602 protein-coding genes, 8 pseudogenes, 2 riboswitches and 2 other annotated features (1 of these 614 running past the window's edge) are annotated in these 668,269 nt (G+C 36.0%); of the genes and pseudogenes, 106 read left to right on the plus strand and 504 right to left on the minus strand.

Annotation, left to right across the window (positions count from 1 at the left end):
• A protein-coding gene (locus FEZ13_RS07125) for an enoyl-ACP reductase FabI (protein WP_146552020.1) crosses the window boundary here: on the plus strand, window positions 1-6 show its final stretch. It extends 777 nt beyond the left edge of the window; 6 of the gene's 783 nt are visible here — the last part of the coding sequence; its start codon lies off the left edge, out of view; it ends in the stop codon at window positions 4-6.
• Window positions 7-146: 140 nt separating this feature from the next.
• On the opposite strand, the gene FEZ13_RS07130 is transcribed toward FEZ13_RS07125, so the two are convergent.
• The gene (locus tag FEZ13_RS07130) at window positions 147-1,157 is read right to left on the minus strand and encodes an NAD(P)H-dependent flavin oxidoreductase (protein ID WP_146552021.1); all 1,011 of its coding nucleotides are present in this window, start codon (window positions 1,155-1,157) and stop codon (window positions 147-149) included.
• 679 nt (window positions 1,158-1,836) lie between these two features.
• On the opposite strand from FEZ13_RS07130, the pseudogene FEZ13_RS07135 reads away from it, so the two are divergent.
• The 3 genes and pseudogenes from FEZ13_RS07135 to FEZ13_RS07145 all read left to right on the plus strand — a co-directional run.
• Window positions 1,837-3,141 (plus strand): annotated as a pseudogene (locus FEZ13_RS07135) (circularly permuted type 2 ATP-grasp protein); the annotation flags it as partial.
• Complete coding sequence (locus FEZ13_RS07140) at window positions 3,131-4,090, plus strand: alpha-E domain-containing protein (RefSeq protein ID WP_146552023.1); 960 nt, start codon at window positions 3,131-3,133, stop codon at window positions 4,088-4,090. The pseudogene FEZ13_RS07135 and the gene FEZ13_RS07140, both read left to right, overlap by 11 nt.
• Window positions 4,091-4,120: 30 nt before the next feature.
• Window positions 4,121-4,975: a transglutaminase family protein gene (locus FEZ13_RS07145; RefSeq protein WP_146552024.1), complete on the plus strand. Its 855-nt coding sequence runs from the start codon at window positions 4,121-4,123 to the stop codon at window positions 4,973-4,975.
• A 339-nt stretch (window positions 4,976-5,314) separates the two neighbouring features.
• Here the strand turns inward: FEZ13_RS07145 and FEZ13_RS07150 are convergent, their stop codons facing one another.
• Window positions 5,315-6,526 (minus strand): C40 family peptidase, encoded by a 1,212-nt coding sequence (locus FEZ13_RS07150; protein WP_255473068.1) that lies wholly within the window; start codon window positions 6,524-6,526, stop codon window positions 5,315-5,317.
• 255 nt (window positions 6,527-6,781) lie between these two features.
• On the opposite strand from FEZ13_RS07150, the gene FEZ13_RS07155 reads away from it, so the two are divergent.
• Together FEZ13_RS07155 and FEZ13_RS07160 are read left to right on the plus strand one after the other, a co-directional pair.
• A complete protein-coding gene (locus FEZ13_RS07155) occupies window positions 6,782-7,360 on the plus strand; it encodes a metallophosphoesterase family protein (protein WP_146552025.1) in 579 nt (192 codons plus the stop codon).
• A gap of 246 nt (window positions 7,361-7,606) precedes the next feature.
• A complete protein-coding gene (locus FEZ13_RS07160; protein WP_146552026.1) occupies window positions 7,607-8,500 on the plus strand; it encodes a LysR family transcriptional regulator in 894 nt (297 codons plus the stop codon).
• A 58-nt stretch (window positions 8,501-8,558) separates the two neighbouring features.
• Here the strand turns inward: FEZ13_RS07160 and FEZ13_RS19985 are convergent, their stop codons facing one another.
• The 12 genes from FEZ13_RS19985 to FEZ13_RS07210 form a co-directional block, all read right to left on the minus strand.
• The gene (locus tag FEZ13_RS19985; RefSeq protein ID WP_255473069.1) at window positions 8,559-8,690 is read right to left on the minus strand and encodes a hypothetical protein; all 132 of its coding nucleotides are present in this window, start codon (window positions 8,688-8,690) and stop codon (window positions 8,559-8,561) included.
• Window positions 8,691-9,543: 853 nt separating this feature from the next.
• Window positions 9,544-10,128: an ECF transporter S component gene (locus tag FEZ13_RS07165; RefSeq protein ID WP_146549230.1), complete on the minus strand. Its 585-nt coding sequence runs from the start codon at window positions 10,126-10,128 to the stop codon at window positions 9,544-9,546.
• Window positions 10,129-10,281: 153 nt separating this feature from the next.
• Window positions 10,282-10,424: riboswitch (FMN riboswitch) on the minus strand.
• Window positions 10,425-10,606: 182 nt separating this feature from the next.
• Window positions 10,607-10,780, minus strand: a complete 174-nt coding sequence (locus tag FEZ13_RS19470; protein ID WP_186725815.1) for a hypothetical protein — start codon at window positions 10,778-10,780, stop codon at window positions 10,607-10,609.
• A gap of 405 nt (window positions 10,781-11,185) precedes the next feature.
• Window positions 11,186-12,967 carry an ATP-binding protein gene (locus FEZ13_RS07170; protein ID WP_146552027.1) on the minus strand — a complete coding sequence of 594 codons (1,782 nt, stop codon included), beginning with the start codon at window positions 12,965-12,967 and terminating at the stop codon, window positions 11,186-11,188.
• Complete coding sequence (locus tag FEZ13_RS07175) at window positions 12,960-13,676, minus strand: response regulator transcription factor (protein WP_146549232.1); 717 nt, start codon at window positions 13,674-13,676, stop codon at window positions 12,960-12,962. The genes FEZ13_RS07170 and FEZ13_RS07175 overlap by 8 nt, the downstream gene beginning before the upstream one ends.
• 110 nt (window positions 13,677-13,786) lie before the next feature.
• Window positions 13,787-14,974 (minus strand): c-type cytochrome biogenesis protein CcsB, encoded by a 1,188-nt coding sequence (ccsB, locus tag FEZ13_RS07180; protein ID WP_146552028.1) that lies wholly within the window; start codon window positions 14,972-14,974, stop codon window positions 13,787-13,789.
• Window positions 14,971-16,647 (minus strand): cytochrome c biogenesis protein ResB, encoded by a 1,677-nt coding sequence (resB, locus tag FEZ13_RS07185; protein WP_146552029.1) that lies wholly within the window; start codon window positions 16,645-16,647, stop codon window positions 14,971-14,973. The genes ccsB and resB overlap by 4 nt, the downstream gene beginning before the upstream one ends.
• Before the next feature lie 16 nt (window positions 16,648-16,663).
• Window positions 16,664-17,194: a thiol-disulfide oxidoreductase ResA gene (gene resA, locus FEZ13_RS07190; RefSeq protein ID WP_146552030.1), complete on the minus strand. Its 531-nt coding sequence runs from the start codon at window positions 17,192-17,194 to the stop codon at window positions 16,664-16,666.
• 175 nt (window positions 17,195-17,369) lie between these two features.
• On the minus strand, window positions 17,370-18,101 hold the full coding sequence (locus FEZ13_RS07195; RefSeq protein WP_146552031.1) for a pseudouridine synthase: 732 nt from the start codon (window positions 18,099-18,101) through the stop codon (window positions 17,370-17,372).
• Between the two features lie 275 nt (window positions 18,102-18,376).
• A complete protein-coding gene (locus FEZ13_RS07200; RefSeq protein ID WP_146552032.1) occupies window positions 18,377-19,381 on the minus strand; it encodes a D-alanyl-D-alanine carboxypeptidase family protein in 1,005 nt (334 codons plus the stop codon).
• 19 nt (window positions 19,382-19,400) lie between these two features.
• Window positions 19,401-20,000: an SMC-Scp complex subunit ScpB gene (gene scpB, locus FEZ13_RS07205; protein WP_146552033.1), complete on the minus strand. Its 600-nt coding sequence runs from the start codon at window positions 19,998-20,000 to the stop codon at window positions 19,401-19,403.
• Window positions 19,966-20,751, minus strand: a complete 786-nt coding sequence (locus FEZ13_RS07210) for a segregation/condensation protein A (RefSeq protein ID WP_146552034.1) — start codon at window positions 20,749-20,751, stop codon at window positions 19,966-19,968. The genes scpB and FEZ13_RS07210 overlap by 35 nt, the downstream gene beginning before the upstream one ends.
• A 56-nt stretch (window positions 20,752-20,807) precedes the next feature.
• On the opposite strand from FEZ13_RS07210, the gene FEZ13_RS07215 reads away from it, so the two are divergent.
• Window positions 20,808-21,308: a DUF309 domain-containing protein gene (locus FEZ13_RS07215; protein WP_146552035.1), complete on the plus strand. Its 501-nt coding sequence runs from the start codon at window positions 20,808-20,810 to the stop codon at window positions 21,306-21,308.
• Here the strand turns inward: FEZ13_RS07215 and FEZ13_RS07220 are convergent.
• From FEZ13_RS07220 to FEZ13_RS07275, 12 genes are all read right to left on the minus strand, one after another.
• On the minus strand, window positions 21,305-21,676 hold the full coding sequence (locus tag FEZ13_RS07220) for a GNAT family N-acetyltransferase (protein ID WP_146549241.1): 372 nt from the start codon (window positions 21,674-21,676) through the stop codon (window positions 21,305-21,307). The two genes, FEZ13_RS07215 and FEZ13_RS07220, sit on opposite strands and share 4 nt — an antisense overlap.
• Window positions 21,677-21,847: 171 nt before the next feature.
• Window positions 21,848-23,185, minus strand: a complete 1,338-nt coding sequence (gene lysA / locus FEZ13_RS07225) for a diaminopimelate decarboxylase (RefSeq protein ID WP_146552036.1) — start codon at window positions 23,183-23,185, stop codon at window positions 21,848-21,850.
• 95 nt (window positions 23,186-23,280) lie between these two features.
• The gene (locus FEZ13_RS07230; protein WP_255473070.1) at window positions 23,281-24,855 is read right to left on the minus strand and encodes a spore germination protein; all 1,575 of its coding nucleotides are present in this window, start codon (window positions 24,853-24,855) and stop codon (window positions 23,281-23,283) included.
• Window positions 24,848-25,639, minus strand: a complete 792-nt coding sequence (locus FEZ13_RS07235) for a SigF/SigG family RNA polymerase sporulation sigma factor (protein ID WP_146549243.1) — start codon at window positions 25,637-25,639, stop codon at window positions 24,848-24,850. Before FEZ13_RS07235 ends, FEZ13_RS07230 begins: the two co-directional genes overlap by 8 nt.
• Window positions 25,640-25,644: 5 nt before the next feature.
• Window positions 25,645-26,091, minus strand: coding sequence for an anti-sigma F factor (gene spoIIAB, locus FEZ13_RS07240; protein WP_146549244.1), 447 nt, complete (start codon window positions 26,089-26,091; stop codon window positions 25,645-25,647).
• Window positions 26,084-26,437, minus strand: a complete 354-nt coding sequence (locus tag FEZ13_RS07245; protein ID WP_119416430.1) for an STAS domain-containing protein — start codon at window positions 26,435-26,437, stop codon at window positions 26,084-26,086. Before FEZ13_RS07245 ends, spoIIAB begins: the two co-directional genes overlap by 8 nt.
• Window positions 26,438-26,858: 421 nt before the next feature.
• Window positions 26,859-28,163 (minus strand): pyrimidine-nucleoside phosphorylase, encoded by a 1,305-nt coding sequence (locus FEZ13_RS07250; RefSeq protein WP_146552037.1) that lies wholly within the window; start codon window positions 28,161-28,163, stop codon window positions 26,859-26,861.
• Between the two features lie 13 nt (window positions 28,164-28,176).
• Entirely contained in the window at window positions 28,177-29,379 is a 1,203-nt protein-coding gene (gene deoB / locus FEZ13_RS07255) for a phosphopentomutase (protein WP_146552038.1), read from the minus strand.
• A gap of 79 nt (window positions 29,380-29,458) precedes the next feature.
• On the minus strand, window positions 29,459-30,364 hold the full coding sequence (xerD, locus tag FEZ13_RS07260; protein WP_370467638.1) for a site-specific tyrosine recombinase XerD: 906 nt from the start codon (window positions 30,362-30,364) through the stop codon (window positions 29,459-29,461).
• 648 nt (window positions 30,365-31,012) lie between these two features.
• Complete coding sequence (fur, locus tag FEZ13_RS07265) at window positions 31,013-31,495, minus strand: ferric iron uptake transcriptional regulator (protein WP_146552040.1); 483 nt, start codon at window positions 31,493-31,495, stop codon at window positions 31,013-31,015.
• A 340-nt stretch (window positions 31,496-31,835) separates the two neighbouring features.
• Window positions 31,836-32,345, minus strand: a complete 510-nt coding sequence (locus tag FEZ13_RS07270) for a hypothetical protein (protein ID WP_146549249.1) — start codon at window positions 32,343-32,345, stop codon at window positions 31,836-31,838.
• A gap of 54 nt (window positions 32,346-32,399) precedes the next feature.
• The gene (locus FEZ13_RS07275) at window positions 32,400-32,945 is read right to left on the minus strand and encodes an NUDIX domain-containing protein (RefSeq protein WP_146552041.1); all 546 of its coding nucleotides are present in this window, start codon (window positions 32,943-32,945) and stop codon (window positions 32,400-32,402) included.
• 70 nt (window positions 32,946-33,015) lie between these two features.
• On the opposite strand from FEZ13_RS07275, the gene FEZ13_RS07280 reads away from it, so the two are divergent.
• Complete coding sequence (locus tag FEZ13_RS07280; RefSeq protein ID WP_146552042.1) at window positions 33,016-33,918, plus strand: aldo/keto reductase; 903 nt, start codon at window positions 33,016-33,018, stop codon at window positions 33,916-33,918.
• Between the two features lie 256 nt (window positions 33,919-34,174).
• On the opposite strand, the gene FEZ13_RS07285 is transcribed toward FEZ13_RS07280, so the two are convergent.
• A complete protein-coding gene (locus FEZ13_RS07285; RefSeq protein ID WP_146552043.1) occupies window positions 34,175-34,435 on the minus strand; it encodes a YqkE family protein in 261 nt (86 codons plus the stop codon).
• Window positions 34,436-34,625: 190 nt separating this feature from the next.
• On the opposite strand from FEZ13_RS07285, the gene FEZ13_RS07290 reads away from it, so the two are divergent.
• The 3 genes from FEZ13_RS07290 (at window position 34,626) to FEZ13_RS07300 (ending at window position 37,762) form a co-directional block, all read left to right on the plus strand.
• Entirely contained in the window at window positions 34,626-35,582 is a 957-nt protein-coding gene (locus FEZ13_RS07290; protein WP_146549253.1) for an alpha/beta hydrolase, read from the plus strand.
• Window positions 35,583-35,827: 245 nt separating this feature from the next.
• Window positions 35,828-36,817: a permease gene (locus FEZ13_RS07295; protein ID WP_146552044.1), complete on the plus strand. Its 990-nt coding sequence runs from the start codon at window positions 35,828-35,830 to the stop codon at window positions 36,815-36,817.
• Between the two features lie 9 nt (window positions 36,818-36,826).
• The gene (locus FEZ13_RS07300; RefSeq protein WP_146552045.1) at window positions 36,827-37,762 is read left to right on the plus strand and encodes a TIGR03943 family putative permease subunit; all 936 of its coding nucleotides are present in this window, start codon (window positions 36,827-36,829) and stop codon (window positions 37,760-37,762) included.
• Window positions 37,763-38,194: 432 nt separating this feature from the next.
• On the opposite strand, the gene FEZ13_RS07305 is transcribed toward FEZ13_RS07300, so the two are convergent.
• The 6 genes from FEZ13_RS07305 to FEZ13_RS07330 all read right to left on the minus strand — a co-directional run bounded on the left by FEZ13_RS07305 (window position 38,195) and on the right by FEZ13_RS07330 (window position 43,152).
• The gene (locus FEZ13_RS07305) at window positions 38,195-38,416 is read right to left on the minus strand and encodes a YneF family protein (RefSeq protein WP_146549259.1); all 222 of its coding nucleotides are present in this window, start codon (window positions 38,414-38,416) and stop codon (window positions 38,195-38,197) included.
• Window positions 38,417-38,511: 95 nt separating this feature from the next.
• Window positions 38,512-38,949 (minus strand): sporulation inhibitor of replication protein SirA, encoded by a 438-nt coding sequence (gene sirA / locus FEZ13_RS07310; protein ID WP_146549260.1) that lies wholly within the window; start codon window positions 38,947-38,949, stop codon window positions 38,512-38,514.
• Window positions 38,950-39,403: 454 nt separating this feature from the next.
• A complete protein-coding gene (gene tkt, locus FEZ13_RS07315) occupies window positions 39,404-41,416 on the minus strand; it encodes a transketolase (protein ID WP_146552046.1) in 2,013 nt (670 codons plus the stop codon).
• A gap of 93 nt (window positions 41,417-41,509) precedes the next feature.
• The gene (locus FEZ13_RS07320) at window positions 41,510-41,746 is read right to left on the minus strand and encodes a DUF896 domain-containing protein (protein ID WP_146549262.1); all 237 of its coding nucleotides are present in this window, start codon (window positions 41,744-41,746) and stop codon (window positions 41,510-41,512) included.
• Between the two features lie 53 nt (window positions 41,747-41,799).
• Window positions 41,800-42,276, minus strand: coding sequence for a zinc ribbon domain-containing protein (locus FEZ13_RS07325; protein ID WP_255473071.1), 477 nt, complete (start codon window positions 42,274-42,276; stop codon window positions 41,800-41,802).
• A 273-nt stretch (window positions 42,277-42,549) separates the two neighbouring features.
• On the minus strand, window positions 42,550-43,152 hold the full coding sequence (locus FEZ13_RS07330) for a LysE/ArgO family amino acid transporter (protein ID WP_146552047.1): 603 nt from the start codon (window positions 43,150-43,152) through the stop codon (window positions 42,550-42,552).
• 108 nt (window positions 43,153-43,260) lie between these two features.
• Here FEZ13_RS07330 and FEZ13_RS07335 point away from each other — a divergent pair, with 108 nt between their 5' ends.
• The gene (locus tag FEZ13_RS07335) at window positions 43,261-44,700 is read left to right on the plus strand and encodes an aminotransferase-like domain-containing protein (protein ID WP_255473072.1); all 1,440 of its coding nucleotides are present in this window, start codon (window positions 43,261-43,263) and stop codon (window positions 44,698-44,700) included.
• A 150-nt stretch (window positions 44,701-44,850) separates the two neighbouring features.
• Here FEZ13_RS07335 and FEZ13_RS07340 read toward each other — a convergent pair whose 3' ends face one another.
• Both FEZ13_RS07340 and yneA read right to left on the minus strand, forming a co-directional pair.
• Complete coding sequence (locus tag FEZ13_RS07340; RefSeq protein WP_146549264.1) at window positions 44,851-45,513, minus strand: YneB family resolvase-like protein; 663 nt, start codon at window positions 45,511-45,513, stop codon at window positions 44,851-44,853.
• Window positions 45,503-45,823, minus strand: coding sequence for a cell division suppressor protein YneA (gene yneA / locus FEZ13_RS07345; RefSeq protein WP_146552048.1), 321 nt, complete (start codon window positions 45,821-45,823; stop codon window positions 45,503-45,505). The genes FEZ13_RS07340 and yneA overlap by 11 nt, the downstream gene beginning before the upstream one ends.
• A gap of 167 nt (window positions 45,824-45,990) precedes the next feature.
• On the opposite strand from yneA, the gene lexA reads away from it, so the two are divergent.
• The gene (lexA, locus tag FEZ13_RS07350) at window positions 45,991-46,605 is read left to right on the plus strand and encodes a transcriptional repressor LexA (RefSeq protein ID WP_146552049.1); all 615 of its coding nucleotides are present in this window, start codon (window positions 45,991-45,993) and stop codon (window positions 46,603-46,605) included.
• Between the two features lie 593 nt (window positions 46,606-47,198).
• Here lexA and FEZ13_RS07355 read toward each other — a convergent pair.
• Complete coding sequence (locus FEZ13_RS07355) at window positions 47,199-48,509, minus strand: globin-coupled sensor protein (RefSeq protein WP_146552050.1); 1,311 nt, start codon at window positions 48,507-48,509, stop codon at window positions 47,199-47,201.
• A 905-nt stretch (window positions 48,510-49,414) separates the two neighbouring features.
• Window positions 49,415-49,621, minus strand: coding sequence for a helix-turn-helix transcriptional regulator (locus tag FEZ13_RS07360; RefSeq protein ID WP_243881114.1), 207 nt, complete (start codon window positions 49,619-49,621; stop codon window positions 49,415-49,417).
• Between the two features lie 148 nt (window positions 49,622-49,769).
• On the opposite strand from FEZ13_RS07360, the gene FEZ13_RS07365 reads away from it, so the two are divergent.
• Entirely contained in the window at window positions 49,770-50,177 is a 408-nt protein-coding gene (locus FEZ13_RS07365; protein WP_146552051.1) for a helix-turn-helix domain-containing protein, read from the plus strand.
• A 367-nt stretch (window positions 50,178-50,544) separates the two neighbouring features.
• Here FEZ13_RS07365 and FEZ13_RS07370 read toward each other — a convergent pair whose 3' ends face one another.
• The 4 genes from FEZ13_RS07370 to FEZ13_RS07385 form a co-directional block, all read right to left on the minus strand.
• Window positions 50,545-51,432 carry a glycine betaine ABC transporter substrate-binding protein gene (locus FEZ13_RS07370; RefSeq protein ID WP_146549269.1) on the minus strand — a complete coding sequence of 296 codons (888 nt, stop codon included), beginning with the start codon at window positions 51,430-51,432 and terminating at the stop codon, window positions 50,545-50,547.
• 13 nt (window positions 51,433-51,445) lie between these two features.
• A complete protein-coding gene (locus FEZ13_RS07375; protein WP_146552052.1) occupies window positions 51,446-52,300 on the minus strand; it encodes an ABC transporter permease in 855 nt (284 codons plus the stop codon).
• Window positions 52,293-53,492 (minus strand): quaternary amine ABC transporter ATP-binding protein, encoded by a 1,200-nt coding sequence (locus FEZ13_RS07380; RefSeq protein ID WP_146552053.1) that lies wholly within the window; start codon window positions 53,490-53,492, stop codon window positions 52,293-52,295. Before FEZ13_RS07380 ends, FEZ13_RS07375 begins: the two co-directional genes overlap by 8 nt.
• A gap of 235 nt (window positions 53,493-53,727) precedes the next feature.
• Window positions 53,728-54,372, minus strand: coding sequence for a GntR family transcriptional regulator (locus FEZ13_RS07385; protein WP_146552054.1), 645 nt, complete (start codon window positions 54,370-54,372; stop codon window positions 53,728-53,730).
• A 211-nt stretch (window positions 54,373-54,583) separates the two neighbouring features.
• Between FEZ13_RS07385 and FEZ13_RS07390 the strand changes: the two genes are divergently transcribed.
• Window positions 54,584-55,207, plus strand: a complete 624-nt coding sequence (locus tag FEZ13_RS07390) for a LysE family translocator (protein ID WP_146552055.1) — start codon at window positions 54,584-54,586, stop codon at window positions 55,205-55,207.
• Between the two features lie 80 nt (window positions 55,208-55,287).
• Window positions 55,288-56,523 (plus strand): MFS transporter, encoded by a 1,236-nt coding sequence (locus FEZ13_RS07395; protein WP_146552056.1) that lies wholly within the window; start codon window positions 55,288-55,290, stop codon window positions 56,521-56,523.
• A gap of 147 nt (window positions 56,524-56,670) precedes the next feature.
• Here FEZ13_RS07395 and FEZ13_RS07400 read toward each other — a convergent pair whose 3' ends face one another.
• From FEZ13_RS07400 to mutS, 12 genes are all read right to left on the minus strand, one after another.
• Entirely contained in the window at window positions 56,671-57,090 is a 420-nt protein-coding gene (locus tag FEZ13_RS07400) for a DUF2512 family protein (RefSeq protein WP_186725817.1), read from the minus strand.
• 832 nt (window positions 57,091-57,922) lie between these two features.
• Window positions 57,923-58,123 carry a cold-shock protein gene (locus FEZ13_RS07405; RefSeq protein WP_146549276.1) on the minus strand — a complete coding sequence of 67 codons (201 nt, stop codon included), beginning with the start codon at window positions 58,121-58,123 and terminating at the stop codon, window positions 57,923-57,925.
• A 752-nt stretch (window positions 58,124-58,875) separates the two neighbouring features.
• On the minus strand, window positions 58,876-59,088 hold the full coding sequence (locus FEZ13_RS07410; RefSeq protein ID WP_146552058.1) for a hypothetical protein: 213 nt from the start codon (window positions 59,086-59,088) through the stop codon (window positions 58,876-58,878).
• Window positions 59,089-59,386: 298 nt separating this feature from the next.
• Window positions 59,387-59,773 (minus strand): gas vesicle accessory protein GvpU, encoded by a 387-nt coding sequence (gene gvpU / locus FEZ13_RS07415; protein ID WP_146552059.1) that lies wholly within the window; start codon window positions 59,771-59,773, stop codon window positions 59,387-59,389.
• A 424-nt stretch (window positions 59,774-60,197) separates the two neighbouring features.
• The gene (glnA, locus tag FEZ13_RS07420) at window positions 60,198-61,532 is read right to left on the minus strand and encodes a type I glutamate--ammonia ligase (RefSeq protein WP_146549278.1); all 1,335 of its coding nucleotides are present in this window, start codon (window positions 61,530-61,532) and stop codon (window positions 60,198-60,200) included.
• Between the two features lie 50 nt (window positions 61,533-61,582).
• Window positions 61,583-61,966: a MerR family transcriptional regulator gene (locus FEZ13_RS07425; protein ID WP_146549279.1), complete on the minus strand. Its 384-nt coding sequence runs from the start codon at window positions 61,964-61,966 to the stop codon at window positions 61,583-61,585.
• Window positions 61,967-62,634: 668 nt separating this feature from the next.
• Window positions 62,635-63,885: a methionine gamma-lyase family protein gene (locus tag FEZ13_RS07430; RefSeq protein ID WP_146552060.1), complete on the minus strand. Its 1,251-nt coding sequence runs from the start codon at window positions 63,883-63,885 to the stop codon at window positions 62,635-62,637.
• A 514-nt stretch (window positions 63,886-64,399) separates the two neighbouring features.
• The gene (gene hfq, locus FEZ13_RS07435) at window positions 64,400-64,627 is read right to left on the minus strand and encodes an RNA chaperone Hfq (RefSeq protein WP_146549281.1); all 228 of its coding nucleotides are present in this window, start codon (window positions 64,625-64,627) and stop codon (window positions 64,400-64,402) included.
• 63 nt (window positions 64,628-64,690) lie between these two features.
• Window positions 64,691-65,608, minus strand: coding sequence for a tRNA (adenosine(37)-N6)-dimethylallyltransferase MiaA (gene miaA / locus FEZ13_RS07440; protein WP_146552061.1), 918 nt, complete (start codon window positions 65,606-65,608; stop codon window positions 64,691-64,693).
• A 185-nt stretch (window positions 65,609-65,793) separates the two neighbouring features.
• Entirely contained in the window at window positions 65,794-67,467 is a 1,674-nt protein-coding gene (locus FEZ13_RS07445) for a glycerol-3-phosphate dehydrogenase/oxidase (protein ID WP_146552062.1), read from the minus strand.
• Between the two features lie 28 nt (window positions 67,468-67,495).
• The gene (gene mutL, locus FEZ13_RS07450) at window positions 67,496-69,403 is read right to left on the minus strand and encodes a DNA mismatch repair endonuclease MutL (protein ID WP_146552063.1); all 1,908 of its coding nucleotides are present in this window, start codon (window positions 69,401-69,403) and stop codon (window positions 67,496-67,498) included.
• A 12-nt stretch (window positions 69,404-69,415) separates the two neighbouring features.
• Complete coding sequence (mutS, locus tag FEZ13_RS07455; protein WP_146552064.1) at window positions 69,416-72,076, minus strand: DNA mismatch repair protein MutS; 2,661 nt, start codon at window positions 72,074-72,076, stop codon at window positions 69,416-69,418.
• Between the two features lie 470 nt (window positions 72,077-72,546).
• On the opposite strand from mutS, the gene gntK reads away from it, so the two are divergent.
• Window positions 72,547-74,091, plus strand: a complete 1,545-nt coding sequence (gene gntK / locus FEZ13_RS07460) for a gluconokinase (protein ID WP_255473073.1) — start codon at window positions 72,547-72,549, stop codon at window positions 74,089-74,091.
• Window positions 74,092-74,244: 153 nt separating this feature from the next.
• Here the strand turns inward: gntK and gnd are convergent, their stop codons facing one another.
• Window positions 74,245-75,141 (minus strand): phosphogluconate dehydrogenase (NAD(+)-dependent, decarboxylating), encoded by an 897-nt coding sequence (gene gnd / locus FEZ13_RS07465; protein ID WP_146552065.1) that lies wholly within the window; start codon window positions 75,139-75,141, stop codon window positions 74,245-74,247.
• A gap of 143 nt (window positions 75,142-75,284) precedes the next feature.
• Here gnd and FEZ13_RS07470 point away from each other — a divergent pair, with 143 nt between their 5' ends.
• A complete protein-coding gene (locus FEZ13_RS07470) occupies window positions 75,285-76,130 on the plus strand; it encodes a MurR/RpiR family transcriptional regulator (RefSeq protein WP_146552066.1) in 846 nt (281 codons plus the stop codon).
• A gap of 72 nt (window positions 76,131-76,202) precedes the next feature.
• Here the strand turns inward: FEZ13_RS07470 and FEZ13_RS07475 are convergent, their stop codons facing one another.
• From FEZ13_RS07475 to FEZ13_RS08100, 125 genes are all read right to left on the minus strand, one after another.
• On the minus strand, window positions 76,203-77,531 hold the full coding sequence (locus tag FEZ13_RS07475) for a GntT/GntP/DsdX family permease (protein ID WP_146552067.1): 1,329 nt from the start codon (window positions 77,529-77,531) through the stop codon (window positions 76,203-76,205).
• A 1,113-nt stretch (window positions 77,532-78,644) separates the two neighbouring features.
• Complete coding sequence (gene cotE / locus FEZ13_RS07485; protein WP_146552776.1) at window positions 78,645-79,223, minus strand: outer spore coat protein CotE; 579 nt, start codon at window positions 79,221-79,223, stop codon at window positions 78,645-78,647.
• A gap of 492 nt (window positions 79,224-79,715) precedes the next feature.
• Entirely contained in the window at window positions 79,716-80,153 is a 438-nt protein-coding gene (locus tag FEZ13_RS07490) for a YlbF/YmcA family competence regulator (protein WP_146552068.1), read from the minus strand.
• A complete protein-coding gene (gene miaB, locus FEZ13_RS07495; RefSeq protein ID WP_146552069.1) occupies window positions 80,153-81,700 on the minus strand; it encodes a tRNA (N6-isopentenyl adenosine(37)-C2)-methylthiotransferase MiaB in 1,548 nt (515 codons plus the stop codon). Before miaB ends, FEZ13_RS07490 begins: the two co-directional genes overlap by 1 nt.
• Window positions 81,701-82,007: 307 nt before the next feature.
• Entirely contained in the window at window positions 82,008-82,874 is an 867-nt protein-coding gene (locus FEZ13_RS07500; protein ID WP_146552070.1) for a 2-oxoacid:ferredoxin oxidoreductase subunit beta, read from the minus strand.
• On the minus strand, window positions 82,861-84,612 hold the full coding sequence (locus tag FEZ13_RS07505; protein WP_146552071.1) for a 2-oxoacid:acceptor oxidoreductase subunit alpha: 1,752 nt from the start codon (window positions 84,610-84,612) through the stop codon (window positions 82,861-82,863). The genes FEZ13_RS07500 and FEZ13_RS07505 overlap by 14 nt, the downstream gene beginning before the upstream one ends.
• Before the next feature lie 536 nt (window positions 84,613-85,148).
• The gene (locus FEZ13_RS07510) at window positions 85,149-85,415 is read right to left on the minus strand and encodes a stage V sporulation protein S (protein WP_146549294.1); all 267 of its coding nucleotides are present in this window, start codon (window positions 85,413-85,415) and stop codon (window positions 85,149-85,151) included.
• Between the two features lie 86 nt (window positions 85,416-85,501).
• Window positions 85,502-86,299 (minus strand): TIGR00282 family metallophosphoesterase, encoded by a 798-nt coding sequence (locus FEZ13_RS07515; protein ID WP_146552072.1) that lies wholly within the window; start codon window positions 86,297-86,299, stop codon window positions 85,502-85,504.
• A 162-nt stretch (window positions 86,300-86,461) separates the two neighbouring features.
• Window positions 86,462-88,015 (minus strand): ribonuclease Y, encoded by a 1,554-nt coding sequence (gene rny / locus FEZ13_RS07520; protein WP_146549970.1) that lies wholly within the window; start codon window positions 88,013-88,015, stop codon window positions 86,462-86,464.
• A 551-nt stretch (window positions 88,016-88,566) separates the two neighbouring features.
• On the minus strand, window positions 88,567-89,619 hold the full coding sequence (recA, locus tag FEZ13_RS07525; protein WP_146552073.1) for a recombinase RecA: 1,053 nt from the start codon (window positions 89,617-89,619) through the stop codon (window positions 88,567-88,569).
• 436 nt (window positions 89,620-90,055) lie between these two features.
• Window positions 90,056-91,309, minus strand: a complete 1,254-nt coding sequence (locus tag FEZ13_RS07530; protein ID WP_146552074.1) for a competence/damage-inducible protein A — start codon at window positions 91,307-91,309, stop codon at window positions 90,056-90,058.
• Between the two features lie 250 nt (window positions 91,310-91,559).
• A complete protein-coding gene (gene pgsA, locus FEZ13_RS07535; RefSeq protein WP_146549298.1) occupies window positions 91,560-92,138 on the minus strand; it encodes a CDP-diacylglycerol--glycerol-3-phosphate 3-phosphatidyltransferase in 579 nt (192 codons plus the stop codon).
• A 47-nt stretch (window positions 92,139-92,185) separates the two neighbouring features.
• Entirely contained in the window at window positions 92,186-93,103 is a 918-nt protein-coding gene (locus tag FEZ13_RS07540) for a helix-turn-helix domain-containing protein (protein ID WP_146552075.1), read from the minus strand.
• A 17-nt stretch (window positions 93,104-93,120) separates the two neighbouring features.
• Window positions 93,121-93,921 carry a DUF3388 domain-containing protein gene (locus FEZ13_RS07545; protein ID WP_146549300.1) on the minus strand — a complete coding sequence of 267 codons (801 nt, stop codon included), beginning with the start codon at window positions 93,919-93,921 and terminating at the stop codon, window positions 93,121-93,123.
• A 212-nt stretch (window positions 93,922-94,133) separates the two neighbouring features.
• On the minus strand, window positions 94,134-94,391 hold the full coding sequence (locus FEZ13_RS07550; RefSeq protein WP_146552076.1) for a DUF3243 domain-containing protein: 258 nt from the start codon (window positions 94,389-94,391) through the stop codon (window positions 94,134-94,136).
• 42 nt (window positions 94,392-94,433) lie between these two features.
• Entirely contained in the window at window positions 94,434-95,162 is a 729-nt protein-coding gene (gene ymfI, locus FEZ13_RS07555; protein WP_146552077.1) for an elongation factor P 5-aminopentanone reductase, read from the minus strand.
• Window positions 95,162-96,493 (minus strand): EF-P 5-aminopentanol modification-associated protein YfmH, encoded by a 1,332-nt coding sequence (gene yfmH, locus FEZ13_RS07560; protein ID WP_146552078.1) that lies wholly within the window; start codon window positions 96,491-96,493, stop codon window positions 95,162-95,164. The genes ymfI and yfmH overlap by 1 nt, the downstream gene beginning before the upstream one ends.
• Window positions 96,493-97,761, minus strand: coding sequence for an EF-P 5-aminopentanol modification-associated protein YfmF (yfmF, locus tag FEZ13_RS07565; RefSeq protein ID WP_146552079.1), 1,269 nt, complete (start codon window positions 97,759-97,761; stop codon window positions 96,493-96,495). Before yfmF ends, yfmH begins: the two co-directional genes overlap by 1 nt.
• A gap of 276 nt (window positions 97,762-98,037) precedes the next feature.
• The gene (locus tag FEZ13_RS07570; RefSeq protein ID WP_146552080.1) at window positions 98,038-98,997 is read right to left on the minus strand and encodes an ABC transporter permease; all 960 of its coding nucleotides are present in this window, start codon (window positions 98,995-98,997) and stop codon (window positions 98,038-98,040) included.
• 1 nt (window position 98,998) lies between these two features.
• Window positions 98,999-100,048: an ABC transporter permease gene (locus FEZ13_RS07575; protein ID WP_146552081.1), complete on the minus strand. Its 1,050-nt coding sequence runs from the start codon at window positions 100,046-100,048 to the stop codon at window positions 98,999-99,001.
• Window positions 100,048-101,586: an ABC transporter ATP-binding protein gene (locus FEZ13_RS07580; protein WP_146552082.1), complete on the minus strand. Its 1,539-nt coding sequence runs from the start codon at window positions 101,584-101,586 to the stop codon at window positions 100,048-100,050. The genes FEZ13_RS07575 and FEZ13_RS07580 overlap by 1 nt, the downstream gene beginning before the upstream one ends.
• Before the next feature lie 297 nt (window positions 101,587-101,883).
• On the minus strand, window positions 101,884-102,948 hold the full coding sequence (locus FEZ13_RS07585) for a BMP family lipoprotein (RefSeq protein ID WP_146552083.1): 1,065 nt from the start codon (window positions 102,946-102,948) through the stop codon (window positions 101,884-101,886).
• A 61-nt stretch (window positions 102,949-103,009) separates the two neighbouring features.
• Entirely contained in the window at window positions 103,010-103,738 is a 729-nt protein-coding gene (locus tag FEZ13_RS07590) for a GntR family transcriptional regulator (RefSeq protein WP_146552084.1), read from the minus strand.
• 278 nt (window positions 103,739-104,016) lie between these two features.
• Window positions 104,017-106,338 (minus strand): FtsK/SpoIIIE family DNA translocase, encoded by a 2,322-nt coding sequence (locus tag FEZ13_RS07595; RefSeq protein WP_146552085.1) that lies wholly within the window; start codon window positions 106,336-106,338, stop codon window positions 104,017-104,019.
• A 96-nt stretch (window positions 106,339-106,434) separates the two neighbouring features.
• Window positions 106,435-108,102 carry a ribonuclease J gene (locus FEZ13_RS07600; RefSeq protein ID WP_146549311.1) on the minus strand — a complete coding sequence of 556 codons (1,668 nt, stop codon included), beginning with the start codon at window positions 108,100-108,102 and terminating at the stop codon, window positions 106,435-106,437.
• Window positions 108,103-108,217: 115 nt separating this feature from the next.
• Entirely contained in the window at window positions 108,218-109,102 is an 885-nt protein-coding gene (gene dapA, locus FEZ13_RS07605; RefSeq protein ID WP_146552086.1) for a 4-hydroxy-tetrahydrodipicolinate synthase, read from the minus strand.
• Window positions 109,103-109,115: 13 nt separating this feature from the next.
• The gene (locus tag FEZ13_RS07610; RefSeq protein WP_146552087.1) at window positions 109,116-110,156 is read right to left on the minus strand and encodes an aspartate-semialdehyde dehydrogenase; all 1,041 of its coding nucleotides are present in this window, start codon (window positions 110,154-110,156) and stop codon (window positions 109,116-109,118) included.
• A 79-nt stretch (window positions 110,157-110,235) separates the two neighbouring features.
• Window positions 110,236-110,823 (minus strand): dipicolinate synthase subunit B, encoded by a 588-nt coding sequence (locus FEZ13_RS07615; protein WP_146552088.1) that lies wholly within the window; start codon window positions 110,821-110,823, stop codon window positions 110,236-110,238.
• A 1-nt stretch (window position 110,824) separates the two neighbouring features.
• Complete coding sequence (locus FEZ13_RS07620; RefSeq protein WP_146552089.1) at window positions 110,825-111,631, minus strand: dipicolinate synthase; 807 nt, start codon at window positions 111,629-111,631, stop codon at window positions 110,825-110,827.
• The gene (locus FEZ13_RS07625; protein WP_146549316.1) at window positions 111,628-111,897 is read right to left on the minus strand and encodes a YlmC/YmxH family sporulation protein; all 270 of its coding nucleotides are present in this window, start codon (window positions 111,895-111,897) and stop codon (window positions 111,628-111,630) included. Before FEZ13_RS07625 ends, FEZ13_RS07620 begins: the two co-directional genes overlap by 4 nt.
• Window positions 111,898-112,097: 200 nt before the next feature.
• Window positions 112,098-113,339 (minus strand): M16 family metallopeptidase, encoded by a 1,242-nt coding sequence (locus tag FEZ13_RS07630; protein WP_146552090.1) that lies wholly within the window; start codon window positions 113,337-113,339, stop codon window positions 112,098-112,100.
• A gap of 243 nt (window positions 113,340-113,582) precedes the next feature.
• Entirely contained in the window at window positions 113,583-115,691 is a 2,109-nt protein-coding gene (gene pnp, locus FEZ13_RS07635) for a polyribonucleotide nucleotidyltransferase (protein WP_146552091.1), read from the minus strand.
• Window positions 115,692-115,893: 202 nt separating this feature from the next.
• Entirely contained in the window at window positions 115,894-116,163 is a 270-nt protein-coding gene (gene rpsO, locus FEZ13_RS07640; protein ID WP_146549319.1) for a 30S ribosomal protein S15, read from the minus strand.
• A 150-nt stretch (window positions 116,164-116,313) separates the two neighbouring features.
• Window positions 116,314-117,261: a bifunctional riboflavin kinase/FAD synthetase gene (locus FEZ13_RS07645; RefSeq protein ID WP_146552092.1), complete on the minus strand. Its 948-nt coding sequence runs from the start codon at window positions 117,259-117,261 to the stop codon at window positions 116,314-116,316.
• A gap of 153 nt (window positions 117,262-117,414) precedes the next feature.
• Window positions 117,415-118,332, minus strand: a complete 918-nt coding sequence (truB, locus tag FEZ13_RS07650) for a tRNA pseudouridine(55) synthase TruB (protein WP_146552093.1) — start codon at window positions 118,330-118,332, stop codon at window positions 117,415-117,417.
• A gap of 189 nt (window positions 118,333-118,521) precedes the next feature.
• Window positions 118,522-118,872, minus strand: a complete 351-nt coding sequence (gene rbfA, locus FEZ13_RS07655) for a 30S ribosome-binding factor RbfA (RefSeq protein ID WP_146549322.1) — start codon at window positions 118,870-118,872, stop codon at window positions 118,522-118,524.
• Between the two features lie 19 nt (window positions 118,873-118,891).
• The gene (locus FEZ13_RS07660; protein ID WP_146552094.1) at window positions 118,892-119,170 is read right to left on the minus strand and encodes a DUF503 domain-containing protein; all 279 of its coding nucleotides are present in this window, start codon (window positions 119,168-119,170) and stop codon (window positions 118,892-118,894) included.
• The gene (gene infB, locus FEZ13_RS07665) at window positions 119,170-121,443 is read right to left on the minus strand and encodes a translation initiation factor IF-2 (protein ID WP_146552095.1); all 2,274 of its coding nucleotides are present in this window, start codon (window positions 121,441-121,443) and stop codon (window positions 119,170-119,172) included. Before infB ends, FEZ13_RS07660 begins: the two co-directional genes overlap by 1 nt.
• A 14-nt stretch (window positions 121,444-121,457) precedes the next feature.
• On the minus strand, window positions 121,458-121,769 hold the full coding sequence (locus FEZ13_RS07670) for a YlxQ family RNA-binding protein (protein ID WP_146549325.1): 312 nt from the start codon (window positions 121,767-121,769) through the stop codon (window positions 121,458-121,460).
• Complete coding sequence (rnpM, locus tag FEZ13_RS07675) at window positions 121,766-122,044, minus strand: RNase P modulator RnpM (RefSeq protein WP_146549326.1); 279 nt, start codon at window positions 122,042-122,044, stop codon at window positions 121,766-121,768. Before rnpM ends, FEZ13_RS07670 begins: the two co-directional genes overlap by 4 nt.
• An 82-nt stretch (window positions 122,045-122,126) precedes the next feature.
• Entirely contained in the window at window positions 122,127-123,263 is a 1,137-nt protein-coding gene (gene nusA, locus FEZ13_RS07680) for a transcription termination factor NusA (RefSeq protein WP_146552096.1), read from the minus strand.
• A gap of 20 nt (window positions 123,264-123,283) precedes the next feature.
• Entirely contained in the window at window positions 123,284-123,766 is a 483-nt protein-coding gene (gene rimP / locus FEZ13_RS07685; protein WP_146549328.1) for a ribosome maturation factor RimP, read from the minus strand.
• A gap of 129 nt (window positions 123,767-123,895) precedes the next feature.
• Complete coding sequence (locus FEZ13_RS07690; protein WP_146552097.1) at window positions 123,896-128,230, minus strand: PolC-type DNA polymerase III; 4,335 nt, start codon at window positions 128,228-128,230, stop codon at window positions 123,896-123,898.
• Between the two features lie 250 nt (window positions 128,231-128,480).
• Window positions 128,481-130,187, minus strand: a complete 1,707-nt coding sequence (locus FEZ13_RS07695) for a proline--tRNA ligase (RefSeq protein ID WP_146552098.1) — start codon at window positions 130,185-130,187, stop codon at window positions 128,481-128,483.
• Between the two features lie 288 nt (window positions 130,188-130,475).
• Complete coding sequence (gene rseP / locus FEZ13_RS07700) at window positions 130,476-131,735, minus strand: RIP metalloprotease RseP (RefSeq protein WP_146552099.1); 1,260 nt, start codon at window positions 131,733-131,735, stop codon at window positions 130,476-130,478.
• Window positions 131,736-131,772: 37 nt separating this feature from the next.
• Window positions 131,773-132,918, minus strand: coding sequence for a 1-deoxy-D-xylulose-5-phosphate reductoisomerase (gene dxr / locus FEZ13_RS07705; RefSeq protein ID WP_146552100.1), 1,146 nt, complete (start codon window positions 132,916-132,918; stop codon window positions 131,773-131,775).
• Between the two features lie 14 nt (window positions 132,919-132,932).
• Window positions 132,933-133,727 carry a phosphatidate cytidylyltransferase gene (locus FEZ13_RS07710; RefSeq protein WP_146552101.1) on the minus strand — a complete coding sequence of 265 codons (795 nt, stop codon included), beginning with the start codon at window positions 133,725-133,727 and terminating at the stop codon, window positions 132,933-132,935.
• 6 nt (window positions 133,728-133,733) lie between these two features.
• Window positions 133,734-134,519, minus strand: a complete 786-nt coding sequence (locus FEZ13_RS07715; protein WP_146552102.1) for an undecaprenyl pyrophosphate synthase — start codon at window positions 134,517-134,519, stop codon at window positions 133,734-133,736.
• 709 nt (window positions 134,520-135,228) lie between these two features.
• Window positions 135,229-135,786, minus strand: coding sequence for a ribosome recycling factor (gene frr, locus FEZ13_RS07720; protein WP_146552103.1), 558 nt, complete (start codon window positions 135,784-135,786; stop codon window positions 135,229-135,231).
• Window positions 135,786-136,511: a UMP kinase gene (gene pyrH, locus FEZ13_RS07725; RefSeq protein ID WP_222433419.1), complete on the minus strand. Its 726-nt coding sequence runs from the start codon at window positions 136,509-136,511 to the stop codon at window positions 135,786-135,788. Before pyrH ends, frr begins: the two co-directional genes overlap by 1 nt.
• Window positions 136,512-136,607: 96 nt before the next feature.
• Window positions 136,608-137,492 (minus strand): translation elongation factor Ts, encoded by an 885-nt coding sequence (gene tsf, locus FEZ13_RS07730; protein ID WP_146549336.1) that lies wholly within the window; start codon window positions 137,490-137,492, stop codon window positions 136,608-136,610.
• Between the two features lie 95 nt (window positions 137,493-137,587).
• Entirely contained in the window at window positions 137,588-138,313 is a 726-nt protein-coding gene (gene rpsB, locus FEZ13_RS07735) for a 30S ribosomal protein S2 (protein WP_146549337.1), read from the minus strand.
• Window positions 138,314-138,462: 149 nt separating this feature from the next.
• The gene (locus tag FEZ13_RS07740) at window positions 138,463-139,017 is read right to left on the minus strand and encodes a hypothetical protein (RefSeq protein ID WP_146552104.1); all 555 of its coding nucleotides are present in this window, start codon (window positions 139,015-139,017) and stop codon (window positions 138,463-138,465) included.
• Window positions 139,018-139,027: 10 nt separating this feature from the next.
• On the minus strand, window positions 139,028-139,336 hold the full coding sequence (locus FEZ13_RS07745; protein ID WP_146549339.1) for a hypothetical protein: 309 nt from the start codon (window positions 139,334-139,336) through the stop codon (window positions 139,028-139,030).
• 299 nt (window positions 139,337-139,635) lie between these two features.
• Window positions 139,636-140,409, minus strand: a complete 774-nt coding sequence (locus FEZ13_RS07750) for a FliA/WhiG family RNA polymerase sigma factor (RefSeq protein ID WP_146549340.1) — start codon at window positions 140,407-140,409, stop codon at window positions 139,636-139,638.
• Window positions 140,410-140,499: 90 nt separating this feature from the next.
• Window positions 140,500-140,844 (minus strand): hypothetical protein, encoded by a 345-nt coding sequence (locus tag FEZ13_RS07755; RefSeq protein ID WP_146552105.1) that lies wholly within the window; start codon window positions 140,842-140,844, stop codon window positions 140,500-140,502.
• Window positions 140,844-141,344 (minus strand): chemotaxis protein CheD, encoded by a 501-nt coding sequence (locus FEZ13_RS07760; RefSeq protein ID WP_146552106.1) that lies wholly within the window; start codon window positions 141,342-141,344, stop codon window positions 140,844-140,846. Before FEZ13_RS07760 ends, FEZ13_RS07755 begins: the two co-directional genes overlap by 1 nt.
• Window position 141,345: 1 nt before the next feature.
• On the minus strand, window positions 141,346-141,972 hold the full coding sequence (locus FEZ13_RS07765; protein WP_146549343.1) for a chemotaxis protein CheC: 627 nt from the start codon (window positions 141,970-141,972) through the stop codon (window positions 141,346-141,348).
• A 17-nt stretch (window positions 141,973-141,989) separates the two neighbouring features.
• Complete coding sequence (locus FEZ13_RS07770) at window positions 141,990-142,436, minus strand: chemotaxis protein CheW (protein WP_146549344.1); 447 nt, start codon at window positions 142,434-142,436, stop codon at window positions 141,990-141,992.
• A 27-nt stretch (window positions 142,437-142,463) separates the two neighbouring features.
• Window positions 142,464-144,530, minus strand: a complete 2,067-nt coding sequence (locus FEZ13_RS07775; RefSeq protein ID WP_146552107.1) for a chemotaxis protein CheA — start codon at window positions 144,528-144,530, stop codon at window positions 142,464-142,466.
• Window positions 144,531-144,543: 13 nt separating this feature from the next.
• Window positions 144,544-145,692 carry a protein-glutamate methylesterase/protein-glutamine glutaminase gene (locus FEZ13_RS07780; RefSeq protein WP_370467644.1) on the minus strand — a complete coding sequence of 383 codons (1,149 nt, stop codon included), beginning with the start codon at window positions 145,690-145,692 and terminating at the stop codon, window positions 144,544-144,546.
• Entirely contained in the window at window positions 145,693-146,559 is an 867-nt protein-coding gene (locus tag FEZ13_RS07785) for a MinD/ParA family protein (RefSeq protein WP_146552108.1), read from the minus strand. It abuts the gene before it with no gap.
• Window positions 146,556-147,677, minus strand: a complete 1,122-nt coding sequence (gene flhF, locus FEZ13_RS07790; RefSeq protein ID WP_146552109.1) for a flagellar biosynthesis GTPase FlhF — start codon at window positions 147,675-147,677, stop codon at window positions 146,556-146,558. The genes FEZ13_RS07785 and flhF overlap by 4 nt, the downstream gene beginning before the upstream one ends.
• The gene (gene flhA, locus FEZ13_RS07795; protein WP_146552110.1) at window positions 147,674-149,707 is read right to left on the minus strand and encodes a flagellar biosynthesis protein FlhA; all 2,034 of its coding nucleotides are present in this window, start codon (window positions 149,705-149,707) and stop codon (window positions 147,674-147,676) included. The genes flhF and flhA overlap by 4 nt, the downstream gene beginning before the upstream one ends.
• 24 nt (window positions 149,708-149,731) lie before the next feature.
• Entirely contained in the window at window positions 149,732-150,817 is a 1,086-nt protein-coding gene (flhB, locus tag FEZ13_RS07800) for a flagellar biosynthesis protein FlhB (RefSeq protein WP_146552111.1), read from the minus strand.
• 1 nt (window position 150,818) lies between these two features.
• Entirely contained in the window at window positions 150,819-151,595 is a 777-nt protein-coding gene (gene fliR / locus FEZ13_RS07805) for a flagellar biosynthetic protein FliR (protein ID WP_146552112.1), read from the minus strand.
• Window positions 151,596-151,599: 4 nt separating this feature from the next.
• Window positions 151,600-151,869, minus strand: coding sequence for a flagellar biosynthesis protein FliQ (fliQ, locus tag FEZ13_RS07810; RefSeq protein WP_146549351.1), 270 nt, complete (start codon window positions 151,867-151,869; stop codon window positions 151,600-151,602).
• A 13-nt stretch (window positions 151,870-151,882) separates the two neighbouring features.
• Window positions 151,883-152,551 carry a flagellar type III secretion system pore protein FliP gene (gene fliP / locus FEZ13_RS07815; RefSeq protein WP_146549352.1) on the minus strand — a complete coding sequence of 223 codons (669 nt, stop codon included), beginning with the start codon at window positions 152,549-152,551 and terminating at the stop codon, window positions 151,883-151,885.
• Window positions 152,548-153,201, minus strand: a complete 654-nt coding sequence (locus tag FEZ13_RS07820; RefSeq protein WP_255473074.1) for a flagellar biosynthetic protein FliO — start codon at window positions 153,199-153,201, stop codon at window positions 152,548-152,550. The genes fliP and FEZ13_RS07820 overlap by 4 nt, the downstream gene beginning before the upstream one ends.
• Window positions 153,202-153,223: 22 nt before the next feature.
• Window positions 153,224-153,586, minus strand: a complete 363-nt coding sequence (locus FEZ13_RS07825; RefSeq protein ID WP_146549354.1) for a chemotaxis protein CheY — start codon at window positions 153,584-153,586, stop codon at window positions 153,224-153,226.
• Between the two features lie 22 nt (window positions 153,587-153,608).
• Window positions 153,609-154,814 carry a flagellar motor switch phosphatase FliY gene (fliY, locus tag FEZ13_RS07830; protein WP_146552114.1) on the minus strand — a complete coding sequence of 402 codons (1,206 nt, stop codon included), beginning with the start codon at window positions 154,812-154,814 and terminating at the stop codon, window positions 153,609-153,611.
• The gene (gene fliM / locus FEZ13_RS07835) at window positions 154,807-155,802 is read right to left on the minus strand and encodes a flagellar motor switch protein FliM (RefSeq protein WP_146549356.1); all 996 of its coding nucleotides are present in this window, start codon (window positions 155,800-155,802) and stop codon (window positions 154,807-154,809) included. Before fliM ends, fliY begins: the two co-directional genes overlap by 8 nt.
• A 32-nt stretch (window positions 155,803-155,834) precedes the next feature.
• Window positions 155,835-156,263 (minus strand): flagellar basal body-associated protein FliL, encoded by a 429-nt coding sequence (fliL, locus tag FEZ13_RS07840; RefSeq protein WP_146549357.1) that lies wholly within the window; start codon window positions 156,261-156,263, stop codon window positions 155,835-155,837.
• Window positions 156,253-156,474 carry a flagellar FlbD family protein gene (locus tag FEZ13_RS07845; RefSeq protein WP_119414291.1) on the minus strand — a complete coding sequence of 74 codons (222 nt, stop codon included), beginning with the start codon at window positions 156,472-156,474 and terminating at the stop codon, window positions 156,253-156,255. The genes fliL and FEZ13_RS07845 overlap by 11 nt, the downstream gene beginning before the upstream one ends.
• A 73-nt stretch (window positions 156,475-156,547) precedes the next feature.
• Window positions 156,548-157,330: a flagellar basal body rod protein FlgG gene (gene flgG / locus FEZ13_RS07850; protein WP_146552115.1), complete on the minus strand. Its 783-nt coding sequence runs from the start codon at window positions 157,328-157,330 to the stop codon at window positions 156,548-156,550.
• 78 nt (window positions 157,331-157,408) lie between these two features.
• On the minus strand, window positions 157,409-157,786 hold the full coding sequence (locus FEZ13_RS07855; protein WP_146549973.1) for a TIGR02530 family flagellar biosynthesis protein: 378 nt from the start codon (window positions 157,784-157,786) through the stop codon (window positions 157,409-157,411).
• A 16-nt stretch (window positions 157,787-157,802) separates the two neighbouring features.
• Window positions 157,803-158,468, minus strand: coding sequence for a flagellar hook assembly protein FlgD (flgD, locus tag FEZ13_RS07860; protein ID WP_146552116.1), 666 nt, complete (start codon window positions 158,466-158,468; stop codon window positions 157,803-157,805).
• 3 nt (window positions 158,469-158,471) lie between these two features.
• Window positions 158,472-159,878, minus strand: coding sequence for a flagellar hook-length control protein FliK (locus FEZ13_RS07865; protein ID WP_146552117.1), 1,407 nt, complete (start codon window positions 159,876-159,878; stop codon window positions 158,472-158,474).
• A gap of 29 nt (window positions 159,879-159,907) precedes the next feature.
• Window positions 159,908-160,561 (minus strand): MotE family protein, encoded by a 654-nt coding sequence (locus tag FEZ13_RS07870; protein ID WP_243881109.1) that lies wholly within the window; start codon window positions 160,559-160,561, stop codon window positions 159,908-159,910.
• Window positions 160,533-160,982 carry a flagellar export protein FliJ gene (gene fliJ, locus FEZ13_RS07875; protein ID WP_146549362.1) on the minus strand — a complete coding sequence of 150 codons (450 nt, stop codon included), beginning with the start codon at window positions 160,980-160,982 and terminating at the stop codon, window positions 160,533-160,535. Before fliJ ends, FEZ13_RS07870 begins: the two co-directional genes overlap by 29 nt.
• A complete protein-coding gene (fliI, locus tag FEZ13_RS07880) occupies window positions 160,983-162,308 on the minus strand; it encodes a flagellar protein export ATPase FliI (RefSeq protein WP_146552778.1) in 1,326 nt (441 codons plus the stop codon).
• 5 nt (window positions 162,309-162,313) lie between these two features.
• A complete protein-coding gene (gene fliH, locus FEZ13_RS07885) occupies window positions 162,314-163,090 on the minus strand; it encodes a flagellar assembly protein FliH (protein WP_146552118.1) in 777 nt (258 codons plus the stop codon).
• Complete coding sequence (fliG, locus tag FEZ13_RS07890) at window positions 163,074-164,090, minus strand: flagellar motor switch protein FliG (protein ID WP_146549364.1); 1,017 nt, start codon at window positions 164,088-164,090, stop codon at window positions 163,074-163,076. The genes fliH and fliG overlap by 17 nt, the downstream gene beginning before the upstream one ends.
• Before the next feature lie 15 nt (window positions 164,091-164,105).
• On the minus strand, window positions 164,106-165,713 hold the full coding sequence (gene fliF / locus FEZ13_RS07895) for a flagellar basal-body MS-ring/collar protein FliF (RefSeq protein ID WP_146552119.1): 1,608 nt from the start codon (window positions 165,711-165,713) through the stop codon (window positions 164,106-164,108).
• Window positions 165,714-165,772: 59 nt separating this feature from the next.
• Entirely contained in the window at window positions 165,773-166,078 is a 306-nt protein-coding gene (gene fliE / locus FEZ13_RS07900; RefSeq protein ID WP_146549366.1) for a flagellar hook-basal body complex protein FliE, read from the minus strand.
• 26 nt (window positions 166,079-166,104) lie between these two features.
• Window positions 166,105-166,566 (minus strand): flagellar basal body rod protein FlgC, encoded by a 462-nt coding sequence (gene flgC / locus FEZ13_RS07905; RefSeq protein ID WP_146552120.1) that lies wholly within the window; start codon window positions 166,564-166,566, stop codon window positions 166,105-166,107.
• A 2-nt stretch (window positions 166,567-166,568) separates the two neighbouring features.
• A complete protein-coding gene (gene flgB / locus FEZ13_RS07910; protein WP_146552121.1) occupies window positions 166,569-166,961 on the minus strand; it encodes a flagellar basal body rod protein FlgB in 393 nt (130 codons plus the stop codon).
• A gap of 926 nt (window positions 166,962-167,887) precedes the next feature.
• A complete protein-coding gene (codY, locus tag FEZ13_RS07915; RefSeq protein WP_146549369.1) occupies window positions 167,888-168,667 on the minus strand; it encodes a GTP-sensing pleiotropic transcriptional regulator CodY in 780 nt (259 codons plus the stop codon).
• Between the two features lie 82 nt (window positions 168,668-168,749).
• Window positions 168,750-170,147 carry an ATP-dependent protease ATPase subunit HslU gene (gene hslU, locus FEZ13_RS07920; protein ID WP_146552122.1) on the minus strand — a complete coding sequence of 466 codons (1,398 nt, stop codon included), beginning with the start codon at window positions 170,145-170,147 and terminating at the stop codon, window positions 168,750-168,752.
• Window positions 170,144-170,689: an ATP-dependent protease subunit HslV gene (hslV, locus tag FEZ13_RS07925; protein ID WP_146552123.1), complete on the minus strand. Its 546-nt coding sequence runs from the start codon at window positions 170,687-170,689 to the stop codon at window positions 170,144-170,146. The genes hslU and hslV overlap by 4 nt, the downstream gene beginning before the upstream one ends.
• Window positions 170,690-170,711: 22 nt before the next feature.
• Complete coding sequence (gene xerC, locus FEZ13_RS07930) at window positions 170,712-171,611, minus strand: tyrosine recombinase XerC (protein ID WP_146552124.1); 900 nt, start codon at window positions 171,609-171,611, stop codon at window positions 170,712-170,714.
• Window positions 171,612-172,050: 439 nt separating this feature from the next.
• A complete protein-coding gene (gene trmFO, locus FEZ13_RS07935; protein ID WP_146552125.1) occupies window positions 172,051-173,367 on the minus strand; it encodes an FADH(2)-oxidizing methylenetetrahydrofolate--tRNA-(uracil(54)-C(5))-methyltransferase TrmFO in 1,317 nt (438 codons plus the stop codon).
• A 29-nt stretch (window positions 173,368-173,396) separates the two neighbouring features.
• Window positions 173,397-175,472, minus strand: coding sequence for a type I DNA topoisomerase (topA, locus tag FEZ13_RS07940; RefSeq protein WP_146552126.1), 2,076 nt, complete (start codon window positions 175,470-175,472; stop codon window positions 173,397-173,399).
• A gap of 92 nt (window positions 175,473-175,564) precedes the next feature.
• Window positions 175,565-176,461, minus strand: coding sequence for a DNA-processing protein DprA (dprA, locus tag FEZ13_RS07945; RefSeq protein WP_146552127.1), 897 nt, complete (start codon window positions 176,459-176,461; stop codon window positions 175,565-175,567).
• Between the two features lie 658 nt (window positions 176,462-177,119).
• A complete protein-coding gene (gene sucD, locus FEZ13_RS07950) occupies window positions 177,120-178,022 on the minus strand; it encodes a succinate--CoA ligase subunit alpha (RefSeq protein WP_146552128.1) in 903 nt (300 codons plus the stop codon).
• 16 nt (window positions 178,023-178,038) lie between these two features.
• Window positions 178,039-179,199, minus strand: coding sequence for an ADP-forming succinate--CoA ligase subunit beta (gene sucC / locus FEZ13_RS07955; RefSeq protein WP_146552129.1), 1,161 nt, complete (start codon window positions 179,197-179,199; stop codon window positions 178,039-178,041).
• 1,080 nt (window positions 179,200-180,279) lie between these two features.
• A complete protein-coding gene (pyc, locus tag FEZ13_RS07960) occupies window positions 180,280-183,714 on the minus strand; it encodes a pyruvate carboxylase (protein WP_146552130.1) in 3,435 nt (1,144 codons plus the stop codon).
• Between the two features lie 166 nt (window positions 183,715-183,880).
• On the minus strand, window positions 183,881-184,789 hold the full coding sequence (prpB, locus tag FEZ13_RS07965; RefSeq protein WP_146552131.1) for a methylisocitrate lyase: 909 nt from the start codon (window positions 184,787-184,789) through the stop codon (window positions 183,881-183,883).
• A gap of 12 nt (window positions 184,790-184,801) precedes the next feature.
• Window positions 184,802-186,238, minus strand: a complete 1,437-nt coding sequence (gene prpD / locus FEZ13_RS07970) for a 2-methylcitrate dehydratase (RefSeq protein WP_146552132.1) — start codon at window positions 186,236-186,238, stop codon at window positions 184,802-184,804.
• 102 nt (window positions 186,239-186,340) lie between these two features.
• Window positions 186,341-187,465 (minus strand): citrate synthase, encoded by a 1,125-nt coding sequence (gene mmgD, locus FEZ13_RS07975; protein ID WP_146552133.1) that lies wholly within the window; start codon window positions 187,463-187,465, stop codon window positions 186,341-186,343.
• Window positions 187,466-187,654: 189 nt separating this feature from the next.
• A riboswitch (cobalamin riboswitch) is annotated at window positions 187,655-187,855 on the minus strand.
• Window positions 187,856-188,659: 804 nt separating this feature from the next.
• Window positions 188,660-188,956 (minus strand): EscU/YscU/HrcU family type III secretion system export apparatus switch protein, encoded by a 297-nt coding sequence (locus FEZ13_RS07980; protein ID WP_146549382.1) that lies wholly within the window; start codon window positions 188,954-188,956, stop codon window positions 188,660-188,662.
• A complete protein-coding gene (locus tag FEZ13_RS07985) occupies window positions 188,953-191,052 on the minus strand; it encodes a hypothetical protein (protein ID WP_146552134.1) in 2,100 nt (699 codons plus the stop codon). The genes FEZ13_RS07980 and FEZ13_RS07985 overlap by 4 nt, the downstream gene beginning before the upstream one ends.
• Before the next feature lie 6 nt (window positions 191,053-191,058).
• Window positions 191,059-191,832, minus strand: a complete 774-nt coding sequence (locus FEZ13_RS07990) for a ribonuclease HII (RefSeq protein WP_146552135.1) — start codon at window positions 191,830-191,832, stop codon at window positions 191,059-191,061.
• 661 nt (window positions 191,833-192,493) lie between these two features.
• A complete protein-coding gene (gene ylqF / locus FEZ13_RS07995; RefSeq protein ID WP_146552136.1) occupies window positions 192,494-193,351 on the minus strand; it encodes a ribosome biogenesis GTPase YlqF in 858 nt (285 codons plus the stop codon).
• 18 nt (window positions 193,352-193,369) lie between these two features.
• A complete protein-coding gene (lepB, locus tag FEZ13_RS08000; RefSeq protein WP_146552137.1) occupies window positions 193,370-193,939 on the minus strand; it encodes a signal peptidase I in 570 nt (189 codons plus the stop codon).
• Window positions 193,940-194,046: 107 nt separating this feature from the next.
• Complete coding sequence (rplS, locus tag FEZ13_RS08005; RefSeq protein WP_102692685.1) at window positions 194,047-194,391, minus strand: 50S ribosomal protein L19; 345 nt, start codon at window positions 194,389-194,391, stop codon at window positions 194,047-194,049.
• Between the two features lie 126 nt (window positions 194,392-194,517).
• A complete protein-coding gene (trmD, locus tag FEZ13_RS08010; protein ID WP_146552779.1) occupies window positions 194,518-195,252 on the minus strand; it encodes a tRNA (guanosine(37)-N1)-methyltransferase TrmD in 735 nt (244 codons plus the stop codon).
• A complete protein-coding gene (rimM, locus tag FEZ13_RS08015; RefSeq protein ID WP_146552138.1) occupies window positions 195,252-195,773 on the minus strand; it encodes a ribosome maturation factor RimM in 522 nt (173 codons plus the stop codon). Before rimM ends, trmD begins: the two co-directional genes overlap by 1 nt.
• A 250-nt stretch (window positions 195,774-196,023) precedes the next feature.
• Window positions 196,024-196,257 carry a KH domain-containing protein gene (locus tag FEZ13_RS08020; RefSeq protein WP_146549388.1) on the minus strand — a complete coding sequence of 78 codons (234 nt, stop codon included), beginning with the start codon at window positions 196,255-196,257 and terminating at the stop codon, window positions 196,024-196,026.
• 14 nt (window positions 196,258-196,271) lie between these two features.
• On the minus strand, window positions 196,272-196,544 hold the full coding sequence (rpsP, locus tag FEZ13_RS08025) for a 30S ribosomal protein S16 (protein WP_146552139.1): 273 nt from the start codon (window positions 196,542-196,544) through the stop codon (window positions 196,272-196,274).
• Window positions 196,545-196,651: 107 nt separating this feature from the next.
• A complete protein-coding gene (gene ffh / locus FEZ13_RS08030) occupies window positions 196,652-198,007 on the minus strand; it encodes a signal recognition particle protein (RefSeq protein WP_146552140.1) in 1,356 nt (451 codons plus the stop codon).
• 11 nt (window positions 198,008-198,018) lie between these two features.
• Window positions 198,019-198,354, minus strand: a complete 336-nt coding sequence (locus FEZ13_RS08035; RefSeq protein WP_146549391.1) for a putative DNA-binding protein — start codon at window positions 198,352-198,354, stop codon at window positions 198,019-198,021.
• 255 nt (window positions 198,355-198,609) lie between these two features.
• Entirely contained in the window at window positions 198,610-199,812 is a 1,203-nt protein-coding gene (gene ftsY / locus FEZ13_RS08040; protein WP_146552141.1) for a signal recognition particle-docking protein FtsY, read from the minus strand.
• 14 nt (window positions 199,813-199,826) lie between these two features.
• Window positions 199,827-203,396 (minus strand): chromosome segregation protein SMC, encoded by a 3,570-nt coding sequence (smc, locus tag FEZ13_RS08045; RefSeq protein ID WP_146552142.1) that lies wholly within the window; start codon window positions 203,394-203,396, stop codon window positions 199,827-199,829.
• A 2-nt stretch (window positions 203,397-203,398) separates the two neighbouring features.
• A complete protein-coding gene (rnc, locus tag FEZ13_RS08050; protein ID WP_146549394.1) occupies window positions 203,399-204,160 on the minus strand; it encodes a ribonuclease III in 762 nt (253 codons plus the stop codon).
• A gap of 134 nt (window positions 204,161-204,294) precedes the next feature.
• Window positions 204,295-204,531 carry an acyl carrier protein gene (locus FEZ13_RS08055; protein ID WP_146549395.1) on the minus strand — a complete coding sequence of 79 codons (237 nt, stop codon included), beginning with the start codon at window positions 204,529-204,531 and terminating at the stop codon, window positions 204,295-204,297.
• Between the two features lie 58 nt (window positions 204,532-204,589).
• Window positions 204,590-205,336, minus strand: a complete 747-nt coding sequence (gene fabG / locus FEZ13_RS08060; RefSeq protein ID WP_146552143.1) for a 3-oxoacyl-[acyl-carrier-protein] reductase — start codon at window positions 205,334-205,336, stop codon at window positions 204,590-204,592.
• Window positions 205,337-206,281 carry an ACP S-malonyltransferase gene (fabD, locus tag FEZ13_RS08065; RefSeq protein ID WP_146552144.1) on the minus strand — a complete coding sequence of 315 codons (945 nt, stop codon included), beginning with the start codon at window positions 206,279-206,281 and terminating at the stop codon, window positions 205,337-205,339.
• 40 nt (window positions 206,282-206,321) lie between these two features.
• On the minus strand, window positions 206,322-207,326 hold the full coding sequence (plsX, locus tag FEZ13_RS08070; RefSeq protein WP_146552145.1) for a phosphate acyltransferase PlsX: 1,005 nt from the start codon (window positions 207,324-207,326) through the stop codon (window positions 206,322-206,324).
• Entirely contained in the window at window positions 207,327-207,902 is a 576-nt protein-coding gene (fapR, locus tag FEZ13_RS08075) for a transcription factor FapR (RefSeq protein WP_146552146.1), read from the minus strand.
• Between the two features lie 107 nt (window positions 207,903-208,009).
• Window positions 208,010-210,058, minus strand: coding sequence for an ATP-dependent DNA helicase RecG (gene recG, locus FEZ13_RS08080; protein WP_146552780.1), 2,049 nt, complete (start codon window positions 210,056-210,058; stop codon window positions 208,010-208,012).
• On the minus strand, window positions 210,048-210,944 hold the full coding sequence (gene sdaAA, locus FEZ13_RS08085; protein WP_146552147.1) for an L-serine ammonia-lyase, iron-sulfur-dependent, subunit alpha: 897 nt from the start codon (window positions 210,942-210,944) through the stop codon (window positions 210,048-210,050). The genes recG and sdaAA overlap by 11 nt, the downstream gene beginning before the upstream one ends.
• A 14-nt stretch (window positions 210,945-210,958) precedes the next feature.
• Window positions 210,959-211,621, minus strand: a complete 663-nt coding sequence (sdaAB, locus tag FEZ13_RS08090; protein ID WP_146552148.1) for an L-serine ammonia-lyase, iron-sulfur-dependent subunit beta — start codon at window positions 211,619-211,621, stop codon at window positions 210,959-210,961.
• Between the two features lie 497 nt (window positions 211,622-212,118).
• The gene (locus FEZ13_RS08095) at window positions 212,119-213,783 is read right to left on the minus strand and encodes a DAK2 domain-containing protein (RefSeq protein ID WP_146552149.1); all 1,665 of its coding nucleotides are present in this window, start codon (window positions 213,781-213,783) and stop codon (window positions 212,119-212,121) included.
• A gap of 18 nt (window positions 213,784-213,801) precedes the next feature.
• Window positions 213,802-214,164, minus strand: coding sequence for an Asp23/Gls24 family envelope stress response protein (locus FEZ13_RS08100; protein ID WP_102692701.1), 363 nt, complete (start codon window positions 214,162-214,164; stop codon window positions 213,802-213,804).
• A 228-nt stretch (window positions 214,165-214,392) separates the two neighbouring features.
• Between FEZ13_RS08100 and rpmB the strand changes: the two genes are divergently transcribed.
• Complete coding sequence (gene rpmB / locus FEZ13_RS08105) at window positions 214,393-214,581, plus strand: 50S ribosomal protein L28 (protein WP_146549403.1); 189 nt, start codon at window positions 214,393-214,395, stop codon at window positions 214,579-214,581.
• A gap of 35 nt (window positions 214,582-214,616) precedes the next feature.
• Here the strand turns inward: rpmB and spoVM are convergent, their stop codons facing one another.
• From spoVM to FEZ13_RS08180, 15 genes are all read right to left on the minus strand, one after another.
• A complete protein-coding gene (gene spoVM / locus FEZ13_RS19990) occupies window positions 214,617-214,757 on the minus strand; it encodes a stage V sporulation protein SpoVM (protein ID WP_243881098.1) in 141 nt (46 codons plus the stop codon).
• A 4-nt stretch (window positions 214,758-214,761) separates the two neighbouring features.
• On the minus strand, window positions 214,762-215,424 hold the full coding sequence (locus FEZ13_RS08115; RefSeq protein ID WP_146552150.1) for a thiamine diphosphokinase: 663 nt from the start codon (window positions 215,422-215,424) through the stop codon (window positions 214,762-214,764).
• Complete coding sequence (rpe, locus tag FEZ13_RS08120) at window positions 215,421-216,086, minus strand: ribulose-phosphate 3-epimerase (protein ID WP_146552151.1); 666 nt, start codon at window positions 216,084-216,086, stop codon at window positions 215,421-215,423. Before rpe ends, FEZ13_RS08115 begins: the two co-directional genes overlap by 4 nt.
• 2 nt (window positions 216,087-216,088) lie before the next feature.
• Window positions 216,089-216,970 carry a ribosome small subunit-dependent GTPase A gene (gene rsgA, locus FEZ13_RS08125; RefSeq protein ID WP_146552152.1) on the minus strand — a complete coding sequence of 294 codons (882 nt, stop codon included), beginning with the start codon at window positions 216,968-216,970 and terminating at the stop codon, window positions 216,089-216,091.
• 11 nt (window positions 216,971-216,981) lie between these two features.
• Complete coding sequence (pknB, locus tag FEZ13_RS08130) at window positions 216,982-218,946, minus strand: Stk1 family PASTA domain-containing Ser/Thr kinase (RefSeq protein WP_146552153.1); 1,965 nt, start codon at window positions 218,944-218,946, stop codon at window positions 216,982-216,984.
• A 2-nt stretch (window positions 218,947-218,948) separates the two neighbouring features.
• Window positions 218,949-219,698 (minus strand): Stp1/IreP family PP2C-type Ser/Thr phosphatase, encoded by a 750-nt coding sequence (locus FEZ13_RS08135; protein WP_146552154.1) that lies wholly within the window; start codon window positions 219,696-219,698, stop codon window positions 218,949-218,951.
• 14 nt (window positions 219,699-219,712) lie between these two features.
• Window positions 219,713-220,813: a dual-specificity RNA methyltransferase RlmN gene (rlmN, locus tag FEZ13_RS08140; RefSeq protein ID WP_146552155.1), complete on the minus strand. Its 1,101-nt coding sequence runs from the start codon at window positions 220,811-220,813 to the stop codon at window positions 219,713-219,715.
• On the minus strand, window positions 220,813-222,186 hold the full coding sequence (rsmB, locus tag FEZ13_RS08145; RefSeq protein WP_146552156.1) for a 16S rRNA (cytosine(967)-C(5))-methyltransferase RsmB: 1,374 nt from the start codon (window positions 222,184-222,186) through the stop codon (window positions 220,813-220,815). The genes rlmN and rsmB overlap by 1 nt, the downstream gene beginning before the upstream one ends.
• Window positions 222,183-223,124, minus strand: a complete 942-nt coding sequence (gene fmt / locus FEZ13_RS08150; protein ID WP_146552157.1) for a methionyl-tRNA formyltransferase — start codon at window positions 223,122-223,124, stop codon at window positions 222,183-222,185. Before fmt ends, rsmB begins: the two co-directional genes overlap by 4 nt.
• On the minus strand, window positions 223,121-223,624 hold the full coding sequence (def, locus tag FEZ13_RS08155) for a peptide deformylase (protein WP_146552158.1): 504 nt from the start codon (window positions 223,622-223,624) through the stop codon (window positions 223,121-223,123). The genes fmt and def (FEZ13_RS08155) overlap by 4 nt, the downstream gene beginning before the upstream one ends.
• 58 nt (window positions 223,625-223,682) lie before the next feature.
• Window positions 223,683-226,091: a primosomal protein N' gene (priA, locus tag FEZ13_RS08160; RefSeq protein ID WP_146552159.1), complete on the minus strand. Its 2,409-nt coding sequence runs from the start codon at window positions 226,089-226,091 to the stop codon at window positions 223,683-223,685.
• Complete coding sequence (coaBC, locus tag FEZ13_RS08165; RefSeq protein ID WP_146552160.1) at window positions 226,088-227,293, minus strand: bifunctional phosphopantothenoylcysteine decarboxylase/phosphopantothenate--cysteine ligase CoaBC; 1,206 nt, start codon at window positions 227,291-227,293, stop codon at window positions 226,088-226,090. The genes priA and coaBC overlap by 4 nt, the downstream gene beginning before the upstream one ends.
• A gap of 202 nt (window positions 227,294-227,495) precedes the next feature.
• Window positions 227,496-227,720: a DNA-directed RNA polymerase subunit omega gene (rpoZ, locus tag FEZ13_RS08170; RefSeq protein ID WP_146549415.1), complete on the minus strand. Its 225-nt coding sequence runs from the start codon at window positions 227,718-227,720 to the stop codon at window positions 227,496-227,498.
• A 3-nt stretch (window positions 227,721-227,723) separates the two neighbouring features.
• Entirely contained in the window at window positions 227,724-228,341 is a 618-nt protein-coding gene (gmk, locus tag FEZ13_RS08175; RefSeq protein ID WP_146552161.1) for a guanylate kinase, read from the minus strand.
• Window positions 228,342-228,391: 50 nt separating this feature from the next.
• A complete protein-coding gene (locus FEZ13_RS08180) occupies window positions 228,392-229,267 on the minus strand; it encodes a YicC/YloC family endoribonuclease (RefSeq protein WP_146552162.1) in 876 nt (291 codons plus the stop codon).
• Between the two features lie 275 nt (window positions 229,268-229,542).
• On the opposite strand from FEZ13_RS08180, the gene FEZ13_RS08185 reads away from it, so the two are divergent.
• The gene (locus tag FEZ13_RS08185; protein ID WP_146552163.1) at window positions 229,543-231,240 is read left to right on the plus strand and encodes an Rqc2 family fibronectin-binding protein; all 1,698 of its coding nucleotides are present in this window, start codon (window positions 229,543-229,545) and stop codon (window positions 231,238-231,240) included.
• 9 nt (window positions 231,241-231,249) lie between these two features.
• On the opposite strand, the gene FEZ13_RS08190 is transcribed toward FEZ13_RS08185, so the two are convergent.
• Window positions 231,250-231,465 carry an RING finger protein gene (locus tag FEZ13_RS08190; protein ID WP_146552164.1) on the minus strand — a complete coding sequence of 72 codons (216 nt, stop codon included), beginning with the start codon at window positions 231,463-231,465 and terminating at the stop codon, window positions 231,250-231,252.
• Between the two features lie 234 nt (window positions 231,466-231,699).
• Window positions 231,700-232,104: an organic hydroperoxide resistance protein gene (locus FEZ13_RS08195; RefSeq protein WP_146552174.1), complete on the minus strand. Its 405-nt coding sequence runs from the start codon at window positions 232,102-232,104 to the stop codon at window positions 231,700-231,702.
• A 130-nt stretch (window positions 232,105-232,234) separates the two neighbouring features.
• Here FEZ13_RS08195 and FEZ13_RS08200 point away from each other — a divergent pair, with 130 nt between their 5' ends.
• Window positions 232,235-232,666, plus strand: a complete 432-nt coding sequence (locus FEZ13_RS08200; RefSeq protein ID WP_146552176.1) for a MarR family winged helix-turn-helix transcriptional regulator — start codon at window positions 232,235-232,237, stop codon at window positions 232,664-232,666.
• A gap of 424 nt (window positions 232,667-233,090) precedes the next feature.
• On the opposite strand, the gene FEZ13_RS08205 is transcribed toward FEZ13_RS08200, so the two are convergent.
• From FEZ13_RS08205 to FEZ13_RS08380, 37 genes are all read right to left on the minus strand, one after another.
• Window positions 233,091-234,026: a VOC family protein gene (locus FEZ13_RS08205; RefSeq protein ID WP_146552178.1), complete on the minus strand. Its 936-nt coding sequence runs from the start codon at window positions 234,024-234,026 to the stop codon at window positions 233,091-233,093.
• 644 nt (window positions 234,027-234,670) lie between these two features.
• A complete protein-coding gene (gene pyrE, locus FEZ13_RS08210; RefSeq protein WP_146549422.1) occupies window positions 234,671-235,300 on the minus strand; it encodes an orotate phosphoribosyltransferase in 630 nt (209 codons plus the stop codon).
• 3 nt (window positions 235,301-235,303) lie between these two features.
• Window positions 235,304-236,011, minus strand: coding sequence for an orotidine-5'-phosphate decarboxylase (pyrF, locus tag FEZ13_RS08215; protein WP_146552180.1), 708 nt, complete (start codon window positions 236,009-236,011; stop codon window positions 235,304-235,306).
• Window positions 236,012-236,923, minus strand: a complete 912-nt coding sequence (locus FEZ13_RS08220) for a dihydroorotate dehydrogenase (protein WP_146549424.1) — start codon at window positions 236,921-236,923, stop codon at window positions 236,012-236,014.
• Entirely contained in the window at window positions 236,920-237,696 is a 777-nt protein-coding gene (locus tag FEZ13_RS08225; RefSeq protein ID WP_146552181.1) for a dihydroorotate dehydrogenase electron transfer subunit, read from the minus strand. Before FEZ13_RS08225 ends, FEZ13_RS08220 begins: the two co-directional genes overlap by 4 nt.
• Window positions 237,693-240,896: a carbamoyl-phosphate synthase large subunit gene (carB, locus tag FEZ13_RS08230; RefSeq protein WP_146552183.1), complete on the minus strand. Its 3,204-nt coding sequence runs from the start codon at window positions 240,894-240,896 to the stop codon at window positions 237,693-237,695. Before carB ends, FEZ13_RS08225 begins: the two co-directional genes overlap by 4 nt.
• Entirely contained in the window at window positions 240,889-241,992 is a 1,104-nt protein-coding gene (locus FEZ13_RS08235) for a carbamoyl phosphate synthase small subunit (RefSeq protein ID WP_146552185.1), read from the minus strand. The genes carB and FEZ13_RS08235 overlap by 8 nt, the downstream gene beginning before the upstream one ends.
• The gene (locus FEZ13_RS08240; RefSeq protein ID WP_146552187.1) at window positions 241,989-243,266 is read right to left on the minus strand and encodes a dihydroorotase; all 1,278 of its coding nucleotides are present in this window, start codon (window positions 243,264-243,266) and stop codon (window positions 241,989-241,991) included. Before FEZ13_RS08240 ends, FEZ13_RS08235 begins: the two co-directional genes overlap by 4 nt.
• 3 nt (window positions 243,267-243,269) lie before the next feature.
• A complete protein-coding gene (locus FEZ13_RS08245) occupies window positions 243,270-244,148 on the minus strand; it encodes an aspartate carbamoyltransferase catalytic subunit (protein WP_146549429.1) in 879 nt (292 codons plus the stop codon).
• Window positions 244,149-244,548: 400 nt separating this feature from the next.
• Window positions 244,549-245,889, minus strand: coding sequence for a uracil-xanthine permease family protein (locus tag FEZ13_RS08250; protein ID WP_146552188.1), 1,341 nt, complete (start codon window positions 245,887-245,889; stop codon window positions 244,549-244,551).
• A 39-nt stretch (window positions 245,890-245,928) separates the two neighbouring features.
• Window positions 245,929-246,468: a bifunctional pyr operon transcriptional regulator/uracil phosphoribosyltransferase PyrR gene (pyrR, locus tag FEZ13_RS08255; RefSeq protein ID WP_146552189.1), complete on the minus strand. Its 540-nt coding sequence runs from the start codon at window positions 246,466-246,468 to the stop codon at window positions 245,929-245,931.
• Window positions 246,469-246,675: 207 nt separating this feature from the next.
• The gene (locus tag FEZ13_RS08260) at window positions 246,676-247,587 is read right to left on the minus strand and encodes an RluA family pseudouridine synthase (protein WP_146552191.1); all 912 of its coding nucleotides are present in this window, start codon (window positions 247,585-247,587) and stop codon (window positions 246,676-246,678) included.
• Window positions 247,587-248,063, minus strand: coding sequence for a signal peptidase II (lspA, locus tag FEZ13_RS08265; protein ID WP_146549433.1), 477 nt, complete (start codon window positions 248,061-248,063; stop codon window positions 247,587-247,589). Before lspA ends, FEZ13_RS08260 begins: the two co-directional genes overlap by 1 nt.
• Before the next feature lie 246 nt (window positions 248,064-248,309).
• Window positions 248,310-251,081: an isoleucine--tRNA ligase gene (gene ileS / locus FEZ13_RS08270; protein WP_146552193.1), complete on the minus strand. Its 2,772-nt coding sequence runs from the start codon at window positions 251,079-251,081 to the stop codon at window positions 248,310-248,312.
• A gap of 189 nt (window positions 251,082-251,270) precedes the next feature.
• Window positions 251,271-251,496: a binding site (T-box leader), on the minus strand.
• 54 nt (window positions 251,497-251,550) lie between these two features.
• Window positions 251,551-252,060, minus strand: a complete 510-nt coding sequence (locus FEZ13_RS08275) for a DivIVA domain-containing protein (protein WP_146549435.1) — start codon at window positions 252,058-252,060, stop codon at window positions 251,551-251,553.
• A gap of 89 nt (window positions 252,061-252,149) precedes the next feature.
• Window positions 252,150-252,938, minus strand: coding sequence for a YlmH family RNA-binding protein (locus FEZ13_RS08280; protein WP_146552195.1), 789 nt, complete (start codon window positions 252,936-252,938; stop codon window positions 252,150-252,152).
• A gap of 115 nt (window positions 252,939-253,053) precedes the next feature.
• Window positions 253,054-253,314 carry a YggT family protein gene (locus FEZ13_RS08285; RefSeq protein ID WP_146549437.1) on the minus strand — a complete coding sequence of 87 codons (261 nt, stop codon included), beginning with the start codon at window positions 253,312-253,314 and terminating at the stop codon, window positions 253,054-253,056.
• Window positions 253,315-253,329: 15 nt separating this feature from the next.
• Complete coding sequence (locus FEZ13_RS08290) at window positions 253,330-253,833, minus strand: cell division protein SepF (protein ID WP_146552196.1); 504 nt, start codon at window positions 253,831-253,833, stop codon at window positions 253,330-253,332.
• Window positions 253,817-254,521: a YggS family pyridoxal phosphate-dependent enzyme gene (locus FEZ13_RS08295; protein ID WP_146552198.1), complete on the minus strand. Its 705-nt coding sequence runs from the start codon at window positions 254,519-254,521 to the stop codon at window positions 253,817-253,819. Before FEZ13_RS08295 ends, FEZ13_RS08290 begins: the two co-directional genes overlap by 17 nt.
• Before the next feature lie 80 nt (window positions 254,522-254,601).
• The gene (locus tag FEZ13_RS08300) at window positions 254,602-254,838 is read right to left on the minus strand and encodes a PRC-barrel domain-containing protein (protein WP_146549440.1); all 237 of its coding nucleotides are present in this window, start codon (window positions 254,836-254,838) and stop codon (window positions 254,602-254,604) included.
• Between the two features lie 90 nt (window positions 254,839-254,928).
• Window positions 254,929-255,708, minus strand: a complete 780-nt coding sequence (gene sigG, locus FEZ13_RS08305; protein WP_146549441.1) for an RNA polymerase sporulation sigma factor SigG — start codon at window positions 255,706-255,708, stop codon at window positions 254,929-254,931.
• Between the two features lie 93 nt (window positions 255,709-255,801).
• Window positions 255,802-256,509 (minus strand): RNA polymerase sporulation sigma factor SigE, encoded by a 708-nt coding sequence (sigE, locus tag FEZ13_RS08310; protein ID WP_146549442.1) that lies wholly within the window; start codon window positions 256,507-256,509, stop codon window positions 255,802-255,804.
• 20 nt (window positions 256,510-256,529) lie between these two features.
• The gene (locus FEZ13_RS08315) at window positions 256,530-257,363 is read right to left on the minus strand and encodes a sigma-E processing peptidase SpoIIGA (protein WP_146552200.1); all 834 of its coding nucleotides are present in this window, start codon (window positions 257,361-257,363) and stop codon (window positions 256,530-256,532) included.
• 661 nt (window positions 257,364-258,024) lie between these two features.
• Window positions 258,025-259,203 (minus strand): cell division protein FtsZ, encoded by a 1,179-nt coding sequence (gene ftsZ, locus FEZ13_RS08320; RefSeq protein WP_146552202.1) that lies wholly within the window; start codon window positions 259,201-259,203, stop codon window positions 258,025-258,027.
• Between the two features lie 49 nt (window positions 259,204-259,252).
• The gene (ftsA, locus tag FEZ13_RS08325; RefSeq protein ID WP_146552205.1) at window positions 259,253-260,539 is read right to left on the minus strand and encodes a cell division protein FtsA; all 1,287 of its coding nucleotides are present in this window, start codon (window positions 260,537-260,539) and stop codon (window positions 259,253-259,255) included.
• Between the two features lie 371 nt (window positions 260,540-260,910).
• Window positions 260,911-261,675 (minus strand): cell division protein FtsQ/DivIB, encoded by a 765-nt coding sequence (locus FEZ13_RS08330; protein WP_146552206.1) that lies wholly within the window; start codon window positions 261,673-261,675, stop codon window positions 260,911-260,913.
• 22 nt (window positions 261,676-261,697) lie between these two features.
• Window positions 261,698-262,783, minus strand: coding sequence for a putative lipid II flippase FtsW (gene ftsW, locus FEZ13_RS08335; protein WP_146552208.1), 1,086 nt, complete (start codon window positions 262,781-262,783; stop codon window positions 261,698-261,700).
• 27 nt (window positions 262,784-262,810) lie between these two features.
• The gene (gene murD, locus FEZ13_RS08340) at window positions 262,811-264,160 is read right to left on the minus strand and encodes a UDP-N-acetylmuramoyl-L-alanine--D-glutamate ligase (protein WP_146552210.1); all 1,350 of its coding nucleotides are present in this window, start codon (window positions 264,158-264,160) and stop codon (window positions 262,811-262,813) included.
• Window positions 264,160-265,131: a phospho-N-acetylmuramoyl-pentapeptide-transferase gene (gene mraY / locus FEZ13_RS08345; RefSeq protein WP_146549449.1), complete on the minus strand. Its 972-nt coding sequence runs from the start codon at window positions 265,129-265,131 to the stop codon at window positions 264,160-264,162. The genes murD and mraY overlap by 1 nt, the downstream gene beginning before the upstream one ends.
• 76 nt (window positions 265,132-265,207) lie before the next feature.
• A complete protein-coding gene (locus tag FEZ13_RS08350) occupies window positions 265,208-267,124 on the minus strand; it encodes a stage V sporulation protein D (RefSeq protein ID WP_146552212.1) in 1,917 nt (638 codons plus the stop codon).
• Window positions 267,125-267,206: 82 nt separating this feature from the next.
• Entirely contained in the window at window positions 267,207-269,324 is a 2,118-nt protein-coding gene (locus FEZ13_RS08355) for a penicillin-binding transpeptidase domain-containing protein (RefSeq protein WP_255473079.1), read from the minus strand.
• Between the two features lie 32 nt (window positions 269,325-269,356).
• Window positions 269,357-269,731 (minus strand): cell division protein FtsL, encoded by a 375-nt coding sequence (gene ftsL, locus FEZ13_RS08360; RefSeq protein WP_146552215.1) that lies wholly within the window; start codon window positions 269,729-269,731, stop codon window positions 269,357-269,359.
• A gap of 15 nt (window positions 269,732-269,746) precedes the next feature.
• Window positions 269,747-270,685 (minus strand): 16S rRNA (cytosine(1402)-N(4))-methyltransferase RsmH, encoded by a 939-nt coding sequence (gene rsmH, locus FEZ13_RS08365; RefSeq protein ID WP_146552217.1) that lies wholly within the window; start codon window positions 270,683-270,685, stop codon window positions 269,747-269,749.
• A 21-nt stretch (window positions 270,686-270,706) separates the two neighbouring features.
• On the minus strand, window positions 270,707-271,138 hold the full coding sequence (gene mraZ / locus FEZ13_RS08370) for a division/cell wall cluster transcriptional repressor MraZ (RefSeq protein WP_146552781.1): 432 nt from the start codon (window positions 271,136-271,138) through the stop codon (window positions 270,707-270,709).
• Between the two features lie 914 nt (window positions 271,139-272,052).
• The gene (locus FEZ13_RS19475) at window positions 272,053-272,214 is read right to left on the minus strand and encodes a hypothetical protein (protein ID WP_186725818.1); all 162 of its coding nucleotides are present in this window, start codon (window positions 272,212-272,214) and stop codon (window positions 272,053-272,055) included.
• A gap of 3 nt (window positions 272,215-272,217) precedes the next feature.
• A complete protein-coding gene (locus FEZ13_RS08375; RefSeq protein WP_146552219.1) occupies window positions 272,218-272,493 on the minus strand; it encodes a hypothetical protein in 276 nt (91 codons plus the stop codon).
• Between the two features lie 32 nt (window positions 272,494-272,525).
• Complete coding sequence (locus FEZ13_RS08380; protein WP_146552221.1) at window positions 272,526-272,999, minus strand: hypothetical protein; 474 nt, start codon at window positions 272,997-272,999, stop codon at window positions 272,526-272,528.
• A 140-nt stretch (window positions 273,000-273,139) separates the two neighbouring features.
• On the opposite strand from FEZ13_RS08380, the gene FEZ13_RS08385 reads away from it, so the two are divergent.
• Window positions 273,140-273,454 (plus strand): transposase family protein, encoded by a 315-nt coding sequence (locus tag FEZ13_RS08385; RefSeq protein WP_146552223.1) that lies wholly within the window; start codon window positions 273,140-273,142, stop codon window positions 273,452-273,454.
• A 180-nt stretch (window positions 273,455-273,634) separates the two neighbouring features.
• Window positions 273,635-274,257, plus strand: a pseudogene (locus FEZ13_RS08390) (ISL3 family transposase).
• A 159-nt stretch (window positions 274,258-274,416) separates the two neighbouring features.
• On the opposite strand, the gene FEZ13_RS08400 reads toward FEZ13_RS08390, so the two are convergent.
• A complete protein-coding gene (locus tag FEZ13_RS08400; RefSeq protein ID WP_146552229.1) occupies window positions 274,417-274,908 on the minus strand; it encodes a hypothetical protein in 492 nt (163 codons plus the stop codon).
• Between the two features lie 375 nt (window positions 274,909-275,283).
• The gene (locus FEZ13_RS08405; protein ID WP_146552231.1) at window positions 275,284-276,744 is read right to left on the minus strand and encodes an IS1182 family transposase; all 1,461 of its coding nucleotides are present in this window, start codon (window positions 276,742-276,744) and stop codon (window positions 275,284-275,286) included.
• Between the two features lie 89 nt (window positions 276,745-276,833).
• Here FEZ13_RS08405 and FEZ13_RS08410 point away from each other — a divergent pair, with 89 nt between their 5' ends.
• Window positions 276,834-277,076, plus strand: coding sequence for a hypothetical protein (locus FEZ13_RS08410; protein WP_146552233.1), 243 nt, complete (start codon window positions 276,834-276,836; stop codon window positions 277,074-277,076).
• Between the two features lie 435 nt (window positions 277,077-277,511).
• On the opposite strand, the gene bshC is transcribed toward FEZ13_RS08410, so the two are convergent.
• The 7 genes from bshC to FEZ13_RS08445 form a co-directional block, all read right to left on the minus strand.
• A complete protein-coding gene (bshC, locus tag FEZ13_RS08415) occupies window positions 277,512-279,128 on the minus strand; it encodes a bacillithiol biosynthesis cysteine-adding enzyme BshC (RefSeq protein WP_146552235.1) in 1,617 nt (538 codons plus the stop codon).
• A gap of 77 nt (window positions 279,129-279,205) precedes the next feature.
• Window positions 279,206-279,595 carry a DUF3397 domain-containing protein gene (locus tag FEZ13_RS08420; protein ID WP_146552782.1) on the minus strand — a complete coding sequence of 130 codons (390 nt, stop codon included), beginning with the start codon at window positions 279,593-279,595 and terminating at the stop codon, window positions 279,206-279,208.
• A complete protein-coding gene (locus tag FEZ13_RS08425) occupies window positions 279,595-280,497 on the minus strand; it encodes a ketopantoate reductase family protein (protein ID WP_186725819.1) in 903 nt (300 codons plus the stop codon). Before FEZ13_RS08425 ends, FEZ13_RS08420 begins: the two co-directional genes overlap by 1 nt.
• A gap of 310 nt (window positions 280,498-280,807) precedes the next feature.
• Entirely contained in the window at window positions 280,808-281,197 is a 390-nt protein-coding gene (locus FEZ13_RS08430; protein WP_146552238.1) for a transcriptional regulator, read from the minus strand.
• A gap of 53 nt (window positions 281,198-281,250) precedes the next feature.
• Complete coding sequence (locus tag FEZ13_RS08435) at window positions 281,251-282,012, minus strand: enoyl-CoA hydratase/isomerase family protein (RefSeq protein WP_146552240.1); 762 nt, start codon at window positions 282,010-282,012, stop codon at window positions 281,251-281,253.
• A 131-nt stretch (window positions 282,013-282,143) separates the two neighbouring features.
• Window positions 282,144-282,317, minus strand: coding sequence for a 50S ribosomal protein L32 (rpmF, locus tag FEZ13_RS08440; RefSeq protein ID WP_146549459.1), 174 nt, complete (start codon window positions 282,315-282,317; stop codon window positions 282,144-282,146).
• A 24-nt stretch (window positions 282,318-282,341) separates the two neighbouring features.
• The gene (locus FEZ13_RS08445) at window positions 282,342-282,875 is read right to left on the minus strand and encodes a YceD family protein (protein ID WP_146552242.1); all 534 of its coding nucleotides are present in this window, start codon (window positions 282,873-282,875) and stop codon (window positions 282,342-282,344) included.
• 277 nt (window positions 282,876-283,152) lie between these two features.
• Between FEZ13_RS08445 and FEZ13_RS08455 the strand changes: the two genes are divergently transcribed.
• Window positions 283,153-284,352 (plus strand): nucleotidyltransferase, encoded by a 1,200-nt coding sequence (locus FEZ13_RS08455; RefSeq protein ID WP_146552244.1) that lies wholly within the window; start codon window positions 283,153-283,155, stop codon window positions 284,350-284,352.
• On the opposite strand, the gene FEZ13_RS08460 is transcribed toward FEZ13_RS08455, so the two are convergent.
• Complete coding sequence (locus FEZ13_RS08460) at window positions 284,353-285,513, minus strand: SepM family pheromone-processing serine protease (RefSeq protein WP_255473080.1); 1,161 nt, start codon at window positions 285,511-285,513, stop codon at window positions 284,353-284,355.
• Between the two features lie 290 nt (window positions 285,514-285,803).
• Here FEZ13_RS08460 and FEZ13_RS08465 point away from each other — a divergent pair, with 290 nt between their 5' ends.
• On the plus strand, window positions 285,804-286,724 hold the full coding sequence (locus FEZ13_RS08465) for a hypothetical protein (RefSeq protein ID WP_146552246.1): 921 nt from the start codon (window positions 285,804-285,806) through the stop codon (window positions 286,722-286,724).
• Between the two features lie 247 nt (window positions 286,725-286,971).
• Here the strand turns inward: FEZ13_RS08465 and coaD are convergent, their stop codons facing one another.
• The 3 genes from coaD to FEZ13_RS08480 are packed head-to-tail and all read right to left on the minus strand — an operon-like array spanning window position 286,972 to window position 289,499.
• A complete protein-coding gene (coaD, locus tag FEZ13_RS08470) occupies window positions 286,972-287,472 on the minus strand; it encodes a pantetheine-phosphate adenylyltransferase (protein WP_146552248.1) in 501 nt (166 codons plus the stop codon).
• Window positions 287,462-288,037 (minus strand): 16S rRNA (guanine(966)-N(2))-methyltransferase RsmD, encoded by a 576-nt coding sequence (rsmD, locus tag FEZ13_RS08475; protein ID WP_146552251.1) that lies wholly within the window; start codon window positions 288,035-288,037, stop codon window positions 287,462-287,464. The genes coaD and rsmD overlap by 11 nt, the downstream gene beginning before the upstream one ends.
• 40 nt (window positions 288,038-288,077) lie before the next feature.
• Window positions 288,078-289,499: a hypothetical protein gene (locus FEZ13_RS08480; RefSeq protein WP_146552253.1), complete on the minus strand. Its 1,422-nt coding sequence runs from the start codon at window positions 289,497-289,499 to the stop codon at window positions 288,078-288,080.
• Window positions 289,500-289,552: 53 nt separating this feature from the next.
• Between FEZ13_RS08480 and FEZ13_RS08485 the strand changes: the two genes are divergently transcribed.
• Window positions 289,553-289,942, plus strand: a complete 390-nt coding sequence (locus FEZ13_RS08485) for a DUF7147 family protein (protein WP_146552255.1) — start codon at window positions 289,553-289,555, stop codon at window positions 289,940-289,942.
• Between the two features lie 86 nt (window positions 289,943-290,028).
• Here FEZ13_RS08485 and FEZ13_RS08490 read toward each other — a convergent pair whose 3' ends face one another.
• Window positions 290,029-290,301 (minus strand): YlbG family protein, encoded by a 273-nt coding sequence (locus tag FEZ13_RS08490; RefSeq protein WP_146549467.1) that lies wholly within the window; start codon window positions 290,299-290,301, stop codon window positions 290,029-290,031.
• A gap of 341 nt (window positions 290,302-290,642) precedes the next feature.
• On the opposite strand from FEZ13_RS08490, the gene FEZ13_RS08495 reads away from it, so the two are divergent.
• Entirely contained in the window at window positions 290,643-291,548 is a 906-nt protein-coding gene (locus FEZ13_RS08495; protein ID WP_146552257.1) for a glycerophosphodiester phosphodiesterase family protein, read from the plus strand.
• 273 nt (window positions 291,549-291,821) lie between these two features.
• On the opposite strand, the gene FEZ13_RS08500 is transcribed toward FEZ13_RS08495, so the two are convergent.
• Window positions 291,822-292,271 (minus strand): YlbF/YmcA family competence regulator, encoded by a 450-nt coding sequence (locus tag FEZ13_RS08500; RefSeq protein WP_146549470.1) that lies wholly within the window; start codon window positions 292,269-292,271, stop codon window positions 291,822-291,824.
• Window positions 292,272-292,343: 72 nt separating this feature from the next.
• Window positions 292,344-293,807 carry a UDP-N-acetylmuramoyl-L-alanyl-D-glutamate--2,6-diaminopimelate ligase gene (locus FEZ13_RS08505; RefSeq protein WP_146552259.1) on the minus strand — a complete coding sequence of 488 codons (1,464 nt, stop codon included), beginning with the start codon at window positions 293,805-293,807 and terminating at the stop codon, window positions 292,344-292,346.
• Between the two features lie 114 nt (window positions 293,808-293,921).
• On the opposite strand from FEZ13_RS08505, the gene FEZ13_RS08510 reads away from it, so the two are divergent.
• Entirely contained in the window at window positions 293,922-294,665 is a 744-nt protein-coding gene (locus FEZ13_RS08510) for an amino acid kinase family protein (protein WP_146549472.1), read from the plus strand.
• Here the strand turns inward: FEZ13_RS08510 and FEZ13_RS08515 are convergent.
• The gene (locus FEZ13_RS08515; protein ID WP_146552261.1) at window positions 294,659-295,723 is read right to left on the minus strand and encodes a CAP domain-containing protein; all 1,065 of its coding nucleotides are present in this window, start codon (window positions 295,721-295,723) and stop codon (window positions 294,659-294,661) included. The genes FEZ13_RS08510 and FEZ13_RS08515 overlap by 7 nt on opposite strands.
• A gap of 144 nt (window positions 295,724-295,867) precedes the next feature.
• On the opposite strand from FEZ13_RS08515, the gene FEZ13_RS08520 reads away from it, so the two are divergent.
• Both FEZ13_RS08520 and ytvI read left to right on the plus strand, forming a co-directional pair.
• Complete coding sequence (locus FEZ13_RS08520; RefSeq protein ID WP_146549474.1) at window positions 295,868-296,227, plus strand: YugN family protein; 360 nt, start codon at window positions 295,868-295,870, stop codon at window positions 296,225-296,227.
• 466 nt (window positions 296,228-296,693) lie between these two features.
• Window positions 296,694-297,749 (plus strand): sporulation integral membrane protein YtvI, encoded by a 1,056-nt coding sequence (ytvI, locus tag FEZ13_RS08525; RefSeq protein WP_146549475.1) that lies wholly within the window; start codon window positions 296,694-296,696, stop codon window positions 297,747-297,749.
• Window positions 297,750-297,780: 31 nt separating this feature from the next.
• Here the strand turns inward: ytvI and FEZ13_RS08530 are convergent, their stop codons facing one another.
• The 7 genes from FEZ13_RS08530 to cyoE all read right to left on the minus strand — a co-directional run bounded on the left by FEZ13_RS08530 (window position 297,781) and on the right by cyoE (window position 304,472).
• Window positions 297,781-298,245, minus strand: a complete 465-nt coding sequence (locus FEZ13_RS08530) for a DUF420 domain-containing protein (RefSeq protein WP_146552263.1) — start codon at window positions 298,243-298,245, stop codon at window positions 297,781-297,783.
• A 33-nt stretch (window positions 298,246-298,278) separates the two neighbouring features.
• Entirely contained in the window at window positions 298,279-299,199 is a 921-nt protein-coding gene (gene ctaG, locus FEZ13_RS08535; RefSeq protein ID WP_146552265.1) for a cytochrome c oxidase assembly factor CtaG, read from the minus strand.
• 305 nt (window positions 299,200-299,504) lie between these two features.
• Window positions 299,505-299,837, minus strand: coding sequence for a cytochrome C oxidase subunit IV family protein (locus FEZ13_RS08540; protein ID WP_146552267.1), 333 nt, complete (start codon window positions 299,835-299,837; stop codon window positions 299,505-299,507).
• On the minus strand, window positions 299,837-300,463 hold the full coding sequence (locus tag FEZ13_RS08545; protein WP_146549479.1) for a cytochrome (ubi)quinol oxidase subunit III: 627 nt from the start codon (window positions 300,461-300,463) through the stop codon (window positions 299,837-299,839). The genes FEZ13_RS08540 and FEZ13_RS08545 overlap by 1 nt, the downstream gene beginning before the upstream one ends.
• A complete protein-coding gene (ctaD, locus tag FEZ13_RS08550; RefSeq protein ID WP_146552268.1) occupies window positions 300,463-302,334 on the minus strand; it encodes a cytochrome c oxidase subunit I in 1,872 nt (623 codons plus the stop codon). The genes FEZ13_RS08545 and ctaD overlap by 1 nt, the downstream gene beginning before the upstream one ends.
• 40 nt (window positions 302,335-302,374) lie before the next feature.
• Window positions 302,375-303,460: a cytochrome c oxidase subunit II gene (gene coxB, locus FEZ13_RS08555; RefSeq protein WP_146552270.1), complete on the minus strand. Its 1,086-nt coding sequence runs from the start codon at window positions 303,458-303,460 to the stop codon at window positions 302,375-302,377.
• 94 nt (window positions 303,461-303,554) lie between these two features.
• Window positions 303,555-304,472, minus strand: coding sequence for a heme o synthase (gene cyoE, locus FEZ13_RS08560; RefSeq protein ID WP_146552272.1), 918 nt, complete (start codon window positions 304,470-304,472; stop codon window positions 303,555-303,557).
• 335 nt (window positions 304,473-304,807) lie between these two features.
• On the opposite strand from cyoE, the gene FEZ13_RS08565 reads away from it, so the two are divergent.
• Window positions 304,808-305,731 (plus strand): COX15/CtaA family protein, encoded by a 924-nt coding sequence (locus FEZ13_RS08565; RefSeq protein ID WP_146552274.1) that lies wholly within the window; start codon window positions 304,808-304,810, stop codon window positions 305,729-305,731.
• 283 nt (window positions 305,732-306,014) lie between these two features.
• Here the strand turns inward: FEZ13_RS08565 and pyc (FEZ13_RS08570) are convergent, their stop codons facing one another.
• From pyc (FEZ13_RS08570) to FEZ13_RS08580, 3 genes are all read right to left on the minus strand, one after another.
• The gene (pyc, locus tag FEZ13_RS08570) at window positions 306,015-309,446 is read right to left on the minus strand and encodes a pyruvate carboxylase (protein ID WP_146552275.1); all 3,432 of its coding nucleotides are present in this window, start codon (window positions 309,444-309,446) and stop codon (window positions 306,015-306,017) included.
• Window positions 309,447-309,458: 12 nt separating this feature from the next.
• Window positions 309,459-310,625 (minus strand): FtsW/RodA/SpoVE family cell cycle protein, encoded by a 1,167-nt coding sequence (locus FEZ13_RS08575; protein ID WP_146549485.1) that lies wholly within the window; start codon window positions 310,623-310,625, stop codon window positions 309,459-309,461.
• Window positions 310,626-310,687: 62 nt separating this feature from the next.
• Complete coding sequence (locus tag FEZ13_RS08580; RefSeq protein WP_146549486.1) at window positions 310,688-310,969, minus strand: Fpa/YlaN family protein; 282 nt, start codon at window positions 310,967-310,969, stop codon at window positions 310,688-310,690.
• Between the two features lie 185 nt (window positions 310,970-311,154).
• On the opposite strand from FEZ13_RS08580, the gene FEZ13_RS08585 reads away from it, so the two are divergent.
• Both FEZ13_RS08585 and FEZ13_RS08590 read left to right on the plus strand, forming a co-directional pair.
• Window positions 311,155-311,655: a peptidyl-prolyl cis-trans isomerase gene (locus FEZ13_RS08585; protein WP_146549487.1), complete on the plus strand. Its 501-nt coding sequence runs from the start codon at window positions 311,155-311,157 to the stop codon at window positions 311,653-311,655.
• A gap of 13 nt (window positions 311,656-311,668) precedes the next feature.
• The gene (locus FEZ13_RS08590) at window positions 311,669-311,872 is read left to right on the plus strand and encodes a YlaI family protein (protein ID WP_146552277.1); all 204 of its coding nucleotides are present in this window, start codon (window positions 311,669-311,671) and stop codon (window positions 311,870-311,872) included.
• A gap of 285 nt (window positions 311,873-312,157) precedes the next feature.
• Here FEZ13_RS08590 and FEZ13_RS08595 read toward each other — a convergent pair whose 3' ends face one another.
• Together FEZ13_RS08595 and typA are read right to left on the minus strand one after the other, a co-directional pair.
• Window positions 312,158-312,550 (minus strand): YlaH-like family protein, encoded by a 393-nt coding sequence (locus FEZ13_RS08595; RefSeq protein WP_370467683.1) that lies wholly within the window; start codon window positions 312,548-312,550, stop codon window positions 312,158-312,160.
• Window positions 312,551-312,579: 29 nt separating this feature from the next.
• Window positions 312,580-314,421, minus strand: coding sequence for a translational GTPase TypA (gene typA / locus FEZ13_RS08600; RefSeq protein ID WP_146552279.1), 1,842 nt, complete (start codon window positions 314,419-314,421; stop codon window positions 312,580-312,582).
• 177 nt (window positions 314,422-314,598) lie between these two features.
• Between typA and FEZ13_RS08605 the strand changes: the two genes are divergently transcribed.
• On the plus strand, window positions 314,599-314,787 hold the full coding sequence (locus FEZ13_RS08605) for a DUF5325 family protein (RefSeq protein ID WP_146549490.1): 189 nt from the start codon (window positions 314,599-314,601) through the stop codon (window positions 314,785-314,787).
• Window positions 314,788-314,948: 161 nt separating this feature from the next.
• Here FEZ13_RS08605 and FEZ13_RS08610 read toward each other — a convergent pair whose 3' ends face one another.
• On the minus strand, window positions 314,949-315,740 hold the full coding sequence (locus FEZ13_RS08610) for an inositol monophosphatase family protein (RefSeq protein ID WP_146552784.1): 792 nt from the start codon (window positions 315,738-315,740) through the stop codon (window positions 314,949-314,951).
• A gap of 114 nt (window positions 315,741-315,854) precedes the next feature.
• Window positions 315,855-316,052, minus strand: a complete 198-nt coding sequence (locus FEZ13_RS08615) for a hypothetical protein (protein ID WP_146549491.1) — start codon at window positions 316,050-316,052, stop codon at window positions 315,855-315,857.
• A gap of 164 nt (window positions 316,053-316,216) precedes the next feature.
• On the opposite strand from FEZ13_RS08615, the gene FEZ13_RS08620 reads away from it, so the two are divergent.
• A complete protein-coding gene (locus tag FEZ13_RS08620; protein ID WP_146549492.1) occupies window positions 316,217-316,843 on the plus strand; it encodes a YktB family protein in 627 nt (208 codons plus the stop codon).
• Between the two features lie 53 nt (window positions 316,844-316,896).
• On the opposite strand, the gene FEZ13_RS08625 is transcribed toward FEZ13_RS08620, so the two are convergent.
• From FEZ13_RS08625 to FEZ13_RS08640, 5 genes are all read right to left on the minus strand, one after another.
• Entirely contained in the window at window positions 316,897-317,187 is a 291-nt protein-coding gene (locus FEZ13_RS08625) for a UPF0223 family protein (RefSeq protein ID WP_146552281.1), read from the minus strand.
• 125 nt (window positions 317,188-317,312) lie between these two features.
• Complete coding sequence (locus tag FEZ13_RS08630; protein WP_146552283.1) at window positions 317,313-317,990, minus strand: LrgB family protein; 678 nt, start codon at window positions 317,988-317,990, stop codon at window positions 317,313-317,315.
• 1 nt (window position 317,991) lies between these two features.
• Complete coding sequence (locus FEZ13_RS08635) at window positions 317,992-318,435, minus strand: CidA/LrgA family protein (protein WP_146552285.1); 444 nt, start codon at window positions 318,433-318,435, stop codon at window positions 317,992-317,994.
• Window positions 318,436-318,702: 267 nt separating this feature from the next.
• On the minus strand, window positions 318,703-318,840 hold the full coding sequence (locus tag FEZ13_RS19480; RefSeq protein WP_186725821.1) for a hypothetical protein: 138 nt from the start codon (window positions 318,838-318,840) through the stop codon (window positions 318,703-318,705).
• 165 nt (window positions 318,841-319,005) lie between these two features.
• On the minus strand, window positions 319,006-322,137 hold the full coding sequence (locus FEZ13_RS08640; protein ID WP_146552287.1) for an efflux RND transporter permease subunit: 3,132 nt from the start codon (window positions 322,135-322,137) through the stop codon (window positions 319,006-319,008).
• Window positions 322,138-322,265: 128 nt separating this feature from the next.
• On the opposite strand from FEZ13_RS08640, the gene FEZ13_RS08645 reads away from it, so the two are divergent.
• Window positions 322,266-323,099 carry a TetR/AcrR family transcriptional regulator gene (locus FEZ13_RS08645; RefSeq protein WP_146552289.1) on the plus strand — a complete coding sequence of 278 codons (834 nt, stop codon included), beginning with the start codon at window positions 322,266-322,268 and terminating at the stop codon, window positions 323,097-323,099.
• Between the two features lie 46 nt (window positions 323,100-323,145).
• Here FEZ13_RS08645 and qoxD read toward each other — a convergent pair whose 3' ends face one another.
• From qoxD to FEZ13_RS08695, 10 genes are all read right to left on the minus strand, one after another.
• Window positions 323,146-323,433, minus strand: a complete 288-nt coding sequence (qoxD, locus tag FEZ13_RS08650; protein WP_146552291.1) for a cytochrome aa3 quinol oxidase subunit IV — start codon at window positions 323,431-323,433, stop codon at window positions 323,146-323,148.
• A 2-nt stretch (window positions 323,434-323,435) separates the two neighbouring features.
• Window positions 323,436-324,035 carry a cytochrome aa3 quinol oxidase subunit III gene (gene qoxC / locus FEZ13_RS08655; RefSeq protein WP_146549499.1) on the minus strand — a complete coding sequence of 200 codons (600 nt, stop codon included), beginning with the start codon at window positions 324,033-324,035 and terminating at the stop codon, window positions 323,436-323,438.
• The gene (gene qoxB, locus FEZ13_RS08660; RefSeq protein WP_146549500.1) at window positions 324,035-325,978 is read right to left on the minus strand and encodes a cytochrome aa3 quinol oxidase subunit I; all 1,944 of its coding nucleotides are present in this window, start codon (window positions 325,976-325,978) and stop codon (window positions 324,035-324,037) included. Before qoxB ends, qoxC begins: the two co-directional genes overlap by 1 nt.
• Window positions 325,979-326,029: 51 nt before the next feature.
• The gene (gene qoxA, locus FEZ13_RS08665) at window positions 326,030-326,938 is read right to left on the minus strand and encodes a cytochrome aa3 quinol oxidase subunit II (protein ID WP_146549501.1); all 909 of its coding nucleotides are present in this window, start codon (window positions 326,936-326,938) and stop codon (window positions 326,030-326,032) included.
• 609 nt (window positions 326,939-327,547) lie between these two features.
• Window positions 327,548-328,330 (minus strand): SDR family NAD(P)-dependent oxidoreductase, encoded by a 783-nt coding sequence (locus FEZ13_RS08670; RefSeq protein WP_146552295.1) that lies wholly within the window; start codon window positions 328,328-328,330, stop codon window positions 327,548-327,550.
• Window positions 328,331-328,793: 463 nt separating this feature from the next.
• Window positions 328,794-330,209, minus strand: a complete 1,416-nt coding sequence (gene lpdA, locus FEZ13_RS08675) for a dihydrolipoyl dehydrogenase (RefSeq protein ID WP_146552297.1) — start codon at window positions 330,207-330,209, stop codon at window positions 328,794-328,796.
• A gap of 4 nt (window positions 330,210-330,213) precedes the next feature.
• Window positions 330,214-331,542, minus strand: a complete 1,329-nt coding sequence (locus FEZ13_RS08680; protein ID WP_146552299.1) for a dihydrolipoamide acetyltransferase family protein — start codon at window positions 331,540-331,542, stop codon at window positions 330,214-330,216.
• 33 nt (window positions 331,543-331,575) lie between these two features.
• Window positions 331,576-332,553, minus strand: coding sequence for an alpha-ketoacid dehydrogenase subunit beta (locus tag FEZ13_RS08685; protein ID WP_146552301.1), 978 nt, complete (start codon window positions 332,551-332,553; stop codon window positions 331,576-331,578).
• 3 nt (window positions 332,554-332,556) lie between these two features.
• Entirely contained in the window at window positions 332,557-333,672 is a 1,116-nt protein-coding gene (pdhA, locus tag FEZ13_RS08690; RefSeq protein ID WP_146552303.1) for a pyruvate dehydrogenase (acetyl-transferring) E1 component subunit alpha, read from the minus strand.
• 225 nt (window positions 333,673-333,897) lie between these two features.
• Window positions 333,898-334,251, minus strand: coding sequence for a hypothetical protein (locus FEZ13_RS08695; protein WP_146552305.1), 354 nt, complete (start codon window positions 334,249-334,251; stop codon window positions 333,898-333,900).
• On the opposite strand from FEZ13_RS08695, the gene def (FEZ13_RS08700) reads away from it, so the two are divergent.
• Window positions 334,232-334,786, plus strand: a complete 555-nt coding sequence (gene def / locus FEZ13_RS08700; protein WP_146552306.1) for a peptide deformylase — start codon at window positions 334,232-334,234, stop codon at window positions 334,784-334,786. The genes FEZ13_RS08695 and def (FEZ13_RS08700) overlap by 20 nt on opposite strands.
• Window positions 334,787-335,023: 237 nt before the next feature.
• Here def (FEZ13_RS08700) and FEZ13_RS08705 read toward each other — a convergent pair whose 3' ends face one another.
• Entirely contained in the window at window positions 335,024-335,797 is a 774-nt protein-coding gene (locus FEZ13_RS08705) for a Cof-type HAD-IIB family hydrolase (protein ID WP_146552307.1), read from the minus strand.
• A 279-nt stretch (window positions 335,798-336,076) separates the two neighbouring features.
• Here FEZ13_RS08705 and FEZ13_RS08710 point away from each other — a divergent pair, with 279 nt between their 5' ends.
• Window positions 336,077-336,286: a DNA-dependent RNA polymerase subunit epsilon gene (locus FEZ13_RS08710; protein ID WP_146552308.1), complete on the plus strand. Its 210-nt coding sequence runs from the start codon at window positions 336,077-336,079 to the stop codon at window positions 336,284-336,286.
• A gap of 3 nt (window positions 336,287-336,289) precedes the next feature.
• Complete coding sequence (gene rnjA, locus FEZ13_RS08715; RefSeq protein WP_146552309.1) at window positions 336,290-337,957, plus strand: ribonuclease J1; 1,668 nt, start codon at window positions 336,290-336,292, stop codon at window positions 337,955-337,957.
• Window positions 337,958-338,142: 185 nt separating this feature from the next.
• On the opposite strand, the gene FEZ13_RS08720 is transcribed toward rnjA, so the two are convergent.
• From FEZ13_RS08720 to aceA, 5 genes are all read right to left on the minus strand, one after another.
• Window positions 338,143-338,802, minus strand: coding sequence for a potassium channel family protein (locus FEZ13_RS08720; protein ID WP_146552310.1), 660 nt, complete (start codon window positions 338,800-338,802; stop codon window positions 338,143-338,145).
• A 243-nt stretch (window positions 338,803-339,045) separates the two neighbouring features.
• Window positions 339,046-339,495 (minus strand): TlpA disulfide reductase family protein, encoded by a 450-nt coding sequence (locus FEZ13_RS08725; RefSeq protein WP_146552311.1) that lies wholly within the window; start codon window positions 339,493-339,495, stop codon window positions 339,046-339,048.
• 413 nt (window positions 339,496-339,908) lie between these two features.
• Complete coding sequence (locus FEZ13_RS19785) at window positions 339,909-340,031, minus strand: YhfH family protein (protein ID WP_208219434.1); 123 nt, start codon at window positions 340,029-340,031, stop codon at window positions 339,909-339,911.
• Between the two features lie 53 nt (window positions 340,032-340,084).
• Window positions 340,085-341,683, minus strand: a complete 1,599-nt coding sequence (gene aceB, locus FEZ13_RS08730) for a malate synthase A (protein WP_370467684.1) — start codon at window positions 341,681-341,683, stop codon at window positions 340,085-340,087.
• Window positions 341,684-341,854: 171 nt separating this feature from the next.
• Window positions 341,855-343,138 carry an isocitrate lyase gene (gene aceA, locus FEZ13_RS08735; RefSeq protein ID WP_146552313.1) on the minus strand — a complete coding sequence of 428 codons (1,284 nt, stop codon included), beginning with the start codon at window positions 343,136-343,138 and terminating at the stop codon, window positions 341,855-341,857.
• A 199-nt stretch (window positions 343,139-343,337) separates the two neighbouring features.
• Between aceA and FEZ13_RS08740 the strand changes: the two genes are divergently transcribed.
• The 7 genes from FEZ13_RS08740 (at window position 343,338) to FEZ13_RS08770 (ending at window position 350,634) form a co-directional block, all read left to right on the plus strand.
• Window positions 343,338-344,009, plus strand: coding sequence for a LytTR family DNA-binding domain-containing protein (locus FEZ13_RS08740; protein ID WP_146552314.1), 672 nt, complete (start codon window positions 343,338-343,340; stop codon window positions 344,007-344,009).
• A gap of 808 nt (window positions 344,010-344,817) precedes the next feature.
• Entirely contained in the window at window positions 344,818-345,360 is a 543-nt protein-coding gene (locus tag FEZ13_RS08745; RefSeq protein ID WP_146552315.1) for a helix-turn-helix domain-containing protein, read from the plus strand.
• 16 nt (window positions 345,361-345,376) lie between these two features.
• On the plus strand, window positions 345,377-346,480 hold the full coding sequence (locus FEZ13_RS08750; RefSeq protein ID WP_146552316.1) for an ABC transporter ATP-binding protein: 1,104 nt from the start codon (window positions 345,377-345,379) through the stop codon (window positions 346,478-346,480).
• Window positions 346,473-347,294, plus strand: a complete 822-nt coding sequence (locus FEZ13_RS08755; protein ID WP_146552317.1) for an ABC transporter permease — start codon at window positions 346,473-346,475, stop codon at window positions 347,292-347,294. Before FEZ13_RS08750 ends, FEZ13_RS08755 begins: the two co-directional genes overlap by 8 nt.
• Complete coding sequence (locus FEZ13_RS08760; protein ID WP_146552318.1) at window positions 347,278-348,072, plus strand: ABC transporter permease; 795 nt, start codon at window positions 347,278-347,280, stop codon at window positions 348,070-348,072. Before FEZ13_RS08755 ends, FEZ13_RS08760 begins: the two co-directional genes overlap by 17 nt.
• Window positions 348,069-349,142 carry an ABC transporter substrate-binding protein gene (locus tag FEZ13_RS08765; protein ID WP_146552319.1) on the plus strand — a complete coding sequence of 358 codons (1,074 nt, stop codon included), beginning with the start codon at window positions 348,069-348,071 and terminating at the stop codon, window positions 349,140-349,142. The genes FEZ13_RS08760 and FEZ13_RS08765 overlap by 4 nt, the downstream gene beginning before the upstream one ends.
• A gap of 322 nt (window positions 349,143-349,464) precedes the next feature.
• A complete protein-coding gene (locus tag FEZ13_RS08770) occupies window positions 349,465-350,634 on the plus strand; it encodes an MFS transporter (RefSeq protein WP_146552320.1) in 1,170 nt (389 codons plus the stop codon).
• Between the two features lie 136 nt (window positions 350,635-350,770).
• Here FEZ13_RS08770 and FEZ13_RS08775 read toward each other — a convergent pair whose 3' ends face one another.
• The 16 genes from FEZ13_RS08775 to FEZ13_RS08850 form a co-directional block, all read right to left on the minus strand.
• Entirely contained in the window at window positions 350,771-353,365 is a 2,595-nt protein-coding gene (locus FEZ13_RS08775) for a VWA domain-containing protein (RefSeq protein ID WP_146552321.1), read from the minus strand.
• Window positions 353,349-355,112, minus strand: a complete 1,764-nt coding sequence (locus FEZ13_RS08780; RefSeq protein ID WP_146552322.1) for a vWA domain-containing protein — start codon at window positions 355,110-355,112, stop codon at window positions 353,349-353,351. The genes FEZ13_RS08775 and FEZ13_RS08780 overlap by 17 nt, the downstream gene beginning before the upstream one ends.
• Before the next feature lie 10 nt (window positions 355,113-355,122).
• Window positions 355,123-356,001, minus strand: a complete 879-nt coding sequence (locus tag FEZ13_RS08785) for a DUF58 domain-containing protein (protein WP_146552323.1) — start codon at window positions 355,999-356,001, stop codon at window positions 355,123-355,125.
• Window positions 355,998-356,993 (minus strand): AAA family ATPase, encoded by a 996-nt coding sequence (locus FEZ13_RS08790; protein WP_146552324.1) that lies wholly within the window; start codon window positions 356,991-356,993, stop codon window positions 355,998-356,000. Before FEZ13_RS08790 ends, FEZ13_RS08785 begins: the two co-directional genes overlap by 4 nt.
• 14 nt (window positions 356,994-357,007) lie before the next feature.
• On the minus strand, window positions 357,008-358,456 hold the full coding sequence (locus FEZ13_RS08795) for a lipocalin/fatty-acid binding family protein (RefSeq protein ID WP_146552325.1): 1,449 nt from the start codon (window positions 358,454-358,456) through the stop codon (window positions 357,008-357,010).
• A gap of 13 nt (window positions 358,457-358,469) precedes the next feature.
• The gene (locus tag FEZ13_RS08800) at window positions 358,470-359,315 is read right to left on the minus strand and encodes an ABC transporter permease (protein WP_146552326.1); all 846 of its coding nucleotides are present in this window, start codon (window positions 359,313-359,315) and stop codon (window positions 358,470-358,472) included.
• Window positions 359,312-360,247, minus strand: a complete 936-nt coding sequence (locus FEZ13_RS08805) for an ABC transporter ATP-binding protein (protein WP_146552327.1) — start codon at window positions 360,245-360,247, stop codon at window positions 359,312-359,314. The genes FEZ13_RS08800 and FEZ13_RS08805 overlap by 4 nt, the downstream gene beginning before the upstream one ends.
• Entirely contained in the window at window positions 360,244-362,619 is a 2,376-nt protein-coding gene (locus FEZ13_RS08810; protein ID WP_146552328.1) for a hypothetical protein, read from the minus strand. Before FEZ13_RS08810 ends, FEZ13_RS08805 begins: the two co-directional genes overlap by 4 nt.
• A gap of 504 nt (window positions 362,620-363,123) precedes the next feature.
• Window positions 363,124-364,266, minus strand: coding sequence for an N-acetyldiaminopimelate deacetylase (locus FEZ13_RS08815; RefSeq protein ID WP_146552329.1), 1,143 nt, complete (start codon window positions 364,264-364,266; stop codon window positions 363,124-363,126).
• A 14-nt stretch (window positions 364,267-364,280) separates the two neighbouring features.
• Window positions 364,281-364,994, minus strand: a complete 714-nt coding sequence (gene dapD / locus FEZ13_RS08820) for a 2,3,4,5-tetrahydropyridine-2,6-dicarboxylate N-acetyltransferase (protein WP_146552330.1) — start codon at window positions 364,992-364,994, stop codon at window positions 364,281-364,283.
• 62 nt (window positions 364,995-365,056) lie between these two features.
• Window positions 365,057-365,953, minus strand: coding sequence for a transcriptional regulator CcpC (locus FEZ13_RS08825; RefSeq protein ID WP_146549532.1), 897 nt, complete (start codon window positions 365,951-365,953; stop codon window positions 365,057-365,059).
• A 317-nt stretch (window positions 365,954-366,270) separates the two neighbouring features.
• Window positions 366,271-366,714 carry a cyclic-di-AMP-binding protein CbpB gene (gene cbpB / locus FEZ13_RS08830; protein WP_146552331.1) on the minus strand — a complete coding sequence of 148 codons (444 nt, stop codon included), beginning with the start codon at window positions 366,712-366,714 and terminating at the stop codon, window positions 366,271-366,273.
• Window positions 366,715-367,014: 300 nt separating this feature from the next.
• Entirely contained in the window at window positions 367,015-367,251 is a 237-nt protein-coding gene (locus FEZ13_RS08835; protein ID WP_146552332.1) for a hypothetical protein, read from the minus strand.
• Window positions 367,252-367,641: 390 nt separating this feature from the next.
• Complete coding sequence (locus FEZ13_RS08840) at window positions 367,642-369,633, minus strand: sensor domain-containing protein (protein ID WP_146552333.1); 1,992 nt, start codon at window positions 369,631-369,633, stop codon at window positions 367,642-367,644.
• Between the two features lie 531 nt (window positions 369,634-370,164).
• On the minus strand, window positions 370,165-372,279 hold the full coding sequence (locus FEZ13_RS08845) for an RNA degradosome polyphosphate kinase (RefSeq protein ID WP_304621400.1): 2,115 nt from the start codon (window positions 372,277-372,279) through the stop codon (window positions 370,165-370,167).
• Entirely contained in the window at window positions 372,280-373,818 is a 1,539-nt protein-coding gene (locus tag FEZ13_RS08850; RefSeq protein ID WP_255473081.1) for a Ppx/GppA family phosphatase, read from the minus strand.
• 139 nt (window positions 373,819-373,957) lie between these two features.
• Here FEZ13_RS08850 and FEZ13_RS08855 point away from each other — a divergent pair, with 139 nt between their 5' ends.
• Window positions 373,958-374,428 carry a YkyB family protein gene (locus FEZ13_RS08855; protein ID WP_146552334.1) on the plus strand — a complete coding sequence of 157 codons (471 nt, stop codon included), beginning with the start codon at window positions 373,958-373,960 and terminating at the stop codon, window positions 374,426-374,428.
• Between the two features lie 61 nt (window positions 374,429-374,489).
• On the opposite strand, the gene FEZ13_RS08860 is transcribed toward FEZ13_RS08855, so the two are convergent.
• The 4 genes from FEZ13_RS08860 to FEZ13_RS08875 all read right to left on the minus strand — a co-directional run bounded on the left by FEZ13_RS08860 (window position 374,490) and on the right by FEZ13_RS08875 (window position 378,233).
• Complete coding sequence (locus tag FEZ13_RS08860; protein WP_146549538.1) at window positions 374,490-375,395, minus strand: chemotaxis protein; 906 nt, start codon at window positions 375,393-375,395, stop codon at window positions 374,490-374,492.
• Window positions 375,396-376,210: 815 nt separating this feature from the next.
• Complete coding sequence (locus FEZ13_RS08865; RefSeq protein WP_186725822.1) at window positions 376,211-377,080, minus strand: NAD(P)-dependent oxidoreductase; 870 nt, start codon at window positions 377,078-377,080, stop codon at window positions 376,211-376,213.
• Window positions 377,081-377,755: 675 nt separating this feature from the next.
• Entirely contained in the window at window positions 377,756-377,953 is a 198-nt protein-coding gene (locus tag FEZ13_RS08870) for an aspartyl-phosphate phosphatase Spo0E family protein (protein ID WP_146552335.1), read from the minus strand.
• A 91-nt stretch (window positions 377,954-378,044) separates the two neighbouring features.
• Window positions 378,045-378,233 carry a hypothetical protein gene (locus FEZ13_RS08875; RefSeq protein WP_146549540.1) on the minus strand — a complete coding sequence of 63 codons (189 nt, stop codon included), beginning with the start codon at window positions 378,231-378,233 and terminating at the stop codon, window positions 378,045-378,047.
• Between the two features lie 124 nt (window positions 378,234-378,357).
• On the opposite strand from FEZ13_RS08875, the gene FEZ13_RS08880 reads away from it, so the two are divergent.
• On the plus strand, window positions 378,358-378,549 hold the full coding sequence (locus FEZ13_RS08880; protein ID WP_146549541.1) for a YkvS family protein: 192 nt from the start codon (window positions 378,358-378,360) through the stop codon (window positions 378,547-378,549).
• 354 nt (window positions 378,550-378,903) lie between these two features.
• On the opposite strand, the gene FEZ13_RS08885 is transcribed toward FEZ13_RS08880, so the two are convergent.
• Together FEZ13_RS08885 and FEZ13_RS08890 are read right to left on the minus strand one after the other, a co-directional pair.
• Window positions 378,904-379,350: a MarR family winged helix-turn-helix transcriptional regulator gene (locus FEZ13_RS08885; protein ID WP_146549542.1), complete on the minus strand. Its 447-nt coding sequence runs from the start codon at window positions 379,348-379,350 to the stop codon at window positions 378,904-378,906.
• Window positions 379,351-379,431: 81 nt separating this feature from the next.
• Window positions 379,432-380,904, minus strand: a complete 1,473-nt coding sequence (locus tag FEZ13_RS08890; protein WP_186725823.1) for an ATP-binding protein — start codon at window positions 380,902-380,904, stop codon at window positions 379,432-379,434.
• Window positions 380,905-381,169: 265 nt separating this feature from the next.
• On the opposite strand from FEZ13_RS08890, the gene FEZ13_RS08895 reads away from it, so the two are divergent.
• Window positions 381,170-382,921 carry a B12-binding domain-containing radical SAM protein gene (locus FEZ13_RS08895; RefSeq protein ID WP_146552337.1) on the plus strand — a complete coding sequence of 584 codons (1,752 nt, stop codon included), beginning with the start codon at window positions 381,170-381,172 and terminating at the stop codon, window positions 382,919-382,921.
• Between the two features lie 170 nt (window positions 382,922-383,091).
• On the opposite strand, the gene FEZ13_RS08900 is transcribed toward FEZ13_RS08895, so the two are convergent.
• The 8 genes from FEZ13_RS08900 to FEZ13_RS08935 form a co-directional block, all read right to left on the minus strand.
• Window positions 383,092-384,441: a TrkH family potassium uptake protein gene (locus FEZ13_RS08900; protein WP_146552338.1), complete on the minus strand. Its 1,350-nt coding sequence runs from the start codon at window positions 384,439-384,441 to the stop codon at window positions 383,092-383,094.
• Between the two features lie 292 nt (window positions 384,442-384,733).
• Window positions 384,734-385,519, minus strand: a complete 786-nt coding sequence (locus tag FEZ13_RS08905) for a TerC family protein (RefSeq protein WP_146552339.1) — start codon at window positions 385,517-385,519, stop codon at window positions 384,734-384,736.
• Between the two features lie 350 nt (window positions 385,520-385,869).
• Window positions 385,870-386,955, minus strand: coding sequence for an SDR family oxidoreductase (locus tag FEZ13_RS08910; protein ID WP_146552340.1), 1,086 nt, complete (start codon window positions 386,953-386,955; stop codon window positions 385,870-385,872).
• Window positions 386,956-387,294: 339 nt separating this feature from the next.
• A complete protein-coding gene (locus tag FEZ13_RS08915) occupies window positions 387,295-388,869 on the minus strand; it encodes a peptide chain release factor 3 (protein ID WP_146552341.1) in 1,575 nt (524 codons plus the stop codon).
• Between the two features lie 351 nt (window positions 388,870-389,220).
• Entirely contained in the window at window positions 389,221-390,990 is a 1,770-nt protein-coding gene (locus FEZ13_RS08920; protein ID WP_146552342.1) for a LysM peptidoglycan-binding domain-containing protein, read from the minus strand.
• Between the two features lie 132 nt (window positions 390,991-391,122).
• Entirely contained in the window at window positions 391,123-392,604 is a 1,482-nt protein-coding gene (locus FEZ13_RS08925; protein WP_146549550.1) for a UDP-N-acetylmuramoyl-L-alanyl-D-glutamate--2,6-diaminopimelate ligase, read from the minus strand.
• Window positions 392,605-392,621: 17 nt separating this feature from the next.
• Entirely contained in the window at window positions 392,622-393,677 is a 1,056-nt protein-coding gene (locus FEZ13_RS08930) for a M42 family metallopeptidase (protein ID WP_146549551.1), read from the minus strand.
• 642 nt (window positions 393,678-394,319) lie between these two features.
• Window positions 394,320-395,711, minus strand: coding sequence for an aldehyde dehydrogenase (locus FEZ13_RS08935; protein WP_146549552.1), 1,392 nt, complete (start codon window positions 395,709-395,711; stop codon window positions 394,320-394,322).
• A gap of 146 nt (window positions 395,712-395,857) precedes the next feature.
• Here FEZ13_RS08935 and FEZ13_RS19485 point away from each other — a divergent pair, with 146 nt between their 5' ends.
• Together FEZ13_RS19485 and FEZ13_RS08940 are read left to right on the plus strand one after the other, a co-directional pair.
• Window positions 395,858-396,013, plus strand: a complete 156-nt coding sequence (locus FEZ13_RS19485; RefSeq protein ID WP_186725824.1) for a hypothetical protein — start codon at window positions 395,858-395,860, stop codon at window positions 396,011-396,013.
• A gap of 351 nt (window positions 396,014-396,364) precedes the next feature.
• Complete coding sequence (locus tag FEZ13_RS08940) at window positions 396,365-398,533, plus strand: YhgE/Pip domain-containing protein (RefSeq protein WP_146552343.1); 2,169 nt, start codon at window positions 396,365-396,367, stop codon at window positions 398,531-398,533.
• 401 nt (window positions 398,534-398,934) lie between these two features.
• On the opposite strand, the gene FEZ13_RS08945 is transcribed toward FEZ13_RS08940, so the two are convergent.
• Window positions 398,935-399,147: a hypothetical protein gene (locus FEZ13_RS08945; RefSeq protein WP_146552344.1), complete on the minus strand. Its 213-nt coding sequence runs from the start codon at window positions 399,145-399,147 to the stop codon at window positions 398,935-398,937.
• 664 nt (window positions 399,148-399,811) lie between these two features.
• Between FEZ13_RS08945 and FEZ13_RS08950 the strand changes: the two genes are divergently transcribed.
• Window positions 399,812-400,588, plus strand: a complete 777-nt coding sequence (locus FEZ13_RS08950) for a hypothetical protein (protein ID WP_146552345.1) — start codon at window positions 399,812-399,814, stop codon at window positions 400,586-400,588.
• A 447-nt stretch (window positions 400,589-401,035) separates the two neighbouring features.
• On the opposite strand, the gene FEZ13_RS08955 is transcribed toward FEZ13_RS08950, so the two are convergent.
• From FEZ13_RS08955 to FEZ13_RS08975, 5 genes are all read right to left on the minus strand, one after another.
• A complete protein-coding gene (locus FEZ13_RS08955) occupies window positions 401,036-402,034 on the minus strand; it encodes an inorganic phosphate transporter (RefSeq protein ID WP_146552346.1) in 999 nt (332 codons plus the stop codon).
• 17 nt (window positions 402,035-402,051) lie between these two features.
• The gene (locus tag FEZ13_RS08960; RefSeq protein WP_146549556.1) at window positions 402,052-402,672 is read right to left on the minus strand and encodes a DUF47 domain-containing protein; all 621 of its coding nucleotides are present in this window, start codon (window positions 402,670-402,672) and stop codon (window positions 402,052-402,054) included.
• Window positions 402,673-403,089: 417 nt separating this feature from the next.
• Complete coding sequence (locus tag FEZ13_RS08965; RefSeq protein WP_146552347.1) at window positions 403,090-403,680, minus strand: histidine phosphatase family protein; 591 nt, start codon at window positions 403,678-403,680, stop codon at window positions 403,090-403,092.
• 83 nt (window positions 403,681-403,763) lie between these two features.
• Window positions 403,764-404,558 carry a thermonuclease family protein gene (locus FEZ13_RS08970; RefSeq protein WP_186725825.1) on the minus strand — a complete coding sequence of 265 codons (795 nt, stop codon included), beginning with the start codon at window positions 404,556-404,558 and terminating at the stop codon, window positions 403,764-403,766.
• 163 nt (window positions 404,559-404,721) lie between these two features.
• Window positions 404,722-405,270 (minus strand): phosphatidylglycerophosphatase A family protein, encoded by a 549-nt coding sequence (locus tag FEZ13_RS08975; RefSeq protein ID WP_146552348.1) that lies wholly within the window; start codon window positions 405,268-405,270, stop codon window positions 404,722-404,724.
• A 455-nt stretch (window positions 405,271-405,725) separates the two neighbouring features.
• Here FEZ13_RS08975 and FEZ13_RS08980 point away from each other — a divergent pair, with 455 nt between their 5' ends.
• From FEZ13_RS08980 to FEZ13_RS08990, 3 genes are all read left to right on the plus strand, one after another.
• Window positions 405,726-406,448 carry an alpha/beta hydrolase gene (locus FEZ13_RS08980; RefSeq protein WP_146552349.1) on the plus strand — a complete coding sequence of 241 codons (723 nt, stop codon included), beginning with the start codon at window positions 405,726-405,728 and terminating at the stop codon, window positions 406,446-406,448.
• Between the two features lie 80 nt (window positions 406,449-406,528).
• Entirely contained in the window at window positions 406,529-407,044 is a 516-nt protein-coding gene (locus FEZ13_RS08985; protein WP_146552350.1) for a YjcG family protein, read from the plus strand.
• Between the two features lie 3 nt (window positions 407,045-407,047).
• On the plus strand, window positions 407,048-407,482 hold the full coding sequence (locus FEZ13_RS08990; protein WP_146552351.1) for a GNAT family N-acetyltransferase: 435 nt from the start codon (window positions 407,048-407,050) through the stop codon (window positions 407,480-407,482).
• 141 nt (window positions 407,483-407,623) lie between these two features.
• Here FEZ13_RS08990 and FEZ13_RS08995 read toward each other — a convergent pair whose 3' ends face one another.
• From FEZ13_RS08995 to FEZ13_RS09025, 7 genes are all read right to left on the minus strand, one after another.
• Complete coding sequence (locus FEZ13_RS08995; protein ID WP_146552352.1) at window positions 407,624-407,908, minus strand: hypothetical protein; 285 nt, start codon at window positions 407,906-407,908, stop codon at window positions 407,624-407,626.
• Window positions 407,909-407,982: 74 nt separating this feature from the next.
• Window positions 407,983-408,228: a stage VI sporulation protein F gene (locus tag FEZ13_RS09000; RefSeq protein WP_146549564.1), complete on the minus strand. Its 246-nt coding sequence runs from the start codon at window positions 408,226-408,228 to the stop codon at window positions 407,983-407,985.
• Window positions 408,229-408,240: 12 nt separating this feature from the next.
• A complete protein-coding gene (locus FEZ13_RS09005; RefSeq protein WP_146552353.1) occupies window positions 408,241-408,390 on the minus strand; it encodes a YjcZ family sporulation protein in 150 nt (49 codons plus the stop codon).
• Window positions 408,391-408,455: 65 nt separating this feature from the next.
• The gene (gene spoVAE / locus FEZ13_RS09010) at window positions 408,456-408,821 is read right to left on the minus strand and encodes a stage V sporulation protein AE (protein WP_146552354.1); all 366 of its coding nucleotides are present in this window, start codon (window positions 408,819-408,821) and stop codon (window positions 408,456-408,458) included.
• A 9-nt stretch (window positions 408,822-408,830) separates the two neighbouring features.
• The gene (locus tag FEZ13_RS09015; protein ID WP_146552789.1) at window positions 408,831-409,835 is read right to left on the minus strand and encodes a stage V sporulation protein AD; all 1,005 of its coding nucleotides are present in this window, start codon (window positions 409,833-409,835) and stop codon (window positions 408,831-408,833) included.
• Complete coding sequence (gene spoVAC / locus FEZ13_RS09020; RefSeq protein WP_146549567.1) at window positions 409,835-410,290, minus strand: stage V sporulation protein AC; 456 nt, start codon at window positions 410,288-410,290, stop codon at window positions 409,835-409,837. Before spoVAC ends, FEZ13_RS09015 begins: the two co-directional genes overlap by 1 nt.
• Window positions 410,290-410,697 (minus strand): YhcN/YlaJ family sporulation lipoprotein, encoded by a 408-nt coding sequence (locus FEZ13_RS09025; protein WP_186725826.1) that lies wholly within the window; start codon window positions 410,695-410,697, stop codon window positions 410,290-410,292. Before FEZ13_RS09025 ends, spoVAC begins: the two co-directional genes overlap by 1 nt.
• 130 nt (window positions 410,698-410,827) lie before the next feature.
• On the opposite strand from FEZ13_RS09025, the gene FEZ13_RS09030 reads away from it, so the two are divergent.
• Window positions 410,828-411,352: a CotY/CotZ family spore coat protein gene (locus tag FEZ13_RS09030; protein WP_146549569.1), complete on the plus strand. Its 525-nt coding sequence runs from the start codon at window positions 410,828-410,830 to the stop codon at window positions 411,350-411,352.
• Between the two features lie 408 nt (window positions 411,353-411,760).
• Here the strand turns inward: FEZ13_RS09030 and FEZ13_RS09035 are convergent, their stop codons facing one another.
• The 6 genes from FEZ13_RS09035 to FEZ13_RS09060 all read right to left on the minus strand — a co-directional run bounded on the left by FEZ13_RS09035 (window position 411,761) and on the right by FEZ13_RS09060 (window position 416,843).
• On the minus strand, window positions 411,761-412,114 hold the full coding sequence (locus tag FEZ13_RS09035; protein WP_146549570.1) for a hypothetical protein: 354 nt from the start codon (window positions 412,112-412,114) through the stop codon (window positions 411,761-411,763).
• A gap of 51 nt (window positions 412,115-412,165) precedes the next feature.
• Complete coding sequence (gene mgtE, locus FEZ13_RS09040; RefSeq protein WP_146549571.1) at window positions 412,166-413,542, minus strand: magnesium transporter; 1,377 nt, start codon at window positions 413,540-413,542, stop codon at window positions 412,166-412,168.
• Window positions 413,543-414,052: 510 nt separating this feature from the next.
• Window positions 414,053-414,952 (minus strand): RluA family pseudouridine synthase, encoded by a 900-nt coding sequence (locus FEZ13_RS09045; protein ID WP_146549984.1) that lies wholly within the window; start codon window positions 414,950-414,952, stop codon window positions 414,053-414,055.
• Entirely contained in the window at window positions 414,952-415,758 is an 807-nt protein-coding gene (locus tag FEZ13_RS09050) for an NAD kinase (protein ID WP_146549572.1), read from the minus strand. The genes FEZ13_RS09045 and FEZ13_RS09050 overlap by 1 nt, the downstream gene beginning before the upstream one ends.
• Window positions 415,755-416,435, minus strand: a complete 681-nt coding sequence (yjbM, locus tag FEZ13_RS09055; protein ID WP_146549573.1) for a GTP diphosphokinase — start codon at window positions 416,433-416,435, stop codon at window positions 415,755-415,757. Before yjbM ends, FEZ13_RS09050 begins: the two co-directional genes overlap by 4 nt.
• Before the next feature lie 21 nt (window positions 416,436-416,456).
• On the minus strand, window positions 416,457-416,843 hold the full coding sequence (locus FEZ13_RS09060) for a UPF0738 family protein (RefSeq protein ID WP_146549574.1): 387 nt from the start codon (window positions 416,841-416,843) through the stop codon (window positions 416,457-416,459).
• Between the two features lie 160 nt (window positions 416,844-417,003).
• Here FEZ13_RS09060 and FEZ13_RS09065 point away from each other — a divergent pair, with 160 nt between their 5' ends.
• The 4 genes from FEZ13_RS09065 (at window position 417,004) to FEZ13_RS09080 (ending at window position 419,887) form a co-directional block, all read left to right on the plus strand.
• Window positions 417,004-417,588: a CYTH domain-containing protein gene (locus FEZ13_RS09065; RefSeq protein WP_146549575.1), complete on the plus strand. Its 585-nt coding sequence runs from the start codon at window positions 417,004-417,006 to the stop codon at window positions 417,586-417,588.
• Between the two features lie 9 nt (window positions 417,589-417,597).
• The gene (locus FEZ13_RS20315) at window positions 417,598-418,470 is read left to right on the plus strand and encodes a lytic transglycosylase domain-containing protein (protein WP_146549576.1); all 873 of its coding nucleotides are present in this window, start codon (window positions 417,598-417,600) and stop codon (window positions 418,468-418,470) included.
• Between the two features lie 203 nt (window positions 418,471-418,673).
• On the plus strand, window positions 418,674-419,072 hold the full coding sequence (locus tag FEZ13_RS09075) for a globin domain-containing protein (protein WP_146549577.1): 399 nt from the start codon (window positions 418,674-418,676) through the stop codon (window positions 419,070-419,072).
• Window positions 419,069-419,887 (plus strand): DsbA family protein, encoded by an 819-nt coding sequence (locus tag FEZ13_RS09080; protein WP_146549578.1) that lies wholly within the window; start codon window positions 419,069-419,071, stop codon window positions 419,885-419,887. The genes FEZ13_RS09075 and FEZ13_RS09080 overlap by 4 nt, the downstream gene beginning before the upstream one ends.
• Window positions 419,888-420,030: 143 nt before the next feature.
• On the opposite strand, the gene FEZ13_RS09085 is transcribed toward FEZ13_RS09080, so the two are convergent.
• The 4 genes from FEZ13_RS09085 to mecA form a co-directional block, all read right to left on the minus strand.
• On the minus strand, window positions 420,031-420,540 hold the full coding sequence (locus FEZ13_RS09085) for a VanZ family protein (RefSeq protein ID WP_146549579.1): 510 nt from the start codon (window positions 420,538-420,540) through the stop codon (window positions 420,031-420,033).
• Between the two features lie 1,222 nt (window positions 420,541-421,762).
• The gene (gene pepF / locus FEZ13_RS09090) at window positions 421,763-423,580 is read right to left on the minus strand and encodes an oligoendopeptidase F (RefSeq protein ID WP_146549580.1); all 1,818 of its coding nucleotides are present in this window, start codon (window positions 423,578-423,580) and stop codon (window positions 421,763-421,765) included.
• A 64-nt stretch (window positions 423,581-423,644) separates the two neighbouring features.
• Complete coding sequence (locus tag FEZ13_RS09095) at window positions 423,645-424,730, minus strand: competence protein CoiA (RefSeq protein WP_483314022.1); 1,086 nt, start codon at window positions 424,728-424,730, stop codon at window positions 423,645-423,647.
• Window positions 424,731-425,225: 495 nt separating this feature from the next.
• A complete protein-coding gene (mecA, locus tag FEZ13_RS09100) occupies window positions 425,226-425,879 on the minus strand; it encodes an adaptor protein MecA (protein ID WP_146549582.1) in 654 nt (217 codons plus the stop codon).
• Between the two features lie 451 nt (window positions 425,880-426,330).
• On the opposite strand from mecA, the gene FEZ13_RS09105 reads away from it, so the two are divergent.
• Window positions 426,331-426,531, plus strand: a complete 201-nt coding sequence (locus FEZ13_RS09105; RefSeq protein WP_146552356.1) for a hypothetical protein — start codon at window positions 426,331-426,333, stop codon at window positions 426,529-426,531.
• Between the two features lie 68 nt (window positions 426,532-426,599).
• Here FEZ13_RS09105 and spxA read toward each other — a convergent pair whose 3' ends face one another.
• From spxA to FEZ13_RS09135, 6 genes are all read right to left on the minus strand, one after another.
• Window positions 426,600-426,995 (minus strand): transcriptional regulator SpxA, encoded by a 396-nt coding sequence (spxA, locus tag FEZ13_RS09110; protein WP_146549985.1) that lies wholly within the window; start codon window positions 426,993-426,995, stop codon window positions 426,600-426,602.
• 998 nt (window positions 426,996-427,993) lie between these two features.
• A complete protein-coding gene (locus FEZ13_RS09115; RefSeq protein ID WP_146552357.1) occupies window positions 427,994-429,781 on the minus strand; it encodes an oligopeptide ABC transporter substrate-binding protein in 1,788 nt (595 codons plus the stop codon).
• Window positions 429,782-429,792: 11 nt separating this feature from the next.
• Window positions 429,793-430,707: an ABC transporter permease gene (locus tag FEZ13_RS09120; protein WP_146552358.1), complete on the minus strand. Its 915-nt coding sequence runs from the start codon at window positions 430,705-430,707 to the stop codon at window positions 429,793-429,795.
• 14 nt (window positions 430,708-430,721) lie between these two features.
• Window positions 430,722-431,684, minus strand: a complete 963-nt coding sequence (gene opp4B / locus FEZ13_RS09125; RefSeq protein ID WP_146552359.1) for an oligopeptide ABC transporter permease — start codon at window positions 431,682-431,684, stop codon at window positions 430,722-430,724.
• Between the two features lie 2 nt (window positions 431,685-431,686).
• Complete coding sequence (locus FEZ13_RS09130; RefSeq protein ID WP_146552360.1) at window positions 431,687-432,634, minus strand: ATP-binding cassette domain-containing protein; 948 nt, start codon at window positions 432,632-432,634, stop codon at window positions 431,687-431,689.
• Window positions 432,631-433,650, minus strand: coding sequence for an ABC transporter ATP-binding protein (locus FEZ13_RS09135; RefSeq protein WP_146552361.1), 1,020 nt, complete (start codon window positions 433,648-433,650; stop codon window positions 432,631-432,633). Before FEZ13_RS09135 ends, FEZ13_RS09130 begins: the two co-directional genes overlap by 4 nt.
• 694 nt (window positions 433,651-434,344) lie before the next feature.
• Window positions 434,345-434,564 (plus strand) — a binding site (T-box leader).
• A 135-nt stretch (window positions 434,565-434,699) separates the two neighbouring features.
• Between FEZ13_RS09135 and trpS the strand changes: the two genes are divergently transcribed.
• Window positions 434,700-435,689, plus strand: coding sequence for a tryptophan--tRNA ligase (gene trpS, locus FEZ13_RS09140; RefSeq protein WP_146552362.1), 990 nt, complete (start codon window positions 434,700-434,702; stop codon window positions 435,687-435,689).
• Here the strand turns inward: trpS and FEZ13_RS20575 are convergent.
• The 3 genes from FEZ13_RS20575 to FEZ13_RS09150 form a co-directional block, all read right to left on the minus strand.
• Window positions 435,631-435,864, minus strand: a complete 234-nt coding sequence (locus FEZ13_RS20575) for a YuzI family membrane protein (RefSeq protein WP_483314023.1) — start codon at window positions 435,862-435,864, stop codon at window positions 435,631-435,633. The two genes, trpS and FEZ13_RS20575, sit on opposite strands and share 59 nt — an antisense overlap.
• Window positions 435,865-436,108: 244 nt before the next feature.
• Entirely contained in the window at window positions 436,109-437,344 is a 1,236-nt protein-coding gene (gene fabF, locus FEZ13_RS09145) for a beta-ketoacyl-ACP synthase II (RefSeq protein ID WP_146552363.1), read from the minus strand.
• Between the two features lie 26 nt (window positions 437,345-437,370).
• Window positions 437,371-438,309, minus strand: coding sequence for a beta-ketoacyl-ACP synthase III (locus FEZ13_RS09150; RefSeq protein ID WP_146552364.1), 939 nt, complete (start codon window positions 438,307-438,309; stop codon window positions 437,371-437,373).
• An 828-nt stretch (window positions 438,310-439,137) separates the two neighbouring features.
• Between FEZ13_RS09150 and FEZ13_RS09160 the strand changes: the two genes are divergently transcribed.
• Entirely contained in the window at window positions 439,138-439,341 is a 204-nt protein-coding gene (locus tag FEZ13_RS09160) for a YjzD family protein (protein WP_146549593.1), read from the plus strand.
• Window positions 439,342-439,455: 114 nt separating this feature from the next.
• Here FEZ13_RS09160 and FEZ13_RS09165 read toward each other — a convergent pair whose 3' ends face one another.
• Complete coding sequence (locus tag FEZ13_RS09165; protein ID WP_146549594.1) at window positions 439,456-441,600, minus strand: ATP-dependent Clp protease ATP-binding subunit; 2,145 nt, start codon at window positions 441,598-441,600, stop codon at window positions 439,456-439,458.
• A gap of 520 nt (window positions 441,601-442,120) precedes the next feature.
• Between FEZ13_RS09165 and FEZ13_RS09170 the strand changes: the two genes are divergently transcribed.
• Window positions 442,121-442,825 (plus strand): Crp/Fnr family transcriptional regulator, encoded by a 705-nt coding sequence (locus FEZ13_RS09170; RefSeq protein ID WP_146552365.1) that lies wholly within the window; start codon window positions 442,121-442,123, stop codon window positions 442,823-442,825.
• Between the two features lie 228 nt (window positions 442,826-443,053).
• Here FEZ13_RS09170 and FEZ13_RS09175 read toward each other — a convergent pair whose 3' ends face one another.
• Both FEZ13_RS09175 and FEZ13_RS09180 read right to left on the minus strand, forming a co-directional pair.
• Window positions 443,054-443,722: an ABC transporter ATP-binding protein gene (locus tag FEZ13_RS09175; RefSeq protein ID WP_255473083.1), complete on the minus strand. Its 669-nt coding sequence runs from the start codon at window positions 443,720-443,722 to the stop codon at window positions 443,054-443,056.
• Between the two features lie 12 nt (window positions 443,723-443,734).
• Window positions 443,735-445,300 (minus strand): ABC transporter permease, encoded by a 1,566-nt coding sequence (locus tag FEZ13_RS09180; RefSeq protein ID WP_146552367.1) that lies wholly within the window; start codon window positions 445,298-445,300, stop codon window positions 443,735-443,737.
• A gap of 865 nt (window positions 445,301-446,165) precedes the next feature.
• Here FEZ13_RS09180 and FEZ13_RS09185 point away from each other — a divergent pair.
• On the plus strand, window positions 446,166-446,435 hold the full coding sequence (locus FEZ13_RS09185; protein WP_146552368.1) for a hypothetical protein: 270 nt from the start codon (window positions 446,166-446,168) through the stop codon (window positions 446,433-446,435).
• Between the two features lie 87 nt (window positions 446,436-446,522).
• Here FEZ13_RS09185 and FEZ13_RS09190 read toward each other — a convergent pair whose 3' ends face one another.
• Window positions 446,523-446,831, minus strand: a complete 309-nt coding sequence (locus FEZ13_RS09190; RefSeq protein ID WP_146552369.1) for a metal-sulfur cluster assembly factor — start codon at window positions 446,829-446,831, stop codon at window positions 446,523-446,525.
• A gap of 52 nt (window positions 446,832-446,883) precedes the next feature.
• The gene (locus tag FEZ13_RS09195; RefSeq protein WP_146552370.1) at window positions 446,884-447,651 is read right to left on the minus strand and encodes a prolyl oligopeptidase family serine peptidase; all 768 of its coding nucleotides are present in this window, start codon (window positions 447,649-447,651) and stop codon (window positions 446,884-446,886) included.
• 675 nt (window positions 447,652-448,326) lie between these two features.
• Between FEZ13_RS09195 and FEZ13_RS09200 the strand changes: the two genes are divergently transcribed.
• The gene (locus tag FEZ13_RS09200; RefSeq protein WP_146552371.1) at window positions 448,327-448,698 is read left to right on the plus strand and encodes a hypothetical protein; all 372 of its coding nucleotides are present in this window, start codon (window positions 448,327-448,329) and stop codon (window positions 448,696-448,698) included.
• Window positions 448,699-449,177: 479 nt separating this feature from the next.
• Here FEZ13_RS09200 and FEZ13_RS09205 read toward each other — a convergent pair whose 3' ends face one another.
• Window positions 449,178-449,420, minus strand: coding sequence for a hypothetical protein (locus FEZ13_RS09205; protein ID WP_146552372.1), 243 nt, complete (start codon window positions 449,418-449,420; stop codon window positions 449,178-449,180).
• Window positions 449,421-449,816: 396 nt separating this feature from the next.
• Window positions 449,817-450,062, minus strand: a complete 246-nt coding sequence (locus tag FEZ13_RS09210; protein ID WP_146552373.1) for a hypothetical protein — start codon at window positions 450,060-450,062, stop codon at window positions 449,817-449,819.
• Window positions 450,063-450,305: 243 nt separating this feature from the next.
• Here FEZ13_RS09210 and FEZ13_RS09215 point away from each other — a divergent pair, with 243 nt between their 5' ends.
• Together FEZ13_RS09215 and FEZ13_RS09220 are read left to right on the plus strand one after the other, a co-directional pair.
• On the plus strand, window positions 450,306-451,121 hold the full coding sequence (locus tag FEZ13_RS09215) for a Cof-type HAD-IIB family hydrolase (RefSeq protein ID WP_146552374.1): 816 nt from the start codon (window positions 450,306-450,308) through the stop codon (window positions 451,119-451,121).
• Between the two features lie 144 nt (window positions 451,122-451,265).
• Entirely contained in the window at window positions 451,266-452,123 is an 858-nt protein-coding gene (locus FEZ13_RS09220) for a DegV family protein (protein WP_146552375.1), read from the plus strand.
• A 433-nt stretch (window positions 452,124-452,556) separates the two neighbouring features.
• Here FEZ13_RS09220 and FEZ13_RS09225 read toward each other — a convergent pair whose 3' ends face one another.
• From FEZ13_RS09225 to uvrB, 19 genes are all read right to left on the minus strand, one after another.
• On the minus strand, window positions 452,557-454,023 hold the full coding sequence (locus tag FEZ13_RS09225; RefSeq protein WP_146552376.1) for an alpha-amylase family glycosyl hydrolase: 1,467 nt from the start codon (window positions 454,021-454,023) through the stop codon (window positions 452,557-452,559).
• A gap of 401 nt (window positions 454,024-454,424) precedes the next feature.
• Window positions 454,425-454,766, minus strand: coding sequence for a DUF1516 family protein (locus FEZ13_RS09230; protein ID WP_146552377.1), 342 nt, complete (start codon window positions 454,764-454,766; stop codon window positions 454,425-454,427).
• 660 nt (window positions 454,767-455,426) lie between these two features.
• Window positions 455,427-456,329, minus strand: coding sequence for a fumarylacetoacetate hydrolase family protein (locus FEZ13_RS09235; protein ID WP_146552378.1), 903 nt, complete (start codon window positions 456,327-456,329; stop codon window positions 455,427-455,429).
• 41 nt (window positions 456,330-456,370) lie between these two features.
• Window positions 456,371-457,564, minus strand: a complete 1,194-nt coding sequence (locus FEZ13_RS09240; RefSeq protein ID WP_255473084.1) for a DUF418 domain-containing protein — start codon at window positions 457,562-457,564, stop codon at window positions 456,371-456,373.
• Between the two features lie 13 nt (window positions 457,565-457,577).
• On the minus strand, window positions 457,578-461,252 hold the full coding sequence (gene addA, locus FEZ13_RS09245; protein WP_146552379.1) for a helicase-exonuclease AddAB subunit AddA: 3,675 nt from the start codon (window positions 461,250-461,252) through the stop codon (window positions 457,578-457,580).
• Window positions 461,236-464,742: a helicase-exonuclease AddAB subunit AddB gene (gene addB / locus FEZ13_RS09250; protein WP_146552380.1), complete on the minus strand. Its 3,507-nt coding sequence runs from the start codon at window positions 464,740-464,742 to the stop codon at window positions 461,236-461,238. Before addB ends, addA begins: the two co-directional genes overlap by 17 nt.
• Window positions 464,743-464,937: 195 nt before the next feature.
• Complete coding sequence (locus tag FEZ13_RS09255) at window positions 464,938-465,558, minus strand: TVP38/TMEM64 family protein (protein ID WP_146552381.1); 621 nt, start codon at window positions 465,556-465,558, stop codon at window positions 464,938-464,940.
• Window positions 465,559-465,991: 433 nt separating this feature from the next.
• The gene (locus FEZ13_RS09260; RefSeq protein WP_146552382.1) at window positions 465,992-466,222 is read right to left on the minus strand and encodes a CsbA family protein; all 231 of its coding nucleotides are present in this window, start codon (window positions 466,220-466,222) and stop codon (window positions 465,992-465,994) included.
• 12 nt (window positions 466,223-466,234) lie between these two features.
• Window positions 466,235-467,404, minus strand: a complete 1,170-nt coding sequence (locus FEZ13_RS09265) for a PDZ domain-containing protein (RefSeq protein WP_146552383.1) — start codon at window positions 467,402-467,404, stop codon at window positions 466,235-466,237.
• Window positions 467,405-467,599: 195 nt separating this feature from the next.
• Window positions 467,600-469,039 carry a S41 family peptidase gene (locus FEZ13_RS09270; protein ID WP_146549614.1) on the minus strand — a complete coding sequence of 480 codons (1,440 nt, stop codon included), beginning with the start codon at window positions 469,037-469,039 and terminating at the stop codon, window positions 467,600-467,602.
• Between the two features lie 77 nt (window positions 469,040-469,116).
• Window positions 469,117-469,698, minus strand: a complete 582-nt coding sequence (locus FEZ13_RS09275) for a peroxiredoxin family protein (RefSeq protein WP_146549615.1) — start codon at window positions 469,696-469,698, stop codon at window positions 469,117-469,119.
• Between the two features lie 2 nt (window positions 469,699-469,700).
• Complete coding sequence (locus tag FEZ13_RS09280; RefSeq protein ID WP_146552384.1) at window positions 469,701-470,327, minus strand: hypothetical protein; 627 nt, start codon at window positions 470,325-470,327, stop codon at window positions 469,701-469,703.
• A 186-nt stretch (window positions 470,328-470,513) separates the two neighbouring features.
• Complete coding sequence (locus FEZ13_RS09285; RefSeq protein WP_146552385.1) at window positions 470,514-470,696, minus strand: hypothetical protein; 183 nt, start codon at window positions 470,694-470,696, stop codon at window positions 470,514-470,516.
• A 131-nt stretch (window positions 470,697-470,827) separates the two neighbouring features.
• Window positions 470,828-472,114 (minus strand): murein hydrolase activator EnvC family protein, encoded by a 1,287-nt coding sequence (locus FEZ13_RS09290; RefSeq protein WP_146552386.1) that lies wholly within the window; start codon window positions 472,112-472,114, stop codon window positions 470,828-470,830.
• 77 nt (window positions 472,115-472,191) lie between these two features.
• Window positions 472,192-473,076: a permease-like cell division protein FtsX gene (gene ftsX, locus FEZ13_RS09295; RefSeq protein WP_146552387.1), complete on the minus strand. Its 885-nt coding sequence runs from the start codon at window positions 473,074-473,076 to the stop codon at window positions 472,192-472,194.
• Window positions 473,066-473,752 carry a cell division ATP-binding protein FtsE gene (gene ftsE, locus FEZ13_RS09300; protein WP_146549619.1) on the minus strand — a complete coding sequence of 229 codons (687 nt, stop codon included), beginning with the start codon at window positions 473,750-473,752 and terminating at the stop codon, window positions 473,066-473,068. Before ftsE ends, ftsX begins: the two co-directional genes overlap by 11 nt.
• 408 nt (window positions 473,753-474,160) lie before the next feature.
• Window positions 474,161-475,378 (minus strand): DUF4097 family beta strand repeat-containing protein, encoded by a 1,218-nt coding sequence (locus tag FEZ13_RS09305; RefSeq protein ID WP_146552388.1) that lies wholly within the window; start codon window positions 475,376-475,378, stop codon window positions 474,161-474,163.
• 433 nt (window positions 475,379-475,811) lie between these two features.
• Entirely contained in the window at window positions 475,812-478,679 is a 2,868-nt protein-coding gene (uvrA, locus tag FEZ13_RS09310) for an excinuclease ABC subunit UvrA (RefSeq protein WP_255473085.1), read from the minus strand.
• Between the two features lie 2 nt (window positions 478,680-478,681).
• The gene (gene uvrB, locus FEZ13_RS09315) at window positions 478,682-480,664 is read right to left on the minus strand and encodes an excinuclease ABC subunit UvrB (RefSeq protein WP_146552390.1); all 1,983 of its coding nucleotides are present in this window, start codon (window positions 480,662-480,664) and stop codon (window positions 478,682-478,684) included.
• A 480-nt stretch (window positions 480,665-481,144) separates the two neighbouring features.
• Between uvrB and FEZ13_RS09320 the strand changes: the two genes are divergently transcribed.
• Entirely contained in the window at window positions 481,145-481,717 is a 573-nt protein-coding gene (locus FEZ13_RS09320; protein ID WP_186725827.1) for a competence protein ComK, read from the plus strand.
• On the opposite strand, the gene FEZ13_RS09325 is transcribed toward FEZ13_RS09320, so the two are convergent.
• The 4 genes from FEZ13_RS09325 to FEZ13_RS09340 form a co-directional block, all read right to left on the minus strand.
• The gene (locus tag FEZ13_RS09325; protein WP_146552391.1) at window positions 481,683-482,060 is read right to left on the minus strand and encodes a YhjD family protein; all 378 of its coding nucleotides are present in this window, start codon (window positions 482,058-482,060) and stop codon (window positions 481,683-481,685) included. The genes FEZ13_RS09320 and FEZ13_RS09325 overlap by 35 nt on opposite strands.
• A 979-nt stretch (window positions 482,061-483,039) precedes the next feature.
• Window positions 483,040-484,138, minus strand: a protein-coding gene (gene prfB / locus FEZ13_RS09330; protein ID WP_146552791.1) for a peptide chain release factor 2 whose coding sequence is annotated in 2 segments (ribosomal slippage) — window positions 483,040-484,065 and window positions 484,067-484,138 — 1,098 coding nt in all. Because the reading frame shifts where the segments join, the coding sequence is not laid out codon by codon here.
• A 547-nt stretch (window positions 484,139-484,685) separates the two neighbouring features.
• Window positions 484,686-487,196, minus strand: a complete 2,511-nt coding sequence (secA, locus tag FEZ13_RS09335) for a preprotein translocase subunit SecA (protein WP_146552392.1) — start codon at window positions 487,194-487,196, stop codon at window positions 484,686-484,688.
• Between the two features lie 161 nt (window positions 487,197-487,357).
• Window positions 487,358-487,771, minus strand: a complete 414-nt coding sequence (locus FEZ13_RS09340) for a hypothetical protein (protein ID WP_146552393.1) — start codon at window positions 487,769-487,771, stop codon at window positions 487,358-487,360.
• A 169-nt stretch (window positions 487,772-487,940) separates the two neighbouring features.
• Here FEZ13_RS09340 and FEZ13_RS09345 point away from each other — a divergent pair, with 169 nt between their 5' ends.
• The gene (locus tag FEZ13_RS09345) at window positions 487,941-488,861 is read left to right on the plus strand and encodes an LCP family glycopolymer transferase (protein WP_146552394.1); all 921 of its coding nucleotides are present in this window, start codon (window positions 487,941-487,943) and stop codon (window positions 488,859-488,861) included.
• A gap of 204 nt (window positions 488,862-489,065) precedes the next feature.
• Here FEZ13_RS09345 and hpf read toward each other — a convergent pair whose 3' ends face one another.
• The 7 genes from hpf to FEZ13_RS09380 all read right to left on the minus strand — a co-directional run bounded on the left by hpf (window position 489,066) and on the right by FEZ13_RS09380 (window position 500,576).
• Window positions 489,066-489,626 (minus strand): ribosome hibernation-promoting factor, HPF/YfiA family, encoded by a 561-nt coding sequence (gene hpf / locus FEZ13_RS09350; RefSeq protein ID WP_146552395.1) that lies wholly within the window; start codon window positions 489,624-489,626, stop codon window positions 489,066-489,068.
• Between the two features lie 100 nt (window positions 489,627-489,726).
• Complete coding sequence (locus FEZ13_RS09355) at window positions 489,727-490,101, minus strand: PilZ domain-containing protein (RefSeq protein WP_186725828.1); 375 nt, start codon at window positions 490,099-490,101, stop codon at window positions 489,727-489,729.
• Window positions 490,102-490,403: 302 nt separating this feature from the next.
• The gene (locus FEZ13_RS09360) at window positions 490,404-495,722 is read right to left on the minus strand and encodes a hypothetical protein (RefSeq protein WP_146552396.1); all 5,319 of its coding nucleotides are present in this window, start codon (window positions 495,720-495,722) and stop codon (window positions 490,404-490,406) included.
• A 239-nt stretch (window positions 495,723-495,961) separates the two neighbouring features.
• A complete protein-coding gene (locus FEZ13_RS09365) occupies window positions 495,962-496,327 on the minus strand; it encodes a PilZ domain-containing protein (RefSeq protein ID WP_146552397.1) in 366 nt (121 codons plus the stop codon).
• Between the two features lie 528 nt (window positions 496,328-496,855).
• Window positions 496,856-498,565, minus strand: coding sequence for a phospho-sugar mutase (locus FEZ13_RS09370; protein WP_146552398.1), 1,710 nt, complete (start codon window positions 498,563-498,565; stop codon window positions 496,856-496,858).
• A 429-nt stretch (window positions 498,566-498,994) separates the two neighbouring features.
• A complete protein-coding gene (locus FEZ13_RS09375) occupies window positions 498,995-499,537 on the minus strand; it encodes a hypothetical protein (protein ID WP_146552399.1) in 543 nt (180 codons plus the stop codon).
• Window positions 499,530-500,576, minus strand: a complete 1,047-nt coding sequence (locus FEZ13_RS09380; protein ID WP_146552400.1) for an AAA family ATPase — start codon at window positions 500,574-500,576, stop codon at window positions 499,530-499,532. Before FEZ13_RS09380 ends, FEZ13_RS09375 begins: the two co-directional genes overlap by 8 nt.
• Before the next feature lie 422 nt (window positions 500,577-500,998).
• On the opposite strand from FEZ13_RS09380, the gene FEZ13_RS09385 reads away from it, so the two are divergent.
• Window positions 500,999-502,345, plus strand: coding sequence for a reverse transcriptase domain-containing protein (locus tag FEZ13_RS09385; protein ID WP_146552401.1), 1,347 nt, complete (start codon window positions 500,999-501,001; stop codon window positions 502,343-502,345).
• A gap of 499 nt (window positions 502,346-502,844) precedes the next feature.
• Here FEZ13_RS09385 and FEZ13_RS09390 read toward each other — a convergent pair whose 3' ends face one another.
• Entirely contained in the window at window positions 502,845-503,372 is a 528-nt protein-coding gene (locus tag FEZ13_RS09390; RefSeq protein ID WP_146552402.1) for a hypothetical protein, read from the minus strand.
• Between the two features lie 224 nt (window positions 503,373-503,596).
• Complete coding sequence (locus FEZ13_RS09395; protein ID WP_146552403.1) at window positions 503,597-504,703, minus strand: AAA family ATPase; 1,107 nt, start codon at window positions 504,701-504,703, stop codon at window positions 503,597-503,599.
• A gap of 575 nt (window positions 504,704-505,278) precedes the next feature.
• Here FEZ13_RS09395 and FEZ13_RS09400 point away from each other — a divergent pair.
• Window positions 505,279-505,632, plus strand: a complete 354-nt coding sequence (locus FEZ13_RS09400) for an IS110 family transposase (protein ID WP_146552404.1) — start codon at window positions 505,279-505,281, stop codon at window positions 505,630-505,632.
• 775 nt (window positions 505,633-506,407) lie between these two features.
• On the opposite strand, the gene fliT is transcribed toward FEZ13_RS09400, so the two are convergent.
• From fliT to FEZ13_RS09430, 6 genes and pseudogenes are all read right to left on the minus strand, one after another.
• Window positions 506,408-506,767, minus strand: coding sequence for a flagellar protein FliT (fliT, locus tag FEZ13_RS09405; RefSeq protein WP_146552405.1), 360 nt, complete (start codon window positions 506,765-506,767; stop codon window positions 506,408-506,410).
• Window positions 506,767-507,165, minus strand: a complete 399-nt coding sequence (gene fliS / locus FEZ13_RS09410) for a flagellar export chaperone FliS (RefSeq protein WP_146552406.1) — start codon at window positions 507,163-507,165, stop codon at window positions 506,767-506,769. Before fliS ends, fliT begins: the two co-directional genes overlap by 1 nt.
• A 36-nt stretch (window positions 507,166-507,201) precedes the next feature.
• Window positions 507,202-507,957: pseudogene (gene fliD / locus FEZ13_RS09415) on the minus strand (flagellar filament capping protein FliD); the annotation flags it as partial.
• A gap of 18 nt (window positions 507,958-507,975) precedes the next feature.
• Complete coding sequence (locus tag FEZ13_RS09420; RefSeq protein WP_146552408.1) at window positions 507,976-509,418, minus strand: flagellar cap protein FliD N-terminal domain-containing protein; 1,443 nt, start codon at window positions 509,416-509,418, stop codon at window positions 507,976-507,978.
• A gap of 15 nt (window positions 509,419-509,433) precedes the next feature.
• Window positions 509,434-509,814 carry a flagellar protein FlaG gene (locus tag FEZ13_RS09425; RefSeq protein WP_146552409.1) on the minus strand — a complete coding sequence of 127 codons (381 nt, stop codon included), beginning with the start codon at window positions 509,812-509,814 and terminating at the stop codon, window positions 509,434-509,436.
• A gap of 311 nt (window positions 509,815-510,125) precedes the next feature.
• Window positions 510,126-511,271, minus strand: a complete 1,146-nt coding sequence (locus FEZ13_RS09430; protein WP_146552410.1) for a glycosyltransferase family protein — start codon at window positions 511,269-511,271, stop codon at window positions 510,126-510,128.
• Window positions 511,272-511,391: 120 nt separating this feature from the next.
• Here FEZ13_RS09430 and fliB point away from each other — a divergent pair, with 120 nt between their 5' ends.
• Window positions 511,392-512,600: a flagellin lysine-N-methylase gene (fliB, locus tag FEZ13_RS09435; protein WP_146552411.1), complete on the plus strand. Its 1,209-nt coding sequence runs from the start codon at window positions 511,392-511,394 to the stop codon at window positions 512,598-512,600.
• Between the two features lie 331 nt (window positions 512,601-512,931).
• Here the strand turns inward: fliB and FEZ13_RS09440 are convergent, their stop codons facing one another.
• The 32 genes from FEZ13_RS09440 to FEZ13_RS09595 form a co-directional block, all read right to left on the minus strand.
• Entirely contained in the window at window positions 512,932-513,630 is a 699-nt protein-coding gene (locus FEZ13_RS09440; protein ID WP_146552412.1) for an acylneuraminate cytidylyltransferase family protein, read from the minus strand.
• Window positions 513,620-514,672: a nucleotidyltransferase family protein gene (locus FEZ13_RS09445; RefSeq protein WP_146552413.1), complete on the minus strand. Its 1,053-nt coding sequence runs from the start codon at window positions 514,670-514,672 to the stop codon at window positions 513,620-513,622. The genes FEZ13_RS09440 and FEZ13_RS09445 overlap by 11 nt, the downstream gene beginning before the upstream one ends.
• Window positions 514,673-514,862: 190 nt before the next feature.
• Complete coding sequence (locus FEZ13_RS09450; RefSeq protein ID WP_146552414.1) at window positions 514,863-516,041, minus strand: acyl-CoA reductase; 1,179 nt, start codon at window positions 516,039-516,041, stop codon at window positions 514,863-514,865.
• A complete protein-coding gene (locus tag FEZ13_RS09455) occupies window positions 516,038-517,099 on the minus strand; it encodes a LuxE/PaaK family acyltransferase (RefSeq protein WP_146552415.1) in 1,062 nt (353 codons plus the stop codon). The genes FEZ13_RS09450 and FEZ13_RS09455 overlap by 4 nt, the downstream gene beginning before the upstream one ends.
• The gene (locus FEZ13_RS09460) at window positions 517,096-518,424 is read right to left on the minus strand and encodes an AMP-binding protein (protein ID WP_146552416.1); all 1,329 of its coding nucleotides are present in this window, start codon (window positions 518,422-518,424) and stop codon (window positions 517,096-517,098) included. Before FEZ13_RS09460 ends, FEZ13_RS09455 begins: the two co-directional genes overlap by 4 nt.
• Before the next feature lie 64 nt (window positions 518,425-518,488).
• Entirely contained in the window at window positions 518,489-518,728 is a 240-nt protein-coding gene (locus FEZ13_RS09465) for an acyl carrier protein (protein ID WP_146552417.1), read from the minus strand.
• A gap of 95 nt (window positions 518,729-518,823) precedes the next feature.
• Window positions 518,824-519,555: an SDR family NAD(P)-dependent oxidoreductase gene (locus tag FEZ13_RS09470; RefSeq protein WP_146552418.1), complete on the minus strand. Its 732-nt coding sequence runs from the start codon at window positions 519,553-519,555 to the stop codon at window positions 518,824-518,826.
• An 81-nt stretch (window positions 519,556-519,636) separates the two neighbouring features.
• Window positions 519,637-520,326, minus strand: a complete 690-nt coding sequence (locus FEZ13_RS09475; protein ID WP_146552419.1) for an acetyltransferase — start codon at window positions 520,324-520,326, stop codon at window positions 519,637-519,639.
• Window positions 520,316-521,398, minus strand: a complete 1,083-nt coding sequence (gene neuB / locus FEZ13_RS09480; RefSeq protein WP_146552420.1) for an N-acetylneuraminate synthase — start codon at window positions 521,396-521,398, stop codon at window positions 520,316-520,318. Before neuB ends, FEZ13_RS09475 begins: the two co-directional genes overlap by 11 nt.
• Entirely contained in the window at window positions 521,395-522,537 is a 1,143-nt protein-coding gene (neuC, locus tag FEZ13_RS09485) for a UDP-N-acetylglucosamine 2-epimerase (RefSeq protein WP_146552421.1), read from the minus strand. The genes neuB and neuC overlap by 4 nt, the downstream gene beginning before the upstream one ends.
• Window positions 522,538-522,546: 9 nt before the next feature.
• Window positions 522,547-523,701 (minus strand): LegC family aminotransferase, encoded by a 1,155-nt coding sequence (locus tag FEZ13_RS09490; protein WP_146552422.1) that lies wholly within the window; start codon window positions 523,699-523,701, stop codon window positions 522,547-522,549.
• Window positions 523,698-524,696 carry an NAD-dependent 4,6-dehydratase LegB gene (locus FEZ13_RS09495; protein ID WP_146552423.1) on the minus strand — a complete coding sequence of 333 codons (999 nt, stop codon included), beginning with the start codon at window positions 524,694-524,696 and terminating at the stop codon, window positions 523,698-523,700. The genes FEZ13_RS09490 and FEZ13_RS09495 overlap by 4 nt, the downstream gene beginning before the upstream one ends.
• A gap of 15 nt (window positions 524,697-524,711) precedes the next feature.
• Complete coding sequence (locus FEZ13_RS09500; protein WP_146552424.1) at window positions 524,712-525,023, minus strand: hypothetical protein; 312 nt, start codon at window positions 525,021-525,023, stop codon at window positions 524,712-524,714.
• Window positions 525,024-525,033: 10 nt separating this feature from the next.
• Window positions 525,034-526,713, minus strand: coding sequence for a motility associated factor glycosyltransferase family protein (locus FEZ13_RS09505; protein WP_146552425.1), 1,680 nt, complete (start codon window positions 526,711-526,713; stop codon window positions 525,034-525,036).
• A gap of 159 nt (window positions 526,714-526,872) precedes the next feature.
• The gene (gene hag, locus FEZ13_RS09510) at window positions 526,873-527,703 is read right to left on the minus strand and encodes a flagellin Hag (RefSeq protein ID WP_146552426.1); all 831 of its coding nucleotides are present in this window, start codon (window positions 527,701-527,703) and stop codon (window positions 526,873-526,875) included.
• Between the two features lie 196 nt (window positions 527,704-527,899).
• Window positions 527,900-528,139, minus strand: coding sequence for a carbon storage regulator CsrA (gene csrA / locus FEZ13_RS09515; protein ID WP_146552427.1), 240 nt, complete (start codon window positions 528,137-528,139; stop codon window positions 527,900-527,902).
• Window positions 528,139-528,582 (minus strand): flagellar assembly protein FliW, encoded by a 444-nt coding sequence (fliW, locus tag FEZ13_RS09520; protein WP_146552428.1) that lies wholly within the window; start codon window positions 528,580-528,582, stop codon window positions 528,139-528,141. Before fliW ends, csrA begins: the two co-directional genes overlap by 1 nt.
• A gap of 288 nt (window positions 528,583-528,870) precedes the next feature.
• Window positions 528,871-529,437 (minus strand): DUF6470 family protein, encoded by a 567-nt coding sequence (locus tag FEZ13_RS09525; RefSeq protein ID WP_146552429.1) that lies wholly within the window; start codon window positions 529,435-529,437, stop codon window positions 528,871-528,873.
• Between the two features lie 67 nt (window positions 529,438-529,504).
• Complete coding sequence (gene flgL / locus FEZ13_RS09530; RefSeq protein ID WP_146552430.1) at window positions 529,505-530,422, minus strand: flagellar hook-associated protein FlgL; 918 nt, start codon at window positions 530,420-530,422, stop codon at window positions 529,505-529,507.
• A 12-nt stretch (window positions 530,423-530,434) separates the two neighbouring features.
• Entirely contained in the window at window positions 530,435-532,108 is a 1,674-nt protein-coding gene (gene flgK / locus FEZ13_RS09535) for a flagellar hook-associated protein FlgK (protein WP_146552431.1), read from the minus strand.
• 415 nt (window positions 532,109-532,523) lie between these two features.
• Window positions 532,524-533,018, minus strand: a complete 495-nt coding sequence (locus tag FEZ13_RS09540; protein ID WP_146552432.1) for a flagellar protein FlgN — start codon at window positions 533,016-533,018, stop codon at window positions 532,524-532,526.
• A gap of 16 nt (window positions 533,019-533,034) precedes the next feature.
• A complete protein-coding gene (gene flgM, locus FEZ13_RS09545; protein ID WP_146552433.1) occupies window positions 533,035-533,298 on the minus strand; it encodes a flagellar biosynthesis anti-sigma factor FlgM in 264 nt (87 codons plus the stop codon).
• 202 nt (window positions 533,299-533,500) lie between these two features.
• Entirely contained in the window at window positions 533,501-534,757 is a 1,257-nt protein-coding gene (locus tag FEZ13_RS09550) for a hypothetical protein (RefSeq protein WP_146552434.1), read from the minus strand.
• Window positions 534,758-534,840: 83 nt separating this feature from the next.
• Entirely contained in the window at window positions 534,841-535,257 is a 417-nt protein-coding gene (locus FEZ13_RS09555; protein ID WP_146552435.1) for a TIGR03826 family flagellar region protein, read from the minus strand.
• Window positions 535,258-535,701: 444 nt separating this feature from the next.
• Window positions 535,702-536,328, minus strand: a complete 627-nt coding sequence (locus FEZ13_RS09560; RefSeq protein WP_255473086.1) for a ComF family protein — start codon at window positions 536,326-536,328, stop codon at window positions 535,702-535,704.
• The gene (locus tag FEZ13_RS09565; protein WP_146552793.1) at window positions 536,328-537,704 is read right to left on the minus strand and encodes an ATP-dependent helicase ComFA; all 1,377 of its coding nucleotides are present in this window, start codon (window positions 537,702-537,704) and stop codon (window positions 536,328-536,330) included. The genes FEZ13_RS09560 and FEZ13_RS09565 overlap by 1 nt, the downstream gene beginning before the upstream one ends.
• 576 nt (window positions 537,705-538,280) lie before the next feature.
• Window positions 538,281-539,123 (minus strand): DegV family protein, encoded by an 843-nt coding sequence (locus FEZ13_RS09570; RefSeq protein ID WP_146552436.1) that lies wholly within the window; start codon window positions 539,121-539,123, stop codon window positions 538,281-538,283.
• A 220-nt stretch (window positions 539,124-539,343) separates the two neighbouring features.
• Window positions 539,344-539,559 (minus strand): hypothetical protein, encoded by a 216-nt coding sequence (locus tag FEZ13_RS09575; protein WP_146552437.1) that lies wholly within the window; start codon window positions 539,557-539,559, stop codon window positions 539,344-539,346.
• Between the two features lie 136 nt (window positions 539,560-539,695).
• Entirely contained in the window at window positions 539,696-540,178 is a 483-nt protein-coding gene (locus tag FEZ13_RS09580) for a ribosomal eL19 family protein (protein WP_146552438.1), read from the minus strand.
• A 49-nt stretch (window positions 540,179-540,227) separates the two neighbouring features.
• On the minus strand, window positions 540,228-540,908 hold the full coding sequence (locus FEZ13_RS09585) for a nuclear transport factor 2 family protein (protein ID WP_146552439.1): 681 nt from the start codon (window positions 540,906-540,908) through the stop codon (window positions 540,228-540,230).
• A gap of 619 nt (window positions 540,909-541,527) precedes the next feature.
• On the minus strand, window positions 541,528-542,202 hold the full coding sequence (locus FEZ13_RS09590; protein ID WP_146549659.1) for a response regulator: 675 nt from the start codon (window positions 542,200-542,202) through the stop codon (window positions 541,528-541,530).
• Window positions 542,203-542,214: 12 nt separating this feature from the next.
• Entirely contained in the window at window positions 542,215-543,387 is a 1,173-nt protein-coding gene (locus FEZ13_RS09595; RefSeq protein WP_146552440.1) for a sensor histidine kinase, read from the minus strand.
• Between the two features lie 203 nt (window positions 543,388-543,590).
• Here FEZ13_RS09595 and FEZ13_RS09600 point away from each other — a divergent pair, with 203 nt between their 5' ends.
• The gene (locus FEZ13_RS09600) at window positions 543,591-544,229 is read left to right on the plus strand and encodes a YigZ family protein (RefSeq protein ID WP_146552441.1); all 639 of its coding nucleotides are present in this window, start codon (window positions 543,591-543,593) and stop codon (window positions 544,227-544,229) included.
• A 133-nt stretch (window positions 544,230-544,362) separates the two neighbouring features.
• Window positions 544,363-545,556, plus strand: coding sequence for an LCP family protein (locus tag FEZ13_RS09605; RefSeq protein WP_146552442.1), 1,194 nt, complete (start codon window positions 544,363-544,365; stop codon window positions 545,554-545,556).
• Between the two features lie 677 nt (window positions 545,557-546,233).
• Here the strand turns inward: FEZ13_RS09605 and FEZ13_RS09610 are convergent.
• On the minus strand, window positions 546,234-547,271 hold the full coding sequence (locus FEZ13_RS09610) for a glycosyltransferase family 4 protein (protein ID WP_146549663.1): 1,038 nt from the start codon (window positions 547,269-547,271) through the stop codon (window positions 546,234-546,236).
• Window positions 547,272-548,308: 1,037 nt separating this feature from the next.
• Here FEZ13_RS09610 and brnQ point away from each other — a divergent pair.
• Together brnQ and FEZ13_RS09620 are read left to right on the plus strand one after the other, a co-directional pair.
• The gene (brnQ, locus tag FEZ13_RS09615; protein ID WP_146552443.1) at window positions 548,309-549,652 is read left to right on the plus strand and encodes a branched-chain amino acid transport system II carrier protein; all 1,344 of its coding nucleotides are present in this window, start codon (window positions 548,309-548,311) and stop codon (window positions 549,650-549,652) included.
• Between the two features lie 1,075 nt (window positions 549,653-550,727).
• Window positions 550,728-552,296, plus strand: a complete 1,569-nt coding sequence (locus FEZ13_RS09620; protein ID WP_146552444.1) for an FMN-binding glutamate synthase family protein — start codon at window positions 550,728-550,730, stop codon at window positions 552,294-552,296.
• A gap of 429 nt (window positions 552,297-552,725) precedes the next feature.
• Here FEZ13_RS09620 and FEZ13_RS09625 read toward each other — a convergent pair whose 3' ends face one another.
• A complete protein-coding gene (locus FEZ13_RS09625) occupies window positions 552,726-554,057 on the minus strand; it encodes an NAD-dependent malic enzyme (RefSeq protein WP_146552445.1) in 1,332 nt (443 codons plus the stop codon).
• A gap of 833 nt (window positions 554,058-554,890) precedes the next feature.
• On the opposite strand from FEZ13_RS09625, the gene FEZ13_RS09630 reads away from it, so the two are divergent.
• Window positions 554,891-556,189: a C40 family peptidase gene (locus FEZ13_RS09630; protein WP_186725829.1), complete on the plus strand. Its 1,299-nt coding sequence runs from the start codon at window positions 554,891-554,893 to the stop codon at window positions 556,187-556,189.
• A gap of 420 nt (window positions 556,190-556,609) precedes the next feature.
• The gene (locus tag FEZ13_RS09635) at window positions 556,610-557,350 is read left to right on the plus strand and encodes a C40 family peptidase (protein WP_146552447.1); all 741 of its coding nucleotides are present in this window, start codon (window positions 556,610-556,612) and stop codon (window positions 557,348-557,350) included.
• 513 nt (window positions 557,351-557,863) lie between these two features.
• Here the strand turns inward: FEZ13_RS09635 and FEZ13_RS09640 are convergent.
• Complete coding sequence (locus FEZ13_RS09640) at window positions 557,864-559,357, minus strand: S1C family serine protease (RefSeq protein WP_186725830.1); 1,494 nt, start codon at window positions 559,355-559,357, stop codon at window positions 557,864-557,866.
• Between the two features lie 537 nt (window positions 559,358-559,894).
• Here FEZ13_RS09640 and FEZ13_RS09645 point away from each other — a divergent pair.
• The 3 genes from FEZ13_RS09645 to FEZ13_RS09655 all read left to right on the plus strand — a co-directional run bounded on the left by FEZ13_RS09645 (window position 559,895) and on the right by FEZ13_RS09655 (window position 564,959).
• Window positions 559,895-560,638, plus strand: a complete 744-nt coding sequence (locus FEZ13_RS09645; protein WP_146552449.1) for a WecB/TagA/CpsF family glycosyltransferase — start codon at window positions 559,895-559,897, stop codon at window positions 560,636-560,638.
• Window positions 560,639-561,029: 391 nt separating this feature from the next.
• The gene (locus FEZ13_RS09650; RefSeq protein WP_146552450.1) at window positions 561,030-562,691 is read left to right on the plus strand and encodes a tetratricopeptide repeat protein; all 1,662 of its coding nucleotides are present in this window, start codon (window positions 561,030-561,032) and stop codon (window positions 562,689-562,691) included.
• Window positions 562,692-563,318: 627 nt separating this feature from the next.
• Entirely contained in the window at window positions 563,319-564,959 is a 1,641-nt protein-coding gene (locus FEZ13_RS09655; RefSeq protein WP_146552451.1) for a tetratricopeptide repeat protein, read from the plus strand.
• Between the two features lie 377 nt (window positions 564,960-565,336).
• On the opposite strand, the gene FEZ13_RS09660 is transcribed toward FEZ13_RS09655, so the two are convergent.
• The 4 genes from FEZ13_RS09660 to FEZ13_RS09675 form a co-directional block, all read right to left on the minus strand.
• The gene (locus tag FEZ13_RS09660) at window positions 565,337-566,242 is read right to left on the minus strand and encodes a tropomyosin (protein ID WP_146552452.1); all 906 of its coding nucleotides are present in this window, start codon (window positions 566,240-566,242) and stop codon (window positions 565,337-565,339) included.
• A gap of 168 nt (window positions 566,243-566,410) precedes the next feature.
• Complete coding sequence (locus FEZ13_RS09665; RefSeq protein WP_146552453.1) at window positions 566,411-566,659, minus strand: hypothetical protein; 249 nt, start codon at window positions 566,657-566,659, stop codon at window positions 566,411-566,413.
• 661 nt (window positions 566,660-567,320) lie between these two features.
• Window positions 567,321-567,611, minus strand: a complete 291-nt coding sequence (locus FEZ13_RS09670; protein ID WP_146552454.1) for a DUF2653 family protein — start codon at window positions 567,609-567,611, stop codon at window positions 567,321-567,323.
• Complete coding sequence (locus tag FEZ13_RS09675; RefSeq protein WP_146552455.1) at window positions 567,599-568,087, minus strand: hypothetical protein; 489 nt, start codon at window positions 568,085-568,087, stop codon at window positions 567,599-567,601. The genes FEZ13_RS09670 and FEZ13_RS09675 overlap by 13 nt, the downstream gene beginning before the upstream one ends.
• Window positions 568,088-568,289: 202 nt before the next feature.
• Here FEZ13_RS09675 and FEZ13_RS09680 point away from each other — a divergent pair, with 202 nt between their 5' ends.
• Both FEZ13_RS09680 and FEZ13_RS09685 read left to right on the plus strand, forming a co-directional pair.
• Window positions 568,290-568,676 (plus strand): PaaI family thioesterase, encoded by a 387-nt coding sequence (locus FEZ13_RS09680; RefSeq protein ID WP_255473144.1) that lies wholly within the window; start codon window positions 568,290-568,292, stop codon window positions 568,674-568,676.
• A gap of 156 nt (window positions 568,677-568,832) precedes the next feature.
• Window positions 568,833-569,549: an S-layer homology domain-containing protein gene (locus FEZ13_RS09685; protein WP_146552457.1), complete on the plus strand. Its 717-nt coding sequence runs from the start codon at window positions 568,833-568,835 to the stop codon at window positions 569,547-569,549.
• 123 nt (window positions 569,550-569,672) lie between these two features.
• On the opposite strand, the gene FEZ13_RS09690 is transcribed toward FEZ13_RS09685, so the two are convergent.
• Window positions 569,673-571,040, minus strand: a complete 1,368-nt coding sequence (locus FEZ13_RS09690) for a S41 family peptidase (protein ID WP_146552458.1) — start codon at window positions 571,038-571,040, stop codon at window positions 569,673-569,675.
• Window positions 571,041-571,651: 611 nt separating this feature from the next.
• Window positions 571,652-572,242 (minus strand): competence protein ComK, encoded by a 591-nt coding sequence (locus tag FEZ13_RS09695; RefSeq protein ID WP_146552459.1) that lies wholly within the window; start codon window positions 572,240-572,242, stop codon window positions 571,652-571,654.
• A gap of 492 nt (window positions 572,243-572,734) precedes the next feature.
• On the opposite strand from FEZ13_RS09695, the gene FEZ13_RS09700 reads away from it, so the two are divergent.
• Window positions 572,735-572,959 carry a hypothetical protein gene (locus FEZ13_RS09700; protein WP_146552460.1) on the plus strand — a complete coding sequence of 75 codons (225 nt, stop codon included), beginning with the start codon at window positions 572,735-572,737 and terminating at the stop codon, window positions 572,957-572,959.
• Window positions 572,960-573,345: 386 nt separating this feature from the next.
• Here FEZ13_RS09700 and FEZ13_RS09705 read toward each other — a convergent pair whose 3' ends face one another.
• The 4 genes from FEZ13_RS09705 to hpaB all read right to left on the minus strand — a co-directional run bounded on the left by FEZ13_RS09705 (window position 573,346) and on the right by hpaB (window position 577,953).
• A complete protein-coding gene (locus tag FEZ13_RS09705) occupies window positions 573,346-573,684 on the minus strand; it encodes a hypothetical protein (RefSeq protein ID WP_146552461.1) in 339 nt (112 codons plus the stop codon).
• Window positions 573,685-574,175: 491 nt separating this feature from the next.
• Window positions 574,176-575,186, minus strand: coding sequence for a C40 family peptidase (locus FEZ13_RS09710; RefSeq protein WP_146552462.1), 1,011 nt, complete (start codon window positions 575,184-575,186; stop codon window positions 574,176-574,178).
• 437 nt (window positions 575,187-575,623) lie between these two features.
• Entirely contained in the window at window positions 575,624-575,899 is a 276-nt protein-coding gene (locus tag FEZ13_RS09715; RefSeq protein ID WP_146549684.1) for a YqhV family protein, read from the minus strand.
• Window positions 575,900-576,516: 617 nt separating this feature from the next.
• Window positions 576,517-577,953, minus strand: a complete 1,437-nt coding sequence (gene hpaB, locus FEZ13_RS09720) for a 4-hydroxyphenylacetate 3-monooxygenase, oxygenase component (protein WP_146552463.1) — start codon at window positions 577,951-577,953, stop codon at window positions 576,517-576,519.
• Between the two features lie 324 nt (window positions 577,954-578,277).
• On the opposite strand from hpaB, the gene FEZ13_RS09725 reads away from it, so the two are divergent.
• Window positions 578,278-578,562 carry a hypothetical protein gene (locus FEZ13_RS09725; protein WP_146552464.1) on the plus strand — a complete coding sequence of 95 codons (285 nt, stop codon included), beginning with the start codon at window positions 578,278-578,280 and terminating at the stop codon, window positions 578,560-578,562.
• A 195-nt stretch (window positions 578,563-578,757) separates the two neighbouring features.
• Here the strand turns inward: FEZ13_RS09725 and FEZ13_RS09730 are convergent, their stop codons facing one another.
• Entirely contained in the window at window positions 578,758-579,036 is a 279-nt protein-coding gene (locus tag FEZ13_RS09730) for a hypothetical protein (RefSeq protein ID WP_146549686.1), read from the minus strand.
• A 66-nt stretch (window positions 579,037-579,102) separates the two neighbouring features.
• On the minus strand, window positions 579,103-579,360 hold the full coding sequence (locus tag FEZ13_RS09735) for a hypothetical protein (RefSeq protein ID WP_146549687.1): 258 nt from the start codon (window positions 579,358-579,360) through the stop codon (window positions 579,103-579,105).
• A gap of 493 nt (window positions 579,361-579,853) precedes the next feature.
• Here FEZ13_RS09735 and FEZ13_RS09740 point away from each other — a divergent pair, with 493 nt between their 5' ends.
• Window positions 579,854-580,216, plus strand: coding sequence for a hypothetical protein (locus tag FEZ13_RS09740; protein WP_146552465.1), 363 nt, complete (start codon window positions 579,854-579,856; stop codon window positions 580,214-580,216).
• A gap of 329 nt (window positions 580,217-580,545) precedes the next feature.
• Complete coding sequence (gene guaD, locus FEZ13_RS09745; RefSeq protein ID WP_146552466.1) at window positions 580,546-581,910, plus strand: guanine deaminase; 1,365 nt, start codon at window positions 580,546-580,548, stop codon at window positions 581,908-581,910.
• 395 nt (window positions 581,911-582,305) lie between these two features.
• On the opposite strand, the gene FEZ13_RS09750 is transcribed toward guaD, so the two are convergent.
• The 17 genes and pseudogenes from FEZ13_RS09750 to FEZ13_RS09830 all read right to left on the minus strand — a co-directional run bounded on the left by FEZ13_RS09750 (window position 582,306) and on the right by FEZ13_RS09830 (window position 605,983).
• Window positions 582,306-583,739 (minus strand): efflux RND transporter periplasmic adaptor subunit, encoded by a 1,434-nt coding sequence (locus FEZ13_RS09750; RefSeq protein WP_186725831.1) that lies wholly within the window; start codon window positions 583,737-583,739, stop codon window positions 582,306-582,308.
• A gap of 15 nt (window positions 583,740-583,754) precedes the next feature.
• Window positions 583,755-584,417: a hypothetical protein gene (locus FEZ13_RS09755; protein WP_146552468.1), complete on the minus strand. Its 663-nt coding sequence runs from the start codon at window positions 584,415-584,417 to the stop codon at window positions 583,755-583,757.
• 671 nt (window positions 584,418-585,088) lie between these two features.
• Entirely contained in the window at window positions 585,089-589,489 is a 4,401-nt protein-coding gene (locus FEZ13_RS09760; RefSeq protein ID WP_146552469.1) for a lamin tail domain-containing protein, read from the minus strand.
• A 579-nt stretch (window positions 589,490-590,068) separates the two neighbouring features.
• A complete protein-coding gene (locus FEZ13_RS09765) occupies window positions 590,069-590,335 on the minus strand; it encodes a hypothetical protein (protein ID WP_146552470.1) in 267 nt (88 codons plus the stop codon).
• 613 nt (window positions 590,336-590,948) lie between these two features.
• Window positions 590,949-592,271 (minus strand): LLM class flavin-dependent oxidoreductase, encoded by a 1,323-nt coding sequence (locus FEZ13_RS09770; RefSeq protein WP_146552471.1) that lies wholly within the window; start codon window positions 592,269-592,271, stop codon window positions 590,949-590,951.
• A gap of 48 nt (window positions 592,272-592,319) precedes the next feature.
• Window positions 592,320-593,645: an MmgE/PrpD family protein gene (locus FEZ13_RS09775; RefSeq protein ID WP_146552472.1), complete on the minus strand. Its 1,326-nt coding sequence runs from the start codon at window positions 593,643-593,645 to the stop codon at window positions 592,320-592,322.
• Window positions 593,636-594,784 (minus strand): amidohydrolase, encoded by a 1,149-nt coding sequence (locus FEZ13_RS09780; protein ID WP_146552473.1) that lies wholly within the window; start codon window positions 594,782-594,784, stop codon window positions 593,636-593,638. The genes FEZ13_RS09775 and FEZ13_RS09780 overlap by 10 nt, the downstream gene beginning before the upstream one ends.
• A gap of 17 nt (window positions 594,785-594,801) precedes the next feature.
• Window positions 594,802-595,545: an amino acid ABC transporter ATP-binding protein gene (locus FEZ13_RS09785; RefSeq protein WP_146552474.1), complete on the minus strand. Its 744-nt coding sequence runs from the start codon at window positions 595,543-595,545 to the stop codon at window positions 594,802-594,804.
• Window positions 595,546-595,556: 11 nt separating this feature from the next.
• Entirely contained in the window at window positions 595,557-596,228 is a 672-nt protein-coding gene (locus FEZ13_RS09790; protein ID WP_146552475.1) for an amino acid ABC transporter permease, read from the minus strand.
• 38 nt (window positions 596,229-596,266) lie between these two features.
• Window positions 596,267-597,067: an amino acid ABC transporter substrate-binding protein gene (locus FEZ13_RS09795; protein ID WP_146552476.1), complete on the minus strand. Its 801-nt coding sequence runs from the start codon at window positions 597,065-597,067 to the stop codon at window positions 596,267-596,269.
• Window positions 597,067-597,567: a GNAT family N-acetyltransferase gene (locus tag FEZ13_RS09800; protein ID WP_146552477.1), complete on the minus strand. Its 501-nt coding sequence runs from the start codon at window positions 597,565-597,567 to the stop codon at window positions 597,067-597,069. The genes FEZ13_RS09795 and FEZ13_RS09800 overlap by 1 nt, the downstream gene beginning before the upstream one ends.
• Window positions 597,568-597,899: 332 nt before the next feature.
• Window positions 597,900-599,033, minus strand: a complete 1,134-nt coding sequence (locus FEZ13_RS09805) for an alpha-hydroxy-acid oxidizing protein (protein WP_146552478.1) — start codon at window positions 599,031-599,033, stop codon at window positions 597,900-597,902.
• Window positions 599,034-599,724: 691 nt separating this feature from the next.
• A complete protein-coding gene (locus FEZ13_RS09810) occupies window positions 599,725-600,708 on the minus strand; it encodes a Two component regulator three Y domain-containing protein (RefSeq protein WP_146552479.1) in 984 nt (327 codons plus the stop codon).
• A 186-nt stretch (window positions 600,709-600,894) separates the two neighbouring features.
• Window positions 600,895-601,209: pseudogene (locus FEZ13_RS09815) on the minus strand (SDR family oxidoreductase); the annotation flags it as partial.
• Between the two features lie 52 nt (window positions 601,210-601,261).
• On the minus strand, window positions 601,262-601,798 hold the full coding sequence (locus FEZ13_RS09820; RefSeq protein ID WP_146552481.1) for a hypothetical protein: 537 nt from the start codon (window positions 601,796-601,798) through the stop codon (window positions 601,262-601,264).
• Window positions 601,799-602,003: 205 nt separating this feature from the next.
• A complete protein-coding gene (locus tag FEZ13_RS09825; RefSeq protein WP_146552482.1) occupies window positions 602,004-604,091 on the minus strand; it encodes a methyl-accepting chemotaxis protein in 2,088 nt (695 codons plus the stop codon).
• 1,004 nt (window positions 604,092-605,095) lie between these two features.
• Entirely contained in the window at window positions 605,096-605,983 is an 888-nt protein-coding gene (locus FEZ13_RS09830; protein ID WP_146552483.1) for a PP2C family serine/threonine-protein phosphatase, read from the minus strand.
• Window positions 605,984-606,391: 408 nt separating this feature from the next.
• On the opposite strand from FEZ13_RS09830, the gene FEZ13_RS09835 reads away from it, so the two are divergent.
• The 3 genes from FEZ13_RS09835 to FEZ13_RS09845 all read left to right on the plus strand — a co-directional run bounded on the left by FEZ13_RS09835 (window position 606,392) and on the right by FEZ13_RS09845 (window position 609,107).
• Complete coding sequence (locus tag FEZ13_RS09835) at window positions 606,392-606,883, plus strand: sigma-70 family RNA polymerase sigma factor (RefSeq protein WP_255473145.1); 492 nt, start codon at window positions 606,392-606,394, stop codon at window positions 606,881-606,883.
• 243 nt (window positions 606,884-607,126) lie between these two features.
• Window positions 607,127-607,387 (plus strand): hypothetical protein, encoded by a 261-nt coding sequence (locus tag FEZ13_RS09840; RefSeq protein ID WP_146552485.1) that lies wholly within the window; start codon window positions 607,127-607,129, stop codon window positions 607,385-607,387.
• Window positions 607,388-607,742: 355 nt separating this feature from the next.
• Window positions 607,743-609,107 (plus strand): Nramp family divalent metal transporter, encoded by a 1,365-nt coding sequence (locus FEZ13_RS09845; RefSeq protein ID WP_146552486.1) that lies wholly within the window; start codon window positions 607,743-607,745, stop codon window positions 609,105-609,107.
• Window positions 609,108-609,241: 134 nt separating this feature from the next.
• On the opposite strand, the gene FEZ13_RS09850 is transcribed toward FEZ13_RS09845, so the two are convergent.
• Window positions 609,242-609,562: a YolD-like family protein gene (locus FEZ13_RS09850; protein ID WP_146552487.1), complete on the minus strand. Its 321-nt coding sequence runs from the start codon at window positions 609,560-609,562 to the stop codon at window positions 609,242-609,244.
• A 47-nt stretch (window positions 609,563-609,609) separates the two neighbouring features.
• Window positions 609,610-610,860: a Y-family DNA polymerase gene (locus tag FEZ13_RS09855; protein ID WP_146552794.1), complete on the minus strand. Its 1,251-nt coding sequence runs from the start codon at window positions 610,858-610,860 to the stop codon at window positions 609,610-609,612.
• An 854-nt stretch (window positions 610,861-611,714) separates the two neighbouring features.
• Between FEZ13_RS09855 and FEZ13_RS09860 the strand changes: the two genes are divergently transcribed.
• A complete protein-coding gene (locus FEZ13_RS09860; protein ID WP_146552488.1) occupies window positions 611,715-612,053 on the plus strand; it encodes a hypothetical protein in 339 nt (112 codons plus the stop codon).
• A 1-nt stretch (window position 612,054) separates the two neighbouring features.
• On the plus strand, window positions 612,055-612,444 hold the full coding sequence (locus tag FEZ13_RS09865; protein WP_146552489.1) for a hypothetical protein: 390 nt from the start codon (window positions 612,055-612,057) through the stop codon (window positions 612,442-612,444).
• Between the two features lie 120 nt (window positions 612,445-612,564).
• On the opposite strand, the gene FEZ13_RS20445 is transcribed toward FEZ13_RS09865, so the two are convergent.
• From FEZ13_RS20445 to FEZ13_RS09900, 8 genes are all read right to left on the minus strand, one after another.
• Window positions 612,565-612,729: a helix-turn-helix domain-containing protein gene (locus tag FEZ13_RS20445; RefSeq protein ID WP_370467685.1), complete on the minus strand. Its 165-nt coding sequence runs from the start codon at window positions 612,727-612,729 to the stop codon at window positions 612,565-612,567.
• A 664-nt stretch (window positions 612,730-613,393) separates the two neighbouring features.
• Complete coding sequence (locus FEZ13_RS09870; protein ID WP_146552490.1) at window positions 613,394-614,179, minus strand: HAD-IIA family hydrolase; 786 nt, start codon at window positions 614,177-614,179, stop codon at window positions 613,394-613,396.
• A complete protein-coding gene (locus tag FEZ13_RS09875) occupies window positions 614,173-614,982 on the minus strand; it encodes a sugar phosphate isomerase/epimerase family protein (protein WP_146552491.1) in 810 nt (269 codons plus the stop codon). Before FEZ13_RS09875 ends, FEZ13_RS09870 begins: the two co-directional genes overlap by 7 nt.
• Window positions 614,983-614,997: 15 nt before the next feature.
• Complete coding sequence (locus FEZ13_RS09880; protein WP_146552492.1) at window positions 614,998-616,125, minus strand: ABC transporter ATP-binding protein; 1,128 nt, start codon at window positions 616,123-616,125, stop codon at window positions 614,998-615,000.
• 12 nt (window positions 616,126-616,137) lie between these two features.
• On the minus strand, window positions 616,138-616,962 hold the full coding sequence (locus FEZ13_RS09885) for a carbohydrate ABC transporter permease (RefSeq protein WP_146552493.1): 825 nt from the start codon (window positions 616,960-616,962) through the stop codon (window positions 616,138-616,140).
• Window positions 616,952-617,860: a carbohydrate ABC transporter permease gene (locus tag FEZ13_RS09890; RefSeq protein WP_146552494.1), complete on the minus strand. Its 909-nt coding sequence runs from the start codon at window positions 617,858-617,860 to the stop codon at window positions 616,952-616,954. The genes FEZ13_RS09885 and FEZ13_RS09890 overlap by 11 nt, the downstream gene beginning before the upstream one ends.
• 86 nt (window positions 617,861-617,946) lie before the next feature.
• Window positions 617,947-619,242: an ABC transporter substrate-binding protein gene (locus FEZ13_RS09895; RefSeq protein WP_146552495.1), complete on the minus strand. Its 1,296-nt coding sequence runs from the start codon at window positions 619,240-619,242 to the stop codon at window positions 617,947-617,949.
• A 301-nt stretch (window positions 619,243-619,543) separates the two neighbouring features.
• Entirely contained in the window at window positions 619,544-620,146 is a 603-nt protein-coding gene (locus tag FEZ13_RS09900; RefSeq protein WP_146552496.1) for a glycerol-3-phosphate responsive antiterminator, read from the minus strand.
• Between the two features lie 595 nt (window positions 620,147-620,741).
• On the opposite strand from FEZ13_RS09900, the gene FEZ13_RS09905 reads away from it, so the two are divergent.
• Window positions 620,742-621,500, plus strand: a complete 759-nt coding sequence (locus tag FEZ13_RS09905) for an HIRAN domain-containing protein (protein ID WP_146552497.1) — start codon at window positions 620,742-620,744, stop codon at window positions 621,498-621,500.
• Between the two features lie 1,069 nt (window positions 621,501-622,569).
• Here the strand turns inward: FEZ13_RS09905 and FEZ13_RS09910 are convergent.
• The 5 genes from FEZ13_RS09910 to FEZ13_RS09930 all read right to left on the minus strand — a co-directional run bounded on the left by FEZ13_RS09910 (window position 622,570) and on the right by FEZ13_RS09930 (window position 628,583).
• The gene (locus tag FEZ13_RS09910) at window positions 622,570-623,364 is read right to left on the minus strand and encodes a hypothetical protein (RefSeq protein ID WP_146552498.1); all 795 of its coding nucleotides are present in this window, start codon (window positions 623,362-623,364) and stop codon (window positions 622,570-622,572) included.
• A gap of 607 nt (window positions 623,365-623,971) precedes the next feature.
• On the minus strand, window positions 623,972-625,096 hold the full coding sequence (locus tag FEZ13_RS09915; protein ID WP_146552499.1) for an NAD(P)-dependent alcohol dehydrogenase: 1,125 nt from the start codon (window positions 625,094-625,096) through the stop codon (window positions 623,972-623,974).
• A gap of 404 nt (window positions 625,097-625,500) precedes the next feature.
• The gene (locus tag FEZ13_RS09920) at window positions 625,501-626,355 is read right to left on the minus strand and encodes a DUF5011 domain-containing protein (RefSeq protein WP_146549710.1); all 855 of its coding nucleotides are present in this window, start codon (window positions 626,353-626,355) and stop codon (window positions 625,501-625,503) included.
• A 552-nt stretch (window positions 626,356-626,907) separates the two neighbouring features.
• Entirely contained in the window at window positions 626,908-628,218 is a 1,311-nt protein-coding gene (locus tag FEZ13_RS09925) for an ammonium transporter (RefSeq protein ID WP_186725832.1), read from the minus strand.
• 5 nt (window positions 628,219-628,223) lie between these two features.
• On the minus strand, window positions 628,224-628,583 hold the full coding sequence (locus tag FEZ13_RS09930; protein ID WP_146549711.1) for a P-II family nitrogen regulator: 360 nt from the start codon (window positions 628,581-628,583) through the stop codon (window positions 628,224-628,226).
• Between the two features lie 890 nt (window positions 628,584-629,473).
• Here FEZ13_RS09930 and FEZ13_RS09935 point away from each other — a divergent pair.
• The 3 genes from FEZ13_RS09935 to FEZ13_RS09940 all read left to right on the plus strand — a co-directional run bounded on the left by FEZ13_RS09935 (window position 629,474) and on the right by FEZ13_RS09940 (window position 631,919).
• Window positions 629,474-629,998: a hypothetical protein gene (locus FEZ13_RS09935; protein ID WP_146552500.1), complete on the plus strand. Its 525-nt coding sequence runs from the start codon at window positions 629,474-629,476 to the stop codon at window positions 629,996-629,998.
• Between the two features lie 239 nt (window positions 629,999-630,237).
• Window positions 630,238-630,363: a hypothetical protein gene (locus FEZ13_RS20000; RefSeq protein WP_255473088.1), complete on the plus strand. Its 126-nt coding sequence runs from the start codon at window positions 630,238-630,240 to the stop codon at window positions 630,361-630,363.
• Window positions 630,364-630,824: 461 nt separating this feature from the next.
• On the plus strand, window positions 630,825-631,919 hold the full coding sequence (locus FEZ13_RS09940) for a DUF5105 domain-containing protein (RefSeq protein ID WP_146552501.1): 1,095 nt from the start codon (window positions 630,825-630,827) through the stop codon (window positions 631,917-631,919).
• 414 nt (window positions 631,920-632,333) lie between these two features.
• Here FEZ13_RS09940 and FEZ13_RS09945 read toward each other — a convergent pair whose 3' ends face one another.
• Window positions 632,334-633,389: an acyl-CoA dehydrogenase family protein gene (locus FEZ13_RS09945; RefSeq protein ID WP_255473089.1), complete on the minus strand. Its 1,056-nt coding sequence runs from the start codon at window positions 633,387-633,389 to the stop codon at window positions 632,334-632,336.
• Between the two features lie 339 nt (window positions 633,390-633,728).
• Between FEZ13_RS09945 and FEZ13_RS09950 the strand changes: the two genes are divergently transcribed.
• Complete coding sequence (locus tag FEZ13_RS09950) at window positions 633,729-634,052, plus strand: pyridoxal-phosphate dependent enzyme (RefSeq protein WP_255473090.1); 324 nt, start codon at window positions 633,729-633,731, stop codon at window positions 634,050-634,052.
• Between the two features lie 813 nt (window positions 634,053-634,865).
• Here FEZ13_RS09950 and FEZ13_RS09955 read toward each other — a convergent pair.
• A complete protein-coding gene (locus FEZ13_RS09955) occupies window positions 634,866-635,057 on the minus strand; it encodes a hypothetical protein (RefSeq protein WP_146549719.1) in 192 nt (63 codons plus the stop codon).
• Between the two features lie 426 nt (window positions 635,058-635,483).
• On the opposite strand from FEZ13_RS09955, the gene FEZ13_RS09960 reads away from it, so the two are divergent.
• Complete coding sequence (locus FEZ13_RS09960; protein WP_186725833.1) at window positions 635,484-637,553, plus strand: DUF2339 domain-containing protein; 2,070 nt, start codon at window positions 635,484-635,486, stop codon at window positions 637,551-637,553.
• A gap of 349 nt (window positions 637,554-637,902) precedes the next feature.
• On the opposite strand, the gene FEZ13_RS09965 is transcribed toward FEZ13_RS09960, so the two are convergent.
• The 27 genes and pseudogenes from FEZ13_RS09965 to FEZ13_RS10080 all read right to left on the minus strand — a co-directional run bounded on the left by FEZ13_RS09965 (window position 637,903) and on the right by FEZ13_RS10080 (window position 657,782).
• Window positions 637,903-638,478 carry a TetR/AcrR family transcriptional regulator gene (locus FEZ13_RS09965; protein WP_146549721.1) on the minus strand — a complete coding sequence of 192 codons (576 nt, stop codon included), beginning with the start codon at window positions 638,476-638,478 and terminating at the stop codon, window positions 637,903-637,905.
• Window positions 638,479-638,849: 371 nt separating this feature from the next.
• Window positions 638,850-640,214 carry a putrescine aminotransferase gene (locus FEZ13_RS09970; protein ID WP_146552504.1) on the minus strand — a complete coding sequence of 455 codons (1,365 nt, stop codon included), beginning with the start codon at window positions 640,212-640,214 and terminating at the stop codon, window positions 638,850-638,852.
• A gap of 89 nt (window positions 640,215-640,303) precedes the next feature.
• Window positions 640,304-641,713, minus strand: coding sequence for an APC family permease (locus tag FEZ13_RS09975; RefSeq protein ID WP_146552505.1), 1,410 nt, complete (start codon window positions 641,711-641,713; stop codon window positions 640,304-640,306).
• A 624-nt stretch (window positions 641,714-642,337) separates the two neighbouring features.
• Window positions 642,338-642,583 (minus strand): hypothetical protein, encoded by a 246-nt coding sequence (locus FEZ13_RS09980; RefSeq protein WP_146552506.1) that lies wholly within the window; start codon window positions 642,581-642,583, stop codon window positions 642,338-642,340.
• A 231-nt stretch (window positions 642,584-642,814) separates the two neighbouring features.
• The gene (locus FEZ13_RS19490) at window positions 642,815-642,979 is read right to left on the minus strand and encodes a hypothetical protein (RefSeq protein WP_186725834.1); all 165 of its coding nucleotides are present in this window, start codon (window positions 642,977-642,979) and stop codon (window positions 642,815-642,817) included.
• Between the two features lie 224 nt (window positions 642,980-643,203).
• Window positions 643,204-644,331 carry a Fic family protein gene (locus FEZ13_RS09985; RefSeq protein WP_146552507.1) on the minus strand — a complete coding sequence of 376 codons (1,128 nt, stop codon included), beginning with the start codon at window positions 644,329-644,331 and terminating at the stop codon, window positions 643,204-643,206.
• Window positions 644,332-644,843: 512 nt separating this feature from the next.
• Complete coding sequence (locus FEZ13_RS09990; protein WP_146552508.1) at window positions 644,844-645,218, minus strand: immunity 22 family protein; 375 nt, start codon at window positions 645,216-645,218, stop codon at window positions 644,844-644,846.
• A gap of 12 nt (window positions 645,219-645,230) precedes the next feature.
• Window positions 645,231-646,037, minus strand: a complete 807-nt coding sequence (locus tag FEZ13_RS19790; RefSeq protein WP_222434401.1) for a hypothetical protein — start codon at window positions 646,035-646,037, stop codon at window positions 645,231-645,233.
• Window positions 646,038-646,146: 109 nt separating this feature from the next.
• Window positions 646,147-646,611, minus strand: coding sequence for a hypothetical protein (locus FEZ13_RS10000; RefSeq protein WP_146552796.1), 465 nt, complete (start codon window positions 646,609-646,611; stop codon window positions 646,147-646,149).
• Window positions 646,612-646,811: 200 nt separating this feature from the next.
• On the minus strand, window positions 646,812-647,099 hold the full coding sequence (locus FEZ13_RS19495) for a hypothetical protein (RefSeq protein ID WP_186725835.1): 288 nt from the start codon (window positions 647,097-647,099) through the stop codon (window positions 646,812-646,814).
• A 17-nt stretch (window positions 647,100-647,116) separates the two neighbouring features.
• Complete coding sequence (locus FEZ13_RS20005; protein ID WP_255473091.1) at window positions 647,117-647,242, minus strand: hypothetical protein; 126 nt, start codon at window positions 647,240-647,242, stop codon at window positions 647,117-647,119.
• Between the two features lie 261 nt (window positions 647,243-647,503).
• Window positions 647,504-647,953 (minus strand): DUF4274 domain-containing protein, encoded by a 450-nt coding sequence (locus tag FEZ13_RS10010; protein WP_186725836.1) that lies wholly within the window; start codon window positions 647,951-647,953, stop codon window positions 647,504-647,506.
• A gap of 15 nt (window positions 647,954-647,968) precedes the next feature.
• Complete coding sequence (locus FEZ13_RS20010; RefSeq protein ID WP_146552510.1) at window positions 647,969-648,733, minus strand: AHH domain-containing protein; 765 nt, start codon at window positions 648,731-648,733, stop codon at window positions 647,969-647,971.
• Window positions 648,734-649,077: 344 nt separating this feature from the next.
• Complete coding sequence (locus tag FEZ13_RS10020) at window positions 649,078-649,488, minus strand: immunity protein YezG family protein (RefSeq protein ID WP_146552511.1); 411 nt, start codon at window positions 649,486-649,488, stop codon at window positions 649,078-649,080.
• 6 nt (window positions 649,489-649,494) lie between these two features.
• Window positions 649,495-650,267, minus strand: a pseudogene (locus tag FEZ13_RS20020) (DNA/RNA non-specific endonuclease).
• A 175-nt stretch (window positions 650,268-650,442) separates the two neighbouring features.
• Window positions 650,443-650,985: a T6SS immunity protein Tdi1 domain-containing protein gene (locus FEZ13_RS10030; RefSeq protein WP_146552512.1), complete on the minus strand. Its 543-nt coding sequence runs from the start codon at window positions 650,983-650,985 to the stop codon at window positions 650,443-650,445.
• A 12-nt stretch (window positions 650,986-650,997) separates the two neighbouring features.
• Complete coding sequence (locus tag FEZ13_RS10035; protein WP_146552513.1) at window positions 650,998-651,810, minus strand: polymorphic toxin type 15 domain-containing protein; 813 nt, start codon at window positions 651,808-651,810, stop codon at window positions 650,998-651,000.
• A gap of 172 nt (window positions 651,811-651,982) precedes the next feature.
• Window positions 651,983-652,357: a DUF2750 domain-containing protein gene (locus FEZ13_RS10040; protein WP_146552514.1), complete on the minus strand. Its 375-nt coding sequence runs from the start codon at window positions 652,355-652,357 to the stop codon at window positions 651,983-651,985.
• 14 nt (window positions 652,358-652,371) lie between these two features.
• Window positions 652,372-652,542, minus strand: a complete 171-nt coding sequence (locus FEZ13_RS10045; protein WP_146552797.1) for a polymorphic toxin type 8 domain-containing protein — start codon at window positions 652,540-652,542, stop codon at window positions 652,372-652,374.
• 29 nt (window positions 652,543-652,571) lie between these two features.
• Window positions 652,572-653,114, minus strand: coding sequence for a T6SS immunity protein Tdi1 domain-containing protein (locus tag FEZ13_RS10050; RefSeq protein ID WP_146552515.1), 543 nt, complete (start codon window positions 653,112-653,114; stop codon window positions 652,572-652,574).
• Between the two features lie 229 nt (window positions 653,115-653,343).
• Window positions 653,344-653,841, minus strand: coding sequence for a YxiF family protein (locus FEZ13_RS10055; RefSeq protein WP_186725837.1), 498 nt, complete (start codon window positions 653,839-653,841; stop codon window positions 653,344-653,346).
• Entirely contained in the window at window positions 653,838-654,518 is a 681-nt protein-coding gene (locus tag FEZ13_RS20320) for an HNH/endonuclease VII fold putative polymorphic toxin (RefSeq protein ID WP_304621401.1), read from the minus strand. The genes FEZ13_RS10055 and FEZ13_RS20320 overlap by 4 nt, the downstream gene beginning before the upstream one ends.
• A 209-nt stretch (window positions 654,519-654,727) precedes the next feature.
• Complete coding sequence (locus FEZ13_RS10065; RefSeq protein ID WP_146552516.1) at window positions 654,728-655,168, minus strand: SMI1/KNR4 family protein; 441 nt, start codon at window positions 655,166-655,168, stop codon at window positions 654,728-654,730.
• A pseudogene (locus FEZ13_RS20025) lies at window positions 655,168-655,614 on the minus strand (LXG family T7SS effector ribonuclease toxin YxiD); the annotation flags it as partial. The gene FEZ13_RS10065 and the pseudogene FEZ13_RS20025, both read right to left, overlap by 1 nt.
• 747 nt (window positions 655,615-656,361) lie before the next feature.
• Window positions 656,362-656,931 (minus strand): annotated as a pseudogene (locus FEZ13_RS20030) (T7SS effector LXG polymorphic toxin); the annotation flags it as partial.
• A 172-nt stretch (window positions 656,932-657,103) separates the two neighbouring features.
• The gene (locus tag FEZ13_RS10075; protein ID WP_146551804.1) at window positions 657,104-657,385 is read right to left on the minus strand and encodes a YwqI/YxiC family protein; all 282 of its coding nucleotides are present in this window, start codon (window positions 657,383-657,385) and stop codon (window positions 657,104-657,106) included.
• Window positions 657,386-657,410: 25 nt separating this feature from the next.
• Entirely contained in the window at window positions 657,411-657,782 is a 372-nt protein-coding gene (locus FEZ13_RS10080) for a YwqH-like family protein (protein ID WP_146552518.1), read from the minus strand.
• Window positions 657,783-659,045: 1,263 nt separating this feature from the next.
• Here FEZ13_RS10080 and FEZ13_RS10085 point away from each other — a divergent pair.
• The 4 genes from FEZ13_RS10085 to FEZ13_RS10100 are packed head-to-tail and all read left to right on the plus strand — an operon-like array spanning window position 659,046 to window position 662,495.
• Complete coding sequence (locus tag FEZ13_RS10085) at window positions 659,046-660,197, plus strand: betaine/proline/choline family ABC transporter ATP-binding protein (RefSeq protein ID WP_146552519.1); 1,152 nt, start codon at window positions 659,046-659,048, stop codon at window positions 660,195-660,197.
• A gap of 27 nt (window positions 660,198-660,224) precedes the next feature.
• Complete coding sequence (locus tag FEZ13_RS10090) at window positions 660,225-660,860, plus strand: ABC transporter permease (RefSeq protein ID WP_146549732.1); 636 nt, start codon at window positions 660,225-660,227, stop codon at window positions 660,858-660,860.
• Window positions 660,861-660,875: 15 nt separating this feature from the next.
• Complete coding sequence (locus tag FEZ13_RS10095; RefSeq protein ID WP_222434402.1) at window positions 660,876-661,796, plus strand: osmoprotectant ABC transporter substrate-binding protein; 921 nt, start codon at window positions 660,876-660,878, stop codon at window positions 661,794-661,796.
• 3 nt (window positions 661,797-661,799) lie between these two features.
• Window positions 661,800-662,495: an ABC transporter permease gene (locus tag FEZ13_RS10100; protein ID WP_146552520.1), complete on the plus strand. Its 696-nt coding sequence runs from the start codon at window positions 661,800-661,802 to the stop codon at window positions 662,493-662,495.
• A 34-nt stretch (window positions 662,496-662,529) separates the two neighbouring features.
• Here the strand turns inward: FEZ13_RS10100 and FEZ13_RS19505 are convergent, their stop codons facing one another.
• From FEZ13_RS19505 to FEZ13_RS10115, 4 genes and pseudogenes are all read right to left on the minus strand, one after another.
• Window positions 662,530-662,703 (minus strand): hypothetical protein, encoded by a 174-nt coding sequence (locus FEZ13_RS19505; RefSeq protein WP_186725838.1) that lies wholly within the window; start codon window positions 662,701-662,703, stop codon window positions 662,530-662,532.
• A gap of 275 nt (window positions 662,704-662,978) precedes the next feature.
• Complete coding sequence (locus FEZ13_RS10105; protein WP_146552521.1) at window positions 662,979-663,272, minus strand: hypothetical protein; 294 nt, start codon at window positions 663,270-663,272, stop codon at window positions 662,979-662,981.
• Window positions 663,273-663,289: 17 nt separating this feature from the next.
• Window positions 663,290-665,005, minus strand: a complete 1,716-nt coding sequence (locus FEZ13_RS10110; protein WP_146552522.1) for an LXG domain-containing protein — start codon at window positions 665,003-665,005, stop codon at window positions 663,290-663,292.
• Between the two features lie 744 nt (window positions 665,006-665,749).
• A pseudogene (locus tag FEZ13_RS10115) lies at window positions 665,750-665,902 on the minus strand (IS66 family transposase); the annotation flags it as partial.
• A gap of 169 nt (window positions 665,903-666,071) precedes the next feature.
• Between FEZ13_RS10115 and FEZ13_RS10120 the strand changes: the two are divergent.
• Both FEZ13_RS10120 and FEZ13_RS10125 read left to right on the plus strand, forming a co-directional pair.
• Window positions 666,072-666,644 (plus strand): transposase, encoded by a 573-nt coding sequence (locus tag FEZ13_RS10120; protein ID WP_146552523.1) that lies wholly within the window; start codon window positions 666,072-666,074, stop codon window positions 666,642-666,644.
• 44 nt (window positions 666,645-666,688) lie between these two features.
• Window positions 666,689-668,209 carry a YifB family Mg chelatase-like AAA ATPase gene (locus FEZ13_RS10125; RefSeq protein ID WP_146552524.1) on the plus strand — a complete coding sequence of 507 codons (1,521 nt, stop codon included), beginning with the start codon at window positions 666,689-666,691 and terminating at the stop codon, window positions 668,207-668,209.
• The last annotated feature ends 60 nt before the right edge of the window (window positions 668,210-668,269 follow it).

A 668,269-nucleotide genomic window follows, 5' to 3' on the forward strand; every position in this document is an offset into this window, starting at 1 on the left:
GTTTAACGAATTTCGTCATATTCAAGTGAATAACCATTAGAAATATCCTACTAAAAATCTTATCCTAAAAGATAAATCTTACAACTATTAGTAAAAATCCGCTCATTTCAACACAGATCATGAGCGGATTTTTGTTTGTACCGATATTATTTTGTCAAACGATCAACAATTTCCTGAACAGTCCCTTTTTCTACTAAGTGTAAGCTTGTCCCTGCCCACATTGACATTAAACTATAATAGTCTAATTCTTGAGCTCTTGCACGAATACTTTTTGTCAAATCATTTTGATATGGATATGGTGCAATCTTATTACCTTCCATAAAAATCATAAAATCATTTTCAATTCCACGTGCCAATTTACCTGAAAAAACATTTGATAGTGCTGTCACATCTTCGTCCGCTAACAAAATTTGTTGTTTATGAACGTTTGGAGCCCCACTCTCTTCACTTACTACAAAAGCTGTTCCAATCTGTACAGCTTCTGCACCTGTCTCGATTGCATGCTGAAGCTGTTCTTTCGTCGCAATCCCGCCTGCTGCAATAATTGGAATCGTTATTTTTCCTTGGGCTTGTAGAAGTAATTCCTGTAATGGTACTAATTGAAAAGGTTCTATAAATGATCCCCTATGTCCACCTGCCTCTTCACCCTGTAAAACAACCGCATCCAAACCATGCTGTTGTACCAAGATGGCTTCTTCAATGGTCGTAGCTGTTCCGATTGTAAAGATATCGTGATCACGTAGTTTTTTTATGACATCTTCAGAAGGTAACCCGAAAGTAAATGAACATACTTTCACATCTTCTTCAATGACGACATCTACTTGCGCATCAAAATCCGTTGTGGAAAGTAGCGCGCCCTCATCTGCAATCATTAATTTTTCTCGATATGGCTTTAATACATTATAGGCTTCTTCAAGTTCTTGTCGTGTCGCATTGATCACATTAGGTACAAATAAGTTAACAGCAAATGGTTTTGTTGTTTCTTTTTTCACCGCCTGGATAAATGCTTTTGTAACATCAGCATTTAAATAACCTGCACCGATGGAACCTAAAATTCCAGCATTCGCACTAGCTATAACCATTTCTGGTGTTGTTACGCCAGCCATCGGTGCTTGAATAATAGGCCATTGCATTTTTAATCGTTCTAATAATGTCATCTATAATCCCTCCGCTAATAACCTTTAAAAATTTTCAGGTGTGTTGATTAGAAAAAATTAGAATAAATATTCGTTGTCATTATTTTTTGTGGGCAAAATTGGATAATCAACACGCCTGCTACTGCACAAATCATTATGTAAAAAACGATACTCTTATTAAAAATAATTGCTACAAAAGTGGTCACTACATACTGTACCATAAAAATGGAAAATGCTTGACTAAAATCTATTATGTTTTTTCATTCAATAAGTTCCAGTACATAAATATATGAATCAGACCCAAGTTGCGGTGGTGATAAACCTACTTTATAGCAAATTACCATACATATTCCACTTTAATATAAATAAATCCTCTAATATGAATAATTGTGTCTAATTTATGAACTGACGTCAAAATGTCGTTTATTTTGATTTTCCTAACATTATAAAGGGATTTATGTAAAGTATCCTACTTTTTTAGATTTCCTTTAAACACGATAAAGTAAAGCTTCCATCAGCGGGAGTTTTCTTCATCCCCCACTGAAATAGAGGAACTCAGGTTAAAAGCCCACGTCCTGTGGCAACACCTGAGTGACCAACATCATGTTGGCCCGAACCAATCGGGCTTTAACGGGCAGTTGATCCCCCACCTATCTTTCTCGTTTTTCTCTAAACTTTGAGGTGGGGGTCTTACTGCCCGTTAAAGCGGGGCATTACCTTTACCGTTTATGGAGCAGAAGGTGGTACAGAACGCACAATGCCGTTTGACTTTGTACCAATTATCATAACGCATGATCATTGGCGCACCATTGAAAACGGGATGAAGCAACGCGTCGAAGCACTTAATCTTTTTTTACATGATATTTATCATGAACAACAGATCTTAAAAGCCGGGATCATACCTGCTACACTTGTTGATCATAATCCTCATTATTATAAAGAGGTAATAGGAGCTAAAATCCCTCTGAACAATCATATCTTCCTAGCAGGAATTGATTTAATACGGGATGATCATGGTACATATAGAGTATTAGAGGATAATTTAAGAAATCCATCCGGTATCTCTTATGTGTATAAAAACCGTGCCATTATGAAACAAGTTTATCCGGAATTCTTTTCTAATTACACATTACATACATTTGACCACCAGCTTTCAACAATGAGAGAAGCACTTCTCGCACATCGGCCTATGAGTCTACAGCCCACTCAAGAACCTCACGCTGTATTATTAACAGCCGGAATTTATAATTCTGCCTATTATGATCACGTTTTCTTGGCAAAACAGCTTAATATTTCTCTTGTAGAGGGAAGAGATCTTATCGTGAAAGATCGTTTTGTTTACATGAAAACGATCCGTGGATTAGAACGTGTGGATATTATTTACCGCCGAATCGATGATGATTTTTTAGATCCTGCTGTATTTCGTGAAGATTCCCTATTAGGCGTCACACATATTTTAGAAGCCTACAAAGCAGGAAATGTTGCTATTTTAAATGCAGTTGGAAATGCTGTAGCAGATGATAAAGCCATGTATGCCTACGTGCCTGATATGATTCGTTTTTATTTGAATGAGGAGCCTATTATTCAAAATGTAAAGACATATATGCTAAGCGATCCTCCTCAACGTAAATGGGTTCTTGAACATATCCATGAATTAGTGATTAAAAACGTTGGTGCATCAGGCGGCTATGATATGTTAATTGGACCGCATGCTTCTGAAGAAGAAATAGAGGTCTTTCGAAAAAAAATAACGGAAAATCCAAACCAATATATTGCACAGCCTACTATTAAACTTTCTAGAGCACCTGTTTACCAAAACAATCATTTTTACCCTTGTCATGTAGATTTACGCGTTTTTGTTATGAAAGGAAATGAAACAAATGTTTTGCTTGGAGGATTATCACGCGTGGCTTTAAAAGAAGGATCTCTAATCGTCAATTCTTCACAAGGTGGAGGAGCAAAAGATACATGGGTTCTAAAGGAGGAAGATCAACATGTTAAGTAGAGTTGCAGGATCATTATTTTGGATGGCTCGTTATAGTGAACGAACAGCAGCGAATACGCACATTATACATACTCAATTTGCCCAAATGTTAGAAGAATCTGGACTAGACACAACTTATCTAGAAGATTGGAAAGTAATTTTAAATATATGCGGATCTTCAAAAGAATTTTTTGACACCTATGATAAGCTATCTGTTCGAAATTTAAGTCATTATTTATTATACTCAAAAGAGAATTTCAATTCACTGATCCATACGATTTCTAGTATACGTGAAAATGCCCGGATGACTCGTGATATCATTCCACATGCTTTATGGGAGGAATGGAACGAGCTCTACTTATCCTTAAAAGATGATCCTCAATCTCCAATCTTTTCATTGCTTGAAATCAATAGGTTTCTCGAAAAGATTAACCATACATCACTTACTTCTACAGGAATCATTAATACACTCATGTCTCGTGATGAAGGCTATCATTTTTTGAAAATCGGTCGTTGGATTGAACGTGCTGAAAAAACAATGATTATTTTAAATGAATTACTTCAAAAAAAGGAACATGAAATAAGAAAATGTACAGCCACCTATAGTTTACAATTGACACAAACTTTAGAGGATTTTTCAAAGAAACATCGAATCTGCAATACAGATTCTGTTTTAAATTACTTGATAAAAGATACAACATGTACACATTCACTTTCTTATTGCATTCAGCATATGAAACAAAGTATCTCTGTACTAGAGCAAAATAATAACAATTGTCGACTGAGCCCTCTTTTACAAGAATTACAGGCAATTCAACAGGCTATTTCTTCTGTAGATATAGCTACGATGTCGATTGAACAGCAAAAAATTTGTATAGGTAGTTTTCTAACCCATTGTATTATGTTAGGCTCTGTCTTTTCAAAAGTTTATTATCTAGATGAATCTTTTCCCACTTATGAATTTCAATGACACTATGCACCAAGAGGAGAATCAACAATAATGAAATATAAAATTACGCATTTAAATACGTTCGAATACGATAGTCCTGTTGAACAAAGTTTAAACACGATACGACTTAAGCCGCGTACAAACGAATGCCAAAGACTATTATTTTATGATATCGAAATATTTCCAAATTCCGTAACAAGAGAATATACGGATATCTGGCATAACCCTGTTGCTGATTTTTACATACCACAAAAACACAGTAAGCTAGAAATTCAAACAACATCCATTGTTAGTATTCAAAAAGCACCACTCTTGAAACAACTCCATTTTTCAAACAAAATGAAAGATATTTTTGAATCACAACTTTTTAGAGATCATTATTTACATTATTTGCAGGCAACTAAATACACTTATTTACCAGAACATTATGTGAAAGAAATCACTCAGATCATTGGTAATCGACATAATCCTATTGAATTTTCAATTGCACTGATGACCCATCTGCACAAAAATATTCGTTATGATAAAACGGCAACAATTGTGAAAACAACTGCCCAAGAAGCTTATGAGCTAAAAGCCGGTGTATGTCAAGATTATGCGCATATAATGATTGGTATTTTGCGGGCAAATGGTATTCCTGCTCGTTACGTCAGCGGTTATCTTTATGTAGGAAAAGAGGATGATTTAATCGGAGACTCTGCAACGCATGCTTGGGTAGAAATAATGGTTCCAGGTGTCGGATGGTTAGGATTGGACCCAACAAATGATGTTGAAGCACTTGAGAATCATATTATCCTATGCGCGGGACGAGATTATACGGATGTTAGCCCTATTGAAGGCGTTTATACAGGAGGAAATCATACTCTGTCCATTAAAGTAAAAGTTAAAAAAATCGACCATTTATAATACCATCTGGTCGCTTCACTCCAGTTGAAATTGGAATATATCCCTCCCACTTTTATACATTTTCTGCTATATGGTGTGAACCCTATTTATGTTTCTATCCACAACATTTAAAGACAAATAAAGTAAAGCTTCCATCAGTGGGGGTTTTCTTCATCCCCCACTGATGGTTAGCTAAACCAATCGGACTTTTACGGGCAGTTGATCCCCCACCTATCTTTCTCGTTTCTCTCTAAATCTTGAGTTGGGGGTCTTACTGCCCGTTAAAGCGGGATAAAAAAGACTGTAGACCCACTGGAAAAATCCAGCTGATCTACAGTCTATATTTTAATGGAATCGTTTTTAGTTTACGCCAGAAATACGGCCGTATCCTACTAAGTATTTATTCCACCAACTAAGTGACTCTGTAACTACACCTTTGTTTTGGGCATCAAGCATTCTTCCGCCCCCAAGGTAAATACCAACATGTGCAATACCTGAACCATAGCTAAAGAATACTAAATCCCCTGCTTTTGCTTCACTTGCACTCACTCTCTGCGTTGCCAAATATTGTTGTGCGGCTGTACGAGGAAGTGAAACACCTGCTTGTTTAAAGGACCATTGTGTCAAGCCTGAGCAGTCAAAACCAGTTGACGGATTATTTCCACCCCATACATATGAACGTCCAAGATACTTGCCTGCTTCTGCAATAGCAGCCTGTGCAGAACCTGATCCTGATACGCTTGGAGCTTTTTGATCGTTACTTGATGCTCTAGATGCGCTTGTATCATTACCTGTATTAGCAGAATCACTTGCGCTATTTGCATGTAACGGATTGCTCGTTGCAGTTACAGCTGTTTCTTTACTAGCATCGATAAATTGTTTTTCTTGCAGTTTTTTCAAACGTTCTGCTTCCGCTTCACGTTTTTTACGTTCTCTTTCTAGTTTTTCTTGTTGTTTCTTCGTAGCGATTTGCTCTTTTAGTTTTAAAGATTTTGCTTTATTTTCAGCTTTTTTAGTTTCTAGGCTGTTTTCTTGCTCTTGCATTTCTTGAAATTGCTTTTGCAATTTTTCTTGTTTTTCTTGCAAAGATTGTTTTTCTTTCGCTAATTTTTCTTTATCCGCTTTTTGATCATCTAATAAGTTTTGATCCGCATCTAATATTGTTTTGACAGAAACCGTTCGACTTACTGCATCTGCAATACTATCAGCACCGAGAATAGCTTCAATGTAAGGACTCATTGTATTGTCTTGGTTTTGATATGCTTTCAAACGATCATTAATAATTGTTGAACGCTCTTTAATATTTTTTTCAGTTACTGCTATATTTTTGTTTGTTTCAGCAATTTCTTCTACTGTTTTTTCATATTCTTGTTGTTTTTTATCTAGTTGTTTTTGCAGTTTTTTTATTTCCGTATTCAATTGATTAATTTTCTTATCTATTAAAGCTTTCTTCTGTATCATTTGTGCTGATGTTTTTGCATCAACTTGTGCTGGTTCAGCTGTATAGAAAAATCCACAAGTTAAAGCTAGGGTAACAGCAGCTGTGCGCCCCCATTTTGAACGTATACTCAATCAAATCAACTCATTTCCATTTATTTTCAATATGTACGTGTAATTACTCTACTTAATAATAGCACGATTCATATATTTGTATAGTCTTTTCCTCCTGTTTTAATGGAAGCGTAATTGCTGTTACATTTCTGTCATATTGTTTTTTACTATGTTTCTTTTGTAAAATATTCTTTTTTTTTTGAACAAAACATTTTCTGAAGTTTAAGATTTATGATAAACTTTTTCATATATTTTCGCGAAAGGACTGTTATTATTATGCAATATGCAATACTTGGTGATCTTCATAGTAGCGTAGATGACACAAAAGCTGTTCTTCGAAATATCCATGAAAATGCTGAAAACGCAACTATATTGGGACTGGGAGATTTGTATGAATGCAAAATTGGAAAGAAAAAGGCGAAAGATGTCTCAGGTATTCCTTTAGATGAAGCTGCTGTGTATTCAAATGAATTTAAACAACTATTGCAATTTCCTTCAGTGAGAGGAAATCAAGAAGAACGGATTATGAAAGTGACAGGCTCAGATATGTTTTTGACTTTACCAGAATTTATCGAAATTGAAGGTGCCGAACTGATTCATGGTCACCAATTTAAATGGTCATCGGATTGGAAGCCATTTTTAGAACAAATTGAAGCACCAATCGTATTTTTTGGTCATAGTCATAGTGCTGCCTTTTATCGAAAAGGCAACAAAAAAGATTTTCAATATGGACAACCCATTCAGCTAAAAAAGAAAAAATACGGGGTTAATGTCGGCTCTGTTATTGAAAACCGCGAATGGTGTTTATATGATTCAAATGAGCAAACCATTACATTTATGAAGGCTTATAAATAAGAGGCCGAAACCGAACTAATTAATTGAGCCTCTCTAAAGCTGAATAATTGAACTTTATAAAATCATAATAAAAAAGAAAATCCGAACTAATCTGGAATTCTAATTAGAACTTCAATTCATAGTTCGGATTTTCCATTAGTTAAAATACTTTTATCCCAACTTTTTTTATTGACTTCACGCATAATGTTTTTTATGATTAGTATCAATATGATGCAAAAAAGGCATGATTGAAAGGGAGTAAACTACATGGAATGGCAACAGCTAGAATACTTTCAGGTACTAGCAAAGATTCAACATATGACAAGGGCTGCGGAACAGTTATCCATTTCTCAACCAGCACTTAGTCGCTCGATAGCCAGATTGGAAGATGAGTTAGGTGTTCCTTTATTTGAAAGACAAGGACGCTCGATCTCTTTAAATCGTTATGGAGAAATATTTGTGAAACGTGTTCATAATATAATGAGGGAATATCAAAATGGATTACATGAGATTCAAGAGATTATAGATCCGAATCATGGTGAAGTTTCTCTCGGCTTCTTACATACTTTAGGTACCAATGTTGTACCTGATTTAATCATGCATTTTAGAAAACAGTATCATGATATACATTTTAAGTTAAAACAAAATCACACACATCTACAGTTGAAACAATTGCGATCAGGAGAACTCGATCTTTGTTTGCTTGCAGATATGGAAGTGGAAAAACCAATCCAATGGACTGAACTTTGGCGTGAAGAATTGTTCGCTATTGTCCCAACTTGGCATCCTCTAGCTACTCGTCATTCAATTACTATAAAGGAATTAGCGAATGAACCATTTATATTATTGAAAAAAGAGTATGCACTGAGAATACAATTGGATAATATGTTTAATAAAGCTCACTTTGAACCAACCATTACCTTTGAAGGTGACGAAGTAGCAACAGTTGCTGGATTTGTGGCAGCTGGACTTGGTGTTTCTATTTTGCCAGATGGCGAAGAGATTAACTCAAAGCGAATTGTCAAAATACACATTAGTGATTTAAAACTTGAACGCATTATCGGTATGGCTTGGTCAGAGGGACGATATCTTTCACCCGCTACAAAACAATTTCAACAATTCATACTAGATTACTTTAAAAAAGAGCAGTCTAAAAAGTAGATTACTTACTAAGTTAAGGAACAATGATCGATTGAAGCTGGATAAAGTGAGGCTCCCATCAGCGGGGGTTTTCTTCATCCCCCACTGAAATAGAGGAACGGAAGTGAAAAACGCCACGTCCTGTGGCAACACCTGAGTGATCAACATCCTGCCCGAACCAATCGGGCGCATGCGGCAGTTGATTCCCCACCTATCTTTCTCGTTTCTCTCTAAACCTTGAGGTGGGAGTCTTACTGCCCGTTAACGCGGGATAAAAAATGACAAAGAGAAGAACAATCCCCGCCTCATGCCCAATGTTATTTTTCGAAACAAATTGAGATTTGCTGCAAGCTATCTGTCAAAATCTTTGAGAAAACATTAGTAGATCAAGAAAGGTTTGGAATATTAGAATAGTCAGCCGCTGTAAAGAGAAGAACGGGCACTGAAACAGATTCATCCGATATCTTTAAACACTATTCCAATATTTCAAACAAAATGAAAGGACAATTCAGATTGATACTGATTGTCCTTTTTTCAATGGTAGTAGAGTTTAAAAGTGAGGCATTGTTTCTGCTCGACAATTTTCTTTCATATCAAAATAACTGTATGATAAGTTACTAGACTTTTATTCAAACGTAATAGTGACTGGCTGCCTATCGACTACCCATCGAAGTCAGACAGCCAAGTGATGCAATCAAATTCTTCTACATCCAAGTCATTTGTAAATTTATCGCCACCATAGTCATCTTTGCGAGGATCATTGCCTACAAATTGCCCGATTCGTTCAACTAATACTAAAAAAATTGTATGAGTTTTACTTTATTTCAATCTAATCTATTATACTAGTGTGTATTGCCTGTATAGGTGCGGTTCTCTTTGATATCGTGTCCAGTTACTGTGGTCAAACAACAAATCATATTGCATTCTAGATTAGTACAATTATATAGCGCCTACATTGTCATTGTAAGTAGCTTATATTCAATTTTCACTTTCCCGGGAAATAAAAAGATTGCCTATACAATCAATATTCTCGATCTGTACAGGCAATCTGAATCATCTATTTTTTATTCATTTATAAAATGTTTGCGTTGCTTTGCAATCCAATTTTTTGAACTTGAGAACAGCAATAACATGATAGCCGTAACAATGATGCCCTTAATCATATTAAAAGGTAAAACAAAAGTGACGATTGTCTTCGTCAATGCTGAACCTGTTTCTGTTGGCACATTTAAGAAGTAATTGTACATTGGCATAAATAAGAAATAGTTTAGCACACTCATACCAACAGCCATCGTAATCGTACCTATGACTAAGCCTGTTGTTAATCCTTTAGCAGTCGTTAATCGTTTATAAACAAAATAAACCGGCATGATAAATAGAACTCCTGTTGTAAAGTTTGCAATTTGTCCAACTGGAACCCCTGTTGGACTTCCCATGTAGAACCAATTCAAAACATTTTTAATAAATTCTACAACGATTCCTGCAACTGGCCCCATTGTAATAGCTGCCATCAGTGCTGGAACATCGCTAAAGTCTACTTCTAGATAACTTGGAAAAGCCGGTAAGGGAAAATTAAAAATCATTAATATAAATGAAATACCACTTAACATCCCAATAGAAACCATTTTTTGCAACTTTGTATTTTTCATCTTTTTCTCTCCTTTTGTCGATTCACTTCAAAAAGAGGAGAGGTCCGGTTCATATGATATGCAATAAAACCTTCAAACAGATTGACTTAAAGGAGAACTTGGCATAATCAAAAAACGTCTTAATCGATATATAGTTAAATAAGACGACCGTACCTTCACCTTCTCCCATCCAGACTATACTGTCGGCTCTGGAATCTCACCAAATCCTACCATTATTATGGCTCGCGGGCTCAAGAGTCATTAATTTATCCTCTAATACCGCCGATCGGGAATTTCACCCTGCCCCGAAGATGAATCACTATGATTTTAATTACAATGTAACTATATAAAAAAAAGAAGATTTTGTAAAGACCTTATAAGCTATTTCTCAAAAAAAATTACAATTCCTACATGTATAGTATGTTTTTGAACAGATAATTGAATGCATATAATTAAAATCTCCCATCGAGCATCAATTTTTCAAGTATCAAACCTCTGTCTATAAAGTGAAGATTTCATCAGTGGGCGTTTTCTTCAATCCCCATGAACTAGAGGAACGGAAGTGAAAAGCGCCACGTCCTGTGGCAACACCTGAGGGACCAACATTATGACAATGCCACCTTCGTCCTGCCCGCCCAAACCAATTGGGCGCATACGGCAGTTGATTCCCCACCTATCTTTCTCGTTTCTCTCTAAACCTTGAGGGGGTCTTGCTGCTCGTTAACGCGGGATAAAATGAAGATTCTTATGGAACCGTCCCGTCTAAAAATGGGAAACGCACAATTCAGTATCTAACACCGAATTGTGCGCTTTTATTTTTCAATGATTGAAGTGTGTTTCTAATCTTTGGCTTTCGTTGTGGTAAACATGTTTTTCTATCGTTCCACTTTCGTCGCAAAAAACATATGACTTCAGCTGCACTCTTATCATAAAAAAGTTTTTACATTTCTATCAGTAAATTGGGCAGATTTTTACTAGCGTAAGCCTATTGAAATATTATTTTGAGCTACTGAGCTTTTTAAACAGCTCTTCCTACTCTTTAGACTCTCCCCTCAAAAATGGGAACACCTTAATATTATTAGTGTATTTCAAGCGGTAAAAAGAAGATAAAGTTCGTACCAACATCTACTTCACTTTCAACGGTAATACGTCCTTTATGCGCCTCTACTATATTTTTAGCAATTGCTAACCCTAGACCTGTACCACCTTTTCCTCTTGTTCTAGCTTTATCAGCTTTATAGAAGCGTTCAAACACATACTCTAAATCTTCTTTTGGAATACCTGCACCATTATCTTTTACTTGAATACGAGCATAAGAAACTTGTTGATCCACGATCACCTGTACAGTTCCGTTTGTATTCGTATGTCGAATGGCATTATCAATCAAGTTTGTTAAGACTTGTTCAATTCGATCCTCATCTAAACGAATTGTCGCTTTGTCATCAAAAGCGGATGAATATTTCAATTCAATCCCTTTTTCCTTTGCAGCTTGTACAAATTTTTGTGTAATTCTTTCAAACACTGGTGTAATCGGTACTACATCTTTGTATAAAGTGATATTGCCAGATTCCATCCGAGCTAAGTCTAACAAATCCGTTACCAATCTTCCCATTCGTTGAGATTCGTCATAAATAATACGGATCATTTCTGTTCGTTCTTCTTCACTTGATACTACGTCATCTATTATTGCTTCGCTATACCCTTGTAGCATAGCGATAGGTGTCCGTAATTCATGGGAAACATTGGCGATAAAGTCTGAACGCAATTTGTCTAAACGATGTTCTTCTGTTTTATCACGTAAAACAGCAACTGCTCCTCGTACAGAATCTCCACTATAAAGCGGACTGATGGAGATCATAAAATAGGTTCCATCTAATTCTAATTCTTCTTGAAGCTCTTCCTCTAGGTCCAGTACATGATCTAACATATGATAAATTTCTACAGGAATTGGGCGATCACTGTCAGAGCCTTTATTGATAAACCACTTTTGTAACAATAACTCTGCTGGAGGGTTACTCAAAATAATTGAACGATCACTATTAAATGTAATCACGGCATCCGTCATTGATGTTAGAATGCTAGACAATTGTTCTTTTTCCTGATTGATCACTTCCATATGATGCTTGAGTTGGCGACCCATTTGGTTGAACGCAGTACCTAATTGACCTATTTCATCATTCTGTAGAACTGGTACTTTTTTATCGAAGTTCCCTTTAGCTAGTTCGAAGGCTGCCTCACGCATTTTTCTCAAAGGTGATGTGATTCGTGTGGAAAGGAAAAAGGCAAAGAATGTTGTCAATATAAATGCAATGGCCGCAGATAAAAAGACGATCTTCGTTGTTTCTTTGGTTGTTCTATGAATAGCATCAGGGCTTTGATAAATATAAACGACGCCATGTTTAATCTTTTCTACATTTAATGGAAATGCCATAACGATATATGATTCTACATGATCTCTTTCTGTTGAAGAGGGTAGCATCACTTCTTTTACAACGGGTTCATCAGATGTAAATACTTTGTTAAATGATTTTTCCCTTATAATTTTTTCTTTGATCTTTTCTTGGTTTAAACCTTCTTGCAATGAAAAGGCTACTTTTCCAGGTTCATCTGCAATGACTGCGTTTGTTTCATCGCTTAAAATATCATCGATAATTGATTTTGTCGATGCGGTTGATTCATGATCATCAACAACTCTAGCAATGGTTGTTGCTTCTTGTCGAAGTAATGCTTCCGATTGTTGGGTATGGTATTTTGATAAAAATTCTAACATTAATACTGTAAAAACAAATAATACAAATGAAACGAGAAGCAAAATGGTTACCCATAGCTTCCCGACAACACTGTTCCATATTCTAGTCATTGACTACCTCAAATTTATAGCCAACTCCCCATACCGTTACAATCATTTTCGCTGCATTTTCAGATACACGATTTAGTTTTTCACGTAGACGCTTAACATGTGTATCGACAGTACGTAAATCTCCAAAGAAATCATAATGCCATACTTCTTTTAGAAGTTGCTCCCGATCAAAAACCTTATCTGGTGCCTTTGCCAAGAAATAGAGCAGTTCATATTCTTTTGGGGTTAAATTTACTTCTACACCATCCGCAGAAACACGATGTGCATCATGATCAATCGTTAAGTGTGGAAATACTACTAAGTCTTTCGAAGATGAAGTAACATTAACTGGTGAGAATGCTGCAGAACGGCGTAAAATCGCTTTTACTCGTAGTACCACTTCTCTAGGACTAAATGGTTTCACAATATAATCATCTGCACCCATTTCAAAGCCTTGAACTCGATTAGCTTCTTCACCTTTAGCAGTTAGTAAGATAATAGGTGTCGACTTTTTATCACGTAATTCCTCGCAAACCTCTAAGCCATCTTTCTCTGGCATCATAATATCTAACAGGATACAGTGATAATCTTTAGCAAGTGCTTTTTCTATAGCTTGTTCACCATTTTCTGCTTCATCTACTTCATAACCTTCGCGTTCTAAATACATTTTTAATAAACGACGGATACGATCCTCATCGTCTACTACTAAAATCGAAATTTGTTCAGTCACTGTTTATGCCTCCCCGTGTTCTATAGTCTTATTGTACAATCATACTTATTAATTGAAAAGAAAAGCCTTTCCACACTGCTGGAAAAGGCTTCTCTAAATTCAAATACACATTATCCTGCATATGAGTGTAAACCAGCAATGACTAAGTTGACTGCAACAAGGTTGAACATAATAATGGCAAATCCTACTACCGCAAGCCAAGCAGACTTTTCGCCTTGCCAACCTTTTGATAACCGCAAGTGAAGGAAAGCCGCATAGAATAGCCAAGTAATTAATGCCCATACTTCTTTTGGATCCCAGCCCCAGAATCTTGACCAAGCTTCTTGTGCCCAAATCATCGCAAAGATTAATGCACCTAATGTAAATACTGGAAAACCAATTAATACAGAACGATAACCAATTTCGTCTAATAATTGTGAATTGACACGTTTCGTAAGAGGTTGCACTACACGACAAATTGGTTTACGTAAAATAAGACGAATTAGACCATATAGAACCGTACCAAAAATAACGGACCAAACTACTGTTGTCAATTTTTTTGCATTGACAATAGCAGGCATTTCAGCCAATGGTTCCATTTTTCCTGATGATTTTAGCTCATATTGATGCATTCCAAACAGTGCTGGCGTATTATAAGTGATTTCTTGCTGTGCACCATTTTTATCTACATAACTAAAATCAGCTTCATAGCCAATCGCTTTGAATGTTGTAGTTACAATTACAAAACCAAGCACTAATACAACTGCATACATTACGATTTCTAGCCAAATGCTACTTTTCGTCCGTTTTGTTGTATCAACATTTTTCATCAAATAGATTAACCCTGCCACAGCACTGATTGATAAGATCGATTCACCGATTGCTGCAGTAATAACATGGATGGTTAACCAATAGCTTTTTAATGCTGGAATCAATGGTGTAACTTCTTTTGGAAACATACTCGCATAAGCAATGATTAATATGGCAACCGGTAATGCGAATAGTCCAAGTGCTGGAAGTCTATAAATAAAGTAAATTAAGATAAACGCTCCAACAACGAACATACCGAATGCGGTAGTAAACTCAAACATATTACTAACTGGGGCATGTCCAGCATAAATCCAGCGAGTGATAAAATAACCGAGATTCGCGATAAAACCGATAATGGTGATTGTAATTGCAATTTTACCCCAGTTTTTGTTGGATTTTGACGCATCTTGTTTTGTCCCTTTAATCGCTCCACCGAAAAACAACGTAGCGACTAAATACGCAATAAAAGCGATAAATAATAAACTACCACTTAGATCAATCAAACTCATAGGTTGTGGTCACCTTCCTTTTCGTTCTCTTGCTTTTTCTTTAGATCATCTTCATCTTGTTGATCAATCCATGCAGGTAGGTGAGCAAAGTCTGTTACTGCATTCAAGTCTTTTTTCAGACTAAACCAGTTTTTATTGGTATGGGCAGCCATTATGAGGCGACCATCCGCTGTTTTTTGCAGCCATAAACGTCGATGACTCCAATAAGATCCCATAACAACACCTATCATGAAAATTATACCACCAAGTGCCAGAATAGGAAGCGTCTTATCTTTACGAACCGTTAGTCCAGAAACATTTCTTGTATCAATACTTGCAAATTTCATCTTATATTTCGTTGTACCAAGAGGTTCTAGGGTTTGTTTAATCGCAACGAAACTGGTTTCCCCTTTAGGTGTTTCAGGTGTATACATTTTGAAGATAAACGCTGGGTTGTTTGGAATAGGTGATTCTGATTGTGGCTCACCGTTGTCAAACCCAGAGAATGTTGGATAATATCCTTTTAACTCAATTTTTGTTTGATCATCAATTTTATATACTTTTTTAGGATCTGCCAGATCGATTGTTACTTCACCTAAAGATTTACCTGTTTTTTTATTGACTAAATCGAAGTGCATCGCTTTTAATTCATTTAAACGGAAATCCATTTGATAAAGTCCATATCCATTATATTTTAATGGCTCATTTACTTTAATGGCAGATTCTTTTATCTTTTTTAAGTTTTCTGTATCCCCTGCAATAGCACTATCTTTTGCTTTATATAATACAACATCCGTTTGATAGTTTTTGGCTACGGAGTTGACAGCCGCTTTAGACTGATTGAATTCTTTTGTTTGCTCATCTTTTTCGTATGTTTGGAAAGTAAACTTATTACTATGTAGGTAATAACCTTCCATACCTGGGATTGATTCTGTTTCGCCTTCACGAATCCATAAATCTTCATCTATATAAAAGCCAGGCATTAAACGTAGCATAACACCAAATAAAAATATAATTAGCCCTAAATGATTGACATAAGGACCTAGACGAGCAAAGCGTCCCTTTTCTGCTAAAAGGGCATTTTCTTCTCTACGAACATTGTACTTTAACTCTTGCATTTTCTTGTCAGCCAAATCCAATGATTCATCTGCTTCAGCTGAAGACATTTCTTTTTGACCAAAAATGCGTTGACGCTTCATAAAACTTTCATGGCGTTTTACACGTTGATTTTTTAACGATTTGTAAAGAGGGATGCCACGATCCAAACTTGCCACGATTATTGAAATCGCTAACATTCCTATTAAAGTTTGAAACCACCATGAACTATAAATATCCGTTAATCCTAAATTGTAAAAGATTTTACCAAACGTACCATAGCTATCAACATAGGCCTGTTTTACATCTTCGCCATCTGTTACGTTAACGTAGACGACTTGAGGCAAAAATGTACCCACTGCTGCAACAATCAATGTAACAATAATGATTGTCACCCCAACTTTTACACTTGAGAAGAAATTCCAAATTTTATCAATAATAGTTTTGTTATATGTTTTAGAACGAATTGCGCTTCCTTCGTACTTCATATCGACTATTTTTTGTTTTTTGTCTTCTTCAGTTAGAGGTCGCCCACATTTTTCACATAAATGCGTTCCTTCGGGATTAACATGGCCACATTCACAAGTTATTTTATTCATCCTTAAGAACTCCTTGTTATGGTTTAATACTTGTTAGGTATTTTTGAATATCTGTTTCCGTCATTTCTCCAGTAATAAATTTTACGATTTTGCCATTTTTATCGATTAATACTGTTGTTGGTAATGGATCTACATTATATGCTCTCATTACACTTTTTGTTTTATCAATCGCAATTGGAAACTCTACGCCTAATTTATCCGCATAGCTAGAAACTTCTAAATTAGATTGAGCGATATTAATACCTAGAATTTGAACCCCTTGTCCTTTAAATTGTTTATACTGGTTGTTAATAGCCGGCATTTCTCTTTTACATGGCTTACACCAAGTTCCCCAAAAATTCAATAGAACCCCTTGTCCTTTATAATCAGACAATTTATGTGTTTTGCCATTTAAATCGACCAATGAGAAGTTTGGTGCATCATCACCTACTTTTAGCAGTTGAATGTCATCTTTGTGTGCAGTATTATACACTGTGTATGCAATAGCAGCCACAAGCACGACTAAAATGATGATGCGTGTATATAGTCTTTTTTGTTTTTTTTCCATTGCCGTAGTAAGCCTCCTTAAAAACGACAGAAACAATCCACTCTATTATAACAAAATATGACTTCAATAATTAAATATATATAAGTGGTTTGTGAACCTTTTGTAACATATAGCAAACATCGTTCGAGATTGGCGTCCGTATATCTTGCATCACGAACTCACTAAAATATAGCCATTAGCCAATTTTCCCTGTTTCAGATAGAACACGAAGTTGCTTCACTTCATGTGCAGTTAATGTACGAGATTCTCCTGCATTCAAACCTTGTAATCCTAAAAAGGCAAATTGTTCACGTTTTAGTTTTAATACTGGATAGCCAATGGCTTCAAACATACGACGAACTTGTCTATTACGCCCTTCATGAATCGTAATGGCTATAATGGATTTCCCTTGTTCCCGATTAGATGAAAGAACCTTCACTTTAGCTGGGGCTGTTTTACCATCTTCTAACATTATACCCCTTTCTAATTTTTTCAAATCTTCTTTTCTTGGAGAACCTTTTATCTTTGCGACATACGTTTTATCTATATTATAGCGTGGATGCGTCAATAAATTCGAAAAATCTCCATCATTTGTTAATAATAATACACCCGAAGTATCATAATCTAATCGACCTACTGGGAAAATTCGTTGTTCAACATGCGGTAATAAGTCCACAACTGTTTTACGACCATGATCATCTGAAACGGCTGAAATAACCCCCCGCGGTTTATATAATAGATAATAAACTTTCGCTTCTTTTTCGATCTTAACACCTTCTACTTCGATCGTATCTGAAGAAGAAACTTTTGTTCCAAGTTCTCGAACCACTTGACCATTTACTTTTACTTTGCCTTCTGTGATTAACTCTTCTGCTTTTCTTCTCGATGCAATTCCCGCATGAGCAATCACTTTCTGTAGTCTTTCCATTTGGTCACCTCATTAAACTTATGCTAATAGCCTTCAAAAATTATTGCATATTTTTTCTAATAATAAAAGTATAAGAAACTGTCTTTACTTTTGAATGTCAAAATAAAACGTGCTGATTATCCAATTTTCCTCATAAAAAGGGGTTCGTTAATTTCCGCCCCATTGCCCATTAAACGCCCATTGCATCTTTATGTTCTTCTCCGATGCGACTGTATACAAAAATAGCATGCCAGGATGATGCCTAACATACTATTTTTGCTTTTGCGCTATTTTCTTTACTTCCATACCATTTGAACGGGTTCTTCTATGAGTGGCTGACCATCAAGATAGAACGTCCAAATACCAGTGTTGCCCTTTTCAATTCTCGGCATTCTGAGAATCGACTTTACTTTATTTCTTTCTTCTTTAGAAATAAGTGCATATACTGGATGTTTCAGCTCTACTTGTAAATCGTCTCTCACTTGATATAAACCTTTTTTGGCCAATAATCTTTTATCATATTTTTCAAAGACGGCTTCCGCAAATCCTGCATGAACTTGCCAATCATTGGATTCATTCAAGGTGACGACAATCACCCGTTTCCCATCCTTTTCGAAATAGGTTGCAAGTGTACGTCCAGCTACTTTTGTATAGCCTGTTTTTCCAGCAATTGCGTATTTATTGTAATGGAGAAGTTTATGTTTGTTTTTCCAAACAGTCGGATTTTTTAGATCATTTTTGTAATACTTAGTAGTGGCTATTTTTCGAAAATCCTTATCCTGCATCGCGATTCTTAGCATTTGAGCAGTATCATATGCAGAAGATAAATGCTTGTCATTATGAAGGCCAGATGGGTTTTCAAATTGAGTATCGGATAAACCATAAAGCACCGCATAATCATTCATTAATTTTACAAATCCATCGACTGATCCACCGACTTCTTCCGCAATTGCGGTAGCTGCATCATTTCCTGAACGTAACAGTAATCCATTCAATAATGTTTTTAATGTGGTTGTTTCACCTTCAACCAGATATATGGATGAACCTTCACTTAATGTAGCTTTTTTGGAGATAGTCGTTTTAGTATTTAAACTAGATTCTTCAATCGCTACAAATGCGGTCCACATTTTGGTAAGGCTTGCAATTGGTAATCTTTCATGTTCGTTCATACCGATCAATAATCTTCCTGTATCAGCATCAATTACTGCATAAGAACTTGTAGCAGTTGCAGCTTCTGCTGTTCTTCCAAATGACATAAGAACGATCATACAACTTAATACAACAACAATCCATTGACGCAAAATGTCACTCCTTTAGCAATCAGTCTGTTTGTGGTTCTTGAAATACTTCTTGGAATTTTGACATAAACAAATCTGGTTGTTCATCTATTTCATTTGCATTTTCTTCCGGAAGTTCCGGTAACTCATGAATATCCTTCATCCCAAAATAATTCAAGAATTCTTTTGTTGTACCATATAAAATGGCACGGCCAGTACCTTCAGCTCTCCCAACTTCATGTACTAAACCTCTTGCACTTAAAGTATGTAACGCTCTTTCACTTTTTACACCTCTTAAATCATCAATTTCTACACGTGTAATTGGTTGTTTATAAGCGATAATGGCTAATACTTCTAATGCTGCTTGTGATAACGACTGACTTGGGGGATTTTCTACTAACCTTTGAATGACATCGGCATGCTCAGGTTTTGAAATAAGTTGGAATGTTCCTGCCAATTCTTTTATGACAATGCCTCGCTCGTCTTGTTCTTCGTAACGTTGCCTCATTTGTTGTATCGCTTCTGCAATGACTTCTTCTTTCGTTTCAGTCAGCATTGAGAGTTGTTGTATCGTTAATCCATCTTCTCCTATAACAAAAAGAAGACTCTCAATTTTGCTCATCAATGGATTCAAGTTGCTCATCTGTTATTTCTTCCTTCCGTAAAATCACCGTTAAGTTTGCAAAATTATTTTCTTGTTCAACAGCTACCACCTGCCGCTTCATCAATTCTAATAATGATAAAAACGTTACAACAAGTGTTCCTTTGTCTTCGTATGGAAATAGATCAAAAAAATCCGCACGACCATTCGCTATTTTTAAAACATCAACAACAGCGCGCATTTGATCTTTTATGGATATATCTTGTTTTGTTACCGTTGTCGTAAGTGGTGCTTTTAAACGTTTGCGATTTAACATTTTTTGAAATGCTGCTACCATATCATAGACATTTACAGAAGTATCGAACAAAACTAGTTGTTCATCAGGCATATAAGCGGATAAATCTGCTGGAGGTCTTGTAAAATATTTTGTACGGGTTGTTTCCATTTTTTTTAAATTGATAGCTGCTTCTTTAAATTTTCGATATTCTATTAATCTTGCTACAAGTTCTTCTCGAGGGTCAGGTTCATCTATTTCAAACTCTTCTTCGTCCAGCTCACCCTCGTGAATAGGAAGCAGCATTTTACTTTTAATGGCCAGTAAAGTAGCTGCCATTACTAAGTATTCACTTGCTTCATTTAGCTCCAAAACTTGCATCGTTTGAATATGTTCCATATACTGTGCAGTAAGCTCAGCCATCGGGATATCGTATATATCGATTTCCAAGCGATGAATTAAATGTAATAATAAATCGAGAGGTCCTTCAAAAGCCTCTAGTTTCACTTCATATGACATAGTTTACCACCTGACAATTTATCTTCAAAATTTAGTATAGAGGAAAGGTGAACAAAATGCATCCGATGCATCACCCTTTATTCATCCAATTTCTTACTTATTTCAATGGCAATCAAGATTATTTTGAATGTCATGAAGTTTTAGAGGAATATTGGAAAGAAGTCGCTCCAAAGGATAAAGCACATCCACTTACAGGATGGATTCAATTAGCAACAGGTCTTTATCACTGGAGAAGAAAAAATTTTAAGGGAGCCGAAACCATCTTAAAAAAAGCTGAACGAACATTAAGTGCCTCTATTTATGATCCGTTTTTAGAAGAAATAAATACAGTCGATTTGTTGCAGCAGATTCATCTAACCCAAGAAAAAGTGACCGATCATGAACCGTATATTTGTTGGTATATTCATATTACTTCACCGGATTTAAAGATAAAAGTAGAGCACTCTATCACTTTATTGCCACCAAGTGACAACTATTTTCTTCAAAATAAACATATGCTAAGAGATCGTTCTAATATTCTTTCAGCTCGGGATGAAAAAAGAAGAAGCAGACATTAATACTCGTTGTCTGCTCCTTCTAACATCGTTAGACATTTTTGGATGAATGGTTCTGTTAAAGAGTCTGATGTGATGGAACCACATAAATCCATTTTTGAAAGCTGTCGAATCATTTCTATTCCAAGTCCTTCTCCACGATGAGAAGGATCTACTGATATATGTCTAACAATCCATTGACTATCTTTTGTCTCAACACCAACAAGACCGATATAATCTTCTGCTTGTTTCCATAAAAACAGCTGCCAGTTTGGATCAGAATTATATTTACAAATAGTCTCCTGTAGCTTTTTTACATCTTTATGTTCTGGCATAAAAGACAAGAGCCCCATTGCAATTTTTTCGTATGCTTTCTTATAACGACATAACATATACTAGATCCCTCTTTTTTGCCTTTAAGTATCTTTGAATATCCTACACGAAAAGCAAAAAACGCGCAAATATTTTGCCACTATTTAACAGTTTACTGTGGTGCTATAAAAAGCCAATAAATAGCTCCCCATATAAATGTTATAACGAGTAAGGATATAAAAAGAATCATATTATTTTTTTTCATGTTCTAGTTGCCCCTCTCCAATCAATAGCGGAAGGTCTAACTTTACAAGATCTTCATAGCTTTCACGTTTCACTACTAACTGATGTTCCCCATTTTCAACAAACACAACAGCTGGTCTAGGTATTCTATTATAATTGCTTGCCATTGAATAGCCATAAGCCCCAGTACAAAATACGGCAAGAATATCGTTTGGTTCGGCTTCTGGTAAATGGATCTTTTCAATTAGTTTATCACCAGACTCACATAGTTTACCAGCGATCGTATAAGTTTCTGTTGCAGATTGTGTCATTTTGTTGGCAATTACCGCATCATACTTTGCCTCATAAAGAGCAGGTCGAATATTATCTGACATCCCTCCATCGACAGCTAAGTATTTACGTACATTGGGAACTTCTTTTTGAGAGCCAATTGTATAAAGTGTCATACCAGCATCCCCTACTAATGATCTTCCGGGTTCGATCCAAATTTCAGGCATTGGAATATTCAAATTTTGTGCTTCTTGTTTAACAGTTTTTATCATATCATCCACATAAACACTAGGCTCTAAAGGTGTATCTTCGTCTGTATAACGAATCCCAAAACCACCACCTAGATTCAAAACACTCGTATGGAATTGGTAGTTTTCTTGCCATTCTCCCATTTTATCTGCCAATTTTTTCGCTGCCAGTCGGAATGCTGCCGTATCAAAAATTTGTGAACCAATATGGCAATGCATACCTTGCAATTCTAGATAAGGATGATGGAGTAACTGTTGAAAAGCTTTATCAGCTTGACCATTATTTAGATCGAAGCCAAACTTTGAATCAGATTGACCTGTTGTAATAAAATCATGCGTATGTGCTTCTACTCCCGGTGTTACACGAATTAAAACATGCATTTTTTGCTTTCTTTGCGTAGATAATTGTTTTAACACATCAATTTCATAAAAATTATCGATCACAATACATCCGATATTCGATTCAAATGCAAATTCTAATTCATGCAAGCTCTTGTTATTTCCATGAAAATGTATCTTTTCACTTGGAAATCCTGCTTGTAGAGCCGTATACAACTCACCACCAGAAACAACATCTACAGATAATCCTTCTTGTGCCGCCACCTGATAAATAGCCACAGTTGAAAATGCTTTACTAGCATAAGCAACCTGGGCTTTTACAGAAGCATTTTTAAAGGTATCGATAAAACCTCGCGCCCTTTTTCGAAATAACGCAATATCATAAACGAAAAGTGGTGTTCCATAGTTTTTTGCTAACTCTACCGTATCAACTCCACCGATAGATAAATGATTATTTTTTGTAATAGCTTGCGTCCCGTATAAATGCATCTAATCTCTCCTATCGTGTTTCTCCAACATTTAAGAATACACGGAATTTTCTATATCATGAACTTTAACACGATAGAAGAGTATATGCAATGACCTCAGCTACGTCTCCTGTCCTTAGCTCCTACGATAAACGGTCTTGGTGAATCATGTGTCATCGGATAGCGAATCAATACATGCGCAAAGGCTACAGGATAAAAAGGAATCAGCGGCCATAAATAAGGTACTCTCATTGGTCTTAACGATGCCATATACCAAATGATCGCGAAAATGCCGATAAAGAAGCCATTTACCCCAAAGGCGGCTGTCAATAACAATAATATTATTCTAAAGATCTTAATGGATACGCTCAATTCATACGATGGAATTGCAAATGTGAAGATAGCTGAAACGGCGGTATACAACACAACTTCTGCAGAGAACAATCCTACGTCAATAGCAATTTGTCCAATAATAATCCCTGCAATCAGTCCCATTGCGGTGGATAGTGGGGTTGGTGTATGAATAGCTGCTAACCTCAAGAATTCTATACCAATATCTGCAACCAAGATTTGAAGAAGGAGAGGAACTGAGGTTTTTTTATTAATACCGATAAAATCCATAAAAGAAGGAACATATTCAGGATGCTTAATCATCAAAAACCATAGGGGCAATAAAAAGAAACTCAGAAATACCCCTAAAAAACGTAATGCATGAACAATCGTTCCAATAGCAGGTGCCTGTCTATATTCTTCTGCATGCTGCAAATGATGAAAAAATGTAATGGGCACTATTATAATAGAGGGAGATGTATCAACCATAATGGCGATATGACCTTCTAAAATATGCGCTGCCACTATATCAGGTCTTTCGCTGTAACGCACAAACGGCAATGGATGAAACCCCTGTTTAATCAACCATTCTTCCAATGACTTATCGGCCATTGTCAACCCATCATGTTTTATCTCCTTTAGACGTTCCCTTATAAAATTCAAATGCTCCTCGTTGACAACATTTTTCAAATAAATAATCGCTACATCCATTTGACTTCGAACGGTTTCTTGATGCAGTTCAAAGCGTAAAGATACATCACGTATTCTTCTACGGATTAAGCCTGTATTTTGAATAATATTCTCCGTGAACCCATCTCTAGAGCCACGAATAACTTTTTCATTATCAGGTTCTTCAGGGTTTCTCCCTGGATAACTCCTCAAATCTGCTGTAAAAGCAATGCCAGATGGTGTAATAAAAGCCACCTGACCGCTCATGACAGCCGTTAATAATTTATCTTTTGAAGTTTGTAACTCCCATGCGAAAAAAGGAAACGATTCAAAAAAATAATCAGCTTCCGCCTGTATCGTTTCTTTTTTTTCATAGGCTTGCATATTCTCTTTATCCTCTAATTCATCTTGAAAGTCAGCTTTATCCTTAGATTTAGGCTGTGCTGATCCTGTTGGAAATTTATTTCTTTCATATACTGCTGTCGGTTGCATTGCCGTCAATAATCGAGTGTAATTTTGACTGTCGATTAAACCATTAATATTAATCGTAAATACATCCATATTATGAACATGGATATACTTCATATTGATATCGAAGCTTTCACTTTTCCCAAATTGGGAAATCATGAAAGCTTCTGCTGCTTCGTTATTATGAAAAATTGCTTGTATTTCACTATTGGTACCACTACTCATGATCTGCCACCTTTACCAATTGTTCATATTGCTGATCTGTTAACCAAATCTTCAACTGTGCTAGAATCCGCTTTTCCAAACGTGAAACTTGAACTTGTGATATTCCCAATCGTTCTGCAATATCACTTTGAGTACAGTCAAGATAGTAGCGTAAGTAAATGACAGACTGTTCGCGTTTTCCTAACCTTTCCAGCATGTCCTTTAAAGGAATATGTTCAAATGGCTTTTCTGATCTTTCGTCTTTCATCTGATCCATTAAACTAATTGGATCACCATCACTTTCAAAAATTTGCTCATGGAGTGATGCCGGATCACGTAAGGCATCACTTGCCATAGTGATATCATCAATGGATACATCTAATATTGTTGCCAACTCTTGAAGGGTCGGTGGTCTTTCATGATCTTTTAGAAAATCATCTGAAGCATGACGAATCTTATAATTCAATTCACGAATAGAGCGACTGACTTTTACCATACCATCATCACGTAGAAATCTTTGAATCTCTCCAATAATCATCGGTACGGCATATGTCGAAAATTTTACAGGATAAGAGAGATCGAATTTATCGACAGATTTCATCAGTCCAATACAGCCAATTTGAAAAAGATCTTCTAAATCGGCACCCCTTGAAGTAAAACGTTGAACAATTGACCATACAAGTCTAGTATTACCTTCTACCATCTCTTTTCTTGCTGTTTCATCCCCTGCCTGCGCTAATTTAATAAGCTCTCTCATTCTTTCCTGTGTCAGAAGTTCTTTTGACGCTTGCGGGTTTGATGCCATTGTCCTCACCTTACATATAGCGGCTCTTCTACTGGTTGAAAGTTTTTCTTAAAGGTGACAGCCGTTCCTTTCCCAGGTTCTGATTGTACAGTCAATTGATCCGTAAAGCTCTCCATAATTGTAAAGCCCATTCCTGACCGTTCTAACATTGGCTTTGTCGTATATAAAGGTTCCATCGCTTTTGTCACATCTTCTATTCCTACACCTTGATCTAAAATAGTGATCGTAATTTCTCTTCCTTGACGTGATGCCTGAATCGTAACAATACCATTCGGGTTTTCATCATAGCCATGTATAATGGCATTCGTAACTGCCTCAGATACAACCGTTTTAATTTCTGATAATTCTTCGATTGTTGGATCTAATACAGAAAGAAAACTGGTAATGGCGATTCTAGCAAGCGCCTCATTATCACTAATAGCTAAAAAAGATAGCGTCATTTCGTTATCCATGTAGAATCCCTCCTAAACTTTGGATAGCTTCCTGTTCTGTATCATGCCAAATATATTTTCCTAATCCTGAAAACTGAAAAATTTTCTCCATTGTTGAAGAAGGTTTGATGATTAAAGTACGACCATTGTGTACTTGAAGATCTCTCATTCTCCCCAAGATTAGTCCTACACCTGCACTATCCATAAACTGTAGCCCCTCTAAGTTCCAAATAATATCTTGTACATAACCACTGTAAATAGCCTGCGAAATATCTTCTCGGATATGACGAGCTGCATGGTGATCCAGCTCTCCTCCTAATCTAATAATCGCAATTTTTTCTGATGTAATTTCAATATGGTGCTGCATTTACATACCTCCTTTTCAAAGACTATTCTACGGAAGAATAGGAGAATCCTACGTCCTGACAATTTAACAATCAAAACGCTAAAGATAGAAAAAATACGACATACCATCCATTAGTATGGATTTAAATATCCTTTTTTAATCAGGTGAAACATTTAAAATAAAAAATATTTGAATGTTTTTATCACACGTGTTGATAAGGGAAATATTCCAGCATTTTAGAGCTTTGAAAGGAAAAGTCTGCTTGGATAATAAAAAAACGATAATCTTTTATCTGTCATTTTGACAAAAGATTATCGTTTTAAATTTAAAAATTATTTTTATTTAACAAAGTAACAGTCCATGACTTCAAACTCTATTATAAAATAATTTTATAGAACCACCTTTGATCACTATCTATTTTCTTTTAGACTAGAATACTAGATTATTCAGTAATCATTGCTTCAATCAATTTTGGTGCTGTGACTTCTACTGAAGAAAGTTCGATATTTGCATAAATTTTTTCAATTACTTCTTGAACATTTTCACGATTAGAGTAGATTGTAACAAGAGATTCACCCATTTTTACTGAATCCCCTACTTTTTTATGTAATACTAATCCAACTGCTAGATCAATCTCAGATTCTTTTGTTGCACGTCCTGCCCCTAATAGCATTGCAGCTGTACCGATTTCATCTGCAACAATATGACTGATAAATCCAGATTCTTTTGCAGGTACTTCGAATAGATATTTGGCTTGAGGAAGTAATGCCGGATGATCCACGACTGCAGGATTGCCACCTTGAGCTTGGATGAATTTTTTAAATGCATCCAGTGCTGCGCCATTTTTAATGACTTCTTCCAATTGTTTTCGTGCCTCTTCTATGGTTGCTGTTTTACCTCCAAAGACAACCATTTGGGAGCCTAAAGTTAAACAAAGTTCCGTTAGATCTTTGGGTCCTCTGCCATTCAAAGTATCAATGGCTTCCTTCACTTCTAATGCATTGCCAATCGCATAACCGAGTGGTTGATTCATATTAGAGATGATCGCCATTGTTTTACGCCCTATGTTTTTACCGATTTGAACCATTGCATATGCCAATTTTTTTGAGTCTTCAACCGTTTTCATGAATGCCCCATCTCCCGTTTTAACATCTAAAACGATGGCATCTGCACCGGCTGCAATTTTTTTACTCATGATAGAACTGGCGATCAATGGGATACTTGGTACAGTACCTGTTACATCTCGTAAAGCATAGAGTTTTTTATCTGCTGGAGTTAAGTTGCTACTTTGGCCTATTACCGCTAATTTGATATCATTGACCTGTTGGGTGAATTGTTCTGTCGTTAGTTCTACATGGAATCCTTCAATCGATTCTAATTTATCGATGGTCCCACCAGTATGTCCTAAGCCTCGACCGCTCATTTTCGCAACAGGAACCCCCACCGCAGCTACTAAAGGTCCTAATACAAGTGTGGTTGTATCCCCTACTCCACCTGTCGAATGCTTATCTACCTTGATTCCTTCAATACGGGACAAATCGATTTGATCTCCTGATTCAACCATAGCCATTGTTAAATCAGCTCGTTCTCGATCTGTCATATCTTGAAAGTAAATAGCCATTGCCAAACTGCTTGCTTGATAATCAGGAATACTCCCTTTTGTATAACCATCAATGAAGAAACGAATCTCTTCTGTAGTTAGTTCATAGCCATCACGTTTCTTTTCAATAATATCCACCATTCTCATGATATCACCCTACTTATTCTAAAAATTGTAAAAAACTTTTTCCGTATTCAGGTAGTTTCACATGGAAATTATCAGCAACTGTTGCACCTAATGATGCAAAGGTATCTATTTTAGGAAGCGCTTTTCCTTCCTTGAAACGTGGTGAATACACGATCAGTGGAACAAATTCACGTGTATGATCTGTTCCATGGAATGTTGGATCGTTTCCATGATCTGCAGTGATTAGAAGTAAATCATCTTCTGTCATCAACGATAATGCTTCAGGAAGTCGACGATCAAATTCTTCAAGAGCTTCACCATAACCGATCGGATTTCGACGATGCCCATATTTTGCATCAAAATCGACAAGATTCAGAAATGCCAAACCATGAAAGTCTTTCTTCATCACATGGACTAATTGATCCATCCCATCAGAATTATCTTTCGTACGGATAGCTTTTGTTACCCCTTCACCATTATAAATATCAGAGATCTTTCCTAACGCAATCACCTCTAATTCTGCATCTTTCAACTCATTCATCACCGTGCGACCAAATGGTTTTAATGCATAATCATGACGGTTTGAAGTACGTGTAAAGTTTCCAGGTGTACCAACGAATGGACGAGCAATGACACGACCAACTAGATAGTCGGGTTTCAATGTCATTTCTCGAGCAATCTGGCAAATTTCATATAATTCTTCAAGCGGTACAACATCTTCATGCGCTGCAATTTGAAGAACAGGATCCGCAGATGTATAAACAATAATCGCACCTGTTGCCATATGTTCTTTCCCAAATTCCTCAATAACTTGTGTACCTGACGCTGGTTTGTTACATAATACTTTGCGTCCAGTACGTTCTTCCAATTCATCGATTAATGATTGTGGGAATCCGTTTGGATAAACTTTAAATGGTTTCTTTATGTTGAGCCCCATCATTTCCCAATGACCTGTCATTGTATCTTTTCCCACAGAAGCTTCTTGCATATAGCCATAGTAGGCTTCTGGTTTTTCTACTGATTTCATGCCTTCAAGATTTTCAAGACCTAGCAAACCACGAATATTGGTATAACCAAGGCGTTCCATATTCGGCATGGTTAGACCTTTCATTTCATGTGCAATATGTCCAAGTGTATCAGCACCCACATCGTTAAACTTTGCGGCATCAGGTGCTTCACCTATTCCAACTGAGTCCATGACGATTAAGTGAATACGTTTAAAAGATTTTGTAGTCATCCATTTATCCTCCTCGTTCCTACATCCATTTTACCAAATTGTTTCAAAAAATAAAGGTCAGACATCTGATGATTTCAAATCATGCTCTAGGATGGAATTGCTTATACACCTCTGACAGTCGAGTTTTACTAATATGTGTATAAATTTGTGTTGTTGCAATATCTGCATGTCCTAGCATTTCTTGAACAGCTCTTAAATCTGCGCCATTTTCGATTAAATGTGTGGCAAAGGAATGTCTTAAAATATGCGGTGTTAATTCCTTTTCGATACCCGCTTTTTGTGCATATCCCTTCATCAATTTCCAGCATCCTTGTCTAGTCAGCCTTTTTCCTCTTTGGTTGATGAATAATGCCTCTGTTCGTAATTTGGGATTTTCTAATTGAAAACGGGCTGTATTTAAGTAATTTGTACAGGCTTCAATAGCGGAGCTTCCTAATGGAATAATTCGCTCCTTGCCACCTTTCCCAAATACACGTACAAAGCCCATTGTCAAATGGATATCTTCTAAGTTCAATGAGATACATTCACTTACTCGCATACCTGTTGCATATAACAATTCCAGCATGGCACGATCCCGAACACCTTGTGGTTTACTTATATTTGGCGTCGCTATTAAGCGATCTATTTCTTCAATGGATAAAACTTTTGGCAATTTTTGTTCAATTTTAGGCATATCAATATGCACGGTTGGATCATTATTGCATCTTTTTTCTCTAAGCAAAAATTGATGGAAAGAGCGAATGGATGAGATATGTCTTGAAATCGTTCTTGCTGATATTCCTTTATTTTTTAACGTTTGTAAATGCTGTAGTATATGAAAACGTTCAACTTGGTCAAAAGTTTCAAGTTGTTGGGTTTCAAAAATATTTTGTGTATAGTCTTTGATATCTCGTTCATAAGATTGCAGTGTATTTTCGGAAAGTTGACGCTCGACTCGTAGAAAATGTATATACTCTTCAATCGCATCTGCTATATCTGGTTTCACAGCTTCTATTCCTCCAATTTGGCAAAATCTATCTGGCTTTCAAGCTAGCCTATCAAGTTTCAATGCATCTCATTTGAAAGCTAAAAAACGCTTTTGGTTGAAAGATACATTGGGATTTTTCAGTATGTACAAAGTTTTAGTGCTAAAATCAATTTCATCAATCTATTTTTATCAGATGTATTCATTAGTGGGGCTTATCTATAAAATCAAGCATAGCGATGATCCAATTCCCCCATAAAATATAGTGTATTCGCTGATTTCCGCTACGGCTTGCTCGCTCATATGGACGCGGACTTGTATTTGCTCTTTTCAAGGAGTTATTCGCTCTCTCATAGATTTTATTCGCTCTTTCCGAGGAGTTATTCGCTCTCTCGGAGACTTTATTTGCTCTTTCCGTAGACATGGCTTGTCTTCACCTGACGCCGCTCGAAGGACTTGAGCAAGTCACAGCGAAGACCTCATAAATGAAGCTAAAATACCTGCTTTTAGAATGATGCCTAACTTATCACCTATTTTCCCCTAATCATGACGTCTGCTATGAAATATAAGGAATTAGCTGATTTTAATATGGATTTTGCATGATGAAATGGATTCACTAAAATAAAAAAGGACAGCACCTCCGCCATCCTTTACTCGTTTGCTATAAACTTATTCTCTGTTGTTTTCTTCTTTGTTTTTTTCCTCTGCTGCATGCTTTTCATTACAGCGCCAGCAAATACCATGGAATGTTAATCGGTGATCTTTAATTTGGAAATTCCAGCGTTTTTCAACGACAGCTTCTACATCTTCAAGTAAGTCCTCTTGAATTTCATCGACGGCGCCACATTCGATACATACGAGGTGATGATGAAAGTGAGCTGCTCCCTCTTGTCGTAAATCATAGCGAGAAACTCCGTCACCAAAATTAATCTTGTCGACAATTTTTAGTTCTGTAAGTAGCTCTAATGTACGATATACAGTTGCTAGACCGATTTCTGGTGCTTTTTCCTTCACTAAAAGGTAAACATCTTCAGCACTTAAATGATCTTCCTCATTTTCTAAAAGCACTCTAACCGTCGCTTCTCGTTGCGGCGTCAGTTTATAGCTAGCACCATGTAGTTGTTTTTTTATACGATCAATTCGGCTCTCCATATGACGCCCCCCTAAACTTCTACCATTATACCAAAGAATTATTTCTTATTACAAGATTAAGCAACTAAAATGTTATAGCAATTATTTAATGATAATTATTATCATTAAATAATTCATTTTCAGTTGAAAATAATTTTTCCCAGTATGTTGATTATCCAATTTTGTACATTGAAATATAGAGTGTATTCTCTGATTTCCGCTACGGCTTGCTCGCTTTCTTGCAGGCAAACCAGAGCTGGTTGGTTCTACTAACACAATGAGAGATAAAGTGAAAATCCCCTTGTGAGGCTTCACTTTAAGCATAGCATTGAAAAAGCATTCCTTCTATGATGAAATTCATCTAAAACATGAAATGAATGATAATCAACTCTATCCCAAATATCATAAGAGTCATTATATTAATGACGATTACTCTCTTCCAATGTATACCCTTTTTCCGATTATTATAAAATGGTTTTGGAACAAGGACAATAGAAAATAATAATAATAAACAAGTGTACAAAAATTGTATAGGGAACCACCACAATGCGTAACTCCAAAAGGCATGTTGTGTAGCAATTAAAAAGGCAGAGCAAAATCCAAAAAAAGCACTTTTGCAAACAACAACTAGTCGCGTTGCATGTCTAAACCATTGATGTGTTGCAAGAAGCACTAAAAATAGATATGGCATGAATGCTGGCCAAAGTGATTGCCATAGTTTAGGCTTCCCTTCTAATAGTAACCGTGGATCCATAATAGATATTAGCCATTCACTTTGAGAGGGAGTAGATAATTTGAACGCAATAATACCACCGATAAATCCAATTGAGATAATAAGGAAAAAATAAATGATTTGTAATGAACGATTCACTAGGTCACCTACTTTCTAATAGTACAACCTATGCACATCGTTCTTAAAAATACCTTATTTTACTAGATTATTTTTTGCCCACATGATAGCTAAAATGGTTTTAGCATCGAAAATCCGTTGTTCTGCTACCAATTGTTCTGCCTCTTCAATTGAAACTTCTAAAAGTTCGACAAATTCATCCTCATCTAAACTTGCAGGTTGTGCTATTTTAAATAAATTTCGTGCAACAAACAGATGGATTACTTCATCCGCAAATCCGGGAGAAGTGGCAAATGACTGAATGACATCGAGATCCATAGCCCCATAACCTGTTTCCTCTTCCAACTCTCTGATAGCAGTAAATTCTGGCTTTTCCCCTGGTTCTAATTTTCCAGCAGGTATTTCAATAATACTACGTTCTAGTGGCTTGCGGAATTGCTCTACCATTACGATTTTTCCATCACTGGTGATAGGGATAATGGCTACAGCTCCTGGATGCTTCACCAATTCTCTCGTTGTTTTTTTTCCATCCGGTAGGATCACTTCATCTACTTGCACTTTAATAACTTTTCCTTCAAAGATTGTTTTTGTAGAAATCGTTTTTTCTTCAAACTTTTCCATATTTAAATTCCTCTCTGTTGTTCTTTTTCCATAAATCATTGTACCATTAACTAAAAAGGAGGAATATATTTTGAAAAAAAGGCAAGTAGGTGCAAGTAATTTACATATTTCTGAAATTGGTTTAGGGTGTATGTCTTTACCTACAAATTTGCAGGACGCTTCTTATATTGTTGATGCAGCATTGGATTTTGGCATTAACTATTTCGATACAGCCGATCTGTATAATCATGGATTAAATGAAAACATTGTTGGTCAATTGTTAAAAGAAAAAAGGCAACAAATTGTTTTAGCCACTAAGGTAGGGAATGTGTGGAACAAAAACGAAGATTCTTGGCATTGGGATGCCTCAAAATCACATATCAAAGAAGGCATTAAAGACAGTTTACATCGCCTACAAACAGATTACGTAGATGTTTATCAATTACATGGCGGTACAATAGAAGATCCATGGGATGAGATTATCGAAGCATTTGAAGAACTTAAACAGGAAGGCTACATTCGAGAATATGGTATTTCTTCTATCCGACCAAATGTTTTAAAACGTTTTTTACCAACAAGCAATGCGATCTCAGTTATGATGCAATACAATCTTCTTGATCGTAGACCAGAAGAATGGTTCGATTTTATCGTAGAACAAGGTGCATCTGTGGTTACTCGAGGTTCAGTTGCCAAAGGTCTATTAACAGCTGAATGGCAAAAACGGCTCGCCAATTCGAACGGTTATCTATCTTATTCGCAAGAAGAACTACAAGACACGCTTCAACATATAATTGCTATAAACTCTTCCATCCACGCTGCTGCGCTAAAAATGATTTTAAGTCATTCGGCAATTGCCTCAGCAGTAGTTGGTGCAAGTTCCAAAAAACAATTGACTGCAACTATTGATGCTTATGAAGCTATCGATACGGTCAACAATATCGATGAAATAATTGCATCCACTAAAAAAGATCATTACACGTCTCATCGTGATTGAACAAATTTTCACCTTTGTTATCTTTTGCTGTCTAAAAGATACAAAGGTGAAAAAGTAATTTAAACGACAATCATCTCATTGGACAGAAGAGCTATTCACTTGTTCTTCATGTCGATCGTCACCTATACATCAAAAATGAAGCAGGATGGGATGTTTTCCAGCCATCGTACACATCGTACATCCCTCTGGAAGCACATTGGCAGATCAGAAGCCACCACCGAGTTACAGTGATGAGCCAGAAATAGTTATATCCTAGCTAGTATTTTGAACCTTGATCGCCATATTCTTCAAGTAATTCTGCAAAAGATTTATTTTTTTCACTTTGTTTTCTTTCAAATATAAGTTGAGCTTCCTTTTCTTCTTGCTGTTTCTTTTCTTTCACTACTAATTCTTTTTTAGTCATCTTTAATTTAGCTAATACATTTTCATCTAGTTGATCTTGAAGCGTTATTGCTTCTTCTTTTACTATTATGTTAGATGATGTTTGATTTTTAGATTGTGCTTTTTTCTTTGCCATTGATAAGATCACCTCTTCTATTCGATTAATATTTGTATGTATTCTAATCATTATTCATATCATTTTAATACTGAATAGTCTTCTTATCAACATGATAGAATCACTTATGTTATATTGACCAAATGGTTATGCCGTTCAATTCAAATGTACAAAATAAGTTATATTAATAAAGAAAAAGGTGATGTTGCTTATGAAAAAAAGAATCATATGGATCTTTGGTTTAATAACTGGGATTGTTGGAGGAATCGCCTCACTTATTGGATATCTCATCACGAGTCGCATCATATATATTAAGAAAAAAGACGATCATTTTATTTTAGAACGTGAAAAAAAAGCATTACGATATGATGAAAATTGGTATACAAACGTCCGTAAAGAAAACATAAGTGTTCATTCTCCTAATGGGTATATCATTAAAGGAATTTACTTTATGCCTTTGGATACGGTTAATACGATGATTGTCTGTCATGGTGTAACCGAAAATAAAGTAAACTCGATCAAATATGTCCGTTTATTTGAACGTCTAGGATTTAACACCATCGTCTACGATCATAGAAGACATGGTGAAACTGGTGGTAAAACGACCAGTTATGGCTATTATGAAAAATTTGATTTACAAGCGGTCCTCCATTATTTAAAAAAGCGCCTAGCTAAAGAAGCAATAGTTGGTGTCCATGGAGAATCTATGGGTGCTGCCACGACCTTATTATATGCAGGGACTTTAGAAGATGAAGCTGATTTTTATATAGCAGATTGTCCTTATTCTGATTTTTCCGAGGAACTTTATTACTTACTTACTAAACAAACTCCTTTTAAAACAGCTTTTGCGATAAAACTCGCCAATTTGTTTTTACGATTGCGAGATGGTTATTGGCTAAAAAATATCGCACCTCGAACAGCTGTCACCAATATTCAAAAACCGGTTCTTTTTATCCATAGTCTACCTGATGACTTTATCTTACCAGGAATGACAATTGAGTTATATCAATTAAAAAAAGGTCCTAAAATGTTGAAACTATTTGAACAAGGAGAACATGCACAATCTTTTAACAAAAATCCACAAGAATACGAAGAAACCGTTCGAACATTTCTACATGAATATGTACTCAATAAAGATCAAAATACAGGTGATCCAAAAAATCGTTGAATAGGCGACTTTTGAGATCACCTTTTTATTTTACTTGTATCGAGCTTTTACTGACAGTTAGTCTATGTTTTTCCTCTAAAACATTGATATGAGAAGTACTTACACCTGTTTATGAGAAAGCAAAAAAGTGAAGTTATAAGATTTGAGTCGACTTATATAAACTGTAATAACCCCATGATTATTTGCATAATTTATGTTAAAACGGAATCATTACATTTTAAAAGCACTAATTATAGGAGGAAAACATGGGGAATTATGTTCCAAAATATCTAATGAATATTTCGTTTATTTTCATCTTATTTTTGATCCCACTATTTTTAACAAACTATACGAATACTTTTATGATCCCTTCATCGCTTATGAACTTGAATACCATATTTTTGAGTATTTTAATCGAGGCTTTACCCTTTGTCTTAATAGGGGTTCTTATTGCAGGTTTTATTCAAATTTTTATAACAGAAGAACATATTCAAAAGTGGATTCCTAAAAATAAGTTTATGGCTGTTCTCATGAGCTGTGCTGTTGGAGCACTTTTTCCTGCTTGTGAATGTGGGATAGTCCCCATCGTGAGGAGACTGATTTCAAAAGGAGTCCCCCTGCATGCTGCAATTGGCTTTATGTTAACGGGTCCTCTTATTAATCCGATCGTTATTGTCTCGACCTATATGGCATTTGGAAATGATATGAAAATTGCTGGACTACGGATGGTCTTAGGTTTTCTGATAGCCATCATTATATCCTTGCTGGTAAGCCTACTTTTTCAAGGTTCACAATTCAAATCTGGTATTCATCATGAAAAATCGTTAGAAAATGCAAAAAAGCAACCATTCATCAAACAATTTTTTGATATGTTAAAACATTCTATAGACGAATTTTTTGATATGGGAAAATATTTGATCATCGGTGCATTTCTAGCCGCTTTTGTACAAACTTATGTATCTACTAAAACATTATTTGAAATAGGAAATGATGTATCCTCTTCGATATTAGTGATGATGCTCTTGGCTTATATTCTTTCACTATGTTCTGAGGCTGATGCCTTTATCGGGGCTTCATTCAGTGCTATTTTCCCGGATTTTTCTATACTCGCATTCTTAATCTTTGGACCTATGATCGATTTGAAAAATACAATTATGCTGCTTGGGGTATTTCGTTTTAAATTTGTGATGTGGCTATTGTTTTTAGTTGTTTCTGTTATCTATATAAGCATATTGATACTTTCAAAATATATTTAGGGGGAAAATATGAACTTTCACTTTCAACAAGCAATAAGAGCTGTCATTTTATTCGCTTTTTCTGCCATGATTTTCAACCTACATCAGACTGGTGAAATAACAAAATTGATCAACCCCAAATATGAAAATCTAAGTAAGACCGTTGCCATTTTATTTTTCATTTTATTTGTTGTTCAACTTACTAGAATTTTCTCTTTTTCAACGAAAGATCATCATCATTGTCATCATACTGGACATCATTGTTGCCATCATGACCACGAAAACTCACCATTCAATACAAAAAAATTATTTTCATACCTTATTCTTATAATCCCATTAGCAACTGGTTTTTTTATACCTGCCAAAACACTCGACGCATCTATAGCTGAGAAAAAAGGGGGGATGATGATTCTTTCAAAACAAACGCAAGCTGCAGAAACAGAGGATTTTACAGAAGCAGCCATTCCGAATCAATCCGCCGGAGACAATTTATACGGAGACCACGCTCCAGATCCAAATTTAATGGAGGAAAGACAAGAAATACCCGAAGAAGAATATGATCATCTAAAAAAGGAACTTTCCCAAAAACAAACCATTCATATGACAAATCATATTTATACAATTTACTATGACGATATTAATCGTAATGCATCCAAGTACAAAGGGAAAAAAATACAACTAACAGGTTTTGTATTGAAAGAAAAGGGTTTTAAACAGAACCAGTTAGTCCTATCTAGATTTCTGATTACTCACTGTATAGCTGATGCAAGTATAATAGGATTTCTTTCGGAACTTCCTGAGGCACAAAATATAGACGAAGACACTTGGATTGAAGCAACTGGAACAATCGATATAAGTACTTATAATGGAGAGCAATTGCCAATTATTAAAATTGCAGATTGGAAGAAAATAGAAGAGCCTGAAAAACCGTACATCTATCCGATCGATATTCGCGTAGGCCTCTAAAAAATGCAAAAGAAAAGTAATGGTTTTCTCTGAAGTCATCCTAACTGCACTAGAATGTTTTAGAGAATTAATGCAATTAGACGTGTTAATCAGGAGAAAAATGGGATAAATATACAAACATAAAAATGAAAACCCCTTATTGTTAACTCCTATCTATATGAATCTTCGCCGCAGCTTACTCGACTCCTCGATTAGGCTTGCGCATTTTCTTCGTGCGGTGTGGATTCAGGAGTCCATTCAATGTCCCACGAGGAAAAGCGAACAGTTGAGACCCTGTAGCTTCGCTAAGGAGGCTTCACCGTTCGCCCGCAGGAAAGCGAGCAAGCCGTAGCGGAAATCAACGAAATATCTATATTTCAGTGGGCAATTAACACGCCTGTAATCAAATAAAAAAATGCTGCCTCCAAATCTTGGTCTTGAGGCAGCATTTTTTTATTTATTGCTTAATTTATTCATTTGATTCATCATTTGTTTAATTTGTTTTTCCGATGGTTTACGTCCCATTTGACTCATCATTACACGTAACATTTGTTCGTTAATTGGTGGATTTTCTTTTAAATATTTCACCATATATTGACGAGCGATAAAAAATCCGCCAACTAAACCTACGATTAATGCTACTACTATTAAAGTAATCGCTAATCCAGTATTCACTTATGTTCCTCCTCTAAAATTCGCATGCGAGAAAAATATCTCCAAAGAGGATTATACAATAAAAACTATTTCGATACTACCATTTATCTGATTTATCACTTTGCAAGTACTGAAAATTTGGGCGGTTTTAGCCACCCACACTCCATTTCATTTTTGTTAAAACCGATAAAACCAGAACTAATCTTTGATAGTGCCGCAAAAAGATCCAATTCTAACATTCGCGATCCTACACACGTCACGACCATATAATATGGCTGTATTTCAATATGTAAATCGCCCTTAAATTCGTTTGTCAAAAAAATCTCATGATTTTTCTTATGAATGGCAGAAAAATTTTTGTTTAAATATTGTTCTATGAAATCTTCAATCTCCTCTACTGGCAGCAGCTCACATAAATACGTTAATTCTTGTGACGGATATAAGGCATTTTTTTCAGACTTCAAATCATTAATCAATTCAAATAATAACCTTTCTCTCCCATAAACAAACGACTGATGCTTTTTCTTGACATGAAAGATTGAGTAAACACGCATCTTTTGCCACTCCCTTCTTTCAAGTAATTATACCATCAATCTATTGAATATTTTGTCAATTTGAACTGTAAATAATCCACTTTCTTTGTCAAAAAACAAAAAGTAGAGGCAAATCACCTCTACTCTTTTGAAAATTTTTATTTAGTTGAATCAATTTCATAATGCAAAATTCAGATAAAAATGTGAACGTTTTTCAACATATATACTTCAATATTAAGATTTGCATGTTCCGTTCCAGACGGCGCTTTCCGTGGGCTTGGCTTCAATCTCCTCGGGTCAACACGATGTTGATCCCAAAGCCGTTGCCACAGGATGTGGCGAACTTAGGCTTTGTCCCTAAAATTGTTCCTGCGGGGCTTTCAGCTCAAGCTTTTCCCACAGGAGTCGCCGTCTTCCACTCCACAACAACCGAAATCAGTCGTCATTAAGTTCGTATTTTTAAGAAGAAAAAGATTTATGAAATTGATTCTGTTAATAATGCTTTCACTTTTGCTACTACATTGTCAACTGTGAAACCATATTCTTTCATGACTGTTTGTCCTGGAGCACTTGCACCAAAATGATCGATCGCCAGTACATCGCCTTCAAAACCAGTATATTTATGCCAACCAAATGATGAGGCCATTTCGATAGCTAAACGTTTTGTTACAGCTTTTGGCAATACACTTTCTTTATATGCTGCATCTTGTTCTTCAAAACGAACAAAATCAGGCATAGAAACAACTGTTACATCGATTCCTTCTTTTGCAAGTTCAGCTTTTGCTTTTACAGCTAATTGCACTTCCGAACCTGTTGCTAAAAGTAATGCATCTGCAATTCCTTTTTCGGCTTTTGCTACTACATAAGCACCTTTAGCTACACCTTCATACACAGCTTGTACATCAACATCAAGAACCGGTAAGTTTTGACGAGATAATACTAATGCAGTTGGACGGTTTTTGGAGGATATCGCAAGTTTCCAAGCTGCAGCCGATTCATTTGCATCTGCTGGACGAATAACCGATAAATTTGGCATTGCACGTAAGGCTGCTAAATGTTCGATTGGCTCATGAGTTGGTCCATCTTCTCCGACAGCAATTGAATCATGTGTGAAGACATAAGTTACAGGTAATCCCATAAGTGCTGAAAGTCGAACTGCTGGACGCACGTAATCAGAAAATACAAAGAATGTACCACCAAAGACATTTAAGCCCCCATGGAGTGCCATGCCATTAAGAGCAGCACCCATTGCAAATTCACGTACACCAAACCAAATATTACGGCCTTTTCGATCAGTTGCTGAAAAATCTCCTGCACCTTTGATCGTTGTTTTATTTGAACCAGCAAGGTCAGCACTACCACCGAAAAGCGCTGGAATTTTTTTAGCTAAAGCGTTAATCACTTCTCCTGAAGATGAACGAGTTGCAATCGACTTACCAGATTCATAAGTTGGAATTTCAGCGTCAAAGTCTGCTGGAAGTTCTCCTGTGATCGCTTGTTCTAATTGGATCGCTAATTCAGGGAAAGCCTCTTTGTACGCATCAAATTGTGCATTCCAAGCGGCTTCAACATTTTCTCCTTGAATTTTAGCCGCTTGTTTAAATGTTTCATAAACTTCTTCTGGAACAAAGAAATCATCATTTTCCCACTCATATGCTTGTTTTGTTAAAACGACTTCTTCAGTACCAAGTGGTGAACCATGAGAAGCTGATTTTCCAGATTTATTTGGCGAACCAAAACCAATAATGGTTTTTACTTCGATTAAAGTTGGTTGTCCTTTATGAGCTTTTGCTTGTTCAATAGCAGCATTAATGGCTTCAACATCATTGCCGTCCTCTACTCTTAAATAGTTCCAGCCATATGCTTTAAAACGTTCAGCCGTATTGTCAGAGAATGATTTATTTAAATCACCATCTAAAGAAATATCATTACTATCATAAAGAACGATCAATTTATCTAATTGTAAGTGACCTGCAAGTGAAGCTGCTTCTGCAGAAACACCTTCCATCAAATCACCATCTCCACATAATGCAAATGTATAGTGGTCGATAATATCGTAATTCGGTTTGTTATACACACTGGCTAAATGCGATTCAGCCATAGCCATTCCGACTGCCATTGCAATTCCTTGTCCTAGTGGGCCAGTTGTCGCCTCAACACCAGCAGTATGACCATATTCTGGGTGTCCAGGAGTTAATGAACCCCATTGGCGGAAGTTTTTGATCTCTTCCATCGGTAAATCATAGCCACCTAAATGAAGTAAGCTATATAATAACATCGAACCATGTCCAGCTGATAATACAAATCGATCACGGTTAAACCATTTAGGGTTCTTTGGATTATGATGTAATTGTTTTGTCCAAAGAGTATAAGCCATTGGTGCTGCACCCATTGGAAGTCCCGGATGACCGGAATTAGCCTTTTCAATTGCATCAATGGATAAAGTACGGATTGTATTAATTGCAAGCTGATCTGCTTGTACAGTCATGAATAGACATCCTTTCTTAAAGCAAAATATTATTCTATTTCAGTTTAGTCAAGATTTTGACATAAAACAATGCTTTTTCAGCAATTGATTCTGTTAATTTAAAGGCCCTTTTCTTTTTTGAATAGCACGTACTTTTTCTGGTGTCACTTCATCTCCATTTGGATCAAAAACACGAACATTCTCAATTGTTTTACGCATATGCTCACGGAAAGTGTCTAAATATTCTTTACGAAGGGCTGTTTGTTCTTTTGCTTCCTCTATCGTTAAACCTGATTCTTTTGATTTCTTGGATAAATAGTTAATACGTTGAATTTTTTCTTTTGGCAACATTTAAGATGCTCCTTTCATCACTACATGAATATAAAGATATCAACAACTCACGACTAAAGTCGAGAACTTGCACTCGCAGGACGGTTGATTTCGCCCTTACCAAAAAGGTCATGCCTCAGTGATACTGCATGCTTCGGAGATTGCTTCAATCCCTTAGCGATGTAGATTCCTATACGGTCATCATTTGATGTATAGTGACAATTTTCACAACAAAACGTATGGGTTTTCTTGTTTCGATTCGCTTTCTCAACTTGTCCGCATTTAGGATAGGTTTGAGATGTATATTTCGGATTTACCAAAATAACGCGTTGGTGATTTAATTCCGCTTTGCGCTCTAACATTTGTCGAAATTGGTAGAACGCCCAAGAAACGGACACATAATGGTCTTTAACACGTACCTTTGCCGTTGCATTACGAACCTTCAAAAACAAAACAGTTTCTTTCGGAAAACGTTCAACAATTGCCTGAGTTGCCTGATAATTGACAGCAGACACATAACGGTTTTCTCTTGAACCAATCACTAGAATCATTATACCGTGTTTCAGTTGGAAAAGAGAACAAAATGCGGACAAAAGAGAAAGGTGGTCGTGAGCTTAAAACGTTGGCTTTCGAACTGGTAAAGACCAGCCCTCATGCCGAGCGAGTTCCTCTCATAATTAAAGCCACGAGTCTCCATTCGTCGTTTCACTAACGCTCAACAATGAAAAAAGAGTTTAAGCACAAGCTTAAAGCTCATATCCTATAAAATCTTATAGTGCTGGATTCCTTTTAAAGAAATCTTTTATTGGAATGATGATAAGCGACTATATCAAACTGATTGCTAAATAAATAGCAGTTCCCCAGATAAACAAGGCAGAAAGCTTGTTAAAAAGAAGAAATACTTTTCCTGAAATTTGTAGTTTTTTCAGAGAAGAGCCAGTTATCATTAAACCAAAAAACCAAATCCATGACACACTAATACAAGCTACTGTAAAAAGAGTTTGGTCAAAGCCCTTGTATTTTAATGCACTAGTACCTATTACTCCCACTGTATCTAATAGAGCATGGGGATTTAACAATGAAACGGATATAGCAAAAAGAACTTGCTCCTTTAGGGATAATGCTCGATTGTTTTCAAAATTGGATGCTCCTACGTTCCAAATAGCTTTTCCCATATAACATAAAAATAGGATACCCACGATTAACAAAATCAAACGAATCCATTCAAATTGTAAAACGAGCATTGATACTCCTAAAATCGCCAAAACGATTAGTAACGTATCACATAAAGCTGCTGCTAATGTTGCAGGTAAGGCTTTATAAATATTGGGCTGTGTGGCACCTTGTGAAAAAACAAAAATATTTTGTACTCCTAATGGCAAAATCAATCCAAATGCTAGGATAAATCCATGAAAAAATGCTTGCATCATCCAACTCCCTTTCTTTTAATATCGTACAATGTTATAAAAAGAAGAAAAGGTCCAATTGGTTGGTAATTCAACCATCCAATTTAGTAAAAAGGGAGATTGATATGATTGTGGAAACCAATTCATAATACGTCCATTAGCTTACAGCATCAAATTATAAACTGGATGACAGAACAAATACGATTAGGAAATTGGGGAGTAGGCACAAAACTTCCAACACAACGACAATTAGCCATGCAATTCGAAGTTAACAGAAGTACTATTCAACAGGCTTTAGAAGAATTAAAGGCAGATGGCATCTTAGAGGCAAAAATTGGGGCTGGTACTTTTGTTGCCAATAATTCATGGAATCTTCTTGCAAAAAAGTCTCAACCAAACTGGCAAAGATATATTGATACTAGTATCCATAAACCGAATGATCGTACGATTCAACTGATAAACGAATATGAACAAGACAGTTCCATTATACGATTAGGGACAGGTGAACTTTCTCCCCAATTATTACCGACAAAAAAATTGACAGAATCACTTCAAAAACTAACCTTTCATGAAAAAGATATTGGTTATTCTTCTCCACAGGGGAGTGACGAATTACGAATGGCGATCTGCCAATATGTAAAAAAACGTGGAATTACAACTACACCTGACAATATACTCATTGTTTCTGGTGCACTTCAAGCTCTTCAATTAATGGCATTGGGATTATTTGAATCAGGATCGATTGTCTTTCAAGATAGCTGTTCATATTTGAATTCCATTCATCCATTTCAATCATTTGGTATGCGAATGAAATCCATTAAACGTGATGAGTCTCTAGAAAAGACATTATGTTCATTCAAAAAGAATCGGCAATCTATATACTATACTGTCCCTACCCTTCATAATCCGACCGGAACTGTTTGGACAGCAAAGGAAAAACAAAATTTCTATGAAATGTGTAAATCTCTTCGAATACCTATCATAGAAGACGATGTTTATGCTGAATTATTGTTTGATACTCCTCTTCCGTCAATCAAATCTTTAGATTCTTCTGGACAAGTATTATATGTCAGTAGTGTTTCTAAAACATTAAGTCCAGGGTTACGCATAGGCTGGATTATTGGACCAACCCCTGTTATAAAACGACTGGCTGATATTAAAATGCAAATGGATTATGGTTCTAGTGCAATTTCGCAAAAAATCGTTACTTATTGGCTTACATCAGGACTTTATGAAAGGCATTTAGCTGAATTAGGATCTCAATTAAAAATACGTGCGGCATTTACCGAATCCATACTTCACAAATACTTTCATACAATTGCTACATGGGAAAAACCATTGGGAGGATTTTATATTTGGTTAAGATTTAATGAACCGATTGTTACAAAGGAATTCTTTTTAAAGTTACTTAAAGAGAAAGTATTGATCAATCCAGGCTATATCTATGATGTAGAGGATGCACATCATATTCGTCTATCTTTTGCCTATGCTTCTTATGAAGAATTAGAAAAAGCATTAATGATTTTATATACAGAAAGTATGCTGATATTTAAAACGAAAAGGCAGTAGAATTTCTTAACCGAGATTCTGCTGCCTAATCATTTTGTCAAATATCCATTCTCAGTCGAGTTGATATCTAATATTGTCCGTAAAATATACGATTTTTAACTATTACACTTTATACTTTAATGGAATCTTCTTAACATACCTGATCTATTTTCAATTTTTAAGGTTTTGCTCTTCTTCATATTCTTTATAACGCCTATGAACGGTAGCCTTGCTTATTTGGAATCCAAGTCCTTTTAATGTTGCAGTAATTTCCTCAAAAGTCATCCCCTTCTCTCTTAAATGAACAATCTGTTCGATTGGTGCATCAATTCTCTCCCTACCTTCCACATTGCCGCGGTCTTTTAAGTTATTTTCTGGCCTATAACCATTTTGCACAGCCCTTTTCATGCCACGCCGTATCTTTGCATTATGCAATTTTCGTTGATATTCTTCAACAATGGCTAAAATTTCGAGGAGCATTGTATCCATTTCATTTAATTTGATAGTGCCAGCATCACTTAAAGTAAAGATATCCACATTCAACTTTTTAAGCAAATGTAAAACAGCCATTCGACCATTACCACGTCCTAAACGTGTTTCATCTTGGATAAATAAATTCATAATGTGATATTCCTTTACAAAATCCAGCAATTCCAGTAAGCCTTCGCGTTCTATGTCATACCCGCTATGTCTATCTTTAAATACTGCTACTACCTCATAACCCTTTGACTGTGCAAATGCTCTCAGCTCAATTTCCTGTCTCTCAATCGACGTATCTTGTGTTTCCTTTTCTGTACTTACTCGACAATAAAGTACTGCTTTTTTATTCGTCATTTTTGTCACTTGCCAATACTACTTCTTTGTTTGTTGAATCAGATTGTTTATGGTCAGGAATGATTAAAGTATGACCAGCAATAATTTTATCATCTATAATATTATTCTCATTTTTTACTAGACGAACCCACTCAGCATTAGATAAATTTCCTTTGTATCGATCAGACAGAGACCAAAGTGTATCACCTTCTTGTACCTTAATATTTGTATATGTTGTTGTATCTCTATTAATTAGAAGTAGAATAGCCATAAAGATGACTGCAAATACCATAAACAATGCCGTATTTTGATTTCTTTTAACCCAATTCATACAAATCTCCCCTTCATCGAATGTTTGTTCGGAATATATGTTCTTAATATAAAACGAACATTTGTTTTTGTCAAACACTTTTTTCGAACTTATGTTTGCTTTGTTTGTTCGGTAATGCTATACTAAATTTAACAATTAGCAGGAAACTAAGATAAGAGGTGAACAGATTGAAAAAAATATCAAAAAGACAAGAAGATATACTAGAGTTTATTAAAGAGGAAGTTCGCACAAAGGGATACCCACCTTCCGTCCGAGAAATTGGAGAGGCTGTGGGGTTAGCTTCGAGTTCTACTGTACATGGCCACCTAAATCGTCTTGAAAGCAAGGGACTCATTCGTCGTGATCCTACAAAACCTCGTGCAATAGAGATATTGGACCAAGACAATATTACAAAACAAGGTGTGATTCATGTACCTCTAGTTGGAAAAGTAACGGCAGGTATGCCGATCACTGCCATTGAAAATATAGAAGAGTATTTCCCGATTCCAGATTTTTATGGCACTTCAGATGATCACATCTTTATACTTGAAATTATGGGTGAATCAATGATTGAAGCTGGTATTTTAGATGGTGATTATGTGATTGTCAAACAACAATCAACTGCCGATAATGGCGATATTATTGTGGCTATGACTGAAGAAAATGAAGCAACAGTAAAACGTTTTTTTAAAGAAGATGGATATTTCCGCCTTCAACCTGAAAATTCTTCTATGGCCCCTATCATTGTGGAAAAAGTTTCTGTACTTGGTAAAGTGGTTGGTTTATACCGAAACGTCCACTAATCTTTTATATGAAAAAGCATCCAAAACTATTCTAATTAAATAGATTTGGATGCTTTTCTTCATATAATCACTCAACTGACCTTATAAAGCGAAACTTTCATCAGTGTGGGGTTTTCTTCATCCTCGACTGAACTAGAGGAACTCAGGCGTTGTCACGTCCTGTGCCAACGTCTGAGTGACCAACATCTTGCCCGCCCTAACCAATCGGGCGCATGCGGCAGTTGTTCTCCCTCTTAACTTCTTTACTTTCGCTGAATTTTGAGCGGGAAGTATTACTGCCTATTAATACGGGATAAATATTGATATTTTACTAAATCGCTTTTTTATAAAAATGCCCGTATTCAATATCCTCTTCACATGTGATCACAAAAAAATCGTTTTCCTCGTTTGCATTATTTAAATAGTAAAAAATAAAAACGATGAGAATCCTTTATACTTATTCAAGCTCAAAGTAGTCAAAATTCTATTTTTAAACATTATCACTTCTTTTTAACAACCTTATGAATAAGGCATGTTATGTTAATGAAAGAATACAAAGCTATATTTTAACTTATTTTGCACAACTTTATCTGAAACTTTATTTCTATGTTACTCTACTTCATTTGTTTAGCAATTTCATTTAAATGATCAGTAGATACCGCCACGTCACTGACACCATTTGAAATTTCTTCGATGACAGTAACGAGTGATTGCAATTCTTCATCGATCTTCACACTGCCCTTTTTAATTTGTTCCATAAGTGTAAACACTTGATCAAAAAATTGATCGAGTTGTGTAATTTCTTTGACCCCATCGGATACTAAATCGTTCGCTTCAGCAACTGATCCAGTGACTCCTTCAATCCCCTTATTCGTATCAGAAATTAGCGTACTGACGTTAGCTAAACTGCTTTTTGTTTGTACAGCAAGTTTTCTAACCTCATCTGCAACTACAGCAAAGCCTTTTCCATGTTCTCCAGCACGTGCAGCCTCAATGGCAGCATTTAAAGCTAAGAGATTTGTCTGATCGGCTATAGAAGAAACGATTCCTGTAACATCTTGAATTTTTGCTGACGTCCCTTTAAGGATCCCGATCTGCTCGTTCACTTCATCCATACGTATTTCAATCTTTTTCATCGCTTCCATTTGAGCATTAAGACGCTGTTGGGCATCCAAATATTGTTGTTCGATTTCTTGTACGGATAAAGAACTTTCTTTTGCAACAGATACTAATTGGACTGACTGCCCAGACACCTGTTGTAAGGACACACTTGCTTGCTCTGTAATGCATGCAAGCTCTTCTGCCATGTCATGCACTTCATTTTGAGCTTTCTCTTTTTCCATCTGTGATATTTTCTTGACTCTTTCATTTTCCTTATCATAGGCTTCCAATACAATAACCTGCTCTATAGATAAAATTTTATTGAGAGCATTGGAAAATGCTGCATATTCTTCTTTACTTGTCGTATTTTCAAAAACAATCTCATTTAAACTGTTTGTTAAATCTGCAAATGCGAGCATATACCATTTTGGTTGCAATCCTATTCTGACATGCACCTGCGCAATTTTATATCTTTGCTGTATAAATTCCGAATCAATTTTACCAGAAAAAAGTTGGATCAAATGGTCAGTAAGTGTTTTTTTCAAACGGTCTACTGAACTATGATCTTCAATAATTTTCATGAGACTTGGCTCATTTGCTAAATTCGAATAAAAATTATCCACAATTTTTTCAATGTTTTGCTTCACATACAGTTGCAATAATTGAATAGCAGCTAAATCATAGATAGTAAAACCAGCCATTTTTAAAATGCTCTGAATTTCACTAGTAGAATTCGCTGCTATTACAACGTTTTTTTCATTTCGTTTAATCTCACCTAATAAGTCAGGCTCTTCTTTCTTACTTTTTCTAAATTTGTTTACCACCAATTTATTCCCCCCATTGAATTGACGTAAACTACTACACTAGTTTATTGATAAATGAAGATTACTTTGTATCACAATACTAAGGATACTATTAAATCTCCTAGAATTGTATAAACATGTTACTAAAAGTATAAAAATGTATCATGTTATAGAAATATTAGTAAATTAAGAACAGTAATAACTTCATATTCAAAAGCATGTTCAAGTACCTACATCATTTTTAAATAGCATTCCCTATTTCCTAATTTATTCATTTTACTATTCAGTATATTTTACCTTATTTTCTTATAAATTTGCAGGATGGAGGAATAATATTTTAATTAATTTATCACTCGTGTTGATTTCACAAAAATTAGGAGTACCTGTTGGGTGTAATTTTTGAAAAACCCTGTATTTTTAGGAACATTTATATAGATCTTCGCTGCAATCAACAAATTCCCCTATTTTTATAGATTATATTGGATAATCAACACGCCTGTAATTTTAATAAAGTAACACTTCATACATTGGTTGTTTTTTTGTAACCACTATGAATCAGCAGATTTTTACAGACAGGAAGAACCCCCACTTATCCTTTTTGCTTTTTATAAAGTGGGGGTTCTTCCTGTATTTAAATGTGAGATAAATATCAAGTATTGCTTTAGTTGATCATGTTAGTTGTGGTGTACCTCTATTTTGTTAAAACGATCACTAATAATTCATGCAATCGGCAGAATATCTTTTTAATGATCAATCCCCTATTTCACCTACATTCCTTTTCTTTTCCCTTATCGATTAAAAATTCATGTTATGGTGATGATCGGCGATGTGAATTCGAGTCCAATTGTATTGTCTCTATACCTTATTGTTCGATTGATTCTTTATCAGTAGATAATGTAAAACAAATAGTTTTTTATATAAATTACTCATTTTGTGTAACTTTTAGTTAAAAAAAGCTCTTCTATTGGCATTTCCAAAATGTCTGCTATTATTCTTGCGTTTTCAAGTGAAGGCTTTACTATCCCATATTCAATATTTGCATAACCTGAAGCACTTTTATAGCCTAATTTTTTTGATAAGTAAGTAATTGTTATTCCTTTAGCTTTTCTAGCTTCGCGCAATCTATCATTCATTCTCATCACCTCATTACTCATTTTGTGTAACTATATTCCTATTATATTCACTCTTTTTGAGTAAGTCAACCTTTTATTACTCTTTTTGAGTATTTTTTTACATAAATTGTGTAAAAGATGATAGAATCTATTCTTAAGGGGTGATTATGTGGATACCTTAGGCACTCGTCTTACTTATTTAAGAGAAAAAAGAGGTTGGACTAAAACATACGTAGCAAATAAATTAGGCATCAAAACTGTTTCAACATACGCGAACTGGGAATATGGAACTAGGCAACCTGATAATGAAATGTTGGTTAAAATCGCTGATTTATATGATGTCTCTTTAGATTTTTTACTTGGTCGTTCGGATGTTGTGAATCCAAAAGAATTTGAAAATGCTGGTATCACAAACGAAGAGTATACAAGTTTAACTCCTTATCAAAGAGAAGTAGTTGATTTCTTTCTTGTAAGAGAAGATTTATTCTTCCATGACAATCCTAAAAAGCTAATGGATGCACTTGAGCAATTTGAAATCTTCTATGAAGTTTGGAAGAAACAGCAAGATAAAAAGTAATGGAAAGGGATACAAAACACCTCATTTTAGTAAGTGTCACGAAATACACATACTAGAAATGGGGTGTTTCTTCAAATTTCTAAAGCCATTATTAATTATCGACAATCAGATGTATTGATCGATTGTTTGTATTCAGTGAATGAGGTTCCCCCACACTAAATTTTAAAACGAAAAGCTTGCATTTTTCAACTTTCTATTTGTCTCAATTAACATTTTATCTGATTTGTATTGCAAAAGCCGATTTAGTTACTCTCCCCTAGTAAGAATGAAAGTTTCTTCCTGTTCATCGGCATACCATCTTCCACGATTGTCCCTCGTTAACGCTTATTTATCGATTTTAAGCTTGGAAATGGCGTTGCTGACAAGATCATTTTTTGACCGCATCTTTTGTCCAGCTATCGACTTTATCCTGATTATCTTTAATCCAATCTTCTGCAGCCTCTTCTGGGTCTTTCCCATCTGCTATATCAAGCATCACTTGCTCCATATCTTTTGTAGACCAGTGGAATTGATCCAATACCTTATATGCTTCTGGTGAATCTTTTTTTAGATCTTTTCTAGCAAACGTATGGATAGATTCCTCTTTACCATAGATTTCTTTTGGATCATCTAAATATTTCAAATCATATTTTTGGAACATCCAATGTGGTGACCAACCTGTGACAATGATATCTTTTTTGTCTTTGATAGCTTTACCAAGCGCAACTGTCATTGCACCCGAAGAAGATGTTTTAACATTCCATGATGTTAAATTATCATAGTTCTTTAAAGCCTTCTCAGTTGCTGCCACAACACCTGCACCAGGTTCAATTCCTGTAATGGTGCTATTGGCTTCTTTTTTTAAATCACTGATGGAGTCAACATCCATATATGCAGGTACAACCAAGCCTACTTTTGCACCTTTTAAATTTGTTCCAAGATCTTCTAAGCTATCTTTATATTTGGCATATTGAGCCGCATGTGTGTTTGGTAGCCAGCCTGCCACCATCGCATCTGCCTCACCTTTTGAAACAGCTTCCCACATAATTGCATTATCGAGTGGCGTTAATGTTACATCATAACCCATATCCTCAAGTACTTTACCAATAACATTCGTGGAGGCGACTTCTGTATCCCATTCCACATAAGCCAAATTGATTTTCTCATTTTTGGAAGAATTTGCAGAGTTACTATCTGATGAACCACATCCAGCTAAAATAGCACTTAAACCTAACCCCACTACAAGTCCTAAAGATTTTATTTTTTTGAATTTCATCTAATCATCCTTCTTATTCGTATTTTTTCTTATTAAAGCTTTGTGTAAGACGGTCAATAATGATAGCAAAAATCACTAAACCTAATCCTGCTACAAAACCATTTCCCACTTGTGCACGTTGTAAAGCTGACAATACTTTACGTCCTAATCCAGGTGCACCAATCATAGATGCTATTACTACCATTGAAAGAGCCAGCATAACTGTTTGATTGATCCCTGCCATGATCGTTGATTTTGCAAGAGGAAGTTCAATCTTGAATAACTTTTGAGATGGAGTACTACCAAAGGATTCCGAAGCTTCTACTAGCTCTTTTGGCACTTGGCGTATTCCGAGGTTTGTAAAACGAATAGTTGGGGGGATAGCAAATATAATAGATGCAAATACACCTGGTACAACACCGATTCCGAAAAAGGCAACGGCTGGTATTAAATAAACAAAGCCCGGCATTGTTTGCATAAAGTCTAAAATCGGTTTAATGACTTCCTCTGCCCATTTACTTTTAGACATGATGATTCCAATTGGAATACCCAAAATAATAGAAATAAGACTTGCAAATAATACAAGTGTCACTGTATTCATAAGCTCATCCCATAAATTCTGATTGTAGATAAATAACAGACCGATTATAGAAAAAATGGTCAATCCTAATTTTTTACCTGAAGCTAAAAATGCTAAGATAGCTATGATTAGTATAAATAGGATCGGTGGTATAGTAGTCAATAAATTGGTGATGGAATCCATTAACCATTCACCATTAGATTGCAATGCATCAAACAATCCTGAAAAATTCTTTGTCATCCAATCCATTGCACTTTGCGTCCAATCGGCAACTGGCAGTCTTGGAATATTATCGAGGAAGTTACTCATGCAAAATCGCCTCCTCATTTCCCTTTGCTAACGCTTCAATCACAACACCTCTGATTAAAATACCTACTAACCGATTATTTTTCATAACCGCTACGGGTGTTGGAGCATCATAAATCACATGAAAAACATCTTGAATAAGTGTATCGTGATTGACAGTTATCATGTTTGTTTGAACGATTTTTTTGATATCTTTATCGCCACGCTTTGCGGATTCTAAGGCATCATCTGCAGTAATGTATCCTTTTAAATTACGCGCTCTATCAATCGCCACTAGTAAACTAACTTTTTCTTCTCTCATACGAGAAAGTGCCACTTTGGGTCCATCCTGTTCTACGTTTACCGTAATTGGACGTATCATAATATTTTCTGCAGTTAACACTTTAGAGCGATCCACATCTTCAACAAAATGACGAACATATTCATTTGCCGGATTTGTTAAAATTTCTTCACCAGTACCAATTTGGATAATCTGTCCGTCTTTCATAATAGCGATTCGATCGCCTATGCGTAGAGCTTCGTTCAAGTCATGCGTGATAAATATAATGGTCTTTTGCATCGTTTCCTGTAAATCTAATAATTCATCTTGCATTTCTTTTCGAATAAGCGGATCTAGTGCTGAAAAGGCCTCATCCATCAATAAAATATCTGGATCATTCGCTAATACTCTTGCTAATCCTACACGTTGCTGCATCCCTCCAGATAATTGATGGGGATATTGATCTTTAAAATCTAGTAAACCCGCATTTTTTAATGCTTGTTCCGCCTTTTGTCGGCGTTCCTCTTTTGAGATTCCTCGTACTTCGAGCCCATATTCTGTATTTTGTAAAATCGTTCGGTGAGGAAATAATCCAAAGTTTTGGAACACCATATTCATTTTTTCTCGCCGTACATTTCTCAACTGTTCTTTATTCATCTTTGAAATATTCTCGCCATCTATGAAAATATCACCGTTTGTTGGTTCTATTAATCGATTTAATAAACGAACAAGCGTAGATTTACCACTACCCGATAACCCCATGATGACAAATATTTCACCTTCGTTTACTGAAAAACTAGCGTTATAAACCCCTACCGTTACACCTGTTTTTTTCAAAATTTCTTTTTTAGAAGCTCCATTTTGCACAAGTTTAAGTGCTTGGTTTGTATGTTTTCCAAATACTTTACTGACATGATCAATTTTTATTTTTTGCAAATACATCTCTCCTAGACATTTATTCTTTTGTAGGGAAGCAATTTATGATTTATCGTTTAAGTGACAACTTAATGATAACAAAGAGTTGTTACTTTGGTCAAATCATCTCTATTTCAATAGTCTCAGGGGAATTTTGCTAAATAATAAAAAACATGAATGCATTCGATCAGCATTCATGTTTTTTGTGGACTATTCCTTAAGTTTTACTTGGCATTAAAGTACATCTTGACAGCAACTATTGGTTGGCTGTAAAAAGGAAATTTTGAACAATGCCTATACACTGTTCATTTCCAATAAAATAAAGTACATCTTGATCATGTAATGTAGCATATGGACCCGGTGATAATAGAATTTCCTGTCCTCTCCGAATCCCCACTACCGTAGCAGTCGTATTTTGCCAGAAATTCATTTCTTCGATTGTCTTATTTAAATAGACACATGAATCAGTAATCGTTACTTGGAAAGGGACAAATGGATTGAGGGAATGAAAACGATCTGCCCTACTGACTAATTCCTTTGTTAAATTTTCAAGCTTCTCCAATTCTTCTTTTTGCTGAATAATCGTTTCTAGCATATCGCGTTGTATTTCCTTCACAGATTGCACATCTTGTAATTGATGAACAAACTTTGCAGCTTTTTCGTAGGATTGAATAATAACGCCAGAACCTTTTGTCGCTTCAACAATTTCTAAATCCTGCAATACCGCAATTGCACGACGCGCTGTTTCAGAAGAAACACCATATTGACTTGCTAAAGAAGAGCGAGCATATATTCTCTCTCCAACATGATATTTATTTTCTACTATTTTCGATGCAATATCTGCAGCAATAATCTGGTATTTTGCTTGTTTAATTTTCACTTTTTTTTCTGTTCCAGGCATCTGTGATCCATACCCTTTCATAAAATAATAATTCTTTACACGCCTTATCTTATCACCTTGAATAATGCGTTTCTATGATTATGATTAGATTTTAGAGCTATTTTTACATGATGAAACGCATTCATCATCAAATTTTATTTTGTATTAGTTTTAACATGTACATTAGCCGAATATAATATTTAACATCATACAGCGGCGGAGGCTAATCTTTATGAATTCTATATTTCCATATTTTTTATTAGGGGTGTCATTGGCTGCACCAATCGGCCCAGTGAAAGCCACTTTGCTAAATTTGGGTATTACCAATGGCTTTTTTCATGCTTGGTTCTTTAGTCTAGGTGCCATAGCCACTGATATTGTCTATATGTTAATGGTATATTTGGGAATTGGTCAGTTGGTCGAATATCCATTTATTAAATCAATTCTCTGGTCTTTCGGATGCTTTGTTTTAGTCTATACTGGTATTGAAAACTTACTATCACTTCATAAAAGGAAGTTAGATTCTTATTTTAAAAAAACAATTCGCTTAAGATATTCCTTTCTATCAGGATTTCTTATAGCCTTATTAAATCCTCTGACCATTCTTTTTTGGTTAGGAATTTATGGTTCTGTCTTAGTAGGTGGCTCTGGTAAAAATCATTTTGAAATTATTATTTATAGTTGTCTTATTTTATTTGGTATCATTTTGGTCGATTTAACAATGGCAACCATTTCAAGCGGCTCGAAAAAATTCTTATCTAGCACTTTTTTAAATATTTTATCCGTTGCCTCTTCTCTTTCTATGGTAGGCTTTGGCTTACATTTTGGATTTAGGGCATATGAATCACTTTTTTAACCATCTATTTGCTAAAAGGAAGTATATAATAAGATTTTTCGGATACGATACCTTTATTGACGGAAAAATAGAGGTGTAATATGAACAAACAAGATTCAAGCACTGTAAAAGTTAGTATTTGGTGCATTATAAGTCTAGCTTCAGTCCCTTTAGTGATCACTTTAGGAAATTCTATGTTAATTCCTGTACTTTCCATTCTAGAAAAAAAGGTTGACATATCTTCCTTTCAATCAAGTATGATCATCACTAGTTTTTCTGTTGCAGCTATTCTTCTTATCCCAGTTGCCGGTTATTTATCAGATCGATTTGGAAGAAAAATGGTGATTTTACCTAGCTTATTTTTAACATGTATCGGTGGATTAATCTCTGCTTTTGCCTCTTGGAAAATGGACGATCCTTACGTCACTATTATATGGGGAAGAATATTACAAGGCATAGGTTCTGCTGGAGCATTTCCAATTGTGATGCCATTGGTTGGAGATCTATTTAATGGAGACGATGAAAAAGTAAGCTCCACTCTTGGGATTATCGAAACGTCTAATACATTCGGAAAAGTATTAAGTCCAATACTCGGATCTGCATTTGCCGCATTGATCTGGTTTTTACCTTTTTTCTCTATTTCAATTTTCAGCCTGATTTCTATGATCCTCATCTTTTTCTTTGTTAAAGTACCTAAGAAGAAAGAAGAAACCATACGTTTCAACGAATTTTTAAGCACTGTTAAAAAAACGTTTAAAAAGAATGGCAATTGGTTATATGTAGTCTTTATCAATGGTGCCTATGTTATGCTTGTTTTATTTGCAATGTTATTCTTCCTATCAGATATTCTGGAAAAAGCTTTCAACATTCATGGCGTGAAGAAGGGATTTCTGTTAGCCATTCCATTATTAACTTTATGTATTGCTTCCTATTTAGTTGGAAAGAAAATTAAAGGAGATTTAAAAACAATTAAAAGAACCATCATTTTATGTTTATGGGTCATTTCCATTAGCATAATATTCGTTGGATTTTTAAAAGAACATTTAGTTTTATTGCTCACTATCACCAGTGTGGCAGGTATGGGCTTAGGTTCACTCTTACCAGCACTTGATGCAATTATTACTGAAAATATTAGTAAAGAAAAAAGAGGTACTATTACTTCTTTCTATAGTTCTGCACGATATATAGGAGTTGCTGCCGGTCCTCCACTAATGTCGGTGTTAATGGTGAATTATCTCAATTTAAGTTACATCATTGCTGGTTTGATCGGAATCATTCTTTTAGTTTTAGTTTTTAAATTCATCAAAATAGAAAATATTAATCACGAAAAGGCTTGATCATTTCATAAAAAAATCCCTACAATCCGGGGCACAAATGTAGGGAAAAGTCTAAAGGAAATATTTAGTTCTTTCAGCCTTTTCAACATCCTTCATTTTATCTTATAGAATAGGCTTAACTATAAAAAATCTTATCAAAAATTGTGACTAAATATGTCCATTTGGTTCTCTTTCAGTAATCCTCTTTAATTGATTTTTAAACACTGCAACATCCATATATTTATGGAATAGCCATTCCACTATACCTAATACTAATGCAGAGGCAAACGCTGACGAAAGTAAATCGACATTATTTGGATCGTTCAATGTGGAACCCACAAAATAGATGATGATGAAAACCAAGATCGCATCTGAAAAAGTAGCGATTGTATTTCTCCAAACGTATTCTTGTTGTTTACTTGATTTAGTAAAGATCCACAAATCACCAACAATATAGGTAACAAATGTTAGTATCAAACTAATAAGCAGAGAATTAGTGATTAATCCGCCATAAATAAATGAATGAATAAAAGTAACAACGGCTGTAATCATTAGTAATTTAATAATGATTGCCAAAAAGTGATTCATTTTCGATATGCTCCTTTCCTTTTTAATAATGGTGATACAATCCGAGCCCTTATTAGTATGACTTAAATTTTCGATTATATTCTCATACATGTTAATGATTCAATTTTATCCTTTTTCTTACTCATTACATACACTACGTTCTTATTTACCGTTCTTCATCATTGCAAGTCATCACTATCCCTCCGCCACAGTCTCCACAAATTTTCTTCATTTACCATTCCCCCTCTTAACACAGCTGATCGAGCTATCTTCAATTTGATAATGTGAAAAGGGTAAAAAAAACATGTTTTACTTGAATCTGTTGTTTAGGCTTTAGGAAAAATTCATCGCCTAGCTACCAAGAAAAGACATTGGCTGAAGTAGACCGGGTTATCTGAAGAATTGAAAGTGAATTACAAAAAAGAGGAAAATAAATTTGTAAGATATGAAAAAAATTTACTTTGAAACGAAATCCTGTGGGCAATAAAAAGAGGTGGAGCTTAGAGCCCTAACAAATTTAGACTTAGTACATTTTCAAATATTGGGTCACGTTCCCATTGGTAAACTTGTGTACGGAACAAGGCTTACAAGAATTGTTTTAATCATACAATGTCAAGGATATTGATATATCAATGTTTTAGGGATTTTTTTATCATAGAAAATCATAATATCTCAAGAATTCGTGGTAAGGATGTGGTAAGGAATTATCATGGCTCGTGGTAACTAAAATAAAGCTACAATCCCACAACATATTTTATGTATATAGATAATAGAGTCAAACTAAATAAAAAAAGAGGAATCCTATTGAAAGGATTCCTCTGGTTTTTTTTATACTTCTTTAACCAATTAAAGATTAAAGTTTAACAATGTTTGCAGCTTGTGGTCCGCGGTTACCTTCTTCAACTTCGAATTCAACTTTTTGACCTTCGTCTAAAGATTTGAAACCGTCGCCTTGGATTGCTGAGAAGTGAGCGAATACGTCTGCTCCGCCTTCAACTTCGATGAAACCGAAACCTTTTTCTGCGTTAAACCATTTTACTGTACCTTGTGTCATTTAAATGACCTCCATTAAATAATTATTAATATATAAGTTTTTAAAAGAAAAAAATTCACATATTGCAAAAAGTACCGAACAAACACGATTACTCTTTGTAATATGTGAATTCAACTTTTTTCCTATAAAGGACTTTATTAATTTCATTATATACTACAAATACACATTTGTCTAATATTATTTTAACTCGTTAAGTCAAGGATAATTTGTTGATGGATTAATTTTCTATTTCCTTCCATCATCTCATCACCTACTTTAAAGAATTTTGCGAAATGTAATTGGATTTATTTTTACAACATCATCTAAAGCATATAGGCCACGTTTTCGCTAAACGGATCGATATAATAAAATTGACGAGTATTTAAAGTCTATATATGGATACCCCAGTGCATTATTGGTTGTTCGTTTGTCCGTATGATGTATTCTAATTCTAGTTTTGAGTTGAATCCAATATTTAATTTGTACTGAATATCCTCTAATTTCCATCTTTTTTATGTACAAAAATGTAGAAGCTCCGTCATTTGTGGATGACGGAGCAAAATATATCATACTTTTTAAAACCTTAACTTTTCAATTTTGTAACGTATATAGCTATAAGAAGTATAAGAATTGTTAAAAATAATGACAACGGAACTAAAGAAGCATTCTTTTGCAAAATTGAATTAGTTCCAATAACTATACTTGATAAGACTAGTAAAAAAAATATTCCTAATTTAATATACTTCATTGGTTTATCTCTTTCCTTTTAACAACTATTGTGTCGTAATATCAAACACAGCGGCCCACGTCATTTCTACAATAACACCTTTGCCTTTGTTATTAGCATCTAAACGTGTTGCGAACAGATAGAACCAACTACCTGTTGCTCCTGGAATAAGAAGTACAGGGAAAAATATACCAAGTCCACCTAAGCTAGTACCTCCAATTATTATATCATTCTTATAAATATTAACATATAATATCATTTTATAAATCCTTTTATAGAAATTTATGTTTAAAATATATTTTTTTATATATTTTGTTAAATTAATTTTTTTAAAACGAAAAGTTAATAAAATGAAAAAGACTAGGCACCCACATTTATAATGAACACCTGATTTTTCTTCTATTTCAATTTAATTTTCTGACTCTCAAGAAGTAATAAGCTGGTCCCCTCATTATTGCAATTGCTGTTTTTAATAAATGTTCCATTTTAGCACCTCATTTTTAAATTTTTTCGCATACAAAAAAGCACACCCAAATGGATGTGCTCCTATTAAATTTTTAGAATGCACCGAAAAAGAATCCGTCAATTGAATCTATTTTTCCTCTCCATAGTGTGTTAGTAATAAAATCGCCATTCGAATTTACAATTCTTACGCCCTTTAAATGGATAAAATTAGGGTCGTGATTTTTACTTTCACTTTTGTTACTTAAGGAAGATGTCGCAGTCACATCAGCTAATTTAGTAAATTTATCCGAAAATACTTCTGCAATTGTAGAATCACTGTTAGCTTTTTTAAAGCTGTTACTCAGCTCTTTTAAATAAGTTTCATAGCCAATCAAGCTACCGGAAATTGTTGTGCCATGTGCATTTAACGTAATATTAAGACTTAATCCTTTTGTCTCGTTAACAACTTTCGTAAGAGCCGTTAAAAAAACATCTTTCATACGAACCCCTTCCTCTCTTTCTACTTATTTCGACAAAGAGGGAGAATTACCTTTAATAAAGTTCACTCATTTTCACTATAAAAATAACGCTAGTCGGTTGATTGCGTTTGCTGCACACATTGCCCTACATTATTTCAGCGTTAATGATTCGCGCCTTCCGACATCTGAAATTTTGCCTTTTTCAACAAAAGTCACTAAAGTTTCATCAGTAAAATCACCTCATAAATATTGGCTTTTACTATGTGGAGAAAATGCAGACATATTAAATAGCTCCAGGATAAATATATGCGAAATAACATGAAATGATAGGAGAAGGAAAAAATTCGTGGTAAAAATGTGGTAACTTTCAAATTTATTTACCACGAACTTGGATTCGTGGTAAATAAAAAAAGCGTTGGAGCTTAGAGCCCCAACGCATTCAATCTTAGTACATTTTCATGTATTGGTCACGTTCCCATTGGTGAACTTGTGTACGGAACATATCGAATTCGATTTCTTTTGCTTCACGGAAGTTAGCATAGATGTGTGAGCCAAGAGCATCTTGGATAACTTTATCTTCTGCAAGTGTTGCAAGAGCGTCATTCAAGTTAGCTGGTAAGTTGCCGATACCTGCTTCTGCACGTTCTTCAGCATTCATCACATAGATGTTACGATCTACTGCTGCTGGTGGAGTAAGTTGTTGTTCAACACCATTTAAACCTGCTTGAAGAATAACAGCCATTGCTAAATATGGGTTAGCAGATGGGTCAACTGAGCGGACTTCGATACGAGTTGATAAACCACGAGAAGCTGGGACACGAATTAATGGTGAACGGTTTTGAGCTGACCAAGCTACATAACATGGTGCTTCGTAACCAGGTACTAAACGTTTGTAAGAGTTGACTGTTGGATTTGTAACAGCTGTGAAACCTTTAACGTGTTTTAACACACCAGCCATAAATTGATATGCAGTTTCACTTAGTTTTAAATCACCAGATTCATCATAAAATGCATTTTCTTTACCTTTAAATAATGAAACGTTACAGTGCATACCAGAACCGTTTACACCGAATAATGGTTTTGGCATAAATGTTGCGTGTAAGCCGTGTTTACGTGCAATTGTTTTAACAACCAATTTGAATGTTTGGATATTATCACAGGCTTCAATTGCATTGGCATATTTAAAGTCAATTTCATGTTGACCAGGAGCAACTTCGTGGTGAGATGCTTCAATTTCAAAGCCCATTTCTTCAAGTTCTAACACGATGTCACGACGGCAATTTTCACCTAAGTCTGTTGGTGCTAAATCGAAATAACCACCTTGGTCATTTAATTCAAGAGTTGGTTCGCCTTTTTCATCTAATTTGAATAAGAAGAATTCTGGTTCAGGTCCTAAGTTGAAGCTTGTGAAGCCTAGGTCTTCCATACGTTTTAACACACGACGTAAGTTATTACGTGGATCTCCTTCAAATGGAGTACCATCAGGACTATATACATCACAAATAAAGCGACATACAGCCCCTTTATCAGCAGTCCATGGGAAAACGATGAATGTATCTAAATCAGGATATAAGTACATATCAGATTCTTCAATACGTACGAAACCTTCAATAGAAGAACCATCAAACATTACTTTATTATCTAAGGTTTTTTCTAATTGGTCGACTGGAACTTCTACATTTTTAATAGTGCCCAAGATATCTGTAAATTGTAAACGAATAAATTTAACTTCTTTTTCTTCTACAAGTTTACGAATATCATCTTTTGTGTACTTTGCCACACGAATCACTCTCCTATAAATATGTAATAAAATTTTATTATACTCGGCTCTTATAAAAAGAATCGAGATAAATCACCTTGACGAATTGAAGTTTTTTGCATCCTTTGTGCTTGTTGCATTTCTTCCCTTAAAATGCGTCTTAGATCATCATCAGTTATTTCAGTTTTTGCTTGTTTTGCCACTACTGGCTCATTCTTCATTGCGAAGACTTTCTTGATACCTGCCATGTTAATGCCTTGATCCAACAAATCTTTAATTTCTAGCAAAACATCAACATCATTTAATGAAAACATTCGACGGTTGCCTTCTGTTCTAGCAGGCGTGATCAGCTCATGTTCTTCGTAATAACGAATTTGGCGAGCAGTTAAATCAGTTAGCTGCATAACTATACTGATTGGTAGCAAAGGCATGGTCTTACGTATTTCCTTACTCATTTCCTTCACCTTACCTTTCACATGATTTATAATACATGATGTTATTATTATTGTCAATAACATGTTAGAATTATTTACATTTAATTTTAAACTATTAAAAAAAGCCCGTCAATATGGAGTTTTCTAGCTTCTCTTTATTACACATTGGCGTAATTGCTTAAAATTTCAATCATGTTCGTGTTCAGTGAATCATGCTTATTCCAAAGAATCCATTTCATCCATACATTTTGGTTTCTATTTGGATACATTAAGATGTGTTGATTATCGAATCTTATCCACTAAAATATAAAGTATTAGCTGATTTTCGTCTTACTTTTCCCATGAGACATTGAACTAAATTCTATTTTTGATGACTCGAGCAAGCCATAGCAAGGATCCATACATACAGAGTTCATAATAGGACATTATTTTTTATTTCGTCTCCCCATTACTCTAATTTTTTCCTAACTAACAACAGCTGTATTCATATAGTGTTCAGGTTTGTCCTTTAAACTGTGTATGATGAAATTGATTCAATTATCAAAAAATATGAGAGATAGCAACCTTTGTTTATAAGGTTGCTTATGGTCAAAGCATATCATTAGAAATGATTACATTAGACAAACTTCTCTCAATCTCACTTTACATGAAATTTGTAACAGGAATCAAGCATGTTTCATGAGTTTACATCATTTTTGCAAATTTTGAACAGCATTTAGGATTGCGTATTTTACATGCTCATAGGTTAGCCCACCTTGCACATACGCAGTATATGGCGGACGGATCGGACCATCAGCAGATAATTCAATACTTGCACCTTGAACAAACGTGCCTGCAGCCATTATCACATCATCTTCATAACCTGGCATTGGCGCAGGTTGAGGAGCGAACTGTGCATTGACAGGTGAGTTTGCTTGAATCGATTGACAGAATTGAATCATTTGTTCTGGTGTATTAAATGATACAGATTGTATTAGATCTGTACGCTTTGCATCATAACGCGGTGATGGTTTCATGCCAACTTCTTCTAAAATAGCGGAAGTGAAGATGGCTCCTTTTAAAGCTTGTGCGACGACATGTGGTGATAAGAAAAATCCTTGGTACATGTCAAGCAGTGCATTTAACGATGGACCTGCTTCTGCTCCGATACCTGGAGAAGTCATTCGATATGAACATTGTTCGACATATTTCGCTTTTCCAGCAATATAGCCTCCAACTTTCGCAAGACCACCACCTGGATTTTTAATCAGGGAACCTGCCATCAAATCCGCACCTAGCTCTGTCGGCTCAACTGCATCAACAAATTCACCATAACAATTATCGACAAAAATAATCGCATCTTCTTTAATAGCACGAATGTTTTTTATCATATCCGCTATTTGATCTAACGTAAAGGAAGGTCTTACTGCATACCCTTTTGATCGTTGAATAGCAATGACTTTCGTTTTATCTGAAACTACCTCTTCAACACGCTCCCAATCGACAGCTTTATCATCAAGTAAATCAACATGTTGATAACTTATATGGAAATCTTTTAAAGAGCCTGTATCTTTGTCACCACCATCTACAATCGATTGTAATGTATCATACGGTTTTCCTGTTATATAAATGAGCTCATCTCCTGGGCGCAAAACCCCGAAAAGACTGAGTGTAATCGCATGTGTACCTGAAATAATTTGTGGTCGAACAATGGCAGCTTCTGCCCCAAATGTTTCAGCATATACACGTTCTAACGTATCACGTCCTTCATCATCATAGCCATAGCCTGTTGACGGATAAAAGTGACTTTCACTGACATTATTATGACGAAAAGCAGCTAATACCTTTTGTTGGTTGTAAAATGCCATGTCATCTGCCTTTTCTAAGTAAGGTTTCACTTTTTCTTCTATTTTTTTGGCTAAAATCATTGTTTCTTCCGTTAAATTGGACATATATGCCATCTCTATCGACTCCATTTCTAAACTAAGTCCTATTTAATCTTATCAATTCTTTCTTATACGTCAACTATTCATCATTTCCACTATATTTCAGCATTATAAGGTCCCTGTAGAATAAAATTACGCACAGTGAAAAGTTTTCTTCATCTCCCACTGCTTGTTAATTGAAACAATAGGCAATCGAGGCACATATTTGTTCCTTGCATCATAACTAAAGAGCTTGCCATCTTATTTGTACAGGATAAGAATAAATATAAATCAACCAGCAAGTCCTAATGTAAAACTTCATAGAAAAACCATTTATAACTAGTCCAGTTATAAATGGTTTTTTACATGAATAATTATATGAATCAATTGCATAAATCATTTTCTTCTTGAAAAATACGAATGTTTAATAATGACTTATTTTGATAGTTGTGTAGCGGAACAAACAAGTCTGAATATTAACAAAAAATGTTCGTATTTTTATCTGGATTTTGCATTATGAAATTGATTCATATAGAAGAGATTTATCAAACTATTCTACTTCTTGTTGTAAATCTATAGATTTCGATGGAGAGAATGTTGAAATTGCATGTTTGTAAATCAAATGTTGCTTGCCATCCACTTCAAGTAATACCGTGAAATTATCGTAAGAACGTATTGTTCCTTTTAATTGAAATCCATTTAATAAAAAGACGGTCACAAAAATACCGTTTTTACGTAATTGATTCAAATACGTATCTTGCAAATTCGTTGATTTCATGAAGAATGATCCCCCTTAAGTTAATAATAGTATTGTATATTCGCTTTTTTTAGTGAATTCCCTTTATTTTTGTAAAATATTATCAATTATTTTTATTGTACCCAATTGAGCATCAAACCATTCAATATCCAACTTATTACGGAAATAAGTGAGTTGTCGCTTTGCATATCGACGCGAATTTTGTTTTAATTGGTCAATGGCTTCTTGCAGTGTTACTTTGCCATCTAAATAATCATAAATCTCCTTGTATCCAATCGCTTTCATAGACTGTACATCTCGGATTCCTTTGTCATATAACCCTCTTACTTCTTCTAGTAAACCCTGTTCTATCATTATATCTACTCGATGATTGATCCGCTCATAAAGAAACTGTCGATCCATATTCAGTCCAATGATCCGATGTTTATATAATGGATGATTACCTAAGTGTTGAATTTGGTCTGATTTTTGAACTCCATTATGCTCTGCCATTTCTAAAGCACGAATAACTCGACGTGTATTATTTGGATGAATGATGGTTGCTGTTTTAGGGTCGATAGCAGCTAGTTTTTTATGCATGGCCTCTGGACCAATCTTCTCCAATTCTTTGTAATAATTTTCACGAACAGTTGGATCAATTTTTTCCTCCGTAAACCGATAATCAAATAATACGGCTTGAATATAAAGCCCTGTTCCCCCAACAATAATTGGGCATCTTCCCTTTGCGTTGATCTCATCAATTTTGCTGCGAACTAGTTTTTGATAGTCCGCAACCGAGAAAGATTCTGTAGGTTCTTTAATATCGAGCAGATGATGAGGAATTCCTTCCATTTCTTCAGGTGTAATTTTAGCTGTCCCTATATTCAAGCCTTTATAAACTTGCATGGAATCTCCGTTGATAATTTCTCCATCAATGGCCTTGGCAAGTTCAATACTAAGTGCAGTTTTTCCAACGGCTGTCGGTCCAACGATTGCGATCACATCTAATTCTTTTGGCAACATTCTTCTTCTCCAACCATTTTAATATCGTTTAAAATCCTTGTTTTCTACCGCTTAATGTCGTATCCTACAATTTCAAGACTCCAAGTAGCAAGTCATTGAAAAAAGTACAATTGTTCAACTCACACACAGTCAGGATGAAGAAAACCCCCACTGAGGGAGTTTCACTTTATTGGAAGTGATACGGTCTATTCCTTTATTTTTGAATGCATCGATTTGTCATTTGCAAAATGTGCCGCATCGTATATAAATTCTTCTAATTCTTTCCGATATCGTTGCTCTTCGCTCGGCGTATAATGCAAGTAATTACTCATCAATCGAATAACGAATTCTTTATACTTTTTGACATTGTTGACATTGAAGTACAACATTGAAGAACGGCGTACAAAAAAATCCGCTGGCGTATAAGCCATTTCATATTGCATCGCATAAATAAGTTGTGCATATAAATCTAATGGTAGTAGAAGGCTTCCTTCTTGCACATTTAATGTGTGAATGATTCGGTATAAATCATCAATATTTGTACCATATCTGCGTACCAATTGATAGGCTTCATCAAAAGTTAATCCGTATTTTATACCTTCTTGCGCTTTGTAATGCACATAGGCATCAAAATTTTGAGAGTTGATGCCTTTAGCACCAGAAAGCGATAATTCTGCCGTTGTACATGACCCAGCTTTTTTAAATTGTTTACGTTTAACAATTTTATCGACAATATTTTCCGCCATCTTACGGTAACCCGTTAACTTACCACCAGCGATTGTCAATAAACCTGTTGAAGATTCCCATATCTCATCTTTCCTTGAAATTTCGGATGGATTTTTTCCTTCTTCATAAATAAGTGGACGCACGCCTGCCCAGCAGGATTCAATATCTTGTTTTGAGATAGGGATATCTGGAAACATAAAATGAATCGTTCCAAGTAAGTATTCAATATCCTTATCTGTTGCTACAGGTTTTATTGGATCATCATCATAAAAAGTATCCGTCGTTCCTACGTACGTTTTGCCATCACGAGGAATCGCAAAAATCATTCGTTCATCTGGTGCATCAAAGTATATTGGCTGTTGTAAAGGAAATTGAGCTTGATCGATGACAATATGAACACCTTTTGTTAAACGCAATTTCTTATGGTTGTTGATCTTATCTTTTTTTCGTATATCATCAACCCATGGTCCAGTCGCATTGACAACCGTATTTGCTTGTAGCGTCCAAGTTTTTTGCGAAATTTGATCGTGCACAACCGCACCCATAACATGGTTATCCTCGTATACAAATTCTTCTACCTTCGCATAGTTTAAACAAATCGCCCCCAGCTCGACTGCTTTTTTCAATACTTCGATGGTTAAACGAGCATCATCTGTCAAGTATTCAACATAATAGCCGCCGCCTTTAAGATCTTGCTGTTTTAATAATGGCTCTTTTGCTAGCGTTTCTTTCGAATTTAACATCATACGTCTTTCGGACTTTTTGACATTTGCTAAACGATCATACATCTTTAGTCCAACAGATGTTGTCAAGGATCCAAATGTTCCACCTTTGTAAAAAGGGAGCAACATCCATTGAGGTGTCGTAATATGGACACCATTTTCATAGACAATTTCCCGTTCTCTTCCTGTTTCCTTCACAACATCCATCTGCATTTGTTTTAAATAACGCAAACCACCATGTACCAATTTTGTAGAACGGCTAGACGTGCCCGCGGCAAAGTCCTGCATCTCAACTAAAGCTACGGATAGCCCTCGAGATACCGCATCCAATGCAATCCCAGCCCCCGTGATACCTCCACCAACAACTAAAACATCAAATGAATAATCATTTAAAGTTTGAATGACTTGATCTCTTTTCGCGGCTGAAAACATGTGAGATTCCTCCTTTTGCTTCACTTCATTACATAACGCGCTTAAACATTTTTTCAATCTCGTATGTTCTAAAATGGACAATGACTGGTCGACCATGTGGACAAGTAAATGGATTGACCCTTGTTTTTAAGTCTTGTAGCAATCTTTCCATTTGTGATTTATCTAGATAATGATTAGCTTTGATCGAGCGTTTACAACTCATCATGATAGCAGCTGCTTCTCGAAGTTTCTTGATATCCGTTTTGCGTTCTTTTAATACCTGTTCGATCAATTCCTCAATAATTTCTGATTCAAAACCTTTTGGGAACCATGTTGGATGTTCACGTACTACAAATGAGTTTTGACCAAATTCTTCAAGATAAACCCCCACATCTTCTAAAGCTTTTGTATTTTCTCTTAAAATTAGTGCTTCATCAGCAGAATAATGAAAGGTTAATGGCAATAAAAGTGATTGACGCTCATCAGCATTCACTTCTCCCACCTTGTCTTTAAAGTATTCATATTTAATACGTTCTTGTGCAGCATGTTGGTCGATCAAATAAAATCCATCTTCACTTTGTGCAACAATATAGGTGCCATGAATTTGCCCGACGATTTCAAGTTCAGGAAATGGTTCCTTAGGCGTTTCTGTTGGAGTAATCTCTTCAGTTGTTTCCTCATCATTTGACCAGATTTCTTGTGAATCTGGCTCCAACTGGCTGATTCCTTGTGATTCTTTGATTTCTTCCCAGCTTTCCTCTACCGCAAAGCCTTTTTCTGTTTGCTCATTGATGATGTCATCTTTAAAAACCGAAGAGAAACCTGTCTCGCTTGAATTTTCATTTTCTCCTCTTTTTATCTTTTCGTTGAACTGCGGCATATGGGTTGTGTCATAATTAATGTTTTTCCAAAAATTAATCTGTTCAGACGATGGTGCTGGCTTTTTCTTTTTTTGAGCGATCTCAGGAGCCTGCATTGAATGACGAATAGCCTTGTGAAGGACTTGTTCAATTAATTGCATTAAATCTGGTTCTTTACTTAAGCGGATTTGTTGTTTTGCAGGATGCACATTGACATCTGTTAAGAACGGATCTCCTTCAATATGAATGACCGAAATGGGATATCGCCCAATCGGTAAAAATGTATGATAAGCATCAATCATTGCTTTTTGAACCGTATAATGTCGAACCCAACGTCCATTTACGAATATAGACATATAATTTTTCGAAGCTCTTGTGATTTCTGGGATAGTAGCGTAACCAGAAATCTTATAGTCTTTAGATTCTCCTTCAAAATGGACCATTTTCTTGGCATTCGACACGCCATAAATCGCTGCAAGAACTTGTCGCATATCCCCTCGACCATTTGTTTGCAATAGTTCATGATCATGATGTATGAGTTTAAATGCTATATTTGGATAACAAAGTGCTAGACGATTCATCAAATCGATTGTATGTCCAAGCTCTGTTTGAATTGTTTTCATATATTTCAAACGAGCCGGTGTATTGAAAAATAACTGTGAAACCGTCATATCCGTTCCTTTTCGAAGAGGTCCGGGTTTTTTTTCTATCATTTGCCCACCATCGAGCTGTACCTCAATCCCTTCTTCACCATTTGATGTGATTAAGTGGATTTTGGATACCGAAGCGATACTGGCTAAGGCTTCACCACGGAAACCAAGTGTACGAATGCGAAACAAGTCATGTTCGTTATTAATTTTACTAGTGGCATGTCTTTGGAAGGAAATCAATGCGTCATCTTCATCCATTCCACATCCATTATCAATGACTTGAATAGAGGTCATTCCTGCTTCTTCTAACACCACTTCAATTGAGGTACTTCCTGCATCGATAGCATTTTCGACCAATTCCTTTACAACAGAGGAAGGTCTCTCAGCCACTTCTCCTGCTGCGATTTTATTGGACAAGAATTCATCCATTATATGAATATGCCCCATATTAAGCATCTCCTATTTTTGTAATAACGATTGTTGTAACTGATAGACAAGCTGTAAGGCATCCATAGGGGTTGTACCAGATACATTTAACCGCTTTAACTGATCAACTACATCTTTTTCAACAGCTGATAATTTAGGTTTTGTTACTTCTTTGACAACAGGCTCTTCTTCAAAAAGTGAAAGCTGTGCCGTCGTTTCTTCATGGACAGATGAAGTGGCGGGTTTCGGTATTTCTACCGTCTCTTTCTCTGTCATTGCTCCAGCCGTGGCTGCTACTTCTTTTTGATGAAGAACAGGCTCTACATCTGTTGCTTCAAATTCTGCTAATAAAACACGTGCACGTTCTATAATGGGGTTCGGTAATGCTGCTAACTCTGCGACATGGATACCGTAGCTTTTGTCTGCTGGTCCTTTTTTCACTTTATGTAAGAACACCACTTTGCCATTTTGTTCAGCAGCTGACACATGTACATTTTGCAAGCGATCTAACTCATTTTCTAAAGCCGTTAATTCATGGTAATGTGTTGAAAATAATGTATTTGCACCAATCTCATTATGGATATATTCCATCATTGATTGTGCTAGTGCCATACCGTCGTAAGTAGATGTACCACGACCAATTTCATCAAATAGCAATAAGCTGTTAGCAGTAGCATTCGTGATCGCATGTTGTGATTCAAGCATTTCGACCATAAATGTGCTTTGTCCACCTGCTAAATCATCAGCCGCACCAATACGTGTAAAAATTTGATCCGTAATAGGTAGCTCCGCCTCATCCGCTGGTACATAGCAGCCCATTTGTGCCATTACTGTAATTAAAGCTACTTGACGCATATACGTACTTTTCCCTGACATATTCGGTCCTGTAATCAGCATCATATTTTGATCTGTATCTAAAATACAATCATTTGGAACATACAATTGCTTATTCATCATTTTCTCAACGACAGGGTGTCTTCCATTGATAATTTTTAATGCTCGTCCTTCATGGAATGTCGGTTTGACAAAATGATATTTTTCCGTAACAGTAGCAAAGCTTGTAAAAACATCTAATTCACTGATGTCTGATGCTAATGCTTGAAGACGAGGAATAAATTGTTTTAGATACTCACGAATTTCTGTGAATAATTGATATTCAAGTACTAAGCTTTCTTCCTCCGCATTTAAAATAATAGACTCTTTTTCTTTTAACTCTTTCGTAATATACCGTTCAGCATTTGTCAATGTTTGCTTACGTTCATATCGATTAAGATCTACTAATCCAATATTCGATTTGGTGACTTCAATGTAATAACCAAACACTCGGTTATACCCTATTTTTAAGTTTTTGATGCCTGTCGCTTGGCGTTCTTTTTGCTCTAATTGAGCGATCCAGTCTTTACCGTTTCGAGATGCATAGCGCAATTCATCTAGTTTTTCACTAAATCCTTCCCGAATCACATCTCCCTCTTTTATAGAAATAGGGGGATGATCTGTAATGGCTTTACTTAAATAGATTTCTACATCTTCACATAAATCTAACGCTTGGCCTAGTGGAACTAAATGTTCCTTACTTGAATGGATCAATTGGTCTTTAATAGCAGGAACTTGACGCAATGAATCACGTAATTGAGCTAAATCCCGGCCACCTACACTACCAAAAGCAACACGCCCTGCTAATCGTTCTAAGTCATAGACTTTTTTTAACAACTCCTGTAATTCCGTACGGATAAAATATTCTTCTAATAGGTCTGTTACAATACTTAGACGTTTTTCAATGGCTTTACGATTGGCAAGCGGTTGATGAAGCCATTGTTTAAGTTTTCTTCCTCCCATGGCGGTCGATGTTTCATCGAGCAGCCACAGCAATGTTCCTTTCTGATCACCACCACGTAATGATTGAATCAGTTCTAAATTACGTTTAGAATTCGTATCGATATTTAAGTAATTTTTCACTTCAAGATAAGAAAAAGGTTGAATATGTGTTAGTGAACGCATTTGCGTACGTTCAATATAATGAAGTAAAATACGGCAAGCCTCATGCAGTTCCTCTGGCGCTTGTTCCACATATACAAGGCTGTTGTCCTCAGCCATCCCTTCATTTTCTAATGACAGGACGATTGAATAAGTTTCAGCTAACTCTTGTAATTCTTCAAATAGATCATCTTTGACGACCAATTCACGAATATTAAATGCCTGAAGCTGTTGGATCAAATCTTTTTTGTCGCCCTCTACAAATGTTGTAATCGATTCTCCTGTTGATAAATCTAAATAACTAAAGGCATATTCAGTCTTTTTTAGTTTTGTAGCGGATGCGATAAAATGATTGGATTTTCCATCAATCGTTTTCCCTTCCATAATTGTTCCGGGCGTAATAAGCTGAATGACTTCCCGTTTCACAACACCTTTTGCCAATTTTGGATCTTCTGTTTGTTCACAAATTGCTACTTTATAGCCTTTTTGTATGAGTGTTTCAATATAATTTTGGACAGAATGGTGCGGTACCCCACACATGGGCACGCGCTCTTCCATCCCTGCATCTCTACTCGTTAATGTAATTTCTAAAATTTGTGATGCCTTTAATGCATCATCAAAGAACATTTCATAAAAATCTCCTAAACGGAAAAATAAAAAAGCATCTTGATAGTCTGCTTTTACTTGTAAATATTGTTGCATCATCGGTGTGTAAGTCATTTTATTACCTCTCTTGTGTTCCTATATCGTATCTTTATTATAACAAAACGAGGTCGAAAAATCGTTTGATTGTATGTGACAATCAGGAATTTTCCAAATCTATTTTATTGAAAAATATCGAAGTCACTGGGAATTTGGGTGTTCTTCAATAGATCAAAACGTTCACTTATTGTACATGAATCAATCCGTCAATCGTGTGGAACGCTATTTTATCAGGGAAGACTTCATATAGTGGTGGGTAAGCTTACTGTCTGCTCATATGAAAAAACTAGCCATAAAACTCCATAACCATTGCATCATCAATATAGAAGGCTGAATTTTCAAAACTATTCTTTTTTCACTGTAATCCTTTTCTTAATGAGTTATGTCCAGTAAAATGATGATGAGAAATATTTTTTCTGGAAGAATAAAATTAGTAGAAAATATTTTTATGAATTCATGTGTTTTTGTATAAAGGAGAATAAATTGTCATGTCAAAAATGTCTTATTATCTAGGCGTTGATATAGGTACTACCTGCACCAAAGCCGTACTTTTTGGTGATAAAGGTCAAGTCATTAGTATGCATCATGTGGGCTATCCATTGTATAGTCCTTCTCCCAATGTTGCAGAACAAGATCCAGATGAAATTTTGCAAGCGGTTAAAACATCGATTTATATTGCAATTCAACAAAGCAAAATTGATATAAATGATGTAAAACTTGTTTCATTCAGCGCAGCTATGCATAGTGTCATTGCGATCGACCAAAATGGCAAACCTTTGACAAACTGTATTACATGGGCAGATACGCGTGCAACAGATTGGGCAGAAAAAATTAAAAAGGAAATGAATGGCCATGAAATCTATAAACGTACAGGGACTCCTATCCACCCCATGTCGCCACTTTGTAAAATTACGTGGTTACGTCATGAAAAACCAGAGATTTTCCAACAAACATTTAAATTTATAGGGATGAAGGAATATGTGTTTCACGACTTTTTCGACCGCTATATTGTTGATCATTCCATTGCATCTGCAACAGGGATGTTCAATCTTACGCATAATGATTGGGATGAAACCGCATTAAAAGTGGCCGGCATCACAAAAGATCAATTATCAGAACTAGTGCCTACTACGTACTATCTTGATGGATTAAAAAATGAAATTGCAGAAGAAATCGGCTTACCATTACATGTTCCATTTGTAATAGGCGCTAATGATGGTGTTTTATCAAACCTTGGTGTGAATGCGATTGACCCGGGCGTCGTCGCTGTCACGATCGGTACAAGTGGTGCGATTCGTACAGTGACAGATCACCCTGTAACGGACCCAAAAGGCCGGATCTTCTGTTATGTACTAACCGACAAACATTGGGTTGTCGGGGGACCTGTCAATAATGGCGGGATGACATTTAGGTGGGTTCGTGACGAATTGGCAGCTTCCGAAGTAGAAACTGCAAAACGCTTAGGAATAGACCCCTATGATGTTTTAACGAAAATTGCTTCTCATGTAAAACCAGGTTCAGATGGATTGTTATTCCATCCTTATCTAGCAGGTGAACGCGCCCCATTATGGAATGCCAATGCAAGGGGTTCATTTTTCGGGTTAGGCTTACATCATAAAAAAGAGCATATGATTCGTGCAGTGCTGGAAGGCGTGATCTTCAATCTTTATACGGTTTTCATCGCATTGCAAGAAGTCATTGGAATCCCCAACAAAATTCAAGCGACAGGTGGCTTTGCGCGTTCTGAATTATGGCGTCAAATGATGGCAGATATATTTGACCAAGAAGTATCTGTTCCTGAAAGCTTTGAAAGTTCGTGCCTTGGCGCGATCGTCCTTGGTATGTATGCTTTAGGAGAAATCAAGGATTTTTCAATTGTATCTGAATGGATCGGCTCAACACATGTTCACAAACCAATTAAGGAAAATGTAGAGGTATATGTAGAATTAGTCCCCATTTTCATCCGGGTTTCTCGATTACTTGAACAAGAATATTACGAAATGACGAAGTTCCAGGAGAAATGGGTAAAATAATTATTTTCATGTAAGTGAGCCTTCACTCAGGGAAAGGTTTATTCACCCCCTACTTGTCCTCTAAGTTTTCATGTAGGGCTTATTGTTTGTATGGGATAAGTAAAAAAAGCTAGTGATCATTTATCGATTGCTAGCTTTTTCAATGGCCTGTATTTATTTCTTCTCAACAGCGTGTCCACCAAATTCGTTGCGAAGTGCTGCGACTACTTTCCCCGTAAATGTATCTTCTTCTAAAGAGCGATAACGCATCATCAATGCTAATGATGTGACAGGAACAGGTACTTTTAACTCTAGAGCTGTTTCAACTGTCCACTTTCCTTCACCAGAAGAATGCATAATCCCTTTAATCTCCTCTAATTTTGGATCTTTCGAAAAGGCATTTTGTGTTAGTTCCATTAACCAAGAGCGAATAACCGAACCATGATTCCACATTTCCGCCACTTTTTCATAATCATAGTCAAATGGGCTTTTTTCTAACACTTCAAAACCTTCTGCGATGGCTTGCATCATTCCATATTCAATCCCATTATGAATCATTTTCAAGAAATGACCGCTGCCTGATTGACCAGCATATAAATACCCCTTCTCTACGCAAATATCTCGGATAAATGGTTCAATGACTTGAAACGCTTGTTCATCTCCGCCAATCATCATACAAGCACCATTCAATGCGCCAGCAGTACCACCACTTGTGCCAATATCCATAAAGAAGATCCCCTGTTGTTGTAATTCTTCTGCAATACTTATAGCTTCCTTATAATGTGAGTTTCCACCATCAATTAAAATATCACCAGCTTCAAGCATTTCTTTTAATTGCTCTACAGTATCTTTGGTTATTCTCCCCGCAGGGACCATTAGCCAAATGACCCTTGGTTTCGGTAAAGCCTTTACCAATTCTTGTAAGGATGTAAAAGTATCGCCACCTTCTGATGAAAAATTCTTTGCAGCCTCTGCATTCACATCAAAAGCAAATACACGGTGTTGGTGTTTCAATAAATTTAATCCGAGATTAAATCCCATTTTTCCTAATCCCACTAACCCTATATTCATCTATAACGCTCCTCTTTCATTTCAATCTTGATCCTATTATACTAAAAATAATTTCTAATTTTCAATTATATAATGAAATATTTTTTCTTTTATTTAAATATGCTATACTACATGTACGATTATTATTTGAAAGGAATTCCTTTATGACACAAAATACGATTAAAAAGATCCATTCTCTATATCCTCGCTTTAGTGAAAAGGAAAAGAAAATTGCGGATTATATCCAAGAAGATCCTACACGTATTATTAATAAAACGATTAACGAAGTTTCTGCTGATTTAAACATTGCTGATGCCACTGTTTTTCGTTTTTGTAAGCGCTTAGGTTTTAAAGGATATCAAGCAATGAAAATCTCTTTAGCCTCTGAAATCATCACACCCATCCAACAAATTCACGAGGAAATCTCAGAAGAGGATGATGAAAAAACGATCTTCGAAAAAATTTTCAAATCCAATATTCGGACACTTGAAAATACGATGCATATTTTAGAGGAAGCATCCATGATCAAAGCGGTTCAATTAGTAAATCAAGCAAAACATATTTATTTTTATGGTACAGGTGGTTCTTCCGTAATAGCTATGGATGCTTACCATAAATTTATAAGAACAGGTGTTAAATGCTTTGCTTTTATCGATTCGCATTTCCAATTGATGTCCGCTTCACAAGTATCTAAAGATGACCTAGCAATTGTTATTTCACATTCGGGTCGTAATCGAGATACTATTCAAATTGCTAAAACTGCAAAAGAAAATGGGGCTTCGATCATCGCCATTACAGGATTCCCAAAATCACCTATTAGTCAATTAGCGGATGTCGCTCTCTATACAAGCTCAGAAGAAACAGAATATCGTTCTGAAGCCCTTTCCTCTCGAATTGGACAGTTGAGTATCATCGATGCATTGTATGTTAATACAATGATTCAACATAAAGACGAAGCGAACCATGCACTTGAAAGAATGCGTCATGCTATTTCCCAAACCCGTCTATAAGAAAAAAGGAGAAGACTTTGTATATCCTCAATCTTCTCCATCTTCTTTCTTCCAATCTATATTTCTGAACCATTAGATCCATACATTCATAAACAATGCACATGCAAATGCGACAAACGAAAGAATCGTTTCTAAGACGGTCCAAGTTTTAAATGTTTCTTTAATGGATAATCCTAAATATTCTTTTACCATCCAGAAACCGGCATCATTCACATGTGAAAACATTAATGACCCCGCACCTGTGACAATGACTAAAAGTTCTAAATTAACGTCTGCCATGTTTGCAATAATAGGAGAGACGATTCCGGCAGCTGTTGTTAATGCCACTGTTGCAGATCCTGTCGCGATTCGTATCATGCCAGCAATGAGAAAGGCCAATACCAATGGTGATACTGAGAAGTTTTGGGCTAAATGACCAATGGTATCACCAACACCACTGTCGATAAGGATTTGTTTGAATCCCCCACCAGCACCTACGATCAAAACGATGGACCCAACAGGAATTATACAATCTTCTGTAAACTTTTTAATCGCTTTTTTGTCCTGTCCTAGTCTAAATCCAAGAAAATAATAAGCAGAGAAAACTGAAATAAGAAGTGCTATTAGCGGACTTCCAATAAACATAAACGCATTTTCAAATGATTTGCCAACGTGCATATAAGGTGCCATTGTGCCAACAATCATTAAAAGTACTGGAAGTAAAATGGAGAAAAACGAAATAAATGTACCAGGTAGCTGATTTTCATTCTTTTCTTCTATATGCACAAATTCTGGTTCTTCTTCAGGAGTTACTCGTTTACTAATATATTTTGCATAAAGGGGACCACCGATTATACCAGCAGGAACTGCAATGATTAATGAATAAAGCAGAACTTTCCCTAAATTAGCGTTATAAATTCCAATGGCAGCCACTGCGCCTGGATGTGGTGGCACTAAACCATGAACGATTGATAATCCAGCAATAGCCGGTAAGGCAATCAATAAAATATTTTTCTTTGAAGCTTTTTGAATAGAAATAACAAGTGGAAGTAAGATTAAAATTCCAACCTCAAAAAATACTGGAATCCCAATAACAAATCCAGAGAAAAACATTGCCCACGGTAATTTCTTTTCACCAAATACATGGATAAAGAAATTGGCAATTTTTAAACCTGCCCCCGATTCCGCAAGCATTTTTCCTAGAATAGCACCTAATGCAATGATACCAATTAAGTGTCCCAGTGTTCCTCCAACACCTGTTTCATATGCTTTTACAATTTCATCAAGGTCCATACCAGCAAAAATAGCAAGGAAAAGACTGGCCATCAATAGGCTAATAAATGCGTGCCATTTAAATATTGATACGCCAACTATAACAATAACTATCGCTAATAAAGTGATAATTAATAAATACGCGTCCATTTTAATCCCCCAGATTCAATATTCGCTCACATATAATGTAAGCACTTTCAATAAATTTAATTATACAAAAAAAATTTCGTAAATCAATATATTTTAAGAAAAAAATTATTTTATTAATGGACCGTATTTAATTTAATATATATTTGCAGGTGTGCTGATTATTCAATTTAAGCCATAATAATAAGGAGGCTTTCACGTTTATGCTCGCATGTTTATCCTGATTTTTCCTAATCAACACACCATATTTAAACTCTTTACTGAAAGATGGACAAATACCCCTTTTTATCATCTGTGATTCTTTAAAATAGGTTCAAAAGGTCATCAAACTTTTTGATAACTTGATCATATTCACTTACGTTTCCAAAACCGTACTTGGCGTAAACAAAAGGGATACCTGCATACCGGGATGCCTTTAGATATGCCATCCTCCCTATTATTTATCATATATGTGAAAGAAATTTTCTTTTTGCAGTGAAAAATACTGAGTTGAGAAGTATATAAGATTCACACTGTTGGTTGAATAAAACGCAGAGAGCTTGACCTGACTCTTCTACAGTCAAATCGTCTACCTATAAAAGGATGGACAGGATTCGAACAAATCATTATGCTTGTCTCTCCATGAATAACGGAATATATTTACTAGATTTTAAGACCCCCATTACTCCTCCTATCTCTCAAAAAGAAGAATCAATCTATAATAGCAGAGGAGTTACTCACTATTATAGACTGATTTTATACTTTAGAAAAAAACTATTGACTGGAGATAACAAGGAACTGTTCGGAAAATCGGTTTCACAGACTTTTTGGTACAGTTCCTTTCAAAAACATAAAGTGAAACTCCATCAGTGGGGGTTTTCTTCATCCCCCACTAAAAAAGAGGAACGGAAGTGAAAAACGCCACGTCCTGTGGCAACACCTGAGTGACCAGCATCCTGCCCGCCCGAACCAATCGGACGCATGCGGCAGTTGATCCCCCATCTATCTTTGTCGTTTCTCTCTATATCTTGAGATGGGGTTTTTACTGCCCGTTAATGTGGGATAAAAAAAGTACCAACAAGAAATGTTTTATTTTCTGTCGGTACTATTATGGACTTTTAACCAATCTTTTTTCGTTTATTTATGGAAGGACGATGACTCTAAATCGGACAGATCAGATGAGGATGAACTTGAGCTTGATGAGCTTGATGACTTAGAGGAGCTTGATGATGAGCTCTCCTCTTCAAAACTCCATTCCTCTTCATACTCAAGAGGATGGATGCTAATACAAATGGTTGTTTCTCCCACGACTTCTGCTAATAACTCTCTTTCAATGGTGACCACAAAGTGTTCACCATCTGGTCCAATGACTGCTTCGACACAATTTGGCTGTTGTAAGACGCGAATATGCACCTCTTCTTTCCCAGTTGACTCATCCTCGCGATAATGTAATTTAATGCGATCACGATATGAAATCGATTCAGAAAATACAGCCGTTTTGGAATGATTATTGTATGCGTACCATACATTAATATCATACTTACCTGTTACCTCTACGAACTTTCCATTTTTCTTTGCTGAATAAGTATGATTAATCACCCAACACCCTAAAATACTTGATGGCCTATTTGGTGGACGTAACGTTTCACTACATTCTGTACGCTTTTTCCCCTTTGCAACCACTGCTTTGGTTACAATATGACGTAACTGTTTCAGCATAATTCCTCCTTTGCTTCCGTTCACCACATCATATGCGTCTTTTGCCCAGTGGGTGCCTAATTCTGAAAGAAAAAGTCGAAATTCTCCAAAACAATGGTGTTTTGGAGTTTCTCACCATAGGTACAGGAATCGACACTTTATACAGTAACGGGTTTCTTCACTCCTCACGAAACATGCTTTTACTAGCAATGGATTCCACCTGTTTATTACCTAGGCGCTAGGAGATTTGCTGTCTATTCATGCGGATAAAAAGGATACCATCAAGTGTTTTCAACACTCCTATGGCATCCTTTGCTATACCTATATATTTTAAGTGAAACATCTGGTAGAGATTTTCTCCGTCTCTCACTAAGAGATAAGGTGAACTAATCCAGTCTGTACAGAGGCAATTCCTCTACAATTATCCTTCTGCTTTTTACTAAAGTCTTAGCATCAAACTGACTACCTATTTATGCAGGATAAAATTGGACAGCAGCCCAATTGATCTCATTATGAACAACTTCCTGGCTCTGAATTACGTACTTTTGAGCCGGTTTCCCCACGTAAAAGATCGCCACCAGTTGATACAACGATTTCATCCGTCACATTATTAGCAATTGAGTTTGCCACAAGTTGAAGCAAATCATTAACATCGCCTTGTGATTGTTTGAATTCCACAACAATTGGCAATTCATCAATTTCTTTTTCAATTTTTTCAATTTTTTCTTCTATTAATTTTAATGCTTTTTCTTTGCCATAATATTGGAAATTTACCGCTTGTTTTTGTAAACTTTTTAGGCTTGCAATTTTTTCGCGAACAAATTGATTTTCGTTTATTTGTGCTTCTGCACGTTTAAAAAATTCCACTTCTTCCGTATTCGCAATCATGTGTGCAATTTCGTGCGCTTTTTCAATAATATCATCTTTTGTATATACTTTTTCTGTCATTATGCTTTCACCTCTATACCTGATACTATTTCGACAAATTCGCCTTGTAAAGACCATGTTTTAGCATCAGTAATTTTAATTTTTACTATTTTCCCAATCACATTTCTAGGTGCTTTAAAGTTCACTAGCTTATTTCTTCTTGTATATCCAGCTAATACATCCGGATTCTTTTTGCTTTCCCCTTCGACCAGTACTTCGACCACTTGTCCCTCATATTTTTTTAGGGCTTGAGCAGAAAGCTCATTTACTACATTATTTAAACGTTGTAAACGGTCTTTTTTTACCTCTAGAGGTACATTATCCTTCATCTTTGCTGCAGGCGTTCCCTCACGTGGTGAATAAATAAATGTATAAGCCGCTTCAAATCCGACTTCTTTATATAATGAAATCGTTTCTTCGAATTGTTCTTCTGTTTCATTTGGGAAGCCTACGATAATATCTGTAGAAAGTGCTATATCCGGAATCGCTTGACGAATTTTGCGAACCAGTTCTAAGTAACTTTTACGTGTGTATTTCCGTGCCATTATTTTCAACATACCATCTGAACCAGACTGAACGGGTAAGTGAATATGTTCGACTAAATTTCCTTTTTTGGCAAGCACTTCGATTAAATGATCATCAAAATCTCTTGGATGGCTTGTTGTAAAGCGAATACGTGGAATATCGATCTTTCTTAACTCATCCATTAAATCGCCTAAACGATAATTTCGATCTACAAAATCTTTCCCATAAGCATTAACGTTTTGACCAAGTAAGGTGATTTCCTGATAGCCTTGTGCCGCTAAGCTGCGTACCTCTTGAATGATCTCTTCCGGCTGACGGCTGCGCTCTTTTCCTCGTGTATACGGCACAATACAATATGTACAGAATTTATCGCATCCGTACATAATATTCACCCAAGCCTTTATATTTCCCTTCCGCACTTTAGGAAGATTTTCAATAATGTCTCCTTCCTTCGACCATACTTCAACAATCATTTCTTTAGAAAGATATGCTTCATGTAAGATCTCTGGTAAACGGTGGATATTATGTGTTCCAAAAATCATATCTACTTGATCATATGTTTTTAGGATTTTGCTGACAACTGCTTCTTCTTGTGACATACAACCACAAACACCAATAAGTAAATCTGGATTGCTTTGTTTTAATGGTTTTAAGTGACCTAGTTCACCAAATACACGATTTTCAGCATTTTCACGAATAGCACATGTATTTAACAAAATGACATTGGCTTCTTCGATATCTTCTGTCGGTTCATATCCAAGTTGGGTGAAAATACCTGCCATTACTTCTGTATCATGTTCATTCATCTGACAGCCATATGTGCGGATTAAAAATTTTCGTCCAACCCCCATATCCTCATACTTTCCATCAATTTTAAAATCTTTATGATATTGAATTTCTTCTTTTCCTCGTCTTTTTGCATTTTTTAAAGATGGTGCTATATAGATCGGGTTAAAGTATTTGCTATAATCTTTTTCCGTTTTTTGAGTAGTCAATGTAGTTGTTTTTGCTTGTTGACTTTCAAGTCGTTGTTTTTCGTTCATCGATAAACCCCTTTCATTTGAATACCCATTACTACATTATACTGAAAGAGAGGGCATTCTCACAAGATTAGAGTCTCAAATGTTCATAAATAGCCATATTCACATCGAATTATTTTTGATCAATCCATCGTTCTGTCATGATACACGTTATAAATTGTTGATTTCGCTACTTATTTTTTGGCTCATCATCGTAACTTGGGATTGATTTATACTCCTGCATCTTGATACGGAGAACTCACTCCCTATATGAAATGAAAAAATCACCCATCCTTGTTGAATGAGTGATTTTTAAAAGAATGAATTGGTATTACATAAACTCTTTCATCAATTCATTTAGTTCTTCTTCTTTTATCATAATATCCGCTTTGTTTAGCGGTTCTTCATGATAGCCAATAACCTTTTCTTGGTAGGATGGTTCATTTTCGTTTTGATAAATGATACCCGTAACAAGACCTTCGTACTCCATCACTGTCCTCATTGCTTCAGTACGGTTAGATGGATCATACCCTTCTACGCTTGAAAGCTTGGTAATATGTTCTTTAAACCAATCATAGGTGTTGACTTTATTATAAGTAACACAAGGGCTAAATACATTGATAAATGCAAAGCCTCTATGTTTCACACCCGCTTCAATAATGGCTGTAAGCTCTTTCAAATCTGTTGAAAAGCTTTGTGCAACAAAAGTAGCTCCGGAAGAAAGGGCCACTTCTAAAGGCTTTAATGATGGCTCGATAGCGCCACCAGGTGTTGATTTTGTTACAAAGCCAGCGGCAGATCGTGGCGATGTTTGACCCTTTGTCAATCCATAGATTTGGTTATCCATTACAACATAAGTAATATCGATATTGCGTCGGATGGAGTGGATCGTATGCCCCATACCAATGGCAAAGCCGTCTCCATCACCGCCTGTAGCGATAACATTTAAATCACGATTAGCCATTTTTAAACCTTGTGCAATTGGTAATGCACGACCATGAATACCATGTAAACCATATGAATTAATATAGCCTGATAAACGACCAGAACAACCAATACCTGAAACTACGGCTAGTTCATGCGGTTCAATGTCAAGATTGGCTGCAGCACGTTGGATTGCTGCCTGCACTGAAAAGTCACCGCACCCTGGGCACCAGTTAGGCTTTACTGTGTTACGAAAATCCTTAAATGTCACCATCTGTTAGCAACTCCTTTACACGGTCAAGCAATTCCAATGGTAAGAATGGTGTACCGTCATATTTTGTTAAATTTACAATCTTATCATGATGACCCATGTTTAATTTTAAAATATTCGCTAATTGACCCGTTGCATTATTTTCAACGACAATTACCTTTTTGGCATGATCAATCAATGGTTTCATTTCTTCAACTGGGAATGGATAGATCAATCGAATATGTGCATGATTTGTTTTTATGCCTTCAGCATCTAATACAGGACGAATTTCTTCAATCGCCCCTTTGGTAGAACCAAAGCCTACTAGTAATACATCTGCCTCTTCATTCGGCGCATCTGTAAATACAGGTGTATCAAAATGAACATATTGTAATTTGCGGAAACGTTTGTCCATTTGTTTTTTACGGTTTCCAGCTGCTTCAGAAGGTTTCCCTTCTTCATTATGTTCAACCCCTGTTACATGGTGAATACCATATTTTTGACCAGGAACGACACGTGTAGAAATGCCATCTTCCGTAAATTCATATCGTTTAAAATATTGTTTATCTTCTAATTCAGGAAGTTCGTCCATCTTTAATTTACCACGGTTGATGCTGATTTTAGAATAATCGAATGGTTCTACTGTTTGTTTTCCAAGTGATAATTGTAAGTCAGATAATACGATGACTGGTAATTGTAATTCATCCGCAATATTAAATGCTTGAATCATATCATAAAATGCTTCTTCACCAGTAGATGGTGCAATGACTACTTTTGGAATTTCACCGTGAGTACCATATAACATCGCCATAAGGTCAGATTGTTCTTGTTTTGTTGGAAGACCTGTTGATGGACCACCACGTTGTGTATCAACGACAACCAGTGGTGTTTCGGTCATTCCTGCTAAACCAAGCGCTTCCATCATCAGTGATAGACCTGGACCAGCCGATGCTGTAAAGGCACGTACACCACCGTAGCTTGCACCAATCGCCATTGTTGCAGCCGCGATTTCATCTTCTGTTTGAATAACAGTACCTCCGAATTTAGGCAGTTTTTTAATGAGATACTCCATGATTTCTGATGCTGGGGTTATTGGATATGCACTCATTAAACGGGAACCAGCGGCAAGTGCCCCTAAAGCAAGTGCTTCGTTACCGATCATAAACAAGCGATGTTTGCCGTCACCTGGTTCAAGTTCAAATTTACCAACTTGATCTTTTAACAATTCATTCGTTATTTGATGACCTTTAGCAATTGCCTCCATATTTTTTTGTACAACCGCTTCTCCCTTACGACCGAAGATTTCATTGACAACACTTTGGAAAACTTCATCCTCAAGGTTCATCAGCGCAGCTGTTGCACCGATTGCTACCATATTTTTCATCAGTGAGGTACCAAGCTCTGTTGCAATCTCTGTAAATGGTACGATATAAAGTTCTGCTAGGCAATCTTCTGGTTTTGCAGGTTTAAATTTAGCATCTGCTAAAATAACCCCTTCTTTTGTTAGTTCTTTATAGTTAATCTCAATTGTTTCTTGGTCAAATGCTACCAATATATTCAAGTCATCTGGAATCGTATGTACAGTTGACGTACGTACGTTAATTTTATTATTCGTATGGCCACCCTTAATACGAGAAGAGAAATGACGATATCCATATAAATGGTAACCTAATCGATTCATTGCTGTAGAGAAAATTTCTCCAGTACTTTCAATCCCTTCCCCTTGTTGCCCACCGACTTTCCAAGAAAGCTGATGTAACATTGATCAACATCTCCTTAATATATAACGTATAAGCTTTTTATCCTTCATAAGTTTATCACGAACATACGCATGAAACTATCGTTATGAAACGATTTCTCTTAAAATCAGACCTTTGACGGAAAAATTTGTTCATAAAATTGCAATGATTTACGCTCTTTATACATATATTTTTATCCAAAAACATAAAAAAATACCGGAATCAGTTATCCGGTATTTCATTTATTATAGTTACTCACGTTTTTAGTGAAAAATCAATGCACTTCGGCTGTCTAAATGATGATGTGATTTGGATTTTCCCCTTAGTCAACCGCCTCTGTTTATTGTTTATCCCGCTTTAACGGGCAGTAAGACCCCATCTCAAGTTTGAGAGAGAAACGACAAAGATAGATAGGGGATCAACTGCCGCATGCGTCCGATTGGTTCGGGCCAACATGATGTTGGTCACTCAGGTGTTGCCACAGGACGTGGCGTTTTTAACCTGAGTTCCTCTTTTTTAGTGGGGGATGAAGAAACTCCCCACTGATGGAAGCTTCACTTTATCGTTCTTTTTTTTCAACGAGTAATTTTAAAGCTGTTCGATCCTCACCCGCTATTAAAATATCTGTAAATGCTGGTGAACACGTTAAATCAGTACCACTCGGCGCTACAAAACCTCTCGCAATTGCGATCGCTTTCACAGCCTGATTGAGGGCACCTGCCCCAACTGCTTGCATCTCTGCATATCCTTGCTCTCTTATCACTGCCACTAATGCACCTGCTACGGAATTTGGGTTGGAGCGAGACGATACTTTCAATGAATCCACAACTATTCCTCCCTTAGTTTGAAAAATCGGGGACATTTTGATTGTCCATGAAGCATTGTATGCTCACCATGCATAAAATAGACTAATTAAGGAACGAATGGATAATCGGCATTTATATAGACACGTTCAAAATTTTTAGCTTTACCCGATTGTTGATCAAGCTCAACGAAAAATCCGCTTAATACTTCTCTACCTTGTTTTGGTACTTCAAAACGTGTTGGCATATTGGTTCTAAAACGATAAATCACATCTTCCTTTTTCATGCCAAGCACTTCATCATATGGACCAGTCATACCAACATCCGAGATAAATGCCGTGCCTCCTGGGAATATGCGAGCATCCGCGGTTTGTACATGCGTATGCGTACCTACTACAGCGGATGCCTTGCCATCTAAATACCAGCCTAACGCTATTTTTTCACTTGTTGTTTCTGCGTGAAAATCTACAAAAACAAGGGGAGATATTTTTTTCGCTTGGTTCACTAATTCTTCTGCTTTCGCAAATGGATCTCCATGGGGTGGTAAAAATGTACGACCATGTAAATTAATGACGGAGATCGTTTCGTTATTTTTAGTAACGGACACCATTCCTTTACCAGGTGCTTCATCCGAAAAATTTGCCGGGCGAATTAAAAATTCTGCATCATCGATAAAATCAAAAATCTCTTTTTGATCCCATGTATGATTTCCCATTGTGATAACATCTACACCTATCATCAACAAATCCTGATAAATGCGTTTGGTTATTCCTCGACCGGCAGCCGCGTTTTCACCATTAGCAATTACAACATCCACATTATATTTTCTTTTCAATCGAGGTAAATAAGTTTCAACTGCATCCAGACCCATATTTCCAACAATATCTCCTATAAATAATACTTTCATTTTATCCACTCATTTCCATTAAAAAAGGCTTCTCGACCGAAGTTCTGAGAAGCCTTTTATCAATTAAATTCAAAAAAGTTTAAACCTGCAGTTCAACTGATATTCAATTAAGCTTCAGTGACACAACTTTTCATCTTAAAACAAGCCACTTCTGCCTTACAATTATTTTGCGTATTCAACGGCACGAGTTTCTCGGATGACAGTTACCTTAATATGTCCTGGATAGTCTAATTCATCCTCAATTTGTTTACGAATATCTCGAGCTAGACGATGTGATGCCAAATCATCAATTTGATCTGGTCGAACTATAATACGGATCTCACGTCCTGCTTGAATAGCATAGGACTTTTCTACACCATCATAAGATTCGGATATTTCTTCCAATTTTTCCAGTCGACGAATATAATTTTCCAATGTTTCACTACGCGCCCCAGGTCTTGCGGCTGATAATGCATCGGCAGCAGCCACTAAAACTGCAATAACAGATGTTGGTTCTGTATCACCATGGTGAGATGCGATACTGTTAATAACAACAGGATGCTCATGGTATTTCGTAGCTAACTCAACGCCGATTTCAACGTGGCTACCTTCTACTTCATGGTCGATTGCCTTACCAATATCATGAAGTAAACCTGCACGTTTCGCTAGAGTAACATCTTCTCCTAACTCAGCTGCAAGTAAGCCAGCCAAGTGAGCAACTTCTATCGAGTGCTTTAAGACGTTCTGACCATAACTAGTACGATACTTCATTCGCCCAAGGATCTTTATTAAATCTGGATGTAGATTATGAATTCCTACTTCAAATGTTGTTTGTTCCCCAGTTTCTCGAATTTGTTCATCTATTTCTCGACGTGCTTTTTCCACCATTTCTTCTATACGCGCTGGGTGAATGCGTCCATCTTGAACAAGTTTTTCTAGTGCTAAGCGTGCCGTCTCACGACGAATTGGATCAAATCCTGATAAGATGACCGCTTCTGGCGTATCATCAATGATCAAATCAATACCAGTTAATGTTTCAAGCGTTCGGATATTGCGACCTTCACGTCCAATAATACGACCCTTCATCTCATCGTTTGGTAAGTTAACGACAGATACAGTCGTTTCTGCAACGTGGTCTGCTGCAAAGCGTTGAATGGCAAGTGATAGCACTTCCCTTGCTTTTTTATCAGCATCCTCTTTTGCACGTGTTTCAGCTTCTTTTGTCATAACGGCAATATCAGTTGATAACTCGCTTTCTACTTGTTTAAGTATAATTGCTTTTGCTTCTTCACGAGATAATGCTGAAATGCGCTCAATTTCGGATTGTTGTTTAGCAACAAGTTCTTCCACTTTGCTTTCCATCTGTACAATATGCTGTTGTCTTTCAGATAGAGCTTCTTCTTTACGCTCTAATCCTGATTCTCTCTTATTCAGAGCGTCATCCTTGCGGTCAAGATTTTCTTCTCTTTGCAATAACCGATTCTCTTGTTTTACAATTTCTGACCGGCGTTCACGGATGTCATTTTCTGCTTCAGTTCGAAGTTTGTGAGTTTCATCTTTTGCTTCAAGTAGTGCTTCCTTCTTAAGGGCTTCCGCTTCTCTTTTACCTTCTTCGATAATAAGTTCCGCAGAATTCTTTGCACCGTTCACTTTTGAATCGTTCACTTTTTTCATGATCAAATAGATAACAGCGGCACCGACGATAAATCCAAGCAAAGCGGAGATGATGATTTCCATCATTTGAATAACCTCCTCTTGCTGTTTCAAATTCTGTTTCAGTCGGCTTTACATTGATTATTCAATATAGTGCCAATTTCATTTCAATTTTAGAAATAATACAAGTTAATTGTATAGTTGATAAATAGACCTGTCAAGGATTCACAGTTTTTGAATGTATTATTATCCAGCTCTTACAGCTATTCCTTTGGTATTTTGTCATCTTCATAGTAAAAAGTTGTACTTTTTATTTTGATTGTTTCGTTTGCTACAGGAAGATGAAGATAATTAAAAATTTTTTCATTTTCACTATGTAAGGCTCGTCGCTTTCCGCTACACAATTATTAAATGTAGCGGTCATTAAACGTTCGTGTTTTTTATATGATTTTTGTGTTATGAAATGGACTCTATTATAAAATGGATCCTAATGTAAAAAAATAGAGCGCAGAAAACTGATCAATCAGCCTTCTGTGCTCTTTGTTATAATGTTTTCTTTTTCGACTTTGCTATATACCCTGTTGACTTTCGCGACAGGGGGTATACGCCCAATCGATTTTTACTCTGGTCTAACATTATTCTTCATCAAATAATGTTGGAGCTCCTTCATCTTCGCCTTTTTCAGATACTTCATATTCATCATCACCAATACCTGAAGCTACACGGATTTTTTGAGCAATTTCATCACGGATTTCTGGATTTTCTTTTAAAAATTGTTTTGCGTTTTCACGGCCTTGCCCTAAACGTTCATCTTCATAGGCATACCAAGAACCGCTTTTTTGTACGATATCCTTTTCAACACCGATATCGATAATTTCTCCTTCTTTTGAAATCCCTTCGCCGTACATAATATCTACTTCAGCTGTTTTAAATGGCGGCGCTACTTTGTTTTTCACAACTTTGATCTTCGTGCGGTTACCAACCATATCATTACCTTGTTTGATTGTTTCTGCACGGCGTACTTCTAAGCGTACGGAAGCATAGAATTTTAGCGCACGTCCACCTGGAGTAGTTTCAGGGTTACCAAACATCACGCCTATTTTTTCTCGGATTTGGTTGATAAAGATAGCGATCGTATTCGATTTATTGATAATACCAGATAATTTTCGTAATGCTTGTGACATTAAACGGGCTTGAAGACCAACATGGGAATCTCCCATTTCCCCTTCAATTTCTGCTTTTGGTACAAGTGCAGCAACAGAATCCACAACAATAATATCAATAGCACCACTTCGTACTAATGCTTCCGCAATTTCTAATGCTTGTTCACCAGTATCTGGTTGAGATAATAGCAATTCGTCGATATTAACACCAAGTTTAGAAGCATAAACAGGATCAAGAGCATGTTCTGCATCAATAAATGCTGCTTGACCTCCGTTTGCTTGTACTTCTGCGATAGCATGAAGGGCTACGGTTGTTTTACCTGAACTTTCTGGTCCATATATTTCAATGACACGACCACGTGGATAGCCGCCAACTCCAAGTGCTGTATCAAGTGCTAACGAACCACTTGAAGATGTGGCAACTTTACTGTCTGCCTTTTCTCCTAATTTCATAACAGATCCCTTACCAAATTGCTTTTCAATTTGTTTAAGAGCCATGTCTAATGCCGCTTTACGTTCGTCCAATCTAGTTCCTCCTTTGAAATGGGTTCTCTTATATTTCTGTTTCTACTATACTTCTTTTCTGAGAAAAAGACAAGAAAAAAGCGAACATTTATTCGTAAATTTTTATACACTATTGAAAAGTGATAGCTATAAATTATATGAAATCTATATTTTAATAGCTTATTTTAAGTTAAAAATTGATTTTTAATGAAAAATATCAGGTATGTTGATTATCCAATTTTATCCACAACATATAGGGTATTCGCTGATACGGCTTGCACGACTCATGTGGGCGCGGCTTGAGCCTTCTTAGCGAAGCTGTGGGGTCTCAACTGTTCTCTTTTCCCACGGAACATTAAATTTACTTCACTGCTTTTTCGCCTTCTCTAAAAATAGCTTACTTATTATCATCCCAAATACTTGTTTCATTTAAAGAAAGAGTATTCGAATCTATTGATCATTTTGAATATCCTTTTTTAACCAATAGCTGAATTAAATAATAAAATGCAAATTTAACTGCACAAAGACGGTTTGTATTACGCATGCCAGATAATTGCAATCGATAGGTAGCAGGCTGATCTTTGCCTATTGCAATTCCAATCCAAACTGTACCCGCTGGTTGATCGCCATGTGCTTCTGGACCAGCTGCCCCTGTTAACCCTACACCAATATCCGTATGGAACTTTTCCCTTACAAGATGCGCCATTGCTCCAGCACATTCGGCACTCACTACACCATATTTTTCAAGTATTTCTTTCGGCATTCCAAGCTGTTCTTTTTTTACTTGTTCCGTATATGTAACCATGCCACCTAGTAAAGATTGGCTGATCCCTGGATTGGCTGCAAGCTCTGATTGAAACAATCCGGCTGTTAAACTTTCTGCCGCTGAAATCGTTAGATGATTCGTTATCAATATCTCTGCTACTTTACTAGACAGTGAATCATCATCCACACCGTATAAATAATCTCCCACTCGTTCTAATATTTCTTTTTTTGTTTTATTGATCAATATCCAAGCTTTTTCGTTATTTTCGGCATTTGCTGTAATGCGCAATGTCACTTCTCCATCTGAAGCAAGTGGCGCGATTGTTGGATTAGACTGCTGATCTAGTAAATCTTGTATACGTACTTCTAACTCAGCTTCCCCTATTCCATAAAAACGTAGTACATGTGATACGATTTGGGCACCTTCATGCAAACGTGTGGCAAGTTTTGGCTTTGCCTCAAATTGGAACATAGGCTCCAGTTCCTTAGGGGGTCCTGGCAGTAGAATATACGTACGTTTTTGATCGTCATAGATCATTCCTGGAGCCATGCCATTCTTATTGACCAATACATCGCATCCCTTTAAAACCAGCGCTTGTTTACGGTTATTTTCAGTCATTGCTCGATTTTGTTTTTCAAAAAATACTTCGATTGATTTCACCGCATCTACATCATACACAAGCTCTGTTTGTAAATGCTTTGCAATCGTTTCCTTCGTTAAATCATCTTTTGTTGGGCCTAAACCTCCAGAGAAAATAATAAGATCTGCACGTGATTCAGCAATTTTAATCGCTTCCTCTAGACGAGCAGCATTATCCCCAACGACTGTATGATAATAAACATTAATTCCAAGTTCCGATAGATGATTAGAGATAAAACGGGCATTTGTATTAGTTATCTGCCCTAATAATAATTCAGATCCTACAGCAATAATTTCTGCATCCATCCAATTATTCCTCCTTCTACAAAGTGAAATTTCATACAGCGATGGTTTTCTTCAGCCCTTTGTATGGGTTGAACCAACCAATTTTTAACAAACAACTGAAAATCCATACGAAAAAGGATTTATACCCACGGTAATTTTTTAAAATCCTACTAAAAATGACTCATTCGCTTGAATTGAAAAAGCGCCACAAATAGTAGTGGTTGCTAGACGAAAATGGAATCTTTCGTTAAGCAAAATGAGCCGTGATATATTATTTTGATTCTAATAAAATTTTACGGTTTAACCAGAAGTAATCAATACCAGACCAAATGGTGAAAACCAGTGCAACATAAAGCATAAATGTTCCAAATGGAATACCCCACATGGCAAAAATAATGTTATTTAGTAATAATGATGCGATTGCGATGATTTGTGTCCAAGTCTTGATCTTACCGAGTTGGTTAGCGGCTACAACTTCACCTTGTTCTGCACAAATTAATCGTAAACCAGTAACCGCGAACTCACGGCTAATAATAACGATCACAACCCAAGCTGGTGCATCTCCCATCCCTACTAATAATATAAATGCAGATGAGACAAGCAACTTATCTGCCAATGGGTCTAAAAATTTCCCTAAATTCGTAACTAAATGATATTTACGAGCATAGTGGCCATCAATCCAATCTGTCATTGATGCGACGATAAAAATTAAAGCACCTACAAATTGTTCAACTGGTAGTGTAGCACCTAAAATAGATATATTGCCCCAATCAAAATCTAACACCATCAATAATACAAATACAGGTATTAGACAAATTCGAGAGACTGTAATTCTATTAGGAATATTCATTTGTTTCACCTTTCTTAACAAAGGAAAAAGTCATCTTTTTCAGATGACTACTTTTCTTCCTCAAATTTAATAACGATATTTTGAGTATAACGTTCTGCAGGAGTCGCTGCAAACTTAATCTTTTCATCATTTACATATACAGTACCATTTGCAGATGCTCCAAGTCTAACACGAACACTTTTGTGTCCAGTAGCATCTATATCGAGCTCATCACCATCACTATACATTTGATCTGCCTTATAAGAATCTGATTCATTGGAGATCTCCGTACCATTTTCATCTTGAATCCCTACCCAAGTTGAACCAGTAACTTTTACTTTGATCTTGAAGTCTTTAGCTCCTGTTAATGTATACGTAGTCGTTACACTATCGTTTTCCAAAACACCTTCTGAAATCTTTTGTTGCGTTTCTTCCTCTTTTTGTGTAGTATCGTCTGCATTATTTTCCTGTGTATCTGTTTTGGTTTGATCTTCTTTATCCTTATTACTATTCGTTTTGACATCTGTTGATTCCACTTTGACGTCTTGTTGTTTTGGTTCATCCACAACGTCATTGCTAGAATTATGTTGTTTCAAGAACCAAATGGCAGCAATAATAATGATGATAAATAAGGCAACAATTAATTTAGGCATCCAATCGGAACTGCCTCTAGATGCTTTCCTTGCTAAACTACGTCGTTGTTGTGGTTGTTGGACATTTGTAGTTGCTGTCACAGTTTGTGCCGTTTTATTGGCTGGAACTTCATCTTTGAATGTTTCTAATAATTCATTGCTATCTAATCCTACTGCTTCTGCGTATTGCTTGATAAACGCACGTACATAAAATGTTCCCGGCATAATGCTATAATTGCCTTCTTCAATTGCAGAAAGATAACGTTTTTGGATTTTGGTGATTTCCTGCAAATCATCCAGACTATAACCTTTTGACACTCTCGCTTCCTTCAAACGAGTTCCTAATTCTGTCAATTGTAAACACCTTCCTGTTAAAAATTAAATCCTCCAAAACCACCGAAACCATCCGAATCTTGTAAAAAGCTACTATTACGCTCAAGTACTTCGTATGTAATTTCTTCATCTGGATGATGTCTTAATTCGATAATATAATCAAAGTCCTCGATTGTATATTCAGAATGTTGCACGAACATATCAGGGTGTTCAATCACAATGGTGGACGGTAGTTGCATAATTTCTCGTACTAATTGTTGATGACGCTCGTCCATAGATCGTCTAGTAACAATTCCATCTAATATAAATACATTGTTACTATTAAATTCATCTCCAAGTAGTCGATTCCGCACGGTTTGTTTAATCATAGTTGATGATAAAAATAACCATCGTTTGTTTGCACAAACACTCGCTGCAACAATTGACTCTGTTTTTCCAACTCGAGGCATTCCACGAATTCCTATTAACTTACGACCTTCTTTTTTAAAAATCTCAGCCATAAAATCGACAAGAATCCCCAGTTCATCACGGACAAAACGAAATGTTTTTTTCTCATCCGCCTCACGTTGAATATATCGACCATGCCGAATAGCTAAACGATCTCGAGTAGTAGGTTGTCGAAATTTCGTCACTTTTATCATTTCCATTGTCGAAACTATACTTCTAAATCGTTCAATTTGTTCCTCTTTTTCGGCACGTAGAAGCATTCCTCTTCGCACTTGGTCAACACCATTTATCGTTACTATATTAACCCGAAGCATCCCTAATAATGACGCAATATCACCTAATAATCCGGGGCGATTGATTTGTATTTCATACTCAAAATACCACTCTCTCACATACAACGATCCCTTCTATTATAAAACGCATAAAACATATCTAAGTTCCATAATAGCCGATTTTTCTATAGATGAAAAGAGAAAAAGAAAAGGGTTGTCTTAAAAGTATCAAAATATACTTTTAAAGCATCCCCGTACTTATTTATAACGACGATTAACCTCGATGTCTAAAATGATTGTTGCTAAAAAATTGTTCAAAACTGTTCTTCTTCCTATTGAAGATTTTTATTTTGTACTAATCTGATCACACAATTGGCAATAGCCTCTTTTTCATTCTCAGAAGCAACACCCCATAAATCAGAAAGTACGCGTTCTTGTTCATTCTTGGGATCAACGTTTTTCGCTAAATATTCACCAATTTTCACTGCTGCTTGTCGAATGATCTTACTGGATATACCAGCCTGTTCAGCTTGTGCCACATTTTGTCCTAAAAAAGATGTCCAATGTTGCCAATTCTCTAAAATAGGCATACAATCCCTCCTTTACACGATGAGTATGTGTAAAGCTCGACATTATATGTACCAACCACCATTAATTCGCAAAATCTGGCCTGTTATATAATTTGCTTTTCCAGAGTGTAAAAATGACACAAGATGTGCCACTTCTTCAGGTGTGCCAGCACGCTCTAGCGGAATTTCCGCCAATAGATCGGCCATTTCCGTTTCATTCAGATGGCTATTCATGCTGGTGTCGATAAGTCCTGGAGCGACTGCATTTACGCGGGTCCCATTAAAAGAAACTTCTTTGGCATAGGCTTTGACAAATGCGTGGATAGCACCTTTGACTGTAGAATAGAGTGTTTCACCAGCTCCTCCTGCTTCTCCCCATATGGAACCAATCATTGTAATATAACTGACAGGATGTTGACGAAGCTTAGGTGCAAGTAAAGCAATCATTTGAATGGGCGTTTGAACATGTACTTTCCAAAGTGCAGTCATTTCCTCCACCGTCGTATCTTCTACAAGTTTATACAGTGCTTGACCACTAGCAACAACAATCGCTTCTATTGAAAATACAGATTGTGCAATCGTAGTAGCCGCAGAATCTGCTGTTAAATCTGCATGAATGGTCATAAATTCTTGTTCTGGGTATGTTTGTGATAATTCTTTTATCAAATTTTGTATGACATCTGTATGATGATTGTAATGCATATAGAGAGACCAACCATTTTCCGCTAACCCACGACAAACGGCACTTCCGATTGCACCGGAAGCGCCTAATACTAAAGCAAAATTTTTCATTATGCTTTTGAACCCTCTGACTCAAAATCCGTTTTAGTACTGTCTTTTAATGGCAAAATTTTAAAGACCGTTTGTTGTGATTCACCTTGCAATGATTGAAAGGCCTGTTTGACATCTGCCAATGTTAACTCTTCAATGGCTGCAACAGAATCAAACAAATTCATATCATTAAATTTATAGCGTGTAAATTGGTTGGCAATATATTCGATGGAATTGAGAGCTCTTAAGTGAAAACCTATTCTACGACGTTTCACACGCTCTAATTCTTCTTCTCCAAATGGCCAATTTTGTTCTGTTTTTTTCAGCTGATCTTTTATAGCTTGAACAAGTTTGTCTGGCTGATGTGTGTCGGAACCGATCATAGCAAACCCAAAACCTTGCTCTAAAGAAAAATCATAGGAATAAGATTCATCGATCAATCCTTCTTCATACACTTTTGTATAAAAATCCGAAGAACGTCCAAATAAAATATCCAATGTTAAACTAATGGCAAGTTCATGCTTCAACATTTCACGACCTGATAAACTTGTTTCTTTTGCTTTAAGCCCAACAGAAACTTTTGATTTTAAAACATCCATACGTAATGAACGCTCAGGGATAGCTACCTCAGATGGTTCATTTACGCCAATGCGCTTAATAGGAGTTGGTTCTGCGAATTCTTTTTTCTTTTGGTTTTCGCGAATTACTTCTATCATTTTTTCCGGTTCTAATGCACCGATTGCAAATAGCAGCATGTTAGAAGGATGATAAAAAGTATAATAACAAGTATATAGATGTTCTGCTGTAATTTGATCAATCGACTCAACAGTACCTGCAATGTCAATTTTCACAGGGTGTTCTTTAAACATATTTTCTATCGTACCGAAGTATAAGCGCCAGTCAGGTTGATCATCATACATTGTAATTTCTTGCCCAATGATCCCTTTTTCCTTATTGACTGTTTTTTCTGTAAAGTAAGGCTCTTGTACGAAATTTAACAGTGTTTCGGTACTTTCGTAAACATGATTTGTTGCAGAAAATAGATAAGCAGTCCTTGCAAATGAAGTAAAGGCATTTGCTGATGCACCATACTCACTAAACTTTTGGAATACATCTCCATCTTCTTTTTCAAACATTTTATGTTCTAAGAAGTGTGCAATACCATCAGGAACGGTTATCGCTTGTTGTTCACCAAGTGGAATAAATGAACGGTCTACTGAACCATATTTTGTGGTAAATGTTACGAATGTTTTAGAAAATCCCTTTTTAGGTAAAATATACACTTCTAACCCATTTTCAAGCTTTTCATAATACAGTGTTTCATCTAATTGATCAAAACGAATTGTTTCCATTATTTTTCGTCCTCCATTCCACTCAAGAAATAGACGGTTTCTTTATGCAGTTGTTTAGCCATTGCTACAACATCTTCTTTTGTGACAGCTTGCCATTTTGTTTGCCATGCTTCTACATTGAAATCTTCATCCAAATCTTTATATTGGTCATAAATTTCAATTTGACCACGAGCAGAATCTAAAGCCTCTTTCAACTGGTTTTGAAGCATCGCCTTCGTTTGTGTCATTTCCAAATCTGTTATTTCGCCTTGTTGCATAGCCAATAACTGTTCATCAATTAATTGTAGCGTTCTCTTTTCATTTTCTACATCAATCCCAGACATCACATAAACTAAACCATATTGTGCTGAGTATGAACTAGAACAATAATAAGCCATACTTTCCTTTTCTCGAACATTCATAAACAATTTAGAATGAGGATATCCCCCAAAAATGCCATTAAAGATCTGCATCTTCGGAAAATCTGCATCTTTAAAGAATACAGGTGTAGAGAAGCCGATATGCAGTTTTCCCTGTTTCATGTCTTGTTTTTCTTTGACATAAGTATCTGTTGGTTGAATTTTCGGTATTTCAGTGATTGCTAATGATGATTTTCGATCACCAAATGGTAATGCTTTTTTTAACTCTTCAACCATTTTTGTTTCATCAATATCTCCGACCACATAGATATCAACCACATCTTCTGCAAGCGTGCGTTGATATGTATCTGTAAGGGATTGTGGTGTAATCGCCTCAACATCTGGAATTGTACCATTTGCAGAAATAGATGCTGGATGATTGGGAGCTAAAATTTTTGTTAAACGATTTTGTGCATAGCGTGATTTATCGTCAAAAATGGATTGGATACGTTCTTTGACCATTTCTTTTTCACGGGCAACGATATTTTCCTTAAAAGTCCCATTCTCGAAGTTTGGCTCAAATAGTACTGTATGCATAAGCTCTAATACTTTGCTCAATACATCACTATTTTTTAAGTATTGGTCATTGACCGTTTCAACATTTAATATGACAACATGTTCATTTCCTTTTTTGCTTGTATCTAAATATAAAACGGTTCCATATAAATCATCTAAATACATACGCATACTAGCAGTAGATGGGAATTGGGCATTACTATGTTGCAAAACATTGGTTAAAACGGTTCTTTCTGCTGCCTCCTCTACCTTCAATGGTCTTCTTAATTTCAAAGAAAAATTCACTGTTTTAAATTGATCAGTGACTCTTGTATGAATATGAACGTCTTTGGCTACTTCAAAAGTGTTAAACATTCAAATCCCTCCTATCTACTTAATATAACAAACCATTACTCCAACTATACATGGCAATTGAATAAAATTGCAACTAATGTAAAAGGAGGTTATGAGCATATTGTTTCTTTTATGAAATAAAAATGCTGATTTTCACCATATTTTTAAAGGCGAACAAATACTTCAAATTACTTTTCCTAGATTTTTAGTAAAAGTTTGTTATAGTGAATACCTGTTCATAACACCGTAACACGATAAAAAAGGCTGGGGGAGAGCCCAGCCTCTTACTAAAAGTTATTATCGCTTTCCTTTAATATATGGGGTACCAGATGCTCTAGGCGCTCTCGCTTTCCCGATAAATCCAGCTAAAGCTAAGATTGTTAAAACATAAGGTAAGATTAACAAAATAACTTCAGGTACATCTTTGATAACAGGAATGGAAGCCCCTACGATACTTAAAGATTGAGCAAAACCAAAGAATAGGGCTGCTCCCATAGCACCTAGAGGATGCCATTTACCGAAAATCATTGCGGCAATGGCGATAAAACCTTGCCCACTGATCGTACTTTGACTGAAATTACCTGCAATTGCCTGTGCATAAATGGCGCCACCGATCCCGCCAAGTGCGCCTGAAATCATAACTGCTATATAACGCATTTTCGTCACATTAACACCCATTGTATCAGCTGCCATAGGATGCTCTCCTACTGCACGCAAACGTAGACCAAATGGTGTTTTATAAATAATAAACCAAGCTACAAATGCAATCATGATGGCTAAAATAGATGTAGCATAAACATCTGTGAAGAACATTTTCCCTAAAATCGGAACACTCTTTAAACCTGGAATATCGAACCGTGAAAAACGTTCTGAAATGGAATCCGTTTGTCCTTTATCATATAACATTTTAACGGCAAAGACAGCTACTGCTAAACCCAACATATTAAGAGCGACACCAGCCACTGTTTGATCAGCTCGGAATGATACAGCCGCTACAGCCAAGAATAGGGAGAACACAATCCCTGTAAGCATTGCCACTAATAAAGCGATCCAAGGTGTCCATGTGCCAAGCGAATCTGCAAAAGTTAAGTTAAAGACGATACTACTGAAGGCACCCATAATCATGACACCTTCAAGACCGATGTTCACAACACCTGATCGTTCTGTGAATACGCCACCTATTGCAGTCATTATTAATGGCGCAGCATAGAAAATGGCAGAAGGAATAATGAAATATAACACTTCTAAAAAGCTCATATTATTTTTCCTCCTTTTTCTTCTTGCTTAAACGTTCAAGTGTTACACGAATGATATAACCCGATGCGACAAAGAAAATAATCAATGCCGTGACGATTGATACAATTTCCATTGGGATACCAGCTTCGTTTGGCATATTTAAACCACCGTTTTTTAGTGATCCAAAAAGGATGGCTCCAAGTAACACACCAAAGGGTTGGTTGGCTCCAAGTAATGCAACGGCGATACCATCAAAACCAATACCTGTAAAGCCCGTCAATTTTGAAATATTACCAAAAGTACCTAACGCCTCCATTGCACCGCCTAGACCAGCGAATATCCCTGAAATAACCATCGCTAAAATAATATTTTTTCCTACATTCATTCCCGCATATTCAGATGCATTCTGGTTAAATCCAACAGCCTTCAATTCAAAACCGCGAGTTGTTTTTTCTAATAAGAACCACATGACAAATACGGCAATAATGGCAACGAAGATCCCCCAGTGCAATCGTGAATAATCTGTAATAGATTCTAAAAATGGTGAACGTAATGATGCAGATTCGTGGATTTTTTCTGTCTTCTCAGCACCATCAGATAATGTAGCGATTGATGCATTGACAACATGTAATGCAATATAGTTCATCATAATTGTAACGATTACTTCATGTACTTGTAATTTTGCTTTTAACAAGCCCGGGACAAATGCCCATAATCCACCTGCTACAGCGGCTGCTAATAATGCTAGTGGGATATGAATAATCTTAGGTAGATCAAATGCATAACCGACATAAGCTGCTGCAAGCCACCCTACAATCAGCTGCCCCTCTACCCCAATATTAAATAAGCCTGTCCGAAATGCAAAAGCTACAGCTAAACCAGCAAAAATATAGGGCGTAATTTGGCGAATCGTTTCACCCAAGTTATAGCTATCCCCAAAGACTCCATTCCACAAGGCAATATAACCATCTATTGGACTAAAACCACTTAGGGACATGACGATTGCCCCTACAATGAGCCCTAACAAGATGGATATAAGGGGAACCAGAATATTTGTCATATGTTTAGACACTATTCGTCACCTACCTTTTTTTGATCATGATGCAATGATTGTCCAGCCATTAATAAACCCAATTCTTGTTCATTTGTTTCAGATGGTTTAACGATATCAATAATAGAGCCATCATGGATAACTGCTATACGATCAGATACATTCATAACCTCATCTAACTCAAAAGATATAAGTAAAACAGCTTTTCCTTTATCACGCTGTTCAATCAAACGCTTGTGGATAAACTCAATAGCTCCAACATCTAAACCGCGTGTTGGTAATGCAGCTATTAACAAGTCTGGATCACGATCAATTTCACGACCAATAATGGCTTTTTGTTGGTTCCCACCTGACAGTGCACGTGCGAGAGTCATCTCGTTCGGTGTGCGCACATCAAATTCTGTGATAATTCTTTTGGCAATTTCATTTACCTTTTTATAATCAATAATCCCCGCCTTAGAGATCGGCTTTTGATAATAAGTTTGTAAAACGATGTTGTGTCCAATAGGAAAGTCTAATACAAGTCCATGTTTATGGCGGTCTTGCGGAATATGTCCGATGCCTGATTCCATGATTTTACGAGGTTTCAACCCAGTAATATTTTTCCCCTTTAAAGTGACTGTGCCTTGTTTCACTTTGCGAAGACCCGTTATGGCTTCGACCAATTCGGATTGACCATTGCCATCAATTCCAGCAATCCCAACAATTTCTCCAGCTCGGACAGTAAGATTTAGTCTCTTCACTTTGTCGATACCGCGGTTGTCTGCAACAGTTAAATTCTCGATATTTAAAACGATATCGGTTGGACGTGCTTGTTGTTTTTCTGTTTTAAATACAACTTGTCTGCCAACCATCATTTCAGCCAATTGATCTGGGTTTGTATCTGCTGTAACAACTGTGCCGATTCCTTTCCCTTTACGAATGATCGTGACACGATCTGAAACTTCCATGATTTCTTTTAATTTATGTGTTATCAAAATAATGGATTTGCCCTCATCAATAAGACGTTTCATAATCTGCATTAATTCTGTAATTTCTTGAGGTGTCAATGATGCTGTCGGTTCATCAAAAATTAAAATATCAGCCCCGCGGTATAATGTTTTTAGTATTTCAACACGTTGTTGCATACCGACCGAGATATCTTCGATTTTTGCATTTGCATCGACATTTAAACCATATTTTTCAGATAATACCTGTACTTTTTTGGCTGCATCTCGAATATTGACCAAACCCATTTTAGTTGGCTCATTACCCAAAATGATATTTTCCGTCACCGTAAAATTTTCAACTAGCATAAAATGCTGATGCACCATTCCAATACCAAAATCATTGGCTTTATTGGGATCGGAAATTTTAACTTCCTTGCCATGGACTTTGATAGTTCCTGCCTCTGGTTGGTATAGGCCAAATAGCACATTCATTAGTGTCGATTTTCCCGCACCATTTTCTCCTAATAATGCATGAATCTCACCTTTTTTTAGCTGAAGGGTAATGTTATCATTTGCTACAAAATCGCCAAATTGTTTGCGAATGCCAAGCATCTCTATCACATAATCCAATGTGTTCACTCCCTAGGACACTATAAATTTATGATTGTCATTAATAAATTAACAAAAGTTTAAAAAATTAACACAAGAAAGGATTTAAAGAATAAAGACGCATGATTCAAACTATCTTATTATTCTATAAATAACGTGAAACTCTCCTTAGATTTTAAGACGCCGTAAAATCTACTTTTGATGTTTAAAAAAAAGAATCATCTTCAAATCTTCAAATACCTTCATCTATTAATTTTTTCATAGTTAAAACAGCATAAAGACCAGAAAAACTGGCCTTTATGACAAACAATGGTACTATTATTTTTTGGTTGGTTGTTCGGGAACTTTAATATCACCATTGATAATTTTTTCTTTATATTCATCAATTTTCTTTTGTGTATCACTAGTGATTGCACCATGTGAGTCAGCTAAATCAACCCCATTATCCTTCAAACCAAAAGTAATGGTTTTACCACCAGGGAATTTACCATCTTTTGTTTGTTTGGAAATATCTTGTGCAGCAATATCGACACGTTTTAATACAGAAGTTAAAGTGACATTTGTTTTATCATCTACTTTACCTTCATCATATTGGTCACGGTCAACACCAATTACCCATACATCGGCCTTTGGATCTTTTTTCTTACGTTCTTTAGCTTCAGTAAATAACCCTTTACCTACTCCACCTGCTGCATGGAAAACAATATCAGCACCTGAGTCATACATACGTTTAGCAATTGCTTGACCTTTGGCTGCATCTGTAAACGATCCTGCATATTGAACATCAACTTTAACTTTTGGATTTGCTTCTTTAGCCCCTGCTACAAAACCCGCTTCGAATCCACCAACAATATCGCCTTCCATACCACCAATGAAACCAATTTTACCAGTTTTAGATTGTAAAGCTGCTGCAACTCCTGCTAAGTATGAAGCTTCATTTGCTTTGAACATAATAGAAGCAACATTGTCCTGTCCTTCAACAACTGAATCAATAATCGCAATTTTAGCATCTTTTTGTTGCTTAGCTACTTCAGCAACTGAATCGTGCAGATTATAACCAACTGCAAATACTAAATCAAAATTACGGCGAATTAAACTATTCAAATTGGTGTTATAATCACTTTCAGATGAAGACTGTAAATAATCATAACCGCCATTCCCCTTAGATAATCCATTATCTTTACCAAATTGTTCTAATCCTTCCCAAGTGGATTGGTTAAATGAACGGTCATCAATACCGCCAATATCAGTTACCATCCCTACTGAGAATGAGTCCTTGTTATTTTTCTTTGAATCACCAGCATTGTCATTCCCACATGCAGCTAGTAAAGTCCCAGAAGCTAAAAGTGCAGAAAGAGCTAAACCAATTTTACGCTTTTTCACTTGAAATCCCCCTAAAAAGTAAAGTTAATTGTACATTCGATAAGCAGGAATGAGTATGGTTTTATACACGTTTTCTCACTACATGGAAGCTGAACTTGTCGGCTCTAAAATAGTTTCGTGAATAAAGTACCACACGATCTTTATCATCATAATGGAGCTGTTTTAATACTAATAGGGCTGTTTCCCGCCCACATTGTAAGATTGGAGAAACTTGATTGTGATAACCAATTGGATCAATAAATGTAACAGCATATGCAACATGTATATCTCCTGATTCCTCTAGAGCTGAGAAAATAGAAGGATCATGTCGAAACAAGAAATCTGCTGGTAAATACTTCGCAGGTACTTGATCCACACAATACACTACTGGTTCTCCGTCTGCTGTACGCACACGTTCAATCGTTATTAAAGGTTCATCTTCATCACATTGAAAGCGTTTTATATCTTCATCATTTGGAAGTTGCTCAGTTGAACTTAAATAGTTTGTACCAGGCTCCATTCCCGCTTCCTCAATCATTGAGGAGATACTTGAAAGTTGTTCAATCCCTGATGTAAATAGAGGTTTTGGATTTACAAAAGTTCCTACACCATGTCTTCGAACAATGATATTTTCTTCTTCCAACAATCTTAGTGCTTCACGAAGTGTTGCACGACTAACACCAAGTGACTTCGATAATTCAAATTCTGAAGGCAGTTTTTCATTTTCTTTGTAAACACCTTGCTCTATATCTGCCTTTATATGATCAATCACTTGAAGATAGAGATGACGATGATCAGATTTTATTGTCATATAAATCACCACCAGAAATCAGAGATCAGACATCAGACGTAAAACATTCCTACTAATCAGACATTACTATACCATTTTTTTTAGGGAAATAAATATTTTTTACAAAAACTGTGCTAAAACAGATAAAATTTTATATCATTTACCTTGTTTTAGATAACAAAAAGCAAATATTAAAGTTGAACCAATCAGATTGCTATAGACAGTTGTTCTCTCACCTTTCCTCCTGTTTTGCGGAAGGATTGCGATGTGAGAACATATTGCTTGTCCAAGCAGGGCAATTATTTGCCGATCAAAACTTCTCTAGGTTTGCTCTTTTCAGCCGGCCCTACAATTCCTCTTTCTTCCATTTGATCCATAATACGAGCAGCTCTAGCGTAACCTATTTTTAGCTTTCTTTGAAGAAATGACACCGATGCGGTATCTTGAGCTGAAACCAATTGTACGGCTTCTTCATAAAGTTCATCTGTATCATCTAAACTTGGAATTTCTTCCTCATCAGTTGGGATCATTTCTTCTTGGTATTGCGCTTTTTGTTGTGCTATAACAAAATCGACAATCTTCTCCACTTCTTGATCTGAAACAAATGCCCCCTGAACACGTACGGGTTTTGATTCACCTGCAGGTAAAAAGAGCATATCTCCTCTTCCAAGTAAACGCTCAGCACCGCTCATATCTAGTATTGTACGCGAATCAATGGCAGATGATACGGCAAAAGCAATTCTTGACGGGATATTGGCCTTGATGATCCCTGTAATAACATCGACACTCGGTCTTTGTGTAGCAATGATCAAGTGTATACCTGCCGCACGGGCCATTTGTGCGAGACGAGTGATCGAATCTTCCACATCGCTTGAAGCCACCATCATCAAATCTGCTAATTCATCTACAATAACTACGATAAATGGCATTTTAGGGTGCTTTTCACCGTTTTCTTCATTAAATTTATCGATATGGTCGTTATATCCTTCTATGTTTCGAGTACCTGTATGGGAAAACAAATCATAGCGCCTTTCCATCTCAGCAACTACTTTTTTCAACGCTTGTGACGCTTTACGTGCATCCGTCACAACAGGTGCTAGCAAATGAGGGATACCATTATAAACATTCAATTCTACCATTTTCGGGTCAATCATCATCATCTTGACTTCATGCGGTTTTGCTCTCATCAATAGGCTAATAATAATGCCATTAATACAAACTGATTTACCACTACCCGTTGAACCAGCTACCAGTAAATGTGGCATTTTGTTCAATTTTGCAAGTTTTGCCTCTCCAGTAATATCTCTTCCTAAACCAATCAATAATTTTTCATCTGGTTTATTGTTTTGTTTCGATTCTAACACTTCACGTAAACTGACAATCGCAACTTCTTTATTTGGTACTTCAATTCCTACGGCAGATTTGCCTGGAATTGGTGCTTCAATTCGAATATCTTTTGCTGCAAGTGCTAATGCCAAATCATCTTGTAAACCAACGATCTTACTAACTTTTACGCCTCGATCAGGCAATACTTCATATTCCGTCACAGCTGGACCAAGATGTACTTGCGTTACGGTCGCTTTGACACCAAATGATTGAAAAGTTTGCTCCAGCTTACGAGCATTCCCTTGGATTAACTCAAACTCACCACTTTGGTCAGTATGCGGTGGTAATTTCAAATTATTCATAGATGGTAATTGATATGCCTCATTTTCTACTACATCAGACGTATCGATCGATGGATGATCTATTTCTTGTGGCAAACTTTCATCATGCATGACGGTCAATTCGGGTTCAGTTCGATCTTGCTGAACTCTTTGTGTAAAGGCAGAAATAATGGGTTCTTTTCTCTCTTCTACTACTGGCTCGATTGCAGTTGCTGCATGATGTTCCTCATCGTGAGTAGGTAATTCTGAATCCGCTTTTTTTCTATTTTTACGAGTATTTTCTTTTTTCTTTTTAGCTTCCTTTCGCCGACTGGAAGTACCTGAATGGCCTTTTATTTGTAAAACGGTATTCTTGATAATCGGCCATTTACTCACTAAATATGGCAACAGTGCTTTCCCGGAAATTAACACGATCCCGATTAGTACCATTAACCACCCAGCTATATTTGCCCCTGCAGAGTCGAATAAGGCATAAAAACAGGCGAATAGTAACGCACCTATCATTCCGCCGCCTAATGCATGACTATGTTCTTTAATGCCTCCACTTGTCACTAAAATTCGCCAAGTTTCTTTTAAAACAGAATTACTTTGTACGGCATTTCCTTCATACAATTGTTCAAACAGTGCAATATGGCTAAATAAAGTTAGTCCACCAGTAATCAACAAACTACCTATGATTAAACGATGTCTTAAATTTGGTACAGTTCTTTTTAACATTAATAATAATGCGCTTACTACCAATAAAAATGGAACAATGACTGCCCAGTTTCCAAATAAAAATAGGGATAAGGCTTGTAGTAATCTTCCCACAATGCCATATTCAAAAAATATGATGATCGCAAATCCAATCAAAATTAAACCAACAATTTCATACATCAACTTTGGCGAATCTTTTTTTGTCTTTGATGTCGAAGTTTTTTTTGACTTAGCTGTCCCCTTTTTGGCTGTTGTCATGCCTCCACCTACTTTCTTTCATCCATTATGTATTGAAAGGAAAAAGGATTTCCTACCATAAGAGAGGTTAGGAAATCCTTTTTGTTCGCTTACATATTAATATTCCATAATAATCGGGATAATCATTGGTCTGCGCTTTGTTTGTTGGAATAAATACGAATTAAGCGTGTCACGGATTTCTTGTTTTATATTTGTCCATTCATATGAGCCTTTATTCACATATTTTTCGACAACTTCTTTTACTAAATTAGAGGCTTCACTTAATAACTCTTCAGATTCTCTTACATATACAAATCCACGAGATAAAATTTCTGGACCTGAAGCAATTTTCTTCAATTGACGGTTAATGGTCACAACGACGATGAAAATACCATCTTGACTGAGTAATTTACGATCACGTAAAACAATATTGCCGACATCTCCAACACCTATACCATCAATAAGGATATTTCCTGCGGTTACCCGTCCACTCATACGCATTTTGCCATCTTTATATTCGACGATATCCCCTTTATCGGCAATAAAGATTTGGGACTTAGACAAACCTGTTTGTTGTGCCAATTTGGAGTGTGCAATAAGCATACGATATTCCCCTTGAATAGGGATAAAATATTTTGGTTTCATAAGATTCAACATCAATTTCAAATCTTCTTGAGCACCGTGTCCTGATACATGAACCTTTGTATCTGCTGATAAAACTTTTGCCCCTAATTTAGCGAGACTATTCATCGCATCTGCAATTTGAAGTTCCATACCTGGTGACGGTGTAAATGTTATTAAAACAGTATCTGTAGACTTAATACGGATATCACGGTGGTGTTTGCGGATAATTTTTTCTAATCCTTCTAGTGGTTCACCTTGGTTACCAGTAATAATCGCTACAATTTCTTCATCTGGATAGTCATTTATTTTATTGCTAGGAATCACTTGCTCTGAATCTACAGAAAGATACCCTAAACGCATACCAATTTCAAATACATGCTCTAAACTGCGGCCGACAACCGCGATTTTTCGACCTGCAGCTGACGCTTGGTCAAATACTTGTTGAATCCGAATAAAGTTCGATGCATAAAGTGCAACCAAAATTCTTCCTTCAGCTTGATGGAATGTTTTGGCTAACCTTTCACGTACAACATTTTCAGGTATAGTATATCCTGGTCGTTCAGCTTCCGTAGAATCAGACATCAAGATAAATACGCCTTCTTCGCCTAAATTAGCCATTTTCGCAATGTCTGGCTTGTATTTTCCTTGAGCTGATTGGTCGAATTTAAACTCACCAGTGTGGACAATAGCACCTTCTGAAGTATGGAAAGCAATACCTAATGAATCTGGAATACTATGAGTCGTATGGAAAAACGTCACATAGGTCGATTGAAAATTCATACGACTCTTGCTTGTCACTTCAAAAAATTTAACAGGATATGGTGCAGGTAAATCTTTTAAATGCTCTTTTGCTAATGCAATGGTTAATTTAGAGCCATAAACTGGCGCGTTTACTTTTTGCAAAAGAAATGCTACTGAACCAATCGCATCTTCATGTCCATGTGTTAGAAAAATTCCTTTCACACGGGATTTGTTTTCCTCCAAGTACGTCATATCAGGAATAACGTAATCTATTCCTAACATTTCATCCTCGGGAAACATAAGTCCACTATCAACGACAAATAGCTCCTCATCGATTTCAACGACATACATAGCTTTGCCGATTTCACTAACGCCACCTAGTGGAATGACGCGAATAACTTCATTTTTTGTTTTTACCACTTGTTTTCCTCCTAAAATAATCCCGAACACAAACCACTTACTCCCATTATATAGATAGTTGTGAGTTTTCACAAACAAAAAAAGAATGGGCAAACGTTACCCATTCAAAAAATTTTTAAATTTGCTTTTTTTCGTATTCTTGCCATACATCATCGAATGCTGATTTTTCTTCATCTGTCAGCAATGTAATGGGGGATCTAACGTATTCCGAGCCAATCCCCAATTTCGTTAATGCGTATTTGACAGTTGAAGGATTAGGTGTTGCAAATAACGCACGAATTAATGGTAATAATGCTTGATGAATGGAAGCGGCCTCCTTATGACGACCTTCTTTAAACGCTTTGACCATTTTTTGCATATCATTACCGACCACATGTGCAGCAACTGAAACAACACCTGCACCGCCGATCGAAAGCAGTGGTAACGTCAAGCCGTCATCCCCCGAATATACTGTAAAACCATCAGGAGCCCCAGCTAGTATTTCCGTCATTTGATCTAAGTTCCCACTTGCTTCTTTTACAATCTGGATATTCGGAATTTTACTAAGCTGTAAAACGGTTTGTGGCTGGATATTTACAATCGAACGCCCCGGAATATTATACAGCATGATCGGCAATGTAGTTGACTGCGCAATAGCTGCAAAATGCTTATACATACCTCGTTGGCTCGGTTTGTTGTAATATGGTGCAACTAACATAATTCCGTCAGCACCAGCAGCTTCTGCCTCTTTTGTTAAATCAATGGATGCTTGTGTATTATTGCTGCCTGTTCCTGCAATCACTGTAACTCTATTATGAACTGTTTTAACAACAAAACGGATGAGAGCTACTTTTTCATCATGTGATAATGTAGGTGACTCACCTGTAGTACCACAGACTACTATTGAATCTGTTCCGTTTGCGATTAAATGTTCAACAACATCTGAAACCATCTCAAAATGAATGGATCCATCTTCACGGAACGGTGTAATCATCGCAGTAGCAATACTACCAATATTCACTTATTTTGCCTCCTTAGATTAATCCGTCTTCAATCATTCTTTCGGCAATTTGAATAGAGTTTAATGCTGCACCTTTTAATAAATTATCTGAAACAACCCATAGATGAAACGCATTATCTTTTGCTAAATCTTTGCGAATACGTCCTACAAATACTTCATCTTCGCCTTCAGTATAAATAGGCATTGGATATTCTTGAGCTGTTATATCATCTTGCACGATAACGCCAGGTGCTTGTTGTAAGACTTTTTTAATATCTTCAACTGTAACACCAGCTTGATCTATTTCGATATAAACAGATTCAGAATGCCCTGCCACTACTGGTACACGTACACAAGTTGCAGCAACAGGGAGATCTGGCGCATGCATGATTTTTTTCGTTTCATTGATCATTTTCATCTCTTCATATGTGAAACCATTTTCTGTGAACACATCAATTTGCGGAATGACATTACGAGCGATTGGATAATGTTTTTTATCCCCTTTTACAGGTAAAATATGTGCTTCTACATCTTTTGGATGATCAAATTGTAAGCTTTGTTCTTTTAATTCATTGATTGCACTTATCCCTGATCCTGACACAGCTTGATATGTAGAAACGATTAAGTTATTCAACCCAAATGCTTGGCGGATTGGTTCTAATGCTGCAACCATTTGAATAGTTGAACAGTTTGGATTTGCAATAATTCCTTTGTGTTTTGCTATATCTTGTGGATTTACTTCTGGAACAACTAAAGGAACCTCTGGATCCATACGAAATGCACTTGTATTATCAATCACAACTGCGCCACGTTCTGCTGCAGCTGGTGCTAACGCTTTAGAAACTGAACCTCCTGCGCTAAATAATGCAATATCTACTCCTTCAAAAGCCTCTGGAGTAGCCTCTTCTATCGTGTATGTTTGACCATTAAATGTAATGTCTTTGCCAGCAGAACGTTTTGAAGCGAGTAGCTTTAGTTTTCCAACCGGAAATTCACGCTTTGCAAGCTGCTCCATCATCTTTGTTCCTACTGCTCCTGTAGCGCCTACTACTGCTACTGTATATTCTTTAGTCATCATACATCTCTCCTCAACGATTCATTCGATAATGGCGCTATTGTACCATAATTCGCAAAAAATTCATATAATAATTTCATTATTTAGTATATTGAATTAATAAAGGCTGCAATTGTTTCTTTTCCAAAGCCGCTTCAATTGTAGCTGTTAACTGCGGAAAATCAGAAATTAGAGAATTTGGCTTATTGATCGGATCATCTTGCCCAAATGGTATAAAAAAGATATTTTTTGTATTTAATAATCTCATGACATTTACTCCATTTAAGCCAAGCGCGTCATTTGTAGAAATTCCTAAGACGACTGGACTGCCATTACGTAAAGTCGCTTTTGCCGCCATCAATACAGGTGAATCCGTCGAGGCATTTGCAAATTTGCTAATGGAGTTGCCTGTCATAGGGGCAATGACCATACAGTCTAATGGATTAGAAGGACCAAAAGGTTCCGCTTCTACTATACTTTTAATAATTTTATGGCCAGCCAATGTTTCAATTTTTTCAGTCCACTCTTCACCCGTACCAAAGCGAGTAGCGGCCGTCAGCACCGAATTTGTTATAATCGGCACTACTGTTGCCCCTTGCTCAGTTAGAGAGGAAATTTTAGGTATAACATCTGCGTAAGTACAGTGTGAGGCAGTGATGCCAAATCCTATGCGTTTTCCCTTTAACATATCATTCCTCCCCTAGTTCATTATTTTTTCGTATAATAATTTGTGCCAGTAAATCAGCTGCATCCTGTGGAAAATACTTTCCAGGCAAGCCCGGGAGTAAATAATAGCTGAGTTGTTCATTACTTTTCACATTTAAACAGCCCGGTGCCGATGCCACATCGAATATTTTGGTTTCTTGATCTAATAATTGATAAAATTCATCCGTAAGCCATTTATTGGGGATTGTATTGATCAAATAATAAGATTCTTTTATATTTTTAGGAATCAGTTGCGAGGCAACATACCCGTATGCAATGGCTTCTTGGATTTGACTATTTGAGCGCGCTAATATGTGCACATTTGCCCCTAATTTGTGCAGCATATAGGCAAGCATTTTCGCCACCCTTCCAAATCCTGTAATATAAAAAGATTTTCCATAAACAGAAGCAGATTCAAGCTCATAAAATGCACATAGCATTCCTTCTGAAGTTAATCTTGCATTGAGCCAGATATAAGATTCATCCTGTAAATAATAGATGACATGATCTTCTTTTAAAGATCGAAGTTCTTGCTGCAAACTTTGATTGCTTTTCCCAACGAATATGGCCGTATCATCAGACAATGATTCAAAAGCAGATTTAGGCAAATCAACAGCATGAATGGGCAAAACAATTCTTTGAGGTTTTTCAGTGACAATAATCTGTTGGACCTCATCATTCCAGTTGTCCGTATACTTATAAATGACATTTTCAAAATCCAACGAAAGGCGTAATGCTAATTCTTTAAAGCGTAAGTCTTTTCCTAAAATTAGCCACGTTTCTTTAGTCATTTTATATACCCCGATGTTAAAGGTTGCGTCTTTTTAAATAAAATACGATCTTCTCCAATCAGTGAAATTTCAGTCCATGGAATGAATGATTGCATCTTTGTATCTTTTGGTTTAAAAGGCAAACGAACACCTTTATGAACCAATTCAAAGCCATAAATTTGCCCTGTTTTAGCATCCAGTAAACATTCCGTTTCCGCCAGTAGCCCACAGCGTACCCCATCTTTTATCTGAATTAACTCTTTGCTAGCAAGTTCCGATAAGAGCATTCAATCCCTCCTTTTTTCCCGTATTAACAGTGTATGAAGCCTAAGCTTTTCCTGTGCATAAAAAAGCAAAGAGATCATCAAGCAAATCCTATGCTCGATTTGCTTGCTAATCTCTCCTACTCGTTACTTCCATTTTAAAGCGGAGCCTATGCTGTCCCCTATGGAATAAAAAATGAAAAAAGTGGCGCAAAAGTCGTCTATTAACGACTTTCAACGCCACCTTTAGCAGGTTGAATAACAGATTTGGCATATGGTTTTGTTAGCAACATTTGAATGACTCGATTTACATTTTCTTCATCTACAGCATGTAATTCTTGTAATGTTTGTTCTACCGTTCTTTCTCTCCCATACAAGAGTTCATTTTTGGCATTGCGATTCATAAAATCGTTCGATGTTTCAAGCCCTAATAATAGATTACTCTCCAATTGTTCTTTTGCATACTGTATTTCGATTGAGGATACACCATCATTCACCATTTGTTCAGTGATTTGAAGAATCGTTTCTTCAAGCATCGTAAGTTTTTCTGGTGATGTGCCTCCATATATCATAAAGGCTCCCGCATATTCATAGGCAGTATAATAAGAAAAAATAGAATATGCTAATGCCTGCTCCTCTCGAACCTGCTGAAATAATCTGGAGGATGTCGTATCTCCTAAAATATTATTCACAACAAGCAAGCTCATTAAATCCGGATCTTTAATGGTTAATCCTTCATATCCAATAGCTAAATGTGCTTGTTCCGTATTACTTTCTTTTGTCGTTTGTCCCGGTAAAAACTTGGGTATTGTTTGAATGATTTTAGAATGATGATTCGTGTTGTTAAATTGATCGAATAATTCAATGATCTTATGAATCAATCGGTCTGTTATATTTCCAGCAACTGAAACGACAACTTGATCTGGTGTGTAGTGTTCATACATATATGTTTCAATTTTATCTTTTGTAAAAGTTTCTAAAGTTTCTTCTGTCCCAAGGATAGGTGCCCCCATTGGATGATGGGGATACATGGCACTCCATAGCCGCTCATCTACATCATCATCAGGCGTATCTTCTACCATAGACATTTCTTCAAAAATAACTTGGCGTTCTTTTTCAATGTCAGCCTCGGCAAATGTCGAATGGAAGAACATATCCGTCAATAGAGTAATAGCTTCCTCTGCATGATGATCTAATGTTATAGCATAATAACAGGTGTTTTCTTTAGAGGTAAATGCATTTAATTGTCCTCCAATCCGATCGAAAGATTCTGCAATTTCTTTCGCGGTCCTACTATGCGTCCCCTTAAATAGCATATGTTCGATAAAATGTGTAAGCCCGTTTTCTTCGGGTCTTTCATTTCCTGAACCAACATTGACCCAAATGCCCATAGCAACTGAACGCACATAAGGCAATTTTTCTGTCAATATTCGTACACCATTTGGACATTTATACTTTGTAACCAAATAATTTCCCCCTTATGTAAAAAGAGGCTGCCATTAAATTCACAGGCAACCTCGTGATTTCGAAAATTATCTTCATAATCCTCTACATTCAAAACATAATCATGTTAGCAAGCATGTTTCGCTTTTATTGCTGCACGTACCAGAGTTCCCTCGAGGTCACTTCAATCCCGCTATTTGAAAATTGAAAAGACACTCTCGATTCGGGTCTTCTAGTGCTTGTCGAAATTTTAACACGCTCTGCTTTTATTTTTCTTGACGTTCTTTTTCTTCTTTCACTACCACTTTACGTGATAAGTTAATACGGCCTTGACGATCGATTTCAATAACCTTTACCAATAATTCGTCGCCAATTTTCAAAACATCTTCAACAGCTTTTGTGCGTTCTTCTTGAATTTCAGAAATATGAAGTAAACCATCTTTTCCTGGGAAAATTTCAAGGAAAGCACCGAATTTTTCGATACGTTTGACTTTTCCCATATAATATTCGCCAACTTTTGCTTCGCGAACGATATTTTCAATAATTTCTTTTGCACGATCAATCATTTCTTCATCAGAAGAAGAGATGAAGATGGTTCCATCTTGTTCAGTATCTATTTTGACACCCGTTTCTTCGATGATTTTATTGATTTGTTTACCTCCAGATCCAATGACATCACGGATTTTTTCTGGATTTATGTGAATGCTTTTGATCTTAGGTGCGTATTTTGAAAGATGATCTCTTGGTCCTGAAAGTGTAGCAAGCATAGAATCAAGAATAATCATACGACCACGTTTTGCTTGAACTAAAGCTTCATGTAAAATTTCACGAGAAAGCCCATCAATTTTAATATCCATTTGAAGTGCTGTTACACCTTTAGCCGTACCAGCTACTTTAAAGTCCATATCACCAAGGTGATCTTCCATACCTTGTATATCTGTTAAGATTGAGTAATAATCACCTTTCTTCACAAGTCCCATTGCAATACCAGCTACTGGCGCTTTAATAGGAACACCTGCATCCATAAGTGCTAGACATGAGCCGCAAATACTTGCTTGTGACGTTGAACCATTCGATTCTAATACTTCAGAAACACAACGAATTGTATATGGGAAGTCTTTTTCATCTGGTATGATTGCTGATAACGCACGTTCACCGAGAGCCCCATGACCGATTTCACGACGACCAGGTGCACGAATTGGACCTGTTTCACCGACAGAAAATTGCGGGAAATTGTAATGATGCATGAATCTTTTTGATTCTTCAACACCTAAACCATCAATAATTTGAACGTCGCTCAATGCACCTAATGTACAAATAGATAGCGCTTGAGTTTGTCCACGTGTAAATAGCCCTGAGCCATGAGCACGTGGCAATAAGCCGACTTCAGAAGACAAAGGACGTATTTCATCTAATTTACGACCATCTGGGCGAATCTTTTCTTCTGTTATTAAACGACGAACTTCTTCTTTGACCATTTTATCTAAAATTTGATCTACTTGTTTTAAAGTATCTTCGTCTGCTTCTTGTTCTTCATATTTGGCGATAACTTCTGCTTTAACAGCCTCGATTGCTTCATCACGAGCATGTTTTTCATAAGTTTGGATGGCAGCATTCATTTTTTCTTCGTATTCAGAAGTAATCGTTTCCGTTAATGCTGCATCTAATTCATGAAGAACTACTTCGATTTTTTCTTTACCTGCTTCAGCAGTTACTTTCTCTTGAAAGGCAATTAATTTTTTAATTTCTTCATGACCAAACATGATGGCTTCTAACATTGTTTCTTCTGGTACTTCTAATGCACCAGCTTCAACCATATTAATCGCGTCTTTTGTACCTGCTACTGTTAAGTTGATGATTGAATCTTTCCATTGTTCTACTGTTGGATTAACGATAAATTGATCGTTAATCATCCCCACTTGAACGCCAGCAATCGGACCATCGAATGGAATATCAGACACCATAAGAGCTAGTGATGACCCTAGCATTGCAGCCATTTCTGAACTACAATCGGGATCTGCTGACATGACCATCGAAATAACTTGTACTTCGTTACGGAATCCATCTGGGAAAAGCGGACGAATCGGACGGTCGATTAAACGCGATGTTAAAATGGCTTTTTCAGAAGGACGTCCTTCACGTTTGATAAATCCTCCTGGAATCTTACCAGCAGCATATAATTTTTCTTCATAGTTTACTGTTAATGGGAAGAAATCAGCTTGTTTCGGTTGTTTAGACATTGTTGCATTACATAATACAGCTGTTTCTCCGTAGCGAACCATAACGGCTCCATTTGCTTGTTTTGCGAGCTGACCCACCTCAATTTGTAAAGGTCGTCCTGCCCATTCATAGGTAAAAACCTTTTTTTCGTTCATGTATTGAACTCCTCTCTTAAAAAGAAAACCTAATCACATATACTGTTTATGTTATGTAGTTACTTGTAGTTTATCAAAAATAATAATGCTTTGCGAAACATTTCTCTAAACTTCATTTTCAAATATGACCTAGGAGGTTATGTTGTATTTTATAGGGGCATAAAGAAAAAGCGGGACAAGCCCGCTTTCACAAAAGTGCATTTTATCGACGTAAGCCGAGTTTAGTAATGATTTCACGGTAACGTTGTACGTCATTTTCACGTAAATATTTTAATAAGTTACGACGACGTCCGACCATTTTGAATAAACCGCGACGTGAGTGATGATCTTTTTTGTGAACACGTAAATGTTCATTTAAGTTATTAATCTCTTCCGTAAGGACAGCGATTTGAACTTCTGGTGAACCAGTATCACTTTCGTGTGTACGGAACTCAGCAATGATTTCGTTTTTACGTTCTTTTGTTAGTGCCATCCTATTCACCTCCTAAAATGAAATACCCCCTATTACTGAGCAACTCGTTGGTGACTCGATGTGCCAAGTAATGGTTGAGTGACAACTTTAAGTATGCCGCCTTAGAAATAGTAACATAAAGACCATATGCATGCAACTATAATCGTTGAATTAACAATGGCTTAAATATTCCATAGCATGTTGTTTATCTAACTCAATTTGTGCCTTTAACGATTCAATGCCATCGAATTTTTGTTCACCGCGAAGATATTTATACCAATCTACTTTTACTTCTTCCCCATAAATGTTTTTATCAAAGTTATGAATATATACTTCAATCGTTAAATTCTTTTCATCAGGTTTTTTAAAGGTTGGTTTATAGCCTACATTGCATACTCCATCATGCCACTCATTTTGTACTTGCAATCGTACTGCATAGACACCATTCGCAGGGATAAAAGTCCCTTCTGCCTCTTGTACGTTTGCGGTTGGAAAACCGATTTGTCGTCCACGCTTGTCCCCATGTACAACAATCCCAGGAATCTGATAAGGTCGACCAAGAAGCTCGCGTACCAGTTCCATATCTCCTTTTTCTAATGCATGTCGAATACGTGTCGAACTAATTTTATCAGAATCTTGTAGCTGTTTTTCAACGATAGATACTTCATAATCTCCATTGCTCATTTCATGTAAATCCTTCATTGTTCCACTTCCCATCGCTCCAAATGTAAAATCAAAACCTGCGGTAACATGTTGAATATTCAAGTTGCGGATAAATACATCGACAAATTGTTGTGGACTTAATTTAGCAAAATCTGATGTGAATCGGACGACAAATACAGTATCTACCTGAAGTTCTTCTAAAATTTCTAATTTTTGGCTTAAAGGCGTAATATAAAATACTTGTTCCTTATGTTGCCCTAAAACGATCGATGGATGTGGATTAAATGTCATTACCGCAAGTTTTAGGTTTTTATCCTTTGCTTGTTTTTTTGCTTCCTCAATAACAGCTTGATGTCCACGATGCACTCCATCGAAAAAGCCAATTGCTAAAGAATATGGACCTTCCATTTTATCTGAACTAATCTGATAAGGATACATCAGTTGAATGACCTTCATGTAACTGCCTCCTAATAAAGTGAAACTCATTCAGTGAAATTTTTTCACTGAATGTTAGTTGAACCAATCGGACTTTTACAGGCAGTAATCCCACTCCTACCTTCTGTTTTATTGCTTACGCATCTTGATGGAATGGCTTATCTTACTGCCTGTTCATATGGAATCAACTTTAGGGAACATTTTTTCTGGTTTCATTAGCCCCTTTTTCTCCGGATGCTTTACATAGACAGCAACCGCTTTATGATCTTCCATATAAACTATTTTATCATGTTCTTTAAGAGCAGGGTGCATCGGTAAAACTTGACCATTTATTATTTTTTTATGATTATCCTCTGTTACGTCAAATTGTGGGTAATCTGTTAATGCATATTCTAATGGCTTGATACATTCCTTTAACTGCTCATTCTCTGCTTTTTCCTGTAATTGACTTAAAGTAATGCAATCTTCTTTTGAAAATGTACCTGATTTTATACGTACTAATGAGGCCATATGCGCTGGGTAACCAAGTAATTCACCTATTTGAACAGCCAAGGTACGGATATATGTTCCTTTACTGCATGCTATACGTACAGGGAAGGTAATCGTCCTTCCTTTATATTCTTCGCAATGATCAAGCAATTCTAATGAATAAATGGTTACTTGACGTGTAGGGCGGTCAATGATTTCACCGCGTCTCGCATATTCATACAATTTACGACCATTTACTTTCACAGCCGAAAACATTGGAGGAGTCTGAGATATTTCACCGGTTAATGAATTTAGCACAGATAAAACTTGCTCACGTGTAAGATGTTTTTCTGTTGTATCTTCTTCTATAACTTCTCCCTCAGCATCTTCTGTCGTTGTAGCCGTTCCGATTTCAATAATTGCTTCATATACTTTTCCCGCATCCGTCAAATATTCAGCTAGTCTTGTTGCATTACCGATACAAATAGGTAATACCCCTTCAACACCAGGATCTAGTGTGCCAGTATGCCCTACTTTTTTAGTATGTAGGATTTTACGAACTTTGAATACACAATCATGAGATGTCATACCTTGTTCTTTCCATAATGGGAGAATGCCGTGCATGCATATTCACACCTTTACTTAAAAATTATAATTTAACCAACAGGCATTAATTATCTAAGTTTATCCATTCAAATATAGATCATTAACGTTTCAACTTGAGGTCTTTAGTACTTGTCACGGCTATACGACAACCTCAGCTCTTTTTATATTAGAAAAAGCCTGCAATATTTAATCTGCAGGCTTTTTCGATTATTGTTCTTGCGAATCGTTAAGTTGACGCAACAACGTATCAATTCGATTCCCATACTCAACAGATGAGTCAAACTCAAATGAGATTTCGGGTGTAACTCGTAAACGAATACGATGGCTAATTTCCGAACGAATAAAGCCCTTTGCTTTTTCAAGACCTTTCATAGTATCTTGACGTTCTTTTTCTGTACCTAGACAAGTAATATAAACTGTTGCTTGCTGAAGATCACCTGTTACATCTACATCTGTTACAGTCACAAATCCTACTCGTGGATCTTTTAACTTTCGGCTAATAATATCCGCAAGTTCTTTTTTCATCTGTTCTGCAACACGATTTGAGCGCATTGACATAGTTGTTTCACCTCAATTTCTATAAAAACTCTCGATGTATATGGAGACATTGCCATTCAGGATTTGATTCCAAAAATGCAATTGCGCGTCCTAGTTCTTTTTCAGCTGCTTGTTGCGCAGATGCAACCGAAACGAGTGCTAAAAGCGTTCTTTGCCAAACATCTTGATGATTGATTTCCGCTATTGAGACATTGTATTTTTGTTTTGTGCGAGTAAGCATCTGTTGTAATACGGCTCTTTTTTCTTTTAGCGAATGGGCAGAAGGGATAAAAAATTCACACTCTGCGTAAATGATCATTAACGTTTTATCTCTTCCATAATAAAGGCTTCAATTTCGTCTCCAACTTTAATATCGTTGTAATCTTTAATGGTAAAGCCACACTCATATCCTTTTGCGACTTCTTTTGCATCATCTTTGAAACGTTTTAAAGAATCTAGTTCACCTTCAAAAACGACAATGCCATCGCGAATAACACGAACGCCACTGTCTCGTGTTAACTTACCATCTGTTACATAACCGCCTGCAATTGTACCTACTTTGGAAACTTTAAATGTTTCACGAATTTCAGCAGCTCCAATTACCTTTTCCTTGAATTCAGGATCTAGCATCCCTTTCATCGCAGCTTCAATTTCTTCAATTACTTTATAAATTACTTTATGAAGACGGATATCTACGCCTTCTTCTTCTGCTGCACGTTTAGCATTAGCATCAGGTCTAACATTGAAACCAATAACGATTGCGTTAGATGCCGCTGCAAGTGAAATATCAGATTCAGTAATGGCACCAGCACCTGTGTGAATGATTTTCACATTTACGCCTTCTACATCAATTTTCATCAATGAGGCTGCCATTGCTTCTACAGTACCTTGCACATCTGCTTTAACGATTAAGTTAAGTTCTTTCATATCGCCTTGCTTCATTTGTTCAAATAAATTATCTAATGTTACTCGTTGTTTTTCAGAACGTTGTGCTTGTATTGCAGTAGCTGCACGAGTTTCACCAACTTGACGAGCAGTTTTTTCATCTTCAAATACAACGAAACGATCACCTGCTTGTGGCACATCATTTAAGCCAGTAATTTCGACGGGAGTAGATGGACCAGCAGATTTTACGCGACGACCTACATCATTAACCATAGCACGGACACGACCGTATGTATGACCTACTACGATTGGATCACCAACATGTAATGTACCGTTTTGTACTAATAATGTCGCAACTGAACCGCGTCCTTTATCTAATTGAGCTTCAATAACTGAACCGATGGCACGACGTTTAGGGTTTGCTTTTAACTCTCCCACTTCAGATACAAGCAAGATCATTTCAAGTAATTGATCGATGCCATCACCTTTAAGTGCTGAAATTGGTACATAGATCGTATCACCGCCCCAATCTTCAGGAACTAATCCATGTTCAGTCAACTCTTGCATCACACGGTCAGGGTTTGCAGTAGGTTTATCCATTTTGTTTACAGCTACAATAATCGGTACTTCTGCAGCTTTTGCATGGTTAATGGCTTCAATCGTTTGAGGCATTACACCATCATCAGCAGCAACAACTAAAATGGTTAAATCGGTGATTTTCGCTCCACGTGCACGCATTGTCGTAAAAGCAGCGTGTCCTGGAGTATCTAAGAATGTAATTTTTTTACCTTTGACTACAACTTGATATGCACCAATATGTTGTGTGATCCCACCTGCTTCGCCTTCAGTAACTTTCGTGTTTCGAATAGAGTCTAACAATGTCGTTTTACCATGATCAACATGTCCCATTATCGTAACAACTGGAGGGCGCTCTTTAAGATCCGCTTGATTTTCATTTTCATCGCTTTCAAAATAAGTATCTAAATCAGTAAGATCTACACGTACTTCTTCCTCTACTTCAACACCGTAATCGGCACAGATCAACTCAATAGCATCTTGATCTAATTCTTGGTTGATCGTAGCCATAACCCCAAGCATAAATAATTTTTTTATAATTTCAGATGGTTCGCGACCTAATTTTTTTGCTAATTCACCAACTGTTAAAGATTCAAAGAAAGTGATTTTTGCTGGTAGTTCTTTTTTAGCTGCTGGTTGTTGCACTTGTTGTGGACGGTTTTTCCGACGTTGTCCACCATGAATGCCTGGCTTTCTTTTTTGATTGAAGTTACGGTTACCACCTTGATGATTGCCATTACGATTACGATTGTTATTATTATTGCTGTTATTGTTATTGCCGTTTGAATGGCCTTGGTTGTTATTTGAATTATGTTTTGGTTTTGAATGATCTCTTGAAGTTGAATTATTATTCATAGTACTTCCTTGGGCATTTATTTGTTTTGTTTGAGCAGGACTATCTTTTCTTGCTACAGGACGAGTTCCTTGCTGTCCATTAGATTGCTTGTGATGATGAGCTTGTTGTGCAGTGTTTTTCTTTGTATAGACACTATCTAATTTGCTGATCACATCTGTTTCTATCGTAGACATATGATTTTTTACTTCAATATGGAGTTTTGATAATTGTTCGATTACTTCTTTACTTGACTTATTTACTTGTTTCGCATATTCATGAACGCGTAATTTTGTCATGTATTCACCCCCGGTTAGATTTCGTTGAGTAGCTCAGACAGTTTCTTTGCAAAACCACTGTCCATAATAGCTACGGAAACTCTCGCCTCCCTACCAATAGCGTGTCCAAGAGAATCTCTTGTTGCAAATTCATGTAGCTCAACGTTATAAGAATTACATTTATCACGCAACTTTTTTTGCGTGTTTTTGGAAGCGTCCGTTGATAAAATAACAAGTTTTGCATTTTGACCACGGACTTCTTTAATCACTTGTTCTTCGCCAGTTACCACTTTTCGTGCTCGAGCGGCTAACCCCAGTAAATTATAGATTGCTTGTTCCTGATTCATGCTTTTAATTCCTTACGGACAATTGCCAATAAATCATCGTATATTTGATCAGGAACTTTCACTTCAAGTTGACGTTCAAAAACATTTCTTTCCTTAGCTGTCTGAATGGCAGCCTCAGATTTTGAAACATATGCACCACGACCTGATTTTTTACCAGTTAAGTCCACTTCTACTTCTCCCTCTTTTGTTCGTACGACACGAATCATTTCTTTTTTGGGAAGCATCTCGCCTGTAGCGATACATTTTCTTATAGGTACTTTACGATTGATCGGCATCAGAACTCACCTTTCTTCTATCGTTAAGAATTGAATGATAAGGAATCATATCATTCAATTATTTTACGCTTCTTATTCTTTTTTAGTCTTTATATAAGTCCACTTCTACTTCATCAGTGCTATCCACTTCGTTATCAAGTTCTTCATAAACACTAGTTTGTGCTTCTTTACGAGGATAAATTCCTAATTCAGTAGCATCTGTTTCACTTTTAATATCAATTTTCCAGCCAGTCAGTTTTGCAGCAAGTCTCGCATTTTGACCACGTTTACCTATAGCAAGTGATAATTGATAATCCGGTACGACAACTGTTGTGGATTTTTCTTCTTCATTCACTTGTACATCTAATACTTGTGAAGGGCTTAATGCATTTGCTACGAAAACAACTGGATCTTCTGACCATTCGACGATATCGATTTTTTCATCATGTAATTCATTGACAATTGCTTGAACACGGGCACCTTTAGCACCTACACATGAGCCTACTGGATCTACTTCATCATTATGAGCGACTACAGAAATTTTAGAACGATCGCCAGCTTCACGAGCGATTGACTTGATTTCTACAGTACCTTCGAAAATTTCTGGCACTTCCAGTTCAAATAAGCGACGTAACAAGCCAGGATGCGTACGTGAAACAAATACTTGGGGTCCACGAGAAGTACGTTCGACCTTCGTAATATATACTTTAATACGATCATGTGGTTTATATACTTCACCAGGTATTTGTTCGTTTTGAGGAAGAACAGCTTCAATTTTACCGATGCCTACATAAATATTACGGGCATCTAACCGTTCTACAACACCAGTAATGATATCATCTGCACGGTCTACATACTCTTCGTAAACAATACCACGTTCTGCCTCACGGAAGCGTTGTGTCACAATTTGTTTAGCAGTAGTCGCTGCAATACGCCCAAAGTTACGAGGCGTTTCCTCTTCTTCAACGATATCCCCTAATTCATAATTAGGATTAATCTTTTGTGCTTCTGCTAAAGAGATTTGTAAACGTTCGTCTTCCACTTCTTCAACTACATCTTTACGAGAATATAGATGCATAGTACCTTGTTCTAAATTTAAGTCTACACGAACATTCGCCGCTTGGTTATAATTTTTTTTATATGCATTAATAAGTGCTGCCTCAATGGCTTCAACGATGACCTCTTTTGAGATACCCTTCGCTTCAAGTGCACTTAGAGCACCGACTAATTCCTTACTCATTATCTATTTCACTCCTAAAGTTAACGTTCTTTTGAAAAATCAATTGCGAAACGTGCTTTTGCAATTTTGTCTTTCGGTATTAAAACTGTTATTTTTCTTGTCTTAACCTGTACTGCAAGCTCAGCGCCTTCATCTGTATACGACTTTAAATATCCTTCAAATTCTTTCATGCCATTAATGGCCTCATATGATTTTATATGCACAAATTGATCGATTGCTTTTTCAAAGTCTGCATCTTTTTTTAGTGGACGCTCTGCTCCCGGAGAGGAAACTTCCAGAAAATAATTTTGTTCAATTGGATCAACTTCATCCAGTTTTACACTTAATAATTCGCTTACTTGTGCACATTGTTCAATGTCAATGTTTCCTTCAGGAGTATCCACATAAACACGTAGAAACCAATCACGACCTTCTTTAACAAACTCCACTTCAACTAATTCAAGGTTTAGATTCTCTACTATCGGTGTTACTAGTTGTTCTACTTCCATTGTAACCTTGCTCATACAATCCTCCTGACCCACTAAGTTGTCATAACAACAGAAAAGAGCGGGGAATCCCACTCTTTTGCTGCCAATCTATCAACAAATAACTGAATGAATTATAACACAATCAAGCAGCAAATGCAACTAACCTTAGAAGAGAGAGAGTTGATTGGCATCTGGTAATCCTTCTAAGCAGCCTAGTTTATCCATATACTCAATCAATGCTTTCGATACACGACCACGTATTTGCAAATCTTCTTTCGAAAGAAACTCTCCTTCTTCTCTTGCTTTTACAATGGCATATGCTACGTTATTTCCTAAGCCCGGAATTGCGTTAAATGGGGGAATCAAGCTTTGACCATCTATCGCAAATTCAGTTGCCTTTGAGCGGTACAAATCAACCTTTTGGAAAGACATGCCACGTTCACACATCTCAAGCGCTAACTCTAAAACGGTTAATAGGCTCTTCTCCTTTGTCGACGCATCTAAGCCTTTTGCCTCAATTTCTTCGATGCGAGCTCGAATCATTTGTGAACCATTTACCATTGCGATTAAGTCAAAATCATCTGCACGTACAGAAAAGTAAGCACAATAATACACGATTGGGAAGTGTACTTTAAAGTATGCGATACGAACCGCCATTAATACATAGGCAACAGCATGTGCCTTTGGAAACATATATTTAATCTTTTTACATGATTCAATATACCACTCTGGAACACTTTCTTTCCTCATGGCTGCTTCCATATCTTCTGTTAGTCCTTTCCCTTTACGAACATGTTCCATTATTTTAAAAGCCAAAGATGGTTCAAGACCTTGATAGATCAAATAAACCATAATATCATCACGACAACCGATTACTTCTGACAATACGCAAGTTCCATTTTCGATTAATTCACTAGCATTGCCTAACCAAACATCTGTACCATGAGACAAACCAGAAATTTGAACTAATTCAGAAAATGTTGACGGTTTTGTTTCTTCTAACATTTGACGAACAAATCGTGTTCCAAATTCAGGAATTCCTAATGTCCCCGTCTTACAATTAATCTGTTCAGCAGTTACACCAAGAGACTCTGGACCTGTGAAAATTTTCATCACTTCAGGGTCATCAGTGGGAATGGTTTTTGGATCAATTCCTGTTAAATCAAGAAGCATACGAATAACCGTCGGATCATCATGTCCAAGGATATCTAGCTTTAACACATTGTCATGAATAGAGTGGAAATCAAAATGTGTTGTTCGCCATTCAGCATCTTGAGCATCAGCTGGATATTGGAAAGGTGAGAAATCGTAAATATCCATATAATCAGGCACGACTATAATACCACCAGGGTGCTGACCTGTTGTCCGTTTTACTCCTGTACAACCTTGTACAAGACGATCGATTTCTGCACCACGGAAATTGATATTATGATCGGTTGCATATCCTTTTACATAACCATAAGCCGTTTTTTCGGCAACTGTGCCGATCGTTCCTGCTCTATACGCATAATCTTCACCAAACAATACCTTTGTATAGTTATGAGCACGCGGTTGATAACTACCACTAAAGTTTAAATCGATATCTGGCACTTTATCACCCTTAAAGCCTAAGAACGTTTCAAATGGAATATCATGTCCATCTTTTTTATATGGCGTACCACATTCTGGACAATCTTTGTTGGGTAAGTCGAACCCCGAACCAACAGAACCATCATTGAAAAATTCAACATGCTGACAATTTGGGCAAATATAATGTGGCGGTAATGCATTCACTTCTGTAATTTCCATCATTGTGGCAACAAGCGAAGAACCAACAGAACCACGAGACCCTACTAAATAGCCGTCACTCAATGATTTTTTGACAAGTTTATGTGCAATAAGATAAATAACAGAGAACCCATGACCGATAATAGATCCTAATTCTTTTTCAAGCCTTGCTTCCACTATTTCTGGGAGATTTGGGCCGTAAATTTCATGAGCCATATTATAACTCATCTCACGGACTGATTCTTCTGCCCCTTGAATACGTGGCGTATACAACTTGTCCTTTACCGGCACGACATCTTCAATCATATTCGCTATTTTTTGTGAATTCGTCACAACGATCTCTTTGGCTATATCCTCTCCTAAAAATGCAAAATCTTGCAGCATTTCGTCGGTTGTTCTTAAATGAACTTTTGGTAATTCATAACGATTTAAAGGATTAGCACCACCTTGCGAACGTAATAGAATTTTGCGGAATATCGCATCATTTTCACTTAAATAATGAACGTTCCCAGTTGCTACAACTGGCTTTGCTAGTTTTTTTCCAATTTTCACGATTTTACGGATGATATCTTCTAAATTCCATTCATCTCGAATCAGTTCTGACTCTATCAATGGCGCGTAGACATCTTTCGGATGTACTTCTAAGTAATCATAAAATTTGGCGACTTCCATTGCTTCATCCATTGATTTTTGCATAACTGCTGTGAAAAATTCACCTTTATCACAAGCGGTTCCAACTAAAAGTCCTTGACGAAGTTCTTGCAAAGATGAACGTTTAATTCTTGGTACTCTATAGAACGTTGAAACATGTGATTCACTGACAAGTTTAAATAGATTTTTCAATCCATTATTATCAATCGCTAAAATAGTACAGTGTGTGGGACGTGCTCTTTTATAGGCATCTCCTTCACCGATATGTTTGTTAAAATCATCATGATATTTAATATCTTTTGCATCTGCTTCTTTTAATAAATGTAATAATAAGTAGCCCGTTGCTTCCGTATCGTAAATGGCCCGGTGATGTTGTGTTAAATCGATACCGAATTTTTTACATAATGTATTTAATCGATGGTTTTTCATCTCTGGATGTAAGAAACGTGCAAGTTCAAGTGTATCAATAACAGGGTGATGGAATTCATCGATTCCTGCTTTTTTATAGGCTTCATATAAAAAGCCCACATCGAATGTTGCATTATGCGCTACAACAATAGCATCTGCAATAAAATCATGGAATTTTGCTATCATGTCCACAACCTCAGGCGCATCTTCTACCATATCATCTGTAATGCTCGTTAACTCAATTGTTGTAGCTGATAATGGATGATGAGGATTAGCGAAGCTTTCGAATGTATCGATGACTTCCCCATTTTTAATCTTTACCGCTGCGAGTTCAATGATGGTATCATATGCTGCAGATAACCCTGTTGTTTCCACATCAAATACAACGAATGTGTCTTCTTCAAGTAATCGATGCTGCTCATCATAAGCGATCGGCACACCGTCATTCACTAAATTTGCTTCAATACCAAAGATAATTTTAATCCCATACTTTTTACCAGCATTATAGGCATCTGGGAATGATTGTACAACGGCGTGATCCGTAATGGCTATGGCAGGATGTCCCCATTTAGCTGCTTGCCCTACAAGAGAGTCAACTGAAGATACCGCGTCCATTTGACTCATCGGTGTATGTAAATGCAATTCAACACGTTTTTCTCCTTCTGGTGCTTTATCTTCCTTCATCCTTGGTCTGATCTCTATCATATCTTGTGCCATAACGATTAAATCACGTACAAACGTATCATTTTGAACAGAGCCACGTACTCTTAGCCACATTCCCTTTTTCGCCATTTGCATAAGTGCAGCATCATCTTTATCACGTGAGAACATTTTGACTAAAATAGAATCTGTATAGTCGGTTAACTTAATAGTTAATAATGAACGACCACTTCTCAATTCTTTTACTTCAGCATCAAAAACGTATCCTTCTATGACTACACGTCGTTCTTCATCTTGAATTTGATGAATTTCCATCATTGTTTCATCCGGTTTAATAGGTAGTCCTAATTGGAATGGTCTATCAATGGCTCCAGCAGCGGCTGGATGCTCTTGTTTTTCTTGTTCGCGTTTTTGCATATCCATTACGGCTTGCTGTGCAAAAGCAGCTTCTTCTTTACGACGTTGTTCGAGAAATGCTTGTTGTTGGACAGCCAGATCCTCTGTGACCTCTTTTAATTGGAAGTCAACGACCATATGGGGGAAACCATATTGTTGATAAGCTTCCGAAATAACTTCGGCATATTTATTTTTGAATGTCATTAATTGAAATTCTTGCTGACAGTGTAACATGAGCTTTTGCCCGTTCCATTCAGGAATTTGTTTTGCCAACTCTTCTCTTAATGGTGGAGACATCTCATCTATTTCTTCTATTATCTTTGGCCAATAATCCGAAATTAGTTGTTGTGACATAGCATCATGTGCCACTTCTATGTCCACAAGTACGTTTGCAATTTGGGAAAATGCTGAATTCAATCGCATTTGGAAATCTTGAAACACTCGAAAAGGTAATATATTTTGCAATTTCAATGAAAAGCGCCAAACACGGTTTTTTTTATGCACTGTCATACGTGTCATTTCAGCATCTTCAAAAAATGGCATAAAAACATCTTCTGTCATATTGATTTGTTGTAGTAACAGTTGAAATTTTAGTTTTGAATCTTGTTCGTTTGCCATCTTCCCACCTACTTTCTTACATTCTGTCATTCAATGCGCATATCCCTTTTTAAACTTATAAAGTGAAATTCACGCAGTGTTTTTTCTTGAACCCCACTGACCAATCAGATTTTTACAGGCAGCGCTCTCCATGTATCAGTTGTACCATGAAAGGAAAGGGAAAAAGTTTACTGGTCCGATTTACTTTTAAATAAAGAAAAGAAAGCACAAATGTACTTTCTCTCCTAAAATAACCGGTTTTTGACGATTATTATTCTACATGGAAGAAATTATTTAAACGATCTACAAGCTCTTCCTTTGCCCATTCAAATGTTTCACCGGTTTGTCGGAATTTCACTTCTACCATTCCTTCAGAAGCCTTTTTACCAACTGTTACACGAACTGGAAGACCGATTAAATCTGCATCTGCAAATTTAACCCCGGCACGTTCTTTACGATCATCATATAACACATCATAACGATAGGATTGTAACAATTTATATAAATCTTCCGTTAAGCCTTTTTGTGCTTCATCTTTTTCATTTACTGAGATTAGATGAATATCATATGGAGCTACTTGTTTTGGCCATACAAATCCATAACTATCTTGAAACTGCTCCGCAACAGCCGCCATCACACGAGAAACACCAATACCATAGCATCCCATGATAAATGGCTGGGCGCGACCATTTTCATCTAAGAATGTAGCTTTCATGGCATCACTATATTTAGTACCTAGTTTAAATACATGTCCAACTTCAATACCTTCTGCAAATTTAATCGTGCCTTTACCATCTGGTGTTGGATCTCCAACTTGTATAAATCGTAAATCTTCATAACGATCAATAGCAAAATCTCTTCCTGGATTTACATTAACATAATGATAGCCATCCTCATTCGCACCACTTACACCATTACGAATTGACTTAATCGCATTGTCTGCTATTACTTTCACATTCACTGGTAATTTAACAGGTCCAAGTGAACCTACATGGCTGTTTAATAGTTTAAAAATAGTATCTTCTTCCTCTAACTCAACAGATTCAGCATTTAATGCATGTTTAAGTTTAATATCATTGATTTCATGATCTCCACGCGCAAGCACAACTACCGATTCACCATCAACATTAAATACTAAAGTTTTAATACATTGTTCAGGTTTAACATTTAGGAAAGCGGCAACTTCATCAATTGTTTTTTGATCTGGTGTCGCTACTTTTTCAATATTTTTCATTTCTTCACTGGAATGTGTATAATCAACTCTCACTTCAGCCATTTCAATATTAGCTGCATAATCTGTTTCATCAGAATAAGCAATTGTATCTTCACCAATTTCTGACAATACCATAAATTCATGTGTATCCGTACCACCAATAGAGCCGGAATCTGCAATTACTGCACGAAATTTCAATCCAAGACGAGTGAATATATTCGTATAAGCCTTTACCATAGCTTGATAGGTTTCATCTAAACTTTCTGCATTTGCATGAAAAGAATAGGCATCCTTCATCACAAACTCACGGCCACGTAATAGACCAAAGCGAGGACGTTTTTCATCTCTAAATTTAGTTTGAATTTGATATAAAGTCAAAGGTAATTTTTTATAAGATTTGATTTCATCGCGCACTAATGAAGTAATGACTTCTTCATGTGTTGGACCAAGAGCAAATTGACGATCATGGCGATCAGTTAAACGCATTAACTCTGGACCATAAGCATCCCAACGTCCTGATTCTTGCCATAATTCAGCTTGTTGTAGAGAAGGCATTAATAATTCGACTGCACCTGCTGCATCCATTTCTTCGCGAACAATTTGTTCAATTTTTTGTAGAACCTTTATACCCAATGGCAAATAGGTGTATACACCACTTGTATTTTGGCGGATAAAACCTGCGCGCAATAAAAGCTGGTGAGACTTAACATCCGCATCAGCAGGTACTTCACGCAAAGTAGGGATAAATGTTTTACTTTGTTTCATTAGGAAAACCTCACTTTGAGCTATAGTTAATTTTTTATATGAACGTAGTTGATAAGCACCTTAGCAGGCAACACGGCAAAGGAAAATCTCACACATTTGAGGTTATCTCATCCTCACTATTTGTGAGTTGAACCAGTCTAGCTTTTACAGATAGTAGATCCTTCTTCTCCTGCTTTTTCACTTGATGCTTGAGCTGTTGCCCTTTAATACGGGATGTACAAGCAGCATCATCATGCTAGTAGCCGTGCTGTCTCTGAAAAAATTTGCTTTTAATAGGAACTATTTTTACTAAAAGAAGAATCGTTGAATATCATTCCATGTTACTGCAATCATAAGAATCATCAAAAGAACAATTCCTACAAAATGAACCATTCCTTCTTTTTGGCGATCAACTGGTTTACCACGAACAGCTTCAAATCCGAAGAATAATAAACGTCCTCCATCTAGTGCCGGTAATGGTAGTAAGTTCATAATTCCTAAGTTAATACTTAATACAGCTGCCCAATTCATAATATTGATAGCACCGTATTTAGCCACTTCTTCGGTTGCTTTATATATGCCAACAGGACCTGACAAAGCATCAATCGTAAATCCTCCAGTTATTAAGGATCCAAGAATCGTGAAAATTTTAATCGTCCAATGATAGGTTTCTGTAAAACCAAATGCAAGAGCTTTTAATGGACTTTTTTCAACAGGACTTTGATACTGCACACCAATTTGTCCTATCGTTTGTCCATCGATTTTCTTTTCACTTGGGGTCACTTTTACCTTTTCATGTCCACTATCACGTTTAATATCTAATGTTAATTCTTTATTTGGATTATTTTGAATAGCAGTTGATAATTCTTGCCATGTTTCAATGGATTTACCGTCTATTGCGGTTACATAATCGCCTTTTTCCAATCCTGCTGCCGCAGCAGGACTATCTTTTACAACACCAGCAAGGACAGGTTCGTATGTTGGTACCCCTGCCATAAACGCAATAACAATAAAAACAATAATGGCCAGGATAAAATTAAACAATGGACCTGCAAAAATAGTCATTGCACGTTTTCCTACAGATTTTGAATTGAATTGTCGGTCATATGGAGCAATCATCAATTCACTCCCATTTTCCTCGATAACTGCATTACGTGCAATATTGTAACGTACAAGCTTTTCATCCTCATCATAGCCTTCAATCCATAATTTCTTTTGAAGATCAGCCTTTTCTACTTCCAAGAAAAGCATGTCCGGCAATTGCTTGTTTTGATTTAAAACGATTTTTGTTACTTCGTTTTGATCGTTCAACAACATTCCGATTCGGTATCCTGGTTGAAGTTCGACCACATCAGCATCGTCTCCAGCCATACGCACATACCCACCCATTGGTAACAAACGGATTGTGTATAATGTTTCACCTTTGTTAATACCTAATATTTTAGGACCAAAGCCAATGGCAAATTCGCGTACCAATATACCAGAACGTTTTGCAAAGATAAAGTGACCTAGTTCATGAAAAAACACGATAGAGCCGAACACTATGATGAATGCAATGATTGATTGCATGTAATCCCACCTTCTCAAGCTTTGTAAATTGCTATTACTATTTTAGCATGGTTTGAACTGTTTTTCTCGTTTCTTTGTCGATATGTAAAATAGTTTCTAAATCTGGATGTTGAATATTCACATGATTGTTCATCATTTTTTCGATAATGTCCTCAATTTCAAGAAATGTAATTTTCTCTTGTAAAAACGCACCGACAGCAGCTTCGTTTGCTGCATTCATCACTGTCAAAATGGTACCGCCCATTCTTCCTGCTTGATAAGCAAAATCTAGGCAACGGAAACGTTTCAAATCCACATGTTCAAAATGCAATTGACCTATTTTAGCTAAATCTAATCTTTCCGCAGTAGAACGAGGTAATCTCTCAGGATAACTTAATGCATATTGAATAGGTGTACGCATATCTGGTGTACCTAGTTGAGCCATTATACTTGTATCATGATATTCAACCATCGAGTGAATAATGCTTTCTCTATGAATTAAAACGTCAATTTTGTCATAAGGCATATCATATAAGACAGATGCTTCAATCACTTCTAACCCTTTATTCATCAAAGTTGCTGAATCAATCGTAATTTTTGCTCCCATCGACCAATTCGGATGATTTAAAGCCTCTTTGATTGATACGTTTTTGAGTTCTTCACGTGTTCTATCTCGAAAGCTACCACCTGAAGCTGTAAGGATCAAACGTGAAATTGATTGACGATTTTCCCCTTGCATGGATTGCCAAAGTGCTGAATGTTCACTATCTACTGGCAAGATAGGTGCGCCAAATTTTTTTGCTTCACTCATGACTAAATGTCCGGCTGTCACCAGTGTTTCTTTATTAGCAATTGCAATAGCCTTTTTTTTACGAATTGCTGCTAAAGTTGCTTCAAGACCGATACTTCCTAATACAGCATTTAATAATACATCTGCTTCTGCAAATGTAGCCACATCCACTAATCCTTTTGGTCCACAAGTAAAATCAATATGCGGAAACTCTTTAGAAAGCATGTGAGCGTCTTCTTCTAATTGTACAGAAACTAATTTAGGACTAAATTCAACAATAATTTCCTTTGTTCTTTCGATATTTTTACCTGCTGCAAATGCTACAATTTTAAACTCATCTGCATGATCTCTAACAATATCTAATGTTTGTAAGCCAATAGAACCTGTTGCTCCTAATAAGCTGATTGATTTCATTTAAAATATCTCCCTTATCCAATAAAGTGTAAGAAATATAACAATGGTAAAACGAATAATAGGCTGTCGAAGCGATCTAATATTCCACCATGTCCAGGCAGTATGTTCCCGGAATCCTTTACACCATAGTGACGCTTAATCGCTGATTCTACTAAATCTCCCAATTGTCCAAATATGGAAGCCACCACCGATACGATCATTAAAGTTATCCACGAAATATCTAATTTTGCGATGAATTGGAAAATCATCGCTGAAATGAATGCCACCACAATCCCTCCAGCAAAACCTTCAATCGTCTTTTTGGGAGATATTTCTGGCCATAATTTATGCTTTCCTAATTTTCTACCAATAAAATATGCCCCAGAATCGGTTGTCCATACAATGACTAATGCGTATATAACAAATCGCAAGCCTGCGTCTCTAGTCGCTATAAAGAAATGAAAACCGATTCCCACATATAGGGCACTTGCCAGCAAGAATCCTACATCATCAAACGAGAATTTATTTTTTACGAGAACAGTATAAATAAGCAATAATATGACACATATGAATACGTATTCAGTGTTAGAATAGGAAGTTATCTCTTGAATCTGCTCTGACCATTCTTTAGGCATTAAAATGATAAATAATAAAATGAATGTAATGATTCCGGGTACAGAAAATAACGAAATCCCTTTCATTCTTAATACTTCAAATAATCCTACTGTCGCCATTGCATATACCAAAATGGCAAATGGGTATTGACCATAGATAACGAATGGTATAAACAATGCAGCAGCAATAATAGCCGTAATAATACGTTGTTTCACTCTTTCTTATTCTCCTTTCAATCCCCCAAATCGGCGATTGCGCTTTTGATAATCGATTACTGCTTCGTATAAGTGCTCTGCTCTGAATTCTGGCCAATGTATGTTTGTAAACCAAAACTCCGTATAAGCAAGCTGCCATAATAGGAAATTACTTAATCGAAATTCTCCACTTGTGCGGATAAGTAAATCTGGATCTCCAATCTTTGCAGTCATAAGTTGCTCACAAATGATTTCTTCCGTAATGGCGGTTGTTTCTAACTTTCCATCTTGAACCAGTTTAGCGATCCGTTGTACAGCTAACACTATCTCGCGGCGACTACCATAATTAAATGCAAAGTTAAGCACCATTCCTGTATTATTTTTTGTTTCTTCCATCGCATTTCGAACTGCTCGACTTGTATATTGAGGTAAACCTTCCATTTCACCAATCATTTCAACACGAATGTTCAATTCCATCAACTCTGGTAAAAAGTCTGCCAAAAACTCCTCTGGCAAATGCATCAAGAATTCTACTTCACTTGATGGACGTTTCCAATTCTCCGTCGAAAATGCATAAAGTGTTATCACCTTGATACCAATTGCATTAGCTGCTCTTGTTATACGGCGTACATTATGCATGCCTTCTCGATGTCCTACAAAGCGTGGAAGTGCACGTTGCTTTGCCCAGCGCCCATTGCCATCCATAATAATGGCTATATGATTGGGTACTCTCTGCTGACGCAATGTATCAATTTGCTTCTGCAATGATTGATCTTGTTTATCTGATTTTCTCCATCCGAGTTTATCTAACATTTAGAATCCTCCACTAACTAACAGATCGGAACGTATACTTCTACTATCATATCAAAAATACGGATTTTTTTCCTTAATCTTTATCAATTACACCCCAGCGTAATTGCATCCGGATTTTTTCAAGCCTGTAAGAGAAATCTTTTCAAAATCCGTGACATCTACCGGAAGCCCTGTGTCAATACGAGGGTGATCCCCCATCTATCTTCCTCTTGGCTTAGGGGTCTTACTGCCCGTTAACGCGGGATAAAATCGCATTCATCTAGCCACCTATATAGGTGGGTGACTTCCTGAATGAAGATAAAAAAGACGTCCCTGTAGTTATAGGACGTCTTATAAAACACAAGGTTCTAAAAAACCAATTACGTCTTCTTAAGCGTAATAAAGTAAAGCTTCCAGCAGCGGGGTTTTACTGCCCATTAACGCAGAATAAAAATGGAACTATAACTGCACAATGCATATCCTGAACATTCACAGAACAAATAACGAATGTCTGGATAACTTCTAAAAGAGGAAAATCTTATCCTGTATAAACAAGCAGTAACCCCCCTACCCCAAGATTTAAAAAAATCAAAGAGTGGGTCCCACTTTTATAAAAGTCTGATTGGTTCAATTGAACACCCAATATAGACTCAAGAAAACCCTCACTGGATGAAGTTTCACTTTATATTCATCTTATTACCAAGAAAAATGAAGGCTCCTGCTAATATAGTTAGACAGACATAATTTCGTTTTCTTTTTCTTTTGCGATTTGGTCAACTTTAACAATATTCGTATCTGTTAGTTTTTGAATGTCATCTGAAAATCCGCGTAAATCGTCTTCTGTGATTTCTCCACTTTTTTCTAGCTTTTTAAATTCATCATTTGCATCACGACGAACATTTCGAACAGCCACTTTTGCTTCTTCAGCCTCTTTTTTCACCTGTTTCACTAGCTCTTTACGACGTTCTTCCGTTAATGCGGGAATTGCTAAACGAATGACGTTACCATCATTTGTTGGCGTAATACCAATATCTGATTTTAACAACGCTTTTTCGATATCTCCCAAAGCGGTTTTATCATATGGTTGAATAACTAATAGCCGTGCTTCTGGAATTGTAATCCCAGCCAATTGTTTAATAGGTGTTGGAGCACCATAATATTCAACGCTCACATGGTCTAGCAATGAGGCGTTAGCGCGCCCAGCACGAATTGTTGCTAATGCTCGAGTAAATACTTGAATTGCCTTCGTCATTTTTTCTTCAGCTTTTGTGATAACTTCTTGTGACATTATGAATTCCTCCTAACCACTGTTCCGATAGTTTCGCCTAATACAGCGCGTTTGATATTTCCATTTTCCATAATAGAAAATACGATTAATGGAATGTCGTTATCCATACATAATGTGGATGCTGTTGAATCCATAACCTGCAATCCTTGTTGGATTACTTCTAAGTATGTTAGACTATCATATTTTACCGCATCTGTATTTGTTTTAGGATCTGCAGAGTATACACCATCTACGTTATTTTTAGCCATCAAAATGACATCTGCATTAATTTCAGCCGCACGTAACGCTGCTGTTGTATCTGTGGAGAAGTAGGGGTTACCTGTACCTGCCGCAAAAATCACAACACGTTTTTTTTCAAGGTGACGTATTGCTTTTCTTCTAATATACGGTTCAGCAACTTGTGTCATAACGATTGATGATTGAACACGAGTTGGAACATCTAAATTTTCAAGGGAATCTTGAAGAGCTAATGCATTCATAACAGTTGCTAACATACCCATATAGTCGGCGTTTGCACGTTCCATACCCATTTCAGCACCGATTTTACCTCTCCAAATATTACCACCACCGACTACTAACGCTACCTCTATTCCTAGATCAACAACCTCTTTCACTTGTTCTGCTACTGATTTCACAATTTTAGGTGATAAGCCAAAGCCTTTTTCTCCAGCAAGAGCTTCTCCACTCAGTTTAATGACTACTCTATTATACTGTGGCATACTCATTGGAACCTCCATCATCATGCTTTTTTCTCGAAAAAGAGGGAACACGATAAGCTGTGCTCCCTACTCTTATACATTAATTATTCAACAAAATTAATATTAATTGCCTTTAACTTGGCTCATTACTTCTTCTGCAAAGTTATCTTCGCGTTTTTCAATACCTTCCCCTACTTCATAGCGTACGAATGAAGTAAGTGTAGCGCCAGCAGCTTTAACATAGTCACCAACTTTTTGATCTGGGTTTTTAACAAATGCTTGATCAAGAACACAAATTTCTTCGAAGTATTTACGTAAACGACCTTCGACCATTTTAGCAACAATATTTTCTGGTTTGCCTTCGTTTAATGCTTGTTCAGTTAATACTTTGCGTTCATGAGCAACTTCTTCTTCAGAAACTTGATCATGAGCGATGTATTTAGGATTTAATGCAGCGATATGCATAGCAACATCTTTTGCCACATCAGAATCAGTAGTTCCTTCAAGTACTGCTAATACGCCAATACGTCCACCCATGTGTAAGTAAGCGCCAAATGCGTCTGCATCAGTTTTTGAAGCGATCGTGAATCGACGAAGCGTGATTTTTTCTCCGATTGTAGCGATTGCTGAAGAAATATGTTCAGAAACTTTTGCGCCATTATCCATTTTAGATTCTAAAGCTTCTTCTAAGTTAGCTGGTTTAACTGCTAGTAAATGATCAGCTAATTCTTTCACTAAAGTTTGGAAACCTTCATTTTTTGCAACGAAGTCAGTTTCAGCATTTACTTCTAATAGTACTGCGTCATTACCTTTCACTTCGATGTAAGTTGTACCTTCAGCAGCGATACGATCAGCTTTTTTACCAGCCGCCGCTAATCCTTTTTCACGTAGGAAATCTACTGCTGCATCCATATCTCCATCAGTTTTTACAAGTGCTTTTTTACAATCCATCATACCAGCACCAGTTTTTTCACGTAATTCTTTTACCATTTTAGCAGTTACTGCCATTGATAGTTCCTCCCTTAATATATGAAATTAATATCATTCTCAAAAAAAGGTGATAAGAGGGTTTAGCCGCTTATCACCTGTTTCCAAATCAGAAATTACTCAGCTGCAACCTCTTCAGCTGGAACTGCTGCTTCTTCTTCACCTTGTTTAGATTCGATCAAAGCATCTGCCATTTTAGAAGTGATTAACTTAACAGCACGAATAGCATCGTCATTTGATGGAATAACATAGTCGATTTCATCTGGATCACAGTTTGTATCAACCATTGCTACTAATGGGATGTTTAGTTTGCGAGCTTCTGCTACTGCGATACGTTCTTTGCGTGGATCTACAACGAACATTACGTCTGGTAGATTTTGCATATCACGAATACCACCTAAGAATTTAACAAGACGGTCATGTTGCTTTTTCAATTGAACAACTTCTTTTTTAGGTAGAACTTCAAAAGTCCCGTCTTCTTCCATTTTTTCGATTTCTTTCAAACGTGCAACACGTTTTTGAATTGTACCGAAGTTAGTAAGCGTACCACCTAACCAACGTTGGTTAATATAGTAGTTGCCTGAACGTTCTGCTTCTTCTTTAATGGCTTCTTGAGCTTGTTTTTTAGTACCAACAAAAAGAACTTTACCACCATCTTCGCCAACTTGACGCATAAAGTCGTAAGCTTCTTCTAATTTTTTAACTGTTTTTTGTAAATCGATAATATAGATACCGTTACGTTCAACAAAAATGTATTTTTTCATTTTTGGATTCCAACGGCGAGTTTGGTGACCAAAATGTACACCAGCTTCTAGTAATTGTTTCATTGAAATTACTGACATTTGTATTCCTCCTGATATGGTTTTTTGTCCTCCGCATTCATCATCTGTAGGAGTAACTCGAAACGAGCACCTTCTCCTTACATCCGAATGCGTGTGTAATGTAACACCATTTGATAATATATCATAATGACCTATTATCTGCAACTACTTTAGTGCTGGAATTTTAATAATAATTCGATCTCAGTCTTGCCCTTTTGCAGCAATCTCGCTATTTCATCAATACTTTTCCCATTTCGATATAATTCTTGAATTTGTTCCTCAAACGTCAATGTCACTTCAGAATCAACAGAATCCTTTGCCGTTTCTGCTGCTGTTTGTATAGAAGTAGTTGTTGCCGACATCGATGCAGAACTATTTTGGTATGCCTTTGTTACAATTCTTCTTGGCATATTAAAAGTTGGTTTGATGATTTCTTCAGAGGAGGCTGAATGTTCTCCATTTTCACTATTTTGGGGAGAATGCTCACGATCAGTCTTGTCTTCTAAACTTTTTTTATTCATCAATGCCAATTCTTTTATGAGACGGTCATTTTCATCGCGCATTTCTGCTAAATAAGCTCCTATTGCATTATCCATTTCATCTTTCAATCTGGCTTGACTCTTTTCAACATCTTTCAATCTGGAGATCTTCGTATAAAGTAAAATGATAAAGTAAAAACTTAATATTTGCCCTATAAATAAAAACACCAACATTATTGCAATCATGTGATAACTCCTATCCGCTAAAATCGATAAAATGTCCTTTAAAAGGATGTTGTACCTGCTCATCTGAAGAAGATTTCTGTTCTTTTTTTTGCTTGTGTTGTTGCTCATTTTCTTTTTTATTAGTTGGATCATCTTCGTTGATTTGAGCAGCTTTATCGGATTTCAAAACAGCTGTCCTATTTCGCTCTGTCTGTTTTTGCAATGCCACATTAGCTAATTCCTGACCGGCATTCACATGTTGCTGTTCCTGTTCTGCTACTTTTCCTGCCTCAAACGTTTTGGGTAAGGCTATTTGTAACTCTACACCTTTTAAGCTCATATCTTATACCTCCTATGGATCAGCTATTTTACTGCTTTCGGAGAATGTTTTCACAACTACTAAATCGGCCCTATTTCATCATCCTTAACTATCTCTAGATAAAGTGAAACTCTATCAGTGTGGTTTTACTAGAGGAACTCACGTTAAAAGCGCCACGTCCTTTGACAACATCTGAGTGACCAACATCTTGCCCATCCGAACCAATCGGACACATGCGGCAGTTGATCCCCCATCTATCTTTTTCGTTTCTCTCTGAACCTTGGGATGGGGTCTTACTGCCCGTTAAAGCGGGATAAAAGCTATACATTTTCCATCTCGTTTACTAGTAAACTTCGTAATTTAAAGAGAGCTTTTGAATGTATTTGAGAGATTCGAGATGTTGATAAATGCAGCATTTCTCCAATCTCAGTTAAAGTCAACTCTTCTGAATAAAACAAACTCAACACTTGTTGTTCTTTATCGTTTAACTTTTTGATATTCTCCACCAAATCATCGAATAATTCCGTTCGTATAATTTCTTGCTCAGGTGTTCGGACTTGTTCATCTCTTATCACAAAAGATTTTCCCTCTGAATCATCTGGCTCTGAAGAATGCTCATCCATTGATAATATATTAGACATAAAATGTTCTTGCACAGTTTGATATACATCTTCTACACTTACCCCTAATTCTCTCGCTACTTCTATTGGTGTAACATGACGTTGCAATTGTTGCTCCATCATTTCAATTTGCACTTCTAACTTTTTTGATTTTTCTCTCGCAGATCGAGGCAACCAATCTTCCTTTCGAAGTCCATCGATTATTGCGCCTCGAACTCTGAAAGAAGCATATGTATCAAACTTTAAATCTCTTGATATATCAAATTTATTAAGTGCATCGAATAATCCCATCATGCCAAGGCTTGTCAATTCATCTCTCGATACATTTTTGGGTAAGCTTGTACTAATACGTTGTACGTGGTAAGAGACGAGCGGCGTATATCTTTTTATTAACAAATCTCCTGCACGAGGATCACGGTCAGCTGCCCATCTTTGCCAAAGCTTTTGTTCTTCTTTTGAAGTTGGTTGCATCATCGAATCCTCCTCGTTATGTTTTCTAAATTTCAAGTTAATTATATCAAATCGTTACTAATAAAGGGAGCCAAATTCAGCTCCCTTTCGAAATTATTCGTCATTTGACATCATTGTTTTTACAGTTTTCGCTAATTTCTGCGCCTGATCGTCACTAAGTTCCTCAGAAGCCTTATCATTTTCTGATTGTTCTTCAGCTTCACTTTCAGACTGTCCCTCTAATTCTTCCCCGTCTTGCGATGATTCCTCTGGAGGAGTATACAAGACAAATGCAATAATAAAGCGAACCAAATATGTTAAAAAAAACACAATAATAGCAGCAATAAATGCTTTAATAATGATGCTTGTTGGCGAATTGAATGATCGAAATGTCATCAAAAAATAGATTGTAAAAGCGATTACCGCTGCCCAACAATTATATAAAAATGAGCCAACCATTATATTTCTTTCACCCCTTGGTTTACTGTACGAATATGTAAAATGGAAGTGGTCGTATCAAACTCGATCGTACGTCCACTACTTCCACCGGTATCCTCCGCAACAATTGGTATTGAAAGATTTGTCAATTGTTGTTTGACCGCTTCCACATTTCTAGGACCGATACGCATTGAATCTCGACTCGAAGTAAACTGGAACATTTGAGCTCCCCCTGCAATTTTTGCTTTTAATTTAAACAATTGAGCACCTTCCTGCTTCAATTGATCAACCATTGCAGGGATCCCCGTATCAGCAAATTTTGCTACATTTATGGTATCTCCACGACCTAATTTTGAATCTGGCAACATCACATGAACTAGCCCTGCCACTTTCTTCGATTCATCATAAAGGATGACTCCTACACATGAACCTAATCCTGATGTTCTTATTGAATTTGGTGATTTTGCAATATCCATTTGGGCAATTCCTACTTTTATAACAGTTGTGCTATTTAGAAACATATTAAGAAACCCCTAAAGCTTTAAAAATAGATTGAAAAGAATCTGGATCAGGAAGTAAGAAAAAATGCCCTCGAACTGTTTCTGAATCACCCATATGTTCTTCATAAATAGTTGTATCAATTACAATTACTTGATCACCAATTTTGGAAACTTCGACAAGACCAAAGCTAATAATTGCCCCAAACATATCAACAGTTAAGCCAGGTGGAGTTGGATAAATCTTCAACCCAGTGAAATCGGATAATGCTGATAAATATGATCCCGAAAGTATATTGCCTAGTTCTTGCATGGCAGATAGGCCTAATTCCGAAACAGGAGGGTTTCTAAAATCGAATGAGTCATCATGGATTAACTTTCTGATAAAATGATTTGCCTGTTCTACTGAGAGGATAAAAAACATTCCTCCTTTGGCATCTCCTTCAATTCGAAGATAAATCCCTACGACAACACTTTCCGCTCCTCCAACAAAGTCCATCATTTCATTAAATGAAACCATCTCTACCTTTGGGACGTGCATATCAATTTTCGTATTGAGTAATCCAGAAAGGGCTGTAGCAGCGTGAGCAGCCCCTATATTACCAATTTCCTTTAAAACATCTAAATGTAAAGACGTAATCCTATTATACATTGGACCTTTACCTTTCTTTATTTTAAGGTATTTAAAACTTTTTCTAAGTTTAATAATATAAGCAGTCTTTTTTCTACTTTTGCAACACCCGAAATAAACTCTTCTTCGTATGAACCTACGACTTCAGGCTGAGGTTCAATCGAAGCTTTTGGAATATCCATCACATCATTCGCGGCATCTACAATAAATCCTACTTCCATTTCATCCACTGTAATAATAATAATACGTGTATTTTCATCTTCTACTGATGATTTCACATTAAAACGATCTCGAAGGTCTATAATTGGCGTAACAACACCTCGAAGATTGATCACACCTTTAACGTATTTTGGTGTTTTTGGTACACGTGTAATATGCATCGTTTTCTCAATCCCCTGCACTTGACTAACAGGGATTGCATATTCTTTATCCCCTAATTGAAATATAATTACTTTTACACTTTCTACATCTAGTGAATTTACCATTATGAACACCTCTTTCTATTTGCTACTTTATTTAATAAGTGAATTACAATCTATGATTAATGCAACTTCGCCGTTTCCAAGAATAGTAGCACCTGAAATGGCAAATACATTGGTTAAATAGTTTCCTAATGATTTTAAGACAATTTCTTGTTGACCGATAAATGAATCCACCACTAAGCCAGCCATTTTTTCACCTTTTCGAACAAGTACAACAGAATGGAATTCATCTTCCACAGGTTCTGTACGATTCACTTCAAAAATTTCTTCTAGGAATACAAGTGGAACAACTTTTCCACGGAAATCGATCACTTTTTGATTATGCGCATTCAAAATGTCTGAATTACGTATGATAGATGTTTCAATAATTGATGATAATGGAATCGCATAGATTTCTTTCTCGATTTCTACCAACATAACAGAAATAATAGATAATGTTAGTGGCAATTGGACAGAGAATAAGGAACCTTTTCCTTCAGTAGATTCGATTGTGATGTTACCACCTAATGATTCAATGGTAGATTTGACAACATCGAGCCCTACACCTCGTCCAGATATATCAGAAATAACATCCGCTGTAGAGAAACCTGAAGCCAAAATCAATTCATTTACTTGATTGTCAGTCATGGATTCGGCTGCTTCTGTTGTAACTATCCCTTTAGAAATCGCCTTTTCTAATACTTTCTCTCGATTAATGCCGGCACCATCATCTTCAATTTCGATGAACACATGGTTTCCGCTATGGTAAGCGCGTAATACCACATTACCCTCTTCAGGTTTTCCAGCTGCTTTTCGTACTTCTGGACTTTCAACACCATGATCTAGCGCATTTCGAATAAGATGGACAAGTGGATCTCCTAATTCATCAATAACTGTTCGATCTAGTTCTGTTTCTGCACCGACGATTTCTAAATTTACTTTTTTGTGTAAGTCGCGTGTCAATTGACGGACCATTTTTGGGAAACGGTTGAAAACAGTTTCTACAGGAACCATACGCATCGTTAAAATGATATTTTGTAAATCACCTGAAACACGTGACATTCTTTCGACCGTTTCATTCAATTCACTATGATTCAATTCTGTTGCAATAGATTGCAAGCGTCCTCGATCAATTACAAGTTCTTCAAAGAGATTCATTAAAATATCTAATCGTTCTATGTTGACACGTATTGTCTTGCTGCTTGCATGAGTGATTTTCTTTGCAGGAGTTTTTTTAGCAGCTGATTTTTTAGCTGCTGGTTTTACATCTTTTTGCGCCGCTTTTTCCCCAGCAGATTGAACAGGTTTTGTTTCTTCTACAGTTACTGCTACTTCATGGCGTACAAGTGATTCATAATCAATTGGTTTAACAGTTACTTTTTCAACTTCAGAAACTTTTAAAAGTTTCTTTTGTACGTCATCTGCAGGATCTTTCGTTACTAATGCTACATAAAAGTCATTATCGAATTGTTCTTCTTCTAATTGTTCAACAGTTGGTGATGATTTGATGACATCTCCTAGTTTTTCCAAAATGTCAAATACCATATAAACTCGTGCAGCTTTTAATAAACAATCCTCACGAAGTTGTACGGCAATTTCATAGGTATTGAAACCTTGATCATGAGATTGTTCAATGACTGTTAACTCAAACTCATCATATTCTAAAGAATCAGCAGTTGCAGTAGATTCGGCTGTTGCAGTTTCTTGTGATGCTGTATCATTTGCATCATTAATGGGTTCACCATTTTCGATGCGTTTTAGTTTAGCAACCGTTGCTGAAACATCACGTTTACCATCTCCACCATTTGCAATATCATCGATCATAGCTTCCAAATGATCGGCGGATTCAAATACAACATCTAAAATATCTGAATTCACCGTGATTTTTTCATTACGAATCGCATCCAAAACATTTTCCATTTTATGTGTTAAATCGGCTAGATCTTCGAATCCCATAGTAGCTGACATACCTTTTAAAGTATGCGCATTCCGGAATATTTCATTGACAATTGCTAAATCATGTGGATTTTGTTCCAATACTAATAAGTTTTCATTACAAGATTGAAGATGTTCTCTACTTTCATCTAAAAAGACATCTAAATATTGATTTGTATCCATTAAAAGCCCCCCTTTAAGGCAAATATTTCATAATAATTTTTGAAATATCATCAACATCTGCAACTTCGTCAACTAATCCTGTTGCGTATGCTGATTTTGGCATCCCATAAACAACGCTTGTATTTGCCGATTCAGCAATAGCAATGACATTTCCTTTCTTTTTCAAAGCCTGTAATCCTTTTGTTCCATCTGATCCCATACCTGTCATAATGACAGCTATTTTATCAAAATCATTATATTGACTGTTATCTTCAAACATAACATCTACTGAAGGTCTATGCCCTCCTCGTGGTGGCTCTGTCTTATCTAATTCAATATGATAGGACATTCCTACCTTGCGAATACGCATATGAAAATCTCCTGGAGCAATATAAGCAACACCTTCTTGCAATAGATCACCTTGCTCAGCTTCTTTTACAGTGATTTTTGACAAGTGATCTAATCGGCTTGCCAAAGATTTTGTAAAACCTGCTGGCATATGCTGCACAATCAATATAGGTGCTGGGATATTCTGGGGTAAGCGCGTAATCACTTCTTGCAATGCTCTAGGTCCTCCAGTAGAAGTACCTATCAGAATCATTTTCTTAGAATGCAAGTTCCAATTTACTTTTGGATTTTTATGATCTTCTTTTAAAGGATGATCTTTATCTTGAATGCTATCTTTAGAAAGAGTCGATACTTTTTCTATTGGATTTTTTGGCGTAGTTGTCTTTTTCTTAACCACATGTTCTGCATATCGTAATTTCGATACATGTACGGTCGCCGCATTTTCGACAATTCGTATAACATCATTTTGAATCTTATCTAAATCTAGCGAAATCGATCCACTTGGCTTTGCAATAAAATCGACTGCGCCGCTTGCCATTGCTTCTAAAGTGATCTTGGCGCCAATTTTTGTTGTGCTTGATAGCATAACGACAGGAACTGGACATTCCCTCATAATTACTTTTAATGCTTCGAGACCATTCATCTCTGGCATTTCCACATCCATTGTTACAACATCTGGTTTAAGCATGTGAATTTTCTTAATCGCATCTTTTCCATTCCGTGCTGTACCCACAACTTGAATATTTGGATGATCCGCGAAAAAATCAGAAATCATTTTCCTCATGAATGCTGAATCATCCACTATTAACAGTTTTTTTGGTTGATTTATAGACAACTAATCACTTCCTTTCGAAAAAATACTTCTTAACTTTGAAATAAACTTATTCGATGGATTTGGTACAACCACTTCTTGAATATTCCCTTTCATATATCTATAAGTTATTTCTTTTAACGTCTTTGTAATGGGAGCATTCGGATATAATACAGAAAAAGGTACTTGCCTTTTTACCGCTTGACGAACTAACTTATCTTCAGGAAGAGAGCCTAAAATAGTCACATCTTTCGATAGAAAGCGCGACATCGTTTGCTTCAATCTATTCAATGTATCGGTGCCTTCTTCCCTTGTTAAAACCCTATTACAAAGTAAATAAAAATTTTTTTCTCTATCTTTGTAATGGATATATTTCATCATGGAATAAGCATCCGTTATGGATGTTGGCTCAGTTGTTGCAACAACGATAATATCATCAACAGCAACTAATAGATCGAGTGACCAATTGGTAGCACCTGCTCCCATATCGAATAAAATGTAATCGTATGTAGTTTGTAAGCTTTCAAATGCTGCGATCAAGCGATCAAACATTAATTCTGTCCATTCTAACAATCCTGCAAGTCCTGTACCACCTGAAATATAATGCAAACCATTAGATCCTTCAAAAATGACTTGTTCTAATGATGCTTCTCCTTGCAAATAATCTTTTAAACTATTCCGTGATCCTTTACCTAATAGAATGTGAATATTGCCCATTCCAATATCCATATCGACAATAATTACCTTTTTATCATAGGTAGCTAAAATATTCGAAAAATTTGTTGTAAAATTGCTTTTTCCGACCCCACCTTTTCCACTAACTACAGCGATTGATTTTCCAAGACCTTTTTGTTGCATTTTCATTCTTAATGATTCAGCCTGATCTCTCATTTGTTATCTCCCTGAAAAAGTAATTCTATAACATTCTTCATAGAAGCTTCCTCAATATCTTCTGGTACTTCCTGACCATCCGTATAGTAAGCAAGTCCCTTCTTATATTTAACCATTAAATTGATCATTGAGCCAATAGTATTTGTTTCATCTACCTTCGTAAATATTAATTTTTCCACTGAAAACGCTAAAAATTGTTCGATAATCGTTGCCATATCACGTTCTTTTGCTGTCATAGATAAAACCAAGTAATTTTCAACATTATTTTCAACGTCAATTAATTGTTGCAAATCTTTTATATATTTTATTTCTTTATAATTTCGTCCAGCTGTATCGATAAAAATTAAATCCAGTCGCTCAAATTTTAATAGAGCCCTTTCATAATCTTCTTTGTCGTATACAATTTCTACTGGTGCTTGTAACAGATTTGCATAAGTTTTGAGTTGTTCAATTGCAGCGATCCGATACGTATCTGTGGTGATAAAACCTATTTTCTTTTTCTTTTTCAAGACGGCATGCGCTGCCATTTTTGCAATGGTAGTCGTTTTACCAACGCCGGTTGGTCCTAATACATTAATATATTTCTTTTCATATGAAATACCACCAAAAGGTAGTCCTTCCAGCAAATGAGCGAGTTGTTTTTGGGCTAACGCTTGTACTTCCTGCGGTGTTAGATTAGCCTTACTGTTTTTCACAATTGTAAAGAGCTCATCACTTATTTGTGTGATGAGCTGGGGATTGATCTCCTGATGCTCTAATTGCTTAATAACAGTTGATAGTTCATCTGGATATTGTATGCTAGCAGATTGACTTTGCATTGATTTCATCAATTTCTTTAAATCTGCTAGCTCTTGTTTGATCACTTTTGACGAATCTTCTGAAACTTGTGACTCGAACATCGCTGATTGCTGTACGGTCTTTGAAGAAAACGCCGGTTCTTTTATATCTGCCCGTTCAATTCCTGCTATTACCTCAAAGCTTTTCTTTTTGAACATGCCTAAAAAGCCTTTAGAATATACAACTTTTGAGCTTGTGATAATCGCATCATCACCTAAATCTGCTTGAACTTTTTTCATCGCAGCCGGCATGGATGATGCTGTGTATTTTTTCATCTTCATTCAACGTTCACCACCCCAACACTTTGAATCTCAATAGATGATTCTAATTCATTATACGAAAGAATCGGAATTTGTGGGAAGTATCTTTCTGTTAATTGTCTTAAATACATTCGAACAGCTGGTGAACATAAAATAACCGGTGACTGTTCAAATAATGCAATACGCTCTACCTCTTTTGCAATCGATTCTAAAATCTTCTGAGAATCATTCGGATCCATCGCTAAATAATTTCCGTGATCCGTTTGTTGAATACTATCAGCAATTATTTTTTCTACCTTTGCAGAGACAGTTAATACTTTCAACTCTGTTTGTCCACCAGCATATTGTGTCGTAATTTGACGTGCTAATGATTGACGAACATACTCAGTCAAAACATCAATATCAGAAGTTAGTTTCGAATAGTCCGCTAATGTTTCAAAAATAACCGTTAAGTTTCGAACGGAAACATTTTCTTTCAGCAATTTTGCCAATACTTTTTGAATTTCACCAATTGATAATGGGGTTGGTGTCAATTCTTCCACTAATATTGGTGCCGTTTCTTTTAAGTGATCGATTAGCTGTTTTGTTTCTTGACGACCTAATAGTTCAGATGCATTTGCACGAATAATTTCTGTTAAATGAGTCGAAACAACGCTTGGTGGGTCGACAACTGTATATCCGAGCATCTCTGCTTCTTCTTTTACTTGCTCAGTAATCCATTTTGCTGGTAAACCGAAAGATGGTTCTACAGTATCAATACCTTCTATTGAATCATCATCACCTGGGCTCATTGCTAAATAATGATCAAGTAATAATTCACCATGTGCTAACTCATTTCCCTTAATCTTAATACGATATTCATTTGGTTGTAATTGAATATTATCTCGAATTCGAACAACAGGTATCACAATCCCCAATTCGAGTGCCAGCTGACGGCGTATCATCACGACACGATCCAGCAGGTCCCCACCTTGTGTTGCATCTACTAATGGAATTAATCCGTAACCAAATTCAAATTCGATTGGATCCACATTCAGTAAATTGACAACATTTTCTGGGCTTTTCAAATTATCAGTTGTTTCAACCTCTTCTATTTGTTCAAGTTCTTCTAAATCCTCTTTTGCTGCATGGCTCATACGATATGCCACAATTGCCAATATTGCGGCGATTGGAACTGTATATATAAACTTGATAGGTGTTACAACTCCAAGTATGAATACTGTTCCTGCCGCTATGTAAATTAACATTGGATTCGCAAATAGCTGACTCGTAATGTCTGTACTTAAATTTCCATCAGATGCAGCTCGTGTTACAACAATACCTGTAGCAGTCGAAATAAGTAACGCCGGGATTTGCGATACAAGACCATCCCCAACCGTCAATGTAGTAAACAAATGAACTGCATCAGAGAAATCCATATCCATTTGCACGATACCAATGATTAAACCAACGATTAAGTTAATCACCACAATAATCATTGCGGCAATCGCATCACCTTTTACGAACTTCGTAGCACCATCCATTGAACCATAGAAATCGGCTTCGTTGCTCACCTTTTCACGGCGAAGTCTCGCGTCAGATTCGGAAATTAGGCCTGCGTTCAAATCAGCATCAATCGCCATTTGTTTTCCGGGCATTGCATCCAAAGTAAAACGTGCGGCTACTTCTGAAACCCGCTCTGCCCCTTTTGTAATGACAATAAATTGGATAATCACTAAAATAACGAATACGACTAGACCGACGAGTACATTACCCCCTACTACGAAGGTACCGAAAGTTTCTACAACATTCCCTGCATCTCCACCAGTTAAAATCGCTCGAGTAGTCGAGACATTCAAACCTAAACGGAATAATGTTAATATTAATAATAGGGACGGGAAAATTGAAAATTCTAGTGCTTCTTTCATATTCATCGCTGTTAACAATACAAGTAATGCTAGCGTAATATTGATAATGATTAAAAAGCTTAACAACCATGGTGGTAAAGGGATGATAAGCATTGCAACAACCATAATTACCGCAGCCAATACTCCTATGTCGCGAAATTTCATGTTTGTCCCTCCCGAATTAAATCTTTATATTTTTCTTTTAACACGATATACATATGCTAAAACCTCAGCTACAGCTTTAAAAAATTCATCTGGGATACGTTGTCCAATTTCGACTTGATCGTACATAGCACGAGCTAAAGGCCGATTTTCCACCATTACCACATCGTTTTCTTTTGCAATCAGCTTAATCTTTTGAGCGATGAAATCTGTCCCTTTAGCGACTACTTTTGGGGCATCCATTGTTTCTTCATCATATTTTAAAGCAATAGCGTAGTGAGTTGGGTTTGTAATAACAACATCAGCTTGTGGGACTTCTTGCATCATACGACGCATCGCCATTTCACGTTGACGTTGTTTGATTTTAGACTTGATGAGAGGATCACCCTCGGTATTCTTATATTCATCTTTAATATCTTGTTTAGACATTTTTAAGTTCTTTTCATATTCGAATTTTTGGTAGAAATAATCGAGAACAGCGATGAATAAAAGAACGATAGATGCTGCAATCCCCATTAATACAGTAAGCTTTGAAACCGTTATGAGCGCTGCCCATGGTGACTTAAATGATAAACTTAAGACATTGCTAATGTTTATCCATAAAATCATTGTCGTTACTGTACCAATTAATGAAATTTTTAATACAGACTTTAGTAATTCTATCAAAGCTCTAGTAGAAAATAATCTCTTAATTCCTTTGACTGGATCAAGCTTTGTTAAATCAAATTTTAACGGTTCTGTTGTAAATAAAAGACCAAATTGCAGAAAGTTTCCTATAACCCCTGCAATAACTGCAATAGCCATGATCGGCAATACGATAACAGCCATTTCAGATAGAACTTCTTTGTAAACTTTTACGACTAACTCTATAGATAATGTATCAACTCTCATATATTTTGAGAAAGTTTGACTAAAAAAAGACATGATTCCATCACGCATAAAAGATGCTGCTATCAATAAAAAAAGAAATACCGATAATAATACAAGTGCACTTGTTACATCTTGACTCTTTAATATTTGACCTTTTTTACGAGCATCTTGACGTTTCTTAGGTGTGGCTTTTTCTGTTTTCTCTCCTGCAAAAAATTGCAGGTCCAACTGAAGCAATTGCATCTTATCCACCACCTAAAAGAGCCATAAAATCTCGCATACTAATCATCATAAAATTGAATAGCTTTTCCATTACTGCAACCATCACACCTAACATAACGATCAGTACGATAAAACTTACACCGATTTTAACGGGAAAACCAACAACAAATATGTTTAATTGCGGCACTGTTCGTGCTGTAATACCTAAAGCAATATCAACTAAAAATAATGTTGCTACTATCGGAACTGACATTTGAAAAGCAATGCCAAAAAGTGTACCAAATGTTTTTAGCACAAATTGTGGTAAATCACCAGATCTGAATGCCGGCCACACATGATCCATTGGAATATACTGATAACTATAAAAAATTCCATCTAAGATTAAATGATGACCATCCGTTCCTAACAATACAAGAAGAGCTAAAATATTAAAAAATTGGCCTAACAATGGGCTTTGTGCGCCTGTTTGTGGATCAATTACATTGGCAATAGCAAATCCCATCTGGAAATCAACAAATCCTCCTGCAATTTGAATAGCCGCCATAATCATATAAGCAATAAGTCCTATTGAAAGACCAACAACGGCCTCCTTCATGATTAACAATATGTATTCTCCATTAACTTCAAATGGTTTTACATCCATCGTATAATACATCATCCAAGACAAGACTACTGCAAGCGTAATTCTTACTTTGGTTGGAATCGTTTTATAAGAAAAAAATGGAACCGTTATAAAAAAAGCAGAAATTCTTACGAGAATCAGAAGAAAGACGGTTGTTTTCGGAACTAATTCTTCCATTCTATCACCCTATAAAACGTCCTAAATTTTCAAATATATCTTTTGTGTAGGAAGTCATTTTGGTAAGCATCCAGGGACCGAAAAAGATAATAGCAACAAGTACTGCAATAATTTTGGGTACAAAAGCAAGTGTCTGCTCTTGAATTTGAGTAGTTGCTTGAAAAATACTGACTAAAAGACCAACAACTAATGCAACAAGTAATAACGGACCTGATACAAGTAATATTACTTTTATCGCTTCTTCTGCGATTTTAATGACCGTTTCTGCTGTCATGTTTTTTCATCCCCTAAAAACTTTCTAATAGTGACTTCACTACAAGATACCAACCATCCACCAAAATAAATAATAATATCTTGAATGGCAATGAAATCATTACTGGTGGTAGCATCATCATCCCCATCGACATAAGAACACTTGCTACAATCATATCAATTACTAAGAACGGTATAAATATCATAAAACCCATTTGAAACGCCGTTTTCAACTCACTTATCGCAAATGCTGGAACCATTGTTGTAAGTGGAATATCTTTAATAGTTTTGGGACGTTCTTTTGCTCCAGAATATTTTAAAAATAAGTCTAAATCTTTTTGTCTTGTATGCTTGCTCATAAATTCTTTGAAAGGTTCACTTGCCTTTGAGTAAGCTTCATCCAATGTGATTTTTTCGTCGAATAATGGTTGCAACGCGTTCTTGTTTACATCTTGAAAAGTGGGTGCCATGATGAAAAATGTCAAAAATAATGCTAAACCAACAATTACTTGGTTTGGTGGCATTTGTTGTGTTGCCAATGCTGTCCGTACAAAAGATAAAACGATAACGATTCGTGTAAAACACGTCATTAAGATCAAAATGCTTGGTGCTAACGATAAAACGGTCAGCAACAGCATCAATTTAACAGATGCAGAAACATTTGCTGGATTGCTATTGGAGAAGTAATTAACAAAATCACTCATTCATTTTCCCGCTCCTTCTGCTTCCAGTCTTCTAATTCTTTCTGGCGATCCTGTTGGATTTCTGATAACCGCTTTTGAAGTTCTTGATTAAAGCCTTCATTTGATAAATCTGCATCCTTTTCAGCGTGTCTTCCCTTCCACTTCGAAATCATTTCGGCAACGTAAGGTACTTGTGCTGTCAACTCTTGTTTATCATTATATAAATCTAACAATCGCTCTTTTTCTTCCTTGTCGGTAATTTCTTTTAAAATATTTACATCATCACCTACACCAACTAAATACAACGATTCTCCTATTTTAAGAAGTTGCACTGATTTTTGCTGACCAAGAGATATACCACCTAAATTTTGCATTAACTGACTTTGTTGATATTTGTTGTTGCGACTATTAACGAATTTAAGAACACCATAAAGCAAGGCAATCACAAAAATCAGCGCTAATACCATTTTTACGTAATCCCATACAGAAAAGCCAACAGCTGTCGACCGATCTTTTTGATCGACAGCTGACGTTGAATCATTTTTGCATGCATCTGGATTTTTGTAGCAATCATTTACAGAATCATTAGAATCTGCATAGACGACCGTATCAGTTTGAAATGGTTGACTAGAAAAAATGATCAAAAAGGATGCACACAATATCAGTTTCAAAAATGTTCTGTAAAGCATTCTATTAACCTAACGCTTTTTGGATGGCTTCAATTACTCTATCAGCTTGGAATGGTTTTACAATAAAGTCTTTTGCACCGGCTTGAATAGCATCGATAACCATAGCTTGTTGCCCCATTGCTGAACACATGATAATAATGGCATTAGCATCTTGTTGTTTAATAGCTTTTAATGCTGCAATACCATCCATTTCTGGCATTGTGATATCCATTGTCACTAAATCTGGTTTCAACTCTCCATATTTCTCCACTGCTTGTGCTCCGTCACTAGCCTCTCCAACAACTTCAAAGCCATTTTTAGTTAAAATGTCTTTGATCATCATGCGCATAAAAGCTGCATCGTCTACAATTAAAATACGTTTTGCCATGCTTAACTCCTCCAATGAATAACTATTTAAGATTATTAAGTCGATCCGCTTTACTTAAGATATCTGTAATACGAACACCAAAGTTTTCATCGATTACAACAACCTCACCTTTTGCTACTAGCCTACTATTGACTAGAATATCTACTGGCTCACCAGCTAATTTATCTAATTCAATAATTGAACCACTCGCTAGCTCTAAAATTTCTTGAACGGAACGCTTCGTACGTCCTAATTCAACAGTAACTTGTAGTGGTATGTCAAGTAGCATATTTAAATTTCTAGCTTCTGCTTGTTTTAAATTAGTATTTTCAAAGCTTGCAAACTGCGCTTGTTGCACATTCACAGGTTGTTGCGGTGCTTGATGCTGCATTGTATATGGTTGTTCATACATTGGTTGCGCAGGTTGTTGTCTTGCCGCTATTGTTTCTTCCTGAATTGGCGCTTGTGCTGGCGCCGCAGAAGGCTGAGCTTGCTGTTGTACTGGTGGCTTTTTCCCTTCTGGGGCCGCAGTCGCTGTAACAGCCGCTTCCTCTTGTCCAGGATTCATTAATTGTTTCACTAAAGATTTACTAAATTCTAAAGGTAACAATTGCATGATGTTTGAATCGATTAAATCACCAATCTTCAATCGGAATGACACTTTTACCAGTAATTTATCTGAAGGGATATTGTCGGTTCCCTCATTTTTGGAAATATTCATCAAGTCGATTGTTGGTGGAGAGATATCCACTTTCTTATTAAAGATTGTTGACATAGACGTAGCGGCTGATCCCATCATTTGATTCATCGCTTCTTGAACAGCACTCAAATGAATTTCACCTAAATCTTCTGAAGGTGTATGTCCATCTCCGCCTAACATTAAATCTGCGATAATCGCTGCATCAGATTGCTTGATAACAAGCAGATTCGTTCCCATTAATCCGGTAGTATATTCAACTTGAATAGCGACATAAGGATGTGGAAATTCTTCTTCCAAATGATCACGGTTAATCATACTAATTGTAGGCGTTGTAATTTCAACTTTTTGCCCTAATAATGAAGACAATGCAGTGGCAGAACTTCCAAAGGAAATATTTCCAATCTCTCCAAGTGCATCTTGAGACATTGTATCCAAATAATCATTTACATTATATTTTTCCTGAGAAGACGGTTCGTTATCTGTTTTATTGATAGATTCGCCTTTTAATAGGGCTTCAATTTCTTCTTGTGAGAGCATATCATCACTCATCATCGTCTCCTCCTTTCAAAGACTCTATTACTTGCACAGCCATCCTAGTTTTTAGCTTACCTGGTTGGACTGTAAACTTAGGAATACCTCCTACATTTAACACCAGTGGTTGACTAATTTTTTGATCTAACTGAATGACATCACCAAATTGCAACATGAGAAAATCTTCAATGCTTATTTCAGTAGTTCCTAGTTCAGCAATAACCTCCAATTCAGATTGCTTCACACGTCTTTCGATAATAGCCGTTTGCTCTGGTGACAGTTCTTTTTTGTTTGATTGCATCCAGTAGCGAACAGACAAGTTCGGGACGATTGGCTCTAGTACAACATGAGGGATACAAATGTTAATCATACCGCTTGTCTCACCTATAATCGAGTTAAACGAAATAACAACGACTGTTTCATTCGGTGAAATCATTTGTAAAAACTGCGGATTTACTTCTAGTTCCGTCAATATTGGATCTATATCCGCAATATTGACCCAAGCCTCTCGTAAATTATCAAAAGAACGTTCAAATAGGTTTGTCATAATCTTCGTTTCAATTTCCGTTAGATTGTCAACGTTGCTATGACTGGCTCCCGTTCCTCCCATCAACCTGTCTAACATAGAATACGCAATATTAGGGTTGATTTCCATTAAGATATTACCATCTAAAGGAGGGACTTCAAATACATTGATCAAAGTCATATTCGGAATCGAACGAATAAACTCTTCAAATGGTATTTGATCGACTGATGCGACTGTAATTTGCACATATGTTCTTAGCTGGGCCGAGAAAAAAGTTGTGAGTAAACGTGCAAAGTTTTCGTGTATTCGGGTTAAACTGCGAATCTGATCTTTTGAGAAGCGAAGAGCACGTTTGAAGTCATAGACTTTGACCTTTTTTGCCTCCTCATCTTTCTTAATATCATCCGCCGTCATTTCCCCTGTTGATAATGCAGATAAAAGCGCATCAATCTCGGATTGTGATAACACATCTCCTGCCATTTTCCCACCTCCATTACGATTCTAATTATGTCTTACTGAATGATGTACGAAGTAAAATATACTTGTTGTACTTCACCATCTTGCATTAAATCATTGATTTTCGTCTTTAATGTATTTCTAAGCATCTCTTTCCCTGACTTGCTTTCTAAATCTTTTTTCGTCATCTCTGACAATTCCTCGATCAAGATACTTTTTACTTGGAAATCACGTTTTGTCAATTCCTCTGCTGCATCTTTACTTGTTGTCTGGATTTTAAGAGCTATTTTTATATAATTATCATCAGCGATATTCGTTGTAATTTCCTCCACATCAACTGAAGATTCAACGATATCATCAATGTTTTGCACTTCAGTTGCTGAACCCTTATTCAATTGGGTAACAACAACTACTGCTACAACACCTATAAGTGTAATAGAAACTAAAATGATCAACATAATGGTTAATAATTTGTTATTCTTCATCTTCTTCACCTCTCAAGTACGGGTTTGATAGGAGTTGTACACTACGATAAAATTCGATTATTTTTTTTTGAACTTCATCCTTCGTTTCTAACACAACATATTTTCGCCCGGTCGTTAACGTGATTGTCGTATCAGGAAACTCCTCGACCGATTCTATGTATAAAGCATTTAATGAGAACGGTTTTTTATTTAGTTTCGTCAGTGCAATCATAGGATGTAAGGGCCGGGTGTAAAAAGAGCCGGCCCAGCCCCCTTCCTTTATCAATAATTTAAAGACCCAATCATTATCGTTTTAGATTTACTAATTCTTGAAGAATCTCATCAGAAGTTGTAATAATACGTGAGTTAGCTTGGAAACCACGTTGTGCAATAATCATTTCAGTAAATTCTTCGGATAAATCAACATTGGACATTTCAAGAGCACCAGAGATGATTGCACCACGACCTTCTTCTGTTGGATTTCCCATTATGGGTTCTCCTGAGTTATTGGACGGTTGGAAATAGTTTCCTCCTACCTTTGTTAACCCACCTGGATTTGCAAAACGTGCAATTTGGATTTTTCCTGCTACTACATTCTCATTATCCTGTACATAGGAAACTGTACCATCTTGACCGATCGTTAACCGTGTTGCAGTAGTTGGTATTGTAAATTCTTGGTCTGTCACAACTTTTTTACCATCACCAGATACTAATGTACCATTATTATCTATATAAAAATTTCCAGCACGTGTATAATAATTATTTGTTCCATCTGATACAACAAAATAGCCATCCCCCTCGATTGCGCAATCTAACACTCGATAAGTAGTTTGGCGAGCTGTTTCATCCGGTATCGTATCTATAGTTGCCAATTGTGATCCAAGACCAATTTGTTTAGGGTTTACTCCACCTAGAGTACCATTAGGTGCTGTGGCCCCTTGTGTTGTTTGTGAGATTAAATCTTTAAAAATAACGCGACCTTTTTTGAAGCCATAAGTGTTAACGTTAGCAATATTATTCCCAATGACATCTAATTTTGTTTGGAAATTTCGAAGTCCGCTGACTCCTGAAAACATCGAACGTAGCATAATTATTTTCCCCTTTCGATTTAAACTGTATTACCTCTATCATTCAGTAATACATAGGCCCCCTTTAAAAGGTCCTGCCTATTCTAGCACGATTGTGCCATCAATATTGGTAAATAGTTGATCTTGTGCTTCTTGACGATTCATAGCGGTTATGACTGTTGCATTTTTGGCACTTACGATAAGCGCGGCATTGTTTGTTAAAACTAAAGAATCGTTGACACCTTTTGATTTTGCTTCAAACACTTTGTTTGTGATTTTTTCCCATTGCTTATCATCAATCGCTATATTACGTTCTTGCAAGCGATTTGAAGCATGTTTGCTCACTTTTAACTGTTTTGCTTCTTCAGATTCTAATATGTTTTGAAACGATTGCTTCACAGATTGTTTGTCATTAGAAACATTCGATGTCAATCGTGTTTGTATGTGATACGGCTGCTGAATATATTTTATATTCATCACTCATTCATCCCCTTTATATTGAGATAGAGGACAGTTGATCTACTTGAACTTCTTTGCCATTCGCTAGTACTAAAACGACACTGCCATCCGCAGCTTTTTTTACTGATTTTACAGAATCAGTCGTTTCTTCTGAAGCATCCTCTTCTTTATAAGATACATTTTTTCCAATAAGCATACTTGCTTCGACCAATGAATTAGATGTGTTCCCTTCAGAAGAACTATTTACTCCAGATATATTTGCAGGTTCTAATTCTTTACCATCTGCAAGCGTAATTTTAACATTATCGCCTGTGAATGTAATTTTACTGACAATTCCTGTACCTGAATTAATAATTGGATCTCCTTTTTCATCTTTCTTGTCCGTTAATTCATGCCACGTAACTTCTTTTCCGATAAAATCATTGTATTGCATGAGTTGGGATTGCTGAGCAATTTCTGATAATGAGTCAATCGATTTCGCCACATTTTGCATTTGCTCTAATGATGAAAATTGAGCCATTTGAGAAATGAATTCTTTATCATCCATTGGACTTGTCGGATCTTGATTTTGTAACTGTGCGACAAGTAACTTCAAAAAGGCATCTTTATCTAACGAACTATTCCCTGTTTCTTTTGTCGTCTTGTTATTTTTCAAATAATAATCAGAAGGGATCTCATTTGTAACAGTTGTATCAGCCATTCTTTAAACCTCCAAATCCATTAAAATATCGTTAAAGCTTACTTTTTCATCATCATCATCTTTTTGTTCTTTGTGCTGTTCTTGGGATTGTTGCTTAAATGAATGCTGGAATGATTGTTGATGATCTCTTTCATTTCGGTTTGTTTCTGTTAATGCCTGTGAAACATCAATACGATCTAATTGGATATTCTGATTCACGAGACCCTGCTTTAATTGCTGTAATTGGCTTTCCAGCATTTGTTTACCAACGGCTGTAGAAGCTAAAAAGCGCGCTGTCATCACACCATCTTTTTGCATAAGTTCTACTCGAATAGAACCTAAATTTTCTGGATACAATTTAATAAGCAATTTTGTACCTGCAGCATTATTGGAGAATTGACTACGATTCATAATGGCTTGGAATTCCTTTACAAAGGCTTCTCCCTGTGCTGCCTTGTTTGCCGGCAATGTTAGCGTAACAGTTGTCGTTGAAGTCTTCACAGTGGATGATAGTGTGCTTACATTGTCATTGCCGTTTGAATCTACCAATTTAACAGTTAGTGTCTGAGAGTCATTTAACTTTGCAAAGGGTAAATCTGTTTTTGTATTTTGTGCTTGAATACTTTCTGCCTTTGTTGAAAGTGTCGATAATAATTCTTTTACTTGAAATGTTTGATACTCTTGTTTTAACAATAAATCTGTTTTAGGAGCAACCACTTCAATTACTTTTAACACTTGAAGTAATTGTGATGCTTGATCTTTCGAAATTTTTGAAGTTGTGTCACCTTTAATAGCTGCGAATAGATTTTGTACAAAAGCTACTGCATTTTGACCAATGTTTTCAAGCATTTTCCAAACATCATCAGTACTTGCTTTTTTACCGGTCAGCTGTTGTATCGTATTTTGCAAATCTTCTTTGTTAATACCCAGCTTTTCCAATAAATTATCCAATGATAACTTTCCTGAAAGATCATCCTCGTCTAACGCTAGTCCAGTTGCAGCATTTAAATCCTGCAACGTAGAAGCATTCATAATTGCCAGTAAATCCTCGATAGAAATGTCAGAATCCTTCTTTTGCGCATCTGCAAGTTTTGAAACTGTCCCTAACAATCCCTCTAAGCCACTTGTCAAATCAAATGTATATTGGCTAACTTTTTTGCTATCTGAAGCTTCTTCCTTAGTATCTTCCACTTTCTTCGATTCATCTTCTTGTACCGTTTTTGCGCTATCTGTAGAAGTTGTTTCTACTTTTTTTTGTGAAGAAACTTCATTTGAATCTTTTGGCACATTCTCCGACTTCACATTGTTCTGAGAATCAGAAGAATTTGCTGTAGTTAGTAAATCAGAAAATTTTTGTTTACTTGATGTTTTTTGAACTTTTGTTGGTTCAGCCTTCACAGTTTTTGAAAAATCTAACGATTCTACATTCATGTTTTCACCTCCTTTCAAAATCTGTAGTATTATTGATTTTTAGCCAATAGCTCTGTATAGTGTGCGGCTTTATCTGAAGGCATTTTTTCTAGAATTGCCGCTAGAGTAGCTGGTTTTAAACTTGCGAGAATTTTTACTGCTTCAGCATCCTTTAGATTTGTTATGGCCGGTGCAGCTGCTTTTGGCGCCATTTTTTCATAGGTTGTAACAAGATCATTAAACTTCGTCTTTACTGTGTTGTTGCCCTTTTCAAGTTTCTTGATTTGTATTTCTAAGCGATGTTTTTCAATTGCCATTTTTGACTTTTCACTTTTGGAATCTTCCACTTCTCCTTGCAACTTAGCAATTTCCGCTTCCTTTTCTTGAACTTGGGCTTTCAGATCAGCAATCTGTTTTTCGTTATTGGTGTTCAATTTTTTTGTATCTTTCGCTTTTTCATCTGTTGAAGAAGATCCAGTTATTTCTTTCACTTTTTCAAATACATTTGTACCTGTAACTTCTGCAGCTATTAGGAGAATAGCTGATACAAAGAGTAAAGGTATGATCACCCAGAAGAATAGTTTTTGAATGATTCCCGGCTTTTTTTTCTCTTCAACCTCTTCAACTGGTGATTTTTGTTTACTTACTTTTTTTCTAGGAGTCGTTGCCATATGATCACCTGATTTCCTTGTTGTAATATGCAATGGATGAAAGCTCGTCTAGCTCAATCATTTCAAGACGCTCTTGCTCTTTGTGATAAGTTTGATAATCTTTTTCTTTCATCTTTTCATATTTACGGCATTCTAATGATTTTTCTATTAATTTATCTTTATGCCACTCCATTTTGGAGCGTGCTTGGATAACTTTTTGCTGTGTTTCATCAATTGATTTTTCAACACTGTTTAAAAAACTTGAATAATGATGAATTTCATTAATTGTTGCACCTTTTGCTAACTTTTTTTCTTGAAAATTGATCAGATCTTCTTTCTTCTTAAGAAGGTTATATAATCTTGTAGCTATATCCTCAAATGACTTCGTGGCATCTTTATAGGCAATTTCGGTTTGGTCCTTTTCTTGCTGTTTAACAATCATTACTTGATCAAAGCGATATTTGTAAGTCTGCATCTAATTCGCACCGCCATTCGATAATTTCACTAATTCTGCAACGCTATCTTCCATACTAATGTTTTCCTTATATCCTTGCTTTAAATAGGATGTAATCAATGGTTCATAATAAATAGCTTCATCAATTTCTTTTGAAGTACCCTTTTTATAGGCTCCGATATTAATCAGATCTTCTGACTTATCATAGGTATAGTAGAGTTCCCTCAAATGTTCTGCTGCTTTTACATGTTCAGGCGTTGCAATGTGATTCATCAGCCTACTAACACTCTTTAAAACATTTATCGCTGGATAATGCCCTTTGTTTGCTAATGTCCTGTCTAAAACAATATGTCCATCCAGAATCCCTCGCACTGTATCAGCAATTGGTTCATTCATATCATCACCATCTACAAGAACTGTATAGAATGCTGTAATAGAACCTTTTTCATTGGTCCCTGTTCGTTCTAAAAGCTTTGGTAGTAAGCCAAAAACGGATGGCGTATATCCTTTTTGGGCGGGCGGTTCACCTGTTGCTAATCCAATTTCGCGCTGAGCCATGGCAACCCTCGTAACCGAGTCCATCATCAACATGACATCTAGTCCACGATTACGAAAATACTCCGCTATAGCGGTTGCAGTAAAAGCACCTTTTATACGCATTAGCGCTGGCTGATCAGAAGTAGCAGCAACGACAATCGACCGTTTTAGTCCTTCTTCACCTAAGTCACGCTCGATAAATTCTCGTACTTCACGACCACGTTCACCAACTAGTGCAATGACGTTCAAATCAGCAGCAGTATTTCTGGCAATCATTCCAAGAAGTGTTGATTTTCCAACACCAGAACCAGCAAAAATACCTACACGCTGGCCTTTTCCAACGGTTAACATTCCATCGATTGCTTTTACACCAACTGCCAATGTTTCATTAATTGGCGGCCTTGTTAATGGGTTGGGTGGATCCTCTTCCGTTTGAACTGTTGTTAATCCTTTGGGTAAGCTACTACCATCAATTGGCAATCCCATTGAATCAAGTACTTTTCCAATAAGTTCAGGTCCTACTTTTACTTCTAATGGAATTCCTGTTCCTTCAACTAAACACCCTATTGAAATTTCCCGAAGAGATGTATAAGGCATTAATATAACAATTTCATCTTTAAACCCAACCACTTCGGCAAGAATTTCTTGATGACCATGTTTAACCGTATTGACATGAATCTTACAGACATCTCCAATCGAGCTATCGGGTCCTTGTGACTCAATCATTAAACCGACCACTTTCGTAACTCGTCCAAATTTTTTTAACGTTTGTATAGATGATATGTGCTCTAATAACTCTACAGCTTTCATTGTCCTCAATCCACGCCTTCCAAAATTTCTCCAAGTTTTAGTCTCAGCTCATTCAATTGTTGGTCAATGCTAACAATGATTCTCCCGTGATTTGTTTCAATATAACAATCCGTATCCCCGAGATCTTCATTGACAAAAATCATGAATGGGACACCTACAGGAAACATTCCGCTTAGTTCTTCACGATGTTCAGTTACTAGTTGATGGTATGCGGGCGAAACATATAATTTGATTTCTTTCATTTCCCTCGCTTCTTTTAAACCTCTTCGAACTACATCAATAAAGCGTTCATGATTTTCTTCTAAAGTCATCCCAAGAATTCTTTCAGCAGATCGAATCGCGATATCCAAAATAATGTTTTCTTGTTGTTGCAAATATTGCTCTGCATTTACTTTCGATTGAGCTATTGTATTATTGGCTATTCGAACGGATTCAGACATATTATCTTCCGCTTTTGAACGTCCATCTTCAAACCCTTGTTGAAAGCCTTCATCATATGCTTGTTTTTGCAGTTCCACTTTTTCTTGTTGCCATTTATTTTTGTCATCTGCCAGTGCTTGTTTTTCCAATAAACACTGTTGTTCAAATGCATCTTTTTGATTTTGAATTTCTTGCTGTGCTTCACTTAAAAGTTTATTTCGCTCTGCTAAAATATTCTCTGGAGTTATATCCTCTTCTACGTCATCTTGTGTAACAAATAATTCTTGTATTTCAATGGTGCGAAAATCTTTTGTAGAATGATTTGAATCATCGAATCGGAAAATCTTAGACAATGACGTCATCTCCTCCACCCCGAGCGATAATAATTTCACCTGCATCTTCTAATCGACGTGTAATGGCAACAATGCGAGATTGAGCTTCCTCTACATCTCTTAAGCGAACAGGTCCCATGATTTCCATTTCTTCTTTGAATGTTTCTGCCATACGTTGGGACATGTTTTTGAAAATGATTTCTTTTACTTCTTCGCTAGAAACCTTCAATGCAAGCAGTAAATCTTCGTTTTCGCAATCTCGAATAACACGTTGGATGGAACGATTGTCGAGTGTAGCAAGATCTTCGAAAACAAACATACGTTTTTTGATTTCTTCTGCAAGTTCTGGATCTTGAATTTCGAGTGCATCGAGAATGGTTTTCTCAGTTTGACGATCAACACCATTTAACACTTCAACAACAGCATCCACGCCACCAGTTTCTGTATAATCCTGAGTAACTGTTGATGATAATTTTCGTTCTAAAACCGATTCGATTTCGCTAATTACTTCTGGTGAAGTAGAATCCATTGTTGCAATTCGCTTAGCAATATCTGCCTGCACTTCCTGTGGTAAAGAAGATAAGATCACTCCTGCTTGTTGCGGTTCTAAGTAAGATAAGATTAAAGCGATCGTTTGTGGGTGCTCATTTTGGATAAAGTTAAATATTTGAGCAGGATCTGTGCGACGTGCAAAATCGAATGGCCTTACTTGTAAGGATGAAGTTAAACGATTGATAATGGCTTGTGCCTGATCATTGCCCAATGCTTTTTCTAGTACGGTTTTAGCATAGCCAATTCCGCCTTGTGAAATATAATCTTGCGCAAGCGCAATATTATGAAATTCCTCAATGATTTCTTCTTTAATTTCTGGTTCTACTTTTTTAACACTTGAAATCTCTAACGTAAGTTTTTCAATTTCTTCTTCATTTAGATGTTTATACACAGCAGCTGAAACTTCCGGTCCTAAAGAAATTAATAGGAGTGCTGCTTTTTGTTTTCCTGATAACTCTTTTTCTTTCTTAGCTACCACAGCTGATCCCTCCCATTAATCTTCTGAAATCCATGTTCTTAATAATTTAGCGAATTCTTCAGGTTTCTCTTTCGCCATTTTTTCAAGTTGTTTTCGCCGTAATGTTGCTTCGGTATCTTTTTCTTCAGAAATATCATCTACTTCTAAATCTTCTCCATCGTCTTCTTCATATTCCTCATCTTCATACTCTTGTCGTCTTTTCGAACGAATAATGAAGAATACTAATAAACCAATCACTACTAATAATATTCCGCCAATTACGTATACCCACCATGGAATGCCACTTTGTTGTGCTGTTGCCACTTGCGCTTTACCGTTTAATTTTTCAACAGCAACTGTCACTTTTTGATTAACCTGTGCATTGGATAACTGTCCAGCCTCGTTTTTATCAATGGAAGTACGAACGATTGAAGCTAACATACTTTTAATATTATCTTGCGTTGCTTGTGGTAAAGAAGTAGGATCTCCTGGTTTTGGCGGTTCTACCAATACTTGAATTCCAATATCACGAATTCTGTATGGACTTTCAGTAATTTTACGTTTAATACGATTTACTTCGTAATTTACAGTATCTTCTGTTTTTTCATAATCGCCATTGCCATTACCTGAAGATTGGTAATCTGTGAAATTATCGGTGTTTTGATCAGCTTCTGGTGTACCACCTGCCGCCGCTCCATTACCTGTGTAGGTTTCATTAATCTTTTGTGCACTTATTTGAATACCAGCCATATTTTCTTTATCTACTGGTTCAACCAAATTTTCTTCACGTTTTTCTTGCGTAAAATCAATATCAGTCGTTACTGTGACAGCCGCTTTACCAGCCCCCATTAACTGACCTAACATGGTTTGAACTTGGCGTTGAAGATCACGTTCAATTTGTCTTTTGATGGCCAATTGGTTGTTTGAATCTGTAGAAGAAACTCCACTGCCTGTTTCTGAGGCTGTTTGTGTATTTAAGTCGTAATATTCAAAGTATTGATTGGTAATCACAATATTTTCTGGTTTTAAATTGGGTACGCTTTTGGAAGCCAAATTATATAATGTTTTGATTTGTGATTCCGTAAACTGATAACCGGGTTCCGTATTCAATACGATTGATGCACTCGCTTCTTGCTGAGAATCGCTAACAAAGACGCCCTTTTCTGGCAGTGTAATCATGACTTTTGCGTCTTTGACACCTTTAACTTCTTTCATTAAATTTGCAAGTTCCGTTTGCATGGACGCTAATTTCAATACATTGAATTCGTTGTCTGTCATTCCAAACCCAGCATTTTGTGAGAAGAAGGAATAATCGATTTGGCCAGATTGAGGATATCCTTGAGAAGCTAAATCTACTTTTAAATTATCTACTTGGTCCTCCGGTACAGAAATAGCTGTTCCTCCGTTTGTTACTTGGTATTTAACTCCCTTTGAATCTAATTGTTCTTTAATTTGTCCAACTTCAGCAGCTGATAAGTCTGAATACAAAGGCGCATAAGTCACTCTCGTTGTAAAGTATGTAATAATTGAAGCAATAATTATTACGGCTATAATAGAACCGATGATTGTCCCTTTTTGCATTCTTGTTCGACTACCCCAAAACCCACTGAATTTGGTTTTGATATTCATTAGTCTTTCCTTCATTTTGAGCCTCCGGTTATAGTAAATGATTCATCGTGCCTGAAGTTACGATGTCATTCCTATTAAACTGTCATTCGCATTATTTCTTGGTAAGCCTCAATTACTTTATTACGAATTGATAATGCAGTATTTAATGTAATATTCGCTTTTTGAGCTGAAATCATTACATCATGAAGCTCAACATTATCCCCATTAACTAATTTATCAGTCATATTATCAGAAGCTACTTGACTATCATTAACAGTAGAAATAGCATTTTTTAAAATGGAGCCGAAACTTTCCTTATCATTTGACGGGATTGTTTGTGCCACAGTCTGTGTCATTGTAGGTTGAACTGGTTGTGGAATAGAAACTTGCGAAACTGCCAATTTCTTTCATCCTTCCTTCGTTAAAATTACTTACCGATTTCGAGTGCCTTTGATAACATTGATTTATTGGCATTAAATACTGTCACATTTGCTTCATAAGATCTTGTTGCTGAGATTAAGTTCACCATTTCTTTCAGTGGATCAACATTTGAAGTTTGTACATATCCATCTTTATTGGCATCTGGGTTTGTAGGATCATATACAAGTTTGTATGGTGTTGTCGTATCCTCATTTACGCTAGTAACCTTGACACCATTTCCTACACTTTCTTTTCCTGCTCCTCCCATCGCAACACTTAAATAATTAGAAAATGTATTTTCTTTTGGAGCCAGTGTTACAGTCTTTCTTGTATAGGGGACCCATTTACCATTAACCTTTTTAGCACGCGTTGTATCCACATTTGCCATATTAGATGATATGACATCCATACGTAGTCGCTGTGCAGTCAAGGCAGAGCCAGTGGTATCCATACTATGGAAAATCGACATCGCTAATTACCTCCTTTTGCAACGGTTAAGAGTGTATTTAACTTACTATTCTCTCGATCAATTAGAGCATTATAGTAGATTATATTTTCTGCTAAACTTGCTTGTTCTTTATCCATGTCTACGCCATTTCCATTTTCTCTATAACGTAAGTTAGAATAACTATATACACCTGGCGTTTTGGAATCAGTTTGAAAATCAATATGCTTATCATTCGTACGATATGCTTTTATGTATGAGTCTTGGGCATCTGATAACATTTTGCTAAAACTTACATCTTTTGCTTTGTAGTTTGGTGTATCGACATTCGCTATATTCTGCGCTATTGTTTTTTGTTTTACACTTGCATAGGATAATCCGTGTTCAATGTTGCTTATGGTACCTCCAAATAAACTCAAATCATTCACCTCAATTCGACTTTTTTTGTCAAATTCTCTTATATATCGCTACGTTATAATTGTAATAAATATGTTATAAAGTGTCTATTGTTAATAGCATATTTTTAATAGGAAAAAAAAACTATTTTTGTATAAGAAATAGTTTAGAACACCATCTTTTCCAATTCATTAATGCTACTTTTTGATTAGATGCATTTTTTATAGATTTTCCAAAACAGCTTAAAATCGCCGATATAACAGGCTTTTTCGCAAATTGTCCACATTTTCAATCCATAAAAGAAGCATTCATTTCTTTTAAGCTTAAAGCAATGACGAATTAACCATTAAAAATAATCTTTTATACTGACTACTTTACTACAACTAATACTCCAATTTAATCATAAAATTTAGTTATTGATGATGAAGATTTGCTTTTTTAAAATAAACTTCACTCAGCAGGTTGTTTTCTTCTCCTCCATGGAATACTAGTTGAAGCAACCATTTTTGATTTTCTCGCTTATCTCCTGTTTTTTTATGAATTAGACACTTTGTTAAATAAGGTATTCAACAAAAATCCTTTTGTCCCCACTGTGAAATTCAAGGTTCATTCGTCTTTAAAACATTCCTTTTTTGCGGATACTTATTCTAAAACGATGCAAAAACCACTTATACAATCTATTCAAGCCTAAATTTACTTATCTAAATCTATCCATAACTCTTTTACTTCTATCCCATTGGCTAAATGATGCAAGCTTGTTTATTGTTTCTATAAGTCGAACATTTAAGTTAAGATGAATAATATAATCTGCTAAATAGCTTAGACCATAAAAAGACGCGAATGCCGTTCAATAACATTCGCGTCTTTTGAAACTTGTAGATTCTTATCTAAAAAAACGATTGGATCTTCGCTTTGATGTTTAAAAAAGATGATTCATCTCTAATGGAGATTAGCGCATTTTAATTTCTGCTAAAGCATGTAAAAATTTGTTGTTCAATACTTTAATATAAGTACCTTTCATCCCTAATGAACGAGATTCGATCACGCCGGCTGACTCTAATTTACGTAATGCATTGACAATAACTGAGCGAGTAATCCCCACTCGATCTGCAATTTTAGATGCGACTAGTAAACCTTCAGAACCATCTAACTCTTCAAAAATATGTTCGATTGCTTCGAGTTCACTATATGATAATGAATTAATAGCCATTTGCACGACAGCTTTGCTACGAGCTTCTTGTTCAATTTCTTCAGCTTTTTCACGTAAAATTTCCATACCTACAACTGTTGCACCGTATTCAGCTAGGATTAGATCGTCATCTTCAAATTTACTTTCTAAACGTGCAAGTATTAATGTTCCTAGACGTTCTCCGCCCCCGTTGATAGGTACAATCGTCGTTAAACCGGATTTGAAGATTTCTTGGGCTTCTACTGGAAAAGCACTATGTTCATCGAAAACGTCTAAATTAGAAGCCGTTTCAGAGAAATCATATAAGTTATGAGTGTATTCTACTGGAAATTGGCGCTCTTCTAACATTTTCTTAAAACGTTCGTTTTCAATTTGTTGATTCACTGCAATTCCTAATAGTTTTCCTTTACGACTTACAATATATACATTACTTTCGATTACTTCACCAAGTTTTTCAGCCATTTCTTTGAAGTTAACTTGTTTACCTGCTGATGCTTGGAGCATCGAATTAATTTTTCTTGTTTTAGCTAATAAATTCATCTTTATTTAGCCTCCTGTAAATTCCTTAAATTATGCAATATTCAAAAGGTTATGAATTTTGTGCAATACTTTAGATTATAAACTATAAAATAAACTGTGACAAATCTTTGTTCTTGACAATCTCGTTAAGCTTTTCATCCACATAACTTTCAGTGATTTCAATACGGGCTGGCGAAATGTCAGCTGCTTCAAATGATAATTCTTCCAATAGGCGTTCTAGAATTGTATGCAAACGTCTTGCACCAATATTATCTGAATCTTGGTTCACATTCATTGCAATTTCTGCGATGCGTTCGATTGCTTCATCTGTAAATGCAATTTCAACACCTTCAGTGGCAAGTAATGCTTGATATTGAAGAATCAGCGAATGATCAGGCTCTTTTAAAATACGTACAAAATCTTCTTTTGTCAATTTTTCTAATTCAACACGAATTGGGAATCTCCCCTGCAATTCGGGGATTAAATCAGATGGTTTTGACATATGGAAAGCACCTGCTGCTATAAACAGCATAAAATCAGTTCTTACAAGTCCGTATTTTGTATTAACCGTTGATCCTTCAACGATTGGCAAAATATCACGTTGAACACCTTCACGGGATACATTTGCATTGCCTCCGTTAGCGCTATTACTTCTAGTTGCTATTTTATCGATTTCATCGATAAAGATAATGCCCGTTTCTTCTGCCCGTCGAATTGCTTCTTCAGACACTTCATCATTATCTATCAATTTGTTGGCTTCTTCAATTGTTAGTATACGTCTAGCATCTTTTACCTGTAGACGACGTTTTTTCTTTTTCGGCGGCATGATGTTGGAAAGCATGTCTCCCATATTTGTTCCACCCATATCCAAAGCACCTGGGAAAATACCCATCATATTCGTTTGTTGTTCTGTTACTTCGATGGTTACCCATTCATTTTCCAGCTTACCATCTTGCAATTTTTCAGCAATTTGTGAACGTTTTAAACGGACTTGCGAATCTTCTTCTGAATTTTCCTCAGAAGTATCGCTTTTCTGACCAAATAGAGCCTCAAATGGGTTTTGCGTAGATTGCTTTTTTTTCATGCTTGGTACTAATAATTTGACAATCTGATCATTTGCTAATCGTTCAGCCTGTTCTTTTACTTCTTCTTGTTTTTCTTCTTTTACCAAGCGATTCGAAATTTCCACTAAATCGCGTACCATTGATTCTACATCTCGCCCAACATATCCAACTTCTGTAAACTTTGTAGCCTCAACTTTAAGAAATGGTGCCTTCACAAGGCGAGCAATACGTCTAGCAATTTCAGTCTTACCAACACCAGTTGGACCGATCATCAAAATATTCTTTGGTATTACTTCGTTTCTCATCTCTTCTGAGAGTAATTGTCTACGATAACGGTTGCGCAAGGCTACAGCAACTGCACGCTTTGCTTCATTTTGACCTACAATATAACGATTCAAATACTCTAACATTTCTCTAGGGGTCTTTTGTTGTGTCATTCGTCCAGATCCTCCACGATAATATTATGATTTGTAAATACACAAATATCTGCTGCTATTTCTAAAGATGCTTTTGCAATTTCTTTTGCAGTCAACATATTACCCGTATATTGCTTTAATGCTCGCCCAGCGGACAATGCATAATTCCCACCAGAACCAATGGCCAAAATTCCGTCATCTGGTTCTATCACTTCTCCGGAACCAGATACTAACAGCAATGTTTCACTGTTCATCACAAGCAAAAGTGCCTCTAATTTTTGAAGCATCTTATCACCACGCCATTGTTTTGCAACTTCAACTGCAGCCCTTTGCAAGTTTCCATTATACTCCATCAGTCTACTTTCGAACATTTCAAACAATGTGAAAGCATCTGCCACAGAACCGGCAAATCCTGCTAATACTTTGCCGTTATACAAACGACGAACTTTTTTAGCTGTGTGTTTCATCACTACAGAATTTCCAAGTGTAACTTGCCCATCGCCTGCCATAGCGCTTTGACCGTTATGCTGTATGGCAAAGATAGTCGTTGCATGCAAATCCATCCTCATAACCTCCTTTAAAATATTAAGCTCTTGGATGTGTGTTCATATATGTGTGTCGAAGATGTTCTTTCGTTACATGTGTATAAACTTGCGTTGACGACAAACTTGAATGTCCCAATAATTCCTGAACAGTCCTTAAATCCGCCCCATTATTCAATAAATGAGTTGCGAATGTATGTCGTAACATATGCGGATATATAGTAGTTCTTAACTCTGTTTGTTTCATCATATCATTTAAAATATAACGAACACCTCTTGCAGTAAGAGGCCCTCCTCGCATATTAACAAATAGTTTTGGATGTTTTTCATCTTTTACAAGTTTAGGACGTGATTCTGCTAGATAACTTTGCATTGCTTCTGCTGCAAAATGCCCAAATGGAACGTATCTCTCTTTTCTGCCTTTTCCCATTACTCTCAAGATATTCAATGAAAAATCAATATCCTTTAGTTCAATTGAGGTGAGCTCACTTACTCGAATGCCAGTTGCATATAGGAGTTCTAAAAGAGCCATATTGCGCAATGACTTAGGATCTGTACCTTCATTGGAATCAAAGAGTTGAGTTAGTTCCTCTTCATAAAAAAAGTGAGGCAGTCTTAATTCTTTTTTTGGATGATAAAGAGCTTGAAATGCTGTGTCATCCAAATCGTATTCTTTATTTAGAAATCTAAAAAAAGAACGAATGGAAGATATTTTTCTTGAAATGGTCGTCCTTGCCTTTTTTTCTTCATACAATTTTGTTACAAAAAGTCTGGCATGTATGTATTCGACTTGTGCCAAATCTTCCACACCTTCTACTTGAAGAAATGTAAAAAATTCGAGTATATCTGTCCGATAGTCTCGAACTGTTAAAGGAGAAAAATTTCTTTCCAGTTGAATATAAGTAACAAACTGTTCAAGTGCCTGCTCAAACTGAATGTCCATATGAACACCTCATTTACTCACGTCCTCCTCCCTATTTTCTCACTGTCCATCAATTAAATAAAGTGAGAACGCTTTCTATAACTTAGAATATGGCAATTTTCAGTAGATTTATGACATTTTTGTGTACAATTCCATAAACATCCCACTAATAGTATACCTAATTATGGAATTTTTTATTCTAAATAATATAAAGTAAAACTTTCTGAACTAGAGGAAGTCAGGTTAAGAGTACCACGTCCTGTAGCAACACCTGAGCGACCAACATCTTGTGGGTCCGAACCAATCAGACGCATGCGGCAGTTAATGTCCTCACCTATCCTTTCTTGTTTCTCTCTTTAAACCTTAAGGTGAGTTAACGCAGGTTAAATTTTGCTTTGGAAAATAATTGTCAAAAAAAAAGCCCTTAAAAGTATAACAAACATTTAAGGACTTTCGCAAATTAAATTTTTGTAAAGGTTTTAAACTGATGCAGCACATTTAATGCACGTTCTGCATATTTTTCCCCACGTTCTTGTTTTGATCTAATTTTTTCACCCAATGCAGGGAACAAACCAAAGTTTACATTCATCGGTTGGAAATGTTTTGAATCTGCTTCTGTAATATAACGTGCCATACTTCCTAAAGCCGTGTCAGCTGGGAAAATACATAAATCCTGTTGCAACGCTAAATGTGCCGCATTTACACCTGCAATTAAGCCACTCCCTGCTGATTCTACATATCCTTCAACACCTGTCATTTGGCCCGCAAAAAATACAGTTGGATTGCTTTTTAGTTGATACGTTGGCGCTAAAACCTTTGGAGAATTAATAAACGTATTCCGATGCATCACACCATATCGTACAATTTCAACATTTTCTAAACCTGGGATCATACTAAATACTTCTTTTTGTGCTCCCCATTTTAAATGGGTTTGAAATCCTACGATATTGTAAAGTGTTCCCGCCGCATCATCTTGGCGAAGTTGAACAACGGCAAATGGACGTTTGCCTGTTTTAGGGTCTTCTAAGCCTACTGGTTTCATAGGACCAAATAGCATCGTTTTGGGACCTCTTTCAGCCATTACTTCGATCGGCATACATCCTTCAAAGTATTTTTCCTTTTCAAACTCGTTTAACGGTGCTTTTTCTGCTTCAACAAGAGCTTTCCTGAAAGCATAAAATTCCTCTTCTGTCATAGGACAGTTTAAGTAAGCGGCCTCGCCTTTATCATAACGAGATTTTAAATATACTTTTTCCATGTCAATACTATCTTTTTCAATAATAGGTGCAGCGGCATCGTAAAAGTATAAATAGTCTTCACCAGTTAACTGTTGGATTTTATCCGCTAAAGCTTTTGAAGTTAGGGGACCTGTCGCAACTACCGTGATTCCTTCCTTTGGAATTTCTGTCACTTCTTCATTAATGACTTCTACAAGAGGATGATTTTTCACTTTTTCTGTAATATAACCTGAAAACTCATGACGGTCCACAGCTAGTGCTCCGCCAGCCGGTACAGAACAATGATCTGCCGCTTCCATAATAATAGAGTCTAATTGACGCATTTCTTCTTTAATGACGCCTACTGCGTTCGTCAAATTGTTTGCACGCAATGAATTACTACAAACAAGTTCAGCAAATTGATCCGTGTGGTGTGCAGGTGTTTGTTTCACTGGGCGCATTTCATATAAACGAACTTGTACGCCTCTTTTAGCAATTTGCCAAGCAGCTTCACTACCTGCTAAACCAGCTCCGATTACATTTACAATTGGTGTTGTCATTCTTTTGTTACCTGCTTTCTAAAAATACATCATTGTGTAGGTTCTTCTTTATAGTCGCAACTTGTACATTGAACTTGAATTCCCTTTTTAATTTTCTTTTCTACCAATAGTCCATTACATTTTGGACATGGGCGGTTGATCGGTTTATCCCATGATACGAAATCACATTCTGGATAACGATTGCATCCATAAAAAATTCGTTTTGTCTTACTTTTTCTTTCGACAATTTCTCCTTCTTTACATTTTGGACATTTAACGCCGATTTGCTTCATAATTGCCTTTGTATTACGACATTCTGGAAAATTACTACAAGCCATAAATTTTCCGTAACGCCCCAATTTAAAGACCATAGGCGCCCCGCATACTTCACAATCTTCACCTGCAGGTTCATCTTTAATCTCTACTTTTTCCATTGCAATTTCTGCATGTTTCACGTCTTTCTCGAATTTTTGATAGAAATTATCAATAATTTGAACCCATTTAGTATTTCCATCTTCAATACTATCTAAGTCTTTCTCCATTTGAGCTGTAAATTCAATATCAATAATTCCCGGGAAAAATTCAAGCACTAGCGAATGGACAATTTCACCTAGTTCCGTTGGAATAAATCGTTTTGCTTCTAACGAAACATAGCCACGTTTCTGAATAGTATCTAACGTAGGGGCATAGGTGGATGGACGTCCAATTCCAAGTTCCTCCAGTGTTTTAACTAGGCGTGCTTCAGAGAAACGTGGAGGTGGTTGAGTGAAATGCTGTTTAGGTTCGATTTTTAAGCTTTTCACATGATCCCCTTTTTGCAATGGGGGTAAGATTTTATCTTTTTCCTCTTTTTGATCATCTGAACCTTCGATATACAGTTTCATAAAACCAGGAAATTTAACGTTTGAGCCTGAGGCACGAAATACAATCTCCCCATTTTGTAAATCAGCAGTCACCGTATCTAATATAGCTGGAGCCATTTGGCTTGCAACAAATCGATCCCAAATCAAACGATATAAACGTAATTGATCTCTTGATAATACCGTTTTCAATTGATCAGGGTGACGTAATGTACTGGTTGGACGAATGGCTTCATGAGCATCTTGAGCATTTTCCGATTTTTTTGCTTGTTGTGTGATTAAAGTCGTGTACTCTTCACCATAGTTTTGTTCAATATAGTCATGAGCTTCTTTTTTAGCTGTTTCAGAAATACGTGTCGAATCTGTACGCATATAAGTGATTAAACCTACTGTACCTTCTTTACCAATATCAATACCTTCATACAATTGTTGTGCAAGCATCATTGTTTTTCGTGCACGGAAATTCAATTTTCTTGCTGCTTCTTGTTGTAAGGAAGAAGTGGTAAACGCTGGTGATGCATTTCTTTTGCGTTCTCTTTTGACAACCTTAATGACTTCAAAATCTTCACCTTTTATTTGATCAAGAATTTGTTTCACCTGTTGTTCATCTGACAATTTAAGTTTTTCTTTTGTATTCCCATAAAATAGTGCATCAAATGTTTGTTTTCCTTTTTGGAAGCTACCATCGATGGTCCAATATTCTTCCGGTTGGAAATTTTTAATCTCGTTTTCTCGATCAATGATCAAGCGCAGTGCAACCGATTGAACTCGGCCTGCTGATAAACCTTTCTTGACTTTCTTCCATAATAAAGGACTAATGTTATAGCCAACAAGACGGTCTAAAATTCTTCTGGCTTGTTGTGCATCTACTAAGTCCATATCAATTGGACGTGGATGCTTAAATGACTCTTTTATCGCATCCTTCGTAATCTCATTAAATACTACTCGGCAATCTGATTTACTATCGATATTTAGAGCAGTCGCTAAGTGCCAAGCTATTGCTTCCCCTTCGCGGTCTGGATCGGCTGCGAGATAGACTTTTTTTGCTCTCTTGGCTGCCGATTTTAAATCTTGTAATACAGGTCCTTTCCCACGAATCGTTATATATCTTGGTTCGTAATTATTTTCTGTATCAATTCCCATTTGACTTCTTGGCAAATCGCGAACATGTCCAATAGAAGCCTTTACTTTATATTTTTTTCCTAAGTATCGCTCGATTGTTTTTGCTTTTGCGGGCGATTCCACTATAACTAAATAATCTGACATTAAAGTTCCCCCTATAGAGGTGATGTTTCAATTTCAAAAGAATTACCTGTTGCAAAATGTATACCACAAATCCAAAATTTGCAACCTTTTTTTCATTTAGAAAATAAAAATCCTTCTATTTCTTCTATTATTTGATAACCGTTCCATACTGGTGTTGCACCTTCTGCTAACAATTTGTGTGGTCCTTTAGAAAGTTTTTTTGTAATATCACCAGGTACGGCAAAAATAGGTTTACCATTTTCTAAGCCATGATCAATTGTACTGAATGTACCACTTTTTTCTGCTGCTTCTGTGACAAGTATTCCTTCTGAAATACCACTAATAATCCGATTGCGCATCGGAAAATACCATTTTTGCGGTTTCACATATGGTGGATACTCACTAATAAGCAAATGTTCTTTCGCTATTATTTCAGCCAGCTTTCGATTCTCCCGTGGATAAAGGTGAAAGAAACCATGCCCTAATACTGCTATCGTCTGTCCAGCAAAGCGTAATGCTGCTTCATGAGCCATACGATCAGCGCCTTTTGCTAATCCACTTACAATGACATAATCTCTGTCTACTAATGGCGGCACAATATAATTTAATACAGCTTCAGAATAACTTGTAGCTTGCCTTGATCCAACTATAGCAATTCTACGCCAATTCTTCAAAATATCAACTAATCCTTTTGTATAAAGTACAACTGGTGGGTCATATAATGCAAGTAATTTGTTAGGATACATCGGGTGGTGAAAAGGGATGGGGAAGATATTATGTTCTTCATACGCCTGTTTTAAAGGGGATATGAGCGTATGGACATAATTTTCTTGTAAATATTTAGCTTTTTCGACGGATAAATTCAAATATTTTGCGATATCTTGAGGAGACATTCGTTCTAATTTTTGCAATTTCGGATCTACTTTAAGTAATGATTGTAGCCTGTTAAGGGGAACAGGAAATACATAATGTAGTGCAAGTAATCTTTCTGAAAAATTCACATCGAACATAGCTTCCCTCCATTTTTAATTGATAAAAACCCCATTAATTGTTGATTTTTTAACGTAACTCCTAGAACAAATAGTGGCAAATTTTATGCGAAAATAAGCTGTCGAACCAAACTCCTCTGATGAAGTTTTTAGAACAGCCTCACAGGAATATGTTTTCTGCAATGAAACTTGCAAAGCGATGCAGGAAGCAAGCGCAGTGAACAACAAGACACATTGGCTCCCTTGCAGAAGGTGCCTGCCTATAGCGCATATAAATTCAAAAGCTTATACAAATACGCAAAAACAGGTATTTGGATTCATTACAAAAAAGCAGAACTTCATCAAACTGTTAAAAAACTCCATAAAATCTTTTGGATATCCGATATCCTATAGGGTAAAAATCCGCTATATTTTTCGTAGACAAGGAACAAACCGCATCGCTTGCTTATCTCTTACTGGGTTTCACTTTCTTACTTTTTGAATCACAGAAAAGCCCTTTTTCTTCTAAAAAGCAATAAAATTATCTTTCCAATCATCCATTGATATCCAACGTTTTTAATAGTCTTTTGCTTTTTACTAGTCTACTCGGATCTTTACCTGCTTATCAAAAAATTAGCATGATAGGATTTTACTCCTAACATACTATTTTTTACTTTTAAGATAGCCCTTACATTTTATTTTAATGGGTTTTACATTTTTCATATAAGCCTTTTTCTTTAATGACGCGAATAAATGTTTCTCCAATAACAGCCGGTGTTGGAGCTACTTCGATCCCACATTCATTTAACTTTTCGATCTTTTCTTTAGCCGTACCTTTACCACCAGAAATGATCGCTCCCGCATGCCCCATACGTTTTCCAGGAGGTGCAGTTTGACCGCCTATAAAGCCAACGACAGGTTTTGTCATATTTGCTTTAATCCATTCTGCTGCTTCTTCTTCGGCTGTTCCACCGATTTCTCCAATCATAATAACACCATATGTTTCTGGATCAGCTTCAAATTCTTTTAATACGTCTATGAAATTTGTACCATTTACAGGGTCTCCACCAATACCGACTGCTGTTGTTTGACCAAGACCTGCTACTGTTAATTGATAGACTGCTTCATAAGTTAACGTACCAGAACGTGAAACAACGCCTACATGTCCTTTCTTATGAATATATCCTGGCATAATGCCGATTTTACATTCATCTGCTGTCACAACACCTGGGCAGTTTGGACCTATTAAACGTGTTTTCTTGCCTTCCATATAGCGTTTAACTTTGACCATATCCAATACTGGAATATGCTCAGTAATACAGACAACCAAATCTAATTCCGCATCAACTGCTTCAAGAATCGCATCTGCTGCAAATGGAGCAGGAACATAAATAACAGATACATTCGCTCCTGTCTGTTCGACTGCATCAATAACCGTGTTAAATACAGGTACTCCTTCTACGAAAGTACCACCTTTACCAGGTGTCACACCTGCTACTATTTTAGTACCATAATCTAGCATCTGCTTTGTATGGAAAAACGCTGTCGAACCTGTAATACCCTGTACTAATACTTTTGTATCTTTGTTGATATAAATACTCACCCTTTTTCCACCTTTCTTAACCTACAAGTTCTACAATTTTTTGAGCACCATCACCTAAAGAATCTGCAGCAACAATATTCAAGCCTGATTCTTTCAGTAATTTTTTACCTAGGGTCACATTCGTTCCTTCAAGGCGAACTACTAATGGTACACTTAACCCAACCTCTTTTGCAGCTACGATTACTCCTTCTGCAATTACGTCACATTTCATAATACCGCCAAAAATATTCACTAAAATTCCCTTAACATTGGAGTCAGATAAAATAATTTTAAATGCTTCTGTTACTTTTTCAGCAGTTGCACTACCGCCAACGTCTAGGAAGTTTGCTGGATGTCCACCATAATATCCAATTATATCCATTGTGGACATTGCTAAGCCTGCACCATTCACCATGCAGCCGATATTACCGTTTAAAGTAACATAATTTAAATCATATTTTGAAGCTTCGATTTCTTTTGGATCTTCTTCATCAAAATCTCGCAATTCAACGATATCTTTATGTCTATATAATGCATTACTATCAAAATTAAATTTTGCGTCTAATGCCTGCACTTCGTTTTCCCCTGTTATGGCTAGAGGGTTAATTTCTAAGATGGAAGCATCTTTTTCTACAAATGCGTTATACACGCCTAGCATTAGCTTCGCCGTTTTATTAATCAAATGATTTGGAATATTCATATTAAACGCAAGGCGTCTTGCTTGGAATTCAGTAAGACCAACAACTGGATCAACGATTTCTTTAAAAATTTTCTCTGGAGTTGTTGCCGCTACCTCTTCTATATCCATGCCACCTTCTTCTGAGCCCATGACAGTCACTCTTGAAGTGGCCCTATCTACTAAAAAGCTTAAATAATATTCTTTTTTGATATCCGAGCCAGCCTCTATGTATAGACGCTTAACTTTTTTCCCTTCAGGACCTGTTTGATGTGTAACAAGTATTTTTCCTAATAATTCTTTAGCATAAGAACGAACTTCTTCTAAATTTTTAGCGATCTTCACTCCGCCCGCTTTACCACGTCCACCTGCATGGATTTGTGCCTTCACTACTGTAACCTTTGAATCTAATTCCTTGGCTACTTTTACTGCTTCTTCTGGTGAGAAAGCAACTCGACCAGCAGGAACCGCTACCCCATATTGACGAAGTATTTCTTTGCCTTGATATTCGTGGATGTTCACACATTTTCCTCCCATCTTAAATTTCATAATATTATGAAATACATGTATATTGTATATAAATCATAGATTTATGTCCATAGTCTGCCTTATGACATTTTTTCATTAAAAAATAACATATTATACTTAAATTAAATAACTCAACTTTTCTAAAAATTTTAATTAGCTAGTTTTTTAACAAAATATGTAGTCGATGGTGAATTCCATTTCTCTATCAAAGACAAGCAATAGAACCGTTTTAGACAATACGTTGAACCCAAAAACATTGTCACAGAATTCGCCTAAAGAGGATATCTTGTATCTTTTATTTATATTTCTTTTTTAAGCATACTAGCAGAATTTTTTAACTTCAAAATTTTTAGACTTTTTATCATTTTGTACTCTCTTTTGCTATTGTAAATGTTAAAAATAGAATACTAGGGTGGTTTTTTATAGATATGAGTTGTTACTTTATCCTTATATATGTAAGAACTCGCTACCAAATAACTTGGAATTTTACCTGGTTGTCTTTGTTCTACATGGATATACTTCATACAAAGCTCTTTACATAGCTTTGCATGAAGTATGGAAGGATAAAAGTAACACCCATAGCTGACCCTGTTGATGTTTACCTTTGATGATCATTCCTTATTAGAAGAAACAGTCTTTTTAAGGATCATTCATTTTCTGGGAAGTCACTGAAAAACGAGAATATCGTCATTTTTGTTAATAAAAATCCATCTATTCTTTCATTTTATAAACCAAAAACCGATCTTATCACGTTGGGGGGTGAATTCATTTTTCAGTGGCTCCCATTTCTGTTGCGTGAGGACGTCTGGCATTTGTATGGATCTTTAGCTGCTCTCTAATAAGTTTTTCGTAATTTAATTGAAGAAAGATAAAAGTCTTTTAGATTGTCCTTGCAAGCCTTTATAACCCTTAAATTTAAAAGTATGCAACATATTCAATAAGTATGTTTTTTATATGTTTAAAATGAACTTTTTTTGTATAATTAACGCTATTACTTTATGTTTATTCATTCGAGTTGGGGAGCTCAATGTTTTGTATAAAATAATAGGTTATATTAAAAAGAATCGCTTATAATTATGAAAGTTCAATTAGTAAGTCATCTACTTCAATCGAATCACCGTTTTGTACGTAGATATCCTTAATCACACCATTAAATGGGGCTTGAATCGTTGTTTCCATTTTCATCGCTTCTGTAATGAGTAAATGATCACCCTGCTTAACTTTTGTACCAACATCAACAAGGACTTTCAAAACTGTACCTGGCATTGTTGCACCAATATGTTTTTTATTTTTAGCATCTGCTTTCAATGATTGCTTGATATTGGTTTGAATATTTTCGTCTTTTACACGAATAGTACGAGCTTGACCATTCAATTCAAAATAAACAACGCGTGTACCATCGTTAGCAGCTTCACCAATCGAAACTAACTTGATAAAGAGTGTCTTTCCTTTTTCAATTTCAATACTTATTTTTTCACCAATACGCATTCCAAATAAAAAGGTAGGCGTATCTAAGATGGAAATATCGCCAAAGTGCTTAAACGTTTCAACATATTGCAAAAAGACTTTTGGATAAAGTGCATATGCTGTCACATCATGGGCAGTTGGTTGTTCTTTCATTTCTTTTGCTAATTCTTGTTGCAAAGCATCAAAATCAACTGGTTTCAATAATTCACCTGGTCTTACGTTAATAGGCTCTTTGCCTTTCAAAATGATTTTTTGCAATTCCTTTGGAAAACCACCAGTAGGTTGTCCAAGGTATCCTGAAAAGAGTTCAATAACTGAATCTGGAAAATCAATTGTTTTTCCCTTTTCAAAAATATCATTTTCTGTTAAGTTATTTTGCACCATAAACAGTGCCATATCACCGACCACTTTAGAAGAAGGTGTAACTTTGACAATATCACCAAACAATAAGTTAACTCGGCGATACATGTCTTTTACTTCATTCCAACGCTCACCTAATCCAACAGCTTTTGCTTGTTGACGTAAATTACTAAATTGACCTCCTGGCATCTCGTGACGATATACTTCCGTATTGGATGCTTTCAAACCACTTTCAAAATCGCTATAGTAGGTTCTTACATCGCTCCAATAGGCGGAAAGCTCTTCTAATGCATCGATGGATACGTCGGGCCGACGTTTATGATCTTCTAAAGCATAATATAACGTTTGGATATTCGGTTGTGATGTCAATCCTGATAATGCACCAATAGCTGTATCGACAATATCAACACCCGCATCAATGGCCTCTTTATAGGTCAAAATACCATTGCCGCTCGTATCATGCGTATGCAGATGAATTGGAAGATCAACAGTTTCTTTTAATTCGGAAATTAAACGCTGTGCAGCAGATGGTTTTAATAAACCTGCCATATCTTTAATCCCTAGAATATGCGCACCTGCTTGTTCTAGGGATTTTGCCATTTTTTTATAATAATCAATATTATATTTGGCGCGCGCTGGATCATTCAGATCTCCTGTATAACAAATAGAAGCTTCTGCAATTTTGTTAGCATTGCGTACAGCATCAATTGCTACTTCCATACTTGTTACCCAATTCAAGCTATCGAAAATGCGGAATACATCGACTCCCGCTTCAGCGGATTGTTTTACAAATCGTTGAATGACGTTATCTGGATAATTTTTATATCCAACAGCATTGGATGCTCGTAACAACATTTGTAAAAGAGTGTTCGGTGCTAACTTTCTAATTTCTTCTAGTCTTTTCCATGGATCTTCTTTTAAAAAGCGATACGCCACATCAAAGGTAGCACCACCCCATACTTCCATCGAAAAAAGATTGGGTAATAATTCAGCAGTTGGCTTTGCAATCGTCCATAAATCTTTCGAGCGAACACGTGTTGCCAATAATGACTGATGTGCATCACGAAATGTAGTATCTGTTAATAATATACGTTGTTGTTCTTTAACCCAATCGGCAACTGCATTTGGTCCCTGTTCATCTAAAATATGCTTGGCACTTGGAGAAAGAGTAGCTAAAGCCTTTGATTTTGGAATGACAGGTACATCAAAATGCGGTTTTGGTCTCTTTTCGACCCCTGGGAATCCATTTACTGTGACATTCGCAATATAGGAAAGAATTTTTGTCCCACGATCTTTTCTTTTTGAAAAAGTAAAAAGTTCAGGTGTATCACCTATGAAGGATGTATCATAGGAACCACTTAAAAAATGAGGATGTTGTACGACATTTTCTAAAAAAGGTATATTCGTTTTTATACCTCGAATTCGAAATTCACGCAGATTTCGAAGCATTTTAGCAGCAGCTTGCTTAAAGGTAACAGCATGCGTTGATACTTTTACGAGCAATGAATCATAATACGGCGTGATGACAGCGCCCTGGAATGCGTCGCCCGCATCGATTCGTACACCAAAGCCTCCACCAGAACGATAGACTGCAATTCGTCCTGTATCTGGCATAAAATGATTAAGTGGATCTTCAGTTGTTATACGGCATTGAATGGCAAAACCATGTGTCTGAATATTTTTCTGCTCTGGAATATTGATCATATCACCATGCAATGTATGACCTTCTGCAATTAAAATTTGCGTTTGCACAATATCAATATCTGTAATCATTTCCGTAATGGTATGTTCAACTTGTACTCTTGGGTTTACTTCGATAAAGAAGAATTCATCTCCTGATACCAAAAATTCAACCGTACCAGCATTAACATATTGAACATTTTGCGCTAATTGAACAGCAGCTTGACAAATGTCCTGACGTAAACGATGCGATAATGAGACAGAAGGTGCTACTTCCACTACTTTTTGATGTCGGCGCTGTACAGAGCAATCGCGCTCATACAAGTGAACAATATTGCCATGTTTATCTGCCAAAATTTGCACTTCGATATGCTTAGGATGATCGACATAGCGCTCCACGTATACTTCATCATTGCCAAATGCTGCTTTTGCCTCCGACTTCGCACGTGTATAAGCTTCTGCTACCTCGTCTGCATTATGCACAATACGCATACCACGTCCACCGCCACCAAGCGATGCTTTAATAATAATTGGATAACCATATTGTTCACTAAAAGCAAGTACTTCTTCTAAAGAAGACACAGGACCATCACTGCCGGGAATAACTGGAATGCCCGCTCGTTTAGCTTGTTCTTTGGCTTTCACTTTATCTCCGAACATATCTAAATGTTTTGTATCTGGGCCGATAAAAATAATTTCTTCTTCTTCACAGCGCTTTGCAAACTGAATATTTTCAGATAAGAAGCCATATCCAGGATGAATCGCGTCCGCTCCACTTAACTTAGCAATCTGTAAAATATTTTCAATATCCAAATAAGCATCGATTGGTTTTTGATGTTCTCCTACTAAATAAGATTCATCAGCTTTGTAACGGTGGTAAGATCCGGTATCCTCTTTTGAATAAATTGCTACAGTTTTGATATTCAACTCATCACATGCACGGAAAATGCGAATGGCAATTTCCCCTCTGTTAGCTACTAATACTTTATGAATTTTTTTCATGTTACCACCTGTTCCTTTTTCAATAGGGGCTAGCTTTTATTTGAGCGAATCATTAAAAATGGTTTTCCAACGTAGTTGCTTCTGATGATTTGCTACTCTTTTTTATTTTAAGTACTAGCCTTTGAGCAATCATGCCTTGGTTTCATATGAGGAGAACACCAAATGATTATTGTCCCTTTGATAAAATGGTTTTCGAAATATTCTTATCTAAAGCTTCAAAATCATCATATGAAATGGTTTCATATAACTCACTGCGCGGTTGCATATCTTTCAATGCTTCTTTTTGTGTACCTTCTTCTTTAATTAATTGGAATACACGCTCATAAGCCTTTGCTGCCACACGCATAGATGTTACAGGGTAAATGACCATTTGATAGCCCATTTTTTCAAATTCTTCTACGGTATAGTACGGTGTTTTTCCGAATTCAGTCATATTTGCTAACAATGGTATATCTATTTCTTGAGAAAATTGTTTGAATTCTTCTTCATCCTGAAGAGCCTCTGGGAAAATAGCATCCGCACCCGCTTCAATATAAGCTTTTGTACGTGTGATTGCTTGATCTAGACCTTCTACAGCACGTGCATCTGTTCGCGCAACGATGACAATCGATGGTGCTACTTGTTTAATCATTTGGATTTTTTGTACCATTTCATCTTGAGTCACTAATTTTTTCCCGTTGAGATGGCCGCATTTTTTCGGTAAATCTTGGTCTTCTATTTGAACGGCAGCAACACCCGCTTCTTCCATTTCACGAGCTGTTCGTGCAACATTTAGCACACCGCCAAATCCTGTATCAATATCTACAAGAAGTGGTAAATTTGTCGCGCGAATAATTTCACGCGCGCGATCTGCTACTTCATCTGAATTAACGATTCCTAAATCAGGTAAACCACGACTTGCCGTATAAGCTGCTCCTGATAAATAGAGCGCTTCAAATCCTGCTTTTTTAGCCATTAACCCAGCCATCGCATCATGTGCGCCAGGAATTTGTAAAATGCTAGATTGTGCTATTAATTCACGAAATTTCGTTGCAAGTTCCTTTTGAGAAACAGGTTGGTTTACAATCCATGCCATAAAAATCCCTCCTTAAATTGTAAATAAATCAACAAACTCATTCACATTCATCGATTCAACTTTTTCTTTGTCTAAACATACATCTTGGATTTGTTTCAATTGTTTTGAAGCAAATTTCGTTGCCATATTGGCATTGAACTTTTCAATAATTTTAGGGAATGCTTCTTGGCGACGGAAACGATGTCCTAATGGATATTCGCATACTACTAATTCGGATGATGTACCATCTTTGTAGAATATTTGAACAGCATTTGCGATGGAACGTTTTTCTGGATCTAAATAATCGATCGTATATTGTTCTTTTTCCACTGTATACATTTTGTCACGTAATGCGTCAATTCGTGGATCTGCAGCTGCTTCATCTTCATAATGATCCGCTGTAACATCGCCATATAATAAACCTACAGCCGTAATATATTGAATACAGTGGTCACGATCAGCTGGGTTATTTAAAGGTCCTTCTTTATCGATGATACGAATAGCAGACTCATGAGTTGTAATTTGAATTTTATCAATATCGTCTAAACGATCTTTTACTTCATCATGTAGAGCAACAGCACATTCTGCAGCAGTTTGTGCATGGAATTCAGCTGGGTAGGATACTTTAAATAGCACATTTTCCATTACATAAGATCCAAATGGACGTGCCAATTTTAATTCTTTTTTATGAAACAACACATCTTGGAAGCCCCAATCTGGTGCAGACAATGCAGTTGGATAACCCATTTCGCCTTTGACAGCCATCATCGCTAAATGTACAGCACGACTCGTTGCATCTCCTGCTGCCCATGATTTACGAGAACCTGTATTTGGTGCATGACGATACGTACGTAAGCTAGAATTATCGATCCATGCATTAGAAAGGGCATTGATGATTTCTTGACGGGTTCCACCTAAAGCTTTTGTCACAACAGCTGTTGTTGCCACTTTTACATATAGAACATGGTCAAGTCCTACACGGTTTAAGCTATTTTCAAGTGCTAGTACACCTTGAATTTCATGTGCTTTAATCATCATTTCCAAAACGTCTTTTACTTTTAATGGTTCTTTACCTTCTGCTACATGAACACGACTAATATAATCTGCTACAGCTAAAATACCACCTAAATTATCAGATGGATGGCCCCATTCTGCTGCAAGCCATGTGTCATTATAATCGAGCCAGCGAATCATACAACCAATATTAAACGCACCTCTTACAGGATCTAAGACATAAGATGTTCCTGGAACATGTGTACCATTAGGAACAATCGTACCAGGTACAACAGGGCCTAATAGTTTCGTACATTCAGGATATTGTAGTGCTAAAATCCCACAACCTAATGTATCGATTAAAACATAACGTGCCGTTTCAAACGCTTCCGTACTTTTGATCTCAGTATCTAATACATAGTCGGCAATATTTTCTAAAATCTGATCTGTCTTTTTAATGTCATTTGTTTTAATCATAGACTATCTTCCTTTTTTAATAATTTTTTTGTATAATACATTGTGTGCGTTCTGGCCAACGCACACAATGGGCGAGTTTAATAACTTTAAATTTTGATTTGACTAAGCTTGTTTGACGTTATGACGCTCGCCTGTATAAATAACACGAGGTCTAAATAAGCGGTTGTTTTCATGTTGTTCGATGACATGAGTACATAAACCAGCTGTTCTTGAACTGAAGAAAATCGGTGTATATAGCTCGATCGGTAAGCCTAACATATAGTAAACAGGCGCTGCATAGTAATCAAGGTTTGGATATAATCCTTTTTCTTCTTTCATTATAGCCTCTCCAGCTTCACCCATGCGGTATAAAAGATCGTCGCCTTTTGCATCACATAATTTACGTAATGCCTGTTTCATAATTAAAGCTCTTGGGTCCATTTTTTTCATATATACACGATGACCGAATCCCATGATTTTTTCTTTCTTTGCTAATTTACTCTTTAAAAGCTTTTCAAAACCTTCAACGGTTTTAGCTTCCAATAGCATATGCATAACCGCTTCGTTCGCCCCACCATGAAGATTACCTTTTAGAGAAGCAACCGCACCTGTTAATGCACCATATAAATCCGATTGTGTAGAGGCAATAACGCGTGCTGTAAAAGTCGAATTAGGCATTTCGTGCTCGCTATAAAGAATAAGCGATTGGTCGAAAATTTCTTCTTCTGTTTTCGTTGGTTTTTTGCCTGTAATCATATAGTAAAAGTTCGCACTGTAAGATAATGATACATCTGGTTCAACTACTTCTTGGTTATTTAATACACGATAACTATTGGCTACAATGTTTGGCATGCTACCAAGTAACTTATATGCGCGTTCTAAATTTGTATGGAAGGAGCGATCATCGATTTTAGGATCGAATCCTGCTAATGAAGAGATACCTGTACGTAATCCGTCCATTGGATGTGTATCTTTTGGTAACAATTTGAAAATATCAATAATTTCATATGGAATAGCATAGTTCGCTTTTAATTTATTTTCTAATGCTACTTTTTCATCTTTTGATGGCAGTTGACCAAGCAACAATAAGTTAACGATATCTAAATAAGTATATTTCTTCGACAAATCGATTAGATCATAGCCTCTTATGACAATTTGGCTCTCTACGGTATCTAATACAGAAATTTTTGTTTCTGCCGCAATAACCCCATCCAAACCCGGTGAGTAATTTTTTTCCACAGTTTTCAACCCCTTGTTTTAATAAAATCAATAGTAAGCGTTTACATTTATCGTGTTCTGATAAATAAAAACTTAAAATAAAGCACAAAAAAACAACTCCTATTCCGTACATTTTAGAAGTTGTTACAAACGATAGCACAACAAATAAACATGTGTATCATTGGCCTCGACATAACACCTCCCCATCCGCGTGGTTAATTGATGCTTTATTTCTTGGCAGGTCTCCTGGCTTATGATCAACATTTGCAGACACCTTCCCATTTGACAAAGTCAAACAGTGGTCAACATCTACAAACTCCCAAATACAGTTGCGGGACAGCGTTGGATTTTCACCAACTTCCCTTTTAAGCAAATGATAAATCTTCATTTCTCATCTGCACCAAAAAATGTGGCGTATTCAATTCTATAACTAACATTATCAGAATATTTTTTGCTTTTCAATAAAAGATTTTAACTATTTCTAAACTTAACAATGAAAAAATCGATTAATATAGTTAATTTGATTTATAAGATAGAATATTAATGCTTATTTTATTTTTCAGAAAATTGTTGCCGTTATGGTTCAGGCGTTTTATGAAAATAGTTTTGGAATAATGTTCCGCTTACACATGGGAGGATTTTCTTCATCCCCCACTTTATATGAACTGCTCCAATCAATCCTTTTACAAGCAGTTGTTCCACATTTCTCCTGCTTGATTTCATCTTGATATATAAGCCTTATTACCTGTTCATATAGAATTAAAATATACTAACCTAAAGTAAACAGGATATTTTTTCTATTCAATTGAATCAATTTTCATAAGTCTCTTCTTTCTTGAAAACATGAACATTCAGATTTATATGTTACGATCAGGATGTTGTTTTCCATGACTTTGCTTCAATTCCCTCGTTTCAACACGCTTTTGGGTCCATTGTTTCTTCCCCATTGAAAGCTAAAACTAAACAAAAGAATTATTTTCGAATAGAATAATTGTACTTTTCTTTTAAGCTTTACACTGTAAAATTAAATTATTTACAATATTTATATTTTATCGGGATGTTGATTAAAAAAACAGAACAAACATGTAGGCATAAATCCGAGAACTTCCCTATTACTAACTATCCTTTATCTTGATTCGGCAAATGTTTTATGCGGCAAAAGCGTAGTAGCAGGAACAAATCCTTTTTTTCCGAAAGCGCAGCGGCAGGTACAGAAGCCCCCCTCTAAAGGTGGTGAGATAAGTGTTTTTCATGTAATTGATCTAGGCGATAGATGAAAGCAAATACTTCTGCAACAGCTTGATAAAGTTCTTCTGGAATAGTTTCATTTAAATCTAATTGTCCTAATAATTGAACAAGATTTGGATCTTCCTGAATAGGTATATTATGTGTTTTTGCTTGCTCCAATATATTTTCAGCAATCTTTCCCTTCCCTTTTGCAATAACTTTTGGTATATCGCTATTTATAGGGTTATAGGACAGTGCAACTGCTTCTTTTCTCGTTTGTTGTTTTTCATTCATATTCGTATATCGACTCCTTGGGTACGTTCTTCTGATGTCGATGATTTTGGTGTCGTTCTTTGTGAATGCTCTGTTGAATATTTTTTGATAAAAACACCTGAAAGTTGATAATTATGTTGCGAAAGCCCCATTTTGAGAGTTGTTTTTAAAGAATCGGCTAAAGCTTTCAAATGATCATTTTCATTGTATACTGTCACTGTGACAATACGACTTTGCACTTGCATATCGATCACAGTTTCTTGAATGGAACTAAGCTGTAAATAAAAAAGTATACGAGCATAATCTGCGTCGATCTTCCCATCTTTTTTCATACGACCATTCCATTGTAATGTTGCCTCTGTCTTTTTTCCAAAGAATTCTAGTGGTACTTGCATAATTAATTGATGTTGGGGGCCATTTTCCCCTGATAAATACTGCATGCCATTCATCCTAGCCACTATCTGATCCGCCACACTTTTTGTCGTACTGGATACAGAATCATCTTGTAATAGACCTAATAATTGCGGTTTTAATTGGTTGGCAACTTGTTGAATATCGTTCGATTTATCTATTAATTTTGCTTCATAACTTAACCCTAAATTTTGCAAGGTTTGTTTGATAGCTGATTCAAAAGCCTTACTGTCGAGCTGCTGTGCCAATTGTTGCTCCGTTTGACTAAACATTTGTTGAAGGACTTCTGATTTTGAATTCATTGTTTGTTGCATTAGTTTCGTCAATAGCTGTTCGCTGGATTCGTTGGCATTTAGAATTTGCACCAATTGCTGTTTTGCTGTCATGCCGGATACATCTGTTTGAAATGGTTGTAGTTGAGCTGACTCACTAAAAGCCTTTAACAATTGGCTTTGAAAATCCTTCGCCAAAGCTTGAATGGACTGTGGTGTACTCTTCTCAACATCAAACTTTTCTAGTACTTGCAGTAATCCTTCTTTTTGTGTTGCTGATAACAAAGATTGCCCTTGAATAACCGTTTTGAGCTGTGATAGTAATCCATTTATATCCTTGGGGGATGCTGAATTCAGTGAATTTAACAACTGCACGGGTGATTTCACCGTTTGCTGAAGCACTGTTTGAACCTCTTTTACAGTTGCTTGTAAATTCTGTATGGTTGGTTGTGCAAGCGCCTTGGCAATAGCCTGTTGTATCGTTAGCTTTTGAGCATCTGATAGTAATGCATTTTGTTGCACAGATTCTTTCACCTGTGGCAATAATGCTACCACTTCCTTCGCATGACCAGCTTGAACTTGAGAAAAAAATTGTTGCCATAACCGATCGCTAGTTGATGGTTGTAATAGCGTTGTACCCCCATTAAACAAATTTGCATTTTTTGGCATAATTCCTGCTTCTTTTAAGATCTGCAAAATGGCTGCCTTTTCTGTTAAAGAAGATGATGGGGTTGATAAAAGATCGATCATTTTGGCTAATAATACGCCACCCGTTTCTACGGCAAGGGGTTTACTGACCATTTGCAATTGATTTAAAAGCTGTTCACGTATTGCTTGAGGAATGGATTCATCTTGTAATAATAACTGCTGTAGATTTCCTAAAGCCTCTGTAAAGCCTTGTTTCATACTTCCTTGTAAAATAGCTTGGAATGTATCCTGCTGTATCGGTAATTTTAACTCTACTAATTTTTGCAAAACATTTAATGCTTCTTTAGAAGTGACTGTTTCAGGCAATGTTTTGATGATTTGCTCTGCTTGTTGCATCTGATCCCTAGTAATGGGCAAATTATTTTTCAAAAAATAAGAAGCTAATTGTTTCATCTCAGTTGTTTGTGGCAATTGCAAAGAGTCGAGCAACTGATGGACTTGTTGTGCTAGAGATGCTGACGGGGACATCGGTCCTGACACCACTTTGAGTTGTAGATCTGGTTCTACTCCTGATACTTGGAAATAATGTGAATTTCCAGCTTGTAGAGGCACTTCTAGTTTTGCCATTACACGTTGTCCACCAATTTGAACCTCTGCCATTTGGTCTGGATATAGTTGTTTAATCGTCCCATGAATAACTTGTCCCTGTTTTAGAGCTAATGAATGATCGTTCATTGATCCATTTATTTGTTGCAGCTGAACTGATGATAGCGAAGGATAATTCAATTTTTTTCATCCTTTCTGAAGAATCATAGATTTAATCGGTTCAAAGGTTTTACGATGGATTTCAGTAGGTCCATATTGTCGTAATGCCTCTAAATGTTGTTTTGTCCCATATCCTACATGCTTTTCAAAACCATACTCTGGATATTTTTCAGCCATTTTCTCCATATAATGATCTCTTGCTGTTTTCGCAAGAATGGAAGCCGCAGCAATTGCTAGACTTTTAGCGTCTCCTTTTATAATCGACTTTTGTGGAACATTTATCGATAATGTCATAGCATCTGCTAATATAAAATCTGGTTTTCTACAAAGAGTTTCGATGGAAGCTTTCATCGATTGTTTTGTGGCTTCATATATATTTATTTCGTCAATCACACTTGCAGGTTGAAAATGAATAGATGTAGCAATCGCACATTCTTTGATTTTTTCGATAAAACTTTCTCTTGCTTCTTTTGATAATTGTTTTGAATCATTCAATCCTACGAGTGTCGGACAATCCTCAGGTAAAATGACAGCTGCTGTAACAACAGGGCCTGCTAATGGGCCACGTCCTGCTTCATCTGTACCTGCAATAAGTGCATGTGGAAAAGGTCTATACGAGTTATCAAAATCAAGTTTCTTCTTATGCTCTGATAATAAATGATCATATTTCGCTTTACGATGCTGCCATTGTTCCAATGCTTTTTTAACGCCTTGTCTTGTATCCTTTTCTAACGCAGTCATCCAAGGTTTCCATTCAGACTCTTTTAATAATGCTTCTTTCACTTCTTTTATGGTAGTCACTGAAAAATCTCCTTTATCCCGCTTTAACGAGCAGTAAGACCCCCTTTTCAAGGTTTAGAGAGAAATGAAAAAGATAGTTGGGGGGCAACTGCCCGTATAAGTCCGATTGGTTCAACTAACCATCAGTGGGGGATGAAGAAAACCCCCACTTGATGGAGTTTCACTTTATCCCGCTTTAACGGGCAGTAAGACCCCCATCTCAAGATTTAGAGAGAAATGAAAAAGATAGTTGGGGGGCCAACTGCCCGTATAAGTCCGATTGGTTCAACTAACCATCAGTGGGGGATGAAGAAACCCCCCACTTGATGGAGTTTCACTTTATCCCGCTTTAACGGGCAGTAAGATTCCTATCTCAAGATTTAGAGAAAAACAAGAAAGATAATTGGGGAATCAACTGCCTGTAAAAGTCCGATTGGTTCGGACCAACAGGATGTTGGTCCCTCAGGTGTTGCCACAGGACGTGGCGCTTTTAACCTGAGTTCCTCTAGTTCAAGTGAGGGAGAAGAACCCCCCACTGATGGAGTTTCACTTTATTGATATTCTTTTTATCGGCAATCTTTTTTTAAAATGCAGAAAAAACCTTCTTTACCCTATGGTAAAAAAGGTTGATTTTTATCCCGCGGTAATAGATTGTAAAGCTCCCATTGTGTGGAGTTTTACTCTATTGGGCAAAGTTTTCTACAAAATCAAAGGTTAGCTTACCGAGCTGTTGACCACGTATATCACGTACAATAAGTTCAGCTACTTGATCATAATCTATTTCGCCACCAGATATGTAAACGCGACGTAATTTTCCAATATGGTCAAAAGTCTCGACAATGTCATCACTCAAGATAGAAATTTGATAGCGCTCTTCCATTCTTCCTGGATAGTGCTTGCTCAAAAATTTCAGACCATAAATAGCAAGATCGTCCATATTGGTAATGGTGTCTTTTATAGCACCTGTCAAAGCCAATTTATAACCAACCTCTTGATCTTCAAATTTAGGCCATAAAATTCCTGGTGTATCAAGTAATTCAAGTTCCTTACCGACCTTTATCCATTGCTGCGATTTCGTAACACCAGGTGTATTACCTGTTTTAGCAATATTTTTTTTAGCTAGGCGATTAATCAGTGTTGATTTCCCCACATTGGGAATGCCAACAATCATGGCACGAATGGCTCGTGTCTTTAAGCCTTTCGCTTTCATACGTGCCCATTTATCAGCTAATAACTCTTGAGCAGCTTTTGTCACTTGTTTCAAACCTTTTCCATCTAATGAATTTATGGCAATTGCCTTATGACCTTGTTGCTCAAAATAAACAAGCCATTTTTTGGTTTGTACTTCATCTGCCATATCAGCCTTGTTTAATATTAATAATTTTGTTTTTTGATGAATGATCTCATCAAGCATCGGATTTCTGGATGACATTGGAAGACGTGCATCTATTAACTCAAAAATAATGTCGACAAGTTTTAAATTTTCCGTAACTTGTCTACGTGCCTTAGCCATATGTCCAGGAAACCATTGTATCGTCAACTTATTCACTCCTATTTGTTAATTCACTTTACCCATTTGATCAAATGGCCAAAAAACAATATTTGTTTTACCAATAATTTTATCAACGGAAACGATCCCAATATGGCGGCTATCTTTACTATAACGGCGATTATCTCCCATAACAAAAACATAGCCTTTTGGAATGGTATCCCCATGTACATTTGGAATATCTTTCAGTGAAAAGTCTTCTGTTAAAGTGCCACCATCCGTAATTTCGTTTTTAAATTTTTGCAAGTAGGGTTCATCAATCGCTTTGCCATTTATATAAAGCTGATCGTTTTTATAAACTAACTTATCACCAGGTAAACCAATGACTCGTTTAATATAATCCTTTTTCTCTGGCGCATGAAATACAACAATATCAAATCGATGGATATCTCCAATGCGATAACCGAATTTATTGACAATCATACGATCACCATTTTCAAGAGTAGGCATCATCGACTCACCATCAACCACAATTGGTGTAAAAAGTAGGTATCGAATTCCGGCTGCAAGTGCAAATGCAATGATCAGTGCTTTTGTCCATTCCCACAACTCATTCTTTTCTTTTTTTTGCTTCTCCATCATCGACGTCCCCCTTGACTTTTCTCCTTATATTGTACAAGGATTTATCATTTCAGGCAAAAAGAAAGAGAGCTTGAAATGCAAGCTCTCCATCTTTAAAAGTAAGCTTATCGAATTTCTTTAATACGAGCAGCTTTACCACGTAAGTTACGTAGGTAGTATAATTTAGCACGACGTACTTTACCACGACGAGTTACTTCTAGTTTAGCGATTTTTGGAGTGTGTAATGGGAATGTACGTTCAACTCCAACACCGTAAGAAATTTTACGAACTGTGAAAGTTTCACTAATACCGCCACCACGACGTTTAATAACTACACCTTCATATACTTGGATACGTTCGCGAGTACCTTCGACTACTTTAACGTCGATTTTTACTGTATCACCAGCACGGAATGCAGGGATATCAGTACGAAGTTGTTCTTTCGTAATTTCTGAAATAATATTTGACATTGTTTTCTCTCCTTAGACAGATGCTCTTGCAGGTCACTGTGGTTGCTACAGCGGAACACCGTAATACGACATCTCCGCAGAAATGCAACTTAAATATTAGCATACATTTAATCCTCTTGCAAGTGTTTATACTTTACAGTTTTTAAGCTTTGCTAAATATTTTTGCTGTTCAGGTGTTAGCTCTATATGTTCCAATAAATCAGGTCTCCGCTGAAATGTACGCTTTAATGATTGTTCCATTCTCCATTGTTCAATTTTTGCATGATTGCCAGATAATAATACATCCGGTACTTTCATTCCTCGAAAGTTTGCAGGGCGTGTATAATGCGGATGTTCAAGTAATCCCGTAGAGAAAGAATCGAGTACCGGTGAATCATCATTACCGAGAACACCAGGGAGTAATCGTACAACACTATCGATGATGGTCATAGCCGCTAATTCGCCACCAGTTAAGACAAAATCACCAATGGATAGCTCGTCTGTCACTAAAAATTGGCGAATCCGTTCATCGTACCCTTCATAATGGCCGCAAACAAAAATCAACTCTTCCTCTTTTGCTAATTCCTCAGCTTTCGCTTGTGTATAGCGTTCTCCTTGTGGGCACATTAGAATAACACGCGGTTTCTTTTCTCCCGCTACAAGCGCTTCTACAGCGTTAAATAACGGTTCTGGTTTTAATACCATCCCCGCTCCTCCACCATAGGGATAATCATCTACTTGAGCATGTTTGTTATTAGAGAACTGTCTAAAATCAGTTACTAATAATTGCACAGCTTCTTTTTCTTGTGCTTTTTTTAAAATAGAAGACCCGAATACCCCAGTAAACATCTCAGGGAATAAAGACAATACGTGAATTCTCATCATGACAATAACCCTTCTATTACTTCAATCACAATTTTCTTTTCATCAATATCAATTTCCTTGATAAACTCATCTACAACTGGAATATAGTGGTCTTTGCCATCCAATCCTTTAACAGTCCATACATCGTTTGCAGCTGTTTCGAAGATTTCCTTCACTTTTCCAATTTCATTTCCTTGTTGATCATATACGGTACATCCAACTATTTCATGATAATAGAATTCATTATCTTGTAGCTTATCTTCCTCAAGTTGTTGTTCATTTACTTTTAATAGGCCATCCCGAAAGGATTCTACATCGTTGATAGTAGGATAGCCTTCAAATGATAGAAGAATAAAGTTTTTGTGCTGGCGAGAAGAAGCAATTGTAAGTAACAAGGGCTTTTCTTCACCTTTTTTAAAAAGACCTAACTGTTGACCAACCACATATCTTTCTTCTGGAAAATCAGTTTGGGAAATAACACGGACTTCTCCACGAATACCGTGAGTATTGACAATTTTTCCTACGTTATACCATTCCATAATGTTCACCTCTTCAATATGTAGATCCATGCAAACGAGTGCTCTTCTACTAAGCGTTCCTGTTCATATCAAATGTTTGCGATAAACGGAAACTTTCATCTTTACCTGCAAATTACCGTTTTTCTTATGCTATTCACACTAAAATCTTGGACTTTTCCACTTAACCTTAAAAGTCAGCTGATATAAACAAGCAAAGAATACTAGCAACTATATAAAAAAGGAAGGAACGTTTGCTCCTCCCTCGTTTGTTTTAATCTAGAATATCGATATAAGTCTTTTTCTTATGATGGCTGCCTGCGGCTGAGTAAACAATTGTTCGAATTGCTTTAGCAACTCGCCCTTGCTTGCCAATGACCTTTCCGATATCACTAGGATGTACAGAAAGTTTATAAACGATACAATGGTCGTTTTCGTCAGTTATAATTTTCACATCATCTGGATGGTCGACTAAAGGTTTTACGATTGTTTCAATCAGCTGCTGCATAAGGCCACCTCCGATTATTTACCGAATTTAGAGTTATGGAATTTTTCCATGATTCCTTGTTCTGAGAACAAGTTACGTACAGTATCAGATGGTTTCGCGCCATTTGTTAACCAAGCTAATGCTTTTGCTTCGTCAATGTTGACTTCTGCTGGAGAAGTTAATGGATTGAAAGTACCGATTGTTTCGATTGAGCGACCATCACGTGGTGAACGTGAGTCAGCTACTACGATACGATAGAAAGGAGTTTTTTTTGCTCCCATACGTTTTAAACGAATTTTAACTGCCATTTTTTAATTGCACCTCCGAATAGTTTCACACAAGATAGTATAATAGCAAGTTTTGAATTGTTTGTAAAGTGTTTTTTCTTAACACACTGTATTTTAGCTTAAATTTTTTATTTAAACAAGGAATCTAGTCCAGGAAGCTTCATTTTTTTCTTTCCTTTTTGTGTCATTCCAGTCATCTGTTTCATCATTTTTTTCATATCTTCAAATTGTTTTATAAGACGGTTTACCTCTTGAACAGATGAGCCAGATCCTTTCGCAATACGCTTTCTGCGACTTGCATTGATAATTTCAGGATTTGTTTTTTCAGCTGGAGTCATCGATAAGATAATCGCTTCAATATGACCAATTTGTTTATCATCGATCTTGGCATTTTCAAGCCCTTTAATTTTATTTGCTCCTGGTAGCATTTTTAAAAGTTCATCCAGTGGTCCAAGCTTTTTCACTTGACTCATTTGTTCAAGGAAATCATCTAATGTAAAGGTTTGCGTTTTGAATTTTTCTTCTAACTCTTTGGCTTTTTCTTCATCGACTGTTGCTTGGGCCTTTTCAATAAGCGTCATCACATCGCCCATCCCAAGAATTCGAGATGCCATTCTTTCAGGATGAAATGATTCAAGTGCATCCATTTTTTCGCCCATCCCAACAAATTTAATCGGTTTTTGGGTAACAGAACGAATAGATAGTGCAGCACCACCACGAGTGTCACCATCAAGCTTTGTTAATACAACGCCAGTGATGCCCACCGCTTCATCAAAACTTTCAGCGACATTTACTGCATCTTGCCCTGTCATGGCATCGACTACTAAGAATACTTCATCTGGCTCTTTTAACGCACGAATATCTTTTAATTCTTGCATCAGCTTTTCATCGATATGTAATCGACCAGCAGTATCAATCAATACAACATCATAGTGTTCTTCTTTTGCTTGTTCTAAAGCTTGTCGTACAATTTCAACAGGTGAAATATCCGTACCCAAAGCAAATACTGGTAAGGATAATTGTTTTCCTAATGTTTGTAACTGTTGTACTGCTGCTGGACGATAGATGTCAGCGGCTACGAGTAATGGCTTACGGTTATATTTTTTACGCAATACATTGGCTAGTTTGCCGGTAGTCGTTGTTTTACCAGCCCCCTGCAAACCGACCATCATAATAACAGTAGGTGGTTTGGTCGCGAATTTAATCGGACTTTGTTCCCCACCCATTAATTCTGTTAGCTCATCTTTTACAATTTTAATGACTTGTTGTCCTGGTGTTAAACTTTTCATAACATCCTGACCTACAGCACGTTCGCTAACTTTCTTCACAAAGCTTTTTACGACTTTCAAGTTAACATCGGCTTCAATTAATGCAAACCGAACTTCACGCATCATTTCTTTTACATCTTGTTCGGTTACTTTACCTTTGCCTTTAATCTTGTTAATCGTCCCTTGGAGTCGCTCCGCTAAACCTTCAAATGCCATGATGCCGCCTCCTAATCATATTGCTTTAACTGCTCAATCAACGATAACTGTTCTTCCCTGTCTGTTTGAACATCTGTTATACTTTTTGTAAGTTTGGCAAGTATTTGCTGTCTGTTTTGGAATTTTTCGAAAAGTTGAAGCTTTTCCTCATATTCTTCAAGCATTGCCTCTGTTCTACGAATGTTATCATAAACTGCTTGACGCGAAATATTGTAAGTTTCTGCAATCTCTCCAAGCGAAAGATCATCTAGATAATAAAGTTGCATATAACTACGTTGTTTTTCCGTCAATAACGCTTGATAAAAGTCAAAGAGAAAGTTCATGCGTGTTGTTTTTTCAAGTAGCATATCGAAACCTCTCCTTTTTTACATACTCTCTTGTATCATAAAGACAAATATTATTCCCGTCAAGTAAAAATACTTGTCTATTTTGAGAAAAAGCTATGCAAAAATAAAAATAGTATGGTAGGAGTATAAAATGTTTCCTTAGTAAAAGACATTTTAGTCATCCTATCATGCTATTTTTAATCTACCGGTAGGAATTTCAGAGCTTTGCGCAAGAAGTAAGAAAGCTACTAAAAAAACTATATGATTAAATCCACTTCATTCATCTTCTGTTTTAGCTAATTGCTCATCTATTGCATCGGCGAATAAGCCATATACGTAGCGTTCTGAGTCAAATGGTTGTAGATCATCCATTTGTTCTCCAAGGCCAACGAATTTTACTGGAATATGCAACTTGTTACGAATGGCAAGTACAATACCACCTTTTGCAGTACCATCTAATTTGGTCAACACAATCCCTGTGACATTTGTCGCTTCTTTGAAAATTTGTGCTTGTTGTAGCGCATTTTGTCCTGTAGTGGCATCAAGCGCCAGCAAAACTTCGTGTGGAGCCGACGGGATTTCCCGGGAAATGACACGATGAATTTTTTCTAGTTCTTTCATCAGATTAACTTTATTTTGCAAACGTCCCGCCGTATCACAAATTAAAATATCTGCTTTTCTTTTTTTAGCTGCACGAATAGCATCATAGATGACTGCCGCTGGATCTGATCCTTCCGACTGTTTAATCACTTCAACACCGACACGATCTCCCCACACTTGTAGTTGGTCGATGGCACCAGCACGAAAAGTATCCCCTGCCGCAAGCAAGACATCTTTTCCTTGTTGTTTGAAACGATGAGCTAGTTTGCCGATTGTCGTTGTTTTCCCTACGCCATTAACACCGACAAATAAGATCACTGTTAAATCTCCTTCTTGGATATTTAACTCTGTTATATCCTTTTCTCCCTGTTCATAGATTTCTACTAGTTTTTCAGAGATTAGCGCTTGTATACCAGCTGTGTCTTTAATGTTTTTACGTTGTACTTCAAATCGTAGCTTATCGGTTAATTCCATAACCGTTTCTATACCAACGTCTGCTTGAAGCAATAAATCTTCAAGCTCTTCAAAAAATTCTTCATCTACGTGACGATAGCGTGCTACTAAATCATTCACCTTTGAAGTAAATGATTGACGCGTTTTGGTTAAACCGGATTTGAATTTTTCTGTAATAGAGAAAGCTGAGAATCCACGTTTACTTTTTTTTTCTTTTTCAGATTCCACAACTTCCTGTTGAACTTCTGCTTCCAATTCTTCATCAGTTGAATCAGTTGAATTGTCTTCAGTCGTATCTTCTACTAATTTTTCAGTGGGGTGCTGCTCATCAGTTATCTCTTCTTCTACCACTTCATCTAAAAGCTCTTCTTGCTCCAGTTTCGTTCCACCCATTAACTTTTCTTTCATACGCTTTAAAAAGCTCATATCATTCCGCTCCTTTACCCTAACGATAGAACAGGTTCTTCCTCTTCTAATTTAACAGATACTAATTTAGAAACACCAGACTCCTGCATAGTAATCCCATACAAAACATCTGCACCTTCCATCGTCCCTTTACGGTGAGTAATGACGATGAATTGTGTTTCAGCACTGAACTTTTTCAAATATTGACTATAACGAGCCACATTGGATTCGTCAAGAGCTGCCTCTACTTCATCGAGGATACAGAATGGAACGGGGCGTGTTTTTAAAATGGCAAACAATAGTGCAATTGCTGTTAACGCTCGTTCCCCACCTGATAATAGGCTAAGCCGTTGGAGCTTTTTACCTGGTGGTTGTGCAACAATTTCAATACCCGTTTCAAGCATATTATCTGGATCCAGTAATTCTAAATCTGCATGGCCACCACCAAATAATTCTCGGAATACATTTTGAAAATGTTTTCGAATGTCATAAAATGTCTCACTAAAGCGATTTGTCATTTCTTCATCCATTTCGCGAATCGCTTCATGCAATGTTTCCTGCGCTTCCAGCAAATCATTTCGCTGATTCGATAAAAATGTATGACGTTCAGAAACTGTCGCATATTCTTCAATCGCACTAATATTGACAGTCCCTAATTCTGTAATAGATTGCTTTAACAATTTAACTTTTCTTCTTGCCGCATCGACATCCATATCAAGCGATGGCTCAAGTAACGCCTCTTCAAATGTCAATTCATAGTCATTTTTAAGTTGTTTTGCTAAGTTCTCTTGTTCAACATCTAGTCGATTCAGCTTCACTTCATAATTGCGTAGTCCATCAAGAAGTCCTTGATGGACACGCTGTAATTCTTTTAATTCGACGTCTATTGCGTCAACCTGTTGCTGAATTTCTGTACGTTGTTGTTTTGTTTGTTCAACTGTTTGAATAAGTTCTTCTCTTCTTTTTTGCAACGCAATGATTTTTTCAGCAATTTCCTTTTCTGATGGACCATCTAGATCTCCACCATTCATCAACCATTCTATTTCGCTCGAGATATTTGTAACTTCCTCTGTTGCTTGTTCCAATTGAGAGTTCGCATCCGTCACTGTTGATTTTAGTTGGGACACCTGTTCATTTAAAACAGCCAGTTCAGAGCGTTTTAATGCATAATTTTCTTGTAAAACATCTCGCTCTAATTCACTTTGTTGTTTTAAAACATTTAATTCCTCAACGGTTTGATTGATCTCCTCTAGCTCTTTCGCCAATTCTTCTTTGCGGCGATTAAAATCTGCTAGTTGAGCTTCTAATGTTGTTTGACGACCTGATGCATCCTGTTGCTCATCACTGAACATGGATATTCTTAATGATAAACGTTTTGTAGTAGTTTCTAATTCATGATGACGAGTACTCAACTTGATCTCTTCAGCACGAATTTCTTCACCTTCTAAACGCAACCGCTCAAGAAGTGCTGATTTTTCTGCTACTTGTTTTTTCCATCCTGCAACTACCGTTTCCGCCTTTTCTATAGAGAGCTGCATTTGAGCAAGTTGCGAAGTAAGACTTTCAAGTTCTGCTTTACGGCTAAACAAAGATGCTTGCTGTTTGACAGACCCACCTGTCAATGAGCCGCCTGTATTGACAACATCACCTTCTAAAGTAACGACCCGATAGCGATAACCACATGCTTTGGCTATTTGTGAAGCACCCTGCAAGTCTTTTGACACTAGAACATGACCAAGTAAATTTTCTGCTATGGTTCGAAAAGCAGGATCGAAAGTCGCTAGTTCATCAGCTGTATTGATAAAGGATGGATGATTAGCCACCATTTGTAAAACATTTGCAGGGATTTTACGAGATTTCATCACATTTTTAGGTAAAAATGTTGCACGTCCGGCATGTTGTTGTTTCAACCATGTAATCGCATGACGCGCATCCGCATCTGTTTCAGTCACTACATGTTGCATCGCTGCACCTAGGGCAGTTTCAACAGCTCGAGCATATTCACCATCGACATGGATCAATTCTGCGACTGCTCCATGAATACCATGCAATTGCTGCTTTTCACGTGCAATCAGGACAGCTTTTACCCCTTGATAGAATCCAGAAAAGTCAGCTTCAAGTTCTGCAAGTGTTTCTTGACGAGATTTCATCTGTTGTAAGTGCTGATAACCTTTAAAAAGCATTGCCTGTTGATTATCATATTGTTTTTTAGCATGCTGTACATCTTGTTGGCATTTTTTATATTCTTCAAGCTTTTGTGCAACCTTTTCTTCAATCCTTTGTAGCTTATCAGCGACAATTTGTTGCTCATGCTGTAATTCGTTTAGTTCAGTAGCCATTTCTGTTGACTGACTTGAGATTTTCACTGAGTTTTCGGCTTGCTCAGATAATTGTCTTGTAATATTTTTGATTTCGTTTTTTACCGTTGCTTCTTCATTTAGACGGTCAATGTAAGTATCTTTCCATTTATTAATCTCTGCTTCGATTTCAGAAGTCGAGCGATTCAAGTTATCTTCTAATTGTTTCACGGTTTTCTTTAAATTTTGAAGCTCTTGTTGGCGTTCTACTAATTGCTTCTCTCTATCTATTTTAGCTTGTTTCCAACTATCACTGGAACTTTTAGCCTTTTCCAGAGATTGTTTAAGTTTTGTCAATTGTGTCGTAGCATTCATGCGTTTTTCAGCCATTAACACTTTACGTCCTTCAAATCGTTCAACTTCTGCACTGACATCGACAAGTTGATGTTGTGATTCATCCAGTAAATGATCTAGTTCACTTAAATGTTTGCGATACATTGTAATATTGGATTCTTTATCAGCGATTTGAGCAGCTTGAACCTGTTCTTTTGTAAATAGATCTTGCTTATCCTTAACGATTTTCTCCATCGAACGATTTATTTGTTCCATATCATATACTAAAACCGCAATATCAATGTCCTTTAGTTCATTGGACATTTTCAAATAATCTTCAGCTGCTGACGCTTGAATATGTAATGGTTCGATACGTTTATCGAGCTCATGTAATATATCCAAAACTCGATTCAAGTTATCGTCTGTTTCAAATAATTTATGTTCTGCTTTTTGGCGACGCTGTTTATATTTCAGTACCCCGGCAGCTTCTTCAAAAATTGTACGCCGATCATCTGGACGGCTATTCAGTATTTCATCAACTCGTCCTTGAGAAATAATCGAGAAAGCCTCTTTTCCCAATCCCGAATCTAAAAACAATTCCGTAATGTCTTTTAACCGACATTGTTGTTTATTGAGCAGATACTCACTATCCCCAGAACGATAGACACGACGAGTAACGCTTACCTCATTATATGGGATTGGTAAGCGTTCCTCTTCATTGTCTAAAATTAAGGATACTTCTGCAAAGTTAAGCGGTTTGCGCGAATCACTTCCGGCAAAAATGATATCTTCCATTTTTGAACCACGAAGTGACTTAGCTGATTGTTCTCCGAGTACCCATCGAATCGCATCTATCACGTTACTTTTGCCACTACCATTTGGACCTACAACAGCTGTAACGCCCGGTACAAAGTCTATACCTATTCGATCGGCAAAAGATTTAAAACCAATCACTTCAAGCCGTTTAAGAAACAAAATTAACCCTCCTGATCATTTGCTAACTGTGCTTTTAAAGCACGCATAGCGCATTGTGCTGCTTTTTGTTCTGCTTCTTTTTTCGATTTACCATTTCCTACTCCAAGTTCTTGATTATTTAACAATACTTGAGAGACAAATGTTCGGTTATGTGCTGGACCATTTTCTTTAATGATCTCGTAATGCAATGTACCAGAATTATTTTGTTGCACCATTTCTTGTAATTGACTCTTAAAGTCCATCACATGTGAAAATGCGCCGAGCTCAACTTTTGGAAAAACAACTTGTTCCAAAAAGCCAACAACTGTTTCTAAACCTTGGTCTAAATATAAAGCACCTATAAATGCTTCGAAACAATCCGCAAGTAATGCTGGACGTTCACGACCACCTGTAATCTCTTCCCCTTTACCTAATAATACATATCTGCCAAAGTTTAATTCATTAGCAAAAATCACTAGGGATGGCTCACAAACCATTGCTGCACGCAATTTTGTTAGTTCACCTTCAGTCATTTTGGGAAATTTAAGGAATAAAAATTTAGAAACAGTTAGCTCAAGCACAGCGTCTCCTAAAAATTCAAGACGTTCATTATCTTCAAAAAGTTTTCTACGATGCTCATTCACAAAAGACGAATGTGTAAAAGCATTGTATAACAAATTCGGATTATCAAAGTGCAACTTCAATTGATCCTGTAATTCAACAAATTTTAAACGTGCCTGCTCTGAAATTGTGCCATTTTTTGGTGAGAGTCCTTGTATTCTCATTTTTATCAACCTTCTTATTTTCCATTTGATACATCCTTTAGTTTACCTTTTTCTTTTACATTGTGCAAAAATAAAAAGATAACTTCCCCCACCGGCTAGTAGGGGAAGTCTAAGTATTGTATGTTATACGTGAATTAGCCGATTTTGCTTTCGATAAAGCTTACTGCATCACCTACAGTAGCAATTTTTTCTGCATCCTCGTCATCAATTTGCATATCAAATTCTTCTTCGAATTCCATTACTAATTCTACTACATCTAATGAGTCCGCACCTAAATCATCACGGAAAGAAGCTTCTAGTTTCACTTCACTTTCGTCAACACCTAAACGGTCAACGACAACTTTTGTTACACGTTCTAATACTGTTGCCAAATTGTTCACCTCCCCTCAATGATTATATCGAAATCTAGTATATAAGAATAGTTAAAATTTACATAACCATTCCGCCATCAACATGCAGTGTTTGCCCCGTCATATAGCTTGCATCATCAGAAGCTAAAAATGCGACAACTTTTGCAACATCTTCTGGTTTACCTAACTTTGCTAATGGAATTTGGGAAAGCATTTGCGCTTTAATCTCTTCCGGTAGCTCTTCCGTCATTTCAGTGTCGATAAAACCTGGAGCAACTGCATTAACATAAATATTACGAGCAGCTAATTCTTTTGCAGCGGTTTTAGTAAGACCAATAACACCTGCTTTTGCAGCAACATAGTTTGCTTGACCTGCATTTCCTGCGACTCCCACGATGGAAGCAATGTTGATAATACGACCAGCACGCTGTTTCATCATTTGACGTGCAACAGCTTTTGTACAAAGAAAAACACCTTTTAGATTGGTGTTCATCACAGCATCCCAATCTTCTTCTTTCATACGCATTAATAAGTTATCACGCGTAATACCAGCATTGTTCACTAAAATATCAAGTGAACCATAGGTTTCGATAGCCTGCTTCATAAGTTTAGCGACATCATCTGGATCAGCCACATTTGCTTGAACAGCAATGGCAGCGCCACCGTTTGCTTCTATTTCAGATACAACTTCTTGTGCTTTTGCCTGATTGCCACTATAGTTTACAACAACTTTAGCGCCAAGTTCGGCTAAATGCAATGCGATTGCACGCCCAATTCCTCTTGAAGCACCTGTAACAACGGCTACTTTATTTGATAAGTTTGCCAATTAAGCCCACTCCTTCGCTGCTTCCAGCACTTGATTAAATGTTGCCTCGTCATATACACAATATGTTTTTACTTTACGATCCACTTTTTTCACAAGTCCACTTAGAACTTTACCAGGACCACATTCAATAAAAACGTCCACTCCTTCAGCAAGTAAGGTACGAACAGAATCTTCCCAAAGAACAGGTGAATACAATTGTTCAACCAGTAGATTTGAAATAACCGAACTTGCTGTAACAGGTTGTGCATTAACATTTGCAATAACCGGAATCACAGCGTCTTGCATTTGAATCTCCGATAGCATTTGTTGAAGTTTACTAGCAGCTGGACGCATCAATTCTGAATGGAAGGGACCACTAACAACTAAAGAAATCACTCGTCTTGCACCTGCTTCTTTGGCTTTTTCAGAAGCCATTTCAACACCTTTAGCAGTACCAGAAATGACAATTTGTCCTGGACAGTTAAGATTAGCCAGTTGTACGACTTCACCATTTTGTGATACTTCATCTGTCACTTGTTTCAGTTCATCACGTTCTAATCCAAGGACAGCAGCCATTGCGCCTTCGCCAGCAGGTACTGCTTCATTCATGAAAATCCCTCGTTTATGTACTGCTTGAACACCGTCAGCAAATGTCATCACACCTGAAGCTACAAGTGCAGCATATTCACCCAAGCTATGTCCTGCCGTAAAATCAGGTTCGATTCCAGCTCTTTTTAACTTGTCGGCAATCATTACACCTGTAGTCAATAAGGCTGGTTGCGCATGATAAGTTAAGGTTAACTCTTCCTGAGGACCCTCTAGCATCAATTTTGATAATTCAATTGCTAAAAGTTGATCAGCTTGATCATAAAATTCCTTACATTCAGGTTCATTTAGTACGAATTCTTGACCCATTCCTACCACTTGTGAACCTTGCCCTGGAAAAATAAAAGCAATTTTAGTCATTTTCATTCCCCTTTATATCACAACATAAAATATGTCTAGATTATTGTTCACTGTCATTCTGTTTTGCATTCGTAATCGTTTGATCGATTGTTGGAATAACATTGTGCTCAACCATTTGACGAGCTTGACGAATAGCACTTGCAAAAGCTCTCCCATTAGAAGAACCATGTGCTTTAATGACTGGCGCTTTTAAACCAAATAGTGCTGCACCGCCATATTCTGTATAATCCATCTTATTTTTTAGTGCTTTTAAATTGTTTTTCATTAATAATGCTGCCACTTTCGATTTCGTAGAAGCCATAAACGCTTCCTTCATCATTTTGAAGACAGCACCTGCTGTACCTTCAATCGTTTTTAACACCATATTTCCCGTAAAACCGTCTGTTACGACTACATCTGCAGCATGATTTAACAATTCACGTGCTTCAACATTGCCAATAAAGTTTACTGGTGCATCTTTTAACAATGTAAAAGCGTGTTTGGAAAGATCATTTCCTTTTTTATCTTCTGTACCGATATTTAATAAACCAACTGTTGGTTTTTGAATGCCGCGCACTTGCTTCGCATAAATACTTCCCATGATCGCATATTGCACTAAATTTTCTGGTTTTGCATCAGCATTTGATCCTAAATCCAACATATCAAAACCACTGCCATCTAGCGTTGGTAATGTCGTTGATAAAGCTGGACGATCGATCCCTTCAATACGATGTACGATAAATAACCCAGCTGCCATTAATGCACCTGTATTGCCCGCTGAAATACAAGCATCAGCCTCCCCGTTCGCAACAGCTTCTGCCATTTTCACCATTGAAGCATCCTTCTTGCGTCGAACAGCACGAACTGGTTCATCAGTCCCCTCAATGACTTCTTGGCAATCGATGATCGTAATGCGATTCAAATCGTTTAAAAATGGTTGCATTTTTTCTTTCGAACCATATAGTAGAATTTCCAAATCAGATGATACTTCTAATGCTTTATAGACACCTTCAATTATGGCCTGTGGCGCATTGTCCCCACCCATACCATCTACTGCTAATTTCATCTATTTTTCACCCTTACCTTTCGTACGATACATTTCGAATTGCCCCGTAAACACTGTGTTTCCATCGACCGTAGAGGTAACGGTAACAAACGTACGATTTCTATCATTATCTTTGCCCGTAACAACCGCTTTAGATATGACACGTTGACCAGCCTTTACTGGTTTCAAAAAATAAATATCAGAATGTACTGTTAAAGCTAAATCATCATTAATAACAGCAACTGCTAAGGAATTGGCTTGAGCAAATAAATGGTGGCCTCTCGCAATGCCGTTTCTTTGAAAGACATGTTCTTCTCCGACATCAAAGATTGACAGAGCACGTTCATCCAATTCAATATCGATCATTTCGCCAATTACTTCATCTATCGGTAATGTTTTGACCTCATTTTCAAAATTATTGGCGGCAACATCCTTAATCCGTTCCCGTAATTCTGGAATGGATAATTCCATACGATCCAATCTAATCGTCTGAACACTAACTTTAAACTTTGTAGCAAGCTGTTCATCTGTGACGAATGGGTTTTCTTGAATGGTTTGCTGCAATAATAGTTGTCGTTCTTTTTTTGAGTACTTCATATTATTTTCGTCACCCCTTAATATTAGCACTTGGTACTAACATCAGTATATAAATATAAAAAAGAGAATGCAAGTGTTGTTTTTTAGCCTCCCTGCATTCTCTAATATTAATCGATTCTTTCCCCATCAAGAGCTCCCGAAGACGCCAAGTTTTGCCGTAATACTTTATAGTCTTCATCCTGCCAAAATTCAGTAGATTCAATTAGTTTCACTGCATCCTGTCTTGCTACTTCTAATGCTCTATAATCGTGGACTAAATCAGCCATTTTAAATTCAGGTAGTCCGCTTTGCTTTTTTCCAAAGAAATCACCTGGGCCACGGAGTTCTAAATCTTTTTCTGCTAGTCGGAACCCATCATTCGTTTCTGTCATGGAAATCATTCTTTCTTTTCCTTCTTCACTTTTAGGATCCGCAATCAGTATACAACAGGATTGATATTCTCCTCGTCCCACACGACCACGTAATTGATGGAGTTGTGCTAATCCAAAACGTTCTGCATCATAAACGACCATGAAAGTAGCATTAGGAACATTCACTCCAACTTCTACAACTGTAGTAGAAACAAGGACATCCAGTTTTCCTTCACTAAAGGCACGCATCACTTCATCCTTTTCATGGGCAAGTAAACGACCATGCATAAGACCTATTTTAAATCGTCCTTTAAACACAGTCGAAAGCTGTTGGTAGACATCAACTGCATTTTGCACATCCAGCTTTTCGGACTCTTCAATAAGTGGGCAGATCACATATGCTTGTCGCCCATTTGCAAGTTCTTTTCCCATTCGAGAAAGCACTTGCTTAAATTGCTCGTTTTTGACCCAATATGTTTCGATTTTTTTTCTGCCAGCTGGCATTTCATCAATCATCGAAACATCCATTTCGCCAAATGCGGTGATGGACAATGTACGCGGGATTGGTGTTGCAGTCATAAATAGAACATCTGGATTTTCACCTTTTTCTCGCAATATTCGACGTTGTTCGACACCGAAACGATGCTGTTCATCTGTGATCACAAACCCCAACTTTTTGAACGATACATCTGGCTGTATCAAGGCATGTGTACCAATGATAATATTAATTTCTCCATTGGCTAGTCCTTGTAATAATTCTTTTCTCGCTTTGGCTTTAATCGAACCAGACAATAACGCAATTTTTACGTCAAAAGGTCGGAGCCATTCCTCCAATGAAGCTGCATGTTGTTCAGCTAAAATTTCAGTTGGAGCCATTAATGCACCCTGAAAACCAGCAGTTACCGCCGCATATAAAGCAATCGCTGCAACGACTGTTTTTCCAGAACCTACATCCCCCTGCAGTAATCGATTCATGCGCTGTGGTAGTAATAAATCCCGGCAAATTTCATTGACAACTCGTTTTTGTGCATTCGTTAATTCATATGGCAATGAATCAATGAATGTACGAATCTTTTGCAAATCATAATGAATGGCGATGCCGTGTTCCTGTTCTCTGCGATTTTTTCTTAATGCTTGAATCTTCAATTGGAATTGCAATAATTCCTCATAAACAAATCGACGTCTAGCTTGTTTAGCATGATTGGCGTCTTTTGGAAAATGCACACCTTCTAAAGCTTCTGAAATAGGTAGTAACTTATAATCAGCCCTAAGCTGTTCAGGCAAAGATTCTGGAAGCTCATCTTTTGCAATATCTAGTGCTTGTCGCATGAATTGACGGAATTTTTTTTGAGTGAGTTTCCCCTTTAAACTATAGACAGGTTCAAAATCAGCCTGATTCGTTTTAGGTCCAAATGTTACATTACTGCCATTAATGACTTGACGTCCTCGATCCCATTTCCCTGTCACGGTCACTGTAGCACCAGGTGTTAACTTATTTCGTAAGTAGCCTTGATTAAAAAATACCAGTTTAATAAGATGACGTCCTGCTAACATACGTACTTGTAAACGTGATTTATTTTTACCTAGATAAAGGACAGTCGGTTCACTTTCAATACGACCTTCTACTGTTACTCTTTCATTATGCGGTGTTTCTGCCAAATCTTTTAGTCGGAAATCTTCGTGACGATATGGAAAAGTCAAGATTAAATCCTTTACCGTTTCAATCCCCATCAAGTTCAATGCATCAGCAGATGTTTTCCCAACGCCTTTTAAGTCAGATACTGTCGTCAGTATATTAGTCACGATGCACCACGGCCCCACCAAAAATTTTAGCCTCTAAAGCTCTGCCGGTCGGTGTTGCCGCTAATCCACCTTGTGCAGTTTCTTTTAATGCAACAGGCATTGTTTGACCAATGCGGAACATCGCTCCAATCACTTCATCTGTCGGAATACGACTTGTAATACCTGCTAATGCCATATCTGCTGCTACCATTGCATTTGCTGCACCCATCGCATTTCTTTTGACGCAAGGAACTTCAACCAATCCTGCCACTGGATCACATACAAGACCGAGCATATTTTTTAATGAGATTGCAAAGGCATGGGAACATTGGGATGGCGTACCACCAGCCATTTCGACGATTGATGCAGCGGCCATCGCAGCGGCAGAGCCGACTTCAGCTTGACATCCACCTGCTGCACCAGAGATGGATGCATTATTTGCTACGACAAATCCAAATGCACCAGCAGTAAATAAATAGCGAATCATTTGTTCTCTTGTTGGTTTTAATTTATTTTTCACAGCAAATAGGGTACCAGGAACAACTCCAGCAGACCCCGCAGTGGGTGTTGCACAAATCGTCCCCATCGCAGCATTGACTTCATTTGTAGCAACGGCCTTACTTACAGCGTCTAACAAAAGATCGCCTGATAGGCTTTTACCTGATTGAATATATTTTTGTAATAAAGGAGCATCACCACCCGTTAGACCGGTAACTGAACGAACTCCCTTTAGTCCTTTTTCAACAGCTTCCTCCATGACAGTAAGATTACGAGACATTTGCTGCATTATTTCATCCCGACTTCTCTCTGACATCAATATTTCTTGTTCCATCATGATTTCTGAAATCTGTTTATTTCCTTTTTCTGCACGTTCTACCAATTCTCTAACATTTCGAAACAATACGTCCATCTTCTATCCCCCTCCTAGCTTTTAATACGAGTGACTTTCGTAATATTAGGAAGAAGTTCAATTTCTCCTAAAATGGAGTAGTCAATATTTTGGTCGACCTCAATAACCATTAATGCCACATTTCCGCGTTCCTTACGTGAAACTTCCATATGACCAATATTAATATTATGCTTTGCAAGACAATTCGCTACATTTGCAATACAACCTGCCCTGTCATCATGAACAACTAAGATAGCTGGCATACCACCTGATAGTCGTAGCGGAAATCCATTTAACTCTGTGATCTCAATAGCGCCCCCACCAATTGAAATACCAACCATTGACATCTCCATTTGATCATCGCCAATGACGATCCTTGCTGTATTTGGATGATCTGTATGGTCTGTTTCCGTTATGAATTCAAAAGTTAGCCCTGCATCGGTAGCTTCTTTAAAGGCTGTCTTGATCCGCTCATCATAAGTATCATAATCTAGTAATCCACCGATGATGGCTACATCTGTTCCATGTCCCTTATAAGTCTCTGCAAAAGAACCATATAAATATATTTTAGCCCATTTAGGTTGGCGTCCGAATAGATCTCTGGCAACGCGACCAATTCGTGCCGCTCCAGCAGTATGGGATGAAGAAGGCCCAATCATTACTGGACCGATAATATCAAAAACAGATGTAAATTTCATCATTTATCCCCACACATTCAAGTTAATATCAAAATTTATAATACACGAATATTTTTAGATAACCAAATTTTTCGTTTTTATCTCGTTAACGGGCAGTATGATCACCCCTCAAGGTTTTGGGAAAAACGAGAGAAGATAGGTGGAGGATCAACTGCCGCATGCGCCCGATTGGTTCAACTAACCATCAGTGGGGATAAAGAAAATCCCCACTGATGGAAGTTTCACTTTATGATTCTATGTCAACGTTAAGAGATGCGTTTGCGATTTAAAGATGATCTCGCATCAATCCCACACCTTTACTTTATTATGTGTGTTCGTGCTGTGGACTTATCAGTTGTTTCCTTCCCACAGTGAGTAGAGAACCGAAAAATAAGGAGTTAAGAATGTAGATTTTACGACATTCTTAACTCCTTTATCTTGATCTATGCAGCTAAAATCTTTTCTTGAAACATTCCCTGGTCCCTAAACATTCTTTACTCCCTATTGTCATCAAATCATCATTCTACGGAGATAATGTAAGGGTACAATGGTTGTTTGCCAGCGTGAACTTCTACTTCTACATCTGGATATTTTTCTTCGATGAATTCAACATATTCATCTACAGTCGCCTTTTCTACATCTTGACCATAAAGTACTGTAACAATTTCTGAATCCTCATTAATCATATCGCTCACTAATAATTCAGATGCTACCTTTAAGGATGGTGTAGCTTGAATGATATTGCCATCTTCAATAGCCATGAAATCATTTTTATGAATTGCTACTCCATCGATGGAAGTATCACGTACTGCAAAAGTAATTTGACCAGATTTCACATGAGCATATGCAGCTGTCATATGTTTTTTATTTTCCTCAACTGATACATCTGGATTGAAGGCAAGAATAGCAGCCATACCTTGTGGAATCGTTTTTGTTGGTACAACAGCTGCCTCGATATCCACTAATTCAATAGCCTGTTCAGCAGCCATCACGATATTTTTATTGTTTGGTAAGATTAATACTTTCTCTGCTTCTATTTCCTTGATCGCATTAACGATATCCTCAGTAGAAGGGTTCATGGTTTGACCGCCCTCTATTACATATGAAGCGCCAATACTTTCTAGTAATTCTGCAACACCTTCACCCATCGCTACTGTAACAATCGCATATGAATGCTTTTTCACTTCTTTTTTTGCAGGCTTTTTAAAATCTTCTTTATGATGATTTTCTCCAACAATGGCTGTATGTTGAAGGCGCATATTATCAACTTTTACTTTTACTAAGGTACCATATTGCTGACCATAAGATATAACTGCTCCTGGCGTTTCCGTATGCACATGAATTTTCACTACTTCATCATCAGAAATCACTAATAATGAATCGCCAAATTGACTCATATCTTTGCGAAATTCTGCTTCATTGAATGGTTTTTTGTCATGTTCAAAACGAACCATAAATTCTGTACAGTATCCGTAAACGATTTCAGAAGTATCCATAAAATCTTGCGCTTTATGATGCTCTGCATTCACTAAATCATCGATCGAATCGATGATTGTTGCTGATGGGATTTCTTCTCCTTTTAATGAGGCAGCAAATCCTTCATAGACAAATACTAAGCCTTGACCGCCACTATCAACTACACCTACTTCTTTAAGAACAGGTAATAATTCTGGTGTTTTTGCAAGTGCAGCTTTAGCAGCTGTTAAAATTGCTTCCATGATGACAACAATATCTTGTTCTGTTTCTGCAACTTCTACTGCTGTTTCGGCAGCTTCACGAGCAACTGTAAGAATTGTTCCTTCAACAGGCTTCATAACCGCTTTATATGCTGTTTCTACACCACTTTTGAATGCTTGTGCAAATTTTACTGCATCTAATTCATCTTCTTTTTCGATAGCTTTACCGAATCCTCGGAATAATTGAGATAGGATTACACCTGAGTTACCACGAGCTCCCATCAATAAACCTTTTGATAATGCTTGAGCTGTTTTACCGATATTCGCTACCTTATGAGCAGCAGTTTCTTTTGCACCTGATGTCATCGATAAATTCATATTTGTACCTGTATCACCATCTGGTACAGGGAATACATTTAACGAATCAACATATTTCGCATTTTGAGCTAAATGGCTTGAGCCAGCTTGTACCATTTCCGCGAATTTAATCCCGTCTAACGACTTCATTTGAATAAGTTCCTCCTCTTACACATTCGCTACGCGAACACCTTGCACATAGATATTAACAGAATTTACTGCCATTCCTAATGTTTTGTCTAGTGTATATTTTACTTTTGATTGAACTTGATAAGCTACTTCTGAAATTTTCGTACCGTAACTAATGATGACATACATGTCGATATGTAAATCTTCACCTTCTTGGCGAACGATTACTCCCTTTGCAAAATTTTCTTTGCGAAGAATATCTGTTAAGCCATCACGAATTTGGTGTTTGCTTGCCATACCAACGATGCCATAACATTCAATGGCTGCTCCACCTGCTATTTGTGCAACAACATCATTAGAAATATCAATACGACCGAATTCGTTTTTCAATTCTACTGACATAAAAATGCCTCCTGATTTCTTTTTGACTATCCTCTATTGTACTATACAAATTTTGATTATAAAAGAAAACCTATCAATTCATCTATAAATAGACTGTAAAGGTTTTTTTCTTGAAAGTCCATCAAAATCAGTTGCAATAGGGAAAAGTGTGTGTTAAATTATTAAAGTATGTGAAATATCGAAGTGAAATCATGAATCTTTCAACTTCTTTATGAGGAGGGAATTAATATGCCAAAAAAATGTGTCATTACTGGACGTAAAACTGTATATGGTAACAACCGTTCTCACGCAATGAACGCTAACAAACGTACTTGGGGAGCAAATCTTCAAAAAGTTCGTATTTTAGTAAATGGCAAACCAAAACGTGTATGGGTTTCTGCTCGTGCATTAAAATCAGGTAAAGTTGAACGTGTTTAATCTGTTCATCTAAATAAAACGCCAAGTTGAATTGTTCAACTCGGCGTTTTTTCTTTTCCTTTCTTCTTCGCAACAGCTGTTTTCTTAGGAGCTGCCGGATCATTTGAAACCAATTGTAAACAAAAACGAGCAAAGTTACTAACTACTTTTGGTAATTGAAATGTGTATACTTTCAATTGGTCACTCCTTATCATCAATACTTCTTATCATTAAACATATGCCATTAGAAAATGAAATAGACGCGCAATCACCTATTATTTCATTGCTTGTAAAACGAGTAGTACCCATATCAATTATTTCATCAGTCGTTTCATAAAGAACATTTCGTAATGTTACATTTTTTATGACATCACCAAATGCAAAGAACGAGAGATACTTGAAATAATGATCTGATATTATCTTATGTTGTCCCGGCCATAAAAATTGCACACAATTATAATGATTAATCATTTTTATTTCGACAGAAGGGTGCATTTTTTGAACACGATACAGAATATGTAAATTTGCTTCATAATGATCGAGTCTACCACCTGTAACGCCCGTTAAAATAATTTCAGTTGGCTTATAAATCAAAGCTTTTAAGACAGCTAATTCTGTATCTGTTTCATCTTTTTCAGGAATATGCCGTTCGATATTTGGTATGCGCTCATGTACCATTTGCCATTCCTCATCAGTAAGTGAATCGAAATCACCTACAGCCAAATCTGGAATAATCCCTCTATTTAGCAAATAGACTGTTCCACGATCAGCTCCGATAAATTTAGCATCATGGAACGAGAGGAGGAAATCGCTCGATACGACTTCCTCCTCTGGACCTCCAGCACAAATCACAACGACAGTCATCGAATCGCTTGTTCTCCTGCTGCTAGAATACTTTGTAGTGCTTCTTTACGGTTTTCCTTCCCGTAAATGGCAGAGCCCGCTACAAAAATGGTAGCACCCGCTTGAGCGCACGGTATGATTGTTTCTGAGTTGATACCACCATCGATTTCTATTTCTACATCCAAATTTTTTTCTTTAATCAAGGCAGAAAGTTCCGCGATCTTTGGCACAACAGATTGAATAAATCTTTGACCACCAAAACCAGGATTTACAGTCATTAATAATACTAAGTCGACATCCTCTAAAATATGTTTAATCCATTCGATGGGTGTATGTGGATTTAATACTACCCCAGGTTTTACCCCGTAAGAACGAATTAGTTGAATGGTACGATGTAAATGACGGCAAGCTTCAACATGTACTGTCATATAATCGGCGCCAGCCTTCGCAAATGATTCGATATATTGGTCAGGATTTTCGATCATTAGATGAACATCTAATGGAAGATCGGTTACTGGACGTAAAGCTTTTACAACGATTGGTCCCATTGTAATATTGGGTACAAAGTGACCATCCATGACATCAATATGAATGAACTTTGCGCCCGCCTCTTCTACTTCTTTTACTTCATCCGCTAATTTTGAAAAATTAGCAGCTAAAATAGATGGTGCAATTTGAATCATGATTAGTACCTCGGCTTTCTCTCTATAATTTCTTGTAGGAATTGTAAATAATGGTCATAACGATACTGCTCCACTCTATGATCTTCTACAGCTTGTTTTACTGCACATTTTGGCTCTTTAAGATGAAGACATCCTCGAAATTTACAGCCTTCCGATAAGGCTAAAAACTCTGGAAAACATTGAGCCAACTCTTCTTTTTCTATTTTTTCAAAGTCAAATGAGCTAAATCCAGGAGTATCAGCAATTAATCCACCAGCTAACTCCATTAGTTCCACATGACGCGTCGTATGCTTTCCTCGACCAAGTGCTTCGGAGATCATACCTGTTTTCAATCCAAGTGCGGGCATGATCGTATTCAATAATGTAGATTTACCAACACCAGATTGTCCTGCTAAAACAGTTGTTTTGCCTTGTATAAGGGGCGTCATCTTTTCTAATAATTGGGTATCTCCCTTGAATGTTTCGATGATTTTATAACCAATCGCTTCATACTTTGACTTGTATTCCACTATCGCTTGTCTTTCCTTATCCGTCAGTAGATCTGTTTTTGTTAAACAGATGATCGGACACACTTGGAAAGATTCCAAGACGACTAAAAAACGGTCGAGTAATGCCGTATTAAATGCTGGCTCTTTCGTTGAAAATACAAGAATCGCCTGATCCATATTGGCAACAGGTGGACGCACCAGCTCATTTTTACGTTCTAAAATAGCCGTTATCGTACCATTGTTATTGCCTTCTACTTCATATTCTACATAATCTCCGACTAGAGGTGTTATCCCCTTATTACGAAAAACACCACGCCCTCGACATGAAATTAGCTGCTCAGCGTCTTGGACATAATAAAAGCCACTTAAAGCTTTTCGAATTTGGCCTTTTGGCATGCCCTTCCTCCTTAATTTAGATCTTCATATGCTATCGTCTCATCAATGATCACTTTATCATCACGTACTATTCTATAAATAGCTTTTTGCCCTTTTTCAATTTCAAATTGTAATTTTTTCACTTGTGTTGAATACAATTGGAATTCTTGTTCAACATCTTTAATGGAATGTGTTCGGTCTTGGATATAAATACGTACTTGTTGAGGTTCATCGGCTTTTTCTGGCTCGTACGGAATTTCGACCGATTTGACAAGCGTTTTAACAGGTTGCTGCTGAACACCCTTTGATAAAACAACCTCAATTGTACTACCGATATCTACTTTTTCTCCAGCCTTTGGTGATTGTGAAATAACTTGTCCTTTTGGAACTGTGTCTGAGTATTTTTCACTACCAATATGAATATGGAATCCTGAAGTTTTGGCATATGAGTTTAATCCATTTTCATCGTATCCAAGTAAATTTGCAACAATCTCCTGTTCAACACCCTTACTAACAGTAAGCGTAATGGTTGTATCTTTTGCAACAACTTTTTCTCCTTCTTCAAGAGATTGTTTCATAATCGTTCCTTCTGCGCTATCAGAATAGATTTCATCTACTTTGACATTAAACCCTTGTTTTTCTAGAAGTTCTTTTACTTGTACAATATCTTTCCCAACATAATCAGCAATCTCCGTTTTTTTCGGACCATCACTGACAATCAGATCGATCTCTGTTCCCTTAGTCCGTTCTTTACCTGCTTCAGGTGTTGTTGAAATCACTTTATTTTCATCAACATCATCTGAATTTTGCTTTGTTTGATCTCCAATGACAAACCCTGCATCTTGTAAAGTACTAATTGCCTTATCAACATCTTGATTGGTTACATCAGGAACAGCAAATTTCTTTTCATCAAATAAATCCGAAAATAAAAATAATCCAATGATAAAAATCAGTAGCAAACTTACTAATACGCCCACAGATATCAGCGCCTTATTTTTTCTTTTGCCCTTCTTTTTGTCGATTTTCTCATTATTATTTGATTTTATTTCTTTTGTAGACATCGCTTTTGTTTTCTCTAAATCTTGAGCTTCCCCCATTTTATCTTCTTTAATGGCCGGAATAAGTTTTGTGACAGCGTCATCAATTGGCGGACTAAATTTAGCTTCATGACTGCGCGCATCAGATAACACAGTTTCTAAATCTTCCTTCATCTCTTCCACTGAGGAATAGCGATGGACAGGGTCTTTAGCTGTTGCTTTTAAAACAACATTTTCTAGACTTTGAGGAATAGAAGGTACGATTGCTTTTACAGAAGGTGTTTCGGATTGCAAATGTTTGAGTGCAATCGCTACTGCTGATTCTCCCGAGAATGGTAACTCTCCTGTCAATAACTCGTAAAGTACAATCCCTAATGAATAAATATCTGACTTTTTTGTAGCGGTACCTCCTCGAGCCTGTTCAGGTGACAAGTAATGTACGGTTCCTAATACTGAATTCGTTCGAGTAAAGGAAGTATCTTCCAAAGCCATGGCGATCCCAAAATCAGTGATCTTCACATTACCAGATTCATCCATTAAAATATTTTGTGGCTTAATATCTCTATGAATAATTTGATTTTGATGTGCATGTGCGATGGCTGAAGTTAATTGTTTCATAATATCCACACATTTTGTAGGAGCAAGCGGGGCATATTTTTGTATGTATTGTTTTAAAGTTTGCCCTTTTACATATTCCATGACCAAATAGTGCATATCTCCATCTTCACCAACATCGTATATGCTGACGATATTCGGATGTGTAAGACTAGTGGCAGATAAAGCTTCTCGCTGAAAACGACGATGCATCTCTTGTTCGTTTGAAAAATTATAATGTAAAATTTTTATCGCAACATCGCGATCTAAAATCATATCATGAGCTAAGTAGACATTAGACATTCCTCCGCCACCAATGACATCGAGAATTTTATAACGTCCGCCGATTCTCTTTCCAACGAGCATTCTTACACCTCCTTAAGGTCTTTCGATAATAGGATGAGTGTAATATTATCCTCTCCACCATTATCATTCGCTAATTGGACAAGTTGACTACCTTTTTCTTGAATAGTAGCTGAACTCATAATAATATTGTGCATGTCATTATTTGATATTTTATTGCTTAATCCATCGGAACAAATAAGCATATATGAATCATCTACTAATTTAACTTTGTAGCTATCAGGTTCAATAGTAGATTCCGTCCCTAATGATTTAATGATATAATTTTTTTTCGGATGACTTTCAGCTTCTTCCTCGCTGATTTCACCATTATCTACGAGAATATTGACATATGAGTGATCTCTAGTAACTAGGCGAATCCCCTCTTGCGTCACAAAATACACACGACTATCTCCTACATGGCAAATGGTCGTTTGATCCCCATCAATTAGAACCGCAATAAGTGTTGTCCCCATGCCTTGGCAATCTTCATGTGTTAAAGAGTATTGATACAATGTTGTATTGAGTTCCTTTACGGTTGAAACCAACCATTGTTCAATCGATTCATTTGATGCAAAATGGCCTGCATCTGCCTTTAAAAATAACTCTTCAAAATGTGTCACAGCCATATGACTGGCAACATCACCCGCATTATGACCGCCCATACCATCTGCAACAATAGCCAGTTGATAGGAATCATCGCGCGAGATAAAAGTTGCCGAGTCTTCATTGACTGCCCTTTTCTTTCCAATATCACTTACAATGGTATATCTCACAATGTATCACCTCATTAGTGGGTCGTCTCTTCTTTTCTCTCCTTCGCACGCAATTGACCACAAGCTGCATCAATATCTGAGCCATGCTCACGACGAATTGTAACATTGACACCATGTTTTTTTAATGTTTTTTCAAAATCAAAAATCTTATTTCTAGGTGTTCGAACATAATCGCGTTCTGGCACGTAGTTAACCGGGATCAAATTGACGTGGCATTTAATCCCTTTCACAAGTTGCGCTAGCTCTTCTGCATGTGCAACTGAATCATTGACACCCCCAAACAAACCGTATTCAAAACTAATCCGACGTCCTGTTTTTGCAGTGTAATATTTGACTGCCTCCATTAAATCTGTTAGCTTATACGCTCTCGCAATCGGCATCAATTGTTGTCGTAATTCTTGAGAAGGTGCATGTAAGGATAATGCAAAGTTAATCTGTAATTGCTCATCAGCAAATCGATAAATCTTTGGAATAATGCCACTTGTTGAAACCGTAATATGACGTGCACCAATATTTAAACCCTTTTCATGGTTGATGACCTTTAAAAATTGCATCATAGAATCATAATTATCAAATGGTTCGCCGATTCCCATAATAACAACTGAGCTTACTCGTTGATCCTTCTCATCTAAAGCCTGTTGGACTTTGACCACTTGTTCAACGATTTCTCCTGGTAGTAAATGCCGCTTTAAACCACCTAATGTAGACGCACAGAACGTACATCCAATACGACATCCAACTTGAGTGGTGACACATACAGAATTACCATAATCATGTGCCATTAATACAGTTTCGATGGAATATCCATCTTGCAATTGAAATAAAAATTTAATAGTCCCATCTTTTGATTCCTGTTTTACGAGAGTTTTCAATGTGCTGAATGCGAATTCTTGTTGCAATTTATCGCGTAATGCTTTTGAAAGATTGGACATTTCTTCAAAACTTGTGACGCGTTTTATATATAACCAATCAAAAATTTGAGCAGTTCTAAATGGTTTTTCACCCTGTTCGATAAGCCATTCTTGTAATTGATCAGGTAATAAGGAATAAATGGATTCGCGAAGCTCCGGTTTTTCTTTTTTTACTCTGGCTGTTTTTTTTATTTCTTGATCCATTACTTTGTGGATCCTCCTTTTTTTATAAAAGCAGCAACAAAAAAGCCGTCACTACCAAAATCTTGTGGAAAGACTTGCATCATGCCTTCCGTTTTCAGTGCTTGTAATGCTTCGGGTACATTTTTCACGGGGGATAATTCCATATCAGGATGAGTTCGTAAAAATATTTCAACAGTACCGTTGTTCTCCATTTTATCAATTGTACATGTACTGTAAACCATTTTGCCTTCATTTTTTAATAAAGTATATGCAGTATTTAATAGTTGAAGCTGAATTTTTTGTAAAGATTCAAAATCTGCTTCTTTTTTCGTATATTTGATGTCGGGTTTACGTCGTATAACACCAAGGCCACTGCAAGGTGCATCCACTAAAATTCGATCAAATGATTCCTTATCAAATATTGAAAGGGCCTCTCTTCCATCTAATACGCGAGGCTGGATGATCGATAAATCTAGACGATCGGCATTTTGCTGAATCAGCTTTATTTTATGCGGATGTAAATCAGTTGCAACTAGTTCACCTTGGTTATTCATCTTTTCAGCTATATGAGTGGTTTTTCCGCCTGGAGCTGCACACATATCTAAAACGCGCATTCCTGGTTTTACTTCTAAAGCATATGCTGGCAACATGGAACTCTCATCTTGAATGGTAATAAGTCCTTCTTTAAATGCAGTCGAACGAGCAGCCTGTCCCTCGATAATGTGTAAGCATTCTGGCACTACTGTGCTACGTTTTACAGCGAATTGATCATCCCATAGACTACGTAATGCTTCGTCAACAGTTGCTTTTGTCGTATTGACACGTACAGTTTGTATAGGTGGTAGATTATTTTCAAATAAAATATCTGATGTTTTTTCTAAACCAAAGCCATCGATATAACGACGAACAAGCCATTGAGGGTGACTTGTCTCAATCGCTAGACGTTCTGTATCATTATCAATCGTTGTTGTATCACGTAGACCATCACGTAAAATAGAACGCAGAATTCCATTAACAGTTGCACTAATACCACGATGACGAGCACGATGCTTCGCAATTTCAACGGCTTCATTGACAGCCGCATGATCAGGGATTTTTGTTAAAAAAGCGATTTGATATAAAGATAAACGCAATAACCAGCGCACCCAATCATCGAGTTTACCACGTACATACGGCTCCAAATAATAATCGAGTGTCATTTTATATTGCAATGTGCCATACGTGATTTCTGTTAATAAACCTCGATCTTTTGCGTCAATTTTATATCTTTCAATTGTTTGGTGTAGCAGCAAATTACTATAAGCTTGTTGTCGATCAACAGCCAGTAGGATCGTCAATGCTGCATCACGGACATTGCCATCCCAAATAGGTGCTACATTTTTGTTTTTACTCATTCAAAATGATCTCCTATCTGTAATTTAGATCCTACACCATTTAGGTAATTCACCGCTTCCATTCTTTTTTTACCAGCAGGTTGCAAATCCACAATATCAATCGCTTGCCCATCTCCCGTCGCAACAGTAAAGAATTTTTTCGAAATTCCAATCACTGTACCAGGTTTTTCATGATGTGTAACCGTCGATTTTTTTGCCCACCAAACTTTCACGTTTTGCCCATCAAGTGTTGTATAAGCAATCGGCCATGGATGCAAACCACGTATTTGATTGTAAATATCTATATTACTCTTTGTCCAATCGATGCGCTCTTGTTCACGTGAAATATTATGAGCAAAAGATACCTTTGACTCATCTTGCGGAATTCGACGATTAGTACCATCAATAATCGAAGGAAGAGTGTTCTTCAATAAGTCTCGACCAATAATACTTAATTTATCAAATAATAAACCTGTATAATCTTCTTCCTCAATGGCTATCGCCTGTTGTGCGATAATATCTCCCGCATCTAATTTTTCAGCCATATACATAATGGTTACACCTGTTTCTTTTTGACCATCGATTACTGCTTGATGGATAGGTGCACCTCCACGATATGCAGGAAGTAATGACGCGTGAACATTTATACAACCAAGTCTAGGTGTATCTAATAATTCTTTCGGTAAAATTTGTCCAAAGGCAGCCGTCACGATTAAATCAGGATTTAATGCGATGATTTGTTGTAATTCTTGTGAACCCTTTAAACGCTCTGGTTGTATAACTGGTAGTCCAAGTTCTACCGCTGCAGCCTTGACAGGTGTTGGTGTTAAAACGTGTTTACGACCAACTGGGCGATCTGGCTGAGTAACTACCGTTTGAATCTTATACCCTTCTTCATACAACATTTTCAAGATAGGTACAGAGAAATCGGGTGTGCCCATGAAAACGACTGAAGTCATTGCTCTTCATCCTCCTCCGCATACATTTCTTCTATTTCTTTTAATGTATAAGTTTTGATTATTTTTTTATCAAATAATATGCCATGAAGATGATCTACTTCGTGTTGAATCACACGCGCATCAAAATCATAAGCTTCTAATTCATATAACTCACCATTTCGATCTTGCGCTTGTACTTTGATATATAATGGGCGTTCGACATCACCATATAAATCTGGAAAACTTAAACAACCTTCGATATCAACGCCAGTATCTTCAGAAACTTCTACTATCACTGGATTAATGAGTTCTAATAGATCTCTTTCTTCCCCAAGCTCTACAACAGCCGCTTGGATACTTTTATCGACTTGTGGGGCAGCGATCCCTACACCATCATTTTCAAGCATTGTTTCATACATATCGTCTAGCAATTTCGCTAACTCATCATCAAATTGAACGATTTCAGACGCTTTTGTTTCCAGTACCTTTGCAGGGTTTTTTATAATTTCTAATAATGCCATTTGAAACCTCTTTTCTTCTCTTATAAAGTGAAACTTCACTCAGGGGGTCTTAAGTGTATTAAATAGACGATGGATCTAAATCAACGGTTAGTTGAACTCCCTTTTTGACCCATTCCGTACGGTACAACCGGATCAATTGTTGCAATGTTTCAATTAGATTCGGCTCTTTTTTATATTTTATCAAACATTGATAACGATATCGATTTTGAACTCGGCTAATGGAAGCAGCAGTAGGCCCGATCAGTACAACTTGTTTGGAGAGTTTTAGTTTTAACCAATCCATAGCCTTCCCCGCATATTCCGCTGCCATCATAACATCTTCATGTGTTATTTGTATAAGTACAACGAAAAAATAGGGTGGATAAGCAAACTTATGTCGCATGGCCATTTCTTGCTCATAGAATGGTTCATAGTGCTGCTCTTTTGACAATTGGATAGCATAATGCTCAGGCGTATATGTTTGAATAATCACTTCACCTGGTAAATCATGACGACCTGCACGGCCACTTACTTGTGTTAATAATTGGAAAGTGCGTTCAGCTGCACGGAAATCGGGAAGATTTAAGGATGTATCTGCACTTAATACCCCGACTAAAGTAATTTTTGGAAAATCTAGTCCCTTCGCAATCATCTGAGTTCCCAATAAAATATCTGCCTTACCAGCACCAAAATCATCTAATATACGTTCATGCGCCCCTTTTTGTCTTGTTGTATCAACATCCATCCGCAACACTCTGGCTTCTGGAAAAACTTTATGAATCTCAGCCTCGATTTTTTGAGTACCTGTTCCAAAAAAACGAATATGCTCACTATGACACTCTGGGCACTCTGTTGGAACACGCTCTTCATATCCACAATAATGGCATTTTAACGTTTCTGTTGAACGATGATAAGTCATAGAGATGTCGCAGTTTTTACATTGCACGACCGTTCCGCAATCACGACATAAAACAAAGGATGAATATCCCCGACGATTCAAAAATAAGACCATCTGCTCTTTTTTCTCCAGTCTTACTTTCATAGCATCTGCTAAAGATTGTGAAAACATGGAACGATTTCCTTCATGAAGCTCTTCACGCATATCTACTACTTGAACAGTAGGTAAAGCTTGTTTCTTTGCTCTTTGGGATAATGTCAGTAAAGTATAAATATTTTTCTTTGCTCTAGCAAAAGACTCAAGTGAGGGGGTAGCACTTCCTAGGATAACGGGACATTGATGGAATTGACTTCGCCAAATCGCAACATCTCTTGCATGATATCGTGGCGTATCTTCTTGCTTATAGGTGGATTCATGTTCTTCATCTAAAATAATCAATCCTAGATTAGTAAATGGAGCAAAAATCGCAGATCTAGCCCCAACAGCGACCTTTACTTCCCCACGTCCGATTTTCCTCCATTCATCATACTTCTCGCCCTTTGATAATCCGCTATGCATCACTGCCACTAGATCACCAAAACGTGCACGAAATCGCTCTGTCATTTGAGGAGTCAACGAAATTTCAGGTACTAGCACAATAGCCTCTTGTCCGTGATTGATCGCTTCTTGAATGGCTTGTAGATACACTTCTGTTTTCCCACTGCCTGTTACACCATGTAATAAGAAAGTTGTAGCCATCTTTGATTTCATCGATTGTAAAATTTGATATAGTGCAACATCTTGCTCATCTGTCAATTGAAGCGCTACAGATTTATGTACGTCTTTTGAAAAAGGGTTACGATAGATTTCTTCTTGGAAATAGCTAGCTGCACCTTTGTCAATGACTGCATTCAATACGGCAGGTGTAATATTCAATGTTTCACAGAGTTTTTGTGGGATAAACTCTTCTCCTGCATGTTCTACCATCCATTCAGCTACTTGCAATTGTTTCTTTGCACGTTTAGGGATCGTTGTCGTAATTTCTCGTAACTGCGACACATCACCTAACACTTTTACTTTGCGAACTGCTTTCACTTGCCCTTGTTGCTTCACAATTGTTTTTTGCTCAACAAGACCTTGCTTCATACAATATTTAAGCGGCTTTAATAGATTAGCCGCTTCCACTTTTTTATACGGAATTACCTCTTTTTGACCAAACAAAGCTTGTAATTCCGCAGGTAAATTGGACAGTTCAGTCGTTCGTTTGATAGACTTCTCATATTTTGCACGTAAAGCGGATGGTAGCATAACTTGCAATGCATCTATCTCATAGCATAAAGTATGCACAGTCATCCACTTTGCAAGTTTGAGCATCTCTTCCGTTAACACTGGTTCTAAATCTAAAAGCTGTGCGATTGCTTTAAGTTTATCTACTGGTACATCTGTTTCATCTTTTAACGCTGTGATAAACCCAAGAACATTTCTTGGACCGAATGGCACTTTAACACGACACCCCACCTCTACCAATTCCTCTAGCTCTAGAGGAACCAAATAATCAAATGGCCTGTCCACAGGATAAGCAGAGACATCGACAATAATTTGTGCAATCATTGCCACATACCCTCTCTTTTTAAGATTGTTGTGAATAATTCAATTGCTAGGTTCTCTTTCGGCATAGATTCATAACTTTGTTGAAATCCTTCTTTACCGACTAACGTAACTGTGTTTGAATCAGCTCCAAAACCACGATCTGATTTTGAAACATCATTTGCAATAATATAATCCGCATTTTTTTTGATTAATTTACCTTTTGCATATTCTAATACATCATTCGTTTCTGCGGCGAAACCTATTAATAATTGATGTTGTTTAAGCTCTCCTAAAGTAAGCAATATATCAGTTGTTCTCACAAGCTCTATAGCTGTATGATCAAATTGTTTTTTCATTTTTTGGGACAAACTGATTTCAGGACGATAGTCTGCTACTGCTGCCGCTTTTACGACGATGTCTGCATGATCGTATTCTTTTAAAATAGCTTTCAGCATATCTTCAGCACTCTCTACAGAAATTAGCTTTACACCTGCTGGAGGAGTTATTTCTACGGGTCCTGAAACAAGTATTGTATCTGCACCGAGCTTTTGTGCCGCAGCTGCCATCGCATAACCCATTTTTCCAGAGGAAAAGTTCGTTAAATAACGAACGGGATCTATTCTTTCTCTAGTTGGTCCTGCAGACACGACCACTTTCTTTCCTTTCAATGGTAAATTTTCCGGTTTAAAAAACTGTTCCACTAAAGAAACTATTTTTTGTGGCTCTTCTAAACGTCCTTTTCCAACATAGCCACACGCTAAAATACCTTCTGAAGGCTCTATAAATTCATAGCCATCTTTTGCTAAACGTTCGATATTTCTTTTTACTGCTGGATGATTATACATATGAACATTCATAGCTGGGGCTACCCAAACTTTTGCAGTGGTAGCAAGTAACGTTGTTGTCACCATATCATCAGCAATCCCATTGGCAAGCTTACCGAGCATATTAGCTGTAGCTGGGGCAACAATCACAAGATCGGCCCAATCCGCTAACTCAATATGAGCTATAGCTCCAGAGTCTTTTTCATCAAAAGTATCAGTGTATACATCGTTTTTGGACATGACTTGAAAACTCAAAGGAGTAACAAAACGGGTTGCAGATTCTGTCATCATTACTTTCACATGCGCACCTGCTTGCGTAAGCTTACTCACCAGTGCAACTGCCTTATAAACTGCGATTCCACCTGATACACAAAGTAAAATGTTCTTATTTGCAATCATGTTTTTCTTCCTCTCGAAACAACATAAGCTCCCAAAGAAAAACTTCTCTAGGAGCTACAGCGTTTTAGTTAATCAATGCACCTCGGCAAAACACAGCAAGATTTTGTCAAGTCAATTTGATTAATTCCCATCAAAAATCTGTGTAAACTGCCGGAAGCTTTAACCTCAATTAGTGAATGCTTATACACCCATTGAATAAGGGTTAAACTTCATCTTCATAAACCTTTGTTTCATCTTGATCTTCTATTGTAAGAACGCCAGCGGCAACTTCTTCAAGTGCTTTCCCTACACTTTTATAAGAAACATATGAAGATAAACGTTCTGGGCTGCCTTCTTGCATGGCACGAGCTCTTTTAGCAGCAAGACTTACAAGTGAATACTTTGAATCGATTTTAGTTTTTAAAACATCAACAGATGGATATAGCATCTATTATTCTCCTCTCAACATAGCTAAATATCTTTTTTCTACACGTTCGCGTTTACAATGTTCAGCAAGAACAATCGCATTAATACGTTCACATGCTAATTGTACTTCGTCGTTTTCCACGACATAATCGTACAAATTCATCATTTCCAATTCTTTGTTTGCAGCAGCTATACGTGATGCAATAACGTCTTCTGATTCGGTCCCACGTCCTACCAAGCGTTGTTGTAATTCAGAAAGACTTGGTGGTGCAAGGAAAATAAATAGACCATCTGGTACTTTTTCACGAATTTGTGTCGCACCCTGAACTTCAATTTCAAGGAATACATCACGACCTGCATCCAATGTTGCATTTACATAGTCAATAGGTGTTCCATAATAATTGCCTACATACTCGGCATATTCAAGTAATTTGCTTTGTTCAATAAGCTTTTCAAAGTTTTCTCTACTTTTAAAAAAGTAGTCTACACCATCAACTTCCCCCTCACGTGGCTCGCGTGTGGTCATGGAAATAGAATATTCATAATTGGTATCTGGTTGTGAAAATAATGCTTTCCGCACTGTACCTTTTCCAACACCGGAAGGACCAGATAAAACAATTAATAATCCACGTTCTCTTCTCATTAACTCTCCCTCATCGTTCCAAAAAATTAATCATACAATAAGTATTGCTATTATTCAATATTTTGAACTTGTTCTCGCATTTTTTCTAATATTGCTTTTGCTTGAACAACGGCGGTAGCTGCTTCAACTGATTGATTTTTAGAACCAATCGTATTAATCTCACGATGCATTTCTTGCATCAAAAAGTCTAATTTTCGACCAATTGATATATCCTCTTGCAATGTTTCATCTAATTGTTTTAAATGACTTGCTAAGCGATCCAATTCTTCTGATATATCTGCTTTTTCTGCAAAAATAGCTACTTCAGTTAAAAGGCGTTCTTCTAAATGATCTGTGTGACTAATTTCGTTTATACGTTCTACTAATTTTTCACGATATTTCTCTACAGCTTTTTGAGAAACGTTTTTGATAACAGCGATTTGCTCTTCTAAGGCCTCTTTAAAGCCTAGAACTGTTTCGAATAATACTTGGCCTTCTTTTTCTCGCATTTGAATAAGAGCGATTGTTGCTTCTTCAACAGCCTTATTCACTGCATTTAAAACCTCTTCTTTGGGAAGTTCTTTTATTTCCAAAGTGAGTGCTTGGTCAAGTTGTAAAATTTCCGTCATGGACCATTTATCATCCAGTGGAATCTGTTGTCTTAACTCATCTCTTGCTTCTTTATATGCATTGACTAGAGGCCAATTGATCTTTACAACCTGTCCAAATGGCACTAATTCTTTCACGTAGACGGATACATCAAACTTTCCTCTTGCTACTTTTGTAGAAAGTATTTTTTTTGCAAGTACTTCCGCTTCAGTCCATTCTTTAGGAAATCGTGTGGAAATTTCTAAAAAACGATGATTTACTGAACGGATTTCTACGGTTAACTGCAGTTGATCCGTTGTTGTGACACCCCTGCCAAATCCTGTCATACTACGTACCAAGGTCAGTCACATCCTTCTTCGCATACTATCTACAAGTATAACATAAGAAAAAAATTATTGCGTATATCCATGGACTGCCTATCTTTTAATTGTACGCTAAAATTATATTTTCTGCTTATTTTTTTGTTGTTTAAAGAAAATATTTAATTTTTATCCATGAAAATATAGAACATTCGCTGATTTCCGCTCCCTCTTGATGTGAGTGCTTACTGCCTGTTAATACAAGATAAAAAATGATAAGATAGAACAAAACGTTTTGAAAGAGGAATTTACATATGGCATATGATGGCTTATTCACACTAGCAATGACAAAAGAATTGCAGCAATTGGTCACAGGGCGTATCGCTAAAGTACACCAACCAAATGCACAAGAAATTATTTTAACTATCCGAGCAAGTGGCAACAATCATAAATTATTATTATCCATCCATCCATCTTACGCTCGTGTACATCTGACAGATCAAGCAGTCGATAATCCTGCTGAACCGCCTATGTTTTGTATGCTGTTACGAAAGCATATCGAAGGAGGCTTTATCGAATCGATCAAACAAATCGATGGCGATCGCATTATCGTATTTACGATAACAAGTAAAAACGAAATTGGAGATCCCATCATAAGAGAATTATATGCGGAAATAATGGGACGTCATAGTAATCTCATTCTAGTAGAAAAAAAATCGCAAAAAATCGTAGATAGTTTGAAACATTTACCTCCTGCAATGAACAGCTATCGAACTGTGTTGCCCGGTCAGCTTTATGTAGCGCCTCCTAAACAAAACAAAGTAAATCCAACAGTTGTATCTGACGAAGATTTACAAACATTTTTTGCGACTGAAAAATCGGCACAAGAAATTGTTCAACATTTCACTGGATTTTCATCCCTCCATGCCACTGAATTTTTATATCGCATTGATGAGTCTGGAAAAGCTGCGGCAGTTCTATTCCCTTCTTTTATTGCTGAATTTAAGAATGGGGGCAGCCAGCCTACTTATATAGAAGTAAACGGGAAAACACAATTTTCTCCTATCGCACTTACGCATTTACAAGGAAAACCAACAATCTATCCATCTTTAAGCACATTGCTTGATCGTGTCTTCTTCGCAAGAGCTGAACGTGACCGAGTGAAACAACAAGCAGGAGATCTTGAACGCTGGCTACAAAATGAAATCAGTAAATTGAAGCTGAAACTGAAAAAGCTTCAAAAAGATTTAAATCACGCGCAAAAGCTAGATCAATATCAATTATTTGGTGAGTTACTAATGGCCAATCTCTATAATTTTGAAAAGGGACAAAAAGAAATCACCGTTGTCAATTATTACGACGACCATGAAGCAAAAGTGAAGATTCCTTTAAATGAACGCAAAACACCGATTGAGAATGCCCAAAGTTATTACACCAAGTATAATAAGGCCAAAAATGCACTCATCATGGTACAACAACAAATCGATAAAACCAATGAGGATTTAATCTATTTCGAGATGCTTTCACAACAAGTACAGCAAGCAGCACCACATGATATTGAAGAGATACGAGAAGAGTTGGCGGAACAGGGTTTTATGAAAATGCGTACTGCCAAACGGCGTAAAAAACCAACAAAACCATCACCTGAGGAATTCGTTTCTTCAACAGGTATCCATATTTCAGTAGGGAAAAATAATAAACAAAATGATTATTTAACATTTAAATTAGCAAGAAAATCAGATATTTGGATGCATACAAAGGATATTCCCGGCTCACACGTGGTCATTCATGATGCGAACCCTGATGAACAAACATTGCGAGAAGCTGCCACACTATCTGCGTACTTTAGCAAGGCCCGTGTTTCCTCATCCGTTCCAGTTGACTATACAGAAATTCGACAAGTCAAGAAACCAAGTGGTGCAAAGCCTGGATTTGTCATCTACTTTGAACAAAAAACACTATATGTTACACCTGATGAAGAACTAGTCATTCAGTTAAAAAAAGAACGATAAAGTAACACATCAGTGGGGGTTTTCTTCATCCCCCATTGAGCTAGGAGAACTCAGGTTAAAAGCGCCACGTCTTGTGGCAACACCTGAGGGACAAACATCTTGCCCCCGCCCAAACCAATCAGACGCATGCGGCAGTTGTCCCCCCCCACCTATCTTTTCTCGTTTCTCTCTATACCTTGAGGGAGGAGTCTTACTGCCCGTTAACGCGGGATAAAGTTTTACCATAATTTTTTAGTAATCTAAATGAAATTTTGATTCAAAAACATTTACACCTTTCCATCGTTTTAGAACATAAAGGAGTGATTAATCGCAGTTAATCACTCCTTTTTTCAAACATTCTCAGAAAACTTCGAAACCTCTGATTTTAAAAAATATCTTCTACTTTTACTATCTCTTTTCATTAATAAATTTTTCTATATGCTCATTTCCAATTAGGGCGAATAACTATCTAAAAGTGGATTAGACAGCTTTTACAGTAACTTCAATATTATTTCGTGTAGCCTTTGAATACGGACAAACCGTATGCGTAATTTCCAAAAGTGTTTGTGTTTCCTCTGGTGATACGCCTTCAATATGGCCTTCTATTTCTACTCCTAAACTATAATCCTGTTTGCCATTATTATAGAGTGATACAATCGCACTAATTGTGGATTGACCTTTAATGCCTTTTTGCATTTTGACTAAATCAAGCGCGCTATTAAAGCATGAACTAAATCCTGCCGCAAATAATTGTTCGGGATTTGTTGTGCCTTCAGCATTTTTACCTGGTGGTACAATATTCAAAGAGAATGATTTGTCTGGAGAATGCACTTCTCCACTACGACCGCCTACATTTGTCATTTTAGTTGAATACATTTTTTTCATTTTAACCAACCCTTTCTTAATCATTTTTATTTTGTACAATTAAATTGTATATAATTTAATTGTGATTGACAAGTCAAAAGAATAAATTATTATAAAAATAATGATATTATTGTTTGGGAGGAAATAATCTATGCAGACAGGGCAAAATTATTTGGACAATCAGTTGTGCTTCTTGTTATACGTATCTTCTAAAGAAATCATTAAGAAATATACATTCTATCTCAAAGAATATGATTTAACGTATACTGGATATATCGTTTTATTGGCGATTAATTGTGATGAGCAAGTCAATATAAAAGAATTAGGAAATCGCATCTTTCTAGATTCTGGGACTTTGACACCCTTATTAAAGAAACTAGAGCTTAAAGGGTATATTTCAAGAGAACGTTCAAAAAAAGATGAACGTAATTTAATGGTTCAACTAACAGAACAAGGGAAAAGAGTACAAAAAGAGTTACCTTGTATTTCAGAGAAGGTTTTCGAAAAGACAAATATGACTAAAGAAGAATTTTTTCAAACAAAAACCACTTTGGAGAAAATTATTCACTCTTTTAGATCATAAAAAGCATGCCGATCAACTTTTTACAGCCATGAAGTTAATCAGTTGACCGCTTGTTTGTTTTCAAAAATTGCTAGCTTAAAGTAACCATTCAGATATTATTATCCTTCGTAAAAATTATCTGAATGACAGAGGGACAATATTATCTGCTGTAATGGACTGATAACATCAGCTTTGAAGCTGTATTTCAAGGAAGACAACATGCAAAGAACAATAAAGTGAAGGTTCCATCAGTGGGGGTTTTCTTCATCCCCCACTGATGGTTAGCTAAACCAATCGGACTTTTACGGGCAGTTCATCCCCCATCTATCTTTCTCGTTTTCTCTCTATATCTTGAGATCAGGGTCTTACTGCCCGTTAAAGCGAGATAAAAGGTATTGAGAGACATTCTCCCAATACCTTTTATTGATATCGTAACCTTTAAATTTTACTGATGATTTGTTGAAAACACAAGACTATTTCCATCTGGATCAATGATGGCAAAATAATGATCTAAATCTTGCATTTGGGTTAATTGTTTTACGTGGTTTTTCAATTTATCGTAGGCCTCTTTAGATGGCAGATTGAAATGTATCTCTTGTAATCCACTATGTATATCTAGTGGACGTGCAGCATTTCTTCCAGACCAAGCATTTCCTGCGATATGGTGATGATAGCCGCCTGCTGATAAAAAGAACCTATCATTTGATACAAGCTGCGATTCAAATCCTAATACTTGATGATAAAATGACAATGTTTTTTCTAAATCATTAACACGCAGATGTACATGCCCAATTTTTGTACCTATTGGCAATTTACCATCTGTCTCAAATTTTGCAATCTTTGCAAGTTCTTTAAAATTTAATGGATTGCTACCTTTAGGATATTTATGCCATTCCTTTCGAGGTCGATCTACGTATATTTCAATACCATTGCCCTCTATATCAGATAAATAAAATGCTTCACTATAACCATGATCACTTGCACTATCCAATTTAGCAATAGGAATAATTCGTTCAAAATGAGGGAACCGAGTTGCTTGCTCTAAAGGACTATCTACCGTATTTTTATTCCGTAATATTTCAAAGAATTTTGTAGCAAAGGCCTCTCTATTTGGCACAAGAAAAGCGATATGAAATAACCCCGTACTTTTTGCTGGTTGCAATTTTTTAGCTGTTTTTCTTAACTCTAAGAGTACTCTTTCATCCTCTTTTACACCAAGATAAGCATAATTTTGTGTTCTACTAAGTACTGTTAAGCCAACAACATGTTTATAAAAAGCGATTTGCCTTGTTAAATCAATAACTTTTAGCACAACACGTTCTACATTCGTCGCCGCATCAATTGTATATTGTGGTAAAAATTCTTCTAATTTTTCGGTCATTCAGAAAACCCCTTTTTTAATTCATAGTTATTAAATAGGTTTAGTTAATTTTAATACAAAACAAAAGAAATAACAAATAAAAAGAATATATATTATACATCTTTTATGATGATAAAGTGAAACTTCATTCAGTCGGTTTTTCTTCTCCCCCACTAGATTTTAGCTGATCCAATCAGGTTTTTATAAGACTATCAAGATCCCCCTTTGTCACTTAAAGTGGGCATGTTTTATGCGCAAATTTTCATTTTCACTTATGCATTTTTAATCGTTATTGGTGATCAGTTCATTATTTGGGTGATTTATATTTTGCTACTGCTTCTCATACGTTTAACTTAAACCTCTATGACAGGAGGCTGCCCGAAAAACAATAAAAAAATACAATTCAGTATCAATGTATCGATCTGAATTGTATTTTCACGTGTGTTGATTTGACAAAAATTAGGTCGTCTGTGGCGTAATTTTTGAGAAAATCTTTATTTTTCGGACCATTTATATAGATCTTCGCTGCAATCAACGAATCTCCCTATTTTTATGGATTATATTGGATAATCAACATACCTGTTGTATTTTATTAATTCATTTTCGTTCTAAATAGGTGCTTTCTTTACTCCTAAAAATGATCATCCATTTTAAAACAGATTCATTTATAGTTTTCCAGCTTTCAAATCTGCATGCCATTGAAGTAATCCTGGAATATCGTCTTCTTTAATCATCCCTGTTTCTTTGGCCACTTCTACAAGCGCTTCAAAGTTGGATAGGCTTTTATATGGTACACCTACTCGATCAAAGTTTTCTTGTGCACGAGGCAACATGTAAGAATACACGGATACGACTCCTAACACTTCTGCTCCTTCACGACGAAGCGCTTCAACAGCTGTAATACTTGAACCGCCTGTAGAAATGATATCTTCAACAACGACTACTTTTTGACCTTGTTGAAGCTTTCCTTCTGTTTGATTGCCTCGACCATGATCTTTTGGTTTTGAACGTACATACACCATTGGTAAATCCAAAATGTCGCTTACCCAAGCAGCGTGTGGAATACCTGCTGTGGCAGTTCCGGCAACTACTTCTGTTTTTGGAAAGTTTTCTTTGATCAATTCAGCAAGACCATTCGCAATAATTTTGCGAACTTTCGGATAGGAGATCGTTAGTCGAGTATCACAATAAATAGGTGATTGAATACCAGACGCCCATGTAAAAAGTTCATTTGGATTTAACTCTACTGCACCTACTTCTAACATACCTTTTGCTACTTCTTTTTGAATGGTCATCTATTATTGTCCTCCCCATAATGCTTGTACTGTATGATAGGCTTTTACAACATCATCAGCTTGTGTGATGGCGCGTCCTACTACTATATGTGTAGATCCATTTTCTTTTGCAAATGTAGGTGTTGCAACACGTTTTTGATCATGCAGTGCGCCACCTGATAAACGAATCCCAGGCGTCACCTTTAAAAATTCTTTGCCACATACTTTTTCAATTGCTTTCGCTTCTAAAACAGAACAAACGACTCCATCAAGTCCTGAAGCTTTTGCTAGCTTGGCATAATTTAGAACCGATTCTTCTAGTGTCGTTGAAATTTTTTGTTCTTGTTGCATTTGTTCTTCACTAGTAGAAGTTAATTGCGTTACAGCAATCAATGCTGGACGTTTTTTACCGGCTGGTGTACCTTCTTGCAAACCTTCAAGTGCTGCTTTCATCATTGTACTTCCTCCTGCAGCATGAACATTGACAATATCGACTCCCAGTTTCGCTAAGCCCCTCATAGCGGATTTAACAGTGTTTGGTATATCATGAAGTTTTAGATCAAGAAAAACTTCATGCCCCTGTTCTTTTATCTTTTTAATAATGGAAGGACCCTCTTGCAAATAAAGTTCTAAGCCTACTTTTACAAATAAAGATTCTTGAAAATGGGAAAGAAATTGAAAGACTTTCTCTTCTGATGGAAAATCTAAGGCAATGATCGGCTTATTTGACATTTATCGATGGCTCCTTCCAATAAGATCCGTTATTTTCTCACATGCTAGTTCATCTAATTTTTGTGGTAGCTCATCGATGATATTCGGACATACAAAAGGATCGACAAAGTTAGCAGTACCGACTGCGACAGCACTAGCACCTACCGATAGGAAATCGATGACATCCTCAGCATTTGTTATACCGCCCATACCAATAATCGGAATCTTCACCTGTTGACGAACATCGTAAATCATTCGGATAGCAATCGGCTTAACAGCAGGACCAGATAAACCACCTGTTCCATTAGCAATGATTGGCTTTCCTGTTTTTGGATGAAGCCTCATGCCGATTAATGTATTAATCATCGTAATACCATCAGCACCACCGGCTTCAACTGCTTTTGCAATTTCGACGATATTTGTAACATTTGGAGATAATTTAACATAGACGGGAACTTTTGATACTTCTTTGACAGCAGCTGTTAGACCACTTGCGGTATTAGCATCTGTACCAAATTGAATACCCCCACTTTTTACATTTGGGCAGGAGATATTCAATTCTAAAGCTTTCACATTTGGAGCTGTTGAAATTTTTTCAGCTACAGCTACATAATCAGCCGTCTCCGTACCAGCAACATTTGCAATAATGGGTACGTCATATTGCTCTAACCATGGCAATTCATATTCCATCACATGTGCTAAACCCGGATTTTGTAAGCCAATTGCATTTAACATACCAGCAGCTGTTTCTGCCACCCGAGGAGTAGGATTTCCTCTCCGTGTTTCCAAAGTAGTCGCCTTGATCATAATGGCACCTAGTTTCGATAAATCATATAGCTTTGCAAATTCTTGTCCAAAGCCAAAACAACCAGATGCAGGAATAATAGGGTTTTTCAATGTTAACCCTGGTAACTCTACTTGTAATCGATTCATAGTGCAACCACTCCTCTTGGGAAGACTGGGCCATCCGAACAGATTTTTAAATAATCTTGCGCAACGATATCAGTTGTTTGGCATACACATGCATAACAAGCACCAATGCCGCAGCCCATTCTTTCTTCAAAAGATAAGAATCCCTTTTTATCTGGATATGTTTGCTCTAATGCTTTTAACATCGGTAAAGGACCACAACTATAAAAAACATCAAATGTTGGATTTAATTGTGCTAATAGATCTGTTACAAAGCCTTTTGAACCATAGCTACCATCGGCTGTCACAATATAGGTTTCGCCAAGTTCGCTAAATTGTTTCTCATAGAAAACGTTATGAATCGATTGAAAGCCTAATACATGAATGGTATGAACACCTTTCGCATTGAGTTGCTTGGACAGTTCATACAATGGTGGCACACCAATGCCTCCACCAACTAATAAAGCCGTTTCTCCACTCTTTGTTTCTTCTACAGGAAAACCATTTCCTAAAGGTCCTAATATATCCACTTCGTCGCCTGGTTGTTTTTGTGAAAGGATTTTTGTTCCACGTCCCCCTGCACGATAAAGCATTGTAAATTCCATATGTTCTGAATCTATCGAGCAAATGCTAATAGGTCTTCTAAGTAATGGTTCCAAACTATCTGATACACGAATGTGAACAAATTGACCAGGTTGCTTCATTTGAAGGGTGAGCTGACCAATTAAAGTCAGCTCAAAAATACCATCGGCTATTTGTTTTTGACGAACAACTTTCATCTTTTCTTGTTGAATCATGCATGTACCTCCAACTTTGCTTTTGGCATCGCAGTTGCTGTAAAGGTCATGGATTCGATGACACGTAAGATGGCTTCTGCTGTATCGAGTGAAGTAAGACAAGGTACACCATTTTCCACAGATTCACGACGAATTCTAAAACCATCTCGTGCTGGTTGTTTGCCTTTTGTCAATGTATTAATCACTAATTGTGCATTTCCATTTTGGATAACATCCAGTAATGTAGGACCATTTGAACCGATTTTACCTACAGTTGTTGATTTAATACCTGCTTGTTTTAATGATTCTGCAGTACCTGGTGTTGCAAGAATAGAGTAACCAATTTCGACAAATCGTTTAGCAAGTGCGATGGCTTCTTCTTTGTCTTTATCTGCTACTGTCATTAATACGGCACCATGATCTTTAATCTTCATGCCTGCTGCAACAAAGCCTTTATACAATGCTTTTTCAAGTGTGCTATCTTTCCCCATTACTTCACCTGTAGACTTCATTTCAGGTCCTAATGTTGTATCAACACGGCGAAGTTTTGCAAAGCTAAATACTGGTACTTTGACAAATACACCATCTTTCACCGGAGCAAGTCCTGTTGGATAGCCTTGCTGTGGAATGGATTGACCAAGAATAGCCTTCGTTGCAACATTTGCCATTGGAATATTAGTAATCTTACTTAAGAATGGCACTGTACGTGATGCACGTGGATTTACCTCGATTACATAGACGACATCTCGAGAGATAACATATTGGATATTCATCAGACCTATGATGCCTAATCCTTTTGCTAGTCGCGTTGTGTAATCCACTAATGTATCAATATGTTGTTGTGACAAGTTTTGTGTAGGATAAACAGCAATCGAATCACCAGAGTGTACCCCCGCACGTTCGATATGTTCCATAATACCTGGAATTAGAACATTTTCACCATCACAAATCGCATCTACCTCAATTTCCTTACCTGTTAAGTAACGGTCGATCAGTACAGGATGTTCTGGAGATGCTTCCACTGCATTTTCCATATAATGGTTCAATTCAGCTGTATTATAGACGATTTCCATTGCACGTCCACCCAATACATATGAAGGGCGAACTAGCACTGGATATCCAATTTCTTCGGCAATGGCGATTGCTTCAGGTGTATTTGTTGCTGTTTTTCCCAATGGTTGTGGAATCTTTAACTCATGTAGTGCTTCTTCAAAACGATCACGTGACTCTGCACGGTCGATAGAATCAAGTGATGTACCCAAAATTTTCACACCGCGAGCTTCTAATTTATCAGCAAGATTGATCGCTGTTTGACCACCAAATTGGACAACCACACCTTTTGGTTGCTCTAAGTCGATAATATGCATAACATCTTCTATCGTAAGTGGTTCAAAGTATAATTTATCCGAAATTGAAAAGTCCGTTGACACGGTTTCAGGGTTTGAGTTGATAATGATCGCTTCGTATCCAGCCTCTTGAATGGCCCAAACTGAATGTACGGTTGCATAGTCAAATTCAACACCTTGCCCTATACGGATTGGACCAGATCCTAAAACAATGACAGACTCACGATTGGAGCGAATCGATTCATTTTCCTCTTCGTATGTGCCATAGAAGTATGGTGTTTCTGATTCAAATTCCGCTGCACATGTATCAACCATTTTGTAAACTGGGATGATACCTTGTTCCTTACGAAAATCATATATTTTGTCAGCTGTTGTATGCCAAAGTTTGGCGATTGTTTCATCTGCAAAACCTAATTTCTTGGCTTTACGACAGGTTTCTGGATCATTCGGATGTTCCTTTAATACGGTTTCATAGTCAACGATATTTTTAAATTTATCTAGGAAGAATAAATCGATTTGACTCCATTCATGGATGGTTTCTACTGTTACGCCACGGCGCAATGCTTCTGCAAGGAAGAATAGACGTTCATCACCCGCTTTTTTAACACGTTTTTTAATCCATTCATCTGTTAAATCTTCTGCATGTTTCATCTCGATATGTTTATGACCTGTTTCCAGAGAACGTACAGCTTTTAAGATGGCCTCTTCAAAGTTGCGACCAATTGCCATTACTTCACCTGTAGCTTTCATTTGCGTTCCTAAGTTACGTTTAGCTGTTTCAAATTTATCAAAAGGCCAACGTGGAATTTTCGCTACAATATAGTCTAGTGCTGGTTCAAAGCAAGCGTAAGTTTTCCCTGTTACAGGATTGATCATTTCGTCTAATGTCAAACCGATAGCGATTTTAGCTGCTAGTTTGGCGATTGGATAACCTGTTGCTTTTGAAGCAAGTGCTGATGAACGTGATACACGTGGATTTACTTCGATAATATAGTAATTAAAGCTGTTGGGATCAAGTGCTAGCTGTACGTTACATCCACCCTCAATGCCTAAAGCACGGATAATTTTTAGGGAAACATTTCGCAACATATGATATTCGCGGTCTGATAATGTTTGAGAAGGAGCAACTACGATCGAGTCACCTGTATGAATACCGACTGGGTCAACATTTTCCATATTACATACGACAATGGCATTATCTTTTGAATCACGCATAACTTCGTATTCAATTTCTTTATAGCCAGCGATTGATTTTTCCAGTAAGCATTGCGTTACAGGAGAATATTTTAAACCGGAAGTTACAATCTCATGGAGGTCTTGTTCGTTATAGCAAATACCTCCACCTGTACCCCCAAGAGTAAAGGCAGGACGCACAATCACCGGATAACCAATTTTCTCAACAAAAGCTTCCGCTTCCTCTAAGTTGTGAACAATATCTGACTCCGGAGTTGGTACACCTAATTCATGCATGAGATTACGGAATAGATCGCGGTCTTCTGCTTGATTGATCGCATCTAATTTTGTCCCTAGAATTTCAATGTCCAATTCATCTAAAATACCTGAATTATGAAGCTCGATTGCCATGTTCAAACCAGTTTGACCACCTAATGTAGGCAAAATAGCATCAGGGCGTTCCTTTCTTAAAATTCGTGATACGAATTCAAGTGAGATCGGCTCAATATAAACCGCATCCGCAATTTGAGTGTCTGTCATGATCGTTGCAGGATTGGAGTTGATCAAAATAACTCGGTATCCTTCCTCTTTAAGAGATAAGCAGGCTTGCGTACCTGCATAGTCAAATTCTGCAGCTTGACCAATAACAATTGGACCGGAACCAATTACTAAAATAGATTGAATATCTTGACGTTTAGGCATGTTGTTTTTGCTCCTCTCTACCATTGTTATTCATTAACTCCATAAATTCATCGAATAAGTGGTTTGGATCTTCAGGCCCTGGTGAAGCTTCTGGATGGTATTGTACTGTAAATATCGGATACTTTTTATGACGCAATCCTTCGCAAGTTCCATCATTTAAGGCTACATGTGTTACTTCTAAATCTGTTCCCTCTAAAGAATCACTATCAATCGCATAGCCGTGGTTTTGCGAAGTTAATTCTGTACGACCTGTGCGTAGATCTTTTACCGGATGGTTTGCACCACGATGACCAAATTTTAGTTTGAAGGTTTTTGCCCCACATGCTAATCCAAAAAGTTGTTGGCCTAAACAAATACCGAAGATTGGCACTTTACCAACTAGTTCTTTTATGGTTTCAATCGCTTCAGGCACATCCTGTGGGTTGCCTGGTCCATTCGATAACATAATGCCGTCTGGATGATAGGCAAGAATCTCTTTTGCTGTTGTATTGTAAGGTACAACAATGACATCACAGTCACGTTTATTTAACTCTCGCAGAATGCCATGTTTCATCCCAAAGTCTATCAACACAACACGATTTCCACGTCCTGGAGATGGATAAGCGCTTTTAGTTGAAACTTGAGCGACTTGGTTTGTTGGGAATGTTGTGTGACGAAGACGACTTACTACTTCTTCTACATTCACTTCTTCGCCTGCTGCTGAAAGATATCCTTTTACAGCACCCTCGTTGCGAATGAGACGAGTTAGTTTTCTTGTATCTACTCCCTCAATCCCTGGAATATCCTTCTCTTTAAAATAATCATCTAATGTACCTTCACTACGGAAATTGGATGGTGCTTTTGCTAATTCATGAATGACGAAACCTTTAATCGCAGGTGAGATCGTTTCAAAGTCGTCACGATTAACGCCATAATTTCCGATTAAAGGATAAGTCATAGTAACAATTTGCCCGCAGAATGATGGGTCAGAAAGTGTTTCTTGATATCCTGTCATACCTGTAGTAAATACAACTTCACCTTCTGATCCTTTATCGCTACCAAAAGCCTGTCCTTCGAATACTTCACCTGTTTCTAAGATAAGTTTTCTAATTGTCATTGTGCATCCTCCCAAACAATATTGCCTTCAAAAATAGTTAATACCGGCCATCCCTTAGCTTTCCAACCATTAAACGGTGTATTCCTACCTTTGGAAGCAAATTTTTCTGCATCTACGATCTTTTCTTTTTCCAAATCCAATAAAATCAAATCTGCTGAAGCACCTATTTCTATTTTGCCATATGGTAAATTGAATAATTTCGCTGGTTTTACAGTCATCCAATCAATCAGTTGTTTTAAAGTCCATTTTCCCGTTTCAACAAATTGTGTATATAAAAGTGGAAAAGCAGTTTCAAATCCAACAATTCCAAACGGAGCTCCTACCATTCCGCAACATTTTTCTTCTTTTGTATGTGGCGCATGATCTGTAGCGATACAATCGATTGTGCCATCTAGTAAGCCTTCATGTAATGCTTGCCAATCTTCATTCGCCCGTAGCGGGGGATTCATCTTCCAATTTGCGTCATCTGATGGAATATCCATTTCTTCTAATAACAAATGGTGTGGACAAACTTCGGCAGTGACATGGATACCCGCTGCTTTTGCATCACGTACAACTCGCACAGATTCTTTCGTTGAAACATGACAGACATGGTAGTGTGCGCCTGCCGCTTCTGCCAATAGGACATCACGTGCAATTTGAACAGATTCACAAATAGAAGGAATCCCTGGCAGTCCTAGTTCTTTATTGCGCTTTCCTTCATGCATAACCCCACCGTATATTAAGGAATTATCTTCACAATGCGCAACTACTGCCATATCGATTGCCGCTGCATCTTTCATTTGTTCGTACATGGTTGCTGCTTCTTGCACACCGACACCATCATCTGAAAAAGCAACTGCGCCATGTTCTTTTAATGCTTTTAGATTCGTTCGTTCATCACCTGATTGCGCAACGGTAAGTGAGCCATATGGCAGTACCCGTACAACCGCACTTTTCTCGATCAAACCGTTAATCATATCTAAATGTTCTATTGAATCTGGTACTGGCTTTGTATTTGGCATCGCACAAATCGTTGTGAACCCACCCTTTGCAGCAGATTGAGAACCCGTAGCGATGGTTTCTTTATGTTCAAATCCTGGTTCACGTAAATGAACGTGTACATCAACAAATCCAGGTGCTACAACATGACCTTTTCCATCGATTACTTCATCTACAGTGTTTTCAATGTGCTCACCGATTGCTGCAATTTTACCATTCTCGATTAAAATTTCTGTTGCTGTTAAAATCCCTGAGTCATTTATCATCTGTACGTTTTTGATCAGTTTTGTCATGTCTTAGCTTCTTCCCTTCAAGATATTTTCAACAATTGCCATTCTTACAAAAACACCGTTTTGTACTTGCTTGAATATACGAGAACGATCACATTCAACAAGTGATGAGTCTATCTCTACGCCACGATTGACAGGTGCTGGGTGCATGATGATCGCTCCATCTTTCATACGTTTTTCTCTTTCTTTCGTCAAGCCGTATCTTTCATGATAGCTTTCATTGGAATATCCTTCAAATGCAGCATCCCGCTCGTGCTGTACACGTAGAAGCATAATGACATCACTTGTTTCAATTAGATCATCCCAATCATAGTGAGCATCATATTCCCCTTGCCACTGTGGTGGACAAACAATATTCACATTGGCTCCTAATCGTTGAAGTGCTATGATATCTGATTTTGCTACTCGGCTATGAGATACATCCCCAGCGATTGTAACATTTAATCCTTCAAATTTCCCGAACTCTTTGAAAATTGTATATAAATCCAGCATAGATTGAGAAGGATGCTGTCCAGCTCCATCTCCTGCGTTGATCACTGATACATTGATACCCTCTAATAATTCTTCATAATAAGCATCCTTTTTATGACGAATAACTACTGCGTCCAAACCGATCGATTCTAACGTTTTCACTGTATCGTACAATGTTTCACCTTTAAGCGTACTTGAAAATCCTGCTTCAAAAGGAATCACCGTTGCCCCTACTCGGCGCTCAGCTGTTTCAAAGCTCGTTTTGGTTCTTGTACTTGGCTCGAAGAATAAATTTGCCACCAAGTATTCTCGGTCTAGTTGTGGTTTTGCTCCTGCTTCAAACTCCGCAGCGCGTTTTAAAATTTCTTCGATTTCTTCGTTAGATACATTTTCCATTGACAGTAAATTTTTCATCATGTGCCTCCTAATTTGTTTACTTTACTCAGCTTGATTGAGCCTGATGGAGCTTTCAAATAAATAGCCTCCTTGAGGATCAAGGAGGCGGAGGAAGGATATGACATGATAAGCTTATATGACTATACATAATTATCCGCTTACCGTATCGAATCACCCTTCTGTGCCTCTCTGGGCAGCTATTAAAAGGTAAATCTACAGACGTGTTGATTATCCAATTTAATCCATAAAAATAGAGGAATTCGTTGATTTCCGCTCCGGCTTGCTCGCTTTCCTGCGGGAGTCGAGCAAGCCTCCGCTCCAATCTTTATAAATGGTCCTGAAAATACAAGGTTTTTCAAAAATTACACCAAATAAAAATTCCTAATTTTTGTAAAATCAACACATGTGGTAAATCTATTTAGTTTTTCTTTTGCTTTTGTTGTTCGTCCTGTTCATCTGCAAGCAATTCTAAGTCTGGTTGAGCTGTACCAGGTAAAACGATATTCAATATAACCCCTACGATTGCTGCAAGAGCCATACCTTCTACTGAGAAGGTATCTGAGAATACTAGCTTACCACCGCCAATTCCCAAGATTAAAATAACAGACGCGATGACTAAGTTACGATTGTGATCAAAGTCAATTTTGTTTTCTACTAACATACGTAGACCACTGGAAGCAATAATACCAAACAACAGGATAGATACGCCACCAAGTACTGGTGATGGAATCGAAGCAACAAGTGCCATAAGTTTACCTGAAAAGGCTAAAAGAATCGCACATACTGCTGCTCCAGCGATTACCCATACACTAAAAACGCGTGTGAGTACAAGTACCCCAATATTTTCACCATAAGTAGTTTTAGGCGGGCCACCAATTAAGGATGACACTAATGTTCCAAGACCATCACCTAAAAGTGAACGATTGAGTCCTGGCGATTTGATGAAGTTGCGGTGTACAACTTTACCAAGTACTAATTGGTGACCGATATGTTCAGAAATTGTGACAATGACAATGGGTACCATTGCAAAAAAGATTTTCGATGTCATATTCACTTTATAATCAATACCTGGTATCAAGAAATCAGGTAATTGGAACCAACTGGCATCTTTCACTGTTTGCAGGTTGATAAAACTAGTGCCGAACATTGCATCCGAGATTAAGGAAATAATATATCCGCCAATCATTCCTATTAAAATTGGCATCGTGCTAACTACACCTTTAAAGAAGTTATTACAGATGATAGCAATAGCTAATGTTAATAACGCCACGATAAAGTATGATGCATGGTAAATTTGTTCACCATTTTTCGTTGTTTCATACATTGCCATATTCACTGCTGTAACCGCTAGTCCTAAACCAATAACCATGATAACTGGCGCTACCACAATTGGTGGTAAGATTCGCATAATCCATTTATATCCTGTCTTCCAAATAACTAAGGACACAATGCCATATACTAAACCCACTAGCATTGCGCCAAGCATTGCACCTCCAGGACCTGATGCTTCAGAAGCAACCAAGATCGGTGCGATGAAGGCAAATGAGGAACCCAAGTAAGCTGGTACTTCAAAGCGTGTTATGAGTATAAAAATGAGTGTGGCAATACCACTCGTTAATAATGCGATTGCAGGTGATAGATTTGTCAATGTTGGTACAAGAATGGTTGAACCAAACATGGCAAACATATGTTGCAAACTTAATGTAATCAATTGCCCCATTTTAGGCTTGTCGTTGATATCTAAAACAACGTTTGACATATCTTTATTTCCTCCGTATATAAAACTGTTATCTGTTATTTATTCATATATTGTTACTAAATCTTGCCCATCAGCTTCTACCATACTTACCACAATTCGCTCCTGCCGGGCAGTTGGAATATTCTTTCCTACAAAGTCTGCTCGTATGGGTAATTCGCGATGACCACGATCTACCAATACAGCAAGCTGAATTTGAGAAGGTCTACCGATATCCATCACAGCATCCATCGCTGCGCGTACTGTTCTACCCGTATAAAGTACATCATCAACTAAAATCACTTTTTGATTTGTCACATCGTACGTAATGTCGACTTGTTGTACAAGCGCTTCTCCATTGGAAGTTTTAACTGATAAATCATCTCGGTAAAGAGAAATATCCAGTTCTCCTGATCGGATTTCTTTCTTTTCAATTGTGTTAATCTTTTGCGCTAAGCGTTTTGCAAGAAATGCTCCCCTTGTTTTAATCCCTACAAGGATACATTCATCGATCCCTTCGTTGCGTTCGATAATCTCATGTGCAATTCTTGTTAACGCTCTATCCATCGCTGCTTGTTCTAGAAGTTCGGCCTTTTTAGTCACTAATGATTCCTCCTTTCTCGGCTAAAAAAAAACTCTTGAGCTAAAGGCCCAAGAGGATATAGGTATACTTGTAAATATGTCAAATGGACTGTAATTTATACAGTAATCTCACAATATTTAGCATCCCTTTCCAGCCTCTCTGGACTGTCTTTAAAAGGTGAATATTATTTTCACTGGGATAAGTATATTCTTATATGACTTAAACTGTCAATAGCTTTTTCTCAATTCATCTAACAACTGCTGATAGTCTTTAGGAAGTGGCGCTTCAAACTCTAAATACTCATTTGTTGTTGGATGCACAAAGCCTAAAATCCCTGCATGTAAAACTTGTCCACCAAAGTCGATGGTTTTCTTCAAACCATATTTGGGATCGCCCACTAAAGGATAACCAATATAATTCATATGTACACGAATTTGATGTGTACGTCCCGTTTCAAGACGACATTCAATCAATGTATAATCTACGCCAAAACGATCGATTACTTGGAAATGGGTCACAGCATGTTTTCCATTATCTACTACCGCCATTTTTTGACGATCTTTAGGATCGCGACCAATGGGTGCATCAATTGTACCTTTATCATGGGGGATATGTCCGTGAACAAGTGCTGTATAACGTCGTGTTACCGTTTTATCCACTAATTGTTGTACAAGTGATTCATGTGCTCGGTCATTTTTTGCTACCATCAGCAAACCTGAAGTATCTTTATCAATACGATGAACAATCCCAGGGCGCATGATGCCATTAATGCCTGATAAATCTTTGCAATGATACATGAGTCCATTTACTAAAGTACCCATTGTATGCCCAGGTGCAGGATGTACAACCATGCCTTTCGGTTTGTTCACAACAAGAACATCTGCATCTTCATAGACAATATCAAGATCCAAATCCTCCGCTATAATCTCAAGTGGTTCTGGCTCAGGAGGCGTTACAATAATGACATCTCCCTCTTGCACTTTATATTTTGGTTTTATGACTTGATCGTTTACAACTACAAGACCTTCTTGAAAAAATCCTTGAATTTGCGTCCGTGACCAGTCTTTTTGCATAGAGGCAAGTGCTTTATCAATACGTTCACCTTGCACCTCTTTTGTTGCCGTAAATGTGACTGACATTACTTCACCTTTTTCCGTTCTAATTGATCTTCAAATAACAAGTAAATGATTAACAATATAACCCCAATAGTTAGCGATGCATCCGCAATATTAAATATAGGAAAATCATAATCGATTACTGGAATAATGACATGTACAAAATCTACTACTTCCCCACGGAATAATCGATCGATAAAGTTCCCAATAGCTCCACCTAATAATAACATCAGACTCACTTGGAACATTGGTTTTCCCTTACCTTCTTTATGATAATAATAAATAATTCCCACAATTACTATAATAGTGACTAATGCGAATAACCAAAATTGACCTTGCAGCATCCCCCATGCTGCGCCGCGATTCCGATGGGATAATAAGCCAAAATATGGATCAATTATCGAAATACTCTCCCCGTAGTGCATATTTTTAACGATACTCCATTTTGATAGTTGATCAAGTATGATCACAAAAATAGCTATTCCATAATATTTATACACAACAAATCCTCCATTTACTTCCGAATCTAACCTATTTTATCATATAATAGCCTGAAGCGAAAAAAGACTTGTATTCGCTAATTGTTGAATGTTCCAATATCATGTATGATTCACTTTATCCCGCAAACAATCTTGTCCTAATACTTTCCATAGAACAGAACTTTCTAAGAACTCGTATTTTTCTTCAAACAAAAAAGTGGCTCAAAATTTTATGATGAGCCACTCCTTTTTGACGATTGATCGAACTTATTCTACATTCGCATAATACTTCTCAACAATATCCGCACAATGTTCACATAAAGTTGGGTGTTTATGATTATGACCTACTGTTTTAGAAATCGTCCAGCAACGTTCACATTTTTCACCTTCTGCTTTTTCAACGACAACCGCAACTTTTTCTGTTTTAATCGCATGGTCTGGAGCATCTTCCAACGCACCACCCACAGCAAAATCAGAAACGATATTTAGTTGAGCAAAGTTGATATTAGCATCATTTAAAAGTGTCACTACTTCATCAGTACCATAAACTGTTGCTTTACCTTCTAATGATTTACCAATTGTTTTGGCATTACGTGCTTCTTCTAATGCTTTTAAAACAACATCACGGATCTTCATAATTTTCGTCCATTTATCAGTTAAAGCTGCAAAATTTTCCTTTTGAACAGCATCAGGCATATCTGTCAATTGTACACTTTCTGCATCTTTATATTGTAAATATGACCACAATTCATCTGTCGTATGAGGAATGATTGGTGTCATTAGTTTTAATAACGCATGTAATGTATCATACATCACAGATTGCATTGCGCGACGAGCAGGATGATCCACACCTTCAATATAGACAACGTCTTTTGCAATATCCAAATAGAATGAACTTAACTCAGAGGCAATGAAGTTGTTGACTGCTTTATAAACCGTTGCAAATTCATATTGATCATAGGCCTCACGTGAAGTTCGGATGAGGTTTTGCAATTTCATATACATATATTGATCTACTTCACGTAAATCTTCATAAGCTACATAATCAGTGTTTGGATTAAAGTCATGTAGGTTACCATGTAAGAATTTTAGTGTATTACGAATTTTTCGATACACTTCAGATACTTGTTTCAACATATCCATTGAAATACGAACATCGGCTGTATAGTCAACAGAGGCAACCCATAGACGTAAAATATCTGCACCATATTGGTTCATCACTTTGCTTGGTGCAATAATATTGCCAAGTGATTTACTCATTTTACGTCCGTCCCCATCCAATACAAAACCATGAGAAAGCAAGCCCCTATATGGTGCGTAGCCATTCATCGCTACAGAAGTGATTAATGATGAGTTAAACCAACCACGATATTGGTCAGAACCTTCTAAGTATAGATCTGCTGGATAACGAAGTTCTGGGCGTTCTTCTAGTACACCTTGGTGAGATGAACCTGAGTCGAACCAAACGTCCATGATGTCATTTTCTTTTGTAAATTCGCCGTTTGGAGAACCTGGGTGTGTAAACCCTTCAGGAAGTAATTCTTTCGCTGTTTTTTGGAACCAAATATTCGAACCGTGTTCACGGAATAATTCTTGTACATGAGCAATTGTTTCTTCTGTAATGATTTCTTCGCCGTTTTCAGCATAAAATACTGGGATTGGAACACCCCATGCACGTTGACGAGAAATACACCAATCACCACGATCACGGATCATATTATAAAGGCGAGTTTCGCCCCAAACTGGCGTAAATTTGGTGTCACGAATTGCTTGCAGTAATTCAGGACGGAATTTATCAATAGATGCAAACCATTGTGGTGTTGCACGGAAAATAACAGGTTTTTTTGTACGCCAATCATGTGGATATGAATGCGTAAAGAATGATAGATTTAATAATGCGCCAACTTCTTCAAGTTTTTCACAAATTGGTTTATTGGCCTTGTCATAGAACATACCTGCAAATTCACCAGCATCTTCTGTCAAGCATCCTTTGTGATCGACTACTGAAAGAATATCTAAACCATAACGTTTTCCTACTACATAGTCATCTTCCCCGTGGCCAGGAGCTGTATGGACACAACCAGTACCTGCATCGAGTGTGACATGATCACCAAGCATTACGAGGGAATCGCGACCAAATAATGGATGTTTTGCAACCACATTTTCAAGGTCTGCACCGCTGATTTCACGGTCAATTTCTGGGTTTTCCCACCCAAGTTTTTCAGCTACCTTTTCAAGTAAACCTTTTGCAATAATATATTTTGCTCCATTTGCTTTTACAACAATATAGGTGTATTCAGGATTGACTGAAATCCCTAAGTTCGCTGGCATTGTCCAAGGAGTAGTAGTCCAAATGATGAATTTTTCATCGTTATTGACTACACCTTTACCATCTTTTACATCAAATGCAACGTAAATAGAAGGTGATTTAATATCTTTATATTCGATTTCAGCTTCAGCAAGGGCTGATTCACTTGAAGGAGACCAGTAAACAGGTTTTAACCCTTTGTAGATATAACCTTTTTTGGCCATTGCTCCAAATACACCGATTTGTCGTGCTTCAAACTCCGGTTTTAATGTGATGTACGGATTTTTCCAGTCACCACGAACACCAATACGTTTAAATTGTTCGCGTTGACGATTTACTTGTTCGTAGGCATAATCCTTACATAATTCACGGAACTCAGCGATGGACATTTTTTTACGGTCATGTCCTTTGTTTGTAAGTGCTTGCTCGATTGGTAGACCATGAGTATCCCATCCGGGGACGTATGGTACATAGAAACCTGTCATGGAACGATGACGATTGATCATATCTTTTAAAACTTTGTTTAATGCATGCCCCATATGAAGATCACCATTTGCATATGGAGGTCCATCATGAAGGATGAAAGCGGGACGATCTTTCGTACGTTCAAGTACTCTTGCATTGATATCCATCTCTTCCCATTTTTTTTGCATCTTAGGCTCATTGTTTGGCAAATTTCCTCGCATAGGGAAATCCGTTTTTGGCATTAATAAGGTATTTTTATATTCCATATTGGAAAATCCTCCTTTTATGATAAGTACGTATCACATTTCAATTACCATTCATGTATCCACATGGCTTTAGTGGTGTAGTTCGGTCACATCTCATTTGAAAGTTGAAATCAGCTTTCCATTCAAACCAAGAATGACTTCCCAGGTGGATGAATTATTTAGCACTGCAATAAAAAACTCCTCATCCCAAAAAGGGACGAGGAGGAATTATCTCGCGGTACCACCCTAGTTGCGTCAAGGATTATTGACGCCTCTTTAGACACCGTAACGTGGCTTATACGAGATTGCTTACTTCTAATCGTTCAGCAATCTAGTTCAGGAGTGATTTTCTTTTAAAAGCGTTTCGTTTGAGCTTCCACTATCCTCAAATCGCTGAGCAGCACTTAAAAAATACTCTCTCCATCATTACTTTATTATACATATATGTTGACATTATAGAAAAACATAAGCATTCAGTCAAGTGTCTTCACTAATCTTGTGGTAAATCTAAACGTTCCAATTCTGTCGTATCCACTTCATATTCCATCAAATGATCCCAGTCATCTGATTCGATTAGATCCAGTTGTGCTTCTACAATCATTTTGAAGCGGTTTCGGAATACTTTCGATTGCTTTTTCAATTCCTCGATTTCTAAGGCAATACGGCGAGCTTTAGAAAGGGCTTCATTGACGATACGATCGGCATTTTTTTCTGCTTCTTTGACAATAAGCTTCGCCTCTTTTTGTGAGTTGCGGCGAACTTCTTCTGCAGCTTCTTGAGCGATAACGATCGATTTTTGTAATGTTTCTTCGATTGAATTATAATGACCAATTTGCTCATTACTGGATAGAAGCTTATCTTCTAATTCTTTTTTCTCTTTTAAAATCAGTTCATAGTCTTTGATTACTTGTTCTAGAAATTCATTTACTTCGTCTTCATTGTAACCTCTAAAACCACGACTAAAATCTTTGTTATGTATGTCAAGTGGTGATAATGGCATATTTTGCACCTCTCCTTAACAGCATTTATTCATTATTATACCTTTGTCTATAGGTAACTTCACTAGAAAAACAAAATTTTTAATAAAAATTACGATTTCCGTTCTATTCGCCTAATTTTTATGCGGATTTTCTCCTTTTTTGTCCTTCCTTCAATCGATTTTATGACTAATCGACCATATCCCCTAATGGACAATAAATCCGATTCATGTAATTCGAATGCTACTTGTTCACGAATAGCAAAATTCACTTTTACCTTTCCTGCCTGAATAAGCATAGCTGCTTTTTGACGAGAAATCGGATAAACAGAAGCTAATACGGTATCTAAACGCATGGAACTCGTTGTAAGCACTTGTTCAATCCACATTGACTCAGCAGGTAATAAGGGGACATTCTGCTGCAATGCATTCACTTGGACCTTTGCTTTCCCAATACTATCAAGATTAATACGTACATACTCCAGTATTTCTTCTGCCACAGCAAATTGAACAGATGAATGATCTAATCGGATATCGCCAAATTTTGAACGGTCTAACCCAAGTGATAGCAGAGCCCCTAATACGTCAGGATGCTTAAGCTGTATAAACTTAGAAGGATATGCCAATTCACAAATAGTTATTCTAAAGTCTTCATCCGTTGGTTGGAAATAGTCTGGATAAATCATCATACGTTTTCTCTCTGCTTCATAAAAGCGCCCATTTTCAGCTACTAAAACGTCACTATTTTTCCCGATGATTGATTGCGTGATCAGCTGTTGGCGTGGATCTAAAAAATCTGTTAGCTTAGGTGCATATCGATCCTCCACTTCTTGTTTCCATCCTATTATCTGTTCGATAAAGGACTTTTCTTCCGGTCTAAAATGTTGGAAAATCTCTTCCATCTCATATCCTCTTTCTTACAGCAATCTTTTTCTTATGCGAATTTCATCTGTATATCAAAAATAGCATGCTAGGTCGATTCCTAACATACTATTTTTACTTTTGGGACAGCTCCTTTTAAAGGATATATCCTAAAACATTGTATACTCCTGCTTGGATCAGATTCAAAACAATAAGCGCTATAATTGGTGAAATATCAATCATTCCAATAGGCGGGATAAATCGTCTAAAGAAATCTAAATATGGATCACAAATCTTAGCTAATATTCTACCGAACTTAGAATCATATGCTGACGGTATCCAAGACATCAGTATATAGATGATTAAAGCTATAGAATAAAATTGAAATAAATAGTTTACGATTGTAAATATCAGCATGGACATTAAACTCCTCTATTGTAAATCTTCATAGAAATAATCTGAGATATTACCATCTACTTCTACATTATCTGGTGTACATAAAAATATATTCGTACCTATTCGTTTGATGTCCCCACCTAAAGCAAAAATAGTTCCACTTAAAAAATCTATAATGCGAATGCCTTGTTCTCGATCAATTCTTTGTAAATTGACGACAACAGTGCGTTTGTTTTTTAAATTATCAGCAATATCTTGAGCTTCTGCATAAACGCGTGGCTCCGACAAAATAACTTTTGACATTTTTTGTGTAATGCTCACAAGATTGGGCATGTTAGAATGTTCCATATGTTTTGGATGTTCTTTCACCATTGGTTTTTTCACCACTGCTGGTTTACTACTTACCGCTGGTCTCGTTTGCTGCCTCTGTACTGGTGATGCTGCTGGCTGATGGATAGATTCTTGTTGTTTAACATTTTCTTCAACATAGTCCTCTTCTTCTAGATAGAAATAATTCTTTAGTTTATCCTTTATTTTCATAAAGATCCCTTCCTTCATTGCCAACTAGAGCAGTGCCAATACGGACGAATGTTGCACCTTCTTCAACAGCGATTTCATAGTCGTTAGACATTCCCATTGAAAGTTCGGTACATGGAGCGTGTTCATAACCTTTACTAGCAATCTCTAACTGCAGTTTTTTTAATCCTTTAAAGACGGTTCGTATCAACTCTTTATCTTCTGTGTTAGGTGCCATTGTCATTAATCCTACAATACGGATATGTGGAAAATCACTCAATTGCTCAATAAATGTAAGGACTTCCTCTGGAATAAGACCATGTTTTGACTCTTCACCTGATACATTAACTTGTACAAAACAATTGACGATATGATCAGCCCGTTTATCGATTTCTTGAGCTAGGCTAAGACGATCGAGAGAATGTAAATAATCAATTTGGTTGATCACTTTACGCACTTTTCTTGTTTGTAAAGAGCCAATATAATGCCATGTTGCTCTATCTACGATCGTTTCATGCTTTTCTAATAATCCTTCAGGTCTGTTTTCGCCTAAATGAGTTAATCCTGCATCTAATGCTTCAATTGCTCGCTCCGTTGAAACTTGTTTAGTAACAGCAATAATAGCAACGTCTGAAAGTTTTCTATCAGCTTTTTGGCAAGCTGATTCAATATTTTTTTGAATATCTCGTAAATTATCAATCACTAATGTCATAATAGCCTCATCTTTTCAAAGATACTTGTTATTTTATTGTATCAAGCCTATTGTAATTTATCAATGAATAGCCATATTTTTCAATCTAATCCCTTCACTAAAATGACATCTTTCCCCACCACTATTATATCTTCTATCGGTATTTTTAAAGTTTCTTTGTTATTTCCTGAAAATGGGTTGATCTTTTTAGGTTCCGCTACTACAAATGCCTCTACGTACCCTGTTTCTTTATGAACCACTGCATCTTCAACATATCCTAAAAAACGTCCGCTATTCGCAGCGATGATTTCTTTACGCTGAATGTCTGAAAAGCGCATCCTTATCCCTCCTAAAGTATTTTATGTATATATATGAACAAGAAGCATCAATCTTGATTGTGATCAATGCTTCTTGTTTGTTGTGTCCTATTATTTTTCACTAGCTTGCTCTTGAATCATCTTTAAAGCACTTTTTTCTAATCTTGAAATTTGTGCTTGAGAAATCCCTAAATCTTTCGCAATTTCTGTTTGAGTATGGCCATAATAATAACGTTGCGAAAGAATATTTTGTTGTCTTCTATCCAATTTTTGTATTTGTTCTTTAATAGCGACATAAGTTAACCAGCGATCTTCTGAAACTGTCTGATCTTTTAATTGATCCATCATATATACAGGATCGCCACCCTCAGCATATATCGGCTCATGTAATGACATCGGTTCTTGGATTGCATCTAATGCAAATAATATATCCTCTTGTGGTAAACCCGTCATCCTAGCTAAGTCTGTTAGCGTTGGTTCACGTAATTCTTCCGTTAAAAATTGCTCTTTGGCTTGCATCGCTTTATAAGCAATATCACGTAATGATCTTGAAACGCGTAGTGGATGGTGATCTCTTAAATGCCTTCTAATTTCACCAATGATCATGGGTACTGCATAGGTTGAAAATCGAACATTATGCGATAAGTCAAAATGGTCAATTGATTTTAATAACCCAATACAACCTACTTGGAATAAATCATCAGCCTGTTCACCTCTATAAGCAAAACGACCGACAATACTTAATACTAACCGTAAATTTCCCATCACAAGTTGTTCTCTTACTTCTTCTTGTCCATTTTGTAATGCAACAAATAATTGTCGCATTTCTTCATGTTTCAAAACAGGTAATGTGGATGTATCAACACCACAAATTTCAACTTTTGTTCGCATATTTTACCCTCCGGATGCTTCATCACTGTTAGTAAATTCAGTGTGTCCGAAACGAATAATAATATGCGCTTTATTTCCTTCCAAATTCAACCGTTATGATGTCAATTGATTTAAATGATTTCGTAACTCTTGAATAATTTTCTTTTCTAAACGGGAAATATAAGACTGTGAAATCCCTAAATGATCTGCTACTTCTTTTTGTGTCATTTCTTCTTTACCTGCAAGTCCAAAGCGACATTCCATTATATACCGTTCTCTTTCATCTAATTTTTGAATGGCATGAAACATATGCTGACGTTCCATCTTTTTCTCTACATCATCTGTGATGAGATGTTCATCTGTTCCTAAAATATCGGATAATAGTAGCTCATTGCCATCACCATCTGAGTTTAAAGGTTCATCTAATGAAACTTCGCCTTTCATACGACTTGTCTTTCGCAAATGCATTAAGATCTCATTTTCAATACATCTCGAAGCGTAAGTCGCTAATTTTATTTTCTTATCAGCATTGAATGTTTCTATCGCCTTGATTAAACCGATAGAGCCGATACTAATCAAATCTTCGATAGGTGTCTTTGCATTATCGAATCGTCTTGCAATATAGACAACAAGTCTCAAGTTATGCTCAATCAAAATATCTCTAGCATGCATATCACCGTTTTTGAAAGCAGCAATCATTTCTTGTTCCTCTTCTTTTTTCAAAGGTATTGGTAAAGATTCATGGCTACCAATGTAAAATGTGCCTGTTCTCCTAAGTCTTGCAATAGCCTCTGTTAACCAACGCCAAAATCGACGAATCATTCGTTAAAAACCTCCATTCATTAAATGTGATATAAAGCAGTAAAATGTAATATGGCATCTGCTTCCTGTGGAAACGGGGTGTTTTGAATAGAAATAATAAAAAAACCGGGTGATATCGGGCGATTTTCTTCGTCTTTTATCAACCATTTATCATAGCGAAAAGCTAAACTATATGTTTTTTTTTCTTGAACAGTTGTTATCGGGATCACAGCCACTTTCTTTTGAAAATATTCTGGAAACATCTTTAAATCATATGGATCACTCGCATCCCATTGAAACAACGCCATTTTTAAATTGTCAGGTAAGGAATGTTCTATTGCTTTATAACGTACAAAATGAACAGGTTTTCCTGATAACGGCTCAACTGTCGTATTTCCTGTATCTATAAAACATTTTAAGGAAACGGTTATTTCTCCTAATTGTAAATCACATAATTGCACTAAACGTTGCTGTAAGTTATCTTCTCTAGCTACAAGTAGTCGATTTTTCAACAATAATAATCCTGCTGTTGCAATAATCCCACTTATGATCAATAGAGTAAATACTGAAGTGTTGATCCATAGCGGTTCGAATGCAGTAAATAGCCCGCCTGCAAACAAAGCCGCCACAAAGCACATGAGAGCGCCTTTCCACCAATTGCGAATTTGCCAACCAAAAGCAACCGTAATCATTAAAATAAACGCAATAACCATCATGAGAAAATGGTGTCCAAAAATAACAATCCAAATACCTGCAAGAAAAGCACTGATAAGTAATCTTCTTTTTGGTTGTTGCAAATAACAGATTGAATTTGTAAAAGAAAGAATCACATAGTTAAAAAGGGTATTCATCAATATCAGCACTTCGCCATACAATTCACCACCTCCCACATAGAAAAGATAACATAACAAGTCTTCAAAAAATGTCAAAGGGTGAATGTAGAAAGAAGAAACTTTCCGACATAATCATTCATTTTTCTAAATGAATCAATTTCATAATGCAAAATTCAGACGAAAAGCACGAACATTTCAAATCAAAATAAACATTAATATTCAGAAGTTTTTGTTCCGCTCCAGACGGCGCTTTCCACGGGCTTGGCTTCAATCTCCTCGGGTCGACACGATGTTGACCCCAAAGCCGTTGCCACAGGACGTGGCGAACTTAGGCTTTGTCCCTTAAATTGTTCCTGCGGGGCTTTCAGCTCAAGCTTTTCCCGTAGGACTTTGAATAAGCCTCCCTGAACTCACACCGCACGAAGAAAATGCGCAAGCCTAATCGAGGAGTCGCCGTCTTCCGCTCCACAACTATCAAAATTAGTTATTCTTAAATGTTCGGATTTTTTAAGAAGAAAATGATTTATGAAATTGATTCAAATAACTTTTAAAAGTTATACTATGATTCAAAATGTAAAAAGAGTTCAATCCAGTATCAAAATCTGAATTGAACTCTTTTTTATTTAATTCCGTTCTAGGAGGAAAATTTTTTATCAAATTTTTATAATTGTCGTTAAAGTGTGTTTCTCGCTTTGTGATTCAATTAACGACGCTTATTGCGATTACGTAAGAAAGTTGGAATATCTAATGTATCTTCTTGGGTATTGACCTGATATTGCGTTTGACGCGGAGCTTCTTGAACTGGTTGGATCACTTCTTCTGAACGACCTTCGCGTCCTACCACATGCTGTTGCATAGGAGCAGATTGTTGACGAGTAGAACCAATTCCACTACGATTTGTTGTGCTACGTCCATCATATTGATTTTCATCTTCTGTAAATTCCGTTGCGATAACAGTGACCACAATTTCATCTTTCAAATTATCGTTGATAACCGCACCGAAAATAATATTTACATCTTCATCTGATGCTGATGAAACGATATCAGCAGCCTCTTGTACTTCGTATAAGCTTAAGTTTGAACCACCAGTCATATTCATCAAAACACCTTTTGCCCCATGAATAGATGTTTCAAGCAAAGGACTTGAAATAGCCTTTTTAGCGGCTTCTACAGCACGTGTTTCACCCGAAGCAATACCGATTCCCATCAAGGCCGATCCTTTGTTAGACATGATTGTTTTTACATCAGCAAAGTCTAAATTGATAAGACCTGGTACTGCGATTAAATCTGAAATACCTTGAACACCTTGGCGAAGGACATTATCTGCTTCACGGAATGCTTCAAGCATTGGTGTATTTTTATCAACAATTTCTAATAAACGGTCATTTGGAATGACAATTAGTGTATCGACTGCATCTTTCATAGCAGCTGTACCAGAAAGTGCTTGTTTTTGGCGTTTTTTTCCTTCAAATGTGAATGGACGAGTAACAACACCTACTGTTAACGCACCAAGCTCTTTCGCTATTTGAGCAATTACAGGTGCTGCACCAGTACCTGTACCTCCGCCCATACCAGCAGTCACAAATACCATATCTGCACCACTTAATGCTTCTTCGATTTGTTCTTTACTTTCTTCGGCAGCTTTTTTTCCTACTTCTGGGTTAGCACCTGCCCCTAAGCCACGAGTAGATTTTGCTCCAATTTGTAATTTTACTTCAGCATTTGATAATTTTAATGCCTGCGAATCAGTATTAACGGCGATAAATTCTACACCTTGCACCCCATGTTCAATCATTCGGTTTACCGCATTATTACCGCCACCGCCAACACCGATAACTTTTATAACAGCAAGTTGATCGTCACTTGTTTCAAATTCTAACATCTCTATTCCTCCTAATTCAGCTCATAATGTGTAGAGTAAATCGCCATGATTATTCTAAGAATCTATTAAAGAAACCTTTAACTTTTGTAAGTACACCGTCTCTATGTTCATGTGTTTCAAATACTGAAGGTCCCTTTGGTTGATCGATGTGCTGTTCTTCATGCATCGTAGGACCGAGTGGAACATTATCACTAACATCTCGATTAAATTGAGATTCTTTGTATGCATATCGTATTAGGTTAACGGCTGATGTATATTCAGGTTCCCTTACGCCAATATAATTAGGTGAATAAATTTTAACACTTGTTTGCAAAACATGACGCGCCAATTGAGGTAGCCCTTCAAGTTTTGCTACACCACCAGTCAAAACTACACCCCCTGGCAAATCTTGAATACCCATTCGATACAATTCATCAATAATCAAATCGAAAAGTTCTTCAAGTCTAACACCAATGATCTCGGATATGTATCTTTGACTGAATTGTTCTTTTGTATCTGCACCTATTACAGGAACTTCAAACAATTCATCTTCTGAAGCATCATCGTAATAAGCATGTCCAAATTCTAATTTAATCTTCTCTGCTTGTTCTGTTGGTGTTTTTAAAACAATCGATAAATCTTTTGTTATATGTTCACCACCGACTGGTATCATCGCTGTGTGTATAAAGTGCCCGTCTTTGAATACTGCAATTGTCGTAGAGCCGCCACCGATATCGATGAACGCTGTACCACGATTACGATCATCTTCAGTTAACGCAAATTGCCCTGCTGCTAAAGGTTGCAAATAAATTTGTTGAATTTCCAAGCCCGCTTTTTCAACACATCTTAAAACATTGTGTAAAACCGTTTTCGATGTTGTGATCATCGTTCCATCCATTTCTAAACGGATACCGATCATTCCTCTTGGATCATTAATTCCATCTAAACCATCTACTATAAATTGAATAGGTACAATATTCACCAATTCACGATCAGGTGGAATAGACATTAGTTGTGCAGATTCTATCACACGATCTAAATCAACATCCGTAATTTCACGATTTTCACTATTTACTGCAACAACACCTTTGACAGCGTGTAATTGAACTTGATTAGCTGGGATTCCTAAAATTACTTTATTAATAGACAAGCCTACCATTCTTTCAGCTTGTTCTACAGCCTTCTTGATCGATTGTACAGTAGCATCAATATCTACAATACTCCCTCTACGAACGCCTGCTGACTTGACATTTCCAACTCCAATAACATGCACAGTCTCATCATCTACTTCTCCGATGAGAACTTTAATAGAAGAAGATCCTATATCTAGTGAAACGTATAATTCTGAATGACTCAAACTGTGGTACCTCCTTCAACAACTCTTAATAAACATTCTATTGTAAAAATATGAACTTGTCTAAGTAAATTCCAGAAAGTTACCGAAAATCCCTTCATTTATCCTGCTTTTTTAACTTTTGATGTATTTTTTATGATTCACATGGTACAAATCACTAAAAACCCAATATAAAATGCTAGACTTTTGTCAGGCTACAATCTATATAACTATTCATACAACAATAGAATATAGCAATTTAGTAGGATCTACATTTTAATTCTTTTAAACTAAAATCATTTTATTTATAGTTTATTATAATCTATTGAGCATGTTTTAATAGAAAAAATACAATACTTTTTAGAATAATTTCATATTTTATGTAAAATCAAGTGCTACTCTTCTTTATACTTCCCATACTCAGTTTTATAAGAACGATAAAAAGTACCCACTTCTAAATCAATGACTCCTTTTTCACCTTTTTTCACTTGTGAAACAATAGATGGATAGTATTTTAATTTTGAAGCAAGTGTAGGAATAGAAGCTCGTACTTCAAAACCATCATTCATGAACATTTGAATGGCATATGGGTTTGAATCATCAGGTGTAGCGTTTACTTGAGAAATCAAATTAATTAGTTGATTATCCAACTTGCTTAATTGTTGAATCATTTTCATTCTTGTTTCTTCGTCCTCAAATCCTACTAAAATCGGCATATCAAAACTTGATGGTATTTCGGACGTATTTAGTATTGTTCCGTTATCCAATACCAAATGATATTGTTCATTTTTCTTTAATAAAGCCACTCGTTTGTATTCTTTTACTGAAATCGTAACATGATTGAACCATTGTCTTTTTACTGTTACTTGCTTGACAATTTTTTGTTCTTTTAATAAATTTTCGACTGCATGACGATTAAATTCCCACAGTGAGTCGCCTTTGCGAAGTCCACTATGCTTTTTATAATATTCCCCACTCTTCAAATCATTTCCTACCACTGTAATTTGATTTATATGACTTAAAGGCGATTGAAAGTATAGAAGTGTCAGTAAGGTAAGAACGAAAATAACAATGAGCATAGTAAAACGACGATTCGTTCTTTTTTTACGTCGTTCTTTTAAAGTGGGGATTCGTTCTTCAATATCAATGATTTTCTCCAAACTGAACACTCCCTTCTTAAAATTATCTTTCTTTTGAAAAATTCCAAACTATTCCAATTGCGATCCATGTCACAACAAGCGATGTACCTCCATAACTGATAAAAGGTAATGTTACACCTGTTACGGGTAGCAATCCTGAAACGACACCAATATTCAAAAATGCTTGAAATCCAATCATACCAATTAATGTAGCGATACTATATAAAGAAACCTTATGGCTAGATTTATAGGCTAATTTAAACCCAGCATAAATCAGTACACCAAACGCAAAAATAATAATCGCTGCTCCGATAAAACCCATTTCCTCAGCAATAATCGAAAAAATAAAATCATTCTGCGGCTCCGGTAGATACAAATACTTTTGCCGACTGTTCCCAAACCCAAATCCATATAATCCAGCTGGTCCAATCGCAAGTAAGGATTGGATTGCCTGAAATCCACTACCAAGAGGATCTGACCATGGATCCAAAAATGCCTTTATTCTTTTTAAACGATAAGGTGCAGAAAGGATTAATCCAGCTAGCCCCACCACTCCAGCGATGATCAGAAAAACATAAAAACGAATGGGATAACCTGAGATAAAGAACAGCAGGAATACAGCTACGATCAATATAAACGCTGAGCCAAAATCAGGCTGCAACATAATGAGAATAATAGGTAAAAATAGATACCCAAAATGCCGCCAATGGATCTTAGAACCTGTAGATTTCTGATTGCTCAAAATAAAACTGAGCTTCACAATCGTAGCTATTTTAGTAAGCTCTGATGGTTGCAAACTAAGTGGTCCAAGCGCAATCCAGCTTTGAGAGCCATTTCGGACAACACCGATTCCTGGAACTAAGACAGCTACCAACAACAGTATAGATAGCCAATAAAGGAGTGTCCAAGTCTTTTCCGACTGAAGACCTTTGTAACGACCACAAAAAGAAAAAGATAATAAAGCCACTCCTAGATAAATTAATTGTTTCACTAAAAAAGGTGCTGTTTGACCGTAGTGGATTTTTCCCCAGTACGAACCAGCAGAATATACAAAAACAATACCAATGACAGTCAAAAATAGGGTTGCAATCATTAATAAAAGTCGATCACGTTGTATCAGGCAAGGCATCCTTCCTATACTTAGTAATAGAAATTATTATAATTTCATAGCTGCTTCGATAAATAAATCCCCTCGTGTTTCAAAACTAGGATATTGATCCCAACTTGCACATGCTGGTGAAAGTAGAATGATATCTCCTGGCTCTGATAGTTCAGCTGCTTTCGGTACCGCATCTTGAATATTCTCTGCATGAACAATTGTCTTAACGCCGCATGAGGAAGCAAATTCAGCGAAACGATCCGCAGTTTGTCCTGATACGACAACTGCGTGGACATTTGACATAAATGGTCGTAGTTCTTCAAATGAATGACCACGATCTAAACCACCTGCAAGTAAAACGATTGGTTGTTTAAACGCTGCAAGTGCACTGCGAGTAGCCAATGTATTTGTTGCTTTTGAATCATTATAAATTTTGCGCTTATTCCATTCACGAATAAATTGTGTACGGTGTTTAACGCCTGTAAACGATTTTAGAACATGTTCTATTTTATCTTTAGGACAATTCAATATAATCGCTGCTGCTATTGTAGCAAGAACATTTTCTAAATTATGCTTACCCGGTAATGCAATGACCTTGCGCTTCATAAATGGTTTTCCTAACCAGTAAATCATTTCATCATCTGCACTAATTCCGTCTTCAATTAAACGGGTAGATGAAAATGGTATTAAATGTGCTTTTGAATTTTGGGCATAAGAAGCAACCATTTCTTGATCTGCATTATAGATCAAATAATCAGATGCATCTTGATTGCGTGTAATATTGAACTTTGCATCCCCATATGACTCTATCGAACCATGATAGTCAATGTGGGCTTCAAACAAATTCGTCCAAATTGCAATTTTAGGCTTAAATGTTTCAGTACCCATTAATTGGAAAGAAGATAGTTCGGTCACAATAATATTATCGGCTGTAGCTTTTTCTGTTACAGTACAAGCGACTGTTCCAATATTACCTGCAATCAATGGATTCAGACCACCTTGTTTTAAAATATGATACAACAAAGTGGTCGTTGTTGTCTTACCATTTGATCCAGTAATTCCAATCATTGGTGATTCGCTGATTAAGTAGGCTAGTTCTACTTCCGTCCATACAGGAATACCACGTTTTACAGCATCTGCAACGATAATATTTGTATAAGGTATACCAGGATTTTTGATCACTAATTCAAACCCTTCATCCAATAAATCTTCTGGGTGACGACCACAAATAACCGTAATTCCTTGTTGTAAAAGTTTTTGTGCATCCTTATTTTCTTCAAAAGGTTTGGCATCGTTTACGGTAACAAATGCTCCCATCTTATGAAGCAATTCTGCAGCTGCTACACCACTTTTTGCTAAACCTAATACTAATACTTTTTTGTGTTCCATCATGGTTAAGTTTTTCATCATAATACCTCCGGAACCACTGCAATCAAAGCTGCCACTAATGCTGTTAACCAGAACGTTAGGACAATACGCCATTCAGACCAACCTGAAAGCTCAAAATGGTGATGTAGTGGACTCATTTTAAAGATTCTTTTACCTGTTAATTTAAAGCTTGCTACTTGCATAATAACAGATAAAGTTTCAACGACAAAAATTATTCCGATTAGTAATAATAATAGTTCTTGACCAACTAGGATCGATAACATGGCTAAAGCTCCACCTAATGCAAGTGAACCCGTATCTCCCATAAATACTTTTGCCGGGTTCGCATTAAAGATTAAGAACCCTAGTAAAGCACCTACAACTGCAAATGCAAAAATAGCAACATCCATTTGGTCATTTAAAAGCGCCAGCACACCATATGCAGCAAAAGCAATGGAAGCAGTCCCTGAAACTAGACCATCCAGTCCGTCCGTTAAATTGACGGCATTTGAGAAACCAACTAGCCAAAATACCAAAAACAGTACATAGGCTAATCCTAGATGTATTGCAAAATCTGTAAACGGTATTTGAACTGTATTATGAAACGTGCCTAATTTCAATAAGAAATAGGCCGCAATCGAAATAACAATTTGTGCGATTAGTTTTTGTAAAGATGTTAATCCCAAATTACGTTTGAAGATGATTTTAAGTCCATCATCCAAAAAACCAACTACTCCGAAACCGATAAGTACAAGTACTAAAATAATGGTTTGAGATGTAAAGGCTCCCTTTACTAAACTCATCATAACGGTTGTTGCAATAATTGAAAGTAAGAAAATGACACCCCCCATCGTTGGGGTACCTGCCTTTTTCATATGTGATTTTGGCCCTTCTTCACGAATACTTTGACCAAATTTAAAGCGTCTTAATAATGGAATAACAATCGGACCTAGTATGACCGAAATAATAAATGAAATGGCTAAAATAATTAGCATTGTTGCGATTGACATGAAAAGATTCTCCTTCTATCCTTCTTTAGTACATGTACTATCATAGTAGTTTCGAATTCATTTTTAAAGACTAATATTACTGTTTTTCTAAATAAACGTGAATAGTCCCATCTTTAACAATTTGTGCATCTGCTTTTGGAAGTTGAGAAACAATTTTTTCGCCTTCTCCATGCCACTCGATTCGGAAAGGATACAATAATTCTGTAATTTCTTCTTTCGTTTTGCCTACTAAGTTGGGGACTCGAACTTTTTCAACATCCCCCCAGCGATATTCTTTCTCCATCTGCTCTTTACGATCTGTAATCCCCACAGTCGTATGAATATCTTCAATAATCTGCCCAACAATTGGAGCTGCAATTACACCACCGAATTGCGAGCCATGCTTAGGATTATCCACTGCTACATATACAACAACTTTTGGATCATCTGCTGGCGCAAAGCCGATAAAAGAAACAATATACTCGCCACTTTTGTAACGTCCATTTTCCGCCTTTTGGGCGGTTCCCGTTTTCCCACCAATTCTTAGGTGATCTTGATAAGCACCTCTCCCTGAACCATTTGCCACAACAGATTCTAATGCATTGCGAACTTTTGCGGATGTTTCTGGACGTATAACTTGACGCTTTAGAGTAGGCTCATATGTTTTTAAAGTTTTTCCGTTTTCACTATTGATCACTTTCTTTACAATATAGGGGGTCATCAATTTTCCACCATTCACTGCTGCAGAAACAGCCTGTACTTGTTGAATAGGGGTTACAGATATTCCCTGACCAAATGAGGTCGTTGCATGCTCCACAGGGCCATAATTTTTGGGAGAAAATAGAATTCCTGTTGATTCTCCTGCCATATTAGAGCCTGTCACCTGTCCAAATCCGAAATCACGGATATACTGTTGAAGCTTCGTTGGACCAACACGTCGCCCTAACTCGATAAAACCAGGATTACATGAGTTCTCAACGACCTCAAGGAAGGTTTCTTGACCATGTCCTTCTCGTTTCCAGCATCGAAGTGTAGCTCCTTCTACATTGGCGTACCCCGGGTCAAAAAATTGATCTTTTTCCAAATCGACTACATTTTCTTCTAATGCCGCACTTAACGTAATGATCTTAAACGTTGAGCCTGGTTCGTATGTCATCCAAACTGGTAAATTCCGATTATAGATCTTAGAATCTACTTTTTGATACTCTGCTGGATTATATGTAGGAAATGAAGCTAATCCAAGTATCTCACCAGTTTTGGGATTCATAGCAATTCCTATTGCCTGATCCGCTTCATACTTCTCCATCGCCTGTGCTAACTCTCTTTCAATTACCTTTTGAACATCTACATCTATTGTAAGTTCTAACGTTGCCCCATCTTGCCCTTCTCTCCATCCATCTTCAACATGAGGTAAATTAGCCCCTTTCGCATCTGTAAATAAGCGAATGGCAGATTGCTTTCCTAATAACAAATCGTTATATTGATATTCTAACCCTGCTAAGCCCTGCATGTCACTTCCGGTAAATCCTAATAATCTCGATAATAAAACACCATATGGATAATCCCTGACGTAGTCTAACCCTGTGTAAAGCCCAGCAATTTGTAATTTCTGTATTTTTTCAGCTAACTCATAGGAAATATTTTTTCCTTCTGGTGCAATTTTTATAATGGTCACTTTTTTCTTCAATTGTTCTTCTAATTTTTTTTCGTCCATTTGTAACATAGGTGCTAATTGTGCCGCCACTTTTTCTGGTTCTCTATTTTGAGCAGGCATAAAATAAAGCGTAGGGGCTAATCGATTGCCTACTAAAAGCTTACCGCTTCGATCTACGATATTCCCACGTAAACTTTTCATGGGTACTTCACGATCCCAATTTTCTTCCGCCTTCTTTGTTAAAAAATCATGTTGAAAAAATTGAACAGTAATCAATTTTCCAATAAGCAAACACCCTAAACAGATAAATATCATCATGACAATTTTTAATCTAACACTTACTTGTTTAGTTACCCACATTGTTCGACAATTCACACCTTTTTACATTCAAAATATGATTGTAAAAAGGTGGCTATGCTTGATCTTGGATATTCTTTTCTAACTATTTATATTGTTCTTGTGGTTTGACCATTTTTAAGATTAGCCTTTGATTTCCCTCATAGATCGTACCAGCCTTGATGTTTTGCTTTTCTACATAACCATCGCCTTGTACATTTATCTTAATCCCTGAAAGAGATTGGTAAGTCAAGATATCACGTAATGACCATCCACTGAAATCGGGTATTTTAATATTTCCTGATGTTTTGATAAAAGCATGGCTAGTAGCCAACACTGTTTGATCTTTTTTCGGATATTGATCTGTAATTTTACCGTCTGAACCGATTAAGACTGTTTGGATCTTTTTAGAAGTTAAATTGGCGATAGCGTCATTCGAATCACTTCCTACCAAATCATCCATTACAATTGTCTGCTCAGTCGTTGTTTTGGAAGGTGTAATATTTAAGTACTTTAAACTACTTTCCATTACGGTATTAAATACTTTGGATGTAGGTTCTGAACCAACTTCTGTGACACCTAAATGCGGTTTCTTAATCGCAATATACATAATTAGTTTTGGGTTTTTGGCAGGAGCCATTCCTAAAAAGGAATAAAGAAAATTATTTTTCCCCCAATAATATCCCCCTGTAGATTTTGGAATTTGGGCAGTGCCTGTTTTACCAGCCACCTCATAGTCCTTACTTGCAAAGTTTTGTGCAGTTCCCTTTTCAGAGGTAACTGTTGTTGCTAAAATTTCTCTTACTTGTTTAGCTGTATCTGCCGAAATAGGACTGCCTTTTACAACAGGTTTATGTTCTTTCACTATTTTACCATTGTTGGGATCTACAATCTTGTCAATGACATATGGTTGCATCATTTTCCCGTCATTTGCAACTGCAGTCAATGCCTGTATTAATTGAATTGGCGTCACCGTAGAGCCTTGTCCATACGTTGTTGTCACACGATTGATCGGATAATCATCTAAAATTTTCCCTGTTGCTTCGTTTGGCAAATCGATTCCTGTTTTTTGTCCGAATCCAAATTTTTTCATATACTGGATGAACGTCTTATCGCCAATTTTTTTCAATAGATTCGCCATCCCAACATTGGAGGAACGTTGGATTCCTTCTAAATATGTGATCCTCCCCCACCCCACTTGATTGGCATCACGAATCGTCCGATCATATACTTTGTATTGACCCGATTGATAGGTATCATTGGGATTCCATTTACCTTCTTGAATGGCTGTAGAAAGTGTAAATGTTTTCATTGTCGATCCCGGTTCTAATGTTGTTTCTGTCATTTCGTTCATCCAGCTAGTATCTAATCCCTCACCAGTTTGCGGATTAAAAGTAGGACGTTGTGATGCTGCCAATATTTCTCCTGTTTTAGGATTAGCAACAATAGCAACCATCGATTCTGGATTATATTGTTTGTACACTTTACTCATTGAATCTTCTAAGAAATTCTGAATCGTCTTATCAAGAGTCAAGTAGACATTATCACCATTTTTAGCTGGTTGAACCATCTCTTTGCTATTGGGTAATAGATAACCAAATAAGTCACTTTTATATTGAATATGACCGTTTACACCCGAAAGCTCTTTATTATAAGTTGCTTCTAAACCCATTTTACCTACAGTTGGAGCTTGGGCCTCATCCTCATCTTCTTCTCGAGCAATGCCGATTAAATTAGATGCAAAAGTACCATTTGGGTAGAATCTTTTTTTATCTTCCATAAAATTAATCCCTGGTAATTTCTCTGCTTTTATCTTTTTCATAGTAGCATGACTGATATTACGACCTGCAGTCCCAAATTCAACCTGATATGTATCCTTTTTTTCAGGTATGAGTCTCTTATAGATTTCTTCTTCATCCATGTTAATGTATTTAGCTAAAATAACAGCTGTTTTTTTAGGATTCACAACATGCATTTTCTTTTTGGTTCCATCAGATGCACTTGGATCAACAACAGCTATTATGCGATAGCTAATGGCATCTTTAGCAATGACTTGTCCCTGCTTATCGAAAATATACCCTCTGTTTGCTGTAATTGTTTTTGTTTTTTCATATCTTGCTGCTGCTTTTGCAGCTAATTTTTGCCCTTCCGCTTGCCCAGTTACTTGAATATAAAAAATTCTAAAAAACATTAAAAAAAATAGGAGCCCATAGATGATTAGCATCATAGAGGCCCCCCATTGAAATTTACTCTTTTTCATTGTCCTGACACTACTTTCACGTTTTTTTCGTTCAATTTTAAGCCCATCGCTTTCGCTTTTTTCCAAATACGATCATATGTTGAAAGTTCGCTTACTTCCATTGACAATTCAGAGTTTTGCTTTTTGATCTCATCTATATTGTTTTCAGTCTTTTGCATTTCAACTGAAGCACTATTAATAGATGATTGAACGTTTAAATTCATGACAGCAATCCCGGTAATTACTGTAACCATGCCAATCATCAGTATTTTTTCGATTTTTGTAACTCTATTTTTAAATGGTTTTTGGGTAGCCTTTTTCTCAATTTTTTCAGGCGCAATTGGTTGCTGTTGTATATATACATGCTGTTCACTTCGATCTTGTAATGCCATACTTATCAACTCCTTTTAGTCTTTAATTCTCTCTATAATACGAAGTTTTGCAGACCGTGCACGATTATTTACTGCTAACTCTTCATCTGTTGGTAATATTGGTTTTCTCGTAACCAATTTAATAGCTGGCGTTAATTCTTTAGGAATTACAGGTAAACCCGGTGGTAGTTCCGGCAAGGAAGAAACTTCTTTAAAAATAGTCTTGCACAAACGGTCCTCAAGGGAATGAAATGTAATCACACTAACTCGTCCACCAACACGAATGACTTCTATCGCTTGTTGCAAAGATTCTTCTGCTGCTCCTAGCTCGTCATTTACAGCGATTCGAATAGCTTGAAAGACACGTTTTGCAGGATGCCCGCCTTTTCTTCTTGCAGCTGCTGGAATCCCTTCTTTAATAAGTTCTACCAACTCACCAGTTGTTTGGATCGGCTTCTTTTTTCTAGAATCTTCAATTTTCCGAGCAATCTGTTTAGAAAATTTTTCTTCACCATAACGGTAAAAAATTCTTACTAAATCGTTGTACTCCCATTCATTCACAACGTGAAAGGCAGTTAGTTCTGCTGTTGTATCCATCCTCATATCAAGAGGTGCATCTTGGTGATAGCTAAAACCTCTTTCAGCGTTATCTAACTGTGGGGATGAAACCCCTAAATCATATAAAACCCCGTCCACTTTAGATATCCCTAGATTTTCTAGTTGTTCTTTTAAATAACGGAAATTTGAATGGACAAACGTTACACGATCTATGTAAGGGGCTAATCGAACTTTTGCATTGTCAATAGCAGATAAATCTTGATCAAAGCAGATGAGGCGTCCTTCATCAGACAATTGACTGACGAGGTACTCACTATGTCCTGCACCACCCAATGTACAGTCCACATATATACCGTCAGGACGAATGTTCAATCCATCAACGGTTTCTTTCAGTAATACGGTCGTATGATTGAACAACTGAAATCCTCCTCTTTGTTGTTATATATCAAAGTCAATCATATTCTCAGCAATCTCATTAAACGAATCTTCAGATGTTGTAAAATACGCTTGCCAAGATTGCTGTGCCCAAATTTCAATTCTATTGGAAACACCGAGAATGACGCATTCTTTATCTAGCTGGGCATATGAAAGCAGACCCATGGGAATATTAATACGGCCTTGCTTATCAAACTCTACTTCAGTTGCACCTGAAAAGAAGAATCGTGTAAATGCACGAGCATCTTTTTTAGTAACAGGCAACTTTTTCAACTTTTCCTCAAGTTTTCTCCATTCTTCCATAGGATATCCAAATAAACATTGATCTAACCCACGTGTAATGACAAAACCTTCTTGGAAATGTTCGCGAAATTTTGCTGGTATGATTAAGCGGCCCTTGGCATCGATGTTATGTTGATATTCCCCCATGAACATGGCTCTCACCCCACTATATGAAAATAGATTACCACATTCCCCCACATTCCTCCACTAATTCATGAACATTTCAAAGCCAAATTAAAAAAATACGCAAATTGTCCTTATAATCTTCTTCTAATCTACATTTTTAAATGAGATTATCTAATTTACGCAACTCTATCATTTCTACAGGACTTATTTTTTTAAACGCAAGAAAACTTCTATTACTTTTTTTACACAAAAAGGATACCTCAATGAGATATCCTTTTTGTTTTTAGTATTTTTTTGTGTTTAGCGTTCTGATGCATATAAAGTGAAATTATCACAGAGAAAGTTCTCTTTATCTCCAGTGTGATTTAGTTGAAGGCTCTTAGTTTTTTTAGGTATTCATTCTCAATCTTTAAAAGTTTATTTTCTTCTTGTAGTCGTACTAATTCACTTAATTCTTTTGTGTCCTTTATGATTTTCCTTAGGATTTTGATTATCTGTCCAAGTCTTCCTCTCCGTTTATACAGAGCCTCTATGCCACTTTCATCGGAATTTTTTGCCCACCAGATATTGTACCAACGTTAGAAATATCAAAATGTAGCACTGTTTCAGTTAGAGAAACTCCATTCTTCTACCTCTATTCTAATACTTTCGTTTTAAAACTTCCATCGTACACAAACTTTGGACTTCTTATCTGAAATGCTTCTACGCCAAATTTTTGATATCTATAAATCTACTCCAGGATAGTCTGGTAAGAAGAAATTCCATATTTTTCATTTAAAAACGTTGAACCTTTACCTGACAAATAATCTTGAACAACTTGCATTCTAATATTGCTTGAGAATTTAACCAATATAAAGAACCCCCTAAGTTAGACTTTATTTGTCCAACTTAGGGGGTTCAGATCACCTTTGCAGGTCCATCTTTTTCTCTCTTTGAATTAGTTACTTTAATTCATCCTCAGTTACAGTTACAGTATCTTCATTTACAATAGGTTGATATGTTGTTGTATCTTTTTCTTCTGATGCCTTAAATACATCACTAAAGGCCAATAATCCAACAGCTAATACACCAATAAAGCTTAACATAATAATTTTCTTTTTCATTAATTAATTCCCTCCATAACTATATAATTTTTTAGATGATCTATTGAATAATATATATTCCTTTTGACCATATCTTCTAATAACTTTTCTTGAATTATTTTTTTTATTTTCAACTTTATAATATTTACTCGAACTGGTTTTATCTTTCATTGCTTTTCGCGCTTTAGAAGATTTATCTAAATATTGTTTCATATTTGAAACTTTAACATACTTATCATCATGATGCTTTTCAAAATGATAGTCTAAAGAATCTCTTATATTATTAAAACTTCCTTTCAACCATTCTTTTGATAACACTTTTTGTGAGAAAATTAAAGATGAATAACTTTTTTATAAACAATTTTCTTTCCATCCCTTATTGCAACATTTGCTGAATAAGTCATTTTTGTTCTAACCATTGGCAAATTAGCCTTTTTGCTTTGAGAAGTAAAAGGTTTTATCTTTTTAAAATTGATATTAGTATACTTTTTCTTATTCTTATTTTTGCTCGAATAACGTCCAGTACTCTTAACTTGAAGTGTAACTGAATCAACTGTATCTACACCATAATTAGTCACTTTATATGCAACTCCTGTAACCCCTGGTGTTACTTTAATAGTAACAACATTAGCTAACGCTTTTGTATGCAATTTTTCTTCATTCTTAGTATCTAAATCAACAGAAATCTCATCTCCATCAACTACAAGTTCTTCTGCACTTTCTTTAGCAAAAACATCATTATTCTCTAAAAAAAATGAAAAAATAAATAAAAATATTAAACCAATAATACTTAAAGCTTTATTCATTTAGAAAACCTCCAAATAAAAATCTGGCTCAACACCAAAACCAGTTCTTGAACCCAACTATTTCCTAAAAAAGAGTACAAAAAAGCATCTGTATCCGCTAGAGTTGAGAGTACGACCAAACAAAACAGCGAGGTATACAGATGCACTCTCATTCTATCAAGGATTTATTGGATTTACCAGAACTATTCATTCTTTCTACTAAGAAAACCAATGGACAAATTTTGATTGATGCGTCACCAACGGCCTCACATCAACCTTGCCCTATTTGTGCATCGCAGGAAACGATTCGTCGTGGTATCCATTCCATTCGAAAAGTACGGCACCTCGATTCATTTGGCTGCGTAGTCTATTTAACCTTGCCTGCACTCCGTCTATCCTGTAGGGCTTGTGGCGCTCATTTTGTTTGGTCCTATGATTGTGTCCGCACCGAAAAAGCGCTACACAAAAGCTTTTGAAGATTCTTTACCGAAACAGGTAGCAGACGCAACGGTTACTCATGCTGCATGCGTGACGAATACACCCGCTACTACGATTGCCCGTGTTGTTCATACTTGGAAAACCAATGAAGCCCACACGCATTCAAGAAGCCTGCCAATCGCAAGCCGCCACGCATCATAAACTTGTGTTAGAAATCGATGATTTCGCCATTCGTAAAGGGCATACGTACAAATACAGGGCTTCATGACTTACGCAACGGCACTATTTTAGACATCATACCTGGCCGAACCATTGAAGAATTACAGGGCTATTTCCATACGCAACCAACGCTTTGGGCATTAAAACCAGTCGCTATTGTCATGGATTTAGCGAAGGCTTATCATACGTTTGCGAAAACGATGTACCCGTCTGCCATCCGTATTGCCGATCGTTATCATGTCAATCGTTACGTGACTGAGGCCCTTCAAACGGTCCGAAAATCTGTTCAAAAGGAACTGCCACCTCGTGCGAAAAAAGAATTAAAAAAGCATTTTCGCCTTTTAGGAAAACGAAAGAACACACCATTTTACATTTTTTCCTTTCCTACAGCCCACTTTTACAGCAGGTTTATGGGTGGAAAGAAGCGTTTATAGAGTGGTACGACTGTAGTGCGACCTATAAGTTAGTGAAAAAAGCCTTTGTGCGTTGGCTAAACGTTGGGGATTCTATCCATCACCCAGCCGTGCAAGCCTGTCTTTCTACGATGAAAAATTGGCAAGAGGAAATCTGTAATGACCACCAATTACGCTTCACGAATGCGGCGGTAGAAGGGAAAAAATAATTGGATTAAATCTCTACAAAGACGTCATTTTTTCACGCGCAACCCGCAGCACTACAAAGAAGCGATTTTAATCGAGTGCAACGCAGAATGGATTCAATATGGATCTTAGTCAAGTACTCATTTTGGTGAAGAGCCAAAATATTAAAACTAAAGATCATTTTATAACCCTTCACAGATTAAAATATATCTTGGCGAATCGAATTTATTCACAATTTCCAAACACTCATAAACAGCAGCTAACACTTTATTTTTATTGAAAGAAGAATCTAATAAAGCTTCGACGTTTTTAATTTCTTCTTGTGAAGGATTTCTTTTTTTATAATATTCATCTACTAAAACATACTCTACATTGATTTTTTCTAATAAATTAATCCATTGCAAAAACATCTTTTTTAATTCTTCCATACTACGATAATTAACAACCGTTATTCCACAATAAGAAAAACCTCTATCAGTTGGTTCTAATAACCCATATTTACCTTCTCCTAAATTAGTAGTTAATGTTGGCATGTTATTATAAATATTTTCATCTTCACTTATATTTTTAAATATGTATTCCAAAAATAAATCATCAATGAGGATCTCTTTAATAACAGTTCCTTCTTCACCCTTATTCTCATCAATGAATACAAAAGAATGTTCATTCACCATCACAAAACCTCCTTAACTTATAAAATAATTTTCTAATTTTTAATTTGATTGAGCTGCTTCCATTGCAACTTCTAAGTGTTTATGTATTACATTTGTATTTTACTAAAATAATGAAAAATTTTCAATAAATATCAATAAATCTATTGATTTGTTATTTACCATGGTACACAATAAGCAGATAAGAAATATAGCCCTCATCCTCGGCTTTACTGTTTCAATGTTATGGCTAGTATTATTTATATTAAAAACACCTACTTATCGAAACGAGGGCACTGAAAAACTTACGTTTTTTAGTTGTGTAAATGAAATTCAATACAAAAAAGGCAAATTGCCGTCTTATTTGGACGATAATTTGCCTTTTTCTTCCTCTCTTTTTTACTCTTTTTCGCTCAGAAGTTTTAGTATTCGCTTGAGGTTGACTACAAATATCGCTGTAGCTCCTTGAATCTCCATGCCAAATAGACCTGATGATGATGCTGTATCATACCCATGTCTATGTTTGAGTTCACTATTTTTCGCTTCAATTTTATAGCGAGATTTTGCTTTTCTTTTAAATTCATCGGTTTCTTGAAATACTTCCTGGTCTTTGTGTTCCGTTGATTTGATTGTCGTAGAATAAGTCTTACTTTTTGACCCTTCTTTAAAACAACCTTCACTGTAAGGACAAACTTTACATTTTTCAATATCAAAATAATAAGTTTGTCTTTGATTTTTTCCTACGTTTTTCTTATTTGTTCGTGCTTTCCGAATGGCCATATGACCAGCTCTACAAACATACATCCCTGCATCTTTATTAAATTCAAATTCTTCTTCTTTCGTTCGAGCGCCTTGTGTAATTTGTGGGTTTAACTTTGATACTAATTCAAAATTATTTTCCTTTGCATAGCGGATATTATCTTTTTCAGAATAAGCTGTGTCTCCAATGACTGTCTCCACTTTCATCCCTGTTTCTTGGCTTTTTTCAATTAACTCTTGTAGGTATTTTCCATCACTTTTTTCTCCTGTTGTCACAATAGCAGCTGTAATAATTCGTTCATCACTCATCGCAATATGCGTTTTGTAGCCAAAGAAAGAAGAGTCAGCAGTTTTGTGTCCAACACGTGCATCTGGATCATTGGAATAGCTAAGTTGTTCTGTGTAATCTTCTACTACTTCCTTTAGCACATTTAATTTTTCCTTAACGGCAGGAATCTCAGCTATGTGTGGTTCTGTTTCAATAACAGTAATAACTTGACGGCAATAATCCAATTCCTCCTTCACTTCGTTAGAAGGAGTTTTCGGTGGAAATTTCACTTTCATCGATTCATCGATTTGATAGACAGCTTTTCGAACAGTTTTGGATTTTTCTTGTAAAAATTCTTTCGGTGATTTTTGATGATAACGTGCTTTCGTATGTGTGGCATCCACGATGATGGATTTACTTTTAATGAGTTCTTTTTCCAATGCAATCTCAACTGTTTTCCCAATTAGCATATCTAATAAACCCTCATCTGGAAGACGGAGTTTTCGGAATTTTGTTAGAGAACTTGGGTCAATCACAGAATCTTCTGGAGCCATATCGAGGAAATATTTAAACGACATATCATATTTAGAACGTTCTACTACATCTACATCTGATAAATCAAAAATGGATTTAAGCAATAGATATTTGAACATGCGAATGGGTGACTCAGCATTGCGACCATTATCAAGACAATATTTTGTTTTTAGTTCTTCGAGGATAAAAGTAAAATCTACAAGTTCATTGATTTTTCGAAGCATATTTCCCTTAGGTACCACCATATCGTATATGGCCATGAATGGGCTAAGATTGAGAGATTCTTGGTTTGAAATCATTGGGTACACCACCTACATTGACTTCATTTCATTATACAGGAAAGGAGTTGCTTTTTTGAGAGAAAAAATCTTTTAGAGAAGAGAAAAGAGTGGATTGGAGTGGAAGGCAGCGACTCCAGCGGGAACAGCGCGAGCTGAAAGCCCCGCAGGAACGGAGTGACGAGGAGATTGAAGCCGTGCCCGCGGAAAGCGCCTGCCTGGAACGGAAATCCACGGCTTCAAATGAAAAAAGCGAGTATGAGAACGAATTGATCGTTCTCATACTCGCAATAAAAATCAGAAAGGACTTTTTCAGTGGCCCCATCGAAACAAGGTGGCTAATTGATGACTGAGAAAAAACTTCTGTAGCAGAGAAATGAGCTACATAGGCATATTGAGAATGGAACCGTGAAAAAACACGTAAGCAATCTGCTAAAAGTTTGGCTAAGACGTACATCAACAAGTATTGTGATTTAGAAGAACTCAATAGATTCTCAATAGATTAAAGAAATTAATTGAGGCACACGAAAAGAAATGAAGAAACGACTAAATGAAAAAGACTAGGATCCCAAATTTCATGAATTCCTGGTCTTTCATTTGCTATTTCAGTTTTTTTGGCCGTCATAATCTTATTAAGGTCTGTTTATTTTGTTTAGTTTAACTAGCTTAACAGGCTTTTACAGGCTGTTGTTCCCGACTCTTTATCCTCTGCTTGTACTCGGGACTTAATGTAGAAACTTACTGCCTTTTTATGCGGGAAAAAGTGAATTGATTTTGATCAAGCAATACTACAAATAGATGACATTATGTTGACCATTTATTTTGAATGGTAATGTTATCATGTCCTTTATTAACTCTTCTCCATATTCATTCATAAATTGAAATGGATTGAAGACTCTTTCTTGCAGCCCTCCGCCTGGCAAAATCCGATCTTCAATCGTACGGTATTTCCTTAGTTCTACATCATGTTTTAACAAAACTTCCTGTTCAATCTTACGCATCAGGAAATCTAGTTGTGTTTCATGGATCGATAAGTTTTTATCTACTAATTTTTCTAAATGAATATTTAATTTATACAAATGTCCTTGTATAACATCATATTGCGATTGTAGTAATTGCCTTGTTTGTTCCACCATTTCTTTTGATTTCTCATCATATACTTTTTCTTCAAAAGAAGTTTTATACGTGGTAGTTTTCCCTACAATAGCGTCTGTGACAGAAATCTGTATTTCTTTAAGTAAAGTCTGAACTTGTCGATCGATAATGGTCATATTCATACGTGGTACAAATACTGGTATTTTCATACCTAACGTTTCAAAGGCACCCTTTAATGTAGACCAATACGCTAATTCACCAGGGCCTCCAACAAATGCAAGAACAGGGAATACCATATCCTGCATCAATGGTCGAGTAATCACATTATTGCTTAAACAAGTAGGTTTTTTCCGAGCTAGTTCTAACATGTCGCTTTTCGTAAATTGAACATTCGCCATACGATTGATAAATTTACCGTCATGACGTTCCAATAAGAAACGTTCACCATCTCTTACGTAGAAAAGATTAGCTGCTTCCTTCGTTGCACCAACAGGCATACCATATCCTAATTCAGCTAAATCCGCTTCACGAATAGTTACAATATCCGCAATTTTTTCTGCATTTTGAACCAATTGCTCAAAATAGGGTGATTCATATTCACGTAAACTTGAATACGCCGCATCAATAAATAACAGACCTTCCTCTTTAAACAACCAGTTCATAAGTCGTACAAAAAAATCCGTATATGTTTTGCTCTTTAACAATATAGTATCAATTTTTGCCAATAATTTTTCTGTATAAGCTGTTTCTCCATATTGTTTAAATATCTCATAGATAAATTGTCTTGTAGCGTCAACATCAAGTGGTGTCGTAGAAGCCATCGTTTTCTTTTTTGAACGCTTGCCATAAATATGTTTTTCCAAACGACCATTAACTGCTGTAAATGTATGATTAATCTCATCAATATCATGGTCTTCTCCAGCGATCCAAAAAATAGGCACAACGGGAACCTGTAAACTCTCACGTTGTTGTTTTGCTAACAAAATAACAGAAATCGCTTTATGTACTGAATATAAAGGACCTGTTAGTAACCCTGATTGTTGTCCTCCAATCACAACAACCGCGTTATTTTCTAATTCTCGAAGATGTTCTTCTGCCTTTTCAGAGATTTCTAAAGGCTCCATAAAATTGCGAATAACCATTACTAATTGTTCACGACGTATAGGATGATTTTGTAAATCTTCTAATCTTCTTGTAAATGATTCTTCCCTATTCGGATAATGAAAAAATGATAAAATGGACGATTTTTCATTTCTGTAATCTTCCAGTAAAGGATTCGTTATAGGAATCTCGATTTGTTCCAATTTCATAATATTGTAAACTCCTCTATGATAGTTAACTATATTGAAGTATAACATTTACCCTACGTTTATTTGAAAAAATACGCTCATTTAACGATAAGTTCGATTATTTTCAAAATCAATGCTGTAAACCATATGGCTATGTATGTAAATGATAGAACTAAAAATAGAAAGCGCCATATTTTACGAAATAACGGCTTTAACTCGATTTCCTTCGTTGTTCTCCATTCAATAGTAGTAAAGATGATCGCTGTTACACTAGCGATGATTAAAACGATAAACCCTATATCAAAAGACCATATAAATTTTAACGATGCTGGTATGGAAAAAAACAATAGGATGGTCGTTATATCTGCCGCTTTACTAAATATGCCTTTTTTCTTTTTAGAAAACTTTTTTAAAAATAGATAGATGATACCTAACAATAAAAAAGGACATAAGATAAAAATTTTTGTAATAATTGATAGAATCCCCATCAATTACTTTCACCACCTTCTTGCATTGCTTGTAATAATGAATAACAAGTTGATAGCATGGGTACAGTATAGCCTCTTTGTTGAGCTAATTCTATGATGCCACCTATAATTGTATCAATCTCCATCACTCTTCCATTCATATAGTCTGCAAGCATTGAAGAAGTATTTTGTGCCGTACTTTTACATACATTTTCCACATCTTCAAAAGTTAATTGAGACTTTTGCTCAGGAAAGGCGGTCATGACTTCTTGATATAATTGTCGCAAAATTTTTACACAATATGGATGACGAATGAGTTCTCCATTTTTTACTCTTAGTATAGTAGTTAACGTATTCACAAAGCAATTTAATAGTGCTTTTCGTACTAACATTTTACTGTAATCATCCATTATGGCAACAGGAAAATATTCAGTTGCTATGTTCGTAAGCTTTTCAATAGCAGATGGATGTCCTTTAAAACGAGCTATTTTTAAAGGTCCAATTCCACGATGAATGACCGTATTAAGATCCTTTTTTTCAGCACCAAATTCTACAGAACCCAAAAAAATAGTACGTTGTTTGAGGGCAGTCGCAAATTTTATATGTTGAATGCCATTTTGGATAAATAACAGCTCTGTATCTTCTGGTAGTTTTTCAAATACTGATTGCAATCCATTTAAATGATGATATTTTACAGCAATGATCCAAATGGCTTTATATTCCAAATCTTCTGCACTTGTACTTACTTTAAAAGGGACAACACTTTTTTGACCAAGATGATTGATAAAATTTACGCCGCTAGTTTGAATTTTCTTTTTTTGTTGCTCAGAATGGACAAGGAGTTCAACTAAGTGACCTTGTTGAGCTAGGCAATTAGCCATTACTAGTCCAACAGCTCCTCCTCCAATGATTACGAAATGCATTTCTACACCTTCTTTGTATTCTACACTTAAAGTCCCTACCATAATGGACAGATTACGCATCATCATTATTATACTGAATATATTGGCCATTTTCGATATAGAACATAAGTCTAGATGTTAGGAGGAGGTTTCTGCTCGTTCATGCTGGATAAAAAATGGTGTAGTTGTTTATAAGGACCTTTGTCATAGAAAACCTCGCCATACAAAGAGCACAGAATGTTATTAAAACGGTATTCTGTGCTCTACTTTTTCACAGGATGAAGCTGAATCTCTATTTTTCGGATACTTTCTTTAAGAATCCCAAAAACATCTATTCAGATATATCCTTTTTTAAAAATTGCGTTCCTGTTTCAATCCAATGGATCAGTTCCAAATAATTTTGTTGGAGTTGATCATATTCATCTTTTAACTCATAATAGGCTTCTGATAATTGGTCAAAACTTGTTAACGCTTGCTTCAGATGCGTTCTCATCATTTGTTTAGGCTGAGATTTTGCATTTTCTAAATCTTTTTCATATATTTTGCGTAATGTTTTATTCCATCTAAATCCGCATGCTTGTTTAGTCCTACCTAAAACTTCTGCCGCCTCTTGAAAGCCTGCTAATTGCGAGCGTCCCTCACTGACTGCTTGCAGCACAATTTGTGCAAGACGGTCATCATCTTGTTGTAACCATTGATCTTTACGTTTTTTTACTTCCATACATATCACCTCGCATTTTTTACTAATATATGCGAGTTTTTTAAGTTTAGAAGTTATTTTGTTTTTGATAGAAACTGTTTAACAGCTTGCTGGTGTTCTTCACTTTCCCATAATTTTGCACAGGTTTTGACTTCATCCATTACACGATCAAATAGATGTCGTTCACGCCATTTGCGTAATTCCATTTCCTTATATGCCTTATGAACATTTGGATGGATTTTTTTCATATCTTCTATAAATTCAGCTAATGCTTGTTCTTTATCATTTTCAAAGATGCGCATAGCAAAGCCAATCTCGTATAGTAAATCTGCAGGATACGCCTTTGCGTCTACCAACATTTTCAAGGCTCTATCGTGACGCAATCCTCGTTCAAACAGGTAAGTTCCGCCGCCCCATCCAGAAGTAATCCCTAGAGTTCCTTGTATAAAGCCGCATTTTGCTCCTTTTTTAACTAATCGGAAGTCACAAGCGGTCGCTATCTCGCATCCCCCACCAACTGCTGTTCCATTTACTAATGCAATTGTTGGTACTGGTAAAGTTGCAAGCTCATATAAAATTTTGGCCATTTTACTCAGCATACCAAAAGCTTGTTCCTCCGTATGAAGATTATGAAATTCAGCTAAATCTCCCCCCGAGCAAAAAGCCTTCTCCCCTTCACCAGTAACGACTAGAAAGCGTACAGAAGCATGATTATGTACGTACGTAATAACTTCTTTAAATCCTTCCATAACGGCGTCATTGATGGCATTACGCTTTTCTGGACGGTTAATAGTAAATGTTAATACCCCATCAGATTCTGAAAAATAATATGACATATCATAGTCCCCTTTGTGTAATAGTTGAAATTATCAATTATTTTATCATAAACGCAAACATTACGCCCTAAAAAAAGGACTACTAGAGAGCCATGGTCTCTCTAGTAGTCTCTTTTAGAACAAATACTGAATTATTTGTTCACAACTTCTTTACCTTTGTATTGTCCACATGCTTTACATACATGGTGAGCCAATTTTAGTTCACCACAGTTAGGGCAAGTAACCATACCTGGTACAGCTAATTTAAAATGTGTGCGACGTTGACGTTTCGCAGTTTTAGAAGTTCTTCTAAATGGTACAGCCATTGATGGCACCTCCTTACAGATCGGTTATTCGTCTGTTTGATCAAAATACTTAGCTAAAGCAGCCAGTCTTGGATCCGTCTTTTGTGTGTCTTTTTCTTTTTGACTTAAAAACTCATCTTCCGTTAGATAAGACCAATCGGCATTATTTGGGGGAGCTGGCTTTTCGACACCTTCTTTGAACACTTGCATAGGAATTTCTAATAGGATGAGTTCCTCTAATACAGGATCAACATCGATAACCTCACCTTTTACAGGATGAACATTATCGTATTCATCTGCATTGATAGTATCTGACCAGCTGAATACTTCATCTGATTCAATATCATAAGGAAACTCAACATCTTCCCAAGTTCGCGAACAAGGAAGTACAATCGTGCCTGTCAAATGAAAATGACAGTTCATTCGTTCTGCACCAAATGTGCAGAATCCTTCTACATGAACGGGTGTACTACGGCGAATATCCGTATTACGACGCATAAGTCCATCCAATTGAACAATTTCATCAATTGGCATCCCGTTTTGGCGATATTTAGATAATTGTGGGATTGCCCATTTCATACATTTATCACCTCAAGACAACAAAGTTGATTATATAATGCGAATTTACAGATGTCAAGATATTTTCTTGTCACCAGACGAAAGTACTCGTATAATCATATTACTAAGTATAAAGTGAAGCTTCCATCAGTGGGAGTTTTCTTCATCCCCCACTGATAGTTAGCTGAACCAATCGGACTTTTACGGGTCGTTCATCTCCCATCTACTTTTTTGTTTTTCTCTCAATCTTGGGGTGGGGGCTTACTGCCCGTTAAAGCGGGATAAACGGGGTGAAGATTTGATTGCAACAGGTGTAGTCGTTGAGTACAATCCATTTCATAATGGACATCTCTATCATATCAAACAATCAAAGAAACATACAGATGCAGATGTAATAATTGCAGTTATGAGTGGTCATTTCTTACAGCGCGGCGAACCAGCATTTATCGATAAATGGACAAGAACGAAAATTGCGTTAGCAAATGGTGCCGATCTAGTCATTGAATTACCCTATAGTTATGCAACAGCTCAAGCAAGTGATTTTGCAAAGGGTGGCGTTCTGTTATTAGAAGCCTTACAATGTGACTTTTTATCTTTCGGTAGTGAACAAGGGGAAATTACACCCTTTTTGGATACCTACAAACTATTGGAAGACCGTAACAACGAATTACAACAGAATGTGAAGCAATTGGTTCAAAGCGGTTTAAGCTACCCTCAAGCATTAAATACAGCTTATCAACGGCTTATTCCTAATAACCAGCTTACATACGCGGATTTAACAAAGCCCAATAATATTCTTGGCTATCACTACGTAGAAGCTGTTCAAAAATATCACACAAATGTGAAACCAATTACCATTCAACGAGTTCAAGCTGGTTACCATGATGCGATTCAAAATGGTACAACAATTGCCAGTGCCACAGGAATACGTCAAGCGATTCAAGAGCACCATTCCTTACAAAATGTTTCTTCTTTTTTACCTAAGGCAACTTTCTATGCATTGACAGAGTGGTATGATGAACACCATCATTTTGCTAGTTGGGAACTTTTTTGGCCATTTTTACGATTCTCTATACTTCGTCTATCGCCAAAAGAAATTGCATCATATGCTGAAGTTTCGGAAGGAATAGAATTTTTGATTATACAAGCGGCAAAGGAATGTCCTGATTTTAATGGCTTTATGCAAAAAGTAAAATCGAAACGATATACATGGACAAGAATACAACGGATGTTAACGCATATTTTCACCAATTTTACATGGCAGCAACTAAAATCATCGGATCTTCCTAACTATATTCGCTTACTTGGTATGACCCAAAACGGACAACAATATTTATCTGAACGAAAAAAATTATTTACGCTTCCTGTAATTAGCAGAGCCGCAAGCTCAAATGATCCGATGTTATTACAAGATATTCACGCTACAGATTTATATATGCTAGCACTTGGGAAAAATAAAATAGGGATGGACTATAAAATCCCGCCCATCCGCATCTAATTATTTCTTTTCTGGAAGCTTTTCTAAGTAATTCAAAGCATCATCTATATTTTTTACAGGTACGATCTTCATCTTCGTACCTATTTTTTTGGCTTCTTGTACAGCTTCTTGATAATTTGTTTGAATACTAGGATTCTTTTTCTTTACAGCTTCAGGTAATGTATCGTTGGGTGCAAAAAAGATTTCCACTCCTGCATCATTTGCAGCAATGACTTTTTTATCAATTCCTCCAATCCTACCAACATCTCCTGTTTCAAGCATTTCGCCTGTTCCAGCAATATTGTAGCCTTTTGTTAAATCACCTTTTGTCAATTGATCAATAATCTCTAAAGTAAACATCAAACCAGCTGAGGGTCCACCGATATCTTCAGCATCAATCTTCACTTTAGGCTCTGTAGTAATAGATGTACTGTCAGTAAATGTGATACCAAGGCCAATTTTCCCGCCTGTTCCAGGTATTTTTTTTAATTTTATCTTTTTCACCATCGTTTGATGATCACGCTTAATTTTTACTTTAACTTGATCACCTTTTTTCTTATTAGCTAAGTAATCAACAAGTTCTTTATGTTTATGAACTTCTTTCCCATCTATTCCAATCACTTCGTCACCTGTATTTAAAATATGATCGGCTGCACCATTTGCTACGACGTAGTAAACGTAGACTCCATTGTAATGGATCTTATAGTTAAGGTTTGCTTTTTTAAAAGCAACATATTTTGCATTAAATTGTGAGTCCGTCATCAGTTTGAGCTGACGGTTATTATAATCCTTATCACTTTCGTTTGGATTACGTACTTGACTATCTTTTAAAATTTCCTTTTCATCGCTGAAATGGGCTAGAGCATAAGTAAATGGTGTAGCAACAGACATAGAAACTGTCATCATATTTAGTTTTCCTTTACTAGGTTGATCCGCATTTTCAACTTTTACATAATCACCTAAATCATATGCACCACCTGGTTGCATAATATAATAATGCATTGGATAAACAAAACCTAATATGATAAGCACTATTAACATAGTTAATGTAAAAAATTTTTTTAATTTCACCGTGACACCTCCAAAATAACAACCATCTATTGACATATGATATGACGCAATTACAGTAAAATTGTTCTCCAACAATTGTTCAATTAGTTTATCACTAGTTTCTTTTTTCATAAAGTGAAACTTCTCCTAGTGGAGTTTTTTCCCACTAGGAGTTAGTTGAACCAATCGGGCTTTTACAGGCAGTCTTTCCCACACTTAAACTCTGCTTGTTGGTGAATTTACTGCCTGTTAAAGCGGGATAAAGTGAAACTTCCCCTAGTGGAGTTTTTTCCCACTAGGAGTTAGTTGAACCAATCGGGCTTTTACAGGCAGTTGTCTACACTCTTGCCTCTGCTTGTCACTTGAATACTGCAGTGGAGCTTACTGCCTGTTAAAGCGGGACAAAATAATAAGAATGGATGATGTGCATCGTATTACATTACAGCAATATATTGTTATGCTGGCTTTTTATACTACTATTATTGTTGCAACCCGGACTAGCCCATGAAGGTGCCGATACGGGAATAAAAATTTTCATTGATCATTTATTTCCATATTTACTCCCGTATCTCATATTAACTCAATGGTTATTACGATTAACAAACGTATCTAGTATACCACAGCATACAAAATGGAAATTCTACTTACAAGTTTATTTTCTAAGTGCATTGGGTGGATTTCCGACAGGTGCTGCCACAATTAACTTTTTACTAAAATCCCAACAAATCACTAAAAGAGAAGCACCACTATTATTAGCAATCTGTCATGCGCCAAGCCCACTCTTCGTGGTTGGTTTTGTAGGAGTTGAAATATTAAAGAATCCAACGAGTGGATGGTATATGCTTTCTTTGATCCATTTTGTTAATATAGTCATGCTCTTTATATTTATGCTTAAATTTCGAAAAACAAATACAAAACCAATCGTCACTCATCAATCAGAGGTACTTTCGACATCTCCATTAATAGAAAGTATCAAAAATAGTTTGCCTACTGTTCTACTCGTAGCTGCTACAGTTATTTTCTTTACGACAATTAGTTTTGTGATGACAGAAACTATATTACGTTTTGTTCATCAGTTACCAGATATCGTTATGCTAGCACTTTATAGTGTTCTTGAAATGACTTCAGGCTTAGCTGTTTCCCAAAACTTATTTGCACATTCAAAATGGTTAGAACTCATTGTGATAACCATTTTAACGCTACAAGGCTTAAGTATACATTTACAAGTTGCGGTATTAGCAAAAGAGGCAAAAATTTCGATGGTTCCATATGCATATACAAGAATTTTCCAAACATTTCTAATTCCACTCTTGTATTGGTTAATCTTTCTCCCCCACCGCTAACGTTTATACTAAAATTGCCAACTATAAAGTAAAACTTTCATCAGTGGGGGTTTTTCTTCATCCCCAGTGATGGTTAACTAAGCCAATCGGGTGCATACGGGCAGTTGTTCCCCCACCTATCTTTCTCGTTTCTCTCTAAACCTTGAGGTGGGGGTCTTACTGCCCGTTCATGCGGGATAAAATAAGAAGAGTACAATTCAGCTCAATGCTAAATCGTACCCTTCTTATTTGCTATGCTATTTTCCTATCATTTTCTATCTAATTTTTGTTTATATTTCTCTTTTAAAGCATCTTCGACAAGATCGGGTACTAACCCATGGATATTTCCACCATATTGCGAAACTTCTTTTACAATACTAGAACTTAAAAAAGAATATTTATTTTGTGTCATAATAAAAAATGTCTCAATATGTTCATCTAAGAATCGATTCATCGCAGTGATTTGCATCTCATATTCAAAGTCTGATACTGCTCGCAATCCTCGAATAATCGCATTTGCATTTTTAGACTTTGCATAGTTGATGAGTAACCCTGATGAAGATTCTACTTTTACATTTGATAAGGAATTCGTCACTTCTTTAATCAAATCCATTCGTTCTTGTACATCAAATAGCGGATGTTTGCTCGAATTATTCATAACAGCCACATAAACAATATCAAAAATATCCGCAGCACGTCTAATAATATCTAAATGACCATTCGTAATCGGGTCAAAACTCCCTGGTACTACAGCAACTTTATTCAACACAATCTCCTTCTTCCTCAACTAGACGATAGAATGTAATAATGGTGCCACCATATTTTTCTTCCCGAACTTTATGAAAATTAAAAAATGCATCCGGTAATACAGTTTCTGTGTCATGTTCGCAAACAATCGTACCATCTTTTGAAATTATCCCATTTGCAACAATGTCCTTCACCATTTCATAATATTGATGCTTTTTATAAGGAGGATCTAGAAAAATCAAATCTGCTTGTGTTTCTTTTTTCATCAATATTTTTAAAGCACGTGATGCATCGTTGCGATACGCTTCCGTACATTCTTCGTAACGACATTTTGCGATATTTTCTTTTAAGTTTTGGAATGCACGTCCATCTTTTTCAATGAAAATAGCCTTGTCCATTCCTCTACTCAAAGCTTCAATACCTAGACCACCACTTCCTGCAAATAAATCCAGCACAATTCCTCCATCAAAATAGGGACCTAAAATATTAAATAAAGATTCCTTTACTTTATCTGTTGTCGGACGTGTTGTCATACCACTTACAGCCTTTAACGGCATACCTTTACGTTCACCTGAAATGACTCTCATTAATATATCAAACCTTTATATATCTTAATATTAGCGTACCTTATGATTCGTTTTTAGTTGTTTTTATATCGATACGCTTATCTGATTTTTCAACATTTACAAAGAATAATCGAACTAACCATGCCTCTTCAATGTAGTATTGGTTTCCATATTTCTCAATTGGCTGAGAAACAATATCGTATCGATGCTCGTTGTAAACATAAAACGGTTCATCCATTGGAAATCTAAATGAACGAGTCTCACTTGTAATGTAGAAGCCATGTGGTCCTACTTTTGAAGTATACCCAAGTTTCTTCAAGATTGGCTTAATAGAATATAAAATACGCCCATCTTTAAATATAACTTGCACGTTATTTTGTTGCAATCCATTTATATAGATTGGACGATTATCTTCAAATAACAAAGGTGCTATATTCTTTCCGTTATTGGCATTCATATTAAAGAATGATGTTTTTAAGCTTAGGGAATCTGATAAAAGATTATCTAGTTTTGTTGTCGTCACTTCTTTCCCCTGCATATCTTCTAAACCTTTTTTCCATTCTGCCAATTGATCTTGATTCATGTAATTCTTTAATATACCTATCATCTTCTGTGCCTTGGCAGTACCTAAAGTACGCTCTGTTAGGAATGATGCCACAACCTCTGGTACCCATGATGGAGTCGTATTAAATTTATACTTTTGGTGAATTTGAGATAGGATCACTTTTTGCTCTAATGTTTTTTCATTGATTTCGGAGGTAAACAAAATACGTCCCGCAGAATGTCTCTTTTGATTTGTTTCTATAATCGCTACATGTTCAAAATCTTCTAATTCTAATCCTTTTAATGATTTACTTAAATCACCAGATATATTATTTTTACCATAGAGTGTCATTTGATCATTTGTGAATACTTTTTTCATTTTATTTTTTTGCCAATATAAAGAAGTTACAGGACCATTTCCACTGAACATCGTATATTGGACTAGAACCATTTTCTTACTATCTATTTCTGGTAAACCTGTTATCCATTGTCCCCCTGTATGTGTTTCATCCGTAATATGTACTGTCGTATGCACAGGTGTCCCTTTTGGCAATGTTAAGAAAATATTCCGCAAAATTTGTCCGGATTTTAAACCCTTTTTTGAGACAGGAATAACATAGGATAATGTCTGTTCTTCCGTTTTTCCTTTTTGTAAACCAGTTAGTGTTTTATTTAATCGATTACAATTATTTTTGTCATCCGAAGAACAAGCTTTTTTGATACTTTTAGCAGGCCATATAAGCTTTATACTTTCTTCAGGTAAAGAACTAAGACGATGATGAACGATCAACTTTCCTTTTTGATAAACAACATCTATGTCCTGATTATAATGCAGAAACTCATCTTCTGATAACTGATCCGAATAAACATGGTACTGAAAAGCCAACATAACACCATTTATTACTAACAATATGGAAAATAAACTGGCTGCAAATTTCATGTGCTAATCCCCCAAATCATGATACTATGTGTAAAGAAAGGACGTGTATGATAATGATTCAACAATTTATAGAGCTTGGAGAAGGCTATGGTGACGTTTACGAACTTTGCGAACTTATGAAAACAAATAAGCATCGTATTCATCATACTTTTGTATTTACCGCAACTGGTAACGAGCAAAAAGTCGCATCTATTGCAGTAGTATTGAAGCCAGTTGGAGACAGTAAGTTTACACCCATTTATATTTGTCGAGAAGGAATTCCTTACTCAACTGAAAAGCCTTCAAAACGATTAGAACTATTTGAGGAAACCGCAAAAGAGCTAAATCAATTACTGATTACATTAGATGTAAAACATTCCTCAATTTATGCTGAAAAAGAGCTATATTATCAATATTTGATTGGAATATTACGCCTTTATCACTATATCCCGTCATTGCACTAATTACTTATTTTCGCAACAAAATTATATTGTTACTAGATATAAATTACTATCTTTTTTTATATCGACAGGGATCATCAATACTTTACTTAGAGACCTGTTTTATAATCATACTCTTTTGCTTTATCTGGTTTGGCATTTTCAAACACAGTTGAAACAAATGGGCGATAAGATGGTAAGACTTCTCGCACATAAGGGAGACGGGTCAATTTTGCAATAGTATTTTCAATATCTTCTTGATTGCAATATAAAACGACATATTTAAGTTTTCTTGAAATGTAATGTACATGACCATATCGTCGCAAAGATTTTGCCTGTTTTAAGTGATGTACGTATACGATTAAGCCTTGTCGGTCTTTCATATAGATTCCCTCTTTTCTTATCTTAAAGATAACATAGCAATGAATTTACACGCAACCAAGTTTAGCTGACAGGCTGGAGGGTAATCCGTTATAATAAAGTGAAACTCCATCAGTGAGGGTTTTCTTCATCCCCACTGGACTAGAGGAACGGAAGTGAGAAGCGCCACGTCCTGTGGCAATACATGAGGGACCAACATCTTGTTGACCCGAACAAATCGAACTTTTATGGGCAGTTCATCCCCCATCTATCTTTATCGTTTCTCTCTAAATCTTAAGATGGGGAGCTTACTGCTCATTAAAGCCGGATAAAAGAACAAGTCTGCATTTAGAGGAGGACTACTATGGGAAAGAAAACGAAAGTGGCAATCGCAATTGCTGCTGCAAGTGCTGCAGCTTGGGCAGGTTCTAAAGCCCTTTCTAAGCCACAAAAGCGCGACAGTAAAGATGCTTTAAGCTATGAGCATCCAGTAGTGTTAGCGCATCGTGGTGGATCACAATTAGCGCCGGAGCATACTATGGCCGCATTTCGCAAGGCCGCAGAATTAGGTGTAGACGGTTTTGAAATTGATATTCGCTTGACAAAAGATGAAGAAATTGTTGTGTTTCATGATGATTATATCGATCGTACTAGTGATGGCACAGGTCGTATAGCTGATTTAACTTTAGAAGAATTACAAAAATTTAATTTTGGCTATCAGTTTGTTGATCTAGATGGCTATCTCTCTTATCGTGATGATTTTGAATCGATCGTCACATTACGCGAGTTGTTAACTGAATTTCCGAATATGTTTGTAAATATGGATATGAAAGATGCGCCCGATACATACGAAGGTGGTCTTATGCCTTCTAAACTATGGCGTTTAATCGAAGAATTGAATGCTGCTAATCGTATTGTCGTAACAAGTTTTTATGATGAACAAATTGATCGTTTCAATCTTTATGCACAAAATAAGGTAGCTTTAGGCGCTGGACAAGCTGAAGTGCGAAGGGCTTATACATCATTTACAAGTCAATTTGGGCATTTGTATCATCCAAAGGTTGATGTGTTCCAAATTCCAGAAAAATACGGTGTTTTTACTTTAAATAGCCAAGGCTTTATACACTTTTTAAGTGACTTAAATATTCCAGTCCACTATTGGACAATTAATGACGTATTGTCAATGAAAAAATTAATCGATATAGGTGCACGAGGGATTGTCACAGACCGACCAGATCTGGCAGTTCAAGTGATCAATAACAATAAGTAAGCGAGGGTTCATACAGTAAGACCTTCTGAATGTTAATGAGAGCTTATAGCCAACTTGATTATTAGAAGAGAAGATCAAACTCTTTTGTTCATTCAAGTATCTATTTCAGCCAAAGATAGATTTCGATCGCTAGCAATAGAGATGGCGATTTCTCTTAAAAGAATTTTAAAGTATAAATTCATCCTATGAAAAAGAGAGCACAGAATGCTGTTCCATCAGCATCTGTGCTCTTTGTATTAGCATAACCCTAACTATTTGATATAAATTCTAACATCATGCTGAACATGAACAACTACCACCCGATCCACATCCACCACTACTACAAGATGATTCAGAATGGAAAAATGGATTACTTACTGGCACTTTGACGGATTCAGAAACAGTCTTTCCGATTAAAAGGCCAATTTTGTCCAATAAATCTTGATAATCATTTTCTGCCAATCTAAGAGCAGAAACTTTATCGTCAATGTCTAGTTCACGTTTTTTGGCGCGAATTGATTGCATGATTGTTTGATAATCTGGGTGGTATTTTCCAAATCGTTGAACATCTTCATACTGATCCTTCATCCGTTGAAAATCATGAATTTTACGAACAAGGCTGGCATCTGTATAAACCGCCGTATGCGCCTTTTGTAGATTCGTAAATTGCTCGGAGGAACGGATCATCGCATTCAATACTTCCACTTCTTCAAGAATCAAAGCCCAATCAGAAGTCATCATCATCGGTAATTCCCCCAATCTACTCTTATCATAACAGATTTATCTCCATTTTGTATGATTGGAGGATTAAAAGAATTACTTATTTTCACTTTTCATATCGGACAATATTTCTTTTACAACTTTCTCATCTGAAAAAGGAAGTATCTTACCAGCTACAATTTGCCCTTCTTCATGACCCTTTCCTGCAATCACTAAAATATCTCCTGATTTGCAACTATTAATCGCATTCTGAATGGCTTTTTTTCGATTGGGTTCTATTTTATACGGCTTCATATGAATGCCCTTTACAATAGAATTTAAAATAGCTCTTGATGATTCACCTCTAGGATTATCATCCGTAAGCCAAATTTTATCGGCATAAGTATCTGCTATGATTCCCATTTCAACTCTTTTTCCTTGATCTCGATCACCACCACATCCAAACACAACGACCAAATCTTCTTTAGCCTGCAACCGTAATGCATTTAATAATGCTTCTAATGCACTTGGGGTATGTGCATAATCAATAAAAATTCGAAAGCCAAGAGAATTCGGAATTTCTTGCATTCTTCCTGCTGGCAATGTCAATGTATCCGTATGTTTAGCTATTTCTTGCAAGGAAAAACCTAATTCTGTAATAGCTGTAACAGCCGCAAGGACATTATATTGTAAATATTCACCTTGAAAAGGAATAAGAACATCAGTTGGTATGTCATCATTTTGTATTAATAACTGCGTGCCGTTGTCGATGTTCTGTTCGTGAATAATACTACAATCTGCTAATAGACTTTTGCCAAAACTTTTTACACTGGGATATTCTAGTCGTAATTGCTTACAAAATGGATCATCAATGTTAACAATAATTTGTTCAGATAAGAGACACAATCTCTTTTTAGCTGCTAAATAATACTTTTCACCACCATGTTCTTCATAATGATCTCTACTAACATTTAAATAAACGCCAATATTTATATTACAATCGTCAAGGCGATGTTCAGATAATGCAAGTGATGATGCTTCCATCACAATATGAGTAACCCCCTTGCTGACACAATAAGCAAAAATCTGATATAATTCTGTCGCCAAAGGAGTTGTTAATGGCTCTAGTCTTATATTTTGTTTTTCTCCATTTATAAATAATCCAACAGTTCCAATAACTGCCACATTCACATTTAATGATTGCAGTAATTGACCGATAAAATGAGTTACTGTCGTTTTTCCATTCGTCCCCGTTACTGCAACAATTGTCAATTTTTCATCATAAGCACCATATATCTTTTTACTAGCATATGATAGAAAAGTTGAACAATTTGGAACCCAGATAACTGGAATCTGTAGATTGACTTTGGCCTCGTATCTATTATGTACGATAGCTACAGCCCCATTTTGTATAGCAAGATCCTTATAATCCCATCCATCAAATTTTTTTCCTTTACGGGCTACATATAGGTCACCCGGTTTTACATCGCTCGCTCTATCTGTTATTCCTTTAATCTCAGTACGAATCGAACCGCATTCTAATTCACATGGCCATTCTTTTAACAGTTCTGCCAAGATCAACTATGTTCCTCCTGCACCTTTTAGTTAATTATGAATACATTACTATAACCCCTTCACCACTTGTATCGTATGAAAAACATGCGGAATATGTCACGAGGAGATAGGAGTCACAAAATGATTATTCAAAAATTTGGTGGAATTGCTATGCAATCAAAAGCTTCGCGTAAGCATTGCCTTCTCCATATTAAAAGGGCTCTGAAAAAACACGGTAAAACTGTAGTTGTTGTTTCTGCAATGGGAAGAGTTGGTGATGCTTACGCTACTGATACTTTATTGGATATAACAGATGCATTAGGGACTTCAGCAAAAGCAAAAGATTTAGTTGCTGCATGCGGAGAACTAATTGCTGCTGCGGTTCTATCATCAGAGCTAAAGCAATCCGGAATAGATAATCTGTTGCTTTACGGAGCTCCACTTGGAATAATAACAGACGATAACTTTGGAGATGCTGAAATTATCGATATTCGCAAGGAAACACTCTTATCCGCTCTAGAATGTCATGACTGTCTAGTTATTCCTGGATTTCAAGGAATAACGGAAGATGGAGAAATAGCCACTCTTGGTAGAGGTGGGAGTGATTTAACTGCCGCTATTTTGGGTGCGACCTTACCCACTGTAGCAATAGAGTATTACAAGGATGTCCCTGGTGTGATGACTGGAGACCCTCATCTCGAAAATGATGTAGAACTCATTAGGGCCATTCCTTATTCTAAGTTTCTAGCAATGTTAAATAATGTACGCCCTTTAATTCAAAAAAAAGCAGCTGAAATGGCACAACAGCACCATCTCAAGCTGCATATTCGAAACGTTTTTTCTCTCGAATCAGGAACTTTTGTATTTCCTGATGAAGATCAATAATTCTCGGTTTCATTACGTTGGATAAAAACTTGTGTAAAATGTTTACCAAAAGCACCCGTACCAATTTGGTTGAATTGCTCATTCAATAAGGTATTGCGATGCTTTTCAGAATTCAAAAGTCCATTGATTGCTTCTGGCGCATCCAAATAATCCTCTGTAACATTTTCTCCTGCAGAATCAAATTGAATCTCCGCATTTTTTAGTCGATCTTTAAATGCATCACTTTCCTGTTCTTCTTTTGAGATTTTATTGACTGCAAGTTTTTCACTATGCGCCATTGCCAGCTTATTTAAATCTTCCGCAGATAGTAATGCCGGTAAACCCTTTTGAACTCGATATACATTCGTTAATTCAAGCAATTGTTTTTGATTTTCCAAATCGATTTCTTCCTGCTTATATGAAGATGGAACAGATGGAGTAATCAAATCCCCCACATATGTCATGTCGTATGGATGCTGTTTAACAAGTGTTGGGCCATCAATATACCGTACTGCTTCTAATGTCTTGTCAATTGCATCAAAATACAATTGTGCATACAGCCCATCATACATGACCAAAATACGTGTCTGTAAATCGTCTTCATTTAAGATAAAGGTATAAATATTATGTTGGATCTTCACCGTTACTTCCGTATCTGTAATTGTATTACGATACAATTCATCAATCCCTTGTCCGATTTTAAAAGGGGATGCATCGGCTTCAGAGCCTGTCATATAAACTTGCTTGACCTTATGATTTTTCACCCCAACCAGCAAATAATTACTTGGTGATTTCTGATAGACCCACCAATCAAAATCATAGGCTGATGGACTTTTTCGGTCAGGATTTCCTAATTTTTTTGTCAATTTTCTAGTCGACTGACCAACTAAAGTTGATAATCCTTTAGTTGGTCTTTCAACGGCTGAATCATTTACATCAGGTGCCATTTTTTGAGGAATGACCCTTCCTTCTGAATTAGGCGCTTTAAGGGGTTCATTTTCTTTCACAGGCTGATTCAGATAGAAGAAAACGACTAATAACACTGCTAAAATGATTAAAACTCTATATAAGACTTTCACATTAATCTCTCTCCATTTTTTTATTAGTTTTATTATACCAACTACATAAAAGGATTCACAATGTTGTCATTGCAACCGGTGCCATTTTGCTCTATTATAAAATGGAACGTATTTGTACGAAAGTGTCGAAGGAGGATTATTAGAATGTATTTCGAAAATACTGGACTTGAAAACAAAATTGCTCATATTACTTTACTTGATGACCTTATGGGCAAACATGGCTTAATCCGTGCCACTGGATGGGATTATGAACGTATCACATGGGATAGAAGATTCGATGTTAACGAAGGTACTTATTATCTACGAGTTTTTGGCTATACAAAAGATGGAGATAATGGAACAAATGATGCTAACATCACACTTCTAAAACCTGTTCTTGGAAAACATTATTTTCCACATGGCGTTGAATATGGTGAAGACGAAATCTATCCAGCTCAATTAGTAAAAAATTGTCAAAATATTTTAGACTCCATTTCAAAAGAACTAGATCAATTTCATCAATAAGATTCATGCACTAATACTTGGAAGTCATACAAAGGTTAAGGTTAAATAAACTTTTTGTATGGCTTTTTTGTTAACCCGCTTCCAATCACGTCGTTAGCCTTTAAACACTAAAAGCTAATCTATGACTCACCATTGAAACCCCACCTCCACTAAAGCATATAAATATCTTTATAGTCATTCATGAAAAATAAATGAAACTTCATCCTTACTGTGTATAAGTTAGACCAAAAAGACTTTTACAGATCAGCTAACTGTTCCTCACACTTTTTTACCGGAATCCTGATGTGAAAGATTTGCTGTTTGCTTATGCGGGATAAAGTAAAACTTCTCACGATGGTTGTTTTCTTTTTCCCCCACTATGTTCATCGACCCAAGTGAGAAATAAATATAGAAAAAATTTTTTATCTAGCATGATTTTCAAAAAACTCCTCATACTATCACTGTCAAATATATATGGGTGATTAGGATGACTTTACATCGAATTTTTTCGAAATTTCTACCTTGGTTTATTTTTGCTTTATGTTTACTATTTTCAGTATTCTATGCGAAACCGATACTTTTAGCGTTTCTTACCGCTCTTTGCTTTAACCCTCTTATTATTAAATATGAAAAACAATGGAGTAAATCGCGTCGCTTTATCGTCCTTGTCTTTTTCTCTACTTTTAGTATTATTGTACTCCTAAGCTGCTATTTGTTATACATGTTACTATTATTAAAATTCAGTGATTTTTCTCAGTGGGTTCCCCATCTTATCGATACCATGAATGAAAGATGGATTTACTTTCAATCGAAGTTAACCAATATTACACATGATTTACCACGTTCCATTATCCTTTCCATACAACAATGGATTGAAGATATGTTAACTGGTTTACAAAAAGTTGGAACTACATATTTTCAAGCTGACTATCTTCTCAATCTATTTCAAAAAATACCTTCAGCAATTTTTAAACTATTCATTTATTTTTTAGCTCTCTATTATGCGATGCTAGAAATTCCGAGTATATTGAAATCACTTAGTAAATGGCTACACTTCGAAAATAATTCTACCGTTAAAGTGTTCCTTCAACATTTAAAAAAAGGGACCCTTGATTTTTTAAAAGCGCAATTGATCGTTAGTATCTTTATTTTTTGTATTACATTATTTACTCTACTATGGATTACACCGCGTTATGCGTTTCCAATGGCTTTGTTAGTTTGGTTTGTCGATTTACTTCCTGTGTTAGGAGGCATGATGGTTTTAATCCCTTGGGCAATTGTCAGTTGGATTAGCGGACAAAATTTCGAAGGAACGATATTATTTATTTTAGCCATTGTGGTCATTCTTGCACGGCAAATTTTAGAAACAAGAGTAACTAGTAATCATCTTGGACTTCCACCACTTACAACGCTCATTTGTATGTATGCCGGATTTGAAATGTTTGGATTTGTTGGATTTCTTATAGGCCCACTTGTTGCCATTTTAATCGTCGTCATTGGACAATTTAGAAAAAGCTGGGTTGAGATCAATAAAAAAAGCTAATTCCTACCTAAGAGGAATTAGCTTTTTATCATTAATGATTATTTAATATCGCTTTTATAACAGAAGTTGTAGGACCACCACTGTAAAATACATAAAGTAATAAATAGACAGCAACACCTGTAATCGCAACAAAGAACCAAATAATACTAGTAATTGGTGCTATTTTACGATGTCGTTCTAATTTATTTGTAAAACCTGCAATCAAAGTAACAATTCCAAATACGGCTCCAACAGTTGCTAAAATAATATGGAACACAAGGAAAATTGTATAATATACCTTTAAGTCGTCAGGACCACCGAAAGCTGTATTTCCAATAAACACCGTTCTTGAAATATAAATAAGGAAGAAAAGCAATGCCGAGATAGCTGCAGCAATCATCGTTTTTTTATGTGCTGCAATTTTCTTTTGTTTTATAAGTCTCCAACCAATCGCTATTAGTATTGCACTAAGAACGATGAAGGATGTACTAATTGTAGGTAAGATAGGTACATTCATACTTTTTACTCCTAACACTCTAATCTAGTTTCGTTAACGATATTGGTTTTGCGACAAACGTTGTCTTTCCTTTAGTGCTTCTTCTGTCATTTTATCTGCGTTTTTTTGATCATTTCTATACCACATGATAAATACGCGACCCAAAATGACTGCGAAAATAATTTCTTGTATGATTTTCATGATGACACCACCAAGCTGTTGATCTTCAAGTGGTGTCATATTTGTAAATAATTCTGGACCTGATAATGTTAATCCTTGTAAAGTAGAACTAGGAACGCAAAGTGCCATCGCTTTCATCCATGTTTCTCCATCTGTATATGTTGCATATAATGGGTGAGAAGAAAACATGATTAACGCGCAAGAAGGCGTAATAAGTATTGCATTTGCAATAATATAAAAGAACTTTTGCAAATCTTTCATGCGCGGTTCACCCTCAACTGTATTCAGCAAAGGCCAGTACATAAATAAAGCTGATAAAAACAAAACAAACGTATAAATGCCATGTGCAGTCTCATCTAGTTTAATATAATCTAATACAACGGGTATATGATAAACCGAAAACATAAATACAAAAAAGAAAATGGCAAATATCGGTCTTGTCATAAAATGAAAGAAAGGTTTCACATAGGGTAAGTTAATGGTCGTTTTCCATAGCCAATTTGGAATACCTATGATCAAGAAAATGGGAATAAACAATAGTAGGAAAGCCATTTGAATCATATGCATTGTAAACATGATATGAGACATCAAGTCAATAGGTGATCCAATAATGACATATATCATAATCATCGCAAAGACAAATGATATTGCCTCTCCCTTTTTTAAAGGTTCACTATATTTAAAGTCTTTTCTCCATGTTGTTGTGATTAAAAAATATAAAACAGTAAAGAACGCCAGAACTCCCATTAATCCGGGGCTCCACATAGCTCGAAATCCGAAAATACTTAAAGGCATTGAAATTCGCTCCTAACTTACATCAATACCAACATTATAAATGGATTCTCGCAAAACTACAATGAACGAATCTTGACATTTAAGTTATGTCATTTTTAATGGATATAACAGTCCTGTTGATTTCAAAAAATAGGAGCTGATCACAAGCCTTGACCACCCATATGAAATAAAGTGAAACTCCATCAGTGGCGGTTTTCTTCATCCCCACTGAACTAGAGGAACTCAGGTGGTGGGGATCTTACTACACGTTGGGATTAAAAAAACCGAGCCTATTTTAAATAGACTCGGTTTTTTCCTTTTTGATACTAAATCCAAACGATTGTAACAAATCCAAGCACCATTGTAAATGCAACAAGTACACCTGAATAAATAAAGAATTGCATAATTCCTGTGCCTTTTTCGCTTAGATGCATGAAATAATACAATTGAAGCCCTACTTGAACACCAGCGAACAATAAAACCAATGGTACAACAAGGTAAGTTGAAAATCCAGCTTGAACTGCTGCAAATGCGATAAATGTCAAGAAGATCATGACCGCAAAAACAGTCACTTGATTGCGCATTGCCTGACCAGCTTTGCGGCGAGAATGTTGATATTCTGCCTCATTTCTAGCTTCTACGTGTACGTCATGTGACATTATTTTATCACTCCCATCAAGTAAACTACAGTGAAGATAAATACCCATACAACGTCGATAAAGTGCCAATATAAAGACGCGATGAAGAATTTAGGTGCATTATAAAGGTTTAAACCACGTTTGGCATTACGTAACATTAATAAGATGATCCATCCAAGACCAATGACTACGTGCAAACCATGTGTACCCACTAATGTGTAGAAAGAAGAACCAAATGCACTTTGTGTAAAAGTAAATCCTTCATGAATATAGTGTGTAAATTCATAGATTTCAAACCCTAAAAATCCAAGACCTAAAAGAACGGTAATGAATAACCATCCTTGCATTGCTTTAAAGTTATAGTTTTTCATATGGTACATTGCGTACACACTTGTTAAAGAAGAAGTTAGCAATAACATTGTCATTATGAATGCAAGTGGTAATTCAAATAGATTTTGCGTAGAAAATTCCATACCACTTGGACCTTTATTTTTAAGAGCTAAGAATGTTGCAAACAAAGACGCGAATAAAACTGTTTCACCGCCAAGGAAAATCCAGAAACCAAGAACTTTATTTTTGCCTTCTACAGTTGCTGCCTCTGGATGTTCTGGCCATGATTGTGGGGTAAATTTAGTTTTTAAATCCATTATTCGTTACCCCCTTTTTCATTCATTAATTCTTCTTTAGAAATATGATAGCCTAGATCATCTTTAAGTGAACGTACAATCATAGATCCAAAAGTGATTGCTAAGCCAATAATCAATACAGCTAGTGACCATGGTTTATCTGCATCTGGATTATATAATGCACCAAAACCAGCTACGAATAAACCAAATACCATGACAAATGGAATGATAGAATTATTTGGCATATGGATATCTGAAATAGGTTCAGCATATGACATTCCTTCTTTATTTCCTTCCATCTTTTCAATCCAATAAGTATCTAGACCACGAACAAGTGGTGTTTGTTTAAAGTTATAATATGGTACTGGTTGTGGAATTGCCCATTCAAGAGTACGTCCATCTCCCCATGGATCGCGTCCACATGGTTTGTTTTGAATAGTTGTAATAATAACATTGACAACTAACAGCACAACACCAATTGCCATTAAGAAAGCACCGATTGTTGAAATAAGGTTATACGTATCCAAACCTTGGTTTGGTAAGTAAGTGAATACACGACGAGGCATACCCATTAACCCTAAGAAATGTTGTACAAAGAATGTCATGTGGAAACCAATAAAGAAGACTACAAATGTAATTTTTCCTAATGTTTCATTTAACATTCTATTAAACATAATTGGCCAATAGAAGTGTGCACCAGCAAATAATGCTAATACGATACCACCAACAATAACGTAGTGGAAGTGAGCAACGATGAAATATGAATCATGTAATTGGTAGTCAAGTGGAGCTGATGCTTGCATAACCCCAGTAACACCACCGGCTACAAATGATGGGATGAAACCAAGTGCATAAAGCATTGGCGTCGTTACTTTAATCGAACCGCCCCACATTGTACATAACCAGTTAAATACCTTCATACCTGTTGGAACAGCGATTGCCATTGTTGCAACGGCAAAGATAGCATTGGCAGTTGCACCTAGACCTACAGTGAACATGTGGTGAGCCCATACCATGAAGCCAAGGAAACCAATTAAGATTGTTGCAAATACCATTGAAGAGTAACCAAATAAACGTTTACGAGCAAATGTCGGAATGATTTCCGAATAAAGACCAAATGCAGGAAGTACTAAAATATATACTTCTGGGTGTCCAAAAATCCAGAATAAATGTTCCCAAATAATTGTATTACCACCCATAGTATGATCAAAGAAGTTTGATCCAAACATACGGTCGAAAATCATAAAGAATAATCCCACTGTTAATGGAGGGAATGCAAATAAGATTAATGAACTTGATACAAATGTAGTCCATGTAAATAATGGCATACGCATAAATGTCATACCAGGAGCGCGCATATTAATAATCGTAACGATAAAGTTAATACCTGAAATTAACGTACCAGCACCTGAGATTTGTAAGCCAATGGCATAAAAGTCAATACCATGACCAGGTGATGCTAGAGATAGTGATGCATAAGAAGTCCAACCAGCATCAGGAGCTCCACCTAACAGCCATGAAAGATTGAGGAAAATTCCTCCCCAGAAGAATAACCAAAAGCCAAGTGAATTTAAAAATGGAAATGCAACGTCACGTGCACCAATTTGTAATGGTACAACGGCATTCATAAAAGCGAATAGCAATGGCATAGCAGCAAGGAAAATCATCGTTGTACCATGCATTGTTATTATTTCATTAAAGAGTCCCGCACTTACAAAATCATTGTTTGGTTTTGCAAGTTGGATACGAATGAGCATTGCTTCAATACCACCGATAACAAAGAACAATGTACCGGCAATAAGGTATAAAATGGCGATTTTTTTATGGTCTACTGTTGTTAAATAGTCCCAAATAGTTGCGCCAAAACCTTTTTTCTTTGCAGTTGAGCTCAAAACCTTAACCTCCTTCAAAATGTTTCAAATCAAATTTACTTTATTTTTCTACAGATAGTCCCATTAAGTAAGCTGCTAATGCATCAAGCTCTTGATCTGTGAATTTTTTACCTTTATTAATTTTTTCAGGTTGAGGCATTGTATTACCTGGTTTAACGGATTGTGGATCATTTATCCATTTTTTGATATTTTCAGTATTGTGATCTAGCACACCAGCAACGCGATTACGATCGCCAAATGTAGCAAGGTTAGGAGCTAATCCTGATCCTTTACCTACACCAGATGTAGCATGGCATGAAATACAGCTAGTTTTAAAAAGTTGTTCCCCTTGTTTTTCAAGGTCACCTGTAGCAACTTGTTTATCAGAAGCTTTCATTTCTTTAACCCAATTGTCAAAGTCTGATCTACTTAATGTTTTTACTTTAAAGTCCATCAATGCGTGTGAAGGACCACACAATTCAGCACATTTACCATAGAATACGCCGTCTTTAAGATCTTTTGATTCTTTGTCGAAAGTTAAGTAAAATTTATTAACATTGTCGACATTTGTGTCCATTTTACCGCCAATAGTAGGAATCCAGAATGAGTGTTTTACATCCCCAGCAGTTAAATTGAAGTATACTTTTTCACCTGTTGGCACTACCAATTCTTGAGATGTAACAATTCCTTCATTTTTGTATTCAAATTGCCACCAATATAATTTAGCAGTTACATTAACTGTAACAGGTTTTTCCTGTCCTTCAGCAACTTTTGCGTCCATCGCTTTTGTATCAGCGAATTTATAAGTAAGAGCAACTGTTGGTACAGCTAAAATTAGAAGTAGGACAATTGGAATAACCGTCCACAAAACTTCTAGTGCAGTACTACCTTCTACTTGCTTAGGGATCACGTCTTCCCCAACTTTTTTGCGTCGGAATTTGACAATTGCAAGTACATAGATAATTACTACTACCAAAATAACTAGCGTCATAATAGCAACCGCTAATAACATTAGGTTATGCTGTTCTTTACCAACTTCACCCGCTGGAGTTAAGGTTGATAAATAATTTTTACCACAACCAGAAAGGAAAACGATAAGTGCTGTTAGCAATGCAAATAGACGCCACTTTTTAAGCCCTTTCATCATAGCTTAATTAAACCCCTCTTTCTTTGTTGTATTTCATGTGTAACCAGGACTGTGGTTGTTCTATATGAATTCTTTAAAAGAAAGAATCCCCAAATTAGCTTAAGACGGAGAAAATAATCATTGAAACAAATAAAATAGTCATATAATTCAATGAATATATGAACATTCGGTTTGCCCATTTTAGATCGTCTTTCGCTTTAAAACCTTTCAATGCAAGTATGAGCCAACCAAGGTTCAATACAGTTGCAAGAATAATAAATCCTAATCCCAACTTCGTTAATAAAAATGGAAGTGGGCACAACAGCACAACCCAAAATAGCATAGACTTTTTCGTTCTGTCAAAACCTTTTACAACAGGTAACATTGGGATACCTGCTTTACGGTATTCTTTTGTTCGCTTCATCGCAAGCGCATAAAAATGCGGAGGTTGCCAAGCAAACATAATACAAAATAATGCTAAAGGTTCAACACCTAGAGAAGGATCGACAGCAGCCCAACCAATAAGTGGAGGAATTGCACCGGAGATACTCCCTACAATTGTGTTACTTACATATTTTCTCTTTGACCACATTGAATACAAGACTACATAGCTTATAATTCCCGCAAGTCCCCAAACACCGGCAGCAAATGATGCCATAAATAACAAAATTTCACCCACAAATAAAAGGATGAGGGCAACTGTCATGACAAACCGAGGTGAAAATCTACCAGTAACTGTTGGTCTTGACTTTGTACGCAACATGACAGGATCAATATCTTGATCAATATAATTATTCATCGCTCCTGATCCAGCAATAATAAACATGGCACCTACAAGGGCATAGAACATTGTATCTAAATCCTGTAAAAAATGCCTACCTGTAAATTGATATGCTAACCAAAGTCCCGTAAAAGTAGTCACTAAATTTGAATTAACGATTCCAATTTTAATAAGTGCTAAGAAATCTTTTACGAAAGAAGTTGCTTGTGGTCCATTATCTCTACTGGCAGATAATACCCGACTATTAGACATTATACCCCTCCTTTCAATTTGATAAGCATAATCTGTTACCCTTACTATAACTAAAAACTATGATTATTTCTAGACGAAATATGAAATAAATATGAAATTTTGGGTTCACAACTATAGGGAACTTCTAACCTCTAATACAACATATATATAGTAAATCATTTTTTCTGTCGAATTGTGAAGGTTATAATACGAAATTATGAACAATTTGTGAAATGGTTTTCACGCACGAACATCCATACTTATTACAAGTTGTTTTTTCACTCTATTTTCGATATCATCAAAACTGCAGGTATCACAAAAAGTGATTACTATATTCAAAGTAGGTGCAATTATTTATGCAACAAAGTAAATACATGAAATGGTTTGCTGTTGCTGCAACAATTGGAATGGTGCTCATTTTATTGGGTGGAGCACTCGTCACAAAAACTGATAGCGGTATGGGCTGTGGTAGAAACTGGCCTGATTGTAACGGTTCTTTAATACCAAAACATATTACTCCTGAAGTATTTATAGAGTTTTCTCATCGTGTGGTGACTGGCTCTGTATCTATTTTAATCTTAATCTTGTCAGTTTGGTCTTGGAGAAAGCTTGGGGCTGTCCGTGAAGTGAAATTTCTTTCCTTTATGGCTTTATTCTTCTTAGTAGCTCAGGCACTAATAGGTGCTGCACAAGTTTTATGGGGACAAGGCGACTTCATCTTAGCACTGCATTTTGGTATTTCTCTAATTTCTTTTGCAGCAGTATTTTTACTAACTTTAATTATTTTTGAGGTTGACCAGAAATTTAATGCAAACAATGTACATATTGGTCGTACATTAAAATGGCATACAATTGGTGTTACGATATACTCCTATCTCGTAGTATATACAGGAGCACTTGTACGTCATACAAATTCAAGCTTAATTTGTCGAGATTGGCCATTTTGTAGAAATGATGATATAGGACTGCCGGAGAATTTTTATGAATGGGTGCAAATGGGTCATAGATTTGCTGCTGGTATCATCTTCATTTGGATATTGATCATCACAATCCATGTAATCAAACATTACAAATCCCAAAAAGTCCTTTATTGGGGATGGATTATAGCACTAATAATTGTTTCGCTACAAGTAATAGCAGGTATGGGCATCGTTTTGTTACGCTTAAATATTGTTGTTGCCTTGCTACACACTTTCTTTATATCATTATTATTTGGTCTACTATGTTATATGATTATGCTCATTTCTAGAAGCGATCAGAATCAAAAAAATAGGAAGTGACCCAAATAACTTAAAGACGATCCCAACAAAAGTAAAAATAGTATGCGTGGAAATGATCCAAGCATACTATTTTTTTATATACCAGATAAAGTGAAGCTCCATCAATGGTGGTTTTCTTCATCCCCCACTGATGGTTAGCTAAACCAATCGGACTTTAACGGGCAGTTCATCCCCCATCTTTCTCTCTATATCTTGAGATGGGGGTCTTATTGCCCGTTAAAGCGGGATAAAAACCCATGTGAATTTCTATAGAAAAAAGCAAGAAATCGTCCTAGCTTTTCATTTATTCCATTTCAATCAATAAATCCCCTGTTGAAATAGCATCTCCTGATTCAACAAATATTTTTTTAATGACGCCATCTTTTGGAGCCTGCACAGTTGTTTCCATTTTCATCGCTTCCGTGATTAATAGGTGTTCCCCTCGTTTGACTGGGCTTCCCGGTGAAATAACTACTTTCAATACAGTACCCGGCATTGTTGCACCAATCTGATTGGCATTCGATGGATCCGCTTTTGGTTTACGTTCCCCAGCCACTTCAACTGTCATGTCTTGAATCACAATTTCACGAGGTTGTCCATTTAATTCAAAATAAAGGACGCGTGTACCATCATGCTGTGGTTCCCCAATCGATACTAATTTAATAATCAGCGTTTTTCCTTTTTCAATTTCAACTTCGATTTCTTCACCAAGTCTTAACCCGTATAAGAAAGTAAGCGTATCCAAAACTGACACATTATCGAATTTTTTGATGGTTTCCATATACTCTTCAAAAACTTTTGGATATAAAGCGTATGCCAAAATTTCATGGCTCGTAATCGGCCTATTATATTTGTTAAACAATTGATCACGAATCGCTTTTATATCTATTGGCTCTAATAATTCACCAGGTCTTACTGTAATCGGCTCACGACCTTTTAACACGACTTTTTGCAATTCTTTAGGAAAACCACCATATGGTTGTCCCAAGTAGCCCTGGAAGAATTCAATCACAGAGTCTGGAAAGTCAATCGTTTTTCCACGTTCCAATACGGATTCTTCATCCAAATTATTTTGGACCATAAACAATGCCATGTCCCCTACAACTTTTGATGATGGTGTTACTTTGACGATATCACCAAACAATAGATTCACTCGTGAATACATCTTTTTGACTTCTTCCCAACGGTCTCCTAGCCCAACGCCTTTTGCCTGTTGTTGCAAATTGCTGTATTGACCACCCGGCATCTCATGAACATAAATTTCTGAGTGTGGACTTATCATGCCGCTTTCGAAATCTTTATAATATTTTCGAACATCCTCCCAATAATAGGACAACTTTTCTAACCCTTCAATATTTGCTCGAACTTGACGTTTGTTCCCTTTCATAGCATAGTACAAACTATTTGAACTTGGTTGAGAGGTTAAGCCAGCCATTGAGCCTAATGCTGTATCAACAATATCTACTCCCGCTTCTGCTGCCTTTGCATATAAGTAAATACCATTGCCACTCGTATCATGTGAATGTAAATGGATCGGTAAATCTACAGATTCTTTTAATTCGGATATCAATCGATAGGCTGCTTCTGGTTTTAGTAAGCCAGCCATATCTTTTATGGCAAGAATATGGGCTCCAGCTGCTTCTAATTCCTTCGCCATATCTTTATAGTACTTTACAGTATACTTTGCTCTACTATCATCTAGGATATCTCCTGTATAGCAAATAGCCGCTTCTGCTATCTTTCCAGCATTTCGTGTAGCATCGATGGCTACCTCCATTCCTTTGATCCAATTTAAACTATCAAAAATACGGAAGACATCGATCCCTGCATCTGCAGATTTTTGAATAAACTCTCTAATCAGATTATCTGGGTAGTTTTTATAACCTACTGCATTTGCTCCTCGTAATAACATCTGGAACAATACATTTGGAATTTGTTCACGCAGTTTAAGTAATCGCTCCCATGGGTTTTCTTTTAAAAAGCGATAGGCAACATCAAACGTTGCACCTCCCCACATTTCAAGAGAAAAATAATTACTCATAATACGAGCTGTATCATCTGCGATGTCATGCATATCATATGAACGGACACGCGTAGCAAGTAATGATTGATGTGCATCACGCATGGTTGTATCCGTTAACAATAGATCATCTTGTGCTCGAATCCATTTCACTAAACCTTCAGGACCTTCTTTATCCAAAATCTGTTTTGTCCCAAAAGGAATGGCTTGAGAACGATCGATTTGCGGTTTATGTGACTTCGGATAGATCGGCTTTTGTTTCTTTTCAATCCCCGGAAAACCATTTATCGTCACATTGCCAATATAACTAAGTAATTTTGTCCCTCGGTCACGCACTGGTTTAAATAAAAACAACTCCGGTGTAGAATCTATAAAACTCGTATCAAATTGACCATCTAAAAACTTTGGATGCTTTACCACATTCTCTAAGAACGGGATGTTTGTTTTGATGCCACGAATGCGGAATTCTTGTAGATTTCGATCCATTTTGGCTGCTGCTTCTTTAAATGTGTTTCCCCAAGTCGAAACTTTCACCAACAATGAATCATAATGTGGGGAAATAACTGCACCTTGGAAACCGTTCCCTGCATCCAAACGAACACCGAACCCTCCACTTGAACGATATACCGTTAGTTTTCCTGTGTCGGGCATGAAATGATTTTGTGGATCTTCCGTTGTCACACGTGATTGAATAGCAAATCCAAATAACGGTATTTTGGATTGCTCAGGAATATTAATGGTATCATCATGTAATGTATGACCATTGGCAATATTGATTTGTGCATGGACAATATCAATTCCTGTCACCATTTCCGTAATCGTATGTTCTACCTGAACACGAGGATTGACTTCGATAAAATAAAAATGATCATCAGATACTAGAAATTCAACAGTACCTGCATTGATGTATCCAACATTCTTCATCAATTGAACGGCCGCATTACAAATTCTTTTTCGTAAATCTTGAGAGATCGAATTAGATGGAGCGATTTCTACGACCTTTTGATGTCTCCGTTGAATAGAGCAATCACGTTCGTATAGATGAACGAGATTCCCTTCTTTATCTCCAAGTATTTGAACTTCTATATGTTTTGGGTAAAGAATGCATTTTTCAACATAAACTTCATCTGATCCAAAAGCCGCTTTTGCCTCTGATTTTGCACGTTCATATGCTTCCTGCGCTTCTTCTGCATTATGTATAACGCGCATTCCTCGACCACCACCGCCAAGAGCAGCTTTAATCATCAATGGATATTGATGTTTGTCACCAAATGCTAAAACCTCTTGCAGAGACTCTACAGGGCCATCTGTACCTGGAATAACTGGTATTCCAGCTAAAACCGCTTGTTCTCTTGCTTTTACTTTATCCCCAAACATATCTAAATGTTTGGAAGTTGGACCGATGAAAATAATCCCTTCCTCTTCACATCGCTTGGCAAACTCTAAATTTTCCGCTAAAAAACCATAGCCGGGGTGTATAGCATCTACACCTGACTTTTTGGCGATTTCTAAAATCCCTTCAATGTCAAGATAAGCATCAATCGGCTTCTTGCCATCCCCGACAAGATAAGCCTCATCTGCTTTATAACGATGAAACGAACCGCTATCCTCTCTTGAATAGATTGCCACTGTGTGAATGTTCATTTCTGTACAAGCACGAAAAACACGAATCGCTATTTCGCCACGATTGGCAACTAGAATTTTATGAATCGGCATATAAAATCCCCCTTATTGATGATTATCTTTTTTTACAATCATGGAGATATTTGATAATATCCCCATAGCTAAAGATAACAAAATTATTGAGGTTCCGCCATAACTAATAAACGGAAGTGGTACACCAGTTAATGGTATAAGTCCGCTAAGTCCTCCCACATTAACAAATGTTTGAATACCAATCCAGCTACCAATACCTGCAGCGATCATGCGAGCCAAAGGATCTTTCGCCTTTATCGCAATACGCATTGCTTTATAAACAATAAATCCTAATCCAAATAACACTATAGCAATCCCAAAAGTTCCTAATTCTTCAGAAATGATTGCTAATATAAAGTCTGTTTGAGGTTCTGGTAAATAGCCCATCTTCTGTATTGATTGTCCCAATCCTAGACCTTTCACACCGCCTGATCCGATAGCATAATAACTATTGACCATTTGATAGCCGAATTGATCTGCATCTTTAAATGGATCAAGGTACGCTTTTAATCTTCCTACTCGTCGTTCTGTAAAAAACGAATCTTTGAAAATAAAGAGTACTAAAAGCCCCATAACCCCCAAGCCTATTAAACAACCCATGATTTTACTAAATGTGGAGAATTTCATGCCACTGGCCGCCATCACTGATAAAACAATAATTGTTATTAAACCAATAGCCCCTAAATCTGGTTCTAAAGCAATCAAAAACAAAGCAATCATTAAAATAAATAAAGGAGGAACAATCGATTCATTGATCAAATCCAGCTTTCCTGTTTCTCTCTTTTTCGCAAAAAAGGCTGCGAAATATAAAATCATTCCTAGTTTTGTCAATTCTGAAGGCTGCAAATTAGCAAAACCAAAATTGAGCCAACTTTTAGCACCTGAATTTCCCGGACTATATCCAAATAAAAAAACAGAGATTAGCAAACCAAGCATCATTGCAATAATGAATACCATCATACCTCGGTCACGATATCGTTTATAAGGAATAATCGCGCCCACTAAAAATGCAACTGCGGCAAGTATTAAATTCATCAGTTGTTTTTTATAAAAAAAGTCAGGTGGGTAATGTAATGTATTTACAGCCCAAAACATACTCGCACTATAAATCATCACCAAACCAAACAAACATAGTAATACGTATGTAAAAAATAACGGATAGTCAAAATATTTCGCATATTGTTTTAAATATGTTTTCATGTTTCTCCCTCATTCATTCTTTAGCAAAAAAACCCAAACAACTTTGTGTTTGAGTTTTTTGCTTACTTCTTTGTGTATGCATCATGCAACGCAGACAACTCTTTTTCCAGTGAATCAAGGATTTTTCTTCCCTTTTCACGTTCAAGCAAACCTAGTTTAACCGCAAAATCAATTTCGCGTGATAAACCAAACATTTGCGTATCTAATACTTCTTCATACAATGGGCATTGCGGCATTGTAAGATGATCCATTTGTACCCTTATTAATTTTGCTATTTTATCCGCATCGGCAATTAGGAGTTCCAATGCTTTCTCCTGATACGAACTTTGTGATTTTGTATCCATGAGGACGCCCCCATTACCTGATATTTCTTCAATTCTATCTTATCTATCTTAATAAAGTTTAGCTTTTGCAAAAGAAAATTGCAAGTATCTATATTTCAAATTAAGAATCATCGTATTAATTCTTTCTATCTGCTTGCAAAAAGCGTTATACTTAGATGAAGTGCAAATCGGAGGAGGAAGAACTTATGGAATCCATCATTCAAATTAAAGGTGCAGTAAACTTTCCAATAACATTGGATTCTTCTGTTTGGATTTTTGATGATCGTAAACTAGACTTAGAAACTTATTTTGTCGAAAAACCAAAAGAAATAGATCCAGATGAAGAATATATCGAAAAGGCAGGAAAGTTCTGGTCCCGCGAAATTATGGAAGGTGCAACTTTCCCGCCAACCTTAAAAACCGAACGTAAATTTGATCGCAAAAAAATGATGAATGGTACCTTTGGCATCAAAATTGCCCCCTTTATCGTCAATGCAGAACCAGCAGCCGATGCTACGACTGTCGTATTTGAAACAGCTGATGGATCGCAACATCGTTTTAAAATAGACGAAGCCCAAAAACTTATTTTCCAATTCAGTAAAGAAGGGAAAATGCTGACAGAAGATGGTCCTGTCTATTTATTACTAGAAGACGGTTCCAACTTTGAAAATCCTATAAAAGGAATCGTTGGCATACAAGTAGAATAAGGGGGAAATTACTATGCGAGTAAAGTGTGTTATCTGTGATAATCTGAATGAAATTCCAGACTTTTCACCACTGGCTAAAAAGCTGCGTAATCGTCCTATTCACACTTATATGTGCCCTGCCTGTCACGATCGAATTACTGAAAAGACAATGGCAAGACTGGCAACTGGTAAATTTCGTTTTATTCGAAATGCTGTTCAAGAAGAGGAAGAATTCTAGAATTTAGAAGCTATCTCATAAAAAGAACAGAGCCTGTTGCTACGTCCTGTGGCAACAGCTCTGTGACGTACATGCTTGCTGCCCTTGTAGAGACCGCAAGCCAAACCCGTGGAAAAATGCGGCTGAAACGGCAATCAACTAACCCTATTTCCAAAACAATTCAATTTATTTAAAAAAACTGTAGACAAACTCGAAATTTCAAGTTTATCTACAGTCTGAAAGTCCGGATGCTGTTCTAACATCCGGACTTTTTATATGACAGGCTACTTGATAGAAATGATTTTCTTATGAAGTAGTCCCTTTTTTCTTATCTCTACGCAAACGTACTTTGTAGACGATTAGCACTAAGGCTGCAACTATCAATCCCTCTACCATTGGCAAGAAGAATGCTAGAAAGGTTAATATTATACATCCTAAAAACAAGAACACATAAATAACAGCTGTTTGCCATGGTTTAAGTGAGGATCTTGCAAATCCAAGATGGTACACAATTGCAGTCAATACAAAGATAACCGCTAATAGAATATAACCTGCCGTCTTATAATTCGGTGAATTCTCATAAATATAGCGAGCAACACCGGACATACGATTAAATACTTGAGCGTGACCATCTGTAGAAGTAGATGTAGCGACTTGCATAAAATTCAGTTTTAATAGGAAACCGGATTTAAACAAGATTAACCTCCTCCCCGTCTAGTGAAAATATATTATTCAGCACTACGTTTCTTTTTAGCAGTTTTTTCACGTTCGTTTTTGTTAAGAATTTGTTTACGAAGACGAATAGATTCTGGTGTAACTTCTAGATATTCATCATCATCTAAAAATTCTAGTGCTTCTTCTAATGTTAAGATTTTTGGTGTTTTAATAACATTTGTTTGGTCTTTTGTTGCTGAACGGACATTTGTTTTTTGTTTCATTTTTGTAATATTAACTGTAATATCATTGTCTCGAGAATTTTGACCAACAATCATTCCCTCATAGATTTCTGTACCTGGTTCAACAAATAATACACCACGGTCTTCTACTTGCATCATACCATAAGTTGTTGATTTACCTGTTTCCATAGAAACAAGTGCACCATTTCGACGACCACCTACACGACCTGATGCAATAGGTTGATAAGAATCAAATGTATGATTAATAATACCAAACCCTTTGGTTAATGACATAAATTCAGTTGTATATCCGATCAAGCCACGAGCTGGTACCATGAAGATTAAACGAACTTGTCCGTTCCCTTCATTGATCATATCTTGCATTTCACCTTTACGATCTCCCAACGACTCAATGATAGAACCAACCGCGTCTTCTGGCACATCAATTTGGACGCGTTCAACCGGTTCACATTTTACACCATCAATTTCCTTAATAATAACTTTCGGTTTGGATACTTGTAATTCATAGCCTTCACGACGCATATTTTCAACAAGGATTGATAAGTGCAATTCACCACGCCCTGATACTGTCCATGCATCAGGAGAATCGGTTGGTTCGACACGTAAAGATACATCAGTTTGTAATTGCTCATTTAAACGTTCTTCGATTTTACGAGCAGTTACCCATTTTCCTTCACGACCAGCAAATGGCGAGTTATTTACTAAAAATGTCATTTGCAACGTTGGTTCATCGATATGCATTGGAGGTAGTGGTTCCAAATGATCTTGTGGACAAACAGTTTCTCCAACATTGATTTCTTCCATACCAGAAACTGCGATTAAATCACCTGCATATGCTTCTTGGATTTCCTCACGTTTTAAACCAAAGAAACCAAAGATTTTCGTTACACGGAAGTTTTTCACTGAGCCATCTAATTTTGCTAAAGATACAGATTGTCCTACATGGATGGTTCCACGGAATACACGGCCAATACCGATACGTCCTACGAAATCGTTATAATCAAGTAAAGCCACTTGGAATTGTAGTGGTTCCTCTCTAGTATCCACTGGTGCTGGGATATGACGGATAATTTCTTCAAATAAGCATTTCATTGAAGGTTCTTGTTTTGTTGGATCTGGATCTAAAGAAGCTGTTCCATTAACACCTGAAGCATAAACAACAGGGAATTCTAGTTGGTCTTCATCCGCACCTAATTCGATTAATAAGTCTAGCACTTCATCGACAACTTCTTCTGGACGTGCTGAATCTTTATCGACTTTATTGACAACTACAATTGGTGTTAGTTTTTGTTCTAATGCTTTTTTCAGTACGAAACGAGTTTGAGGCATACAACCTTCATAAGCATCTACTACAAGTAATACGCCATCTACCATTTTTAAGATACGTTCTACTTCACCACCGAAATCGGCATGTCCTGGTGTATCTAAAATGTTGATTTTCGTATCGCCATAGTGAACTGCTGTATTTTTCGCTAAAATTGTAATACCACGTTCACGTTCAATATCATTAGAGTCCATTGCACGTTCTTCCACATGTTCGTTTGAACGGAATGTACCTGATTGTTTTAATAATTGATCGACCAAAGTTGTTTTACCGTGGTCGACGTGGGCAATAATTGCTATATTTCTGAGATCTTCTCTTAGTTTTGTCATTGTTCCACTCCACATTCTTTTTTCAAGTCCATAACTTTGTTATTATAGCATAAAAAGAGAAAATTGTCTTACTCCACTTTATTTTTTCAAAATTTTTATCGATTCCATATGAAATCCTTGCTAAACTTATGATTTCGTTCAACAATAGAATCATAATATATTTTTTGGAGGCTTATAATGAATAATAAAGCAAAAATCGTCATGGCTATCTTTGCTCTAGCAGGTATTTTAGCTATGTGTTCCATCGGTTGGGCTATAGCTGTGGGTAGCGTTTCTGGAATTATCGGAGGAATCGTTGCAGTATTTGTCGTTTTTGGCTTAGCATTTAAAACCAAACGCCAATTTCGTGACAAAGGGTTATTATAAAGTGAATCTTCCATTGGTGGGGGTTTTCTTCATCCTCATACTGTATATAAGTTGAACTAATTAGGATTTTACAGACAGGTGCAGACCTCCACTAGTCTCTTTCTTTTACAGATATTTACAGAGTGGGGGTCTTCCTGCTTACTAAGGTGAAATAGAGTTTTCTATTTTAACTTTATATAATTCTCAATGATTTCCTGATGAATCCCAGGATTCGCAACGATAAAGGTGTCCTGATTTGATAGATTAATTGATTCGTTTTTGAGGCTGCTAGTAATCGCGCCTACTTCTTTCGCAATGATGGCACCACCCGCAATATCCCATGGAGATAATCTTAATGATATATATGCATCCATTCTTCCACACGCAACAGATGCTATTTCTAATGAGGCGGACCCATAAGATCTTGTCCCCCGAATCCTTCGTATAAGATCTGTCATAGGCTCATGCTCAATCTTCTTATTAGGAGTTACCCAAATAGCATTCATTCCTATGATCGATTTTTCTAACGAAATAGGTTTGAGCAGCTTTAATGGTACTTCATTCATAAAAGCACCCTGTCCATCTATCCCATAATATAACTGGTTTCTCATCACATCATACACATAGCCAAGCTTTCCGATTCCGTCGACATAAACACCGATTGAAATAGCAAAGTTCCTGTGCTGGCGTATAAAATTCATGGTTCCATCTATCGGATCAACTATCCATACGACACCATCTAACGAATCAATCTTTTCCCCCATGCCCTCTTCCCCAAAAATTTTAAAGGAGGCATCAAATTCTTTAATCTTTTTTATGAAAAATAGTTCTGTTTCTCGATCTATATTGGTGACCAAATCATTGGCATCAGCCTTTGTTTCAATTTTCCACTTTTCAGAAAATGAATGACGGATACGTTCCCCTGCCTCCATAATAATCGATTTTGCAAATGGATGAACTTCAGCGATCCCCATTTTTTTCACACCTTTCCACCCAAAAAAGTCATCTTTGTTTTTTCATTATAACAGAAAAAACACCTGCTTCTCATAATGATAAGCAAGTGTCACTTCAAATTTTTTGCACTTTTTCTAGGCGAACGCATGGAATGCCTCCAGTTCCGTATGAATTTCAGCCAACCTCGCCTTACTTTGAGCAATTTGTTCCGTATCATTCAATTGCATCGCGTCATATAGTGTAGCTAATTCATAATCCACTTCTAATTGAAGACCTTTGATGTATTGTTTTTCAAAATCCACTTTACGAATAATATGAACGACTTGTTTCATGTTGATCAGCTCCTTTAATTTGAGGTTATTACGGTTGAAAAATAAATTTTTTCTAACCATTTTCTACATTATATTCATTTTGCAATAAATAGTAAGTCCTTCTACAAGATTTTTTTCCACTTTTCAAATAAAATAAACATAAAGTTAAAAAAGGAGAGAAAAAAGTGACTGTAAAATGGACTAAAAAAGACTTTGATGTCTTTACAATACCAGGACTTGAACAACGTATGTCATCACTTATCGAGAACGTACGTCCTAAATTTGAAGAATTAGGAACAACTTTTAGTACATACTTTTCAACTAAAATAGGTGATGAATTTTTCCCGCATGTCGCCAAACACGCTAGACGAAAAGTAAATCCCCCGATTGATAGTTGGGTAGCGTTTGCCCCTAGTAAAAGAGGTTACAAAGCACTCCCTCACTTCGAAATTGGTCTTTTTCAATCGCATATTTTTATCATTCTATGCGCTATTTACGAAGCACCTTCCAAACAAAAAATAGCGGTAAATTTACTGGAAAATCTAGATCTCTTCAATGAACTCCCAGAAAACTTCTATATTTCTGGAGACCATTTTGATCCAACTGGCATATCTCTAGGTGAGGCAATTCATAATGGTTCACTTGAAAAACTTTTGACTCGCTTACGTGATGTAAAAAAAGGCGAGTTCTTAATCGGCTTGCAAATTCCTAAAGAAAAGGCAGTGAAATTATCATCTGAAGAATTTGCCAAACAAGTAGAAGATACATTTAATGCATTGTTACCTATTTACAATACTATGGTAAATAAATAGTGGAAAAGCAATCGGCTGTTTCTCGTATTCTGAGTAAACCGATTGCTTTTTAATTATCTTCTACGTTTGCCTATTGTTCCTTTAATAATTGTACCATTTTGACTCAATTTTGTCTGCTTAACGATTTCATAGCTGCCATAACCACTTTCATCTTCAAATTCGCGGAAAATAGTTTTTTCTTCTGCCATAGATGGAACAATCTCTTTAAAACGGCGATATTTTGATAATACTTCTTCTCGCTTTATGCCTTGTTCATATGCCTTTTCAATTGTCTGAAAAAATGCAATAACATCCACGATTTCTTCTGTAGACCAATCGATTGAAAATGGATATGAATATTCCATACGCTGTCCCACCTTTAGCTCGATATTAAGTAAAGAGATGTACAGTATTATTGTAAACTGTATCAGGAATATACTGCAACTTTTCTTTCCTGAGAATAGTATATTCCCTGGGAAATGACTTTATTCTAAAAAAATATTATGACTGCTATAGGTATGAAAATTGCCCCTAATAGTGCTGTTAATGTCATGGAAACAGATCCCATGGATACTGTTTTCTCCCCATATTCTGTAAGTTTTCCTACACCGATGCCATGAGCACTGCTCCCCATTGCGACTCCCTTAGCAATAGGTGTATCGATTTTGCAAATCTTATAGAGAAGCGGTCCAACTATTGCACCGATGATTCCCGTAATGATCACAAATACTGCAGCCAATGTTGGATTACCATCTATCACTTTACTAATCTGCATGGCAACAGGTGATGTGATTGACTTTGGAATAAGTGTTCTCAAATACTCATTTTTAAAATGACACAAGCCTGCAAGTGCCACTGCACTACCAGTCCCAACCATTAAAGCTACTACAATCCCTGTTAAAATCGCTTTATAGTTTTTGATGATCAGCTTTCTTTGTCTATATAAAGGCAAGGCTAGACTAACTACTGCTGGACCAAGCAAACGGTGAATCCACTTTCCACCAACCATATAAGTTTCGTATGGAATATGAAATAATAATAATACACCAATGATAATAATGGCACTTGTAAATACAGGAAAAAATATGGGATGATAAAAGCGTGCATACATTTTCTTCATAAGAAAAAATACAATGACCGTTGCAACACAAATAGTTATTGCTAACATTTTATGCCTCCCCTTTTTGCTGTATTCTTTCTAAAGCTGTTTCGACAATTGGCTCTAACTGATTTTCAGATGGTTTCTCTAAATGTTTTTCTACAGCTTGTGTTGCTTTCCCTGAAATTACAATGGACAAAATCGTAGTTACGAAAATAACACCAAAAATCAGCAATCCTTGCCAAGATATTAACTCAGGGTAATCTATAACGCCAACTGTTACGGGGATAAAAAACAATGTTATGTTCGTAAGTAATGTATCCGCCCCATTAGCGATCCAATTTTCAGGAATAATCTTCGTTATCAGTAAGATCAACAAAATGATCAATCCAACGATACTTCCAGGAAACTTAATATGTAACAACGTCATGATCCAATTTCCGCATTCAGATAGCAAATATAAGATTGCAACCTGCCCCAAGATTTTCAAACACAGTAGTCCTTTCTGTCGCATAACAAATCCAGCCCCTTCCCATCTAATATAGTACAATTTATCAAAACTTTCTAAATTTGTCTATACTCATTTTTACAAGAAAAAGATTTTATCTAGAAAAATATTAGCATTTAATAGCAAAAATCAACTATTTCTACACTGTATCATATCAATTATGTACTTCGCTATTGTTAATAGTCTGTTGCACTATATATGATATTTTATCCTGCATGAATAAGTAGTAAATTCCCAAGCAAGCCAACAGGATACCAATAAAGTGAAACTCCATCAGTGAGGGTTTTCTTCATACCCCACTGAAATAGAAGAACTCAGGTTAAAAGCGCCACGTCCTGTTGCAACACCTGAGGGACCAACATTCTGCTCGCCCGAACCAATCGGACTTTTGCGGGCAGTTTGATCCCCCATCTATCTTTGTCGTTTCTCTCTAAATCTTGGGATGGGGTCTTACTGCCCGTTAAAGCGGGATAAATATTCATGAGTGATTGCTCTCATCTATGCATAAAAACATAAAAAAAAAAGCCAGCTCTTGTAGATTATTCTACAAAAGCTGACTTTGTGAATGGTGATCATTTAATCTTCTTTATTTTCATGAGCACGATCTTTTTTCAAGATCCTTGAAATTAATTCATATACCAACGGTACAATGACTAGTGTTAAAATCGTTGAACTGATCAATCCACCAATAACAGTTACACCAACACCTTTAGAAATAAGACCGCCACCTTCTGCACCTACTGCTAACGGAATTAATGCACCAATTGTTGCAATAGCAGTCATCAAAATTGGACGTAAGCGAGTTGCTCCTGCTTCTAAGATTGCCTCACGCATCGACATACCATCGTGTTCCATATGAATAATTCGATCTACTAATACGATCGCGTTGGTTACGACGATACCGATTAACATCAACAAACCAATCATAGATGATACACCAATCGTTTCTCCTGAAATATATAAGGCAACTAATGCACCGATTACTGTAAATGGTAGTGAGAATAGGATGGCGAATGGTGCTAGACCTTCACCAAATGTAACCACTAATGTGAAGTAAACAATCGCGATTGCAGCAACAATCGCTAAGCCTAATTTTGTGAAGGCTTCTTTCATATCTTCTGTAACGCCGCCCGTATCAACTTCTACACTATTAGGTAAATCTAGTTTATCAATATTTTTTTGGACAGCTGACGATGCTTTTGTAATATCTTTAGAAGTTACAGTAGCTGTTACACTAGCGTAGATTTTACCTTTACTACGATTAACTTCAGCTGAAGTTGTTCCTTCTTTTACATCCACTACGTCAGAAACTTTTACTTTTTTGCCCACAGGCGTATCAATTTCTTCATCTAAAACTTCTTGGAATCTATCTGGAGAAGCCGCTTCCTTATGCACATTTACATCTAGTTCTTTACCATTCTCTGTAACAGTAGTTAAAACTTCTGTTTGTGTATTTGGATTAATCGCCATGGCAATTTGCCCAGTTGTTAAGCCTAGAACTTTTGCCTTATCTTGATCAATCACCAATGTTTTTTCATCATAGTTTTCGGCTAATGAAGATTTAACATCTTTTAGATTGTCTTGTTTCTTCATGATCTTTTCTATATCTTTGACAACCGGTTTGATATCTTCAATTGTATTACCGTAAACAGAATATGAAACTTCATTGCTTGAACCTGTTGATGTGAAATCTTGACTCTTCCATGTACCTTTTTGACCGCTATCTTGAACTTCTTTAACAAGTTTTTCTTTTACATTTTCAAAGTTGTCTGTATCTGAATCATAGATAACATAGACTAATGCTCCGTTAGATGCACCTGGCATCATTGGATTAGAGCCACCGATAGAAGATTGAACGGTTTTAACATTCTTCTTCCCCATAACCATTTTTTCGATTACTTCAACATCATCAATCACTTTATCGCGCGTTTCACCTGGCTCAGGAGTATAGGTTAAGTACACCATTTTCTGTTCATCATCTGGTAAAAAGCTAAAACCAACAAGTGGAGCCAAGAATAAGCTTGCTATTAAAATAACGATAGAGCCAATAGATGTGATCCATTTATGATTTAATACCCATGATAAAATACGTTTATATCCTTTTGCCAGTTTACCATGTTCTTCTTTTTTCGTTTTTCTCTTACTATATAATTCTTTTTTGAACAGTGTATGGGCTAAAACCGGAACAATTGTGATCGCAACGATTAAGGATGCAATTAAAGCAAATACCATTGTTAAACCAAATGGCAAGAATAGCTCACCAACCATTCCTCCTACTAAACCAAGAGGTAAGAATACAGCAATTGTTACAACGGTTGAAGCTAAAATTGGTTTGAACATTTCGATAGTTGCTTCACGGATTAATGCACGTCCATGCAGCTTTTCGCCTTCAAGATAAATCCTTCGATAGATATTTTCAATAACAACAATCGAGTCATCAATTACCCGCCCAATCGCAACGGTCATCGCACCTAATGTCATCATATTCAATGAAATATCCATTTGTTTTAATGCAACAACTGCGATTAATAATGACATTGGAATAGAGACAACCGAAATAATGGTTGAACGAATATTACGTAAGAACAACATGATGATGATTACTGCAAAAATCGCACCAAATAGAGCTTTATCAAGCATCGTTTGAACAGATTCTTCAATTGGTTGTCCTTGATCGAGTGTTACCTCAATATCCATTCCTTTGTTTTCTTTTTCAAACTTCTTCGCAGCATCTTTTACATCATTAACAACATCAACTGTATTGGCGTCCTGTGCTTTGACTACTTGAACAGCGATCGCTGATTGTCCATTTGTACGTGAAACGGATTCTACTTCCCCAATCTTTTTAATAGAAGCGATTTCTCCTAATTTTACAAATGGTTTTGCTTGTGGAGCTTGTTGTGCAACCTGGGTTCCACCTTGTGCTTGTGAAGCTTGCCCTTGAGCTCCTGAAGCAGCACTTTGTGTTGCCACTGGAATCTCTAAATCTTTCAAATCTTTTATCGTTGTCATTTTTCCATCAACAATAACTGATTGTTCTTCATTTTTAAATTGGAAGATACCTAATGGAACTTTTGTATCCATTGCTTGGATATATTGTTTGATGGAATCTTCAGTTAAGCCATATTTAGCTAATTGTTTTTGATCATAAGTAAGTTCTACTTTTTCAACTTGTTGGCCTGATACTGTTACAGATGCAACATCATCAACACCTTCTAGTTTAGGTACAAAATAGTCTTCAGTCGTCTTTGTTAACTCTGCAATCGACTGATCCTTATTGGCAACACTTAATGCAACAACTGGGAAAGCATTAATATTAATACGGTCAACAGTTGGTTTCTCAGCAGTATCTGGAAGCTCTACTTTTTCAAGTACTTCTTTAATATTACTTACTGCTTCTTTCATATCAGTCCCATACTCAAACTCTATTTGTAGACTAGAGGCATTTTGATATGAATTAGAATAAACAGTTGCAACACCTTTTAAATGGTTAACTGCTTTTTCATACGGAATCGAAATATCATCGGCTACTTGTTGAGGTGTTGCTCCTGGATAAACAGTTGTTACTGTTGCGACAGGAACTGAAATATCAGGAATCGTTTCTAATTTCATTTTTGATCCTGCATATACTCCAGCAGCTGCAATAATAATCGTTAACAACCATACCGCAAGCTTATTCTTTAATACAAATTTAATTAGCGAGTTCATTCATACACCGTCCTTTTTATACTCATTCATCACGATTTTTGACTTACCGGTCACAATTCAATATAATAATGACCAAAGAGTCAAAAGTCAAACCATAGTATAGTAATCATTATAGAAAGAGTGAAAATATGTCAAAACGGGATCTTATTATTGAAAAGTCTATAGAGATTTTATTTGAACGTTCGATTGCCTCAACTTCCATTCAAGACATCACAAATGCATGTGGCATATCAAAAGGCGCTTTTTATCTTTCTTTTAAATCAAAAGAAGAACTGCTCATTGCGATTTTTGAGTACCTTATTCAAGATATGATATTAAAATATCAAGAGCTTATAAATTTGAAAACGGAGCCTAAGGAGAAACTAAGACAATATTTCGTGTTATCTTTTAAGTTATTTGAAAAAAATTATCCCTTTATCTCAACACATGCACGCGAGCTCATCAATATTGTTGACAAAGAAGTGATCGATAATATTCAAACACAATGTAAAATTGCTGATCAAATCACTTTACTGCTTCTAAAGGACATATACGGTTCAAAAATAGAAGAAAGTAAATATGATCTATCGATATGTATACATGGTATGATGAAAGGTTATGCCGAGTTTATTGTACTACAAAAACAGTCCGTAGATTATTATGAATTGAGTAAATTTTTGGTAAACAGGATTGATGTATTGGTTCATGCGGATTTGACACCATTGATCACAAAGGAAATGTATGAACAAGATCCTAAGAATCATGTTCTTATCAAAAAAGAAGATATCCTAGATGAAATAACAAAATGTAAAGAGCAGTATATAGATGATTCCTTTATGACGGATACTTTCGAGTTAATCATGGAAGAATTGCAAAAAGAACATCCTCGCAAGGCTATACTATTAGGCATGTCATCCAATCTTGTTACAAATAACTTAAATTGGCTTGCCATATTACTAAAACAATATATCAATAATATGTGAAAAGAAAGCAACTCAACACATGCTGAGTTGCTTTTTCTTTGTCGATTTACATGTATCCCCAAACCATTGCTAACAATGTACCAAATACGGTGATTAAACCAACTAATACGGAGTAAATAATTGTAATATATAAAGATTTCTTATCTTCTGTTTCACCAATATGCATAAACAAAACTAATTGAACAAGCGCTTGAGCAGCAGCTGTCACAATCAGAATGGTCAGAGCAACACCGTTCGACATTCCTTTAAACATCACTACGGTTAAAGCTGCGAGTGTTAAAACAAGAGAACCGACAAAGCCCATTACATGTTCTTTTGGAAATAGTTCTTTCATTTTTACAACACCCCTTTCAAATAAACAAAACTGAAGATGAAAATCCATACAACGTCAAGGAAGTGCCAATATAATGAAAAGATAAACGCTTTATTGGCTGTTTTAGCATTTAAACCTCGTTTTTTAATTTGCAGTAAGATACCTGACCCCCATAGAAGACCAAATGTTACGTGGGCACCATGAGTACCAAGAAGTGTCATTAATGACGACATGAAAGCACTTGTTTGGATCGTAGCACCATCATGGATATACGTTAGAAATTCATTGATTTCTACACCAAGGAATACAGCACCTAAAACTAATGTTAAGATGTAGAATACGATCATTGCCTTTGTACGTCCGATACGCATGGCATGAACACCTAAACCAATTAAAAAACTACTAGTGAGCAAGACAAATGTTTCTACCAATACAGGCGGTAATTCAAATAATTCCTTGCCTATAGGACCTGAACCTGTACGATCCACTAATGCAAAGTACACACTAAATAATGTCGCAAAGAGAAGGATTTCGGCCCCAAGGAAAACCCAGAAACCAAAGATTTTTAATTCATTTTCTTCTGTACTGTACTCTAATGGAACTGATTTGTTTTCTTTTGACACTATAGTTCACCTCTCAATCGGCGTTCAGTTGCTTCGATTTCTGCCACTTCAATATGGTGACCTTCATCTTTTTCAAATGAACGATAAGCCATAAATCCTAATGTCGCAATTCCAAATACAATCACTAGAGACCAAACACTGAATACAAAGAAGAATGAGAATAGGAATAGTACACCAGCCATCCACATGGGGGCACCACTATTATTTGGCATATGAATGCGTTCATATTGACCAGCTGTAATATCTCTACCTTCTTTTTTCGCATACCAGAATTCATCTAATTGATTGATATGTGGGACGATCGCAAAATTATATTCTGGAACTGGACTTTGTGTTGCCCATTCAAGAGAACGTGCATCCCATGGATCGCCAGTCAATTCACGTGGACTATGACGGAAGCTATAGTAAATGTTATAGCAAAGTAGAGCAAAACCTACAGCTAATACAAGAGCTCCTATGAATGATACCATGCTCAATGGTCCATAACCTGTATCTGCAGAATAAGTGTACATACGACGTGCATAACCATCTAAACCTAATATGAATAGAGGGAAGAATGCAACGTTAAAACCTACCACAATACACCAGAAGGCTGATTTACCAAGTTTTTCATTTAATCGGAAACCAAAGATTTTTGGCCACCAGAAATGATAACCTGCTAGAACGCCAAAGACTGTACCTGGTATTAACACATAGTGGAAGTGAGCTACTAAGAACAATGTGTTGTGATATTGATAGTCGGCACTCGCCATGGCAAGCATAACCCCAGTTACCCCACCAATTGTGAAGATTGGAATAAATGCTAATGCGTAAAGCATAGGTGTTGTGAATGTAATTTTCCCATGTCTCATGGTTAACAACCAGTTGAATATCTTAACACCAGTTGGAACAGCGATCAGCATGGTTGTTATTGAGAAAATACCATTGACCATGACACCATGCCCCATTGTATAGAAGTGGTGAACCCATACCATAAATGATAATAATGAAATGGCAATCATACTAAATACCATTGACGTATAGCCAAATAAGTTTTTACGTGAAAATGTTGAAATTACCTCACTGAAAATACCGAATGCAGGTAAAATAACGATATATACTTCAGGATGTCCCCAGACCCAGAACAAGTTAGCCCAAAGCATATCCATCCCACCATCTTGCATCGCGAAGAATTTCGTGCCAAATTGACGATCTAAAGTCATCAATGCAAGTGCAACTGTTAGCACTGGAAAGGCAAATGTAATAATGATATTAGTGATTAATGCTGACCAAGTAAACATTGGCATTTTCATCAACGTCATACCAGGTGCACGCATTTTAACGATCGTTGTAATGAAGTTAATACCTGTCATCAAGGTACCCAAACCAGAGATTTGTAAAGACCAAGCATAATAGTTGTTTCCCACATTAGGGCTAAATTCTATGCCTGCTAATGGAAAATAAGATGACCATCCAGCATTAGGTGAACCACCAATTATGAATGATATATTTAATAATCCTGCACCAGCTGCAAATAACCAGAAGCTTAGTGCATTTAATCTTGGAAATGCCACATCACGGGCACCAATTTGTAGAGGAATGACGATATTCATCAAACCAATAATAAATGGCATTGCCATGAAGATAATCATGATCAAACCATGTGTTGTGAAAATTTCATTATAGTGTTCGGCATTCAATAAACCATTTTCTGGAATAGCAGTTTGTGCACGCATTAACAGCGCATCAATGCCGCCTCTAAATAGCATAATCAATGCAACAAAGATATACATAACACCGATTTTTTTATGGTCAACAGTAGTAAGCCAGTTTTTATAGAGCCAGCCCCACTTTTTGAAGTAAGTCAAGCCAACAACAATAGCAATAGCACCAACTAAGATACTGATACCAGCGCCAAAAATCATCGGCTCTTTCATCGGCGCGAATAATTCTTTCATGCTCATGAATGTAACTCCTTTCTTGTCTCAATACTTAAAAACTACTTTGCTACTAAGTTAGTGAGACATATGCATTCCTTTCATATCGTGAGAATCATGTGAATCATCTTTTTTTGATTTACTATCACTATGTTCGCTCATATCCATTGGAGCTGGGCTAAATGATAAATGTGTAGAAGAGAAACTTTCTCGTCCCACAAAAGATGTTTTTAGTAATTTATTAAATTTAGCTTCTGTCAATTTTGGTTCATGTGCTTTTACGTCTTTAGCCCATTGATCAAAATCATCTTGTGACATCGCTTGAGTTTCAAATTCCATTTTCGCAAAGCCTTTACCATTGAAGTTTGAATTACGCCCCATATATGAGCCCTCTTCATCAGCAGCTAAGTGGATTTTCGTGACCATATCACTCATAGCGTATTTTTGACCGGCTAATTGTGGAATCCAAAAACTTGTAATGGGTCCAAAAGAATATAATCTAAATTCAATTGGTCGATCAGTTGGAATATTAAGATAGTTAACGGTTTCTATTCCTTGTTCTGGATAACTAAAATGCCATTTCCAATCAGATGATGAAGCATAAATGACGAGCGGCTTTTTATCACCATAGCCTGTTTGTTGGTTTTCAACCTTTGACGTTGTAAACACTGTGACAATAGCTAAAACGGTTACAATAATAATCGGAATAGCTGTCCACGTAATTTCTAAAGCTTTACTACCTTCTTCATGAGGTGGTTCATAATCTGCTGGTTGTTTTGATGCGCGATATTTTGCCAACATATTAATCAGTAATACATATACGACTAATAAAATAACAGCCATCACTATTATGGAAAAGATGATTGTGTTCGACAAAGTCTTAGCATTTGGCCCCTTTGCATCGAATACCATCAAAGGTTGGCATCCGGACAATATGAATGTCAAGAAGGCCATAACCGCCGGCATAATAAGAACTTTTTTCTTCATAATGTACTCCCTTCTCAAAAAACAATTAAAATCCAATCATTTAAAATGTTTTATTGAAGTATTCGTTCTTCTAATATTTGAAACTATCTTTGAATTCATTGAGATTGAAAATTGCTGCAATATAAATTGTGAGTATATAACATTCACTCAATAATTTAATAACCCCAAACATGTACGAATGTAATATACTATTATCACAATTTATATAGTGAAAAATAGAAGTCCTAATTTTTGTAATTTTTTCTTCCAAGCTTTTCGATCTCCGATTAAATTCACATGAATTATACCTCCATATTTTTAATAAAAAAATAAAAAATACTCCAATTACAAAATAAATTTGCCTTTTTTGAACGTTTTGTGGACATAATTTGTATAAAATGTGTACGTTGTTTCAATATAGATCTAAAGAAATATAAATATGGAAACTATTATGGAATATTGATATATTTCAAAACTAAACGACTTGAATTATCTGAAAGAATCCGCTTTCATTATATAAAAAAAGAAAATCGCCTCTACCTAATTTTGTAAAAGGCGATTTTCAAAAAACGATAATACAATGCCAAAACCTTATCGATGATGAAAATGATTCTATATTCTTTTCTTTTTTTATAAAGCAGGCGCAGAACCACCATCAATATTGATAGAAGTACCACTTACATAAGATGCTGCATCAGAAACCAAAAATGTAATTACATTTGCAGCTTCTTCTGTTTCTCCAATGCGGCCAAGTGGAATAGATTTTCCTACTTTTCGAGAATACTCTTCCCAAGTCAATTCTGGAAACTTTGTTTGCCACATACGTTCAATTTGAGCACTACGGATAAACCCAATGCAAACGGTATTAACACGAATATTCATCGAACCAAGATCTTTGCTCATCGCATTTGTCAAAGCCATACCGGCAGCCCTACTTACGGTTGTCGGTAAAGAAGACGCTGGTGGTGTTTTACCTAACACAGCTGTGACATTTACAATAGCCCCTCCTCCTGCTCTCTCCATGTGAGGGATTGCCGCTTTTGCCGTATAAATAGCGCCAAATAATTTTAAATCTAAATCGTTCTTCCAATAATCTGTGTCTACCTCTAAAAAAGAATGAGCCGCTGATGTGCCAGCATTATTGATAAGAATATGTAATTGTCCAAAGTGTTTAACTGTGGTGTCAATAACACGCTGACAGTCCTCTTCTTTCGTAACATCTGCAACAATCGTGACGACTTCTTTACCTGTTTCGTTTAATATATCTTTTGCAGCTTCTTCCAGAGCTGAAGCTGTTCTCGCACAAATAACGACCTCTGCTCCTTCTGCCGCTAATCGTTTGGCTGTTGCAAAGCCAATTCCTTTGCTAGCTCCCGTGATGACTGCTACTTTCCCATTTAAACCTAGCTCCATTTTCAAACCTCCAATCATTTTGTTATATCCTTGTATCAGTCAATGTTTACCTTATTTTAAACATGCTTTGTGTAACTGATTGAAAAAACAACGACATCTAGTTGAAATGCTAGCTCATGGAAGGAAGTTTTCTTCCCCCTCCCATCAGATATTACTGAGCGAATTAGACTTTTACAAGCATTTGTTCCTTTATCCCGCCTGCTTTTACTAGAAGTCGATGTTGAGGAATTACCGCCTGTTATAAAACGGGTTAAAGGGGAACTTCACCCCATAGAAGTTTTTCTATTCTTCCATGGGGTGTTAGTTGAACTAATCGGATTTTTACAGGCAGTTTGTTCCCCTCTTTCTCTCTCTAACTTTACTAGAGGCTTGATGCTGAGAGCTCATTGCCTGTTTTGTCAGAATAAAAAACCCCTTAGTCCACATTGACAGCAGTATCCTAAGAGGTTTATAAATGTATAAATTATTTTTTAGCAATGATGTGAATTGGATTACCTAATGCAACTTCAGCAGTTTCCATTGTAATTTCACCTAAAGTTGGGTGAGCATGGATTGTCATTGCTATGTCTTCAAGTGTGACGCCAGATTCGATGGCTAAACCTAATTCAGCAATCATATCTGATGCACCAGTACCTACGATTTGTGCGCCTAATAATAAACCATCTTCTTTACGCGCAACAAGTTTGACAAAGCCTTCTGTTTGGTTCAATGCAAGTGCACGACCGTTTGCTGCAAACGGGAATTTTCCTGTAGTAACTTCATAGCCTTCCCCTTTTGCTTGATCTTCTGATAGACCTACAGTAGCCATTTCAGGATCTGTGAAGCATACGGCTGGAATGGCTAAATAATCAACAACTGATTTTTGTCCAGCAATTGCTTCGGCAGCAATTTTCCCTTCGTAAGATGCTTTATGGGCAAGTTGTGGGCCAGGGACAATATCACCAATTGCATAAATATTTGGTACACTTGTGCGACCTTGTTTATCCACTTTTAACAGTCCACGTTCGCCAAATTCAATGCCAATTTGTTCTAAGCCTAGCTCATCTGTATTTGGTCGGCGACCTACAGTCACTAATACGTAATCAGCCGCAATTTCTTTTGCTTCGCCTTTTACTTCATATTTTACTGTAACACCTGATTCAGTTTCTTCAACACCTTGTGCTAAAGCTTCTGTTTCAATTGTCACACCTTTTTTCTTAAGACCTTTTTTAACAATTGTTGTCATTTGTTTTTCAAAGCCAGCTAAGATATCTTTGCCACCTTCAAGAATGGTTACTTGAGAACCTAAGTTAGCATAGGCAGAACCAAGTTCAGTACCAATGTAACCTCCACCAATGACAACAAGTTTGTCAGGTACTTCTTGCAATGAAAGTGCACCTGTTGAATTTAACACACGGTTTGAAAATTTAAATGTTGGAATTTCAACTGGTCGAGAACCCGTTGCAATAATAGCGTTTTTAAATGTGTATGTTTGAGCTGAATCTTCAGTGATTACTCGTAATGAGTTGGCATCATGGAAATAAGCTTGACCTTTTACCACTTCAATATTGTTTCCTTTAAGTAAACCAGAAACACCGCCAGTTAATTTTTTTACAACAGAATCTTTGAATGCTTGAGCTTTTTTGAAGTCTAATTTAACTTCTGGAGCAATAATTCCCATATCATCTGATTCTTTTGCTTGTACATATCGATGACCCACAGAAATTAACGCTTTAGATGGGATACAGCCTACGTTTAAACATACGCCGCCTACAAATTCACGTTCTATTACTGTTACTTTTTGACCTGTTTGTGCTGCACGGATTGCTGCTACATACCCCCCAGGGCCAGCACCGATGACAATTGTATCTCTTTCGATTGGAAAATCTCCTACTACCATTTTATTACGCCTCCATTAATAATAGTTCGGGCTCACTTAACAAGCGTTTTATATTGTTCAACGCATGCTGAGCAGTAGCGCCGTCGATCATTCGATGATCAAAGCTCAATGATAATGCTAACACAGGTGCCGCTACAATTTCACCATTTTTTATCACAGGTTTTTCAGAAATCCTTCCTATTCCCAAAATTGCTACTTCAGGATGGTTAATTACTGGAGTAAACCATTGACCACCTGCTGAACCAATATTTGTGATGGAACAAGATGCTCCTTTCATTTCGTTAGGAGCTAATTTTCCTTCACGAGCTTTTGTTGCCAATTGGCTGATTTCATCAGAAAGTGCAAAAACAGATTTACGATCTGCATGTTTGATAACGGGAACAAGTAAACCTTTTTCTGTGTCAGCTGCAATACCTACGTTGTAATAATGTTTTTGGATAATCTCTTGTGTGGCATCATCCAATGAACGGTTAAATTCTGGGAACTCGCGTAAAGTACTGACCAATGCTTTGACTACATAAGGAAGATAAGTTAGCTTAATACCTTTTTCAGCAGCAATAGCCTTGAACTTTTTACGGTGAACAACTAATTCAGTTACATCTACTTCATCCATTAATGTTACATGTGGAGCTGTTTGTTTAGAGTGAACCATTGCCTTAGCGATTGCACGACGAATACCTGACATTTTTTCACGTGTTTCTGGGAATTCACCTTCAAATTCAACTGGAGTCGTTTTTGCAACTTCTTGAGCTGATGTTTCTTCAACTGCAATTGTTTTTTCTGAAGTATCTTGTTTTGCTTCGCCATTTTTAAACGCTTCAATATCTTCTTTTAAAACTCGCCCGTTTTTACCGGTGCCAACAACTGCTTGAATATTGACCCCGTTTTCACGAGCAAATTTGCGTACAGACGGCATAGCGATTACACGCTTCTTTGAACGGTCTTGTTCTTCTGCGCTTCCAGTAGTTCCTTGCTCATTAGAAACTACTTTCTCTACTTTTTTCCCATCTTCTGCTGTTGCTTGTACCTGTGCTTCTGTTTTAGCTTTCTCTTCTTCATCGTCAATATGACCATGAAGCTCGAGTTCTTCGTATCCTGGTGCATCAATTTCTAAAAGAGCGGTGCCAACAGTTGTTACAGCTCCCTCTTCCACAAGTACTTTTTCAATAGTTCCTTCAACTGGAGATGGAATTTCAACAACCGCTTTGTCGTTTTGAACTTCTGCTAATACCGTATCTTCTTCAATTTTATCACCCGGTTTAACAAACCACTTGACGATTTCTCCCTCATGGATACCTTCACCAATATCAGGTAAACGGAATTTATAAGCCATATAATTCACCCTTTCCTTATATTACATAATAAATTAGAATTCTAAAACTTTTTTAGCCGTTGCAATAATATCTTTTGAATTTGGTAGCCATACTGCCTCTGCTTGTGGGAATGGATAAACAGTATCTGGTGCTGTTACACGAAGAACGGGTGCTTCAAGACTCAAAATAGCTCGTTCTGTTATTTCACTTACGACATTTGCTGCAATACCTGCTTGTTTTTGAGCTTCTTGAACAACGATTGCACGGCCTGTTTTTTCAACAGAAGCAATAATTGTTTCGATGTCTAATGGTTGAATTGTCCGTAAGTCAACAACTTCAACTGAATAATTTTCTTTTTCCAGTGCTTCTGCGGCTTTTAATGACTCGTGAACCATCGCGCCATAAGCGAAAATGGAAATGTCTTTACCTTCACGTTTAACATCTGCTTTGCCAAGCGGAATCGTGTAGGATTCTTCTGGTACTTCTTCACGGAATGAGCGATAAAGTTTTAAGTGTTCTAAAAATACAACTGGATCATTATCACGAATAGATGAAATCAAAAGTCCTTTCGCATCGTAAGGAGTTGATGGAACAACTACTTTAAGACCGGGTTGAGATGCTACTAAACCTTCTAAACTATCTGAGTGCATTTCAGGTGTATGCACACCACCGCCAAATGGGGAGCGAATCGTAACAGGTGCCCCTAGGCTGCCACCTGAACGATATCTCATACGAGCTAACTGTCCACAAATCGAGTCCATGACTTCGTAAACAAAGCCGAAAAATTGAATTTCTGGTACTGGGCGGAACCCTTGAAGTGCAAGACCGATGGCAAGACCACCGATTCCAGATTCAGCAAGAGGTGTATCGAATACACGATCCTGACCAAACTCTTTTTGAAGACCTTCGGTAGCACGGAAAACCCCTCCGTTCACACCAACGTCTTCACCGAATACCAACACATTTTCGTCATCTTTTAACTCACAGTGAAGTGCATCTGTAATTGCTTGAATCATTGTCATTTGTGCCATCGGTTACTTCGACTCCTTCTCAGCGTAGATTTCAAATTGTTCTTGTAAGTTATAAGGAAGATCCCCGTCATTCATGTTACGAATAAGATCAGTTACTTTTTGTTTTGGCGTTTCGTCCGCTTTTTTAATAGCTACTTTAATTTCTTCTTTTGCTTTTGCGATTACTTCCGTTTCTTTTTCTTCATTCCATAAACCTTTTGCGACAAGGAATTTACGGAAACGAACAATTGGGTCTTTCTTTTCCCATTTAGAATCTGTTTCTGAAGTACGATAACGTGTTGGATCGTCACCAGCCATTGTATGAGGACCATAACGATAACAAACGGTTTCGATTAATGATGGTCCATCCCCCGTGATCGCACGTCGACGAGCATCACGTGTAGCTACATAAACTGCTAATGGATCCATACCATCTACTTGAATACTTGGTATACCAGCAGCGATGCCCTTTTGAGCGATCGTTGAAGCAGCTGTTTGCAATTCACGAGGTGTAGAAATTGCATACTGATTATTTTGTACAATAAAAATCGCTGGTGATCTGAAAGCCCCTGCAAAGTTGATACCTTCATAGAAATCACCTTGTGATGAACCACCATCACCTGTATATGCTACGGCAACTGCCTTTTTACCACGTTTTTGAATACCTAGTGCGACTCCTGCAGTTTGAACATATTGAGCACCAATAATAATTTGTGGTGATAATACATTCACATCTTCTGGAATTTGACCACCTACAAAATGTCCACGTGACCAAAGGAATACTTTCCACAATGGGAGTCCGTGCCATACGATTTGTGGTATATCGCGATAACCAGGTAAAATATAGTCTTCTTTTTCAAGTGCATAATGAGAAGCAATTTGAGAGGCTTCTTGACCAGCAGTTGGTGCATAGAAACCTAGACGACCTTGACGATTTAATGAAATTGAACGTTGATCTAAAATACGTGTAAAGACCATGCGGCTCATCAATTCGACTAATTGGTCATCAGATAGCTGAAGGTCAACCTCCTGATTAACAATTTCCCCTTCTTCGTTTAAAATTTGAAACATTTCAAATTTTTCTTCGATTTCCTGTAAATTAGCCACAGGATCGAATTGTTGAATTTTTTTAGAAACCATTTTACCACATCTCCTTTATTTCTGTATTATATCATTATAAAGATTTTAATAATACAGCAACCTTTTATAATAGTATATCGAATAGTAATTCAGCGGTCAATCATAGTTATCTACTATCTCTATTTTTAATTTTCATCCTTTACCAATACTGTATTACCAACGGATTTATTCTGTTATATATAACAGTGCTATTTTTAGATTCTTTACTAACACAGTTTTAACATTTCAGTTATTGCCTTTTCTTTCATAACTAAAACAAACTTTTATAAACCGAAGTTTCTTTTCGTTGAATGCAATGGTTTGTACGTTATAATAAAGTGAAACTCCATCAGTGGGGGGTTCTTCATCTCCCACTGATGGAGAGGAACTCAGGTTAAAAGCGCCACGTCCTGTTGTGGCAACACCTGAGGGACCAACATCTTGCCCGCCCGAACCAATCGGACTTTTACAGGCAGTGGTTTCCCCATCTCTCTTTCTCGTTTCTCTATATCTTGAGATAGGAGCCTTACTGCCCGTTAAAGCGGGATAATTAGGAACTATTTTCGAAGGGGAGAACGCAATGATTTTAATGCACGACATTATCCGGGAAGGTCATCCAACTTTACGAGAAGTTGCAAAAGAAATGACCTTTCCTCTAACAGCAGAAGAAAAAAAACTTGGCGAAGATTTACTCCAATTTTTAATTAACAGTCAAGATCCTGAAATAGCCAATAAACACGGCTTACGTTCTGGGATTGGAATCGCAGCGCCTCAAGTAAACGTTTCAAAAAGAATGTTTGCACTATATTTGCCCGATAGTAAAGGAAATCAAATTAGTTTGATTGTCATCAATCCTAAAATTGTCAGCCATTCTGTAGAAGGTAGTTATGTAGCGACTGGTGAGGGCTGTCTTTCAGTCGATCGTGATGTGCCAGGCTATGTTCCCCGTCATGCACGTATTACAGTGAAATTCTTCAGTCCTGATGGAGAAGAAAAGAAAATGCGTCTAAAGGGTTTACCTGCTATTGCATTTCAACATGAATTAGATCATTTAAATGGCATTATGTTTTACGATCATATCAATAAGGATAATCCTTTCGCTGAAATACCAAATGCTAGTCCATTAGAAGAGTAAGATTCAACTAACAACTAGTGTTTTACTGGCTGTTAGTTGAACCAATCGGGCTTATATAGGCAGTTTGTTTCATTCAGCCTTACGCTTATGCCGGAAACTTGCTGCTAAGGATTTACTATCTATTAAAACGGGTAAAATACAAAATGCTGTTAAGAAACAAAAAATACAATTCAAATGGATGTTGAATTGTATTTTTTGTTTTTTAATATTAAATTTTCTTACTAGGCAGATATTTTTCTAGCATAAGCCTAGTTTTTTCATAGCTTTCGATAATCCATCACGATCTACATGATCCGTTACAAAAGTTGCTGCTTCTTTTGCTTTTTCATGCCCGTTGCCCATCGCCACACTAGTTCCTACAGTTTGCAACATTTCGACATCATTCAGTCCATCTCCAAATGCAATAGCATCTTCAAAATCAAAATCTGTTTGTTCTAAAAATTGCCGAATCCCATAAGCCTTGGAAACATCGTGATTGATAACATCAACAGAAAATTCATGCCATCTGATAAATTTCAATTCTGGATAAAGTGATGCATATCTTTTTTCTTCTTTTTCATCAACATACAATAAAATTTGATATGTATTTGAATACTTATAATATTCTCCATCCACTTCTGGCATTGGATAAAATAAAGAATCCATACTTATTTGTACCTTTTGATCGTCTTTTATGGCCGAAGTCATTTTAATATTGTCTAAATATACTATTGGATTATTTTCGATTGCTGCTTGAGTCACTAATCTTTCAATCGTATTCATTGGAATAGGACGTTTGGATATTACTTTGCCTTTATGTACAACATATTGTCCATTAAAGCTAACATAGGAGTTCAAACCAAGCTCATCTAAGACCGGCTTCAAAAAGAAAGGAGATCGACCAGTTGCAATCACTACTTCATGTCCATTTTCTTTAGCTTTCTGAATAGCATCATAGGTTGCTTTTGGCAACCTTTTTTCTGAATTATATAGCGTTCCATCAATATCAAAAAATAAGATTTTATTTTTCATATAATCACAACGACCTTCTTTCAATATTTTAACTGTTAAGTAAAACATCTTTACATTTATTACCTAACCTGATACAATAGATATAAGGAGTGATATGCCATGCTTAAACGTCTAAAAAAACGACTGTTAAAAAGGCTTCGTGGCTTACTCGGAAAAAAAACAATCGCTTAATGTTACTTTGCCCTTCAAATTATGAAGGGCTTTTCTTTATTTTAATTTACCTACATGATAATATAAAGGAAATGCAATTATTTTGAACGTGTTAAAGGAGAGCAAAAAATGATTTACAAAGTTTATTACCAAGAAAATGCGCTTGAAGTACCAGTTCGCGAAAATACTAAAAGCTTATACCTTGAAGCAGAGGACGTACGTGATGCCCGTGAAAAGCTTCAAAACTCTGGCTACAATATTGAGTATATTCAGTTGCTTGAAGGAAATTACTTAGAATACGAACAAGCAAGTGAACATTACAAATTGGAGAACCTCTAATTAATGAAATTTGTCAAAAATGACCAAACTGCAATTTTCGCACTCGGCGGACTGGGCGAAATCGGTAAAAATACGTATGCAGTTCAATTCCAAGATGAAATCATCTTAATAGATGCAGGTATTAAGTTTCCTGAAGATGATCTTCTTGGTATCGATTATGTAATCCCTGATTACACTTATCTTGTAAGAAATGTAGACAAGATCAAGGGGCTTTTTGTAACGCATGGTCACGAAGACCATATTGGCGGTATACCATATTTACTTCGTCAAATTAACATTCCTGTTTATGGCGGTAAATTAGCTCTCGGTTTGTTGCGTAACAAATTAGATGAACATGGTTTGCTTCGTCAAACAAAACTCATTGAGATTAAAGAAGACGACATTATTAAATTCCGTAAAACATCGGTAAGTTTCTTTAGAACCACACACAGTATTCCAGATGCATACGGCATTGTTGTCAAAACACCACCTGGAAACATCGTGCATACAGGTGATTTCAAATTTGACTTTACTCCTGTTGGAGAGCCAGCAAATATAACAAAGATGGCTGAAATCGGGAAAGATGGAGTACTTTGCTTACTATCTGACAGTACAAATGCAGAACGTCCAGAATTTACAATGTCAGAACGTAAAGTCGGCGAAAGTATCGATGAAATTTTACGTAATGTAGAATCTCGCATTATTTTCGCAACATTTGCGTCCAATATTCACAGATTAAAACAGGTCACTGATGCCGCAGCTAAACACGGCCGTAAAGTTGCTGTCTTTGGTAGAAGTATGGATAATGCGATTACGCTTGGACGAGAATTAGGGTATATTACAGCACCGAAAGAAACATTTGTCGACGCGCAAGCATTAAATCGACTGCCAGCGAACGAAGTGATGATCCTTTGTACCGGTAGTCAAGGTGAACCGATGGCAGCATTATCCCGTATTGCAAACGGTACACACCGACAAATTCAAATTCAACCAGGTGATACAGTCGTATTCTCATCTTCACCAATTCCTGGTAACACAATTAGTGTAAATAAGACGATCAATTTGTTGTACCGTGCTGGAGCTGAAGTAATTCATGGTTCGTTCAATAATATTCATACTTCTGGTCACGGTTCTCAACAAGAACAAAAGTTAATGTTACGTCTGATTAAACCAAAATTCTTCATGCCTATTCATGGTGAATATCGTATGCTGCGTATGCATGCAAGCTTGGCAGAAGATTGTGATGTTGATCCTGACAATATTTTCATCATGGAAAATGGTGAGGTTCTTGCTTTAAGTTCTGATGAAGCACATGTCGCTGGTCGCATCCCTTCCGGTTCTGTCTATATTGATGGTAACGGTATAGGTGATATCGGTAACATTGTGTTGAGAGACCGTCGAATCCTTTCAGAAGAAGGTCTTGTTATTGTTGTCGTGAGTGTGGACATGGAACAACAAAAAATGGTTGCTGGTCCAGATATCATCTCACGTGGATTCGTTTATATGAGAGAATCAGGCATGATGATCAACGAAGCACAACAAATCTTAAATAAACATCTGCAACAAACATTGCAAGAAAAATCACCTCAGTGGTCTGAGTTGAAAAACGAAATTACAGATGTATTAGGACCTTACTTATTTGAAAAAACCAAACGTCGTCCAATGATTTTACCAGTCATCATGGAAGTCTAATAAAGTTAAACTTCATAGTGGGTGTTTACCCATTCGTGCAAGATAAAAACAGAGCACAGAATGCTGTTATACTAGCATCTATGCTCTGTTTTTTTAGTATGTTTTTGAGTGAAAAAGTTGATCGAATGCAATGCTTGTCTTTATCTACGCTCTTCAAGCCTTATCAAATATTATTCTGTTCAGTATCAATTTAGCATTTTTTTCTCAAAGCGATTAATATCCACATCTGCACCGATAACAATCAGCACATCACCTTCATGAATCACTTCATCAGCTTGAGGCGAAACGATAATGTCCCTCTCACGTTTTATAGCCACGATAGTAATACCATAACGTGCTCGAATATCTAAGCCAATAATCGTATGTCCTTCAAGTTGATCGTTTGCCTTTATCTCCATAATCGAGTGCTCATCTGAAAGCTCCAAATAATCAAGTACATTATTCGACATCATATTGTTGGCTATTCGAATGCCCATATCGCGTTCTGGATGTACCACATGATCGGCCCCTATTTTTCGGAGTACTTTTTCATGATAATCATTCTGAGCTTTTACTGTAATTTTTTGTACGCCAATTTCTTTTAACATGAGTGTGGTTAAAATGCTTGATTGGATATCATCACCGATAGCCACAATAACATGTTCAAAATTTCGAATTCCTAAAGATTTTAGAACAGACTCGTCTGTTGTGTCCGCAACAACCGCTTGAGTAGCAATCGTGGCGAATTCATCAACTCGTTCTGGATGCTTATCGATTGCCATTACTTCCGCACCTTGATGTATAAGTTCATTGACAATACTACCTCCAAATCGCCCTAAACCGATGACAACAAATTCCTTTTTCATGCGAAATACCTCCAATTTCGTAGCACACCACAAAGCCATATCCCCATCTATTTTAGCAGACAAATTCATTTTTTGCTTTCAATATACAGAAAAAAGGGATGGCTAAAATTCATGCAATCATTAAAATCTACTCCATATGTTCTTACTTTTTAAGCAGAAGGTCCTTCGTTTCTACTCTATCCATCAAAAATAGCATGATAGGATACTCCTAACCATGCTATCTCCCCTTTTAGGAAAATGAAATTAAAAACGCGCTTCATCTAGTACTCGTTTAACACGCAATTCCAGCATTTTCATACCACTACTGCCTGCTTGAAAGTGGCGAAGTGTACCGTTTTTATCGAACACATAATAGGAAGGGACATATTGGTTTTCAAAAAAATCGGTAAGTTTCCTCTTGCTGTCAACAAAAATTGGTTGCGTGATACCATGTTCTGCTGCAACCTTTTTGATTTCTCCAAGATCCAAGTCTTTTTCAGATCGTGGCATATGAACTGCAACTACGTTTAGTTTGTCTTTATATCGCTCACGGAATTTATTCACTTCTGGCATAGCTTCTTTACATGAATGACAGCTAATGGACCAGAAGTGAATTAAAGTTGGTTTTTTCCCGACTAAATCAGCTTTTGAAACTTCACCATTTAACCAAGCGGCTTCGCCTTCTAGTTCTGGCATTTCTGAACGTAATCTCATCGTATGTTCACCCCATAAATTTTAGTTCCTACGATGTTACTATATGCATTTTTTAAAAAAAGGACCTAATCTAGGTTAGGAATCCCTTGGTTTTTATACGCCAGGCATATCACAAGGATGGATAAATACTCTTTAGCTATTGTAGCCGCCTCTTTATTTTCATTGCTTCACTCATTTGCCGAATAAAGATAAAAACAATGAACCGCTTCTTTAAAAAAGAAGTAATCCATTGTTAAATTTAGAGAGATTGTACATATTAAGTTGTCCCCTTTGATTGATCTCCTATTTCATCAATCTCCCTTTAAAACTCATGCAATAGTAGAAGGGATATAAAGGCAACTATCTTATTCGATTGGTTCAACGAAAACACCCAGTGGGAAGATGAAGAAATTCCTACTGGATGAAGTTTCACTTTATTCTTCTTTACTACCTAGGCAGCGTTCACATTCATATAATGTGGATTCGACCTGTTCTACAATTTCGCACCCACATTCTACACAAACTTTTGGATATTTTTCATTTTGCTCGTTTTGCATACTATCTCCTCCTCGTCTATTATAAGTGAATGTTTGGCTATCATAATGTCATATTAAGAAATATGTTGATAACTTGGTATTGTCAAAAATTCTTCGAAATCATCTTGCAGTGTTAAATCCGTAAATATGTCTGCAGCCTCTTGATAACGTCCATTGATAAAGTTTTCTTTTCCTATTTGTTTTTCAATTTTATGTAGCTCTTGTTTCAAGATTTCTTTGAATAAAGCTACATCAATTTTTTGACCATTTTCTAATTTTCCCTCAGGATGTCTAATCCACTGCCATACCTGTGTACGAGATATTTCAGCAGTTGCTGCATCTTCCATCATATTATTGATCGGAGCGGCGCCATTCCCTCGTAACCAAGAAGCAATATATTGAACCCCTACACTGCAATTAAGACGCAAACCATCTTCAGTAATCGTCCCCTGTGGAACTTCCAATAAATCTTTAGCTGTCACTTGAACATCATCCCGCTTACGCTGAATTTGATTAGGTGTTTTCATATACTGATCAAATTCTTTCATGGCTACAGGTACTAATCCCGGATGCGCTACCCATGTTCCATCATGACCGTCAGTTACTTCACGTTTTTTATCTTCGCGAACTTTTTCAAAAGCAATCTCATTTGCTTCAGGATCACCTTTTATCGGAATTTGCGCAGCCATCCCGCCTATCGCAGGTGCATTACGTTTATGACAAGTTTGAATACATAATTGTGTATACGCTCTCATAAATGGTGAAGTCATCGTTACTTGACCTCTATCTGGTAAAATAACATTTGAATGGTTACGTAGTCGTTTGATGTAGCTGAAGATATAATCCCAGCGTCCACAATTTAAACCAGCTGAATGATCCTTTAACTCATATAAGATCTCATCCATTTCAAATGCTGCTGTGATCGTTTCGATTAATACGGTCGCTTTAATCGTTCCCTGTGGAATTCCTAAATAATCTTGTGAGTAGACGAAGATATCATTCCATAGTTTGGCTTCCAAATGGCTCTCTAGCTTTGGTAAATAGAAGTATGGTGCTGTACCACGCGCCATCAGTTCCTGTACATTGTGGAAAAAATACAACCCAAAATCGAAAAAGCTACCAGAAATCGCAACACCATTTACTTCTACGTTTCTTTCGGTTAAATGCAAACCACGTGGGCGAACTAATAAAGTGGCTGTTTTGTCATTTAAACGATACTCTTTTCCTGTTGATGCTTGTGTGAAAGAAATCGTTTTACGAATGGCATCATATAAATTGATTTGACCTTCAATCATATTTTCCCAAGTTGGCGATGTTGCATCTTCAAAATCCGCCATGAAAATTTTTGCACCGGAATTTAAGGCATTGATAATCATTTTCCGGTCAACAGGACCTGTAATCTCTACTCGTCGATCTTGCAAATCTTGGGGTAACGGAGCAATTGTCCAGTTACCTTCACGAATGGACTTGGTTTCATCCAAAAAGTTCAAAGTAGCACCATCATCTAGCTTTTTTTGACGTTCTTCTCTTTGTTTTAATAATTTTTTTCTTCTGTCATTAAACTGTAGCTGTAATGATGCGACAAATTGCAATGCATCAAGTGTTAAAACTCTCTCTGTGGATGCGTTTTGTTTTCCTTTTATTTCAATAACAGGTGTGGCTGCTTGCTGAATCCCCAAATTAATCATCCTTTCAAATTAGCTACATAGAAAAAAATGAAAGGTCATTTGCCATTATTTTTCTAATGATGAACAATTTAAACTAGAATCATTGTAAGCGATTTAAATATAGATCATTTTATATTAGAAAATTTTACAAACAACCTTATTCGATCAATCGTTTGATTAGACAAATTGTGCAGTTTCAGTAGAACCTCCCATAGCTGTTGTTGAAGATGTACCACCTGAAATAACTTGTGATACTTCATCAAAATAGCCAGTACCTACTTCACGTTGATGTTTTGTTGCTGTATAGCCATTAGCTTCACTTGCAAATTCTTCTTGTTGTAATCTTGAATAAGCTGCCATACCATGATCTTTGTATTCGTGAGCTAGTTTGAACATGCTATGGTTCAGTGCATGGAAACCTGCTAATGTAACAAATTGGAATTTATATCCTAATTTACTTAGTTCGATTTGGTACTTAGCAATTGTTTCCTCATCCAAGTTTGCTTTCCAGTTGAAAGATGGTGAACAATTATACGCTAGAGGTTTTCCTGGGAATTTTGCATGAATCGCTTCAGCAAATTTTTTCGCTTCTTCTAAATCTGGTTTAGAAGTTTCACACCAAATTAGATCTGCATATGGAGCGTAAGCTAAACCACGAGCAATCGCTTGGTCAATCCCTGCTTTTGTACGGAAGAAACCTTCTGGTGTTCTTTCACCTGTGATGAACTCAGCATCTCTAGAATCAATATCACTCGTTACCATGTCTGCTGCGTCTGCATCGGTACGTGCGATCAAGATCGTAGGAACACCTAAAACATCTGTTGCAAGACGTCCTGCGATTAAATTACGAATCGCATTTTGTGTTGGTAACAATACTTTCCCGCCTAAATGACCACATTTTTTCTCGGATGCTAATTGGTCCTCAAGGTGAACACCTGCAGCACCAGCTTCGATCATCGATTTGACCAATTCAAAAACATTTAAAGGACCTCCAAATCCTGCCTCTGCATCTGCAACGATTGGAGCAAACCAGTCAAAATCGTCTTTACGACCTTCTGCATGATCGATTTGATCTGCACGTTGAAGAGCTTGATTGATACGTTTTACGACTTGTGGTACAGAGTTCGCAGGATATAATGATTGGTCCGGATACATTTGACCTGCAAGATTCGCATCAGCTGCTACTTGCCAACCGCTTAAATAAATCGCTTTCAATCCTGCTTTTACTTGTTGTACTGCTTGATTACCTGTTAGGGCTCCCAATGCATTGATGAAATCTTCTTCGTGCAACGACTTCCAAAGGCGCTGTGCACCTTTTTCCGCTAACGTATGTTGAATTTGTACAGAACCTTGAAGTTTTACTACTTCTTCTGCTGTATAAGGACGTTCAATCCCTTTCCAACGATCTTCAGTCGCCCAACTTTTTTTCAATTGTTCGATTTTTTGTTGTCTTGTTGACATATTCATCTTCATCTCCCATTTTTCTTTGTTAAACGCTAGCTTACTATATAAAATACACCCCTACATTTTGTTGCATAACAGCTAGCGTTGTTGTAAACTAATATACAACAGACTTTGTATTTTGTTATTATTTTTGGATGAAATCTCCTTTTTTTCAGATGAATAAACGAATTTTAAAGATGAGTAGGGAGGAAGAAAAATGGCACAGGAAACAGATATTTCTGCGAAGGAGTTAGCAAATCAGTATTATAATTTATTGGCAGATTGGATACCTCAAGATGCTTCACTTGCCATAGCCGTTGGGGAAACTTACGTTTACTATATGGCGGGGGCATATGATATTCTTTTAGAAAATGGAAAAAAGATAAAAACAGGAAGTATTGCAGATCAAGTGATTCAAAAAAGAAAAAAAGTTGAAGCTGTTATAGATCAGGAAATTCTAGGTATCCCATATTACGGTATTGGGTATCCCATCGATTTCTTAGGAAAAACTGCCGCTTTAATCATTATTTTATCTCCTGATCATTCTGTCATTAAAAAAAACCCTTTTCGCTTCATAACAGGGAAACAGCAGGATGAATGGGTGCCAATCTCAATCGATAAAATTTCACATTTTGAAAGCTTAAATAAGAAGAATTGGTTTTATGCTGATGGAGAACAATACAAAGTCAATTTAACATTAAAAGAACTTTTTAAAAGATTACCTGACTATTTTTTAAGGATTCATCGTTCCTATATTATTAACATCCATGCGATCAATCGCATCACACGCGATTATTCTTCAAATCTACTTATTATGATGAAAGACGGATCAGAGTTGCCCGTCAGCAGTTCTTATCTAAATGAAGTAAAACAAATTCTTGAACTATAGCTATGAGGTGAAACTTCGCTCAGTGAGGGTTTTCTCTATCGCTCACTGGGTGTTTGTTGAAGCAATCAGGCTTTTACAGACAGTTAATTCCACACTGATCCTCTGTTTTTTTCATTCAAACCAATTTTTCGTGTATGGTCAAGAGCAATCACACAAAGAAAATGAGCAGACATTTTCGAGGACTCGAGCAAGCCGTAGCGAAAATCCATATAGATGGAGTTAAAATTAACTATTCGAATTTTCAAGAAAATTCACATAAAATCATATATATCCATTTATGGTAAATAGATAAATTTGCTAAGGTCACTACATATGTTTATTTTTTTCTGCTATTCCTAGTAGTTTTACGTGGTTCTTTCATTTTCCCCTCTTCTAATCCTTCTTCTATAACATTTTGTCGTATTCTTTATACATTTTTCACTTTCCAAATGATCCAAAATAGCGACAATGTTATATATGTTTTAAATAAAGCGAAACTTCTTTCATTGGAGCTTTCTTCCCCACTCCAGATGTTCATTGAAACCCCCACTACTTTTTACGAATGATAGATTTCCACACTGATTCCCTTACTTTTTTACTAAAATCTTTTTATGAAAACCTTACAACCTGTTAATCCCGAAATAAAATAGAAAAAATAAATTTATTTTTATGAAAAAAAGGTTGAAAAAAGCGCCTAATTTTGTATAATAAATAGCGTTTTAGTAAACTCAAAGTTTTGTTAAAGTAAACTTTTATCACTTTAAGTTGGGTAAAAGTAAACTACCATTATGTTTACATATCGGAAATATCGGAGGAGGAGTTCGTATAGATGCAAATCGGAAAAAAAATAAAACGACTTCGTCTAAAAAAAGGACTTACCCAAGAAGAACTGGGTGAAAGAACGGACTTGAGCAAAGGATACATCTCTCAATTAGAAAGAGATCTAAACTCTCCTTCTATCGAAACTCTTTTCGCCTTATTAGAGGTTCTCGGTTCAACACCAAAGGAATTTTTTGATGATGAAGTTGAGGAACAAAAAGTTGTATATACCGCAGAAGACTATACCATTTACACGGACGAAGAGAAAAAATATTGTATTGAGTGGCTTATGCCCACTTCCAATGAAAAAGAAATGGAACCAGTCATGATTACTTTCGAGGAACATGGGGAATTCAAGCAATTTGAACCATCCTTATCTGAAACTTTTATTTATGTCTTAGAAGGGCGTGTAAGACTCGTTTTAGGTAAACAAGAATTTGTGGCATCAAAAGGAAATACGATTTACTTTGATGCTTCTGATCATCATCAATTATTTAATGATTTTGCTGGCAAATCGGAAATTTTACTTGTCGCAACAGAATCATATTTATAGCTTAGGAGGTCAGTAAATGTCAGAAAACACAATTATTCGCTTTGATCATGTTTCCAAATCTTATAATGACGGAACTGTTGTATTGAAGGATATAAGCTTTGAAATGGAACGGGGGAAATTTTATACTTTACTTGGTCCATCAGGCTGCGGCAAAACAACAATCTTACGTCTTATCGCAGGTTTCATGGAACCGACCAATGGCGATATTTATTTTAACGGTAGAAAGATTAATAACGTTCCTGCGAATGAACGCCAAGTTAACACCGTATTCCAAGACTATGCACTTTTTCCGCACTTAAATGTCTTTGAGAATGTTGCATTTGGTTTACGTATTAAAAAAATAAATGAAGCAGAAATCATCAAAAGAGTAGAAGAAGCCTTAAAATTTGTCAACTTAACTGGTTACAACGAAAGAGAGATCTCTGAAATGTCTGGAGGGCAACGCCAACGTGTTGCGATTGCAAGAGCTATTGTGAACGATCCTGAAATCATCCTATTAGATGAGCCACTCTCTGCGCTAGATTTAAAGCTTCGTACAGAAATGCAATATGAACTTCGGGAATTACAACAACGTTTAGGCAAAACATTTGTATTTGTTACACATGATCAAGAGGAAGCGTTAGCAATGTCAGATGAAATCTTTGTCTTAAACGAAGGACATATTCAACAAAGCGGCTCTCCAGTTGATATTTACGATGAACCGATCAATCGTTTTGTAGCTGATTTCATCGGTGAATCGAATATTGTACCAGGGATCATGGTAAAAGACTTTGAGGTCACTTTTACTGATAAAACCTTTGAATGTGTGGACAAGGGGCTTAATCCAAATGAAAAAGTGGATATTGTGATTCGTCCAGAAGATTTAGAAATCACTAGTGTTGAGCATGGGAAACTTGTCGTTACAGTAGATACCCAGCTTTTCCGTGGTGTCCATTATGAACTTTCAACCTATGATCAGGATGGTAACGAATGGCTTGTACATTCATTGAAAAAAGCAGATGTTGGTGCAGAAATCGGCTTAGACTTTGATCCCGAAGCTATTCACGTTATGCGATTAAACGAATCGGAAGAAGATTTTGATAGACGATTAGAATCTTATGGAGAAGAAAATCATGCGTAGAAAAGGGAATTTATTTTCGCTGATCCCCTACTATATTTGGATTCTCTTATTTGTTATTGCACCAATTCTTTTAGTCGTCTATTATTCATTGCTAGATTTAAACGGTCACTTTACTTTAAATAATTATACGAACTTTTTTACAAGTGTTTATCTGAAAATGACGTTAAATTCATTTTGGTATGCGTTTCTAATCACATTATTTTCATTATTCGTATCTTATCCAGCGGCTTATCTCATTACAAAGTTAAAACATAAGCAGCTTTGGCTGATCTTAATCATTATTCCTTCGTGGATCAATCTATTATTAAAAACGTATGCATTTATCGGTATTTTCGGCAATAAGGGACCGATTAATGCTTTTGTCCATGCAATAGGTTTACCCAATCAGCAAATTTTGTTTACAGATTTCGCCTTTGTTTTTGTAGCTGTATATATCTTTATTCCCTTTATGATCTTACCGATTTTCAATGCGCTTGATAAACTAAACCCTGCATTGATCGATGCAGCACGTGATTTGGGGGCTTCTAAATTTACAACATTACGTAGAATCATTATCCCTTTGACGATGAATGGGATCAAATCTGGCGTTCAAGCCGTATTCATACCTTCCCTTTCTCTTTTTATGATTACTCGCTTGATCGCTGGTAACCGTGTCATTACACTCGGTACTGCAATTGAAGAGCAATTCTTAGTAACACAAAATTGGGGAATGGGTTCGACAATCGCTGTATTCTTGATCATCTTTATGTTTATCATCATGCTCTTTACGGGTGAAAAACGGAAGGGGGCATCACGTCATGGAAAAACTCAGTAAAAAAGCAAAGCTCTATTTAGCTTTTGTCTTTGTTGTTCTTTATGCACCGATCCTATTCTTAGTGTTTTATTCTTTCAATAGTGGCGACTCGATGACAAATTTTAAATCTTTTACATTCAGTCACTATTCCGATGTTTTTAACGATTCAAGATTGATGGTGATTTTGATCAATACAATTGTGGTCGCCTTGTTATCTGCTTTAATCTCAACCATCATCGGCACGCTTGGTTCGATTGGGATTGTTGCCATACGTAATCGTAAACTTCGAAATATGGTGTTATCATTAAATAATATTCTCATTGTCAGCCCAGATGTTATTATTGGCGCTTCATTTTTAATATTATTTACAATGGTTGGCATTAAATTAGGCTTTGCTTCTGTTTTACTTTCTCATGCAGCATTTAGTATTCCCATCGTTGTCCTAATGGTTTTGCCCAAGTTGCAAGAAATGAGTTCATCATTGATTGATGCAGCATTGGATTTAGGTGCTAGCCGCCGAGATGTATTGACACGAGTTATTTTACCATTTATCAAGCCTGGGATTTTCGCAGGTTTCTTTATGGCTCTCACTTACTCATTGGATGATTTTGCTGTAACCTTCTTTGTCACTGGTAATGGATTTAGTACTTTATCTGTTGAAATATACTCAATGGCTAGAGCTGGAGTTTCTTTGACAGTGAATGCAATCTCCGGTTTGGTGCTATTTGTCACATTAATCCTTGTATTAGGCTATTACTTTATCATCAATCATCAAACAAGAACGGGGGCTCATAAATGAAATCACTAGTGCGAGCAACCATTGGTATTCTACTTGTATGTGGTATTCTTATGTACACTGCACATGCTATGGATACAACTACAGGTAAATCCGGGAAAAATATATTAACGGTCTATAACTGGGGAGAATACATTGATCCAGCTTTACTGAAAAAGTTTGAAAAAGAAACAGGCATTCATGTCATATATGAAACATTTGATTCGAATGAAGCAATGATGACAAAAATCGAGCAAGGTGGGACAAACTACGATATTGCCGTACCGTCAGAATATGCCATCGAGCAAATGAAAGAACGTCATCTATTGAAAAAAATTGATCATTCTAAAATCCCAAATTTAAAAAATATAGATGCTGATTTTTTAAATCTTGATTTTGATAAAAAGAACGAATACTCTATCCCTTATTTTTGGGGCACGGTTGGAATTGTTTATAATACAAAACTGTTAAAGGGATATGACTTTAACAGTTGGAATGATCTGTGGGACCCCTCTTTAAAGGGAAAAATCATCTTAGTTGATAGTGCACGCGAAGTAATGGGTGTAGGTTTAAATAGTATGGGAAAATCCCTTAACTCAACAGATAGTGATGAGCTAAATGCCGCTACTCAAAAACTGATCAAAATGGCGCCCAATGTGAAGGCCGTTATAGGAGATGAAGTCACACAGCTGATGATCAACGGCGATGCTGAAGCAGCATTAACCTGGTCAGGTCAAGCCGCTGATATGATGTATGAAAACGAAGATTTAACATACAGCGTTCCTGAAGAAGGCTCAAATTTATGGTTTGATAATATGGTTATTCCCAAAACAGCCAAGAACATAGATGGTGCTCATCAGTTTATCAACTTCATGTTGGATCCTAAAGTAGCTGCTCAAAATGCCGATTATGTAGGTTACTCCACACCTAACAAAGCAGCGTTAAAATTACTCGATCCGGAAGTTGTTGATGATGAAAGGTATTACCCTTCCAAAGAAATTCGCAGTAAACTTCATGTATATAAAAATTTAGGGAAAGAAAAAATTGGTGAATACAACGAATTATTCTTGAAATTTAAAATGTCTATTCGTTAAGAACAAGCGGCATTTGCCAAAACAAATAGAATACACTGGCTTTAGTAGTACGAATCCTACCAACGTAGTTTGTACTACTATTTTTTTAGCAAATATGAAGGAGGGCACCCACTTTAAGAATCGAGCCAGACTTCTTTTGCTTTTTACTGGGTTTTTAAGTGTAAAGTTTACTGCACATAATACAGATAAACGATACGAGCAGTCCTATCTTTAACACTTCTAGCCTAAATGTAATGCGTCATAGGGTGATTTAATTGAATAGCGAACATACAAACGATATAATTTGAACTATACGAAATAGACAAGGAGAAACATAGACTATATGAAGAAAAACAATAAATTAGCACTCTTCCTATTAATCTTCAACATGTTTATCACTATGAGTGCTATTGGCTTAATTATTCCAATTATGCCAAACTTTTTGAAAGAATTTGGAGCAACAGCGAAAGTACTAGGTTATTTAATCTCTATTATTGCTTTTGCCCAATTTATCTTCTCTCCGATTGCCGGTGGCTTGTCAGATCGAATCGGAAGAAAAAAATTGATTATTTTTGGCTTGATCCTCAACGGTACTAGCCAAATTTTATTTGGATTAGCTACAGATTTGTGGGAATTGTTTATTTTACGTTTTTTAACTGGTGTAGGATCTGCTTTTATCGTTCCTCCGATTATGGCATATGCTGCTGATATTTCAACAATTGACGAACGTGGTAAAACGATGGGTATAATCGGTGCAGCCATTTCCTTTGGCTTTATGATAGGACCAGGAATTGGAGGAGTACTCTCCAATGTCAACTTACACTTTCCGTTCTTTGTAGCGGGTATTGCTGCTATTATTGCAGGGATTTTGTCATTGCTCTTTTTGCCAAAAACAGTACCAACTTCCAAGGAAGCGCCAACTGATAACAATATTATTAAACAAATGATTCGTTCAGTTCGGACACCCTATTTTGTATTATTAATTGCTGTCTTCGTATTCTCATTTGGAATTGCAAATTTCCAAGCAACATTATCCATGTTTTTAACAAATAAATTCGACTATACACCAAATGATATTGCTATCGTGATGACAGTTGGCGGCTTTATCGGAGTCATTGTGCAAGGTTTGCTACTCAACCGCTTGTTTGAACGTTTTGGTGAGATGAATATTATTCTATACAGCCTAATTGCTGCTGCCTTCTCGATGCTAGGAATGATCTTCGTCAATCGGTTCTTTTTAATCCTACTTGTGGCAACTCTATTCCAAACAGCTACAACCTTAATTCGTCCAGCTGTAAATACACTTATTTCAAAAGTAGCAGGTCAGGAGCAGGGATACGCTGCAGGGATGAACAATGCTTATATGAGCCTTGGAAACATGATCGGACCAGCAATTGCTGGAACATTATTGGACTGGCATATAAATATTCCATTTATCCTTGGTACAGTCATCTTAATCGTTTGTTATTTCATCACCTTTATCTGGAACAAAAAATCATTCTCAGCTCACTAATGATAGAAAATAATAAGCGGCATTCTCAAAGAAAGAGAAATGCCGCTTATTAAGTTAATTAGGAAAAAAAGCCGAGATCAATAGGAAGCGAAAAACTCCATGTCTCCACTTCATGGATTGTCGACCACGCTAGCCCCTATTTTCTCTTATTCTTTAATAACACATCGACATCTAATTGATGACTGTCGTCCTTTTTCCTTCCATTGTTATGTTTGCTTTTGCTCAGCAATCCTCGAATTTTCTGCCATCCAAATCTTCTCAATGTAATATCTATAAACAATAGGATCATCGCTATGAAGATCAACCAAATCATCATTCCTTGTTGCTCGAAGCTATTATTGGGAAGCTTTCGGAAAGCCTCACTCGAATTTTTCAAAACTTTTCCGCCAGTAGCGTTAGCAATGTTCTGAAGTAACTCTGTATTTGGCTGTTGCAGCTGGTATTCCTTACTGTAAGGAATCGTTACACCTGCTTTGTACATACCATTTTCAGCATTGGTAATACTGAAATAAACAAGCCCTGGTTGATGGTCGATATAGACTTTGCTTTTTCCAGGGGCTACTGTTTCTTCTGTTATTTCTACTTTTTTTCCTTCATCATCTACTACTGAAATATCCATAAATGCCGATTTATGTGCTGCATCTGTTACTAAGTAGGAACCGTCCGATTGCTGGGTAATCGAATAAGGCACCTCGTCATATGAAGGAAGAAGTTCAGAAACCGCTGTATGCCAAAATGTTGACCATTCACCCCAGCGAGCCCAATCACCCGCCCATTTTCCAGATGTATCAGATGTATAGGCAATTGATTTTCCAAGTCCATAGTTCCATTCTGCAAGTACCGGATCGTCTTTTTTACTTTTTGCAACCACCTTTGCTGTTTGTTTGGCTGTAGTCGCAATGTAAGCATTCATTTGTGGTACCCCTTTAGCAAATAACGAATCCCACGGAGCCCCAGATGTAATTACTGGATAAAATGGATGGTCCTCAATATAGGTTCTTGTCATCATTGATGTTTCACGTGATAAAATAGAAGGGATCGTTTCTTCATCTGAAACATCATAAAAACGCCCCGTTCCAAAATGTGCAAGGTCTTTCAATAAAAGATGATCTGCATCATGACCAATCGCAACCGTCGATAATGTAATATTGGATTGTTTTCCTTCTTCAATAAGCTGTTCATATGAACGATTTGTCGCAGATTGACCATCTGTCAATAAAATAATGTGCTTTCTTTGAAGCTTTAATGGCTTTAATTGGTTATAAGCCATTTGAAGTGATTGAAAGATCTCTGTTCCACCCTCAGGACTAATAGATAAAATATCTTTCATCGCTTGCTTTTTATTTTTCAAGGGAGCTGTATCGATAATATTCCATGGACTACTATCAAAGGCGATAAAGCCAAATGTATCATCTTTTCGAAGTAACTCTACTGAACGCACTGCCGCTTCCTTTGCCAATTCTATTTTGTTGCCTGCCATACTACCTGAACGATCCATTACGATCACTAGCCCTAAAGAGGGGAGCTGTTCTTTACTCTTTACCTCCATCTCAACAGGCAAAACCTGTTCAATAGGTGTTTGAAAATATCCTCCTAAACCATAACTGTTATCTCCGCCCGTCATCATAAAGCCAACACCAAAATTCTTAACCGCCTGTTCAATCATCCTCATTTTTGCTTCCCCTACTTCATGACCGGGGACATTATCAAAAATGATCGCATCATACTGCAAATACGATGTTTGGGAAGATGGCAATTCAGAAGCTGCAACAGTTTTCACTGTAAGCTCTTTTTTCCCGATTAGTTTAGATAAAGAGGTTGATCGATCATTTGCATGAACAAGTAAAACACGGGGTGTCCCTTCTACAGTTGTAACACTCGTCCATTTATTATTTTCTAAAAATGCATCATCGGCTACCTTGAGTGTAGCTTCATATTTTAATAATCCTTCCTTATTGCTGATATGTTTAAAAGTGATTGTATTCTTTCCTGCATCTAAAGAAACATTTTTCTCCGCAATTGTTTGATCATTTAAAGAGATGAATAGTTTTCCCTTTGTTTCCTCAGAAGCCTCAATCTGCACTTGTAATTGTTGTTCTTCACCCTTATAAGCAATATTCGGTGTTTGAAAATCTGCAATGGCTGCATCCTTCAATTGATCATTGGTCAGTTGAACAGTGTCGATTTGGATACCATTATTCTTAAAATAATTTAGTTGATTCTCTACATTGCCTGAGGTTTCTAAACCATCAGAAAGCAGCACAACACGCGTTGCCTTATTTTTTTGTAGCATATTCGTCGTCAATTGCAATGCACTTGCCATATTAGTTTCACTAGGGTCCGATACATCTTGCCATTTAGGGATTTGTATGGTTTCGTTTGTTACTCCTACATCTGTTTGTATCCCCTTTGCAAAACTATAAACGCCGACACTTTGAGAATCTTTTTTTGCCTTTAAACCTTCTTCGATCCAAGATGCCACTTCCGACTCTGTTCCTTCCAATGAGGCGGAGCGGTCCACTAGGAAAACAATTTGTTGTTCTTGAATAGGTAGCGAAATATAAGGTCTTGTAATGGCCAATAGTAAACAAAAAATCGCTAATAATCGTAAGGAGAAGATTACCCAATGCTCACGTTTTTGTAAGGTTTTCTTTTTTAAAAACCAAATCATATACACAGCAATAGGAATGGCTAATAGTAGCCAAAGAGGTTGATCAATTCGTAAATCCATATCGACGCTGCACCTCCCATTCTGCTATCAGTAAGCCAAGTATCATGATGATGAGAATCGTACTAAAAACCGAATCATCTTTCGCTATTGTATCTTTTTTTGAAACTTCTCCATATTGGAAGGTAGTTCCTTCAGACAATGTTTTTTCTTGCTGCTCAAGCGCTACGATGAAATAGAATGCATCATCACCATCAGATTTAGCATAATATAGTCCTGGCTTCGCTGGAGCTACAAAACTACCGTTATCCGTTAACGTAGTGATGTATTCGTTGTCTGCTGAGTAAATATCGTAGTTTTTTGGGCCGTTTGGCAATGAAATAACTCTTTTTTCTCCAGGTTTAAATGTACCAAGCTGACTTTCCGTTGCTGTTAGCTTCTCCTTTACGTTCCATAAAAAAAGTGGAAATGAGGGATGTAGGGCCCAGTCCGTCATTTGCAAATCTGTTAAAACGACGATATGCCCATTTTTTGTTTGCTGGATCAATGGTTTGTCATCTATTGTTGCTAACGTTTTAGCATTTTGTACTTCAGGATAAATTTTTTCTACATAGATATCATCAATGGGTGCATATGAAAAAAGGTTTTGATCAATTGCTTTTATATTTCCTTGAACCGAAAAAGCTTTTTGATCATCTCGCCCAATAAGTAATACCGGATTTTGCGTTTGCTTTAAAAACTGTGTTTGATTTGTTACCAGTAAATTACGTCCTTGAATCGTTCTCAATTGTTTAGAAGTAATCGTGCTTGCCGCTGGATCAATGGATTGAAATGCTTTGAAAATTAGCTGATGCAGTGACTGATCCACATAGATCCGTGACTGGTCAGTTGCAAGTAGTGCACTCATTGACTGGTCTGCTGTATATTCATCATTGACAGTCAACTTTGCTGTTAATGCCGTGGTCATCTCTAAATCATTTAGTACCGTTTTTGTTACTTGACCTGCTTTCAGACTGACATTCTTTTCTGCCATCAACTTATTGTTTGCATCATATACTTTGAGTGCAGCTTGCTGATTTTTTTTCGTTTGATTTTCGATTTGAGCGATCGCTTGGACACCTTTTCCTGACTGAATGGCTCCAAATCGTTGAAGTGAAATATTTTGATACTTGTGGTCTGTTCCTCGCACAATCCATTTCACATTTTTAGTACGTGTCGGTAATTGTTTACGATCCATGACATCTGTAAAAATATAGACAGCTGTTGATTTTTTTCCAATAATACTTTGTAGAAAATCCATTGTATTCGACCAGTTTTCATGACCATATGTAACCTGCAATTCATCAATAGCTTTCTGGATAGTTGCTATTTTTTGCTCATCACGCAATAAAATTTTAGGCTCTGCATCGACTGTAATGATGGTTACAGATTTGCCACCGAGTTGTTTGGACAACGTATGCATTTCTTGCTTGTACTTTTCAAAGACAGATTGTTTCCCATCATCCACAAGCATCGATGCAGATGTATCTACTACCCAAATAATTTGTTCACCAGCTATAGCTTTCGATTTTATATAAGGTTGAAGTAATGTCAATATCATGAAAAGGAATAACAGCATTTGTAGATAAAATAATGTATTACGTTGTAAATGTTGTAAATATGGAGATACTTTCGTTTCTTTCATCACTTCTCTCCAAAAAAGGGTTGAAGAAACTTCCTGCACACTATATTTTTTACGAAAGAAATAATAGATGATGACAATCAGTGGAAAAACGATCGTCCATAGAAATGCCAAGTTCGAAATACCCATTTACATCACCTCACCGTATCCAATAGGCTTTCGTCAACTGCTGAAATAAAATATGTTGTATCCCATCATTCACTTTTATGGATAAAAAAGCAATGCCATATTGATGGCACAATGCCTCTAATTGCTTTTGATGTGCCATGCGCATTTGTTGATAGGAAGTAAGAACAGCTTGTGACATCGAAACATTTAATGGCTCTTTTGTTTCCATATCTACTAATTGCACATCTCCTGTATAAGATGGAGCCATTTCTTCAGCGCTTTGTAGCTGTAAAAAGCGTACATCTCCCGCTAATTTGGGTAGTTGTTTAAAAAATATTTGCCATTCTTCTAGATGCTCCAAGCCATCAGAGATAATGATCAGAACGGTCAAATCTTTTGGTATGACTGTCAATGCGTTACGAGCAAAATTCCCCTTTGTATCCGGTTTTTCAAGTTTTGCTACTGCCTGTTCAAAGGCTTTTTGAAACCTTGCTCCTTTTTTTCTAAATGGCGGTAAAGTTGTATTGTTAACATAGCTAAAAGATAAATGATCGTCTTTGTTCAGCACCATACTTCCCAAAGCCACAGTTAATTGTTTGGCTACTTTCCATTTTTCTTCTTGTGCCATTGATTTTGTCGTATCCAATAAAATATGAACACGCATTTCCTGCTCATCTAAAAATCGTTTGATAAAATATTTTTCAGTTCTTGCTAATACATTCCAGTCCAACTGACGCACATCATCTCCAGGATGATATTCTCTGAAATCGGAAAATTCTAAGGATGAGCCCAAATATTTTGAACGATGTGACCCTTTATGTTGGCCACGAATTCTAGATTTGCTCTGTAAGCTGTAACGGCGAATTCTGCTGCTCCATTCTGGGGATAATACAGTTTTCTCCTTATTCATATCAGTTTTCCTTGCTGTATGGATTCGATTAGTTGGTCGATGACTTCATCAGTTTGAAGTCCTGTAGCCTCGCCTTCATAATTTAGCAATATGCGATGGCGTAGGGCAGGTTTTGCCACCGTTTTAATATCCGCAATTGAAACATGGAAACGTCCATGCACTAAAGCTCTTGATTTAGCTAGCTTTATCATACTTTGTAATCCCCGCGGACCACTTCCATATTCGACATATTGGCGAACCATCTCGGGTGCAGTTGATTGATCTGCATGCGTCGCAACGACTAAGTCAACTGCATATTCCAGCATATCCTCCGCAATAATAACTTCCTTCACCATTTGTTGTATATCGACTAATTGTTCAGCTGATAATTTCTTTTCAAGTTCAACATGATTTGCACCAGTCGTCCTTTTCATAATTTCCATTAATTCATTTTTCGTTGGACTTGGAACGTGAATTTTACATAAGAAACGGTCCATTTGAGCTTCTGGAAGTGGATATGTCCCTTCCATTTCAATAGGGTTTTGAGTGGCTAAAACAAAAAACGGTTTTGCCATTTGCTTCGTATCGCCTAGAACCGTCACCGTTTTTTCCCCCATCGCTTCAAGCAATGCACTTTGCGTTTTAGGCGTTGCACGATTGATCTCATCGGCTAATACCATTTGGCTAAAAATGGGGCCTTCTTGAAATTTAAAATGCAATGTTCCATCAGGCATTCTTTCTATCACACTTGTACCTGTAATATCTGTCGGCATTAAATCCGGTGTGAATTGTATCCGCGTAAAGGATAAATCTAAAACCTTTGAAATGGTGCGAACAAGCATGGTTTTCCCTAGTCCAGGAAGGCCTTCTAATAGCGCATGACCATCCGCCAATATGGCATATAGTACGAAATCAATTGTCTCCTCTTGCCCAACAATATAACGACCGATTTCTTGTCTTACCTGCTCCAGTTGTTCACTTATTTGTTCGTATTGCTCAGCAGTGTGTGCCATCGTCATTCCTCCTACTATTTCTCCACCGATGAAAAATATTTTTGTACGATTTGATGTAGCTCTCCCGGAAGTTGCAATCGCTCTGTTGTTTGCATATAAGAATCCTTATAATTGCCGATCACTTCTTTGTATGAACGAACGGATCCCTTGGTAACTTTTCCATTATCGCTTTGTTGAATAGATTGGGGATCACCATCACTTAACTTGCCCCTATCAGTCGTTGTTTTTCCTTTTTCACCAATACGATTAGGAATCGCTACTAAATCTCGATTGCCATTCCCCAAACCTGCACCAGACCCAAGACCTTTTTTAGTACCATTTCCTAAGTTGCTAGAATTTCCTGAACCATTGCTCCCCCCATTGCCATCACCATTTCCATTACTATTATTATTTCCATTACCGTTTTGATTGCCACTACCGTTGCCATTATTTTGATTGTTGCCTTGTTTTTGACCATTAGCCGAACTTTGCTTATTTGATTGTGAAGATGAGGATGAATGATATTGGGTAGCGTTTTGATTATTGTTTGTTGTACTATTTATATTCGTTTGTGAAGTTTGATTGCTCTTTTCCGTTGCTGTTGGATCAGATTGCATTGACTGATTAAGAGCAAGCTGTAAATTCGGACTGATCGATGTTCCAGATTGATTCAACGCTTTTTGAGTTTGTACAGCTTCTTTTGAAAGCGATGCTACTGTTTTGGTTAAATCTTGTAACTGCTGCTGCTCCTCTTTCGATAAACCTTTTTCAGCTGATGCTTCCTTATCCTCCAGTTTTTGTTTTTGAATTGTTAATTCTTTTTGCTTTTTGACAAGTGCTTGTAATGCTTCTTCCGTTGTTTTTGATTTTTTTAATTCCTTTCGAAGCTCTTCCATCGATTTTTTCGTTTCTGTTGTTTCCGCTCTCTTCTCCATATCCTTGACTGTCTTTTTCATGTCTGCTGTTATACGTTTTTCTTCTTTTACAGTATTGGCATATTGCTGTGAAGAAGAGGGGAACAATGACAGTAACGATATTCCTAAAATCAGGGCTATGCTCGCTGTGATCGACTTTGTATGCCATAAATTCTGTTTACGTTTGTTATATTCAACGACTGCATCTGCCGCTATTTTCTCCGTTTGGATGATGAGTTGCTGCGCTAAAGGTGAATTCAAATCCTCCATTGAATAAACGGTACGCAGTAAATTATCAGGAAAATAATTATCCAAAGCATTTAAGGTCTGTTTTTTGTTTGGACGTTTCCACCATAAATAGAAAGCTGCCATACAAAATGTTATAGCAGCTATTCCGATTGTCATTTCTTGATAAAAAGGAAGAACAAAAAAACGAGAAACAAACATGATGATGAAAGCCAATAACAATATGTAAGTAATCATGCGTTGACTATTCTTCAAAAAATATTCAACCATCATACTGTATCGAGCTTTTTGGACTGCTCTTGCTATTTGACTACGTTTGCTCATTTGTTGCCCTCCTCTATTTTTTCTTTCTCATATTGACACGTAGCTTTTTCACGGAAATCAATAAACAAATGATCGTGATCGCCATATAAAAAATGAGATATCCAGCCCAAACCGGAAAATGTATTTTTGTTATTTCAAACAGTGAGTCTGACATTTCTGGTGTGATTAATGTTAACATCAAAGCGATTGGATTAATCATTGCCCAAAAATGCGAAAAAGGCGCAGGATCATGATTTGGCAATGAAGAATTTTCCATCGTGCTAATACCAATGACAAAGAAAAATGCCGTAATCCCTGTTAAAAATAACATGGCTCCGTACGTCGAAATCATCGAAAGGATTGTTTTTCGAATTAACGTTGAAAACATCACACCAATACTTGCAATGGCTAGCATTGTTACGATCAAAAAAGCAAATATAATGAGTAGCTGTCCAGGTGAAATACCACCAAATAGGAAAACGAGACTATAAAGTGGTAACCCTGCAATAAGTAATAACAGTAAAAAAATGATGGAAGAACTCATTTTCCCAAAAATGATTTGAAACGAACTTTGAGAAGAAGTAAGCAAAATATTCAAAGTCTGTTTTTCACGTTCCGTACTAATGGCGCCTGCAGTCAACCCTGGTGTGATAAATAAAATCAATGCCAATTGTACATAGGTCAACATGCCAAACAAAAGCACACTTTGTTCTGGATTAATAAAACCATTCCCTGTAAAATTCGTGGAAATAAAGATAAAACCAAAAACAAACACACTCAATACTAGTAAATAAAATAGGATCCCTGCAAAACTTTTGAATGAACGGAAACGAAGCTTCAATTCCTTTATTAAAACGGGATTTTTAAATGTTGATTTCATATTTTCTCTACCTCCTCCGTTATTGCCATGAAGACATCTTCTAAATCCTTCTCATCTTCTGCAAAGGAAAGTATCGGTAGATCCATTTCGACCATTTTCCTCAATAGTTTCATTTGTTCCTCATCCGAACCATTGAATCTGAATTTTATTTTTTGATCGATTACTTCAATAGAGGAGACAAATGGATTTTCCTCAAAAGATTGTTTTGCTAAATTCATATCATAACCCGCTTGATATTTGACCGAGATAAACTTCTCGCCCATTATCTGTGCTTGGATTTCAGCTACTGAGCCATGTGCTATTAGCTTTCCACTATCAATAACACCTATTTCGTCACACATTTCTGCAAGCTCTGGAAGAATATGCGATGAAATCAAAATAGTTTTGCCCATCTCTTTTAACTGTTTTAAAATGTCGCGCATTTCTACTCGGGCTCTTGGATCAAGACCCGATGCAGGTTCATCTAATATTAACACCTTCGGATCATGGATCAATGTTCGAGCAAGGCAAAGCCGTTGCTTCATCCCTCTAGACAACACATCGACATATTCATAGCGTTTATGTGACAAGTTCACCAGTTCTAATAATTGAGGAATCAATTTCTCCCTTTGTTCTGCAGGTATCCCATAGCTAGATCCAAAGAAATCTAAATATTCCTCAGCCTTCAATTGATCATAAACTCCAAAAAAGTCAGGCATATATCCAATCAGCTTACGAACTTCTTCAGGGTTTTGTGTTACGCTGATACCATTTATATATGCTTCGCCATCTGTTGGCTGCAATAATGTTGAAAGGATTGAAAACGTCGTTGATTTACCAGCACCATTCGCACCAACAAAGCCAAAAACGATCCCCTCTTTTATGGTAAGATCCAGACCGTGTAATGCATAAAAGGAGCCATACTTTTTTGTTAACCCTTTGATTTCGATCATGGTTTAACCTCCCCTTTTAATTGTAAGGAAGGAATTGTCGTACTTGCATCATCAGACATTTTCCTTTCTAGTTTAAATTTCACTTGACCATCATTCGAAATATAATCTTTAATATTTTTCGTTAATGTAAATCGTCCATCATTGATCTCCTCATAACTTGATGTTTTTACATTAAAAATTTGAAGCAAAAGATTTTTTGTATCCGTGTTAGCTAATTGTAATTCTGTCCATGCGATTTTTTTGTTTTGCAGCATGTCTGGTATCGTCCATACAAAATCATAGGTTCCCTCTTCGATATGCCAGATTGAACTGTTTTCCAAATCCCTCTCTGCATAGCCTGAATTCGAAGTAGAATAAATATCGGCGCTCATCGAATTCGCAGGCAATACGAACTCGCCCGATAAATTGGTTTTTGGACTAAAGCTTTGAACGACCAAGTTGATAGAGGACATATCAGCTCTACTATTTTTCAAAGAAATGGGTGTAATAGGTTCATCTACCCAACCGACAAGTGCAGGCTGCTCCTTATTTGCGATTAAATCATAAGCAGAATACTTTAGCATTTGCTGACGACTTTTTATAATATCATCCTTATTCTTCACTTGACTTGAATAATTTGTGGTAACTGGCATAGCAGGTAGTAATAGGGCACCATTTATTGTTTGAGTTACTTTTAGTGTTTGTTCTGGCTTTATCGTCCCCAGTTTTAGCCATTGACTACCATACCAAATAGATACATCCTTTACTGTATAAGGCAAATTATTTGTGATATTCCCTTTTAATACGCTGTCCTCTACCTCTAAATCTATGTTAAAGCTACCTATATTTTGCATTTGCGACTGACCAGCTATAGTGGAGACAGACCAATATCGATTATTACGTATGGTAACCCTTTTTTCGTTTTGGAATTGTTCTAATATTCCTTGTTTATGAATAACTCCTCCTGTATCGAAATTACGTAACAAAGTCGCCGTACTATTCGGTGAGAGGGCAAATGTAAAATCTCCACTTCGATTGGTTAATAATGAATTTATAAAATAGCCATTCAGACTATCATCTTCATCTATTTCATATACAGCAGATTGTTGAATTTGCGGCTTTGATAGGCGATCCTTTGCGCCATAAGCAAATACTAAAATAGATATAAAAAGTGAAAGTGCTGGAATAATCCACCAAGCATACTCCCTCTTGTCTTTCTTTTTTAAAATAAAATACAAAAGTGGTCCTACAATGACAATATAAATAATAATGATGATGATTAATAATAATGTTGATACTTGGAACGTAGGAAACAATTCATTCGCATATGTATCACCTTCGATAAAATTCGTATACTGAGGATCTGTCTTCATATTACTAATGGCATTAATAGGAATAACCTTTTGTAATAATGGCTCATAGTCCTTTTCCATTGAAAGTGGTTCATCGCCTAAAGAAAAGGTTGTCTGAATAATTTGTCCATCCCCCAGAGTACGTTTTGCAGCTAAAATTTGATGGTCAACTTCTAACACTGTTTTTGCTTCTTTATCTGCTTTTTGAGCCGCATAAGTCGTAACATCATTAGAAAGTTTGACACCTTTTATCGATTTTTGGATATCCTTGGATGAAATCATCCTTGTTTGATCATTTAACGATAACGGTAAATCATTTTTAAATATTCCAATCTCCCCATCTAAATTATCAGAAGCTCCAATAACGATTGTTCCACCTAACTTCACCCATTCGAGTAAAGATTGTTGTTCTTCTTCCTTTAAAGATGCAATCGAATACTCGTCCACAACTACAATATCAGCGACCGACCAAGCACTCGCAGTTGTAGGGATCAAGTCTTGTTTTATTTGACCAAGATGAATGATTTCTGTAGAATTGTTTGTTGCCAATTTAGAAAGGACAGATAAACGATCGATGCTATTCGTAAACGTCAACACGAATGTACTTTCTCTTTCATACATTTGTGGTTTAATGACATCATCGCCGGTAAAACTAATTTCCTTGCCTGTTTTCCAATTTTCATCGTAAATATGAATCATTTTGTTTGAAGATATACCGTTCGAATACTGAGTTGAAAAATAATCTAGCATGATTTTAATCGTTTTTGTTTCATTAGCTCCTATTTCTAATGGTGTAACGATTCCCATGCCGCCAGAATATCCTTGTTGACTATCAATGACAATATCACCTGAAAACGCATCTCCCTTATTTGTAACAGTCAACAAAACTGGTAGTCCTTTTGTATCTTTTCCCTTATTATCAAAACCTGCGCTTACCCTAACATCTAAATTTGATTTTGCAGACACATTAAATGAGAAGGCTGGGAATATAGCTAAAAATAAAATTATACATGTAAAAAATACTGCTATCCTCTTTTTCAATTAAATACCTCCTTTTCTTCTCTATAATACAATTACGAATTTCGAACGAGGAAGGTTCCATATTTATAAAAAACACTAAAATATTACATGATTCTACAAAATGAGGGGGGACTATTTTTAAAAGTAAACTATCACGAACGATTGCTCACTTATACATAAAAAAGGTTTTTGTACAGAAAACCTGTGCCTCGGTCGATACATGCACCATCATCGTCTATGAAAAAAGAGTACAATTCAGTTTGATGATACTGAATGATACTCTTTTGCTTTTCAATGATGGATTTCATTCAAGGCAGATGCTTTTATATCTTGATGTAGGTCCCTACTGGGTGTTACTTGTGCCTTGATATGGAACTACTACCCTAAAATATGGGGTATAGTGATACTTCACACTAAAGGGGTTCCTTATCCCCCACTGAGTGTTAGTTAAACCAATCGGACTTTTACAGGCAGTTGTTCCTACATATTTTCCCTGTTTTCTCCTTAAGTCTCAATGAGGGAACTCTACTGCCTGTTAAAGCGGGGCAAACCATAGTGACGTAAAAATTGTTCAACAAATCGAACATTTACCTCAATTAGATCTTCATCTGGTTGAATAGAGGCATGGTGTAAACCAAACTCTGTATTGGCGCCTCCCCAGAACATCGCACCCGGAATATCTTTTAAGAAGAATCCGAAGTCTTCACCAGTCATTGCAGGAGGGCATTCATAAGCAACTACTCCTGCAGTTTCTTCAGCACATGCTAATAATGCCTTCGCACATTGCTCTTGATTATACACTTGATAATAGGATGAACCATAATCGATTTCCACTTTACATTCAAAAGCAATCTCCGTTGCTTTGCACAATGCTTCGATACGTTTTTTAATGAGCGACATAGATTCTGCGGACATTGTACGGATCGTACCCTCTAAACGTGCATTTTCTGCAATAACATTTTGAACATAGCCTGAGGTCATCTTTCCGATTGTAATTACACCACTATCTAACGGATTCAAATTACGACTAATAATCGTTTGCAGCTGAATCATTAAATTGGCAGCTGCTACTGACATATCCTTTGTAAGATGCGGATATGCAGCATGTCCACCTACTCCATGAAGATCGATAAACAATTCAGATGTATTGGCAAATAACATACCCGGTCTTGTAGCTACCGTTCCAACCGGATACTCTGGTGCTATGTGCATCGCAAAAATATAGTTGGGTACTAAATCAGGACGTTCTTCTTGCATCCATTCAAGCATAGGTTTTGCACCACCAGGACCTTCTTCAGCAGGTTGAAAATAAACGATAATCGTATTTTCAGGCTGTTGTTGAGAAAAAGCTGCCACTAGCCCAAGCGCAATGGTCATATGGAAATCATGTCCGCATGCATGCATAAATCCTGGGTGTTCTGATGCATATGGCAAACCCGTTTTCTCCGTAATCGGCAATGCATCAATATCCGTACGCCAACCAACCTTCAATTGAGGATTTTTCCCTGCGATTGTAACAATAATACCCGTTTTCCACGTATCAATTTTAAAATAAGGCTTCCATAATTGTTCAATGATAGTAAGCAAATATTGATGTGTCTTTTTTTCCTGAAAACCTATTTCAGGAATTTTATGTAAATCCCTTCTAATTTCCAATAAGGACTTCATCGTTTCAACACCTCTTATAATTGACGAAGATCTTGCATAATTTCTGTTTTAGATTTTGTTTTTTCATCGATTTCTTTAATGACTTTTGCTGGTGCACCGACTACGACAGTATATGGAGGTACATCTTTTGTAACAATGGCACCCGCTGCCACAACAGCCCCTTCACCAATTCGACAGCCCTCTAAAACGACCGCATTTGCCCCAATCATCACATTATCTTCAATAACGACTGGATCTGCGCTTGGTGGCTCAATAACACCTGCAAGAACGGCACCTGCACCAATGTGACAATCTTTCCCCACTGTTGCACGGCCACCTAATACAGCGTTCATATCGATCATTGAGCGATCCCCAATCTCAGCACCAATATTAATAACGCTTCCCATCATAATAACCGCATTATTTCCAATTGTTACTTGGTCACGAATAATGGCACCTGGTTCGATACGTGCGTTCACTTCTTTTAAATCTAAAGTTGGAACTGCTGAATTACGGCGATCATTCTCAACCACATAATCCTTGATAACATCTTTATGTGCTTCTAATGTTTGTTGAATTTCTGCCCATTCACCAAATACAACAACAGAATTGCCTTCTCCAAAAACTTGGCTGTTTTCTCCAAATGCTAATGATGAGACATTTTCACCTTTCACATATACTTTTACTGGTGTTGCTTTCTTAGCATTTGCTAGATATGAAATGATTTCTTGTGCGTTTAATTTTTGCATTCGACAATTCCCCCTATAATCTTGAAAATATGCCCTTATTGTACACGAAAAACAGGAATATTTCATTTGTTTTTTGAATAATCATACAAACACTCTGCATGTTTTTTCACTAGTTTCACAAAAGCAGCCACTTGTCTAAGCTCAAATGATGACTCATAGCCGATCAACCATGTATCACGAGTCAGTTCAAATTTTTCTTCGTTATTCGTCAGTTGAATTTTATTCACTTCTTCTTGACCACTTAACGTAATCGATGGCAAAATAGCATAACCAATTCCATTCAATGCCATTTGTTTACAAGTTTCAATTTGATCAACCGTAATTTGATGGCGAGGATTAGATGGAAAATGGCGTTGCCACCATTGTTGAATCTCTTGATAATAATTTGAATCACTTTTGAATTGGATAAAAGGTCTATCTGTTTTATAAACATCATCTAAACAAGTGATTTCTGTATCTACTAAATATAATGTATCCCTAAAAAGATGTTGTTTTGATCCTTTCCAATCCGTGTGACCACGTACAATCCCAACATGTGCTTCACCCTCATAAAGTGATTTAACAATTTCTGAACTCCACCCTGTAATCAGTGATATTTTAGCGTCTGGATATTGTGTCACAAAATCTTTTAACACTTTTGGCAACCAAGTGTGTCCAACAATAGATGCACAAGCAATTTTCAATGTACCATGCACCTTGGAATTTAAGGATTGAATAGTCTCATATATTTCTTCTTTTTTGACGATCATTTCTTTAGCAAATTGAATGACAAGTTCACCCGCAGGGGTAGGTGCCAATCCCTTTTGTGAACGTATAAAAAGCTGAGCACTCCAATCCTTTTCAATTGATTGTAAACGCTGGGATAATGCAGGCTGAGACAAAAATAATCGTTCCGCCGCCTTGCGCATATTTCCTTCTTCAGAAAGCACTTTGATGATTTGAGCCTCTGTTGTTGTCATCCAAAGGACCTCCCCTTATAAAATTCAGTCATATACTTATCTTTATACAGAATAGAGGAATTATCAATTCTAACGTTCTCATTAAGTAAAATACTATAGCCAAATATCCTTAAATCATATTTTATATCCTTGAATAAACATTTTAGAAAAAATAGGAGTGTACTTTCAAAGAAGCGTCGTTTCTATTTTTTTAAACATTTACCAAATCAAAAAATCTGCTCAATTCTATACATAAGAGTGAGCAGATTTTCACCAAATAATGGAATCATTTTTGGAACTATAGAGGCTTTTTCACCAAACCCTCTCAATCTCCAATATTAATAACTAATTTGATAGATATATTTTTTTAATTGTTTTAAAATAACACGTCTCGTCATAATCCCTACAAATTTTTCTTCATTATCTAAAACACATAAGAAAGCATGGTTAATAACTAAGTCTAACGCTTTTTGAAATTTGTCATGAATATTAAGTGTTGCTACTTTCTTGTCCATAATATCATCTACTTTTATATCGTTTAATTTTTCAAATTCAATATGATCTAATCCTAATATAGATTCTGTAATCATACGCATACTAAGTAAACCGTGAAGACAATATTGTGTATCCAACACTGGTATAGAAGAATAGCCGGTTTTCGTAAGTACAAGTAAAGCATGTTCTGCATTATTTCCCAATTGTACATGTGCAACTTTTTCAGAAGATATAATCAAATCAGCTATGGGTAACTCAAGGAAATCTTTGCTAGTCATAGAAATCATAATATTCTACTCCTTCACTTGCTCAAAATTGAACAAAAAACTTCAATTTCATCTTACCATATATTATTCAAAGATTTCCATTGGAGCACTTAAAGCGTTTACAATCTTTTCATATTCCATCAAAAGTTACATGTCTATTGAATTGGCTTATCATCGTAACTTGAGGTTGACCTGTGCTCTGCCAACGTACTTTCCAAGGAACATTTGATAAGTCATTCATCTCCTAAAGTCAACTGGCTCTGCCTCAGTCCACTACATGATAAAAATCGACTCTTGCTTTTTATGAAGAGCCATTAAATTTTATTTGTATAATACGATATAGTAAATGATGACGATCCCCATAAAAACGCCTGAAATAATGTAACACCATATAATCGGATTCAACATCGTTGGATTATTCTCAACTGTTTTTGAGTAAGATTCATCATAAGAGTCATTTTGCGCTTCTTGTTTTTTCGCAATACGTAGAGTCCAAATAAATGAAACAGCACTAATCAGTATAACAACAAAGATTAAAGGCCAAGTCCATATACCCATTAGAAAAACCTCTTTCTTTTTTCCTTAGTATGGCTTTATTTGTTTGACTTTATGCATGGTTCTTACATGACACTAGATAGAGTTGGTTTATGATCTAATTTCCGACTACGGATTGCTCACTTTCCTGTGAGACAGCTTCTTCAGATCAACTAACGAAGGAAAGACATATGTATTTTTGAAAACTCAAGCAATCTTCCATACCAATTCATAAAATAGAAAGGCTTACTCGCTAAACAAAAATCGGCTCAATCATACTTTAAAAAGTAAAATTGAACCGATTCTTACTAATTAGTTGCAGTATTATTTTGTAGAAAAAATTTTTAGAAGTTTCCCCATATCTCAGTAAAAAATCTATAAACATTCTTTTATATAAAAAGATTTAAAAAATTTTTATGTTAATGATACTACTTTCATAAGTTGTTCTACCGATACTGGTTTGCTAAATAAGAACCCTTGAGCTTTTTTGCACTGATACTCCTTCAAAAATCTAACATGTTCTTCTTTCTCTACACCTTCTGCGATAACATCTAGCCCAAGACTGTGAGCTAGGTGAACAATCGTCTTGGCAATCGCTCGATCTTTTTCATCATTATCCATATCTCGGATGAATGATTGATCAATTTTAATGATATCAATCGGGTATCTTTTGATATAGCTCAACGAAGAATAGCCTGTACCAAAATCATCGATTGAAATAATAAGCCCCATGCTTTTAAGCTGTTGCAATATGGTCATTGTATCTTCTTCATCAGTCATTGAGCTTTCTGTAATTTCGATTTCCAGCATTTTAGGATCTATGTCATACTCTTTTAAATACTGAAAAATTTTAGATGCTAACGTATCTTCTTTAAATTGTTTAGGCGAAATATTCACAGCAATTCTTATATTCGAAATGCCTAGTTTTTTCCATTCTCTTAACTGTTTGCATGCTTGCTCTATTACCCAGTTCCCAATTTCAATAATCAGACCTGAATCCTCCGCTATCGGAATAAATTGTCCCGGTGACACAAATCCAAATTTAGGATTTTGCCATCGAAGTAATGCTTCGCAGCTTGTAATTTTTCCTGTTTCCAAATCAATTTGTGGCTGATAATATAATATTAGTTCTTTTTTTTCTATCGCTCTACGCAAATGCGCTTCCATAAGTGCTGTATTTTGAAATTGATCTTCCATATTATTTTGATAGAAATGGTATCCTGACCTTCCTCGTTCTTTCACATAGAGTTGGGCCTGACTTGATTTTCTAAGAAGTTCATCAATATTTCCGCCATCATTTGGAAAGGTTGAAATACCAATGGATGTTGAAATAGGTATTTCTAACTCTTCTACAATAAATGGTTCTTTAATAATATCCATTATTTGTGTAGCAAAAAACTGTATACGTTCATTTGTGGCATTTTGTAAAACAAATATAAAATTATCACCATTTTGTCTATACAAATGTCCACAATCGTTTGTTATTTTAGAGATGCGATTGACTACTTCACATAAAATGTGATCTCCTATAGAAGATCCATACGTTTCATTAATTTTTTTAAAACGATCTAAATCTATCGCCATTACGGCTATTTTTTTGTTTTTTTGCTTGGCAATTTTGATATCATTCAGAAAATGTTCAGAAAGCGCTTTATTATTCCAAGCTCCCGTTAATTGATCATGATAGGATACATATGAGGTTTCTTCGCTATAAGATGTGACATCACGCAATAACAATAATATTTTGCTAATCGTTTGATGTTCTATAATCGGTATACTTCTAATAACAATCATTAAAGTTCTTCCTGCAATTGTCTTAATACCACAATTAGTTGATTCAATAGGCTTATGTAAAGCAACAGTGTCTTCAATTAATTTTTGAATCGCATTCTTCGAAAAAGATGGGATAAAATCATATAAGGAATTTCCAGTCACATTGGCATTTTTGTAACCAAATTTTGCTCTTGCTGCATTATTTGTATTTAAAATAGTACTATCTGGTGTAATCATTACAATTGGATCTAAATTATGTTCAAACAAGGCATTGAATAACGGACCTTGTTCTTCCTTATGTATGGTGCAATAATAATAAAAATTTTGTTCCTCTTGCTCAACTAGTACGGTTACTTTATGATCATTATCTATATCCTTAGTCATGATATTACTATTCATACTTAATAGTAATGTTTTTAGTGTTGACCAAACTTCATTTGGCAAGTAGTTCTCTGCTAATTGCCTATCTTCTAGGAGATTTCCAAATTGCTTTTGACAACGATCACTGGCAAAAGTAATATAAAATTTATCTTTCAATCTATGAATCAGCAAAGTTAAAACATTAGAATCTATTCGACTATTATAATTAGCTAATTTTCGTAAAGCTATCAGGTCTAAAGTTGTTTTTTTCATGTAATGCCTCCCAATGAAAACATAAACTATATTCCTATCATAATAGATTTCAAGTAAAATTTATATAAAAAATAGTGAAATCATTAAATTATTTCATGCAAATGTTACTAATATAATTGAAATACCTCAATTAGATTGTTCAAAAATAGGAATTTAGCTTCACACTAAATATTTTTAATCTTTAAAAGGTTCACGTCATGTCAGAAACAGTATAAAAGGTAAAGTGAAGTTTCTCATATACAGGACTTTCTTCATTCTCCGTTGCAGATACTTTGAACTAATATAATTTTTTACAGCCCCACTACTCTTACGTCCTACTTTTAAGAATGCTCTATGACATGCTACGTAGATTCTAAAAAAGAAGCACAGAACATTAACATTTTGTACAATGCTGATGCTCTGCGCTTTTCTTTTTACAGTTTTTTGAACAACTCTCGCCCATTTTACGGAATAGTTCAATTCGCCTTGCCTTCAGTCGATACTTTGCCAATTTTCTAAAGGATTTGGCTATCTGGGCAAATGCTGTTTCTTTTACTCCTCATCGATCAGTCCATGGAAAGCTTCTTTTAAGAAGATTTCTTGGCTATTAATCAACCGTTCAGAATCCTTCTTTTCTTTATAGCGATAAACACCATCTGGTCCCTGAACACGTGCCTTTACATTGTCGTTTAATTCAGTTTTTAAGATTTTTATGATTCTTTTTTTGATTCCTGTATCAAAAATCGGGAATAGAATTTCAACCCGCTTAACCATATTTCGCGTCATCATATCTGCAGAGGATAGATATAATCGATTTTCTCCATTATGACTGAACCAGTAAATGCGTGAATGTTCCAAAAATCTTCCAACAATGCTTGTAACCGTAATATTCTCACTAATACCTGGTACACCTGGTTTTAAACAACAAATTCCACGAATGACTAAGTCAACTTTAACTCCCACAATAGAAGCTTCGTACAATTTCATGATCAACTCTTTATCTGTTAAAGAATTCATTTTTGCACGAATATGTCCTTTGCCATATTTCTTGTGGCATGCAATTTCTTCATCGATCAATCTGATAAATTCATTTCGAATATCAAATGGTGAAACAACAAGATGATGGAAGTTTGGCTTTTCAGTATATCCACTTAAATAGTTAAAGAAATTCGTTGCATCGATCCCGATTTTTTTATTTGTCGTAATGATTCCCATATCTGTATAGATTTTCGCAGTGGCATCATTATAATTTCCCGTTCCTAAATGGACGAAACGCTCAATCCGTCCTCTGCGTTTACGAACGACTAACGTAATTTTAGAATGCGTTTTTAGATTATGCATGCCATAAATCACCAAACAGCCTGCTTGTTCTAGTTCCTTTGCCCAATGTACATTGTTCTCTTCATCAAATCGTGCTTTTAATTCTACTAAAACCGTAACTTGCTTGCCGTTTTCTGCTGCCTGTTTCAACGCTTGAATGACAGGGGAATTACCGCTTACCCGGTATAATGTTTGTTTGATCGCAAGAACGCTTGGATCAACAGAAGCCTCTGTAACAAAATCAACAATTGGCGCAAATGATTCATATGGATGATGGAAAAATAGATCTTGCGTTAATGCTTTTTCAAATAAATCTTCATCTGATTGTAAATCTAAAGGCGCTTGCGGTATAAAACTTTCATATTCTAGATATTCTCTTCCCTCACCAATCACTTTGCAGAAAGAGAATAAGAAAGTTAAATCTAACGGGCAATCTATGTTGTATACATCTGCTTCCCAGTCTTCTAAAACTTTCAGTAAGTATTGTAAAACATCTTCATCCATCTCGCCTGCTCGAACCTCAATACGGCTGACAGCGCCCCATTTTCTCTTTTTCAATTCTTTTTCGATTTCAACAAGAAGATCTCTTGCACCCTCTTCATGAATTGTTAAATCTGCATTTCTCGTCAGACGGAAAGATTGGACTGATTTTACTTTATAGCCAAAAAACAATTGATCGATGTTTGCAGTAATCACATCTTCCAATAAAACGCCCCGAATTTCATCTTGAGCAGAAGGAATTTGGATAAAACGCTCTAACACGGAAGGCACTTGAACAACTGCTATTTTTTCTCGGAATTCAGGTTCTGCATCCTCATGCTCAAGCAGTACAATAAGATTCATCGTTTTACTAAGCAATGTTGGGAAAGGACGATATGCATCAACTGCTACAGGCGTTAGTACTGGGAAAATGATTTCTTCAAAATATTTATTTAAGAACTCTTTTTGTTCTTTGCTAAGACTACTTGATTGCTCTAAATAAACTTTTTCTTTCGGTAGTTGTTTTAAAACCAAGTCTTTATACACTTCGTTTTGTCGTGCGACAAGTGCTGCTGTCCGCTCAGAAATACGTGATAACTGTTCCTTCGGTGTAAGTCCTGACTTATTTTCTGGTTTATGAAAACCTGCTCTCACTTGATCTTGAAGACCTGCAACTCTCACCATAAAAAACTCATCTAAATTGGAACTGAAAATGGCTAAAAACTTTAATCTTTCTAATAATGGATTATTCGTATCTTCTGCCTCTTGCAACACCCGTTCATTGAATGCTAGCCAGCTTAGCTCACGATTATTGTAATATTGTGGTTTGGCAATTTCCTCAAAATCTATTTTTGTAGCTTCCATCATTTATCCTTCCCTTTCAATGAAATGTAAATTGACGTTTTCCAGAAATAATCTATCGATATGTTTTTTCTGCCGATTTACTCTGTATATTTCTGCTAAAGCACTGCCTCTTGTATGGATAAATATATCTATTCCTTGATCTTTTCGTTCAATTGCAATATCTTGTACAATCTTTCGTTTGGACGCATCTAAAGCATACGCAAATTTAAGTAGTGCCCCCATTCCTTGAATCTGCTTCAACTCTGCTTCGGTAAACCATGTCATAAACGGTGTCACATATCTTTTGAATTCATCCTTGTTTTTGTAGGATGCTAATAGGGCCAAACGTACTCGATCTTTATGATTTAAACCATCTATCGAACGATTAGATAATAAATAAAATGTATGCTGACTTGCTGAATCTGTATCAATGTATTCTCCTAAATAAAATAACTTTGCAGCTTGTATTAACGTCGCAAGATCTTCATCAGAATAGTGTAACGCATCATGTTGGCAAAATTCTCGATATACCTTTTCACAGAGCGATGTAAAATACTCATTATGTTCTTTTGATTTTCCAAACTCTTGCGCTAAAAAGTCTACATTTGATTCAAAAACATGGTATTTATCAAAAGCATTGGGGTCTTTTTTTAATATTTTTTCAATCACTAGACCTTCCCTTAGCCCTTTTCGACTGAATTGAAAGATCGGACTTTGGGTAACGTCCATCAATGCTTGAAAAACTTCTAATACAGGCGCAATAATATCTGCCCTATCACTGGATAAACCATCGAGTTGTTTTAACTCCTCAAAACTTAACTCCGCAATTTCTAAGCGAATCGCATCAAAATCCTCTTTTGTCATTTTATATTGATGAATACCTGAAATCGGATAGTCTTTTTTACGCTGATCCATTTTAGCCATATTACGTGCACTACCGCCGATACCAATCACAGGCAACCCTAGTCCTACCAGCCAGCTTAAGGATAAAAATTGTTCTTTCGCAAACTGGTAGATTCTTTGGCGTTCTTTGCTCGTTAACGTATCACCCTTCATAAATTGTTGTTTTAACGAAACTGAGCCAAAAGGAAAACTGTGTGAATACACAAGTTCTTTGTCTTTAAAATATGTAACCTCCGTACTTCCTCCGCCCATATCGATCGTAACTGCTGAAGGTGTTGATAATGTATGCACAACCGCAAAATATCCATAAAATGCTTCTTGTTTTTCGGACAATAACCTGATATCAATGCCGATTTCTTTTTTCATTTTCTCCAAAATTTCCACACCATTTGTTGCTTGACGAATAGCAGCGGTTGCAGTTGCTAACACATCTTCTATACCATAGTCATGTAACATTTCTTTAAAGGTTTCTAAAATGGTTTGTAACTCTGCGATACCTTGATCTGATAATCGACCATCTGGTAATATAAAATTTCTCAAACGAGCAACTACTTTAATATTTTCAATTTCTTTCATTCCTCGTTTTACATCATACTTGTACAACACTAATCGAATCGTGTTCGAACCTATATCAATAACAGCTATCTGATCAATTTTCACTTCATCACATCCTTTTACTTCAGCACTGACTATATACAATGAATAATAATATTGTTATCATTGTATATTATAAATTGAATGATCAGAAATTCCCCTCGCATTCAATATTATTGACTTTCTATGAAAGGTAGGTTTTTTCATGAACAATCAGTATAAAAACGAAGAAATAGCTACAGCTATTTATACGATTAACAAACATGCAAAAACAGCCCCCGATAATCAACCACTTTACACCTTAAAACGCCTAGCTCTCGAGAAATTGATTCATTTAGGTCGTGCTAAAAAGCTAGGTCTACATTTTGTCAACAACCCACGTTATAGTCAACAACAATCCACTGTGGTCATTAAATGTGCCGATTATTATTTTCACACATTACCGAAAAAGGAAGACTTTAAACGATTACCCCACTTAGGACATCTTGATGAAACATATCGCAATCCTCGTAGAAAAATGAGTCTTAATATTGCCAAGAGTATACTGAAAGATTTCTTAGATTTAAAATATTCTCAACAATCGCCTAAAACAAACAGATTATCACCAAAGGCAATTTATGATGAAAAAAAGAAACACGATTATTATAAAAAAATGAGTTATTTTTATGGCCATTGATGCTAGTTTATAACATAAAAACCGGAATCTAGAGGAAACAGATATCCGGTTTTTTCATCTTTTACAGAATATATTCATCTACTTTTAAAATTAGTTCCGCAATTTCTGGCTTACTGATTTGATCTTCAGCGCCTACCTCTTCACCTTTATGTCGTAGATCATCCGTAATTAAGCTTGAAAAGATGATGACCGGTAATTTTTTCAAGACCGGATTTGATTTCACCTGTTTGGTTAGATGATGGCCATCCATTTGGGGCATTTCAATATCTGTTACCATCAATTGAACATATTGACTAATATCATCTGTTTTTTCGGCAATGCTTAATAGATAGTCTAATGCATCTTTCCCATTTTCAAAAAACTCAACATTCTCATATCCCGCTTCGAGCATCGTATCATGCAATAGTTTTCGTAATAACGGTGAATCCTCCGCAATGACAATTCTCTTTTCTGACCGTTCTCGTTTACCTAATTTCTTCACAGATGCTACATTAATACCTGAATCAGGATTAATATCAACCATGATTTTTTCGAAATCTAATAATAACAACATGCTATCTTCTCGCTTGATAACACCAATTACTTGTGAATTACCGCCTTGATACATGTCTGATGGTTTTTCAATTTGATCCCATGAGAATCGATGAATTTGTGTGACATTATCCACATGAAAAACAACCCGCTGTTTATTAAATTCTGCAACAATGTATTTTTGTTGTTCACTGTAGGATGAATTCACTAATCCCAAAACTTTTTTCATATCTACTACTGGTAATACTTCACCACGTAATTGGATAATCCCTTCAACATGTGGATGTGCATGTGGAAGAAAAGTCACTGGTATTGGTTGAATGATTTCTTTCACTTTAATAACATTGATACCAAATTTATTTGAGCCGACTTCAAATTCGACAATTTCAAGCTCATTTGTGCCGCTTTCTAGTAATATCCCTTTATTTTCATTCATTCAGTCAACCTCCCAAAATATTACTACTTTATCACTTCAATTGTATCATAATTGTAAGATTAGTCACATAACAATTCGTGACATTCGTACGAACTATTGCTTAAAGTGAAATTTCGCATAGTAAGTTTTTTCTTCATTTCATCCCTCACTGTGTATAAGTTAAACTGATCGGATTTTTACCAGGCAGCGGATTCCTCTATTACCTTCTGCTTACTGCATATGTCTTGAAGTGAACGGCTTTACTGTCTGTTAATAAATGATGAAAAAACAGGCGTGTTGATTATCCAATTTAATCCATAAAAATAGGGGGATTCGTTGATTTCCTCTCCGGCTTGCTCGCTTTCCTGCGGGCGAATGCTGGGGGCAACAGGATGTTGGTCACGGAGTCGTTGCCACAGGACGTGGCGCCCTTAGACTCCGTTCCTTAATCGCTACGCTGCGGGGTCTCATCTATTCGCTTTTCCCGCGGGACGTTGAATTGACTTCCTGAATCCACACCGCACGAAGGAAATGCGTGCATTTTCGAGGACTCGAGCAAGCCGCAGCGAAGATCTATATAAATAGTCTTAAAAATACAGAGTTTTTCAAAGATTACACCGAATATGTATTCCTAATTTTTGTAAAATAAACACGCGTGATGAAAAAACATACTAATGATTACTGAAAAATACGATATTCTGCTTACAATCCCAAATAGTTCTTTCGTAATAGTTTCATAGATATATCGTAAACATGGATGATTTCACTCTACTTATAGCAAATGAGGTGAAGTCTATCTATCATCTATCAACCATATTCAAAAAACTCCTCTTCAATTATTCGTAATAATTAATCAACGCTTGTGTTCCGTTATTATCATACCCTTTAGCGGATAACTCATCATACATTTGTTTTGCTAGTGCGAGCCCCGGCAATTCAAGTTGCATAAGCTCTGCTTCTTGCAAAGCGATCCGCATATCTTTGATAAAATGTTTAATATAAAAGCCAGGCTCTAAATCTCCCTTTACCATACGAGGTGCTAGATTACTTAATGACCAAGATCCGGCTGCCCCTGCTGATATAGATGCTAAAACCTTGTCAATATCTAATCCGGCCTTCTTACCATAAGCAATTGCTTCACAAACACCGATCATATTCGTTGCAATAGCAATTTGGTTACACATTTTTGTGTGCTGTCCTGCTCCTGCTTGTCCTTGATAGACGATGTTCTGTCCAAACGTTTGGAGAAGAGGTAAGACTTTTTCAAATACATTTTTTTCTCCTCCAACCATTATGGATAATGTACCGTTTTGAGCACCTATATCACCTCCAGATACAGGAGCATCTAAAGCGTCCAATTGTAAAGATTTAGCATGGTCTGCAATTTTCTTCGCCAATGTTGGCTGTGAAGTTGTCATATCGATAACAATTGATCGAGGCTTAGCCATCGCAAATATGCCCTCATTGCCAAAATATACATCCTCTACATCTTTTGGATAGCCAACCATTGTAAAGATGATATCTGAGTTCTTAGCCACTTCCCCAGCAGTACTGTGCCATTCGGCGCCCAATTCGATCAATGGCTCTGCTTTCGCCTTTGTACGAGAATAGATATGTACACTATATCCTGCCTTCAATAAATGCTTAACAATGCTTGCTCCCATTACTCCTGTACCAATAAATCCTATTGTCCCATTGCTTATCATCGAAAAACCTCCTATCAATTACACCTCCAGCTATCCAGCATCCGGATTTTTCAAAAATTCGTGACATCCTCTGGAGGCTTTATCTTGATTCAGCTGGCGTTTTATACACTCGCTGAATTACGAAAAACAAGCATTCACCTCACCACCCATAGAGGTGGGAATCTTCCATACCCGTCGCTACTCTTTCGATACATAAAACCTTTGCTGAATCAAGATAAAATGTTATCCACATTGTACCAGAATTTTTAGGTTTTATGTTAAATGTAGAGCCTAAAAATATTTATAGTGCCGATTCTCTTCCCAACGACCGCAGCCCAGTTTTATAAGCTTTTAACGATCGATGCACTGATTGGGATAAACATATGTATAACTTTAAAAAATTGATCCGTTTATAATAAATTTGAGAGCCTTCTGTACCTGCCACTACGTTCTTGTCGCATAAAACATTTGCTGAATCAAGATAAACATACCTAGCTTTTATATCAAGAACAGATTTTAATGTTGCCTTTTTTATTTTTATCCTCAAAAAAAGCAGATACAAATGTATCTGCTAAAGAAAGGGGAAAATGAGAATGTTGCTATACTCTTTATTACTATTTCACCCTTTTAAATATTTATACTTAAATTTTTTTTAATTAGACTATCCATTTTAAATTATTTTAGAACGGCTCATTTTCATTGTTTGATTAACTCGATATTTCTAGCATACTCCTTCTTTGTATCATGGTTATTTTGCATTTGGTAAGCATTTAATAATTGATCGAGCTTTTTACTTAAGCGGATGGTTTCAACATTTGAAAAACCGTTCTCAATACCAGAGCGAATCATTTTCTCTCTTGTCTTCTCCAACTTTTTTAAGATGGATTCAGTCATACACCATCCTCCTTTCAGCAAAATTCATGTACATTATTATACTATTATTCCCACATTTTTGGAGATGAAAGTTCCGACATTATTCGACATATCAACTTCTAGCCTTTTCTAAGTAGACGTACACGATATTGCCTCCTTGATGTGCAATCCCTCGAAAATGCTTAAAATCTTCTCTTTCAACTAAAGCTTCTCTTAAAGCATAAAAATCATGCTTATCAACTTCTAATTCTTTGATCGTACCATTCTTTAGATCTTCAAGTTTTTTTTCGTACTCATTCATATTGAATAACTTCCTTTTCCTATATTGTCAAAAATAAAAATAAAATTCTCCACATATAATACTTTACGAACGAACAATTTTAAGGCAAACTGTAAAGTATTAGTGGACGAAGGGGCTGAACTATATGAAAATAGCTGAAGTTGGAAATATTATTGAATTCGGTGATGGTCTTCAAGGTATTGTTGAAAAAGTGAATGAGAACTCCGTTATCGTTAATCTCACCTACATGGAAAACTTCAACCAATTAGATATGGAAGAAAAAACTGTAGTAAATCATAAGCGCTATCGAATTTTAGCAAATACCGCCGAAAAATAGCAAATAAATTTCCTATTATACATATCACCGTGCATTTACGGGTGCTGTTTAATTCGAAATATTGCTAAAATTTAAGTCTGCTACCCATTCAACATCATGAGGGTAGCTTTTCTTATGAAATACGTAATATCTTCTCATAGCTGACCTTGTATATAATATCACTGTTATTCCTATTATTACCACTTAAATGGTTTTTAAACTAAAATTTTTTTATTTGGGATTTTCACGTTTATATTCACATATTTGCCCCAATTTTTCCTAGTGGACATGCTGACTATTCTCACCAGTCAAGTATTCCTATAGAAAAAAGCGAGTGATGTCTTTTCAATTCATCACTCGTTTTTCACGCATACACTAATACGATAAATCCTTAATCGATAATCCTAATTTTTTTAGTAATTTTATCGCTTGATCTTTTTCTTCAGAAGATAAGGCATTTGTTAACTCGTGCAGTTGCTGTTCATGTTTTGGAAAAAGCTCGTCCATAAATTTTGCACCCTCATCTGTTATCTCCGCATATGTAATACGACGATCCGATGGACAAGAAACCCGAACTAAATAACCACGTTTCTCTAATTTATCAATCACATACGTAATAGAGCCGCTTGCCAACAATATTTTGCTGCCAATTTTTTGAAGCGGTTGACGACCTTTATGGTAAAGTAATTCCAGCACTGCAAATTCAGTCGGATTTAAGCCATTATCTTGGAAAAATTGATTTGTGCATTCATTAATCGCTTTATTTGCCCTTGAAAGTACAATAAATAATTTTAACGATTGTTTCACTTCTTCTGATGCCATAATATTCATCCTCTATATTGATTATCTTAATTTAAAATCATTATAGCGATACTTCAGAAGCTTTGTCAAAAATGCTTTTTCCTATACTGGATAATAAAGATTACGTTGAACCTGTAATTCAGGAATATCAATTTTATGATCCTCTGCAACTTGGCTCTTTTTATTTTTCATAACAAGAGGAAATACAAGTTCAAACGTAGTTCCTTCCCCTTCTTTACTTGTCGCAAATATTTCGCCGTTATGTTCCTCTACTGTTTTTATCACAAAAGGCAGACCTAATCCAGTTCCCTTTGGCTTTGTTGTATAAAATGGTAAAAAGATATTTTGTAATTGTTGCTCAGACATCCCTGTCCCTTCATCTTTAATAGATATTGTTACTTGGTTTTGATAATCTATATATCGATGAATCGTAATATTACCTCCGGTAGACATCACTTCAATCGCGTTCTTTAACAAATTAATGAACACTTGTTTCATTTTATTTTTGTTTCCTAAAATAGAATCATTACCAAATATATTTTCTTCATACAAAATATGAACATCCTGCATCAATGCTTGAGGTCTCATTAACTCTAATGTTTGTTCAATCAGTTCACCAATAGAAAAAACGTGCATTTCATACTCTCCAGGTTTTGATAGATTTAAGAATTCACTGACAATATTTTCGATTCTCTGAATTTCACTATCGATAACAGATAAATAGCGTTTATTCTCATCGGTTGCTGTCATTTTCATCAAATCTGTAAATCCTTTCAGAGAAGTCATAGGATTCTTAATCTCATGCGCTATACTTGCTGCCATTTCACCTATCATTTGAAGGGTTTGCTGATGCTCGATTTGTTTAATCATCATTATTTTTTCTGTTTCATCTCGTACAATGGTTAAATGGATATCAGCTAAACTGTCATAATTACTCATTAATTGTACATAGCGAATACCATTTTTGGTAGGAACCTGGACCGTTACTTCCGCATTCCCACCATTCAACAACTTATGAAAGAATCGATGAATTTTATTTCTATCTTTCGGGAATAGTGTTAATAATATGCTTGAATATTGACCTATCAATCCTTTACTTGTAATATTAAGAAGTTTTTCGGCCACTTCGTTAATTTCGATAACTTTACCTTCTACATCTGTTAATACGAGTCCATTTTCAGTTTGATCAAATACACGTTGATATTTTGTTTCAATGTCATAGTGTTTTTCAATTTTAATGGGTGCTTCTGAATAATGAAAACATAGTAAAATCCAATCATATACATCTGAATAGTGACTAGTTACTTTCATATCCTCAATTCTATAGTTTATCGTATCGATCGTCATTTTCTCAGCTATATACGAATGACTTTTAGACTTTTCAATTATTCTTTTCCAAGTTTTATAAGATTCTTTATTAAACCAACTACTAATATTGATATCTTCCTCTATTTGTAATAGATTTTGAGCTAATTCATTTGCATGCAAAACATGGTACCTATGATCCACGATTACTATTGGTTCTTCACAATCTTCAAACGAAAAATCAAAAGCTTGAAAAAATTTCCTAGTCATGAGATACTCACCAAGCCCTTCTTGTTTTATCAACATTATATGAATCTTGTCCAAAAACTATGACAATTCTTTTTTACTTCATTATAATAACATTATCTCTGCTATTATTTGTTCTAATATTCAGATTATTCCACAATTTGCTTTTATTTAGAATAGGTATTTTTGCTTAATGTGTAATGTAACTATAAGTTAAATACTATTCTAATAGTTCCATGTAAATTATTCAATAAATTTCCATGAAAAATTTTAAAAAGGAGCTTTTTCGATGAATATCATTCTTACAACATTAAACGCCAAATATATCCATACAAATCTTGCTATCCGCTATTTAAAGGCCTATGCAAAGCCTGAATACAATATTATTTTAGCTGAATATACGATTAAGGATCCTTCCTTTCATATTGTATCTGACCTTTATCAAAAGAAACCGGATATCGTCGGATTCAGCTGCTATATTTGGAATATTGAAGAGACAATTCGAGTGATTCGTATGCTTAAAAAAGTAAGTCCACATACAAAAATTGTACTAGGAGGGCCAGAAGTTTCTTATGATGTACACGATTGGCTTCATCGTATAAAAGAGGTGGATTGCATTGTTATGGGGGAGGGAGAATTGTCATTTAAACAATTACTTCATTATTTTCATGGCCGTCTTCCACTAGAAGAAGTGCCGGGCATTGCTTATCTAAAAAATAATAAAGTCATCATTCACCCTGCTGCTCCTAAAATCGATCTTCGTGACATGCCAAGTCCTTTCCGTTTTGAAGAAGATATACCGCATATTCCAAATCGTATTGCTTATATCGAAACAAGTCGAGGCTGCCCATTTAACTGCCAATTTTGTCTATCTTCAATTGAAGTGGGAGTACGTTATTTTAACCGAGAGAAAATTAAAGAAGATATCCGCTATTTGATGAATCATGGAGTTCGAACAGTAAAATTTGTCGACCGAACATTTAATATCAGTAGAAGCTATGCAATGGAAATGTTCCAATTCCTAATAGATGAACATAAGCCAGGAGTTGTCTTTCAATTTGAGATTACCGCGGATATTATGAGACCTGAAGTCATTCAATTTTTAAATGACAACGCACCAAAAGGATTATTCCGCTTTGAAATCGGTGTCCAATCGACAAACGACGCCACAAATGATCTAGTGAAACGGAGACAAAATTTTGCAAAATTATCTCGAACTGTCCATATGGTGAAAGAAGGAGGTAAAATCGACCAACATCTTGATCTGATAGCGGGATTGCCAGAAGAAGATTATACAAGATTCCGCAAAACTTTTAATGATGTATTTGCGATGAGACCCGAAGAACTTCAATTAGGCTTTCTAAAGTTATTACGAGGTACAGGGCTTCGTTTACAAGCAAAACAATTTGGATATCAATATGTCGATATAGCACCATATGAGATTTTTGCTAATCATGTATTATCTTTTGATGATATCCTACATATCAAACAAACAGAAGATATATTGGAGAAATATTGGAACGATCATCGCATGGATGGCACGATCGAGTTTTTAGTAACCGAAGTATTTGAAACGCCTTTCGACTTTTTCCAAGAGTTTGGAACATACTGGGATGAGCAAGGTTGGTCTCGCATTGGTCATCAACTTGAAGATCTGTTCACTCGTTTATTAAGCTTCTTGGAACAACGTGGCAGTGTGCCAATTGATATTGTCATGAGTTTAATGCAGCTTGATTATTTAAAGGCACAGCAATTCCAGCCTCGCAAAATTTGGTGGCAAAATCGAGCCCCTAAAAATGCATTAAAAGTAATTTTCAAAACATTACAGGAAAACCCTGAAATTGCCGGAAAGCCCTTCGCCGATATGCATCTTTCTGAAAAAGATCTATATAAACATGCATTGCTAACCCCATTCGATATTGATTTTAGTGCTTATCAAAATGGAGAAATAAAAAGACAAAAGGGGTATTTACTTACTTTCTTCCGTAAAAACGGTTCACCTTACTTTGCTACAATTGCTACTGAAGCGATATTGGCTTAATCATTTATGGAGTATCCTAAAGGCAGTGGACAAGCCCTTTTGGTACACCATTCATTGAATGTCTTCACCTCATAAAGTCTGTCGCGCTAGTTGATCCATATATGAATAAAAAGAGGAAAAAGGGATTTGTAGAAAATTTTCCTTTTTCCCTTTTTTAAATTTTCATTCAACTACCCAATAATGACTCTCTCTTTTGGATAATGGAAATTTGTCTTTTCAGGTTTACCCCCAATGGAATACAAGAACGAAATGATCCCTACACGTCCTACAAACATTAAGATCATTATGGTTATTTTTCCAATGACCGATAAATGTTCTGTTAAACCAAGTGACATCCCACAAGTACCAAATGCTGATGTAATTTCAAATAAGATCTGCATGGATGTCGCGTGGGACTCTGATAAAGACAAAATCATTGTCGCCAGAACCACCAAGAAAGTGGATAGAATAATCACTACATATGATCGATATACATCAATTACATGAATTTCACGATGGAAAATTTGAATATCTTGTTTGTTTCTAGCAAAGTTAATCAAGAACAGAACTGCAATTGCAAAAGTAGTTGTCCGAATACCTCCACCTACAGAGCTAGGCGATGCACCGATAAACATAAGAATACTCAAAAAAATATTTGTTGCATCATTAAAACTTGTCACATCGACTGTCGTAAGCCCAGCCGAACGTGCAGAAACCGAATGGAACATCGCTGTAAACAATGCCTCATGCCAGCTCATTCCTTTAAAAGCATGGAAAGATTCTAATAGTAAAATGACTAAAAAACCAACTACAAATAACAATGCATAAGTGGATGTTGTTATTTTAGTAAACAAAGAAAATTTAAAATATTGGTTTTTGTTTGATAGAAAATTTTTCACTTCGATTAACACAGGAAAACCAATTGAACCTAGCGCAATCATAATCATATTGATCAGTTGAACAAAATAATCATGGTGAAATGATTTTAAAGAATTCCCTGTAATATCAAAACCACCATTTGTAGTAGCTGAAATCGCTGCAAATACACCATTGTAGAATGCTTCTTGGAATGTATCAAAATACTGTGTAAAATACAACGTTAAAATGGTTGCGCCAATAATCTCAATGGTCAATAAAATTTTGATAATCTCTTTGATTAAATGGACGACACCTGAAAGATTATATTGGTTATGATCTACCATGATTAGTTGTCTTTCACGCAGTCCAATTTTTTTCCCTAATAAGAGCCATGTAAAGGTTCCCAATGACATAATTCCAATGGCCCCGAATTGCATAATGACTGACAGCATGACAATGCCAAATACAGAATATGTTTCAGAAACATTAACCACTGTTAATCCCGTTACACTTACCGCGCTAACAGCTGTAAACAAACTATCTAATAATGAAACATGTACACCTTCTTTATGTACACCTGGTAATATTAGAAGAATAAATGATAGAGCTATAGCGACGAAATAGTAAGAAACGATCGCTTGAAATGGCGTTGAACGCCTATTTAAATCTTTAGCTGTACCCATAATATCGATCCTTTCACCTTGAACCCAGCATACCAACTATTGTATTGAAAAATGAGCAAAAAAGAAAGAGCATTAGACTATTTGTCATATTTCATCTTCTTCACCATATTCTATAATTTTTCCCCAGATTCAATAAAAAAATCCTCTCCGAAAAAATTAATGGATTGGATTCTCTCAATATTTATTCTTTTAGCCCTCTTTTATCCCTCGTTAACAGGCCGTATGTCCCCTGCGCCAAAACTCTGGTAACAAGCAGATGATAAAGTGAAACTCCAATGCACGAAGTTTCACTTTATTTTTTTACTGGTCTTACGTCCTCTATCTTAGACTTTTTCTTGTTGCGTATACTTGTAAAATAACCACCAAGCGCTAATAATACTAAAACGCTCCAGAATATACTTTTCCAAAGTACTGAGTGTGGAAAGTGTTCATCTAAAAAGCCGACTTTAGGATGCGCTAAGGTCATCACAGTCAGTTTCACACCTACCCAGCCGACGATTAAGAATGCAGCTGTTTCAAGGGATGGATATGATTGTAATAGACGTACAAACCATTGCGCAGCAAATCGCATAATGATTAAACCAATAATACCTCCTAAGAACATTACTAAAAACTGTCCGCCATTGATGCCACCGATATGGAAGTTACCTAGTTGGGGCAAAGTCACCGCAAGTGCAACTGCTGCCAACATCGAATCAATAGCAAAGGCCAAATCTGCTAATTCTACTTTTACAACTGTAGCCCAGAAACCAGATGCTTTTCTCTCCTTCTCTGGTTCTTGCTCACCGTCTTTATGTTTTCGCACCTCATAAATATGCTTGCAGCAGATAAACAATAGATAAGCGGCCCCAATCGCCTGTACCCACCACCAGTTAACCAAAAATGTGATCAAGAACAGCGCTCCGAAGCGCAACACAAATGCACCTAATAAACCATAAAACAACGCCTTTTTCTGTTCTGTTCGTGGTAAATGTTTTACCATAACTGCCATAACTACAGCATTATCAGCGGCTAATAATCCTTCCAAAACAATAAGTACTAATAATACCCAACCATATTCCAATAATATCGTTTCCATCCATTTTCCTCCTTTTTATCCAAAAAATAAAAGACCTCTGCCTATAAAGGCAAAGGTCTCGCTTAGCAATTGTTAAAAGTAATCTTGCTCTCATAACCGATGACAGTTAAGCCATGTAATGACGATTATAAGGTAGGTTTCCCTATAGCTACTCCCCTTTGACAACCATGTCAAAAGTATTTATCTGTGAACTTAGTATATCGGATAATAACCTAAAAGTAAACTAAAATATCAGGCACTTTGATTAGAAAAAAATTAGGATGACCATAATAATTTCCTATTGTTCATTTATATGACCAGAAGCAAAGGGGGCTTGAGTCCTCTAGAATATATACCCATTGTGGAAAATTTTACTTTATTTCGATTTGATGATTCTTGTCATTTTTATATTCCTTATAATACTTGACAATAGTCGGAATGATACTGATAAAATCTGGGCATTTAATGCCTGAACCTTTTAACAAAGTAGTTGCAACTGTTGTGTCGAAGCTAGCATTCCATGTTAGATAGTCTAACGCCTCATGTTCCACACCCAGTCTTTTACGGATCGTATATATACTTAGCGATGCTTGCGCAAGATTTAAGGGAATACGTCCTTTCGGTGTTCTACCTGTAATTTCTTTCACAAATGCACGATACACTTCTTGTACTGGATGAGGATTTGGATCTGTTAGATGTATGGTAGCTCCCTTCGCTTCCTCTAACTCACTTAAATATAGGGATGCACGATATATATAATCCACAGGAACTATGTTGATTCGGGCATCTGATTGGCCTATATAAGGTAATATAGGTAACTTTTTCAGTCTATCAATCATATTAAGTAGAAAATAAGGTCCATCAAATTTAATCGTTTCCCCCGTTTGTGAATCTCCACAAACGATACCTGGTCTAATAATCGTTACTGGTAGATGATTTTTCAGCTTATCAACCAATAATTCTGCTTCGAACTTTGTTTCCTCGTAGAAGTTTTTAAAATTGTCTGGAGCAGTAAGTTCTGTTTCCAACAAATTTCCTTTACGAGTTCCCGCAACATATGCAGTACTAAAATAAATATACCGTTTTAAATGTGGTAAATCTTCAACAAAAAGATTCATCATCTCCGTACCATGGACATTGACTTTCCAAGCGATTGGTCGTGGTACCGCTAAATCATAAATAGCCGCTAAATGCCACACAACTTCCACCTGATCTTGTAGCATAATAACTGTTTCATCATTTAAATCTAATTGTGGTAAAGTAATATCCCCCTCAATTATCACAATCTCTTTATCCGAAAATTGTGATAGAATTTTTTCCTTTTCCTGTTCCGCTTTTTCCAATTGAGTGGCTAGAACAATCGTATAAACTCGCTCATAATAATCATTTGTAAACCCCTCGCTGATAATTCTGCTTGCAATAAACCCCGGAAACCCTGTCAAAAAAGCTGTTGTCATTCATTTACCTTCTTTCTATCTATTTGAAATCAGAATGGCGACATATTTACATCCGTTTATCATAATTTTATCAATATATATGCGTTGTTATATGGTTTTAACTTAATCTTTACAAATCTTCAATAAAGCTTAATGAAAAAAGAGCACAAAATACTGCAATAGTTTAACAGCATTCTGTGCTCCTCGCATAGGATGGTATTTCTTTGAGATTTTCAACAGAGTTTATTTCATAAGTCACTTTTTTAAGAAACAACAAATATTTTTATGGTTTATATTTTGTTGAAGAGCCTAAGAAAAGGATAGTTACCCTTTATAGTTTCTCTTCAAACGCTTAGATGATTAAAGTAAACTATACAATTTAATATCTGGATTTTTATCATGGAACCAGCGCATTGCAAATTCATTTTCAAATAGGAATACAAGATTATCAAATCGGTCATGCACTAGTACACTTCGTTGACTTGACATGGATTCCTTGACATCTTCCTCATTTTCGACCCAACGAGCTATCTTATTGCCGATTGGCTCCATGCGTACTTCAACATTGTATTCGTTTTTCATACGATTTTCGAACACTTCAAATTGTAATTGACCAACAGCACCAAGAATAATATCTTCGGTGTGCAATGTTTTGTAATATTGAATTGCCCCTTCTTGTACAAGCTGCTCGATTCCTTTATGAAAGTGTTTTGATTTCATTACATTTTTCGCTGTTACTCGCACAAATAATTCAGGTGTAAACTGTGGCAACTTTTCAAATTGGAATGTTTTCTTACCACCCACAATAGTGTCCCCGATTTGATAGTTACCAGTATCATATAACCCAATAATATCGCCTGCAACAGCTTCATCTACTGTTTCACGATCATCCGCTAAAAATCTTGTCGATTGCGTAACTTTAAAGGACTTGTTGGTACGTGTTAAAGTCACATTCATACCCCGCTCAAATTTACCTGAAACAATACGTACAAAAGCGATACGATCACGGTGTGCTGGATTCATATTGGCTTGGATTTTAAACACGAATCCTGAAAATTCATCTTCTAAAGGGTCTACCGTATTCCCATCTTCTGTTAAACGTGGTTGCGGTGTTGGCGCAAATTGTAAATACGTTTCTAAAAATGTTTGAACACCAAAGTTTGTTAAAGCAGAACCGAAGAAGACAGGTGTAAGTTTTCCTTCAATAATTTGCTCCCTTGAAAAGTCATTTCCAGCTTCATTTAAAAGTGCAATATCATCCATTGCTTGTGAATAATAAGATGTTTTTTTCATATCATGCTCAACAGCAAGTTGCCCATTTTCATCTAACGGCAAGAAACGATTTTCCTCTTCTGTACGAAATTGTTCGATACGATGATTGTATCGATCATAAATGCCAAGGAACTCTTTTCCCATACCGATTGGCCAATTCATCGCATAAGCTTGAATTCCCAAAACTTCTTCTAATTCTTCAATTAGCTCTAATGGTTCTTTCCCTTGGCGGTCTAATTTGTTGATAAAAGTGAAAATAGGTATGCCACGCATACTACAAACTTTAAATAATTTTAATGTTTGTGCTTCAATCCCCTTTGCAGCATCGATAATCATGACTGCACTATCTACAGCCATCAAGGTACGATACGTATCTTCGGAGAAATCTTGGTGTCCAGGTGTATCTAAAATATTGACGCGACAACCATTATAGTCAAATTGCATAACAGATGACGTTACAGAAATCCCACGTTGCTTTTCGATTTCCATCCAGTCAGATGTTGCAAATTTCCCGGTTTTTTTGGCTTTTACAGTACCCGCATCACGAATGGCACCACCAAAGTACAATAATTTTTCAGTCATTGTCGTTTTACCAGCATCTGGGTGAGAAATGATGGCAAACGTACGACGTGTTAATATATCTTGTTCTAGCTTCGAGCTCATGTTTTTTCTAACTCCTCTATAAAATTCTGATTTTATATAAGTAAAACTTCATACAGCGGGAAATTATCTTCCTCTCCCACTGTATGTTCGTTAAACCATCTGGCAATCTACAGGCAACCGATCCCGTTGATTAATCCCCTTTTTACTAGAAATTCTTGAAAGAGGATCTTATTGTCTGTTCATGCGATATAAAATATCTAACTGGTAGCTTTTTCTACACTGGCTATCACATTCCTCACTATTTTAAATGTCGATTTATCTATTTTGAACAATTATTTTCAACTTCAAAACTTAACCTTTCAATTATAACAAAAAAAGTGGGGATCGTAATACCCCCACTTTCTAAGAATACTATTTTTTTACGATAAGTTTTTGCCCAACATAAATCAAATCGGATTTTAAGTTATTCCATATTTTTAGATTGGCTACTGATACACCATATACTTTGCCAATAACTGATAAAGAATCACCACTTTTAACAGTATAATTCTTTGCCTCTGTCGATTTTGTTGTAACCGTTGAAGCAGTTACAACCTTTTTCTTGTTTTCGATTTTTATTTTTTGCCCAATGTAAATCGTGTCTGTTTTTAAATGATTCCATGTTTTTAAATCAGCAATCGAGACATTGTATACTTTTGCGATAACATACAATGAATCACCCTGTTGAACTTTATAAGTAATGGCTGAGCTAGTTGAACTAGATGACACAGGCGTACTGGTTTTACTTTTCGTTGTTGTCTTTGTAGTGGATGCAGTTTTACTTACATATAACTTTTGGCCTACATAGATCAGATCGGATTTTAAGTTATTCCATTTCTTTAAATTGGATACAGTCGTTTTGTACTTTTGAGCTATCCCAGATAGTGTATCACCTTTTACCACTTTGTATGTTTTGCTACTTGTTGTATTGGTTGTAATAGGTGTATTGTTGGATGTCGGCACTACCACTTGAGAGGATTTGCTGACTATTATCTTTTGTCCTACATAGATCAAATCAGATGTTAAACCATTCCATGCCTTCAAATTTGACACAGTCGTATTGAACTTTTGAGCGATTTTGGATAATGTATCTCCAGAAACAATTATGTAAGTATTTTTGGATGTATCATTCGAACTAGTTGATGGTTTAGTTGAACCTGTAGGAGTTTCATCACCAGATGTATCAGTTTCAGGATTACCAGTATCGTACTTCGTTAAATTATAGGTTTCGATTAAATTGTTCAACTTTGTCGCATAAAGCGTATCAGTAGCATATGTACCTGTTAATGCAGCTGTGGCATCTCGATAAGATCTTGTATTAACGACCCAAACGTTTTTATAAAAAGCATGATTCCAAGAAAGGCCATTCTTTATGAGATTCACATAATCCTGTAATGATTGTTGATAGGATGGATACTTTCTAAATTTAGCATTTATTTGAGAATAATGCCCTGTACCATCGTCCTCTAAAGTAGGCATCAGAACATAATTTCCGTTATATGTACCTTTCATACCAAACAAATTATAATTAGGTGCTGATGCTAAACTACTTGTCCCATAAGCGCTCTCTAAAGTTGCCTGTGCAATCATTACTGATGCATATAAGCCATTTTGAGAGGCTAAAGTACGAGCAATCGGCGCTATCCCGTTAATAAAAGAATTGACAGAAAAAGTCCCCACACTCGTTACTTTTGCTAAAACTTTAACACTTTGCTGTGGTGCAGAAACTTCTTTTTCTTCTACATTTTGCTTATAAATAGATGTAGGTTGAAGATTGGGTTGTTGGATTGTTGGATCTGAATCTGCTTGTTTTTCTGTGCTATTAGAAGCATTATTCGGATCAACTATACTTTCTTCTTTTGGATCATCTTTAGCAGTTGGTGTTGGTGTTTTCTGTTCCTCAACTGCATTTTCATCTTTGGGAACTGGTGTTCCAGCTTCTGATTCCATCTCTGAACTAGTATCTGATTGCTTCTGCTCTACATTCGTTATTTCCTGTTTATGAATAGTATCATTTTCAGCAGCTAAGGAAATAGTAGGAATGGTAGTAGTCGTAATTACCGCTGACATACCTGCGATTAATAGTTTATTGGTTTTATTTTTCTTTTCCATATTAGAGTTACTATAAACTAATAGTTTCATTTTTCTCCCTTCTTTTTCTATGATACTTGTATCATATCACTTTCCTATTAACTATTAATCTATATCCTCTAAAAAACATAAAAAAATACTAAAAATGTAAAACAGCCGTAATGTTTGTAGCATTTGAAATAATTATTTATTAGGAATATTGAACTTTTTCTTTGCTGCTTCTAGTGCAATTTCAGCATCACTATGTGGGTATTTAGTATTCTCTATAATTTGATAATCTTCATGTCCCTTACCAGCGAAAATAATCATATCCCCCTGCTCAGCTACTTTGACTGCATAACGTACTGCCTCTGCACGGTCACCAATACATTTATATTGATCATGTTGCATTCCCTTTTCAAGGTCATTCATAATACTCTCGTAATCTTCGTAGCGTGGATCATCTGTTGTTAGAACGACATAATCTGCACGCGAAGCTTCTTTTGCCATATCTGGGCGTTTTGATTTGTCACGGTTACCCCCTGTACCAATTAGGAAAATCAATTTATTTTTTTTATAAGGCATGGCTGCTGTAATAGCTTTTTCAATAGCATCTGGTGTATGGGCATAATCGATAAAAATACTAATTGGAAAATCTTTTGGTGAAACCTGTTGCATACGTCCTTTTACCGGTTCCATCGCTTCTAATTGCTCAATAATATCCTTAATACCATAGCCTTTACAATATAGTGCCGCCGTTGCAGCTAAGGCATTATATACATTAAATTCTCCCAATAAATGCAGTTGTACTGGAAATGTCCCTTCTGGCGTTACCATATCAAAATAGGTCATATGATCATGATATTGACAATTTACTCCTCTGAACATTGCTTCTTCACTGTTAATACCATACGTCCAAATTGGGAAGGGAGTTAATCCAGCATATTTTTTAGACCAAGGATCATCCGCATTTAATACAGCATGCTTATCTTTTTCTAAATCTTGTCCAAGCTGAGAGAATAAAAGACCTTTTGCATTTCCGTAGTTCTCCATAGTACCATGGAAATCTAAATGATCATGTGTTAAGTTCGTAAAGATAGCTACATCAAAATCAACGCCTGCTACTCTTCCTAGTACAAGCCCATGTGAGGAAACTTCCATAACCATTCCTCGGCAACCTTCTGCTCTTGCCCGGAAAATCATTTGTTGTGTCGATAATGCGTCACTTGTCGTATTACCTGAGGCATACATAATACCATTAAGATTAAAGCCAATCGTACCTTTCAAAGCCGAGCGGATCCCGAAGCCTAGCAAAATCCTTTCAATCATTGTTGCCACACTCGTTTTACCATTTGTACCGGTTACTCCGAACATCGTCATATCCTTTGACGGATAATCAAAAAATTTAGCCGCCAATAATCCAAGTGCTCTATTTGTATCTCTAACAATGACTTGGGTAACTTCACCTTGTAAATCTAGTGGTCGTTCTGTAACCACAACAATCGCACCATTATCCACGGCTTTTTGCGCAAAGTCATGACCGTCTACTGTATAACCTTTTATACAGACAAAGATACTTTTTGGTTGAACACTGCGAGAATCGATCGCAATATCTTTAATATTGTCAGGTAAATTACCAATAACTTTTTTCATTGGTAAACATTGTAGTAATTGTGTTGCTTGCATAGTAATTGTTCCTCCTATTATTCATCAATCATAGATGATGTGACGTACGCAAGCAGTAATGCAGCTGTGTTGCGTAGCGAATCTACATGAGTTCTTTCATAGGCATGAGATGACTCAATACCAGCACCAAACAAAGCATGGCGTACATCATAACCAGCTCGAATAGCAGCAGACGCGTCCGAGCCATAATACGGATAGATATCAAGTTTATAATCTATTCCATTTGCTTTTGCGAGTGAAACTAATTGATGTGTCAATGCATAATGATATGGACCGCTCGAGTCTTTTGCGCAAATTGAAACCGTATACTCATCAGAGGCTTGTCCATCGCCAATTGCCCCCATGTCAACCGCAATATATTCTACAACCTGATCAGGAATACTTGCATTGCCACCATAACCTATTTCCTCGTTATTTGAGATATAGAAATGAGTCGTATACGGTAATTCTATTTTTTCTTTTTTTAAGGTCTTTAACAATTGAAGTAATAAAGCGGTACTTGCTTTGTCATCAAGATGACGAGATTTGACAAATCCTGTTTCTGTTACTTCAAATCTTGGATCAAATGATACAAAATCGCCTACTTCAATGCCAATGTTTCTCGTATCATTAGCATTTAAAACTTTTTCATCTACTCTTACCTCTATATGTTCATCATTTCGAGGTAGTTCTCCTGCCTTTTTGTAGACATGTACAGAAGTTTCGTGCATCAAGATAGTGCCCCGAACTTTTTTTCCGGATGCAGTATGAATGGTACAATATTCCCCCTCAACCGCATTCCAATTAAATCCACCAACCATCGATAATTTTAGTCGTCCACTTGGTTTAATATCTTTGACTATTGCACCAAGCGTATCCACATGTGCCGTTAGCAATCGATGACGCTCATCGTTTTTACCTGGAATCGTCACGATTAGTGCCCCTTTGTTGGTTTGTTTAAATTGTACACCCAATTCTTTTAAGAAACCTGATATAAATTTCATAATATCCATTGTGTAACCTGATGGACTCGCGATATTCGCTAATTTTCCCAATAATTTGACTGTTTCTTCTTCATTAGAAATGCTTGTCATTCTATAAGCCCCCCAACTATTCTTTTCATAATATCAAACTATGACAATTTACGACAACAGTAATTCATATATGATGGTATTAGTATACTATCCGAGGTGTCTTTGTGGAGCATTCTTACTTAAGAAAAAGTCAATTTTGCTATCGATCCTAACAGCTATTGTTTCAATCAACACAATCAATCATTTATTAAGATCAATAGCCAGTAACATATCTTAAATGGCGCTATTATCTGCATACTTATCAACATACTTTATTGGTTAATAAAGATGATTGATTCCTTTAGCTGTAGGATTAAACGGTATTGATTTATGATTACTTTACAATCCGATGATACACACCGTTTAATATTCTTTATTTTACTACTTTTTTATCAGCTTTATATTAGTCATTTTGTTTTGGTTAAATTTTATCATGCTGATTGTAACAGTGGGAGGATTTTTCTTACTTTTAAAGTATGATGACGAAACCTGCGAAGAAATGAAGATGCCCTTTACAGAATGGATTCATGATTACAATCACCAAAGAATTAAAAAATCGGTAGCAAGAATCCTATTCCATACAGGATTCTCACCACCGAGAAAAATGATTGGTTCAACTAACACCTAATAAAGGATAAAGTTCCCATTAGGTGAAAGTCTGCTTCAACGTAGAATTGTCTTGACCAGCTTTACTTTTTGCTTATATGGTGGAAATAAAAGATTGTTCGAAAGCTTTGTTGATTTTTTTAGAATCGATTTAGGATGTGTAAAACATTCAAAGCTTGCTTTGCCATGATAATTATGGACACCAGATTGTCCTACACCACCAAATGGTAGATGGACACTTGCAACATGAGTAATGGTATCATTAATACATCCACCTCCGAATGGTAATTCATCTAAGAAAAATTGAATCGCCTTATCCGTTTCTGAAAAGAAATAAGCTGCAAGTGGTTTCGGTTTTTGCCGAATTTGATGGATGACCTGACGTAAATCTTCATAAACTAATATTGGCATGATCGGACCGAAAATTTCATCTTCCATAATGGGACTATCCCAAAAAATATCTTGTAAAACTGTCGGCTCGATATATAAATCCTCACGATCTGTATAGCCTCCGAATAATATATGATCATATTCCTTTTCTAACAAGCTCGCTAAACGATCAAATTGTTTGGTGTTTATAATCCGCCCAAAATCTGGACTCTCCTGAGGGTTCTTTCCATAAAATTTTTGCAAGGCCTTTTTTAAATGACGGATAAACGGAACTTTTACGGACTCATGGACAAGTACATAATCTGGTGCAACACAAGTTTGACCTGCATTCGTAAATTTCCCCCAAACAATTCGTTTCACAGCTACTTCAATATTCGCTGTTTGGTCAACAATTGCTGGACTTTTTCCACCAAGTTCTAATGTATAGGGTGTTAAACGTTCAGCACAAGCACTTGCGACAATTTTCCCTACAGCTACACTTCCTGTAAAGAAAATATAGTCGAATGATGCATGAATAAGCGCTGTCGTTTCTTCTACTTCTCCCTCTACCAATCGGACATATTTCTCTTCAAATGTTTCTTGAATAATTTTCTTTACAATGGCAGCCGTATGCGGAGCTGATTCAGAAGGTTTTACAATCGCCGTATTTCCTCCAATAATAGCACCCACTAGTGGCTCCATAACAAGTTGAAATGGATAATTATAAGGTCCAATTATTAACGTAACGCCATAAGGTTCCCTAACAACAAAGCTTTTTGCGGGTTGAAAATGGAGAGGTGTAGCTACTGCTACTGGATGCATCCATTCTTCCAAATACTTTTGCATATAACTAATGCTTTCTAATACTAATCCTACTTCTGTAGAGTAAGCTTCAAACTCGCTTTTACGCAGATCATCATGAAGAGCCTGCATAATCTCTTTTTCATAACGGCTAATCGCCGCCTTTAATTTTCTTAACTGTTCTTTACGAAAATCGATCTTTTTTGTAGCGCTTGAAAAAAAATAATTTCGTTGTTCAGCTATCATCAGCTCTACATCTTGCCCTGAAAAATTCGACATATTGATCCCCCTTCAACGTATAAAAAAGATATAGTCATCCATACTATTTTCAGCTACATAGCATGTTGATTTGCCAGCACGTACTGTCTTTTTCAAATTGTACCATTTGTGAATTTTGAATTCTACTCGCGAAGGGAGAACAGATCATGTTAAAAACAGAAACTTGGTGGGAATCACTCTTTACTGGAGATTTGTCAATTGGTATTGCTTTAGATCGTCAACAGGAATTAGAGGATGAGGAATTTTTGTATTTACGTCATTTTAATGAAATGGATAATAATGATGAAGGCTTATCACAGTAATAAAATCTTTATAGTGGTTCAAATATAGGATTGGCAAACAATCCTTTATCTATTCTTATATGGCAAAAATCAACTATCCCCTTTATGGGCAAGGAGTACAAGTTGCATCGCTCACACAAACTTTTTACTGGCTTGTATTCTTGCTCTTTGAAAACGCAACAAATTGGTCGAATGCTAATTTATCAGTATTTTTTAACAAAATTAACATATGTGAATCAATTTCATAATGCAGAATGCAGATGAAATTGATTCATGTATCTAAAAAAATAATAGAACAGAACACCTTTTAGCATACTATTTCCCCTTTCAAAACGGTCCATACTTTTATCCATATCGAAAGGTGGTGTACTTATGAAAAATGGCTGGAGAATTTACTTAGAAGATTTAAAAAATATCGGTACAAACTGGGTATCCGCCATTATAATATTAGGTCTTATTATTTTACCATCTCTATATGCATGGCTAAATATTGCTGCCTCCTGGGATCCTTATAGCCAGACAAACCAAATTCCAGTAGGGATTGTCAACGAAGATAGTGGTGCAACAGTACAAGGCCATACTTTTAATGCTGGAGATGAATTAGTTCATGAACTAAAAAATAACCATGATATGAACTGGCAATTTACCGATCAAAAAAAAGCGCTCAGTCACCTAGAAAACGGTGATTATTTTTCTGTTATCATTATTCCTCCCAATTTTTCTCAGGATTTAGCAACCGTTGTAACAGATTACCCTCAAAAAGCTCAACTTAAATATTATGTCAACGAAAAGATTAATTCGATTGCTCCTAAGATTACGAGCAAGGGCGCTAGTGTTCTAGTCGATTCCATGAGTAGTCAGTTTATCGGTATTGTCAATGGAACTATTTTTGATATTTTTAATCGCATCGGCATTACGATGCAACAAGATTTACCTGATATTGAAAAATTCGAGGATTTCGTTTTTACCCTTGAAAAAGATTTGCCAACCATTTATAACAAATTAAAGACTGCATATCACGATGTGGATGAAGCTAGTCAAATTATTCAATACGCCAAACAAAGTGTACCCCAAGCAAAGGCATTGACCTCAGAGGGATTAACTACGGTTAACAATACCCTTACTTTTATCAATCAAGCGGAAAGTACACTAAACACCATTAGCCCTCAGGTGAAAAAAGACATACAAACTGTCAAACAGATTGCTTCAGATACGAATGATCTACTAACACAGCTCCAACAATCACCCATTAGTTTTACAGATATAGAATTGGTAAAAAATCAATTGAATCAGAATGTAACGAATGCCACCAATAAAATTTCAAACATTCAACAACTTTTGCTATCATTGAAACAATTCAATGCAGAGAATAATATGACTACAGATATTCAAATTTTAGACAGGGCTATCAGCCAAACAGACGCCATTCAAAATATATTAAATCAAGCACAAGCAAATGGACGTGATTTTGATCAATCTCTTAACAATAAAGAAGGCAAAATAACCAATTTTCTTCAACAACTACAACAGCTGTCATCTAACATATCTGTTGGGTTAGATCGTTTTACAAATGAATATCAAGAAACCATTGAACCAACCATTTATTCACAAATCAACAAAGTACAACAAACATTGACAGAAGCCAAAAGTATTCTTACTACGGTTCAAGGAACAATCCCTAAGGTAGAGAACATTCTAAATAATGCAAGCAGCTTCATAAATGATACGAAAAAAGGAATGGAAATTATTATCGGGGAATACCCACAAATAAATGATCGCGTGCATCGATTAGCAGATCAAATTCGTAGTTTTGAAAAAGAGACAGATTTAAAAAGTATTATCCAGCTCCTTATGAATAATCCTACTGCTGAAAAATCATTTTTTGAGGAACCTATTCAAATGAATGAGCATCGAGTTTTCCCAATTGAAAATTATGGTACAGGGATGACTCCGTTTTACTCAGTATTAGCCATATGGGTCGGCTGTCTTTTACTTATTTCTTTGTTAGCAGTCGATACAAAAGAAGATGAGCATTATGAAATTCGAGAAGTTTACTTTGGAAAGCTTCTTACTTTCTGTACAATCGGACTCTTTCAAACGGCTATCATTGTGTTAGGAGATCTTTTTATTTTGAATGTATCAGCAAAATCCCCTATTTGGTTCATCCTATTCTGTTTGTTTATAAGCCTTGTTTTTATGACCATTGTTTATACACTTGTCTCCGTTTTTGGAGACGTAGGAAAAGCGCTATCAATTGTGCTACTTGTTTTACAGATTGCCGGTTCAGGTGGAACATATCCAATCGAATTACTACCAAAGTTTTTCCAATACATTAATCCCTATCTCCCTTTTACCTATGCTATTTCATTGATACGAGAAACGCTGGGAGGAATTATTTGGTATAAAGTAATCATTGATATTCTTTTCTTGTCTCTTGTTTTACTATTCTTTTTACTGTTCGGTGGTATTTTTAAAAAGCAGCTTCGTGATTTAACTCAAAAAATGTTACAAAAATCTAGGAAATCTGGGCTTTTTCATTAAAGCTCTGTTCCATTGTTTCATCATGTTTGTTGCTGCGTATAAGTGAACGTCTTTACGTTGATCATAGATACCACTGAAACAGTCAATCCCTCTCCTTGAAAACATGGAAAAAGCGACTACACTAAAGGATGTAGTCGCTTTCATTTTTAAAATAATTTCAAGGATATATTGACATTTGTAAAATAGAAAATTATGATTAACTAGGATTCTTACATAAGTAAGACTCAATAATCTCAGACAAAAGCCTTGCACAATAGAATTTTGTGCAAGGCTTTTGTTTTTTAATATTCTGTATCGCCCAAAATACTAAAAACTGTTGTGTTCAGAATCATCATAGCAATGATTGAAATAATTTCTATTGCCATCTAATTTCACTTCCTTGTCATCTGCAATACTCTATTTTATGAAACCTTTAAAATATGTTTCCTAATAATATGTTTATAACCGTATAAAGTGAAGCTCCATCCGTGGAGGTTTTCTTCATCCCCCACTGAAATAGAGGAACGGAAGTGAAGAACGCCACGTCCTGTGGCAACACCTGAGTGACCAACATCCTGCCCGCCCCAACCAATCGGACTTTTACGGGCAGTTGATCCCCTATCTATCTTTCTCAACTCTCTCTAAATCTTAAGATGGGTGTCTTACTGCCCGTTAAAGCGGGATAAATAATAATAACGATTCATAGATTCTGATAAAAAGCATATTGTTCATATCTATTCTCCCGCAAGTCAACACTTTTCGTAAACAAATTGCTTGCTCCTCATTCCCCATCTTTCCTACTGCTTGTGACTGGAGTCTTATAGTGGAGGATTCCTGTTGTTCCAGAGTAATTTTTATATAATTTGGAGCATATTTTTGAAGAAAAGGCTCTTTCAAAATCTATTAAATTATTATAATCAAAATCATACTTTTCCGCAAAGATTTTTTACTATGTTGCACTCCATGATCATTTTTTTATTTCAAAAAGACTTGCCTTTTTTATAATTCCCTGTATAATGATATTTTGGGTGCCAAACCTATGTGATTATTTACTTGTAAATAATCACGAAAAGAACACCATAAACGGCACGGATTGCCGAGCGTTCTTTTTTATGAGCAGGCAAGATGAGCGCCTGCTTTTTTATTTTGTCTTAATTCCTCTTACCCTTCTTTTTTCCAAAAACATTCCTAAAATGGCTTTCATTTTGATTTTGACATATTCCTGACATATTCCTTATTTAACATAAGGTTGAGGCATTTGATACATAATACCTAATCATTATTTATGGAGGGATTTTTATGTCTATTAATATCAATTCATTATTATCGTCTTCAGCTATTGATTGGCTGAATAACACTTCTAGTACTTCAACAACATCTACTTCCAGTAATTCAGATGACTATAGTTCCTTATTATCAAGTTTAGGAAGTACTGACTCTACTTCTATTAGTGATTTAGCAAGCCTATTGTCAGATTCATCATCATCTACAAGCACTGTGGAATCATTATTGAACAAAAGAACAGAGATACTCCAACAAAAGTATGAACTTGTGAATAGTGATTCTCAGACGGAAGATACAACTTCTCAGTTAAAATCATTACAAGAACAATTAGATGACATCAATGAACAATTGGCATCGGCTCTTCTAGAACAAGAAAGTTCTTCAAATGTAAATTCCTATTTAACAAGTGATAGTGTAACAAATTCTAATTCTTATGATGATCTATCAAGTCTATTCGAACAAACTTCAGCATTAACACAATTAAAAATGTTAACAACGGCTAAAACCAATTTAGAAAATCAATCTAAGCTATTGCAAAGCGAAGTGGATGAGGAGGGGGACTCAAGTTTAGCCTATAGTCGTTTACAAAAGGTAAACACAAATCTAGAGTTATTAAATAACCAGATTATGAGTTCATTGAGCTCTAGCAATACAAATAGTAGTCTATGGTCATCGCTTAACGCCTCAGCAGCTCTAACACAATATCAAATAGCCAATAACACAACGACTGATTCGGAAAACAGCTCAGAAGATACAACATCAAAAGAAGAAAATACTACTGAAACATTATAGATTGAAACTTCACCTAATAGAGGGTTTCCCCCTCTACAGGGTGTTAGCTGAAACACTTGGCGGCTTTCTACTAGCATACATAGGCACCAATCAACACTTCATTAAAATCATAGGTCAAAAATAGAGATGTTTTAATTCATGAATCACCAATTTGAATTTCAATATAATCATCCTGTCTCTATCATATGTATTTATATGTGACTAATTAAAGGAACTTAGATGATTCTAAGTCCCTTTAATTTCAATCATTCAATAATAATCTCATAGTCAAGCAAGAAAATAATACCATAAAATACTTTATATGAAAATATGAAAAGAATATAATTTTTTAGTTTTACAAATAGCTTTTGATCAAAAACCATGATTATCCTTTATAAAGCCGCTCCATTTAAATCAAACAAAAAACTGTCAAAAGCTATAAGCTAATCGACAGTTTTAAAACGAATATTAGAATATCAAATCTAACATAAAGTAACATATTGCTGCTAAAATCGCAGCTATCGGCATTGTAATGATCCAAGTGATGACGATTTTACGTGCTACGCCCCATTTAACGCCTTTTACGCGCTGAGCAGATCCTACACCCATAATCGCTGAAGAGATGACATGTGTGGTACTAACAGGCAAGTGAATTAATGTTGCACCGAAAATAACAGATGCTGACGCTAAATCAGATGCCGCACCATTTATAGGACGTAACTTCATAATCTTGCCACCTACTGTTTTGATGATTTTATAACCACCAATTGAAGTTCCCAATCCCATAGCAGTAGCTGCTGCTATACGTACCCATAATGGAATATCTCCACCGGCTTGCCAGCCAGCAGCAATTAATGCCATCGTAATGATCCCCATAGCCTTTTGCGCATCATTCGTACCATGCGTAAAGGATTGAAGTGCTGCCGTACAAATTTGTAAAAGCCTTATACCCTTATTTGTCTTATAAAGACTCGCTTTTTTGAATATCACTTTAAATAGTGACATCACTAAAAAGCCAGCTAAAATAGCGATAAATGGAGATAATAGTAAAGCTTCTAAAATTTTGATAAAGCCACTATAATTCAAGATATCAAATCCTGCTGCTGCAATAGCTGCGCCTGCTATAGAACCGATAATTGCATGTGAAGAACTAGATGGGATGCCGTAATACCAAGTCAGCAAATTCCAAATAATCGCAGCGATCAATGCCGCTAAAATGACAAGTGAACCGTTCGATAAAGCGAAAGGATCTACAATATCTTTTGTAATGGCTTTTGCTACACCAGTAAAAGTAATAGCCCCTATAAAGTTCATAGCCGCTGCCATTATCACCGCTATTTTAGGTGGTAAAGCTCTTGTTGAAACGGACGTTGCAATAGCATTAGCTGTATCATGAAAACCATTAATAAAATCAAAAATAAGTGCGAAAATGACGACTAATACGGTTAATATAACTATTGAATCCATTCGTTATTTTTCGCTCCTTAAACATTACGCATAATAATTGTTTCCATCGTGTTCGCCACGTTTTGACAATCATCTGCAATTTCTTCTAGTTGTTCATAAATATCTCTTAATTGAATAATACGGATTGGATCTTTTTCATGTAAGAACAATTGCTTGATGGAAGTACGTAAGACTTCATCACATTTACTTTCGTAATCTTTTATTAAAATAGCATTTTCGCGCATGCTAGGTAAATTTTTATTTGCTAATTTCTCCATTGCTTTTACAACTTCATCTGCACTTTTGACAATATACCCAACAAATGTAGTCACAGACTGATTCGTCTCTGTTAATGCAAACATATCAAAATGTGCGACACATTCTTCCATACCGTCAAGAACATCATCCATACTATTTGCTAAAGCAAGAATATCTTCTCTTTCAATAGGCGTCATAAACGACTTATTAAGCATGACAATTAATTCATGAATAAGTGAATCACCATCTGTTTCATATCTCTTCATCCGCGTACTAATTTTGTGTAAATCCTCTAAATTATGAATTTGAAAGTCATTGACATAATGTACTGCCTCTTGAACGTTGACTGAAATTTTTTGTAATATTTCGAAGAATGGATCTTCTTTTTTTCGACTAAACATAAATTCCTCCCGAAAAAAGTTAGTGTCTAAATTTGTCGTTCTAAACGCAAAAAATATCTTAACAATAAATTCACAAAAATTCTCGAAAATTTACACTAATTAACGCAAGATTTACAATTCTGTAATATTAGCGTTCACAAAATTGAAAAAAACATGCACTTTTTTAGAAAAAATTCTTGTATTTATGGTCCGAAATTAATGTAAAAAGAATATTTTGATGGAATTTTGCTTGATTTTCTAGTACTAAAGCTCTTTCAGACATACATGCACATGTCAAGTTCACCTTTCCCTCTTCAAACTATTTATGAAAGAGTTCAATTTACAAAAGAAAAGGTTTGAAAAGTAAAAAAGGTACCATTCAGATCGACTGAATGATACTCTTTTGCTTTTCATGATTGACGAAATCTTTTAGAATAACTAAATGATTCCATCCGAATGATTGTTCAAATGGTGAATTTCATTATACTTATCTAACCACCATTTTCCGTCAGCGTTGTAAATAGTACTGACACCGCCATTTGATAGACGAACACTTTGAGGGAAAATCGAAGCATTTTCTACCATCGTAAAAAGTGTATGTATAACAGCACCATGCGTCACTAAAATCACGCTTCCATCAGAATATCGATTGTCGATCATTTGTAATCCACTGACTATCCTTTTTTTCAATTCTTCTACGGTTTCTTGATTTGGATATTCCTTATGAGGATATGCCCTTCTCCTTTCTTCATAAGTCATCCCTTCGGCTTCACCATATGTGCGCTCAGCAAATTCCTTTAAAGCATGAAATGGCAACTGTAATGTTTCATTCATAATAGTTGCTGTATGGGATGCCCTATTCAAGGTACTTGTAAATATTGCATCACATTTTATTTTTTCAAAATAACTTCTACATGCAATCGCTTGTTTTTCTCCTCTTTTGTTTAATGCTGTATTCCTTCCACCTTGAAGTCTGCCTTCACGATTCCAATCCGTTTCGCCATGACGTACAATATATATTTTTGTCATATATACACCCCCTTATTAACTATGTGTACCATCGTACCATAATAATTGAAAGACATTCTATATCTTCATGGAGATTTTTAATATTATCCAGCCGCTTTTATAAAACCTGCTTTTTGTGCTTCTTCTTCTGTACAGAAAACCTTTTCCGCTTTGACCGCATCATAATTATTCATACCAGGTAGATGATATATTTTTTTACCCTTATCATTGATATTTCCTTTGATATTGCATGCCGCCCCTGGCTGAGTATTTGTATGATCCTTTTGAGATTGTTTTGTAGTAGAAGATGTATTGGTTGAAATCCCCTTTGTTGAGTCTTCACCAGGACGCCAATTTTTGACAGCCGCTTTTACAAAACCTCTATCTGTGACATAGCCATCATATTGCCAGATGCCTTTTTTCTCGCTTTCGGCTTTTTCTTGGATCTCCTTATACTCATTTACGTGTTTGGTATTAGGCTCATAAATGTACCCAACGCGAACAAGTCCTTCACGAATCAATTGCTCTTGCACACTTTTGCCATCTGCATAAACATAGGCCAGTAAACGACCATACTTGTCTTCTTTATCTCCAACATCAAATTCCAATGTAACATTTTTTGCATGATTTAATATTTCCCGATTTCGAGCTTGCGCTTCACGTCCAAAAGGTTGTTCTCCTAATGTTTTATGATACATTTCAGGCGCATCTACTAATAAATAGCGTACTTTTTTTATTTCACCTTTATCTTTTACTTTTATCGTATCACCATCCATTACGCTAATAACTTCCACTTTTTCTAGATTTGAATCCTTTGTGTTTTGGGATGTATCCTCTAATGTACAACCTGCTAGAATCACCACAGCAATGCTGCATAGTACCATTATCCATATTTTCAATTCTGTCACCATCATTCTTTACTTATTTATTTCTTTTGTTATCCCATTCAACATACCAGATCCTTCTCCCATTTTGTAGCTCAACCAAGCGAAAGTTACCGAAACACTTTCAATCTGACTTCACAATGGGATTCGGATCTGAATAGGTGAGAATTGGTCATTGCTAGATTGTTTCTTTATCCGTAATTATTTCGCCCGCTTCTTCTAGATCACGGATACGATGAGCCAATCGAGAAGCCGCTGATGCTGCAATACTGCCCACCAAATCATCTAAAAATGTATGCACATTTTGTCCGCTCCTTGCATCAAGTCGTTGGATGATACCTGTTTTCTTTTTGTCTAAATGACCATATGTTGTGACAGCAATACTGCCATACGTTAGAACGGATCCTATTGCTAAAGTTTCATCAACCCCGAATAGACTTTCATCAGATTCGATCAGCTGTTGCAATGGTTGGGACAGCATCCCTTTCTCTGCTAACTCATCTAATTCAACTCCAACAAGAAGTGCATGTTGGACTTCTCTTTTATTTAAAACACGTTCAACAGATCCTATACAATGTTTTATCGTTAAACCATTATTATAAGGATATTGCATTTCATAGACAATTTCTGCAATATCATTGATTGTTACACCTCGACGTTTTAGTGCATCTTTTGCCGCTTTCGCTACAATATCTGAAGACACTGATTTTATTTTTTCATTGTACATGGATAAACCTCATTTCTGCTAAATAATTCAGTCTATCTACCATTATACCTTTCCAAATTCATATGTTACAATTTCCCTACATACACATAAATCGATTTCATCATTCAAAACATTGATAAAACCCAAACATGCAATAGAGATCATTGTTAACTACCATAACGATTAAAACATCATCTATATGAAGTGAAAGATGGCAATTCCTCAAAATGCATACGCATTCCCTTCACGCTGTGTCTAGTCAGTGAAGCTTATTCAAATTTCTGTGGAAAAACGAGACAGAAGAGAACTCACAGTAAGATCCAATATGAGTTTCCGAGGAGACTAAACAGTTGCCCGCAGAAAGCGCTATCTAAAGTAGCATACTAAACGAATGCTAGGATATTATCCAAATGATTGAATGGTTAAATGAAAATAAAAGGATTATAAAATGAAGTCATATTAAAGGAGTGCTCGATGTGGAACAAGGTACGATTAGGGATTTAGAATTTTATAGTGAAGCATTGCAAGAAACATTGGAGTTACTGATTTATCTCCCAGCAAACTATTCTCCGCTTTATAAATATTCATTATTAATCGCCTCAGATGGCAAAGACTATTTTCAACTAGGCCGGATAAGCCGTGTTGCCGATGAATATTTAGCAAATGGAGAAATTGAAAATCTAATCATTGTTGGTGTACCTTATAAAAGTATTGAAGATCGCAGACGAAAATACTTGCCAAACGGAGATTTACATGAAGCCTATTTACGCTTTTTGGCGCATGAACTTGTGCCATATATAGACAAATATTATTCAACTTATCAAATGGGTATGGGGCGTGCGCTTATCGGAGATTCACAAGCAGCAACTGTTTCTTTGCTTGCAGCAATCGCTTATCCCAACATTTTCGGTAAAGTTATTTTACAATCACCTTATGTTGACGATGCTGTATTAAACAAAGTTCGTAAAGTGAAAAATCCACATGCATTTTCTGTCTATCATGTTGTAGGACTCGGTGAAACCCAAGTAATGACAACAAGTAAGACGATCAAAGATTTTCTGACACCCAATCGTAAACTTCATGAATTATTTTTGGAAAAAGGGATCACTACTTTTTATGAAGAGTTTGATGGTCAGCATTCCTGGAAATATTGGCAACCCGATTTAAAAAGAGCCATTAAGCAAAAATTTGACCTATAAAATGGCAATATCATCCCACGAATAAATTTTTCTGCTATACTGAAAATTGAGAACAATTAACTCCAAGGAGGTCATCCATAATGAAATATGGTATTGTTGCTTTCCCTTCTAAGCAACTTCAAGACTTTGCAAATTCTTATCGTAAAAGATACGACTCTCATTATACTAAAATTACACCACATATCACATTAAAAAGTGTAACTGAAGTAAAGGATTCACAAATTGACAGTATTTCAGAAGCTGTTAAAGAGATTTGCAATCATTTTAGTCCTCTTAAGATTCATGTATCAAAAATCAATTCATTTGCACCTGTAAATAATGCCATTTATTTAAAAATTGATCCCACAGAGGAACTTTTAGATTTACATGACGCATTGCACAAAGATCCATTAGGCGGAAAAGCCGAATACAAATTTGTTCCTCATATTACCATTGCGCAAGATATGAGCTCTGGTGAACATGACGATATTTTCGGACAATTACGTATGACAAACGTTGACTTTAGTGAAAGCATCAATCGTATTCATTTATTATATCAACTTGAGGATGGCTCTTGGACAGTTTATGAAACATATCGACTAACGGGAGAAGTATAGTCATTGGTATTCGCAAAAATTGTTGAAACTGAAAAAGAATTACAAGATGCCTTCTTCGTTCGAGAAGAAGTTTTCGTCAAAGAGCTAGGCATTCCTCTTCCTTTAGAAAAAGATGAATATGATGAAATTGCTACACATTTTGTTGCTTACTTTGAGAAACAGCCAATCGCTGCGGGGCGGGTTCGCTTCCTAGAGGACCATACAGCCACTGTTGACCGAGTTTGTGTATTGCCCCCTTTTCGCAGAAAGCAAATCGGTGTTTTAATGATGCAGAATCTTGAACAATATATTCAAGGGTCTCACATTAAAAAGGTCAAACTAAATGCGCAAACTCATGCTATTCCGTTTTACGAAAAACAAAACTATTACATCACTTCTCCGGAATTTTTAGATGCCGGAATTCCTTACCGTGCGATGGAAAAAACTTTTGATGCTTAAAAAAGCTACGATATATTATGAAGAAAATCATAATACATCGTAGCTCTTTACATGGAAGTAAATTCTACTACAAGCTAGTTCGTCCATTGCCATCCATAATTGATCGCATGCAAGATCAAGCTCACAATATAACTGTCTCATCTATATATAAAAGTCAAAGTACAATCCTTTACCCGTAATATTCGCAACTTTCAAATCATCGGAAGAATTATGAGGGGATTTATTTAAATAGTGTTTCTTTACGTTCAATTGCTTCCGAAATTTTATCTCAGCATTTTTATTTTTTCTTCTCCATTCTTCACCAAAATGACTTTGCTGTTTGACATGTTGAATTTGGTGAATATATGAAAAACGTTCTTCCTTTTGCAATAAACGCATCATATATTGATATGATTGTAAATTAGGAAACGGTAAAATATAACCCACCTGAATCACCCCCTGTAATATACTTTTACTTATATGCATAAACAGCATTCGTTATTACAGGGAAATGATTTGAATTATATCATTTTTTGAATTTTATTTAGGTCTAAGGATTCTCCATTTTTAAGAATAGACGCCACAATCTGTTCTTCTAGCTCTTTTGTTACTGGCTTATTTGCGAGTTTGGCAACTTTGCGAACAATTTTACGAACTTGTCGTGCATCTTGAAAATTGGCATTTTGAATAGCATTAGCTAGCGCAAAGACTTCTTCCATTGGAACTCCTGTTTTCTCTTCGATTCTTCGAAAAAAAGATGGATTCATCTAAACGCCTCCTTAGTAAATAAAGCTAGTGCCAACAATAATTAACAAGATGAATAATACAACGATCAAAATGAATGTTGAACCGCCGTAGCCACCGCCACCATAGCCGCCGCCGTAGCCGCCAGATGGATATCCACAACCGTATCCTCCCCATCCTGACATTGCAATCCCTCCTCTCTTTTCTCCCCTATCTTATGCGGAGGTGAAAAGAAGAATCGGGCTTTTAACTAAGGGTGCTGTCCTTTTGAATGAAAAATTAATGCACCGATCATACCAAACAAAATGGCCGCACTAATACCTGAACTTGTCACTTCAAACATACCTGTTAAAACACCAATCCAGCCATGTTTTTCTGCCTCGGCTATTGCTCCATGTGTTAATGAATTGCCAAAAGATGTAATGGGAATTGTTGCCCCTGCTCCTGCAAAATCAATAAGTGGTTCATAGAGATCAAAGCCATCTAATATAGCACCCGCCACAACCAAAATCGTTAAAGTATGTGCAGGAGTCAGTTTACCGATATCCATTAGTAATTGTCCGATTACACAGATCAAACCACCGACAATAAAAGCCATTATTAAAGAAGAAAGCATTTTTATTCCTCATTTCATTGAAATTTCAACTGCATGTGCAGTACATGGAATTGATTCATTCTGTTGTACAGTTAATGGAGAAAGCAATGCACCCGTTGCAATGGCAAGTACACGCGCCATTTTCTTTTCATTTAATTGCTTCAAAATGTAGCTAAAAAAAACAGACGCAGAGCAACCAGCACCGCTAGCACCCGCTAGAAAGGACTCATCATCGCCATAATATTCTGCACCAGCATCCCTTATTTTTTGCACATCTTGCTTCGCCATACCTTCTTTTATCAGCATTTCTTTTAAAATAGGAAGCCCTATTTTACCGAGATCTCCGGTCATGATCAAATCATAATCCGATAATTTTTGTCCTCTTCCCTTTAGATGACGAGTAATCGTATCACATGCTGCTGGAGCCATCGCTGCCCCCATATGAAATGGATCTGTTTGTTGCAAATCAATTACCTTACCGACTGTAGCTGCCTCTACAACAGGACTATTCATCTGTCCTTTTGCGATTAACACATAGCCAGCAGCTGTCACCGTCCATTGTGCAGTACCTGGTTTTTGGCCTCCATATTCAACCGGATAGCGAAACTGTCGTTCAACTGAATTATGTTGACTACCCGCTCCAGCTAACGCATAACGGCTCCCACCTAATTCTGTTAATAAAGACGCAATAATAACACTTGATACGGCAGTCGCACAAGCAGAAAACAGTCCAATATAGGGTATTTGCAAAGTTGCTGCTGCAAAATTAGAAGGTGTCATCTGATTGACTAGATCTCCACTCATTAAAAAATCTACATCGTTTTGTTTTATCTTTGCCTTTTGTAGGGCAATTTGACATGCTTGTTCGGCCATTGTTTGATGGCCTTTTTCATTGCTATCCTCTTCTGCTCTTTCATCGTCATAAAACTTATCGAAATCTTTTGCAAATACACTCTTTTTTTCCACTGGTCCAGCTACAACACCTGATGCAATAATTGCTGGTTTTGAAGGAAAATATATAACACCTTGATCCATTACCAATTCGCTACCCCCATTGTCACTAAAATGAGCTTTACAAGCGCTACTACAAAAGCAGCTGTAACACCAAATACAATAACCGAACCAGCTAATTTAAAAATATTCCCTCCGACTCCTAAAACAAAGCCTTCTGTTTTATGTTCAATGGCCGCAGAAATAACGGAATTACCAAATCCGGTTACAGGTACAGCTGAACCCGCTCCAGCAAATTGTCCAATTTTTTTGTAAACGCCAAATCCCGTCAATAGCATAGTTAAGAAAATAATAGTAGCAACTGTTGGATTCCCTGCTGTTTTCTCCGTGAAATTAAAATAAGTAATATAAAAGAATGTAATAAGCTGACCAATTGTGCAAATGATACCTCCAACTAGAAAAGCTTTTAGACAATTCTTCAAGATCGATGGTTTCGGTGAAAGTGATTGTTGTAAATGATCGTATTGTTTTGCATCCATTAGGTTTCCTCCTCAGATAGCTCTTTAAGCTCTTTGATTTTCTTATCTAGCTCTTTCTCACCCATTTGTTTTTTGGCTAACTTATCCGTTTCGATCATAATTTTCAAATCTGTACTCACTAAAACATCTTTTTGGGGTAAAGCCTTTTCAATTTCTTTCTGCCATTCCTTTTCGTATTGTCGCTTTTTCCATTTCGAGAATGGTTTTACTTCTATCCCCACAATGGCAGCATTATCTGTCAACAGAGCAGTGACTCTTTTTATATGTTGATCATCCTTGACGATTTGCTCTATTTCTTGGCGCTGATCCTTATGTGAACTGTCTTTATTGGTTGTAAAAAAAGACGTTTGTCCATTATTACAGCCTACCAGTATCAGGGTCACTAGCAATAGAAGCCCTTTTTTCATGTACATCTCATCCTTTTTGGAATTAGTATGTTGCTTTTTAGATAAAAATATTCAAGCTAGTGACAACAGCCCGACTCTATAATTATTAAACTCATATGGTATAGAGAGTTAAAAAGAGGAGGTGAAATTGATGGGCTGTTGTGGAAAAGAAGAAAGTTCAGGAGTAAGTCCAATCAATTCTAAAAACTGTGTATGTGATGTTGTACGTGCTATTTTAGACATCCAAACACAAGGGGCTACTGACGATTGTGATTGTCCTACTAATTGTTTTTTAGAACCACTTGGGGGCTTAGTAAATCCAACTAGAACAAACGCAGATACTCGCGTATTCATGCTTCTAACAAAAGACGGAACACCATTTAAAGCTTTCTTTAGAGATCTTATTGGTAACACAGGAACAGATTGTAGATGTTTTTCTGTATACTTCCGAGTGGAAGATGTATTTGATGGCTGCTGTGCTACTCTACGTGTACTAGAGCCATTAGACAGAAACAGAGCTGAAGTTGACATTCTAAATGAAAAAGGAACAGATGTGGATTTGCACAAACTTTGTAAAGTAAGAAACTTTAATCGTACAAATAGTTGTATTACAGTAGATTTAAATTGCTTCTGCGCCGTGCAATGTATTGCTGACGTAGATTTAAATGTTTGCTAAGATGATCTTAAGGTGAGGCAGCGTCGGAATGTAGAAGTGATTGGTTGATATTCATTTCAGCCAATCTCTTCTTCTTAGATTAACCCATTTATCTAAATTTCACTCCCATTTTATAGATAATGTTGAAAGATAACATCAGTGCTCGTTGTTCTGTATGCTTTTAGCGTGCTGGCACAGTGGATACAGGCTCAACTATCTTTTAGCCATATAGCAAAAAAACGAGTTCAGAATAAGAACATCTGAAACTCGCTTTTTTCCTATAATATAGGGCACTATCCAATTTATTGATCCATCATGACATAACCTATTCGTATATGAAATAGGTATTCATCAACAAAGCTGGTGTAACAACATTTGCATTTTACGTGCTAGCACCCTTTGGAAAACCATCCATATACCTGAGCTTCCCTATTTAAAAAATGATCTTCCACGCCAAAGCAAATCTTTTATTTTAGCGATAGCAATGGGATGAACGACATTATTAGCTGTCCTAATCATCACTTCCTGCGTTTCAACATTGACTTTATAAACCTCTCCTGAAATTTCTTGCCCATCGTTTATAACAAATACAAGCGGTTGATAAGCTTTCTGCTGAAATGGATTCGATAAGAACAACAGCTTTTCTTTTCGTTTTCGTAACTCAACATCTTCTTCTAATACAGGCTTACTTTCTGATACATCCTCCAATGATTCAATATTTTCTTCAATTTCTTTAAAATAAGCTGGTGGACTTTTAACGAAAAGAAGTGGGCGATTTCCCACATTTACACATCCTTTTTTATTTTCATACTATGCGAAATTGGCGAAATTGGTTCACATTAGATGATTAATAAAGGCTGTAGCAATGCCAAGGTAGATCAATATACTTGTGATATCGTTTAAAGTCGTGATAAACGGACCTGATGCAACGGCAGGATCAATATTTAAACGATGCATCAATAATGGAATAAAAGAACCTGCCAGAGTAGCCACTACAATAGAACAGCAAATGGCCACGCCAACTAATAAACCTAATAAGAATGTATGTTGCCAAAAGTAAACAATCCCAAGCGCAATGGCACCACAAACGAGTCCCATAATAAGACCTGTGATCAGTTCTCTAAACATCATTTGCAACTTGCTTTGCTCTTCAACATCCCCTGTGGCAATGCCTCGAACAGCTACTGCTAATGCCTGTGTTCCACTATTACCTGACGTACCACCTATTAACGGGATAAACGCTGCAAGTAATGCCACTTTTTCAAGTGTACCCGTAAACAAATCTACTAAATTAGCTGTTAACATTCCTAAAAATAAAAGAACGACTAGCCAGGGCAATCTTTTCTTTGCCGCTGCAAATGGATTCGTATCAAGACTGTCCATATCAGAAACCCCTGCTAATTTAGAATAGTCTTCAGATGCTTCTTCATCGATGACATCAATAATATCGTCGACGGTAATAATCCCCAACATTTCATTTTTCGAATTAATGACTGGAACTGCCAAGAAATTATAATCTTTCATAATTTGAGCAACATCTTCTTGGTCATCCGTTACATTTACACTCACAACACGTTCATTCATAATATCTCGGATCAGCGTGTCTTCTTCAGCAATAATGAGATCTCGTAATGAGATAACACCTGTTAAATGGTTTGTGTTATCCACCACAAAAATATAGTAAATCGTTTCTGCATCAGGAGCTGCATTGCGTAATATGGTCATAGCAGAACGTACCGTTGAATTTTCAGGGATAGCGACATACTCTGTCGTCATAATAGATCCCGCAGTATATTCTTCATAATGCAGCAAATCTCTAATTTCCTGTGCAGATTCATTGTCCATTATTTGAAGGAAATGACTAATTTGATCTTTATCTAATTCATTTAAGACATCGACCGCATCATCCGTATACATCTCTGCGATCATTTTAGCAGCATATGCCGGCGCCATTTCTTCTAAGAAACCTTTATATTCGTTATCATCCAGTTCAAGAGCTTCAAAAATCTCTGCCATCTCTTTTGGGGACAAATACTGATAGATAACCTGTCGTATGTCAGGTCCCACCTTCTCATAAAACTGTGCCTGATCGTACGGATGAAGCGCCAAATATTCATCTCTAAAAGTTGTTGGAGCTTCGTTTTGTAATAACCATCGTAAATGCTCCTCGTTAAATTGAACTTCATCTTTTTCCATTGTTTCGTCTTTCATGCATTGTCCCCTCCTCTCGACTGTTTTTCTTTACATAACACCTTATTATAATAATTCGAACATTCAATAAGGACAATTATTTTTTGCAAATTTCGCGGAACAAATTTAATAGTAACACGAGATGTTCTATATACTCAAATTGGATTTCCTTAATTTTCTAATATAAGAACACCACATCCTGTGGCAACAACTCCGTGACCAACATCCTGTTATCCTCAGCGTTCGCCCGCATGAGTCATGCGAGCCGGAGCGGAAATCAACGAATCTCCCTATTTTTGTGGATTAAACTGGATAATCAACATACCTGATCTTTCCTAGACAATGAGAAAAAAAGACATTGTCCAAAACTTCTTTTAGACAACGTCCTTATGGAATTTCATTCATTGAAAATAATCATACTAAATCCAATATTTAGCTTTTTAATTCATCAAACAAAAGATAAGGGATTTTTATCAATTGCATTGAAAAACTGCATTAATCACTAAAATGCCTTCTATAATTTGGACTCCCTTACATCATAATATGTCGCATATCCTCAGGAAGTTCACTGTTCCATACCATAGCCTTGTGAGTCAGAGGATGTTGGAGTTCAAGTTTTACACAATGTAAAGCCTGTCTGTCTATCAATTTCCTGCTTCCTCCATATAAATCATCTCCCAATAAAGGATGCCCTATGAAAGACATATGGACGCGGATCTGATGCGTACGACCCGTATGTAGTGTTAATTTTACGTGACTTATTTTTTCACCATGGATACAATATCGATCCAGCACTTGCACATCCGTATGAGCAAACTGTCCGTCTTGGCGTACCTCTCTCTCAATGATACTGCCATCCTTCCGTCCAATGGGGGCGACGATTTGCTGAAAATCTTCTAATACATGCCCATGAACCAGCGCTTCATAAGTTCTGTGAATCGTACGTCTTTTTTGTGCTTCGCTCATAAGATGATGAACATGGCGATGTTTGGCTATACACATTAATCCAGATGTATTACGATCCAATCTAGTGACTACATGAACGGTAGAAGCTACTTTTTGTGCCTGTAAATAAGCGACTACCACATTGGCGATACTGCCGGTAGGATGGTCATGCGAGGGAATGGTACTTTGATATGGTGGTTTGTCCACAATCAGCAATGCATCATCTTCATACTTTATCAGTAATTCTCCTCTTTCAGGTAATAATCCACCGCTTATTTCTTCTATAGGAAAAATGACTGTGACCTCATCGCCTATCTCTAAAGAATGACGTACATTTTGTTCTTTTCCATTCACCAATAATGCCCCACCTTGAAATTTAATCGCTGTTAGTGCTCGTTTGGAAATACCTATTTCTCTCAAAGCCTCACGTAATAGCTGCTGATCCTTTTGGGCAGTAAAGGTTAAATGATATCGTAAATCCTCCATCATTCTTTCAAATCACTATCAATAAAAGATTCATGAACACGTTGCCAGAATGGGAAAGCTTTAAAACGAGCAAAGCGGATCTTCTCTTTTGCCACACGATATTGAATGGACTTTACATTTTTATGCAACAATTGAACGTGATCCACTGTAACTGTAAAATCCTCTGCTTTGACAGGTTTTAAAATGCATTTATGATGAGCAGGTAGAACAAGCGACGATCCGACTGTTCGAAAAACGCGGTTATTGATCGAAGCCATTTCCGTTAGTTGGAATGCCTGCAAGGAAGGATGTAAAATCGCACCACCTAGTGCTTTATTATAGGCTGTACTTCCAGATGGTGTGGATATACAAAGTCCATCACCACGGAATCGTTCGAATGGTCGGCCATTTAACTCTACGTCCATCACTAAAGTCACTTCAGGCGATTTAACAGTAGACTCATTTAAAGCCAGATAAGTATAGCACTCCTCGCTATTTTGATAATTAATCGTCACCTCTAAAAGCGGATATTCAATAACTTTAAATTCATCCTTTGCTATCGAAATAACCAGTTTTTCGATTTCACTCGGTTTCCAATCAGCATAGAAGCCTAAATGCCCCGTATGGATGCCGACAAACGCAACCTCAGACAGCATATGTGTATAACGATGGAACGCGTGTAATAATGTTCCGTCACCACCAATAGACAAGACAATTTCCGGTCTTTCCTCATCTACTACTAATCCAAAATTAGTTAAATAATTAATCGCACGCTCCATTAGTTCATTTGACTGTGGATCATTGCGAGATTGGATAGCGAATCTCATATGCTCTCTTGACCTCCTTTTTGATGCTCATGGCGTACTTTCGGTTTTGATGCTTCCTTAAACTCTGTGAAATATTGCTGTGCCTCCCTGATTTCTTCACGGATTTCGGACATTTCTTCATCAAGTTTAAATGCCGCTTCTGCTGCACTTTGCAGACGATTTTTGATCTCCTCTGGAAAAACGCCTTTGTATTTATAATTTAAAGAATGTTCGATTGATGCCCAGAAATTCATCGCAAGGGTCCGAATTTGAATCTCTGCTAATATTGTTTTCTCTCCTTGAATAGTACCAACAGGATACTCAATAATCATATGATAAGAACGATACCCACTCTTCTTGACATTTGTGATGTAATCTTTTTCTTCAATAATATGTAAATCATTTCTTTGCCTTAATAATTCAATAACAGTTGGGATGTCATCTACAAACTGACACATGATACGAACACCAGCGATATCTTGTAGTTCATGTGCAAGTGTATCTGATGGTTCAAAAACTAGTCCCTTTTCTAATGTCTTATCATAAATACTCGCAAGGGGCTTTACACGTCCAGTCACAAATTCAATCGGTGATGTCGTGTTTGATTTTTCAAATTGCGTACGTATCCCTTTTAACTTTATTTTTAGTTCATCTACTGCTTGCTTATAGGGTTGTAAAAAGCGATCCCATTGTCCCATCATAAGTCCCCCCTAACAAATTTAGGTTTCACTCAATAGCTTTGCAAAGGTTTCTTCAACAGCGGTTGTAAAAACCTTTCCATAATTATAGTTACCCTCAATATTATAGATAAGCGATTGTAATTCATCCTGAAAGTTGGACAATTCAATCTTCCCAGTTTCCCATTTTAACACAGGAGCGACTTTTGATTGTAACGTTTCGGCTAATAATGGCCAAACTGATTGTGGAAATTTCACATAACTATATCCATCTTCTTCATCCATTAAATAAACAAAGGCCATTTCATCTGAATCCGTGATCATTTGACCTGTCGCATGCCATTTTAAATCATTTACTGGATTTTGTAACTCAAAGCAGATATGTGAATCTTCTAATATACCTTTTTCGACTATATAAGTTTTACGCAAAGTCAATCTTCCCTTCTGTGAATCTGCTATCTATTTTATCATAGGCTTGACCCAATCCCCCCATTTTTCTGGATCATTGTCAGGCTTTTCATTCATTATTTTACATTGCAATCTGTTATAAAATTCCTTTATAATTCATAAGTAGAAAGGGTGTCTTGAAATGACCCAACAATTAGAAATTGAATTTAAAAATATGTTAACACAAGCGGAATTTACACATCTTTGCACTTGTTTTAAAATAACAGATCAAAATTTTCATGCGCAAACGAACCATTACTTTGATACGCAAAATTTTGATCTTAAAAAATTACAATCTGGTTTACGGATCCGAGAAGTACAAAATCGTTTTGAATGCACTCTAAAAGAGCCAGCAACTGGGATTGGTTTGATCGAAACGACTGATATACTTTCAAAAAGCCACGTTCAATCTATTTTAGACGGTCATTCTGTTTTTCATGCAAATGAAGTATCCAAAAGACTTCAGTCACTGAAAATAGATCCCAACGATTTACGAATTTTGGGTACACTATTGACAGAACGTGCCGAAATAGAATATGAAGGTGGTCTATTAGTATTTGATCATTCACACTATGCGGACACGGATGATTACGAGTTAGAATACGAGGTTTCGAATGAAGAAGAGGGCAAGGCGATCTTTGAAAGTTTTCTAACACAATATTCTATACCACGCAGACCAGCTGATAAAAAAATTGCTCGTTTTATGAGCACAGTCAATAAGAAATGAGGACAATAGATGAACATTCAATCGTTACAAACATTAGCTCAACTTCAATCACTGCAAGGCACGGATTCAAATGGTACTAGTTCTCTAAGCAATTCTACATCTTCAACATCTGACCTATTCGCTCAAATGTTATCACAGTTGACTTCATCATCTAGTACATCTGATGCCTCTCAAATGCTTGGACTTACGAATTCTCTATCAAGTGATAATACGTCTTATTTATTGCAGCTTTTAGGAAATAGTTCATATAGCAACGTGCTCAACAATGATTCTTCAAGCAACTATAGTCAATCTCTTGGATATGAAAATGCGACATCCACTGATTATAGTCAGCTTTTAAATGGTTTAAGCAATGCTTCAAGTAGCACCAATAACTCTCTTTATTACAATGGAACTTTACCCGTTTATATACCTACTTCTATTATGAATGGGTTAGATAATCGTTACAGCCAAACAGTAAGCAATCTTCAAAACCCACAAGCTGGCTCTACAAATGTGTCATCTAATACGAATTATGATGCGATTATAAAAAAAGCATCAGAAACATATGGCATTCCAGAAAAAATGATTAAATCTGTTATTAAGCAAGAATCTGGTTTTAATAATTACGCAACGAGCTCAGCTGGTGCTGGCGGCTTGATGCAATTAATGCCTGGAACAGCACAATATTTAGGTGTTTCTAACGTGTATGATGCTGAGCAGAATATTATGGGTGGCACTAAATATTTAAAACAACTGTATGATAAATTTAGTGGAAACTATAATTTGATGCTAGCTGCCTATAATGCTGGTCCTGGTAACGTCACAAAATATGGCGGTATTCCACCATTTAAAGAAACCGAAAATTACGTCACGAATATTATGAATACATACAAAGCATAATTTAAAATATCATTTGACAAAATGCCAATAATTTCGCTACTATTCAACCATCCCTTATTTGATGAATGGCTTTAGAATGCGACAATTATTGGCTTTTTTCATCAAAAAATATGAAATTTGAAGTAGAGAGCGAGTCATTTGTTTGAGAAAATGCAGCGAGATTGATAAAATAGAATTACAGCTAAAGCAAAGGAGAATCATCTATGACGCAAAAACCTATCATTCCTTACGAGGAAATTGGTAAAGAAAAACTCTATAAAATGATTGACATTTTCTATTCCAAAGTTGCTAAAAATCCAAAGCTAAAGCCTATATTCCCAGATGATCTATCTGAAACAGCTCGTAAACAAAAACAATTTCAGACACAGTATTTAGGTGGTCCGAATATTTATACAGAAGAACATGGGCATCCTATGCTAAAGGCTCGTCATATGCCTTTTAAAGTTACTCCTGAACGTGCACAAGCTTGGTTAGAATGTATGGCGGAAGCAATGGATGAGGTAGGTTTCGAAGGCAAACTTCGTGACATATATTATCAACGCCTTGTCCTTACAGCGCATCATATGATTAACTCTCCAGATGAGGAGGAGGTTTTAGAGTGAACAATATTTACTATTTAGCCGAAAAGCCTGCTGTATCATCGACAACTGCCTTAAGCAAACCGATTGAGCTATACGTTTTTATGGATTTGTTGTCACCGAGTAGTTGGGAGCTTCAATCACTGATTCGCCAATTGCAGGTAAATTATGGTCAATATTTTTCACTACGAATTATTTTGAGCACTGAATTGAATTCACTAAATACTGCTTGTCAACGAATTCACAGTTGTGAATCGAGTGAGGAACTTGTTGATGTTTCTCACCCTGTACTTCCTTCCATTGCTGTCAAAGCGGCCGAACTACAAGGAAAAAAAGCAGGATATCGTTATTTAATGAAACTACAGGAATACGCTTTATTAAAGACGAAAAATGTTTGTCAATGCAATATATTACAAGAAATTGCACAAGAAATCGATTTAGACATAGAAGAATTCCAATCTGATTTTTTATCAATGGAAGCAACTCGTGCCTTTCAAAGCGATTTATGTATTACTCGTGAAATGGAAATAGATGAAGTCCCATGCTTTGTATTCTTCAATGAAAATATAGAAGATGAAGGTTTAAAAGTTTGTGGTTCTTATTCCTATGAAGTTTATGAAAAAATACTAGAAGAATTACTTGATGAAAAACTAGTTTGTCAGCAACCGCCTTCAGTAGAGGAGTTATTCCATCGCTATCATATATTAACGACAAAAGAAGTTGCAGCTATTTATCATATTTCTCTGAATGCAGCCGAGCGCGAACTCAAGAAAAAAATGCTCCAACAAAAACTAGATCGAGTCATTTGTGATGAATTATCACTTTGGCGTTTAAAATAAAGCAGCGAAACTAAATGATTTAGTTCAAATAACAAATATCATACATGATACAATCCCCTCAGATCAACCAATTAAAAATAGGATCTGAGGGGAGATTTTTTTATGGCTAAAAGAAAACATATTAAAGTTAGGTTTTAAGTTATTCAATTAACCAATATTAACAATAATGTTATGACGAATACAGGCAGTCCTACAATGAAAGAGAGGACAGCAATAGCTGATTTGGTTTTTTCTTCTGTCTGAAATATCTTTTTGCATAATAGATAGATGAATATGCCTATAAGTCCTCCTAACACATTTAAAATAATATCATCAATATCCGTTGCACCTAATGCAAAGGTATATTGTATCACTTCGATTAGTAAGCTTCCCAACAAAATCAAAAGAAGGTTCTTCACTAGCGATTTATTCTTATTATGAAGAATAGTATATATTCCCGCTGGCACAAACATTAAAATATTTGCCCAAATGTTCATATCGACAAGTCGATAGTGTCCAAATCCATTATCGACCATTACATATTCCTTTATGGAGTCGAATGGAATGAGATTGACACTTCTTAAGTGATCTCGTGAGATAAACACTGTATCGATTAGTAAAACTATATAAAATATTAAAATAAACCAATAAAAAATTTTCAACCATTTTTTCATCTAAAAACCTCCTCTGAAGATGTTTTAATCATATAATTCAATTCTTAAAAATTGAGCACTGCATTTCTTAAAAAAATATGAAGCCTTTATAAAACTCTCAAGTGAAACATCACTGAGAAGGGTTTTCTTCATGCCACACCGGGTCTTAGTTGGGCTATTAGCAATTGTCTCCACTTATCTGCTGCTTGTTATTTGAATCTTGAATTCGAGGACGTGCTTGCCTGTGTTATTGTAGGATAAATTTTTGTGCTATCCTAAAATGTTTAACCTTATTAAGTGGTAAGAAGTTTCATACCGATGGCAGTTTCACTTTATAATGATACCGTTTTGCACACTTTTCCTTTATATTTCAGAACAACTTTTCGACTTATATCGACATATAATGTCAGTTGTATTCGCTGTTTTTTGACAAAAATAAAAGAAGTACCTCTATAAGAGATACTTCTTTTCACAAAGGGGATGGGAGAAATGTTCACGTTCAAACAAAGGGGTGTATGTTTGTTTGTGATTTATTTCACACCTAAACTTTAGCACGAAAAAGTTTACATATCAATGTTTCAGCTTCATATTCACAAAGTTGTCATATAGTAAGCGTTTACAATTCAATTTCTATTTTTTTATGTATACGATGACATGAAAATGTCGATGATAATAAATTACAGGATGAAATTCCCATGAAAAAATAGAACTATTTTTTAGAATTATGTCGATTTTTGCTATCAAATATTCTGATCGACGACATATAAAGCATACCTTTTAAGAAGTATGACAAATTGAAACTTCACACGGTGAGGTCTTTTTTTCATCCTCTACTGGATATTAGTTGAAAGCGATCGGTCTTATATAGGCAGTTGATCCCCTTTCTTTCCTTATTCTCCTGCTTGTTACTTACGTCTTGATGTAGGTGTGGCTTACTTTGCCTGTTCGTGTAGAAAAAAGACACTGGACTGAACTTGATCCGTTTCTCTACAATAAGCCAGGCAAATCTAAATCTTCCTCGAATTATTTATATTCTGCGGGGGATGGTCTGCTTCCATTTATCACATTATGAGCCATGGCTTTTCACTATATTGACTAGCTGAAAAAGTATCACTAAAAAGATGCTATACAAAAAGCACAGAATGTTGTTGATCACACTCTGTGCTCATTTTGTTTTACATACTATAGAGTTAAATCTCTACTTTTCAGACAAATCCCTTGAATTTCACTTCACTATATTAGATTATTTCACTAACAATTTTTCAAGTTCACCTAAATTACGTTCAAACACTTTGCATGCTTCCTCAATTGGAGATGCTGATTCCATATCAACACCAGCTGCTTTTAAAACGTTGATAGGATAGTCAGAGCAGCCTGCTTTTAGGAATTTATTGATATATCGTTCAACCGCTGTATCGCCTTCAGAAAGGATTTGAGAGCTTAAAGCAATAGCGGCACTTTTACCTGTTGCATATTGGTAAACATAGTAATTGTAGTAGAAGTGAGGAATACGTGCCCACTCTAACCCAATCTCTTCGTCGATGACCATATCTTCTCCGAAGTATTGCTTATTTAGATCATAGTATACTTTCGTCATACTTTCCGCCGTAAGTGCTTCACCTTTTTGATCCAATTCATGAACAATGTGTTCAAACTCAGCAAACATGGTTTGACGAATAATCGTACCACGGAAACCTTCCAACCAATGATTTAAAATATATATCCTTGTTTTCGGATCATCAATTGTCTTCAATAGATAGTTGTTTAATAATTCTTCATTACAAGTAGAAGCTACTTCAGCAACGAAAATAGAATAATCACCATAGACAAATGGTTGGTTATTACGTGTATAGTAGCTGTGAACGCTATGTCCAAATTCATGTACAAGTGTAAATAGATTATCTAAATTGTTTTGCCAATTCAACAAAATATATGGATTTGTACCATATGAACCTGATGAGTAAGCACCACTGCGTTTACCTTTGCTTTCTACTACATCCACCCAGCGGTCTTTTAAGGCCTTTTGGAGGATTCCAACGTATTCATCGCCCATTACGCTTAAAGCCTTTAGCATATGTGTTTTGGCTTCCTCGTAAGTCATATTGATTTTAGATTCTGGTACAAGCGGCGTGTAAATATCCCACATATGCAATTCGTCAATACCAAGAATTTTCTTACGCAATGAAATATAACGATGCATTAATGGCAAATATTTATGGATCGTATCGATTAATTGATCATATACTTTTTCAGGAATGCTATTGGCAGACATTGCTGCTTGACGTGCAGAATCATAGTGGCGAATACGTGCACTCACATTATGAGCTTTCACATTTCCTGATAATGTAGCAGCGAATGTGTTTTTGAAATTTCCATATGTGCTGTACATGGCATGGAACGCTGTTTCCCTTACTGAGCGATCTTTACTTTCTAGGAAGTGAACATAATTGCCATGTGTTAATGGAACTTCATTGCCGTCTTCATCTTTGATCGTCGGGAACTCTAAATCAGCATTGTTTAACATACTAAATGTATTTGCTGAAGAACCTGTCACTTCTGACAGCTGAGAAAGGATGGCTTCTTGTTCTGCTGGCAAAATATGAGGACGTTCTTTATTGATTTCTTCGATTTCTTGTTTATATAATTGAAGATCTTCGTTTTCTTTCAAGTACCCTTCAATAACCGCTTCATCTAAAGATAGAATTTCAGGTGTTAGGAAAGAGAGACTTGTTGAGATTTGGGCATATAATGTTTTAGCACGACTATCGGTTGCTTGATAAGTGGCATTCGTTGTATCTTGATCATTACGCATGTGAGCATATGCATAGAGCTTGCCCAACTTATAATACACATCATCTCGGAAACGTAAAACCTTTAACAATGCTTCAGCACCATCTTTAATGGTACCTTGATAGCTTGCAGCTTGTTTCCCGAGTTCACTAATTTCTTTAAATGCTTCTTCCCATGCAGCATCTGTCGCAAAAATATCCTCTAGTTTCCAAGTTAGCTCGGTCGGTACCTCTTCTCTTGTCAGTACTTTTGTTTGTTGATTTTCAGCCATGATATGACCCCCTAATTTAATTTGTTCCTGAAAAACGAAGTACTATCATATTTTCTCAATTTTCTCAACGCTTTGCAAGAAATTGGGCATATATAGATTGCCATAGCATTTTTTCATCAAATTGACTATTGATGCACGTTATCCCTAATCTTCTCAATATGAAATGATAATTTTCTAATGATACGACTGCTTGTTGATCTAGGCATATTGCAGGATACCTTTTACAAAATTCATTGATGCTTCTTGACGAAGGATGAGTAAAATTTTCACCCTGTTCGATTAGAAACATAAGCCAGAGCATTTGCCATTCCACTTCAAACACAGAAAAGTGCATGTGCTTTGTAACAGGAATGCCTATAAATAAAGGCAGCTTCTCTACCGGATAGTTCATAAAATAACAAGCACGTAAAAAGGAGTCTTGTACACCTTTTCTACTCATCAATACTCTTCTTCTTAAAAAAAGGAATCGTTCTTTTTTCCAGAGCTGCCAATAGATTTGAAAATCAGATTCGGAGGGTACTAGCACATTTAAAAAAGGAAAGTGCTGCGCCTCTAATGGTAAATGCTGTACCTTTCCAATAAAACGATACCCTCCTCCTATTGGGAGTAAATAAGAAAAATAAACAAAGGTCGCAGATTCAGGATCAAAAGTGATTAGATGAAGATGATTTTGGATGTATGTGATAAATTGCTGTTTAAATGGGGATAGTTTAATTTGTTGAATACCATCTGGATAGGGGCGTTTGTCCTTTGGGGTTTTTAAAATCCAAATTGGCTGTATATTGGCTCGCAGATAGCCCTCTGTACGAGTTTCCATTTGGGGGATTGGAATCGTACTACATTGAAATTCAATGGCAAACCGTTGATGATTACTCTCAACTAGTAAATCAGGACGCTGAGATATTTCCTTGAAATAAGGCTCGATTTGAACATTTAGCTGCAATTTCTGAAACATTTCATATAACTGATGCTTCCCCAATAAATGGGTAGCTGTTTCTCCTTCTGAAAACAAGCCTTGACACTTACTCTTTTTTTGATGGGCAAAATGGGGAATCATCACTTGTCCGATTTTCAACAGTAAGGGCTCCTGACATTGTGGACAATAAAACTGCTCTTTTTTTCGCAATTTCTCTAAATGGTCTCTTTTCACATTCCTTGTTAGTGTGATTAACTCATTCTGCTCATTGAACGCTGTTAAAATAATATCACCTCCTATTAAATTTTATGAATATTCTGTCCCATTTGCAAATAAAATGAAACGTTACACATCGTGAGCTTGTTGCCTGTTCTAGCGGGATAAAGTGAAACTTCTCTTAGAGGTGATTTTCCTCCTCTGGGAGTTAGTTGAACCAATCGGGCTTTTCAGGCAGTTGCACACCTTTTACCTACTTTTTTACTTGCATCTTAATGTGTGTCTTACTGCTTGTTCCTACGGGATAAAGTGAAACTTCTCTTAGTAACAATTTCTTCATCCTTTTGCAAAAATACACTAAAAAATGGAGATACCTTTAAATGATTTCATCACTCTTAGATATCCCCATTGTTATACATTTTGTCGAAAAATATGCAAGATATGTCTAGATGTTTAGTCAATAAAGCATGTTGATCTTGCAAATCATTCTTTAAGTGAGCTGTGCTTTTCGTACTAAAAATATTTTCGAACTGTTTCAAAACAGTTGTCTTTCATGATTACTTTTCCGTATTCTTCTAATAAATGAATGGTTGTATCTGCTTCCTCAGCACATTCAGAAATGACACTCAAGTAATTCTCTAGGTCGCCCATCGTACTGTCTTCATCAAATTTGACATGTAAGTAATACTTACCTTCCATTTCAAATAATGAATTTTCAAAATTGGCTTCTTCTGGCATTCTATAAGCAATGTCGATAATATCATCGAATTCTTTTAGAACGAATGTATAGCCATCCAAAAATTCATCCGAATCATTGAAAAATTCCTCAAATTCATGAGGCTTGATATCCATGCCATTAAAGGCACTTTCAAAAAACTTTCTTTTCTCTTCCAAACTTGAAGGTAGGTCTAATAATCCATCCGAGTTGAATTTGGCAGTAGTGACAGTTAACTCAAGCCCATTTTCTTTTGCTACAACTTGAATCCATAATGGACCATCCATTTCAAAATCTATATCGTCATTAAGCTCTTCCATCATTACCCAAAAGAGTTCTTCGCCTTTTTCTCGGTTATACCATATTTCATCTTTCGTGAAACCGCGTTCTTCAATGTCAAGATAAGAAATGAAGAGTTTTAGTGTATTCTCATTAATGCGTTCCATATCCATATTACACAACTCCCTCCGGTCACTACTTCTAAAAAAGATTTGACTGTTAGCCAGATTCTTGAAGGTGTAGCACATAAACAGCGTCTCTTACTATTGTATGACGAGATAGCGAAAAATGAAAAGAATAAATCTCAAGAAATAACAATAGTATATGAAATATAATAGAGTATGTTAACAATTGCAATAATAATTCGCAAATTGTAACTACCTTTATTATAATACTATATTCCTGCATAAAGTGAAACTTCACTCAAATGTAGGTTTTTCTTCGGTTTTCCACTGTGTCATCGCTAAATCGATCACGCTCTTTATAGGCAATTACTCTTGGTTGCACACTGATTTTATGCTATATATTTTTCGTCTCGATATGGAGAACTTACTGCCTATTTATCCCGCGTCAACGGGCAGTATGACCCACACCTCAAGTTTTAGAGAAAAGCGAGAAAGATAGGTGGGGGATCAACTGCCGCCGCATGCGCCCGATTGGTTTGGGGGGCAGGATGTTGGTTACTCAGGTGTTGCCACAGGACGTGAAGTTCTTCTATTTCAGTGGGGGGATGAAGAACCCCCCAATGATGGAAGCTTCACTTTATGTGGGATCAAGAAGCTTTTCATCCTATTATGTTCCAAGCTTCAAATCAAATCCAAATAAAAAAGCTAAAACTCCAATTTTTCGGGGAGCTCTAGCTTAGCTTGTACATATGTTCTCCAACTATGCGATTAATTCACCATTTTTTGTGCTTCCTGTAATTGGAAAGCACGTACTTTACGTGGTAAGAAACGTCGAATTTCATCTTCATTATATCCGACTTGAAGACGTTTCTCATCTAAAATAATTGGACGACGCAAAAGCCCTGGGTTTTCTTGGATCAATTCATATAATCTTTGTAAAGGTAAAGATTCTAAATCCACTTTTAATTTTTGGAAGATCTTAGAACGTGTTGAGATAATTTCATCTGTTCCATCTTCAGTCATTCGTAAAATTTCTTTAATTTCACTAATGCTAAGTGGTTCTGCAAAAATATTGCGTTCTTTGTACGGAATTTCATGTTCTTCCAACCATGCTTTTGCTTTTCTACATGAAGTACAACTTGGTGATGTAAATAAAGTGACCATCATATCAAACACACCCTTTCAAAATGTATATTATATAAACATCTAGCTATTTTTAAATTAGAATTACTCTAATAAAGAAGTCTAACATCATTATACAACATATTTTCTCATTTGGATATACACAAAAAAGAAATAATTTTAATTGATTTATGTTTAATTATTCTATTATTTTAAGCATTTTAGATTATACATTTCGAGCAATTCTCACTTATGTTATTACTATAGCCAAAAATAAAAATCTTTAAACAGAAAAAAACAATAAAAATATTCTCATTTAGAAATGGAAATTGAAAATGATAACCTCCTAGTATTACTACGAATTCATCTTTCAAAAGGTTTCACTTTTTATATTTTTTTACAAAAAATTTTTATTTAACAAAACTAGAACAGAAAAATGAATTGTATCAGTAACCGAGTTCTCTATATACAAAGATGCTGTCATGACATTATTCTACTTCAAGTCCAGGCCAAATCGCTATGTATTTTAGATAATCAGAGCGTATCAAATAATTTATGGAAACAAAAAATAAAACCCCATAATTCTATTTAAAAATCAATGCACAATAGAATCGATTTCATAAATCATTTTCTTCTTAAAAAATACGAACATTTAAGAATAACTAATTTTGATAGTTGTGGAGCGGAAGACGGCGACTCCTCGAAAATGCATGCATTTTCTTCGTGCGGTGTGAGTTCAGGAAGTTTATTCAAAGTCCTACGGGAAAAGCTTGAGCTGAAAGCCCCGCAGGAACGTAGTGCCGAGGAGATTGAAGCCAAGCCCGTGGAAAGCGCCGTCTGGAGCGGAACAAAAATTTCTGAATATTAATGTTCATGTTGATTTAAAATGTTCGTGTTTTTTATCTGAATTTTGTATTATGAAATTGATTCAATAATAAAACAAAAAAGCCGATTCACATTCAATTGAAAGTACCCTTTAGAATGGACTTTTTATGTCCTCTAGAGGGTACTTTTATATGGCATATTTTCACAATTATTTATTATTCTTTGATAGGTTCATCAGCTGTTAATTCTATATCTTGTAATTCAGTGCCATTGACATAATCTATACTGAATTTTTTCACACGCTTGTTAACAGGAATAATTTCTGTACGGAAATACATAGGTACAGTAACTGCCTCTTCTTTCATCGTTTCTTGCCATTTCTTAAATGCTTGTGCACGATAATCTGGATCTAAAGCTTCTTTTGAATCAATTGCGTTTAACTGTTCTTCTAATTCTGGAGTAGTATATCGTGAATAATTAAATGATGCATACTTTGAGTACAGTCCAATTGGTGATGGATTTGTTCCAGTTCCCCATGCCGCCATAAACATATCAATATCTTTGTTGTCTGCATCAACTTTGTCATAGAAAGAATTAAATTCAATTAAACGACCAGTTGTTAACTCTACTTTTAAACCGATATCTTTCCAATTTTGGATATAGTATTGAGCGATTTTATTATCTTTATCAGAACCAGACATTCCAGCTAATTTTATCGTAAATGCTTTTCCATTTTGATCTTCACGGAAGCCATCATTATTTGTATCCTTATAACCTGCTTCATCTAGCAATTTTTTTGCCTTTTCAGGATCATAATTGTAACCTTTTAAACTACTGTCATAGTATGTTGCAAACACTGGTGGAATTAAAGAATTAGCACGTGAACGTAAACCATCATAATATTCATTGGCTACTGTTTCAATATCCATACCATACGCAATCGCTTGACGCAATTTCTTATCAGCCATTTTTGCATTCGAATCAACGACAACTTCTGATTTTTTAGAATCCCATTTTCCTTCTTTAAAGCCAAGATAAGAGTACGCTAACTCTGGGCGTCCTAGTACAGTAATATTTTTGTAATCCTTAATCGTATTATAATCATTTGATGGATAGTTTGGTGCTAGCAAATCAAATTTGCCAGTTTTTAATGCTTCTGGAGCTGTGGCTGAAGATACCACTGAAATAACCACCTTATCAATTTTAGGTTTCCCTTTCCAGTAATTTTTATTGGCTACTAATTCAACAGATTCACCTTTAACAATTTTATCAATCACAAACGCACCAAGAGTTACAGGAGTTTTACGCACTGCATCAGATTTTTGTAAATCTTTAATTGGGATATCTTTTAATTGGTGGTATGGTGCAGCATATCCCCATAAACCATCCCCACCAGAATAGATGGCCGGTGAAATTTTCTTAAAGGAAATTTCTACTGTATAATCATCTATTTTTTTAATGCCGGAAATATCTTTTGCATTACCGTCATGATATTCTTTAGCCCCTACGATATTCTGGAAATCTGCATCATAACGAACACCTGTATAATCTTTATGCCCAATAATTAAATATGGGTAAATCACATCATCTGCTGTCAATGGCTTCCCATCAGACCATTTTACATTTTTTTGAATAGTAATCGTTGCTTTGTTTGCTTTTTCATCGACTTTTAATTTTCCTAAACCTGTATCATCAATTAAAAAATCCTCTTTTGTATCGAAAAGTGAATTCGAAGTATATGCAAGTATTTCTGCATCATATGCATCTTGGTATAACTCATATAAAAACATTCCTTTAAAAGGAGCATCTAATTGTAAGCCTACTTTTAGGATCCCCCCTTTTATAGGCGTTCCATCGTTTTTCACATCCACTGCGAGCTTACTAGTATCAACTTTTTCTTTCTCTTCACTTTCTTTTTTGTCCTTGTCCCCTCCACCGCACGCTACTAAAACTAATAGTAATGATGCAAGAACTGTTAATAGAAACCAACTTTTCTTTTTCATATTTTTCCTCCTCATCCTAGTCTTTGTTTGGAGTCAGCTACTCGTCTGAATACCTGTCCAACATAATTTATCGCCAGCATCAAAATTAAAATTAATAATGATGCAGGTAACCATACCCAATACTTATCTTCAATGACATCGGAATTACTAGCATAACCAACCAATGTCCCTAAACTAGGAACATCTGGCGGTAATCCAAAGCCCAGATAAGATAAACCCGTTTCAATACCAACATTACCAGCCAAATTTAATACAAGCTCAACTATCAAGATGGAACTGATATTCGGAATAATTCCTTTAAAAATGATTGAAAAATCGCTGGTCCCCATTGTTTTTGAAGCACTTACATAATCTTTTCTCACTTCGGAGAGTACTTTACTTCGAGTCAACCTAGCAGTACTTACCCAAGAAAAAGCACTTAAAATCAATACGAAAGTCAATACATTATATTTTGGAACAATGGTTACGAATACAATAATTAACATTAAAGTTGGGAGAGTGATATAAAAATCTAATATTCTCATAATTAGGTTGTCGATAAATCCACCATAATACCCTGCAATACTCCCTATTAAAACTCCAAGAAACATAGATATTGCAGTAATTGAAAATGCAATTAGTAAGGAATTTCTTGCCCCAATGACGAGTTGACCTAAAACATCACTGCCACCTTGGTCGGTACCTAATATGAAACCATTCTCTCCTGGTGGCAAAAATATATTTGCCAGACTAATTTTCATGAGTTCATCTTTATCGATTAACGGAGCCCAAACAAATGCTCCAATAATGATGATCAATAAAATCACTAAGGAAATAATGGCTAATTTTTCTTTTAAAAACTCTCTTATAACTACTTGTAATCCCGTAGCAGGGATACTTTCTTCAACTTTCTTCTTTTTGACCAATTTAACCCACCCCTTCCTCATTTCAAAGCCTTTAATTATTCAATTCGAATGCGAGGATCAACAAGACACATAATAATATCCGACAATAAGCTTCCAAGCAGCGCTAAAAAACCATAAAGCAATACTAAAGCTGTAATAACGGAATAATCACGTTGCCCTATAGATTGAACAAATAATTGCCCCATGCCTGGATAGCCATAAATGGTCTCAATAAAAATAGAACCACCTAGCAAACCAGTAATTGTAAATCCTAGAAAGGCGGCTATTGGTAAGAGCGAATTACGAAAAATATGTTTGGAATATATTTTCCCCATTGGAACGCCTTTGCTTCGAGCTGTCTTTACATAATCTTGCGTTTTTGCATCAATAACTTCTGAGCGCAAATATTGAAGTACTGTTGTTGTCCCCAGTATTCCTCCCGTAATACCAGGTAATATTAAGTGATAAAACTTACTCAAAAAGTAATCTAAAGTTCCAGTCTCGTATTTTACATCCACAGTGCCACTAGTTGGAAACCACCCCAGTTTATATCCAAAGAAAAATAATAACAGTAAACTTAACACAAAAGTTGGAATAGCATATGTAACAAAACTGTATAATACAGTCCCTTTATCAAATAAAGAATTTTGATAGCGCCCTGCATAAATCCCTAATGGAATAGCAATCAAGTAAACTAATAAAACAGTAAATATAGAAAGCCATAATGTATTCAACGCACGATGTCCTATTAGACTTGCTACACTATCTTTGAACGCATAACTATCACCAAAATCCCCATGAAATGCATTAATTATCCAATGATAATATTGAATGTACCAAGGATCATAAAACCCTGCTGCTTTTCTAAGTTCCTCTAAACGATTAGGATCGGTATCTGGTGTAATCAGACCTGTAAATGGATCACCAGGCATCATCTTTGCCATCCAGAAGATCAACAAACTTAATATGAAAAGTTGAGGAATCATCACAAGTATACGTCTTAAAATTGTTTTCCACATACTTATAGTTCTCCTTTCTTCAATTCATTCATTGCTACTTTGTGGGTTGGAGAAAAATCTTGTAATCCATATACTTTTCCATGTTCATCATAGTATTGATATGACTTTTCCTTGTATGATGCTTCAACCTCTTTTCGTACTTTTTTGCGTTCTTGCCTTGTTTCAGGCTCTATATTTGGAATGGATGATAATAAACGCTTTGTATATATATGTTTCGGATTATTATAAATATCTTCTCTTGTTCCGCTTTCAACAAAGCGGCCTTTATACATGATTGATATGTAATCACACATATGACGAACAACCCCAAGATCATGAGATATAAATAAATAACTTAAACCAAATTCTGTCTGAATATCTTTCATAAAATTCAATACTTGAGCTTGAACAGATAAATCAAGTGCAGAAACAGGTTCATCAGCAATAATCAATTTGGGATTGCATGCAACAGCACGTGCAATTCCTATTCTTTGTTTTTGTCCTCCTGAAAATTCATGAGGATATTTTAATAAGGCTTCTTCTGACATACCAACAATCTCAAGCAATTCTATAATGCGACGCTTTTCCTCTTTAGGGGAAATTTTCATAAAATTCCGAATTGGCTCTGCAATCACATCCTGAATTCTTTTCCGAGGATTCATAGCTGAGGTTGAATCTTGAAAAATCATTTGAATCTCTCGACTAAAATCACTGTTTCGTTTACGACGTTGCTTTGTCACATCCTTACCTTCATACATAATTTGCCCAGAAGTAATTTTTTCAAGTCCAATAATGGTCTTTCCTGTCGTTGATTTACCTGAACCAGATTCACCAACTAATCCATATGTCTTTCCCTTCTCAAATTCCATTGATACTCCATCAACTGCATAAACATAATCTACAATTGTATTAAAAAATCCACCACGTATAGGATAATGAACACATAAATCTTTAATTTGCATAAAACTCATGATATGCCACCTCCGTCTCCGCCTTCAAAATGAAAATTTCTCCAACAGGTACATCTTACAAAATGTTGTTTTTCAACTTCATGTAATTGCGGATTCTCTTCATGCTCTATTGCAGCAACCCAAGGAATACGAGATGCAAATCTACAGCCTTTACGAGGCATTTTTGTTAGAGTTGGGACCATACCATGAATAATTTCTAAACGGCTTTTTTCATCAACAGCTTGCGGAATAGATTTTAAAAGGGATCTTGTATATGGATGTTTTGGATTTCTAAATAGATCTACAACCGGTGCTATCTCAACGATCTGTCCTGCATACATTACAGCTACACGGTCAGCTACTTCCGCCACTACACCTAAATCATGTGTGATCAAAATAATCCCGGAATTTGTTTCTTTTTGCAAATCGTCCAGTAGATCTAAGATTTGAGCTTGAATTGTGACATCTAGTGCTGTCGTCGGTTCATCTGCAATGATCATTTTAGGTTTACAAGCAATGGCGATGGCAATGACAATCCGTTGTCTCATACCACCCGAGAGTTGATGTGGAAATTGATGTACAACTCTTTTCGCATCAACTATCCCTACTTGATCGAGCAATTCCAAAACACGTTCATTTCGCTGTTTTTCGTTTAAATCCATATGATATTTTAAAGTTTCAGCAATTTGATCACCAATTTTCATTAAAGGATTTAAAGCAGCAAGCGGATCTTGGAAAATGAATCCAATATCATTTCCCCGTATTTTATTTAATTCATCTTCTTTTAAGTTGATTAAATTGCGCCCATTAAAAATGATTTCACCTTTAACTTTTGTATTTACAGGATTGTGTAATCCAACAATTGAAGTTGCTAATGTACTTTTCCCACAGCCTGATTCACCAACTATTGCAAGTACTTCATTTTCTTTTAAAGTTAGAGAAACATCTTCTACTGCATCATAATGTTGATCTTTTATCCTAAAACTAGTATGTAAATGATTGATCTGTAATATTTTTTCAGGTGATTTCAAGGGCATGCTCCTTTCTAAAAATATTTTTATGATGTTATGATAATTGATGTGTATTAAGGAAACGGCTTAATCCACATGCCCGCATAACAGCGAACCATCCGTAATAGAAAACTGTTGAAAGTAACAATCTTGGTGGACGAAATTGGATAATTGAGTTGCCAATTTTTTAAATGAATTTACTAAAATAATAACCAAATATATTTCGAAATTGTAATATTTAGGTTTTCTAAATCAACTTTTTATTAAATTAACATAAATTATATTACAAATCAATATAATTATTCTTATTTTTCTTATTTTTCTTTTTATTTAGTATATTTAACTATACAACTAAAATAGAATAATCCAAATAATAACAGTATTATTAAGTAAACTCCATCAGTAGGGTTTTCTTCATCCCTCACTGAAATAGAGAAACTCAGGTGTTACTACGTCCTGTGGTAACACCTGAGTGACCGACATCTTGCCCGCCCAAATCAATCGAACACATATGGCAGTTGATTTAATTGATAACTGTTAAAAATTTTACATTAACCATGAAACCATTCGGACACATATGGCAGTTGATCCTCCATCTATCTTTCTCGTTTCTCTCAACATCTTGAAGTGGGGTCTTACTGCTCGTTAACGCGGATCACACTGATTAAAGAAGAGAAACTTGTATTTTGCATATAACTATATTATAATTTTCAGCAGAACATTTAGAACGATGACGAAGAGGAGTACTTAAAGTCAGTATGTCCAAGAGAGTCTGTGGCAGGTGTGAACAGATCATACACTTTAAGGAATGGGCTTCCGAGTTAGCTTTATGAACCTTTGCGCAGTAGTGAAGCTCGTATTTCTCACGTTACGAGAGAGAGTGGTCGATTTTCGACAAGCTTGGGTGGTACCGCGGATTCAAAACATCATTCGTCCCTATTTGGGATGCATGATGTTTTTTTATTTTGGACTGTTGATTTTGATTTACCGCGAAAACTGTCTATTTGTAGCGAAATCAAGTGAATATCAACGACATTATTAACAGAGAGAGCCTATTTCTAAGGAGGAGTTTCAACATGAAAAGAATTTTTTCTGGTGTTCAACCAACAGGTGTTATTACATTAGGCAACTATATTGGTGCCTTCCGTCAATTTGTCACTATGCAAAATGACTATGATTGCATTTTTAGTATTGTAGACGAGCATGCCATCACTGTACCACAAGATAGTGATGAGCTAAGCAAAAACATCCGCACCTTAGCAGCAACTTATCTAGCAACCGGTATTGACCCCGATAAGGCAATATTATTTATCCAATCTGAAGTTCCTGCACATGCACAAGCTGGATGGATGCTAACTTGTACATCTTACATCGGAGAATTAGAACGTATGACCCAATTCAAAGATAAAGCGAAAGGAAGAGATGCTGTATCAGCTGGTTTACTAACTTACCCACCTTTAATGGCAGCAGATATTTTGCTCTATAATACGGATATCGTGCCAGTCGGAGAAGATCAAAAACAACATCTCGAAATTACTCGCGACTTAGCAGAACGCTTTAATAACCGTTATGGAGAAACATTCAAAATCCCAGAAATTCAATTACCTAAAAACGGTGCACGTATTAAATCATTACAAGATCCATTGAAAAAAATGAGCAAATCAGATGACAACAAAAAAGCAACTATCCGCATACTTGATTCTGCAAAAGACATTGAGAAAAAAGTAAAATCTGCTGTGACAGATTCTGAAGGAATTGTAAGATTCGATCTAGAAAATAAGCCAGGTGTTTCTAACCTCCTAACGATCGAAGCTTCTTTAACAGATATTTCTATTGATAACCTCGTTGCCAAATATGAAGGTCTAGGCTATGGTGCATTCAAAGCAGGTGTTGCTGAAAGTATTATCAAGCATTTAACACCTATTCAAGAACGATTTGCTGAACTAATCCATTCATCTGAACTAGATCACATCCTCGATGATGGTGCAGAAAAAGCCAATGCTATTGCTAGCGAAACGGTTTCGAAGATGGAGATTGCGATGGGGCTGGGTAGAAAAAGACGATAAGCATTCCTATCCAAGAACCAACGAATATTTTAAAATCCATTGTGTTCAAGATAAATGTAAAAACTGACATCCACGTGTATCCTAATGCGTGATAGTTTAAATAAAGAATCATATGGGTGGATGTTAACACAATCAACCCATAACAGATTAGAAAAATGAGTATTCTCATATGCATGAATCCTTTACTATTTTTTATATTCTATGAACAAAAGTCCTTCTCTATTCATGAGAAGGACTTTTAATATGATTAAAAATAATAGAGTTTCTTCCTATTATATATAGCATCATTAAAATTTAGTATGCTACTATGTTAAAGTTTATATTCTTTAAAATTTTGAATAGTTATAATTATAAGTTTTAAATAAAAAATATACGAAAAAGCACAGGGAGTCCATCCCTGTGCTGAACGTTTTTGAATATTAGATTTTCTTAAATAATAAGGAAGCATTATGGCCTCCAAAACCTAATGAATTACTTAAGACATAAGAAACTTCTTGCTCACGTAAAGTGTTCGGTACATAATCTAAATCACACTCTTCATCAGGTGTTTCAAGATTCATTGTTGGTGGTAATATGCCTTCTTTTATAGCTAAAACGGAGAAGATTGCTTCAACACCACCTGCCGCTCCAAGTAAGTGGCCAGTCATTGATTTTGTTGAACTGATTGCTAGCTTATAAGCATGTTCTCCAAAAACTGTTTTTACTGCTTTTGTTTCATATAAATCATTATAGTAAGTACTTGTTCCATGTGCATTAATATAATCAACCACTTCTGGTGATACTTCTGCGTCATCGATTGCTTGTTGCATAGAACGAGCGGCACCTTCCCCATCTGGTGCTGGCGCTGTAATATGGAATGCATCGCCAGTTGAGCCATAGCCCACTACTTCTGCATAGATTTTTGCATCACGCGCAACCGCATGTTCATATTCTTCTAAAATGACAATCCCTGCACCTTCCCCGATAACAAAGCCATCGCGATTTTTATCAAATGGTCGAGATGCAGTTTGTGGATCAGGATTTAATGATAATGCAGTATTAGAACAGAAACCTGCTACTGCCATGTTCGTGATCGGTGCTTCAGCCCCGCCAGCAATCATCACATCAGCATCGCCACGTTCAATTACTTTAAAAGCATCGCCAATAGAATTTGTACCTGAAGCACATGCAGTTACTGTACAAGAGTTAATAGCCTTCGCTCCAAAATGAATAGAAACTTGACCCGCAGCCATATCAGGAATCATCATTGGTACAAAGAAAGGACTTACACGTCGTTGTCCTTTTTCAAGGAAATTCCTGAATTGTTGCTCATATGTTTCCATTCCGCCGATACCTGATCCAATCCAAACACCCGTGCGTAGACCTAACTCAGGCGTAATTTCGAGTTTTGCATCTTCCACTGCCATGATAGAAGCAGCTAATGCAAATTGAGTGAAACGATCCATTTTACGTGCATCTTTTCTAGAAACATATTTCTCCATCTCAAAGTCTTTTACTTCTGCAGCAACATGGACTGGAAATTTTTCTTGATCCAATCTAGTCAAAGGACCAATTCCAACTTTCCCTGCCTTAATATTTTCCCAAGTTGTTGAAATATCGTTTCCTAGTGGTGTTACTGCTCCAATACCAGTCACTACTACTCGACGTTTTGTCATGATTTTATTCCTCTCTTTCTTTTATATTATCTTCCCCATTTTATGGCTACTGCGCCCCAAGTAAGACCTCCTCCGAATCCTACTAGAACGATCAGATCATCATCATGAATTTTACCATTTTCTAGTTCCTCTACTAAAGCATTACCGATTGAAGCTGCTGAGGTATTGCCATATTTTTTAATAACAGCTGCCATTTTTTCAGATGGCAAATTTAAACGTTGTCTTGCTGATTCCATTATACGAATATTGGCTTGGTGCGGGATTAAATAATCCACATCATTTTTCGTGTAACCTGCTTTTTCAATAACATTGATCGCTGATTGCCCCATTTGACGGACCGCAAATTTAAATACTTCGCGACCATTCATGGTAATATAATTTTTTTCATTTTGGTAAAGATATTTACCGCCAGTTCCATCAGCGCCCAATTCGTAAGTAAGAATCCCACGTCCTTCTGAAACTTTTCCCACGATTGCAGCAGCTGCACCATCGCCAAATAACACAGCTGTATTTCTATCTTCCCAATCAGTAATTTTTGAAAGTTTTTCTACACCAACTACTAATATATAATCATAAGCATTGTTTTCAATAAATTGTTTTGCTGTTACAAGTCCATATATATATCCTGAACATGCTGCTGAGATATCCATCGCCGCAGCATTTACTGCACCCAATTGTTCTTGGATCATACAAGAAACACTTGGAAATGGCTGATCCGGTGTAACTGTCGCCACCAAAATCAGACCAAGTTGTTCAGCGGTGATCCCTGCGTTTTTTAATGCATTTTTTGCTGCGTTAAACGCCATATCTGATGTATCTTCGTCATCCGCTGCAATATGACGTTCTTCTATCCCCGTTCTTGTGCGAATCCATTCATCAGAAGTATCCATTACTTTTTCAAGGTCCAAATTTGTGACAACCTTTTCAGGAACATATCTTCCTACTCCAACAATTCCAGCATTCATGAGGAAGCCCCTCTCTTCTTATTATCAATTATTAGTATCTGGTCTTAATTATAACGAATAATTTTTTACTTTTCAACATTCCGTCATCATTTTGCCATTTTATCTTGTATAAATAGGCAAAAAATCCATACTTCAGGATTAAAAAAGGATTAATGGCTTACAATAAGTCCGATCATTCAATGAATATACAAAAAAGATTACTCCACTGCGTAAAGTTTCACTTTATCCCGCTTTAACGGGCAGTAAGACCCCCATCTCAAGATTTAGAGAGAAACGAAAAGATAGATGGTGGATCAACTGCCCGTAAAAGTCCGATTGGTTCAGCTAACCATCAGTGGGGGATGCAGAAAACCCCCACTGATAGAGTTTCACTTTATCCCGCTTTAACGGGCAGTAAGACCCCATCTCAAGATTTAAAGAGAAACGAAAAGATAGATGGGGATCAACTGCCCGTAAAAGTCCGATTGGTTCGGGCGGGCAGGATGTTGGTCACTCAGGTGTTGCCACAGGACGTGGCGTTTTTCACTTCCGTTCCTCTAGTTCAGTGGGGGATGCAGAAAACCCCCACTGATAGAGTTTCACTTTATCCCGCTTTAACGGGCAGTAAGACCCCATCTCAAGATTTAGAGAGAAACGAAAAGATAGATGGGGATCAACTGCCCGTAAAAGTCCGATTGGTTCAGCTAACCATCAGTGGGGGATGCAGAAAACCCCCACTGATAGAGTTTCACTTTATTGCGCAAACTATTTGAAAAGTTTCTTTTAAATAAATGGGCACATATGATATGATAGGATAAGTAGATAAGTTAGTTTAGAGGTGAAATAGAGATGAGATATATTATTTTAGTCATTTGGTCTGCCCTATTAGTTACAGTATTAAACTATGTAGTCAGCTCGATCAATAATGTCGCATTTGATGGTCCAGCATTTACAAAAGGCTTATGGATCTCACTTGTATTTGCTGCGTTACTTCTTGTCATCGATGCAGTGATTCCAAAAGATTCACCAAAAGAAATCGGTCATCAAGAATAAAAAAATCCTGCCGTTTGGCAGGATTTTTATTTTGCAGAAATACCACATGTTGCAAAGCCACTAATAAAATCACCTTATTAATAACTAAGATCGAATCGCTTTTTAACATTTCGCTTAGTTTTCTTTATGAATAACTACCTTACCATCTTCCATAGACACTACTAATTTTGTTCCTGCAGTTGCTTCCCCTTTTAACAATTCTTGGGCAACTAATGTTTCGATATGACGTTGAACAAAGCGGCGTAAAGGTCTAGCACCAAAAGCAGGATCTACTCCTTCTTTCGCAACCCATTGTAGAACATCCTCGTTCACTTGTAATTCAATTTCTTGTTCAGCCACTCGTTTTTGCAATAATTGAATATATTTCTTAGCAATTTCAAAGTATTGCTCATTCGTTAATGAATGGAACATAATGATGTCATCTAAACGGTTAAGCAGTTCAGGTTTGAAGTGTTGTTTTAAAGCCGCCATGACTAAATCTTCCACTGCATGTTCATTTTCTTGGTCTTTCAAATCCATTAAATAATTTGAACCAATATTTGAAGTTAAGATAACGACAGTATTTGTAAAGTTCACTGTACGCCCTTGACTATCGGTAATACGGCCATCATCTAAGATTTGAAGTAAAATATTTGCTACATCTGGATGAGCTTTTTCGATTTCATCTAATAGTACAACTGAGTATGGATTACGACGAACAGCTTCTGTTAATTGACCACCTTCTTCGTAACCAATATATCCTGGAGGTGCTCCGACTAAACGAGAAACACTGTGTTTTTCCATATATTCGGACATATCAATTCGGATAAAATGATCCTCAGAATCGAATAACTGAGCAGCTAAAGCTTTCGCCAATTCCGTTTTCCCAACACCAGTTGGTCCTAAAAATAGGAATGATCCGATTGGCTTGTTTGGATCTTGAATGCCAGCTCTTGCTCTCCAAACAGCTTCTGTTACTAGGCGTACTGCATCATCTTGACCAACTACACGTTCATGCAGTGTGTCTTTCAAATGCAATAATTTTTCGCGTTCACCTTCTACTAACTTTGTTACTGGAATACCTGTCCATCTAGAAACAATGGATGCAATTTCATCTGCTGTAACATCTTCACGTAATAATCGAGTTTCGTTTCCATCTTGTAAAGATTTTTCTAATTGTTTCAATTCTTTTTCAAGTTCTGGAATTTTACCGTGACGGAGTACGGCAGCTTTGTTTAAATCATATTGATTTTCTGCTTCTTCTAATTCACGGCGATAACGATTTAAAATTTCACGTTTTTCTTGAATTTTATGCAATGATGCTTTTTCTGATTCCCATTGTTCCTTCATAGCTTTAGAAGATTCTTTTAGTTTTTCTAATTCTTCGCGTAATGCAACTAAACGTTTTTGGCTTGCATCGTCTTTTTCTTTCATCAATGCTTGTTCTTCAATTTCAAGTTGCATTTGTCGACGTGTTACTTCATCTAATTCTTGTGGCATAGAGTCAATTTCTGTACGAATCATCGCACAAGCTTCATCGATCAAATCGATCGCTTTATCTGGTAAGAATCGTTCTGTTAAATAACGATTGGAAAGTTCTGCAGCAGCTACAATTGCGCGGTCATGAATTTTAACTGCATGATGCAATTCAAATCTTTCTTTTAGACCACGTAAAATGGAAATAGTATCTTCTACAGATGGTTCACGTACTAATACTTGTTGGAAACGACGTTCAAGTGCAGGATCTTTTTCGATATACATACGGTATTCATCTAAAGTTGTTGCACCGATACAATGTAATTCACCACGTGCTAACATTGGTTTCAACATATTACCTGCATCCATCGCACCATCTGTTTTACCAGCTCCCACGATCGTGTGAATTTCGTCGATGAATAAAATGATACGTCCTTCACTTTCTTTGACTTCTTTTAATACCCCTTTTAAACGTTCTTCAAATTGGCCACGATAACTTGCACCTGCAATCAATGCACTCATATCTAATTCATAAATAAGATGATCTTTTAATCCTTCAGGCACATCTTTTTTGACAATACGTTGTGCCAATCCTTCCACAATAGCTGTCTTACCAACACCAGGTTCACCGATTAATACAGGGTTATTTTTGGTTTTACGAGATAAGATTCGGATGACATTTCGAATTTCTTGGTCACGCCCAATAACGGGGTCCATTTTACCTTTCTTTACTTCTTCTACTAAATTTCGTCCAAATTGTTCCAATGGACTTTTTTGTTCTTCATTGTTCATTTGCATTTGCATAAAGATCCAGCTCCTTCGTTTGACCTTTTTTGACCTTTTGATTAATTATATTATAATTCCATTATCATGAATTGTAAAGATAAATGTTTGACCTTTTTTGACCTTTATAATCCTTTTATATACATTGTTGATTTTCTGCCATATTCTTCGTTTTGTTATATGACATTATTGATTTTCCATACCAAATGTATTGATTATTTAATTTTATCCATTTATCAGGTGTGTTGATGATCCAATTTTTCTAAAAATATAGTGTATTTGCTGATTTAATATTTAGTTGCTCTATCAGAGGCTTTCTACTCTTTCCGAGGCCTTTATTCGCTCTCTCCTGATTTATTCGCTCTTTCGGAGACTTTCTTCTTTTGTAAAAACATCTTTTTCTTGTAGCATAATTGATGAATATCAACAGTATTGTTAAACAAAGCCTAATTTTAAAAGAAATGTGACAGTTTAAAAGTATCGAATTAATCCTAAATTCCTATGTTATAATGAAGAAAAATGAATGAAGGTTGTAGATGATATGGTAAATTCTTATAAGATAGATCCACTTCCTGCTAATATTTCTAAAATATTCAAAGAAAATGGTTCACTGCTTAAGATTTCAAAGGGTAGTCATCTATGCTTAGAAGGTGAACCGGTAAAAGATATTTTTTATGTCGTATCGGGAAAAGTCATTCTGTCTAAAGAAACTATTAGTGGTAAAGAATTGACACTTCGAATTTGTGGTAGCAATGACTGTATTGGTGAGGGGATTATTTTTAGTAAAACAGGGTTTTATCCTTTAAGTGCTAAAGTTATGGAATCAGCTACGATCATTACTCTTGATAAAAATCTTTTTGAAATGTGTTTAAGTCAAGAACCTGCTTTGTTAATCGAGTGCATAAGCTGGTTGCAATTACAAAATTTGAAAGCGCAAACTAAAATGCGTGATTTACTTTTATATGGTAAAAAAGGTGCTCTATACTCAACCATTATTCGACTAACCAATACTTATGGTATGTTGAAAGAGAATGGCGATATTGTCATCGATTATCCATTAACCAATTCAGATCTTGCCAATTTATGTGCTACTAGCCGTGAAGTCATTAATCGAATGTTAAATGAACTAAAAAAATTAGAAGTAATATCTTTCGATAAAAGTATTATTACCGTCCATAAATTAGATTTTCTAAAAAGAGAATGTGAATGTGAAAACTGTCCTTTAAACATTTGCCGTATTGACTAATAATTCATCTATTATTATAGGGTTTTCTGCAATAATATATCAAAAAAGCTTGATACGTTTTATAGCGACCAAGCTTTTTTGATATAAAGTAAAACTTAGACAACAGGTTTTCTCGATTCCAACTGTGACTGCGTATTTACTGAAACGATCGAGCTTTCATCTCCTGCTTTTTCCTGATTCTTGAAGTGCAAGCCTTGATACTATTCGTGAAAAGCTTGGACTCTTCAACTAATTTTGAAATTGCAGTTCATTGAATTTTTTATGCTTCAACTCGAGTACAATATCACATTCTTTTGCGATTTCTCTTTCATGGGTAATGACGATAACACATTTTCCTTGATTATGCGCTAATTCTTTAAACAATCGAACAATCTCTAAAGAATTTTTTTCATCTAAATTACCAGTTGGTTCATCGGCCACAACAAGTCGAGCTTCACAGCACATCGCCCGTACAATTGCTACACGTTGCTGTTGACCACCTGATAAATGCTGCACATTTTTTTGCGCCAGTTCCTTTGTTATTCCCACTTTTTCTAACATGGAGAACGCATAATCTTTTCGATTTGCTTGATGACTATGAGTAATTTCCATTGCTGATACAATATTATCTACCGCAGACATATATGGCAGCAAATTATAGGATTGAAAGACAATTGATACATATTGATTACGGTAATTCGTCAAGCCAATCTTCTTCAATGATTTTCCTTCATATAATATCTCGCCAGTTTTAGGAACATCTAGTCCTGCGATCAAGGAAAGAAATGTTGTCTTTCCTGAACCGCTTGAACCTAAAATGCTATATAATTTTCCCTTTTCGAATGTCAAGTTGACATTTTCATAAAGCGCATCAGCTTTATTGTTATACCAATAATTTACGTCTTTTACTTCTAACATCATTTCACCCTCTTATGAGATTAAGATTTTTTTAGGTTGCATACGCATAACACCGATAGATGCGATAATCACTGCTAAAAAGCTGATGGCTAGTCCAAATCCACCTAATTCCACCAATTCTTTCAATGATAATGTAATATTCAAATCTTCAATTTGTTGCGCGTTTTTAGCGCTGGAAGCACCGAAGTTTGAGAAGGATGATCCTCTGCCAAAATTTTCTGAACCTCCTTGACGTCCTTGACCTAGATTTTGCCCACCAGCTTGTCCTGGGCCTCCTTGACCAGGTCCGCCTTGATTATTTGAGGTTGAGGCAGTCGTCGTAGCTTGTTGCTCTAATAGTTGTTCGCCCACTATATTGCCAACAAATTTGCCACTCACGCCAGCGATGACAAGGGCAACTATTAAGACGGCTAGCAATTCTGCGAAGAACTGGCCAATAATCTTGAAGCGTTTTTCACCAAGTGATAGTAGTACACCGATCTCATATTTTCGTTCGCGGATCATTAATATAACGATCAGCGCTAAGATAACTGTACCCGCTGCAGATACAAGAATGACGATTTTTTTGGCGAAGCTTTCTACATTTTCTAGCGGTTGAATCATTTGTTGATATACTTGATCATTCGTTCGTAAACTATACGTATCTGTATCAAGACCCGCTTTTTTCGCATCTTTCTCAAAAGTGTCCATTTTTTCTGGATCAGATAATGTATAAATCACTGAATCTGCACTATCTTTATAGTCATCGCCTTTTACTTTATTGGCAAATGTGTAAGATGTGTAAATGGCATTGTATGGATTTAAAGCGGTCATTCTCATACTTCTTGCATCTGCTGTTTCAGAAGTTTTGTAAATACCTACGACTTTCAATTTATAAACAGTGTCTTCATCCTCAGAATCAGTCACTTTGATCGTATCGCCCACTGAGATATCATTTGCTTTTGCTAAATTGGTCTCAATAACCGCATGATTGCTGTCGACATCATCTTCTGTAATCCCAACACCTTCTGTTATTTTGGCTGTCCCACTTGTAAAATCACTTGCTGTTGCTGTAGCATTTGTCCCTTCAATGGTAATATCCCCTGATGACATTCTCATCATTTGCATGCCACCATTAGGGCCGCCTTGCTGATTATTTCCTCCATTACTAGAATTGCTAGAAGAAGATTCATCTTCTTCCTCATCTTCAGAAGAAATAGCATCAAAGGATTTGGCATTCACAGAGGTAGATGAGGAAATGCTATAAGACGCTACATTATCCAACTTTGCTAATGTATTGACCGTATCCAGATCAACAGGAGTGATGGAAAAACTTCCTGGATCAGGTCGATCACTTTTATCAGAAGAATCATCGCTATCTGACGAACTTGATTTCTTCATCGCATTCTCCATATTTGTAGACAGCGTAACCGTTGCCCCCATGCTTTTCTTGGCATTTTCTGTTGCTTTTAATGAAGCACTTTGTATCGTTAATCCTGCTAAAATGAATATTAAAATGGCTGAGAATACAAAAGTAAGCAAAAGGGTTCTTCCTTTTTTCGCTTTTGTACTATAAAAAGCGCGTTTTATAAAATTCATTTGAAATCCTCCTCAATTAAAAGATGTAATATTCTTTTCTCGATCAGTCCAACATTTCTTCCAATCCGAGCTCGTGATGAATGAAAGATGAATGACTGTATCTCCTTTACAATCAAAGTATATAAATCGAATGTATCAGGAATATGTCAAGGAAAAAAATACGCTATATTTTTTTAATATAGCGTAGAACGTTGATTTCATAAGGGTTAAAAACTACATAGGAAGTATCTTTCAAAGCAATTCATCTAACTAACCAATATCATTTTTAATAGGAACGTCAGAAAAGCACCTATTAATTTCTATATATTTATCAATTCCTCACTTTATAATAATCTCTTTCCCTTTATAAGCAGTTCACCAAATATACATATCCTTATCTCTTAAACTAATTCTGCATTTTATAAGAAGCACTGAAACATCCTTAATATCCATTAAATTTAATACTTATATACTATTTTTTGAATATTAAACGCCTTAAAATTTGCGTAAAATAGTCGAATAGTCCATATATTTTATAAAATTAAGTAGAAACGAATCTACAGCTATAGTAAAATACTCAAATGCAAAAATATGGATATAGTACCTTTTAAGGAGAGAAAGTCGATAGCACGAGATGTCGGTAATCATTATTGGAGAAGTAAAAGAGAATATTCTGCTTTTACGTCGCCAAATAAGACCATCATATCCCCACTGTTGAAAGAATGGCTGGACATTTGCCGTATTATTCAAAAAAAAATTAATTTGATTATTTTGGACTCCATGTTCATAAATAAAAGTCTAAAAGAATTCTATAAAAAAATAGAACTTTTAAATGAGTGGATGGATGTTCCCCTAATACTTTTTTATTTCTTCTAATCATGAAGATATGATTGAACAAGCTTTTGATGTTGGCATATTTGATTTCATTTCAAACCCATTAGATTTTATAATTTTTAAAGCAAGAATTCATGCGGCCTTAAAATATCAAAAAGAATTAAGTTTGAGGAAGCTAAAGGAAGAACGTCAACAAATTGATTTATCTATTGCCAAAAAGGTCCAAAAGCATGCACTAACCCCTTCTCTGCATATGGAAAATATTCAGTTTGATGGATTCTACGCTAGATCTAACATATTAGGAGGAGATATGTATAGTTGAACCAGCAGCAACACTGTCAATTTAAAAAAGACATAAAAAATCAGCGGAGAAAGATCCTCTCCACTGATAACTGATAGAAATTTTATATTATCGAATCCCTAATGCCATTTTAGCATAGCGAGACATCATATCTTTTGACCAAGGTGGATTCCATACTACGTTGACATCGACATCTTTTACTTCTGGAATGTCAGATAGTACTGTACGTATTTGGTCCACAATCACTGGACCTAATGGGCATCCCATAGAAGTCAATGTCATTGTCACCATGCATATGCCCTCATCATTTAAATCTACATCATATACTAAACCGAGGTTAACGATATCGAGACCTATTTCCGGGTCAATAACATTTTCCATAGCCCCAAGAATATTTTCTTTTAAATCTTTATCCATGATGTTTCCCCTTTCCTCATGTTGTTTACTTCATCATAACATGCCTATTATCTTATGCCAAATGGTCTGCAAGCCACTTTGTTCCTGCAAGCATACCTTTCCGAGATACTTTATGACCAGCCTTTTTATCAACGATGAAGGTTAGATCCTCAGGGTGTTCCGCATAATCTTGTTGAATACTTTCATAAAATGCATAAGTAGGCTCAAACGGAACCGTATGATCTTTTTTTCCGTGCCAGAATAATACAGGACGTCCTGCCATTGACTCTGGATGTTTACTCATATCAAAGTAACTGATCGTTTTATACATTTTATCTAGTTCTTCTTGACTTAATGGAATCTTGAACCCTTTTTCTTCAAATCCGCCAATCTGCGCTTTTGCCAATTCTACATAAGCTGGTGCACCCATCATGACAGATGCTGTCTTAATCCATGGATACACTTTTAAACATCCCATTGTAACAATGGCCCCCATAGAAGTTCCAGAAAGCCCAATTTGATCGGTTTCTAATAGTCCTCTTTCTTTTAATTGCTTATATAAATAGTCCACTTCTTCAATAGAGGTCAGCACGACTTCCCAAAATCGCAAACTTAGCTGAACTTGATCCAAATCCTCTTCACGTTCACCGTGCAATAAAGCATCCGGCAATAACACTCGAATGCCACGATTGACTAGTTGATATGCATAATGTAGGTTATGCTCTTTTGCACTTTCAAATCCATGTAAAAAAATGACTACAGGTGACTTTGCCGTAACCGTTTCCTCATCATATATATGCAATAAAGAGATGTCCCCCCAAATTTCATGATCTACCTTCATCCTACTCACTCCCTCGTCTCTATACTGTCATGTTATCAAAAAAAAGGAATTGTTACAAAGCTTTGACGAATTACTCATCGAAAGGATAAAGTGAAGCTTCCATCAGTGGGGTTTTCTTCATCCTCCACTGAACTAGAGGAACGGAAGTGAAAAACGCCCTGTTCTTTGGCAACACCTGAGGGATCAACATCTTGCCCGCCCAAACCAATCGGGCATATGCAACAGTTGTTCTCCTTTCTAACTTTTTTACTTTCTGGCTAAATTTTGAGTGGGAAATATTACTGCCTTTCATGCGGAATAAACTTTAAAAGAGAAAAATTTCTTGAGTGTGGCAAGTTTTTTTCAATGTTTTTGAGGGAATGATATTAATAATATTGTTAGAAAGTTGACAGTAAATCACATACTAATTTAGTGTGATTCAAAATTGTAATATGATACTATAAGGACATATAAATAGAGTTGCATATTTTCTAATACATTTTATGTAAATTAATTAGAAATACCTTATAAGCATTGTATTTAATTAGGAGTTCAAGAGAAAGAAAATCAAGAAAATCTTTGAAATAAGGCAACCATTTTTAGAGGAAATTCAATAGATCCTTCATTCAGCTAACCAGCTTCACTAAAAAATTCTTTTGAAAAAAACTCTTACCATGAATGACGAGGAGGAAAAAGATGAAAAAATTATTGAATATTTTATCAATTTCTATTTTGATAACAGTACTTTGTTCAACTACTACTTCTAATGCTAAAACAACTAACGATGATATCGATTTGTTACTCATTCCTTACAATAAGATAATGACTAAGCTTAGTATAGAGTACGAGGTGAATATATATGTACCAGAAAAAAACAAAGAAAAATTCTTTAAAAGTGTTCAAGATATGTCTCCAAAAGCATTCGAAAAGTTGCTAAGAGATCAATACAAAGAGTCAGAAAAGTATAAGAAAGAATTTTCTTATGATCAAGGGGAGTATAAAAACCCATATCCTAGTTACATTCCAAATGCGGAGAACACGATACCAGCAAGTCCGATGAATCCATAGATCACATGATTCATCGTTTTTTTGTGATAAGGCTGTATGAAAGGTGATAAACAGCCTTTTCAATGCAGCCTTTTTTGTCGGCTAATTTATCAAGTAAAGTGCAGCAATCGCTTCTGAATGCTTACTTGCGTTTTGATTTTGAAATGAGGAGCATACTGATTTTCGATAGAAGAAAAAGTAAAATAAAAATAATTTGATTTATACTACTCCCTTGACTACTAGGACATTCCTTATCTTAAAAAATAAATAAAAAGGAGAAAGGCCAGATGGATTGTCCTTCTCAAGGATACTTACTTTTAATTGTTCATACTAACTTGATAAAGTGAAACTAATAATCAGTGGGGGTTTCTCATCCCCCCTGATTATTAGTTGAACAATTGGGCCTTTGCGGACAGTTTATCTCCCACCTAACTTCTTTACTTTCACTGAATTTTGAGATGGAAGTGTTACTGCCCGTTCATGCGGGATAAATATATTCTTCACCACTCCAAATCGGGTACTCTCTCCATAAATTTCTTTCCGTCAATCATCCCATTTTCAAATAACTCTTCCGCTGTCCGAAACTCTTGCGTGTATGAATCTTTTGAACGTGTTAATAAATAACTTTTTTTTTCGCCATATAACCGACTTATCCACCACTCTTCTGATTTATAAAAAAAGTTTAATTCTTGTTCTTCGTTTACTACGCCTTCTCTAAATTCTTTCCACTCTTTTTCGCTCACTTATTTCACCTCTTTACTTTCATTGTTTTAGTATCCTTTATCAGGTGCCCATTTTCCTTTGGAATTATATCTCCATTTATGTCGATGAGGTACTTTAGGATGTTTTTTAGAATTACCATGGTCTGTATAATGTATGTCTACATCAACTTCGCCACTTTTCCCGTAGTACCTTCTAATCTTTAATTTTCTATTCTTATAGAGATCCTTCGACGAATATCTTTTTCCTTTTATAGGTAGTTTTCTTTTATGCAATAAAATGGTTGTATTTTTTACATTATACTGTGTCTCGAAAGCCTACAAAAGTATTTTTATCCTTCCAATTCGATTTCAAACTGCTAAGGAATTAAATCCCCGAAAGTCTACAAAAGTATTTTTATCCAACAACTAATTAGCTTTTCAATGTTTTTTTTGTGATGCAGCTGGCTTAATAGTTCTATCTGTTTTAATGTTCATATTTTTCCAAAAATCATCTTCAACCCAGCCATGTTTAAGACATTTAGAAAGCATTGCTTTTAAAAACCTTAATCTCGCTGATTTTGATGTATCTTTCATATTTAGTGAATCCAAATAACTTCCTGTTGTAAACAATGAAGCATCTGCTTCCACTGAAAATATGCCATGTTTTCGTGAATTTTTATACATACTGACAACCTCCGATACATAAATTTTTCGAAAGTTAATTGCATCAGAGTATAATATGGATATTTCGTTTTATACAACTCCCCGTTACAAAATTTTGACGAACACCTAATAGAAAGGATAAACTCAAAAGAGAGATAATTTCCTGATGGATGGCAGTTTTTCAACGCTTCTGTCCTATTCTCTTTCTAGTGACTTTTGGGAATGATACCGATATCAACTTGCGAGCGAAGGGAGTGTTATGGAATGGTACAACCCCATTTGATTGTTTTAGATTTAGATGGTACGCTATTAACCGATGAAAAAGTAATTTCTGAAAAGACCAAACGCACGATTTTAAAGGCAAAAGAGGCAGGTCATGAAGTGATGATCGCGACTGGTAGACCTTATCGTGCGAGTAAAATATATTATCATGAACTAGGCTTACATACACCAATCGTAAATTTTAATGGTGCCTTCGTGCATCACCCATTAGATCAAAATTGGCAAACTGTACATAAGCCCATTGATTTAAAAGTTGTCCAAGAGGTTGTTGAATCCTTAAATCGTGATCAATTTGAAAATTTGGTTGCAGAAGTAATGGATGATGTATACGTCCAATACCATGATGAAAAATTACTCAATATTTTTAGTATGGGCGATCCAAAAGTAACAACAGGTGCTCTAAAAGACTATTTAAAAGATAATCCAACAAGTCTACTCATTCAATCTAATGAAAAGAACGTTCCCATTATTCGCAAATACCTAGCCGATACAAAGGCTGAGTTGATGGATCACAGACGCTGGGGAGACCCTTTTCCAGTCATCGAAATTGTAAGACATGGTCTGAATAAAGCAATTGGTCTTTCACATGTTGCCAAAAAATTGGGCATTCCTCGCGACCGCATTATTGCTTTTGGGGATGAGGACAATGATTTAGAAATGATCGATTATGCAGGTGTTGGTGTTGCAATGGGAAATGGAATTGGTCAGCTAAAAAATATTGCCAATGAAATTACCACATCTAATAATGAAGATGGGATTGCAGAAGTACTGATCGATCGTCTTCATTTATCACGCTAACGAGCAATAACGTCACCCACTTTCATATCATTTTGGGATCGACTGCCCGTAAAATATCTAATGGATTCATCTACCACTCAATGAAGGGAATATTCCCCACTTGAGTAAGCTTTCACTTTATCTGAAATTTAGGGGGTTTGAAAAATGAAAATTTATGCGGATAGCGCTTCTGATTTGCCAAAATCTTTTTATGAACAAAACAATGTCACCATTATACCACTGCGGGTTCAACTGAAAGGTCAAGAACATGATGACGTCGTAGGTGTTGATATCCAAGAAGTATATGATGTCATCCGTTCAGGTGAAATGTTAAAGACATCTCAAGTGTCACCCGAACGCTTTTTAAAAGAATTTACAGCGCTCGGTCAGTCTGGAGAGGAAGGCATTTATATCGCCTTCTCGTCTCAACTTTCTGGTACCTACAGCACAGCCGTCATGATGGCGGAACAAGCAAAAGAAAAATATCCCGATCTTAAATTATCGATTATCGATTCAAAATGCGCTTCAATGGGGTATGGTCTACTTGTAAAAGAAGCAGTTCGACTTCGTGAAGAAGGTGACACAGTCGATCAAATCACAGAGAAAATTCGTTTCAATGCCAAACATATGGAGCATCTATTTACAGTAGGAGATTTAGATTACTTAGCAAGAGGCGGTCGTTTATCAAAAGCAAGTGCCTTTATCGGTGGCCTTTTAAGTATCAAACCTGTTCTTGATGTTGAAGATGGTAAACTCATTCCTATTGAAAAATACCGTGGCCGCAAAAAAGTATTTAAACGCATCATCGAGTTAATGGCAGAACGCGGCGATTCTCTTTCTGAACAAGTCATCGCTATCACTCACAGTGACGACTTAGAAGCAGCAGAAGAGATGAAAGCTTTGATTATCCAAAACTTTCATCCAAAAGCCGTAGAAATCCATCTAATAGGTTCAGTTATTGCCGCACATACTGGAACTGGTACAATCGCCGTCTTTTTCTTAAATAAACTATGGAAAGAATAATAGAATTTGTAACTGAATAGAACCTGATCGAAACTCCTGATAAAATATAGTTTGGTTTTGTCAGGAGTTTTTGCATATTCAACAGCTTATTTTCTATTTATTCAATGTTGGAGTGGGATAAACCTTCTAATTGGGGAGTGAGCTTCTATATTGCTTGCTGATTTGATTTATTTGCTCTTTCGAAGACTTTATTCGCTCTCTCCGGTGATTTATTCGCTCTTTCGAAGACTTTATTCGCTCTCTCTGATGATTTATTCGCCCCTTCGAAGACTTTATTCACACTCTCTCCGATGAGTTTATTCACTCCTTCGAAGACTAATCTTCTTCTCTGACGAAAAAATTCAGTTTCTCATAAAAAAAGCAGAGCACAGAATATTCTTTTACATCATTCTGTGCTCCGCGTAAAACATATGTGTTTTTAAAGATACTTTCATTATTTTGCGTTTTTATATTTGCGCCCTCTACGTAATATCACTACTATAAATCCGATGAATAGTAGGTAGACGAGACCTAACGCGATCATATAGGGAACATTGAGCCCCTTATGATCGGTTACTTGATAAAGTTCTACAATTTCACGTTCTACTACTAAATTATATTTGCCGTTGTCATCTGGACGGACAATGTCGCTTTCGAAAAGTCCACGTAATTCTTTGTTATTTCCAATCACTGATGAGTCCAGTGCGTACTTTTGTGTTTTATCGGTATTATTGACCATCACAATCCATTTCTCATCATCGGAATAACGTTCATAAATCATTAAGCCATTTTTGTTTTCTAATAATTTATATTTACCCGTACGAAGTGTTTGCGATTTATTACGAACGGATTGCAGATCATCTAAATAGTCAATAATGTCCTCTTTTGTACGGAAATCCATTGATCCATGCGTTTCTGATGGCTGCACACCATTTTGAGCTATTTCCGTGCCATAAGTAACAATGGGTACACCTGGCATTGTCATTAAAGTACCTAATGCTACTTTAATACGTGTTGGTGGAAACATGTTTGCTTCCGCTGCGGCATGTGTAAAACGAGCGCTATTCAAATCATCGATCATTAATGCTGGCGGCTTATCTGTATCACCATTCGCAAATGCTTTGAATGGCTCTTCTACTTTAGAAGAATCTTCATTAACGTTTTGGAAGATAGATTGATACGTTGCAATCTCTTGTGGATTATAATCCAAATCAAAATTTGCATCGCTTTCTTCATTAGAAATTACATAAAGATTATGCTTTTGTTGTTTCAAGGCTGCAATCATTTTATTGATAAATGCTGTATCTGCGTCTCCTAATTGTGTTAATCGGATTCCATCGACTTTATACTTTGTGACAAAGTTTACAGCCGCATCTATTAATGCTTGTTGTACCTCTTTTTTATCTGTATTCCAGTTAATCCGATTATCTTGAGCTGCTGTGTACCAATCTTTGCGATTTTCTTCTAATGTCCAAACATTGTCCTTGCTCACATGATTAATAGGGAAATCGACCATTGATTTGATCTTGCTTTTGTGTAGATTACTGATCAATGTTCTCAATTCTTTACTTGTACCAAAATGTTTCTCAATTTTGTTATAATCCACTACTGCACTTCCATCATATGTAGTAGATGAGAAAACGGAGCCTAAAGAAACCATCGTAAAGCCCATATTCTGAATATGGTCTATTTTTACATTGATCCCCTCAAAATCACCACCATGGAATGATTTCGGATCTTTCGCATTAATATTGTAATCGTTTTCTACACTCTTATTGAAAAAACGGTCAACGAGTACATCATATATACTTTCATTTTCAATTTGAGATGTTTGTTCTTCAGCATGCGCAGTCACCGTTGTAATCGTTGATGCTAACAACGCCGATGCTACTGCCGTACTTATCCATTTTGCAATGTTCACTCTGAAGTCCTCCTCTGCAGAACTTGTCCAAACTAATTTTAACAAACCATTTCAAAACTCTCCATGTTTTCATTCAAGTTTTCATTCAAAAAACGAATAAAACGAAAAAAGTCTACAAAACTGTAAAAAATCCATTTTATAATGAAAGAAATTTTTCCTTTATTTGTTTGGCAACTTATTACTTGTGAATAAAGGATTAAAAAACAGTTGCATCCATTATCCAATTTCATCCATTTAGATATAAGTTTTCGTTATGACTTGCTAGCTTCAATCAACATACATAGAGTTAAAAATAAGGATTCTTTCATTATAAAGACTCACAATCACCCTAGTTAACGCCCAAATAAAAAAACACATTCTAACATTGTGATTGTCAGAATGTGCTGATCTTACAACAAATATTAAAGTGGTAAGTGATAACCCATATAGAGTGTAAAAGCTAGGATAATAATAAATAATATCCATAGAAATCCGATCGTTTTTTCTTTTTCCTTACGCACTAAAATGATTTCCATTAAGCCGATCACTAAAAGACCGCCTAGTAATTTTAAACCATATTCCATTGCTAAAGAACTAGCCATCATTTCACTAAATACATATCCGCCGGAAAAAAGAATCAAAATGTAGAAAAGACGTAAAATCATATGTGTCATTTTTTGAGCTGTAGATCCTTTTTGCATCATAGCTGACACAAAGAATAGTACGATTGCGACTATAATCGAAGTTAAATGCAAGTGTAACATTTTCTAAAATCCTCCATATCTTTTTTCATTGCCACATTTATCCTATCAAAACAATAAGAACTATACAAATATCAGGTATGCTAGTTAGAAAAATAGAGTAAATATTGTCGATTACAAGACATTAATAACAGACCAATAGAAGAATATTTCCATTGGTCTGTAGCAAATATATGGCTACACTAGAATCTGTTCTTGACATAAAAATTAGATAGCTTATTGATTTCGGCTACGGCCTGCTCGCTTTTCAGCAGGCGAGCGCTGAGCCACTTCGGGGCAACAGGATGTTGGTCGCATCACGGAATTCTTGCCACAGGACGTGGCGTTCTTAGATTCCGTTCCTTCAATCGCTCCGTGCAGGGTCTTCATCTGTTCGTTTTTCCCGCGGGACATTGAATTGTCTTCCTAAATTCACACCGCAGGAAGGAAATGCATGCAGTTTCGAGGACCAAAGCAAGCCTCCTCCATAAATGGAGTTAAAATCAAGTATTAAGTACCATTTTTAACCAATGAATATGCATATTCATTTCTTCAAGCACCTGTTTTGGAAAAGACCCAAATATATAAAATGAAACCTCTCGCAGTTAGAATTTTTCAATATCCTGTCCTTGAATCTCTTGAGAGTCTTACTGTTTGTCCTATCGAATCAATTCATCAAGTTAATTATTCGAAGCGGTTTACTAGAGTACCGATGCCTTCGATAGAAACTTTGACAACATCGCCGGCTTTCAGGAATTGTGGTGGGTTCATCCCTTTTCCTACACCAGCTGGAGTTCCAGTTAAAATGACATCTCCAGGTTCTAACGTAACAATCTTTGATATTTCTACGATTAACTCTTCCACTGTGTGCATCATATCACCAGTGGAACCGTTTTGTCGTACTTCATCATTGACCTTTGTTACAACTGTTAGATTTTGTGGATTAGGTATTTCATCTTTCGTTACTAAATAAGGACCCATTGGGCATGCACCATCTAAACTTTTTCCTAAGAAGAATTGTTTATGCTTTGTTTGTAAATCGCGTGCAGTAATATCATTGGCAATTGTATAGCCAAATACATAGTCAAATGCTAAACTCTTAGGAATGTTTTTGCCCTTTTTCGCGATGACAACAGCTAACTCACCTTCATAATCTAATGCTGAAGTGATATCAGCATGTACAGATAAAGTTTGTTCATCGGCAGCTATAGATGTTGGTGCTTTCGTAAAGACCACAATATCTTCTGGAGCATGATCCGCTCCCATTTCTTTCGCATGCTCATTATAGTTTTTGCCAATACAAATAATATTTTTAGTTGTACGAGGTATTGGTGCTAACCATTCAATTTCTGAAAAATCACGTTTAAATTGTGACGAATCCTCTAATTGTTGCGCCGCTCTTACTAGTTTACGAGTTTGCTCTACAAACTCATAGCCATTGGTCATTCCTTCTACAATCGTTGCCGCATAAGAAGGAAGTACTTGAAGCTCTTTTTGAATGGCTAGTACGTCCCAAACAGCCTCTTCCCTTTTTACTTTTGGCCCAAAGCTTAAAATGTTGTTATAACGAAAAGATAATATTTTCATGAATATCCGAAACTCCTTCTTTTTTTATCATGATACATCATTTATTGATTTATTTCCTCTTTTTTCAGCACAGATTTCCCATAAGTTATTCTCTTCCACGCTGCTTCAATCGGTCCTTGCTTAAATAACATGAACCAAATCGTCGCAAAAATAAGTTGGATTGCATAGATACCGACAGCTAACCATGTTGCTGTATCTACCCCAATTTTACCATAAAGACCTAACCCAAAATGATAAAAAATGAGTGTACAAATAATGGATTGTGTTATATATACCGTCAGTGACATTCTTCCAGCCTTTGCTATTGGAGATAGCATCTTTGTTGCATATGGAATACAGCAAAATAAGACCATCACACTCGCATAACCTAACGCTAAAATCGGTCCGCCAAAATATGTTTGAATATAATCTAAAAAAGAATTACGCTCGAATGCGTACGGCAAAAATTTCAAATAAATACCAAGTGGTACCATAACGATTGCGAGTATACTCCACAAAACGTATTTGCTTTTTGCCTTCTCGATCAATTGCCATTTTGAAGCAGCTGCTCCCACTAGCATATAAGGCAAAATCGTGAATAACGCCATCAGCCACATACTTGGCGAAAATTGAATAGATAAATCGACTAAACGCTGCATGAATGCATCAGTCCAAGAACCTGCCCCGTATGCCTTTACAGCATCTTCCATAGATTCTATATCAATAAATTGAGATGGATCAGTACCCGAAGGATCAGCCAAAGAAGCTAATCCTACTAGCATTGCCATTATTCCATTAATCCCAATATAAAAGATCAACCCAATGGTTAATAAAAATACCGGTCTTAACCGAATAAGTGCTATGAGTACTAAACCACAAAAAGCATACGTCATTAAAATATCTCCCCACCATATCAAAAAGGCATGGAACATCCCAATGATGAATAGAACAACAAGTCGCTTGATACTAAATTTATAAAAAGAATCTCCTAAACGGGTCGTCTTTGTGTACTGCATTGCAAGCCCATAGCCAAAAAGCATGGAAAACAACGGATAAAAACTTCCCTGTACAAAAACATCTAAAATTTTATGATATTCCTTATCGATTGGAACCGTAAACCATGTCTTCAAATCTATATGTGGCATAGGCGTACTAAATGCGAACATATTCACTAATAAAATACCAAGTAAACTAACACCTCGCAAAATATCTAACGTATCGATTCTTTGTTTACTCGTTGTCGGTGTACTGTTCAATGAAAATTTCCTCCTACAGTTGGACTGGACATCTTGCATCGAAAGAATAAATGATTTTTTCATGTATATCAATCTGCAAAATTTCCTCTAGCGCTTTCTTATACAATGAAAGCTGAACATCATATCGGTGAGCCATTTCTTTTTGTAAACCTTCCATTGTTTTCATATTTGGTTGAATTCGATCCGTTTTATAATCAAGCAGCACCCACTGCCCATTTTGTTCTTGGAATAAACAATCAACAACACCTTGTACAATTTGGGTGTCACCATCATGATCTTCAAGGCTAATCGTAAATGGTAATTCTCGATACATTTCTTTCGCCGTCATAAATCGCTGTCCAATCTCCGTTTCAAAAAACGTGATAATCTTTTCTTCTTGTACAGCGGAGCCTTCTTCTTTCGTTAAAAGTTGACGTTCCACTAATGTCGTAACAAATTGCCGTACTGATTCTTCATCGTGCAGGCCCTCTTGAGGTATGTGCTGCATAACGGTGTGCATGGCTGTCCCAACTTCTGCCGCTGTCAATGAGCGCTGTTGCAAAAACGCAGGTCTTGTTGCGACTCGTTGCTGATGGGATGAAGAAGTACTTAAAAATTGTTCTGGTTCTTCTCGTGATTGCAAATTTTGAATACGTTTCAAGTCACTTACAGATGTTTTAGAACGTTTAGTAATCGCATGCTCAAATGCATAGGGTGTATCAAAGCGACTTTGGATTTCCTTCAAAATAGCTTCATCAACTGGTTGCGTTTCATATACATCTACATTTTCCTCTATATCCTCATCATTCTTCACCGTTTTCAATTCATCCGTATCGATAACCGTTAATTTCCAATGGGATAATTCTGAATCGTTTTCTTCATTCCTTTCAAAATCAGGATGTCTGGCAAAAGCAGGCCCAATCCAATCTAAATAATTTTTTGCCTTTGCTCGAAGAAAGTCTGGAAGTTTGTCCCCTTTTGGTATCTGTTGCGATTGTCTCCATTTCTTCTTCGTCTTTTCCCAGTCTTTTACTGATCCCACCAAATATAATTTTTCTTTTGCGCGCGTCATAGCAACATATAACACACGCATTTCTTCAGATTTCATCTCTAAAGTTTTCTTTTCCACCATTGCTAAAAATGGCAGGGATTTATACTGAAGACGCTTTTCTGGATCAATCATTTTGACAGCCAAACCAAATTGTGGATCAAATAAATATGGTAAATGGAAATCCATCTTATTAAACTCTCTGCCAAGCCCTGCAACAAAAACAAATGGAAATTCCAACCCTTTCGAAGAATGGATCGTCATTAATCGAACAACATTTTCCTTTTCACTAATCGCACGTGCTGCCCCCAGATCATCTCCCCGTAAACGCATCCGTTCTACAAATCTTAAAAAGCGGAATAATCCACGAAATGATGTTTTTTCATAAGCAATGGCTCGGTTATGCAATGCACGTAGATTTGCCTGACGCTGCTTTCCATTAGACATAGCCCCGACCATTTCGTAATAATTCGTATCCGTGTAAACACGCCATATGAGATCCGCTAACGAACCACGTCTAGCTAAATCACGCCAATCTTCTAATTGCAATAAAAATCGTTGTAGCTTTTCTGCAGTGACTGATTGAAGACCAGATCCTTCATCACGAACAAATTGCTTTAATGCCTCATAAAAAGATGCTTTCGGATTAGCTAAACGAATACTAGCTAATTCATTTTCAGTTAAGCCAACAAATGGAGCCCTTAAGACAGAAGCAAGTGGAATATCCTGAAATGGGTTATCAATGATTTTCAACGTATTGAGCATAATCATGACTTCAAGTGCTTCAAAATAGCCTGTAGAAATTTCCGCGTAAAGAGGAATCCCTGCAGTTTTGAACTCTTCCATGATATCAACAGACCAAGTCATCGAACGCATCAATATAACAAAATCTCGATATTCAACGGGTCTCTCTTCCTTTGTCCAAGGATCGTATACGACCATATCTGAATCGATAATACGTTGTATTTCTTTGATAATATATCGTGCCTCTTGTTGCGATTTTTTCAGCTCTTCTTCTTCTAAAAGGTCTTGGTCTTTTTCATCTGCTTCTTTTTCAGTTGTGTGTAAAATAACAAACTCAAGCGGCATCTCTTTTGGATCATAAGGAGCCTGTGGTTTTAAAGCCGCAGCTGCGTCATACTCTACTTCCCCAACCTCTTCTCCCATCACTTGTGAGAAAATATAATTCGTCCCATGCAGTACTTCTGGACGACTACGGAAATTGGCATTCAAATCAATACGTAACCCTGTATCAACTGGATTTTCATGAAAAGTCAAATATTTATGCAAAAATAACGTTGGTTCTGCTAGACGAAAACGATAGATAGATTGTTTCACATCACCAACCATAAACATATTGCCAGTTGATGTATCACCGCTTTTCACAAGCTGTAAAATCGCTTCTTGTAAACGGTTTGTATCTTGATATTCATCGACCAACACTTCTTTAAAATGCTGACGATAATCAAGAGCTACTGAAGAAGGGACAAGCTCACCATCTACTTCATCTGTTAAAATCGCTAAAGCAAAATGCTCCAAATCTGAAAAATCGACTAAACCTTTTTCATTTTTGGCTTTGCTATATTGTTCACTAAATTGGATAGCTAAATTTACAAGTGTTTCCATAATCGGCTTCATCAAACGAATTTCTTCCAACAATTTTTCTGGAGAGCGTTTAAAAAAAGTTTTGATAGGCTCTTCAAATAGGGCCTTTGCTTGACTTCTTTTTTCCTTCGCGAGATTTAATAGCTCTTCATCACAGCTTCCCTTTTTTTGTGGTTTCGCGCGATCCATTTTAGCCGTTTGAAAAAAGATATAAGCCTCTTCCCAGTTTTTTTCTACAAAACGCCTTGCTTCTCGGAACAAGATTAGATCTTTTTGAGCGGTTTCTCCAAAAGCAAAGGGTCCATCTGGTTGTATCGACAATTGATGAACTTCTTCCATTAAGCAGATGGCCCCATCAATATTATGTAAGATAGATTTTTGGATATAGGGTGTAATATCTAAATCATCGATGGTCGTATTTTCTTCCACATCATAGCGCTTTGGCAATGACTTTAGCCATTTCATCGGTTCTGGATTTACTCTAGACGTTTCATATAGCTTATTGAGTAAAACTTCAATCGCTTGGTCATCGCGATCAGAAGTAAAACTATCAACTAAGCGATAAATATCTTCTGCGTTTTCACTATCATAGGCAGCTTCCAGCACTTCTGCCAAAATATCATCTTTCAACAAAGCCGCTTCGGTATCATCAGCAATCCGAAAACCTGGATCAATATCTAGCAGATAGGCATATTGCCGAACAATATTTAAGCAAAATGAGTGTAATGTCGAAATTTGAGCCTTATTGATGAGGCTAAGTTGTCTACGTAAATGCTTGGATTGTGGATTTTTACGAATTTCTTTTTCCAGTGCATTGGCCATCCGATGACGCATTTCGGCTGCAGATGCGTTCGTAAACGTTACAACGAGTAGTTGATCTACATCGATTGGATTTGTAGTCGAAATAACTTTTTCAATCATTCGATTGATCAAAACAGCCGTTTTCCCTGAGCCTGCTGCAGCCGAAACTAATATGTCTTGTCCAGAAGCCCAAATAGCTTTCCATTGCGCATCCGTCCAAGTTGCATCCTCTGGTTTTTTAGGAATTTGTATCATCTTGTCCACCTTCTTTACGTATTTTTTCGATAATCTCCGTTGGCTTCTCTACGTATAATTGGCGATAATGTTGAGCTGGATCTGTTGTATCAAATTGACAAACACTCTTATATGGACAAAATTCGCATGCTGTTCGCTGTTTCATCCTAAAAGGACTGATATCTGTATGGCCTTCTAAAATTTCTTCTCCTGCTTTTTTATGTTTATTTCGAACGAAATATTGCAATGATTTCATATCATTTGGACTAATGATCGAGGAGAGATTGGGTGAGGTGCTACCATCCTTTTTCATATACACAGGAACTACTTGAGAATAGCCTCCAGATGATGTCAACTGATCATCCATTGCAATAATAGAATCATAATTATCTAATAATAAGCCACGCATTTTGAAATCCTTTAATCGTTCTTTTTCAGCTTCTTCTACTGTTAAACGATTATCGGGGCTCAGCATTGGATTATGGACGTGGATATATAATATGCCCCCTGCCTCCGCATGGATCGGTAGCCATTCCTCAGAATTAGTAATAGCAACATCTAAATAAGTGAGCATCTGTAATGACAAGCCATAGTACACATCATTTAAATCTAATTTATGTGCAGAAGATTTATAATCCACCACACGAATATAAGGTTTGCCGTTGATAGTTGTAGCATCGATTCGATCAATACGCCCCCGCATTTGCATTTTCTTATGATCTTTCAATTGAATAACAAGCGGTGGTAGTGGTTCGTGTGGGCCAAATGCAGCTTCAAGCGCAATCGGCTTAAACCCTGACACTTTTGCATGTTGGCTCAGAGATTGCAATGTGCGTTGTACGATATGCGTTAATTTGCGCGCAATATAACGATAACGTGCCGTACTAAGTAAAATCTGATGATACAGCAATGGTGAAATTTCCTCCACGGCTTTTTTCGCTAATAGTGCACATTGCTCATTTGACAATTGTGCCCATGTCAGCTTCATACGATCTGTTTCTTCCGCAATCCATTTCAAAGCTGCATGAAATAGATCACCAATCGTTGGCGTTTCTAAACGATACTCCGCTCTTTCCTCTAGTTGCAAACCATATGTCGAAAAATGGGCAAATGGACAACGATAAAATTTTTCAATACGAGAAATACTAGAGGTCAGTGTCGATCCATACAATGCTTCTGTCATTTCAGGTGTAAGTTTTTCCGCCTTGTTATGCGTTTTTAAAGGCCTCATTAGTCTTTCTAACACTGTTTTCCAATAGGGATCTTCTTCATAATAACGTTGCAACGCAAGCCATTCAGAGCCTATTTGATGGTCTTCTTGATGTAAACGGAGCTGTTTCATCAAATAGGCTAAGGAAGTCCGTGGGTGCATGATATAAGATAATGCACTCTGTTCTTCTAGTGATTCACTAGGATCAAGGAAAGCAATGGTTTTCTTGATGTTTTCCAACTGATCTTCTAAACGTTTTATATAAAGAGATGGCAATAGCGCTTTACTTTCCTCATCTGCCAACGCATAGGATACAATTAGTCGATCAGATGCCATTGTAAAAGCATGGTAAGTAATAAATTCTTCTTCTAGTAATCTTGTCTTTGAGGTTGGAGCAATTTCATATCCAGTTTGCAGAAACCATTCACGTTCGGAATCCGCCAGTAGCCCCTCATAATCCATACGTTTCGGATAAACACCTTCATTGACACCGATCACAAAAACAGCTTTCATCTTTGACAAACGTGCAATATCTGCATTGGCAACAGTTACTTGATCTAGAGATGGTGGAATGCGTGAAAACTCTAGTGTATCAAAGCCTTCATCCAAAATTTCATAGGCTTCGTCCAATGTCATGGTTTGATCGCCAAATAGCATCACAAACTGATCTAATATCTCTATCCAATGATTCCATGCTTGTTCATGCTCAGTCGCTTCTAGTAAACGCCCTTTATCCATTTCGTAATCTTTTAATGCCTGTAATTTATCAAAAACTTCTAAACCCTCTATGAAATTATATAAAGCTGTAACCATTTCTCTTCCTGTTTTTGCTTCTTTTAATTGATCTTCGAGGTCTTTTAATGGTTCGCGGACTTTCGCACGCATGGCTTCAATTTCTTGTTGATAGGCACGTTCTTCATCTGTTTGTCTTTTGGTGAATAACTCTAAACCACGATATTTTTTATAGTACCAGCGCTTTTCTTCAAACCAGCGTTTTCCATAAATCCCTTGTGCAAGCACAAAATTTTCAAGTATATCTGCTCGTTCTCTCCAAACCTGAATATCCGAAGTAACAGGGAAAAACAAATCGGTTTTTATTGCCCGGAAAATAGGCTCATACTTCCAATCAGAGCGAATCGCTTCCAACACAGATCGACTGAACTCAATAAGTGGATGATGAAGCATCGGCTTTTTCTGACTGACAAACACAGGTATATCATATTGAGGAAATATAGTTGCGATCAGTGGATCATAGACATCTGTTTGACGATATACGATCGCCATATCTCTGTAACGCATCTTCCCTTTTTGCGTCAGATCTCTCATTTTTCGAGCGATGGCATGAATCTCTGAGCGTCGATTAGCCGCTTCAATGATTTCTACACTGCCATCACTTTCTTGTTGAACTGGCGGGAACACTTCAAATTGACTTTCAATATGCCGTAAATCAGCGGTATGAAATCGATATTGCTCTGTACAATGATCAGTCGGTTCTACTTCTATACCATTTTCAAAAGCTATCTCTTTCAATCTTACATATGTGCGAGCTGATTGATAAAATAGCGCCTGTTCATCATCTGCATCCGTTTCTGACTCCATTGGCAATACAACTGTCACTCGATGGGCAACTTTTAATAGTTCCTGAACCAATTCAAATTCTCGCGTTGTAAAAGCTGTAAATCCATCTATATAAATATCCGCTTGGCGAATCATTTCTGAATGGACTAGCTGTGCGGTTAATAGCGGATAATATCCTTCACTATCAATATATGTAGTTCCCAAAGTATCTTCAATTGCTTGTACTAATAGATGTAGATCATGGACTTTATCTTGTAACGTTTTTGGTGCGTCTATTTGTTGAAAATTTTCTTCTAATTGTGATAGTGCAGCACTGTCTAAACTGTATCGGCTAAACTCTTTTAATAAGGATTCCATTTCAGCCGTGAATCCCCGTTTATCCGCTGCTTTACGAAATAGAGCAAATTCTTCTTTATGATTTTCTAATAATTTTCGAATAAGCATACGGTATCCGAAACCATTTATTTCTTTTCGACTGATGCCGCCAGTTTCTTGTAAAATCCGCCACGCTAAACGTTTAAAGGTGGTAACTTGTACTCTTATGATCCCTTTTACATCATAGTCATGCGTCATATCATACTCTGTTGAAAAAGACATTTGATCTGGGACAATTAAAAAAATGTAGGAGCCAATCGGTTGCTCTTTCACCTTTTTCATGATCTCTTGTTGAATAAATGTCGTTTTTCCAGTACCTGAACGTCCTGTTATCATACGCAGTGACATCTAATCCCCTCCTTTCGTATTTTATTCCTGTATGAGCAGGAAGCATGCCCTCTTACTTCAAAACACTAGCAAAAGTAGAGAAACAACTGCTTGCATCATTTCGGTTGGATCAATGACACCCAGTAAAATCGAGCACTCACTGGCTAAAATTTCACTGTATAACCTATATTATATCATTAAAAAGAACAAATGTTCTTATTTATTTCTATTTTTCGAATACTCCCGCATATTTTTTTCTACTTTTGCATTCATTCTTGCTTCCACTTGTTTACCGCCCCACCATAATAGGATGATAATCAAAACAATTAGGCATGTCCGAATCGGCTTTGTAATTAAAGCGTGTAAATCTGAACCAATCCAACTGATGATGAAAATCATGATGAATTTTGCAAGCATAATCGTGATTAAATAATTCTTTTTCTTTAAATTCGATAAACCGGCTACTATATTGACCAATGCGGATGGCGTAAATGGGAAACAAAGCAATAAAAATAAAGGTGTAAATCCTTGATATTCTACCCAATGGATTAATTTTTGGACTGCATGCTTTTTCGTAATCGCACGAAAAACTTTACTTTTTCCAAATTTGCGTATAATCAAGAAAACGCAATATGATCCTAAAACAGCCCCACTCCACGAAAATAAGAATCCCCACCATAATCCATATGCACTTGCATTGGCTACTACAAAAGCGGCTAATGGCAAAAATGGTAAAAATGATTCCAAAAATGGGAACGCAATGGCTAAGAGAGTACCAATTATGCGATATTGTTGTGCTAATGTTTGAAAATTTTCAATGGATAACCAATCTGGCACTCCTATTGCCTCCTTCAAATCTTCCATCTAATGATTTTTATCACTCGTCTATTAGGAGCGCTTTAAACACCTATAAGTTTCAAAAAATCGCAAGTATATCATACGTTAGTTCTTTCCATTCATTATACAATAGATACAAGATTCTTTAGAGTGCAAAGAACTGTTTTTTCTCCAATTTTTCGTTTCTTTTTTTAGTTGCAACCGTATTGTGAACAAAATCTTCACATATAAAAAAGCACCCCAAAAGTTAGATTGTTTGATCTAACTTTGGAGTGCATATCATGGAGCCACTGAAAAAAACAATTCATCTCCAAAACATAATAATCAGCTTTTTTAGTTCATAAAAAATAAAAGAAAAGACGAAATTTTATCTGTAAAAAGGGGATACTATTGTTTTTTAGTAGCCGCCATATTATTTAGATAACATATTCTTTTAATGCTTATTCCGATTCACCATTTTATTGGCATACCAGAAACCAACCGTTAGGGAAAACGCATCTACAACATACAAAGCGGGTGGGTGGGTGTAACCTGCATAAATGGACACAGCCATTAATGCTACCGAAAGTGCTAGACCTACATAATGTTGAAATGTAATTCGCGTAAATAGTACAACTAATAGACCTGGTAAAATAAGTGCCATCAAAAATTTGATTACCGACATCTTTTTCACTCCTTATCTTACGACGAGCAAACCAATCCTAAAATGATCGTGACGATAAATAACATGTTGTCTTAAACGAACTTCACCATCTTGATCGAGTACTTCTAATCGACAATGAGCAGCATTAACTTGTAACGCCTCATAAAGTTCTTCTTCTGTTTTAACTGGTACACCATTCACTTTACGAATACATTCACCGACTTGGATGCCCATTGCTTCAGCAGGAGAATCCGGTAAAACCCCAACCACCATAACACCTGAATCTTGTGGTGTTACAGCATAGCCGCCATGTCTTTCACTGATCGAATAAATAATGGAGATCAATGCTCGTCCAACAATTGCTACGCAAACGGCAGCAATCCCCATAACAGGGAAGAAATAAGCGATGATTGCTTCGATTAATACAAGTGCCCCTAATAATTGCACGGTTTTGCCCAATTGAGGATAAAAATGTACTGGAAGCATTTTGCGAGAACGTTGTTGGAAACCAATGATTATCGGTACAAGGATCAGTGAAAATGAGTCGCTCCCCAATGTAAATTGTGGCCAATATGGCACAAGCTCTTGGATTGCACCTCCTGGTAATACAAAGAAAATAGGAAGCAGCCATAATCGTTTGGCCAAATAAACAGCTGAAGGTAAGCCACGTTCTGTTTTTAATATTTTCGGAGACGCAATTTTAAATGCCTTTTTGGCAATTAAATAACCTTCTGCAATCAATAAAAGACCGATCATACATGGAATCGTGACGAGCATTCCTATATGCATCGATGCACTTGTTACATCCCAATTCAAGAAACGCCATGAACTATCAGTTATATATGTATACCACATCATGATAAATGCAATCCCTAAAGGGTAAGCTGCAGAAGCTAAATGATAATAGAATGTGAGTAAACATAAAACACCTACAGCCGCACTTAATACGATAAATTGAATTGGCACAACTAAGCCAACCACAATACTAATAATCGAAATGACCAGTCCTAATAGCCAACCTTCCTTGAACATTAATATAAAATCAGACCAGCCCCAGAAAATTCGTATATTAAAAGATTTTCTTTCTCCTTTTACCCGGCGATACCCAATTAAAATAGAGAAAATTATAGCGACATATAATAACGGATTTAAAAAGAAACGGCCGATGCCTTTTACTAGTTCCATAATGATGTCCCAAAACATTAATTTGCATCACCTTTCAAATTTTTGCTATATATAGTGTTCTTTTCATTGTACCAAACGACCGTTTGAAAACGAAGTCTTTTCCTCTATATCCGAACTAAATAACTATGTTTGGGTCACTTTCATAAAGCAAAACTTCACACAGTGGGATTTTCCTCATCCCTCACTAGGTGTTAGTTAAATCAAGCAAGCTTTTTACTGATTTATTTTTTGATTTAAAAATCCTACTGCCATTTTTAATTGTAAATCATTATTCAAATCATCTCTATATTTTACCATTTCCTCACGCAATGCAAATAGAAAAGATTCATCCATTTCCTTATTGTTATTCTTTAAATCATGTTTTTTACTATATTCACTAACTGATTCTGCGGTTGTTCGATCAAAATAGCCATCTACTCGATTGATTGGATAACCTTGTGCTTTTAGTACTTCTTGAACAGCTTGAATACTTTCAGAAAAATCTCCCTCCACAAAATGCCCTGCCATTGGTGGTAGGTTCATATGATATAGTGCATTTTGTTCTACCTCTAAAGTTGGTTTAATGCCCTTCCCATGAATCCATTCACGCTGCGGGGTTAACCATTTATGAGTAGAAAGCTTTAGCTCCCCGCCATTTGATAATGGCCATGTTTCTTGTACAGTTCCTTTACCAAAACTTTTTACGCCAACAATAGCCGCTCGATTCAAATCTTTTAAAGCTGCACTCAATACTTCACTGGCAGAGGCACTTCCTTCATCCTGCAATAAAACAGTCGGTAATTTTTTTAGCTGCTCATTATATTTATATGCCATATCCTTTTTCACTAATTGTAAGGGTTCCTGATATCCAACTGCATCTTCCATATAAGCAAATGTTGTATTTGGTTTGACCAAACTACCAATAATTTGCGCGACACTCTTTAAATAACCTCCTGGATTGCTCCGGACATCAATAATGAGTGCAGAAACATTTTGTTTGATCATTTCATTAGTGTTTTTATACCACTCTTCTGCTGTTTTTTCTCCAAATACTGAAATAGAAACATAGCCAATATTTTTCCCTTCAGAAACTAGTACTTTACTGGTAACGGATTTCTGTGCTATTGCAGCCCTTGTTATATTTAGTTCAACATGACGTTCCTCAGAAGGTCTATAAACAGTGATTTTCACATTCGTGCCTGCTTCACCGCGAATAAGAGCTAAGAGTTCTGTTAATGTTTTACCATCCGTACGCTCTTTTCCGACTTGAACAATCTCATCATATGATTTTAACCCCGCCTTTTCAGCTGGTGAATCCTTCATAGGAGATACAATGATAAAACGTCCTTGACTTTCTGTAATTTCCGCACCAATTCCTACCCGTTCATCCGATAATTGCTCCCTATGCATCTTCGCTTCATCCTTCGTATAGTATGTACTATACGGATCTTTCAGCGCCCCTGCCATCCCATTTATAGCACCTTCAACCAGCTGATTTTCAGATGTTTCATGAACAGATTCTTTACGAATTAAATCATATGCCTCCTCAACAGATTGCAAAATACCCTGTTCCTCTTTTACGGCCTTGTCCGTTTTCTGGTACTTCCAAAAGGCAAAAATCCCAATACAAACTAAAAGTATTATACATAAATAAAGCCACCATTTTCTTTTCATCTCGTCCCTCCTATATCCATTTAAATGTATGAATAGAGGACAAAAATTAAAACTTGAAAATGGTGGATACGTCTTTATTATTTTATAGAAGCGATCGTTTTTATCATCATTTCTTGATCCATTGGCCCCTTAATTATCTTTTGGATCACTCCCTTTGTATCTATGATAAATGTAGTGGGAATCGTCATAATTTCATATTGTTTTTGCTGTTCTCCTTTTGTATCTAATAGAACTGGATATGTCATTTCATACGATTTTATAAAATCACGAATATAATCTTCATCTTTGTCCGATTTGGTTAAATTCACAGCAAGGATTTCAACATGATCTTTCTTCGCATGTTTTTTATAATATTTTTCCATATGAGGGATTTCTGCTTTGCACGGTGGACACCAAGTGGCAAAGAAATTTAAGATAACTTTTTGTCCACGATAATCAGAAAGTTTTATTTCTTTTCCATCAAGTGTTTTTAAAGAGAAATCTGGAGCCATTTGATTAATTTCAATCCCGCTTTTGGTTTTATTATTGACCTCGGTTGAAACTTGAGTAGAAGATGTATCCATTTTCTCCCCTTCAGCTACTTTAGATTTCACTAAATTTGTTAACGCAATCGCAATTAACGCTAATATTAATAGTAATCCAAAAATTTTCTTTTTCAACGTTATATCCTCCTAGGTTGCAAAAATATCCTGAATAAGACGAGCAGCAATGTCACCAATACAGATACTTGCCAAATACCCAATGGCTGTAGTGAAGCAATGAACAAATGTGTACAAAAGAATAGAAGTAACAATTGCATATGCCATATAGAACCTGCTTTACCTTTCCAAAATGCTATCAACATCCAACACGAAAAGCTAATGATTGTCAAAGCTTTTTGCCATAATAGAGCATCATTCAAAATAGCCATCCATATTTGATAAAAACTTTGGCTAAGAATACTGGCTAAAAATAAGGATTGTAAATCTTCTTCTATGAAACCTCGTCTTCGTAATTTTTTCCAAAGTGTCAATAGCATATACAACATACCTATTATTAATCCAATCATACCACCATTGAAGTAAAGCATTGTTAACGGATGCTTTATAACTAATGAAAAATCTGTGACAATCACGCTAAATTTCCAAATTAATATAAGCTCAAGCATCGCATCAACAAAAATAGATACAACTTCTTTTTTATATAATATACCTAATATCAGACCAACTATGACAATACTAAGGAGAAAAGAAACCCAAGTTGATGGCATTGTAAGTGATTTGATGTTATACCATTCAGTTATCTGCACTTATTATTCTCCCCCTAGGCGCACCTTATACCCTATACCGTATATTAAATGATTGCATTTTGCAACAAAAACAACTCATTTAAATTTCTATTTTTAATAAAATGAAGCTTCCATCAGTGGTGGCCACTGAAAAAGTCAATGCATCTTCAAAAAAATGATAAAAATAATCTTTTTTAGTTTATAAAATTAAAGAAAAGATGGATTTTTATCAATGAAAATAGAGATTCTATAGTTTTTCAGTGGCCTCCCATCAGTGGGGGGGTTTTCTTCATCCTCCACTGAACTAGAAGAACTTAAGTGAAGAGCGCCACGTCCTGTGGCAACAGCTGAGTGACCAACATCCTGCCCGCCCAAACCAATCGGGCGCATGTGGCAGTTGATCCCCAACCTATCTTTCTCGTTTCTCTCTAAACCTTGAGGTGGGGGTCTTACTGCCCGTTAACACGGGATAAAAAAAGCTATTGAAGATAAACATATCCTATCCTCAATAGCTTCTTTTATTATAATGATATATATCGTAACGGGTTCACTGCACCGACTTGTTGTCCTTGCCATGCCGTTGTATGAATCTCAAAGTGTAGATGGCTCCCATATGCTCGTCCTGTTTGCCCCATATAGCCGATGACTTGTCCCTTTTTTACAACCTGTCCGACTTTTGAATTATATCCACTCAAATGTGCATACACAGTGGTGAATGTATGTCCGTTAATAGAATGAGTAATCATGATAACATTTCCGTATGTAGACAATGGACTTGCTCTAAAAACGACACCATCTGCCGCAGCTACAATGGGGGTTCCCTCTTTATTGGCTAGATCGACACCATAATGGAATTCAGGGCCTGCCCCTATATTGCGCCACCCAAACCCTGATGTTAGTCTGCCATTCGTTGGTTTTGTCCATGTACCGCTTGCGACTTCAGGAATATCGCCCGTTTCGCCTGCATTAGATACGGTAGTAGTTGAATTTCTAGCCGCCTCTGCTTGTTTTCGAGCTACCTCTGCTAATCTAGCCTGTTCTTTTGCAATATCTTTTTCAACTTCTTTGCTAATATTCAGTGCCTCTGAATATTCACTTTCCAATAATTTCTTCTCTGATTTTAGTTTGCTTTGCTCATTTTCTAACTTGTCTATCAGTAGGTTTTTATCTTGTTTTTGAACATCTAATGTCTTTCGCAGCAAATGAAGCTCATCACGATAAAGCTCCTGCTTTTGTAACTTTTCTTCAAGTGTTCCCTTTTGCTCTTCAAGCTTGTTCTGATCTTTTTGTTGCTCTTGTATGATCAATCGGTCTGCTTCCAGCAATGTATTGACCGCAGATACTCGATCGACAAAATCAGCAAAATTCTTAGCCTTTAGGACAACATCGATATAGCTGACTTTTCCACCATTTTCCTGGATAGCCCTTGCACGTTTTTTGAGGAGTTGGTTACGTTCATCTATTTTTTGTTCTAGATCCGTAATAGACGTTTTAAGGATATGGATTTCCGAAGTTGTTGCATCAATCTTCCCTAAAACATTTGAGATTTTCTTATCTGCTTCTAAAATTTTTGTATCGAGCTTGGAAATCTGCTCCATCATGTCATCCATTTTCGATTCATTATTATCAATCTTGTTTGATTTCTCTTGAATATGAGAATTCAACTCAGATTTTTTTTGATCCAATTCTTGTTGCTTATTCTTTAAATCGTTGATAGATTCTGCATTAACTGTGATAGATGGAATAACTAATGTTAGAGCTAATGTTGCGGTAATTACGCTCGTTAAACTACTTCCTTTTTTGTTCAACTAGTGAACCCCCTAATCTCTATCAAATATTCTATTTTCACAAATCATACGAAAGGTAATAACCGAGCAGCCTTTCATTATACTTTCAAAAATTTTCTTACGGACATGAAACTACCCCAAACACCAATTACAACACCCATCAACAAAATCAATAAATCGATTTCGAAGATAAATGGCATAACATCTAAAATTTGAAAAATTTCTCCTTGTAACCTTGGTGCAACTGCTTTGTGTAGCTGAGCATATAATATCGACACAGCTGTCATTGGAATAATTGATCCTAATAAACCTAACCACATACCTTCCAAAACAAATGGAATACGTACAAACCAGTTCGTTGCACCTACTAATTTCATAATCTCTATTTCTTTTCTTCTTGCTGTAATCGTGATTTTAATCGTATTTGAGATTAAGAATGTTGCCGTTAAAAGTAATGCGATAATCAAAACGATTCCTACATTTCTACTAATATTTAAAAAGTGGAATAGTTTTTCAATTTTTCCTTTTCCATAAAGTACTTCATATGTGTTATCTAATGCATCAATTTTTTTCGCTACTTTTGCTGTTTGTTGCGGATTTTCTGCTTTTACATAAAGGACATTGCGTAGCGGATTGCTTTGTTTAAATAAACTTAAATCATCACCAAAATCCTTGATCAAACCGTTTAACTCATGCTCTTTCGAAGAATATTTGATTGATTCGACACCTGTCATACCCTTAATCTGCTGTTGCAATGTTTCTTCAGCTGTTGCATCTGCCTGTAAATCAATGAGCACTTTGATTTCGACGTCATTTTCTAAATCATCGGCCACTTTGTTTAAATTCATCATAATGACCATAAACACACCAACTAATAGTAAAGTGACTGTTACAGCACTAACCGAAGCAAAAGTCATCCATCCATTTCTACCTATTGATTTGACACTTTCTCTGATGTGACGACCCACAGTGCTAAATTTCATAACCGTAGTCACCTCCATGTTCGTCACGAACAATAAGACCGCCCTCAATAGCTATAACTCGACGTCGCATATTATTGACGATCTCTCTATTATGCGTTGCCATAATAATTGTTGTTCCTCTAGCATTGATCTCTTCGAACAACTTCATGATTTCCCAAGAAGTGTCAGGATCCAAGTTACCAGTTGGCTCATCTGCAATAACCACTTTCGGTACATTGATAATAGAGCGTGCAATGGAAACTCGTTGTTGTTCTCCACCTGATAATTCATCTGGGAACATTCTTACTTTGCTCTTCAAACCGACTAAATCTAACACGTCCATTACACGTTTTCGGATTTTTGAAGGGTTTTCTTCAATTACTTCTAATGCAAATGCTACATTTTCATATACATTCAATCTTGGCAATAACTTAAAATCTTGGAAGACAACGCCGATTTGTCTTCTTAAATAAGGCACTTCCTTGTTCTTCAATGTTGATAAATTCATACCATTGACAAAAATCTCCCCAGAAGTTGCTTTTTCCTCACGATACATCATTTTAATAAATGTCGATTTTCCTGCACCGCTAGGTCCAACGATATAGACAAATTCACCTTGGTTAATCTTTATATTAAGTCCATTAATCGCAACTACTCCATTTGGGTATTTCTTGTAGACATTCTTCATTTCTATCATTTTCTGACCACCCATTTTATAGTAAAACATAACCAATTCCATTCAAGCTTATTATATCATTGAACTATTTGTCTATTATTACAGTAATATTTCAAATCAATTTAATATATTTTTTTGTCTTTACTTAGAAGATATTCGATAATTTACAGGAAATTTGTTAAAAAAAGAAAAGAACATACATCTTGTTGGTCCGAACCAATCGGACTTTTATGGGCAGTTGATTCCCATCTATTTTTCTCGTTTCCCTCTATATCTTGAGATTGGGGTCTTACTGCCTGTTAAAGCGGGATAAATGGAACTTAAACAGAAAAAAGTGATTTAAAAGTGTTGCGCACTTTTAAATCACTTTTTAGAAAGCTATATTTCATTGCGATTATTCATCACAGAAAATAATGATCTTCAAATCTTTTATAAATTATATCTAACAACGGCTGAGCCTGTTTTAGTTTCTCCCTCAATGACTAACGTGGCTGTATTTTCAACTTTTTTCGAGAATTGAACAGTTTTTTGTAAAAATTGACTTTGTTCATTTAATCGTTGAACATCCGGTAACCGAACATCCATTTTTCCTAAATTAGATGACACTTCGCCTTGTAATGAGATGGTGCTAGGAATATAAATTTCTACTGCGCCAGCAACAGTTTGTGCTTTAACACTTCTAGCCTCTTCAGAAGTTGTCGTCACAATAACGTGACCGTTGACAGAATCTGCTTCAATTTCTCCTATCTTTCCGTCAATAAAAATACGACCATTCACTGTTTCCGCCTCTATCTCTTCTCCAGTAGCATCTCTAACTTCAATAGCCCCATTTGCCGTTTCTAGATCCAATCTTCTAAAGTTAAAAGATTTACAACTAATTCCACCATTCAATGTTTTGACCTTCAACTTTTCTAAATCAATATTATGAATAGTGAAACCGCCATTAAATTGATGAATCGTTGCCGTACTATATTGCTTTTCTGGAATATATAAAGTAACGTCAACACGAATTTTCTTGGTTGTACTAATGACACGTAACGTTCCATTATCATTCTTACAAATAAATTGCTCTTGGAATTCCTTCTCCATATTATCACTTAATTTTACAAAAGAAGGTCTTACACGATAGACGGCTTTTGCTGCTCCATCAAGTGATGGTTTTATATCAATACTGCCGTTTGGAATATCAATGCTAATATTGGTGAAGTCTGTAGAATCAATGATTTCTTCTTTTTCAAAAGTAGTGGGTTCTACAAATGTCTTGTCAAAATCAAAATCTTTTATTTTTGAAAAAGTCGTATTGACCAAATCGACAAATTTAGTACTAAATTGCGTAAAATCCTTTTTCAAGTCTTCAAAAAAGGTTTCATCAATTTTCGAAGATTGATTTTTTTCAAACGATTGTCCTTGTTGCCCTGTAGATGAATCAGATGAATCCCCTTTTGTATGCGAATCTGATGGAGTATCATGATATGACGGAGATTGTTCAGTTGTTGATTGTGAGTCTGTAACATTTGTATCCTGCGCTTGACGATCCACTGCTTGTGTTGAGGGTTGTTCTAGCTTCTCTAATAATACTAGTGCCTCTTGTGCTGAAATGGTGCCTTTTTCAACTAAGTCTAAAATACGTTTACGTTCATCTTGCATCCAAATGGCCTCCTTGTTCGTATTACTAATAGTTACGAAATTACCTAGAAAAAAGTTTCATACTATCTTGCAAAATCCAATCACGAGCTTTTTTAAAGCAACCCTGTCAATGGCTTTATCATTAATTATCCAAGGAAATTCTCGCGTTGTTCAAACATCCAAATCCAAACTTCTCACTGTGGAGCCTTCTCTTTACAACTGGATGTAATTGAATCAATCAGGCTTTTTCAGACAGTGGATTCCCTTCTACATCTCGATGTAATTGGCAGTGGGCTATGTTCATGCAAGGATAGACTACTGCTGATATACTCTCCATTAAAAACAACAAAAATTGCCTCTAGCTTGAATGATTGTTAATCATCCTTGCAATATTTAACATTTTGCGGTTATGTTGCTCCGTTGTTTATCGCATTCAAAATAGTCGCATATACGACTATTTTTGGGCGCTTAGCACTGCCTCTTCTATGCGGCTACGATCTCGTTGTAAAATTTTCTTTAAATAAACGCCGGTGTAAGAGCCTTCCGTTTCAGCTACCTGCTCTGGTGTTCCCTTTGCAATAACAGTCCCACCTTTATCTCCACCTTCGGGTCCCATATCAATAATATAGTCTACTGTTTTAATGACATCTAAGTTATGTTCAATAACCAATACCGTATCGCCATTGTCAACTAAACGTTGTAAAACTTTTAATAGACGAGCAATGTCTTCTGTATGAAGTCCTGTAGTCGGTTCATCTAAAATATAAATAGATTTTCCATTAGAACGCTTATGCAACTCTGAAGCCAATTTTACACGTTGCGCTTCACCACCGGATAATGTGGTAGCAGGTTGCCCCAATTTAATGTATCCCAAACCTACATCTACAATCGTTTGTAATTTACGAGCGATCTTCGGAATATTTTTGAAGAATTCTAATGCATCTTCAACAGTCATTTCTAGCACATCAGAGATGCTCTTATCTTTGTATTTTACTTCTAAAGTTTCTCGATTATATCGTTTGCCATGACATACTTCACATGGTACGTAAACATCCGGTAAAAAATGCATTTCAATTTTAATAATACCGTCTCCACGGCATGCCTCACATCGGCCACCCTTAACATTAAAACTGAAACGTCCTTTTTTATAGCCACGTACTTTTGCTTCATTCGTTACGGCAAAAACATCACGTATATCATCAAATACACCTGTATATGTGGCTGGATTAGAGCGTGGGGTACGGCCGATTGGTGATTGGTCTACATCAATTACTTTTTCTAATTGGTCGATTCCTTCAATATCCTTCACTTCTCCAGGCTTTATTTTTGCACCATTTAGCTTTTGAGCTAATGTTTTGTAAAGTACTTCATTGACTAATGTACTTTTTCCGGATCCAGAAACACCAGTAACTGCAATAAACACACCTAATGGAAGATCTACTTTTACATTCTTTAAGTTGTTTTCCTTGGCGCCTTTAATCTTCAAGTAACGACCATCTGGTTTTCTTCGTTCTAATGGCAGAGGAATAAATTTTTTGCCACTTAAATATTGACCAGTCAATGATTTTTTATTTTTCATCACTTGTTGTGGTGTACCAGCTGCAACAATTTCACCGCCATGTACGCCAGCTCCTGGACCAACATCGATTAAATAATCTGCCGCAAGCATCGTATCTTCATCATGCTCGACGACAATTAAAGTGTTTCCCAAGTCGCGCATACTTTGTAATGTTGCAATCAATCTATCATTATCACGTTGATGCAAACCGATGGAAGGTTCATCTAAAATATAAAGAACTCCTGTTAAACGTGAGCCGATTTGAGTTGCAAGACGAATTCGTTGTGCTTCACCACCAGAAAGAGTTCCCGCTGAACGATTTAATGTCAAATAATCTAACCCCACATTGATTAAAAAGCTAAGGCGTTCTCGGATCTCTCTTAAAATTAGGTGTGCAATCTGCATATCCTTTTCAGACAACTTTAGTTCGCTGAAAAATGTGTAAGCCTCTTTGATTGATAATTCCGTCACTTCACCAATATGTCTACCTGCAATTTTCACTGCTAATGTTTCTTTCTTTAAACGATGCCCATGACAAGATGGACAAGGTTGCTGTGCCATATACTTTTCCATTTGTTCACGAATATAATCGGAAGATGTCTCTTTATAACGACGTTCTACATTGTGCAAAACACCTTCAAATTGAATATCCTGATCGCGGATATTTCCAAAATCATTTTCATAGTGGAAATGGATATAATCTTCCCCTGATCCATATAAAATTTTATCCATTTGATCCTTTGGTATTTCTTTTAGAGGTATATCCATATCAATTCCATAATGATTGCAAACAGCTTTTAACAATTGTGGATAGAATTGTGAACTTGTAGGAATCCAAGGCACAATTGCACCTTCGTTTAATGTCACATCCCAATTTGGAATAACAAGCGTCTTATCTACTTCAAGTTTCGTACCAAGACCATCACATTCAGGGCATGCTCCAAATGGACTGTTAAATGAAAACATACGAGGCTCTAACTCTTCAATCGAAAATCCACAAATGGGGCAAGCATGATGCTCGCTGAATAGTAACTCTTCAATCCCCATTACATCGACCATAACACGACCATCCGCTAATTTTAATGCCGTTTCTAATGAATCGCTTAAACGTGAATCTATTCCTTCTTTTAATACAATACGATCAATGACTACTTCAATATTATGCTTTTTGTTTTTTTCTAATTCGATATGATCATCTAAATCGCGAAGTTCTCCATCTATTCGTGCACGTACATAGCCTTGTTTTTTTAAATCCTCTAATAATTTTACATGTGTTCCCTTTCTTCCTGATACCATAGGCGCTAATAATTGCAATTTCGTTCTTTCTGGATATTGTACGATTCGATCAACCATTTGTTCAATCGTTTGTGAAGTGATCTCAATACCATGTTCCGGGCAAATGGGTTTCCCCACACGCGCAAATAATAAACGTAAATAATCATAGATTTCCGTCACGGTCCCTACTGTTGAACGAGGGTTTCGGCTCGTCGTTTTTTGGTCAATAGAAATCGCCGGTGACAACCCTTCAATCGCATCTACATCCGGTTTATCCATCTGTCCTAAAAATTGTCGTGCATAGGCAGATAAGGATTCTACATAACGTCTTTGCCCTTCTGCATAAATCGTATCGAATGCAAGTGATGATTTTCCAGAACCTGAAAGCCCAGTCATGACAACTAATTGGTCTCGCGGAATTTTCACATTGATGTTTTTTAAATTATTTGCTCGTGCACCTTGTACAATGATTTCTTGATTTTTCAACATTCTCATCCTTCCGCTTTCAATTCTAAAATCGTATCCCGAAGTTCAGCTGCACGCTCGAAATCGAGTGCTTTTGCCGCTTCTTTCATTTCTTTTTCTAATGATTCTAGTAATGTTGTCTTTTCAGCTTTCGTTAACTTTTTACCATTTGTTGCTTTCGTTAAGTATGATTCTGATTTTTCTGCCGCCTGTGTTGCACGAATGACATCCCGAATTTCCTTTTGAATGGTTTTCGGTATAATATGATTTTTCTCATTATAGGCCATCTGAATAGTACGTCGGCGATTGGTTTCCTCAATCGCTTTTCTCATGGAGTCTGTTATTTGATCAGCATACATAATAACATGTCCATTCGCATTACGAGCAGCACGTCCAATTGTTTGGATAAGGGAACGTTCTGAACGTAAGAAACCCTCTTTATCTGCATCTAAAATGGTTACCAATGAAACCTCTGGAATATCTAAACCTTCACGCAACAAGTTAATGCCCACTAAAACATCATAAGTGCCGAGTCGTAATTCACGAATGATTTCAATTCGTTCCAATGTTTTGATTTCGGAATGTAAATATTGAACTTTGATGCCCATTTCTTTTAAATAATCCGTTAAATCCTCTGACATTTTTTTCGTTAATGTAGTGACGAGTACCCGTTCATTTCGTTCAACACGTTGTTGAATTTCATCGATCAGATTGTCAATTTGTCCTTCAATCGGACGTACTTCAATCTCTGGATCCAGTAGACCCGTTGGACGAATGATCTGCTCAACTGTTTCAGGCGTATGTTCTAACTCATAAGGTCCTGGTGTTGCCGATACATAAATGGCATTATGAATATGTTTTTCAAATTCCTCAAATCTTAATGGCCGATTATCCAATGCTGAGGGTAAACGGAATCCATGATCTACTAATACATTTTTCCGCGCCTGGTCGCCATTGTACATCCCTCGAATTTGCGGTAATGTAACATGGCTTTCATCGATAACTAATAAAAAATCCTCAGGGAAATAATCTAGTAATGTATAGGGGGTTACTCCTGGCTCTCGCAATGTTAAATGACGTGAATAGTTTTCAATTCCTGAACAAAAACCCATTTCACGCATCATTTCCAAATCATAATTTGTTCTTTGCTCTAATCGTTGGGCTTCCAATAATTTATCTTCTGCGCGTAGTTTTGCTAATCGATTTTTTAATTCATCTTCTATATTTTCAATGGCTTTTACTAATTTCTCTTCACGTGTAACGAAGTGGGAAGCTGGGAAGATAGCGATATGTTCACGATCGCCTAATACTTCACCAGTCAGTGCATCGATTTCACGAATTCGATCGACTTCATCTCCAAAAAACTCAATTCGGATACATCGTTCATCGCGAGAAGCTGGGAAAATCTCAACTACATCTCCTCGAACTCTAAACTTACCACGAGTAAAGTTGATATCATTTCGTTCGTATTGAATATCTACTAATTTTCGTAATAATTGATTTCTTTCAATTTCCATGCCTGTTCGAATAGAAACGACCATTTCTCGATATTCTTCCGGATTACCTAAACCATAAATACAAGAAACGGATGCAATAATAATGACATCTTCTCTTTCAAACAATGACGATGTAGCAGAATGTCTAAGCTTATCAATTTCATCATTAATACTAGCATCTTTTTCAATGTACGTATCTGTTTGTGGCACATACGCTTCTGGTTGGTAGTAATCATAATAACTGACAAAATACTCTACCGCATTATTGGGAAAAAACTCTTTAAATTCACTGTATAACTGTCCCGCAAGTGTCTTGTTATGTGCGATGACAAGAGTTGGCTTTTTCACTTCTTTTATGACATTCGAAATAGTGAAAGTTTTCCCTGTTCCCGTTGCTCCAAGTAGCGTTTGGTGCTTTTTACCCTGTTGCACACCTTCCACAAGTTGACGAATGGCAGTTGGTTGGTCTCCACTTGGTTTATAGTTCGAATGCAAATCAAATTCTTGCCCCATATTTTCTTCCTCCTCGCACGTTACCATCTAATGGCTATATTTTAACATAGCTGTTACCAAATATCGAGAAAATAACGAACATATGTTTTAGCGTTATACAACTTTCTTACTTGAATCACTTTAATTATCCAAAAACAGGAATATAGGTTATTTCAATATTTATTTTTGATTTATTTTTGGCAAAGTTTTGCGAAAAAACAAATAAAAAACAGTTTATTTAGAACTTTTCGCTCCAATCAAACTATTCATTTGGTTCAGATAAACCGTCCTTTTTACCAATTAAATGATTACTTTTGTCATTTTTGTGTGCCAAATACTGTTTGATAGTATAGGAAAAACATCAAGAATTTGCAAACTTTTTATTTTCTCATCATATTTTCAGTTGAAAGCTGGTGATATCATATACAATTCATATTCGATTAATGGCCATTACCTATTTCTTTGGCAAAAGATATAAGAATCTCAAAGGAGGAAAGTATGATGGAATACGAAATCGTTAATCTTTATGATTTTTGTTTAACACCGAATATTTGCATGCTGAAACCAATTGTTTTGGATGGTCATAACTATTCGCTCATTTTAGAATTAGAAAAAACATATGTGGTACCCTGCACAATAATCCGTTTAATGAATCGGATTTGTGCATCTTTAGGAACTAAATTAGATGCTACTTTAGAATATTCCAACAGCATTTTCAAAAATGTTCATCTCAAAAATAGTAGAGAGGAAAATATGATTAAACTCCCTATTGTTTTATCGCTTATTAACCAATTTTATATTTTCTTTCCTACAGCTTCTCCTAAAAAGAAGCACAATTCATGGATCTTATGGCAAAATTTCAGAGGGCATTCTATCATTGGTGATCACGACGGTATCGGTCTGCATTTTAAGAACGATGTCTACACGGAAGAACAGATTAGTTTTGTCACTCTTTCGAGACAGCAATACTATGCGTCCATTTTATATTTTCGTCATATGGATGATATACTGCGGAAACATCATCCACTCGAATTACTATTTACTGCTCGCACTGACTTATTTCTTGCGCCTTAGTTAAATAATAGGACAATAATTCTTCTACATGGTTACGCAAACGGATATTCGAATAACGGCGTGAATCTTGTACACGCTGGTGTATAAAAATATATTCTGAAAACAGGTCATCTCGTTCCCCACGTAATACTTGTAGTTGATTTTTTCGCAAATAGCGTTTCGTATTCGCAAGTTCCTTTTGAACATATTGGATCGTCTGCTCAACTAATTTTAAATAGGGCTGTTTCAATTTAAAGGTTCCTTGTTCAAACGCTTGATAGTCTCTTTGGAGAATCTGCAAAACCATTGGTAAGTAAATAACCTGTTCTAGCATTTGGATTGCTTCTTTTGATAATTTTAACATCATTCCACCTCCAAATAAAGAACAAATGTTCTATTTTATATTTTACAACGATCCTAAATTTTTGACAAGTTAAAAAGAAACAGATGTTCTTAATTGAAGTTCTGCATTAAAGTAAGTTGATGATTCAATTTTCTCCACAAGATATTGTGTATTCGTTGATTTCCGCTATGGCTTGCTCTCTTTCCTGCGGGCGGAACGTTGAGCTTCCTTAGCAAAGCTGAGGTATCTCAACTGTTCGTTCGTGGGATTATTTGCTCTTTCTGGGGATTTATTCGCTCTCCGGGGATTTATTCGCTCTCTCGGAAAGGATATTTGCTCTTTCCGAAGATTTATTTGCTCTCTGGGGATTTATTCGCTCTCCGGGGATTTATTCGCTCTTTCGGGAACTTTATTCGCTCTCTCGGAAAGGATATTTGCTCTTTCCGCAGGACATTGAATCGTCTTCACCGAGTAAGCACCGTTCGAAGAAAACAGGTTAGCCGTAACAAGGATCAGTATAAATGGAGCTAAAAATACGTGTTTTTTTAGAATTATGCTTAATTTATCATCTGTTTTTTCCTAATCAGCACGCCTGTCAGCTGTAAGAAGATGTCATCCGCATTTATCCGCACGCAAAGTAAAAAAGTACAATTCAAATTGAGGTGAAATCTTAAAAGATAGATTTTCCGACCTAACTTTTGGAATTCACATCACTGAATTGTACTTTTTGTTTATTTGATTGTCGATTTCTACTATCAGCAAAATTTATTTTCTTTATCTCTTATTGTATGTTAGCCAAACCAATTAGGCTTTTACAGACAGTCTCTCCCTCAACTACTGATGGGGGCAACATTTTGCTTTTTTCTTTCTTCTTCCTTTTACAGACAGTCTCTCCCTCAACTACCCTCTAGCTTATACTTGATTATTGATGTTGGGGACTTACTGTCTGTTAATATAGATCAGAGAAAGTTATGAAATATGAGCCTTCTTCATTTTTACATTACAATTGTGAGCGCAAGTAAGCGTTGATGAATTGGTCAATGTCTCCATCCATAACCGCTTGGACATTTCCAGTTTCGGTATTAGTGCGATGATCCTTAACCATCGAATATGGGTGAAATACATAGGAGCGGATTTGACTACTCCAACCGATTTCTTTTTGTTCACCACGAATATCATCCAACTGAGCTTGTTGTTCTTCTACTTTTAATTGATATAATTTTGCTTGTAACATGCTCATCGCTTTTTCACGGTTTTTAATTTGTGAACGTTCTGCTTGGCATGCCACTACAACACCTGTTGGTAAATGGTGAATGCGGACCGCTGACTCAGTTTTATTGATATGCTGTCCACCAGCACCTGTTGAACGATACGTATCGACTTTTAAATCCTCTGGGCGAATTTCAACAGCGATCTCATCTGTGAATTCAGGCATCACATCACAAGAAACGAAAGATGTATGGCGACGTCCTGCCGCGTCGAATGGGGATATGCGAACTAACCGATGAACACCTTTTTCTGCTTTTAAATAGCCATATGCATTATGCCCTCTAATCGCAAGCGTTACAGATTTTAGACCTGCTTCATCCCCTGGTAAATAATCCAATGTTTCCACTTTAAAATCATGTTTTTCAGCCCAACGTGTGTACATGCGTAAAAGCATAGAACCCCAGTCTTGTGATTCCGTACCACCTGCACCTGGGTGTAATTCTAAAATAGCATTATTTTGGTCATATGGGTCACTTAAAAGTAATTGCAATTCAAACTCTGCTGTACGATTGGTGAATTCTTCCAACTCATCTCCAAGCTCTTTTTGCAAGCTTTCATCAGGTTCTTCTTTTAATAGTTCCAATGTCATTTCAAGATTTTCCTGTGTTTCAACTAATGCATAAAATTCGTTGACAATATCTTTTAAACCCTTTGATTCATTAATGATTTTTTGAGCATTGTTTTGATCATCCCAGAAAGAAGGATCAAGCATCAACTCGTCTAACTCTTGGATACGAGCCTCTTTGTTTTCTAAGTCAAAGAGACCCCCTAAAGTCTGCTAATTTCTTAGCCGTATTATCTAACTCATTTCGAACATCTGATAATTCGATCATTTTTATTCCTCCAAAATTATTCTTGATAGGTTCCGATAAATTTCATATTTCATTATTCTACAGAAGGAGACGACTTCTGCCACAAATTAAGTATGAACATTTGCGATAAATATCGTACTTAAAAAAACATATCCCTGTATAATTAGAGCCCTTCCTACAAAGTAAGGCTTTATGCAGTAAGTATTTCCCATTTTCTACTGTATATGAGTTGAATCAATCAGACTTTTGCAGTTAATTGATTCCTCAATGAGAAACTCTATTATTTATGCTTTTCGCATCCTCAATGCTTTTGTAGTTAATCGATTCCACAATGAGTCTCTGTCTTTCTCTACAGAAAAAATTTATATAGATTGGCAACAATCGTTCATTGCTTATAAAAATTCACTTAGATTTCAAGGTGAGGGCTTACTGCTCGTTATGCGGGATAAAACTACAAAGGAGTTGTCCAAAAATCACATTGGACAGCCCCCTTGTCAGTTACACTTGAAGATACTGAAAATGATAGAGACAAATTGACTTTTTCAGTATCCTCTCTATACCCCATCTAGTGACCAGCACCATGACAGTTTTTATATTTTTTACCGCTACCACAAGGACATAAGTCATTACGACCAATGTTTTGTTTTTTACGAATTGGTTTACGTTTAGGCGTATTTTCATCAACCTTTGGATTGACAGCTTCACCTTTTGCTACTTCTTCACGTTCTAAGTTGCTGCGAATTTCAGCTTTCATTGCATATTTCGCAACATCGGCACGAATGGCATCCACCATGGCTTCAAACATAGAAAAACCTTCTGCTTGGTATTCACGAAGAGGATCTGTTTGTGCATATGCACGTAAATGAATTCCTTGACGTAATTGATCCATCGCATCAATGTGGTCAATCCATTTAGAATCGATAGAACGAAGTAAAATAACTTTTTCAAATTCACGCATACGTTCTGGGGAAAGCTCTTCTTCTTTGCGATCATATTCTTTTTTCACTTCAGCACGAAGGAATTCAATGATATCTTCTGGAGATTTACCAGCGAGATTTTCGGCAGTTACCATTCCTTCAGGAAGTAAGTTAGCAGCTACAAAATTGGCTAGCCCTGTTAAATTCCAGTCATTCGCATTTTCTTCAGCAGTGTAGGAATGGACAGCATTCACTAAAACCTCGTCAATCATAGATTCCACTAAACCGCGCATATTTTCTGTTTCTAAAACTTCATAACGTTCTTTATAAATGATTTCGCGTTGTTGGCGCAATACATCATCATATTGCAGTAAACGTTTACGTGCATCGAAGTTATTCCCTTCAACACGTTTTTGTGCGGATTCTACAGCTCTTGAAACCATTTTAGATTGAATTGGTTGAGAATCATCCATCCCCAATTTCGTCATCATGTTCTTCATGCTTTCAGAACCGAAACGTTTCATCAATTCATCTTCTAGCGAAAGATAAAATTGCGTAACACCAGGGTCCCCTTGACGACCAGAACGACCACGTAATTGGTTATCGATACGACGAGATTCATGGCGTTCAGTGCCCACTACCGCTAAACCGCCTAATTCTTGAACACCTTCACCTAATTTGATATCCGTACCACGACCAGCCATATTTGTGGCGATGGTAACTGAACCTTTTTGCCCTGCTTCTGCTACAATTTCAGCTTCACGTTCATGATTTTTTGCATTTAAAACATTATGAGGAATGTTACGTTTAGATAATAAATGTGAGATTAACTCTGATGTTTCAATAGCAACCGTACCAACTAGAACAGGTTGTCCTTTTTTATGACGTTCTGCGATATCATTGGCAACAGCTTCAAATTTACCTTGCATCGTTGCATAGATTAAATCTGGGCGGTCTTCACGAGCAATAGGCTTATTCGTCGGAATGACCACGACATACATATTATAAATATTGCGGAACTCTTCTTCTTCTGTTTTCGCTGTACCTGTCATACCAGCTAATTTTTCGTACATACGGAAATAGTTTTGGAATGTGATGGTCGCCATTGTCATCGACTCATTTTGAATTTCCACGCCTTCTTTTGCTTCAATCGCTTGGTGAAGTCCTTCTGAATAACGACGTCCTTGCATAATACGACCTGTGAATGAATCAACGATTAAGATTTCCCCATCCTGTACAACATAATCTACATCTTTATGCATACTTGCATGTGCTTTTAAAGATTGATTAATCGCATGGTTTAACTCGACATGAGTCAACTCAAACAAGTTATCAATATTGAATGCTCTTTCAGCCTTTTCAATCCCTTGTTCCGTTAACGTAACGCCTTTTGTTTCAACATCGTAGTTATAATCTTCATCTTGCTTTAGCGTACGTACAAATGCGTTGGATTGTTTATAGAGGGCCGCTGATTTATTGGCTTGTCCAGAAATGATCAATGGCGTACGCGCTTCATCGATCAAAATGGAGTCAACTTCATCGATAACGGCAAAGTAAAGAGGACGTTGAACTCGTTCTTCTTTATAAAGAACCATATTGTCACGCAAATAGTCAAAACCTAATTCGTTATTCGTACTATAAGTAATATCACATGCATAAGCTTGACGTTTTTCATCTTTGGACATACTATTTAAGTTCAAACCAACTGTTAATCCTAAAAACTCATATAATGGGCGCATCGTTTCAGCATCACGACTAGCCAAATATTCATTGACAGTTACAACGTGAACACCCTTGTGAGTAAGTGCGTTTAGATAAACAGGTAAAGTGGATGTTAACGTCTTACCTTCACCAGTTTTCATCTCTGCTATATTACCTTCATGTAGGGTAGCGCCCCCCATGATTTGTACATAGTATGGATACATGCCTAACACACGTCTTGACGCCTCGCGAACAACTGCGAAAGCTTCAGGACGAATACTATCCAAATCTTCTCCTTCAGAGTAGCGTTGATAAAATTCTTCCGTTTTTGCTTTTAGCTGTTCATCAGTAAGCTTTTCCATATCTTGAGCGAATGCTTCAACAGTATTTGCAACTTTTTCTAAATGTTTAAGTTCTTTTTTATTTGGATCAAAAATTTTATTCAATAAGCTGGGCATTGATTTTCACATCCTATATAGTCTCAACCCTCATTTTAACACTGTGTAACGATCTGGTGCAAATGAACGATGAATATATTTTATTTCTTCTTCTTGGAGAGGTGTCAATCTTTCGGAAATTGGTTTTATTTCTGAGGATTGGGGTGCTTATTTTTCATGGATTAGACTGGTTTTTTTGTGGATTGGAGGGTTTGTTCGTTGGAGTGGGACGGCTTTTTCATGGATGTGGTCCCTTCTTCCGTGGATGGGACCCTTTCTTCCGTGGATTGGGGCTCTTCTTCCGTGGATTGGGGCTCTCCTTCCGTGGATGGAACCTTCTTCCGTGGATTGGGTCCCTTCTTCCGTGGATGGAGTCTCTCCTTTCGTGGATTGGGGCTCTTCTTCCGTGGATGGAGTCCCTTCTTCCGTGGATTGGACCTTCTTCCGTGGATTGGGGCTCTCCTTTCGTGGATTGGACCTCTTCTTCCGTGGATTGGACCTTCTTCCGTGGATTGGGGCTCTCCTTTCGTGGATTGGACCCTTTCTTCCGTGGATTGGGGCTCTTCTTCCGTGGATGGAACTCGCTTCTCCTCCATGAGTGATTCTCTATTTTTATGGAGCGAAAGTCTCTTGTTTTTTCTCCCCATTTTTATCAATAAAAATATTTTGATGATATTGCATAGATCATTGGCTGAGGTCGTAAATATAAGTAATTTAATGATGTTGATAAAATATCTTAGTACTAGAAACTAGGAGGTCTTATTTTTGAAAATACGTAGGTTATTCAAATGGGGAAGCCTTATCATCATCGTTGTCCTTATTGCAATAGGCATCCTAGCTTATACTATTTATCATAATGTAGCAGCTACTTTTGAAGAAATTCATACCCCCTTAAAGAGGACTTCAGCAATAGAAAGAACTGAACCCGTAAAATTAGCAGAACAACAACCATTTTCCATCTTACTTCTTGGCGTAGATGAACGAAAAAGTGACGTCGGTCGCTCGGATACAATGATTGTCTTGTCTGTGAATCCACAAAAGAACAATACACTAATGATCAGTATTCCACGTGATACGTATACGCAAATTGTTGGCAAAAATATAAAAGATAAAATCAATCATGCCTATGCCTTTGGGGGGATTGAAATGACAATGAGTTCGGTCGAAAACTTATTGAATATCCCGATCGACTATGTAGCGAAAGTGAATATGGAAGGATTCGAACAGATTATCGATACAATTGGAGGAGTAAAAGTCCAAAACGCAATGGCTTTTCAAGAAGGAGATTATCATTTTAAAAAAGGGATGATCACGTTAGATGGAGCAGCTGCGTTAGAATATGTGCGTATGCGTAAAGAAGATCCAGAAGGGGACTTTGGAAGACAAAATCGTCAAAAACAAGTGATTCAATCCATTATCGAAGAAGGAACGTCATTCAAAACCATATTGAAATACCAAAATATATTCGATATTCTTGGCAAAAATATTTCAACAAACCTCACATTTGACCAACTAATAGAATTACAGCAAAACTATCGGCCATCTTTTAGTAACATCCAACAAATTTATTTTGAAAAAGGGCAAGGATCGACTGTTAATGGAATTTGGTATTACATCATGGATAAAGGAGAATTAGCTCAAGTTTCCGACACACTAAAAGAGCATCTAGAGATTCCTTCCAGATAAAGTAAAGATTCAGATAATAGGATTTTTTAACATTGTGTATGAGCTGAACTAACCGTTTTTACAAGCAGTAAGCTCACCACTACTTATTTCTTGGCGTGAGGAAATCATAACACCTGTGAATGCAAGAACTTTTCTGTAAATGAAAACCCAGCTGATTTAACAGCTGGGTTTTATATAAGTAACAGATAAAAGTTACACATGAACTTAGTTTGTTTCGATTAGACCATATTTACCATCTTTTCGTTTATAAACAATATTAGTGGCATCAGACTTTGCATCTGTGAAAATATAAAAATCATGTCCAAGAAGATTCATTTGCAGAATAGCTTCTTCTTGATCCATTGGTTTTAATGAAAATTGTTTTGTACGAACAATTGAGAAATCATCTTCTGACTCTGCCACTTTGGTTGCTGACTTTTCAGATTGAACATTTGCGAAATATAAACCTACACCCTCACGATCACGGAATTTTCGGTTCACTTTCGTTTTATGTTTACGAATTTGACGTTCCAATTTAGCAGTTATCAAATCAACGGCTGCATACATATCACTATTACGCTCTTCAGCTCGTAAAGTTAAATTTTTCATTGGAATCGTTACTTCCACTTTTGTCCTTTTATCATTGTAAACCTTTAAATTCACATTAGCAGTTGCATCTAAATCATTATTGAAATAGCGTTCTAATTTTTGAATTTTAGATTCAACATACTTGCGAATTGCTGGAGTTACCTCAATGTTTTCACCACGAATGTTAAATGTTAGCATGTAAACTCCTCCTTTATTCAACCATATATACATATTCTACATTTCCCTAAAAACTCCTTCTTAAAACATAAAAATTTTTTATATTTTTAACCAAAGATTTTCACGAATTTTGTCTTTTTTCCTCAAAAACCTCTTTCTTTCGACGCAATTTTAGCTCCGAAATAATCAATTCTTGATGTTCTTCTACGTTATCCATATCAATACCATAATAATATCCATCACCAGAAGTTTTCTTCCAACGAACATCGCCTTTTACATTGATTGGTTTTGAATAGAGTATAAATGACAAATCTAATTCAAGTGTCCTTCTCTCATATTGAAGATTCTCCTCTGTAAACAGCTTAAGACCACTTGGACTGATGTCGACGATTTTCCCTTTCTGATAGGTGGTCCTTCCATCCTTTTGGATAGTATAGGTAACTGGTACCTCATGAATTAATACATGTCGAAACGATTCTTTACGGCGATATTCCACTGAAAACACCATCCTGCCTAAATTATGTATATATATATAAACGGTTTCTTATCCATTATCGGTTTTTCGAAGCAAATATTTAGTAATTTTATAAGATTGGAACCAATTGTAAAGATAATAAATGGAAATATTTATGATTAAATCAATTTTATAATCATACAAAGTCTAGATGGATTAAATTAATGATGGAGGAGAGATTAATTTTTTTATGTTATTAAAATTTTTCATTCAATAAAAAACTTCCCTCTCAATAGGAGAAAGGGAAGTCAATTTAGTGTGTTTATGGATGTTTGAATGACTTTTTATAATTGATCGATCACATCATAGATTTCACGGAAATATTGGTAGCGTGCTAGTACTGTTCGGTCGATTAATGGCGCTAATTTCGTTTCTGCACCGTCAATAAGTCTTGGTGTATTTAGTTGGTCATATAAGCCTTTTAAATATACCATTTTATTATTGATAGCTGTGTTGCAATCCATTCCTGAAGAATCAGTAGTATTTTCCTTACATGTATTAGCAATAGTTCCATCATCATTTTTTAATTGAGATGTCCATTCATCTACTTTTCCAACACCCTGTTCAAAATTTGATAAATCTTGAATTGCTTTTTTCATTTGGGTAGTTGCTCCATATTTTTTTAAAACTGTTGCATTTTGAACATAAACTCTTTGTTCAGGTGGCATTACATCTAGCGTTTTATTGGCATCGATTACTGCTTTTGCATATCCTGAAGATTTTGGTTTAATCGCCGCAATCTTTTTATCTAATGCTTGTGCTGCTTTGATGTTGTTGGTTTCATTTAAAAGAGCAATTTGTTCATTCGTTAATCCATTAGAAGGTGTAGGGTCTCCAACATTAGCTGGAGAAACCTTATTTAATACAATATTTTTTTGGTCAGCACCCAACTTATTATATAACTGAATAGCATTTAAAATTTTGTTTTCTTCATCATCTTTATAATATCCAGTTCCAGTTTTATTTGAATCGAAATTATCTGCACTATCATTAAGGTTAGCAATGTTAGCTGTCCAGTTCGTTAATTGGTCATCAGTAGGTGGATTTATTCCCTTCAAGGTTGTGACAACATCTACAATCGGTGCGTATTTGTTGTATATTTTCATAACCCCACTATCGACTAATGATTTTGCTTTGGAACTTAAATTATTATATGAAAATGTATCAGTTTGCACAACTTTTTCCACATCTGCATAAGTCAATGGATATTTATTGATCAGTGCATTTTCATCATTTTCATCATTTTTATCTCCAACAATTAACTTTTCAAACTGTTCTGCTTGATTATTCGGTTTGCTGTAAATCGCCAATTTAAGTGCTTCACCAATATTAGAAGTTACATAGTTTTTAGCAGTGTCACTACTACCAAGTCCACTTAGTTTTAGATTCTCCAAAGCTTCAAAGTCTTTTGCCACTTTTTTCAGTTTCGTTACATATTTATCATCTGTCTTGTCGAGTGCTTTGAAGGCTTTGTCGACTTTTTGGGCTGCTTTTATTTCTGTTTCATCATTCAAGAATGGACTGCTCGAAATCATGTAGTTTTGAACGATTGTTTTTGGATCTTTCGTTAATTTTTTATAAATCGTAATAGCTTTTAGCATTTTTTCAATATCTGAAGTAATGTATTTGCCATCTTTATCTGAATCTATTTCTTCTGTTAAATCCTTAATCTCTGCAATCGGTGCATAGACATTGTATTTGGTGAGAACGCCTTGATCAAGTACAGAGAGTTGTGCTTCATTTAACTTATTGTATTGAGCAACAACACCTGTAACATCCGTCAATAGACTTGTACTCGAAAGCAAATTCACTTTGTTTATAAAACTTTCAATCCCACTAATCAGACTAGCTGTATCATAGCTTGTGCTGAACGCTTTAATATCTTTTTCATGCACAGTATATAACTGAACCGGTCTACCGGCTTTATAAAATTTATAGTACAGTGCAATCGCATCTTGAATATATGTTTTGCTTGATGGACTCAAGGCTTCATATTCTTTATCAATTTCTTGTGCTTTTAGGAAGTTGTTAATTTCTCCCATACTCATTGGGATAGATGGGTGAACATCACCTGATTCTGTATTAGGATCATTATTACCACCATATCGATCCTTATAATATGTGTCATTTAGTGACGATGGTGCTTTTTTCAAAATAGCAATTTGTGGTGTATCTAATTGTTTAAAATAATCAATCGCTTTATAAATCAATTTAATATCGTTTGGATTTGTGATTTTAATAGGATTTCCATCTCGTTTGCCAGAATCAGTATACCCCTTTTTAGAAATTTCATAATAGTTACTAGGTTCATCAGATTTAGGATGGCAACGAGTTGTATCACCCTTGTCATTACAATAAAAATCATCTTTTACTTTATCAAATTCTACATTTTCTTCATTAAACAATTTTCCATATAAAACATATATCGTTTTTGCAATATCTTGAATTTGTAAAACCAATGAATATTTACGATACTCCTCCATCACCTCTGGATCAATGAGTGTGGATAATGGAATATTATATTTAGCATTGATCTTATTATATTTTATGTTATCAAAATAATATTTTTCGAGACTTTGGACACTTGCAATCTTTGGTGTAGCACCGTTTTCACTGACATGCGACATCTGTCTTACTTTCGTTTCGAAATCTCGAACGATGGTCAATTGTGGTGCATAGCGTGTGCCAATCTTATCCAGTTCCGCTTTATTGGCTACATATTTTTGAACAACGGCAGGTGCACGATCATACATTTGGTAGTAAACATCTAAAATCTCTATTTCATATTGATCATCTGTCGGTTTCACTTTTTCATAAGCCTTGTCGATAGCTGCTGCCTCTGTAATATATTTTCCATCATATAAGAATGGGAACTTAGAGCGATCCGCATCATCTATAATCATTTTGGGGTCCGTTTTTAAAGCATTATAAGCTATTGTCGATTGTTGTATATATTTCACATCAGTTGGAGTAACAGATGGTGAGCTGACATTTGATTCTTTAATAAGACTCAACAATTTGACAACATTTGAAACAGGTGCATAATCATTGTATTTTTTTAGAACAGCTTTATCGACCAAATTGCTAACTTTAGGGCTCGTGCTGATGTACGTATTATAGTAATCAACTACACTCTCCACATCTGCAATTTTACTTTTTTTGCTTAATGCATTCACTTTCTTTTCAAACTCATCAGCAATATCTTGAGAATCCTTAATAGCTGTTAAGAGGCCGCTTATTCTTCCACCGTTTACAATATATTTTTTCACATCATTTGAAGCGTCGTCATAATCTCCATATACTTTTTTCGCATCTTTCGTATAGGTACTGCTAGATTTTTTCAGTTTTGCATATGCACTATCAATTTTTTGAGCTGCTGTGATATTGGACTGATCTGCAGCTAAAGTTGCGATAGTCGGGTTTCTATTTGTACTATCAACCATTTTAGTTTCAATATCAACGATTGTTTGCTGAGTACTTCCTAATTTTTTGTAAGACTTAATGGCTGATAAAATATTGCTAATATCTTTTGATTTATAGCCGTATGCATCGCCTTCTTTTGCTGGTTCTGCTTTTGTAGGTATTTTGTTTACTAATTTCACCACATCGGGAATTGCAGCAAATTGATTATATGTTTTTAATGTTGCTGAATCTACTAAAGATAATGGCGTTGGCATTTGATTTGATAAACTTTTATATTTTGCTATAACTGCATTAATACCAGAAAGTGTACTATTTTCATTTAACCCTTCGATAGCCTGTTTAAGGGCATTTGCATCGGCTAAGGCTTTACTGTACTCTGAACCGTTCTTTGTGATGTCATTAATATTTGATGCATTCACAACAAATCGCTTTACTTCTGGCGTAGCAGCATTATACGTGTCGTATACTTTCTTTAAATCAGCAAAATAACTTGATTTCGCTTTATTTTTCAGAGCAGATTCATAGCTTTTATCAATAGCTTGTGCGCTTGTAAGATTTTTTCCTTCTGAAAGATAGTCTTTCGCGTTATTGCTATCTGCCGCCAGTTTATTTTGTACGATTGCTTTCTGATTTGCACCAAGTTTATTGTATTGCGGTAACAAATCGGCTAATGAGGCAATGTTAGCGGAAGATAATGCAGATAAACTTAACAAAGGCAAATTAGCATTTTCAAAGCCATCAATTATATCTGGTACTGATACATATTTTTTATAAGTGGCAACCGCATTCTTGTCTGCCAAATCAATAGGTTTTATTTTTATTGAATAGCCTAATGAATCTTTTGTAATACTAGGTTCTTGGTAATCTGACGAAGGCAAGACGTTTTTAATCGTGTTATAAGGATTGGAATCAGTATTAGCTTCCAACTTATCAATAAGATCATTGAAACTTTTTGCATTGTCAATTTCATCCTTATAAGCAGAACCGATATTATTAATTTCCCCACTATGAGGTACAAAATTACTTACCTTGTATTCTGTCCCCGGCTCTATTTCATTACCAGATGCATCTTTAAGCTTATAAACTATAGACTCATTTTCAACATCCTTGTAATCGTTGTATAAAGCCACTAAATCCTGTGGTTTCGCTTTGCTTACTGGTGATAATGCCGCATATTGTTTTTCAATGTCAGCCGCAACTTTTACAATGTCTTCAATAGCTAAATATTCATCTAGAGTTGCCTCTTTACTTGAATCCACCAAATCTCTTAATAATGATTGTTGTGCACCGGATAATTTTTTGTAAGCATTTATAATATTTAAAATAGTTGTGCCATCTGGTTCCACCGACATCAACAATAATTTATTCGTACTGACAACATCCGAATAATAGCTTAGTTTTTTCAAGGTGGTACTTGGAACGGCTGCTTGGATCGCAGCATTTAGACTGTCGAATTGTTTTTGTAGAGATACAGATTTGGTTGTAAAGTTTTTACTATTTAAGGTTGAAACATTTTTATTAAATGTGTCGATTTTTTTCAAGTATGGTTGGATATTTTTCCAATATTTCTTTAGTGTTGCATAGTTTGTGACTTTCTTTTTATCTGTTTTTGATAATTTTTTGTAAGCACTAACAGCTGCCTTGGTTTTGACAATGTAATCGGACTTTTTGGGATTAATCGCTTTGATGCTTGCAATGACTAAGTTTGCTTTTCGATTGGCATAATAGTTGATTTTTTTAACAGTTGTTTTAGGAACAGCTGCTTTCGTCACTCTATTTAAACTACTATATTGCTTTTTAATCGCTGCTATTTTTGTTGCATAATTTTTCGTATTTAAGGCAGCAACCTTTTTGTTCAGATTGTCGATTTTTTTCAAATAGGCTTTCGTTTTACTCCAATGCTTTTTGAGTGTGGAGTAGTTATAAACCATCTTTTTGTCTTTTTTCGATAGCTTATTGTAAGCACTAACAGCTGCTTTTGTTTTGGAAATATAATTCGTTTTTTTCGGATTAATCGCTTTGATTTTGTAAATTACTGACTTGGCTTTTGCACTAATTTTTTTGGATGAAGCCTTTGAAGATGTTTTGGCATGTGCTAGCTCTGGATTCGCTGCCGTTATAAGTGTTGGCACGATCAATATCGAAGCTAGTCCCATTGATATAAAAGGTTTAATACGCACAAGAATCCTCCCTTTTCGATTGTCTGTTTGTATTGAAATAGTTCATTTTTCATCGCTAATAGTGAATTAGCATTATTTCATCTTGTTAAAATGTATATCAATCATCTCTTATAGTTTATATCGTCTATAGAGATGAAATTTTAAGAGATTTGGTAAATTCATGACATATGAATCGCAACTGAACAAAATAAAGCAAAAAAATTCTCACAAAAAGGGGCGTCCTTTCTGTGAGAACATCTTTAATTATTTTCTTTAACCTCTTGGCGACGGCGTAATTTCAACTCTGAAATAATTAGCTCTTCTACCACTTCATTTTCTTCTAAATCGATGCCATACAAATATCCACCATTCTGTGTCAGTTTCCATTTCACAGTTCCTTTCACAGAAATAGGCTTGGCATAAAGCACAAAATCCAATTCGATTTGAAACGTCTGTTTCTCTACAGGTAGATTCATAGGCATCGCGATTTTTGCACCACTTGGGCTCAGATCTACCAAACGACAAAACTCAGATTTTCCTTTCCCTTGCTCTGAAAACACTTTATACTCTACAGTCACATTCCGCTCAAATACATGACGAAAGGATTCTTTTCGCTTATATTTCACTCCTAAGCACCTTCAATCTTCAACAATTTTTAGAGCATGTTAATAGTGAAAATCTAGATGATAAACAATTCTTCTGTTGTATCCCGATAACAGGTAATAAAAGTAAGATCTAATTCAAGACGCAAGAAGATACTGCGCATAGAGGAGGTCTACTTGCCTGTAAAAATCCTATTTGGTTCAACTAATACATATTGGCGGATAAACCACTGATCTGTGAAGTTTCACTTTATATTTCCCCTAGATTTTTTCGAAAAGGATCCTAAAGCTAAATAGGCTTTATCGAATAAGCAAAGTCTCCTTTAGATATTCCAATTTATTGGCGAACCTAAAAATAGGTAAAAACTACTTCTTTAACAACACTCAAATTTATTTTCTATTATACAGAAATATTCAATAGGATAAAAGTACTTTACATATGAAAATCATTATTAATTTCAAAAGAATGACATGTCATAAGTCTTATCTAGACAAAAACATGGAGGAACTCCCCTGCAACTGCCATCAATCCTACGTCTTCCAAATATTATCTTAACGGATTGCTTCAAATGCCTTTTTAAGTACTTCTAATTTCTTTTCTGCAATGGCCGCGGTTTCACCTACAACACCAAAATAATACTTACACTTTGGTTCTGTACCTGATGGGCGAACGGCAATCCAAGAATCATCTTCTAATTTAAATTTCAACACATTTTCAATTGGCAAAGTTAACGTTTCCGTATGTCCATCCGCAAAAATAGCTTTGCTCGTTAAATAATCTTCCACGCAAAGAACACGAACACCAGCAATAATTGACGGAAGATGCTGACGTAAGCTTTCCATAATCGTTGCGATTTGTTGCTGTCCGCTTTGCCCTTCATATACTTTTGCAACAAGTGCTTCTCGATGATAGCCATAGGTTTGATACAAATCTTCTAAAGCCTCTAATAATGTTCGCCCTTCTAATGCAAAATATCCTGCCATTTCTGCGATCAACACAGCCATTTGTACGGCATCTTTATCACGCACATAAGTCTTGACGAGATAGCCATAACTCTCTTCATAGCCAAATAGATAGGAATAATTTTTCTTTTTTTCAAAATGTTCAATTTGTTCCGCTATATATTTAAAGCCTGTTAATGTATTGATTGTATGAATACGATGATGCTTTGCAATTTTAGCTCCCAATTCAGACGTAACAATCGTTTTAACAAGAACGGCATTACAAGGGAGCATATCCTTTTCTTTCTTTGTTTTAATCAAATAATCGGTTACAAGTGCACCTACTTGATTGCCTGTAAGCAATTGATAGCCATTATGATTCCGAACGGCAACACCTAGTCGATCAGAATCAGGATCTGTTGCTAGTAATAGATCCGCGGACGTTTTCTTTCCCAATTCCATCGCTAATCGAAATGTTTCAGGCTCTTCTGGATTTGGATAAACCACCGTTGAAAAATCCCCATCTTGAACCGTTTGCTCTTTCACGACATGAACATTGGTAAATCCTGCATTGGTTAACCCCTGCATAATTGGCACATAACCGACGCCGTGAAGGGGAGTGTAGACGATGGAAAGATCTTTATCGATATTTGTTCTTTCAGAAATGGTTTGCAGATTTTGCTGAAAAGCAGTATCGATTTCTGCCAAAATCTCTGTATAAAGCCCTTTTTGCTGAAGCTCTTCAAGCGATGCTACTTTAATCGCGAAAATATCGTCCATGTCCTCCATTATATGTACAATTTGATCGGCATGCGTAGGAGTCAGCTGTGCCCCATCTTTTCCATATACTTTAAAGCCATTATATTCTTTCGGATTATGGCTGGCCGTAATCATCACACCTGCATATGCATGGAGATGACGAACAGCAAAGGATAACTCCGGCGTTGGTCGCGGCTCAGCAAATACAAAAGTTTTCAGCCCCTGTTCTCCAAGAACTTTCGCCGTTTCCAATGCAAACTCATATGAATAATGACGAGAATCATAAGAAATCACTACCCCTCGGACCTTAGCATCTTCACCATCAAACGCGATACTCTTTGCCAAACCAAAAGCCACACGTCTAATCGTGAAAATGTTCATACGATTGGTACCGACCCCTAGTAACCCTCGCATACCTCCTGTACCAAATGGAACATATTGATAGAAACGATCGTCGATAGCCTGTTGGTCGTTTTCGATCGCTACTAGTTCTTGTTTTAAATAGGATGGAAGATTGGCAGCTTGTGCTTGCCATGATTTGAACAGTGATTCGATTTGCATGATTGAGCTCCTTTGACGATTATATAAATAAGGTCACTAAAGTACGCTAAGTATTCCAGCAACGACTTTTCCTAACAGTTCTCGTCATTTCAATTAGTCTTTCAGTATTGCTTTTTTTATCTTCTCTAGTTATTTCTCAAGTTTTTCTCTGTTATTGCCTACTTCTTTCATTATTATCAACATTATCTTAAATGTTTGCATTCATAGGATCAATCGATAAAGCAAATTCAAATTCCTGTAGTCATGCATTATTTCGTACCAATATGGATTAAATATAAAGACAAATTGTTTTCGACAAGAGATAAAAATAAAGACGATTAATCCATTTTTAGTTTAGTCGTCTTATTTATGGAAATAGATAGACTTAATCCATTCAATCTGCCATTTTATATTGTAACGAAATGAATAAATTATTGATTTAGCAAAAAATCATTGACTATTTGGCAAGTTTTCAATACGCAACCATGAAAATTCTTCTTGCAGCATTTCCATATTAGTCACTAACACTCGAACATTTAGCCAAGCTAATTTTTTCTTTAAATCATCTGTGAAAAATTTATAATCTTTTTTTGAAAATGTAGGTACTTCTAATAATAAAATCACTTTTATCTTACTCTTTGAATCGATTGCTTTTTGATATGGGCTTAAATCTGTTTCTTGTTGGCATCGATTTGCTCCTACAATACAAGCAATGGAATCTCTAACTTTTAATGCTGTTTCTACTATTACACTTTTGGAACTTTGGAGTTTTAATCTATCTTTTGTTTTTGAGTCTTGTAAATAACCTCTAAAATTTTTAACCTCTATCATGATAAATCGATTTACTCTCTCCTCTAAGATGATAAAATCAATCCCTTTTGACTCTTGTAACTTTTTATAGTGCTTATTAAAAAAAGTTGTTTCATCGAATTTGGTCACTGTAACAGATGAATCAAATGAAAAATTCATACGACTTTCATGCACATTAGTCATTAAAAAACAACTCCTGCTCATGAGTGTATAGTCTTTGAAACTCTTCCTCTATCACATTATGTTGCAAGTCTTTTAGTTGATCAGCCGTTTCAATTTTGACCTCATCCTCTTCTAGAAACATTGAAACGAATTGAATATCTAATTTATCATGATTCTCATATTCTGCAAATAATCCTAACTCTTGCATTAAGAAATAGCTGTGTGTAGAGATAAATAATTGAACCCCTAATTTTGCTAGTTGCACGAATAACTTTGTCAAAACTGGAATCATTTTAGGATTGATATTGGACTCTGGCTCATCCCAAAAAAGAATTGTATTTTCTTGAATCGTTCCATTTGCAATCAATTGAACAATCGTTGAAATTTTACGGTACCCTTCAGCTAATAAGCCCATTTCTAATTTTCCAATACCCGTTTGTTTTAAGTAAAATTTATTATTTTCTTGAACAATTTTTCCAGATAGCGCTTTTTCCAATATTTTCAGTAATTCCTTTTGATTCTGCTCAAAAGGTCCTCTTTTCAAAGGTAATAGCAATTGCTTGTTTAAATCATAGTACGTTTCTTCAAACGCTATATGATAAGTTTCATACAAACCTGTGAAGTTTTCTGTAGCAGATATCATTTCTTTCACTGGAATAAAAACCATTGTGGGCCATTTTTCTTGTGGTTTATGTAACTCCAAATTCACCTTTTTAGAACTACTTGTTGCAAACGACAGGGATAAAGAAGATTCTGAATACCATTGTATTTGTACATTTGCGTTATGTCTGCCTGCTTTTCTTTTGACTAATCTTCCTAGCTGATCTGGTCGAAAAACATTGACAAACTTAGTCGCAAGTTCTTCCTCCAACCTTTTACTAGTAGATTCCTCTGTTTTTTGCAGACATGATCCCACGCTATACAAAGCTTTCATTAAATGCGTTTTCCCAACACCATTTTCGCCACTAATCACATTTATACTTTTCGCAAACGATAGATCATTTTCTTGAAAAACCGTAAAGTCTTTTAAATGGATTGATTTTACGATATTATTTGGCATTCTAATTCCCTCCTCACTTCATTAATCAGTAGGATTCCCAATTTACTCTCTTTATTATACAAGAAAAGAAGAAAAATGTGGAAAATCATATGATACATAGATTCAAATGGCATGCATTCTTAAAAGGAAAATGCTAGAATATTCAATGCCTACTATTTTTACGTTAGTAGAATATGGTGTTTGATAATGTCAAGTAAGAAGCTACAAAGTAGAGCGAGAAACTGTGAAACAATCACTAAATCACCTTCCTGGCTGATACTAACATTATACTCAATAACATTGTAACAGACTTGTTGAGTCACTCTGGTGTATGACAGATAAAAAATGGTCAATACTGTGATACTATGACCTAGCGCTGCAGAAGGAATAGTTTTTAGAAACCAGATCTAAGTATTCCTTCCGCTCCAAAAAGAGGTTAGAAGATGTTAGATCCTATAAAATATAAAACAAAACGATACTTACACTTTGATCATAGAGTAAAAATTGAAACCGTTGAAAGCTATGTAACAAATCCAAAAAAAATTATGAAACATAGTTTTTTGCCATTCATCCATTATGTAAATTCTTTTTATAAAAATACAGGGAAGAAAAACCCTGAAATACAAAATCGCCCGATCAAGAAAAAAGACCGCGATATTATGTATGCTGGCCACCTTGATAATTATATTTATAAGTACTACGCTGACAGTTTAAATGATGCGTATAATATATGGACCGAAAATCATAAAATAGATGAATGTTCCACTGCCTATCGGAATCATAAAAATGGAAAATCCAATATTGATTTTGCTGCTGAGATAATTAATACAATCATCAGTTTCGAACAAGCATATATTTTAGTGGGAGATTTTTCACATTTTTTCGATAAAATCGATCATAAAATTTTAAAAAAGAATTTATTAACGGTTCTTAATCAGCCAAAACTGTACAGCGATTGGTTTAACGTATACAAATCGATTACTAAATATGGTTATTATGAAAAAGCATTTTTATCTAATTTATTTGGAACAGATAAAGAAATGAAAAAATCCAAAAGAACAAGTTATTTCGATACACTAATGGAATTCAGAAAATTTCAAAAAGAAAATCCGACTCAGAAAAATGAAAATATATTTGGAATTCCACAAGGTACAGCCATCAGTGCTGTATTTGCTAATGTCTATGCCATTGAATTTGATTTAGCCATAAAAAAAATGGCGGATCGATATTTAGGATTTTATAGAAGATATTCAGATGATTTTATACTAGTGATTCCAAAGAAACAGGGACAGAAAGAAGTTTCTATCAATGATTTTAAAAAATTAGAGATAGAGGTTCGAAATCTCGCTAAAAAAAATAGAATCATCATTCAAGAAGAAAAAACTGGACTGTATTCATATAGTCACTCAACAATCACCAATATTACTTTACAAAAGAGTCACCATTTGGATTACCTTGGGTTTATATTTGATGGAAAAACAGTTAGGATGAGAGGAAAAAGTCCCTACAAATTTTATCGTAAAGCCTATCAATTGATTGACAAAGCGAAAAAAGTAAAAGCAAATCAAAACATGAATTATTTACCTTATAGAAAAAGAATTTACAGCCTGTATACAGACCTTGGGATAAACAAAGGAGAATTTGGCAATTTTATTACTTATGCCAAAAGAGCTCAAGAAAAATTTGATCAAATATCTCCTCATACCGAAAACTTGATGTTACAGCAAATTAAAAATCGAAAAAAGAAAATAGAAGATAAATTAGGAATGCGAATTCACACTAAGATTTAATCCAAAATTTGTATGGTTAGAAGGCATTTCTCCATTAAAATTTGTAAAATTGTTTGAGTGCCTAGCACTGAAATTACTGCCTGTTCGTGTCAAGCTAAGCTCGAGTTTGGTCAAGCTTCCCTGCTCATTTGTTCTTTTATAGGCTGTATTTTTCTCTCAACTTTTATCTTTCACATCAAGCTTCTGTCTGTTCGTGTCAAACTTTAGATGGTTAATAATTCCCTTTTACATTAAAAAATATTTTAAAAAGCTTTCATGAGCAATTGTTTCCCTATACATAAAAAATTTCCACATTGAAAATCTACATATTGACAAAAATCATATTGCCCCCATCTAGTAAAGTATATTTTATCTCTAAAAGAGTATATTTTGTTTCACGTTGGGTATCCTGTACTTCTTGCGGCGTTCATTTTGTTTGGTCCTAAAAAAATTCAAGTGGACACCTAGACAAGTCTAGCGAACTTTTAGTAAAAGGTATGAACAAATCTAATATTTTGTTTTATTTTATCTTCCCATATTCATCGTATAGATGAAGGATGCTAGTATTAATAACCCATATTTCATTGTCATTCGAAAGTTTCTCAAATTGTTTTTGACATAATACACCATGTTCCATTGAAACATCATACTCTGAACTATTCATAATAAATTTAAACTTACTAGCATTGAGATCAAATAAAGAATTGGCAATCGTCTTATCAATAGCTTCTATACTACTGATACAGCTTCTTGAATGAACAAATTTCTTATAATTATTTCTTTTATTTTTGATTACATCAATATGTACTGAATGATATAGATAATCTTTTTCTTCAAATGAAATTATATCCTTATAAGACTCTACCATAGGATAGTTGATGTAGAGTTTTCCTAACTCTGTTGAATTAGAAAAATTATCTAATAGAACTTCTAATTTTCCTTTTGAAAATTGCGGATCTTGTGGATCAAAATCGAATATTAAAATAATATCACTAAAATCCGATCCATCTAGTTTTGCTGTCTCTTCAAATTGGAAATAATCATTCAAAAATAGAGGAAGATCTATATATTCAAATTCTATATTTCCTTCTTGATCACTATAATCTTTTTTAATCGATTATAAAAAGCATACACATTTGTCCGATATGCTACTATTTCTATGTCTTCCATTCCATATAGATTATAAAAATGCTGAAATAACTCTACTTCCTCTTTTTCTCCTTCAACTAATAATAAAACTCTTGATTTAGTACTAATAAGGCCTCTCCCCTTTTATTTAAACTCCCCACTTTGATATAGTTTTTCTAAATTATGTCCCTGTCTCAGTTCTCTCAGTGTTGCATCAGCTATAGTTGTTATTTTATTCGGCATCATTAAGAAATAGCAATCGGGTCTCATAAATTTATTAGTCATTAAATCTGTATTATGTGTCGTCATTATTATTTGGCAATCTATTTTTTCTTTTGTAATATTAAGCATCTGTTCAGCTAATTCATAATGAAAATTAGCATCGAATTCATCGATAAATAAAAATTTAATATCCTTTAAATTTTTTATAAAAATATATAATGCCGTTAATGCTTTTGTACCACTTGAAGCATTGTTGATGAATTCCAATGGGCGTTTAAAATCAAAGTATAATCTTTGTTCGCCTTCAGGTGTAATATCCGTTTTTAAACGACACTCCACTCCACATGAATTTAAAAAAGCTTCAAAATCTTTTACTAATCCCCCTTCAATAATTTCACTAGTAATACTTTTATCAACAATCTTTGGACCTTTAAATTGAACCATATTATCTGTTGGTCTCAAAATTGCCATTGTCTCAATAAAATTGCTCAGATCTTTTAAAATACTCAATTTCTTTAATTTAGAGTTCGTTAATATATATCTTAAAATAGCTATTTCATTATCCCATTGTTCAAAGTTTAAATGTTTCAGTTCAGGATATTTTTTCAAAAGCTCCAAATTTCCTTGCTTAGTTTCAAAATTAAATTCATAAAGTAGCTCATTTTCGATACTCAAACTTTCTGAATAGATTTTTGAACTAGAACTTTTTTCATAAATATATTCGATTTCCTTATGGTCAATCAAAAATACATATTCAAATCTAGCTACCTTCTCTTCACTGTTTGCATTTAAGAATCCGATATCTTCATGATAGCGTCTCTCATTTGGAAGAATGGTATATCTGACATCAATAATTGCCCGACCTAAATTTGTTTTGCCTACCGCATTTTTTCCATACATTATTGATTTATTAATTAATCCATTTCTAATGCATTCCCCATTAAATTTATAATCCCGAGATTTTGAAAAGTCTATCGTTGTAGGCTTATTAAAAATCCGATAGTTAGAAACTGTAAACCTTTTCAACATAAACTCTACACCTCCGTAATTTTTTTACGTTTTTATTATATGATAACAGAATCATCTCTATACATCTAATAATCGAATTCGATTATTTACCAAGTTTCAAACGTTATCAGAACAAAGAAAAATTCTTGCTTGTCAAATGAAAAATGACCCTCTAAAAAACTAGTCAATTAAAAATGGCCTACAGTAACAGAGGGGCACACACCCATTGGCTGTCGAAAATGAGTCATCCCAACATTATACCAAACGGAAAGTGGGAAATAGTTTTGAAAACATTTCGAATAAAAAAGTCATCCTTTTACTTTAAAAACAACTCGCATATATGAAAGAACAAAGTAAAGTGAGGCTTCCATCAGTTTGGGTTTTCTTCATCCACCACTGAAGTAGAGGAACTCCGGTTAAAGGCGGCGCCACGTCCTGTGGCAAGCGCCACTGAAAAACAATAAAATCGCCATTTTTATCGATAAAAATACATCTTTTCTTTCATTTTATGACCTGAAAGAGTTGATCTTTATCCTATTTTTGAAAATGAATGAACTTTTTCAGTGGCTTTCTAATTTGAAAGGATGGGACAACCCGTGAAATTATTTGTTGGTTTAGATATTAGTTCTTTTGATATGAAAGTTTGTATTTTGAGAGATGAAGGTGAAAAGCTTATATTCTTTACTGTCTCTAACAATCTTCTAGATGTCATCCAACTGCGCGATCGTATTCTAGATTGCACCGTGGACAAAATAAGCTTTAAAACTAGTATTGGAATCTACATCCGTTTATCATTTTCATCCATCATATTTTTGCCTAACGATGAATCACTCAAAAGCCTTGATGCTAAGGTTCTTGTCATAAATTCCAAACAGATTACCAACTTTAAAAAAGCTATTCAGATATTGTGTATGGCAAAATTAAAGTGCAGAGTTTGGCAATGCGTTTGATTGCAAATTGCAACCCAAAAATACATAGACAGTTAAACCTAGATTGGGCGTGGAGTGATGCGTATTGTAGCCTGTCTTCAGCAAAGCCCGTTTATTGAAATAATCGGCTTCCTGTCTCTAAGACTATGCGCCCAAGGACTCTATGTCAAATCATTTTAGTCCTATGTATATGCCATTGCAAAACGCTGCACAAAACATCTGCACGCTGTACTATTTTTTGCAAAATACCCTTCTGCCATCTCCTCTATAGATTACCAGTTTTTAATCTACATTAAATGTTTTCTGCATTTACGCTGATGTTACCACTTTATTTTCCAAGCCTTAAGATTATTCAGTCTTTCATTTTCTAAGAAAATTAACTATGACCTCTTCTGACTTCTTACAATTTTCCTACCTTTCACTAGATGAACTGCTAATGAAACGGTCCCCATAAGGTTTTCCACTGATTAAGAATCATGCCCTTCTCTCCTACAACTGCTAGATTTATTGTTTGAAATTCAGATGGTATTGGACTTTATCTCGTTTAGCAAATTTATCCGTTCCACTGTAACTTTTATCTAATTCCCATTCGTTAGTCCAAGGATCTACATCCAGTTTTCTTCAGCTATCACGTCACCATGGATACTCTTACTACTATTCGCTAAAAAGTTCCTACTGTTTAACTTATCATAAGCATCCAACACCAAATTATCAACAATGCCAAGTGTACACAAAAAAGATTCTCACGAAAATAGTACTTCGTGAGAACCTTCTAATCTCTTACTGCAAATAGCCGCTATTTTCTTCCATCAAAATAAGTACCATCCATCACTCGAACGCTAGCATATGGATCGACATATCGGCGTTCAGAGGTTTTGGATTTTTGGAGATTTTTCATATCTTGAGCAATTTCAGCTTTTGCCTTTTTTAAACGCTCGATAATACCTTTATCAAGCTCTCTTAATTGTTTCTCAAATGGATGACCGATGATTGGATTGGCATCGAGCTTTTTCAACTCATCAATGATGATGCCACGCTTGTCCAAGTAGTCATCAATTTTTTGGATATAAGCATCTCGTTCTTTATCTGCTGGAAGCTGTGTTAAATGCTTGTAAAGTTGAGCTGAAACTTGTAACAATTCTTGGATTTGGTCCATTATAACTGATCTCCAGCAAATTGTTTTTGACGATTGATTTTGATGACTTCTTTCCAAGTATCACGGAATTCTGTAACCAGACCTTCTACTTCATCTAAAATAGCCGCATCATTTTGGATATTCGCTTCTGTTAAACGACGATGCATGTATTCGTATAGATTAAACATTTCTTTTGAAATCGATATATCCATATTCAAGGTCGCCATCAATTCTGAAATAATAGCCTGTGCTTTTTGAATATTCCTATTGCGGTTTTCAATATCTTTGGCTTCGATCGCTTTTTTTCCTTGATGGATAAATTTGATGCAGCCATTGTAAAGCATTAATGTCAGTTCACCCGGGGACGCGGTTGTAACACTGTTTTGTTTATATGCATTGTATGCATTTTGTACTGACAAATCGAACAACTCCTTTAACTAATGCGAATACCTTACTTAATATGAGCCTGATGAGAAGATAGAAGATTGGCTATTGGCTTTTTGGATTGCTTGTTCCATTGCGGAGAACTGATTCCAATAACGTTCTTCAATGTCTTTTAGGCGATCTTTCCAGTTGTCAATTTTCGTATCTAAATCAGAAATCGTTCTACCTAATGAATAGGAACTATCAGATGTTGATGATGCCTTACCAGCAGTTTGTTCAATATTTGCAACGGCTGTTTTAGCTGAATCGCGCAAACTAGCGATAATCCCATTCTCACCAGTAGCTGAATTTCCATTAAAGATTCGCTTAAGAACATCAGGATCTTCTTCAATAGCTTTACGCAATTTTTCTTCATCAATTTCTAATTTACCGTTATCTGACCATTCTTTAGTGGTTGTAATACCTAGTTTATATAAAGTATCCCCTGATTCACTGCCATATTGAGATAATGTTGATCGCATTGAATATAATGCTGTTTCAATATTATCATCACTTTTTAGAAGACCTGCTTTTGCTTTAGCTTCCCATTTTGATATTTGATCTTCTGTCATTTCAGCTTTTTGTGCGTCAGTTAATGGTGCATAATCCAAGTTTTTCTTTTCAGTAACACGTGTATTCAAATCTTTAATTAAGCCATTATACGTTTCTACAAACGCCTTTACTTTTTCAACAGCTTTATCAACATCATTAGAAGACGTAACTTTAACAGGATCTTGCGTAGCATCTAAATTTTTTGTTGCTGTAATCGTATAACCTGCAATATCAAAGTCATTAGAATTTTGTTCCTATTGAACGCCATTAACTGTTATCGAAGCATTAGAACCACCATTAGCTAATGTTAATTCTTTTTCAGTATTTCCATCTGCAGTCATAGTTTGATTTGTCAATTTAGAGAAAAGTTCTAATGCTCCTGATGTATTTTCAACATCATTACCACTTTCATCTTTGACTGTAGATAAAATACTTACTTCTGCTAAATCATCACTACCTGTTCTCACTCCAGTATTGTTGGCTGAGATATTTAACTGTCCATTATTGAATATAGCAGTAACTCCTGCACCTGAGCTATTGATCTTACTCATGAGAGAACTAATAGTATCCGTTCCCTTATACGTAATTGTGGTGTCTTTTGTAGAGCCATCCGCTTGTACTGCACGTAATGTAAACATACCATCTTGTGCAGCCCCACCTAATACTTCTTGAATCGTACTAGAATTTTGCAGTGTAGAATCAGCAGAGGTAGTAACAAAAGATGTGCCTGTAGAATTGGCTAATGGACTTTGGAATGTAGCAGATGAAATAGTAGATTCCACAGAAAGAGAGGCTTTTCCATCTTCGGATTCAATCGAAATTCTTCCGTCAGAGATATAAGCTTTATATCCTTGTTTTTGCACTTCCATCAACAAATCGCTTACTGTCGCATCAGGGTCTTCAGAAACAATACTATTCAAATCAATAGTTTCTCCACCATTAATTTGAAGTGTACCTGAAGTCAATCCAATGTCACTCAACTTTGTATCAATTGCAGCTGTTTGTGTTTCACCATCTTTGTCAAATGTTAACTTACCAGATGTTTGTGTAGCTACATTAAATGTAAAACCTAGTTTTTCAAGACTAGTACGTGTGTCATCATCGAATTGTACAGCATCTTTACCAGCTGAAATTGTAAATTGTCCATTAGATATCCCCGCTGAATAACCATTTGCCTTTAATTGATCGATGACACCCTGTGCGGTTGTTGCATCTGTCCCAAAAATTTTCAAACTTGAAACGCCCAATTGACCAATATCACTCAAATTTGTATCTGCTGTAATTCTTTTATTCGTAACAGATGCAGAATCATAATTTTGACTAGCTACCTGAGCTACTGTTACTTGACTAATTGTTAAATTTCCACTTGCGGCTGTCCCTGCCTTCACTGTAACTGAATCATTTAATGATGTTGTAGCAGTCTTAGTATTCCATTTATCACTTGTCCCATAGTTATCCCAAAGTCCATCCCTAAACGCAGAAAGTGAAGTATTTACTTCACGATAGGCATCCCGTGTCCATTCATACTTTTGCTTTTGTTGCTGAAGTTTTTCCATTTGCGCACTTTCAGCTTTCATCAACTTTTCCATGATAGAGTCAATATCCATACCAGATACGAGACCACCAATTTTATTTTTATATTGCAAATATGAATAAGCCAACTGTGTACTACTACTTGTACTATTAACTGAAGTCATATAAATTCCTCCTAACTAGATTTGTTTGTCAAACATTTTCCCAATTAATTTTTGCATTTCATAATAAGCATCAAGTAATTCTTTTGGTGGAATTTCTTTGATAACTTTATCTGTCTTGGCATCCACGATTTCTACATAATATTTTTCTAGTCCATCATGAAAAACAAATTTTGAGTTTTTTTGTGAGTATTCCATAAACTCATTTAACTTATTGACAGCTGTTTGATAGGCTTGTTTGGTCGGTTGTCCATTTTCATCCGTCATTTCTGAAAAAATCCCTAATTTTTCTTGCGACGAAATGGCCTCTGCCTCTGCTAAATTTTTTGTATATATTTGTCGTTTAGCAGTTTCAACATTTTTGGTAGAATCAGTGTTGCTTATTGAAGAAATACTCATCATAATCCTCCTCCTCTTACACCTATATCTATATCTCATTAGTATTATCGGAATCATTGTTATCTTTTTAACTACTGTGAGGAAAGTGGGAAAATATTTATCTAGATGGAAAACTTTCAATTGTTAGGAACTGAAACTAATCATCTTTCATTTGTATTATGATCTGTTTTTGAATAACTATTCCGTATGCCAAAGCTCTCAAGTTCTCGCTGATATTTGTTTATACATCCTGAAATCAACTAACTTTCTCCTGAAATGTTAATAAACTATTATAGTAGAAAGTGCTGTGTGTTACTATACATATCATTTAATTACGGTTTTATATTAAATCGATCATTGTAAATATTTATTAAATGTTGAACTCTTTCATTATATGTATGTTTTCCTATTATAGCCATTCTACCGTTTTGAGAAATTTCTTCTCGTATATCATCATTATTCAATACATTTTTGATTTTCTCTACAATATTTTGTTTGTCAAAATCATAGAAAATGATTTCTTTGTTTTCAATAAAAAGTTCTTCTAAAAAAGGCGTTCTATTAGTAACAGTTACTGATCCATTTGCCATACCACTATACACTCTCTCATGTGATCCATCATATAAAAGTCCTTGAATATTTAAAGTGATTTTTGACATTTTCATTAAGTCTTGTGCTTGAATATAATTTACAGCGGGATAAAAATTAATATTCGGATGATTAAATAATTCTGAATTTTCCCATTTATTTCCGAATATATTAAGCTTTATTCCACTATTAGCTACATTTTTTAATGTTTCTATTCTTCTATGAGCGTTTATTATTCTCCCTATATATCTTGCTAAAGTCATTAAATATTCATTTTCTTCTAATTGTAAATTCACATCAGATTGTCGCATAATTTCTTTGAATAAATCAAAATAATACATTTTGTCATCATTTATACATTGTTGAAATATATATTCTACAATTTTATTAAATACTGGAATATCTAATTTTTTAATATCATTTATATACTTTTGTTTATCTGGATATGATCCTAAAAATAATACATCTAGTTCTTTTTCAAAAATAATGGGTGAAATTTCAAACGCTGCGTGCGGCATAAAATATGTATCGCAAGGAATATCTAAAAAACGGATAAAATCAAAATCCTTTTTATCCATCACCGTTAAAATGTCATTACTCTCCAAACATTTTATACGATCCACATGATCAATAGGATGATCTGCAAGCCAAAGGCAATATGGAATACGCCTCAAATAATTATTTTTTTTTATTTCTCTCACATACCATCCATTTAAACCTATTATAAGATCGACATTCTCTAATATTTTAGGAGAGAAATTTTCCAAGTTATAATCAAACATTCTTATATATTCTACGTTATTCTTTATTAAAGATTTTTCAATTTCTAACAACCAGGTAGTCATCACATCATATTGTGACTTACCACTTAGTAATATAACTTTTTTCATAAAGATTTCCTTTCACTATTGTATTAAGTTCTTTCATAATACTTTTTTTAAATTAATTTATCAAGAAAACATGAGAAAAGCCGATAATAACCTATATTGTATTAACTAAGGAGTAAAACTATGACAAGAAAACCATCACACCGTTTAATCCCTACGTATTTTGTTGAATTTAAATGTATTGGTGGCAAGTGTGAAGATACTTGCTGTGCTGGTTGGCAAATTGATATAGATAAGAAAACATTCAAAAAATATAAGAATGAAACTAATCCGAATATAAAAGATACATTACATCAAAATATCAAACGTAACCGCTCGAATACTGTAAATGATTTTAATTATGGTCAATTTAAATTGGATGAAAACAATTGTTGTACAATGTTAACGAATGATGGACTTTGTAATATTCAAAAGGTTTTAGGTGAGCAATCACTTTGCCGTACTTGTACCATTTATCCTCGTGAAATTAGTGAAGTAAATGGCATTATTGAGAAATCGCTTCTGTTATCCTGCCCTGAAGCTGCTAGAATTGTTTTGAATCGTCCTGAAGGCATTGACTTTATAGAAGATGAAGGAACTGAATTAATCTCTCCCACATTGATTTACCATCAAACCGAAGAAGAAAACACTATATTTTGGAAAATAAGAATCTTTATGATTGATACACTTCAAAATCGGCAACATTCGTTAGAAACTAGGCTTTTAATTCTCTCTATGTTTTTACAAAAGTATATTAATTTAGAGAAAAAAACTTACACTCAAGTGGACGATTTAATCAAGCATTATATAAATTTTTTAAATAATTCCAATTTAGGTGAAGCTTTTGCAAATATGCCTAAGAATTTTACAAATCAAATAACACTCGTTTCATCTGTACTTAATACTTCTTTAACTGCAGAGTATAATCAGTTTACAAAAATTATAAAAGAATCATTACATCTTAATAATGATGATTCCTATGAAACAGCTGAAAATACTGTTAAGCATGCATTTGACACTTACTACATGCCGTTTATCGAGAAATATGAATTTATATTAGAGAATTTTTTAGTAAATGCCGTTTATACTCACTTAAAAACTTGTGAAAATCGACATTTATTAGATAACTTCACTACTATTTGTGTGGACTTTTCCATCTTAAGATTTTTAATTATCGGCTTTGCAAAGGCAAACCATCGAATAACAATAGAAGATGCCATATACTGTATACAGAAATATACTAAATCATTATCCCACAACGCTAGTTATAAAAAAGAAATAGCAAATATATTGCAAAAAGACTCATCATCTGTTCTTTCACAGATTACAATGATTATCTTTATTGGAAATTAAGCATGGCTGGTTACGCCAACTATAGCTAAAATACGAGGTTTAGTTAAGTGGTTAAACTTATAATTGTTAATAGCTTAAGTAACATCTAGCGACTGGAGAGGTGGCGACTCCCTTTGGCATGACTAGCACTATCAATCGAAATAATACATTATTTACTCAGGTGTGTTGATTACCCAATTTAATCCATAAAAATAGGGAAATTCGTTGATTGTAGCGAAGATCTATATAAAGTGAAACTTCCATCAGTGAGATTTCTTTACTTCCACGAATGGTTAGTTGAATCAATCGGGCTTTTATGAGTAATTTAGACACCATTTCTGTATTGCCTAAATTACTCATGAGAAAATCTTTTTTCTAATAAGTATTCACAAATTTGAAAATCATCTATTGTATCAATATCATAGGATCTATTCACAGGCATCACATAGGCAACAGTTTCATCTGTTACAAAATTTTTCGTTTGTTTAATCCATTCAATATTCGCAATATACAATGCACCATTTAATGCATAAGCCTTTGGAAGATCTTGTCTTCTAGATATTGAAGCATTTTCTTTCAACAAAGGGATTAAATTGTTGGAAGTACCTAACTGGTACATCCAATACGGAGATTTAGAAGGCTCACACACACTTACACAAGCATTGACATTTTGATTAATAAAATAAGAAATAAAATCATCAATATCTTCTGAAGTACGCAATGGCGATGTAGGTTGTAGCAATATAATGTAATCATATCCTGGACATTGTTCAATTGCATGTAAAATTGCATCTATCCCAGGAGTATTATCTTGCGCTAATTTCACTGGTCTTTTAAAAGGAACTTCACAACCATATTCTTTAGCAACATTAATAATTTCATCATCTTCAGAAGATAAAATTAATTTGGAAATATATTTTGACTTTTTTGCTTCTTCTATTGTCCATACGATTAAAGGCTTTCCAGCTAACAGTTTTATATTTTTTCGCGGCACTCCCTTTGATCCACCACGTGCTGGTATAATCGCTAAAATTTTTGGGCTATTCATCATTATTCACACTCTCATAATCATTATTTGCTTTTTCATAATCTGCTAATCGTCCAATATCCATCCAATACTCTCTAATAGGGAAAACAGTTGCAGTTTTTTGAGCTTCAATAATAGTATTAAATAATTCTGGCATATCATAAAAAGAATTATGTGGAATCAATTCTAAAACCTCTGGATTTAACACGTAGATTCCTGCATTAACATATTCTTCTTTCATTGGTTTTTCTAAAATCGAAACTAATTTATGCTCATCTGTTTCAATAACACCAAAAGGAATTTGATACTCATACTTTCTTACACACATTGTTCCAGCAGAATTATGTTCTAAATGAAAATTTAATAATTGGTCGAAATTAATTTGTGTTAATAAGTCACCATTCATTACAAAAAAAGGATCCTTCGGTTTTTCTGTTAATAAAGAAAGAGCCCCTGCCGTACCCATCCTTTCTTTTTCCTCAACATACTCAATATGTACACCAAAAGCTGATCCATCTTGAAAATAATCTTGAATGATTTCTTTTTTATAATTTACACAAAAAACAAAATTTACAAACCCGTAGTTTTTAAAGCCTTCAACAATTGTTTCTAAAATCGGTTTATTTCCTACTTTCAACATTGGTTTTGGGATGTGTTCCGTTAATGGTCGAAGGCGTGTTCCTAATCCTCCTACCATGAGTACCACCTTATTTGGTTTAACATTTATATCATTTAGATAATCTGAAAAAATGATATCAATAATTTCATGCTGATTATTTACAATAGGCAATTGCTTTAGTTTATGCAATTTCATAAAGGACTGGTAAACGATAGACGTATTTTCCTCTAAAAAAATGGGTTTAGAATTCATAATCTCCACAATAGATTTTTCTAAAGAAATTCCTTTTAAAATTCCTCGACGAATATCGCCATCTGTCACTGTTCCTATTAACTGTTGTTTTAAATTAACAACAGCTACAAATTGAAGGGCACTTTTATCAATGACTTTCATTGTTTCAATAATTGACATCTTTTCATTTACAATAATTTGATTAAATTTTTTCAACCTTACACTTCCTTAGCGGGTACCCCCATTACTTTAAAATTACACTCTTTATATTTACGACAATTGCACCTGCTACTACCATTAAGTTAGCCTCTATATAAACTTTTGAATTACTTTAACCTCTGCCTTTAAATAGTTATATCCTCAACATTATTTTTAATAATGAATTAAATTTTTTCAATTTGATCAGTTATCTTATAATCACTTTCCTTGTAAATGATGTTAAAAAGTTCTGTCCATCCCAAATATCATCAAAGTCCAAAGCTTGTCCTATCGGAACAACACGATCAATACCTCTTGTCGAAATATGCTGAATCAATTCATTTAACTCTTCTTTTTCGAACCCATAATAAGCCATTGTTTGATCCTTGTCTGAAATAATTTTGGAAGCATCTACTAAACGCTGAATTCCATATTCATAAAACAGCCCCCCACCACAATGTTTTTCACGTGCTTCTATAGGTAATTCTTCCAATGAAACACGTGAAAAATATGTTTTAGGTGTCACATTTTCTACATAATCTTCTACAGCTAACTGTAAACTAGTTGTATATTTAGTCACTTGAGTTGCTGCTAGTAATTCATAATTTTTTTCTTGTATTTTCTTTTCAAAGGTTGTCCAAAACCTTTCAGGCTTTTCTCCAGTCCATATAATGAGACGTGGTGAGGAACATGCCATTTGATTAAACCAAAAAGAATCATTATAAAAATGTTCCACTAATTGATCTAATTGCTGTTCATCTAAAGAAGCGACTTTGTTACCATTTAAAACTGCTAATGAAAAACGATCGGCAAATGCCAGCTCATTCGCTAACGGTGCTAATGGTACTTGTCGAATCGATTGAATGGTTGTATCGCCTCCCCAAATAACACGTGTATGACAATATTTACTAATGAGATAAGTAGCTTCTTTTTCGGAATGATCATATGTACAAATAATCGTTCGATTAGAAATCCCTTCATAATGAGGTAACTCTTCTAAAATAATTTGCAATAATTCGTTCATACCTGTTTTGCTAGAAATACGTATCACATTTCGATTACCTGCTAACAACGATAATAACCATGAATAAACAAAAATTGTATCTACATTGGAAGGTGCAATATGAAACACTGTTCCACGTGCTTTTATAATTTCATCCCTATTTTGTTCTTCAAAATGAGTTTGTAATTGTTTGATATTGGCTTTTCGTAACCAATAACCAAGCGCAACTACTTCTGGTAAGGAACGCAATTTTAAAAAACGCTTAGAGAGGGCTTGTGTAAAAGATAAAGCCTCTTCATTAAATGGTCTAAAAGTAGCTTGTTGATTTAAAAATACTATCGTTTCTTCTAATGATTTATTATTTTGTGGCCAAAAGAACTTCAAGCTTTTACACTCCCTTCAAACGTATCACTACATCCGCGAATCTCTGCTTTTGGAACACGTCCTGCTACACTAAAATATTTGCCTTTCCAACCACAAGCACAATCGTCCACTCCTAAAACTGTTCCCAAATCTTCCGTTAAAAGAGAATGTCCTGGATAACTTTTTGGTAATTCGCTTACTACTTGAATCACCCCTTGTTCACCGTTTGGCAAAGGTTCAAATGTAATCGGATCACGTATAATCACATCTGCATAACTTGGTGCATGCAAGTGACCTTCATCACATTCCACAAAAATAGAGCCAATTTGTTCGACCATACCATAATAATTATGCACTTCTTGAATGCCAAGTTGTTCTTTTAATAAATGATTAAAAGTATCAGCATTAACCGCCTCATCTTTTAACTTTTTCCAGCCACCACCATGAATCAATACACTATTACCAAAATCAATATGCAATCCTTTATCACGAGCTTCCTTGTAAACATACTGCCAAATCATAAAAGTGAAGCCGAATAATAAAATACGTTGCCCTTCATATTGCTTTAAGTAGACCTGTAACCCTTCTACATCTAATGTCATATCATCATTTAAAGCATAGAAATGCTTTCGACCAAAATTTGCAAAACCTAGTATACCTGCTCCTCTTGCACTAAAGGACTTACGATTTTTTAACACCGATTTTGTATCTAAAATAATCATTGGTAAACGTTTATCTTCTAAAATAGGTTTCATTACTTTGACCAATGTTTTGGTTTGCGTAATAGCAGTTTCTTTATCTAAATAAATTTTCGAAACTTGTTGCCCTGTCGTTCCACTTGAAGTTAATACTTTAGCAACTTCTTTATCTGGAATAGACTTTAAATCCATTAATTTAAAAAGTTGGACAGGTAAATAAGGCACTTCTTCTAAACAAGTTGCTTCAACTTTCATATGGCTCTTTTTAAGCATTTTTTGATAAAGTTCGCAATGTGCTTGATGCCACTTCGTTAAAGTATTTAACTTTTGAAGTAACTGCCGTTCTTTGTCAGCCTGTTCTAAATGATATGGCTCTATCATAAACATAGCTCCTTCAATTTCATATAATCTGTTTTTCCATTTGGAAAACGTGGAATCGATAATACTTTCACCTTAAAAGCTGTTGGATGAAGATGATATAATTCTTCAATCGCTTCCTTAACAGATTCAACTAATTCCTGTTGTTCAATCACTACAATTAATTTATCGTCCGAACCTGTACAAGCTAAAGGTGTTTGAAAACGTACTTCTAATTTCTTTTCAACATCATCTAAATTAATACGTAACCCAAATAGCTTAATAAAACGTTTTAAACGACCTGTAATTGTAAAATAGCCTTCTTCATCCACAATAGCGGTATCTCCTGTATAAAGAACGCCATGCATTTCATCCTCTTTTGCCAAATCCTCTATACTTTCTGCATAGCCCATCATCACATTATATCCTCGATAAACGAGTTCATCTTTTTCAACGGATAACTGACCATCTGGTATAGCAATCCCGATTGTGCCTGCTTTCTCTAGTACACGCTCATACGGAATATATGACATACGTGGTGCTGCTTCCGTCTGCCCGTACATAACATAAAAACGTTTATTTTTTTCTAGTGCATATGTTCCAAAATAACGTACCAACTTTTCATTTAAGCGCCCACCCGCTTGTGTTAACGTTTTTAGATGTGGCAAATTCATTTTGACAAATCCAACTCTTTGCAACATTTGATAAGTAAACGGTACGCCTGCTAATGATGTCGCTTGTGCATCTTGAATAAGTTTCCAAAATGATTTTTGCATCACGCTTTCATTTGTTAAAATGATTGAAGCTCCCGCCAATAAATGACTATTAATAATCGACATACCATAGGAATAAGATAAGGGTAAATTCATAATGCCTCTTTCTTGTTCATCAATCTCTAAATATTCAATGATTGATTTCGCATTGGCTTGTAGATTTTGATATGATAATCTCACAAATTTTTGACTTCCTGTTGTTCCAGAAGTACTTAATAGTACTGCTAAATCCTCATGAATTATATAAGATGGATTAATTTCACACATTAAATAATTTTCTTTCACAACATAACCTTGCCATTCATCTAACCCTACAATCCAGTAAGGTTGGTATTTCGTAATAATCGATGTTAATAATTCTTTATTCGTGTCCGCTGCTAAAAGCATGACAGCATGTGGACTATTCATAGCGGAAATATAGGCAGATAAAATTGGCAACGTATTGTCACATAGGATTAAAATTAATTGTTTCTGTGAATGATTAAAAGAAATTATTGGAATTTCATCATAATTGTAATGACCACCCTCTTTTGTAATAACAGCTAGTTGCTGACGATCCATATTAAAAAAGCTCATGGAAATCTCCTTTCATGAAAAAAGGCATGGTACCCTCTACCACACCCCTTTACTCCCAAAAATATTAAAATTGCACATCATATTTTGTTAAAATTTCTTTTGCTTTTTCAAAACTACTCATGTCTAATACATCATCAGTGTCTAACATTGTATCAAACGTATCATCAATTTCCGCAATTAATGCCATATGACCAATAGAATCCCATTCAGGGATATTGTTATATGTCAAATTGTCTGTCACTTTCGATACTTCAATACCAAGTGCCTCTGCAAAAACTTGACGTAATTTTTCTTCATTATTCATATTGATCCCTCAACTTTGCTTAATATATATGAGTAACATACTATTTTTTATTATAACAAACGTAGATGAATGCTTACATTTATAAATTAAAAATATTAAACAATCATACCACCATCTACACCAATAACTTGTCCAGTCACATAGGATGCTGAGTCAGAAGCTAAAAATAAAATAACGTTCGCTACTTCATCAGCTTTGCCAATACGCCCCATTTTAATTTCAGATAAACGTTGTGCATATTTTTCTGTTGATAATTGTTTCGTCATATCTGTTTCAATAAAACCAGGGGCAACGGCATTTACACGAATGTTATAATGAGCTAATTCTTTAGCTCCTGAATAAGTAGCACCAATTACAGCAGCTTTACTAGCACCATACACAACTTGCCCTTCATTGCCCACACGTCCAATAATAGAGCTTAAGTTAACAATCGAACCGTGTCGTTGTTTCATCATTAAGCGTGCAGCATACTGCATATGGTAAATAACTGCTTCTGTATTTACAGCTAATGTTAAAGATACTTGTTCTTGATTAACCATACCTAGCAAAGCATCGTCTAAAATACCTGCATTATTAACCATTGCATCCAAATGTCCCACATTTTTTTTAATCCATCTGAAAGCTTCTTTAATAGCTTCTATGTCACGCACATCATAAGATAATGTGTAAACAGTTGCTTGATATTCCATCTCTAATTGTTCTTTAATTTGTGTCAAACGTGCCTCATCTCGGCCATTCAAAATAACCGTCCAGTGTTGTTTTGCAGCTTGAACAGCCGCTGCATACCCAATACCACGCGTAGCTCCTGTTATAAAAATTACTTTCATTATATCTATCTCCTGTTATTGTTAAATATTTTAATATTAACTAAGAAACTCTAAACTAAATCTTAATATTTTATAAAAATATCATTTTTCGAGAAAATTAGGAACTACCAGCTTTCTTCCAGGTACTCCTATAATAGTTGTATTTGCTTTAACTTTTTTTATTCCCACTGTACCGGCACCAATAACAGCGGAATCTTCGACAATTGTTCCTGGAATCAGATTTGCATGTGTACCAAAATACACATATTTTCCTACGGTGCAATTACCAGTTATATCACAATTACCACTAATTGTTGTATACTTTCCTATTTGACAGTCATGTCCTATAGCAGAATGGATATTTATAGTAACAAAATCATCAATTTTACTATCGCAGGTAATAATTGCATTAGGGCAAACAACTACCCCTTCTCCCAATATAATATTTTCCCCAATAATAACAGAAGGATGTATAAACGTTAAGAATTCAACTTTTTTCTTTTTCATTTGCAAAACTATCTTTTCTTTTAAAGAAGGATCTCCTATTGCTAGTATAAATAAAGCATTATTAATATCTTTACTTGTTAATTGGTCAAATGAAATTAATTGATAATTTTCCAAATACTTCACAATAGGATTCTCACTTAAATCTTTATTTACCAATGGATCATCAATAAAACCCTTAATGATCCATTTCTTATTATTATCAGGATGTTGTTTTACCCAAGATAAAATCTCTCTTCCAAACCCACCAGCTCCAACAATCCATAAATCCTTTAAATTATTTTTCATTTTTTATAATTTCATCCTCTTTATAATCATTCAATGCTTTTTTTCCTAAATAGTCCCAATAAAATAGTGGATTAATTCCTGTGGCCGGTCTTTTAATAATTAAATTTTCTGGAGTAAAATATTCTCCTTTTTTTATTATTTTATTTGCTACTATACTTTTTCTTGCAATTAAAATATTTTTCTTCTCAGAATCAGCTATTACTTTGTTTGATTGACCTAGTGCACGTTCTGTAAAACGAATATTATCAATCATTTCCTTTAATTCAAATGGTTCTAAAGAAGCTTGGTGGTCTGGACCTTCCATTGTTTTATCTAATGTGAAATGCTTTTCAATCACTGTAGCACCTAATGCCACCGCTAGGGAACCTGTGAGTGGACTTTGAGAATGGTCAGATAACCCAACTTTTGTATGAAATTCTTTAGCTAGTGTCAGTAATGTTTTTAAATTAATATCTTCTACTGGAGTGGGGTATTCAGTTGTACATTGTAAAATTGTCACTTTTTCTTTCAAGATTGATATATCTTCTGTTTGATAAATTTTTATAACTTCTTCAAAGTCTTTAGGAATAGTATTTTTTCTCGTATAGCCATAATAAATAATCGCTAATGCATTATGAATATCTTCTAATGTGCACATTCCCGTAGAAAGAAATATATCTTTTCCAGTCTGTGCGGCTTTCAAAACTAATGGAGCATTATTAACATCACCAGAAGGAAGTTTAATATATGGTACATTTAAAGTTTTATCTAAAAATTCAATACTATCTATATCAAATCCTGTTGATAAAAATGTAATTTTATTTTTCTCACAATGTTTTTGAATTACTTTAAAATCTTCATAAGTTAATTCTAATTTCTTCACCATTTCTAATTGAGACTCTTTCTGATCCGTTGTTTTTTTTTGATATTCTGCTTTTGCAGCATTTTTACTAATTGTGTTTTCAGTAATAAATGTTTGAAATTTTACTGCATCTGCACCAGCCTTAGCTGCTTCCTCCACTAATTTTAAAGCCAATTCAAGAGAGCCATTATGATTGACTCCTGCTTCAGCAATTATATATGTTCGATTCATAAATCATAAAACTCCTTTTGTACTTTAAATGTTTTTAAAGATTTTAAAATCTCAATAATTTTTTTGGAAGATTTACCATTACCAAAAATTTGTTCATAAGGTTCTTTAAACTTTAATGCTTTTACAATTCCATGATTTATATCACCTTGTGTAACTCCGGTAGTAAAAACTGAGTTAGGGCACTCTCTACCTTTTTGTCTATCCCCTATATTAACAGTTGGTGTCTTTAAATAGGGGGCTTCTACTAATCCACTAGAAGAATTACCAATAACTAAATGTGCATGTTTTATAGCACTTAAATATTTCAATTGCCCTAATGAATCAAATAATTTTGCTCTCTTATTTTTTTCGACAAAATCAGCAATTTTTTTATTTATTTCACGTCCTCCATTATCAGCATTTGCTTTTGTAAATACTAGATTCACATCATAATTATTTAAGCAAGCCAATAAATGATCTATTGCTTTAGTAGATTCTTTTTTTGATATAGAATTTGTCTCAGAATGTTGTGTAATTAAAAATAGAGGTTTCTGTGAATCTAAATTTAAATTATCATACAATTCCTTTTTATGCATTAACTTCAAATTAAAAATATTTTCAATACCTATGGCACCAACATTAAACACTCTATTAGGATTCTCTCCTAATTGAATAACCCTTTTTTGATGCACTTCTGTACTAGTAAAATGCCATGTAGCCATTTTTGTTATAGAATGGCGAATAGCGTCATCATAAGCACCAAATGTATTTTCTCCTCCTGCAATATGTGCAATCGGTATGTGCATAATTAAAGCTGTCTGTGCTACAGCTAGCATTTCATATCGATCTCCCAGTATCACAACCAAATCTGGTTTCAAATGCTGAAAAGCTGTAGCAAAACCAATAGTTGCTAAACCCATTGATTTAACTACAGCCGAAGGAGTGTCAGAAGATAATAACATTTCTACTTTTTCATTGACTACAAAATTATCTTTTTCAATTTGTCGATAGGTCAGACCAAATTCTGGAGATAAATGTGCGCCTGTAGCAATGATTTGCAATTCAAAAGAAGGTTCCTTTTGAATCTTTTTCATTAAATTCATTAACAAACCATACTCAGCCCTAGTACCAGTAACAACACAAATTCTTCTCTTTTTCATTTACATTCCTCACTTCATTGGTGTACTTGGCACATTCACAATTTTCTTATTCAAATCTTCAATAACCGATAAATCACTTCTAGGACAATCTTTATACATTTGTAAATAATGCATTGGTTGCCAAATCGGGCGGCTCATTATGCCACGATCATTTAAATACGCTAATACTTCATCACGTCCAACTGTTTCGTCCAGTATCAATGTTTGTAACCAATAATTGCTTTTAGCATAAGCTGGTTCTTTAAATAATTGAATCCCCTCTAGATTGACAACTAATTGCTGATAAAAATCTGTTAAGCTTCGTTTCATTGTTAAAAAATCATCCAAATTTTCTAATTGCCCACAACCTAATGCGGCATTAATATTTGGCATACGATAATTATAGCCAATTTCGTCATGAACATATTCCCATCGATGGGGTACTTTTGCAGTCGTCGTTAAATGTTTTGCATAATCTGCTAACTGCTCATCGTTTGTTAAAATAGCGCCCCCACCACCAGTGGTTGCAATTTTATTGCCATTAAAGCTCATAGCATTGACTTTACCAAAACTACCTGTATGTTTCCCTTTATAATAAGAACCCAATGATTCAGCTGCATCTTCTATTAAAATAAGACCGTATTTATCGCATACTGACATTAATTCATCTAACTCAACTGGATGCCCAAATGTATGCATTGGAACAACAGCACGAATAACTCTCCCAGTTTCTTTATTGAGCAGTTCATCATGTTGACGAACAGCTATTTTTCCTAAATAGGCATCTAATTTTTGTGGGTCAACACCTAAAGATTTTTCAGATACATCAATAAAATGTGGAATAGCTCCTGTATAAGAAACAGCATTCGCTGTTGCAATGAACGTCAAAGCCGGCATTAATACTTCATCGTTTGGTTTCACACCTGCCACTTTTAAAGCAATATGCAACGCTGCAGTACCATTGACAACTGCCACTGCACGTTTGACACCTACTATTTTTGCCAAGTCTTCTTCAAAACGTGTTACATATGCTCCTACAGAAGACACCCAGCCTGTTTTCACACAATCTGTTACATAATCTAATTCCTTATCACCAAATGTTGGTTCATGAAGTGGCACAAAATCCTTTTGATAATGTGCTTTTATTTCTTTGATAAATCCATCCCATTGAGTATTATTGATCATATATTATAAACATCTACCTTATATTGAGCTAAATTTTGTGGATTGGTAAACCAATCAATGGTTTCTTTTAAACCTTTGCGGAAACCTTCTTTACCACCATACTGTGGTTGCCAGCCGACCAATTCTTTTGCTTTTTTATTTTCAGCCCATAGGCGGTTGACTTCACTTTTTTCAGGGCGTAAACGTTGTTCATCTGTTTCAATTTTTAGATTTACATTCATAATATCGGCAATTAGTTTAGCCGTTTCACCAATGGAAACTTCGTAGTTAGAACCAATGTTAATGACTTCACCAATGGCCTTTTCTGAATTCATCACTGAGATAAAGCCAGATACAGTATCTTTGATAAAATTAAAATCACGTGTTGGACTAACAGCACCTAGCTGAATCGTTTCTTTTCCATTCGCTAATTGACTAATAATAGTTGGAATGACTGCACGCGCTGATTGACGTGGACCGTATGTATTAAATGGACGAATCAAAGAAACAGGCGTATCGAATGAACGATAGTAAGACATCGCAATTTGATCAGCACCAATTTTAGAAGCTGAATAAGGTGACTGCCCCTGTAAAGGGTGTTCTTCATCTATGGGAACATAAAGAGCTGTTCCATATACTTCACTTGTTGAAGTCTGAACTACTTTTTCTACGCCTAATTCCCGAGCTGCTTGCACAATATTCAGTGCCCCATTAATATTCGTTTCTATATAAGTTGCAGGGGAATGATACGAATATGGAATAGCAATTAATGCGGCTAAGTTTAAGACATGCGTACAGCCTTTCATTGCCTCCTTCACACCAAAAGGATCCCGAATATCCCCTGAAAAAATATCTAATGAATCTTTAATCTCTTTAGGAGAATGATCCAGCCATCCCCATGAATTAAAAGAATTATAATAGACAAAAGCACGCACATCATACCCTTGACGTACTAATTCTTCTGTTAAATGAGAGCCGATAAAACCATCTGCACCAGTTACTAGGATTTTTTTCATATTATTCACCTTTAATTAATTTTTATTTAGCTCTTCTTTCAAAAACAATAGTAATTCATATTCTACAATATCACCTAGTAGGTAATAATTTTTGTCACTTAGTGCTATATTAATCTTTTTTAATATATCATTTAGTGCGTCTACTTGTTTTGAATTATGGGAGGCTATTAAATATTGACTAATCCATGAAACCCCTTCAATTAGATCTTCAAAATCCTTTGTAAATGATTCTTCATTTTGCTCTTTCAATTTAGCAACAAATTTCGGCAAATTATTGACTAATTGTAAAACATATTCTTGATAAGATTTATATAGTTCTTCATTCATCTTTCATTACCTATCTTTCCTTTTGATAATAATCATACGTTTTTTTTACTTTTCCACGTACTTCGATTGTTTTTTTATACATTTCATTATACAAATAATAATTTTGATCATACACACGATTATATATTTCCTGATCAGTTTCTTCTAATTTTGGTCTAAACTTTTGCAAAACGACTGCATCAATTTTTTGAAAAACAACACCAATGCCCGTTTGGTCCATTAATTTTTGTATCTTGGAATCCTGTTCACCTAGAAAATCTACAATTGCATGATCTAACAATGAATGATGAATGATTTTCTCAACACATTGTTTTAAGATTTTTTCCAATTCATCTAATAGCAAAAGAATTGTTGCAAAGCCTTGTACGACTTTTTTTCTATCAACACTTGCCTCAACGGCAGTCTTTGATATTGATCGACCATTACAATTATTTCTGCAATTACGTTCTAAAAATTGCTGAAACGGTATATTCATAAATTCTTCAATCAGAATACCACCCTCTGTACAATTAAAGGTACGGTTTTGTCCATCAAATCTCCTGCATAAGATTTCAAAGGATTTTTTCATTTGATAAAATGGATGATCGGTTAAAACTTTTTCATCTTCATTATAACCTTCTGTATAAAATAGGCCTCTCTTCTTTACTTCTTCATCGCTCAATTTTTTTCTGTTTAAATTATTTTCAGCATGCGTCTGAAAATTAGTATATGCTAAATCTTGTCCTATAAACGCAATATTTCCAGTCGTCATTTTTAATGCTAGGGCATAAGCATAGTTAGCAACAGAGCCTCCACCTGCTAAAGAACAAAGGTCTTTGGATGAAAACAAAGAGAATGGATGAGATAATTTTTGAAAAACCTCAGAAACGAAAAAATATGCTTCAGAAGAATTTAATAAAGGACCAATTTTATAATAATGTTCCATTGAGTATACTACTTTCGTATGACTTAAATTTGCTGAAATATTCTTAAAATGTTCATAATAAATTTTTGAACCGTCTACCGAAAATAAATAATCTGGAACAATATTTTCTTTTAATAAAGAATTAATGGTTGTACCAGAACATAGCAAAATTATTTGATTACGGTACTTTTTCAGCAAAACCAATTGTTTGGTTAAAGAAGGTCCTCCTGAAGCAATGACAATTGGCATATTATGTTGATAATACAGATCAGATATAGGATGATCTTTCATAGCAGCATAAAAACAATTATTTAAAAAATTCATATACCATTTTTCAGCGTTTAAATTCAGTGTATTTTGAATAACAATATTGGAATATAAATGCTCCTTTACCCACAAAAGAATATCTTTAATCTTGGAGGCAACCATTTTTTCATAATTTGGTGCAACAATAATATTAACAGAATCGGTTACATGTATAGCTGATCTTAATGTCATTTCTATTTCTTTCTGATTTTCGCCATCTACATACACTACATCTGGAATATTTTTTAACAGCGGTTCTAAAACTAAAATTTCTTCGTCTTCGTTTTTCTGCTTCGATAATTCTCTGTATATATATCCTTTTCCATATCCTATTAGTAATTGAATATCTGCTGGGCGATAGTGTTTTTTAACAAAATATTTCGCTTCTTCCGTAGGATTATAGGGGCTGTGTAAACAGATTCCATTCACTTTTATGATTTCTTCTCCATTTTTAGCTACATCGGTTTGAATATCAAGCAATAGAAAACATTCCTTTCTTTGTTACAGTATATATCGGTTTATTTTTCAAAAATATAAGTTCATCAACCATATTTGTAGCATTAAAAAAGCAAGAAAAGAGATGATAAATCTCTTCTCCTGCTTATTAAAATGATATAGACTTTACAATCAATTATTATCTTATTGTAATAATTGTAGAACACCTTGAGGTTGTTGGTTCGCTTGTGCCAACATAGATTGTGCAGCTTGTGTTAAGATATTATTTTTTGTAAATGCCATCATTTCTTTTGCCATATCTGTATCACGAACACGAGATTCAGCAGCTGTTAAGTTTTCAGAAGCAACACCTAAGTTATTGATGGTATGTTCTAAGCGGTTTTGAACAGCCCCTAGACCAGAACGAGTTTTAGATACTTTGTTAATAGCGTCATCGATTAATTTGATAGCATTTGATGCATTACCACCAGTTGAAACGCTAACTGTACCAGATTGTACACCCAATGCTGTTGCACTCATATCAGCAATTTTCAAGTTCAATGTTTGACCTTTATTGGCACCAATTTGGAATGTTAAACCGTCCGTAGATTGAGTACCATCAATTAACTTTTTATTGTTGAATTCTGTTTGTTCAGCAATACGTGTAATTTCTTGTTGTAGTTGTGAAATTTCATCATTCAAATTATTACGGTCATTTGTAGCTTCATCGTTTGTATCGTTACGAGATTGTACTGCTAATTCACGCATACGTTGAAGAATTGAATGTGTTTCGTTCAATGCACCTTCAGCTGTTTGGATTAAAGAAATACCATCTTGTGAGTTTTTAGATGCCATGTTCAAACCAGAGATTTGTCCGCGCATTTTTTCAGAGATAGCAAGACCAGCAGCATCATCACCAGCACGGTTGATTTTGTAACCTGAAGATAATTTTTCTAAGTTTTTAGAAGCGGCATCATTGTTGATTCCTAAATTACGGTGTGCATTTAAAGCTGAAATATTGTGTTGAATTCTCATAATGAGATTCCTCCTTGAATTGTTTTTATTTCCACGTCCCTGTGGAGTTGTTTAGCTTTCGCCTTACACAATATATATCGTAGGTGGTTTTAGATTGTTTAGTCGATTTTTAAATTTTTTTATTTATTTTTGAGAAATTTCATGTTTTATTTTCTCTTATTGTTAATGGATTAAAGAAAACAATTGATATTCATGGCTAATTTTCTTTATTAAAATCCTTTTTTCCTTCCCATCCCTTCAACAAATCAATCGAGGCATTCAGCGCCGCTTTGTTTTCTTCTTGGATAGCTTTATAGACTTCGGAGCGATGGACTTTAACAGAGCGAGGGGCATCGATGCCGAGTTTGACTTGATCGCCTTCGACTGCAATAATTTTCACTTCAATAGTATCACCAATCATGATGGATTCACCTGTTTTGCGTGTGAGGACTAGCATCATTTTGCCCCCTCTGTCACTGATTGGAGTGGATAATGTAGTAGTTCTTGATGGTTGTCGTTTAAAATGATTTGTTTTCCTTGTTGCTTTTTGGTGTTGATAACAATCGGTGCTAACAGATTAATCGTTGAGTTTGGCAATGTATCTTTCAATGTAACAATGGCGTATGTAATAATATCTTCCTGCTTTTCAATGCTAAGTGCTTCTACATCCTCATCGGATAAATCGAATGCGTAGTCTGCTTTAAACAAGTATGGAAAAGCAAGTACAAAGCCGGTTTGAGGAGTGTTTGTTGATTGTAAAATGATGAATGGTGTATTTTCGCCAAACGGAATCAGTACAAATTGTTTTTCGTCTGGGAAGCCTGGGATACCTTCTTCAAATGTTATAAACCTTTCCTTTTCGACTTCTACTTGTCCTAAGAATTTTGTATCTATTTTCAATGTATTTCTCCCTCGTTTCAACATATTATCTAATTCTTTTCTACTATTATTCTATCATAGACTTTCCAGAAAAGAAGTAAGTATTGGCTGTTATTAATCCCGCAATTTCAGGAAATCATACGTCCACCTTAAAGTTCAACGAAAGTAATGAAGTTAGGGGAGCGATCAACTGTCGCATGTGTCCAATTAGTTGAACTAATCATCAGTGGTGGATAAAGAAAAATCCACTGATAAATGAAAGGTTCACTTTATGACAAAAAAGAAGTGTACGCTAGATTAGCATACACCTTAATTTTCCCCTTTGATCACTGTTGTTTCGACGGATGGTCTTTGTATTAACGTTCCAGTGACATCTCCAGGTGTGTAGTCATGGACCACTTTTCCAATTTGAACATCAATCTTTGGTTGATGTCGTTGGATGTTGATATCAAGACTACCTGCTTGATAATGGATTTTTACAGCGCCAACAGATGGTTTCCATGTGATCGCCATTTGAGGTGGTGCTGGGATCGCTTTACTTGCTGCGATACGCCTGATAGCGTCACCAGAATTTTTGGATATATTCATCATTTGATCGCCCTCACTCGCACGACGCGCGATGCCTTCCATTGCTTTTTGTTTTCCCTTTTGGGCATTGACCTCGACCGCTTCCTTTGGTGTGTAGAGTCCTAAATCACGATAGGCTTGAGAAGAATCAATCAGTAGCTTTGCTGGTGTTGAATGAATTTCAAGTGTTGCGGCGGGTTGCTCAATATGCTGTTTGGCACGCGGCTGTTCAATATGCTGAACAGGGTCACTTATATTTAGGGCTAGTTTCGCATCAGTTGTATGAATTTGAATATGATCTAATTTCATTATTATCACATCCTTTAGAAAAGGACTCTCAAAATACTGGTGAGAGTCCTCCAAAAATTATGAATGATTAAAGAAAATCTACTAATGTTGGTTGAATAATTCGTCCACCTACTGATAAAGCCGCACGATGAATGGATTCTTCAGTGATTAGATTGGTAATCGTTTCTTCATAATCGACATCTTCGTTATCAGACATTTGTTTGGTTGTACTAATTTTTTGAATACTTAGACGGTCTGCCATCATATCGGCACGATTTTGTTTGGCACCAATTACTGAACGTGCTTGCAACGCATCTTCTTGAACATCTTGAATATCTCCAAGAAGATTACCAATGACAGTACCAGATGTTGTACCTGCATTGAGCGCATCGTCATCATTCAAGGCAGTTTGTACGTCCGCCATTAAATTATCGATTTTTCTGAACAACGTTGCACCATCTACGTTAACATCTAGTGTGACACCGTCATAAACTTCTATCGTTACATTCTGTGAATTTCCATTTAGTGGAACATCCTTATCGTCTTTTGAACTATTGGCTGTTGAACTTGTAAATAGTGGACTGAGTGTTTTAGTTCCACTGAAAATATAAGAATCCCCTACTTGTGTATTGGCTACATCCCTAATTTGTTGGCGAATTTGATCGATTTCAATTTTAATCTTTTCTCGCTCTTCATCCGTATTGGTATCATTCGCTGCTTGTGTAACAAGCTCCTGTACCCGTTGCAATCCACTTCCCACTTGTTTTAGCGCATCATCAGAGGAATCTAACCAGCTATTAACTGTCGTCATATTACGTGTATATTGAGAATTTTTAGCTAATTCTGTTCGATAGCCTATCCCTTTAACGGTGGCAACAGGATCATCTGACGGACGAGTTATTTTGGAGCCTGATGACAATTGCTCTTGATATTTTCCTAGTTTACTATTGCTATTATTTAAATTACGAAGCATATTGTTTGAAAGCATTGATTGTGTAACACGCATTGACTATACCTCCTATAATCCTACGCGGCCCATGCCGTTGATGATTTTATCTAATGTCTCATCTACAACTGTAATCATACGTGCAGATGCATTGTACGCTTGTTGGAACGTAATCATATTGGTCATTTCTTCATCTAGTGATACAGAACTCATAGATGCGCGATTGTTAGCAACGGTTAGTTGCTGCGTTCCTGCATTGTACGCCATCGTTGCTGCTTCTTGACCTTGAACACCTAAGTTGCCAACAAATCCTTCGTAATAGGTTTGGGCAGATGCATTATCTAAGCCTGTGATCGTTGTCGTTTTTAGATTAGAAAGCTCAATGGCATTTTTACCATTTCCTTCTTCCCCCGCAACTGTGGAAGCTGCAATTTTGTTAGTATCTTTTAGAATATCAGCACTCACTTTAATGTTGGCGGCCGTGATTGTTGCATCATTTGGACTGTCGTTACCATCCACAAAGAAATTTTCTCCTACAGCTGAAGGAACACCATCTTTTGCTAGAGTATAGCCATTCTTGTGAATTTCATTAAATTTCTTTGCAAATTCTCTCGCTAACAAATTCAACTTTTCCAATTTATCTGGATATAGACCATCGGATAAGTTTTTGTCAGCTGCTACTGTAATGGTTGTAAGCCATGCATCTGAGCCATCTGTTGTTACAGCATCGGATGAGGCTACATCATTATTTTTTACCGCATACCCATATGAATCAATCAAAGAGGCCATTTTCCCAGATCCAACATCATCGAATTGATCATAATTGATAGAAGTTGTGGCGCCGCCCAAATCAATGGTAAAGTTGGTGAATGGTGTATACGTATCTGAGCTATCAAAAGCTCCTAGTGTGTAACCACCTGCACCATCTGGCTTATACCCATTCGCAGTAAATGTAGCCGCTTGGTTTTGATCTACGACTTTTACCAATGAACCATCGTCTAATTTAATCGAAACATTCATTTTCCCTTCTGCAATATCTAATGCGTTACCACCAGATGGGGTATAACTAACCGTCACATTAAAGTATTCAGATAGCTGGTCGACTAGTGTATCGCGAGCGTCATACAAATCATTCGGTAAATAACCATTTGGCTCTACATTACCGATTTGCTGATTGAGCGCTGCAATTTGTTTCAGGATGGAATTGACATTACCAGATTCTACGCTAATTTCATTTTTTAAATTTGTTTGGATCTGCGTTAGTTGCTTACTGATGTAATTAAACGAATCCGCTAAATGTTCACCGCGTTGGGCGACTACCGCACGAGTAGCAGCACTGTCCGATTTTGTACTTAAATCTTGTAATGCCGCATAGAATTTATCGAATGCTGCGTTTAAACCATATTCAGACGGTTCTGCCAAGATGTCTTCCATTTGAGAAATAGCATCTGATTTGGATGACCAGTAGCCTAATTTTGTTGACTCCTGACGATACTGGTTATCGATAAATTTATCGCGGATACGCGTAACGGAACCAGCTTGAACACCTGTTCCTAAGAAACCGGGTACTTGCGGTGTATACATACCGACACCTGGAAAGCCCGCTGTTGCTTCCATATTCACACGTTGACGCGAATAACCGTCCGTATTTGCGTTCGCAATATTATGTCCCACTGTATAAAGTGCTGATTGCTGTGTGGTAAGACCACGTTTACTTGTTTCTAAACCCATAAATGTGGAGAACATATTTTACCTCCTAAATTTAGCTACAAAAAGTAGTTGTATTTCATTCATTCGTTTCATATATGTCTTTAATCGGTTAAAATAATGTTTTTTTTAGATGTATCTACAATATTCGTAACTTCCTATTTATTTAAACAAAACCTTATTAAAATGAATAAACCGTATGAAATCTAATCTATAAACTTTGTTTCATACGATTTTATTTTCAAGTATTTGTATGAAAATCATAAGCATATTGACTTTCTAATTTTCCCTACCCTACAAAATGGAACTAATTTTCGTTACGTTGTGGAAGTCGAGTAGGTAATAGCGAGAATCACCCTAAAGTGAATAATAGACGTTTTTTGACGTTTATACGCATATCTCCAGCCTGAATTTATCGGCAACACGTCGGCTAAAATCAATTCATGTTCCAGCCTTATGCCTGTGAATCGAAATGTACTTTTGACATATTATTGCCTCGTACTTCCGTTTTAGAATAATTGATTTGTTCTGGTTGTGGACGTAATAAATCTAATGTCATATTCACAAATTGTAAAGATTGAAAAACTAATTTCTGATTTAAGTCATTTTGCTTTTTTAGAGTCTTAATCGTTAATAATAGTCTTTTTCTTACTTCATCCAGTTGGGCTTTTTCTTCCGGCGAATCAGCTACTTCCATAACATCGGCAACTGTCGGCTGACCAGATGGAGCAATCCCCTTAGCTCCTAAGTATTCCGTTACCACTTTCTGGCGTTGTTGCTCGAGCTGTGTAATTGCGGCTACATGCGCTTGCTCATCCTTAAGCATTTGATCGATTCCTTTCATGTCTCCAACTTTGATCAGTTCAGTCTTATGATAAGAAAGTTTGAGTAGACTCTTATGCATTTTCTCAAGTTTATCCATAATGGTTAATAGTCGATCAATGGACATTTCTCAAACTCCTTTTCTACTTGCGATAATATTTCAACATATCCGACGCAAGTTTTTGGGCATCTACCCGATAATTGCCAGATTCTATCTGTTCTTTTAGTTGTTGAACTCGCTCAGCTCTTTCATCAGCATAACTCTTAATGCCTTGTAAATCTTTAGCTGCTGAAGAAATCTCTAATTGATCTGTTACACTGAAAGTACTTTTTTTCACTTGCTCTGTTTTTAATGATTGATTTTGATAAGGATTTACCTTATTTACACCATAATTATATATTTTCATCTCTTACGCCCCCTCACCTATAGCGTTTTCTATATGTTATTTCGGATAAGTTTATGTAATGTTAAGTAAATTAACCGAATAGAGAAAGACTTCCTATTATTCAAGTGGCTCCATAGTTCCATTTTCCTTTTAAAATTTGATAAAGTGAAGCTTCCATCAGTGAGGGTTTTCTTCATCTCCCATTGATGGCTAGCTGAACCAATCAGCCTTTTACTACTGGCTGTTTTTCTATTATCTGCTCGTTGTTCCTATTTTGATATGGATGATTTATGACTTGTTTATTATAAGGGGATCTATTTGTGAAATAGGCGAAAGGTGGGGTGCGTGGATAAATAGAATCTTGTTTCGTGATGAAATTTCTTCTTCCGTGGATTGGGTCCCTCTTTCCGTGGATTGAGGCTCTTCTTCCGTGGATTGGGTCCCTTCTTCCGTGGATGGAACCCTCTTCCGTGGATGGGACCCCTTCTTCCGTGGATTGGGGCTCTTCTTCCGTGGATGGGACCCTCTTCCGTGGATGGGACCCTTTCTTCCGTGGATTGAGGCTCTTCTTCCGTGGATTGGGACCCTCTTTCCGTGGATTGAGGCTCTTCTTCCGTGGATTGGGGCTCTTCTTCCGTGGATTGGGGCTCTTCTTCCGTGGATTGGGTCCCTTCTTCCGTGGATGGGACCCTCTTCCGTGGATGGGACCCCTTCTTCCGTGGATTGAGGCTCTTCTTCCGTGGATTGAGGCTCTTCTTCCGTGGATTGGGTCCCTCTTTCCGTGGATTGAGGCTCTTCTTCCGTGGATGGGACCTTCTTCCGTGGATTGGGGCTCTTCTTCCGTGGATTGAGGCTCTTCTTCCGTGGATTGGGGCTCTCCTTCCGTGGATGGGACCCTCTTCCGTGGATGAGACCCCTTCTTCCGTGGATTGAGGCTCTTCTTCCGTGGATTGGGTCCCTCTTTCCGTGGATTGAGGCTCTCCTTCCGTGGATTGGGGCTCTTCTTCCGTGGATGGGACCCTCTTCCGTGGATTGGGTCCCTCTTTCCGTGGATTGAGGCTCTTCTTCCGTGGATTGGGGCTCTCCTTCCGTGGATGGGACCCTTTCTTCCGTGGATTGAGGCTCTTCTTCCGTGGATTGGGGCTCTCCTTCCGTGGATGGGACCCTTTCTTCCGTGGATTGGGTCCCTTCTTCCGTGGATGGGACCCTTTCTTCCGTGGATTGAGGCTCTTCTTCCGTGGATTGGGGCTCTTCTTCCGTGGATGGGACCCTTTCTTCCGTGGATTGAGGCTCTTCTTCCGTGGATTGGATCCCTCTTTCCGTGGATTGGGGCTCTTCTTCCGTGGATGGGACCTTCTTCTTCCAAGGAACGATTTAATTTTATTAGAAGTATGATTTTCCCTTCTGAAAGGCTATGCTTTCGATGAGATTTACGCCGATCCACCAATAAAAAAGAACTAACAAAAACAATTGTTTTCATTAGTTCGTGATTTTTTTAGTTGATGACACTTTATCAAACTTAAGCGCAAACGTTACTCATGATAGATAAGCTCTTAAAAGGTTTTATCGATCTCGCCGTTCTGCCAAATAAGTCGCTTTGGAATTTTCTTCAATATTTTTTCGGAATTCCTGACCTGCTTCAAATTTTTTCAAATCCGATTTGAGCTCATTTGCACATTTATCACATAATTTTCCCTTTGTTGTTAAACGACCACAATTATCACATGGATAACCTAGATTTGGAAATAAAGCTGGTTGTAATCTATTTTTTTTAACCCATTTATATAAAAGTTCTTTTTCTACCCCCGTTGCTTCGACAATTCGATCTACTGTAGCTGCTCGGTTTTCTCTTTTTCGTAAAAAACGATACACCTGTTCATACATTTTTTCTTCTTCAGCCGCACATTTCGGGCAAACCTCTCTGACACCGGTGTAATTAAAGAAATCACCGCATCTTGGACAATTTCGTAATTCCCCCATATTGGTTCCTCCTATTATATCCTTGTCTTCGTTATTAATATTGTCGACATTACCAAGTAATTTTCCATAATCTATTTATAGGAAATTGATTTTCTAGTTATATCATAACAAATTAATAGGACTTTGGGTACTTATTAAGAATTGATGTTCTTTATGAAGTTACGTTTTTTGTCAAAAAGTTGTGAATTATTCAGGCTTATGATCGATTTTTGGAAATATAGACACTTCAAAAATGGGATCTTTTTCGACCTTGAATAAGTCTTCTGAAAAACGATAGAATCGGTATTTTCATTGAGCCAAAACGATCTTTTCTTTCATTTTATAAGCTAAAAAAGTTGATTTTTTTCATGTTTCGAAGATAAATTGACTGTCCAATGATTTACTTGCTGGTACGGAATCGAGACTGGCGACTGTCTTTTGTGTTTGATTGAACTTTGTAAAGCTTCAACCTTGAATAAGGGTAAAGGCTGTGACCTTTTCTGCTCCTGCTTCTAACAATAATGACTTCGCATGTCTAATGGTGGTGCCCGTTGTGATAATGTCATCTACTAAAACATAATGTATCTTTTCGATGGTGACATGCTGTTTTAGCCTGAAGAGCTGGTCTGATTGTTCTCGTTCTTTTTTCGATTTACTTGATTGGGTGGTGGGGAGTTTTTTCTCCAATAAATGCATAAAGGGAATATTCGCAGCATTCAATAATTCATCGATATGTGCAAAGGTCCTTTCCTTTAATTTTTCAGGATGCATCGGTATTGGAACGATAGTTGCTTTTTCATCTTTAAGATGCTGGGAAATTTGTTCACGAAACACTTCTGACAATACGACATCCCTCATAAATTTATATTGATGCAAGAAATCTTTCATCGGCTCATTATAATGATATAGTGCCGTAACATCCTTGTATTTTTGCTGTTCACATGTGACTGGCTCAAATTTTTGGAAGCATTTTTCGCAAATAACGGGGTCCTTTGTTTGAGTAAGTAGTTTACACCAAGTGAGCTTGTTTGGTAACAGTGTGGCACATAGGTAGCAACGAGTGATGGTCATCTGTGGCAATTTCTCTCGCATTACATAAGCACCTCCATATCGTTGAGCATCATGATCTCCTTTCGTGCCTCATCCATTTCAAAGGTAATGCCATGATGAAAAAACACCAGATCACCAGTTGGACAGTCGGCAGAACGCCCTACTCGTCCACCAATTTGAATGAGTGCGCTTGCGGTGAAAATACCACTTTCTGCGCCAACGATTGCCACTTGTACTTTTGGAATAGTGACCCCTCTTTCTAAGATGGTTGTCGTTAGTAACCCAGGTACTTTTTTCTCTCGAAGTGCAGCTACCTTTTCCTTGCGATTAGGATCATCTGCATGTACAGCTTCAATAGCTGGGTGTAATTTTTGAAATAATGGCACGGCTTTCTCCATAAGTTCGATTGTTGGGAAGAAAAGGAGAAATGGTTCTTCATTTGTCAGCCTTAAAGTTGTCCAATTTTGTAGTTTTTTAGGTATCTTGCCCTTTGTTATTTGTTTTTGATAGTTGAAAAGTGAATCATAGCGTGGTACTGGAAGCGGATGACCATGGTATCGCCTTGGAATAAACGAATACCCTCCTCTCCATTTTTTCAACTTTTCCTTTAATTCAGCAGATGGCGTTGCGGTGACATATAGAATGGGGGCATCTGGCTTCTTCGCTTTCTCAACTGCTTGCTGTAAAGTTTCATCGAATATATATGGGAAGGCATCCGCCTCATCAACTATCACAACATCAAAGGCTTCTTCAAATCGATACAATTGATGCGTCGTTGCAATAATGAGTGGGGAATAACGTTTTTCTACTGCTACACCTCCGTATAATGCTTGTATAAAAATATTTGGAAATACTTTTTGAAAACGCGGTGCTAATTCTAATACAACATCTGTTCGTGGCGTAGCAACACAAACTCGCTTATGCTGCATCAGACATTCTGCTACAACTGGAAACAGAATCTCCGTCTTTCCAGATCCGCAAACCGCATGCAATAGATGCACTCGATTCTTCTTGACGCTATCGATCAGTTCATCTGATGCCTTTTGCTGCTGTGGTGTAAAAACACCTTTCCATTGAAATAAATGTGAACGTTTTAATGTTGGCTGGTGCGATGATAAGTTTTTTTGCTGTGGTCCGATCCATTTGACTAAACTAGAACAGCTGCTTACTCTTCCCATCTTGATGCAGTGTCGACAATATACGCAGATTTGTTGACACTTCGCACAATTGAAATGAGCAAAGAACTCTGGATTTTCGTTGTGGCAGCGATTGCAAATGTATTTCTTATTTGAGAATAATTTGTGAGTGGTGGGGATCATACGTATACCTGGTATTGTTTGAATATAGCCCATCTTGATATGTTGGTGGATAGTTTCCTTTAAGAAAGGTAAATGCTCGTAAAGCCATAAACGTCCCATTAAGAAGTCGCGAAGTTGGTCGTTTATCAAATGGTGTGGGACGTACAAATCTTTTAGCGGTTGTGACTTGTTGAGTTTAAAATGCAAGTTTTCCCTCCAATTCTGGGGTTGGATTGGGTTTATATTACAAAATGATGCGGTGCAATGCAAGAGATTTTTAGGTAATTCTCTTGATTTTATTATGGATTATAAAGATGGAGGAAATTTATCACATACAATCAGGCATTGTATGAAGTCTCACTTTAATATGATTTAAATACACTTAATGTTCTACGAAATTGTAGTTTGAAGACTAAGATAGATAATTTCTAGAGCGGTTGAAAAAGTTCATTTTAATAAAAATTTGATTTTTTAGTATTAATTATATTTATTTTAAAAAGCAAATTATTATCATTAAAAATGACCATTTCACCATTTTTTAATGATCTCCTATTTTCTAACTGTATGTAAATTCAATAATTTATCCCTTCCTATATTTAAAAAGTTCTTTCTTACTGCTAAATAATAGGTAATTTTTTGACTTTTAATCATGCAAAAATCTCACTAAGAAATCTTAGTGAGATTCATATTTTACTATTATTTTTTATACCAACCTAACCCAAGCGATCCTTCTCCTAAATGTGTACCAATAACTGGGCCAAAATAACTTAGTTTGAAGTGTACAGATGGATATTTTGCTTGCAATGTTTCGAGCCATTCTTGTCCTTCCGCTTCGCAATTGGCATGAATCACTGTTGCTTCAATATTCGGATGCACTGCAACATCCTCACCTAATAGTTCTTCAACACGCTTTAACGCACGTTTACGGGTACGGATTTTTTCAAATGGGACAATCACTTTGTTTTGAAAATGCAAGATAGGTTTGACTTGCAATAAGCCACCGATTAATGCGGATGCTGCAGAAAGTCGGCCACCGCGCTGCAAATGAGACAAATCATCTACCATGAAATATGCACGCATTTCTTGTTTCATGTCATCAAGCTTGGTGATAATTTCTTTGGCTGAAGCACCTTGTTGTGCCATTTTAGCAGCTTCAATAACGTAAAAACCTTGAACAGCACAAGCAATTTCACTGTCAAAGCCATAAACATCGACACCTTCGACAATTTCCCCTGCTTGAACCGCTCCTTGATATGTACCACTAATACCACTAGATAAGTGAACCGTCACGATTTCGTCATAGTCTTTTGCTAATTTTTCAAATAAAGAAACAAACTCGCCAATTGGTGGTTGAGAAGTCTTTGGAAGCTCCTTCGCTTCTCGAACTTTATCATAAAAAGTAGCAACGTCTATATCGACGCCCTCCGCATATGTCTCTTTGTCAAAAATAACACTAAGCGGTACTACGTGAATATTGTATTGTTGTTCTTCAGCTTTGGACAAGTAGGCTGTACTATCTGTTACAACGGCTGTTGTCATTATTCATTCACTCTCCTACCTAGTTCTTCATTTTATAGTATATCTCTTTGAATGTTCAATGAAAAAGATTTCTAGCATTTAGTTTTACTGATTTTTAGCAATAAGTCAAATCACACTATTGAAATGGAGAGAATCTATACATGTGTCACTTTTTCGATGAGGGATTTTTATCTGTGAATTATATTTGGAGGGTTGAGGAGTTGTACGCTTGTTTTAGGACTTAAATTATTCCGTCCGTGGATACAATTTGTTTTTCCGTGGATTGGCTTCCGACTTCCGTGGATTGGGGATGATATTCCGTGGATTGGAGGCGATATTCCGTGGATTGGAGGCGATATTCCGTGGATTGGAGGCGATATTCCGTGGATTGGAGGCGATATTCCGTGGATGGCCATCCATTTTCCATGGATGGCATGGCATTTCCCATGGATGGCATGGCATTTCCCATGGATTGGAGCGTATTTCCCGTAGATCAACCCATTTTAAGGAAATTCAAGAGGACAGTTCTATAGGAATCAGACAATTTTCTAGATTATGCTTTGAGAGTACTTTATTATGGGGAATGACTCTATTTACTTCATTTTGTAGATGACAGAGTTGGATGATTCTAATGCTATTTTGGAGGACTTAAGTTTTCCGATTCGTGGATACAATTCGTTTTTCCGTGGATTGGAGACGATATTCCGTGGATGGCTCCCGACTTTCCGTGGATGGGCTCCCGCCTTCCGTGGATTGATCTCCGCTTTCCGTGGATGGGCTCTCTTCTTCCGTGGATGGGCTCTCTTCTTCCGTGGATGGGCTCTCTTCTTCCGTGGATTGGCTCCCGCTTTCCGTGGATGGGCTCTCTTCTTCCGTGGATGGGCTCTCTTCTTCCGTGGATGGCTCCCGCCTTCCGTGGATTGATCTCCGCTTTCCGTGGATGGGCTCCCGCCTTCCGTGGATTGGGGATGATATTCCGTGGATTGGAGACGATATTCCGTGGATGGGCTCCCGCTTTCCGTGGATGGCTCCCGACTTTCCGTGGATAGATCATTTTCGATAAATAATTTTTTCACCATAAAAAATGCAAGGATGTGGTTCCTTACATTTTTATCAAATAGTGGATTATTCTTTTGTTCCCATTACATAGACAGCTGAGATCCCCCATTTGCCATCTTCCTTGATCAGTACTGTTACTTGATTTAAGGGTTGTGTGAATGATTGGTCACCTTGTTTTACTACTGTTTTAATATTCGCAAAAACTTCTGCATAATTTTCTTTGTATTTTTTTATTGTTACATTTTTAGCAGTTCGTTTTACATCGTAGTCTTTAAATGCTTGTTTCGTATAATCGATTTCTTCATCATAGTTAAAGCCCTTTGGATTTTCTGCTAATGTTTTGGCGTAACGATTGATATCTTTAGCATTGAATGCATCTATATATTCGTCAAAATCTGCTAGGATGGCCTTCTTCTCATCGGCTGGTACTGATTCGGCCTCACTTACTTTACCATCAGAGTCTAATTCGAAACCGACTTTTTCTTCGTCGTCGTTAGATGAATCAGATGTTGCTTGGTCTTCACTTTTATCTGCTGTCGAATCTTCTTTTTCTGTCGTTTTGGTAGCTTCAGTGTTTTGTTTGGTATCTGACACGCCATGATTGATCGAATTATCTTGTGATGCATAATCGCTATCTTTTGTAGAGCCAGAATTATTATCTTTAGCACCATCATCATTATTGCCGCAGGCTGCAAGCACAAGCATTAAGGCACAGATCCCGAACAGTGCTATTTTTTTGAAATTCATTGATTTCCCTCCTACTTTCTCTTTGAAGTTTAGGATACCCATATTTTTTTATAATTCATCATCAAATATGCTGATTATCCAATTCTACCCATAAGGTAGCTTGAAAAATAGAGAGTTTTTCAGGATTACACCCGATTTTCGTCCTATTTTTCCTTATCAACACACCTGATTCGTCATATCTACAATTTCGCCCATGATTAAGACGTACTAGATATAAATAAGTTTCGAATATGTATATCACGTATAAAGTTTCAAATACACTCAATTAGTATAATCCAAAATATATTTCTATGTCATCAGAGTGTTTTTTGAAGTACAAAGCAAAACTTCCATTCAAAGAAAATCTTATAAATACAGTGAAACTTTACCATGGTGGAAGGGTTGCTTCATCCCGTGCTAGTTGAACTAATCAGGCTGTCGCTAGTCGTACTTACGCCTTGTTTTCATCTATGTACTCGCTAGAAAGAACAACACCTTCTAAGTCACTAGTCGTACTTATGCCTTGTTTTACTGGTGTTTTGAAGCGGGAGCTTGTTGTCTATCCATATGAGGGAAAATGAAAAAGGCTAGAGCAACGGTTGTTACACCATCACTCTAGCCTGATCCGAAATATTGATAATTATCGAACTTCTACCCATCCATTTTTTATGGCTGTTACGACTGCTTGTGTGCGATCGTTTACATTCATTTTTTGTAGAATACTTGATACATGGTTTTTAACCGTTTTCTCAGAAATAAATAACGTTTCGCCAATTGCTCGGTTACTTTGTCCATCCGTTAAAAGTTGTAACACTTCACATTCACGTTTTGTCAATAGATGGAATGGACGACGAATTTCTGTTTGATGGAATGAGCCTTTGTTTTCACGTTCGCTTAGGCGACGATATTCAGCCACTAAATTACGCGTTACTTTTGGATGTAAGTATGAACCACCAGCAGCTACGATTTTAATAGCCTCTATGATTTCATCTGCATCCATTTCTTTCAGCATGTAACCCAATGCACCAGATTTTAGTGCATGTGAAACATAAGATTCATCATCATGGATTGAAAGAATGATGACTTTTGCATCTGGGTATTTTTCGAGTAGTTCAGCAGTAGCTTCTACACCGTTTTTTTGTGGCATATTGATATCCATCAATATAACATCTGGTTGGTATTCTTCATAAAGACGCATGACATCTAAACCGTCATCGCCCTCTGCAACTACATCAAAAGTATCCTCAAAATCTAAAATACGTTTTACTCCTTCGCGGAATAATTGGTGGTCATCTACAATAATAATTTTCGTCATGAAAATATCCTCCTAAATTCGGTTCGTTTTTTTCAATTCTTTGTCTGGATCAATTGGGATTTTAAACATAATACGCGTACCTTTATTTTCAGCTGATGTTAGATTCATTTCGCCATTTAATAATTCGACTCTTTCTCGCATACCAATTAAACCAAACGAATTCTTTTTTACAATATTTGTATCGAACCCGATACCATTGTCCTTAATAGTAATATTGACGTGTTCTTTGCGCCACTCAAAATTTACTGATACAGTACGCGCTTTGCCATGTTTTATAGCATTATTAACACATTCCTGGACTAACCTAAAAACAGCTACCTCATAATTTGTACCTATGCGTATTGGTTCACCTATTGAATTAAAATGCACAGTAGTTCCTTTGTTATAGTCTTCCACAGAATTCAAATATTTTTTCAAAGTTGGTACAATTCCTAAGTCATCTAAAGCCATAGGACGCAAATCATAGATAATGCGTCGTACTTCGTGCAGAGCATCGCGAACCATTTCCTTTAATTCTAATATTTCCTGAAGTGCTTGTTCAATACCTCTTTCTTGATAGGTGCGACTAATTAAATCAGTCCTTAGTAAAACGTTTGCAAGCATTTGTGCAGGACCATCATGTATTTCCCTTGAAATTCGCTTTCTTTCTTCTTCTGTTGCTTCAATGATTTTAATCGTGTATTCTTCTCTCATTTTAGCATTTTCCAGTGCTGGTCCAATATGCTTTAGATCGAAAGTCAAATAATTTAGAACAACATTTACTTGGTTTACCAGGTGGTCAGCCCTTTCTATGGTGTCAAGTAAGCTGCGCATTCGTCTTTCTAAATCATCCCTTTTTTCTCTAAGTTGCTTTTCTTCGGCTTGGAGGACGGAGTAACGAATTTGTATTTGATTCGCTTGATCATAGGCTTTGTGAATTTCCTCTTCTGAGAATATTTTAAAATTTTTCGATACTTCTGCTAAACGACGTCTTGAAAGTCTAGATTTCTTTTCTAATACATCGTTTTCACATATTAAATTCTCTATTTTAGTTCGAACTTCCTCTAATTCAAGCTTCATCTCTTCAAAAGTTCGGCGACTTTGCTCACTAATCGTAAAGATGTCATTTTTTGATTCATCAATCGTTTTTACCATTCGATTGAAGATCAAATCTAATGATTTCAAATCGATTTTATCATTCATCATTCACATCACCCTTACTTTTTGTGCTACATTTAGAATAAATAATACATATAAAAATATACATAGTATACATTAAAATTTGTATCTTTTCTACTGTACCCCCGGCATTATTATATCATTTATCAGACCTAAGACTATTAAATTATGATGTCAAAAATATGTTAAAGGTTTCATTCGAATAATACCATTTGTATGAGGAGTGTAACATGCGAAAAAATTATTTAACACTAAAAAAAGATGGAAATAGCGAAATAGTTATATCAAAGTCTAGATTTATCGCGAACTGTAAAAGGGTAGAAACTGAGCAAGAGGCGATTGATTTTATCCAATCTATAAAAAAGGCACATCGTTCAGCTACTCATAATTGCTCAGCCTATTTGATCGGCGAACAGGATCAAATTCAAAAAGCCAGTGATGATGGTGAGCCAAGTGGCACTGCTGGCGTCCCGATATTAGAAGTATTAAAGAAGCAGCATTTAAAAGATTCTGTAGTCGTTATTACTCGCTACTTTGGAGGCATTAAATTAGGCGCAGGTGGATTGGTCCGTGCTTATGGGAAAGCAACTACTGCGGGAATTGAAGCTAGTGGTATTGTTGAACGACGCCTGCATCATCTTATGAAAATTGTGGTCGACTATGTTTGGCTAGGAAAGCTTGAAAACGAAATTCGAAATTCTCCCTATTCCATAAAAAATATAAATTATACAGATCGAGTAGAATTTTTTGTTTTTGTACCGAAAGAGGAAGAATCCTCGTTTACTGAATGGCTGGTAGAAATGACAAATGGACAAGCTACTATTACACGTGATGACATATTATTTTTAGAGTTCGAAAAAAGTAACTAAAAATTAATTTTACTGATTGAATTCTCCATAGTATAATTAAATCCGTTATACGAAAAGGCGGAAACTTTCTATTTAAAATCAGCGTCAAATATAATATGTAATTTTAGTATTCCTATATTAGAGGAGAATATATATGACAAATTCAAGAGTGCAGGCGAAAAAGGAGAAAAAGGCAAAAAAATCAGTGAAAAAGAAGAAAAAACACGTCGTTTTAAAAACCTTCTTAATACTTCTTGCTTTAATGATCATCACAGCTGGTTCCTATGCCTTTTACCTTTTCAAACAAGGTGAAAAAGCTGCCGATAAAGCATTGGATAAAAATAATACGCGTGAAAAATCTGAATTGCGGCAAGAAAAAGTGGAGCCTTTAAAAGACAATATCTCCATACTATTTGTCGGTATTGATGATAGTAAAGCACGTGAACAAGGTTCAGATCATTCCCGCTCAGATGCTTTAATGTTAGCTACATTAAATAATAAAGATAAATCCGTGAAATTACTAAGTATTCCACGTGATTCATATGTCTACATTCCTTATGTTGGACATGAAGACAAAATCACTCATGCTCACGCATATGGTGGGACACAAGCAACCATTGATACTGTAGAAAATTTATTAAACGTTCCCGTAGACTATTACTTCCGCGTAAACTTCGATGCTTTCATCGATATCGTGGATGCTCTTGGTGGTATTGAAGTGGATGTTCCATATGAATTACATGAATTGGATGAAAACGATAAACGTACGGTGAATTTAAAACCCGGTAAGCAAGTTGTTAATGGTCGAGAAGCTTTAGCACTGGCTCGAACACGACATCAAGATAATGATATTAAACGTGGTGAACGCCAACAAATGATTTTGGAGGCGATTCTTAAAAAGGCTTCGTCTGTATCATCATTGACAAAATATGACGATATATTAGAAGCAGTCGGTAATAATATGAAAACAAACATGACGTTTAATGAAATGAAATCACTTGCCGCTTATATAAAAAATGGCATGCCACAAGTTGACTCTCTTTCATTAAAAGGTTCTGATAATATGTCAACTGGTATTTACTATTACAAATTAGATCCCAACAATCTTTTAGAAATAAAACAAACATTGCAAAATCATTTAGAACTATCTGAAGATGAGCTGAACAATGCACAAAACAATTCTTCTGATGACACCGGAACAGATACGGATACAAATTCGACAAACACAAATAGCGGCGGCGGGTATGGATCTGATTATCAATCTGATTCAGATTATAGCGGTTCTAATTCTGGAAGTGATTTTAGCTCAAATTATGATTCGAATAATTCATCAAATACTAACCAATAATAAAGTGAAGCTTTTTAAAACAGTGGAGGACTTATCCTTCACTGTTTTTTGATGAATCAAATGAACTTTTATAGGCAATTGATTTATTTTCCTTAAATAGGCTTACTATTACCTGCTAATGAGGGATAGACAGGCATTACAATAACTAATGTCTTTTTTACCAATAGACATGCTAGCTTGCAAATTATCACTTGTGAAAGTTTATTTTGTAAAATAGTATATCCACAATTGTTACAATCATTTAGGATATTATCCACAATTTATGTTGATAAATTTTAGAAATATTCTGAAATTATCAACAATTCCACAACCTTATCCACAGTTTTGTCTTACACCCCCAGTATATTCTTCAATCTTTGAACTACACCCCAATTCATTTTCTAATTTGAAGTTTGAGGATTTTTCTACAAACACCTGAGAGTATTCTTCAGATTATCTTATAAGCTCCTACGGTTGGAAGTCTTATGGCTTCATTTTAATACTTGTATAAAGTGAAACTACATCTTACCCGCCCAAACCAATCAGGCGCATGCGGCAGTTTATCTCCCACCTAACTTTCTCGTTTTTCTCTAAATCTTGAGATGGGAGTCTTACTGCCCGTTAATGCGAGATAAAAAAGTGAGCTAAAAGATTCACCTCTCTAGACCTTTTAGCTCACTCTAATATTTTATAAAACTTTATTTTTTACGAACAAGATTCAACAATGGACGATAATTTTGTCCAGCTAGTCCAATTGCTTCGACAAACAGTTCAATTGCAATGAGAATCACAGCAATTAAAAGAATTGCACCCCAAAGTTTTGCCATTGAGAAGATAATTGCCGCTAAACCGAACATTGTAGCAATTCCATAAATGAGTAAAACTGTTTGACGATGAGTAAAACCGATACTCATCAAACGATGATGTAAGTGAGATTTATCTGGGCTAAATGGTGGTTGTTTGTTTAACAAACGACGCACGATAGCAAAGAAAGTATCTGAAATAGGCACACCTAACATCACAATTGGAATAACTAACGAAACAAATGCTACGTTTTTAAATCCAAGCAAAGCCAGAACAGAAATCATAAACCCAAGAAACAGAGCTCCGGTGTCCCCCATAAAAATCTTAGCTGGGTGGAAATTATAAAATAAGAAACCACATGTGCTTGCGGCAAGGATTAGTGCCATGACGAGTACAAATACATTCGACATTATGAATGCCATTGTAGCAAGTGTAATCAGCGCAATTGTGGAAACACCTGCAGCAAGACCATCTAATCCATCTATTAAATTAATCGCATTCGTAATGCCAACAATCCAAATTAAAGTTAATGGGATACTCAAATATCCAAAAAATAATTTACCGCCAAATGGTAAATTGATAAAATCAATTTGAACACCACCGAAGAAAATAACGATTGCCGCAGCAATTGTTTGCCCAATAAGCTTTGCCTTCGGAGTAATTTCAAACATATCATCAAGAATACCTGTTACAACAATAACAAAGCTTCCAATTAGAATGGCAATCATTGAGTCATCCATCGGTTGTGCAATCACTATTCCCATTAAAAAAGCTATGAAAATAGCTAATCCGCCAAGTCGCGGCATAACATGATTATGCACTTTACGATAATTTGGTTTATCAACAGCACCGATTCGGTATGCGAGTCGTTTAACAATCGGAGTCAAAAGAATTGAAGCAACAAAGGCCACAACTAATGCTAGGTAATTCATATATTACCCATCCTCCTTATAAAACTCTACGTATATTAATAAATGCACCATAAAAGCGCATTCAAATGCTAATCATTATTGAATACAAGAAGTATTATAGCATGATTTAAGGAAAATAACACTCTGTTTCAAGTAATTTCTTTACACAATACTATTTTCATACTATACGATTCTTCCCACTATTTTAACCCATTAGATACTTGAAATATTCCATTATTTTCGAAATCATGCTTCATAGTATGTTTTTTACTTTTACATATTCATATGATTTTACGCTTGTTGATATGGGCCTAAGAGCAAATTAAACTTTTCACTTTATGCATAGTGATCTCAATATTTCATTTACACGATTCACATATAATTTTTCAGCCATATTCATTATGCGATTTTATCTATTCAAAATAAGTGTCATTAACTGATTTTCGCACTACAATTATCGAATCAACTGATGAATTATATCACATTCTTCAATTGATGCTACATATGATTCATTCCCATTTACATTTTTTCAATTTTGTTATTTGTGACAACAAGAAGATCTTGTACTCTAAATATTCTTTAAATACAGCTTTTGTCGTACTCGCTGTATTTGTTGGTTCATTCTAAGGAATAATAACAACGAACTTGTCATTGCAAACAAAAATAGGCCACAATGTCTTTGCAATAAGGTATAGGTCATTCTAAATCTTCTATTATTATCAGGTATGTTGATTATCCAATATAATCCATAAAAATACAGGTTTTTTCGAAAATTACACCCAGTAGAGCAGGTACTCCTAATTTTTGTGAAATCTACACACGTGATTATTTATGAATATTTTATACTAATAACTTGAATTTTCTCTTTTTATATAAAATTTAAGGTTTCATTATTGACATATTCATGTTAATCTATTCAAGTGCCTTTCATAACTATTGTAATTAGAATTTTCAGATAACAACGAATATTTAATTACCTTTTTTTACAATTAGTATGACTGTTTTAAATTTATTTCTAAATATTACATGCAGTATATTTTAAAAAGGAGTCTTTTTTTATGCAAAATCAACATCTTTCTCTGTGGGAAAAAATTTCAGTCGGCTTTATGTTATTTGCATTGTTTCTAGGTGCTGGTAACATTATCTTTCCCCCGTTACTTGGTCAACAATCCGGCGATCATTTCGTCTTAGCCATAATTGGGTTCTTAATAACTGGTGTTGGTCTCCCATTATTAGGAGTTATTACAGTGGCAAAATCAGGTGGTGAGCTACAAGATATGGCGGGACGCATTAGCCCTCTATTTGGTGTAATCTTTACAGCCATTGTGTATCTTGCAATTGGCCCATTTTTTGCATTGCCTCGAACAGGTACAGTATCTTATGAATTAGGCATCAAACCTTATTTATCAGAAGGAACGGCGGCATCATTTTTACCATTATTAATCTTCTCTATTGTTTTCTTCCTGATTACCATATTTTTCGCGCTGAATCCAAGCAAACTGATTGATCGTGTCGGTAAAATACTTACTCCCGCGCTTTTAATCGTTATTGCAGCACTAGCTGTGAAAGCAATTGTTTCACCAATGGAGGGTTCTGGGAAGGCTATTAATGGATATGTAAAAAATCCATTTGGAGAAGGTTTTATACAAGGCTATTTAACAATGGATTTTCTCGCCGCCTTGATCTTTGGAATTGTAATCGTTGAAGCCTTAAAGGGTAAAAACATTACACATAAACCAACAGTTGTTAAAACAACTATCTTCGCGGCATTCATTGCAGCGGCGGGATTAGCACTTGTTTATCTGTCACTTGGCTACATTGGTTCATCAAGCTTCAAAACAATCGGCGGATTTGACAACGGAGCAGACATTATTACAAAATCTGCAAATGTACTTTATGGACAATTTGGAAACATCTTATTGACGGCTGTTATTTTACTGGCTTGTTTAACGACATCAATCGGACTAATGACTGCATCGTCTGAGTTCTTCCATAAAATCTTCCCTTCTATTTCTTATAAAGGTTGGGTATGGATCTTCACGATTTTTTCAACTTTCGTCGCCAATATTGGTCTTGAACAATTAATTGCCATCTCTTTACCCGTACTACTTGCCATTTATCCACTTGCAATCGTGTTAATGTGCTTAACACTTGTTTCAAAATGGTTCAATGATGCACGTGCTGTTTACATTTCTGCACTGATTTTCACAGGCTTTGTTAGTGTCTATGATGGTCTTAAACAGGCAAAAATTACATTGACAAGTTACGAAAACTTTCTAAATAATATTCCCCTTTACTCTGCCGGGATTGGCTGGTTAATCCCCGCTATTGTAGGCGTAGTTATCGGCTACGTGATTTCATTGTTTAGAAAAAGTGATAGCCATTCTGTAACAACTCTCTAATATGATTTTTTAGATGGGATAGGCTGTAAACAAGCTCGTAAAAAGAGTCTGTTTACAGCCACTTTTCTACATAAAAATCACGAACTATCATTAAATGCTGCTTAATGTTGGAAACTGTCATTTGTCCACACCCTCCAACAACTCTATCACGAACTATCATTAAATGCTGCTTAATCTATCCAAAATTAAAATTTTTTCAATTATTGAATCTTCCTTATACGCCACCTCCTTTTCTATATATTTTCCATTTTTACCTGTCAGCTAACAGCTATCCTTTGAAACTAAATAAACTTTTAGCATATAAATATATCAATTACACCTCTAGCTAACCAGCATTCGGTTTTTTCTTGATCCTGCTCAAAAAACTCCTCTTCCAAATCTGTGACATCCACCGAAGACTTAAGATAATACGATGTTGTCCATGAAGCTGTTGCGGCATAAATACGGGGGCATAAGAATTTGATCCTCTATTCTTCTAGACATTTATACACCTCGCTGGATGAGGAAAAACAACTACTCATAGGAAAGTCGCTGAAAAAACATAGAATCTACATTTTTGTTGATAAAATCCATTTTTTCTTTCGTTTTATGACCTTGAAAAGTTAATTTTCGCCATGTTTTTGAAGATGACTAGACTTTTTCATTGGACTTCTTATAGGGGAGGCTTCTGTACCTGCCGCTTACGCTTTCGGTACAAAAAAGGTTTGCTCCCTGCCACAACGCTTTCGTCCCATCAAACTTTGCTGAATCAAGATCAATAAATTATACCTGTTGGTTAGCAAATGAACTTTTTCTTCACTGTGCTGAGTTGTATCAATTTGGCTTTTTCAAGTGGCTGTTCCTCTGATTATTTCTGCCTGTTACCTAAGTCTTGAAATGGAGGCCCATTGCCTGTTAATATGGGATAAATATTCTACTTAAAGCAAGTATTTGCAATATTTTTTCATCATGCTTTAACTTTTCAATTTAAACGCTTGAATCTATCTCAAAATGTGATATATTTAATACGTTATTGAGATACGTTCACAAGCTAGACACAATTATAAATAGATTTTAGGGGTTAGGAGATCATAAAATGTTTTCAACTATATTATTAATTCTAATAACTATTTTTATTATTATTCCTGCAATCTTATTATTCATTTTATATATAATAGATCGTCGGCAAAAACAGCATGCAATTCTACGTAATTTTCCAATTCTCGGTAGAACACGTTATATTACAGAAAAAATAGGACCTGAACTTCGACAATATTTGTTTGATGATGATCATGATGGTAAACCATTTAGTCGTGAAGACTTTTTACATGTCGTATTACCTGGGAAATACTTAGGAAATGTCATTGGATATGGGTCAAAACGCAATTTTGAAGAAGCAGGATTCTACATTCGCAATGCGATGTTCACTAAACAAGTGGATGAAATGCGTGTAGACCAAAGTCAAACTGTGGAAACGCAAAAATATGTTATCGATTCTGATGGATTATTTCAACGTAAAGAACATACAGAAAAAATAACGGTGCAACCTTGGCTGCTTCCAGAAGAAGATGCTATTGTGATTGGACCAAATTGTCGTGAACCATTTGTTGTCCGCAGTTTAGTCGGCCAATCTGCCATGAGTTATGGTGCACTTGGAAAAAATGCTATTTCCGCTTTATCCAAAGGAATTAGTATGGCAAAAGGTTCATGGATGAACACTGGTGAGGGTGGACTTTCTGATTATCATTTAGCTGGCGGTGCTGACATCATCGCTCAAATTGGCTCTGGTTTATTTGGCTATCGTACAAAAGATGGTGAATTCAGTTTTGAATTATTAAAAGAAAAAGCAGCAATTCCTCAAGTAAAAGCATTTGAATTAAAACTTGCACAAGGTGCCAAAACTCGTGGTGGTCATGTTGAAGCAGAAAAAGTGACGGAAGAAATCGCCAAAATTCGTAACGTTGAACCTTATAAAACGATTAATAGTCCAAACCGTTTCCATCAATTTAATGATCTACCATCACTATTTGATTTTATCGATCAGATTCGAGAAACTGGCGGTCTTCCTGTCGGCATTAAAATCGTAATAGGTAGCCCTGATGATGCAGAAGCGCTTGCATCATATATGAAGGAATCTGGTAAAGGTCCAGATTTTATCACAATCGATGGTGGTGAAGGCGGTACGGGTGCAACATTTCAAGATTTAGCTGACAGCGTTGGTTTACCTATTCATTCTAGTCTTGTTCTTTTACATGATGCCCTTGTTAAACATGGTGTACGTGATCGTGTTAAGATTATCGCTTCTGGTAAAATTATTACTGCGGACCGTGCAGCGGTTATCCTTGGCTTAGGCGCAGATCTAATCAATATTGCACGCGGATTTATGATTTCAGTTGGATGTATTATGGCACAACGTTGTCACACGAATGAATGTCCTGCGGGTGTTGCAACAACGAATCCCAAATTACAAAATGGTTTAATCGTTGAAGAAAAAAAATACCGTGTGACCAACTACATCATTACTATGCGGAAGGGTTTGTTCAGGGTAGCAGCAGCAGCTGGTTTAGACTCCCCAACCAAATTTAATAGCGAACATATCGTCTACAAAGATGACTATGGACGGGTGTTCAAAGTTGAGAATCTAATAGCAAAACAAATAGGTTAAGTGATTGATTTCAAAAATAAGTTGCATTTTGAAATGGAAGACTTACTGCCTGCTTATATATAGGATAAAAAGAAAGATTGCTAGAATTATCCCCTAGATTTCTGTGAGAAAAAACTTCGCAGTAAAAAGCACGAATGTTGATTGATAATCGTACCACATCCACAAAGTCAGATTTTAGTTTAACTTTGGAGGTTGTATATGATTATCAAGCCATTCGTGCTTTTGAGTTATAAAGTAAAGTTTCCATCAGTGGAGGTTTTCTTCATCCCCACTTATCTTTCTCGTTTCTCTCTAAACCTTGTCTTACTGCCCGTTAATGCAGGGTAAATTATTTTGCTGTATGTCTTTTTGAAGGAACAACACTCTTTTTATGAATATATCTTTTAGAAGTACTTGAGTGGTTTCTTTTTTTCAAAAAGTTTTTTCTTATCATATAGTCACTTTCTCGTTCATTTCTTTTAGAGCGACACGTTCTACAGCTTTTGCAACGGCCGCGTGAACATTTGGATCTAATGGATGCGGCACTAGATCACCATTATGTGTAGCATCTACGATAGCTTTAGCAGCAGCTAGTAGCATTGGATATGTAATACTTTGTGCGCTTGCATTCAATGCTCCGCGGAAAATTCCTGGGAAGCCCAAGACATTATTGACAAGTCGACCATCAGCCGCATATGCTGCTCCTGCTTCAAGTGCATCTTCCGGCGTTATTTCCGGGAATGGATTTGACAGCGCCAAAATAATTTGACCCTTGCGCACCAATTCTGGTTTGATCAAACCGCTCACACCTGTAGTGGCGATAATAATATCACAGTGTTCCATTAATTCCTCAATGGAGTTCATCACCGTTCCCCCAAAACTTCTAAGCCTAACAAGTGAACTTTCTTGTAAATCGCTACCGCATACTTCTTTGACACCATATTCTAATAACATTCGAGAAATGGCTAATCCAGCTGCACCAAGCCCAATTTGACCAACTACTGCTTGTTTTAAATTGATCCCCGTATAACGACATGCTGACAGTGCTGCAGCCAATGTGACAACCGCTGTTCCATGTTGGTCATCATGCATGACTGGAATTGTCAAATCTTTTTTCAAGCGCTCTTCTATTTCAAAACAATGTGGTGAACCAATATCTTCTAATAAAATACCGCCAAACCCTTGTGCAATATGTCCAATCGTTTCAACTACTTCGTCTGGATCGCTTGTATTCAATAAAATGGGTACTCCACTAATTCCAGCAAACTGATCAAACAATACCGCTTTTCCTTCCATTACTGGCATACCTGCTACTGAACCAATATTACCTAACCCAAGAATGGCCGTACCATCTGTCACAATCGCCACTGTATTTCCAATACTTGTGAAATAATGTGCTTTTTCGGGTGAACGATGAATTTCTTGACAAACACTTGCAACGCCTGGTGTATAAATTCGACGTAAATCGCCAACTGAACGGACATCGATTTTACTCGTCATGTGTATTTTTCCGCCTTCATGCGCTTTCATCACATCATCTGAAACTGCACGAACTGAAATATATTTGAGTTTATTAATCGCTTTCACAATTTCATCTAACTGTGCTAAATCCTCACATGTACATGAAATATCCCGAACGGTAGATAATGTACCAATTTTTAGCGTTTTAATATCGCCTATATTACCACCTTGATCCCCAATTGCTTTTGCAACCTTTGCTAAATTACCGGGCTGTGAAGGTGTTTCTACAATTAAATTACGCATAATATTTTGGACAGACATTCCATTTCCTCCATCTTTATCTTGAACTATTCTTTTGAATGTTTTTAATTATTAGACTACATTCTACTACTACACCCTATAAAGGTAAATGTTTATAGCATAAACGAGCTGAAAAATCACAATTATCTGTAAAATAAAGAACGTTTACGTTTAGAATTCATTCATTTAGGGCATACTTGAACTGTAGTGATTGGCATATATTCGCCTCCATGTAAAATACTATTCCATTATTTATTGCTTATTTCTATATTGAAATAAAATATCTATGCACATGAAACCATTAACCTCCTCAGCTCTTGCAAAGAACCGCTCATTCCCTTGTTAGCGGTTTTTTGTTGTCGATTCATCTCAAAATTGATTCATCTAAAAATCAGAGCCTGCGGATGGTTACTCGAGCTTTTCCCATAGGACTTTGAATAAGCCTCCCTGAACTAACGCCATACGAAGGAAATGCGCATGCATTTTCGAGGAGTCGCCGTCTTCCACTACACACCTATCAAAATTAATTATTTTTAAATGTTCGTATCTTTTAAGAAGAAAATGATTTATGAAATTGATTTAACTAATTGTAGAATAAGTATCTTAAATCCCCTTATTCACCTTATTCTATCCACATAAGCTACTCTATTGATACAAATTCTTATCGAATTCAACAACAGCATTCATCTGTAGTCCTTTTTTCATACTTTTTCGATTCTATATTCAAAAATATATTTTCATTGATCTATCAAATTTCCCTTTTTTTCTATCTGGATTGTTTTCGTTTTCATTTTTAACTACAATGAAACTAACAATATTTGTACGCTTTCATCTAACAAAAGGGAGTGATTTTTGTGAAAAAAGCTGTATATTCTGTTCTAGCATTCGGAGCTACTGCATTAGTAGTGAATGGACAAGATGCACAAGCCAGTACCAGTACATATAAGGTCAAAAGTGGAGATTCTTTATATGTCATTGCTCAAAAATATAATACGACAGTATCTCAGCTTAAGAAATTGAATCATCTTACTTCGGATATGATTTATGTTGGGCAGAAAATTAAAACTAAAAATACAACAGTTTCAAAGGTAAGCACTGCCTCAGCCAACAAAAATACAACAACGGCGACGAAAAAAACATCCACCTATAAGGTGAAGTCTGGTGATTATTTAGCGAAGATTGCAGCTGAACACAATATTTCGTTATCATCACTTATGAAAGCAAATAGTCTTACAAATGACAAAATTTATGTTGGACAAACATTGAAAATACCTGGTACGTCTACAGTCAAAGTTGCTAGTACAACAACTACCAAAAAAGCAACTACTACTAGCACGACACGCAGCGGAAAAACAACCACCTACAAAGTAAAATCTGGTGATTATTTAGGAAAGATCGCGACTAAATATAAAGTGACAGTTGACGCCATTCAAAAAAAGAATAATCTAAAAAACAATACCATCTATGTTGGGCAACTATTAAAAATACCTGGAAGCAGTACTTCAAGTACGACTTCAAGTAGTTCCAAGAAAAAAACATCGGTAACTTCTAAATCCACTTCCAAATATACCGTTGTGGCTGGTGACACACTTTCAACTATTGCAAACAAATTTGGGATTACGGTTACTCAGTTAAAATCATGGAATGGTTTAACTTCCAGTCTTATTCGGGTAGGACAAGTATTAGCGGTCAAAAATACAGGTACAACTAGCCAACAACAAAAAGAAAATACAACCACTGTTTCCAATCCTACTGTTGTTCAACAACCATCTTCCAAAGTAGTGAAAACAGCTATGAATCTAGCACTTTCTTTGCAAGGAATACCTTATGTATGGGGAGGATCTTCTGCAAGTGGCTTTGACTGCAGTGGTTTTATCTACTATGTATATAAGCAAGCAGGATATAGCAATATTGTAAGAACAAGCGCTGCTGGTTACGAAGCAAGATCCTACTATGTTTCATCACCTAAAGCTGGCGATTTAGTATTCTTTAAAAATACGTACAAACAAGGAATTTCCCATTTAGGTATCTATATTGGGAACGGTCAATTTGTTCATGCTGGTGGCGATTATGTACAAGTTTCTTCTGTTAATGATTCTTACTGGAAAAGCCACCTTGATAGTTACAAACGATTCTATGATTTAAAATACTAATTTCGAGAGATTTCTAAAATAATCTAGACTAATTTCATATTACCTAAAAAATTTGTTTTAAAGGGAAATAGTATGCTAGAAGCAGCCTAGCATACTATTTTTGATATACAAGCATAAATCACGTGTGAATTCTTGTAAAAACAAATTCAACTAAAAATGTCTATTCTTCTAAAAAGGACAATATTGTTTTTTCAATGGCCTTTCTTGCTTTGGCTGAAGTTCTGTCGTGAGCGATTTGCCAATCAATGCAGGATAAAATCGAAATCTCTGTGTCTTGTTACATAACTGTAATACAACTGTAAATGAAATTGCGTTGTCTTTCTCCAATATTTTTTATAAAGTTATACCTGTGATTATTAAAAAATTATAGACAATTGTTTTATATACATAAACATTGTTGAAATCAGTTGGAGGAATTTGATGAATAAGAGAGCAGTATTTACAGCAATCGCTTCAGGCGCATTAGCATTAACAATCAGCTTTGGTCATGTTAACGCAGCAGAAAACAACCAATCAACATCTACTACAGCGAAAACTACTAATGCAATCCAAAAAGTTTCAAACCCTAAAGTAACAAAAATTAGCGGAAAATATCATGTTACAGCTAGTTCATTGACATTACGTGCAGATGCAACTACAAGTTCAAAGGCTCTAGCATACATCAAGAAAAACACAACTGTAAAAGCAAGCTACAAGACAGTTGCTAAAGGCAAGACTTGGTTTAAAGTAACTGTTAAAGGTAAAAAAGGCTGGATGTCAGCTGCCTATCTAAAAAAGGGCTCTGGTGTTAAAAAAGCATCAGCAGAAGCTGGATTAAGCAATATTGTAAGTACTGGTAAGAAATATCTTGGCGTTCCTTATGTTTATGGTGGCACTACTCCTTCAGGTTTTGACTGCAGTGGTTTTACTCGTTATGTTTATGCTAAAAACGGCATTTCTTTACCACGCACGAGCCGCGCACAACGAGCTGCTGTAAAATATACAAAGAATCCTCGACCAGGTGATTTAGTATTCTTCAATGTTGGTGGCGGTGCTATTACGCACGTTGCTATTTATGCTGGTAATGGTATGTTAGTACATGCTGCTGGTAGTCATGTCCAATACCAAACAATGAGCACTTACTGGAAATACTACGTACACAGCTATGGTACAGTTCGCTAATCAAATTATTTAAATTCCAACTATTCAACAACATCCAATGGAATCCCTACATAAAGGACTTTTCAAATAAAGTTTTTTATGTAGGGATTTTTCTCTGTAAAAAAACTTTTTCAATCATAAGTGGATAACAAACACTTATAACAGCGTATTTTATACTGTGACATGGTCGCGGCGATAGGGAAAACTCCGAATAACTATTAGCGTAATCATGAAAGCCCTATATTTTCACTCTATTTCACAAACTCTCGCGCGCTGTGGCTATGTGGAGTGATCGACCATCAACCTCTCGAAATACATATGCTTTTCCTTCATTTTGATGTTTATATTTAAGTCATCGAAGAAAAACGTGAACGCCCTCTATCAACGTGTCCCTGGAAGCTTTTCTAAAGTTTGAAGCAAGGATTCCCCCTTAAAAACTAAAAGGCACAGAATGCTGTTCAATATCAGCATTCTATGCCTTATTTTTCACTGATGAAATTGAAGCTAAAACTTTAAATACGCTTCTTAGAATCATTACTCGTTGACTGGTACATTTTTTAAATCATTGGTACTGTTTTGATTTGAATTTTTCGTATCCTTATTCTTATTAACACTTTGCTTATTTAAAGTTCCATCGTTATCATCTGTTGTAGTATTTTTATTTCCACTTGAATTAGTAGGGGGATTATTAGATTCAGTGACCCCATCATCTGACGAACTTGTAATGTTGATATTCGTAAATTGATAATCACCATAATCATCAATCACGATCGTATAGACAATTGTTTCATGCAGCTTATGTTCTTGTTTTGTCGCTTTATCTGTATAGACAAATGTTGAATTGACTTCCGCCGTTGCATATTCATCATAGATATTCATTTTGTTAATCGTATGTTGCAAAGACTTATATTTCTTCTCTTTTGTTGAATAACTTTCAACCATTTTTTTCGCTGTATTAATGGCATCACTTCCCGGCATTATATATGTTTCGTAATAATTTTGTGCTTTGTTTTTGATGGCATATGGGAACAATTCATAATATCCATCAATATAATCCTTTATTAAAGCTTTTCCTAAATAAGCCTCGTCTTTATGATTATCTTGAAAATCTTGTTCATCCTCAAGATCAATTTTAACATCTTTGCTAGACCAATTTGTGATTAGAGACATAACTTTGCCAATAGGAATAGCATAACCGATTTCAGGCTGATCCGTTAAGATGATCGAGTTGATCCCGATGACATTCCCAGTTTGTGCATTTATCAGAGGACCGCCACTAGAACCTGCGTGTAAGCGAGCTGTCATTTCATATAGTCCGCTATACGTATATTCATCTGTAAATTCTGCCCCAATGCTTGTGATTTTACCTTCTGTTGAGGTGCCACCTTTATTGTTTGGGCTACCAATTGCAATAACTGGTGTATTTATTTTGGCAGGTGCTGTATCCAAGACAAGTGGATCTTTTCCTGCAAGTTCTGGCACTCTAATTAATGCCACATCCGTTTTTTTGGAAATACCGATTACCTGTCCTTGAAACTCTTGACCGTGTTCATTTGTGACAAACACATAAGAAGCATCTTTTGCAACGTGCGCATTTGTAATGATATCCCCTTTTTTATCAAACAAAAATCCTGAACCTTGTTGTAAATCTGTAATAACCGTATATACTTGCGTTTTAGCATTTGCAATAATAGCAGATGTGTCATTTTTAGGCATGATCACATCGGTAGAATCTTTTGTTGTTGTATCCCCATCATTAGATGATATATCTTTTGTTACAGTTCCTTCTGCACGGTTATCAGAATCAGCGTCACTATTCTGTTGATCAGAATCCTTTTTTTTAGTTGGATCTTCTTTCGTTGTTTTATGGACATTTTGAACTTTAATATGCTCATTATCATTTGCTGCTTTATCATTTTTCGCTACGAGCATGTATGCACCCGTAATAACTGCAATTAACAAAACAATAGAAACAGCTATTCTTTTGATGGATGCTTTTTTTGGTTGATATCGTCGATTATTCGTCACGTCACATCCACTTCCATTCATTAAAAATTTTTATACTATATATAGACGGATGAAGCATACTCAAAGTTTCAAAAAGTATTAGAAAATCATTCGCTAAATCCTTTTTCACAACGTTTATCATAGCACATATTTATTAGAATAGAATGAGAAATTATAAATTTTATTTAGAAAAATGTTCCTTTTGTGAAAAATTCTATTTCATGATGATAATAAGAAAATTATTGATCGGAGCGAGACCTTACTTGAGTCTTTGAAAATACATGTGCATTTCCTTCGTGTGTTGTTTATTCAATGCGGTCAATTCAAAATCCTGCGGGAAAATCGAGCAAGTCATAGCGGCGGCAATCAGCAAATACCTAATTTCTTTATGGATGGAATGTAATCATCAACACTTCTTAGATTTATTATCAATCTATCACATGATTCCCTCATTTCATATTTTTCCCATAGAATTACCATACTGCTGCATTTGAAGAAATCATTTTGTAGTATATAATAGGAAGAAATATAAATTTACATATGTGGAAAGGTTCGATTATGAAAAAGATTGATATATTAGGAATTCCAGTAGTTGATACAACCAAAAATGAATTTGTAGATCTCATTGAAGATGAGATACAAAACTCTGAGAAACCCATTTGTATTGTGACTGCCAATCCTGAAATTATTATGTTAGCAAAGGAAGATAAAAGATACGAAGAATATCTATTAAATTCTAATTATGTCGTGGCAGATGGTATAGGCATCGTTATCGGTTCAAAGATTCTTGGAACCCCTTTAAAAGAGCGTATTCCTGGATATGAATTAGTGCATGACTTTTTAAGAACCGCCAAGAATAAGCAAAACCGCTTCTTTTTTTATGGAGGTAAACCAGGCATTGCCAAACAAGCTGCTGAAAAAGCAAAAGCATTGTATCCGCATATAGATATCGTTGGCGTGGCGGATGGCTATGGCGGCAATGGGAATGGAGATGAAGTGGCCAAACAGGCTGCTGCATTGAATCCTGATTTTATCTTTGTAGCACTTGGAGCTCCTAAACAAGAAGAATGGATTGCAGAACACCGCTGTCAGTTTTCAAATGCAGTCATGATGGGAGTGGGAGGAAGCTTTGATGTGCTCTCAGGCAATGTCAATCGTGCACCAGATATCTTCATTAGACTAAACCTTGAATGGTTCCATCGTTTAATCACTCAACCAACAAGATTGAAACGGATGTTGAAAATACCTCAATTTTTAATAAATGTCATGAAATCAAAGAAAGCTAGCCAGCCATTGCACTGAGCTGGCTTTTTCCTTATGAATGTTTCTTTTTTAAAAACCTCTGCGAATATGATTGATACATATCCGATCGACTATCGGTTGTTGTTCAGAATAAACTTCCAACTATATTACAAATATATTTCTAGCTCTATTATTTATGTTAATATGATTGCTATCTCTTAACATTATATTAAATCCTGTCTTTTTGAGATTGAATATCATTTTTCTATGTTTAAATAAATATAGTAAATACTTTAACTATTTAAACAACGTAGGCTTTTAATGCTATTGGTATTTTTACAATTTACTAAATCTTCCAAAAACAGAGTTATCTCTTCCTTTGCGGAAAATATCCATCTATAGAAATATCAATATTATTAAACTAAGCCTCAAATTAAAGGAGCTTTTTTAATTGAACAAATTGTCGAATGCAGAAGATTTAGCGAAACAACTTGCAGATCGAATGGTACAACAGCAACAGAAAAAACCCAGCGCAAAAAGCTATCTCGAACTCTCTTATCTTTTTGAACAATCCGACAAACTCAATAAGGCAAAATATATTTTGCAAGAAGGCGTCAGTCTATATCCAACTAATATGGCATTACATCACACACTTTGGTCTTTATATACAAAGCAAAATGAGCGGAAAGAAAAGTTCAAACATTTCCCTAGAACATTAAAGAATTCCTTTCAAAGAAGACCACTTAAATTTTATGAACATCTACAAAATGTATTACAACAAAATCACTTATTTGAACAATCTCTTTCCATCACTAAGCTACAGTTACAAGAGCAGCCACGGCATATTGGCTTATTGCGCGTAGCTATTCAAAAGTCATTAGCCCTTCGTCATTTTGAAGAAGCTTTGGCTTATAGTGAAACACTAAAATCACAATTGACCAATATACGTTATCTTGCAAAGCTTAATATGAGAATCGGGATGATTTATATGCTTATGGGGTATTTTGAAAAAGCTGAGAAACAATTTACCTATTGTAGAGAGTCATACAAAGATCTTTTACCGAAAATTTATAAAGATGGGTATGAAAAATTAGTCATATTCAATAATGGCGAAAGTTCCATTGAATATTACAAATATATTTATCCGACGAAACGCGTCGTTGCAACATTTGATTCAATTGATAAAACAGATAAAGCAAAACCATTTGCTTATAAGGCTCTGAAAAAGAAATCTGTCGACTTAATTTCTCTCAGACGTAGAACCGTAACCAATTATCATCAAGATATTTCGCGTGAAGAATATTATCATACTATTGAAAAGCTTATTCCCTTTTATGAAAAGAGATTTGCGTATGGAACAAGCCTAGGTGGATATTGTGCATTGTATTTCGGTTCAACCATTCCAAAATGCAAAATTTTATCCTGCGCACCTAGAAATTCAGCCCATCCTAATTATGGCACAAGAGCAAGAGTTCAATCTGTATTTACACATTCACTTTCTCATCCCGTTAATACAGAAATTCAGCCAATCATATGCTATGATCCGAAACAAAGGGTTGACCATCATTATATAACAGCAGAAATCCAACATTCCTATCCAAATGCTATTTTTAAACATTTCTATTATGCTGGGCATCGTGTCCCGTTCTATTTACAACAAGCTGGTATTTTAAAAGATATCGTTTCTCGCTTTTTGGAAGAACAACCCATTCCCGATTACGATCGAAAATTACACAGTAAGTCAGCAGAATACCATCGTGTTTTAGCTATGGAATGTAAACGTCATCAAAAATTGCACTGGGCACTTGATTTAGCTGAAAAATCCATAGAGCTAGCGCCAACATATGATCGTTCTTTAGCTCTTCGAATTGAGATTTTACTTTGTTTACAACGATATGATGAATGTATTGTTTATGCAAACAAAGCGATACAAATCCATCCAACATTAGCAAGGTTTTATATATTATTAGCCGATACCTATATTGCAAAGAACGATTTAGACAAGGCAAAAGATATACTGGAATCTGCAGATAAATCGATTAAATCCACAAAAATCACCCATAAACTTGCCACTTTAAAAAAGCAAATGGAGTTGCCAACAACTACTGAATAAAGTCCATCAGTCGTGGGGTTCTTCATCCACTACTAAAATAGAGGAGCTCAGGGTGTTGCCACTTCCTTTGGCAACACCCTGAGTGACCAACATCTTGTTGGCCCGAACCAATCGAACTTTTACAGGCAGTTGATCCTCGCTTATCTTTCTTGTTTCTTTCTAAACCTTGAGGGGGATCTTACTACCCGTTAGCGTGGGATAAAGTGAAAGGTTGCTTATCCGGTTGGGTGTTCATATTAATTAAGTACTTATGGGTAGCCTTTTATTAGAATTTCGAAGCAGGGTTCTTAATACCTATTAAATATATCCAAAGACTTATTTTTCAAAAATGTTACAAGTATGTATTTCCACTCTTTTTTGTGACAAAAATATAACTAACCATTTAATATCCGATTAATTTTTATATTTATCACCATTATATTCTAAATTTTATGGTTAAATATTATTGTAAAGAAGTTTTTTAATACATATGTTGATTATCCAATTTAATCTATTGAATCACATTTCACCAATTAGAAGTAAGATCATTGTCTTATTATCAGTTCATCATTATCCTATTTTTTCTTGATCAACACATCTGTTTTTTTAACTTACTGAATTCAAAGTATACTAAAGGAGATATTCATCTTGAAAAAGCTGTCGCATACAAAAGATTTGGCGGAGCAACTTGCAAACCAAGTAATACAACAAAAAGAAAATATTCCTAATAAAGAAAGCTATCTTTTATTAGCAAAATATTATGAGGAAGCAGAAGAGACAACAAATGCAATGGTTATTTTGCAAGAAGCCCTACAAGAATATCCAATGAGTATGACATTGCATCATGTCTTATGGACATTTTATGCAAAACACCATATTCAAAATGGCAGGTCAAGACATATACCAAGGACCATCAAAAAGCTTTTTGATAAAAAACCTAACCAATTTTTTGAGCTACTCCAAAGGGTATTCCTCAAAAATCATCAATATGAAGTTTCCTTAGCTCTATTAAAAATAGAATTGCAAACAAAGCCGCATCAAATTGATTTGCTCTATAAAATTATTCAACAATCATTGAAATTCTGTCACTTTGAAGAGGCAATTCCTTATTTTGAAACACTTAAAGCATTGGAAAAAGATGACAAGAAGCTTGTCAAACTTCATATGAAATTAGGCATGGTTCATATGGTTGCAGGTCATTTCGAAGAGGCAGAAAAACAATTCTTATATTGCAGAGAAAGATATGCGGATCTTCTTCCAGAAATTTATAAAGACAACTATGAAAAATTAGTGATTTTCAACAATGGCGAAAGTTCCATCGAATTTTATAAATCTATTTATCCAACAAAAAAATTCGTTGCGACCTTTGATGCCATCGATAAAACAGAAACCGGCAAACCTTTTGCTTATAAACTATTGAAAAAACAAGATGTAGACTTAATTTCTCTTAGACGTAGGACCTTAAATAATTATCATCAAGATATTACAAGAGAAGACTACTATCAAGCTATTGAAAAATTAGTTCCTTATTATGACAAAAGATTTGCATATGGAACTAGTCTAGGTGGCTATAACGCTTTATTCCTTGGCTCTACGATTCCAGATTGTAAAATATTATCAATGGCGCCTAGAAATCCTGCTCATCCTATATATGGAACTAAGGAAAGAAAATATAATAAGTTTTTACATCCATTGTCTCATCCAGTAAATACAGAAATACAACCAATTATTTGTTATGATCCAAAAGAGAGAATTGATCAACCCTATATTTCGAAAGAGATTAAACATTCTTATCCGAATGGAATATACAAAGAATTCGATTATGCTGGTCATCGTGTGCCTACTTATTTGAGAGAGATTGGGGCTTTAAAAGAGATTGTTACACTATTTTTAAATGGCAAACCTATACCAGATTACGATCGAAGACTGCATAGAAAATCTGCGGAATATCACCGTGTCTTAGGATTACATTGTCGAAGACATAACAAACTGCGCTGGGCACTTGATTTAGCTAACAGATCGATAGAATTAGCACCTAAATATGATCGCTCATTAGCTCTTCGTATTGAAGTTTTGCAAAAATTAGGACGATATGATGAAGCCATTCATTACACAGATGAAGCGATAGAAATTCATCCTGATTTAGCAAGATTTTATCTATTACTAGCGGATTCATATGTTGGTAAAGGAGATCCAACAAAAGCTAAAAAAGTTTTAGAGTCTGCAAACAAAAAGCTGAAATCGAAAAAAATAAGAGAAAAAATCGCCCAATTAAAAATACAAGATTAAGTTTTATCTCATATGGACAAGAATAGTGCACGTTTCATGTTACAGGCAGTTGGGTTCCACCTATTGCTCTCGTCTTAAAGCTGTGTGTTACTATCCCATTAGTGTACAGGATAAACTCATATATGTTTTGTATTTGAAAATCCAGTGAAACTTGTGTAAACACACAATGGGAGTGTCCAGAAAGCCTTTAAATGAAAAAGAAATAGCTGCCCACCTATTATTTAGTGGTCGCTACACGAATTTACCAATAGTTCATGAATAAAATCCATAGAAAATGGTTCCAATCATTCAAAATCAATGATTGGAACCATTTTCTATTTTGGGGGGCCAGTTTTATCCCAGCCTTTTCTCTTTTTACATTTTAAACAGTATCTTCCCTAAGATTGACGGTGTTTTAAATTATTGATCTCCATATCATGGATACCTGTTTTTTGGCTTAAATAATCAATATCAATTTTAACGTTTTTGAATTCATCCGCCACGATTTGAAACGTGTGTTGTTGTTGCTCTAGTCTAGATTCTATATGTTTAAAATGACTTCTATTTTCGGTTTGATTGTTACGTAGTTCTAATTGTAAATCATCAAGCCTTTGTTCAATTTTATCAAAATGGTTTGTCGTTCCGTCCAATCCTTCTTCGATCTTATCAAAACGTTCTGTCGTTCCTTCCAGTCTTTCTTCGATTTTATCAAAATGGTTTGTCGTTCCGTCCAGTCTTTCTTCGATTTTATCAAAACGTTCTGTCGTTCCTTCCAGTCTTTCTTCGATTTTATCAAAGCGTTCTGTCGTTCCGTCCAATCTTTCTTCGATCTTATCAAAGCGTTCTGTCGTTCCTTCCAATCCTTCTTCGATTTTATCAAAGCGTTCTGTCGTTCCGTCCAGTCTTTCTTCGATTTTATCAAAGCGTTCTGTCGTTCCTTCCAATCTTTCTTCGATCTTATCAAAACGTTCTGTCGTTCCATCCAGTCTTTCTTCGATCTTATCAAAGCGTTCTGTCGTTCCGTCCAATCTTTCTTCGATCTTATCAAAGCGTTCTGTCGTTCCGTCCAATCCTTCTTCGATTTTATCAAAGCGTTCTGTCGTTCCGTCCAATCTTTCTTCGATTTTATCAAAGCGTTCTGTCGTTCCGTCCAATCCTTCTTCGATTTTATCAAAACGTTCTGTCGTTCCGTCCAGTCTTTCTTCGATCTTATCAAAGCGTTCTGTCGTTCCGTCCAATCTTTCTTCGATCTTATCAAAACGTTCTGTCATATTTTCCATGAGCTGTTTTAAGAATTCTTCCATTCTAAACACCTCCCATTTTTATAGGATAATTATCGTCAAAAATTTGATACTAAGACGAACAAATTAAATATGAACCAGAAAACATAAATTTTACAGGCATGTTGATTAGGAAAAAACTAGGATAAATATTTGGTACCATTTAAAAAAATGCTGTATTTTTAGCTCCATTTATGTAGATTGGAGTGAAGGCTTGCTCGACTCCTCGAAAATGCAAGCATTTCCTTCGTGCGGTGTGGATACAGGAAGTAAATTCAATGTCCAGCGGGAAAAGCGAGCAGATGAGACCCTGCACGGAGCGCAAGCGATTAAGGAACGGAGTCTAAGGGCGACACGTCCTGTGGCAACGACTCCGTGACCAACATCCTGTTGCCCCCAGCGTTCGCCCGCATGAGTCGTGCAAGCCGTAGCGGAAATCAACGAATACCTAATATTTATATGGATATAATTGGATAATCAACACGTCTGAAAATTTTATACATTAATTCAAATGATAATACAACTACTATCATTCAAAAATTCATTGACCGCAGGGATAAACTTATTGTTGTGGGTTACATTAGTTGGGGAATACTGATGAAAGAAATAACGGGCAAATTAATGCTGTCATCTCCCATCTATCTCGATTATATAAGATTCTTATCCAAAGAGCTAGAAAATATTTAATATTTTATGTGCTATACATTAGCGCTATTTTATAATATCTAGAAATTAAAAATAGAATTAATATTCCAGACACATCAAATTATCACTATCCACGGGAAATACCTCTCTATCCACGGGAAATACCTCTCTATCCACGAAAAAACGAATTGTATCCACGAAACAGATAATTTAGATCATATTTTGAAATGCATGGCAAAGCAAAATTACATATTTCCCCTACTATATATTAGAAGTCTGTAAGCCGGAAATGTGTATCCTCTGCCATCTTAGGGCCAGAAACAATAAAGAAAACCTCTATTTTGTGAAGTTTCACTTTATTATTTTCCCCACCATATATGCTAGAAAAACTAAAATGTACCCTATAGAATGGATGTATAAAAGTCCATCTATAGGGTACATTCTAAAAAAAGTAGCTTTATTCGACGATAGCAATCATGCCTTGTTCATCATCGATTTCTAGCCGAATACTTGCTGCATATGGGTCTACATTTAGTTCTTCTTGAAGAAATACACGAATGGCCGCTAACATATTCGCTACTCGATACGTGTCTTTTCGACCTTTATAATAGGCGTCTGCGTAATATCCTTCATCATCATCAAAACAAAGCTCAATTTCTACATCTTCAGGCATGACATTGATTTGTCTCGCATGATAAATGCATAAAGCGTTAATTAAATTATCTTCTGAAAGAATCATCGTCTCCATACGTTGCGTTCCTCATCTTTTCTTTTGTTGCGCGTAAACATTTGGAAAATTTTCATGACCAGCATGATCAACACTAAAATGGCGATCACATTAATCAGTAACCCAAATATATTCCCCATTGCTCCCATATGACTCATCATGCCACCGAAAAGCATGCCAGCTAGACCACCGACCATCATGCCTTTAAGAAAGCCGCCCTTTGTGCCTGTAGGGTTTGCTGTATTTGTTTTGTTATTTGTTTTTTTGTTACCAAAGATTGAATTACTATTGTCTTTGGTGTTGCTGTTTGTATTTGATTTATTGCTATTGAACACTGAATTATTATTTGAACTTCCGTTTGAATTAAAACCACGTTTTCCAGATTTATAACCTTTAGCTTCTGCTGTGATCGTACCTTGATGACTATCCATTACAATCGGTCCGACAGTTGAGAATGCAAGTGTTGCTGCAAATAAAGCTGCTGCAAGTTTTTTCAATTAAAATACCCTCCGATAAATAAATGTTTTTCTAACTTACTATTATTTTATCATCTACTTACTAATTTATGAAATAAAACGCAAGGGCTAAAAAATAGATTTTCTAGAACATCAACTTTTTCGAAGGTTTCCTGATACAGCTTTTCTAATAAGACTTAAAAAGTTATAATTGTAGTACAGGGGGGGAAATATTTTGACAACAATGAAAACAGTTCAACAACGTTTTGAGCAAAGTTCTTTCTGGCAAACACTTGGCTTTGAATATATCCATGCCGAAAATGGAGTTGCTGAAATTGCTTTAAACTATCGTGAAGATTTAACAAATGTTGTAGGTACTCTACATGGTGGCGTCTTTATGACAGCACTTGACACAGTAATGGGTATTGCCACACACACATTAGGCTTTGATCAAGTTATTACAATCCAAATGGAAACAAGATTTTTAAAGCCTATTACAAAAGGACGAATTCAAGCTGTTGGTCGCGTCATCTCTCAAACACGTTCAACCATTATTTTGGAAGGGCGATTATATGATGAAGATCAAGAACTCGCAGGATTTGCAACCGCCACTTTTAAGGGGATTCATTAATTCTTCCTATTATTCTAAAGTTTGATTTAGATCTATCAACCCATTTTGAAAACTTGTATCTCCTCAAATTTACTCAATTTGAAATATACTTGTTACAAGAATGTAATCGACTTTAGCTATAATAAAGAAAATGATGAAACCTTAAGGAGGATTTTGATGAAACATAACATACGTAACAGTTTGATCCTATTATTAGCTACTATATTATTTGGGATAAGTGGCCTATTTCATGGATCAACTGCTAGTGCTGGTATAATCATGAAATTCTCCGATATGAATAAACAAAATCCTGCTTATTCATCCGTCTTATATGTCACAAGTATGGATTATATGAACGTATACAAAAACGCAAAATTCAAACCAAAAAGCGCTGTAACGAAAGCAGATGCAGCTAAATTTGTTGGAAAAGCAACTGACATAGATGATCAAGCTCGATTATCGAATAGTATCAATTTTGAAGATGTTTCTCAAAAAACGACAAATTATTCGTATATTATTGCCTTAACCGCAATCGATGCATTTAACAATAATTCAAAATTCCATCCGAAGAGTACAATTACACGACAAGAAGCGGCAAAGCTTTTCGTCACTGCCTTTGGATTACCTATGAAAACAGGTAAAAAGTATGTAGATGTTTCGGCAAGTAATTCATACATTGACTATATTTCAACAGCTTCTTCCTACAATATTTTAAAGGGAAGTTCATCGAAAAAGTTCCAACCAACTAAGAAGATGAATCGTGCTGATTTTGCAATGGCATTGAAAAAATCATTAGATGCGAAAGAAAAAATAGATGAAATGATGAATGAAGAAATGGATGATGATCAAGATTCACCTAATCATGATTTAGATGAAACCATTACGGAAGAATGATGTTGAAAACAAAAAGTACCGATTCGTCCTAACATATAGGCAAATTGGTACTTTTTTATGTGTTATTGACTTGGAAGATTCCTCCACTAATCGAGATGTTCATTTCATTCTGATTTCGATTGGTTATTTTCTAACTGTTACTTTGCTGTAGACACCTTTAGTATTGTTGGATTTTGGTTTTACCACTAAATAATAGTTTGTCCCAGCTTTTAGTTGTTTACTTGGGGTAATGACAAGTTTTTTACCTGACGAATGCTTTACTGTAATTTTGCGCGATGCCCCTCCAATTTGCCATAAGTATACATTGGATTTTTTCATTGCAGTCCAAGATAGATTTTTGCTAGCTTTTAAGCTAATCGCTTGAGATGAAGTATTTTTTTCAATTGCTGATAACTTTTTATAGTTTTTCAACCGTTTTAACAAATAATCATTGTGACTCTTTTCTACCTCTTTACCGTTTACTGTCGTAATATCAGGTTTAATGCCTCTTTTGTTGATTTTGTACAAGTTTGGTCCAAAGAACTCTGCAGTTGTTAACTTCAAAACACTGCCATCGCTCAATGGAATGATATCTTGCATAACCCCTTTACCATAAGTTGTTTGTCCATAAATTTTGGCTAACTTAAGATCTTTTGCAGCTGCAACGGTCATTTCGGAAGCACTAGCTGTATTGGCATCTGTTAAAATCGCTACAGGTGCATTCCATTGTACTTTTTGCTTTATAGCACCGTAGATCTGATAGTTGCCTTGCCGTGCTTTATAAACAAAAGCATATGTAGCCTTTGGAAATAGTCCAATTACTTTTTGAGCAGTACTAACGTATCCTCCACCATTACTACGAAGATCAAAAATCCACCCTTTCATCCCAGGCATTGACTTAATCGCATTTTGAACTTCTTTCGCACTCTGATCTGAAAAACTATTTAATCGAATAAAACCTATCTTCCCCGCAAGTTTTCTCTTTTCAACATTTGGTAAATGAATCACTTTACGAGTTAACGTTTTATCAAATGTTTTTTTCGTAGCTGGTCTGAAAATCATTAGCTTTACTTTCGTATTTTCTTTACCTGTTAAAAGTGACAGCGTCTTTTCAGATGATTCACCTGCTATACTTTTTCCATCTACTTTTGTAATGATATCTCCAGCCCTAAGACTGGCTTTTTCAGCTGGTCCCCCCTTAAAGATCGATGTGATTTGCAATCCTTTTTTATTTTCTAAAATGGTGACACCAATACCGACAAATTTCATTTTAATGGTATTTTCAAAAGTTTGATATTCATCTTTCGTCATATACACCGAATATGCATCCAATTGTTTCATTAAATCTTTAATGGTTTTACTCTTTAATGCATTGGATGGAGCTTTTGGATAGTAATACTCTTTCACGATGCTTTTGACTTCTTTTAGAGGCTCCGCTGCATAAACAAATGATGATGTGAAAAAAAGCGACAGTGCTATGACACTGGAGCAAAAAATTCGTAATATTTTCATAGTATCCCTCACTCGTATATTAGTAGTAAGGGTTCTTCCCGATAGAATATCCAGTTAATCCAGACAGTCGGAGGATCTGTTGGATTTCTTATAAGAGATGTCCCTAATGGCTTTTCTATTACATTGTACTTTTAAAAAGATAAAAAGTGGAATAAAATTTAAATTTTTTTCAGAACGGGTTCATCACCATAATGGGAAAAAAAATCTGTCAAAAAGAAAGAATGTTGATTGGAAATGGAGTAGCACTCGCACTTTTTGAATGATTAAATTTGTCAAACAAACACCCAGTAGGAATGGTGGATCTCCTCACTAAATGAAGTTTCAATTTATGAATTTTCAGGAAATTACCAGCTGAGTTCATCGCCGAAAACGAAGACGTAAATGATCGAATGAGTGAATAAATTCTCGGTATTAGCGAAGAAAGCCACTCAAGGAGCAAATAAATTCTCGATGATTTATTTCATATAAACTGGCAGTAGGATCTCCCCTCTTAAGATTTAAATATGGGAGATCCTACTGCCTAGTAAAGCTTGAATAGTTCCATGACACAAAAATTTAGAATAGATGAAGGAATTCCCACTGAAGGTAGCTTCACTTTATACATGACTAAATTATTTATCGTATGATTCTTTTTCGGAATTTTTATCTTTACTATAAATCTTGTAATTTAAACCATTTACTTCTTTCACTATTTCACAACGAAGAAAATTTCTTTTGATACTATGGGGAATAAGCAAAAACTTGGTGTGATATTCTAATTTGAATTTCAATTCATATGCGCGGTATATTCTTTTTTCAAAAGAACGATAACTAATGGGAAGAATGAGTGATGAATCATTTGTGAATAAGATTTCTGTATTTCGATCATGATTTTGCCGATAACTTTTGATATGATCTAATGCCAGCCAGACACAATCCTTCTTTTTGGGGGACATTGTAGGAAGCCAAACTAATAGACGTTTAAGGTTCATAATAACTGGGTACATATTAACTTCACCCAAAATATTACGAGTGCCCTCGCTTGCGCCTTTTAAACTGGATCCAAAAAATCGTAAATTTTGATCCACAAGTTCAAGTGGATTAAGATGGCACTTCTTCAAATACTCCACTTCAAGGATATTCGTTTTGACAACGCCTGTATGATCAAAGATCGGAATAAATGCCATCGTATTTTCATCAACTATGTAAACATCTTCTAGCATAAATGAACCTCCTTATGAAAAAATTATTTACGACACGGAGTTTTATCCGCATGAACAGGCAGTATGACTCACGCTGTGTGAAATTTCCATTTTAAAACACCACTTCTCTCCCACAACTTAAGTTTTAAGATCAGCAATAAGTATTTTTTCTTGTTTAATCAGCTCCTCTCATCTATAAAAATTAATAAACTATCTTAAAAATAAAGTTCATTTGTCACATATAGATAATCTATTTATACTATCTTATAATTTACTTCTTTTGTTTGTCAAATTATTCTGTATTTTCAAAAATTATTTATTTAAAATTTGAATTTTTTATGAAAAATGGCTTTAAATTAACCTTTAACGTTATTTACATCATATTAATGTTATTTATTTTTTCCTTCATCATCTATTAGAAGATTATTATTTCTTCAGGCGTGTTGATTATCCAATTTAATCCATAAAAATAGGGAGATTCGTTGATTTCCGCTACGGCTTGCTCGCTTTCCTGTGGGCGAATGCTGGGGGCAACAGGATGTTGGTCACGGAGTCGTTGCCACAGGACGTGGCGCACTACAACTCCGTTCCTTAATCGCTACGCTGCGGGGTCTCATCTATTCGCTTTTCCCGCGGGACATTGAATTTACTTCATCGAATCCACACCGCACGAAGGAAATGCGTGCATTTTCGAGGACTCGAGCAAGCCGCAGCGAAGATCTATATGAATGGTCTTAAAAACACAGAGTTTTTCAGAATTACGCCAAATATATATTCCTAATTTTTGTAAAATCAACACATCTGTTATTACTTCAAATAAAATAATAATTTTCTAGCATAATATAATCTTTCACTTACCAGATATGGTTTTAGGTTGACTTTTTAAGTCCAGAAAGGATTTATATATAACTTCTTTCCCTTTTTCATAGAAGTAATCCTCCGTTTAAAGTATTTTTTAGACTATACCATTCAGAAATAGCAATTTTCCTATACATATTGAAATTGATTTAAATAGATCCAAAAACTACATTTTTATATAAAAAAAGGCACTCCCATCGTCCTATTTCAAACGGACTTAGGAAATACCTCTTATTAGCTAGATTGCATCTCTTAATTTAATTTTTTCACAACCAAGGGTGTCCTGGATTCCACTGGTGCCATTGTTGTCCTTGATGACTTGGATTCCATTGATTTTCTGGATGATGATATCCTGGATACCATTGATGATTCGGATAATACTGATGACCTGGATTCCATTGGCTACCTGGATAATATTGCCCTGGGTGCCAATGATGGCTCGGATAATATTGGTGCCATTGACTATCATGGTGCCACTGATTGCCATACTTCCATTGATCGTCATCTGAATGCCACTTTGACTCAGAATGCCATTGATCTTCTGAGTGCCATGGTTTCCATTGATGATCACCATAACTGCCGTGTCCGTCAAAAGGTTGAACCATTCTATTTTCGCTCCTCTGCATATTTTTCTTTTCATCATAGTATATGGGTCATTCCCCAAAGGAATTGGGACTTTGACTATCTGAAGAAAAATATAATCCGCATCATTGAGCAATCAAAACTCCTCGAGAATTATTGAAAAAAACAAGAATACATCTTCTAAAAAAGGAACTTTCAAAAACGATTATCCTATTTATGAAAAAATTCCTTATAAAAAAGCACAATTTAGTGATGCGCACTCAAAAAGTAAACCTAAAAATCCAATTTTAGAGTTTGGTGCATAACATCATCTAAATTGTACGCCTTGCCTTCTATATCACACATAAATGTACAAGTAAGTACTTCCTTTGTTTAAGGCTTCTTTCATCATTCTTTGAATAACAAGGTATATCTTGACTTTTCAACAGAGGTCGTTCATCTTCGCTTTAGATTAAAATCGGTAATAACATGTCATAAAGCGAAAATTTTCAAGCAACCTCATTAACAAATTCGACTACAAATGTCTATAGCCTGCAAAATGTGCTTTCCAATATGATTCGTATACAGAGCTTATTTGTACTTTTTTGCCACTTGCTGCTATAAATCTGCCATTTCCCATATAAAGACCTATGTGGGAAATCCCTGATTTATATGTATTCTTAAAAAATACCATATCTCCTACTTTTGGTGAACTTGTCGGTTTTGAAATAGAATAAAATCCTGCAGCTGTTGTACGGTAAACTGAAACTCCTGCGTTTTTATAAGCATAATAGACAAGTCCGCTACAATCGAATCCTTTAGATGTTGAGCCACCGAATACGTATGGAACACCTTGTTTCGCTAGTGCAATGGATACAGCTTTTTCTTGTTTTGTGTTAACTGAAGCTGTTGAAACACTGCTGCTAACCTTTTTTGTAGCTCCACTTATCTTCAACTTTTGACCAACTCTAATGTTAGTTGATTTTAAGTGATTCCAACTCATGAGCGTCTTATATGACACACCATATTTCTTACCAATTTTAGATAAAGTGTCACCTGATTTTACTGTATATGTAGAAGTGGATGCAGCAGAACTTTTCTTACTAGTGCTAGTGCTAGATGAAGAGCTTTTTTTCACTTTTAACTTTTGTCCGACTCTAATCTTAGTCGATTTTAAGTGATTCCAGCTCATGAGCGTCTTATATGACACACCATATTTCTTACCAATTTTAGATAAAGTGTCACCTGATTTTACTGTATATGTAGAAGTGGATGTAGAAGAACTCTTTTTACTAGTACTAGAACTAGATGAAGAGCTTTTTTTCACTTTTAACTTTTGTCCGACTCTAATCTTAGTCGATTTTAAGTGATTCCAACTCATGAGTGTTTTATAAGAGATATGATATTTGGCTCCGATCCCTGATAACGTATCACCTTTTTTTACCTTGTACGTAGTAGTAGCTGCTGATGCAGTTGTTTCTCCCGCGATTGTTGAAAACAGCATGATCGAACTTAATGCCATGGCTGAGACGACTGATTTTTTCATTTTTTAACTCCCTTTATATGTTTATAGTTTCATTATAAAAGGATTATGTGACAATATTATGATAACAAGATCAAATTAATATTACAAAATAGCAGGCAAACTACATTTTCTAGTTTTATTTATCCATTGATTTTTAAAGATTTTTTCCTATATATGGTGAATAAAAGACAAAAAATTAAGACTCAACTTTCATTTTTTGAAAGCGAGCCTTAGAATATTTAGAAAAAACGGATGAAGCTTTTGACAGATTCATTTTATCCCGCGTCAACGGGCAGTAAGACCCCCCACTACAAGGTTTAGAGAGAAACGAGAAAGATAGACTGCCCGTAAAAGCCCGATTGGTTTAGTTTAGCTAACCATCAGTGGGGGATGAAGAAAACCCCACTGATGGAAGCTTCACTTTATCTTTTGAATGCACTGTGCATAGTGAAGCAGCTCTATTTTGCATTTAAGCTGATTAAAATAAGTGTGATGCCAGCAAAAAGGCAAATCATTCTTGTAACAGAAATTTTATCAGCTAGTCCAAACAATGCGATGGCCGTAGTAACGATTAACACAGTTGGTCCTACTAAAGCTAACATTGTATTAATATAGAATGCCTTTTCCAAGCTATTAAATTTCAGCATAAATAAAGCAGCTGTCACTTCAATACTTCCAGATATTAAACGTAAAATAACCATTAGCAGAAGTGATTTGTCCATAACTTTCATCATCCAATCTTTTTTAGAATATAGTTATTCGATTGATGTAGAAGAAACTTGTATTTTAAGGCTTTGTTTAACAGGTCCATCATCATTCACTTGTTATAGGCAAATATTTCCCACTGGCGAAACTGGAACTCCTCATCTACTGTACTTACTTTTTCATCGCTGCTTCGCTATTCCAAAAGCATTTTCCCCTAAACCCTTTTTGTAGCTCGTCCTTTTGGAGTGACGTAACCACCTTCCTCTAAAAGTTTTACTCCCCTTATATGGGGCTGTATGGAAATACAAGTCTTTTTTCAATATATGCTTGATCGGATTGTTTTACGATTTTATTCTTTTCCATCCCCCAAAATTTGCTCAAGAAAAGGCTTGTCTATAAAGGTACGTTAGGATAAACTTGCCGATTCTCATTTTTAAAAATAAGCAAAGTCCGCAATAGTAACATGAAATGAGCCATTTGTTATGTTTACTTAGATCATCGCAAGAAGGATGTCACTATACAAAAAGCACAGGACATGCTGATTGAATCATATCCTGCGCTCTATTTTTTCCAATACGAATACTCGCTTTTGAATCTTCTATTTCATTTCATATTTTCTACATGACACACGCTCTGAGCATCTATTCTAATTTTCTAACTTTTTCTTCACGATCTCAACATACGGTTGCTTATCGTATTCATGATAGAGTGCCGTTGCAATCCGTATTGGGTCTCCAAAAAAGAAACGTTCATATAATGTTTGACGTGTACCGAAAGAACTCATCGTAGCATCCCATGCTAGACGGAAAAGCTTAACACGGTCTTCTGCATTGTGTGCTGCAGATTGCAAGTATTGATCTAGATCTTTTTTAATCGGAGATTGAAATGCATTTTTTGTAGGAATAGACACAAGACCGCTTGCACCTAATAACTGCACAATTTCTGTAAAACGTGGGTATACCTTTGGAAAAATATTAATAGCCACTTTTAATGTTGAAAAATCCGGTTGCATGAGTCCAGACTCATTTCGTTTTGCTTCTACTTCAGATTTAATAATTAAAGCCTTCAATGTTTCCAATGCCACAATGATTTCAGTCGCTTTTTCTTGCACATGCTGATATCCGGAAATGTTAATCGTCTCAATTATGGATTGTACGATTCCCAACATAAATTCTGTTTTCACGATTTGGCGTGAAAGTACTTGGTGGAGTGCAAACGGTTGAAATGAACTTTGACCCAAATAAGAATACGACACATCAAGGTTGTCATAAAAGAATACACGATTCCATGGTACTAAAACGTTATCAAAAACAACAATCGTGTCCATTTCTTCATATCGAGAACTCAAAGGATAATCGAATGGAGAATCTCCAGCGACAAAGGATTCTCTGCATATAAACCTTAGACCTTTCGTATTGCTCGGAATCGAAAAAGCGAAGCCGCTCTCATCATCATATGGTTTTCCAACTGAAACTAACAACATTTCATCCGTGATGCCACCTTGTGTCGCTAACAAACGCGCCCCTTTCACGATTAAGCCTTCCTTCGTTCTATCCACAATTTTGGCCGCAATAGGTTCTGTGGAATCTTCCCAAAATTGAAACCCTCTATCTACTTGCGGTTCGATAAAGGTGTGGGTCAAACATAAGTCATTTTCACGTACATGTTCATAATAAGCTTTTATATTTTCTGGAAAGCAATTTTCTTCGCCTTCCAATAGATGTGCAGAAGCGGCAAGGGTCATCAATGTTGTATTCATATAATCCGGACTTCTGCCCATCATTCCATTGCTCTCCCTTGCCCACTGTTGCACCATTTTCCTTTTCTTTGCTAAATCTTCTTTTGTTTTCGGCATTAAAAAAGAAAGTCCTACAGTTTCTCCAGTCGTTGGAGATGTGTAAGTCATCACATCTTTTAACTTTTCATCATTTTGCAAATCATAAAGATGTGCCTGACTTTTCATAATCCCCTTAAACGCAGGATGCTCAGAAATATTGCCTGTAACTTTTTTTCCGTCAATCCATACTTCTGATTGCAACTTATTAATACGATTGATATATTGCGCCCCTGTAATGACAGGCATACCTTTCCCCCTTATAAGCAATACTAATTATCCATAAAAGAATTGCCTAGACTTATATTATGTAAAAATAGATGAATGGTGACGTTGATGGACCGTTTATACTTCTAATCATAAACATCATGAGAATGTTTAAAAGATAGATTTCAAAGCAAAATCTGATGAAATCAATGGAACAAAATTGTAATTTTTTATTTACTCTCAAAGAATTTGCTTCTTTCTAAACAGCCCATGATGTATTTTATTTGTGAAGAGAAAATTTGGTTCATTAATAGGCGTGTTGATTATCCAATAATCCAATATAATCCATAGAAATAGAGTAATTTGTTGATTGCAGCGAAGACTTGCACGACTCATGCGGGCGAATGCTGGGGGCAACAGGATGTTGGTCACGGAGTCGTTGCCACAGGACGTGGCGCACTACAACTCCGTTCCTTTAACTGCTACGCTGCGGGGTCTCATCTATTCGCTTTTCCCGCGGGAGCGTACACTAACATTGTTATTTATTTAAACAAATGGAAATATCAAACTAGTTCTCACTCTATCTTGGCCAAGAAAAAAATTTTTTCACACGAAAAAACTCTAGCAAACGTTGATATAACAACATTTTAAGAGGGAGTCGAGCAAGTCGCAGCGAAGATCTATATAAATGTTCCTAAAAATACAGGGTTTTTCAAAAATTACACCAAGCAGGTACTCCTAATTTTTGTGAAATCAACAAGCGTGATTTTTTAATATAATAAATGCCCCAAAAATCATTTTTCAAATCGTATTTTATTTTTTTATATTTTTAAAAGTTTGATGAGTTTATTCCTTCGTATCTAAGTTCTTTTCAAGCATCTCAAATATCTGGTTATAACTTGGACCGGATGCAGCATTGAGCCTTTTGACTTCCTCAATATCCGTTCCAGTCCATGTATACTTTTTTGGTGTATCTGCATCGATCATATTACCATTTGATGTATCATCGAATTCATGATTTGCAGCCAGTTCTTTTATATCATTAAAAGAAAGTCCTGATTCCGCATTTTGTCTTTTTACTGCCTCAATATCTGTTCCTACTACTGTACGTTTTTGGTTACTCATTTTTTCATCTTCCTTTCGCTCCCTTGATGGCTTTTCTATTACATTTCATAGCTTATTGACATTTAGCTATTGTCGTTCGTTTTCAGCAGGATGTGGCTGTATGACTTGTCCTTGTGCTTCATGAATACTAATACCTTCTGATGAGAAAATAGGTGTTTTGTTGTCATTCACTGGATGACTATAAGCTGATGTGGCAGTTCCACCTAGTTCTGAAACAATTGATTTGATCGCATTATTTGTCACCGAAGGGTAGGTTCCTTTTCCGATCACTTCATCGATCTCTAATTCCTTTTTTTCTGACTTTGTTTGTTCATCTTTTTTCATCGAATCACCTCCATTATAATTAGGCTTCCACAAAAGAATTTTTTTATGAGAGAGACCTACCTTACTTATACAGAAAATCTTTCTTATCAATTATTCTTTTGCAATTAGAAGATGGAGCAAGAAGATAAAGTAAAGCTTCCATTCAGTGAAGACCACTGAAAAAGTAAAAAAAAAGCGAATTTTTTATAATAAAAATTCGCTATTACTATCTTTGTTGAAGTGGAATTAGCGTAGACTCCTGTGGGAAAACGGACTAGACGAGTAGGCTCGGCAGTTCGCCCACGGAAAGCGAAGCTAATTCTACTTCAATTAATATCATATATATACTATAAATTATTGTGTTACTACATTTTTTCAGTGGCCTCCATTCAGTGGGGGGTTTCTTCATCCTCCACTGATTAACCATTTCTATTCACTAATTCCAACACTTAGTTATAAATTCTTCATAGTTTGGAAAGAATGCTGCTGTCTATTAAAAAAGGAGATGGAAAGAATGATAAGGAAGTTTTTCAGTGTTGCCATTATTGGCACAATATCTTTTTTGGCAGGTTCGTATTATACGATGAATAATCCCTCCACCAAACTCTATGATTGGAATAAAAATAGTGTCGAGCTATTTGCTTCAACACCTTCCACCATTAACTCGGCATTTAAAGATATAAAAATTATACTTACGACATCCATAGATATTATTGACAATAAGCTTGACAATATCCTAGCAGATAAAAATAACTCTCAAAACATAGAAAAAAATAAGCATGATCATGACAATCCTTCAATCGATGATTTAAAACAGATCGATATCGACCATGAAGATAAAGAAAAGATGCCAGAGGATAATGGAAATAGGATATAATTTACACGGGAGCTGTCCGAAAAGCAAAAAAGGTGCAATTCAACATTGATTTGAATTGCACCTCTTTTTTATAATGAACTGTTATTTCAGGTGGTCATCTTCTTCAGACATGGACCTTTTTCTTCTTTTTACTTCAAACCGTTGTTGAAAATCCCTCATTTCAACTATGTCTTCCCATTAATCATGAAATTGCTTTTCAAATTGTTAGTTTTGAAAAGGACAATTCAACTCATAAAATTAGCTATTGCCATATACATTAGATTTTTCACTATCACATGCGTATAATAGTGTATAATTCCAAATTAGAACATTAAGGTGTGGTGTTGTCTATGAAAGAATATACACAAATTTTTCAAGGTACCGCTTTTACAAGCCAGTCACCAAAGGAAGTAAAAGTCTTAAAAGATTATCTTTTCTGTATAGATGAAAACGGAATGATTGAAAAAACTGTAGCACCAGAAGATATCGAGTATCAGGATTTACTAGAGGCTTATCAATATAAAGATTATTTTCACCGTTTATCCAAAGGACAGTTTTTCTTACCAGGCTTTATCGACTTACATGTTCATGCACCACAATGGGCTCAATCAGGTACCGCATTAGATATTCCGCTCTATGATTGGCTCAATACCTATACTTTTCCACTGGAAGCCAAATTCTCAGATTTAGAATTTGCTAACACTGTTTATGAGGATCTCGTCAGTCATTTATTGGCCAATGGGACTACCACTGTATTGTATTTTGCTACTGTTCATAAAGAATCTAGCTTATTATTAGCAAAAATATGTGCCCAAAAAGGACAACGTGGTTTGGTAGGAAAAGTAGTAATGGACGATCCTGTCCAAAATCCAGACTATTATCGTGATGAAAACACAGAAACAGCTTTAAAAGATACGGAAGAATTTATAGTGGCTGTAAAAGAATTAGCGAAAACAACCAAACAAGGTGTGTATCCAGTCGTAACACCACGATTCATCCCTAGCTGTACAGATGATGCTCTAAACGGCTTAGGAAAACTTGCTGCCAAATATGACACCCATATTCAATCCCATTGCAGTGAAGGTGATTGGGAACATAATTATGTAAGAAATCGCTTTGGAAAAAATGATGCATTTGCTTTAAACGACTTTGGACTTTTAAAAGATAAATCAGTTATGGCTCATTGCAATTTTTTAAGTGATGATGATGCAGATCTATTTGCGAAAACAGGAACTGCTATTGGTCATTGTCCTCTTTCAAATGCTTATTTCGCCAATAGTGTCATTCCACTTGCCCATTTACATAGTAAAGGTGTGGAAATCGGTTTAGGTACAGATATTTCGGCAGGCTTTTCACCAAGTATTTTCGATAATGCTAGACAAGCTGTTATCTCCTCTAGAATGTTGGAAGAAGGCGTTAACACAAAACTTCCTGCCGAAAAACGTGGTGTCCCTGAGTCACGGATCACTATTAACGAAGCATTCTTCTTGGCAACAGCAGGTGGTGGTGAAAGCTTGAGCTTACCGATTGGGAGATTAGAAAAAAACTATGCTTGGGATGTGCAAATCATCGATACAGCGCTTGATTCTGCGAAGCTCCCTCTTTTTGATAGCCATGAAAATTTACTAGATACCTTCCAAAAAATTATGTATCTTGTTAAACCAGAAAATATTCGCGAAGTATGGGTACAGGGAGAACAAGTCCATACGCGTTAATACTTGTTTGGTATGATACAAGGAAGTTTCCCCAGTGGAGGTTTCCTTCGTATGAACTGAATCGATCGAGCTTATAAAAGCAGTTAAAACCCCATTTCAAGATCCTTCTTTTACCTGAATCTTGAAATGGGGTTTTATTATCTGTTGATGATTTACATCATGCCGTGTTGATTTATGCAATTCTATCCATCATAGGCATATCAATTGATTTGTGCTATGATGGCCTGCTTTTTCTGTGAGAATCGGTTCCATCTATCTATAGTGAACTAGAAACAAAGATGATTGCCTTGTTCTCAACCAATATTTATCCTACCTCATCAACATGCTTGAATTTGCATATTTTATTTTCACTACGCCTAAAGCGACTACTGAACAAAAGCTATAGTGATCTATTATTAGTCCTCAAATAAGCCCATCAATATATATTTTGCTTGTTGAGATTGCGTCATTTTTTTAAATTCTTTGTTTTGAATGCTAGCAGTCTTCAATGGCGTGATAAAGTTAGAAGGAGCTGTTAACGAAATAGCGTCTTGATCGACGACGATGACATCATTTGCTTGTAACCCCTTCAACACCTGATTTTTCCCCTTAAACGCTACACCCAAAGTAACTGCTTGTTTTTGCACGATCCCTTTATTCGTAAATTGATAAACATACTGTTTTTTTCCATTTTTTAATATCGATTTAGAATCGATGACCGGCGTATTTGTTGCTTCTGCTACAGTCACTTGTAATTTCATGTTTGTTCCTATGAGCAATGGTTTGTTGTCATCCACTGTAGGCATTTGATTTGCTTGTGTTTGTTCATTGGTTGTTTGGTTATCTAAATCTGGTGTACCAAAAGTTTTACCATTATTGGGTTGGTCAGCTTGATTTTGTATATTTGAAGGGGAATCCGTAGTTGCTTCGTTCTTTGAATTTTCTTCTGTTTGCTTTCCACCTTTTTCTGCTTCATCATTGATCTTTACTAAAAATGAATACGTAGGGTCTACCTTCTTGTCCTTTTTTTCTTTGTTTGGATAAGTAATTACCTGTGAAACAGTCCCTTTATATGTTTTTTTCATCAGTGTTGAAGATAGCTTTACGGGTTGACCTTCTGCAATTTCTCCAACTTGTTTTGCTGACACAACAGCCTTTACGACAGAAGCGGTTGAGGCAATAGTCATGATGGGGGCTTTTAAATCCGCATTGATCTTCACGATTTGCCCATCTACAGCACTTTTAACAGTTAAATCTGCTAATTGCTCTTCCACTCTAGAGATTTTGGCTTCATTTGCAGTGAGTGCCGCATTCAATTTTCCTTTTTCAGCTTCAGCTTCTGCCATTTTTTGTTGAACATTTCCGTTTACAATGGCGGACGTATCTACATCAACATCTACCTTCACTTTTTGATCATCGGATGTCGTACTCGTTGCATCCGGAGTTCCAGTGGTTTCAATTTGCTGTAATGAAGAAATTTCTTGATCGATACTATCCATTTCGCCCTGCAAACGTCCTTGCTCATCCTCTAAATCTGCTTTCTTTTCTTCTAGCTTTTGAGAATCGTAGGAAAAAAGAGGCGTACCATTCTTTACGACATCTCCTTCTTTCACCAAAATCTTGTCTAAGGAACCTTTTTGATCGTCAAAATACACATGTGTTTCAGTTTCAGGCTTTGTAACGCCAGTAGTATATAACAATTTCTTTACATCACCTTGATCGACAAATGTCCAATCATTGATGTTCACTGTTCTAGCTGCCTTACTATCTTCCTTTAATAAGAGGAAAAGATTGCTTCCAACAAAAAGAACGACAATCATAGCAACCAAATACTTGCCCCACTTTTTCAAATTGCTCATCCTCCTTTAGAAAAAGAAACCTATTTTAATATAAGACATAAAGCTGACAAAAACCCAATAGAGTAAAAATAATATACCGACCGCTGCTAACAACACTTTTTTACGCACTTCTACTATTCTGGATAAATAGTAATAGGAATAAATCAACATCGCGATTCTAAACAATGTTAATTCCCCTAGGAAATGAATGATGACTTTGCTATGTGTCAGATATTGAGCAATAATTCCTAATGAAAAAATATTCGAGGTTTCATCTATATTCAGCAAAAGAAAGAGCGGGATCTGTATGATCTTTTCTATTAAAAAAATACTAAAAACAATTAGTTGAACAATGACTAATTTCTTAAAATCGCCATTTATAAACGCAAAATAATATAAGGCAGTCCCAAAGATCAATACACAAGGAATCAACAGTCCTTGCAATAATCTACCTATTAAAAACAATTGTTTTCTTGCTTCAAGTGCATGATTACTTATACTGGATAATTCACTTGAAAGCGACTCCGTACCAATTCCAAGTGCAGCGCTTATTACATATACACCAATACTTAGCAAGAAAAAAAGCAGTATGTTTAACTTATAATGCGAATAATCTTTTGCCTCTTGTAGCTCTGTACGATACGCCTTTGGTTTCAAAATCCCTTTGATAGGATTTACATTCAATGTCATGTTACAGTCTCCTTTTAATCTTGTTGCTTTTGCTTCATAGAACTACTGAAACGTTCTTTGCTATATTCTCTCTTTCTATAATATCAGTATTCTTTCGATAACATCTATTGGATGATGTAATTTTCATATAATCTAAAATACGTCAAAATTTGTTCTGGATACAAAAACTAGATATATTGATTGTACAATATATAGTGGATTCGCTGATTTCCGCTACGGCTTGCTCGACTCATGCGGGTAAGCCAAAATTTTATAGAAATACGGAAAGCTCTGTAGAGAGGGTTCTCATAACAGAGCTTTTTTAAATATCTTATCTATTTCCATTGATATTAATGATCTCTTCTCATACTTCTTCCTTATTTTAGTTACTTTTAGAATGAATTGTCAACACTTTAACTAGTTATTTTTTCGTTAAATTAATACTTATCTACTGTAAATAGTGGTTGAATTATTTTGAATATATTTAGAAATGATGGCAAGCAACTTTTACTCTTGAAAACAATGTCATATTCATTCTATTAACAGGAGACAAGAGCATTCAGGTCTGTTATCTTCTTACCATAAATTTCTTCCTATAAAAAAGAACACAGAATATCCATCTACAAGCATATTCTGTGTTCTTTATGACGATGTATTTTTAAGCAGACTCTTTCAGTAGCTTTTCCTGAAAACTATCTGCCTTTTGATCCTTTCCCTTTATTAGATGTTTTGAACGTCCAAATGGGGGATGTTACTTTTCCTTTGAAACGATCGGTTACATTGACATACCAACCATAGCTTTGATTTGCTTTTAATTTTTTCCATATAACAGATGCCGATTTGTTGTTTTTAATCCCTCGTTTTTTACCGATTTCATCATCTGTATAGACATTGACCTCTATTGCATCTGTTGAAACTTCTTTTTCTTTAGGTGTTAAATCTGTTTCAATGATAAATTCATCTTTACTTGGATACTCAGTTGCATCATAGAAATTAAATTTATCTAGATAAGGAGAGTACGTTTTCATATAAATCTTATTTTCTACTGGATTTACTTGAAGTAGACGCATAAAACCTTGACCGCCTTCAGGTCCTCCTTGGTAATCCGCAAGCATTTGATAAACTTTGCGATCTGGTGTGCCGTCTTTGTTATCATCGATTTCATCAACCAATGTTTCAGCATCATGATAATGCCCCGACAATACTGCAATGACGTTTTTATTTGGTACTACGACTTTGTTGTATATTTCTTCACCGATCGGACTACGCCCACCAGATACAAGTAAATACTCATGGAAATTGAGGATGGCTTTTCGTTCTGGGTATTTTGCTAGAACCTCGTTCATCCATGCCATATCTTCCTCATTCACACCCCAACCCATATAGAGCATGACAAAGTCGTTCCCTTTCTCACTGATTAAATCGTAATGACCACGATTGTTCTTGTAGGAAGCCCCGTAATAGTTTCTGCCCGCAAAGCGGCTTTCACCAAAATACTCACCATATTTTGTGTAATCTTCTGCTTTGTGATTAACATCATGATTTCCCGCTAATACACCATATGGCACATTCGCTTGATCGAGCGTTTTCATAGAGTTATCTGCATTTTGCCATTCATACTCTTGATCAAAGTCATCCACTAAATCCCCTGTGTGGAATACATACTTAATATTCATAGCCGCTTTTTGCGCTGCAATCCATTCTGTCATTTTGTTATAAATATGAGGATAGCTTTCAGAATAGTATTGTGTATCAGACATCCAGATCAATGAGTAGTCAAATTGATTGGTAGCAGCGATTTCATCCTGTACCATCACTTGTACTTTATGATTTTTAATATATTCTCTTCCTTTTACAGAAGCATGAAGTTGAAAGTTTTTGCTGTTTTCAGCAATCTTCCATTCCTTCACTTCCCATTTTTTTGTTTCGTAGTTCCATACATACATGGACACTTTTCGACCAATAATGGATTTACCTTCCCAGTTAATCTCGATATCATCGGTACGGTCGACTTCTTTATCCAATTTTAGTTCAAAACGATGATATGGATACTTTTCCATACCTTTGGTCGTAATATATTGACCATCCACTTTCGTTAACTTGTTAACAGCCGTCACTCGTTTTTCACCAGTCGATGTCAATGTTTCAGGCGGCTCATGATCGACACTATTTGTAAAAACCGCCACATGTTCTTTTTGATCGGCCTTATACTGATAACCTCGATTAAAGGAAACGTCCAATTGATCATTTGTAGGATCTGATACTTTTACTTCTAATTTTGGTGATAAAGATACATTTGTCGCTTTATCCTTTGGCGTCATTAGTTTTGGTGCATATGGCTGTTCCTCTACTACACGGAAGTTGGTTGTTTTTGTCGCTGAATTGCCCACCTGATCAGTTGCTTTCACTATAAATGTATGAGAACCAGGCGATAAATCAGCTGAAGAGGTTTTCAACGGTAATGTAATATCTTTGCCATCTAAAGTAGCACTTACTTCCTGTACACCTGCAAATTGATCTTCCACTTCTGCTTGCAGCGTAAAGTCACCCTTGTATTCTTTTCCTTCTTCAACAGACGGTGTAATGATAGGGGCCCTATTATCGACTAATACTTTTGCCTTGGATGTTTCACCGCCATTTGTTGCCGTAAATAGATGCTCACCGTCTTTAGCAGCCGTTGTATCCCATTTATATGTTTTTGCCGTATACTTTTCATCCGGTATGACGAAGCTGGCATCCAGCACCGGGTTTAGTCCACTACTATCGCCAACGGTTATTTCTTTTGTAGGATCATTATACTGTGGATCATAGATGACCGTTCCATCTCTTAAAACAAGACGGATATTTTTGACATAAAAATCATCACGGTTTTCCTCTGAATTGTGATCAAATGGAGATACTTTTGTACCTGACCGTATGGAAATTTTCGTTTCTTTTCCTTTTTCAAAATATTTTGGATCGATAGGAACCGTTAATGTAGTGTAGCGATTGATCGTATCATCAAAAATTCGTAATGTTTCATCACCAATCGTAATTCCATTTTTGAAGAAAAGATTTACTTTCTTTACATCGACCGCAAAATAAGCTTGATCTGGCAATGTATAAAAGGTATCATTTGTCACATCTTGACCATCAAGCATTAATTTTGTATGGGTATTATCCTTAGAATGAAAAGCTTTAAGCAAAACCTCTTGAGATAATAAGGAGTCATCTTGGACGTTTAATGAAAGCCCTTCTTTCCTCTCATCCTGAATAATATCGATTTTCTTCTTATCCGTAGTTACCTGATTTGTCCCATCAGAAGCCTCTAAATAGTATTCAAGTGATTGTTTTCCGATTAAATTAGCAGCGTAGACGGTATATTTGTAGCTTCCATCTGTAGCATCTTTTAGTAGATCTACTGAATGATAAGCAGTTTCTTGATTATTTTTATAGTAAAGTCGGACAGTTTTAACCGTTTGATCATCTTGAATGGAAAAATCGAGTCCTACATCCGTTTGATCTGTAACGGCTTCCGTGTTGGATCGATCTAAAACCACAGGCGCCTTATGATCTTCTGTAAGATGTACCCTTTCTTTTGGTATTTGATAACGTGATACAGAACCCGGTGTCCCTGTTTCGGTTTTACTGCTATATTTATTCATTTCTTTGTCGCCAAGTATTTTAGGAAATGTGTAGTATATTCCTTTATTTTTGGCAGTATCTAGGTTCGCACCATTATTATTGTAGTAAGCTACAGAAATGTCCTCTCCTGTATTGGTCGAAATGGTCATGCCGCGATAACTTGTATTGGCCATCCCACTGCTATATATTTTTACGATATTCTTGTTTTCTACTAATTGAGTCTGATAGTTTTGATTGAAATCTTCAACCGTTTTATCCGTATTTGATGCATTGATGATCCAGTAGACCATCGTTTCTCCAGATGCCAATTCCAAATTTTCTTCTTTAGGCCCCCAAATAAGATCGCCTTCTGCTCCTTCTTCAGGATAACGATAATGAATTTTATAATCTTTTAAATTCAATGTTTTGTCCGAGTTATTGTACACTTCGATATATTCATAACCATCCGATGCTCCAACATTCGTTGAATCAGGGACAACCTCTGTTACTAGAAGATATGGCACATCTTGTGAATTGTATGGAGTATGGGTGATTTCCGCTTGGTATTCATCTGTTGACACTGCATTTGTTCCATCATACGCTGTTATTTTATAGGTTAGTTCATCTCCTACTAACTGTGGCGCAGTCAAAGCAGCTTGATAGTTATGATCAGCAGTAATCGCCATTGGTACTTCTAGCCATTCGCTTTGGTCATCTAAGCGATAGGACAAGATCACATTTTTGACATACGTTTCATCTGTTACTTTTGCTTGTAATTTTATCCCTTCTTCTGCACTTATTTTAGTTATTGCTTGATGGGTAATCATAGGAGGTGTCGTATCTTCATCGACTTCTCCCTGATTCTCAGGAACTTGTCCTTCAATGGTTTGTCCAGGTGTTACTCCTTCATCTTTTTTTAGAATGTCCATGGTTTGATCTTTTCCAGACCATTTATATTGAATGCCTACATCCTCTTGGACATCAGCTTTTTCATATCTCGCACTAATAATTTCATTTTTGTATGCATCCGAAACGACAAGGATACGTTCAGCAGTGTTGACCATTCCATTTGTTTCGATTGAAATAATCTGATCCTCTGTTAGTTGTGTGTTGTAGTATTCATTAAATTGTGTGAGTGTTGCATCCTTATTGGCACTATTCTTAACCCAAACGACTATCGTGCTATGTGCGGGTATTTTTTTATCTTCATCAAACCCCCACTCTACATCTGCTTTGTTTTCTGAAGCCGGATAGCGATAGAGCAATTTATAATCCTTCAGTGAAATTTCTTTGTCGGAATTGTTATAAAGCTCTATAAATTCATAACCATCTGCTCCATTAATGTTACCAGTACTTGGTGTAATTTCAGTGATGAAGATCGATGGTTCTCTTTCTTCTGCTAAAGCATGATCAAAGCCTGATCCTTCGAGTCCTAATGATGAGAAAATAAAGCTTGCTACTATTACTGATGTCAATAATTTTTTAGCCATTTAAGCCTTCGCCCTCCTTTATCCCGCTTTAACGAGCAGTAAGACCTCCATCTCAAGATTTAGAAAAAAACGACAAAGATAGATGGGAATCAACTGCCCGTAAAAGTCCGATTGGTTCAACTTCATTATAAAAATGGAACATGACAGCGATATAAAGGAGATGTAAAAGAGTTGTATGAAATTGTAAAAAGATATGATTAGTGGTAAAAATATGACATTTAGCCTATTGAACTCATTCAAATTATTTATCTTCCCCATTGGACTTTGAGTTATCATGCTAGATTAAGCATCAATCTTTCAAAAGAGATATTGGCACTAACTCGGCAATAGGCCTGGATTCGAAGTGAATGCCATCCTAAAGAAAGGTATTCGGCACTTACTAAAAAGGCTTAGTCAAGGGGTTATTCGCTCTCTTTGAAGGGTTATTTGCTCTCTCGAGATTTTCTTTTGGATGATAAAGGGCAAGTTCCACTCATCAGGGGTTACATTTCAGTTCCAAAACTAAATGTTTTTGTTAAAGATGGGGGTTTAAGGAATCCATTCTCTTCATTCCTGATTCCTAACTAAATGTGTGTTAACCTATTGGTTTTTTACAACCAATTGATCCCCACTACTTTTTCCTTGCGTTTTGAAGTGGGGGTCTACTGTCTTGTTCATGTGGAATAAAGTGAAGCTTCTATCAATAGAGGGGTTCTTCATTCTTCGAGCGAGTGACGTCACATATACGGCAATGCGGGATTCTATCAGTGGAGTTTCTTCCATTCCCCACTGAACGGTTAAAAAGCCACGTCTGTTGGCAACACCTGTGTGGGCAACATCTTGTTGGTCCAAACCAATCAAGCGCATGCGCCAATTGATCCATCACCTATCTTTCTCCTTTCTTCTATACCTTAAGGTGGGGTTCTTACTGCTCATTAATACGAGGATAAAGATATATCTTACTTCAGGCTTGTTGACTGTCCAATTTAATCCATAAAAATAGGGAGATTCGTTGATTGCAGTTAAGGCTTGCACGACTCATGTGGGCGAATGCTGGGGGCAACAGGATGTTTGGTCACGGAATCATTGCCACAGGACGTAGCGCACTACAATTTCGTTCCTCCAATCGCTGCGCTACGGGGTTTCAGCTATTCGCTTTTCCCGCGGGAGCATCGCAGAAATCTAATCTAATGTATATAAAATATATGACAATAAAGTAAACTAATTTCCAATTAGTTTTAGCGTAGCGTATGTTATTTATTTAAACAAATAGGACTATCAAACTGAGTCTCACTCTATCTTGACCAAGAAAAAATTTTTTCACACGAAAAAAACTTTAGCAAACGTTGATATAACAACATTTTAAGAGGAAGTCGAGCAAGCCTCCACTCCAATCATTATAAATGACGCTAAAATACAGAGTTTTCAAAATTACGCCAAATAAACATCCCTAATTTTTGTAAAATCAACATGCGTGATGTTATTTTTCAAACTGATTGACTGGATTTTTTAATCCGAGATTTCCTCTTAAGGTGTTGCTTTCGTATTGAGTACGGAAGATACCTCGTTCTTGTAATTCAGGAATGACAAATTGGACAAAATCATTTAGGGAGTCGGGTAGTAATGCAGGCATAATATTAAAGCCATCCGCTGCACCAGACGCTACCCAATCTTCAATCTTATCTGCAATTTGTGTTGGGGTCCCAATAGCAATATGATGACCACGCGAGCCAGCAATCCATTGATACGCTTGACGCAAAGTCATATGCTCGTTTGTTGCACGTTTGATAATTAAATCATGTTTACTTTGAATACCATCGACCTGTTCCGGTAATTTAATATCTACAAATGGTGTATCCAATGGAATATTTGCAAAATCAACCTCACCAAAATAGCGTCCTAAAATAGATAGACCAATTTCTGGAACGATTAATTCTTGCAATGTTTCATATTTTTCTTGTGCCTCTTTTTCCGTTGCACCTACAATTGGGAATAAGCCTGGCATAATATTAAGACTGGTTTGGTCACGATGATAGGTAGGCATTTGACCTTTTAAATGTTGATAGAATTTGATGGCATCATTTTTATTTTCTTGTGCTGTAAAGACAATTTCGGCATGCTTTGCAGCAAGTATTTGCCCAGCACTAGATGAACCTGCTTGAACAATGACTGGTTGACCTTGTGGAGAACGACAAACATTTAATGGTCCTCGAACAGAGAAAAAGTCACCTTTATGATTAATTTCATGGAATTTACTTTCATCTATAAACTGCCCTGTTTCTTTATTGATCACTAATGTATCATCTTCCCATGAATCCCATAATTCCTTTACCACTTCTACAAATTCAGTTGCACGTTTATAGCGCTCACTATGTTCTAAATGTTTGGTTTGGTTAAAATTAGAGGCTGTGGAACTAAGAGATGTTGTGACAACATTCCAACCCACACGCCCAGCGCTAATATGATCTAAGGAAGCAAATTTTCGTGCTACATGAAAAGGTTCTTCGTATGTAGTAGAAGCTGTTGCAATTAGACCTATCTTTGATGTAAATGCGCTTAAATATGAAAGTAATGTCAATGGTTCAAATCTCGTCAAAATGTTAGGATGAGAATCTGTTGAAACAGATAGGCTATCTGCTAAAAATAATAAATCGAATAGCCCTTTCTCGGCTGTTTGTGCCAAATTTTTAAAATAATTTAAATTCATCGTAGCATTTGGAATGGCATGTGGATGTCTCCATGAAGCAACATGATGCCCCGTACCAGCTAAAAAAACGCCTAATTTCACGTTCTTCTTTGTCATGATTTAAAAGACTCCTTTTTAATAAGTTTCAATTGAATAGTTTAAAGATTACAGTTCCTCTAATAATAATTCTAGATTTGCCGAATTTTCTAAAGAGAAGATAAGATCTAACCATCTTTTTTCCTTCTCCTCATCATTTAAAATAGTATGACATTTTTGGATCAAATCCTCATCTGTCACACGATTCTCTGGAGAACCCTTTGGAGAATATGAAATAGCTGTTCTTTCTTCACCGTTCTTGAATAACACGTTAATCTTTGTAAATCTTTTTTCATTTGCTAAAATTGGTTGATGAGATCGTTTAATTTTCCCCATCATTTTTTTCACTTCTGTTGGAATTGGGAAATCTCTAAATTCTCTAAGTGTTAGTTCTTCACCACTAAAAATTAAAGAAACAATATATTCAATGCTAAATCGACCTTGTTCACCGGTTTCAGGTTCTCTATGAATTAAAGCAGCATCACTATTATTTGAAAATACGATTTGAATTTTTTTAATGACATCATTGGAAATAGGTCCTATTTTCAAAGCGGCATCTACGCCATAATAAGCTGCAGAACAAAATGGGTAAATTTTAAACCACAGTCCTGGCTTAACAATTCTCCAGCTTTTCCCCCAGCCTTTCAATAAGTATTGAGAAACTTCTTCCTGTTTTTTTCCTTCATACAAATTGAAAAATCCTAGTTTCCCATCGAAACTCTTTACATTATCTTTAAAATCCACTGTTGTCAGTTGCAAAGCTAGAATAGCTGCTCTAGCGGCAAGACCGGCATGAAGTGGTTTCGTTTCAGTTCCGAAATGTAAACGTAAGCCACTTGATTGTGTAGCTGCAAAGCCTAATGCTTGTGCAATTTGAGAAGTAGACATTTGTAATAAATAGGCCCCTGCAGCAGTTGCAGCAAATACGCCTAAAGTAGCTGTATTATGCCAACCTTTTTCATAGTGATCATTTGTAACAGACTGTCCTAATCTAGCCATGACTTCAACACCAACACAGTAAGCTGCAAGGAAACGATGACCTGTGACATTTTGTGTAGCTGCGATAGCTAATAACACTGGCAAAATAACAGAGCTCGGATGTCCTCGTACTTCTGTATGAACATCATCAAAATCAAGCGCATGTCCTAAAAATCCATTTACTAATGCAGCTTGTTGAGGTGTAGCCTTCTTTTCTAGACCAATTAATGGCGCCACCTCAGCTCCTCCCTCTTTCTCTAAAAGCTTTAGTAATTTTAAAACGCCTTTGTCCTTTCTGCTGGCATAACTAGATACTAAATAATCCAGTAAACCACTTTTGGCAGCCTGAATTGCGGCATCATTAGGATTTGATTGGAAAATCGATTGAGACAATCGAGTCGTTAATCCTACTTCCATTGTGCTAATACCTTCACTGCTAAATTAGCAAAGTATGTGGCAGCAACAGATAACGCATTTTCATTTAATTTATAGGCAGGATGGTGCCAATCATGAGGACCATCTACCCCCATCCAAACAAAAAATCCTGGAATACTTTTTTGATAAAATGCAAAATCCTCTCCAGCTGGTGCAGGTTGAGCTTCTACAGCTTTAAACCCTGCTTCGAGAGCCGCTTCTGTTGCTACCTCTACAAATTGTGGATCATTATTAACCACTGGCATATATGGGAACCATCTAAAATCGGCGTGAGCACCATAGCTTTCGGCAATCCCTTCTGCCAACTTTTTCATACGTTCCGCCACTAATGCTTGGTCTGCTTCTTGGAAAGAGCGAACTGTTCCTTCTAATTCGGCTTTATCTGGTATAACATTCCAAGTATTTCCAGACTGTAACTTTGTGACAGAAACAACAGTGTCACTAAATGGACTTAAGTTTCGGCTGACAATAGATTGGAAGCCTGTAACCACTTGACTCGCAATGACGATTGGATCAATGACAGCATTAGGGATACCTGCATGTCCTCCAACTCCAACAATATCAAGTTCGAAACGATCTACACTTGCCATTAATGAACCCGCTTTTACACCAATCGTTCCAACTGGAAGATCAGGCTTGTTATGCATACCGAAAATGGCTGATACACCCTCTAATACGCCTTTATCTGACACATATACGGCACCCTGAGCAATTTCTTCTGCCGGTTGGAAAATAATACGAACCGTTCCTTTAATGTCAGCCTTTCTTTCTTTCAACAAAATTGCTGCACCCATGATGGAAGCTGCATGAAAATCATGACCGCATGCATGCATAACCCCCTTATTTTTCGAAGAGAAAGACACGCCAGATTTTTCTTCGATTGGAAGTGCATCAATATCTGAACGCAAAGCTATGGTTGGTCCTGGAAGTTCACCTTTGATCTCTGCTACAACACCTACTTCAAGTGGATAATCCAGAATATCAATTCCCGCATCTGTCAACCATTTTTTTAGCCTCTTTGTCGTTTCCACTTCTTTAAATGATAATTCTGGGTTTTCATGAAGTTCACGTCGATATGAAACAAGTTGTTCTTGCAATTTTACCTTTTCAATATTCCCCATATTCCATTTTCCTTCTTTCAACTATTGAATTGTCTGATAAAAGATTTTGTGCGATCCTGCTGTGGGTAATCGAAGATTGCTTTTGGTGTCCCTTGTTCAACAATATGTCCATCTGCCATAAAGATAATTTGATCAGATACTTCACGTGCGAAATCTAGTTCGTGTGTAACAATGATCATTGTCGTATCTTCTTCAGCAAGTGTTTTAATCACTTGTAAAACTTCTGAAACGAGTTCTGGATCTAATGAAGACGTCGGCTCATCAAATAAAATAGCATGTGGCTTCAATGCTAAGGCTCTTGCAATACTCACACGTTGCTGTTGCCCTCCAGATAGAGTAGCTGGATAATTATTAGCCTTTTTTTCTAATCCTACTTGCTTTAACAAATCGATTCCTATCTGATTGGCTTCTTTTATGGACATTTTTTTGACTGCTACAAGAGATTCTGTTACATTTTGTAATGCTGTTTTATTTTTATAGAGATTGTAATTTTGAAAAACCATCGCCGTTTTTTGACGTAACTGAAAGATATCCTGGCGATTATAATGTGAAACATCAAGTGTTACTTTGTCTTTTTCTCCAATCTCAATGATACCCGCATCCGGTGTTTCCAAAAAGTTTAAACACCGCAATAATGTCGATTTTCCTGATCCAGATGGTCCAATAATAGATAGTACCTCACCACGTTTCACTTCAAAATCAATACCATCTAATACAACTAAATCATTAAATTGCTTTTTTAAATTGGTCACTTTAATCATTTTTTCATCTCCTATGTCCGATATGGCTTTTCTAAATGATGTTCAAGCATTCTTTGGAAATAAGAGTAAATAATAATCATGATCCAATAGATTAATGCGACCGCTAGATACGCCTCAAAAAATCTCATCGTATCGGACGCTTGCATTTTTGCTTCTGCAAATATTTCAGTCACACCTAACGTAAAGGCTAGTGAAGTCTCTTTAATTAAACCGATAAAAATATTACCCGTTGCCGGCAAAGCATTCCTAGCTGCTTGTGGTAAAATAATGCGGCGATATGCCTGTACTTTTGTTAAACCACCTGTGATGCATGCTTCCATTTGTCCTTTGTCCACTGACAAAAATGCGGCACGGAAAATCTCCGCTAAAAATGCGGCCTGCTTAAATCCAAATCCAATAATTGCGGCCATCACAGCTCCCATACCTGTAAACACTGGAAATAATTGCGGCAATCCATAGTAAATCAAAAACAATTGTACCAGCATTGGAATTGCTCGAAAGAATGAAATATAAACATTTGCAGCATATTTTAATACTTTTATTTCACTATCACGGGCAAGAGCTAAAACAAGACCAATGACCATAGCTAGAATCATAGATAGGACAGCCATCCACAATGTTATCGGAATATATTGAATGAGTTTAGGTACTAACTCAAAGATGTATCCTATTTCGAAATTCATGAACGTAATTCCCTTCTTATTTAACTTTTATCGCTTAATTACTCTTTTTTAGAAACATCTTTTCCAAAATACTTTTCAGAAATTTTAGCTAGTGTACCATCGTCTTTTAGCTTTTGAATTTCCTTGTTCAATGATTGGACCAATTCTTCATTTTTAGAGTCCTTTACAAAAGGAAAGGCAACTTCTTCATAGGTAAAAGGTTTTCCCACAAATTTTAAAGGTAAATTACTTTTTTTGATTTCAGCTAATAGAGCAGGTTCTGCATTGACAAATCCATCTACTCGATTGTTAATCGTATCACTGATTGCACCATCGCGATTTTCATAAGTTCTAATTTTGATTTCTTTATTTTTATCGTATTTTTCTAGATTAGTAACATTATTTGAACCTAGTACACCGGAAACTGTTTTACCTTTTAAATCATCTAAAGTGTTAATGTTTTTATTCTTTTTGCTTGTGACAATTGTAATCCCAACGTATGAGTAAGTATCTGAAAAATTATATTTATCTTTACGTTCGTCAGTTACAGCTACAGCATTGGCAATCGTATCGATTTTTTTCGTATCTAATTGTCCTAATAGACCACTAAAGTCAGAAGTTGTCCATTCAACCTTATAGCCAAGTTCTTTGGCGGCCGCTTTAATAACATCTACATCATAGCCTACAAGCTTATCATTTTCTTTATAGCTATTTGGAAAACTTAAGCCAGTTGCACCGACACGTAATACTTTTTGTTCACTTTTACCTGAATCATTAGACTTTTCACCGTTATTCCCACACGCAACCAGCAATACTGCTACAAACACTAAACTTAAAATAAGAGATAATTTTCTTTTCATTATTTTTCTTCCTCCAACAAAAATTTCTTAAGATAAATGGTTATATGTCCTTTTCCAAGATCTTTTTCTGTAAATATTTCATATCCTTTACGCTGATACATGCTAACTAACCATGGATGTGTATCAGCAGTTCCTAATGTAACATATGGAACTTTCATTTGATCTTTTAAAATAGTATTTTCAACCCATGAAAGTAATCTTGTTCCTAAACCTTGTTTCTCATAATCTGGATGTGTTGCAAACCATCCAATATGAGGGACTTTTTCTGGACCTGGATTTGGTCCCCATGGCATTCGCAAAGAAATCGTTGCAACAGGTTGACCATCAATTTGTAAAAAGTAACATATATTTCTCTTCAAATGCTGCTCTACCATTGGTAATGTCGCATGTGTCGCATCAAAGTTGATCCCTAATTTTTTGTCCTGTTCATACGCTTTTAACAAAATATCCAACAAGACTTTTGCGTCAAGAAGCGTCGCCTGTCTAAATGTATAGTTCATAATTTACCCCGCTTCCCTTTTTTTATTGTCAGACATGGTTACAGTTCTAATATCAAATTTCTTGGTTCCAAACTGGAAGCTCAATACTACAGCTATTTGAACTTATTAATCTAATATCAAATTTCTTGGTTCCAAACCCAAATCAACGTGAATTTCACTATAGTTGGATACGCCTTCTTGCCTTTTTAATAATATTATTAGAATGAATGAAAATCTATAGTCCAGTATTCTTATAAACTTTAAGGTGAATTTCATTTTAATATGTCAGTAAAGAGGTGTCAATATATCTTTCCAAACCACCCTACTAAAAGATCATTTTGTTTCAAAATATTTTATTTAATATTATACAATTTTAGTTTTTTTAACTGATGTATACTAGAAATTCCTGCAAGCCGCATAGATCTCCTAAACTCTTCAAAATAATCTAAGAATACAGTTTGAACACCTTTTTCTCCATTTAAGGCAAGTCCATATACAAATGGTCTTCCTATTAAAACAGCATCAGCTCCCATTATCAGCGCAATCATTACATCTTTTGCGGAACGAATACCACTATCAAATAATACGGGTACTTTTCTATCTACTTCTTTGACAATATCGGTTAACGCATTAATTGCCGGCATACACCCATCTAGCATACGTCCCCCGTGATTGGATACAATTATTCCTTTTGCTCCATGCTGAATGGCTAAACGTGCATCTTCAGGATTTAAAATACCTTTCACAAGAATTGGCAATGACGTTTTCTTTGATAGTTTTTTAAGCTTTTTCCAAGTGAATGTTGAATTTGGAAATATGCTTCGCACTGTATTCTCAAGAGAATCTGTTTCTAATTTCCCCTGATAATTTTGTTGAAAAACAGGATCTGAAACTAAATTAGGATATGGTTGTTGGCCTCTAGAAAACGGCAGAAAATTATTTTTCATATCTCGGACTCTCCAACTTTGCGCCATATCAACGGTCAATACGATGGCACTATATCCATTTTGCTCCGCTCTTTTCACTAAATTTAGGGTAACTTCATCATCTTTAGTACTATATAATTGGAACCATCTTTTTCCATTTTCATTAGCTTTAGCTATTTGTTCTATGGTATAGCTAGAAACTGTACTTGCAATATAAGGAATTTGTAGTGAATTGGCAGCTCTAGCAGAAGCCAATTCTCCATCTGGATGTACTTGTTTTTGGTTTCCCACTGGTGCAAATAGAATAGGAAAAGGTAGTTTTGTTCCTAGCAATTCAATTTCTGTATAAACCTTATCAACCTGCATGCAGGTATGAGGTCTAAATGTTAATTGATCAAAAGCCTCCAAATTTTTCCGAAGTGTCTGCTCTGTTCCTGCACCAGATGCAACATACCCAAATACTTCTTTTGAAAGTTTTGCTCTTGCCTGTTCTTCTAAACCCTGAAAAGTAAATGGAATTGTTCGTTCTTGATTTTTTTCTTTTAATTCTCGTTCTGACATATTTCATCACATTTCCTTTATATTTTGTCATTTCTACTGATCTATTCGAACCCTTAAAAAATTTTTTAGCGTTTCTATCAATTATAGAACAATATATATTAAAAACATTATATCACTTAATCTTATTTATTTACTTTGCATTGTCGTATTTCTTATTATTTATTACTTTATAAATTAATTCAATCCCATCATACAAAATTCATATAAAATGAAACTTCACATAGTGGGGGCTTCTTCATCCCTTGCTATGTGAAGTTTCACTTTGTCAAAATATTTTATTTTTATAAAAAAACACTTTAAACAAATCGCCCACATGGAATAAAAATATATTTTTTTTGAGCTAAAATATGCTTTTTCTTTTTCACACTAGATGGTGCAGCATGATTTCGACTGCCAAATGTTTTTTGCGTAAATCACTTTTTCATGTATAGTTCGGAGCAATCATCTGACGCTTCAATACTATGCTTTGTCCTATCACGTTATAGTTAAAAAGCCACTCGTAGCTGCTAGCAAGCTATTGGCATCTACTTTTCTGAGCCTCATCAGTATAATGGGGGACAATCTCTCAGAAATGTTTATTTTATTCTAACATACTAAAATTCTTTTTTTTGAACTGTCTGCGCAGACGTTTCAGTTTTAGATTTTCTATTCTGAGCCTTAGTCATTTACTTTAAGGAAATTGTTTTCGCCCCTAAACAATCTCGATGATTTCTGAACTGATCGAAACTTTATGTTTTAAATGATTGATGGCAAACGCTTTTACATGGTAATTGCCAGCTTGGTCGAAAGTTACTGAAAGTGTGTGATTTGTCGAATAACTTTTCATATCGATCCGATCTTTATCCTGGTAAACATACCATGCGACTTTGTTTTTCTTCGAGTCCGTTTTGACCTCAAATATACATTGCGAACCAATTGGCAGTTTTCCTTTTGCTGATTGAATCATTTCAAGAGAAGGGTAATGGAGCAATGTGCGAATATTTTCTCTTAAAATAGTGGGAAAGTATTTGCCGACGTCACTATGTTTACTATAATCTCCTAAGTCAAGGTCGTACGGGATATGCTTTTCATCCAGTTTAGTTAATAAAGGCTTCACATGATTTTCATAATGTGGTTCTTCTTTTCCTAGATGGATGAAAATATTTGGCTTGTTTTGTGTTTCTTCAATCATTTTAGGCATAATCTCATTCAAAAATTGATGATCTTCTTCCCCTGAAGAGCCAGACATGAAATCAGTCACATCCTGCGAGTTCGTTTGTTCTAGTAAATAATCCCCCAAGAAATATTGAGGAGAGGCCGCAATAATGTGATCGAATCCGTATTTGATCCCATAATATAAAGCTGCATAGCCGCCTTTGCTAGAGCCACAAGAAATAACGAAATTTATGTTATTTTCTTTGATAATAAAGTCAATTAAAGATCGAACAGACCTTTCAATAGCAAAATCTTTCTTTTCACAAAGATAATAACTTGCCCTGCTACCAAAATCATCTAATATAAAAAGTTTGTTGCAATCAATCCCTGATAATGTCCGAATAAAATTGTATGTTGGTTGCTTTTTTTTAGTAGGAAATGCTGAAAAAATCACGACTAGACTATTGGTCTTCGCATATGATTTTTGAAACAAATAGTGAATCGATTTTTCGTCTTCAAATACTTTCTCACCTTTAAACATTTGGTTTCTCCTTTATTAGATAAAATTGGCCATTCACAACACTTATTGCTAATGACTATTTTAGTACAGCTTTATTGTTTGTTGTAAGATTTTGTATATTATTAACAATACTTTTACATTAACTTTATGAAAATATGATATAGATTGTTCTTAAGCTTTGGCATTCCCGCCAAACGTTCTTCAAAATCACGATTGAGTCGATTCGCCACCATCGACATGAAGTACTTGCCCCGTTACATGTCGTGAGTCGTCTGAAGCTAGATAAACGAATGTTGGAGCTACTTCGAATGGTTGCCCCATGCGATCAAATAAGTTCCCACCATGGAGGGCAGTTTCATCAGATGAATAACTAGCTGGAATTAGGGGCGTCCAAATACGGCCAGGTGCGATGGCGTTCACACGTATTTGCCGTTTTGCAATATTTCTCGCTAATGCACATGTCCAACCAACGATAGCAGCTTTTGTAGCAGAATAATCCATCAAATGAGGCTCACCTCTATACGCTCCTAACTCTATAAAGTTAGGATTATTTTCATATAAAAGTGGCTCAGTTTTAGCTTATCAAATACATCCTTCCTTGGACTTGGATGAAACCTCTCCTTCCGTGGATTGGAACTCTCCCTCCTTGGATGGAACCTCTTCTTCCGTGGATGGAACCCTCTTTCGTGGATTGGAACTCTCCCTCCGTGGATGGAACCCTCTTCCGTGGATTGGAACTCTCCCTCCTTGGATTGGGGCTCTCCTTCCGTGGATTGGCGCTCTTCTTCCGTGGATTGGAACTCTCCCTCCGTGGATTGGGGCTCTCCTTCCGTGGATTGGCGCTCTCCCTCCGTGGATTGGCGCTCTCCTTCCGTGGATTGGAACTCTCCTTCCGTGGATAGAACCCTCTTCCGTGGATTGGGGCTCTCCTTCCGTGGATTGGAACTCTCCCTCCGTGGATTGGCGCTCTCCTTCCGTGGATGGAACCTCTTCTTCCGTGGATGGAACCCTCTTCCGTGGATTGGCGCTCTTCTTCCGTTAAAGCGGGATAAAAAATCCCTACATCTTTCCTAATAAGATGCAGGGGACGACTTTTTTCAATGGGATACATTTAGATGCTGTTGCTATATATTGATAGAGTTGCTCTAGATACGTTTTCTCACACCCATTGGGGAAAGTTGAACTTCAACCAGTAGAAATTTCTTCATTACATTGGTTGAAGCTGAACTAATCGGATTTTCATTAGAAGTAAGTCCCCATGTTACTTGCGTCTGGCTGCGAGGGCTTACTGTCTGTTGATATGAGATAATTCGCAACTAATAGCTAAATTTAGACAATTCTAGATGAAGTGATTCTGCCATTTTAGAAAGGTTGTTGACCATTCCATTAATTTCTTGCATAGAAGCGTTTTGTTCTTCCATCGTTGCTGATAATTCTTCTGTTCCAGCGGAGGACTCTTGACTGATGGATGCGATGTTTTCTACATCACTCAATACTTCAATCGTTGCTTGCTTAATGATTTGAGAAGCACTATTTACTTGATTGATTTGAACAATCATTTCCTGAATATTTTGGTTGATCTCATCGAATGTTTCTTTATTTTGCTTGATCAAATCAGACCCTAATTGAACTTGTTGAACCACACCATCCATCGCTTGCTCTACTTCTTTTGTTTCTTTTAATACACCGTCAATAATGCTTGAAATTTTACTTGTAGATTCAGCGGATTGTTCAGCTAATTTTCTTACTTCCTCGGCTACAATTGAAAAACCTTTTCCATGTTCTCCAGCACGTGCTGCTTCAATAGCCGCGTTTAAAGCTAGTAGATTCGTTTGTACTGCTATATTATTGATCACGTCGAGAATCTCTCTAATCTCTTTAGAATTTTCACCTAGCTGCTGCACAATTGTCGCAGTAGAGGAAACCTTTTCTTCGATCGTCTGCATGCCATTTATTGACCGGGTAGCACTTTGTAACCCTTTTTGGACAGAATCCTCTGTTTTTTGTGAATCATTTTCCATTTCCTCTATATGCTGTGTGATCTCTTTCATTTCGCCATTGACATGTTGTACTTTTTCTAAAATATCACTTGCATATTGTGCTTGACCGGTTGATCCTGCGGCTAATTGCTCTGATGTTGCGGATACTTGTTCAATTCCTTCACTCATTTCATTCGTAAACGTTGATAACTCTTCACTGTAAGAATTGACTTGTTCTGAAATACCTGCTGCATCTTTGACTAAAGTGCGTGTATTTTCAGTCATTTCATTCATTGCCATAGCTAACTGACCAATTTCATCTTTTGATCGAATGGTTAATGGCTCTGTCGCTAAATTCCCATCTGCAATTTCTTGAACTTTTTCGAATACCTTTTTGATTGGTTTCACTAATCCTCTGGCAATCAGCGTGATCAATAGGACAAGAATAATTAAACCAATAATTCCAATAAGTAGAGAGGATTTTAATAATGTGTTAGATTCCTCTTTTACTTCATTTAATGGAACAGTCACTAGCAACGACCAAGGTGTACTCGTTGACCCTATAGAGATGGGAGAATATACATTATAAACATCTTTTTTAGACGATACATTTGTAAAAGATACTGCTCGACCTGACTGAACGGCTTTTTTGGCTTTTGCTGACTCTGATCCTGCAAGCTTATCGCTGCTTTTTCCGACTAATTGTTCTGATGGATGAGCTACAATCGTTCCATCATTTGAGATGATCGCACCAGATCCGCTTTTGTACAGATGAATGGAATCGTTTACTTTTTGGATTGATTTTAAACTCATATCCACGCCAACAGCTCCTATAACCTGTCCTTCCTTTTTAATAGGGATCACAAAAGAAGTCATTAAAACTTTTTTTCCGTTTATTTCATAGTTGTAAGGATTCATGATGACTTGCTTTCCACTGTTTTTAGCAAGAAGATAATAGTCACCAGCACCTGGCTTGTCATAATCCTTCAACGGTAATACACTGATTTTCTCTCCTGATCGATTCCAATATGGAATAAATCTCCCCGTTTGATCATGTCCCAGCTTGTTTTTATATTTTTTATCCTTTCCATCAAAAGCATTTGGTTCCCATATCGTCCATACACCAAGGAAATCTGAATTTTCTTCAAGTGTTTTTTTCAAAATTTTATTGGTCAATTGCCGATTCGCATTATGTTGATCTACCATCGTATTCAGCGTAATCGCAAGCCCTTTCGCCATATCAATTGAATAATTAAGATCGTTTTCTACATTTTTAGCTTGTTTTTCCCCTTCTTTAGTTGCCAATTCTTCTGCGCTTTTGACAGATGAATGGTTAACTTGGTATAGATTGAATCCTATGATCACTGCAAAAACGATCACACATGCACTAAGAATTGATAATAATATTTTTGCTAATACTTTCATCCTACTACCTCCTACATGATTCACGACAAATATGAACTACATCTGTGTCTTATTCACTATGTTCGTCGTCATAATTTCAAAAAAGTTTATGAATAAATTATATTTTCAAATAAAAAATTAATGAGCCTAAACTAACTATACAATATATGTATTTTAATGAATATACAGGGATTATTTATTCATACAAATACTCATGTAACACTGACGATGACACAAATGAATTTTATACAGGCTAGATTGAAGAATTTTGCTAAACACGAAACGATTAGAAAAAGAAAAAGCACAGATTGCCGATGGAACAGCATCTGTACTCTATTTTTTCATGGGATAAAGGGAAACTTTCATCAGTGGGAGTTTTTTCATTCCCCACTGAACTATAGGAACTCAGGTTAAAAGCGCCACGTCCTATGGCAACACCTGAGTGACCAACATCTTGTTACCCCGAACCGATCGGGCGCATGCGGCAGTTGTTCTTCCTAACCTAACTTCCTTTTGCTGAATTTTGAGGTGGGTATTGCTGCCCATTATGCGGGACAAAACTGAATCTTGAGACAAATAGCTATTTTCGAACATCCTTAAATCTCAGTGTACATTTCCCTATTTATATGAAAACTGAATCATGTATTTCTTGGTTGTAAAGCAAAACTTTTCAGGCTTAGTCATATCAGTTTATCTTCAGCAATGGATTATCTCAATATATACCTGAATTACGAAGGAATACTATGTAAAAAACTGATTTACACAATGGCATTGTATTATATTTAGTCATAAGGTGGCGTTTAATGTTGGTATTTAAGATTGATTTTCTTTTTATGAGTCGAGGTTGATTATTGGATCCCAGATGCAAAGGTTTTCGTATACTAGCAAGAATAACCATCCGAATATAGGCGATTGATGTGGTTTGAAAAAGTTTAGCAAAAGATTTGGTGTAATTGTATACATACGAAATGAGTGTACTTATTTGTTGACTGGTTGAATTAGGCATACGAGAAACTCATATCACTTCAGCTTCTCAAAACCTCCAACAAAATTCCTGTTTTGTCATCGGATCTTTCTACTCTTGGATATTGCAGGCAATAAGGATCATTCTTTTCCATAATGATGTTTTTCGAGCATGCACTTTTGAGCCCTCTGTTGAAAATATGCTTAGCTGTATCCATCCACCTTTCATACCCCGGTGGTTTATGACTGAGCAATTGAAGTCCATCCGTTACCAATGCGATTTTCTTCATATCCATCAATGGAATACTACCCTTGTCCCAAAAATCCGAGGATTCCCTACTACCATCTATCGTTCCATATCCTTTATAGGTATTGACACTTTCACGATACTGCATATGGAAGGGTTGAATTAATGTTCGGGCATTTTCATAACATTGATCTAACTTTTTTTCTGAGTAATTCCGCCTCAATGTCTTTTTTAAAGTATTAAAGGTTCCCTTCCATTTACGAATATACTTTTCCTGCATTTTGGCTTTATGATCATAAGTGATACTTCGGATCGTACCGTTTTCATATTGCACAAAAATCATGCAATTTCCCGTTTGAATATAGTGCAGCTGATCATCTCTAATCTGAACAGCGGCTACACTACAACAATTTCGCGTGTGCTTTTTTATATCGGCAAAGTCATCCCAAAGCATTCTTCCTTTTTTGGTCCTTCTCATTTCCATATTGGCGGCCCTTAATATATGATCTAAGGAATCATTTTCATAGGTTTTGTCTAATAGAAAACGTCGTACAATATGTGCAGCCTCTGCTCCAGAAAAAAGATCAAATCCCGATTCTCCGTCAATGACAGCAAATCGATTATTTTTGGTGTCGCTAACATATGCGTCTTCTAGTTCCTTGTTGATACCATCTTCATAAATAAGCCCTATTACATTAATCATCCGAAAATCACTCCTCTTTTAGATTAAATGTACAAATCCTTTATGATTTCCATACTACCAACATTCCTGTTTATATCCATATGATTCTTTACGACTATACAATATCATTATTTTGGATATTAAAGTTACTTTATTCATCAATTGTAACAATTAATTCAAAATTGAAAGAATTTTATAAAAATTCTAAAAATATATCAAAACGCCACATTTTAAATAAAAATTGATGTCATATCAAATTTTTATTATGGCTACGAACATTGAAATCATAAGGTTTCGATAATTCTCGACATTTCATCGACAAAAAATTTTTCAACATTTTAACCCCTCAAAACTATTTTTTGCTCATTTTACAAATAGCGTCACAAATTTGTATTCTCAAAACACCTAGGAATACAGCCATTGTGCACAATGAGATTGGACAAAAAAATGTGTCAATTTGAAATGATTCTTGAACAATTTGAGCCAATGATCACAGTAGCTATTCGAAAATGCCGTATCTACAAAAATCACGAACACTATCGTCAAACAGCTCGCATCGCCCTATGGAAAGCATGGCAAAAGTACGATGATCTACAAGGCGATTTTGCCCCCTATGCTTACACCTGCATACATGGCAGTATTTTAGACGAGCTGAAAAAAGAAAGCCGTTATGAAGACCGCTACCAGCCACAAGAAGATGTCCTGCTATCACTCTCCACCATATCAGCAGGGCAATCCGAAACAGCTTGCTTATTGAAAGAATTACTCAACACCCTTCCAAAGCAAGAACGGCAGCTTCTCGTCGACTATTATATTACAGGCTATTCATATGCAGAATTAACAACAAAATACCACACCACGATTGCCGCCTTGAAAAAAAGAAGGTCACGTATACTTGAAAAACTAAGAAAAAATCTATAGCCCTATATAACCAAACAAACACCACCTCATTTTTACGAGACCACTGAAAAACTATAGAATCACCATTTTTATCATGTTTTTGGAGATGAATGGACCTTTTCAGTGGTCCAATTTTTACTTGGTGGTGTTTTGAATTATGAATATAGAATAGGCTTGGTTCTTTATAATTAGTTTAGTATAGAAATGAGAGCCATCCCCATGAAATAAATAGGAACAGTTCTATCTACAAAAAAGGATTTATCGATGGAAAGAGGACTCTATTCATGGGAAACAGATCCAATCCATGGAAGAGAGGGTTTTATCCACGGAAAACGGACTCCCATCCACGAAAAAGAGTATTCTATCCACGGAAAACAGACTCCCATCCACGAAAAAGAGTATTCTATCCACGGAAAACGGACTCCCATCCACGAAAAAGAGTATTCTATCCACGGAAAACAGGCTCCCATCCACGAAAAAGAGTATTCTATCCACGGAAAACAGGCTCCCATCCACGGAACATAACCTACTTATTGATAAAAAATGGTAGTTTACTTTTATATCCATTTATTTAAAAGAAGATTAAAACTTTTATCACCAAACTATGGAAATTCTAATCTAATATCTTTACAAAATAAAAAATCGTATTATACTGTAAACGTAAAGTTTCCTTAAGGAAATAAAAATTCATATAGGAATTAAAATTTCATATAAGAAAGATATACTTTATTTATTACTAAAAAAGATTCCTAACTTTGCTTTATTTTTTGATAAAGGTGATGTTGTCAAATATGTTTATAAGCTCATAACAAAGCTCCTCTTTACTAAACGTATTTAAAGATTTGTTTGACTGAAATAAAATGGAATGGAGTGATTACAAATGCAACATAGCAAAAATAATAACAATTTTATAAAATATGCTAATGGACCTAGTCTTGAAGAAATTAATAATACAGTTTCTGTACCAAAATCTAATCATTTTTGGAAGAATTTAATGGCTTTTTCGGGTCCTGGAGCTTTAGTAGCAGTTGGTTATATGGACCCTGGTAACTGGGTGACATCAATTGGTGGGGGTGCACAATATGGCTATCTTTTGATGTCAGTTATTCTGATTTCTAGCTTAATCGCCATGTTATTACAATATATGGCGGCTAAACTTGGGATTGTAACACAAATGGATTTAGCGCAAGCCACACGTGCTCATACAAACAAAAAAGTTGGTTACGTTTTATGGATTGTGACAGAGCTTGCTATTATGGCAACGGATATAGCCGAGGTTATCGGTGGTGCGATCGCCTTGAATCTACTATTTGGTATGCCGCTTGCCGTCGGAGTTATATTAACTATTTTCGATGTATTACTACTATTATTGTTAATGAAGTTAGGATTCCGTAAAATTGAAGCAATTGTTATTACGTTAATTAGTGTTATCTTACTTGTCTTTTTATATGAAGTCATTATTTCACAACCAAATATTCCAGATGTTTTAAAAGGTTTCGTCCCACAAGCACAAGTTTTACATCATGGACAATTAACAATGGCTTTAGGGATTGTGGGGGCAACCGTTATGCCTCATAACTTATATTTACACTCATCCATTGCTCAAACGCGTCAATATGTTCGTAGAGATGAGAAGAATCTTGCAAAAGCTGTTAAATTTGCAACATGGGACTCAAATATTCAGCTATCTGCAGCTTTTATTATTAACTGTTTGTTATTGATCTTAGGTAGCGCCCTTTTCTTCGGACACGGCAGTGAATTAGGGACTTTCTCTTCTTTATACCATGCATTAAATGATTCACAATTAGCTGGTGCAGTTGCAAGTCCTATATTAAGTACATTATTTGCATTGGCTTTATTAGCATCTGGGCAAAACTCAACAATTACAGGAACATTGACTGGACAAGTTGTTATGGAAGGCTTTATCCACATTCGTCTTCCAATGTGGGCTCGCCGAATGGTTACACGATTGTTAGCTGTCATTCCAGTATTAGCTTGTACAATCTATTTTGGCGGAGATGAAACAGCACTTGATAACTTATTGATCTATTCGCAAGTATTCTTAAGTATTGCTTTGCCTGTTTCAATGATTCCACTCGTTTATTTCACAAGTTCTAAAAAAATCATGGGAGAACGGTTTAAAAATCCTCTCTGGGTAAGTATACTAGGTTGGATTTGTACAATCTGCTTAACTTATTTAAATATCCAATTGATTGTTAGTACCGTATCTTCTATCTTCCATTAAAAATATATGTGTGAGCCATGTCATAGATATAAAAACTGATGGCATGGCTTTTTTTCTGATTTAAAATACTATATCTGTCCCCGTTATCATAGAGTGGCATATATCTTTGTTCCTAAATTTTGATGAAGGCCTATTTAAATCGTAAAACTCACACCAAAAATAGCTTGAAAGGGAAAATTTTGTCCGTCTTTTAAATAGAGTGAAGAACTTTTAGTGTCTAGCTTTGAGATTATTCCGATCACTTTAAAAATTCGTTTTTCTTTCCAAATGCTTAATTCGACCTCTAGGTTATTGGCGTAAGCGATTTGGAGTTGTTCACTGAGTTCCTGCAATCCCCACTCGTCTAACTCTGGTTTTTCAACATTTTCATCTTGTCCTTTCCATTCCTTTAATAATTTTACATGTTCTGGAATCATCATCGCAGTCCATTTGATATTTCCACGATCTCGAATCACTTTTACACCACCTCTTTATCTCAAACACGTAGGAACCTTGTTTTTTCTTACTTTTGGTGTCCACCGATCAATTCTGAACGTGCAACCGCAGTCCCTGCCTCTGTATAAGACACAGCATGTAAAATCGCTGTTGATCCATGTTTTGAACGCAAATAATCCATCGTCTCTCCTAATTTTCTTTTTTTCCATTTCTGTTCATCAAACAAACTAAGTTGCATGGAATGTTCCGATTCTAAATTTGAAATGCTGATAGAAAGCTGCCTTACAGGTTTTTCTACATAATAGGCTTCGAGCAATCGCTTACACACTTTATAAATTTTCATCGTATCATTCGTTGGCTCATCTATTGTATGTGACCGATGAAAACCTCCTCCAAATACATTTTTACTATAACGAACACCAAGTGAAATGGTTCTTCCCACTTGGAAGGCTTCCCTTGCTCTTCTTGCGATATCCTCACACATTTCTAAGATGACAACAAGAATTTCACAGCGGCTATCATAATCGCGCGTGAGTAATTGACCTTTACCAAAACTAATGGGTTCTTCTGCATGTGCTTCTAATGGGGATAAATCTATTCCCCACGCATGATAGTAAAGCTGATTGCCCATAACACCAAAATGATTTTCCAGCATGCTTAAATCAGCATGAGCAAGGTCGCCTACCGTATAAATACCCAGATTATTTAGGGCACGCTCCGTTCTTCGACCAATCCCCCACATTTCAGACAACGGTGCAACCGGCCATAATTTTTTAGGAATATCTTCATATGTCCATTTCGCAAATCCTTCCTTTTTCGCCTCTAAATCTAATGCTAGCTTTGCCATTAGCATATTGGGCCCCATTCCAACTGCATTTGGAATTTGAAATTGGCTATAAATGCTGGACTGAATAGATTTCGCAGTTTCTTCAGGAGGACCCCAAAGTTTTTCTGTACCGGTAAGATCCACAAAGCTTTCGTCCACGCTATATACATGTATCGCTTCCTTTGGAACAATCTGATTGATTAAATTCGTAATTTCCATTGACATCTTTATAAAAAATTCCATTTTGGGTGTAAATAATTTGATATCCGGGTGGTCCGGAATTTCGTAAAGACGAGATCCTGTTTGAATCCTAAATCTTTCTTTCATGGGTGGCGACGCAGCGAGGACTATACTCCCTTTTTGTTGAAGATTCCCAACAACCGCAATGGGCACTTTTAAAGGATCCAGCTTTGCAAGCATAGCCATACAGCTTGCATAAAAACAACGCATATCAACGCAAATGATAGAGCGATTCGGCGCATTTTTGTACATTTCCCATGGATTTATATCATTGGAGTCGATTCTATATTCAATGTGATTTACTGCATTCTTATTCATTTTTGCCACCTCCAAAATAATTGTGAAACACCATCAAGAACATTCGTTCTATTTTTATTTTAGAGTAAGAAAAGTGGAACGACAAGTGGTATTATTTGGAGTATTTTTCGCCGCTAGCATTGCAGCAGACCTGATGATGGTCTAATTTTAGCTCTTAATTTTGCTAATAAAGTAACCTCTTTTTGCAAAAGAATCTTATGCTTATTTCAATTTACTAGGACAACTCAAACCTATAAAACACATTAAAAATGAAGCCATTAAATTGGATTTAAAAAAATTGAGATCATTAAAAATCATAATATTCCATTTTATTGGCAAAGTGAAACTTTAATCAGTGGGGTTTTCTTCATCCCTCACTGAACTAGAGGAACTCAGGTTAAAGGCGCCACGTCCTGTGGCAACACCTGAGTGACCAACATCATGCACGTCCGAACCAATCGGACTTTTACGGGCAGTTTATCTCCCACCTAACTTCTTTACTTTCGCTGAATTTTAAGATGGGAGTATTATTGCCCGTTAATGCGAGATAAAAATCTATTTTTTCTTTAACTTTTCAAACAAAAAACTGATTTTTATTAAACTTCCGAAGATGAAATGACTTTGTCAGTGATCTCTTAAAACTTAGATAGCTATTTTCACTTAGAAGACAAGAACGTATTATTTAAGCTCATCATACATATACTGTATAAAAAAACGAACTAAATTTTGTTTTATTTTTTGTGCAAAATTTAGTGCAATAAAGGTAGGAGAAAATAATGTCAAATGAAATCTGGAAGGGGAAAATAAACATGAAAAAATTATTAGAGAAACCATTTACTCTAAAAAACACCATGCCTGCAAGCAAATTAAGAGAAATTTCCCAAAAAAGATTAAAGGAAATGATTGATGAAAATGAAGTAATGGGACTGATCATTAAAGATGAAATGGCAATCACAATGATGAGAATGAGCGACTTTGAAGAATTAAAAAAGTATGTGGAAAGTTTGGAACAATTAGTAGATGAAAATCTGATGGTAAACAAACTTGGAGAAGAATTTTTCAATACACCGAAAGAGCAATTCATCACTATGCCAAAGAATATGTCGGCAAAAGAATACAAAGAATGGAGAAAAGGAATGGAGAATTAACATGACCAATCAAACATATGAATCAAAATTTCATCCGGAGTATTTTGATACTTTTGATCATGTAGCAGACAAGATGACAAATACAGAATTTGCAATGTTTTATGAGCTGTTTCAACATGTCATTGACACTTTAGAAAAGGATCCTTATAGCAATTCAAGAGAATGTCAGTACGGAATTCTACATGAAAAAGGATTTCGTACGATGACATTCCACTCAAAATTACCAAAGATTCATACAGGCGACATGCGAGTAATATTCAAAATGGATGAGAATACAAAAACGAACTATTATTTTGCTGTAGGAAAACGGATCAACACAAGACCAAGACCGCTTGAAGATATCTATTCCAAAGCGGAAAATCTGTTAAAAGCTAGAGGAGAACATACATAATGCAATAAACTAGTAGACAGACATAGAACTTTTCATATCATTAATGTACGAAAAGAGAATGCCATCTGACATTCTCCATTCATAAAAAATAAAAGCCTACCCCTCCTAGTAAAGATAGCCCTAACGCTCAACCATTAATATTGATACTACTTTCTTTTTCATACACTGTTCACCCTTTCCTAAGTTATTCTTCCTTTGTATCCTCAAATTTAAAATACCCCCTACGTCACAATTAAAATACTTGCATAGCGCATCTAACGTACTGTAATTTACACCTTTACCTATTCCTCAATCTAAATTGGATAACGCATTTCTGGAAGTCACAAAACATTAATCTACTAAAATTGCTAATATATTTAGAATTTCTACTAGTTTCTCAAATCTATACTTTTAGTATAAAAATTGGTATAATATTGTCATATTATTAGATAAAAAGATTTTTATTTATAACCTAAAAGTCTTCCTAACTAGAAAAGGCGTGAAGAAATGAATTCTTGTAAAAATTGCGGAACATCCTATGAAGATGACCAACTCTTTTGTACAAAGTGAGGTCATGCCTTATCAGAAAATGAAAATCCGCAGCACCACCTCCAAGATAACGTTGAAACAAAGGTTTCTATACCTACTACACCTGCTAAATGAGCAAAACACAGTTGCCTAATTTTAAAAAATGAAAATCAAGAAATTGGACTAGTCTAACCTCTTGAAAAAATCGAGTTATGAAATTGATTCAAGTAGAATTTTTTATAAGATGTTGATTATTGACTGTATTTTTTTCACCAAGCTTTTTTATTTTTTTAGAAAATAAAATTCCTCTTGAAATTTTGCTATGTATAAAATAAATAACCCACCGAGCGTTCAACTCAAGAATGGGTTATTTCCACTGATTATTGACTTTGTAAATTTCTATATAGTCTGCAGTACATATCTATTAAAAGGCTGTATATCCTTAAGTCCATAACAAAGAGTGAAGGTTGTCTACAATATAGTCTGGGTAAATCTTTGTCTTTTCTACATCTTTCTTGTTGGTTACTCCAGTTAGTACAAGACACGTTCGAAAATTGTTGGTTTTCCCCAACATAATATCAGTCTCAAGCCGATCTCCAATTATTAGACAGCGGTTATTCAAAATTTTTAATTTTTCAATTATTTTAGAGCCATAAAAAGAGGATGGTTTTCCAATGATATTATCAATTTTTTTGCCAGATGCTACTTCAATGGCTTTGGCTATTGCAAGTGTATCGGAAACATGCCCTTTAAGCACTGGATAACACGGGTCTAGGTTAGTCGCAACTAACTTTGCTCCATTTCGAACTGCATTCATTGCTAAATTGAGTTTCTCATAATTGAAAGAATAATCTAATCCTACAATTACATGTGTTGCTTCCATAGGATTGTCTATTACTTTTAATGAAAAACGACTAAATTCATCTTTAATGGCCTTTTCACCAACTATATAAATTTGAGCTTTAGGAAACTGTTCAAAAAAATAGACAGCTGATAAAAAAGATGCCGTGATTATTTCATCTAGGTCAGCAGAAATCCCTATTTTTTGCAGGCGATGTAAACATTCTTCTCTTGTTTGTGTAGATGTATTAGTAATAAAAAGAAGCTTTTTATCATAACGTCTTAACCTGTCAATCGTTTCTTTTACACCTGGTAAAATCACATCACCAACATAGATGGTTCCATCTAGATCAAAGCAGTACGCATCAAAGTCATCAATATTTACCAAACTAACATTCCACCTTTATTCTGTTGCAGTAGGTTCTTGCCTTCCACTAGTTTTTCTAATGATGTCCTAGGAGCATATTCTAAGATTAGTTGACAATCAGATGAAAGTTCATTTATCGCCTCAAAAATTTCTTTCCATTGAATGGTTCCTTCACCAATTGGTAAATGATCATCACTGGTACCATCATTATCATGGATATGGAGTGCAAGAATCCTATTTTTTAAATCTTTTAATAGTTGGGGAATATCCCATTCATTTAAATGGGCATGGCCAATATCTATTAAATACCCCGCGATTTCATCCATATTTTCTAGAAAACTAATAAATTCATTTTGGGTAAAAATAGAACTTCCATTATACCCCACATTTTCTATGGCAAGTTTTACATTTAAAGGCTTGGCAACTTCACATAATCGTTTTATATAATCTATCGCACGTTGTTGTGCTAATTTTTTATCAAAAACTGGGGAAAAGCAGAAACCAGGATGAATCACGACATGACTAGCGCCAATCATGCTAGCAAATTGGATTGCCTTCATATATTCTGAATAGGATGCCTCTCTAATTACCTTATTTTCACTTGTTAGATTAATATCCCATGCTGGTGGATGAATCGTGTATTCAACAGACAAATCTTTTAGTTTTGATGAAATTTGTGGAAATAACATTTCACTTTGGTCCCACTTATCTCCATCCATTAGCAGTTCAACTTTATCTGCCCCATGTTCTATTAACATATTGACATTCTTTAAAATATCATTTGAAAGAAGAGCTAAGTCTGAATAACAGATTTTTCTGATCATTTTTCATCATCCCATCTAAATAATATTATTTTCTTTTACTTGTTGTTTTAGTGTGGTTAAATCCTTTGGATAGCCAATTGAATTTGTCGTTTCTTGATCAAATAAATGTATATGGTCGATCATTGGTCTAATAAATACTTTTTCACCCGGATACCAATTTTTATCTTTATTGACGACAATCAGTTCTTCTCCTTCTAAATCAATATAAATACAGTAGCTATTTCCTTGGTTTTCAACATATTTTACAGTGCCTGTTAATAACTGTCTTTGTGGAGTTTTATATATTTCTATATGTTCTGGTCTAATTCCTAATACAAATTTTTCTACACCACTTTGATGTATATAATGAATCCACATATGATTTAATTGGAATTTCTGTTGTCCAATAATTACATCACCATCATGATAAACTATGTCAAATAAATTTGTTGGCGGGGATCCGATAAACTTTGCGGTAAAGATGTTTGCCGGACGATTATATACATTTTCTGGTGTATCAAGCATTTGTAACTGACCCTGGTCCATTAATGCTATACGATCCCCCATAGTCATCGCTTCAATTTGATCATGTGTTACATAAACGATTGTTTGCTTATACATTTCATGTATCTTTACTAATTCTTTGCGAGCAGATATCCTCAACTGAGCATCTAAATTTGATAACGGTTCGTCTAATAGAAAAAAATCGCATTTTTTTACAACCGCTCTTGCTAAAGCAACACGCTGTCTTTGACCACCTGATAGATCTTTAGGCAGTCGATTCTCATACCCTTTTAGTTGAAGCATTTCTAATGCCGCATTTAACCTGATGTTAATTTCATCCTTTGGTACCTTTTGAACCTTTAAACCATAAGTAATATTTTCTATAACATTCATATGTGGATATAATGCATAGTTTTGAAACACCATAGCAATATCTCTTTTTCCACTCGGGATATCATTTATTCTTCTACCATTCATATATAAGTCACCCGATGTAATATCCTCAAGCCCAGCTATCATACGTAACGTGGTAGATTTACCACAACCGGATGGACCTAAAAGAATTAAACGTTCTCCTTGTTTAATGGTAAGGTTTAAATTTTTTACTACTTCCGTTTTTCCATAGGACTTTCCCACATTTTCAAATCTAATTTCTTTCATCATAATCCCCCATTATTTTATTCCTGAAGTAGTGAACGTACCGATAATATACTTTTGGAAAACGATATATAAAGCTAAAGGGACAATCATAGTCAGAACTGATACTGCCATTGCCACAGTAAAATTAGTTCCGCCCTCTGAACTTATGAACATTTGCAAAGCGAGAGGCAATGTATAATTTTCTGTACTTTTTAGTATTAACACTGGCCATACATATTCGTTCCAAGAATTTATAAAGAACCAAATCCCGGTTGATGTAACAGCTGGTCTAACTAAAGGAAGAACGATATCTTTCATAATTAGCACATGCCCCAAATTATCCAATCGAGCTACCTCAATTAATGAGAACGGTATCGTTTTCATAGATTGTCTAATTAGAAGAATACCTACAGCGTCTGCAAGTTGAGGTAAAATTACTCCCCATAACTTATCACCTAATCCTAAATCAGATACCATCAAATAATTTGGAATCATCGTTACTGTAAATGGGATAAATATTGTACTTATTAATACAAAATACAGAACATTTTTTCCTTTAAAATGAAAGTAAACGAAAGCATACGCTGAAATAAAAGATGTAACTAACTTAAAAACTGTAACAACTAAGGCAATAATAAACGTATTGATCGTAATCCTTAATGCAGGTAAACTCTCAAAAAAAGTTTTATAGTTTTCAAGCGTTGGATTTAATGGAATGATGTTTAAAACGCTACTATACGCATTGTCTAATGATTTAAATGAATTTCCTATCGCAAAAATCACGGGAAATAAAAGTAAAAGTACTGTTATGATAAAAATAATATGCCAAGGTATCGACACAGAGCGTTTAATTTTCATAATAAACACCTTTCTCAACAAACTTAAATTCAATCATCAACAACACTATGAATATGACCATAGTTAAAATGGATAATGCAGCAGAATGTCCTGTTCTATAGAGTACAAAAGCTTCGTGATATGTTTGATATATGGCATTTGAGCTAGCATAATTAGGGCCACCTTGTGTGATAACTTTAATTGGCGTAAAAACGTACTGTAATCCTTGAACAATTGTAATAATAATCACGTAAATACCAGTGGCACTACTCATAGGCAAAACAATATTAATAAATATTCTCCATAATGGAACGTTATCCAATCTGGCCGCTTCTATTAACTCTTTTGAAATACCATTTATAGATGCATAAAGTACAATAAAGTTATAACCAAATACTTTCCAAGATGTGATTAAACTTAAAACTAATATGACCCATCCATCTGTTTTACTCCAAATTGGCATTTCAAAACCTAACCATCCTAAAATAATCGCAACGGGGCCTGACACTGGATTTAAAATCCAAGTAAACAATATCGATCCTACTACCAATGATATAAACGCCGGCAAAAATATTGCACTCTTATAAAATCCTTTAAATCTTTTTAGTACTATATCAATTACATAAGAGAAGATATATGGAATGATACAATTCAATAGCAGTAATATAGCAATATAAATAAATGTATTTCCTAACACTTTATAATTTTTTGAATCGGATAACACATCGATATAATTTTGAAAACCTACAAATTTTTTTGTGGGGCTGATCATGTTCCATTCAAAAAAACTTAAATATACGGTGTATATAAATGGCCAAAACATGAATAACGCAAATATAATGATTGACGGGATTAATAAGCAATAAGCTTTCCAATTTTCTTTTATTACTTTTGGTTTTACAGCCAATAAAGTACTCATATTATTTGTCCTCCACATTTGTAAAATGGGTAATGATGAACTAGTATTACTATGGATACTGGTTCATATGAACAATCATTTAAACGTTACTTTAACAAGTTATTAATAGTATCCTGAGCAGAAGACAACCCTTTTTCTACAGATATTTTGCCACTTAGAATTTCATCACGAGCATCTAATAATGTCTGTTCTGCTTGTAAACCTGCATTTCCAGGGAACGATGTCCATGGAACAACTTCATCCATTTGTTCAATTGCTGCTTGCATCATTTTATTTTCTTCTAAATAGGTTTTAAGTCCATTTTCCGCTCCTGCAACTTCCTTTCTCGGAGGTACATATCCTGTTCCTTTAGTCCATTTAGCCATTGATTCAACGCTATAGAGATATTTCATGAATTCCCATGCAGACTTTTGTTGGTTTTCTTCCTTTGCTGTAATAGCAAGCATTGCACCGCCTGCTGGCACTCTCACTTTTTTTCCATTCCATGCTGGAGATTTAATCGTAGCTACATCAAACTTTGAATTATCTTGAATATTAGAACGTTGTGCAATTGTTGTATAAGCCATCGCTACATTGCCATCGATAAAACTTTGCACGCCTTGATCCCAAGGTAAATGAACTGCTGATTTATCTTTTAGAATCATATCAGCCAATAATTGATAAGCCTCAATCCCTTCTTTTGAAGCAAATGTTGCCTTACCATCTGTTATCATTTGAACTCCATTACTTTCAAGTAACGCTTGAGTTGCCCAGTTATCTGCTGGTTCTTGGAAATAAAAACCGTACTTGCCTGTTTTTTCTTTAATTACTTTAGAAAATTCTTTTACTTCTTCCCACGTTTTTGGTCCATTTGGATCTAATCCAGCTTTTTTTAATAAATCTCTATTAATATAAAGCACTGGGCTACTTAACGAATATGGAACACCCACTTGTTTACCATTTGAATTTTTTGCTAAATTCATCACATTTTCTAAAAAGTGATCTTGTAAAAACGTTTTATCTTCTGGATAATTTTTATCTATTACTTCTTGAGGAGATACATAATTAAAATTATTTGAAAAATAATCTAAAAAGGACCAACCTACCTGTACGACAGCTGGTGTCTTTCCTGCTGCTACTTCAGCTTGTAAGTTTTGCATTAAACCCTTATACATATCTGGATTGTATTTAGCTACAACTTTTGTAGTATCACTTTGTGCATTAAACTCTTTGACTAACTCTTCTACTGTTTTTCCTCCTTGAGTTTCCGCATTTACATGCCAGTACTCAATAACTGTTTTTTTACCATTTTCATTATTTGATTTAGTTGTTTCCGAGCTTTGACATGCTGTTAAGATTATTATGAAAACAAATACGCTTACTAATTTTAAGAACGATTTCATTATGCTCCTCCTCGTATATTAGATTTACTTATACTCCATAAAACAAGTAAGGTTGAGTACTACCACAAACACCAACCATATTTTCGGACCTCCAATTACCTTTTAATAGTGAATATGTATTAAAATCACCTCCATTAGCCCACTCAAAACACAAATGAAAAGACCTCAAATAAAATGTAATAAATACATTATTTGAGGTCTCTCTACTCGCGCCTTTTTGCTATTCACTTTACACTATTACTATATACAGTTTTTGTTAATCACATATAAAGCAAGTATAAATTATATGTAAATTTATGATTCAAATTCCGTTCATATCTATTTTCCACAATTCTGAGTTTGATGTAGTAATCGCAAGAGCACCATTATCAAGTGCTTCCTTTGCATATTGAGGTAAGTTTAATAATCCACCTGTGATAATAGGTACAGGTAATACCTTTGTCAATTTATTTATAAAGTCAGGGGCTCGACTTGGCATAATCTCAATTATATCCGAGCGAATTTGATTGGCATCTTCCAATAAGTTGTTATAGACATCAGTGTCTATTAAAAATATTCGCTGAATAACCAAAATCCCACTGAATTTTGCCCTTTTTATAACCCCACTCTTCGTTGTAACTATTGCACATGGACGAACACTCTTTTTTATAAAGTCAATTCCATCGTGGTCCATCTCCAGTCCACCTATTTTATCAACATGCAAAATAACTGGTAATCCTTCAGATTGAATATAGTCAACATATCTCTTAACATTTAATATAGAACCTGTCATTAGCAATACGGCACTTAGATTTTCTTTATACTTGATCGCCCGCTCTATATTCTTGATGTCTTTAATAGCAGCAACCATTTTATATTTTTCTAATCTTTCTAATAAAACCTGTCCCACATTATTTGCTTTCATGGAAAATCCCCTCCCTTTCAGACTCACATAAGTTTCACATGAACATAAATTCCAATAGAAATTAACAATCACACTCCAAACTTCATCCAGGGCATATTCATATTTAACTATCTTGTTAGGATATTGTTTAATTGTATCCATATATATTACATCAGATTTCCTACATATGGTAAAGAAAATAACGTGATATGTTGGTGTTTCTTTTTTCAATATTCCAACGATACCTACTAGCACCTCTGGAACCTTTCATATATTTGAATCTGGGAAGTCATGTTCATATTTTAGATCGAATACAGGCGTGTTGATTAGGAAGAAATTAGGAAATATTTTTGATATAATTCTTAAAAAGAGGATTGGTGCCAGTCACCCACACAGAAAAGCAAAAATTTGATTACATATTTATACAAATATAATTACAATGTTTTTAAAAAATCTTCGTATAAATTTGTTAATTTTAATGCTTCAATGTTGGATAATATTATAAAGTCTATACCTTATGATATAATGTCAGAGAGCCAAAAAAAATTTGTATCAAAATTGCTTTTCTTTCGTATTAATATGGTAAGACAGTTCGTTGACGAAGGGGGAAATTGGTATGACTAAAAATAAAAAACTTTGCTTATTATGGCAAAATAAAACTACCCGTCAATGGTACCATGTAGGTAATCTACTTTACAATGAAGAAAATCATTACTACCAGTTCTCATACGAGCTGGAGAAGAAGCGTAGAGGTCTTAAAGAAGCGTTAGAAAATGGTTATCAGCCACATATCGCCTTTCAAGATTTAGATAAAACTTATGTATCCAATAAGTTATTTCTTCCATTTGCGCGCAGAGTACCCAACACAAATAGGCCGGATTATGACGCTTTCTTGAAAAAAAATGGATTAACTAGAAACTCAACAACTATGGAGATTTTAAAAGCCACTGGCGGCAGATTGGCTACAGACAATTATGAATTTGTAAATCCCATAATATTCGATGATAAAAATATAGTTTATAAAGTGGAATTTTTTGCAAGAGGTTGGAGATATTACGAAGGTCAAAAATTAATGGAACAACGAAGCTGGGACTTAAAACCTGTTGACCTTACATTTAAAATAGATAAAGAGAACCCACAGGATGATTGTGCAGTAGCTATTTTTATTGATAATGTAAAAGTTGGGTATGTTCCTGCTTTTTATTCAGCATTTTTCAAAGATATGATTGAAAAAGAACAGCTTTTTGTTGTATCTGATTTAAGTCTTGATAAAAATAACATCCCACAACTACGTTTATTACTAAAAATTCAAGGGCATATGACAAACGGTAATACACAAAAGGGGTTTAAGGAACACTTTCTCTTGCCTGTATGACATGACAACGCCTGCCTGCCTAGGTATCAAAACATCTCAACATTTATGATGGTTAGAAAGGCTTTAAAGATTATTGTAAGCTTAAATATTGTTATCATATAGAAGTAGCTACAAGTCAGAATTGTCCGAATTTTATGGTGTGAAAAGGTTATTTAAAAGATCAACTAGAAGATCTAGAAATATGCTAATCTGATTTTTATGGTGTGAAAGATAGTTATAGCTTAAGCAATTGTTACGCTTGAGTATATATGCAAAGCTTACACAATTCTGACAGGGTCTATGATTGAAGTCCTTAACCTCTTCGGAGATTAAGGACTTTTTGTGATTTTTTATTATTTTGGGAAAAAAGACTTTTGATTCTTTTCCTTTTTTGAAGAAACACCACCCTTTGTGCTACAAGTGAATTCTTCATGTTATATGTTTTGGTCGTGCCATTTAAATTATTTTAGGCAACTTTTATAAAATATTTTATATTGTAATAGCGATAGAGAAGACTTTTGGTCATCATCATGAAGAGGAAGGACCAACATCTTCATCCTGTAAATCTAGCTGATAGAAAATAAAATGGTCAAAACTAATCTATTGAGATACTCTTCATAACCATATAAAATTGTTTGCTATCTTAGCGTTGTAAATCCGCATAATCCTGACCGCTCTCCCCCCTAAAAGAAATAAAAAATGCCCTCTCGAAATGAGGAGGCCACTGAAAAACTATAGAATCTCTATTTTCATTGATAAAAATCCATCTTTTCTTTAATTTTATGAACTAAAAAAGATTATTTTTATCATTTTTTGAAGATGCATTGACTTTTTCAGTGGCCTCAAAATGAGGAAGGAACTTTAGTTAAAGATTACCGAGTCGAATTGGTTTTAGTTTTTCTATTTTTGAAGAGAATTATTAATAATACTGTTGTACTGATAATTATACCTGCGTATGGATAAAACAAAGGTATATTAATAATATCAAGTAAGGTTAAACCAACTATTAATCCACAAATCACTAAAAATATTGAAAGAATATTTTTAGCCATAATAAATTATCCCTCCGTATAGTTTACATTTAGATTCATTATCCTGCTCTAACTTTAAAAGCACAGTAAGAAACTACGCCTTCAGTTGCCAAGCCTGCTCCTAACAAACAAGGGATACACGCAACGCCTGCTGTACTTGCACATGCAAATCCACAAGCCACAGATAAAGCTGTAATTGCCCAAGCAGCAATTCCTTTGCTAGCTAAACAATCATTAAACTCGCTCCAAAAGCCAGCACTTGCCTTTACAGGTTGGAAAAATGAAGTTAGCCCTTTATTAGCAACTTCCTCATTTGAGGAAGAAAGATCAAAGTCCTCTTTTTCTAATTTTAAATGTTCTTTTTTGGCTAAATCTCCATTGTTATAAACCTCTACGTCAGCTGTATAGTTAACGTCATCACCAATAATCTTAGTTTCAGCATAATATTCTAAATGTCCATTCTTATCAAAGATAATTGCGAAATAAGATTTATTCAATTCCGTTTTTACATTCTTATACACGATAGGAAGATAAACAATGTCATTTTCATCACCAGCTTTGACATCTAAATTAAGAAAATCCAATTTTCCATTGGTAACCAAACTAATTTTATTATCAAAAATTAATTTTTTTGTGTTTACCGTTAACTTTTTTTCAATTGACCGACTAGCACCATGAAATTTTTCATTGAATTGATCAGATTTAGTTAATAAATCTTTAACTTGTTCTTGTTGTTCTTGCATCTTTGCACTGACTTCTTTATTTTGATATGGATCAAAAGAAGAAGCAATAAAAATTGAAAATACCAAACTAAAGACTACAAAACTTTTAAAAAATAAGTTCTTTTTACCCACAGATATAACTGCTTTCTCCCTTAATTTTTAATAATTAGGAATAATAATATTATATCATTTAAATACCCTATATTGTATAAAAAGTTAAAAACATATATTTAATTGAATCAATTTCATAATGTAAAATTCAGATAAAAAACATGAACATTTTAAATCAATACGAACATTAATATTCAGAAATTTTTGTTCCGCTCCAGACGGCGCTTTCCACGGGCTTGGCTTCAATCTCCTCGTCACTACGTTCCTGCGGGGCTTTCAGCTCAAGCTTTTCCCGTAGGAGTCGCCGTCTTCCGCTCCACAACTATAAAATTAGCTATTATTAAATGTTCGTATTTTTTAAGAAGAAAATGATTTATGAAATTAACTCAATTATAAAAACTTTTTTGCTTAATAATAAATATATTTCTAGATATTTCATATTTTATTCCAAAATTTAAGCAAAACTCACTTTTGATCGGGGAGTGACTTTCCTATGTATAACATCTTATTACCCACCCGTATAGCAGGTGTTTTTTGTTGAGCCTTCTTCAGGTTCAACAGACTAAAGTCCATAATAAAAGGACTTTCCAAACATTTATTGGAAAGTCCCTTATGTTAGACCTAAAGCTTATTTTCCAGGTACATAGTCTTCATCAATGATTAAAATTGGTTTGATTGTTTTTCCTGTTAGTGAATCACTTGAGGCTTGATTGATATCATCAAATTTGTAGAATTTCACTAATTTATCAAAATCAAATCTTCCCTCTTTATAAAATTCAACAAGTTGAGGAATTGATAATTGAGGAATTGCATTTCCCATTAATACACCTTTGATCGAACGGTTAAGCACTGTTAAATCTACCAAAGGGTGAACATCAATGGAGTTAAGTGTTACTGCTACAGGAGCCGTTACACCACCGATAGCAAGCACATCAATGGCCGTGTGCATAACTGCCGAAACTCCAGTTGTATCGATTGAGTAGTTAACGCCTTTTCCATTTGTTAGTTTTTTGATTTCTTCTAAAACATCTGTATTTTTACTATTGATAATATGTGTTGCCCCTAGTTCTTTTGCAGTTGCCAAGCGGTGATCATGGATATCAATACCGATAACTTTCGAACAACCAGAAATTTTAGCAGCCATCATTGCAGCAAGACCCACAGCACCTGTACCAAATACAGCTATCGTTGAACCTGGTTCTGGTTTCAATCCGTTAAATACTGTCCCACTACCAGTTAAGAAACCACAACCTAATGGTCCCACTAAACGAAGATCGACTTCTTTATCTACTTTTGCAAGATTAGACTCATGTACTAAAGAATAAGTACTGAATGAGGATTGACCAAAGAAGTTACCAACAGGTGTACCATCTTCTTTATGGAATACATGAGAACCATCAGCTCTTGTACCTGGTCCCATGTTTAAATCTATCCAATGATCACAGTTAGCTGGTAAACCTGAGCGACAGTTATCACAATGTTCACAATACGCATAAGAAACTACTACATGATCACCTGGTTTAAATTCTGTAACCGCTTTCCCAATTTTCGCTACAATGCCAGAACCTTCATGACCAAATACGGCTGGGAAATCATATGGAGAATCACCTGCACGAACAGCATCATCAGAGTGACAAATTCCTGAAGCGACTAATTTCACTAAAACTTCATCATCTTGCATTTCAGCAAGATTCAATTCTTCCATTTCATATGGACCATTTAATTTATTGACTACGGCAGCTTTTACTTTCATGAGAAATCCCTCTTTCTTCTATATTTATATTTATTATTTCCATAATCAGAATGTATAATACTATATGGAAAAAAAGAAAATATATGATTGTTAATGGAAACTGTATTTCATTTCCTAATTGGATAATACTATACCAAGTTTTCAAGACAATATATTTCTGCGGAGCTTTCAGCTAAATCTTTTCCCTTTAGAACCATCTTCCTTCCCCCCGAAATTACCAGATTGAACATACTTAAATGTTCAATTTTTTGTATAGTTTTACATATCAATTTGACTCATACATATTAATACAATCTAATATCTCTATAAAAAAGACTATAGACAAACTCGAAATTCTTGGAGTTTATCTACAGTCTAAAGAACACTTATTTTTCTTTATAAAATCCTCATCAATATTTAAACAATTATTTAGCTGTTTCTGATATTTCGACTTGATCTGCAGTTTGTGCTGGTTCTACAGATGTAACATCTTCAACATTTACAGTTACTTTCACTGTAGTTTGGTTAGAAGCTAAATCTTTTGCTGTGTAAATAATCGTATAAATACCAGCTATACTTGTGTCAATCTTATCAACTGTATTGCCTTGTGAATCAGTAATTGAAGTAACAAGTTTAACGGATTTATCCAAATTATCTTTGGCAGTTACTATTGGTAGAGTGAATACATCACCCGTTCTAACTTTATAAGTTACTGTACCAGTATTTTTTATCACAAAAGTTTGTTTAGCATCTTTAAGTTTGATCAATGGAGCAACTTTATCAGTTACTACTTTACCGTTTTTATATTGTACGTTTACTCCGTTTACTTCATAAACACCTGTTGCAGGAACACCATTCACATAGTATTTCCCTTCTTTAGATCCCTTGAATTTTTTCCCACTTTTAAAATAATATTTACCTACTGTACCAGTGAAACATTTCCCTTTCTTATAATAGACACCTTTAAATACTTTTGTTGCTGCTACACCTTTTTGATAAAAAGTTTTAGATACTACGCCAGTATACAATTGACCTTCTTTGTAGTATTTGCCTTTGTAAATACCAGTAAAGGTTTTTCCATTTTTATAAAGAACAGAGTTATAAACTTTAAAACCTGCGATTACTTTTTTATTTTTAGAATTCACAAGTTTACCTTTTAATACTTTATGAGTAGTTTTTGCAGATGCCGTTGTGTCAACTGCTACTGCTGCAGATGTAATAACAGAAGCCCCCAAAGCAAACGCCGCTACAGATTTAATTATTTGTGTGTAATTTTTCATTTTTCTATTCTCTTTTATTGTTACAATTTGTAAGGATTACCTTGTTTAATTCATGGACAAATACCATATTTCTCCTTTGGCAACCTCAACAAATATACTAGCACAAAAAAGTACTATTTTTTATTACATTTAGCGTTTTTTTATTAAATGAAAGTAAACATTCTGTTCTTACTATTAATTTTTTTAAAACAATCTTTATTGTCCTCAGCAATTTTCCAAATGAGCTACAAATATGTATCTTTTATTTTTTATGCCTTCTATTATTTTCAACTTAATTTCGTATTACATATGCCCTGTAATAAAATTCATGTAATATTTCTATGTTTTAATAAGAACTTAAGGGCATATAGAATATTAAAGGAGTTACTAGTGTTGCATTAAACCAAATTCAATATTAAAAAGGCTCATAATCTTCGCAAATCTTGTTTTGTGTAAAGAAAACGTCCTTAATAATGTATAAGTCAGGTGATATTCCATACTAAAGAACATCGTCATGAAAACAAAAAAACCGCTGATATCATCCATCAGCGGCTAAATCTACAACACGCTACATTACTCATTGAATCTTTCTTTAGGAGGAACTGTAGGAGAAACCTTGACGCCTGTCGATTCTTCAAAATCGTATAAATTAGTAGGTAGATCAGTGAAACGTTCTAATTCATTGTAGGCAGGAATACCATGGTAGGACATGTCCAATCCTTCTTCTTCTTCGCGTTCTGTTGCACGTAGCCCTACCGTCTTTTCACATACTTTGGCCATAAATGTTCCGCCAAGCAATCCCCAAACAATGACAACGACCGCACCTAACAGTTGGATTCCTAATAGAGAAAAACTGCCTGTTGTGAGTAAGCCATGCGTGGTATCAAACAAACCAACTGCTATGGTACCAAAAACACCATTGAAACCATGAACGGCTACCGCCCCGACTGGATCATCGACTTTTAAATTATCTACAAATAGTGTTGCATAGATCACGATAAAGCCACTAGTAATCCCAATAACAATGGCGCTCCACTCTGAAACATAGGCACATCCAGCTGTAATTGCCACTAAACCTGCTAATACACCATTGATCGTCATACTAGGGTCCACTTTTCCGAACTTTTTCATCGTTATCAATAATGCAGCTGTACCACCACTTGCGCCTGCAAGCATCGTATTGAGCGCGATAGTTGCTAAGGCTGTGTTAGAAGCATCCAACGTACTTCCGGCATTAAAAGCAAACCAACCAAACCATAAGATAAACGTTCCAGCAGAAGCTAAAGGAATATTACTTGGCGCAAAAACATTCGTACTGCCATCTGAATTAAATCGCCCTTTTCTTGGTCCCAGTACTTTTGCCATTGCAAATGCAGCAAATCCTCCAACTGCATGAATAGCGGCAGAACCTGCAAAATCTTTCATCCCTAATTTAGCCAACCAGCCATCGCTATTCCAAATCCAATGGCCTGAAATGGGATAAACAACAATGCAAATCAATGCAGCTGTTAAAATATAGGCTTTGAAGTTCATACGTTCTGCGACTGCACCAGAAACGATGGAGATGCAAGCTACGGCAAATCCCATTTGGAATAGGACATATGCTGCACTTGGTAATTTTAAAGCAAGATCAATTTTTTCTGGGCTTCCAAACAATGAAGTACCAAATAGTCCAAAGGTATCGTGCCCAAACATAATCCCAAAACCAACTAGCCAAAATGCTAAAGCTCCAATTGTTAGATCCACAAAAATCTTCATTGTTACGTTTACGGCATTTTTCGTTCTTACAAGGCCAGATTCAAGTAAACTAAATCCACCTTCCATGAATAACACCATTGCCGCAGCTAATACAACCCATATGGTATTTATATACATTAATTCCACGTTCGTTATTCCTCCTGGTTTAACAGATCATCAATATCATAATCTGCCTTTCCTGTTCGAATGTTATAGGCTTCGAGAATTGGAAAAACAAAAATTTTACCGTCGCCATCTTCTCCAGTTTGAGCAGAATCAACAATTTGCTGGATGGTCTTGTCCACCATATGATCTGATAAGATAATCTCCAATTTGATCTTTGGATGGAGGGTCACTTTATAATTTTTTCCACGATAGACACCCTGATTGTCTTTCTGTTTCCCTCTCCCAACTACTTGGGATACTGTGAATCCTGTAATACCTATGTTTTTTAATCCTTTAATCGTTTCAGTTAACTTTTCAGTTCGAATAATTGCTTCAATTTTTTTCATGAAAATGCCTTTCTTATGTCAGATTTTCTCACATACTATGTTAAGAATTATACCAAACTTTAAAAATGTGTCAATGGATTTCGAATGGAAATTATGAATTATTGAAAGTTTTTAGAATTTTTTGTAGATTGATTGCGAAGGATAGAAAATAATGTATATATATTATTTTTATTAATTTGAATCAATTTCATAATGTAAAATTCAGATAAAAAACACGAACATTTTAAATCAACATGAACATTAATATTCAGAATTTTTGTTCCGCTCCAGACGGCGCTTTCCACGGGCTTGGCTTCAATCTCCTCGTCACTACGTTCCTGCGGGGCTTTCAGCTCAAGCTTTTCCCGTAGGAGTCGCCGTCCTCCTCTCCACAACTATCAAAATTAGTTATTATCAAATGTTCGTATTTTTTAAGAAGAAAATGATTTATGAAATTGATTCATTTATAATATAAATTTATCTTTTTATATTTCAGATGATCTTTTAGTCCTTTTATTAATGAATTAACGTTAGACTTTAGCTAAACAAATTTTTAATTTTTTATTTGTACGGTTAGTTCGTATCCATACAACTCATTCTGCGTATTAGGAAAAACATCGATATGTCAAAATCACCATTTTCACTAATCCCAAAGGCCTAATTTTCTACGCAGATTACATTAGAATGTCTATTTTGATCGTTTTTCTTCTATTATTCGTAGCCCAAATAAAATTCCTTCGATGCATTTCTTCAAACGAAAAGAAATTCAATGCTTTTAAAATTTTTCTAACTGGACAACATAAATAAAAATAACCTTAAAAAGAAAGGATGATGAAAAAACAAACAAATCAAATTAATGGTTATACATTGACTAATGTCAAATTCGATTTTAAATAAAGGAGTGATTGTAAATGAAAATACAGAAGAAATGGGGAACTCTTTCCCTAGCATTTGCATTAACGCTAGGATTTATAAGTAGCGCAGCTGTTTCAACTTCCGCTGCTACCACTGCAGAAAATAAGCAAGCCAATACGACAAATAAACAACTGGATGCCGCTACAAAACAAAAAGTGGATACGATTTTACAGAAGCTAGATGCAGATTTAAAAACACTGGGAATTGATATTCCAAAACATCATTCGAAACACCATTTATTTGCAAATTTAGATGAAAAAACAAAGGCACAAGTGAAGGAAATTATCAAAAAGCGAAAAGACGGGACGATCACAAAAGCAGAAGCTGATGCCCAGCTAAAAAAATTCGGCATTGTATTGCCCCCAAAACATCATGAAAAAAGAGGACAATTTCTTCAATTAGATGATCAAACAAAAGGGAAAGCCGAAAAACTCATTCAAAATGCCAAAATAGAAATAGAAAAATTAGGCGCTGACTTTCCTAGAAAATACGATCACTTACTTCATTTGATGAATAAATAAAAATTTACTATTTTATTTCATTTATTCACTAACTGAATAATGTATACTTCCAGGAAGATGTTGTCTGTAGTTTTGGACAACATCTTTACTTGTATATGGATGAGTTCGAATTTCTTTAGTTTAGATAAAATATGCTCAGCAACAAGGATTTTGGAAATATTTGTAGAATAATAATCTAAAGAAAAATAAGCTGTCTTAGTGAATAATGCAAATTTAAAAATAACAGAGGTGTTTGTCTTATGTTTATAGTAGTTTTGACTTCTTCTTTGTCTGCATTAGTTGGTGTTATTGTTTCAACAATTTTTGTAGTAAAGGCATCAAAGAAAAAAAACGATATGTTTCGAAACAAAAGTGACAAGTCCTAAAAAGGGCATTTTTTTAGAAACAACTATAGAAAAATTTATCGAGAAAACAGAAAAGGCTACTATTAGCATTTGCCACTTATATTTTTTGAACATCTCCGAAATATTTTTGTTAGATAAAGTGAAACCCTTCAAAAATCAAACATTCATATCAAAAGTAAAATTTTTATCTAATATTCATTTTTTATTAGTTTTTTCTACCTAATTTATTTCTTCTTTATCTATCCATATAGAATGACAATCTAATGCAAAATCCCTTATATTTCGACAAAACTTTATTTTTTTAAAAATTAAAACAAGTTATTTTCTTCATTTATAGGTAATTATTCATCAAATCAATGGATGATTACTTATTTCATACTCCTTTATAACCATTCCTTATTTGGTAGTTTTATTTCATTTTTACATTTTAACCCACGAAATATGGCAGGGAGTGCTATAATCTCATCTAGAGATTATTATAATTGGAGGGATTTGTTATTAATAAGAAAAGGTGGGCACTCATTAGCTTATTTGCAGTACTTTCACTGCTTCTAGCAGCATGTGGTTCAAGTAGCAGTGGTTCTGATTCGAAGCAAGAATCAAGTGACGTTGGATTCAAAGTCAACTCAGGTGAATATATAACCATCACCAAATATGATGATAACGAAGAAAAAACGTACCTCAAGTTGAACGTAACGGTACATAATAAATCTAAAAATGAAGTTTCCTTATCGGGTGCAGATTTCAGTCTTTATGATAAAAATGATGAGAAGATTGAAACGGTTTATGTCAATCCGCCAGATGAAGAATCTTATGAAGAATTATCTGGAAGCGTTTCACCAGAAAAAAAGGCATCTGGTGATCTGGCATATCCTATCAATCCAGAGGAAAAATATGAACTTCATTTCCAACCGCATATTTATAATGATGAAGGTGAAAAATCGAAAGAATTAGTTGTAAAAGTAGATCCGTCAAAATATAAAAATGACAATGAAAATGCGAAAAGAGCACTAGAGGCATACGTCGATAATGTATTCCTAAGCAAAGAAAACCCTGATTTTAAAACTTTAGTTACCAATGATGTGCTCAAAGACAGTCAAAAATTTGATGAAGAACTTGGAAATCAACTGAAAGAAGGATTCGGTGATTATACACCAGATTTAAAGACAGAGAAAATATTTATTGAAAAATACCGTAAAGCATTGAACCAAAAGATCAAGCCAACTTACCAAATTGAATACGCAGATACCAAAAAAGCAAAAGTGATGGTAAAATTCAAAAACTTTGATACTTCTGATCTGTACAAGCAATCTGAAAAAGTCGGCGATCAATTCTCGAAGAAAAATCAAAATAAATATTCTTATGATGAATACGATAAAGCAGAAAAAGATGCTTTAGTTTATATCTTTACTAGAATTGACCAAATTCTAAACAATACTAAACTAGACGACGACTCTCGTGATTTTTCACTTACGCTGAAAAATGAAGATGGCAAATGGAACATTCAAACAACAGACGAAGATATGAATAGCGCTTATGATGACTTATTCAAAGCATTTGTTTTAGTCATGTATTAAAGCGGCGATTACGACAAAGAAACACAAACCTTAAGTGAGGTTACTGAAAAACAAGAACATTCCCATTTTATTGATAAAATCTTTTCTTTCATTTTACTAGCCAAAAGGCTGATTTTATCAAATTTTGGAGATGAAATGATTTTTTCGGCGGCCTCCTTTTAAGTTGGTTTGTGTTCTTTCTATTATATACAGCATTATGGACTTGAATAGTAGCCTGTTTTCTGAATTATTTGAGTTGACTGGCTGGGAAATGTCTTTGATATTTATTCGCTCTTTATTTGGTTTTATTCGCTAGTACGGAAGACTTATTTGCTCTTTGCCAGGTATTATTCGCTAGTTTGCCTCATTTATTTGCTCTCTCGCGATTTGTGCCCTTTAAAAAAACTTATTTGTGCTATACGCTGGTACCTGATTTTAATCATATGACACGAGCAGTTTATGCTGTGATGCCGTATGTAAATCACGGTATATTCGATTGATGTTCGTATTTTCCATAATGGCATCCATTCCAAGATATCGGAATAACACCTGTGCTCCATGTACAGCGTGTTGAGCAGCTACCTTACTTTGCTTACTAATGGCTTGCAATTCTTCCTCAGAACATTCTTTTCCAGAGACATGGGTCATCCAAGATTGTTCCACTGCTTGATGAAACGCACGAACAGCAGCATTAAAAGGGAGCTCCATTTCTTCTATTTTGTTCGTTACAAACGTATAACGTGCAGAACCCCACGCTTTTTTCTTCGTCAACGCAAACGCTCTCGCTTCGTCAAAAAAGTGTCGTGCAATACCGATAGTTGTTGCAGCAATATTTGCCTCAGCAAAAGGAACGAACGGATAGTGAAATACCGGATCATCATAATAAAAATGTGGGTGATAGGCATCAAATACCCTTTCCTCAGAAATAAATGCGTCCTTCACATGAATTGTGTAGCTATTCGTTGCCTTCAGTCCAAATGCATGCCAATCTTGTTCAATTTTCACTTGTTCAGGTGTGAACGCAAAGGCCTGTATCGTTCCGTTTCTATCATCATCAGTTTCAAGAATGCAATTGGCAGTAAAAATCGTAGCATGCATCGATCCACTACAAAATGGCCAACTGCCAGTGACAATATAGCCATCATCTACTTTTTTGGCAATACCATTTGGACGGTCGCTGCCTGCAATATACACATCTTGTTTGGTGAATACTTCTGCTGCCAGCTTTTCCTTCATCGTCGTCACAAAAAATCCAGCACCTGATCCGATTTGCACAAGCCAGCCAAAGCTTCCGTCGATCCAAGCCGCATCCTCAAAGAGCTGAATCGCTTCCGGAAATGATGTCATTCTCCCGTTCAGTTCATCAGGAATAAACAATTTAAACAAACGCTTTTCATAAATAATTTCAAGAACTTCCGGAGTCAGCTGTCCAAGCTTTTCCATTTGGACAACTTGGCTTCGAATAAGCTGAATAGTTTTGTCATCAAACATATTTATCTACCTCTTTTACTCGATTTCCTTTATTTTAATACGAACAGAAGAAGATTGGAAATAACGGTAAGAGACCTTCGATTCGCGAATGGAGTGGCAACTTCTAGGGTAGATGATATTGGGATGAAACATAATTTCTGAGATTGCTGATATGTTTATGAAATGTTTTGGATATCGAGCTCTTACTTGCGATAATAAATCGATGGTCTAAGTCTTCTTTGTATCGTACTTCGTTCTTGGCGTTTATTCGCTCTTTGATAGGATTTATTCGCTGGCTCGGACGATTTGTTTGCTAGTTTGACTGGGTTATTCGCTCTCTATTAGGGTTTATTTGTTAATTTGATAAGTTTATCTTTAATTGTTATTCACTTTCTTAGCAATTTACGTCTTGCTGGTTTGCTAAAAGCGAGAACCGACACCAAATCAGCTGTAGCCAACCAGCGAGACGTGATTGACGAAATAATTGAAGTCGAAACAAGTCAAGCAAATGAGGCTGCACGTGCTGTAGCAAAATCAGATGGCATTCTAGTCGGCACATCATCGGGAGCCGCTATTTGGGCTGCAACTCAATTAGCAAAACGCCCTGAACATAACGGTAAAAGAATTGTGGCAATTCTTCCAGATACAGGTTTGAGATACTTGTCTACAGATTTATTTGAATAAGGATTAAGTGCCTGTAAAAATTAAGTGCCTGTAAAAATTAAATGCCTGTCACCAAAACAATTAAGTCTTTTTAATATCTGATGCCCCATTTTAGGACTTAAATTTTCTCAAACATGGATCAACTTCGGATTATCGTGGATTGAATGGTCTTGAACATGGATTGAAACCAATTTCGCGTGGATTGGGTAGTATTTCCCGTGGATTGAACTGTATTTCCCGTGGATAGACCCGTTTTTCTAATTATTTGAGTGCCTGGCACCAAAATTTTCAGGTAAATAGAGGCTGCGGATCATTTCGTGGCCTCTTTTCGTTTTAGGTTATAGTAGTGGTTACATTCACAGAATTATTGGATGTATTTCAGATTATCGTGGATCGCCAATTGGCGTCTTCCTCCAAATCGAGCAGGAGGCCAATCATTACTTGACCAGCCAACCTCTCACATCACCAGACGTATACGATCCTATATACCGCATAAAGTGAAGAAATGTCTTTACTCCCCACTTTATGAGCTTTTTTTGTTATCGCTCGATCGATGATTTTACTACAAAAAGTCGCCAGTTTCCCTTTCAGGTGTTAGCGAACTTCATATGGCAGGAGCAGATTGTGCAGCGACGTTAAATGTAATAACGCCTAGCATCTGAACTTATCTCCTAAAACAAAATAAGTCCTAATGTATCCCTACATTAGAACTTTCATAAATACAATATTTCTTGAGTGAGAATTCTATTCTATCTAAAAAGCCCTTAATCTCTGAAGTAGCTAAGGACTCTCTGAAGGCTATTATTTGAATTGATTCGGCATCTGGATCCTGACTTATTCTTTGGGTAAGTCAAGTTCTTGATATGCTAACTGATACTTTCCCCCATCGGCAACTTCTGAATGATACAAAGCCTTAAGCGCATAGTTTTTCTCAAGATCAAGGTTTACCATCAACTCTTTTAAGTGCTTTTGCAACTCTTTATTTTCTTTAACCAACCGGTTCATTTGAGATTTCACGTATTTCATAAGATATGTTCAAACTCCTTTCAGGTATTCTCCCACAAGTATAGCACTAATCCTGGCATTTCGATTACAACACAATTTTCGTTTTTTTAATAACCACGATACGCACGGCACCCAATCTAGAGAACTTGGAAGACTTAAATTGCTGAGAGGGCGAATACAATTTGAAATGGAGCGAATAAATGTGCTCAGAGAGCAAATAAATCATCGAAATTAGCGAATAAAAATGCTCTTTCTTATGTTTCTTAGGCGTATTATTAATGCAAACTTTAAATGAGAAAAGTCTTTAACCTGAGAAATTAAGGACTTGAATTGTACTCTATTTTCTGAATTGTTTCGGTGCCTGGTACTTAATATGATTACTGAATATTAGCTAAATGTTATAATTTTTCTATAAGAGATTAAGTTCATAAAGAAAGGATTGAAATGATGGATGAACACTGGCAACATAGGATTGAGAAATTAGAAGAAGAAGTAAAATCGTTAAAAGCAGAGATTTCAAAAATGAAGCAGGTTCAGAGTAATAAACAAATGGAAAAAGTGATGGAAGAACAATCACAAAAAACGAGTAAAAGTATATTGGATACTAGAAAAAAACCGGTCGTAAAGCCTCAAGTAAAGGAGTCAGAATATCAAAAGGCTCCGAAAAAAACATTTGAGGAACAACTGATAGGAATATTACCGAAAGTGTTTATGCTAATATTCGTGCTGGGCGTATTATGGGGATTGAAACTTATGAGCGATTATGGGATGTTGGGGAATCAGATGAAAGTTTTACTAGCATACTGTACCTCTATTGCGATCGGCGCTTTAGCATTATTTCTTGAGAAAAAAGGGAAGAGTTCAAGGACTATTCACTTAGCTTTATATAGTGGCTCTTTTACGATAGGGATATTAGCAACAGCTGCTGCAGTACTTATATATGATGTCATGACAACTACTGTTGCTCTTTGGATTGCCTTAGTATATATAGGTTATGGGATTGCACTATGTATAAGAAAAGGGAATGAAGGACTCACCATTTTTGTTATGTTTACGTCGTTACTATTACCTTATTTACTAGAATATATGTCATTTAATGCGTTAGTTATTGTTGGCTTTATCGTGTTACTTTATGTAGCGATTCAATATGCAATTATTAAACATCGTCAGTATATCGCATTGTATGTAACTACTCTTTTTGTAGGCTTATCCATATTCATCTTGTATGGAATGAGCGAGGTAACTTCTGAAACATATGCTTACGGGGCATTTGTAGCAATTATAACGTTCTTTGTTAGTTGGATTTTCATGAAGAAGGAAGAAAAAAGACTTACTTTACACTGTAATTTACTATATAGTTACGGCATTGCTGGTATAACAGCTTTGCAGGTATTTGAGCAGTTGACTGTAGATAAGATGATTCTCTTTTTCTTTATGACCGTATTTTTGGTGGGTACTGTGTTATGGGAGAAAAAACGCGGTATTCATTATGCAGTCGATATTTTTGCAGCACTTGTCATCATTGGTGTTATAAATATGATTCTTGCTTCGAAAATGGATGATGATTGGAGACTAATACTTCTATTTATATCAGGTACAATCGGCTTTATTTTAGCAATTCGTTTAGAAGCAAAAACGATGAAAATAACAAATATTGCTTTACTTTTTTTAACAGCGCTCTTTGTTTTTTTACTACAAAATGTATACCAACCGATGAAGATTTTAACTCATATTATAGCAATTCTTTCGATGGTCATTTGTATTTTTTATAATGAAAGAACAACAAAACAAGTTAAAATTTCCTTACAAAAAATAATTTGGCCAGATATTGTGCGTATTGTAACCTATGTATTTATACTTATTTTTGTTATTAAGCTAGAAAACGAGTATACGTTAGAAACATTGGGAGAATATTATTTGACCTATACGTTTATTGCACTAAGTAGTATAGTTGCGCTGGTTGCACCACTAAAAATCGTTCGTTCAACCTTACCAATGGTACTTTTGGGCTTGCTCATCATTTGTACATTACTTGTTTGGTTATCGACTAATATCTCTCAACCATTACTTGTTCAGATGGCAACACGCTTCATTTATTTAGCTATATGGATGGCATTGTTACTTGATGTGTATTACAAAGGGGCTATTTATCAGCGATATAAAAAATGGTTAGCGTTATATTATGAAAAGTTATTAATCGGTGGTTGGCTTATCATACTTTTAAATTTATGGGGCTTTGCTCACTTTTTATACTCTACATCAGAAATTGAACGCTACATGCTTATTATTATCACGACTGGATTATTGTTTGCATTATCTGTAATCTTTATTTTTCAAGGAAGAAAGAATGGCTGGCAGTTAATGCTAAAATCTGGTTTTACACTTCTCATGTTAGCCATTGGTAAATTGATTTTGGCCGACTTGTCAAATCTCGACTTGTCCATTCGTGCGATTGTCTTTATTACGATTGGGGCTCTTGGACTTGTATTGTCGAACAGATTACTGAAAAAGTTGTAAATAAATTCAATTGTTTCGGTGCTTGTCACTCGATCGACCCCGTTCCCCGATTGCTCAAAATCATTGTGTATGGCAAGGTTACTTGTTAAATGTAGTAATACCTGCCGCGGATAATTGGAGGATCTTTCAGCTGCAAATTATTAATGAAAGAAAAGACGCTGGGACAGAACTGAATTAGAGTCTCCCAAAGCCGAATCATTAAATTCTATAGCATGGTGATAAAAAGATAATCCGAACAAGTAGAGAATTCTTATTAGAATTTCTATTCATTGTTCGGATTTTTCATTAGCCAAAATATTTTTGTCCCAGCCTCTTTATTTGTATTCTATTTTCTGAATTGTTTCGATGCCTAGCACTTTAAGGAACGTTGGATAAATAAAAACAATTCCTTTTTAGATTCTTCATCAGTAAGATTTTGGTCATTTGCAATATAAAAACGCTCTGCGGAGTTTTCTACTAAATTGATTAGTAATTTGGCATACGACACGACATTTATGTTAGCAATTATTTCTTTATGACTGATCGCCTTATGAATAATTTGCTCGAACCATTCATAATAAGGTTGATATATTTTTTCCCATGTTTCCATCGAATATTCAAAGGCCAATCCTGAGTAGCAAAGAATCAGTACATCCTTATATTCATCAGTAATTTTATAAGTTTCGTCAATGTAAATTTTAAGTGCGTGCCAAAAATCCTTACTTTCTGACATAGACTCTTTTATTTTATATAATGTCATTTTTAATAGCCGCTCAGCAATAGCAGGTATCAATGCGTTTTTAGAAGAAAAATATAGATAAAATGTCCCTTGAGCAACCTGAGCTTTTCTGACAATATCCGAAACAACCGTTTTTTGAAAACCTTTTTCTGAAATGATTTCAATTGCCGATTCTATTATTCTTTCATACTTATCTTCATTATTCATTTCATATCCTCCATTAAGTTATCTTAACTTATCGTACTAAATCGAAATGAAAGAATCAATTTCATCATGCAGGATCTAAATGAAAAAACGAACAATTTTATCCTGCAAAATTCGGATAAAAATATCAGGCATGTTGACGTAACAAGTTTTGAACAAATTCTCTGAACGGACGACATCACATGAAGGAAATAGACAAGTATAATCGAGTCAGTCACCTTCTCCCGCTCCATAGAAAAAAAGCCTTTGAAGGAAACTACTTTTCAGTATCTTTCAAAGGCTTATACGATGATTTCATGTAGAAAATCGTTCATAGTGATCTTACAACGATTGTTCCCCGTATTATTGTTTCCTAGATTATCGCTTGCAATCAGCTAGCGTAGTTGACTTAAAACTTTTTTAAAGGTGGCGATTACTTGATCTACTTCACTATAAGAAATGGTTAAAGGTGGTTCGATGCGGATCGTTTTGGAATTGACAAGTGTACCCGCGACTAAAACTCCTTCATCAAACATTTTTTTGGAAAATTCATACCCTACTTCATCTGAATGGAACTCGATTCCAATCATTAGACCTTGTCCACGAATTTCCATAACTTTATCTTCATACCCTACAGTTGTTTCTCTTAACCCACTCAATAGATATTTTCCTACTTCTGCCGCACGTGTAGGCAAATCTTCTTCGATTAAAACTTTAATCGTTGCTAATGCGGCTGCACATGCAAGTGGATTTCCTCCGAATGTGGTTGTGTGCATAAAAGGATTATCAAATAGACTTTTGAATGTTTTTTCATTCGCAATGATGGCACCCGCTGGGATAATTCCACCACCAAAAGCCTTGGCCAAACATAAAATATCAGGCTCTACATTGTATAGTTCAGCCGCAAACATTTTACCCGTACGTCCCATTCCTGTTTGTACTTCATCAAGGATCAGCAATGCACCATATTCATCGCAAAGTGCCCTTACTTCTTTTAAATAATTTTGTGGTGGTAAAATAATACCTCCCTCACCTTGGATGGGTTCTAAAATAACAGCCGCTACATCCTCACCGACAAATTGACAAACCTCAAATGTTTTACGCATCATTTCAATATCACCAAATGGTACATGACGAAATCCCGGAATCAGTGGCAAAAATGGTTTTCTAAAAACTCCTTTGGCCGTTCCAGATAACGACCCTAAACTTTTACCATGAAAAGCACGCGTTGTGGAAATAAAAGTGGTGCGATCACTGTACATTTTGGCAATTTTCAGTGCAGCTTCCACACTCTCGGTCCCACTATTCGTAAAGAACGAATATTTTAAATCTCCCGGTGTGATTTCAGCTAGCACTTTTCCTAGCATAGCTCGAAGTGGATCTAATAAGTCCTGACTATGAAGAGCCTGATGTTGCAATTGATCTTGAACAGCTTTTAAAACTTTGGGATTGCGATGTCCAACATTGTAAATGCCGAAACCACCTAGACAGTCAATATATTCTTTTCCATTCACATCTTTGAAACAAGAGCCTTCATCAGACCATTCTACAGCGGCAAACTGATTATCTAATGTGACAGTTTTGCGATATTCTAAAAAACCTGGATTGATATTTTCACGAAATCCTTCAACAGTTTCCTCAGTGATCCATTTTGCCTCTTCAACTGTCAAATTCTCTTTTTCAATTAACCCTAAAACTTTTCCAATATATTCTGTCACATTTGTACTTTTTAATGTTTCTTGTTGAACTTCTATACTCATTATAATTCCTCCTTTTGTTTTTGATAGTGACTGAATGTCAGTCATTTATATTTTAAAAAAATAATTGAACCCTATATTTAATTTATTTCTCAATGTACTCCCCTATACTGTTCTGCAAGCTCCCCTTTTGTTTGTTCTGCAACATTTCCGATAATTTGGGGATCTTCCATTTTTCCGAAGTCATAAGAAGAAACATCTTTCGTGAAAAATTTAGTTAAAAATAATAGATAGACGAAACCAATCCCTGTCCAGGCAATGCCCACAAGAAAAGATTCAGTCGATAAATTGATCCAAAGAAGCCCTGTCAACCCGGCACCCAACATAGGCATTATAATATAATCCAAAATATCCTTCTTTGTTTTATATCGTTTATGTTTAAAAACAAAATGAGCGATGACAGATAAATTGACAAAAGTAAAAGCAATAAGAGCCCCAAAATTAATGAGAGAAGAAATCAATTCAAGAGTTGGGGCAATGGCAAGTAAGGAGATGATCCCAACAATAATGACATTCCGTGCAGGTGTCTTAAACTTAGGATGCACGTAGCCAAATATTTTGCGTGGAAGCATCCCGTTCCTCCCCATTACGTACAGTAAACGAGAAACACTCGAATGAGATGCAAGCCCTGAAGCTACTGTAGCAGCAAAAGCACCCGAAAGAAAAACGATTTGGAATAACTGTCCACCAACTTTAAATGCGATTTCTGGAAGTGTATCATCTATCACTTTAAAGTTTGAAACGCTTGGGAATAATGCCTGAGTGAAATAACTTGCAATAAAAAATATCGCTCCGCCGATCATCACTGTATACATAATGGCTTTAGGCATTATTTTTTGGTCGACAGCTTCTTCTGTATACATGGTAATAGCATCAAACCCTATGAATGAAAAACATACGACTGTGGCTCCAGCAAGAATACTGCCGATTTCTATATTGGTATGGAAAAGTGGCTCAAATGTCAATATAGTCCCTTGCCCCATTCCTTGTGATAGTCTTACAAAGGATAACACAAGAAATGCTACGATTAAAACAAACTCAAAGACTACCAGTATTGAATTAATGTTAGAAGTTTTATTCATGCTCCACACATTAATGGCGGTAACAATGGCAACATAACCGACTACCCAAATCCAAGATGAAACATTTGGAAAAGCTGATTCCATATAAATCCGAATAATAAGAGCATTCACTAATGGTAATAAGAGATAATCTAATAGCGCTGCCCATCCAACAAGAAAACCTAAATACGGGTGAATCGTTTCTTTTGCATATGTATATGCCGAACCCGCACTTGGAAATACTTGAACCATTTTCCCATAACTCACAGCTGTAAAAAACATCACGCCCAATGCCAGTAAATAGGCTAATGGAACAAGTCCATTTGTTTCTTCGGACACTATTCCGAAAGTGTCAAATACAATCGTAGGGGTCATATAACCTAATCCAAGACCAACAATGGCCCATAATCCTAATGATCGTTTTAAAGCAGCTTTTTCCATCTATCAAGTCCCCTTTTCAAATGATTTTGGACATAAAGTGAAACTTTAATCAGTTTGGGTTTTCTTCATCCCTCACTAAATTGGAAAAAATAAAATCACATTCCTCTCATGATCTAATAGGTAGCAATCTTCTGTACTTGTTGCTACGCTTGTCATACAAAAAAACTTGCAAAACCAAAAGTTATTACTCTTTTTCAAAGATTAAATATGTTTTTTACTTGTCTAAATACTCGCAAATTTATAGACGGAAACCTTTCTCAAATAATAAGTACGTTTTTACACCTCCTGACATGGTCCTCACTCCATGGTCGTATTGTCTTACAAACATATTGTTGATGATCCAATTCCATCCACAAAGGCATCCGCTATTTTATAAGATCTAAGAAAACGTACCAAAGTGACGAACCATAACACCTATCAATAAAATGAATGACTGTCATTCATTTTATTGATAGAAAATTCTGAATGATTGAATTATAGATCTTATAATAGATTTTGTAAATATGGTATGTTATATTTCCTGACATACTTTTTTTGCATAGTCTATTTACTACAACAATTCTACTGGATTAGATTTTAAATTTCTCCCTGTGGATTTCACTACATATTCAGTGTTGGCGCACATCAGGCGTGTTGATGAGGTAGAAATAAGGAGTATATATTGGATGGAACTTTTTCTTCCATGGATGGTGGCGCATAGGGATACAAGTTGAGCGTTGGGATTTTTTCGGCTGCTCCTTTTACTTGGTGAATGGTGAACTCCTGCTTGGACAGTGCTTTGGCTGTGATTATTCCTGTCTTCGATAAAGCTCCTAATTCTTTGGTTTCCACTACGGATAATCCGAGGTTTCCTAATGCGAGGTTATCCACTTTGCACATGACTTCCGTTGAATAACATTCCGCTGAAACGAATCAAATTAATATAAATGGATTGAAAAAGCTTTCAACCTAGGCAGAGGCTTTATTTGTAGCTTGTTTTCAGAATTGTCTGATTGCCGAACGTTAAGACTTATGAATGAAGATTAAGTACCTGTCACCTAAACAATTAAGTTTTTTATATCCTACGCTAAATTTTAGGACTTAAATTTTCTCAAACGTGGATCAACTTCGGATTATCGTGGATTGAGTGATCTTGAACATGGATTGAAACCAATTTCGCGTGGATTGGGCGGTATTTCCCGTGGATTGAACTGTATTCCCCGTGGATAGACCATTTTTTCTCGTGGATTGAACTGTATTCCCCGTGGATAGACCATTTTTTCTCATGGATTGAACTGCATTCCCCGTGGATAAACCCTTTTTTCTCGTGGATTGACAAAGGATATCGATCATCCCAATATAAGGAACGTGCAAAAAGAGGATGTCATCACGATGGAGACATCCTCTTTCCATATGTGCTTAATTAGTTAGAGTTTCAACTGTAGGAAATTTCAAAATCTAGGTTGGCAACTGGTACTCGATTTGGCTAAGTTGGCAAAGCCTATTGGGATTTAATTTAAAATCCGTATTAAATCGTAATTTTTGTATCTTTTGTTTCGCTTTGACTGCTGATCTGTGTAGATTAACTCCTTTTCGACGAGAGATTTTAATGCTGTACGAGCGGTATTTTGAGAAATACCAAGTATATCTGAAACCTTTGCTGCAGTCGTATTTGGATCTGTAAATGTGTACATCCAAACTTTTTTTTCAGAATCTTTATCGCATTTATTCATTCCAACTATTGCTAAATTTTCAGCTAAATCTAATTTTCGATTTAGTTTTTCAGCCATTCTTTCACAAGCATTTAAAAAAAAGTGAAGCCAATTTCCCCAATTTGGTTGACTACCACGTATACCATTTAGTAAATCATAATATCTCATACGCTCTCTTTCTAGTTCCTCACTGACAAAGAAAATCGGTTTAGAAATCACTTTAGCTTGAATCAGATAAAGAACAATAATAATACGCCCCAATCGGCCATTTCCATCTAAAAATGGATGAATGGATTCAAATTGGGCATGAATAATGGCTGCCTTCAGTAAAGGGTTACTTTCTTCATCTATAATTTCTTGATCGGCATTTAAATGACGTAAAGGTAACTTTTTCCCATATGGGTGACCGTTTATAAAGGTCTCCCAATTTTCCATATAGCTTGATATTTCATGTACGGGAATAGGTATATAGGAGGCATCTTCAATTTTTTTAGTGGGTCCGATAAAATTTTGGATTTTACGAAATTCACCACTTGCCTGACTGGTTCCTCTTCCATCATCCATTAATGTATGATGCAAATTTTTAATAAGTCTTGTAGAAATCGGATATCCGTTTTGAATATATTCAAAACCCTCTAGTAATGCTTTTTGATAATTCATAACCTCAATAATTTCCCATCTCGGATTTCGATCATCTTGTTCTTCTACCATATCCGAAAATGTTACTTGTGTACCTTCAATTCTCGTCGATTGTACGGATTCGCTTAAAGAAAAGATTCGAATTAAACTCTCCCCAACCATAGAATGCTTGAATTTTTCGTCTAAACGTCCGATTTTGCTACTTACTTCAGATAGCTTTCTATATATTTTCAAAGCATCTTTTGCTTCTAAACCTATTGGAAGTGGCAGCAAGCCTTGAATTGCCATAATGGTCACCCCTTTTTTTTCATTATAACCATATTAACTAAATTATTCACATTTTTTTCGTTAACTCATATATTTTTTTATACTAAGAGAATTTATTTGTTTTTTATGTATTAATAATTAATAAAAATAAGAAACAACACCACTACATACATAAATTTTATTATGTTTATTTCCTTGCCATATATATTAAATCTCCATCGAGATGGGCCAACGAAACCCCAGGCCCCTTTTAGGAAGTCTTTTCCTGCTTGTAGGAGACACTTTTGGATGCCTTTCGCGATTTCTAGCATGGTGACGATTTGTTTTTTGACACCATCGTGGTTTTCGATGCCTATTTCTTTCGCAATTTTTAAATATTCACTTGGTGTGGGAAGCGTTTGCAATCCATTTAAAATAATTCGGATTTAAAAAGCCTTCAATCTTTGTAGAGATTAAAGACTTTATTTGTAGCTCATTTTCAGAATTGTTTGAGTGCCTGGCACCAAAATCTACTCCATCCCTTAAGATTTCTCTTACTCATAATTTGTAGCAGCAATAAAATCAAAAGCACCTGTTGAACTAATTTCATTTTTATATTCAAAATTATATATTAAAATTACTGCATTATATGATTTCTTTAGGTTTATACTTTTCTGGATTTTTGGGATGACAATTTCTTCATACGAACACCCATCTAATAATTCCGAAATATCACTACTACTATTCTTATAGACCGCTTTTTCTATAGTATCCTCATCTGTTTCATCCATATCAATATTAAAATCGATAAAGAATTGGGAAGGGACAGACTCGCCATCCTCATCATACGTTAAATCAACATACTCTCCTATTGAGTCCTCATCGTTAATATTTCCTAACCAAATTGAAACCCATCCTTGTTTTTCCATTATAGTATCCTCCTACTTTAATCTTAGACCTTGTGGTAAAGACGAAACTCCACCCTCTAATCTATAATTAGCCCAATTATTAAGTCGTCTAACAAATGTATTATAGTCGCTAAAAGTATCTATTATTGCTAACAATTCATTATGTGTTTTAGTTGAGCCTAATCCTCCATGAACACCGTTTGGATTGACAAATTTGACATCGGATATAGCTGTTCTTAAATCTTTAATCTCTTCAGCACCAATATTCCAATACTTAAATTGCGGAGCCCTTGAAACTAAATGCCACTCATGTAAACCTCCAGGTTCTCTAAGTTGACGTTCAATTTTCTTTCTAATCTTTTTATCTTTCCAAAGTTCGTCTAGTTCACTACTTGTAAGTAAATTGAAGAATTTATTAAAATTTCCACTATTTGCAGTTGGTATATCATCAACAGTTAATTTAGTTATATCTTTAACATTATCTATACCCTTACCGCTACCTCTTGCCTCCACTTTCGCCATAGAAATCAACTGATCTCTCAAGCCAACGCTATTCACCGTATTATAAGGCACAATACCTGCATTTACACCCGCTGATTGGTGTTGGGGCGCATACGGATACAGGTCGAGCGTCGGGATTTTTTGGGCTGCGCCTTTTACCTTGTGGACGCCTACTTTGGCAGTGGCTTTGACTGTGGTCATTCCTGTCTTCGTTACAGTGCCTAATCCTTTGGTGCCCACTGCGGATAATCCGAGGGTTCCTAATGCATAGGAGATCCATTCCGCACGTGAATTGGCATCCCCATTGATGACATCCTGTTCAAATGCTAATGAATCCAATTAAAATAATTCGGATTTAAAAAGCCTTCAATCTTTGTAGAGATTAAAGACTTTATTTGTAGCTTATTGTCAGAATTGTGTGGGTGCCTGGCACTTGAACTTTAACACGTCACCTTTCCTCTCTGCACAAATGAATGTACTGACCAAATTCAGGAAATACATCCCAGTTTCTTTCAAGGGTATCGCTAGTCTCGCGTTCCTCGACTGAACCGGTCTTTAAATCTCTCTTTTCCATTGCTATACAGCCATCTTCTCGGAAGCCCAAAATCAAGCTGCTTACTTCCATGTCAGTTTCATCAGCATATTCCCAATACATGGCTGTTCTTAAAAAAATCTTACCATCACTCATAACTTCAAAATCATAATTTAAATACTTACGAATCAGATCATCATAAAACCCCACCGAAACCCATTCATTTGTAACATTTACAATATACTTAGGTTTCTCATCTTCTATTAATACCACCGTATATGGTTTATGTTTTTGATGATATGTGTATGCAGTACGGTCATCAAGAATGTTCCAAGGCTTCTTTTTAATGTCCGACCATTCGTCACAATAATAAACTTTCATAGTCAATTATACACCTTCCCCTTAATATCCCTAATAATAATCCTGTTTTTTGTTGCTTCATCAAGAATTGTTCGTGGAATTGGTTTATTTTGAACTGGTACTTCTAATATTAATTCACCTTTAAGTCGCCCTCCTTTGAGAGCGCTAGGATTAAAAGTACCATTTGATATTTTAGAACCTGAAGAATATTTTTTTGTAATTTAATTTAAGTAACTCTTAGCTGTCTTTTCTTGCACTTCACTAAGTTGAGTAAATTTTCTCGATACTATTTCCTTATTGGGTGCATATGAGTCAACTACGTACTTTTTGCCACCTACTTCTTTTGCTTCCAACTCTATCTCATTATAAGGGTAACGAGGACGATTTTCCTTATTAAAATTATTACCTGCTTCCCAACGCTTTTTAAGCCAATCTGGTACAGACTTCTTTTTAGGTGTAACTTCACCCGTACCCTTAGTACCACTACCTCTCGCCTCCACTTTCGCCATAGAAATCAACTGATCTCTCAAGCCAACACTACAACCAATTGATATTGGGGCGCATACGGATACAGGTCGAGCATCGGGATTTTTGGGGCTGTACCTTTTACTTTGTGGACGCCTACTTTAGCAGTGGCTTTGACTGTGGTCATTCCTGTCTTCGTTACAACGCCCTAATCCTTTGGTGCCCACTGCGGATAATCCAAGGGTCCCTAATGCATAGGAGATCCACTGGGCGCGCGACTTGGCATCCCCATTGATGACATCCCGTTCAAATGCTAATGAATCCAATTAAAATAATTCGGATTTAATTGTTTGGGTGCCTGGCACTTGAACTTAAAAACATACAAAAGCCATAGCACATTTAACAATTAATCTTAACAATCATAAAGTGCTATGGCTAATAAATGTATTTACAAAGTTATATTCAAATCATTATATCCTATATTCTCCAAAAACACATATTCCTCTTTAACCAAATCCTTCTTCAATTTAAATACTTGAACTTTGCTTAAAGGAGGGACAAATTTTATATCACTTTTTATGAATCTATTTTCAAGTATCATATCATATAAATCTTTAATAAAAACAGACCATTCCTTTAGGTTATCATTCTTTTCATCTTTATTCTGCAAATATCTGACTCCATCCGCAGAATAAAAAATCATTAATGCTGTACTTAAATCACAGCAATCTTTGAGAAGGATTTTTTTAGGTATCTTAAATCCATTACCCCAGTTATAATTGTAGGCATACACATACAGTAATTCAGAGTCATTGATAGAGGGTAATTCTTTTAATACTTCCTCAATATCTTTTTCATATAACATTTGCTGAATAATTTTTTCTTTTTCCTCATTCATATAGCACATACTCCTTTACTTAATTCTATTTAAACTCCGTTGCCACAAATCAACTGATGCACCCTGATTCGGGTAAAGTGGCAATCCACTTTGCTGCAATTTTTTCAAATTGCTCTGCAAATCTAATACTTGTCGTTGCAATGCATTAACGTCTTGAGTAATATCAATAGCATCTAATTGTGATTTTACAAATTCATTGTAGGTAGAATGATATCCTCTATGTCTTGACATAGCGCTGACATCCTCTGCTGGTGTTCGTAAAAATAAGCCATTTGAAGCGTCATCAAAATCCATACCAATCTTCTGTAATATTTGATGATCTTTCATTTCAGAAGGAATTATATGCTGAGCCTGATGACCAGTCCACTTGGTGGATCTTTTTTGTCCCATTGACTCCATCATATTTTTTCCTAATTTAGTAGAATCACCTCCAGTAACAACACCTTCAGTTCCCGGTATTAATCTAGTATTACTTCCACCCGAACCCTTAGTACCACTACCGCTTGCTTCCATCTTCGCCATAGAAATCAACTGATCTCTCAAGCCAACGCTATTCACCGTATTATAAGGCACAACCCCTGCGTTCACACCAACTAATTGATGTTGGGGCGCATACGGATACAGGTTAAGTGGCGAGATTTTTTGGGCTGCACCTTTTACTTTGTGGACGCCTACTTTAGCAGTGGCTTTGACTGTGGTCATTCCTGTCTTCGTTACAGCGCCTAATCCTTTGGTGCCCACTGCGAATAATCCGAGGGTTCCTAATGCGTAGGAGATCATCTCGCTCGTGAATTGGCATCTCCGTTGGTGACATCTCGTTTAAATGATAATGAATCCAATTAAAATAATTCGGATTTAAAAAGCCTTCAATCTTTGTAGAGATTAAAGACTTTATTTGTAGCTTATTTTCAGAATTGTTTGGGTGCCTGGCACTTGAACTTAATAAGGCACAATACCTGCATTTACACCAGCTAATTGGTGTTGTGGCGCATAGGGATACAGATTGAGTGTCGGGATTTTTTGGGCTGCGCCTTTTACTTTGTGGACGACTACTTTGGTAGTGGTTTGGCTGTTTTGGGGACAGACACCTAAACCTAAAAGTCAATCGACCAACCTACTGGTGTTTACACTAAGTATTCAGCTTCCCACTTATCCTGTTTTTCTTCAGAACTAATTTCTGATATGTCCTCATACCCATAGTTAAGTTTCATTCGCCCCATATTATCTAAGATATATGTTAAACTTGCCAACTGTTCTTGGCTTTGAACTTTAAATTCATTCCAAAGTTTTTCAAAGCATTCGTACAGTTCTTGTTTTAATTTTCTATGCAAAGTTTTATCGATATTAAAAACATCTACAATATCCAAGCTATATACTGGTTGTTTTTGATTTATTGGATAGTAATAGAAATAGATTTGAGAAAATCCCTCTCTAACCTCAGCATATAGTAAAATCTTTTCCCATTCTTCTGGTATCATTTCAACTAAAATATTCGCTACTTTTTGGTAGATGACTTCCATGTTTTTTGTCTCCAAATTTAGCTACCTCCCATTATAATTATTTAAATTAACTTCATACTTCTTTTCGTTAATTTTATACTCTACTTCAAACTTTGAAGGACGAGAAGAATTATCTTTATAAATAGGTTCAATTTTAACTTTCACTGTTTTTCCTTCTTCTAAAGCTTTTTTCCAAGAGTCTCTAATGCTTTGTACTCTTTCCTATTAAGAGTAGCATTCATTGGTACTAAGTTGTCAATTTCACCCGAGCCTTTAAAAATGCTTGCTATCAAATGTCCTCCATCATCATTAGATAATCTGTCCTCTCCACCAACAGTCCTTTGCGCATATTGATTACGTTCTGCTTTGCCAAGTTCTAACTTCGCTTCTACATTTGATATTCTTCTACTACCATCGGTTTTATACTGGTACCCTTCTTTAGTTGTATACTCAATATTAGGTTTCAATGCTTTCTTACCATTGTCTTTAGTGAAATGCTCTCTATATTTTACTTGTTTAGAAATATCGTCTTTGCCTTTACCACTCATCTTCGCCATAGAAATCAACTGATCTCTCAAGCCAACGCTATTCACCGTATTATAAGGCACAATACCTGCATTTACACCAGCTAATTGGTGTTGTGGCGCATAGGGATACAGGTCGAGCGTCGGGACTTTTTCGGCTGCGCCTTTTACTTTGTGGACGCCTACTTTAGCAGTGGCTTTGACTGTGGTCATTCCTGTCTTCGTTACAGCGCCTAATCCTTTGGTGCCCACTGCGGATAATCCGAGGGTTCCTAATGCATAGGAGATCATCTCGCTCGTGAATTGGCATCTCCGTTGGTGACATCTCGTTTAAATGATAATGAATCCAATTAAAATAATTCGGATTTAAAAAGCCTTCAATCTTTGTAGAGATTAAAGACTTTAATTGTATCTTATTGTCAGAATTGTGTGGGTGCCTGTCACCAAAACTTACATACTCCGAATATTACTGAACTGGTCCCATAAATTCAGTAATAATAAGAATATGTTCTTTCAATTTGACTATTTTTAGATTCTCTACTTTTTCTGCTCCACCTAAGCCTAATAGAGGTGTATAGCCGAAGCACTCATAATAAGATATTTCTCCCCACTTTTCAACAGCTTCGGGATATGGTTGCCACTTTAAATACTCATCTCGGAACTTTTCTGAATCCAGACTTTTGAAAAAATACAAAAAGTTTGGCATAACTGTTTTAAGTACTCCATATCTAAAATTAAGCAATCTTACATAACCGTCAGCCCATAATACTAAATCTCCCATACCAGTAGCAAATAACACTACAGAATTTGTATATCTTTGACTACACTTTTGTAAAATATCAATGTACTCTTCTGGATTAACACTTTTAAAATATCCTTGCATAAATGTTCCAAATCCATATTCCTGCCACAAGTCTATTATTTCCTTTGGAACAAGATTTTTATATTTTTCTATTATATCGCTAGAAACCTTACTGTTTATCTTAAAATCATTTAATATTTTTTCCATATATAAATCTCCTTAGTGTGTCAGTTTTACATTCAAATAGGTATTTTTTAATTGCTCAAGTGTCATATCTTTTGCCATTTCTCTTATTTGTTCATCAACATCATCAATTCTATATCTCCATTGAGAACCAATTGACGAATTTATACCCTTATGCCCCATTCCACCAATATTATTGGGTTTTCCACCTGCAATTTGATCTGGATTATGGAGTGCTGCTTGGGTTTTTAGCCATTCTTTAGCTTCTTTTTCTGCTTCATCAAATGATTTTCCATTACCCATAAATGCTGCAATCTTATCAGAAAAGGCCTCTTCTCGAGTCGTTTGTTGAGCAACATTACCTTCTAACGCTCTTCCCTCAGCAATATATCTGTCTCTATTTTTCAAATACTCGTCAACCGTTAATTCATTCATACCTTTTTCTTGATCCTTTAATTGTCTTGCAAACTCTTCGGGGGCATGTTTTAAATTTCTATTAAATTTTACTTCAATTGCTTTTATTCTAGATACATCATCTAAATGCTTTACATTACCTATATCCTTAGTACCTTTACCACTCACCCTCGACATAGAAATCAGCTGATCTCTCAAGCCAACGCTATTCACCGTATTATAAGGCACAATACCTGCATTTACACTGGCTAATTGATGTTGGGGCGCATACGGATACAGGTTAAGTGGCGAGATTTTTTGGGCTGCGGCTTTTACCTTGTGGACGCCTACTTTGGCAGTGGCTTTGACTGTGGTCATTCCTGTCTTCGTTACAGCGCCTAATCCTTTGGTGCCCACTGCGAATAATCCGAGGGTTCCTAATGCGTAGGAGATCATCTCGCTCGTGAATTGGCATCTCCGTTGGTGACATCTCGTTTAAATGATAATGAATCCAATTAAAATAATTCGGATTTAAAAAGCCTTCAATCTTTGTAGAGATTAAAGACTTTATTTGTAGCTTATTTTCAGAATTGTTTGGGTGCCTGGCACTTAAACTTAGAGTTAATAATTAATATTTTTTTAATTCATCTTCTAAATCTAAGATTAATGTATCAATATCTAGTACTGCAGAGTCTACATTATTCCAAAAAATTGAAGGTTTTATACCATCTTTCTTCATACTAGGTAACCATTCCTGCATAAAGTCCTCAAGTTCTATCTGTTCTGCTTTATAATTCTTCCATTCATCAACTGCACATAAATTTGCAAATTCTTTTTTCGGCCAAAAGGGCATTAGAGAATTTCCATTATCATCTTCTGAGATTGCCCACCCAACATCAAGCAATCCCCAAACTTTCTCAAAATCAGCTACTTTCTTTATAAAGTATTCATACCTTTTTGAAGCAGGGAGTTTACTGACTACTTCAATCTCTTTGTTATTCAATAACATTACCTCCTCTATTTTGTCCTCTTTCCATAGCCATCATGTTTATGCTGAGTTCTATGACTTCTTATAGTTTGAAGGTCACTATATTCATATCCATAACCTTTTCTTGCTTCATAACCGCGTCTATGTGCCAAATTATATCCTTGTGGAACTCTTATATTTTTTCTCTTTCCTAGTTTTATTTAATTGTTTGGGTGCCTGTCACCAAAACTTACTGAACTGGTCCCATAAATTCAGTAATAATAAGAATATGTTCTTTCAATTTGACTATTTTTAGATTCTCTACTTTTTCTGCTCCACCTAAGCCTAATAAAGGTGTATAGCCGAAGCACTCATCATAATCCAAATCACCATATTGTTTAAGGGCTTCGGGATAAGGTTGCCAAGACAAATCTTCATCTTTAAATTCCAAATCATTAATATTTTGAAAGAAAAATTCAAATGTAAACATAATTGTCTTTACCACACCATACCTGTAATTAAGTAGTCTAACATATCCATCTGACCAAATAACTAGGTCACCCATACCTGTAGCAAACAACACAACTGAATCCTTGTATCTTTGACTACTCTCCTCCAAAATCTCTTTAAATTCCTCTGGATTTACACTTTTAAAATACCCTTGCATAAATGTACCAAATCCATAATTACTCCATAAATCTATCATTTCATTTGGTACCAGTTTCGTATATTTTTCAATGATTTCACTAGGAACTTTATTATGGAATTTAAAATCTTTTAAATATTTTTCCATTTAAATTCCTCCCACTAATGTGTTAATTTCACATTCAAATAAGTATTTTTTAGTTGTTCTGGTGTCTTTTAAAATTAACTTCAACTTCTTTTATTCTAGGTATATCATCTAAACGTCTTACATTACCCGTACCCTTAGTACCGCTACCTCTCGCCTCCACCTTTGCCATAGAAATCAACTGATCTCTCAAGCCAACGCTATTATTGTTTGAGTGCCTAGCACCAAAATCTCATGATAATCCCCAAACACTTAACTCATAAAAATATTCCGTTCGTTCAATACACAAACCAAAATTAAAATCTTCTGCAACTAGAATAAAATCTCCATATCCAACTGAAAACTTTGTTAACTCAATAATTTCATTTAAGTGACTAAATACTTCATTAACATTAACCAACACTGCTTCTATTTCATTTTCTCTAAAAAACAATAGTCTTCCTTGTTTTGGTATTATTTCGATATTATCAATAGTATCATTTAACAATTGTATTGATTTTTGAATATGTTCTTTATAGCTATCTCCTTGCAATTGAATCTTATTTTCCCTTGTGTTAAGTAGCGAAAACACATTCTTACAAAATAAATCATTATCTTCAATATCTAAAAAAGGTTCCTCTGTAAGATTCATGAAGTTTATTTCTTTTACCAAATTCTTTCTTCTACTTTGTCTTTTTAACAGCTCCATTTTTGTTTTTCTTTCGTCACTCAAATTAATCACCTTTCTCATGGTCGACCCTTCTTTTTATAACCAACAAAATCTTCCGGGGAATGTCCAGGATACTGATTATATCTTCCTTTTTCCAATGGGCTTCCCTTTAAATCGTCAGCACCATGAAAGTGAGGACCTCTCCCGAATTTATCCTCTCGGTACTCTATAATATATTTTTTCTTGCCATCTACTTCAAATTCATATACTCTTCTATTTTCAGTTGTTCCATCATAAACATCGACAGGTTTCTTGTGCTGAGTAGAGTTAGGTATTCCCGCCCTTCTCTTTGCATCCCTAAATGCTCCATTTTTCGTTAATACCTTCTCAATTTTATCCGAACCCTTAGTACCACTACCGCTTGCTTCCATCTTCGCCATAGAAATCAACTGATCTCTCAAGCCAACGCTATTCACCGTATTATAAGGCACAATACCTGCGTTCACACTCGCTAATTGGTGTTGGGGCGCATACGAATACAGGTCGAGCGTCGGGATTTTTTGGGCTGCGCCTTTTACTTTGTGGACGCCTACTTTGGCAGTGACTTTGACTGTGGTCATTCCTGTCTTCGTTACAGCCCCTAATCCTTTGGTGCCCACTGCGGATAATCCGAGGGTTCCTAATGCGTAGGAGATCCACTCGGCACGTGACTTGGCATCTCCATTGATGACATCCCGCTGAAATGCTAATGAATCCAATTAAAATAATTCGGATTTAAAAAGCCTTCAATCTTTATAGAGATTAAAGACTTTATTTGTAGCTTATTGTCAGAATTGTGTGGGTGCCTGTCACTTGAACTTCCATCAAAAGTTCATTGAGTTTTTCTATGTACGAAAGTTGAGTAAATTAAAGTAAAAAAACTTGAAATGCGTAAAATCATTCAAAGTATAAGTTTTATTATCGTTCTTTAATCAACTAGTAACTCCAAGTAATATTTATCATTTTCTTCTATCTTTCTTAAAAATTCTTCAAGAGACGTAGCAATTTGAATATCATAATAGTAAACTGAGCTTCTGTTATTTTCATTCAATTCTATTGACATTAAAGCTGACTCACTGCCTTCAAAAAATATTAGTTTGTTATTCTCAAATTCATCGTAGATTTCTATGTCGGGATAAAACTCAAAATCATTAACTCTCAATCGAAAATCTCTTACTGAATAAGGATCCATAATACGATTAATATTAAACTCTGAGCTTTTAATAAATCCGTAGCCAACCTCTAAATAAAAATTAACTAATTCCTTAGGAAATTTTAAATCAAGTTCCTTCTCAACCTCCTTTATTTCGTTTTCAGTCACTGGATAAAAATTATTCTCTTGGTTCGCCTTAATAAACTCATAACTCATTATTTTTTACCTCCTTTAAATAGTGTATTTGCTGGTGAACCTGTTCCATGAATACCAGCTTGATGCTCATTTGGGAATTTTGCAGGATGTATATTCCACCATTCATGTTCTCCCCCAAAAGTATTTTCAATTATATGATGAGCATCATACTTATCTCCTTGTTTCCTAATTATTTTACCGGTTTTTTCTGAAATAACATTTTCATTATACACAGGCCACTGTTGCCCAGTATTTTCTTCCCATTCTTTGATTACTTTATTTTTTACTTTATCAAATTCTGCCCTATGTTTAGCTGTTCCTATTGGTGACATTTTTTTATATTCTTTATCTCTTAAGGCTTCCTTCAACTTCTCTATTTGGTTTTTAGGTAACTCTCTACCTGTTCGTCCTTCTATATCTCTAATGTATTTTTTTATTGTATCAGAATCTATCTTATTCCCCATACCCTTACCGCTACCACTTGCCTCCACCTTCGCCATAGAAATCAACTGATCTCTCAGCCCAACACTATTCACTGTATTATAAGGCACAATACCTGCGTTCACACCAACTAATTGGTGTTGGGGTGCATAGGGATACAGGTCGAGCGTCGGGATTTTTTGGGCTGCGCCTTTTACTTTGTGGACGCCTACTTTAGCAGTGGCTTTGACTGTGGTCATTCCTGTCTTCGTTACAGCGCCTAATCCTTTGGTGCCCACTGCGGATAATCCGAGGGTTCCTAATGCGTAGGATATCCACTGGGCGCGCGACTTGGCATCTCCATTGATGACATCCCGCTGAAAAGAATCAGCGATGGATTTCGAAAGATAATCGTAGGTTTCGATGGGATGAGCAATGGCATCCATTGTACTTTCTATTGTTTTTACGGGATGAGTGATGAAGTCAAATATGCCTTTTACAAAGTCTTTTCCCGCTTTAAGGAGACCCTTTGAGATGCCCTCCGCCGTTTCCAGCATAGTGACGATTTGTTTTTGGTCATCATTGAGATTTTCGATGCCTATTTCTTTCGCGATTTTTAAATACTCACTTGGTGTGGAAGCTTTTGCGAGTTTCTTTTGCAATTCTTCGATTCGATCCACTTCTTCTGTCTCTACTCTTGAACAGGTACTTCCTACCTCATCCTTCAACCAGCCATCTAGCTGATACTCGCTTAATGTGCCAATGGTATAGTTTGCTAGTTGCAGCTTTCCACTTTTCATCTGCGCTTGAATGCCATCTATGTAGTTTTGCATATTCGACACATCATTGGATAATTCTTCTAAGGCTTTACTTTGATTGTAATCAAATTGGTGAACTTTTTCTACCGTAGACTGAATCTGTTTTTGGGCGTCCGTCACTTCCTCCAAAAAAGAGGCATCATTTAATGACGGTGTAGCCACAATATCTTGGATGGAAAGAATCGTCTGGTTAGCCTCATCTGTGAGGGTGATGGTACGATTGGCTGTGTTTTGGAGGCTAGTTTTTAAGTCCTCTGTTAAAAACGCTTCGTCAATCCGGCCATTTTCGGCGGATTCTAGCTTTTGTAATTCATGGTCCATAGCTTTTAGTTGACGCTCGTAATCGGCTATAAAAGCTTGATAATAGGAGATAAATGGAAGGTGTACTTCTTGATAATAGGCTCGAATTGCCTCCCCACTTTCTCCTTTAAAAGCATCTTCTAGCGCCAGTATCCCTTGTACCGCTTTTTCAATCGCCGCCATCTCAGTTTGTTTATTTTTTAAGGACTTGAGCGTTTTCTCGATGCCATTCTGTAAACCTGCCACATCTAGTACTTTTGTAATAACGATCCACCTTCCTTTACGTTTCGTTCAACTTAATGTCGTTTTGTGTTTCAATGTGTGCTAGCTAAACCGGTCGGGATATCCACCACTTTTTACTACTTCGTAATGAAATGGATTTTCCTACCTCTTCTACCCCTTCATAAGCATAAACAACTCATTTCAGCATTTGATGGTGATCTCCCAGCTTTTCATCCAGTTCGATCATGCTCTGAACAGCTTGTCGGCTGGTTTTCTCGTTTTGTATTAATAAAATTTTGTAGGATTCTAACACTTGTCCGATCGTTTGATGGAGATCCTTCCATTTCTGGATGACCGTTAGAACATTATCCTCACCGATTGCAGAAGGGAGCGAAGTCTGAAGCGTATTTGTGGAAGATTTCATCTTAGAAAGGGCTTGGTCAATGTCCGTTTGTTTGATTTTAATTTCCGTACTCATCCCATCGCGTCTCCTTTGATTTCAGTTATTTTGCTTTTGCCTTCTCTTTCTCCTTTTCAGCGGCAAGAGCTTCTTCCAGACTTTGAATCGTTTGCTTGATTGTACTGATTTCACTTTGTAAGCTGCTCGTTTTGTCGCTTATGGCCTTATAAACAGCATTAAATTGTTGCGTGTCTAGCTCAAGATATTTTGTCTGCATCTGTTCATGGCGAGTTTGATCAAACTTATTAGCTAATACCCCTTGCCAGGTATGACTGGAGAGGTCAGGTTGCGTCAGCTTTTTTTCATACCCAATCAATTCTTGTTGATATATGTGTAGCTGATTGCTACAGGTCTGAAGCCTTTGAAGTTGATATTGCTTTTCACTTAAAAGTGCATAGTAATACGCTAAAGACATAGGTTCCTCCCCCCTTTTATAAAAAACAAAAGTTCTCTAAACTCTTTCAGAATCATTCAATAAGTACCATCCATTAAAAATAAAATATGATTATGTTAATATTTATCAATTATACCATGTAAAAAACCGACTATTGAGATTAAATTTTCCTATTTGTTTCAATACAAAATAGGAAAAATAAACTAATTACTGGTACCCAAATCTAAGACTATCTAAAGAAAAAGTCCTTAACCCCTGAAGAGATGAAGGACATCATTTGCACCCTATTGTCTGAATTATTTCAGCGCCTATCACCTACAGATTTTAGAGGAAAACGAAGATAATCCATATCCATGTACTATATGCCAATGTTATGACAAAAAAGCGTTTCCCCTTCTAATCTTTTTGATTTAGCTTGACAGATATTAATTTAGAAGTTATTCGATTTTCTTATCATTTTTACCATAAAATTAAAGGTAATACAGATAAATATAATAGGATCACTAAAATCGTTAGGATAAAAGCGAATACAGAAACAAAACCGTCTAATTATTGAACCTCCTTTATTATATTTGGACAATTATGCCATCAAATGTAGAAGGGATTGAAGAAAAAATATACAACATACATTTTTCACTCTCAGAAGAACGTCAACTTGTATTTTAATCATAAGCAGCATGAAATCCTTAGCAAAGGAGATGAATGGTTCAGATACTCTGACTGACACCTGATTTTTTTGTAAACTTTTGTGATTTTTTAGGACCTTTTGTTAACTTTTATTGACTTTTTAAAGTGTCATATTTCCACAGGGTACCCCCCATCCCTTTATTTAAATGGAAATCTTTGATACACTTTATATGAGAATGCTTCTTCCAGTGAGTTAGAACGCCTTCTCCTTTTCTATATTTCATGCATGGATTGAAAACCCAAAGCTCATGAATGTTTAAATTAAACATCCCCTGATTTGTAAATAATTATTTATAAAGTGAAACTTCATCCGTGGGGGTTCTCTTCATCCCCCACTGAACTAGAGGAACTCAGGTTAAAAGCGCGTGCCAACACCTGAGTGACCAACATCTTGTTGGCCCGAACCTATCGGACTTTAACGGGCAGTGGATAATTCCCATCTATCTTTCTTATTTCTCTCTATATCTTGAGATGGGAGTCTTACTGCCCGTTAAAGCGGGATAAAAGCGCTTACTTTTCTTACCTTTCCATATTTTATTTGTAATATTTTTAAAAATCAGGGTAATTTGATGTGAAAAACAATAAGGAGTGAGTTTCATGCTAAAAATGGAACATGTATCTAAAATCTATAAGGGAGGAAAAAAAGCGGTTGATGATATGAATATCGAAATTGAGCGTGGCGAGTTTGTCGCTTTTATCGGTACAAGTGGCAGTGGAAAAACGACTGCGCTTCGTATGATCAACCGAATGATCGAACCAACCAAAGGAACCATCACCGTAGATGGTCAAGACCTCTCTAAAAAAAACCCAGTTTCTTTAAGACGTAGCATTGGCTATGTAATCCAACAAATTGGATTGATGCCACATATGACGATCCGCGAAAACATTACACTAGTACCTCGACTTCTTAAATGGTCAAAAGAAAAGAAAGATCAAACAGCGGAAAAATTGATAGAATTGGTCAATCTACCACAAAATTATCTTGACCTATATCCAGTACAATTATCAGGTGGACAGCAACAACGGATCGGCGTACTTCGTGCACTTGCCGCAAACCAAGACCTCATATTAATGGACGAGCCATTTGGTGCATTAGACCCCATCACGCGAGACACCTTACAAGACCTTATCAAGGATTTACAGCAACGTCTTGGGAAGACGGTCATATTCGTTACCCATGATATGGATGAAGCCATCAAATTAGCAGATCGAATCTGTATTATGCATAATGGTAAAGTTATACAGTTTGATACCCCCGATAATATCTTGTCACACCCTGCAAATGACTTTGTTCGCGAGTTTATTGGTTCTCACCGTTTAATCCAAGAAAAACCGAGCGCCAAAATAGTGGACGATGTTATGATCACCCCCGTTTCAATCTCTCTTGAAAAAAGTATTGATGATGCCATCCGTACAATGGTGAAGAAACGTGTAGATACATTATTTGTAGTAGATGGGCAGAATCATTTAAAAGGATTGATCGACGTAGAAGGATTGACAGCAGCGCGTCATAAAACGAACTCTGTTTCGGACGCAATGGAAGAAGAAATTTTCTATGTCAAAAATGGCACGAAACTTCAAGATTCTGTCCGTCGTATTTTAAAACGTAATTTAAAAAACATCCCCGTTGTCGATGATGAACATCGACTATTAGGTCTTGTCACTCGTGCAAATATTGTAGATATTGTTTATGACACCATTTGGGGAGATGAGGATGAAAGTCAATCAAACCAACAACAAGAACAATAAGAAACAAAATAGAAGGGATATGAGAAGATGATCGATTTTATCACCAACAATAGTGATGCCATCATCCAGAAAACTTGGGAGCACTTCTATATATCTGCAATCTCTCTACTTCTTGGTATTATTGTTGCCGTTCCGTTGGGTGTAATCTTAACTAAAACACCAAGAATAGCGAAGATTGTTTTAAGTATTACAAGTATCCTACAAACGCTTCCTTCCCTTGCAATCCTTGCTATGATGATTCCGTTTGTAGGGATCGGGAAAGTACCTGCCATTATCGCATTATTTATCTATACACTTTTGCCTATTCTAAATAATACTTATATTGGTTTAAATAATGTCAATCGAGATCTTAAAGCGGCAGGCATCAGTATGGGAATGACTCGTGTACAATCGATCTTCATGGTCGAACTCCCATTAGCCATTCCTGTTATTATGTCAGGTATTCGACTATCCGCTGTATATGTTATTTCATGGGCAACTTTAGCCTCCTATATTGGTGCTGGTGGACTTGGAGATTTTATCTTTAATGGATTAAATCTATATCAACCTGATTTCATCATCGGTGGTGCAATTCTTGTCACTTTGCTAGCTTTATTAGCTGAATTTATATTAGCTAAAATCGAACGCTTAGCAACACCAAAAGGACTAAAAATTGAACGGTAGAAGGGAGCAAACAAGATGAAAAAGATGAAAATGCTTGTCATTGTCCTTGCTAGTTTGCTGCTAGTTTTATCTGCTTGTTCATGGAATCGTTCAGATGACGAAGAAACAGTCAAAATAGCTACAATGACAACAACCGAAAGTAACATTATGGGAAATATGATCAAACTAATGATTGAACATTATACGGATGAAGATGTCGAAATGATTAATAATCTTGGCTCTAGTGTTGTATTACATCAAGCCATGGTAAATGGCGATGCGAATATTTCAGCCGTACGTTACACTGGTACGGATTTAACTGGCGCTTTAAAAGAAAAACCCCTCAAAGATCCTGAACAAGCCATGGCATTGGTACAAAAATTATTCCAAGAACGTTTTGATCAAACATTCTTTGATTCGTATGGGTTTGCCAATACGTACGCTTTTATGGTGACCAAAGAAACGGCTAAAAAGTACAATCTTAAAAAAGTAAGTGATTTAAAAAATATCGCCAAAAACTTACAAGCTGGTGTCGATTCCTCATGGGTCAATCGTGCTGGCGATGGCTATAAGGATTTTGTGAAAGCCTATGGATTTGATTTTAAGAATGTTTACCCTATGCAAATCGGTCTGGTATATGATGCTTTAGCGGCCAATAAGATGGATATCGTTCTAGGTTATACAACAGATGGTCGTATTGCCAGCTACGATCTTGTCGTCTTGGAGGATGATCTGCACTTCTTCCCTCCTTATGATGCTAGCCCATTAGCAGTCAATCAATTACTAGAGGAAAAACCACAAGTTAAAAAAGCCATTGAAAAGCTCATCGGCAAGATTTCAACGGAACAAATGCAAAAACTGAACTATGAGGCAGACAATAATTTAATCGAACCCGCAATTGTTGCTAAACGTTTTTTGGAGAAAAACAACTATTTTGAAGATCAAAAGGAGGAATAACTTATGAGTGATATGAATACGTTTCAGCAATTCCTCTACTACTTTTCTGAGAATGGGACCTATGTATTTCAACAATTTTTAGCACATTTTCTGATTTCCGTTTACGGCGTACTTTTAGCAGCCATCGTTGGCATTCCACTTGGTATTTTAATCGCCAAATATAGTAAATTGGCTGGTTTTATCATCACGATCGCCAACATTATCCAAACCATACCAGCGTTAGCGTTACTGGCTATTTTAATGCTAAGCATGGGGCTTGGTAAACAAACTGTAATAGTAGCCGTATTCCTTTATTCGTTGTTGCCCATTATTAAAAATACTTATACGGGGATCAAGAATATCAACAAAAACTTGATCGACTCTGGTAAAGGAATGGGCATGACCCGTACTCAGGTGCTCTATATGATCGAGCTCCCACTGTCACTATCCGTTATAACTGCTGGCATCCGCATTGCATTAGTAGTAGCCATTGGCGTAACCGCTATTGGCGCATTTATCGGTGCTGGTGGACTCGGTGATATTATCATTCGAGGGACCAACGCAACAAATGGCACAGCGATTATACTTGCCGGTGCAATACCCACTGCATTAATGGCTGTACTTACTGATGTGATCCTCGGTATTATTGAACGAAGACTAGACCCTGTCAAACGGCACAAAAAAATAACAACACCTACTGTCCAGTCTTTAAAGGACTAAGATCAAGTGCCAGGCACCAAAACAATTTAAGTCTTTAACTCTTTGGAAGGGTTAAGGACTTTTTGGCTAGGATTGATTTGGATGGTTCACTATCAAATGGTGAACCATCTATTAAAGTTAGTTTAGATACATCTGTATCTAATGCCTTTGCAATATCTCCAAGTGTTTTTAATATCATATTAGCATTACCAGCTTGCTTGCCTAGCACTTAATTTTTCTTTTTTCTTTGAAAATTAAATAGATACTTTATATTGTAAAAAGTGGAAACTTTAATATACTATAGATGAATCAATTTCATAATGTAAAATTTAGATAAAAAACATGAACATTTTAAATCAACATGAACATTAATATTCAGAATTCAGAAATTTTTGTTCCGCTCCATCATTTTCATATATATTTCTTTATTTAACTTGTATTCAATTACCAAACCCCGGGTTATCAGAATTGTGTGGGCACTTGTCATTTGAACTTATATTAGGACTACTTTTTTTCTTTATAATGTAATTTTATATCTTTAGTTAAAGCATATTCATTAATTCTTTTTATCAGATTTCCTCTGTATACAGCTTCTGCCGCATGGATTTCACGCTCTCCATCCTCATCCTCATATTCAGGAAAAATAATGAAATTAGTCTGATCCATTTTTTTAATTATATATTCATTTCCTTCAAATTCACCGTTTCTAATATGATATGAAGTTATAAAATTCATAATATCCTCATATAAACCTTGGGTATTAATTTCTGATTGCAAAAATCCTTCTATTACGTTCATATATTTTACCTCCTGATCTATTTAACTGGATATGCGCTTAACATTCCACCATCTTCTGAAATAACAATTTTAATTAATGTTTCCCCTTTTATTCCAACCTCTTTTCCTGCATTAATAACAATTTGATAACTTTGTTGTCCCATTTTTGTTAACCCATTGTCAGCTATTGATTGGACTTTTCCATTATTCATTGCGTCCTTTAATATTGCTTCAGCTGCTTCTTTTGTCTCTCCTAAAAATTTTGCGCCATTACCACCACTGGTAGATAAATGTTTTGGTTTAACATAAGCTGAATTAATATCAAAATTATTTAAAGCTTTGTGTCCTTGTTTAACAATATTATCTACAATTTCTGAACTACCCTTAATACTCTGCCCCGTTCTCTCAGTACTTTTACCACTACTTTTATTTTCCACTTTCGCCATAGAAATCAACTGATCTCTCAACCCAGCACTATTCACCGTATTATAAGGCACAATACCTGCACTTACACCAGCTAATTGATGTTGGGGCGCATAAGGATACAGATTGAGTGTCGGGACTTTTTCGGCTGCGCCTCTTACCTTGCGGACTCCTACTTTAGCAGTGGCTTTGACTGTGGTCATTCCTGTCTTCGTTACAGCGCCTAATCCTTTGGTACCCACTACGGATAATCCGAGGGTTCCTAATGCGTAGGAGATCCACTTGGCACGTGACTCGGCATCTCCATTGATGACATCTCGTTCAAATGAATCAGCGATGGATTGGGAAAGATAATCGTAGGTTTCAATCGGATGTTTAATGGCTTGGATGGTACCCTCTATTGATTTTCCAGGATCGTCTATAAAATCATCGATTCCTTTTAAAAAGTCTTTTCCCACTTGGAGGAAACCTTCTTGGATTCCTTCCGCGGTTTCCAACCTGGCGACGATTTGTTTTTGACCATTATCGAGATTTTCAATGCCTATTTCTTTCGCGATTTTTAAATACTCACTTGGTGTGGAAGCTTTTGCGAGTTTCTTTTGCAGTTCTTCGATTCGATCCACTTCTTCTGTCTCTACTCTTGAACAGGTACTTCCCACCTCATCCTTCAGCCAGCCATCTAGCTGATACCGGCTTAATGTGCCACTGGTATAGTTGGCTAGTTGCAGCTTTCCACTTTTCATCTGCGATTGGATGCCGTCTATGTAGTTTTGCATGTTCGACACATCATTGGATAATTCTTCTAAGGCTTTACTTTGATTGTAATCAAATTGGTGAACTTTTTCTACCGTAGACTGAATCTGTTTTTGCGCGTCCGTCACTTCCTCCAGAAAAGAGGCATCATTCAATGATGGTGTAGCCACAATATCTTGGATGGAAAGAATCGTTTGGTTAGCTTCATCTGTGAGGTTGATGGTACGATTGGCTGTGTTTTGGAGGCTAGTTTTTAAGTCTTCTGTTAAAAAACCTTCGTCGATCCGTCCATTTTTGGCGGATTCTAGCTTTTGTAATTCATGGTCCATAGCTTTTAGTTGACGCTCGTAATCTTCTATAAAAGCTTGGTAATAGGAGATAAATGGCAGGTGTACTTCTTGATAGTAATTTCGGATTGCCTCCCCACTTTTTCCCTTAAAGGCATCTTCCAGCGCCAGTATCCCTTGTACCGCTTTTTTAATCTCCGCCATCTCGGTTTGTTTATTTTTTAAGGACTTGAGCGTTTTCTCGATGCCATTCTGTAAACCTGCAACATCTAGTACCTTTGTGATAACGATCCACCTTCCTTTGCATTTCGTTCAACTTAATGTCGTTTTATATATTATTATGTGGCAGTTGAACCAGTCGGGTCATCTACCACTCTATAACTATTTCATCATCATTTCCTATCTATTCAGTAACTATCTTCCATTAAAACAAAGTATATTACATGTTAATATTTATCAATTATACCATGTAAAAAACATACTATTGAGATTATTTTTACCTATTTATACCAGTACAAAATAGGAAATATAAACTAAGTACTGGTACCCAGATCTAAGGCTATCTATAGAAAAAAATCCTTAACCTCTGAAGAGATGAAGGACATCATTGCCATCTTATTATTTGAATTGTTTTAGTCTATGGCATCTGCAGTTATTTAAAATCAAGTGCCATGCACTAACACAAATTAAGTCCTTGACTATTTGGAATAGCCGTTCATCCAAAAGAGATGATGAAACGTTAAACGATTAAAAAAGATGATGTCTTGCAATGAAGACATCATCTTTTTCATATAATTGTGATCTAGTATCTAATATTTTAGACTACATCAATGTTATCTTCTTGAGATAAGTTCAAAAGTGGTTTTACCCTTAGTCACAACTTTTATGATACCCGATCTTGGTGCTAAATAATAAGTGGTTTTATGAGTACTGCTATAAATGTGTATGGCATTTTTAAAAGTACCAGCCTTAGTTTTAACTAATTTATTTTTGGATTTAACTATCCAAATATCTTTTGATCCACCTTGACCATCAATTGGCAATGGTTTGACGTGATAGATATACACCGAGTCGTTCTAACTGTTTTTCTTGACGATAAAGTGGCATGCCTTCCACATATTTTTGATTCATTATATAGGCCATTGCTGAAGCCGATGCGAGGCTTTTCGGATAGATAGGGGCTGGTAAGTTCAAGTGCCAGTCACCGAAACAATTTAAGTCCTTAACTCATTCTAGGGTGAAGGTTTTTTTGCTTATTCTGCTTATGAATATCCAGCAAAAATTTATCCAATATTCAATATATTATTCTAGTATATTCCTTTTCTATCTTATATAATCAGAAGAAAGGAGGTTATATATGCCTAGAAAAAGAAGGATCTGGAATCCTGATTTGTTTTATCATGTGGTGATGCGTGGCAATAATCGACAGGTGATTTTCCAACATGCGGAGGATTATGCGGAATTTTTTCGCTCGCTCTATTATACGTATGATCGGTATCCTTTTGAGATTGTGGCGTATTGTATTATGAATAACCATTATCACCTTTTGATTCGTTCCCCAAATGAGTCTTTGAGTAAGGTCATGGGTACGCTGAATAAGCGATACAGTGACTATTTCAAGCGAAAATATCACTATTGTGGTCATTTATATGAGAGTAGATATTTTGCTGAAGCTACGATGGATGCAAAGGGAATTCTTGCAGCTAGTCGCTATATTCATCGCAACCCCATTGCGACGAAAAATCCAATGGTCGAGCGAATGGAGCATTATCCTTATAGTAGCTATTATCTTTACAAAACCAACCAACCCCACAATATCCCCTATATGACAACTACATTTTTGCCGTCTTGTATGCCTGTATACTCCAAACAAACGATTGAAGATTACTGTCTTTTTTGTGAGCAAGATGAGAAAGAAATGAATGACTAATATGTCTACTGCCCATTATGGCAGGATAAAGAAAGGAGCTATTTATGACTATATGGAGTGTTGGCCTTGAAGGGATGCGAGGTTATCGTGTCATGATTGAGGCGAATATTCGAACAGAAAAGGAAATATGTACGATCATTGGACTACCTGATACTTCGATTAAAGAATCGAAAGAACGGATTTTGAGTAATTTACACGCACTTGACTATGATCTATCCATGAAAAAAATCACTTTGCAGCTATCTCCATCTGATAAAAGAAAAACAGGAACCGGCTATGATGCAGCAATGGTCTTAGCAGTGATCGAACAATTAGTCGATATGCCTCTTCAAATAGATGCAAACACATGTGTATTGGCTGCATTAACATTAAACGGTAAGCTCGTTGCTTTTCATGGCATGATTCCATCAATACAACAGGCGATTGAATTAGGATTTAAACGGATCATTTTACCAGCAGTTGATTTACATTTTCTTGGGAAAGTACCTCATGTGGAATTCATCACGATAGATGATTTGCATCAGCTTGTACAATACGCAAAAGGACAAACCCTTTTACATTTACCAGATACTAAGATTCAGCCTTTTATACGAGAAAGAGACAATCCGAATAAAGGAACGGACTTTGCTGCGATTTTTGGTCATGCAAAAGCCAAACGTGCATTGGAAATTGCAGCAGCAGGTGGACATCATATTCTGCTCAATGGTCCTCCTGGATGTGGGAAAAGTATGTTGGCAGATGCCTTTCAAACCATTTTTCCTGAGTTAACACAAGAAGAGATGTTAGAAGTATACAGCATTTATCATTTAGCCAAAGAACCATTTACCTTTTCGATGCGCCCATCCTATAGAGCGCCACATCATTCCTCCTCCTCTACGTCTTTAATCGGAGGAGGAACATATCCAAAGCCTGGGGAAATCTCATTAGCACATCGAGGCATACTGTTTTTAGACGAATTAGGCGAATTTTCACGAAAAACGCTTGATATGTTGCGTCAGCCAATGGAAACAGGCGTGGTCAGCATCAGTCGTGTGCGACAAACAGTCACTTACCCTGCTGATTTTACACTCATTGCAGCAACCAATCCTTGTCCGTGCGGTTATTATGGTTCAAACGATCATTATTGTACTTGCTCACCGAACGAAATTCGTAAATATCAACTAAAAGCATCCGGTCCATTGCTTGACCGTTTCGATTTTCAATTATTTTTACAAAGTGTTCACCTCTCACATCAAGAAACAAGTGAAGACTCAAATACCATCCGACAACGAGTAACAGATGCGAGAAATCAACAAAATAAGCGCTATCGTCCATCATTTCTAAATAGCACAGTACCATCTGATCAACTTATACAGCTCTGTGGCATCACCAAACAACAACGCGATCAACTAGCCGTTACCTGTTTTCACGAAAAATGGAGCAACCGCACACAACTTAAAATCATCCGAATGGCAAGAACCATTGCTGACCTTGCAGGAACAAAAGACATCACAGATACAGCCATAGAAGAAGCCATTTCATGGAAAAAAGAAACAACACAAGCACAACAGCCAAATCCATCCTAACCACAAAAAGTCCTTAACTCGTTGGAAGAGTTAAGGACTTAACTTGTAGTTCATTGTCAG

It is taken from the genome of Rummeliibacillus sp. SL167, from assembly GCF_007896505.1.
GTDB classification, from domain to species: Bacteria; Bacillota; Bacilli; order Bacillales_A; family Planococcaceae; genus Rummeliibacillus; species Rummeliibacillus suwonensis.

Excerpts from the sequence above, each read along its gene's own strand:
- FEZ13_RS09030 (WP_146549569.1), top strand. The coding sequence starts at position 410,828 with ATGGGCTGTTGTGGAAAAGAAGAAAGTTCAGGAGTAAGTCCAATCAAT.
- FEZ13_RS07490 (WP_146552068.1), bottom strand. The coding sequence starts at position 80,153 with ATGACAGAAAAAGTATATACAAAAGATGATATTATTGAAAAAGCGCAC.
- FEZ13_RS08900 (WP_146552338.1), bottom strand. The coding sequence starts at position 384,441 with ATGGGTACAGCTAAAGATTTAAATAGGCGTTCAACGCCATTTCAAGCG.
- FEZ13_RS07770 (WP_146549344.1), bottom strand. The coding sequence starts at position 142,436 with ATGGTAAATTCACTAGATGTAGAAAGTGTAAAAGTAATTATATTTCAA.
- FEZ13_RS07750 (WP_146549340.1), bottom strand. The coding sequence starts at position 140,409 with ATGATGCAACCAACTTCAAAAGAAGAACAAAAGCTTTGGCAAAGATGG.
- FEZ13_RS07595 (WP_146552085.1), bottom strand. The coding sequence starts at position 106,338 with ATGACAACAGCCAAAAAGGGGACAGCTAAGTCAAAAAAAACTTCGACA.
- FEZ13_RS09785 (WP_146552474.1), bottom strand. The coding sequence starts at position 595,545 with ATGATTAAAGTGACCAATTTAAAAAAGCAATTTAATGATTTAGTTGTA.
- FEZ13_RS09465 (WP_146552417.1), bottom strand. The coding sequence starts at position 518,728 with ATGAATAATGAAGAAAAATTACGTCAAGTTTTTGCAGAGGCACTTGGT.
- FEZ13_RS08185 (WP_146552163.1), top strand. The coding sequence starts at position 229,543 with ATGGCATATGATGGCTTATTCACACTAGCAATGACAAAAGAATTGCAG.
- lpdA (WP_146552297.1), bottom strand. The coding sequence starts at position 330,209 with ATGGTAGTAGGAGATTTTCCAATCGAAAGAGATACAATTGTCATCGGT.
- FEZ13_RS09420 (WP_146552408.1), bottom strand. The coding sequence starts at position 509,418 with ATGACTTCAGTTAATAGTACAAGTAGTAGTACACAGTTGGCTTATTCA.
- FEZ13_RS07230 (WP_255473070.1), bottom strand. The coding sequence starts at position 24,855 with ATGAGTAGTGGTACCAATAGTGAAATACAAGCAATTTTTCATAATAAC.
- FEZ13_RS09860 (WP_146552488.1), top strand. The coding sequence starts at position 611,715 with ATGAAAAAATTATTAGAGAAACCATTTACTCTAAAAAACACCATGCCT.
- mraZ (WP_146552781.1), bottom strand. The coding sequence starts at position 271,138 with ATGTTCATGGGGGAATATCAACATAACATCGATGCCAAGGGCCGCTTA.
- FEZ13_RS09115 (WP_146552357.1), bottom strand. The coding sequence starts at position 429,781 with ATGAAAAAGAAAAGTTGGTTTCTATTAACAGTTCTTGCATCATTACTA.
- FEZ13_RS08020 (WP_146549388.1), bottom strand. The coding sequence starts at position 196,257 with ATGCAGCAGCTGATTGAAACAATCGTAAAACCTTTAGTCGACCATCCA.
- FEZ13_RS07340 (WP_146549264.1), bottom strand. The coding sequence starts at position 45,513 with ATGACGAATAAAAAAGCAGTACTTTATTGTCGAGTAAGTACAGAAAAG.
- FEZ13_RS07385 (WP_146552054.1), bottom strand. The coding sequence starts at position 54,372 with ATGCCTGGAACAGAAAAAAAAGTGAAAATTAAACAAGCAAAATACCAG.
- flhB (WP_146552111.1), bottom strand. The coding sequence starts at position 150,817 with ATGCAATTGCTTCAGTTGGACCTGCAATTTTTTGCAGGAGAGAAAACA.
- pdhA (WP_146552303.1), bottom strand. The coding sequence starts at position 333,672 with ATGGTTTCTAAAAAAATTCAACAATTCGATCCTGTGGCTAATTTACAG.
- FEZ13_RS07425 (WP_146549279.1), bottom strand. The coding sequence starts at position 61,966 with ATGAGTAAGGAAATACGTAAGACCATGCCTTTGCTACCAATCAGTATA.
- pyrE (WP_146549422.1), bottom strand. The coding sequence starts at position 235,300 with ATGACCATTCAAAAAGAAGTAGCAAAAGGTATGTTAGAAGTAGGTGCA.
- FEZ13_RS07370 (WP_146549269.1), bottom strand. The coding sequence starts at position 51,432 with ATGAAATTCAAAAAAATAAAATCTTTAGGACTTGTAGTGGGGTTAGGT.
- FEZ13_RS07170 (WP_146552027.1), bottom strand. The coding sequence starts at position 12,967 with ATGACTAGAATATGGAACAGTGTTGTCGGGAAGCTATGGGTAACCATT.
- FEZ13_RS09735 (WP_146549687.1), bottom strand. The coding sequence starts at position 579,360 with ATGAAAAAAGATGAACAAACAAAGTCAGAAAAAAAGGAATTAGAGATC.
- FEZ13_RS07615 (WP_146552088.1), bottom strand. The coding sequence starts at position 110,823 with ATGTTAAAGGGAAAACGCATAGGATTTGGCATCACTGCCTCACACTGT.
- FEZ13_RS07250 (WP_146552037.1), bottom strand. The coding sequence starts at position 28,163 with ATGAGAATGGTGGATATTATTGAAAAGAAACGTGATGGCTATGAACTA.
- FEZ13_RS07325 (WP_255473071.1), bottom strand. The coding sequence starts at position 42,276 with ATGATTCTAGTGATTGGTTCAAGAGAAAACCGTTATGTGTCTGCTGTC.
- FEZ13_RS10105 (WP_146552521.1), bottom strand. The coding sequence starts at position 663,272 with ATGAACGTAATAGAAGGATTTTTGCAATCAGAAATTAATACCCAAGGT.
- trmFO (WP_146552125.1), bottom strand. The coding sequence starts at position 173,367 with ATGACAACACCAATTGTAAATGTAATCGGAGCTGGTTTAGCAGGTAGT.
- FEZ13_RS08465 (WP_146552246.1), top strand. The coding sequence starts at position 285,804 with ATGTGCATCGTATTACATTACAGCAATATATTGTTATGCTGGCTTTTT.
- qoxD (WP_146552291.1), bottom strand. The coding sequence starts at position 323,433 with ATGAAAGAACTATTTCCAAAAGAACATGTAATGGGCTTTGTCGGTTCT.
- FEZ13_RS07980 (WP_146549382.1), bottom strand. The coding sequence starts at position 188,956 with ATGAATGAAAAACAACAAACGAGAAAAGAAGCAGTTGCACTGTCCTAT.
- mutS (WP_146552064.1), bottom strand. The coding sequence starts at position 72,076 with ATGACTTACACACCGATGATGCAACAATATTTACAAGTAAAAGCAGAC.
- FEZ13_RS09130 (WP_146552360.1), bottom strand. The coding sequence starts at position 432,634 with ATGAGTTTTATGCAAATTAAAGATTTATGTGTTCATTATCCTATACGT.
- uvrA (WP_255473085.1), bottom strand. The coding sequence starts at position 478,679 with ATGTTGAAAAATCAAGAAATCATTGTACAAGGTGCACGAGCAAATAAT.
- FEZ13_RS07610 (WP_146552087.1), bottom strand. The coding sequence starts at position 110,156 with ATGACTAAAGAATATACAGTAGCAGTAGTAGGCGCTACAGGAGCAGTA.
- FEZ13_RS08640 (WP_146552287.1), bottom strand. The coding sequence starts at position 322,137 with ATGAACTCGCTAATTAAATTTGTATTAAAGAATAAGCTTGCGGTATGG.
- FEZ13_RS09270 (WP_146549614.1), bottom strand. The coding sequence starts at position 469,039 with ATGAAAAGAAAATGGTGGCTTTATTTATGTATAATACTTTTAGTTTGT.
- FEZ13_RS09895 (WP_146552495.1), bottom strand. The coding sequence starts at position 619,242 with ATGAAATCGTTCTTAAAATTAGTAAGCGTATTTGTTTTCATAATAATC.
- nusA (WP_146552096.1), bottom strand. The coding sequence starts at position 123,263 with ATGAGTAAGGAATTAGTCGGTGCTCTAAGTGCACTTGAAGCGAAGGGT.
- neuB (WP_146552420.1), bottom strand. The coding sequence starts at position 521,398 with ATGAATCGAACATATATAATTGCTGAAGCAGGAGTCAATCATAATGGC.
- FEZ13_RS09755 (WP_146552468.1), bottom strand. The coding sequence starts at position 584,417 with ATGACATTGAATGTAAATCCTATCAAAGGGATTTTGAAACCAAAGGCG.
- FEZ13_RS10085 (WP_146552519.1), top strand. The coding sequence starts at position 659,046 with ATGCTAAAAATGGAACATGTATCTAAAATCTATAAGGGAGGAAAAAAA.
- FEZ13_RS19490 (WP_186725834.1), bottom strand. The coding sequence starts at position 642,979 with ATGAGAAAAAATGGTCTATCCACGGGGAATACAGTTCAATCCACGAGA.
- FEZ13_RS07210 (WP_146552034.1), bottom strand. The coding sequence starts at position 20,751 with ATGTCATATGAAGTGAAACTAGAGGCTTTTGAAGGACCTCTCGATTTA.
- FEZ13_RS09025 (WP_186725826.1), bottom strand. The coding sequence starts at position 410,697 with ATGAAAAAAGGGCTTCTATTGCTAGTGACCCTGATACTGGTAGGCTGT.
- flgG (WP_146552115.1), bottom strand. The coding sequence starts at position 157,330 with ATGCTACGTTCGATGTTTTCAGGAGTCAGCGGACTTCGAAATTTCCAA.
- FEZ13_RS08685 (WP_146552301.1), bottom strand. The coding sequence starts at position 332,553 with ATGGCACAAATGACAATGATTCAAGCAATTACAGATGCACTTCACTGT.
- FEZ13_RS19480 (WP_186725821.1), bottom strand. The coding sequence starts at position 318,840 with ATGGGGGATCAAACTGCCCGCAAAAGTCCGATTGGTTCGGGCGAGCAG.
- FEZ13_RS07695 (WP_146552098.1), bottom strand. The coding sequence starts at position 130,187 with ATGAAACAAAGTAAAACATTTATCCCTACTTTGCGTGAAGTACCTGCT.
- FEZ13_RS09775 (WP_146552472.1), bottom strand. The coding sequence starts at position 593,645 with ATGGAAGTAGGATTAACGACTCGATTGTCTCAATCGATTTTCCAATCA.
- murD (WP_146552210.1), bottom strand. The coding sequence starts at position 264,160 with ATGAAAAACTTAACCATGATGGAACACAAAAAAGTATTAGTATTAGGT.
- flgC (WP_146552120.1), bottom strand. The coding sequence starts at position 166,566 with ATGTCGATTTTCCATAGTATGGATACCACTGGCTCTGCCTTGACTGCA.
- FEZ13_RS09715 (WP_146549684.1), bottom strand. The coding sequence starts at position 575,899 with ATGATGAAAGTTATGGACAAATCACTTCTGCTAATGGTTATTTTACGT.
- FEZ13_RS08860 (WP_146549538.1), bottom strand. The coding sequence starts at position 375,395 with ATGAATGAAAATAAAGGGATATTACTAGAAAGCGGCACAAATGAGCTT.
- FEZ13_RS07295 (WP_146552044.1), top strand. The coding sequence starts at position 35,828 with ATGGGGAATTATGTTCCAAAATATCTAATGAATATTTCGTTTATTTTC.
- mutL (WP_146552063.1), bottom strand. The coding sequence starts at position 69,403 with ATGGGGCATATTCATATAATGGATGAATTCTTGTCCAATAAAATCGCA.
- FEZ13_RS07130 (WP_146552021.1), bottom strand. The coding sequence starts at position 1,157 with ATGACATTATTAGAACGATTAAAAATGCAATGGCCTATTATTCAAGCA.
- pgsA (WP_146549298.1), bottom strand. The coding sequence starts at position 92,138 with ATGAATATTCCTAATAGAATTACAGTCTCTCGAATTTGTCTAATACCT.
- sigG (WP_146549441.1), bottom strand. The coding sequence starts at position 255,708 with ATGCGAACAAAAGTTGAAATTTGTGGTGTTGATACATCCACATTACCT.
- FEZ13_RS08580 (WP_146549486.1), bottom strand. The coding sequence starts at position 310,969 with ATGGATACAAAATCACAAAGTTCGTATCAGGAGAAAGCATTGGAACTC.
- FEZ13_RS09605 (WP_146552442.1), top strand. The coding sequence starts at position 544,363 with ATGACAAATTCAAGAGTGCAGGCGAAAAAGGAGAAAAAGGCAAAAAAA.
- FEZ13_RS08260 (WP_146552191.1), bottom strand. The coding sequence starts at position 247,587 with ATGTCAGTCACATTTACGGCAACAAAAGAGGTGCAAGGTGAACGTATT.
- FEZ13_RS09430 (WP_146552410.1), bottom strand. The coding sequence starts at position 511,271 with ATGAAAAAAGTTATATTACTAAGTGGTAAGTCACAATATGATGTGATG.
- hpaB (WP_146552463.1), bottom strand. The coding sequence starts at position 577,953 with ATGCCTGTCATTACAGGGGCGCAATATATCAATCGTATTAATAAGTTG.
- FEZ13_RS09645 (WP_146552449.1), top strand. The coding sequence starts at position 559,895 with ATGAAAAAGATTGATATATTAGGAATTCCAGTAGTTGATACAACCAAA.
- FEZ13_RS09900 (WP_146552496.1), bottom strand. The coding sequence starts at position 620,146 with ATGAAAGCAAATAATGTGGGACAGGTTTTATTAGAAAGATTAGAAAAA.
- FEZ13_RS08670 (WP_146552295.1), bottom strand. The coding sequence starts at position 328,330 with ATGGAGCTAGGTTTAAATGGGAAAGTAGCAGTCATCACGGGAGCTAGC.
- hslU (WP_146552122.1), bottom strand. The coding sequence starts at position 170,147 with ATGACACAACAAAAGACCCCTAGAGAAATGTTAGAGTATTTGAATCGT.
- FEZ13_RS08590 (WP_146552277.1), top strand. The coding sequence starts at position 311,669 with ATGCGAGTAAAGTGTGTTATCTGTGATAATCTGAATGAAATTCCAGAC.
- FEZ13_RS08350 (WP_146552212.1), bottom strand. The coding sequence starts at position 267,124 with ATGTGGGTAACTAAACAAGTAAGTGTTAGATTAAAAATTGTCATGATG.
- ffh (WP_146552140.1), bottom strand. The coding sequence starts at position 198,007 with ATGGCATTTGAAGGTTTAGCGGAGCGACTCCAAGGGACGATTAACAAG.
- ftsL (WP_146552215.1), bottom strand. The coding sequence starts at position 269,731 with ATGGCATTACAAGATCGAAGTGAACAGCATGTATATATACAACAGCAA.
- FEZ13_RS20000 (WP_255473088.1), top strand. The coding sequence starts at position 630,238 with ATGTTTATAGTAGTTTTGACTTCTTCTTTGTCTGCATTAGTTGGTGTT.
- FEZ13_RS08915 (WP_146552341.1), bottom strand. The coding sequence starts at position 388,869 with ATGAGCTCGAAGCTAGAACAAGATATATTAACACGTCGTACGTTTGCC.
- FEZ13_RS09490 (WP_146552422.1), bottom strand. The coding sequence starts at position 523,701 with ATGATCAATAATACTCAATGGGATGGATTTATCAAAGAAATAAAAGCA.
- FEZ13_RS07360 (WP_243881114.1), bottom strand. The coding sequence starts at position 49,621 with ATGAATGATAGATTGCGCGAAGCTAGAAAAGCTAAAGGAATAACAATT.
- FEZ13_RS07740 (WP_146552104.1), bottom strand. The coding sequence starts at position 139,017 with ATGATTGCAATAATGTTGGTGTTTTTATTTATAGGGCAAATATTAAGT.
- FEZ13_RS08680 (WP_146552299.1), bottom strand. The coding sequence starts at position 331,542 with ATGGCTTATAAATTCCGTTTACCTGATATTGGTGAAGGTATCCATGAG.
- FEZ13_RS09600 (WP_146552441.1), top strand. The coding sequence starts at position 543,591 with ATGCGAAAAAATTATTTAACACTAAAAAAAGATGGAAATAGCGAAATA.
- rimM (WP_146552138.1), bottom strand. The coding sequence starts at position 195,773 with ATGGAATGGTATAACGTAGGAAAAATTGTCAATACTCACGGTATTCGT.
- FEZ13_RS07195 (WP_146552031.1), bottom strand. The coding sequence starts at position 18,101 with ATGGAAAGACTACAGAAAGTGATTGCTCATGCGGGAATTGCATCGAGA.
- FEZ13_RS09320 (WP_186725827.1), top strand. The coding sequence starts at position 481,145 with ATGGAATACGAAATCGTTAATCTTTATGATTTTTGTTTAACACCGAAT.
- FEZ13_RS07760 (WP_146552106.1), bottom strand. The coding sequence starts at position 141,344 with ATGTTTCTAAATAGCACAACTGTTATAAAAGTAGGAATTGCCCAAATG.
- FEZ13_RS08385 (WP_146552223.1), top strand. The coding sequence starts at position 273,140 with ATGCACTCTCATTCTATCAAGGATTTATTGGATTTACCAGAACTATTC.
- FEZ13_RS08870 (WP_146552335.1), bottom strand. The coding sequence starts at position 377,953 with ATGACTGAATCCATCTTAAAAAAGTTGGAGAAGACAAGAGAGAAAATG.
- FEZ13_RS08950 (WP_146552345.1), top strand. The coding sequence starts at position 399,812 with ATGTCTATTAATATCAATTCATTATTATCGTCTTCAGCTATTGATTGG.
- FEZ13_RS09380 (WP_146552400.1), bottom strand. The coding sequence starts at position 500,576 with ATGCCAAATAATATCGTAAAATCAATCCATTTAAAAGACTTTACGGTT.
- fabF (WP_146552363.1), bottom strand. The coding sequence starts at position 437,344 with ATGACAAAACGTCGAGTAGTAGTGACTGGTATTGGAGCAGTAACACCA.
- FEZ13_RS08865 (WP_186725822.1), bottom strand. The coding sequence starts at position 377,080 with ATGATAAGCAATGGGACAATAGGATTTATTGGTACAGGAGTAATGGGA.
- FEZ13_RS09015 (WP_146552789.1), bottom strand. The coding sequence starts at position 409,835 with ATGGATCAAGGTGTTATATATTTTCCTTCAAAACCAGCAATTATTGCA.
- rpmB (WP_146549403.1), top strand. The coding sequence starts at position 214,393 with ATGCCAAAAAAATGTGTCATTACTGGACGTAAAACTGTATATGGTAAC.
- FEZ13_RS08485 (WP_146552255.1), top strand. The coding sequence starts at position 289,553 with ATGATTCAACAATTTATAGAGCTTGGAGAAGGCTATGGTGACGTTTAC.
- FEZ13_RS08295 (WP_146552198.1), bottom strand. The coding sequence starts at position 254,521 with ATGACATTAGTGATTGATAATTTACGAGATATTCAAAAAAATATTGAA.
- FEZ13_RS09955 (WP_146549719.1), bottom strand. The coding sequence starts at position 635,057 with ATGAAATACGTGAAATCTCAAATGAACCGGTTGGTTAAAGAAAATAAA.
- FEZ13_RS09820 (WP_146552481.1), bottom strand. The coding sequence starts at position 601,798 with ATGTATCCCATTGAAAAAAGTCGTCCCCTGCATCTTATTAGGAAAGAT.
- fliR (WP_146552112.1), bottom strand. The coding sequence starts at position 151,595 with ATGGAAGAATTAGTTCCGAAAACAACCGTCTTTCTTCTGATTCTCGTA.
- FEZ13_RS07165 (WP_146549230.1), bottom strand. The coding sequence starts at position 10,128 with ATGAAAAATACAAAGTTGCAAAAAATGGTTTCTATTGGGATGTTAAGT.
- FEZ13_RS08495 (WP_146552257.1), top strand. The coding sequence starts at position 290,643 with ATGGGAAAGAAAACGAAAGTGGCAATCGCAATTGCTGCTGCAAGTGCT.
- FEZ13_RS08425 (WP_186725819.1), bottom strand. The coding sequence starts at position 280,497 with ATGCATTTCGTAATCATTGGAGGAGGAGCTGTTGGACTAGTAATGGCT.
- FEZ13_RS08910 (WP_146552340.1), bottom strand. The coding sequence starts at position 386,955 with ATGACAACAGCTTTTTTGACAGGGTTTCCGGGGTTTATTGCAAGCAGA.
- addB (WP_146552380.1), bottom strand. The coding sequence starts at position 464,742 with ATGTCACTGCGTATGATAACAGGACGTTCAGGTACTGGAAAAACGACA.
- FEZ13_RS09135 (WP_146552361.1), bottom strand. The coding sequence starts at position 433,650 with ATGCCCTTGAAATCACCTGAAAAAATATTACAGATCAATCATTTACAT.
- fliP (WP_146549352.1), bottom strand. The coding sequence starts at position 152,551 with ATGAGTGATTTTGTTAATTACTTCTCCAATAGCAATCCAGCAAATGTT.
- FEZ13_RS10030 (WP_146552512.1), bottom strand. The coding sequence starts at position 650,985 with ATGGAAAAAATATTAAATGATTTTAAGATAAACAGTAAGGTTTCTAGC.
- FEZ13_RS09695 (WP_146552459.1), bottom strand. The coding sequence starts at position 572,242 with ATGCTAGAAGATGTTTACATAGTTGATGAAAATACGATGGCATTTATT.
- FEZ13_RS08960 (WP_146549556.1), bottom strand. The coding sequence starts at position 402,672 with ATGTTTAGTCGAAAAAAAGAAGATCCATTCTTCGAAATATTACAAAAA.
- FEZ13_RS09470 (WP_146552418.1), bottom strand. The coding sequence starts at position 519,555 with ATGAAAGTAATTTTTATAACAGGAGCTACGCGTGGTATTGGGTATGCA.
- FEZ13_RS07375 (WP_146552052.1), bottom strand. The coding sequence starts at position 52,300 with ATGAGTAACTTCCTCGATAATATTCCAAGACTGCCAGTTGCCGATTGG.
- def (WP_146552158.1), bottom strand. The coding sequence starts at position 223,624 with ATGGCATTATTAGAAATTATAAAAAACCCTGCAAAGGTACTGGAAACA.
- FEZ13_RS07285 (WP_146552043.1), bottom strand. The coding sequence starts at position 34,435 with ATGGCAAAGAAAAAAGCACAATCTAAAAATCAAACATCATCTAACATA.
- FEZ13_RS08635 (WP_146552285.1), bottom strand. The coding sequence starts at position 318,435 with ATGCGACAGAAAGGACTACTGTGTTTGAAAATCTTGGGGCAGGTTGCA.
- lepB (WP_146552137.1), bottom strand. The coding sequence starts at position 193,939 with ATGGAGAAGCAAAAAAAAGAAAAGAATGAGTTGTGGGAATGGACAAAA.
- prpD (WP_146552132.1), bottom strand. The coding sequence starts at position 186,238 with ATGATTAAAACAAATGACATTAAAAAGACAGATCAGATTTTAGAAAAT.
- FEZ13_RS09215 (WP_146552374.1), top strand. The coding sequence starts at position 450,306 with ATGGTACAACCCCATTTGATTGTTTTAGATTTAGATGGTACGCTATTA.
- guaD (WP_146552466.1), top strand. The coding sequence starts at position 580,546 with ATGAAAGAATATACACAAATTTTTCAAGGTACCGCTTTTACAAGCCAG.
- spoVAE (WP_146552354.1), bottom strand. The coding sequence starts at position 408,821 with ATGCTTTCTTCTTTAATAATGGCTTTTATTGTCGGTGGTTTGATCTGT.
- FEZ13_RS07550 (WP_146552076.1), bottom strand. The coding sequence starts at position 94,391 with ATGCCTATTTTAGAGAATTGGCAACATTGGACATCTTTTTTAGGACAA.
- FEZ13_RS09150 (WP_146552364.1), bottom strand. The coding sequence starts at position 438,309 with ATGAATGCTGGAATTGTTGGAGTAGGAAGATATGTTCCTGAAAAGGTT.
- FEZ13_RS09340 (WP_146552393.1), bottom strand. The coding sequence starts at position 487,771 with ATGGAGGAGAAGCGAGTTCCATCCACGGAAGAAGAGCCCCAATCCACG.
- yneA (WP_146552048.1), bottom strand. The coding sequence starts at position 45,823 with ATGAATTGGGTTAAAAGAAATCAAAATACGGCATTGTTTATGGTATTT.
- hslV (WP_146552123.1), bottom strand. The coding sequence starts at position 170,689 with ATGGATTTGCATGCAACGACTATCTTTGCCATACAGCATAACGGTCAA.
- FEZ13_RS09770 (WP_146552471.1), bottom strand. The coding sequence starts at position 592,271 with ATGACAAAGAAGAACGTGAAATTAGGCGTTTTTTTAGCTGGTACGGGG.
- ytvI (WP_146549475.1), top strand. The coding sequence starts at position 296,694 with ATGACTTTACATCGAATTTTTTCGAAATTTCTACCTTGGTTTATTTTT.
- trpS (WP_146552362.1), top strand. The coding sequence starts at position 434,700 with ATGAAAAGAATTTTTTCTGGTGTTCAACCAACAGGTGTTATTACATTA.
- secA (WP_146552392.1), bottom strand. The coding sequence starts at position 487,196 with ATGCCCAGCTTATTGAATAAAATTTTTGATCCAAATAAAAAAGAACTT.
- FEZ13_RS09550 (WP_146552434.1), bottom strand. The coding sequence starts at position 534,757 with ATGAAAACAATTGTTTTTGTTAGTTCTTTTTTATTGGTGGATCGGCGT.
- FEZ13_RS07395 (WP_146552056.1), top strand. The coding sequence starts at position 55,288 with ATGAACAAACAAGATTCAAGCACTGTAAAAGTTAGTATTTGGTGCATT.
- FEZ13_RS09875 (WP_146552491.1), bottom strand. The coding sequence starts at position 614,982 with ATGATCAGAAAAATCTGTTATTCAGACTTAGCTCTTCTTTCAAATGAT.
- FEZ13_RS09975 (WP_146552505.1), bottom strand. The coding sequence starts at position 641,713 with ATGGAAAAAGCTGCTTTAAAACGATCATTAGGATTATGGGCCATTGTT.
- FEZ13_RS07645 (WP_146552092.1), bottom strand. The coding sequence starts at position 117,261 with ATGAAGGTCATTCAACTGATGTATCCTTATCAGATTAGTTCAGATAAA.
- frr (WP_146552103.1), bottom strand. The coding sequence starts at position 135,786 with ATGTCACAAGAAGTTATCACAAAAGCTGAAGAAAAAATGACGAAGGCA.
- FEZ13_RS08490 (WP_146549467.1), bottom strand. The coding sequence starts at position 290,301 with ATGAAAGACCGACAAGGCTTAATCGTATACGTACATCACTTAAAACAG.
- FEZ13_RS09160 (WP_146549593.1), top strand. The coding sequence starts at position 439,138 with ATGAGATATATTATTTTAGTCATTTGGTCTGCCCTATTAGTTACAGTA.
- mgtE (WP_146549571.1), bottom strand. The coding sequence starts at position 413,542 with ATGAAAGACGAAACAATGGAAAAAGATGAAGTTCAATTTAACGAGGAG.
- rnc (WP_146549394.1), bottom strand. The coding sequence starts at position 204,160 with ATGAGAATACAAGGACTCTCACCAAAAAATGGCACAATTTCAGAGCAG.
- FEZ13_RS08805 (WP_146552327.1), bottom strand. The coding sequence starts at position 360,247 with ATGATCGAAATCAAAGGGTTAACAAAAAAGTATGGCTCCTTTTATGCA.
- qoxB (WP_146549500.1), bottom strand. The coding sequence starts at position 325,978 with ATGAGCATGAAAGAATTATTCGCGCCGATGAAAGAGCCGATGATTTTT.
- fliY (WP_146552114.1), bottom strand. The coding sequence starts at position 154,814 with ATGAGTGATGATATGCTCTCACAAGAAGAAATTGAAGCCCTATTAAAA.
- FEZ13_RS07235 (WP_146549243.1), bottom strand. The coding sequence starts at position 25,639 with ATGGCATCAAACCCGCAAGCGTCAAAAGAACTTCTGACACAGGAAAGA.
- rpsB (WP_146549337.1), bottom strand. The coding sequence starts at position 138,313 with ATGTCAGTAATTTCAATGAAACAATTACTAGAAGCTGGTGTACATTTT.
- FEZ13_RS09865 (WP_146552489.1), top strand. The coding sequence starts at position 612,055 with ATGACCAATCAAACATATGAATCAAAATTTCATCCGGAGTATTTTGAT.
- FEZ13_RS07825 (WP_146549354.1), bottom strand. The coding sequence starts at position 153,586 with ATGGCAAAACGTATTTTAATTGTAGACGATGCAGCTTTTATGCGCATG.
- FEZ13_RS09830 (WP_146552483.1), bottom strand. The coding sequence starts at position 605,983 with ATGATTAATGTAATAGGGCTTATTTATGAAGATGGTATCAACAAGGAA.
- yjbM (WP_146549573.1), bottom strand. The coding sequence starts at position 416,435 with ATGGGACAATGGGATCGCTTTTTACAACCCTATAAGCAAGCAGTAGAT.
- FEZ13_RS09000 (WP_146549564.1), bottom strand. The coding sequence starts at position 408,228 with ATGAATCCATCTTTTTTTCGAAGAATCGAAGAGAAAACAGGAGTTCCA.
- rpe (WP_146552151.1), bottom strand. The coding sequence starts at position 216,086 with ATGATTCAAATTGCACCATCTATTTTAGCTGCTAATTTTTCAAAATTA.
- FEZ13_RS09065 (WP_146549575.1), top strand. The coding sequence starts at position 417,004 with ATGACCCAACAATTAGAAATTGAATTTAAAAATATGTTAACACAAGCG.
- FEZ13_RS09795 (WP_146552476.1), bottom strand. The coding sequence starts at position 597,067 with ATGAAAAGAAAATTATCTCTTATTTTAAGTTTAGTGTTTGTAGCAGTA.
- fliL (WP_146549357.1), bottom strand. The coding sequence starts at position 156,263 with ATGAAGAATAACAAATTATTAACCATTATGTTGATCATTTTAGTTTCT.
- FEZ13_RS08500 (WP_146549470.1), bottom strand. The coding sequence starts at position 292,271 with ATGATGATGACTTCTGATTGGGCTTTGATTCTTGAAGAAGTGGAAGTA.
- gnd (WP_146552065.1), bottom strand. The coding sequence starts at position 75,141 with ATGAATATAGGGTTAGTGGGATTAGGAAAAATGGGATTTAATCTCGGA.
- rseP (WP_146552099.1), bottom strand. The coding sequence starts at position 131,735 with ATGCAATCAATCATTGCATTCATCATAGTGTTCGGCTCTATCGTGTTT.
- fliQ (WP_146549351.1), bottom strand. The coding sequence starts at position 151,869 with ATGACAGCAGAAACGGTCATTAAAATCGCAGAAGAAGCGATAAAAGTA.
- FEZ13_RS07625 (WP_146549316.1), bottom strand. The coding sequence starts at position 111,897 with ATGCTCTTATCGGAACTTGCTAGCAAAGAGTTAATTCAGATAAAAGAT.
- FEZ13_RS07430 (WP_146552060.1), bottom strand. The coding sequence starts at position 63,885 with ATGGCATATATGTCCAATTTAACGGAAGAAACAATGATTTTAGCCAAA.
- FEZ13_RS08890 (WP_186725823.1), bottom strand. The coding sequence starts at position 380,904 with ATGACTAGGAAATTTTTTCAAGCTTTTGATTTTTCGTTTGAAGATTGT.
- FEZ13_RS09840 (WP_146552485.1), top strand. The coding sequence starts at position 607,127 with ATGGAAAGAGGACTCTATTCATGGGAAACAGATCCAATCCATGGAAGA.
- FEZ13_RS10125 (WP_146552524.1), top strand. The coding sequence starts at position 666,689 with ATGACTATATGGAGTGTTGGCCTTGAAGGGATGCGAGGTTATCGTGTC.
- FEZ13_RS08460 (WP_255473080.1), bottom strand. The coding sequence starts at position 285,513 with ATGAAAAAAGAAACTAGTGATAAACTAATTGAACAATTGTTGGAGAAC.
- FEZ13_RS09525 (WP_146552429.1), bottom strand. The coding sequence starts at position 529,437 with ATGAAATTAGATCATATTCAAATTCATACAACTGATGCGAAACTAGCC.
- FEZ13_RS09825 (WP_146552482.1), bottom strand. The coding sequence starts at position 604,091 with ATGAAAGTATTAGCAAAAATATTATTATCAATTCTTAGTGCATGTGTG.
- FEZ13_RS08250 (WP_146552188.1), bottom strand. The coding sequence starts at position 245,889 with ATGTCAAACGTTGTTTTAGATATCAACGACAAGCCTAAAATGGGGCAA.
- FEZ13_RS08880 (WP_146549541.1), top strand. The coding sequence starts at position 378,358 with ATGAAAATAGCTGAAGTTGGAAATATTATTGAATTCGGTGATGGTCTT.
- FEZ13_RS09625 (WP_146552445.1), bottom strand. The coding sequence starts at position 554,057 with ATGTCTGTCCAAAATATTATGCGTAATTTAATTGTAGAAACACCTTCA.
- flgK (WP_146552431.1), bottom strand. The coding sequence starts at position 532,108 with ATGTTCTCCACATTTATGGGTTTAGAAACAAGTAAACGTGGTCTTACC.
- gvpU (WP_146552059.1), bottom strand. The coding sequence starts at position 59,773 with ATGAAAGATGTTTTTTTAACGGCTCTTACGAAAGTTGTTAACGAGACA.
- FEZ13_RS08275 (WP_146549435.1), bottom strand. The coding sequence starts at position 252,060 with ATGCCATTATCACCACTTGACATACATAACAAAGATTTTAGTCGTGGT.
- FEZ13_RS10120 (WP_146552523.1), top strand. The coding sequence starts at position 666,072 with ATGCCTAGAAAAAGAAGGATCTGGAATCCTGATTTGTTTTATCATGTG.
- FEZ13_RS08875 (WP_146549540.1), bottom strand. The coding sequence starts at position 378,233 with ATGAATGAGTACGAAAAAAAACTTGAAGATCTAAAGAATGGTACGATC.
- FEZ13_RS09180 (WP_146552367.1), bottom strand. The coding sequence starts at position 445,300 with ATGAATTTTATAAAACGCGCTTTTTATAGTACAAAAGCGAAAAAAGGA.
- trmD (WP_146552779.1), bottom strand. The coding sequence starts at position 195,252 with ATGAGAATTCACGTATTGTCTTTATTCCCTGAGATGTTTACTGGGGTA.
- FEZ13_RS08770 (WP_146552320.1), top strand. The coding sequence starts at position 349,465 with ATGAAGAAAAACAATAAATTAGCACTCTTCCTATTAATCTTCAACATG.
- FEZ13_RS07765 (WP_146549343.1), bottom strand. The coding sequence starts at position 141,972 with ATGTATAATAGGATTACGTCTTTACATTTAGATGTTTTAAAGGAAATT.
- FEZ13_RS09175 (WP_255473083.1), bottom strand. The coding sequence starts at position 443,722 with ATGTTAGAAGTAAAAGACGTAAATTATTGGTATAACAATAAAGCTGAT.
- ftsW (WP_146552208.1), bottom strand. The coding sequence starts at position 262,783 with ATGCCTTGCCTGATACAACGTGATCGACTTTTATTAATGATTGCAACC.
- addA (WP_146552379.1), bottom strand. The coding sequence starts at position 461,252 with ATGATACAAATTCCTAAAAAACCAGAGGATGCAACTTGGACGGATGCG.
- flhF (WP_146552109.1), bottom strand. The coding sequence starts at position 147,677 with ATGAAGATGAAAAAATACACAGCATCATCCATGCCGGCTGCGATGAAA.
- FEZ13_RS08605 (WP_146549490.1), top strand. The coding sequence starts at position 314,599 with ATGAATAATAAAGCAAAAATCGTCATGGCTATCTTTGCTCTAGCAGGT.
- FEZ13_RS09660 (WP_146552452.1), bottom strand. The coding sequence starts at position 566,242 with ATGGAAGAATTCTTAAAACAGCTCATGGAAAATATGACAGAACGTTTT.
- FEZ13_RS20010 (WP_146552510.1), bottom strand. The coding sequence starts at position 648,733 with ATGATCTCCTACGCATTAGGAACCCTCGGATTATTCGCAGTGGGCACC.
- FEZ13_RS09220 (WP_146552375.1), top strand. The coding sequence starts at position 451,266 with ATGAAAATTTATGCGGATAGCGCTTCTGATTTGCCAAAATCTTTTTAT.
- xerC (WP_146552124.1), bottom strand. The coding sequence starts at position 171,611 with ATGGACATTCAGTTTGAGCAGGCACTTGAACAGTTTGTTACTTATATT.
- FEZ13_RS09760 (WP_146552469.1), bottom strand. The coding sequence starts at position 589,489 with ATGGCTAAAAAATTATTGACATCAGTAATAGTAGCAAGCTTTATTTTC.
- dprA (WP_146552127.1), bottom strand. The coding sequence starts at position 176,461 with ATGTTCGATGTGAATTTTTCAGAAAGATTACTTGCACTACATTATGTA.
- FEZ13_RS08940 (WP_146552343.1), top strand. The coding sequence starts at position 396,365 with ATGAAAAATGGCTGGAGAATTTACTTAGAAGATTTAAAAAATATCGGT.
- FEZ13_RS08750 (WP_146552316.1), top strand. The coding sequence starts at position 345,377 with ATGTCAGAAAACACAATTATTCGCTTTGATCATGTTTCCAAATCTTAT.
- FEZ13_RS09050 (WP_146549572.1), bottom strand. The coding sequence starts at position 415,758 with ATGAGATTCGCTATCCAATCTCGCAATGATCCACAGTCAAATGAACTA.
- FEZ13_RS09200 (WP_146552371.1), top strand. The coding sequence starts at position 448,327 with ATGAAAAAATTATTGAATATTTTATCAATTTCTATTTTGATAACAGTA.
- FEZ13_RS07220 (WP_146549241.1), bottom strand. The coding sequence starts at position 21,676 with ATGTTATGTCGTTATAAGAAAGCATACGAAAAAATTGCAATGGGGCTC.
- FEZ13_RS08930 (WP_146549551.1), bottom strand. The coding sequence starts at position 393,677 with ATGACAAGCATTTCTAATGAAGAAGAAACAGTCAAATTATTGGGAAAA.
- fliM (WP_146549356.1), bottom strand. The coding sequence starts at position 155,802 with ATGGCAGGAGATGTGTTATCACAATCCGAGATTGATGCGCTTTTATCT.
- spoIIAB (WP_146549244.1), bottom strand. The coding sequence starts at position 26,091 with ATGGATAACGAAATGACGCTATCTTTTTTAGCTATTAGTGATAATGAG.
- FEZ13_RS09620 (WP_146552444.1), top strand. The coding sequence starts at position 550,728 with ATGTTTTCAACTATATTATTAATTCTAATAACTATTTTTATTATTATT.
- rpoZ (WP_146549415.1), bottom strand. The coding sequence starts at position 227,720 with ATGCTATATCCATCTGTTGATGTTTTAAAAACTAAAATCGATTCAAAG.
- aceA (WP_146552313.1), bottom strand. The coding sequence starts at position 343,138 with ATGTCAACAAGACAACAAAAAATCGAACAATTGAAAAAAAGTTGGGCG.
- FEZ13_RS07775 (WP_146552107.1), bottom strand. The coding sequence starts at position 144,530 with ATGGATACAAATCAATATTTAGATGTCTTTTTAGATGAAAGTAGAGAA.
- FEZ13_RS09885 (WP_146552493.1), bottom strand. The coding sequence starts at position 616,962 with ATGAAAATTAAACGCTCTGTGTCGATACCTTGGCATATTATTTTTATC.
- resB (WP_146552029.1), bottom strand. The coding sequence starts at position 16,647 with ATGAATAAAATAACTTGTGAATGTGGCCATGTTAATCCCGAAGGAACG.
- FEZ13_RS09810 (WP_146552479.1), bottom strand. The coding sequence starts at position 600,708 with ATGTTTAAAGGTGAGAAAGTATTTGAAGACGAAAAATCGATTCACTAT.
- ymfI (WP_146552077.1), bottom strand. The coding sequence starts at position 95,162 with ATGAAAAATTTTGCTTTAGTATTAGGCGCTTCCGGTGCAATCGGAAGT.
- FEZ13_RS07215 (WP_146552035.1), top strand. The coding sequence starts at position 20,808 with ATGCATCCGATGCATCACCCTTTATTCATCCAATTTCTTACTTATTTC.
- FEZ13_RS09190 (WP_146552369.1), bottom strand. The coding sequence starts at position 446,831 with ATGGATAAAGATTTAAAAGAAAATATTCTTGGGGCTATGGAAAATGTT.
- ccsB (WP_146552028.1), bottom strand. The coding sequence starts at position 14,974 with ATGAGTTTGATTGATCTAAGTGGTAGTTTATTATTTATCGCTTTTATT.
- ftsY (WP_146552141.1), bottom strand. The coding sequence starts at position 199,812 with ATGAGCTTTTTAAAGCGTATGAAAGAAAAGTTAATGGGTGGAACGAAA.
- FEZ13_RS08740 (WP_146552314.1), top strand. The coding sequence starts at position 343,338 with ATGGCACAGGAAACAGATATTTCTGCGAAGGAGTTAGCAAATCAGTAT.
- FEZ13_RS08705 (WP_146552307.1), bottom strand. The coding sequence starts at position 335,797 with ATGAAAAATAAAATCTTATTTTTTGATATTGATGGAACGCTATATAAT.
- FEZ13_RS07505 (WP_146552071.1), bottom strand. The coding sequence starts at position 84,612 with ATGTTACATCAGCTTTCTTGGAAAGTCGGTGGGCAACAAGGGGAAGGG.
- FEZ13_RS08800 (WP_146552326.1), bottom strand. The coding sequence starts at position 359,315 with ATGAAATCAACATTTAAAAATCCCGTTTTAATAAAGGAATTGAAGCTT.
- neuC (WP_146552421.1), bottom strand. The coding sequence starts at position 522,537 with ATGAAAAAGAGAAGAATTTGTGTTGTTACTGGTACTAGGGCTGAGTAT.
- pyrF (WP_146552180.1), bottom strand. The coding sequence starts at position 236,011 with ATGTCAAATAAGCCGATCATTGCCTTAGATTTTCCATCAGAAGAGAAA.
- spoVAC (WP_146549567.1), bottom strand. The coding sequence starts at position 410,290 with ATGGATGCAAAACAATACGATCATTTACAACAATCACTTTCACCGAAA.
- FEZ13_RS08795 (WP_146552325.1), bottom strand. The coding sequence starts at position 358,456 with ATGAGCAAACGTAGTCAAATAGCAAGAGCAGTCCAAAAAGCTCGATAC.
- FEZ13_RS08190 (WP_146552164.1), bottom strand. The coding sequence starts at position 231,465 with ATGGTAAAACTTTATCCCGCGTTAACGGGCAGTAAGACTCCTCCCTCA.
- FEZ13_RS09915 (WP_146552499.1), bottom strand. The coding sequence starts at position 625,096 with ATGAAAGTAAAAGCTGCCGTAGTCAATAAATTAAATGGTCCATATGAA.
- hag (WP_146552426.1), bottom strand. The coding sequence starts at position 527,703 with ATGAGAATTCAACACAATATTTCAGCTTTAAATGCACACCGTAATTTA.
- fliB (WP_146552411.1), top strand. The coding sequence starts at position 511,392 with ATGACAAGAAAACCATCACACCGTTTAATCCCTACGTATTTTGTTGAA.
- FEZ13_RS08785 (WP_146552323.1), bottom strand. The coding sequence starts at position 356,001 with ATGAATAAGGAGAAAACTGTATTATCCCCAGAATGGAGCAGCAGAATT.
- FEZ13_RS08975 (WP_146552348.1), bottom strand. The coding sequence starts at position 405,270 with ATGTACAATGAAAAAATAAAATCAGTGTCTTCAGATATTGTAGCGAAA.
- FEZ13_RS08225 (WP_146552181.1), bottom strand. The coding sequence starts at position 237,696 with ATGATTCAACAAGAAAAGATGAAAGTTGTTCGTCAAAAACAAATAGCC.
- FEZ13_RS09610 (WP_146549663.1), bottom strand. The coding sequence starts at position 547,271 with ATGAATTACCTAGCATTAGTTGTGGCCTTTGTTGCTTCAATTCTTTTG.
- FEZ13_RS07245 (WP_119416430.1), bottom strand. The coding sequence starts at position 26,437 with ATGCAGCACCATATTGAAATTACATCAGAAAAAATTGCGATTATTAGA.
- FEZ13_RS09555 (WP_146552435.1), bottom strand. The coding sequence starts at position 535,257 with ATGGGGGAATTACGAAATTGTCCAAGATGCGGTGATTTCTTTAATTAC.
- FEZ13_RS07745 (WP_146549339.1), bottom strand. The coding sequence starts at position 139,336 with ATGAGCTTAAAAGGTGTAGAGTTACAAATAGCCTTACCCAAAACGTTT.
- sirA (WP_146549260.1), bottom strand. The coding sequence starts at position 38,949 with ATGCGTGTTTACTCAATCTTTCATGTCAAGAAAAAGCATCAGTCGTTT.
- FEZ13_RS09085 (WP_146549579.1), bottom strand. The coding sequence starts at position 420,540 with ATGAAAAAATGGTTGAAAATTTTTTATTGGTTTATTTTAATATTTTAT.
- FEZ13_RS08610 (WP_146552784.1), bottom strand. The coding sequence starts at position 315,740 with ATGGGGATCGCTGAAGTTCATCCATTTGCAAAATCGATTATTATGGAG.
- plsX (WP_146552145.1), bottom strand. The coding sequence starts at position 207,326 with ATGAAATTAGCAGTAGATGGTATGGGTGGGGACAATGCGCCACAGGCC.
- FEZ13_RS10050 (WP_146552515.1), bottom strand. The coding sequence starts at position 653,114 with ATGGAAAAATATTTAAAAGATTTTAAATTCCATAATAAAGTTCCTAGT.
- FEZ13_RS08035 (WP_146549391.1), bottom strand. The coding sequence starts at position 198,354 with ATGCTACTTGAAAAAACAACACGCATGAACTTTCTCTTTGACTTTTAT.
- FEZ13_RS09935 (WP_146552500.1), top strand. The coding sequence starts at position 629,474 with ATGAAAATACAGAAGAAATGGGGAACTCTTTCCCTAGCATTTGCATTA.
- csrA (WP_146552427.1), bottom strand. The coding sequence starts at position 528,139 with ATGCTAGTCCTCACACGCAAAACAGGTGAATCCATCATGATTGGTGAT.
- FEZ13_RS07515 (WP_146552072.1), bottom strand. The coding sequence starts at position 86,299 with ATGAAAGTATTATTTATAGGAGATATTGTTGGAAATATGGGTCTGGAT.
- FEZ13_RS07845 (WP_119414291.1), bottom strand. The coding sequence starts at position 156,474 with ATGATTGCACTGACGAAACTAAATAAAAAACCGTTCTCATTAAATGCT.
- FEZ13_RS10065 (WP_146552516.1), bottom strand. The coding sequence starts at position 655,168 with ATGAGTTATGAGTTTATTAAGGCGAACCAAGAGAATAATTTTTATCCA.
- FEZ13_RS08760 (WP_146552318.1), top strand. The coding sequence starts at position 347,278 with ATGGAAAAACTCAGTAAAAAAGCAAAGCTCTATTTAGCTTTTGTCTTT.
- spxA (WP_146549985.1), bottom strand. The coding sequence starts at position 426,995 with ATGGTCACTTTATTTACATCACCAAGTTGTACTTCATGTAGAAAAGCA.
- yfmH (WP_146552078.1), bottom strand. The coding sequence starts at position 96,493 with ATGGAAACAATTCGTTTTGATCAATTAGATGAAACACTGTATTATGAA.
- FEZ13_RS10075 (WP_146551804.1), bottom strand. The coding sequence starts at position 657,385 with ATGAGTACGGAAATTAAAATCAAACAAACGGACATTGACCAAGCCCTT.
- rsmD (WP_146552251.1), bottom strand. The coding sequence starts at position 288,037 with ATGAGAGTCATTTCAGGTGAACGTAAAGGTATGCCGTTAAAGGCTGTA.
- coxB (WP_146552270.1), bottom strand. The coding sequence starts at position 303,460 with ATGATGAAAGGGCTTAAAAAGTGGCGTCTATTTGCATTGCTAACAGCA.
- FEZ13_RS07865 (WP_146552117.1), bottom strand. The coding sequence starts at position 159,878 with ATGAATGTAGAATCGTTAGATTTTTCAAAAACTGTGAAGGCTGAACCA.
- FEZ13_RS09905 (WP_146552497.1), top strand. The coding sequence starts at position 620,742 with ATGACTAAAAATAAAAAACTTTGCTTATTATGGCAAAATAAAACTACC.
- FEZ13_RS10010 (WP_186725836.1), bottom strand. The coding sequence starts at position 647,953 with ATGAATGAGGAAAAAGAAAAAATTATTCAGCAAATGTTATATGAAAAA.
- FEZ13_RS08195 (WP_146552174.1), bottom strand. The coding sequence starts at position 232,104 with ATGAAAAAAATGTATTCAACTAAAATGACAAATGTAGGCGGTCGTAGT.
- FEZ13_RS08095 (WP_146552149.1), bottom strand. The coding sequence starts at position 213,783 with ATGAAGTCGTTAGACGGGATTAAATTCGCGGAAATGGTACAAGCTGGC.
- FEZ13_RS09930 (WP_146549711.1), bottom strand. The coding sequence starts at position 628,583 with ATGAAAAAAATTGAAGCAATTATTCGAACTGAAAAGTTAACTGAAACG.
- fliI (WP_146552778.1), bottom strand. The coding sequence starts at position 162,308 with ATGAAAGCTGTAGAGTTATTAGAGCACATATCATCTATACAAACGTTA.
- FEZ13_RS20315 (WP_146549576.1), top strand. The coding sequence starts at position 417,598 with ATGAACATTCAATCGTTACAAACATTAGCTCAACTTCAATCACTGCAA.
- sdaAB (WP_146552148.1), bottom strand. The coding sequence starts at position 211,621 with ATGAAATTTACATCTGTTTTTGATATTATCGGTCCAGTAATGATTGGG.
- FEZ13_RS07530 (WP_146552074.1), bottom strand. The coding sequence starts at position 91,309 with ATGGATGCAGAAATTATTGCTGTAGGATCTGAATTATTATTAGGGCAG.
- hpf (WP_146552395.1), bottom strand. The coding sequence starts at position 489,626 with ATGCTAACATTTAACATTCGTGGTGAAAACATTGAGGTAACTCCAGCA.
- FEZ13_RS08825 (WP_146549532.1), bottom strand. The coding sequence starts at position 365,953 with ATGACAACAACAGAGGCTCAAATCATCAAAGTGCTTTCTGAAGAAGGA.
- FEZ13_RS09005 (WP_146552353.1), bottom strand. The coding sequence starts at position 408,390 with ATGTCAGGATGGGGAGGATACGGTTGTGGATATCCATCTGGCGGCTAC.
- pyrH (WP_222433419.1), bottom strand. The coding sequence starts at position 136,511 with ATGAGTATGCCACAGTATAATAGAGTAGTCATTAAACTGAGTGGAGAA.
- FEZ13_RS09265 (WP_146552383.1), bottom strand. The coding sequence starts at position 467,404 with ATGTTTTGGGACATCATTATGGAACTAGTAAAAGGCATCGGCCGTTTC.
- typA (WP_146552279.1), bottom strand. The coding sequence starts at position 314,421 with ATGACAAAACTAAGAGAAGATCTCAGAAATATAGCAATTATTGCCCAC.
- FEZ13_RS07275 (WP_146552041.1), bottom strand. The coding sequence starts at position 32,945 with ATGGAAAAGTTTGAAGAAAAAACGATTTCTACAAAAACAATCTTTGAA.
- FEZ13_RS08985 (WP_146552350.1), top strand. The coding sequence starts at position 406,529 with ATGAAATATGGTATTGTTGCTTTCCCTTCTAAGCAACTTCAAGACTTT.
- FEZ13_RS09370 (WP_146552398.1), bottom strand. The coding sequence starts at position 498,565 with ATGCAAATCGAATCACTGTTCAAATCATGGCAAGCACAAGCTGCCAAT.
- hfq (WP_146549281.1), bottom strand. The coding sequence starts at position 64,627 with ATGAAATCAACGAATTTGCAAGATACGTATTTGAATCAATTACGTAAA.
- FEZ13_RS08720 (WP_146552310.1), bottom strand. The coding sequence starts at position 338,802 with ATGAAAAAGGAATTTGTTGTCATCGGTTTAGGGCGATTTGGAGGTAGT.
- FEZ13_RS09440 (WP_146552412.1), bottom strand. The coding sequence starts at position 513,630 with ATGATGAATAGCCCAAAAATTTTAGCGATTATACCAGCACGTGGTGGA.
- FEZ13_RS09960 (WP_186725833.1), top strand. The coding sequence starts at position 635,484 with ATGGATGAACACTGGCAACATAGGATTGAGAAATTAGAAGAAGAAGTA.
- rlmN (WP_146552155.1), bottom strand. The coding sequence starts at position 220,813 with ATGGATCAAGAAATAAAAAAAACAGCCAGAGTAAAAAAAGAAAAACCG.
- FEZ13_RS09570 (WP_146552436.1), bottom strand. The coding sequence starts at position 539,123 with ATGACAACAGCCGTTGTAACAGATAGTACAGCCTACTTGTCCAAAGCT.
- priA (WP_146552159.1), bottom strand. The coding sequence starts at position 226,091 with ATGATTGCACAAATTATTGTCGATGTCTCTGCTTATCCTGTGGACAGG.
- FEZ13_RS09395 (WP_146552403.1), bottom strand. The coding sequence starts at position 504,703 with ATGTTGAAAAGGTTTACAGTTTCTAACTATCGGATTTTTAATAAGCCT.
- carB (WP_146552183.1), bottom strand. The coding sequence starts at position 240,896 with ATGCCTAAACGTCAAGATATTCAATCTATTTTAGTAATTGGTTCCGGT.
- FEZ13_RS08205 (WP_146552178.1), bottom strand. The coding sequence starts at position 234,026 with ATGACCGAAAAATTAGAAGAATTTTTACCACAATATACAATTGATGCG.
- FEZ13_RS08400 (WP_146552229.1), bottom strand. The coding sequence starts at position 274,908 with ATGGTGAATGAACATTCTTTTGTATTCATTGATGAGAATAAGGGTGAA.
- FEZ13_RS08625 (WP_146552281.1), bottom strand. The coding sequence starts at position 317,187 with ATGGAATATTCATATCCATTTTCAATCGATTGGTCTACAGAAGAAATC.
- rsgA (WP_146552152.1), bottom strand. The coding sequence starts at position 216,970 with ATGCCAAAAGGCCAAATTCGAAAAGCTTTAAGTGGCTTTTATTATGTC.
- rplS (WP_102692685.1), bottom strand. The coding sequence starts at position 194,391 with ATGTCAAATATTATTTCAGAAATTACGAAAGAACAACTTCGTACTGAT.
- FEZ13_RS07470 (WP_146552066.1), top strand. The coding sequence starts at position 75,285 with ATGACACAAAATACGATTAAAAAGATCCATTCTCTATATCCTCGCTTT.
- FEZ13_RS09765 (WP_146552470.1), bottom strand. The coding sequence starts at position 590,335 with ATGCGCTTGATTGGTTTGGACCAACAAGATGTTGCCCACACAGGTGTT.
- bshC (WP_146552235.1), bottom strand. The coding sequence starts at position 279,128 with ATGAAATTGGAACAAATCGAGATTCCTATAACGAATCCTTTACTGGAA.
- fliT (WP_146552405.1), bottom strand. The coding sequence starts at position 506,767 with ATGGACCAAATCCAAGAATTGTTACAAGTTTCAGCTCAACTTTACAAG.
- FEZ13_RS08920 (WP_146552342.1), bottom strand. The coding sequence starts at position 390,990 with ATGAAACTATTAGTTTATAGTAACTCTAATATGGAAAAGAAAAATAAA.
- FEZ13_RS09855 (WP_146552794.1), bottom strand. The coding sequence starts at position 610,860 with ATGTACAAAAATGCGCCGAATCGCTCTATCATTTGCGTTGATATGCGT.
- FEZ13_RS09325 (WP_146552391.1), bottom strand. The coding sequence starts at position 482,060 with ATGTTAAAATTATCAAAAGAAGCAATCCAAATGCTAGAACAGGTTATT.
- FEZ13_RS09585 (WP_146552439.1), bottom strand. The coding sequence starts at position 540,908 with ATGAATTTCAAAAAAATAGCACTGTTCGGGATCTGTGCCTTAATGCTT.
- prpB (WP_146552131.1), bottom strand. The coding sequence starts at position 184,789 with ATGGCATGGATTGTAAACCAACCTGTTTCTCAAAAGGAACTTGCAACG.
- FEZ13_RS09680 (WP_255473144.1), top strand. The coding sequence starts at position 568,290 with ATGAAAACAGTTCAACAACGTTTTGAGCAAAGTTCTTTCTGGCAAACA.
- FEZ13_RS09740 (WP_146552465.1), top strand. The coding sequence starts at position 579,854 with ATGATAAGGAAGTTTTTCAGTGTTGCCATTATTGGCACAATATCTTTT.
- FEZ13_RS09075 (WP_146549577.1), top strand. The coding sequence starts at position 418,674 with ATGACGCAAAAACCTATCATTCCTTACGAGGAAATTGGTAAAGAAAAA.
- FEZ13_RS07445 (WP_146552062.1), bottom strand. The coding sequence starts at position 67,467 with ATGTTTTCAGCCGCGAAAAGAGATCAAGTCATTCAAACTTTAAATGAT.
- FEZ13_RS08430 (WP_146552238.1), bottom strand. The coding sequence starts at position 281,197 with ATGGAAGTAAAAAAACGTAAAGATCAATGGTTACAACAAGATGATGAC.
- ftsE (WP_146549619.1), bottom strand. The coding sequence starts at position 473,752 with ATGATAGAAATGAAGAATGTCTACAAGAAATACCCAAATGGAGTAGTT.
- fliF (WP_146552119.1), bottom strand. The coding sequence starts at position 165,713 with ATGAAGGAAAGACTAATGAATATCAAAACCAAATTCAGTGGGTTTTGG.
- FEZ13_RS09835 (WP_255473145.1), top strand. The coding sequence starts at position 606,392 with ATGAGATTGGACAAAAAAATGTGTCAATTTGAAATGATTCTTGAACAA.
- miaA (WP_146552061.1), bottom strand. The coding sequence starts at position 65,608 with ATGTTGCCAAAAGAATTAGATGTGATCGCAATCGTTGGACCGACAGCC.
- FEZ13_RS07160 (WP_146552026.1), top strand. The coding sequence starts at position 7,607 with ATGGAATGGCAACAGCTAGAATACTTTCAGGTACTAGCAAAGATTCAA.
- rpsP (WP_146552139.1), bottom strand. The coding sequence starts at position 196,544 with ATGGCAGTTAAAATTCGTTTAAAACGTATGGGAGCAAAAAAAACTCCT.
- FEZ13_RS20575 (WP_483314023.1), bottom strand. The coding sequence starts at position 435,864 with ATGCATATGAGAATACTCATTTTTCTAATCTGTTATGGGTTGATTGTG.
- FEZ13_RS08630 (WP_146552283.1), bottom strand. The coding sequence starts at position 317,990 with ATGTTAGCAATAACTATTTGTGTTGCAACGGTCATTGTATTTTTTCTT.
- FEZ13_RS09920 (WP_146549710.1), bottom strand. The coding sequence starts at position 626,355 with ATGAAAAATTACACACAAATAATTAAATCTGTAGCGGCGTTTGCTTTG.
- FEZ13_RS09705 (WP_146552461.1), bottom strand. The coding sequence starts at position 573,684 with ATGGTTCAACCTTTTGACGGACACGGCAGTTATGGTGATCATCAATGG.
- FEZ13_RS09590 (WP_146549659.1), bottom strand. The coding sequence starts at position 542,202 with ATGACGAAAATTATTATTGTAGATGACCACCAATTATTCCGCGAAGGA.
- FEZ13_RS20005 (WP_255473091.1), bottom strand. The coding sequence starts at position 647,242 with ATGACCACAGTCAAAGCCACTGCTAAAGTAGGCGTCCACAAAGTAAAA.
- FEZ13_RS09385 (WP_146552401.1), top strand. The coding sequence starts at position 500,999 with ATGTTAGATCCTATAAAATATAAAACAAAACGATACTTACACTTTGAT.
- FEZ13_RS09460 (WP_146552416.1), bottom strand. The coding sequence starts at position 518,424 with ATGAGCTTTTTTAATATGGATCGTCAGCAACTAGCTGTTATTACAAAA.
- infB (WP_146552095.1), bottom strand. The coding sequence starts at position 121,443 with ATGACAAAATTACGCGTTCATGAATATGCGAAACAAGTAAATAAGTCA.
- pnp (WP_146552091.1), bottom strand. The coding sequence starts at position 115,691 with ATGAACGAAAAAAAGGTTTTTACCTATGAATGGGCAGGACGACCTTTA.
- rpmF (WP_146549459.1), bottom strand. The coding sequence starts at position 282,317 with ATGGCTGTACCATTTAGAAGAACTTCTAAAACTGCGAAACGTCAACGT.
- FEZ13_RS08480 (WP_146552253.1), bottom strand. The coding sequence starts at position 289,499 with ATGAAATTTGCAGCCAGTTTATTTTCCATATTGTTAGTAATAAATGGT.
- FEZ13_RS09425 (WP_146552409.1), bottom strand. The coding sequence starts at position 509,814 with ATGAGTATTTCTTCAATAAGCAACACTGATTCTACCAAAAATGTTGAA.
- FEZ13_RS07405 (WP_146549276.1), bottom strand. The coding sequence starts at position 58,123 with ATGACACAAGGTACAGTAAAATGGTTTAACGCAGAAAAAGGTTTCGGT.
- cyoE (WP_146552272.1), bottom strand. The coding sequence starts at position 304,472 with ATGTCTAATAGTCGGGTATTATCTGCCAGTAGAGATAATGGACCACAA.
- FEZ13_RS09710 (WP_146552462.1), bottom strand. The coding sequence starts at position 575,186 with ATGAAAAAATCAGTCGTCTCAGCCATGGCATTAAGTTCGATCATGCTG.
- FEZ13_RS08905 (WP_146552339.1), bottom strand. The coding sequence starts at position 385,519 with ATGGAAACGATATTATTGGAATATGGTTGGGTATTATTAGTACTTATT.
- FEZ13_RS08380 (WP_146552221.1), bottom strand. The coding sequence starts at position 272,999 with ATGAATAAAGCTTTAAGTATTATTGGTTTAATATTTTTATTTATTTTT.
- FEZ13_RS07755 (WP_146552105.1), bottom strand. The coding sequence starts at position 140,844 with ATGGTTGGCTCATTTTTATATAATTGTTGGGCAGCGGTAATCGCTTTT.
- FEZ13_RS19475 (WP_186725818.1), bottom strand. The coding sequence starts at position 272,214 with ATGAAAAAGAAAATTATTATGTTAAGCTTTATTGGTGTATTAGCTGTT.
- FEZ13_RS07855 (WP_146549973.1), bottom strand. The coding sequence starts at position 157,786 with ATGAATATAAAATATATTCAGCAGCCGTATCACATACAAACACGATTG.
- sigE (WP_146549442.1), bottom strand. The coding sequence starts at position 256,509 with ATGATTCGTCGATTTTGGCGTTGGTTAACAGAGGCTATTGCAAGACTT.
- dapD (WP_146552330.1), bottom strand. The coding sequence starts at position 364,994 with ATGCAAAAATTAAACGCACAAGAAATCATTTCATATCTAGCAAATGCT.
- resA (WP_146552030.1), bottom strand. The coding sequence starts at position 17,194 with ATGGAAAAAAAACAAAAAAGACTATATACACGCATCATCATTTTAGTC.
- FEZ13_RS09565 (WP_146552793.1), bottom strand. The coding sequence starts at position 537,704 with ATGGGACGTTTATGGCTTTACGAGCATTTACCTTTCTTAAAGGAAACT.
- FEZ13_RS19495 (WP_186725835.1), bottom strand. The coding sequence starts at position 647,099 with ATGGCGAAAGTGGAGGCGAGAGGTAGTGGTACTAAGGGTACGGGTGAA.
- ctaG (WP_146552265.1), bottom strand. The coding sequence starts at position 299,199 with ATGCCTTTAAGTATTTTCGGATTTCGAGCTATGTGGAGCCCCGGATTA.
- FEZ13_RS09455 (WP_146552415.1), bottom strand. The coding sequence starts at position 517,099 with ATGATAGAGCCATATCATTTAGAACAGGCTGACAAAGAACGGCAGTTA.
- FEZ13_RS10000 (WP_146552796.1), bottom strand. The coding sequence starts at position 646,611 with ATGAAAGTTTATTATTGTGACGAATGGTCGGACATTAAAAAGAAGCCT.
- FEZ13_RS08745 (WP_146552315.1), top strand. The coding sequence starts at position 344,818 with ATGCAAATCGGAAAAAAAATAAAACGACTTCGTCTAAAAAAAGGACTT.
- FEZ13_RS10095 (WP_222434402.1), top strand. The coding sequence starts at position 660,876 with ATGAAAAAGATGAAAATGCTTGTCATTGTCCTTGCTAGTTTGCTGCTA.
- cbpB (WP_146552331.1), bottom strand. The coding sequence starts at position 366,714 with ATGATTTCTATGACTAGCAAAGATTTCCTTGAGTTACCCATAGCTGAT.
- FEZ13_RS08855 (WP_146552334.1), top strand. The coding sequence starts at position 373,958 with ATGAACAATCAGTATAAAAACGAAGAAATAGCTACAGCTATTTATACG.
- FEZ13_RS09990 (WP_146552508.1), bottom strand. The coding sequence starts at position 645,218 with ATGGAAAAACAAGGATGGGTTTCAATTTGGTTAGGAAATATTAACGAT.
- uvrB (WP_146552390.1), bottom strand. The coding sequence starts at position 480,664 with ATGGGGCAAGAATTTGATTTGCATTCGAACTATAAACCAAGTGGAGAC.
- FEZ13_RS09185 (WP_146552368.1), top strand. The coding sequence starts at position 446,166 with ATGATTGAACAAGCTTTTGATGTTGGCATATTTGATTTCATTTCAAAC.
- FEZ13_RS07500 (WP_146552070.1), bottom strand. The coding sequence starts at position 82,874 with ATGGTGACATTTAAGGATTTTCGTAACACAGTAAAGCCTAACTGGTGC.
- pyc (WP_146552275.1), bottom strand. The coding sequence starts at position 309,446 with ATGCCGATTCATAAAATTCTAGTTGCCAATCGTGGCGAAATAGCGATT.
- FEZ13_RS09260 (WP_146552382.1), bottom strand. The coding sequence starts at position 466,222 with ATGTCGGTAATCAAATTTTTGATGGCACTTATTTTACCAGGTCTATTA.
- FEZ13_RS08235 (WP_146552185.1), bottom strand. The coding sequence starts at position 241,992 with ATGACAATTAGAAAACTTATCTTAGAAACAGGTGAAGTATTCGAAGGA.
- tsf (WP_146549336.1), bottom strand. The coding sequence starts at position 137,492 with ATGGCAGTAACTGCTAAAATGGTAAAAGAATTACGTGAAAAAACTGGT.
- codY (WP_146549369.1), bottom strand. The coding sequence starts at position 168,667 with ATGAATTTATTAGCTAAAACAAGAAAAATTAATTCGATGCTCCAAGCA.
- FEZ13_RS09730 (WP_146549686.1), bottom strand. The coding sequence starts at position 579,036 with ATGAGTAACCAAAAACGTACAGTAGTAGGAACAGATATTGAGGCAGTA.
- FEZ13_RS08725 (WP_146552311.1), bottom strand. The coding sequence starts at position 339,495 with ATGAGATTACGTTCAGAAATGCCAGAACTAGAAGGCGAAGCCGCTTGG.
- mraY (WP_146549449.1), bottom strand. The coding sequence starts at position 265,131 with ATGTCAATCGCAACAATGCTAATTATTTTAGCCATTTCATTTATTATT.
- rny (WP_146549970.1), bottom strand. The coding sequence starts at position 88,015 with ATGGAAATCATCATCTCCGCTTTGCTTGGATTTATCGTCGGTGCCGCT.
- FEZ13_RS09890 (WP_146552494.1), bottom strand. The coding sequence starts at position 617,860 with ATGAGTACTTTATTGGCTGTAAAACCAAAAGTAATAAAAGAAAATTGG.
- tkt (WP_146552046.1), bottom strand. The coding sequence starts at position 41,416 with ATGACTGTACAAGCAGATCAGCTTGCAATTAATACAATCCGTACTTTA.
- FEZ13_RS07140 (WP_146552023.1), top strand. The coding sequence starts at position 3,131 with ATGTTAAGTAGAGTTGCAGGATCATTATTTTGGATGGCTCGTTATAGT.
- FEZ13_RS10100 (WP_146552520.1), top strand. The coding sequence starts at position 661,800 with ATGAGTGATATGAATACGTTTCAGCAATTCCTCTACTACTTTTCTGAG.
- FEZ13_RS08545 (WP_146549479.1), bottom strand. The coding sequence starts at position 300,463 with ATGGATTTAAAAACTAAATTTACCCCACAATCATGGCCAGAACATCCA.
- FEZ13_RS09880 (WP_146552492.1), bottom strand. The coding sequence starts at position 616,125 with ATGAAAGAAATTAGATTTGAAAATGTGGGAAAGTCCTATGGAAAAACG.
- FEZ13_RS07330 (WP_146552047.1), bottom strand. The coding sequence starts at position 43,152 with ATGCAAGCATTTTTTCATGGATTTATCCTAGCATTTGGATTGATTTTG.
- FEZ13_RS08765 (WP_146552319.1), top strand. The coding sequence starts at position 348,069 with ATGAAATCACTAGTGCGAGCAACCATTGGTATTCTACTTGTATGTGGT.
- FEZ13_RS08115 (WP_146552150.1), bottom strand. The coding sequence starts at position 215,424 with ATGACTGTCGTTGTGATTTGTGCTGGAGGTCCAGAGGAGGAAGTCGTA.
- FEZ13_RS08530 (WP_146552263.1), bottom strand. The coding sequence starts at position 298,245 with ATGAATGTACCTATCTTACCTACAATTAGTACATCCTTCATCGTTCTT.
- FEZ13_RS08645 (WP_146552289.1), top strand. The coding sequence starts at position 322,266 with ATGTCAAAACGGGATCTTATTATTGAAAAGTCTATAGAGATTTTATTT.
- FEZ13_RS09045 (WP_146549984.1), bottom strand. The coding sequence starts at position 414,952 with ATGGAGGATTTACGATATCATTTAACCTTTACTGCCCAAAAGGATCAG.
- opp4B (WP_146552359.1), bottom strand. The coding sequence starts at position 431,684 with ATGTGGAAAACAATTTTAAGACGTATACTTGTGATGATTCCTCAACTT.
- FEZ13_RS08245 (WP_146549429.1), bottom strand. The coding sequence starts at position 244,148 with ATGAAAAATTTACTGTCAATGGAAAATGTATCTAACGAAGAAATCGAA.
- FEZ13_RS09685 (WP_146552457.1), top strand. The coding sequence starts at position 568,833 with ATGAAACATAACATACGTAACAGTTTGATCCTATTATTAGCTACTATA.
- FEZ13_RS09170 (WP_146552365.1), top strand. The coding sequence starts at position 442,121 with ATGGTAAATTCTTATAAGATAGATCCACTTCCTGCTAATATTTCTAAA.
- FEZ13_RS08240 (WP_146552187.1), bottom strand. The coding sequence starts at position 243,266 with ATGACAAAACTGATCAAAAACGTACAGATGATAAATGACTCAGGGATT.
- FEZ13_RS07145 (WP_146552024.1), top strand. The coding sequence starts at position 4,121 with ATGAAATATAAAATTACGCATTTAAATACGTTCGAATACGATAGTCCT.
- FEZ13_RS07715 (WP_146552102.1), bottom strand. The coding sequence starts at position 134,519 with ATGTTAGATAAACTCGGATGGAGAAAATCAGATAAACAAGATCAATCA.
- lysA (WP_146552036.1), bottom strand. The coding sequence starts at position 23,185 with ATGCATTTATACGGGACGCAAGCTATTACAAAAAATAATCATTTATCT.
- rbfA (WP_146549322.1), bottom strand. The coding sequence starts at position 118,872 with ATGTCAATGCGCTCAAATCGTGTTGCAGAACAGATGAAAAAAGAACTT.
- mecA (WP_146549582.1), bottom strand. The coding sequence starts at position 425,879 with ATGGATATGGAACGCATTAATGAGAATACACTAAAACTCTTCATTTCT.
- FEZ13_RS08835 (WP_146552332.1), bottom strand. The coding sequence starts at position 367,251 with ATGGGTATATGGACTTGGCCTTTAATCTTTGTTGTTATACTGATTAGT.
- FEZ13_RS07410 (WP_146552058.1), bottom strand. The coding sequence starts at position 59,088 with ATGATATTATATGTTAATATTTATAAGAATGATATAATAATTGGAGGT.
- flgL (WP_146552430.1), bottom strand. The coding sequence starts at position 530,422 with ATGCGTGTTACACAATCAATGCTTTCAAACAATATGCTTCGTAATTTA.
- FEZ13_RS10035 (WP_146552513.1), bottom strand. The coding sequence starts at position 651,810 with ATGATCTCCTACGCATTAGGAACCCTCGGATTATTCGCAGTGGGCACC.
- FEZ13_RS08220 (WP_146549424.1), bottom strand. The coding sequence starts at position 236,923 with ATGAATCGATTACAAGTAGAGTTACCAGGGTTAACATTGAAAAACCCT.
- FEZ13_RS08510 (WP_146549472.1), top strand. The coding sequence starts at position 293,922 with ATGATTATTCAAAAATTTGGTGGAATTGCTATGCAATCAAAAGCTTCG.
- FEZ13_RS08200 (WP_146552176.1), top strand. The coding sequence starts at position 232,235 with ATGCAGACAGGGCAAAATTATTTGGACAATCAGTTGTGCTTCTTGTTA.
- FEZ13_RS07320 (WP_146549262.1), bottom strand. The coding sequence starts at position 41,746 with ATGTTGCCAAAAGAAAAAATTCAACGTATTAACTATTTATCCAAGAAA.
- FEZ13_RS08435 (WP_146552240.1), bottom strand. The coding sequence starts at position 282,012 with ATGTCATATTATTTTTCAGAATCTGATGGGGTATTAACATTTACTATT.
- truB (WP_146552093.1), bottom strand. The coding sequence starts at position 118,332 with ATGCACGGCATTCTCCCATTATGGAAAGAACAAGGTATGACATCTCAT.
- FEZ13_RS10055 (WP_186725837.1), bottom strand. The coding sequence starts at position 653,841 with ATGAGAAAGGTGATTAATTTGAGTGACGAAAGAAAAACAAAAATGGAG.
- FEZ13_RS08280 (WP_146552195.1), bottom strand. The coding sequence starts at position 252,938 with ATGGAAGAGATTTTCCAACATTTTAGACCGGAAGAAAAGTCCTTTATC.
- FEZ13_RS09500 (WP_146552424.1), bottom strand. The coding sequence starts at position 525,023 with ATGAATGAAGAACTATATAAATCTTATCAAGAATATGTTTTACAATTA.
- FEZ13_RS09475 (WP_146552419.1), bottom strand. The coding sequence starts at position 520,326 with ATGAAAAATAATTTAAAGGATTTATGGATTGTTGGAGCTGGTGGGTTT.
- rpsO (WP_146549319.1), bottom strand. The coding sequence starts at position 116,163 with ATGGCACTAACAAAAGAACGTAAAAACGAAATCATTGCTGAGTTCCGT.
- FEZ13_RS08585 (WP_146549487.1), top strand. The coding sequence starts at position 311,155 with ATGGAATCCATCATTCAAATTAAAGGTGCAGTAAACTTTCCAATAACA.
- FEZ13_RS08300 (WP_146549440.1), bottom strand. The coding sequence starts at position 254,838 with ATGCGCTTTTCAGACATTCAGCGTAAAGAAATCATCGCTGCGAATAGC.
- rnjA (WP_146552309.1), top strand. The coding sequence starts at position 336,290 with ATGAAATTTGTCAAAAATGACCAAACTGCAATTTTCGCACTCGGCGGA.
- FEZ13_RS08710 (WP_146552308.1), top strand. The coding sequence starts at position 336,077 with ATGATTTACAAAGTTTATTACCAAGAAAATGCGCTTGAAGTACCAGTT.
- FEZ13_RS07620 (WP_146552089.1), bottom strand. The coding sequence starts at position 111,631 with ATGACTAAAGAAACGTGGCTAATTTTAGGAAAAGACTTACGCTTTAAA.
- FEZ13_RS08790 (WP_146552324.1), bottom strand. The coding sequence starts at position 356,993 with ATGGCACACACTGCTGAGCAATACGAACAAATAAGTGAACAACTGGAG.
- sdaAA (WP_146552147.1), bottom strand. The coding sequence starts at position 210,944 with ATGGACGTATTGTTTCGAAATGTTAGAGAATTGGTAGAACGTGCAGAA.
- FEZ13_RS08420 (WP_146552782.1), bottom strand. The coding sequence starts at position 279,595 with ATGGGGATTCTATCAATTATTACAAAAATTTTTATCTTATGTCCTTTT.
- ftsX (WP_146552387.1), bottom strand. The coding sequence starts at position 473,076 with ATGAAATTTAGCACTGTGGGTCGTCACATCAGAGAAAGTGTCAAATCA.
- FEZ13_RS07390 (WP_146552055.1), top strand. The coding sequence starts at position 54,584 with ATGAATTCTATATTTCCATATTTTTTATTAGGGGTGTCATTGGCTGCA.
- FEZ13_RS08885 (WP_146549542.1), bottom strand. The coding sequence starts at position 379,350 with ATGGCATCAGAAGAAGTGAAACAATCGTTAAAATTATTTATTGTACTT.
- FEZ13_RS08615 (WP_146549491.1), bottom strand. The coding sequence starts at position 316,052 with ATGAAACAAGTCGTTCATATTATTCGTAAAGTGGATTTTGAAAAACAA.
- yfmF (WP_146552079.1), bottom strand. The coding sequence starts at position 97,761 with ATGTTTAACACTTTTGAAGTAGCCAAAGACGTTCATATTCATACAAGA.
- flhA (WP_146552110.1), bottom strand. The coding sequence starts at position 149,707 with ATGAAATTTCGCGACATAGGAGTATTGGCTGCGGTAATTATGGTTGTT.
- fmt (WP_146552157.1), bottom strand. The coding sequence starts at position 223,124 with ATGACTTCAGTCGTTTTCATGGGCACACCCGATTTCTCTGTACCTATC.
- rsmB (WP_146552156.1), bottom strand. The coding sequence starts at position 222,186 with ATGAGTAAAAACAAAAATGTAGCACCTATTTGGGATGGCAATGTCCGT.
- gntK (WP_255473073.1), top strand. The coding sequence starts at position 72,547 with ATGTCAAAAATGTCTTATTATCTAGGCGTTGATATAGGTACTACCTGC.
- FEZ13_RS09560 (WP_255473086.1), bottom strand. The coding sequence starts at position 536,328 with ATGCGAGAGAAATTGCCACAGATGACCATCACTCGTTGCTACCTATGT.
- FEZ13_RS08815 (WP_146552329.1), bottom strand. The coding sequence starts at position 364,266 with ATGAAGTCCTTATTGGAAATTAGAAGGGATTTACATAAAATTCCTGAA.
- FEZ13_RS10090 (WP_146549732.1), top strand. The coding sequence starts at position 660,225 with ATGATCGATTTTATCACCAACAATAGTGATGCCATCATCCAGAAAACT.
- FEZ13_RS09970 (WP_146552504.1), bottom strand. The coding sequence starts at position 640,214 with ATGAGTATAGAAGTTCAACAAGAAACATTAAAAAGTACAAATGTGACA.
- pknB (WP_146552153.1), bottom strand. The coding sequence starts at position 218,946 with ATGCTCGTTGGAAAGAGAATCGGCGGACGTTATAAAATTCTCGATGTC.
- FEZ13_RS09780 (WP_146552473.1), bottom strand. The coding sequence starts at position 594,784 with ATGGGGAATATTGAAAAGGTAAAATTGCAAGAACAACTTGTTTCATAT.
- gmk (WP_146552161.1), bottom strand. The coding sequence starts at position 228,341 with ATGAGAAGAGAACGTGGATTATTAATTGTTTTATCTGGTCCTTCCGGT.
- FEZ13_RS19485 (WP_186725824.1), top strand. The coding sequence starts at position 395,858 with ATGTTAAAAACAGAAACTTGGTGGGAATCACTCTTTACTGGAGATTTG.
- FEZ13_RS09495 (WP_146552423.1), bottom strand. The coding sequence starts at position 524,696 with ATGAAAAAAATCCTAGTAACTGGTGCAGATGGTTTTATCGGCTCTCAT.
- fur (WP_146552040.1), bottom strand. The coding sequence starts at position 31,495 with ATGGAGAGCCGAATTGATCGTATAAAAAAACAACTACATGGTGCTAGC.
- FEZ13_RS08445 (WP_146552242.1), bottom strand. The coding sequence starts at position 282,875 with ATGAAATGGGCAATCCCACAATTATCTAAATATCGCCAAAACGGGATG.
- fapR (WP_146552146.1), bottom strand. The coding sequence starts at position 207,902 with ATGAAGTACTCAAAAAAAGAACGACAACTATTATTGCAGCAAACCATT.
- flgD (WP_146552116.1), bottom strand. The coding sequence starts at position 158,468 with ATGGCTGATACAACTGTTACAAATGAGATCCCTTCTGATTATTATTTG.
- FEZ13_RS09800 (WP_146552477.1), bottom strand. The coding sequence starts at position 597,567 with ATGAACTATACATTTAGACAGGCGACGCTTCTTGACGCAAAAGTCTTG.
- FEZ13_RS08520 (WP_146549474.1), top strand. The coding sequence starts at position 295,868 with ATGTATTTCGAAAATACTGGACTTGAAAACAAAATTGCTCATATTACT.
- FEZ13_RS07690 (WP_146552097.1), bottom strand. The coding sequence starts at position 128,230 with ATGGCAAACGAACAAGATTCAAAACTAAAATTTCAACTGTTACTACAA.
- FEZ13_RS08965 (WP_146552347.1), bottom strand. The coding sequence starts at position 403,680 with ATGACAAAAATATATATTGTACGTCATGGCGAAACGGATTGGAATCGT.
- FEZ13_RS09120 (WP_146552358.1), bottom strand. The coding sequence starts at position 430,707 with ATGAGGAAGGGGTGGGTTAAATTGGTCAAAAAGAAGAAAGTTGAAGAA.
- FEZ13_RS07155 (WP_146552025.1), top strand. The coding sequence starts at position 6,782 with ATGCAATATGCAATACTTGGTGATCTTCATAGTAGCGTAGATGACACA.
- pyc (WP_146552130.1), bottom strand. The coding sequence starts at position 183,714 with ATGAAAAAAATTCATAAAGTATTAGTAGCTAACAGAGGGGAAATTGCC.
- deoB (WP_146552038.1), bottom strand. The coding sequence starts at position 29,379 with ATGACTACAAAATCTTTTAAACGTATTCACTTAATCGTCATGGACTCA.
- FEZ13_RS08955 (WP_146552346.1), bottom strand. The coding sequence starts at position 402,034 with ATGGATTCAATAGTTATATTAACCGTATTAGTCGTCATTTTCGCACTT.
- FEZ13_RS07785 (WP_146552108.1), bottom strand. The coding sequence starts at position 146,559 with ATGAGAGATCAGGCTGAATCATTAAGAATGAAAATGCAACAAAAAGGT.
- FEZ13_RS09375 (WP_146552399.1), bottom strand. The coding sequence starts at position 499,537 with ATGACTAATGTGCATGAAAGTCGTATGAATTTTTCATTTGATTCATCT.
- FEZ13_RS08755 (WP_146552317.1), top strand. The coding sequence starts at position 346,473 with ATGCGTAGAAAAGGGAATTTATTTTCGCTGATCCCCTACTATATTTGG.
- fliH (WP_146552118.1), bottom strand. The coding sequence starts at position 163,090 with ATGACGTCATTGTCTAAGATTTTCCGATTCGATGATTCAAATCATTCT.
- FEZ13_RS08285 (WP_146549437.1), bottom strand. The coding sequence starts at position 253,314 with ATGCTGATATTTACAATCGTAAACTATTTATTTCAATTTTATTCTATA.
- FEZ13_RS08695 (WP_146552305.1), bottom strand. The coding sequence starts at position 334,251 with ATGTCGTGCATTAAAATCATTGCGTTCTCCCCTTCGAAAATAGTTCCT.
- FEZ13_RS08780 (WP_146552322.1), bottom strand. The coding sequence starts at position 355,112 with ATGGGTATTTCGAACTTGGCATTTCTATGGACGATCGTTTTTCCACTG.
- rnpM (WP_146549326.1), bottom strand. The coding sequence starts at position 122,044 with ATGCCGATCAATCGTAAAGTACCTATAAGAAAATGTATCGCTACAGGC.
- FEZ13_RS07590 (WP_146552084.1), bottom strand. The coding sequence starts at position 103,738 with ATGACAATAAAATCTGATCATCGTCATCTCTATCTTCAAGTGATTGAT.
- FEZ13_RS08840 (WP_146552333.1), bottom strand. The coding sequence starts at position 369,633 with ATGAAAAAAACAACTTTAGACCTGATAGCTTTACGAAAATTAGCTAAT.
- brnQ (WP_146552443.1), top strand. The coding sequence starts at position 548,309 with ATGCAAAATCAACATCTTTCTCTGTGGGAAAAAATTTCAGTCGGCTTT.
- FEZ13_RS08775 (WP_146552321.1), bottom strand. The coding sequence starts at position 353,365 with ATGGATTTACGAATTGATCAACCTCTTTGGCTACTATTAGCCATTCCT.
- FEZ13_RS08405 (WP_146552231.1), bottom strand. The coding sequence starts at position 276,744 with ATGATTTCAAACCAAGAATCTCTCAATCTTAGCCCATTCATGGCCATA.
- FEZ13_RS09805 (WP_146552478.1), bottom strand. The coding sequence starts at position 599,033 with ATGTCAGAACGAGAATTAAAAGAAAAAAATCAAGAACGAACAATTCCA.
- rimP (WP_146549328.1), bottom strand. The coding sequence starts at position 123,766 with ATGAGCAAGGTTACAATGGAAGTAGAACAACTAGTAACACCGATAGTA.
- FEZ13_RS09210 (WP_146552373.1), bottom strand. The coding sequence starts at position 450,062 with ATGTATAAAAATTCACGAAAACATGGCATATTTTCAGTGGAAGCAGAT.
- FEZ13_RS07660 (WP_146552094.1), bottom strand. The coding sequence starts at position 119,170 with ATGATCATTTACGCAGAGTGTGAATTTTTTATCCCTTCTGCCCATTCG.
- FEZ13_RS08925 (WP_146549550.1), bottom strand. The coding sequence starts at position 392,604 with ATGCAAGCAACACAATTACTACAATGTTTACCAATGAAAAAAGTTATT.
- FEZ13_RS08895 (WP_146552337.1), top strand. The coding sequence starts at position 381,170 with ATGAATATCATTCTTACAACATTAAACGCCAAATATATCCATACAAAT.
- FEZ13_RS07400 (WP_186725817.1), bottom strand. The coding sequence starts at position 57,090 with ATGAATCACTTTTTGGCAATCATTATTAAATTACTAATGATTACAGCC.
- pepF (WP_146549580.1), bottom strand. The coding sequence starts at position 423,580 with ATGGCTGAAAATCAACAAACAAAAGTACTGACAAGAGAAGAGGTACCG.
- FEZ13_RS09690 (WP_146552458.1), bottom strand. The coding sequence starts at position 571,040 with ATGAAAATATTACGAATTTTTTGCTCCAGTGTCATAGCACTGTCGCTT.
- FEZ13_RS10080 (WP_146552518.1), bottom strand. The coding sequence starts at position 657,782 with ATGTCTTTAGCGTATTACTATGCACTTTTAAGTGAAAAGCAATATCAA.
- FEZ13_RS09670 (WP_146552454.1), bottom strand. The coding sequence starts at position 567,611 with ATGGAGACGATGATTCTTTCAGAAGATAATTTAATTAACGCTTTATGC.
- FEZ13_RS09285 (WP_146552385.1), bottom strand. The coding sequence starts at position 470,696 with ATGCGCCCGATTGGTTTGGGCGGGCAGGATGTTGGTCACTCAGCTGTT.
- FEZ13_RS08355 (WP_255473079.1), bottom strand. The coding sequence starts at position 269,324 with ATGCTAATCATCTATGGGCTCCTATTTTTTTTAATGTTTTTTAGAATT.
- FEZ13_RS07300 (WP_146552045.1), top strand. The coding sequence starts at position 36,827 with ATGAACTTTCACTTTCAACAAGCAATAAGAGCTGTCATTTTATTCGCT.
- coaBC (WP_146552160.1), bottom strand. The coding sequence starts at position 227,293 with ATGATTGCAAATAAGAACATTTTACTTTGTGTATCAGGTGGAATCGCA.
- FEZ13_RS09195 (WP_146552370.1), bottom strand. The coding sequence starts at position 447,651 with ATGAAGGTAGATCATGAAATTTGGGGGGACATCTCTTTATTGCATATA.
- miaB (WP_146552069.1), bottom strand. The coding sequence starts at position 81,700 with ATGAACGAAAAACAACGACTTGAAAGTCAACAAGCAAAAACAACTACA.
- FEZ13_RS07670 (WP_146549325.1), bottom strand. The coding sequence starts at position 121,769 with ATGAATCAGGAACAAGCAATCTATAATTTACTGGGGTTAGCCGCTCGA.
- FEZ13_RS08935 (WP_146549552.1), bottom strand. The coding sequence starts at position 395,711 with ATGTCGAATTTTTCAGGGCAAGATGTAGAGCTGATGATAGCTGAACAA.
- FEZ13_RS07290 (WP_146549253.1), top strand. The coding sequence starts at position 34,626 with ATGAAAAAAAGAATCATATGGATCTTTGGTTTAATAACTGGGATTGTT.
- FEZ13_RS09965 (WP_146549721.1), bottom strand. The coding sequence starts at position 638,478 with ATGAATAATGAAGATAAGTATGAAAGAATAATAGAATCGGCAATTGAA.
- qoxA (WP_146549501.1), bottom strand. The coding sequence starts at position 326,938 with ATGAAGAAAAAAGTTCTTATTATGCCGGCGGTTATGGCCTTCTTGACA.
- FEZ13_RS09635 (WP_146552447.1), top strand. The coding sequence starts at position 556,610 with ATGAATAAGAGAGCAGTATTTACAGCAATCGCTTCAGGCGCATTAGCA.
- FEZ13_RS09595 (WP_146552440.1), bottom strand. The coding sequence starts at position 543,387 with ATGATGAATGATAAAATCGATTTGAAATCATTAGATTTGATCTTCAAT.
- FEZ13_RS09540 (WP_146552432.1), bottom strand. The coding sequence starts at position 533,018 with ATGTCCATTGATCGACTATTAACCATTATGGATAAACTTGAGAAAATG.
- FEZ13_RS08540 (WP_146552267.1), bottom strand. The coding sequence starts at position 299,837 with ATGTCACATGACGTACACGTAGAAGCTAGAAATGAGGCAGAATATCAA.
- FEZ13_RS09845 (WP_146552486.1), top strand. The coding sequence starts at position 607,743 with ATGCAACATAGCAAAAATAATAACAATTTTATAAAATATGCTAATGGA.
- fliJ (WP_146549362.1), bottom strand. The coding sequence starts at position 160,982 with ATGCAGACTTACAAATATCGCTTTGATCAAGTAATGATTGTTAAACAG.
- FEZ13_RS07475 (WP_146552067.1), bottom strand. The coding sequence starts at position 77,531 with ATGGACGCGTATTTATTAATTATCACTTTATTAGCGATAGTTATTGTT.
- FEZ13_RS07570 (WP_146552080.1), bottom strand. The coding sequence starts at position 98,997 with ATGAGCTTTTTAGAAGTGTTATATTTCATTATTCCTTCTGCCATTTTC.
- FEZ13_RS09230 (WP_146552377.1), bottom strand. The coding sequence starts at position 454,766 with ATGTTACACTTGCATTTAACTTCGATTATAGTCGCAATCGTACTATTC.
- FEZ13_RS08565 (WP_146552274.1), top strand. The coding sequence starts at position 304,808 with ATGCAACAAAGTAAATACATGAAATGGTTTGCTGTTGCTGCAACAATT.
- FEZ13_RS08575 (WP_146549485.1), bottom strand. The coding sequence starts at position 310,625 with ATGAAAACATATTTAAAACAATATGCGAAATATTTTGACTATCCGTTA.
- FEZ13_RS19785 (WP_208219434.1), bottom strand. The coding sequence starts at position 340,031 with ATGCAAAACGAGCAAAATGAAAAATATCCAAAAGTTTGTGTAGAATGT.
- FEZ13_RS09165 (WP_146549594.1), bottom strand. The coding sequence starts at position 441,600 with ATGCAAATGCAAATGAACAATGAAGAACAAAAAAGTCCATTGGAACAA.
- FEZ13_RS08845 (WP_304621400.1), bottom strand. The coding sequence starts at position 372,279 with ATGATGGAAGCTACAAAAATAGATTTTGAGGAAATTGCCAAACCACAA.
- FEZ13_RS08100 (WP_102692701.1), bottom strand. The coding sequence starts at position 214,164 with ATGTCAGTAGAATTGAAAAACGAATTCGGTCGTATTGATATTTCTAAT.
- FEZ13_RS08290 (WP_146552196.1), bottom strand. The coding sequence starts at position 253,833 with ATGAAAATAAAGGATAAACTAAAGAATTATTTCTATCTAGAAGAAGAG.
- ileS (WP_146552193.1), bottom strand. The coding sequence starts at position 251,081 with ATGGAATATAAAAATACCTTATTAATGCCAAAAACGGATTTCCCTATG.
- ftsZ (WP_146552202.1), bottom strand. The coding sequence starts at position 259,203 with ATGTTAGAATTTGAAACAAGTGACGATCAACTTGCTGTTATAAAAGTT.
- fabD (WP_146552144.1), bottom strand. The coding sequence starts at position 206,281 with ATGACTAAAATTGCTTTTATTTTTCCAGGGCAAGGTTCACAAGTGGTA.
- FEZ13_RS09945 (WP_255473089.1), bottom strand. The coding sequence starts at position 633,389 with ATGTTTGATGACAAAACTATTCAGCTTATTCGAAGCCAAGTTGTCCAA.
- def (WP_146552306.1), top strand. The coding sequence starts at position 334,232 with ATGATTTTAATGCACGACATTATCCGGGAAGGTCATCCAACTTTACGA.
- FEZ13_RS09235 (WP_146552378.1), bottom strand. The coding sequence starts at position 456,329 with ATGAAAATATTATCTTTTCGTTATAACAACATTTTAAGCTTTGGGCCA.
- scpB (WP_146552033.1), bottom strand. The coding sequence starts at position 20,000 with ATGAGCAACTTGAATCCATTGATGAGCAAAATTGAGAGTCTTCTTTTT.
- topA (WP_146552126.1), bottom strand. The coding sequence starts at position 175,472 with ATGTCAGATTATTTAGTTATAGTGGAATCGCCCGCAAAAGCAAAAACA.
- FEZ13_RS09305 (WP_146552388.1), bottom strand. The coding sequence starts at position 475,378 with ATGCAAGATGAACGTAAACGTATTTTAGACTTAGTTGAAAAAGGCACC.
- FEZ13_RS09985 (WP_146552507.1), bottom strand. The coding sequence starts at position 644,331 with ATGGCAATTCAAGGCTTGCTGCCACTTCCAATAGGTTTAGAAGCAAAA.
- flgM (WP_146552433.1), bottom strand. The coding sequence starts at position 533,298 with ATGAAAATATATAATTATGGTGTAAATAAGGTAAATCCTTATCAAAAT.
- FEZ13_RS09575 (WP_146552437.1), bottom strand. The coding sequence starts at position 539,559 with ATGCCATCCATGGGAAATGCCATGCCATCCATGGAAAATGGATGGCCA.
- dxr (WP_146552100.1), bottom strand. The coding sequence starts at position 132,918 with ATGAAATCAATCAGCTTATTAGGAGCAACAGGTTCTATTGGCTTACAA.
- FEZ13_RS09790 (WP_146552475.1), bottom strand. The coding sequence starts at position 596,228 with ATGAATTTCGAAATAGGATACATCTTTGAGTTAGTACCTAAACTCATT.